The sequence below is a fragment of the Sphingobacterium arenae genome (genome assembly GCF_014692505.1).
Lineage (GTDB): Bacteria > Bacteroidota > Bacteroidia > Sphingobacteriales > Sphingobacteriaceae > Sphingobacterium > Sphingobacterium arenae.
Genome location: NZ_JACNYK010000002.1, coordinates 692,056 through 1,381,917 on the forward strand (window position 1 = coordinate 692,056; position 689,862 = coordinate 1,381,917).

At 41.1% G+C, this 689,862-nt stretch carries 634 protein-coding genes, 4 tRNA genes and 1 pseudogene (1 of these 639 only partly in view); 294 read left to right on the forward strand and 345 right to left on the reverse strand.

Going from position 1 to position 689,862, the window contains the following annotated elements:
* A protein-coding gene (locus H8B17_RS09080) for a TlpA family protein disulfide reductase (protein WP_190308872.1) crosses the window boundary here: on the forward strand, positions 1 to 133 show its final stretch. The gene continues 1,022 nt to the left of window position 1, outside the view; 133 of the gene's 1,155 nt are visible here — the last part of the coding sequence; the start codon falls outside the window, past its left edge; the stop codon is at positions 131 to 133.
* A gap of 200 nt (positions 134 to 333) precedes the next feature.
* Here the strand turns inward: H8B17_RS09080 and H8B17_RS20885 are convergent, their stop codons facing one another.
* From H8B17_RS20885 to H8B17_RS09145, 15 genes are all read right to left on the reverse strand, one after another.
* Positions 334 to 444 carry a hypothetical protein gene (locus H8B17_RS20885; protein ID WP_380933595.1) on the reverse strand — a complete coding sequence of 37 codons (111 nt, stop codon included), beginning with the start codon at positions 442 to 444 and terminating at the stop codon, positions 334 to 336.
* Positions 441 to 692 carry a Fic family protein gene (locus tag H8B17_RS09085; RefSeq protein WP_317171000.1) on the reverse strand — a complete coding sequence of 84 codons (252 nt, stop codon included), beginning with the start codon at positions 690 to 692 and terminating at the stop codon, positions 441 to 443. The genes H8B17_RS20885 and H8B17_RS09085 overlap by 4 nt, the downstream gene beginning before the upstream one ends.
* Before the next feature lie 94 nt (positions 693 to 786).
* Positions 787 to 1,137 carry a DUF389 domain-containing protein gene (locus tag H8B17_RS20605; RefSeq protein ID WP_317171021.1) on the reverse strand — a complete coding sequence of 117 codons (351 nt, stop codon included), beginning with the start codon at positions 1,135 to 1,137 and terminating at the stop codon, positions 787 to 789.
* Positions 1,138 to 1,140: 3 nt separating this feature from the next.
* Entirely contained in the window at positions 1,141 to 1,401 is a 261-nt protein-coding gene (locus tag H8B17_RS20610; RefSeq protein ID WP_223816454.1) for a DUF389 domain-containing protein, read from the reverse strand.
* A 78-nt stretch (positions 1,402 to 1,479) separates the two neighbouring features.
* Complete coding sequence (locus tag H8B17_RS09095; protein WP_190308873.1) at positions 1,480 to 3,495, reverse strand: BCCT family transporter; 2,016 nt, start codon at positions 3,493 to 3,495, stop codon at positions 1,480 to 1,482.
* A 282-nt stretch (positions 3,496 to 3,777) separates the two neighbouring features.
* Positions 3,778 to 3,924 carry a four-helix bundle copper-binding protein gene (locus H8B17_RS09100; RefSeq protein WP_190308874.1) on the reverse strand — a complete coding sequence of 49 codons (147 nt, stop codon included), beginning with the start codon at positions 3,922 to 3,924 and terminating at the stop codon, positions 3,778 to 3,780.
* Between the two features lie 750 nt (positions 3,925 to 4,674).
* Positions 4,675 to 5,943 carry a glycoside hydrolase family 88 protein gene (locus H8B17_RS09105; RefSeq protein ID WP_190308875.1) on the reverse strand — a complete coding sequence of 423 codons (1,269 nt, stop codon included), beginning with the start codon at positions 5,941 to 5,943 and terminating at the stop codon, positions 4,675 to 4,677.
* Positions 5,944 to 5,971: 28 nt separating this feature from the next.
* Positions 5,972 to 8,326, reverse strand: a complete 2,355-nt coding sequence (locus tag H8B17_RS09110) for an alginate lyase family protein (protein ID WP_190308876.1) — start codon at positions 8,324 to 8,326, stop codon at positions 5,972 to 5,974.
* A gap of 77 nt (positions 8,327 to 8,403) precedes the next feature.
* Complete coding sequence (locus H8B17_RS09115; RefSeq protein ID WP_190308877.1) at positions 8,404 to 9,582, reverse strand: alginate lyase family protein; 1,179 nt, start codon at positions 9,580 to 9,582, stop codon at positions 8,404 to 8,406.
* A gap of 27 nt (positions 9,583 to 9,609) precedes the next feature.
* Positions 9,610 to 11,025: a PKD domain-containing protein gene (locus tag H8B17_RS09120; protein ID WP_190308878.1), complete on the reverse strand. Its 1,416-nt coding sequence runs from the start codon at positions 11,023 to 11,025 to the stop codon at positions 9,610 to 9,612.
* A gap of 1 nt (position 11,026) precedes the next feature.
* Entirely contained in the window at positions 11,027 to 11,902 is an 876-nt protein-coding gene (locus H8B17_RS09125) for a DUF5017 domain-containing protein (RefSeq protein ID WP_190308879.1), read from the reverse strand.
* Positions 11,903 to 11,945: 43 nt separating this feature from the next.
* A complete protein-coding gene (locus tag H8B17_RS09130) occupies positions 11,946 to 13,472 on the reverse strand; it encodes a RagB/SusD family nutrient uptake outer membrane protein (RefSeq protein WP_190308880.1) in 1,527 nt (508 codons plus the stop codon).
* A gap of 20 nt (positions 13,473 to 13,492) precedes the next feature.
* Complete coding sequence (locus H8B17_RS09135; RefSeq protein ID WP_190308881.1) at positions 13,493 to 16,675, reverse strand: SusC/RagA family TonB-linked outer membrane protein; 3,183 nt, start codon at positions 16,673 to 16,675, stop codon at positions 13,493 to 13,495.
* Positions 16,676 to 16,696: 21 nt separating this feature from the next.
* A complete protein-coding gene (locus H8B17_RS09140) occupies positions 16,697 to 19,006 on the reverse strand; it encodes an FAD-dependent oxidoreductase (RefSeq protein ID WP_190308882.1) in 2,310 nt (769 codons plus the stop codon).
* A gap of 11 nt (positions 19,007 to 19,017) precedes the next feature.
* On the reverse strand, positions 19,018 to 20,697 hold the full coding sequence (locus H8B17_RS09145) for a sodium:solute symporter family transporter (RefSeq protein WP_190308883.1): 1,680 nt from the start codon (positions 20,695 to 20,697) through the stop codon (positions 19,018 to 19,020).
* A gap of 263 nt (positions 20,698 to 20,960) precedes the next feature.
* Here H8B17_RS09145 and H8B17_RS09150 point away from each other — a divergent pair, with 263 nt between their 5' ends.
* Both H8B17_RS09150 and H8B17_RS09155 read left to right on the forward strand, forming a co-directional pair.
* A complete protein-coding gene (locus H8B17_RS09150) occupies positions 20,961 to 22,130 on the forward strand; it encodes a LacI family DNA-binding transcriptional regulator (protein WP_190308884.1) in 1,170 nt (389 codons plus the stop codon).
* 4 nt (positions 22,131 to 22,134) lie between these two features.
* Complete coding sequence (locus H8B17_RS09155) at positions 22,135 to 23,109, forward strand: aldose epimerase family protein (RefSeq protein ID WP_190308885.1); 975 nt, start codon at positions 22,135 to 22,137, stop codon at positions 23,107 to 23,109.
* A gap of 888 nt (positions 23,110 to 23,997) precedes the next feature.
* On the opposite strand, the gene catB is transcribed toward H8B17_RS09155, so the two are convergent.
* Positions 23,998 to 24,630: a type B chloramphenicol O-acetyltransferase gene (catB, locus tag H8B17_RS09160; RefSeq protein WP_148919464.1), complete on the reverse strand. Its 633-nt coding sequence runs from the start codon at positions 24,628 to 24,630 to the stop codon at positions 23,998 to 24,000.
* 257 nt (positions 24,631 to 24,887) lie between these two features.
* Here catB and H8B17_RS09165 point away from each other — a divergent pair, with 257 nt between their 5' ends.
* Positions 24,888 to 25,364, forward strand: a complete 477-nt coding sequence (locus tag H8B17_RS09165; protein WP_148919463.1) for a GNAT family N-acetyltransferase — start codon at positions 24,888 to 24,890, stop codon at positions 25,362 to 25,364.
* Positions 25,365 to 25,628: 264 nt separating this feature from the next.
* Here the strand turns inward: H8B17_RS09165 and H8B17_RS09170 are convergent, their stop codons facing one another.
* Positions 25,629 to 26,411 (reverse strand): GIY-YIG nuclease family protein, encoded by a 783-nt coding sequence (locus tag H8B17_RS09170; protein ID WP_190308886.1) that lies wholly within the window; start codon positions 26,409 to 26,411, stop codon positions 25,629 to 25,631.
* Between the two features lie 155 nt (positions 26,412 to 26,566).
* Between H8B17_RS09170 and H8B17_RS20890 the strand changes: the two are divergent.
* Positions 26,567 to 26,773, forward strand: a pseudogene (locus H8B17_RS20890) (ORF6N domain-containing protein); the annotation flags it as partial.
* Between the two features lie 77 nt (positions 26,774 to 26,850).
* Here H8B17_RS20890 and H8B17_RS09180 read toward each other — a convergent pair.
* From H8B17_RS09180 to H8B17_RS09250, 15 genes are all read right to left on the reverse strand, one after another.
* Positions 26,851 to 27,318 carry a GNAT family N-acetyltransferase gene (locus H8B17_RS09180; RefSeq protein WP_190308887.1) on the reverse strand — a complete coding sequence of 156 codons (468 nt, stop codon included), beginning with the start codon at positions 27,316 to 27,318 and terminating at the stop codon, positions 26,851 to 26,853.
* A 56-nt stretch (positions 27,319 to 27,374) separates the two neighbouring features.
* Complete coding sequence (locus tag H8B17_RS09185) at positions 27,375 to 27,845, reverse strand: VOC family protein (RefSeq protein WP_223816455.1); 471 nt, start codon at positions 27,843 to 27,845, stop codon at positions 27,375 to 27,377.
* Between the two features lie 72 nt (positions 27,846 to 27,917).
* Entirely contained in the window at positions 27,918 to 28,733 is an 816-nt protein-coding gene (locus H8B17_RS20830; protein WP_190308888.1) for an AraC family transcriptional regulator, read from the reverse strand.
* 167 nt (positions 28,734 to 28,900) lie between these two features.
* Positions 28,901 to 29,257 (reverse strand): nuclear transport factor 2 family protein, encoded by a 357-nt coding sequence (locus H8B17_RS09195; protein ID WP_190308889.1) that lies wholly within the window; start codon positions 29,255 to 29,257, stop codon positions 28,901 to 28,903.
* 2 nt (positions 29,258 to 29,259) lie between these two features.
* Entirely contained in the window at positions 29,260 to 29,844 is a 585-nt protein-coding gene (locus H8B17_RS09200) for an FMN-dependent NADH-azoreductase (protein WP_190308890.1), read from the reverse strand.
* Between the two features lie 36 nt (positions 29,845 to 29,880).
* Positions 29,881 to 30,729 (reverse strand): sigma-70 family RNA polymerase sigma factor, encoded by an 849-nt coding sequence (locus H8B17_RS09205; protein WP_190308891.1) that lies wholly within the window; start codon positions 30,727 to 30,729, stop codon positions 29,881 to 29,883.
* A gap of 18 nt (positions 30,730 to 30,747) precedes the next feature.
* Positions 30,748 to 31,113, reverse strand: coding sequence for a nuclear transport factor 2 family protein (locus tag H8B17_RS09210; protein ID WP_190308892.1), 366 nt, complete (start codon positions 31,111 to 31,113; stop codon positions 30,748 to 30,750).
* Positions 31,114 to 31,132: 19 nt separating this feature from the next.
* Complete coding sequence (locus tag H8B17_RS09215; protein ID WP_190308893.1) at positions 31,133 to 31,729, reverse strand: hypothetical protein; 597 nt, start codon at positions 31,727 to 31,729, stop codon at positions 31,133 to 31,135.
* Positions 31,730 to 31,950: 221 nt separating this feature from the next.
* Positions 31,951 to 32,358 (reverse strand): RidA family protein, encoded by a 408-nt coding sequence (locus H8B17_RS09220; protein WP_190308894.1) that lies wholly within the window; start codon positions 32,356 to 32,358, stop codon positions 31,951 to 31,953.
* Positions 32,359 to 32,501: 143 nt separating this feature from the next.
* Positions 32,502 to 32,978 carry a DoxX family protein gene (locus H8B17_RS09225; protein WP_190308895.1) on the reverse strand — a complete coding sequence of 159 codons (477 nt, stop codon included), beginning with the start codon at positions 32,976 to 32,978 and terminating at the stop codon, positions 32,502 to 32,504.
* A 31-nt stretch (positions 32,979 to 33,009) separates the two neighbouring features.
* Positions 33,010 to 33,645: a hypothetical protein gene (locus tag H8B17_RS09230; RefSeq protein WP_190308896.1), complete on the reverse strand. Its 636-nt coding sequence runs from the start codon at positions 33,643 to 33,645 to the stop codon at positions 33,010 to 33,012.
* Positions 33,646 to 33,940: 295 nt separating this feature from the next.
* Positions 33,941 to 34,816 (reverse strand): helix-turn-helix domain-containing protein, encoded by an 876-nt coding sequence (locus H8B17_RS09235; RefSeq protein WP_190308897.1) that lies wholly within the window; start codon positions 34,814 to 34,816, stop codon positions 33,941 to 33,943.
* Positions 34,817 to 34,854: 38 nt separating this feature from the next.
* On the reverse strand, positions 34,855 to 35,214 hold the full coding sequence (locus H8B17_RS09240) for a VOC family protein (RefSeq protein WP_190308898.1): 360 nt from the start codon (positions 35,212 to 35,214) through the stop codon (positions 34,855 to 34,857).
* Between the two features lie 68 nt (positions 35,215 to 35,282).
* Positions 35,283 to 36,017, reverse strand: a complete 735-nt coding sequence (locus H8B17_RS09245) for a helix-turn-helix domain-containing protein (protein WP_190308899.1) — start codon at positions 36,015 to 36,017, stop codon at positions 35,283 to 35,285.
* A 126-nt stretch (positions 36,018 to 36,143) separates the two neighbouring features.
* A complete protein-coding gene (locus H8B17_RS09250; RefSeq protein WP_190308900.1) occupies positions 36,144 to 36,341 on the reverse strand; it encodes a hypothetical protein in 198 nt (65 codons plus the stop codon).
* 104 nt (positions 36,342 to 36,445) lie between these two features.
* Between H8B17_RS09250 and H8B17_RS09255 the strand changes: the two genes are divergently transcribed.
* A complete protein-coding gene (locus H8B17_RS09255; protein WP_190308901.1) occupies positions 36,446 to 36,607 on the forward strand; it encodes a hypothetical protein in 162 nt (53 codons plus the stop codon).
* A 149-nt stretch (positions 36,608 to 36,756) separates the two neighbouring features.
* On the opposite strand, the gene H8B17_RS09260 is transcribed toward H8B17_RS09255, so the two are convergent.
* Together H8B17_RS09260 and H8B17_RS09265 are read right to left on the reverse strand one after the other, a co-directional pair.
* Positions 36,757 to 37,194, reverse strand: a complete 438-nt coding sequence (locus H8B17_RS09260) for a DoxX family protein (RefSeq protein WP_223816456.1) — start codon at positions 37,192 to 37,194, stop codon at positions 36,757 to 36,759.
* An 80-nt stretch (positions 37,195 to 37,274) separates the two neighbouring features.
* Positions 37,275 to 38,135, reverse strand: a complete 861-nt coding sequence (locus tag H8B17_RS09265) for a sugar phosphate isomerase/epimerase family protein (protein ID WP_190308902.1) — start codon at positions 38,133 to 38,135, stop codon at positions 37,275 to 37,277.
* 188 nt (positions 38,136 to 38,323) lie between these two features.
* Here H8B17_RS09265 and H8B17_RS09270 point away from each other — a divergent pair, with 188 nt between their 5' ends.
* Positions 38,324 to 38,914: a hypothetical protein gene (locus H8B17_RS09270; RefSeq protein WP_190308903.1), complete on the forward strand. Its 591-nt coding sequence runs from the start codon at positions 38,324 to 38,326 to the stop codon at positions 38,912 to 38,914.
* 8 nt (positions 38,915 to 38,922) lie between these two features.
* Here H8B17_RS09270 and H8B17_RS09275 read toward each other — a convergent pair whose 3' ends face one another.
* The 3 genes from H8B17_RS09275 to H8B17_RS09285 form a co-directional block, all read right to left on the reverse strand.
* Positions 38,923 to 40,395, reverse strand: coding sequence for a TlpA family protein disulfide reductase (locus tag H8B17_RS09275; protein ID WP_190308904.1), 1,473 nt, complete (start codon positions 40,393 to 40,395; stop codon positions 38,923 to 38,925).
* 59 nt (positions 40,396 to 40,454) lie between these two features.
* Positions 40,455 to 40,622 (reverse strand): MazG-like family protein, encoded by a 168-nt coding sequence (locus H8B17_RS09280; RefSeq protein ID WP_190309473.1) that lies wholly within the window; start codon positions 40,620 to 40,622, stop codon positions 40,455 to 40,457.
* 223 nt (positions 40,623 to 40,845) lie between these two features.
* Positions 40,846 to 41,847, reverse strand: coding sequence for a PDDEXK nuclease domain-containing protein (locus H8B17_RS09285; protein WP_190308905.1), 1,002 nt, complete (start codon positions 41,845 to 41,847; stop codon positions 40,846 to 40,848).
* Between the two features lie 504 nt (positions 41,848 to 42,351).
* Here H8B17_RS09285 and H8B17_RS09290 point away from each other — a divergent pair.
* The 3 genes from H8B17_RS09290 to H8B17_RS09300 are packed head-to-tail and all read left to right on the forward strand — an operon-like array spanning position 42,352 to position 44,778.
* Entirely contained in the window at positions 42,352 to 43,578 is a 1,227-nt protein-coding gene (locus H8B17_RS09290) for a TPM domain-containing protein (protein WP_223816457.1), read from the forward strand.
* A gap of 31 nt (positions 43,579 to 43,609) precedes the next feature.
* Complete coding sequence (locus H8B17_RS09295; RefSeq protein ID WP_190308907.1) at positions 43,610 to 44,164, forward strand: hypothetical protein; 555 nt, start codon at positions 43,610 to 43,612, stop codon at positions 44,162 to 44,164.
* The gene (locus H8B17_RS09300; protein WP_190308908.1) at positions 44,107 to 44,778 is read left to right on the forward strand and encodes a hypothetical protein; all 672 of its coding nucleotides are present in this window, start codon (positions 44,107 to 44,109) and stop codon (positions 44,776 to 44,778) included. The genes H8B17_RS09295 and H8B17_RS09300 overlap by 58 nt, the downstream gene beginning before the upstream one ends.
* 36 nt (positions 44,779 to 44,814) lie before the next feature.
* On the opposite strand, the gene H8B17_RS09305 is transcribed toward H8B17_RS09300, so the two are convergent.
* Positions 44,815 to 44,961, reverse strand: coding sequence for a hypothetical protein (locus tag H8B17_RS09305; RefSeq protein WP_190309521.1), 147 nt, complete (start codon positions 44,959 to 44,961; stop codon positions 44,815 to 44,817).
* A 222-nt stretch (positions 44,962 to 45,183) separates the two neighbouring features.
* Here H8B17_RS09305 and nhaA point away from each other — a divergent pair, with 222 nt between their 5' ends.
* Positions 45,184 to 46,365 carry a Na+/H+ antiporter NhaA gene (nhaA, locus tag H8B17_RS09310; protein WP_190308909.1) on the forward strand — a complete coding sequence of 394 codons (1,182 nt, stop codon included), beginning with the start codon at positions 45,184 to 45,186 and terminating at the stop codon, positions 46,363 to 46,365.
* Positions 46,362 to 47,621 (forward strand): dicarboxylate/amino acid:cation symporter, encoded by a 1,260-nt coding sequence (locus H8B17_RS09315; RefSeq protein WP_190308910.1) that lies wholly within the window; start codon positions 46,362 to 46,364, stop codon positions 47,619 to 47,621. Before nhaA ends, H8B17_RS09315 begins: the two co-directional genes overlap by 4 nt.
* Before the next feature lie 14 nt (positions 47,622 to 47,635).
* Here the strand turns inward: H8B17_RS09315 and H8B17_RS09320 are convergent, their stop codons facing one another.
* On the reverse strand, positions 47,636 to 48,481 hold the full coding sequence (locus tag H8B17_RS09320) for a universal stress protein (protein ID WP_190308911.1): 846 nt from the start codon (positions 48,479 to 48,481) through the stop codon (positions 47,636 to 47,638).
* A 116-nt stretch (positions 48,482 to 48,597) separates the two neighbouring features.
* Positions 48,598 to 50,031, reverse strand: coding sequence for an alanine/glycine:cation symporter family protein (locus H8B17_RS09325; RefSeq protein ID WP_190308912.1), 1,434 nt, complete (start codon positions 50,029 to 50,031; stop codon positions 48,598 to 48,600).
* Positions 50,032 to 50,290: 259 nt separating this feature from the next.
* Here H8B17_RS09325 and putP point away from each other — a divergent pair, with 259 nt between their 5' ends.
* From putP to H8B17_RS09345, 4 genes are all read left to right on the forward strand, one after another.
* Positions 50,291 to 51,805 carry a sodium/proline symporter PutP gene (gene putP / locus H8B17_RS09330; RefSeq protein WP_223816458.1) on the forward strand — a complete coding sequence of 505 codons (1,515 nt, stop codon included), beginning with the start codon at positions 50,291 to 50,293 and terminating at the stop codon, positions 51,803 to 51,805.
* Between the two features lie 136 nt (positions 51,806 to 51,941).
* A complete protein-coding gene (locus H8B17_RS09335; RefSeq protein ID WP_317171001.1) occupies positions 51,942 to 53,324 on the forward strand; it encodes a TrkH family potassium uptake protein in 1,383 nt (460 codons plus the stop codon).
* Between the two features lie 8 nt (positions 53,325 to 53,332).
* Entirely contained in the window at positions 53,333 to 54,010 is a 678-nt protein-coding gene (locus tag H8B17_RS09340) for a potassium channel family protein (protein ID WP_190308913.1), read from the forward strand.
* A 294-nt stretch (positions 54,011 to 54,304) separates the two neighbouring features.
* Complete coding sequence (locus H8B17_RS09345) at positions 54,305 to 56,749, forward strand: TonB-dependent receptor (protein WP_190308914.1); 2,445 nt, start codon at positions 54,305 to 54,307, stop codon at positions 56,747 to 56,749.
* Between the two features lie 288 nt (positions 56,750 to 57,037).
* Here H8B17_RS09345 and H8B17_RS09350 read toward each other — a convergent pair whose 3' ends face one another.
* Both H8B17_RS09350 and H8B17_RS09355 read right to left on the reverse strand, forming a co-directional pair.
* Positions 57,038 to 57,910 (reverse strand): HD domain-containing protein, encoded by an 873-nt coding sequence (locus H8B17_RS09350; protein WP_190308915.1) that lies wholly within the window; start codon positions 57,908 to 57,910, stop codon positions 57,038 to 57,040.
* Positions 57,911 to 58,142: 232 nt separating this feature from the next.
* A complete protein-coding gene (locus H8B17_RS09355) occupies positions 58,143 to 59,453 on the reverse strand; it encodes a purple acid phosphatase family protein (protein ID WP_190308916.1) in 1,311 nt (436 codons plus the stop codon).
* 344 nt (positions 59,454 to 59,797) lie between these two features.
* Between H8B17_RS09355 and H8B17_RS09360 the strand changes: the two genes are divergently transcribed.
* Positions 59,798 to 60,169, forward strand: coding sequence for a DoxX family membrane protein (locus tag H8B17_RS09360; RefSeq protein WP_190308917.1), 372 nt, complete (start codon positions 59,798 to 59,800; stop codon positions 60,167 to 60,169).
* Between the two features lie 17 nt (positions 60,170 to 60,186).
* Complete coding sequence (locus H8B17_RS09365; RefSeq protein WP_190308918.1) at positions 60,187 to 60,636, forward strand: SRPBCC family protein; 450 nt, start codon at positions 60,187 to 60,189, stop codon at positions 60,634 to 60,636.
* A 46-nt stretch (positions 60,637 to 60,682) separates the two neighbouring features.
* Here the strand turns inward: H8B17_RS09365 and H8B17_RS09370 are convergent, their stop codons facing one another.
* Positions 60,683 to 61,837, reverse strand: a complete 1,155-nt coding sequence (locus H8B17_RS09370) for an aldo/keto reductase (RefSeq protein WP_190308919.1) — start codon at positions 61,835 to 61,837, stop codon at positions 60,683 to 60,685.
* A 176-nt stretch (positions 61,838 to 62,013) separates the two neighbouring features.
* Between H8B17_RS09370 and H8B17_RS09375 the strand changes: the two genes are divergently transcribed.
* Both H8B17_RS09375 and H8B17_RS09380 read left to right on the forward strand, forming a co-directional pair.
* A complete protein-coding gene (locus H8B17_RS09375) occupies positions 62,014 to 62,928 on the forward strand; it encodes a helix-turn-helix domain-containing protein (RefSeq protein WP_317171002.1) in 915 nt (304 codons plus the stop codon).
* Positions 62,929 to 63,159: 231 nt separating this feature from the next.
* Entirely contained in the window at positions 63,160 to 64,245 is a 1,086-nt protein-coding gene (locus tag H8B17_RS09380) for a Gfo/Idh/MocA family protein (protein ID WP_190308920.1), read from the forward strand.
* 167 nt (positions 64,246 to 64,412) lie between these two features.
* Here the strand turns inward: H8B17_RS09380 and H8B17_RS09385 are convergent, their stop codons facing one another.
* Together H8B17_RS09385 and H8B17_RS09390 are read right to left on the reverse strand one after the other, a co-directional pair.
* Positions 64,413 to 66,950: a tetratricopeptide repeat protein gene (locus tag H8B17_RS09385; protein ID WP_190308921.1), complete on the reverse strand. Its 2,538-nt coding sequence runs from the start codon at positions 66,948 to 66,950 to the stop codon at positions 64,413 to 64,415.
* Positions 66,951 to 67,312: 362 nt separating this feature from the next.
* Entirely contained in the window at positions 67,313 to 67,654 is a 342-nt protein-coding gene (locus tag H8B17_RS09390) for a four-helix bundle copper-binding protein (protein WP_190308922.1), read from the reverse strand.
* 202 nt (positions 67,655 to 67,856) lie between these two features.
* On the opposite strand from H8B17_RS09390, the gene H8B17_RS09395 reads away from it, so the two are divergent.
* The 10 genes from H8B17_RS09395 (at position 67,857) to H8B17_RS09440 (ending at position 85,114) form a co-directional block, all read left to right on the forward strand.
* On the forward strand, positions 67,857 to 68,483 hold the full coding sequence (locus tag H8B17_RS09395) for an RNA polymerase sigma factor (protein WP_190308923.1): 627 nt from the start codon (positions 67,857 to 67,859) through the stop codon (positions 68,481 to 68,483).
* A 62-nt stretch (positions 68,484 to 68,545) separates the two neighbouring features.
* A complete protein-coding gene (locus H8B17_RS09400; protein ID WP_190308924.1) occupies positions 68,546 to 69,691 on the forward strand; it encodes a FecR family protein in 1,146 nt (381 codons plus the stop codon).
* Between the two features lie 130 nt (positions 69,692 to 69,821).
* Complete coding sequence (locus tag H8B17_RS09405; RefSeq protein ID WP_223816459.1) at positions 69,822 to 73,298, forward strand: TonB-dependent receptor; 3,477 nt, start codon at positions 69,822 to 69,824, stop codon at positions 73,296 to 73,298.
* Between the two features lies 1 nt (position 73,299).
* Positions 73,300 to 75,036: a DUF4397 domain-containing protein gene (locus tag H8B17_RS09410; RefSeq protein ID WP_190308925.1), complete on the forward strand. Its 1,737-nt coding sequence runs from the start codon at positions 73,300 to 73,302 to the stop codon at positions 75,034 to 75,036.
* On the forward strand, positions 75,036 to 76,226 hold the full coding sequence (locus H8B17_RS09415) for a hypothetical protein (protein WP_190308926.1): 1,191 nt from the start codon (positions 75,036 to 75,038) through the stop codon (positions 76,224 to 76,226). The genes H8B17_RS09410 and H8B17_RS09415 overlap by 1 nt, the downstream gene beginning before the upstream one ends.
* 7 nt (positions 76,227 to 76,233) lie before the next feature.
* A complete protein-coding gene (locus H8B17_RS09420) occupies positions 76,234 to 77,265 on the forward strand; it encodes a fasciclin domain-containing protein (protein ID WP_190308927.1) in 1,032 nt (343 codons plus the stop codon).
* Between the two features lie 5 nt (positions 77,266 to 77,270).
* On the forward strand, positions 77,271 to 78,533 hold the full coding sequence (locus H8B17_RS09425) for a fasciclin domain-containing protein (protein WP_190308928.1): 1,263 nt from the start codon (positions 77,271 to 77,273) through the stop codon (positions 78,531 to 78,533).
* 10 nt (positions 78,534 to 78,543) lie between these two features.
* Positions 78,544 to 79,518 carry a fasciclin domain-containing protein gene (locus tag H8B17_RS09430; RefSeq protein WP_190308929.1) on the forward strand — a complete coding sequence of 325 codons (975 nt, stop codon included), beginning with the start codon at positions 78,544 to 78,546 and terminating at the stop codon, positions 79,516 to 79,518.
* Positions 79,519 to 79,645: 127 nt separating this feature from the next.
* Positions 79,646 to 81,778 carry an IPT/TIG domain-containing protein gene (locus H8B17_RS09435; RefSeq protein WP_190308930.1) on the forward strand — a complete coding sequence of 711 codons (2,133 nt, stop codon included), beginning with the start codon at positions 79,646 to 79,648 and terminating at the stop codon, positions 81,776 to 81,778.
* A 63-nt stretch (positions 81,779 to 81,841) separates the two neighbouring features.
* The gene (locus tag H8B17_RS09440; protein WP_223816460.1) at positions 81,842 to 85,114 is read left to right on the forward strand and encodes a TonB-dependent receptor; all 3,273 of its coding nucleotides are present in this window, start codon (positions 81,842 to 81,844) and stop codon (positions 85,112 to 85,114) included.
* A gap of 212 nt (positions 85,115 to 85,326) precedes the next feature.
* Here the strand turns inward: H8B17_RS09440 and H8B17_RS09445 are convergent, their stop codons facing one another.
* From H8B17_RS09445 to H8B17_RS09495, 11 genes are all read right to left on the reverse strand, one after another.
* On the reverse strand, positions 85,327 to 85,860 hold the full coding sequence (locus H8B17_RS09445) for a dihydrofolate reductase family protein (RefSeq protein WP_190308931.1): 534 nt from the start codon (positions 85,858 to 85,860) through the stop codon (positions 85,327 to 85,329).
* A gap of 71 nt (positions 85,861 to 85,931) precedes the next feature.
* Positions 85,932 to 86,666: a helix-turn-helix domain-containing protein gene (locus tag H8B17_RS09450; protein WP_190308932.1), complete on the reverse strand. Its 735-nt coding sequence runs from the start codon at positions 86,664 to 86,666 to the stop codon at positions 85,932 to 85,934.
* On the reverse strand, positions 86,663 to 87,328 hold the full coding sequence (locus H8B17_RS09455) for a hypothetical protein (RefSeq protein WP_190308933.1): 666 nt from the start codon (positions 87,326 to 87,328) through the stop codon (positions 86,663 to 86,665). Before H8B17_RS09455 ends, H8B17_RS09450 begins: the two co-directional genes overlap by 4 nt.
* A gap of 166 nt (positions 87,329 to 87,494) precedes the next feature.
* Positions 87,495 to 88,040 carry an AAA family ATPase gene (locus H8B17_RS09460; protein WP_190308934.1) on the reverse strand — a complete coding sequence of 182 codons (546 nt, stop codon included), beginning with the start codon at positions 88,038 to 88,040 and terminating at the stop codon, positions 87,495 to 87,497.
* Between the two features lie 133 nt (positions 88,041 to 88,173).
* Positions 88,174 to 89,394, reverse strand: a complete 1,221-nt coding sequence (locus H8B17_RS09465) for a hypothetical protein (RefSeq protein WP_190308935.1) — start codon at positions 89,392 to 89,394, stop codon at positions 88,174 to 88,176.
* A 483-nt stretch (positions 89,395 to 89,877) separates the two neighbouring features.
* On the reverse strand, positions 89,878 to 90,927 hold the full coding sequence (locus H8B17_RS09470) for a type I restriction endonuclease (protein ID WP_190308936.1): 1,050 nt from the start codon (positions 90,925 to 90,927) through the stop codon (positions 89,878 to 89,880).
* An 82-nt stretch (positions 90,928 to 91,009) separates the two neighbouring features.
* Complete coding sequence (locus H8B17_RS20895) at positions 91,010 to 91,201, reverse strand: DUF4236 domain-containing protein (RefSeq protein ID WP_380933620.1); 192 nt, start codon at positions 91,199 to 91,201, stop codon at positions 91,010 to 91,012.
* A 155-nt stretch (positions 91,202 to 91,356) separates the two neighbouring features.
* A complete protein-coding gene (locus H8B17_RS09480; RefSeq protein ID WP_190308938.1) occupies positions 91,357 to 91,938 on the reverse strand; it encodes a thermonuclease family protein in 582 nt (193 codons plus the stop codon).
* Between the two features lie 24 nt (positions 91,939 to 91,962).
* The gene (locus H8B17_RS09485; RefSeq protein WP_190308939.1) at positions 91,963 to 92,628 is read right to left on the reverse strand and encodes a response regulator; all 666 of its coding nucleotides are present in this window, start codon (positions 92,626 to 92,628) and stop codon (positions 91,963 to 91,965) included.
* Positions 92,629 to 92,640: 12 nt separating this feature from the next.
* A complete protein-coding gene (locus H8B17_RS09490; protein WP_317171004.1) occupies positions 92,641 to 94,248 on the reverse strand; it encodes a tetratricopeptide repeat-containing sensor histidine kinase in 1,608 nt (535 codons plus the stop codon).
* Positions 94,249 to 94,409: 161 nt separating this feature from the next.
* A complete protein-coding gene (locus tag H8B17_RS09495; protein WP_190308940.1) occupies positions 94,410 to 94,559 on the reverse strand; it encodes a hypothetical protein in 150 nt (49 codons plus the stop codon).
* A 415-nt stretch (positions 94,560 to 94,974) separates the two neighbouring features.
* Here H8B17_RS09495 and H8B17_RS09500 point away from each other — a divergent pair, with 415 nt between their 5' ends.
* Positions 94,975 to 95,916, forward strand: coding sequence for a hypothetical protein (locus H8B17_RS09500; protein ID WP_223816461.1), 942 nt, complete (start codon positions 94,975 to 94,977; stop codon positions 95,914 to 95,916).
* Positions 95,917 to 96,068: 152 nt separating this feature from the next.
* On the opposite strand, the gene H8B17_RS09505 is transcribed toward H8B17_RS09500, so the two are convergent.
* On the reverse strand, positions 96,069 to 96,281 hold the full coding sequence (locus tag H8B17_RS09505) for a DUF4287 domain-containing protein (RefSeq protein ID WP_190308942.1): 213 nt from the start codon (positions 96,279 to 96,281) through the stop codon (positions 96,069 to 96,071).
* Between the two features lie 173 nt (positions 96,282 to 96,454).
* Between H8B17_RS09505 and H8B17_RS09510 the strand changes: the two genes are divergently transcribed.
* The 8 genes from H8B17_RS09510 (at position 96,455) to H8B17_RS09545 (ending at position 104,329) form a co-directional block, all read left to right on the forward strand.
* The gene (locus tag H8B17_RS09510) at positions 96,455 to 97,948 is read left to right on the forward strand and encodes a gluconokinase (protein ID WP_190308943.1); all 1,494 of its coding nucleotides are present in this window, start codon (positions 96,455 to 96,457) and stop codon (positions 97,946 to 97,948) included.
* 13 nt (positions 97,949 to 97,961) lie between these two features.
* Positions 97,962 to 99,281, forward strand: a complete 1,320-nt coding sequence (locus H8B17_RS09515; RefSeq protein WP_190308944.1) for a gluconate:H+ symporter — start codon at positions 97,962 to 97,964, stop codon at positions 99,279 to 99,281.
* Positions 99,282 to 99,535: 254 nt separating this feature from the next.
* Positions 99,536 to 99,901, forward strand: a complete 366-nt coding sequence (locus H8B17_RS09520; protein WP_190308945.1) for a nuclear transport factor 2 family protein — start codon at positions 99,536 to 99,538, stop codon at positions 99,899 to 99,901.
* Positions 99,902 to 100,143: 242 nt separating this feature from the next.
* Complete coding sequence (locus tag H8B17_RS09525) at positions 100,144 to 100,707, forward strand: TlpA family protein disulfide reductase (protein WP_190308946.1); 564 nt, start codon at positions 100,144 to 100,146, stop codon at positions 100,705 to 100,707.
* A 234-nt stretch (positions 100,708 to 100,941) separates the two neighbouring features.
* The gene (locus tag H8B17_RS09530) at positions 100,942 to 101,739 is read left to right on the forward strand and encodes a sulfite exporter TauE/SafE family protein (RefSeq protein WP_190308947.1); all 798 of its coding nucleotides are present in this window, start codon (positions 100,942 to 100,944) and stop codon (positions 101,737 to 101,739) included.
* A gap of 107 nt (positions 101,740 to 101,846) precedes the next feature.
* Complete coding sequence (locus H8B17_RS09535; protein ID WP_190308948.1) at positions 101,847 to 103,238, forward strand: MBL fold metallo-hydrolase; 1,392 nt, start codon at positions 101,847 to 101,849, stop codon at positions 103,236 to 103,238.
* A gap of 62 nt (positions 103,239 to 103,300) precedes the next feature.
* Entirely contained in the window at positions 103,301 to 103,864 is a 564-nt protein-coding gene (locus H8B17_RS09540) for a YeeE/YedE family protein (protein WP_190308949.1), read from the forward strand.
* Between the two features lie 9 nt (positions 103,865 to 103,873).
* Positions 103,874 to 104,329, forward strand: coding sequence for a DUF6691 family protein (locus H8B17_RS09545; RefSeq protein ID WP_223816462.1), 456 nt, complete (start codon positions 103,874 to 103,876; stop codon positions 104,327 to 104,329).
* Between the two features lie 188 nt (positions 104,330 to 104,517).
* Here the strand turns inward: H8B17_RS09545 and H8B17_RS09550 are convergent, their stop codons facing one another.
* Positions 104,518 to 104,997 carry a DinB family protein gene (locus H8B17_RS09550; RefSeq protein ID WP_190308950.1) on the reverse strand — a complete coding sequence of 160 codons (480 nt, stop codon included), beginning with the start codon at positions 104,995 to 104,997 and terminating at the stop codon, positions 104,518 to 104,520.
* A gap of 295 nt (positions 104,998 to 105,292) precedes the next feature.
* Here H8B17_RS09550 and trxA point away from each other — a divergent pair, with 295 nt between their 5' ends.
* Both trxA and H8B17_RS09560 read left to right on the forward strand, forming a co-directional pair.
* The gene (gene trxA, locus H8B17_RS09555; RefSeq protein ID WP_190308951.1) at positions 105,293 to 105,586 is read left to right on the forward strand and encodes a thioredoxin; all 294 of its coding nucleotides are present in this window, start codon (positions 105,293 to 105,295) and stop codon (positions 105,584 to 105,586) included.
* Between the two features lie 309 nt (positions 105,587 to 105,895).
* Positions 105,896 to 106,288, forward strand: a complete 393-nt coding sequence (locus tag H8B17_RS09560) for a nuclear transport factor 2 family protein (protein ID WP_190308952.1) — start codon at positions 105,896 to 105,898, stop codon at positions 106,286 to 106,288.
* Between the two features lie 192 nt (positions 106,289 to 106,480).
* Here H8B17_RS09560 and H8B17_RS09565 read toward each other — a convergent pair whose 3' ends face one another.
* Entirely contained in the window at positions 106,481 to 106,777 is a 297-nt protein-coding gene (locus tag H8B17_RS09565; RefSeq protein ID WP_190308953.1) for a hypothetical protein, read from the reverse strand.
* Positions 106,778 to 107,474: 697 nt separating this feature from the next.
* On the reverse strand, positions 107,475 to 108,017 hold the full coding sequence (locus H8B17_RS09570; RefSeq protein ID WP_190308954.1) for an SRPBCC family protein: 543 nt from the start codon (positions 108,015 to 108,017) through the stop codon (positions 107,475 to 107,477).
* Between the two features lie 108 nt (positions 108,018 to 108,125).
* On the opposite strand from H8B17_RS09570, the gene H8B17_RS09575 reads away from it, so the two are divergent.
* The gene (locus tag H8B17_RS09575) at positions 108,126 to 109,064 is read left to right on the forward strand and encodes an alpha/beta fold hydrolase (protein WP_190308955.1); all 939 of its coding nucleotides are present in this window, start codon (positions 108,126 to 108,128) and stop codon (positions 109,062 to 109,064) included.
* 70 nt (positions 109,065 to 109,134) lie between these two features.
* Here the strand turns inward: H8B17_RS09575 and H8B17_RS09580 are convergent, their stop codons facing one another.
* The 8 genes from H8B17_RS09580 to H8B17_RS09615 all read right to left on the reverse strand — a co-directional run bounded on the left by H8B17_RS09580 (position 109,135) and on the right by H8B17_RS09615 (position 114,353).
* Entirely contained in the window at positions 109,135 to 109,542 is a 408-nt protein-coding gene (locus H8B17_RS09580) for a VOC family protein (protein WP_190308956.1), read from the reverse strand.
* 434 nt (positions 109,543 to 109,976) lie between these two features.
* Positions 109,977 to 110,264: a GNAT family N-acetyltransferase gene (locus H8B17_RS09585; protein WP_223816463.1), complete on the reverse strand. Its 288-nt coding sequence runs from the start codon at positions 110,262 to 110,264 to the stop codon at positions 109,977 to 109,979.
* Positions 110,261 to 111,295 (reverse strand): Atu2307/SP_0267 family LLM class monooxygenase, encoded by a 1,035-nt coding sequence (locus tag H8B17_RS09590; protein ID WP_190308957.1) that lies wholly within the window; start codon positions 111,293 to 111,295, stop codon positions 110,261 to 110,263. The genes H8B17_RS09585 and H8B17_RS09590 overlap by 4 nt, the downstream gene beginning before the upstream one ends.
* Positions 111,296 to 111,343: 48 nt before the next feature.
* Positions 111,344 to 112,258, reverse strand: a complete 915-nt coding sequence (locus tag H8B17_RS09595; protein ID WP_190308958.1) for a pirin family protein — start codon at positions 112,256 to 112,258, stop codon at positions 111,344 to 111,346.
* A 225-nt stretch (positions 112,259 to 112,483) separates the two neighbouring features.
* A complete protein-coding gene (locus H8B17_RS09600; protein ID WP_190308959.1) occupies positions 112,484 to 112,897 on the reverse strand; it encodes an OsmC family protein in 414 nt (137 codons plus the stop codon).
* A gap of 13 nt (positions 112,898 to 112,910) precedes the next feature.
* The gene (locus tag H8B17_RS09605) at positions 112,911 to 113,213 is read right to left on the reverse strand and encodes a GNAT family N-acetyltransferase (protein ID WP_190308960.1); all 303 of its coding nucleotides are present in this window, start codon (positions 113,211 to 113,213) and stop codon (positions 112,911 to 112,913) included.
* A 6-nt stretch (positions 113,214 to 113,219) separates the two neighbouring features.
* Positions 113,220 to 113,429: a (4Fe-4S)-binding protein gene (locus H8B17_RS09610; RefSeq protein WP_190308961.1), complete on the reverse strand. Its 210-nt coding sequence runs from the start codon at positions 113,427 to 113,429 to the stop codon at positions 113,220 to 113,222.
* Positions 113,430 to 113,771: 342 nt separating this feature from the next.
* On the reverse strand, positions 113,772 to 114,353 hold the full coding sequence (locus H8B17_RS09615; protein WP_190308962.1) for a Crp/Fnr family transcriptional regulator: 582 nt from the start codon (positions 114,351 to 114,353) through the stop codon (positions 113,772 to 113,774).
* Positions 114,354 to 114,580: 227 nt separating this feature from the next.
* Between H8B17_RS09615 and H8B17_RS09620 the strand changes: the two genes are divergently transcribed.
* Entirely contained in the window at positions 114,581 to 115,126 is a 546-nt protein-coding gene (locus H8B17_RS09620; protein ID WP_190308963.1) for an OmpA family protein, read from the forward strand.
* Between the two features lie 73 nt (positions 115,127 to 115,199).
* Here the strand turns inward: H8B17_RS09620 and H8B17_RS09625 are convergent.
* The 5 genes from H8B17_RS09625 to serC form a co-directional block, all read right to left on the reverse strand.
* A tRNA-Lys gene (locus H8B17_RS09625) sits at positions 115,200 to 115,272 on the reverse strand.
* Between the two features lie 114 nt (positions 115,273 to 115,386).
* On the reverse strand, positions 115,387 to 116,562 hold the full coding sequence (lysA, locus tag H8B17_RS09630) for a diaminopimelate decarboxylase (RefSeq protein WP_380933804.1): 1,176 nt from the start codon (positions 116,560 to 116,562) through the stop codon (positions 115,387 to 115,389).
* 106 nt (positions 116,563 to 116,668) lie between these two features.
* Positions 116,669 to 117,982 (reverse strand): aspartate kinase, encoded by a 1,314-nt coding sequence (locus tag H8B17_RS09635; protein ID WP_190308965.1) that lies wholly within the window; start codon positions 117,980 to 117,982, stop codon positions 116,669 to 116,671.
* A gap of 120 nt (positions 117,983 to 118,102) precedes the next feature.
* Positions 118,103 to 119,050, reverse strand: coding sequence for a D-2-hydroxyacid dehydrogenase (locus H8B17_RS09640; RefSeq protein WP_190308966.1), 948 nt, complete (start codon positions 119,048 to 119,050; stop codon positions 118,103 to 118,105).
* A 101-nt stretch (positions 119,051 to 119,151) separates the two neighbouring features.
* Positions 119,152 to 120,222, reverse strand: a complete 1,071-nt coding sequence (serC, locus tag H8B17_RS09645; protein WP_190309482.1) for a 3-phosphoserine/phosphohydroxythreonine transaminase — start codon at positions 120,220 to 120,222, stop codon at positions 119,152 to 119,154.
* Positions 120,223 to 120,525: 303 nt separating this feature from the next.
* Between serC and gyrA the strand changes: the two genes are divergently transcribed.
* From gyrA to H8B17_RS09670, 5 genes are all read left to right on the forward strand, one after another.
* Complete coding sequence (gene gyrA / locus H8B17_RS09650; protein WP_190308967.1) at positions 120,526 to 123,087, forward strand: DNA gyrase subunit A; 2,562 nt, start codon at positions 120,526 to 120,528, stop codon at positions 123,085 to 123,087.
* A complete protein-coding gene (locus H8B17_RS09655) occupies positions 123,029 to 124,195 on the forward strand; it encodes a tetratricopeptide repeat protein (RefSeq protein WP_223816464.1) in 1,167 nt (388 codons plus the stop codon). Before gyrA ends, H8B17_RS09655 begins: the two co-directional genes overlap by 59 nt.
* A gap of 2 nt (positions 124,196 to 124,197) precedes the next feature.
* Positions 124,198 to 125,397 carry a tetratricopeptide repeat protein gene (locus H8B17_RS09660; RefSeq protein WP_190308968.1) on the forward strand — a complete coding sequence of 400 codons (1,200 nt, stop codon included), beginning with the start codon at positions 124,198 to 124,200 and terminating at the stop codon, positions 125,395 to 125,397.
* Positions 125,398 to 125,836: 439 nt separating this feature from the next.
* Positions 125,837 to 128,950, forward strand: coding sequence for a SusC/RagA family TonB-linked outer membrane protein (locus H8B17_RS09665; protein ID WP_190308969.1), 3,114 nt, complete (start codon positions 125,837 to 125,839; stop codon positions 128,948 to 128,950).
* 31 nt (positions 128,951 to 128,981) lie between these two features.
* The gene (locus H8B17_RS09670) at positions 128,982 to 130,475 is read left to right on the forward strand and encodes a RagB/SusD family nutrient uptake outer membrane protein (RefSeq protein ID WP_190308970.1); all 1,494 of its coding nucleotides are present in this window, start codon (positions 128,982 to 128,984) and stop codon (positions 130,473 to 130,475) included.
* A 55-nt stretch (positions 130,476 to 130,530) separates the two neighbouring features.
* Here the strand turns inward: H8B17_RS09670 and H8B17_RS09675 are convergent, their stop codons facing one another.
* Entirely contained in the window at positions 130,531 to 131,202 is a 672-nt protein-coding gene (locus H8B17_RS09675; RefSeq protein ID WP_190308971.1) for a tetratricopeptide repeat protein, read from the reverse strand.
* Between the two features lie 290 nt (positions 131,203 to 131,492).
* Between H8B17_RS09675 and lon the strand changes: the two genes are divergently transcribed.
* Both lon and rnhA read left to right on the forward strand, forming a co-directional pair.
* A complete protein-coding gene (lon, locus tag H8B17_RS09680) occupies positions 131,493 to 133,952 on the forward strand; it encodes an endopeptidase La (protein ID WP_190308972.1) in 2,460 nt (819 codons plus the stop codon).
* 266 nt (positions 133,953 to 134,218) lie between these two features.
* On the forward strand, positions 134,219 to 134,707 hold the full coding sequence (gene rnhA / locus H8B17_RS09685; protein WP_190308973.1) for a ribonuclease HI: 489 nt from the start codon (positions 134,219 to 134,221) through the stop codon (positions 134,705 to 134,707).
* A 34-nt stretch (positions 134,708 to 134,741) separates the two neighbouring features.
* Here rnhA and H8B17_RS09690 read toward each other — a convergent pair whose 3' ends face one another.
* Positions 134,742 to 135,476: an SIMPL domain-containing protein gene (locus H8B17_RS09690; RefSeq protein ID WP_190308974.1), complete on the reverse strand. Its 735-nt coding sequence runs from the start codon at positions 135,474 to 135,476 to the stop codon at positions 134,742 to 134,744.
* A gap of 230 nt (positions 135,477 to 135,706) precedes the next feature.
* Here H8B17_RS09690 and H8B17_RS09695 point away from each other — a divergent pair, with 230 nt between their 5' ends.
* Complete coding sequence (locus H8B17_RS09695) at positions 135,707 to 138,457, forward strand: S9 family peptidase (RefSeq protein ID WP_190308975.1); 2,751 nt, start codon at positions 135,707 to 135,709, stop codon at positions 138,455 to 138,457.
* Positions 138,458 to 138,597: 140 nt separating this feature from the next.
* Complete coding sequence (locus tag H8B17_RS09700) at positions 138,598 to 140,787, forward strand: glutamine synthetase III family protein (RefSeq protein ID WP_190308976.1); 2,190 nt, start codon at positions 138,598 to 138,600, stop codon at positions 140,785 to 140,787.
* A gap of 60 nt (positions 140,788 to 140,847) precedes the next feature.
* Here the strand turns inward: H8B17_RS09700 and H8B17_RS09705 are convergent, their stop codons facing one another.
* Positions 140,848 to 141,861 (reverse strand): DUF6807 domain-containing protein, encoded by a 1,014-nt coding sequence (locus H8B17_RS09705; RefSeq protein ID WP_190308977.1) that lies wholly within the window; start codon positions 141,859 to 141,861, stop codon positions 140,848 to 140,850.
* Between the two features lie 133 nt (positions 141,862 to 141,994).
* On the opposite strand from H8B17_RS09705, the gene H8B17_RS09710 reads away from it, so the two are divergent.
* The 3 genes from H8B17_RS09710 to H8B17_RS09720 are packed head-to-tail and all read left to right on the forward strand — an operon-like array spanning position 141,995 to position 143,554.
* The gene (locus H8B17_RS09710; RefSeq protein WP_190308978.1) at positions 141,995 to 142,558 is read left to right on the forward strand and encodes an NADPH-dependent FMN reductase; all 564 of its coding nucleotides are present in this window, start codon (positions 141,995 to 141,997) and stop codon (positions 142,556 to 142,558) included.
* A gap of 19 nt (positions 142,559 to 142,577) precedes the next feature.
* On the forward strand, positions 142,578 to 143,156 hold the full coding sequence (locus tag H8B17_RS09715) for a DJ-1/PfpI family protein (protein WP_190308979.1): 579 nt from the start codon (positions 142,578 to 142,580) through the stop codon (positions 143,154 to 143,156).
* A 17-nt stretch (positions 143,157 to 143,173) separates the two neighbouring features.
* On the forward strand, positions 143,174 to 143,554 hold the full coding sequence (locus H8B17_RS09720; RefSeq protein ID WP_190308980.1) for a hypothetical protein: 381 nt from the start codon (positions 143,174 to 143,176) through the stop codon (positions 143,552 to 143,554).
* Between the two features lie 62 nt (positions 143,555 to 143,616).
* On the opposite strand, the gene H8B17_RS09725 is transcribed toward H8B17_RS09720, so the two are convergent.
* Positions 143,617 to 144,075: a hypothetical protein gene (locus tag H8B17_RS09725; protein WP_190308981.1), complete on the reverse strand. Its 459-nt coding sequence runs from the start codon at positions 144,073 to 144,075 to the stop codon at positions 143,617 to 143,619.
* 350 nt (positions 144,076 to 144,425) lie between these two features.
* Here H8B17_RS09725 and H8B17_RS09730 point away from each other — a divergent pair, with 350 nt between their 5' ends.
* Both H8B17_RS09730 and H8B17_RS09735 read left to right on the forward strand, forming a co-directional pair.
* Entirely contained in the window at positions 144,426 to 146,405 is a 1,980-nt protein-coding gene (locus tag H8B17_RS09730) for a tetratricopeptide repeat-containing sensor histidine kinase (RefSeq protein ID WP_190308982.1), read from the forward strand.
* Positions 146,398 to 147,027, forward strand: a complete 630-nt coding sequence (locus tag H8B17_RS09735; protein ID WP_190308983.1) for a response regulator — start codon at positions 146,398 to 146,400, stop codon at positions 147,025 to 147,027. The genes H8B17_RS09730 and H8B17_RS09735 overlap by 8 nt, the downstream gene beginning before the upstream one ends.
* Positions 147,028 to 147,032: 5 nt before the next feature.
* Here H8B17_RS09735 and H8B17_RS09740 read toward each other — a convergent pair whose 3' ends face one another.
* The 12 genes from H8B17_RS09740 to pheT all read right to left on the reverse strand — a co-directional run bounded on the left by H8B17_RS09740 (position 147,033) and on the right by pheT (position 162,853).
* Positions 147,033 to 147,920 carry a helix-turn-helix domain-containing protein gene (locus H8B17_RS09740; protein ID WP_190308984.1) on the reverse strand — a complete coding sequence of 296 codons (888 nt, stop codon included), beginning with the start codon at positions 147,918 to 147,920 and terminating at the stop codon, positions 147,033 to 147,035.
* Positions 147,921 to 147,962: 42 nt separating this feature from the next.
* Positions 147,963 to 149,591, reverse strand: a complete 1,629-nt coding sequence (pruA, locus tag H8B17_RS09745; RefSeq protein ID WP_190308985.1) for an L-glutamate gamma-semialdehyde dehydrogenase — start codon at positions 149,589 to 149,591, stop codon at positions 147,963 to 147,965.
* 132 nt (positions 149,592 to 149,723) lie between these two features.
* Entirely contained in the window at positions 149,724 to 150,254 is a 531-nt protein-coding gene (locus H8B17_RS09750; RefSeq protein WP_190308986.1) for a DUF962 domain-containing protein, read from the reverse strand.
* A 24-nt stretch (positions 150,255 to 150,278) separates the two neighbouring features.
* Positions 150,279 to 153,380: an efflux RND transporter permease subunit gene (locus tag H8B17_RS09755; RefSeq protein WP_190308987.1), complete on the reverse strand. Its 3,102-nt coding sequence runs from the start codon at positions 153,378 to 153,380 to the stop codon at positions 150,279 to 150,281.
* Positions 153,381 to 153,383: 3 nt separating this feature from the next.
* Positions 153,384 to 154,481 (reverse strand): efflux RND transporter periplasmic adaptor subunit, encoded by a 1,098-nt coding sequence (locus H8B17_RS09760; RefSeq protein WP_190308988.1) that lies wholly within the window; start codon positions 154,479 to 154,481, stop codon positions 153,384 to 153,386.
* 6 nt (positions 154,482 to 154,487) lie between these two features.
* Positions 154,488 to 155,738, reverse strand: a complete 1,251-nt coding sequence (locus H8B17_RS09765) for a TolC family protein (protein WP_190308989.1) — start codon at positions 155,736 to 155,738, stop codon at positions 154,488 to 154,490.
* Positions 155,739 to 155,807: 69 nt separating this feature from the next.
* Entirely contained in the window at positions 155,808 to 157,142 is a 1,335-nt protein-coding gene (locus H8B17_RS09770; RefSeq protein ID WP_223816465.1) for a sensor histidine kinase, read from the reverse strand.
* 4 nt (positions 157,143 to 157,146) lie between these two features.
* Positions 157,147 to 157,824: a response regulator transcription factor gene (locus tag H8B17_RS09775; protein WP_190308990.1), complete on the reverse strand. Its 678-nt coding sequence runs from the start codon at positions 157,822 to 157,824 to the stop codon at positions 157,147 to 157,149.
* Positions 157,825 to 157,966: 142 nt separating this feature from the next.
* Positions 157,967 to 159,526, reverse strand: a complete 1,560-nt coding sequence (gene rny / locus H8B17_RS09780; RefSeq protein WP_190308991.1) for a ribonuclease Y — start codon at positions 159,524 to 159,526, stop codon at positions 157,967 to 157,969.
* A 248-nt stretch (positions 159,527 to 159,774) separates the two neighbouring features.
* Positions 159,775 to 160,065, reverse strand: a complete 291-nt coding sequence (locus H8B17_RS09785; protein WP_190308992.1) for a cell division protein ZapA — start codon at positions 160,063 to 160,065, stop codon at positions 159,775 to 159,777.
* A gap of 48 nt (positions 160,066 to 160,113) precedes the next feature.
* Positions 160,114 to 160,422: a hypothetical protein gene (locus H8B17_RS09790; RefSeq protein WP_190308993.1), complete on the reverse strand. Its 309-nt coding sequence runs from the start codon at positions 160,420 to 160,422 to the stop codon at positions 160,114 to 160,116.
* A gap of 37 nt (positions 160,423 to 160,459) precedes the next feature.
* Positions 160,460 to 162,853, reverse strand: coding sequence for a phenylalanine--tRNA ligase subunit beta (gene pheT / locus H8B17_RS09795; protein ID WP_190308994.1), 2,394 nt, complete (start codon positions 162,851 to 162,853; stop codon positions 160,460 to 160,462).
* A gap of 370 nt (positions 162,854 to 163,223) precedes the next feature.
* Between pheT and H8B17_RS09800 the strand changes: the two genes are divergently transcribed.
* Positions 163,224 to 163,958, forward strand: a complete 735-nt coding sequence (locus tag H8B17_RS09800; protein ID WP_190308995.1) for a hypothetical protein — start codon at positions 163,224 to 163,226, stop codon at positions 163,956 to 163,958.
* 27 nt (positions 163,959 to 163,985) lie between these two features.
* Positions 163,986 to 164,432, forward strand: a complete 447-nt coding sequence (locus H8B17_RS09805; protein ID WP_190308996.1) for an NUDIX domain-containing protein — start codon at positions 163,986 to 163,988, stop codon at positions 164,430 to 164,432.
* Positions 164,433 to 164,487: 55 nt separating this feature from the next.
* Here H8B17_RS09805 and H8B17_RS20760 read toward each other — a convergent pair whose 3' ends face one another.
* On the reverse strand, positions 164,488 to 164,619 hold the full coding sequence (locus H8B17_RS20760; protein WP_262891641.1) for a hypothetical protein: 132 nt from the start codon (positions 164,617 to 164,619) through the stop codon (positions 164,488 to 164,490).
* Between the two features lie 149 nt (positions 164,620 to 164,768).
* On the reverse strand, positions 164,769 to 165,242 hold the full coding sequence (gene rlmH, locus H8B17_RS09810; RefSeq protein WP_190308997.1) for a 23S rRNA (pseudouridine(1915)-N(3))-methyltransferase RlmH: 474 nt from the start codon (positions 165,240 to 165,242) through the stop codon (positions 164,769 to 164,771).
* A gap of 140 nt (positions 165,243 to 165,382) precedes the next feature.
* Between rlmH and H8B17_RS09815 the strand changes: the two genes are divergently transcribed.
* A complete protein-coding gene (locus H8B17_RS09815) occupies positions 165,383 to 166,282 on the forward strand; it encodes a DUF3078 domain-containing protein (RefSeq protein ID WP_190308998.1) in 900 nt (299 codons plus the stop codon).
* Positions 166,283 to 166,468: 186 nt separating this feature from the next.
* Positions 166,469 to 167,068 carry a riboflavin synthase gene (locus H8B17_RS09820; protein ID WP_190308999.1) on the forward strand — a complete coding sequence of 200 codons (600 nt, stop codon included), beginning with the start codon at positions 166,469 to 166,471 and terminating at the stop codon, positions 167,066 to 167,068.
* On the opposite strand, the gene H8B17_RS09825 is transcribed toward H8B17_RS09820, so the two are convergent.
* The 3 genes from H8B17_RS09825 to H8B17_RS09835 form a co-directional block, all read right to left on the reverse strand.
* The gene (locus H8B17_RS09825; RefSeq protein WP_223816466.1) at positions 167,056 to 168,798 is read right to left on the reverse strand and encodes a chloride channel protein; all 1,743 of its coding nucleotides are present in this window, start codon (positions 168,796 to 168,798) and stop codon (positions 167,056 to 167,058) included. The two genes, H8B17_RS09820 and H8B17_RS09825, sit on opposite strands and share 13 nt — an antisense overlap.
* Before the next feature lie 64 nt (positions 168,799 to 168,862).
* Positions 168,863 to 169,804 carry a hydrogen peroxide-inducible genes activator gene (locus H8B17_RS09830; protein ID WP_190309001.1) on the reverse strand — a complete coding sequence of 314 codons (942 nt, stop codon included), beginning with the start codon at positions 169,802 to 169,804 and terminating at the stop codon, positions 168,863 to 168,865.
* 52 nt (positions 169,805 to 169,856) lie between these two features.
* Entirely contained in the window at positions 169,857 to 171,419 is a 1,563-nt protein-coding gene (locus tag H8B17_RS09835; RefSeq protein WP_223816467.1) for a sulfatase family protein, read from the reverse strand.
* 152 nt (positions 171,420 to 171,571) lie between these two features.
* On the opposite strand from H8B17_RS09835, the gene H8B17_RS09840 reads away from it, so the two are divergent.
* The gene (locus H8B17_RS09840) at positions 171,572 to 173,737 is read left to right on the forward strand and encodes a S46 family peptidase (RefSeq protein WP_190309486.1); all 2,166 of its coding nucleotides are present in this window, start codon (positions 171,572 to 171,574) and stop codon (positions 173,735 to 173,737) included.
* Here the strand turns inward: H8B17_RS09840 and H8B17_RS09845 are convergent.
* The 5 genes from H8B17_RS09845 to H8B17_RS09865 form a co-directional block, all read right to left on the reverse strand.
* Positions 173,734 to 174,888, reverse strand: coding sequence for an ABC transporter permease (locus H8B17_RS09845; protein ID WP_190309002.1), 1,155 nt, complete (start codon positions 174,886 to 174,888; stop codon positions 173,734 to 173,736). The genes H8B17_RS09840 and H8B17_RS09845 overlap by 4 nt on opposite strands.
* Before the next feature lie 13 nt (positions 174,889 to 174,901).
* The gene (locus tag H8B17_RS09850; protein WP_190309003.1) at positions 174,902 to 175,858 is read right to left on the reverse strand and encodes an HlyD family secretion protein; all 957 of its coding nucleotides are present in this window, start codon (positions 175,856 to 175,858) and stop codon (positions 174,902 to 174,904) included.
* Positions 175,859 to 175,860: 2 nt separating this feature from the next.
* Positions 175,861 to 177,249, reverse strand: coding sequence for a TolC family protein (locus H8B17_RS09855; RefSeq protein WP_223816469.1), 1,389 nt, complete (start codon positions 177,247 to 177,249; stop codon positions 175,861 to 175,863).
* Positions 177,250 to 177,342: 93 nt separating this feature from the next.
* Entirely contained in the window at positions 177,343 to 177,903 is a 561-nt protein-coding gene (locus H8B17_RS09860; protein ID WP_190309004.1) for a Crp/Fnr family transcriptional regulator, read from the reverse strand.
* A gap of 32 nt (positions 177,904 to 177,935) precedes the next feature.
* Positions 177,936 to 178,247 (reverse strand): hypothetical protein, encoded by a 312-nt coding sequence (locus H8B17_RS09865; protein ID WP_190309005.1) that lies wholly within the window; start codon positions 178,245 to 178,247, stop codon positions 177,936 to 177,938.
* A 120-nt stretch (positions 178,248 to 178,367) separates the two neighbouring features.
* Between H8B17_RS09865 and mazG the strand changes: the two genes are divergently transcribed.
* A complete protein-coding gene (gene mazG, locus H8B17_RS09870) occupies positions 178,368 to 179,171 on the forward strand; it encodes a nucleoside triphosphate pyrophosphohydrolase (RefSeq protein WP_190309006.1) in 804 nt (267 codons plus the stop codon).
* A gap of 15 nt (positions 179,172 to 179,186) precedes the next feature.
* Here the strand turns inward: mazG and H8B17_RS09875 are convergent, their stop codons facing one another.
* Positions 179,187 to 179,894 (reverse strand): hypothetical protein, encoded by a 708-nt coding sequence (locus tag H8B17_RS09875; RefSeq protein WP_190309007.1) that lies wholly within the window; start codon positions 179,892 to 179,894, stop codon positions 179,187 to 179,189.
* Positions 179,895 to 179,953: 59 nt separating this feature from the next.
* On the opposite strand from H8B17_RS09875, the gene trpS reads away from it, so the two are divergent.
* Both trpS and H8B17_RS09885 read left to right on the forward strand, forming a co-directional pair.
* On the forward strand, positions 179,954 to 180,955 hold the full coding sequence (gene trpS, locus H8B17_RS09880; protein ID WP_190309008.1) for a tryptophan--tRNA ligase: 1,002 nt from the start codon (positions 179,954 to 179,956) through the stop codon (positions 180,953 to 180,955).
* Between the two features lie 97 nt (positions 180,956 to 181,052).
* Entirely contained in the window at positions 181,053 to 181,667 is a 615-nt protein-coding gene (locus H8B17_RS09885) for a deoxynucleoside kinase (protein ID WP_190309009.1), read from the forward strand.
* 6 nt (positions 181,668 to 181,673) lie between these two features.
* On the opposite strand, the gene radC is transcribed toward H8B17_RS09885, so the two are convergent.
* On the reverse strand, positions 181,674 to 182,360 hold the full coding sequence (gene radC / locus H8B17_RS09890; protein ID WP_190309010.1) for a RadC family protein: 687 nt from the start codon (positions 182,358 to 182,360) through the stop codon (positions 181,674 to 181,676).
* Between the two features lie 149 nt (positions 182,361 to 182,509).
* Here radC and H8B17_RS09895 point away from each other — a divergent pair, with 149 nt between their 5' ends.
* Both H8B17_RS09895 and H8B17_RS09900 read left to right on the forward strand, forming a co-directional pair.
* Positions 182,510 to 182,968, forward strand: coding sequence for a peptidylprolyl isomerase (locus tag H8B17_RS09895; protein WP_190309011.1), 459 nt, complete (start codon positions 182,510 to 182,512; stop codon positions 182,966 to 182,968).
* A gap of 13 nt (positions 182,969 to 182,981) precedes the next feature.
* Positions 182,982 to 183,386, forward strand: a complete 405-nt coding sequence (locus tag H8B17_RS09900) for a DUF5606 family protein (RefSeq protein ID WP_190309012.1) — start codon at positions 182,982 to 182,984, stop codon at positions 183,384 to 183,386.
* Positions 183,387 to 183,424: 38 nt separating this feature from the next.
* Here the strand turns inward: H8B17_RS09900 and H8B17_RS09905 are convergent, their stop codons facing one another.
* Positions 183,425 to 184,501, reverse strand: coding sequence for a PA0069 family radical SAM protein (locus H8B17_RS09905; protein ID WP_190309013.1), 1,077 nt, complete (start codon positions 184,499 to 184,501; stop codon positions 183,425 to 183,427).
* A gap of 132 nt (positions 184,502 to 184,633) precedes the next feature.
* Complete coding sequence (locus H8B17_RS09910; RefSeq protein ID WP_190309014.1) at positions 184,634 to 186,475, reverse strand: carbon starvation CstA family protein; 1,842 nt, start codon at positions 186,473 to 186,475, stop codon at positions 184,634 to 184,636.
* Positions 186,476 to 186,649: 174 nt separating this feature from the next.
* Here H8B17_RS09910 and H8B17_RS09915 point away from each other — a divergent pair, with 174 nt between their 5' ends.
* A complete protein-coding gene (locus H8B17_RS09915) occupies positions 186,650 to 188,386 on the forward strand; it encodes a thiamine pyrophosphate-dependent enzyme (protein WP_190309015.1) in 1,737 nt (578 codons plus the stop codon).
* A gap of 20 nt (positions 188,387 to 188,406) precedes the next feature.
* Here H8B17_RS09915 and H8B17_RS09920 read toward each other — a convergent pair whose 3' ends face one another.
* The 4 genes from H8B17_RS09920 to H8B17_RS09935 form a co-directional block, all read right to left on the reverse strand.
* Complete coding sequence (locus H8B17_RS09920; RefSeq protein ID WP_190309016.1) at positions 188,407 to 189,474, reverse strand: acyl-CoA dehydrogenase family protein; 1,068 nt, start codon at positions 189,472 to 189,474, stop codon at positions 188,407 to 188,409.
* Complete coding sequence (gene pnuC / locus H8B17_RS09925) at positions 189,464 to 190,090, reverse strand: nicotinamide riboside transporter PnuC (RefSeq protein ID WP_190309017.1); 627 nt, start codon at positions 190,088 to 190,090, stop codon at positions 189,464 to 189,466. The genes H8B17_RS09920 and pnuC overlap by 11 nt, the downstream gene beginning before the upstream one ends.
* Positions 190,091 to 190,289: 199 nt before the next feature.
* Positions 190,290 to 191,783: a malate:quinone oxidoreductase gene (locus H8B17_RS09930; RefSeq protein ID WP_190309018.1), complete on the reverse strand. Its 1,494-nt coding sequence runs from the start codon at positions 191,781 to 191,783 to the stop codon at positions 190,290 to 190,292.
* 182 nt (positions 191,784 to 191,965) lie between these two features.
* Positions 191,966 to 192,469 (reverse strand): DUF4168 domain-containing protein, encoded by a 504-nt coding sequence (locus H8B17_RS09935; protein WP_190309019.1) that lies wholly within the window; start codon positions 192,467 to 192,469, stop codon positions 191,966 to 191,968.
* Between the two features lie 411 nt (positions 192,470 to 192,880).
* Here H8B17_RS09935 and fabG point away from each other — a divergent pair, with 411 nt between their 5' ends.
* The 4 genes from fabG (at position 192,881) to H8B17_RS09955 (ending at position 196,805) form a co-directional block, all read left to right on the forward strand.
* Positions 192,881 to 193,624 (forward strand): 3-oxoacyl-[acyl-carrier-protein] reductase, encoded by a 744-nt coding sequence (gene fabG, locus H8B17_RS09940; RefSeq protein WP_190309020.1) that lies wholly within the window; start codon positions 192,881 to 192,883, stop codon positions 193,622 to 193,624.
* 140 nt (positions 193,625 to 193,764) lie between these two features.
* Positions 193,765 to 194,892 carry a COG1470 family protein gene (locus tag H8B17_RS09945; protein ID WP_190309021.1) on the forward strand — a complete coding sequence of 376 codons (1,128 nt, stop codon included), beginning with the start codon at positions 193,765 to 193,767 and terminating at the stop codon, positions 194,890 to 194,892.
* Positions 194,879 to 195,850: an ABC transporter ATP-binding protein gene (locus H8B17_RS09950; RefSeq protein ID WP_223816470.1), complete on the forward strand. Its 972-nt coding sequence runs from the start codon at positions 194,879 to 194,881 to the stop codon at positions 195,848 to 195,850. Before H8B17_RS09945 ends, H8B17_RS09950 begins: the two co-directional genes overlap by 14 nt.
* Positions 195,837 to 196,805, forward strand: a complete 969-nt coding sequence (locus H8B17_RS09955) for an ABC transporter permease (RefSeq protein WP_190309022.1) — start codon at positions 195,837 to 195,839, stop codon at positions 196,803 to 196,805. The genes H8B17_RS09950 and H8B17_RS09955 overlap by 14 nt, the downstream gene beginning before the upstream one ends.
* A 436-nt stretch (positions 196,806 to 197,241) precedes the next feature.
* Here the strand turns inward: H8B17_RS09955 and H8B17_RS09960 are convergent, their stop codons facing one another.
* The gene (locus H8B17_RS09960; protein WP_190309023.1) at positions 197,242 to 199,143 is read right to left on the reverse strand and encodes an endonuclease MutS2; all 1,902 of its coding nucleotides are present in this window, start codon (positions 199,141 to 199,143) and stop codon (positions 197,242 to 197,244) included.
* A gap of 448 nt (positions 199,144 to 199,591) precedes the next feature.
* On the reverse strand, positions 199,592 to 200,272 hold the full coding sequence (locus tag H8B17_RS09965) for an aminotransferase-like domain-containing protein (RefSeq protein ID WP_223816471.1): 681 nt from the start codon (positions 200,270 to 200,272) through the stop codon (positions 199,592 to 199,594).
* Positions 200,273 to 200,384: 112 nt separating this feature from the next.
* On the opposite strand from H8B17_RS09965, the gene H8B17_RS09970 reads away from it, so the two are divergent.
* The 5 genes from H8B17_RS09970 (at position 200,385) to H8B17_RS09990 (ending at position 203,565) form a co-directional block, all read left to right on the forward strand.
* Positions 200,385 to 200,543: a hypothetical protein gene (locus tag H8B17_RS09970; protein ID WP_223816472.1), complete on the forward strand. Its 159-nt coding sequence runs from the start codon at positions 200,385 to 200,387 to the stop codon at positions 200,541 to 200,543.
* 64 nt (positions 200,544 to 200,607) lie between these two features.
* Positions 200,608 to 201,507 carry a dihydrodipicolinate synthase family protein gene (locus tag H8B17_RS09975; RefSeq protein ID WP_190309024.1) on the forward strand — a complete coding sequence of 300 codons (900 nt, stop codon included), beginning with the start codon at positions 200,608 to 200,610 and terminating at the stop codon, positions 201,505 to 201,507.
* A gap of 24 nt (positions 201,508 to 201,531) precedes the next feature.
* Entirely contained in the window at positions 201,532 to 201,762 is a 231-nt protein-coding gene (locus tag H8B17_RS09980; protein ID WP_190309025.1) for a thioredoxin family protein, read from the forward strand.
* An 88-nt stretch (positions 201,763 to 201,850) separates the two neighbouring features.
* Positions 201,851 to 202,183, forward strand: a complete 333-nt coding sequence (locus tag H8B17_RS09985; RefSeq protein WP_190309026.1) for a 2Fe-2S iron-sulfur cluster-binding protein — start codon at positions 201,851 to 201,853, stop codon at positions 202,181 to 202,183.
* 362 nt (positions 202,184 to 202,545) lie between these two features.
* Complete coding sequence (locus H8B17_RS09990) at positions 202,546 to 203,565, forward strand: LuxE/PaaK family acyltransferase (protein ID WP_223816473.1); 1,020 nt, start codon at positions 202,546 to 202,548, stop codon at positions 203,563 to 203,565.
* A gap of 6 nt (positions 203,566 to 203,571) precedes the next feature.
* Here the strand turns inward: H8B17_RS09990 and ypfJ are convergent, their stop codons facing one another.
* Entirely contained in the window at positions 203,572 to 204,429 is an 858-nt protein-coding gene (gene ypfJ, locus H8B17_RS09995; RefSeq protein ID WP_190309027.1) for a KPN_02809 family neutral zinc metallopeptidase, read from the reverse strand.
* 91 nt (positions 204,430 to 204,520) lie between these two features.
* Between ypfJ and H8B17_RS10000 the strand changes: the two genes are divergently transcribed.
* On the forward strand, positions 204,521 to 205,099 hold the full coding sequence (locus H8B17_RS10000) for a PhnA domain-containing protein (protein WP_190309028.1): 579 nt from the start codon (positions 204,521 to 204,523) through the stop codon (positions 205,097 to 205,099).
* A 25-nt stretch (positions 205,100 to 205,124) separates the two neighbouring features.
* Here the strand turns inward: H8B17_RS10000 and H8B17_RS10005 are convergent, their stop codons facing one another.
* Genes H8B17_RS10005 through H8B17_RS10020 form a run of 4 tightly spaced genes read right to left on the reverse strand, consistent with a single transcriptional unit; the run spans position 205,125 to position 206,735 of the window.
* On the reverse strand, positions 205,125 to 205,376 hold the full coding sequence (locus H8B17_RS10005) for a hypothetical protein (protein WP_190309029.1): 252 nt from the start codon (positions 205,374 to 205,376) through the stop codon (positions 205,125 to 205,127).
* Between the two features lie 32 nt (positions 205,377 to 205,408).
* Positions 205,409 to 206,299 (reverse strand): SDR family oxidoreductase, encoded by an 891-nt coding sequence (locus H8B17_RS10010; RefSeq protein ID WP_190309030.1) that lies wholly within the window; start codon positions 206,297 to 206,299, stop codon positions 205,409 to 205,411.
* 31 nt (positions 206,300 to 206,330) lie between these two features.
* Positions 206,331 to 206,537 carry a hypothetical protein gene (locus H8B17_RS10015; protein WP_190309031.1) on the reverse strand — a complete coding sequence of 69 codons (207 nt, stop codon included), beginning with the start codon at positions 206,535 to 206,537 and terminating at the stop codon, positions 206,331 to 206,333.
* Positions 206,538 to 206,549: 12 nt separating this feature from the next.
* Complete coding sequence (locus tag H8B17_RS10020) at positions 206,550 to 206,735, reverse strand: hypothetical protein (RefSeq protein ID WP_190309522.1); 186 nt, start codon at positions 206,733 to 206,735, stop codon at positions 206,550 to 206,552.
* 242 nt (positions 206,736 to 206,977) lie between these two features.
* On the opposite strand from H8B17_RS10020, the gene H8B17_RS10025 reads away from it, so the two are divergent.
* Both H8B17_RS10025 and H8B17_RS10030 read left to right on the forward strand, forming a co-directional pair.
* Positions 206,978 to 207,226, forward strand: a complete 249-nt coding sequence (locus H8B17_RS10025) for a DUF7218 family protein (protein ID WP_190309032.1) — start codon at positions 206,978 to 206,980, stop codon at positions 207,224 to 207,226.
* Positions 207,227 to 207,235: 9 nt separating this feature from the next.
* The gene (locus H8B17_RS10030; RefSeq protein ID WP_190309033.1) at positions 207,236 to 208,270 is read left to right on the forward strand and encodes a DNA topoisomerase IB; all 1,035 of its coding nucleotides are present in this window, start codon (positions 207,236 to 207,238) and stop codon (positions 208,268 to 208,270) included.
* Between the two features lie 68 nt (positions 208,271 to 208,338).
* On the opposite strand, the gene H8B17_RS10035 is transcribed toward H8B17_RS10030, so the two are convergent.
* The 7 genes from H8B17_RS10035 to H8B17_RS10065 all read right to left on the reverse strand — a co-directional run bounded on the left by H8B17_RS10035 (position 208,339) and on the right by H8B17_RS10065 (position 216,145).
* A complete protein-coding gene (locus H8B17_RS10035) occupies positions 208,339 to 208,860 on the reverse strand; it encodes a YciE/YciF ferroxidase family protein (protein ID WP_223816474.1) in 522 nt (173 codons plus the stop codon).
* A gap of 203 nt (positions 208,861 to 209,063) precedes the next feature.
* Positions 209,064 to 209,252, reverse strand: coding sequence for a CsbD family protein (locus tag H8B17_RS10040; protein ID WP_190309034.1), 189 nt, complete (start codon positions 209,250 to 209,252; stop codon positions 209,064 to 209,066).
* Positions 209,253 to 209,346: 94 nt separating this feature from the next.
* Complete coding sequence (locus H8B17_RS10045) at positions 209,347 to 209,892, reverse strand: CinA family protein (protein ID WP_190309035.1); 546 nt, start codon at positions 209,890 to 209,892, stop codon at positions 209,347 to 209,349.
* A 17-nt stretch (positions 209,893 to 209,909) separates the two neighbouring features.
* The gene (locus H8B17_RS10050; RefSeq protein ID WP_190309036.1) at positions 209,910 to 210,569 is read right to left on the reverse strand and encodes a response regulator; all 660 of its coding nucleotides are present in this window, start codon (positions 210,567 to 210,569) and stop codon (positions 209,910 to 209,912) included.
* A 125-nt stretch (positions 210,570 to 210,694) separates the two neighbouring features.
* Positions 210,695 to 211,357 (reverse strand): DUF421 domain-containing protein, encoded by a 663-nt coding sequence (locus H8B17_RS10055; protein WP_190309037.1) that lies wholly within the window; start codon positions 211,355 to 211,357, stop codon positions 210,695 to 210,697.
* A 104-nt stretch (positions 211,358 to 211,461) separates the two neighbouring features.
* The gene (locus tag H8B17_RS10060) at positions 211,462 to 214,857 is read right to left on the reverse strand and encodes a DUF1080 domain-containing protein (RefSeq protein ID WP_190309038.1); all 3,396 of its coding nucleotides are present in this window, start codon (positions 214,855 to 214,857) and stop codon (positions 211,462 to 211,464) included.
* A 19-nt stretch (positions 214,858 to 214,876) separates the two neighbouring features.
* On the reverse strand, positions 214,877 to 216,145 hold the full coding sequence (locus tag H8B17_RS10065) for a Gfo/Idh/MocA family oxidoreductase (protein ID WP_190309039.1): 1,269 nt from the start codon (positions 216,143 to 216,145) through the stop codon (positions 214,877 to 214,879).
* Between the two features lie 316 nt (positions 216,146 to 216,461).
* On the opposite strand from H8B17_RS10065, the gene H8B17_RS10070 reads away from it, so the two are divergent.
* Entirely contained in the window at positions 216,462 to 217,721 is a 1,260-nt protein-coding gene (locus tag H8B17_RS10070) for an ROK family protein (protein WP_190309040.1), read from the forward strand.
* Here H8B17_RS10070 and H8B17_RS10075 read toward each other — a convergent pair.
* The gene (locus H8B17_RS10075) at positions 217,718 to 218,509 is read right to left on the reverse strand and encodes a DeoR/GlpR family DNA-binding transcription regulator (protein ID WP_223816475.1); all 792 of its coding nucleotides are present in this window, start codon (positions 218,507 to 218,509) and stop codon (positions 217,718 to 217,720) included. The genes H8B17_RS10070 and H8B17_RS10075 overlap by 4 nt on opposite strands.
* 104 nt (positions 218,510 to 218,613) lie before the next feature.
* On the opposite strand from H8B17_RS10075, the gene H8B17_RS10080 reads away from it, so the two are divergent.
* The 13 genes from H8B17_RS10080 (at position 218,614) to H8B17_RS10140 (ending at position 232,687) form a co-directional block, all read left to right on the forward strand.
* Positions 218,614 to 220,218 carry a glycerol-3-phosphate dehydrogenase/oxidase gene (locus H8B17_RS10080; protein WP_190309041.1) on the forward strand — a complete coding sequence of 535 codons (1,605 nt, stop codon included), beginning with the start codon at positions 218,614 to 218,616 and terminating at the stop codon, positions 220,216 to 220,218.
* A gap of 21 nt (positions 220,219 to 220,239) precedes the next feature.
* Positions 220,240 to 221,736, forward strand: coding sequence for a glycerol kinase GlpK (gene glpK, locus H8B17_RS10085; RefSeq protein ID WP_190309042.1), 1,497 nt, complete (start codon positions 220,240 to 220,242; stop codon positions 221,734 to 221,736).
* A gap of 25 nt (positions 221,737 to 221,761) precedes the next feature.
* Positions 221,762 to 222,496, forward strand: coding sequence for an MIP/aquaporin family protein (locus H8B17_RS10090; protein WP_190309043.1), 735 nt, complete (start codon positions 221,762 to 221,764; stop codon positions 222,494 to 222,496).
* A gap of 38 nt (positions 222,497 to 222,534) precedes the next feature.
* Entirely contained in the window at positions 222,535 to 223,458 is a 924-nt protein-coding gene (locus tag H8B17_RS10095) for a glycerophosphodiester phosphodiesterase family protein (RefSeq protein ID WP_223816476.1), read from the forward strand.
* Positions 223,459 to 223,475: 17 nt separating this feature from the next.
* Positions 223,476 to 224,813 (forward strand): glycerol-3-phosphate transporter, encoded by a 1,338-nt coding sequence (glpT, locus tag H8B17_RS10100; RefSeq protein ID WP_190309044.1) that lies wholly within the window; start codon positions 223,476 to 223,478, stop codon positions 224,811 to 224,813.
* A gap of 93 nt (positions 224,814 to 224,906) precedes the next feature.
* Positions 224,907 to 225,053 carry a hypothetical protein gene (locus tag H8B17_RS10105; RefSeq protein ID WP_190309045.1) on the forward strand — a complete coding sequence of 49 codons (147 nt, stop codon included), beginning with the start codon at positions 224,907 to 224,909 and terminating at the stop codon, positions 225,051 to 225,053.
* Between the two features lie 46 nt (positions 225,054 to 225,099).
* On the forward strand, positions 225,100 to 226,272 hold the full coding sequence (locus H8B17_RS10110) for a cysteine desulfurase family protein (RefSeq protein WP_190309046.1): 1,173 nt from the start codon (positions 225,100 to 225,102) through the stop codon (positions 226,270 to 226,272).
* A 104-nt stretch (positions 226,273 to 226,376) separates the two neighbouring features.
* The gene (locus H8B17_RS10115) at positions 226,377 to 226,703 is read left to right on the forward strand and encodes a HesB/IscA family protein (RefSeq protein ID WP_190309493.1); all 327 of its coding nucleotides are present in this window, start codon (positions 226,377 to 226,379) and stop codon (positions 226,701 to 226,703) included.
* Between the two features lie 174 nt (positions 226,704 to 226,877).
* Positions 226,878 to 227,882, forward strand: coding sequence for an aspartate--ammonia ligase (gene asnA, locus H8B17_RS10120; RefSeq protein ID WP_190309047.1), 1,005 nt, complete (start codon positions 226,878 to 226,880; stop codon positions 227,880 to 227,882).
* A gap of 135 nt (positions 227,883 to 228,017) precedes the next feature.
* Positions 228,018 to 229,217, forward strand: coding sequence for an enoyl-ACP reductase FabV (fabV, locus tag H8B17_RS10125; protein ID WP_190309048.1), 1,200 nt, complete (start codon positions 228,018 to 228,020; stop codon positions 229,215 to 229,217).
* A 265-nt stretch (positions 229,218 to 229,482) separates the two neighbouring features.
* On the forward strand, positions 229,483 to 230,202 hold the full coding sequence (locus H8B17_RS10130) for a TetR/AcrR family transcriptional regulator (RefSeq protein ID WP_190309049.1): 720 nt from the start codon (positions 229,483 to 229,485) through the stop codon (positions 230,200 to 230,202).
* Positions 230,203 to 230,219: 17 nt separating this feature from the next.
* Positions 230,220 to 232,250: a M3 family metallopeptidase gene (locus tag H8B17_RS10135; protein WP_190309050.1), complete on the forward strand. Its 2,031-nt coding sequence runs from the start codon at positions 230,220 to 230,222 to the stop codon at positions 232,248 to 232,250.
* Positions 232,251 to 232,348: 98 nt separating this feature from the next.
* The gene (locus tag H8B17_RS10140) at positions 232,349 to 232,687 is read left to right on the forward strand and encodes a DUF2853 family protein (protein WP_190309051.1); all 339 of its coding nucleotides are present in this window, start codon (positions 232,349 to 232,351) and stop codon (positions 232,685 to 232,687) included.
* Between the two features lie 91 nt (positions 232,688 to 232,778).
* On the opposite strand, the gene H8B17_RS10145 is transcribed toward H8B17_RS10140, so the two are convergent.
* From H8B17_RS10145 to metA, 6 genes are all read right to left on the reverse strand, one after another.
* The gene (locus H8B17_RS10145) at positions 232,779 to 234,704 is read right to left on the reverse strand and encodes a solute symporter family protein (RefSeq protein WP_190309052.1); all 1,926 of its coding nucleotides are present in this window, start codon (positions 234,702 to 234,704) and stop codon (positions 232,779 to 232,781) included.
* Positions 234,701 to 235,003, reverse strand: coding sequence for a DUF485 domain-containing protein (locus H8B17_RS10150; protein WP_190309053.1), 303 nt, complete (start codon positions 235,001 to 235,003; stop codon positions 234,701 to 234,703). Before H8B17_RS10150 ends, H8B17_RS10145 begins: the two co-directional genes overlap by 4 nt.
* Before the next feature lie 117 nt (positions 235,004 to 235,120).
* Positions 235,121 to 235,879, reverse strand: a complete 759-nt coding sequence (locus H8B17_RS10155) for a LytR/AlgR family response regulator transcription factor (RefSeq protein ID WP_190309054.1) — start codon at positions 235,877 to 235,879, stop codon at positions 235,121 to 235,123.
* Complete coding sequence (locus tag H8B17_RS10160; RefSeq protein ID WP_190309055.1) at positions 235,860 to 236,924, reverse strand: histidine kinase; 1,065 nt, start codon at positions 236,922 to 236,924, stop codon at positions 235,860 to 235,862. The genes H8B17_RS10155 and H8B17_RS10160 overlap by 20 nt, the downstream gene beginning before the upstream one ends.
* A gap of 49 nt (positions 236,925 to 236,973) precedes the next feature.
* Positions 236,974 to 237,969, reverse strand: a complete 996-nt coding sequence (locus tag H8B17_RS10165; protein ID WP_190309056.1) for a lysophospholipid acyltransferase family protein — start codon at positions 237,967 to 237,969, stop codon at positions 236,974 to 236,976.
* 804 nt (positions 237,970 to 238,773) lie between these two features.
* The gene (metA, locus tag H8B17_RS10175; protein ID WP_190309058.1) at positions 238,774 to 239,718 is read right to left on the reverse strand and encodes a homoserine O-acetyltransferase MetA; all 945 of its coding nucleotides are present in this window, start codon (positions 239,716 to 239,718) and stop codon (positions 238,774 to 238,776) included.
* A 429-nt stretch (positions 239,719 to 240,147) separates the two neighbouring features.
* On the opposite strand from metA, the gene H8B17_RS10180 reads away from it, so the two are divergent.
* Positions 240,148 to 240,573 carry a hypothetical protein gene (locus H8B17_RS10180; RefSeq protein WP_190309059.1) on the forward strand — a complete coding sequence of 142 codons (426 nt, stop codon included), beginning with the start codon at positions 240,148 to 240,150 and terminating at the stop codon, positions 240,571 to 240,573.
* 64 nt (positions 240,574 to 240,637) lie between these two features.
* Here H8B17_RS10180 and dnaB read toward each other — a convergent pair whose 3' ends face one another.
* Complete coding sequence (gene dnaB / locus H8B17_RS10185; protein WP_190309060.1) at positions 240,638 to 242,221, reverse strand: replicative DNA helicase; 1,584 nt, start codon at positions 242,219 to 242,221, stop codon at positions 240,638 to 240,640.
* A 229-nt stretch (positions 242,222 to 242,450) separates the two neighbouring features.
* Between dnaB and H8B17_RS10190 the strand changes: the two genes are divergently transcribed.
* The 3 genes from H8B17_RS10190 to H8B17_RS10200 all read left to right on the forward strand — a co-directional run bounded on the left by H8B17_RS10190 (position 242,451) and on the right by H8B17_RS10200 (position 244,123).
* On the forward strand, positions 242,451 to 242,711 hold the full coding sequence (locus H8B17_RS10190; protein WP_190309061.1) for a hypothetical protein: 261 nt from the start codon (positions 242,451 to 242,453) through the stop codon (positions 242,709 to 242,711).
* A 169-nt stretch (positions 242,712 to 242,880) separates the two neighbouring features.
* On the forward strand, positions 242,881 to 243,621 hold the full coding sequence (gene ubiE / locus H8B17_RS10195) for a bifunctional demethylmenaquinone methyltransferase/2-methoxy-6-polyprenyl-1,4-benzoquinol methylase UbiE (RefSeq protein WP_190309062.1): 741 nt from the start codon (positions 242,881 to 242,883) through the stop codon (positions 243,619 to 243,621).
* A gap of 52 nt (positions 243,622 to 243,673) precedes the next feature.
* Positions 243,674 to 244,123: a GatB/YqeY domain-containing protein gene (locus H8B17_RS10200; RefSeq protein ID WP_190309063.1), complete on the forward strand. Its 450-nt coding sequence runs from the start codon at positions 243,674 to 243,676 to the stop codon at positions 244,121 to 244,123.
* A gap of 29 nt (positions 244,124 to 244,152) precedes the next feature.
* Here the strand turns inward: H8B17_RS10200 and H8B17_RS10205 are convergent, their stop codons facing one another.
* Entirely contained in the window at positions 244,153 to 245,118 is a 966-nt protein-coding gene (locus H8B17_RS10205) for a GNAT family N-acetyltransferase (RefSeq protein ID WP_190309064.1), read from the reverse strand.
* A 3-nt stretch (positions 245,119 to 245,121) separates the two neighbouring features.
* Positions 245,122 to 245,958 (reverse strand): 1-acyl-sn-glycerol-3-phosphate acyltransferase, encoded by an 837-nt coding sequence (locus H8B17_RS10210; protein ID WP_190309065.1) that lies wholly within the window; start codon positions 245,956 to 245,958, stop codon positions 245,122 to 245,124.
* 194 nt (positions 245,959 to 246,152) lie between these two features.
* Between H8B17_RS10210 and H8B17_RS10215 the strand changes: the two genes are divergently transcribed.
* From H8B17_RS10215 to H8B17_RS10240, 6 genes are all read left to right on the forward strand, one after another.
* Positions 246,153 to 246,815, forward strand: a complete 663-nt coding sequence (locus H8B17_RS10215) for a CBS domain-containing protein (protein ID WP_190309066.1) — start codon at positions 246,153 to 246,155, stop codon at positions 246,813 to 246,815.
* Positions 246,816 to 246,867: 52 nt separating this feature from the next.
* Positions 246,868 to 247,761: an NAD kinase gene (locus H8B17_RS10220; protein ID WP_190309067.1), complete on the forward strand. Its 894-nt coding sequence runs from the start codon at positions 246,868 to 246,870 to the stop codon at positions 247,759 to 247,761.
* 93 nt (positions 247,762 to 247,854) lie between these two features.
* Complete coding sequence (locus H8B17_RS10225; RefSeq protein WP_190309068.1) at positions 247,855 to 248,592, forward strand: isoprenyl transferase; 738 nt, start codon at positions 247,855 to 247,857, stop codon at positions 248,590 to 248,592.
* A gap of 122 nt (positions 248,593 to 248,714) precedes the next feature.
* A complete protein-coding gene (gene bamA / locus H8B17_RS10230) occupies positions 248,715 to 251,303 on the forward strand; it encodes an outer membrane protein assembly factor BamA (protein ID WP_190309069.1) in 2,589 nt (862 codons plus the stop codon).
* Between the two features lie 56 nt (positions 251,304 to 251,359).
* Complete coding sequence (locus H8B17_RS10235) at positions 251,360 to 251,893, forward strand: OmpH family outer membrane protein (protein WP_190309070.1); 534 nt, start codon at positions 251,360 to 251,362, stop codon at positions 251,891 to 251,893.
* A 114-nt stretch (positions 251,894 to 252,007) separates the two neighbouring features.
* The gene (locus H8B17_RS10240; protein ID WP_190309071.1) at positions 252,008 to 252,592 is read left to right on the forward strand and encodes an OmpH family outer membrane protein; all 585 of its coding nucleotides are present in this window, start codon (positions 252,008 to 252,010) and stop codon (positions 252,590 to 252,592) included.
* A gap of 94 nt (positions 252,593 to 252,686) precedes the next feature.
* On the opposite strand, the gene H8B17_RS10245 is transcribed toward H8B17_RS10240, so the two are convergent.
* The 6 genes from H8B17_RS10245 to thrS form a co-directional block, all read right to left on the reverse strand.
* A complete protein-coding gene (locus tag H8B17_RS10245; RefSeq protein ID WP_190309072.1) occupies positions 252,687 to 254,318 on the reverse strand; it encodes a RagB/SusD family nutrient uptake outer membrane protein in 1,632 nt (543 codons plus the stop codon).
* A gap of 12 nt (positions 254,319 to 254,330) precedes the next feature.
* Positions 254,331 to 257,300 carry a SusC/RagA family TonB-linked outer membrane protein gene (locus H8B17_RS10250; protein WP_190309073.1) on the reverse strand — a complete coding sequence of 990 codons (2,970 nt, stop codon included), beginning with the start codon at positions 257,298 to 257,300 and terminating at the stop codon, positions 254,331 to 254,333.
* A gap of 181 nt (positions 257,301 to 257,481) precedes the next feature.
* Entirely contained in the window at positions 257,482 to 257,826 is a 345-nt protein-coding gene (rplT, locus tag H8B17_RS10255) for a 50S ribosomal protein L20 (RefSeq protein ID WP_105724249.1), read from the reverse strand.
* Between the two features lie 98 nt (positions 257,827 to 257,924).
* Positions 257,925 to 258,125 (reverse strand): 50S ribosomal protein L35, encoded by a 201-nt coding sequence (rpmI, locus tag H8B17_RS10260; RefSeq protein WP_105715938.1) that lies wholly within the window; start codon positions 258,123 to 258,125, stop codon positions 257,925 to 257,927.
* A 40-nt stretch (positions 258,126 to 258,165) separates the two neighbouring features.
* Positions 258,166 to 258,693, reverse strand: coding sequence for a translation initiation factor IF-3 (gene infC / locus H8B17_RS10265; RefSeq protein ID WP_380933672.1), 528 nt, complete (start codon positions 258,691 to 258,693; stop codon positions 258,166 to 258,168).
* Positions 258,694 to 258,740: 47 nt separating this feature from the next.
* Positions 258,741 to 260,666: a threonine--tRNA ligase gene (thrS, locus tag H8B17_RS10270; RefSeq protein ID WP_190309075.1), complete on the reverse strand. Its 1,926-nt coding sequence runs from the start codon at positions 260,664 to 260,666 to the stop codon at positions 258,741 to 258,743.
* A 233-nt stretch (positions 260,667 to 260,899) separates the two neighbouring features.
* Between thrS and H8B17_RS10275 the strand changes: the two genes are divergently transcribed.
* On the forward strand, positions 260,900 to 261,523 hold the full coding sequence (locus H8B17_RS10275; protein WP_190309076.1) for a 7-carboxy-7-deazaguanine synthase QueE: 624 nt from the start codon (positions 260,900 to 260,902) through the stop codon (positions 261,521 to 261,523).
* 4 nt (positions 261,524 to 261,527) lie between these two features.
* Here the strand turns inward: H8B17_RS10275 and H8B17_RS10280 are convergent, their stop codons facing one another.
* On the reverse strand, positions 261,528 to 262,598 hold the full coding sequence (locus H8B17_RS10280) for a Gfo/Idh/MocA family protein (RefSeq protein WP_190309077.1): 1,071 nt from the start codon (positions 262,596 to 262,598) through the stop codon (positions 261,528 to 261,530).
* Between the two features lie 2 nt (positions 262,599 to 262,600).
* The gene (locus H8B17_RS10285; protein WP_190309078.1) at positions 262,601 to 263,878 is read right to left on the reverse strand and encodes a Gfo/Idh/MocA family protein; all 1,278 of its coding nucleotides are present in this window, start codon (positions 263,876 to 263,878) and stop codon (positions 262,601 to 262,603) included.
* Between the two features lie 66 nt (positions 263,879 to 263,944).
* On the opposite strand from H8B17_RS10285, the gene H8B17_RS10290 reads away from it, so the two are divergent.
* Both H8B17_RS10290 and H8B17_RS10295 read left to right on the forward strand, forming a co-directional pair.
* Positions 263,945 to 265,210: a DUF819 family protein gene (locus H8B17_RS10290; protein ID WP_190309079.1), complete on the forward strand. Its 1,266-nt coding sequence runs from the start codon at positions 263,945 to 263,947 to the stop codon at positions 265,208 to 265,210.
* Between the two features lie 39 nt (positions 265,211 to 265,249).
* On the forward strand, positions 265,250 to 265,693 hold the full coding sequence (locus H8B17_RS10295; protein WP_190309080.1) for an acyl-CoA thioesterase: 444 nt from the start codon (positions 265,250 to 265,252) through the stop codon (positions 265,691 to 265,693).
* Positions 265,694 to 265,730: 37 nt separating this feature from the next.
* Here H8B17_RS10295 and H8B17_RS10300 read toward each other — a convergent pair whose 3' ends face one another.
* The 3 genes from H8B17_RS10300 to H8B17_RS10310 are packed head-to-tail and all read right to left on the reverse strand — an operon-like array spanning position 265,731 to position 268,735.
* On the reverse strand, positions 265,731 to 267,242 hold the full coding sequence (locus H8B17_RS10300; RefSeq protein WP_190309081.1) for a carbon-nitrogen hydrolase family protein: 1,512 nt from the start codon (positions 267,240 to 267,242) through the stop codon (positions 265,731 to 265,733).
* Between the two features lies 1 nt (position 267,243).
* Positions 267,244 to 267,585 (reverse strand): DUF3467 domain-containing protein, encoded by a 342-nt coding sequence (locus tag H8B17_RS10305; RefSeq protein WP_223816477.1) that lies wholly within the window; start codon positions 267,583 to 267,585, stop codon positions 267,244 to 267,246.
* Between the two features lie 37 nt (positions 267,586 to 267,622).
* Positions 267,623 to 268,735, reverse strand: coding sequence for a M42 family metallopeptidase (locus H8B17_RS10310; protein WP_190309082.1), 1,113 nt, complete (start codon positions 268,733 to 268,735; stop codon positions 267,623 to 267,625).
* A 292-nt stretch (positions 268,736 to 269,027) separates the two neighbouring features.
* Between H8B17_RS10310 and lgt the strand changes: the two genes are divergently transcribed.
* On the forward strand, positions 269,028 to 269,846 hold the full coding sequence (lgt, locus tag H8B17_RS10315) for a prolipoprotein diacylglyceryl transferase (RefSeq protein WP_190309083.1): 819 nt from the start codon (positions 269,028 to 269,030) through the stop codon (positions 269,844 to 269,846).
* A gap of 53 nt (positions 269,847 to 269,899) precedes the next feature.
* Here lgt and aroQ read toward each other — a convergent pair whose 3' ends face one another.
* Together aroQ and H8B17_RS10325 are read right to left on the reverse strand one after the other, a co-directional pair.
* On the reverse strand, positions 269,900 to 270,316 hold the full coding sequence (aroQ, locus tag H8B17_RS10320; RefSeq protein WP_190309084.1) for a type II 3-dehydroquinate dehydratase: 417 nt from the start codon (positions 270,314 to 270,316) through the stop codon (positions 269,900 to 269,902).
* Positions 270,317 to 270,353: 37 nt separating this feature from the next.
* Entirely contained in the window at positions 270,354 to 271,982 is a 1,629-nt protein-coding gene (locus tag H8B17_RS10325) for a gliding motility protein RemB (protein ID WP_190309085.1), read from the reverse strand.
* A 140-nt stretch (positions 271,983 to 272,122) separates the two neighbouring features.
* Between H8B17_RS10325 and murI the strand changes: the two genes are divergently transcribed.
* The gene (gene murI, locus H8B17_RS10330) at positions 272,123 to 272,947 is read left to right on the forward strand and encodes a glutamate racemase (protein WP_190309086.1); all 825 of its coding nucleotides are present in this window, start codon (positions 272,123 to 272,125) and stop codon (positions 272,945 to 272,947) included.
* Positions 272,948 to 272,961: 14 nt separating this feature from the next.
* Here the strand turns inward: murI and H8B17_RS10335 are convergent, their stop codons facing one another.
* Positions 272,962 to 273,381 carry a SufE family protein gene (locus H8B17_RS10335; RefSeq protein WP_190309087.1) on the reverse strand — a complete coding sequence of 140 codons (420 nt, stop codon included), beginning with the start codon at positions 273,379 to 273,381 and terminating at the stop codon, positions 272,962 to 272,964.
* A gap of 26 nt (positions 273,382 to 273,407) precedes the next feature.
* Positions 273,408 to 274,634, reverse strand: coding sequence for a cysteine desulfurase (locus H8B17_RS10340; protein ID WP_190309088.1), 1,227 nt, complete (start codon positions 274,632 to 274,634; stop codon positions 273,408 to 273,410).
* Between the two features lie 129 nt (positions 274,635 to 274,763).
* Between H8B17_RS10340 and H8B17_RS10345 the strand changes: the two genes are divergently transcribed.
* From H8B17_RS10345 to H8B17_RS10370, 6 genes are all read left to right on the forward strand, one after another.
* On the forward strand, positions 274,764 to 275,759 hold the full coding sequence (locus H8B17_RS10345; protein WP_190309089.1) for an acyl-ACP desaturase: 996 nt from the start codon (positions 274,764 to 274,766) through the stop codon (positions 275,757 to 275,759).
* Between the two features lie 84 nt (positions 275,760 to 275,843).
* Positions 275,844 to 276,287, forward strand: coding sequence for a MarR family winged helix-turn-helix transcriptional regulator (locus H8B17_RS10350; RefSeq protein ID WP_190309090.1), 444 nt, complete (start codon positions 275,844 to 275,846; stop codon positions 276,285 to 276,287).
* Between the two features lie 11 nt (positions 276,288 to 276,298).
* Positions 276,299 to 277,303: an NAD(P)/FAD-dependent oxidoreductase gene (locus tag H8B17_RS10355; protein WP_190309091.1), complete on the forward strand. Its 1,005-nt coding sequence runs from the start codon at positions 276,299 to 276,301 to the stop codon at positions 277,301 to 277,303.
* Positions 277,304 to 277,633 carry a 2Fe-2S iron-sulfur cluster-binding protein gene (locus H8B17_RS10360; protein WP_190309092.1) on the forward strand — a complete coding sequence of 110 codons (330 nt, stop codon included), beginning with the start codon at positions 277,304 to 277,306 and terminating at the stop codon, positions 277,631 to 277,633. It begins immediately after the preceding gene.
* A gap of 67 nt (positions 277,634 to 277,700) precedes the next feature.
* The gene (locus H8B17_RS10365) at positions 277,701 to 279,014 is read left to right on the forward strand and encodes an NAD(P)/FAD-dependent oxidoreductase (RefSeq protein ID WP_190309093.1); all 1,314 of its coding nucleotides are present in this window, start codon (positions 277,701 to 277,703) and stop codon (positions 279,012 to 279,014) included.
* Positions 279,015 to 279,022: 8 nt separating this feature from the next.
* A complete protein-coding gene (locus H8B17_RS10370; protein ID WP_190309094.1) occupies positions 279,023 to 280,690 on the forward strand; it encodes a DNA polymerase/3'-5' exonuclease PolX in 1,668 nt (555 codons plus the stop codon).
* Between the two features lie 35 nt (positions 280,691 to 280,725).
* Here the strand turns inward: H8B17_RS10370 and H8B17_RS10375 are convergent, their stop codons facing one another.
* From H8B17_RS10375 to H8B17_RS10390, 4 genes are all read right to left on the reverse strand, one after another.
* Positions 280,726 to 281,532, reverse strand: coding sequence for a M48 family metallopeptidase (locus H8B17_RS10375; protein ID WP_190309095.1), 807 nt, complete (start codon positions 281,530 to 281,532; stop codon positions 280,726 to 280,728).
* Between the two features lie 157 nt (positions 281,533 to 281,689).
* Positions 281,690 to 282,337, reverse strand: coding sequence for a glycerol-3-phosphate 1-O-acyltransferase PlsY (gene plsY / locus H8B17_RS10380; protein WP_190309096.1), 648 nt, complete (start codon positions 282,335 to 282,337; stop codon positions 281,690 to 281,692).
* 27 nt (positions 282,338 to 282,364) lie between these two features.
* Entirely contained in the window at positions 282,365 to 283,219 is an 855-nt protein-coding gene (gene nadC / locus H8B17_RS10385; RefSeq protein WP_190309097.1) for a carboxylating nicotinate-nucleotide diphosphorylase, read from the reverse strand.
* A gap of 82 nt (positions 283,220 to 283,301) precedes the next feature.
* Entirely contained in the window at positions 283,302 to 283,709 is a 408-nt protein-coding gene (locus tag H8B17_RS10390; protein WP_190309098.1) for a DUF4783 domain-containing protein, read from the reverse strand.
* Between the two features lie 156 nt (positions 283,710 to 283,865).
* Between H8B17_RS10390 and gpmI the strand changes: the two genes are divergently transcribed.
* Both gpmI and H8B17_RS10400 read left to right on the forward strand, forming a co-directional pair.
* Positions 283,866 to 285,401, forward strand: a complete 1,536-nt coding sequence (gpmI, locus tag H8B17_RS10395) for a 2,3-bisphosphoglycerate-independent phosphoglycerate mutase (RefSeq protein WP_190309099.1) — start codon at positions 283,866 to 283,868, stop codon at positions 285,399 to 285,401.
* The gene (locus H8B17_RS10400) at positions 285,388 to 285,951 is read left to right on the forward strand and encodes a hypothetical protein (protein WP_190309100.1); all 564 of its coding nucleotides are present in this window, start codon (positions 285,388 to 285,390) and stop codon (positions 285,949 to 285,951) included. Before gpmI ends, H8B17_RS10400 begins: the two co-directional genes overlap by 14 nt.
* Here the strand turns inward: H8B17_RS10400 and H8B17_RS10405 are convergent.
* From H8B17_RS10405 to H8B17_RS10420, 4 genes are read right to left on the reverse strand one after another with little or no spacing between them, the layout of a single operon-like run.
* Complete coding sequence (locus tag H8B17_RS10405; RefSeq protein ID WP_190309101.1) at positions 285,941 to 286,474, reverse strand: adenine phosphoribosyltransferase; 534 nt, start codon at positions 286,472 to 286,474, stop codon at positions 285,941 to 285,943. The two genes, H8B17_RS10400 and H8B17_RS10405, sit on opposite strands and share 11 nt — an antisense overlap.
* Positions 286,475 to 286,479: 5 nt before the next feature.
* Positions 286,480 to 287,376, reverse strand: coding sequence for a helix-hairpin-helix domain-containing protein (locus H8B17_RS10410; RefSeq protein ID WP_190309102.1), 897 nt, complete (start codon positions 287,374 to 287,376; stop codon positions 286,480 to 286,482).
* Between the two features lie 7 nt (positions 287,377 to 287,383).
* The gene (locus tag H8B17_RS10415) at positions 287,384 to 288,697 is read right to left on the reverse strand and encodes an efflux RND transporter periplasmic adaptor subunit (RefSeq protein ID WP_190309103.1); all 1,314 of its coding nucleotides are present in this window, start codon (positions 288,695 to 288,697) and stop codon (positions 287,384 to 287,386) included.
* Positions 288,698 to 288,707: 10 nt separating this feature from the next.
* Positions 288,708 to 290,060 (reverse strand): TolC family protein, encoded by a 1,353-nt coding sequence (locus tag H8B17_RS10420; RefSeq protein WP_190309104.1) that lies wholly within the window; start codon positions 290,058 to 290,060, stop codon positions 288,708 to 288,710.
* Positions 290,061 to 290,092: 32 nt separating this feature from the next.
* Between H8B17_RS10420 and H8B17_RS10425 the strand changes: the two genes are divergently transcribed.
* Positions 290,093 to 290,728 carry a polysaccharide deacetylase family protein gene (locus H8B17_RS10425; protein WP_317171011.1) on the forward strand — a complete coding sequence of 212 codons (636 nt, stop codon included), beginning with the start codon at positions 290,093 to 290,095 and terminating at the stop codon, positions 290,726 to 290,728.
* A 1-nt stretch (position 290,729) separates the two neighbouring features.
* On the opposite strand, the gene H8B17_RS10430 is transcribed toward H8B17_RS10425, so the two are convergent.
* The 5 genes from H8B17_RS10430 to H8B17_RS10450 all read right to left on the reverse strand — a co-directional run bounded on the left by H8B17_RS10430 (position 290,730) and on the right by H8B17_RS10450 (position 298,366).
* Complete coding sequence (locus H8B17_RS10430; protein ID WP_190309105.1) at positions 290,730 to 291,554, reverse strand: DUF4249 domain-containing protein; 825 nt, start codon at positions 291,552 to 291,554, stop codon at positions 290,730 to 290,732.
* A gap of 4 nt (positions 291,555 to 291,558) precedes the next feature.
* Positions 291,559 to 293,877, reverse strand: coding sequence for a TonB-dependent receptor (locus tag H8B17_RS10435; RefSeq protein WP_190309106.1), 2,319 nt, complete (start codon positions 293,875 to 293,877; stop codon positions 291,559 to 291,561).
* A gap of 8 nt (positions 293,878 to 293,885) precedes the next feature.
* Positions 293,886 to 294,698 (reverse strand): alpha/beta hydrolase, encoded by an 813-nt coding sequence (locus H8B17_RS10440; RefSeq protein ID WP_190309107.1) that lies wholly within the window; start codon positions 294,696 to 294,698, stop codon positions 293,886 to 293,888.
* A gap of 5 nt (positions 294,699 to 294,703) precedes the next feature.
* Positions 294,704 to 295,351 carry a hypothetical protein gene (locus H8B17_RS10445; RefSeq protein WP_190309108.1) on the reverse strand — a complete coding sequence of 216 codons (648 nt, stop codon included), beginning with the start codon at positions 295,349 to 295,351 and terminating at the stop codon, positions 294,704 to 294,706.
* Between the two features lie 72 nt (positions 295,352 to 295,423).
* Complete coding sequence (locus H8B17_RS10450) at positions 295,424 to 298,366, reverse strand: FAD-binding and (Fe-S)-binding domain-containing protein (RefSeq protein WP_223816478.1); 2,943 nt, start codon at positions 298,364 to 298,366, stop codon at positions 295,424 to 295,426.
* A gap of 206 nt (positions 298,367 to 298,572) precedes the next feature.
* Here H8B17_RS10450 and H8B17_RS10455 point away from each other — a divergent pair, with 206 nt between their 5' ends.
* From H8B17_RS10455 to H8B17_RS10480, 6 genes are all read left to right on the forward strand, one after another.
* The gene (locus tag H8B17_RS10455) at positions 298,573 to 299,052 is read left to right on the forward strand and encodes an Lrp/AsnC family transcriptional regulator (RefSeq protein WP_190309109.1); all 480 of its coding nucleotides are present in this window, start codon (positions 298,573 to 298,575) and stop codon (positions 299,050 to 299,052) included.
* Positions 299,053 to 299,065: 13 nt separating this feature from the next.
* The gene (locus tag H8B17_RS10460; protein WP_190309110.1) at positions 299,066 to 300,181 is read left to right on the forward strand and encodes a DMT family transporter; all 1,116 of its coding nucleotides are present in this window, start codon (positions 299,066 to 299,068) and stop codon (positions 300,179 to 300,181) included.
* Between the two features lie 156 nt (positions 300,182 to 300,337).
* Positions 300,338 to 301,090, forward strand: a complete 753-nt coding sequence (locus tag H8B17_RS10465) for a DUF4397 domain-containing protein (protein WP_190309111.1) — start codon at positions 300,338 to 300,340, stop codon at positions 301,088 to 301,090.
* Between the two features lie 266 nt (positions 301,091 to 301,356).
* Positions 301,357 to 302,322: a glycoside hydrolase family 43 protein gene (locus tag H8B17_RS10470; protein WP_190309112.1), complete on the forward strand. Its 966-nt coding sequence runs from the start codon at positions 301,357 to 301,359 to the stop codon at positions 302,320 to 302,322.
* 51 nt (positions 302,323 to 302,373) lie between these two features.
* The gene (smc, locus tag H8B17_RS10475) at positions 302,374 to 305,910 is read left to right on the forward strand and encodes a chromosome segregation protein SMC (RefSeq protein ID WP_190309113.1); all 3,537 of its coding nucleotides are present in this window, start codon (positions 302,374 to 302,376) and stop codon (positions 305,908 to 305,910) included.
* 87 nt (positions 305,911 to 305,997) lie between these two features.
* Positions 305,998 to 306,720, forward strand: coding sequence for a DUF4198 domain-containing protein (locus H8B17_RS10480; protein ID WP_190309114.1), 723 nt, complete (start codon positions 305,998 to 306,000; stop codon positions 306,718 to 306,720).
* Between the two features lie 54 nt (positions 306,721 to 306,774).
* Here H8B17_RS10480 and H8B17_RS10485 read toward each other — a convergent pair whose 3' ends face one another.
* The 7 genes from H8B17_RS10485 to H8B17_RS10515 form a co-directional block, all read right to left on the reverse strand.
* The gene (locus H8B17_RS10485; RefSeq protein ID WP_190309115.1) at positions 306,775 to 307,542 is read right to left on the reverse strand and encodes a DUF6620 family protein; all 768 of its coding nucleotides are present in this window, start codon (positions 307,540 to 307,542) and stop codon (positions 306,775 to 306,777) included.
* 29 nt (positions 307,543 to 307,571) lie between these two features.
* Entirely contained in the window at positions 307,572 to 308,351 is a 780-nt protein-coding gene (locus H8B17_RS10490) for a hypothetical protein (RefSeq protein WP_223816479.1), read from the reverse strand.
* Positions 308,352 to 308,407: 56 nt separating this feature from the next.
* Positions 308,408 to 308,647, reverse strand: a complete 240-nt coding sequence (locus tag H8B17_RS10495) for a hypothetical protein (protein ID WP_190309117.1) — start codon at positions 308,645 to 308,647, stop codon at positions 308,408 to 308,410.
* 4 nt (positions 308,648 to 308,651) lie between these two features.
* Positions 308,652 to 309,629: an SPFH domain-containing protein gene (locus H8B17_RS10500; RefSeq protein ID WP_190309118.1), complete on the reverse strand. Its 978-nt coding sequence runs from the start codon at positions 309,627 to 309,629 to the stop codon at positions 308,652 to 308,654.
* Positions 309,630 to 309,758: 129 nt separating this feature from the next.
* On the reverse strand, positions 309,759 to 311,534 hold the full coding sequence (locus H8B17_RS10505; RefSeq protein ID WP_190309119.1) for a transcriptional regulator: 1,776 nt from the start codon (positions 311,532 to 311,534) through the stop codon (positions 309,759 to 309,761).
* 114 nt (positions 311,535 to 311,648) lie between these two features.
* Entirely contained in the window at positions 311,649 to 312,563 is a 915-nt protein-coding gene (locus H8B17_RS10510) for a cysteine hydrolase family protein (protein ID WP_190309120.1), read from the reverse strand.
* Positions 312,564 to 312,624: 61 nt separating this feature from the next.
* A complete protein-coding gene (locus H8B17_RS10515; protein ID WP_190309121.1) occupies positions 312,625 to 313,992 on the reverse strand; it encodes an NAD(P)-binding domain-containing protein in 1,368 nt (455 codons plus the stop codon).
* Positions 313,993 to 314,290: 298 nt separating this feature from the next.
* On the opposite strand from H8B17_RS10515, the gene msrA reads away from it, so the two are divergent.
* The gene (msrA, locus tag H8B17_RS10520; protein WP_190309122.1) at positions 314,291 to 314,959 is read left to right on the forward strand and encodes a peptide-methionine (S)-S-oxide reductase MsrA; all 669 of its coding nucleotides are present in this window, start codon (positions 314,291 to 314,293) and stop codon (positions 314,957 to 314,959) included.
* A 4-nt stretch (positions 314,960 to 314,963) separates the two neighbouring features.
* Here the strand turns inward: msrA and H8B17_RS10525 are convergent, their stop codons facing one another.
* The 3 genes from H8B17_RS10525 to H8B17_RS10535 all read right to left on the reverse strand — a co-directional run bounded on the left by H8B17_RS10525 (position 314,964) and on the right by H8B17_RS10535 (position 316,869).
* Positions 314,964 to 315,680, reverse strand: a complete 717-nt coding sequence (locus H8B17_RS10525; RefSeq protein WP_190309123.1) for a VOC family protein — start codon at positions 315,678 to 315,680, stop codon at positions 314,964 to 314,966.
* Positions 315,681 to 315,804: 124 nt separating this feature from the next.
* Entirely contained in the window at positions 315,805 to 316,152 is a 348-nt protein-coding gene (locus tag H8B17_RS10530; protein WP_190309124.1) for a winged helix-turn-helix transcriptional regulator, read from the reverse strand.
* Positions 316,153 to 316,182: 30 nt separating this feature from the next.
* On the reverse strand, positions 316,183 to 316,869 hold the full coding sequence (locus H8B17_RS10535) for a MarR family winged helix-turn-helix transcriptional regulator (protein ID WP_190309125.1): 687 nt from the start codon (positions 316,867 to 316,869) through the stop codon (positions 316,183 to 316,185).
* Between the two features lie 119 nt (positions 316,870 to 316,988).
* On the opposite strand from H8B17_RS10535, the gene H8B17_RS10540 reads away from it, so the two are divergent.
* Entirely contained in the window at positions 316,989 to 317,549 is a 561-nt protein-coding gene (locus H8B17_RS10540) for an SgcJ/EcaC family oxidoreductase (protein WP_190309126.1), read from the forward strand.
* A 7-nt stretch (positions 317,550 to 317,556) separates the two neighbouring features.
* Here H8B17_RS10540 and H8B17_RS20620 read toward each other — a convergent pair whose 3' ends face one another.
* From H8B17_RS20620 to H8B17_RS10585, 10 genes are all read right to left on the reverse strand, one after another.
* Entirely contained in the window at positions 317,557 to 317,778 is a 222-nt protein-coding gene (locus H8B17_RS20620) for a YdeI/OmpD-associated family protein (RefSeq protein ID WP_223816480.1), read from the reverse strand.
* Positions 317,779 to 317,895: 117 nt separating this feature from the next.
* A complete protein-coding gene (locus H8B17_RS20625) occupies positions 317,896 to 318,198 on the reverse strand; it encodes a DUF1801 domain-containing protein (protein ID WP_223816481.1) in 303 nt (100 codons plus the stop codon).
* On the reverse strand, positions 318,195 to 318,581 hold the full coding sequence (locus tag H8B17_RS10550; RefSeq protein ID WP_223816482.1) for a DoxX family protein: 387 nt from the start codon (positions 318,579 to 318,581) through the stop codon (positions 318,195 to 318,197). Before H8B17_RS10550 ends, H8B17_RS20625 begins: the two co-directional genes overlap by 4 nt.
* Before the next feature lie 4 nt (positions 318,582 to 318,585).
* Positions 318,586 to 319,053 (reverse strand): SRPBCC domain-containing protein, encoded by a 468-nt coding sequence (locus tag H8B17_RS10555; RefSeq protein ID WP_190309127.1) that lies wholly within the window; start codon positions 319,051 to 319,053, stop codon positions 318,586 to 318,588.
* 8 nt (positions 319,054 to 319,061) lie between these two features.
* Positions 319,062 to 319,382, reverse strand: a complete 321-nt coding sequence (locus H8B17_RS10560) for an ArsR/SmtB family transcription factor (RefSeq protein ID WP_190309128.1) — start codon at positions 319,380 to 319,382, stop codon at positions 319,062 to 319,064.
* Between the two features lie 67 nt (positions 319,383 to 319,449).
* Positions 319,450 to 319,851, reverse strand: a complete 402-nt coding sequence (locus tag H8B17_RS10565; protein ID WP_190309129.1) for a VOC family protein — start codon at positions 319,849 to 319,851, stop codon at positions 319,450 to 319,452.
* A gap of 3 nt (positions 319,852 to 319,854) precedes the next feature.
* Positions 319,855 to 320,307, reverse strand: coding sequence for an SRPBCC family protein (locus tag H8B17_RS10570; RefSeq protein ID WP_190309498.1), 453 nt, complete (start codon positions 320,305 to 320,307; stop codon positions 319,855 to 319,857).
* A 12-nt stretch (positions 320,308 to 320,319) separates the two neighbouring features.
* Complete coding sequence (locus H8B17_RS10575; protein WP_190309130.1) at positions 320,320 to 320,703, reverse strand: iron chaperone; 384 nt, start codon at positions 320,701 to 320,703, stop codon at positions 320,320 to 320,322.
* Positions 320,696 to 321,070: a DoxX family protein gene (locus H8B17_RS10580; protein WP_190309131.1), complete on the reverse strand. Its 375-nt coding sequence runs from the start codon at positions 321,068 to 321,070 to the stop codon at positions 320,696 to 320,698. The genes H8B17_RS10575 and H8B17_RS10580 overlap by 8 nt, the downstream gene beginning before the upstream one ends.
* 18 nt (positions 321,071 to 321,088) lie before the next feature.
* The gene (locus tag H8B17_RS10585) at positions 321,089 to 321,514 is read right to left on the reverse strand and encodes an SRPBCC family protein (RefSeq protein ID WP_190309132.1); all 426 of its coding nucleotides are present in this window, start codon (positions 321,512 to 321,514) and stop codon (positions 321,089 to 321,091) included.
* Positions 321,515 to 321,654: 140 nt separating this feature from the next.
* On the opposite strand from H8B17_RS10585, the gene H8B17_RS10590 reads away from it, so the two are divergent.
* On the forward strand, positions 321,655 to 322,632 hold the full coding sequence (locus H8B17_RS10590) for a GlxA family transcriptional regulator (RefSeq protein ID WP_190309499.1): 978 nt from the start codon (positions 321,655 to 321,657) through the stop codon (positions 322,630 to 322,632).
* A 1-nt stretch (position 322,633) separates the two neighbouring features.
* On the opposite strand, the gene H8B17_RS10595 is transcribed toward H8B17_RS10590, so the two are convergent.
* Positions 322,634 to 323,650 carry a helix-turn-helix transcriptional regulator gene (locus tag H8B17_RS10595; protein ID WP_190309133.1) on the reverse strand — a complete coding sequence of 339 codons (1,017 nt, stop codon included), beginning with the start codon at positions 323,648 to 323,650 and terminating at the stop codon, positions 322,634 to 322,636.
* A 419-nt stretch (positions 323,651 to 324,069) separates the two neighbouring features.
* On the opposite strand from H8B17_RS10595, the gene H8B17_RS10600 reads away from it, so the two are divergent.
* From H8B17_RS10600 to H8B17_RS10610, 3 genes are all read left to right on the forward strand, one after another.
* A tRNA-Val gene (locus tag H8B17_RS10600) sits at positions 324,070 to 324,140 on the forward strand.
* A 381-nt stretch (positions 324,141 to 324,521) separates the two neighbouring features.
* The gene (locus tag H8B17_RS10605) at positions 324,522 to 325,616 is read left to right on the forward strand and encodes a slipin family protein (RefSeq protein WP_190309134.1); all 1,095 of its coding nucleotides are present in this window, start codon (positions 324,522 to 324,524) and stop codon (positions 325,614 to 325,616) included.
* Positions 325,617 to 325,720: 104 nt separating this feature from the next.
* Complete coding sequence (locus tag H8B17_RS10610; protein ID WP_190309135.1) at positions 325,721 to 327,142, forward strand: RtcB family protein; 1,422 nt, start codon at positions 325,721 to 325,723, stop codon at positions 327,140 to 327,142.
* Positions 327,143 to 327,169: 27 nt separating this feature from the next.
* Here H8B17_RS10610 and H8B17_RS10615 read toward each other — a convergent pair whose 3' ends face one another.
* From H8B17_RS10615 to H8B17_RS10625, 3 genes are all read right to left on the reverse strand, one after another.
* Positions 327,170 to 327,406, reverse strand: a complete 237-nt coding sequence (locus tag H8B17_RS10615; protein ID WP_190309136.1) for a hypothetical protein — start codon at positions 327,404 to 327,406, stop codon at positions 327,170 to 327,172.
* Between the two features lie 104 nt (positions 327,407 to 327,510).
* The gene (locus H8B17_RS10620; RefSeq protein ID WP_190309137.1) at positions 327,511 to 328,614 is read right to left on the reverse strand and encodes a PepSY-associated TM helix domain-containing protein; all 1,104 of its coding nucleotides are present in this window, start codon (positions 328,612 to 328,614) and stop codon (positions 327,511 to 327,513) included.
* Between the two features lie 8 nt (positions 328,615 to 328,622).
* Complete coding sequence (locus H8B17_RS10625) at positions 328,623 to 330,797, reverse strand: TonB-dependent receptor (RefSeq protein WP_190309138.1); 2,175 nt, start codon at positions 330,795 to 330,797, stop codon at positions 328,623 to 328,625.
* Positions 330,798 to 331,068: 271 nt separating this feature from the next.
* Here H8B17_RS10625 and H8B17_RS10630 point away from each other — a divergent pair, with 271 nt between their 5' ends.
* Positions 331,069 to 331,824 carry an SDR family NAD(P)-dependent oxidoreductase gene (locus H8B17_RS10630; RefSeq protein ID WP_190309139.1) on the forward strand — a complete coding sequence of 252 codons (756 nt, stop codon included), beginning with the start codon at positions 331,069 to 331,071 and terminating at the stop codon, positions 331,822 to 331,824.
* Positions 331,825 to 331,887: 63 nt separating this feature from the next.
* On the forward strand, positions 331,888 to 332,805 hold the full coding sequence (locus H8B17_RS10635) for a helix-turn-helix domain-containing protein (protein ID WP_190309140.1): 918 nt from the start codon (positions 331,888 to 331,890) through the stop codon (positions 332,803 to 332,805).
* Between the two features lie 35 nt (positions 332,806 to 332,840).
* On the opposite strand, the gene H8B17_RS10640 is transcribed toward H8B17_RS10635, so the two are convergent.
* Complete coding sequence (locus H8B17_RS10640) at positions 332,841 to 333,257, reverse strand: barstar family protein (protein ID WP_190309141.1); 417 nt, start codon at positions 333,255 to 333,257, stop codon at positions 332,841 to 332,843.
* 148 nt (positions 333,258 to 333,405) lie between these two features.
* Between H8B17_RS10640 and H8B17_RS10645 the strand changes: the two genes are divergently transcribed.
* Both H8B17_RS10645 and H8B17_RS10650 read left to right on the forward strand, forming a co-directional pair.
* The gene (locus tag H8B17_RS10645) at positions 333,406 to 333,909 is read left to right on the forward strand and encodes a hypothetical protein (RefSeq protein WP_190309142.1); all 504 of its coding nucleotides are present in this window, start codon (positions 333,406 to 333,408) and stop codon (positions 333,907 to 333,909) included.
* 32 nt (positions 333,910 to 333,941) lie between these two features.
* Positions 333,942 to 334,823, forward strand: coding sequence for a PPK2 family polyphosphate kinase (locus H8B17_RS10650; protein ID WP_190309143.1), 882 nt, complete (start codon positions 333,942 to 333,944; stop codon positions 334,821 to 334,823).
* Positions 334,824 to 334,859: 36 nt separating this feature from the next.
* Here H8B17_RS10650 and H8B17_RS10655 read toward each other — a convergent pair whose 3' ends face one another.
* From H8B17_RS10655 to H8B17_RS10680, 6 genes are all read right to left on the reverse strand, one after another.
* Positions 334,860 to 337,211 carry an outer membrane beta-barrel family protein gene (locus tag H8B17_RS10655; protein WP_190309144.1) on the reverse strand — a complete coding sequence of 784 codons (2,352 nt, stop codon included), beginning with the start codon at positions 337,209 to 337,211 and terminating at the stop codon, positions 334,860 to 334,862.
* Between the two features lie 70 nt (positions 337,212 to 337,281).
* Positions 337,282 to 338,550 carry a PepSY-associated TM helix domain-containing protein gene (locus tag H8B17_RS10660; RefSeq protein WP_190309145.1) on the reverse strand — a complete coding sequence of 423 codons (1,269 nt, stop codon included), beginning with the start codon at positions 338,548 to 338,550 and terminating at the stop codon, positions 337,282 to 337,284.
* A 37-nt stretch (positions 338,551 to 338,587) separates the two neighbouring features.
* Entirely contained in the window at positions 338,588 to 339,811 is a 1,224-nt protein-coding gene (locus H8B17_RS10665) for a hypothetical protein (RefSeq protein ID WP_190309146.1), read from the reverse strand.
* 286 nt (positions 339,812 to 340,097) lie between these two features.
* Entirely contained in the window at positions 340,098 to 341,300 is a 1,203-nt protein-coding gene (locus H8B17_RS10670) for a hypothetical protein (RefSeq protein WP_190309147.1), read from the reverse strand.
* A 9-nt stretch (positions 341,301 to 341,309) separates the two neighbouring features.
* Entirely contained in the window at positions 341,310 to 341,912 is a 603-nt protein-coding gene (locus H8B17_RS10675) for a hypothetical protein (RefSeq protein ID WP_190309148.1), read from the reverse strand.
* A gap of 45 nt (positions 341,913 to 341,957) precedes the next feature.
* Positions 341,958 to 342,473, reverse strand: a complete 516-nt coding sequence (locus tag H8B17_RS10680; RefSeq protein ID WP_190309149.1) for an RNA polymerase sigma-70 factor — start codon at positions 342,471 to 342,473, stop codon at positions 341,958 to 341,960.
* Positions 342,474 to 342,725: 252 nt separating this feature from the next.
* Between H8B17_RS10680 and hxlB the strand changes: the two genes are divergently transcribed.
* The 3 genes from hxlB to H8B17_RS10695 all read left to right on the forward strand — a co-directional run bounded on the left by hxlB (position 342,726) and on the right by H8B17_RS10695 (position 344,937).
* On the forward strand, positions 342,726 to 343,292 hold the full coding sequence (gene hxlB, locus H8B17_RS10685; protein WP_190309150.1) for a 6-phospho-3-hexuloisomerase: 567 nt from the start codon (positions 342,726 to 342,728) through the stop codon (positions 343,290 to 343,292).
* A 30-nt stretch (positions 343,293 to 343,322) separates the two neighbouring features.
* Positions 343,323 to 343,952: a 3-hexulose-6-phosphate synthase gene (hxlA, locus tag H8B17_RS10690; RefSeq protein WP_190309151.1), complete on the forward strand. Its 630-nt coding sequence runs from the start codon at positions 343,323 to 343,325 to the stop codon at positions 343,950 to 343,952.
* A gap of 109 nt (positions 343,953 to 344,061) precedes the next feature.
* Positions 344,062 to 344,937 (forward strand): AraC family transcriptional regulator, encoded by an 876-nt coding sequence (locus H8B17_RS10695; RefSeq protein WP_190309152.1) that lies wholly within the window; start codon positions 344,062 to 344,064, stop codon positions 344,935 to 344,937.
* A gap of 186 nt (positions 344,938 to 345,123) precedes the next feature.
* Here H8B17_RS10695 and H8B17_RS10700 read toward each other — a convergent pair whose 3' ends face one another.
* From H8B17_RS10700 to H8B17_RS10725, 6 genes are all read right to left on the reverse strand, one after another.
* Positions 345,124 to 346,044: an AraC family transcriptional regulator gene (locus tag H8B17_RS10700; protein WP_190309153.1), complete on the reverse strand. Its 921-nt coding sequence runs from the start codon at positions 346,042 to 346,044 to the stop codon at positions 345,124 to 345,126.
* A 65-nt stretch (positions 346,045 to 346,109) separates the two neighbouring features.
* Positions 346,110 to 346,883, reverse strand: coding sequence for an SDR family NAD(P)-dependent oxidoreductase (locus H8B17_RS10705; RefSeq protein ID WP_190309154.1), 774 nt, complete (start codon positions 346,881 to 346,883; stop codon positions 346,110 to 346,112).
* A gap of 102 nt (positions 346,884 to 346,985) precedes the next feature.
* Positions 346,986 to 347,900 (reverse strand): helix-turn-helix domain-containing protein, encoded by a 915-nt coding sequence (locus H8B17_RS10710; protein ID WP_190309155.1) that lies wholly within the window; start codon positions 347,898 to 347,900, stop codon positions 346,986 to 346,988.
* Between the two features lie 10 nt (positions 347,901 to 347,910).
* Positions 347,911 to 348,666 (reverse strand): Atu4866 domain-containing protein, encoded by a 756-nt coding sequence (locus tag H8B17_RS20630; protein ID WP_223816484.1) that lies wholly within the window; start codon positions 348,664 to 348,666, stop codon positions 347,911 to 347,913.
* Positions 348,633 to 349,472 carry an SDR family NAD(P)-dependent oxidoreductase gene (locus H8B17_RS10720; protein ID WP_190309156.1) on the reverse strand — a complete coding sequence of 280 codons (840 nt, stop codon included), beginning with the start codon at positions 349,470 to 349,472 and terminating at the stop codon, positions 348,633 to 348,635. Before H8B17_RS10720 ends, H8B17_RS20630 begins: the two co-directional genes overlap by 34 nt.
* A 299-nt stretch (positions 349,473 to 349,771) precedes the next feature.
* A complete protein-coding gene (locus H8B17_RS10725; RefSeq protein WP_190309157.1) occupies positions 349,772 to 350,515 on the reverse strand; it encodes an SDR family NAD(P)-dependent oxidoreductase in 744 nt (247 codons plus the stop codon).
* Between the two features lie 104 nt (positions 350,516 to 350,619).
* On the opposite strand from H8B17_RS10725, the gene H8B17_RS10730 reads away from it, so the two are divergent.
* Positions 350,620 to 350,982 carry a winged helix-turn-helix transcriptional regulator gene (locus H8B17_RS10730; protein ID WP_190309158.1) on the forward strand — a complete coding sequence of 121 codons (363 nt, stop codon included), beginning with the start codon at positions 350,620 to 350,622 and terminating at the stop codon, positions 350,980 to 350,982.
* A 92-nt stretch (positions 350,983 to 351,074) separates the two neighbouring features.
* Here H8B17_RS10730 and H8B17_RS10735 read toward each other — a convergent pair whose 3' ends face one another.
* The 5 genes from H8B17_RS10735 to H8B17_RS20765 form a co-directional block, all read right to left on the reverse strand.
* Positions 351,075 to 352,271, reverse strand: a complete 1,197-nt coding sequence (locus H8B17_RS10735) for a GTP-binding protein (RefSeq protein ID WP_190309159.1) — start codon at positions 352,269 to 352,271, stop codon at positions 351,075 to 351,077.
* A gap of 131 nt (positions 352,272 to 352,402) precedes the next feature.
* Entirely contained in the window at positions 352,403 to 353,428 is a 1,026-nt protein-coding gene (locus tag H8B17_RS10740) for a DUF4625 domain-containing protein (protein WP_190309160.1), read from the reverse strand.
* Positions 353,429 to 353,466: 38 nt separating this feature from the next.
* Complete coding sequence (locus tag H8B17_RS10745) at positions 353,467 to 353,949, reverse strand: DUF4625 domain-containing protein (protein ID WP_190309161.1); 483 nt, start codon at positions 353,947 to 353,949, stop codon at positions 353,467 to 353,469.
* A 67-nt stretch (positions 353,950 to 354,016) separates the two neighbouring features.
* Complete coding sequence (locus tag H8B17_RS10750) at positions 354,017 to 354,961, reverse strand: DUF4625 domain-containing protein (RefSeq protein ID WP_190309162.1); 945 nt, start codon at positions 354,959 to 354,961, stop codon at positions 354,017 to 354,019.
* Positions 354,962 to 354,980: 19 nt separating this feature from the next.
* Complete coding sequence (locus H8B17_RS20765; protein WP_190309163.1) at positions 354,981 to 357,401, reverse strand: TonB-dependent receptor; 2,421 nt, start codon at positions 357,399 to 357,401, stop codon at positions 354,981 to 354,983.
* Between the two features lie 284 nt (positions 357,402 to 357,685).
* On the opposite strand from H8B17_RS20765, the gene H8B17_RS10760 reads away from it, so the two are divergent.
* Positions 357,686 to 358,123, forward strand: coding sequence for a carboxymuconolactone decarboxylase family protein (locus H8B17_RS10760; RefSeq protein WP_190309164.1), 438 nt, complete (start codon positions 357,686 to 357,688; stop codon positions 358,121 to 358,123).
* A 46-nt stretch (positions 358,124 to 358,169) separates the two neighbouring features.
* Here the strand turns inward: H8B17_RS10760 and H8B17_RS10765 are convergent, their stop codons facing one another.
* Positions 358,170 to 358,493: a hypothetical protein gene (locus H8B17_RS10765; RefSeq protein WP_190309165.1), complete on the reverse strand. Its 324-nt coding sequence runs from the start codon at positions 358,491 to 358,493 to the stop codon at positions 358,170 to 358,172.
* Positions 358,494 to 358,519: 26 nt separating this feature from the next.
* Complete coding sequence (locus H8B17_RS10770; RefSeq protein ID WP_190309166.1) at positions 358,520 to 359,563, reverse strand: LytTR family transcriptional regulator DNA-binding domain-containing protein; 1,044 nt, start codon at positions 359,561 to 359,563, stop codon at positions 358,520 to 358,522.
* A 272-nt stretch (positions 359,564 to 359,835) separates the two neighbouring features.
* Here H8B17_RS10770 and H8B17_RS10775 point away from each other — a divergent pair, with 272 nt between their 5' ends.
* The 8 genes from H8B17_RS10775 (at position 359,836) to H8B17_RS10810 (ending at position 369,992) form a co-directional block, all read left to right on the forward strand.
* Positions 359,836 to 360,816, forward strand: coding sequence for a hypothetical protein (locus H8B17_RS10775; protein ID WP_190309167.1), 981 nt, complete (start codon positions 359,836 to 359,838; stop codon positions 360,814 to 360,816).
* Complete coding sequence (locus H8B17_RS10780; protein ID WP_190309168.1) at positions 360,809 to 361,915, forward strand: hypothetical protein; 1,107 nt, start codon at positions 360,809 to 360,811, stop codon at positions 361,913 to 361,915. The genes H8B17_RS10775 and H8B17_RS10780 overlap by 8 nt, the downstream gene beginning before the upstream one ends.
* 94 nt (positions 361,916 to 362,009) lie before the next feature.
* Complete coding sequence (locus tag H8B17_RS10785) at positions 362,010 to 363,683, forward strand: IPT/TIG domain-containing protein (protein ID WP_190309169.1); 1,674 nt, start codon at positions 362,010 to 362,012, stop codon at positions 363,681 to 363,683.
* Positions 363,684 to 363,706: 23 nt separating this feature from the next.
* Positions 363,707 to 365,440 carry a hypothetical protein gene (locus tag H8B17_RS10790; RefSeq protein WP_190309170.1) on the forward strand — a complete coding sequence of 578 codons (1,734 nt, stop codon included), beginning with the start codon at positions 363,707 to 363,709 and terminating at the stop codon, positions 365,438 to 365,440.
* 16 nt (positions 365,441 to 365,456) lie between these two features.
* Complete coding sequence (locus tag H8B17_RS10795; RefSeq protein ID WP_190309171.1) at positions 365,457 to 367,130, forward strand: hypothetical protein; 1,674 nt, start codon at positions 365,457 to 365,459, stop codon at positions 367,128 to 367,130.
* 5 nt (positions 367,131 to 367,135) lie between these two features.
* A complete protein-coding gene (locus tag H8B17_RS10800; RefSeq protein ID WP_190309172.1) occupies positions 367,136 to 368,812 on the forward strand; it encodes an IPT/TIG domain-containing protein in 1,677 nt (558 codons plus the stop codon).
* A 290-nt stretch (positions 368,813 to 369,102) separates the two neighbouring features.
* Positions 369,103 to 369,612: a MauE/DoxX family redox-associated membrane protein gene (locus tag H8B17_RS10805; RefSeq protein ID WP_190309173.1), complete on the forward strand. Its 510-nt coding sequence runs from the start codon at positions 369,103 to 369,105 to the stop codon at positions 369,610 to 369,612.
* Positions 369,609 to 369,992 carry a hypothetical protein gene (locus H8B17_RS10810; protein WP_190309174.1) on the forward strand — a complete coding sequence of 128 codons (384 nt, stop codon included), beginning with the start codon at positions 369,609 to 369,611 and terminating at the stop codon, positions 369,990 to 369,992. The genes H8B17_RS10805 and H8B17_RS10810 overlap by 4 nt, the downstream gene beginning before the upstream one ends.
* A gap of 34 nt (positions 369,993 to 370,026) precedes the next feature.
* Here the strand turns inward: H8B17_RS10810 and H8B17_RS10815 are convergent, their stop codons facing one another.
* The 4 genes from H8B17_RS10815 to H8B17_RS10830 form a co-directional block, all read right to left on the reverse strand.
* Positions 370,027 to 371,388: a RagB/SusD family nutrient uptake outer membrane protein gene (locus tag H8B17_RS10815; RefSeq protein ID WP_190309175.1), complete on the reverse strand. Its 1,362-nt coding sequence runs from the start codon at positions 371,386 to 371,388 to the stop codon at positions 370,027 to 370,029.
* A 15-nt stretch (positions 371,389 to 371,403) separates the two neighbouring features.
* Positions 371,404 to 374,583 carry a SusC/RagA family TonB-linked outer membrane protein gene (locus tag H8B17_RS10820; protein ID WP_190309176.1) on the reverse strand — a complete coding sequence of 1,060 codons (3,180 nt, stop codon included), beginning with the start codon at positions 374,581 to 374,583 and terminating at the stop codon, positions 371,404 to 371,406.
* 8 nt (positions 374,584 to 374,591) lie between these two features.
* Entirely contained in the window at positions 374,592 to 375,968 is a 1,377-nt protein-coding gene (locus H8B17_RS10825; protein WP_190309177.1) for a TlpA family protein disulfide reductase, read from the reverse strand.
* A 317-nt stretch (positions 375,969 to 376,285) separates the two neighbouring features.
* Positions 376,286 to 376,555, reverse strand: coding sequence for a hypothetical protein (locus H8B17_RS10830; protein WP_190309178.1), 270 nt, complete (start codon positions 376,553 to 376,555; stop codon positions 376,286 to 376,288).
* Positions 376,556 to 377,358: 803 nt separating this feature from the next.
* On the opposite strand from H8B17_RS10830, the gene H8B17_RS10835 reads away from it, so the two are divergent.
* The 6 genes from H8B17_RS10835 (at position 377,359) to H8B17_RS10860 (ending at position 385,783) form a co-directional block, all read left to right on the forward strand.
* Positions 377,359 to 377,916: a hypothetical protein gene (locus H8B17_RS10835; protein ID WP_190309179.1), complete on the forward strand. Its 558-nt coding sequence runs from the start codon at positions 377,359 to 377,361 to the stop codon at positions 377,914 to 377,916.
* A gap of 73 nt (positions 377,917 to 377,989) precedes the next feature.
* Complete coding sequence (locus tag H8B17_RS10840) at positions 377,990 to 378,355, forward strand: hypothetical protein (protein ID WP_190309180.1); 366 nt, start codon at positions 377,990 to 377,992, stop codon at positions 378,353 to 378,355.
* 65 nt (positions 378,356 to 378,420) lie between these two features.
* The gene (locus H8B17_RS10845; RefSeq protein WP_190309181.1) at positions 378,421 to 379,281 is read left to right on the forward strand and encodes a hypothetical protein; all 861 of its coding nucleotides are present in this window, start codon (positions 378,421 to 378,423) and stop codon (positions 379,279 to 379,281) included.
* A gap of 103 nt (positions 379,282 to 379,384) precedes the next feature.
* On the forward strand, positions 379,385 to 382,426 hold the full coding sequence (locus H8B17_RS10850; RefSeq protein ID WP_190309182.1) for an RNA-directed DNA polymerase: 3,042 nt from the start codon (positions 379,385 to 379,387) through the stop codon (positions 382,424 to 382,426).
* A 776-nt stretch (positions 382,427 to 383,202) separates the two neighbouring features.
* Positions 383,203 to 384,498, forward strand: coding sequence for a reverse transcriptase domain-containing protein (locus H8B17_RS10855; RefSeq protein ID WP_190309183.1), 1,296 nt, complete (start codon positions 383,203 to 383,205; stop codon positions 384,496 to 384,498).
* 259 nt (positions 384,499 to 384,757) lie between these two features.
* On the forward strand, positions 384,758 to 385,783 hold the full coding sequence (locus H8B17_RS10860) for an AAA family ATPase (protein ID WP_190309184.1): 1,026 nt from the start codon (positions 384,758 to 384,760) through the stop codon (positions 385,781 to 385,783).
* A 12-nt stretch (positions 385,784 to 385,795) separates the two neighbouring features.
* Here H8B17_RS10860 and H8B17_RS10865 read toward each other — a convergent pair whose 3' ends face one another.
* A complete protein-coding gene (locus H8B17_RS10865) occupies positions 385,796 to 388,162 on the reverse strand; it encodes a S8 family peptidase (RefSeq protein ID WP_190309185.1) in 2,367 nt (788 codons plus the stop codon).
* 792 nt (positions 388,163 to 388,954) lie between these two features.
* Positions 388,955 to 389,284, reverse strand: coding sequence for a hypothetical protein (locus tag H8B17_RS10870; RefSeq protein ID WP_190309186.1), 330 nt, complete (start codon positions 389,282 to 389,284; stop codon positions 388,955 to 388,957).
* A gap of 471 nt (positions 389,285 to 389,755) precedes the next feature.
* Between H8B17_RS10870 and H8B17_RS10875 the strand changes: the two genes are divergently transcribed.
* From H8B17_RS10875 to H8B17_RS10885, 3 genes are read left to right on the forward strand one after another with little or no spacing between them, the layout of a single operon-like run.
* The gene (locus H8B17_RS10875) at positions 389,756 to 390,301 is read left to right on the forward strand and encodes a YfiT family bacillithiol transferase (RefSeq protein ID WP_223816485.1); all 546 of its coding nucleotides are present in this window, start codon (positions 389,756 to 389,758) and stop codon (positions 390,299 to 390,301) included.
* A gap of 42 nt (positions 390,302 to 390,343) precedes the next feature.
* Positions 390,344 to 390,598: a hypothetical protein gene (locus H8B17_RS10880; RefSeq protein WP_190309187.1), complete on the forward strand. Its 255-nt coding sequence runs from the start codon at positions 390,344 to 390,346 to the stop codon at positions 390,596 to 390,598.
* Positions 390,599 to 390,657: 59 nt separating this feature from the next.
* Positions 390,658 to 391,104, forward strand: coding sequence for a hypothetical protein (locus H8B17_RS10885; RefSeq protein WP_223816486.1), 447 nt, complete (start codon positions 390,658 to 390,660; stop codon positions 391,102 to 391,104).
* A gap of 742 nt (positions 391,105 to 391,846) precedes the next feature.
* On the opposite strand, the gene H8B17_RS10895 is transcribed toward H8B17_RS10885, so the two are convergent.
* Positions 391,847 to 392,092 (reverse strand): hypothetical protein, encoded by a 246-nt coding sequence (locus H8B17_RS10895; RefSeq protein WP_190309190.1) that lies wholly within the window; start codon positions 392,090 to 392,092, stop codon positions 391,847 to 391,849.
* Between the two features lie 467 nt (positions 392,093 to 392,559).
* On the opposite strand from H8B17_RS10895, the gene H8B17_RS10900 reads away from it, so the two are divergent.
* The 12 genes from H8B17_RS10900 to H8B17_RS10955 all read left to right on the forward strand — a co-directional run bounded on the left by H8B17_RS10900 (position 392,560) and on the right by H8B17_RS10955 (position 399,731).
* Positions 392,560 to 392,841: a helix-turn-helix domain-containing protein gene (locus H8B17_RS10900; protein ID WP_190309191.1), complete on the forward strand. Its 282-nt coding sequence runs from the start codon at positions 392,560 to 392,562 to the stop codon at positions 392,839 to 392,841.
* Position 392,842: 1 nt separating this feature from the next.
* Positions 392,843 to 394,102 (forward strand): type II toxin-antitoxin system HipA family toxin, encoded by a 1,260-nt coding sequence (locus H8B17_RS10905; protein ID WP_190309192.1) that lies wholly within the window; start codon positions 392,843 to 392,845, stop codon positions 394,100 to 394,102.
* Positions 394,103 to 394,167: 65 nt separating this feature from the next.
* A complete protein-coding gene (locus H8B17_RS20650; protein WP_223816487.1) occupies positions 394,168 to 394,428 on the forward strand; it encodes a hypothetical protein in 261 nt (86 codons plus the stop codon).
* Positions 394,425 to 394,679: a hypothetical protein gene (locus H8B17_RS20655; RefSeq protein ID WP_223816488.1), complete on the forward strand. Its 255-nt coding sequence runs from the start codon at positions 394,425 to 394,427 to the stop codon at positions 394,677 to 394,679. The genes H8B17_RS20650 and H8B17_RS20655 overlap by 4 nt, the downstream gene beginning before the upstream one ends.
* Positions 394,680 to 395,084: 405 nt before the next feature.
* Positions 395,085 to 395,234 (forward strand): hypothetical protein, encoded by a 150-nt coding sequence (locus tag H8B17_RS10920; protein WP_190309195.1) that lies wholly within the window; start codon positions 395,085 to 395,087, stop codon positions 395,232 to 395,234.
* A 282-nt stretch (positions 395,235 to 395,516) separates the two neighbouring features.
* Positions 395,517 to 395,756, forward strand: coding sequence for a hypothetical protein (locus H8B17_RS10925; RefSeq protein WP_190309196.1), 240 nt, complete (start codon positions 395,517 to 395,519; stop codon positions 395,754 to 395,756).
* Between the two features lie 8 nt (positions 395,757 to 395,764).
* Entirely contained in the window at positions 395,765 to 396,118 is a 354-nt protein-coding gene (locus tag H8B17_RS10930) for a hypothetical protein (RefSeq protein ID WP_190309197.1), read from the forward strand.
* 84 nt (positions 396,119 to 396,202) lie between these two features.
* Complete coding sequence (locus tag H8B17_RS10935; RefSeq protein WP_190309198.1) at positions 396,203 to 396,451, forward strand: hypothetical protein; 249 nt, start codon at positions 396,203 to 396,205, stop codon at positions 396,449 to 396,451.
* Positions 396,452 to 397,073: 622 nt separating this feature from the next.
* Entirely contained in the window at positions 397,074 to 397,577 is a 504-nt protein-coding gene (locus H8B17_RS10940) for a helix-turn-helix transcriptional regulator (RefSeq protein ID WP_190309199.1), read from the forward strand.
* Positions 397,578 to 397,579: 2 nt separating this feature from the next.
* Positions 397,580 to 398,227, forward strand: coding sequence for a nucleotidyl transferase AbiEii/AbiGii toxin family protein (locus H8B17_RS10945; protein ID WP_190309200.1), 648 nt, complete (start codon positions 397,580 to 397,582; stop codon positions 398,225 to 398,227).
* A gap of 339 nt (positions 398,228 to 398,566) precedes the next feature.
* The gene (locus H8B17_RS10950) at positions 398,567 to 398,992 is read left to right on the forward strand and encodes a DinB family protein (RefSeq protein ID WP_190309201.1); all 426 of its coding nucleotides are present in this window, start codon (positions 398,567 to 398,569) and stop codon (positions 398,990 to 398,992) included.
* Between the two features lie 181 nt (positions 398,993 to 399,173).
* A complete protein-coding gene (locus tag H8B17_RS10955) occupies positions 399,174 to 399,731 on the forward strand; it encodes a dihydrofolate reductase family protein (protein WP_190309202.1) in 558 nt (185 codons plus the stop codon).
* Positions 399,732 to 400,152: 421 nt separating this feature from the next.
* Here H8B17_RS10955 and H8B17_RS10960 read toward each other — a convergent pair whose 3' ends face one another.
* The 9 genes from H8B17_RS10960 to H8B17_RS11000 all read right to left on the reverse strand — a co-directional run bounded on the left by H8B17_RS10960 (position 400,153) and on the right by H8B17_RS11000 (position 405,732).
* Complete coding sequence (locus H8B17_RS10960) at positions 400,153 to 400,923, reverse strand: aminoglycoside 6-adenylyltransferase (RefSeq protein WP_223816489.1); 771 nt, start codon at positions 400,921 to 400,923, stop codon at positions 400,153 to 400,155.
* Between the two features lie 227 nt (positions 400,924 to 401,150).
* A complete protein-coding gene (locus H8B17_RS10965) occupies positions 401,151 to 401,828 on the reverse strand; it encodes a DUF6624 domain-containing protein (protein ID WP_190309203.1) in 678 nt (225 codons plus the stop codon).
* 237 nt (positions 401,829 to 402,065) lie between these two features.
* The gene (locus H8B17_RS10970; RefSeq protein WP_223816490.1) at positions 402,066 to 402,209 is read right to left on the reverse strand and encodes a hypothetical protein; all 144 of its coding nucleotides are present in this window, start codon (positions 402,207 to 402,209) and stop codon (positions 402,066 to 402,068) included.
* Between the two features lie 153 nt (positions 402,210 to 402,362).
* Complete coding sequence (locus H8B17_RS10975) at positions 402,363 to 402,755, reverse strand: hypothetical protein (RefSeq protein ID WP_190309204.1); 393 nt, start codon at positions 402,753 to 402,755, stop codon at positions 402,363 to 402,365.
* 64 nt (positions 402,756 to 402,819) lie between these two features.
* On the reverse strand, positions 402,820 to 403,305 hold the full coding sequence (locus H8B17_RS10980; RefSeq protein ID WP_317171022.1) for a type II toxin-antitoxin system HipA family toxin: 486 nt from the start codon (positions 403,303 to 403,305) through the stop codon (positions 402,820 to 402,822).
* Positions 403,306 to 403,376: 71 nt separating this feature from the next.
* Positions 403,377 to 403,658 (reverse strand): helix-turn-helix domain-containing protein, encoded by a 282-nt coding sequence (locus tag H8B17_RS10985; protein ID WP_190309205.1) that lies wholly within the window; start codon positions 403,656 to 403,658, stop codon positions 403,377 to 403,379.
* 273 nt (positions 403,659 to 403,931) lie between these two features.
* On the reverse strand, positions 403,932 to 404,123 hold the full coding sequence (locus H8B17_RS10990) for a hypothetical protein (protein WP_190309206.1): 192 nt from the start codon (positions 404,121 to 404,123) through the stop codon (positions 403,932 to 403,934).
* The gene (locus H8B17_RS10995; RefSeq protein ID WP_190309207.1) at positions 404,110 to 404,688 is read right to left on the reverse strand and encodes a zeta toxin family protein; all 579 of its coding nucleotides are present in this window, start codon (positions 404,686 to 404,688) and stop codon (positions 404,110 to 404,112) included. Before H8B17_RS10995 ends, H8B17_RS10990 begins: the two co-directional genes overlap by 14 nt.
* 333 nt (positions 404,689 to 405,021) lie before the next feature.
* Complete coding sequence (locus H8B17_RS11000; protein ID WP_190309208.1) at positions 405,022 to 405,732, reverse strand: hypothetical protein; 711 nt, start codon at positions 405,730 to 405,732, stop codon at positions 405,022 to 405,024.
* Positions 405,733 to 405,897: 165 nt separating this feature from the next.
* Here H8B17_RS11000 and H8B17_RS11005 point away from each other — a divergent pair, with 165 nt between their 5' ends.
* Complete coding sequence (locus H8B17_RS11005) at positions 405,898 to 406,071, forward strand: hypothetical protein (protein ID WP_190309209.1); 174 nt, start codon at positions 405,898 to 405,900, stop codon at positions 406,069 to 406,071.
* 44 nt (positions 406,072 to 406,115) lie between these two features.
* Here H8B17_RS11005 and H8B17_RS11010 read toward each other — a convergent pair whose 3' ends face one another.
* Both H8B17_RS11010 and H8B17_RS11015 read right to left on the reverse strand, forming a co-directional pair.
* Entirely contained in the window at positions 406,116 to 406,712 is a 597-nt protein-coding gene (locus tag H8B17_RS11010) for a hypothetical protein (protein WP_190309210.1), read from the reverse strand.
* A gap of 263 nt (positions 406,713 to 406,975) precedes the next feature.
* Positions 406,976 to 407,965 (reverse strand): quinone oxidoreductase family protein, encoded by a 990-nt coding sequence (locus tag H8B17_RS11015; RefSeq protein WP_223816493.1) that lies wholly within the window; start codon positions 407,963 to 407,965, stop codon positions 406,976 to 406,978.
* Positions 407,966 to 408,075: 110 nt separating this feature from the next.
* Between H8B17_RS11015 and H8B17_RS11020 the strand changes: the two genes are divergently transcribed.
* From H8B17_RS11020 to H8B17_RS11075, 12 genes are all read left to right on the forward strand, one after another.
* Entirely contained in the window at positions 408,076 to 408,441 is a 366-nt protein-coding gene (locus tag H8B17_RS11020; RefSeq protein WP_190309211.1) for a winged helix-turn-helix transcriptional regulator, read from the forward strand.
* 176 nt (positions 408,442 to 408,617) lie between these two features.
* Positions 408,618 to 409,409 carry an SDR family oxidoreductase gene (locus H8B17_RS11025; protein WP_190309212.1) on the forward strand — a complete coding sequence of 264 codons (792 nt, stop codon included), beginning with the start codon at positions 408,618 to 408,620 and terminating at the stop codon, positions 409,407 to 409,409.
* A 68-nt stretch (positions 409,410 to 409,477) separates the two neighbouring features.
* Positions 409,478 to 409,879, forward strand: a complete 402-nt coding sequence (locus H8B17_RS11030; RefSeq protein WP_190309213.1) for a GlcG/HbpS family heme-binding protein — start codon at positions 409,478 to 409,480, stop codon at positions 409,877 to 409,879.
* A 19-nt stretch (positions 409,880 to 409,898) separates the two neighbouring features.
* Entirely contained in the window at positions 409,899 to 410,702 is an 804-nt protein-coding gene (locus H8B17_RS11035) for a helix-turn-helix domain-containing protein (RefSeq protein ID WP_190309214.1), read from the forward strand.
* A gap of 7 nt (positions 410,703 to 410,709) precedes the next feature.
* Entirely contained in the window at positions 410,710 to 411,210 is a 501-nt protein-coding gene (locus H8B17_RS11040; protein ID WP_190309215.1) for a hypothetical protein, read from the forward strand.
* Positions 411,211 to 411,476: 266 nt separating this feature from the next.
* Positions 411,477 to 411,755, forward strand: a complete 279-nt coding sequence (locus tag H8B17_RS11045) for an ORF6N domain-containing protein (protein WP_223816494.1) — start codon at positions 411,477 to 411,479, stop codon at positions 411,753 to 411,755.
* A 290-nt stretch (positions 411,756 to 412,045) separates the two neighbouring features.
* On the forward strand, positions 412,046 to 413,143 hold the full coding sequence (locus H8B17_RS11050; protein WP_190309216.1) for a DoxX family protein: 1,098 nt from the start codon (positions 412,046 to 412,048) through the stop codon (positions 413,141 to 413,143).
* Between the two features lie 51 nt (positions 413,144 to 413,194).
* Positions 413,195 to 413,593, forward strand: a complete 399-nt coding sequence (locus H8B17_RS11055; protein ID WP_223816495.1) for a helix-turn-helix domain-containing protein — start codon at positions 413,195 to 413,197, stop codon at positions 413,591 to 413,593.
* Positions 413,594 to 413,679: 86 nt separating this feature from the next.
* On the forward strand, positions 413,680 to 414,435 hold the full coding sequence (locus H8B17_RS11060; RefSeq protein ID WP_190309217.1) for an SDR family oxidoreductase: 756 nt from the start codon (positions 413,680 to 413,682) through the stop codon (positions 414,433 to 414,435).
* Positions 414,436 to 414,451: 16 nt separating this feature from the next.
* On the forward strand, positions 414,452 to 414,802 hold the full coding sequence (locus H8B17_RS11065; protein WP_190309218.1) for a DoxX family protein: 351 nt from the start codon (positions 414,452 to 414,454) through the stop codon (positions 414,800 to 414,802).
* Between the two features lies 1 nt (position 414,803).
* On the forward strand, positions 414,804 to 415,253 hold the full coding sequence (locus H8B17_RS11070; RefSeq protein WP_190309219.1) for a nuclear transport factor 2-like protein: 450 nt from the start codon (positions 414,804 to 414,806) through the stop codon (positions 415,251 to 415,253).
* A gap of 86 nt (positions 415,254 to 415,339) precedes the next feature.
* Positions 415,340 to 416,374: a hypothetical protein gene (locus tag H8B17_RS11075; protein ID WP_190309220.1), complete on the forward strand. Its 1,035-nt coding sequence runs from the start codon at positions 415,340 to 415,342 to the stop codon at positions 416,372 to 416,374.
* A gap of 174 nt (positions 416,375 to 416,548) precedes the next feature.
* On the opposite strand, the gene H8B17_RS11080 is transcribed toward H8B17_RS11075, so the two are convergent.
* On the reverse strand, positions 416,549 to 418,024 hold the full coding sequence (locus H8B17_RS11080) for a TlpA family protein disulfide reductase (RefSeq protein ID WP_190309221.1): 1,476 nt from the start codon (positions 418,022 to 418,024) through the stop codon (positions 416,549 to 416,551).
* Positions 418,025 to 418,156: 132 nt separating this feature from the next.
* Here H8B17_RS11080 and H8B17_RS11085 point away from each other — a divergent pair, with 132 nt between their 5' ends.
* From H8B17_RS11085 to H8B17_RS11105, 5 genes are all read left to right on the forward strand, one after another.
* Positions 418,157 to 418,525, forward strand: coding sequence for an ORF6N domain-containing protein (locus H8B17_RS11085; protein ID WP_190309222.1), 369 nt, complete (start codon positions 418,157 to 418,159; stop codon positions 418,523 to 418,525).
* A 114-nt stretch (positions 418,526 to 418,639) separates the two neighbouring features.
* A complete protein-coding gene (locus H8B17_RS11090; RefSeq protein ID WP_190309223.1) occupies positions 418,640 to 419,368 on the forward strand; it encodes a DUF6088 family protein in 729 nt (242 codons plus the stop codon).
* Positions 419,365 to 420,177, forward strand: a complete 813-nt coding sequence (locus H8B17_RS11095; protein WP_190309224.1) for a nucleotidyl transferase AbiEii/AbiGii toxin family protein — start codon at positions 419,365 to 419,367, stop codon at positions 420,175 to 420,177. Before H8B17_RS11090 ends, H8B17_RS11095 begins: the two co-directional genes overlap by 4 nt.
* 420 nt (positions 420,178 to 420,597) lie before the next feature.
* The gene (locus tag H8B17_RS11100; protein ID WP_190309225.1) at positions 420,598 to 421,707 is read left to right on the forward strand and encodes a DEAD/DEAH box helicase; all 1,110 of its coding nucleotides are present in this window, start codon (positions 420,598 to 420,600) and stop codon (positions 421,705 to 421,707) included.
* Between the two features lie 31 nt (positions 421,708 to 421,738).
* Positions 421,739 to 421,933, forward strand: coding sequence for a cold-shock protein (locus H8B17_RS11105; RefSeq protein WP_165295890.1), 195 nt, complete (start codon positions 421,739 to 421,741; stop codon positions 421,931 to 421,933).
* A gap of 178 nt (positions 421,934 to 422,111) precedes the next feature.
* Here the strand turns inward: H8B17_RS11105 and H8B17_RS11110 are convergent, their stop codons facing one another.
* The 3 genes from H8B17_RS11110 to H8B17_RS11120 all read right to left on the reverse strand — a co-directional run bounded on the left by H8B17_RS11110 (position 422,112) and on the right by H8B17_RS11120 (position 425,765).
* Positions 422,112 to 422,723, reverse strand: a complete 612-nt coding sequence (locus tag H8B17_RS11110) for a response regulator (protein ID WP_190309226.1) — start codon at positions 422,721 to 422,723, stop codon at positions 422,112 to 422,114.
* Position 422,724: 1 nt separating this feature from the next.
* Positions 422,725 to 424,710: a tetratricopeptide repeat-containing sensor histidine kinase gene (locus H8B17_RS11115; protein WP_190309227.1), complete on the reverse strand. Its 1,986-nt coding sequence runs from the start codon at positions 424,708 to 424,710 to the stop codon at positions 422,725 to 422,727.
* A 77-nt stretch (positions 424,711 to 424,787) separates the two neighbouring features.
* Positions 424,788 to 425,765 (reverse strand): TolB-like translocation protein, encoded by a 978-nt coding sequence (locus H8B17_RS11120; RefSeq protein ID WP_190309228.1) that lies wholly within the window; start codon positions 425,763 to 425,765, stop codon positions 424,788 to 424,790.
* Positions 425,766 to 426,098: 333 nt separating this feature from the next.
* Here H8B17_RS11120 and H8B17_RS11125 point away from each other — a divergent pair, with 333 nt between their 5' ends.
* Positions 426,099 to 426,254 carry a hypothetical protein gene (locus tag H8B17_RS11125; RefSeq protein ID WP_190309229.1) on the forward strand — a complete coding sequence of 52 codons (156 nt, stop codon included), beginning with the start codon at positions 426,099 to 426,101 and terminating at the stop codon, positions 426,252 to 426,254.
* A gap of 6 nt (positions 426,255 to 426,260) precedes the next feature.
* On the opposite strand, the gene H8B17_RS11130 is transcribed toward H8B17_RS11125, so the two are convergent.
* A complete protein-coding gene (locus H8B17_RS11130; RefSeq protein WP_190309230.1) occupies positions 426,261 to 427,382 on the reverse strand; it encodes a Fic family protein in 1,122 nt (373 codons plus the stop codon).
* Positions 427,383 to 427,622: 240 nt separating this feature from the next.
* Between H8B17_RS11130 and H8B17_RS11135 the strand changes: the two genes are divergently transcribed.
* The 13 genes from H8B17_RS11135 (at position 427,623) to H8B17_RS11190 (ending at position 437,144) form a co-directional block, all read left to right on the forward strand.
* A complete protein-coding gene (locus H8B17_RS11135) occupies positions 427,623 to 428,180 on the forward strand; it encodes a dihydrofolate reductase family protein (protein ID WP_190309231.1) in 558 nt (185 codons plus the stop codon).
* Between the two features lie 275 nt (positions 428,181 to 428,455).
* The gene (locus H8B17_RS11140) at positions 428,456 to 428,941 is read left to right on the forward strand and encodes an ORF6N domain-containing protein (protein ID WP_190309232.1); all 486 of its coding nucleotides are present in this window, start codon (positions 428,456 to 428,458) and stop codon (positions 428,939 to 428,941) included.
* A gap of 46 nt (positions 428,942 to 428,987) precedes the next feature.
* Positions 428,988 to 429,341: a hypothetical protein gene (locus H8B17_RS11145; RefSeq protein ID WP_190309233.1), complete on the forward strand. Its 354-nt coding sequence runs from the start codon at positions 428,988 to 428,990 to the stop codon at positions 429,339 to 429,341.
* Positions 429,342 to 429,460: 119 nt separating this feature from the next.
* Complete coding sequence (locus H8B17_RS11150; RefSeq protein ID WP_223816496.1) at positions 429,461 to 429,736, forward strand: hypothetical protein; 276 nt, start codon at positions 429,461 to 429,463, stop codon at positions 429,734 to 429,736.
* 53 nt (positions 429,737 to 429,789) lie between these two features.
* A complete protein-coding gene (locus tag H8B17_RS11155; RefSeq protein ID WP_190309234.1) occupies positions 429,790 to 430,086 on the forward strand; it encodes a hypothetical protein in 297 nt (98 codons plus the stop codon).
* 101 nt (positions 430,087 to 430,187) lie between these two features.
* Positions 430,188 to 430,421, forward strand: coding sequence for a KilA-N domain-containing protein (locus H8B17_RS11160; protein WP_223816497.1), 234 nt, complete (start codon positions 430,188 to 430,190; stop codon positions 430,419 to 430,421).
* A 314-nt stretch (positions 430,422 to 430,735) separates the two neighbouring features.
* Complete coding sequence (locus tag H8B17_RS11165; protein WP_190309235.1) at positions 430,736 to 430,987, forward strand: hypothetical protein; 252 nt, start codon at positions 430,736 to 430,738, stop codon at positions 430,985 to 430,987.
* On the forward strand, positions 430,966 to 431,712 hold the full coding sequence (locus tag H8B17_RS11170) for a zeta toxin family protein (protein ID WP_190309236.1): 747 nt from the start codon (positions 430,966 to 430,968) through the stop codon (positions 431,710 to 431,712). Before H8B17_RS11165 ends, H8B17_RS11170 begins: the two co-directional genes overlap by 22 nt.
* A gap of 431 nt (positions 431,713 to 432,143) precedes the next feature.
* Complete coding sequence (locus H8B17_RS20770) at positions 432,144 to 432,275, forward strand: hypothetical protein (protein WP_262713639.1); 132 nt, start codon at positions 432,144 to 432,146, stop codon at positions 432,273 to 432,275.
* A gap of 3 nt (positions 432,276 to 432,278) precedes the next feature.
* Positions 432,279 to 433,556, forward strand: a complete 1,278-nt coding sequence (locus tag H8B17_RS11175; RefSeq protein WP_190309237.1) for a TlpA disulfide reductase family protein — start codon at positions 432,279 to 432,281, stop codon at positions 433,554 to 433,556.
* Positions 433,557 to 433,665: 109 nt separating this feature from the next.
* Positions 433,666 to 434,109: a GNAT family N-acetyltransferase gene (locus H8B17_RS11180; protein ID WP_190309238.1), complete on the forward strand. Its 444-nt coding sequence runs from the start codon at positions 433,666 to 433,668 to the stop codon at positions 434,107 to 434,109.
* Between the two features lie 379 nt (positions 434,110 to 434,488).
* On the forward strand, positions 434,489 to 435,289 hold the full coding sequence (locus H8B17_RS11185; RefSeq protein WP_190309239.1) for an amidohydrolase family protein: 801 nt from the start codon (positions 434,489 to 434,491) through the stop codon (positions 435,287 to 435,289).
* Between the two features lie 574 nt (positions 435,290 to 435,863).
* On the forward strand, positions 435,864 to 437,144 hold the full coding sequence (locus H8B17_RS11190; protein ID WP_190309240.1) for a MutS-related protein: 1,281 nt from the start codon (positions 435,864 to 435,866) through the stop codon (positions 437,142 to 437,144).
* A 359-nt stretch (positions 437,145 to 437,503) separates the two neighbouring features.
* Here H8B17_RS11190 and H8B17_RS11195 read toward each other — a convergent pair whose 3' ends face one another.
* Positions 437,504 to 438,859, reverse strand: coding sequence for a Fic family protein (locus H8B17_RS11195; protein WP_190309241.1), 1,356 nt, complete (start codon positions 438,857 to 438,859; stop codon positions 437,504 to 437,506).
* Positions 438,860 to 438,963: 104 nt separating this feature from the next.
* On the opposite strand from H8B17_RS11195, the gene H8B17_RS20900 reads away from it, so the two are divergent.
* The 3 genes from H8B17_RS20900 to H8B17_RS11210 all read left to right on the forward strand — a co-directional run bounded on the left by H8B17_RS20900 (position 438,964) and on the right by H8B17_RS11210 (position 441,230).
* Complete coding sequence (locus H8B17_RS20900; RefSeq protein WP_190309242.1) at positions 438,964 to 439,206, forward strand: class I SAM-dependent methyltransferase; 243 nt, start codon at positions 438,964 to 438,966, stop codon at positions 439,204 to 439,206.
* Positions 439,207 to 439,375: 169 nt separating this feature from the next.
* The gene (locus H8B17_RS11205; protein WP_190309243.1) at positions 439,376 to 440,650 is read left to right on the forward strand and encodes an adenylosuccinate synthase; all 1,275 of its coding nucleotides are present in this window, start codon (positions 439,376 to 439,378) and stop codon (positions 440,648 to 440,650) included.
* A gap of 10 nt (positions 440,651 to 440,660) precedes the next feature.
* The gene (locus H8B17_RS11210; RefSeq protein WP_190309244.1) at positions 440,661 to 441,230 is read left to right on the forward strand and encodes a Crp/Fnr family transcriptional regulator; all 570 of its coding nucleotides are present in this window, start codon (positions 440,661 to 440,663) and stop codon (positions 441,228 to 441,230) included.
* A 94-nt stretch (positions 441,231 to 441,324) separates the two neighbouring features.
* On the opposite strand, the gene H8B17_RS11215 is transcribed toward H8B17_RS11210, so the two are convergent.
* From H8B17_RS11215 to H8B17_RS11290, 16 genes are all read right to left on the reverse strand, one after another.
* The gene (locus tag H8B17_RS11215; RefSeq protein WP_190309245.1) at positions 441,325 to 442,323 is read right to left on the reverse strand and encodes a purple acid phosphatase family protein; all 999 of its coding nucleotides are present in this window, start codon (positions 442,321 to 442,323) and stop codon (positions 441,325 to 441,327) included.
* 5 nt (positions 442,324 to 442,328) lie between these two features.
* The gene (locus H8B17_RS11220; protein WP_190309246.1) at positions 442,329 to 443,978 is read right to left on the reverse strand and encodes a RagB/SusD family nutrient uptake outer membrane protein; all 1,650 of its coding nucleotides are present in this window, start codon (positions 443,976 to 443,978) and stop codon (positions 442,329 to 442,331) included.
* An 11-nt stretch (positions 443,979 to 443,989) separates the two neighbouring features.
* Entirely contained in the window at positions 443,990 to 446,998 is a 3,009-nt protein-coding gene (locus H8B17_RS11225; RefSeq protein ID WP_190309247.1) for a SusC/RagA family TonB-linked outer membrane protein, read from the reverse strand.
* Between the two features lie 43 nt (positions 446,999 to 447,041).
* Positions 447,042 to 448,121, reverse strand: coding sequence for a FecR family protein (locus tag H8B17_RS11230; RefSeq protein ID WP_190309248.1), 1,080 nt, complete (start codon positions 448,119 to 448,121; stop codon positions 447,042 to 447,044).
* Between the two features lie 86 nt (positions 448,122 to 448,207).
* Positions 448,208 to 448,732: a sigma-70 family RNA polymerase sigma factor gene (locus tag H8B17_RS11235; protein ID WP_190309249.1), complete on the reverse strand. Its 525-nt coding sequence runs from the start codon at positions 448,730 to 448,732 to the stop codon at positions 448,208 to 448,210.
* 141 nt (positions 448,733 to 448,873) lie between these two features.
* Positions 448,874 to 449,749, reverse strand: a complete 876-nt coding sequence (locus tag H8B17_RS11240) for a lysophospholipid acyltransferase family protein (RefSeq protein ID WP_190309250.1) — start codon at positions 449,747 to 449,749, stop codon at positions 448,874 to 448,876.
* A gap of 3 nt (positions 449,750 to 449,752) precedes the next feature.
* Positions 449,753 to 450,673 carry a DUF6268 family outer membrane beta-barrel protein gene (locus H8B17_RS11245; protein ID WP_190309251.1) on the reverse strand — a complete coding sequence of 307 codons (921 nt, stop codon included), beginning with the start codon at positions 450,671 to 450,673 and terminating at the stop codon, positions 449,753 to 449,755.
* 243 nt (positions 450,674 to 450,916) lie between these two features.
* Positions 450,917 to 451,537, reverse strand: a complete 621-nt coding sequence (locus H8B17_RS11250; protein ID WP_190309252.1) for a porin family protein — start codon at positions 451,535 to 451,537, stop codon at positions 450,917 to 450,919.
* A gap of 136 nt (positions 451,538 to 451,673) precedes the next feature.
* Positions 451,674 to 452,429, reverse strand: a complete 756-nt coding sequence (locus H8B17_RS11255; RefSeq protein WP_190309253.1) for a LytR/AlgR family response regulator transcription factor — start codon at positions 452,427 to 452,429, stop codon at positions 451,674 to 451,676.
* A complete protein-coding gene (locus H8B17_RS11260; protein WP_223816498.1) occupies positions 452,426 to 453,352 on the reverse strand; it encodes a sensor histidine kinase in 927 nt (308 codons plus the stop codon). Before H8B17_RS11260 ends, H8B17_RS11255 begins: the two co-directional genes overlap by 4 nt.
* Before the next feature lie 316 nt (positions 453,353 to 453,668).
* Complete coding sequence (locus H8B17_RS11265) at positions 453,669 to 454,199, reverse strand: YceI family protein (protein WP_190309255.1); 531 nt, start codon at positions 454,197 to 454,199, stop codon at positions 453,669 to 453,671.
* Between the two features lie 231 nt (positions 454,200 to 454,430).
* On the reverse strand, positions 454,431 to 455,519 hold the full coding sequence (locus H8B17_RS11270; protein ID WP_190309256.1) for a hypothetical protein: 1,089 nt from the start codon (positions 455,517 to 455,519) through the stop codon (positions 454,431 to 454,433).
* 309 nt (positions 455,520 to 455,828) lie between these two features.
* Positions 455,829 to 456,581, reverse strand: coding sequence for a 5-oxoprolinase subunit PxpA (locus H8B17_RS11275; protein ID WP_190309257.1), 753 nt, complete (start codon positions 456,579 to 456,581; stop codon positions 455,829 to 455,831).
* Positions 456,571 to 457,530 carry a 5-oxoprolinase subunit C family protein gene (locus H8B17_RS11280; RefSeq protein ID WP_190309258.1) on the reverse strand — a complete coding sequence of 320 codons (960 nt, stop codon included), beginning with the start codon at positions 457,528 to 457,530 and terminating at the stop codon, positions 456,571 to 456,573. Before H8B17_RS11280 ends, H8B17_RS11275 begins: the two co-directional genes overlap by 11 nt.
* Positions 457,520 to 458,218: a 5-oxoprolinase subunit PxpB gene (gene pxpB, locus H8B17_RS11285; protein ID WP_223816499.1), complete on the reverse strand. Its 699-nt coding sequence runs from the start codon at positions 458,216 to 458,218 to the stop codon at positions 457,520 to 457,522. The genes H8B17_RS11280 and pxpB overlap by 11 nt, the downstream gene beginning before the upstream one ends.
* 58 nt (positions 458,219 to 458,276) lie before the next feature.
* The gene (locus H8B17_RS11290; protein ID WP_190309259.1) at positions 458,277 to 460,184 is read right to left on the reverse strand and encodes an AAA domain-containing protein; all 1,908 of its coding nucleotides are present in this window, start codon (positions 460,182 to 460,184) and stop codon (positions 458,277 to 458,279) included.
* Positions 460,185 to 460,435: 251 nt separating this feature from the next.
* Between H8B17_RS11290 and H8B17_RS11295 the strand changes: the two genes are divergently transcribed.
* Positions 460,436 to 461,995, forward strand: a complete 1,560-nt coding sequence (locus H8B17_RS11295) for a protein adenylyltransferase SelO (RefSeq protein ID WP_190309260.1) — start codon at positions 460,436 to 460,438, stop codon at positions 461,993 to 461,995.
* A gap of 27 nt (positions 461,996 to 462,022) precedes the next feature.
* On the opposite strand, the gene H8B17_RS11300 is transcribed toward H8B17_RS11295, so the two are convergent.
* The gene (locus H8B17_RS11300) at positions 462,023 to 462,172 is read right to left on the reverse strand and encodes a hypothetical protein (RefSeq protein WP_190309261.1); all 150 of its coding nucleotides are present in this window, start codon (positions 462,170 to 462,172) and stop codon (positions 462,023 to 462,025) included.
* A gap of 149 nt (positions 462,173 to 462,321) precedes the next feature.
* Between H8B17_RS11300 and H8B17_RS11305 the strand changes: the two genes are divergently transcribed.
* Entirely contained in the window at positions 462,322 to 462,678 is a 357-nt protein-coding gene (locus tag H8B17_RS11305) for an NINE protein (RefSeq protein WP_190309262.1), read from the forward strand.
* Between the two features lie 65 nt (positions 462,679 to 462,743).
* Here H8B17_RS11305 and H8B17_RS11310 read toward each other — a convergent pair whose 3' ends face one another.
* Positions 462,744 to 463,733 carry a quinone oxidoreductase family protein gene (locus H8B17_RS11310; RefSeq protein ID WP_223816500.1) on the reverse strand — a complete coding sequence of 330 codons (990 nt, stop codon included), beginning with the start codon at positions 463,731 to 463,733 and terminating at the stop codon, positions 462,744 to 462,746.
* A 110-nt stretch (positions 463,734 to 463,843) separates the two neighbouring features.
* Between H8B17_RS11310 and H8B17_RS11315 the strand changes: the two genes are divergently transcribed.
* Positions 463,844 to 464,221, forward strand: coding sequence for a winged helix-turn-helix transcriptional regulator (locus H8B17_RS11315; protein WP_190309263.1), 378 nt, complete (start codon positions 463,844 to 463,846; stop codon positions 464,219 to 464,221).
* A 79-nt stretch (positions 464,222 to 464,300) separates the two neighbouring features.
* Here the strand turns inward: H8B17_RS11315 and H8B17_RS11320 are convergent, their stop codons facing one another.
* A complete protein-coding gene (locus tag H8B17_RS11320) occupies positions 464,301 to 464,675 on the reverse strand; it encodes a VOC family protein (protein ID WP_190309264.1) in 375 nt (124 codons plus the stop codon).
* 194 nt (positions 464,676 to 464,869) lie between these two features.
* Here H8B17_RS11320 and H8B17_RS11325 point away from each other — a divergent pair, with 194 nt between their 5' ends.
* From H8B17_RS11325 to H8B17_RS11360, 8 genes are all read left to right on the forward strand, one after another.
* Positions 464,870 to 465,598: a formylglycine-generating enzyme family protein gene (locus H8B17_RS11325; RefSeq protein ID WP_223816501.1), complete on the forward strand. Its 729-nt coding sequence runs from the start codon at positions 464,870 to 464,872 to the stop codon at positions 465,596 to 465,598.
* 9 nt (positions 465,599 to 465,607) lie between these two features.
* Positions 465,608 to 466,333, forward strand: coding sequence for an MBL fold metallo-hydrolase (locus tag H8B17_RS11330; protein ID WP_190309265.1), 726 nt, complete (start codon positions 465,608 to 465,610; stop codon positions 466,331 to 466,333).
* Positions 466,334 to 466,612: 279 nt separating this feature from the next.
* On the forward strand, positions 466,613 to 467,215 hold the full coding sequence (locus tag H8B17_RS11335) for an RNA polymerase sigma factor (protein ID WP_190309266.1): 603 nt from the start codon (positions 466,613 to 466,615) through the stop codon (positions 467,213 to 467,215).
* 78 nt (positions 467,216 to 467,293) lie between these two features.
* Positions 467,294 to 468,466 (forward strand): FecR family protein, encoded by a 1,173-nt coding sequence (locus H8B17_RS11340; RefSeq protein ID WP_190309267.1) that lies wholly within the window; start codon positions 467,294 to 467,296, stop codon positions 468,464 to 468,466.
* A 140-nt stretch (positions 468,467 to 468,606) separates the two neighbouring features.
* Positions 468,607 to 472,101, forward strand: coding sequence for a TonB-dependent receptor (locus H8B17_RS11345; protein WP_190309268.1), 3,495 nt, complete (start codon positions 468,607 to 468,609; stop codon positions 472,099 to 472,101).
* A gap of 10 nt (positions 472,102 to 472,111) precedes the next feature.
* Positions 472,112 to 473,815 (forward strand): RagB/SusD family nutrient uptake outer membrane protein, encoded by a 1,704-nt coding sequence (locus H8B17_RS11350; RefSeq protein WP_190309269.1) that lies wholly within the window; start codon positions 472,112 to 472,114, stop codon positions 473,813 to 473,815.
* Complete coding sequence (locus H8B17_RS11355; protein WP_190309270.1) at positions 473,806 to 475,725, forward strand: heparinase II/III domain-containing protein; 1,920 nt, start codon at positions 473,806 to 473,808, stop codon at positions 475,723 to 475,725. Before H8B17_RS11350 ends, H8B17_RS11355 begins: the two co-directional genes overlap by 10 nt.
* A gap of 31 nt (positions 475,726 to 475,756) precedes the next feature.
* On the forward strand, positions 475,757 to 477,031 hold the full coding sequence (locus tag H8B17_RS11360; protein ID WP_190309271.1) for a glycoside hydrolase family 88 protein: 1,275 nt from the start codon (positions 475,757 to 475,759) through the stop codon (positions 477,029 to 477,031).
* Between the two features lie 854 nt (positions 477,032 to 477,885).
* Here the strand turns inward: H8B17_RS11360 and H8B17_RS11365 are convergent.
* The 4 genes from H8B17_RS11365 to H8B17_RS11380 form a co-directional block, all read right to left on the reverse strand.
* Entirely contained in the window at positions 477,886 to 478,440 is a 555-nt protein-coding gene (locus tag H8B17_RS11365) for an outer membrane beta-barrel protein (RefSeq protein ID WP_190309272.1), read from the reverse strand.
* Between the two features lie 239 nt (positions 478,441 to 478,679).
* On the reverse strand, positions 478,680 to 479,564 hold the full coding sequence (gene mph / locus H8B17_RS11370) for an Mph(E)/Mph(G) family macrolide 2'-phosphotransferase (protein WP_190309273.1): 885 nt from the start codon (positions 479,562 to 479,564) through the stop codon (positions 478,680 to 478,682).
* Positions 479,565 to 479,877: 313 nt separating this feature from the next.
* Positions 479,878 to 480,450 carry a YdeI/OmpD-associated family protein gene (locus H8B17_RS11375; RefSeq protein ID WP_190309274.1) on the reverse strand — a complete coding sequence of 191 codons (573 nt, stop codon included), beginning with the start codon at positions 480,448 to 480,450 and terminating at the stop codon, positions 479,878 to 479,880.
* Positions 480,451 to 480,555: 105 nt separating this feature from the next.
* Entirely contained in the window at positions 480,556 to 481,902 is a 1,347-nt protein-coding gene (locus H8B17_RS11380) for an amidohydrolase (RefSeq protein ID WP_190309275.1), read from the reverse strand.
* 205 nt (positions 481,903 to 482,107) lie between these two features.
* Between H8B17_RS11380 and H8B17_RS11385 the strand changes: the two genes are divergently transcribed.
* The 5 genes from H8B17_RS11385 to H8B17_RS11405 all read left to right on the forward strand — a co-directional run bounded on the left by H8B17_RS11385 (position 482,108) and on the right by H8B17_RS11405 (position 488,036).
* Positions 482,108 to 482,782, forward strand: coding sequence for an ankyrin repeat domain-containing protein (locus H8B17_RS11385; protein WP_190309511.1), 675 nt, complete (start codon positions 482,108 to 482,110; stop codon positions 482,780 to 482,782).
* A complete protein-coding gene (locus H8B17_RS11390; RefSeq protein ID WP_190309276.1) occupies positions 482,772 to 483,983 on the forward strand; it encodes an amidohydrolase in 1,212 nt (403 codons plus the stop codon). Before H8B17_RS11385 ends, H8B17_RS11390 begins: the two co-directional genes overlap by 11 nt.
* Positions 483,984 to 484,037: 54 nt before the next feature.
* Positions 484,038 to 484,895, forward strand: coding sequence for an AraC family transcriptional regulator (locus H8B17_RS11395; RefSeq protein WP_190309277.1), 858 nt, complete (start codon positions 484,038 to 484,040; stop codon positions 484,893 to 484,895).
* Between the two features lie 163 nt (positions 484,896 to 485,058).
* A complete protein-coding gene (locus H8B17_RS11400; protein WP_190309278.1) occupies positions 485,059 to 486,048 on the forward strand; it encodes an aldo/keto reductase in 990 nt (329 codons plus the stop codon).
* 377 nt (positions 486,049 to 486,425) lie between these two features.
* A complete protein-coding gene (locus H8B17_RS11405) occupies positions 486,426 to 488,036 on the forward strand; it encodes a family 43 glycosylhydrolase (RefSeq protein ID WP_190309279.1) in 1,611 nt (536 codons plus the stop codon).
* 58 nt (positions 488,037 to 488,094) lie between these two features.
* Here H8B17_RS11405 and H8B17_RS11410 read toward each other — a convergent pair whose 3' ends face one another.
* Positions 488,095 to 488,931 (reverse strand): AraC family transcriptional regulator, encoded by an 837-nt coding sequence (locus H8B17_RS11410; RefSeq protein WP_190309280.1) that lies wholly within the window; start codon positions 488,929 to 488,931, stop codon positions 488,095 to 488,097.
* An 87-nt stretch (positions 488,932 to 489,018) separates the two neighbouring features.
* On the opposite strand from H8B17_RS11410, the gene H8B17_RS11415 reads away from it, so the two are divergent.
* The 3 genes from H8B17_RS11415 to H8B17_RS11425 all read left to right on the forward strand — a co-directional run bounded on the left by H8B17_RS11415 (position 489,019) and on the right by H8B17_RS11425 (position 491,306).
* Positions 489,019 to 489,966: an NADP-dependent oxidoreductase gene (locus tag H8B17_RS11415; RefSeq protein WP_190309281.1), complete on the forward strand. Its 948-nt coding sequence runs from the start codon at positions 489,019 to 489,021 to the stop codon at positions 489,964 to 489,966.
* Between the two features lie 89 nt (positions 489,967 to 490,055).
* A complete protein-coding gene (locus H8B17_RS11420) occupies positions 490,056 to 490,637 on the forward strand; it encodes an NAD(P)H-dependent oxidoreductase (protein ID WP_190309282.1) in 582 nt (193 codons plus the stop codon).
* A gap of 99 nt (positions 490,638 to 490,736) precedes the next feature.
* On the forward strand, positions 490,737 to 491,306 hold the full coding sequence (locus H8B17_RS11425; RefSeq protein ID WP_190309283.1) for a GNAT family N-acetyltransferase: 570 nt from the start codon (positions 490,737 to 490,739) through the stop codon (positions 491,304 to 491,306).
* A gap of 133 nt (positions 491,307 to 491,439) precedes the next feature.
* Here the strand turns inward: H8B17_RS11425 and H8B17_RS11430 are convergent, their stop codons facing one another.
* Positions 491,440 to 491,805 (reverse strand): winged helix-turn-helix transcriptional regulator, encoded by a 366-nt coding sequence (locus H8B17_RS11430; protein WP_190309284.1) that lies wholly within the window; start codon positions 491,803 to 491,805, stop codon positions 491,440 to 491,442.
* 146 nt (positions 491,806 to 491,951) lie between these two features.
* On the opposite strand from H8B17_RS11430, the gene H8B17_RS11435 reads away from it, so the two are divergent.
* Positions 491,952 to 492,632 carry a YceI family protein gene (locus H8B17_RS11435; RefSeq protein ID WP_190309285.1) on the forward strand — a complete coding sequence of 227 codons (681 nt, stop codon included), beginning with the start codon at positions 491,952 to 491,954 and terminating at the stop codon, positions 492,630 to 492,632.
* Positions 492,633 to 492,860: 228 nt separating this feature from the next.
* Here H8B17_RS11435 and H8B17_RS11440 read toward each other — a convergent pair whose 3' ends face one another.
* The 7 genes from H8B17_RS11440 to H8B17_RS11470 form a co-directional block, all read right to left on the reverse strand.
* Positions 492,861 to 493,514, reverse strand: coding sequence for an NAD(P)-dependent oxidoreductase (locus H8B17_RS11440; RefSeq protein WP_317171012.1), 654 nt, complete (start codon positions 493,512 to 493,514; stop codon positions 492,861 to 492,863).
* Between the two features lie 50 nt (positions 493,515 to 493,564).
* Positions 493,565 to 494,341 (reverse strand): helix-turn-helix domain-containing protein, encoded by a 777-nt coding sequence (locus H8B17_RS11445; protein ID WP_190309286.1) that lies wholly within the window; start codon positions 494,339 to 494,341, stop codon positions 493,565 to 493,567.
* 140 nt (positions 494,342 to 494,481) lie between these two features.
* A complete protein-coding gene (locus tag H8B17_RS11450) occupies positions 494,482 to 495,396 on the reverse strand; it encodes a hypothetical protein (protein ID WP_190309287.1) in 915 nt (304 codons plus the stop codon).
* A 46-nt stretch (positions 495,397 to 495,442) separates the two neighbouring features.
* Positions 495,443 to 496,546 (reverse strand): endo-1,4-beta-xylanase, encoded by a 1,104-nt coding sequence (locus tag H8B17_RS11455; RefSeq protein ID WP_190309288.1) that lies wholly within the window; start codon positions 496,544 to 496,546, stop codon positions 495,443 to 495,445.
* A gap of 26 nt (positions 496,547 to 496,572) precedes the next feature.
* Complete coding sequence (locus tag H8B17_RS11460) at positions 496,573 to 498,114, reverse strand: RagB/SusD family nutrient uptake outer membrane protein (protein ID WP_190309289.1); 1,542 nt, start codon at positions 498,112 to 498,114, stop codon at positions 496,573 to 496,575.
* A 53-nt stretch (positions 498,115 to 498,167) separates the two neighbouring features.
* Positions 498,168 to 501,437 (reverse strand): SusC/RagA family TonB-linked outer membrane protein, encoded by a 3,270-nt coding sequence (locus tag H8B17_RS11465; protein WP_190309513.1) that lies wholly within the window; start codon positions 501,435 to 501,437, stop codon positions 498,168 to 498,170.
* A gap of 208 nt (positions 501,438 to 501,645) precedes the next feature.
* Entirely contained in the window at positions 501,646 to 502,827 is a 1,182-nt protein-coding gene (locus H8B17_RS11470; protein WP_190309290.1) for a FecR family protein, read from the reverse strand.
* 133 nt (positions 502,828 to 502,960) lie between these two features.
* On the opposite strand from H8B17_RS11470, the gene H8B17_RS11475 reads away from it, so the two are divergent.
* Positions 502,961 to 503,524 carry an RNA polymerase sigma-70 factor gene (locus H8B17_RS11475; RefSeq protein WP_190309291.1) on the forward strand — a complete coding sequence of 188 codons (564 nt, stop codon included), beginning with the start codon at positions 502,961 to 502,963 and terminating at the stop codon, positions 503,522 to 503,524.
* Between the two features lie 82 nt (positions 503,525 to 503,606).
* Here H8B17_RS11475 and H8B17_RS11480 read toward each other — a convergent pair whose 3' ends face one another.
* Positions 503,607 to 504,248: an NAD(P)H-dependent oxidoreductase gene (locus H8B17_RS11480; RefSeq protein WP_190309292.1), complete on the reverse strand. Its 642-nt coding sequence runs from the start codon at positions 504,246 to 504,248 to the stop codon at positions 503,607 to 503,609.
* A 93-nt stretch (positions 504,249 to 504,341) separates the two neighbouring features.
* Here H8B17_RS11480 and H8B17_RS11485 point away from each other — a divergent pair, with 93 nt between their 5' ends.
* Positions 504,342 to 505,244, forward strand: coding sequence for a LysR family transcriptional regulator (locus H8B17_RS11485; RefSeq protein ID WP_190309293.1), 903 nt, complete (start codon positions 504,342 to 504,344; stop codon positions 505,242 to 505,244).
* 64 nt (positions 505,245 to 505,308) lie between these two features.
* On the opposite strand, the gene H8B17_RS11490 is transcribed toward H8B17_RS11485, so the two are convergent.
* A complete protein-coding gene (locus H8B17_RS11490) occupies positions 505,309 to 506,526 on the reverse strand; it encodes an enolase C-terminal domain-like protein (protein WP_190309294.1) in 1,218 nt (405 codons plus the stop codon).
* A gap of 263 nt (positions 506,527 to 506,789) precedes the next feature.
* Positions 506,790 to 507,344, reverse strand: coding sequence for an AAA family ATPase (locus tag H8B17_RS11495; protein ID WP_190309295.1), 555 nt, complete (start codon positions 507,342 to 507,344; stop codon positions 506,790 to 506,792).
* A gap of 418 nt (positions 507,345 to 507,762) precedes the next feature.
* On the opposite strand from H8B17_RS11495, the gene H8B17_RS11500 reads away from it, so the two are divergent.
* The 5 genes from H8B17_RS11500 to H8B17_RS11520 all read left to right on the forward strand — a co-directional run bounded on the left by H8B17_RS11500 (position 507,763) and on the right by H8B17_RS11520 (position 511,500).
* Entirely contained in the window at positions 507,763 to 508,956 is a 1,194-nt protein-coding gene (locus tag H8B17_RS11500) for a glycoside hydrolase family 88/105 protein (RefSeq protein WP_190309296.1), read from the forward strand.
* A 5-nt stretch (positions 508,957 to 508,961) separates the two neighbouring features.
* Positions 508,962 to 509,417 (forward strand): GNAT family N-acetyltransferase, encoded by a 456-nt coding sequence (locus H8B17_RS11505; protein WP_190309297.1) that lies wholly within the window; start codon positions 508,962 to 508,964, stop codon positions 509,415 to 509,417.
* Between the two features lie 134 nt (positions 509,418 to 509,551).
* On the forward strand, positions 509,552 to 510,166 hold the full coding sequence (locus H8B17_RS11510) for an MCP four helix bundle domain-containing protein (RefSeq protein ID WP_190309298.1): 615 nt from the start codon (positions 509,552 to 509,554) through the stop codon (positions 510,164 to 510,166).
* 155 nt (positions 510,167 to 510,321) lie between these two features.
* On the forward strand, positions 510,322 to 510,966 hold the full coding sequence (locus tag H8B17_RS11515) for an HAD family hydrolase (protein ID WP_190309299.1): 645 nt from the start codon (positions 510,322 to 510,324) through the stop codon (positions 510,964 to 510,966).
* Between the two features lie 93 nt (positions 510,967 to 511,059).
* The gene (locus H8B17_RS11520; RefSeq protein WP_190309300.1) at positions 511,060 to 511,500 is read left to right on the forward strand and encodes an SRPBCC domain-containing protein; all 441 of its coding nucleotides are present in this window, start codon (positions 511,060 to 511,062) and stop codon (positions 511,498 to 511,500) included.
* 77 nt (positions 511,501 to 511,577) lie between these two features.
* Here the strand turns inward: H8B17_RS11520 and H8B17_RS11525 are convergent, their stop codons facing one another.
* Positions 511,578 to 512,141 carry a DUF1697 domain-containing protein gene (locus H8B17_RS11525; protein WP_190309301.1) on the reverse strand — a complete coding sequence of 188 codons (564 nt, stop codon included), beginning with the start codon at positions 512,139 to 512,141 and terminating at the stop codon, positions 511,578 to 511,580.
* Between the two features lie 128 nt (positions 512,142 to 512,269).
* On the opposite strand from H8B17_RS11525, the gene H8B17_RS11530 reads away from it, so the two are divergent.
* Positions 512,270 to 512,824: a DNA-3-methyladenine glycosylase I gene (locus tag H8B17_RS11530; protein WP_190309302.1), complete on the forward strand. Its 555-nt coding sequence runs from the start codon at positions 512,270 to 512,272 to the stop codon at positions 512,822 to 512,824.
* 148 nt (positions 512,825 to 512,972) lie between these two features.
* Here the strand turns inward: H8B17_RS11530 and H8B17_RS11535 are convergent, their stop codons facing one another.
* The 3 genes from H8B17_RS11535 to mgrA form a co-directional block, all read right to left on the reverse strand.
* On the reverse strand, positions 512,973 to 514,439 hold the full coding sequence (locus H8B17_RS11535; RefSeq protein ID WP_190309303.1) for a sigma 54-interacting transcriptional regulator: 1,467 nt from the start codon (positions 514,437 to 514,439) through the stop codon (positions 512,973 to 512,975).
* Between the two features lie 83 nt (positions 514,440 to 514,522).
* Positions 514,523 to 515,644, reverse strand: a complete 1,122-nt coding sequence (locus H8B17_RS11540) for a vWA domain-containing protein (protein WP_190309304.1) — start codon at positions 515,642 to 515,644, stop codon at positions 514,523 to 514,525.
* A gap of 83 nt (positions 515,645 to 515,727) precedes the next feature.
* A complete protein-coding gene (gene mgrA / locus H8B17_RS11545; RefSeq protein WP_190309305.1) occupies positions 515,728 to 516,759 on the reverse strand; it encodes an L-glyceraldehyde 3-phosphate reductase in 1,032 nt (343 codons plus the stop codon).
* A gap of 151 nt (positions 516,760 to 516,910) precedes the next feature.
* On the opposite strand from mgrA, the gene H8B17_RS11550 reads away from it, so the two are divergent.
* Positions 516,911 to 517,900, forward strand: a complete 990-nt coding sequence (locus tag H8B17_RS11550; RefSeq protein WP_190309306.1) for a diaminopimelate dehydrogenase — start codon at positions 516,911 to 516,913, stop codon at positions 517,898 to 517,900.
* A 20-nt stretch (positions 517,901 to 517,920) separates the two neighbouring features.
* On the opposite strand, the gene H8B17_RS11555 is transcribed toward H8B17_RS11550, so the two are convergent.
* On the reverse strand, positions 517,921 to 518,343 hold the full coding sequence (locus tag H8B17_RS11555) for a DUF2721 domain-containing protein (protein ID WP_190309307.1): 423 nt from the start codon (positions 518,341 to 518,343) through the stop codon (positions 517,921 to 517,923).
* A gap of 311 nt (positions 518,344 to 518,654) precedes the next feature.
* Here H8B17_RS11555 and H8B17_RS11560 point away from each other — a divergent pair, with 311 nt between their 5' ends.
* The gene (locus H8B17_RS11560) at positions 518,655 to 519,137 is read left to right on the forward strand and encodes a hypothetical protein (RefSeq protein ID WP_190309308.1); all 483 of its coding nucleotides are present in this window, start codon (positions 518,655 to 518,657) and stop codon (positions 519,135 to 519,137) included.
* Between the two features lie 101 nt (positions 519,138 to 519,238).
* On the opposite strand, the gene H8B17_RS11565 is transcribed toward H8B17_RS11560, so the two are convergent.
* From H8B17_RS11565 to H8B17_RS11595, 7 genes are all read right to left on the reverse strand, one after another.
* Positions 519,239 to 520,465 (reverse strand): MFS transporter, encoded by a 1,227-nt coding sequence (locus H8B17_RS11565; protein ID WP_190309309.1) that lies wholly within the window; start codon positions 520,463 to 520,465, stop codon positions 519,239 to 519,241.
* A 232-nt stretch (positions 520,466 to 520,697) separates the two neighbouring features.
* Positions 520,698 to 523,748: an efflux RND transporter permease subunit gene (locus tag H8B17_RS11570; RefSeq protein WP_190309310.1), complete on the reverse strand. Its 3,051-nt coding sequence runs from the start codon at positions 523,746 to 523,748 to the stop codon at positions 520,698 to 520,700.
* A 12-nt stretch (positions 523,749 to 523,760) separates the two neighbouring features.
* On the reverse strand, positions 523,761 to 524,819 hold the full coding sequence (locus H8B17_RS11575; protein ID WP_190309311.1) for an efflux RND transporter periplasmic adaptor subunit: 1,059 nt from the start codon (positions 524,817 to 524,819) through the stop codon (positions 523,761 to 523,763).
* 2 nt (positions 524,820 to 524,821) lie between these two features.
* Positions 524,822 to 526,198, reverse strand: a complete 1,377-nt coding sequence (locus H8B17_RS11580) for a TolC family protein (RefSeq protein WP_223816503.1) — start codon at positions 526,196 to 526,198, stop codon at positions 524,822 to 524,824.
* Positions 526,199 to 526,208: 10 nt separating this feature from the next.
* Positions 526,209 to 526,847 (reverse strand): TetR/AcrR family transcriptional regulator, encoded by a 639-nt coding sequence (locus tag H8B17_RS11585; protein ID WP_190309312.1) that lies wholly within the window; start codon positions 526,845 to 526,847, stop codon positions 526,209 to 526,211.
* Positions 526,848 to 526,984: 137 nt separating this feature from the next.
* Positions 526,985 to 527,428: an Hsp20/alpha crystallin family protein gene (locus H8B17_RS11590; protein WP_190309313.1), complete on the reverse strand. Its 444-nt coding sequence runs from the start codon at positions 527,426 to 527,428 to the stop codon at positions 526,985 to 526,987.
* A 149-nt stretch (positions 527,429 to 527,577) separates the two neighbouring features.
* Positions 527,578 to 527,943 (reverse strand): dihydroneopterin aldolase, encoded by a 366-nt coding sequence (locus H8B17_RS11595; RefSeq protein ID WP_190309314.1) that lies wholly within the window; start codon positions 527,941 to 527,943, stop codon positions 527,578 to 527,580.
* Between the two features lie 91 nt (positions 527,944 to 528,034).
* Here H8B17_RS11595 and H8B17_RS11600 point away from each other — a divergent pair, with 91 nt between their 5' ends.
* A complete protein-coding gene (locus H8B17_RS11600) occupies positions 528,035 to 528,769 on the forward strand; it encodes a 3-keto-disaccharide hydrolase (RefSeq protein WP_190309315.1) in 735 nt (244 codons plus the stop codon).
* Between the two features lie 34 nt (positions 528,770 to 528,803).
* Here H8B17_RS11600 and asnB read toward each other — a convergent pair whose 3' ends face one another.
* The 3 genes from asnB to H8B17_RS11615 all read right to left on the reverse strand — a co-directional run bounded on the left by asnB (position 528,804) and on the right by H8B17_RS11615 (position 533,417).
* Positions 528,804 to 530,495, reverse strand: coding sequence for an asparagine synthase B (asnB, locus tag H8B17_RS11605; RefSeq protein ID WP_190309316.1), 1,692 nt, complete (start codon positions 530,493 to 530,495; stop codon positions 528,804 to 528,806).
* Between the two features lie 158 nt (positions 530,496 to 530,653).
* On the reverse strand, positions 530,654 to 532,492 hold the full coding sequence (locus H8B17_RS11610; RefSeq protein ID WP_190309317.1) for a UbiD family decarboxylase: 1,839 nt from the start codon (positions 532,490 to 532,492) through the stop codon (positions 530,654 to 530,656).
* 67 nt (positions 532,493 to 532,559) lie between these two features.
* Positions 532,560 to 533,417: a Rossmann-fold NAD(P)-binding domain-containing protein gene (locus H8B17_RS11615; protein WP_190309318.1), complete on the reverse strand. Its 858-nt coding sequence runs from the start codon at positions 533,415 to 533,417 to the stop codon at positions 532,560 to 532,562.
* Between the two features lie 209 nt (positions 533,418 to 533,626).
* Here H8B17_RS11615 and H8B17_RS11620 point away from each other — a divergent pair, with 209 nt between their 5' ends.
* The 4 genes from H8B17_RS11620 (at position 533,627) to H8B17_RS11635 (ending at position 540,180) form a co-directional block, all read left to right on the forward strand.
* Positions 533,627 to 534,865: a deoxyribodipyrimidine photo-lyase gene (locus H8B17_RS11620; RefSeq protein WP_190309319.1), complete on the forward strand. Its 1,239-nt coding sequence runs from the start codon at positions 533,627 to 533,629 to the stop codon at positions 534,863 to 534,865.
* 164 nt (positions 534,866 to 535,029) lie between these two features.
* Positions 535,030 to 537,759: a 2-oxoglutarate dehydrogenase E1 component gene (locus H8B17_RS11625; protein ID WP_190309320.1), complete on the forward strand. Its 2,730-nt coding sequence runs from the start codon at positions 535,030 to 535,032 to the stop codon at positions 537,757 to 537,759.
* Positions 537,760 to 537,807: 48 nt separating this feature from the next.
* Positions 537,808 to 539,046: a 2-oxoglutarate dehydrogenase complex dihydrolipoyllysine-residue succinyltransferase gene (gene odhB / locus H8B17_RS11630; RefSeq protein WP_190309321.1), complete on the forward strand. Its 1,239-nt coding sequence runs from the start codon at positions 537,808 to 537,810 to the stop codon at positions 539,044 to 539,046.
* Positions 539,047 to 539,169: 123 nt separating this feature from the next.
* Positions 539,170 to 540,180: a hypothetical protein gene (locus H8B17_RS11635; RefSeq protein WP_190309322.1), complete on the forward strand. Its 1,011-nt coding sequence runs from the start codon at positions 539,170 to 539,172 to the stop codon at positions 540,178 to 540,180.
* A 45-nt stretch (positions 540,181 to 540,225) separates the two neighbouring features.
* On the opposite strand, the gene H8B17_RS11640 is transcribed toward H8B17_RS11635, so the two are convergent.
* Positions 540,226 to 542,160: an LTA synthase family protein gene (locus H8B17_RS11640; RefSeq protein WP_190309323.1), complete on the reverse strand. Its 1,935-nt coding sequence runs from the start codon at positions 542,158 to 542,160 to the stop codon at positions 540,226 to 540,228.
* Positions 542,161 to 542,299: 139 nt separating this feature from the next.
* Here H8B17_RS11640 and H8B17_RS11645 point away from each other — a divergent pair, with 139 nt between their 5' ends.
* The 3 genes from H8B17_RS11645 (at position 542,300) to H8B17_RS11655 (ending at position 546,225) form a co-directional block, all read left to right on the forward strand.
* A complete protein-coding gene (locus H8B17_RS11645) occupies positions 542,300 to 544,918 on the forward strand; it encodes a valine--tRNA ligase (protein ID WP_190309324.1) in 2,619 nt (872 codons plus the stop codon).
* A 95-nt stretch (positions 544,919 to 545,013) separates the two neighbouring features.
* Positions 545,014 to 545,427, forward strand: a complete 414-nt coding sequence (locus H8B17_RS11650; protein WP_190309325.1) for a DUF6157 family protein — start codon at positions 545,014 to 545,016, stop codon at positions 545,425 to 545,427.
* Between the two features lie 48 nt (positions 545,428 to 545,475).
* Positions 545,476 to 546,225, forward strand: a complete 750-nt coding sequence (locus H8B17_RS11655) for an isocitrate lyase/PEP mutase family protein (RefSeq protein WP_190309326.1) — start codon at positions 545,476 to 545,478, stop codon at positions 546,223 to 546,225.
* An 8-nt stretch (positions 546,226 to 546,233) separates the two neighbouring features.
* On the opposite strand, the gene H8B17_RS11660 is transcribed toward H8B17_RS11655, so the two are convergent.
* Together H8B17_RS11660 and H8B17_RS11665 are read right to left on the reverse strand one after the other, a co-directional pair.
* Positions 546,234 to 546,956, reverse strand: a complete 723-nt coding sequence (locus H8B17_RS11660; protein ID WP_190309327.1) for a hypothetical protein — start codon at positions 546,954 to 546,956, stop codon at positions 546,234 to 546,236.
* Between the two features lie 6 nt (positions 546,957 to 546,962).
* Positions 546,963 to 547,529, reverse strand: a complete 567-nt coding sequence (locus tag H8B17_RS11665; RefSeq protein WP_190309328.1) for an RNA polymerase sigma factor — start codon at positions 547,527 to 547,529, stop codon at positions 546,963 to 546,965.
* 126 nt (positions 547,530 to 547,655) lie between these two features.
* Here H8B17_RS11665 and H8B17_RS11670 point away from each other — a divergent pair, with 126 nt between their 5' ends.
* The 4 genes from H8B17_RS11670 (at position 547,656) to H8B17_RS11685 (ending at position 553,165) form a co-directional block, all read left to right on the forward strand.
* Positions 547,656 to 549,650: a PKD domain-containing protein gene (locus H8B17_RS11670; protein WP_190309329.1), complete on the forward strand. Its 1,995-nt coding sequence runs from the start codon at positions 547,656 to 547,658 to the stop codon at positions 549,648 to 549,650.
* Positions 549,638 to 552,232, forward strand: coding sequence for a CHAT domain-containing protein (locus H8B17_RS20835; protein ID WP_190309330.1), 2,595 nt, complete (start codon positions 549,638 to 549,640; stop codon positions 552,230 to 552,232). The genes H8B17_RS11670 and H8B17_RS20835 overlap by 13 nt, the downstream gene beginning before the upstream one ends.
* Positions 552,233 to 552,642: 410 nt before the next feature.
* Complete coding sequence (locus tag H8B17_RS11680; protein WP_190309331.1) at positions 552,643 to 552,924, forward strand: hypothetical protein; 282 nt, start codon at positions 552,643 to 552,645, stop codon at positions 552,922 to 552,924.
* A 37-nt stretch (positions 552,925 to 552,961) separates the two neighbouring features.
* Entirely contained in the window at positions 552,962 to 553,165 is a 204-nt protein-coding gene (locus tag H8B17_RS11685; protein WP_190309332.1) for a YqaE/Pmp3 family membrane protein, read from the forward strand.
* 6 nt (positions 553,166 to 553,171) lie between these two features.
* On the opposite strand, the gene H8B17_RS11690 is transcribed toward H8B17_RS11685, so the two are convergent.
* The 3 genes from H8B17_RS11690 to H8B17_RS11700 form a co-directional block, all read right to left on the reverse strand.
* Positions 553,172 to 553,615, reverse strand: a complete 444-nt coding sequence (locus tag H8B17_RS11690) for a PepSY-like domain-containing protein (RefSeq protein WP_190309333.1) — start codon at positions 553,613 to 553,615, stop codon at positions 553,172 to 553,174.
* A gap of 141 nt (positions 553,616 to 553,756) precedes the next feature.
* The gene (locus tag H8B17_RS11695; RefSeq protein WP_190309334.1) at positions 553,757 to 555,034 is read right to left on the reverse strand and encodes a sensor histidine kinase; all 1,278 of its coding nucleotides are present in this window, start codon (positions 555,032 to 555,034) and stop codon (positions 553,757 to 553,759) included.
* 4 nt (positions 555,035 to 555,038) lie between these two features.
* Positions 555,039 to 555,710: a response regulator transcription factor gene (locus H8B17_RS11700; RefSeq protein ID WP_190309335.1), complete on the reverse strand. Its 672-nt coding sequence runs from the start codon at positions 555,708 to 555,710 to the stop codon at positions 555,039 to 555,041.
* A 177-nt stretch (positions 555,711 to 555,887) separates the two neighbouring features.
* On the opposite strand from H8B17_RS11700, the gene H8B17_RS11705 reads away from it, so the two are divergent.
* From H8B17_RS11705 to H8B17_RS11725, 5 genes are all read left to right on the forward strand, one after another.
* Positions 555,888 to 561,251, forward strand: coding sequence for a translocation/assembly module TamB domain-containing protein (locus tag H8B17_RS11705; RefSeq protein WP_190309336.1), 5,364 nt, complete (start codon positions 555,888 to 555,890; stop codon positions 561,249 to 561,251).
* Positions 561,220 to 563,550: a translocation and assembly module lipoprotein TamL gene (gene tamL, locus H8B17_RS11710; protein WP_190309337.1), complete on the forward strand. Its 2,331-nt coding sequence runs from the start codon at positions 561,220 to 561,222 to the stop codon at positions 563,548 to 563,550. The genes H8B17_RS11705 and tamL (H8B17_RS11710) overlap by 32 nt, the downstream gene beginning before the upstream one ends.
* A 78-nt stretch (positions 563,551 to 563,628) precedes the next feature.
* On the forward strand, positions 563,629 to 564,573 hold the full coding sequence (locus H8B17_RS11715) for a malate dehydrogenase (RefSeq protein ID WP_190309338.1): 945 nt from the start codon (positions 563,629 to 563,631) through the stop codon (positions 564,571 to 564,573).
* 49 nt (positions 564,574 to 564,622) lie between these two features.
* Positions 564,623 to 565,060, forward strand: a complete 438-nt coding sequence (locus tag H8B17_RS11720) for a retropepsin-like aspartic protease (protein ID WP_190309339.1) — start codon at positions 564,623 to 564,625, stop codon at positions 565,058 to 565,060.
* 8 nt (positions 565,061 to 565,068) lie between these two features.
* A complete protein-coding gene (locus H8B17_RS11725; RefSeq protein WP_190309340.1) occupies positions 565,069 to 566,325 on the forward strand; it encodes an acyloxyacyl hydrolase in 1,257 nt (418 codons plus the stop codon).
* 10 nt (positions 566,326 to 566,335) lie between these two features.
* Here the strand turns inward: H8B17_RS11725 and H8B17_RS11730 are convergent, their stop codons facing one another.
* On the reverse strand, positions 566,336 to 567,559 hold the full coding sequence (locus H8B17_RS11730) for an MFS transporter (RefSeq protein WP_190309341.1): 1,224 nt from the start codon (positions 567,557 to 567,559) through the stop codon (positions 566,336 to 566,338).
* 121 nt (positions 567,560 to 567,680) lie between these two features.
* Between H8B17_RS11730 and fsa the strand changes: the two genes are divergently transcribed.
* Positions 567,681 to 568,340, forward strand: coding sequence for a fructose-6-phosphate aldolase (gene fsa, locus H8B17_RS11735; protein WP_190309342.1), 660 nt, complete (start codon positions 567,681 to 567,683; stop codon positions 568,338 to 568,340).
* A gap of 106 nt (positions 568,341 to 568,446) precedes the next feature.
* Here fsa and H8B17_RS11740 read toward each other — a convergent pair whose 3' ends face one another.
* The gene (locus tag H8B17_RS11740) at positions 568,447 to 568,626 is read right to left on the reverse strand and encodes a hypothetical protein (RefSeq protein ID WP_223816504.1); all 180 of its coding nucleotides are present in this window, start codon (positions 568,624 to 568,626) and stop codon (positions 568,447 to 568,449) included.
* Positions 568,627 to 568,686: 60 nt separating this feature from the next.
* Between H8B17_RS11740 and H8B17_RS11745 the strand changes: the two genes are divergently transcribed.
* Entirely contained in the window at positions 568,687 to 569,133 is a 447-nt protein-coding gene (locus tag H8B17_RS11745; protein ID WP_190309344.1) for a Fur family transcriptional regulator, read from the forward strand.
* Between the two features lie 511 nt (positions 569,134 to 569,644).
* Positions 569,645 to 571,774, forward strand: coding sequence for a ribonuclease R (rnr, locus tag H8B17_RS11750; protein ID WP_190309345.1), 2,130 nt, complete (start codon positions 569,645 to 569,647; stop codon positions 571,772 to 571,774).
* Between the two features lie 415 nt (positions 571,775 to 572,189).
* Here the strand turns inward: rnr and H8B17_RS11755 are convergent, their stop codons facing one another.
* Positions 572,190 to 572,669: a GNAT family N-acetyltransferase gene (locus H8B17_RS11755; protein ID WP_190309346.1), complete on the reverse strand. Its 480-nt coding sequence runs from the start codon at positions 572,667 to 572,669 to the stop codon at positions 572,190 to 572,192.
* Positions 572,670 to 572,775: 106 nt separating this feature from the next.
* Here H8B17_RS11755 and H8B17_RS11760 point away from each other — a divergent pair, with 106 nt between their 5' ends.
* Positions 572,776 to 573,378 carry an NAD(P)H-dependent oxidoreductase gene (locus H8B17_RS11760; RefSeq protein ID WP_190309347.1) on the forward strand — a complete coding sequence of 201 codons (603 nt, stop codon included), beginning with the start codon at positions 572,776 to 572,778 and terminating at the stop codon, positions 573,376 to 573,378.
* A gap of 2 nt (positions 573,379 to 573,380) precedes the next feature.
* Here H8B17_RS11760 and pstB read toward each other — a convergent pair whose 3' ends face one another.
* From pstB to H8B17_RS11805, 9 genes are all read right to left on the reverse strand, one after another.
* Positions 573,381 to 574,127 carry a phosphate ABC transporter ATP-binding protein PstB gene (gene pstB / locus H8B17_RS11765; RefSeq protein WP_190309348.1) on the reverse strand — a complete coding sequence of 249 codons (747 nt, stop codon included), beginning with the start codon at positions 574,125 to 574,127 and terminating at the stop codon, positions 573,381 to 573,383.
* 12 nt (positions 574,128 to 574,139) lie between these two features.
* Positions 574,140 to 575,003: a phosphate ABC transporter permease PstA gene (gene pstA / locus H8B17_RS11770; protein ID WP_190309349.1), complete on the reverse strand. Its 864-nt coding sequence runs from the start codon at positions 575,001 to 575,003 to the stop codon at positions 574,140 to 574,142.
* Positions 574,993 to 575,883: a phosphate ABC transporter permease subunit PstC gene (pstC, locus tag H8B17_RS11775; RefSeq protein ID WP_190309350.1), complete on the reverse strand. Its 891-nt coding sequence runs from the start codon at positions 575,881 to 575,883 to the stop codon at positions 574,993 to 574,995. The genes pstA and pstC overlap by 11 nt, the downstream gene beginning before the upstream one ends.
* Positions 575,873 to 576,748 (reverse strand): substrate-binding domain-containing protein, encoded by an 876-nt coding sequence (locus H8B17_RS11780; protein ID WP_190309351.1) that lies wholly within the window; start codon positions 576,746 to 576,748, stop codon positions 575,873 to 575,875. The genes pstC and H8B17_RS11780 overlap by 11 nt, the downstream gene beginning before the upstream one ends.
* 192 nt (positions 576,749 to 576,940) lie before the next feature.
* Positions 576,941 to 578,986 carry a phosphodiester glycosidase family protein gene (locus H8B17_RS11785; RefSeq protein WP_190309352.1) on the reverse strand — a complete coding sequence of 682 codons (2,046 nt, stop codon included), beginning with the start codon at positions 578,984 to 578,986 and terminating at the stop codon, positions 576,941 to 576,943.
* Between the two features lie 18 nt (positions 578,987 to 579,004).
* Entirely contained in the window at positions 579,005 to 580,738 is a 1,734-nt protein-coding gene (locus H8B17_RS11790; RefSeq protein WP_190309353.1) for a RagB/SusD family nutrient uptake outer membrane protein, read from the reverse strand.
* A 17-nt stretch (positions 580,739 to 580,755) separates the two neighbouring features.
* Complete coding sequence (locus H8B17_RS11795; RefSeq protein WP_190309354.1) at positions 580,756 to 584,292, reverse strand: SusC/RagA family TonB-linked outer membrane protein; 3,537 nt, start codon at positions 584,290 to 584,292, stop codon at positions 580,756 to 580,758.
* 145 nt (positions 584,293 to 584,437) lie between these two features.
* Complete coding sequence (locus H8B17_RS11800) at positions 584,438 to 585,634, reverse strand: FecR family protein (protein ID WP_190309355.1); 1,197 nt, start codon at positions 585,632 to 585,634, stop codon at positions 584,438 to 584,440.
* A 48-nt stretch (positions 585,635 to 585,682) separates the two neighbouring features.
* The gene (locus H8B17_RS11805) at positions 585,683 to 586,270 is read right to left on the reverse strand and encodes an RNA polymerase sigma factor (RefSeq protein ID WP_190309356.1); all 588 of its coding nucleotides are present in this window, start codon (positions 586,268 to 586,270) and stop codon (positions 585,683 to 585,685) included.
* A 354-nt stretch (positions 586,271 to 586,624) separates the two neighbouring features.
* Between H8B17_RS11805 and H8B17_RS11810 the strand changes: the two genes are divergently transcribed.
* The 5 genes from H8B17_RS11810 to rpsJ all read left to right on the forward strand — a co-directional run bounded on the left by H8B17_RS11810 (position 586,625) and on the right by rpsJ (position 590,639).
* Positions 586,625 to 586,969, forward strand: coding sequence for a DUF488 domain-containing protein (locus H8B17_RS11810; RefSeq protein ID WP_190309357.1), 345 nt, complete (start codon positions 586,625 to 586,627; stop codon positions 586,967 to 586,969).
* A gap of 178 nt (positions 586,970 to 587,147) precedes the next feature.
* Positions 587,148 to 587,555, forward strand: coding sequence for a 30S ribosomal protein S12 (rpsL, locus tag H8B17_RS11815; protein WP_130140989.1), 408 nt, complete (start codon positions 587,148 to 587,150; stop codon positions 587,553 to 587,555).
* A 19-nt stretch (positions 587,556 to 587,574) separates the two neighbouring features.
* Entirely contained in the window at positions 587,575 to 588,042 is a 468-nt protein-coding gene (gene rpsG, locus H8B17_RS11820; protein WP_190309358.1) for a 30S ribosomal protein S7, read from the forward strand.
* A gap of 102 nt (positions 588,043 to 588,144) precedes the next feature.
* Positions 588,145 to 590,268 carry an elongation factor G gene (gene fusA, locus H8B17_RS11825; protein ID WP_190309359.1) on the forward strand — a complete coding sequence of 708 codons (2,124 nt, stop codon included), beginning with the start codon at positions 588,145 to 588,147 and terminating at the stop codon, positions 590,266 to 590,268.
* A gap of 65 nt (positions 590,269 to 590,333) precedes the next feature.
* Positions 590,334 to 590,639, forward strand: a complete 306-nt coding sequence (gene rpsJ, locus H8B17_RS11830) for a 30S ribosomal protein S10 (protein WP_002993539.1) — start codon at positions 590,334 to 590,336, stop codon at positions 590,637 to 590,639.
* Positions 590,640 to 590,719: 80 nt separating this feature from the next.
* On the opposite strand, the gene H8B17_RS11835 is transcribed toward rpsJ, so the two are convergent.
* Positions 590,720 to 591,322: an outer membrane beta-barrel protein gene (locus H8B17_RS11835; protein WP_190309360.1), complete on the reverse strand. Its 603-nt coding sequence runs from the start codon at positions 591,320 to 591,322 to the stop codon at positions 590,720 to 590,722.
* 196 nt (positions 591,323 to 591,518) lie between these two features.
* On the opposite strand from H8B17_RS11835, the gene H8B17_RS11840 reads away from it, so the two are divergent.
* Together H8B17_RS11840 and H8B17_RS11845 are read left to right on the forward strand one after the other, a co-directional pair.
* A tRNA-Cys gene (locus H8B17_RS11840) sits at positions 591,519 to 591,589 on the forward strand.
* 27 nt (positions 591,590 to 591,616) lie between these two features.
* Complete coding sequence (locus H8B17_RS11845) at positions 591,617 to 591,796, forward strand: spore protein (RefSeq protein WP_190309361.1); 180 nt, start codon at positions 591,617 to 591,619, stop codon at positions 591,794 to 591,796.
* Positions 591,797 to 591,862: 66 nt separating this feature from the next.
* On the opposite strand, the gene H8B17_RS11850 is transcribed toward H8B17_RS11845, so the two are convergent.
* Together H8B17_RS11850 and surE are read right to left on the reverse strand one after the other, a co-directional pair.
* Entirely contained in the window at positions 591,863 to 592,888 is a 1,026-nt protein-coding gene (locus tag H8B17_RS11850) for an aldo/keto reductase (protein ID WP_190309362.1), read from the reverse strand.
* Positions 592,889 to 592,960: 72 nt separating this feature from the next.
* Positions 592,961 to 593,695, reverse strand: a complete 735-nt coding sequence (gene surE / locus H8B17_RS11855) for a 5'/3'-nucleotidase SurE (protein WP_190309363.1) — start codon at positions 593,693 to 593,695, stop codon at positions 592,961 to 592,963.
* A gap of 72 nt (positions 593,696 to 593,767) precedes the next feature.
* Between surE and H8B17_RS11860 the strand changes: the two genes are divergently transcribed.
* From H8B17_RS11860 to H8B17_RS11895, 8 genes are all read left to right on the forward strand, one after another.
* On the forward strand, positions 593,768 to 594,667 hold the full coding sequence (locus tag H8B17_RS11860; protein WP_190309364.1) for a diacylglycerol/lipid kinase family protein: 900 nt from the start codon (positions 593,768 to 593,770) through the stop codon (positions 594,665 to 594,667).
* A 356-nt stretch (positions 594,668 to 595,023) separates the two neighbouring features.
* Complete coding sequence (locus H8B17_RS11865; protein ID WP_190309365.1) at positions 595,024 to 595,278, forward strand: SemiSWEET transporter; 255 nt, start codon at positions 595,024 to 595,026, stop codon at positions 595,276 to 595,278.
* A 161-nt stretch (positions 595,279 to 595,439) separates the two neighbouring features.
* Positions 595,440 to 595,802, forward strand: coding sequence for a hypothetical protein (locus H8B17_RS11870; protein ID WP_190309366.1), 363 nt, complete (start codon positions 595,440 to 595,442; stop codon positions 595,800 to 595,802).
* Positions 595,803 to 595,833: 31 nt separating this feature from the next.
* On the forward strand, positions 595,834 to 596,439 hold the full coding sequence (locus H8B17_RS11875) for a hypothetical protein (protein WP_190309367.1): 606 nt from the start codon (positions 595,834 to 595,836) through the stop codon (positions 596,437 to 596,439).
* 73 nt (positions 596,440 to 596,512) lie between these two features.
* A complete protein-coding gene (locus tag H8B17_RS11880) occupies positions 596,513 to 597,580 on the forward strand; it encodes an AI-2E family transporter (protein WP_190309368.1) in 1,068 nt (355 codons plus the stop codon).
* A gap of 79 nt (positions 597,581 to 597,659) precedes the next feature.
* The gene (locus tag H8B17_RS11885) at positions 597,660 to 598,220 is read left to right on the forward strand and encodes a type 1 glutamine amidotransferase domain-containing protein (protein ID WP_190309369.1); all 561 of its coding nucleotides are present in this window, start codon (positions 597,660 to 597,662) and stop codon (positions 598,218 to 598,220) included.
* Between the two features lie 188 nt (positions 598,221 to 598,408).
* Positions 598,409 to 599,158, forward strand: coding sequence for a 5'-nucleotidase C-terminal domain-containing protein (locus H8B17_RS11890; RefSeq protein ID WP_223816505.1), 750 nt, complete (start codon positions 598,409 to 598,411; stop codon positions 599,156 to 599,158).
* A complete protein-coding gene (locus H8B17_RS11895) occupies positions 599,133 to 600,092 on the forward strand; it encodes a bifunctional metallophosphatase/5'-nucleotidase (protein WP_190309370.1) in 960 nt (319 codons plus the stop codon). The genes H8B17_RS11890 and H8B17_RS11895 overlap by 26 nt, the downstream gene beginning before the upstream one ends.
* Before the next feature lie 135 nt (positions 600,093 to 600,227).
* On the opposite strand, the gene H8B17_RS11900 is transcribed toward H8B17_RS11895, so the two are convergent.
* The 8 genes from H8B17_RS11900 to H8B17_RS11935 form a co-directional block, all read right to left on the reverse strand.
* Entirely contained in the window at positions 600,228 to 602,879 is a 2,652-nt protein-coding gene (locus tag H8B17_RS11900) for a TonB-dependent receptor (RefSeq protein ID WP_223816506.1), read from the reverse strand.
* Positions 602,880 to 603,135: 256 nt separating this feature from the next.
* The gene (recN, locus tag H8B17_RS11905) at positions 603,136 to 604,797 is read right to left on the reverse strand and encodes a DNA repair protein RecN (RefSeq protein ID WP_190309371.1); all 1,662 of its coding nucleotides are present in this window, start codon (positions 604,795 to 604,797) and stop codon (positions 603,136 to 603,138) included.
* A gap of 186 nt (positions 604,798 to 604,983) precedes the next feature.
* Positions 604,984 to 606,984 (reverse strand): FAD-dependent oxidoreductase, encoded by a 2,001-nt coding sequence (locus H8B17_RS11910; protein WP_190309372.1) that lies wholly within the window; start codon positions 606,982 to 606,984, stop codon positions 604,984 to 604,986.
* A 53-nt stretch (positions 606,985 to 607,037) separates the two neighbouring features.
* Complete coding sequence (locus tag H8B17_RS11915) at positions 607,038 to 608,498, reverse strand: RagB/SusD family nutrient uptake outer membrane protein (RefSeq protein ID WP_190309373.1); 1,461 nt, start codon at positions 608,496 to 608,498, stop codon at positions 607,038 to 607,040.
* A gap of 18 nt (positions 608,499 to 608,516) precedes the next feature.
* Positions 608,517 to 611,783, reverse strand: coding sequence for a TonB-dependent receptor (locus tag H8B17_RS11920; protein WP_190309374.1), 3,267 nt, complete (start codon positions 611,781 to 611,783; stop codon positions 608,517 to 608,519).
* A 378-nt stretch (positions 611,784 to 612,161) separates the two neighbouring features.
* Positions 612,162 to 613,571, reverse strand: coding sequence for a glycoside hydrolase family 16 protein (locus H8B17_RS11925; RefSeq protein WP_190309375.1), 1,410 nt, complete (start codon positions 613,569 to 613,571; stop codon positions 612,162 to 612,164).
* A gap of 172 nt (positions 613,572 to 613,743) precedes the next feature.
* Entirely contained in the window at positions 613,744 to 614,883 is a 1,140-nt protein-coding gene (locus tag H8B17_RS11930; RefSeq protein WP_190309376.1) for a FecR domain-containing protein, read from the reverse strand.
* A 119-nt stretch (positions 614,884 to 615,002) separates the two neighbouring features.
* The gene (locus H8B17_RS11935; RefSeq protein ID WP_190309377.1) at positions 615,003 to 615,593 is read right to left on the reverse strand and encodes an RNA polymerase sigma factor; all 591 of its coding nucleotides are present in this window, start codon (positions 615,591 to 615,593) and stop codon (positions 615,003 to 615,005) included.
* A gap of 257 nt (positions 615,594 to 615,850) precedes the next feature.
* On the opposite strand from H8B17_RS11935, the gene H8B17_RS11940 reads away from it, so the two are divergent.
* The 3 genes from H8B17_RS11940 to H8B17_RS11950 are packed head-to-tail and all read left to right on the forward strand — an operon-like array spanning position 615,851 to position 618,653.
* A complete protein-coding gene (locus H8B17_RS11940) occupies positions 615,851 to 616,483 on the forward strand; it encodes a SprT-like domain-containing protein (RefSeq protein ID WP_190309378.1) in 633 nt (210 codons plus the stop codon).
* Between the two features lie 40 nt (positions 616,484 to 616,523).
* Positions 616,524 to 618,185 (forward strand): M28 family metallopeptidase, encoded by a 1,662-nt coding sequence (locus H8B17_RS11945; RefSeq protein WP_223816507.1) that lies wholly within the window; start codon positions 616,524 to 616,526, stop codon positions 618,183 to 618,185.
* Between the two features lie 51 nt (positions 618,186 to 618,236).
* Complete coding sequence (locus tag H8B17_RS11950) at positions 618,237 to 618,653, forward strand: hypothetical protein (RefSeq protein WP_190309379.1); 417 nt, start codon at positions 618,237 to 618,239, stop codon at positions 618,651 to 618,653.
* A 65-nt stretch (positions 618,654 to 618,718) separates the two neighbouring features.
* Here the strand turns inward: H8B17_RS11950 and H8B17_RS11955 are convergent, their stop codons facing one another.
* Complete coding sequence (locus H8B17_RS11955; protein WP_190309380.1) at positions 618,719 to 618,979, reverse strand: hypothetical protein; 261 nt, start codon at positions 618,977 to 618,979, stop codon at positions 618,719 to 618,721.
* A 211-nt stretch (positions 618,980 to 619,190) separates the two neighbouring features.
* On the opposite strand from H8B17_RS11955, the gene H8B17_RS11960 reads away from it, so the two are divergent.
* Positions 619,191 to 619,706, forward strand: coding sequence for a hypothetical protein (locus tag H8B17_RS11960; protein ID WP_190309381.1), 516 nt, complete (start codon positions 619,191 to 619,193; stop codon positions 619,704 to 619,706).
* On the opposite strand, the gene tamL (H8B17_RS11965) is transcribed toward H8B17_RS11960, so the two are convergent.
* Positions 619,703 to 622,054: a translocation and assembly module lipoprotein TamL gene (tamL, locus tag H8B17_RS11965; RefSeq protein WP_190309382.1), complete on the reverse strand. Its 2,352-nt coding sequence runs from the start codon at positions 622,052 to 622,054 to the stop codon at positions 619,703 to 619,705. The two genes, H8B17_RS11960 and tamL (H8B17_RS11965), sit on opposite strands and share 4 nt — an antisense overlap.
* A gap of 6 nt (positions 622,055 to 622,060) precedes the next feature.
* On the opposite strand from tamL (H8B17_RS11965), the gene H8B17_RS11970 reads away from it, so the two are divergent.
* From H8B17_RS11970 to H8B17_RS11980, 3 genes are all read left to right on the forward strand, one after another.
* Entirely contained in the window at positions 622,061 to 622,816 is a 756-nt protein-coding gene (locus tag H8B17_RS11970) for a TrmH family RNA methyltransferase (protein WP_190309383.1), read from the forward strand.
* Positions 622,817 to 622,893: 77 nt separating this feature from the next.
* The gene (locus tag H8B17_RS11975) at positions 622,894 to 624,078 is read left to right on the forward strand and encodes an MFS transporter (RefSeq protein ID WP_190309384.1); all 1,185 of its coding nucleotides are present in this window, start codon (positions 622,894 to 622,896) and stop codon (positions 624,076 to 624,078) included.
* Between the two features lie 31 nt (positions 624,079 to 624,109).
* Positions 624,110 to 625,372, forward strand: a complete 1,263-nt coding sequence (locus H8B17_RS11980; RefSeq protein ID WP_190309385.1) for an AI-2E family transporter — start codon at positions 624,110 to 624,112, stop codon at positions 625,370 to 625,372.
* On the opposite strand, the gene holA is transcribed toward H8B17_RS11980, so the two are convergent.
* Positions 625,356 to 626,366: a DNA polymerase III subunit delta gene (holA, locus tag H8B17_RS11985; protein ID WP_190309386.1), complete on the reverse strand. Its 1,011-nt coding sequence runs from the start codon at positions 626,364 to 626,366 to the stop codon at positions 625,356 to 625,358. The two genes, H8B17_RS11980 and holA, sit on opposite strands and share 17 nt — an antisense overlap.
* Before the next feature lie 39 nt (positions 626,367 to 626,405).
* Between holA and H8B17_RS11990 the strand changes: the two genes are divergently transcribed.
* From H8B17_RS11990 to H8B17_RS12005, 4 genes are all read left to right on the forward strand, one after another.
* Positions 626,406 to 626,873 carry a type I restriction enzyme HsdR N-terminal domain-containing protein gene (locus H8B17_RS11990; RefSeq protein WP_190309387.1) on the forward strand — a complete coding sequence of 156 codons (468 nt, stop codon included), beginning with the start codon at positions 626,406 to 626,408 and terminating at the stop codon, positions 626,871 to 626,873.
* Positions 626,874 to 626,930: 57 nt separating this feature from the next.
* On the forward strand, positions 626,931 to 627,629 hold the full coding sequence (clpP, locus tag H8B17_RS11995) for an ATP-dependent Clp endopeptidase proteolytic subunit ClpP (RefSeq protein WP_190309388.1): 699 nt from the start codon (positions 626,931 to 626,933) through the stop codon (positions 627,627 to 627,629).
* Between the two features lie 10 nt (positions 627,630 to 627,639).
* Positions 627,640 to 628,890, forward strand: coding sequence for an ATP-dependent Clp protease ATP-binding subunit ClpX (clpX, locus tag H8B17_RS12000; RefSeq protein WP_190309389.1), 1,251 nt, complete (start codon positions 627,640 to 627,642; stop codon positions 628,888 to 628,890).
* A 74-nt stretch (positions 628,891 to 628,964) separates the two neighbouring features.
* Positions 628,965 to 629,783, forward strand: a complete 819-nt coding sequence (locus H8B17_RS12005; RefSeq protein ID WP_190309390.1) for an AMP nucleosidase — start codon at positions 628,965 to 628,967, stop codon at positions 629,781 to 629,783.
* Positions 629,784 to 629,824: 41 nt separating this feature from the next.
* Here the strand turns inward: H8B17_RS12005 and H8B17_RS12010 are convergent, their stop codons facing one another.
* From H8B17_RS12010 to H8B17_RS12050, 9 genes are all read right to left on the reverse strand, one after another.
* Positions 629,825 to 630,124, reverse strand: a complete 300-nt coding sequence (locus H8B17_RS12010; RefSeq protein ID WP_190309391.1) for an FtsB family cell division protein — start codon at positions 630,122 to 630,124, stop codon at positions 629,825 to 629,827.
* 250 nt (positions 630,125 to 630,374) lie between these two features.
* Complete coding sequence (gene eno / locus H8B17_RS12015; RefSeq protein ID WP_190309392.1) at positions 630,375 to 631,670, reverse strand: phosphopyruvate hydratase; 1,296 nt, start codon at positions 631,668 to 631,670, stop codon at positions 630,375 to 630,377.
* Positions 631,671 to 631,812: 142 nt separating this feature from the next.
* Positions 631,813 to 632,913 carry a glutamine-hydrolyzing carbamoyl-phosphate synthase small subunit gene (gene carA, locus H8B17_RS12020; protein WP_190309393.1) on the reverse strand — a complete coding sequence of 367 codons (1,101 nt, stop codon included), beginning with the start codon at positions 632,911 to 632,913 and terminating at the stop codon, positions 631,813 to 631,815.
* Positions 632,914 to 633,159: 246 nt separating this feature from the next.
* On the reverse strand, positions 633,160 to 633,360 hold the full coding sequence (locus H8B17_RS12025) for a YwbE family protein (RefSeq protein WP_190309394.1): 201 nt from the start codon (positions 633,358 to 633,360) through the stop codon (positions 633,160 to 633,162).
* A gap of 16 nt (positions 633,361 to 633,376) precedes the next feature.
* The gene (gene rseP / locus H8B17_RS12030) at positions 633,377 to 634,696 is read right to left on the reverse strand and encodes an RIP metalloprotease RseP (protein ID WP_190309395.1); all 1,320 of its coding nucleotides are present in this window, start codon (positions 634,694 to 634,696) and stop codon (positions 633,377 to 633,379) included.
* 13 nt (positions 634,697 to 634,709) lie between these two features.
* Entirely contained in the window at positions 634,710 to 635,864 is a 1,155-nt protein-coding gene (gene dxr, locus H8B17_RS12035; protein ID WP_223816508.1) for a 1-deoxy-D-xylulose-5-phosphate reductoisomerase, read from the reverse strand.
* A 9-nt stretch (positions 635,865 to 635,873) separates the two neighbouring features.
* Entirely contained in the window at positions 635,874 to 636,665 is a 792-nt protein-coding gene (locus tag H8B17_RS12040) for a beta-carotene 15,15'-monooxygenase (RefSeq protein ID WP_190309396.1), read from the reverse strand.
* A 180-nt stretch (positions 636,666 to 636,845) separates the two neighbouring features.
* Positions 636,846 to 638,972 carry a S9 family peptidase gene (locus tag H8B17_RS12045; RefSeq protein WP_190309397.1) on the reverse strand — a complete coding sequence of 709 codons (2,127 nt, stop codon included), beginning with the start codon at positions 638,970 to 638,972 and terminating at the stop codon, positions 636,846 to 636,848.
* A gap of 89 nt (positions 638,973 to 639,061) precedes the next feature.
* Positions 639,062 to 639,385 carry a DUF3276 family protein gene (locus H8B17_RS12050; RefSeq protein ID WP_190309398.1) on the reverse strand — a complete coding sequence of 108 codons (324 nt, stop codon included), beginning with the start codon at positions 639,383 to 639,385 and terminating at the stop codon, positions 639,062 to 639,064.
* A 242-nt stretch (positions 639,386 to 639,627) separates the two neighbouring features.
* Between H8B17_RS12050 and H8B17_RS12055 the strand changes: the two genes are divergently transcribed.
* From H8B17_RS12055 to purH, 6 genes are all read left to right on the forward strand, one after another.
* Positions 639,628 to 640,521 carry a LiaF transmembrane domain-containing protein gene (locus tag H8B17_RS12055; RefSeq protein ID WP_190309399.1) on the forward strand — a complete coding sequence of 298 codons (894 nt, stop codon included), beginning with the start codon at positions 639,628 to 639,630 and terminating at the stop codon, positions 640,519 to 640,521.
* A gap of 6 nt (positions 640,522 to 640,527) precedes the next feature.
* Positions 640,528 to 641,565, forward strand: a complete 1,038-nt coding sequence (locus tag H8B17_RS12060; protein WP_190309400.1) for a sensor histidine kinase — start codon at positions 640,528 to 640,530, stop codon at positions 641,563 to 641,565.
* Entirely contained in the window at positions 641,558 to 642,295 is a 738-nt protein-coding gene (locus H8B17_RS12065) for a LytR/AlgR family response regulator transcription factor (protein WP_190309401.1), read from the forward strand. The genes H8B17_RS12060 and H8B17_RS12065 overlap by 8 nt, the downstream gene beginning before the upstream one ends.
* A gap of 25 nt (positions 642,296 to 642,320) precedes the next feature.
* Positions 642,321 to 643,763: a serine hydrolase domain-containing protein gene (locus H8B17_RS12070; RefSeq protein ID WP_190309402.1), complete on the forward strand. Its 1,443-nt coding sequence runs from the start codon at positions 642,321 to 642,323 to the stop codon at positions 643,761 to 643,763.
* Positions 643,764 to 643,818: 55 nt separating this feature from the next.
* Complete coding sequence (gene purN, locus H8B17_RS12075; protein ID WP_190309403.1) at positions 643,819 to 644,394, forward strand: phosphoribosylglycinamide formyltransferase; 576 nt, start codon at positions 643,819 to 643,821, stop codon at positions 644,392 to 644,394.
* 124 nt (positions 644,395 to 644,518) lie between these two features.
* Complete coding sequence (gene purH / locus H8B17_RS12080) at positions 644,519 to 646,045, forward strand: bifunctional phosphoribosylaminoimidazolecarboxamide formyltransferase/IMP cyclohydrolase (protein ID WP_190309404.1); 1,527 nt, start codon at positions 644,519 to 644,521, stop codon at positions 646,043 to 646,045.
* 226 nt (positions 646,046 to 646,271) lie between these two features.
* Here purH and H8B17_RS12085 read toward each other — a convergent pair whose 3' ends face one another.
* The 7 genes from H8B17_RS12085 to H8B17_RS12115 form a co-directional block, all read right to left on the reverse strand.
* A complete protein-coding gene (locus H8B17_RS12085; RefSeq protein ID WP_190309405.1) occupies positions 646,272 to 647,225 on the reverse strand; it encodes an MBL fold metallo-hydrolase in 954 nt (317 codons plus the stop codon).
* Positions 647,222 to 647,818 (reverse strand): dephospho-CoA kinase, encoded by a 597-nt coding sequence (coaE, locus tag H8B17_RS12090; protein ID WP_190309406.1) that lies wholly within the window; start codon positions 647,816 to 647,818, stop codon positions 647,222 to 647,224. The genes H8B17_RS12085 and coaE overlap by 4 nt, the downstream gene beginning before the upstream one ends.
* Positions 647,819 to 647,821: 3 nt before the next feature.
* The gene (locus tag H8B17_RS12095; RefSeq protein ID WP_190309407.1) at positions 647,822 to 648,769 is read right to left on the reverse strand and encodes a CdaR family protein; all 948 of its coding nucleotides are present in this window, start codon (positions 648,767 to 648,769) and stop codon (positions 647,822 to 647,824) included.
* A gap of 135 nt (positions 648,770 to 648,904) precedes the next feature.
* The gene (yajC, locus tag H8B17_RS12100; RefSeq protein ID WP_148920823.1) at positions 648,905 to 649,225 is read right to left on the reverse strand and encodes a preprotein translocase subunit YajC; all 321 of its coding nucleotides are present in this window, start codon (positions 649,223 to 649,225) and stop codon (positions 648,905 to 648,907) included.
* A 66-nt stretch (positions 649,226 to 649,291) separates the two neighbouring features.
* Positions 649,292 to 649,723 carry a DUF1573 domain-containing protein gene (locus tag H8B17_RS12105; RefSeq protein WP_190309408.1) on the reverse strand — a complete coding sequence of 144 codons (432 nt, stop codon included), beginning with the start codon at positions 649,721 to 649,723 and terminating at the stop codon, positions 649,292 to 649,294.
* Positions 649,724 to 649,727: 4 nt separating this feature from the next.
* The gene (gene nusB / locus H8B17_RS12110; RefSeq protein WP_223816509.1) at positions 649,728 to 650,642 is read right to left on the reverse strand and encodes a transcription antitermination factor NusB; all 915 of its coding nucleotides are present in this window, start codon (positions 650,640 to 650,642) and stop codon (positions 649,728 to 649,730) included.
* 114 nt (positions 650,643 to 650,756) lie between these two features.
* Positions 650,757 to 651,827, reverse strand: a complete 1,071-nt coding sequence (locus H8B17_RS12115) for a Leu/Phe/Val dehydrogenase (RefSeq protein WP_190309410.1) — start codon at positions 651,825 to 651,827, stop codon at positions 650,757 to 650,759.
* A gap of 182 nt (positions 651,828 to 652,009) precedes the next feature.
* Between H8B17_RS12115 and H8B17_RS12120 the strand changes: the two genes are divergently transcribed.
* The 3 genes from H8B17_RS12120 to H8B17_RS12130 are packed head-to-tail and all read left to right on the forward strand — an operon-like array spanning position 652,010 to position 657,182.
* Positions 652,010 to 653,785 (forward strand): ABC transporter ATP-binding protein, encoded by a 1,776-nt coding sequence (locus tag H8B17_RS12120; protein ID WP_190309411.1) that lies wholly within the window; start codon positions 652,010 to 652,012, stop codon positions 653,783 to 653,785.
* A gap of 5 nt (positions 653,786 to 653,790) precedes the next feature.
* Complete coding sequence (locus tag H8B17_RS12125; RefSeq protein ID WP_190309412.1) at positions 653,791 to 655,089, forward strand: BamA/TamA family outer membrane protein; 1,299 nt, start codon at positions 653,791 to 653,793, stop codon at positions 655,087 to 655,089.
* A gap of 11 nt (positions 655,090 to 655,100) precedes the next feature.
* Positions 655,101 to 657,182: a TonB-dependent receptor gene (locus tag H8B17_RS12130; protein ID WP_190309413.1), complete on the forward strand. Its 2,082-nt coding sequence runs from the start codon at positions 655,101 to 655,103 to the stop codon at positions 657,180 to 657,182.
* A gap of 8 nt (positions 657,183 to 657,190) precedes the next feature.
* Here the strand turns inward: H8B17_RS12130 and H8B17_RS12135 are convergent, their stop codons facing one another.
* The gene (locus H8B17_RS12135; RefSeq protein WP_190309414.1) at positions 657,191 to 658,375 is read right to left on the reverse strand and encodes a class I SAM-dependent methyltransferase; all 1,185 of its coding nucleotides are present in this window, start codon (positions 658,373 to 658,375) and stop codon (positions 657,191 to 657,193) included.
* Between the two features lie 42 nt (positions 658,376 to 658,417).
* On the opposite strand from H8B17_RS12135, the gene H8B17_RS12140 reads away from it, so the two are divergent.
* Positions 658,418 to 659,206, forward strand: a complete 789-nt coding sequence (locus H8B17_RS12140; RefSeq protein ID WP_190309415.1) for a Cof-type HAD-IIB family hydrolase — start codon at positions 658,418 to 658,420, stop codon at positions 659,204 to 659,206.
* 33 nt (positions 659,207 to 659,239) lie between these two features.
* On the opposite strand, the gene trxB is transcribed toward H8B17_RS12140, so the two are convergent.
* The 4 genes from trxB to pyrE all read right to left on the reverse strand — a co-directional run bounded on the left by trxB (position 659,240) and on the right by pyrE (position 662,413).
* Positions 659,240 to 660,208 carry a thioredoxin-disulfide reductase gene (gene trxB / locus H8B17_RS12145; RefSeq protein WP_190309416.1) on the reverse strand — a complete coding sequence of 323 codons (969 nt, stop codon included), beginning with the start codon at positions 660,206 to 660,208 and terminating at the stop codon, positions 659,240 to 659,242.
* A gap of 59 nt (positions 660,209 to 660,267) precedes the next feature.
* Positions 660,268 to 661,197 carry a 3'-5' exonuclease gene (locus tag H8B17_RS12150; RefSeq protein WP_190309417.1) on the reverse strand — a complete coding sequence of 310 codons (930 nt, stop codon included), beginning with the start codon at positions 661,195 to 661,197 and terminating at the stop codon, positions 660,268 to 660,270.
* Positions 661,198 to 661,350: 153 nt separating this feature from the next.
* Entirely contained in the window at positions 661,351 to 661,749 is a 399-nt protein-coding gene (locus H8B17_RS12155) for an SRPBCC family protein (RefSeq protein ID WP_190309418.1), read from the reverse strand.
* A 19-nt stretch (positions 661,750 to 661,768) separates the two neighbouring features.
* Positions 661,769 to 662,413 (reverse strand): orotate phosphoribosyltransferase, encoded by a 645-nt coding sequence (pyrE, locus tag H8B17_RS12160; RefSeq protein ID WP_190309419.1) that lies wholly within the window; start codon positions 662,411 to 662,413, stop codon positions 661,769 to 661,771.
* 22 nt (positions 662,414 to 662,435) lie between these two features.
* Here pyrE and H8B17_RS12165 point away from each other — a divergent pair, with 22 nt between their 5' ends.
* On the forward strand, positions 662,436 to 663,020 hold the full coding sequence (locus H8B17_RS12165; protein WP_223816510.1) for an NUDIX hydrolase: 585 nt from the start codon (positions 662,436 to 662,438) through the stop codon (positions 663,018 to 663,020).
* Positions 663,021 to 663,054: 34 nt separating this feature from the next.
* Here H8B17_RS12165 and H8B17_RS12170 read toward each other — a convergent pair whose 3' ends face one another.
* The 12 genes from H8B17_RS12170 to H8B17_RS12225 all read right to left on the reverse strand — a co-directional run bounded on the left by H8B17_RS12170 (position 663,055) and on the right by H8B17_RS12225 (position 683,056).
* Entirely contained in the window at positions 663,055 to 664,917 is a 1,863-nt protein-coding gene (locus tag H8B17_RS12170) for a RagB/SusD family nutrient uptake outer membrane protein (protein WP_223816511.1), read from the reverse strand.
* A gap of 20 nt (positions 664,918 to 664,937) precedes the next feature.
* Positions 664,938 to 668,387, reverse strand: coding sequence for a SusC/RagA family TonB-linked outer membrane protein (locus H8B17_RS12175; protein WP_223816512.1), 3,450 nt, complete (start codon positions 668,385 to 668,387; stop codon positions 664,938 to 664,940).
* 139 nt (positions 668,388 to 668,526) lie between these two features.
* Complete coding sequence (locus H8B17_RS12180; RefSeq protein ID WP_190309422.1) at positions 668,527 to 669,600, reverse strand: FecR family protein; 1,074 nt, start codon at positions 669,598 to 669,600, stop codon at positions 668,527 to 668,529.
* Positions 669,601 to 669,661: 61 nt separating this feature from the next.
* Complete coding sequence (locus H8B17_RS12185) at positions 669,662 to 670,132, reverse strand: sigma-70 family RNA polymerase sigma factor (protein ID WP_190309423.1); 471 nt, start codon at positions 670,130 to 670,132, stop codon at positions 669,662 to 669,664.
* 198 nt (positions 670,133 to 670,330) lie between these two features.
* Positions 670,331 to 671,218, reverse strand: a complete 888-nt coding sequence (locus tag H8B17_RS12190; RefSeq protein ID WP_190309424.1) for a DUF6528 family protein — start codon at positions 671,216 to 671,218, stop codon at positions 670,331 to 670,333.
* A gap of 70 nt (positions 671,219 to 671,288) precedes the next feature.
* Complete coding sequence (locus tag H8B17_RS12195; RefSeq protein WP_223816514.1) at positions 671,289 to 672,809, reverse strand: arylsulfatase; 1,521 nt, start codon at positions 672,807 to 672,809, stop codon at positions 671,289 to 671,291.
* Positions 672,810 to 672,891: 82 nt separating this feature from the next.
* Entirely contained in the window at positions 672,892 to 674,397 is a 1,506-nt protein-coding gene (locus tag H8B17_RS12200; protein WP_190309425.1) for a RagB/SusD family nutrient uptake outer membrane protein, read from the reverse strand.
* A gap of 12 nt (positions 674,398 to 674,409) precedes the next feature.
* On the reverse strand, positions 674,410 to 677,724 hold the full coding sequence (locus tag H8B17_RS12205; protein ID WP_190309426.1) for a TonB-dependent receptor: 3,315 nt from the start codon (positions 677,722 to 677,724) through the stop codon (positions 674,410 to 674,412).
* Positions 677,725 to 677,917: 193 nt separating this feature from the next.
* Positions 677,918 to 679,105 carry a FecR domain-containing protein gene (locus H8B17_RS12210; protein WP_190309427.1) on the reverse strand — a complete coding sequence of 396 codons (1,188 nt, stop codon included), beginning with the start codon at positions 679,103 to 679,105 and terminating at the stop codon, positions 677,918 to 677,920.
* A gap of 78 nt (positions 679,106 to 679,183) precedes the next feature.
* Complete coding sequence (locus H8B17_RS12215) at positions 679,184 to 679,795, reverse strand: RNA polymerase sigma-70 factor (RefSeq protein WP_190309428.1); 612 nt, start codon at positions 679,793 to 679,795, stop codon at positions 679,184 to 679,186.
* Positions 679,796 to 680,008: 213 nt separating this feature from the next.
* A complete protein-coding gene (locus H8B17_RS12220; RefSeq protein ID WP_190309429.1) occupies positions 680,009 to 682,420 on the reverse strand; it encodes a glycoside hydrolase family 95 protein in 2,412 nt (803 codons plus the stop codon).
* A 159-nt stretch (positions 682,421 to 682,579) separates the two neighbouring features.
* Entirely contained in the window at positions 682,580 to 683,056 is a 477-nt protein-coding gene (locus H8B17_RS12225; protein WP_190309430.1) for a hypothetical protein, read from the reverse strand.
* Positions 683,057 to 683,272: 216 nt separating this feature from the next.
* Here H8B17_RS12225 and H8B17_RS12230 point away from each other — a divergent pair.
* The 3 genes from H8B17_RS12230 (at position 683,273) to H8B17_RS12240 (ending at position 687,601) form a co-directional block, all read left to right on the forward strand.
* Positions 683,273 to 683,354: transfer RNA gene (locus H8B17_RS12230), tRNA-Leu, on the forward strand.
* A 204-nt stretch (positions 683,355 to 683,558) separates the two neighbouring features.
* Positions 683,559 to 685,781 carry a bifunctional alpha,alpha-trehalose-phosphate synthase (UDP-forming)/trehalose-phosphatase gene (locus H8B17_RS12235; RefSeq protein WP_190309431.1) on the forward strand — a complete coding sequence of 741 codons (2,223 nt, stop codon included), beginning with the start codon at positions 683,559 to 683,561 and terminating at the stop codon, positions 685,779 to 685,781.
* 11 nt (positions 685,782 to 685,792) lie between these two features.
* The gene (locus H8B17_RS12240) at positions 685,793 to 687,601 is read left to right on the forward strand and encodes a glycoside hydrolase family 15 protein (protein ID WP_190309432.1); all 1,809 of its coding nucleotides are present in this window, start codon (positions 685,793 to 685,795) and stop codon (positions 687,599 to 687,601) included.
* Positions 687,602 to 687,645: 44 nt separating this feature from the next.
* Here H8B17_RS12240 and H8B17_RS12245 read toward each other — a convergent pair whose 3' ends face one another.
* The 3 genes from H8B17_RS12245 to H8B17_RS12255 all read right to left on the reverse strand — a co-directional run.
* Entirely contained in the window at positions 687,646 to 688,335 is a 690-nt protein-coding gene (locus tag H8B17_RS12245) for a response regulator transcription factor (RefSeq protein ID WP_190309433.1), read from the reverse strand.
* 95 nt (positions 688,336 to 688,430) lie between these two features.
* Complete coding sequence (locus H8B17_RS12250; RefSeq protein WP_190309434.1) at positions 688,431 to 689,525, reverse strand: TlpA disulfide reductase family protein; 1,095 nt, start codon at positions 689,523 to 689,525, stop codon at positions 688,431 to 688,433.
* Positions 689,526 to 689,530: 5 nt separating this feature from the next.
* On the reverse strand, positions 689,531 to 689,862 hold a 332-nt coding region (locus H8B17_RS12255; protein ID WP_223816515.1), incomplete at its 5' end, for a DHHA1 domain-containing protein.

The following is a 689,862-nucleotide window of genomic DNA, read 5'->3' on the forward strand; positions in this document are numbered from 1 at the left end:
CGATGTAGCTATAATGTACGGTATCACTACATATCCTACGAAGATCGTGATTGATAAAAATTTGAAAATAGTTAAAAGATTTGTAGGTGCAACGGAAGATTTTTTCGCAGAAATACAGGATTTAATGAAGTGAGAGCTTAATGAGAAGACTATATGGATACTCATACTAGTCGGCAAGACTTTTCTAGCCCCATCTTTCGACTTTATTGTTAGATATATGGATTGCACGGATAAGCTAATTATAGAACTATGAGCGGCAATGCCTGCTTAGGTTCTAATGGATCGTCAGCAATCGATTCGATATCGTCCGACCGAATATAAGTAAACGATGGTTTACCCCTCCAATATGCGAATCAAATCCTCGTTGATATAAAAAACTTCTCGTCCGTCTTTCGCTGATGTGAGTATTCGTGCGGCGACCAGTTCATTGAAATATTTGGTCAATGTTGTTCTGGAGGTAAGTTTAATATCCGTCCTGTACGACCATTCCCATCGGGAAAAGGATGTATGGCTTCAAATTGATAATGCGCTACGCACATCTTAAGTAATGGATCTGTATCGGATAATTTATCATCATTTAAGTAGTCCAGTAGGTTCTCCATTAATCGTGCAATCAGACCGGTTCCTCTTGGAGGGGTATAGATGATTTCCCCCGATCTAAATTCACTCTGCCCACGTTGGATTACCGTCAATGTATGAGGCGGTCGTATGCTACCTGATGTATTTTTGATTTGCCGGAAAATGGCAATTATACTCTTGACGCCGTGACCATTTTTTTTAGAATGTCTACATCCTCACCAATATTTTCAGGAGGCAGTAATGGAAGATCGTTGAAAGATTTCGTTCTATCATATACCATATATAACTTATGTTCCCTATAGCAAGCCCGTAGCCGGCAGTACATAAAGGGGGCATCAGTGCCGTGGCAATCGCTACTCCCGGTATCGGGTTACCTTTGTTTACGCGTGTAGTAGCTATAACACCCACCAGACCTCCGAAAAAAGCAATCAGTACATCATAGATATTCGGCGAAGTACGGGCTAAAAGCTCAGACTGTGCTTCCTTGAACGGACTCAACGAAAAATAAAGGAACGAAACCAAAAGGCTGATACCTGTTGCTATCATGAGGTTTTTTATCGACTATTGAAGCAAGGCAAAGTCGAACGTCCCCAAAGCAAATCCCGCACCTACGATCGGCCGCATTAATGGTGAAATTAACATAGCGCCGATGATCACTGCAGTGGAGTTGACGTTCAGGCCAATGGATGCGATAACGATGGCACAGGCCAATATCCAGGCATTTGCGCCACGGAAAGAAATGTTGCTGACAACACTTTCCAGGACGGTTTCCTTTTTGTCTTCCCCATTATGAAGGTCAAAGAAACGGAGGATTTTGCTCATATTCTGACGAGTATATTTATAGAAAAAGTAAATATAGGAAAAAAGAAAAATGCGTTTAAGTTTATTGTCCTGCAGTCGTTATCTTAACCTACGGTTGGTATTGCTACTGATAAACATTTCATTGCGTTCTTCAGAAATAATCTCTATAAACCGCTCGTAATGTTTCAGTACGTCAGAAATCAATTCGTTTTTGGTAAAAAATCGTACATCATATCCCTCGCGATCGTCGCCAAAATAGGATTTAGGGAAAAATGTTTGGTTTCCTTCTATATCCGGCAGGTTCTCTTCATTCAGCAGGTAATCGGATACAATTCTTGATTCTCCTTTCACCCCGTACAAAAAATTATTTACAACATCGTATTTAATCTCTATCTCTATTCTATGGGGATTTTCGTAGAAATTAACTTTAGCCTCGACATCATTTCTGGAAAACTCCTCCTGCAATTCCACAAAGGCGTCTCTAACTGTTGTATCAATAAAACCAACGACAGACTTCTTATCACTGAAGGAGACGATCTGTTTCAAACGCTCCTTCCAAAATTCTCCTGACCAGGGTATCGTCGTTGCTGAAAAATCACGTTCGTAATAGCTTCTATCAATGGACAGTGCCTTTATCAGGCTGACGATGAATAGCAGCATGATAAGCGAAAACGGCAATGCTGTAATCAATGTCATACTTTGCAAGGCGGTCAGTCCGCCAGCGTTCAATAGCATCAGTGCCAATACGGCAAGCAGGACACCCCAGCCGATGGTCTGCCATTTCGGAGATATCGGGGCGTTTTTTGTCGCTATACTGTTCATGACAAACATACCGGAATCAGCAGACGTTACAAAGAAGATAATGATGATAGCAATAGTCAAAAAACTGGCGATTTCGGTTAATGGCAGGTATTCCAAGAAACGGAACATCAGGGCATCGGGATTGCCAGCGAGTTGACTCAATGCCCCGTCGGCAACGTTGGCATCAAACCATATCGCACTGTTTCCAAAAACAGTCATCCATATAAAATTAAACAGAGTAGGGATAATTAAGACTGCCGCTACAAACTCCCGTATCGTTCGTCCCTTCGAAATTTTAGCGATAAATAGCCCGACGTAAGGCGACCACGAAATCCACCACGCCCAATAAAGTATAGTCCAGTCATAAAACCATTGTTGCGTGTTCTCTTCGTACACATGTGTGTTGAATGTTAAGCTAAAGAATTCATTGATATATGTCCCGATCCCTTCCGTGAAACTTCCTATCAGATATACCGTAGGTCCGAGGGTCAAAACAAAAAGTAGGAGTATGACAACACTTACAATATTGATATTGCTCAATATCCTTACGCCCTTGTCCACTCCGCTCACGGCAGATATAATAGAAAGTGAAACCAATACACCGACAATTAATACCTGGTATATAAAGCTGGTTCCCGGCAAGATATTTAGTGTTTCCAGACCGGAGTTGATCTGCACTACCCCAAAACCCAATGTGGTGGTAATTCCAAAAAAAGTACTGCAAAGTGCGAATACATCAATCGTATTTCCCCATGTGCCTTTGATCTTATCTTTCAACAAAGGATAGAAACAGCTACGCAAGGAAAGAGGTAAACGGTAGCGGTAGGCAAAATAGGCCAAAGACAGTCCTACAACGCCATAAATAGCCCAAGCATGGATGCCCCAATGGAAAAAGGTGTACAGTTGTGCGTCTTTAGCTCGCTGGACGGCTGTGTTACCCGAAAACACCTCATTGGAATAATGCTGCATCGGTTCTGCAACACTGAAATACATTAACCCGATACCCATACCGGCAGCAAAAAGCATTGAGATCCACGAAAAGAAAGAATAGGTGGGTTTGCTGTCGTTTCTTCCTAACCGAATGTTACCATATTTACTGAACATCAGGTAAACTAAAAACAGGACAAAGATGGTTACCGACCAGACATAAACGTAATTCAGGTTTACAAAGATAAAGTTCTTAACCGTGCTAAGCAGGTTTTCTGTAAGGCTCGGGTAAACAGCAGATAATAGACAGATACCTACGATGAAGATCAGACTGGGAACGACGACGCCTTTGCTGAGTGTTGTTCTTATTCTTACAGGTTTTTTCATATGGAACTTTAAAATACTAGGCCTTTTGGTAATAGCATTCAATAAATAATCAAAGAAGTTCTGCCCGCGACAATTCCTTAAAACTACATTTGGGAATCACAGAACGACCATACAAACCTAATTAAATTCATTTTGATATACAATCTTATCAGCTTTGCTTATAAAAAATTAATAATTTATGAACGCTTTGCCGTGCAATTCAGTTGTTCCTTGTTATTGGAATTTATGCCTCGAATCAATATCCCGTATCGGATCCTAAGCCGCTGACATTTCCTTACAAGCTCAGGCACAGACGCGGCAAGCTTCAGCACACTGGCGGTAATGCTCCATTCCCATATCTGCATGCTTTTCACATTCATCTGCACATCTTTCGCAGATATCCGCACATAGTTTGCAAAGTTCTGTACTTAACAGCCCGTCGATACTCATAACTTTTACAGCAGCATCACAGACTATAGTACATTCAAAATTGAACTGGATACATTTTTTAAGATGATGTCGGCCGCAAACCGAGCTACTCAAAAAGATATTTATGATCTTGACCTTCTTTCTGAAAAATTCCCATTGATATACCTTTTGATCAGCTTGAAAGAAAACGTTCTCTATTTTCAGCAGAGAATCTTCGTACTATATTTGATCTCGACGGAGAGACAAATCCAATAGATCAGCCCTTAACTTTATTGAAGGTTGACGACGGAGATATACAAGGCAGAAAATCAAGGCCTCACCATTCACAAAATAGAGTTGACATTATGAAAGATCAGAAAAGTTGGCCAGTAGCCCGGTCAAGTTGGCGAAAAAAGATTCGCGCTCTTTTTGACCAATTAAATGTAAAATTCCCAGGGCCTTCCTCTTCTGACGTGGAAGAATAGAACCTGTACTACAAGCTGATAGCTGTCATGGTGTGTTTCAAAAACGGCTTGATGGCTAAATTCACGAATTTTGTGGGAGTTTCATTTACTCTTTCTTTATACTTGGTTCGCTATTTATTCGCCACTTATTCGTAAGTTGTTCGGAAGACTACCGGCATTTTACCGGGAAAGTACCGAGGATTTACCGTGTTGCGTACGGTAAATCCTCGGTAAACACTCGGTAAATCCCCGTTGAATGGGCGAACAAGGTGCGAACAGTGTGCGAATACGGTTTAAGTAATGTTCGAAAAAAGGGTGATCTGATAAATTATGTTTGTAAATTTCGTCCTGCAAGCAAGCGCTGGTGTCGTAACAATGCTTCCAGAAAATAATAATCCGCATACACCAATGGCACATCAACCTCATTGTTGCCGGGCAAATTGCCGACACTATGTTTCAATATAAAATTATTGTTTTCTCCTGGTTTAGCAATATAAGGAGCAGTGCTGAGATTATGTAGCATGCGTTCCGCAGCGTTAAAATATTTTTTTTGTTTCTCCTCCTCTTTAACAAAGGTAGAAAGCTCTAAAAGAGCGGAAGCCGTAATAGCTGCTGCCGAAGCGTCTCTAGGAGGTTCTGTAAAACGTGATGAATCATACTCCCAGTCTAAATTAGTAATCTTATCAGATGCATTGAAATCCCAATAGGGCACAAAATCATCTGGTAGATTTTTATTGTTTAAAAAGAAATCTGCCAACCCTGTAGCTGTTGTTAGAAATTTATCGTCTCTTGTGAATCTATACATCATCGTAAAACCATAGATTCCCCAAGCTTGCCCACGAGCCCAAGTAGAGCTATCAGCCAATCCCTGAGCGGTCTGACGATGCAGTACTTCTCCTGTTTGAGGATTATAGTCGATCACATGAAATGTACTAAAATCAGAACGAACGTGATTGGTCATCGTTCGTTCTGCATGACGAATTGCAATATCTCTAAAAACACTGTCCCCGGTATGCTCAAAGGCAAAAAATAAAAGCTCGAGATTAATCATGTTATCGATGATTACGGGAAAATCCCAGCTATTCTTTCCACCTATAGATTTACGCGGATTCCAAGACATGATACTGCCCACTGCTGGCGAGTATCGTTCGCATAATGAACGCGCTGACTGGATCAGAACATCTCGATATGCTTCCTTCTGCGTTAACCGATATGCATTGCCATAACTACAATACATCATAAAACCTATATCATGATGACTGGTATTATATTTGTTTCGTTCTAATGATTCTGTCCACCGAACAGCTTCTTTTTTCCATTTATCATTTTTTGTAAATTCATAGACATACCACAGATTACCTGGCCAGAATCCACCTGTCCAATTATGAATGTCTACCGTACGTAGTGAACCGTCCAATTCAGATGTTCTTGGGTATTGCGTGAGATCGGTAGCCGTCGTCAACATATTCGTATACTGCTGCTCGGCCAACGAGAAATTAGTTGCAATGTAAGTGTCGTTTTTCTTGTTAATACAACTGGAAAAAAACACAAATAACGTTAAAAAAAAGAATACCTGTATGCCGTTATTAGTTTTCATTTGTCGTTTTTTTATAAATGGATAATGTTTAATTGAGCGGTGTATCAATATTTATAATTTCTTGTTTAGTTAGTTGTAGCCATTGCTTTGGTTGTAAAATAACTCTTTTTTTGAAAGGCCTTGTTAAGTCTACCTCAACGGGGTCCTCTCCCGAATTGAGCATCAATAAAACACCTCCTTGATGTGAAAACACGATATCAGTGGCTTTACTTACTTTAAAAGTAATTTTTTTACTTTGATAAAATGACAGCTGCCAACCACCTATATAGGTTGCCTCGTCTACTAAACCGATCTTTTTACGAAAAACCATACCTTCTGCATTGCACATAACTTTACCAATCGAGTGTTTTCTGAAAGAAAATAATTGCGACTTACCCGTTTTTGAAACCAACACCGATAGATCTTCTTTCGATGTGCGTATATTTTTTGCCCAAACGGTTTCTGTTCGGGTTAGGTTAATATCACTAACATTAATATCAGGGTACTCTTTATTTTCTAAAAAAGGATACAATATTGTTGCAAATATTGCGGGAGTGTCTTGTTGTTTCCGATAGCGTGCGGTGGGAATTGGCCGGTGTTCACTTGGCATCCATCCAAGCATGGGGTCTTTCTGTCCCTGAATAAGTTCTGTAGTTAAGTTTTCAGTTTCCAACGCAAACAATGCTATCTGGGCATCATCTTCACTTTTGCTATATACTGCGTTGGCAACGGTATCAATTGTTGCAGAGTTCGCATTTAAATGAAAATGTGCATCGTACGTATGATAACCTGTGCCATCCAACTGATCGAGAATTAGCGCATAAAACGGTTTGAGATATAAAACGTGCCGCGTATGACGAACAGAGGTATCCCGATCATCCATCCACCTTTCAGGACGATATTGTTTGCTCGGGTCATATTCATTCGTTACATACCCACTATCGTAAGTAGCAGAGACATAGTCAAATAATGGCGTCGTCACCCAGGTATTATCAACCGGGAGATAGGTTTTAGGTATCTGTTTCTTTCGGTACTGCCACTTGCCATCTACAATAATTGTGTTATGTGAGGACGTATTGATAGCAAAACGACGCCATTCTGACTGATCATAATTATATTTTCCCGGGTCGAATAGCAATGATTTGCCATAAGCTTTCATGACCACCTGCAACATATCCTGCTCTGCATGCCCTATCCCTTGCGGTCCGCCTCTAAAAAACAGAAATTGGTCTTCCTTTTTCCAGCCGCTTCGCATCGCATAGAATCCCGCATAAGGTAATACAGTGGAAGTCGCTGGTGCTATGCCTTCCTTGCCATCAGAAGCCGCCCAAGCCAATAATGGATCGTAGCCCAATGAGAGACCTTTTTTTGATAGTGCGCGAATATTCCTAGGATTAGAATCATTGGTACGGACAAAATCTCCTGTTTGATCCATTATCAAGACAGGCGCGCGGTACATTAATTGCAGTTTCTCTATAAAGCCCTCAGGCAACGGAAAATTATTCAAAGTAGCGATATCATACAGATTATGATAAGATGCTACGACGCCGTAATGATAGCTAGGAGACAACTCCGCTTGTAAACCATCAGGAGGTACGACTCTATCAATCTCCCGTATGTATCTTTCAACAGCTATTTTCCGCCAGTTTTCGGCATCTTTAAATTCAGGAAATAATGCTCCGACAACATACAATGCATAGCTTTCGGTTGTAACGTGATTACCGGTCCGATCTGGTCTTGATAGAAGCATACCCTTTAGTCTATGGGCATGTTGATACGCTAAAGTAGAAACTATCATTTGATCTGAAGCAGTAAAAAAGGGCGCGTCTCGTAATGCAAAGTAGGTATTCATAATAGAAGTTACGCGAATGGCGACCTCCAATGTTCTCCATAATTTCGTCGAAGAATCTGATTCGCTATAATCGGATTGAAGTGGATGCTGCTCTAGAAAATCTTGCAGGAACCATAAAGCTTTTTTTCCATACTTTTCATTATTTGTATGTTGATATGCTTGCACCAGATGTTCTAAAAATTTCATACGACCAACAACTATCCATGTCCATTCATCCGTAAAAGCGGGATCCGTTGGCTTTCTGGGATTGTGGAGCCAATCAAAATCCTCGCCCATAAATACAGCACCTTTTACGTAGGGATGGGGACTAATATCATCGCGAAGATAATGTGCGCATATGCTGTCTGCTTTTGCATCGGTACTAATTTTATTGCCGGGTTGCAAAGCTATTGGGTCTACATTCCACCGTGCTGGACTTTTCAAACGCCTGTAGTTTAGATACTCCTCTGGTCCTACCTTGGCATGAATATCATACTCACCTACCATTTCATTAAAAATATAGTAATCTTGTGCATGCCCCGCATACGTCGTACACAGCATTATCATCAGCATCAGCAAAATTCGTTTTCCAACTCTTAAAAATATCATCATATATAGATTATTGCCCCAACCTTAACATTATCCGACCTTTATCTTGGCATTTTCATCAGGGTTGGATAAAACCATCCTGAGTGCGTTATTGTTGTTCCGTCGTATCCTCCTTTTATCGGTCTATGTCCTGAAACAAATGTTTCATACTCATCATCATAAAAATCATTCATTGCTTCCAATAGGTCTACCGGCCAATCGTCGTCTTGTGGACCACCCGCGCCCATTGGATAATGTGGCCATTCATCTTTATGCTGCACGTAATAGTGCAAATAGTCAAGTGCCTGTTTCAACGTACCAGCGGTATCCGGAACAAAATTAAATATATCATCTTGATCCCTATTTAAAGCCAATTGAGCAGTCATGGTGATGGGGGTTAATGCAAAATAAGTATACCATAATCCATTAACTCCCCGAAGTACTTCTTTGGGCATATGGCCATCACTCGCAATATTTTTGTCCATGCGTAATTTTACGCGGTTGATTTCGAATGTGAGCTTTGTATCGTCCTCTAGTAAATGATAAGAAGCAGCTACCGCGAAAGTTCCCCAATCTCCTTTATTATCTGTCCATGCTTTGGTGGTTGCTACGGCTGGAACATACACATCCTCCAACCACACTTTAAACTGATTCTTGTCTATCGTAGGCCAAACCGTATGCCCCATTAACAAGTCAGCAGCAGCAAGCAGTCCTGCCATACCATAAGCTGCAATGAGTCGGCTATCATCGGCATGGGAAATCGCAACGTTCGTCTGCGCCCATGCATTGAGAAAATAAATAGCCTTTTCAGCATAGGATGTGTCACCTGTTAGGGAAAATGCCAGTGCAGTTGTATACGCCCCGTGACCATCGCTAAGTATACCGGCCTTTGCGGCTCGATGACCGGGGGTATCTTCATAATATTTTGGCACATAGACAGTATCTGTTGCATGATGACTAATTGTCTTGAATGCGTCTGCTTTATCGATAAAATCATCATAGGCACTGCTCCAGGGCTCCAGTCCTCCATCCACTTTGCCTCGAACAAACGTAAGCTGATCCTGGGTATGAAGTAGACGTGGAAACAAAGTATCTGCCGGGACGGGGATTACCATTACCGGAGATAAATTAGTCAGCTTCTCTTCTTCGTGAGCTAAATATAGCTCCTCTTGAAACGAACAAGAGATAAAAGCTAAGCAAATAAGTAAATTTAAACTGATTAATTTAAACGCTTTTTTCATAATGATTTAATTTTAGTGTATAATTTGTTATTCTTCTACAACAATTTTCATTTTTACCGTCACCTCATGACCATCTGTTCCTCTCCCCGAAAAAGTTGCTGTGTAAGTTCCCGGATTAGCATATTGATACTCGTATTCTTTTTCTATGGTTTTTGCAGACGAACCGTCGCCGGTATCGAGCGATACATCTCCTTTTATCCCCGTGAGTCGATTCCAGAAACGTACTGTCTGTCCCGGTCTCAGCCCTCGTACCGGTGTATGGTATGCCCAACCGTATGCTAATGATTCATTATTCCGATTATCAAAGACGCGCACCTGCAAAAAGTCTCGATCTTCAGATCCATCATCGGTTCGAACAATCAATTCTTCTGTATATAACCCGGGACGAGAATAGCGAAGTTTATGTTTTGCTTGGTTGACGATCTGCCCGTCGTGCAATTTCCAGGTATAATCAATAATACGGTGCCCGGTACGGACAATACTTCTGGTGGCATCTAACGCTACTTCTTCTCCGGGCATGGTATAAGCATAGCTTCCGGATATAGCTATTAAATTTTCCGGATAGTCACGGAAATATGCTTCGATCAAAAATGGAAATGTACTAACTGGTCTACCTTTGTACGTAAAATCAATGTGTAGATGGGGATCTCTATACTGCGCTCCTGGGCGACGATAGGTATTCCCGGTCTTGGCCAGTATTTCACCGTCTTCAATATGAACGTCTTTTTGGATATTTTTTTGAACTGTAGTCGTATTGACATGTGAGACACGATAAGTAAAATCTGCGTCATGCCGCACAACAATGGCATTACTTTTACCATCTCCTTTAGGCAAAGGAGTTTCCATCACAGTCCCTTCAAGAATAGCCTGTACTTCAAGTTGATCTGGAATAGCTCCAAAATCCTCTCCGCGGTGGTAGTATAAGGAATTATAAGGCACTAATGATCCCCAAGTGTTTTGATAAGGGGATGATCCCCACCGATAGGATCGTATCGGAAATAGCATATCACTCGGTCCCCAGCTTTCGTTGTCAAGTGCTACCGCAATACGCGCGTCTTTTAGAAAGTTTTCTATCGCTAAAAAAGAGGCTTCTTTTGCCCATCTTTTCGTATCCTCTACATATAGGCGGAAACCGTCGACTGAAACAGGGCTTTGATAGGGCCGCTTTATTAATTCCACTTTTCTGCCATTCACCTCTAAGGACAAACGTACACTTTTTAAGTGTTTGGCTTGATATTCCTTGGGGATACGATGCCAGTAATTAGGTTCATATTCATGATCAATGCTTACTAGTTTTAATTTGCACGTATGCTTCTCACCATATCTATCTTGTAAAGTGATATGGTGGTCATCTCCAATATTGAAGTCAATATACATAGGCCATGCCGCTGCTTGTTGGCATATGGCTGCATAGAGTAACAATCCCAAAAAACGAATCATCATGCTAGGGTTCAATAGTTATCGAAATGGTTCGAGTGGCTTTCTTTTCTTCAAGTGCGGTAACATTCACGGCTTCAAACCTCGTATTGTACATCCCGGATTGGTTAAACACGTAATGATATTCTTTCTGCTGTCGATCAATAACAGCTTTAATAGGTACCCCTCCGGGTTGTAGCGCATCGGTATCTATCGGATCTGCTATTGCCCATCCTTCTGCGTATGTAGTACTCCCTGCGGGGTCAAATAACAAGCGGCCACCTGGCCCGTCTGCTGACCATCCCCACCCTGCTCCGGTTGCATTTCCGGCAAAATTGACAAACTTCCAATCCACAGATGTGTGCAAGGCGACATTGGATACAGATCCTGGTAATGCTACGTCGACCTTAAAATGATTGACCCACCAGTTACGTTGGGTAGCTGTCGCACTAGCTTCTCCTACATAACGAAAAGCAATATACAAAGGATGCCCTTCGATCACCAGATCGGTTATACTAGCTGTGCCTGACGGTCTTAGGGTTGTATTAATACCGAGTAAGAAACGGTCTGTGATATCGTGCCATGTGGCAGTATTAATACCGGATTCGGTGTAGTCCCCATTAAAATCCGAAGACGCCATCACACGGAGTTGGTTTTCCTGGGATCCAAACCGCACCTGACTTGCGAATGATAACTGCAAGTCACCTACTTCCCCCGAGTAGAATGTGATTACGTCTGCTTTTCCTTCGAGTATGAACCTAATGGTATCACCCACGTTATATGTATCTGACAAGGTATAGACATCAAAATCTGGCTGGGATACCTTGAGGTCTTCATATCGATCACAAGATGCTATCGTCATCATACTAATGAGTACAAAAGCATAATTTAGTATATTTTTCATGGCTAAACTTTAAATAAGTGTATTCAATATAATTATTGCTGACCTACCACCCCGCATTCTGTTCAAGATCTCTATTCAAACTCAACTCTCGCGCAGGAATAGGAAATAGGACGTTCCGATCGGTAACATTTTCAAAGGCCATTCTGTAAAATGCACCGGCGGGTAAGGTGCTTAAAACCTCTTTCATCTCCAATGTCAATATTCCCCATCGAATAAGGTCATACTTTCTAAGTGCTTCGAAACACAATTCCCGAGCTCGCTCTTCTTGAATGATCTGCTGGAACGTAACTCTATCCGTAATTTCATCAGTTCCCTCAAACAGCATAACCTGTGCTCTATCCCGAACTTGATTGAGTGCCGCGTGTGCATCGGCTGTCGGGCCATTAAGTTGATTTTCGGCTTCCGCATACATCAATAATACATCGGCATACCGTAATAACGGAAAGTTGATCGGTGTACCCAAACGGTGTTTAGGAATTACAACTTCATGCTCTCGACGATATTTGCCCGGATTTCTTTCAAGTATAGGCCGATCAACGCGATTTCCCTGCGCATCATAAGTAAAAGGACATATAGCCCAATCTCTTCTTATATCATCATCGTCATAAAGATTATAGAGTTTCGGAGTGGCGCGTATAAATCCATATGCGTGCCCGATTACATCTTCATTGGTAGTAAACACACCGTTTACATTGCCCACTCTTCCTACTGCATGAAACGCGTCGGTAAGATTTCCCCAAAATTCAACCTCAAGAATGCTTTCTTTTATATCGTACAAATCTTGAGAATAGTTTAGAAACACCTGCTCAAAGGATGGATTTAGCATATGGCCTTCGAGGGGATCCATGACTTTTTCAGCCCATTCTTTGGCGTCTTTATACTTTGATTCGTCTTTAATAGGATAACCTGCCCAATGAAGATAAACTCTGGCTAACATTCCTCTCACTGCCGAACGGCTTACTCTCCCACCAAAACCGACACTAACCGCAGAAGGAACCAATGATTCTGCTTCTTTCATATCGGCCACGATTTGTTCATATACGTGTACCGCACTCGCCCGCGGAATATTGTTGCCTTGTGCTGATTCCGTTGGTTCTAAAATTAGTGGTACACCTCCCCAGTTTATGACCAATAGAAAATAAAAATATGAACGCAGGAAAAGTGCTTCACCTTTTATAACAGCTCTTCTCTGTTCATCCATATTAGGTTTATCTATATTTGTTAACAGGATATTGGCACGATTTATTCCCTCATATAAGGTCCTCCACAAATTCGTCACCGTGACATCTGAAGGCCCGAAGACATAAACCTGTGGACCATTCACCTTGCTTGCGGCGCGATAATATCCTTCATCGGCTTCTGTACCCATCTCGGAGATATAATTAGTGGAATACAAGTTGCTGTGCGCCAATATTTCATAGACTCCTGATAATGCATAGTCCAAATGGGCTTCTGTATTAAAATAATTTACAGGCGATAGAAAATCATCTGGGGTGGTTTCGAAGAATTTATCACATGAATAAAAAATCATAAAAATCAGTGATAGCGAAACTATTTTTAATTTTTTCATAATACTTCTTTTTCAATACGTTATAATGTCGCTTTTAATCCAACTACAAACGTTCGGGAGCGAGGATAGGGGGCATAATCGAAGCCTGGTGTCAATACGGAATTGCGAACCGAAACTTCTGGATCCATGCCTGAATAATTTGTCCAGGTCCAAAGGTTCTGTGCGGTAAGGTCTATCGATAACTTCTTTAGGGCAACCTTAGAGGTCAAAGCCGAAGGAAGTGTGTAAGAGAGCGCAACTGTTTTTAGTCGTAAAAACGAGCCGTCTTCGATGACTCTCGAAGAATATGTCCCGACCGGAGCATTACCTCCTGCCCTAGGTATCGTGTTACTAGGATTCTCAGGCGTCCATCGATCGATTACGCTAGCAAATTGATTTAGGTTAGCTCTTGGTCGTTCACCCTCAAAGATAATACGGTTTGCATTGTATACATCATTACCATACGACCATTGGAAAAATACATGCAGCTGAAAGGCATCGTACGAAAAGTTATTCGCAAAACCGCCGATATGTAAAGGGATAGGTTTTCCCAAAATCGTTTGATCGTATGCATTTACAGTTCCGTCACCATTTACGTCTTTATATCGGATATCTCCTGGTTTAATTAAACTACGGGCATTACCGTTATCGGCGACGTCACCTTTTAATACGTATGATCCATTTGCTAATTTATCAAAATCTTCCAACTGATATATACCATCGAATACAAACCCATAAAACATCGCAGCGGGACTTCCTAAACGAGCCATATATAAAGGCACTTGCGCATAAGCGTATTCCCAAGGAAGTGCTGTTAGACGATTGTCTTCATTTTCTGCTAGTTCTAGAATTTTATTACGGTTAAAGGCAATATTAAAACTGCTTTCCCATTTAAATTTTGGGGTATTAATGTTTACGGAGCTGATTGTTAATTCTAATCCTTCATTTCTCACGGAACCAATATTGCTATAAACAGCTGCGTATCCGGTAGTATATGGCACGCTGGCGTTTAACAACAAATCTCGTGTCGTCTTTCGATAGAGATCAGCAGTAAAATCAACGCGCCCATTGAACAACGAAAGATCCATTCCCATATCTATTTGCTGCGTTGTTTCCCACTTTAATTTTGCATTTCCCAGATTATTTGGTGTAATGATCGGTTGAGGAGTACCATTGTTAAACGAGTAGCCATCATAGGTATTCATTGTAAAGCTGGGAAGGTATACAAAATCACCCACGCGGTTATTACCTGTAGTACCGAAACTGGCCCGGATCTTGGCATTGGTAATAAACGAGAGGTTCTGCATAAATTTTTCCCGACTCACAGTCCAGGCCAACGCTGCCGAGGGAAAATATCCCCATCGATTGTAAGAGGGAAATTTAGAGCTCCCATCGGCACGGAAGCTAACCGTTGCATAGTACTTTGATTGATAGTGGTAGTTAACTCTTCCCAAAACAGACCCTAACGTTGATGTGCTTTTTAACGACGTATTACTGTAAGGAATACCTTCGTCCAGTCCGCTAATGCCTAATTCTTCATTGGGTACATTCATAGCGGCAAAACCATACCGCCCGAAGTTATTCCCTTGCATTGTAATTCCCCCAAGGGCTTCTATTCGATGGTCTTTTTTGAATTGCTTACGGTAGGTTAATGTATTTTCATTCAACCAAGTGCTGACTTCCTGATGTTCAACACTGCCGTTGACTCCCCTTGTATTGTTGGGATTTCGATTGCTTCCTCGGGAAGTCAATGAGTTGTAAAATCTGTCTGTACGACGTACCTGCCCTTTGTATGATCCGGTCACTTTTAAGGTCAACTCTGGTAAAATTTTGTAACTAACAAAAGAGTTAAGCAATAAATCGTTGCGTTTAGATGCCATTAAGGTATTATTGGCGTTAATAATAGGATTGATACGGAGATCGGCTCCAGAGAAATCTTCAGGGTCTAAAAACTCGTCTTCTAAATCAATGTTATTTCCGGTAATTGGCCTATATCCCCACACACCATAAAATAGATTGCTGGTGGCTGATCCAGACTCTCCAATAGCAACTGGTTGACCATGCGTACCAACACTGCTATAATTGATATTTAACCCAGCGGTCAATTTCTCATTTACAATCTGTTCAACAGATGCACGGACCTGAGCACGTTCATATCCGGAATTAATAATAACACCTTTTTGATCGTATAAAGACCCCGACAATGAATATCTTGTTTGTGCATCTCTACCTCCACCCCCACGTAGTGCGATATTGTGGATTTGAATAGGAGCCGTACGGGTCACTTTATCCTGCCAATCATATCCCGTTACTAAACGGTAGGACTCCAGATCTCGTCCGTTTACAAAATAGCGTTCTTCTGTTAGTGTAGGATTGAACTCATAATGGTACTTGACAAATTCATAGGGGTTCAACAGATCCATTTTTTTTGTAACCTGCTGTGAGCCGTATGAACCATTGTACGTAATAACAGGATTGCCTATCTGTCCTTTCTTCGTTTCTACAACGACCACACCATTTGCTCCTCGAGCTCCATATATCGCCGTCGCAGATGCATCTTTGAGCACATTAATAGAAGCAATATCATCGGGATTTAAAATGGCGTCTTCTGCTTCGACAGGAAAACCATCTATAACATATAACGGGGAATTATCTTGCGTAAGAGAGTTACCTCCACGCACAACAATGTTCATAGCTTCTCCGGGCTGACCATCGTTTGAAGACACTTGAACCCCAGCTACCCGACCTGCTAGTGCTTCTGTAAACGAGGCAACGGGAGCTTTAACGATATCGTCCATTCGAACCTGCCCCACGGATCCCGTCAGGTCCTTTTTTAAGACTTCTCCATATCCCACCACCACGATCTCTTCCATAAGAGAAGCTTCTTCTACTAAGGCTACTTCAAGCTCCTTCTTTCCCCTTAATGGTATCTCTTTTCTTACATATCCAATCCGAGATAAAATAATTGTCGCATCTTCTTGAACGTCTGTTAGGACAAATCTCCCCTGTTTGTCTGTAGTCGTTACAAACGAAGTACCTTTTACGGTGACGTTTACCCCTTCTAATGGCGTGTTATTGTCGTCCGATACAATTCTTCCTTTAACCGAATATTGTATTGTATTTGAAACCTCATATACGCTAGCCGACAGCGATAAAGGATAAATAAGCGGTATCGATATACATATTAGTATTAACGAAGACCATAATTTTGGTTTTATTTTCATGTTATTGAAGGTATAATTATGTTAGCATTCATTCCCTACGCCATAGCATCTTATCTCATAGATTTGGGCAGACGGATCACCGTTTGTTGCTGTAACGTTAACTCTCAAACGATTTGTACGAATAGCGTTTGCTAATTGGTGGCTTCTGCGACGTTGATAATTATCTACAATCTGAAGGAATAACTGCCATTTTCCGTCAATGAAGGCCTCAATAGCGTAATCCTTTGGACATTGCGGATCACGATAAAACGGACTATACGCGTGAAGTTCACGAATAAGATGACCGGGAAACGTTAGTTCTATGGTCTCGATCTCGACCTCTTGATCCCAGGATAAAGTTATCCATTGCGGTAGCCCCTGTGTGGATTCTGATTTCCAAAGATTCGTAAAGCCTGCAGGACGTGTAACTCCATTTGTGATATTTTGGGCGGGATAACAAGGTTGCCCAGGCGTAATTTTATAGCTTAAGGTATGTCCACTCCCAAATCTTCTCATTTTGTTTTCTCCGATCTGATAGGACGCCATATGACCGGTGATGATTTTCCCTGCAATGGGCCAGCTAACCTGGGGATTAGGCAATACATCTAAACGCATGAACGTTCCAACGTTTAAACCATGAAGATTGGTGGGGATATCTACCCATTGCTGCTCTCCTATCGGAACATCTACTCTTGTCTTCAATATTACAGGCAATTCTTCTATTCGATAATCCCAAATATCTCTTACGCCTAACAATTCGATATCAAGCTGTTGAATAGATGCTGTATGGTTACTCAAACACAGGGTAATTGTATCGATCTGATCTGCACCGACGGCTATAAGCTGCCCTCTACGAGTTTTCAGTTCAATATCTGTATATTGGGGTTGATCTTTCCAAATAGACAGCCCTTGATGAAAGCCTAGATCATTTGGACCTGCTCCGTATTCTAATGCATCACTACTAGAGGTAACACGAGCCTGTAATGCCAAGTCTTCTGGATCTTCATTTTTGCTATTTAACAAAAAGCATCCATCTCGGAGCAGCTGTTGCTGAATCGTGTGGACAACATTTTGCGATAAATTAGAAATGAGGATATTTTGACGCAAGGCGATTGCGGCAGCTGTTCCTACGGCTTGCCCAAGTAAAGCGGTTGTTCCCATTACTCTTACTGTGCCTAATGCGGCGTGAGTGACACTTACATTACGTCCAGCCATCATCAGATTATCGACGTCTTTTGCAATTAAACAGCGTAAGGGAACACCATATGGGCCTGCATAACTCTTAACTGCATATTCTGTAAACGTATTATAGTCTTCTCCGCTAGCCGGTTCGCTATGCTGTGCGAGTAGGCCCCCTGGTGTGTGCAAATCAATAAACCATCCTCCAAATCCGACTTCGTCCTCGAATACAGTACACTGTTGCGGATCGTGTTCAGTCATTAAATATTGTCCCATAATTCGACGACTTTCTCTTTTACCTGGAACTTGACCTATCCAATCTAATGCATAATTTTTAGTCAATTCTTTCATTTTTGGATCTTTATTCTTCATCCAATCCCATACGCCGAGAGCATGACGAGTCAGTTCATGCCTAATCTCTTCGTTTTCATGAATGGTATGAAAAGGCACTCCAATTTCTAACCACCAATATCCGCCGCGCTCTTCTTTGGGAGGCCGTCCGTTCTCGTAGAAAAAACTAGCATCTTCATAATGAATGGCCCATTCGGGGACTTCAAAGGGAACGGGGTAATCTAAACGTTTCGTCTTAAAATGAATAGAGCTCCCCATAACGTCTCCACTGGGAATCTCCGGGGCATGCGGCTCATTAAATTCATCTCTACCCTCGCTACCCATTCGCGACTCACAACCGGCACTGTGCGCTACTATGCCATCCCCGGTACAATCCACAAAAATTTCTCCCGCTATTTGTAATTCGATTTCGGCATTCTGTACAGTCGCTTCAACCGCCTTGATATTTCGTTCATTATGCATGATTACTTTTTGAAAATCCGTATTTAAATAAAGTGTAAGATTTTCAGTTTGCTGAACCAGATCATATTGCACCACATCCCAAATCGAATTCGTCCACCCGTTCTCAAAAATCTCTTCGTGATTCTGCGCTCGCTCTTGAATCAATAATTCAGAAATTATACCTGTTTCACGAGCGTAAGCGTGGAAAGCAGCTGCACCGTGAGGCGTTACCCTTATTTCTGAAGAACTGTTTCCTCCTAATACCGGTCGATTGTGAACGAGACAAGTGCTTTTACCATTTCTTGCTGATGCAACCGCAGCGCACAGGCCAGCGAGGCCTCCACCAACGACTACAACATCATAAGATACATTTTTAACCATATTTCAACATTCTATTTATTAATTTTCTTAAACTTCTTCAGACACCATAATATGATTATACATACTGTCATGAGAACTACCGCAAATGCCGCAATCATAATCTGCTGATCGTCCACTGCAATAGATAAGACAAACATGATAAGTGCGAGGCAACCGATACTGTACGCCAATAATCTTGCAGGGTATTCTGCAATTGCTATTGGAGTGTCTGTAACTGTATAATCGATTGATTTTGATTGCACCTCAATAAATCCCCGAGCAGTATTTTTCGCGAATAGTTCAAAAAACGACAGGGTTAATAATGGGACAGCTATGCCTACGCTGGCCTCTAAAACCAAGGAATTCTCTAGCAACCAATCTATAAACGAATTTCCCGAGTTTTCTTTAATGAAAATTTTCACTAATGCAGCCGCTAAAAAACTTAATCCAGTAGTAATCCATACGGCTTGCTGCGTCGTTTTCTTAAAAAGGAGTCCCCATAAAGTTGGTAAAACCATAGGCACCACGAGCAAAGAGGTAATGGTGAGGATTACATTTTCGGCACCACCGACATAGGGTATGGCTACCGCTCCGCAAATAATTATCGCTCCTATGAGAAATGTACTAATTCGACCCACCATCACCAGTTCTATGTCGCTTGCGCTAGGCCTTACCAAAGCCTTGTACCAATCATTCGTTATCGCACCTGCGTACACGTTTATCTCACCATCGATATAACTAGCTGCAGCTGAAAACATCGATGCCAAAAGTAGCCCCATCATCCCAGCAGGTAATACCGCCGCACAGGCTAAAAAATAGGCTTGCTCTGGATTCGCGGTGGGATCAACAATACGATATATCATCGCTGGCAACATCCATATTACGGGACTCGCCAGATACAGGATTCCTAGAAGATATGCAGACTTTTTTGCGTCCTTGGGTCCTTTTACGGCAAGGAACCGCTGCACAAACACCCATTCACCTCCTAATTTAAATGTATGGACGACTATCCAGCCCAAAAGAAACCAATGGGTAAACTTGCCACTAGCTATTTGTAAAAAGCCATCTGGCACCTGATCAAGAAAACTTCCTATTCCGCCAATAGAAGCAAAGCTAAGGGGAACAACGAATAATACGGTTACGGTAAGTATAACAAACTGAACGGCGTCGATGATTAATACGGCCCAAAGCCCCCCACTCACGGTATAGACTAACATCAATAGCCCTGATATAATACAGGCATAGGTTATGGAAAGATTACCTGTACTCTCGTCTCGAAGAAGATTCCCTTCTCCTAAAGGTACGAGACTGCAAAATAATATTGCAAAAGCATATAAAGCTACACTCATGGACACGAGCTTAAGGCACATCCCTATCCATGTGTAGAATTGCACCACAGATCTACCGAAGCGAATATTTATATATTCTCCTATGGTGGTTACCCCTAATTTCGCCCAACGTCCTGCTAATGTTTTTCCGACGATGAAAGAGCTGATACCTAAGCACATCAAAATACTAATCGCAACCGCTCCATGTTTGAATGCGATACCTCCCCATACAACAAAGGTTCCTGCCGAAAAAGCACTCATAAATGAAGAAATACCAGATAACCACCATGGGGATTGTTTACTTACGGCAAACATGTCGGCAGCGCTTTTATTCCATCGACTTAAGATTAAACCAATGGCTAACATTCCGACGGAATATATCATCAATATAATGTAATCGTACAGTGTCATATTGTATATATAATATTGCTTTTAAAAATAGATTCAATTAATAAACAGGAATATAATCTTCGACTAAGATATCTAATAATTAAGCTATTATACAACATAAAAAACCTTGAAAAATCATTTTTTCTATCGAAATCGTTTGCGGAAACGTTTGCGATATATATCTATAAAAGTATTATTTTACTATTTTTGTGAATGTAAAATCCAAACCGTATATAAACAATAATTAGAAGAGCAATATGCCTAGAGTAAAATGTCCAAAATGCAATAGAGATGAGACCGTATTAAGATCTGGTTTTGTCCGAGGTTTACAACGCTATGTATGCAAGTTTTGTAATTTTCACTTTACACTCGTCAAGAAAAGGCAAAAAAACAACGCCTCTGCCTTTCGAAAACACCAAACGACTATTCTAGATATCGCAAAAGCAGTCGGTATGTCTGCTTCAACGGTGTCTCGGGCATTGACGAATCACGGTGATATCAGTGAGGCCACAAAGAGTTTAATTAAGCAAGTTTCTATCGAAATGGATTATCAACCTAATCCACTCGCACGCAGCCTGTACAGTCGAGAGACGCAAACCATTGGAATTATAATACCGGATCTGGAGAATCCCTTTTTCGCAAAAGTACTCAGTGGTATCCAACATGCTGCGTCGACAGCCGGTTATAAAGTGATGATTTGCCAATCCAATGAATCACACAAAACAGAGGTTGCTAATTTGCAAACAATGATGCAAAATTGGCTCGATGGAATATTGGTGTGCCACACCAAAGAGACAAAATCTTTTGAACACATAAAATTACAACTTAACAAGGGAATCCCTATCATCCATTTTGATCGCATATGTGAGGAAATCGACACGTCGAGAGTACTACTCGACAATGAAAATGGAGCAGAACAAATTACAGACCATCTCATCGATCAAGGATGCCTTAATATTGCGGTGCTTGCAGGACCGAAACACTTATATATCACAAAAAAACGTCTGGAGGGCTATTTTAAATCACTTCAAAAAAATAATATTCCGACTACTCCCTCACTCATTGCTTACACTGACTTCACTAAAGTTTCCATTTTGCAAACGGTAGATCTCTGGCTTTCGTCAGAAAATCCTCCTGACGCTATTTTTTGCATCTCAGACAACAGTGCGATTATTACAATGATGTATCTAAAAAAGAAAAATATTAAGGTTCCGCAAGAGATTTGTGTGGCTGGTTTTGGAAACGATTATACCGGAGAAATAATCGAACCGGCACTCACTTCTTACGACCCGTATGCATTTAAAATAGGTCAAACGGCAGTGGAGTTGTTCTTTGATCAAGTCATTTCGGGCGACAGAGCCGCAACAAAAACGAAAACGGTGATAGGCAAACTTTTAATTCGGGATTCTTCTTTAAGAAAAAAATAGCATCATGACGGACGTGAAAATATCAGCATTTGGCAGTATTCGTGATCAAAAAATAAATCTATATACACTTTTTAATAGGCACGGACATGCGGTTTCTATTACGAATTATGGGGCAACGATTACGAGCTGGCACGTACCGGACCGATACGGAAAATGGTCTTCTATCGTCATCGGATTCGATAACATAACTGACTATTTAAATTGCACATTCTATCCTGGAGCAACAATCGGTCGATATTCCAACTTTATAGCCGATGCGAAATTTTCGTTAGATGGCCAAAATTATAGCTTGAGTAAAAATCATGAGAACCACCATCTACACGGCGGTAACTGTGGATTTGATAAAAAAATATGGAAACTAGAGCAGCTAGATCGCGCTACGGCTTCTATTACCTTTTATCATCTAAGTCCCGATGGGGACGAGGGGTATCCTGGTAATGTGAAAGTTTGGGTAACATATAGTTTGGGCGATGACAACTCATTATCAATTAAATATAGGGCACAAACGGATAAGCCTACCGTATTGAGTTTAACGAACCACACTTATTTTAATTTAGTTGCTAATAAAGACGCAATGCTTGAGCATTCCTTGACGGTTTTAGCAAATACATACACGCCAACAGATAGGAAAATCCCAACTGGCGAGCTATCTGATGTCCACAATACTCCTTACGATTTTAGAGAACACCGACCTATAAAAGCTCTTATCGATAAGGTCGAAGTTTATAATGTTAACTACGTAATACAGAAAAATTTGTCAGAAAAGTTAGCTTTAGCAGCAACTCTCTCTCATCATTCCAGTGGAAGAACATTGAAGGCCTACACAACTATGCCTGGGTTACAGCTTTACGTCAACAATGGCGGAATATGCCTAGAAACACAACACTTTCCTAATGCACCTAACCATACGTGCTTTCCTTCTCCTATCCTACTTCCGGGTCAAGAATATCAACATATTACAAGGTACGTCGTTTCCTAATCCGGAGGCATGACTTAATTACTGCTCGGCACTTTGGAGGTGGATTACCACTTCCCTACTTTGACGATCCATAAGATGACTAAGTTGTCCCTTATTCCGAATCCGCAGTACAATCACGGTTGCGACAGCTGGCTTTTGAAACACCCATCACCTTGAAATCTAGAAGTTCTTCTTCGCGCAGAACTATAGGTTTGTAACACGAATCGGTAGACTTTCGCAGAAACGGGTATAACGAAGATCCCGTGCGACCTATCGCAGATGGATAGTTTGGCACATTTTGATCTATCTAGAAACGATTTGATTACGTTTCCAGAGAAGATCAAAACAATTCCTAGTCTAAAATGGCTTTCGTTGTAGAATAATAAACTAGCAGACATCACCTTCATTGACGAGCGCTTGCAAAAGCTGGAAACATTATATTTATATAGCAATGTTATCAAAAGTTTGACTCGGGAAACAAAGTTTCTGGGAAACGTCAGGGAGTTACTGATCTTTGACAACGAGATTGACAGTATTCCTGATAATATAGCTGATTTAAAAAATCTTGAAAAGTTGGAGATATGGAATAATCCTATTACATATATCTCACCTAAAATAGCGACGTTGACCCACTTAAGGAGTTTGCGATTGGACGACGATTTTTTGACTGAACATGATAAAGAAAATTTGAGAAAATGGTTGCCAAATTGTTCTATTTTCTTTCAAACAAGAGGTGAAAAAATACTGTCGGTTGATACTATTGCGGTAAATTAATGGAGCGCTGTTCCTTAATTGTTAAATGATAAACCCCACTAGAAATAATAAGGGAGATAGCAGCGTTAAAAGAACAATGGTTGAGTCAGTTGTCGCAAAATTTGCGACAACTGAACTAATTGGGTTTAATTCTTCTTATTTCATTTTCTTAAAATACGCATATAGCAAGTCAATATTGTTAGAGCAAAGAATGGGAATCGCATCAAACAGATATCTTTCATCCCATTCCCACCACTTCATTTCCAAGAGCTTTTTGATCTCATCTTCTTCAAACCTCTTTTTTATGGGTTTCGAAGGGTTTCCACCAATGATGGTGTACGGCTCAACATCTTTGGTTACTAAAGACCGACTGCCGATGACAGCTCCATCACCAATTATTACTCCTGGCATAATCATAGCCTCGCTTCCTATCCACACATCGTTGCCTATAATTGTATTTCTGGCTCCTGAATATCCATCGAGGGCTCCTTTAAATGTTTCAACTTCTGTCATCATATAGAAAAAAGGAAAACTTGAAATCCAATCGTGCCGATGCCCTTGATTACCCGCCATGATAAAACTGGTACCACTTCCGATAGAACAGTACGATCCGATAATAAGTTTGTCAACATTATCCCTATCCGGAAATAAATAGCGTGCACAATCGTCAAACGAGTGCCCATGATAATATCCTGAATAGTAAGAATATTTACCGGCGATAATATTGGGATTTGTGATATGGTCTTTGATTATTTTGCCCTTGAAAGGACTTTCGAAAAAATTACTCATTTTAGCGTGTTTAAAAATTAACAAATAAAAATTCAGAACAGGGGTTACTGTTCGTTAAAGAGTATTTGTTATGTGCTAGTCTGAGAGCTTCATGGCACAAATATAATTTAATTTACCATTACTTTACTTTGCTAATTGCAATAACTTAATGGTATTACCCAACTGCCCTAAATGATAAAGGTCATGGTGGATAAACCGCTACAAGGGATATTAAGTAAATTAGCTACATTTGGGGCTATACCTGCAATTTTCAACAAATGACCGAGAGAAAGGATATAAAGACAAGGGAGCTCCTCCGATCTGAGGATATCCCATATGACCTATTGTTACTCGCGGATGAGACGATCGCTGCAATCGATAAATACATCCACGACGGCGATAGTTATGTCGTGGAGACGGAAAATAGCATTATTGGGATATATGTGCTCTATTCCCTCAGTCACGACACGATTGAGTTGAAAAACATCGCTGTGGAAGACACACACCAAAGCCAAGGCATCGGAAAATTTATGCTGGCTGATGCAGAAAATCGGGCAAAAGACATGGGATTCCAGGAAATCATAGTAGGTACACCTGATATCGCAGCAAAGCAGATCAAATTTTATCAAAAAGCGGGCTTTGAGCGCTTCGCAATCAGGAAAGATTTTTTTATCGTTAACTATGCCCAACCAATATACGAGCACGGTGTGCAGCTAAAGGATATGGTGATGCTACGAAAAAGAATCGGGGATTAGCTTTGGCTCGATATGATGATTTAAAATTTGAACGTGAGCTCAAACTTATTAGCGGCATTTAGTTTTCACTTCATAACTGTCTTGTCTTCACAAAAAAATAAGACCATGTTAATCAATTAATTATCAAAAAGAACCAAAGTTGGGACGGAAACGAATGCTATTCCAGTCCACTTCAATATCGAGTTCTGTCTTGGTGTCATACAGAACTAAAGTAATAAAAAAGGACTATAACGAGAATAATCCACAAATAATAAAGTATCAAACTTACCCACTTATCAAATACCGCATCAAAATACGGCGCACATCCTTATTATCGGCTCTATAGGCGATGTGCTTTAGAAGCTGGTCTCCGGGTGTTTCCCGCGCACAGAAGCCAAACCCTCTGTAGATACCGCGCTCGATATAGACCAGCCCCTTTTCTGCGGAACTTCTGCCTTCTACCTCAAATAGTTTGGTAAACCCTTCGAAACGATGGGCGTGCAAGAAGGTATCGACACGCTGGTTATAGCTTTCGGGAGATTCCTGATCAATGCAGGCACCATAGCAGCTCTTGATCTGGTAATGAAAACAGGCAGACCGTGTTTTGTACAGCCCGTTTATTTTCGGACAGAGCTTATATTTTTCCGTGAGCCGATAAAGGGTGTTTTTCGCCTCCGTCATCCCGGCAAAGGTGATGACCTCGTCTCCCCGCTCCTGGTTATTCGCAATGCGCAGTGCCTTATAGCCATTTTCATGCTGTATATATAATCCAAAGGGATCCATAGTACGCCGCTGTGAACAGTTATAAAGCGGCTGGTGGCGTTTGATAAGGTCGGACTCATACAACAGGGCGATGAGTTCGCTTCCCATCGGCTCGTAGGCGATACGCGTCACTGTGCGTTGTATTTTGCGCGATTTATTGTCTTTGCCTTGAAAATGTTGCTGCACACGCTTACGGATGTGTATGCTCTTGCCGATGTAGACGAGATCGTCGTGTTGGGTGTAGAAGAAATAGACACCCGGCAGGCCGGGCAGTCTTTCGATCATAGCTTGCAATGCTGCTGTCATTCGTTAAATCTGCTGCGTATCATGTTCAGACGTTAATAACACTTTGTTCAGAATCTGAACAACAAAAATACTAATTTTTTTAGTTTTTAGAAATGTTAGTTATATTTGGGGCTTATAAATTATAATACCAAATGAAGTTATAGGAGTACGAATCTTTAAGGTCACAAATTGTGACCTTAAAGAAAAGAGGAAATCATAGCAAGTATCTCCCTAATGTATTCACTGAACAAGGTGTTGCGATGTTATCAAGTGTATTAAGAAGTCCCCAAGCCATCCAAGTAAATATCCAAATCATGCGTGTATTTACTCGGATAAGACAAATTGTCGCAGACTCTACCACGCATGGACGTACGATTAGCTGACCGTCATTTTGGTATGTCGAAAATTCCGAACAATCGCTGGGAAACTGAATTTTGGCATTTCGGAACTACAATACAATTTATTTGTCAATTTTTTGTGTGTCTGTTTTATAAACATTGGGGTCGAATAGCTCCATATATAATTCTGGTTTTGGCAGTTTACTAAAGCCATACTTCTCATAGAGCCAATCTGCTGTGGATGTCAATAAAATCCACCGTCTTAATCCTTGTAAATTTGGATGTTTAATTACAGCGTCCATTAGTTTTTTTGAAAGTCCTTGTCCTCGATAAATATCCAAAACATAAATGTCTCCCAAGTAAGCAATAGTTGAATAATCCGATATGATTCTTGCAAACCCAATTTGTTTACCGTTATGAAATAGTCCGAAGTTTAAAGAATTGTCAATTGAAGTCTTTACTCTTTCATAGGGAATATTGTCACTCCAACCTGAATATTTTGATAGAAAGTCGTGGATTGCAACAATATCCATTTTTGATTTGTCTGTTGTAATTGTAAAGTCGTCAAAAGTGATTTCAATTATTTTCATTTCGTATTCATTTTTATTTCAGTTTTATCTATTTGGTTGGTCTTCGCCAATGACCGCTATTCCTGCGGTGGTGAATATTTTACAATGTCAATACCAACTCCGTTTGGGTCTTGTATAGCAAAATGCCTATCGCCCCACGGTTCGTTGCGAATGTCTATTTTGATTTCAATTCCTTTTTGTTTCAGTTCGTTGTAGATACTATCAACGTCGTCTACTTCAATGGTTAGATAAACTCCCTTATTTTGAAAAGGCGATTGAAAAAGCGATTGCTGACTTGGGTGGTTTGGAAGTAAAAAGCTTATTTCCGCTTCGTGATTGGGTGTGTGCAACAAAAGGTAAAATTCATTTTCAAATGTTACACCAAAACCCAATATTTTGGTGTAAAACTCTTTTGTTTCTGCTAATTTCGGTGTTACGATACCTGCGTTTAATTTCATCTTAATTTGTTTTTTAGTTGTTGAACTTGATTGAGAAAATACATTTGCAGTTAAGCAAAATGTGGTAATGATTAAAACTATCCATTTCATTGTTTTTGAATTTGATTAACGATATAAAATTCGAACAAGTGAAGTTGATAGAATAGTAAAAATCGGACAACCTTATCTGCCAAATGCCTTGCTTGGTGTAACACCGTAAAAATTTTTGAACTCTTTTATAAAATGTGATTGGTCGTAGTAGCCTGCGTCAAAGAATAATTTATTCTGCCGCAAACTTTGCTTTGAGGGCTTTGCTCTTAAAATATTTTGAAAACGAATAACTTTGCTAAATGTCTTGGCAGTGTCTCCGACATAAAACTCAAAAATTCTGCGAAGTTGTCTTTGACTGACACCTGTGTTTAAGTCTTTCTCAACATCAAGCACGCCGAAGTTTTGTAAAATAATGTCTATTGCATTGTATAATCGGTTGTCGTTATCAAATTCTATTTTTTTAATCAGTTCGAGAAAATAATTGTCAAGCAAGACTTTGATTTCTTCCGGCTTTTGTTTTTCATTAAAACTATTTGAAATAAAATTGGACAAATACGGAACAACCAATTGCAAATGTTCATATCGGTTGCTTAATTCCATTGCGTTAATTCTGAAAAGTTGCGGAAACATTGTCGGCAAAAAACGAAGACCAACATAGTTGAAAGTATTATCAAGCGGAAATTCTGTAAACTTTTTGCAGAAACCCATTACATAATTTTCCTGCGGGTTGTTGAGTTCAAAATAAATATCAATGCAACCGTCGGCTACAACACGATAATTAAATTGTTCGGATAATTCTTGTGTGGTTTTGAGTTGCCAATAGCAATAAAGGAATGGTTGAAGTTTGATGTCGGGCAGAAATTCAGTGTATATTACATTATCAGCCGATTGGCTGACAGTCGGTTGAACAGGTTTGTATAGGCTTCTTATTTCTGGCGTAAAGTTCACTATTAATCGTTAGCGCGTTATTGGTTTAAAATGCCTTATAATTCATTTATCTGTTGAACAAATGTACAAAATATTTCCTGCCGTTTCGCTTTGCCTGAGCGATAGAAGCGGAAAACCCACACCAGAGTGCAATAGAGCGAGGTGTGGGCCTAGAGGTGTGGATGATGTTATTTTGCAACTATCTTAGGTGTATTATTTATTATCTTCCAATGTCCATTTTCCCGAACGCATATTATCAATGAATGAAAGATAAGATACTCACTTTCCAACGTCGCGTGTGCAATAGCCATATTGTCTGATTGCTTTATGCTGTTGATCACCAAGCTCCTTGGGCTTCCTCCGAATCGCTTGGTACGGATGAGTTCGATATAGTCGGATTTTGAGAATATAAAAATCCCTTTTTCATCGAAAAACCCGTCCTGTATATTCTGAAAACCGGGGTGTAAGATACTTTTCAATACAGCTACATCACGATTGTCGCCAGCTTTTACAAATGCTTCGATTGCTTTTTCTGCTTGTTCCATTTTTATTTGTTTAAGATGTTCATAAATAATTCGTTTTGATGGTTTAGTTGTTGTTTGACGGATTCTTTATCATCCGTTCCGTCCAATGAATAATAATAAATCTCCCTAATGCCAATAAAGTTTAAAATCTGCTGCAGGTGCATTTCCACCAGATTAGGTATATCTGATCTGAGTTCCCCCATAGCGGATAGAATGTATGTTTTTTTATTTTGCAGCAATCCGATTGCTTTATCGTCGTCGTATCTGAAAGTTTTACCTGTGCGCAACACCAGGTCAAAATACGCTTTCAGCGAAGAGGGAATGCCAAAATTATACATGGGCAATGTGATAAGGATTTCATCACACCCGAATAGTTCTGCTATCAACTGGTCAGACAATTTTAGGTGGTCTGAAGTATCCCCGGCGGTATAAAATTTCTCAAGTACGTCTTGCTCAAGATGGGGAATGTGGGAAGTGCCGACTTCCCGTATGCGGATGCTCCCACCCGGATTATGTTCTTTCCATGCCCGTACAAAATTGTCTCCTGCATTGCGCGAATAAGAGTTTTTTAAACGTAAGCTGCTGTCAATTCTCAATAATGTCTTCATCTTTTTTTACTCTTTCTAAGGAAGACAGTTTGCGTATTAAATATGTGACAGCTTGGTAATATTTTTTAACTTATCCGGGTCTACAATGGAATATATTCCCTGTATTAATCCATCTGTGCTTAATTGGAGAATATGACAGTTATGAAGCTTTTCATTCTCCCAAAAACAAACAGCAGGTTGATGATTGAAAAATTGAAAGGTAAATGTTTTTCCCATCAGAAAATGTTGCTGTACATAAACCAATAAAGTGGCTGTAGCTGTTTTTCCTATGTCCGAACCGCTCACTACCTGTACTTTGGTGCCCCCGTCAGCACTTAGTTTTATATCGCTTACCAATAAGTCTTCCAATTCCCCGATGTCAGCATGAGCCAATGCTTTCTGGTACCTGCTTACAGTCTCAAATGAAGTACCCGAGTGGGGATTATAATTTGTGTATTTACTGTCTTTTAATTGCTTGTTGGCCCTGCTTAATAGCTGACGCGAATTTTCTGTGCTTATTTCAAGCAGTTCGGCTATCTCTGCATGTGAATAATTGAAGCCCTCTTTCAATATGAAAGCCGCTCTCTCTTTTGCGTTCAGATGCTCGAACAGAACAAGCATGGTATAGCTTGCAGTTTCGTCTCTAAGAAGTTTTGTATCAGCACTTTCAAACGAAACAGGTTCAGGAAGCCATTCGCCGAAAACTTCTTTTTTACTTTGGCGGGTTTTGAAATTTATGGCATGATTAATCGTGCTTTTAATCAAAAAGTTTGATTCGTGGCGGATACTTGATTTATCTAATGTAATGTATTTTTCAAGTACATCCTGTACCAAATCTCTGGCATCTTCGTATGAACCAACGATGTTATAGGCATAGGTCAGGAGTTTATTATAGTGCTTCTGCATTGGTTTTGAATTCTTTGGTTAAATAGCCATGCCGCTTCCACCAACTACTTTTATACCTTCAGGAAACTCTTTCCAAAAACGGATATATCTATATTTAGCTTCAAAAGGCTCATTATTATAATCTCCTTTTAACTTCATCTGCAATGTAATGATTGCCAAATCCGCTATGATGTTCAGTTCTTCTACTTTGGGAGTAAGTTCTTTTACTTTTAAATTTCCCTCACGATAGGTTTGCAAATCCATTTCCTTAGTTATTGTCTGACCGCTGGGAACTACAAAAAGCAAATCAGCATGCAATAGGTTGTCGAGTACTTCCGTATCACTATTTTTGATGGCTTCGTAAAGCGTGTTTTCGAGATTTAAAATTTCATCCTTTGTTATCATTTCGTAGTCATTCCCGTATTTATTGTTTCCAGTTCAGGTTGCCGTTTTTGTCAAACATTTCGATAGACGGATTGCCCAGACTATCAACCTTTAGAACAATCCTCGGTATTTCGTTGTTATCCTTCATTACCAGAGCCGCATTCCCGTTTTCCGTAAGCAGGTTAATACGATTAATATTATGGCCCGGCTTACCGGACAGGTCTTTGTCGTTTATTAATAGGCCGGCCCTGAAATAATTGTCGTGTTTATTGTCTTGTGCCAAGATGCCGACAGCATCCGCGTTTTGGTAATCGAACGCTAATGCATTTAAGTTAGTTTCCGCATTATCGGTAATGGCAAGTCCCCCTCTTTCATCCCCGTTTTTATCATAGAATATAAGACCTGCTGGTGCGTAAGCCCTTTTATACGTTTTCCCATCAATAATGGGTTGCGGAATATAGTCTGTGTTTGCAATAACGATACGATTTTTCCCCGAACGGTCATTGATATCTATTCTTTCTGCTGTTAAGTTTTGCTTCTCGTTTAACAAAAAGTACACTAAGCACGACATTAAAACAAAATTGGAAAGAATGAGTGTTGTTAAGAATACTTTTAGTGGTCTTGAAATTGTTTGCATAATGAATTATATTTATTGATTATTACCGGATACACTACTAATTTTTTTGGGTAGGTAGTAATAGCTTTCTTGTTCATAACACTATTTTTTGAGTTTATCCAAAGTCCTTTGATAAAAATTCAATGTATTGTATCTGCTCGTGTTTTAGTTTTTGTAAATTCATATCTGTCTATGTTTTAATTATTTCTTAAACTTAAAATTACTGTTTATTTTTTGTTACATTATTTCTCCCAATCTACCGCTTCATCAGCCACGGCAATGGCTTCTATTTCGATGAGTGCATCGGGAGAGAATAGTGCGGATACTTCTAATATAGTATCCGCAGGATAAGGACGTGAAAAATATTTTCCACGCAGTGCTACTATTTTTTCAAAGTTACCCATATCGCGAAGCATAATGGTTACCTTCACCACATTTTTTAAACTTGAACCCCCAGCTTTCAAGACTTTGTCCAAATTTTCAAAAGCTTTTTGGGCCTGGGCATCAAAATCGCCGATACCAAGTAGTTTGCCATCATCGCCAATAGCCGTTTGTCCCGAAATAAATAATAAGTCGCCCACCCGATGGCCTTGTGCCAGGCGAAACGGTTCGTAAGTGTCTGGTGTAATTTTGATCTGTGAAATTTTCATTATTGCATTTATTTTACTATTTTCCTGGTGCTGATTACAATCCTCTTTTCCATATTTATTTCTTTTTCGTTACTTAGCTCTTGAAAGCACCATTTTTATTGCTAAAAAAGTTAATACACTGGCCATGAACCATTTTTGCGCCTTTACGCAAAGTGGATTTTCTGTAAGAAAAGCAGCCATTTTTTGGATATCAAATTGTCCAGTGAAAATTTTCCGCTGCCCTGAATGAATAGTGCCAGGCATAAGCCAATCATCAGCAAGTGATATTCGAATCCCTCGCCCTCCTTATCGCCAAACCAGTTCATAAAAAAGCCATGCTCAAGATGTCCTGCAAATAAAATTATCCCAATAAAAAGACCTCCCATTGCAATTGCCCAAAAACGGGAGGCAAAGCCTGTTATTATAAAAATAGGTGCAAAGAACTCTATTAAAATAACTAATAACCCCACAAGCCATGGGTGTCCCATCTGTTGCAACCCCTCCAAAGTTTGGGCAAACCCAAAGCCGCCAAACCAGCCCAGCATAGCCCGCGCTCCGTGTGGAAACATAACGATACCTATTGTGAGGCGAATAATTAAACCTGTATAATCATTGTGTGTACTAAAAATTTTCTGTTTCATGATTTCGTTCATTATTTGATGATACAATTATTCAAAATACTTTTCTCCCGAAAAGTCCAAAGTTGCTGTAGTTTGTGCCAAAACATCCGTACTGGTCAAAATTTGCGGCCAGTCCAAACTGTATACCCCCGGTATCTATTCCTGCTCTTGCATATTGATAGCTCCGGCTATGTCCGTCTCGGTTCCATGTGGTCATATATTGAAATCGGGCGTATAGGTTTACAGGTTTGTTTTCGGCTCCCTGATATTCAATAAAGCCCATAAGTTCGAAGTTAGGTTCAGACCATATATCCATTCTCGGGTAAATCAGCACAGATGTTGTTTTCCCTTTATGGAAATACTGGAAAAATACAGATGGTCTTACCCGGTTGACGGGAGTGAAGATAGTACCAACTCCTGATGTCCATCTTTGGCTCATCGCGTAGGAAAGGTAAGACTGGCTCATAATTTCATTTCCACGTTTTTTATCATAAGGTATAACAACCGACGAGGTGTGAAAGAAACCGAGGGATTTTTCCGGATGGAACCTTGTGGCAAACGAATGCTGATAATAGTACCCGGCATGTCCTGCACTGATCTCAACAGGTATTTGCGCCCGGCTATACAAGTACCACATGCTGAAAAACAAGCAGGCCAACAAGTGTTTTATTATCGTTGTTTCGTTCATCGTTCCCCTCAGATTTCTTTGTTTGTGCTAAGCTGCGTCGGAAAAATGACTACAGCCAACCACTGTTTAATATATGACACACGACGTACTGAAAACGTGACAACTTATTTAGGATATTTTTCTTTCGTAGGTAATCTGTCCTATTTTTTTACCATCCCGATAGAACCATCGTATCTAAATTTCATTGTACGTTTTATGTAATACCCTACGAAGATATGGAGAAGCCTGCCTGTCAATACTGTAAGTATGACGGTAAAAAATGTAGTTTTTTCTGTTTTTGATTTAGAACCCCCAATTATGTAGGATTATCAACTGTATTTTTGAACTCTGTGGGGAGCTGACCGTCGTAGCTTCTGAATGCACGAGAAAAATGAGACGCATCTGTGTAGCCAAGCTGAAACGACACCTCTTTAACAGACATATTCCAAAAGCTCAACAGGTACTTTGCCTCTTGCATGATATGAAACTCAATCCATTTTTTTGCTGAAAGCCCGGTGTATTCAACTAATATTTCGCTCAGGTATTTTGGTGATATATGCAACTGTTCCGCGTAAAAGGCAACATCTTTATACTTAGAGAAATTCTTTGAAACTAATTCTCTAAACTTTACAACGGTATGTTCTTTACCGTTGAGTTCCTTTTTATTGCCCCGGTGCAGGTTCCAGAAATACTTCTGTGAAATAATCAGGATTGAATATAGTATTCCCGATATTGCTTCGGGCTGATCAGCGATTGCCCGAAGCGTTTTGAAAAGCTGTTGCATTTCCTCAAATTGCCTGTCGGTGAGTTGCATTACACTCTTTTCATCGGGGCAAAAAAATTCGAGAGAATAGAAAAATGACCTACCGAAATTATTTGCAAAAATATCATCATAAAAAAACAGCGTGTCATTTGAGGGGAAGCTGGTATTGAGCCATTGGCAGGTCATTCCGGGGCCAATCGTTATTAAGCTTCCACGTGTTAAATCATAATTGGTAGTGCCTATTCTGATGCGAGCTCCTTCACCATAATACAGACCGATAGTATAAAAGTAGTTTTTAAAAGGATGGGTGATTTTCAGGTCTTCCAGACACGCTTTTGATGCCAAATAGTAAGGCGCCATATGACCATCATTTTTTTGAGACCTTAAATATCTGAGTAAATCAACGTTATCTGGATGTTTTTGTTTCATAAGGAAGTTATAGCGTTCTTGTTCATAACACTATTTTTTTAGTTTGTCCAAACAGCAAGTTCGTAACCGTCTAAATCGGTAAATTGAAAACGTCTTCCTCCGGGGAAACTGAATATATCCTTGGTGATTTTTCCTCCTGCTTTTACTACTTTATTTTTTGTAGCCTCAATATCTTCCGTAAAAAGCACGACTAAAATGCTACCCTTAACAGGTACTCCGTTGGTAAAACCGCCATCCACATAATCGCCGGTAAAAGAGGTGTACGCTACTCCGTAATCGGTAAACTTCCAACCAAAACATGTGGTATAAAAGTTTTTGGCTTGAACAATATCCTTTGAGAGAAATTCAATGTATTGTATTTGCTCGTGTTTTAGTTTTTGCGAATTAATTTTAGTCATAATATCCTATTCTTTATTTGCAAAAATAAATGATTATTATAACTGGACTTTGGAAAAAAACGACAAAATTAAAATTTTGAGGGACTAACGCCTGTATATCTTTTTATTTCATTGCTTAAATGGGCATGGTCATAATAGCCACATTCGTAGGCAATATCCAATAAACTTTGCTGGTTTCGATTGTACTTTAGTTTAGAAAGAGTGGCTTTGAACCTAACAATATTGGCAAATTCTTTTGGGCTAATTCCAATGTACTTTTTGAAGTTTCGTTCTAATTGCCTTGTTGTTGTATTATTCTGTTTTACCAATATGTCCATACTAATTAGACCATTGGTTATTTCAATGTCTCTAACTACGTTGAATAGATTATTTTTCTCTTTTGTCAACCCTTTTAAGAAAAATTCATCAAGATAAGAGAAAGAGTGCTGTTCTATCTTATGAAAGTCGGGTGACAGAGACTGTTCAAATTCAATAGTTTTATCTTTAATTTCATTTAATGGTTCAAAGCTGTAAAACGAGGAAAAGGCTGACGGTTTAAAACGAACTCCTATAAGTTTATTCGATGGATAGATAACGCTTTCTTTAAAAGTAGTCATTGTTCCCACGAGATAGGTTTTCTCGGGGTACATGGTTAAAGCTCCGTTGGATGTTTCGTACTTTTCTCCTAAATTAAATATCAAGTCAACACAATTATCCGGCAATATTATATCTTTGACACATTGTTTCTCCACCCCTTCACTAATCCAATAGGCATCGATGTAATCCGCTAAACTTGGATGTGGTTTAATCTCTTTATAAATCATAATTCTATTTTAAAAGACCAACCTATATTAACATTCGCTTTTGCTTCAAACCGTTAGTTTGTCAATCCTCTTTCCCTTAAAGTTGGGCAACATTTTCTACCAAATTTAGAAAAATTAATTATCATCTTATGGGTATTGCTGTATCAAATGCTGTAAATCGGGGTCATTCTTAATGCGTTCCATTTCGCTTTGTTTTTGGTGCTGCTCGTCACGTCTGTAGAGAACCACATCGATCCACTTGACACTCAATGGAAGTTTATACTCGACCAGATGCCTTGTTCGCTCAGGTTCTGGTGTTGTATAAGAAAGGTCATTCAATTTCAACAGATAAACTTGGAAGAGAACATCTACAACCTTGGATTTGGAGACTTCTGTCCAGAGTATATTTAAAAAATAATAACGAACTTTGTATCAGTAGGTTTAAGGCTATGAGTACCAACAGAGATAAAAAGAACAAGAAAAAAGATGAGTTGACGGCTCAAGAACGTCAAAGTATCTATAACAACTCCTACTTCTTTAAAAAGAAGAACGAAGAGGCAATTGACTTCCTGAAAAAACATCCGATACCTAAGGAATATCTTCAACGCTAAGAGGCTCCCTTCCTATCCTCAGTTTTAAGAAAGAAACGGACTACTCAATTCTGACGCAATTCTTGCGCAGATATACTGTCGAACTAATATTAACCGTCCGGAACTGGATGGATTTATCAATATCGGGGCTTAAGGTTGACTGATTCCGGCTAAGACTTGTTTAACCTTTTTTTCATATAGGCTTTAATTGCGCCTGTTGACCAAAGCGCCAACAGAATTAAAATCGGTTGAAAGAACAACCGCATAAGTCTTTTTTGGTCGGTATCGAGACCAAAAGCATCAATTTGATTGGTGTACTGTGAGATGTTGCCAGGAAAGACAAGCACGTAGAATATGGCTAATATGATGCCTATTCTAACTTTATACCTACTTAGGAATATCATTGCCAATCCAAGAGCAATTTCAACAATTCCAGAGGACACAACCACAAAATCCATAAAAACTGGCGTGCTTGGCAACCACCTAGGTACCTGAGCCAAAAACTCTTCCCGCATAACAGTTAAGTGGCTTATACCCGCAAATAACATGAAGCCGCCCAAGAAGATCCTGCATAGATTTTGTAGTGCAGATGTTTTTATCGTGGCCATAATAGTGCTTTCAATTTAGAACTTCTTTATCGACCGAAAAGTTTTATCAATTTGTCGTCGTCCGCCAAATTGGGATCCAGCTATAGCTTTTTCGCCAATTCCCACTGTTTGGCAATGGTTTCTTTCGCTAAAGGAAGTTCCGTTTCCAAATCCGTAAACCGGCATTCCAATGCGATCATTCCTTTGTAACCAATTTGCTGAAACGCACGGAAATAAGGCACAAAGTTATCTCCTTTGACCCCTGGAGCGGAACGTGTTTCTTTCTCACCTATATCGCAATGGTAAATATATTTTCCTCCATCGATAATATGGTCTGCTGGCTCATTTTCACGCATCATATGGTAGGTATCTACCGTTACACGGAAATTCGGATGATCAACTTTTTTGGCAATCAAAATGGCCTCTTGCAAAGTATTGATGAAATTGCATTCTTCTTTATTCTGGCTTTCCAGCGAGAGTACGATATCATATTGCGCAGCAAGAACGGCCAGTTTTCTGGAAATGTCTACAAATTGCTTGCGAGCGACATTTTTATCAAACCCATCCGGGATCATGCGGGATGCGCCACTACCAAAAACGATTAGCCGAATATTTAATTTTTCTGCTCGCTCAAAAACTCTGGTGGCATACGCTATGATTTTTTGCTCATTAACGTCGGGCCCGGTGGTCTTGATGGAACCGGGGATAAAAACATTACAAACGAACATATCCAGCGGAAAATCAATATTATTGCTATGCCCATCATATAGGCTATCCGGTTTCTGCGGTTGCAATATTTCGGCAACAGTCGGTTGAATAAAAGTATATCCATGTTTATGGACCAAAGGAACTTTATCCATTGTCGCACAAACGCCTAAAAGTGGAACGTCTGTTTTTTGGCCAAAAACTAAATTTGGACTGATGACAATAAGTAACAAAAAAAGATAGATCAGCTTTTTCACTGCTTCGATGTTAAGGTTTATAAGTAAGATGTGTCTTGATAACACTATTTAAAAAGTGAATATAGTATTTTTTATTGAATCTTCATGAGACTTTTGGTAGTCGGTGGTTTACAATGCCGAAAGTGCCGATAGATGGATAAGGTATATGATCAAATTTTTCCTATATTAGTTACTTAACAACTATAACCATGAAAAAACTTATTCTACTTTTAATTGTGTTTACTTCGACACATTCATTTGCCCAAAGAGCGAAAAATGTGTTCTCAAGGAAATCCACGCCTGTTACAATCAATAAAAATAGAGATACTTCTTTACGCGTGATCATAGTTGACAAAGAGAAACAGGTACGGCAGCCCGCCTATTTTGTTAATGATAGATTTGTAAAGAACCATGGCTTTATCAAACCTGAACGAATAGAAAACATACATATAATCAAAAGAGATACCGTAATCGAAACGCAAACATATGCAGGTCAGATCCATATAAAGACGAAAGCAAACTATACTCCTCAATTTATTTCTTTAGCAGAACTAAAAGATAAATATACAAGCTTTAAAGACATGCCTGTAGTATTCATGCTGGACGCTGATGTGATCAATTCTGATGAAGAAAATTTTTTTGTAGATGAAAATAACCTGTTAACGATAATCGTTGACAAACTGAAAACCAATAAAGATAATGCCGAGATAGGATTAATAAAATTATTGACAAAATCCAAAGAGAACATTGATAAAAGAAATAACATTATGATCCGTGGCGACGGAATAGTAGCGAAATAAAATGTTGCTTATTTTAACTGAACGTCAATCATCTCTTTTACTACGTCATTTCCGGGAAACTCTGAAAATTTATTGACGAGCAAACCTTCTTTATTATATAACAGATAGGACGGGATATACTGAAACTCAAAATAATCCATCATGTACCCCCATTGAGCGTCTGTCAGATAGTAGTGTTCGTCTCCTATTCCTTTTATTTTTTCTTCCCATAGCTTTTGCGGCGAAGAACCGTTTGTGAGGTACACAAATACAACATCCTTATCTCGAAAATCGCCTTTTGTACCCCTGAACTGTTTGATTGCTTCCAGACACGGAGCACACCATGTTGCCCAAAGGTCAATAAACACAACCTTGTCCTTATACTTGGAAACAATAGTTTCCATTACTTTGTCTTCCGGAACACTTGAGATATCATTGACGACAAGGGGTGATTTTACTTTATCCAGCTCAATAATCTGTTGGTTTTTGCGAAACAGTATTTTTGCGATTTCTCCATTTTTCCAATATTGTTCAATATGCTCTTTCTGCTTATCGGTAAGCGGCTTTATCTCTTCATTGAGCTGATGGGCATAAGCATTGGCTGCTAAAATATCATAATATGGCCCTTCATCGAATCCGACCAGATCAGCCAAAATAGCTTTTACGGTTGCCAACCAGGAGGAAATGTCGCTCTCTCCGATCGTAGGGAGTCCTAATACTTCATTTTGAAGAATTAAGTTCTGAAATTCAGGAAATGTGAACGTGTGGAGATATTGCGGATCGTTAAGTTTGAAATCTTTCAAAAAACGGAAATACGATCGGTCAATACTTTGGATCTCGGGCATACCAACTCTATCCTGAGTAGCATTACGATAATTACGTTTCATCTCTGCTTCGTAATCGAAGACATGTCCCGTATACAGGAATAAACGATAATCTTTTGCTATAATACCTTTAAACTCCTTCGAGAATATTTTATCATTATCCACGAATAGTGCCAATCTTTCAGATACCGTACTTCTGACTTTATCCAAGAACTCATCTGTAGTTTTATCATAGAGCCGTGGATATACCCAGCCTGGTGGCTTATTTGGTCTGTAATTAATCATTTTGTTTAACACCTCCATGCTTTGCCTCATATCATATTTGTTCATGGCAGGCGTAACATCTACGTTTTTGATATTAAAATCTGAATCATAGGTGATATCAATGTGAGTAGAATCATTTGTCGTTGGTGTGATTATAAGAGTTTTATAGGGGCTTACACTCGTGTACAATCCTAGTGAAGAAGTCTCGGTCTCCACATCAAAGTCCAGTGAGAATTTGCCCGATTGGTCAGCGACAACTTTATGCCTAACATTTTCTCCTGAAATCGGATGTAGAACAGTAATCGTTACATTAATGTTATCCTTATTGTGACCATCAGGGGTGATGATTCTTCCTGTTATTTTGGAAGCACCGGCGACTATAGTTGTTGTGTCTGTATTTATATCTGTTGTCATGTTACATGACAAAAAGAACAAAAGACTACATACGAAAAGAAGTTTTATTTTAATCATTGTTAGCTTAATTTAAACCCCGACAAAATCTCCGTGGTATCGAGTCCACGCTTGTCTGCTAGTAAGAGCGCATACATCAGCACGTCCGCCAGTTCTTCTTTCAGCTTTTCGGGATGGGCTTCTTCGTTTACTTTCCAGAGGTACAGTTCCCGTAACTCACACGCTTCTATACGGAGGTCTTTGGAATTGTGGAACGGCTGTCAGTCACGGGCATCGCGAAAGTATGCTTCTAAAACGGCTTGATGCTAAATTTACGAATTTTGTGGGAGTATGGAGGGTAAAAATTCACAGTATGAAAAAGATAATGATGTCGACAGGTGTATCGTATCCATTAATTTCCTCATCATTTAAAAGTGTATAACAAGCAATTTAATAAATAAAAGATGGATACTGCTATTTCTCCTCAAAGCTTTTTAACTCCTTATTGACCTCTTCCAGCAGCTGTTCTTCAGTTGGCAAATATAGTTTATATTGACTGGCAATAATTTGTCTTTGTCCTTCCGCCAATGTAAATTTCACCATCGCATCGTTTTTATTTGCACATAATAAGATACCTACAGTTGGGTTCTCTCTGGGTAGCTTCTCAATGCGATCGTAATAATTAACGTACATCTGCAATTGCCCAATATCTTGATGTGTCAGCTTATGAGTTTTAATCTCGACGATTACAAAAGATTGTAGCAATCGGTTATACAGAACCAAATCAATAAAAAAATCATCGCCCTCGATATGGATTCTTTTCTGTCGTGCCACAAAGGAAAAACCATTCCCTAACTCCAATAAGAATTCTTGAAGGTGCGTTATTATAGCATTCTCCAAATCCTTTTCATAGTATGCAGTTTCTCTTTTTAATCCTAAAAACTCCAAATACACCGGATCTTTGATAATCTCTTTAGCATCAGACGGAAGCTTCTCATTTTTAGCTACTGATAGAACATCTTCTTTATCATTGCTTACTAACAGGCGCTCGTATAGGTTACTGTAAATCTGCCTTTCCAATTGGCGAACCGTCCAGTTGTTTTTGATAGCTTCTGCACTATAAAAATCTCGTTTACTCTTACTATCAACACTACATAGCAGTTTATATTGACTCCAACTTAATTGTGCATACAGTGTATGCACAATTGGAAAAGTACGATAAAATTGGCGGTAAAGGTTAATTTGGCGAACGGAAAAACCACTTCCAAATTCAGGTTGCAATTGTTCTGAAAGATATTTGATAAGAAATTTCCCGTAATCGGCCCTCTCTTTCCCCTCTTGTTCTTCTTCAAAAATACGCTTCCCAATGTGCCAATACATTAATGTTCGTTGATGATCAACGGCGCGGATGGCCTTATCCTTTGACTGGACTATGATATTCTTGATATCTGTAATAATAGATTGGTTTATAATCATGTTAATCGGCTTTACTGTGTAAATCTATTTTATAATCACTTTAAAGTTATAAAACAGAAACCAATAAAACTAATATTTTTAGCAAAAAAAACGAGTTTTGCGGGAGTATCGGGGTCGGAAGAGTACTGGGGATTTACCTGGCGGCAATCGGTACAACTTATTTTGATGGACATTAATAAATTTGGAGAAAGCAGATTTATGGGTGAAAAATATTGCCCTATCTTTGGATTTTAATCCAAAGTATGACGGAAGAATTAAGACATATACAAGATTTCATGTTCCGTGTCCTCCACTTGTAGATAATTTGTATATACATTTAAAAAAGTTATAGATGATTTGCTAGCTAGAATAGAACGTAAATTATGAAGATTCTTCCGATTTTTGTTTAAGATAAAATTAAAAAATCATGAATCATCTTCGTATTTATCACCCCACCCACGTTTAAACAAATAATAAATGCGTTATCTTTTAATTATACTATTCCATTGTTTAATATCTAATATTTTGGGACAAACTAATCCCGAAAATCAAAAATTTGTAATCAAGAGAGATCGTATTATTGACTACGAACAGATTTTTACGGATAAAGAGACACAAAAATTAGATAGTATTATAAATATTTATTGGGAAAATGAAATAGCAGATATAGCCATTGTCACTATTGATGAGCGTCATACAGACAAAGAACATTTTGACCAATATGTATTCAACAATTTGACAGGATATGCGCAAGGAGAATATGGAAAAAATAATGGAATAGTAATCGCCATATCCAAACAACTCCGCCAAATGCGTATCCAAAATGGTTACGGTATAGAGAAACTCATGAGCGATGAAGCCACAAAAAAGATCATTGAGGAATATTTTATTCCCAAATTTAAGAACGGCAACTATTTTGAAGGCACATGGAACGGTCTAAATGCAATCATCAGTCATGTAGAAAAGGAAATACAACAATATAACTATACGGATGCATCGTCTATCTTCCTGCCTTCGCTGTTTCAAAAGATCAGGGAGTTTGTACTGGAAAACGGAACGCCACAGACTTTCCGCAATCTTGATAGTGATAATCCTTCATACAATTTCACATCACTTGATGTATTCCTGGGGCCAGCAAGGAAAAATTCCTTTGTTTTGAAAGATTTTTTGGAGACCGATTACTATGAAATGACCATCCGAGACAGGGATGACACACAGTATCGGTTTGTCTGTTTTGATGAGCATTTACCTGAGCAGACATTTATAAAAAAGAACATGCAAGTCCATCGGGTGTATTGGCTTGAACCTGGAGATAAGTTGATTTCTCAGGATGTATGGCCTTTGCTGGCTCAGATAGAAGACGAAATGGTTCAGAATTCTGTAGCTGCTGATCCAAAAATGTTTACCCACTACAAATGGGAATTAAAGCAGGAATTCCATCCAATGGAACGTATATTTATGGACCTTGATCAAAATGAAACCATGGCGTTCGTTGAAAACGACTTTTTTGTCAATGGAGAAAGGAAAGGCTCTTTTGAGATTGACAAAAATAAAAGATTGTTATCGCTTAAAATGGACGAAAATAAACGCCCATCATTCGCAATTTTTAAAATGGAAGATAGTTATTATTATCGTTACCATTTCAATAAAACCGAACGGAAACTCTATTTGGTTCCATTGGATGAAAAAGAAGGTCATGATCTTATTTCAGTAGAGGGATGCACCCTTGTATTTGAAAGCTATAGACGATAAGATAGATATATATATGACAGAAAAAAGTAAGATGTCTACAAAAAAAATAATGGGAATCATTGCACTAATCGTAATCGGCGGGATCGGTCTTTTGGTTTTTATGATTTTCGCAACCGTAAAGACTAAATCAACAAGCATCAATAGGTACGAGCCTTTCAAGGAATGGATCGGAAAAACTGTGACCCTTAACAAGGAAGTGGTTCTGTTTAAGGATAAGGTAGAAATGAATCATAACAGCGACTATCCTTATAGGGTACTGGATCACCACCATCCGCAATGGCAGTATATAGACGAGAAAAAGCGTATTGGAGATTTGGAAGAGATCACCACGTTTCCGGCAGGAACGACATGGAAGTTTGAAAAAGCCATTCAATACACCAATGGTGTATCGGGCTTCTCTTATCCTATCATGTTCGGAACTATAGCTATTGATGGAAAAGAATATAAGACGGGTTATCAATGGGGAGAAATGGATGTGGGGAAAAAGTTTGACAAAGTAGAAAAGTGTTGGCAATTTCACCAGGCTCCATGGCAAGAAGAAAAGGATACGGCTTATTATGCCCTGCCAACGGCTTCACTTTGGTAATACCCAAAAAGCAGAAAATAATTTCAGCACATTTTAATCATATTATTCTCATGGATCCCATAAGTATATACTTTTTTGCACTAGCTTCTATTATCGGCTTAGAAAGCACGAGTATAGTGAGCCAAAAAGCAACTATCACGATCAACCCTGTGGAAAGAACCTTTGAAATTCAACAAGAAGACCTTTTTGCAATCATAGTGACCGAAGCTGACAGTATTGTCGTGGTGCACGAAATACAGCAGATAGCAGAATTCAACAAGAATAAAGCGAAGAGAACCGATAATGGTTTGACTGTTGATACAATCGTGTTCAGCAGCCGTAACCAGCAGTTGAATGCTGCTTTAAAAGGTCGGTACACCGACCCCGGCGTATGGGCAAAGGCAGGAATTCATCTTGACAGTACTTCAACGTATAGCTTTAGTCTGATGAATTTCCCGGACTGGAACATGCAGTCATCTGATGCTGTTTTAAACGAGAACTATTGGAGTTGGCCGACAGACAAAACGGTGACGATCATACTGGAACCTTACAAAAATATCCCCGAAGAGTATCGGCAGCATCGGCAGAGTCTATTACCATCCTGGCAACAGGGGCTGGATAGCCGATCGAAATAAGAAACAAATTTGTTTCTCAATTCACTATCCGAAATTTCAGAATGTTGTATCATCGCCCAAACCAAAATGGTGGTGTTCGATTACTACGGTTTTTCTGTAAGCGTTTGGATTATTGGGTTTGGCATATCCCATTCCGTTTGTACCGCCTGTGATAAGAGCGAATTTGTCTTTAAATCTTTGCATTTTTTTTTGTTTAAAAATCTATTGCAAAGATTGGTATGTATATTAAGATAGAAAATCCGAAACTTGCTGTTTTTCTCTGATCCGCCATGGCGAAACTGGGATTCTAAATTGAAACCTTTTGGCTTGCGGAAAATTAGGTCTATAATCAATTTCCGATTTTTCTTTTCTAATGTATTTTGGTTATATTATCTTTGAAGCTTGTCACCTTTTACGGAACTAGTTATGCTAAAAATCCTCAAAAATTTTACTGATTCACCCACAAGCGGAGGGATAATCCTGTTTATATGCGTGCTTATTTCTCTGGCGATCGCCAACTCTCCGCTCGGTGACGCGTTTGAAAATATATTGAATACACCGCTGGGGTTTGAAACAGCTTCGGTACATTTAAGATATACGACCGCACTCTGGATAAATGATGGCCTGATGGCTATCTTCTTTCTTTTGGTCGGACTAGAGATAAAGAGAGAGCTGGTGAGTGGAGAGCTATCTACGCCTCGACAGGCGCTCCTACCAATATTGTGTGCTTTTGGCGGCGCCATCGTACCAGCTGGTATATACTTTGCCGTCAATCAGGGAACGGAAACTGTCAGTGGCTGGGGAATCCCTATGGCAACGGATATCGCATTTGCCTTGGCGGTGATTGCCATGCTAGGCAAACGTGTCCCTGCCTCTCTAAAAATATTTTTGGCAGCGCTGGCTATCGTGGACGATCTTATCGCCATCTTGGTCATCGCCATTTTCTATTCGGCCGAACTACACACAATATACTTAGGTTACGCTGTGGCTATATTGGTACTCCTCTTCATTTTTAACAGATTAGGTGTCCGGTCCTTGGCCTTTTACCTCATCCCCGGTCTCTTTATCTGGTACTTTGTCCATCATTCGGGTATCCATGCTACCATCGCGGGGGTATTGACAGCCATGACCATTCCACTGGCGACCAAAGGCGGGCAAGAACCGCCTTTACTTAAACTCGAACATACCCTTACTACGCCGGTGAACTTCCTGATCGTTCCCCTATTTGCTTTGGCCAATACGGCCATCCGTTTCGAGGAAGGTATGTTGGAAGGACTGATCTCACCTTTGGGAATCGGGATCATCGTTGGGCTTATGCTGGGTAAGCCTGTTGGCGTATATTTGATGACTAAACTGGCAATCCTGTTGCGTATCGGATCTATGCCTCAGGGGGCATCTTGGCCCCAAATTATCGGAGTAGGTCTTTTGGCTGGTATAGGTTTTACGATGTCCATATTTATTGCACTATTGTCTTTTTCGGACAATCTCCTCATCGCCGAGGCAAAATTCTCTATATTGATCGCGTCACTCTTCTCGGGATTGGCGGGATATATCTTGTTAAGCCGGGTTGCAACACCACCGAACGATAACGAAAAAGACGTAGGATGAAAAAAATAGCGTTGCACTGGCAAATATTGATCGGTATTATAGGAGGTATTCTTTTAGGGTTGTTGTGTATCCAGTTTGCCGGTGGAAAAGAGTTTATCATTGACTGGATCAAACCCTTCGGAACGATTTTCATCAACCTGCTAAAACTGATCGCTATTCCACTGATTATCGTATCGCTGATCAAGGGTGTTTCCGACCTGAAAGATACTACCCAACTTTCCGGACTCGGACTGCGGACCTTTGGTATGTATATACTGACAACCGTTATCGCGGTTACCATAGGCCTTGGTCTGGTCAACCTTATCCGGCCGGGCAGTTTTATCTCCGAGGAGACCAGACAGGAAATGTTGCTGTCTTTCGGAGGCGAAGTTCGGGAGAAGGTGGATAAGGCCGCAGAAGTGCAAGACACCAGAGGGCCTTTACAGCCACTTATCGACATTGTGCCAGAAAATATTTTTGATTCGATGTCGGTAAACAGTAATATGCTACAGATTATCTTTTTTAGCTTGTTGGTAGGTATCGCTATGATATCCCTGCCTTTTGGACAGGTAAAGGCATTCAAAAAGGTACTGGATGCGGGAAATGCGATTGTACTGAAGATCGTCGACCTGATGATGCTCTTTGCGCCTTATGGCGTTTTTGCCCTTATTGCAGCTCTCATTGCAGAAGCACCTTCCTTTGATGTATTCAAAGCCTTGGGCATGTACGCTTTTACTGTGCTACTGGGACTATTAATAATCGTGTATGGTGTCTATTCAATTTTCATATATTGCTTTGGCAGAATGAACCCGTTCCGGTTTTTCAAAGCTATCCTCCCTGCGCAACTTCTGGGGTTTTCAACCAGTTCGAGCGCCGCTACTTTGCCTGTCACGATGGAATGTGCGGAAGAAAACCTGCATATAAGGAAGGATGTTCTAAGCTTTGTGCTACCAATAGGTGCCACGATCAATATGGACGGAACCTGTTTGTACCAAGGTGTCGCAGCGGTCTTTATTGCCCAAGTGATGGGACACGACTTGTCCACCGCCGAACAGCTCAGCATAATCGTGACGGCTACTCTTGCTTCGATCGGTGCAGCAGCCGTACCAGGAGCCGGTATCCTGATGCTGGTTATCGTATTGGAATCCATCGGTATCAATCCGGCGGGCATAGCCCTGATATTTGCGGTAGACAGACCATTGGATATGCTCCGCACTGCTACCAATATCTCCGGTGATTCCATGGTGGCTTTATTGATGGACAGACAGATCGAATAAAGGGAGACGAGTCACTATTCTGTATCTTCGGAAGTCAACAGGACGGGTGTCTGAGGGTTGAGGACAATTGCTCTTGCCAAACTTTTGTGCAGCAATTTTTTGAAAAAACCACGGGCATCGATAAGAGTAATCACGGTCATATCGGCTTTCAGCTTGTCTAAAATTTCATTAACTGCCTCCACATTTTCCGGGACATGTGCCATTTTCGTAGACAGGCTCTTCAACGGACTTTGCTTTTCCAACACTTCTTTCCATTGCTCGAGCTTCCGAAGGTCTTCCGCTGTGGGCACGTCTTTTCCTTCGTGGATATGCACTAAGGTGCAGGAAGGATGTATATCGCCGAACAGCGTATTAAAATTTGTGAGGCTCTTGACATCGCCCTGCTGGTAGTCTGTGAAAAAGACAACATTTTTCAGCTTAAAGGAGTTTGTATGTTCCGGAACGATCAACAAGGGACGGGATACGTCCTTGGCCACATCGTAGGTATTATTGCCAAGCAGATCTTTTCGGGTACCCGATGCCCCATACACACCCATAACGACCAAACGGACATCGTCTTCCCTTATATACTGGTTAATCGCATCCAAAAGATTGTTTTTGGCGGTGCCTGAGGTCAACTGTACATCAGCATGTTTTCCCAGCTTTTCGATAAACTCAGCCAGTCCCTTTTCAGCTCCTATCTTCGCTCGCTGCTCGTCTGTCTCATTGGCCAAAGGACTCTGAAACGCAGAGGTAAACGATGTATAAGCATGGAAAAGATGGACTCGTGCCTTCATCTTTCGCGCTAGCTCTATGCCATAACATGCAGCTATCAGGGAATTGTTCGAAAAGTCTGTGGGTACCAAAATGGTTTGATTCATATCTGATTCTTTTTTATTTCTGGCCGGCATACTACTATCGTACGGGCCCCTACTCTACCAAAAATACAAAGCCTTGGCCGCATTGGCAAGTGATTCCGGGAGTATTCGGTGATGTGTTATTTCTTTTGGTTCCAGAAATCCATATTGCGGAAACCATACTTCGAGTTATCGAATACCGGGTCTACGCCTTCCCGTCTCTGCCCGTCATAGTCTTTCAGTAACACCAACACCCTGTTGTGCAGGAAGATAATGGCAATCACGTTTAGCCATGCCATGATACCCACACCGATATCACCCAATGTCCAAGCAGATTCCGCAGTGGACACACAGCCCATATATACTGATGCTAGGATAAGTAAGCGCAACGCCCATATCAGTAGTTTATTCCTGCTTGCCCCTAAGACAAAGCTGACATTGGTCTCGGCAATATAATAATAGGCCATGATCGTTGTAAAGGCGAAAAAGAAAAGGGCAATCGCCACAAAGCTGTCGCCTATCATGGGAAAGTGCCTTGCTACTGCAAGCTGCGTATATTCTGGCCCCGCCTGTATTTTCTCTCCAATATTCTGTACAAGAAAGGCCCCCTCGGGATCAACAATGTTGTACTGACCGGTAAACAGAATCATGAATGCTGTTGCCGTACAGACAAACAGGGTATCCACATATACCGAAAACCCTTGTACAAGTCCTTGTTTGATGGGATGACTTACAGCTGCTGCCGAAGCGGCATGGGGAGCTGTCCCCTGTCCGGCTTCGTTGCTATAGATGCCCCGCTTTACACCCCAGGAAATAGCCATCCCCATAATGCCTCCAAAGGCCGATTCGGTATTAAAGGCCGCATTGAATATCATGGCAATGACCTCTGGTATCTGCCGAAAATTAAGTACCATGATCACAATGGCCATTAGGATATATGCTCCCGCCATAAAGGGTACAACATATTCGGCAACACGGCTTATACGTTTCACACCTCCAATGATGATAAAGGCAAGGAGCAGCACCAGTACAACGGCAATAACGTGATGCGAAATACCGAAAGAGGAATGGACGGCAAGCGCTATGCTGTTGCTCTGCACGCTCGGCAATAGGAAGCCTGTACTGACAATCGTGACAATGGCAAACGCCCAGGCAAAGACCTTGGTGTGTAAGCCTTTCAGGATGTAGAAGGCAGGGCCACCACGGTACTGCCCATCTTTCACTTCTTTGTACATCTGTCCGAGGGATGCCTCAATAATGGCCGATGAGCTACCGAGAAAGGCAATCGCCCACATCCAAAACACCGCTCCGGGGCCACCCATGCCAATTGCCGTGGCTACCCCAGCAATATTTCCCGTACCGACCCGTCCCGATATCGCCAAAGCAAAAGCTTGAAACGAAGATATCCCTCTTTTTGAATTACTGCCAGTGAACAAGAGTTGTACCATATGCCGAAGGTAACGCAGTTGTGGGAACCGAAAACGTAGGGTGAAATAGATACCTGCCAGTAAACAGAGATAAACGAGCGCATCGCTCCAAACAATATTATAAACCTGATTGATGAACTGCTGCATTCAATGGGGATTGTGGTTTCAATCGATCTAAGGTAGAAAAAATAGCCATTAAATTAAAACCATAGAAGATATCTATTTCTTCTTACACCTCTATTTGTTTTTTTTATATATGATGGATGTCATGCTCTCCGGTCATATCAACTATATTTTTTTTTATACCTTTACCGAGACCGCTAGCACATAATGTGATCTTTAGTTCCCCAATCTTACTTATATTCAGGTTCTTGGGGAATAGTTTTTTTGTTAACACACTAAAAATATGCCCATGAATATTTATGAGTTGATTTCTATTGGTCTATATGTACTGATCATGATAATGATAGGTATTTACGGATACCGAAAATCTACGAGTAACTCGGAGGAGTTTCTTATCGGAGGGCGTAAGATGGGGCCGTTTGTAACCGCCCTATCTGCTGGGGCATCGGACATGAGCGGGTGGCTCTTGATGGGACTTCCGGGAGCCATGTATATGATGGGGCTTTCGGGATCATGGCTCGCTATCGGGCTTACCATTGGAGCATTTTTGAACTACCTCATCGTGGCGCCACGCTTGCGGGTGTATACCGAAGTTGCAAAAAATGCCATAACACTGCCGGTATTCTTTGAAAACCGCTTCCGTGATAAGTCGCAGTTATTGAAGCTGGTCTCTTCTGTCTTTATTCTGGTATTTTTTACGCTATATACTTCTGCCGGAATGGTTTCGGGCGGAAGGTTGTTCGAATCGGCTTTTGGGATGGACTACAGTATCGGACTTTGGGTTACTTCACTGGTCGTGGTGTTTTATACATTCATTGGTGGCTTCATGGCTGTAAGTCTAACGGATGCCGTACAGGGAACCATTATGGTTATTGCTCTGCTTCTGATACCTACTGTCGTTGTTTTCCAATTGGGGGACATAAGAGAAACGGTTGACACCATTTATACCAAGGATCCTAAATATATGGATATGTTACGGGGAACTACCGTTGTATCTATTGTCTCTCTATTGGCCTGGGGGCTGGGATACTTCGGACAGCCACATATCCTCGTCCGTTTTATGGCAATCGACAGTGTAAAGGATATTAAAAAGGCCAGACGTGTGGGCATGACCTGGATGATAGGCACGGTGCTAGGGTCCCTGCTTCTTGGATTTTTTGGGATCGCCTATCTACAGCGGTTTGACACGCAGACCATGTTGCAGTTTGACGCTTCGCGGGAGCTGTCCGAAACTATATTCATATACCTATCCAAAACACTTTTTCATCCGCTTATCGGTGGCTTTTTGCTGTCCGCAATTCTAGCAGCAGTAATGAGCACGATCTCTTCTCAGCTTCTAGTGACATCAAGTTCGATGACGGAAGATATCTACAAAACATTTTTTAACAGACATGCGACCGACAAGAATATGCTTATCATGAGCCGGATATCGGTACTTGTAGTAGCGGTGGTAGCCTTCTTGTTGGCATTAGATCCACAGGAAAGTATCTTGGGTCTTGTCGGCAATGCTTGGGCCGGATTTGGAGCGGCCTTTGGCCCGCTTGTTATCCTTTCCTTGCTATGGAAGCGCACTACGGCTCTGGGTGCCCTGTCCGGTATGTTGGTGGGGGGAGCCACGGTATTGCTGTGGGTATACGTACCGCATGCCTATAAAGATGTCTATGAGATTATTCCCGGATTTTTATTGAGTTTCCTGACAACCATAATAGTCTCTTTGATGACCGGGCGTATCCCTGAGGTGGTGGAAGGGGAGTTCGAAGAAGTAAGGAAGATCGTAGGTCGCAGAGGGAGGGAATAACAGAAAATAGCCCTCGATGGCTGACGGGCATAATATCAATTTATATTATGTATAATTCAAATGCATATAAAAATGAATTGATTTAGGTTTGGGAATAAACGAAAAACAGTTAGCTTTACCCCGCATTTTTAAGATAGTGGTGAGAAAACGTTTCTATAATCCGGCCCAGTTGTTCATATCGAGCTTTTTGCTACTGATCTGTCTGGGGACATGCCTGTTGAAGCTGCCGTTTGCCCTCCAGACACCACTGTCTTGGATCGATGCACTTTTTACATCGACAAGTGCTGTATGTGTTACAGGGCTGATCGTGGTCGATACGGCAAGCCATTTTACGTTCTGGGGCCAGCTCATCATTATGCTACTCATTCAGGCCGGAGGGATAGGTATCCTGTCTTTCGCGGCATTGTTCACTTACTTCCTGAAAGGCGGCAGCACGTATGAAAATCAGCTGGCCGTAGGGACCTATTCGAATACCGAACGTATGTCTGAAGTATTTGTCTTACTCCGGCGTATGATATGGGTCACAGTAGGGATTGAGCTGGTGGGGGCATTGGGGATTTTCTGGAGCCTGGGCGAAGGTAACGGGCTCCCTTTGGGGAAGCGGATATTCTTTTCGCTTTTCCACTCCATATCTTCTTTTTGCAATGCGGGTTTTTCTACTATGTCCAACGGCTTGATGGAAAGTACCGTTATACATAACTATAGCCTACAGTTTGTCATCTCCTTGATCTATATCTTTGGCGGTTTGGGATTTCCCATCGTAGTAAACGTACTTCAATATATCAAGCACGTCTACCGAAGGATTGTCGGAAAATGGACATTAAGGGGTAGTTTCCACCGACCATGGGTGCTGAACATCAACAGCAAGATCAACCTTGTTACAACCGGGCTTATAACCCTCTTGGCAACATTGGTAATCTATATAAATGAATATGGTAACGTTCTTTCGCCCCATGACGGTATCGGAAAACTGGTCATCGCCTTTTCCACGGCTACAACACCAAGGACTGCCGGATTCAACAGTATAGATTTCGGCGCATTGCAGTTCTCAACGATCATCTTTGTTATGCTGCTGATGTGGATAGGTGCCTCTCCCAACTCTACGGGAGGAGGTATAAAAACGAGCACAATTGCCCTCGCCGTTATGAATGTACTGAGTCTTGCCAGGGGGAAAGACCGTACCGAGGTTCTCGGCAGAGAGATCGGCGCGGTATCCATAAAAAGAGCTTTTGCAACGATGTTTCTCTCTCTGTTTACTATCGGTGTGGCCATTTTTTCGATTTCGTTCTTCGAGCCTAATCGCCCGTTACTTGAAATCGCATTCGAGTGCTTTTCGGCCTACAGCACCGTAGGCCTATCCCTCGGCGTGACGGGCAGTTTTGCGACAGGAAGTAAGATCATACTGATTATCGTCATGTTTGTGGGACGGGTAACGATGCTGTCCGTACTCATTGCTTTTATTAAAAAAACAAAATATACACATTACAAGTATGCTCAGGAAGAGCTTACTATCTATTGATACATGTTATGAAATTTATAGTTGTAGGATTGGGGAATTTTGGTGCGTCACTTGCGGAAAAGCTGACCATGCAGGGCAATGAGGTTATTGGGGTGGATCAACGTATCGAAAAGATCAGCGCATTAAAGGAAAAGATTACCCATACCATATGCCTAGACGCGACCGACGAGGTAGCTTTTTCTACCCTGCCATTAAAAAATACGGATGTGGTCGTCGTAGCCATTGGTGAAGACGAAGGTGCGAATATCATGGTTTCTGCTCTATGTAGAGAGGTGCAAGTCAAGCGTCTCATCAGTAGGGCTGTAAATCGTCTACACGAGAAGGTACTGGGCGCACTGGGTATTTCGGAAATTGCCCATCCCGAGGAAGAATCTGCTGAACGCTGGTCCAAACGTCTCTGCATGACGGGGCTGGTAGATTCTTTCGAACTGAATAGTAATTATTCCATCGTAGAGGTAGTCGTGCCACAAAAATATGTGGGCAGATCTATACAGGAGATCGGCTTCCGGGAAAAGTATGAACTGTTAGTACTGACTATCCTAAAGAATACAGAACAACGTACATCCTTCGGAAAAAATATAGTGACGACTGTGCTGCACGGCGTACCCCGACCTGATACGATTTTAGAAGAGGGGGATATACTCGCTATATACGGTTATAATGACCATATCAAGGCTTTTCTGTGACCTAACAGTCGGTACAGTCATCGAGAAAATCCACTCTCATTTTCTGTCGATTTCACTTACTTTCAGTTCCCCATGGAAATGAATAACAAGGGCTATTTCTTTATTAGCTCTTCACCCTATTTCGAAAATACCGTTCCGTCGAATCATTTTGCATCTACGCATTTGCATAATGCTTTGCTGATTTACAAGAAAGAATTTCAACCTTTAGAATTTTTAGATAAAGCCTTCACCATAATTTGAAATAATGCGCTGTCTTTTAGCATTCTTTCCTACTTTTGAAAAAAATCAAACTTCATGAACAGATTTCTCATCCTGCTCGGCTTTTTCTTTACGCTTCATATGGCTTATGCACAAAGCTCCAAACTTTCTGGTATTGTTAAAGACTCTATTTCGACTACAGCAATAGCCTATGCCAGTGTTGGTTTATTGGATACCAACAATAAGGTCGTCGATGGGATGATGACAGATTCATTAGGTAATTTTAGTTTTTCCAATCTACAAAAAGGGAGATATAGTTTAATTGTTAAATTCATTGGTTACAATCAAAAGAAAACTACAGTAGAAATAAAAGGTCAGAAAATAATAGATGTCGGTTCCATCCTTATCTCCAGTGCCAGTAATAGTTTGGAACAAGTTAGCGTTACAGCCAATGCATCAGGACAAAAACACGGTAGTGACAGACAGAGCTACCAAGCTAGCCAATATAAGAATGCAGTCGGCGGAACCGCATTGGACATTGTTAAGAACCTGCCCTCGGCCACGGTAGATGCCAATGGAAATATCAGTATGAGAGGTAACACCGGCATAATCGTGCTGATCAACGGAAAACCATCATTTCTAGATCCGGCAACGATACTAAACCAAATAGCGGCTAACGATGTCACAGAGGTGGAATATATAACCAGCCCTACAGCGCAGTTTGACCCGGACGGCAAGGGTGGTATTATCAATTTAAAGACAAAAAAATCTGCAACCAATGGGTTTGCATGGGTACTCAACCTTCAGGGTGGACTACCGAGTATTGACGATTACGATAACCGCGAAGTTCAAAAGCGCTTCGGCGGCGACATTGCTTTCCAGTACAGACAAGACAAATTGGAACTGAATGGTTCTGCGAACTACTTAAGGAATGACAATGCAGGATTTCGAGATGGTGATGTCAATACGATTATCGGAGACCGACAAACCTTCTTCCCTTCCGAGGGGGAACGTAGCTTTGATAAATATAATTTTGGAATCAGATTGAACGGTGCCTATGAAATATCCGATAAGCATTCCGTAAATTTAGGCGTATTGGCCTCCAGAAAGTTTCAGGACCGTGTTGCCGATATTCATTATACCAATAGAACGATTAGACCATCCACAAATCAAGAGATATCCAGGACAAACTACTTTAACCCAAACCTCCAAAATAAGCAAGGAGAATTTTATCTATTGGATTTCTCTTACCAATACAAGATCAATGATGCTCATTCCCTACAATTGGGTGCCATTTACGAATATGCTAACATCTATGGTTCCACTAGAAATGGAAATATTGAAAATGAGACCGACACCGTACAATGGACACATAACACTTATACCAATCCATTGCGAGGGTTAAGGCTTTCTTTACAGCATAGCTGGACATTAGAAAATGCAGAATTATTAACAGGGTATCAATTAAGAAATGATAGACAGCAAGGTAATTTCGAATATTTTGCATCAGAAAATGGGGCAAATAACCTTGAATTAATTCCAGCGTTTACCGGAAAATTGAATGCAACCAATAATGTTCATGCTTTTTTTTCGCAATACGACCGTAGCTTCAAGAATACGCAGCTTTCGTTAGGTCTACGTTATGAATATTATCAACGTGATCTGCTTTTGGTAAATACGAATAAAGAATATCCATACGACATTCATCAACTATATCCTACTTTCAATTTAATGCATGATCTAGGTTCTGGCTGGTCATGGAAATTATCGGCGGCAAGGAGAGTTCAGCGAAACAACAATTTTGAACTTAACCCGATCCCTGAACGCGAACATTCTGAAACTCTCGAGCAGGGGGATCCCGAATTGTTACCTGAATTTACTACCAATGCAGAAACAGGATTGGTGAAGAAATTAAAAGCAGGTAGTATCTTTTTGAACGCTTATTACCAACATACCAAAAACCCTATTCAACGGGTGAATTCTGTTTATGCAGACACTATCCTTAGCCGTGTTTTCACCAATGCAGATCAGGCATCTCGCTATGGAGTGGAGTTTGGAGGGGAAGACAAATTATTGTCTTGGTTGAAAGTTAACGGCGGTCTTAACCTATATAACTATAAAATTTCAGGACAGGTATTGGATTACCAAGAAACGAGAACAAATCAAGATTGGGTGTACTCCATAAATGCCGGTGTTCAAGCAGATCTGCCAAAAAATTGGAGTACTGGCTTACAGGTAAACTACCTTTCAGAAAGACCGACTGTACAAGGTAGGGATTCGAGATTTGTGACTCCTCATTTCAATTTAAATAGGGCTTTCCTAAAAGGAGCAATAACTGCGCAATTGCAGTGGCAGTTTATAGAACTTGGTGATTGGGGGGTGAACGAACAACGGATCACAACATTCTCCAATGATTTCTATACCACTACAAATTACATTTATGAAAAGAATGTGTTTTTAGTTAATCTGAATTTTAATCTTCACAAGTTAAACCAAATATTAAAACTACCAAAGAGTGAGTTTGGAGAAAAAGAGTTTTAGGATTTTTGCTTCCTAAAGTTCCTAAAAGGCAATATCTTTGGCTGGATATTGTTTTCGACCGTCATGTATTCGTTATCAATATTAATGGTGATATTTAATGTTGATTCTTCAGTTGCGGTGTTGTGTTTGAATGCGTTCTCTATAAGCAGTTGAATGATACCAGTATTGTGATTTAAGAGAGATCAAAACTAATCTGCTGGTGCAGGTGACGCTGCTGCTCACCATGACCGCACCAGCCAGTATAACATTCATCAGCAGATCTGTGAGGACGAGTAATCACGCTGGTTTTTAACGCATTTCTGATAATTTTAAGATTTGATCATTTATTATGACTTCAGGATCCACTATACGTTTTTTAGTTTTCAACTTTTTATTTTTCAACCCGTTCTCCCGGATTCTATCAATCCACTGCATTAAATTTAATTTCTGATTTATCTTATCCATAAGATAAAAGTCGTCCTCAAAAAAATCCTGTTCTTCAATGATCCCTGTTCCCAAACAGTTTTTAATTATTTCCTTCATTATTATATTTATCTCTACATTTTCCTCACTTTCAAAATATTCAGCTATAAGGAAGTTGTACTTTGATTGAAACCACTTTGCATAATCTTTTGATTTTAGGACAATTCTATCATCAAACGTCACTAAACCATTTATAAACCAAGAAATCTCTGTAAGGGTAACTTCTCCAATCTGACACATATCCCGAAGTGTATAGTCTATCCTATCAGCTGATAAATAAGGGAGTGGGTATTCTAGGAGATTAAATTTTCCTGTATCCATAAACACCGTTCTATCCATCTGATATTTCTCCAATACGGCGTTTAATTCACGATCCTTTAAAACTTCGTGATATCTTTGTTCATGGTAATCCTCCTCTTCGACTTCGAGTACATAATCAATTAAATGAGAAAATGCGGTATGCGAAATATCATGGATTAATCCGGCAATTTGTTCTTCAATGCTTCCGCCTAGTTTTTTTATGATGAGCATTACCCCAATCGAATGCTCGAATCTTGTATGATTTACTTTCGGGTTAATTAAAAAAATAGAACCTCCCTGATGAATTTTCTTCAATCGCTGAAAGACATTCGTGTTTATGATGTCTTCAATTACTCCTGAAAATTCAAACTCTCCATATATTTTATCTCTATATTTCATTTTAGTGGTTGTCCGTAAAGCAAATGGTAATAATCTGCTTTATTTTAGTTTCATCGTGCAAAGTTTTTGTACATGAACCCATCATCATGTAAAGATGATTTATTTTTTTATACACGACAAATATATTAGATATAGCTAAACAGACTGTAAAAATAGAAATTCTGGGAAAAAATCCTATTTTGATGGACAACAATAAGGTTGGCAGGTTGTTTATGTGTTTATTTTTTAGTGTTTACCGATGGTCTGCCTTCAAGTTCTTCTTTGATTTTGATTTTACCTTTACTTGATCGATCGAGACACCATTACGATCGTAGAGTGTCAGTATTAAATGCTTTTTGCTCGCTTTCATAATTAGGGCTCCGACGGTCTTGCTCCCTTCTGTCCAACGAGTCTTGATAAGATCCTTGTTGTGGAGCAGATCGTCCATAGATCGTCCTCTTGCGTTGTCCGATGACGGTGTTTGTATGTATACGGTTCCTTTTGAACCATCGGTTTCTTCGTTGGCATATACAGCATTGGTTCGAACGTAGATATGGTTGTTGCCACTGATAGCAAGATCCACTCCGTATTCGTCAAATAATTCTCGCCAACGACTGTATTGCGAGCTCCTACCATCATTCCCCATAAACCATTGGTAATGTGATACGACAACCACATATTTTGCGGGATTGTTTTTGATGACTTTCTTTGTCCAATCTTGTGCTTTTGAGAGACCTTCATCACTTTTCATTGCCTCGTTGTTGAGCATAACAAATAGCGTCTCGCCGTAGGTAAAATGATAGCATACTCCGATTTCTCTGCCATAACCATTGGGTGGGTTGTTATTCACGTTGCGGAAAAATTCGTTACTCTGTTTGTGTTGTCGCGTCATATCATCGTGGTTGCCGTTGACACCAGCCCATACGTAGTCGCTGAAGGTAGAATCTGCGTACAATGTAGGCCAGAACGAATAGCTGCCTCCCCAAGCGGATAGGTCGCCGACGTGAAGCATCATATCAAAGGAATTTTTGTTCTGTTTTTCTAGCTGCTGGATCATCTGCATAGCCGCCTTTTGCCGGTTGGGCAGAGGGGCATAAACGTGTATGTCGGAAATGACCCCCATTGTCCACGGATCGGATTTTGGAGCTGTTTTAAAATAACGCACCTCGCTGTCATCATGAGAAGGTGTTTTATCTGATGAGAGCTTATACTTATACGCCGTTCCTGCTTTTAGTCCCTGCAAGGCGATAGCATTGCGAATAAATTGAGCATCTTCATAGAAATCATCATTATTTGGTCTTTTTGAATAAATGCTATCGAAGACTGTACATATAGCCTGATCTGCTTGAGCGGTAACTGCTTTTCTCCAATTCTTGTCTGTTGCCTTCGTATAAGTAATGTATGAGTCGCCGCTACCTAGATCGGTGTGCCAGTTGAGACGAATCTCGCTAGATGCGTTTTCTCCAGGGTTAGCAATGACGGTATATGCAGTAGTTTGAGCTGTAGTTGGATGGAGCCATACCAAAGCGACTATCGCAACGAGAAGATAAGTTAGTCTTTTCATCGTTTTTGGTGTTTTCGCAAATGTAGTTTTATCTATCAAAGATATAAATTTCTATCTTTCGACATGGCAAACAGACCATCGATAAGGCAGCGGCTGCCGAGGCGACCCCAATCGTCAACTTTATGATTTACCTTCGGGCTAATTAAAAAAATAATAGATACAGATATATAAAAAAACAGTACGATCATGAGAAACTTAGTTTATATTTGTTCTATAAATCGTTTACTTCCAAATAGTAAAAGTTATGGGTTAAACATTATTGTTGGTTTGAAATCTATGTCAAGGATATAGAATATGCCAGAAATAAACACTTCGAAATTTTTTCAATACGCTAAAAATTTATTATGAAAATCATCAAATTTATTCTTTGTTTGTTATTTGGGATACTGTTTGTCAATGCAGGACTTGACAAATTCTTACACTATATGCCCGTTCCCGAAATGGATGCTGAAATTATAAAAATCGGCGAGGCTATGATGACAATGAAATGGATTATTCCATTAACGGGAATCATTGAAATTGTCGGTGGAATCCTATTTATTTTCCCAAAAACAAGAGCCTTGGGCGCAATTGTTATTTTACCGGTAATGGTCGGAATCGTCATTCACAATATTACTTTTATGCCCAGTGGACTAATCATGGCAGGTATACTGTTCCTCATCAATTTATGGGCTATATACGACAACCGTGAAAAATATAGATTATTAATTTCATAAAAATTTAATAAAACAAGATGAAAAAGCTAGAGTACAAAATAAACATCGAAGCTCCTAAAGAAGTGGTATATGAAAAAATGCTAGGGAGAGCCACCTATAAACAGTGGACATCGTTGTTCAATCCTACTTCCGATTTTGAAGGTGGCTGGAACAAGGGCGATAAAATCCGGTTTATTGGTATTTCCGAAGAAGGAAAAAAAGAAGGAATGCTTGCCCAAATAGCAGAAAACATCCCAAACGAATACGTTTCCATACGCCACTATGGGCTTGTGGATGGAAACAGCGAAATCACCGAAGGGCCGGCAGTCGAAGCTTGGGCACCGTCGTTTGAAAACTATACATTTTTGGAAGACCAGGGTATCACGACGGTGGTCGTGGAGGTGGATACCAATGAAGAATACTTCGAATATTTTAACGAGGCCTGGCCCAAAGCGCTCAACAAGTTAAAAGAAATTTCAGAGCAATAAGGGGAGAAATATATTCGCCTCGCTCATTCGGCAACTAATTTTGTAATTATTTACTTGATGGGCTTTGAGGGTAGCCCGTTGTATAACGTTCGCCCACAATTTGAATTTTTGATAAATCTTCTGTGAGTTTTACTAACTCCCCTGTGGTAAATTCATAATCTGCCGACCACATATTTTCCGACAGGTGTGCCAATTTGGTCGTACCAACTACTGGAACAATAAATGGTTTCTGTGCCAATAGCCACGCTAAAGCCACCTGTGCTACGGTTAATCCCCTGTGGTCGCCAAATTCTTTTAAAACATCTATTATGCTCCAATTGGCAATGATGTTTTTAGGTTCATACCGTGGTAATGAAATCCTGTTATCATTATTTGGATTGTACTTTGTCCGTTCATTGATATATCCCGTGATAAGGCCACGGCTTAACGGACTATACGGAACAAACCCTATGCCCAGTTCTTCACAAAGACTTAGTATTCTATTTTCGGGATTACGGGTCATCACTGAATATTCACTCTGTATCGCTGTTACAGGTTGTATGGTGTGTGCTTTGCGGATGGCATCCAATCCGTCTTTGCTTGTGTTAAAATCCCGCTCGCTCAGTCCAAAATGTTTTACCTTTCCCTCTGCAATAAGGTCTTTTACCGTTCCGGCAACATCTTCCATCGGTACCTTTGGGTCGATACGGTGTTGATATAACAGGTCTATGTAGTCTGTCCTTAAACTTTTTAGTGAATTTTCAACAACTTGTCTAATCCGTTTGGGGTTACTATCAAGACCGATTTCTGGCTTTCCCTCTTTGAAACCAAATTTTGTACAAATGATAACATCCTTACGAATGGGTTCAATGGCTTCTCCTAATAATTGCTCATTGACAAACGGTCCGTATGCTTCGGCTGTGTCAAGTAGATTAACGTCTAAATCAACGGCTCTATGGATTAAAGCCATCATAGCCTTCTTGTTGGGTATAAAACTTCGATGATAACTCATGCCCATACAGCCCAATCCCAATGCGGACACTTCAATACTGTTATTGCCTGTGCCTAATGTTCTTCTTTTGGTTTTTGAGGGGGAGTCGTTCTTTTCATTTGTTGAATTGCTACAACTTTTTGCCATTGCTCCGAGGGGGGACGTTGTCAATAATACTACTCCTGCCATCGCTCCTGTTTTCAAGAAATCTCTACGATTGTTATTTTTCATTGCTCTATATTTTTATTTCAAATGCGTGTTTTTTTTCATTATTTGAAATCACATTACAAATGTGATAAGATAAAATGGTGGTCGGCTTATACCCATTACTGTATTAGCTACCAAAATCACTGATTGAAGTATAACAAGATACAATGGGGGGATTGATTTTTGTAAATTTGTAGAGTATGTCATTAAATAATAAGGCAATGGAAGATGTATTTTATTTCAACAGCATAAAGGAATACAACGATTTTAACAACCATGAAACTCTGCACCCGCTGGTAAGTGTTGTTCATTTGGACAAAGCCAATCCAAGGAAGCTTAGACGGTTACGCTATGGTTTTTATACGGTCTTTCTAAAGCAAATTTATTGTGGTGATTTGCGTTATGGATTGAGCAACTACGACTATGAGGGTGGAACATTGATTTTTCTTGCCCCCAATCAGGTTATTGGTGAAAATAAGAATGAATATTATCAGCCACAGGGTATTGCATTGATTTTTCACCCTGATTTGATTACCGGCACCTCCCTTGGCAAAAATATAGGCGACTACCATTTTTTTTCTTATGCGGTAAATGAAGCCCTGCATCTGTCAGACCAGGAAAGAAAAATTGTCGAGGATTGTTTTTCTAAAATCGGATATGAACTACAACACACTGTTGATAAGCATAGTAAGCACTTAATTATATCAAACATAGAGTTATTTTTGAATTATTGTATTCGTTTTTATGACCGCCAATTTATCACAAGGGAGAATGTCAATAAAGGAATTTTAGAACGGTTTGAGGGTTTATTGAATAATTATTTTTCTTCCGACAAATCTCAAAATATAGGTTTGCCTTCGGTTTCGGGGTGTGCCGATGAACTACACTTATCTACCAATTATTTTGGGGATTTAATCAAAAAAGAAACAGGTTTATCCGCACAGGAATACATACAATCTAAAGTAATCAATGTTGCCAAAGAGCGCATTTTTGATGCCGATAAATCAATCAGCGAAATAGCCTACGGGTTGGGCTTTAAATATCCTCAACATTTTACCCGACTTTTTAAGCAAAAGACAGGTATTACACCTATTGAATTCAGAAGATTGAATTGAGTATTATTTCCCGATTACACGTCAATAGCAACAAGTCCTACCAAACAGACATACCGCATATATATTTGTGTAATTTTGTTATACAGCATTGAGCATACTTTTTGTCGGCATTATTTTTACCGCCCATGTAGAGTATGGTTTCTTTATGAATTGGTCAAATAGAGAATTTTTCTTATATTGGTTTTGATAAACAATCATATTAAATAGAATAAAAGAAAGTTTTTTATAACCATGAAGCCAATTTTGTTAAGCATTTCTTTGATCTTAATCAGCCATATAGTTTCTGCTAAGGTTCCTTTACGGTTGGCTGTAGCTGGGTTAAGCCATGGGCACGTCGACTGGATTTTCAACAGAAAAGACAAAAAGGATGTGGTTGTAATTGGCATTTATGAAACCAACCTAGAGTTGATTGACCATTACGCCAAACGATACCAACTAGATAAAACTCTTTTCTTTACCGATTTGCCTAAAATGTTGGATGAGATAAAACCGGACGCTGTGTCGGCATTCGGCGCTATTAACGAACACATTGCTGTTGTTCGTGCCTGCGCACCGCGACAGATCCATGTGATGGTGGAAAAACCGTTGGCAACGACCGTGGCGGACGCCAAAGAGATAAAAGAGCTCGCTGAACGGTATAAGATACATGTTTTAACAAATTTTGAAACGTCGTGGTATGAAAGCAATCAGCAGATTAAAGAAATAGTAGAAGAAGGTCGATGGGGAGAAATACGAAAAGTGATCGTGAACGACGGGCATCAGGGACCAAAAGAAATAGGAGTAAGCAAAGAATTCTTGGAGATACTAACCGATCCGGAAAAGAATGGAGCGGGTGCATTGGTGGATTTCGGATGCTATGGAGCCAACCTGATGACCTGGTTGATGAACGGCGAGAGACCTCTTTCAGTAACGGCCGTTATACATCAAAATAAACCAGACATCTACAAAGATGTGGACGATGAAGCGACTATCGTTCTACAATATCCAAAAGCACAATGTCTGATTCAGGCTTCATGGAATTGGCCATTTTCTAGAAAGGATATGGAAGTATATGGCTCTAAAGGTTATGCGATAGCTCCTGATGCTACAACTTTACAACAGCGGTTGCGGGGAAACAATAAAGAAGAAAGAAAGCAACTTCCTGCAAGATCGGCCCCGTTTGACGATCCATTTTCTGTATTAACCGCTGTGGTGAACGGTTCTTTAGTATTGAACAAACTTGATCTTTATGGATTAACCATTAATTGCATCGTTGTCGAAATCCTCGATGCGGCAATGCAATCGGCAAAACAAAAAAGAACTGTATTTTTAAAATAACACAAAATCTTAGATAGTATAAATTACTGTGTTGGAGTATATCCTCATGAAGTTTTGTTGGGTTACCCCTTATTGTCCATATTGTATAAGATTCATCAGCAGATCTGTGAGGATGTGAGCATGATGAATCGTGCGCCATATCCGCAGGCGCACGAGATCGGGCTTTGTTACTTTTTGTTCAATTTCTGTAAACGTTCTTTTGCTGAAGGAATGACATCATCTTCTTCTTCATAATTTTCAATCACACTTTCTAACGTACTCTTTGCCTGGAGTTTATTACCTTTAGCAGAATACGTGTCTGCAAGCAGGAGGAAACTCTTGGCTACCCAGTAATCATGTGCTCCCATATTGTTGACTACATCAAAGGCGGTCTCCTGAGCTTTGTCGTATTGCTTGTTTTCATACTGCAGTTGCCCCATACGGTACCGTGCCTCTGCGCCGACTGCCGCTTGGCTCTTGAGCGCCGCCAGATTCAGTTCTTTCATGGCAGACGTCACATTTCCTTCTCGCAGCATGGACCGCGCACTGTACAAGTGTGCTTTGGCAACGCTTTCTTCAGATGACTGATCGTCGTTCTTTATCAACTTCGCATACTTAGCCACCTGATCCAAGTCACCGATTTCGAAGTAACAGACCATCAGGTTAGTTACCGCGTAATTATAACTTTCTTTATATTCTGAAGTAAGTTCTAATTTTTTGAGATGCACGATGGCCTCGTTGTATTCCTCCAAGTCTAGGTATAGCGCAGCAGCCGTCAGTAACGTGTTTTCAGTATATTTACTCGTCCAGTCGTTCAGGATGATATTCAAGTCGTGCAGCGCCTCCTTCGGGTGCCCAGTACGGTACAAACTCACCCCGCGGATATAACGGGCATGTTTTTCCTGTATGGGTTTCGGAAATTTGTCAAAGTATGCATTGATTGCTTCCACAGCCGGTCCATATTGCCTCTTGGCAAACAAGGAATAGGCTGTCTGGAAAACCAAATTATCTTGTTCGGCAGTACTCAGATTCTTGATATTGGTACTGGTCGCGTAATGAATATAACTCGAAGCATCTCCTTGGTCCAGGTAAATGTTTTCAATGGAACGAAGCGCTTGTCCTGCTTCATCTGTTGTAGCATACTGCTCCACTATCTTCTGAAAAGTTGCCTTCGCCACTTCGGTGTCGCCTTTATTGTACTGGACAAGCCCGATGGTCATCAGCGCCCGAGGAACATAGCTACTTCGGGGGTATTGTTCGATCATCTGCTGCAACCCTTCGATGGCGGTATCGTAATCTCCCGTAGTAAAATATGTGTAAGGGACCTCAAAGGCCACGTCATCTGCATAGTTCGAACCCGGGAATTGCTCCAAAACGGACCGCAGCGTGCTGAGCTTGGCTTCATTATCTCCCTGCAATCCTTGAATAATACCGCGCTGGAACAACGCATAATCCTGATTGGCTGCTTCACTGTTGACCAGCTGGTTATAGTATTGATTGGCTCGGTCGTAATCGCGCACGCTCAAATAGGAATCACCCAAACGTGCGATCACATCATGACGTACATTTTCCTCCAACGAACTACCCTCGGTGGCCAAAAAGCGCTCAAAATAATCGGCAGCCATACCAAAACTGTTGTTGCGGAACGCTGCATACGCCAAGGCATAGTTAGCATAACTGTATACATCGGTGTTCCGTGCAGCGGGCAACCGAAGGAATCGGGAAAAGTTTTCTACCGCCTCCCTGTATTTACGCACTTCATACATCGCCTCCGCTTTCCAATACGTGGCCAATGCCGCCATTTCCGCATCGATCGGGAATTTTTCCGATCGCATGAACATGGATATGCTATTTTCGAAAGCGCGCTCGTTATAAAACTCCAATCCGCGGTAATACGTTGCTTTTTGATAGGTCATATCGGCTTCCTGCTTCCTGTCTTTTAACGATTCCAGCAAACTTACTCCTGCATGGAAATTACTCGTCCCCTGCAAAACATCTACGGATAATGTTTCCGCACTCTCCGGTGTCTTACTATCACGATCCCTATCCGCATGTTTCTTCGCGATATAGCCTTGAAGTACTTCCAGGGCTGCTTGGACGGAGTCTAGTTCATGTAAAACTTTGGCATAGTTATACAACGCAATCATTTTCAATTCCGGGTCGAGATCCATTCTCGTCGCTTTGAGAAAAGCATTTCGCGCACGTTGTTTATCGTGGGTCTCTATCGCAATATTGCCCAAAGTAATTATAGCGCCCTGATAAAAGGCATCCGATGTTTTCAAACTCTCTAAAATAGAGGTCGCTCTTGGGTATTCCCCTGCACGGTAGGCCAGATAACTGATCCGGTAATTGTCGATATTGTCGCGTGAAGCGTTGGGATTCCGTTTAAGCAGTTCGTCGTTATAGGCTTGTTTGAAACCATTTCTTGAAAAATATGTAGCGGCGGCTATCTGGCGCAGCTCGATCTCAATCGCTTCCCGGTTGATGCTCATATCCGGATTCCGGCGGACCTTTACCGCATCGGCCAACATCGGCCGGTAGTCGCGTACGACCTCAATGGAATCCATTACGGGAGCTTGCCCTTCGTTCCGTTGTTCGTTAGGTTGTGGTGTACCTTTCTGTTGTTTATCTTCTTCCTGCGCATACCCTAAAACCAGCAAAGCTGAAAAGGCCCCGGTAAGCAGGCATTTCAGGTAGTTATAGCCGATGCTTTCTTTCAATGTCATTGTTCGTCCGTATTTCTGAATTTTTCCAAACGTTCCTTCACCAAGGAGATAATATTGCAATTTTCTTCCTAAAAGCTATACCAAAACTAAAGAATTCCATTCAATTATGTGAATCGTCGGCAAAAAATGGAAGCTAGAAGGTATTTATACGCCCATATTTGCCGTCCTTTTGCCATTTAAAATCGTTCAGTGTCGGAGTAGACTAAGTTGATTTAACTCCTCTTCCCTAAAAACAACTACGATTATAAATGTAGTTTGTTTAAGGTGTCCATAATACTGAATGAGATGAAACACAGAGCAATCTCCATTCGGTTGTCCTATGTCATTGGAAGCTAAGCAGCGAAAAAAACGCATGGTAGCAGTTAAGCCGCCGACATCTCTCTACATATTCTGGTACAGATGCGGCAAGCTTCTGCACATTCACGACAATGCTCCATGCCCATAGCTGCATGCTTTTCACATTCCTCTGCACATCTTTCGCAGATATCTGCACATATTTCACAGAGTTCTTCACTTAACTGCCCGTCGATACTCATAACTTTCACTGCAACATCACAGATCATAGTGCATTCCAAGTTCAATTGGATACAAGTTTTAAGGTGTTCCAGATCTTTTTCATTTAAGCAGGCAACTGCGCACTGGCTACAGGCGACAGCACATTTTCCACACGCCTCTATACAATTTTGAAATTTTGTCTGTATCATAGTATAAAAGTTTTTTCGTTATATACGAACAGAACAGATGAGGCAATTATTTGTTCAGTTTAATTTCAGCTCGGAGCCGGAGATCCTCGTCGTATGGTAACCAAATTCTTGTCATTACTTATCATATAAGTTAAGGGACATGCTACTATATCCAAATTAATATTAACAATAAATTAACCTTACATACATTACTTTTGTAAGTATGAAATCTCTGTCGGACAATGATATAATAGCCGGGCTTCAAAAATCGGAACATTACGCTTTCCAAGAATTGCATGCTCGCTTTTGGTACCCACTCTATCGTTTGGCGTTTAAAAAATTAGGTGACAAAGATGAAACGGGCGACCTCCTACAGGACATGTTTGTAGAGATATGGGAAAAGCGCGAAACGCTATATATTCCCAACGAGCTGGGAAACTGGCTTCGAAATAGATTGTGGTACAAAATTGCCATGTACTTTCGACAAAGAGGTTTTAAACAACAACACCAAGAAAATTTTCGGATTTTTTTAGAAAAAGAAAAGATAGGAACGTCTGTAGCCATTGATGGACTAGAATTTAAAGAAAGTAACCTTTATTATGAGGAATTGTTAGATATAATCCAGCAATGTATAGAAAATATGCCTGATCGTATGAAAGAGATTTTTCGCCTGTACAGACAGGAGGGCATGCCTATAAAAGAAATTGCGGAATCTCTTGAGCTATCTCCCAAAACCGTAAAGGTACAATTACATAGAGGTCTGTTAAAACTGAAAAAAGCTACTGAAAACCAAAAAGTTAATATGAATGAATTGCTTCTACTGCTATGGTTAATAAATCATGGGATATAATTAACGAAAACTTAATACTATTCTTGTAAGTCTATTTCCTGTTTTGTGCATATAACTTATATATGCAGAGGAAGAACGATCAACTCAAAAAGTTATATGACAAGATAAATTCTGGACAAGCTAATCAGGATGAAAAAGATCTCTTGGCTCGCTGGATCGCTCAATTGGATATCGGCAAAAACGAACCTTCTTTTAAGAAAATAGAAGCACAGCGTCGGCGATTATTGGTAGAAACTATGCCTAGAGATACGGTTCGCAAGGCGTCTAAAAGGCTTCGTATATGGTCTCTCTCCGCCGCGGCTGCGTTGGTCATAGCGATAATGACATTGGCTATTCATCAGTTTGCTATGAAATCTGACAATGAAATCCTGGTAAGACAACAGGACAATATTCTTCCTGGAAGCGACAAAGCAGTACTGACGTTAGCAGATGGATCTACCATTTCGTTGACAGATGTGGCTAATGGAGAAATCCTTGAGGAAGAAGGTATCCAAGTGGAGAAAACGGAAGAAGGGGAAATCGTTTACCGCACTAACAATCTTGCAAATGCTCCCGCAGAGGCCTATAATCGGGTTGTCACACCTAATGGAGGACAATACCGCATTATGTTACCGGATGGTTCTAAAGCTTGGCTGAATGCGGCCTCATCCTTGACTTATCCAGTAAACTTCTCAAGGAAAGAGCGGCGTGTAAAAATGACTGGCGAAATATACTTCGAAGTAGCCAAAGTAACTGATGAAAGAAATGTACGCGTTCCCTTTTTTGTAGAAACCGAGAAACAAGAGGTACAAGTTCTAGGTACGAAATTTAATGTGAATGCCTACTTGGATGAGCCTGTTCTTCAAACAACTTTGGTTGAAGGTAGCGTGCGTGTGAATGCCACGGAGAGCGGTAAATCCGTCGTATTAAAACCTGGACAATTTGCTATTCTATCCGATAATCTCGAGGTACACAACGCCGATATTCAGCAGCAATTGGCCTGGAAGAACGGTGATTTCGTCTTTCAATCGGAAGAATTGCAAAGTATTCTCCGTAAGGTTGCCCGATGGTATGACATCGATGTTTTTTGTCCTGTGCATCTTGGAAAAGTTAGGTTTGATGGCATGGTGTCCCGGAAGCAACCCTTGTCAACAATTATCGATATGCTAAAAATCACCGGGAAAGTAAATGTACAAATCAAAGAAAGGAGGCTTATTGTGACCGATTAATACCTAAAAAATGTGAATGGTAAGCTAGAAAAAAACCAAAGGTGCTGGTAACACCTTTGGCAAACTGCTATGCTTATCGATAATATTGCTCGAACGAGATCATCAATTAACATTAACAACATACAAATATATGAGTTTTTATCAATGCATGCGTGCTATGAAAATCACCATGATATTAATAACCTGTTTGTTGGTTCAAGTAAGTGCATCCACCCATGCTCAACTTATTACACTCAACAAGCAAAACACCAGTATTCGTACCATATTATTGGAAATCAGAAAACAAAGCCAATATGATTTCTTTTATGATACTGAGTTGTTCAAAAATGCCAAACCGGTCAGTATACGAGTTGAAAATGCTCCCTTAAGAGAGGTACTCGCCATTTGCTTTGCCAATCAACCCTATAATTATGTAATCAAAGACAAATTCGTTGTCGTTACAGCGCTTACAGAAGTCTTACAGACAACTGCCGCGGCCAAACAACAGCTCGAAATACATGGTCTTGTACACGACGATAAACGTAGGCCGCTATCTGGCGTATCGATTCGAGTCAAGGGTACACAAACCGTATCGTCGTCGGATTCTAAAGGTAACTTTAAGATCACAATTCCAGCGAATGACGCGACGCTTGTATTTACATTTCTCGGGATGGAGACCCGGGAAGTAAAAGTTACCGTGTCCAATACCACAATTACGGTAAGGATGCAACAGGCAACAGAAATACTGGAGGAAGTTGCTGTGACTGTACAAGCCCGTCGTCGTGCCAACACGGAGGTAGCTGTGCTGGAAGAACGAAAAAAGTCTGCTATTGTCCAAGATGCTATTTCAGCCCAACAGATAGAGCGCACGGCTAGCATCACCACTACACAAGCACTCCAGCGGGTAACGGGGGTAACCGTAACGGACGACAAATATGTGGCCGTTAGGGGTTTGGGAGATCGCTCCGTCATTGGCCAGCTAAATGGCGTGCGTCTAGCTTCCTCTGACCCCGATAAGAGTTCTATTCCTTTAGACCTTGTTCCGGCTTCGCTGCTGGATAACATCACGGTATATAAAACCGTGACACCCGACAAACCGGCGGATGCCGCTTCGGGAATTGTAGAACTGAAGACCAAATCTGTGCCTGATAAAATGACTTTAGAATTCATTGCACAGACTGGATTGAATTCCAACATTGGGATAGGTGGACAATACAACAGTTTCTGGAACAGCGAGATGGGCCTGTTAGGTACCAAGATCAATAACAAAGACTTGACCTCCGATTTTTTAAATCTATCCAGCCAATATCCCAAAGGACTTGGGGATATCCACAACTTAATCGCCAATAGCGGCTACAATCCTCAAGCTAGGAATGAAGTACAACGGATCAATGGCATCATGCAGGGATTTGATCCTGCCATGACCACCAAGCATCGGCGCGCACCGCTCAATCAGCTCTATTCGGCTACATTCGGAAATTCCTATAAGCTTTTCCAAGACAAGCATACGCTCGGCGTGATTCTAGGCGGAAATTACTATCGGCGCACAACAGACATCTACGATGGAGACCTTACCCAATACAGCATCTATCAGGGTGTGGTTACGGGGAATCCGGATATCTACAGCTATCGCCATATTCCCAACTACATCACCCCGAACAGTCTGTATATGGGAAAATACCAAACCTATAAAGAGAACACCGGCGTAGAGACCTTAAACTATGGTACCCTAGCGGGACTAACATACCAATTTAGCCCTCGGCATGAAATCAGTGCACAGTATGTAGGGAGCTGGGGCGGAGAGTCAACGGCCACCAATATGAATGGGGCATATGAATATACGGGTCTTGCCGGGGATGTGTTCAGTACGATCTACTCGCTGAAGCAAAGCTTTCGTGATTTGCAGACTTTTAATTTTCAAGGCGAGCACAAGTTTCTGAAATCTGCCTACTCGCCACGCCTAAGCTACAATCTTTCCATGTCGCAATCCAGCCAAAATGACCCTGATTTCCGCTATGCTTCTCTAATAGACTACGTTCCTGTGGGCGGCACGTATTACATGAAGCCCGTCATAGGCCCCTCAGGCGGTGCAAATACCGAATGGGCATATACCGAGCACCTTTACGCGTTAAGCTCTGGCTATGTGAACGGATTCGGAGCGTATGGAACTATACAAGCTGAACCGAACGGCCGCCGTTGGAGGAATCTCGAAGAAGATAGCTACAACCACAAGGCTGACCTCAGCATACCGTTTCCGTTTCTAGGTGAAAAGCAAGAACTTAAAACGGGTGTCAATTACCTCTATAGGGAACGGGTATTTACTGAAAATATTCTTTTCCTCCCGGGCTCCAACTTCAATGATGGGGGCAGATTTACATTACTTGACGTGGATGGAAACCTGGATAGGATGGTGAGTAATGAAATTATTGGTGTGAAAGTACCTGCCGGTGGCACGGGAGAAGGCGAAATACCCGTCGGGGGATTTTTGTACAACAGTAAAAAATCGCCGAACAACTATAAAGGTTTCTACGAAACCAGAGCAGCCTATGCCATGCTCGACCTACAGTTGCCATCTGACTTCCGTTTGACGGGAGGTGTCCGTTTTGAAAAAACAAATATCCAGACAAGGGTAGACACAAAAGACGTTTATGTGGATCCGAAACTGTCAACCGTCGACGAAGAAGGCAATATCTTGGTGACACCATTCGGGGATGCCAATTCGGTTTACAAAACGGAATATGTCCCTTATTACTCCGCCAACCTGACTTACACGTTCAAGGAGAACATGAACTTCCGTGTGGCGTACAACAGTACCTTGGCTCGTCCCGAATTACGGGAAATTACCAATGTATTTGAGTTTGACCCTTACCAAATGGGGCTTATTGTGGGTAATCGCGATCTGGTCAACCAAAAAACACAAAATCTCGATTTCCGTTGGGAATGGTTTCCAGATGCTGGCGAAGTTTTTGCCGTTTCCGCATTCGGAAAACAGATCAATAACCAGTTGGTGAAAGTATTCAATCTGCGAACCGAAGGACTTGCAGCAACATATCCTGAGTTTCCGATCATCCAGTTTCAGAATGACAAAAATACTGGTCGGGTATGGGGACTGGAATTTGAAGCCGTGAAGGATCTAAGTAAATTCTGGGGACAGCGTGAGGTCTTGTTTTTTGGGTCAAACCTGCTGATTGCCCAAAGTGAAATCAAGAAATCGGAAGAACGGCTCGCAGCAAATAGGTTTATCGATCGGCATGCGCCTCTTAACAGCCCTTTGTTTGAGCAGGCCCCCTACTCTATCAATCTGTGGCTAAACTATAACAATAAAGCATCCGGAACTGATCTCACGACGACCTTTAATATGGTAGGCGAACGGCTGATCCAGATTAACCTCACCGGAGAGCCAGATTTATATACCCAACCCGCTCCGACACTCGACTTTGTCTTTAGTCAGAAAATAGCTCCCCGAATAATCTTTAAGGGCTATGCTAAAAACATCCTTAACCCCGCCATCAAGACGGTGTACGCCAATCCGAGCACGGGTGGTAAGTGGTACGGAAATGAATATATAAACCGCAGTTACAAGCGTGGAAGTGAAATTATGCTTGGTTTTACCTATAATTTATTTTAACATGAAATTCAGTCACCATATATCTGCACTGTTTTTATTAGGATTATTCGGATCCTGTGCTAAGGATAAGCTTGTTGAATATACGGATAATCGGTACAATACCGAGGCCTTTGAAAGTTCCAATGTGCGTATCGTCAACCTTGGCGGTTCAAATCAGGTAGTCGTCAATGGCGATTCCCTGACTAATTTCGTTGTACGAGCTGGAGATTCCGATCCGCTGTCAGGACGGTATCCCGCCACCAAATATTTTCCAGAAGATGGTCGTTTGGGGATGTTGTGGAATGTACCGCAGGATCTGCTCAACGAGGACAACAAAGCTGATATCGCCATTACTTTAGTCGCCTATCAAGGTATTGGCATTGGTTTAGAAAAGGAATTTGAAATTCATGATGACGGCTTACCTGTGGATTATTACACCCTATTAGGCGATTACTATAACGTGGGCTTGCCTGAGATTATAGCCGTTCCGCGTGGTGAGGAATCACCGCGAAACGCGGAGAACTGCAAGGTCCGGCTTATCAATTTTAGCGAAAAGCCGGGCGAGAGCCAGCAGCACCAAGAGGTCATCGAAGACCTGTATGGCCCCGTGAGCCTCGCTTGGTCAGATGGAACCTCCATCGCTGAACAGCTGAACAACGTACCGGTTGGTGAGGTATCGGAGTATGTAGAAATTCCCTATGGCACCTACCAATTAAAGGTTCTCGCGGAAGATCAACGGCAATTGCCTTCTTCGGGGAGCCCAACCATGGATTACATGAGCTCGTCGATCAGTTTTATTGAAAACAGGACAGCGGTTATACCTACTTACCTCACCTATAATCCCATTGCCACGTTTAAACCCGGAGGAGTGTATACGGTAGTGGTTTATTCGCAGCCCTTTGAATATCCAAATATCAATGATCCGGAGTACACACATGATCAGATGCAGAACGGGTTTCGGATTATCGCGGATGTTGATCCCCCAACGAACAATACGTATGCCCGTATTCAATTTGTAAATGCCAAACCTGAGCAAGGTGAAATTTCGCTGAAAGTAGGTAATAAATCCACGGCAACAGCCTCTTTTGGAAACTATACGGAATACCTCACCACGGTACACGGTAAATATAAATTTGAAGCGGTAAGCAACGACGCTTCTTTGGCCAGCTTGGCGTATGATGTAAAACCCGGCGATAACTACACCGTCTGGCTCTACCGTAACCCAAGCGGAAGGGACAGCCTAGTCGTTTCGCACAACAACCTATCGGGCGTAACCTATGCCGGAGGAACGGCCACGCAAGATGCGTCCTATGAACGAAATGTGAGCAACTTTTATACGGACTTACGGTTTTTTAATCTCAACAGCAGCTTTCCGTATGCCACATTTACGTCGGATAACGGCAAGCCTTTCAGTAACAATGGCCGCGCCTTTGACGAGCGATCTACGGAACAGTTGACTCCCGGTTTTATACCATGGGTTCATCCCAACGTCAGGTTACTGCAATTGGTTGGCAGTGCCGATATACAACCGCTAAAGATTATGGCCTATCAGGCAACCCAAAATACGACACCGGGAACATGGGCCGATGAGGTTCCTATCCGAACATCGCAGGAATTCATTACGAGACCGGCGCTGTATGACGTCCGCGGCAATATGCCTATGATGGATATTGGCTCATACAGTGTCGCGCTGATCGGACAGCAGACCGAAGATACGCGTTACAATTCCAGAATGATCATTGTTAAACATACAAAATAATGAAACCACAACATTATCTAACGGCTCTTATTGCCAGTATAGGTTTGCTATTGCATTCTTGTACGAAGATAGAATATCACGAGGTAGAGAATCCGGCTTATTTAAGGGTATTCAATAATCTTAATTATGAAGTTAATCTTGGCGACAAGGATCTTCTGGTTCCTTATCTGACCATGCTTATTGATCCTGAATTTGATCAAAATGGTGTACCCATAAGCGCGGCTATAGTGGGCGACTTCCTGGATAAACGCGTACGGTATGCAGCGCCCTATCCAACACATAGCGCCGGAAGCACCAAGCGCAACAATCCGGAATATCCAGGAAAAGAAAATGTGTTGGTGGGCCCCATTCTGAATGGATTTGATCTTTCTAGCTGGGCACAGATTCCATCAGGGTCTCACCGGATTGTTTTTTACTTCCGTCCGGTCAATGATATTCCCTTTTTCCAACTGACCGACGATTTGAAACAACATGTTGCTGTAGAAGGAACGTATGATCTTAAGGACAGAGAAATTTATACCCTGCACGTGGTTCAGAAAGATTTTGACACCAAAGAGAACGGACTGCTCTTACGGCAGGAAAACTTCCATCACTTACCTTTCTCGGATTCCTTGGTATACATGAATTTCTATAACATGAGCGCCAAGGGCTTTCTGGATTCAGAGGACCGGAAGCCTGATGGAATGACAACCCTTGAGGACGGCATGCAGGACGAAATGAACGTTCATTTATCCCTTTACCCGCAAGAAGCAACGGCTTACAACAGCCAGACCGCCATCCAAGGCTATTACGCAAGGTTCCTCTTCCCGGTATACCGAAACACAGAGGAACCCACCGTGAGCCCGTATTTCCATTTCCCATTACTTGCCGATACCACCAAAACCATTACGACCAATATGGTGCAGCAGATTACTTTTTTGGCTCCGGGACTAAACTTTATCGATATGGGGATGGGGGGCAATGTCATGCCGAAAGGGCTGTGTTCCCACCTTACCTTTTACGGATTGAATGAACTTGTCAGTCTCCCCAGCAGGGTCAACTCGGCGCGTTTTCCAAGCATGTTCATCAATACGCATTCCGGTGTTCACAACCCCAAGTCATTCCCTGCAATAAACACAATCGAGGTCGTCAATGGGGAAGCTTATCTCACCACGATACAACGTAAGTTCGATCCACCTATCTATAAATAACCACGTGATGCAACTAAAGAGAATTACAACATATTTACTTTTTCTAATAAGTTGTGTGCTATTGCAAGCATGCAACCCCGATGAATTTCTGGTGTATGAGGAAAATACGGAGACAAGAAACGTAGGAGATTACATCGGAAACAACTTTGATCTAAGCTTATTTTATGCTGCCTTGGAAAAAACGGGCGTACTGGAAAATATTACCGGAAGCGAGAAAGTAACGGTATATGCACCGACCAATGCTGCATTCAACGCTTTGGGCATATACCGTGCTTCAGATTTTGACAAGCTCGACCAAGATAGCTTAAAGACGATGGTCCAGTATCACATCCTGGGCCGATTGCTGACGAGCGAAGAAATCCCGGTAAGCTCCTTGGACGCCCGATATCCGAATCTCGCCAATAAGGACCTGATCATTTCAAAGTATGCAGGCAGTTCAGAATGGGATAGAACCAAGGTATACGTGAATGGCGCGGAGGCGGTCAGATTTGACATCGCACTCACCAACGGCGTCTTGAATATCGTCAATGCCTGTTTTAAATACAACGAGGGTACAGTACAGGATTTTCTTGCCGAAAGAAGCCAGTACAGCACATTCGTTGCCGCCCTAAAAAAATTCGGCCACTGGGATCAACTCGCCCAGGGAGAATGGTCCATTGTAGCACCGGAAAATATTGCATTTGAGAATGAAGGGATCATGCCCGATAGTATTGACCGTATGGATCCCACGACCTTTTACAACCGTTTTATGGCGGTCTATTTATTCGATACGCGCATCTTCCTGACAGACCTTGATCTCTCCAAACAATCGCTATCACCACCAATCACTGATGATCCGAGGATGAGCAGAGGGATTTACTACAACGTAGATATCCGCTGGTTTGCCGTCAATACGCAAGAGACAGGACAATACGGCCGATTCACCCCCTTATCACAACACAACAAAGTGAACTACCTTACAGACAATGGTACGGTACACAACATTGAGAAATTATTGTTCCGACCGGACGAAGCTGTTTTAACAAACATTGGAAATTAAACGCCATGAAACAAACATTATCCATATTATTACTTCTTGTCGTAGCCCTCTCGTGTACACAAGAAGAGTTTATGCCACCTCCTTATGGCGAAAAAGTGCCCTATGAAGAAGTCCCTAAAGAGAGGCTCGACGCTGTGCTTGCCGCCTCAAAAAGTTCCTTATTTCAATTGGCGCTGGATGGCAGTACAATACCCGCGTTGTTAGACGACGAATGGGAAAATGCTCCCCTTACTTTTTTGGTTCCTTCCGACGCCGCTTTTGAAGAAGCCGGTTTTACGGAAGAAAAGTTAAAGAACATGGACGCAGCAGAGCTGGATACGATCATCCGTTACCACATGCTATCGGATCAAATCGATTCATCGAATGTGAGATCAACTTACGGCAATATCCGGATAAAATCCAAATTGGAAAACAAAAGCTTGAAAATGGGTTCGTATTCCGCTGATTTTTATGTCTATCCGCATTATTTAGCTATTACCGACGGAAAAGTACTGATCAACGGAAAGGTTATGGGAGATTACAAAATAAGTGACGTTAAGGAGGGAAACGTAATCTATATAGATGGGTTTCTCCAAAAACCGAAAAAAACACTTTGGCAAACCATGAAGGAAGATAGCAGGCTCTCGATGTTTATGGAGATCGTGGAGGCAAATGATGCTTCCTACGCTACCTCTTCGTGGGATCCCATATATATATCACAAATGGAAGATGCCGTCATGAAAACGCAGCTGGATATAGACACCAATCAGTGGGATCCAAGCAATATTTACATTGGAGGTCTAACATCGGTTTTTGCACCGACGAATGAAGCCTTTTTAAGCGCGGGGTACAACAGTGCGGAAGACTTCCTGCAGTTAAATGAGCCTTATTGGGTCTACAGAGGCCAATTCCTTACTTTCGCCGGTGGAGCACCTTACAACTATAGGACGTTTCACAAAACGGATTCTGTCTTGACCTATCACCACGGCTGGGCGCAGCGATACTACCCCACAGACGGCGGAAACGTAAATCCCACGGTTTTCTTTTCCAACGACTTGTCAGACAGCTTTCTGGGTAATTATGACATGAAAATGGAAGGGTATAGCCCCGATAGCCATCCCGCCATTTCTTGCCCCTATACGTTCTCCCGCGAAAACGGGGTCATAAAGATGCGGCTGAAAAATGCCAAGGAAGGAACAGAAGCCGCCACCGTTATCGAGCAGGATATCATGACCCTAAACGGGCCGCTCTATATTGTAGACAGGTTATTCATACCTAATCATTTTTAACACCTTTACGATGCAAAATATAATTAAATACCTCTTGATTGCCTCCTGTTTCTCGCTATTGATTGCGTGCGAAAAGGAGGAAACAAATCGCTATTCGTATGATGCCAACCTGATCAGCATGATTATTTCCGATAATGCAAATCTATCGCAGCTGGATGCAGCCAATAAGCGTACCGAATTGCATGATATGCTGTTGCAGGAAGGACCTTACACGCAGTTAGCGCCTTCTGATGATGCGTTTACGACCGACGTAAATACCATAGGTCTAAACCGGTTGACCAATATCATGCAGTATCATGTGCTCAACGGAATTTATGATTTTAACAAGCTTCCTTTCCAGTTTAATCAGGAAATTTATTCGTATACCGGGGGGAAGATGTTCGTTACCAAATGGACAAAGGGCGTTGATACGGTTATCACGATCAACGGCGCTATTATTACCCCGGTAATGAAAGATGCCAAGAACGGGAAGATACAGGTGATCAATCGTGTTCTTGAACCTTATCTCTTCGATTATTTGAGCGACGCGGTGGGCAATGAATACGAAATCACCTTATTCAATCAAGTGCTGGAAAGGGTACCCGCCGTCCGGAGTTTGTTGCAAAACGAGGGAGCCTATACCCTCTATGCGCCCAACAATGCAGCCATGGCGAGCTACGGTTACAGTACCTTGGAAATTATTAACGAAAAGCCTGTAGAAGAGTTGGAAAGGCTCGTGCAGTACCATATCGTACCGGACAGGCGGTTTGTGTATGACTATGTATTGACCACCCCTACCAGTGGGAACACGAATGTTACAACCACCGAAACCATGTTAAATGGGGACAACCTGACGTTGACTCTTGTGTTTAATTCCGGGACGGGAACGTACAATAAAATCACGCTATTAGGTACAAGAAACACGACACAAACCAATTTAACAAGGGAAAACATCTTGGCCGGCAACGGCGTATTGCATATTATCGACCAAGTCCTTTTACATTAAGAAACCGAATACACGTGTATATAAAATTTTATACAAATGAAACTATCATGAGTTCGATAAATTCACAAACCGAAAAGAATAAACCACTCATGATAGCTTCATCACCTTTAAAAAACAAATTATTCTGATGAAAAACAGTAAACATAGCATAGGGTTAATTCTATTGTCTGCGCTCCTTATGCTTTTCTCTTGCGAGAAAGACAATCCTTCCGGAGAAGCCGCTCCAAGTCTATCGGTGGAGCAGTATTTCCCGAACAGCGGGAAAGCCGGAACACTGGTCACGATCAAGGGCGAAGGATTCAGCACAAGCATGGCCGAAAACATCGTTGAATTTTCGGGTGTAATGGCCGAAGTCTTTTCGGCGACCTCAACGGAATTGGTGGTACTCGCTCCCGAATCCGGGAGTACCGGAAAAATAACGGTGAAAAACGGAAGCCAAACGACCGAGGTAGGCGACTACACCTACCAAAGCCTAAGTGTGAGCAGAGTTTCTCCCGCCAATGGACCAGCCGGCTCAAACATACGGATTACCGGTGAAGGTTTTGGTAGCCTGACGCAACCTGCAAAAGTCACTATTAACGATTCGGTTGCTTTAGTGGTCAACATCTCCGATACCCTGATTGTCGCAAAAGTCCCTTCGGGGGCTGGAACCGGAGCCGTAAAGGTCTTGGTAGATGAAATGGAGTCGACAGGCGCAATTTTTACGTATCAAGAAATAAAAGGGATCAAACCACTGACTGGCGGAAAAGGAACCAAAATAACCCTAACCGGAGAAGGGTTTGAAACGGTCAAGGAGAACAATCACGTCTATTTCAATGATAAGCAGGCCACGGTAGTGGAAGCCTCGTCGGAGAAGCTGGTCATACTAGCCCCTGAAGGAATCGAAACAAACAAAGTGTCTGTTGTAATCAACGGCCAGAAAACGGTGAGCGATGCTATTTTCAGCGTGGTTCCATTGCCGACGATATCCTCCGTTTCGCCGTTAAGCGGACCTGTTGGTGCTGAAATTACCATAAAAGGAAGCACATTCAGTACCATAGGCGATGAAAATAAAGTACTGATCAACGGGAAAGAAATTCCCTTAGAAAAAGACCCTACCAGTTCAGAGCTCGTCGTGCGGTATCCTGCCAATATCGGAAGCGGAAAAATTGAAGTGGTGGTAAACGATCAAAAAGTCATTGGACCTGAATTTGTCAACCAAGATCTGGGTATCATAAAAGTAAGCCCCGAAAGCGGGTTGGCAGGCACCGAAGTCACAATAGAAGGTACCGGTTTTTCACAAGACCTGTTAAAAAACAAAGTAAGCTTTAATGGTGTTACTGCACAGATCATTTCCGCAACGGAAAATTCTTTAAAAGTTGTCGCCCCCACAAACCTCAGTACAGGTGTGCTGCAAGTCGAAGTGGGAGGTTTATCTGCGGAGGCTCCGCAAGCTTTCCGTCGTGCAGGGGTGATGACCGTGGTCAGAGATTTGACTTCGCTTGATTTCAATTACTCCAAAATCGTAATCGACTCGCATGGCAACTTGTATGTGAGTGGTTCTTCAACGATCACGAAGGTCACGCCAGAAGGCTCAACATCTGTTTTTGTCAGTGGATTGAGCGGCATAGTGGGCATGGATATTTTGAATGATGTTATCTATATCGCGGATTGGAATAGTGTCAAGAAAGTTGCTGCTGATGGAACAGTCACGACCATTCCGACAGCGCCTATCGGTCCGAGAGGGCTTACGGTGGACAGCAAAGGCGATCTATATTACTCAAGTAGCTGGAGTGGTATCTCTAAAATCACGGTATCCACGGGAACGGTACAGAGCATGAATACCGGAAGCGCATCGGATAAATGTAGAATTGTGGTCGCTCCAGATGGCACCATCTATCATTCATTCGACGATTATCAAGGCATCATCAATAGAACGCTCCCCGGGGCGCGTGGCTTAAACTGGCTTGGCCAGCATGAGGGCTATGGTTATCAAGATGGGCCAATAGCGTCAGCAAAAATAGCCTACGGACCCACTGCATTAAAAATGACAGCCGAAGGCAATCTGATCATCATGGATTCCAACAACCTAGCCCTACGGCAAGTGGATCTGAAAGAGCAGACGGTAAGTACACTGGTTAAGGTAGAGCGTGGGTTTGAAGATGGAGATCTATCCAGCGCCAAATGGGGAAGCATCAACGATATAACCATCGATAAAGAAGGGAACGTCTATTTACTGGATGTAGGACAGGCAGCCATACGGAAAGTAATATTTAAATAATTGACGATAAAAAAATAGAAGGATCAAGTGGAACGAAGATCGAAGCGAAAAAGTAAGAATAATATGAAAACTAAAGATATAAAACAACGGATGGCCGACAGATGGATCGTCATGCTTCTGATGTTTCTGTCCCCTTTCTTGGGTTTAGCACAGGAAACATCAGGGGCACTGACCGGACGTGTGACCACAACCACAGAAGAGGGCATCGCCGGAGCCACGGTCACGGCGGTGCACACCCCTTCCGGTACGCGCTACGCCCTGTCCACCGACGGTGACGGCCGCTATACGATAAACAACATGCGCATCGGCGGACCCTATACCGTGACCACTTCGATGGTCGGCATGCAGGATGATATTCGTAGTGACATCTTTATACGCCTCGGCGGTGCACAGCAGCTCGATTTTGTATTGGGAGCCGATGCACAGGCACTGGACGAGGTCACCATTACCGCCCGTGTGGCCGGGCAGCGTGCCGATACCTACGGCGCGGGACAGAACATCTCCCGCGAGCAGGTACAGGGCATGCCCACCGTCAGCCGATCGGTCACCGACATCACCCGGCTCACCCCACAGGGAAGCCGCGACAACAGTTTCGGGGGTACGAACTTCCGTTACAATAACGTGACCATTGACGGCGCCATCAACAACGACGCCATCGGGTTCTCACCCTCACTCGGCGGACAGACCGGTACCTCCGGTATGGCCGGGAGCTCTACGCGCACCAACCCCGTCTCCCTGGATGCCATACAGGACATGCAGGTGTACCTGGCGCCCTACGACGTGAAGATAGGTAACTTCACTGGAGGATCGGTCAATGCCGTCACGCGTTCGGGCACCAATAAGGTCGAGGGTTCCGTTTACGGTTTCGGCCGTAATGCCAGCCTCACGGGTAACGACAGGGTAGGCGCCCTGGGTAGGATGCACAGCGATTTCTACGACTACCAGGCAGGCTTCCGCGTCGGTTTTCCGATCATAAAGGATAAACTGTTCTTTTTCTCCAACGAGGAAATTACTCGTAGACAGGATCCGACGCAGCTTTTGGTGGGAACGGCCGAGACTGCCCATATCCTTTCGGAAGCGGATGCCAGCAGTATAGCAAGCACGGTACAGAGCCGCTACGGGGATATCTTTGATGCCGGTACAGCAGGCCTGTACACCAACTGGTCAAAATCCGTGAAGTTCTTTAACCGCCTGGACTGGAACATCAACGACCACCACCAACTTGCGGTAAGGAACAATACGATCCGCAGTTCGGCAACCCACATGGACCGCGATCAGCAGGACTTCCGTTTTTCGAGCATGGCCTTTGAGCAGGAGAACAACCAGAGCAGTACCGTGGCTGAACTGAAAAGCCGTTTTTCCAATTCCCTCTCGGGTAATGCGGTCATCGGCTATACCGTCGTGAACGACCGTCGTGACCCGCTTTCCGATCCGACATTGCCGCAGGTGCAGATACAGGGTCGCACGCCCGGTACCACCATCTACCTGGGTACCGACAGGGAGGCGAGCATCTTCGACATGCAGCAGCGGACCTGGGAGCTGACAGCCAACCTCAACTGGAACACCGGACGGCACAAGTTATTGTTCGGTACGCACAACGAGCTCTACAGCATTCGCTACGGCTTTGTGAACGGTTGGAACGGTCGGGTGGACTATCTGAACATCGATGATTTTATCAGCAACAACCCCTACCGCGTGCGGGGAAGTTACAACTATATCAATAATACAAGGGATTATATACTGGACAACCCGGCAGCGGACTTCAAGGTGAACATGTACAGCCTGTACGTGCAGGACGAGATCCGTATCAGTGATCGCTTCCGCGTCACGCCGGGACTGCGTGCCGACATGGCACATCTGCCTACCATGCCGACATTGAGCGACAAGGTAGAGAACATGTGGGCGGACCCCAACTTCGGGACGACCTATACCTATACGCCGATAAGCCGTATCAAAAATGATTTCATGAACCGTATCCAGCTGTCGCCACGGGTGGGCTTTCGCTGGGAGGCTACCGAAGACCGCAGCCTTGTGGTTCGTGGGGGTGCCGGACTCTTTACTGGCCGTATCCCCTTTGCCTGGCTGGCTTACGCCTACTATAATACGGGCGACAGCTACGGGGCATTCGACCAGCGTGCGGATAGTAAGCCTTTCGCTCCGGGATCGGATGCTATTAAGCCCAGCCAGAACGGCTTAGGCGACTTTATCGCACAGAATGGAGCCGTGATAAACGATCCGAATAGTGGAAAGACACAAGTGGATCTGGTGGACAACGGTTTCACCCTGCCACAGGTGTTCCGCACCAGTCTGGGCGTTGATTACGAAACACCGGACGACTGGAAATTTACCATCGAGGGGATGTACACCCGCAATATCAGCGACGTGATGTTCCAACAGCTGAATACCAAGGACAATCCGTTGTATTACGGCTATGACAAGGAGCGGCAGCAGCCGGTCTACGGCGGCACGGTAGACAGCCGTTTCTCGAACGTGTACTTATTGAGCAACACCGACCAGGGCTACCGGTACAACATCACGGGAACAATCGCTAAGACCTACAACGGGCTGCACGCAACGGCAAGTTATACGTTTGGAGAATCGAAGGATATCTCCAACGGGGTGCGTAATTCCATGGAGTCTAATTGGCAGCTTAACCAATCACTGATTCCTAACGATCCGAAACTGGCCTACAGCAACTTCGATATCCGCCACCGTCTCGTGGCCAGCTTGAGCTATACCCACGGATGGAAATCTGCAGGTCGCACGAACATCAACGTGTTCTTTTCGGCACAGTCGGGTTCTCCGTTCACCTACGGTATCGTGAACAACAGCATACAGGGTCTTCCACAGCAGGTAAGCCTGACCTACATCCCAATACAGGAGGAGGCGATCAACTACTTTAAGGACGTCGCCGGCGGACAGACGGCTGCACAACAAGCAGTAGCCTTCAATACCTTTATCGACGGCAACGAATACCTGAGCTCGCGCAGGGGCGACTTTACGGAGCGGAACACCGGTCGCACGCCCTGGAACGTACAGGCCGACCTGCGCATCGCGCACGACCTGCCGGTCACCAGGAGCGGGCAGTTCCTCACCATATCGGCGGACGTGGTCAACCTGACCAACTTGCTGTACAAAGAATGGGGCGTTCAGTATTTCTCACCGAACACATTCAACTCCACCAGTTCGGTAGGCCTGACGCCTACCCTGTTCCCTCCTCAGCAGAATGCGAACAACTGGCCGGTGTTCGAGTTCCGCGACCCGGGTACCCCCTATAGCATCGACTATTTCAACTCGAGGGCACAGGTGCAATTGGGTATACGATATACGTTCTAGAGAAATTATCAAAGATACTCCTTCCGTTCCATCAGCCGGAAGGGCTAATACTCCGGGCCGAAAATCAGCGGTCGGTCCGGGTATTTAAACAGGCCTATCGATCCTTAAGCTATGGGTATCATGGAGCGAATGATGTCGTAATAACAAGCCAAGAGATGGAGAAAGCGTTAAGAAAGAGAAACGGACGAATAGAACGATAATGGTCTCAATTTCTACTTTTTCCGCTTGTAATGCAGTTGTGTCAATCCTGTTTCAAATGTTCTGACTTTGACAAATTCAAGCATATGTTCGGGTCTTCCGTCTTTAAATAATCTTGTACCGTTACCTAATAACACAGGGACAACCGAAATTATAAGGTCATCTATTAAGTCGTGCTTCAATAATTCGTTGATTACTTCCGCCCCACCGTCACAGTAAATATTTTTACCTTCTTCGGATTGCAGCCGTTTTACCAGTTCGGCTATATTTCCTGTATAGAAAATTGTTCTACCTTTTTGCGGTCTTTCAGTTCTTGTTATAATATAAACATCCCGTTCTCCATTATCATAATGAGATGAGCCAATTTCTTTAACCACATAGTCATAGGTCCTTCTGCCAATAATTAACGTGTCAATTGTAGCTACAAATTCTGCATAACCATAATCTTCGCCTTCTTTCTCAACGTCTTTCAAAAAACTAAGGTCGTCATTAGGCTTTGCAATGTAACCGTCTAAACTTGTTGCAATGAAAAGTGATATTTTTCGCATCTGTATTAAATGTTAATGTTTCGGCAAAGTTACTTTCGATTTCGGTTTACACCTTGTAAAAATGCGACAAATTAGAGTAGCGAGGGTGAAAGCCCTGTATTTCGTTTAATTTCATTGCTAAGGTGGGAGTGGTCATAATAGCCACATTCGAATGCAATATCTAACAAGCTCTTCTTATGATCTGAGTTTTTAATTAGACGTAAAGCTTTCTGAAAACGGATAATATTTGAATATTCTTTGGGTGATAATCCGATAAGTTTCTTGAAATTTCGTTCCAATTGTCTAACCGTTGTGAAGTTTCTTTTGGATAGCTCGTAAATGCTCATTTGACCATTTGCAGCATGTATATCGTGGATAACTGTTTGTAAGTGGTTGTGTTTGCTTCTCAGTCTCTCTGAGTAGAACTGGTTAAAATAATCGGTTGGGTTGGTAATTATTTTATCAATATTGAATGAGTTGGATTTTTCAAATTCAACAGTCTCGTTGGTTAACTCATTTTGTGAGGCATAGTTGTAGAAATTTGTAAAAGTTGCAGGCTTTAAACACACGCCTGTTAAATGTGTATCGACATCAATAAAGCTATCTTTAAATGAAGTCATGGCACCCACGATATAAGTTTTTCCATACTCCATTAAAACAGAACCGTTGTCTGTCGTACAATTATCTCCCAAATTCATTACTATGCCGGCACAGCCATCGGGAAAAACTCGCTCCCATTTTCTATCCAGTTCGCTTCCTTTCAATTCCCAATAGAAATGAATAAAAGGGGCTAATTCTTTGGATGGTTGCGTTTCGTTGTACTTCATTTCTTATTTAACATTTCTTCATCGACCGAAAAGCTTTCGTTAAAATAGCGAAGTACACCATGCCATTTTCCGTCCACGTTATATTTTTCGCCGGTTGTGCTATTGCGTATGATCAATTTAAATGAACAGATTATGTCATGCCGATCAATAGATTTTGCTAAGATTAGCTTTGATCGTGCGGGTACACTCAAGTCTAGGGTAAATGTACTGTTATTTTTGTACTGCTCCCTCTGCTCGCTGTTGCTTATTGCAAAGGGTTCGGAATAATAGGAAAATGTCCCATCTTCGTAATATATAGCCGGTACATTGACCTTAAATTCTGTGATGTTTAAATCTAAGGGTAATTCATCTTCTTCCATATTTATCTCAAAAAAAGAAGTTTTGACAAGGTCTTTAAACGTTGTGACGTGCTGTACTTCTAGGAGGGTATTCCCGGGATTAGTAAACTCCTCTATTGTTCCTTTGATTTTTACAGTATCAATTTTGTCGTCGTCCGCCAAGAAATACGTTAACCTTTCTATTTCATATTCCTGAGGAAGAATGGTTTTATCTTCTTCAACTTCCGGATCTAAAGATTTCTTCGAACAGCTACTAAGAAATAAAAAGGCTGTTGCAACGAGAAAAAGTAATTGTCTATAACTTAATGCAAGTGTTAGGGTCATGCTGAATAATGTGATCAATAGACCAAACTTACGCAAAAAATATTGTTCTATCTTTGGATTTTCGTCTAAAGTATCACTATAGAGTTCTTGTGACCTTCGTATTTCCTTTTTTGACTTCCATATTTACTTATTTTGTCAACAATTGGCGGAATAGGTTCATAATGATTCACTCCATCTGAGTACAACGGTTTAGCAATTGGGAATTTAAAATCTCATTTACGGACTGTTCTGGCGTAAGTTCCGACGTGTCGAGCCAAAACCCGAGTCGGGGTGTTTGCGTCATGAATTCAACATGTAATGATTCTATAGAGAAACCAATATAACCCTTTTTCCCTCGAGATGCTTCGCGTTCTTCTATTACTTCAACTGTTGGACATAATACGACGACGCGGACGGGATAATCCCGTAAACGGTTAACAACATACAATAGGTCGGGTCCGTAATAATTGTCTTGTAAAACCACTGAAAATCCATTGTCGTAGTATGTTTTTGCTGCATCGACGGCTAGCCGATAACGTAAATGCAACTGTCGGATAGCTTCTGGAGAAGGCGTTGCAGACATGTCTTCTCGCCCGGACACCACCATCCGCCGAAAAATATCTCCTCGCAAATGTACTCCTCTATCTAACTTTGATGCGAGAAGGTTAGCGACTGTAGACTTACCAGAAGCCATAACACCTGTCACCAAATAAATAATGTTGCTATACCTCATCTACTTTTCAATTAAATAAATTTAATTGTTCTATAAAAGTAAAAAATAATCTACTATGCGCGGCATATTTTACCAACAGATTCAAGTTGCCCTCCATTATACCGATAATATCACTAGATAAAAAAATCTTGCCCTAATCCGGCAATCGCTCTCCTGTTTTACCATCATAATCTAGCGATTTATTTCCCCCATTGAAGACAATGTGTATATCGACATAAGTCCGTGAATAATCTGGTGAAATATTAAGTTTACGAGATCCCCACCGAATATCTTTGCGGAATCCGATATAGATAATGTCTTCGATTTTATGGTCGGTTGCTAGACTTTCTAGCACTTTTTTGAGCACCGCATAGCTTATAGATTTACTTGTGAACATGCGATCCCGGTCATCTATCCTCATGGAGGAAAAATTCTCTTCAACAGAATTTCCTCGGATAGTTAGCCTCCTAAGGTCGCCAATATTATGGGGCTCCTCTATCTGGATGGTGGTAAACTCTTTGTAAAACAGAAGTGATTCAATTGCATTGTCCCCTATTTGGGTAATTGCCTTCTCATAGGCTTTTTTGAACTCTTCTGGGTTAAAATTGCCCTTGTTTTGAAATATTAATTTTTGTGGAAAATGTTTTATCCTCAATACCAGCCATTCGACATTACCTGTGACAATGTAGGGCAAAAGATAGCTAATAGTAAAAACCACTATAATTAATAGATAACTAACTGATCGGGTAAATACTGTTGGTTTTTGTCCAATTAATATCCATAAACCTGTTTTCTGCCGTTCGGGATAAACTTTTTCAGCAATTATAGTCTGATAGTCTTCCCTAATCTCTTCATGTGGTAGTTGGAGTGATATAGTACCATACCCGGGGTCTCGTACTTTTTCATAAAACGAGACCGTGGTCCCCTCTTGCAGCTTATCGATTTCGTCCTGTCTCATGTATTGACGGATAGTAGTACAATAAGGTTCCTGAAACCGAGGGAAAACCGTTGTTTGGATGATCATCAGACTACGTGATTCCAACAGACGAATACCGCCGTGAGCAACCGCATCTATACGAGCTGGTGCAATATGGGTACTTTTGTTTTCTCGCCCATCTACCAAACTCAGCGATGCTTTATGGTCTATATAGCGGATAAAGATGATAACAAACACCCAACCGGTAGCAATCGACCCGACGATGTGAACAATCATAAACCAGAGGGGCAAAAAGCCTTGTAAGCTTGCGAAGAATGAACCGATGACGAGTCCTAAAAAAGCCCAGGCAAGCACTTTGTAGGTAAATATAGCGAGCTGCTCCAACCAATGAAGTGTGTTAGGAGAAAGTTTATTTGATATATCTTTTCGGTTATACATACCTATATGCCCCTCTTTCCAGTTAGAATGATGGCCGATGGCTACCTGTGGCTAAAGTTACAAATTTTCGTTTTATCGCCCTGACGCCAGCAAAGCGTCAAAAGATAGGGTTCAGCTGCAAAGACCATCAAATTTCAGAAATTAAAAATATGATAATATTTAGAAGCTAACAGACAGCATCTTCTAGACCAAGTAAAATTAGCTGGAAACACAGTTTATAGGTATTGTTTTGCGAGAATGTTTTTAGTATTTTTATATGGTTTAACTAATTAAATATGACCTTACCCCTAAAAGAAGTGCGAGATATTATCTCAAATGCAGCATTCGTACATGAAGTAAACAATTTCACCCGTATAATTTCCTACCCGTACTTGAATATGGAGTTTGAAATGACAACAAACTATTTTAAAACTTTATGCAAAGAAGAATATTTAGTCAATACTTAATCTGAGTTGAATTATCTATCTACACAATTTAAGACGTTTAACCATAAACGTTGATCATTTCCAAAATATGTTCTGAATAGTGGTATATATCGTCAAGCTCGTTTAAATCGTATTTTGTTTCTTTTTTCTCCTTATCGAAAAGTCCTATACGTATGCGATTAGGTGTAAAATAGAAACGACAGATTGGTTTGCGGTTATTATCATCCAATAATATTCCGCAATAAGATTGATTGTCTCGCATAAAGATACGACCGACCTCGATATCCTTTCGCAAGATAGATTTCACAATAAGATAACCGTCGATCTCATCTTGCGTAGTCACAACCAATGATTCGGGGTCTGCTGGAGCTGCATTGTTTACCTGATCGTTTTCTGTTTCTTTTTTAAGTGCACTTTTCAATCGCTCACTGATCTGATCGTGGACTATCTGTGTAAATACGCGCTTAACCAATGGAGTGAATTGTTCCAGTACCTTAGCCGTTACGACACTGGGATATACCTGCCTGGCAAAATATCGGACAAATTCCTCACTCGGAGTTTGCATCTCGCCTACAACTAAGATTTGGAGTTCATTGAAAAACTTAAGATCACTGGCAGCCGAAGAAATACTATCGAGGTCGAATACCGTTTTATGAAACTTTCGAAGTTCCGCAATTTCATTATCCTTGATATCTGTAATCTTAAATTCAAAGAATGGTTTCTCATCCATTTTATTGGGCGTAACCAGATCAGTGTAAAAACGATATTCCAGTCCGTTGGTTAAGAGGCTGAACTTAGCTTCCGTTGTATGAAAGTATCGAAACAACTGCGAATTATGCGGATCCAATCCATCTGCATAATGTTTACATTCGATAAGGATAACGGGTTTTTCTTCACGAAGAATAGCATAATCCACCTTCTCCCCTTTCTTGATGCCAATGTCTGCAATGAATTCTGGTTGTACCTCAAAAGGATCAAACACGTCGTATCCTAGAATTTTCAGGAAAGGCATAATCAGCGAAGTCTTAGTGGCTTCCTCGGTTTTAATTTGTGGCAATAATCTGTCCACACGCTTGGCAAATTGCCGGATTTCTTCTTTAAAGTCCATTTTATATTGATTATTTTTAATGAATATCTGAAAGATTTAATTTGATATCTGTACTTGATTATGACGCTCAGGAATTGATTTTTTAACCAGGCCTAACAACAGTATTATAAATTCCTAGTCCGGGTATACTGGTGTTTAGGTAGGCTCCTGAAGATCCTAAAGTCACACTTGCTCCTTTTACTCCAATGGATGTAGAAATCCCGCTTTTACTAAAGTTCAAGTGAACTCCAGGGATAACCTTTACACGTCGTCTAAATTTCCATGCCATGATCATTCATATTTAGTCTTCTAGTCATTGTTAATGATACAAATGTATGGCCTCCAATGGTTTTGATTTTACGGCTTCCCGTAAAGCAACGATTTTGTCGAAAATAAAAGAGACTGCCGATTTCAGCAGTCTCCACAGGTTAGAATTAATAATTGGGAATATTATTCGGGCTCTTTTCCCCACAGCCCTTGCTTCGTCTCGCGTGCTTGTTTTTGCAGATCCATAAACTGCTCCACATATTTTACATTGGGCGAATAGGTATCGACTACGGCGTAGCCTTGTTCGACCAACGAGCCATTGAGAAACGTTCCATCCTCTAGATGAATATAAGCCAGCCTACGCTTATATCTGTCCATAGCTTGCACATCGAACTCCAGACGAACCCATTGATGTTCCGTTTTGGATCGGACGTATTCTTTGGATTCGGATGCATAATAACCTTTCTTCTTCCAGCGGGTGTTCCTTGTTTCTGGAGCATCGATACCAATGAATCGTACTTTGAACGACTCCGCACCGTTATCCACCCAAAAGGTATCTCCGTCGATAACTTTGGTCACGTAGGCGAAACCTTCTTTCCAGCGTTTTTCTTTTTCTGCACGAGACGGTTCTTCTTTGTGGGGTGTACTCGTGACTTCCTCGGTTTCTCCTTTGATACTGAAAACGTAATCTGACTGACTCTGACAGGCGGTAGAGACATAACATAATAGCACCGATAAAACGGTAAAGATGTAACGATTCTTCATCGTGCAAAGATAGACTTCAGTGTGTTAAATAATGCCAACATCTTTACAATAGGCGACGAGTTGTTCATTCTTTGAGAAACCTAAAACAGTCCGCATGAGGCCTAGTCTTTTTTCAACACTACTGAGCCCCGATGGCTTCATATTCTTCTCTTCCAAATAGGAAGGAATGTTCTTCTGGGGCACACCCTCTGCCAATAGAGAAATAATAAAAATATCAAAGGCCGTGAATTCATGGCTATGTTTTTCCCTTAGGGATTCTTTAACTTGGGGTGAATAGTATGTTCTATTGTTATAAACAGTCTGTAAAGCTTCTTTTAGATGTTGTGCATCGCGGCGGGCTTTACGGACATAGCCATCGACAGTATCATGTTTAAATAGTTCGTCTATGATACTGGCACGCGATTCTAATGAAAGTACGATTATTTTTATATCGGGCTGAATTTGTTTAACTGCTCGAACAAGCTCTGCACCGCCTTTAATCTGTTGTGGAGTATGATCATCTTCAAAAATCAGATCGGTAATCAATAGATCATAAGGTTCGCCCTCGTGCGCCGCTTTTTTTATCCAGTTTAAAGCGTCATCACAATAGTAAACATATTTTGCGTCCTGAATACCTAAATCGTGCAATGTTTTCTGAACGGAAATATTGGCTATTTCGTGGTCTTCAGCAATCAATATTTTTTTAAACATACATCTCTTCTTTTAGGAAATGGGAATTGCGATTTCTACTTTCAGCCCGTTTCCCGGTTCACTGACAAAGATAATTGCGCCATCTAGATTTTTAATACGGGAACCCGTATTCTTCAACCCATTTCCTTGAGCATGCATATTTTTCATTCCCACGCCATTATCTTTGTAGAAGATTTTTAGTTTCGCTTCGTTTTTTCCGAAACGGATCACTACTTGGTCTGTATGGCTATGCTTTCGCATATTGACCATGAGTTCCTGCAGCACATGCTTGATTTCGGTTTTTACATTCTCGTTGACATTATCCCAAAGTTGACTCTCATTTCCTACGATGAGCACTTTTTGGTGCACTGTAGCAAATGATGTCAACAGTTCGGTTATCTGTTGCGCATAGGTCTGCGCGGCTGGTAAGGGTTCCTCGGCTTCATAGGATATATCACGGGATTTGTGGTAAACGCCTTCCAACTTATCCAAAATTCCTTCCCGATCGATATCTTCTTTATTTTCTATTTCGCTCATCACACGATAAATACCGTTGGCTACGACATCATGAACTTTGCGGGAGGTTTTAAGTTGGCTGGCTTTGATTTTATGCTGTGCTTCTAGATCCAGACGTTGTTTACGCTTTCTATACCAGAGCCTTCCCCCAACAACGGACAGTACTAGTAGGAATACAAGACTTCCGGTAAAAAATCGTTGACGGGTTAGTCTATTGATTTTTTCTGCATTTTCTTTCTGCAGCCACAGATTATCCGCTTTGTTTTTTTCTACTTCGTACCGAATGAGCGCAAACTGATTTTTAGCTGCCGCTCGAGCTTGGTGCACACTATCGGTCAGCGACTGGTAGGTCTGAAAATATTCTTTTGATTTTCCTTCCGGACTCAGTTCGATGAGCTTACTTAAGGCATAAATTTGATCATCGGGACTTTGTATCTTATTGGCCGTGTAGTACATTTTTTTTGCATACCATAGCGCGGAATCAGGATGTATATCGGTGTAATAATCTGTTAGGTGAACGTAACTGGCATTCAACCCCCATAGATCATTTTCCTGTTCCCGGATAGCCCATGATGTTAGAAATTCATCTATAGCTGAATATGCAGGATCAGCAAGCCATTTTGTTCTGGCTAAATTTGATAAGACGCGTGCATACTGTCTCCTATTATCCTTAACCTGATCATAGATATTTGTATAAATCTGGATAGCTTTATTATAATCTTTAAGATTCTGATAACAAATCGCCATATTATTCTGGTAGATCAGGCTATTCAAAGAGTCTTGGGAAAATTGGAGAGCTGCTTTATAGAACATTAAAGCCTGTTCAAAATCACTGAGTTTTCCCGTAGCAGCCCCTAGATTATTATAGTTCGTACTTAAATATACGTGATGCTTGGGATTGCTCTTGTTTAAATAATCTACTGCCTGCAGCGCAGTTTCCTGTGCGCCAAAATAGTCGCCTTGGTCCTTTTGTGTGATAGCCATATTGATGAGGCAGTTTGCGACTTTCAAACTATCATTCGCTTCCATGTAGATATCCTTAGCGCTATTAAAAGCAAAAAATGCGCTGTCTTCGATTCCTCGTTCTAGATATTCATATGCCTTATCGATATCGGGATTCTGCACAATAACAGTATTATAAGTATTGTCTTTAAAACAGGCAACAAAAACGAAAAAGAAAACAGTAATATATATAGGTAACGACTTCACTGAGGTTTGTTTTCTCTAAATTAAGGAGAATAATTGGGCAAAACAAAAAAGGCAGCTTTCGCTGCCTAATTATAAAACTATTGATCTTTGGGTCGCGGGGGTCGCGGTGTATCTGTTTCTCCTCCGTGATCGCCAGATGTTTGTACCGTCTGCTGTCCACCTTTATTTCCGTTGTGCGCTGAATCATTTCCTTGTCCAAATAATAGAGCTAAAATTAAATACCACATTTTTCAAAAATTTAAAAGTCAAAAACTTGGTAGGTCCACGTGCCCTATGCACGGGATTGCTACGATTGTTTTCAGAAGGCCTTCTGAATTTTTGGGAAGTGGGAGCTTCGATCGCGGGAGTCAATAACTGCTTCCCAAACCGGCTAATGCCTACCGCGACTTCTTCTCTTTTTGGAATCTCTTTCGTATCTTTCCTGGAAAGAACGAATTGATGTTTCAACTGATTCCGAAAGCAAATTTATGACTAACAAAAACCTACAAACCAACGTTTTACGATGTTTCCCACATTTCCGAAATCATTCCAATTATTCCGGCAAATTGCTGGATTTTCCGATGTATTCATGTTGATTTTAGGTTCGCTATGTTTACGGATTTCCGTAATTTCCGATACTCCAATTGATATAATTTTGTAATAATGTTTGAAAAATTCCAAATGGCGGTGAGAAACGCCTACCTAGATTCGAAGAATGAAGGCCGATTAGATTTCGGCAGAGAATGTCCTTCTCCAGGAAAACTTAGATCTTGGTGTTTAGAGCGTTATCTGCAAGGTCTCTCTCCAGAGGACGAAAGTGTATTTATATATTTTTTTAATAGGGAAAGGTCCGTAAAGGATCTTGCTAGCCTTATTGAAAGTTTTGATTTAGACAAACTGCGCCCGCTACGGAATTTTATAAGTGGTGATACGCAAAAAAGACCGGATGAAAGTATCGTGAAGTTGTTGGCAGTTTTGATAGACTTCAAACCTCGCCCTTATAACGCTTCTCATTGGGACGGACGTGTATACACAAGCAATTTGAATAACGACGAAAAAAGTTGGTCGACATCAAATCCGAACTCCGAAGGTTCATTTGTGAAGCCCCCGAGCACAGATGGGGTTGAAAAGGATGCCCCACCACCAAAAGTGATTGAACAGGTAGCGTTTAAAAATACGGGATATAAAGAGGGTACGCTAAAGCCGATAGAAATAAAAAGAAGATCGAAAAACAATAAACTATTGTACGCGGGGGCCGGTTTGGCTATCATGACAATGTTGTTTGTTGTTTTTAAGATATTTACGCCTGCGGATTGTATGTGCTGGAATGGTGCACGCTATGTAGAGATCGATTGCCAGGCGAAAGGACAACCTTATCAGATTATTGGTTTGGACAAAAACAAATTGGTTCATTTTCAGAAAATTATGCATCCAGACACATTAAACCATGAGGATGCCGGAAAGATTTGGTATTCTAAAATCAATAATGAAGTCGAGTTTTTCACGTATCCAGGCCATCACCCGGTAGAATATCAGAGATCTTTAAAAGCGGCTACAGAATACATTATTGACAGATATGCAAGAGAAAATACAAAGAAAGAGTGATGTCGGCCTAATCTGGATTGGATTACTTATATGTGGCACATAAGGCTTTGTTCATAGCTTTCTATTCTTTATCTAAAACGGACTTCAATTGTCAACAAATAAGTTTCATTGATGAAAAGAGTTAGTGGAATTATGCTAATAGAGTAGTTCTTTTATTCTGTTTTACCTTTTAGAGACGCATAGATAGCCATAGCGTGTCCGTGTCCCAACTCAAACTCTTCCTTCAACCAGCTAGTAATTTGAGTCGCTTTAACAGTCAGGTCTCCATTTACTAAAAAGCCTTTGTCTTCGGCCATTTTTTTAAAGTCGTCAGGTGATTTTCCAGTTTTCTTTTGAATATTGTCGATATAAGCGCGAAATGACATAGTTGTATTTTAAATTGTTAAATTATTATTTTTCTAAGTTACTTTTTGAATGTTAACCATCCAACTGATAGTTCGAATATTTTCTTCGCAGACCAAATATTTTAGTGAGGATGGCGTATAAATGACATACATGTTCGTACCTTGTACTCGGCTTTTCTAAGTATAAATTAAATATGATCATTGGTTTAGATATTGGAACATCATCAACAAAAGCGATTGCATTTGACCACGCAGGTTCAATTATTACACAATTTAGTGTGACATATCCTATTTTATCACCGCAAAATGGTTTTTACGAACAAGATCCAATACAGATTTATGAGGCTTGTGTAGGCGCAGTATCAGAAGTGATGAATGCTTTGAAGAATAGTAATCACGAGCATCTACTAGAGGGTATATCTTTGAGTAGCGCCATGCACGGCGTGATCGCCATGGACGATACAGACACTCATCTTACAAATTGTATTATTTGGGCTGATACGCGAAGTCAAGATATCGCGGATAAACTAAGAGGAACATCTGCAGGTCATCAGCTATTCCGAGAAACTGGTACGCCCATACACCCGATGTCTCCTTTGTGCAAATTGATTTGGATGAATAAGCATATGCCAAATATCTTTCAAAAGACACGTAAGTTTATAGGTATAAAAGAATACGTCTTTTTTCGATTGTTCAGGGCATATGTTGTAGACTATTCTATCGCTTCGGCAACGGGTTTATTAGATATCCATAAGCTGCAGTGGAGTGAGCTTGCACTTTCAAAAGCAGGAATAACAGAGAAAAAATTATCTTCGCTGGTTTCCGTTGATTATGTACTGACACTGGATGATGAGGCGACAGCGTGCCGATGGGGCGTCCCTATAGGCACGCCTTTCGTGATTGGTGCTAGCGACGGGTGTCTTGCTAATTTAGGTGTCGGGGCAACGACGCCTGGGATTGCCTCGGTGACAGTCGGCACTAGTGGAGCTATAAGGGTAGTGACTGATCGCTCCAGTACAGACTCCAAAGAGCGGGTTTTCAGTTATATCCTTCGTTCTGGTGAATTTGTGGTAGGTGGTGCGATTAACAATGCCGGTGTCGTGCGAAAGTGGTTTATAGAACAGTTTATGTCTGAACTCCCCCAATTATCGCTAGGGATGGATTCTGCTGCTTTATTTGATAACGAGGTGAGATCGATTGCTCCGGGCTCGGACGGGCTAATATTTCTACCTTATGTCACTGGAGAACGCGCGCCATACTGGGATGCAAATGCAAAAGGTGTTTATTTTGGCATCCAGCTCCAGCATAATAGGGCACATTTCGCGCGCGCGATGATTGAAGGAATGCTATTCGCATTGTTAAGTGTTGGAGTTGCACTGGAAGAAACAACACAGCCTATAGAAATTATTTATGCGAGTGGTGGCCTAGCACGTTCTGTGCTCTGGGTTCAAATGCTGGCTGACGTGTTTAACAAGCCAGTGTTTGTAAAAGAGAACGTCGAAAGTTCGGCATGGGGAGCTGCTATCCTAGGAATGGAAGCACTTGGCATTAATGGGGTATATCCATCTGCCTCTACAGCTGATATTCACGACGCACAATATCTTCCGGATGCGCATAATCATCGTATTTACATGGAGAACTTTCGAAAATTTAAACGTCTCTACTTCAAATTGAAGGAAGAGTTTTAAAATCTTTTTTAGTATGCCATTATTGATTGTTTTCGCTGGAATAGTTTTACTTCTACTATTAATTACAGTAGTTAAACTCAATTCGATTATTTCTTTGCTAATTACCTCGATAGCCGTTGGTTTCGCTATGGGAATGGACGGAACGTCTATTATGAAATCTGTGGAGGTTGGTGTGAGTAGTACCATGGGCCAATTAGCCTTAATACTTGCCTTCGGCGCAATTTTAGGAAGATTATTAGCGGACGGTGGAGCAGCCCAAAGGATAACCGATGTTTTGACAAAGGTGTTTGGTGTGAGGTATATACCCTGGGCTATGGTGTTAACAGGATTTCTGGTAGGGATACCACTTTTTTATAATGTAGGGTTCATCGTGTTGGTTCCGCTTGTTTTTATGATATGCCGATCGAACAAACTTCCTTTGCTATACGTGGGAATCCCTTTACTTGCGGCACTGTCTGTGACGCACGGTTACCTGCCACCGCATCCTGGAGCGACAGCTATTGCGGTCATATTTCAGGCAGATATTGGGTTAACGATGATCTATGGAATGATTGTCGCCGTACCAGCTATCATTATCAGTGGCCCGATTTTTGGACGATTCTTGAAATCTATACCTACCAATCCGCCCGAAGAATTATTTGCCCCCCAATCCGAAGGTAAAAGCATTTATCCTGGATTCGCGCTTAGTATTTTCACTGGATTGTTTCCCGTATTCCTCATCGCACTGGGATCATTCGGACCAATGTTTCTTCCTGACAACTCCCAATTTCTCCGGATTATACAATTTTTAGGTGATCCTGTCTTCGCTCTACTTCTAACAGCATTACTGGCCATGTATACCATGGGAATAAAGCAGGGCAAGAGCCTGAAGCAGCAGGCTGAGAGTATTGAAGAAGCACTCCGTGGTGTAACAATGATACTCTTTATTATTGGAGCATCCGGTGTGTTCAAACAAGTGCTCATAGACAGTGGTCTGGCTCTATATATCACGGAAATCACTGCTGATCTCACGCTCTCACCGTTAGTTCTGGCCTGGGCCATTGCCGCTATTATACGTTTGGCTGTTGGGTCGGCTACTGTGGCTGGGCTTACGACTGCGGGGATTATGTTACCGATCTTGGAGTCTTCACATAGCAGTCCCGAACTTATGGTACTAGCTACTGGAGCAGGAAGCCTCATGTTTTCGCATGTAAATGATACCGGTTTCTGGATGTTTAAAGAATACTTTGGATTGACTATGCGGGATACTTTCTTATCGTGGTCCATTATGGAAACATTGGTTTCTGTTATTGGATTATTTAGCGTTTTACTGCTGAACGAGCTGGTTGGCTAACTAGCTCTGAGAATATAGGCGAATTAATATTTCCCTGACGTAAAGACACAGGCAGGTATTGAAATTAAACGCGCCCTTTTGTTTTGCAACGGTTAAAGTATAAGATAATCGAATGAAAATCAATATGGTTAAGGTTATTTTTTTATTTTAGCTGTCGAGATAACAAACTTTTACAAACATATAAATGCTGTTGTGATAATCCCAGAATGATTGTAACTTGATTAAAAGATATTGTTCCTATAAATAGAGAAAAAATGATGACAAAAAACGATATTCTAAATCTTGAAAACCAACTTTACGAAGCTATGAAAAGTGGTAACATAGAAATACTCGATAAACTGTTGCATAATGATTTGCTTTTCATTATTCCGAGTGGTGAAACGATCACCAAAGAGATGGATTTAGAAACATACCGTAGTGGAAATCTAAAAATAGTTGAGCTGATTCCAAATATTGAACAGTTAAATATTATAGATGATTTAGCGGTTATTACCCTGAAAGTGAACTTAAAAGGAAGTTATAACAGTCAACCCTTTGAAGCCCAGTATAGATATATTCGCTTTTGGAAAAATCTCTCCGATGGAATAAAAGTCGTGGGAGGAAGCGGTATTTCGATTTAATTTCTCGAGAAAAAGTTGCAGACACGTAGATTGGTAGGAGCGCGTCTCTTCTGGACAAAGCGGCATCTTATCTACAAATTTTGATCCGTGTACAGCTACCGCATTAACAGTGATGACCATCAAGTTCAACACCGACAGCTCATCATTCGACATCTTCTTATCCTGTTTACCTGTTGGTATAGGATAGGTAATCCTTCTTTAAACAGTCGTTGTCTCTTGTTCATAAGATATACCATAATAACATGAAAATAAACATCAAGAAAAGCATAGCTTTCGCGCTCCTAGCTGTTGCGGGATTGACATACGCAACAATTAATGCCGATAGCTTTAATAAAAGAATGTCCAATGAATCTGAAATCAATAAAGAGGAACCCTTGGTATCCAGCTCTCAGCAGGTGCCAGATATAAAATTTAAAGACAAAAATGGGGACGAGGTGTCACTGCATGCGCTGAAAGGGAAAGTCGTATTTATCAATCTCTGGACTAGGTGGTGTCCTCCATGTATCCAAGAAATGCCGTCCATCAATGAACTACGGAAAACCTTTAAAGACAACGATGATCTCGTGTTTCTGATGGTTGATTTGGACGGAGAAATCGAAACAGCAAAAAAATTCATGGAAAGGAAGAAATATGATTTGCCGGTGCATGTTCCTAACAGCGAAATACCACGTGAACTGTTTTCTGGCTCTATTCCGACAACGATTATTGTAGACAAGCAAAACAATATAGTGGGCCGACGGGTGGGCGGTGCGGATTATATGTCTCCGAAGATAGTAGAATCAATAGAAGGTCTATTAAATGAATAATTAGGTCAATGCCAATTAAAAAATATGATATAAATTGAATACGAAGTTATCCAGCGCTTTCTAATCTAAAAGGTAATTGAAGGGCGTAAGTCCATTTCTCATGAATGAGCTATTCGCATAAATCTTGTCCGAAGTAAGGCAACATGTTCGTGAAAACAAATCGGAGCTTTTGTAACAAATGTAACCGACCGTGTCGTTCCATTGGAGCACATTTGTATAGTTAATTAATAGCTTATGGAAATTGCAGGTTATATATCATCCATTTTTATCGGTATTGCACTTGGTCTCATCGGCGGCGGAGGGAGCATTTTGACGGTACCGGTTCTCGTATATCTCTTTAATGTAGACACTGTGCTAGCTACCGCCTACTCCTTGTTTGTAGTGGGTACAACAAGTTTTGTTGGCTCGTTTACTTATTTCAAAAGGGGGTTGATTAATATCCCGACGGCCATCGTATTCGGTATTCCTTCCATAGGAGCCGTTTATCTCACGCGGGCTTATGTTGTTCCAGCAATTCCGGTTGAATTATTCCAGATTGGTGATTTCATCTTGACCAAGAATATGATGATCATGGTTCTATTCGCGATTTTGATGATCATAGCTTCTTACAGCATGATAAGGAAGGACGAGCAGAAGGTAGATGAAAAGCCTCAAGAGCAACAATTCAACTATCTACTTATTCTCTTAGAGGGAACGATAGTAGGTATATTGACAGGGCTTGTGGGTGCAGGAGGAGGGTTTCTTATCATTCCGGCACTTGTGATTCTGAGTAAGTTACCGATGAAAGAGGCCGTTGGCACCTCATTGATCATCATTGCTGCGAAATCGCTATTTGGATTTTTCGGTGAGCGTAGCGAAAGTCTAATAAACTGGACATTTCTACTTGTTGTATCCGTTTTTGCTATCGTAGGTGTTTTTATCGGTATGCTTTTGTCAAAAAAAATTGACGGAAACAAATTGAAGCCTACATTTGGGTGGTTTGTGCTGGTATTGGGTATCTATATTTTACTTAAAGAAATTTGGTTAAAATAACTTTGGCTTGTGTAACCAAAGTAACTGTATAGGTAAAATCAAAGTCCGAACTTTACGTAGAATGATCGTAAAAGTTTTAAATTAGAAATACTTAAAATAAAAAGATTATGTTTTTTCAGCATGTATATGATAAAAGTCTGGCTCAGGCCAGCTATGTAATCGGCTGTCAAGCCAAAGGAGTTGCTATCGTAATCGATGCCCAACGTGATGTCGATGTTTATTTGCAGATTGCAAAACAAAATAATCTAAAGATTACGCATATCGCGGAAACACATATTCACGCCGATTTTCTTTGTGGATCACGCGAACTTGCCGCAGTTACCGGCGCCGAATTGTACCTTTCCGACGAGGGTGGTGACGATTGGCAATACCAGTTTGCGCATACTGGATTAAAGCACGGTGATAAGATTGCCTTAGGTAACTTGAGCTTGGAGGTGCTCCACACCCCAGGACATACACCGGAGAGTATTAGTTTTCTCCTCACCGACCACCCTTCAACGGATAAGCCGGTAATGGTCTTTACGGGCGATTTTGTGTTTGTAGGAGACGTCGGGCGTCCCGACCTCCTGGAAAAGGCGGCCGGTATCACCGGGACTCAGGAAAAAGGCGCTCAACAGATGCATCAGTCTATTCAGCGTTTCGCGAAACTGCCCGAATATGTGCAAGTTTGGCCGGGACATGGTGCTGGGTCTGCCTGCGGTAAATCGTTGGGCGCTGTGCCCAGTTCGACGATAGGCTATGAAAAAATCCGCAATTGGGCGTTCCAATATGAAAACAACGAAGAAGGCTTTGTTGAATCTCTTTTGGATGGACAACCTGAGCCACCGAAATATTTCGCCATGATGAAGCACTTAAACAAGATGCCACGCCGTTTATTGGTTGAGATACCAAAATACCCCAGACTAAGCAAAGAAGAGTTCCTTATGGCCTACCATAATGGACTAAAGATCATCGATACCCGAAACAAAGTGGATTTTGCTCGAGGATTTATTCCCCGTAGCATCAACATTCAAGGTAGTAATTCTTTCTCTACCTGGATGGGCTGGTTATTAAGTTATGAGGAGCAGTTCGTGGTGATTGCCGACGATGACAAAATGGAAGACCTAACTCGTAAACTGATGCGCATCGGCATGGACAACGTCTATGGCTATATTTCTGATGTCGATAATCTCGGTCTGGAGCTCCAGGTGGTAGACGTCATAGACATCGAAACATTTAAAGAATATATTGGGAGGCAAGACGCTCAAATCGTAGACGTCCGCGGAGAATCTGAATACAAAACAGGTCATATTGAAGGAGCAGATCATGCGTTCGTTGGTACCTTGCCACAGAATTTCGGCAAGATCAATAAAAACAAACAGGTGGTTATCCACTGCCAGGCAGGAGACCGTGCTACCATTGCTTATTCGCTATTAAAGAAAAACGGTTTTGAAAACGTAAAAAATTATTCCGGCGGGATGAAAGAATGGAAGGAAAAGAAGAATGAAGTTACTAAATAATAAAAGTGGAACAGATGATTTCATGTAGTTTGATTATAATATTCAAATAAAGTAATTAAAAAATGATAGAATTTCTAAGACAACCGTGGCCCTGGTATATTGCTGGCCCCATAATTGGGCTGACGGTGCCCGCCTTACTCTTGTTAGGCAATAAATCTTTTGGGATCAGCTCATCCCTCCGTCACATCTGTGCATCTTGTGTACCGGCAAAAATACCTTTCTTTCATTACGACTGGAAAAAAGAAGCATGGAATCTATTTTTTGTCTTCGGCATTTTCCTGGGAGGTGTATTAGCTGCTGTCTTTTTGGCTAATCCACATCCAATCGAGGTAAATCCGGCCCTAGCAGATGAACTGGCGGGTTATGGCATTACCAATTACAATAACCTTATCCCGGCAGATGTCATGAGCTGGAAAGCGCTGGTTACCCCCCGGGGCTTCATCCTAATTGTTGTCGGAGGTTTTTTGGTTGGCTTCGGCACACGATATGCGGGCGGCTGTACCAGTGGACATTCCATTATGGGGCTATCCAATCTTCAATGGCCGTCTCTTATAGCTACGATATGCTTTATGATTGGAGGTTTTGTCATGGCAAATCTTATTTTGCCCTATATATTATCACTTTAAGAAAATAAAATGATGAATAACATAAATTCAAACGGAGAAAAAAAATCTAAATGGTACCACAACCTCAAATTTCTATTTGTAGGTAGCCTTTTTGGTATCCTGTTTGTAAAATCGGAAGTCGTAAGCTGGTTTCGTATACAGGAGATGTTTCGTCTACAATCTTTTCATATGTATGGGATTATCGGTAGTGCTGTATTGGTCGGTCTTATCTCCGTTTGGATAATCAAAAAGTTCAACGTGAAGACTATCCATGGAGAAAAAATCACCATCGCTCCCAAGAAATTTAATAAAGGCCAGATTTATGGTGGGTTAATTTTCGGTTTTGGCTGGGCGTTAACCGGTGCCTGCCCAGGCCCTTTGTTCGCCCAAATTGGTACAGGAGCGACTGTTATAGTAATTACATTATTGAGTGCTATCGCGGGAACATGGGTATACGGCTATTTTAGGGAAAGACTACCTCACTAGCAAATTAGAAAGAAACAAAATGAAGGAAATATTGTCAAATCGAAAAGGTATTGGCGGTCACGCTAAAAAAAGAAAGTTGAAGAAATGAAAAGCACGAACAGCAAACAAAGACAACCAGAGGACGAATATTCTGCATAATCCTACTTATGGTACGGTTTGTAACAACCCATTGCGATAAAGTGTAAAAGTTACTTCTCTAATCCTAGAAACTTAATTATAATACCCAACTGCCCTAAATGATAAAGGTCATGATGGATAAGTCCCTCAATAAGATATTTAAAGCTGTAATCATTACGATAGCGTTCGCTAAGAAATGTATCGTCCTTGTCTGCTAAAATGTCAATAAGCGTATACAAGCTTTGGAAAAAGTCGTCCTTTAAATTCGTCCATCCTATTGCCATTAACTCATCATTCGTCCTCCAATTTTCGGGGCTATCTACAGTCAACTTGGCATCCATGTTTTTTAACTTCCTTATCGTTTCTATCCGCCATACCAATACATGGGAAATCATTTCGGCAACGCTATGCAGTTCCGGTAAGGGCCTGTTGAACACTTTATCCTCTGTGACGCTTCCAATCTTATTTTTGAAATTTTCATCTAACCAGTTTTCCTGCTCTTGGACGTCCTGAAGTTGAAGAATAATGTTTTGAATTAAGGTATTGCTCATGAGAATAAAGGTAGAATTTCACAACCGAAAATATAAAATTTTTGTAAAAAATCTTTAGCCACGTTATAGCACATGGTCTGCTCTTCAATAGCAAGTAACTAATCTTCTGATAAATCAGTGACTTACGGTTTTCGCTCTTCTTCATATGTCTTGGTGTAAATTTAACCGATTTATAATACTTTCATTTTGAAATAGCTCACCTCAAAACTGTCTAGATAGATCGGATAGGACATAAAATGTAAATTTTAGAGAACAGTTTTGACGCATTCGTGTTTAATCTTTAAATTCGCTGACTATGACATTTCAAGAAATCATTGATCAAGACAAACCCGTACTCGTTGATTTTTTTGCAACTTGGTGCGGTCCTTGCCAAACGCAAGCCCCTATTTTGGACGAAGTGAAACAACGTGTTGGAGAAACAGCTTCTATCATCAAGATAGACGTAGATAAGAACCCATCCGTAGCAAGTCTATACCAAGTGCGTGGTGTCCCCACCCTGATTATATTCAAAAACGGTGAGGTCCGCTGGCGGAAGTCTGGTGTCTTTCCTGCTGAAGAACTTGAAAGATTAATTAAGGAAAACGTATAAAGACTCTTGAATCTGCCGTGTATAACATCAAATATATTCATCACTTTTTCAGTTTAGACTAAATAATATTTTTCCTTTTGAAATAGAGATGGCATCTTTACCCAGCAGGCTTCCTATAGCCTTATTTTAATAATTTGATCGCTCAAGTATAGCACGGGATTATCAACCATCCCAAGATATGGCGATATTTCGTACACGACCGGTTACTACCATAAAAATCGAGGAATACTTTCAAATTGATTAAGTATATTGTAGATTAGTGCGAGAGCGTGTGAAAAATATATAGGGTATTATAAATTTATAAAGGAAATGGAAAAAATAATTCAATCTTTTTTAGAAAACTTAACAACCAGGAATTTAGATAACCTTTGCAATTTGTTTGCCGAAAATATTGATTGGTTGATTCCCGGGGATCAAGAAAGGGCGAGCTGGTTAGGTCAACGAAAAAATAAAGAGCAAATTAAAAGTTTCTTTGAAGAATTATGGCGAAATACTGAGCCTCTGAATGCAAATATTAACAACATCCTAAATAAGGAAAATGTCGCCATCATTTCTGGGGAATTTCAAACTAAAATGCTTAAAACAGGTAAAATTGTGGATTCCTTATTTTTTATCGAATTAACAACCGAAAATAATAAAATAGTTAAGTATCGGCTTCTTGAAGATAGCTTTGCAGTTTCTAAAGCCTTAACGCAAAAATAAAAAATATCAACAAGAGAAACAAACTTCTCTAATTTTATAGATTTTGCAGGAATGGTTTTCAGCTGCGCATTGCAAATGAACCATTATCATCTCGAAAATGACTAGATTGACTGTGTAAAATTGATAAAGATAACTTAGTAGCGGCAAGACGAACCCGATTATTACTAAAGACGACTAAAAAATATTTCTTTTTTACGCGGTCTTATAGTTAGAATGCTCCATGATTCGAGCATACACTTCGTCCATAAACAATACTGTTTCCAAGTTTTTATCAAACTTACGCTCTTCAAATAATAAATTATAGACTCCCTGCATTTTTAGAGAAGTAAAATTGAATTTTTCTAATTGTAACCACCCTGGCTTAGCATGTTCATTGCTAACCTTACATTCAATAATATGTAAATCGCCTTCTATTACGGTGCGATAGTTTACTTTTAGTTCTCTATCAGATTTGTCAGGAAACCTCAATACTACGTGTTTGTCTACCATATCTTTATTTTTCTTAATACGTTAATATTTAGCAAAAAAATTACCTTTTCTTCTAGACCGACGTTCTTCAAAATGAATACTTTCACGATTGAAAATTAACTACTCTACTGCTGATAGTTGAGGCTCAGCCTACTGCACATTGATTTATACCATACCTTTTGGTACGGGTTTAGTGCAAATTGGATATTAAAAAAACAGATTCTCCCGTTAAATTATTTTGTATAAAACCGTACTTAAAGCCTTCATGATAATAGGATCGTAAATAGAATTCATCGTCGGCGTTTGGTCTTTCTAAGTCCTCTGCACTGAACTCGTATGGTCGCGTAAGAAGATCTTTTGAAAGATTAACGTGTTACATTAACACAAACTAATATCCCCTATCGTGTTTCCCCTTATTGCTGTTCAATTTTTTGAACTCGTCTCGTTTCAAGGTTTTATTATTTTCTCAGCTGCTTTTTATTTACGCGTTCTTTTTTGAATGTAAATCGACTCTAAACACATATAGATTACAAAAGCTTATGATTACTAACTTAAACTTTAGGTAGTCGTCGCATTAAGAGGAAATTAAGGAAATGCTTTTGACTTACACAAAAGTAAAAAAATATTTTACTATTCACATAACCTATTCATATAAAATGATTAATATGACATTATATACATAAATAAATTATATAAACAATGTAAAATATTAATGTTTTTACTGTTGTTCTAAAATGGCTTTCAAATCACGCAACCCGGTTTCTAGATCTCCACCAATCATCTCTTCCATATCCATAAATAATAACATGAAGTTCATCGGATAATTTATATGCCCGCTGAATCCCCAAACAACTTTTGTCTGGTTTTCATTTATCGTTTCTGTTGTCATATAGGCAGGCTCAATAGCCTCAAATGGTTTTATAAAGCGAAGTTCAAAATCAATACGTTCGCCTTCTGTGATTTTTTTAATTTCCTGTTCGCCCCAGCCAACATCTTTTTTGCTGCTTTCCCAACGTGCTGTAAAACCAACCGTACCGTCAGTGCCTTTGTACGATTTTTTCATATGGGGGTCGATCTTGTTCCATTTACTGTAATTATCTTGATTTTTCAGGTATTTAATGTAATCAAACACTTCTTGTTTCGGCTTGTCGACTATAACTTCCCGTTGTACAGCATAATCTTTTTTTATGAACAATGCCATAATTAAAGGAATGGCAATTATAATTGCCAATGCTATCAGAATTTTCTTTACGATTTTCATTTTTCATCTTGTTTGGTTTATTACAAATCTAGCTAGATTTCAATCACTTTATTAACGTAAACTTTAAGATTTTGTTTTCTTTTGATTTCGTACATTTATCTTTTAATTATGGAAAGCTCACCACCTAAACATATCCACTATACGGTTTATGAACCGGATGAAATCGTTGTGAGAGGAGCCATTCTCCTATTGCATGGCATGCAGGAACACAGCGGAAGGTACACAGTGTTTGCAAATTATCTAAAAGATCACGGGTATGCAGTGATTGCATATGATCATACTGGTCACGGAAAAACAGCGAAAACAACAGAACAACTAGGTTTTTTCCATAAAAAACAACCTGGTATGCTCCTGGTTTCGGAGGCTAGGCATATGGCGGAATTCTTAGCCTATCGCTTCCCGTTTGTACCGAGGATCCTCTTCGGGCATTCTATGGGTTCATTCGTAGCACGTGTCCTGTTAAAAAAGTCTTCTTCCCTTTTTCACGCGGCCATCCTCATGGGAACTGGTGGACCGAACAGTACGGCCGCACTGTTCCTTCCGGTACTTTACTTCGCCAATTTAGTTTCTCCTAACAAACGTAGCCGATGGCTCAATCATCTATTTTCCTTAATCAACAACCGAGAATTCAAACACGAGCACCCCAATGATGGTACCAACTGGTTAAGTGTAAACCTAGAAAATAGAAAAGCATTCCTAGCTGATGAACTCTCTGGCGTGGATTTTAGCAACAATGCATTTTACGGCTTAATAGCCCTCAATGTGGAAGCTACTAAATCCGATTGGGCACAAAATATCTCGCGAAACTTCCCTATGTTGTTTGTTAGCGGCAGTGCTGATCCAATAGGCAATTATGGCAAAGGTGTCTGCAAGACTGTCAATGCGCTGAAAGAAAAAGGTTTTGCGGAAGTAACCATCAAACTATACACTGGTATGAGACACGAGATTCTTAACGAACATCAAAACAATGTCGTTTTTCTTGACATTATAAAATGGTTAAACCAAATCAATCCTAAAAAAGATATTAGAAAGCCAGATACTGTATAAAGTTCAACAACTTATTACTACAGTTAACAGTTATTGCATTTACATCGTTGATTGATTTAAACTACCTGGATTATCCCGTTGGGATTTTAGACATGTCCATATAAAAAATCTCCCAAGTGTGTCCGTCAAAGTCTTCGATAGTACGCTGTTGCATAAAGCCATAGTCTTTCATTTCGATAGGTTCGGTTCCCCCGGCATTTAATCCATTGGTCAAAATACTATTGATTTCGTCAATGCCGTTAACAGACAATGAAAAAAGTCCCGCAACGGCATTTTTCGTATCTGCAATAGGTTTGGTCGCAAATGTTGCGAACTTTTCGTGGGTTAATAGCATTACAAAAATGTGGTCACTCCATACCATACACTTTCCGCTTTCGTCCGAAAATTGAGGATTATTTGTAAAACCCAATGCAGTATAAAAATTCATTGACTTCTGTAGGTTTCTTACTGCTAGATTGATAAAAACTTGTTTTGCCATTTTATTAATACTTAACTGTCTATGATTATTGTATTCCGAATCGGTTTAAATTCAAGATTAGGTTCTAGATATTCATTTGATGTAACCTAATCTTTTTTGGAACCAAAGTTATAAGATCTTTTTCGAAACTAGTATTTCCATTTGTTGAAACTTAACGTGCAAATTACTATATCCCAAGCCTTGTAAGCTTGTCTTATGGCAAGAAAACTATCTCGTGTAACAACTTTTAGAGACTATAGCAGCTCTTGTAATATTCTTTAATTTTTTGAATATTACAGGTACAGTTTGGTACTGGATCCCTAATGGCATTGCTGTAACAGCATCGCAAACAAAGCTCTCATTCATCAACAATCGAATTGAATATCATTGATACAATCTGGCATCAATTTCAGTTGTTTTTGTGTCATACTATTTATCTACCTTGTGGAACGAACCTACTGTTTTAATACATCCTTTATATCATCTAATTTTTCAAACATCTTTGCGGCAAATGGGCACAGCGGAATAATCTTGATATTTTTTTCTCTGGCCATTTCCACAATTTTGTAAAGCATATGCTTGCCTATACCTCTACCATTATACGCTGGTTCAACATCGGTATGGTCGATGATAATCAAATCGGGGCCCGCAATGGAATAGGACATCATCCCCGCCCGTCTATCATTCTCTTGCGCTACAACAAAGCCTTTAGCGCCGCTAACCTTTAATAATATTTCCATCATTTCTTGCTTTTATTTGCTTTATTGACCCTTGGAATCACCTTGGTGCCAATTATTTCTATGGAATGCAATAACTGCTCATGGGTCAGGCCAGCATTATCCATTTGAAATGTGAAGCGATCAATACCTCCTAATGTTTCGCTGTGTCTTAGTAATTTTGCAGCGACTTGTTCAGGACCTCCAACAACCAACGCACCCCTTGGCCCTACAACCGCATCAAAACTGGATTTGGTTACCGGTGGCCATCCTCGTTCTCGTCCCATCTTCGTCCATAGTTCAGCATAGCCTGGATAGTAATCTTCGATAGCTTCTTCATCTGTAGTAGCAACGTAGCCTGGTGAATGTAGGCCTACGGATAGTTGGTCTGGCGCAAAGCCTGCTCGATACCCTGCTTCTCTGTATAGATCAACCAATGGTCGAAAGCGCGCTGTTTCTCCACCAATTACGGCGATCATCAATGGTAGTCCTAGTGTTCCAGCTCGCACAAAAGACTCGGGCGTACCGCCCACGCCTAACCAAACCGGAAGTTTTTCTTGACTCGATCTCGGATAGATAGGCTGATGATGCAGGGCAGGCCTAAATTTTCCAGACCATGTAATAAATTCCTGTTCGCGAATCTTTAATAAAAGTTCCAACTTTTCTTTGAATAACTCATCGTAGTTATGCAGGTTATATCCAAACAATGGATAGGCTTCTGTTGCGGAACCTCGTCCAACGACCAACTCCGCTCGTCCTTTAGATATCAAATCTAAAGTTGCGAAACTTTGATAAACCCTTACTGGATCTGATGTGCTAAGCACAGTAACTGCACTGGTTAAGCGTATATTTTTCGTTCGTGCCGCAGCTGCAGCGAGGATTACCGCTGGAGCGGAGTCAAGAAACTCTTTTTTATGGTGCTCACCAACCCCAAAGATAGCGAGTCCTGCTTGGTCTGCCTGAACGATCCTGTCGAGCAACTGCTCCATGGCATCAACACTATTGAGGCTCTTACTCCCGTACATCGCTGATGCAAAACTATCAATTCCTATTTCCATTATTTTATGTTGACTCAATAAGTATCATCTGTCAATACTTTGTATCCCTTAAGAAAGAGCGTTAGGAGGAGGACCTCCAGCGGGTTTACTTTTTTCACTTGGCAAGGGTACATATTCTTTATTATCCATCGGGGGCAAATTAATTCGACCTTGCTTCCAATCTTCTTTCGCTTGTTCAATCCTATCTTTCCTACTGGAAACAAAGTTCCACCAAATGTATCGTTCTCCGAGGTGCTCTCCCCCAAGCATCATCAGAGTAGTAGGTTCTTTCGCAATAATCAAAGGATCCACTCCTTTAGTAAACACCAATAATTGTCCTTCGCTATATGTAACCCCACTAACTTCAATCTGACCTCTGACAATATAGGCCCCTCTTTCGCTGTGCCCACCCGGCAAACCAAAACGGGCGTCCTGTGCTAATACGACATGCACATAGAATAAGGGGGAATGTGTTTTGACATTGCTTTTTAGACCATAAGCCTCTCCTGCAATTAATCGCAGCCAAATACCGGTATCCGTAAAAATAGGCAATTCTTCTGGCTTATAGTTTTCGAAGGTAGGATCACTTTCTTCATGTTTCTCAGGGAGTGCTACCCAGGTTTGCAGCATTTCTAGTTCACCTCCCGCAAGCATCGCCGGATCTTCAAATCGTTCACTGTGTGTTATGCCTTTGCCGGCGGTCATCCAATTTACTTCGCCCGGTTTTATCAATTGTTCCACCCCCAGACTGTCTCTATGGGTCACATTCCCACTAAATAAATAGCTTACGGTGGATAAACCGATATGGGGGTGGGGCAATACATCAAGACCACTTATAGATCCGGTCGGCAAATTTAATGGCCCGCCATGATCAATAAAAATAAATGGTCCGACCATTCTGCGAAGCCGGTAAGGAAGGATTCGTTTAACGACAAAACCCGGTGAAATTTCGGCCTGCCTGGCTTCTATAATAATATCAAGCATAATAAATATTTAAATTATCAAATTTGAATATCACATTTTATGAAGTCCGTCTTTTTATATTGATTGCTTTCTTCGATGCGTCAATTGATGTGTCCTTTTAACTGCTCATAATATTCCAAAAATATGGCATCGTTTACAGCGCATGAATCGTACCATATAAGTCTATTGCTTCATTCTTTATTGACAACCTCATTCCTGCGCTCTTCTCAGCTTCTGATATTTTCATTATATTAATTCGGTGGAGATATGGATATTTCCCTTGAGTAACTTCGATATTGGGCAATTTTCTGCTACTCTTATCAGTCGTTCCTGTATTCCCTTATCCAATTGCCCGTGAAATACGATCTTTCGCTCCATGTATGCAACTGGTGCTTTATTTTCTATCTTATAATACATATTCGCATGGACTTCTACTTCTGAAATGCCTAATCCTTTATGATCGATATACATTTTAAGCGTGGCCAAGGTACATCCAACTAACGAAGACAGTAATAATGTGTAAGGATCTGGCCCCAGATCTTTTCCACCTAATTTTTCAGGTTCATCAGTGATGAATATCCCATTTCTCCAATGGATAGTTGTTTCGTATTTTTGGAGTCCAATCGTTCCCTTTACGGGGGTTTCAAATAGATATTTCATTCACAGTTATTGTTTACTTCTGTTTTTGGCTCCTGACATCTGCGTATTCTTCGGGGTGGCGAGTGAATTGTGCAAGAACATAAGGACAAAGTGGTATGATCCTCCGATTATTCTTCCTGGCATAACTAACCAACTGATTAAGTAATAATTTTGCAAAGCCCTTTCCTTCGTGCTTAGAATCTACTTCCGTATGATAAACTCGAAGCTTTTCAGCCGCAACAGAAATATCCATTTTTCCTACTTTTTCACTATCTGAAAATAGTTGAACTTCACCGTATATGCCGTCTTCTTTAAAAATGACTTGTGTATTTTCCATATTCAGTTATCTTCTTTTTATACTTAACGCGCCGGACGGACATTTTGCAATCTGGCGAATGAGTTCTTCTGACGTCGCATTCTCCACGTTTATCCATGGTCGTGCTTTCGGGTTATATACCCGAGATAAGGTCTTTACGCAAACCCCGGCGTGGATGCATTTTTTGGGCATCCATAGAACGGTGATTTCCTCATTTGAATATTCATGTATCTCCATAACAGCTTCTTATTGAAAATTAATTATTTATTTGATATCTAGAGCACTAGACTTTGAAGACCTATTTTACACGATTTTTCCATTGTGTCTTGATTTAAAAGTTAATCATTCAAAATTCGTTCAAATGGATAGAAAAAGAGTAGAGAAATGACGAAAAAAAATATCGACAAATGTCTACGCTGTATTAAATATGGTGGTGTGGGGTAAGAAAAAACGATAATATATAAACGGTTTCTAATATTTGGCTGCAATACAGCAAAATTTGTCAGAGCAGCAAATGACATAGCACAAGTAGAGTCGGAAAAAGTTATAGAAAGTGAACTCGTTCTTAAGAAAGGGATTCTATTTTTTAATCACTTTTTTTCGTACCCGACTCAGTGTATCTTTAGTAACTCCAAGATAAGAAGCAATAATATGTTGAGGAAATCGCTGGACGAAATACGGGTGGCGCTCGACGAAATCCTCGTAACGTTTTTCAGAAGTAAGGCTGATAGCAGAAGTTATTCGTTTTTGAGCAGCTATATTATTATACTCATCAAGTTTCAATACAAGCTCATTAAAAGAGGGGCATTCGCTACGTAATTTTAACATATCCTCCCTGGAAACAAGAAGCAGTTCACTGTCTTCCCACGCATCTATGTTATACGTACTGGGGGTAAACCTGACAAAACTCTCGCGATCTCCCGCCCACCAATTTTCTACATACAAATCGACAACGTGCTCGCCCCCCTTTTCATCTAACAAATATTTACGCATGGCGCCCTTAACTATAAAACCGAAATACTTACATATTTCCCCTTCCTGCAGCAAATATTGCCTCCTTCTTATCTTCTTCGAAATAAAATGGCTTAATACAAAGCCAAAGTCATCTTTGGAAAGTAAAGTTGTAGCGTAGTTATTAATATAATGGAATAGTGGATGCATAATATGCGACTCAATACTCAAATATAACACTTTTGCTTCGTTCGGTCAAATGAATGCTATTTAAAACGCATAAGCAGATTGTATCGGTAAGATTGGCTGTAATGGATGATTTTTTCTTAACGACTTGCCCTAGACTATGGCGTACAGCCAAAATCATACGTTTTGCTAGGGAGAATAAAAGAATATATAGTACCTTTGGGGTATACACGTTAATAAGGGAACATACTATGAAGCGTATAATAAAAAGCCTTTTAGCAACAAGTTGCGTTCTATTGGTCTTAAACCTGTCTGCCTGCAAGTCCAAAAAAATCGTTGTTAATCCAAGTAGCCAAATTGAACAGACACCCATACGGGAAGAACCCGTAGAGGTAGCGGAAGAACCTGTCATTGCACAGGAAGAACCACACAAAGACCCTGAACCGGTGGCCGAAAAACCGAATTTCAATTTCACGAACGTCCTGTTTGAATTTGATTCCAGTGTACTCAAAACCGAGTCCTATGCCGTGTTGGACAATATCGTCCGAGAAATGCAGAAAGATCCGTCAGTCAAATTTATCATCAATGGTCATTCATCCGTCGAGGGTACAGCCGAATATAACCAATCGCTATCTGAAGACAGAGCCAATGCGGTTAAGCTCTATATCGTCAACGCCGGATTGCCATCCGAAAATCTTATCGCCACAGGATTTGGTGCTTCCAAACCGGTTGCATCCAATGATACAGAAAGCGGGAGGGAACAAAATCGGCGGGTAGAAATATCGGTCGTACAATAGCAGGATTTTCGAACCCAAGGGTTCGAATCACAGCTAACAAAAAAAGCCCAATCTTTCGATTGAGCCTTCTTTGTGATCCCGCTGGGATTCGAACCCAGGACCCATACATTAAAAGTGTATTGCTCTACCAGCTGAGCTACGGAATCTTACTTCGTTTCTCTAAAGCATCGCTTCGTCGTTTGAAGTGATGCAAAAGTAGGTATTTCGATTTAAAAAGCAAACATTCTTTACCTCTTTTTTTGAAAAAAACAAAAACGCATTCATAGTGAGGGGGATAAATTTAACACATCGCTATACAGGTAGCGTATTTCATCGCGCAAATTGTATTTCGAGGCCATAACCTCTCCATATGCGCCGGCCGTCCGGATCGCGATTAAATCCCCGCGTTCTGATTTCGGTAATGGTACTTCCTTACCAAAACAATCCGAACTTTCACAAATCGGCCCTACTACATCATACGGAATTGCCGATTCTTCGTCGGTATCTATACGTTCTATTTTGTGGTAGGCTTGGTACAATGCCGGTCTCATCAATTCTGTCATTCCCGCATCTACGACTAAAAAATGCTTCTTCACACCGCTTTTCGTGTACAAAACTTTGGTGATTAGCGATCCAGATTGCGCTACTAAGGCACGTCCCAATTCAAAATGAACTTCTTGGTGCGCATTTCGTTCCAAAAACCGATCAAATATATCAAAATACGTCTCAAAATCAGGAATCGGATTCTCCTCTGGATGCTGATAATCTACCCCTAAACCACCACCAACATTCAATACTTTGATTTGTGTTCCCCGCTCTTCAAACCAGTTTTTCCACTCATTTACTTTAACACATAGACTCTTAAAGACATTCATATCGGTAATCTGAGAGCCAACGTGGAAGTGTAACCCCACGAGTTCTACATATTGCGCCTCCCGGATAACGGAAGCCGCCTGCTCCAATTCAGAAGTCGGAACTCCAAACTTATTTTCATCAAGACCTGTGGTGATATAATGATGTGTGTTCGCATCAACATTTGGATTAATCCGCAATGATACCTTGGCAACAACACCGAGCTTACCCGCCAGTTCGTTGATGACTTCCATCTCTTGAATTGACTCCACGTTAAAAGCAAAAATATCATGTTGCAACGACAAGATAATTTCTTTGTCTGACTTACCTACCCCTGCAAATGTAATCTTATCTGCAGGAAAGCCCATATCGATCGCTTTTTGCACTTCATTTCCACTTACACAATCCGCACCGAACCCCTTCGATTGAATCACAGAGAGTACCCGCTCGTTAAAATTGGCTTTCAACGCATAATGCACATGAAACCCCCGTTTATCAGCAGCGCGTTTTGCCTGTTCCAATGTCTCGTTCAATAGATTGAGATCATAATAGTAAAGTGGTGTTTCTAAATCCTTGATTCTATCTAACAGACTCTTATTAAACAACATATAAATCTTTTTCTTTATGATGATGAATACTTGCCCTTATTTCCAACTCCTTCGTTAGACTTCTAGCTACACGTATTTTCTTTCGTTACAAATACTTTACACACTAAAACAACCTGTTATGCAGAGAGCGGAGCGCTTCTGTTTTGTGACTGGCATCCAACAGGATAGAAACATTATAGTCCGATCCTCCATAAGAAATCATACGTAGCGGCAGGTGCTTAATCGCATCTAATACTTTAGCAGCATAACCATGTGTATTAGCACTGAAATCACCCACCACACAAACAATAGTTTGATCATAGTCTACATGGACGGAACCAAAATCCTCCACTTCTTTAATAATATCCTCCAAATTTCGAGTGTCATCCACTGTCAACGAAACGGCTACCTCTGATGTGGTAATCATATCGATAGGTGTTTTATAGCGTTCAAATATCTCGAATATCTTACGCAAGAATCCGTATGCCAACAACATACGAGAAGAATGGATATGGATTGCAGTAATCCCCTCTTTAGCCGCAATAGCTCTGATTTGACCATTGGTCCCTCCCTCCTTACTTATCAAGGTACCGGCTGCATATGGGTCCATCGTATTTAATAATCGGACCGGTACATTGTATCTCTGCGCAGGGAAAACGCTCTGCGGGTGTAGAATCTTTGCACCAAAGTACGCTAGCTCCGCTGCTTCATCAAAACTCAGGTGTGCTATTGGTTGCGTTCCTTTTACGATGCGCGGGTCATTATTATGCATTCCGTCTATATCTGTCCATATTTGAACTTCATCTGCCTGAATAGCCGCCCCGATAAGGGAAGCTGTATAATCGGATCCGCCACGACGAAGATTATCAATTTCACCAAACGAATTCCGGCAAATATATCCTTGTGTGATAAACAAAGTATTGTCTGGATGTTCTGCTAACAAAGCAGCAAGTTTCTCACCGATATATGGCACCATGGGCTCGTTGTCTTCATCAATTTTCATAAAATCCAACGCCGGTAACAATACCGATGGGACACCGATTTCTTCTAAATGGAAATGGAACAAGGTGGTGGACAACAACTCGCCCTGTGCCAACGTGATTTTTTCCTCAATAGGCGTAAACATCTCATTACCCAAAGAGGCGATGTAATTAAAGTGATAATCAATCAGGTTCTTTCCCTTTTCAAGCCCTTGCTCCGTAGCAAAAAGTTCCTTTATTAATTCTTCATACTTAGTCTTATGTTGCGCGATTAAATCCAACGCCTCTTCTGTCTTTCCCGCTAAAAAGGTATGACCTATTTCTACCAATGCATTTGTTGTACCAGCTACGGCCGATAACACAACAATCTGGCGATCCGTAGGGTTTACAATATCCAATAACCCCTTAATACGCTGGGCACTCCCCACCGATGTGCCACCAAATTTTAGAATTTTCATATTATAATTATAGTATCTACTGCTATCTCTTTAAGAATCTATAAATGTAGTTATTTTACACAAAAAAGCGGCACAAATGCTTTGACTTCGCTTTTGTGCCGCATATTTTATGCGGAAGTTTTACTTCTTCAATGCGTCGATAAGCAGAGTCGCCAATTCGATTCCGATTCGCTCCTGTGCCTCATTGGTCGCCGCCCCAATATGGGGTGTCAAAGAAATCCGAGGATGACTCAAAATCTCCTGTCTAGGTGTTGGTTCATTATCAAACACATCTAATGCTGCAAAAGATACTTTCCCCGAATCGAGCGCATTAACTAATTCTAGCTCGTCTATTACACCGCCACGAGCTGCATTTACCAATCCTACTCCATCTTTTAACAGAGCAAATTCTTCTTTTCCTATAGCAGGCTTATCCAAGAAAGGAACATGAAGGGTGATAAAATCAGCTTGTTTTAAAACTTCTTCGAAAGCTACTTGTTTTACAGGCAGGTCTACCTGAACCCCTCCGGAAAACGTGAGCGATAAGGAAGTCGGCCCATCGAATAGATCAGTATAGATAACATCCATGCCCAATCCGAGTGCTACCTTCGCTGTTTCTCGACCAATCCTTCCAAATCCAACAACACCTAAAGTTTTACCTCTTAACTCCACCCCTTTTGCATACGCTTTCTTAAGCCCTGCAAAGTTTGTATTTCCTTCTAGCGGCATCTTGCGGTTGGCATCGTACAAAAAGCGTACGCCATTTAAAAGGTGTGCAAATACCAATTCGCCCACCGATAAGGATGAAGCTGCTGGTGTATTGATAACAGAAATACCCTTCGATCGTGCATAATCCACATCGATATTATCCATTCCAACTCCACCACGACCTATGGCTTTAATATTTGGACATGCATCAAGCAATGCTTGACGAACCTTTGTCGCGCTGCGTACGGTAATGGCATCATATGCTTGTAATTTCTCTGCAAGTTCTTCTTGCGGAATATGGTTGGTGTCTACCTCAAATCCGGCATCTTCCAACAGTTTCTTACCCGCTGCATCAATACCGTCGTTTGCTAATATTTTCATCTGTATAATTTTCTTTCAATGGCGATGAAGCTATCAGGTTTATTCACCCCCTCTGTGGTTTGAATAAACCATGATGGTTTCATCTAAATAAATTGCTTATTCTATTTATTACTCAATTCTTCAAATTCTTTCATAACATCGACCAAGGCATTAATGGAACCAATCCCCAAGGCATTATAAATCGATGCTCTGAAACCGCCCACCGAACGATGCCCTTTAATCCCCACCATTCCGCGCTCTTGCGATAGCTTCAAGAAAGCAGTCTCCTGTTCTGGTGTATCCATGACAAATGTCACATTCATCCGAGAACGATCTTCTTCATTGGCTGTTCCTCTAAAAAATGGATTACGCTCGATCTCATCGTATAACGTGCGCGCTTTAATGATATTCTCTTGTTCGATTACCGATATACCACCTTTCTCTTTTAACCAACGTAGGTTCAGCATCGACACATAAATAGAGAACACCGGAGGGGTATTATAAAGGGATCCGGCCTTCGCATGCGCTTGATAATCAAATATTGATGGTATGGTGCGCCCTGTTTTCCCTAAAATATCATTCTTTACAATGACCAATGTAGCTCCCGCTGGCCCCATATTTTTTTGTGCACCGGCGTATATTAGATCATAATCAGAAACATTGATTACACGACTCAATATATCGGATGACATATCGACTACCGTTGGTATATTGACATGAGGCTTTTCAAATACCTCCGTACCATATATGGTATTATTTGATGTATAATGAAAATAAGCTGCGTCCGAAGGCACCGAAAACGCTTTAGGTATATACGTATAGTTTCTATCTGAAGAGGAAGCTACAATATCTACCTGTCCTACTTTCGACGCTTCTTTTGCGGCTTTAGTGGCCCAGACGCCAGTATCCAAATATGCCGCTTTCCCCCCTTCGGGCAATAGATTCATCGGAACCATGGCAAATTGTTGACTTGCTCCTCCTTGCAAAAACAAAACGGAATAGTCAGATGGAACAGCCATAAGTTCACGTACTAAAGCCTCCGCTTCTTGAATCACTTGCTCAAATTCTTTGGAACGGTGCGATATTTCAAGAATGGAAAGCCCTGTGTTATTGAAATCAATTACAGCTTGCGAAGCTTCTTGAAATACTTCCTTTGGAAGTATGCATGGTCCTGCCCCAAAATTGTGTTTCATCATGAATTTATTTTATGTGAATAAATGAATCGCAAAAATAGCACATTTTTTAATTTTCTTCATGTTTCTTGAACTTTTGTTGAAAAATAAATAAACATTTCTTTTGTTTTATATAAAAATGACATATAACAAACGAAACTCCACGCATTTGCTGAAAGAAAGCGTTACTACTCCATTCTTTGCTTCAGCATATATTTTAGATAGGTAAACACACGGTAAATTATTAAAAAAAATCGTAACTTCGCATGCGATGTGTGTACCTTTTTAAAGGGGCACATTTAGTTTTATTGAAACCACATTAATATGGCTGAAGAAACAGAAAACGAAAACAATCTAGTGCCTGCAAACGACAGGATCATTCCAATTAATATCGAGGATCAAATGAAGTCTGCCTACATAGATTATTCTATGTCGGTCATCGTTTCTCGTGCCTTACCCGATGCAAGAGACGGTTTGAAGCCTGTGCACAGACGTGTACTATACGGGATGTTAGACCTAGGTGTAACGAGTAGCAAACCATACAAAAAATCTGCTCGTATCGTTGGAGATGTGTTGGGTAAGTATCATCCACACGGCGACTCTTCAGTATATGACGCCATGGTTCGGTTAGCACAAGATTGGAGCATGCGCTACCAATTGGTTGATGGACAAGGTAACTACGGATCAATCGACGGCGACCCTCCTGCAGCCATGCGTTACACAGAGGCCCGTCTGAAGAAATTATCTGAAGAGATACTTTCTGACATCAATAAAGACACGGTAGATTTCCAGCTGAATTTCGACGATTCGCTACAGGAACCTACAGTATTGCCCACCCGTATCCCCAATCTTTTAGTGAATGGGGCTTCGGGGATTGCTGTGGGGATGGCCACTAATATGGCGCCACACAACCTAACTGAAGTCGTAGATGGTATAGCTGCCTATATAGATAACCGTGATATCGAAATCAGTGAACTGATGCAACATATTAAAGGCCCAGATTTTCCGACAGGCGGTATTATATATGGTTATAACGGTGTAAAAGATGCTTGTGAAACTGGAAGAGGTCGTATTGTCATGCGCGCTAAAGCTGAAATCGAAACACTAAAAAACGGGCGCGAATGTATTATTGTGACAGAGATCCCCTATCAGGTTAATAAAGCGAACATGATTGAGCGGACGGCAGAACTCGTCAATGAGAAAAAAATTGAGGGAATTGCCACGATTCGAGATGAGTCTGATAGAGAGGGATTCCGTATCGTGTACGAAATCAAACGCGACGCGAATGCGAATGTTGTATTAAACAATCTTTATAAGTATACAGCCTTACAAACTTCATTTTCAGTAAACAATATTGCCTTAGTAAAAGGGCGTCCGATGTTAATGAATTTGAAGGATATGATCCACGAATTTGTGGAACATCGGCATGAAGTTGTTATCCGCCGTACCAAATTTGAATTGGCGGAAGCAGAAAAACGGGCTCATATACTAGAGGGGTATCTTATAGCGCTGGATCACCTAGATGAAGTCATTAAATTGATTCGTGCTTCGGAAACTCCGGAAGACGCACGGGTGGGATTGATGAGCAGATTTGGCTTGAGCGATATCCAAGCAAGGGCTATCTTGGATATGACACTTCGCCGTTTGACCGGACTAGAGCGGGATAAGATTAAAGAGGAATACGCAGAGCTGATGAAAACAATTGATTATTTAAAATCCGTATTGGCCGATGAAGGTTTGCGTATGGAGATAATCAAAAAAGAGCTTTTCGAGGTAAGAGAAAAATATGGTGACGAACGCCGTTCTACCATTGTACACTCTGCTGAAGATATGCGGATGGAAGACTTTATCGATGATGAAGAAATTGTAATCACTATTTCACATAACTCCTATGTAAAACGCACACCTTTGACGGAATATCGCCGTCAGGGACGTGGTGGTAAAGGTGCCATTGGTTCTACAACGCGAGACGAAGATTTTACGGAGCACATTATCACAGCCTCTGCACATAATTATTTACTATTATTCACGGATCATGGACGTTGTTTCTGGTTACGTGCCTTTGAGATTCCAGAGGGTAGTCGAACCTCTCGTGGACGGGCATTACAGAATATTATAAACGTACCAAAAGAAGAGAAGATTAGGGCGTTTATTAAGGTCATCAACCTCAAAGACCAAGAGTATCTTGAAAATAATTTTATTATCATGTGTACGAAAAAAGGGACGATCAAGAAAACGTCTCTAGAGGCGTATTCGAGACCTCGTGCAAATGGTATAAATGCGATCAACATCAATGAAGGCGACGAGTTGTTAGAAGCGTGTCTTACAACAGGAAATAGTGAAGTAGTTATGGCTCTACGCTCGGGACGTGCAATACGTTTTAACGAATCTACTGTACGCCCGATGGGAAGAACAGCTACTGGGGTACGTGGTATTAGACTGGCGAGTGATCAGGACGAAGTTGTTGGCATGATTGCTGTAGATAACTCGGATACAACGGTACTTGTTGTCTCGGAAAAAGGCTATGGCAAGCGTACAGACATTGAAGATTATCGTGTAACAAACCGCGGTGGTAAGGGAGTAAAAACTATTAATGTTACAGATAAAACGGGAGAACTAGTTGCCATTAAAGGAGTAACCGATGAAGATGACTTGATGATCATCAACAAATCCGGCATCGTGATCCGTATCGGTGTTGATACTCTTCGGGTGATGGGCCGTGCAACACAAGGTGTGCGTCTAATTACGTTGAAAGATACCGATGCCATAGCTTCGATTACAAAAGTAGAAAGAGAGGAAGAAGAGGAAATGGAAAACGGTGAGGAAAATGCAGATGAAAATGGTGTATCAAACGACACAACAGATGCGGAAAAAGACGAAGAATAAATTAGGGTTATACTTGCCTGCGATCGTTTCGGGCGTCTTATTATTAGGCCCGATGCAAACTTTTGCACAGTCCAATTATAAGGAAAGTAGCAACAGCTTTGCTCGTTATACGAAATCTGGAGATTTAAAGAATCTCGAGAGTGCAAAAAAGTTTATCGATGAAACGTATAAAAGCCGTCGCGATTCAAATAGTGCGCGTGTAAACGTCCTCCGTGCAATGATATATAGTTCTATGGCATATGCCGATTCAACGCGTAGTATAAAAACCCCCAGCGATCCCATTGACATCACCTATGAATCGGTGAACAAAATAAAAAAACGTGATTGGGACAACTATGTTGCTGAACACCAATACGTCAACCAAAACCTGGCAGCATCGCATATTTATAAAGCAAAAAAGGCATTAGAGAAAGAAGATTATGCTGGCGCCTATGATAATTACTTGAAGGTAAAAAATCTAGACATCCAAAATTACGATGTGACGTATAACCTTGCTCTTTTGGCAGCGCAAACCCAACAGTACGATACAGCAATTGCTTATTACAACGATCTACTAAAAAAAGGTGATGCGCCGGTTGAATATTACCTGGAGCTTGCGGAGGTATACAAACAAAACAACGATAGTCAGGGTATATTGAACACATTGCACGAGGCACGTACCAAGTTCCCCGAGAACAAACAAGTATTGATGAATTTGGTTCAGCTTTTTGCACAGCGAAATGAGTACAAGGCTATCGCGCCAATTATTGATGAGGCTGTTGCCCATGAGCCAGAAAATATCGATCTGAATTATTTGGCAGGGTACTCGAATGAAACGGTAGGAAATATTGAAATTGCCAAAAGATATTACGGAAAAGTGCTACAGCTTGACCATAATAACTATGAGGCCAACCTTGCTTTAGGACTTATTTATCTCAACAGTTTTTTAAGGGATAGCGATAACGTGGAGGCACAGTACCAAGCACAAAATTTACTATTGAAGGCAAACGAAATTCGTCCTTACGACGTTAATGCTTTAAAGTCACTTTCTCTATATTATGAGAGGTCAGGAGATCTCGCACAGTTAGATCGTGTAAAATTATTATTGAATCAACTATCAAATAATTAGGTATGAATTTTAAAAGAGCAATATTATTTTCTTTATTGGTGATAGCAGGTACTACTGCTTTCGCTCAAAGCGGCAATTTGCGAAAAGCAAAGGCGGGACTACAGAAATTTCAGCAATCACAGGAATTACAGAATTTAAAAGGATTGCAAGGAGCCAGCGCAGTAGAACTTGATAAAGAAAGTCTACAAAGTGCTAAAGAGGCAATAGACCAGGCGATTACACATGACAAAACAAAAGATGATCCCGAAACTTGGACATTTTACGCATTGATAAACGCTAATTTGGCTACGTTAGAAAAATCGAAAGAAGCGCTACAAGCAGCTGAAGAAGGTATTCAAAAAGCAACACAATTGGATAACGAAGGGAAGAATAAAGAAAATATTGCTGTTGCTGGACAACTTTTAGGTCAACTTAGTTTCGGACAAGGTGCCGACGCGTTTAATAGCCAAGATTACAAAACGGCTTATACGGCTTTCGAGCAGGCGTTGAAATATCTTCCCGGAGACACAACACTCCTTTTTTATTCGGGTTTGGCAGCCAGCAATGCACAAGACAACACAAATGCTATTGAAAAATTTAAGCAGTTGGTTCCGGAAAAAGAATTTTCCAACCATAAAGTTGTCATGACAGAATTGTCAAGACTACATCTCTTGGCTGCCGACACGGCTACAGCTTTGGAGTATGCCGCAAAAGCAGTTGCAGAGTATCCAGAAGACAACGATATTGCTATTCAAAATATTGAACTGAATCTGATAACTGGCAATGAGGATAAAATAATAAGCGATATCGAAAGTCAAATTGCAAAGGATTCGGACAACAAAACGTTATATTACTATTTGGGTATCGCATATTCCACCTCAAATAATAACGATAAGGCCATTGATGCATATAAAAAGGCTGTTGAACTCGATCCCGATTATTTAGAAGCCAATAAAAATGCTTCTGCAACAATAATCAACCGTGTAAGAGACCAATTAAACGCTCTTGGTGATGATAAAACTTTATCTAATACTGACTATAGTACAAAGGTAGAAGAGCTTAAAGAGAAGATTAAAGAAGCCTTACCTTACTTGGAGAAGGTGGTTTCATTGGCCCCTAACGATATAGATGCACTAAAAAGTCTGAAAAGCTATTACGACTTCCAACAAGACGAAGCAAAATCAGTCGAAACGCAAGCTAAAATTGACGCACTACAACAGTAGTGTTGCTTCGATCTATAGTCATAAAATAAAAAGAAAGTTTATTTTTCTAAAGGGAATCGAAAAGACTTCGCTTTTTGAAATATTGGCTTCGAAAAACGGTCAGAAAAAACATGTTTTTTTCTGACCGTTTTTATTTCCCAGATTGCATAACATATTGTTCTTCAATTTATAGTCGGCTTATCGTTTATTCAATATTCTTTATGCAACTTATATAGAATGAGATATAGAAGTCATCGTCCTACGGCCGGTTTACTACTGTCATAGAATAATCAAAAAAACACTTGCATAACAAACTTTTCAAAAAAGACTACTAAATCTATATATATTATTTATATTTGCACCTCAAAATGCAAAAGAGTAAGATAAAATTGATCTTCCTCAAGGTCAGTAAATCTCTTACTATAAGATACAACAATTTTTAATTTCAAATGCCGTATTTATGTCTAAAATTACCACACGTTTTTATTCTGGTCTAGCACTTGTATTATTTTTGGGCACCTCGTTATCTCTCCGAGCCCAGACCCGTGCAATAGAGGGAACCGTTAAAGATGCCTTTACTGGGGAACCGTTGCCAGGTGTAAGTATTCAGGTTTCTGATCAATTGACCAGCACAACCACCCAAAGAGATGGGCGTTATAGCTTAGAAGTTGACGATTCTGCTGTCGAACTGATATTTTCATTTTTGGGCTATGACACCCAGCGCCTCCCCCTGAAATCTTCCACAATTGATGTATCGATGGAAGTGTCAAGTAAGGATTTGGATGAAGTGGTGGTCGTAGCTTATGGAACATCGCGAAGGGGCAATATCACCGGGTCGGTGAGTACAATTAACAACAAGCAGCTTGAAAACAGACAGGTTTCCGACATCTCAAAAGCTTTCGAAGGACAGGTTCCAGGGCTACAGTCGGTAGCTTCTTCTGGACAACCGGGTACGGGAGCCACCATCCGTATCCGTGGAATAGGCTCCATTAATGCTTCAGCTGACCCGCTCTATGTCGTCGACGGTAGTCCATATATGGGGGATATTAATGCTATCAATCCAAATGATATTCAATCAATCAGCGTATTAAAGGATGCAGCTTCCAGTGCCCTTTATGGTTCACGAGGTGCAAATGGTGTCATCATCATTACGACGAAAAGTGGACAAGCGGGTGAAAAAGCAGCTATTAACCTCAACTTTACCCAAGGAGCAACAAGTCGGGCAGTAAAAGACTACGAGCAGGTAGGAACGGACGAGTACTTTATGCTGTATTGGGAAGCACTTCGAAATAAGAATCTTTCCAGCAACCTCACTCCCGAACAAGCGGCCAGAAATGCCAGCAGTACTTTGCTCACCGATTTAAATATTAATCCGTACGGACCGGCTTACCCGCAGCCAATTGGACTGGATGGGCAATTAGTAGATGGAGCGAAACCTTTATGGAACGACAACTGGACCGATGTATTACAACGTATAGGCAGTCGTACACAAGCTGACCTCAATCTGAGTGGTGGTGGTGAAAACCACACCTATTTTATTTCAGGTGGTTATCTGAATGAAAACGGAATCGCTATTGAATCGGGGTACCGACGCTATAATATACGTTCGAATATCGATGCGAAACTACGTCCTTGGCTAAATGCTGGTGTTAACTTTGCCGGAAGTAGTTCTCTTCAAAAATATCCTCAATCTGAAGATAGCAACACAGCGAACATTATTAATTTCTCCAGACTTGTACCCTCTTTTTATCCTTATTATAAAAGAAACCCAGACGGCAGTTATGAGACAGATGCGTACGATAACAAAATTTGGGATTTTGGTGACTATCGTCCTAGTGGAGCTACCCCGCGAAACAACTTGGCAGCATCTCTCCCTTTAGATAAAAACGATATTCTCCGAGAAAACGTTTCTACACGGGCCTATTTAGAGGCGATATTGCACCCGACATTAAAATTTAGATCTACCTATAGTGTGGATTACATCAATTCCAATACCCACGATTATACTAATCCGATCTATGGCAATTCGGGCGAGCGCGGAGGAACCGTCTATAAATCCAATGTACGTACTGTAGCACAAACCTGGAACAACATTTTGACTTTCGATAAGCAATTTGAAGATCACCATCTCAATCTATTAGCAGGCCATGAATATTATGATTTCCATTCGGCCAACATTAGTGGAGATCGCGAACGTTTCGTTTTACCCGGGTTTTATGAGCCTGTTGCGGCATCACAACTGAATTCATTTACAGGGTCGTCCTCCGATTATAGGCTATTGAGTTTTTTGGGTCGGGCGGAGTATAACTATCTAAACCGCTATCATCTTTCAGCCTCTTTACGGACCGATGGTTCATCTCGATTTGCACCGGAAAGTCGATGGGGTACATTTTGGTCTGTGGGCGGGTCATGGAAAATAGCAGAGGAAAGTTTCTTCCAAGACCAAATGCTCATCAACCAACTAACGTTACGTGCCAGCTATGGTGGTCAGGGAAATGATAATCTGGGCACTTACTATGCTTACCAAGGTTTATATACGATAGCCAATAATTTAGGCAAGGGAGGTACGGTAACAGACCGTCTTCCTACACCAGATTTAAAATGGGAAACAAACCTCAATTTTAATCTCGGTCTGGATATTGCAATACTCCAAAATCGGATTTCGTTATCTGCAGAGTATTTTAACAGACAAAGTAAGGATCTATTGTTTACGATGCCGTTACCGCCATCATCAGGTTATATTGGCTATGACGCAAATATCGGTTCCATGAAAAATACAGGTTTCGATATAGATTTACGCACGATCCCCGTTAGAACTACGGATTTTCGGTGGAATCTAGACGTGAACTTCTCTCACTATCGCAACCAGATAACGGAGCTCCCTACGGAAAACAACGAACCGCTCGATGCTGGAAATAAACTGTTGCGCATCGGAGGCTCCATTTATGATTTCTATATCCCCGAATGGGCTGGCGTAGATCCAGAAAACGGAAACCCTTTATGGTATCTGGCTGATGACAACGGCAACAGAAGCAACGAAACGACTTCGGTGCATGGGGATGCTGGACGCTTCATCCAAGGCAGTTCGCTACCCAAACTCGTTGGCGGTGTAAACAACAGTTTTTCCTATAAAAACATAGACTTTTCCGCATTACTAAGCTTTAGTATCGGCGGACAAGTTTTAGATAACGATTATCTGATGATTATGCATAATGGAAATACACCTGGTCGGGCTTGGAGCAAGGAAATCTTAAACCGTTGGACACCCGAAAATACGGAAACTGACGTACCGCGTTTGACCACAGATAATCTGAGTTGGACGTCTACTTCCACCCGCTTTCTCTATAGCGGAACATATGCACGCTTGAAAAATGTTAGTATCGGATACACGGTTCCACAGTCGGTATTATCGCGCATAGGGATAGGCAGCTTGCGCGTCTTCGCTCTTGCAGAAAACCTATTCACTTTTCATGGGCATAAGGGTATGGATCCCGAACAAACGGTAAATGGGGCAACCTATTATAGATATCCCGCTATACGTACTATTTCCGGCGGATTACAGTTTGGATTATAAGTGATGATGAATTTATAAAAACACCGAAAAAATGAAATTAAAACATATATATATTGCAGTCTTGGTGCTATTGTCCTCGACATCTTGCAGCGACATACTCGATACCGCTCCCACTGACGCGGTCGTAGATACCGAAATCTACAAATCAACCGAGAACATAGAAACCGTTATAGAGGGCACATGGCGATACCTGAATGACACCTATTTCACCTATGCTAATCCTGGTTATACCGCATTCATGCGAACCAGTGATGCGATGGGAAACGACGTCGCTGTTACCACTAAATATGGTTACCGGGATCCATACACCTTTAATGAAATGATTAATTCGACCGCTTATCGGGTAACTTCGCTCTGGAGGTTATTATATAAGGTCATTGACAATACAAACAATGTAATCCACAAAGTCGATGCCGCAGAAGGTAGTGATGCGGACAAGGAATATTTAAAGGGACAAGCAAAAGCATTAAGAGCATTCTGTTATCTTAATTTAGCTTCCTTCTATCAGTTCAGTTATCAAAAAGACAAAAATGCATTAACAGTACCTATTTATACTGAACCAACGACCCGGGAAACAAAAGGACAGCCAAAAGCAAGTTTGGAAGATATCTATAACCTGATTATAGCTGACCTTACTGACGCATCTGGGTTGTTAACGGATTACACACGCAGCAACAAGTACAGAATCGATCAGCATGTCGTACAAGGATTGTTAGCACGAACCTATTTGAATATTGGGCTGTGGGCAGAAGCTGCAGAAGCAGCAGAGCAAGCAAAGGAAGGGTACAACCTTATGACAGCCGACGCTTACGAACAGGGATTTAACGATGTAGGCAACGTGGAATGGATTTGGGGACACATACAAACGAGTGAACAGAATACCGCAAGCTATACCTTTCATTACCTCGATGTGTCCTCCTCTGGATCCTACTATTTCAGTTTCATGGCCGATCCTTATTTTAAAGATTTGTTTGATACCCAAGATATCCGCTATAAGCTTTTTGAATGGGATGGTGAACCAGGAAGAGAAGGTTTTCTGAGGTATAAAAAATTTAAATTTAAATCTAATCTAATTGGCGACATCGTATACATGAGGTCTGCAGAAATGTGGCTAATTGCCGCCGAAGGATATGCTCGTGCTGGACAAACCGCAGAAGCGGTAGAAGCGCTCAACACCTTGAGGGCCGCAAGAAATGCTCCTCTTTATTCTGCTGCTTCCGGCACACTGCTCGACGAAATACTCATCGAGCGCCGAAAAGAGCTTTGGGGAGAAGGTTTTGCCCTTTCTGACATTATCCGTACGCAGAGATCGGTAGTGCGAAAAGCATTTTTAGACAACGACGGCACGCCAATCCAAGTCGAAATCACCACTCCTGAAGGCGAAGTGAAGAAAGTAAACGGACAGGGACATCGCGTCGTTAACTTCCCGGATGGTACAGCATTCACCGCCAACAGCCGTTATTATATTTTTGCGATTCCTGATGAAGAAGTCCGTCGGAATCCCAACCTTAATAATAACAATTAACCCATAAAAAAAGGCAGTCCAATCTTGGACTGCCTTTTTTTACCAATTGCTACCCTTATTTCAAATTATCCCGGTAAACTTTTGCTTTTTTTACCTCGGTTTGGATATCCTTACGCGAAGCATCATAGCTAAGCACTTTCTCGTAATCAGTTACTGCTTTGTTATAAGCGTCCGTTGCCTTCGTCTTATCGTAGTTCGCGGCTCCTGTCGTACCAGTCAATATGCCAAGATCACGATATGCTATCGCTCTATTCTGGTATAGTTTTGCATCATTCGGGGTGATCGCCACAGCTTTACTATAATCTTCAATAGCCGTTTTGAGCAACTGTTCTTTCGTTGCATTATCTAATTTACTTCCGCTCGCCACCGCCAAATTACTGCTAGCTTTACCTTTATAGTAATATGCGGAAGTATGTTGAGGATCCAGAGAGATGACTTTCTTAAATGTTTCAATAGCCTTTTTATAGTCTCCATTATGGAACTGAGAATACCCTAATAAATACTGTACATCCGGATCGTTCGCCTCCGTCGGAAGTGCTTTTTGCAAATGGGACGCTGCCGCCTTAAAATCACCCTCCAGTAACGCTTTCTGACCTAATCGAACATTTGGATTACTATGTTGAGTTTGTTCCTGCGCCTGAACTGCTAAAGTAAACAAAGCAAGTGTAGTCGAGGCAAGGCCTAATTTCACTGCTTTCCATGGGTTATTAAAAAATCTCCGTTTCATATAATTTGTTTTATTCTTCTAAATTTATCAAACACTATCTCCTTGGAATAAAGCTCCGTTAAATAGTTTAACAACACAATGCGAAGTTATAAACATTTCCACATTTAATTATACCAAAAGTGTCTTTTATTACCTATCCAATTCTGCCGATTTAACAGGTTTTATTGTTTATTAACATAAATGATACCAAATTTTAAAGTTGGCATTTCTCTTGCACATACTGATTCCATAATTACTATTTCAGAAATCAACTAGAATTCTGACATATTGTCGGAAGAACACACGCATATATGAATAAAAACGACACACTTGATATCAAACATGTATTTTCTGTCATAAATGAAGACACGGAGTTTTTTCCGTTGCTGAGCTCCCAAGATGAGGAGGAAATGACGAAAGCTGATATACCCGAAATACTACCGATACTCCCCTTGCGCAACACCGTGCTTTTCCCGGGAGTGGTTATTCCCATTACAGTGGGACGCGACAAATCTATAAAATTAGTAAAAGAAGCCTATAAAGGAGACCGTACAATTGGTGTGGTATCTCAAAAAGATATGGACATTGAAGAGCCTACCGTAGAGCAACTCCATAAAATAGGCACCGCGGCAAACATTATTAAAATTTTGCAGATGCCCGATGGGAATACCACCGTTATTATCCAGGGCAAGCAACGATTTAAGATCACGGAGATGATTGCTGAAGATCCCTACCTGAAAGCAAAGGTAGAGCGGGTTGCAGAAGACAAACCAAAAGTGTCAAGCAGGGAGTTTAAAGCGTTGATTTCTTCCATCAAAGAGATGGCTCTGCAAATTATCCAGCTTTCCCCGCACCTCCCCAGTGAAGCAGGTATGGCTATCAAAAATATAGAAAGCCCGACATTTCTCGTGAACTTTATTTCGTCGAATATGTCGTTGGAAATAAATCAAAAGCAGCAGCTTCTAGAAACGAAAGACTTTGTAAAGCGTGCCAAAATCCTATTGGAACACCTGACAACCGAAATCCAAATGTTGGAGCTAAAGAATCAGATCCAGAACAAAGTGAGGGTGGATTTGGATAAACAACAACGAGATTATTTCTTGAATCAACAGCTAAAAACTATCCAAGAGGAACTTGGAGGCAACACGCCCGACTTGGAAATGGAGGAGCTTGAAAACAGGGCCAAAGTGAAGAAGTGGTCAGCAGAAGTACAAAAACACTTCGATAAAGAGTTGGAAAAGCTCGGACGTATTAACCCCGCCGCCGCCGACTATTCTGTTCAGATCAATTATTTAGAGCTATTACTTGATTTACCTTGGGGGGAATATACAAAAGACAATTTCGATTTAAACAGGGCAATTAAAGTTCTGGATAAAGATCACTACGGGTTAGAGAAAGTCAAGCAGCGCATTATCGAATATCTGGCCGTGTTAAAGTTAAAGAATGACATGAAGGCCCCTATTCTTTGCTTAGTGGGTCCTCCGGGTGTTGGAAAAACATCACTAGGAAAATCCATAGCCAAGGCGCTGGGACGCAAATATACACGTATGGCATTAGGAGGTATCCGCGACGAAGCGGAAATCCGCGGACACCGAAAAACCTATATTGGTGCAATGCCTGGACGTATTATCCAGTCGCTTAATAAAGCAGGAACGTCTAACCCTGTTTTTGTTTTGGATGAGGTAGACAAGCTAGGTGCGGATTTTAAGGGAGACCCGTCATCTGCCTTATTGGAAGTTTTAGACCCAGAGCAAAACACAAATTTTTACGATCACTATGTGGAGATGGAATATGACCTTTCTAAAGTCATGTTTATTGCTACAGCAAATTCGTTGAACGGTATCCAGCCTGCCTTACTGGATCGTATGGAGATTATCGAAGTAAACGGTTACACGATCGAGGAAAAGATAGAAATTGCTAAAAAGCACCTTCTTCCAAAGCAGCTTCAGCAACATGGGTTGACTAAAAAGGATGTTTCCTTAACGAACAAAGTAATTGAAAAAATCATTGAAGAATACACGAGAGAATCTGGTGTACGGGGTTTGGAAAAGAAAATTGGTTCGATAGTTCGAGGTGTCGCAACGCGCATCGTTATGGAGAAAGAATACAATCCGAAAATAAGCACACAAGTGACGGAAGAAATCCTTGGTGCGCCAATGTTTGACAAAGACCTCTATGAGGATAATGAGATCGCGGGTGTTGTTACCGGACTTGCCTGGACGGCAGTTGGAGGAGATATCCTATTTATTGAATCGAGTTTAAGTCCCGGAAAAGGTAAACTACATCTAACCGGTAATCTTGGTGATGTGATGAAAGAATCTGCTGCTATCGCGATGGCCTATCTAAGGTCCCACGCAGAAGAATTTGGTATTGATTACCACGTTTTTGACAACTGGGATGTCAATATCCACGTTCCTGCAGGAGCCACACCTAAAGATGGGCCGTCGGCCGGTATAACCATGCTCACAGCACTGACTTCCCTTTTCACCCAGCGAAAGGTAAAAGAGAAATTGGCTATGACCGGAGAGATCACATTACGCGGACGTGTACTTCCAGTTGGTGGTATACAAGAGAAAATTCTGGCAGCAAAACGTGCGAATATTAAGGATATCCTATTGTGTAAAGCAAATGAAAAAGATATTTTAGAAATCAAGGAAGATTATATCAAAGATTTAAAATTCCATTATGTGACCAAAATGTCCGAAGTTATTGACATTGCCCTTTTAAAACAAACAGTTAAGTATCCGAAGGATTTAAGTCGAACAGATTAGTTCTTTAAGCCCGCGAATTACAAAGCGGGCTTTTTTTAATATATATTCCTTATTTTCTCTCCATAAAATAGTACTTGGAAGGCACAGGAGAGCGAAATAGAATCCATTTTTTAATGCAAAATTAAAGTGCGTATAAAAATGTATTCTTCAAAACAATTTTTATCTTAAGGAATTATGCATTGTTGGTTATTTTTTTAAAAGTCGTACGCGAACTCATTTAACATTCGGTTCGTGAATGCGAAGCAATTTATTTAGGTTTGAGATCAATGATTGAACTTTATACAGATGGCGCATCGAGCGGAAATCCAGGTCCTGGAGGATATGGCACTATTTTAAGAACGGTTTATCAAGGCAGTAACCCCCTATTTAAAGGTAAGCTTATCGAGAAGGAATTTTCTGGCGGTTTTAGAAAAACGACCAACAATCGTATGGAGCTCTTAGCGGTGATAATTGGTCTAGAGGCACTCAAGAGTACCAGTCAACAGGTCACCATTTATTCCGATTCCAAATATGTTATTGACGCCATCGATAAAAAGTGGGTATACGGCTGGATACAAAAGGGATTTCAGGGCAAAAAAAATAAAGATCTTTGGATAAGGCTAATGAACTTATACAAGCAACATCAAATTAAGTTAGTTTGGGTAAAAGGACATGCCGGCCATCCATTGAATGAACGGTGTGATCAACTGGCTGTGAAAGCCTCTAAAGAACAATCTAAGTGGCAAATCGACACGGTTTTTGAAGCCATGGCGTGAGCTCCCGTCCAATTAGACACAGCTCTCGTCGTTCTTATTTTGCTGTATAACTTGTTTTTACGGTGATATTTGCGGTTTTATTTCGAGCGGTCGTATTGAATACTCCACCATACGAGTATTCCTCATTATCATTCTGTCCCGTTATCTGAAAAATCCCTAAGTCCGCCTTAATCAAATCGCCTAACGAAGATCCTGCTTCGATCGCAATATTTGAAGCACGTTGTTTGGCATTTTCGGAAGCCTTCGAAATTAACTCTAATTTTAGATCTTCTAACTTCGAATAATAGTAATTTGGTGGGTTGGAACTCAATTCGATACCCTGCGAAATCAATGCTGATATTTCTCGCGAAGCATTATCTACCTTATCTAAATCTTTCGATTCTACGCTCACATTCTGCGACAGATTATACCCTGTGAATGTGTTATAACTGTTTCCCTGTCCATCTGAGTGATAGGAAAAATCTCGACTAATATTTACCGCGTTAAACAAAATTTCCTGTGGATTAATTCCTTGCTCTTCCAAAAATTTTCGTACCAAGTTCCTGTCCGTTTTCAACTGCTCTGACGCTGCACTTAAATCCATCGATTTACGATTAAAAGACGCCGACCATTTTACAATATCCGATTCAAAGTCTTTCTTCGCATTTCCAGTGACGTTTATTGTATTACTGATTTTGTATTTGTATTTATAAGCGTTAGCCAAAACTACAGCAAAAATCACGATGGCTAAAGCACCAACCAAAGCCACCATTAAACTATTTGATTTCATTTACTTGTCATTTTAAATAAATAGACCAATTTTCATGCCTAATTCATACATGGATAGTGATCCGCTGACGTCTACCTCTATGTTAATCAAGATTACGGAGGAGCATGGATATTTCTATTGACTTTTTAGTTTTTAATCCTTACTTTCAGCAAAATTTTTCTTTTTATCCCCACAAAATTGGCATGAGCTATCTGCACATTTCATTGCCTTTTTTAAAGACATGTAATAATATGAAATTTAGTATAACGCCTACACTAAGTGCCTTTCTGCTTCTATCTACTGGATTATTTGCACAGAAACCCCCACTAGATCATAGCGTTTATGACAGCTGGAAAAACATTAGCGATGCGGAAGTCAGCCAAACAGGACAATTCATCCACTACCAGATCACACCACAAGAGGGTGATGCCGTATTGGAGTTAAAAAGCAAGAATAACGAGCTGCTTTTTTCGTTACCTCGGGTCGCAGACGCTAAACTCACGCAGGATGAATCTTTCTTCATTGGCAAAATAAAACCCACTTTCGAGGAAATAAGACAGGCAAAAATAAAAAAGAAGAAAATTACGGATATGCCGAAAGATTCTTTAATTATCGTTGACATTAAGCATAAAAATCAATGGAAAATTCCGGCTGTAAGCATTTACAAACTCGCGCGGAATAAAAATGAACACGTCGCTTTTTTATCTTCCAGCTCCGATTCCACATCTATCCTACATCTTAGAAATCTGACCACTGGAGATACCTTAAATTTTCACAAAGTAGATCAATTCGAATGGAGTCCAAACGAGGATTTCCTTCTATTTTCGAAGAAAAATGAACCAAAGGATTCTCTTTCCACCGATGCTGGGCTTTATCTCTTTGATATGACGGACAAAAAATTGGAGAAAATAAGTAACGGCCAAGGCAACTATAAAGAACTGCTTTTTGATGATAACGGTAGACAGCTTGCCTTTCTCGCAGACAAAACGCCGGAGAAATCACTCTTCAAAGATTTCAAGCTTTACTATTATACCCCTCATTTAGACACGGCGCGTATTATCGCTAGTCAACAAAGTGTAGGCATGCCTTCCCAATGGTATGTGAGTGGGAACGGGGAACTTAAATTCAGCGCGAATGGCAAAAAGCTATTTTTTAGGCTAGCGCCGATTCCAAAAATAAAAGATACCGCCTTAGTCGATTTTGAACATGCACAAGTGGATATCTGGCATTGGAAAGATGATTATATTCAGCCGCAGCAACTCGCTAACCTAAAACGGGATAAAAGTAAAAATTTCTTGTCCGTAATTTATCCAAATAATGGCAATCGTATCGTGCCACTTGTTGACGATACATTCAATCGAACCCATATTACAGACGAAGGGGATAACGAATGGATATTGGCTGGATCTGATTTTGGCAAACGCATAGCCGCACAATGGGACGGGTTTACCTTATCCAATATGTATGTTGTATCCACGCTATCCGGGCAAAAGCGAATTATAAAGGAAAACCTAAATGGTTATGCCTATTTATCGCCAAAAGGAGATTTTGTACTCTATTTTAATCGAGATACCGGCAATTGGCATAGCTATCACATTTCCTCCGGAAAAATGATTCTGTTAAATGATGGTTTGCCGGTGAATTTCGTTGACGAAGAAAACGATTCACCTACCCTGCCCGGCGCTTATGGTATAGCCGGCTGGTCGACCGATGGCAAAGATGTATACATTTATGACAGATACGATATATGGAAATTTAACTTAGCAGGAAAACAAAAAGAACTCCTCACCAACGGTGAAGGTCGGGCAACCCAAACTATTTTCCGCTACATCGATTTAAACCGAAACAATAATCCACGATACAAGACAACACTTATTCCTGACAAACAACATGTTTTTATCACGGGATTTAACGAAAGCACCAAATATAACGGGGTGTATACGATAAACACCGCTAAAAGTAGAAAGCCAAATGAAATCTTTTCGGCTGGATATACACTTCGAAACTTCAAGAGTACATCAGATGGAGAAACCATTATATATACGAAAGAAAATTATAATTATTCGCCCGATTTATATGTAAGCAAACGGTTCAAAAACGAATCGCGCCTTACCGATATCAATCCACAACAAGCAACTTACAACTGGGGAACAGCAGAATTGGTACACTGGACGACACCCTCTGGCTTTGAGGCTGAGGGCATTTTATATAAACCCGAGAACTTTGATCCGAACAAGAAATACCCCATTATAGCTTATTTCTATGAAAAGTTAAGCAACGGATTATATACGTATCAAGCTCCTGCCCCCACGCCTTCCCGATTGAATATTCCTTATTATGTAAGTAACGAATATTTGGTATTTGCACCCGATATTCGTTATGAAATCGGATATCCAGGAAAATCCGCGGAGGAATATGTAAATTCTGGTATGCGGTATTTGGCAGAGAATTCTTGGGTGGATTCTACCAAAATGGCCATTCAGGGACAAAGTTGGGGTGGTTACCAGGTAGCGCACCTGATCACACGGACGAGTATGTATGCTGCAGCATGGAGTGGTGCACCTGTCGTCAATATGACATCAGCTTATGGTGGTATCCGTTGGCAGAGCGGCATGTCCAGACAATTCCAGTACGAACGGACACAGTCACGTATCGGAAAAACGCTATGGGAGGACCGTGATCTTTATATAGAAAATTCTCCGCTATTCTTTTTGGATCGTGTAACTACACCTGTTGCAATTATGCACAATGACGGTGATGGTGCGGTGCCCTGGTATCAAGGTATCGAGATGTTCACGGCCTTACGGCGTTTACAGAAGCCCGTTTGGTTATTAAATTATAATGGAGACGAGCACAACCTTATGAAAAGACAAAATCGAAAAGATATCCAAATTCGGCAAGCGCAGTTCTTTGACCACTTCCTAAAAGACAAACCTGCTGCCAAATGGATCGAATATGGTGTTCCAGCTACAGAAAAAGGAATAGATTGGGGATTTGATTAAAAAAAATCAATATTTTCAACAACAAAACACCAAAAACATAAAAATAATCTATTTTTTTTCATTTTTTTACGTCATTTACAAAAAATGATGTACTTTTACATCGAAAAAACAACAGAAACTATAAAAATAACATAAAAAAGATGTCAAGTCCAAGATTTAAAGCAGCAGAGTTAGCTATATCTCGCCCATCGGAGGATATGGAGAAAGTAGAATCATTAAAGCCTACCAGTATCTACGGAAAGAACGTATTTACGATTGCGAAGATGAAAGATTACCTCTCGAAAAGTACGTACAAAGAGCTTATTCAGATTATTGGTGAGGGTACTAAGATTTCACGAGAGCTTGCCGATCAGATTGCACAAGCAATGAAAACATGGGCTATTAGTAACGGCACCACCCATTATACACATTGGTTTCAACCTTTGACAGGAACTACAGCAGAAAAGCATGACGCTTTTTTCGAACCGGACGAGAATGGAGACGCTATTGAAAAATTTTCTGGTGATTCGTTAGTACAACAGGAGCCAGATGCTTCTTCATTTCCTAGTGGGGGCATCCGAAATACATTCGAAGCACGCGGCTACACAGCTTGGGACCCTTCTTCTCCGGCTTTTATCTTCGAAACTGCCGCAGGCAAAACATTATGTATTCCTACTGTATTTGTTTCCTATACAGGCGAGTCTTTAGATTATAAAGCACCGCTACTAAAAGCTATCGAAAGCATCGATAAAGCAGCGATCGACGTTGTACAATATTTTGACAAATCCGTAACGAAAGTCACCGCATCTCTCGGTATCGAGCAAGAGTATTTTTTAGTAGACCTTTCGTTATTCCATGCGCGCCCAGATCTACAGTTTACTGGACGCACCCTTTTTGGACATATGTCTGCGAAAGGACAACAATTGGAAGATCATTACTTTGGAGCCATCCCAGAGCGTGTATTGGCGTATATGGTCGATTTGGAAAATGAAGCATTAAAACTCGGCATCCCTTTAAAAACCCGACATAATGAAGTTGCTCCTTCTCAATTCGAATGCGCACCTATGTTCGAGGAAATCAACCTAGCGATTGATCATAACCAATTGTTGATGAATCTCATGGAACAAGTAGCGGTACGTCATCACTTTAAAGTGCTATTACACGAAAAGCCCTATAGTGGAATCAATGGATCTGGTAAGCACAACAATTGGTCGTTGATTACAAATACGGGAGTTAACCTCCTTTCACCGGGTAAAACACCGAAAAACAATCTCATGTTCTTGACTTTTTTCGTCAACACAATTAAAGCTGTATACGAACATGCCGATTTGCTTCGTGCATCCATTGCCAGCCATAGTAATGACCATCGTTTGGGGGCGAATGAGGCACCTCCGGCAATTATTTCTATCTTCCTTGGTTCACAACTGGATGAAATACTAGAAGAAGTTGAATCCGCTCGCGTTGCAAAAAAAGTAAAAAACGATGCCAATTTATGGCACGGTATTCCAAAAATTCCAGATTTGAAGCTCGACAATACCGACCGTAATCGTACATCCCCTTTTGCTTTCACCGGAAATAAATTTGAGTTTCGCGCAGTAGGGTCTTCCGCAAATTCCGCTTTACCAATGATTGTTCTCAATGCCATAGTTGCTAACCAACTTATTGAGTTTAAAACAGAGGTGGACAAACAGATAAAAAAAGGGACCAAAAAAGACCTTGCTTTGCTTAACGTGATCCGAAGATATATCAAAGAATCAAAAGCGATTCGTTTTGAAGGCAATGGATATAGCGAAGAATGGGCACTTGAGGCAGAAACTCGCGGACTTTCTAACATAAAATCAACCCCTAAAGCACTAGATGTTTATGTTAAGGAAGAAAACCTCGTCCTGTTTGAAAAGCTAGGTATCTATTCAAAACGTGAATCAGAAGCTCGACATGAAATTTTGTTAGAAAATTTCTTTAAGAAACTTCAGATCGAGGCCCGCATAATAGGCGAGGTCGTAACTAGCCAAATCGCACCTGCCTGCTTCATTTATCAAAATGAACTTATTCAGAATGTAAAAGGATTGAAGGACTTGGGCTTATCAAAAGAATCATACAGTTCGCAGATCAATTTGGTAGAACGTATTTCTAAACACACCAACTTGATTTTGGAAAAAGCCGAAGAAATGCGCCAAGCACGAAAACGCGCTAATACGATTGAAGATACACGTGAACTTGCTATTGCTTATGACGAAATTGTCAAGCCTTATTTTGATGAGATTCGTTATCATGTGAACAAATTGGAAAAAATCATTGATGACAATAAATGGCCTCTTCCAAAATTAAGAGAGCTTTTATTCTTAAGATAATACGACTAATTAGCCCTCCAATAATAAAGACGGCACTCAGCGAAAAACTGAGTGCCTTTTTTATTTTTTTTCGTCCGCAAAATCTTGCCAACTGTTGTCAATAAGTGCTGCATTTTGTTTACCATCAAACACGACCAATCTATAGATAAGTGTGTAGGTCTGACCGGGTTCCAAAAGCCAATCCCGGTCTTTTGTTGGCGAAAAATTGATGAATACATTACCTTTTCCGCCGTTGGCATTTCCATCCCAGATACGTAGGGGCTCGGGGTGATTAAAATTAGTAGGATGAGATAAAATGGCCATACCGCCATATTCATTTTGTGACAACTTTCCCTGCACCATACACCAACGTGCCCTACTACCATCTGTATCATCCCGCGTCTTGCCTTCGGAGGTCTGCACATTACTATTATCACGACCCCAGGACGCTACTGCCCGCCATCCCAAGCCACCATATCGGTAGGTAAGCAACCGCAACGGACTGGAAGTAGCACAACGCATTTTAATGGTTATATCAATCCAATAATAGTCAGACTGCCCCTCCGGTAAGTGTACCTTAACCGTTTGCCATTCATGAAGTGCTACCTCTTCGCTTCCATTTTCTTTAAAGACCACATGGTCGTGAAGTGCAGTATATTCCGCATCGTGTGCACTGACTTTGTTATCCAGTAACCGCACGAAACGAACCGTTCCTTCCTTCTTATATAAATTCCAAAAATCAACCGTATCCCCTTCGAATATTGTTTGGGTCCAAGGATTCCAAATACCGTAGTGATGATAATGATCTTTCGGTTGTATCCGTGTGAGCTGCTGTCCTTTTAAGGTATAGACCGGATGGATAAAACCGCTGCGTTGATAGCTACTATCTTGTCCTCGCGGCGGGTATACCGTATTAAAATGGTAAGTAAGTAAAGGTTGGTCGTTCTTAAAAATGGTCAGCACACTGTCGATAACCAGTTGAAGGCTATCTGTTCGTTTATCATCTTTGGCATAACTAATATGCACAGGCCGCCCACATACGAGCATCATCAGCATACTAGCTATATATATCCATAAATTTTTTCTATTTATCATTCGTTTTTGTCTCCTAATCAAAATTAAAAAACAGTTTTACAAACATAACTTTTTATGTAAACAATCTACATTCTTCTTACAAAGGGTTCTAAAAAATAATCGTTAAATTTATACCACAAAACACCTCAATTCTATGAACATTTTAGCATTCGCCGCGAGCAATAGCGCACAGTCCATTAACAAGAAATTGGTAACGAGCGTTAGCAAATACTACAAAGAGTCTGATGACGTTATAGAGATATTAGATTTGAACGATTTTGATATGATACTTTTCTCGAAAGAACGAGAAAAAGAATTGGGTATTCCATCGTTAGCTTATACGTTCGCCGAGAAGATTGATCAGGCAGATTTTATTCTGATTTCTTTTGCCGAAAACAACGGCAACTATAATGTAGCCTATAAAAATTTGGTAGATTGGGTCTCTAGGATACCAAACCGAAAAATTTTCAAGAACAAGCCAGTTTTTGTAATGGCTACGTCAAACGGAAAAAGAGGAGGACAGTCGGTATTGGAAATCGCTATCAACAGATTACCTTTTGATGGTGCAGATGTATTGGAAAACTATAGTCTCCCGGAGTTTTCGCAAAACTTCGAAGAAGGCAAAGGCGTTACGAACGTAATATTAAGAAGTCAACTAGAAGCTAAAGTCCGCAAAACGAAAAGGATATTAAAGCAAAAACTTGAACAAAATAAATAGATAATAAAAACACAATATTATGGCAAAGAAAGTATTATTATTAGTAGGCGACTATGTCGAAGATTACGAAGCCATGGTTCCTTTTCAGGCGATGGAATCGGTAGGAATAAAAGTCGATGCTATCGCACCCGACCGTAAAAGCGGTGATACCGTTCCAACCGCAATCCATGATTTTACCGGCGATCAAACGTATAAGGAACTGCGCGGACACAATTTCGCTATCAACAAAGATTTTGACAGTGTTGAGGTAGATAATTACGACGGTTTGTATATTGCAGGCGGGCGCTCAGCAGAATATATCCGTTTAAACGATCGTGTTATCGAAATCACGAAGCATTTCTTTGAAAAAAATAAACCAGTGGCGGCAATTTGTCATGGTATTCAAGTATTGACGACTGCTCGCGTATTGGAAGGTAGAACCTTAACGGCGTATGTCGCCGTGGGGCCCGATATTGAATTGGCAGGCGGAACGTGGAAAAATATTCCCGCTGATCAAGCCGTTGTTGATGGCAACTTGGTTACTTCTCCAGCATGGCCCGGACACCAAGCTATTTTGAAAGAGTTTTATACATTATTGGGTATTACCATAAGTTTATAACGAACGCGACGATGCAGATGAAAGGAAAAAGAAAATTTTGGATAATTGCCATCGGTTTGATTCTTCTTTTGGGATACGGAATTTGGGAAGCTTATAACCAGCCATCCATCAAAGATTTACCAGGAGACTTTGAAGAAGTAGCTTTTGTTCGAAACGAACAGAACAAAGGAGGCATAATGCGCGTTTATGCCGTAACTGTAGGTGATATGACCAATGCAAAATATGACGCCTGCGCTGATATGTTTCCCACAAATGATTACGGCAGTATAACGAAAATTTATTTTTTTGATAAGTCAAAACCGTTCCCCGTAAATTTGACAATCGAACCACCCCATTACGATACAAATCAATATGAGGCGGTGATGATTCTTAAGCGAACAGGATCTGACAAAGAATAAGTTCCGATAAAGCTTTTCTTTCAACTTTTGGAAAAAGATTGAAAGAAAAGCTTTATTTATTATTATTGCTTTGCTCCCTCAAATGTATAATGGATATCAGTTTCACGTTGTTTATTGGTACTGATATCAACTGTTTTCGTATCCGCGTGATACCAAAACGAGCCTTGCAAATCCCCAATGACGTGATAAATATCCCCTAAGTATTCTTCTGCTCGCACCTTAATAGTTTTTTCAGTAATAGCCGAATAAGGTTCACCCGTCTTTACCGTAACTTTTAAGTGCTCATTATCTACTTTAGTAACAGTAATCACGGCATCAAAAAACTCATCCTCGTCCGTGTTCGGCAAATCTCCCCACACCGTCAGCTTGCCTTGATACGTTCCGATTGCGACATCAATACTTTTAGTCTCTGGTTGTTCTGTATCATCATCTTTACTACAACCATTTAACGTCACCGTCCCGACCAGCATTAAAAGGAATAAACGTTGCATTGTCTGTTTTACATTTACTTTTCTCATCATTTTCATCTGTATATAATTATTTAGGAGTGTAAGTATTCATTTGTATAAATGAGCTCGTTACACTCGGTTTGTCTTTTAACGGTGATAAACTTATCAGGTTTTTCACCGGTGTTTGTTTTATATGTATTCAAGAGCTCGCAAGCTCGACGTATTCGTTCCTCTATCCGGTTTGAATAAATCATGATGGTTTCATATTCAAAATATAATGTGAGACAAAATTGAAAAAGAATACTATACAACACAATCGACGAAAACCATGATTTTTATTCTACCAGTTTACCGGGATATTTCATTTGGTCCAATTATCTTTCACAAATATTCACATATTTGTATGTTCAAATAATTAGGTAATGCGTAAATCCAGTTATGTATCCCTTCTTTTCCTCATGCTATCGTTTATAAGAACAACGAATGCCCAACAGCTTCTCCCTTTGGATGAAGACGCTTATTATGAAAAGATACAAAAAGAATTAGTCCATAACCATGATAGCACAAGAATCGACAACTATTTACTGGTATCCGAATATTGGTTACAAAAAGATAGCATAAAATCAAAAGAAGCCCTGTTCCAAGCACAAAGACTTGCAAAAAAAGACTCCGTTTTTTGGGGCAGAACACTCTTTTACGAAGCACAATATTATAATCAGCAAAATCAAAAAGACAAGGCTAAGCAAACCTATGAAGCAGCTATATCCGCATTGGAAAAAAGCCAGCTTCCAGCAGATAAAAAGATCTTAGCTGCTACTTGGTACAATTTGGCGTTAAATCAATTTGGCAAAAAAGGCTACGATTATGTTGTTGATATCCTGACAAACAAAGCAATACCCCTAGCATCTGAACTAAAAGACACGTTAATTACAGCACACTACTATTCGCAGTTGGGTCTTGTATTTATGTCCGTAGGTCAATTCGATAAAGCCGAAGAGCAACATTTCAAGGCTTTGCAACTTTTAAAGAACATCGAAGATGAAGGCGTTATACACCTCCATACCTATTTTAATTTAGTTAGCAATTATTGTTATAAACCCGACAGTAGACGTGCTAAAATATATCTGGACAAAGCAGCCCGCATCCTAAAACCTTATCCCAATTCTCCACATTATCCAAATTATTATTACCAGGAAGGTATGTATTATACGACCACGACTAATGCTACTAAAGCGTTGGAAAGCTTGAATAAAGGGGTAAAACTTGCTAAAAAATACGGACAGATGCAGATTTTGCAAATGCTCGAATTCCGTATATATAATAACTACCTGATGCAACGGGACTATATAAAAGCTAAAGACATATTGGAAAACATCGTGGAAGATGGTCTGTTAATACGGGAAGCCAACAACAAAAAAATTGTCTTTCAACAACTTGCGATTGTAAATGAAGCATTAGACGATTACAAAACAGCTTTGCAATGGCAAAAACAGGCTTTTGTACTCAGTGACAGCTTACAACAAGTTAATTTGTTGGAAAAAATGAATGAGTTAGAAATTGTACACACCACGACGGAAAAGCAAAGAACCATTGACAAATTAAATCTGGAGAAAATCGAAGCTGCATTAGAAAACAGAGAAAAAAATTTCAAAATAACCATTTTGGTTGTTACCTTGGCACTGCTTCTCATCATATCCCTTTTGGTTTACCGAAATTATAGTAAACAGCGAAGGTTAAACCGACAGATCCAAATTAACCATCATCAACAACTCCAACAGATTGAAAATGAACGTCGGTTTGAAGCAAGCCAATCTATTCTGCAAGGAGAAGAACAAGAACGACATCGCATTGCACAGGACTTGCACGACAGCATGGGGGGAATGTTGGCAAGTATCCGAATGCAATTATCAAACGATTTCTTATCCTCAACTGAAAAACAACATACCATTGTCCAGCAATTGGATCAGGCAATCGTTGAAATGCGTAGAATATCACGTAATTTAATGCCGGAAACACTCAAAAATTTAGGTTTGGAAATTACCTTACAGGAATTATGCGAAAGCATGGCAAATAAAAATCTAAAAGTACAGTTTGAAGCATATAACATAAGTCGCCATATTCCATTCGCAACAGAATTGGCTCTGTACCGTATTACCCAGGAATGTATCAGTAATACACTCAAACATGCACATGCCACTATGGTTATTGTTCAAATCAGTCAGGACGAAAACAGGCTTAATCTCACCATAGAAGACGATGGAAGAGGTTTTGAAAAAAACAAGACAACGTATGGCCTCGGTATCAAAAATATCGAGAATCGGGTGAATCTTATTAACGGCACACTGGATATAGCGACATCGCAAGGAGAAGGCACAACCATAAATATAGAATGTTATGTATAGCGGTAAGATAAAATTAGCTATTGTAGACGATCACCCGATGATATTGGAAGGATTAAAATCATTGTTACAGAGCGAAACTAGATTGGAAATTTTCACCTTTACGAAGGGAGAAGCCTTTTTGGATTTTATACGTGGAAATATTGTAGACATGGTATTATTGGATATTGTATTAAACGACGGGAGTGGTTTGAATTTTTGCAAAACGATTAAAAAAAATTGGCCTAAAACGATCGTCATTGGTATAAGTAATCAAGCGGAAAGGAGTATTATCTTTCAGTTTATTCAAAACGGAGCAAATGGCTATATTCTTAAGAATGCCGACGCACAAGAAATCATCGATTGTATCCATGATGCTTTAAACGGAAAAATAGCATTCAGCGAAGAAGTTCAGCAAATTATTCTAAGCCAACCCCATGATGCATTGGAAATACCCAAATTGACCAAAAGGGAAAAGCAAATCTTAACATCAATCTCATCCGGATACACCACTCCACAGATAGCGGAAATGCTTTTTGTAAGTCCGATGACAATCGAAACACATCGACGAAACCTGCTCCAAAAGTTCAAAGCAAAAAATATGATTGAATTAGTTCGAATTGCAACAGAATACAAACTTCTTTAAAGAGGCTATCCTTTTCGTCGAGTATGTACCGCAATAAATTCTTTAGGAGAGACTTTCATAACATGCAGAAACACTCTGTTGAAATGAACAGCCGTATTAAATCCACATTGGTATGCTGTTTCAGCAATACTCTCTACCTTATTATTGACAAGTAATTGGCAGGCACTTTCAATACGTATTTCGTTGAGGAAAGAAACAAATGTTTTTTGGGTGTGCTTTTTAAAAAACTTACAAAAAGCGGTCGGCGTTAGATGAATAAGTTCGGAAACGTCCTCGATGGAAATAGTTTTTTTGTAATTTTCGAGCGCATATTTAATCACGGTGTTAATACGAAGACCGTCAGCATCTTGAAAATTCACTTTGCTCAAACCGGAGTACATTGATATGAAATGATCTTGATTAGCTACCAAAGCCTTAAATAACTGAATAACCTTTATCAATTTCGATGGACCGCCATCCGTACCTAGAGGTAAAAACAATTCCTTCAGGGGTGTTGCAAATTGCTCGGGGAGAAGTTTGCTAGCATCCAAATTGTAGAAAAGTGATTTGATTGCCTGCATTTCCGTCATGTCAAAAAATGGATGTAGTTTCTCCAACGAGAAAAAAAGATGAATAACGTGTATTTGGGATGGTGCTATAATACGATCATCTTTAAAAAACATATGTGGGTCGTTGGGTTTAATTAGAAATATCTGGTTTTCGAGACAGGGCCGTATCAAGTTCCCCAACATAAAAGCCCCATCCCCCTCTACTATATATGTAATTTGACATTCCCGATGCCGATGATAATATTCATAAAAATTAGTACCCGTGTTGTCCATGACGTAAAAAGCTTCGTCACCTCGTACAGGAACCGTAAATTCTATTGGCTTTCTATGCTCGGAAGTCTTCATAATGAAACAACCCGCGATTTAACTCGCGGGCTATAGTAGTAATTAACCTAAGAACGGATAACGGTAATCTGTTTCCGGATGGAATGTTTCCTTGATAGTACGTGGAGAAACCCAACGCAATAAGTTAATCATCGAACCCGCTTTATCGTTTGTGCCGGATCCCCTTGCACCACCAAACGGTTGTTGACCAACTACTGCTCCCGTACATTTATCATTAATATAAAAATTGCCCGCCGCATTCCGCAACGCATAGGTAGCTTCATCGATTGCATAACGGCACTGTGAAATAATAGAGCCCGTCAACGCATAGATAGACGTTTTATCTACCAGTTCTAACGTTTCCCTCCATTTTTCATCTTCATACGCGTAGACCGTCAACACAGGACCAAAAAGCTCTTCACTCATGGTTTCGTAATCTGCCTTTTTAGCCAAAATAACCGTTGGGTGAATAAAATAACCTTTCGATTTATCGTACTCGCCACCGATAACAACTTCGGCATCGGGCGAGTTTTTTGCACGGTCTATATAAGATGTGATCTTATCAAACGCTTTTTCATCAATAACAGCATTGATAAAATTGCTAAAATTCTCTGTTCCACCGATTTTAAATGACTGTATATCTTTCTCCATACGTACACGAAGATCGTTCCACAACGATTGCGGAATATAGGCACGTGAGGCCGCTGAACATTTTTGCCCCTGAAACTCAAATGCACCACGAACCAATGCTGTATTTAGTACCTCCATGTCGGCCGAAGGATGTGCTAAGATAAAATCTTTACCGCCTGTCTCCCCTACGATACGCGGATACGTTTTATAACGGTGAATATTCTCCCCTATCGTTTTCCAGATATTCTGGAAAACATCTGTAGAACCAGTGAAATGAATACCTGCGAAATCGGGATGTTTAAAGATAACATCGCCCGCCTCCGGACCAGAAACATATACCAAGTTGATCACACCCGCTGGAAGGCCAGCTTCTATGAAGACCTCCATAATGACATTTGCAGAATAAATCTGTGTATTCGCCGGTTTCCATACCACTACATTTCCCATCATCGCCACACAAGAAGGTAAATTACCAGCAATGGCGGTAAAGTTGAATGGCGTCAGTGCAAAAACAAATCCTTCTAGCGGACGTTGCTCTACTCTATTCCAAACGCCTTTGGCATTCTCAGGAGGTTGTTGACTATAGATTTCAGTCATATAGGCCACATTGAAACGCAAGAAATCTGCAAGTTCACAGGCAGAATCAATTTCAGCTTGATAAGCATTTTTTGACTGCCCCAACATCGTTGCCGCATTAATTTTGTAGCGATATTTAGTAGAAATCAATTCTGCAGCTTTTAAAAAAATAGCAGTACGCTGTTCCCAAGGCAGGTTTTCCCATTTTTCTTTTGCAGCCAACGCACCCTGAATTGCTTCTTCCACATGGCTTTTCGTACCTTGATGGTAATATCCCAAAACATGTTGATGGTCGTGTGGAGGTGTTAACTTTACTCTATTTCCCGTGCGCACTTCCTTTCCTGTAATATACATTGGAACATCCACCTCTTGTGCCCTCGCTTCCTTTATCGCTGCTTCTAACAAGGCTCTTTCCTTTGTACCAGGAGCGTACGAATTAACAGGCTCATTAACTGGTGTAGGAACATTGAAAAATCCTTTTAACATAACTGTGCTCTTTTAAATTTAAGATAAAGTTACCTATTCTATATGACCTCAAATTTACGGATTATGTTTTTGTATAAACGTATTTTACCTATAAAACATACAAAACAAAGAAAGACAGGGAAAGATACGTTATCAATATTTTATTTTAAGTGCAGCAAAAACTGTAGACCAAAGCCAAATAGGACCTATGGTTAGTAACCGCCAAATCTCCGAGGGAGGAGTTTCGGGCTGTTCCTTTTTTGCAAACCAAGAAGTTCCAATAATACCGATAATCGCCATTAACAGACACACTAGCCATACTGCAGGGCCACCATCGCGTTCTACATATTCCAACTGAACAATACAAAAACTCATCACCCCAATGGTGAAAAGCATGCCGTATGACAATGTGGGAGCCAGCCGCAAATACAAATAGATAATAACAGCGATATAAAAAGAACCCCAGTTCAAGAAGGTATCCATATTCGTCCGAACCAAGAAACCAAGTTTAGGAAACGGAATCATCCAGATCAACCCCATCACGCCAAAGAATGCCAACGCAATAAATACCGCATATACAATTTTATTGCCCGTTGCGAATTTTTGGTCCATTTCGTAGAAAATACGGTCTACAGGTCTCTCAAATGTCGGTTTGTTAGGAGCTTTCCTCTGTTTTTTATTCATACCCCAAAGGTACAAATATTTGATCTAACCTTTATGTTGCTGCTGCTTCCTATTCATCCAATAAAAAACCACTGGCAGCACCGTAAAACTCAAGAGCAGACAGATCAGCAACCCTCCGACGATCATAATAGCAAGTGGCTTTTGGATTTCCGACCCCATGCCCGTCGACATAGCAGCTGGTAACAATCCCATCGACCCCATGAGCGCAATCATAACGACCGGACGTATCCGACTTTTGACGCCAGCATAAATAGCTGGTAAAAGTTCCATCCGCTGACGGAGATTATCCCGTATTACGCCCAATAACACAATACCATCAATTGTGGCCACACCAAATAAGATAATAAAACCGATACCTGCTGAAATACCAAAGATAGTACCCGTGACCCATAACGAAACAAATCCACCAATAAATGCAAATGCCAACGTTAAAGACGACACCAACGTGTCTTTAAAATTTCCAAAATTGAAATAAAGTAACAATAATATTAACGCGAGGCTCACCGGAACAACTAACGACAGTTGTTTGGCCGCCCGCTCTTTACTTTCAAACTCACCTGCCCATTCCATATAATTTTCTTTAGGTAAAGACACTTCCTGTTCTACCACTTTTTTAGCTTCCGCAATTGTGCTGCCTAAATCCCGTCCGTCGATACTAAATCCAATACCGATATAACGACTGTTGCCTTCACGATAAATAAAAGCAGCCCCCGTTTCATAACTGATGGTAGCAATCTCCTGTAAAGGAATACCACGTCCATTACTGCTCGGGATTAAAATATTTTTGATCTTTTCGGGTGTATCACGATAATGTTCATCGAAACGGAGCACAATATCAAATTGCCGATCTCCCTCATAAAATTTTGTAGCAGCCTGCCCCCCAATCGTCATCGCCACTACCGCTTGTACATCGGCCGTAAACAATCCATACTTTGCCATTTCCGAATCGTGAAGCTGAATACGTAATTCCGGTAATCCAATATTTTTATAAACGTTAATGTCCGTAATACCGTGTACTTTCCCTATAGCAGAAGCAACTTGGCCTGCGTAATCTTCTAGATCATACAGATCATCGCCAAAGATTTTAATAACTAGCGAGCTTTTCACGCCCGCGACGAATTCTTCCACGTTATCTTGTATCGGTTGACTAAAGCCAAAATTAATCCCCGGGTAATGTGCAAGTTTTTCTCGCAATTCCTTTATAATATCATCTTTTTTCACATCGCGCTCCCACTGTTTCTCCTCCTTCAATTGTACATTAAACTCAATGTTAAAGAAACCTGTTGGGTCAGTTCCATCATTTGGACGACCGGTTTGTGTCAATATAAAATCGATCTCCTCGCACCCCTCTTCCATAATCGTTTTCATTTCTTTCGTTAGTCTAGTAGACTCACGAAGGTTAACGCTATTCGGCAACGTCGCTCGGATGTAAATGGCCCCCTCGTTTAACTTCGGTAAGAATTCCGAGCCGTAATGCAAAAATTTGAGTAAACAAAGTATCAAAATCCCCACAAAAACACCTATGGTAGTCTTTTTATAGCGAAAGCTCACTTTAAACAACCCGAAAATGGTTTTCTGAAAAAATCGGGTTACTACATTTTCCCGCTCTTCTATATGTTTCGTGAACAACAGTTTACACATCGCAGGAACATAAGTCAAACTCAGAATCAACGATCCCAATAAAGCATATGCCAATGTAAACGCTAGCGGCGTAAACATTTTCCCCTCTACTTTTTGAAAAGAAAAAATCGGAAGCAACGCGACGATCAGAATAACGAGGGCAAAGAATATATAGGATGCGACGCTTCCTGCACTCTTCTTAATTATACCCAGTTTACTCATTTTTGCAAACCGCTCTGGCCCTACACGATGCGATAGACCCGCCAGGGCGACGAATACGGTCTCTACAATCACTAATGTCCCCTCTAACAGCAAACCAAAATCCAGTGACCCCATCGAAATCAAGTTTGCCGGTAAACCTTGAATTTTCAACATAATGATAGCAAACAGGAAAGACAAGGGAATGACGGAAGCCACGATAAAGGTTGATTTCCAGTTGTACAGAAAAATAAAAACAATTAAAGAAACGAGTAGGATACCTTCTATCAGGTTGTGAGAGACGGTACGGACGGTGTTGTCGACCAAAAGCGTACGATCGATTACCGGTTCGATTTGTACTCCTTCCGGCAGTGTCCGCTGATTTAACTCTTCGATTTTGGCTTTCAAGTGTTTAATAACCTCCGAAGGGTTCTCACCACGCAACATCACCACAATGCCCTGTACCAAATCATCTTCGTCCCCCAGCCCTACCTGTCCTAAACGTGGTTTGTGAGAAATAGCCACATCGGCTACATGTTTTATCAAAATCGGTGTCGCACCGTTAAGCTTAATGGTGATATTACCGATATCTTCCAACTTATCCAGTAAGCCCACACCACGCACTACATACGCCTGATCGCCCTGCTCTATCACATCCCCACCCACATTGATATTCGATTTTGACACCGCTTCATACACATCTAAAGGCGATAAATCATAATTTTTTAGTTCTGCAGGATGAATTTTGATTTCATAAATCTTCTCCTCTCCTCCAAAACTAACAATATCGGCTACACCAGGGACACTCAGTAACTCTCTTTCGATAACCCAGTCCTGCAAAGAGGTAAGTTCCTTAATAGGCACGTCTCCTTTTATTACATATCGAAAGATTTCTCCTGTTGCGCCAGAAGGAGGTTCTATTTCCGCATTTGCGCCGTCCGGTAAATCCACACCTGACAGTTTGTTAGATACATATTGCTGCGCGTAGAAATCGTCTACACCATCTTCAAACTGCGCGGTGACAACGGATAGCCCAAAAAGTGAAATAGACCGGATGTTGGACTTATGTGGGATACTATTTAATTCCTTGGTAATCGGCAGGGTAATTAACTTTTCCATTTCCTCCGCACTACGACCGGCCCATTGCGTAATAACACGAGCCCGCGTATTTGTTACATCGGGGAATGCCTCCACCGCTGTGTGACGCAGGGCATAAATACCGCTAAATAGCAAGATCATGACAGCAAATAGGACCAATGTGGTATGCTGCAACGAGAACGTAACGATGCTTTGTACTAATTTCTTCATGCTTTATTTATTCAACTGCTCAAAAATCAATAAGGCATTTGAGACAACGACCTGCTCGCTTGGCTTAAGTTTTTCCTTTATAAAGGTATATTCTTCGTTACGTCCAACGGTCGATATGGGTTTAATTTCCATGTCACAGCTATCCCGATATATTACGATGTACTCTTTGTTATTGCTGAACACTTTCGCGGTGTTTGGAATCGCAAATGCGTTTCCTGCTTTATTTTCTAAATCAATAATAATATCTGCGCTCAAGCCGGGCATCAAATCCAAATGGGGATTAGCCAACACCACCCGAGCTTTGAGCACATGTTCGTTATCATCAAAAGCATTGTATATTTTATCTATTTTTCCAGCATAAAACTTATCCGGATAGGCAATCGTGCGGACTTTCACAGAATTACCCAATGCAATATGACGTAAATTGCTGGCATAGATATTCACCATCACCCATACTTCTTTCAAATTGGAGATAGAAAACAGCGGTGCACTGTCCTCGGCCACATTTTGACCTGGACTGATCGATTTTTGGATAATGTAACCATCTTTCGGCGCCAGAATATGAAAAGCATCTTTCCCAGCTGCCCGATATAGCGACAGGCTTTCCGTTACCCGGTCGAATTCTATCCTAGCACTCTCCAGCTCGTGTTCGGCAGCAAGCACATCAGGCGCCGCCAACAGCCCGTCTGTAGCAAGTTCTTTTTTAGTTTTAACTTGCTTTTCCAACAAACTAATTTGATTTTGTTGATAGCGCTGTTGCTGATAAAGTTCCTGAATCTGCGTGGATTTTATGGTTGCCAATACCTGTCCCTTATGCACTTGATCGCCAAGTTCAAAGTCTACCTTTTCTACCACACCTGATAACAAGCTACGAAACGCCATCCTATCATTTTCATTATATTCTATCTTTCCTGACAAAGTCAACTGTTCGGTAACTGGACGTTCTTCTACAGCAATTATCTCCGTCGATTGGCGTAATCCTTCATGCAGACAAAACGCTGCTGGTTTTGTCGTTTCTGATTGTTTCTCTTCTGCTTTCGGGGAGCAGGAGACAAATGCACAACATATCCCGATGATATGTCCGTAAATTATTTTCCGCATAACTTCTTAAAAATCTTTACCGATTAGATATTGTAGTTCCTCAATCGTGTTATTGTAATTTTGCCACAACTCCAAAAATGACTGTCTTGCCTCTCGATGAGACTGTACATAGTCTATAAATTCCAGCAACGTGACCTGACGATTTTCGAGATGTTTCCGATAGCTTTCCACCATGGTATCCTGCTCGCCTTCCATTTCACTTGACCATTGATTTAACACGTTCTCGTATTTTAAAAGTTGACTTTTATAGCGTTGCACGGTTTGTTCCAACTCCCATTGCAACGCCGCATACGTTAGCTGCTCTTGGTCTATCTGATGTTTGGCGCGCTGTATATTCCCTTTGTTTCTGTTAAAAACCGGCAAATCTATCTGTACGCCCAGACCAATGAAATCCTGCATAATATTTCCACCACGATCATATCCCAATTGCAATGTTAAATCTGGTGTTCTTTGGGCCTTCTCCAGTTCCAATTGCTGGTTCGCCATGGCGATTGCCGTTGACTGTTTCTTCATCCCAATATTTTGGTCGGCTATCAAACTGATTACATCTTTTGGCAGTAGTAGCTTGCGGCTTACAAATGATTCCTCTACCAATAGCTTTTCTATTTCCAAGTCATTTATTCCGGTCAGGATCTGCAAAGTGGATAAACTTGATTCGGCATCTGCCTCTAGGTCTACCAAATCTTTTTGCATGCGCAGTAATTCATTATGTATGCGATTATAGTCTGCTTTGGACACATTTCCCTGCAGGGTCTGTCGGCGGTATTGTTTTTCCAATTGCTCAAATAGTTTCACCATACCGACAAGCTGGGCTTGGCGATTTTTTAGGGACGCCAGATGATGGAAATGCTGGCGAAGTTCCTTTTTTAGTTCACGAACGAGTTCTTCAAATTCGTAGACGGCAAAACGATGTTCCAAGCGTTTGAAAGCGACCCGTTTCTTCCGTTTTCCCGCTGTTTCGATCACCTGTTCCAATTCTACGGACACCTGCTGGGTTTTGCCGTACCGTCCAAAAAGGGGGGATAACACCTCACTTCCCGCATTCGTCCAAAGGTTTACTTCACTGATCGCTAAACTCGGGTTTTCCCATACTTTTTCCTGTACAACCTCCGCTTCTGCTTTGCTGACCTCAAACTTAGCTGCCAATAGGAGATAATTTTCCTTTAAGAAGCGTGCCTCCAATTGCGATAGGCTATACGATTGCGCTCGGCTAAGCGATACAACGAAAAAAAACAAAATGACTACGTAAAATCTCACCTCAAATCTATTTCCAGCAAAGTTATGCCGACAATATTAAGGTAAACTTTAAGATAGATTAGAGTTTGATTAGAAATACAATTGGACGGTTGTACCTTTCTCTATAGATAGAATATGCATTTCTATACGATGCAACGAGAAAATAATATTCGCCATCGACAAGCCTATGCCTTTCCCTTGATATTTTCGCGCATTGTTAGCGCGATAAAAATTCTGTCGGATATACTGCATATCATTTTCGGGGATACCGATTCCCTGATCGATGATGGCCATGACCAATTTCCCGTTCTGTTCTCGAAAAAGAACGCGAACCACTTGGTTGTCCGAATATTTAATAGCATTCTCTAATATATTTCCAAAGGCAAGTTCCAACAATTTATCATTTGCCTCCACGGTAAGTAGATCACTATTTTTCACTTGAATATCAACCTCGATACGCGCTTCATGATAAAGTACCATATTCTCAATCACCTGCCACATCACCTCGTCTACACGGATCGGTTTTAATTCAAAGCTCGTCTTTGCTCCGGAGAGTAGCATCATTTGTTCAAGCGTATCCTGTAAATCGAGCGTGTATTGTTCAAGTTGCGTAATGGTGCTTTTGTATTCTTCGGCAGAGCGGGTCTTGCTTTGCGTTACTTCCAGTGTACCAAGTAAAGCCGTTATCGGTGTACGCAATTCGTGTGAGACATAATCAATAAAGTTCTTCTGCACATGGAATGTCTCCGCGATACGTTTTACAAAGTGATTATAGGTGTTCACGAGATCTTCGATTTCCGCATACGTCTTCGTCAGTGACAGGGGTTTATTGAAGTTTTTGCTATCTCGCTCCCGGATTTGGTCTATAATCTTCATAATGGGTTGGTAGGCTATATGACTTAAATAGCGAGAGAAGAGAAAGATAAATGCAACACTCGATAGAAATACGGCGATGAGGATATGAAAGAGCGAAAGCATCTGTGCGTTAAACGCATCTTTCGGCTCGCGAGTAATCACCACAAAATCTCCCTGATTATCCCGATAGAAAATTCCATAGTAGAAAAAAACGTCCGTTTTGAAAAAACCATTTTCAGCACGACGCACCTCGGTCAAAAAATCAGGAGAAATCTGTTCGAGCGTCGGCATATCCCCGTTAAATACACGATTTGCACTATCAATTATTGCAATATTCCGTCTGGATATCGTACGATGTAACTGATTTTTAATTGTGGTATGTTCTGGAAGCGATAGTTCATCTTGTTCCAAATAATAAATCGCCGCCAAAAGTGATTTGCTTTCCAGTGATTGACGTTCTTTCCGTTCCATCTGGGCATAGTAAGAAAAGTAGATCACGACCGAGAAAATCAGCATAATGACGCCAAATATCACCACAGCATATAAGGATAACCTATGTTTTAGCTTCATAACGCTACCCTTTAAACATATAACCTACACCTTTCACGGTGAAGATATATTTCTCATCCTGTTTCTCGATCTTACTCCGTAAATAAGATATATATACATCAACTACATTTGTATGATTGTCAAACGTAATTCCCCAGACCGCGTTTAATATCTGTACCCTACTCACCGTTTTTCCAATATTCTCTACCAGATAGATAAGTAATTTATACTCTCGGGGAGATAGGTCTACAGACTGTCCTGCTAATGTCACCTTATACTGCTCCCGATTGATGTGCAATTGACCAAATTGTAACTCGGCTTTCGGTGTCTCCAATTGTTCATACTGCCGCCTGCGTGTAAGTGCCCGGATGCGGGAGATGAGTTCATCAAAATGAAAAGGTTTCGTTAAATAATCATCAGCACCATAGTCTAACGCCGATATTTTATCCTGCACACTGTTCAATGCACTTAGCATAAGAATAGGTGTGTATACTTTTTTATAACGCAACGCTTGCAAAAGCTGTATACCGTCCATATCGGCCAACATAATATCCAAAATGATCAAATCCCACTCGATATTGATGTACTGTTTCAGCACATCTTCTGCATTTTTACATAAAGTGACCAGATGACCACACTCTTCCAATCCTTTCACCAGAAAATTACTGATTCGATTATCGTCTTCTACTACAAGAATTTGCATAAGCTGGTATTTGCTCAAAAATAAGGAATTTATTTGTCTCCTTTTTTCTTGATAAAAAAGGAGACAAAAATAAACCTTCATTTTATAACATAAAAAAACTGCCCCGAGAGGGGCAGCCTTATATTGATCTATTTAACAATTACTATTTCGCGTACGAAACCGATCTTGTTTCGCGTATAACCGTCACTTTGATCTGTCCCGGATATGTCATCTCCGTTTGGATACGGTTCGATATATCCGCTGCTAAAATTTCTGCCTGCTCATCAGAAACCTTCTCTGATTCGACCACAACACGTAGTTCACGACCGGCTTGGATGGCAAACGTTTTTTCTACGCCAGGATAAGAAAGCGCAAGCTCCTCCAATTCCTTCAAACGCTTAATATAACTTTCGACTACTTCGCGGCGTGCACCAGGGCGTGCGCCCGAAATCGCATCACATGCTTGAACAACTGGTGAAATCAACGACGTCATTTCTATCTCATCGTGGTGGGCACCAATGGCATTACACACGTCCGGATGCTCCTTATATTTTTCTGCTAACTGCATACCCAAAATAGCATGTGGTAATTCTGGGTTATCATCAGGCACCTTTCCGATATCATGTAAAAGGCCTGCCCGCTTCGCGTGTTTCACATTTAAACCAAGTTCCGAGGCCATCGTTGCCGCAAAGTTGGCCACTTCACGCGAGTGTTGCAACAAATTCTGTCCGTACGACGAACGATAACGCATACGGCCAACCATACGTATCAACTCGGGATGAAGACCATGTATACCTAAATCAATTACCGTACGCTCGCCGATTTCAACAATTTCATCTTCAATCTGTGTACGTGTCTTCGCCACAACCTCTTCGATACGCGCCGGATGAATACGTCCATCAGTAACCAATCTATGTAACGACAAACGCGCGATCTCCCGACGTACCGGATCGAATCCCGACAAGATAATCGCTTCTGGCGTATCGTCTACAATAATTTCAACCCCCGTTGCCGCTTCTAAAGCACGAATATTTCTTCCTTCCCGACCAATGATACGTCCTTTAACCTCATCGTTTTCGATATTAAAAATGGACACTGTATTTTCGATAGCTGACTCCGTCGCCGTGCGTTGAATCGTTTGGATAACCACCTTTTTTGCTTCTTTGGATGCTGTTAGTTTTGCTTCATCCACAATATCCTTGATCTGCATAATCGCTTGCGAACGCGCTTCTTCGCGTAAAGAGTTGACCAATTGCTCTCGCGCTTCTTGAGCAGACAAGCCAGCAATTGTCTCTAACTGTTTAATATGCTGATTTTTCAGTTGTTCCGCTTCCTGCGACTTTCTCTCATTGACTTCCATCAAGTGATCAAGTTTCTTATTTTTATTATCTAAGTCTTGTTTTTCGCGATTTAGGCTTTCCAGTTTTTGATTTAGCGACTGCTCTTTTTGTCGAATCGTATTTTCTTTTTGCGCCACTGCACTATTACGTTGACTAACCTCTTTTTCATGTTCTGCCTTTAGTTGCAGAAATTTCTCCTTCGCCTCTAGATTACGCTGTTTTTTGTGATGTTCGGCCTGTTGTTCGGCTTGCTTAATGATACGCTCGGATTTCTCCTGTGCCGCCTGTTCTTGTTTTTTGAAAATTGATTGTAACAAAAAACGTCCAATAATGACCCCCACAATAAGCGAAACTATAATTGAAATAATAGTAATTAAATCCATTGTTTATATATGTTATTCTGTTTTTTTTCCAAAAAAAAACCGCAATTAAATGTAACAGGTCCCATGTATTATTAAACTTCGATTACACATGATTTGAGCAATTGATCATGACCTAGATGGCTTTCGCAAAATGGCCTACATCTTGTTTTCGCTCGTGATATTGAAGCGTTAAGTTTAAAATAGTGACAACCCGAATTTAATTGCGGCAAATTCGTCGTTATAAAGCTCTGAAATAAAGAACGATATACTTATTTTTTAAAGAAATCCGTCAATATACGATCCAATTCGTGAACTTCTCCTTCCAATCCATCTTCCTGTTGTTGCGCATTTCGTTCGGCTTTTATCATTCCTGTAGCGTATTGCAAAACACACATCGACAATAAGTCTTGTTTATCACGAACTGCATAATTTTCCTGCAATTCCTTTATTTTTTCATTAATTAATTTCGCAGCGTGTCTAATCACCTCTTCTTCTTCCGTAGCCACCCTTAATGGATAAACACGGTCTGCAATATTTATTTTTATGGAAATTTCTCCCATTTTTTTGAGCTTAAATAACGTAATAAGTTTGCGTCCCTTCTATTTCCCCTACTTCAGCAAACCTATACATCTGTCTATTTCTCGCACAAAATCGTTAATTTTTTGCTTTGTGTCAAGTATTTTTTCATTTATGGCTTCCTTATCTACCGCTGACTGATCCAATGACTTCGCAACTGCCAATGCCTTAACCTTTTCTTCCAGCTGCTGTACTTTATCCGTACTCGTCTGAAAAGCCACGTGTAAGGATTGTACTTCAAGCTTTAACAAATCATTTTCTTCCTGCAGGGCCTCGCACAATTGAATAAGATTTTTCGTCTTCTCGACGATAACATTCATTTGTGTAGACAGTCCAGCCATATAATATTCTTTCGCAATTAATCGTTAAACATATCCTTTAGCGCACGACTGCGCCAATCTCTTGTTCAAAGTTAAGCATTAATTTTTTAATTATAACCTCGATTTGTTTGTCATTTAACGTTTTTTCTTCGTCTTGCAGTGTAAAACTTAAAGCGTAGGATTTCTTTCCTTCTGGAAGACCAGAACCTTTGTAAACGTCAAAGATGTTGATCTCTTTTAGTAATTTGCGTTCAGTTTTCGTTGCTATCCGCGTAAGTTCTTCAAATGTCACCGCATCACCTACTAATAACGATAAATCGCGTCGTACAGCAGGGAACTTGGATACCTCTTGATATTTGATTGTATTCTTACGTATTACCTTTATAACAAGGTCCCAATCAAATTGAGCGAAATAAACTTTTCCATCCAGATCAGCTTTTTTTAGGTTATCCGTCGAAACGCTGCCTAGTGTCACCAATGTCTTCTGTCCTTTCATGTAGTTCAAGCCATAATCAAAATACGGCCCATCAGCTTCCTGTACTTGCAAACCCAGAATATTTAACCGCTTGATAAGCGTATCAACAGCCGCTTTCAAATGATAAAAATTCGTCTTTTTGCTCTCCGAGCTCCAATGCTCTTCTATTTGATCGCCGGCTATACACAACGATAGGTTTTGCCGCTCTTGATACCCCACTTCGGTTTTGAAATACGTTTTACCATACTCAAAATACTTAGCGTTCGGGTTTTTACGCTTCTGATTGTAGGCTACGGTCGTCAATGCCGAGAACAACAGGTTTTGACGCATGGTGTCTAGATCCGAGCTCAATGGATTAACCAAACGAACAGCTGTTTGTTCATCTTCGACAAACGATAGTTTCGTGAGCGAATTGTTCAATATCTCCCGATAACCATTTCCGATTAATAAATCTGCAACTTGGTTTAACACAACTTCCTTATCCGGCTTTTCCGTTGTATTCAACGAAGATTTAATCTGCGGCTTTAGTTCAATATTGTTATAACCGTAGATACGTAATACCTCTTCGATAATATCTACCTCTCGCGTAACATCCACTTTATAAGCGGGCACACTAACCGTAATTTCCTCCACATTTTCGTCTGTGATCTCCATGCCGAGAGCCAATATAATATCCTTAATCTCTACATACGGAATCTCCTTACCAATAAGTTGCTGTACCCGTCTGTAATTAACCGAGAAAGTGAACGGAAGAACAGGAGCCGGATAACAATCTGTAACAGACGAAACCACTGTCCCTCCAGCAATATCTCGAATCATCAGTGCCGCTTTTTGCAATGCATATACAGGCATATTGGGGTCTGTCCCGCGTTCAAAACGGAAGGAAGAATCTGTTTTTAAGCCGTGGCGTTTCGAGGTCTTACGCACCGACACAGCATCAAAATAAGCAGACTCCAAGAAAATGCTCGTTGTTGTCCCGCTAACACCAGAATGCTCGCCCCCAAATACACCAGCAATACACATCGGCTTCTCCGCATCTGCAATCACCAAATCTTCTGCTGATAGTTTCCTTTCGATGCCATCCAATGTTACGAAAGGCTCGTTTTCATCGGCATAACGCACGATTACCTTGTTTCCTGCAATCTTAGCCGTATCAAATGCATGCAGCGGCTGCCCCAAATCGTGCAATATATAATTTGTGACGTCCACAATATTATTGATAGGCCGCACGCCAATCACATTCAATTTTTCCTTCAACCAATCGGGCGACTCGCCCACAGTGATGTCAGAAATAGTTACACCAACATAACGAGGGGCTGCCGTTGATGCTTTTACGTCTACCTGTACGCCTGTCTCTTTTCCTTCTTGAAACGCAGCAACATCACTTAACGTATATGGTTTACGGAAATACGCGGCTAAATCACGTGCTACGCCTAAATGAGACGCAGCGTCTGCTCGGTTCGGTGTTAACCCGATTTCATATCGGAAATCGTCTTGTATGTTATAATAATCTTTTACCCGAGAGCCTACGACCGCATCAGCGTTCAGCTCTACAATGCCGGCATGTGAAGTTCCTAAACCAATCTCATCCTCACCACACAACATTCCTTCCGAAACTTCTCCTCTAATTTTAGATTTCGTAATCTTAAAAGGCTCTCCATCCGTGGGATGGCAATATGTCCCCACTGTGGCTACAATCACCTTTAGCCCTTCTCTTACATTAGGTGCACCGCAAACGATGTGCAATAGTTCCGGTCGGCCGACATCTACTGTCGTAACTTTTAATTTATCGGCATTCGGGTGTTGCACGCAGGTTTTCACCTCACCTATAAGTAAGCCCTCCAACCCACCGGGAATGCTTTGCACCGTTTCTAGCAACTCCACCTCCAACCCTACATCCGTCAAAATTAAGGATAGTTCTTCTGGTGTTTTTTCTATGTCTATATAGTTCTTAAGCCAATTATAAGAAATATTCATATGTAAATAGTTTGATCTTTAAAGACCACACGGAATATCCAGATTAACTTCTATGAGCTCGCAAACTCGGTTATTTTCATTTGCGCTTTTACGAAGCCTGGATATTTCATGTTGGAATCATTATTTTAGGCACAAAGATAGTTTTTTTGGAGGGTTCAGTAAAACGTTTTCGATTGATGTTGCATAAAACTGTCTTTTTTCTTTATTATCTTAGATCATTCTGTCAAACGTCCTTAACGTACAGTAACTTTTCCTCCCCTTTTATAAGCATGGATCAAATGCAGTACCACGGTCATCTGAATTCTGTCGAGTTTTGTTTTTGTTTCAAATTTAATCCTTACTTTTAGGCTCTTTTTAGGGTAGAGAAACAATGAAAATAAACAACAATAACAACAATCAGCAGGATAGTTTATTAGGAGACCTTGAAAAAACCATCATCATCAACCAATTGATGGATACTCCTTTTTCTGAACGAGATGAACAGTGGCGGGATCATTTTTTAAGTCATATCGATGGTGCAAACCTCAAACTCGGTGAAACCGAAGTAGCTATTAGCAGAGACGGCTTCCCCTATATCCAACTTCAAACGGTAACCACGGATGAAAGTTTTCAAGCTTTTGTTATCAAAAACCAACTAGATACCGTGCTAGAGCAAGGCTTTGGCATCACCATTAACGCGCATTTAGATCAACCTGACTGGGTTTTTTCTTACGGAGATCTAGTAAACCACAAATTAAACGGTTCTTTTTACACCGACCACAGCATTTTTTCTGATCCGAAAGACTACTTGGGTATAAACAAAGACGAGGAAATTTTGGTCGGGCAACCTTCAGAAGAGATTTTCCCCGATTTTCTCCGAAGACAAATTCGTGAGTTTTTGCAGTATTCCGGAGTCAAAAATCCAAAAATCATGTTAATTGCACGTAATTACACCGACGAAGCCCGTGCGTCGCAGGATTTAGTGTTCAATTTTATACCTGTACAATTTCCTTCGGAGAAAGAATTCAATACGGTCATGAATACCATCCAATGGTTTTTGCCCAAACATTACTCATTTTTCGGTGTGGATGAGCTCGCGATCGAAAATGGGTTTCACCCACTTTAACAAATAACAAAATTAAAATAAACTCAGATGTATTTTAACGTACGCGTTTACGGTCTATTGATTACAGACATCGAGGAAGTTCTTATTAGTGATGAAAAGACACTCAACGTATCCTTCACTAAATTTCCCGGCGGAGGTCTTGAACATGGCGAAGGACTAATCGACGCCCTAAAACGAGAGTTCATGGAAGAATGCCAGCTCGAGATAGATATCGTCCGTCATATATATACAACAGACTTTTATGAAAAATCCAGCTTTAATGATAGCCAAATTATCTCCATCTACTATCAAGTAGAAGCAAAAAGTCCCCTTTTATTCGATATAAAAACAAGTCCTTTTGACTTCTCGCTAGAAAAACAGCAGGAAAAAATGGAGGTATTTCGGTTTATACCTATTGATAGTCTTCAAGAGATGGATCTTACATTCAAAACAGATAAAATGGCCTGGCGTCACTTTAAAAAGTTGATTTTATGAAGTCGCCGTTGATCGGTTTTTTTGCTTACTTATCCATAAGAATCTATCCCCGACCTTAACGTAAAAAATAGGCGAGTGCGATAACGATGACGATACCGACTATAATAATAATCAGATTTCGTTTACCGTCATTATCTGATTCTGTACTCTTAAATTTATAGTCTCTTTTGAATCTATTCATATCCATAACAACTCCTTTTTCTATAGTGATGATATCCTATGTAAACCTAAATAAATTCACTTTTATATGCAAAATACAACGCATATAAAATGAGTTTACTTAGCTCTCCTCTCCCTTTGAGAACATTTAATAGAGGAAATTTACATAAAAAATATTTATTCGTGGTGGTAAGGTTCTCCACGCAAGATCGTAAATGCCCGATAAAGCTGCTCCACAAAAAACAAACGAACCATCTGATGTGAAAATGTCATTTTCGATAAGGATAATTTTTGGTCAGATCGGGCATACACTTCATCCGAAAAACCATATGGCCCACCAATGATAAACACAATATGCTGAACCGAGCTGATCATTTTCTGCTCCAAAAATTTGGCAAACTCAACAGAAGCCAATGATTTCCCACGTTCATCCAACAGCACAACAAAGTCCCCATTGCTCAATTGCTTTAAAAGGAGTTCCCCTTCTTTGGCTTTTTGTTGTGCCTGAGTCAAGTGTTTAGCATTTTTAACATCAGGAATAACAGCGATATCAAAATGTACATAATGCTTCAAACGTTTCACGTAATTTTCCATGCCTATCTTAATAAAACTCTCATCGGTTTTCCCGATACACAGTAAGGTTATTTTCATTTTTGTAAATTTATTTCCATGGCGTTTGACCTATCCAAAAATGTCGTATTTGCAAAATTATATCGTCAGATACAAATAAATTGCTATTTTCGATTGTTATTCACATCAAAATTACATTTATTGATAAAATCAAGAAAAAAATGAAGTTATTAAAAACAATTTCTTGCGCCTGCACGCTCTTATTGGGAATCAGCGTAAACGCACAAGAAGGTACGCTCGCACAAGATACCACTAAAACTTGGACAATTAAAGGCGAAAACACATTTCTGATTAATCAAAGCTCTTTCACCAACTGGGCCGCGGGTGGTGTCAACTCGTTTGCCGGAAACCTCATCTTAAATTATGATTTTAATTATAAAAAAGATAAATGGAGCTGGGATAATAAAGTATTGGCCGCCTATGGACAGACCTTCCAAAAAGAAACCGATTGGCGTAAAAACGACGACCGGTTTGCATTGAATAGTTTGCTAGGTTACGAAGCATCGGCATACTGGATGTACACCTTCTTCATGAACTTTAATACACAATTCGCAAATGGGTATAAATACACCGATACCGGAAGAGACAAAATTTCAGCAGGTTTTGCTCCAGCGTACCTGAGTTTCGGTCCGGGTATGGCCTATAAAAGATCAGACAACTTTAAGGTTAATCTATCCCCAGCCGCCGCTCGGTTTATTTTTGTCACAAATGATTCATTATCGAATGTGGGCGCATTCGGTGTCGATCCCGGTAAAAAATCAAGATTTGAATTAGGTGCATCTTTAGATGCTTATTACAAAGTCAACCTAATGGAAAATATATCTTTGGAAAACATCTTAAAATTGTATTCAAATTACTTGGAAGACCCACAGAATGTGGATGTTGATTATACCGCAAACCTCTTTATGGAAGTGAATCGGTTTATCACCGTTAATGCTGGCGTACAGCTACTTTATGATGATAACACCAATGTTCCTAAAGTAAGAAACGGTATAGAGACTGAAGGACCTGGCCTTCAGGTAAGACAAATACTCGGTGCCGGGATTACTTATAAATTCTAACATAAAAAAGCCTGGGCATAATCTGGCGATTCCCCAGGCTTTTAAATATAATCCCGTTAAACGGGATAATCAACCTAAACCTATTGCAAAGGTATAATATTATTGTTATATCTCCCAATTTTTCTTCTTCTTTTTTACGAAGAAAAACACATATAAAAAGTTATCTTTGTAAAAAGAACAACGCTTATGTTTACCGGCATTATTGAAACTGTGGGAACAGTTACTAATATCGAAACAGAATTAGGAAATATCCATTTCTATATACAATCTACTATCTCCCATGAGTTGAAAATTGATCAAAGTGTCTCGCACAATGGCGTATGCTTAACAGTTGTGGGCATAATGGAAAATACACATAAAGTAACTGCAATTCAAGAAACGTTATTAAAATCTAACTTAGGTCATTTAAAAATTGGCGGATTGGTCAATCTAGAACGCTGTACCCCTACAAATGGTCGATTCGATGGCCATATTGTACAGGGACATGTAGACCAAACGGGCACTTGTATAGCAAAGGAAGAACAACAGGGGAGTTGGGTTTTCACCTTTGAATATGAAACTCTACAGCAAAATATCACGGTAGAAAAAGGTTCCATCACCGTAAATGGAATCAGTTTAACCGTGATCAATTCGAAGAACAATCAATTTTCAGTTGCCATTATTCCCTATACGATTGAACACACCAATCTACAAGAAGTAAAAATCGGCGATACCGTTAATTTGGAGTTCGATATTATCGGGAAATACGTATCCAAAATTATGGAACGTCGTGATTACTCCAAATAATGTCCTTGTCTTACCAACAGCGCTCTGTATTTGTTGAATACACTGGATTTTGAAATAAATCCTAAATAACGATCGTTTTCGTTCACCACAGGCAATATCCACACGTCGTCTTTATTCATCTTCGTCATTACAACCTCCATATTCTCCTGTTCGCGAACTACGTCGTTCGGTTTTTGAGCTAACTGGTCAAACGTTTTACTAGCGCCCTCTTCTTCACCTAATAAGATAGCAAAAAGTCGTTCACTGTAGATCGTTCCTAACAGTTGACCGTCAGCATCGACAATCGGGAATATATTCCGTTTGGAATGAATAATATCTGATTTTCTTTCTAATGGCGTCTCATTTGGGCGCAAAACAACAAAATTTGTTTCTAACACATAGCGGAGTTTCATCATACTCAAAACCGTTCGATCTTTATCTTCGTAGGAAAGTAAATCGCCTGAATCCGCGAGTACTTTCGTATAAATGGAATGTTTAAGTATGGAGCGATTGATAAGGTAAGATATAGACACAACCAACATCAACGGTACCATAAGGGTGTACCCTCCTGTAATTTCTGCTATCAGAAACAAGCCTGTTAACGGTGCATGCATAATGCCTGCCAGCGCACCAGCCATTCCGGCTACTACAAAATTCGGCACATTCAGCATCACGACACCAGTTTGATTGATACCGTAGGCAAAGGCAAAACCAAGTAGCCCTCCCATAACCAAACTCGGACCAAATATTCCTCCGTTTCCACCTCCATTTAACGTAAAAAGGGAAGCTAAAGATTTCGCAAACAGCGTCAATACGGTATAACATACTATTACGCCCGCCATATGTCTATAATCCGCAAAAAGACTGTTCCTTACAATAGCATCAAACTGTCCGTCCAGCATTTGTTGGATCGTTAGATATCCTTCTCCATACAACGCGGGAAAAATAAAAATCATCAATCCAAGTGATATCCCACTAAACCATACTTTGTTATAAGGATTACGTATTTTTGAAAACCAAGATTTAACCGTTGTGCTTATTTTCGCAAAATAAACAGTATAAAGCCCAACCACTACGGCCAATAATATATAGAAAATAAGCGCTCCCATCTCCCATTCTGTACTCGTGGTATGAAAAAGAGGTTCACTATATAGAAACCGAGAAACGACAGACGCTAACGCAGCAGAAATCAATAAAGGGATAAATGCCGGGATAGAAAATTCGGGGAGTAAAATCTCAATAGCGAAAATCATCCCCGCTATAGGACTATTAAAAGCGCCGGCAATTCCAGCCGCAGCGCCACATGCTAACAACATGGTCGTCTCCTTATATTGTAACCCGAAAAAACGCCCCATATTGGAACCAATTGCCGAACCGCTATAGGCAATCGGCGCCTCCAAACCACAAGAACCGCCGAAACCTACCGTGATAGCACTCGTCAAGATCTGTGAATGAATATTATGTGGTTCAATACGGCTCGATTTTCTCGAGATAGTATAAATAATAGGTGTAATACCATGTTCAAATTTTTTCTTTTTTAAAAACTTTCGTACATATATTACGCTCAATAAAATACCAAGAAGCGGGAGAATCAAATAAAAAGAATATTTATAATGCCAATCAATATCATTTTGCAATGTGGCAGCAATAAAATGTGTCAAACCTTTTAATAAGGCTGCCGCCAATCCACCTATAATCCCAACGAGAAAAGCCAGTATAATCAGAAAATTTCGGTTTGATATTTTCCGCATTCGCCACCGGTTTAACTCGTCTAATTTCTTCCTAATATTTACCTTCATATTCATGTGGCCTCCACTAGAGGTCAAAACCCATTACCTCCCTTTTCTTTTTTGTTTTAAAACGTTCGGGTACAACGTTTAAAATTTCATTTTTCAAAGCGTTCACCGCTTGCTTTCTCACAAAGTTCGACGTCGTAACTAAGCTGATTTCTCTAACAGGTTCTGGCATTTTGAAATATCTTACATGATTAAGTTGATCCTCATCATATCCCAAGATGCTCATTTCGGGCAATATAGTAATTCCACCATTGATGTCCACCATCCGTTTCAATGTTTCCACACTTCCCGTATTATACTCAAATGTTCCGTCGGCTGCTTGGTTATGTTTATAGTGACAGATATTTAACACTTGCCCTCGCATACAATGACCTTCATTAAGGAGCCATAATTTTTCATTAGCAATCTCATCAGCCGTGACTAGTTTCCTTTCATATAGCGAACTCTTTTCGGACACATATGCAACAAAAGTCTCATAGAATAATGGAGTCTCCTCTATTCCATTCTCTTGTAATGGCGTAGAAAGCACTCCGCAATCTAAACGTCCCACTTTTAGTTCCTGAATAATTTTTTCCGTCGTGTATTCCCATATCTGCAATTTTAGTTGGGGATATTTATGTAGCATATTGGCCAACACGTCCGGAAGCAAATAGGGTGCTACTGTTGGGATAACGCCTAGCTTTAATTCGCCAGAAACCACACCTCTTTCCTCTTGCAGCAATTCTTCTATTTTCTTGCTTTCATTCAATACTAAACGTGCCTGGCGGATGATCTTCTCCCCTATCTCCGTCGGTACTACCGGCTGCCTGCTTCGATCAAATATCTTCGCTCCTAACGATTCTTCCAGTTTCTGAATCTGCATACTCAAAGTAGGCTGTGTTACAAAGCAGTGCTCTGCTGCCGCAACAAAACTACGGAAAGAATCCACAGCTATAACATATTCCAATTGCACCAGTGTCATTCTATCAATTTTAGCTATGCAAAGGTAGTCATTTCAAGTTCGAAGTCAGCAATTAATGTAGCTCCAGTCGTTCGGTTTGTTGTATTGTTTTTCCCCGCAACCCTTCATAGCGTTTCTTCAACTCTTCCAACTTATCCGGGTTACTTTCCGCTAAGTTGATTTGCTCACCGACGTCCTCTTGTAGATTGTATAATTGATACCTATCCGAGTTTCCCAATTCTATATTCACCTGTTCGTTCACAGCAGCTCCACGGTAAGGAGGAATCATCACCCAATGTCCATCACGCAAAAATGTGCGCGAATTAGCTTCCAAGATTAAGGTAGTGCGACCTTTATGGCTTTTACCTAAAAAAACATCCAGATAGTCTCGGCTGTCCGTTCCATCAACTTGTTGACCGGTCAGCTTTGCGAACGACGCAAGAAAATCTAATTGACACACGACCGCATCGGATACCTGTGGTTCGATTGTGCCTTTCCAGTAAACAATGAAAGGTACACGTGGACCAGCTTCGTAAAGACTGTATTTACCTCCCCGCAGTGGGCCGGCCGGACGATGATTCCCCACACGCTCCACTGCATCATCGTAATAGCCGTCATTCAGCACAGGACCGTTATCACTAGTAAAGATAATCAGCGTATTTTCCAACACACTCTCTTCTTCCAAAGTCTTCAGGAATTCACCGAGACACCAGTCCGCTTCTACGATAACATCACCCCGCGGCCCCATATTCGTACGACCCACAAAACGCGGATGTGGCGTACGCGGGACATGCGGCTGTTGCATCGCATAGTACAAAAAGAACGGTGCCGATTTGTGTTCACGTACAAACGACTGCGCTTTAGCCAAAAAGATATCCGCCATGTCTTCATCAATCCATTCTGCTTTTTCCCCACCTTTCATATAACCAATCCTTGAAATACCGTTTACAATACGCTGATTGTGCCCATGGTGCCATTTCATTTTTAGCAGTTCGGCATTGTCTAAGCCCGTAGGTTCACCCTCAAAGTTTTCTTCATAATTAACCTCCATCGGATCATCATCCTCCAGACCTACAACACGGCCATTTTCAATATATACGGTAGGAACCCGGTCCTGCGTGGCTGCCATGATAAACGTCTCGTCGAAGCCCACTTCATTAGGTCCTGGAGTAATGTATTCGTTCCAGTTCACATCTCCCGAGCCCAATCCTAAGTGCCATTTGCCGACGATACCCGTATGATATCCCACCTCCCGTAACATCTTCGGAAGAGTCTGCTGTGCCGTATCTATCAATAAAGGCGCTGTGCCCGGCAATATCTTTGCATCGCTGTTACGCCAAGGGTAGACACCAGTCAACATACCGAAACGACTCGGTGTGCAAGTAGAAGACGTCGCATAACCATTGGTAAAACGAATGCCTTCCTCAGCCAGTCTATCCATATTTGGTGTAAGAAGACTTTCCGCTCCATAAGCACCCATATCACCATACCCCAAATCGTCCATGTTAATAATTACGATGTTGGGCATACGGGGCACTGTGCTTTCCATGGCGGGGCCGCAACGGGTAAAAAATGTTATGAACAGTCCTGCATATAAATGCATCACACGCTTCCGTTTATAAAGTCTATCTTTCATTATTTATTTGTTTTGTTAGGCTCCCTATGATGATTTAAAGGTAAGTTTATATCTGGAAATAATCAATTTGTTTTGCTTGGCCCCCTTTTATTGAATTATCTCAAATTGGAAATCTTTCTTAACTTTGAACAACACGAAACTAGAATTGCATGATGAATATAAAATCAAAAGGCAGTCTGTTATGCTCCCTTTTATTGGGTATCAGCGTATTTAACTTTTCCGCATCCATTCCTGACGAGGGGATGTTTCCGCTTAGCGAACTCAACCGAGCAGGATTAAAAAAGGCGGGATTAAAAATATCGGAGAAAGACATCTATAATCCGGGGCAAATTGGATTAGTTGACGCGTTGGTCCAGGTAAGCGGCTGTTCGGGTTCTTTTGTATCTCCAAATGGTCTCATCATTACCAACCACCATTGTGCATTTAGTGCCGTGCAGCTAGCGAGTTCGCCCGAATTCAACTATTTAAAAAAGGGCTTTGTCGCACACACCTATGAACAGGAGATCGAAGCCGAAGGGTTAACCATCCGGATTACCGAATCCTACGAAGATGTATCAGAAGAGATTTTAAGCGCGGTAGCTTCTATTAGCGATCCAGCAGAACGCATCAACATGATCAGTAAAAAGCGGTCTGAAATTGCGAAGAGAGCGGAAGAGAAGGATCCCACTATTAAGGCAGAAGTATCCGAGATGTTTATCGGCAAAAGCTATGTGCTCTTCCGTTACAAAACAATCGAAGACGTACGCCTGGTTTATGTCCCCAGACAAGATATCGGCGAATTCGGAGGTGAAACAGACAACTGGGTTTGGCCACGCCATACCGGTGACTTTTCTTTTTTACGGGCTTATGTAGCACCAGACGGATCGTCAGCGAAATATGCGAAAGAGAACGTGCCCTACCAACCTAAAAAACACCTTAAAGTGAACCCAAAGGGTGTCAATGAAAATGATTTTGTTTTCATCTTAGGATATCCCGGCAGAACATTTAGACATCGACCGGCACAATACATTGAATACCAACAAAAGTTTTTATTGCCTTATACGTCCGAACTCTATGATTTTCAAAACCAGCAAATGTTTGCAGTGGGAAAAGAAAATCCGAAAATGGAATTGGCGCTGGCAACACGCATCAAACGAAATGCGAACGTCATGAAAAATTATCGCGGTAAACTGAAAGGGCTTCAGAATCTGGATTTAGTGGGTGACAAACGAAAGGAAGACGAAACATTGACAAAATTCATTGCAAGCAAACCCGATCTCCAAGCGAAATACGGTACGTTGATGACTGATATTGACAAGCATTATCAAGCGGTATTTGAACTAGCACCTAAGGAACTTTGGTTCAATAATATCTATAGCAGTATGTCCCTACTTCGGATAGCATACACTGTACAAGATTTTAAAGAAGCTATTCTGAAGCAAAACGGCCTTAAAGCACAAGAAGAGGTGTTCGCGCTCAACATCAATCAATTAAAAGATTATCTTGATAACATCTACGGAAGCTACCACCTTACGGCCGATAAAAATATAGGTCGTCGCATGTTTGAGGACGCTTATCAGTTGGACGGCCCGAACCAGCTAGACTACTTTGCCAAGAAAAACTTTACTAATAAAGCGGAGGCCGGCGATTATATTGTTACAGCCTTAGACAGATCCAAACTTAACAGTAAAGAGGCGCTCTACGATACGATATTAAAAGACATCCAGTCCTTAAAGAACTATAGCGATGATCTACTGATAACCTCAAAGGAATTGGACAGTGAACGGGAAATATTCAATGCCGAGCAAAAGCGACGTGAGGGCATGTTGAACAGACTTATGGGAGATTACGTAGCCGTTAAAGAACAATACCAAGCAAAAAACTTTATTCCGGACGCAAACTCCACGCTACGCCTTACCTTCGGAAACATTAAAGGATATAGTCCAGCTGACGCAACCTATATGAGTCCGTTTACAACAATAAAAGGGCTTATAGAAAAAGGAAATTCAGGATTGCCCGAATATGAATATCCGGAAAGCATAAAAACGGCTTGGTTAGAAAAAAACTTTGGTGCGTACATAAAGAACGACCTTAATGACGTTCCGGTAAATATCCTCTATAATATGGATACGACTGGTGGAAACTCAGGTTCACCCATTATGAATGCACATGGCGAGTTAATTGGTGTCAATTTTGACCGTGCCTATGATGCGACCATAAACGATTTTGCCTGGAGCGAAGATTATAGCCGTTCCATCGGTGTGGATATTCGTTACGTATTGTGGATAGCCGACAAAATCGACAATGCACAATTTATTTTAAAGGAAATGGGGATTTAGCGACGAGCCACCTTCCGTATCTTCACGGCCAATACCACTGTGGCAATAATAAAACACACCACAGCAATAATAGTCATCGCTATCAAACCGCTATAGGTATGATAGTTTTCTCCGTGCTGGATAAACATAACCCTAAAAATGCGTAAATAGTGGGTGGACGGAATAACATCCGCAATAAGCTGCACCCAAGCCGGCATCAAACTAGACGGCCAGGTGAAACCACTTAAAATAAATGCCGGTGTTGCGATAACCATCAATATTTCCGTTGCTTTCAATTGAGATGGCAAAACGATACTCACCAAAACACCGATAAAACATACGGCCAACATAAACACGAATGTACATAACACAAACCACCAAAAGTCAGCATGCAGCGGCATCTCATACCATTTTCCAAATCCCCAATACAATATCAATATACCAATGGACATGAGGATATAAGGAATAATTTTGACAAAGATAAGTCCCACTGGATTCCGCATTCTCTGCGCTAATTCCTCAAAGGTGCCGTTTTCAAATTCGGAGGAAAAGGATAGTGCCAGTCCCAGAAGGAGCACCTGTTGCAATACGATAATCAGCACACCTGGCAGCATGAAATACAGGTAGTTCCCACTTCGGATATTCTGCCTGACCATGGTGGTTTTGAAAGGTTCGTATTGTTCGGCTGCAATCTTGGCAGGAACTCCTTGCTTCATCTGCGTCTCTATTTGTACGCCCGCTTTTAGCGTCATCGCACAAACATTCACCGCCATGGCAGCTGTATTGGAAGTCAGCGTGTTAGAACCATCCACAAAAACGGTGACTTCCGGAACCCGCTTTTGCTGGACACCTGCGGCAAAGCCTTTAGGGATATGCACAATAACCGTTGCGTCATGTTCAATAGCAATCTCCTTTGAATCAAACAGCGATGGCAGCATACGCACCACCTTGATGCTTTCGTTGTCGTTCATCATGTCCACAAAAGTAGCGCTCATTGGACTATTGTCCTCATCGACAACAATAATCGGCATTTCCGTCACTTTCCCTTGTTGATACACATGCCCTATCAATACACCATAGAGAATCGGTGCACCGATAAAGAGCATCATCAGCACGCTGTTGTTGAAAAAGAGCTTAAACTCGCGTTGAATAAGTTCGATAATTTTTTTCACGTTCTAATCCTTTCTATGGTGCTTGAAGAACAACCAGTGTCTTTGTTAACAAATCACTCACCTCTGCATGATCTTGAGGCATTACTTTAACCTCGAATACAGTGAGTTGGTTATCGTAGTCGGGATAAGCCGTAGAAATATTCGCATACGAGCTCAATGCTTTCATCGCAACTACCCTACCTTTGATTTCTTTATTATCCAAATAAGGTATATGCAGCGTAACCGCAGTTCCTCTATTTAATTTACCAACCCTATTTTCCGGTACTGTAAATCGAAAATAAGTCGTATTATTAATATAACCATTGATAACTGCGTATCCAGCAGTGGCGAGTTCCCCAACGTTTAAATTAACAGTCTCTACGCTCATATCCTGCGGAGCGATAAGGTATTTTTCCCGTGCGGCTATCTTAACCTCCGATACCGCCCCTAAAGCACGCTCTTTCTGACCTAATGCCATAACCTGCTGTTCGTAACGAGCACCATTCCGCGCCTCTTCTATTTCAGCTTGCGCGGCAAGGTATTGATTTTTCGCTCCTTGGTATTTGGCGTACGTTTCATCATATTGTTGCGGCGACACTAAACTGTCGCGCAATAAGTTTTTCAAACGATTGATAGATTTCTCGGCGAATTCATATTGCTCTTTGAGTCCGTCTACCTTAGCCTGCAATTGTACCAATTGCCCACGTGTAGCACCTTTTGTCGCCATATTATATTGTGCTTCGGCAGATTGTAGAGCTCCTTGTGCCTGCTCTGCTTTTGCATCTACTTCGGGTATATCCAATATCACCAACGTATCTCCTGCATGCACAAAATCTCCCTCTTGAACACGTATTTCCGCAACCTTTCCGGGAACTTTTGTCACAACCGTTATTTGTTCACGTTCTACTTTTCCTTCCAAAGGCTTCTCCCGAACTTCATTTTTACAAGCAAAAAATAAGAAAGCCAAAGGTATAAGGTATAACTGTTTCATTTCTATTCGTATATGGTTTGTAATAGTTTTCCTGATGTATGTAATAATTCCAATGCCACGGCGCGCTGTTGCAAGACATGGCTATAAAAATTAAGATGGACTTTATACCATTCATTTTCGGTTGCCAACAGTTCCGTTACATCAATCAAGCCAGCTTCATATTGCTTCGAAGCCATCTCCAAATTATTTTGGGCAACTTTTACCTGCTGGTCACCTACTTTCAATTTTTGATTGCTAGTGGTATAACTCACTTTGTTTTTATCCAGCAACAGATTTAATTTTTCCGTTGCGTCCAGAAGCTTCGTTTCATTGATGGCTTGATCTAATTGTACTTGCTTTACTTTATTTCGATGCTCCCCACCCTTAAAGATATCCCACCGCAACCCTACGCCAACCATCAAGTTAGGCCTGCCTCTTAAATGATTGGTAGAAAGGTCGATATCGCCTACTATCGGTTTATCTTTAATTGTTAAATTCGTATTATGAAGATTCAAATAGCTTGCCGAGCCAAATGCAAACACAGTGGGCAACGAAGCCCCTTTTTCCTTTTTATACAAGTACGCATAAGCTTTGGATGATGCATCCAATGCCTTTAATTCGGATCGTTCTTCCACGCCAGTTGGAACATCCGATAAATAGATGGGTGAAAGGTTATACAGTACCTCCTCCACCACGGATGCAGATAAATCTGTTTCCTGTTGTATTTTTTTGACCAATAACGCTCTATTACCCGCTAACTCGACTTTCTTTTCTTCCAGCTCTAATAGGGCGAGTTTTAGTTTGTCACGGTCGTACGGAATAGCCAAACCATTTTCGATGGCCTTGTTCACTTTCTCCTGCTCTTTTTTCAGTCTCCGCTCCGAATCTACAATCAATTTATCCACCTCGTTCAACAACATGAGTTGATCGAACGTGGCCGTAATTTCCTTCGCCATTCCCTCTTTTCCCGCTTCGGCTAAATAGCCTTGTGCCCTTGCCTTCTCTTGTAGTGCCCGTTCGCCATTGGGAATCTGCAATCCGGAAAAAATAACCTGTCTGATGGACACACCTGCATACGCAGCTTGCGAGCGGAGGTTGAAGTCCGTTGCGCCCTCAAATAGTCCCAGATTTAATACTGGCAGGTTCAATGTAGGAATGTCTAAGCTTCCATTGTTGTACATAAAGCCATACAAACCCGTTGCTGATACATGTGGTAGCTTATTAGCTTTCACTCCCTCCGCCTCCAGGTTGGCTTTATCTATTTCGTAGTTTTTGAGTCTCAAACCCTTATTGGTCTGAAACGACTGTTGAATAATTTCTTTTACTTTTGGATCTATGATGGATTGTGCTCGCCCCACTTGCTGGAAGATCACACCAAACATAATCAAGATACATCCCCATTTATTGCTCATAACATCTATTTATATTGCCAAACAAATATCCGGTTAATACGGATTACTATTTTTAAGATATCTTAAAAAAACAACATGGTATATACGAACAGGTTATCGTTGTGCTCTAATAACGCTCAATGTTTGTTGAGAAATCCCCAAATAAGAAGCGACATCCCCAAGTGGTGCCCGTAAAAGTATATCGGGATGCTGTTCCATTAATTTATGGTAGCGTTCTTGTGCTGTTTCAAATTGCAGACTCTGTAGTCGGGTAGAAAAGCCCATCAACGCCTGTAACAATATAGTTTGTATGAGTCTATTCATAGGTATGGAATGAGATGCAAGCTTCTCTATTGCATCAAAAGGGATAAGCGTAATAATCGAAGGTTCTAATGCCTCCATACCATACATCGACTTCCTGTGATAGAACACACTCTCTGTACCTGCAGCAAAAGTTTGTTCTGAAAAAAAATAATGTGTAATATTCTTGTTCGATTTATGATAAAACATCCGGACAAAGCCCTGCTCTATAAAAAATACACTCCGCGAGTAGTGGCCAGCATCTAAAATAACATCTTTTTTCGCATAGGTTTTTGTTATAGCAACACGTTCAACCTGCTTTAACAAGTCGTCCGTCAAACCGAATGTTGTCTTTAAATAGGGAATCAGCTGCATTCCCTAAAATAAGACTTTTTATGTAAAAAGTACTATACTTGCCGTCCAGCTTTATATTTAATTTCGAGGGCCAGTATAATATCTCTTTTTTTTCCTTCTATCAATGATAAGTTTCCAGCAACAAATACACCTTTTTTACCACTGTTACCGTTTGATATACCATATACCGTCGATTCGTCATCCGGATCGGATGCTCCTTCATAGCGATAAAGATGATCAATTTGGTAATTTTCAGCGTCGGCTAATATTTCGTCAAATTCTAAATTAAAATCGATGGTATATCCCATTTCTTTTAATTTAGCCAATGCTACATCCGTTGTTTCATAATTGTGTTTTGTTTCCATAATATATAAAGTTTGTCCTTATCCAATATTTACTAAGATAACACGTCAAAGGGCTGTTCTGTTTTTGCATTTTTTTGGTAGCTTTGAATATCTTTGTAAAACTAGGTCGCAAAAACAGTTATGGCATACCCTATACCCGAGCCTCAACACACTCCCGGAAAAGCATTTGAAAGGTTAATGACCATTTTGGACACCCTCCGTATTGCCTGCCCGTGGGATCGAAAACAAACTATGGAATCCTTACGACATCTCACCATAGAAGAACTTTATGAGTTGACCGATGCGATTCTCGAAAAAGATTATAACGAGATAAAAAAGGAGCTTGGTGACGTTATGCTACACCTTCTTTTCTATGCCAAGATCGCCGATGAACGACAGCAGTTCAATATCGTAGACGTACTGAATGCCATCTGTGACAAGTTGATTGTCCGACATCCACACATTTATGCGGATACCCAGGTTGAGAATGAGCAAGATGTCAAAAACAATTGGGAAGCTATCAAATTAAAGGAGGGAAACAAGTCTGTTCTGTCCGGTGTTCCCAAAGGGTTGCCTGCTCTTGTAAAGGCCTACCGTATCCAAGATAAAGTACGAGGTGTTGGCTTTGATTGGGATGATAAAACAGAAGTTTGGAAAAAAGTCGAGGAAGAGCTCGCAGAATTTAAAAACGAGTTTAACCTTGCGAGTGACACAGTGGTTAACCAAGAGAAAGCCGAAGCAGAGTTTGGCGATCTGCTTTTTTCTTTAATCAATTACGCCCGTCACCTCGGTATAAACCCCGAAAATGCGTTGGAGCGTACCAATAAAAAATTTATACAGCGATTTAGTCATTTGGAAAAACGAGCTACGGAAAACGGTCAAAATCTTAAAGAAATGACCTTGGAAGAAATGGATGTGTATTGGAACGAGGCGAAAAAATTATAGACAAAAAACCACTCATCACAGCTCATCGCAATCCAAAGTATCTACTTTAACAAACAGTTTTTGAAACTGCTCCATCTGTTTGCCGTCATAGGTTATATGATGGACGAGGTGATTTGCACTATTCCACCAACCATAAACGAGTACATAATCAAACGCAAGGTCCAACCTATCGTCACGTTCCATAGTGGTTTGGTAGTTATACCATAAATACTCCGGCGTACTATTATTTTTCATCTGTCCCTTTACCACTTGTTTGTACGCTTCTAACAAATCATCCCCTCCATTAGACAAGGCTACGGCATATTGTCTTGCATCTGTCCCCTCCTTCACAGCCGTTATTAAAGATTGAACATCTTGTTTTGCATTTTTTTCAGCTTTTTTTAGAGCAGCCGTCTCTTCCAGATAACGAATCACATCCTTTTTTAATTGGAGAAAATAATTCGTTTGGACAATTTCTAAATTTGCCACATGGTGTATCACACTGTCATATCGTACCCGAAGTTCCTCCATAGTTCCTTTATCAGAAACATAATAACTTGTACGGAAAAGACAGTAGGTGTCAGCAAGCTCTTTTGCTGTATATTTCTTACTGTCGTAATGACCCGTATAGGTACATAGCTCATCATCGAATGTCCAGGTTCTTGTCTGCGCAACCGCAAAACTTATCGCAGACAATAAAATGAACGTTGCTATTGAAATTCGTTTAATCTCTATAATCTCCATTTAAGAAACTAATATAACGACCTTGCCTTTAATTACCAATTAATCCGTAAATTCGCGACATGAAAGAAACTGTTGTTAGCGGTATCAGAAGTACCGGCAAGTTACATTTAGGCAACTATTATGGAGCGTTGAGCAATTTCGTCAAAATGCAGCACGAATACAACTGCTTTTTCTTCATTGCAGACTTGCATTCTTTAACTACGCATCCTACTCCCGAGCACCTCAACCGTACGGTAAGGGAAGTTGTAGTGGAATATCTAGCCGCGGGCATCGATCCCGAACAGTCCACTATATATGTACAATCAGATGTCCCCGAAGTGGCGGAACTCTATCTATATATGAACATGAATGCCTATTTAGGCGAGTTGGAACGGGCAACTGCATTCAAAGATAAAGTCCGTGCGAATCCCGACAATGTCAATGCTGGGCTATTAACCTACCCGGTATTGATGGCATGTGATATTTTGATTCATCACGGCACCAAGGTTCCCGTTGGGAAGGACCAGGAACAACATTTAGAAATGACCCGTACGTTTGGTAGCCGTTTTAATAGATTGTATAACGTCGAATACTTTAAAGAAGCTTTTGCTTTTTCTTACAGCGATAAATTGGTTAAAATTCCGGGGCTGGATGGTAACGGAAAAATGGGCAAATCAAATGGTGAAGCTAGCTGCGTGTACCTGAGTGATTCTCCTGAGGTTATCCGTAAAAAAGTAATGCGTGCTGTCTCCGATTCGGGTCCTACAGAAATGAACCAAGCCAAGCCGGAACCGATACAGAACTTATTTGATTTAATGAAAGTGGTTTCGACAGCGGATACCTTACAACACTTCGAAAACCTGTACAACAAATGTGAAATCCGTTATGGTGATTTCAAAAAACAGCTCGCCGAAGATATGGTCTTAGCTACTGAGCCCGTCCGTTCTCGCATTCAGGAAATTTCAAACGACGACGAATACGTCAAAAAAGTAATTCGTATGGGGGCTGAGAAGGCTAGTGAAAGTGCACGTAAAACCATGAAGGAAATTCGAGAAATCATTGGTATCAAAAAGTTGTATTAAAAATTGAGTTCAGCGATTCTTGGTTCATTTTTTGTAACCAAGAACTTGATAATTCATCATTCAAAACGCATCATTTATAATTTGTCATTCGTTCAATATGCACATAGCCATTGTAGGAAATATAGGAGCAGGAAAAACGACCTTAACAGAGCTGATCGCACGTCATCTTAATTTTGAAGCGCAATTTGAAGCCGTAGAAGACAATCCTTATTTGGAGGATTTCTATGCAGATATGAAACGATGGGCATTTAACCTACAAATATTCTTTCTAAACAGCCGTTTTAGGCATATCGTAGATTTGCAGAACCGAGGTATCCATATGGTTCAAGACCGAACGATATACGAAGATGCTTATATTTTTGCGGAGAACCTCTACGACATGGGATTGATGAGTGCGCGCGATTTCGAGAATTATAGCAATATTTTTCAAAGTATCGTTCATTACATCAAACCTCCTGATTTATTGATTTACTTAAGAGCTTCGGTACCAACACTGGTTAGTAACATCCAAAAAAGGGGACGCGATTACGAGTCGGCTATCCGCTTAGATTACCTATCCAAACTCAACGAAAAATACGAAAAATGGATAGGCAATTACACCGATGGCAAATTATTGATTTTAGACAAAGACAATCTCGATTTTGCTAATAAGCCCGAAGATTTAGGCCATATTATCCAAAAAATTGAAGCCGAAATGTTTGGACTATTTTAGCCATCCTTACAACAATCCTTCATCACGAAAGCTGAGATAGGAGGTATCCGTGAAGATGATATGATCGTTCACCCGTATATCCATCAGTTCTGCGGCCGCAACGATTCTTTTCGTAATTATTTTATCCGCATTACTGGCTCGTAACGTACCTGATGGATGATTGTGGATCAAGATAATAGAGTTTGCCTGGGCCTGCAATGCAAATCGCAGAATCACCCGTATATCCACTGGCGTCGCATCATTGCCCCCACGCCCTATTATTTTCCTATCCAACAATTTGCAACCTGTATTTAAGTAAAGCACCCAAAACTCTTCATGAGGCAAATCTTGTATATACGCTCTGAAATAATCGTAAACCTTCTTGCTGCTGTTCAAAACGGGAATTCGTTCAGGTTCTATTTCCTTCCGACGACGTCCTAACTCCAAGGCAGCGATGATGCTAATGGCCTTTGCCTCCCCTATACCACGGTAACGGCAAAGATCATGTACTTCCAATCTCGAAATATTATTTAGATTATTCTGGACATCGGATAGTATCCTGCGACAGAGCTCAACAGCTGTTTCCTTTCTTGAACCAGAGCCAATCAGGATCGCCATCAGTTCCGCATCTGACAACGCTCTTCTCCCTTGTTCCAATAATTTTTCCCGTGGGCGGTCCGCTTCTGACCATTCCCGAATAATTAGTTTTTCCATGCCAACAAGTATATAATGGTACGCTAAATTTACTACTTTTTTTAGTAAAAACAAATCTTCCCAATACGCATTAACAATTCTTAACCGATTCGAGACGCGCATTTCGTGCAGAAATTTTATCTTTGCAATTCCATATAAATATTAACACGATGAGTAAAGCGATTATCAAGACAGAAAAAGGCGATATGACCGTGCAGTTTTACACGGAAGACGCTCCTAATACGGTAGCCAACTTTATTAAATTGGCAAAATCTGGTTACTACGACGGTCTAGCGTTCCATCGGGTCATTCCTGATTTTGTTATTCAGGGAGGTTGTCCGAATACACGAGAGGGAGCTACGGGTATGCCCGGTACCGGAGGTCCTGGTTACAAAATCGACTGTGAATTAACTGGCGAGAATCAATATCACGACCGTGGTGTACTATCGATGGCACACGCAGGTAGGAATACAGGTGGTTCACAATTCTTTGTTTGCCACAGTCGCAACAACACGGCCCATTTAGATCGAAACCACACCTGCTTTGGTAAAGTGATTGAGAACGTAGACGTCGTGGATGACATCCGCCAAGGAGACCGCATTTTAGCAGTGGAAGTTATTGAAGAATAAGACACAAACAGACATGAACTTAAGAGCTTTAGTATCAGTTACCGGAAAACCGGGGCTTTTTAAATTGATCGGACAGAGTAAAACTGGTTTTATCTTAGAAACCCTAGACGATAAGAAAATTAAATCTACTGTCAACCTATCCACAACCAAGATGGCCACTTTGGAAGATATTACCATCTATGGCGAGGAGGACGAAATACGGCTATTGGATGTATTCGAAACCATGAAAGAAAAAGGTGGCGATACGCCCGATAGCAAAGATGGGAAAGCGTTACGCGCATTCTTTCGCGAAGTCGCACCAGGACACGACGAATCAAGAGTATACGCCTCTGATATGAAGAAAATTATATCTTGGTACAATATTATCAAAGAGCTCCCTCTATTTAATGAGGAGGCACCAGAACCGATCGAACAATAGAAATAAGTAGGAGGCGCGACCACGCGTCTCCACTGCTATCAAAATAACCGCATTTGTGCATCGCGATTGGGCCTCTCAAATAAATCCGTACGTAAAACGGGATAAGCCTGTAATCCCATATACTTTTTAACCGCTACCTTGAATAGTTGCCGTATCCCTTCTGCGGTTTCTCCATCCCCCCGAATCCTTCTGCCCCATTGACTATCGTTGAGTTTACCACCATGGCAAGCTTCTATACCATGTATGATCTTTTCCGCCCCATCAGGATAATTTTTGTAAACCCAGTCTGTAAAGATATCTGCTATCGCTCCGTTTAGGCGTACAATGGTATAACTAGCCCATTTGGCCCCTACATCTGCTGCACGTTTTATCAATGCCGGCATCTCGTCGCTATTTATTCCCGGCACGATGGGAGCAATCATCAAGGAGACGGGGATATTTTTCTCCGCCAATTTTTCAATCAGCTTTAGTCTTGCTGCCGCCGTCGCAGTCCGTGGTTCCATCTTTCTTCTTACCTCCTCGCGCAAACTATTGATCGTGACCGACACACTAACTAACCCCAAATCAGCAAGAGCTGCCAATATATCCAAATCGCGTAACATAAGCACGTTCTTACTGATGAGTGAAACGGGATGTTTATAAACTAGGAAAGTGGATAGCAGCTGACGGGTAATTTTCAATTTCCGTTCGATAGGTTGATAGCAATCGGTATTTCCCGACATAAAGATGGGTTCGGGTAGATAACTCTTTCGATCAAATTCTTTTTCCAGTAATTCCACCGCATTATACTTCACCAAGATCTTTCGTTCAAAATCCAATCCTGCACTGTATCCCCAATATTCGTGCGAATTTCGGGCGTAGCAATAAATACACCCATGCTCACAACCCTGATATGGATTTAAGGACCGATGGAACCCCAAGTCCGGACTATTTACCTTGGACAGAATCGTTTTTGGATAGGTCGCGATAATCTTTGTGGAATCTGATGATAAAAAGGCTTCATCCAATCCCTCTATAAATTCTTGTACATAGCGTTGTTCATAAAATTTATTGTTGGGATTTATTTGTGCACCTCTTCCTTTAAAATATTCTTCTTCTGATTGATTCAAATCCATAAACAAAAATACTAAAAATATTAGTTTTTCTATTTATTTTTTTTCAGACTTCGAATCTCTTCGCGCAAAGATAACTGATGTCGCTATCGCAGGCTCCTATCCGTTTATGACAAACGCATATCAATTGTTCACCTACCGCTCGACTAACTCCTTGACGGTATCACCATATCTATCCACCTTATCCGCCTCTATTTTGGTTAGTCGATGCCACCTTTTAAACGTGTTGATAAAAACAACTAACATCAATACCATCGCTAATAAAGCCAATGATGCCAGTAGGTATTGTCCTTGCGGCAAATAGATATAGCGAACCTGTTCATAGCCTGCCCAGAATGTGATGATAGCCATAAACACACCCGGTATCGCAGCGCAAAGCGCATACTTCCCTCGGTTAATACGGATCAGCATCGTCGTACAAACGATAAGCCCACAAGCCGCGAGCAACTGGTTACTTATACCGAATAACGGCCATATACTGCTTACGTTTCCCGTATAAACCAAATATCCCCATGAAAATGTAAAGATCAAACTACAGATAATAATACCGGGCATCCAGTTCTTGTCATTAAACTTAGGCATTACCGTACCCAACATTTCCTGCAAAAAGAATCGCCCTACTCGCGTACCCGCATCTATTGCTGTTAAAATAAAAACAGCTTCAAACATGATAGCAAAATTGTACCAATACGCCATCACATCGTCCATAAATGGTATTTTATTAAAAATATGTGCCATACCCACAGCCAATGAAACCGCTCCACCCGTTCTCCCATGCAAGTCCACTCCTATTTTCTCACTGAAATGTGCTAAGTCTACGGGTTGCAAATGCGGATGAGCAGCAATAAAGGATTCATACATTTCTTTTGGGGTGTTGATAGCAAAGTAATCTCCCGGAACTAATGTACAAGCCGCAATCAATGCCATTAATGCCACAAACCCCTCCACCAGCATGGCACCGTAACCTACGAAAAGAATTTCTTTCTCATTGGTCAACATCTTCGGTGTTGTTCCGGTCGCGATTACCGCATGAAAACCAGAAATTGCACCACAAGCAATCACAATAAAGATAAATGGTAAAACAGGCCCTCCGATTACCGGTCCACCACCGTGGATAAACGATGTAATGGCGGGCATTTCGATGGTAGGTTGCACGAAAATAATCCCTATAGCCAGCATGAGAATCGTACCGATTTTCAAATAAGTCGATAAATAATCTCTCGGAACCAGTAACAACCATACGGGAAGAACCGATGCTAAAAAACCGTATATCGTGATGGCAATGGATATCGTTTCTACCCGCCAATGGAACAGGCTGCTGATAGCAGCAATCTGCATCAATTCATGTCCGCCGATAATACTGGCAATCAATAATATCCCGCCAATAATACTCGCTATCGTAACGCTATTTTTCCGATAGCGCATAATTAACCCCATGAGAATCGCAATCGGCATCGTGGCAATAACAGTGAATAAAGACCAAGAAGCTTCGTGCATCGCACTGATGCAGGCCAACGATAACCCCGCCAAGGTCAGAATTAAAATAAACAGCACCGCAAAACCTGTTATTAAACCGGTACCTTTGCCAATTTCCTTACCCGCTATCGTAGCCAGGCTTTCCCCTTTATGTCTTACGGAAGCAAAAAGGACCACCATATCGTGTACTCCTCCCCCAAGCACACAGCCGATCAAAATCCACAGGGTTCCCGGAAGATAACCGAATTGGGCTGCTAAGACAGGTCCTACTAGTGGACCCGCTGCTGCAATAGCCGCAAAATGGTGTCCAAAAAGAACATTTTTGTTGGTAGCCACATAATCTTTGCCATCGGCAAATTCCACTGCAGGCGTAACATTCTTTGCATTGAGGCGTAACACTTTATTCGCCATAAAAATCCCATAAAAGCGATATGCGATTGCAAATAATAATAGTGCGACAAACACTAGGGTAAGGGCATTAACGCCGTTTAAATATTCCATTTATATTTATTAAAAAAGGATTATAACTGTGAAGGCAATATTAAATATTTTTATTTACAAATCAAATTTGAGTTTGATTATAAAAACAGCTGCATCAGCTACTTTAAAACCATTTACTGTCTATCGTGTTTTATAGTTAATCCTTATACAGTTAACGTCCTTTATAGAAAAAATATGGCAAAACTTATAGCAGATCAACTTGTAGAAACCATAGCACAGGCCGGTATTAAACGTATTTATGCAGTCGCTGGCGATAGTCTAAATGAAGTAAATGACGCCGTGCGTCGATCTAATGACATTGAATGGATCCACGTACGGCACGAAGAGACGGGCGCATTTGCTGCGGCGGCGGAAGCCGAACTTAACGGTATTGCTTGTTGTGCAGGAAGCAGCGGCCCAGGACATGTACACCTGATCAATGGATTGTATGAGGCACAACGCAACAATGTTCCGGTATTGGCCATTGCTTCAACTTGTGCAACCGACGAATTTGGCACAGGTTATTTTCAAGAAACAAACACGATAAAACTTTTTGCAGACTGCAGTGGTTATAACGAAATTGCTACGACTCCTAAACAGCTTCCGCGCATGTTGCAAGCAGCTTTACAGCACGCGCACGCCAAGGGAGAAGTAGCTGTTTTGGGATTTCCGGGGGATCTCAGTAAAGAAAAAGCGGAAGAAAGTAGTGTCACTCCCTACCTTTTAAAACAACGTCCGGTTTTCCGACCTGCCGATAATGAGTTGCACGAACTGGCCCAAAGATTAAATAAAGCGACTAAAATCACGATTTTCTGTGGGTTTGGTGCGATAGAAGCACATCCAGAAATCGTCGCTCTGGCCGGTTTACTAAAATCACCTGTGGCTTACTCCTTTCGCGGCAAAATGGGCATACAGTATGACAATCCCTATGAAGTGGGGATGACTGGCTTACTCGGATTACCCTCAGCCTTTTACGCGATGCACAATGCAACGTTGTTATTACTCCTTGGAACGGACTTTCCCTATAAGGAGTTTATGCCAGATGATCTCGAAATTATACAAGTGGACAAACGCGCGGAGCGTCTGGGACGCAAGGCTAAGGTGTCTTTGGGCTTGGCAGGAAACATAAAAGATACATTGGAAGCATTACTCCCTTTAATAGAAGAAAAAAAGGATGATGCATTCTTGCAAAAACAATTAGAGAAATATCAGGATGTCAAGAAGTCACTTCGCACCTATGTGGAAGATACCGGTAAGCAACACGCCATATCGCCAGAATTTTTAACCGATACCATTAATAGATTAGCCCATGACGACGCCATTTTCACCGTGGATACGGGGATGTGCTGTGTGTGGGGAGCACGATACTTACACGCTACAGGAAAACGAATATTATTGGGTTCATTCACGCACGGATCGATGGCCAATGCATTACCGCATGCCATCGGAGCTGCTTTAGCTAGACCAACGCAACAGGTTATAGCACTGTGTGGAGACGGGGGGTTGTCTATGATGATGGGCGATCTAGCTACCGTGGTGCAATATAAGCTCCCTATAAAAATAGTGGTTTTCGACAACCGATCGCTAGGTATGGTCAGATTAGAGATGCAGGTTGAGGGACTGCCAGACGGTGAAACCGACATGTACAATCCTGATTTTGCCAAAATAGGTGATGCCATGGGTATGAACAGCTTTACAATAGATTCCCCTGATGAAGTGGAAGTCACACTACAAAATGCATTTGCTGTTAACGGACCGGCCTTGATTCATGTATATACCAATCCCGATTCACTTGCCATGCCTCCAAAGATAGAATTTGAGCAGTTAAAGGGAATGGCATCTTCCCTGGGTAAGATGATGCTCCACGGTGATTTTAAAGATGTTGCCAATATCATTAAAAGCAATTATAAGCATCTTAAAGATGTGTTTTAGACAACGTTCTGTTTATTCCATTACGGAATATTCAATAAAGCATGCTGCGAAGCCGTAAAAATATGACGAAATACAATATTCAATTCGTTCTCACGCTGTGCGCCAGCAATGCCTGTATAGGGGAACAAATTCACCGTCCCGATCCGGACATCGTCTGCAAGTTCTCTACTTATTGTCGTTATTTCTTCCAAAAACTCTTTTTCAGGCGCTCTCTTATTCCAAGTTTCTTCCATGAGCTGATAAAGACGGTCACGTTTTTCCTCAAAAGCATGTCTTACCGTATCGACCTTCTTAAACAATATTTTTCCTTTCTCCACAGCCCACTCCGGATCAGATGCTTTAATTAGAAGTTGTTTTTCAAAAAGATCAAGAAACCGCCGAAACATTCCGATATAATTTACAGCTAATGTACATTCGGCAAAAGTCATAAACGGATAATAAAAAACGGGTTCTTCACTTACGCGCTTATCGGGATGTAGATCAAAAGCGCGTTCTTCCGAAACTTTCAATTCGCTAATAGAAAAACTATGGCTTGCCGTACATTCCAATCCAAATGTATCCCAATCGTAGTGGATAAGCACATCCTCCCGATCTATAAAAAAGGAACGATAAACAGGATACCCAGTCGCGTCAATAACAGGCTTTCCATCTTCGTATATCCAAGCATTTAAGGTAAAATGCGTTAAATGAGGAGCTCCCGTAGCATATTTCCACGCTCCACTGATGATAAAACTATTTCCCGTTTTATCGGCTCTTCCGGAAGGTTTACCGCTCCCGCCCCAACAAACTTTATTCTGTTTGAAAATTGTTTCCGCCAACGTCGAATCAATAAATCCAGCAAACATATTTGCACCGGCGCAAAGCGTTACAGTCCAGCCGAAGCCACCGTCGGCGTAAGCCAACTCTTCCAGTAGCCGGCAACCTTCAATCAATTTCGCATTTCGTCCTCCGTAAACTTTGGGCACCCATAGATTAAACCAGTTTTGCTGATATATCAGTTCCAAAAGCTCGGGAGTCAACGCTTTTCGTTGGATGCTTTCACGAATGGAATCTTTAATAAGGTAACGGCTTTCTGTATTAAGCATCATGAGTTTCAAATTGAGTAGACATTATTTTCTTCCATTTCATATAGCCCGAAATCGCCACAATAAATAGGAATATCGTTAGACACGCAAAGAGATAAAGTTCCTTATAGAATAATAAGGGAACAGCGACAAAGTTACTTATATTTAGTAGTATCCAGTTTTCAATTTTACGTTTAGCAAGCAGCCACATCCCGGCCCAGGCCGTGCTGGATACAAAGGCGTCCATGATCGGGACATCCGAATCCGTAAAGTAAGTCAAAAAACCGAACAACAGGAAATAGCCACCGATGACGATAGCTGCGACGAGCGACCAATCGCGTGTATTACATTTGGTTATATATATCTGCTGCTTGTTGTGGCTACTGTATTTCCAATACCATAAGCCGTACACGCTCATGATTAAATAATATGCATTCAGCAGGATCTCGGCATATAATTTCGCCATGTATAACACCGAGATAGTCAGGCAAATGCCAACAATGCCAAAAAAATAATTTGATATTTTGTTCCGACGAGATAAAAGTACTTGTACAACACCAAAAAGCACCGCTAATCGTTCTAACCAAGAAGTTTGAAGGAATCCGTTTTGTAGTTGTTCAATAAATTCTGATATCTGCATGCTGCTATAAGTATATAATGGGGAAATTGTCTCCACTTATGCGTACTTGCCTACTAAACCAGAATAGATATCATCCCTACGCCAGCATTACCCGGATCAGGTTCATCCCGAAAACAGAACGGGATTGGGTATATTCTCAGCCTTGTAAGTCAAGCGATTCGCAAATCGCTTGGAAAAGCACCCCATAAGTATATTTAGCTTACGCTAACTGTAAAGCTTCGCTCGACCGACGTCTAACCTCTTCGCATAAAGTCGGATCGTCATTTAAATTCTTGCCCCATGATGGAATAAGTTCACGAAGCTTTTTACGGTATTCATCCGATTTTGCTCTTTCGGGGAAACAACGTTTCAAGAGGTTAATCATGATGGGAACAGACGTAGATGCGCCTGGAGAGGCCCCCAGTAAGGCCGCTATAGAACCATCGCCGCTGGATACTACCTCCGTACCGAATTCTAAGATTCCTCCATGCTTCGGATCTTTTTTTATAACCTGCACGCGTTGCCCAGCCACCTCCACTTTCCAATCCTTCAGTTTTGCCGTGGGCATGAATTGTTTCAAGGCGTCCAATTTATCCGAAGGGCTTTTCATGACCTCCGTAATCAAATATTTTGTCAAATCCAGGTTGTGTAAACCTGCCGAAATCATCGGTTTGATATTCGATAGCTTAATCGAGGCCGGTAGGTCAAAATACGAACCTTTTTTTAAGAATTTGGTCGAAAATCCAGCATATGGGCCAAACAACAAGGCTTGCTCACCATCAATATAGCGGGTATCCAAGTGAGGGACAGACATGGGCGGTGCGCCTACCGAAGCCTTTCCGTATACCTTAGCATGATGCTTCTCTATAATCTCTTTGTTCGTGCAACGCAACCATTGGCCGCCCACCGGAAATCCGCCGTAGCCCTTCGCTTCAGGAATACCCGATTTTTCCAGAAGGAGCAACGAACGTCCTCCCGCGCCGATGAACACAAATCTTGCTTTTATTTTACGTTTATCACCGGTGTTCATATCTTTGGTTTCGACTTCCCAACGCCCGTCATCTTCACGTTCTATATCACGTACTTCTTGATTTAGGGAAAGCGTGATATTATCTTTTGTTTGTAAGTAACCGACTAAGTCGCGTGTCAGCGTACCAAAGTTGACATCGGTTCCGATATCCATGCGCGTCGCAGCCATCGGCTCGTGATGAGCACGGTCTTCCATCATCAGGGGAATCCACTCCTTCAATACAGATTTATCTTCTGTATATACCATCCCTTTAAATAAATTTTCTTTTTCCATCGCGTTGTAGCGTGTACGCAGAAATTTCACGTCCTTCTCACCAAAGACGGCACTCATGTGGGGTACTTGGCGGATGAATTCAGTCGGATTTTTTAAGATACCCTTTTCAACCAAATAGGCCCAAAATTGTTTAGAAATCTCAAATTGCTCCGCAATATTAATTGCCTTGTCTATTTTAACACTACCATCGGGTTGTTCGGGCGTATAATTTAATTCGCATAAAGCAGAATGCCCTGTGCCGGCGTTATTCCAAGCATCTGAACTTTCGGCTGCTACCACGTCCAGTCGCTCAATGATTTCGATGTTGATGTCAGGACTTAACTCATTGATTAAGGTTCCCAATGTAGCGCTCATAATCCCCGCTCCAATCAACACGACATCGACTTCAGAATTTTTAGCTTTTTTACCCATAGTTTCAAAATTGCGTACAAAATTAACATTCAAATCGGTTATAACCGAATGAAAGTGTCAAAATTCTTTCATTATTCTTGATATTTTTTTAACAGTCGATATCATTTCTAACAAAAAAAATAAAAACCCATGAATAGTTATATTCATGGGTCGCCATATTTGTATACAGATTTTTTGTATCGTTACTGCTGAGGTTGCGCGCTTTGTTCTTCTTGTAGCTCTAGCAAAACGCCATCTAACTCGCCTTTTACTTTTTCGCTGTTTTGATAAGCATACATAATTTGTTCAAATTTCTGTATATCAATTCCCTCTTCTTTTATAGCTTCTTGAATATCTCCGCCAATTTCGTCTTGAATTTTCATTATTTTTTCAAAAGCATTATTGAACATTTTCTGATCTTCGGCACTTTCATTTTGGATACCTTCCTCTGAATTTTCCTTTGCTTGCGCCATCGTATTAAACTTTTCTACTGTTAAACCCTCTTCTTTGACCGCGTTCGCCATACTTTCGCGCACTCCCATTTGTATAGCTTCCACTTTGGAGCTTGCTTTTACAAACGATATTAGTTCTTCTTTTTGGAAATCCTCTTTCAATTCCGGTTCTTGCGTGGGGCTGGGTGCCTGCGCCATCGCTCCAAGGCCAACCGTCACCATCACGGCTAATAAAATTACTTTTAGTTTCTGCATAATAAATTTACTTCTGTTCATACTCATTTCGTTTTTCGAAAACTCCATATATATAAAACGCATACAAATGATATTATTGCCTAAACTCGGATTTATATAGAAAAATATAGTCTAATTAAACCTCGATTTGCTTCCAACAGTTAAAAAAGAACCGGGCGAAAGCAAGAGACACATTTTAGTTCATTTAAAAATTCATTTCGTGAATGCAAAGCATTTTATTTAGGTTTGTCAAATATTAAAAAAGGATACTGGAATCATATAGAATGGATCCAACATGTTGCCATCATCATTAAACACACAGGAAAAGAATATGGCAATCATCGAAGGCTCCATCTAGCATATAAAACCGCCTACAGCAGTATGAATGCCTTTAAAAATGTACACAGTAATGAACAAACAAAAAATAAACAGATGAAATTATTAGCAGGCAAAACAGCTCTAGTAACAGGAGCATCAAAAGGCATCGGTAGAAAAATAACCGAAGTTTTTGCTCAGCACGGAGCAAATGTTGCGTTTACCTATTTATCCTCTGTCGAAAAGGGAGAAGCCTTAGAGAAAGAATTACAAGTTTTTGGTACACGGGTAAAAGGCTTTCGTTCGGATGCATCAAAATTTGACGAAGCAGAAAAATTAATCGAAGATATTGTCGCGGAATTCGGAACAATCGACGTGGTTGTTAACAATGCAGGGATTACAAAAGATGGCTTGCTGATGCGTATGACGGAGGAAAACTGGGATGATGTTATGAACGTTAATCTAAAATCCATTTTCAACGTGACCAAAACCGCCTCGAAAATTATGATGAAAAACCGCAAAGGGTCTTTTATCAACATGAGCTCGGTTGTTGGTGTACAGGGGAATGCCGGACAAGCAAATTACGCTGCTTCCAAAGCGGGAATCATCGGTTTTTCTAAATCTGTAGCGAAAGAACTCGGTTCTCGGAATATCCGTACGAATGTGATCGCTCCAGGGTTTATCCGTACGGAGATGACAGACGTGCTTGATCCGAAAGTCGTTGCGGGATGGGAGGCGAATATCCCGTTAAAACGTGCCGGAGAAGCAGAAGATGTAGCCAACGCCTGTCTATTTTTAGCGTCTGACTTATCCGCGTACATCAATGGGCAAGTTTTGCCGGTTGACGGAGGAATGCTGTAAAGATAAGCTAACATAGTGGGCTTTCGGATGTCCACACGATGCGAATGTAAAAAAATGTTAAAGTCCTTGACATCCATGTCAAGGACTTTTTATTTTAGTACCATATTATCAAAACCAACTCATTTTTAAAATTTTTATTTATGCTAAAGAGTCGAATAATCTGTTTATTGGGCATGATTTTGGCATCGCAGACTGCCTTAACCCAAAGCCTACAATTGTACACCACCTATCCAAAGGTTTCGGTATCTCCAGGGGAGATCATCGACTACAATGTGGAACTAATCAACAACAGCTCGTCTACACGAAACGGAAGAATCAGCCTTCAAAATCTGCCAAAAGGCTGGGATTACGAAATGAAGTCAGGAAACTATACTGCGGAGGAGATCTCCGTTTTACCAAAAGAACGGAAATCGCTTAACTTAAAGGTCATTGTACCTTCCAAAATAGAAAAAGGGCAGTATCGATTCCGACTGGTTGCACAAGGCGAATCGTCCTTACCGCTGACCGTTGATGTCACCACAGATGGCAAAACATCATCGGAATTCAACAGTCCGCAAACCAATATGGAGGGGTCAGCAAAATCAACTTTTACCTTCAATGCTTCTTTGTTAAACCGTTCTTCGGATGCACAGGTATATCGTCTCGGTGCCAATCTGCAGCCGGGATGGGGAGCAACATTCAAAGTAGACGGAAAACAGGTATCATCTGTTAATATAGAAGGCAACCAACGAAAAGATATCTTAATCGAAATCCTTCCTCCAGAAAGTGTCAAAAAAGGAAAATATACGATTCCGCTATTTGCCCAAAGTCCTCTCAATCAGTCGGATCTTTCTTTGGAAGTCGTCATTACGGGCTCCTATGAAATACAACTGACGACGCCGGAGGGGCTATTGAGCACAACAGCAACTGCCAATCGAAACAAATCGATCCAATTTCTGGTTAAAAATAATGGTAGTTCCGATCTGAGTCAAATTAATCTCAATGCCTCCGCCCCTTCACAATGGGAAGCCCATTTTGAGCCTAGCCGGATCAGCAGCCTCAAAGCCGGCGAGAGCCAAACCGTTACAGCGATCATTAAACCCGCTAAAAAAGCCGTTGCAGGGGACTACCAAATGACATTGGATGCAAAAAATAACGAAACAAGCGACAGTGTTAAATTCCGCGTAACCGTTGAAACTTCATTATTATGGGGTTGGGTAGGGATTTTGATTATCGCTATAGCCGTGGCACTGGTTTATTTTTTGATCCGTAAATATGGAAGGAGATAAAATGGATAACCCTATTATTCGTGTACGGCAACTAACGAAAAAGTATGGGGATTTCACGGCGGTAGATCATTTGGATCTTGACATTGCAACCGGTGAGATTTTTGGATTATTGGGTCCAAACGGCGCCGGAAAATCGACCACGATCTTGATGCTTCTCGGTCTAAGTGAACCAACATCAGGCGAAATCGAGGTTTGTGGAACCGACCCCATTCGGTCGCCCATCGCTGTCAAACGCCTAGTGGGATACCTTCCCGACAACATTGGTTTTTACGAGAGCTGGACAGCACTGGAGAATCTGGTATTGACCGCGCAATTGAATGGAATTTCTTATACGGAAGCTCAACGACGTTCCCTTTCCTTATTGGAAAAAGTGGGGCTTCGAGACGTTGCTGAAAAAAAAGTAGGTAAATTTTCCAGAGGGATGCGGCAACGGCTCGGCTTGGCTGACAGTTTGATAAAAAACCCAAAAGTATTGATTCTGGACGAGCCGACCTTAGGATTGGATCCGATGGGCGTTAAAGATTTTACCTCGTTGATATTGCGTCTAAGCCGGGAAGAGAAGCTGACGGTCTTGCTATCCAGTCATCAGCTTTATCAAGTACAGCAAATCTGCGATCGTGTCGGCTTGTTTATACAAGGCAAATTGGTTGCTGACGGTTCTATTCATGACTTAGCATCACGCTTATTTCAAGACAAACCGCGTCATATCCAACTCAAGGTACATCAAATGGATACACAACGAGCTCGCGGTATTTTGGAAGAGATGCAAGATGTGAAGATAATCGGACAACAAGACAATCTATTCCATATCGATGGCGATGAAATCATCGTCCATCATCTAGCCAAGAAGCTGGTGGAACACGACATTCATATAACACAGCTGCAACAGCGCATTTATGGTATAGAAGATATTTACGCACATTATTTCGAAGGAGGGTCTACAAATGACGCTAAATAAAAATAATAATCTGTATGCTTTCTCCATTTTAGTGAAGAAAGAAATTGCTGATCATATTCGAAGCTGGAAATTTATTATCCTGTTGGCGATCATCCTGTTGACGTGTGTAGCCTCTTTATACACTTCTTTGCAGGCATTGAAAAACACAGCGCCTGGTCCGAACGATCCGGATGCAGCATTTTTCTTCCTCAAGATTTTTACCACATCTGATGGTACGATGCCATCGTTCCATCTATTCGTTGGTTTTTTAGGTCCGTTGCTCGGCATCTGTTTGGGATTTGACGCCGTTAATTCCGAATTTAACGGACGCACCTTGGGTCGTATTTTGTCACAACCTATCCACCGGGATTATTTCCTCAACGCTAAATTTATTGGTTCGTTAACGGTGATAGGTGTTTTATTTACTTCCCTTGTTCTTCTAACCATAGGGGCGGCAACGTTACTGGTGGGTTTTCCACCAACCCTTATGGAATGCAACAGGCTTTTCCTCTTCACGCTGTTAACCATCGTATATGTTGCTTTTTGGCTCAATTTATCTATCCTGTTTTCAGTTCGTTTTAAACACACCGCAACATCTGCTTTAGTAGCCATTGCGATTTGGTTGTTCTTCACGGTGTTCTACCCCATCATGATCAATATCGTAGCAAAAGCGGTACAACCGAATCCGTATGCTTCGGAGGCCGAAATCATGCAATATCAACATTTTATGCTGACACTCATGCGCTTTGCGCCCAGCCAGCTCTATAGCGATGGCACCAATATGTTGCTTATGCCGTCCATCAGAAGTCTTGGCCCTTTGCACATGGAGCAATTGCAAGGAGCCATTCCATCACCGCTGCCTATCTGGGAAAGTATCAAAGTAGCCTGGTCGCAGATGGTCGCGTTAATTGCCTGCACAATCATTTGTTTTGCAGCTTCTTATTATTTTTTCATGCGTAAAGAAATACGTTGTTAAAGAAAGGGGGATGGATGCAAATTATGTAGCTAACGTGTGTTACGTGATTTTTTAATGCATAGAAACCACGGTTTATCAAGGGAGTTACCATAGGTAACTCCCATTTCTAACAATTTATAGTTTACAGAAAAAAATCCGCGATATGGTTGTCTTAATATTTTATAAAATAGACTTCATCCTCCACACTACCGAATCCCTTATCTAAAACGAAAGCTTTCATTTTAGATATAGCTAACAATAATACTATTATTTATTTTTTTGATTTAACTATTATCTCCGTAGTGTTTATGCAATGTCCCGCAATTCGTCATCTATTTTGTTAAGCAGGCTTTCACAGAAATTATCCATAAAAAATCTTATATCTATATCGTCGTCGTTGTTAATTATTAAGTACATAGGGCTGTAATAAAAGAATCGATTACAGCCTCAATCCAGACTATGTTGCCGAGTTCAGTTTACTCAACTTAACTTTAGTTTTAAAAGCCCCGAACGCCACTGTGGCTTGGGTAGCCGATAGTTTGAGAATGCTTCCTACTGTGGTTTGACCTTTTAAAGTAACTTTATCTCCTACAATAAAGCCTGGGCTAATAACCACATTCGACACGCTCCTACTTTCTTGTGGTTGGCCTTTCGCTACTTGAGGTTCCTTTTGTCTCACAGACGGTTCATGGATTATTTCTTTTCGTTTATTCTCCCAATACAGTTTGTCTTTTGCAATAGATTGGAGAAAATTATCCATGTTGATAAATTCCTCCCCAATTTTACTGGAAGCACCGGCTATAATACTCTCTTCCAAACCTATCCTTCTGGCTACTTCTATGGCAAATGAACTACCCGGATTTCCTATGGAGAGTTTGTACATCGGGCGGTTGTTTTCCGTGTCATAAAGCATAGCTCCGTTTACTATACCAGGTGTTTTGTATGCAAAATGCTTTAGATTTTGGAAGTGCGTGGTAATCAAGCCGAAACTTCCTTTATTGTTGAAGCGCTCTAAAAGAGTTTCAGCAATAGCACCACCTATCTGTGGTTCGGTTCCTCCACCAAACTCATCGATGAGCAGCAGTGTTTTTTCATCGTTATTTTCCACAAAAAACTTCATGCTAGTTAAGTGTGAAGTATATGTGCTTAAACTATTTTCCATACTTTGACCGTCACCAATATCCATAAAAACACGATGGAAAATGCCCGCTTTTGAACCAGTTTCTACTGGTATGAGTAAACCACATTGTAACATATACTGTAATAAAGCTATCGTTTTTAGACAAAGCGATTTTCCTCCGGCATTGACACCTGATATTATCAGTATCCTATTTTCTTGTGTCAACTGTATATCTAATGGATGTGCATTCTGGTTCTGTAACCGAAGTGCTATGTCCAGCAAGGGATGTATGGCTTTGTTCCACTCTATATTTTGTTTGTTCTCAAACACAGGTTTCAGTGCATTTATGCGTAACGCAAACGAGGCTTTGGCTTGGATAAAGTCAATAGTTCCAAGAAAGTCATATGATTTTAACAGGTCGGAAACTTCAGGCCTTATCAAATTCGTAAATTCTACCAATATTCGAGCAATTTCTTTCCGTTCGTCATTCTGCAATTCCCGTAAGCGAGCGGATGCTTCGACTACCACCTCTGGCTCAATAAAAAATGTTTTCCCGCTGCCTGAACTGTCTCTAACGACGCCTTTTATTTTCCTCTTGTTCGATGCCGCTACGGGAATGAGGTAGTGGCCACCACGCATATCTGCTTGCACATCTCTTCCGATTACACCTTGTGCTTGTGCCGTACGGAGTGCAACTGCCATAGCTTTACTTACCTCTTTTTCCGCTTCGATTTTATTTTTACGGATATTGAACAGTAGTTTGGATGCGTTGTCTTTTATCTGCCCACACTTGTCGAGTATCGAATTTGCACGCGCTATGATGACCGGAAATGTCCTTATTTGATCTGTCAATCGTTTCAGTTCGGGGTACTTTGCCCTACCCGGCTGATTCGTGAATTCGTTGTTCAGAAATTCCACGATACGGGCGGTTGTATCCAATGAATCTGCTAATTGGGGAATTTCTTTTTCTGACAACCAAAATGTATTGTCACTTTCAGCTCGCTCAAGCGTATCACGCAGGTCAATAAAATTCTCTTTAGGAATACTCTCTTTGTTGCTTATAATCTGTAAAAATTCATGAGTCTGGGTCAACCATTGCTCGATTGTCTCGAAATCGGTTGAAAAACGCATAGCGTCTACCTTGTCGATGCCTAAGGGACTCAAGCATTTTTCTTTAATATACTCACGTACAGTGTCAAAATCTATTTTATTTTCGAAATTTACTGGATAAATATTCATCTCAAATGTATTAAATAGCCAACAATCAAACTATTGAAGTCTGAATCGCAACTTGTTGTCAAAATGTAAATGGTTTTATCTGAGATTGCCCATACCGCATCCTGGTACTGTCCTTTTTACGATACCGGGAATAATTATCCCTTGCGTATCTAACAGCGTCCGGGCTTCTGTGTGGAGAGAAGCAAAATGGCGATATGGTGTTTATGCGGAAAGAAAAAACATAATTAAAATGCTATTCTGAATGAAGGCAAAGATACTCTAATATTATTTATGTTCCTAATATGAGCTGCTAAATACCGTTACTTTTAAGGGCTTTGGAGATTAGTAGCCAATCTACTTGCATATTCGGAACGACCCAAAATGCCAAACCACCTTCGGGAATTGTATATGTTGCTTTATTTCCAATATGTTTATTCAACAAGGCTACCATAAAATCTCTTTTTGCTTTCTAATGATTGGTTGCCTTTTTGATATGCCGTTTTATGGTGCCGTCTTTGATAAGCTGTAAAACAGCCTGTTCCATGATGCTGTCGCTCTGTACATCGATAATCTTTCGCAAGCTGCTTACTTGTTCAATCAAAGCGCTGTCATTGCTTGCCAAATAACCGATACGAATGGCGGGTGCAAAAACTTTACTCATGGTACCAATGTAAACATAATTTTTAAGTTCTGTAAAACTGGACAAGGGCAATACAGGCCGATACCTAAAATGAAACTCATTATCGTAGTCATCTTCAATAATTGTGAATCCATATTGATTGGAAAGCGCTATCAATTCCAATCTCCTATTTAAACTCATCGTAACCGTTGTTGGGTATTGATGATGAGGGGTAACATAGATGGCCTTGATCTGTTTGCCCGATTTCAAATAATAGATGACATCGTCAATCAGTAAACCATTTTTATCAACGCTTACTGGTAATAGATTTGCTTTCGCGTGCTCAAATGCCTTCCATGCCGGTTTATATCCCGGGTTTTCAACAAGTACATAATCGTCTTTTTCAAATAAACATTGTGCGGTTAAGTACATGCCCATTTGACTTTCGCGGGTGATACAAATGCTATGCTCATCAACCTGCATGCACCTTTGATGGTTTAGCATTTGGACAATCGCCTTTCTAAATTCCATCCCTTCAACATCTGGACTATCTATTTTTGTAAAAACTACATCATTATGCTAATCCAAAGATACAATACTTTTGTATTGCAATAATGCAACAAAACAATAAAAATTTTCAATTATGTCAAAATTAGAAACAGCGACAGAGGTCAAGAAATCAAGTCATGCAGAACAAAAGCAGTTCAGCTCCAAAGACTTTCATCAAACATTTGCAAGACCGACGTATGTGAAGCCCTCACACGTTATTCACAAAAATGTTGAAAATGCCTCACAACTTTAAAATCTTGTGGTAGCGCTTCGTGAAGAAGAGGGAAGAGATTTTTAATTTTTAAAACAAGCATTATATGAACAAAATACCATTTAAAGGTGTAATTGCATACCCAGTTACTCCCTTTGACGACAGCGAAACAGCTGATATCCTGTTATTCAAAAAACAGGTAGAGCGTTTGGTTACAAACGGTTCGCACGGTATTGCTCCATTGGGAAGTACAGGTGTGATGCCTTATCTCAATGATTCCGAAAAAGAAGCGATAACCGAAGCGACAATGCAACAGCTAGCCGGCAGAGTGCCTACTTTGGTAGGTGTTTCCAATCTGACTACGGACAAAACTATGTACCACGCCAAATTTGCTGAAAAAGCTGGTGCAACAGCGGTAATGATCATCCCTATGAGTTATTGGAAATTAACCGATGAGGAAATTATCAAACATTATGATGCTGTTACTTCCAAGATTTCTATCCCCATAATGGCATACAATAATCCAATAACAGGTGGTGTGGACATGTCACCTTCATTATTAAAACGTTTGTTGGAAATTCCAAATGTTACGATGATAAAGGAAAGCTCGGGTGACATTCAGCGTATGCACTATTTAAGGAAAGGGCTGGGCGAAGAAGTTGCTTTTTTCAACGGCTCTAATCCTTTGGCATTAGCAGCATTTTCAGCTGGTGCTAGAGGCTGGTGCACCGCTGCTCCGAACCTGATTCCAGAACTTAATCTTGCATTGTACAATGCAATACAAGAAAATAATTTGGGTAAAGCACAAAGCTTATTCTATAAACAGTTTGCTTTATTGAAGTTTATTGTAGCAAAAGGTCTTGCAGGCTCTATTAAGGCAGGCTTAGATCTGTTGGGAGTAGGTGGTGGCGGTTTCAAAAGCCCTTTGAAGCCGCTTAGCGAAAATGAAATCGTGGAATTGGACAGTATCCTTTCTTCTATTGAAAGCGAGGTTTATCAATATTAATCATCATTTAAAAACAAAGCAAAAATGACAAAAGAAATTTTTTATCATGCGGTTTGTCCCGTATGCGTAAGGGCAGAAAGGGACATTTTAGATCTTATTCCTGAAAATCAGGTGGAATTAATTCATTTGGATACAGACAAAACAAAAGTTAAAGACGCAGAAAACGCAGACGTAAAGTCTTTTCCTGCATTGGTTCTGTCTAACGGCAATGTGTTACACATCAATTTTGGTGCTAAGATCGAAGATGTAAAATAAACATCATTCCAAAGCCCGGAAATAACATACTTTTTCGGGATTTATAAACTTTCATTTTACACATCATTTATCCAAAGACAATACTTATATGAAGGCAGAAGAAGAAAATATCCCTGCCGAAATCCAAAACGAGCAACCGGAAAACGTGGAAGTAACGTTGACTCTAAACGGCACTACACAGTATATTGTGTGGAATAGGCAAATACCTTTGCTTGATGCATTGCTTAATGCCGGTGTTGATGCTCCGCATTCCTGTTGCAGAGGTACATGTGGCACTTGTGTATGCAAATTGGAGGAGGGCGAAGTGCGTTTAAAAAGGAATTTCATCTTATCTGAAGCCCAAATACAGCAAGGTTTGATTTTAGCTTGTGTGTCTGTTCCTATAAGCGACAGCATTAAGATCAACTATGATAAGTTATAATCTTTAAACAAGAAAACAGTATATTTATCGGTTATACTTCCTTTACCGTAGCCTATTGTGGAGTGGGTATTAACCGTTTGGCAAAAACTACAATATTGGATTATATTTTTCAATACGTTTCAAAAGTATATTTTCATCGGGGCAAACAATATCCGTTCGCGCATAGCCACCGAGCGGATCGATGCAAATAAAATTGCGGAGGAAGTCGTAACCTATCCCAACGGAGTATCAACTGAATTCTGTGTACGAAATCAATAAGAAAATTTACAAACCGACAAAATCTATGGGGTGATGAGGGATAAAGTATACTGCATATAAAATCGAATTACTCATAAAGGTTTTTTTTATTTAGGTATTCGTGAATGCAGCGCATTTTATTTAGGTTTGTGCGTAACGGTATGGAAATGCTAAAAGAACGTATTTTTTCGATTGATAACGAGGAGACATTTAATGAGGTTTGTTTGGAGGTATACGGTTATCAAAAGACCAATTGTTCCGTCTATGGAAAATACATAGACTTATTAGGCAAGGGAAAAACAGGTATTAGCCACTACAGGCAAATCCCCTTTTTACCGATCGATTTTTTTAAAACGCAACAAATACTTGCTGCCGGACATCAAACTGAAATTACGTTTACCAGTTCGGGTACAACCGGCATGATCACAAGCAAGCACCATGTAGCCGAAGTCGCTTGGTACGAAAACAGCTTTCGGTCTTGTTTTCAACAGTTCTATGGCGAGGTGGAAAATATAGCTGTGCTAGCCCTCCTCCCCTCCTATCTGGAACGTTCGGGTTCATCATTAATCTATATGGTCGATGATCTAATCGAACGAAGCCAACATCCATCATCGGGTTATTTCTTATATAACCACGAAGATTTGTTCAGTAGGCTCCGTGAGCTGAAACAAAGCGGCACAAAAACCCTATTAATTGGCGTAACATACGCATTGCTGGATTTCTGTGAACAATACCAGATTGATTTCCCCAATCTTATCGTCATGGAAACAGGTGGCATGAAAGGGAAACGGAAAGAAATGATACGGGAGGAACTCCACCAAATCCTTACCGCCGGTTTTGGTGTGGATAAGATACATTCGGAATACGGGATGACGGAACTACTCTCACAAGGGTATTCATTTGGAGATGGCATTTTCCAGACACCGCCTTGGATGAAAGTTTTGATGCGCGACACCAACGATCCGTTAAGCCTTACCAGCCATGGAAAAACAGGTGCTATCAACGTCATTGATTTAGCCAATTATTATTCGTGCTCTTTTATTGCAACGCAAGATCTGGGAAAACTACACGAAGAAGGTGGTTTCGAAATTTTGGGCCGCTTCGACAATAGTGATATCCGAGGATGCAATTTATTGGTGCAGTGATTAAAATCACTTCAAGCTCGGGTCATTAAAGGTATCGCCGGCGTTAATGTCTCCGGTATCGTATCCCTTCTTAAACCAGTAGACACGCTGTTCGGAGGTACCATGGGTAAATGATTCGGGGTTGCTATGTCCGTGTGCTTGTTCTTGAAGATGATCATCGCCTACTGCCGCAGCCGCACGCATACCGTCCACAATATCATCATACGTCAATTCGATATTCGAATAGTTTTTGACGTGATGTGCCCAAACACCAGCATAAAAATCCGCCTGTAATTCGGTCATGACCGATATTTTATTGTATTCACGCTCGCTCATTTTTGCACGCATAGCGTTGGTTTGTTGCAGTACACCCAGTACATTTTGTATATGATGACCGACTTCATGGGCAATGACGTAAGCTAACGCAAACTCACCTTTCGCCCCATATTTTTTTGACAATTCTTCGTTAAAGCTTAAATCCAGATAAATCTTTTGGTCTCCCGGGCAGTAAAACGGTCCAAAGGCTGATTGTCCAACACCACATCCTGCGGTTTCTACTGCGCCATTGTATACCGTCAAATTGGTCTCCGGATAATCCATTCCACTGGTTGCAAAAATATTTTTCCAAACATCCTCCGTACTTCCTAAGACCACATCAGCAAAATCCAGCAATCGATCTTCTTCTGGTGTCGATTGATACGTTCCCTGCTCTGTAGGAGCAGTCTGTTGCATCTGGTTCAATAACTGCGCCGGATCTCCTCCTAGTAAAAAACCAATAATCAGTACGACGACGCCACCAATTCCACCTAATGTCAGTTTCTGTCCACCGCTCATACCTCTCTTGTCTTCGATATTACCGCTTCTGCGGCCGCCTTGCCACTTCATAATTTTTCCTGTTTATATTCCAATATTACAAAATATTTGTCAAGAATCTATATCCATAATTTTTTGTATTTTCGCATTTTAACCCTTCATAATGTCTTTAGAACAACAACTAATAGAAAGAAGCAACAATACGTGTGAATTGTGCAATAGCACGGACATGTTATCGATATATACGGTTCCGCCCGCTGATTTGCAAACGGCAGAAAATGTTATCTACGTATGCAAGACCTGCTTAGATCAAATCGAGAAAAGAGAACAATTGGATGCGGAGCATTGGAAAGTGCTTTCCGAAACGATGTGGTCAGAATACCCTGCCGTACAGGTAGTGGCGTGGCGCATGCTAAGTAGATTACGACACGAGGGTTGGGCATCCGACAACCTTGATATTTTATATCTCGATGATGAAAATTTAGAATGGGCCAAAAAGATGGGTGACCATGAACAAGAAGGAACGGTACAATTTCATATCGATAGCAACGGCACCCGCCTCTATGAGGGAGATACCGTTGTGCTCGTTAAAACATTGGATGTAAAAGGATCTTCTCTTTCGGCAAAGTTAGGTACTGTCGTCAAAAACATCCGATTAGTACCGGACAATCCGGAACAAATTGAAGGTAAAATAGAGGGACAAACCATCGTTATTTTGACTAAATATTTACGGAAAGGGTAGTAATCACGGCTTTTAAAGCTCGAAATTAATCCAGCGTATCCGTCTTATTCATTTCCGCTGAATCCATTGGCGCTGTACCTATCCCGGCTGAGTCCTGCATTTCATGCAGCATTTCATCCGGTTCATTAAGGTTATAGCGAGATCTATCCATCTCGCTCACCGGTCCAGGAGAAATGGTATCTGTATCTATATCGGAAGTATCGTTATTTCCGCCTGAACAAGAAAAAGTTAGGACAAGAATTAACGATGCTGCTAAGTACTTTATATTGTTGATCATAACTCGTTTTCAAAATAAAAATCTAAAAATCATTAAATAGTCGCTCTTCCGCCGGTTGCAGGGATTGTCGCTCCTGATACATAAGAAGCTGCATCCGACGCTAAGAATATATATACCGGGGCGATTTCTGCCGGTTGTCCCGGCCGCCCCATGGGTGTATCTTCGCCAAAGTTTTCATGATCTGGAATCGTGCTTGGAATCAATGGTGTCCATACTGGCCCCGGAGCCACAGCGTTTACCCGTATTCCTGACCCGTCCTGCAAAAACATTTGGGCCAAGCTCGATGTAAAATTTTGGATGGCACCTTTCGTTGCGGCATAAGGTAACAAACTGGGATTCGGGTTATAGGCGTTAACCGATGTGGTGTTGATGATAGACGAACCGGGACGCATATGTTTCTTTGCGTATTTAACAAAATAGAACATCGCACTCATGTTGACTTGAAAGGTCTTATTCCACTCTTCTTCAGAAATATCCTCGACACGATCATAACTCATTTGATAAGCGGCGTTGTTGACCAAGATGTCTATTTTACCAAATCTTGCTACGGTCTCGTCGACAATCCGTTTGCATAAGACCTCATTTCTTATATTTCCTTTAAAAAGCAACGCAGTCCGTCCAGAACGTGTTACCCAATCGCGTGTATCGAATGCATCCTCGTCTTCGATATCGTCTTTATAGGAGATAACGACATCTGCTCCCTCCCGCGCCATGGCGATGGCAACAGCTTTGCCAATTCCCGAATCCCCTCCTGTTATAATCGCCACCTTACCTATTAAGGTATCACATCCGATATAACTTTCTTCACCGTGATCTGGCCGGGGTTCCATAGCTGACGTTATCCCGGGCGGATCTTGGCTTTGCCTGGGAAACGGAGGCTTAGGATATAAATCCTTGGGATTTCCTTTTTTATATGTGTTCATATGTTCATGTCTTAAAAAATAGGATGTCACATTATTCGTTTAATGGAGGAGTTGGCATCATCTGCTCGACCGTATCCAAACTATCTCTTTCCAACGAGTCAATTGGTACAATACCCTCATTTAACGGCATATCCTGCTCAATTGGTGTATCCTGTATGTTCTCTCTCTGGTTTCCACCGCAAGCATATAGAAAGCCTGCAGCTGCAACGAGTTGTGTATAAAAAAAAAGCTTTTTCATGAGAATATTTTTTTAATAGAAAAATATAAAGTAAATGAGGGCGAGGATAATGACAGCAATCACAATCGTCCACTGGATCGTTCGAGCCGCGGGCTTATCATCGGGTTCCTCTTTAGCAACTTCCGGTACCTCTTTCCGTGGTACACCGTGCATGGACTCCTCCATTTCCATTTCATTTTGCTCTGTGTTATCTTCCATGATATTAATTTTTATAGTATAGTTCCCCTGCTTTGTTCCAATTCCTTCTTTTGTCGTTATAAAAACAATCCGTTTAACCTTTAAGTTTGGAAACCACCCGATAACAAGTATTTATACCTGTAAATTAAGTCGGTGCCACGGAGTTAACCGTATTTTTATCAGGCTAAACCGTATAAAAACCCAAAACATATTATGCTTGCCCGAGGTTCAGTTAACAGGTCTCACAGATAAAAAATGGAATCATGGCAAAAAATCATGGAAAGTCTATCAAAGACGACAAGAAGTACGAAGCATTACGTGACGAAGGGATGAGTAAAGAAAAAGCCGCACGTATAGCCAATACCCCTAATGCGAGCAAGAAGGGCGGGAAAGCGCGTCCATTGGACGACCGCACCAAAGAAGAATTGCTCCAAGAAGCGAAAAAAATTGGTATTGCGGGGCGTCATAAAATGAACAAATCGGAACTTATCGGTGCAATCCGCAACCATTGACCGGCGATAATGGGCGAAAAACAGACGACTTCTTTGAGATTGGGAGAATCAGGTCTTCGCTATTCGTCGTCACAAGAAAAAGGGTATAGTCGAAAAGCGAAGGGAGATACTTTTATATATCTAAATGAACAAGGTCGCGTAATTAAAGATGAACGGACATTGGCTCGTATCCGTTCATTGGTACTCCCCCCTGCTTGGCGAGAGGTTTGGATATGTGCGTCTGCAAAAGGACATTTACAAGCTACAGGGCTTGACCTCAGTAATCGCAAACAATACAAATACCACCCAAAATGGCTGGCTTTACGAAGTGAAAAAAAATTTTCCGATCTATTAGCGTTCGGGAATAAACTCTCCGTTTTAAAAAAAAGGGTATTGCACGATTTGCGAAAAAGAAAGTTATCCCGTGAAAAAGTTTGTGCGTTAGCAATAGCCATTATGGATAAGACCTCTTTTCGAACGGGTAACAGGTATTACGAAAAAAATTATGGTTCCTACGGGCTGACAACTTTGCGCAATAAGCATCTTCGGCAGGTTTCCCAAGATAAGGTGTTCTTTAAATTCGTCGGAAAAAAAGGGATCGTGCAGCAAAGTTATTTACGGGGAAAAGCATTAATTAATGCTTTGGCGAAGGTCAAAGATCTTCCAGGTCAACTACTATTTCAATATTACGATGAAGAAGGCCATGTTAGGCCACTCGACTCGGGCATCGTAAATGCCTATCTAAAAGATGCCATGCTCGTGGAAGTTAGCTGTAAAACTTTTCGAACGTGGAATGGTTGTATATTGGCATTATCTCATATGATCAAATTACCCCTTCCTAGCAATGCGACCCAACGAAAAAAAAATATTATCAATATCATTGACCATGTTGCTTATGAACTGGGCAACACACGAACCGTTACACGTAACTATTACATCCACCCCGAAATTCTCGCTGCCTACGAGAGCACAGCGCTAGATAAATGGATAAGGACAGTTCAAAGTAAACAAAAGCTCAGCACCAAAGTGGTACAAAATCAATTGATGAAATTATTGAAAAAATAAAAATGCCCCCATATTGTCTTTCGCTTTTTGGGGGCAGGACATAACCACATATTGATTTTTTTAAAATTTTAAACGGCTTCCCCCACGTTAGCCTCTGTCATGGCTATTTCGGTCAGTCGCTCATCGGTTTCTTTTTCCTCTGCTAGTGTTTGTCCTAGTAATTCTTTCACTTCTCGGTGTTCCATCAGTTCCGCATAAGTTACTATACAGCCGTAGCTGGCGATCTCGTAGTGTTCTACTTTTTGCGCAGCGGCGATCAACGCAGCGTCTAAAACCGCTGGGCTGTCTTCAAACTCCTCCGTAATTTCTTCTGCTTCCTTTAACAGTCCTTCCATGGCTTTGCATTTTTTCCCTCGCGCATGAAGTCCTAAATTTAAAAAAGCAGACTTTAGACGTTCAATATGATTTTCCGTCTGGTCATAATGTTCTTCAAATGCTTGCTTAAGCGTTGGGCTTTCGGCGGCCCCGGCTAATTTTTTCAAACCTTTTAACAGCTGACGTTCGGCGCCCATAATGTCCCGCATTTCATCCACTAGAAGTTCGTGTAAGTGTGCATTTGGCATGTTGCCATTTCCTTTTATCTGTGCCATATCGTTTTTTGTTTTATTACCAATATAACACCTCATGCTGGTGATGGTTCGATGTTTTTCTATTTTGCGTAGTAATACCACCGGTAAGCGTAAAAAGGTTAGAACAGCACCCGTATAAAAGCGTAAAAGAGGCCGTCTCTTTAAGCGAGACGGCCTCTTTCATCCAACGTATTTGTTAGCCTTAATTACAACAGGAATACTTTTTAATCCAAATTATTCAACCAATCCTCTACTTCCTCTTTCGTTTTTCCTGTTTTCTTTTGCAATTTTCCTAACATTTCGTCTTCCTTGCCTTCTGCATATAACAAGTCATCGTCTGTTACATCAGCATATTGCTGTTTAACTTTGCCTTTTAATTCGTTCCAACGACCTTTCCAAGTTAATTTATTCATTGTTTCCTCCTTTTAATATGATATATATTATATACTTATAAAACCGTCGTATCTCCTTTTTGTTCTAGGATTTCGAAAAAACTTTTCCCCTACTTTATTTTGCCACATGAAATGCTGGATTTTCTAACGTGGTCGCGACAGGAAGCCAAGTAATCAAATCCCTGAATATATTATTACACGTCTGGATGAGTATGGTACTTGCATCTCCGGAAAATTGCTTTTTATAAATTCGCTTTTCCTTTAGATATTGAAAGGCATAGTAAACGGTACCCACTTCTCTTTTTTGCCGGGGGTTGTCTGTTTTAAAAGCCAATCCTGTTATGCTAACAAATACATCCGCATTCGAGATGGAAGTTCTCGTTAGCCCATCTAACATACGTAAGGTCACGACAGCCGATTCTGCACAATACTTTTCGATTTTTCTATTCGGTACAGAAAGTAGTTGTGTTTTACACTGATCATCGTAACACACCAATGAACCCAAGAAATAATCGCCGCTATGAAAATCCAATGACCACAATGCACTTAAATATCCGGCCGTCATACTTTCGGCACACAACAGTTTCAGGCCGTGGGTTTGCAAAAATTCTCCACACGCCGCTAAAGCGCTTTCGTCTATTTCCGTAAGAGGCCTTCTCATAATCCTATAATTTAAATCTATTTTAGCAGCCCGTTTTGAATAGCGAATTTAATTAGCGCAGGCGTATTTTTCGATTTTGTTTTATCAATTAAACTTTGTCTATGTCCTTCAACCGTCCGTTTACTCAAAAATAATTGCTTCGATATCTCTAGGTTAGTCAGTCCTTCGCCCAGCAACTCTAAGACTTCCATTTCCCGCGAAGAAAGTGATAATTCTGCTGGATCCATTTTATAAGATTGTGCTTCTTCCTTATTAACAAGTTTATCCACCAGTTTCATCGTAAGCTCTTCACACAAGTAACGTCCACCCTTAGCCACATGATTTATGCAAAAAAGCATTTCGTCGGCTGTAACATTTTTTACTAGATAAGCTTTTGCACCATATCGGAAACTTTGTGCAACATATTGCTCTTCATCCAACATAGATAATACGATTATGCGTATTGAAATATTTCTTTCCTTCAACTCTTTAATCAACTGCAACCCATCCACGTTGTCCATGGTCAAATCCGTAATTAAAATATCCGCCTCCACTCCCATTGCCAACAAGTCTATTACTTCCTTTCCGCTGCCCACATCGGCGACGACTTCAAAATTATTCTGTGCGTCCAAAAGGAGCTTGATGCCGTTTCGGACTACTAGATGATCTTCCGCCAATAATATTTTCGTCTTCTTCATGTTAACTTCTAATCTTTACTTCGCGTCTCTTTTCATTGATACTGTTTCTTAAACAACCAAACTCCCTCAATAGTTTATCTATTTATATAATCAAGAAAATTAAACTATATTATACATAAGGCGCATTATACGTTTCTTTTCGTGTTCAACGCTTTAGCCCATTTATCGCGCTTGCATCGTGGACATACCCGAGTTTTCATAACGGTATCATGCTGTTGTACACAACCACAGTACATACAGGCGAGCACACCTCTGTATACAGATAAGTCTGCTTTCTGATAAGCATCCGGAAATAGCGGTAGGCCAAACTTCACTTCTGCGTCAGCATAAAACAGCACGCTGAGGGTACCATCTGTTTCGAGCAGCGCGGTTCTGACTTGTCCCAGATGCTCCACGGATTGGTTACGTAGTTCTGCAAAAAATTCTACGGTAGAGAAGTCATTATCCCTTTCATTTTTGATGCTAAATACGCCATTTTCCACTACGGCCATCTCTTTACCTTCTAGGATTCGATGTATGGGAAGTGATTTTGCTGCTAACCAGGTTAATGTTTTGTATATGGTCATAACCACTGCAAAAACCACTAAGGCATGAAAAATGGGTATATCTTCTTGGAACATGGGGTCGCCTGCAGCCGATCCCAACCCCAAAATAATAGCTACCTCAAACAAGGTCAGCTGACGTACCCCTCTTTTTCCTGACAGACGGAGTACCAGTAAAATCATCAAAAACATGATAGCCGTACGTACTATCAGTTCTGCCATAAAATGCCATTCGACTTCAAACATATTTTATTTCCCCATCTTAATAATACAAGATAGCGCAAAATAGTTTGCACAAAAAAAGGAGCTGCAAGAAACAGCTCCTTTAATCGATTTAATAAAACGGCTTGTTACAGTCTTTTTACTCTTATATTTCTGAAAAAGACTTCCGAACCGTGCCCAAGAAAGCCAATATGACCAGATTTCTTACTTAATCCGGGATGATTTTTTCCATCTAATGTACCCTTTCTTGACGCTTCCGCAAGGTCACCATTTAAGATAACTACACCATTAAGCGTTACTTTAATTTTATCTCCCTGAACACGAATTTCTTGTTCGTTCCATTCGCCAATGGGTTTCATACCTTCGCGTTTTGCTGGAATAATGCCATACGCCGAGCCATGGTACTGGTATTCTTTCAGGTTTTTATAAATCTCTGCATCGTTATCCAGGATCTGAATTTCCGTTCCTGCGTAGGCCGCGTCTCCCTCTAACGGCGTACGAATACCAACACCATTATTGGCACCAGGGGTGAGTTTAAACTCGAAACGGTAAACAAAATCACTGTATTCCTCCTTCGTGTAGAGGTTCTTCCCAAATTTCGCATCGGGGTTCGCCCTGACGTAGCCTTCCGGTGTTATTTCGTATGCCGGTGTTTCTGTCCATTGATCAAGATCACGACCATCGAATAGCATCATGAAGCCCTCACCCTTTTCTTCATTGCTTAATCTATACGTTTCTTTACGCGCTAGTTCTCTGACATATATATCCCTATACCATACCCGCGAACCGTGTGCTTGTAGCTCGATCTGTTCTACTGGAAAAATTGATTGGTTGCGATCCCAATAGTTTTCGAGAATGACATTGTCGACAACCAATTGGCCATTTAACCATACGCTAACATTCTCGCCCACCATCCGGATTTTAAATGTGTTCCATTCGCCCAGTGTATTATCAGCCACTTTTAACGGCTTAGACGGATGTTTCTGGTTATTATACAAACCGCCAGATCCTACTTCCGCTCCTACATTCGTACGAGAGATGTCCCATATCTGTACCTGGGGTGTGCCTCTAAGATAAACGCCGGCATCAGGTTCCTTCCCATTCGGATCCAGCTTCCAATCCACCAGCATCTCGAAATCCCCGTATTGTTTTACGGTAGCGATATTGTCACCTTCTCCCGAAAAAATAAGCTCGCCGTTAATTGCATTCCAAGTATTGTTCATCTTTTTATCCGCAACCGTTTGCTTTTGCGCAAGTTCGTTTGGCGACATGGCAGCACGCTTAATTGGATTTTCTACTAGCCCTTTCCATCCGGTAAGATCATTTCCATTAAAGATAGACACAAAACCCTCACCTGATGGCATTTCAGTGAGATGTCGAACAATGGCTTCCCGTAAATAAGAGCTCTCGCTACCGGTCAAATTCTCCATCGCTTTGTTCAGGATGTTGCGGACATCTGTTCCTATAAAGTCGTAACTATCCGTGGCAATATTTATTGCTGTATTTGTAGCCGCACCTTTCAGGTCTTTATCATCCATATATGCTGCCGCAAACATCAGCGCTTGATAGGTGCCGGTTGCTTGCAAGCTACTTAATACAGTACGTTTTTGTGCGGAATTTTCGGCCAGCTCAAATGCGTCCTTTAACAGCAATGTTTTCTGCGCATTCGTATGATCGCTTGCATTAATCTGCTTGATCAAACCGTTAAAAATGGCACCAAAATGTTCATTAACGCGCTCCGATCGCGATAAAGCAATTAACGTTGGCAATGCTTCCGGGTCGGACCAATTTGCAAGTGCCAAGAGCGCGGAATTTTTGAGCGCTGTATTTTTCAAGAAGCCTTGGACCGTCTTCAAAGATTCTGCTCCACCCAAACCAGCAAACACTGGAAAAAGTTTGGCGGAAGTAGGAATCGGATTTCGTGATATCTCGACAGCCAGCTGGTTTATTTTTGCGTCCCGGTCACTACGTGCGTTCAGCGCGATGACTAAAGCCTCTTGTATATAACGAGCCTCACTTTCCGACGCATTCGCTAATATATTAACCAGCGCATCAACATCTTCGGGGGTCACTACATTCGGCAAAGCTTTCAAGGCAGCTATTTTTACATTGCTGTCGCCAGCCGTTAGCAATGGTAATACTGCTTTAGAGGAATTCGCGTTTGTACGCGTGCTCAAAACTTTAAGTAGTGCCAACTGTGTTTTTGTGTCTGCCCCAACAACTGCGCTATTTATTTTTTCAACGACGTCCGTATCTTTTGAAGATAAAAGCAATACTTCGATCGCTTGAGTCGTGGCTTCATCTGCATTCGGCAGCTCTGAAATCAGATAATCCGTACTTCCGTCATTAGATAGTTTGGAAAGCGTATTTAAGCCCGCAATTTTTGCCCTTGTATATTTTAAATTCCCCAGTGATTTTTTGATATCGGGCACCAATGCTTCCGTTCCTTCCGCTGCCAGGTAGTTTAGGATACTCTCCTGTACCTCTGGTGAGGATTTCCTTAACGTACCGATCAATTTTTTGGTGTCTGCGGCGGTTCCATTTTCTGCCAACAGGTCCAATGCGGCTGCACGGTATAGCGGTTCACTGCTCGCTGCAGCCTTCATGAGTTGTTTACGTACTTTTGTAGGATTCGCTTTTGTCAATAACGTTAATGCGCCGACCTGTAACGTGGGTACTTCTGCTTTTGCGGCTTCTTTGGCAATGACATTGGCGATGGAAATAGCTTGTTTTTGCTGTCCTTCGTCCAATAGGTTATTGGCATAATTCAATGTCAGCCCGCCGATATTGGTTTTGTCAAATTGATAATTGACATCTTTTAGCTTTGCCAGAAACACCGGAGCCGACTTGGTACCGGCAATTTTACTCAATGCCGTATACGCATTCCGCTGGTAATTCTCCGACGTATATTTTGCTAATGTGGCAATGATGGCTTCTTCATCATTTTTTGCATGTAGATCGCCCAATGCACCGACGATAGCAGTCGTTGTTTTTTCTGATGCCGAAGATGCTAAGGCATTGGACAACGCCTGCGCTGCTTCCGGTGTGCGGATGCCGTTTAACGCCATCGCCGCTTTATCAACCAGATATTCATCTTTCAGATATGGAACAAGGGCATCGATCGCTTCATTCTTTGAAGCCTGCCTCATTAATTGTAACACAAACCCTTTATTGTCCTTATTCTGCAGTCTATCCAAAGCTAATAGGAGTCCACGGGAAAAAACTTCACGTTGTGCTTCCATACCCGGTTGCATCACGTAAAAGGAATAAGAATTCGCTGCATATTCTGTTGCCGCATTATTTCCTCCCTGCGGTTTCAATCCCGCAAGTAGATTTGCGATATCTTCTGCCGTGAAGTTTTGGAGTTCCTTCATGGCAGCTGTAAATTTATTTATCTCTTCTGCTGGTTGTTGCGCCAACACATCCGCAACTTTCGTTGCAGAAGTTCTATTTGCAGGTTGTTGGGCGTAAGCCGTAACTTGTATGAGCAACAGGGCCGATAACGTATTAAATACTTTTTTCATTTTTCTTAAAAAGGTTAATTTAAATAATCCACGGACCACGCATCGGTTGATTAATTAATCTGTTCGCTGCTTCATCATCCACAAACGCTTGTTTTTCGGAATCAAATTTCAACGTCCGGTTTAAGCGTAAGGCAGCTAAACCTAAATTAACCAACGTAGCCGAATAATAACCGTTCTGTTCATTCAACGCGAATTTCTGTCTCGTTCGGCAGGCTTCCACAAAATCGGTCACCTGTGGGGTAGGATCCGGATACTGTGCTAATTTCCGTTCCATATCGGGAATATCCGACACGAATCCTTTATACAATTTCCCTTTTGGTCCTTCAATATAGGCCAATCCTTCTTCCGTACCCGCTCCGTCAAGTACGATCTGACATCCATCAGCATAGGTATAGGTAATTTTTCTCCAAGTTCCCACAGCATCTGCATGCTGTTGTGGCGCATCGACTTCAATTTTTACCGGACTTTCTTCATCTTTGCCCAGAAAATATTGGACAGGATCTAAGTAATGTTGCCCCATGTCGCCTAATCCGCCTCCGTCATAGTCCCAGTATCCTCGGAAGGTCGTGTGAACACGGTGTGTGCTATACGGTTTATGTGGAGCCGGCCCCAACCACATCTCGTAGTCCAGCTCTTTGGGCACTTGTTCTACCGGTAGATTCTCTCTTCCTACCCAATAAAACTTCCAGTCAAACCCCGTATGTTTGCTGATCGTTACTTTTAACGGCCATCCCAACATACCGGTGTCCACTAATTTTTTAATCTTTTTGACGGGTACGTTCATACCATAAAAGTTCGCGTCAAAGCGGAACCAAGTATTTAACCTAAAAATGTTTCCGTGTTGGGCAACCGCCTCTTTAACTTTCTTACCTTCCCCAATTGTTCTCGTCATGGGTTTTTCGCACCAAATATCTTTACCAGAGCGGGCAGCTTCTACAGCCATAATACCATGCCAATGCGGAGGCGTCGCGATATGTACAATATCTACTTCCGAATTCTGGATTAATTCTCGGAAGTCGTGATGTTCTGTTACACCACCGCCAAGAGCCTTTTGGGCCAATGCTAGATGGCGCGTATCCACGTCACAAATGGCTACTGTTTTTGTACCCGCATATTTGAAATGCCCCCTTCCCATCGATCCTACACCGATTACTCCTTTTGTTAAATGGTCACTAGGCGCAAGAAAACCGTTACCGCCGAGCACGTGTCTGGGCACAATGGTAAAAGCTGCCGCACCAATCAACGTCGTCTTCAGAAAATTACGTCTTGATGTTTTGTTTTCACTCATGCTTGTTTATTGATTAAATTAGGTCTTAAATATTCTTTATGATTTGAGATTCTACTGCTATATGATGAATTCTACGATTTCACGACGCCGACATTAACGATATCTTGTCGTAAACATTGTGTTTCTGACCGAGCTAAAATTAACTTCACGTCTATTCCCCGGTCTATTTCTTAAAAGCCAAATTATGCTATTTTTTTTACTAAAACAAAGACATCAATTATTTTTTTCAGAAAAGTTACTTGATTAATATAAAATTTAAAAATAAAAATTATCTTTATTAAAAATTTCAAAGAACAACAGCTTTTAATTATATCAGATGTCAATAACCGACCCTATACTTGGCGCTATCGATCAGGACATTGTTGACATGGGGAATGTCGACCGGAAAAAATACACTCAAAAAATCAATTTAATAAAACAGTTATACGAAAACGGTCCTTCCTCTATACTAGAACTGTTTACAAAACTTGGTATAAGCCACCCTACGTGCCAAGGTTTAGTGGCGGAACTTACCGATCTTGACCTAATAGAAAAAAAAGGAAAAGGGATATCTGTCGGTGGAAGAAAGCCGGATCTCTATGGCTTGAAGGATGGCTCTTACTATGTCGTGAGCATCGACATGGAGCGGTTCCATGTACGGGCAGCCATTTTTGACAATAACAACAATAACGTTAGCGGCATTAGACAGCTGCCACTTTCCATTTCCAAAGATATATCCGTACTAAATACAATTCGAGATTTTATTGACGCGCTGATCCGGGATTCCGACATTGATACCAGAAAAATACTTGGAATCGGAATGAGTATGCCAGGCCTGATCAGTAGTGAAGAATATATCAATTACACCTATCTTTCAGAAGGGGATTTTAATTTGAAAGAGAATCTCGAACAGATGTTTCCCTATCCAGTATTTATTGAAAACGACGTTAAATCGGCAACCATTGCCGAATCTCGTCAAGGATTGGCCAAAGACCGAAAAGACGCACTGGTCGTCTTGTTGGACTGGGGAATCGGTCTGGGCATTATCATGGATGGAAAAGTTAGAAAGGGAGCCAGGGGGTTTTCCGGTGAGATCGGCCATATGCCTTTTGTGGATGACGGTGCCTTGTGCTACTGCGGCAAACGAGGCTGTCTGGAGACCGTAGCTTCGGGAATCGCCCTTGCCAGAATGGTAAAAGAAGGAATCAATTCAGGACAACATTCACTCTTAAACCGTTTATCTGGGCAGGAAATCAATGAAATAGAGCCGCATATCGTTATAGAAGCCGCTAATCAGGGCGACCAATTTGCAATCAGCATGTTGTCCAAACTAGGAAACAGCTTAGGCAAAGGTATTGCCACCCTTATACAGCTGTTCAATCCGGAAGTCATCATACTCGGCGGGAAAATTGCAGAAGCCAAGCAATACATTACTATTCCAATTATCCAATCGATCAACACGTATAGCATGGCAAAGATCCGAGAAGATACGAAAGTCACGCTCTCGGAATTACGGCGCGATGCAAGTTTAATGGGAAACATCAGCATTGTCATCGACGGCATACTGGAAGCACAGATGAGGAAAGCAAGTCTCTAAGATTGTCCTCCACATATTTTATATTCAATCCCCAGGTTGTCACATAATTGTTGATATTTGACAGGTATACCATCGCTGATAATCATATCGACTTTGGACAAAGAGGAAATTTTACCCAAACTCTTCCTATCAAACTTGGATGCGTCTGCCAAAACGATGACCTTGTGAGCAGACTCCATCATCCTTCGGTTCAATAAGGCTTCTTGCGCATTGGTGGTCGTAATACCAAATTCTGCATCGATGCCGTCTACCCCAATAAATAGCTTGGAGCAAAAGAAGTCACCTAGCAAATCTTCTGCATAGCGCCCGGTAATAGACGAAGATGTTTTCCTTACGGGGCCGCCCAATTGAATGATATCCACACTCTCGTGCTTGATGAGTTCCATTGTTACGTTGATTGCGGAGGTAATCACCGTTAACCGTTCCTGGGGAACAATCTCTCGCGCAAAATACTGCATAGTTGTACCCGAGGCAATAATGATGGAATCGTTTGGCTCCACTAGTTTAGCGGCGGCTACACCTATACATCTCTTCGCGTCCGAGTACAGAAGTGCTTTCTCATTTATCGTACGGTCTTTTTGATAGGGATTTATATTGGTTGCTCCGCCATGGGTACGAAATACCATGCCTTCATCTTCCAAAAATTGCAAGTCTTTACGTATAGTTACAGAAGAAACTTTCAATTCTTCGCATAAATCAACTACAGAAACATGCCCGTTTTTCTTAATCTGTTTGATTATAAACTGGTGGCGTTCTACATTATTCATAGCCCAAGATACGTATTCCATCCGGAATTTAAATCAACACAACATAAAAACTTCAAAAAGTTTCGTTTGTTTACGTTTTTTATTATTTTTACCCCAATAAAAAAATATTAACGAAACGAATCAAAATGATTTTCACACGAATCGAAGCGATACAAACAATAAAAAATGATAGCGCATGGGATATCGCCATTATTGGTGGTGGAGCCACCGGATTAGGTATCGCGGTCGACGCCGCTGCTCGGGGATATAAAACGCTGTTGATAGAAAAATATGACTTTGCTAAGGGCACGTCAAGCAAGAGCACGAAACTAGTACACGGCGGCGTACGTTACCTAGCTAATGGCGATGTCAAACTGGTATATTCTGCATTAAAAGAACGTGGTCTGATTTTCCAAAATGCACCCCACGTCTCTTTCGTACAGAGCTTTGTCATTCCGTCATATAGTGTATTCAGCAAATTAAAATTCCTTATCGGCCTTAAGCTTTATGACTGGATGGCGGGGGGCCTACGTATTGGTAAATCCTCCCTATTAAGCAAAAAGGAAGTAATTGAAAAGCTCCCTAAAATAAAAACGAAGGGATTGCGTGGCGGTATACAATATTTTGACGGGCAATTTGATGACGCCCGCCTAGCCATAAATCTGGCGCAAACAGCCACCGAATACGGTGCGGTAACACTCAACTATGCCGAAGCGACAGCCATCCGGAAAGATGCCAACGGAAAAGTAAACGGTCTTTCTTTCGTAGACACCGAAAACGGAACGACATACGACATACAGACGAAAGTGGTGATCAATGCGACGGGTATTTTTGTGGACGATATTCTAAAACTGGACACCCCTACACATCGCAACCTTGTACGTCCTAGCCAAGGTGCGCATATTGTCATTGATCAGAAATTTTTGGGCAATCAGGACGCTCTCATGATACCAGAAACAAGTGACGGGCGTGTTCTTTTCGGAGTTCCTTGGCATGGAAAAGTTTTATTGGGAACAACAGACACCCCGTTAAACGAACATCAAATTGAACCTCGACCGCTGGAAGAAGAAATTGAATTTATCCTTTCGACAGCCAACGAATACTTAGAAGAAGCGCCTACTCGCGCAGATATTCGCAGTGTTTTTGCAGGGCTAAGACCGCTTGCTGCCCCTACAAATGGCGACAGCGACAGCACAAAAGAAATCTCCCGAGACCATAAGCTCATCAAAAGCGAATCGGGACTTATCACGATCACTGGGGGTAAATGGACAACCTACCGAAAAATGGGAGAAGAGACGGTCAATCTAGCAATAAAAACGGGGAATCTCCCCGAGAATTCCTGCAAAACCGATCATCTTCCACTACACGGATATTCAAAAGATAAACACCCTGGACATTGGCAAGTATATGGTTCCGATAGAATAGCTATCCAAAAATTAATGGATAATAATCCGTCACTAGCAGAAAAAATCCATCAGAATCATGATTTTACAGTTGCTGAGGTTATTTGGGCCTGTAAAAATGAGATGGTTGTTAAAGTAGAGGATTTTCTTGCCAGACGAATTCGACTGTTGTTATTAGACGCACAGGCATCCTTAGAGGCGGCTCCGCTGGTCGCTAAAATCATGGCAGAACAATTGGATAAAGACGACGAATGGGTCAATAAAGAGTTGGTCGATTATGAACTCTTAGTAAAAAATTATACATTGTATTCCGAAATAAATAACCATAATAATCCCATATTGGGGTAAAGCCTTAAACATAGTATTCGAATGAAGAAAGAATTTATTTTAGCGCTAGATCAAGGTACGACAAGTTCCAGAGCTATTCTTTTCAATAAGAAAGGTAAGATTGAAAATATCGCTCAAAAGGAGTTTACTCAGCTATTTCCGCAATCGGGCTGGGTTGAACATGATGCGCAGGAAATATGGTCGTCGCAACTTAGTGTATTAACGGAAGTCATTGCAAAAGCCAACATAAAACTGGAAGCCATTAAAGCCATCGGTATTACAAACCAACGGGAGACCACGGTTGTTTGGAATCGAAAAACGGGCGAGCCTATATATAATGCGATTGTTTGGCAAGACAGACGTACCGCTGCGTATTGCCAGTCCATTGTAGAAAAGGGGTTAGCTAAAACCATTCAAGAGAAAACTGGTCTTTTAATCGATGCTTATTTCTCGGCATCCAAAATCAACTGGCTCCTTACGCATGTTAAAGGAGCACGTAAATTGGCCGAAAAAGGCGAACTGGCTTTCGGCACAATAGATTCCTGGCTTGTTTATAACCTTACCGATGGTACCAAACACATTACAGATGTCACCAATGCATCACGTACACTACTCTTCAATATCCATTCATTAGCGTGGGACGACGAACTTTTAGATATCTTTGATATTCCCGCATCTATGTTGCCCACGGTGTGTGACAGTTCTGAAATATATGGAGAAACGAGTACAACGTTAGGCGCTCGACCGATTCCCATTGCCGGTATCGCCGGCGACCAACAGGCCGCGTTGTTTGGCCAACTATGTACCCAAAAGGGCATGGCAAAGAATACATACGGTACAGGCTGTTTTTTACTCATGAATATCGGTAAAAAACCGGTTATCTCTACACACAAATTGGTCACGACCGTCGCCTGGAAAATTGGTAAAGAAGTCAACTATGCGCTGGAGGGCAGTATTTTTATCGGCGGTGCAGTTGTCCAATGGTTACGCGATGAATTGGGTATTATAAAAAAAGCAAGCGACATCGAACAATTGGCCACGCGTGTAGACAACACGGACGGCGTATACTTGGTCCCGGCGTTTTCCGGTCTAGGGGCACCACACTGGAATCCAAACGCCAGAGGGACACTTCTTGGATTATCGCGCGGCTCAAATGACGCTCATATTGCGCGAGCTGCATTGGAGAGCATTGCCTACCAAACCTATGATATTCTAAAAGCAATGGAATTGGATTCTAAATCTAAAATCCGTGAACTTCGAGTAGATGGCGGCGCTACACAAAACAGTTTCCTCATGCAATTTCAAGCCGACATTTTAAAAACGAATGTTATTCGTCCGGCCATCACAGAAACCACAGCTATGGGTGCCGCATTTCTAGCGGGGCTAGCGGTTGGTTTCTGGAAAGATATTGACGAGCTGCAAACGTTATGGCAAGAGGAAAGAACATTTGTTGCCGATACGAAAAAGAAATACCAACCGCTACTTCAAGAGTGGAAAAGAGCTACAGATACCGTAAAATTCTGGGCAGATTATAAATAAGATAATTGATTCTAATTTCATTATTATGACTTCTTTTTTAGCAGAGCTGATCGGTACGGCCTCCATGATTTTATTGGGTGGAGGTGTTGTAGCAAACGTCGTATTGAAAGGCACAAAAGGCCATAACGGCGGATGGATAGTCATCACGACCGCGTGGGCAATGGCCGTATTTGTAGGCGTAACAATTGCGGGACCTTATAGTGGCGCCCATCTAAATTGGGCGGTTACTATCGCAAATCTTGCCCTCGGAAAACTGGATTTGCCAACCTCCCTATCGTATATGACTGCACAAACCTTGGGTGCCATGACGGGCGCATTTATTGTCTGGGTGGTTTATAAAGACCATTTCTCCCAAACGGAAGATGCCGGAGCAAAACAGGCCGTATTCTGCACTGCACCAGCCATACGAAACCTACCCATCAACCTCGTCAGCGAAATAGTAGGAACCTTTGTTCTTATTTTCACGATTCTGCACTTCACAGATGCTTCTTTCGGCGGGGAAGACGAGAGTACGCCAATCGGCTTAGGCTCCATAGGGGCTATCCCTGTTGCCTTTCTCGTGTGGGTAATTGGCCTCTCGCTGGGTGGTACAACAGGTTATGCGATAAATCCGGCACGCGACTTGGGGCCACGTATCATGCATGCCCTATTACCTATTCGAAATAAAGCATCGTTTGATGTTGCTTACGCGTGGGTTCCTGTCGTTGGTCCTATTATAGGTGCGTTGATAGCCGCGGCAATGTACCTGGCTATTTATTAGTATGTAGCGCACCCTATATCATTTAAAGATTTCCTATTATGAATACAAAAAAAAGGTATTTAAAGATGGTCCTAACTATAGGTACACTAGTTTTGTTTAGTGCTTGCGGGTCGTTGTTAAATAAACAACGTTTACATAACGATACTTTCCCAGTTTATTCCTATGAGGGGCATCGAGGTGCCCGAGGGCTTTATCCGGAAAATTCTATTGGTGCGATGAAGGCTGCGATCGACCTGCCAAAGGTTACCACCCTAGAAATGGATTGTCACATTACAAAGGACAAAAAGGTCGTCGTATATCATGACCACTATTTAAATCCAAAATTCGTTCAATATGTCAATGGTAAACCGCTTTCCGGAAAAGACGATAAAGGGATAATATATCATTACAATTACGCAGATTTAGCGCAATTTGATATTGGAAGTAAATTCTACGAAGACTTTCCTAAACAGAAGAAAGTTCCTACTTCCATTGCTTTGTTATCTGACCTCATCGATGAGGTAGAAAATTACGCGAAAGAAAAAAGAAATACACCCATGTTTTACAATATCGAGACGAAAAGCAATGCAGGAAAAGACGGAGAGTATCATCCCAATCCCCCGGAATTTTCTGACCTGTTATTACAGATTGTCATCGATAAGGGGATAGCTGCTAGGACGGTCATTCAATCTTTCGATAAACGTACTATCCAATATATTAATCGGGTGTATCCGCAGATTAAAACGTCGTACCTGATTGGCGGTAATAATAAAAAATCGGTAGCAGAACTGGTAGACGAACTAGACTACAGTCCTTTCATCCTCAGCCCACATTATTCATTGATTACCGCAAACTTCGTCAAAGATGCTCATAAAGCTGGCATCAAAATCGTTCCATGGACCGTGAATGACGACCAAGAAATAAAAAAACTAGAAGCTCTCCAAGTGGACGGTATTATTAGTGATTACCCTAACTTATTTTAATAAGAACCAAAAAATACATGTTTAATATTTTCAAACCGGCGGCACACAAACCGCAGTTACCAGCCGATAAAATAGATCCTGAATATAAAAGATTACGTTTACAGGTATTTATCGGTATATTTATAGGATACGCTGCGTATTACTTCGTTCGCAAGAATTTTTCATTTGCCGTCAAAGATTTGCAAGATTCGTTGGGCTACAGCAAAGCTGAATTAGGTTTTGCCATGTCTGCTATATCGATTGCATATGGTTTGAGCAAATTTCTAATGGGGAATGTTTCTGATCGAAGCAATGCCCGATATTTTCTGGCAACAGGGTTGGTTCTTTCTGCTTTGACTATGATATTTATGGGTTTCTCACCTTTTGCTACATCGTCTATTGCAATTATATTCACGCTTCTATTTATCAATGGATGGGTGCAAGGTATGGGCTGGCCAGCATGTGGTCGTGTGGTCGTCCATTGGTATTCTATTAAAGAACGAGGTACTGCCATGTCGATCTGGAATCTCGCACATAATGTAGGTGGTTTTTTAGTTGGTCCCTTGGCTATACTCGGTGTTGAATTGTTTGTAGATTGGCAGGCACGTCTTTATTTCCCGGGCCTAGCGGCGATACTCGTGGCTTTACTATCTGTTTTACTCGTACGCGACACTCCCCAATCCTGTGGTCTTCCGCCGATTGAGGAACATAACAACGATTACCCCAAAACATATGACAAATCCCAGGAAAAAGAATTTAGTGCAAAGGAGATATTTTTTAAATATATCTTTAATAATAAAATGTTGTGGTTTATAGCCATTGCCAATGCTTTTGTCTATTTAGTACGCAACGGTATTATCAATTGGGCCCCTACCTATCTACAGGAAGCTAAGCACTTCACGGCGTCTGAAGCGACATGGTCGGCTTCTATCTATGAATTAGCAGCTATACCCGGAACCATTCTATGCGGCTTGATGAGCGATCGATTGTTTAAAGGTCGTCGGGCTCCGGTTACGATCATCTATATGGCATTTACGTTCCTAGCGGTACTCCTTTATTGGTTAACTCCCGGGGAGGTTGCCTGGCTCGTAAATGGTTCATTATGGTGTATTGGTTTTCTGATTTATGGGCCGGTTATGCTCATCGGCGTACAAGCTTTGGACCTGGTACCCAAAAAAGCAGCTGGAACGGCCGCGGGACTGACGGGCTTGTTTGGCTACTTTATTGGGGATATGTTGGCAAATGCAGCTCTTGGCGCTGTCGTAGATCACAGCGGATGGAATCTGAGCTTTGAAATCGTATTGCTTTCTTGTGGATTAGCAATTTTATTCACCGCTTTTACTTGGAACAGAGAAAAAGTACTTCTACAGCGATAACAAAAAGCAAGTGTCTTCGAAAATAAGCAGCTCGATAAAACGTTTTATCGAGCTGTTTGTTTATCCCATATTGTAGTCCAAAAAGAAAATGTCATGGTAAAAAGTATTTTCCGTCTTTTGAATAAATTCAATAAAGCAATATTGCCCAAGCTATCGGGAAAAGATCCTAGCAAATTGAACAAATGGGAACAAGGGCTGCTTGCCTACCGCTATTACATCCTTACGCGTTCCTTGGACTGATATTTTCGATTATATAGAAACAAACCTTTTACTTACCTTTAACGCGATGTCATGGATATATTTAGACAATAATGCCACTACCAAGATGGCGTCGGAGGTTTTGGACGCTATGCTACCTTTCCTACAAGAGTCATATGGGAACGCTTCCAGCGTGCAACACCGTATCGGACGTGAAGCCAATCAAGCAGTAGCATTGGCTCGCGAACAAATCGCTCAAAAGCTCCACGTAAAAGAGAGTGAAATTTTCTTTAATTCAGGCGCAACAGAGGGAATCAACACGGTACTTCGGGGGATAGCCCACGCTTATGCACGTAAAGGAAAGCATATTATTACCTGCCAAACGGAACATAAGGCGGTGTTGAGCACCTGCGCCCAGCTGGAACGAACCGGCGTCGAAATAACTTATCTGCCTGTCAATAAAACAGGAGAGATAGCGTTGCAGATGCTTCGGGATAGTATACGCCCAGATACCATCTTGGTATGTATTATGGCGGCTAACAACGAATCGGGCATTATACACCCCATTTCGGCGATAGCAGAAATTTGTCAAGAGAAGGATGTCTTGTTTTTCTGCGATGCTACGCAACTAGTCGGTAAACAGGAAATAGATTTACAGCGGATTCCCATTGACATCCTAACCTTCAGCGCACATAAGTTCCATGGCCCTACAGGTGTCGGTGTATTATATGTACGTCGCAAACGTAAACCAATACAGATACCCCCGTTGATATCGGGTGGGCAACAAGAAAATGGCTTTCGCGGAGGGACATTGAATGTTGCTCCTATTGTGGGTTGTGGGAAGGCGCTGATTATGACAAATCTCCATCCAGAGATCGAGCAATACCGAGACGAGCTGGAAAAACAAATAAAGCTTCAAATTCCGGAAATCATGATTCATGGCGAACATGCGCAACGATTAAGCAACACCAGTTTCATCGCCTTTCGACATATTAAAGCGGCCGAAATTATGACAGCTCTCCCGCATATCGCCCTTTCCTCGGGCTCTGCTTGTACCTCGGGTCTTTTAGATCCATCACATGTCTTAAAAGCGATGGCTGTTAGTGATGACGACGCTTTCGCGAGCGTCCGGTTTAGCTTAAGTAAATTTACCACGAAAGCGGAAGTGGAAGAAACTATAAATGATCTCGCCAAGGCGGTTTCACGCCTGCGTTCCTCCTCTCCCGCCTGGCAGCTTTTTAAGGACGGGTTGATATCTTGACGTCGCGTGATACATTTTTTGACATTCACTCAACGTCCGATAATTGGAAGTAAAAAAAAGAATGACGATTTTTGTATATTCAAGAAAGAAAAACGATGAACGAATTGGTTACAATCACAGATAGAGCAAAGCTGCGTATTGAGCAGGTTATGCAGAAAGAAAACTACGACCAGAGTTATTTTGTGCGCGTCTCCGTAGAAAGCGGCGGCTGTTCTGGTCTTTCCTACAAATTATCGTTTGATAATGAAGAAAAGAAAGGAGATCAGTTCTGCGAAGATAAAGGGGTAAGAATCTGTCTGGACATAAAATCGTATCTATACTTAGCAGGTACAGAACTAGATTACTCGGATGGACTTAACGGAAAAGGCTTTGAGTTTCACAATCCGAATGCATCACGTACCTGCGCCTGCGGCGAGAGTTTTTCGGTGTAAAAACAACAATAAATGCCTGTGTATAAACAATCGACAAAATCTTAAGCTATTTTTTAGTAATATTTTCAAAACATCCTTTGTTTTATTATTAAAACCTTTATTTTTGCTGATAAAATTTAAAAAAATATCAATCTTCAAAATCTGAATTATGGTATTTTGAGGGCTAGCAGTTTTATGGGACGAAATTTACTAAAGACAGAACAAGCGATTACGTTTGTAAAGCATACTTTTTCACAGAAATTAATTCATGCGCTAAACCTTATTCCGGTTTCTTCGCCGCTTGTTGTGTTGGATGGAACAGGTATTAACGATGATTTAAACGGTATCGAACGCCCTGTTGGGTTTCCGATTAAATCTTTGAATGAACAGCGTGCAGTAGTTGTCCATTCTCTTGCAAAATGGAAAAGATTACGTCTGAAAGAGCTGGAGATTGAAGCAGGGGAAGGTATCCTTACCGATATGCGTGCTTTACGCCCCGACGAAGACTATAGCCCTATACACTCTATATACGTTGACCAGTGGGACTGGGAGAAACATATAAATAGCGAAGACCGTACCCTCTTTTACCTAAAAGATACGGTACTAAAGATTTATCGTGCACTCTATGAGACCGAACGTGAAGTGGAAGAACGCTACCCAGCTAAACAGGCTGTTCTGCCAAAGGATATACATTTTATTGCTTCTGAGGAGTTGTTGGCAAAATATCCTGATCTTACACCAAAAGAACGAGAGAATGCGATAGCCAAAGAATATGGTGCAGTATTCATATATGGTATTGGTGGGGAATTAAGTAACGGCTTTCCGCACGATGGTCGCGCAGCTGATTATGATGATTGGAGTTCTTATAACGAAAATGGATATAAAGGGCTAAATGGGGATATTCTTGTTTGGAACCCTATTCTCCACACCGCTTTTGAGCTCTCTTCGATGGGTGTCCGGGTCGATAAAAAAGCATTGTTACATCAGTTGGAACGGAGACAAAGCACGGAAAGGGCACAGCTCTCCTTTCACAGTATGCTACTCAATGATCAGCTGCCCCCAGCTATCGGCGGGGGTATCGGGCAATCACGTGTTTGTATGTTTATGCTCAAAAAAGCGCATATCGGTGAGGTGCAAGTCAGCATATGGGATTCCGAGCAACGAGAAATATTAGCATCGCAAGACATTAACTTACTGTAATTACCTACGGGATCTTGCCAACTCGACTATCCTCCTACCTCCTATTGGGGTTCCTGATTGTTGTGTAGCTACGTCGTAAGGCAATAGCTATTTAATTATTATATTTGCATCATTATTTGGAAAGAAAAAAAAGATATGATTATACAACCACGTGTAAGAGGTTTTATCTGCCTAACTTCCCATCCGGAAGGGACAGCGCAACATGTTAAGCAACAGATAGATTATGTAAAATCTAAGGGTAAAATCGATAATGGTCCTAAAAAAGTCTTGGTAATTGGTGCTTCTACTGGTTTTGGTCTAGCTTCGCGGATTACCGCAGCTTTTGGTTCGGACGCCGATACGATCGGTGTATTCTTTGAAAAGCCAGCTGCTCCTGGCAAACCAGGCACTGCTGGTTGGTATAATACCGCTGCCTTTGAAAAAGAAGCCCAAGCTGCTGGACTTTATGCCAAAAGTATTAATGGAGATGCTTTCTCTGATGAAATAAAAAAACAGACTATTGCGCTTATCAAAGAAGACCTTGGACAGGTGGATTTAGTTGTATATTCACTGGCTTCCCCACGGCGCACACATCCTAAAACGGGAACAGTCCATACTTCGGTCTTGAAACCTATCGGACAGACTTTTACTGATAAAACGGTAGATTTTCATTCTGGTGTGGTCTCTGATATTTCCATTCAACCTGTCGAAAGCGAAGAAGATATCGATAACACCATCACCGTTATGGGTGGCGAAGATTGGAAGTTTTGGATAGAGCAAATGAAAAAAGCTGGCGTATTGGCCGAAGGTGCGAAGACAGTCGCTTATTCCTATATCGGACCGGAACTTACATATCCGATTTATCGAAACGGTACTATCGGCAAAGCAAAAGACGATTTAGAAGGCACGGTCCCTCTTCTAAACGATTTATTAAGTGATATAGGGGGGCGCAGCTATGTCTCGGTAAATAAAGCGTTGGTTACACAGTCGAGTTCTGCGATCCCTGTTGTCCCCCTTTATATTTCGTTACTTTACAAGGTCATGAAAGAGAAAGGCATACACGAAGGTACGATCGAACAAATGCAGCGATTATTTGCTGAACGTCTATACGCCGATCGTGAAATTCCGCTGGATGAAAAGGGACGTATTCGTGTAGACGACTGGGAAATGAGAGACGATGTGCAAACAGAGGTAGCAAAACTATGGGAACAAATTAGTACAGAAAATTTAGAACAGATCTCCGATATCGTGGGTTACCGCAATGACTTCTTCAACTTATTTGGGTTCAACTTCGACGCCATAGATTATAATAAGGATACCAACGAGCTCGTTAACATTCCGAGTATCAAAGATTAAGAAACATTAAGACGATAGATAGATAAAAGGCAGTAAGGTGATGATCTTACTGCCTTTTTATGTTTTATACCTCCTCGTTATGGTCATCCAAAGGAGGAAATAAATTGAGAATTAATATCTCAAAATTCAAACAAATAATTGCAATAACACCTTAATATACAAGCAAAAAAACCAAGAAAGAAAGAATTATATCTATTTGATATTTACAATATAAATAGCCACCTTTACACCTATACGATAATAATCGATTTAAAAACTCTACATCATGGCAAAAAATAAAAATAAAGCGGTGGAAGAATCGGCAATTGTTCCGGAAAAAAAAGCACGTAAAATTGTAGCTGGTCCTATCAGAGACAAAGAACGTACAAAGCGTCGGTTAATAGCGACTGTTGGCAAAGTATTGCAAAAGTACACCTATGCTGGGCTTACCATTACCAATATAGCAAAAGAGTCTGGTCTAAATCCTAAACTCATATATCTCTATTTTGGAAATTTAGACGGATTGATAGAAGAATACATCCTAGAAAAGGATTTTTGGACAGGAAAACTTAAAACACAATTTACCGAACTTGCCGAAAATCCAAAATCTCTTAGCGCACAAGACGCCAATGATTTATTCCTCTTGCAATTTGATTCGTTCTTAAAGGATAAATCTATGCAACGTATTATCCATTGGGAGATGGGTGTAAAAAACAAATTATTAAGAAAAATCGCCGACGATCGGGAAGAAGTCGGTAAAAGTGCTCTTGATCTTATTTCAAATCAATTCGATGATACAGATGTAGATATCCAAGCTACACTCGCCATTATTCTCGGTGGAATTTATTATTTGACCTTACACGCTAAAAACAACGGAAGTACCGTTGGCGGTATCGACATTAACGAAGACGAAGGTCGGGAACGCATCGAAAATGCTATCAAAAGAATAATCTCCCGAGATTTTGAAGATGCCAAAAAGAAAAAAACACCTAAAGGAAAAAAATAAAGGCGTAATTTTGCCATATGTCTATATTAAATCAACAATTCAACACGGTGCATGATACTGCACCGTTTTCACAAATAAAAAACGAAGATTATAGTCCAGCATTTGACATCGCCATCGAAAAAGCGAAGGCAGAAATCAATGCGATTGCTCACCATCCGGAAACAGCTACTTTTGAGAATACCATTGCCGCAATGGCTTATGCTGGCATGGAGTTAGACCGTATCTCCAATATATTTTTCAACCTACATGCGGCGGAAACCAATGATGAGTTAGACGAGATAGCGCAAGAGGTTGCCCCAAAACTGTCTACGTTTGCGAATGACATTACTTTGAATCCTTTATTGTTTGAGCGGGTCAAAACGGTGTATGACCAAAAAGATATACTTTCGTTGAATACCGAGCAGCAAACTTTATTGCAAAAGTCGTATCGTGATTTTGTTAGAAACGGGGCCCTACTGGATGAAGAAAAAAAGGAAAAATTGCGTAAGGTAGATACTGAACTTGCCATATTAAAGCTAAAATTTGGAGAAAATGTATTAGCAGAGACCAATGCATATCAGCTCCACATCACGAACGAACAAGATTTGGCCGGTCTACCGGAAGGTACTATAGAAGCGGCAAAAGGACTCGCGGAAGCACAGGGCGAGTTAGGTTGGATATTCACGTTGGACTATCCAAGTTACATTCCATTCGTAACGTATGCGGATGACCGGGAACTTCGTCGCGAAATCACTGTTGCAGCCGGACGAAAAGGTTTTCAGAATAACGAATATAACAACGAGGAAAACATCCGTAAAATTGCGCGCTTGCGTTTTCAACGTGCTCAATTGCTTGGTTACGATAGCCATGCCCATTTCGTTTTGGAAGAAAGAATGGCTCAGCACCCATCGAAGGTAGGGTCTTTTTTAAACGACTTACTGAAAAAAGCAAAACCTGCGGCAGAACGAGAGTTTCAAGAATTAAGTGCGTTTGCGAACAAGCTCCATGGAATAAAACAACTCGAAAAATGGGATACAGCGTATTACAGTGAAAAGCTGAAGCAAGAGAGATTTAGTTTAGATGATGAGGTACTGAAACCGTACTTTCAACTTGAAAACGTATTGAAAGGCGTTTTTATCATTTCCGAGCGACTTTTTAACTTGCGTTTTCACGAAGTGCAGCATATCGACAAATACCACGAAGAGGTACGCACATTTGAAGTCACCGATAACGAAAACAGATTGATTGCCATATTTTATGCTGATTTCTTTCCGAGAAAGGGTAAGCGTAATGGAGCTTGGATGACATCTTTTAAACCGCAGTACCGCAAAGATAGGAAGGATGAACGACCTCACATATCCATCGTATGCAACTTCACCCGTTCGACCGCGACCAAACCGTCTTTGCTGACCTTTAATGAGGTGACGACACTCTTCCATGAATTTGGCCATGCCCTACACGGCATATTGGCGGACACCACTTACCCTAGTCTATCGGGGACTTCTGTTTATTGGGATTTTGTGGAGCTACCTAGTCAAATCATGGAAAACTGGTGCTATGAAAAAGAAGCACTTGAACTTTTCGCTAAACATTATCAGACAGGTGAAACTATACCCATGGAACTTATTGATAAGATCAAAGCATCGGCATCGTTTATGGAAGGGATGGCTACCTTGCGTCAACTGGGTTTTGGATTATTGGATATGGGCTGGCATGCGCAAGACCCTACCTATATCAATAATATTAAACCGTTTGAAAATAGTTGTTTCAGTTCTACACAATTGCTCCCCGATGTGGAAGAAAATGCTATGAGTCCATCATTTTCGCACATTTTTAATGGTGGATACTCTTCGGGATATTACAGTTATAAATGGGCAGAGGTGTTGGATGCAGATGCCTTCGCTTATTTTAAGGAAAAAGGAATTTTTGACCCCACAGTTGCCACTAAATTCAAAGAGAACATTCTTTCTAAAGGAGGCATTGAACACCCGATGGTCCTGTATAAACGATTCCGAGGGAAAGAACCAAGCACAGACGCCTTAATGAAACGCGCAGGATTAATCCTATAATCGTTACAAATTTGATTAAAAAAGCCCTTTTCGCTTCCACTTACAGGAAATAGTGTTTAACTTTAATTCAACAATCATCACATCTTAAACATATATTTATGAGCAAATTAGAAGAAAAAATCGCTGTTTATGTAGCGGAATCAAAGAAATTAAACCTTTCTCTTGATGAAAAATTAATTGCTGCTGTTGCTAAAGGATTAGGGCCATCTATTTATAATGCGGATGCCGAGACGATCGCTGCCTCCGATAAAGCAGAACTTGATCGGGTGAAGAATAATTTTTTAATTAAGAAGTTGGGATTGGCGGATGGATCTGCATTAGACACTGCATTGGAAGAAGTTATCGAACAGGTGGGGAAATCAAACCGGAATAAGTATCGCGTTATCATTTACGCATTGCTTGTTAAAAAGTTCAAAAAGGAAAGCATATATGCCTAACAAAGCATATAAAAGTTCAAAAAGCTCGATTCTAAATATGAAATCGAGCTTTTTTCTTTTCTATCACATTAGTATCATTGATTAATCTCTATCATGCTGTCAATCCATTTCCGACAGCGTTTTGTTTCGGGTACCATAGCGAAACGAGATACACCGTCAGAACAGCAAGTGGAAAAGAAATCAATGCCGGATTTTCCAACTGATGTATAGCATTTGCTGGATCTAATCCGTATTTATCCCACATGGTAGGTGATGTGAGAATAATCAATAACGAAGACACGATACCTACAATAATCGAAGCTGCTATACCTGTTTCTGACGTTTTCTTCCAAAAAAGTAAAAATAAAATTGCCGGTAAATTGGCGGAAGCAGCGATCGCAAATGCCCATCCCACTAAAAATGACACATTTATTCCTTTGAAGGCCATTCCCAATAGGATGGCGAAAATTCCTACAGCAAATGCAGCTATCTTTCCAACCTGAACTTTTCGATGATCACTCAAATTCTTCTTTAGATAGATATCAATAAAGTCATGGGCTATCGCTCCAGAAGATGCCACAATCAATCCGGCTACGGTACCTAGGACAGTGGCAAAGGCCACCGCAGAAATAATAGAAAACAGTACCGCGCCAAAGGCACGTGCCAACAAGGGTGCCGACATATTACTTGATTCGACATCCAACACCCCATTTACAGCTGCCCCAAGACCCATAAAAAGGGTAAGAATATAAAATCCTCCAATCGCTGTTATTGCTAAGATGGTCGATTTCCGGGCATCACGAGGTGTTTTCACGGTATAATAACGGATCAGAATATGGGGTAGCGCAGCGGTTCCTAAAAACAACGCCAGCATCAGGGATATGAAGTCCAGTTTGCTCCATAAATTCGCATCACGACCAATTTTGTATTTCAGTCCTGGCAGCATGAAGGTTGCACCAGCCGTAGGTTCTTGATAGTAAACGGACACCTCATCTGCTCCATCCGAAAACTTCACTTGAAGAAATCGAACAATTTCGCTCTCCTGCAGGGTTGACAAGAATTCGAATGGGCCCACTGCTCCTGTCTCCCCTACTTCTTGCCCATTAACTACAATTTTACTCATGTGTCCCACTTGGTAAAAACGACGATTTTCTTTGGGTTCACCGTTGTATAATGTTTGTCCATCAGCCCGCTGCGTAACCGTCAGCGTCTCTTTCAGCATAGATCCGTTGGCATCTTGTGTCCAATCGAACCATCTTTCGATTCCATTTTGCGAAAGCTTAACAAACGTTTTATTTCCAACTGTTTGCTGTCCAACAACATCCCAATCATTGACCGCAATGAGTTTTTCGTTTTCAACTTGTGGAGTAAGCTCCATAAAAGTATAATGACTACTGCTTCCCTTGAAGTTCGGCGTAAGTGTTAATCCATTTTTAAGGATAAAAAATGTCAGCACCACCGACAACACAATCAATAAACCTCCCTTTAAAAACTGCACATAGGTTGTAGAAGCCATTCCCGCACTCGCAACAATCACGATGACGATGGCCCCTACCAATAGCACCCCAACCCAATGCGGCAGACCGAGAAGAGGCATTACTAAATCGCCCGCTCCGACCATCTGGGGAATAAGATAAAAAACGGATACAATCAAGGTACCTATAGAAGCTGCCAACGTTATAGCACGCGAATTGAATTTAGCATTCAATGCATCGGTAAAGGTATACTTTCCCAGACGTTTAAATGGTTCTGCAATAAGAAATAAAGCAACAACCCACCCCCCGAGAAAACCGATTGCATATAGAAAGCCATCAAATCCGGATACAGCAATCATTCCACATATTCCGAGAAAAGAAGCTGCGGATAAATAATCTCCTGCAAACGCAATCCCATTAACTCCCCAATGAATCTGTCCGCCTGCTGCATAGTAAGAAGAGGACGAACTGGTCTTCCTTCCAAAATAAAAAGAAAGTCCTATCACAAGTCCAACAAAAATAAAAAAGAATAAAAGTGCAACGTACGAAATTTCATAAATCATACGGCACCTCCCTCTTCTATCTCATTAGATTGCTCGGCTTCTGCCTCATCTTCATATTTTGTGCAGTAATAATTGTATACGACACCCAGAATAACGGCAAAGATGATTAACCCGATTCCATAGGCCAATGCTAAATTTAACCCACCTGGCACCTGAACGGCCAATAGTTCATATTGGAATACACCAATTACCACGAACCCTGCATAGCAAATTAGGTAAATAAAAAATAAGCGTATACCTAGAACAGATTTTCGCTTGGTCAGACTTTCTTTTTCTGTAGACGTGTTGTTAACGTGCATAATGATATTTTGGAACGGTTTATAAATTGAAACGTCGGCCGCATATTTGAACTATGCAGCCGACCTCTATAGACAAATGTAACCAAAAACAGGAAAAATTTATATATTTTTTAAAATTTAAATTCGGCGCGGTCCAATATCAACCATCTTTTTTTCTGTGGGGTAATAGGCATCAATGAAATCGTCTAGATATTCTGTACCGATTGGAAAAGATGTATCATCACCCAACAAATAAAACTGTCTCATAGCACGGGAAAATTTCATAACCTTGTGGATATTGACAACATAACTTCGGTGTGCTTGAATAAATATATTACCAGGCAATATGGATAATAATTCTCTAAGGGTAGTGCGTGCCCTTATCTTTCGTTTATCTGCCAAATGGAAGCAGACATAATTTTTATCACTCTTCACCAAACCGACGTCCGCGAAGATAATCTTCGTATCAAACCCTTCTTTCACATCTTTCACAAACATAAATTCTGGCCCAGGTGTTTCGGAATGAGATCTTTTTTGAATCACCCGATTTATGGCTTCCGCCAAGCGAGCATAATCAATCGGTTTTGGAATACAATCATCGGCCGCGACCTGAAAGGCATCCATAGCACGTTCACCATAGGCGGTTACCAAAATAACTGCCGGACGAGGATGGATCGTCCTAACTAAAGAAATACCGTCAAACCCTTCCATAACGATATCTGAAATCAACAGGTCGACGGGATTATTTCTCATATAATGGAGAGCGCGCATACTATCCGTTTCTGTCCCGACCACGATCAAACGGCTATCCGTCTGTAAATAAGCATATAGTACGCGTAACATGACGGGATCGTCATCCAAAAGAAACACACGTAATCTAGCGCTCGGCTGATTCATGTTCGCTTTGTTTAATCGTTAGTTCAACGAAGAAATATCCTAAACGCTTGCCGTAACGCAGGCTATACCTATTTTGCGCCAATAGATCTAAACGCTCCTGAACACTCAACAGCCCAACACCACTACTACTTCTTAATCCGCGTTTACTCTCTGATTTGTTAATAGTAACAAAGGTGAACATATCTTCTCGGCAGTCTATTTTTACCTTAATGGAACGTCCACTATCATTCACGGATGCGTATTTTAAGACATTATCCATGAAACTCAGCAGTAAGACAGGCGGGACATGATGTCCTTTCATCGATCCTTTTTTGACATACTCTACCGCATCATTACGTCCGTACTGGAGACGTATCACGTCGATCAAGCTCTCCACCTGGTCAATTTCTTCCCGTAAGCTAATCATGGTTTGCCGAGCATGCGCCTTCTCAAAACTATATCGCTGTACACCACCCAATCTACCTAACGACCGGGCAAACTCCCAATTTCCTCTCAATGCAAGTTGATTGGCAATTGATGAGAGAACATTGTATTGGAAATGTCCATCCAATACGAAATGTAATTGTTGTTCTTTAAGTTCACTGTTCTCATTTTTTTGTTGTTTGAGGATCGCAATAGACCGGATTCCCCACAGGATTAACCTAAACACAAAAACATGTACCAATAATTTACAATATTCTACAATTAAGGTAGAAAAAAGATCGATCCACGTTAGTCTATACTCACTGTTATAGAACACAATATCGTACAATGGGAACACCTTATAGATCATAAGGTACGTGATGCTCACCAATGTGGGATAGAATAAAAGCAATAACAAAAAACAGAATGTCCATGCGCGTCGGACGGCACAGTAGCTTACGATAAACCAAACCGTATAAAAAAGTGGAATGTAAAGCAAAAAGAAACTCGCAGCGGCCAAGTATATATTGCCTTCAAATTCGCTCGTTTGGTTACGTGAAGCGGTTAGCCCATAATGGGCAACCCACCCTAAAAGATGGATTAGGACATTAGTAGGAACTCTAAGTTGAGCAATTTTCTTCATCGCGGTTGAATAAGGTAGTGCTTCTCCCGCTAAAATTACTAAAAAAATTTTAACTCTTCATCTGTCTTGTTAAACGTTTCCACTTACGCATACACAAAAAAGACAATTTACCGATCTCCTGACAGGTGTATCGAGGACTAATCATCATATAATATCGAGTCCCGACACGACAAGGCCAATACGACTGATTTCGTCTTCTCTTGTTGGTCTGCTCTCTCTTTCCCGGCATCGTATGGACATATAGCCATCCCTCCCACATCTCCGGCTTTACAGAAATCACTTCTTGTAAATGATCATATAATGTTCCAAATACGCGCGTTGTATAATCTCCCAATCGCTCCTCTTTATTGGGAAAGATAGTAGGATAGCTTTTATAAAACGTATCACCTGCCTCATCCAAGGAAGAAAGGATAGGATAAATGGGGATATTCCGCTTATGGGATAATACCGCTAAACCTTTACGTACAACAAGATTACAATGGAAAAAAGAAACTTCTTCGTTATCCGACTCACCCTTAGTAGGTGCTGCACCGTGATTACCGTCCATATAAATGACAATATGATAGCCATCGCGCAACGCAACTAACATTTTAAGAAGGCAGTTACCTGCATCGGCATCAATCAACTGTAATCCCCCTACGTTTTCCATTTTCGCATGTTGTGCAAACAAATACTCGCCCTGCTCCGCTAAGATCTCCCGGGACATGACCACCGCCACGTTTAATCCTTGCATATACATCACTCTGCTGAGCAAGCGATATGAACCAGTATGAAAGGTAGCCACAATGCCCGGTCGGTCTTTTATCTGTTGGATGTATGATGTCAGACTTGTTAGAACTTCTTGTTTCACCGGCAACACGTCTGCTAATTGATCGTCCGAAGCACGGTATCTAGAAGTCACTAAACGACGATAGATATCAGGATAACTGACCGTATCTATCTGTGGACAGAATCTATACATATTCGCGGCGAATAAAGCGTAGAGCCAAGATGTGGCGACATCGTTATCGCTTGCAGTACTTCTTTCCAAAAAATCCATGATCATAGATGTTCTTTAAAGATCCAAAAAAATTTAATCGTTAAAAAAAAGTCTGCCCTGCATTGTTCGAGGGCAGACTTTCTATTCAAGTTTAGAATGTTCTGAAAAAACATTTCGGCTCTTTCCTAGATGAAGCTTCAAAATCCCAAAATGCAACCATCGTAGGCAGCGCCACTTGTGCGCGACGTCCAGTAAGCCCTTGTACTTTACGTAACCATACTTTTAAATTCTTCATGTTTTTCAAATTAAGTATTAATTGTTAAATTTTCATGTTGTGATCAGTTCCCATGCCACCTACCTCCGTCCGGATCGGAGTTCCATGAAATCCAGCAAAAAATTAAGTAAATATTTTGAAGTTACAGCAAGAAAGGGATAATGTAGATCGCATTCGTGACGAAAGTATAAAAGAAAGTTACAGACTAACTTATACCTCAAAAAGGGCATTTCGTCACGGACATCGTTCCGATTTATCCTCGAGCTAAAGTCAATTCATCCCCAAAAGCCAAAACTGGTATCTACACAGCAAGATGCAATTCAAGTATTTTGATCCTCAAAAACACTCCGGTTATCCCTGAAAATAGACTTTCTACAGTTTTTTTTGGCAGCAAAAATGCAAATATACAACTTGGCGTCACCATCAAGGGAAAAATCATTCGTATGTTTCTGATGCCGAAATAAATAAGGACTGAATTATGACCAGGAAGGCATCTTAAGAAACATCACAGGAGGAGAAAAACAGTCTAGGTGTTGCTGCGGGCGCGGCACACCTAACTGCTCCTTTTATTCGGATATACTGCTTGACGATATAAATTATCCTTGCAACTTAATTTCTCCCAAATTTGGAACGTCTTTTAAATCATACGGCGTCGCTTGATATACATAATAATTTAGCCAATTATTGAACAATAAGTTCGCATGGCTGGTCCACCGCACCAACGGGGGATTATCCGGATTATTATCTACATAATAATCTAATGGCATATCGATCTGCAACCCTTTTTCCAAATCCCTTTTATACTCCTCATCCAACGTAAGCGGTGCATATTCAGAATGCCCTGTAAAATAGAACTCGCGTCCTCCTCTTGATGAGAGAATAGCAAGCCCCGCATCTCCTGACTCAGACAAAATAGAAATTTCATTCTTATCTGTTACCGATGTTTTCAAGATCGTCGTATGTCGACTGTGCGGAATAAAAAATTCGTCATCAAAACCTCTGAACAATGGATGGCGTTTCTCCGTTGTCGTATGCTTGAACACGCCAAATAATTTTTCCTCCAAAGGTGATTTTTCCACGTTATAGAAATGATAAAGCGCTGCTTGAGAAGCCCAACAGATATATAAAGTAGAAGTAACGTGCGTTCTCGCCCAATCAAATATACTTCTAATCTCCTCCCAATAGGATACGGCTTCAAAATCCATCATCTCAACAGGTGCTCCCGTGATGATCATTCCATCGTAGAAGTCAGCTCGCACTTCATTGAATCCTTTGTAAAACATCTCCAAATGCTCCTCGGGTGTATTTTTTGACGTATGGGTATCCAAACGCACAAATTCTATCTCCACTTGTAACGGACTATTGGACAATAGCCTTATGAAATCAGTTTCCGTTGTTATCTTCAGCGGCATCAGGTTAAGAATAAGAACACGTAAAGGGCGAATGTCCTGTGCAGCCGCTCTTAAATCGCTCATCACAAATATATTCTCTTTCTCCAGAAGTTGAATAGCTGGAAGATTATCTGGTATCTTGACTGGCATACTATTTCCCTCGCTTAAGTTGATCTAAAAACTGATTGCAAAAATATAAAGAATTAACCGGAAGAAAAAACATCCATTCGTAAAACGCCTCGCGAACTAATCGGAAAATTACCCGTCCGCATACGCACACTTGCTGTTCATATCCGAACTACAGGCAAAAGGCTTTAAAAAACACAAATAGTTTATAATGAAACATTTCATTTTTTGGCAATGTAGTTGGAAAGCACAGAACAGAAGCTATGAACAATAAAAAGATAATGACAATCGGTAAAATAATTCACCGAATATTACAACGGTTTTACCGAGAAATATCAAATGCTGGTCTAATTGGGGTTCTGTATTATAAAGCACGAGAATATCTTTGAGTCATCAAAACAGTTAAAAAGACGAAAGATTAAAAAAATATTAACAACATTAAAACTTAATACAATGAAAACGACAATCACAACCATCGCAACGGCCTTTATCATGATGACATCACTCAGTTCGTTTGCGGCTAACAAAATTAACCCGCTGAAAGATCTTAATTCGATGCGTATCATCGCTACCTATCTAGAGGCAGCTACAGCCGGCAGCATCGAATTCAATAAGTTTCTTTTTTCGGAAGACTTCGAATACCGAAATACAGCTAACAATGTGTGCTACAATAAAAAGATATATACTAACTTTTTGAAAGCTAACAAAGGTTTAAAATTCAACTGTGAAACGACCTATGAGATGCTGGATGAAAGTGGCAAAGCATGTGTCGCTAAAGCCACCATGAAATTTGACAACTTCACTCGTGTAGATTATATTACGCTAAACCACAGTCAAGAGGGCTGGAAAGTAAGTAAAGTGGTAACGACTTACCCATAGAATCGGGGTATTTGTTTCCATGTTTCGTTTAGAAAAGCCTACGAAATGTAGGCTTTTTTTCACCCTAAAATGGTGCATCGTCAGGCATATCGTTCATCCGCGAAGGCATCGTAATACCCCCACCGCCGAAACCTCCCGCGCCACCAAACGCGTCAGACGGCCCGATTGCCGAGAAATTATCACCACCTCCTCCAAAAGAATCGGCACCGCCGAAATCCTCTTCCAAATCCACGAACTTCACGTACTTACCGATGAAGCGCAGTGGTACAATACCTGTTTCACCATTCCGGTGTTTCGCAATAATAACCTCACCTACACCGGCCGTAGGACGTCCTTCTTCATCTTCGGTGAGTCCATAATATTCTGGCCGATAAAGAAACAATACCATATCGGCATCCTGCTCAATAGAACCCGACTCCCGCAAATCTGACAACATCGGACGCTTACTGTTTCCAGGCCGGGATTCTACGGCACGGCTTAACTGGGAAAGTGCTAATACCGGAATATTCAATTCCTTGGCAACGGATTTCAACGCACGTGAAATGCTACCAATTTCCTGTTCTCGGTTACCACCACCTTTTCCTTCACTTTTTCCATGCATTAATTGTAGGTAATCCACAATGACCATTTGAATATCATGCTGTGCTTTCAAACGGCGACATTTCGCTCTGAATTCAAAAACATTGAGCGCAGGTGTGTCATCAATGATAAGGGGTGCTTCTGTTAGTCTTCCGATTCGCGAATGCAATTGCTGCCATTCATGGTCAGCTAAATTTCCTTTTTTAAGTTTTTCCTGTTCGATTTCCGTTTCACCGGCTATCAAGCGATTAACTAATTGCACGGATGACATTTCCAATGAGAATACCGCAACCGGCCGTTGATGGTCTACCGCTGCATTTCGTGCGACCGATAATACAAAAGCGGTTTTCCCCATCGCAGGACGTGCAGCAATAATAACCAGGTCAGAAGGCTGCCAACCAGACGTCATGCGGTCTAACGCAGTTAGTCCTGAAGGAATGCCGGTTAATCCGTCCGTACGGTCACGAAGCGCTTCCAAATTGGTGATTGCTTCCCGCATAATATCATCCATCTTTCGCGAATCACGGCGCAAGTTATTTTGTGCGATATCAAATAGTGATTTCTCAGCATGGTCTAATAAGTCAAATATATCCGTCGTTTCGTCGTAAGAATTATTTATAATTTCGGTCGATACTTTAATAAGCTCCCGCTGAATGTATTTTTGGGAAATAATGCGGGCGTGGTATTCAATATTCGCGGCAGAAACAACCCTGTCCGTCAATTGTGTAATATAGTATGCCCCTCCCACCATTTCCAGTGCGCCCATTTTCCTCAACTCGGCTGTCACGGTTAACAGGTCAATGGGTGAAGTCTGCTGAAACAAGTTAAAAATGGCCTCGTATATTTTTTGATGTGCTTCCTTATAGAACGAATCTGGCTTAAGGATATCGATGACCTCACTAAGAGCGTTCTTCTCGAGCATCAGCGCTCCTAACACAGCTTCCTCTAAATCCAATGCCTGCGGAGGCAACTTGCCCAATCCACTGACTAAATTATTAAGGCTAGCCCGTTTCTTAGCAAAGTTCGTTCTGCCCCCCGCATTGTTCGAAAATTCATTCTCTATTGCCATTCCAAAAAAATCCTCTGTTTATTGTTAGTGCTGATTTGTAACGAATAACAAAAATATAAAAAATAAACAGGAAGAATCCAACTATTTGTACACACCTCAATATACTGCAAAAAAAGACCGGTTATAACTCCCTTGCGGATACGGGCTTTCATGCCTACATTTTCCACACCTACTGTTAATAACGTGTAAGCGCTTTAAAAAGTCTCTTTAAAATCAGGGTATTATAGAAATGTTAATAACTAATAGCAATGTTAAAAAACCAACACCTGCGGTGTATCTTAAAGCAAAAATAGGTATATCGACAGCATTCATATTCAGTACCAAACAGTTATACAAAGAAATCATCGCTCTGCGAAAAGCACAGTATTCAACAACACATCTACTCTATACTTCTTTCGGAACGGCTTCAGTTCATATTCGGACGCGCTTCGCCCGTTTACCGAGAATTTACCGAGTAACTACCGGGGATTTACCGGAGATATCACGGTAAATCCCCGGTAAATCCTCGTAAAAAGTACGGTAACCGGGCGAACAAGGTGCGAATAAGGTGCGAATAAGGTGCGAATAAGGTATAAAAAAAGGTACTAACTCCATTCGCAAAAAAAGAGATTTATCCACTATTTTTATGCAAAAGAACAGATAGAACGTATCTTTGCTTTATGGCAAATGACACCCGCACGATAAAACCTTACAAAGCGCAGGAAGGTGGAAAGAAAGAACAAGTAGCGAATATGTTTAACAACATATCCGAAACTTACGATATATTGAATCGGATGATGACCATGGGTATAGATACCATTTGGCGTAAAAAGGCGATTCGATCCTTGCGTAGCATCAATCCACAATTTATCTTGGATGTAGCGACGGGTACGGGTGATTTTGCTCTGGAATCCATTCGAATATTAAATCCTCAAAAAATCATAGGGGTGGATATTTCAGCAGGTATGCTGGATATAGCTCGTAAAAAAATCGAGAAAAAGGGATTGGGAAATCAATTTGAGGTTCAACTTGGCGACTCGGAGAGGCTTCAATTTGACGATAATACATTTGACGCCGTTACCGTTGCTTTCGGTGTTCGAAACTTTGAAAACCTTGAGCAAGGACTTGCTGATATTCGTCGTGTATTAAAACCAGGCGGTAAAGCTGTCATCCTGGAATTATCTAACCCCACTGCCTTTCCTATAAAACAATTGTACCATTTTCATTTTCATAAGTTGACACCCGCATTGGGAAAGCTCATATCTAAAGATTCAAGTGCCTACTCTTATCTTCCCGAATCTGTGGCAAATTTTCCGGATGGGAAACGATTTGCCACCATTACACAGAAGGTAGGTTTTAAGGAAACCAGGGTAAGGCCGCAAACGTTTGGATTTTGCACCATTTACGAATGTACAAAATAATAATTTTCAGTAATACGAAGGCGTCAAACCCTCGATCTATAATTCACACAACATGTCATTAGAACAAAAAATAAACCAGGATATCAAAGTATCCATGATAGCAAAAGATAACGTTAAACTACGTGGTCTACGCGCTATAAAAGCTGCCATACTATTAGCAAAAACCGAAAAGATTCAAGTAGAAGAACTCAGCGAAGACACGGAGATCAAAGTATTGCAAAAACTAGCAAAACAACGCAAGGAATCAGGGGATATCTATAAAAATCAAAATCGGGACGACTTGTACCAAATTGAGATGGAAGAATTACAGGTCATAGAGGAATATCTACCCAAGCAATTAGACCGGTCTGCGGTTGAGCAGGTTATAAAAGATATTATAACAGAGGTAGGTGCGACATCCGTCAAAGAAATGGGGAAAGTAATGGCCGCTGCAAACCAAAAACTTGCCGGACAAGCTGATGGGAAAACCATATCAGAAGTGGTTAAATCACAGTTAAGTTAGTGAAAAAAGAGCAAGGGTACGGATTTACTTTACCCTTGCTCTTTCAACCTTGATCCATCTTTTTTATCACGCTCGTAGGTAATCATGTGTCGTTCTTTTTTAGCCGGATAGACATCCGCTAACGTAATCATGATACCCGTTTCTTCTACCTCTCCAAACTCATCGTTCAATGCTGTGCCAAACGTACGCATCGTCGGTGACAAATTCATATAAGTATTAATAAGTGGTGGAATATTTTCACCTAACTCCCTAACTTTTGTGTTGAGTAATTTATATCCTTCTTTATAAGTTAGGTTATCAAACATGCCTATAAAAGAGGTAATATCTGTTTTATATTTTAAATTAAGGTGTTCAAAGGGAACAACTAATTGATCTTTATCCGGAAAATAATGCTCCATAAAATAGATCAACAAATCACGTGCGGTTTCATTATAGTGTGGATACATAGTGACTTTCCCGAACAGATACTTGACGTCGGGATTAATAACGACCAACGCTCCTAACCCGTCCCAGAGATTATCTAAAGAAAATAATCCTTTTCGATTATCTATCGACGGTTGAAACCGCGGCTGTACCCATGAACGGCCAAGTTCTAATGTATAAGGTAGAAATTCCTTTTTAAATTTATCGGAAAAATGGAAGTAATGTGCCGTAGAGAGATGAAGATCTCCATTTTTATCTACAGCATCTAAACACTTGATAACTCGGTATCCAGCTATAATTTCCTCCTCCTCAGGGTTCCACGCAATAAGCTGGTCGTAGTTAAATTCACTTGTATCATTTTCGTCAATATCCAAGGGCAGCCCTGTTCCGCCTCCAGCTCCTCGAAAGGTAACTTCCCGCAGACGACCAATTTCACGCATAATGTGGGGAGCTGTATGATAGTTGATTAAATAAACCTCATTATTTCCATTATTGGTATAACGGACAAAAGCATCTGGTGTCAATTCCGCTTTGATTAATGCTCTATCTACCGGTGGTATAATCTCCTGCATATATTATTTTTTGTCTCCCATTCTGTATACTATCTCCCTCACATGGTGTGCCCATTCACGTTCGTTTTTGGAGCTATCAAATTCCTGAAAAGGAATCCGTTCTCCGACACGAATAGTTACCGTATGGTTTCGTTGTGAAAACATCTCGTCCGGCAAATATAACATCTCTATGTTTACTTTTAATCCTATTTTTTGTCTTAGTCTAGCTAAATTATAGAAAAAATTAGAATTTTTACCATCAATATAAACGGGCACGATGTCTCTTTTATATTTTTTTGATTTCGATATAAAACTCTTCTTCCATTCTAAATCGGCAATCTTTCCTCCTATCTTGCGTGAAACCAAACCTGCCGGGAAGACCAATAATGCATTATCAGAGGCATAAGCCTGATCGATTGCTAAAATACCACTCTTTGCTTGCCCTCCTATTTTATTCACCGGAACAAAAAGAGGTTCCAAATTTCGGACATTCATCAATATGTCATTTACCAGAAATTTGACGTCACGTCGATACCGCCCTATCGCCTGCATGATGGCGATGCCATCCAATCCGCCAAGGGGATGATTTGAAGCAAATATGACACTATCATCTACCGGAATATTCTCTACACCCTCCACCATCACTTTCACGCCTAAATCCGCTATTAACGCGTCAACGAAATCTAACCCATATAAATCCCGAAATCTGGTCATAATATCGTTAATCTCTTCTTCATGGATCACGCGCTCTAGGTAACTTATTAACGGGCTAGGAATCCATTTGGCCAGTTTTGGGCTTTTTTTTCTAATTACTTCACGAATCTGAATAAACTTTACCTGCTCTTCTTCTTCTCTGGCCATTTATTTTCTAATAAGTTTCGTGTTTTGCATCATTATCGGCGTAAAAATAATAAATTTAAATTTTATTGATGTAAAAAGTTATTTACATAAATGGTATACGGGATAACGGTAATATTGCTAATTTAGCATATAATTAAACAAGGCTAGTAAAAACGCTTTTAAGTTTTCTTTGTTTAAGTTTAAAACAGTTCATCATGTATATAGGTGAAATTCTAACAAAGAACTATTTTGACGTCCAATCCGACGATAGCATCGGGTTTGCATTAGATAAGATGAGCGAACTGCATACTTCACAAGTTTCGGTTGTCGACGAACAGGACTTATTGGGCATTCTCACAGAAGATCATTTGCTTTCTGCGCATGATGAAACGCAGTCCTTGAATAGCTTAATGGTGTCGTTACGTTTTTTGTATCTATACGAATATCAACACGTTTACGATGCCCTCCAGTATATGGACGCACATCAATTAGAAATCCTCCCTATTTTAGATAAAGAGAACGCTTATATTGGAGTCGTGACGTCGACAGACTTATTATCTGCCATCAACGAAACATTGGGTAACAAGGATACGGGAGCAATAATTGTATTAGAACTCGGAAAAAACGATATATCGTTTTCACACATCGCCCATATTTTTGAAGCGGAAAACATACGCATCCTCAATACAGCCGTTCGTGACATTCCAGACACCACGAAGATGGAAATGACAATTAAAGTAGATAAAAAAAATATTTCGACCGTCGTTGCCTCTTTGTGGCGTTTCGATTATGTGGTCAAAGCGACATTCAACGATGGCAGTCAAGATTCAGATATTAAGGAACGCTATGACATCTTAATGAATTACTTAAATCTATAAAACTCGCCGTAATTTTAGCATCTTTGCATAAGTTTTGATAAAACCGCTTTTTATGCAACAAAAATCCATCGCTATATATGGCAGGGCTTTCAATTCATCCGTTGTTCCCTATGTCGAACAATTGTTTTCCTATTTGAAAGAAAAAGACATCACTATTTATATATATTCTGATTTTTACGATTTTTTGAATGGACATTTAACCTGTCCCGATTCCTTCCTTCGATATTATAGCCACAACGATCTTCCCAAAGACATTTTATTTCTATTAAGTCTTGGTGGTGATGGCACGATGCTTTCCGCCGTGTCGCAAGTTCGGGATTCAGGTATTCCGATTGCCGGAATTAATTTCGGACGCCTCGGTTTTTTAGCATCTATTCATAAGACAAAGATAATCCAAGCACTCGACGATATCCTAGCAGGACGCTATACATTACAAGCCCGGGACTTGCTAGAAGTAGGCAGCGATCAGCAAGGAATTTTCGGAGATACTAATTTCGCGTTAAATGATATTACCGTTTTTCGCCACGACACATCGTCTATGATCACGATCAATGTAGCATTGAATGGTGAAATTTTGAATTCGTATTGGGCTGATGGTATTATCATTGCTACGCCAACGGGCTCTACGGCATATTCCCTAAGCTGCGGCGGTCCTATTATCATGCCAGGAAGTGGCAATTTCGTCATCACTCCAGTTGCTCCACATAATTTAAATGTACGACCAATTGTTATCTCGGCGGATAGCGAACTTGAATTAGAGATTGAAAGTAGAACTGACAAATATATCCTCAGTTGTGACTCCCAGAACGAGACATTGAACACCACCACTAAACTGCGTATTAAACGCGCATCTTTCCGTGTGCACCTTATCCGCTTAGCTTCCGATAGCTTTTTTGGTACCCTACGTGAAAAATTGCTTTGGGGATTGGACGTGAGAAACTATTAACAATATATTTTAACACAATTTAATACCTCCATATTGCGCTAAAACGTCTATCTTTACGCCATAAAACCCGTATAAGGAAGCCCGATAAAAGAAATGAATTTCAAACAAAAGATAAATCCGAAAGCATTACCTCAACACGTAGCTATTATTATGGATGGAAACGGCAGGTGGGCAAAAGGCTTTGGAAAGTTACGTATCTTCGGCCACCAGAATGGTGTAACCGCTGTTCGGGAAGCATTGGAGGGCTGTATAGAAATTGGTGTACCCTATTTGACACTCTATGCCTTCTCATCGGAAAACTGGAACAGGCCAAAGATAGAAGTTAACGCATTGATGGAACTGCTGGTAGATACGCTGGCAAAAGAAACCAAAACCTTTTTGGAAAATGATATTCGTTTAAACGCTATAGGCAGTATTAGTGATTTACCACAAAACTGTCAAACGAAATTGGAAGACACGATAACATTAACAAAAAACAACAGCCGGTGTGTACTCACGCTCGCATTAAGCTACGGTGCTCGAGCGGAAATTATTGATGCGACGAAGTCTATCGCTAAACAAGTCGCGGAGGGCAAATTGAACCTGGAAGACATAGACGAAAAGGTATTCCGTAACAATCTGTATACTGCCGAGATACCTGACCCGGATCTAATGATCAGAACAAGTGGTGAACAGCGGATCAGCAATTATCTTCTCTACCAAATGGCGTATACAGAATTTTGCTTCCTACAGAAAATGTGGCCGGAATTTAAACGTGACGACCTCTTCGAAGCGATTTATAATTATCAGCAAAGAGAAAGAAGATATGGTAAAACAAGCGAACAGCTATAATATTAAATTTATTACCTTTGCATCATCAATTTGGAGCCTAATTAAAAGGCTGGTTATTATTATTTCTTTTAACAAAAATTAACAAGAGATTGGTGTACTTTAGCACCGAGAAAATAGAATAAATGAAGCGCTTACTATATTTAATAACATTTACACTAGTTTTCGGGGGGCAACCTTTACTCGCTCAAATCCAAGGAAACAACCCGATTAACCTAAACGACCCTGATGATATCAGCTATTTAGATCCTAAAAATTACATCATCGGCGGCGTACGGGTTTCCGGTACAGAGTACTTGGACAACGATGTATTGATTACTATTTCTAAATTAGTTGTAGGTCAATATATCGAAATTCCTAGTGAAGAAACAGCCAATGTTATCAAAACCTTAATGGCGCAAAATTTATTTGATGATGTACAGTTATATGCGGAAAGATTTGAGGGGGAGAATGTTTATTTGGAGATCCGTGTGCGCGAGCGTCCACGTCTTACACGCATTGAGATTGATGGACTTAAAAAGGGCGAAAAAGAGGAAGTACAAAAGCGTTTAAATACCAGCTCGGGTAGGATAGTTAACGAAAACTTATTAAAAACCACCCGATCGACGATCCAAAAATTTCTTCGTGAAAAGTCTTTTCTTTATCCTGAAATAGAAATATCCACAAAAAAGGACAGCGCAGAAACAAACAACGAAATTGTTTTTGTCAATGTCACAAAGAACAAAAAAATCAAAGTTCATCGTGTATATTTTGATGGAAATGAAGAATTTTCAGATCGGCAGCTACGCAAGTACTTAAAAGGGGTAAAACCACGTCGGTGGTACCGTATTTTCGGACCGGGAAAATTCAAAGACGACAAATATAAAGAAGCAAAAGAAAACCTAATTGCCAAGATGCAAGATAAAGGCTATCGAGATGCCCAAATTCTTGTGGATAGCATTTCGCGTTATGACAATAATGAAGTTGACGTACATATCAATCTTCACGAAGGTCCCCGTTATTATATGGGTGATATTCAATGGTCTGGAAACTCGAAATATACAGACTCCGTACTGAATTTGTTGTTGGGCATTGAAAAAGGAAATGTATATAGTGAGGAAAAATTAACCACCAAACTTCAAGGACCAACTCGAAATAGTGACGACATCAGTGCACTCTATCAGAACGATGGCTATCTTACTTTTGGTGTCCAGCCCATTATTAAACGTATCTATAACGATACCGTCGATGTAGAGATCGTAATAAGTGAGGGGAAACAGTTCACTATTAATAATGTTATTGTCAAAGGAAACGATGTCACCAATGACCGTGTCGTATTACGTTCCATCTATTCCAAACCCGGACAAAAATATTCACGGGAGCTGATTATGCGTAGTATCCGCGAAATCTCGCAATTGGGCATGTTTGACGAACAGAAGATTCAACCTGACATTCCGCAATCCTCCATGAATTATGAGGAGGGAACCACCGACATTGTGTTCAATGTCGCAGAAAAACCCTCTGATCAGGTAGAGCTTTCAGGAGGATATGGTGCTGGGCAAGTAATCGGCACATTGGGATTAACATTCAACAATTTTTCGACAAGTAATTTCTTCAAAAAAGACGCCTGGAAACCCCTTCCCCGAGGCGATGGGCAAAAGTTAAGTATCCGTGGTCAGACGTCAGGGAAAAGATATCAATCGTATAGTTTCTCTTTTTCAGAACCATGGTTAGGCGGTAAGAAACCAATTTATTTTGGTCTGAGTGCTTACACGTCTAACTCATCATATGGTGGATTTGATTACTTTACCGGTCGTCAAATGGTCTCAGATGATCAACTCAGCCGTATTTGGATGACTGGGGTAACTGCAACTTTAGGTAAACGCCTACAATGGCCGGACAATTACTTCCAAGTCAATACGTCATTGTCTTTCCAACGTTACAAATTACAAAACTATGGCGGCTACTTCTTATTTGATAATGGTACTGCCTATAATATGAACATCACGCAGGAAATCAGTCGAAATTCGGTAGATGCGCCCATCTATCCTACTTCCGGTTCACATTTTAAATTTTCTGTGCAGTTAACACCGCCATACTCTGCTTGGAACAGTATCGATTATCAAAACGCACCGAGCGAAGTGAAATATAAGTGGACTGAGTACCATAAATGGAAGTTTGATAGCCAGTGGTACACAAGAATTGTAGGGAAATTAGTTTTGAAAAGCCAAGCTCAGTTCGGTTATTTGGGTAACTATACAAATAGAACAGAGACCTCTACATTCGAACGCTTTAAGCTCGGTGGAGACGGGATGATGGGCTTTGACTTTTTACAGGGTTCGGAAATTATTGCCATGCGAGGTTATGCTAATGGTACCATTATTCCAGAATCCACGGGATCGCAGAATAACGGTATAAACAGAGCTATCAATTCTGGTAGCCCTATCTATGCAAAATATCAATTAGAACTTCGCCACCCTGTTATGCTGAATGAACAGGCAACCGTATTTGTTCTCGCGTTTGCTGAGGCAGGGAATACTTGGAATAAATTTAGTGAGGTTAACCCTCTTAAAATGCGTCGTTCGGCTGGTATAGGTGCACGTATTTTTCTACCTATTTTTGGCATGTTGGGGATCGATTATGGCCATGCCTTCGATCCGATTCCGGGCTTACAGTCTAGTCAATGGAAACAGAACTTCACATTCAGCATATTACAAAACATGGGAGGATTTTAAACTTTTTGGAACTATTATTGTCCTAAAATTTAGAGAAATAAGTAATTTGAAAATATATGAAAAAGGTAATATTTATCGTCAGTTTGATTGTAGCTTCAGTAACCCTAGCTTCCGCTCAGCGTTTGGCGTATGTAGATTCTGAATATATTTTAAAACATATCCCGGAATACACCGCTGCACAAAAACAATTGGATAACCTTTCCAGTACATGGCAAACGGAGGTCGATAAACAATACGAGGAAATTGAAAAACTGTACCAAGCTTATCAAAATGACCAAGTGCTATTAAATGAAGATATGCGCCGTCGTAGAGAAGATGAAATTGTAAATAAAGAAAAACAAGTAAAAGATTTTCAACGTCAAAAATTTGGCTTTGAGGGCGATCTATACAAAGAAAGAATCCGTTTAATACAACCTATCCAAGATCGGGTATCAAATGCGATACAGGAATTGGCTAAAAGTGAAAGTTTGGATTTGATTCTGGATAAAGGTAGCGAAGTCGCCATTCTATTTGCTAATCCCAGCTTAGATAAAAGTAATGACATCGTTACAAAATTAGGTTTGAAACCGAATCCAAGCCTAGCGAATTAATTTTTTTATTATACTTGTAGCAAGAAATTGCAATTAATTATTAACGTATATTTATAAAACAAAAAAGTGTTTTGGTTGATAAAAGAGAACCAAAAAATGATTAAAATGAGAAGAATGAAAAATTTATTTAGAAGTGTAGCTTTAGTAGCGGTGGTATTTTTGGGCTTACAACAGGTAAATGCTCAACAAAAGATTGGTCATATCAATGCCGATGAAATTTTTCAGTTAACTCCTGAATTTAAAACGGCAAATGATCAGTTAAGAACATTGAACGAGACGAAAACACAAGAATTACAGGGGATGTATGCTGAGTTTCAAAAGAAACAAACCGAAGCTAACGAAAAATACAGAAGCCGGAGTGAGGCAAACAAAGAAACCATTGATGCAGAACTACAGGTATTAGGAGAGGAGCTTCAAAACATCGAACAGCGTATACAAGAAGTACAACGTGTCGCACAAGAAGATATGAGTAAAAAGCAACAAGAGCTTTTGACCCCTATCCAGACCAAGGTTATGACCGCTATCAATGCTGTAGCTAAAGAAAAAGGATATGCTTACGTATTGGATACTTCATCCGGAAATGTTATTTACTTCCAAGGTGGAGAAGATATATCGATGGACGTACGTACAAAACTAGGTATTAGCCCAGATGCTAAACCGGTGACACCCGCAGTACCTACTACGGAACAGCCACAGTAAAACCCTGTTTCACAAAATAGCAAAAGGAGACCAATGGTCTCCTTTTGCTATTTTGTGATTTTATGTATCCATTCGGACACTTGTTATTGCGGTTTTATTGATAACCTTCATTTTGTCTAAACTCCTCTTTATTGAAAATCGCATCAAGCTGTTCTTGCGGAATCGGTCGGACGACATGATGGTTCTGCAAAGTCGGTCCAACATCTGGATTATTGTTTTTTACTCTGTCGAATAATTTACCTGTACGTTTTAGATCGAACCAACGGATCTGTTCGCCAGCAAACTCTCTAGCCCGTTCATCCAAGATAAAATCAAGCGTTATTTGCGATGGAACAACCTTCATTTGTTCTTCAAACCCCGGTTTCGCAGCTCTCTCACGAACAATATTTACCCAGTACGCTGCAGAATCCAGATTCCCTAATTTCAATTGGGCTTCTGCTGCATTTAAATACAATTCCGCCAAACGTATCACAAATACATCCCGCGCACTTTGCGCTTCATTAGCAGACGCTCTCGTGTTATCTAAAAATTTACAGAGTGTAGGATATCTCAGCTGATCCTTAACTTTACCATCTGTTTGATACATATAATTCCGATCATATATTTTGTATGCTTTACCTGACGAATTTATCGCTTTTCTGGTTGTATACACCGCAGTATCTCCCAATGCTAAATTGCCAATTGGATTATTAACATAGAAAACTTCCTTAAAACTTCCCTCATATCGCTCGTCGCCCGCGGGAAATAGATCCAATAAAAATCGTGTAGGCATATACCGATTGAAGGGTCTGCCATTTTCGGTATCCCGCATCATGCCTGTCTCGGTATCATATTTCATAATAAACATCAAGTGTCCATTATTGCTTCCACGGCTATGTCCCAACGGATTAAGGATTTCATCTTCTTTATCGTTTAATGCTAAATTTGTCGAATAATTGACGGCGTATATCACCTCATTATTTTTAAGATTCGACATATCCCAGAGATCTGCGTATTTTTCCTCCAATTCGAAACCAAAATTCCCATTGATAACCGATGTGGCGTATTGATTTGCTTTTTGGTCATTGCCTATCGTCAAATACACTCGGGATAGAAACGCTCTTGCAGCTGGATTAGTTACCCGTCCATAGTCTGACGTCGTATTAGGTAAATACTGTATAGAAAGCAACAAATCTTCTTCTATTAGCTTATAAAAATCTTCTATTGCGGATTTATTAGCTGTTGTTACAATACCGCTTGTTTCTTCTATGGATAGATGTACCCCTCCCCATGTTTCCACAATATGCCAATAATAAAATGCTCGTAAAAAGTGTAACTCTGCCAAGCGTATGTTCTTCAGGTCCTCCTCAAAGCCAGCACCATCTATTCTGGAGATACCGGCATTACAAATATTCACGGCAGCATATAACGCTTTCCACTCCGTTTCTATAGCGCCATTATTACCTTGCAGGTTTATATACTTTGTCAGATCAGGGTAGATATCCCCTGCCCCACTCATCCACAGGTCAGTTCCCATTTCAGACAAACTATATCCCTCTTCTTTCCCATACCACCAACGTTGATAAGAATACGCTGCATTTATCAAGGTTTCGAATCCCTGAGGGGTATTATACACCGTTTCCGACGTAATACCACTTGGATTATACTCTTCTATCATATCGCTACAGGACATCGTTACACTCAACAGTAAAGCTCCTGCAATCCATTTAAAAACTATATTTTTCATATTTTTTACTTTTTAAAACCCAATATTTAAACCAAAAACAAATAACTTCGTCATTGGAAAATTCTCCGATCCTCCGCGTTCTGGGTCATATTCTTTTAATTCCTTTGCTTTTGTCCATGTAAACGGATTTCGAGCAGTTCCATAAATACGCAAACTTCTCACTAGACCTGATTTTAAAATCGAGTTGTCGAAAGTATAACCTAACGACAGATTACGTACGCGGATAAACGAACCATTCACATGGCCTAACGTACTCGTGTATAACATACTGCTAAGTGATGATCCAGAATTTGGTCTCGGATAGGCGTTCGTAGGATTTTCTGGTGTCCAATAATCGATAGCAGCCGTACTTTGTCCTAATCCCTGCGGGTCATATCGTCTCAAGAAATCCGGACGGACCATCTGACCCCACCTGGCAAACACATACACATTTAAATCAAAACCCTTGTAAGTAAAGGTATTATCCCATCCTGCCAACCAATTCGGCCGCGGTGTTCCAAGAATGATACGATCAGCTGACGCATCGATCTTCCCATCTTTGTTGATATCTCTCACTCGAATATCTCCAGGTTCTTGTCCCCATTTCGCGGCTTCCTCTTCTTCTCCTAGTTGCCATATACCGACCTTATCATAGTCATAGAATACAACCGTTGGTTGGCCAATGAACCATCCATTACCAATATCATCGTCCTTTGTGACAAGTTCTATAATTTCTTCCTTATTGCTGGTGAAGGATAGTGCTGAGTTCCATTTGAACGCTTTTCCTTGTATTACATTGGCATTCAATGCGATTTCAATACCTCTATTACGCGTTTTTCCGACATTCTGAATGACAGAAGTTACGCCTGTTGTAGGCGGTAAGCCACGTTCGAGCAAAAGATCGGTCGTCCGAGAATCGTACAGATCAATCGAAGCGTTAAACCTATTTTGTAAAAACCCAAAATCCACTCCTACATTGGTTGTCGCCGTAATTTCCCAACCCAAACCATAATTACCTATTCGTGGTGAAAACGTATACCCTGTGGCTTGTTCATCATCCCATGCAAACGCCACACGAGTTAAAGTATTTTGCGTCGAATAAGGGTCTACCGCATAGTTTCCCGCCTTTCCATAACTAGCTCGTAACTTTAATTCACTAAATGTATTTTGATTCGTCATAAAATCTTCATCTACTATACGCCATGCTGCCGCAACAGATGGGAAGAAAGCCCATTTTCTTCCCTGTGCTAATATAGAAGAACCATCCGTACGGCCTGTAGCAGTTAACAAATATTTCCCTTTATAAGCATAGTTAAGACGGCCGGCGAACGAAACCAGGTTATTCATTGAATACATTGTATTTGTTGCCAGATTTCTGCCTGCATTACCCAAAGCATAAAACAATTGACCATCTAATAATAATTCCTCCCCAGAGGCATTGATATTATCTGACCTATTCCATAGAAAACTGTTAACTGCCGTGATGGTAAAACTATGATCCTCTATTTCTTTTTGGTAAGACAGCACATTTTCCATATTAATGAGATAACTATTTTCCGCATCGTAAGTCGCTTTCGAGAACGAACCGTTGCGGTCGATGGTATAGGATCCGGCATAAGATCCATCTCTCGTATTCGTAAACGTAACACCTAATGTGGATCTTCCCGAGAACCCCTTCCAGTTTGTAAGCTCTACATAGGCGTTCGTTAGGGTTCTCGTTATGTTTCCTTCAGCCTTATAAGCATTTGGTTCCATATCGGCTAAAGGGCTAATAGCCGAACCGCTAAGAGGATACATAATCAAATCACCTGCATCGTCATATACCCGGCCTAGGGGATTAATTTTATTGGCCTGATTTAACGGGTCTCTTCGTTTATCAATTTCGTATCGCGTCACTTGCGACTGCATACCGGCTTTGAAAAAGTCTCCCAATTTTTGATCGATATTCAAACGTCCTCCAAAACGGTTCGTCATATCCATATCGAAAATTCCCCGCTCATTTAAATAATCTCCACTAAAATATACCGTGGTCTTATCGTTACCTGCATTAATACTGACTTGATAGTTTTGTTGCATACCGTCTTTCACCAACAAATCAAAATAATCGATATAATCATTATTGCGAATGGCTTCCAATTCTGCATCATTAAACGCATTCTTATCGTCTGCCTCAGAACTCCATCTACCTGTGGCACGATACGCTTCTCGCCTTAATTTGACCCACTGGTCTATATTCATCACGCTGGGATACCGATCAACTTTAGATACCCCCGCATAAGAATTAACATCGATACGCGCCCGACCGGCTTTTCCTCTCTTTGTAGAAACAATAACCACCCCATTAGCTCCTCTTGACCCGTAAATTGCTGTCGAAGAAGCATCTTTCAATATTTCCATCGACTCTATATCATTCGGATTAATATCCTGAATATTACTATACTGAACACCATCTACAATAAATAAAGGACCATTTTGTGCCGTAATAGATCGATTACCTCTTACGGTCATAGAAACTCCTGAGGATGCCGAGCCATTACTTCGTGTAATATCTACGCCCGGCACTTTCCCTTGGATAGATTCAATGATATTGGCAGAAGGTACTTTTGCTATTTCCTCTCCCTTCACGGAAACGACTGACCCCGTCAAATCGCGCTTCTTCACTGTTCCATACCCCACCACAATAATCTCATCCAATGAAGTATTTTCTTTTGTCAAGACAACTGTAGATAAGGCAGTCCCATTGTATTCTACTTGGTTAGTTACGTATCCAACTAAGGTAAATTTAACTTTTCCCGCAGCTTCGCTTACCATTAATCGAAACCGCCCCGATTCATCTGTCGACGTTGAGGCGTCGCTTGCGGCTCCCTCAAATCGGATCGTAACGCCCGCTAAGGGTGAACTTGACTGGGCATCCACCACCGTACCCGTGATTTCCGTTTGCTGGGCATGACCTTTCCATACACTGAGAAATAGTATACACATCAAAAATAGTTTTTCTCTCATATTGACTTTTTTTGGTTTATAAAAAACAATGAAATGCAATCGGTTGCATATACACGCAATTTAAACCAGATAACTCAATTATCAAAAAAAAGTTACGCAAACGTTGCCGAAGTCACCACAAAAAAAGGAGCCTAACGGCTCCTCTCTTAAGTATCTAACAAATTGATAGCGGGTTAAAACTCTATTTTACGGTATCAATTACTGCTTTAAAAGCATCAGGGTTGTTCATCGCTAAATCAGCTAATACCTTACGGTTTAGACCAATGTTTTTAGCATTTAACTTACCGATCAACTGAGAATAAGAAATCCCATGCTGACGTGCACCCGCGTTGATACGCTGAATCCATAAAGCTCTGAACTCGCGTTTTTTAGTTTTACGGTCGCGATAAGCGTACTGTAAACCTTTTTCTACTGTATTTTTAGCAATAGTATAAACTTTGCTTCTCGAACCGAAATAGCCTTTGGCCATTTTCATGATTCTTTTTCTTCTTCTTCTCGAAGCTACTGCGTTAACCGAACGTGGCATATTATTTTAAATTTAATTTGGTATAAGGTGTTACGTTTTTCAGCAATCTTACGACCCAATACCCGGTTACAAAATTATTTATTAAATGGAGATAAAACTTATTTACCGATGCCAAGCATACGTTTTACGTTGCCCATATCCGCATCGGAAACATAACTTGTTTGTGTCAAGTTACGCTTTTGCTTCGTTTCCTTTTTTGTCAAGATGTGGCTCTTATAGGCGCTCTTTCTTGCAATCTTACCTGTTCCAGTCAATTTAAAGCGTTTTTTCGCGCTGGAATTGGTTTTTACTTTTGGCATAATGAAATTAATTTTATATCAATCTGTTAGATTCTCGTATTTATTTTTTCGGAGCTGTCTTTGGGGCAAGTGTCAAGAACATCCTTTTACCTTCTAGTTTAGGCAACAATTCTACTTTCCCATAGTCCTCCAATGCTTGCGCAAAGCGCAATAATAAAATCTCACCTTGTTCTTTGAAAACGATAGCACGTCCTTTGAAATGCACATATGCACGAACTTTCTCGCCATTTTCTAAAAACTTTATAGCATGTTTTAACTTAAATTCGAAATCGTGATCATTCGTATTTGGCCCAAAACGGATCTCTTTAACAACAGTCTGTTTCGCATTCGATTTAATTTCCTTTTGCTTCTTCTTCTGCTCGTATACAAATTTACTATAATCAATGACCCTACAAACAGGAGGATTGGCATTTGGTGAAATCTCCACTAGGTCAAGTTCCAGCTCGTCTGCCATTTCTAATGCTTTACGAGTAGGATAAATGCCTTGCTCAACATTTTCACCCACCAGACGGACCTCTGGTACCCTGATGAATTCGTTAATGCGATGTTCTGGTTCTTTCTTTCTCATTGGCGGTCTAAAACCACCTGATCTTTTTAATGCCAAATGTTTAAATATTAAACGGTTATTTCTTTAATTAATAATTCCTTAAAAGCTTGCGGGCTCATCGAGCCTAAATCTACCGATCCATGTTTACGAACAGAAACTGTGCCATTTTCGGCCTCCTTCTCCCCTACAATCAACATATAAGGGATTTTTTTCAGTTCCGCATCACGGATCTTACGACCGACCTTCTCATCACGAAAGTCAATCAGTCCGCAAATATCGGAATTATTTAGCGAATTTAAAAGGTTTTTGGCAGTTTCCTCATATTTTTCAGATACGGGCAAAATTATAAATTGCTCAGGAGCAAGCCATAATGGGAATTGCCCTCCACAATGTTCGATGAGAACCGCTATAAATCGTTCTAGGGAGCCAAAGGGTGCACGATGAATCATCACAGGACGATGTTTTTGATTATCACTCCCCGTATATTCCAATTCAAAGCGCTCTGGTAAGTTGTAATCCACCTGAATTGTTCCCAGTTGCCACTTCCGGCCTAACGCATCCTTCACCATAAAGTCAAGTTTAGGCCCATAAAATGCAGCTTCACCATATTCAATTACAGTCGGAAGCCCTTTCTCTGCAGCCGCTTCCATAATCGCCGTTTCGGCTAAACTCCAATTTTCGTCTGTCCCGATATATTTCGTCCGGTTATCTGGATCGCGCAACGAAATTTGCGCTGTGTAATCCTCGAAACCTAATGCATCGAATACGTATAATGTTAAATCGATTACCTTCTTAAACTCTTCCTTCACCTGGTCTGGTCTACAGAATAAGTGTGCGTCATCTTGTGTGAATCCCCTTACGCGCGTCAATCCGTGTAACTCCCCGGATTGCTCATAACGATAAACTGTCCCGAACTCCGCAAACCGTACAGGCAAATCTTTATATGAGCGAGGTTTTGTCTTATAAATCTCACAATGATGCGGGCAATTCATCGGTTTCAGAAAAAACTCCTCTCCCTCCACCGGTGTCTGAATCGGTTGGAACGAATCTTCTCCATACTTTTCATAATGCCCCGAGGTTATATACAATTGTTTATGTCCGATGTGTGGTGTCACGACAGGTTCATAACCTGCCTTTACCTGCGCCCGTTGCAAAAATTCCTGTAATTTTTGACGAAGAGTAGCTCCTTTAGGCAACCAAAGTGGTAGCCCCGCTCCTACTTTCTCCGAAAAAGCAAAAAGCTCCAATTCTTTTCCCAGCTTACGGTGGTCACGTTTCTTCGCTTCCTCAATAAATTTTAAATACTCGGTTAGCTCAGATGCTTTCGGAAAACTAACGCCATATATACGGGTCAGTTGCTTACGTGTTTCATCTCCGCGCCAATATGCCCCAGCGACGTTTGTCAATTTGATTGCCTTAATTACTCCTGTGTGCGGAATATGTGGCCCACGACAAAGGTCTGTAAAATTACCTTGTGTATAGAACGTGATTTTACCGTCTTCCAAATCCTTAATCAAATCCAACTTATACTCATCCCCCTTCGATGTGAAATAGGCCAAGGCATCCGCTTTCGAAACCGACTTACGTTCAAATGTTTCTTTTTGCTTCGCCAGTTCCGACATCTTGTCTTCAATCTGCTTGAAGTCGTCGGAAGAAAATTCCCGATCACCGAAATCTACATCGTAGTAGAATCCGGTTTCAATGGCCGGACCGATCCCAAATTTTATCCCCGGGTACAATGCCTCCAACGCCTCTGCCAGTAAATGGGCAGACGAATGCCAAAAGGTAGATTTTCCTTTATCATCGTTCCAGGTCAACAATTTGACAGAAGCATCTTCTTCTATCGATCTGGATGCATCCCATACTTCACCGTTTACTTCCGCACCTAGCACATTTCTAGCTAAACCTTCAGAAATCGACTGTGCTACCTGCATAGCCGTAGTCCCTTTTTCATACTGACGGACAGACCCGTCAGGTAGTGTAATGTTAATCATCTACGAATATGATTTTAATTTATTAAAAAAATGAAACTTAGCAATTACAGAGCGCCAGCATACTACGCTGTAAATACCCCGTAACGTTGCGAAAGCAAAGATATTCAATATATGCTTAAAACGGAAGTCGTTTTTATACGTTCTACCGCGCGTATACAATAAACCCGGAGCATGCTCGGACACATCCCTACGTCGTTTTTTTTCGTATCTTTGTACTCTCAAAAATGCAGAAAATGTCAAATCAAGTTCCGGAAGACGGCACGCTGCTTCCACTGATGGAAGAATTTTACACGATACAAGGCGAAGGATATCATACAGGGAAGGCCGCATACTTTATTCGCCTAGGAGGGTGTGATGTAGGATGTCATTGGTGTGACGTCAAAGAAAGCTGGAATGCGGAACTACATCCACTGACGTCGGCAGAATCAATCATTGAAAATGCAAAGAAATTCCCTGCAAAAACAGTTGTTATTACAGGAGGAGAGCCTCTGCTCTACAATCTAGATTATCTCACAAGAGGATTAAAAGATGCAGGTATACAAACTTTTATAGAAACATCGGGGGCTTATCCGTTATCTGGATATTGGGATTGGATATGTTTATCTCCTAAAAAATTCAAGGGTCCACGCCCCGACGTGTTAAATGCTGCCGGCGAATTGAAAGTAATCGTTTTCAATAAAAGTGATTTTCAATGGGCAGAAGAGCACGCTCGGTTTGTCGGAAAAAACTGTAAATTATATCTACAACCCGAATGGTCTAAGACCACAGAAATGACACCGCTGATCATTGAATATGTAAAAGAGAATCCGCAATGGGAAATTTCCCTCCAAACACATAAGTATCTGAATATACCTTAGCTCCTCACAACGACACCATCCCACCGGTCTTGACGGATTCGTCGCAAGCAAGCGCTATTCTTAAACTATTAACCGCATCTTCCATAGACTTGGATAAATCTAAATCCTCCTGTATAGCCCGTAGAAAATATAACTGTTCCCGATCGCATAGTTCTTGATGACTAGGTTCGTCTGTTAAATTTATCCATTCATCTGGTTTGATAAACTTATTTTTTTCATCTATATCTGCATAATGCACACGTAATGATTCCGTTTGGGTATGCGCCTCGACAGAATCAGATTGTCCTTTCCCACCCGCTTTGTTTGCAACAATAGAAACCGCACCTTTCGGGCCTATAACATCTTTTATAAAAAATGCTGTTTCACTTATCATCGGCCCCCACCCAGCTTCGTACCAACCTATAGAACCATCATCAAAATGTATCTGCAATTGTCCATAATTATAGTTATCCAATGGTATATCATCCGTTAGACGAGCGCCAATAGCAGAGACACGAACAGGACGAGCTTCCGTCATCTGGCACATCACATCAATATAATGCACGCCACAATCAACGATAGGGCTCAGGCTCTTCATTAAATTCCGATGTACATCCCACATAAATCCTTGGCTTTGCTGGTTTAAATTCATGCGGAATACCAAAGGAACGCCCAATGTCTTCCCTATTTCAATAAATTTGGTCCAGGATGGGTGATGGCGAAGGATATAGCCTACGACTAGCTTTTTACCCGCGTGTTTAGCTGCCTGAACCACCCGCTCCGCTCCTACCACAGTATCTGCCAATGGTTTTTCAATAAATACATGTGCCCCCGCCTTAAAAGCCTTCAATGCATACGCTTCATGTGTATCGGGGTACGTCGCAATACAAACCGCATCCGGTTTTGTTTGATACAAGGCGACATCATAATCATCAAATGTCGGATAGGTCGCTTCAAGCCGGGAGTTAACACGATGCTTGCTGTTTCCTCTGGAGACCAAACCTACAAGCTCAAACCCTGCCAATTTATGATAGGCGGCCGCATGTGATGCACCCATATTACCACAACCAACAACTAATATCTTTATTTGTCCCATCGCTACGTAAACTTATAATGTCCCGGCCTCGGAATCGTCAGCTCATCTATTTTCATGTCCCAGTGATAATCCTCCACAGGTGGCCCTAAAACTTCTTTCGAATGGATAACCTCATCATAGGAAAGTGTTCTGCCCGAATATGCTGATAATCTCCCCCAAATCGCCATTAACGTTGAGGTTATCATAAAATCACCATCATTGATGATTTGCTTCTCTTTTATCGCCTTAAACAGCTCGTCATGTTGTGTTTGATACATGTTATTAAGAGGGTCGGTATTACGCCAGGGGTTATCCCCGAAAATTTCATAGCTGGTGTTAATCCCTACATTTATATACCCTTTCGTTCCCATAGCTTCCACGGTGTTACGTGGTGTTGTTCCATTCTGTTGACGACCAAAATGAAAAGCTCGAAACCCATTTTCATACTCATATTCTACAGCAAAGTGGTCATAAACATTACCGTATTTATTCCACGGTCGACTTTGACGTCCGCCCGTAGCAGTTACTTTATGCGGAAGCTTATTATTTAAGATCCATGACATATAATCTACGCTATGTATCGTCTGCTCCACGAGCATATCACCGGAATATCTTTGGTAATAATACCAATTGCGCAGCTGGTATGCTAAATCATTCCATTCAGGTTTTCTTTCTTTATGACTCAATTCACCACCGTGTCGAAACGAAGAAAGCGCTTTAATTTCTCCAATAGCACCGTCGTGTACTTGAGAAACAACCTGTCTGTTTGGAAAAGAATAACGGAAACAAAATCCGCTCACTAAACACAATTCCTTTTCTTTTGCCAACTTGACGGCCGCTTCTACCTGATGTAACCCTGGTATATCCACGGCAACAGGTTTTTCGCAGAAAACATGCTTGCCTTCTTTTATGGCTAATGCAAGATGCGCAGGTCTAAAATTCGGTGGTGTACACAATAACACCACATCTACTTTCGATTTTATCAGCTTTTCATAAGCATCGAATCCGAGAAAGGACGTTTTATCGTTGACGGTTATACGGTCACCGTATTTCTGCTTTAGCGCAGATAGCGTATTGTTCAGGTTATCTTCAAAAATATCCGCCAATGCCGTCACCCGTACGTCAGGGTCTGCTGCCAATGCTTGGAAGACAGCCCCCGTTCCTCGTCCCCCACACCCAACCAACCCCACGCGTATGACCTTTTTCTTGCTTTCTGCAACAGCTCCAAACAAGGGAGCACTCATCGCTGTTGAGGTAATGACCAGTCCACTATTCTTGATAAAATCTCTGCGATTAATCATGTTATATGTTACGGTTTAAAAAAAGATTACATAAATTCACGAGCAATTTAGCAATTAACACAAAATATGCAAAATGCTATCAGAGAAGTTACACCGCTCATAGCGGATAACGCCGTGGTATTTGGTTTACTAATGGTTGTTCTAGGAGTCGTTTTTTACACGTCAAGCTTGAAAAATAAATATATTATCCGATTTTATTCGGTTATCCCACCGCTGCTACTTTGCTATTTTATTCCCGGCTTGCTTAACTCTGCACATATTATAGATGGCGAAAACTCTCCCCTTGCAGGCATCGGAAGTCGTTTTTTTCTTCCAGCATGTTTGATTCTATTTACGTTAAACCTAGATCTGAAAGAACTGTGGAATCTACGTAAACGAGCTGGTTTGATGTTCTTGACTGGAACCGTTGGCATTGTTTTTGGCGGCCCCATCGCCGTTTGGATTACCTCGCTATTTGCTCCCCAGATCGTGGGTGGGGCCGGCCCCGACGAAGTATGGCGTGGATTGGGAGCATTAGCAGGGTCTTGGATTGGTGGAAGTGCTAATCAGGTGGCACTTAAAGAAATTTTGAAGCCTTCTCCTTCGTTATTTTCTTCTATTATTGCTGTAGATGTATTTGTCGCTTATATATGGATGGCTTTTCTGTTATATGGCGCCACTAAGCATCAAAAATTCAATCATTTTTTTAAAGCGGATGCTTCAGATGTAGAAGAACTGACCAAAAGAATGGATGAACAACAGAAAACGAGTAGCCGTATACCCGAAGCAAAAGATTTTATTATCATGTTATCGCTTGCCTTAGGCGGGACGGGCCTCGCATCGTTATTGGCAGAACCAATAGCGTCGTATATGACCAACCATTTCCCCGAATTAGAAAAATTTTCATTGACCAACAGCTTCTTTTGGATAGTCTTAGTCGCCACATTGATTGGCATTGCACTCTCATTTACACCGGCACGCAAATTGGAAAATGCGGGAGCCTCTAAATTAGGAACAACCATGCTCTATATGTTGATCGTAACTATTGGCATGCAGATGGACATTGCCGCGATCTTGGAAAATCCTGGACTATTTATTGTAGGTATCATCTGGCTGGGCATACATGCTGTCCTCTTATTTATAGTGGGAAAATGGATCAAAGCTCCTTTTTTTTACTTTGCGGTAGGCAGCATGTCCAATATTGGAGGCGTAGCATCTGCCACGGTGACCTCGGCTGCCTTTCATCCTTCACTCGTTTCTATAGGGGTTATCCTATCGGTATTCAGTTATGCCATTGGCACATATGCTGGGTGGTTAACTGCTATATTGATGCAATTGGTTTCTCCGAACTAGATACCGCTTATGAAATATTAAAACGAAACAAAAAACGACATGAAACAGCATATTTATTACGAAGGACAAGTACTCTGGGCTCAATTAGACCCGAACATGCATCTTAGACATTCCGCATACGCTGATTTTTGTGCACAGGCACGGAGCAACATGATGACCCGTGTGGGGCTTTCGCTAGAAGAATTTGCCAGATATCACATCGGCCCTATTCTTTTTAGAGAGGAGTTGACCTATCATCGTGAAATCGGTCTTGATGAGCGGATATACGTACAAGTTGAAATGACAAAGCTAAATCTACAAAATTTTCGCTTCTCGTTCCGTCACGAGATATACAAAGAAAATGGTGTAAAAGCAGCAACAGTAGAGATAGATGGTGCTTGGTTAGATCTCCAAAAACGAAAACTGACGATCATTCCCGATGCGTGGCATTCTATTTTTGAAATTATCCCAAAGGCAGACGATTATGTAGAGATTGCAGGATGATAAACGTAGTGAATCTCCCTACTTGTAGTGAATCTCCCTACTTTAGGAGATTCACCTCGTATAAATCCTTTCTTCTATTTTTCAATATTTTTACAGTTCCGTATTCATGTAGATCCCGAAGTGCATATAAATCAACGTCCGCTATCAGCACCATTTCGGTGTTTGGTGTAGCTTCTGCTTTGATACCATTGTTAGGGAACGCAAAGTCCGACGGGGTAAAAACAGCCGATTGCGAATATTGAATATCCATATTATTCACCCGTGGTAAATTTCCTACACAACCAGCAATTGCGACATAGCATTCGTTTTCGATTGCTCGAGCTTGCGCACAGGCCCTTACCCGCAAATAACCATTTTGGGTATCGGTCATGTATGGTACAAAAAGTATTTGCATGCCTTGGTCCGCCATAATACGGCTAACTTCCGGGAATTCCACATCATAACATATCAAAAGCCCAACTTTTCCACAATCCGTATCAAATACCTTGATTTCATTTCCGCCAACCATCCCGTAGTATTTGAACTCGTTAGGCGTAATGTGAATCTTTTTATGTACGTCCAATTTTCCATTACGATGGCACAAATACGATGCGTTATAAAGTTTCTTATACTCCCTGATCGGCATAGATCCGGCGATGATATTGACATTATAAGACACTGCAAATTCTTGAAGCTTTTCGACAATTTCTGCGGTCAACTCCGAAAGCTTCTCCATGGCTGCGTGCTCAGGCAAATCATTGTACGGGCTCATCAATGGCGTGTTGAAAAACTCCGGAAACATGACGAAGTCTGACCCGTAATCACTCACAGCATCAACAAAGAATTCCACTTGATCGTAGAAGTCGTTTATATCTTTAAACAACCGCATTTGCCACTGCACCAGACCCAATCTGGTTGTTTGTTTAGAAGCAGAAGAAGATATTGCATCAGGGTCATAGTATATATTATCCCATTGCAATAGAGTAGCAAATTCATTCGACTCTTTATCTTCTGGAAGATAATTCTTCAAAATCTTAGAGACATGAAAATCATTGGACAATTGAAAAGTGAGTGTCGGATCAAAAATTTCTTTCCGCTTTACTTTTTCAATATATGTCCGTGGCGTTATTTTATCCGCGTAGGCATGGTAATTGGGTATACGCCCGCCCGCAACAATTCCACGGAGGTTCATTTGCTCACACAGTTCTTTTCTAGCATCATACAAACGTCTGCCTAACCGCAGAGATCGGAAGTCGGGATGTACGAATACCTCTATTCCATAAAGGATATCACCTTCATAATCATGTGTCGAAAACTTTCCGTCATCTATAATCTCGTAATATTTCTTATAAATATTGGTTTTCTTCGAATCGATGATCAATGAAAGCGCACAGGCCACTACACGTCTGTCTACCTCCACACAAAGTTGTCCTTCGGGAAAAACCTCTATCAAATCTATGATATTTTCCCGCGTCCACACATCGCCCGTATCGTCGCCATAGGCCTTCTCCATGGAGCGCTTTAAATCCTTGTAGTCTTCAATGGTTAAGTTTCTAACTTGTATATCCATCTTATGCTTCCCCTTTCGGACCACCAAAATTTAGTGGCAACCCCGGCTCGCCCGCTTTGATAGTGCCGTTGGCGGCTTCAAATCGATTAACATTATCCTGTAATGCGCCTAACAACCGTTTAGCGTGCTCTGGTGTTAAGATAATTCTGGACTTAACCTTTGCTTTGGGTATTCCAGGCATGATGCGAATAAAATCCAACACAAATTCAGAGCTAGAATGTGTGATAATAGCTAAATTACTATATGTTCCTTCAGCTATCTCTTCATTCAACTCTATACTCAGTTCATTATTCTCTGCCTCTTCGTTATTATTGTTCTTTAAATCCATAAAATTAATGTCCATTTTGGTTCTTTAAACTTTTTGTTCCTTTTTCAGTTATTTATACAACAAACGACCTAAAATCTTGCCCATCTTCGACCTTGAGCAAAACCTCATAAATAAGCCGTACAACATTGTCTAAATCTTCTTTATGTACCATCTCTACGGTTGTATGCATATATCGTAAAGGCAATGAGATCAAAGCTGATGGCACACCGCCGTTGGAATAAGCAAAAGCATCAGTATCTGTTCCGGTAAAACGAGAAGACGCCTGTCGCTGAAACGGAATATCATTTTCCTTAGCCACAGCTATCAAAAGCTTATTTAAATTGATCTGTACAGCAGGCGCATAAGACAGTACGGGTCCTTGGCCACAGGCTAAATCGCCCTGCGTAATTTTATTAATCATCGGCGTTTGCGTATCATGCGTTACATCCGTAACAATGGCGAGATTAGGCTTGATATAATGGGTAATCATTTCTGCTCCACGTAAACCGATTTCCTCTTGTACAGCATTTACAATATACAGTCCAAAAGGTAATTTCTTTTTGTTCTGCTTTAATAATCTTGCAACTTCAGCAACCATAAAACCTCCGGCACGATTATCTAACGCACGCCCTACGTAATAGCGGTCGTTAAGTACCATAAATTCATCTTCATAGGTTACTACACAACCTACGTGAATCCCCATCTCCTCCACTTCGTCTTTGGAGGTTGCACCACAATCCAAAAAGATATTTTTCAAGGAGGGGGCATCCTCTTTCTCGCCGGAACGCGTATGTATAGCCGGCCATCCAAAAACAGCTTTCACCATGCCGTTATCCGTATGAATGTTCACACGTTTAGAAGGTGCGATCTGATGATCCGACCCTCCATTTCGGATAACGTATATTAGTCCCTCTTTGGTGATGTAATTAACAAACCATGATATTTCATCGGCATGAGCCTCGATAACGACTTTATAGGGTGCATCAGGATTGATAATACCTACTGCTGTACCGTAATTGTCAATATAAGTTTTGTCTACGTAAGGTTTCAGATAATCCAACCATAAACGCTGTCCTTCCCATTCAAAGCCAGTCGGCGACGGATTATTAATGTACTTTTCAAAAAACTTTAGCGATTTATCCGTTACCACGGAGACATGTTTCTTCTTTTCTTTTTTATTTGCCATACATTCAGACTATATCTACAGACCATAGAATTTGGAATATTCCACAGTTATCAAAGTTAGGAATTTCAAGGAAATAGCATAAGAAATTTAATGCAATATTGATTTTATAAAGGATAACCTATATATTTCCTCTATAAAATAACCCTTGATGGCTGAAGAGGGCGAAATAACCACATAGTGCCCATGAGCGCCTTAAAAGACATAGGATCCGAATAATTTATTTTATATGCATCCGCAGTTATATTGCATATAAAAATAAATTTATTTAGGTTTACCACACAATTGAAGACTTATGCACGCAATATTAAATGTTATCCATTGGAATATAGATCCTATCATTTTTGAAATAGGTTCCTTTGGCCTGCGCTACTATGCATTATGCTTTTTAGCCGCCTTTGTCGTATCCTATGTCCTGATGTTAAAAATTTTCAAAAGAGAAGGAAAAACACAAGAACTATTAGATCAATTAAGTATTTATATCTTTCTAGGAACCTTAATTGGTGCAAGGTTGGGACACTGTTTATTCTACGAGTTTGATTACTACAGTAAACATCCATTGGAAATGATCCTTCCCTTCCGTATGATTGACGGTAGTTTTGAACTTACGGGATTTCAAGGACTTGCCAGTCACGGAGGTGCCATCGGCATTTTGATAGCGCTTTGGCTGTTTTCCCGAAAAACGAAAACCGATTTCATGTGGATTGCGGACCGTTTAATTATAGTGGTTTCACTGGCAGGTGCCTTTGTACGACTGGGCAATTTTTTCAACTCAGAAATTATCGGTCTTCCGACCACCTTACCATGGGGCGTTGTCTTTGAGCGGATAGATATGGTAGCCCGTCACCCAGCACAGTTATATGAAGCCCTTGCTTACATTGTCATTTTCCTAATTTTGTGGACAATGTACCAAAAAAATGCAAAGCCAAAGCCAGGATATCTGTTCGGTATATTCTTGGTATTATTATTTGGAGCACGATTTGTCTTGGAATTCTACAAAGAAAACCAAGAGGCATTTGAAGACACCATGAAGTTTAATATGGGGCAATTGTTAAGTATTCCGTTTATGATTGTAGGGTTGTATCTTATTTTTCGAAAGCCGAAAAATAACTAAAATAACGCTGAACGGTGATCTAACCCCAATAAATCGCCGTTCAGCAATGACAACTATAAAAAACTCTCTATCCCTAATGTATAGCTATTTAACCCAAAACCACAAATAACCCCCACACAATTTTGGGCCAGATAGGAATGGTGACGAAATATTTCACGTTGATGCACGTTGGAGATATGGACTTCGACTACTGGGGTCGTAACGCCCGCAATAGCATCTCCAATGGCAATCGAAGTATGCGTATACGCGCCTGCGTTAAGTACCACACCATCATAAGAGAAACCAATCTCATGTATTTTGTCGATGATTTCGCCCTCGTGATTGCTTTGAAAATAAGACAGATGAACTGTTGAGTACTTTTGTTTTAATACTTCAAAAAAAGACTCGAAATCCTGACTTCCGTAAATATTTTTTTCTCGTACCCCCAATAAATTTAGATTAGGGCCATTTATGATCATGATCTTCTTCATACGCTAGCTAAATACTGTGCATAAAGATAAGAATATCCTATATATCTCCATAAAAATTACGGAATGAAGACCGAAGGCCGAAACTAATAACACCAGATTTCTCTGTTGGCGAACCCTCGATCTTATTATACCGTTGCGTGTATCCTAACTCCAAGCGTAAGTTGTATTTCGGATTCAATACATAAGCCGCTTTTATGTCAGCATAGTAAAGGTCATTCTTTACACCTTGTCCGATGTAATTATCATACATATTGGGAATAGACCTATATGACTGAAAAATATCGCCTCCCATATTTGTCAAGGGATCCGGGTCTGTACCGAAACGACTATAGACGCCCTGGACTGAAAAATCAAAACGGTTCCAAGAATAATTGGCCATCCCAATTAATTCTTTAAAATTTGCCCCCCTAGGGTGAGCCAAGGGTTCCCCATTATTGCTATAATTAGAGATGGATACAAAATGTTGATACGTATAAGGTCGTACCACATTATATTCCGCTAAGAAGTTGAGGTTTTGCACCTTAAAGATATTGAAACCTTTTACCCCAAGCTGTGTACCCCACTTGTTATGTGCATAACCATTGCCGGCAAAAAACTCTTTGGCCGTGAACTCGCCTAACAAAAATTGGCCATAGGCAGTAATATTATTCCATATTTTATACTTGGCATTTAATCCCAAGAACATTTTATCCGGTGACGTCGAATTGTTGGATTCCACCGGACGCAGGAAAATGATAGGATTAACATAATTAAAATCGAATCCGCGGTGCCCTGCTTCGTTACGATTTGCCCATACAACTGCTTGAAAGAAACCAATCGACAAACGATTTGTTGCGTTATAATCCAAATATTGGAAAGCTCCCCATTTGCTACCATCACCAAACCGACCTCCAGAATTGAGCGAATCTACGCGCGGATTTCTCGGGTCGTTCATATATGCCCATATCGACGTATATTGTACATTCCCAATCTTACCCGTGAATTTCAAATGCGCATAATTTGAGGAGAAATCTGACAGTAATAACGAGCGGTAACCATCTCCAATATGGTTTTTGTCATATGCCAATGTGGTTTGGAAATAATCGTTAAAGTCATAGGTCAGACTGGCCGTAGCATACATCCAGTCCTTTTTGTTATTTGATAAGTGCTTTGTGTTTCCTTGGCCGGGAATCACCCCAGACCTATCTATATAGTCGGTAAGGTAATTCGGAAAAACACCTTGATTTTCAAATGCATTCGCATAAAATGTAAATTTATCCTTAATATTCAACCCTACTTGAATCCCACGCGTGTTCAACCAGGTTGTTCTTTTATCCGCACCCAACATTTCTTTTCCGATCACAAAATCAGGCAAAAAATCCAAGTAAAAGCTATGATCTTCTTTATGAATTTCTACTAAATGCTCATTGAATATCTTCCGCATAAAAATATTATCTGAGTCCACTTGGTTCAAACTTTGGATAGAATCGTACCTAGCCAATAAATTCCCTTTAAAAAGAAAAGGCTTTGTAGCGGTATGTATCCGTGTATCCGGCGAATAGAGAAGTTCGTCGTATTTTTGATAGTGCTGGTATGAATAAGGTTGGTTTTTAACTTGTCCCTTTACGGGAGACGGGGCAGTAAACACTGCAAAGGACACTAAAACAAAAAAGTAATGAAACTTCATAAATTAAAATATATTATACTTGTTCTACCCAACAATTATTATTCCTAATTTTATTTCGCACCAAAGGTAACGATATTATAGTTGGAAAACTTACAAAGAAAAACCATCTTTGCCTTACAAAAGAAGCTGACAGAGATACAATGATAAATACAGCAAAGCAGGGTCCGATTGGTATATTTGATTCCGGTTACGGAGGATTAACTGTATTTCGTAAAATTAAGGACAGTTTACCTTTATACGATTACGTGTATTTGGGCGATAATGCACGGGTACCTTACGGCACTCGGTCGTTTGAGGAAGTTTATGATTTCACAAAATCCTGTGTATTTAAATTATTCGATTTGGGTTGCAACCTCGTCATTCTAGCGTGTAACACCGCTTCCGCAAAGGCTTTACGAACGATTCAGCAGAATGATCTTCCTACAGGGAAAAAAGTATTGGGCGTTATTCGCCCAACCACGGAATCTATTCATCAGTACACCAAGACAAACGAAGTAGGTGTGCTTGCGACACAGGGTACCGTATTGTCCGAGTCCTATAAAATAGAAATCACGAAATTCCATCCAGAAATAAAAGTATATCAACATGCTTGTCCGCTGTGGGTACCGCTTGTCGAACGAAATGAAATAAAAGGTGAAACAGCAAGTGAAATTATCCATAGCGATATTCAGGAGATACTTGAACAGAGCCCTGATATTGACACCCTCATACTCGCCTGCACACATTACCCCTTATTGCTCCCTCTTATACGTCAGCATACGCCAGCTCATGTACAGGTCTTGCCACAGGGGGAACTCATTGCCAATAGCTTGGTCGATTATCTTCATCGCCACCCCGAAATCGAAGAAATCTGTTCAAAAAATAGTCGTATGCAATTTTTCACTACAGACCACGCCCTCGGTTTCGAAGAAAAAGCGTCAATATTTTTTGGAGAAAAGGTAAATGTTCAACACGTTTCCGTATAGATAGAAAAAACATGTTAATTTCTCATTTGCAAAGCCACGGCATACAATTTCATCTGTTTGACCATAGACAGTAAACCATTGGCACGTGTAGGAGAAAGATGTTCTTTCAATCCGATCTCATCAATAAAATAAAGTTCTGTCTGTGCGATCTCCTTTGGGGTATGCCCAGAAAGCACTTTTACCATTAAACTCACCAAACCTTTCGTAATAATCGCGTCACTGTCAGCTGTAAAATATACTTTCCCGTCTCGTAACTCTGGATATAGCCATACTTTTGATTGGCAGCCCTTTATAATATAATCGTCTCTTTTATATTCTTCTTTGATCAAAGGGACCTCCTTTCCCAATTGGATGATGTATTCATATTTTTCCATCCAGTCCTGGTAAAAAGCAAAATCCTCAATAAGTTCGTCTTGTATTTCGTTTATCGTCATTTTTAATTAATGGTTTACACGGTATATCAATCACGTAACATTTTTAATGCCCTTTTCAATCCTACCATTAAGATATCCACCTCTTCCTTGGTGTTATACATTGCCAAGGAGACCCGCACCGTCCCAGATATTTCGAAAGCATCCATAACCGGCTGTGCACAATGATGTCCTGTCCTCACCGCAATGCCCAATTTGTCTAATATGACACCAATATCATAAGGATGCACGTCATCTACAACAAAAGAAATAACGGAAGATTTTTGGGCTGCGGTACCGATAAAGCGGATTCCATCAATCTCTGACAAACGCGATGTTGCGTAAGCCAATAGCTCATCTTCATAAACCTTGATCGTCTCTAAGCCGATACCTTCTATATAATCTATAGCGTCGCCCAGACAAATCCCTGCCTCAATATTAGGTGTTCCGGCCTCAAATTTAAATGGCAGTTCATTATAAGTGGTCTTTTCAAAGGTCACATCCTTAATCATATCTCCCCCACCCTGATAAGGAGGCATTTTATTCAACAATTCTTCTTTCCCATACAATACACCAACCCCCGTTGGGCCATACATCTTATGTCCTGAAAAAGCAAAGAAATCCGCATCGAGTGCCTGCACGTCTATGGCTACGTGCTGTATCGCCTGTGCTCCATCAATCAATACAGGCACACGATGATCATGTGCAATATCGATCATCTGTTTTACAGGATTTACTGTCCCCAAAGCATTAGACACATAGGTGAACGAAGCCAGTTTTGTCCGTTCCGAAAACAACGACTTATAAGCTTCTATATCCAACTCGCCTTTATCATTCATTGGAATAACACGCAACTTACAACCCTTCTCATCACACAGCATTTGCCAAGGTACGATATTCGAATGGTGTTCCATGGCGGAAATAATAATTTCGTCTCCTGCATTTATAAATGCACGACCATAACAGGACGCAATAATATTTATAGCCTCCGTTGTACCTTTGGTGACAATGATTTCATGCTCATACTTTGCATTGATAAATGTCTGCACTTTACGGCGTGTTACTTCAAAAGCATCGGTGGAAATCTGACTCAGATAATGTACGCCACGATGCACATTACTATTCATATCCGCATAATAACGTGTTATCGCATCAATAACCTGTCTCGGTTTTTGCGTGGTAGCACCGTTGTCAAAATAAACTAAGGGCTTACCGTTTACTTCTCGACCCAGTATTGGAAAATCCGCCCGTATTTTTTCTATATCAAAAGTTCCCAATGTATATACTCCTTAAATATCCTACAAAGTTAGTATATTAAGCATGAAAATTGGTCAATATGATGTATTCTTTTTTTGTCTCTCTTTATCGCTTTATTTTATTCGCAATTGGTTATCTTTGTATAAGATATGCAAGAATTACCATTAAATATACCTGAAGGCTCGAGAAAAGAGGTTATGGCATATTTAGAGCCGTTCATGTTGAAGGAAATGAGCGAGTATCTAAAGCCAGTAGAAGAAATGTGGCAACCAGCTGATTTCTTACCCGATTCCTCACGCCACACTTTTTTTGAAGAAGTTAGAGACCTGCAGGAAAGTGCAAAAGAGCTTCCCTATGATTTAGTTGCTGTTCTTATCGGGGATACCATCACTGAAGAAGCCCTTCCAACTTACGAATCCTGGTTGACAATGGTCGAAGATGTGGAGAAAAATGAACAAGGAGGATGGATGAGATGGGTGAGGGCTTGGACTGCAGAAGAGAATCGTCACGGCGATCTACTGAACAAATATTTATATTTATCAGGACGCATTGATATGCGACAATTTGAAATATCAACTCAATATTTGATAAGGGATGGTTTCGATATTGGCACAGGTGCCGATCCGTACCGTAATTTTATTTATACCTCGTTTCAAGAGCTAGCGACAAATGTATCGCACCGTCGGGTAGCAGGTATTTCTAAAAAATCAGGTGATAAATTGTTAGCCAAAATGTGTGGGGTAATTGCAGCGGACGAAGCTCGGCACGCCAAAGCGTATATGTCATTTATATCACACGCCATGAAAGTAGACCCGAGCGAGGTCATGATTGCCTTCGAGGATATGATGCGAAAGAAGATTGTCATGCCTGCCCATTTTCTACGCGAAGCAGGCGAACCACAAGGAGAAGCATTTGCGCATTTCTCCGATGCGGCACAGCGCATGGAAGTATATACAGCACTAGATTACGTCGAGATTCTCAAGGACCTTAACCGTGAATGGGCCATCGACAAAGTGACTGACTTGAACGAAAAGGGAGAAAAAGCGCGGGATTACCTCATGAAATTACCTGATCGTCTCACACGATTGGCAGACAGAATAAAAATCCCAGAGATTCAATATAAATTTAAATGGATTCATGGGTAGCAAAAAAAGCTTGGGATAAAATCCAAGCTTTTTTTGTAGTGTATTAATCTTTTTGTAAATTTACTTGTCACACTAATAATTGCCATGCAAAAGGAAATATACACTCAATATTCTTTCATTCTGGATCGTACCGCCAGACGTGTAAAACAATACGCCCAGACTTCCTTTTCGGAAAAATCTTTTGATATTACTATCGATCAATGGTCGATCTTAAAGACCCTCTATAAGGAAGACCCCATGACACATAAGGAACTTGCTGAAAAGACAGGGAAAGATCAACCTACCCTAACTCGTATTGTCGATATCATCATAAAAAAAGAACTAGTGGAACGTGTAGAACATCCAGAAGACAGACGATGTTTGCTCATACAATTGACGACACAAGGAGAAAACAAAGTAAAAGAGCTCTCTCCAGAGATCGCTCAAATTCGTATGAAAGCTTGGGAGAATCTTTCAGAAGAGGATTTCAAAAATTTCACCAGAATACTAAATACTATATATAATAATTTGAATGTTCAAGGAAAATAAAAAATAACACGATGATAAAAACAGATATATGCATTATTGGGGCCGGTCCTGTTGGCTTATTCGCTGTATTCGAGGCCGGTTTATTGAAAATGAGATGCCATTTAATCGATGTGTTACCTCAAATCGGTGGTCAGCTTTCGGAAATCTACCCCCACAAGCCTATTTATGACATTCCCGGCTACCCTAACATAAAAGCGCAAGAACTTATCGATAAGCAAATGGAACAAATTGCACCGTTCCAACCTACGTTTACACTAGGAGAACGCGTAGAAAGTTTACAAAGGCAAGACGATGGATCGTATCACATCATAGGCTCTGATGGTACTGTCATTCATTGTCAAGTAGTTGTTATTGCTGGCGGACTGGGCTGCTTCGAACCGCGAAAGCCAGACTTGATCAATTTAGAGCTTTATGAAAAATCACATGTGCATTATATGGTCAAAAATCCCGAACGCTTCCGCGATAAGCGCATCGTTATCGCTGGAGGTGGTGATTCCGCACTCGACTGGACCGTTTATCTTACTACCGTGGCAAAAGAGGTAACACTCGTACATCGAAACGACTCCTTCCGAGGTGCGCCCGATTCTGCTGAAAAGGTCTATCGACTGGCCCAGGAGGGAAAAATAAATCTACTTTTGTCTCATAATCTTGTTTCCCTTGGCGGAAACGGTCATTTAGAACACATCCAACTAGTCAACAAGCAAAAGGAAAACATTGTAGTACCTACGGAAGAATTCATTCCCTTATACGGGTTAAGCCCAAAATTGGGTCCAATCGCCGAATGGGGATTAAATATTGATAAGAATGCGATAGAGGTCGACACATTCGATTACAGGACTAATATCGAACGTATCTATGCCATTGGCGACATCAACACCTACCCTGGAAAACTTAAATTAATCCTATGTGGATACCACGAGGCTGCTTTGATGTGCCAAAGTGCTTTCAAATATATTTATCCGGATCAAAAATTAAGTTTTAAATACACTACTGTAAATGGTGTCAACGCATTTTAAATGGAAAATACAATCCACATCACCGTCGAAGATCGTGATGGCGCAACCCAGACGATAGCAATTCCTACAGACATCAATTTAAGTCTAATGGAAATCCTAAAAGCTTCAGCGTACAACATCCTCGCGACCTGCGGTGGTATGGCACTATGTGCGACTTGTCATATACAGGTAATTGACGGCGGAGACAACTTACCTGAAGCATCGGATCAAGAACTAGATATGTTGGATACACTGCCTGATGCAGACTCCAAAAGCAGGTTAGCCTGCCAATTGCACCTCACGAACGACCATGAGGGATTGAGGTTAAAAATCAAAGGCGCGTTACAATAACAAATACGTAAATTTTTACGCGATGTTTTCGTACTTTTGCCCCAAAATAGAACAAAATTAGTTTATCATGTTATTAGATCGTTCTGAAAGAAGCTTTCCGAGAGTGATTATCATCGGAGGTGGCTTTGGTGGTATCGAAATTGCCCGGCGTTTAAAAGATAAAGAAGTTGAAGTATTACTAATCGACAGGAATAACTTCCATACTTTTCAGCCATTGATGTATCAAGTCGCTACTGGAACATTAGCAGCAGATGCCATTTCCTTTCCAATCCGTAAAATGTTCAAGTCACAGCATAACTTTCGATTTAGAATGGCTGATGTTACTGAAATCGATCACACAGAAAAAATTGTTAAGACATCCGTAGGTGATTATGATTACGATTATCTGGTAATTGCGACAGGTGCTACATCCAATTTTTTCGGTAATAGACAAGTAGAAAAATATGCCCTGCCGATGAAAAGTATTCATGAGGCTCTAAATATTCGAAGTTATGTTTTGCAAAATCTAGAGGAGGCCGTACTTCGAAAAAACTATCACGACCGGGAGCGTTTTCTTAATTTCGTTGTGGTAGGCGGTGGCCCTACAGGTGTAGAACTATCTGGGGCGATAGCCGAAATTCAGCTTCACATGCTCAAAAAAGACTATCCCGAGCTCTCTAAAAATGAAATGAAAGTATATCTTGTCGAGGGTACTGAAAAGATCTTAGCTGCGTTGTCGGAAAAATCTTCCCAAGACGCCGAGCGTTACCTCCGAGATCTTGGGGTAAATATATTGCTCAACACTCAAGTGACTGGCTATGATGGCAACACCATTACATTCTCCAACGGAGAAAGTATCCCAACCAAGACCGTAATATGGGGCGCTGGAGTGATGGGACAATTTCCCGCCGGAATACATCCGGAAATTATTCAGCGTGGTAACCGTATCCAAACAGATGGACAGTGCCGCGTAAGTGGATTGGAAAATGTATATGCAATCGGTGATGTCGCGGCGATGATTACTGACGAGACGCCACGAGGGCTCCCGGGTGTGGCACCAGCGGCTCAACAACAAGGCGCGTATGTGGCCAAACACATCCTAAAACATATGAATAACCAACAGGTTTCTGATTTTAAATATTTCGATAAGGGCTCTATGGCCACCATTGGGCGAAATAAAGCGGTAGTTGATATGGGCCGTTTCCACATGAAAGGATTTTTAGCGTGGCTTACCTGGATGTTTGTCCATTTGGTTTCTATTTTTGGATTTAGAAACAAATTGGTGACCTTTGTGAACTGGTCAATAAAATTTTTCACCAAAAATAGTGGTATCCGCTTGATCATCAACAAATACAAGCGACCAGATATAGAAAAGGAAACAGAAATCGAGTATCATTCATAAAAAGAATCATGGAAAACAAAGCCATAGCTAAAGTTTTTAAATTATACAGCCAACTCATGGAGCTGTTCAACGATAACCCGTTTCGAACAAAAGCTATGGCCTCTGCTTCTTTCAAGATTGATAAGCTTCCTTTTCCAGCGGTGGACGCATCCGTCGATCAACTCAGTACGCAGCCCGGGATCGGTAAAAGTACGGCAGAAAAAATCATAGCCATTTTGGAAACAGGTTCTTTTCCCGAACTAGACAATCTCGTCGGGAAGACACCACCCGGCGTTTTGGCTATGTTGACCATAAAAGGGCTGGGACCAAAAAAAATCCAGGCCATCTGGAAAGATCTAGGGATTGAATCTATTGGAGAGCTTCTTTATGCCTGTAACGAAAATCGACTGAAAGACGCAAAAGGTTTCGGTTTAAAAACGCAGGAAGAAATCCGTAAAGCCATCGAGTTTTCTAATGCCAATCAAGGCTTATTTCTTTACGCTAAAGTAGAAAAAAGGGCCTCCACCTTTCTAGGCGACTTGGTCTCTCGTTTTCCGGATCAACAACATGCTTTAACTGGAGATTTTAGACGTAAATATGAAATCATTGCTTCCATCGATATATTGACAACCATTTCTGTCCAAGAGATCGTAGCCTTTATAAACGATACACCAGGCTATACCATCGACGAACAATCGGAGGCAACCGTCCATTTAACTGACGAGTTGGGAATTCGTTACCATATCCAAGGAACAACCGAAGAACATTTTGCCCGTGATCTCCTATTCAGTACAGGAAATGACACACATATACAAACGCTCCGAGCCATCCAAGAAAATATACCGGCACTTTCATCGGAGGAAGCCATTTATAGTGCTTTGGGGTTACCTTATATCGAACCCGAGCTAAGAGAGGGGGCAGGAGAAATTGATTGGGCAAAAAACGGAGATCTCCCCCAACTTATCACCTATGCCGACCTGAAAGGTAGCTTGCACAATCACTCGACTTATAGCGATGGTGTACATTCTCTGGAACAAATGGCAACATATTGTAAGGAGGAACTTGGGTTGAGCTATTTCGGTATCTGCGACCATTCTAAGACCGCTGTGTATGCTAGCGGTCTTGGTATAGAAAGGGTACAAGAACAATGGCAAGAAATAGAACACTTAAATAGCAAATTAGCACCTTTTCGGATTTTCAAAGGAATCGAATCGGATATTCTGTCCGACGGCAGTTTGGATTATCCCGATGAGATACTCGCAAAATTTGATTTCGTCGTTGCTTCCATTCATAGCAACTTACGGATGGAAGAAGAAAAAGCGACACAGCGCTTAATCACGGCGATAGAAAATCCCCACACAACCATTCTGGGGCATCCTACAGGTCGTTTGCTACTCAGCAGACCCGGCTACCCGATTGACTACAAAAAAGTAATAGATGCTTGTGCCGCCAATCAAGTGGTTATTGAAATCAATGCCAACCCTTTACGCCTCGATCTGGATTGGCGATGGCAACGACATGCATTGGAAAAAGGCGTATTGCTATCTATAAATCCAGATGCACACCGTACCGAAGGGTTAACGGACATGCAATACGGCGTATATGTAGCCCGCAAAGGAGGGCTATCTCCCGAACGTTGTCTAAATGCTTTTTCATTAGAAGAGATTGAACAATATTTCGCTAAGAAAAAAAGATAAAAAGAAAGGGCCCGCGCATTGCGAGCCCTTTCTTTTTATCTTTTGTAATATTGCATTGCTTGCGGAATAAGCTTCTGAATATCTCGAACCCGTCTAGCATCACTAGGGTGTGTACTCAAAAATTCTGGTGTTGAATTAGCTTTAGATTTCGCCGCCGCCATACGTTCCCAAAAAGATACCGCATGCTGTGGATTATACCCCGCCATCGCCATAAACATTAAGCCTAGCTGATCCGCTTCCGATTCATTCCCACGCGAGTAATTTAACATTGCCAATTGTCCTCCGATACCGTAAGCATTGTTTACCAACCCTTGTACGATAGAGCTTTTTCCTGAAGTTGCTACCCCCAAAACTTGCGCCCCCATCTGCAAAGCATATTGGTTAGACATCTGCTCCATCGAATGACGAGCAATCGCATGTGCAATTTCATGTCCCATTACCGTGGCAAGACCATCTTCATTCGCTGTAAACGGCAAAATACCCGTATATACTGCAACTTTTCCTCCAGGCATACACCATGCGTTCACATCGCCACTTTGCACCAAATTAAATTCCCAATTAAAATTGAATTGGTTCGCCAGCCCTTCTGTTTTCAAGTACTGGTTTACCGCAGAAGCAATCCGGTTACCTACTCTTTTTACTAATGTTGCATCCGACGTACCCGTAACTACTTTGGTATTCGGATTTCCCAAAAACTCCTTATACGCCACCGCAGCCTGCTGCTGTATCTGATCGTCACTTACCAACGACAATTGCTTTCTACCGGACAACGGCACGGTAGAACATCCTGCGATAATCGCTACAATCGTTGCTAACGAAATATATTTAAAAACCTTTTTCATAATAATTCAGTTTGTCTACAAACGTAACAGATAAAAACAATACGGTACAAATCCTATGCCTAAAAGCTCAAAATATGACATTTTTCAGCTACAAAATCCGGTGGCGGTTTCTCCGTTCGCTATCCCTTAGCATATGATGTCCCATCCCGATATAACGCTACATCTTCTTTTTCTTAAACAAATAAATCTTAGATTCGTGCCCTTTTAAAAGTCTTTCAATATTTTTTTGATGTGTTACCAGTATCAAGGCACAGATGGCGATCCCATATAGTAGCACTGCTGGTACCGACGTATGGAAAATAAATGCGACACTAAACGGAAACGTGAATCCCGCCAATATAGAGCTAAGCGACACATAATGTGTGATCAACAATGTCAACAGAAACACCGTTACACAACACAACGCCGCTTCCGGATGGATAGCAATAACCATCCCGAACAATGTTGCTACGCCTTTTCCACCTCGAAAGCCTGCAAATATGGGAAAAAGATGTCCTAACACTGCGATAACACCCAATGCCAATTGAAAGTTAACAAATTGTACAGAAGTCGGTATGCCGACAACGGCCGTATCTAGCAGATAAGGTAAATTGGTGGCTGTCCAACCTTTGAATATATCTACAAACATAACAATCGATCCGGCTTTTTTCCCTAGCACCCGAAAGGTATTGGTTGCTCCGGCATTCCCACTTCCATATTCTCGCACATCCACCCCATAGAAAGCCCCGCCGAACCATACCGCAGAAGGAATGGAACCAAACAGATAAGCTAAGATAACTATGCCTATTAGATAAATCGAAATCATATATTAATTTAAGCTTCCTAAAGGTAACTATACAATTTTAGCTTTTAAGCTTAGATCTAAACTTTTTACAGAATGTGTTAATGCACCCACCGAAATATAATCCACTCCGGTCAACGCATAATCGCGAATAGTTTCCAATGTTATTCCACCAGAAGCTTCCGTCACCAAACGGCCGTTCACCAGCCGTACCGCCTTCTCCACATCTTTAGGTGTAAAATTGTCGAACATAACCCGATCCACATATTCATTAGATAATACTTCTTCCAGTTCTTGAAAACTCCGGACTTCTATTTCTATCGGGATAGACAACTCTTTAGTAGTTCGATAAGCTTGGGCGCTCGCTAAAGCGTTGGAAATGCCTCCAGCATAATCTACATGGTTATCCTTGATGAGGATCATGTCATAGAGTCCGAACCGATGATTAGCCCCACCACCAATCCACACCGCTTCTTTCTCCAAAAAGCGTAATAATGGTGTAGTTTTACGGGTGTCCAAGACTTTAGCCTTTGTTCCTATCAATTGATTTGCATATAACTTGGTTCGTGTGGCAATTCCCGACATGCGTTGCATCACATTCAACACCAATCGTTCCGCCTTTAAAATGCTATGCACGCTTCCCCGCACAAAAAACGCTATATCGCCTGGTTTGACTTCCATGCCATCTTGCAATACGAGGTGCACTTCCAACCCAGAATCTATTAATTGAAAAATATCTTTTGCTATAGTGACTCCAGCAAGAACGCCGGTATCTTTAACAAGCAGCTTTGCTTCTCCCCCTACCCCTTCTTCAATGGTGGATAAGGAAGTATGGTCGCCATCTCCTACATCTTCTTGCAACGCTAACGCCACAAAATGTTCCAGTTTACTCAACTCAACTGCCATTTACTCGAATTAAATTAATAAGCGAAGATGACAAAAAAATATTTTATTATAAAATTCTATATCAACTTTTAAAAGCGTATTCCTATTCAATCCGTATTTCAGCAATCTTAAATTCCTTATTATTAGGCTGTATAAATTTTATAAACACCCGATAGTTTGTTGAATTAGTTTTCAATGAAAAAACAACGAATGAGGTCGTTGAATTATTAGCCCGTTGCATCTCCTTCAGCCCATCCACTTTATTTGTCCGAAAAAAATCATTCAACAGCAACTCGGCCTGAAATTTTGTAAACGCGCCCTCGTCTCTTTTTACAGAAAGATTGACGCTGTTATCAAAAATAGCCGCCAATTTCTTCGCGTTGCCTTCTTTTAATGCTGTGGATGCATTTTCCACTACTTCTTCAAACGAGGTATTTACCGCAAACGCCGACATACCCGACATACACCACAACACTAAAACAGCGTATTTAAATACCACGTTATACCCCATAAATTTTTATTTCTATTTCAGTCTAAGAACCTACTAAAACTATGCCAATACAACGACTTCGTGCTATGTCGAAAGCCTTGGGATGGATTTTTATATTTGCATAGATTTTTTGTATCAGCTATTCGCGAATACAAAGCATTTTATCTAAGTTTGTATGTGAGTAATTCAGAAAATAAAAGAGTAGCGCTACTAATCTTAGATGGTTTAGGCTACGGTAAAGACGATAATTCAAACGCTGTAAGCGCAGCGAACACGCCATTTCTAGATCATTTGCTAGCGACTTATCCTAATTCTCGTTTAGAAGCTTCCGGAGAGGCCGTTGGGCTTCCAGAAGGACAAATGGGTAACTCGGAGGTTGGCCATATGAACCTTGGTGGTGGTCGTATCGTGTATCAGGAACTGGGAAGAATAAATAAAGCGGCAAACGAGGGAGAATTCAACTCCAATCCCGTGATTAAAAAAGCTTTTGAATATGCTAAGACAGAAAACAAAAAGGTACACTTTATTGGCCTATTATCTGATGGTGGTGTACACGCACATATTAGTCATTTGAAGGCACTTTGTGATGCAGCACAACAAACCGGACTTCAACAAGATCAAGTATTTATCCATGCATTTATGGACGGCCGGGATACCGATCCCAACGGTGGGCTTGCTTATATGGAAGATTTACAAAACCATCTAGCCCAATCCACTGGAACTATCGCAAGTGCAATAGGACGCTATTATGCTATGGATAGAGATAACCGCTGGGAACGAGTCAAGGAAACCTATGACCTTTTGACAAAGGGAATCGGCAAGTCTACTCGAGATGCACTACAGGCCGTGAAGGAATCCTATAACGATGGAATAACCGATGAGTTCATTAAACCTATTGTGGTGACAGATGCAGATGGGAAACCACTGGCCACTATCCAAGAAGGTGATGTTGTGTTTTGTTATAATTTCCGTACAGATCGTGGTCGCGAAATAACGATTGCTTTAACACAACAAGATTTTCCGAAATATGACATGCATCCGTTGTCATTATATTATGTAACCATGACATCCTACGATGAAACCTTTAAAAATGTCCATGTCGTGTTCCATAAAGAAAACCTAACGAATACATTAGGGGAGGTATTAAGCCGTCAAAACAAAACACAAGTTCGTATTGCGGAAACAGAGAAATACCCACATGTTACGTTTTTCTTTTCCGGAGGTCGCGAAGAAGAATTTCCTGGTGAGCGTCGGTTGCTCATCCCTTCTCCGAAAGTAGCTACCTACGATCTTCAGCCCGAAATGAGTGCAGAAGGTATTACGACGGCAATATGCAATGATATAACGGAAAACAAACCCGATTTTATCTGCTTAAACTTTGCTAACCCCGATATGGTAGGGCATACGGGTGTCTTCAACGCTGTCGTTAAGGCCGTTGAAACCGTAGACGCCTGTACCAAGAAAGTTGTAGAAACAGGCTTGAAAAATGGTTACTCGTTTATTATCTTGGCCGATCATGGAAATTCTGAGTTTATGATTAACGAAGACGGTTCTGTAAATACGGCGCATACAACCAACTTGGTACCGTGCATCTTGATAGATGAAGATTATAAACACATAAAAGATGGGAAACTGGGTGACATTGCCCCCACAGTATTGAAGTTATTGGGTGCAAATATTCCAGCAGATATGAATGGTGATGTATTGGTGTAAAAATAAAAAAGCATCGGGCAAAGCAGTAATGGCGGTAGTTGTTACTGCTTTGTTCTTATGCTGTACCCCCAGCCCGAAAGAAAGAACGATAAAGAGGGAAGCGCATTTCGATATTCCAGGATATTTTAATGCCGAAATAGCGCGATTGGCACAGGAAAACCCTACTATAAACAAGACCGTTATCAAAGACAGTTTATCAGAAACCAGAGAAATACAAATCGCGGACTGGGAAACGGAGCTTTCCAGTTTTGTATCGATCGATTTGAACAAACCAGTTTATACCGGCATATTGGAAAAGGACAGTACAGCTAATAAAATAAAAATAACTTCTTCCGACCCTAAAATTGATATTTCTTCCGTTGAAATCGAATATAATGAAAATGGCGTGCCAATCGAATTTCGTATACAGCGAAATATTGAAAATTCACTTTATAAAACACATGAAACACTCCGTTATACCCAAAAAAAAGGGTATAGTTTAGAAAAACATCAGTCGGTGTTGGTTCTTGGAGAAAAGTATTATCATATCGAAGGCGTCTTTAATCCCTAAATCGCACCAGCGAAATTATCCGATCACTAAAACGTGTCAAGCGTCCCTGAGCCTGTAAGAAGTCCAAGCTAATAATAAATGTATAACCAATAATATCAGCTCCCAGTTTTTCTAACAACTTGGAAGCAGCCACCACCGTTCCCCCTGTCGCTAGCAAATCATCATGGATTAATACTTTGCTTCCTGGAGCAAATGCATCTTCATGTACTTCGATCGTCGCTTGGCCATATTCTAACTTATAGGATTCCGACACTGTCTTAAAGGGCAGCTTCCCCTGTTTTCGGACAGGGATAAAAGGAATATCCAACCTATTGGCCAACAACATACCGAATAAAAACCCACGGCTTTCCACCCCAGCGATAGCATCAATATCTACTCCTTGCAAACATTCAACCAACTGATCTATAATCTCACTACAGAGTTGTTGATCTTTTAAAATAGGTGTAATATCTTTAAATACAATTCCCGGTTGAGGAAAATCGGGAATATCCCGAATCACAGATTTGAGATGTTCTTCTAGCATGCTTTTTAATTAAAATCTAAATAAAATGCAATTTTACGTAAAAAATCGGCGTTTAAAGCATACACCTTTTCTAAATCAGTCAACGATGCAAAGGCACCGTGCTGCTCCCGATAACGCACGATATGCGTAGCCTCCTTACGGGAAATATAAGGGTGTTGCGCCAGTTCTTCTATCGGCAACTGATTTATTGCCCATTTTTTAACAGTAGGAGCATCCAATGCCAATGAAGATTCCATTCTTTCAAACTGCTCTTCGGAAATGCCGTACACCTCTCTTACCTGGTCAATACGATGAAAACCACCCAATGCGTCACGAAACTTTACAATTCGCGAAGCAAGTACCGGCCCTATACCGTGAATTTCTTGCAGGGCCGCCGTATCTGCTATAGCCAAGTCCACTACTATTACTTTTTTTGCAAACGGTTTTTTCGATTCCTTCGATGAAAAAACCACCTTCGAGGGTAGAGGAGAAACCGTTTCCGGCAACGTAATGTACGGTGCTATTCTCTTAAAGTCCTCGTCGGAAACAACATACAACTTAGCCACATCCGCTTTTATACGGAAGCTTCCTCCCTTCAATTCATAATTTTTAATAACCTGTATTTGTTTTTCGGTAAACCCCAGCATTTTCCACTTCTCCACAGGTAAATTATTGGGATCGAAGGGAAACAATGATTCCTTTGCTACCTTATGAACGTCGTAAATTTCTTCTGGTTTTGATTCAAACGTTTTTAGTTCTGCCTCTATCGTGGAAAAAACAAGCAACTTGTCATCGGCAGTGTGTTTCACATAAAAGCCATATACGAGGGGGGCCACTCCTATCAAGCCAATAAGAATCGAAAACATCAAAAATCCCCGGCGTTCGTTCTCACTCATTCCAAAAAGGATGGCCAGCTTTTTCATAATATTTTTAATTTAAAGCGCTCGCATCGACCTCTTTCACTCGCGTACCATCTTGCAAAATCTTAGAAATCGCATTAAAAGGTCTCGACACCACCTTATCTCCCGCTTTTAATCCGGATTTAACAATAATATTATTATCGTCTTGGATACCAGTGGTTACTTCGGTCATGTCCACAACATCTCCTTTAAGTATAAACACATATTCTTTTACATCCGCATTGTCTACCGAATCCGCTTTATTTGTATTCTCTCGTACAGTCACTGCTTGGATAGGAACGACAAGACCTTTATCCGATTTCGTGTGAATCTGTACAGTTGCTGATAAACCAGGTTTGAAGGGAGAAGAATTTTTATTATCGTCATCTATCAAATCTTCATACGAAGATGTCTCGATACGTACCTTGACATTAAAGTTCGTTACTTGCTCCGCCGTTGTTGCCACAGTTTCAGAACCCGCTGAAGTAGAAGAGCTTGAAATTTCGGTCAGCAACCCTTTAAACTTTCGCCCTTGAAAAGCATCTACCTCTATTGTTGCTTCGTTGCCCACTTTTACACGGTTAATATCATTTTCATTCACTTCAACATTCACTTCCATGGTGGCCATATTGGCGATACGCATAATTTCCGTTCCTGCCATCTGTGCTGTACCTACTACGCGCTCACCTAGTTCTATGGACAACAAAGAAACAACACCATCCGAAGGTGCGTATATGGTTGTTCTCGACAAGCTATTTCCTGCCTCCTGCAACTGCGCTTGCGATTGATTCACACCGAACCGAGATACTTCAACTTGTTGACGCTGCGATTCTACCGTGGCACGCGCAACTTCATAATCCGCCTTTGCTTTATCCATTTCTGATGCCGATATCACTTTTTTATTAAAGAGTTCTAGGCTTCGGTTATAGATAGCTTCCGCGTTGATAAGGCTCGCTTCTTGTTGCTTCAACATCTGCTGTGCTGCTGCAAGTTGCGCTTTTTGTTGACTGACCATAGCCACTACCTGATCATAGCTGGATTGTAACAAATCGGGTTTGACGCGACATAATATGTCACCCCTTTTTACAACTTGTCCTTCTCGAACATTCAACTCTATAATCTCGCCGGAAACTTCCGAGCTCAATTTCACCTCGAATTCCGGTTGTACCTTACCACTCGCAGAAACAAGCTCCGAGATGGTTTTCTCCGTCACTTCATCCACCGCGACCTGTTGTACGCCCCCATCACCAAACCAGCCGAACTTACTGCCTATTACAACGAATATTAAGATTACTACTGCAGAGATGACCAATATTTTAGGAAGGTTGCTCTTTTTCTTTGCCATGAAAATATAGTTAAAAATTTATAGGGTTTCCGATATAATAATCAATGACCTTTCCACGAAATACCATTTCGTATTTCCGACGGATCATTTCAAATTCTGCTTTGTTCATATTTGTCTGTGCGGTAAACATTTCCATCGAATTTGCCATACCCACATCATAACGTTCCTTAATGGTTTCATAAGCGACTTTCGATGTATTAAAAGCCACCTGTGAAGCGAAATACTGTTTATTGGCAGATCTTAAATCTAAAATAGCCTGCGAAATGGTCTTTTCCAGATTTCTACGGGCTATCGACTCTTCATTTTCCGCCTGTAAATAGCCTATTTTGGCTTTATTCACAGCTACCTTCGTCCGGTTATTATTAAAAATAGGCATTTGAAGACTGATTCCTCCCTGAAAGGACTTATTTTCATTGATCTGGTTGTAAAACTTCATTTGTTCTCCAGTAATGATATCCGTCGCCCTAGAAGAATAATTTGTGCCGTAGCCTGCATTTAGACTTAACGTTGGGTAATAAGCCCCCTTAGCAATATCAATATTTTTGCGAGCCAAGTCCTTGTAATAACTGGCCTGTTCAATAGCTGGCTGTGTCAGTAATGCTTTTTTAAACACGTCATCGAACGAGCTCACGGCATATTCTGCCATAATATCCGCTATACTTGGTTTTTCCAAACTAAACGTCGTATCCGGAGATAGCTCCATGAGTTGCTTTAAATTAAGCAACGAGAGTTCGTAAGCATTCTCTGACGACATGATATTCAACTCATCCGTTGCTACTTGATTTTCTGCCTGAGCCAAATCAGCCAATGTTTTGTTCCCTACTTGGAACTGTATACTATCCTGACGTAACTGCTCTCGCGAAAGCTTAACTTGCTGTATAGCTGCCTCATACAACTCTCCATTCGTAATCGCTTCCAAATAATTTGTCACCACAGATAAGATCAAGTCGTTTTTCACTTTTTCCACTTCAGTTGCGTCAACCGAAAGCTGGATTTTATTTGCTTTAATCTGATTGATTTTCTGGAAGCCCTGAAATATCGACACACTTGAAGATAATTGTCCTCCTGCACTCGTCGTCCAATCATTCCCACGAATTAGCTGTCCCGAAGTTTGGTCAAACGTCAAACCATAATTATAAGAATTGCTAATACCTACGCTCAAATTCGGATACAACTCTGATTTCGATTGATAAAGATTTTGTTCACTTATTTGACGTCCAAATTCTGCTTGTTTAATTTGCAGATTACGCTCCAAAGTTGTCTCTACAGCCTCCTGTAAGGTAACCTGTGCGTATCCCCTAGGGGATCCTATAATGAACAAAATGGAAAATAATACAATATAATAGGATATTTTTTGTGCCATTTGATTAATTAAGCATAAAATGATTTTTAAATTTGGGACAAATATCTGATATTATCAACATGTATTTTGTTACTGCACCCTTTTTTTTACGATGGTACTATCCAAAAATAACGTTCAATAAGTCTAGAAAAGAACGAAAAATATACCTGACTTTCGATGATGGGCCGATTCCAGAGGTCACGCCTTGCATACTAGATACATTAGCTGAATATGATATCAAGGCGACTTTTTTTTGTGTAGGCGACAATATAGAAAAAAACCGATCGATTTATGAGCGTATTCTCTCCGAAGGGCACCAAGTGGGTAATCACACTTACAATCATCTGCGGGGATGGGATACAGATGACAACATCTATCTGGATAACATAGCAAAATGCCAACAACTAACCGGAACACCATTATTTCGTCCACCTTATGCCCGTGCAAAAAAAACACAACTAAAAGCTTTGTACGGACGGTATGAAGTGGTCTTTTGGGATGTCCTTTCCGGTGATTTCGATGAGCAAATCAGCCCCGAAAAATGTTATCGAAACGTTGTCCGGCATGCCAAAAGTGGGTCTATTATCGTGTTCCATGACAATATTAAGGCATTGCCACGCGTAACTTACGCACTACCAAAGGTCATTTCTTACCTCAAGCGAGCGGGATATGATTTTGGCGTATTGTAATTTACGGCAACAAGCTATCGTCAAGATTATCCAAATCAAAATCCGTATCCATGATTTGCAATCGGAATTCTTGCGCCGAAGCGACAGAAAAATAGCCCAATGCATTATTGGATATATTTGATGTTGGATTTGCGGGAGCGGCGGAACCAGGATTCGTACTCTGATATTCATTCCAATAATCAAACACCTTTTCGTCTATGCAATAGCGCCGCACAGAAATATAATCTCCTGGCTTCAATTCAGCGTCTAAATCAGAAACTTGGTGTGTTACATATAACCCATCATTAAATTTATCTTGAAACACCGTAGAGAAACGATAACTAGCATCGTTGATCGAGATATCATATTTATAATAATTAGCTACGTCAGGTGGGTCATTAAATTTGAAAGTCGCAAAATAATAGCTCTCTCCGAAAATATTTTCTCGGACGATACCTGTCGAATCAACATCTACATAAGATTGCATATAACAAGTGGAATGAAATGGTTCACCATCCACCTCCACGTATAACGAATAGCTTTGTCCTGCGACTGGTGTAAAATCTCTAGCTACATAATTTCCTTCTCGATCATGCTGGAAATCATGATGCCCCCCCTTACTGTCTAGTACAATCACAACCGCATTGGTTACGCCCAACGAGTTAACCGGGTCATTAAAGGCAACCGTTTTAGATACCCTAATGTGCTGGGTAGATTGTAAGTCAGAAAGATTCGCTTCAATCACTACCCGAGGATCTGCATCATTCAAGTCCACCTCTATTATTTCCTCGCAAGCGGAGAAAAATAAAAGTGTACATAGTATATAGATATAACGCTTAACAGTCATATAATCAGAATTTAAAATTCCACGTAACAGACGGGATAATACCAAATAAAGCTATTTTATACGCCTCCGTGATGTTCGAATTACTTTGGTTCTCCCGGAAATCGATAATATACGCATTTCGTCTATTGTAGGCATTATATATCCCAAACGTCCAACTTGATCTAAAACGCTTGTCGGAGAGAACCGGTTCATAAGTAGCAGACAGATCTAATCGATGATAATTGGGCATTCGATAACCGTTTCTTTCTGTGTAATAGAACATTGTTTTCCCATCAACTTCATATTTACCACTCGGAAACGTCACTGCATTTCCGGTGTAATACACAAAGGTCGCGCCTAGCGTCCATTTCCTCGAAAGTTCATACATACCGACCACAGAAACATCGTGTGTCCTATCTTGACGTGCTCTGAACCATCGTCCGGCATCAATCTCATCAAATTTACGTTCACTTCTAGCAAGAGTATAGCTAACCCATCCATGTAGTTTGCCGGTACTTTTCCGAAGATAAGCTTCCACACCATACGCTCTTCCGATTCCATACAACAAATCCCCCTCTAGATACTGATTTGCCTGTAAATCCGCTCCATTCCGAAAATCAATCTGATTCCCCATGTGTTTATAATAGGTCTCTAGCGAAAATTCATATCGATTGTCTTTGAAATTTCGAAAATATCCCACTGCAACTTGATCAGCGATTTGAGGTTTAATATTCAAGCTACTCACCACATACTGATCTGTGGGTAAGCTCGCCGTCGTGTTGGTCAATTGATGTAGATTTTGTGCAATACGGTTATAAGATGCTTTAATACTGTGCTGTTCGCTCAACAGAAAGCTCGCCGAAAAACGCGGTTCTATATTCAAATAGTGTCTTGCTATGGTTCCCTTTCCGTAATATTGTTCTGCGACAGCCTCTCCATCCTCATCATATGTATAAAACGTCCCCGGCCCCATGACCATAAAATCACTGGCGCGCAGCCCATATAATAACGATAGCCAATCGACAGGATTCCAAGTATGCGATATATAGGCCGCCGCCTCTATTCCTTGGCGATTATCTACATCAATGGAATTAACGGACGTATTCTCGTCCGCGGTTATGCTCGCGGGATAAATGGACTGTTGCAAAGCATGGAAACCAAAACGCCAAGTACTTATCGGGTTTTGATAGTAAGAGAAATCCTGTTTTAAATTCCAATTACGGATTTTAGATGCTATCCCAAAATTGTTATCATCGCTGGACACCTGCACATTATAGCTGAAATCACTGTATATCAGCGATGTGTTACTGAATAGTTTATCGTTAAAAATATGATTCCACCGTACCGTTGCTGTGGCATTTCCCCAATCAAAATTAAAAAGATCAGAATAGCCTAGGTCATCCTTACCGAAGTACCCAGATAGGTAGAGCGTATTTTTATCATTAAATCTAAAATTCAGTTTGGCATTCAGGTCGTAGAAATAAAGCTTACTTTTATTGACATCATCGTCATTTGAAAGTTTCAAGAACATATCCGCATAGGTCCGGCGACCACTTATCATAAAAGAGCTTTTATCCTTAATTAACGGTGCCTCTACTTTGAGTCGAGAAGCAATAAGGCCTATACCGCCTTCCGTAGTTAATTTCTTTTGGTTCCCATCCATCATAGCAATGTCCAATACGGACGAAATACGCCCCCCAAATTGCGCCGGAATACCACCTTTGTAAAGCTGTACATCTTTAATTGCATCAGAATTAAAGGTAGAGAAGAAACCTAATAGATGAGAAGCGTTATACACTGTTGCTTCATCCAACAAAATTAGATTCTGGTCACTACCGCCACCACGTACATAAAAATTAGACGACCCTTCTCCTCCACTCTGCACCCCCGGTAATAGCTGTATGGTTTTTAATAAATCACGTTCTCCGAAAACGACCGGCACATTCTTAACTTCTTCCATGGTAAAGTTAAGTACGCCCATTTGTGGATTTGAAACATTATTATCCCTTCGCTCTGCGGAAACAACAACCTCCTCTAACGTATTATCTCCTCGACGTAGCTCAACATTCAGTCTTTGGTTGCTATTTAAATTTACCTCTTCTGAATAAGATTGGTAACCGACATAACTCAAGGTAATCTGATGTTTACCTTGAGGTAATGTCAACGAATAAAAGCCATATGCATTGGTGCTAGCTGCCTGCCCTCCCGGCTCTACCGAAACAACTGCGCCAATCAATGTCTCTCCCGACTCGGCATCACGAACGGTTCCACTCAGCACAATTTGCTGTGCAAAAGTCTCGACAGCACTAAAAAGAACAACAAGAATCAACCACAACTTATTCATCTATCCCCTTATTTCTTCGCATTTTGGTCTTGAAAACATTGCGCAAAAAACGCCATTTGAAAATCTATCGAGCGCGCCCAATATTCACCGTTATGTTTGCCCCGCATAGTCAGGTAATGATGCGGCACATTCAAGTAAGTAAGCTTTTCATGCAGCTTATTATTTACCTCAAAAAAGAAATCTTCCGTTCCACAGTCTATAAACAAGTTAAGCGACTGGGGCTTAATAAGATATGTTAATTCAATAACGGTATGCGCATCCCAAACTTCTGGCTTTTCGTGATACTCACCAAGATGCTTCTTCATGTCCCAATTATTTGGGAACGGACGAATATCTACACCGCCTGAGGTGCTACCCGCAAAAGCAAATAAATCCTGGTGACGAAATGCAAGATATAAAGCCCCATGTCCACCCATACTCAAGCCCGTTATCCCACGGTTAGCACGATCCGTCCCTACTTGATATTGCTGTTCCACAAAAGGTATAAGTTCTTTGGTGATAAATGTTTCATATTGGTAATCGTTATTTTCTGTATCCCAATACCAACTACTGAAACCGCCATCCGGACAAACAACCATATATCCATACGTATCAACAAGTTGTTTAATATGCGGTGCAGTTTTCAGCCAACTAGCATAATTGCCCGAATACCCATGCAGCAAATAAAGTGTAGACGTTGCCTTTTCATTCTCTGGAGCAATAACAACCGCTTTGATGTCTTTACCCATCCGCGTACTCCTCACCGTTACTGTATCGACAGTTGCGGCGTGTAATTGTAGTACACCCGCAATGGTCGCTAGTAAAAGAAAAATGTATTTCATATTCCTTATTCTACACCCCCCCCTGTAAACGCCGATAATATACCTGGATATTGTGCCGCATCTTTGGCCCACATTTTAAAGGAGCGGTTATACAGATTCAATTCTGCAAATACTTCGGCTTCCTCTCCTACACTGTTCGCAAAAAATAGTTTAAACGCATACGTTCCATTTCCTGTTAAATCCACCACCGTTTTATTGGAAGAAAAAACAAGCGGTTCTAGCGTTGCATCGGTCATACCAGCGTCAATAGGTTGCTCATAAAGAGCCGCTATCGCCTTCACAAATCTGTCGGACTCCCCGCCAACGGAACTAAATTTGATGGCACCCTCATGGAAGGCATTTTCTTCATTTACATTTCCATCTTCGAAGATTCCCGCAGAAATATCTTTGATTATTTCAATCTGTAAGCCCAAAGTATCCTTGTCATTCAGTGATTTTCCAACATACACCATGGAGGAATCCGTTTCCGTTGATTTAACTAACGACAAATATACGGCCGGATTATCCGTTGTAGACGTTGCCACAAACTGTGCAAGATTAGCTGTCAAGGCGTCCTCGGTTGTCTTATCATTACCGTTTTGGTTATTTCCGCAGCTAGCGAATGTCGACACGAAGATTGTGACCGCAGCTACTTTTAAAATTGTCCTTTTCATCTGTATATTTATGTTTATTCTGTTATGTACTATATTAAAACAGTTTAACAAGCAAAATACGAATAAATTGCTTTATTGTACCAAAGCATCGTATAAAACTTCTACGGGATGGTAAGATTTTCTTCCGGTGCCATCCTTAATTTGATGGCGACAAGATGTCCCAGCCGCCGCAATTAGTATCTCTTCATCAGTGGCACGTACCACCGGTAAAAGAACAAGCTCTCCCACTTTCATGGATACGTCGTAATGTTCTTCTTCATACCCAAAAGACCCCGCCATACCGCAACAACCCGATGGAATAACCTCTACACTGTAATTTTGAGGAAACGACAATAGTTTCTCCGTATATCCAACCAAATGAAACGCTTTCTGATAACAATGCCCATGTAATTTGACCTTTTTTGTCCCTGTTGTAAATTGCTCTTGCTGAATCCTTCCTGCCTCTACTTCTCTGATAAGGAATTCGTCAATCATCAACGTATTATTCGCCAACTGGCTGGCTGCGTCACGCAAATGCCCATCCACCAAGTCTATATATTCGTCCCGAAACGTGATAATCGCCGACGGTTCTATTCCCAAAAGCGGTGTATCTTCCGTTATCACATTTTTCAAGAGTTCCACATTTCTTTCTGCGATTTTCTTCGCTTCTTTTACAAAACCTTTAGATAGATACGTCCGACCACTTTCTACGTGCTGGGGTATAATAACTTCGTACCCCAATGATGTCAGCAATTTATGTGCCGTTATGCCAATAGCTGTATCGTTATATTCCGTAAACTCATCACTGAACAAATACACTTTTCGGCTATGATTTTGTACCGGCTGTTTCCGCGCCCACTTCGACAACGTCGTGAAATGGACAGTGGGTAATGAACGTTTGGAGGCAAACCCTAAAATAGATTTCACCATATTCGCAAGTAATGGTGTTTTAACCACCCAATTATATAGCGGAGCCACGTACGATCCCAACTGCTGACTTTTGGTAAAATTAGCAATAACCGAAGAACGAAAAGGCACACCATGCGCATCGTAATAATGTTGTAAAAATTCGGCTTTCATCTTGGCGACGTCTACACGCGAGGGACATTCGCTTTTACAAGCCTTGCAACTTAAGCACAAATCCATCACTTCCTTTATCTCCTCGTGATCAAACCGATTCGCTTTCGTCGAATTTGTCAAGAATTGCCGAAGCATATTTGCTCTCGCCCTAGTGGTATCTTTTTCGTCTCGGGTCGCCATAAACGACGGACACATCGTGCCACCGGTAATTTCTGTTTTTCGACAATCACCGGAACCAGAACATTTTTCCGCCAGGCGCAGAATTCCCTCCTCTTTTGTAAAATCAAAATAGGTCTGTATCTGCTTGCCGTCTACCACCTTGTCATAACGCAATGACGTATCCATTGGTGGAGTATTGACAATCTTATTGGCGTTGAATACACCACGCGGGTCAAAAATTGCCTTTGTCTCCAGCAACAATTGATAAACCTGTTCGCCCAACACTTTCCCTATAAACTCACCCCGCAAGCGTCCGTCGCCATGTTCACCGCTCAACGAACCATTGTACTTCAGCACTAAATCCGTGGTCCGTTCTAATATTGATCTAAATTTCCTACGCCCCTCCGTTTTTTTTAGATTAATAAACGGCTCGATATGCAATTCCCCCGCCCCCGCATGTGCATAATAAGAAGCGTGCACACCCTCTTGTCGTAGCAAAATCTGTATATCTTTGACGTATGCTGGTAAATCTTCGGGAGATACAGCACAGTCTTCAATGAGATTTACCGGCTGTTCATCACCCGGCAGATTCCTGATTAAACCCAATCCGGCTTTACGCACATCCCATACCAGATTCGTTTGCTGCTCTCCTACAATAAAAGGATACGCATAACCCAAATGCCGCTCAGCCAAGTCTTTTTGTAATGCTTCCGCTTTTCGATATAATTCAGCTTCCTCCTCGGCACGAAACTCGATAATGAGTAATGCCTGCGGATCACCTTCAATAAAAAAACGATTATGCTGATACGTGGGATGTCCTACAGTAAAATCCAATATATACTTATCAACCAACTCGGAAGCCTCGGGATGATGAGATAGCGCAACGATATTGCCTTCCATACATTCAACCATATCTGCAAAATGCACGCACAATAAACCAATCTCTTTAGGTGGAAGAGGCATTAAGCGCAACTTGGCTTCGGTCACAATGCCAATCGTTCCCTCCGATCCCGCCAGCAAATCACATAAGTTGAACGGTTTCTCATTATCCACAAGAAAATCCAACGCATATCCCGTATTTCGGCGGGTCAGTGTTTTTTTAGGATATCCCGATACAATGGCCTGCTTATTTTCCGATCGTGACAGCAAAGCATTCAGCTGTCTATAAATTTGCCCTTCACGTGTTTGAGACGCCAACTTTTCAAAAAGTGCAGCTTCATCCAACGCTTTAAAAACCACCTCGGAAGTATCATCCAGTAGTACCTTGGCTTCTAACAAGTTTTTTCGGGTATCTCCCCAGACGATAGAATGCAGGCCCGAGGAGTTATTTCCGATCATACCCCCCACCATCGCACGGCTTGCCGTCGAGGTTTCTGGGCCAAACATCAATCCATGGACCCGGAGATAGTTATTTAGATCATCACGAATAACGCCGGGTTGTACACGTACCCAACGTTCTTTCACATTCAGTTCCAATATCTGATTAAAGCATCGAGATACATCGACAATGATACCACTCCCCACCACTTGACCCGCAAGTGAGGTACCCGCCGTCCGCGGAATGAGAGTCAGATGCTGTTCGTTTGCGAATAAAATAAGGTTCTTTAGGTCTCCTTTGCCTTGTGGGATCGCCACCGAAAGAGGAAGTTCCTGATACACAGAAGCATCAGTTGCGTATGCCAATCGCATCGCCTGATGCTTTGAATTTTCGGGTAAATAAAACAACTCTCCCGTTAGTTGGGAAGACAGTCGGTTTAGTTCATCTATAATCTGCACGTCCGTATCGTAGTTTGACAAAACAAATTTATGATAATTTGAGCAGCTTTAACGAATTGTTTAGCTTTTTACAAAAACAGCTGCTAGTCAGAACACATCTTTACACCTTTAAATGAGGTTCTGCAAAACAGCACTATATTCAATAAAAAATATAAAATAAAGAACATAATTCATATTTAATAAGAAAATTTTGAATATTATTCATTAATCTGTATCTTTGCAGCATAATGGAAAAAATAGAGTTTAACTTAGATCAAATTGATTATCAAATCCTGCGTATCATGCAAGAAAATGCGCGCACAAACAATGCGGATATCGCAAGGGAATTAGGGATGGCGCCTTCAGCCATTTTAGAGCGGGTCAAAAAACTCGAACAGAAGCAAGTCATCCTCCAGTACAATGCGAAAATCAATCCAGATGCGCTAGATCAAAAATTGCTATCCTTTATTTTTATTAAAGCACAAGATCCTATTGGAACGCAAAAGGTAGGTTTGCTCTTAGCCAAGATTCCTGAAGTACAAGAGGTACATGATATTGCCGGGGATGATGGATATCTGGTTAAAGTGCGTACTCATGATGCTGCTGGATTGGTAGATCTAATGCGCAACTCATTGGGAAAAATAGAGGAGATTATCTCCACGCGTACAACCATCGTTTTAGAGACAGTAAAAGAAGAACAAAAACTCTTTATTCCAAAAAAAGATTAAGGTTAAGGTTAATATGACAAAAGGAAATCAAAATATGCCAGCCACAAGTAGCATCATCTTTGCATACCTTGTAGTATACATCGTGTGGGGCTCTACCTTTTTCTTTATAGAAAAAGCGCTGCATAGTTTCAGTCCCTTTGTATTGGGATCGGTCCGGTTTATCTTAGCAGGATCCCTCTTAATGGGATATTGTTACCTCAAAGGATATAAGCTTTTCGCAAAGACAGCTGTAAAGGATGCACTCTTTGTGGGGTTTTTACTACTTTTTGTGGACATGGCTGCCGTCATATGGTCAGAACAATATATATCCAGTGGCATTGTCAGCATTATCGCAGCAGCGACAGCTATATGGTTCGTTGTTCTTGACAGACCAAAATGGAAAGAAAACTTTTCCAGTTTACCGACTGTATTAGGATTGATTTTTGGCTTTATAGGAGTTTTCATGTTATTTGCCGAACAGCTTTTTGCTCAGGGGGATTCGGCAGGAGACAAAAGCATAAAAATAATGGCCATGTTCGTCCTTGTCTGCGGAACAATTGCCTGGACAGTAGGCTCTTTGATATCCAAATATAATCGAGAAAAGAGAACCCACCAGATGCAGAAAAATGGAGAAGAAGATATACACGTCATGGTAAAAACAGCTTGGCAAATGGTCTGTGCGGGTATTGCCTTTACCGTAGTTGCTTCTTTAAATGGGGAATACGCTCATTTTCAGGCACAAGATGTAATGCCTGAAGACTGGGGAGCGATCATATACCTCGCTACCATGGGCTCTATTTTAGCATTCGGCAGCTATATATGGTTGTTACAGTATCGTCCTACTACGGAAGTTAGTACACACGCCTATATAAACCCTATCGTCGCCTTAGTATTGGCACACTACTTCACCGACCACCAAGTAACTTCATTGCAGATCATAGGATTAGTCGTTGTATTGGCCAGCGTCTTGCTTATGAATTGGAATTTGTATAAAAATAACAAGAAAGTCAGACTTTTCAAGCGTGCTAAACAGATGAAACGACTGCGTGAACTTGCACCACAAAGCAGTATTCCCCGTATAATGGCGCTTTCCAATTTCAATCAAAGACACGAAAAGAAGAAAGAAGGCGATAGTAATCCGCACGAATAAAAAATATTTTTTACACTGTAGCATTTTCTTCCTCCCTTCCGTATTAATTCCAAAACATATCAAGTAAGTGAAACTTGCATAAGCTACTATCTCATGAAGAGTATCATAAATAAGCTTACAAGAGTTGATTACCATATGAAAAAAAGATTTAATACGATGAAAAAGTTATCACTACAATTTTGGGGATTATTGCTTATCAGCATCTTCACATTCAGCAGTTGTTTGAAAGATAATGACGACGGTCCGTGGAACAACATGCCTTCAGCAGGTTTAATGTATTTTGTTAATAGTTTTGCAGATGCGGAGTCGGGCTTACTTTACCGTTTAGACGGCAACATTATTGGAAACCCTCTCAATGGCAGTCCGATGGTATTGAAATATCGAGAGTTTTCGGGTGCGCAGTTACTACATCCAGGCAATCGTAAATTAACGATAACAAACAACGACGCCGACCAGGACATTTTAATAGACACTACACTAACTATCAAAGTTGATAGCGGCTACACCTCTTTTGTATACGGTACAGATGAGGAACCTAAATTTGCGATGACACAGGATAAAGTTATCGAAAATTTGAGTCAAAATGAGTCTGGCATTCGCTTCTTGAACCTAGCAAATGGAGTTGGCGCTGTGAATTTACTTATTGAAGGTGATGAGGAGCCGTTATATACAGATAGACCCATCGAGACGGGAGCCTCTGTTGTGACAAATCAAGCTTTTCAAGCACAGAAGAGCGGTGTATATACATTCAGAATTACGGATGCCACTGGTAATGAATTGGCAAAACGATCGTATAAAAAAGACGATGGACGAGGACTATTAGATCGTTCATATTACACTATTATGTTGACAGGCAACCCGGACGATGAGAAAACGCCACTATATATCGGCGTAGTCGAGCACCGTTAATTGTCTACTGATATCAGTAGTGATACCATCCTAAAGCATCGCTACTGATATCCTTTTTGTTTCCATAGCCTACCGGAAATACTCTCCACCATAATACACTCATACCAAAAATAGATCAAGAAGCTACCCAGTTAACAGCGATGATATAGGAATACCGTCCACGTTCCTTTTACACTATCAGCGAAGCCACAAGAAAGCAATTAAGATTATAAATACATAAAAACAGATTGTTTTTTTATCTTTAACACGAATATAATCCTAGCAAAATGAATAAAGTAACGTTTTTTACCTGTTTTTATTTCTTATTAATATGGTCAAATGTATCGGCTCAGCAGAACCCCGTTTTCCCAGGATGGTATGCGGATCCCGAAGGCATTATATACGATAATACGTATTGGATTTTTCCGACCTACTCCGCACCTTACGAAGAACAAGTATTTTTCGATGCTTTTTCATCTAAAGATTTAGTCACCTGGCAAAAACATCATCGAATAATCGATACATCGGAAGTAAAATGGGCAAATAAAGCTATGTGGGCACCTGGTATTATAGAAAAAGACGGTAAATACTATTTTTTCTTTGCAGCTAATGATGTCCATGAAGGCGAAATTGGTGGAATTGGCGTATCCGTTGCCGATAAGCCAGAAGGTCCATACAAAGACCTATTAGGCAAGCCTTTAATTAATGATATTGTTAACGGAGCACAGCCTATTGATCAGTTTGTATTTAAAGATAAAGACGGTCAGCATTACATGTACTACGGTGGATGGAAACATTGTAATGTCGTAAAGCTTAGTGACGATTTCAAAAGCTTGGTACCTTTCGATGACGGCACTATTTACAAAGAAGTAACACCAGAAAATTATGTGGAAGGTCCTTTCATGTTTATCCGAAACAACAAATATTATTTCATGTGGTCAGAGGGCGGTTGGACTGGACCAGATTATAAAGTCGCCTATGCGATATCCGACAGCCCGTTTGGTCCATTTAAGCGCATCGCAACTATTTTGGAACAAGATAAGGATATTGCTACTGGCGCGGGACATCACTCTGTTATCAAAATCCCGAACGAGGATACCTATTACATTGTTTACCATCGCAGGCCGCTAGATAAAACAGAAGCACACGAACGAGAAACCTGCATCGAACCCATGACTTTTGACAAGCAAGGTTATATCAATCCAGTAAAAATGACTTTTGAAGGGGTTAAACATACGTTAACTAAATTTTAAAAATAAGTAAAAAACTGTATTTTCGTCTGTTTATTTTTGTAAGAACAGCGCATGCAGTTAGTAAAATTAGAGATTAAAGGATTTAAGAGTTTTGGCGACAAGATTACCATTAACTTTAACGAGGGTGTAACAGCTATAGTAGGACCCAACGGATGCGGAAAATCGAATGTCGTAGATGCTATTCGGTGGGTCCTCGGCGAGCAAAGTACACGTACGTTACGTTCGGAGAAGATGGAAAACATCATCTTTAACGGAACAGCGAACCGGAAACCAGCGAATCTAGCGGAAGTATCCTTAACCTTTGAGAACAACAATAAACTACTTCCTACCGAATTCTCGACCGTTACCATTACACGAAAATTGTATCGTAATGGCGACAGCGAGTACCGTTTAAATGATGTAAAATGTCGGCTAAAAGATATTACCGATCTATTTTTAGATACCGGTTTAGGTGCAGATACCTATTCGATTATCGAACTGAAGATGATTGACGAAATCATCAATAACAAAGATAACTCCCGTCGGAACCTATTTGAGGAAGCATCCGGCATTTCTAAATACAAAGTACGGAAGAAGCAAACGTTATCAAAATTAAAAGATACCGAAGCTGATTTAGACCGCGTCGACGACCTTCTCTATGAAATTAATAAAAATTTAAAGCAGCTAGAAACACAAGCAAAAAAAACCGACAAATATTTTCAGCTTAAAGAAGAATATCGCGAAGCCAGTGTCGGATTAGCCTATTACCGTCTGGAAGGATTCAGTACGGATTTAGAACGCATCGGCGATCAAGAAAAAGCGCAGCAAGCGCATATCAAGGAAACATCTGTTCAAATTGAAAGCCAAGAAAACCAGCTGCGCAAACTACGTGAGGATATTCTTGCCAAAGAGAAAAGCCTATCCGTACAACAAAAGAGTACCAACGAATACGTTCACAAAATTCGGTCTTACGAATCAGATAAAAAGATAAAGAACGAACGTTTTAGTCATTTACAAGAAAAGGAGACCCGGATTACTGCTGAATTAAACAACGACAGAAACCAATTGGAACATGTTCAATACACGCTCAAGAGACTGAATGAAGAACTTTTTGAAGAACAGGGAAAATTGGATGTTTTTCGGTTGGATATTGGACATAAGCAAACTGAGGTAGAAGAACTTCGGGGACAGCAGTCGTCCGCAAAAGAAAAATTAGACCGATTTACGCAGGAGAGCAGCGAACTTCAAAACAGGATTTATAAATTAGAAAAAGATATTGCTGTTTTGAACATCCAAAAGGAAGCACTACAGCAGGAATCCATACGTACAATGACCGATGCATCTGCTAAAGTAGAAGAGCTCCATGAATTTAATAATGCGGTAGAAGATCTGGAAGAACGGGTAGAGCAGCAGCAGAGTCAATACGATGCTGTTATGCAAGCAGAGAATGAATTACAGCAGCAAATCCAAACAGTCGAAGAACAGTTGAACGAAATCCGCTCCAAAGCAAATAGGGAATCACGTTTAGTAGACGCGAAACAAAACGAATACAATCTCACCAAGTCTTTGGTCGATAATCTCGAAGGATTTCCGGAATCCATTAAGTTTTTACGTAAAAACGCAGGCTGGAAGAAGTCCTACCCCCTCTTTTCTGATATTCTCTTTTGTAAGGAAGAGTACCGGGTGGCTATCGAAAACTATCTGGAATCCGTCATGAACCACTATGTTGTCCAAGACCAACAGGAAGCCGTACAGGCCATTCAGTTACTAAGCGACGCCTCCCGTGGGAAAGCAAACTTCTTCGTGCTGGATGCGATTTCATCCATCAAAACCAAAGCTAAGACACCCGAAAATACAATTTCTGCGTTAGAGGTTGTTAAGGTCGATAAAAAATATAGCTTGCTGTGCGAACATCTTTTGCAACACGTATTTTTATTAAAACCCGAGGCTTCGGATAGCTTGGCTGAGACATTACCGCAAGACGATCTCGTTATCTTACACCCTGAGGGAAAATTTTCCAAAAATCGCTTAGGTTTAAACGGAGGTTCCGTCGGTCTGTTTGAAGGTAAACGTATCGGAAGGGCGAAAAACTTAGAGAGTCTTACAAAAGAAATTAAGGAGCTGAATCAGAAGATCGAAAAGTTACAACAGGACGAAGCAGACGGTGTCGATAAATTAACCACCTTGCGCCTAGCCTCCCAAAAGGATGTTATTGATGAACTCCGTATGGTATTAAATCGTCTGCATAACGAATTGATCTCGGTAAAAACCAAACAGGAACAATATCAGACGTTCATTACCAACAGCCAAAACCGTAAACAAGATATTGAAAGCAAGATTACGGTTATCCAATATGAATTGCAAAAAGCAGAGCCGGAGTTACAAATATTGAAAGTAGAAGCAGAATCAGGCCAAAAGCAATTAGCCGAATTGCAAAATGCCTATGCTGAAATTGCCGAGGTGTTGAATGAGAAGTCGGCTTTATTTAACCAAGAGAACATCCGTTTTCACCAACAGCAAAATAAAGTATCCAGCTTACAAAAAGATCTGGAATATCGAGAAAGCCAACAAGAAGCCTTCGAAGCCAGAATAGAAAAGAGTTCATTGGAATATGAGCAAGTGAGAGTGGATATGAAAGACGCCTCTCACATTGTAGATCATAACGATGAAGACCTCGTAGCGATGTATGCGCAAAAAGAGGAACTCGAAAAAGGCCTACAAGAAATCGAAGAAGATTTCTATACTACACGTCGCCTGATCAACGAACTAGAAGAAACAATCACGCAATTACGTCGTAGCAAAGACCAACATGATTTCCTATTATCTGAATTGAAAGATAAAAAGACCGCCTTACAAATCGATCTTAATAGCTTAAAAGAGCGGTTATCAGTCGAGTTTAATATCGACATAAACACCTTGCTTGAAGGTGAGATGCCAGAAATTTCGAGTAACCAAGACGAATTGGTTACCACTTGTGAAAAGCTCAAAAAGCAATTGGATTCGTACGGTTCTATTAACCCCATGGCAAAAGAAGCTTACGACGAAATACAGGAGCGACACGACTTTATCTCGAAGGAGAAAAGTGATCTGCTTGATGCCAAAGCTTCCTTGATGGCCACTATAAATGAAATAGACCAAACGGCCAACGACAAATTTATGCATGCATTCAACACCGTCAGAGAGAATTTTGTCCACGTCTTCCGCTCGCTTTTCAACCAAGAAGATTCTTGCGATATGGTATTAACCGATCCAGCCAATCCCTTGGAATCAGATATTGACATTATAGCACTTCCCAAAGGTAAACGGCCGTTGTCAATCAACCAGCTGTCAGGTGGTGAGAAAACCCTTACCGCAACGGCACTCTTATTCTCGTTGTACCTACTGAAACCCGCTCCATTCTGTATATTCGACGAAGTCGATGCGCCATTAGATGATACCAATATTGACAAGTTCAACAATATCATTAAGGATTTCTCCAAGAACTCACAGTTTATCATCGTTTCGCACAACAAGCGGACAATAGCCAGCACAGATATTATTTACGGCGTCACAATGGTAGAGCAAGGCGTTTCACGTGTCGTACCGGTGGATTTGCGGGATGTAGCATAAACTACTTTCTAAGATTTGTATCTATTTTGTTGGAGATTAATTTCTAGTGCGTATATTTGTCTGGAATCAGTCTAAATAAAATATATAATGAAAAAATCTCCATTATTCGTGCTTTTAATAGCACTTTTATGTTGCAGTTTATCGCACACAGCCTATGCACACGCCCTGTGGATAGAATCATCGTCTACAGCTGCTCCCAAAAACGCCGTACAAACTGTAAAGGTTTTTTATGGCGAATACGAGCACGGAACCAAGGATTTGGTTAAAGATTGGTACGCCGATCTGAAAGCACTTGAACTTTATGTACAGCATCCCAACGGGCAATCCACAAGATTGGAGACGCTAGTGGCGGACGATCACCTTGTAGCCTCTTTTACACCTGAACAAGATGGACTTTATCTTATCCATACGACCCACGCGGCTGGCGAATTAGGCGGGCAAACCAAATACATCTTCTCCGCTTCCCTCCCTATTGCCGTGGGTGAATCGGATCTAATGATTACCAATCCCAAAGAAATAGATCTGTTGGCTTTCGTTTCGCCTCGTGAAAACCATCTGAACCAACCGGTAGATATTTACCTCTTAGACAAGGGTAATATACCCGAACCCGCTAACGTCACCGTCATCAGCGCTGAGGGTTGGGCAAAAACATTTAAAACCGACGCAACTGGAAAAGTAAGTTTTTCTCCCCTCTGGAAAGGAATGTATGTTGTCGAAACCAGTAAATACCAACCGCAAGAGGGAGTTTGGAACGATAAACCCCATACCCACGTTTGGCAATCTGCAACGACTATTTTCTATGTACATTAAAAAATATAGCCCCTTTCCTGATTTAGGAAAGGGGCTATATCACCTTAAGTTAGGCTAAAATTCAATATCTTCCGCAGCACCTGAGGTTCCGTTTTGTTTTGCAAATCGTTCGCTGTATTCCTTTTTCTTCCCTTCCTGATAATCCATCATTTCCGCCATGATGCTGAAATCATTCATATATTTAACACCGGCGCCATTTACTTGGGAAACGGTAAGCCCCAAATTATCAATCAACCACTGTGCGCCGTCCATACCGTTAGCATAAGCCGCCTCTATAGCCGCCTGAATTTCGAAGAAATAATACTTATCCGATTCCAATTTTTTTAAATGACCTGCCGCCTCTCCTTGAGGAACTTCGCTAACAGGTGCATTCTGCGGGCGCAATGCCCCCAATTTCGGATGTTCCTTTACCTTGCCAAAATAAGTAGAATATACGTTAACCACGTTATATGTATTGTCGTCCCGCATTCGATTATTCCACGTCGTCTGTGCTTCATCCCAGATGGGTCTTTCTATTCCTAAAGCCTCACAAACCTGTCCCTCCGTACATCCTTCCCCGATTTTTGAAGCGCCAGCAGCATAGTCAAAAAGCGTGACTCCGTGTACCGGCTGCATAGTTGGATCGTTCGGGTCTTCCTTTGCCGTATTAGGTGTTACTACCCCAGCCGACGCCGCACCTTGATCGAAAATCTTTTGCATATCGCCTTGTGAATAGGCTTTCATCTGTTCTTGGGCTGTCGTAGCGTTTGTTTTACTTTCCATCATTTCTTTGGCCATATCTTCCAAATTTCCGCTCAGATTCTTCAATAGTTTTTTAAACATGATTTTAAAATTTAAAGTTAAAAATATACTTACCAGGGTACGATCAAGTTGTTATAATCGTGCATTAATCTATTATAAAAATGCTGATGTTGTTCTTCCATACCTGGTAGTATGTTGTTCATCTGCGCAATCATCGCCCGCACATATCTGTCATAGTCAGCCGTAGCTTCCCGCTGCCCCACCTCCGATTTGCGAGTTCGATAAGCCTCGTATTCCGATTTACAACGGGATTCGGCCAATGGTCGAGCAATATGTTCAATCATACGAGCCTTCGAGCCCGGATCAAACGTATTCTGCGTTTGGCAAAATTCGCAGGTCAGGTAAGTAGCTGTGAAATAAAACTGTGCTAACTGTAGCTTTGCGCCACATTGCTTACAATGGAAAGCATCTCGCGCAGCTTCGTATTCGTCCATCATCTCTGCATATTCCTTTTCGAGGTCACGTTCCATAACACCATCAAACGCGTGCGTCATTATCCCCACCACCTTACTTTGCCAATTATTAAACAGCTGACTCACCTTCATCATCTCCAAGGTGTTTGCATTGGGCATAATCTGTTTTTGGAAAGTGTCCGATCCTTTTTGAATAATCGACGTAAATTGCGCTATAATGGCGCTTTTAAATTGCAGATAACTCCTCTTGTATGGATCGGTATCCGCATCGGCCAGCAATTGCGCGGATTCCTTTACTTCCACCAATATTTCCTCACATCGCGCCTCCAGTTTACCAAAGTAGGTTTCAGCACGCTGTATCAGCGCCGTTTGATTGGTTCTTGCATGCTCGTCACCTCCACCCTCTTCCCCATTCATTTTTTTAAAATTAAATACGTTCCACATACGTTATCTCCATTTGATTTTCTCTGTATCTATTTTGAATTATCTTCTTTCTTGATGTTTATCCCATCAGAAAGTTTCGTAGCGATAAATTCATATCCGCAATACCCGCATTTCGTTATACCATCTTGTTTAGCACGCCCCGCACCACATTGAGGGCATTGCACGACCGAGGAGCCTGCAGGTGTTGTCTGGATAGATTCCCTTTTTTGTTCCAATGCAATCCGCTTCAGCCGTTCGACCAACGAAATGGGTTTGTCTTTATCTGTCATTTTCTTATAAATTGGACAACAATGCTGTTTTTTTCTCTTTGTATTCCTGTTCGTCGATAAGCCCTTCCTCAAACAACACTTTGATTTGTTGTAACTTCGCGCGCAAATCCCCCTGTCCCTGTGGCTTTTCCGCATTCGTCGCCGTTGTACTATTCATTTCCTTTAACAAGATTCCCATCGCCGCTCCCTGTTGCGCTCCCTGTTGTGCCAAATTACCGTCTTTGCTGATAGCGATAGCTGTATTGAATTGCTGAAATTTATCCATATTGTCACCCATCATATTCATACCCGTGATCTTGTCATAATAGGATGTTACCTCTTCCGGCAACGTGACGGAAGTAACCGTAAATTGTGTAATTGTAATTCCAAAATCCTGAAAGTAAGGTGCTATAAGCGGTTCAATACGTGCATTGAGTTCGGACAAGTTTCCAGCAATCTCAACTAAAGGGATTTGCGAGAGTGCCAATGCTTCTGCAAACTTTGGTGCAATAAAATCTCGCAGCTGTTGTTGAAACTCAAAGATTGTCAATTCTGGATAAGTACCCGCATATTCTTTAAAAAAACGAGGGACATCGACGATCCGTACATTATAACTTCCAAATGCCCGTATTCTTACCTGTCCAAATTTGGTGTCCGTCAACATAATCGGGGCCGGTGTTCCCCATTTTAGATTAACAAATTGCTTTACCGAGAAAAAATACACATCTGCCTTAAACGGGCTTTCAAACCCATATTTCCATCCTTTTAACCTCGAGAGAACCGGAATATTATTTGTGGAGAGCGTATGCGTTCCTGCTGTCAAAACATCGGCAATATTTCCCTCATTCATAAACATCACCTGCTGACTTTCTCGAACAATTACCTTGGCGCCGTTCTTGATTTCCCGATCACCATCTGGGACCTTCCACATCATTACATTTGGGTTGTGTTCAACCCATTCGAGTATCTCTATAAAAGGTAATTTAGACGTTGCTGAACTCATATGCTTTGAAATTTAGTACGTATTATTTGCTTACTAAAAGTACGGCATAAGAGACCTAAATCGTGTCGATACAACGACTACAAAACGACTACAAAAAACACAACAAACTGATATTCAAAAACATAAAAATTAGGATAGGTTATCTGAATTTCCTATCGGTTCACTTAATTCCTGTAAATAACGATCTAAATCGACTTCTTTATCCAGGTTTAATTTTTGTTTTATTCGATATTTAGTGACCCGCACACTCTTCGGTTCGATATGAAATGCAGCAGCCATTTCTTTGGTAGATAATTTCAAGTGGATATATGCACAATGTTTCAACTCGAGCGAACTCAATCTGTCTCCAGATTGCTCTTTGAGCTTCTGAAAGAATTCCGGGTGGATATTCTTAAATTCTCGAGCCGACTGTTCGACACGTTCTTCCAAGCGCATCTCTTCCTTAATCATCCTATCAATATATCCAGTATTATCTTCGGTCTCCAATTTTTTCATTTTTTCCTTTAACTGGAGTAATAACCTATTTTTTCGTTCTATCTGCAGTGCATCCGCCATAGATTCCCTCTGTAGCTGCTCCATCTGCAGACCCAACAGTTTTTGCTCCGAGAGCAACCGGGCCTGTTCCTGCTGTTGTATCTGCAGTTGTAATTTGGATTGCTCCTCCATATCCTGTTTCTGTTGTTGTAGGCGTAAATTCCGTTCAGTTTGTAATTTATGCTTATTTTTGAACGACACCCGAAACAAGAATAAACTGACAATTAATGAAATACAGACCCCTGCCAATAAATATAATTGAATCCTACGGTTGCTGGCGCGTTGCTCAGAATCTCTAATATCCGCTATTAAGCGTTTATTTTCGTATTGTGCCTCCAGTTTATTTGCCTGCGCCATTTGTGCCTGATCAAATATTTTTTGGTTAAATTCTTCTTTCTTTTTCTGGTAATACAGCGCTTTTTCGAAATCTCCCTTTCGGGTGTAGAGGTCGCTCAGCCCTTGCGTAACGTTCGTTAAATTGTAGTATGACGGTTCTTTCACTTCAATCAAGTGGATATAAGAATTCATCAGGTAGCTCTCGGCCACTTGGTTATTTCCCTCGATAGCCGCGACCTCCGCCAAAAGACCATTTACGTTGGCCATCACGTCATAGTTCCGATCAAATCTTTCGTACACCCGTCGGGCCTCCCCCGCATAATGGATAATGCTTGCACGGGTTTCCTCTTTTTTAGGCTCTCTATAACGAAAAAAATGATTCGCCATATTGATATTCGCTATAGCATATGTTCTTACCGCCACCGCTTCGGGACGTTCGTGATATACACCCATCGATTGTTGGAGATATTTCGGAATACTGTCCAAATAATTGGTTTGCTGATCCTGACTATATTTAAATTCCATGACAACCGATTTAGCGCTATAGGCATTCGCTAATAACTCATAATCCTCGGCCTGTTTAGCTCTATCAATGACCAGTTCGGCATATTTCTCACAGCGTTCTAGATTGTTCCACGTCGAATAAACCCCATAGAGAATATAATAGGCTCTCGCTTCCAATGCAGGAAAAGGATGCTCTCGCAAGACCTCGATTGCCTTTTGGGCATTTTCGACCGCCAACTCGCCCACATTCAAATAATTGAAATATGTTGCTTGGGTAAGGTAAGCATACGCACGATTAATGGGTAAACGAACACTATCCGCTAAGCGGCGATTTCGATCGCTATATACCTTCGCTGTGTCGTAGTGCCCCACAACCAGATAATGCTTACTGAGCTCCATCAGTAATTTGGCGTACTCTTGCGGTTTATATTTAGCATCACTCAACGATTCCGCTTTTTTAAGGAATCGTATGTTGCTACCATAATTCGACTTTAATCGGGCTTGATAAGCTTGCTCCAATAACCCATCCATTGTGTGCTTTTGAGCAAACCCCTGCCAGGAGATCACAAATAACAGGATACTGAAGTATATTCTTAATATGTAGCGCCTTCTCGTTTCGATAACGCTAAATATATTAATAATTCGTTAAAGAATTATATCCGTCGATTTTTTTATCTGTATCCCATACCTTTCCTGAAGCAATTTAAACTGTCGATTTGTACTGTCTTCAAACCCGTCTATGGGAGACATACAATCCTCCAATAACGTTATACGCGACGTCATCTCGGGTTGACCTGCATAGTGTTCAAGAATCTGTTCTGCCGATGCTAACACACAATGACTAGACGCCTCACCGGCAATATAGATCGCATCATATGCCGCTACTGCATCTAGCACCGTATAGTTCACATACTGCTCACGATCGTATTCAGCCCTAATGATGCCATACATTTCTGTATAAGGATTCTGTCCTTTGTAAACCAATGTTGGTGTTGTTTGGCGTGCCGCGGCATGAAAGTAGAGCATCTTTGTAAACTCACTTTCTAGTTTCGCACCAAAAGTACCTTCCAAGCAATGATAAGGCCATATCAACAACTCCTTTTTGTTTCCCGATTTCAAGTTACCAAGATATTCCAGCGAACGTTCGGTTTCTCCATTCACAACTTTCCAAGTACCATTGGCGACATCATCAAACCTAATAATTGTAAAAGGTTGTGGATGCCTTCCTTCCTTATCCATCCACCAAGCAGGATGAAAAATTTGCATTCTCGAATGGCAATCCAAACTACAGATTACGTGGGTGAGCGACTCCATGTTGCGATACATCCATTGCGTTAACCGTTTCACATCATCTGTGGATCCCGGAACCGCAAGACTACCAATACCCTCCATAAAATCGTGCTGTACATCGATAGCCAACAATAGAGTCCTTTTCTTATCTTGGTGCGCTGGCTTGCTGTTTTCAGCTTCTGCCAAGGCGATGATGTCCGTCATATGCTCTTTACTTTCAAAGGAAGCGATATGGTCTATATCAATAATCTGATCGTATGCGGTGTTCATATTGGATGATTAAGTAAATAAAAAACTCCCGTAATAAATGTACGGGAGTTCTTTATGAATATCAACTGACAGTTTCTATTATATTGTCTTGTTGGAGATAGCGTTCAAGACTGTCGTCCATTTCCTCTATCCAAGGTGTATGATGAGGTACCGCTTCCGTTCCGTCTACGACCGATGTGTACACTTGGTCCCGATAGCTGAGGATATTCACTTTTTTGTCGTTCAGCCAGCTTTTAAACATCTCCGCCACTTTATCTAAATTAAAGGCAGGATAGTCTGTGAAACTTATTAAATCCTTAATATAATCCGTTTGGAAGTCGACATGATCATCACCAGAAACCGTACACGCTTCATCCTCGATCCATTTCTTGATATCAGCATCACGGATTTCTTTACTGGGTAATTTGATACGTCCCAGCATATAATCGCGGGCAAACCAAGCTTGAACATCAAACATATTAAACGTATAATATTGGTCTTGCATTCCTAAATATATCAAACGTTCGTTGCCATTAAAGACGACACCTTTATACAGGTTATCGGGATATAGACAGTTTTTTGTTTTTAACCGGAGTTCGTCCGGCAGAAACGGAAATTTATGCTGATATCCAGTGCACATAATCACGGCATCAAACTGCTCATGTGTGCCGTCGCTAAAGAAAGCTCTATCTCCTTTAAAGTGGGTAATCAACGGCTTTTCCACAATACCTTCTGGCCACTTCACCCCTATCGGAGCAGTACGATAGGCTATTGTAACCGATTTACTCCCATGCTTATAACATTGCACGCCAATATCTTCAGCAGAATAACTACTACCGATAAGTAATAGCTTTTGGTCGATAAACTGATCAGCACCGCGGAAATCATGCGCGTGCATAACCGTTCCGGGGAATTGATCGATACCTTCAAAGTAAGGCATATTTGGTGTCGAGAAGTGCCCTGTACCCACCACAAGGTAATCAAAATACTCCTCGAATGTTTCGTTTTTCACCAGGTTATCAAAAACGACACGAAACTGCTTTTTATCTTCCAAAAACTCTACCCAACGTGCCACGGTATTGAATTGGATAAACGAACGCGCATTGCTTTTGTTAATACGACCCTGTATATAATCAAAAAGAACCTCCCTTGGCGGGTAGGACGAAATAGGTTGCCCGAAATGCTCCGTAAACGAATAATCTGCAAACTCCAAACACTCCTTAGGTCCATTAGACCAAAGATATTTATACATACTTCCATGTATAGGTTCGCCAAATTTACCGACACCTGTCCGCCAGGTATAGTTCCACATTCCACCCCAATTGTCCTGCTTTTCATAACATTTAATTTCCGGAATCGGATTACCTTTTTTCTGTTCAGATTCAAACGCCCTTAACATCGCCAACCCACTAGGACCGGCACCGATAACACCAATTTTAAAATTAATCATATAAAAAATTTTGGCACGAAAAAGTCATGCGATTAAACAAATAATAAAATTAAATCCGTAATGTTTATTACATTCTCTAACGAATGTTTACAGATGAGAATTTCTTCCCAAAGAAGATGGCCATTGCTTGAATGGCCCCAATAGAATATAGCGTCCGAACGCTATATGACTTTAACAAAAATACACAAAATTTTCCACATAAGCAAAAAAGGAAGTCACCACAACCTTTTTATTCCATAGGTCACCCGTACGACAACACAGAAATTCGTAACTTTAAAGAAATTAACGAGATACTATCATGAGACTTCAGCGTATTATTCCCTATAGCAGCAGGTTGACTTTCTTTCTCTTGTTTGTTCTTTCGATCTCTTGCGCACAAACAAAATCCGACAATAATCTAGATACTGTGGATCCGAAGATCGTTAACCAAGCGACTGATACCGCCACGTTTGCCGCCGGCTGCTTCTGGTGTGTGGAAGAACAATTCAAACAATTAGAAGGTGTTATTTCCGTTATATCTGGCTATACGGGTGGCCATGTCCGCAATCCAACCTATAGACAAGTAACCACCGGCAGAACAGGACATGCTGAAGCCTGCAATATCATTTACAATCCCGCTGAGATCTCTTACGATGAATTGCTTGCGGCGTTCTTTGTTGCCCATGATCCAACACAATTGAACCGTCAGGGAGCCGACGTAGGTACACAATACCGATCCGCAATTTTTTATCACGACGACAACCAAAAAAAACGAGCAAACTTTTACATCAAGCAACTGGATGATGAAGGTGCTTACAGCAAAAAAATCGTTACTGAGGTAAGTCCCTATGATAAATTTTACGAAGCAGAAGATTATCATCAGGATTATTATATCAATAATATGAGCGAACCTTATTGTCAAATGGTCATTCAACCTAAGCTGGAAAAATTCAAAAAGGTTTTCAAAGGAAAACTAAAGCAAGAATAAGTCGTTAGTCTAAGATAACATCGTGCTTGCGCGCGAGCCCCATTTTTTCCTTTTCTGTAACGTTGATTTGACGTAATAGGATTCTACATTCGTCCGAACGCATAGGATCGTTCATCGTGTCTGCTAAATCTATCCGGATTATTAAGGCTTCGGCAATATCTATTTGCGCTTCATTTTTGAATTTCCGCAATGCCGCATCTAAGGTTTTTGCCGCAGCCTTTTCATCCTCTTTATAATCTCTGAATCGGATCGCTCTAGCTATGGATTGCTGTAAGGGATGTTGATTATTGTCGTCTGCCTTTTCCCATATCTCATCATCCTCTTCCTTATCACTGATAAAGATAATACAGTTGCCGGAAACATCTGTCAATGTGAAACGCGTTGCTTCAGGTTTCATTCGGGAAATTCTCGGGATTCCCGAATGCGGAACTCTTCCGAGGTTTTCTTTAAACTTTTGGGTGAACTCCTTGTACACCTCACCCGCATCAGAAATCATAACGAGACAACCGTTATACAAATTACTAGTCGTATCCATTCCCTTTACCCTCCCAAAATGTAATTCATAACCTCCTCGTTCAATCACTCCATATTGATAAGGACGGGTCATTTTGTACGTCACGGTAAACCCCAACATCTCCCAAAAAGAAAGGGTTTCTTCGATTTCTGCACAGGGTAATGAAGGAATGGTCATCCATTCCCGATTATGCTTCAATTGTTTCATTGCTTTACTTTTATTTCAGGCAAATCTAGTTGCTTCGGTCTGGAATACCATCTTTATATACCTTTTAGTATATATCACGAAAAAACAACAACTCTCTGAATAAAAGACTTTTACCGAGGATTATCTATTCCGTAAAAACGCCCATTTCTTTCATCAGAAAGATGCCATAAGTGTTCATCTGGTCGATAACAGGTAGTGCCTTTTTGGCTTTCTCTGTCAGTTGATACTCTACCCGAGGAGGTTTTTCCAAAAATGACTGTCGCGTCAGCATCTCTTTATCTTCCAGTTCGCGTAATTGCGTAAACAACATTTTGTCTGAAATATGTGGTATTGCCTTCTTCAGATCACCATAACGGGTAGAACCTTTACGAAGACAAAGTAAAATCGGAATTTTCCACGTACCGCCAATATGTGCCATGGCAAATTCGATAGGACTGTAATAAATTTTGTTGTCGTATATAAATTCTTTCATGAATATGAAATTTCTGACGTGTTACCATCATCATGATTTCTCTTTACCAAACTGCGCAATCTGTTTCACTAAACCCTCGTGTACGGATTTCAGTTGTTCTTCGCCAAGCAGTTCTACCAATAATTCGTCAATCGATTTGCTTTTCGAACGTGATAAAATATCTTGGTGCTTTTGTTCCGTATCCTTCAGGATATTGATAACAACCTGTTTATCCTTGCTATCTATATCATTATACATCAATAAGGTCGGTTTATACAGTAATTGATAAAGATGAAACAATATTTTTTCCCCTTCGGGTGTAAGCTTTACTAATTTTGCTCTTTTATCATCTGGAGCCGTGCGCTCCGCAATGTATCCATGCTTCTTCAGCTTGTTAAGGGTATCGATTCCCGTGGTCTGCTCTGCAAAGTTATACTGAATGATCTGTGTCTTCTTTACTTCCTTTAAATGATAAATAGAACTCAAAAAATAGAACCATTCAAGCTCAAATCCAGGCATATCGTGAAGAGCCATTTTTGAATAGGCCGCCTGCATACCAGCAAGTCTTCCTATAAGCTTCGCGAAGGTGGTGTCTAAATCTGGCGGAGTAAGTCCATCAAACAGCTGGTTGTTACTTTCTGTAGCTAAATAGTACATACAGAATTCCGTCGCAGAAACATCCGTATTCTTCTGTGCATATTCCTCCCAAGCGGAAATTAATTTTACAAGCTCGCTCATAATTACATCGAATTCGATATAAAAATAGAAATAATATCGAAAATAACTTGTAAAATAAAATCCTATGCGTATATTTACATCGAAATAGATATATTAATAATATAAATAAAACGAAAACGATGAAAAAAATATTAACAATTAAAAGTATACTCATTCTATTACTTTCCTTGAATGCTGTCGTAATCTTATTTCAATTTATCTATGTAACGCCTGAACCTGAAATTTATAACTACGACTTCCCGCAAGGTAAAATGACCGATATCCAGGCCATTCAACAATTAGAAAATACCAACGCCGAAGGTTGGGCAGAAGGAAATGGAGCCAAAATGGCTTCGGTATTTACTTCGGATGCGGATTACGTAACATTCAATGGTGAGTGGCTAAAGGGGAATGACGAAATTGCGACCGTACACCAAGAACTTTTTGATGGGGTTTTAAAAGGTTCCAGTCTCGCCAATAGAAATATACGGAGTATTCAATTTATTGCCGATAATATTGCCATTATTCATATGACCGGCGCTATACGCCAAAAAGGAAAACATGAACCTGCAAAGAGTCGGAATTCTATCCAGACATTGATCGCCAAAAAAGAAAACAACGAATGGAAATTCGTCGCTTTCCATAATGCCAGAATCAAGCGGATATCCCTGTGGGAAGGTATGATGATGTCCTTTAATTAATATCAATCTATTTACAACCGTACTTATCATGTAAACCCACACCATCAAAAATCTGCTGTTTATACTTCTCGATCCGCCCCGTTCTCGTTTGAGCTTGTTTAGGCTGTGAAAAATATATAATGTATCCCCTTTGTCGTCCTGCTGTCAAGGCGTAAAAAGCTTTTTCAAAGGTTAGATCTTTTTCAAATGCCTGCAACAATTCTTCGGGAATAGGTTCTGGATTTTTCATGAACTCTACCTTTTTCCCGCTTTTTTCAATCTCAACAGCTTCCATAATATAGGATTTCAGGGTTTTCTTTACCTTTTCGATCTCTTCTGTACTTGTAAATTTGATTATCCTATCGGATTACAAATTGCCCTGTTGGGAAAGAATTTTTTGCTCGTCAGACAATAAAGCTCCTTTGAAAAAACCAATGTTGGCGGATGCCTTTAATGCGCCTACAGAAAGGATATTTTTACCCTGGTGAGTATAAATGGGTGCACCCCATTTTAATTCTTCTTTTAACCCTGTTTCTAAAACAATCTGCCTCAATGTTTCTAGCTCCTCCCGCCAAGGATGGACTTTGCATTGAGGCGTAGCGCCATATTTACAGCGCATACAGCCATCTATGAAGTATTTATCAACCTGTGGATTTAATTCTATCTTCATTTTTGTTGCATTACAAGTTTTCGCTCATTCGGTCGGAAATACCAAGATACAATGGTTAGCAGCAATAATAGCGACGGTCCAAAATATTCCATAGCTTCGTCGCCAACAGCAATATGGGTAAAAATAGCACCTGTCATCAAAAAGAAAAAACCCGCATAAGCCCATTCTTTAACCAACGGAAATCTAGGTACCAGCACCGCTACAGCCCCCAGTATTTTCCAAACACCAATAATTGTTAAAAAATAGACCGGGTAGCCCAGCTCGATCATTTTTTTGACTTCCTCGTCCATCCGGATAATCTGAACAATTCCTGTTGAGACCATCCCTAAGCTAAGCCAGACGGTTACTATCCAATAAATAATTCTATTTGTCCTCTTCATCATACGTTTATATTAGTTCACCAATTATCTTTTCTAGTTGGTTATGTGCCATATTGATGCCCTCGGCAAATGGCATTTGTAGCATCATATCCCTGTCTTCCACCGACTTGTATATCACATGCATAGTCAGTTTACTCCTATCATTGGCCAATGCCGTAAATTCCAAAAATTCAAGCTGCACCGGGAATGGCGTATTCTCCATTTCGAACGTTCTGGTGATTTTTGCATTCGGCACAAACTCATGGATCACACCGTTGGCCCGAAAAAGAATATTATCCTGGTCATCCCGCGTTTCAAATTGATAGCTGCCATGTACCCTGCTTTCCATTTTTAGCACCTTATTTCCCATCCACTGCTCTACCAGTGTCGGTTCGATATACGCTTTAAACAGCAAATTTATGGGTAGTTCAAACTCTCGGGTAATAATGATCTCTTGCTTGCCATCTACGGCATCTACCTTTGTTTTTCTTTCCATCCTATAGTTTATGTTGATTTGTAATTTTTCATAAGGCTTTCCAACTTGTTAAATCTGTCATCCCAAAGTTTTCGAAAGGGTTCTATAAAGTCCGCAATTTCTTTCATTTTATCTGCATTGAGCTGATAGTAGATTTCTCGCCCTTGTTGCTCTCGTTTCAACAATTCGCAAGCAGTAAGTATCTGCAGATGTTTCGAAACGGTGGGGCGGGCCGTATCAAAGTTGGAAGCAATGACCCCTGCTGTCATAGATTGGGTGGCTAGCAGCAATAAAATGGTTCTCCTCGTGGGATCAGCAATGGCTTGAAATACGTCTCGTCTTAAATTCATTATGAAGCTATTTGACTACAAATATAAATGTAGCCAAGTGACTTCGCAAGTATTTTTTAAAAAAAATTTACATCGCTAATATCCATCTCACCTCAAACATATCGATTATCTCTACCAATTTTTGGCCCTCTTGATCGACAGTGGCAGAATATGCAGTACCAGATCCGAGCTTTTCAATTAATGACTGCCTTTCACCCACAGTCTTGCAATGTAGAAAAACGGCCATATAATTGCCGACTTTCCTTCCTTCATTATATACAAGATCTGACCCGTAGATAGTGATACTATCAGAAAAAAGTGAGCCAATAACGATAGGTTTTTCTGGATGTCCCTGCCATTCTGTTTCAAAAGGTTCTAACAGCAATGAACCGCCAAAGCAAGTTTGGTAAAAGGCGAGTGCTTCCCTACAGTTACCCGAAAAAGTAATGAAGACAGCACTCGCACATTTGTCACGGTTAGAAACAATCATAGTTTATTGCCCATCAGGTATTTCCGGTTCTACCAACTTAATTAATTTCTCTAGTGATTCCTGCCAACCCAAGTAACACATCTCTGCAGGAATTACTTCGGGAATCCCCTCTTGTACCACTTTCAGTTCTGTACCACATGAAACCTTATTCAGCCATACGGTTGTTGTCATTTCTCCCGGTAGAGCGGGATCGTCAAACTTATCAGTATACTTAATAAACTCATTTGGCTTTATTTCCACATACGTTCCGCCAAATGAGTGGCCATTCCCCGTACTGAAATTTATAAATGTCATATGATACTTCCCTCCCACCTCGAAGTCCATCTGTTGAACAGTGCATACGAAGCCGTATGGCGGCAACCAAGTTGCATGAGCTATGGGGTCCGAAAATGCGCGGAATATCTTTTCCGGGCTTGCCTTTATTACTCTATGTAATGAAACTGAATTCTCCATGATAGTGAAATTATTTTAGTGAATTATTTGTTTTTTCTCCTTTTCTTCATTCTCCTTCCTTCTGAAGGTTACTATTTTTCTAATCAGCGCTTCGGGCAGGGGCTTATCCATCGGAAATTGTATAACAGATTTACTTGTTTTATAACCCTGGAGATCAGCCTCAAAGTGTTCCCAAAACGCCTCGCTATAAGGATGCGACAGCGAAATATGTTTGGGAAATGCACAATAGTATAGCAAATATCCCCTGAATTTAAAGCAAGGAATTTGATAGCTGATACCTTCTACTGCGTCCGGCACTATTTCGTGAATAATTTTCCGGATCGTCTGCATCCGTCCCAACGCTTCGCCACTGAACGCCTCGTGGTATTCATCGATGGTCTGATAATTTGTTTTAGCCATTGTTCTGTACTTTTGCATTAAACCGATAAGAAACAGCAAGAATACCCAACACTACCAAAGGCATCAGCATGAAGCCAATATTTTGATCTACACAAGCATGGCTGATGAAGGCGAAGATCAAATTAAAAGTGAGTCCGGCATATGCCCATTCTTTTAATTTTGCAGGTGCTTTAGGGTAGGAAATAGCCAAAACACCGAGTACCTTACATATGATCAATGCATATGCAAAGTAATCTGGATAACCTAGAGGTCTTGTACCTATAGTCGCTTGCTCTGGTGAAAAAAGTAGTGCACTGAGCGGCATAACGCCTTCCCAAAGGATGATGATAGCTGTTGCCACCCAAAAAATTATTTTCTTCCTTTTCATTGTAGTAAAGATTAAGGATTACGATTGTGTTGATTCAACATAACGCACAAAGTTGTCCGATATAGCTTGCCACCCTTGTTTCTGAAATTCCGGATCATTTTCTGTTTCCGCGTCAAACGTGGTCTCTATTTTTGTTTTACCACCTTGTGAAGTAAACAATGTAGTGGACCTTCTACCATCGGACATAGTGTACGAGATCTCTTTATGTAGCTCTACGCTATCATAAATGCCTTCAAAGTCAAAACCAAAGCTACCATCTTTGGCCTCCATCCTGTTTTTAAACTTTCCGCCTACTCTCAAATCATTTTCACTGCTTGGCGTATGCCAGCTTGGGTCAGGTGTGTTCCATTGCATAATATCACTTGGCGTGTTCCATGCCTTCCAAACATCTGCTACGGGAGCATTTGCTACTGCTTCTACCGTAATTCTTGTTACTTGTGTCATCGTTAAACTTCTGATTATTAATTATTACAATCCAAAATTACCAAAGAATACACGACTTCGACTATTGTAAAAACGACAGCCTTAGGGGTAAATTATGACAAAACAATTTGCTAACTTCGTATTAAATCATTTTCATGACTATGCAGATTTCTGTCTTTGTTCCTGAGTATGGCGTTATTGAGGCCATTACACCGCCATTCCGAACCTTTCAAACCGCCAATGAGTTCCTCACCGTATTCGGCAAGAAGCCTGTTTTTACAGTCGAGTACGTCGGTCTGCAAGATTATGTACCGGCAAACAATGGCGAATACGTCATCAAAACCAATAGGCTACTCCAAGACGTAACCAAAACGGACTTATTGATTATTCCTCCAACCTTCGGTGACACGGTCAAAGGAATCCAAGCCAACGCAGAAGCGATCCCCTATTTTAAAAAACTTTACGAAAAAGGTTCATGCCTCGCCAGCTTATGTATCGGAGCCTTTCTTTTAGCCGAAACTGGGTTGCTCAACGGTAAAAAATGTTCCACACACTGGGCGCATGTAAACGAGTTCAGAGAACGATATCCTCATGTGGAAGTCGAAGACGGCGCGATTATCACCGAGCACGACAATATTTACAGCAGTGGTGGGGCAAGTAGCTTATGGAACCTGATCCTATACCTGGTAGAAAAGTTTTCCGACAGAGAAACGGCCGTCATGATCTCTAAATATTTTGCACTGGATATCGGGCGGGATAGCCAATCCCAATTTGCGATATTCAAAGGGCAGCGAAATCATGGAGATGATGCTATCAAAAAAGTGCAGGACTACATTGAAACCCACTATCAGGATAAAATATCCATCGAGATCTTAGCCAATTTAGTCCATATAGGTCGTCGAACCTTTGAAAGACGATTTAAAGAAGCCACCAATAATACCCCCATCGAGTATATCCAACGCGTACGGATAGAAGCCGCTAAAAATTTCTTTGAAGCCTCCCGAAAGAACGTCAGTGAAATCATGTTCGATGTAGGTTATACCGACACAAAAGCATTTCGGGATACCTTTAAGAAGATTACCGGGCTTACCCCTATTGAGTACAGGAATAAATTTGCGAAGGTGGCTACTGAAGTGTGAACTAGGAACTATATTGCTGTAACATCTTATATGCCCTTCGTTTCAACTTGTCCCGCAATATCTTAGGGGCGAGCACTTCGATACACTCTCCAAAGCCAAGTATTTCACGTTCTAGTTCGTAGTTTAAAACCACATCCAATCGAATACAGATGCAGCCATCTTCTTTCGTTTTCAAAAGCTGCTGTGAAGCATGTATAGGTTTCGTCAGTACGTAAGGCGCGTTGCCTGCGTCTACCTGAAGGATTACCCGATGTCCCCTATCCTTTTCCGATTTGGTTACCCCAATGGTATCCTCGTAATAGCGTTCAAAATCAACGCCGTCATACTCCACGTAGCCCGATTTCGCCATTTCAGCTATATCCTCTATGCGATCCAGCGCCAATGTGATCAGTGTTGTTCTTTTTTTCGGTTTACAGATCAAGAACCACCTGTTCCGGTATTCTTTGAGTAGGTAGGGAAAATAAACAGCCTCTTGCGGTGACTGGGATTTAAAAGATTTATACATGATCAATAAGGGAATCTTCTCTCTTATGGCCTTATGTAACGGTGTTATCCAGTTCAGTCCTTTCAGCAGCTTGTTGCTTTCTAGCTGGATGCAAGAAGTTGATCTGTTCTCTTGTTTCGAGAGGTTATTCTCCAACCGGGCGATCATATCACTCATTTCTTCAAAATAAGAGAAGCCGTTCAGATGTTTTAAAATATCAACCGCATCTCTCATTTTGGACATGTCACCGTCCGACAGCGGGGAGTTGCTGATGGAATAATTCACGTCCTCATACGTGTAAAACTTACGCTTGGTCACAATAATAGGCGCATTATATCCAAGTTTGTTGCTACGCATCAGCTGGATATCTCCTTGTATAGTCCGTTTGGAAACACCACTATGGATACCTTCCAATTCATACAGTCCGTTCGACACCTTTTCGATAAGGTCTTCCAACGTCCATTTTCGGTGCGTTTGTCGTAAACAATTATCGATAATTTTATACCTGATTAAGGCGAGTTTATTGATTGACATACCGTTTCTGCGTTAAGCGTAGCGCTTTAAAGTTACTTACTTTATTTATACTGCGCAAAGTATCTGCGCAGTATTGACTTTTTGGATCATTTAAAACATTTAATCTAAAAATATATCACTCATTTTTAGATAATTACAACTTTACAGCCGAATTTATTTTATCGCGCAAAACAACTGCGTATACCCCGTTGCACCTTTGTCATGTCGGGTACGACAAACGTTCTTTGATGAAGAAAAGCAAAACATTGCAATAAAGATATGTGTCGAAAGGCACAAAGAAACCTTTAACTGAAAATGGCGTCCTGGTTTCCTGTTTCTGTATAGCAGGATAGTGTTGGTTCCGTAGAATACAATATACTGGCAAAATGGACAGCTTGGAGGTACCACTGATATGTAGGTTCGAATCCTACTTCCGCTTTATTCGGAATAGCTAATTGGGTAAGCGCAGTAGTCACGTTGTAGGTCGCAGGTTCGATTCCTGCTTTCGATTTATTCGGAATAGTTCAGCTGGTCAGAACAACAACCCTAATCACAGAACTTAGGATTCTGCTTTGATGAAGTTAAGGCTTTCTTTAAAAAAGCCACAATAAAGCTTTTCGTGTTTGGTTCAGTAGCCTTGCGATTGGTGTTATATCCCGATGCGGATACTATGGCGAATTTTGCCAAATCGGTAGCAGGCAACAATTGTAACTTCACTTCGCAGATCAAAACAAATGTTTTCGGAAGTATTAGACCATCTGGACGCACCATGCACCCGAGTCGGTCCTTACAAAGTAAAATGTTCCTTTTGAACTCCGTCAGGAAACAATGAACGAGACACGGGAAGCTTTTTAAAATTGGATAATAAATGGTAAAATAAAGAATAGAAATCATGAAACGAGTAACAGTACATGTAAATCAAATTGGTCTGGTTGTTAAGAACAACGCCGTAACCCGTATGTTGGCTGCCGGTAAATATTGGCTAGGCTTTGGCGAGAAAGTAGATATCTACGATCTGTCCGGTCCCTTTCAAACGGTACATGATATTGATGTGCTGTTGCAGGTAGATGGTTTTCGTGAATTTGTGGAAGTAGTGGAGGTCGCCGATACCGAGCTGTGCATCATGTATGTCAACAACAATTTCCATCAGGCATTATCGGCCGGACGTCATATGTTCTGGAAGGGGCTCAAAGATTATCGCTTTCAGATCGAAGATATTTCTACCATAGAAATCGCTCCTACCGTGAACCGTCAGCTGTTGGATAAGCAGAACTTGGTTAACTACGTACGTCACTTTAAATTGGAGCCATCGGAGAAAGGATTACTGTTCGTGAACGGTGCATACATCAAAACGTTGGATCCAGGCACCTACTATTGGTGGAAAAACGCGGCCACTATCGCTGTAAATAAAGTGGATATGCGTGTGATCGCTATGGAAATCTCCGGTCAGGAAATTTTGACCAAAGATAAAGTACAGATCCGGGTCAACTTCTCTGTCAACTATCAGGTAAACGATATCGTAAAAGCCTTATTGGAAAACAAGGAGTACGAGAAACAGTTATATACATTGATGCAATTGGTACTACGTCGGTATATCGGGCAGATGACATTGGATGAGTTGATGGAAAGCAAGGCCGAAATCGCTAAATACGTCATCGAAGGTACAGCGAAAGAGGTGGAAACCTTGGGATTAGTGCTGCGGAATGGTGGGGTGAAGGATATTATCCTGCCCGGTGATGTCCGCGATATCATGAATCAGGTATTGGTCGCCGAAAAACGGGCGCAAGCCAACATCATTACCCGTCGGGAAGAAACCGCATCCACCAGAAGCTTGCTTAATACGGCTAAGCTCATGGAAGAAAATACGATGTTGTTCAAATTAAAGGAAATGGAATATGTGGAGAAAATCGCAGAGAAAATCAACAACATCTCCGTTTCCGGCAACGGTCAAATTCTCGATCAACTAAAACAATTGTTTGCTAAATAGCATTCGCAATAAAAGAGGTGCAAGGAACAATGTAAAGAGGTTATTGTTCCTTGCTTTAAGTAGGTTATTTGGATGAAAATATGTATATTGATAACGAAGAAAAAATGGAAAATAAAAGAATTAACGGCAACGACTTACTTGTCTTAGGATATAAAGAAAACCATGCGATGGGCGTGGCATTGAAGATCAATAAGAAAAGACTCGGTTTCAGTCGAGAGCAGATGTTGGGAAAATTCAAGGATGTGCTGGATCACCCGGAGTCTTATTTAAACGACAAGACCTTTAAACCCTTGGCAGAAGTCCTGTTAAATATCGACGCTATCGAAAAAGAAACGATTTCTTTGAACGAAACTCCAGATAAGTATACTGTATATGGCGAAGACCATATCGAAGAAGGAGCCAAGAAGCAAATGGACGTCGCTATGACGTTGCCAGTCACCGTTGCAGGCGCCCTTATGCCCGATGCACACCAAGGTTACGGTTTACCGATCGGTGGCGTATTAGCGACCAATAACGCCGTTATTCCCTATGGTGTAGGTGTCGACATCGGTTGCCGAATGGCACTTTCAGTATTTGATTTACCGGCTGATTATCTAGATACCAACCACGATACGTTAAAAGCGGTGTTAATGGGTAATACACGTTTTGGGGCAGGTCACGGTTATTTGAAACACGAACGCGTGGATCACGCTGTTTTGGACAATGACTTATTCGATACCCATGATTTTATCCGATCGTTGAAGGACAAAGCCTGGACACAATTGGGCTCTTCCGGTGGCGGGAATCACTTTGTGGAATTCGGCGTGATAGACTTTGCAGAGGCAGACGAAGCCTTGGGCGTAGCGGGCGGAAAATATTTGGCGCTATTAACGCATTCCGGTTCGCGTGGACTGGGTGCAACCATCGCGGGTCATTATACCAAACTCGCGAAAGATATCTGTAAGCTACCCTATACAGCGCAAAATTTGGCTTACTTGGATCTGGATACCGCCGAAGGACAGGAATACTGGTTAGCGATGAATCTAGCTGGCGATTATGCGTCGGCCTGTCACGAGGTTATCCACAATAAGATTAGAACAGCCTTGGGTGCCGAATTGTTAGTCAAGGTTGAGAATCATCATAATTTTGCATGGAAAGAGCAATTTGAAGGAGAAGAGGTGATCGTTCACCGTAAAGGTGCTACCCCTGCAAGTAAAGACACCATGGGTATCATTCCCGGATCGATGGCTACCCCAGGCTTCTTGGTAAGAGGCAAAGGAGAAGAAGCAGCCATTAACTCGGCTTCACACGGTGCCGGACGTCTGATGAGCCGTACACAGGCGATCAAAACGCTGGCATCCGCGGATTTGAAGACCATGCTGGAGCAACATGGTGTTACGTTACTTGGCGCCGGAATGGACGAAGCGCCTATGGCGTACAAGGATATTCATACCGTGATGTCCGCGCAATCCGATCTAGTCGATGTTGTGGCGACCTTCTCTCCTAGGATTGTCCGCATGGCAGACGACGGGTCGAGGGAGGATTAATCAAATTAGCGAAACGTTGCAGGAAGACTAAAAAAGCAGTAAACTCCTCACGTAGTTTACTGCAAGCCTTTGTGCATGTTTGACTACATCGCTCTCAGCCGGCGTTTTTTCCGGAAACTTCGAAAAGCGTTCTTCATCATGCGTCGGATCGTCCGCGCTGGCTTCGTTTGCACTATCCCGCTGTTCCGACAGATTGATCATCTCTTGACTGTTTTTTGGCAAGTAAGTTTGCTGCTCGTCGAACTCTTTTATTTCGTTTTTCATAACTTTTTATTGTTTATTCAAAAGCAAAAATAAATGAGTTAATGACAGCAGTATGTCAGTATCTAGCTCATCATTGCTCAATTGTAAACATTTTTTAAGGTCACTCAAGCACGGCGCTTTTTCTTCTTTCCCCATTTTCGGTTGTACCATATCAAAAATCCAGTTAAGGGAAGGCTAGCACAAAACATAGAACATATGAAAGCAAAAATTTTGCTAGGCAGCCCCATAAAAGAGCCTACATGTAGATCAAAATTCATGGCGCGAATCTTATCCGCTGTGTTCAGATCATCAGTACCATAGGAATAGAGCAGTTCAGCTGTTTGCCGATCATAATACGACCATTCAAAGTGGTACGTTCTGCTTTTTAACATACGGATCTGAAAATCGTAAGGCATATCTTCCGCTTCCCGGACACGCATCGATACCATATCCGCTTGTGGATAGCGTTTCAAAACATCAGCAAATGCACTGTCCAAACCGCGCCGGTCGGAATCTTCCGTTGATACTGACTTAGGGATTTCCCACTGCGTGCGATGCTGTCCTCCACTAAAACTATAGGTGAAAGCTTGGTCAAACCAAGCGAAAGAATAAACTAGCCCCGTCATGGCTAACACTAAAGCAGGAATCAACATATAGAATCCCCAAACGTTATGCAAATCGTAATTCAGCCTTTTAAAAGAAGCCTTCCATTTGACAGTAAATGATTTTTTCAAGTGCTTTCGATTCCATTTTTTAGGCCACCAGAGTACGAGTCCACTCAAGCAGAGCAATAAAAAAACGAGAATAGAATAGGCCACTATAGGTTGCCCGATTTCCTTGCCGAGGAGCAGATTTCGGTGCAGCTCAAGCACAACACGAAAAAAATTCCTGTTTTGATCCTCCACATAGACGACTTTCGCGGTATATGGATTGACGTATACCCTATATTTAGCACCCGCACGGAATACCCATGTACGGCCAGGAGCCGGCTGTATATCAGCCCGGACGATCTCGTGCGACGCCGATACCGCGGCTTGCGCCTGCGCAATCATTACCGAAAGCGGTTGGTACGGAACATCCTCTATCTGGACATAACATCTATCGCGATAGGCTATCTCTCTTATTTCATCAATAAATACATAGAGACAACCCGTTATACTAACAATAAAAGTAATCAAGCCTGTTATTAAGCCTAACCACAAATGTAACCACGCAATTAACTTTTTCAATAAGCGCATCAATATGTATAGGTCAGGTTTAAACTTGCGCGAGCACCATTACCCATAGTATACCGAAGATTATCTGCACTATATTGACTATAAAATGGGTAAAACGATTTGTTGAAGATATTTTCGACTCCAAAGCCTATACGCATCGCTTTATGCAATTGATAAGAACCGCTCAGGTTAAAAATGCTGACTGGTTTAACTGGTCCAGTTCCCGCCTTATAACGACCATCTTCCAGCGGATCAAAACGATCCCTGCTTCCAGTATACACCCAAAAAAGCTGCAGGTCCAGCTGATCCGTAGCACGATACCTGGCATACGCCGTTGCCTTAGGCGGTGCAATACGTGCAAAGCCTAAATATTCTTTGGTACCGTCCTCTTTTTCTGCCTTCCCCTCCACATAAGCGTAAGTGGCTCCTAGCCCAAACTGTGCCGATAGCTGTGCATCAAGCGTCAGTTCATAGCCATGAACCTTCTCGGGATTACGCTGCGGCAACAGCGTACCGCTTTCATTGGCCACCAAATTTGCCCCTAATTTAGACGTACTGATATAATAAGCCGCTGTTAGGTTAAAAATCGAAAAGCGGCTGCTAAAACCAGCCTCATAATTATTCGTGATGATGGGATCCGTCTGCAGCAGTGCCATATCCTGAACCGTGGCAGCTCTTAATATACGCCCCAACTCATTTAGGCCAAACGCCTGAGAAAAGCTGACAAAAGGGTTAAAATGTTCGTATTTATTATAACGGAGCCCTGCGTTAAACATCGCACTTTTGTAATTGATCCGTCCACCCTTAACCGCTACTACCCCTCCACCATCCGCATCTTTAGGAAGCGTTTGGTAATCTTTTACATCTACCCGTGCATTCTCATAACGGATCCCTCCTTTAAATATCAGATGGTCAAACATATCAATTTTTAGTTGTGCATACGGCGCCATGTTGGTCATATCCATGTTCGGTATGTAAACACGTCCATCCAGCAAAGGCTGGTACGTATCGTCTCCCAGCAGGTCCATTCCATAGGCTACGGTACCCTTTACCCGTCCGTTACCAAAAGGTGTAAGTAAATTCAGGCGTAGCCCTTTCTTTTTAGAACTGATCTGCGTCTGCCCCGGCCCGTACCATCCATTTGCCTGGGCAACGTAACGGTTCGTAGATAGGAATCGATGGAAATAACCCGTTAAATCCATCTCCGTATGGAACGGCAGGTTACGCAGTGTATAGGTGGCAAATACATTATGATTTTGCGGAGTTCCAGCAGGATCGCCCGGGTCTTCGCCCTTTATCCCTATAGCCGGACGCTCACCATATACCCCCGGTTCCACCACATAATCACTGTTTTGTAAGCTCTTAAAAAAGCTATACGCCACGGTAAGGTAACTGTCTTCGCTAAATCGGTACTGACCTTTTGCAAAGGTGTTCAGCGCGTAGGATTGCCCTAGTCCATCTTCCTGTCCAAGGACGCTTCCATCCGCATCTTTCAACAAGCCGGTATAGTTGTAGGTCGCACTAGCCACATAAGAAAATTTGTCGAGCGTTCCGTTGAAAGATTGCGAGAGCCTGTATCCAATCGAATTATTAAGCGATCCCGGATGCCCATTTAATCCTAGAAAGGTTTGTCCTGCGATACGTTTATTCGCATCGGGCTTCTTGGTAATATAGTTTATAATACCACCTCCTGATCCATTACCATAGATGGATGTAGCACCTTTGATAACTTCTACACGTTCAATAATAGCCGGGTCAAGCGAACGTATATCCCGGTTACCGTTCATTAACGGCGTGGATTGCGGTATCCCATCTATCAGTACCAACACGCTACGTCCACGCAAAGTCTGTCCCGAGTTAGTCGCCTTATTCGTGGACGGTCCTAAGCCCGGTACAGTAAATGCCAATATCTCGCTGATAGATGGATTAATGTTGATCTGCTGTTCGATCTGTTCCTTACCCAGTATCGTCACGGACGATGGTACCTCATCGATCCGCTCGGGCATACGGCTGGCTGTCACCAAGACTTCCTGAAGCTTTTCATTTTTGACCGAATCAGCTGTACGGTTCTGTTCAGTAGCCCCCGTAGTGGTCGTTCGAACCACTAGGTCCTGTTGTGCTGGAGACGCTTTAGGCATTGAGACAAGTAACAGATGGCATAAGAAGAGTAATGCCGTTTTCGTAATCTTTCGCATATTATTTTTTAACGGTTGTAGTTCTTTACATGATATTGTAGGATCCAGCTAACGGCTCACTTACAGATAAATCGAGGGCAAATCTATATTTTGTTTAGAACTAATCCAAATAATAATTACAATATATCCGAGTATGATGGTTTTGGCATTAGGAAATCGTGAACGAAGAAAATATACGAAAACGGATTCGGCTACAAGCATCCCGTTTTGAGATACAAAAAGAACACATTTTAGAATGATCTTTGCATTGTCACTATAAAAAAGAAGAACAATGAATAGAATAGCATTTGTAACCGGCGGAAGCCGTGGTTTAGGAAAGGATATGGCCCTGCGCATTGCAGAAAAAGGACTGGACATCGTCCTCACCTATAAAAGTAATAAAGAAGACGCTGTCAAAGTAGTTGAAGCCATTGAAGCCAAAGGGCAACAAGCGTTTGCCATACAACTGGACACTTCAAAAACAGACAGCTTTGATGCCGTGATTGCAGAAATAAAAACCACGTTAAAAGAAAAACGCGGACAAGAAACGATTGATTTTTTAGTTAACAATGCAGGCATTGGGCTCGGAAATTCTATTACAGAAACCACAGAAGAACAGTTCGACACGCTCTCGAATATCCACCTCAAAGGCGTATTTTTCTTAACACAAAAACTTATCCCACTCCTCAACGAAGGTGGAGGCGTTATCAACGTCTCTTCCGGTTTAGCCAGGTTCTGTATGCCCGGATATGCTGCCTATGCCATGATGAAAGGCGGCATCGAGGTTTTCTCCCGTTATTTGGCAAAAGAACTGGGCAGCAAAGGCATCCGGGCGAACACTATCGCTCCTGGCGCTATCGAAACAGATTTCGGCGGCGGCGCCGTTCGTGATAACGAGCAATACAATAAAGCCGTTAGTTCGGTAACAGCTTTAGGTCGCGCAGGTTTAGCCGAAGATATCGGTGGCGTTGTAGCATTTTTATGTACGGAAGATGCCCGCTGGATCAATGCACAGCGCATTGAAGTTTCTGGAGGCATGAATATTTAACAAAAAAGTAAAAAGAAAAGTGGAAGTTTGTATCTTCTGCTTTTCTTTAATGAGTCAGTGCATATGAACGAATTAATCCGAATCGAAACGATTACTGAATTTCACCGATTGAACGGCATACCCCTTCCCGATCATCCGCTTATCAGCGTCGTAAACTATGCTGATCTGCATAAGGTAGAAGGACATTTTCATTATTTGAAATCGTTTTATAGTATCGCTTTGAAAAAAGACGTCATCGGGAAATACCGTTACGGACAGCAATCCTATGATTTTGATGAGGGCTTGATGACTTTTTTTGCGCCACAACAAGTACTCCAAGTCCAGTATACCCAGGACGACGTACACCGCTCGCCCTCGGGATATATCTTACTCCTTCATCCTGATTTTCTATGGAGCACCAGCCTTGCCGAGAAGATGAAGCGGTACGCATTTTTTGGATATGAAGTCAATGAAGCCCTATTTCTATCCGAAAAAGAAGAAAAAATTATTCTCGAAATATTCCGACAGATTCAGCAGGAGTATTCGGGCAATATGGATGATTTTAGCAAAAACATCATTATTTCCCAGATTGAATTGCTGCTTAACTATTCCGAACGTTTCTACAAACGGCAGTTTCTCACTAGAGATCAAAACAACCACGAAGTCCTAACGCGGTTCGAAAGCGTACTGGATCGTTATTTCAAGAGCGATACCTTGATGGAAAAAGGCTTGCCTACCGTGCAATATCTGAGTGATGAACTGCATATCTCAGCGGATTACTTAAGCAGCACGCTAAAACACCTTACCGGACAAAATGCCCGACAACATATCCAACATAAAGTCATCGAACAGGCGAAAGAGAAACTATCGAATACACCGCTTTCCGTCAGTGAGATAGCATACCAGCTAGGCTTTGAACATTCGCAATCGTTCAGCAAACTATTTAAACAAAAAACAAAACAAACACCCTTGGAGTTTCGGAAGCGCTTCGACCTAAATTAGCCCGTCAAGGCCTCCGAACCTACCCATAGACTTCGTTATCTTTTAACTAATATGACTTTGTCACGATGGCTTTCGATAATTTCCATTAAGATGTCAAAATATGTTTGGCCCTTTCCTGCCTCTAATCGTTTAATTTTTTCTCTTGCAAGGTCTTGATTGTAGGGACTATTTTCTCCCAGTTTCGATTCATAATAGGTTTTTGTCGTTTCCCTTCCCAGGCCCCGTTCCGAAACCGCTATATCCGTCCAGATGATTTCCAACTGATCATAATCTTTCCATTTACTATATCCCCCATATAAAAGATCATCAAAAGCATCTAGGTTTTCGCCCAATTGCCAATCTTCATCTTGCATTAACTGCGCGTTGACCTGTCTATAGAAAGATGTTATATCCGTTATGGTCGCTCCCTCCAGATAAATGGTCAGCGTTGTTTTATCATCCTTAAGATTCATATCAGTTTTTTATTATTGATACCTCAGAAAAGTGTGTGTCGTCTTTACGTAGGAAACAGTTCCGGACGGGATTAGTTTGCCAATTCATCCCTGAAATAACGATATTTGGCAGCAATTTTGATTGATCTTTTCGAATAATAAACAAACCATGCTAAAAAACATTTTAAAATCTACCGTTGTATTCGCTGTCCTGGGATTGACGACACAATGCAAGTCTATACAAAATATGGGAAACCACGGCAATAAAACACAAAACGATTCTACATTATATGCTTCCTTAACCGGCGAAGAAAAGTACGTGCTTCACGGTGCTATCCCCATAAAATTCACGGTTACCAATCCCAGCGATGATACGTTGAAATTCACCCAGTACCATACCCCATTTGAAGGGATGATGAGTAAATTTCTTACCGTTAAAGACGGTGCTGGAAACGAAATTGATTATATAGGCGCGATGACACGCCGGGTAATGCCGCCACCGGCAGAAACCTATCATACTGTAGCCCCGCACGAAACAAAATCCGTAAGTTTTGATCTGAAAAAAGGGTATAAAATAGAAAAAGCAGGTTCATACACTTTACAATATGAAGGCGGGAATATCAGCGGCGTAGTCAATGGTAAGCCTATCGTCATTACTATTTCAAGAGATTAGGTCAGCACGAGTCAACATTAAAATACGGTAATATGAACAAACTACTCCAGAAACTAACAGCGGATGATCAATTTATCATGGAAGATTATCCAACCGATTTCCGTCCCGAAATAAACGAGGAAGAAGCAATCCAAGGATTGAAGAAGATCAGAAAGGAAATTGCGAAAATCCAAGAAGTCATCTACGCCCACAACAGATACGCCGTATTAATCTGTTTTCAAGGCATGGATACTGCCGGAAAAGATTCCCTTATTCGAGAGGTATTCCAAAAATTCAATGCCCGCGGGGTTGTGGTCCATAGTTTTAAAACACCTACTTCCAAAGAGCTGCAACACGATTACCTGTGGCGCCACGCGGTCGCTCTGCCTGAAAAAGGTAAGTTTGGCGTATTCAACCGCACCCACTACGAAAATGTGTTGGTTACCCGCGTTCATCCAGAATATATCCTTAACGAGAACATCCCTGGCATCGACGCCGTGGAAGATATCCCTAAGGATTTCTGGAAAACCAGGTACGAACAGATTAATGCCTTTGAAAAGCACGTCGTAAAAAACGGAACGATTGTCTTCAAATTCTTCCTCCACCTCAGCAAAGACGAGCAGAAAGACAGGCTACTAAGACGACTAGAAAAAGAAAAGCACAACTGGAAGTTCTCACCGGGCGACCTCAAAGAGCGCGCGCTGTGGGATCAGTACATGAACCATTACCAAGAAGCGATACAAAACACCTCCAAGAAGCATGCACCGTGGTATATCATCCCATCAGACAGCAAACCGATCGCAAGGTATTTAGTAGCGAAAATCATATTGGATAAACTCAAAAAATACAAGGACATTCAATACCCCGAGATGCCGCCCGAAATCGAACAGCACAAGGCTGCTTATAAAAAAGAATTAGAAAATCAGGACATTTAAGCCAATGCTCATATCAAATATATATGATATGAAAATTTAATTTCCAAAACGATAATTCAATGACAATAAGATTTTTCTATTGTCCGGAAAATCCGAATGGAATATTTTCAAGTCGCCATATTCACTCGTTAACTGCGGGTTAGCATTCCTAAGCAGACCATTAACAGCCAACTTGACCATCCCACGGTCACCAAACACTTTCTTCTCTGCCGCTAAATCCATACCATATCTTTGATCCGTACGTGTTGGCCCAGTCGTCACTCCAGAACGATAGTATAATGAAATTTCGGAGCGAAATCCATATTTAAATTGTAGGGTGTGGCGGCTATTTGCCGTCCAGCTCGATCCTTTGGCATCTAAGTTCACGTTGTCGATCTCCCCAGAATAGTCGTTATAAAAAGCATTGGCGTAGTGGCTCGCCGTCCACCAAGAATTCAATGTTTGATTATACATCACACTCGCACTGTAATTCAGATAACGTCCGATATTTTCAGGTCTGGATAAGTTTTCGCCTACTTGGTCTCCTTGACGAATAATCCAATTGATAATATCTCGGCCATAAGAAACACCCAACGTGGTAAACAATTTATTTTTGAATCCATGCCCTATTTCGCTGATATAGCTCTTCTCCGGTTTTAAGTCTGGATTTCCTTCGTGGTAACTATAGGCATCTTCGTAGATGCGAAATACATTGATATCGTGATCACCCGGTCGCTCTATGCGACTACTAAATGATGTCCTTAACGTATTATTGTCATTTAGGTTATATAACAAAGAGCCACTCGGAAACAAATCAAAATAGCGTTGATCATTTTTCTTGTCCAACGTCACCTGGTTAGCCTTTATAAACGTGTACTCACCCCGCAAACCAGCTTGATATTCTAATTTTTTATACTTTCCCGAATAAATGGCATACAGTGCCTCAATATGTTGCGTATACTGGAAACGATTAGAAGTTGCCACATCCTGTATCCAGTTTCCATTATCCAGTACCGTATTGACCACATCATTATTGATAAAAAAGTATGTCCCTTTCCAACCAAGTTCAATTTTACTTGCATCAGCAAGCGGCCTGCTATAATCAAGCCTTCCGGCGTACGTTGTATTACTCAAATCTTGCACATTGGTACGTCCGGTAGCAGTTTCTGTATTCTGCTGAAGATTAAAAACATCCGTTTCAAAACGATTATTATAATCATTACCATGCGGAGCAAAATCAAAATTGAATTTCAAGAAGTGATCTTCGCCCTCATATTTATTCGAATAATTCACATTAAACGTCCAATTTTTAAAAGACTCATCAAAATGATTATTACTCATTGCGCGTTCGGCATACACATCACCCGGAAAACGCCATGTATCCATATCGATCGTTGCATATGGTTTATAACTACCTTCCATCCAATGCACGCTTCCATCTAGGATCCCTCCGTCAGCGAATTCATACTTTGCACCCGCGCGCATGCTATGAAACGTCGCATCATCTAAAATTTTTCTTTCATTTTGCCGTTGAAAGGACAATAAATCCCCTTGGTCATAAAAACTTCTTTCGGTCAGGTTGTGGCTGTTTGTGCGGTTATAGCTTTTATTCCCTTGCACATACATATCTAAACCATTGACTTTATAATGTAATCCACCGCCAAAGCCACCCTCAAATTCTCTCCCTTGAGCGGCACGTAAAGATACATCCCCGCCGAAACCTACTTTGGCATTACGCTTGGTCACAATATTGATAATGCCGGCCGTACCCGAAGCATCTTCACGAGCAGAAGGATTGCTCATCAGCTCTAATTTTGAAACTTCAGATGCCTGTAATCCACGCAATATACTCGCCAGTTGCTCGCCCGATACGTACATCTCCCGACCATCTATACGCACATTAGCACCAGCACGTCCTTGAATAGAAAAATTCCCTTTACCATCCGAAACCAGTGCCGGTGTTTTTTCCAGTAATTCTAATACATTGTTCCCTTCTGCCAAAACACTCCCCTCTACATCCACCACCATTTTATCCGCATATTGACGAACACTCGCCTGTTTTCCGATCACTTGCACAGCCTCTATTGCCTGATCCGTTGATTGCAGAAAAATTGGGATTGCTGTTTGCGGAACGTCTGTTAACCTATACGACTGACTAAAAGTAGAAATATAACCCACAGAACTATAATGCACCATATATTCACCACGCTTTGCCTGCATTTCGAACGAACCATCCGTTGACACATTGCTTTCCGTAATCCATATCGAATCCGGTAAAAGTAAAAGGCGAACAGTAGCATCTTGCAGTGGTATTCCATCGCCATTAAAAACTTTCCCCGACAATGTCGTCTGGGCAAATAGCCCTATCACAGAACATGCGAACAGTATGGATAATATCGTTGATTTCATTATAATAATCTCCTTTGTCCCTCCTATTACGGAAAAACAGTTTCAGCATATAAAAATTAAATAGTAATCTCTAAATATTTGTAGATTTTGATCGAAAACGCACAGGTGGTTTTCTCCCCCTTTTCTTGCCCCATTTACGATTGTACCAAATGATAAAACCTGTAACGGGCAACGAACCCGCAATAAATGTCAAGAAAAAGGCCAACACTTTTGTCGGAAACCCACAAATAGATCCCACATGAATATCGTAATTGAGCCTTCGAAATTTCTCTCCTGCATTTAACTCGTAGTAATCTTTATTAAACAGCGAAATACTGTTCGGGAGAAACGCACCCGTGTATTGATCAAAAGAATAGTAACGATTATTAAACTGACGGTCCATATCGTTTCGAATGTATACCGAGATCGTCGCATCTTTCCTAACCGTATCTGGATACGAGATCGTCAGGTAATGCGGATCTTTATATTGCGTCAAGATCGTTTGAATTTCCTTGTCAAAAGCTTGCGGAAAGCGTGTTAAATGAGCAATTTTCGTCGTGTCCGAACTCAGCGATGTACGTTCCGGTAAACTGGTACCCCAGTTGGTTGACCAATACAACGCTCTATTTACCCAAGTAATACCATAATACATACCCGTCACCGCTAATAATAGTATCAACAGAAAAGAATAAAACCCAACAACATTATGAAGATCTATATTTACCCGTTTCCAACCCGCTTCCCATTTTATTTTAAAACTTTTCGCTCGTGTCGATTTCGTCCATTTTTTAGGATACCACCAAACCAAGCCCGTGATTAAGGTGATACAGAAAATCAAGGTAGCATAGTTGACAATCGGACGCCCAATGTCTCTAGGAAACCATAGAAACCGATGACCACTAAGGGACCAAGCAAAAAAGCTATCCAGTTTTTTCCGTAATTGCGCTTCATCCGAAGTATCCTCCACTTGCAAACCCAAATACTCGCCCGTATAGGGATGTAATAAATTAACTTCCGGTTTTACGCTTTTCGCACTATCGTTACTTTTTACATTCACGGTAAAAGAAACAGGGTGATCCCTTGTATACGTAATCCCACGTACGAAATCATCCGGATAAAGGGAGTCTGCAATAGAGACAATTTTGGAAGGAGAAATCAATGATTCACTAGAAGCCAAAATATACTGTCTCTCTTTTTTCGGAATCATCAGATCTATAATCTCGTAATTGAATACCCAAAGGCATGCTGTTAAGCAAACTATAAACACAATAACCCCCGAAATCAGCCCCAGCCAAAGATGCAGCCAGTTATTGACCAATCGAAAGATCGATAAATTTCTCTTTTTCCCTCTTGCAGACATCCTTCATTTATTTCACCTCAACGCGCTTGGAACGATTTTATTTTAGTTTATTAACATGGTAAACATGCGTAATACCGCCATCAATTTCGGCTCCACGTCTTACAGCATTCGTTGCCGGATCATATTCATAGATATACCATTTAGAAGCGTCCGTTTTAAAAACATCGTATAGTTTGCCGTTCTCCATCAGATTCATCGTCGTTTTTGGCTCCGCACCACCTGTCAGAATTCTCAAATCAGCAGTTACCTTCTTATTTGCTGGGTCAACAACAAAAGGACTGATATAAGCTTTTCCGTTGCCCAGCTTTTGGATCGTAGAAGACGAGGTATTTTTGAAGACATTATAATCTTTCAAATCAAAGAAATAGTCCTTGTCAATCTCCGTTTCTCCCGCTTTGATACGTAATAGACCATAGGTTGCCGCAGCAATTTTCTTGGTTAAGAAGTACAAATCGTTGTTATCATCCAAAAAAGTAGTGTTATTCACTTCCCAGTGACCAGCAACTATTCCCCCCCTTGGGTCTTTCAATAGTTTGCCGTTAGCCATGGATGGATAATCACAAACGTAAACCAATGCCGAATCCAAGATGTCTTTATTACCTGTTCCATCCGATCCTCTGTATTTATGTCCAACAAACAATTTATCGCCTCGAACTGTAAAACTAGTAGGCACCATATAAGGGGCGATATACGGCGTGTTATCGGGCGTAAGCGGTGTATACTCTAAAAATGGAATGTCTACCGTCAACGTTTTATTAAGCGTCATATCCTTGACATTCATAAAATAAATGGGTTGCTCCAGTACATTTTTGCCCTCATTATAAGTTCCAGCAGTCTTTGTTAAAACCAATTCATCCTTAGAACTAATTTCGTTTAATACTTTCCCCAAGTAAAACGTACCTGAAAAAGCATAGTTATCCGTTTCTTTCATGGTGGCATTATCTTGAATTTCAAGTTGACTGAAACGCGTACCATCATTGGACATATAGAATTTTCCTTCATGATTGTAAGCATACACCCCATGCCAAGCGGCTGGTAGGTAACCTGAAATATCGATTCCTTTATTTCCCGCAGGTGTCAGCAACGTATCCTTCATCAGATCATCCGTGGTCAAAATATATGAACCTGCAGCTGAAGTAACCCATATGGAATACTCGGTACTGATTTTATCCGTCGGATCGGGTTCATTAGGACTATCTTTACAAGAAGCCAACAATGCCGCACCGAGTGCATAGTAAGTTAAAATACGGTTGTGTTTCATTTTTTTATTATTATCTATTTGTGTTAAATTATTAGTAATACTATATCTTCCTATACCGCATAGTGATCTTCCTTAAGCTGAAAGTCGTAGATGGATTTCCAGTTTAATAGACGAATAGTATAAAAGTATATATTGAGTTCAATCCCTTATTTAGATTAAGTATATATAAGAGAGTAGCGTGTACTTCACTTTACCGAAGGTGTGTTGTATATTATTTTCATAAAGAAAAGTTAAACAACTGACTACAAGAAGAATAAATTTTTGATAAAAATAATACCGGAGCGTATTACTTTAGATAATCTAGGCGAACGGTATAATTTGTTGTATTCGGAAGCTCGATTCCTTTAGAAACTTCTTTTGTGTGTAAGTTGTATTTCCACACCCGATGCTCGTCGTTCGCATCGTCGATAGCTGCATAGATATAGTGATCATCACTCCACACATTCTCTTTTTGTGTGCCCTTATCTAACGGAAAATCAATTTTTTCGATCACACCGGTTTTTAAATCGACCAATCTATACTCAAACTGGTACACCGAATGAAAATCAGAAAAATCAGTGTATAATTGCTTTTGTTCGTTACGGATCACCGCTTTGCTATCACCAACGTACCACATTCCATAAGCATGGTTTCCGATGGATGCAGAAATATTAATCATGTACTCCTGATCGACGAGATGTTGACCTTTCTTTTTCCTAAAAATAGCCGTAGGCAATTTCACATTATTTCCCAAGGCTATCCCCGGGTTTGTCATAAAATAATAGTCGCCTTTTTCATCTTTAAAACTATACGATTGTATAAGATTGAATCCACCAGGATACGTGGAACGCGTTTCTTTTTGGATAGTCTTAAGCTGAAAACTATCGTAATTTATCGTCGCATAATACGTCGTATCTGATGTCGTATATCCGTACTTTCCTTTGGATTTGAAAAACGAATACGCTAGCCATAGATCGTCTTTCTCAAAATCCACAAGACCGACATGCAAAGCCCAAAATTCATCCGTAGCATGCGGCAGTATAATCGTATCTTCCCGTACGATCTTCATCTCCTTCACATTGATCTGATAAACCCGGGCTTGGCTTTTTTGCTCCGCTATATCTTCCCGGCAAACGGCCAGTAAATTTTCATCATCTTTCCAGCTTACCGTTTCCACGTTAGGATTACGCAAGTGTAAACTATCAAGAAGTACCAGCGAAGAACCCCGTAATTGGTATTTCGTAAAGACACTGGTGCTATTTGACAGGCGATAAAAAAAGCCATTCTTTTGGATATACTCCCTTTCTCGTATTCGGGCAGTAGATAGCGGAATCTGCACGGAAGCATTTTCATCTTCGTCCAAACGCTCGACCAACAAAAAGCTTGTGGGGCTTTCATCTTTGTTGAACAGACAAAGCACAAAATTGGGATCTATATTTTTTTCAACAGTTGGATTACACGAAAAAAGAAAAGTCGAAATGGAATACAACAATAAAATCAGTCTTCTCATCCTACGCTACTAAATGCTACGAAATTGCTCTTCGATTTTTAGCTGCATATTAAATGGCAAAAAAGCTAAATCACTCTTTTGAAAGACAACAATTCTACCAAAATCAGGCGAATCAGAGATAAAATACTCTCTACCAGCTTTAAAAATCAATGTATTATCTTCTGTATCCAACAACGTAAAATCTCGCTTTGGTTTGATGATAAAATCACCCGAAAAAATCAATTTATTATGAATCAGATCAATACTTGCGTTGCTATTTCCACTCAACAACACATCGTAATGCTCCTCCGTAAAAAACTTCGTTTGATCCATTGATTCATTTGCAAAAGACTGCGCATCTAAAGCATCGTATTCGAAGTAGAAAAAAGAAAATCCGAGCAGAAAAACAATCGAAGCTGCTGCTGCAACCCTTAACCAACTTATTCTTTTGGTTTTGTTCGTATCTGACGACACCTTTTCCCATATGGTCTGACCAATTTCTTCTGCTACTGCTTTGTTTTCGTCAATACTATCCCAAGAATCATTTTCCAACCACTTTTCAACCCATAACTTCTCCTCCGCCGAGCATTGTCCGGCAGTATATTTATGGAGTATGTCCTGGTTGATTTTCATCCTTTATAGTCTGTTTATAATCAAAATTACAAAAACAAATTAATACTAATTTGTTTTCATCAGATTAAGACTCTTACTAAGTTTTAACTTAATGACAGATAGCGCTTTACTGATATGATACTCTACAGCCCTCTCTGTGATCAACAAATTATTGGCTATCTCTTTATTCGTCAGCCCCTCTTCACGGCTCATCTTAAAAACATTTTTGCATTGGTTAGGCAAAGAGTCCACTACCGTATTCAATTGATTATATAACTCCTTGTAGTGAAAATTGTCTTCTTCGTAATAAGGTGTTTTATTTTGCAGGATAACCTGATGGTGTTTTAATCTATTACCCCTGTTTCTGAGGTGCTCCAACGTCCTTAACTTGACAGCGCGTAGGAGATACCGCTCCGCATCCTGCAATTCCAGCTCTTTTCTTCTTTCCCAAAGCGACTTAAAAACATCTTGCACTATCTCTTCGGCATCTTCTTCTTCCATGACAGCTTTCACGGCAAATGAAAACATTCGCTTCCAGTATAAATGGAACAGAACTTCAAACTGTTTTTTATCAATCTGCATGCTACATGCTATGTTTAGACGTTTTCAAAACGCACAAATATAACATTATTTAGATTCGTTACAAATAACTAAAGCTTTTATACAGAAAAACAATCCCTCTAGCCTATAACATCCGTAGGCTAAACACGGATCAAATCTATAACATATAGTCCTGTTTGTATAACGAAGGAGCAAAGGACCTCCATACCTTTGCTGTATCGAATATCGATCATTACCCCGCTAGATAATAGCTGGTGATCAAAAGGACATAGCATGGCAACGAAGAAAGCGTACGAACAGAACTTAAACATTATTACCGACGAAAATCGGCGAGTTGCGAATTTGTTAGCATATGATGCTATAGAGAAACTAACAGCATCTATACAAAACTCAAAAAGGCTTTTTTTCGCTGGAGCAGGACGAACAGGCTTGGCTTTAAAAATGGCAGCCATGCGTTTTATGCACCTTGGCTATGAGGTATACGTGATGGGAGAAACCATTACGCCGGCAATTTTAGAAGGAGATTTATTGATCGTAGGTTCCGGATCTGGAACCACTTCCACACTGGTTAGCGCAGGAAAAAAAGCGAAAAACCAGCATGCAACGCTGGCCGTACTTACGGCAGATAGCCAAAGTACACTAGCACAATTGGCCGATCAATCCGTACTCATTCCGGCAGCCGTTAAGACCGATTTCGGCGTATCCGCATCTCAGCAATACGGGGGCAGTCTGTTCGAGCAATCCATCCTTCTACTTTTCGATGCCATCTTTATGACCTTATGGCAGGAATCAGGATTGAGTAAAGAAGATTTATGGCCGAAACATGCCAATCTCGAATAAGTAAATACATTTTTTAGATTATTTTTTATTATGGCAAAATTACAAGTAGCAATTGATCTGCTAACAACAGAAGCAGCATTGGAGTTAGCAGCAAAAGTAGCTCCGTATGTAGATATTATTGAATTAGGAACCCCACTGATCAAAGCAGAGGGTCTAAAAGTAGTCACTGCAATGAAAAATGCCCATCCAGATAAATTGGTCTTTGCAGATATGAAGACCGCAGACACAGGCGCATTAGAAGCAGAAATTGCCTTTAAAGCAGGTGCAGATCTAATAACGGTTATGGGAGCTGTAGATGATGCAACAATCAAAGGTGCTGTAGAGACAGCAAAAAAATACGGTAAACAAGTCGTCGTAGACACCATCGGCGTTAACGATCGCGTAAAACGGGCAAAAGAAGTAACCGCATTTGGCGTAGCATTCGTCGAGTTACATGCCGGTCTGGACGAGCAGGCACTTCCCGGTTACTCCGTTGAAACCTTAATCAACGAAGGTAGAGAAGCCCAGGTACCGTTTTCGATAGCAGGCGGTGTTAATTTAAATACAATCAAAGATGTTGTTGCTGCAGGCGCAACAGTCGTGGTCGCTGGAGGAGCAATTTATGGAGCGGAAGACCCCGCTGGAGCCGCAAAAGCCTTAAAAGAAGCTATTGAGGCGTAATCTTACACAAGATCTTGGCCCGAAAAAGCTAAATGTGGTGCATTTATTTTTTTAGTAACCAACATTGCAGCACAGTTTTTGCGCTATCGGTATTCATTAAAAAAAGTATATGACCACCCATCATTTAAAAGATATACAAACGAGTTTTGAAAGGGCTATTACGCCCTTTCACATTTTTGATTTAGATCAAGAGAAACTAGAACCATACAAAGAGCCGCATACCAAAGACCATTTTTGCCTGATGTTTATCGAAAAAGGAAAAATGAAAATGCAAGTCGAAGACCGGAACTACGAAATTACGGGAAACAGCATCTCCGTGATATTTCCCGGGCAGCTATCTTCCAAAGAACAGGTCAGCAGCAATATTTGTGGCAAGATGATTTTGTTTGATGAGGTGGTTTTTTGCTCCGATATTCTACGAAACGAATTGCGTATTTATAACTACGATATTTCTACCAAATTAAATTATATCGCCTTACCAGAAACAGAATCGGAAGAGACGCAGATGTTGCTACAGCAAATCGAGTTGCTGTACCATGATCTTACCTCTGTTAAAAAAGAGCAAGCACGTTTTTTCATCAAAATACTCTTGTTAAAATTGGTCGAATTTGTGCATACTCATGTGGATAGAGAATCGTTGAAAAACGAAAACGCAAAAGTGTATGCAAGCTTTTTAGAGCTTCTCGAACGCGGTTTCAAGACAGACCGAAGTGTAGCTTACTATGCAGATCAATTGCATATCTCCACAAAAAAACTGAATCAGATCACAAAAAAGTTAGCAGGACTTACCGCTATAGAGACAATCCATTCCCGCATTATGAATGAGATCAAGCAGCTTCTCCTACTTTCCACCTATTCGCACAAAGAAATTGCGTTTGAACTAGGTTTCAATTCACCGGCAGCGCTCAACAAATTTGTACGCTCCAAGCTAGGCGAAACACCCACGGAACTTCAAAACCAACTTATACAGATGTATAACACCTAATCTGCAACATTCGTATTTCACAAGCATAAGAAGGCTAGTACCAGCAAAGAATATTATCCCCCACACAGTATCTGCTGCTGAATTGCAAGTACAGCAGGGCGAATCGGTCTACAATATCTACGATATGGAATTCGGACAAAAAGTATGGCCGATTATGTTCAGCGGATGGGGATTTTTGGATGAAGATTAGTTAAACGACCTGCGAAACGCTAGCGGGGTCTGCTCCGTTTTTGCTTTAAACAGCTTACTGAACGACTGGGAATGTTCGAAGCCAAGTTCATAGGCGATTTCGTTAATGGTTAATTCCGTGGTAGAAAGCTTTTCCTTGGCCTTATCTATCAGCTTCAGATGAATATATTGCTGCGTATTCAGACCGATAAGCGAACGGAGCAGATCACTCAGATATCCCGAAGATACGTTGAGCTGTTCGGCTAAGAACTGTACTGTCGGAACACCATTTGTTAACGACTGTTGGCTATTGAAATAATCAGCCAAAACTGTTTCAGCCTTCTGTAATATAGTGTTATTTATTACTTTACGGGTTACAAACTGGCGTTTATAAAAACGGTTGGCATAACTCAACAGCAATTCAATCTGGGCGATGATAACGTTCTGACTAAATTCATCCACACGACTATTCAATTCCTGTATCATGATTTCAAAAAGGGAGACCATCATTTCCCTTTCACTTGCAGATAAATGCAACGCTTCATTGACCGAATAGGAAAAAAATCCATATTCATTGATTCCTTTTGCTACCGGATACCCCTGTAGAAAATCCGGATGAATGAGCAACAAATAAGCATATGTTTCTTTATTGTACTCTGTCGATCCGACAAGTTGATTGGGGGCTGTGAACAACATACTACCCTCGTTAAAGTCATAGTAATCCTGCCCGTATTTTAGTTTCCCACTATTTTTGGTAATGAACGTAATTTTATAGAAATCCAACACATCATAAATAGGAGCCATATCCGTATTAAACGTATTGCCTTCATGGAAATGCACCAAGCTAATCAACGGATGCTGGGGTTTTGGCAATCCAAAAGCCTGGTGGCTTTCAGATATAGATCGGAACCGCACCAGGTTTTCCTTCTTCTTTTTCATCCTTTAAATTTAACTAAAAACCCGTGACAAATGTATGGTCATAGGTTTTTAGTTTTTCTAAACAATTACCATGGAAGTACATTATCCGGTCCAGAAAAATCAGCTGGCCCCGTAAAACTTCCCGTAGGCAGATCTTCCGCCAATGCTACTCGAATTGGTTCCAACGAGCCGTATTCCACGGTATCCGTTCCTTGAAAATTATTGAGTGCTGTAGCCGTAAAACCGGGGCTTACCAAATGAACTTTGATATTAGTGCTTTCCAATTCTATCGCCAAAGACAGAAAGATACCATTAAGTGCCGTTTTGGAAGCACCATAAATCGCATCAAATCCTGAGCGGTACGGATTGTCAGGATTTGCATTGATCGTCAGAGATCCCAAAGCGCTGGAAACGGTGACAATCCGGGGAGCGGACGCTTCTTTCAACAAGGGTAAAAACGCCTGCGTCACCGCTAGCGTCCCAAAAACATTGGTATTCCAAACCGTACGCAGCTCTCTTATCGATGCTATACTAGGCTTTTGCGATCCCAGTACTTCTTCCATGGTTTGCCCCTCTTTTCCTGTATGCGAAATGGCAGCATTGTTGACCAGCAAACTTAGATATCCAAAATCGGCTTGAATTTTTGTCATCGCCTTATGGATAGAATCATTATCTGTGATATCCAACTGTATGGCTCTTGCATTTGCGCCAAGTTTAACCGCTGCCACTTCTCCTTTTTCCAGATTTCTTGCTCCCACAAACACTGTGTAATTGTTTTCTGTCAAGGCCTTAGCAATTTGAAAGCCCACACCCGTATTGGCACCCGTTACGAGTGCAATTTTTCTTTGTTCTATTTGCATCTTTTTATTTTTTTAATTGATGCAACAAAGTTCCATCGTGCCGTTTTACGGTTTGTAGCTAAAATGAGGATTCTTGTAGTCGGAATGGGGATAATCGAAAAATCAACTGAATAATCGCCGGAATTCCAAAGGCGTCTGCTCCGTTTTCGATTTGAACAGTTTGCTGAATGATTGTGGGTGCTCGAAACCCAATCCATAAGCAATCTCACTTATAGACAGGTTGGTTGTGCTTAGTTGTTCTTTGGCGTAATCAATGAGCTTATTCTGGATGTGCTGCTGCGTGGTCTGCTGCGTGTGCAATCGCAACAGCGTTCCCAAATAATTAGGAGAAATGTTCAGTTGTTCCGCAATGAGGGTGACTGTTGGCATACCATTTTCCAACACGTTATCTTTTTGAAAAAGATCAGAAAGTACGCTTTCAAAACGCTCCAGCAATTCGTAGCTTGATTTTTTCCGAGTCAAAAACTGACGCTCATAAAAACGTTCCGCATAAATCAGCAAGAGCTCCAGTTGTGCTACAATCAATCCCTGGCTGAACTTGTCTATATTCGATTGGTATTCCTGCTCCATTTTCAACAAGATGTCTACCATAATTTTCTCTTCCTTATCGGAGAGAAAAAGTGCCTCGTTTACCGCATACCGGAAAAAGTCAAAAGATTTTATTTTTTTTGCCAAGGCCGTGTTCCACAAAAAATCAGGGTGAACGAGCAAAAGCCAGCCTGTAGGTTCTACCACAGCATTCGGGTCGATTTCTATTTTCAGAAACTGAAGTGGCGCAACAAATGTCAATACGCCCGAATCAAAATCATATTGCTGCTGTCCGTAATTGAACTTGGCATTGACATTCCGCTTTAACCCTACCGAATAAAAACCCTGAATCCATTTCATCTGGCTATCCTTGATCGGATATTCAACTTTACTGTAATCGATCAAGCTGACCAACGGATGCTCAGGATTCGGCAAACTGCAAAACTTGTGAAATTCTGCTATAGAGGTAAAGCGGAATGTGTTTTCCATCCTAGCTAAATTACTTATTTTCTTTGTATAATATCATCCCAGCATGATACAAAATGCCGTCCTTAAATTCGCCGTCTGCCGTAAAACCCGTGTCGTCTTTGTAATCAATATGATTTCCCGTGACTTTGTAACTACCTTGGTAAGCACTTTTACGATTGCCGCGAGCTTCATCGTAACGATTCCCAGGCATTAATTCGTGACGGATATTTCCGTCAGCGGTTACCCACACGCCGATATAATCTCGCGTTTCTTCCATAGTTTTTGACATCCTATTTATATTATCAGTCATCAAATTTGTTAATTCGTAAGTATCCAAAAATGCAGTACAGTGTATTATTTTTCCATTTTTCAACTGCATCTTCCATAAGTACGTATTTTCATAAATAGCATCATTTCTCGTCGTCGCACTCGCCTTAAAGTGAAGCCATACATTAGCACCATCCGCTGTAAGATTCATCAGCTCAGGATTTAAGGGAGTTTTCAGTTTGGCGGCAATCGGCTGGACAGCACGTTCTAAAAAATCAGCTTTCCCGTTGTACTTTCCCGAAACCGGGGATTTGCCATTAACAATCCATACAGCGTCTTCCGCCAGCAGCTCAAAAAAGCTTGCCTCATTATTTTTCCATCTGTCAAAATGCATATAAACGATTTCGATCGCCTCCTCCATTTCCGCACTTATGGGTTCATGTGCTTTGGACGAACAACATACACTTCCCACCGCCATAAGCAGGATTAAAAACCGGTAGATAGCGTGTAGCTTTTCCATTGTTCGATATCTTTGTTTAGTAAGTCTGCCTTATTTTTCGCCATGTCGTAGGCATCGCTGCCCAATACTAAATGAACCGGTGGGGTATCTTCTTTACTGATAGCGATCAATACATCTGCCGCTTTCTCCGGATCGTTCGGCTGATTGCCGTTGATGCTATTCAAGTGTGCTGTTTCGGACTGACGGGCATCTTCATACTCCTCGATAGCCAAATTTGGTATTTTTACAGAACCGTTCGCCAGAAAATCAGTGCGGAAATACCCCGGATAAACAACCGTCGCGCTCACCCCAAATGCTTTTACCTCTTCCGCCAATGCTTCGGTAAATCCCGCAACCGCAAATTTGGTAGCACAGTAAATACCAAATCCTGAAAATCCCCCAAAAAGACCACCAACCGATGAAATGTTGAAAATAGTGCCCGATTTCTGCTTACGTAAATACGGCATCACATTTCTGATCACGTTCAACGAGCCAAACACATTGACATCAAAATTTGTTCTGGCCTCTTCGTCGCTCAGTTCCTCTAATGTGCCTATCTGCCCGTAGCCCGCATTGTTTACCACCACGTCAATTTTTCCGAAATGCGCCATGCTTTTTTCAACGGCGGCCTTTACCTCGCTATTATCCGTTAGGTTTACTTCGATTGGAAGAAATACCCCCGATGCATTTCCAATCTCTTCGATGAGTGATTTAGCGCTCCGTGTCGTAGCCACGACGCAATAGTTTTCTTGTAGGAGCTTCTTTATCAAGGTAAGCCCCAGACCTTTTGAAGCTCCGGTAACTAACCATACTTTTCTTGTTTCCATTTTCTTCATCTTTTATTATGTTAGAACAATAGGACAAAGTTGGTTGTATTCACATGATTAGAAGTAGCTAGATCAGCGATTGACGTAGTCAAATCGTGGATGTTGCACGTTATAGATTATTAATATCTAGTTTCGTTTCGTAGTATCTTGCTCTGGGAAGAAGCAGATAATCAACCCTAACGGGTATAATATTTGACAATAGCATTATTTTATACCCGAAGAGGTATAGACACAGATTCTTTATAATACCATGAGCCGATTAATCGCATTAATCCGCTCATGTACTTGATGACACCTGGTTATTTCAGCATATAGTTTATCGCACCCCCATCTACCAACAATTCCGTTCCGGTCACAAAACTTGCATGAGGAGAAGCCAAGAACAAAACAGCGTTCGCAATCTCATCCGGGTTGCCCAATCTTTGCAAAGCCGTGCTGGACGCCAAGAAATCTTTGGCCTCTGTCGATGCAACACCGTCAAGACCTTCGGTTTGCGTTGGTCCAGGGCTTACGATGTTGACTCTTATTTTTCTGGGTGCCAGTTCATTTGCGGCAATCTGGGCGACTTTGCTTACCGCACTTTTGGTTGCCGAATACACACTTGTATTTAAACTCGAAGCTGTCGCTACCGTTGATGACGTGAACACCACCGACGAACCATCGGCTAAATGCGAAATTAGTTTTTGTAGCGTGAAGAACGATCCCTTTACGTTTGTATTAAACTGCCTGTCAAAATCAGCTTCTGTCGTCTGTTCAATCGGCGAAAATGAAGCGATCCCTGCATTTAGAAAAAGAACGTCTACCTTACCTCCGCTCTCAATTACCGCCTGTTCCAGAACCGAGATTCCGGTAAGATTGGACGTGTCCGAAACCACCGTTTTTAATCTCGAACTGTTAATTTCTGCTGCTGCTTTTTGCAGATTGTCTGCATTTCTGCCGGTTATGAACACATTAGCACCTGCATTTATAAAAGCTTTTGCCGTTGCAAACCCTATACCTGTGGTACCTCCCGTAATAACTACATTTTTGTCTGTGAAATCCATTTTAAAATTATTTTATGTTTAACGAGACAAAGGTATACTACTTAAGTTATTTTAAGTAACTTTGTATCCAAAAGTAATAGTAACACCCGTGTAACAAGGTAACAATGGAATGTAAAAAAACTAATTTCGGACAAGAACATAAAAAAGAAATGCGCGCTGTTCAAGATTCTATGGACGTGTTGAGCGGAAAATGGAAAATCCCTATTATTTCGTCCATCTGCTACTACAATAAAAGGCGTTTTTCGGATATTTTGAATGATATTGATGGCATATCCAACCGAATGCTGAGCAAGGAATTAAAGGAGCTAGAAATCAACCAATTGATCAAGAGGACTGTTTTAGAAACCCAGCCTATAACCGTTGAATACCAGCTTACAGACCATGGTCTAACGCTTAGAACCATCATCAACAACCTCACCGAATGGGGAATCGACCATCGTAAAGTGATCGTCGGGAAACCGCTATAATCAGAAAGATGATTCCCTAGAACAAGGATATCCAAATAAAGAGGGCGTTGATTAACGCCCTACTTTACCTCAGCTTTTTTATTTCACCTCTCCTAGATATTTTTCGGAAATTCATCCTTCCACCATGTAAAGCGCCAGTCGTCAGCTTCCTCTTCCGTTAATAGACAGGCTTCCAGTGCTGCTATACACCTCTCCTTTTCCAGATTCTGCCCGATGAACACCAGTTCATTTTTTCTATCCTCCCATTGGGGATGCCAGCGTTTCATCAGATCGCTCCGTATCTCTGCGTAGGCGGGATACTGGTACCGCACATCTTCAGGCATACTACTCCACCAAGAACCCGCACTTTCCAACCGTACACTACCACCTGCCTGGCTGAAACTGATGGCTATATCCGGTCGTGATGCCATCCAGAAAAGTCCTTTTGCCCGTATAATGTTATGCGGATAATCGTCATTCAGATACTGATGTAGCCGCTGCGGATGGAAAGGCCGTTGTGAACGGAAGACGAACGACGAGATACCGTATTCCTCTGTTTCAGGCGTATGTTCGGTTTCCAGTTCTTTTATCCAGCCCGCAGACGATGAAGCCTCTTCAAAATCAAATGCACCCGTGCCCATGATATCTTTCGGATCGACCTGACCAAACTGTGTACGGATGGTTTTGGCTCCAGGATTGAGCTTACGGATCGCTGCCTCCAGAACGCCCAGTGTCTCGTCCGATACCAGATCGGCCTTGTTCAGTATGATCACATTGGCGAATTCGATCTGATCGGTCAGCAGGTTAACGATCGTCCGGTTATCCAAGTCATCATCCGTTAGTTCCCTGTCCCACAGCGTCTCCGCACTTCCGAAATCCCGGAAGAAGTTGAAACAATCCACAACGGTTACCATGGTATCGATATAGCTAAAAGAAGAGAGATCAATACCATTGTTCGGATCGACATAACTGAATGTCTGGGCTACAGGAATAGGTTCGGATATTCCTGTACTTTCTATCAGGAGATAGTCAAACCTATTCTCGTTTGCCAGTCTTTCTACCTCCACCATGAGATCTTCCCGCAGTGTACAACATATACATCCGTTACTCATCTCCACCAGTTTCTCCTCCGTACGAGACAGTACGTTCTCACGTTCAACAGCCTGTGCGTCGATATTGACCTCACTCATATCGTTTACGATGACGGCCACTTTCTGTCCCTCTTTGTTATGCAGCACATGGTTCAATAAGGAGGTTTTTCCGGCTCCCAAAAAACCGCTTAAGACTGTAACGGGTAATTTTCTGTTCATTGCTATTCTTTATTAAAATTTTATTTTAATTCCTTCCTCACGGACGATCTGCCGGAACCACTCCCTGAATTGTTGCAGAAGAATCGGACAAAAAAAATGTCCGATTCCTTCCTGCTATTTGATAAGAACCCTTAATGATCGTGTCCTTCTTCCGCATGTATTTCAAACGATAGCTTGACGATGTCTTCGCCGGCAAACCTAGTTGCATAGTCTGCCAAATTCCATTGCTCCCGTGTCACCGTAGCCTTCGTTTCTGCAGAAGCAAATTTTCTTAATACATACATGACATCCTTCTCTCCCTCATTGGCATGACCTACCGTAAAGTAGAATATCGTTCCCGTTGTACCCGTACCGCTTGCGCCGGTAACATCCGTTCCGTCGCCATATTTTGTCTCTCTTGGCTGGAAGATCGCGCCGCTCTCATCCGTTGTAGTAGCATTAAGTATAAACTCTCCGCCGATTAAAAATGCCTTATGGAAGCGAGCTACTGCTTCACTTTCGATATATTTTCCCTGCACCTCATTTCCGGCATCATCAAACTGCTTCAGTTCGACTTTGTAGATTCCATGCGGATCTAAATGCAGGTGTCCTCCTGCGGTAGCCGTTCCCTGCTCATCAAAACTCACCGTAACGGTTTCCGCCCCCTCTTTGTCTGCCAAATCATGGAAATGATTACCATGTGCATAACCCGCTGACTCGGTAAACAATAATTGGTAAGCAACCGATACATCTGCACCCTCGATAGTTAACTCAGAATCTGCAGTTGCCGTGTTTCCCAGTTGATCCGTTACAGTAAGATGTAAATGATATTCGCCCGCAGGAGCATCAGCAGGAATATCCAAATGCTCGTGGAATGTTGCATTTTTTACACCGATATATTTACCTTCGGTCCAAGATTTTTCGATCTTGTATTCACCCCCACCTTCTTGATGGATTTCGAGCTCAATCTTCGCTGTCAAACCCTCCGCAACGATATCTCCCTCCAGGTGTAGATCTGAGCCTGCAACAGCAGTTTTACTGTTTTCAAGCCCCACTTCAGCAAGGTTGATGACGGGTTTCCCAACAGGGATCTCATCATCGTCTTTATTACACGAACTCAACGTGCCGAATAGTCCTAGTACAAAGAATACGAATAGATAAATGTTTGTTTTTTTCATGTTAACTTGATTTTAATTATGATAAATTGTTGATAATATTATTCCACAATCTGTATGCTGAGGCCCTTTATGGTATTCCAGCCCACGTGATCGGATACGGATATCATAAAATGATAATCACCCGGATCGATGTCGGCCGGTACTTCAATCTGTTGCACCGCCTCATAAGTTTTTTGACCAGATGGTATATCATAAGACTTGATAAACAAAAAAGGCTTTACAGGTACTTTTTTAGGTTGCAGATCACATTCTTCAAACTCGGTGCTATGGCTATGATGATCAAAGTTATGGTGGATATCTATGCTGTAAGTCCCCAATTCAACGTTGTCGTTGAATTTCGTTTTAAAGGTAAATGTCTCGCCTCTCTTTAACGTGCTGCACTGAACGGGAAAAGCATCCGCACCGAGATCAATAACAGGTGCATCATTATCAACCGCTTTATCCTCGTCGTCCTTTTCACAGCTCCATAATATACACATGGCTGCCGCAACTGCTCCGATTAATCTTAGTTTCTTTTTCATATACGATTCATGCCAATTAATTTACTTTCTCTAAAAATGATATGCGCTTTGTTGACGGGTTCACCCTTTAAAAGTCTTTTACTTCAAGTTCAAAATAGTGGTGAACGCTAAGGTTATGTGTCGTATTCGTGTATACCACACCCAAATAATATTCGCCATTTTCCCAAACCTTTTCTCCGTTTATTGGGTAAGGGTTTGGAATATTGTTGTCACGGGCAGCTCCCATGATCAATTCTGGCCAGCGTTCGTAATCGTGCAGCTCGTTATTGTATGGTGTATTCCAAAACGTGAATACCTCTTTTTCTCCTTTGTGCTCGTATACGTCAACTACAATAGCCTTCGAAAAGTCAATGTTGTGGATCGTTTCAGGGAAATGATTCAGCTTTTTCTTTATGAGTAAGAGATACATTACCCCATCATCTTTTACGTCCTTAATTTGAACGTATGAACTCATTATGTCATTTTTTGCGAATACGACATCCTTAGGATTTTCAAGTGTTTCATTGACAAAGTAGGAATCACCGTTACTGTTTTGGATACCCCAGATATATAGTTTAGGGTTCACGGCCAGATTGGCAGGATCAATTAATTCGATTTGTTTAATTTCTTCGTGTACCGTTCCATTTTGATCACGTACGATGATAATAAAATCATATTGGCCTTCCGGAGCTTCCTCAGGAATATGGAAATGTTTGTGCACATTGGTGTTTTTGGCTCCCCTATACTGTTCAAATTCGATTTCGAATAACCATTGTTTTGTATACGTCTCGTTGGCTTTTTGCTGTATTTTGATCTGAACGTTATCAATTTTGTCTCCGGCAATAATATCCGCGTCAAAGTGAAAGTCGCGTCCGATAATACCAATGCCGTTATTTCCAGAACCGATCTCTATGTTTTCGAGGCTAGCTTTTGGTAGTTCTGGTTCCGGGCGGTCACTTTTGTTACAAGACACCGCGTACGCAGACAACCATACGGCACACAGCATCAGTAATTTTGTAGTTTTGATTTTCATGATAGTTTTCCTTATTAAATTAAATCATTTGTTTGTTTTTGAAATTTAGGGGCAAAGACAGCGAAAGCACCACGTTCCTTCCCGCTTCAGGCATTTCGATCAACCTATAGAAACTCGTATGGTTCAGATATCTGGTATTAAAGAAATTCTGTACCTGCAGGTTTATCTGTATTGGCCTACCATAGATCATCAAAGAATGGCCGGCCTGCACGTTGACAAGCTTATATCCGGGCGTTTTCTTCTCCGGAGGAACGATTGCGTTCTGGGCAGCAGCCAAGCGCAGATCAACGGAGAAGTAGGAATCCTTTAGGAAGCCTCTATTCGGTTGCCAGCTCATATTTGCGAGGAAAGAAGCCGGCGGCGAGAACGGTAATGGATAGCCTTTTTTGCTCCCGGACAGTTGTTCCGCTTTTACATATTCAGCGAGCAACTCGGCGCTCCACACTTCCGAGAACCGGTAACCTATCTTGATCTCTCCACCATAACGTAATACCCGACTTTGCGTATATTCAAAAATCTGGTTCCCTGCCCCATAAAAATGGTCGTGACGAGGCGTCGGATTTAGGTATATATAGTTCGTAAAGTAGTTATAGAAGGGATTCAGCTCTACACAGAGTTTTTCTTTGCTGTAGCGGAGTCCCGCATCGAATTGATACGATTGTTCAGGCGATAGTGCCGGATCCCCGCGTTCATAACTGAAATAATGATAGTTGACACCGTTTGCAGCCAGTTCTTTGGCTATCGGTACACGGAAACTTTTGCCCACGTTGGCTTTGATTGAAAAATCTCCTTCATCGTATGTCGTACCCAAAGACCAAACCAAGCTGTTAAACGTTCGCTGGAGATCATTGGCCCGTACGAGGTATGCCGTTTCTGTAACACCGTTCTCCTCGGAAACGACAGACGGAAACCAGTCCATATACCTTACCGTTTCGATATGGCTATAATCATATCGTAAGGCCCCGTGCAGCGAAACTTTTTCACTTAACCGGTACCGGTCATATAGAAAAGCGCCGGCCGAACGTTGGTTAAACCCGGGAATGAGGAAACTCCATCCATCAATCTGGTTATGCTGGTACTCACCGTTTATTCCCGCTATAAAAGTATGTTTCCCTACCGAAAACCGGTCACGAAGGTTCAAAGAGTAGATCCTTTTATCGTATTCCCGTTCAAGGTTTGAAGGCATTTTCATACTGTCGGGATATACAGGTGGCATATAACCATGATTTACATATGGGCTGTATTCCTGCCGGAAATTATGCTGAAATCCAGCTTCCATTTCTATACGATGGAAACCTATTTTCAAGGAGCTTCGGTTGATCACTTTGAGATGGTTCACCCGTTGATACGGCATTTGCATATCCCTGCTGGAGGCATCGTGCAGCTCGGTATCGACTCGTCGAGGTTCAAGCCCATGGGCATTGGCAAAGAAACCACTTTGGGCCGAATTGTTGCTGAAATAGAAAACAGACTGGAAATTTTCCGTAGCATACCCCCCATTTACGTGGAAGTTTCGTTCTTTGCCGGCGGTATTTCGTGCCTTTTGCTTATGAAGCAGCACCGGATAGTCGTAAACGTGTACCGTATCCGTCGGAACCCCGTAATCACCATAACGTTGATAGCTCACCCTTCCTCCATAGATCCACCTGCCGGTTCGGCCCTGCAGATTGGCAGACAGGCCGTAAAGGCTGTTGTTCGATTTCCCGATGAGGTTTAGCGATCCCGAAAGCGATTCCTTTTCGGATAGCGGCTCTGGCTTTATGTCAATGACACCGCCGATCGCGTCGGAGCCGTACAGGAAAGACGCCGCACCTTTGATCACTTCGATATTCCCTGTCGCAAATTGGTCGATTTCCAGCCCGTGATCGGCGCCCCATTGCTGTCCCTCATGTTTGATACCCTTTTCTACCACAACAACGCGGTTGAAACCCAGACCCCGGATCAAAGGTTTAGACTGTCCAGACCCGATACCGATATTGCTTATCCCTGGAAGCCGTGAAAGTGTCTGCATTAAACTTCCACCCAGATGCCGATGGATATACTGCTGGTCGACGAGCTCTTTGTTCAGCCCACCGGTAGGCGTAGTGGCGTAAATATCTCCCAGCACATCAACTTGTTTTATCGCGTAATTGGTCTTTCGCAGAACGATAGTTCCCAAGTCAGTCGGGGTATTTTCCATCGTTATTGTTCTCGTTTCAGGGATATAACCTACATGACTGAGCGCGACGACATGTTTACCACGCGGTAAACCAGCTATTGAAAACTTTCCTGTATAGTCCGATTTCGAGGAATGCCCTATGGTAGCGATCACAATCGATACATTAGGCAAGGTCTTGCCGTCAACATCCGTTATCACACCTGAAAGCGTAAATTCTTTCTCCTGTGCGTAACTACATGTTATTAATAATAAGCTAAACAAGCCGATAATGCTATACTTCATCAATTTGCGATTCGTTATCAGTCGCTCAAAAGCAACAAAGATGCAAATATAATAGATAGCAAAACTAAAAGCAACTTAATTGCCTTTAAATTTTAAACCACCTCTATTCATTGAACTTTATCGTGTATATTTATAACTGTAGAGGAATGACGTGTTGATCGGTAGCTCACTTCATATGCTTTCCGTAGAGATTGATAAAGCACGAGGATACTAAAGATGAGGTAACGGAAATTTGATTAATTTAGTGCAGTATCAATAACGTATAAACTAGAATATAACAAAATATGGAAAACAGATTCGATATGCAACAAACGGAGCCGAACGGCTTCCAAGCTATGCTGGGTTTAGAGAATTACCTACAAAACGCACAACTCTCCAAAATACACCTCGGGTTAATTAAAATACGCGCTTCCCAAATCAATGGATGTGCATTCTGCATCAATATGCATACCTCCGATGCCTTAAAGCAGGGCGAAACAGCGCAACGCATTTTCTTGCTCAATGCCTGGAAAGAAACCGAGTTGTTCACCGAAGAAGAAAAAGCAGTTTTGGCCATTACCGAAGAAGTAACCTTAATCAATCAACAGGGGTTAACCGATGCTACCTACGCCCACGCCGAAAAATTCTTTAACGAGCATTATATAGGCCAGATTATCATGGCTGTTGCCACGATAAATGCGTGGAACCGGATTGTTATTAGCACGAAGCGGACGGTGAAGTAGAAGATATTATATCCTCGGCGTATTGGGTGGTCAATAAAAATCATTCTCAATACGCCACATTAAAATATTTCGCTTCCCACTTCTTTTTGTTTTTCTCATGTTCGAAGGGGTGGATCTTCGTTAGGTGGTATCCACCACACAGCTCGCAAGCGTAGACGTAGCGTACCTTTGGTTTATTAAACCGCTTTTTCCGTTTCGCTTTTATTCTTTTGCTGTACCGCCATTTCATCCAATACATAAAAAATTTCGCTTCGGCGTAGCTTCTAAAACTTATCTTGCCACTACCTCGGCATTTGGTTCTTTCGATCGTGTCGATCTCCACCTGTGCCATCAACTTATCTGTCATGGCCCCTCTTTTCTTTCCCCTCATAGTATTCTCCTTTCTACATATCGTATTTATTTCTTTCTTTCAGCCAAAATGTCAACAACCTTTAAAATGCGCTTTTCCAAGTTTTCATCCGGTTCTACCGGCCCAAGAACTTCCGTCTTTTGCTTATCGCAAAGGAACAGCACCAAGCGTTTATCACTCCTCCTCACACAGCGTTCAATCGCATTATTGTTTATTAAATACGATCGTTTTACCAAGAAAAAGTCGTCTCCTACCACTTTGTGTACCTCACTCAAGGTTTTCTCCGTTGCGAGATGTTCCTCCCCATTTTTCAGTCCAAACCAAGGTATTCCATCCCGCATAAAGAAAAGTGCAATCTCGCCATGCATGATCCGTCTCGTCGTAGCCCCCAACTTGTGCAAGTATACCTTATCGTCTTCAGCAGTCGTATCACCCGAAGTTTTGAGTTTGACGGCATCCTTATAGGTTTCGAGTTTTGTTTGCAGCACCACGATCTGTTCTTTCAGGCTTTGAATTATCTTTCTCTCCTCAGCAGATATTTTGGCAAATGCTGCATTTTTGCGATCGGCCTCTTCTTCCCAAGCATTTCTTTCCAAGCGCAACTTCTCAAACAGTGAATCCGCTTGCTTCATATAAAAAGCGATAACATAGCAAGCATTTACAAGCAGCAGCAGTAGTGCCACAATGTATATATCAATATGCAAAAAGGTGGATTCACGTAAAGAAAGCGGTAGGATGAAGGATGACAATAGAAAAACCATGAAAACAACTGCTGTAGGTGCAAACCAACAATAGAAAAGCTGCAGTACAGCACGTCGATAAAAAGATACGTCCCAAGCACATGTTTTATCGAGCGCTACCGTCTTTTTTGAAATAAGCAAAAGCACGATGCAGCATGGCAGAAAATACAACCAACATATAATGATAAATTCGATATGCGTCGCCCCTTCCATGATCCCTCCCCTGTACCCATAGGCAGATAGAATAGCACCCATCACGGCACTAGCAACCAGTATTACCACGCGATCGCGGTAGCGGTTGGGAGACGGCTCCGCCTTCTCCTTATCGGATATTGGTGGTACTTTCTTCATAAACCAACAATGGCAATGTTTATCTTCGGGTTGTTAATTCAAGATTAAGTTACAAATAAAAAAATAAGTGCCAAGCCACGGCTAGGCAAAATTAGTTACACAGCGCGTATAAAAACCTAATTTACAGCGTTTGAACGCCTATCGTACCGGATTCGCCCGCGATATTTCCGGTTTCAGCCTGCCATTTCCCGATTTCAACAAAAAACAGTCAATCATTGCGTCGTTGTCGGTTGGTGTATGCTTATTTTTATAAAACACCAACGTAGATTATTATGAAAAAGACAAAGCAACCCTGGCCATATACGCTCCTCCTATTCGTGATGATGACACTCCTTGGTGTAGCCGTTATCCACCTTGTCCACAATTTTACCACCGAACTTGAAACACTTCTGCACGAAACAGCCGGCTCATTTATACTCTGGAAGAGCATCCTACTTTTAGGGAATACCAGCCTAATTGTTGTCTTACTTGGTATCATCTATCTGCTGTATGCTAAAGTATGCGGGCTACCTATTCCGAACAAAAGGCCGTTGTCGTCTATCCTGGGTGCCCCCAACCTTCGCCAAGCTTTCGATTTCGGCGTATCCATGCGTAATACGTACGTCCTGCTCATTGCCTTACCAACCACTTTCTATGCGCTTTTTCTACAGGTTTCCACTATCGTCACCTTGCTTTGCAGCATCGCCATCCTTTTGTTGATCTATCTGGTTGAAGCCCGCACAAACATAAAAAACGGCATCACTACGCTTTCTATCCTTATCCTGCTTCTTTTCTGTTTCAACGTCAAACTCACCTCTTTGCAAGACTATAGCTTACTGGGTGATGCTACCCCCCTAGTACTATCCTTTTGTGTCAGTTTATTGTTTGCCGCATCGATGGGAATCCGGCATAGGCGATTTTATGAAATCGATAAGAAAAAACACCCGAACGAGTCGTTGATGGTCCCCTTAACGATCATGACCGCCGTACTCTTTTGCTTCTACTTCCAAACGGTCCTTCTCACGATCAACTGCCACTTCGCCCCACGAACCGGTGGCGAAAATTACCGCGCAACTGTACACCTCAAATGCCCGATTCACGACCTACATCTGAAATACCAAAAAAACGGAAAAGAAAAATATGCCGTTATCGAAGTTCACCCGAAACTGTTTCACCTCGTGAAAGAAGGAGATACGATCAAGCTGCATTTACATTCAGGAAGATTAGGCTGGCCATGGTACCACGATCATATCAGTAAGCGCTATTATGATTAATGCCCTTCACATAGTACAAGAAGCCGCCCAACAATACAAGCAACAGTTCGCAGCGGAAAGCACTGAAAACCTACAGGCTGTATTGCAGCATGCTTGCGAACGGACCCTAGCCGAAATCAACAACCTTTATCGCCAATACACCGAGCATCACCTAGCGGAACATGCCGTTCAGCATTGCCATCGTCTGTTGATAAACATACATAACTCTCTTTATGATGAACGACCAGCGGACACTGTGCTTCTGGATGTGTCGGCAGCGATGATCAAGCAATATGAAATCTCTTACGAATTATATCTCCAGCACACCTGCACACTATCGCACTATGCAGAAAATGAACTTCAGGAAGCCGTTCTTTTGCGACTGGGCAACGTACTCCTCGTTTTACGCCAAAAGAATATTCCTGCGGTATACCTTGCCGAACTGTCGTCCGCGATCAATAGCCTGTTCACCAAAGGAAAGCTCCCGGAGCTTAAATTCAGTCATCGGCATTACCTATTTATGTTTTTAACGGCACTCGAAGAGATGGCACGAGATGAGCGAAAGAAGGACTGGACAACACGCTTTCTACATATTCTCATTAATTACAATTTTAATCATATGGGAATTCTGAACAGATGGAGAGAAGGGCAAGAGGAAATTTTCGCCAAAACGGACAGTTACATGAATAAAGTAAAGATGCTCAGCCAGCAGGAAGACAACCTCCACCTTCACATTCCCGAACCGGCTTATACTTATGATCCCTTACGCCCATCGCTCGCCACTTATATGCAAGGTTACATACACAAGAAAAGAGAATTGATTGAGACAGAGATGGAAGAAAACCCATTGACGGACGATGAACTTATTCTCAGTACACTCAACTCCGACGAAATGACCGTCTATTTTCAATATGCATATAAAGCTAACCTATTTCGGTATCGTACTAAGCGCGAGGCGGCAAAAGCTTTTTCCACCTACGTCAAGTCCAAAACAGGGAGAAGGATTTCCTACAAAACATTGGAAAAGTTCGACAAGCCCGCGCTGGAACCAGCGGCTGTCGTTATGCGTCGAAAGCTCAAAGAAATGCTCACACTATTAGAAGCCGAGTTTCCATTATAAACCCATACCGACGACAAACCCCAAAAGGAATAATTTTACTCACGCCGTGTTAGACATTGATAAAAATTTTCTACTTTTGAGGAATTAACTTGATATGAAATTAAAATACCTAATTATTAGCCTAGCGGTATTATTTTTCGGCAGCTGTAAGAAAGAAAGTAATGCCCCCTCTATTGATGCAAAGCCGATAGCATTAGAAACCTTGGCTCCAGAAACTGCTACTGGAGAAAACATTGTGTTGTCGGGTCGGATTCTGTTTCTAAACGGAGAAAAAGTTCTTGACCACGGTTTTGTCTTAAAATTTCGAACGTTCGAAGGCGATACCGTATCGCGAGAATATCAGATGGGCAACCGAGTCGATCCTGGCAAAGTAACCTACCGAGTTCCGGATATCAGTGAAATTCAAAATTCGCACTACCAGTACACCTTTTATTTCTATGTAAAAACAGACAAACAGCTATATAAAGGCGCCGACATGTCATTCGGTATATCCAACGCGAACTTCGGCTACCACCGTGGGCTTTATGCAACTATAGGCGAAGAAGTTGTTTTGGCGGGAAATTATAAGGACCTTACAGAATCTCATGGACTATACGTCGGTTGGGACGGATTAACAGAAATCCCATTTACACTCGCAAACAACAGGCAAACCTTAACGTTTAAGATGCCCGGAGGTTTTTCCCATGGCCAAGAGGTGAGTTTTGTTATACGTAATAAAGACAATCAACACAATCTCGTAGCATCTTTAGCGTCTATCAAGGTACTTGCCACCTTAAGCCCGCCTGCCAATTATGAATATTTCTTTTCGGACATGCTTAAGTTATCCGGTCCTGGCGCACCGCATGGCATCATAGACAATCTCTGGATTATTATAGGCGATAAAAAGGTACGTTACTACAACACCCTTGCGCTAAATGACCTGCTCAGCGATGCCAGTGGAACAAGTTTTCAACTCGGTTATTCGAATGGGCGTGATACCCATATATTTCCACAAAAGCTTAAACTGAAACAACCAGCTGCCGACTCCTTCGGATTTTCGCATCGCCATGTACATCCAAGAGGGGTTACTATAGGCACCGGCCTCGAACTGAATAATTATGGTTCTATTTACAACACATCTTTTAGCCTAGGAGGTAAGCCCGCATCCTTTAGCAATCACTGGACAGGCGTTATTTCCGTAGGTATCGGCGACGTTCAAGACGGAACATATCCACTTGTCATAAAAGGCCCGATAATAAACTATACCAGTAAAAAAACTATCAAAGTAGAAAGCTTAAAAATCAGCTCGGTAAGTCCTCAAAAGGCATACTTCCTTGATCCCGTCATACTTCGTGGAAATTTTGTTGATGGCAACACATACTTTGTCAAAATTGATGGTGAGTATCAAGAAACTAGCCGGGCAAACAATGGGCAAGTTACTTTTGAATTACCAGCCGTAACCGGAAAAGCTCCCATCGAAGTGGGTTACAACCCTTACAGTGATAACGAAGTACTCGTCCAAACAGGCTTAACTATCGATGCGCTACCAAGCACTTTTGAGGACTTTACCCCAAAGTCAGGCCCACCGGGCACTGTCGTCACACTCAAAGGTAGAGGTTTAGGCGCCGGAAGAATATTTTTCGGCGATCAGAATATATACCCGTTCGAATATGGGTCTACACAGGTCAAGGTTGAAATTCCGCGGATCATGACCAAAGGAAAAAAACGGTTAAGCGTATTCTTTAAAACCGGTTGGGTCACAACCTCTTCTTATTTTGAAGTTAAATAATCCATCAGATAGAAATTAGCTTTATGAATTCTCTTTATATCTCCATGCGTTGCTCTATAAAGTTAGTCACTTTGCATATTTTGTTTATTGCGATGCTGCTAGTTGGTGGTTGCAGCAAGGAAGCGTCAGAAACACCTTCCGGATCTACAGAAATCAGATTGGGAACATTTTCGGCTGAAAATGTAAATGCCTTGCGTGTTACCTTTAAAGGCGAAATCAAAGAACTCAACAATGAAAAGATTCTAGACCACGGTTTTGTATTCATTCGCGACTATACTCCGGCAAGCCCGGGAAAAGAAACAGAACTGAGTCTTGGCGCCGAAGTAAGCGCCAATAAGCCCGTCATCTATACATACCAGCCAGACGTACCTTTCGATCTGGAAGACATCCACGCCTTTTACTTTTATGTAAAAACCACAAAAGGATTTTACAAGGGACCACGTAAAACTTTCGAGGTCGATGGGTTGGTCATTGAGCAGCAAAACTCACTACAAGCTACTCTAGGTGAAACGATTGCGTTAAAGGGAGATTTTTCAGGATTACATAGCGCCTATCAACTCACTTTGGTCGACGACTATAAAATACATGCGCTTTCCTATACGGTAAGCGATGATAAAAAATCTCTATCTTTCGTACTCCCCCTATCTTTGGAGTCTGTACACGGTAGCACCGTTCAGATAGGCTACGAAAAATTTAAACCCTCCTATGGCACCATAAGTAAAACGCTGGCCAATGTTCGTATTCTGGGGAGCATTAACCCTCCAACGAAAAAAAATTACGACCTCAACGAACCACTATTGTTGACGGGCAGCGCTTTACCCTATTCTTGGACAGACGACCAAAGCTTGCAGGTACTAATCGGTGATGTGAGTATCCCCTATCGACGTGAAATTAAACTTGGAGACATTCCTGGTTTGAAAGGGAATCGACTTCGGCTAGGATTTAAAAATGGTAGAGATTCCGTTATATTTCCGGACCCGATTGAATTGAACCAGCCAGACCCTTCCCTGCTTCGGTTTAATCGTTATATCATCCACCCCTTTTCAAGTATTAGAACAAATGATTATAGCTTTTACTCCTATTTTCAGGACAATGGAAAATATTCTTTAGGCGAAACTCCATTAGAACGCGGTCCTACCAGCGGTATGTCCCACACTTTCTGGGTAGGTGACATTCCAGAGGGAAAGCATCACTTTTCAGCTGTCAATGATCTGTTTACATTAACTGTTGCTAAACCAATAGAAGTGCGAAATCTTGTATGGAATACGACAGACAAAAACAAAGGACATCTAGGAGAACAAGTCATTTTACAAGGAACTTTCATAGAAGGGTTCGAATACCAAGTAAATTTAGAGGGCGAGATCATAGGCAGTTTTTTCGGAAAAAACAACGAATTATCTATTGAATTATCGCCTTCGTTTATCGGAAAAAAACAAATGAAAATAGGATATTACGTCGGACAAGGTACAACGCTTCATTCATTTGAAAAGAGTGTCTTGATAGAGACGCTGCCTTTCCAAATAGATCTAATGACACCGTTGCAGGGATACCCAGGAGATGTTGTGACACTTGAAGGAAAAGGTATTGGGTATATCAATCATATTCTGGTGGGCGATAAGGTCGTGTATCCCCTATTTGTGAATATCAACAAAGTCCAATTTCCTGCACCAGATATTCCGAGTAAAGGCAAGGTGCGTGTCACGCTGGATATGCTGAATGAGCTTTACCCCGTAGAAGCTTTGTTTGAAATATTATAATTAGCCTGCTATCTTAATGAAAAATATACTTTTAACCGTTCCTTTTCTTTTATTATTGATCTGCTGTAAAAAAGTAGAGGAGGTACACATCGCCCATCAGCCGCTCCTGCTGGAGACTACTCCAATATCCGATGTCACCACAAATGCAGTTACCTTGAATGGTAAGATTAATCAGCGTAACCATGAGAAAATAATAGATGTCGGTTTTCTTCTGTACGAAATATCAGAGCGCCCTACTACACCGAAAGAGATCAGTGTGGGTTCAGAAACCTTTGAAGCAGGCAGCATAGCATATACCTACACATCCGAAATACCATTCCAACCCATGGCATCATACGCATATCTATTCTATGTCCGAACAGAAAGCGGCTTTTATAAAGGTGAATCGGTACATTTTCAAATAGACGACTTCCGTGTTGAGACACTAGAAAAACAGAAAGCGACCTTAGGATCAACCATCCATATCCAGGGAGACTTTACGTCTTTGGAAGATGGTTTCAAAGTCTTCACTGATCAAACCAACTTGGCATTCACACTGAGCGAAGATAAACATACTTTATACCTAAAGCTACCGGAACAAGGTTACATCCATGGCAACGTGGTAGAGATTGCGCTTCAATGGCAATCAAAAAACTGGACTTATCCCTATACACGATCTTTGGGAAGCGTAGAAATCGTAGCTACACTGGATCCGCTCGACAAGATTGCATATGGTCTAAGCGATCCTATACGTCTAACCGGGAAAGGGCTACCAACATATGCCTATCAAAACTTTTACCTGTTGGTCGATGGCGAGGCTGTGCCCTACTCCAACCCATTTTACATCCGAAACGTGGACATATTGCGAGGCTCGTCTTTCCGGCTCGGGTACTATAATGGGGTAGATAGCATTTACTTTGATGATCCAATAACCTTAATACCTCCAACTGCTGATTTGGCTAAGTTCAATGCCCGTCAGGTTCATCCAGGAGATGTGCTAACCGTCAACGGCTTAGATAGATACCGTTATTTCAACAATAAAATTGAAGGGCTGGCACTAGGTCAGTATCCTGTCCAGATTGCTTACCAAAACTACGACGTCCTGTATATATCAGTGGGCGACACACCTGAAGGTGTGTATCCTTTAATTGTGAAAAGTCCCTACTACACTTACACCAGTACCGAAAAAATCGAGGTAAAAAAATTCTACTGGGAAAAAGCTAATATAAACAAAGTTTACTACGATGACGTCGTTACGCTTCGTGGCAGTTTTATCGCGTCGCGCAGCTATCGCGTACAGTTCACCGGTAGTTCTCAACATAGTTTTTACTTCCCAGCCAAAAATGGAGAACTCCAGATGAAGGTACCTTTCCTGCCCTCCGGCCATTATACTTTTAAAGTGGATTACTATGATGATTTCAATTCCCACCATGTTATAGGCACAGAACAGGACATGGAAATTTTGCATCCTATCATGGAGGATTTCTCGCCAAGATACGGATATCCTGGAGATCTTATTACCGTAAAAGGCAAAGGTCTCGCGCAGGCAAATCACCTTTTGGTCGACGGAAAATGGGTGTATACAATGCATTTGGACAACGGTGACATCCAATTTATGGTTCCCGGCTTTTTGCCCGCAGGAAAAGTCGCCATCAGCGCCGAATTCTCTAATTTCAAAATTACTGCAGACCAATTATTAGAAATCAAATAACAAACATGAAGACGCTAAAAGCTGTTAAATTTTTCATTGTGTTGGCTTTATGTACGCTGATCGGTGCATACTCCTGTAAGAAAGAAGAAAAGCTTATACACGATTCTAAACCTATTGAAATCAAAACCTTACCCGTATCCAACCTAAGTTCGGTAAACGCCACTTTAAGTGCCGAAATAGTACATCTGAACGACGAAGATATCAGAGAATATGGTTTCATATTCTATATCAATACCCATGACAGTATTATCTTCCGCATGGATACGAAGGCAAAACCAGGCTTATTCACGTTTGACTATCGGCCCACTACACCCTTCAAGATCAAAGGATATTATGGTTATCGTGCTTATTTAAAGACAGATCATGGCGAATACAGCGGAACTTCGATGGCTTTCGCCCTGAACACGCTCGGTTTAAACAATTACGGAACGTTACAGGCAACACTTGGCGAGGAAATCGTGCTACACGGTGATTTCGCCCAAATCGAAGAAGACCATCAACTCTGGTTAGGCTATCCTATTCAACATACGGTTCCCTTTCAGATTGATGCTGATCAGAAGACATTAACTTTTAAAATGCCCCTTACTATCCAGAACAATTATAATCCCGTCCCGTTACAGCTACAACAACGAGGACAGCTAATCCATCATTTTGCATCCATTATGGTACTGCCCACACTCAACCCACCAGCAGCAGGACCGCATTATTATTCCGATCCAATTAGGCTCACCGCGGTGGGGCTGCCAGAATACATACAAACCAATTTTCGGGTAATCATTGGTGATAAGTTTCTTCCTTACCAATCGACCTACCACCCGTATGAATTAGGTATCAGCGGAGATGCTTACCGTATCGGCTATTATAACGGACGCGATACTGTAATTTTTGACCAGCCGTGGCAATTGATACATCCTGATACAGAGGCTATTGATTTTTTTCCAAAAATTGTGCATCCTAAAACCGTCATCACTGCCGGTGGTATTAATTTTTATAAACACTACGTCTATAATTTTAGCGAAACAACTATAGGTAACATCGCTACGTTCGCTTCCGCGGGCGACAATAGTTTCGAACGTGAAATATACGTCCCCGATTTACCTTCCGGTCAATACGATATAACAATGAAAACCCCTATGTATCAACCGCAAACCCTTAAGCAAAAAATAACAGTCACCGAACTAAAAATAACCGATGTCGATTTGGGTGAAGGGTATTTTAATGACCCAATCGTTATTAAAGGGAACTTTCTTCCCGAGCAAGATTACATTGTGCGGATTGGCGAACGGGAAGCCTTTAAGGGAAAAGCTTTAGACGGCGAGTTACGTTCTGAGCTTCCCTTTATGGAGCTGGGCAATTTCACCGTGTTTATAGGCTATCTCAGTCAGCAAATGGATATGTATATTGCGAACAAGGACCACACTATCCAGATGAAAGGAGGTACTATCGATAGTTTTTACCCTAAAAAAGGTTATCCCGGAGATATCATTACGATTAAGGGCAAAGGCCTACGATCGAGCCATTTCGGTTTCTCGATCGGAACTTCAGGAGCAAATATCGTGTACAGAAAAGACGGAGAAGCAAAGATCATGGTGCCTAACACCGATAGAAAAGGCCCGCACCGTCTAAGCATGGGCGCATTTAACGATTGGATTTTTTCCGATGAATACTTCGAAGTGCTTTAATCCCCCCTTTTTTTAGAAAAGGGAGATCATCCCCTATCATCCCCCTTTTCACCTTCCGATAAAACATCAAAAAAAACCTTCACAAGCGTTTCAACACCGATTTTAGCAAGAATCCCATCTTGCCATTTAAACGCTTATTCCTCACCTTTTCGATTTCATCTTCTCTCCAGGAGCTATAAACCTACACCTTCCTGCCTGATATCATCCCCTGCACCACCTCTATTTTGAGCGACCTTTGAATTGTAGACACTGAACAATGGTCTTGACCAGCGCTCAAAGAAAGTAAAACAATGAAAAAGAAAACAACATATATCACCCTAATCAGCATCGCACTGCTATTGCTCTGGATTCCGGTAAGCTTAGATAAGCTCCTTCATTTCGAGACATTCAAAGCCGGTATACTCCGCCAACCGTTTTCGGACACCTTGGGCCAGGTGTTGATCTACTTGCTGCTTCCTTTAGAGATATTGGTCGTAGGGTTAATCGTTAGCAGTCGTTTTCGGTTGTTGGGTTTTGGGCTGTCATCGCTCTTGATGGCAGCCTTTACCGGCTACATCGGCATTGCTCTACTGGACGCATGGGAGAAACTTCCCTGTGGCTGTGGCTCGGTGATCAGCGGTATGAGCTGGATGCAACACTTCTGGTTCAATCTGTTTTTTCTTGCCCTCAGCATCTGGGGCTATTATTTACAACGAGGTTTACATCGAAACAGCGGCTCCAGGCCAGCCGTTGTGGAGGGCTTGTCGGCCAAAAGACAACATACAAACATCTTTATAAACATTCTAAATCAAATCCGATGAAAAAATTCATCATCAAAAATGCAATGGCTTTAGTGGCTTTAGCCATTGCTGGTACTACATTAATGTCGTTTGGGTTGGAGAAAATAAATACTACACAACCGGCCTCTGTAAGATTTCAGTTCAATGACACGCCAAATGGCGAATCCAGTCCAAGTAATTGGCAACACGCACCCTCCGCTGCTTGTGACGAAGAAAACAACCAAGCGTGTGTCATTGAAGTTTCATCAGACTTAGTCACTGATGTTGGGGGTAACTTATTTATTGACCCAAGCAAATTACAATCTCAGTACGGTAGTCCCAATTTACCAATGACGAGTGATGTAAACGGTACACGTCCAACCCCAGGCCCAATTTATGAGCTTATAGAGAATAAGGAATAATGACCAGAATGGCCTTCAATTGTTGAGGGCCATTCTAATATTGATTCTGTTCAATATTACTATTTTGTGTTACATCTAAAGGGATTGGCATTGCATATCGGGTATCATTTGGCGCAATTATGATCTCTTTCCCATTCACAATCCTCCTGAGCTCTATATTACGGCCTTCGGCATTCAAGCGTTTAATATCGGCAAACCTTATCCCCCGCATCAACAGTTCTTTTCTTCTTTCTTCCAAGACAAAAGAAAGCGCAGCTTCTTGAGGCATCAATGGAGTCGGTTCATAAGAATCGTATTTGAATCGATTCATTAATACTTCATCAATCAAATTTAAACCTTCCTCAACCTGGCCTTGACGAATCTTACATTCCGCTAAGGTCAAAAGAAGTTCCGCGGTTGTCAACCCCGTAAAACATAAATTCACACTTTCTATGTACATACCTTTAAAGCGATATCCATTACCCTGCGGGAGAAAATAAGCTTGCTTTCGCAAATCGTCGTTATGATAAGTATTATATAAGATCGAATCTATTCTGCCGTTGTTCGGATGTGCAACCGATGTCGTATTAACACCAATTGCACTGTAAAAAACAACTTCATTAAAATATTTTTCCGAAAACGGCAAGTTACTTGCTAAGTTTAAGCCCACATCGTTAAAATTCAGCACTTCCCGGTTAATAGCGAGTGCAGAATCGGCAAACAACGCCGCATGATCGTACTCTCTTTTGACCAAATGTATTCTCGCTAATAGTCCGTATGCCGCTGCTTGTGACGGTCTCAGTGGAACTTCGACCTGTCTAGGCAATAAACGGACAGCTTTTCTTAAATCTGCTTCAATATGATCATAACTTTCTCTCAAGCTACTTCTAAAAGATGGCACATTGAAATCAGAAGTTGTGCGTATGACAATCCCCGGTTCTTCATCGGCAGCGTCACGATCATAGGCTTTTGCAAAGGTCGTCACTAGCCAGTAATTGGCATGCGCGCGAAAAAACAATGCCGCTCCGTAAGTTTCTTCCCAACTTCTCGTATCGGTAATATTAGGCCGTAGTACATCCAAGTTCTCCAGACATAAGTTAGCATTAAAAACTTGAAAATATAAGTTCGCCCAATCATTTGGAAACGTATAATCAACAAGCTCCCACATATACAACATTCGGTCCCGTTCTGTCCGTCCATTGAACGCATTCTCGGGCAAAAAGAAATCGTCCGAGGCAGCTTGGGGAAAAGTTGGTGTTCGTCGATTCATATATTCTGCATCGTCCAAGATCGCCTGTATATCACTAAGCGAGGAACCATCGGAATAAGCGAAATTCTGTTTTTGATCTAAAAAATCTTTACAACCTATTACCGTAAAAAAGGTGACAATTAAAATTATAGCATTACGTTTCTTCATTATTTCTATTTTATTTTAGAATCCTGCGCGCAGGCCTACGGTAAAAACACGTTGTGGCTGAATGGCGTCCGGATCGATTGCAAGTTTTGTTTTTTTCCACAGCACGCCTAAGTTGGAACCATTTACCGAAAGTGTAAGTGTTCTCATTCCCAATCGGGCGGCATAATTATCTTTTAGGCGGTAGGCTAAGTTTATAAACTGCAAGCGGATATTATCGGCTCTTTCAACAGTAGTTTCCGACGACAGGTAATACGTGTCCCGCATTTGATTGTTCGGATAAACCATGGATGGTACATCTGTGATTCGCTCATCACCTTCTTTTTGCCAACGATCCGCAAACTCAGCATGTCCATTTCCCTGCGTATACAGGCTGCTATAGTTTATGCCTCCCCTTCTGAAATAATACCCCAATCTGAATGATATGTTGAAATCCAGCGAGAAACCTTTCCAATGCAATCCATTCGACAAATTTCCAAAAACCACTGGTTGCGCAGCTCCTGAGAATACGAGACTGTCAACATGCATCGGTAGCACATTTATCAGCGCGTTGTAGTCTATGCTCTTTTCCTCGCCTAAAAAACCTTGCGGGTTCCCCCTATTGTCCAAACCTGCCCATCGATAGCTTTGAATCCCATATACCGGTTTGCCAACTACAGGGGATACTGCACTTCCACTAGTAGGCCTGTAAACGACCCCTTCGGGATGGTAATATTCAAGCACTTCGTCCCTGTATATATTGAAAAGTAATCCCGGCTGCCATAACCATTCTCCCCACTGTTTTCGAATCTTCATACTTAGGTCTATTCCGTGTCCCTTTATAGATGCAACGTTTCTTTCGATAGTGGAGTTTAGCCCCCAGTTGGTGTAATCGTAAGGAGCAAGACCATAGAGATCATCTCCCCGTTTGTGATAATAATCGGCACTAACATCTACTAAACCGTTTAAGAACGTTAAGTCCAAACCCAAGTTCAACGTGGAGACCTGCTCCCACCGTAAGGACGGATTGTTTATAGTCGTCACCCTACCTGCACGGTAGTAGTTTAGCTGCGGTCTGGGCGAATAAAAATTCACAACGGGGTGCGCACTCTTTGCTGGATTCACATTTCCGCTCTTACCGTATGTCGCCCGGAATTTAGCGCGTTGCACATTCCAATGTTCCATAAAATGCTCTTTATGGAGATTCCATGCGATTCCAATAGACCACAATGGTTTCCATTTGTCATTCGTTGAAAGACCAAAAATGTTTGCAGCATCCCTACGAAAACTCCCTGTAATATAATAACGCTCATTGAGACCGTATGACGCATTGCCAAAAACCGATACAAATCGATTGATATTGCGTCTCAGTCCGTTCTGATAAGGCAAAAGCCCCTGTCCACCCGTTATCTGCGGATAGTTTTTTGTAACATCTACCATCGTCGAAGTTAAGGGATCTATGCGATAGCCGTACCGTGTACCACTTTCCAAACGGTTTTCGACCTCCTGTATATCCCATCCACCATAGATGTTAATCTCATGAGCCGCCCATTGATGGACGAAGTCGGTGGCCATTCGGATGTTATAAGCCGTTACATCCATTTGCTGCCAGTTTTGAACGCCTCCCTCGGGTACTGCGCTGATTATATTCCCGTCGCTTCCGATTTGACTATACAGGTTTATTAAATCACGCGCGTAATAACTGTCTTCCAGATAACGTCGTTCTGTATCCGCTGTCTGTGATTGCCTTTGGTATTTTACTGATACCCCCACTTTATCCGTGACCTGATAACGCAGACCTACATTTGCTATAAATTCTCTTCGTTTCACGGTTTCTGGAGAATTTTCCCAGTCCGACATTGGAAAATACCGCCAGTCCAAAAGCCGTCCGTTTCCAATCGTGTCAATAAATTCCGGCCGGTATTTGTGTGCTACGGCAAGTTCGTTACCCCACATATCAAAAAGTGGGATGTAAGGTACTGTTCGGTTTGCTATCCTAAACGAATTCATATCGGGCTTTCCCGAACGGGAAACGTTATCGGTAAAATAAGCTCCCAAGTCCAAACGTAGCGAATTGGTGATATTGATCGAATTGTCCAATTTGATGTTCAGTCTATCATTTTTCTGTGAAAGATGCCCCATTGTCCTATCCAAATTTATTCCCGCATTGAATGTATTTATCCTCCCACCTCCACGAATTGACGCACCATACCGTTGAGTAACACTGTTCTCGTACACCATATCGCGATAAGTTCTACGCAAATCCACATCTTTCAACGAGTTGATCGCCATTGTAGAATCTTGTTTAGAAATTAATCCCTCTTTTGTCTGGACAAATATTTCCAACGCTGGAGAAAATGCTGCTTGGGTATAAGGATTTAGCATAATGTCAAAATCATAAAAGCCGTTCCTGTACAGCATCTGCTCAACATCGATATAGTCTGCCGAGGAAATTCGGGGTTCAAAGAACGGATCAGGCTTCATCTCGATCAAGACGTTGGTATTTACATCAACCGACAATGGTTGTCCTGCCTTTCCCTTTTTAGAAGTTAGGACAATCACTCCATTTCCCGCGCGTGCACCCCATATCGCCGTAGCGGCAGCATCTTTGAGAATAGTAATCGATTCGATATCGTTTGGATTGATATTATTAATATCTCCTGGATAAGGAAAATCGTCCAAAATAATCAGCACATCCTGCGGGCCATTTAATGTACTATTTCCTCGCACCTTTATGGGATTCAATGTTTCTGCCTTGTTCGGCTCAAATGATACGCCACTGCTCATACCCTCTATCCTATCCAAGATATTCGTGCCCGTCTGTAGATTTAATTGCTCCGAGGATAAGTGTTCGTACGAACCTGTCGCATGTTCCTTATTAATTTTTTGATATCCGGTATTTATAACGACCTCTTCTATTTCTTCCGTCCGCCTTTCCAGTGTCGTCCTTAAATTTTGAACATCTTCACGAAGCGGAATGATCTTATCCCGAAACCCGACATGCGACATGGTTATCGTATCTGGATAGCTGATTACCTCTATTTTGTAAAATCCGCTGCCATCCGTCCGCGTGTATGCCTCAGCTTGAGACAAAAAAATGGATACACCTTCTATCGCCTCTCCGTTTTTGCCGGTCACATTACCAGAGACATAGCCTACTTGGGCCCAAACACTCACACTGGTGAGCGTAAGGATAACAACAAAAATTGTTCTGAACATAACATAACCTACCCTTTGATATCCGCAACCTTAAACACTTCAATATCGCCCACCCGCTCTTCCACAAGTAGACCTGCTTCTTCAAGAATCCTTTTTAGCGTTTGCATATCTAGTTGGTTTTCGGGTAATTCTATAGATATTGGAGGATCATCTCCTTTCGCCCTTTGTTCAAGAACCAACGGAATATCTGCTATATAATTTAATCGCATGACCGCTTCACTCAGCTTCATATCTCGACGAGCATTTCTTTTATCTTTCTGTCCATCTGATCTAATCTCTCTCTTCGTGAGGTCGTCACGGGTAGTAATTACCCAATAGGGTCTTCGTTCCATTGTTTCGATGACAGTTAGCTGCGTATACCGTTCGATATCATCCCGGATAAGCTTATGAACCGCCTCGTTCTGTTTCTGCGGGACGATCAGTTCGTAACAAAACCGCAGCTGGGTGTCTCCATCATTAAGATCTAAAACAATAGAATTTATATCTACCCTATTATCCGGTGTACCAGCCAGAGCCGGCCATGCTATTTTTAAGAGGTTTAGGACGGACTGGTTTAAAGCGTAAAATCTCGTACCTCCGTTATATTTTTTCCATCCCACCGTTCTGCCGATTCCTTTTATCTCATCGATAAAGATAGATCTATACCGAAAACTACCCTCGCTGGCTCCATTTCCATTCACCAATAAAGGCATATTGGGCTCAAAATCAACATCATCTTCTTTTGTAACCAGATCAAGCAGCTCACCATTTAAATAATTCGCTATTTGAATACTGTCCATTTCGGAAGAAGAACTGGTACTCAATACCTTTCCGTCATTGCCAATCCAGACGATATGTGGTACGAAACGATGGGGAAAATATGCATTCAATTCTAGGGAGTTCAAGGACGACGGCACTCGGAAATTTAACACTGACTTGTTCAAAACCGCGTTAACTTTCTCTCGGGAATCTCTGTAGTAGCTGTTACAAAGCAAAATCGCTACATCTTCTTTAAATTCGGCATTGAGATCTCCAACTTTGTCGAAGGAAGCTATACAGCTTCCACAGCCCGTATTCCAAAAATCTAATATTATCAGTTTCTTATTGCGATAATCGTTCAGCGTGATCGTATCCTTACCGTCAGGGTGATTTACCACCTGCAAAGGTAGATTCCACAATTCCTCGGGTATGGTATCCCCTATCTGTAATGGTTTGATTTCGGATTGCCCTTCGGCAGTCCGCGATTCCGCGGACTGCGCCCAGGCTGTTGATAGATTAAACAACATGAAACAAAGGAGTCCATAAAGGAGGACTCCTTTGTTCTTCAAGGCCATCACGGGAAATGATCTCCTTGAAAAACAAAGCCATACCGCCATAAATGGCATGGCTTTGTTCTTTGATGTCATTAAAGATAATAATTTCCTTGAAAAACAGCGTAATCCTCTCAAACAAAGGATTACTTTGTTCTTCATTGCCTCTACCCCTACTACTCTCCTACTTTTACTATACGGCTGATCTACGCCAGAGGTACATGTGTTTAGTGGATCTTTAGTAGGTCTCCAGTACCTTTCTAGTACTTCTCTAGTACCTTTTCGGTACACTCCCCGTACACTAACAGTACACTCGCGGTACATTAACGGTAGCTCAGCTATTTTACGCAAAAGTTGCGTAAATAGTACTATATCCTTACTGCATCTATACTTGATCCTCGCTTTAAGTGTGCCTAAAAAACGGCAAGAAACCCACCTGTTTCTTCGGGTACTGTTCGGGTGTCCTTCGGACGCGCTTCGAGTCCGCTTCGGGACTGGTTCGGGACACCTTCGGTACTCCTTCGGGTGAGCTTCGGGTGTTGTTCGGGTACTACCCGAACAGCACTCGAACACTTCCCAAACAGCACCCGAACAAGTGTCGAACAAATCTCGACTCTGTTTCGACGGATCGTCGGCAACTTGCCGAACGTCCATTTTTCTAGGCATGGCACGCCCATTAGCATAAAATTGCTGCATGTTTTAATCGGTTTTATGATTAGTAATAATTTGAAAATCAGTTAAACCGACCTCTTCTCCTTCCAAAAAAGGAGAAATATGACTAAAATCATTTTGCAGGTTTGGAAAGTAAACGCTATTTTTATTGTGCTACGAACTTAAATGCCATTACTGACCGAAGAAACCATGCAAAAAATAGTGCATATTTTATCAGAGGTCGGTAAAGCAGAAAACATAGGGTGAAATGTGTCCATTGGGACGACTGGGCGAAGTAAGGCCTCATTTGCGTTTGCAGGCGTGCCTTGCCCCTCACCTTTTGCTAACTGCAATGGCTTTTTATTCGGGTGCGGCGATAACGTTCTTTATTTGTTGTTTACGGGAATGGTGAAGCGGCACCTTTTTGAGGTGGCTTTGGGTAGTGATGTTTGGGTTAAAATTCGTTCGTTTCATAATCTTGAAGTTTATGTAGAACGATGACACTGAAGGCCTAAGGAAACTATGGTAAAAACCAAAGGGTGAACCTTAAAGCTTCCGACCTGGCATCGCCAAACGCCAACCTAACCGAAGTTAGGGTTCCCCGAAAGACTGACATAAGGTTCACCCTCTGGTAATGTGTACAAATATACAGATTACGCAGAGATATGGCGAACCTACGGTCATCTCGTGGGAATTTTGGCGATTTCGGTACGAGAGTGACGTCGTTGCTAAGTAGACTTTTCAGTCTACGTTAGATATCGCTATCAACTAATTACTAAGCAAATATAGTAAACACTTTACAAAATATCAAAATTAAATTATAAAATGTGTATTCATGAGTTGGGAAATTGAGTTATCTAAATTAATAGAGAAAGGTGGATACTCACATATTGAGATATATGCTAAGACAAATATCCCTGTCGCTACAATAAGCAATATCAGTAATAAAAAGCACAAGTATCTCACCTGTGAACAGTTTATACTATTCAAACTCCTTTTCGAAGAAACACATCAAGGACTTCTAAACAAGCTCTTCGGAAAAGACGCTTTTAGTAAAGTTAAGACGGTAGAAAAGGATGGAGAATTAACAAAAATGGGATTGTATTTTAGGGATAAGTACCAGTATGAAGTTTTTCCGAAAAAGAAACTAGTAGATTCTACAGACATAAAATCGAGTAGGATTGATTACTTATTTACTAACTCTTTTGAAAATATAAGAATAGATGAAATTACAAAACTTGAATTAGCATCTGGTGAAAAGATCGGCACTTTTTCCAAGTTATTTTTTTCTCACGTCCAATTAAACTCTGAAAAAGAATATGAAAGATTATTAAGGGAACAAAGAAAGAAAAATATTGAGGCTAACGAAAGACGAAAAAAGACTGGGAAATAAAAAGTGAGTATTGAGGTCACGGATTGTGGCCTCCTAAGTAAGATAATTATTACCATATTTAACAAATAAGTTTATGTCACTAACTGATTTTTTTAGAATCAATTTACCTTATGGAATGAAGAAGAATTCTTCGGGAGAATGGTTTGCCTTTAATAGAGAATATGTACCTCTCGGTTGGAATTCAACAAGAAATTCAGAAAATATGTACCAAGAAAAGCCATATTCCGAACATCCTATTCACACAAAGTTCAAAGGATTAACAGATAAAGCTATTTTAAACATTATTACTGATATGGATGCTATTAAAAAAAATGAAGATGGTGAGATTGAATGTATTTTCTTTTATAATGACAGAACCATCCCTCAATCACACACAGAATTCTGGAATGAATACTTTGAAAAAATTAAAGCTTTCTCAAAGCTTGAAATAGATCAATAAACAGCATATTTGTATGGACCAAATATGACCTAAATAGTAAATATATTCAACAGTAAAAAACTACTATGTCTGAGAAAATTAATGCAATAATATATTCTGATGGATTATTTTCTAAATATCAGTATTCGGATTTCGAGCAAGAAGAATTGGACATCTTGTTTGACTGTCACCGTAAAATAAAATACACTTTAGATCTCTTCTGCCCTATTTGCAAAAGAGAAAGTGTGTTTTTTCCAATAATGGACGAAGATAATTATCTCTATCAGCAGACATATGTAAATAGTGGATTAGGTCATGATAACCCCTTCAGAAGAAAAGATTCTCCGAAAGAGAACAACCATTGGCTATCTAACCTCAATATCATTGTTCGCGAATTCGAGTGTAGCAGAGAAAAAACAAAAAATCAACACAACTTCGTGGTAGTCTTTAAGTTTTTTAATGGTCATTTTTTAAAAATAGCACAATCTCCTTCTGTCGCCGATCTAACCAATAGACATTTGGAAAGATATAAAAAGCTAGACAACAACATTTTTTTAGAACTCAGTAAAGGACAGGGGCTATTTTCTCATGGTATCGGAGTCGGATCATTTGTATATCTAAGAAGAATAATTGAAAATTATATTGTAAAACCGGAACTAAACAAACTAATTACCAAAGGAGAAATAACCGAAGATGAATTATCTAGAAAGGACTTCAAAGAAAAGCTAAACTTACTGGAAGGTGACATTTCTGATTTTTTGCTAAAGAACAAGAAAATTTATTCCGTATTGAGCAAGGGAATCCATGAGCTATCTGAAGAAGAGTGTAGAAGCATGTATCCAATTGTTGAGACGTGCATCGAAATAATTCTTGACGAACAAATAGAATTGAAAGAAAAACTAAAGAAAAAAGCAGAAGTTTCTAAACAGCTTAACCAACTTGGCTAAATTTTTCAAAGGTAAATAAACAGACTAAAATCTTTGAAGTCACAGATAATGACTCCAATATTGTCAGTTAGTAAATTTAAGGGCCGATATCATCCAGAATACAATGAAAGAGCAAGCGCAATTTAAAGAAATAACAGATGAAATAATCAAGGATACTTATAGCAGATTAAAATCATTTGTGTATTATGACAATTTCAACTTAGCATTAAGAATCAGGCTTGCAAGATTTGAGAGTGACGGAAATGTAACTCAAAAACTATCACAACTTCGGCAAGAACTTAATGAGTATCTAAAGGGTAGTAATCTGAATAGTAGGATTACTAAAATGATTACCCAAATAGGGTATTTTACTGTCCCGAAGAGCTTCGAAAACGATTCAAATTCTCATAAAGTCAATGGCATATTAATAAGCAATACAGGAGCTAATAATCATGACAAATATATTCTACGTAAATCCACAATCCTTATAGACTGCGAAATAGAATTACATATCATCGCAACTTTATGGATTGTATTAGAAGGTGTTCATTTAGTTAATAAAATAGGAAAAGATAGCTACGGCTATCATATCCAATTAAAGGAAGGCACAACAGAGATTGATGGAAAAAAACGTCTGTTTTCAAAATATTTTGACAAATACCAAGAATGGAGAGATAAAGGAATCCGCGCAGCTAAAAAGCAGATAGAAGATGGAAACGACGTACTATTGGTTTCACTAGATATCAAAAATTTTTTTCATTCTGTCCATGTAGATTTCAGGCAATTAAAAAAGGACTTGAACTGTTCTGAAAAATCATTAACATCAATAATTGAAAAAATATGCTTCAAACACACCCAGATAGTTAATGAAATCACTGGCGACAAGCACCCTTTAAAAAAACCTCTTCTTCCAATTGGGTTGGTTTCTTCGGGAATCATTGCCAACTGGTTGTTAAGTGATTTTGACAAGTCCATCAAAGACAAAATGGCACCAGTATATTACGGAAGGTATGTAGATGACATCTTTATTGTTTTGAGTAATGTTAAACCGGATTTTAACAATCCTAAACAGGACAATTCCAACACTAAAGATATAACGGAATGGATTCGTGATCGTTTTTTCTATGACAACAAGCCGTTAAACCTAAAAAAAACAGAGTCTGATAATGGAAATGATGCACCTTATGTATTTGAATTAAACGAGAATATGTGTAATGGTTTGACGATACAAACAAAAAAATTAAAACTATTTTACTTTTCGCCAGATTGGCCTTTAGCAATGCTAAACAAATTTGAAAAAACACTGGAAGAAAACAGTAGTGCATTTTGGTTTCTTCCAGATGAAGAGAAAATGGAGGACAGTCTTGACGATAAGGCATACGATATGCACTACGAAGACACTATTAATAAATTCAGGAGCGTGTCTGATGTTAAAGCTAGCAAATACGGAGCTTCCGTATTCCTCGCAAAAAGAATTAAATTATCAACGTTACATTTAAATTCTACAGACGAAAAATTAGCAAAAGAGGTTTTTCGATTTTTCAATGGTGTTGCCACATTGTCTCTTTATAATATGTGGGAAAAGGTTTTCACCTATCTAGTTGTGACTAAAGACCTCCGCTCGATTAAAAAACTACACAAGGATATTGTAAAAGCTATAAACAAAATCTCATATACTGGCAATGGTATTGAGCAAATAAAAACAAATCTGAATGATTATCTTGACTATTGTCTGTCCCTCGCTTTTTCGCATTATCCAGAGCTTTATGATAAATTATCAAAACACGATAAATTACTGGGCGAACGTCGCTTAGTAATCAAAGAAAATATCAAATCACTGAGGAAATCATTGCTTACTCGACACCATTACTTACCGTTCCCACCTTTTGTCTTGACCCGTTATTATACCGAACAAGAAACGAACCTAATTGGCGATGTTGATTTATTGGAAATTTTGTTCAAAGACAATGAAAATACATTAGAATTAGATGAGAGTTTAAAAACGGAAAACTGGCGAATTCCTAGATGGATACATTTACAGGAAATTTGCCTGTTAAAAATAGCAACTGCAATAAAAAACCATACGAATAAAATAGACCTGTTGCTATTCCATCATTTTGTTCGTACGGAAAACAACGAAAAGATTGAAGAAATATACACAAAAGAATGTATCTCCTTATTTAATGAACTCAATAACACCAGCCTCTACGATTTAGCTACGACCATAGAACATAAACGGTATTCGGAAACATTTGAATCCAAAAAGACTTCCCGAATAGCCACTGACATTGTTAGTATAAAAGATGACACGAAAAATGAGGACTTAAAGCTGACTATTGGTGTATCAAACGTAAAAGTTCATCTGTCTCATATTACGGAAGCTATAAATAAAAAATCAATTCTTTCAAGGAAAAAAAGGGAAACACACATAAAACTTTTAAACGAAGCTACATCAGAAAGACTCGATTTACTTTTACTCCCAGAAACATTTGTACCGTTCGAGTGGTTATTTGCTTACGCCGATGAAGCAAGGAGGAAACAACGTGCTTTTATCTTTGGCTTGGAGCACTTCACGGTTAACAATAAGTGCTATAATCTCGCAACAACCATACTACCCATCAAATCAGGAAAAATAAAAGAATGTTTCATCGTACCTCGGCTAAAAAACCATTATTCACCAAATGAAATTGATGCAATAGAAAGTATAGGGAAAGAGGTGCCAAAAACTACTCCAAATGCTTACCACCTCTTTAAATGGAGAGGATTTCAATTCACACTATATAATTGTTATGAACTAACCAATGTAGTGCACAGAAGTATCTTTGGATCCGAGCTTGATATGCTTTTCGCAGTCGAATACAATAAGGATGTAAACTATTTCAGCAATATAGCAGAATCGACCTGCAGAGATTTACATTGTTATTATATACAAGCAAATACTTCTGACTATGGCGACTCAAGAATAGTACAACCTACAGAATCAGTCATTATGAACCCTATCCGGATAAAAGGTGGTGAGAACAATGTGATATTGAAATACAAGCTGGATGTGAAAAGCCTCCGTCAATTTCAGAACAAACGTATGCCATACCAACGAAATGACAAATCTTTCAAATCCACTCCCCCTGACTATGATCACAAGAAAGTAAACGGCCGGGGAACATAAAAAGTTTTTTCTATCTTAAATCTGCTATCATGACAAAAAAATCCATCTAGGTTAAGGTCAGTAACCCTATTGTACTCAAGATATAAATATTGCATAGATCACAATATAAAGTCGGCCCTAATTGCCAGCTAATTCGGAATACTGTCCCAATTATTTCAGAAGTCATCGATACAAACAAACGGCTTCATTTCGGAGGTCATTGATCCACTTTCCATAAAACTGCATAACTTTAAATCTAAAAGATAAAAAAAACCCTATATTTGTCCCTAGCCTATGAGGGCAATAGTCCCGCAAAGATGGCGAATGGCTTTGAGAGATTCATGCGCTGGATTGGCAAGATAATTGTCTTTACCATTTGGATGAACTCAATCCCATGCTCGGTGAAACACACGGTTACTTGTAGGTTTGGGTTATCCATAACTGTGGAGTGGCAACCTTTAAGGGGCAGGGAGGCGCCGGCTGAAACTATTTTCAAAAAATTTGGAAAAGTCCTCAAAAAAGGTATCTTTGGAGAGAGACCATACACAATTCGAGAAAATGAGAGCTAAAAAACAAGAAGAGACGACTTTCCAATAGCGGAGGTTGTTTCAGTCAACGACAAGCGTGAGGGCAATAGTCCCGCAAAGATGGCGAATGGCTTTGAGAGATTCATGCGCTGGATTGGCAAGATAATTGTCTTTACCATTTGGATGAACTCAATCACATGATTTATGAATGCAAACCTACAAGGATCGATTGTTGATTCAATTTGATTTGGACCCACACTCATACATTTAATGACTCTTCTAAAAAAAATATCCGAAATCAGCTTTTTGCACAATGCATGGACAAAGCTAAATAGATCGAATAAAAACTCAAAAGGCTTTTCAAACATTACTATTGCAGACTTTGATCGAAAACTGAACGAAAATATAAAGCAGATCAGTGATGAACTTATTTCGGAACAGTTCCAATTCTCTAAAATTAAAGGTGCAACAATAAAGAAACAGGATGGTGGACAGCGACCTCTGAGGATACCAGAAATAAAAGATCGAGTCGTCTTAAAAGCTATTGCCATTGTTTTAGAGGATGAATTAAGCGATAAATTTAACTTGTATAATCCTTATAGTTTTGCCTATCAAAAAGGAAAGAGTATAGCGCAAGCAATCTCCCGAATGAGACACTATTACAATGAAGGTTATCAAACTATATTAGAGGCCGATATTGTAAAATTTTTCGATAATGTCGATAGGAATAAATTACTAGAGACTATTAAAACTAATATTAGTGACCCCTCTTTAAATAACCTTCTGGATGAAGCTTTAAACCAAGAAATCGCAAACATTAAAGAATTACAGAATAGAGGTATATATGAAGATCTTTTTAAAAGTACAGAAAACGGCATACCACAAGGTAACCCATTGTCTCCCTTGCTTGCTAATATTTACTTATCCTCCTTCGATGCACTAGCATCTACTAAAGATTTAAAATTAATCCGGTATGCGGATGATTTTATAATTTTATGTAAATCTTACGAGGAGGCAAAGCGAGCCTATTTGATCTCGAAAAGCGAAATTGAAGGAAATCTAGGGCTAGACCTTTATTCTTTAGTCGAAGATAGAAAGGAACAAGCACGTCGCAAATGTAGTAAAATATTAAATGTCAAAAACCAGAAATTCAGTTTTTTAAGTATTAGATTTGACGGAACGAAGACATGGGTAGAAGAGGCAAAGTTTGAAGAGTTTTTATCCAAAATTGAAAGAATTTGTATTCCAAATACTTCAACTATAGACCTAAGTCTGTTAGATAGTCTTGTGAGGCTAAGAAATCTATTAGAAGGATGGATCGCTGCATATCATTTTGCGGACATCGATTTTCAAGCAAAAGCAGCAGATGCATTTGTAAACGTTTATCTGTATAGACTATTTTCTCGACACAACTTTCAACTGAACAAAAAATACCTGATAAACACTAAGCTCTATAGAAAAGGATATAAACCACTTGGCATAAGCAATAAACAACGACAGCACAGTGGGGTGCCTTTTTGCTCAGACATTTTAAAAAGAATTCGTGGCACGGACATAAAAAGATAAACCCGTTATAAATATCTCCAGATATTATTCCCAGTTATCGCATGACAGAAACAAGAATTTACAAAGATCTTCTTTGCTAGGGATTCAGATCATTAGAAAATTGGTGGATAAAACCGCTTATTTAAAATAATTCCCTATATTTAACCATACAATTAACCCGACGAATCAACACGGCATAAAATTTGAAATTAAAAATTTAAATAGTTGTACCTTTGCACTTATACATTTGTATAAGTTGCTATAAGAACATTCAACAAACATGAGTCAACAAGATTACATAAAAGACATTGCACGATTCGGGTTGGAAAACGACCAGGAGAAGCTATTGTCTACGTTGACCGAATTTATCGAACATAACAAGAATAGTAAAAAGATTAACTTTGCCCTGCAATTGCAGTCTTTGCTAAAAGACAACTTGCGCAAGCAACAAAATAGCCCTTTGCAAAAAGTAGGATCACCCTCGCACTATCAAAATCTGCAAGACCGCGAGACGGACGAACTCATCCTAGAGAAACTGACTTCAGATTATACGTTGGATAATCTCGTATGTACTGATTTTGCCAAAGATAAACTTGTCAATTTTCTAGAAGAGCACCGTAATAGTGCGCTGCTATCTAAATATCAGCTTCCGATATCCAACAAACTACTGTTATATGGCCCATCGGGATGTGGTAAGACCTTGGCGTCTTATGTCATCGCTGGGGAATTACAAAAGATGATGATAGTCGTCAATCTTGGCGCTATTGTATCGTCCAAATTGGGCGAAACCAGTAAAAACTTGGCCAAGATTTTCCGGAAAGCCGCACAGGAAGACTGTATAATTTTTATAGACGAGTTTGACTCGTTAGGTAAAGTCCGCGACTATAGCCAAGATCACGGCGAAATGAAGCGTGTGGTCAATACGATCCTACAACTCTTTGATTACCTACCGCAGAGCAGTATGGTGATCTGTGCGACCAACCAAAAGGATATGCTGGATGATGCGCTATTACGCCGATTTGACTTAGCAATTTCGTTAGAGTTGCCGGATCAACAACAGATACATAAATTGATTCAGCTCGTTTTAAAGGAAGGTCAGTTTTCTTTTGACCGGAAAGTATCGATGAAACAGCTGATAGACGGCGCGCAGGGCCTCTCCTACTATAGTATCCAGAAGACATTGATCAATGCAATAAAGCGTAGTCTCTTTGCACAGAAAAATATGCGGGAACTGAAGCCCAAAATCAATACGCAGATATGGAAAGATTTGCTGATTGAAGAAAAAGAAGCCTTGGCTACTAAATAAGCCCAGGCTTTTTTATGATGCTTCTGCTTCGAGGTCTTGGTCGGCAGTCAAGATATTTTCAACTTCATTTATAGCAATCATCTCGTCATATAGTCTTCCCGTTACTTTTTTCTTGTTGACCGTCTCTTCAACCGCTATCGCTATAGAGAACTTATTATCTTTTTTATATGAAACGTCTTCCCCAGGTCTCAGCTGCGGATGGGTAAGGCAATGTATGCCTATTTTAAACACGCCGCTCTCATCTATCAATTCCTTAGCGTTTACGACAAAACTAATTTTCTGTACATTGGAAAAGGGATTAGGCTTTTCCTTAAATCTACAATTTTGGCTCCACAATGTTAAGCTACCTTTTAATTTAGACTTTACTTCTTCTTCTTTTTTCAGTATATCATTCCCTAGATGATTTCTAAAGAAACCAAAGCCGATCAATACCGGACAATATCCCAATTGACTATCCTTGACAGGAAGAAACTGATAACACAAGGTGGCTGTCACTTTCAGTAGTCCGTGCGTTTTCCCCAGTTTCTCTGTTATTAAATATTCAGGAAAATTGAGTGGAATTATTTTGAGCTCTCCGCTATCTATTATGTCTTCAACAATAAAGTTAATTCTATTGCTATCAGAATATAGTACGTCATTGCCGTTTAGGCATCCATGACCAATCAACATCTTTTTATTTTCCTTCAGTTCTTCGACCAGTTTATCTGAACAATGATTGAGCATCAGCGCTTTTATAGACGAAGCCAGGAGATCTGGATAACGCTTTTGAATTCGGACGGCCGCATTAGCCGCTAAAGGAGTGGCAAAACTAGTCCCTATGCTTTGATAAAAACTTTCTGTAGAATCTGCTGAAAGTAGCAACATACTCCCTTCGCCTATATCTGTTAAGCTATTATTCCGATAACAATAGTCACCTCCCGCCATCACAAGATCGGGCTTAAAAAGGGTTTTATTGATCTTGGCCTTCTTTTTTAAGAGTTCATAACGATAATGTCCCTTTCTACTGTAAATGGTAGGGTATTCTTTTCCATTAGAAATGCCTACATAATCTCCATGCCTAAGAGAATCGGCACATGCCCCTACGGTAACATTATTCAGTGATTCCGCGGGACTACAAAGGTTGGCTTCCTCATTTTCGAAATAACGAAGGTCATAGCCATTTGTTCTAAGTATAGCATTCGCGTTATTACCTGACGAAATAAACACCAAGCAATCATTTTCGAACGAGAATTTATCGAGTGCATAGGCATAGCTTGAATAGTGCTCATTGTATTTTCTGTTTTGGGAGAAATTAATAGTCAGCGTAAATATTTTGATCTGCGGATAACTACGTTTGGCTTCTCTTAGAATTTCTAAAACGCGGGCAATCGATATGAACGAGCTTGCCGCATCTGTAATTTTAATCGGCAGTAATTGACAGTCAGGCGTTAAAACGCCACGATATTCGCGTAACACCGCTTCAGATCCAAGTGCCGCCAATGCGGCTACGGTTGTCCCATGCCCTCTTCCTCGATCTACATTATCCTCAATGACAGAGGTCGTCGTCAAATTAAGACGCTCGTCTACTACAATCAATTTTGCCAGCGGGGTGTTAATGCTAATCCCTGAATCAATGATTCCGACCAGTGGGAGATTCGGCATATCTGCTACTTCAAACCCGTAATCTCGCTGAGGGATATTGAAAACCGAAGGCTTGATAAGAGTCGCTCTACCTGATGTAACCTGAAGCACAATATCGAAATTATTGACTATTTCAGTTAAGTCGAGCGCGTCTGTGCTATATATTTCAACGATGCCTATTTCCCGATTAATAATATGAGTTATGGCTCTCTGTTGAAGATAATCCTCTAATTTTACAAGGATTGCCTCTAGTCCATTATTATGAACCATAAGGTCTGCCAATTTAAAAATGAACACACCTTCTTTATCGGTGGTCAACACTATATCAGAAGTCGTCAACAGCTCAAAATCTTGTATATAATGGATAAGTTTAGAGTATGAGCGCCCAGCATGATCATCAGCATTCTTGATCACGGATTCAATAGATTGTAAAAAATTGCTAAACTTATCTGTTTCTGTTACAGCAAATAAAATAGTGGTTCCGAAATTACTAACTTCAACAACCTCAAGACCAAACTGCTCATACCATTTGGCAAAATAATCATGGACTGCGAACTGTCCCCAAAAATTGATACGAATATAATCGATATGCATAGGCACATCCAGCGAATTGTTTCTATTTGATAGCCTTTGGTTTCTGTCTTTTCCAAACTTTACATATGACGAACGAAGATTTTTCCCAATGGCAACAGAATCATTCCGATCGTTCGTATGACCGTCGTCATCTTCTTTGTCTCCAAAACCGTAGTTGTATTTCATAGAGACACTTTTTTCCTTCTGAATACGTGTATTTAGTAAAACGTGTGGTTTTTTCATATTTAGAAACAGCTGGTTTATATTCCTTGATTTACTGGTTATTACGAATATAGATAAATATCTTGCTTTTTGCAATGTTTTGAACAAAAGACACCATTAGTTTAGTTGATTTTAGTTTCTAATATCTTTTGCAAGAAGAATTATCCTCCATTTATGTAAAATCCATCAGATAATACCTTTCATCCTTTGGCACTCCATGAATTCGATCAGTTGATTTTCGCAGAGTGTCTGTTAATTAAAGCTCTACAGTAAAATGACCTCTGCTCAACAGCGATAGCAAGTTTTCTAGCACCCATTTCGAGAACCATATCTATAAGATTGACAAGCTTACGGAGTTCAGTATTTACACCCTCACTTACACCCGTTACAAGCATACCACTCACACCTTCGTTTAAACCATCACTCACACCCTCACCTATTCCAAGCCCAGGGAATTCAAGCATTAGATAAGCGTCATCTTCTTTTCAAACAGAACCAGACAAACCACAACCCTTACAGTGTTAACCATACAGCGCGTACCGTTACCTAGCATTTCAGTAAGATTATCTAAGTTCATCTAAATTTTTTTTTCTTTCAAATTTTTAGATAAACTTAAAAAACTAAAAAACAACAAATTAACGATAAACCAACTTCAAATGTTTATCTAAACTTATTTCTCTTTCACATTTTTAGATAAACTTAGAATCAGTATGAGCAGGTTTTTTTAGATTGGTTATGAGTAAAGAAAAAGTATTCTCAATTTTTTGAGAGGTGATCCCGTAACGTTTCCGTTAAATAATAACCTCCAGTCTGTGTAGCGTCCCCCCTAAACTCGACAAGGCCACCTTTACGGAGTTGCTGCATGTAGCGTTCGAGTGTTCGTTGACTACCCAGGTTTGTATCAGCGGTATAATCTGCAATATTTTTTCCTTCGTCACTCCAAATAGCCTTGATGAGTACGACTAGTTTTCGTTTTAACGCTTTTGTTGCGCCGTCAATCGCACCGTCATTTTGACCAAACTCCTGCTGTGCTATATACTCCTTATTGATAAACTGCACTTGAAACTTAGTATACACACCTTCCACATGCGTAGATTTTGTTAAGACCTTGTTCGGATGTTATTCGCATGTTGTTCGGAAGATTACCGGCATTCTACCGGTAAGTTACCGAGGGTTTACCGTGTTGCGCACGGTAAATCCTCGGTAAATACACGGTAAATTATCGTTGAACGGGCGAACAGAGTCCGAACAGTGTATAAACAAAGGTTAAATAGCATTCGAAGAGACGTTAGAAACTCTATAGCTTTTCGTTGAGTCCCTCATTAACCAGCAAGGATGCGACGTCGGCATATGAAAAAACAGCGACGGCGTGTATCTTTCTGTTTAGTGCATGCACAAATGAGGGATTCATCGCATACAATAAAAGTTTATTGTTACCTTTATTGGTATAATGAATTATGAACGATCAATTAAGTTATGCCTAAAATCAAAAAAGAACTAAAACCGCAACAAAAGTAAAGAAGGCAATCACGAAACAATTCAATATATTGCAGATAAATGGAAATTAGTATAGATAAACTCAGGTACCCTATTGGGAAATTTTTAAAACCGGAAATCATAACTTCCCAAACGCTTATGCAGTGGATAGATAGTATCGAAAGCTTTCCAGAGAGATTAAATAAAGAAGTAAGCGGTTTAACAGAAAGAGAACTACACAAGCAGTACCGACCTGAGGGATGGACTATAAAACAGCTCGTACATCATTGTGCAGACAGTCATATGAATAGTTTCATCCGGTTCAAATTGGCGTTGACTGAGGAGACACCGATCATAAAGCCTTATTTTGAAAATCTTTGGGCTGCGCTTCCCGATGCAAATCAATTACCAACAACCAGTTCGCTCGATTTATTAAGCGGTCTCCATAGACGATGGACATCATTATTAAAATCACTTTCGGCAGAAGATCTCAAAAGGCAATTCATACACCCGGAAACAAACGAACGGACTTCACTAGAAACAAACATAGGTATTTATGCTTGGCACGGCAATCACCATCTTGCCCATATCGTAAATGCAAAAAAATCTGACGACGCAACCGAATAGACAAGCGGAAATCGAGCGCTTCCTCGCCTAATATTTTCTTGTATGACTAAAAATGCTAAACTCATCATAATCACGATCAGTATCATCACGTTAATAGCTTTGTTTCCTATTTCAATAACAACTTTTGCTTACGGAATGGGCAGTTATGCCGCGACATGGCTTTATATGGGACTTTATCCCACATTAATAGTAGCGATATTCTTAGCCATCAGAAACGTCAATCCTGTATATTATCTCTTGTATTTCATCGCGCTCACCTATCCATCTTATTTCTTAAAGACGTCGAGAAATATTTAATGTTCGATATTCGCTCTGAATCCCTTCTGTATGTATTATTTTTGCCTTTCATAGGCACTGTGGCCTTGCTAGCTTTGATACCACATTATCTTGTAAGAGCTAAGAAATTCTCAAAATACGTTACTTACACGGCTATATTACTTTCGTGTTTCATTTTCTTCCTCCCTATCATCAGGGGATTTGACGGACAATACACACATCACCTTTTTATTGATGCGGAAATTACTGCACAGGGAACGGTGATCTTGGAATGTCGTCCTCACTTCGGCGATTCCAGATCGTTTATCCTCGTGTCCGAATCACCCGAATTAGCAGAAGCGATTAAGACGCATGCTGAATATTTTAAGGGAAGTTATTTCATACATGATGCCGTATTCCAAAGCAACTATCGGTTTGAGAAGCTTCAGTCTGTCGAGCTCTTGAAAATAGGTTCTAAACGATTGGTTAATGATTATAGCTGGACAACAGACAAGCTCCAAGGCACTACAGCGCTTTTGATTCCGTAGATTCTCGCTAGAAGCTTTTCACCGGTTGAGCAGGTTTCGCTAATTATGAAATCGATATGAAGAAAGGTCTTTCAATATTTCTGAAAACGGTTTCATTATCGAACATAAAGATAACAAAACGAATTATTCCAATAAATGAAGAAAAGCTATTCCTCGTTTTGTTATCCTAAACTGCTGTTTGGAACTCTTTGGCACTATTATGAGGATATTAGAGGAAAATGCGCGATTATACTACTTTAAAGAAGCCTCAGAACAAAACTGGGGCGCAAGACAATTGGAACGTAATATCAATACCTTATATTACCAGCGTCTCCTATCCTCGCAAAACCCTTAACCTGTGGAAGATGAAATGCAGGAGAATACACAAAGACCTTCGCTTCGAACGAACTTTTGATAGGATTTGACAAAAATTCACAAGATTTGATAAAAATCAACCGCTAAACCGTCATTTTGTACATGTACATAGCGTCTACCGCAATGTAGTTCACGGCTTTGTCACGGTACATAGACCACTTGTCAGAGAACATAGCCAACAAGTCACCTTACATAATCGATAAATCAGGGAACATAGCGCCGCAGTCCCGGAACATGATCAACAAGTCAAGCGACAAAGCCGATATGTAACTTACAGGCATCACAAACGCAGCGTACATAGCCGACATGTCAAGGGACAATGCATGTATGTACCGTGACATTAAGCATAACGCATCCGACATAACAGGTAAGTTACGGTACATAACGGTTATGTCACGTGTACGCAGGTCGATGTACATGTACATAGCCTCAGACTACCCAGGTTCGTATCAGCTGTATAATCTGCAATATTTTTTCCTTCGTCACTCCAAATAGCCTTAATGAGTACGGCTAGTTTTCGTTTTAATGCTTTCGTTGCACCGTCAATTGCACCGTCATTTTCGACGGACTCTTGCTCTGCCATATACTCCTTATTGATAAACTGCACTTGAAACTTAGTATACACACCTTCCACGTGCGTAGATTTTGTTAAGACCTTATTCGGATGTTATTCGCATGTTGTTCGGAAGATTACCGGCATTCTACCGGTAAGTTACCGAGGATCTACCGTGTTGCGTACGGTAAATCCTCGGTAAATACACGGTAAATAATCATTGAACGGGCGAACAGAGTCCGAACAGTGTATAAACAAAGGTTAAATAGCATTCGAAGAGACGGTAACCTATTGGGAAATTTTTTAAGCCGGAAATCATAACTTCCAAAACGCTTATGCAGTGGATAGATAGTCCAGTATCCCGAATTAGCTGGACCAGTGACGTCCGTTATAGACATCAACAAATTTCACATCTTTAATGCTTATCCATTTATTTATCGGTGACAGTTTTCAAGACGGTATTTTAAGACGCTAGTAAATCTCTATTTAATATTTCGTTCGTTATTTCAGACAAAATCATTATTTTTGTTTGAAATAACAGACTTTTTATGAAAAAGCAACTTGTACTACCCCAGTTTCAAGCTATATTGGAACAAATGGGCGAGAATATCAAACTAGCACGGAAACGCCGTAAATTGACTGCTGTACAGGTAGCGGAGCGAGCAGGTGTTGCACGTTCTACGTTGTATCTTGTCGAAAAAGGAGATACTAGTGTCGCTATGGGTGCATATTTCAATGTATTACGTGTATTAGGTCTGCAAGATGATTTCTTAAAATTAGCAGCAGACGATGTTTTCGGACGTAAACTTCAGGATTTAGATTTGTTGTAAGATGGCGGTAAACAAAACAGATATATACGTTTATGCGGATTGGATAGGTTTATCGCACCCCACATTGGTAGGTGTTTTATCAGCTCATCAAGCAAAGGGACGAAAAGCATTTAGTTTTGAGTATGATAAACAATGGCTAAAGACCAATGCACAACGATTAATCGATCCTGATATTCAATTTTACTCCGGACAACAATTCCCAAATAATAAAGAAAACTTTGGTATTTTTTTGGATAGTATGCCTGATACATGGGGACGTACATTGATGAGGCGTAGAGAAGCTCAACTTGCTCTAGTAAGTGGAACAAAAGCTAAAACCTTATATGATATCGATTTTCTTTTAGGTGTTTATGACGAAACCAGAATGGGGGCTTTTCGTTTCAAACTTGATCCTGATGGTGATTTTTTGGATAATGATACGGAAAAATCAACACCGCCGTGGTCAACAGTTCGTGAATTGCAACAAGCTGTCGTTCATTATGAAAACGATGAAGATAATGAAGCCATTAATAAGTGGTTAAAATTGCTCATTGCCCCAGGTTCATCTTTAGGAGGTGCTAGACCGAAAGCCAATATTCTGGATGAAAACAATGGATTATGGATAGCGAAGTTCCCTTCTAAAAACGATACCATAGATAAAGCTGCATGGGAATTTTTAACCTATAAACTAGCTATCAATGCTGGTGTGGAAATGGCAGAATGTCGCATGGAAAAAGTTAATGGTCAATATCATACTTTCTTCACTAAACGATTTGATAGGATCGGAACAGATCGAATTCATTTTTCATCGGCTATGACCATGACAGGAAATAACGAAGATACAATCAAAGATAATCCAGCAAGCTACTTGGATATCGTTGAATTTATACAAGATAATGGCGACTATGTCGATAAAAACTTGGCTCAATTGTGGCGTAGAATCGTGTTCAATATCGCTGTATCTAATACAGATGACCACTTACGTAATCATGGTTTTATTTTGAATGATGAAGGTTGGATGTTGTCACCAGCTTATGATCTTAATCCCTCTATTGACAAAGATGGTTTAGCTTTGAATATCGATATGCACAATAATGCTTTGGATTTTGATCTAGCAAAAAGTGTAGGTGAATATTTTAGGTTGAATGATCGTCAAATGAACAGCATTATAGCCGAAGTTTTGATTGTTGTGAAGGGATGGGAATCTATATCAAAGCAAATAGGTATTTCAAGAGCTGAGCAAGAGTTGATGAGGTCTGCATTCCGAACAGAAATAGATTAATTTTTTTTGAAATTATCAGCTAAATTGGTCATTTTATAGAGTTTACTGACTACAAAATCCTGTTTGTGGTGTATCCGCCCGATAAACTGTCACTCATTAACCCGAACGGAAGTGCGACGTCGTCGGACGGAAGTAGCACATCGTCGGGCAGAAGTATCACGTCGTCGTACGCCGAAATCGCTTCGGCGCACGACTGTACGCAACTTCCGTTCATCTTTATCGCATCGGTATACGGGAAAGTAATCTCGGCATACGGCGAACTTGTCTCGGCGCATGGGGAAGCGCTGTCCCCTTATGCGGCAAAGTATCGGCGTACGGGGAGATGATGTCGGCGTACGGGGAAATCGTCCCGAAGGACGGAAGTATCACATCGGCGCGCGAAAGAATGGCTTCCCCGTATAGGGAGATTAAACGGTTGACCATCAATATAACTTCCCCATACGGATTGTTCACATCCCCGTACCGCAACACGGTGTCGTTGCCCGGCACACTGTTCAAGTCGTACGACGACATTACGCCGGCGTACGGAAAAATGGCAAATAGTCATTTCTTTACCATTATGTATATGTACATGTGAATGCCCGCACGGCACATCTTTGTTTTGTACCGGAACAACGTGAGCATGTCAGGTGCGTTGTTGATTATGTTATGTAACAAAGTCGTCAACTGCACTGATTTATCGGTTAAGTCATTGTACATAGCCGCAAAGTACGTGGAGGTTAGGGCTATGTATATGCACAAAATGGGAGATTCTATTGCTTTACAATAAAAGTTTATGATTACCTTTACTGGTATAATGAATTATGAACGATACCATTAAGTTATGAGTAAAACCAAAACAGTACTAAAAGCAGCAGCCATAGCGGACGATGTCCTTGCAAACAAAGTATACGAGTTAGGGGACAAAAAGTAATGCTAGACTGGCGGAGTTGTATGGGGTTGAATTCCTGTTCGCTGTTTGCGATTTGCGAACAGAAAACAAATGGAGAGAATCGCGAAAAAACAAAAAGGCCATGACCAAAATATCGAGTTGCTTTTTGAATACATAGACCGTCTGCAAGAGAAGCAGGATAACTCTCCTACTGCGCCAAAAGTAAAAAAGGTAATAGGTTTTAAAGTTGGTGACAAATGAAAATTCCAACCATACACGTATACTGCTCACCGCATCGCTGTTGAATGGGACGAAAATAACGAAACAAAGTCTGGGGTATATATTCCCCGTAGAGACACATCCTTAAAACTGAACACACTTGTTGGAGGCAGAATATTTCCCGGTAAGCATCATTATGCAAAATTCCATGTAGAGGAAAACAACGGTAATTTTCACATTGACTTTAAGAGTTCTGATAACACGCTCATATCCATTGATGCAACCGAAGCCTTACTATTTAAGGAAAGTTCCATTTTTGAAAGTTTGGATAAAGCCTCGGCTTTTTTTGAAGATGGAGATCTCGGATACTCGCCCAACAAAAGAAAATTTGATGGGCTGAGGTTGAAAGCATATACGTGGAAGGTTAAACCACTTGACGTTTCAGCAGTGGAATCTAGCTTCTTTGAAAATGAAGAAATCTTCCCTAAGGGTTCGGTGACGTTTGACAATGCCCTGCTGATGACAAATATTGAACATGAATGGAAAAGTGAGGTTAGTAAATAACAAAGAATATGAAAAAGAGTTATGGTTTTGAGGTATCGTTAAATGGAAAAAAACTAGCGCGAGCCGGAATACCAAAAGATAATTATGTTGTGACCTGCATTATGGACGCCGTACACAGAAAAGACGGCAGCGGATCTTTGCATCTGCATATTGGCGGATTGGATAGCAACGCAGAGCAAAATGTCGGTTGGTTTGGTGAGCAAATTAAAGTTGGTGATAAAATATCGATAGAAGTGATAGACGACCAATTTGATCAACCAACCTCTACAAGCAAAAAATTCTCTGAAGAGGAGATCAGAGAGCAAAAAATGAAACACTATCTTCATCTCAAAGAGGAATTGAAAGATTATTTGGATGAGTAGAATCTAAAGGTTACATCAAAGAAAAAGTACTACTTAACCGCCACGAACCCGAACGGAAATGCAACGTCGTCGGACGGAAGTATCATGTCGTCGTATGTCGACGTCGCTTCGGCGCACGACTGTACGCAACTTCCATTCATCGGTATCGGGTCGGCATACAGGAAAATCATCTCGGCACACGACAAACTCGTCCCGGCACACTGGGAAACTTTGCCCCTGCATGCGGACAAAGTAATGGCATACAGGGTGGTGATGTCGGCGTACGAGGAAATCGTCCCGAAGGACAGAAGTATCACATCGGCGCGCAAAAGAATGGCTTCCCCGAATGGGTAGATTAAACGGTTGACCATCCGTATAACTTCTCCGTACGGATTATTCACATCCCCGTACCACAACAGGGTGTCTATGCCCGGCACACTGTTCAAGTCGTACGACGACGGCACGCCAGCGTGCGGAAAAATGGCAGATAGTTATTTCTTTGCCATTATGTATATCTACATGTGAATGCCTGCACGGCACATCTTTGTTTTGTACCGGAACAACGTGAGCATGTCAGGTGCGTTCTTGATTATGTTATGTGACAAAGTCGTCAACTACATGTTCATTGTGCGCTACCGCAAGGAACATGTTCACACATTGAAGCTAAACGACGTTCAATACATGAATTTACTCGTTATGTCAACGAACAAGTTCACAATGTAACGCGACAAAGCCACCAACTACAGTAACTTGTTGATGATGTCAAGATACATAGCCGATAACTTCATGGAGGTCGGGGCTATGTACATGTACAAAATGGAATGACACTATAAGTCTTTGCTAGCTCTAAAGGTTTATTGAGCTGCTGTTTAAATTCTAAACGTCTACCTTCTAGTTGACTTTTTAGTTTCCATCTCCCATTTAAATTATCTGGTCACCGAATAATCATGTAAGCAAAAATGTTTATATTTGTGCTATGATTAGGCAATTTGAGAAATACAGAGGGATTCATCCGGGGATTGTACTTGATAGAGAATTAAAAAAACGTTCTATCAAACAACGTCCTTTTGCTTTATCTTTAGAGGAACATCCTCAGACGTTTAATGCTATTACCAAGGGTAAAAGAGGTATCAGCACAGCATTAGCATTGAAGATTGAGCGCCAACTTGGGTTGGAAGAAGGTACTTTGGTGATATTGCAAGCCTATTATGATATCCAAAAAATCAAAGAAAAAGAAATCAAAAGGACCCCCGATCTGCATATCCTGAGTAAGGCTTTATTTTGGGATACGGATATTCAACAGATAGATTGGGAACGACAATACAGGGCTGTTATTCAACGTGTTTTTGAGCGAGGAAACGAAAACGATAAAAACGAGATAATTCGCTTTTATGGTGTTGAAAAAGTAAGCCAAGCTTTGCAGGAGTCCAATATCAGAAATCCATATACTATATACAGATCCAATAAAACGACAGACTAATTATGTTATATTATAACACCGTCAATGATCTTTTAAAAAACACATTGATTACGCTAATGGAGTCTTCTGTGTTTGAATCCTTTCGTTTGGTTGGCGGTACAGCATTAAGTCTTCAATTAGGACACCGCTTGTCTGTAGATATAGATTTGTTTAGTGATGCCCCCTATGGCTCTATTGATTTTAAAGCTATTGATGAATTTATAGAAAATACATTTCCCCACCACTATCATTTTTCAAATCTAAATCCGGCAATGGGTAAATCTTATAGTGTGGGTACAGATAAGAACAATGTGGTAAAATTAGATGTGTTTTATTCGGATACTTTTATACAACCTCCTTTGATTGAAGACGGTATTAGAATGGCCACTACCGAAGAAATCATTGCTATGAAAATAGATGTGGTTCAACGTATAGGTCGCAAGAAAGATTTTTGGGATTTGCATGAATTGCTATCCCACGACAATATTTCTACTATGCTTTCTTTGCATCAAGAACGTTATCCTTACACTCATGATGAAGAGCTTATATTGAACAATCTATCCAATTTTGAGCTAGCCGATGATGATTTCGATCCTATCTGTTTAAGAGGGAAGTATTGGGAATTTATAAAGGAGGATATTGTTGATGCAGTAAAAACATATAAGCCTTAATCCGTTATTCCGCAAAAACAGAACTAAAAGCAGTAGCCATAGCGGACGATGTCCTCCTCAATAAGATATACGAGTTTAGGGAACAAAAGGTTAGATAGTGATCTGACGGAGTTATAGACATCCCAGAATAATTTGTACCTTCAAGAACACATATACATAACATGATCAAAGACGCGTCGAACAGCGAACATTATAATTGGGGCAATGCCTGCGACGGATGGCATTTGGTGAACATTTTAAACAAAACTGATCATACGTTGGAATTTTTGGTTATATCAGAGCCGAAATCGCACGGAGATAGGATTGATTTGTAAGGCTACAATAAAAAAGAAAGACAATATGATAACTTCCGCGATTCAAAGATTGGAACAATATATAGCTGAAAAACCGTCTCACTTTCGGCTTTTGGATGAAGCCGAATTGGAATTTAAGCCAACTTTAGAGAAATGGAGTAAAAAGGAAATCTTTGGCCACCTTATCGACAGTGCTACAAACAATCTCACGCGTTTCATAAGCGGTCAATTTGAAGACAACCCTATCATCTTGTATGACCAAGATCAATGGTGCAAACACAATTATTATCAGGTTGCGGACTTTTCTCAAATGATCGCACTTTGGGAAAGCTTAAACAGGCAATTAGTCTTCATCTGGAAACAGTTGTCTTCCGAGGCTTTACAACGGAAGGCTAATGACCATACGCTAGCATTTCTGGCCGAAGATTACGTGAGTCACCTGAAGCATCATTTAAATCAGATAGCGGAATAAGCTATTGCACTTACAGAATACGGCAATGCCTGCTGTTGATGGATCGAGTTCCAGTTGTCGATATATTCAAGATTGCCGCAAAAGGCAGATATCCGGAATATGTAATACTTTCTTGTCTTAGGCGAAGCGCGATTAAAAGCGATTCTCGTACTATTGCACGGATAACAGTTATGCGTATACGATGAGAACAGTAAGATTTTGTATCAACATGAGCCTTGACGGTTACTGTGACCACACCGCTTTCAGTCCTGATGAAGCGGTTTTAGAGTACTTTACTGCCATGATGGACGATGTTGACCTGCTTTTCTTTGGGCGCATCATGTACCAACTTATGTTTCCGTACTGGCGCGAAGTTGCCAGGGATCAGTCTGGCAGCCCCGCAGAAAATCGATTTGCTGAAAAGCTTAGCGCTATGGATAACGTTGTCATTTCCCGATCGTTGGACGTTGTGGGCGAAAACGTTCGTATCGTCCGTAGCGATCCGGCGGGAGAACTTCTGAAATTGAAGCAGCAAGTCGGAAAAACCATTCTGATGGACAGTATCAGCCTGCTTCCCGAAATGATTACCGCAGGTCTTATCGATGAATTTTTTCTTGTTATCCATCCTGTTATTGTGGGTAATGGCAGACATTTGCTAGATACTGGAAGTCTGCATGAGAAAGTTAATCTCAAACTGGTCGATACCATCAAATTTAAATCTGGATCTATAGCGCTCCATTACGTGAAGTCCGGTTTATAAAGTTGATCCCAAAACACTGTCAATTTATGGGAGATATAATGTGCAGTGCAAGTCGTTTACCATTATGTATATGAACAAAATGAGAAACCCATTGCTTTACAATAAAAGTTTATTGTTACCTTTATGGGTATAATGAATTATGAACGAAACCATTAAGTTATGGGTAAAACCAAAACAGAACTAAAAGCAGTAGCCATATAGGAAGAAACTTAGTATATACACCTTCCACATGCGTAGATTTTGTTAAGACCTTATTCGGATGTTATTCGCATGTTGTTCGGAAGATTACCGGCATTCTACCGGTAAGTTACCGGTAAATCATCGTCGAACGGGCGAACAGAGTCCGAATAGTGTATAAACGCAGGCCTAACAGCATTCGAAGAGACGTTGTTTCAGTTTTTGAAATTGTTAAAAACGGATTCTATCCGATTTTATGGAGCAATCGTTGTAAGTCTGTAGCAATACGTAATTCATCAAACAACTTTTTTGATAAACTCAGCGCATGCTGAAAAGCAGCTTTTAAATTGTCTACATCCAGATCGCATGTGGTCAATCTAAATGCGGAATACCAATCTTGATCAATATCTTTCTCTAAACTTTTTGTCGGGCTTTCCCAGTGATTGGTTTGCTGTGTTGCTATTCGGATTAACCAAAGTATATACTTTTGTACGTTGGATAGACTTTGGTAAGCGTGGGCATATTCCTGTCTTTTTATTAAATTGCTTGTTGTCAATAATACATTCAGTAATGAACTACTTAGAAACAGGATATTTTCATTGGTCGTTCGATCTGGCGATGTTGTTTTGATTTGACGAAGTGTTTCTCTCAAAAGTCCATCCTTGTCTATGATATTCATTTCACTAAAATCACTGAAGGATACAAAACCTTCCCACGATTTTATAATGTCAATCTCACTTACAGGCAAGAAATGAAATTCGCCTCGAATCAGGTTTTCAAAAATGGCAACTTCACTTCCGTATTCATTCGTAAAATACAAAGCAGTTGGATAAATCTGATTGACCCACTTTTCGGCGGAAAAATTTTTCTTGCTTTTCAGAAAAATATAAAATTCGATGTCAGAATATTGATCTCCCTCTTTTTTGGTAAATGACCCATACATCAAAATTGCCGAAACATTTTCGTCCTTTTGCGCTATTGACTTGATCGTATCAATCATTTGTAACTGTATCATGGTACTAAATTAAAGAAGATTCGTGATTTTACACTACAAGCTTTTTTCTATCTTTATTGGTATATTAATTATGAATGATAACGACTGTTAAAACATGCCGCAGAATCTGAAATCAAATCCAACTAGACGTCCCGGTAATAGCACTAGGATCTTTTTCAGCTATTGCATAATACGGATTCTATCTAGGAAAATTATACTCCTACTCGGAAAAACATGGCATTAATCATCTATTCAGTTAACTCATATAAATCGGGCTCGGTGTAACCACGTTGTGTATAAGACGCTTTATTCATCTCGAAGTGCATAGTAGTCATATCGTTTAGATATTCGGATAATGGTGACAGGCGATATTCGGTTCGTCGCGTATCTATATCGGCGGAATCAATCAGACCATTTCGAGGTATGGCGCGGCCCGTAGATTCAACTAGGTAGTCCACTTGTGTGCCGAACAGCTGCTTTTTCCCGGCATTCACCTGAACCCGATCAAAAAGATAGGCATAATTTTGTGGGTTGGCATTTTTCTTTTTGACATGAGCGTCCATCTCTTTCAATACTTGTTTTTGAAACTTGGGATCGTGGTCACAATGCTGGACCAACAACCAGAAATGATTCGATCCTTCTTTGCCCACTTCATTGTAGCCAAGATACCCATAGGTCGAGAAATAGCTAGCAATGGTCTTTTGATTGGTCTGAAAGACACTGTCCTTAAAGGCTTGCCACTGCTCGTCTGTGTAATCGCTATATATACCTTTCTTCGGGAAAGCTGCAATTTGGTCTGTCTTGACCATCTCCAGCAAGTTGTTCTGTATTTCAGTTTTTGTCTCTCCAACAATAGGTCGATACGAACGACACCCTAAAATATAGGTAAGGAATAAGATGCCGAAGATTATGCAGTATTTTCTCATCGTCATTATCGCAATTTAGTTTATCTGTTAAATTTAACTAATATTCCAATGCTATCATTATGATTCGTATTTTTTAGCGAGAGTATGTATCATTATCCAAGAAAAAATGTCAATCGACACTTCAGAAAATCGACACTATCCTCATATCTTTAAACTCTGCGTTTGATTATTCCATACTGGAAAATGGCGGTATCCTTTGACAAAAACATTCCTTGATCGAACGGAGGAAGTTAATCATCAGTTACGTTGTTTCTCTGTCAGCTTATATCTCAAATGCGTGGTTAACGCTGAAGGTATGACCTCCACGATCTGGATATCATATTTGTCTTTGTCAATGCCATCAAAGAGTCTAATTCCGCTGTCGAATATAATTTTACTCATAGTTTTTGGATATCTTTTTTCGAAACTAATTTTTTATGGCCAGATTCTACTTATCATATGGCAATAAATTTATAGCATAAAATATTATTACAACGGTAAGGCTGGATTAGAGAAGCAAAAGGAAATTTAGAAAGACGGTATTCCAAAATCTTACTAAAAATCCCCTATTTTGCGCATGCTCAATGCGCCATCGACAATGTAATTAACGGCATTGACATCCATCAATACGCAACAAGCAATGTAGTAAACGGTTTTGACAACCGTCAAAATCAAACGGACACTTGTCAATACGAATTTGTCCATGCACGGAACGTTATATTCTTCCATGTGCCAGCTAAGTACCCTGACAAAACCATTTAAACAATGTAGTATTCGGCTTTGACAGCCGTCAAAATTATCCATGCAGGCAACATATTCATTTTGTTCCCCGGCGAAGTCGATATGTTCCGTGCAGGCACGCGCTTGAACATGCGCAAAGTCACCATGAAATGTCTCTTTGCGGTTTTCCGTATTTCTTCCCAACAGTGTACAAAATGAGAAACTCATTGCTTTACAATAACAAAAACAGATGCCGTAGAGATAGTCAAAATATCCAGTGGTGTATTTTTTGCTAACCTATTTCTGTCTTGAATGCAAACTTCATTAATTCTTGTTCTACTCTTGAAACACCTATTTCTTTCGCAAAAGCTTCCCAACTTTTTACAGAAGCTAACACTTCTTCTATAACGGAGTTCATTTGAGAATCATCCAATCTAAAATATTCACCAACACTTTTAGCCAGTTCAAAATCTAAATCATTATTATGCATATCGATGTTCAAAGCTAAGCCGTCTTTGTCAATAGAGGGATTGAGATCATACGCTGGAGAAAGCTTCCAACCTTCAGTATCCAGTATGAATCCATGATTACGTAGGTGGCCATCTGTATTTGAAACAGCTATGTTGAAGATTATTCTACGCCACAATTGAGCCAAGTTTTCATCGACATTGCACCCATGATCTTGTATGAACTCAACAATATCTAAATAACTTGCAAGTTTATCTTTGATAGTATCTTCATTATTTTCTGTCATGGTCATGGCTGATGAAAAATGAATTCTATCTCCTCATCCTATCCTGTCAAATCGTTTTGTGAAAAAAGTATGATATAATCCATTAAACTGCCATCTTACAACAAATCTAAATCTTGAAGTTTACGTCCGAAAACATCGTCTGCTGCCAATTTCAAAAAATCATCTTGCAGCCCTAAAACACGTAATACATTGAAATATGCTCCAATTGCGACACTAGGATCTCCCTTTTCGACAAGGTATAAAGTAGAACGTGCAATACCAGCTCGCTCCGCAACCTGTACAGCAGTCAACTTACGGCGCTTACGGGCAAGTTTGATATTTTCTCCCATCTGTTCCAATATAACTTGAAACTTCGGTAACACCACTTGTTTTTTCATTAAAATGATTGTTATTTCAGACAAAAAAAATAATTTTGTATGAAATAACGAACAAAAAAATAAAAACTAACTTAATAAAGTCTTCTGTGTGATATCGAAAATGTGGTATAATGAATTATGAACGATACCATTAGGTTATGAGTAAAACCAAAACAGAACTAAAAGCAGTAGCCATAGCAGACGATGTCCTCCTCAATAAGATATACGAGTTTAGGGAACAAAAGGTAATGTTGGATAGTGATCTGGCGGAGATCATTAGAATGGTCCCTTATCTTATCTTGCCTTCGGCATATTTGCAAGCAGGTCTTTGGCCGGAACTTCTTTCACCTCTCCTTCTATCTTCACCACTAAACTTTCACCTTTTAGTGCACTTTCTTCAGCTAGCTTACGCAAAGCTTTTTGCACACCTAGTCGGACACGCTCGGCAAAGGGAAGGGTAGAAATGTTGTCTTTATCCGTTACCATAATAATCTGCATATATTCTTGACCAAATTTCGTCATTTACAACGACTTCTCCAAACTCATCTTTTTGAGCAATAATTTCCGGTGTCAGATCCATGTTGTCGAGTACCAACCATCGCTCACATATAGGAAGATAAATATTCAATAAATTTGATAGACCTCGATGGTACCGACGAACAACAACCTCATCAGGAATATGATGACCTCCCATGGAGACCCTCTTTTTAACTCGCTGAATAGCTAAATCCGGAGACTCCAACCAAAAATATAACAACGTCACGGTGTAACCAAAAGTTTGTGCTTTTTGAACCAATGACTGATAACTTCTGGTGGAGAGAGTGGTTTCAAAAGCAAAATCTGCTCCCTCCTTCATTAGTTCGCTTATCCTTTCGAGCATGATACGACCTGCAGCTAACGCAACCTTATCAGGATTGAATGGCGAAATACCAGCTGCTATGTTGTCTGCATTGACAAATTCTTGACACTCCAATATTTCGGGCAAAACCGTATAGCTAGCGGTTGTTTTACCTGCTCCGTTGCATCCAGAAATAATATAAATATTTGGCATAAGATATTTTCGTTGGACTAAGGTACATAATAGTATTAGAAAACGATAAAATGAAATGGAACTCATCAATACGAGTCAACAAAGCGTTTATCGTTCTTGTCCATTTGCAAAATTGGCTGAATTGACATCCGAAAAATTCTCCCAAGTGAGTATAATTGTCAGTTGGTAATATCTTTTTCCCAAAGTAAACCAAAATCAGAATCCTATAAAAGATCAATATGCTCCGGAATTAGGTAACTGTCGCCCAACGATTGGGGTCAGCTTACTCCGGTGTATTTTACAGTCTCAACTATTCCTAGAGACAAGGAAGGAGTATGAGTACATCTAAATAGTTCAGACGCTCTTTCCCTCCCGTCTCTCTAATTCTATTTCCTTTAACAGGAGTACAACACGGTCCAATAATAACCAACGTCCGTAAGATACGTTCTTTGTCGACATCACAACTGGAAAGATCATAATCCCTATCATCCACAACATTCCAAAATGAAACATTGCTCCTCTCAATTCACGTTCCGTTACAAAAATCGAGCTGGAAATCACCTGTAAATCAGCATTGGTATAACCTAATATCGCAGAAAAAAATATAAACCCGAATAGTATGTTTCGTGCCTGTAATGTTTTCCTTTTCTCCAGTCTCTCTATGAGTAACGTTAGACGTTCGTGCAATATCTCATGTTCTGTTAGATATTCCCTTAATCCTTTCAATTGACATTCTAAAAAGTATTTTCTAAAACTGATATTCTTGGCATCTACTTCTTGCCGTTCTAACCATCGGGTGTCTGCTTTGTTTTCTCTGGTTACCCACCACCATAGATACCCTCCGAATAAACCCACTAAGAGTATAAGCCATAATAACGCCCACTTGCTATTTGAATAATTTGTTGTAACAAAAAACGAACAACAAAACACAATATACGGGATAAAGAGAAACGCAATACCTCGGATCATAAAACGAGTATTAGAGATTCCTTTGACTAAAGCAGCATAGGATAAATTTTTCTTAAAATATTGAAGGATATCGGGCTCTAAAAGAATTAAGTTCATATCGATATTTTTTTGATCGGCGCAAAATACTAAAATGTAAATGTTTTAACCTATCTAAATTATTATCTAAACAAAAAGGAATTCACTGATGGACCTGATCTACGAAACAAATATTTACACGGAACAAATATCGATTCCGATGAAAGTAGTCAAAACGACTATCTAATGTACCTTAGAATCGTGATACTACAGGAATCAAAGAGTAATGGTAATGGCGAAGTGGTCATCGTTACTTTTCATCGGGAGATCTTAAAGAAAATCTATGAAAAAGAACTGCCTTTTTTACTGCAGCAAAGCAAAAAAGCCTCCAATCAGTCGAGCGGAACAATGACTTCCTAATCCAGAAATACATCGAAGGGTTGCGAATATTGCACCATTTTGCTTTATTGTTTCCAAGTTGGTTTGCCTTCTTTATCGAGCATTTCGATAGAAGGATTTCCTAAGCTATCGACTTGTAAAATAATTCTCGGTACTTCGTTATTATCTTTCATCACCAAAGATGCATTTCCATTTTCGGTTATCAGATTTATACGGTTGATGTTGTAACCAGGTTTTCCAGACAAATCTTTGTCGTTAATCATCAAACCAGCTCTAAAGTAGTTGTCTTTTTTGTTGTCCTGTGCCAGTAAACCAATAGCATCTGCATTTTGATAATCAAAAGCTAACGCATTTAGGTTAGTTTCCTCATTGTCGGTTATAGCAAGTCCGCCTCTTTCGTCGCCATTTTTGTCGTAGAATATCAGTCCTGCGGGCGAATAAGCTCTTTTGTAGGTCTTCCCAGCGATAATGGGTTGCGGTATATTGTCTGTGTTGGCAATCACGATACGATTTTCCCCCGATTTATCATTTATATCTATTCTTTCGGCACTGAAATTTTGTCTGTTGTTTAGTAAGAAGTACGCCACGCAAGCCAGCAACAAGATATTGGAAATAAAAAGTGCCGATAGGAGTACTTTTAATGATTTAGAAATTGTTTGCATAATAATAAGTATGGTTTAGTTATGAATAAGGGTTCGTATCAAATGCCTGTGAATACCATTCAGTGGCTTTCTGGATGTCTCCAAATTTGGAAATTGTCGTTCTAGGTCCTAACATTTTTTTATTTTTATTCTTGCCTATTCGTATACTAGGCACCAAAACTCAAATTTAGCAAATAATAGATAAAAGGTTGCAATGTAGCTGCATCAATCCCGTTTCAAATCGCTTAAATAGTGGTGTAATCGTTTTATTACGTATATCAGGTTTATGGTTTCAATATCACACTGCCTGTGGTTTTTCTGGATTCTATATCGGAATGAGCATGGACAGCTTTGTTCAATGGATAAACAAGAGGACTTTCCAAAACAATCTTTCCATTCAGCAACAGATCGAATATTTCGGTTAGTGCTTTACCGCTTTTGTCCTGATACAGCCAATAGTCATTCAGGGCATCAAATGCGAATTTGATATTTCTACTTGCCATCTGCGCTTTATCAATCTCGGGCATCCCCGAAGCCCATCCGTACAAAACGGCACTTCCGCCGTCCTTTAATATAGACGAGGATGTTTCAAAAGTGGATTTACCGATACCATCATACAAAACATCAATACCCTTTCCATGGGTATAAGAATGAACAGCAGTTACCAAATCTTCTGAACTTAAATCAATTACCTGTGTAAAACCTCGTTTTTCCGCAATCTTCTTTTTCGCTTCACTTCCTACCGTTCCGATAACATTTGCTCCCAGAGCTTTTGCCCACTGACTTAGAATACTACCTACACCGCCGGTCATACCATGAATCAGAACTACCTCGGCAGCTTTTAATGCATGACTTTGTTTCAGCAACATATGAACCGTAAGTCCTTTTATCATGACCGAAGCAGCCAAGTCAAATGAAACTTCATGAGGGAGTTTGAATATCTCATTTTGATCGATATTTCTGCATTCGGTATAAGCACCAAATGTTTTATAATAGGCGACCCGATCGCCTACTTTATAATCTACAACCGCGGCACCAACTTCTTTTACTACACCTGCAGCTTCGAATCCAATGATGGCCGGATAACTTTCTACAGGAAAAGAACCATTTCTGTAGAATAGATCGAAAAAGTTTACGCCGATGGATTGTTGCTCAATCTGCACTTCATTCGCTTTGGGACGCGGTAGGTCTACTTGTTGGTATTCCAATACATCCGGTGCTCCGGTTGTCTTTATTTGCACAGAGCCTGTTGTTTTATGATCGTTTTTCATCATGATATATTTTAAATTTCTTTCACAAAATTATCACGTACCGTGCGTATGTGTACTATCACTTTCCTTGAGGGAAGCACTTCCCTCAAGGAAAGTTTTTGTAAATTTGAAGGATGGGAGACAAACTCGTCAACGGCAAAATATCACAAGACTGTATGCAGCACTTCAATTCTGTGAAGGATGCGCTTTATGTTTTGGAGGGTAAATGGAGCGTACTGCTGATTGCGGCGTTGGCCTCCGGTAAAAAACGCTATCTTGAGTTACAGCGCATGATTGAAGGAATCGGCCCAAAGATGTTGTCGAAAGAATTGAGCAAATTAGAATTGAATGGCTTGGTCAGCAGAACGCAACTCGACACCAAACCCATCACCGTTGAATATGAGTTGACAGAATACGGTATGTCATTACAACCAATTATAGATATTATAGGAGAATGGGGAAAAGAACACCGTGAAAAAATCAGGAAAAATTTCCATTAACGGTAATTCTTCTGATTCATATAGTCTCCGTTTTAGATAAATAATGTCTATAACCTATCATATTTTATATTACAATTATAGGCCGAACTTTTCAACAATATAATTTTGAACCTCTCACGAATTAATTACATAGTTAATTAGTCCAATTTTGCTATATAAATTTAAATATAGAAAATATGAGCAAGAGAATTTTAATTACAGGAGCGGCAAGTGGATTTGGAAAAATTGCTGCTTTTGATTTAGCAAAAAAAGGACACAAAGTAATTGCGACAGCACAAGTTTACCCACAAATGAGCGACTTGATAAGAGAAGCCAAAGAGCAAGGGATAGAATTGACTGTGGATAAATTGGATGTAACCAACGCTACAGACATCGCTTACATTACTCGAAAATACGACATTGATATCTTAATCAGCAACGCTGGAATTATGGAAGGTGGTCCAGTTGCAGAACAACCGCTAGATTTAATCCGTTCAATGTTTGATGTAAATGTTTTTGGGGGATTGCAATTGGCACAAGGTTTTATCAAAAAATTCGTTGATGAAAAAAGACCAGGTAAAATTGTTTTCACGACTTCTATGGGCGAATTATGGACCGTTCCTTACGTGGCCGCCTATTGTGCTTCCAAACACGCAATGGGTTCAATTGCTGAAGGCCTGAAAACAGAATTAGCACCATTCAATATCAAGATTGCAACCTGTAACCCGGGTATTTTTGGAACGGGGTTTAACGACCGTGGTGTCGATACAATTTCTCGTTGGTACGATCCGGAAACTAATTTCACACCCTCATCTGCATTCGACGATACTGCCGAAGCTTTGGCAAATCAGCTAGATCCACAATCGATGGCAGAGTGCATAGTCGACGTGGCCTTGGATGAAAATTCAAACTTTAGAAATGTACATCCAAAAGAAACCGAAGATTTTGTAAAACAATTGCAGGCAGACGCTTGGACCGCAAAAAGCTAAATAAAATTCCTGAAGGTGCAGTTCAATAAACTGTGCTTTCTTTTTTTTCATTAATCAAAATTAAAAAAATGAATATGACTTATAGCGAAGCGACGAAAGCGTTGAATGCTTCCGTAGAAAAAGCAAAAACATTAAATATTCCGGTAAGCATCGCAGTGGTAGATGCGGGCGGACATCTGGTGGCATTTGCAAGGTTAGACAGTGTTTTTGGCGTGATAGAATTTGCCGTAAAAAAAGCCAGAACGGCTGTAATGTTTGGTGTAGACAGCGACATAATGGGAACAATCGTTTCCGGAGCAGACATTCACGGATATGGAATGTTGAATTCAAACGAGGGATTATTGACCATTGCGGGTGGTGTCGTCATAAAAAACGGAGAAGGCCATATTATCGGAGCGATTGCTTCTTCAGGTGGTTCGCCAGAACAGGATAAAGAAATTGCGAAAGCAGGGACTGTTGGGCTCAATTAAAATTTAGGATATTTGTAGTATGGAAGCAAAGCGTGACATCATTTTTGATAAATTGGCCTATTCCTGCGTTTTTGAAAAGCACAGAGGAAATGAAGAGTTTATTCCCGAGCACTTTTTAGGGTTTCAATTATCGGGAGAAACACACGCTTTTCACGCGGATGGAAATACTGTCATTCCTGAAAACACCGCCGTATTGGTTCGGAAAAACCAATTAATAAGAACGATTAAATATCCTGCAAAATCAGGGAAATACCAATTTTTATCAATTACGTTGGACAAGGAAACATTGCAACAATATGCCTTGGAAAATAAAATTGTGGTTGATAAAAAATACGTAGGCAAACAGAAATTATTTTTTGAGCCGGATGATTTTCTGCAAAATTATTTCATTTCATTAGCTCCATACATCAATAAGAAAAAAGAAGCAACGCCAAGATTGGCAGATTTAAAAATCAGGGAAGCAATAGAATTATTACTCGAATGTAACCCTGATTTTAAACAAATCCTATTCGATTTTTCTGAGCCTTATAAAATGGATTTGGAAGAATTCATGAACCTAAATTATATGTTCAATGTTTCGGTAGCATCTTTCGCAAAGCTTACTGGCAGAAGTCTTTCTGGCTTTAAACGAGATTTTACCAGAACATTTGATACGACACCAAAAAAATGGTTACTGGCAAGACGTTTGGACGAAGCCCATTATTTAATCAAGCACAAACAACAAAAACCGACCAATTTTTATCTAGATTTAGGCTTTGAAAACCTATCTCATTTTTATTACGCGTTCAAACAGAAGTTTGGAACAACAACAACTGAAATATAACAGAACTATGGAATTTTTACAACAACTGCATAACTGGACAAAGGGGGAAGTAACACAAGGGCGAGGGATGCTCGCATTTGCCATACTTCTGCTACCAGTCATTGTAATAGTCATCAAGAACACTCAAACTTTACAAAAAGGAATGACAATACCCATTATTCTTTTATTCGCTGTACAGGTTGGTTATGGAAGCTATCTGTTAGTTTCAAGAACCAAGCAAAAAGAACAAACTGAAAAGCAATTCCAACAAAACCAACAACAAGTTATTACTGCCGAGCTATCCAAAGCAGAAAATGATAGCAGAACTTATACAGCACTAAAATGTGCCTGGGGAGCATTGACAGCTGTATCTGTAATTGGGTATTTTGCGTTCTCAAATGATTATTACAAAGGTCTTTCCCTAGGGTTTGCAGGAATGTTTCTAGCCTTGTTGTATACTGATACACTTCTCCATCAAAGATTAAGTTTATATATGCAATATCTTCAAAAACTTGCTGAGTCGAAATAGTGAAATATTATTTTCTTTTGGTCAAACTCCTGCTCTGCTATATACTTCCTTATTGATAAACTGCATGTGAAACTTAGTATAAGACACAGTTTTCGTTGAGCTCATCATTAACCCGAACGGAAGTGCGACGACGGCATATGGAAAAACAACGACGGCGCGTATCTTCCTGTTTACGTGCATGCACAAAATGAGGGATTCATTGCGTACAATAAAAGTTTATTGTTAACTTTATTGGTATAATGAATTATGAACGAAACCATTAAGTTATGAGTAAATCCAAAACAGAAGTAAAAGCAGTAACTATAGCGGACGATGTCCTCGCCAACAAAATATATGAGTTTAGGGGACAAAAGGTAATGTTGGATAGCGATCTTGCAGAATTGTATGGCGTCGAGACTAAACAGCTCAAAAGACAAGTCCGAAGAAACATAGATCGTTTTCCAGAAGATTTCATGTTTAAGCTTACGAAGCAAGAGTTACAAATCTTAAGGAGCCAATTTGGCACCTTAAGACATGCCGCAGAATCTGAAATCAAATCCTACTAGACAATGTATCTTATAAAACGAACAGATTCAAACAGCTTAGATTTTTATAGATTAGTCGTCGAACCTGATAAAAATCTCGCCATTAAGAACTACGGACGGTACGCGGGTGTGGACAGCAGTATTTGTTTTGAAAAGGCATTATAAAAATAACTATGGCAAATTGTTACTGGAATCCACTAACCAAAATAGGTTTTCGCTTTTCTTTCATTTTTATCTTATCTTTTATTCTTGTAATGAATAATGGAGCCTTTCCATTATTTAATTATATAAATAGGCCAATCGTGCAATTAATGCATGAATTTACACCCTGGTTCGCAAAAAATGTGCTGTATTATAGCTATGACTATTCCATCTTTACGAACGGTAGTGGCGACACTTCTTACGATTGGATAACTTTACTCATCCTTTTCCTCGGGGCAATCATCGGCACTATAATTTGGTCTATTGCGGATAGGAAACGAAAAAGCTACGTTACATGCTATTATTGGTTAACAACGTTTATTCGCTATTACATTGGTTTCATGTTGATAAATTACGGCATGATAAAGCTGGTTCATGGCCAGATGCCTCCTCCCGGTCTAGATCGATTGATGCAGCCCTTAGGCGAATTTTCTCCCATGGGATTAGCTTGGACTTACTTTGGATACTCAAAAGGATACAACATTTTTGTCGGAATCGTGGAAATTCTAGCAGGGTTTCTCTTATTCCGGAAAACAGTGGTTTTAGGTGCTTTAATAACCATGGCGGTCAGTCTCAATATCATGACAACCAATTATTTTTTTGATGTGCCCGTCAAAATGGTTTCTACTGCGTTGTTTCTATTATCTTTATTTTTACTGTTACCGCACATCAAACCTTTATTTAATTTCATCATACTCGGAAAATCTGTTCGGTTAAAATCTATCGGGAAACCAAAGTTTACCAAGGCCTGGAAAAACAAAATACTTGTTGTAATCAAAATAACGGTAATAGGTTTTTTCGTTGTACAACAAATCTCCGGTCTATTGAATAGACAGAAATTAATCGATCATTACACCAAAAAATCACCCTTATATGGGATATATTTGATCGAGAGCAGTAAGGAGATACGCAAAACTATACCAGATGACTGGAAATCGATCGTTTTCGAATACGAAGGGCATGCCACTATCAGAGATATGTATTACAAAAAGAAGACAATAACTCCTGTTGTCGATTCTACCGAGAACAAGATATCGTTAAATAACTATACGTTTGATTATGCTGTCCTGGAAAATGGTGATGTCCTTCTAACCAAACCATTCAGTGATCGCACGGAGGAAGTCAAATTAATTAAACAGGACCCAGAGGCCTTTGAATTAATGCAACGGAAGTTTAATTGGATACAGGAGTATCCGTACAACCGATAAGAAACCGAAAAGTTCACCATATAAAGTTTTTCAAAAAATTGCATCTTTGTGTTGTTTTTCGATTTAAGGCAGATGGAACAATCCGAACAAGAAACATTAAAAAGAAGCAAAGAAATTACCGAAAACTACTTTCAGTTTTTGGATAAACATATTGCAGATGTGGTTGTGGGAACTGTTGACCAATTTATGGAAATCAACCAAATTGCAAGTGAATTATTTATTTCGCACCAGCATTTGACAGACACTATCCAAAAAGAAACTGGAAATCACCCTTGCCATTTTTACGACCTCAAAATTCTCGATGAAGCAAAAAAAATGCTCTTACAAACAGATAGATCCATTGCAGAAATCGCAAAAACACTCACTTACGACCCTTCCAATTTTTCAAAATTCTTCAAGAAATTTGTAGGACAACCACCTGGGCAATTCAGAAAGGAAAACAAAAAATAAAAGTTCCGAAAAGTTCACCACGAAATAAACACAAAGTCTTGCCACCTTTACAATATCAATTTGTAAAATATTTAAAATCAAATCAAATGGCAAGAAACGATTTAAAAGGAAAAGTAGTTTTAATTGCAGGTGGTGCAAAAAACTTAGGCGGTTTATTGAGCCGTGATTTTGCGAACAAAGGAGCAAAAGTAGCTATTCATTACAATAGTGAAAGTACAAAAGCAGATGCTGAAAAAACTTTGGCAGACATTACAAACGCAGGTGGAGAAGCATTTTTATATCAAGCAGATTTGACAGATGTAAAAAACATTACCAAACTTTTTGATGCTACCATCGAAAAATTCGGAGGTGTTGATATAGCAATAAATACCGTAGGTAAAGTGCTAAAAAAACCATTTGTTGATACAACCGAAGAAGAGTACGACAGTATGAGCGACATTAATGCAAAAGTGGCATATTTCTTCATTCAGGAAGCAGGGAAAAAACTGAACGAAAACGGTAAAATCAACACGATTGTAACTTCATTATTGGCAGCATTTACAGGTTATTATTCAACTTATGCAGGAGCAAAAGCTCCAGTAGAACATTTTACCAGAGCCGCTTCCAAAGAATTTGGTTCACGTGGAATATCAGTAACAGCGGTTGCTCCAGGACCGATGGATACACCATTTTTCTACGGACAAGAAAGTGATGACGCAGTGGCTTACCACAAACAGGCTTCTGATTTAGGTGGATTGACCGACATCAAAGACATTGCTCCATTGGTTGAGTTTTTAGTAACTGACGGCTGGTGGATTACTGGACAAACCATTTTTGCAAACGGTGGTTATACAACGAGATAATAAAGGAAGTAAGACCATGATATTAAAAATAATCAACGCTGTTTTAATACTTTTTGCCGTGTTTATGGGTACAAAGCACGGTTGGAATATGCTGACTGCAAAACCCGAAATGCTAGAAATGTTCGGCAAATGGAATTTTAGTAAAAATGCTGTTGTCATCAATGGAGCAGTAACATTACTGGCCTCGGTTTTGATATTGTTTCCCAAAACATTCGTGTGGGGAAATTTCCTAATGGCAGCAGGAATATTGATGATTATTTGTCTGCAATTACTGAACAGAGATCTGAAAGGTATGGCGATAGAAATACCTTTTTTGTTGCTTAATCTCGTTATTATTTATTTGCAATACCCTTTAAAAAGCAATTAAAATGGCTTATTACAAATTATTTTTCATCTCACTGTTTATTTCTTCTGTACTTACTGCGTGTGGTCAGGTAAACAGTGACAAAAGAAATGAAAACAACACTTTAAATTCTAAACAAATGCAAGACGAAATTTTATTAAAACCTGTAAAATCTTTGATTGGAGCTATGGAAGTGGAAAATGCCGAACTTATCAGAGCACAGTTTTCAGAAAAGGCAACCCAAGCATATGGTTCTGACGGAAAAATGAAAACACCCGAAGAAACCAAAAAGTGGATAGAAAGCGACATCATCAGGCGTCAAGGCAAAGTTGCAAATCCCCAGTACAGTATAATCAGTGAAAATGAAGTTGTTGTAAAAGGTCAATATTCAAGTCAGGGCTACACAAACACAGCTAATTTTTTGTTTACTGTTGAAAACGGATTAATAACAAGTTGGAGAATGCGATATAATTAAGAATTGACCTGGAAAAGGGGTAACAAAATGAATATTCCGATGATCTACTATCAAAGAAAAATTATTATCACTTAATACAGATCATTATGAAAAATCTATTCTTTACACTCGTTTTTGGATCATTAATAGCTTTATTGCTAACAGGATGCAGCAAAGATGAAGCTACTGTACCTGTGGATCAAATTATTCCTCCAACAAGCACAGGGTTTAACATGCTTAGACAACAAGCACTCTCAGACCTCATACAAACGCAAACCTTTGATGCGGAGGATGGGATACATTTCGTTTCAAACAAGGGAACTATCTTAGATATCGGACAACACGAACTCACTGATCATTTAGGCAACACCATCGTTGGAGAAGTAGAACTAACCTTTGTGGAGATCTTTGATAGAGGCAATATGGTTGTTGCAAACAAACCTTTAATGGGACGGGATAATACCGGACACCTTCATCCACTAATAACCGGTGGCCAATTTTTTATACAAGTAACGCAAGCTGACCAGGTTTTAAAACCGTTGAACTACTATTATGTTACAGTCGATGCGGAACATACCGGTGGTTTGGATAACGAAATGATATTATGGCAAGGTGAGATCAATGAAGCAGGTAATTTAGCATGGAACCCTGTAGAGATTGGCATTGGATCGGGCGAAGGCGATGATGGAAACGGTAACATTGTATGGACAGACGGCGATCAAGCAGGCCTCGGATTCAATCCTGTAACCAATACCTACGATTTTTTTATTAATGAGTTTGGATGGACCAATGTCGATCGGTTTACGGCAGTATCAAGCGCGCTTACAAAAATCAAAGTAAAAGTTCCGACTAATTATAATGAAACCAACTCAGCCGTGTATTTAGCTTACGAAGACCAACCCAATCTTCTAGCACAATTAGATTTGTACAACACACCCGATCAATATTTTACAGAACATTTTGGATTCGTACCAGTCGGGATGACCTTACATGTTATTTTCGCTTCAGAAAGTAACGGACAATTTGTATATAACATCAAACAAGTAACTATTGCTGAAGATCATATCATTACCATTGCAACGGATGATTTGGAACTGACCAGCAAAGAAGATTTGATTGACAGGATCGATGCATTGAATTGAGTTCTGCCATCGACCATGTAAGTATCGGCTTTGATATCTTTTGCGAGGTCGGCGTACGGAAGTGTGGCTTCGGCATACGGAAGTATCAAGTCGTCGTGCGCCGACATAGATTCGTCGCACGACGGTACGCAACGTCCGTCCATCTGTATCACGTCGGCATACGAGAAAGTCATCTTATTCATTTAATCCACTCTCAATCCATTGTTCCAGTGCTTCATTCCCCATATACTGACCTAAGCTCTTCTCTATCAACTCTCCCTTTCTATCAAACACCAAATAACTCGGTAGTAGTTTGATTCCATAATCCTTGTGGATATATTCGCTCTGATTTCTATACAAATAGTATTGTTCGCCACCTAAATAATTGGCAAATTCATGCCACTTACCGTAATCAGAACTCTCTTCTGTAATATATACAAACACCACATCGTCTTTTGCATACCGTTCTTTGATCCCGCTCATCTTGCCAAATCCCTCGATACATGGTCCGCACCAGGTTGCCCAAAAATCGACAACAACGACTTTACCCTTGTACCGCAGCAAGATGTCAGGTAAAACAGACTCTTTCTCCTTATCGTAATCGAGATAATATTTAGCTATGCTTTTTTGATTTACTTTTGACATCGCCTCGTTTTGATACATAAGGTAATTGCTGATATGCCGATTCTTGAAAAATCTTAGGATATCTACTTTTTGTTTTTCGGACAATGTCTTTCTCTGTGTAATCTGATCCATATAGGCACCGGCAACCATCACTTCGTAAAATGGATTGTCCTTCTTATCATGTAGCTCAGCATCGAATACATCTTTAAGTTTTTGTTGATAAGTTTCGGGATCAATGTTGAAGATATCCGGCAATCCCAAGACTGAATCCCTGCGTACAGCGCTAAACACCCCGCTTGGTGGTAAGTAGAGGCGATCACTATCGGTATGATTTGATATATACAGTCCGTCGTAAAAGGATATCTCTCTTTCGAGAGGCACTTTAATGGTACCCGAATCACGCTCTAATTTTCTGAAGGCATTAGATTGATACTTCCCACGATCAAATAGATAAAAGAGTTTGCTCGTCATTTCTGCATCATATCGGAACACTTGCTTAGCTAGCTTAGATGGATTGTCCTTGATGACCTCTGCGACCATGTGTTGATTGGCGGCAAGAACACGGTCTCGATAATCAATGGCAGAAGGGTAGCCATCGGTTTTTTGAACAGCAAAATATTTACCAGAAAAATAGGCTTCCCTTATCATTTCTCCATATGCTTTAGCGTGATCAAAAAACTCCTTAAACACGCCTTCATATCGCATAGAATAGTTTGACGAGTCTGTATAATGGATGGTCAAAACATCTGAATGGTTGGGTAACAAGAACGTATGGCAATATTGTTGGTCGTAGATGAAATAACATCGTGCCGATCCGAGTGTGTAAAAAGACAAAAGAAGTGTAGAATCATTGACGGTCTGAAATTCCGCCGGCTTGTCGAACAGCAGTAGATTAGAGAACATCGGCGTGCTGATATTTCTTTCTTTTGGATAGTTTCCGGAGAATTGGACGACCAACGAGGTATATCCGCTCTGTCTATAATAGCCCTCTTGGCAATAACCTAGAAAAGGAGCAAGAAAAATCAAAAACTGAAAAAAAGGTTTCATATATATCGTAATATAATGGTAGCACAATAAGCCCTTTTTAAAAAGGGCTGATAAAATAACGCGTGTGACGAATATACAAAATCATCTGTTAAGTCCTTGCCAACAAAATATACGAGTTTAGATTACATAATCTTGAAGTCGCAAATTGCGACTTCAAGTTGGGGCGGCCGTAGAAAAGCACCTAATGTATTTACAGAGCATGAAGTACTCATGCTATCAAGTGTTCTCAATAGCGAGCAAGCTATTCAGGTGAACATACAGATAATGCGAATATTTTCTAGGAGCCGTCAATATTTTTTAGACAATACCGAGGTAAAGATGGAAATAGCTGAAATAAAGTATACCTTTGAGAATATAGCAAAAAAACAGAAAGGTCACGATCAGAATATAGAACTGCTCTTTGAATACATTGACCGACTGCAGGAAAATACATCTCACGCCTCCTCTAAAGGAGTAACGGTGGTCAAGGGGTTTGATGTTGGGAGCAAGAAGAACAATTAGCGCAATTACCGAAAACATCAATTTCAAATGGAAATAGTTTTAACCGATACAGCAAAATGTCAAGTTTTTTGAACTAAAAACTTGACATTAACAAATAATATGTATTTTTGTAAAATGAGTTTATCGGCACTGATACGCAATATAATCAAACAGTTACCAAATGGAAAAACATTTGGATATGACGATTTGCGCATTCCTAAAGAGCGATATACCTCAGCGGCCAAAGCTTTGGAGCGCCTTCAAAAAGAAGACTTAATAAAAAAAATCTCTAAAGGTGTATTCTACAAACCTGAAAAAACCATCTTCGGCACATTAGAACCTAATTATAATGAACTACTACGCCCCTATCTGTTTGAAAATGGTAAACGGATAGCTTATGAAACCGGCACTACACTATACAATCGTTTGGGATTGACTACACAAATGGCGTTTCGTACCAAAATAGCCAGCCGGGGCAAGCGTATTAATATTGACAGAAAGGTCTTAAAAGCTGATGCTGTAAAAAGCTATGCCGAAGTAGATGACAAAAATTATGATATTCTGGGTATACTGGATGCATTTAAAGATATCAAACGTATTCCTGATAGTTCTGTGGGCCAAGCAATCGTTAGATTGAGCATTATTCTGAATGAGCTAAATCCAAAACAAATAGAATCATTGGTTAAGTATGCTCTTGTCTACCCACCAAGGGTCCGGGCACTCGTAGGGGCTGTGCTACAAAACAACGATTATCAAGGAAAAGGATTGGATAAGCTAAAAGACAGCCTAAACCCGCTTACTATCATACAACTAGGTCTAGAAGACTCCGAGTTACCCACAAAAAACAACTGGTATATCGAATGAAGCTACATAAAAACATAAAACTTTATAGAGACGCTATTCGATTTACCGCGCAAGAGATGAATCTAAGACCCGAATATATAGAGAAAGACTATTGGGTTACGAATGCGTTGTCTATGATTTTTACGAACGGAATCGGTAAGGATGTAATTTTCAAGGGGGGAACTGCGCTATCAAAGTGTTACAATATGATAGATCGATTCTCAGAAGATATTGATTTAGTTATACTGAGACATGAAGGAGAAACAGACAGTAAGCTAAAATCAAAGCTCAAAATCCTGAGTTCGATTGTAGAAGTTGCATTGCCTGAGGTTAATATAGAGGGCATAACGCACAAAAGAGGGATGAATCGGAAAACAGCACACTCCTATAGCAAAGAATTTAAGGGAGAATATGGGCAAGTCAGAGATGTCATTATTCTGGAATCAACTTGGCTGGGATATCACGAACCTTATACAACCCGAACTATATCATCATTTGTTGGCAAAATGATGCTTCAGAATGGGCAGGCCAATCTAACGGAAGAATACGGATTGTTACCATTTAGCTTATTTGTATTACAGCCTATACGCACGATTTGTGAGAAAATAATGAGTTTAGTTCGCTTTTCGTATACGGAGAATCCGATGGACGACCTAAAGAAAAAGATAAGACATACCTACGATCTGCATCAGCTACTTACGCAAAATGAATTCTCAGCCTTCCTCAAATCATCTGCGTTTGATAAAATGCTGCTGAAAGTCGCCAATGACGATATCCTAAGTTTCAAAAACAACAACAAATGGTTGTCTCATTGTTTCACTTCCCATTAAAGGAAAAAGTTATTTTTTGGATCAGTAAAGTGTTGCACTTCTGTCTAGAGGTAGATCAGATTATCCTTCACAAAAGGCAACATTCCCTCAGCGGGCCTTATTAAATTTGCATATATAGGAATATAGTTATATATTTGTAAGCAACACAAGGCTCTGCCTACGATTCTTCTGACCAGTTTGGTTATAACCTCGCTTTCAGTTTAGTTTATTCAGTCGCCATTTTAAAGTTTTCAATAATATATATAGCATTAATCTGCTACGCGACATTTAGGTTCCGATTTTTAAGTCTCCCATATATTTCTGTTAACAAAACGAAAATTGTCTTACAACATGTGTAAGCAACGCCTTGTCTTATGCAGGTATAATTCTTATCTCCTAATGTTCGACGATAGGGATAAGATAAACAGTAAACAGGAAACAATGGATTTCAAAAACATCGGGCTGATAGCTCCCCTTTTAAAAGCTATCGACGGATTAGGGCACACAGCACCTACCGACATACAGAAGCAGTCTATTCCCTATATCCTCGAAGGAAAGAATATAATAGGTTGTGCACAGACAGGAACCGGAAAAACAGGAGCTTTCGCGATACCACTTTTACATTTATTAGCTACGGAACAACATTCCGGCAAAAAGCCGCGGGCATTGATCGTGGTTCCTACGAGGGAATTGGCCGTACAGATTGACCAGAGTTTCGCCGGTTACGGTAAATATCTCCACATCGAACATATGGTTATTTATGGCGGTGTTTCCCAGGCTAAGCAGGTATCCCGTTTACAAAAAGGTGTGGATATACTTGTTGCTACTCCCGGACGGTTGTTGGACTTAATGAATCAGGGGCATGTAGACCTCAGTGCAGTCCGAAGGTTAATTCTTGACGAAGCAGACAATATGCTCGATATGGGATTTGTAAATGATATCAAAAAAATATTGAAACGTATGCCTGCCCAAAAGCAGACGTTGCTTTTTTCAGCAACCATGCCCAAGGCTATACGAAAATTTGCCGGAGAGATCTTGGATCAACCTGTTGAGGTCACTGTTTCTCCGATATCTTCGACTTCTGAAAAGGTGAGCCAGTCTGTGTTTTTTATAAACAAGAACCAAAAGACTAAGCGGTTGACCAAGATGTTGCTTGATAAAAAAAACATACAGACCCTCATATTTATGCGCACCAAGCATGGTGCAGATCGCTTGGCAAAGTCACTCGGAAGAAGCGGGGTACAGACAGCATGTATACATGGTAATAAATCACAGAATGCTCGGGAAAACGCCCTCCTATCGTTTAAGAATGGTAAGATCAATGTATTTATAGCTACAGATATAGCATCTAGAGGAATTGACATTAAAGAGCTTCCACAGGTCATCAACTACGATCTCCCAGCAGATTCCGAAACATACGTACACCGTATAGGACGTACTGGACGGGCAGGAAATGAAGGGAAAGCCGTTTCATTCTGTAGTGAAGATGAGAGACCGATGCTGGCAAAAATCCAAAAACTGATCGGCTTTCAGGTGCCGATAGCACAATAATCGAATAATTTATCAATAAAACAATAATACAATGCAAGAAGGAACAGTAAAATTCTTTAACGAAACAAAAGGTTTCGGTTTTATCACACCCACAGATGGCGGTGCAGATATTTTTGTCCACACAACTGGACTCATGAGTAACATCCGTGAAAATGATTCGGTGACATTTGACGTAGAGAACGGAAAAAAAGGTGTTAATGCGACGAACGTCCGTGTAGCACGATAAATTCACTACCTCAAAAATTGAGATAGAGGATATAGTGGGGCAAAGTTATTTTGCCCCTCTTTTTTTCTATAGAATGATGAAACAAACTCTTTATTAGCATCGCGCAATACAGCAAGGGACATGTTTGGATAGGCATCGCCTAAGGTTGTATATAATACGAGGAAGAAATTATCGCTATCTAGATAAACTTCATTTCTGTGGCCTTATGGATCAGGGAGGCCGAATTGGTCACGCCAAATTTTTGCAGCAGGTTGCGACGATGGCTTTCCACGGTCAGTGGACTGATGAACATCTGTTCGCCGATTTTTGCGGTGGTATGCCCCTGCGCCATCAGGGCGAGTACCTGGCGCTCGCGCTGGCTAACCGTAGGTATGTCGTCTTGTTTGTTGGTCAGGATAAAGCGCATCTCTTTGCTCAGCACCTGCTCGCCCCGCATCACGGCTTCGATTCCTTCGATCAGTTCGTCGGTAGAGACATTTTTTAGCAGGTATCCCAGTGCTCCCGCTTTTAGCATGCGTACGGCAATGCTTCCCTCGTTGAGATTACTGATGGCAATGACCCGTGTATCTGGATATTTTTTTTTGATGATTTCGGTTGCGTCGATACCATTCATCTCGGGCATATTGATATCCATAAGGATCACATCGACGGCTTCGGTTGTCAAAAATTCGAAAGCGTCTTTCGTGCTGCTAAATGAACCGCGTAGTACGATCGTCGACGTGTTTTTCAAGATAAATTCGAAGCCATTTAACACGAGCGGATGATCATCGATTATAATTACTGAAATCATATTATTCGGCTAGTTCAAATTGAATGTGAAACGCTGCGCCTTTTCCTATGGTTGCATCGATCTCCAAATGCCCATTTAAAATCTCTACCCGGTTACGGATATTAGATAGTCCTATCCCTTCCCGTTTGGAATCATCCATAGAAGGATCAAATCCCTTGCCATTATCTTCGACGGTGATGTAAAAATAACCATCTGCCTCCAAACATTGCACCCAGATCTGGGTCGCACCGCTATGTTTTACAGCATTGGTGAGCAGTTCCTGCACAATCCGGTATACAGCAATCAGAAAAGACTGGCTGTAATCCGTCCGCAGATTAGTGGCTTGAAAATCTATCTGCAACTGCGGTTGATCCATGGCATTGCACAGATCTCGCAGGGATGCCTCCAGCCCCATATACAATAATGACTCTGGCATCATATTACGGGCTATTCGTCGAAGTTCATTCACCGAATGGTCCATTTGGGTGATAATTGTATATAAATCCATTGATGAATCTGTTTGTTGTGTTTTAGCTTCCCTATTTGCAACAGCGGATAATTTGAGCTTCACGGCGGCCAGCATACCGCCCAGACCGTCGTGCAGATCGCGTGCAATCCGGCTGCGTTCTTTTTCTTGCCCTTGCAACATGGCATTGAAGAGGTTGAGTTTTTCCCGCTGTGCAGCCAGTCTCTTTTTGCTTCTGGACGACATGTACCAGATGAGGCTAAGCATCGCGAGCACAATTGTTGTGAGCAGAAAGATACCGGCAAATGTACGTGTGCGCTGAATCGCGAACTGTTGCTGGTGGTTGGCTGCTTTTACCCGTAAGAGTTCATTCTCTTTTTCGGCTGTTTGGTATTTCTTCTCCAGTTCGAGCGTCAATGCTGCGCCTTTATCTGTGAGGAGGGTGTCCAGCACAATTTTATACTTCTCAAACCATTTTACAGATTCCTCATGTGCTCCCAATTGTGCCGCGGTAGTGGCGAGATGATAATAAACTGTTTGCTTATTCTTTAGCGAAGGATTTTTTTCGATGTAGGGCAGTACCTCCCGCAGTTTGGCCATCGCTTGTGCTGGCTGGTTTGCGGTTTTAAATGCTGCAGACTGGCTGAAAAGAGTTGACGCAACCATATCGCTGTTATTTTGCGCTTTTGCGCCCATGAGGGCTTTTTCAAAATGGAAGTTTGCCTGATCGAAATTGACCTGTTTCTGCCAATAGCTTCCTTCTACATCGTGATAAACCGGGAGGTAAGAAGAAGCGGGTACTAATGTTGCAGTATGGGCAGCACTGTCCAGCAGGGTCCGGGCGCGTATACGGTCGTGTTGGAGTAACGCATTACGGGCCGCGTTGACATATAGTGTAAAGCGTTGTTCAGCTGCTTCTTGTTTGCCTTCTAGCAACACCAACGCATTGTTGTAATACTCCTCGGCTTTGCTATATTCTTGCAGATTCATCATTGCCATGGCTACATTCTGAAGATTATTGCCCCAAAGTGTAGAATCCTTAATGCTCTTGGCCATTGGAATAACCTTCGTGATGAGTACCTGCACGTATTCGTGTTCTTTGCCTTCGCGTTGCAAGAGTGCTCCGTAACTTCCCCACAAACGTGCCCGATAGCGTGTCCCTGAAATCTTGTTATTTGTGGGTACGTCTCGGCGGAGGTAGGCGTCTGCCTGCATATATAATTCCTTTGCTTTAGCAGGGTCAATGTTAAATTGAATAGCTGCGCGATAGAAACTTAATAGTCCTTGGTAATAGCTCGTATTCGCTTTGTCACCCAGCAATTTTTGACTATCGGATACATAGTGTAAAGCTTTTTCTATGTCGTAGTCGGACCAGAAGAAGCTTAGTTCCAATAATGCCTCTGCTCTTTCCTCGTTGTTTTCGATATGCTGCACCTGCTTGTACAAACTGTCGCCATATTGTGTCAGCTGCGCTTGTGATTGCGCAAATATATTCACGATGGAAGGTAGTGCATACGCAAGAAGGGACAGTACTTTGTGCATTATTTTAACAGACTGTTTTTTTGAAATTACAGATTATTCTGCAGATTAACAATCTGGAACCACGGACCGTTTTCATCTTACCGCCAAATCATCTGCCCTCCTGCCGTTTCAATCCTGTCTTTGCCTTTCACGAAAACAGGGATTACGCCGGGGCTGTTTGGCGTAATGGTATCCACATTATATTCTTTGCCGTCGTTAGGGATAATCTTTAAAGACCACATCCAGCCAAATGGACCGGTCTGTTTATACTCAGTGCCTACCAACAAATATTTTCCATCGGGCGAAAACTCGGGCACAGATTCTTTAAAATTACTGGTGGTTACCTGTATCAGGTTTGACCCATCCATACCCATGGTGTACACATGGTTTGCGATGCGCACGGCAAGTTGGTTGCCAGCTGGATTGACGGCCACGTCGCCCCAGTCTTCGTAATTCATCTCTTTGACCAAACTACCGGATGTATACGGCGGATCTAAACGAATAATATAATTGTTGTGTACAATCAACAGCGAATTGCCGGGGAGCCATAAGCATTGGTCGTTGAAACCGAATTCCTGCCCGTTGATATCGTGGATTCGGCCGACAAACTCGCCATTTCGTTTTAAGATCGTGATACCGTCTTCCTTATCGTTTGAAAGCACCAGGATATGACTGTTATCATACGACAGATACCCCGTACAGTATGCATTCAGTCCGGGACTATGGTACACAAACTCCTCTACAATACTGCCATTGTTAATGTCGCTGAGGGTAAAACGTATGGGATATTGGCCGAATGTCTGTTCATCCACCACAGTGAGTTTGTATTTGCCATCCCGGGAGATGTCAAAATTGTTGAGGTCGGAATCATCGGGAATAAAGGCCGATCCTATTCCGTCTGGCAGACTCACTTTGAGGATTCCCTCAGTCGCCCAGTCGTAATATATCGTTCCTTTTAACGCGGATGGATAACCACCCTCGTCGCCATCTGGTCCGTTGTCATCTTTTGAACAGCTTACACTGAAGATAAACGATAAGCCAATGAATGTTAGTATGAAAGCGCTTCGATTTACCATGCTTTTTAAATTTACGTAGCTATTTAGTTCCATTTTTCGAGTCGGTGCTGTTACCCATATGTCAACGACAGGTAACGTATACATCGTTTTATAACAAAGTTAACCACCATAACGTGGCGAATCAATCCACGAAAACAAGGATTTTGACACGGCATGGAGACGTAATCATAAAGCAGCTCTAAAGCCTTTGTTCACAACCGTTATGCCTGTTTTTGATATTAATTGGTCAGTTAACCTAACTCGCTTAAATAACGGCGAAATCGTCTTGTTTCTTGTTACGAATATCAGATTGCCGCACCCCTCTAATGTAGCAATATGGATGAATTAAAAGATATGGCATCAACAGCCGTTAATTTTTATTTCTTAGACTGCAAAGTGAAAGATGGGATTCCGAAATTTAGTTACCAACTGAAAGAGGGCTGGTCCAGTGTGCAGATTGGTAAGACATTGTTTAAAAATGAGGGACTTTATGACCTCAGTATCTCATAATTACCATTAAAATAATTTTATATAAGGTTCGAACATAAATATTTGTCCTCTTTTACCACCAGTCATTTCTTTTAATATATCATACTGCTCCATTTCATCAATAATTTTGTAGGCAGTTGGCATTGATACGCCTGTAAATTCTACTACCTGTTGGGCGTTGATGATGGGGCGTTGATATAAATGGTCTAATATATTGAGTAAATGGTGGCTTCGTATGCTTTTCCTTTGTATTAATTCTTCCTTTTCCTTTTTCAATTTTAATATGGCATCGAATGTAGCAACCCCACTTTTCGCTGTTTCTATGATGCCTACTAAAAAAAACTTCAGCCACTGTTTCATATCACTATGCGTACGAACACGCATTAAATTATCGTAATATAGTCCTCGATTGCGTTCAAAAAAATCCGATAAATATAAAATAGGTTTTTTAAGAATTCCTTTATCTACCAAGTAAAGCGTAATCAATAAACGCCCTACGCGACCATTTCCATCCAAAAAAGGGTGAATGGTCTCAAACTGGTAATGTATCAATGCAATCTTTAACAAATCAGGAAAAAAGTATTCATCGTTATGAGCAAATTTCTCCAAATCATTCATCAATTCCGGCACAGAAGTATGTACAGGTGGTATAAAAGTAGCATCATTTATACTGGCACCACCTATCCAATTTTGACTGGTACGGAATGCGCCAGGTAATTTATGTTCTCCACGGACACTTTGCAATAATATACGATGTGTATCACGGATCAACCGAGATGAAAAAGGTAAATCGTGGAGTTTCTGAATAGCTTTGTTCATAGCCTCTATATAATTATGAACTTCTACCCAATCGTCTCTTCGCTCAACTCCCAAATCTTCTTTATCCAAAAAAGCATCTTCTATATTGATTTGTGTACCTTCAATCTTACTACTCTTTGTTGCTTCCTTGGCGACGTGCATACTAATGAACAAATCGATATTGGGGATATATTCGGAATACATATCCAAACGCCCCATCTGTCGGTCGGCTTGGGACAGCAATTGTTGTATCTCCATATCGTCCAATAGCCATTGCTTGTTCAATTCGGCAGGCTGAAAGCTTCTGTAATATCCTTGGTTAATATAGGTTCCTGCTTTGAAATCTTTCATTAGAATAGAATTTATGATAGTATTTTAAATACGACACATGCTTATTTAAAATTTAATAAGCTAAATTAAACAAAGATATTCTTATTTAAAAATCATCGCATATTTTTAAACAAGGAACTAGAAAAGTTATTTTTGACACCGCAACAATAACTGAAAGAATGCCTACTTTTCTTGTCTTAGGCGAAGCGCAATTAAAAGCGATTCTCGTACTATTGCACTGATAACAGTTATGCGTATACGATGAGAACAGTAAGATTTTGTATCAACATGAGCCTTGACGGTTACTGTGACCACACCGCTTTCAGTCCCGATGAAGCGGTTTTAGATTACTTTACTGCCATGATGGACGATGTTGACCTGCTTTTCTTTGGTCGCAGCATGTATCAGCTTATGTTTCCCTACTGGCGCGAAGTTGCCAGAGATCAGTCTGGCAGCCCCGCAGAAAATCGATTTGCTGAAAAGCTTAGCGCTATGGATAGCGTTGTCATTTCCCGGTCGTTGGACACTGTCGACGAAAACGTTCGTATCGTCCGTGGCGATCCTACGGGAGTACTTCTGAAATTGAAGCAGCAAGTCGGAAAAACCATTCTGATGGACAGTATCAGCCTGCTTCCCGAAATGATTGCCGTCGGTCTTATCGATGAATTTTTTCTTGTTATCCATCCTGTTATCGTAGGTAATGGCAGACATTTGCTAGATACTGGAAGCCTGCATGAGAAACTTAATCTCAAACTGGTCGATACCATCAAATTTAAATCTGGATCTATAGCACTCCATTACGTGAAATCCGGTTTATAATTGCGCACTACTGCAAGGAACATGTTCACACATTGAAGCTAAACAACTTTCAATACATGAATTTGCTCTTTATGTCAACGAACAAGTCCGCAATGTAACGTTACAAAGGCGCTAACTACAGTGAGTGGTTGGGGCTATGTATATGTACAAAATGGAAGATTCTATTGCTTTACAATAAAAGTTTATTGTTACCTTTATTGGTATAATGAATTATGAACGATACCATTAAGTTATGAGTAAAACCAAAACAGAACTAAAAGCAGTAGCTATAGCTGATGATGTCCTTGCCAACAAAATATACGAGTGTCCTTAACCAGTCGGTGAATAGAAATATTGATCGTTTTCCTGAGGATTTCATGTTTCAACTAAGTAAAGATGAGTGGGAAAACTTGAAATCACAAATTGTGATATCAAGTTGGGGAGGTAGACGGAAAGAACCTCTAGTATTTACCGAACATGGTGTACTAATGTTGTCGAGTGTACTAAACAGCAAACAAGCCATAGCAATTAATATACAGATTATGCGCGTTTTCACGAAGTTGCGTCAGTTCCTGACAGACAACTCTCATATACAACATGAGATTACAGAAATGAGATTAGCTATTGAAAAGCTTTCAAAAAAACAAAAAGGTCACGACCAAAATATAGAACTGCTTTTTGAATACATCGACCGCTTGCAGGAAAATGCACCCCATGCCTCTTCCAAAGGAGTAACGGTGGTCAAGGGGTTTGATGTTGGAAATAGTTTTAATCGAGAATAGACTGTTATTTTAAAGATCGGTACGATCAGTTATATAAAATTAGAATATGAAAAAAAGTTATGGTTTTGAAGTCTCACTGAACGGAGAGAAACTTGCGCGAGCCGGAATACCCAAGGATAATTATGTGGTGAATTGTATCGTGGATGCTGTTCATAGGAAAGATGGCAGCGAAGAATTGTACTTGCGCATTGGTGGGTTAGATAGCGATGCACAGATGCATGTCGGTTGGTTTGGTGAGCAAATTAAAATTGGTGATAAAATATCGATAGAAGTAATAGACGACCAATTTGATGAACCAACCTCTATAAGCAAAAAATTCACTGAAGAGGAGATCAGAGCGCAAAAAATGAAACACTATCTTCATCTGAAAGAGGAGCTGCAGGATTATTTGGAGGATTAGAATTTATGATAACATACATGCGAATGTCGATGCCGACAAACCTGAGTGATCGACTTTTGCTGATCTTTTTAAGAGTGCTAAAGTTTATGAATAAAGGGAGATAGTTAAATTATTAATCCATGACTAATGACAATCTAAAATACGGCATAGAATATTTAGAGCGTGCGCATATGGCGTCTTCTTCGCATCGGACTGAGATGGAAAATAGTTCTCTATGCGAATGCTTTTATTGCCTAGCTACCTTCACTTCTAAAGAAATAATAGAGTGGATTGATGAGCCTAACGGTGGGGAGACAGCGATCTGCCCTAAATGTGGTATTGATTCTGTATTGGGTTCAAAATATCCGATTGCAGATGCTGTATTTTTGGAAGAGATGAACAAATATTGGTTTTGAGGTATAGTTAAGTAAGATAAAAAAGCATACCACGACCTAATCAATGAAAGCTAATGACGATAGATAAGATTTTAGAAATTGGTATTGACAACAAAGAGCGACTCTTTATCAAGCCAGACAAAGAACGCTTTACTTTGATTTATAGAACAGCAACGGAGATTCATTGGGACAATGACGGACTTTTTCTTTATTCGCCAAAACCTAGAGAGTGGACATATTTTGATTGGTTCAGACATATCACAGTTGTGACAGAAACTGAATGTAACTGCAAACTCATTTTGACTGAACAAACCTTATGGACAAATATTTCAGACGAATTAAAACGACAAATAATTGAAATCGATATTTGAAGAATAAGACACCAGGCATTACGGTTCAAAACGTGCCATTTTAGTTTGAATTAATTGGATTTTGCGGTAAAAAGATTAACGTAAAAGGAGTTGATATACTATTGTATCAAAACAACCATGAGGATTTTATTTCTCTTACTGATATCGCGCGACATAAAGATCCTCATCATACGGATGACTTGGTCAAAAACTGGATGAGAAATCGTAATACCATTGAGCTGTTGGGCTTTTGGGAAACAATCTACAACCCAGACTTTAAACCCGTCGAATTCGACGGGTTTAGAATGCAAGCAGGTTTGAACAGACCTGATCCCAAGGTACGACAACGTTTTTGATTCCATAGGATTGAGCTAACGAGCACCTGTTGCTGTCTCAAGACAGGCAGCTGGACGGATAACCGTATTTTTCTATTATATTTACTTTTGGTTATATGCACGATCTGTTTTTAAATATTGTAGTTATACAAAATGAGGAACTCATCCTGCGTGAAACCACGCGGAAGCCCTCCATAAGAGGTAATCTCTATGCGGTCGCCAAATATAGATGGTAGACACTTTCAAAATAAAGTTCGGGCAAAATTATAATTTGCACTATCTTGCTTATCGGCTCAACTTTTACTATATTTATACTTGTTTTCAAAGGAGGATTTATGACTACGACTACAAAAAGATTAAACAACCAAGACGAAAGAAAACTTGTTTCCAAAGCCGCTAAAAAAGCTTCTTCTACAGCATTCAGAATTTCAACTGCCTTAGAATTGCCTATAAAGATTGTACAAGGGACTAAAATAATCTTGAAAGGAGCGGACGGTAGCTCAAAAGAGATCAAAGAAATCAGCAAAGTGAAAAGCAGAGTGTCTCTTAGTAAAGGAACAAAAATATGTCTGCAGCCAAAAGGTTAAGAATCTTTGCGGGTCCGAATGGATCTGGTAAATCAACCCTTTTCACCACTATAGCTGAGCAATTTCGTGTTGGGCATTTTATTAATGCTGATGACATAGAAAAAGAAATTGCTACCAAGGGATTTATAAATATAGACTCGTTCAATCTACATTTATTACAGAAAGATCTAGATAATTTTAAAACTGAAGAAAATACAATTTCCCTGATCGAAAAAGCAGGGTTGGAAGGTCACGTCATCGATGTAGAGATACGAGAAAACGTCATAATAGATAAATCCAAAAATACGCACAGTTACGAAGCTTCTATGATTACAGCTTTTCTAAGGAAGCACCTCTTACTAAAAGGTATAAGTTATTCCTTTGAATCAGTAATGAGCCACCCTTCTAAATTAGAAGAAATCAAAGAAGCCAAAAAACTAGGTTACAAAACTTATCTGTACTTCGTATGTCTGCAAGATCCAGAAATCAACGTATCTCGAGTATATAATAGAGTTGAAAAGGGTGGACATCCTGTAGATCCAGAGCGCATTATAAAAAGATATGACGCCACATTACAAAATCTACTACCCGCACTCTTGTTGGTGGACAAGGCATATATATTTGATAATTCTTCAAGCAGTATGGAGTTAGTAGCCGAAGTAGTCAATGGGCAAATTGAAATTTTAGTCAACGAAAACAAAGTTCCTAACTGGTTTATCCAAAATGTAGTAAATAAGATAGCTTAAATAAAAAAAGATAATCCGAAGAAAATTTAACAGACCCTACTTCTGAAAACGCTTTCATTATCGAACATAGAGATAAGGAGTCGAGTTATTCCGATAAATGGAGAAATTGACCACTAGCCGCTGACGAGGCATGTATGACAGGAAAACACACATCTTCTGGGACCAAAATAACCATCAAGCAGGGCGATGTAGTGAAGCTTGAGCTTATTGATTATAGGGAAGGTTCTGATGGGGAGTAAAAGACTTAGCCGTCAGTTACATGTTCATTGCGCACTACAGCAAGGGACACATGGATTTGCTCGTTATATCAACGAACAAGTTCACAATATAAAGTGACAAAGCCACCAACTACATTGATTTATTGGTTAAGTCGCTGTACATAGCCGCAAAGTACTTTACAATAAAGGTTTATGATTACCTTTATTAGTATAATGAATTATAAACGAGACCAAAATATAGAACTGCTCTTTGAATACATTGACCGACTGCAGGAGAAACAAGGCACCTCTCCTATCGCGGCAAAAGCAAAAAGGGTAATGGGTTTTAGAATAGGAGACAACTAAAGCATGAAGAACCGGTTATATATATTATTTTTTTTATTATCTGTTGGTCAAGCATTTGGACAGACTAGCTTTACTATCTCCGGTTACGGAAAGAAGTTACAAGAAGGGGACACACTATACCTGTCGTACGTAGAAAAGGGCAACCATATTTTAGAAAGTACAACAGCCGTAAACCAGCGTTTTTCTTTTACCGGTGTGGTTAAACACCCGACAAAGGCGAACATCTACAGGAATGAGAACCCAGAAGTGGTAGAATTTACTACCGAGTCGGTAAGTATATATTTAGAACCGGGTGATATAAAAATTATTAGTCCTGACACGTTAACAGGGGCGGAAATAAGCGGGACCCCTTTAAATGATACATTACAGCTATTACACCGTCAGCTGGCTACCGTGTGGAAAAGGATGAAATCCATAAAAGACCCCGATTTATTCGATGAAACAGAAAAAAAAGATACAGCATTACTACAGCACAATAAAAGAGAACTTGATAAAGCTTATTACGAAGGAGCAGATGTCCAATTAGCTTTTGCAAACCAATATCCGAACTCGTATGTAAGCTTAGACATATTGCATCAGCTCTCACGAATTAACACCTATATTTTCAAGGTAGAAAAGGTATACAATAAACTTGCGGAGTCACTAAAAAATACAGAAAAAGGAAAAACTATTAGCGAAAGAATCAAAAAGAAGAGCCAAGTAATGGCAGGCATGAAAGCCATTGATTTCAGCATGGAGAATACAGATGGTAAGATAATAAGGCTATTCGAATTTGAAGGCAAGTATCTCCTTTTAGATTTTTGGGCTTCTTGGTGCGGTCCCTGTCGGGAAGAACATACGAACCTCATCAATGCCTATCAGCACTATCGGGATAGAGGTTTCGCTATTTTGAGTGTATCCATAGATACAGACAAAAACAAATGGAAGGAACACCATAAGGCTTATGTATCAAGAGGAAGTGCTTATTTCGATCTAAAAGATTATCCCAGTGCTATAAATGATTATTCTAAAGCAATACACATAGATCCTAAAAACGCTGAAGTGTATACTTATCGAGGCAGAACATATTACGAATGTGATAGTATCGAGTTAGCACTCGCAGATTATAACAAGGCGATACAGCTGAAAGATAAATTAGCTATCGCTTATTATCAAAGAGGTCTACTGAGGTTTACAAACAAAGACTTGGCAGGTGGCTGTCAAGACTTTAAGAAAGCTGCCGATCTCGGTGACGAAGAATCGGCAGAAACTGTCAAGAAGTATTGTAACGAATTTTTGTAAAAGTTTATTGTTATCTTTAGTACAATGAATTATGAACAATACCATTAAAGTTATGATTAAAATCTATAAAGTTTTTTCATGATGAGACATGTTCTTAAAAAATATAATTATGAAAAATATCGAAATAAAACTTGCGTCCGCAAATGACGCTATTAAAATAGAACCGATTTTTTCGCTATATCGGGAATTCTACGGAATGGAAAAAGATAGTCCGGGAACAATAGATTTTCTACGAAAAAGACTGGGAAACAATGAGTCAATCTTACTCTATGCAGAAAGAAATGGAAGTATTATCGGATTTGCCCAGCTCTACCCTACTTTTTCTTCGGCTTCGTTAAGAAAAGCATACGTATTAAATGATCTTTATGTTATAGAAACTGAAAGGAAACAAGGGATAGCGAAATTATTAATAAACGAGAGTATAGAAATTGCAGAAAGAGACGAATGTGTTAGAATTTCTTTAAGTACCGCAAAAGATAATCCCGCTCAAACCCTCTATGAAAAAATGGGGTTCAAAGAAAGTTTATTTAAATTTTATAATTATAATATATGAGAATTGAATTGAGGTCGCAAAATGCGACCACAGGATATTGCCAACGCGTATTAGTATACACACCTTCCACGATGGCGGATTTATTAATATGCCGCAATACAAATTCGTGCGCTTGCTCGGCCTGCTCTCTGATATGCACGTCAATGGTTTTCTGATCAGGTGTCTGTAGCTTTGAATCAACGGATTGGGTCGCCAGGGGTGAAGAACCGATTATAAGGTATTTGGAAAAGGTTCGTAATGGTACGGACAGGAACTAAATGAATTATACCATTATCAAATAAAAAAAACAGCTGTATATACTGTATTTTAACGAACAAAAAGATAAGTTTTTTGATGTTCATATCTCAAAAAAAACTTCGATTTATTTATAAAAAAAGTAATGAAGGTATTTGATTCTCATTTTCATATTATTAATCCGGATTATCCGCTGACTCCCAACAACGGATATCTTCCATATCCATTCACAGTGGCAGATTACAGAAATAGCACTAAAATGATAGATATTAGAGGGGGTGCAATTGTATCTGGATCGTTTCAGGCATTCGAACAGGAGTATCTTATTCATGCTTTAAAAGACCTAGGCAAGGACTACGTGGGCGTTGCCAATATACCCCTGGATATGCCTCACGATGAGTTAAAGCGCTTGGATGATGCGGGCGTGGTAGCAGTAAGATTTAATGTAAATAGAGGTGGGTCTGAAACGATAGAGAACGTGGGCCGGTTATCAAATGAACTGTTCGATAAATTTGGATGGCATGCAGAGCTATATATCAATAGCAGAGAACTTTCTGATCTTAAACATTTACTACTTTCGATACCCTCTTTTAGTATCGATCATTTGGGGCTTTCGAAAGATGGCCTTGACAACCTTTACTACTGGGCTGAAAAAGGTGTAAAAGTAAAGGCGACAGGGTTTGGCCGCCTTGATTTTGAACCTATCAAAGTAATAAGGGAGTTGTATAAGATTAATCCCGATGGTATCATGTTTGGGAGCGATCTTCCCTCTACAAGATCCAAAACTCCATTTTCTATAAAAGATCTGGAATTGCTGACGGACAACTTTTCGGAGGTTGAATTAGATAAGATTCTATTTTCTAATGCTTACAACTTTTATAAAAAAAATGCTGCACCGGACGGGGTTATAACATCGCACCCGCATCCTGATCAGCCACCACGTTGATGAAACGTGCATGTAGTTGCAGTCCCTCCGCCCACAGCGATATCAATCCATACGGAGCACCTTATCCATCAACTGACCGAAATACGACTAACCATATAGCAAATCGCTAAAAAAACAAAAAGGTCACGACCAAAATATAGAACTGCTCTTTGAATACATCGACCGATTGCAGGAAAATACACCCCACACCTCCTCTAAAGGAGTAACGGTGGTCAAGGGGTTTGATGTTGGGAACAACAAGAAGTGAAATATGGGGACGTATTACGTAGACTTTATTAAGACCTTATTCGCATCTTGTTCGGAAGATTACCGGCATTCTACCGGTAAGTTACCGAGGATTTACCGTGTTACGCACGGTAAATCCTCGGTAAATACACGGTAAATCATCGTTGAACGGGCGAACAGAGTCCGAACAGTGTATAAACAAAGGCTAAATAGCATTCGAAAATAATCATATATTTATCGTAGTTTAGTTTTATCATCCACAGACATATTTTTGGGAGGCGATTCTTGAGGGTTGACTATCCTTGGTTAAAAAGAGGAATAGCGCATGTGTCTGCACAACCAGCGCAACATGGAGAATAATATTACGAATGTTAGTGATCTAAATATCAAAACGGATATTCTGCAAGTATTTGATAATACCCTCCATAGCTATTCTAGGGATAGATTACTCGATATTCTCCTGACCCCGCTTCAAAATATCGATACGATAAATAATCGACAACAAATACTTAAAGGATTTCTTGCCAACAAAAAGTTATTGGAGAGGTATTTTTATAACAGCCGGGATTTCAGCGACGTGCATACGCTGTTAACGAAACCCGACAACAGAAAATTAAACTTTCGATTCAAATTACTGCTATTGTTGAACAAAGCAAAGCGTAATGCGGCTATGGGTATCTATATCCAACTTATTATATTCTTACAACAGCAATACACGCTCATCTCCAATTTTATGGACACCGATACCTTCCCTGATTCCTACAAATACGAGATCAATAGCTTAAAAAAATATTTCCTGAATTTTGAACTGGATTTTTTCAGCACACTTATACGCGAAAACAAGTTTAAAATTGCTCATATAGTCGCTCTCCAAAAGAAGATTAATGAATTGCATAAGACAGAAACGGACGACTTTTTTAAACGTTTATTTACATTTGAATCGTTATTATCCCTAAGTATCTCCATTCATAAGAGAGGTTTTATCTTTCCTAGCATTGGAGATCCGGCATTTACAATCGCGGGCGTTTACCATCCGCTATTACCTAAGCCCATACGTAACGGCGTATCGCTAGACAAGCAAGTCGTGTTGATCACGGGACCAAACATGGCCGGCAAATCTACTTTCTTAAAAGCGATCGCCATATCCGTTTATTTAGGCCATCTAGGCATTGCTATTCCTGCGGAAGAAGCTAAATTTCCATTTTTCCAGAACATCTGCATATATATTAATCATACGGACAACTTACGACAGGGTTACAGCCATTTTTTACGTGAGGTTAAAAACCTCAAAGAGGTTGCGCTTAAAGCGTCGGAAGGCACACCTACCTTCGCCATTTTTGACGAAATATTTAAAGGCACCAATATGAACGATGCATTGCAGATTACGCGGGCCACTACACAGGGTCTTGCGCAATTCCATCAATCGGTGTTCTTTATATCAACACATATGGATGAATTAAAAGATATGGCATCAACAGCCGTTAATTCTTATTTCTTAGACTGCAAAGTGGAAGATGGGATTCCGAAATTTAGTTACCAACTGAAAGAGGGCTGGTCCAGTGTCCAGATTGGTAAGATATTGTTTAAAAATGAGGGACTTTATGACCTCTTCCAATCGTCTGGCGGCTGAGATTGAAATTCGCTTAGGTATTTCTATTTTTAGTTATATTTAGATCATGGACGAAACAAAAGAAAGAAACCTAAAACTGGTTAACGAGTACTTCGATAAGCTACGTGCAGATTTGTTATAACTGGCTTAAAATCAGAACGATGTAGACTTTGGTATGGAGCCACTAGGTGCTAACGAAGCATGTATAAGATGAATTCAAAACTTGATATTCCAAAATGGAACATCAAGCAGGGCGATGTAGTGAAGTTGCTTCGTGACTATGCTGACACTTGTTCCCATTGATTATCATCCTAATCGTATTTAAAAAGTCAACGCTGTCCTTTTTGGTTCAGCGTTGTTCTTCTAACATCTGCCGCTCTTTACTTCTTCACCATATTATTTCTGTAAGCTACACCTTTGGCTGTTAAGCGGTATCGTTGGTTTCTACTATTCGGTTTTTCAGGGATCGTCATTTCCACTAAACCAAGGATCAATGCGGGTTTTAGATAGGTAATCCTAAAGTGCTCTCTATGCAATAAACCTAGTTTATTCTGTATTTCCTGTCGGTCCATATCGCTATCCAACTCTTGTATGAGATTTTTAACTTGCTCGGTAACTTGCTCGGTAACTTGCTCGGTAACTTGCTCGGTATTTCTTTGAACAGCTTCGTCATCCATTGGAAATACTATCCGCAAAAAATTTTCAGTGAACTCAAAAACCGAATGAGAATAGTGTTCCAAGATACGAGGAATACCCGACCCCAATTGCTCTACCATATCTAAGTCCCGGAATATGCGCATAATTTCCTTGTTCCGCGGTACGGAATGGCCTTTAAAGAACTCGTCCTGCGTAAAACCAAGCGGAAGCCCTCCGTAAGAGGTAATCTCGATACGGTCGTCAAATATCTCCAACTTAGGCGCTATCTCACGTGAATAATCATTGTGTACCAAAGCATTGACAATGGCTTCTCGAAGTGCCACCGGGTGCCACAGATTCTTTTCTTGTCGCTCACGTTCGGTAATCTTAGTGAGGGTCTTGTTTTCAACCTTAACCTTATCCAGTACTTGATGGGTAGCTTTGATCAATGATGCTAATCCAAACTCATTGTTCTCGATCAGCTCTACTCTGTTGGTACCTGCGTATTTGGCAAATTTGATCGATATATTGTTATAATCTGCCATTAAATAAGCTACATAATTATATATACCATCATCGTTCAGCAACTCAAGGTTGGAAGCAAATTGCTCATTAAGAGCTTTGCCCTGGCCTTGATAGTATATCTGCAATTGGCTAAAGGTAAGATCTTGGCGTGGTGAGCGAATTTTACCGATAGAATTGCGGATGCGTTTAGCAAAGAGGCTCTCAATCATGCGTGTGGGCATAGGTTCGGAGGAACTCCCTACGCGGATAAATGTACCTCTTTCACTCATGCCATATTTACGCACGTAATAAGGTTTCTCTAACCCGCCCGCTACAACAACCTTCACGATATCCTGATCAACATGTTTTTCTAAAACCACATCAAACAATCCCATACACGAAGGCACAATGTTGTTCTTCAAACGGTCCTTGACTAGCAATTGTACCTGATCTGCATGTTCTACACCAATGGGGTGCCCCGCCTTATCTATTCCGATGTACAATTTGCCTCCTTCATTGGAATTGAGGAAAGCGACCACTTCTTTTTCAAGATCGTCAGTCAATCTGGATTTATATTCGACATGCTGGTTTTCCATGACAAAATTATTTATTGAGATATGAGCATTTTAACAGCTGTAAGTCTACAAGAGGTTCTTACTTAGATTATTAATCATCTGCAAGGTACGAATTTTTGTTAAATATGGTCGGTTACGAGCCAGCATTTGTCAAAAAAATGTTCAACCGGATGTCAAGTTCGTATGAGCGAATGAACTATATAACCTCTTTCGGCTTTTCCATTCGCTGGCGGAGACAATTCTTAGAAAAACTTGGAAAGTCAAACCAGCATTTAAATTTACAATTATGTACCTGTACATGTAAATACCTGTACTGCACATCTTTGTTTTGTACGGGAACAAATGACATATGTTCTTTGCATTATTGATTATGTTATGTGACAAAGCCGTCAGCTACATGTTCATTGTGTACTACGGCAAGGGACATGTTCACACATTGAAGCTAGATTTAAACATTATTTTCTTTTTTGCCAAATGACAATTGCTCCCTTCTCCCTATACCCTAGCTTTGTTCCATAAATTCAACACAATAGCAATATGGACATTTTAATTGGACTCCAGTGGGGAGACGAAGGGAAAGGAAAAATCATTGATCTGATCAGCCGTGATTATGACATAATTGCCCGGTTTAACGGTGGGGCAAACGCGGGACATAGTATTTATCATAAAGGCAAACGGATTACACTTAAATTACTACCTTCAGGTATCTTTTATCCCCATATCAAAAATATTATTGGCACTGGTGTGGTGATCGATCCTATCGCACTCCAAGCCGAAGTGGAACAGCTTCAAGCCTGTTTGCCTGATACCGGTTTGTTCCATCGGATTCTGGTATCAGCAAAGGCCCATCTTGTATTGCCAACTTACAAGTACTGGGATATCTATTTCGAAGAATCACCGGAATACCGCACTATTGGAACAACTAAAAATGGTATTGCACCGGCCTATTCCAATAAAATACTTAGGCAAAGTATACGCGCGGGAGATATATTTTCTAAAAATTTCGAAGCAGAGGTATTCCAAATCTTGACTAAGCAGCACCTTGCGCTACAAGCTTTAGGACAGGATATGCCTATGTTACAGGAATTATATGACAATTTTCTGGAAGCATGCAATTTTTTAAAAAAAATACAAATTACCGATACAGAAATTATCATCAATGAAGCACTCAGGAACAATAAAAAAGTATTGGCAGAAGGTGCTCAAGCCACGTTGTTAGACATCGATCATGGTAGCTACCCCTATGTCACCTCTTCCAATACCATCGCATCCGCAGCATGTGTGGGTTTGGGAGTATCCCCCAAGCTTATTGATAAAATTTATGGTGTTACCAAAGCCTACTGCACACGTGTTGGAAAAGGTATTTTTCCAACGGAAATAACCGGCTCCCTTGCCGATGAACTGCGTGAAAAAGGAGGTGAATTCGGTTCCAATACCAAACGGCCACGAAGAGTGGGCTGGCTGGATCTTCCCGCATTAAAATATGCTATTATGTTAAACGGCGTGACCGATCTTGTACTAACTAAGGCTGATATCCTAAATGGAATGTCCGAAGTGCCTATTTGTATAGCATATGAAAGAGATGGCGAAACAAGGACCTTAGCCGCTCCACCAAGTGTAGACGATGCCGCGCGACCTGTCTGGAAATTTTTAGACGGATGGAATACGCCACTCGGCAAAATCAACCAGCAAATACAAGTTCCAAAAGAGCTGAAACTATTTATTTCCTTTTTGGAAAAGGAATTAAAAATTCCAGTAAAATACCTATCCACTGGACCGCAACGAGAAGAATTGATTATCTTGGGTAATTAACACCAGCAACATGGAGCGACTTTTAGAGTATATCCGAAAATTTGGGCAGCTTGATAAGCGGGAGGAAGGCTTAATCAAGCAGGCCTTTGAGAAGAAGCATATTCCAAAAACGACCTATTTTGTTGCCTGCGGAAAAGTTACTGATAGTATAGCTTTCGTAGAAAGTGGTGTATTTCGTTCCCTTTATTATAATAATAAAGGTGACGATTTTACAAGATATTTTATCTACGAAGGTCGTTTTATTGGAGATTTCCAAAGTTTTATGGATCGTACTCCATCCAACGATTACATCGAATCCGTAACAGACGCACAACTATGGAGCCTTAATATCCATAATTTTTTACTGTTGGAAAAAGAAATCAAAATCTGGCCCCTTTTAATGGCTAAGCTGTACGGATTTGTCATTGAAAGCAAATTAAAAACAGCAAATACCATGATGAATCTCGATGCCAGCGAACGCTATCTGCTGTTTCTAAAACTTTATCCCGGACTGGCAAATCGCGTTCCCTTAGCCATGCTGGCTTCCTATCTGGGTATTACCGCCTCTTCTTTAAGCCGCATCCGAAAAAATATTATATAATTTACTTTCCCAATCTAAAACCAAGTGTTACGCCAACAATAGGAGCAAATTCGCTTTAGCCATTAAGCGGAAATACAGCAAACAAAAAGATTTTTTAATAAACAACCGTTTGATACGTCACTTTTCCCTCGTGATCAATACATTGCACGCGTAACTCATCCTGATTAAGCGCAACATACATAAACCCATAGGTACTGGCTTGATACTGGCTGTAAGCGATATCTTCCTTCACGGGTGTAATTTCCGAGCCGGCACCCGAGATAAGCTGATGCGTAGTTTTATTGTCTAGCTTCAGGTGCTGCAGCGAATGCTCATGGCCAGAAAGATATACCGGAACCGCGTGGCGATCCAAAATTGGTTCCAACACCTTCCGTACCGCCAAGGTATCGTAATTCTCCGTACGTGGCCCGGCACTATAAATCGGGTGATGACCGACAACAATTTTCCACCGCGCCGTAGACGCTCCCAACAGTTCATCTAGCCAAGCCAATTGCTTTTCCGGCTGCTGGTTCGCCACGTGGGGTCCATATTCGCTATTTTTGTAAAATTCCGGGATTAAAGGATTGGTATCGATAAAAGCGATCAAAACCTCAGCCGCTCCCTTCAAACGAAAAGTTTTACTGTAGTAACGGGCGGGCATTTTCCAGCGGCGGCTGATCGCCGAATAACGTACCTGTGCATCCGGATCCGACTTATAATCGTGATTACCTAAAATGGGATACCAATCCCATTGTAAAGCAAAGTCTGTATAGATATTTTCGTAAGAATAGTGCCATAGCGGATCGTGTTCACTAACCACCCCCGAAGGGTAGAAATTATCGCCCGTGGAAATGATAAAATCGTTTGGGTTTTCAGTTGCCCATTCACCCATCTGGGCCGCCACTTGGAGCTGGTGATCTGCCCCATTCCGCCCCCAATCACCCACAGCGATAAAATGCAGGTCATAGGCGTCAGCCAGCGCTGCACGCGCATTGATATCTTCACTTTCGATCCGCGTCGGTATGGCCGCAGCCAAGTTAGCAAAAGGCACCGCGGTAAAAGCAGCACCAAGGGCTCCGCCCAAGGTGCTTTTCATAAATTCTCTTCTTTTCATCCTCGCTAATTATAGCCGTCGTTTTGGTTCCATTTGGTATTCACGTTCATAACCAATGTCGGGATCGGGAAGATACGGCGGTATTTCTCCGTCCTTCCGGCCGGATATAGCGAACGGAAACCCCAATCGTCTTCGAATTTACCGAAGCGGATCAGGTCATTGCGGCGCCAAGATTCATCTGTAAATTCCCGAGCACGCTCATCCAGCAGATCTTCTAAAGTAGGTGCTGTCGTCAAGGTCGCTGCGTTCACATATGCCCGGACTTGGTTGATAAGCGATTGTGGAGAATCACCGTTGGTCGGCGCCGCTCCCCGAAGGATAGCTTCTGCTTTCATCAGCAACACATCCGCATAGCGGAAGATCGGCACATCGTTGCTCTGGTTCCGTGCATTTGCCGCCGTCACGTTAACATCCATGTAAAACTTGATCGAACGATAGCCCATCGAGCGTCCTTTCTGGTCGTTACCCGCATTCAGCGTAGGGCCACCGTCCGGACGTAAGGCAATCTCCCGTGAGGTTTCCATGTGCCAATCAAAAATATCATCGGCATCTGCTCCAGTATAATCCTGATCAACGCCTTTTTTCGAAGTCTTGATCAAGAACGGGCGCGACAAATCCGGCGCATAATCCGACCAGTAGTACTGCTTACCGCCGATATAAACATTGTTCCGCTCATCACCCTCCAAATGAAATTTATCGAGGAATTCGGGCAACACACGGAACGTACCGCCCACACTCTGCGGTAGCGGTGCAAACTGGTTCTGCCCGCTCCGGTGTATCCAAAAGCGCGCATAGGTCATTCCCTGCTGTTTTTCCCGGTCGTAGGGCATGGCAAAGATGAAATCTTTGATCTGCGGGCCATTATTTGGTCGAAACTTCTCTAAGAACTTATGGCTCATCAAATTGAATTGACCAGATGCTATGATCGCATCACACATCGCCACCACGTCGTTCAGCTTTTCATTGGTCATCGTCGGTGCATATTGTGCCACGTTGGGGCTCGTATAGACCGCCCAGTTTAAATAAAGCTTTGCCAATAAAGCCTCCGCCATAAACTTGGTCGCCTTCCCGTAGTTAGCAACAGAAGCTTCCGCAGGCAGACGATCCCGTACAGCTAAAAGTTCCGATTCGATAAAACGGCAGATCTCCGCTCGCGGCGATCGATCAGGCACCGTCTCCATCTTTTCCTTAATCAATGGAACGTCACCGAAATTATCCATCAATAGGAAATAGAAGTAAGCACGCATGGCACGCATAGGAGCCGCTTTCTCACTTTCGTCATCCCCAAAAATAGCTAAGACATTGTTTGCTAAGTTAATCCCGGTCATTGCCGAATCCCACATCCCCGGAAGGATGGCATTATCCGGCGTCCAGTTATGTACATGGAGCTCCCGAAAACGTCCGCCATCGTAGTAGTCAGTGCCCAAAGCAAGACTCACCGCTTCGTCAGAGGATAATGTTTGCACCATCCAGTGATTGTATCCCAGTGCGCCGCGATACGCGGCATAAACATCGGCGGAGATGGCTTCCGCAGCTCTTTCACTATTTGGAAATTCGGTGTATTGCGATTTGATATCAACGTCGAGGTCCGTGCAGGAAGCCATCGTCGTGGCCAATGCTGCTGCGGACACCAAAATATGTAGTTTCATTTTCATGATTTTTCCGGTTATAAATTAAAATTAAGCCCAAACATAAAAGTACGTGTACGCGGATAGGTCTGTCGATTGTCGATCCCTGGGGTTAAGCCTCCAAGATCTACCTCTGGGTCTACCCCTTTGTAGCTGGTCAAAACAAAAGCGTTGTTTACCGTAGCGTACACCCGGATGTTCTTAAACTGGCTGCTCAGCTTGGGGAGATTATAAGACAGCGTCAAATTTGCCAAACGCAGGTAGTCCCCTTTCTCCAAATAACGATCAGACAGGTAATGCGCATTGATGTCACTCACCTTGTCTGTCTCTAGCACGCTGGCTAAAAGATTCTTCTGCCCGGCATTACCGACAATATTGGTGTGCCTTGCTCTGGTTCCATTCATGATCTGATGCCCGAATACGCCTTGGAACATCGCCGTCAAAGCAAAATTTTGATAGGTAAAGTTGTTGTTCCAACCTAAGGTAGCTTTCGGCTGTGCACTGCCGGTAACAGCCCGATCTTTGTTTGCCGGCGTGATCGTCGTCTCGCCGGTTCTTTCGCCGGTTTCTAGATCACGCACATAGAAAGTTGATACACCGTCTTCATTGTAACCGGCCCATTCCCAGGTATAAAACTGGCCGATTGGCGCCCCTTCCATCAAGCGTTGTTGAAAAGCGTTACTTTGTCCGGCTCCACCAAGTTCGGCCAGATCGATATAGTCCGTGGAAAATTCCTGATTAGAAATACGGGTCACAACGTTCTTATTATGCGAGGCGACAACACCGGTGCTCCAGCTGAAATTTCCGGAACGAACAGGTACTGCCTGTAAGCTGAGCTCTACCCCTTTGTTATTGATTTCACCAACGTTGGCTGTTAAGGAGCCATAAAGGTATTTAGTTGTTGAAACCGCATAATCATAGATCAGATCCGTCGTGTTTTTATCATAGTATTCTATACTACCACTCAAGCGATTTCCTAAGAAAGCGAAGTCTACACCGAGGTTCAACATGCCCGTACGTTCCCAACGCAGATCGGGATTGGCATTGCGCAGGGCAGCCAGCGTACGAAGATCATTTCCGAAGGCATCGGTATAAAAACTGGAGGTTGCACCATATACCTGCCGCGCGCTAAATACATCAAAACCCATCGAGTTGCCGCTCACACCATAACCCGCACGGAGTTTCAGGTCATCAAAAATACCGACCTGTTGGATAAAGGGTTCTTCTGATAAGCGCCAGGCAGCAGAAATAGAAGGGAAAGTCGCCCAACGGTTGTTCGCTCCGAAAGCAGACGAGCCATCTCTTCTAACGGTTGCCTGGAAAAGATACTTACTATTGTAGGCATAGTTCACCCGGCCATAGACAGATATCATCCGCAAGGTAGAAAGATAGTAGTTACCGAAACCCAGCAAATCGACCACATTGGCCATGCCGGGGTTGTAATAGCTCAATCCATCATCATAGTAGTCCGAGGTTGTCAATTGGAATCCGTCGTTGTTATTATTCTCTTCCCAAGAGTAACCAGCCAAGGCAGAAACCCGATGGAGCCCATCGAATGTTTTGTCGTAGGCCAGGTTCATCTCCATAATTCTACGCTCGTCTTCCACAGCTGCGCGGATGGATTTACCGTTCTGGTTCCGTGCTGCCATGGAGTTTGCCGTGTAATATTGTGCATTATTGAACTGCCTGTTCTGCAAAGACAAATCGATATTATAAGTAAGACTTGGTAAAATCTCATAACCGACTTTCGCATGCGCCTGGATCACTTTGGTTTTGGAGAAATTGGTGTTTTCTTCAATCAGCGAAACCGGATTGACGTATTGTGAACGATCGGGCTTTTCATACCAAGCACCGGTCTCGGTCCGTACAGGCGATACGGGCAGATAGTAATACATGGCGTCGTATACACTCACGCCGTCGCCCAATGCCAAGACATCATTTTGTTTGGTGATACTCGTATTGACGTTGAAGGACGCCGTCAGGCGGTCGCCCATAGCCTTTGTACGGACAAAACCACGGCCAATCTGCCGGCCCATGTCTGTTCCTTTAATTACCCCGTTGTTTTGCAGTGTATTTAAACTTGCGCTATATTGTGTTTTATCGGTACCACCTAATAGGGAGATATTATGGTTATTCGATACACCGGTGCGTTCCACTTCACGCTGCCAGTCGGTATTCGCTCCGAGATCGTCCGTCGGCTCCATCGAGAAACCATTGTCGTTCACAAAAGCGCGGTACTGATCACCGTTCATCATATCATAGCGATTGGCAACCTCGTCTATCGCAACATAACCGTTATACGTAATATCGGTCTGGCCGCTTCTGCCCCGTTTGGTCGTCACGATGATGACACCGTTCGCGGCTTTCGACCCGTAGATCGCCGTCGCCGAGGCATCTCGAAGCACATCGACACTTTCGATGTCATCGGGCGCCACCAAGCTCAGGGAGGCTCCCGGCACACCGTCGATCACGTAATAAGGCTCCATCGCCTCTCCGCTACGGAGGGTGGAAGCACCACGCAAGCTGATGGACGGGGTAGCATTCGGGTTACTGTTGTTTGTCGAGATGGTTAAGCCCGGAACTTTTCCTTGCAACATCTGTGCAGGCGAAGCGAACACCCCTACGTTCATGTCTTCGGCTTTGATCGTAGTGATCGAACTGGTCACGTCCTTACGGGAGATCGTTCCATAACCGATCACGACTTCTTCCAGCTCGGTGGTCATTGGTTGCAGTTTCACACTGAGCGCAAGGGGGCGGCCGGTCTGAATGCGGTATCCCGATAGCGTATCTGGCTGGAAACCGACGTAGCTAAAAATAAATTGATAGGGGCCGCCCTCGGGCAGGTTACTAAAACTAAACAGCCCCTGATCGGAAGAACTCGTATGGAAGCTTCTGCCCGATTCGCCGTGTACAGCTTTGATGCTCACGCCGGAAAGGAACTTACCAGACTCGTTCTGAGTCGCGCCTTTTACTTGCTCTTGCTGGGCTTGCACCTGAATTGCTCCAGCTACAAGAAGTGCAAAGCACAATAGGCTCTTTTTTTTCATTTGATACGTGCTAAACATGTTGGTTTGACTTATAGGTTTTCATTTATCTTTTTCTAAAATAGATATGGAACGATCCATCTTCGTGCGTGTCGTAATGTAGATCATTGATGAGACAGATCACCGTCAGAACGTCGGCAAGGGTTTCCTTTTCCGGGTCGATTATGCCAGTATATTGAATGGTCCGGATATGCTCATCCTGGATATGAATATCGGTTTGGTAGGCTTCCTCCAACGTTGCAAAAACATCGGGCAAGGGTATATTTTCCATGTACAATTGGCTTCCGGTTGTGGTTGGAGCAGCCGTCTCCGCAAGACGGGCTGGTTTCTCTTTCTGCTCCCGCTCCGGCTGAACGATCTGCATATTCGCATCTAACAACAAGCTTGCCCCCTTCCGATCAAGGAATACATTTTCAAAGGCAGGGATATCAGCCGTCGATGCCACCACAATTTTACCCGTGTGCAGCTCTACCGCTGTATGTTGTTTCTCGCGGCGGGTATCGATGGTAAAGGAAGTCCCCAGTGCCGTCGTTTTCGTCGCGCCGGCATACACACTAAAAGGTCTTTTCGTATCTTTCGCTACGTCAAAAAACCCTTTCCCTTCGAGGTATATATCCCGCGCGGCTACAGCAAAATCGTTACGGTAACGCAGGCTGCTTTGTGCAAATAAATGTACGGTGGATTGATCGGGCAGGTGCACCGTATCGATTTGATCGCTATCATTGTATATAGACACCCAGCGCGGTACGGCTACCCTCGCGCTGTCTTGTTGGGCATAGTGCAGCGCATCCGGCTGTGCTACGCGCTGCGATTGCTGCCATAGCTGAAAGGAAATAAAGAGGAGCAGCGCCGCAGCAATCCCGACCTGCATCGTGCGGTTAGTACGCCGTAGTCGAATTTCACGCCGCAGGGCCCTCCGTTCGTCGCGATCAATCTCGCTTTCGATGTGCTGTGCCATCTTTTTTGAGGGTGCGGAATGATCTTCCGCCTCCTGATATCGCCGCCATCCGGCATCGTTGAACATTTCTTCAATGATCGTTGGGTCTTCCCAGATCTTTTTGCGTGCATTCCGCCTTGCTTCGGATCGATTTGCCGTGTTGCGCCGATGTCTTCTTCTGAACCTCATATATAGATATTACGTGGCTCATCGAACTATCCCTAGCGACTTTACAATTATTTAATATAGAGACGGTAAAAATCTTGAAGCCTGCTTTACAGCATAACCGAATAGAGGTGTTGCTTTAGCTGCAGGAGCGCTTTACTGATATGATATTCCACTGCTTTGGGGGTAATGGAGAACATCGTGGCGATTTCTTTATGGGACAGACCTTGTTTTCGGCTCAGTTCGAACACCAAGCGCCGCATCTTGGGCATGTTTTGGATGTCCTGCTCCATAATCTGCAAAAGGTCTTTACTCTCAATGGCATCGACCAAACTGTCGGTAAAAGGGGTCTCGGCGGATTCGCCTTCGTATTTGAAACGGGTTGCTTCTTTACGGAGCACATCAATCATCACCTGTCGGGCCATGCCAAATAACTGTATATCAATACCGAGCCGCACATTGAGTATCTCCCGTTGCTTCCATAACTTAATAAAAGTAAGCTGGGTTACTTCTTCGGCCACATATTCCGACTTGGTCCGTTGCAGTATGAATCCATAGATCTGCTGGTGATACCGGTCATAGACCTGCTGAAAAGCACGCTGGTCATCTTCCTTTATTGCTCTGATATCTTCCATAAAAAATGGCAAATTTAGTGGCTTATTCTGGAGACAAGGGTTAACACGATGTTATGTTTTTATGAAGTCTGTGACTGCAAGATACAAAATATTACAGTAACTTCCCGTCGGATTATCGAGAAGATAATGTAAACCATCATCTTATCTTTTCCACCGTTTATGTGTCCACAGCCACCCGTACGGTTCTTCCCTGATGTTTTCTGTTAACAGGTCAATGTATTTTTTGGTAATTTCGCCATCGTCTGTGGACTCCGCCTTGGAACATATCGGCACACAGACTATTCTGTAACTTCCTTTTGATAGCTGGGTAATATTCAGGTAGACAACTGCTGTTTGACCTTTACGGGCTAATTTTTCCATACCTGAAAACATATATGTTTCCTGATTCAGCAAAGTGAATCTGTATTTTTCGTCCTTAATGCGCGGACATTGGTCGGCAAGAAAAAGATAGACCGCAGGGTTTAGATTTTTTGTTATGACATGGCGTATTACTGCGTTATCAGGTATCAGCTTCAAGCCAAAACGAGACCGGAGCTTAATCATGAGCCTGTTCATCGTCCCCGACCTAAGGGGTTTGTAAATGGCATATATATCGTGGTGCATTTTATAGGGCATAAAGTTCAGCATTTCCCAATTGCCACAATGCCCCAAGCAGGCAATGACATTCCTTCCATCGTTTATATATCCGTCTATTAGTTCCAAATTCTCAAGTACTATTTTCTTATCAAGCACATCTGCCGGAGCGGAGATGCCTTTTATAATTTCGGCAAAATAGGAGACAAAGCAAGCGTAAAACTTCTTTACGATGGCACGAATTTCCCCATATCGCTTGTCGGGAAAGGAACGTACAACATTTTGAATGACTACCGCTTTTCTGTAACCGACAACGTAATAAGTGAGATAAAAAGTAAGAGAAGCCAACGCATAAAGAAACGACATGGGTAATAAGCTTATGACATATGTTAAACTATAAATGCCTCTATATGCAACAGTCTGTATGGTTTGCTTGATGTTCATAAATTAAAACTTCATTTTTAAACCCACTGAGGCATACGGGGAAACAGAAAAATAATAATCATTATCTCCGGCAAACACCCCTTTCAGCGTTCTATCGCTGTAAGATGCAGGACGATAAAGGTTCAGACCTACCATGCCTGTCAGGGATAATCCTTTTTTGCTAAGCTTTACTTCGGGCCGGAATCCCGTAACAATATATTGGTGGGAGAATATCATATCTTTACCGTCCTTTTTCAACAAGGCGACCTGCCCGTTCATTTCAAGGGCGTAGGCTAATTTGAATGTGTCATTGAAAGTGTAGCCTGCAGATACATCCAGACCCTCTACCAGTTCAATATTTACATCGAACTTCCCATTATGTTTCCATTTGACATATACGGCCGGAAACACCATCGGATAACCTAGAGAACTGTTTATAGCCAAACCACCACCGATGTCAAGATTTGGGTTCAAGTGACGGATAAAAACAATTCCCCCGCTTCCGAGTACATTTTGGAAACTGATTTTGGAAAAATCGGTAGAGGGTGTAAATACACCCATCCCAACACTTGCCCTCATCGACCACCTGTCATTTAATGGCCGTAAATGGTAAACACCTACTTGTAAATTCATGATTTCCGATACCATGTGTTCCGAAAAGTTTTGATTTTTTAACGAAACATACGAACCCCCGAAACCAACGCCCCAAGCGATAGGACGGTTGTTATCATTTAATTTCATAGATAGGGGAATATTTATCGCTGCCTGATAAATCATGGCAGAACCTGTGCCATCACCGATTTTTTCCCTTGGCTTCTCTCCCGGAGGGAGGTAATAATAACCCGAATTCCCGATGTACTCCGTCTTGAAAGAGACTTCCTGAGCCTTTCCCTCCAGCGTTAACAGCGTTGCCAATGTTGCTAAGAATAATGTTGTTGACTTCACGATTTTAAATTTGTATTTATACTTATTCCTTTTTTTTGCAAAAGAATGATGAAAGGGACGAACCATAAAGCGATAGTTTGCGGACTTCAGAATCGACTTGATGAAATGCACAATGGAGAGAATGGAATTAATTCTTAGGTGTGTCTGATAATGTAAAATTTATTGCGTACCGGAGTTCAGACGTCGAGGTTTAGCACGTACATAAACTTCGGTACGCAAGCTGTTTCACTAGCTTCGGCTTTTTTAGAACCTATATGCTATTCCGATAGATGCACCGTGGTTTTTCATGGAACCACCTTTAGCTTTATGCAGATCTGCAAGTCCGAATTTATAACTTGCGTTTATTTGCCAATTTTTATCAAAGTCATAACCGATAATGCCTCCGACACCGTAATCGAAACGGTTCATGGTAGGCTTTCCGGTTCCGCCGTTCTTTTTGAAAAGGTTCACCCCATCAGATTTCGCGCTGATTCCATAGCCAACATATGGGCCTGCTCCTAGAAAGGCTTTTCCACTACCCAACTCCCCCTGAACGATTCCGTAAAGAGGAATCTCCACGCCAAAAGACTTGAATTTATCGGATGCTTGATCTGCCTTTGCTTCCAGCTTCGAGGTATTGTAATATACATCGATGCCGGATTGCAGGGCGAAGTTTGGACTTACGTCATATTTTACAAATCCACCGACCGAACCACCAAAGCTCATTTTACTTTTGAAGCCTTTCATGTCACCGCCTAGCCGGTAGTTGGATAAGTTCGTTCCAGCTTTGAAACCAAATGATAATGGTTTATCCTGTGCCAACAACCCAGTGGAAAAAATCAGTGCGCTTGCTGCGAAAGCAATTGTTAATACGTTCTTTTTCATTGTTCTAAATTCTATTTTGTTTTTAATTTCTGAACAAAAGAACGGCAGACAGGGCACAACCAGAAGCAGTAAACGATAGGGTTAAGAATTTACCGCATGAAATGCAGGATTCAGGGCATGGATTTCCCGTAACGGGCTACTCCACAACTCCGTCCATCCATTTCAGGAAGTCCGGTACGCGCACACGGCTGACCAGAACTTCATGGGGGCACTGGGGTAAAAAGGTAAGTTTCAGACGGCTGTTGAAGTACTTGGCAGCATTTTCAATTGCTTTTACATTCCCGATACAATTACGTGACACACGGAAAAACAAACGCCTATCAAGTTGTTGCTCCAAATGGTCCAATGTATAATTGATGATATACCGCCTATCACTGAATGTATGGAGAAAAACGACCCCGTCTTCGCTGTAAAAATGCGCAATATCTTTGGTTTCGATGTAATGATAGTTTTCCCCCTTGGATATCAGGAAACGGTTTTTGGTTTTGAGCGATAGTATCTGCTCAAAATTTTTCGACTCGTTTTCGGAAGTGTGGCTATGGAAGAAGTTCTCAAATTTAGTCAACGCAGCCGCCAATTCACACTCATCAAATGGTTTTAACAGGTAATCGATACTGTTCAGCTTAAAGGCTTTGATAGCGTGCTCATCGTAAGCGGTAGTAAATATGACGGGTGCAACGACCTCTACATGATTGAATATCTCGAAACAGTTACCATCTGCAAGGCGGATATCCATGAGAATTAGATCCACGGTGGATTTTTTCAAAAATCCGATGGTATCTATGACCGTTTTGGTATGCTTTTCCAACAGATAATCAGGGCGCAATTTGGTCACCATGCGTTTCAGTTCTTCGTATGCGAACCGCTCATCTTCTACTATCAGGTACTTCATGTATGTATATAAGGAATTTTAACGGTAAATAGATGGTCTTTATGTTGAACGATAACCTCTTTACCATAGATTTTATACTGCTTGGCAATGTAGTTCAGTCCGATTCCGCCTTTATCTGCGCTGTTTGATGGTTGGATGTTGTTTTCAACGGTGATATGATCGCTATCAATAGTTATTTTTATGCTCAATACCGAATCCTCGGTTGCGATGTTGTGCTTGAATGCGTTCTCTATAAGTAATTGCAGGGTAAGGGGAATAATCTTGTTGTGCTCACAGTTCGCTATTTTATCCACCGTAAAAGTAAAAGAGTTTTCAAACCTCATCCGCATCAGGAAAATATAGGAATCCAAAGCATCCAGTTCATCCGCAACGGAAACCACGGGCTGTTGGGTAAGGGAAAGCACATAACGATAGGTCTTCGATAGGGCTTTCGTAAACTTGTTTGCATTTTCCTGATTGATGTATATCAAAGAGGATAATACATTTAGGGAGTTGAACAGGAAATGCGGGTTTATTTGTGAGCGTAATGTTTCGTGCTGGAACAACAGAACCTTTCGCTTGGCTTTTTCGGAGGCGGCTATGGCTTTCTGTTCAGACTGGAAATAATGAATCAACTCGAATACCAACAGGATAGGGATATTGGTTGTCATTGCAAATGCAAATTTGACAAGGAAAGGAGGTAGCCCTTCTTGTGGTATTAGAAAGACGTCATATATCAGCAAATTAAATATCCATAATAATATCAGGCATATAACTGTGATGCCCGCAATATCTGCCATAACACGCAAAAAGATATTCTTAGCGTATGGCAAATACTTATTTAGGAGCAACAGTAAACCGTAGTCTGCCATACACATAGCAAGGATTACAACATAATGCGCTGAAAGCTGTATGTGAAAGTTCTTCCATAAGTCCTCTTTCATTACAATAATGCTAAAAAGCATTTGGCACAAGGCATAGACCAGTGACGAAGAAAAAAAGATAAGCAGTATGTTTATTTTTCTTTGAATCATTATTCAAAAGTACAGTATCCGTATAAAATTCATTTGAAATCTCTCGATTTTCCGATGAACTTCATTATTAATTGGATGAATTTAATATTGGTTAGCTTAAAAGATCAATTTCCAAAAGAAATCGTAACGTTGTTGATTATGTAACTGTACATAGCCGCGGAGAACATGGGGGTCGAGGCTACGCACATGTACATAATGGGTAGATGCTTTAGAAAATTAAATGTAGTTATTGTTTTATTAATTGTATCTCCGATATGAGTTTGATATCCTCTCCTACCAAAACACCACCCGTTTCAAGGGAAGTATTCCAGTTTAATCCAAAATCTTTCCGATTGATTTTTCCAGATAAAATAACGCCGGCTTTTGTATTACCCCAGGGATCTTTCATCAAGCGGCTATGCTCTACCTCTAAGATTATGTTTTTGGTGACGTCTCGTATGGTAAGATCACCGGACATCTCAAACTTGCTTTCATCAATTTTCTGAATGCCGGTGGATTTAAAAGTGATTGTAGGGAAACGCTCCACATCAAAAAAGTCGGCACTTCTTAAGTGGTCATCGCGATCGAAACTATTGGTATCGACAGAGTTAACATTTGCGGAAAAGGAAACAACTGAAGTTTCAAACTGATCATCATCATTTTCGACTACTGCTTGAAAGTCGTTGAACCTTCCGGAAACATGGATAAACATCATATATTTTACTTTGAATCCTATCTGGGAATGTGAAGGGTCTATAGCCCACCTTGATTTCGACATTTGTGTAATTTTTTTATAATTGTTAATGGATACCTGAAAGTGCATTCATGAAAGTTCATTTCTATTAAACTCGTTTAAGAATTATGCATGCGATCATTATGCAATTCAAAATTAGTGTAAATGAAAAAAAGGAAAGTAGATAAATGACAATAAATAGCATCGACAAATATCGACAAGGCATAAGATATTATTATCCTCGTCAAGTATTTTTGTCCATACAAATACCTACTCCTAAAATGGTGCAATATCGAAAGCTATTGTGACAATCTCATTTTCCAATCCATGGAGATTAACTGTTTCCCCATTTACCCACAGTATGGATTTCCGCCCTCGGTCGGATTCCATATTTCCCAATACAAGTGCATTACCTCCACTTACCTGAAGATCGAAAGCATACGTATGTCCACTATTGGAATCATCCAAAGGTTGTTTCACACCGTCTTTAAATAACCTCGGTTCGTATTTACTTCCTACCTGCTCATAACCACAAGCATACACTTCTCCATTTTCAAGCACTACTTTCCCCCCTCTAATCACGGATCGGCCACTAATCAGCTTATCTGCTTTCCCATTTTTCCATAATGTAAGGCTTCTACCTACTGTCGATAAGTTATCTACATACCCCAATACATAAATATCCGCTCCATCAATCGCTATACTTTTGGCGTAGGTAGTAACGTCCGCGGTGGACAGTGTAACCGATTTTCCGTTTTTCCAATACTTGGATATAATCCCTCCTTGCGTATTTTCATGACCGGCGGTATACACATCATCTCCCGACACGAAAAGATCCGCAAAAGTAGTCGATTCTTTCCCATCGGTGGCCATAAAGGCATCGCCATTTTTCCAAACAACACCTATCCTCTTCTCGCCGTCTGCAGGGACATACGAACCCGCCACATAAACATCTTCCCCACTGACGAATACAGCGGTTGCCTCTTCGTATTTAGTTTCGGGAGTACGCAGCTCCAACCGTTTGCCGTTCTTCCATAATAGAGCTTTTGTTACCTGATCAGAACCAGATTGACCTCTATTTTCGGTACCGACAACATATACATTTCCTGACGCAACTGTAATATCCGCTGGATTAACCTGCACACCTGTGCCGAGTTCCAGCGGAAAAGGTTTATTATTTCTATAATAGCTAGGTATTCCTGTATTGTTTTCCGAGGAAAAACCGATGAAATAGACATCTCCCCAGTCTACTATCTTGCGTTCTTCTATTTCGTCTTTATCATCCTCGCCACTTTTCTTACAGGACTGAAAGACAATAGCGACACCAAGTATACAATACATTGTAAAAATAAATCTCCTACCCATTTTCTAACATTTTTATAAACCGACAGATTTTTGTTGCAAAAGTCGGTTGTGTATATCAGCAAAGGTATAAAGTAATTGGTGCGACAAAGAAAAACCACCATATACAAAATATCTACGTTTGAACTTTATCGGCTTTTGTATTTTCTTCAACAACAGCTACAAAACCTATCATGGCAACAACGATAATAACATCGATGTCAGTCAGATGACCCAATTCTCGTTCCGTGGAATGAATGGACTGAACGATTTGTCAAACAAAACAGGCGTATAGGCAGAACCGATCACTGAGGTGACTGTTGCCGATTCATACTATGGTGTACCCGATAGCTTTAAGGCCTGATGTACTTTCCGGGCTATCGCAATAGCGGACTCGTTGTCACCATGCATACAAATCGTATCTGCTTTAATGGGGATGTCCATACCGTCCGCAGTGACTACTTTTCCTTCTGTGGCTATTAATAAGGCCTGTGCAAATGCCCGGTCGTGATCCGTTATGACGGCATTGGCCATCGTCCGGGGTGTCAGCATACCATCGGCTTGATAGGTACGATCCGCGAAGACCTCGCTATACACGGTTAGTCCACGCTGTTCGCCTTCCGTAATAAGTGCACTTCCGGATAAGCCGTACAGGACTAAATTCGGATCAAATGCATAGACCGCATCTGCAATCGCCTTGGCAAGGTTGTTATCTTGTGCCGCCATATTGTACAGTGCACCATGTGGCTTGACATGGTGTAGCAATACGCCCTGTGCTTTGGTACAGGCATAAAGCGCACCGATCTGGTAGAGCATCAGGTCATATACTTCCATGGGGGTCAGTGCCATTTGACGACGACCGAAACCTTCCCTATCCTTAAATCCCGGGTGTGCACCAATATGCACATTGTGGCTGGCGGCAAGTGCAACGGTTTTCATCATGGTAGATGGATCACCTGCATGAAAACCGCACGCTATATTGGCCGAGGTTACAAAAGGTAATATCGCTTCATCATTGCCCATCTTCCATGGCCCAAAGCTTTCGCCAAGGTCACAATTGAGATCAATCATTTTTTTACTCGCCATATTTTAATGCTAAAGATAATTTCAATTTATGAAGCTCATTTTCCTGAGCTCTCCATAGGGATTGTGCCTCCTTCATCGTGATCAATGCAAACTGAATTTTTGCGCCGGGGGGCAACTGCGCCATCAGCGGTAGATCGACAGTTGCTACCTGAGCGATAATCGGATAACCGCCGGTCGTGGGATGATCGGCCATCAAGACAATGGGTTGCCCGTCAGGGGGCACCTGTATCGTCCCAAAGGTGGTAGCCGAAGAGAGAAGTTCTTTTTTTTCACGCAGGTACAATTTCGCTGATTCCAAGCGGTAGCCCATTCGATCGGAATTACTGCTGATCGTAAACAGACCGGCAGTGAGTCGTTGCTGACTATCGCTATCGAACAACGCGTGTTGCGGCCCGGCTATAACACGAATAATTTTGTTGTCAAGTCCTCGGTAACAGGAAGATGCCATACGCCATTTGAATGAGGAACTTTCCTGCGGCCAGGCTTTACAAAAGGATAGTTGATCGCCTTTTTGCAACGCACGCCCTTGCCACCCACCTATAGCTCCTCGAAGATAGGTAGAAGCGCTGCCAAGCACTTTTGGCACGTTGAGTCCACCATAAAAACAGAGGTATGCTCGCCAACCTTTTTTGGGCTTACCAAAGGTGAGCAGCGCGCCTGCTGGCACGACGACAGGCTTCCACATAGGAATAGGTTGTTGATCGATTGCTGGGGAGAGATCTGCCCCGGTGACACAGATAAGCTGCTGCTCCAGAAAAAGCAAGCTAGGTCCAATTGATGTGCACTCTAATGCAGGTGTGTCCTCTTCATTGCCCAAAAGGAGATTACCCAGTCGAAGCGCCAGCTTATCCATCGCACCGCTCGTTATCATACCGTATTTCTGGAATCCAAAGCGCCCTAGATCTTGTACGGTCGTCAACATCCCTGGCTTGATGACATTAATCCCCATAATCAGCTCCTTTCATGCGCAGGTATTCTGCTTTGCTAATCGGATCAAATCGCAGGCGATCTCCTGCGGCTAGAAATGACGGAATCTCTTTGGTACTGTCAAATAAACGTACAGGTGTCTTCCCGATAATTTGCCAGCCGCCTGGGGTTTCGATCGGATAGATTCCGGTCTGCGCACCGGCAATCCCGACAGATCCCGGTTCGATTTTGAGGCGTGGGGTTGGTTTGCGGGGGGTGGATAGGCGGCTGTCCATACCGCCAAGGTATGCGAAACCCGGCGCAAATCCAATCATATAGACGATGTATTCGTTATCACTATGGAGCCGGACGACTTCCTCTTTACTTAGTCCCGTATAGTCCATGACTTCGTCGAGATCTGGACCATCGTACCAGATGGGGATGACTTTGTTAGCGGAACTGAAATGTATTTCTTCAGGTAAGGCGGTTACAATGCGCTGAATCTGTTCGACCACTCCCGCAAAATCTATGGACAACGGATTATAATAGACGGTAATGGTGGTAAAGGCAGGTACGTACTCTAAAATAGCGGGATTTTCCAGTTTGTCCAATCCTGCGCCAACTAGTCGGATCCGATGATTGACCTGTTCCGAAATAGCCTCGCTAAAAACGGCAACGACTGCAGCATCCCCTAAAGGGTAATAAGATACACTTTCCGGCTTATTCATCATTAACGACAAGGTAAGAAAAAGTGTCGGAGGATTTAGTATTTCTAGCTTTCTTTTCAGTTCATTCCATCCATTCCCATATACTGTGATATTGATTTAAGCTGTTCGCATAATCCAAAAAACCGCTGTAAAAATCATGCTCCCCTATTGTAGCGCTATCACCAACAACGATAAGTTTTTTCTTGGCTCTGGTCATAGCTACATTCATACGTCGAATGTCTGCTAAAAACCCAATCTGCTGATTCGTATTACTCCGCGTTAAAGATATATATATAATATCTTTCTCCTGACCTTGAAAGCTATCAATTGTATGAACTTGTATAGATGGCCGAATAGAAGCTAATAACTCGTCCGTCAGGATAATTTCTTTCAATAAGATTGACTGCTGACGGTAAGGAGTGATAACACCAATACTCGGAAAATCAAGTGTGGTATATTTTTTAGACAAGTTTATAACAGTATCCATTAGATGCCTGTAGACAAATAGCGCTTCTTCCCTATTTGAAATCGCATTGTCCTCCATCGTTTCTTCGTATCCGGCACCAGCCGTGTCAATAAAAACTACGGGCTTACTATCCTCGATCAAATGCCAATCTGCAACTGCTTCCGAAGCAGTCAATTTGCCAGCATAAAGCATCTTAGAGGGGTAAAACATAATCTGTTGATGCATTCGATATTGTACATCCAATAAAAATACAATCTCCGGAAATCGATTACACAATTTCTCAAACAATGTTATATATAATCCCTGATCCGACTGGAGCGAAGACTTAACTGTAGGAGGCAATTGGCGATGGTCACCAGCCATAATCACGCGATTCGCTTTTAAAATCGGAACCCAACATGCTGGTTCTAGGGCCTGTCCAGCTTCATCAATCACTACTGTATGAAAGTTTCGATCGCGAATACTAGGATGATTAGCACCAACCAAGGTTGTCGTTATAACCTCCGCATTATCCAATATAGTAGTAGAAATATAATCTTGAACAGCATCTATTTCTTTTCTTATTTTCTTCGCTTCCGCAAATAGTGCCTTTCGTTGTTCACGCTCGGACCTTCCAAAATTGCGTTTATATTTGTGTGCTAAATCTAAATAGGTGCTCGCTTGTTTTTCGAGTGTCTTACGTTCTTTATTCGCATGATGCGCATCGATACGTGCATCTAAAGTGAGTTGCTGTAAATGTTCAGATACACGTATCGGGTTTCCTATACGTACGACGTCTGCGCCAGCTGCTGCCAAACGCTCTGACAACAAATCTACAGCCGTATTACTGGGAGCAACGACTAATATTTGCTTTTTGTTGTTTTTTAACAAGGCGCTAATTCCTTCGATTAACGTTGTTGTTTTTCCTGTTCCTGGAGGACCATGTAAGATCGTTAATGGATTATCAAGTAACATGGCCGAAATAGCCAAATTTTGACTAGCATTCAATTTGGGGTTTTGATAATGAATTTCTTTCTCTTGCAATAATGTCCATGATTCTTTACCCAACAACTGCGCTACAATATTTCCTTGTTTAGGATTAGCTAATTGTGTCTTTGCCTCTTCTAAAGCCGTAAACATCTCTCGGTAGGAATACTCATCAAACAACAGATCTACCCCTAGCTTTCCACGTCGAGCCCAATCGGGCAACTCGTCTTCCCGAATAGAAACACGCATAGTATCACGTCCTACATAGCTTATAACGCCTTCTATTCTATCTGTTAGTGGATCGTAATTAGAGAATAATGCTACGGGCATTCCAAACCGGAACCTGTGTCCCTCTTCTAAAAAATTAGTTTTTTGAAGAGTAAGGTTTAAATAATCACCTCTTCCTAATTCGGTATTTGAAATAAACACCGGGAACCAGCTCACCCCCTGCAATCGACGTTCTTGTAATGAGCTATGTAGTAGTAATTTCTCATGTTGAGCAAAATCGTAGTCTTTTTCTTCTTTTAAAAGGGTGATTTGCTGATCAAAATATTTCATATTACAAACTTCCTGTTCAAATTACCGCTATTGCGGGAAACCAGCAAAAGTAGTTATTTCTTGAAATAAGTACCTTAAGCTTTTGGATGAAACTGAATTGGAATTTAAGCCGCCACCTTATCGACAGTGCTACGAGCAATCTCACGCGTTTCATAAGCGGTCAATTTTAAATCAGATAGTGGAATGACTTTGACCAGACACCGATGTCTCAATAAATGACATACCTTTGTGATCAGGTAACGCAGTACGATATGGAAAATTTAAGTTCTAAGCGATTCAAAAGAAATTTTGTGGATACGTTTCCAGGGGATGACAGTGGTGATCTGCACCCTCGCCAAACGCCGGGGGTTTTATATAGCAAGGCCGTACCTACGGCTGTACGGAAACCCGAACTTGTGGCGTGGTCTGCCGAGCTAGCAGATAGCTTGGGCATGGCGAATCCTAATCCAGACGACATACAAATTCTCGGCGGCAATCTCATCACCTCGACGATGTACCCCTATGCTGCCTGCTATGCGGGCCATCAATTTGGCAACTGGGCAGGGCAGCTTGGTGACGGTCGGGCGATCACGCTAGGCGAATGGGAAAACCCAAACGGAAATATTTGGGAGCTGCAGTTGAAAGGTGCTGGCCCCACCGCGTATTCGCGGAGAGCTGACGGTAGGGCAGTTTTACGCTCATCGGTACGCGAATATCTGATGAGTGAAGCGATGCATTACCTGGGTATCCCGACTACGCGGGCATTAGCACTTGTTACCACGAGCGACATGGTGACGCGCGACATGTTTTACGATGGGCGTGCTGCGGATGAGCCTGGCGCCATTGTGATGCGTACAGCAAAAAGCTTTTTACGTTTCGGTAACTTTGAAATGCTTGCCGCCAGGGACGAGATCGATAACCTCACGCAGCTGGTGAACTGGACGATCGAACGCTTTTATCCGCATATAGATGGTGACGAAAAGGTACTCCGCTGGTTTGGAGAAGTAGTGGAACGTACAGCAACTATGATCGTTGAGTGGCTGCGGGTAGGTTTTGTACATGGGGTGATGAACACCGATAATATGTCTGTGCTGGGTCTAACAATTGACTATGGGCCTTTTTCTTTTCTGGACAACTACGACCCGGATTTCACACCGAATACCACCGACTTGCCGGGCAAACGATATGCTTTCGGTAAGCAAGCGAATGTAGCTTACTGGAATCTAAGCCGCCTGGCGAGTGCTTTAGTACCGCTGATTTCTGACACGGCCCAATTAGAAAGCGAACTGAGAAGATATGAAGACTTCTATTGGAGTAAGTACTACGCGATGATGGCAAATAAGCTGGGTTTGGACGGTATAAACAACGATGAGGACGTAAAGCTCGTGGGCGAATTCGAAACAGTACTGGCAACTATCCAGCCGGATATGACAATATTTTATCAGCTACTGATTGATCTGCCAATAGAACTTGCCACAGAGGAAGAAATGCTTAACTTCTTTAGGAGCAGTCTCTATGGCGATCCTGAACCAACGGATGCCACCCAACTTTACACGCTCATCACGAGTTACCAAGCGCGTTTGAGAGCGAACACCTGCACAAGGGAGGATAGCTTACTGCGGATGCGAAAAGCCAATCCGAGGTTTATTTTAAGGAATTACCTGCTTCATATGGCCATAGAAGAATTACAAAGGGGCGAAAACAACCTCTTTTTAAAATTACAGCAGGCTCTTCAAGATCCGTATTCCAAAAGCCACGATGAATTCTTTGCGATACGCCCAGATTGGGCCACACAACAGGCTGGATGCTCGATGTTGTCCTGTAGCTCATAAATATCGCTTCCGACATCGCGGTTTTTGCTAGACACGGGAAGCCTGCACGAGAAAATTAATTTCAAACTGGTCGATACCATCAAATTTAAAGCTGGATCTATAGCGTTCCATTACGTGAAATCCAGTTGATAAAGCTGTTCCCAAAAACACAATTAATAATCCTAATTTTAATTCCATCGAATTCGATGGAATTAAAGAAGCATCTGGATCAAGCAGCTTTTCTCTAAAAAAACAGAAGTCAACACTTTTACGGGGAACCGTAGAACGGTTTGAGGGGAATTGTGTAGATTTGATCGTGGTGTTGACAAAAATTAATTAATCAATATATGAAAGATAAAACAGCTGCCGCATTACTGGCATTTTTCCTTGGAGGAATTGGCGTACACCGATTTTACCTCGGACAAACGGGTTTAGGTTTTCTATGCCTTATTTTCTGCTGGACGTTTATCCCAGCTTTTATCGCATTTATCGACTTCATCATTTTCCTGACCATGAGCAAGGAGAGTTTCGACTTCAAGTACAATCGTGCCTATTTTCAGCAACCGATCGTAAACAATTATGTACCTACCCCTCCTACTCCTCCAAAGGATACGGCCTCCGAAATAGAGCGGTTGCATGAATTGAAGGAAAAGGGTATTATTACGCAGACTGAATTTGAGGAGGCAAAACGGAAGTTGTTGTAAAGAGGTAGTTTGTATGATCAAAACGCTAATTACCATGAAACTGTGCTGAAATAGTGTAGGGTAAGTTATGGTTTCAATATCACACTGCCTGTGGTTTTTCTGGATTCTATATCGGAATGGGCATGGACAGCTTTGTTCAATGGGTAGATAATAGGGCTTTCTAAAATAATCTTTCCATTCATCAACAGATCGAATATTTCGGTTAGTGCTTTACCACGTTTGTCCTGATACAGCGGATAATCATTCAGGGCATCAAATGCAAATTTGATATTTCTAACTGCCATCTGCGCTTTGTCAATCTCGGGCATCCCTGAAGCCCATCCATACAAAACGGCGCTTCCTCCGTCCTTTAGTACAGACAAGGATGTTTCAAAAGTGGCTTTACCGACACCATCATAAAAAACATCAATACTCTTTCCATGGGTATAAGAATGGACAGCACTTACCAAATCTTGTGAACTTAAATCAATTACCTGTGTAAAACCTCGTTTTTTCGCAACCCTCTTTTTTGTTTCACTACCTACTGTTCCGATGACATTTGCTCCTAGAGCCTTTGCCCATTGACTTAGCATGCTGCCTACCCCGCCGGTCATTCCATGAATCAGAACTACCTCAGCGGCTTTTAATGCATGACTATGTTTCAGCAACATATGAGCCGTAAGCCCTTTTATCATGACCGAAGCAGCTAAGTCAAATGAAACTTCATGAGGGAGTTTGAATATCTCATTTTGGTCGATATTTCTGCTTTCCGTATAGGCGCCAAATGTCTTATAATAGGCAACACGATCGCCTACTTTATAGTCTACAACCGCAGCACCAATTTCTTTGATTACACCTGCAGCTTCGAATCCAATGATGGCCGGATAACTTTCTACAGGAAAAGAACCATTTCTGTAGAATAGATCGAAAAAGTTTACGCCGATGGATTGTTGCTCAATCTGCACTTCATTCGCTTTGGGACGCGGTAGGTCTACTTGTTGGTATTCCAATACATCCGGTGCTCCGGTTGTCTTTATTTGCACAGAGTTCGTTGTTTTATGATCGTTTTTCATCATGTTATGTCTTCAATTTCTTTCACAAAATTATCACGTACCGTGCGTATGTGTACTATCACTTTCCTTGAGGGAAGCACTTCCCTCAAGGAAAGTTTTTGTAAATTTGAAGGATGGGAGACAAACTCGTCAACGGCAAAATATCACAAGACTGTATGCAGCACTTCAATTCTGTGAAGGATGCGCTTTATGTTTTGGAGGGTAAATGGAGCGTACTGCTGATTGCAGCGCTGGCCTCCGGTAAAAAACGCTATCTCGAGTTGCAGCGTATGATTGAAGGGATTGGCCCCAAGATGTTGTCGAAAGAATTGAGCAAGTTAGAATTGAATGGCTTGGTCAGCAGAACGCAACGCAATACCAAACCCATAACGGTTGAATATGAGTTAACAGCATACGGTATGTCATTACAACCTATTATAGATATTATAGGAGAATGGGGAAAAGAACACCGTGAAAAAATCAGGAAAGATTTGCAACAAAGTCGGTTTTAAAACCAGCAAGTAGGCTTTCATTGGACGGTACAACTGCATGAAAGTTTGTAGAGAATCTGGAGCTTCGTAATAACGAAAATTATCCTTCTTTACGTTGTTGCAGATTGAAAACTGTACCTGCGGGGTCTTGAATCCAGTGCATATTTTTCGGTAATTCTTCTAATTCATCACATGTTTCGATACCGTTAGACAGTAAATAGTTTGTTGCCTCTGGCACATTTGGCACGGTGAGTTGTAACCAAGTTTCCGAATGCGTATAGTTGTCGACGCAGTCAAGCCAAATAACATTATTCCCGAATTTGACTTCGTGTGTTCTGGTAACAGTTGGATTGTTGATGGGTTTTTCCGAGACTTCAAGTTTTAGTATATCCCTGTAGAAAGAAACTGTTTTTTCGTATTTACCTTTAGGTATTTTAATAGCAATGTTAATTCCTGCTTCAAATTTGTGATTCATATAGCTTCCGTTTTAGATAAATGATGTCCATATCCCATCATTTTTTATATTACAAATATAACGGCTCCATGCCGTAAGGCAACTTATCATAAGACAAGAAGTTTAATAAACCAATACTTTCTACACGGCCTAAAGGCAGTAGATGTTGGTGAGATGAAATAATAATCGGTATTTTTGACATATATTCTATTGCGATGATAACTTCTGCTATACAACTAACGCGGCTCAAGAAAGCTATCGATGAACAAATGATAGCTATTTCTAAAGGTAAGATAGATTTGAGGGATGATAGAACGAAACAGCAGTGGACAGTTCATTTGCGTTCATTTTTAATTTCAAGATTTACGGTTACTCAAGATCTATATTTTAAAGTGATAGGCGAGAATCCCAGCATGCATAAAGGAGCTCTTCGGCCTGTGGAAAATGTAAGTTGGCAAGATGCGGCCATCTTTTGTAACACGTTATCTCAAAATCTGGGTCTCGATCGGTGTTATTCGTTGAGCGAAGATGCTGACCACATTAGTTTTGATTCTACTGCTAATGGTTTCCGCTTACCGTCTGAGGCGGAATGGGAATATGCGTGTAAAGCTGGCACTACCGGCATTAGATATGGCGAATTAGACTCCGTAGCTTGGTACAAGGATAATGCTGAGCATACGACACATGATGTAGGAGGTAAAGAACCCAATGCTTGGGGACTTTATGATATGTTGGGCAATGTATGGGAATGGTGTTCAGATTTATATGATACGGAAGTTTATGGTTCTTATCGTATTTTCAGGGGTGGTGGTTGGTGTGATCACGCGAGAAGTGTCATGTCCACCACCAGACGAAGAAGCCACCCCAAAAGCTTCAAAATTGATGATCTAGGTTTTAGAATAGCAAGGAATGAGATTGCCGGTAATGACGAAATAGAACAATAGTTTAGTACAATGAAAATAATCGTATTAAAAGAGGGTGATTACGCTGTGAATAAAAATAAGGAATTTACCCCGATCGAGGACGTTACGAATGTTTCGGGCGTAAAAATTGCTATTCAGCCTTTTTTGATTATCACAGCCAATGATTTCATTTTATTGGACACGGGATTGGCCATTACACATAACGGGGAACCAATAGTATACCAATGCTTAAAAAAAGAAAATATACTTCCCGAACAGATTTCCAAGGTGTTGATTTCTCATTTGCACAAAGACCATATTGGTGGTATCGGGCATTTTGAGAACAACAGTTTCAAGGGAAATTTCCCGAACGCCCGCGTTTACGTCCAACAACGGGAATTGAATTTTGCATTGACACAGCAAAACAGTCATTCATACGATTTTGATATAGTGGAAAAGCTGACAACACTTCCAAACCTTGTCATGTTGAACGATGATAAAGGAAAAATATCCGATGAAATAGTTTATAAGGTTTCAGGCGGCCATACACCTTTCCACCAAGAGTTTTGGATTACGGAAAAGGGTGAAACGGTATTTTATGGGGCCGATAATTTACCTACGAGTAACTATCTAAAATACGACATTGCCTACAAAACGGACTACGACGGTAAACGGGCAATGGAGGAAAGAATAGTATGGAAAAAACAGGCTAACACAGCACATTGGGGAATACTATTTTACCACGATTTGGAAGAGCCGTTAAAAAAAGTATCTTAATTTAGCTTACCAGTTGTCTAACAAACGGAGGCATATAGTTACTGCATCTCAATGATGAAGTGGCTATGATCCAAACTGGTGCAGTAAAGGTCAAACACGACCTTACGGTCTTTATCCTGCGTACCGTTGTGTTCGGCTAAGATTAGCGATTAAGTTTTCTTAGGAAGATATTGTTCTGATCAGAAACTTGAACAACGTATCACATATTAGCGTCCCATTTCTAGTTGCATATTAACAAAATATTAACTTTATTTATAGTATACTTTTGGTTCGTTACATATGAAAGAAAAAATATATTTTGAGGAGGCAAAGCTTTTGGAGGAAATGAAGCAAGACAGTATAGCGGCATTTAACCAGTTGTATAATAAATATGCGCCCATTCTTTACCAACGCTTGTTGCGATTGCTTAAGAATCCCGAAAGCGTTGAAGAAATTTTACAAGATGTATTTTTAAAAATATGGAACAAACGGGAAGAGATTATACCGGAAAAGGGCTTTAAAACGTTTATCTACCGAATGGCTGATAATATGGCGATTGATCTGTTTCGTAAGATCGGTCGTGATAAAGCACTGCAATTGGAGCTTTGGGCCGCTTCCGTCAGCTTTTATTTACATACCGAGGAGCACGTATTCGATAAAGAAAAGGCACGCATTATACAAGAAGCCATTCAGAGCCTTCCGCCAAAACGGAGAGAAATCCTGATTCAATGCAAGCTCGAAGACAAAAGTTATAAAGAAGTGGCGGAAATGATGGAAATTTCTGTCTCTACTGTCAGCAATCAATTAGTTTCTGCTATGAAAGATATCAGAGAATATATTGTAAAAAACTACCGTGAAGATTATCTCATCAGCCTTATTTTTATAGCCATATTGTCTTTTTGAAAAAAAAATCACTAGCCCAATAGTGTGTTTTGTCCTGCTGTTCGTATAGGATTATATAAGTGATAAACCTGACGATTGATGGCTTTGGACAAAAATGATAAAACCTATACGCTTTTACGCGCTTTTATAAATGACCAACTAGAAAGATCACAGCTGGAAGAACTATTTGCTTTAATCGAGGAAGTAGATGCAGAGCAATTCAATGCAGCAGTCCGTGCTATTTTGGATGAAGAACATACGCCGGAAAACCTTGAATTTATTCAAGAACGTGTGGAACTTCTCCAAGAGGATATTTTGGCGAAAATCGTTCCTGAACAAATACAGACATTGCAAAGAAAGCCGTTCAACATACGCTTGGCGATTGGCATCGCGGCCATGTTAGCCATTGTATTTACCATCACTTACCTATGGCAACGGCGTGAAAACTTATCCCCTGCCGCCGTCCACGGTATCGCTTCGACCATCTTGCCGGGAGGTAATAAGGCTACGATTACGGTTAATGGACAAGATTTCGAGTTGGATGCTAACCAAGGCGAGCTGATATGGGGTGCAGATAGTCTTTTTTATGCTGATGGACAATTGCTAACGACAACCAGTGCTCGGCAATCTGTTCAAGTGAAGACACCGCTGGGCGGACAATACCAATTGACATTGGCAGATGGTTCACAGGTATGGCTAAATGCCGGAAGCAAGTTGACATATGATACTGGGTTCGGAACAGATAACCGTGCTTTACGTCTGGAAGGAGAAGCTTATTTTGATGTGGCGAAAAATCTAGATCTCCCCTTTACCGTCGAAATCAACGGGCAGCACGTAGAGGTGTTGGGAACAGCGTTTAACATCAGCGCGTACACCGAAGAACCTATGGTGAAGACAACACTTCAACGCGGGGCATTGGCAGTAGCCAATAACCATCAAAAACTGATATTAAAACCCAATCAACAAGCTATTCTGGATAAAAATGAAAAAAAAATAGTGACACGCGATGTCAACGCTACCAGTGTTGTCGCTTGGAAAGACGGCATATTCGATTTCCACGGTATGGATGTCGAAGAATGTATGCGCGTTATCGCACGGTGGTATCAACTGGATGTCGTGTATAAAGAACAAGTTCCGTCCGTGCTGCTGGGGGGGAAAATGAGTAGAGGGGTACGGCTTTCTACCTTTTTAGAGTTTCTGGAGGCGAATTTCGATATCCACGGTGAAGTGACTGCTGACCGAAAATTGATTATAACAGCAAATAATAGATAAACCTTAAAATAATATTATGATAAAAATAGCTCGTTACCCACCTTAATTGTCTATACAAGATAAACACAACAGATAAAAAAATAGAATAATATGCTAACAGCACTATTATAAACAAAACTACAAACCTTATCCAGTATACTATGATGTATAAACAGAACAGGAGCGAAACACGTTATGTTGTTCCAAACCGAAGGAGACTTCTTTTGAATGTTCGTCGGAAATTGCTTATGTTTTGCAAAGCTTTTCCGTTGTTCTTGATCAGCAGCTTTCCATTGCACGCTGAAACATTTTCGCAGACACTTTCACTGCGTTCAAAGTCGATTAAATTAGAGAACGTATTTAAACTTATAGAGGAAAAGACCAACTTCGTGGTTCTTTATAACTATAAGGAACTAAAAACATTTCATCCTGTACAAGTTAATGTCCATAACGCACAATTGAAACAATTTCTCGATGTCGTATTAAAAGATCTGCCGCTAAATTATACAATCGATGATAAAACGATTCTCATCAGCAATAGAAAAACCAATAGTTCACAAAAGAATACAGGTTCAAATACGCGTTTGGCGGTGGAAGAATCGCTTCAGCGGGCTATCACAGGGACGGTAGTAGATGAAGATGGATCTCCGTTATCGGGTGTTACCGTTGCAGAAACAGGCACCAGGAATGCCACCTCCACAGGTGGCAAAGGAGAATTCGAATTACGAAGTTCCGCATCACAGGTTACATTGAGTTTTACGTTGGTGGGATATGAACCTCAGCGGGAAACGGTAGGTAGCAGCGGTGCTATCCACGTTACTTTGAGAGCCGCTGTTAGCGATCTCGATGAGGTTGTGGTTGTCGGTTTTGGTACCCAGCGAAAAGAAAATTTAACCGGATCGGTGGCTTCCGTCAACATGTCCGACGTAGTCGACAGCCGTCCGGTAACATCGCTTTCAGCAGGGTTGGCTGGCCAAGCTCCTGGTCTATATGTTAATCAAGGGTCCGGTAGACCCGGAAATGATGGTGGTACGCTGAGGGTGCGCGGACAAGGAACGTTGAATAACTCCAACCCGTTAGTGGTCATCGATGGGGTAGTCGGTGATATGAATCTCATCAATCCCCAAGATGTAGAAAGTATATCCGTATTAAAAGATGCTGCCTCTGCTTCAATCTACGGATCACGTGCGGCGAACGGTGTAATCCTTATAACGACAAAACGTGGTAAGACCGATCAGTTCCGTTTGGTATATAATAACTACTTCTCTACACAGCAACCATCCAATACCATCAATACCGTTTCCAATTACGCAAACTATATGGAATTGATAAACGAAGGCTACAAAAATGGTGATCCGAATGCTAACCCTATTTTTTCGCAGGACATGATTGATTTATGGCGTGCAAACGAAGGGCAAGATCCATTGAAGTATCCAAATACAGATTGGGTAGAAGAGGTATTTCAACGCAAACTCAGCCAGAACCATAACCTGTCTTTTAGTGGTGGAAGTGAAAAAATAAAATTCTTCGGTTCATATGGCTTGTTGGATAACCCAGGCGTCATCGAACAAGCGACATACAAAAGACATAGTGGGCGTGTTAATTTGGAGGCGGATGTTAAACCTTGGTTAACGCTTGGTGCAAATGTGAACGGGGTGGTGTCGAAGACGGACGCCGGCACCGATATCATTGAACAGGTTTTTGATTTCGCAGGTGCAAGTACGCCCGGTATGGTGCTTCGTGCGCCCGACGGACGTTTCGGATCGGTTAATAATCCGGAGGACGATCCCCAGGCAAACAACGTCTTACATCGTTTATACGGTCGAAAAGGCGATATCAATAAAAACAGATTGGTGTCCCGCTTTTTTGCAAAACTTAAACCGATCGAGGGGCTGTCGATCGAGGGGTCGTATACCTATACTTATGATGACGATTATATCTACTACCAACCGGTATTTAACGATCGTTGGAATTTTTTGTCCAATGCGGTGGCTTCTGCAGGAACAGGACGTACCTCCGTTACGAATGAATCTGTCAAAACATACCGGTACTACATGGATGGTATCGCGCGCTATGAGAATAAGGCGGCTGATAATCGGCTGAGCTATGAAGTTATGGTTGGTGCCAGCCAAGAGTACTACAAAGACGGGTGGTTCAGAGCCTCCAAACTGGATCTCATCGACCCCAGTCTATCGGTGTTAAATGCCGCGACCATGGATGCCGCTGCTGCGGGTAACTTAACGGACTGGGCCATGCGTTCGTTCTTCGGCCGGATAAATTTAGCTTGGGACGATAAATACCTGTTGGAAGCGAATTTACGAACAGATGGTTCGTCTCGGTTTATGACAGGTAAGAGCCGCTGGGGAACATTCCCGTCCGTATCTGCGGGATGGAAAATATCTTCGGAAGATTTCTATAACGTGAGCTGGATGCCGAGTTTTAAGATAAGAGCATCGTATGGTGCGCTGGGTAATAACGGAACGATTGACACACGATTTAGATATGATGATAAAATCAACAACTACGAATACCTGACGTTATACAATGCGGCGAACTATGTGCTGAACAACCAGCTCTTCGTTGGATTTGCGCAAACAGGTTTGAGCAATGCACTGTTGACATGGGAAAATACCTATATCCTCAATGGAGGTATTGACTTTGATTTGTTCAATTATAGCTTAACAGGTTCGATCGATGTTTTTAATAAAGTGACCAATAACATTCTGATCGATCTTCCGGCACCGTTGGTGGTTGGGGATGCGACGATTCCACGTACGAATGCTGCAAAAGTCCGAAATGCCGGCGTAGAGCTTAACTTGAACTATCGCGGCACCATTAAAGATGATTTCCGATACAACATTGGCGGAAACTTTACCTTTATCGATAACAAAGTCTTGAAATTCAAAGGCGAGGATAGGGCAATAGATAACGCAAATCTGATTCAAGAAGGATACCCGATCAATGCCCAATATATTCTTTTGGCAGACCGTATTCTTCAAACAGACGCGGATATGCAATTGGTACAGCAGATGATCGACAATGCACCTATCAACCCGGATACGGGAAATCCGGTTAATCCTTTTGCCGCCTATGGCACACCGCAGAAAGGTGATTTACTCTATCAGGATGCCAATGGTGACGGTGTTATCAATGATGAAGACCGCGTTGTGGTGGGCAATGGAACAGCTCCACGTATAACCTATGGTATCAATTTGGGTTTTGATTACAAAGGGGTTGATTTTTCCATGCTGCTACAGGGCAATGCCGGCAACAAAGTGATATGGACAGACAACTATTTTACGCCCAATGTACGGTGGGGATATCAGATCAATCAGGATATCGCCGATGGCAGATGGATGGAAGGCGAAACCGATGCGAAGTATCCGCGCTTGTTGCCTTATACCGATACACGAAATATCCGCAACAGTGATTTTTGGTTGCAGAATAAATCTTTCATACGCGTGAAAAACATCCAACTGGGCTATACGTTGCCGAATAACATATCCGAGCGGTTTGCCGTACAAAATGTTCGAATATTCGGATCGCTTGAAAATTTCTGGACGTTCACCAGTTATATGGGATTTGACCCGGAAGTTAGCGGTACACAATATCCAACAATGAAGCAAGCAGTGTTTGGTTTAAGTCTTACTTTTTAAACAATTAGAGATGAAGAAATATGCAATATTGTTATTAGGAAATTTAGCTTTTAGTTCCTGTTATAAGCTAGATACCGCCCCTTATGACAGGGTGAACTCCACTACATTCTGGCAGACAGAGGAACATGCACTTGCCGGTGTGATGGGGTGTTATAGTGCGCTTAAGAAAAATAATGTATTTGGTTTACAGTTTGCCTACGATAACCTCACGGATGTAGGTATGGGTTACGACCCGGTAGGTTTTGGTGATGTGATCGCGGGAACATTTACCGACCGCTCGGCAGGTATAACTGACCGTTGGAAATCGGGATTCGACCTCGTCCAGCGATGCAACCATGCTCTTGCGCAGATACAGCAAATGGAATTGGAAGAAGAGAAAAAGAATATATTCATTGGCGAAGCTCGATTTTTGAGAGCTTTGGTATATTTTCAATTGACCAATCTATACGGTGCGTTACCGCTATACGACGAAAGTGTAGATATCAACCTCGACTATGCCGAACTAAAGAACCCACGTTCTTCCGTAGCGGATGTCAGGGAATTTATCCTGGGTGACCTGCAGTTTGCTGTTGCAAATCTCCCGGTGTCTTACGATGCTGCACACACCGGTCGGGTGACAAAAGGAGCCGCTTACGCCCTGCGCGGGAAAGTGGAACTTTATAATAAAAATTGGGGCGCGGCGATATCGGATTTTGAAGAAATTGTCCAAAATAAGAGCAACAATTACGGTTACTCTTTATCGGATGATTACGCTTCTTTGTTCACCATGGAGGGAGACAATCAACCCGAAATGATTTTTGCTATCCAGAATATGGGCGGAACAGGTTTTGACTATGGTATGCCGATGGCCTTATATATGGGAACACGCTCTACATTTGGTAGCTGTTGGAACAACAGCATGCCAAGCACGCGTTTTGGCGATAGTTACGAAAATAAAGATGGTTCGCCGTTTAACTGGAACGACCACTTCCCGAACTACAATGAAAACAATGATGTGAAAAAGCAAGCGATGGTTTCCACTCATAATAACGGCGTGCTGACGCATATTCCCGACACAGCGAAGCTGCTGGATATATACCGGAACCGCGACCCGCGCATGATGCAGACGTTGATTGTTCCTTATTCCCATTATCTGGGTTGGAATGCCAATGCCGAGCGCGATATGACGCTGATTTTAGCTACGGGCGTAAACGAAAACTTCGGACAAATCCGGAACAACAGAGGCTGGATGACCTATTTATGGCGTAAATTCGTTCCAGAAGGGAATATGAATGGGGCATTGACCAACAGGGAACACGTCCCTATTAATTTTCCGTTGATCCGCTACGCGGATGTATTGCTGATGCTTGCCGAAGCGTATAATGAAGACAACAAGCTGGCACAGGCAATCACCGCGTTGAATAAAGTACGGGAACGTTCAGATATGCCTGGATTAAATAGTGGGAATCCGTATCTTGCAGTGGATGACAAGGATCAGATGCGGCAGCGCATCAGCCACGAACGTAAGATAGAACTTGCCGGAGAGGGTTGGCGCTATTTTGATCTGAAACGATGGGAACAGCTCGAAGATGTTTCGAATAATTTTATCGAAAAAAGTATTGTGGGGGATAACTTGGTGACCCGTCAATATCAAACCAGACATAAAATATGGCCGGTTCCGGGACAGGAAATTGAAATCAACCCTGCGTTGGAACAAAATAACGAATGGAAATGATAAAAGATCGCATTATACTACTCATTGTAATTAATATCCTCGGGCTGCATTTTATTCAGGCCCGGGATGTTGACCTGCTTACGGCTACGTATTCCGAAGCTACTGTACAAAAATATCTACCAACGGATAACCGATGGGTTAACTATCCGGATTATACCGATAGAGAAGGTTGGACACGACTCACCGATCCTTTTCTGGAAAAGTTGATAAAAGATGCGGATAAATATCTCGACTACAAGTGGCAGGTGGTTCAAGCAACCGACTACCTGGAATACGAGCGTTCTGGATCAAGGGTCATTATGGAGAAACCGCTCAACGATAATTGCCGGGCACTTACACATTTATTTTTCGCCGAATTGGCTGAAGGAAAAGGTAGGTATATCGATCAGATTATCAATGGCTCGTGGTACATGACCGAAATCAGCACCTGGTCGCTGTCGGCACACCTACCAGCTTTTCAATCGTCCAAACGTACTTTACCACAACAAGGGACGCACGTATTTGACCTCATGGCGGGTGATATAGGTTCGCTGATGTCGTGGATATACTATTTCCTGCAACCGGAGTTCGATAAAGTGACGCCCATTATCAGCCAACGTATAAAACTTCATATCCAAGAGCGGCTAATAGAGCCTTATTTGTCGCGGAACGATATGTGGTGGCAGGCATTGGACATAGACGAAGGTCAACTCGTAAACAACTGGAATCCATGGTGTAATTTTAATGTGCTGACAGCATTGCTGTTGGTTGAAGATGATGTGGATAAGAAAGTAGGAGGTGTTTATAAGACCATGACGTCCGTTGATAAATTTATCAATTATGTGAAAGCCGATGGCGCCTGTGAAGAAGGGCCGTCCTATTGGGGACATGCCGCAGGAAAATTGTATGATTACCTCAAATTGCTGGCTTATGCAACCGATAATCATATTTCCATATTTGAACATCCAATCGTGAAGAATATGGGGGAATATATTTCGCAATCGTATATCGGCGGCGATCGCTGGGTCGTTAATTTCGCGGATGCTTCGGCCAAAGGCGGAGGAGATCCCTTGTTGATTTTCCGATACGGTGAAGATGTACATAGTATGGAGATGATGCAGTTTGCCAAATACCTTACCGAACAGCAATCCTCCTTTAACGTGATCGAAGGAAGAGATGCTTTCCGTACCTTGGAAAACATGATCTGCTATCCAACATTTGAAAAACAGACGCCACAGCTGCCCCAGAATACATACAAATGGTATCCCGAGACAGAGTTTCTGTATCTTAAAGATGAGGATACCTTTTTCGCAGCGAAAGGAGGATATAATAATGAAAGCCATAATCACAACGATATCGGGAGCTTTATTTTATATAAAGAAGGAAAGCCGGTTTTTATCGATGCCGGTGTCGGAACCTATACCAAGAAAACGTTCAGTAACGAGCGCTATAATATATGGGCGATGCAGAGTGCTTATCATAATCTTCCACAGATTAATGGTCATGATCAGCGTTTCGGCGCTTCTTATAAATCAAGAGACGTATCGTTTGATCCCAAAAAGGGTGTTTTCAAATTGGATATTACCGGAGCATATCCTACCGAAGCACAGATAGATAAATGGTTGCGCTCCTATGAGCTGAAAAATGGTCAATTATTGATCCGCGACGATTTTAATTTGCGACAGACAAATACCGCCAATGTTGTCCATTTTATGGTGGCAGAAAAACCTACTATTTCAAAAGGAATAGTATCATTGGGAAATGGGACACATGCATTGACATTTGATGGTAACGAGTTTGAAGCTTCCATCGATACCATAGAGCAGGATGATCCACGATTGAGCAATGTCTGGGGGCAACACCTATATCGGATAAATCTAAAAGCAAAAAATATGCAGCGGAAAGGTAGCTATACCTTTACCATAGAATAAGTTAAAACAAAGGTTATAGACATAATAAGGTATGAACAACATAAGGGAAAACTACAAAATTGGAAAACGGTTGGCACTGGTTTTAGGATTAGGAATATCGCTGATCAGTTGTCAGCAAAAAAAACAGGAAACAGCAGATTTTATAGATAAAAGTTTTGCTGCTGCAGAAGAACAATATAAGTTGCTTAGTGCCGCTGGGGAACGTATTCAGGCTTTTCCTCGCACATTAGATAAGGATGGCAATGTGATGGGTACAGATGAGTGGGACTGGACGGGAGGCTTCTTTCCCGGAGCACTATGGTATATTTATGAACATACGCAGAATGAAAAGGTAAAGACAGATGCCATCAAATGGACGGAAGCGCTCGAAGCTGCTAAAGACCTCGATCAACACCATGACATTGGTTTTGTTATGTATTGTCCGTATGGCAATGCCATACGTTTTTTAGATGATGAACAGAAAGTGAAACAATATCAGGATATTTTAATTCACTCGTCTGAAACCGCGTTAAAACGTTATGATCCGCAAGTGGGCGTTATCAAATCATGGAATGAAAAGGCGTCATGGGATGGTAAGACATTATGGAAATATCCCGTTATTATTGACAATATGATGAACCTGGAGATGTTGTGCTATGTATCAGATCTCACCGGAAACCCTAAATACAGAGAAGTAGCTATCAGCCATGCTAACAAAACGATGAAAAACCATTTCCGAGATGATTATAGTACCTATCACGTGGTGGATTATGATAGTTTAGGAAATGCCATTCATCAACAAACGAATCAAGGATATGCAGATAATTCAACTTGGTCAAGAGGGCAAGCATGGGCTATCTATGGTTTTACGTTGATGTATCGTGAAACAAAAAATCCGACATTTTTAGAGACAGCGCAACGCGCAGCAGATTTCTACATCAATCATCCAAATCTTCCGGAAGATAAAATACCCTATTGGGATTTTAATACCAAACAGGAAGGTTTTAAATCGGATGTCGATTTCTCTTCCCGGGAGCTAGATTACATCCCGCGCGATGCTTCTGCAGCAGCCATTACAGCGTCAGCACTTCTTGAACTCGGACAATTTACTGATGGCGAGCAAGGGAAAAAATATATTGATTTCGCTAAACAGACCCTAGAAACTTTATCGGGACCAGCATATTTTGCAGAGAAGGGGACAAACGGTGGTTTTTTATTGCAGCATTGTGTAGGAAGCTTGCCGCATAATTCGGAAATCGATGTGCCGTTGATCTATGCAGACTATTATTACCTAGAGGGATTGTATCGATTGAAAAATATGTTGTAGGTGGCTTTTTAAAGCCACCTACTAATTATATCCTTAAAACCGAACACCCCCCTACTCCTTTTGCATTTACTCAACGGAAATGCTATAGATAGTTTTCAAAAGCTTCTTTATCTGTTTCTGCGCTTATTAGATCTCGGATTTGGCGTGTTTTTTGATCGATTCCTTGTACTATCAACGTTTAACGTCAAAATCGAGTATAAACAAAAACTGACACCCATTTTATCCTATGGATCATTTTCTATCAATTACAGTAACTTTTGATCATGCGAAAACAATTATTGCAATTATATTGAGTTTAAGTATAACGCACTTAATTAGAGGCATGGTCGGTTTTGTTGAATCTACGAACTCGCCTCGAAAACCTTATTGGATACACCTCATGTGGTGCGGGTATATGTTATTGTTGATCATTCATTTTTGGTGGTGGGAAGCCGAACTTAAAAATGTCTCACATTGGGATTTTGCTAAATATCTCTTTCTTTTCTTGTATATCAATACGTTTTATGTGCTCTGTGTGTTGCTGATGCCAACCAATCTTGGCGAACATAAAAATTATGTCGAGTACTTTTTTTCTCGAAAAAAATGGTTTTTTGGTACGCTAGCATTTTGCTTTCTGTTAGACTTTATTGATACATTCATCAAAGGGCGGGATTACTTTTTTCACCATTATAATTGGGAATATCCCGTAAGGAACATTACCCATATTATTTTATGTATTGTCGCCATGTATACGAGTAACCGAAAGTTTCATGCGGTATTGGTTTTGTTATTTATTCTTTACGAATTATCATATATCTTTAGGTTATTCTAATATCATAAAGTTATTCCAAAACTCCGTTATGCTGTGCAGGCCACTAAAGGCCGATTTGAACGCCGACATTCACGAGTCCTTTAAACCCTAAGCCCAAGTTCAGGAAGGGAGACACTTTATTGCCATACGAAAATCCAATTGCATCTACATGAAAAGCAAAACCAACATTTCCTTCACCCGAGGTGCCGATACCTACCCCTGCCATTCCGGCACTGTAAAGCCTCCATTTATTCTTCATAAGATAGTTATATTTTCCCTCCGCCATTATTCCGAGTATCGGGATATGCTCTTTAGACGTTTCGTGAGTTGTTCTATTTTCAGATTCTGATCTATAATTTTCAAAGGTAACTAATCCGCCCACTTCAAATCTTTCAGAAACATGTGTACGATAACCAGCGAAAAACACCCCACTTGAACCCGAATCTGTCGGGTCGTCTGTAAGCTCAGAAAAGAAAGCATCAGCTATATCCCCAAACAGCTGCACTGCGGTACCCGTTCCGTATCCGCCATATATGTGAGATTTCGACTGTGCATTCGCAGCGGTATACAACCCTAAAAAAATAAGACAGATTAACGCGGACTTCATTCGGCTTTTCATGTTGGTTCCTTTTTATGTAAAACGATGGTGTAATTAAAAAATACAAAATTCAATGGCCTGATAACGGTATATCGTTGGCACGGTAATCTCTTAAACAACTGACACGCATTGTTGTTTTCCACACGGCTGAAATTGCCAAATAAATTCTATTTTTAGTCTGTACGGGTTATAACATTTCGGTTTTCTATTCGAAATCAAAATTTTAAATTGGTAAATGTTTTCATCGTGTGTTGGGCTACTTACCCTACTCCCAACGCTGCTTTAGCTCCTTGGATATGAACATCACTTTTGGTTTCCACAGCAAAAAATCCATAGGCTAAGGCAGAGGCTGCCACTCTTTCTACTGATTGTTCAAAAATCTTATCCCAAATCTGTCCGCCCTGTTTCTCATATTCTTCAATCAATTCTTTTAGGCTTTCTGCTCCAAATACATTGAGGTGTCCAGAAAAGTCCATTGCCGGATCACCAATATGCGCAGTGGTCCAATCAATAATTCCTGAAACTTCGTTGTTTTTGTTGGTTAAAATATGACCTGCGTAAAGATCAGCATGGATAAATCTTGTGAACTTAGGCCAAAGAGAATCATTATCTAACCACGTTTTATAGCGAGCTTCTAATTCTTCCGAAATACCAATTTCGGATTTTACCAATCTGAGTTGATTTTCTATGTCCTCTTTCAAATCTGTTGTGGTCTTTATTTTCAGATTTTTTGCGCTGACCTCAGATTTTGGAATTTGATGAAGTTCCACAAGTACTTTCGCCAACGAAGGAATATAGTTAGGACTATCCTTATCCATATTCCAGGTGACTTCATAAGTTATGCCATCGTAGGTTAGCGCTGGTTTATCTGTAAGTAGCGGATAGGCTACTAAATCATGTCCAACAATTTTCCAATCTGGAACTTCAACCGAAAGATGTTTTTTGACCAGATTCAATATTTGTTTTTCTTCTTCGATTTGATCTCCCATATCATTACGTCTGGGAATCCGAAGTACCCATTTCTGACCGTTAATATCTGATACAATACCGACTCTAAAGTCTATACCCATATCATTGAATGTTATATCGTCCGTTATTTTAAGCCCGTGAGCTTCAGTAAGGTTTTGAATGTCTTTGGTAGTCATCTTAATAGATTTAAAATGTTCGTAAATAACCTTTTCAGGAAAATTCAATAGCTGAACCGTTTCCAAAAAAGATGGATAAAAAAATTTGTTAATTTTTGATGAGCAATAAAACCATGCTCTTCTTAAAGGGCGGAAATGCTACGATTGCATTGGATTAAACCATCCAAGGTTTTGCAATTGTATTGTTTTTAGTATATAACATGTGGTAAAAGTAAAAATTCAATCCAATTTCAGCAAATTTTTCATGAATTGTTCAATCATAAGTGTAAAAAAATTGAAGAAGCCCGATTTGGTTGGGTAAAGATTAAAAAAGTCAAAATTGTTTTGGCTTGTTATTTTGTCCTGCTAATTCCGCAATTTCGTCTATACGTTTTTGTCGGGTTTCGGGTCGCTTGGCAAGAACAACCCATTGCAACATCATTTTTCTAACAGTTTTACTCAAAGACAAAAAATAGTCCTTCGAACCGTTGTGTTTTTTAAATGCTTTTTCCAGATCATTGGGAATTATCAATTCTTCAACGTCGTCCAGAATTGTCCATGAACCGTTTTGTTTGGCAATTTCAATGATATCCAAGCCTGCTTGTGTTACGAGTCCGTTTTCAATGAGTTGCTGAACTTTTTCTTTGTTGATTTTTGACCATGTACTGTTGTGTTTTCGTTTGCTGAAAAACTGATGTGACTTCTCGTCGTCAATTTTGATTTTCTTGCTATCTATCCAGCCAAAGCAAAGAGCAACATCAACGGCTTCGCTCCAGCTGATAGACGGTTTCTTCGATGATTTAGAATAAAAAACAAGCCAAACAGATTGTTTGGAAAGATGATTCTTTTCTAACCATTTTCTCCAATCTGCCTGGCTTGTGGGATAAAAAATTTCTATTTCGTCCATCGTTAGTTTACTATATAGCTTCCAACTCTCCAGTTAAAGTTGCAAAAAAACATCGATATAAACGACATAATAGCATCCCCATTATAAATGCATGAGGATAGATCATTAATATACGATATGGCCATCGTGGATAAGGGACTTCACAGGAGAAATACGGGATACTGCTTCTGCTGAGCAGCTTGCATCGATAAGGACTACGTTTGCAGCATCACCTACTTTTGGCCATTGTTGGTTTCCTTTATCATCTAGCGGCAAAATATTTCCGGTTGCCAATTTTAAACTTCTGGATAATAGGAATTCTGTCGCATAGCCATAAAGTTGAGCCATGACATTTGCTTTTTGTAAGACACTCCCACTTCCCCAGGTACCCCAATGGTCAATGATACTGTCGTTACCTGTCATTACCGCTACATGGTGTTTGTACAATGTGGGAATGGGCATGATTAATTTGCCGAAGGGGATAGTGGATACGATACCTATACCTGCATCGCCTAATTTCTCCGCGATTTCTTCTTGTTTTGACGTATCCAACCTTCCCAATACAAAGGCGTGGCTCAAGTAGGTTTTGTTTTTTAAAACCGAATTTTCATTTACTTTTTTAATGAGGTACTCTATTGTTTTTAAGCCCGATTCACCGGATTCATGCAAATGGATGTCGATTCCTTTATTGTTGTCTAAAGCAAGCTGCACGGTAAAGTCCACTGTTTTTTCAATGGCACCGTCTATCGAATAAGGATCAACACCACCAATAAAATCAATATCCATTTTTGCAGCTTCTTTTAGATATGGAACTGAATCGGTGTAGAAAACGCCATGTTGTGGAAATGCGACCAGTTCCGCACCAAAGCCTTGCTTCTTTTTCTCTAATGCTTTTTGAAGATTTGTAAGCGATTGCAATTTTGATGTGGGATCGATATTGACATGACTTCTTGCATAAGAAGTACCTTTCGATTGCAACAATTCAATCAGCTTTTCTGCGCGATCCGTAGAGGTCTTTAGCATTTCTGGCAAAATCTGTTTCTCTAATTCAATCATCCCTTTAACCCCGCCTGTTCTGCTTCGGACAGCTTGCCAACCACTGCCATAGAAAGTTTTATCTAAATGGATGTGCATGTCTTTAAATGCTGGCAACATCAACAATCCTTTTGCATCAATAGCATTTGGGTCGTTTGGCTTATTCGGTGTTACGCTTTTGATTTTTCCTTCATGAATAACAATACAAAACAAATCTGTTTTAGTACGAACGATTTCGTCGCCGTCATATTCGAATCCTGTTTCCAATAAGACGTTCTTTAAAATACAATTACCCATTCTTGATGTTTCTTTTTCTTGAATCCTTCTCTGTGCTAAAATACGCTCTGCTCCTAATAGCTCTGGAATAAAGATCGCCCCCATAAGCCCCAATCCTGATTTTTTAAAAAAATCTTTGCGTGATATCTCTGATTTTTTCATCGTCTAAAATTATATTATACAAAATTATCGAACACTTCGCTTTATAGCGTGTAGGATTCATTCCATCCCTTGAAATATTTATCACTAAGCCTAAGATGCTATTACGGTGATAAATATTTCAAGTATTACAATAGATCTGACAAATTTATGCGCAAAAGTATGTCGAACTTTGTTCCAGTAATCTACAAATAATTAAATCATGGACATGAAAATAATATTGTTTTTATTATCAACAGGCTTCTTTACCTCTTGTGATGCAAAGAAACCTTCTACAAAAACAGAAGTAGTTATGGAACAAAAAGAAATTATCGAACTAGTTAACAACAACGATATCGATGCTGTAAAAAAAGCCATCGAAAACGGCACAAATGTGAATACGCAAGATAAAAATAAACAAACCTTATTATTGCTGGCAACCATTAATCAACAAGAAGCCATGGCAAAACTTTTAGTAGACAAAGGAGCTGATGTGAATATGCAATCCAATAATCAAGATAGCCCGTTTCTTTATGCTGGAGCAAGCGGACAAACGGCGTTAGTTCGATTGTTTTTGGCTAATGGAGCTCGTTTTGACATTTTTAATCGCTATAATGGGAGTGCGTTAATACCTGCCTGTGAACGCGGACACGTTGAAACCGTACAATTATTAGTTAGCACAAAAGGGTACCCAATAGATCATGTAAACCGCTTGGGCTGGACGGGTTTAATGGAGGCAATTGTGTTGGGTAATGGCACCAAAAAATATCAACAAATCGTACAGATTCTTAAAGATGGTGGAGCTAATCTTCAGATCCCTGATCATCACGGAGTTACTCCATTGCAACATGCCAAAAATAGAGGGTTTAATGAAATTGTAAAAATCTTATCTGATGGAGAATAAAACATATATTTTAAAGAATGTATTGCTCGAAACGGGCTTTGAATATCAAGACCATGAAGTCGTAAAGACAAAAACAGGTCTGTTCTGCGTAGAAGTAGAAAACGGGAGAATTAAAAGTATCAACGCTAACGATCCGAATGCTTCTGCTATTGATGCTAAGGGACATTTAATGTTGCCCGCGTTTAAAGATATGCACGCGCATTTGGACAAAATGTTGTTTGGGTTGCCGTGGCAAGCAGTGTCCGAAAAAAGAAAAACAGTGAAGGACATGATCGCGTATGAACAGAAGATGATTCCCGAATGGTTGAAAACTTCTGTGGAGCGTACCGAAAAAATGATTGACTTTTTACAGGGATACGGTACAGACTTTATGCGTACGCATTTTAATGTGGATCCAACTTCTGGTTTAAATTCGTTAAAACATTTAGAAAAGGCGCTACACAACAAAAAAGCAAGTGCAGATGCAGAATTGGTTGCATTTCCCCAACACGGCTTATTTTATACCGATACTCTCCCGCTTTTAAAAGATGTAGCTCAGATGGATGCCGTTAGTTTTATTGGTGGTGTTGATCCTTATACTTTAGACAACAGCATTGAAAAAGCAATGGGTGCAATTGTACAACTCGCTGTTGATCATAATAAGGGCGTAGATGTGCACTTACACGAAATGGGCGAAAGCGGTATTAAAACAATAACGTTTTTAATTGACCGCGCCTTAGAAAATCCTCAATTACGAGGGAATGCGTTCATAAGTCACGCTTTTGCATTGAGTCGTTTAAGTACTATTGAAGCCGAAAGAATGGCTGAACGATTGGCAGAAGCAGGTGTTGGTATTGTTTCTTCTGTACCTTTTGGAGATATCATAATGCCTATCCCGATCCTTAGAAAACATGGCGTAGAAGTTTTGATAGGAAACGACAATATTCAGGATCACTGGAATACTTTTGGTTCTGGAAATATGCTGCAAAAAGCCAATCTTATCGCCCAGCTTTACGGTTATGGAACGGAATGGCAATTATCTAGAACACTGGCTTTTGCTACGCGTTATAAATTGCCTCTGGATGATAACGGAAATCAACAGTGGCCAAAAGTAGGTAATCAAGCGGATCTGGTATTTGTTGATGCAAGCTGCTCGGCTGAAGTGGTTTCTCGCATTTCACCAGTGAAATCGTTAATTCATAAAGGAACTGTTGTGTATTGATTTTTTTCATAAATTTCCCAAAGATTACAAAATGTCTGCATATCTATTAAGGTCATGAACAAAAATAGGGATATAAAGTACGTGCCTGTTCTAGGCATCCAGGAATTCAGAAAGGGACAAACAGCTGGAAGAAAAGGATTGCTTTATAATGAACTTCACGGTGAGAGACACATCGATAAACCGCATAAACATGATTTTTTTATTATTGTATTGTTTGATAATGCCAAGGGAATACATACTATAGATTTTCAGGATTATGCTATTGGTAATCAACAAATTCATGTATTATTTCCTGATCAGGTACATAAATGGCATATAGAACCCGATACAACTGGTTATCAATTGATGATCGACAGGGGCTTTTTCGAGCGCTTTGCCCCTTATTTCCGTTTTTCATTTACGAATTATATAAATCATCCTGTAATTCCGTTAACCGATAATAGCTTCAATTTACTGAAGTATGAATTTGACGCGATTAAGGATGAGTTACAAGCAGCGCATTCTCTTCAGGATATTATCAGTGCACGAGCGGCGGTTATTGCCGCAATCGTGAGCAAAGCGGCCGAAGATATATTTACGGAAGCCAAAGTCTTTCAATCGACCCCAAAACTTGCAAAATTCAACTTATTGATAGACCAGTTTTTTAAAGAGGAAAGGTTCGTAGCCTTCTATGCCGCTAAGCTCAACATATCGGCTAACTACCTCAATATTCTTTGCAAAAAAAATCTGAATGTATCGGCTACGCAGCTCATTCAACAACGTGTATTGTTGGAAGCCAAACGCATGCTGCAATCAACCGACCTTTCGATTAAAGAGATAGCTTTTGAGCTCGGTTTTGTAGATCACGCCTATTTTTCTAAGTTTTTTAAAAGCCAAACCGAGATTACCCCTACAGAATTTAGAGAGCAATAATCTTATCTATAGTTAATCTTCATTTCTTGATAGTCTGTGTTCAGGAGGGGGGCGCTTGCTCGGTATTGGTAAGAACTTTTATTTTAATTTTTAAACAGTTCTATATATTTATTGTTATTCTGATAAACAAAAAACCAAATCAGCAGTAAATTAAAAATAGAAAATGGGCCATACAGTTTTAAAAAAAGAACATGAGCTAGGTCTTGGCGGGGTACCGATCGGCACGGCTTTCGAAAATATTACCGACGATCAATCACAGAAAATTTTACAGGAGGCTTGGGATCTGGGTATTCGCTATTACGATACTTCTCCCTGGTATGGACTCACAAAAGGTGAAAGAAGATTTGGCGAATTTCTGAAAGACAAAAACCGGGAAGATTTTGTTTTTTCTACCAAAGTCGGTCGTTTATTTACGCCAGTTCCCGAATCAGAAGTACCACCAACGATGTGGAAAAATCCACTGGATTTCGATTTCAAACATATGTACACGGCTGATGCAGTGAAAAAATCCATTGATGACAGTTTAGAACGGACAGGGCTCGATTATATTGACATTGTTTATATTCACGACCTATCTGAAGATCAGGTGGGCGATCGTTATGATTATTACATGAAACAAGCTAAAGAAGGCGCTTTTAAAGTGCTATCTAAACTCCGTGAAGAAGGGGTGATTAAAGCTTGGGGTATGGGCGTGAATAAGATTGAACCAATCTTGGATTGTATAGATGCTGCCGATCCCGACATTTGCCTGTCGGCCACACAATACTCTATATTGGAGCATGAAGATGCGGTGGACCGCATGCTCCCAGCCGTTAAAAAAGCAGACGTAAAATTGGTTTCCGGAGCGGGTTATAATTCTGGATTTATTACCGGGAGAGACCGCTTCAATTACAAGGATGTAATCCCCAAGGGAATGACTGAAAAACGGGATAAGATTGCGGAAATTGCTAAGAAATATGATACCGACTTAATTACCGCAGCCATACATTTTGTACTGGCGTCTGCGGAGTTTGTGTCTATTATTCCCGGTGCGAGTTCAACCGATCAGGTTAAAAGTAATGTAAAATCTTGTAAATCTAAAATACCGGTTGATTTTTGGAAAGAGCTGAAATCAGAAGGGCTTATTTACGAAAAAGCGCAAACTCCAACATAAGGATGGAAAGTGCAGTACAGCTTTTTCTGAAACATTTTTTTCACATAACCGTAATAAGAAATATATATGCGATCTGTCTTGCACCGCTGATATTGATGATCCTAGGCAGCGGCGGTGGTTGGGGGGGGTGCTTTAGGGGGGCTAGTATCCGGCCTTAGCGTACAAACTATGCGATCAAAAAGTACTGCGGGCGTAAAGTATCTTAAAGTAATAAGTATAATTTTGGCTTAAAAACTTCTATTTAACGTTGCGTCGGTTCTTACAGACAACGCTCGTATACAGCTGCGCTTAAGGAAACAGCACAGGATGGCGCATGTTGCCCACTTAAAAATAACAGGGTATTTTTGGGTTTAGTAAACCATCAATAAATCTCGATCATGCATACATTGGCCAAAGCTTTAATTACCCAGGTTTTATTATTGCTTATACTCCAAACCGCTAAAAGCCAAACTGGTGTAACTTCTCCAGGATTCCTGTCCATTACAAACAATGTCTTTTGGGATACCAAAGAGGGGCTTCCTCTCTACAGTCAGGGGGGCGGTATATTTAGGTTTAAAGATCCCGAAAGCGGAATCGAAAAATATTACTGGTATGGCGCACAATACAAAGAATCTGCTCAATATCGAAACGACCCATCTGTTACCCCACCCCGTGATAATTTTGTTTCGGTAACATGCTACACTTCCACGGACTTGGTAAACTGGGAATCAAAAGGAGATGTCCTTATACGTGCGGAAATGGACAAGCATCAACACACCCGGTGGGCCGGACGATTAGGTGTAGCTTACGTCAAAGAGATTGACAAATATGCACTGTTTATACAGCACAATGCCGAGGTATTAGTAACGGTTTCCGACAGCCCCAATGGCCCTTTTAAATGGCATCAACGCATCAACATGGAAGAAACGATCGGGACATCAAATACAGGGGATCAGACGGTGTTTACCGATGAAGATACCGGTATCTCTTATCTTGTTTATTCTTATGGAAAGGGACGCCATAAGCTTTATATATCGGAAATAGGTATGAAAGACGGGAAAGTCGGTTTATTGGACTGTACACAAGTTTATAAAGGTGCTGGTCGCGAAGGGAACTGTATGTTCAAGTATAAGGGTAAATATTATCTGTTTGCGTCCAATCTGTATGGCTGGGATTCCTCGTATGCGTATTACCTCGTGGCGGACGATATTAGAGGACCTTATACGCCAACCAATGAGATGTCGATCTTGCGCGGATCGGAAATGGATTATGCCCACGTGACACAGACTGGATTTTTTGTCAAGGTCAAAGGAAGTAAGCAAGAGACTGTGATTTATTGCGGCGACCGATGGGCTAATTTTGCGGGCAATGGCCTCGGATACAATCAGTGGTGTCCCCTATCGTTCGATGGAGAAACGCCTTATTTCAATTCCCTTAGCGCATGGTGCCTGAATCCGACCACCGGCGAATGGCAGGTAGACACGGGAAATAATTACATAAAAAATGGAAGCTTCGAGGCCGACCGCCGTCGGATTCCGAGCCCTATCAAGCCGGTGCAGGAGCAACTGCTGGGATGGGCGACAACGATCATCGAGGGCACAAAGTTGTCTGTTAGCGACTCTACATCCCCCAGTCTAAATTATTTCAACACACAGCAGGATCGAAAAACTGTGATCGGTGAGAAGAGTCTTCAGATAAGCGATGTCGTCAACTTTAAACGCAAAGTTGTGCAAACTGTCGAATCCAGTCCATACGTCGACTTGGAAGATGGTTATTACAACTTAACTGCAAAAATTAGAAACAGCGACGGATTTCGTAGACTCGAAATGTATGCCGAAAGTAGTGGTAATATCGTGAAGAAGTCCATATCTAAGTCGAACGACGGTTGGACTGCCATTGAAATCGAAAAGATACCTGTTAGAAACGGACATGTTGAAATTGGGTTTGTGGCGGAGGGAAATGCCGGAGCATTTTGCTATGTAGATGATGTCTCGCTGGTGAAAAATTAAGTTCGTGCATCATGTTAAACAGGTAACATGGAAGAAAAAGAGATTGTAATACAACAGATTAAGCGGAAAACAGCATATTTCTATATCCCTTTAAACTCATTCCTTTATGTCTTCTGAAAAATTTATTGATATGACTTTCATCTGCAAATCCAAATTCATCGGCTATTTCATGAACTCTTTTGTCACTGAACCGTAGTCGGTGTTCAATCAGTCGAATCCTATAAGAAGAGATATATTGCTGTATCGATTCTTTGCATTGCCTGCGGAAATAACTACCAAGGTAAGTTGGAGATAATCCGAAATTTTGGGCTATTACAGCAATACGTAAAAATTCGGGCTGGCGTATATGTTCCTGTATATATTCCAATATTTGCAATAGACGAATGTCTGCATGGGGAATAATATTTTTTGGCTTAATTAAGGCTAAATTTCTAGCCGCAATAACAATTATGGCATTCACTAAATGGCGAACGAGGTCTTCCGAATACACCGATTCATGTTCAGTAGCCTGTCGTAAATTCTCCATCAGTGAACCCGCTATATGTCTGTCATCATTGTTTACGAGCACGGAACCCGACAAATGGGAAGCATAATATAACAGACATGCTATATGATCTATACTTTTCCATTGGTATTCCCGTATATATTCTTCTCCGAAACGTATTACCATAAACTCACATATATCCTCCACATCAAATTCATGGCAATCTTTAGGCGTTATAAGGAATAAGTCTCCTGCACAATAAGCGAACTTATTTCCATTGACGGCGTGGTGACCGGTGCCGGAGATTACGTAAACCAATTCAAAAAAATTGAATTGTCTATCACGTAAAGGGCAGTCGTTTACTTTTTCGTAGAACACTTCAAGGGATTGATAGATGTTTTCTCTTGCCATAGGGCAAAGATACCTAAACATGCTTTAAATGTACCTGCTTTTAATCTTGTTTCCGGTCTATTTTTGTGAAATCAAATTGACAACAAAATGAAAGCAGTTGTATTGAAAAATTTCGGAGGTGTCGAAAACCTTCTTTACAAAGAAATTGAAAAGCCTCTAATAAAGACAAATGAGGTACTGGTCAAAGTGAAAGCGATCAGTATTAATCCTGTCGATGTCAAAGTTCGCAATCGACAAGCTCCATTGGCAGAAGATTTGGCGAAATACGATCCGCTAGTCTTGGGATGGGATATTTCCGGCGAAGTGACGGAAATCGGGACTGAAGTTACGCAATTCAACATGGGAGACGAGGTGTTTGGAATGGTCAATTTCGTCGGACATGGCAAAGCCTATGCAGAGTATGTGGCGGCTCCCGCGGAACATCTCGCGCGGAAACCCAACAACATCAATCATGTGGAAGCTGCCGCCAGCACATTAGCTGCATTGACCGCATGGCAAGCATTTAATAGCTACGGTAAATTGAGACCCACAGACAACGTACTTATCCACGCCGCTTCTGGCGGTGTGGGGCATTTCGCTGTTCAGATAGCCAAAGATATGGGGGCATACGTTGTCGCTACCTCCTCCGCTCCTAACAGAGATTTCGTATTGGGATTGGGCGCAGACGACTTCATTGATTACAGAAGGGTGCGTTTTGAGGAAGTAGCACCACCCGCTGATTTTGTACTGGAAGCTATCGGAGGAGCCAATTTTCAGAAATCGGTACAGGTACTGAAACCTTTCGGAACGATTGTCGCATTACCTTCGGGACATACGATGGAAGATGAGTTAAAAGCGCAAGAGAAGCAGCTTCACGCTTGCTATTTCATGTCTGTTTATTCCAGCGGACAGGATATGCAACATATTGCATCTTTATTGGAAAAGGAAGTGTTGAAACCTCATGTATCCGATGTGTTCGGTTTTGACAAAATCGCAGATGCACATCTGCAAATCGAAACCGGCCGTACAGTAGGAAAGATAGTGATCAAATTGTAAGCATCGGAAACCAGGACTGAAAGGTCCAACACCAAGCAGCTTTTATAATCAACAAATGGTGTTATTCAAACAGATTTAAATCAAGAGAAATGAAAAAGATAGTCGTTATCAATGGGCATCCCAATAAAGAAAGCTTTAACAGTGCTATTGCACATTCTTATATCAACTCCGCTTTGGCTGCTGGTTCAGAAGTGCGATATATTGCCATCGGGGAATTAGATTTCAACCCAAATTTACGGTTTGGTTATCGACAACGAATGGAGCTTGAACCAGATCTAGTGAAAGCAATGGAAGATATACAATGGAGCAAGCATCAGGTTTGGGTACATCCACTATGGTGGCTTGGTATGCCCGCCATTATGAAAGGTTTTTTTGACAGGGCTTTTCTTCCAGGAATTACTTTCAAAAATAATAAACAAGGAAGTAGTGAGGGATTATTAAAAGGAAAGACAGGCAGAATAATAACAACGGCGGGAGATTTATGTCTTAAGACATATGAAGAAGCCTATCGGTCAAGCGGACTTGTACAATTACAAAAAGGTATTTTGGAATATTGTGGGGTGTCGTCCATTCAAAGTGATTTTATTGGGCCACTTTATGAGTTGAATGAAAAAGATAGAAAAGAATGGATGCAGCGGATAAAGGACTTAGCTGCACTAGACTCCATTTAGGTGGTGAATTGCTTTTCCCCTGTCCATTTGTTACTTTTATAACACGAACGGGATGTGAATGATGAAAAAGAAATTGTAAAACGACTTTATCGAAGACCTATGGAATTCAGTATTCAACCTACATTAGAAAACGAGAAAATCGTCCTTTATCCTTTAAAGGAAAAAGATTTTGAAGCCTTGTACATCGTTGCTTCCGATCCCAAAATATGGGAACAGCATCCCAATAAAAACCGTTGGAAAAAAGATATATTTAAAACATTTTTTGACGGAGCAATCCAAAGTAAAGGAGCTTTTAAAATTGTAGATAAAGCTACGGGAGACATCATCGGAAGCACACGTTTTTATGATTATGACAAACAGCAGGATAGCCTATTTATTGGTTATACTTTCTATGCCACAAACTATTGGGGCAAAGGCATCAACCAATCGGTAAAAGCCATCATGTTGGATTACATTTTTCAGTTCATTTCAAAAGTAAAGTTCCATATAGGGGCAGAAAATTTCCGTTCACAAATTGCAATTAGCCGCTTAGGTGCTGAGAAAATTGCAGAACAGGAAGTAACTTATTTCGGTGAGGCACCCCGGTTAAATTTTGTGTATCGGATTTATAAAGAAGACTGGGAAAAAGAATACTTAAAAAAATCTGGACAATTTATCGGTAAAAACTGAAATATCGTATCACATCTTTGACGCGAGAGATACACCATTAGCCATATGCAAAATAAATAATACGAAACAAGTAAAAACAGTTATCGAGGCATTTGTAAAAGCCGGTAATATCTATGATGATCTAGCCATATAATTATTCGTTCTTACCATGCAATCTATTTCGATAGAAAACACCCCAATTTGCTATTTCATCTATAATCGGTTCCATCGTTTTTCCATATTCCGTGACTTCGTATTCAACGGTTATTGGTTTTGTATCGACGACCGTCCGTGTTACCAGTTGGTTCATTTCTAAATCTTGCAATTCTTTGGAAAGCATTTTGGCGGCGATACCATCGATCTCTCGTAAAAGATCCATAAATCGCATTTTTCCACCTTGCAACAGCGTTCCGAGAATATGAATTTTCCATTTACCAGACAAGACCTGCATCGTATCCGTTATCGCTGTTATTCTAACCTTACATTCTAAGGACTTCGTTATCGTTTTCCTCTTTATCATGCTAGCGTTTCTATCTTGTTCAAAAATAAACAAACAAAGGTTAGTTACCAATTGGAAACTAGTTTCCAATTGGTAACTAATGCATTTTTTAAATCGACCTTATATTACCTTTGCAGCGCTATTTAGAAATAACAGTTAAATAAAAAATGAAAAAATTATCAGCTTTAACAATTGTTGCCGCGCTAGCATTGGCGGCTTGCGGGGGTAATTCCAACACAGACAAAGTACAGACATCAACAGCTCAAGAGGTTGCGACGGAAAAAGGCACAGTATTTCAGCTTGATCCTGCAAATAGTTCTATAAAATGGAAAGCTTACCATAAAGGTGGTTTTGATCCACGGTTTGGAACATTGGAGAGTGAAGGAAGCTTGACGCTGGAAAATGATGCGATTGCGAGTGGCAAATTCACCATCGACATGAATTCGTTGCGTACGGATGAAGATGCAGTAGATGTAGCCAAAACAGGCGGAAAGACGGCTGCAGATTTAGATGGCCATTTAAAGAATGAAGATTTTTTTGAAGTTGAAAAATATCCGACATCGAAATTGGAAATCACATCTGTAAGATCTTTTGATCCCGCAACAGATAAGAGTGTACTTGCGGATGCGACAAATGTTATTAGTGGTAACCTAACGATCAAGGAAAAAACGGTGAATGTATCTTTTCCCGCTAAAGTATCTATCAGTGAAAATGAAGTGAATGTACAATCGAAATTCCGCATTAATAGACAAGACTGGGGTCTTACTTACGGAACAGATGGCGACCCTAAGGATTGGATGATTTCACAAGAGGTGGATTTGGAGTTTGATATCACCGCTAAAAAATAAATATAATTCTTCACTAAATGGGTTTGAATCAAAAATTCATCGACGTGGAAACGGAGAGGCAGGCATATTTCATATACCTGCCTCTTTATGACTTCTACCCTTTCCTCCTAAACCAATACAAGCGAATCTTCGTTAGATTTTTCAGCATACTTCCAAGCCTTGTAAGCTATCCAAGAAGGTTGAAAAAGCGCGCCTATAATATCCAGTAAAATTTTGATAAAAGAAATATTAATTGGAGATACTTACCGCCTTCTTTAAATAGTCGTCGCGATGTAATTGGCGCAACATAAAGTCTGCGACATCTGCTCGAGATATCTTCAGATTAAGCTTTTTGTATTTTTCGTCAAAACCTATCGCATATCCACGGGTAATTGCTCCATCGGTCAATGCACTTGGTCGTACTATAGTATAATCGAGATCACTATTGCGTATATATTCTTCCTGCAATTTGTGGTCATTAAACGCTTTTTTGAGCAACATACCAAACATGATATGTTTCCAGATAAAATTGAGATTTCCATAACTGTCACCTATACCAAGCGTCGATAAACAAATCAATTTCCTGACCGAAACGCTGTTCATAGCATGGACAATATTTAGTGTTCCTAAAGCCCGTATCTTACCAATTCGACCATCGCCTAATGCACAGAAAACGGCGTCGTGATTTTTTACGGCATTTTTAACTTCTTCGGCGTTGGTTACATCTCCGGTATAAACACGAAGGTTTGGATGATTTAAAGATGTCATTTTTTCGGGATTGCGCAAGAAGGCTGTCACGTCATATCCCTTTTCTAATGCTTGCTTTACAATTTCTGTACCTACAGTGCCTGTTGCACCAAAAACGATTATATTCATTTTTTTTATTTTTATTCTACACAACAAATTTGCGGCATATAACGTCTAGAAAATAGAATAAAAACGACAGCATATGTTTATTTTTTAAATCTTTTGGGTGTCTTGCCTGTGAATGCTTTGAAAACTCGTATGAAGTGGGACTGGTCGGCAAAACCATTTTGATAAACAATGTCTGTTAGCTTGGTGTAATCTTTCAAGGTAAGTTGTTCCATGGATGCCTGAAATTGGATAATTTTGGCGAATTGTTTGGGAGACAGGCCGGTTTCATGGAGGAACCGGCGTTCAAAGGTTCGGATATTCAGGTTAGATTTTTCGGCAATGGCGCGAATGCTTTCCTGTCCGTTTGTGTATATGATACGTAAAACTGCTTCTCTTATCTGATAATCAAAGCCTTTCTTTTTCCTTTCTAAAAAAGAAAGCAATAGGTTTGATATTATCTCAATCTTATCTTCAACGACATCGGAAGTACGTAACTTAGTAACGAGCGATATCATGTCCGCGTTTGCCATCAACTCGTCTAAATAGTAACAGTTATCGTTTATATTTTGCGGAACAAGGTTAAACAAAGCTCTTAAAACAAAAGGATATAATTGAAAAACGATGAGCAGGTATGCTCCAGAAATTTCCAATTCAATAGGTTTAATGGTTTGTCCGTAAAGAAAGATTTCGGGCATTGTTTTATCGTGCGGGCGTACCATCAGCCCGTTGTCCGTCTGCTGGAACATTAGGCCGGGATAGCCATCTGCGAAAAAAGGCAAATTTGTCTTCGAGTTTTTGACCTCGTTTTCAAATACCCAAATGTTCTTCACAAACAATGAAATGGATTTGTTCGGCACTATGCTGCGAAAACTCATTGCTTCATTATTGAGCTTGGTATGTCCTTATATTGCATTTCTCCTATAAAAAGCGTTATATCGCAATATACTATTTAAAACTCGATCATTTCCAAATACATCCTTTTGTTATGCTTGTTTTTCTGGTTAATCTGAATCTTTTATTTTTCTTCCATTTTTTCTGAAACAAATACATGGTCGACAAAGAATGTATAATTGTCAAACGTGCGTACGTCACCAGAGCCGCTTCTGAATAAGATAAATTCCGTGATCTGTGCAAGATTAATATTCGGATCTTTCTGTTTAATATGTGCAACTGGAATCGATACAAGATGCCAATTCCCATCTCGCTTGAATCCATATTCTTCTCCTGAAGCCGTGAATTCAAACACGGCATTCCCTCCTCCAGCGCTTCGTATGCGTATCAACATCGGTGCTAGAGAGCTCGATTTTAGACCTATATGATAATACCCGTTCTCAAAGGATGAAATATCGATATACTGGCCTCGACCATCTTCTAAAGCACCCATAGCCCAGTCCGACTCGCCTGTTGCTCCAAATTTATATGCTTCGACACCTTCAAATGCATCGGATACCCGTATTCCGGGAAAATGGTTCATGTCTACCGATCGGACCAGCGCCAACCGCGAAATAATATCAGGATGTTCTGTATAAATTCCGTAGGTTACGCCGTAATCGTAATCTGGAATTTGATTATTGGGGTCTGGCTCAACTTCAATGTCGAACGCATGCTGTCCGCGTTGATTATCGATAAAGACAACATTGAGAATCGCTTTAAAAGAGCCCCCTAGGGGATAATAAACAGTTACAACCGAATCCGTCGATGTACCGGGCGTTCCGCCTGGAAACGCCCAATTGCGACTTTGTACTTTAGTGGATCGGTCGGTATATATAATGTATTCGCCAAATTTTATATCGACACCACTGGCGTCAGCTGCTATTTTGCCGGGCTCGAACAACGTAATGGGGAAAGTTTCTTCTTCTCCACATGCGGCAAAAAACATCATCATCACACAACTGATGATATATCTTATTTTCAATCGAATAAGTTGCATATTTTTAGTTTTTTTGGCGTGCGCACACGCATTATTGTTCATATTTCTATTTTAATCCAGACAAAAATCCTTTGTATGCTTCTTTCGACCGATAACTTTGATCAAAAAGAAGAGGGTATTCTTTTGGATGCCATGAGCCGGTAAGCCAAGTGTGCTTATCTGTTACACCCCATAAGGAAATAGCAAATTTTTGCTGCGCGGGTAAAGCAGAATAGCTCTCTGCGATATGTTTGTACATCTCGGATTGCTTTTCGGCCTCAGCTTCTGTGTAGACATAGTTGTCGGATTTGTTGACATTCATAACGATATCAAGTTCTGAAATATGAACTAACAGCCCGGTACTCGCCATATCGTTCAACCCGTTACGTAAGGTGGTTTTATCGTTATTAATGCGATAATGAAACTGGTCGCCGATTCCATGGATGGGAATGCCTTCACTTTGGAAGCGTTGTACCATATTTTTAATGGCATTCCGTTTTCCCGGTGCGATCACGACACTGTAATCATTATAAAACAACTTAGCATTTGGATCTGCTTCGTGGGCGTAGCGGAAACACCGACCATAAAACGCTATTGGATCTTTAAATGTGGCATATACTGGGCAGTCTGTCATTCTGAGTGAACCGTTATCATTGAAAATCTCGTTAGCCACGTCCCAGCTGTTTACCTTTCCTTTATATCGGTCTACAACGGTTTTAATATAGGTCTTCACGTGATTTTCGAAAGCGGTGGAATCATAGCTTGTGTTTTTAAACCAACTGGGAAAAGATTTATACCATACGAGCGTATGACCATGCACATCTAAATCATTCTTGGTTGCAAAATCGACCAATTTATCCGCTCCTGTCCATTGGTAATTGCTTGACGAAGTCCAGATGGCATCCATCTTCATTTCCCACTCTGCCGTAATTTGGCTGAAATGCGTGGTCACAGTTTGTGTATAGCCATTTTCGTTCATCAACGACGTCTTTATAGCTGCACCAATATTAAAGGATGCTTTTTCTTTTAGCACTTTGGTTTCGGGTTCAGGTTGTTCGACTGGTTCCTCGCGATCAGGAGTTAGCTCTTGCTTGTTACCGCAGGAAATATTGCTCGCTCCAACTAGGAGCAACAACATGAAATATAAGTAGTGTTTTTTTATAAGTACCATCTTAAATCTTCTTTTGTTTTTAATTATTAATAACCGTCGTTTTGTGGAAATGTACCCATCAAGTCAATTTGTGACTGGGGAATCGGTAGCCTCACCATATGTGATGCCATGGGATAGATTGCTTTGTTCCCTGCATTTGACCCCATTTCATAGTATTGGTTAACGCGTTCCACCAAAACACCAATCCGTTTTAGTAAGAACCATCTTTCGTTCTCGAAGGCTAATTCCCGGGCGGATTCCTCCAAGTAGCTCTCTAGGTCAAAAGTAGCGAAGTTAGTGAGTCCAGCCCGGTTCCTAACCTGATTTATATACCCTAGCGCTTTACTTGGATTGTCCATTCGCCACGCCGCTTCAGCACCTAATAGCAAGGTCTCCGCATATCGATAAAAGATATGATCTTTATAGCTGTTGAGTGTCCCTATGCGCTTCTCGTCGTCATGGTACTTTTTTAAACTCCAATGGTATCGCCTATAATCATCATCGTAACGATCTGGCGCCAAGGGTAGTCCGAAGTTTGGTGACTCGGGATTATTTACAATGAGCTGCAAGGGATAATAATAGGTACGAAATCGTAAATCGTTTTCCGCATCGTAGAGCGATCGGAGATAATCGTTTGGAAAAGACCAACCTAACGATTCACCGCCATATTCGATCGATCGGATCATTTCTCCTCCCGACAGTTCGTAAACGCGCGAATTAAACACACTGCTAATCCACGTCGGTCCGCCGCCTGCTAAATTATCATTTCCACCGGTGATCTCGTCCCGAACGTATACCAACAAGGCTTCCTTGTGGTTCAAATTCTGTCCAAATACTTGCGCAATCTGTTCCCGAGGCAATAGGTCGTGGGTCGGATCTAGGATTACAGCATCAAAATGTGTGGACGCTTCCGTCCATTTTTTTTGCCATAATGCACTTTTTCCACGGATATGATGGGCTACACCTTTGCCATATCTTCCGTAATCTACATTCCAGGCTAAATGCTGTATGGCAAAATCGAGGTCCGCATCGATAAGTTTAAAAACCTCGATGGGATCTGCGGGCAGGTATTCTTTCGGATCAAATGCGTTTTCCGGTGTTGTGGCTACGGTGTCCAAGAGAATATTGTCGTACATTCGAATTAGATCCAAGTATAGTTCACCGCGTACCATTCTTGCTTGTGCAATAATCTGATTGCGTCTTGTTTCGAGCATATCTACCTTGGGGGCATTCGTGATAATGGCATTAGCCCGGTCAATGATCTGATATCCTCTTGTCCATTTGCGAGCAGGAAAAGCCACGGGTGTATGATTGGGTCCATAAGGTGTGTGCCATGTGCGGTTGAGTCCTAAATCGGTTCCTACCAAAAAGAAGAGACTGGAGCGTAAAGCATCGCCCTCTCCTTCCGGAATGTTATAGTTCCGCATGAGGTTGTATAATGCATTTACGCCGCTTTCTAACCCTTCCGGAGTGGTATATATAAAATCAATGGAGACTTCGGTGACGGGCTCCTCTGCCAAAAATTTTTCGCATGACAAGAATGATAACAACGTTACGCCAAATAGTAACTGCAGAAATATCCGTTTCATATGTATATAATTATTCATCGTTATTTTTAGTCTATAATTTCATCCACCGATTTTTAGAAACCTACTTGAATCCCGCCAACAATCGAAATTGCTTCCGGGTATTCATTAGGGTTCTTTTCAGGGCTGTACGATTTGTATTTTGTCCAGGTGGCTAGATTATGTGCAGTCGAATAGATTCTGAGGCTGCCGACTTTAAGTCTGTTAGCAAACTGAGAAGATAATGTATATCCGAGTGTCAATGTGTGTAGACGTACATAAGAAGCATCCTGTAGTCCGAGTGTCCATATATAGGGGCGATCGTTGGATTCTAACGGTCTCGGCCAATTACCTTCTGGATTCTCAGGAGTCCAGTAATCTACTTTCACTCCGTTAAAAACGCCTCGTAACGACCCTCCGGAGGCATAGTCGTATAAAAATGCATTATTTCGCACCACTCCCTGTACCGTCAGAAAATCGGCGGCGAGATCCACGCCCTTGTAATTAACCGCTAGATTAAAAGATCCAAACCATTTCGGATCGCGTGGTACAATGACGCGATCGGCGTCGGTGAGTTTGCCATCACCATTCGAATCCAGTAATTTGATATCACCAGGTTGTGCAGTTGGCATATGGCTATTGGCAATATCTTCCCCTTGTTGCCATATACCTGCTGGACGGTATTGATAGTAAACATTTTTCGAATGACCAATGAACCACTGATTAGCGATATCGTCAACCTCGTTTCCATGTTCATCTAGATCGCCATACAGGCTGATGATTTTATTCCGGTTTCTGGATATTGAAAAACCTAGATTTACCTGCCAATCGTTTTTGTCTAAGATCAAACCGTTCATATTTAGTTCGAATCCTTGATTTTCAACTTCGCCAATATTTCGTAGCATTCGAGCGTATCCGATATCGGCCTGTAACGACAATTCGGCTAAAAGATCTGTTGTCCGAGTGTTGTAGAATTCAAATGTACCGGTCAAACGGTTATTCCAAAACCCGAAATCAAGCGCGGTATTTAGCGTGGTAGAAGTCTCCCATCTCAAATTAGGATTAGGCAGAAAGTCTCCCGGAACATAACCTATCCGTTTGACATTGTTAAAAAGATAGTCCCGCTGCACGGCCGTACTGAGACTACGGTATGGATTGATCGCCTCGTTTCCTACGCTACCATAGCTTGCTCGTAGTTTAAGATTGTTTACAAAGGATTCATCCATAAATGCTTCTCGGTGTATATTCCACCCTAAAGCAACGGCCGGAAAATAGGCCCATTTATTATTAGCACCAAATACGGTCGAACCATCTGCCCGTGCCGATGCAGTTAAATAGTACTTCCCGTCATAGTCATACTGAATACGCCCCACAAATGAAACCAATCCCCTTTTATTGGCGCCGACTGTGGGAATATTGCTCTCCGCGCTCGGTAACCCCCAAATTCCCAACAAGTCATTTGGAATATTGCTGGCGTTGTTCCGGAAGTTATTATAACGTCGTTGGCTTATGCTCTGTACCACGGTACTCGCAAGATTATGTTTATTAAAGCTTGTGTTATAGTTCAAAATATTTTCTAATTGCCATTCTTCTTCGTCTTCAAACTGCATTGCTCCATTACCTAATCCGCCTCTACGAAATCCTTGTAAAGATTCGGAGGTGGCGTAATGTGTGGTCTTGCGGTTCCAAGAGCGTCTACTTGCATTCACACGGTAACGGAAACCCTGGAATGGTGTGAAATCGGCAAAAATATTCATGATATCGTTGCGATCATTTCGCGTATTCGAGACTTCGGCTAGATCCAATAATGGATTGACGCTCTCCTGCACACCGGTAGGATAAATCCGATAGGTTCCATCATCGTTATAAATTTTACCTAAAGGTGAAGTGGTTACGGTACGTAACAAGGTTTCACCTGTACCTGGATTATTATTTTTAGAAAGTTGCCACGAGGTATTAGCTCCCACTTTTAACCAGTCGGTGATCGTTTGGTCAACGTTGATACGGATTGTTCCACGTTGGAAATCTGTTCCTGGAATCACGCCCTGTCTCTTTGAGTAATTAAAACCCGAATAGATACGTGTTTTGGCCGTTCCGGTTGAAACGCTCAGGTTATGATTTTGTGTGCTTGCAATGCGCAGCAATTCTTTTTCCCAATCGATAAAGTCTCCTGTGGCAAGTACTTCACGCTCTATATCGGTAAAAATAGCCTCATCAGGAAGGTACTGATTGTTATTGTCTGCGCGGTAAGCCTCCCGTTTTAGCTGTGCAAATTCTTTCGCGCTGTATACGTCGAAATTACGTTTCACCGTCTGCCCGCCATAAAAGGTATTGAAATCGACAATCGTTCGGTCTTCTTTAGCGCGCTTGGTTGTAATAAGTATGACGCCATTTGATGCTCTAGCGCCGTAAATAGCCTGTGCAGCAGCATCCTTTAGAATCTCGATGGACGCAATATCATTGGGGTTGACGTCGTTGATTCCTCCTACTGGTACTCCGTCAGCAATAACAATCGGCGCATTTCCGGCGGTCAACGAACGGCTTCCGCGAATGAGGATATTAGATGAGCTTCCGGGTGCGGCATCGTTTACCGTGACGTATACACCGGCGGCTTTACCTCGCAACATCTCCCCTAGATCATTGGACGGTACACGATTGACATCTTCTGTATTTACTGACACAACGGAGCTGATTACATCACTTTTCTTTTGAGTGCCATATCCTACCACGACAACTTCATCTAGGTCGTCTATATACGCGGTCAGCATGACATCCACTATTGTTTTCTCACCTATAGGCTGCTCACTTGACACATAGCCTACTATAGAAAAGACGACAACGGACTGCCCCTCCGGTGTCGCAATTCGATATTTGCCTCTGGCATCTGTATGCGTTCGAAGCGACGTTCCCTTGATCGATACGGTTACTCCCGCCAGTGGTACTCCCAGTGAATCACGAACGGTTCCATTGATCGTCTGCTGTACGGCCTCTACATTCAGCGTATGGATGGTCTGTCTTCTCACGTCTCGGGATTTCGTTGGCACGAACTTCTCCTTTTGGTTTAAAACGACTACTTGGTCCTGTATGTCGTAGCCATAGGGCAAATTCTTAAAAAGTAGCGCTAACACCCGGTTTAACGGTTCTTCTTGTAAAATAATAGTAACGGGATCCTCCTGAACATCCCGTTTATTATAAAAGAAAGTGACGCCCGATTGTTTCTCTATCTTTTTCAGCACTTCCCATAAAGAGGCATCTCGTTCATTCAGTGAAATCTTTTGGCCAAATACATTAGCCGAAAGCTGAATGCAAAAGACGGTCACTAGAATGATGGTTAACTTCACACGCATAATGATTTTTTTGGTATACGCCGGTAAAGGACACATTAATCGTTTTAATTGCATACTTTTGTATGATTTGGGTTTTTAATACAGTGTTAATTTCAGATTACGTGGTATTCATTGACTCAATAAATAGCCGGGAATGCTCGCTACATTTCCGGTTTTTTATTCGAAGTCTACTTACGACAGCGGTTATGGAACCCCTGAATTTGCCAATCTACTTCTCATCAGATTCTTTATTTTTTATGGTTAATTGTCGTCCATTATTTAATTCAAAGTGTACGCCAGCAGTTTTTAGAATATATAGGGCCTTGTCCAGTGTCACATTCTTTGGGAGTTTACCATAAAACAGGTCATCTGAACGTACTATTTCATAATTCACGTCAATATCGTACCATCGTTCGAAGGCTTGGAGTACCGTGTAAATATTTGCATCATTAAAATAAAAGTATCCTTCTTTCCAAGCTAAAAACGGTTCTGGATCCACCTGGTATTTTGTAACTCCTTTTTCATTAACAATGGTCTGCATACCTACGGCGAGAACCATGCGTGCGTATCTGTAAGATTTATTATTTGACTTGACGGACACAGATCCTTCTGCAACGGTAGTGACGATTCCTAGCTTTTTATCATAAGCGTTAATATTGAATTGTGTACCTAATACTTCCACAAGTTGTTCATCATTTTTAACAAAAAAGGACACTTTCTTTCCATCCTGCGAATATGCCGCCACGTCGAAAAATGCTTCTCCTGCTAATAGCTCTACTTCTCTTTTATTTTTGTTAAACTTCCTAGGAAAACGAATAGATGACGCAGCGTTTAGCCAGACACGTGTACCATCGGAGAGCTCTAGTTGGTATTCTCCGCCTCTTGGGGTTGACAGCGTCACAAAGCTGCTTTCGCTATCCACGTTGTTGAATAATTCTGATTCAAGTATAGTGCCGTCCGTATAATGCAGCTCCTCGCCTATAACAAGGCCTTGTCCGCCTTCCTGTAGATCAATCACGGGACCATCATTTAGAGATAGAAAGGCTTTGTTCTTTCCGGGATTCACATCCTCTAGACTTGTATGCACTTCCGCTGTTTTTTGAATGGCTAGATAATAGGATCCAGCTCCGAGAACAGCTAGTGTAATGATAGCCGCTGCCGCGCGTAGTTTTTTCTTTAACGCACGTATCTTCCCGGTTTTTCCGTTATATGGTGATTGCATAGATGCTTGCACATTAGACAATATCCGTTGCTTTAACGCCCGCTCGTCTTTTGCAAAAGACGGCGGTATGTTTATTTGCTCGTCTACGTGTGCTTTATACCAAGTAAGGAACTCTTCTTTCTCTACTTCGGTTATACTTCCATTTAGCCATTTCGACGCCAACTCGCGGTATCTATTTATATCATTCATAACAGGAGCTTTAATATATGTCCTCGTTCGAGCGCAAATCCCTTACACCGTTTTTAATTTTTTTCTTGACGCATAAAATATTTATATTTGACCCATTGCGGCAAGACCAACCAAAATAAATCGGTAGTTAGTTATGATTATTTATAGGGATTTATCGGATAATGAATTGTATTTACATCTTCATAAAGGTGATGAAAATGCATTTACAGAAATTTATAACCGCTTCTGGAAAAAATTGTTTACGGTAGCGGCTAACCGCGTAGGGTCTTTAGAAGAAGCAGAGGAAATTGTCCAAGACTTATTTACGTCGTTATGGAACAAACGTTTTGATATGGTGCTTCGATCGGATTTGGCCAGCTATCTCGCTGTATCCGTAAAATATCGAGTGATCAAATCAATGGATAGAAAGTATAATGAAAAGCGTTATTTAGATAGTGTATTAGCTAACCGATTGATTGATGACTCTACACAGCAGAAATTAGCGTTTGAAGAGCTGCAAGAGGAATTGGAGAAACATGTTCAAAAGCTACCCGAAAAATGCCAGTTGGTTTTTCGACTAAGTCGTCAGGATGGTTATTCCCAACAGAAGATAGCAACAGAATTGGGTATTTCGGAAAAGACGGTGGAAGCGCATTTAGGAAAAGCTTTTAAAAAACTAAGAGCGCGGTTAGCGGGTTTCTTAACAACGCTACTTTAATAACATCGCAAGCTGTTTCCCCTTCCTACCAAAATGGTGGCTACACCTTTATGATGGCATAGCCTTTTGTTTCACCATTTCCTCAGGCTCGATCAGCCACGGGCTCGCTCTTCTTATTGGATTTCATGAGTGGTTGAAATATCTGCTTTAGATGCGAAATGTAATTCTTATGATATTCGCTAAAACGTTGTGGAGTGAGTCCTTTAACGATATCGTAAAAATGGAAACCGTCTAATTTTGACAAGCCAACAAATTTCATGGCAATGTGGACCCCGAACAAGACGCCGTCGTCTACGGTGGTTTGATCCATCAATTCGTTTTCGATTGTGAACGCACCTTCAGGTGCGTTCCAACTCGATGTAATCATATACTTTTTTCCTGTTAGCAACCCGCCTGTTCCGTAGTCGATTTCAGGATTTGTGCGCGTGCGTCCGTCGCTTTTGTAAATCTTTCCACGCCCGTGCTGGAACACCACGTCAATATATTCTTTCAGTTTGTACGGAAGCTGAAACCACCAAATGGGTGTGTGCACAATAATCGCATCGGCCCACACAAAATTTTCAATTTCCCTTTCTATTTCATATCCTTCTTCCACGTGGGTGGTACGTATTTCAAAACCAAGTTCGGTCAGGGAATGTCCTGACCATTCGGTCAGCAGTTTGTTGAATAATCCTTTAGATTCATTGAATGCTTGACCTCCATTAATGATAAATATTTTTGCCATTATTTTAGAAATTTATAGATGAGCAACAAAATTATTGAGTTATGTTATATAATAAAAATAATGTAAATTTGACCAAACTATAATATTTATTATATGCAGGCAAATCTTGAATGGTTTCGAACATTTAGGGCCATATATGAAACGGGTACAATGAGTGGCGCGGCGAAACAGCTATTTGTTTCGCAGCCGGGGGTAGGTTTGCATCTAAACGCGCTGGAAACCTATACCGGTTTCCCTTTGTTCGAACGCACGTCTCGGCGTATGATTCCTACCGAGAAAGGAAAGTTGCTTTACCAGCAAATGTTAAAGTCTTTGCTTATTATGGAAGATATTGAGATGCGTTTTCGACGGAAATCGGGTCGTGAGAGGTCTACCGTTAGTGTGGGTATGTGCGTGGAAACTTTCCAACAGGCCCTAGAGAAATATATTCCGGATCTAAATTTTAATCTGATCATGAGGTTTGGCAGTAACGAGGAGCTGATGCAATCGTTAGAAAGCGGATCCGTGGATTTAATATTAACTTCTTCTGTTTCTAGCCGAAGTAATTTGATCTATACTCCTTTTACTACGGAGAGGTTTACGCTGGTTGCAGGTCGACATACGGATATTTCGTCCTTTCGAATTCAAGATGGCAAAGAGGCCCTCAAAGGATGGATGAAATCCCAACTTTGGTATAGCACTGCGGCAAATATGAGTTTCCTGAACGAGTTCTGGGAATGTAACTTCGGTGAACGTCCTGATTTTGTTCCTAATTATATCGTGCCCAATAAGTTCTCTATCATCCGATGTCTGTCAACGGGAAGTGGCCTAGCTATTTTGCCTGATTTTTTATGTAAAGATGCAATGGATAATCAAAAAATCTATAAAATCTGGGATGGTGACAAACCTATTGAGAATACTTTATATTTTGGAAAAAGAAAACAGTCTCTTTTTATGGATGAGATAGAATGTATAGAAAAAATTTTGGTGGATGAGTTTCATATCCCGCCCATATGAAACCTCATTGCTTTTGGCACTCCATTTTCCATCAAAAGACAGCCGTAGCCGACCCAATATACCGCTATATTTTCTTCAACAACGGCATACCAAAACCCGGTGCCGATGGAGGGATTAATTTACCGTCTTTAATGATGTAACCAGAAAGATCCACCTCATCCGAAGAGCTGGTGACACCTTCGATGGTCACGGTATTACCTAATCCGCCCGTTAAATGCGCCGTATAATTGGTCTTTAGAAGTGAACCCCAGGCATGTGGTGACGCTTGCGCGCCCAATTTTTTGAGTTCAGGCATCAATCTTCGCCAATTGGTAAACCCTAACCCTTCGATATCGGTTAAGTGCACATCCAATAGGTCCTTCTGAATTAGTTCTTTTAAAAATTGTTGATCAGGATCTGCCTCGCCGTCTGCCAATAATGTTTTGATGTCTTCGCTTTTTATAAAATTACGTAACTTCTGATAGTCGGCAATGGTTTCATGAAAAGGTTCTTCTATCCAAAACAGTTTAATACCCGCAATACCTTTCAAATAATCAATAAATTGGTCAGAAGTAAATCCGTTGTTGCCATCGACGAGAATGTCACAATCAGGAAAAGCTTGTGCCACGGCCTGGGTGACGTCAATGTCACGCTGTAATCCCTCTTTATACGGCATCCACTTATGCCCACGGCCTATTTTCAGCTTGAACTGTCTGTATCCGACATTATAGTCATAACGGCATTCTTCCAATATACGGTCGATGCCTGCAGGTTTCTCGGCCGGTTCCAAATCATCAAAATAGATCATACCGCTATAATAGTTTGTGATAAATGGTTTATCTTTCCCTAATAAAGCATATACCGGCTTTTGTAAAATTACACCTGCAAGATCGTGAAGCGCCATATCGAACGGAATATGTCGATCCTGCAACGTACCCATCTTAACTGAAAACAGCTCTGATACGTTTTTACCGACAAGTTCACCCATAATCTTTTCAGCATCATGCTTTCCCCCTCGTAAAGAAGCCCAGCCGACGGCTCCTTTGTCTGTGATCAAGCAGACTATTTCTACATTTGGTCCGTAACCATGCAGATCGAGGCGAGCATTTTTACCAACCAGACGCGGATAGTTCAGCTTTACGGTTGAAAATTTGATTTCCTGTATCCGATGGTAAGCCAACTCCTTGTCATCGACTGTTCTATCGGCGAGTGATGTTAGGTACATAGCGTGACTTTTGCCACTAAAAAGAGTGGCTGAAGCGATACCTACGTTGAGCGTCTGTAAAAATGTTCTTCTTTTCATATGGTATTTATTTTGTTTATAACTGTATAACAATCTGAATAGAAATAGAGTAGCTCCTCAGAGGCTTTTTGTATTAACTAAGATTCCCTATCTGTTCGGATTGCTAAAAATACAATAAAATCGAACACTTCTTATAACAATACTGTCTCAATATATTTACATTGTGTATCAATTCTTCGGAAACTAGGTATGGATATCGTGATTTTTCACTTCTTCGACGTTAGATACATCGTCGGTACACAAAGCTTGGGATGCGATAAATATTATAGACAGTTTTTCGTTTTCTCTACGACAAACTGTTGTCTCTCTAAAACGGAAGTTTTAGGTACTTCAATTACATTGTAACCGTATGATAGATAGGTTTCTTTCATCTTATCAAAGGTGAATAAAGCCTCTTTCCAGGACTGCTTCCGTTCGCTATCCGTTTGGTAGATCTCTCTCCATGGCGGAAGAATAAAGACATTGCTGTTATATACGCTTTTATGGATGACTTCCCGGGTCTCCTCGGATACCGGTATATTCTCCATATTCATATAACAAATGGTATCTAAAATACCACGGTCAAAATATACGGGGTCAGTGAATTTTTTATTTTTTATTTTCTCAAACGTTCTTACCGAAGCGTCAAACATCAATTGAGCATATAAGGCTTTGTTTCTCCATGGTATACCGTCACCACCTATCGTTAACTGATCTTTAATAACTCTTCTTGCTTCTTCTTCAACGGTTATACAACCTATTCTTCTAAGCTCATTTATCAGTGTTGTTTTTCCAACTCCGGGACCACCGGTAATTATATAAAAATTGTTTGTTCCCATTTTCTGTTCTATTGTTTATTAAAAATTGAGAAAAAGTTCAACCAAGCCATCATGTTAAATTAACAGGTTGTATTTTTTGAAATATGGTCATGATAAGTTGTTCAAATCGTCGTCGTTTGGCGGAAATGCACTCCGTTTTAATACGCGTTTTTATCGTAGAAATATCCAACAGAATTTCTTCGAAAACAAACGACTTGGTAACCGATATGCTGAAAGCGTGATAATAATAATAAATTATTTTGAACAAACCATAAATTTATCGACTAAGGTTAGCAAGCCTCTGGCAGATACGGGTATACTGCACATCAAAACTTGAACTAGTTAATTTTTTTTATATATTTATTCACGGTTCGAGACAAAATAAACTTCTTAGTCTGCCGTATGTGTTTTTAAATTTTCACTACATCAAGCTTTTGATATGAATATAAAATATTTATCTATTTTACTTTTCAGCATAATGCTATCGGTATGGCAAGTTTGTGCAATACCTATTAATGGGGGACAAAAAATAGATTATGCGCAGGAAATTAGTAAAACCATTATGCACAAATGGCCGGACTCCCTGAGCAGATTAGATGGAAAATCGGCGGGTTGGTCGTATGATATCGGACTGTTTCTAGAAGCAATCGCTAATGTTTATGCTAGGACAGGCGATCAAACCTATTTTGATTATATTCAAAAGCAAATGGATAGATTCTTATTACCTGATGGTAATATTAAGTTTTACGATCAGGCTTCTTATAATATAGATTACGTTCGTAATGGAAAAATTATGATCTATCTGTTTGAGAAGACTGATCAGCAGAAGTATGCGGACGCTGCTAAATACATCAGACAGCAATTATATACGCATCCAAGAACGAGTGAAGGCGGTTTTTGGCATAAGAAACGATATCCCCACCAAATGTGGTTAGATGGATTATATATGGGACAACCCTTCTATGCACATTATTCAAAAGTATTTAATGAACCAAATAATTTTGATGACATTGCTAAACAGTTTATCTTGATGGAAAAATATTCGCGGGATAGTGAAACGGGGTTGTTGCACCATGCTTGGGATGAAAGTAAAAAGCAACGTTGGTCGAATAGACAAACGGGGAAATCTCCGAATATATGGGGTAGAGCGATGGGATGGTATGGTACCGCTCTCGTAGATGTTTTAGAGTATTTTCCGGAAGATCATCCTAAACGCGATACTTTGCTCGCTATATTAAATCGATTTGTGGAAGCAGTAGCAAAAGTACAACACCCTAGTAATGGTGTTTGGTATCAGGTGGTCGATAAAGCTTCTCAGGAAGGGAACTATCCCGAAGCTTCCGCTTCATCTATGTTTGTATACACCATGTTAAAGGGAAGCAGATTGGGGTACATCTCTCCAAAATATCGAACGATAGGAAAAAAAGGGTATGAGGGATTAATTAAACAGTTTATCGAAAAGGGAGATGATGGTTATTATCATTTAAACGGAACGGTTATGGTTTCTGGTCTAGGGGGTGATCCGTACAGAGATGGTAGTTTTGAATATTATATGAGCGAGCCTGTTATACAAGATGATCCAAAAGGAATGGGGGCTTTTGTATTGGCTGCTAATGAAGCCATGCTGGAATAAACGACATGGATAAAAACCTCCATATTAAAAAGCTATCTATCAACGATATCGTGCGTTTTGAACAACTTATCAAGTTATTCGCAGACATTTTTGAGATGACAGAGTTTTTCATGCCAAAACGTGCGTACCTTCATAAATTGCTCTCTAAAGACGATTTTCACGTGTTTGTAGTTCTAAAAGAAAGTTCGGTGATAGGCGGTTTGACCGTTTACACGTTGAATCAATATTATTGCGAAAAACCTTTAGCCTATATTTTTGATGTGGCAGTGTGTCCTCAATGGCAGCGACACGGTGTGGGAACAACTTTAATCCAAGAGACAAAACTTTATTTTCAGCAGAACGGGTACGAAGAATTGTTTGTACAAGCAGAAAAAGCCGACACGCATGCGTTGGACTTTTATCGAAAAACACAACCTACTGCCGAGGACGATGTTTTACACTTTACGTGGGAAAAACGATAACCTCCTATCTATTTTAATCGGGATGATTTTTTTACTCTATATTATTACGACGCGTATAGCTTTCTGAAAATAATTTCTTAAATTGTCTTAATTATAAGCCTGACACATGGAATTGTTCGGTTAAATTAAGGATCATGTGGACATTTGCGATTAAACAGAAAATGACGGCAGCCATTCTGTTGTTCACTGTAATTGGTCTGGTAATGCTGACCAATATGCGTGAGCAACGAATTGCCACACGAATAAGTATAGCGGTTACTTCCATTTACGAAGATCGACTGGTAGTAGCACAATATATCCTCCTATTATCAAGACAAATGGAGGGCATCACTACCGCCTTAAACAGTAAACACGACGGTGTTACTGCACTGGTAAACGCCCGTCTAGCGGACGTAGCCGCACTCAATGAGCTATACGAAAAAACGACACTCACGGATATGGAAAGAACTAATTTTGAAATTTTCAAGCAGCACTGTCAAGCCATATCCGTAAACAATGATAGCGACCATGCCTCAGCATTATTGGCGGCACGTGCAGCGGGGGACACGTTGCAGACCTTGTCTTCTATACAGGTAGAGGAGGGAAAAAAGCAATTAGACGAGGTCCTAAATATGACTTATTTCTCAAATATATTATCCTATTTGGAGCTCGTGATTCTCATTATCATCGCTATAATCATCCAAGCACTTGTGTTTACTTCAAAAACGCTAAGGGGAATCAAAAAACAGACGAACGAAAATTTGAATTGAATATAATAGCTATCCCATTACAACAACGGGACCTATATGTCATGATAAGAACGGAAAGGCATTTAGCCGATAAAGTCGGGGACGACCTATATTATTTTAAGTAGATTTGTTATTTACAATTTGTGCTTATTATAAATAAATGTAAAACAATAGGAATGGTGAATGCAAATCAAGTTGATGCAATTATTTTTGACATGGACGGCACCCTCTGGAATGGTGTAGAATGTTATGTTCGAGGATTTAACGATTTTTTCAGGAGCAAAAATATCGAAAAAAAGCTGGTAAAGCAGGATCTCTATGGGCTCATGGGGATGGAGGAAGATAAATATCTAGAAATTATGTTACCTGAATTTCCTTACAAAGAAAGAAAGATGATGTATAAAGACATCATCGACCTTCAATATGAAAATATTAAAACACATGGAGGGGAACTGTATCCCTATGTAAGCGAAGGATTGGAGGAATTGAGCCGACATTATAAACTGTTTATAGTAAGTAATTGTGCTGAATTTACCATTAAGTATTTTACGGAATGGGCTGGCATTGGAAAACATATCACAGATAGCATTGCACATGCTCCCAATTTTAAACCTAAGCACAAGAATATAAGGTACCTAATGGATAAGTATGCCTTTAAAAAACCTGTATATGTCGGAGATACGGCTGCCGATGGCGAACAGTCTAAGATCGCCGATATTCCTTTCGTATTTGTTAACTATGGATTTGGAGAAGCGACGACGTATGACTTAAAATTTAATTCGTTTGAAGAATTAACGCATTATTTCGTTCCTCGTATTTGAGGAAATATTTTCTTGCCACAAGACAACTTGGTTTTAATTCAACCGTTTTATATTTGTGTTCATAAGGAACTCCAAATTGAAATACTATTGTTTATGAAACTTACAGCAAAAGCTACCCTACAAATTCAAAAACCGATACAGGAAGTTTTTGAAGCTATAGTAAATCCTGATAAAATAACGAAATATTTTATTTCTGAAAGTTCGGGTCGTATGGAAACAGGTAAAGAACTTACTTGGGAATTTGGAGATTTTCCAGGTAAATTCCCTGTCAGCGTTACGGAAATACAACCGAATAGATTCATTGCATTTGTATGGGACGAGGAAACCGTTGTACGTATTACGTTGGAAGAACAACCAGACAAAAGCACAGTCGTCAAAGTTACGGAGGGCGACAAAGAATTAAACGAAAAAAATCTCACATGGCTTACGGACAATACATTTGGCTGGGGTAATTTTCTCGATTGTATGAAGGCTTACCTAGAATACGGAATTCAGCTTCGCAAAGGTGCTTTCGATTATATGGAGCCATCATGATTTATTCAAACCATACAAAAGGAGAATAATCCTTTGGTAAGCTTTGAAACAAACAATGTTTACGATTGGTATTGGGTTTATATCTTTTTTAACACTTTCTCAAAAGTATTGAGATTTCGCGAGGTAAACGAAGCTTTTAGATTCTTTCTTCCCAATATTTTTCCAAATTGGGAATCTAGGGTATTTCCTTTTGGAACTTTCCAGTAAAAGTTTTGCCCTTTAACCTGCGCCTCTTCTCCAAATGTCTTTTCAGCTTTTTCAAATTCCGACATTAGGATTTGTGCTATACCATCCACACCTACAAAGCCGTAAATATGATATGCGGGATCCGTCGAGAAAGGGTTCTCCTGAAAAATAGATTCAATCTCCTTTTGGGTCTTCACGAATAGAAAAGCTTCATAAGAAAAATGTTCTGACATCGCTTTTTCCAATAATTCTTTTAATGCATCCACCTTGGCTCCCGCGGAAAATATGATATTTCCCGAAGCTAGGACGGAGGAAACCTCCTTCAGTCCCGCTCGTTCGAATACGGAACAGACTTCTGCCATTTTCATATTCGTACCTTTTACATTCACGCCTCGTAGAAATGCGCAAAATTTATGATCGGATTTGGTGTCTACCGCCATTAATACCTCCCTCATTATATATTTCTGTTTCTAAGTTACAAAAGATACACTTACGATTCGGATAAGAACAAGATTTTTCTAGTAAAGTTCGTATATTGTTGCACAGATCTACCCTATACGCATAGATATTTAAAATATAAGATATGAGCTATTGTTCCGCTATAGAAGCCATGCAATCCGAAGAAAAAAAGGTACTGCACAAAAATTACCATGACAATCACTACGGTTTTCCTATCCATAATGACGATGAGCTGTTTGGCAGATTAATATTAGAAATTAATCAAGCAGGTTTAAGTTGGGAAACGATCTTAAAGAAAGAAAATACTTTCCGGAAAGCTTATAATAATTTTAATATTAAAAAAGTCGCAGGCTATACGGAAACGGACAAAGCACGGCTATTGGCAGACCCCGGGGTTATCCGTAATAAACTAAAAGTAAATGCAGCAATAGAGAACGCAAAAACAATTCTTGTCTTGCAAAGGGAATTTGGCTCGTTTGAAAAATGGCTAGAACACAACCACCCGAAAACGAAAGAAGAATGGGTAAAGCTGTTTAAAAAAACATTTCTCTTCACCGGAGGGGAAATTGTAAACGAATTTTTAATGAGCATTGGTTATTTGCCAGGTGCGCATGCAGCAGATTGTCCGATACATAAAGAAATTATCAAACAAGGCCCTATGTGGACCATGCAGGATTAATGGTTATCTCCGATGATCAAGACTTAAAATTCTTTATCTCCAAATTCGATTTTACTGAATTTCAGCGTCTCGCCCAATTCGTTTATTCGATATGTAAAGCTAAGTGTCACCCTATCAACCTCACTGTCTTCTTCAATTGGACTTGTCTTTAAATATTATTTCTCAGATATCCCTGAATACTGTCTTGAAACTGCACACTGTTACCTATTCTGTACTTGCTTAATTTACTGTGCAAAGTCAACCCCCACAGCACAAATTCAGTGAGAAAGTAAATATCTTCGGGCTTGATGTCGGAATGGTATGCCTGTATCAACGTGCGGACAGGTTCTACTTGCGCTAATTTTTGTTGGTAGTCTAGGTTTGACAAATCGTCTGGCAATTCAATTCCATCCGAATCCAGGAACCAACGCACGATATCATCATACGGATATTGCTTATTCTCTTTCTCCAGTTTTTCAATTTTCGGAAATAAGGTCGGAAACAAGGTTTTGACAGCGTTTTCAATCAATTGGATGGCTACAGAAGCCGCTCCTTCTTGATCGCCTTCGTATAGGAGTTCTACTTTTCCTGTTATAGCAGGGACAATCCCCATGAAATCACTCAATCGAACAGTAGTGGAGGTATCTCCGGTCTGCAACATGCGAAGCTCAGCGGTACTCAGCAAGTTTTGAAAGGCCGTAATACTCATTCGGGCACTGACACCGCTTTTGGCATCAACGTATTCACTCTCCCGTGCCTCAAAACTGATTTGCTCGATGATCTCACGTGCTAGTTCAGGGACATAGATGGATTTCTCTTGATCTGCTTCTAAAGCCGCTTCTTGGGCAGTGATCGTCTTGGCTACTTCGACCGAAGTTGGATAATGAGTTAAGATCTGCGATCCTATACGGTCTTTCAATGGTGTTACGATGCTGCCTCGATTCGTATAATCTTCTGGATTGGCGGTAAACACGAATTGTACATCCAGCGGAAGACGCAATTTGAATCCACGAATCTGAATATCGCCCTCCTGCAATATATTAAAAAGCGCAACCTGAATCCTTGCTTGCAGATCTGGCAATTCATTAATGACAAAAATCGAACGGTTCGCACGAGGAATCATCCCAAAATGGATCACACGGTCGTCGGCATAGCTCAGCCGTAAATTCGCGGCCTTAATCGGATCGACGTCGCCGATCAGATCGGCTACGGTTACATCGGGTGTTGCCAATTTTTCCGAAAAACGTTCACTTCTATGCAACCAGCTGATAGGCGTATTCTCTCCTTTTTCTTGGAGCAGTTCGACAGCATATCGCGATAGAGGGCGATAGGGGTCGTCATTGATTTCCGATCCCTCTACAACGGGTATATATTCATCGAGCAAATTGACCATCAACCGCGCCAATCGTGTTTTTGCCTGACCACGAAGTCCTAACAAATTGATATTGTGTTTGGAGAGAATAGCTCTTTCTAATTCCGGAATCACGGTGTCCTCGTAACCATATACCCCTTCAAATACGTTTTCGCGCTGACGTATTTTGGTTATCAAATTTTGACGTAACTCTTCTTTTATTGTTTTTGGTGTATAACCTGCGTCCGTTAACTGTCCAAAGGTCTTAATTGTTGTGTAATCCATGTGTGTTCTTATAATAAAGTGCAAGCTAAGTTGCTAGTCGCTCGCATAATTTTATCTGCTCTTGTTACTAAAAATTGACAGTTTTACCGAATCCTCTTTTTGCGATTATTTTCGTAATCTTCAAAAATCATTTCGCCTAAATCACCCAAACCGGTATAATAAGCTTTGCCTCTATTCGAGGCCGTGAACTCGTCAACAAACTCTTGCAAATAGGGATCCGCAGTAATCATGAACGTCGTGATCGGTATTCCGAGTTTTCGGGCTTGTGCCGCTATACTATAGCATTTGTTGGTGATAAAGGGATCCAGTCCCATAGGGTTTTTATAATAAGTACCATCTGGCATATTCAAACAGCTCGGCTTGCCGTCTGTAATCATAAATATCTGCTTGTTGGCATGACGCTTTCGCCGGAGTATATCCAAAGCCAATTGTACGCCTGCTACGGTATTAGTATGAAATGGTCCAACCTGCAGGTAAGGTAAGTCCTTAATCGCTATAGGCCACGCATCGTTACCAAATACGATAACATCCAGCGAATCCTTGGGATAACGTGTAAGGATCAATTCTGATAAAGCCATGGCCACTTTCTTCGCGGGCGTAATCCGATCTTCTCCATATAAAATCATACTATGACTGATATCAATCATCAATACCGTACTCATTTGTGCTTTAAACTGCGTATCCTCTACAACCAAATCATTTTCCGACAAACTGAAATCACCAATCCCATGATTGACCTGTGCATTCTTCAGACTCTCGGTCACCGATATTTTCTCTAGGTTGTCTCCATATTGATAGCTTCTAAAATCACCTATGCTTTCATCACTCCGTCCTTGATTACTCGTCTTGTGATTGCCAGATTTTCCTTTACGCATCTTGCCAAAGATCTGATCTAAAGCATTCTGCCGCAGGGCTTTCTCTAACTTAGAAGTAAGGTCTACTCCTCCTTCATTCCCGAGACTCACACGTTCCACAATATATCCCTTCTTCTTCAGGTCTTCCACAAAATCGTCTATACTATATTCTGGCGTGGTCAGTTTAAACTCTTGATCTAGCTGCCGCAACCACTCAATGGTCTCATCGAAATCACCAGAGGTATGGGTAATAAGTTCTTTGAATATCTCAAATAACTTATCAAAAGGCGTCTGAAACGGTTTTTCGTATTGTTTAAAAACAAATCCTTTGGTTCTTTCCGCTTTTTTCATAGGCTAAATTTACGATATAATAGATGTGATCAAGTCTTTGAAAAGTAAGAATATAAAAAAAGCCCGGCGAGGTAAGAAATAGATCATCCAAGTTCAGCAGATCTTGCCCAGATATTCAATCCGCCATCAGTCGCATAACGGTCTATCTCAGTTAGTTCGCCATCTGTAAAATCGAGATTGTTTATAGCTCCTACACAATCCACGACCTGTTCTGCTCTGCTGGCCCCAATAAGAGCCGACGTTACTCGTCTATTTCTGAGAACCCAAGCGATAGCCATTTGCGCGAGCGTTTGGTTACGATTTTCCGCCATTCTATTCAGCTGCTTGATCTTTTCGATATTATCGTCATTTAAGAAATTTGGATTTAAAGATTTAAGCTGACTCGCACGGCTGTCTTCTGGTATATCTTTTAAGTATTTTGTCGTAAGCATGCCTTGGGCAAGTGGTGAGAAAACGATGGAACCGATGCCTAGTTCATTAATAGTATCCAGCAATCCATCATCTTCAATCCATCGATTTAACATGGAATAGCTCGGCTGGTGTATCAAGCAAGGTGTTCCGAGTTCTTTAAGTATAGCTACGGCTGCCTTGGTCCGCTTACTATTATACGACGAAATACCCACATATAAAGCTTTACCTGATCGTACGATATAATCCAATGCCTGCATCGTTTCCTCCAGCGGGGTATTCGGGTCAAAGCGGTGAGAGTAGAAAATATCTACATAATCTAGTCCCATTCGCTTCAAACTCTGATCACAGCTCGCTATCAGATATTTTTTACTGCCCCATTCGCCATATGGGCCTGGCCACATTTCGTAACCGGCCTTTGTCGAAATGACCAGCTCATCACGCAAACCGGCAAAATCTTCTTTTAGTATTCTGCCAAAAGCTAATTCTGCGGTTCCCGGAGGTGGCCCATAGTTATTCGCTAGGTCAAAATGCGTAATACCTAGATCAAATGCTGTTCGGCAGATTTCTTGTTTGATACTATGCGGTTTATCGTCACCGAAATTATGCCACAGTCCCAACGATATCGCCGGTAATTTTAGGCCACTGTTGCCGCATGTGTTATATACCATTTTTTGGTATCTTTCTGGATGAGGAGTGTAATTCATACGCTAGATCTAATTATATTTATCTATTACGTTCTAATATACGACAAAATTATGATATCATTCGTCTGTACGATATGAGGAGAAACGGTTTTCTAATAGTTATTTTTCGTAGATTCGGCCTTTTGAATTCATCATTTTATTAATCTTAGTAATGGGAAATACAGCAAGTGATATTTTAAGGGTAGGAATAGTCGGATACGGTAATCTCGGAAAAGGCGTAGAAAAGGCAATTAAACAAAATCCGGATATGAAGTTAATTGCTATTTTTACGAGAAGGTCTCCTGCTTCTATTGGTAGCAAAGCTAAAGTCGTTTCCATGGATGATTTGGAAAGTTATCAAGATGATATCGATGTGATGGTATTATGTGGCGGCTCGTCTACAGATTTGCCAGAGCAAGTCTTGGCGGTTTCCAAATATTTTAATACGGTGGACAGCTTCGACACGCACGCGAAAATATCGACTTACTTCTCGAAGGTAGATGCACATACTAAGGCACACGACACCTTGAGCCTAATATCTACCGGCTGGGATCCGGGTTTATTTTCAATGGCGAGATTATTGGGGCAGAGCATTTTACCTGAAGGAGAAGATTACACATTTTGGGGAAAAGGTTTAAGCCAAGGGCATTCCGATGCAGTAAGACGTGTGCAAGGCGTAAAAAATGGCGTACAATATACAATCCCTATCGATAGTGCACTGGAACGTGTTCGCTCGGGCGAAAATCCTGTTTTGACAACTGCCGAAAAGCACCAAAGGGTATGTTATGTGGTGCCAGAGGAAGATGCAGATGTTCAGGCAATCGAAAATGTGATCAAAAGAATGCCGAATTACTTCGCCGATTATGAAACAACGGTACATTTTATCAGCGAAGAGGAATTAAAACAGGAGCATGCGACGATGCCCCACGGTGGGATTGTTTTTCGTTCGGGAACAACAGGGAGTGGTGCAAAGCAACGTATTGAATTCAGCTTGGCCTTAGAAAGCAATCCGGAATTTACGGCTAGCGTTTTGGTAGCCTATACACGGGCCGTAGGAAAAATGGCAAAACAGGGACAAACCGGAGCTCGAACTGTCCTGGATATACCTTTAGCTTATCTGTCTCCAAAATCGGATGACGAGTTGCGTCGCACTCTTTTATAAATTTATTTGTATTCTGCATTCTATCCTTCATGGTTATCCTCGGGTTTCCCCCGAGGATCCATGTCGCTCAACTCCAGTTCTAATGCCTTGTTACTCAATTGTATTTCCACGAAAGAAATAATTAACGATATGGTAAAAAACAAAAGACTCATCGCAAATGCTATCTCTGCAATTGGGGTACTTTTTAAATAAATGCCATACATACACACAATGCAGCTTATAAAACTCAGAACTCCCATAGCTTGCATATGTCTTAGTAACTTAAGTCGGTACCGAAGATTTCCAATTTGTCCTTGCAACACTGCGCGTGTATTGTGTTCAAGGAATTTAGCATGTAGACGCCTCACCAAAGCGGCCAACGCCAAAAACCGATTGGTGTAAGCCAGCATAATAAGACTGATCGCTGGAAAGAGCAAAGCCGCGGTACCATATGTTATCATCATAAGCTAGACGTATATTATTTTAGCTGTCAAGTAACATGACAATGACCAAAGATACGTTGAAAATTATAATTATCCGATGCGTCATTTTTTGGACTCGGCACCTGCGATGAACGGCTACCAGACCATCCACTTTCTTGGTGCATTGAACAGTTGATTTCGCAATGTTAGATCTCGGGCTTATTCCTCGCAGAAACACCATATTGTTTTCCATACACAATTAAGAGCCTGAAAAAAAATAAGATAACCGATGCCTGTGTTTAGAATATTTCGGCACTACTATTGCGAAGATTCATTATATAAATATGGAGACAATGACAAGACACCTCATAATGGGCATTTTTTTATTAGCATTAGTTTCTTGCGGAAACGGCGAACAAAAAAAAGGAACTTCAAAAATAACGGAGGACAGTATCGCCAGCACGACAGTGCCTGCTTCGCCTGAGAAAACGGGTCACTATTGTTATTTACGAACGGAAGGGACCAACAATCAAGATACAACTATTGTACAATTCACGGTAGATGGCGATCGTGTTGAAGGCGTAATGAACTGGATGCCGGCGGAAAAAGATAGTCGTAAAGGCGTATTGACAGGCACTATTTCCGGGGAGGAGATTAAAGCCACATGGAATTATATGCAAGAAGGGCTTAGGGATTCGATCGTGGTGGCATTTAAGCTAGCTTCACAACAGTTAACACAAAAACCATTCACAGTAAACTCGGCCACTGGCCGACAAGATACTGACGAGGCGGCCAATTATTCCATCATATATACAATACATGACTGTGTAGACTAGTCTGATCTTTATTTTCAAAACCTCCTAGTTCTCTTGCAATGGGAGAAACAGCCGAAATTACACTCGAAGTTACTGTGGTATTGCTTCGTTTCCTTAATCGTTCAACCTTTCTTTCCTAGATCCATAATAAAACGGTTAAAGAAAGAAACGATGCCAACAAGTGCAATAATACAACCTAATGCAATAAATATATTGTTTACCCCAAAGAAATCTGCTGCCCATCCCGTACCGAGTAACCCAATAACGGTCGGGATAATGGCCATACTAAAATAAAGGGAAAACACGCGTCCCATTACCTCCGGCCTTACTTCTTCTTGCAAAACCGTCATAAAACTTGCGTTATAGATCGTTGCCACTAAGCCACCTATCCCCGTTAGTCCTACTAAAACCCAAAACGTATGCGGTGGAATGACGCCTGATAATGCCAAGCTTATTCCTAATACAATGGTAGTCATATTGATCATCACGACTTTCCGAATCGTCGGTTTAAAGATTCCCAATATACTCCCTCCTACCAACATGCCAATCCCCCATACCATTTCGACGATACTCATCTCCCATTTTCCTCCACCAAAATATTGTAATGTTAACAGAGGAAACAACACGGCAACGGGCATAATACAAAATGTAGCGATCGTTGAATAAGCAAAAAGCCAGGTTAGTCCTTTATTGTCTAAAATCGCCTTAAATCCTAATTTTAGATCGTTCCATGCTTGTCCGAAACTGGCCTTCGTCTTTTCAGGGACTTCGGGATTCGGGATATATACAAACAGTAACGCACTGATAGCTATGACGGCACCGACGATATCCAATAGCAACACGTTACCTATAGACATCAAGGTGATCGCTAAAGTTCCTAATGCAGGACCTGCAATTGCAGAAACTGATTGTATCATTTGGTTAACTCCCGCAATGCGTAATAGCTCACTTTCTGGTGCAATCATCGGAATGGATGCCTGCATGGCAGGCATATGGAAAGCCGACCCTACCGAACGTAGTGCGAGCATAGCATATATTAAAATTAGACTTTCGTATCCGAGGTAAAAACTAATCGACATCACCAGGGTGCATAATGCCACAAAACCATCGGCAAACATCATGGTTTTCTTTCGGTTCCAACGGTCTATATATATCCCAGCAAACGGACCGATAACCGCAGCAGGCAACATCCCTGCAATAGCACCATAAGCAAGCACTTCAGCAGATCCATGTTCGATACTTAACCATATGATAATAGCAAAATTCACGGCTGAGCTTGTAATCAATGATATAAACTGCCCAATCCATATAACGAGGAATTTCTTTTTCCAGTTCTCTTTTTCGTGCATAAACTTTTCTATATAAACGTGATCTTTTGAACGTTTGTAATAAAAATAAAATGTATATAAGAATTATATAAGCGCGACACGGCTTATTTAATGGATATCTAGACACGATGGCTGTCTAGTCTTTACGCTATTCTGTCGCGCACAGTTAATATCCTATATAGAGAAGTAAGTTTCATGATAAGGACAAATGTAGAAAAAAGAAATTATTTTTCGTTAATAATTTCTTTTTTCATCAATCTTTTTCGATTATCGGTGGAATAAGTTTATAGATGACTGGTGTTACAATCCGCGACAATAACGTAGAACTAATCAATCCACCGATCATAACGATAGCCAAGGGGGATATCAACGGATTACTAGACCACGCGATGGGTAACAGCCCTCCAATGGCCGTAAGTGAGGTTAAGATAATAGGCAAGAAGCGGATCTCACCAGCCTGCTCGATAGCATCGTTAAGTGCTACGCCCTCTCTTCGTAATTGATTCGTAAAATCCACCAACAGGATTGTATTTTTAACTTCAATACCCGCCAGAGCCACTAACCCAATTGTTGCGACGAAGGACAATGTATTCCCCGTAACCAAAAGGGCCAACACGGCACCTACGATACCTAATGGAATTACGGATAAAACGATCAACGTACTCTTAAATGTCTTAAACTCCAATATCAGTACGGCGATAAATAAAAATACCGTCACCATAATAATGGTACCAAAGCCGCCAAAAGCGGTCTCCCGACTTTCTACTTCCCCGCCCATTTCGTAGGAATAACCAGTTGGAAAAGAAAAAGCGTCCATCTTCTTAATAACTTCCTGAATCACTGCATCATTGGTAAAGCCTTTAGCAACAGAGGCATTTACAGATACCATTCTGTTTTTGTCTTGATGATAAATATTAGGCGGTGAAGATTCGAACGCTAACGTTGCTAACTGTGCAAGAGGTATCGCCGTTCCTTCCACATTGTTAACGAAGATCCCGTCAAATACGGTCATATCGGGCATATTTAGCCGCGGGACGGTGACAACAATGCTATACTCGTTGTTATCCACCTTGGGATCGGTATATATCCCAACCTCGTACCCGGCTAACGCTATCCGCACCGTTTGATCAATCCGTACCGTAGGAACTCCCAACGCCACTGCCTTCTCTCTATTAACTAAAACTCGTAAGTCCGTTTTCTTATTTTTTAACGGATTATTTATATACACATTGCCTGGTGTATTTTTCAACAGTTCTTCTACATCAGCTGCTAGACGTTGTAAGGTATCGAGATCATCTCCAAATAAACGCACTTCTACGGGAGATATAACGGGTACGCCTTGTTCAAAATTCTTCACCTCAATTTTGGCTCCCAAATAATTTGTCCATTTCTGTCGCAAATCCTCAATCAATAACTCCTTTTCCTTTGCTTTCACATCGTCATGCAACTGAACAAAAATATCGGCGTACCCCACATTTTCGCTGGCTTGACTCATGTTGTAATAAATCGTCGGGTTTCCTTTTCCGACGTTACTCGTAAAAAATTTAATATCCTCTATTTGATGGAGCTCCCCTTCTATTTTCTTGGTTATACTATCCGTTGTTTGTAAACTACCTTGCAATGGTGCGGCAATGTGAATCATAAATTGTGGCTTTTCAGATGCTGGAAAAAGTGAAAATCCAACGACGGGAATCAATGCCAAAGAAGCTAAGAATATACCTAGTGCAATAATGGCTGTACGTGCAGGATGTTTTAGCGCCTTGTCTAGCCAGACAGCGTATGTACTGTGTATAATCTTCTTTAATACCCGTAAAATAGCATTCCCCTCTTGGGAAGCATGAGGTTTCAACAATTTGCTCGACAGAAAAGGAACGACAAGCAGGGCAATAAACATGGATCCAACGACAGATGCGATAACAGCTGTGGGCATACTGCGTATAAAATCTCCGGCCATCTCGGGCATAAACATTAAGGGAAGAAAGGCGATCACCAGTGTAACAGTACAACCAACAACAGCTAATGCGATCTGGTGCGTTCCTTTGATCGCAGCTTCCAAACGTGTATATCCATCCCGCATCCATCGCTCAATATTTTCGACGACCACAATACTATCATCCACCACTAACCCTAAAGCAACCACAAAACCAACTATACTGAGTTGATTTAAGGAATAACCGATGATATTCAATGTAATGAGTCCCAAGCCCAGCGAAAGTGGTATCGCAATCATAACGACCAACGATGCGCGAGAGCCTAAAGGCAATAGCGTAAACAAAACCAACGAAATGGCAATCACGAAATCTATCGCGAGACCGCTTATTCTGCTATTGACTTGATCCGCTTGGTCGAAGTTCACGATAAAGTCTACATTAGCAGGAAGTGTTTGTCGAAATTCTTCAAAGACTTGACTATATGTGGCCTGCGTCTCGCTGATATTCATTCCACCTTTTTGTGCGGCATTCACCAACACGGCATGATACCCGTTCAGTCTAGTTATATGTGTAGGTTGTCCAAATGTGGGGTACACATCGGCTACATCGTTCAGAAGGATATTTCGTCCTTCTGCACTTGAAATGACCGTATTTTTGATTTGTTCAATACTTTTATAGTCGCCACTGGTTGTTACACTAAAAGACTTGCCCCCGGCAACGACTGCACCCCCCGGAATATTTTGGTTCTCACTTTGCATCGCCTGGACGACCTGATCCATCGGTATCTTTAAGTTAGCTAGTCGTGACAAATTTAAATCTACACGAATCAACTGATCTGGCAAACCGCTGATTTCTATATCTTTCAACGCTTTCACTTTCTCCAAGCGCGATTTTAAATCGTCTGCCAGACGTTTCATCGTGGCGGTCGATGCATTTTCAGAAATCAACGCGGTTTGGATTACACTGACCGTCGTGGGATCAACTTTCTTGACCTCTGCACTATAAATATTATCGGGAAGTTCTCCTTTCGCCGCACTCAGTTCCCGGATAAGTTCTTGATATTTTCCCTCATAATTTTCGCCATACACGTACTCCACAAAAATAAAAGCGACGCCGTTGGTAATGGTTGTCTTGATACGCTTTATCCCATCTAAAGCGTAAAAGCGGCTTTCCAACGGCTTCACGACGAGTTGCTCCATATCTTTCGGACTTGTTCCCGGATATACGACAATAACAGGAAAGCTCACCGGCTTCATTTCTGGATCTTCCGCCCTAGGCATCGTCAGCATGGTACTGATGGCAACAACAACGACCATCAATACCATAATGAGTGTAAACTGGTAATTCTTAATAGGATATTTGATGAGGTTCATATAGAAAGTTTTTTATTGCTCGATCACTTTTATAGGGGTACCGTCAACCAAATACGGACTACCGGATACAATTAATGCTGTCGCTTCTTCCAATCCAGCAGAAATTAGCACCTCATCTGCTTGAATGGATGCAATATGCACTTTTGCTTTTCGAGCTGTTTTTCTATCATCTGTTATAAATACATATCCTTCTTTTCCATTTCCTTCTAAGAGCGATTCATACGGAATCGACCATGTAGCTTGTTTTACAGCGCGAGGCTGCATATACGCTTTACCAAACATACCTGCAGCTATCTTTGCAGAAGGATTATCGACAAGCGTTAGGTATACGCTAAAAGTACCTGTTTTAGGATCTAATCCTTTCGATTTTTTTCGTACAATTGCAGGGTACATCCCTTCCCCCAACGCGTCGGATGAGATCTCTGCAGCATCTCCTTCATCGACTGCTGCCCATTGTCTATCCGATACACCGACCTTCAATTGCCAATTCCCATCGCTTGCGCCGTTTACTTGTAAAACCGGCGTACCGGGGCCGACCACCTGCCCTTCCTGAGCCAACCGGGCGAGCACATAACCATTGCTCGTCGAGCGTATATCGGTATATTGTTGATTGATGCGTACGCTCTTGATATCTTGTTGTGCCAGATCAAGCGCTGTCTTCGCATTTTGCATCTGCTCCAACGTAGAAACACTATCGTAATACAGTTTACTTGCCCGTTCATAATCCCGTTTAGCTTTTTCCAACGCTAACGATGCCTGTGAGACCTTTGCCTCGATTTCATCTGTGTGCACACGTGCTAGAAGCTGGCCTGCTTTAATAGGATCACCCTCCCGAACATAAATCCGTTCGATAACACCACCATTTTTAAAACCCAGCAGTGTTTCATCATCTGTGGTGAATGTACCCGTTGCCTCAAAACTGGTCCCAGTCTCGTCCGAATGTAAGCGCATCAATGTTACAGGAATGGTATCCGTATACGAAATGGCGGATTGGCGATCTGCTTGGCCACAAGAAGATAAAAACACGGTCAAATAAACAACAGAAACTAAAAGATTAAAAAATTTGTTCATGATCAAGGAATTTGAAAGGTTGCCGATTCACGTTCTAATTTAGCCAATGCTGCAAGCACTTGTAACTGACTCAGGTTGACCGAAAGTTTAGCGGACGTATATTGACTACGCGCATCAATGGTTTCTATATAACTATTCACACCTTCGCTATAGCCTCGCTGAATGAGCCGTTGATAGGTAGACGCAGCTTCGAGCTGCACTTTCGATTTTTCATAATTTTTAAGAGCTGCAAGCACATCATTCCGGGCAGCTCTTGCCGCCAATGTTAATTGTTGCTCCGCTTGCGCTTTCCTATTCCATGATTCGGCAAGGTCGATTTTCGTCTCCTCAATCTTCAACCGATTTCTATTGCCTTGAAAGAGCGGCATGGATAACGTTAGACCAACCATAAAATAGCGCGAATCTTGGTTAAATTTCAAGCCTTCCGCTTGCGATCCTAAATCAAGAAATCCACTTACTTTCGGTACCAGATATCGTTTGTTCATTTGTAATGCAGATTCTTGCATCGCAATACCAGCTTGTAAGGCGAGCAGCTCCTCACGGTGCGAAACATCGATTTCCCGCCCGTCTTGCAGGCTTTGATTCTGTTCTAGAAAAAGTGTACTATCCCGTTCGATAAATGCGTCAGCATCCCTATTCAGGAGCGCGTTAAAATACAGAGCGCTGTTTTTAATATTGTTTTCTACTTCTGCGAGTTGAGATTCGATTTGTGCTATTTCTGCTTTTGCCCGTATAATGTAGGCTGGCAAGCCCTTACCGGCGTCTAACAGTTTTTGATTAGACCGAAGCCCCTCGTGGGCCAAATCCAAAGAAGATTTATAAATACCTTCCATCTGCAGAGCACTAAGATGTTGGTAATAGGCCTCCTTAATCTCCTTAACTAATTCTCGTTTATAAATGCCTACTTCTGATTCTTGCAGACGTACCGCATCCGTTTTAATTTGCTTATTATACGTTATATTGGTGTTAATAAGCGGAACTATCGTGCGAACTTTAGCATCGTAGTAGTTTTGGGGGAGAAAATTGATGGTTTCATTCTGTATTTGTGGGAAAGCTTGCGATTGCGTAAGTGTATTCAATGTGCTATAAACCGGATTCAGCAAATCTCCCACGGGCAGGTTGATAGACCGACCACCTTTCGCATGTGTGTACGAAACGTCTACGTCCACAGCAGGTAGGTACATGGATTTCGCCACTTGTAATGCATTCATGGCCCGTTGTAAGGAGAGGTGTTTTTGTTGGAGCACCAAATTATTGTTCAGCCCGTCTTCTATATAATGTGGCAAGGGCGATTCCTGCCCCACCGTTTTTCCATATAAAAAGCATATCAAAATCAAACTTATGAATACCGTCCTTATTATTAACAGTGTTAAGTTCATGTTTATTTTTTTATTTAGTCGATTCCAAATAACGCGCCAGCACACGGAAAGCATTCTCGATCATCCCTTCTTGGTCATCGCTTTCAAAAACGACCTGCATCATGCTTTTGAGGTGACCCGAAACGTACAAAGCGCACATGCCATGCACAGAAGCCCAAGCCTCCATTGCCACATGATTCGGATCCAACCCTTTAAAGTACCCTACTTGCTGACAGTCTCGAACAGTCTGCAAAAGAAAGTCGAAAACACGCTCACCCTCCTCCCATTCTGTTTCTACACAATTAACCTCCAGATATTCCATAGGATCCTTCATGACAAACATCAGCTCATATAGATCGGGGTGTGTAAACGCAAAACGGATATAACATCTCCCTAAAGCCTTCAGTCGCTCAAAGGGAGATTCAACTTGCATGAGCGGTTGAAAGTTTTGTCGTAATACTTGAAATCCTTCCCGGTGCAACGCATATATTATATCCCGTTTATCTTTATAATATAAATAGATTGTCGTAGGGCTAAACTCAATCTCCTTTGCTATTTTCCGAATAGAGGTTGCGTCGTAACCTGCCGTGAGAAACAATTTTTTAGCGGCCTCCAAAATACGTTTGCGCAAATCTTCTTTGTGCCTGGTTTTCCGTTCTTGTATACCCATATAAATTCTTTTCGAAAACAAAAGTAATGAACAGTGTTAACTTTTTAAAATTTTAAACCATTTTGTTTATAAAAAATAAGAAAGCCCCTGCAAAATTGCAGGGGCTTCTTCCTCACCTTAAACCACACTACTCACAATTATTTTACTTCGATAAGTCTTTTTGCTACAATTGCATCTTCTTTCTTACCCACGGTTACCTGTAGCACACCGTCTAGATATTCTGCTTCGATGTCATTGTAGTTTACAGATTCTGGCAGAGAGAAAGAACGCGTAAACGAAGTATAATTGAATTCTTTCTTGCTGTACAATTTTTCCTCTACTTCTGTTTCTTCTTTTTTCTCCGCAGAAATAGTAATCAGATTTTTATCTACGTTAATTTTAAAATCTGATTTTTTCAATCCCGGAGCCGCCAGTTCAATTTGGAAAGATTTATCCGTTTCAGCAATATTTACTCCAGGGACGCGCGTCACCAAACGATCCGAAATAAAAGAATCATTGAAAATATTATCAAAAAAGCTGTTCACATAAGGGTTAACTACATCTGAATTAACGGTTCTGTTGGGAAATTTGATTAATGCCATTTTATATCCTCCTAAATTTTAATTTTTCTTTATTTTATTACGTTTTTATATTAATCAAAGTTTATACCGAAATAACAGAACACACAAAAGGAGACATTATGTCATTAATTTTCATTATTACAAGACAAAATGTCTTTAAAATCATTTTTTTATATTTTATAATGTAACGAAACAACGGTCTGCACTTCGTCATGTCCGAACGGTGGCGTTATCTTACGAATAGAAACCCGTGCTTCAACAAGAAAACTATAACGTGACCGTATGCCGGAAAGTAACTCTTCCGCTGCGGACTCAAGCAGTTTGCGTTCTTTTTTCATAACCGCACACGTAAGTTGATAGAGTTCTTCATAATTAATGGTGTTCGTTAAATCTTCCGCATCGGGATTACGGAAAGGAAAATAGACAAATACATCCACGAAAAATTCATTCCCCAAAATACGTTCTTCTTCATAATAGCCAATAGGAGAAAAAAAACGAACATTACGTAATGCTACTTCTTGTATGACAGAACCCATATACAAACATATTAAAAATGAAACCGAGATGTAAATGTAAAAATTAATACATATTATTGTTTTAACTTATAAGCACCAAAATATTTATTCAATGAAGATTCAATTAGGAAGCACATTACTATTTTTGGCATTCTCGCTAGGTAGTATGGCACAGACAAAATTCAAACCCGAAGACACCGAATTTTATTCTCCGAAGCCTCCTGTTGTGAGACTCGAAAACCAAGTGCCCAACGACGCAATTATTCTCTTCGATGGGACAGACCTTGATCAATGGGTAAGCCGCAACAACCCCGAACAACCGGCCAACTGGACGGTAGCAAATAGTACACTCACTGTCAAACCTAAAACAGGCGATATTCAGACCAAACAGGTGTTTGAGGATTTTCAACTTCATGTGGAATGGAAAAGTCCGGAAATGATAAAAGGCAAAGGTCAGGGACGCGGAAATAGCGGAATATTTCTTCAAGGTCTATATGAAATCCAAGTGTTGGATAATAACGATAATCCGACCTACGTGAATGGACAGGCAGGAAGTATTTACAAGCAGCAACCGCCGTTGGTAGAAGTCAGAGCCGCGGAAGAAGAATGGCACCACTACGACATTATTTATAAAGCACCGCGATTTAATAAAGATGGCATGCTGATCAGTAAAGGAAGTGTTATGGTGTTACATAATGGCATATTGATACAGAACAATACCCAAATCGAGGGTACGACCGAATATATAGGTTTACCAAAAATACAGGCACATAGTGCGGGGCCTATTATTTTGCAGGATCATGGCGATTTAGTGAATTTCCGTAATATCTGGATTAGACCCTTATAAGTAAGAGCGCTGCATGCAGCGCTCTTAAATAATGTTAAACGGTTGTGCCTGCTGTTTTTTCATAACTGTCGTTATGCACATGGGCCACTGCCCTACCGGATGGATCGTTCATATTCTGGAAAGAAGCATCCCAAGCCAGTGCTTCTGGCGTACTACAAGCAATCGATTTTACAGACGGCACCGTTTTAGCTGCAGCTTCTGAAGGAAAATGGGATTCAAAAATGGAACGGTACAAAAACTCTTCCTTACTTTTAGGTACGTTGAGCGGAAAACGAGATGCCGCTGTCTCAAATTCAACATCTGACACCTCGCTTTCTGCTAGCTCTTTCAGTGTATCTATCCAACTGTATCCTACGCCATCAGAAAATTGTTCTTTTTGTCGCCAAGCTATGCTTTCAGGCAGATAATCTTCAAAGGCCTTTCGCACCACCCACTTTTCCATCCGACCGTCTCTAATCATCTTATCAGACGGATTGATCGTCATGGCCACATCCATAAATTCCTTATCTAGAAAAGGCACACGCCCTTCAACCCCCCATGCGGCCAACGATTTGTTCGCACGCAAACAGTCATACAGATATAGCTTTTTTAATTTCCGGACAGTCTCGTCGTGAAATTCTTGTGCGTTTGGTGCTTTATGGAAATAGAGGTATCCGCCGAACAGTTCATCAGACCCTTCACCTGATAACACCATTTTAATACCCATCGATTTAATCACCCGCGACAAAAGATACATCGGTGTTGACGCGCGCACAGTAGTTACATCATAGGTTTCTAAATGGTAAATCACATCACGGATAGCATCCAGACCTTCTTGAATCGTAAAATTAACTTCATGATGAATCGTACCAATATGGTCAGCTGCTTTTTCAGCCGCAATTAAATCAGGCGCACCTTTTAACCCTACTGCAAAAGAATGTAATTGGGGATACCAAGCAGCTTCTTTCCCACCAGTTTCGACACGTGTAGAAGCAAATCTCTTGGTGATAGCTGCGATAACAGAAGAATCCAACCCACCAGATAGTAACACACCATAGGGAACGTCTGACATGAGTTGGCGTTGCACCGCATCCTCGAGCGCACGACGCAATTTGCTTAAGTCGGTTTCGCTTCCTTTTACGGCATCGTAAGATTCCCAATCACGCGAATACCACTTCCTAGGCTCACTTCCTTCCTTACTGTACAGGTAATGTCCCGGAGGGAATTGCGCTATCTCCACACAAAAACCTTCCAACGATTTTAATTCCGAAGCAACAAAAAGCTGCCCGCTTTCGTCTTTACCATAATACAAAGGAATGATACCCATATGATCACGCGCAATTAAAAACGAGTCATCTCGCGCATCGTATAATGCAAAGCCAAATATGCCATTCAAGTCTTCTATAAATGAAGTGCCTTTCGCCAGATATAACGCTAAAATAACTTCGGAATCCGAATGTGTGGTAAATTCGTAATTAGGCAATGTATTTCGAAGTTGTTGATGATTATAGATTTCACCATTCACGGCAAGAACAACGTTTCCATCTTGGCTGAACAACGGTTGGCTTCCCGATATAGGATCCACAATAGCTAGGCGCTCATGCGCCAAAATTGCCTTTTCGCTGGTATAGATGCCAGACCAATCTGGTCCGCGGTGACGAATACGCTTTGACATTTCCAACACCTGCGGCCTTAACTTCTCTGAGGAGAATGGCTTTAATTCAAAAGCTCCAACAATTCCACACATAAATTTAAATTTTAATACTGTTTACTAACTTCCATTAGCATAATGACACAAAGAAACATATTAAAAAAGTAAATTCATAATATTTTTTAACTTTTATTGAAAATAAAACAATAAAACAATGATTTGTTTAACAAAATATCATAAAAACAAAGGTTTTATTAAATAACACCATATAAAGACCCGCCTTTTGCACCTAAACGATCCACCCTTCGCTCCACCGCTTCATCCTTGATCAAGCCTGGTGCATGATGAGGTTTACTACGCGCATCAATAATAACAGGCCCCTTGCACCCCCAATGTTTAAAGGACGTAAAACTATCGACGCCGTAGATATCATAAGCGGGATTACTGCGGGTAAACGTTACCCATACAAAATTATTAATGGTATCTGCCGTAAAAACAGCATCATCTGCCAATACAATCAGCTGTATACCCTTCCAATCCTGCGATTGCGCCTCCCTGCACCAAGCCTCGATAGCTTCATCTTCTTCTATATAAGTCGTAAAGGGTCGTCCGTCCAGCACAACAACACCCGGAAATGGCATTTTGCCGTGGCTAAATGGTCTAGGAAGTCTTAGGGAGCAGGGTATCTCTTTCAATAATTCCCGCTTTTTCCTCCCTACGGCTGCAAACGTTACCTTTGAACCGGTATTCAGTCCATCGCCCGAATAATCTAACGTATCCATGGTCGTATTCGTTAGAAAGTGCAAATCGCGAGTAAGGTCAATGCGCTCTAAAATATGCATGAAAAATCCCCCGATATCATGAATATCCAACTGCGGGTTATCTTCATGAGCGCCAATGAAAAGATATTTCGCCAAACTAAGCTGGTTTGTGCCTAATATCTGGTTGGCAATCGTCAAGACCTCTTGTGGACGATCTACTTCTTGATAAGGCGTATATCGCTCGCTCCCAATCGCAAACAGCAGCGGATGTACACCTGCCGGATCAACTGCATGGACAGCGTGCAAACCATTTATTTGTTGTGGAATGGCGTTGCCTGTGATTTCGTGAATCAGCGCACCAAAACTGGTATCTTCCTGCGGCGGCCTGCCAACCACGGTAAATGACCAGATGGGATTTTGGCGGTGGTAAACTTTATGTACCTTCATTAAAGGGAACGGATGTGTCAAACTATAATAACCGATATGATCTCCAAATGGACCTTCGGGTTTGTTTTCATTGGGATATACCGTACCCGTAATAACAAAATCTGCATCTGCCGAAATACAAAACCCCTCCTCATCATAAAAATAACGAAATCGTCTATTACCCAAAGCTCCCGCAAAAATCATTTCAGAAAGTCCTTCGGGCAATGGCATGACTGCCGAGAGTGGGTGTGACGGAGGTCCTCCGACAAAAACACTGACTTTTAAAGGTACCCCCAGCTGGTTTGCTTTTGTTTGATGAACACCAATCCCACGATGCAATTGATAATGCAGACCAACTTCTTTATTTGGAATATATTCGTTTCCTGACAATTGTATACGATACATTCCTAGATTAGCTTGCATAATACCTGGATGGGAAACATCTTCCGTATATACTTGAGGCATCGTGACAAACGCACCACCATCCATCGGCCAGTTGACAACTTGGGGTAAAGCAGAAATTTGCGTCTGTCCGTACAAAATAGGTGCACCGCTTTTCTTCTTCCAGGGAAGTGCACCAAGCGCAACCATCGACGAACCGACGTAAGATAATGGATTTTTCAATACCGACATGGGATTCATCTTCACATCGACCAATTTTTTCACATGGTCTAATGTATCGCGAAACATAAATTTAGAACGATCTAATGTCCCAAAGAGATTGGAAACAGCGGGAAACTCAGAACCTTTGATGTTTTCAAAAAAAAGTGCGGGCCCCTCTGCATCAAATACCCGCATATGGATAGCCGCCATTTCTAAATATGGATCGACCTCCTCTTTGATGCGCACCAAATGCCCGTGTTGCTCCAAATCAGCGACACACGCTGCTAAACTGTTGTACCCCATGCCATGCAATATATAGTGAACAACAAAAATAACAGAATAACCCGAAAAGAGGCAATGGCGGCAAATATTACTCTGCCAAGAGAATTTCTTTTAGGGGTGTAAAGCGGAAAGCTAAATAAGCATCCCAGCTGTTCTCGACTTTCGCATCTATTTGAATTGAATTCAAAAAACTCATAGTCGCGGCGCGTCCGTTAGTCCCCTTCCGATATAGCAGCGCAAGTAACCAATTCGGTAAAGACACCATACGCTGTAAATTCAGTTTCGTCGTTAATTTTCTATAAAGACGGTACAAATCGACCGTTGAGATAACCTCACCCCCTCCTACTTCCAACACATTATAGTGAAAGTTGGGTACGTATAATATAGCCTTCAACCACCGTACGAGATCATGTATTCCAATGGGTTGGAGCAGCTTATCACCGTATTGATTCGAATAAAATATAACTTTACGACTGGATAACTGTTGATAAACATGATAAAGCCAGCAATCTTTACCTACAACAAGATTCTTCAGAACCACCGTATAATCGATTTGAAACTCCCTCAGCAGGTTAAGAATTGGCTGTATGGATCGTCTATCCGTCAACTCTGTCACATACACCAGCCTGTTGCAACGCAAACGTTTTATCAACCTAATAAAATTACGCAGACATAACAGCTCCACTCGGAGGTTAACATCATCATCCAAGGCGGGCACCTGTGTGAAGTAGAAGGACGCATCGATATAAGGTAGTCCAATCCCATCTTGCACGTCGTCTTTTAGCAAATCGATCTCAAATACTTGAGCATGTATCGGTTCGGACATACGGTCTTCAAAGAGCTTTCTATTTCTCGTGATAGCAAACAAGCGGAAGTCTGTATCTGCCATCAAGCTGGTACACCGCCGCCCTACATAATTATTAAGTCCGCTAATCAAGATGTCCATAAAAAATCCAGTTATATAATCATTTCTTTTCATAACACAATAGGACAATGAATGTTCGCGACAAACGCTATTTGTTACAGAAAAAACTTACTTTGGTATTTGCATCATCATTTGTCTCCCCTTTGTAAAAAGACCTCACACAACTAAATAACATCATATTTTCTGTATATTTGTAGCATCATTAACATCTCCGCTTGGCATTTTCTTGTATGACAAAAAAAGTAATTTTAGTATGGTTCAGGAATGATTTGCGTATTCATGATAATGAAATTTTACATGAAGCTGTGCAAAAGGGTGACATTGTCATACCCGTTTATTTTTTCGATCCACGTTATTTTAAAATAAACAAAGCAGGATTTCAGAAGACAGGCATTACCCGTGCCAAGTTTCTCTTAGAGGCGGTTAACAGCTTCAAATCGACCTTACAAGAAATTGGCGCCGATTTGCTGGTTTTTCATGAAAAGCCGGAAGATATAATAGGCACACTTTGCGCAAAGTACGAAGTAACTGAAGTGTATCACCATCGGGAGGTCGCGCAGCGAGAAACGAGCATATCCGAGCGCGTAGAAGAAACGTTATGGAAAGAGAAGATTAACTTGAAGCATTTCATTGGCCATACGTTATACCATAAAGAGGATTTGCCTATTCCAATTCGAGATATTCCTGACTCTTTCAACGCGTTCAAGAAGAAAGTCGAAAAAGAAAGCTTTGTACGGCCTGTTCTCCCCCCAGTTAGCCACATTACGACGCACCCACATCTCGAATTAACCCGAGCCCCTACATTGGAAGAACTAGGCTTTTCAACCGAAATCATCGCGACGTTGGACGACATCACCAACCCCATAAAAGGAGGAGAAGAACAAGCATTGAAAATGATTGAAATGACGCTTTCTGTCGACTACAACGAGGAGAATGACTACAACCTAATATCGCCCTACATAGCAAACGGAGCGATTTCGCCCGCTTTTTATTATCACAAAATCAAAGAACATTACACTCCCTCGAACAGAAAGAAATACGACAGGTTACTGATGCGCCTTCTATGGCGGGATTATTTTCGGTTTATGTTAAAAAAATATGCCAATATCTTTTTCAAACCAAACGATCTGGATAAACGCACGTGGGCCAGCAAAGAAGACTTGTGTACGTTTATGACAAACAGTAAACAACCTGTTATCGAGAAGCTCTTTCGAGAGCTGCAAAACACCGGAAATTTACCTTATGAACACAGAGACATCTTGGGAGCCTACATGCTCCAGGAATGGAATGTTAATCATATAACCGGAGCACGACTTTTTGAAGAATACTTGTTAGACTATGCTCCCGCAACGACGTACGGCTATTGGCTTCATTTTGCCGGATTTGGCACCAGTCCGAAAGATAATTTAAAGGCGTCGTGGGAAGAGCTATTAAAGAAAAACTATCAGGCCAAAACATTGGTAAAATAGTGCTACCTATTACACATTTTCCACACAAACATGGCCTTTCTTCAAATAATCTAAATATATTGGATTATTTGACGTTTAAACTTGCTTTTTTATTGCATTTGTCCATGACATAGTATTTTATATTTGTTAACTTTGGGCAAAATTTTTATACATAAGATTTCCTCATGGATAAATTAACATATTTGAGTAACGCCGATTCAGGATACATTGACGCGTTATATCAAACATACAAGGAAAACCCAAATTCAGTAGATGCCAGTTGGCAGAGATTTTTTGAAGGATTTGATTTCGGACAAACCTCCGGAGGGGAAACGATTCCCGAACAGACACCTGAACACACCATCAAAGAAATTAAAGTATTAAACATGATTCATGGTTATCGTGACCGTGGACACTTGTTTACGGAAACCAATCCTGTTCGTGAGCGCCGTAAGTATTTTCCAGGGAAAGAGCTGGAAACATTTGGCTTGTCAGAAGCCGATATGGATACGGTTTTCAACGCAGGAGTGGAAATCGGTCTCGGTCCGGCAAAACTTCGTGATATCCGTCAATTTATCGAGGACACTTATTGTCGTTCTATCGGAGCAGAGTTTCGTTACATTCGCCATCCAGAAAAAATCAAGTTTTTGCAAGATCGGATGGAAGCAGACCGAAACATACCTAATTTTCCGATAGAGACTAAGAAACGTATTTTAAAAAAACTAAACGAAGCCGTTATTTTCGAAAGTTTTTTAGGCACCAAGTTTCTGGGACAAAAGAGGTTCTCGCTAGAGGGTGGGGAATCTTTGATTCCGGCTCTCGACTCTGTCATCCAAAAAGGTTCATCGCTGGGAATAGAAGAATTTGTTATCGGTATGGCGCATCGTGGGCGTCTAAACGTGCTGTCCAATATCATGGGTAAGCCTTACAAAACTATATTCTCTGAATTTGAAGGAAAAATGTATGAGGCCGATCCTGAAACCCAATTTGGCGGTGATGTAAAATACCACTTAGGATTTTCTTCGGACATTACAAGTCAAGAGAACAAGAACATTCATCTTAGCCTGGCACCAAACCCGTCACACCTAGAGACGGTAGATGGTGTGGCCGAAGGCATGGTGCGCTCCAAAATCGACATGAAATATGGAGGAGATTCGTCCAAGATAGCTCCCATCCTTATTCACGGAGATGCAGCCGTGGCTGCGCAAGGAATTGTGTACGAGACCATACAAATGTCAAAATTGGACGGTTATAAAACAGGTGGCACTATCCATATCGTGATTAACAACCAAGTAGGGTTTACCACCAATTATAAGGATGCTCGGTCGTCAACTTATTGTACGGATATAGCAAAAGTTACGCTATCTCCTGTTTTCCACGTCAACGGAGATGATGTAGAGGCATTGGTATACGCGATTAATCTTGCTGTAGAATATCGTCAAAAATACAAAACAGATGTATTTATTGATTTACTAGGCTATAGACGATATGGGCATAACGAAGCCGATGAGCCGAAATTCACACAGCCGTCGTTATACAAACTCATCGAAAAACATCCAAACACCTTGGCTATTTATGTAGACAAACTGATTAAACAGGGTTCTATCGATGTAGAATATGCCAAAACTTTAGAAAAAGACTTTCGTTCCACCTTACAAGACCGTTTAGAGGCCGCGAAAACGGTAGAAGAAATTAGTGACGAACGACCGATGTTTGCGGGGGCATGGAAAGGTCTCCGACCGGCGAGACAATCAGATATCGGCAAACCCGTTCTAACGAAGATTACAAAGACTTTATTTTTGGAATTGGCAAAGGAAATGAATACGTTGCCAAAAGATAAAAAGTTCTTCCGGAAGATCACCAAAGTCTATGAGGATCGATTAAAGATGATCGAAACAGACAAATACGATTGGGCAATGGGTGAGCTCATGGCTTATGCCACACTGTTGAATGAAGATTATCGTGTTCGTATCTCTGGACAGGATGTGCAACGCGGTACATTTTCTCATCGTCACGCGGTTGTAACTCTAGAAGATTCAGACGAAACATACACGCCGCTGGCTAAACTCAAAGGTGGCGATAAATTCAACATCTATAACTCGCTTCTTTCCGAATACGCCGTCCTCGCTTTTGAATATGGCTACGCGTCGGTTAATCCAAATTCATTGACAATTTGGGAAGCTCAATTTGGTGACTTTGCCAACGGTGGACAGATCGTATTCGATCAATATATCTCCTCAGGAGAGACAAAATGGAAACGTTCAAATGGGCTAGTCATGCTTCTTCCTCATGGGATGGAAGGACAGGGGCCGGAGCACTCTTCCTGCCGTATAGAGCGCTATTTGGAATTAAGTGCAAATGACAATATTATCGTAGCAAATTGTACTACACCGGCAAACTTCTTTCATATACTGCGCCGTCAACTTCATCGTGACTTCCGTAAACCGCTAGTAGTAGCCACACCAAAAAGCCTTTTACGTCATCCTAAAGCGGTTTCTTCTCTTACAGATTTTACGCAAAAAAGCTTTCAAGAAATACTAGATGACACCAATGTAACGGCTCGATCTGTAAAACGGGTCGTGTTATGTTCGGGTAAGATTTATTATGACCTGCTGGAAAAACAAGAAGCTGATAAGCGTAAAGACATTGCATTGGTACGTATAGAACAGTTATTCCCCATTGCATATGATCAACTTGAGGCTCTTCGCAAAAAGTATGCGAAAGCGGAATTTGTATGGGTGCAGGAAGAGAATGAAAACATGGGAGCGTGGCCTTTCTATTGTCGAAAATTAAGCGGCTCGTCGCTCAATCTCCGTGTTATTGCTCGCCCAGAAAGCGGATCACCTGCCACTGGATACATGAAACGGCATTTGGCACAACAAGCAGAGATAGTTAATAAAGCATTTCAAATATAAAACATATCAATAGGTATCCTTGTTGTTGATATAAAAGAAAATAAAAATATGAGCTTAGAAATCAAAATACCTGCCGTAGGAGAATCCATCACCGAGGTGACCTTGGCACAATGGCTAAAACAAGACGGTGATTACGTCGAAATGGACGAAAATATCGCTGAATTGGAATCCGACAAAGCAACATTTGAACTACCTGCGGAAAAAGCGGGAATACTTAAAATTATTGCACAAGAGGGTGATACTTTAGAAATTGGTGCGGTCGTATGTACCATCGAAGAGGGGGATGCTCCAGCGCAAGGTACGGATAGAAAAGAAGAAGCTCCGGCGGAAAAACCCAACGCACCTGCGCCGACAAAAGAAGAAACAGAAAGCTCAGATTCTTATGCTGCCGGAACAGCTTCTCCAGCTGCAGCGAAAATATTGAGAGAAAAAGGAATCGATCCGTCGACAATCAAAGGCACGGGAAAAGACGGTCGTATTACAAAAGAAGATGCGGAGAAAGCACAGGCGAGACCTGCGGCAGCCAAAGCAGAAAACACGCCTACCACGGAATCGACTACATCTACTCCGGTTGCGCTTGCAGGTTCGCGTAATGAACGTCGGGAAAAAATGACTTCATTACGTAAAACAATTGCAAAGCGTTTGGTAACCGTGAAAAATGAAACAGCCATGTTAACGACGTTCAACGAGGTAAACATGCAACCAATCATGGATCTTCGGGCGAAATATAAAGATGCCTTTAAAGAAAAACATGGTGTTGGTTTAGGCTTCATGTCGTTCTTTACGAAAGCCGTAACCATGGCGTTGAAGGAATGGCCAGCGGTTAACGCACGCATAGAAGAAAACGAAATTGTTTACTCAGACTTTGCCGATATTTCTATTGCGGTGTCTGCTCCGAAGGGCTTGGTGGTTCCGGTTATCCGCAATGCAGAGTCCATGAGCTTATACCAGATTGAAAAAGAAGTCATCAACCTAGCTACGAAAGCACGCGATAGTAAATTAACTATTGAAGAAATGACGGGAGGAACGTTTACCATCACCAATGGTGGTGTATTTGGTTCGATGATGTCTACACCAATCATCAATGCGCCTCAATCTGCTATTTTAGGTATGCACAACATTGTGCAACGTCCGGTAGCTGAAAACGGGCAAGTCGTTATACGGCCGATGATGTATATTGCATTATCTTATGATCATCGCACCATTGATGGTCGTGAATCGGTAAGTTTCCTCGTTCGCGTGAAGCAATTACTGGAAGACCCTGCACGGTTATTATTGGAAGTGTAACTATACACGCATACTTTATAAAAGGTCGTCTCTCCATAGGACGACCTTTTTTCTGAAAAGCAAGTTTTCGTAAAATATAACCTAGATATTCCATATGGCCTTTAAAAGACAGATTACTTACATATGAAACAATCTACACGCATTATAATTATCCTTACGCTCTTATATTGTAGCGTCGCCTCTGTATCCAATGCGCAACAAATAGGATTGGAGGTCGATTTCTTTGGCTATGCCGATAATCGAGAATACAAATCCATTTATACCGAAGATAAAACGTTCTTTGGTGCGATCTTATCTCCTAAGCTTTATTTTGCGTTGGATAGCAACCATCGCGTCTACGGGGGGGTTCATTACAATCAAGATTTCGGTATGCATAGCGAAAATAAAGAACGTGTATCCCCCATTGCTTATTATAATTTTAAAAACAAAAATATTGATTTTGCTCTAGGCCTCATGCCTCGTCATGAACGATTGGCTGACGTTCCCAGAATGGTATTGGCAGATACCTTTATGTATGATCGTCCGAATATAGAGGGCATGTATTTTTCGTTTCACAACCAACATATCAAACAGGCGATCTATATCGATTGGCTGAGCAAACAAAGCCCACAACATCGCGAACGTTTTGTTGTTGGTCTTTCTGGTAAATATACTTTTGGAAACTTTTACTTGGCAGATGATGCCCTTCTCTATCACAACGCGTTGACGAGCAATGCGGAAATAGAAGATCACATTCAAGACAACGGGATTGTACTTTTACGCGCGGGTGCCGATTGGAGTCGAAAGACTTTTTTAGACTCCTTGACTATAGATGCAGGGATGGCCATTGGTTTCGACCGTGTACGGACAGAATACGACCTCCGCGTAGCTAGAGGGTTTATTTCAAACATTTACTTGGGCTACAAACAGTTTTTTTTAGGCAATACCTTGTATCTGGGGGATGCGCAGAATCTTCCCAATGGCGATTCCTTCTATCAGCGGGAGACGTATAACCGTCTCGATTTAGGCTGGACGCCTTTCAGAAAAGGAAATCTGGAAGGAAAATTTACGGCCTCATTTCATTTCGCACCTGATCAGGTTAGTAATCAGCAAGCATTTACCTTACGCTATCGGTTTGGAAAAAGTCTTCTTTAAACTCATTATTGACCACGCGTCGGCCAAATCTAGTGCCTGTTCTCCTTATGGCGCGATCAAATCATTGTGTATCATGCGGTTATTATATTGCTGAATAAATGCTTTCAAACTACGTTCTAAGTGTTCCGCAACCTGTGTCTCCTTCATCAACACGTCGTGCCGTTCCAGACGGTCTTCTTTCAAATTGAATAACGAGAGGGCTTTCTTTCCATCGTGCGTCATAAAATAATCATCTTGAAAGAAGCAATATGTACCATTGATGTTATTGACAAGAAAGTTATTCCGATCACTGGAAAACGCATCAAAACCAAAAGAGAAGTACGGTTTATCATAGCCAAGATAATTCATGACAGTTGGCATAATATCGATTTGCTGTACCAGTTTATCGGAAATACCCCGCAGCTTTTTATCATTGGGATGATAGAAGATAATTGGAATCGCCACACTGTTGGCAGATGTTTTATATTCAGGCAAATGGCTTACCGTCGCATGGTCTGCACAGATGACGAACAATGTGTTGTTAAACCACGAAGTTTGCGAGGCGGTTTTAAAGAACTGCCGCAAAGCATAATCTGTATACCCCACGGGCTCTTGTACCGGAAGCGGTCCCTTCGGAAATTTCCCTTCGTATGGAGCAGGTACCTTAAAAGGATGGTGGGATGATAAAGAAAAAAAGCCAGCAAAAAAAGGCTGTTGAAGACGATTCAATTCTTTCGCCATGAATTGCATAAAAGGTTCATCCCAAATCCCCCACATCCCATCAAAATCCTTGTCATTATTATATTCATTCTTTCCAAAATACCGCTGAACACCGGCCAGTTGCATATAAGCTGAAAATCCCATACTACCATTTGGTGCGCCATGAAAAAACGCTGTTTCATATCCTTCATTCCCTAATAACTTCGCCATACTTGTTGTTTTATTTCCCGAATAAATAGAGAGTACAAAAGGCTCACCTATCGACGGGATTCCCGTGATAATCGAGGGCAATGCATCAATGGATTTTCGTCCATTCGCAAACGATCTGGAAAACGTATACGATTCTGCTATAAGCGAATCCAAAAATGGTGTATATCCCTTATAATTGCCGTTTTGTATATCTTTATTCAATGCGCCGATATGCTCTTTTGCAAAACTTTCCAGAATCAAAACCACCACATTCATTTTCTTAAATTCAGCTGTATCTGCGGGTTGATGGATAACAGGGTAAATCTCTTTTAGTCTTTCTTCCGTATAATAATGAACTTCTTCAAACTGAACAGCTTTCAACGTTTTCAATATACTAAAAGGCGTATTCAACACAATATTCATCTCTTCAGGACTACGTACATAATCGCCGGCATTGCTCAATGTAATTGGTCGCGTACTGTGTGCCCACCCCCCACGCACGCCTCCAATAAATAGGAAAGCGACCAACAGAAACAACGCCGCATGCGCTGTATAAAACCGAAAAGAAAGTTTCCGAGGACGGTATACAATGACAATACGAGCTATGATTCTGATTACAAAAATCAAGGCAATAAACAATAGCACCAACCACCAATATCCCCACACGAAATCAAAAGCCAATTTGCCTAGATTATCTTCGTTTGCAAATTGATGAAAGACGGTTCCCGTTGTCCTTTTTAAGGTAAACGGGTAATATGCATAATCAATCAAATTTAACATTACTCCAAAACTATTGGTGATGATAAACACCCACTGCGCTATTTTTTGATAAGAACGGGCATATTTGAATGACAAAGGTATTCCTTGCATTAAAATATATAAAATATTGAGATAGAGTAAAGCTACGACATCAAATTTCACCCCTCCCCATAACATAAGCAGAAATTCACCTGCTTCTACATGGGGAAACAACGAATTATTATAAATGTAAAATCCTATACGCAACAGCGTATATAAAAGTAACAACAGGAGAAATTGAATAGCCAACAACCAAAAAGTGTTGACTAAGTTATGAGACAACCTATATTTCATTCGTTAAACAAAAAAGAAACCTTTTAGAAGTAATATAAAATTAACGGTAAATTTACATAATAATATTACAAATTAACGCATTCGCACAATTGCTGCTAATTCCGTATTTTTGCGTCTCGATTTTTGAACGATTACGATAATGAGCATAGCAAAAACTTATAACCCAAAAGAAGCTGAAGAGAAATGGTATTCCTACTGGATGGAGAACGGTTTTTTCCGTTCTACACCAGATGAGCGCGAACCATACACAATTGTGATGCCGCCCCCGAATGTCACTGGCGTACTTCATATGGGTCACATGCTGAACAACACCATTCAAGACGTATTGATTCGCCGTGCGCGCATGCAAGGCAAAAATGCTTGTTGGGTGCCGGGTACTGACCATGCATCTATTGCTACGGAAGCCAAGGTGGTTGCTATGCTAAAAGAGCAAGGCATCGATAAGAAATCGTTGAACCGTGAAGATTTTCTAAAACATGCTTGGGAATGGAAAGAAAAATACGGTGGTATCATCTTAAAACAATTGGAAAAACTGGGTGCTTCTTGCGATTGGGAACGTACTAGATTTACAATGGATCCGGATTTATCCGAAGCGGTTATCGACACGTTTATTAAGTTCTACAAAGCCGGTTATATCTACCGTGGCGTTCGAATGGTCAATTGGGATCCACAAGGGAAAACTGCACTCTCGGATGAAGAAGTCATCCGTAAAGAAGTCAACCAGAAACTATACTACGTTCGCTATAAAATAAAAGATAGCGATGGCCATATCATTATTGCAACTACGCGTCCGGAAACCATCATGGCGGACACGGCTATTTGTATTAACCCTAACGATGAGCGGTATAAACATCTCCAAGGAAAAACGATACTTGTTCCTTTAGTCAATCGTGAAATTCCAATTATCCAAGACGAATATGTCGAAATGGAGTTCGGTACGGGCTGTCTGAAGGTGACACCGGCACACGATCTGAACGATTATGAACTGGGACAGAAGCATAACCTTCCGGTTATCGATATTTTGAACGACGATGGAACGTTGAATGAAAAAGCGCAAATACTCGTTGGTGAGGATCGTTTCATCGCACGAAAGAAAACGGTTAAAATGTTAGAGGAGGCCGGTCAGATTGAAAAAATCGAAGATTACAAATCACAGGTAGGTTTTTCTGAGCGTACGGATGCTGCTATAGAACCCAAACTCTCCATGCAATGGTTTTGCAAAATGGATGAGTTGGCAAAACCAGCTTTGGAATATGTGGAAAATGGAACAATCAAATTGATTCCGGAAAAATTCTTTGCTTCCTACAAGCATTGGATGGAAAATGTAAAAGATTGGTGTATTTCCCGTCAATTGTGGTGGGGACAGCGTATTCCTGCTTGGTACAACGCAAATAATGAATGGGTAGTCGCCAAAACAGAAGCAGAAGCTGTACAAGCATTCGAAGCACAAGGAAAATCTATAACGGGGCTTCGTCAAGAGGATGACGTGTTGGACACTTGGTTTTCATCAGGTTTATGGCCGATGTCTGTATTCGATGGGGTACGCCATCCGGAAAACGAAGACTTCAAATATTATTATCCAACCAATGATTTGGTCACTGCTCCGGAAATTCTATTTTTCTGGGTAGCACGTATGATTATCATGGGCCATGACTATACACAGAAACCACCGTTTCGAAATGTATATCTTACAGGGATTGTTCGTGATAAATTAGGACGCAAAATGTCCAAATCGCTCGGTAACTCACCCGATCCCATTGAGCTGATGGAACAATATGGTACCGATGGGGTGCGCGTTGGTATGCTTCTCTCCTCCCCGGCCGGTAATGACCTTATGTTTGATGTGGCATATTGCGAACAGGGGCGAAACTTTGCAAATAAAATCTGGAACGCATTCCGCTTGGTCAAGGGTTGGGAAAGCATAGACACGCCGGCTACTCCCGCGCAAAAAACAGCGGCACAATGGTTTGAAAACCGTTTCAACCAAGCGGTGGTCGAAATTGAAGAACATTTCGCAAATTACCGCCTCTCTGATGCCTTAATGGCGACCTATAAATTGATTTGGGATGATTTCTGTGCTTGGTACCTGGAATTGGTCAAGCCGGCTTATCAAGCCCCTATTGAGAAAGAGACGCTTGAAACGGCGAAATACTTTTTCCAAAAAGTTTTAACATTGGCACATCCGTTTATGCCTTTCCTAACAGAGGAATTGTGGCACGATGAGCTGTTTGGCTCACGAGCAGCTAAAGATTGTGTTATCGTGGCCCGCTATCCTGTTATACAAGCGTATGATGAGCAAATCATCAGAGAATTTGCTATGGTACAGCAAATTATTTCAGAGGTTCGTAACGTTCGAAACGCTAAGGGACTGTCACCTAAAACAACGCTTCCTTTGGCGATCAACACGACCGAGATAGATTTTACAAAATATCAGGATAGTATTATTAAATTGGCCAATATCTCGGAGCTAACCTTTGTACAGGAAAAGGTGACCGGCGCGTTAAGTTTCCTTGCAGGAAAGAGTGAATGCTATGTGAAATTGAACGCAGAGAACATCGACATAGAAGCAGAACGGGAACGTATTACAAAAGAGATTACTTATCTCCAAGGCTTTTTGGTATCTGTAGACAAAAAGTTATCCAACGAGCGTTTCATACAGAATGCAAAACCAGAAATTGTGGAGAATGAGCGCAATAAAAAAGCAGATGCCGAAACAAAGATTAAGATTTTGCAAGAAAGCTTAGTGGGATTGGCATAAACCGGCTGATATATAATAAAACGCATATGCATTTTGTTTAGTTTGCATATGCAATTTCAGTAAAAAGACAAGTAACTGTTTTATAAGAGACTAAAATGAAAACATATACAACAGACTATATCGATACCTTTATTACCGCAGCGGATGATACGAAGGTCACTTGTGGAACGGTACCGCCATCCCGAGGCAATAAAAAAACGATTGCGGAAATGCAATATGAACTATTAGCGCAAAACCCCTATAAATTCTCATCCGACGACGTGCTGTTTCAAGTGTTTGCTGATCGGAACGATTTAACGGAAGCCGAATACGAATTGGCACGAAAACAATTCTTTTCCAAAGGACAACCTTGCTTCCGAGCCTCTCCCCTAACGAAGACATATGGTTTTGGTGTCCATTGTGATAATCAGGGAAAAATGGCTATTTATGGTATGGAAACTCCAGACTACGAAAAGTTTGTCGCCGATAAACAGCTAAAGCATGTTAAAGCGATGAAATCTAGCAAATAGAAAACCAAACCTCCTTCCTGCTGTTCTTCTAGTAAAAACACATTAATTATGTCTTATACTATATTTAAACAGCTTCATCAGGAAAATCAGGTATTAGTACTAGGAAACGTATGGGATGCGCAAAGCGCGAAAGTAGCGCAAGACGCGGGATTTAAAGCACTGGGCAGTTCTAGCCACGCTATCGCTAATCTTTTAGGATATGATGATGGCGAACAGATATCGGTAGACGAAATCCTGTTTATGGTGGAACGAATCGTAAAAGCCGTTGATATTCCAGTATCGGTAGACTTCGAGGCCGGCTATTCCGATGATCCAGATACGGTAGCCAAATATGTGCAACAATTGGCTGATTTAGGGGTAGTGGGGATTAATCTTGAAGATGGTAAAGTCGTTGACAGCAAAAGAAAGCTACATGACGCCTTAGTATTGGCAAACAAGATTAAAGCAATCAAAGCCAATACGCCCCACATGTTCGTCAATGCCCGAGCTGATACGTACACAACGAAGCATCCTCAAGCGTTGGAAGAATCTATTAGACGTGCGACTTTGTATGAAGAAGCGGGTGCTGACGGTCTTTTTATCCCGCTGGTAGAAACAAAGGAAGATATTCAAAAAATAGTTTCCTCCACCCACCTTCCGCTCAATATTTTCTTAACCGATAAGCTTCCCGATTTGGAAACTTTACATCAATTGGGGGTCAAGAGGTTAAGCCATGGTGCCAAAATCTATGAATGGTTGATGGAAAAAAATATAGACGTATTTCAATATTTTGTAAATGACCCCAGACTTCCGAAATAGAATGGCTGTTAGGGCTCCATTTTAATCTTATCTAATAACTTTTGTGCTTTATCATAAATTTTAGCGGACTGCTCAATATCGGATAACCGTTTTTTTGCTTCTTCTCTTCGTCCAGATTCCGTTAGTATAACGGCTACGTAGTAATTAGCCTCTTGCCGAAAAACAGATTCGCCATCGGCTAAAGGCGAGAGATATCTGGTTGCTTGATCAAATTTCTTCTCGCCTATTAAGCTAAGGCCAAGATAGAATTGATATTGTAAAATGGTTTGGTCTGTTTGATACAAATCCAACAAAATCGACGTGCTTTTTCGATAATCTTTAGCATTAAAAGCTTCCACAGCACGTTCATAGTCGTTGGCTTCGTTATTTTGATTTCCCCGTACAACCTCCGACTGCATTTCCGGCAATTCATATAACGCCGTATCTGATTGGAAGAAGACAAATTTCACGACGATTAGAATACAGGCGGCTGCAGCTAAAGGTATAAGCCATTGTTTCCATGATATCCGTTTTCCTTTTCGATGTGTTGTTTCCGCCTCCACAAGACTGGCACGTAAAGTTTCTTCTTCCGAAGAAAGTCTACGACCAAGTACTTCGGTCAGTTCTTCTTGCATCCTCAATTCCGCCCGAAATTCAGCATCGTTTTCATATAATATATCGAATCCGCGCTTATCTTCAGCCGACAAAACGTTGTCGATATAATCCTGAATAAGTTCTTCTCTAGATTTCATCTATTGCTAATTATTGCTTTTAAAAAAAGGATGAGCTCTCACCTTCTCGCCCAATTTCGCCATACATTCACTTTTTTTCTTCCGCAGATAGGCATACGTCAACCCAAGAGACGTCGCAATCTTTTCTTGATTTTTCGATACCATGCAACGTTTAATAATTTCCTGACACCTTTCGCCTAGCGAATCTAAAAGTTCCATCAATATGTTTTCTTTTTCCACCAATACCATGTGTTCCATATATGCTGTGTGCGAATCATCTTCAATATCAAATACATGATTCTCCACATTTGTTACCTCTTTACGCTTTCTTTTTTTTAGCTCGTTCAGCCATTTTCTTTTACAGACCAACAACAAAAACGATTCGAAAGAAGTCGTCAATTGGAAATCTTTATATTTTGCCATATGATAAATATCAACCAATGATTCTTGTAGAATATCAAACCCGTCGTCATTGGTTCCACTGTTGCGACAAATCAATGCAACCACCTTATCAGCAAATTGTCTATAGATATGCTGTATCCCCTCTCCATTATTCTGAAGTAGAAATTGAATATATTTTTGATCGTTATGCATGTAACTTGGTCTGTATTTCCACCTAATTCCTATCTGTTAATAATATTTACTTCATGGTTTCTTAAGTTATAACAAATTAAGTTATTTTTGGAAACAGTACAAAAGAATTTTACCAATTGGTAAGTTATGAAAAGAAAACTCTACTATCTATTTATGGCTTTTTATTGCCATATTGCTTTAGGGCAGGATACCTTATTGGTCCGGCAAGACACGTTTCCATCATCTATCCAAACGGAATATCTAGCAAATAGTATTAAGTTTACACCGATTATACGACCTCTGGTTCCCATTCCAGGTGGTCGTCAAGCCTATTACACTTATTTATGGGACTTTGGAGATGGACAATTTAGTACGCAAGAATCACCCGAACACCAATATGGGGAATCCGGTGAATACGATGTTTCTTTATATATCGTTAACAATTACGATAATGGCCCCCGCCCGAAGAAACCTAAGACAAAAGTGAAAGTAGCGTCCAAGCTGGCAAAGACGGATAGACTTCCGAACACATTCGAACAAAATTTTTTCAAATCGAACGACGTCTTTCAATTATTCAAAAATGCCAACGCGGTGCCCGGCGAAGATATGTCGTTGATCGTTGGGGTGAAGCCTAGCACTCAAAAGGGAAAAATCCTGGTATTAACAAATGAGAAGCTTATCAACCCCAATGGTTTCATAGTCGCTAATCAAAGCCGCTACCATAACGAACATATTCTGCCAATAGAGCGCAAAAAAGAACTGGAATCCCTATGGGCAAATGTAACGCACGCTTCCATTACACAAAGTGGCAGTCCTGATTACGGTATCAATGAGGAGTTAGACTTTACAGGAAATCAGGCCTTACGTTTTTTTAATGGCCTGTTGGACGAATACAACACCGTTACACAGTACGATATCGAAGGCGAGGTAGGCGATACCCAACTTTCCATTATCAATTTGGATATCACTCCTGAAATGCTTGCGGATACGAATGCTATTGTCACGGTTACCGGAATATATCTTGCGGAAGGCGGAAATCCCGTCATTCATAAGCTCGATATTCCGATCATCAAATCACATGATCCCAATAAAATGTCCGTAAGACCTGCGTTGATGGATTATCGTTTACAATTTAAAAAGAAGACACTGACCTATAAGGTGCAATTTCAGAACGACGGCGAGGGTGACGCGAAGAATATACGCTTGGAGATGTTTTTCCCCAATCAAGTGGATGTAAATACTTTTAAGTTACTCAACCTCTATCCACAATGCGACACCTGTTTAACCGATCAAGATATGGGCTGTTATACTTATCAGGTTAAGGATGAGGATAAGATCATTTTCCACTTTCGTGGGATCGCACTACCTGGAACAGCTTCCCAAACAATTACAGATCAAGATAGCACTAAGGGATTCATCCGATTCACGTTGAAATCGCATAAGAAATTGCAAAATAGATCGCTTCCAAGCTACACCAATATCTACTTTGACAAAAACGATCCCATTCGTACCAATACATCAACTGCTCGCTTCCGACCGGGTTTATCACCCATAGTCACATTGGGATTAAATGTGCCTGCTAAACACCCCAATGACGAAATCGGAAGATTGACAAAAGGGCTAACTTTTGGTATCGGCCTCGCACCTATTGCTCCGTATAAGAAACCTTATTGGCAAGTCGAGTTATTTGCGAGTACGTTTGGCGTTGACTACGCGGCATCGCTTCCCGAACGAAAAGGAGAAATACAGTTACCTAATAGTAGAGGTGACCTCATGTACTATGGATACAGTGGTATCGACAGCGCGGCCACAAAAAAATATCTTAGTTTGCAAATACCTGTGCAGATTCGTTACAATATCAGTCGGTACATATCGGCGGGCGTAGGTGCACTGGTCAAAACACACGTTAATTTACAAAATGATCAACAAACAACATATCACCTCCTTAACGCAGGAGCAGAAAGAACGGAACACACGGTAAGCATGAGTGCTGAAAAGGAAAAAATATCGCCCCTTCTTTTTTCACCTTTAGTAGATTTAAATATAGGGCGCGCCTATCTGGGTCCCGCAGTCGGTATACGCTACCATTTCGATAAAACGTATAAAAGTAACCTTAATTTCTATTTGATGTGGCGACTGTAAGGGCATTCCTTTTCGGATTTATTTTTAGTTGCTTAGCCTGCAAAAATCAAACCGATATCCAATTACAAGGTAGCCCGTCGTTGGATTCTGTAGCGACCTCTTTCGTTGATTCCGTTGGGGAGCTAGCGTACGATCATTACGCTTCCTTTGAAAAACAGCCAGATCTTTTTCTTCAACAGATAGAAAACAAAGCGTTGAATGAGGAACAGAAAGAAACATATGCCTGGATTTTAATCAATATGGCTTATGGCTTTCAAGAACACAGTCGATTTTTAGCATCTATCAAATATTATGAAAAGGCACTGTTGTACGATAAAGAAAATCGCATACTGAATCTAGAGGATAGACTCACCTATTTGTACAAACCACTCGCCAATAATTACACCGTAATTGCAGATTACGAAAAAGCCGAAACTTTACAGCTAAAAGCCTTAGGGGAAGCGCAAGACGAAAAAACAAAAGCATCGTTTTACAACAATCTTGCGCTCTTATATGTTTATAAAGGCGAGCGTAAAAAGTCAAAAGAGGCAGCAATTTCCGGGTTAAGGCATAGCACACAAAACGACTACTTAAAAGTTCTTTTACATTATTCCTTATCTTCCGCCTATGCTTCCTTAAATGAGGCAGATTCTGCCGAATGGCACAATAGTTTTGCACTTCAAATAGCGAACACATTACCGATAGATGATCATCTAGCCTTGAGCAAAATCCCTATACTGGAACGAAAATCCGTATTCCTTTTACAAAACAATAAGATAAATTTAAGTCGAAAATATCTCTTAGAGGCTTTGTCGATAGAAAAAATGTATTTCCCAGATACCCGTTTTAGAGAAAAAGCAAATCTTTATAACGCTCTCGGTGAGATCTTTTTAATAAAAGAAGAATTTACACAAGCTAAGAGCTGCTTTAAACAGGCTCATAAGTTACTTGATGTTCACATTCCTGCCCGTACATCAAGCTATACGCATATCGCTGTATTAAAAAATTTGGGGTTGGTGTACGCGAAACAACAAGCCGATTCAGCATTCTATTATTTTGAACAGGCAATCGAACAAGATTTTGCTTTCCAACAGAATATTACCAGCAAAACCAGTCATATTACCGGAAATAAATGGAACCAACATCTTTTAAGCCTGGTCTTCCATCATATTGGAAATCCAGAAGATCTTGATCAAGAAAAGCTAGCCAAGCTGTTGTGGTTGGTCGAACTAGCAAAAGGGCGTATGCTTTGGAACGACATCAATAGAGCCACGGTTTGGGAAAGTGATACCGTCGAGTTAAACCAAGGAATGAAGCAACTACAGCAGCTATATTTGACACGTGATAACCTAACGGATAGTAGTGATATCAAAGAAATAAATCAATCGATTCAATTCATGCTCACTGATTTTCAATTAGATGAGCAGCACTTTACAAGAAAAGTGGCATTGCCAAATTTCGATAATTTCCAAAAACAACTGACCGACAGCTTGGCTGTAACGTATTCCTATTTTATTCATCCGGATAGTAGCTTGTCCGTATTCAAAGTAGATAACGGTAAAATTTCCTGCGTACACCAGAAAAATACAGGTTTATTAGATTCCATTGCTCAGTTTAAAAAGGATTATTTTTCGACAACCCCTCATCTCTTCAATAACAATCCAAAACGTTATTTTAACAGAGCCCAACATTTGAAAAATCAGTTATTACCCTCGCTTCCATCGCGATCTATAACACTCCGGCTATCGCTTCATGATGAGTTATATGTTCTCCCCTTTGATGCACTAAGCGAATCTGACAGATTTTTGATTGAAGACTTTGATGTTCAATATGTCAATTCCCTTTTAATAAAAGATCTATATCCGAACACATCATTTCACAATCCTCAAATCAGTATTCTGTACCGGGATAAATATCGTCCTCCACTTGCTGATCTTCGTTTTGTAAAAAAAGAAGTGGAAAACCTCCAATCAGGTTACAAGACGACAACTTTCTCTTATCAAGATTTGTCTATAAGAAAGTTGGAAAACGCCTTCAAAACATCATCTATATTACATATTGCGGCCCATACAGTTGTCACCCCACAGCAAGAAGCGAAACTACTTCTACATCAAGCCATATCTGCCGAACAACTTCGTTACTATCATATCAAATCACCACTTGTTGTTCTTTCTGCCTGCAACACCGCGTCAGGAAATCTTCTCCCTTCGGAAGGATTGGAAAGTATCAACAGGGCATTTCTAAGCAAGGGAATTCCAGGCGTCGTGGCAACACATTGGTTTGCTAGCGACGGCACGATGTTAGATATTATGGCAAAATTCTATGAAGAGTTGACTATTTCTAAAAATCCTATCCATGCGCTCGCGGAAGCGAAAAGAGGCTATCTTTTGGAGCATTCCGAGTTAGGTTCAAACCCATGGTATTGGTCTAATATTGCTTATACCGGAACGGACATAAAAATAGACTTGCAAAAATATGCAAGTCTACGCCAAGTTGCTTGGAAAATCGCTATTGCTTTCCTTGTGCTAGGCAGTTGCCTCTACGGCATGTTAAGGCTTACAAAGTTTAAAAACAAACATTATAAAACCCGCCATAAACGTTAGAAATGATTCATCTGGGATTGCTCCCTGCTGTATACTTTCATGGCTTCCTGGAGGCACGTCTAAATTCTTTCCCATAACTTAAACCATTTGATATTTTACATCCCTTTTTATTTTGCAGCGTTTGATGTCCTTCTCTAGAACAAGCATCCTCGATAAAAGTTTTCTCATAGTTTTAATTTTTTGTGAATAAATATGTTAATATCATCGTTATATCCGCTAAGATCTCGAAATGTTACCCCTCACTATCGAAGAAATTAAATCCAATTACTTTAATTTACCGAACAATCCGCCCCTTTTACCGAGAAATGCCTCTAATCCACCTAAACTATATAAAGTTACCTAGGTAACTAACTTATCTTTGAAGTATACAAAAAGAAATAAACACATTACAGCATTTTAAAAAAAGTATCATGGAAACGAAAAAAGCATTCACATTAAACAGCGACAATATCTCCAACACATTTCAAAAAACCATTGACTGGATTCAAGAAACCAAGGTCAGTATAACGTCAAAAACGGGCAAAGTCTATATCAAACTTCCGTTCATCATCGCTTTTGTTATCCCGCTACTTGTTCCGTTTGCTTTAATTGTAGGTATTATTTTTGCTTTGGCTTTTAGTATAAATATTACTTTTGAGCGACATGACAATAAAGAGAACCGTATTCAACAAGACGAAATAAATTCTTATTAAACAGGTAGTTTACAAAAACATTCAAAACAATAGCAGCATGACATTGATCGCAGTTCTATTCCCTTGGCTATCATTCTTTTTAAGAGGAAAAATATGGATTGGCTTTATCTGTCTTATCTTACAGTGTACACTAATCGGTTGGTTGCCCGCAGCAATATGGGCAGTAGCTTCCCGCATCGATGAGAGAAATAAGAACCGCATCCGTCACTTGGAGAGACAGATGCGGCGTACTATGTCCTAATTTAGGTCAATCATCCACACGGATGAACTCTCCTTCTCTTGAAAACTCTAGATCAAGTCCGTTCGAGATTTCTACTTCATATCCCTTCCTTTCCCTAATTATCTCCTTCACAAAGGTATTAGGGAAACTCTTACGAATGTATTGAGAAATTGTGGATGGGATAATTTGTACAGGTACTGCCATTCCTTTCATCTTTATTTTTTCCCATATTCCGTCCGAATCAAATTCTATTTTCGAACCACTTTTTAACACGACCTCGTACTCTTTCTTGAAAATATACTCCGTGTCCATCGTAATGGTAATAATCTCCGCGCCAGAAAAATATTTTTTCAGGAATGTTTTTGCTTTATCGGGCAAATTGCTAAAAGATATGGCTTTATCTTGTGCGAACGCAATAGTTATCGTACACAACAAAAATACCATTGCAATTAATCTAAATAACATTTTCATTATGATCCGTCGTTTTCATGCGTATATGATTATTTCGTAAGCTCGGGCACATTCACCCATGTTTGTTTTTCAAACATGGACATTTCATATTGCAATGATTCCAATCGATTTAGGAAAGTTTTAGGAATGGAGTAATGTCGTTTATTTTTTTATAGAAAAAATATGCATTTCACCCTCAAAACGATAGTCTATAGATAATTGGGAATAACTATCTACAATCGATTTTACAATAGCAAGGCCCAGGCCATTGGATTGACTATCTTGCGTGCCTTTATGAAAGCGGTTGAAAATTTTCTCTTGATCTAACGATATTGGATGACCGGTATTAGCAACCGAAACTTGATGCTCGTCTATATTTATAAATATCCGCCCGCCCTTTACATTATATCGTATAGCATTACGGAACAGGTTAGAGAGCATGATAAGTGCCAGGTCTTTGTTCATCGATGTTTCAAAGACGGTATGTTCCTCCACTTGTAACGTGATGTCTTGAAAAAGTAGAAAATCGTGAAAATCTTTACTGATCTCTTCTACTAATTGATTTAAGCTAATTTGATTAACGTCCTTATACTGTTTATTCTCAATCCTCGACAGCATCAATAATGCTTTATTCAAATTTACAAGCCGTTTCATCGATGATTTCGAATCAGCTAACTGGGTAAGTTGGTTTTCAGAAAGTGATTCGTCCTCCATCAACATCTCCAATTTATTGATCGTAATAGCCAACGGTGTTTGCAATTCATGCGCTGCATTTTCTATAAAACGTTTTTGGTCGTCAAATACTTCTTCATTTCGTCGCCACATCCGGTGTATTTCTTCATCCAGTTGATTGAATTCCAAGATATTGGTAGTTAAGACTTTCAAATCGTCTTTTTTTCCAAAGCGATAAAGATTAAGGTTCTCCAATATGATATTAAATGGACGCCATGCGCGGCGAAGAACCAATTCATTAATTAAATATACGCCCAAAACCAGGACGAGGTATAACACGATGAGTGCCGTGGTCAGGTTCAGTATCAAATCATCCTCTTCTACCGTAGATGTTCTGATTTCCAAATGATACGGTTTTTGATCAGGCGCATAAAACCCCGTGCGCAATACACGATAAGGCTCCATCTCATCGTCATAAGGCATATAGAAAAATTCATTATCGAGTCGATTCTCCTCTGAAAAATCATTTTCATCTTCCACGGAGGTGATTCGAAATTGGTTAATACCGTATTCATTGGTTTCGAGCAATTTTGGATGTGCATAAACCTCTCTTAAAATTAATATCTTTTGATTTTTAAGCCCATCGTCTACATTGTCGTAGACTTCTTCCAAAATAAAGGCATAAAATAAAGCCGCCCAAATTGTAATAATTATCAGAAAAGCAATGCTCAAATAACGTAAAGTATAGTTCTTAAGAGAAACTTGCATCGCATTAAACCAATTTATAGCCTATTCCATAGACTGCCTGAAAATCAACTTCCGCTCGATGGCTTTTAAGCTTACGTCTTAAATTTTTAATTTGTGAGTAAATAAAATCAAGATTATCCGATTGATCCGCATCATCGCCCCAAACAGCTTCTGCGAGCGATGTTTTTGTAATCAGCTTTTCAGGACGTATCATAAAATAATAGAACAAGTCATATTCCTTTCGATTTAATTGGACTTCATCTGCCCCGATAAGAACCTTACGTTCTTCTGGAAACAATTTGACATCTTTGAACTCAATCGCTTGCTCGCCATGGTGGTTCTTGCGACGCACGACGGTCTTGATACGTGCTAATAGCTCTGCTAGATGAAAAGGTTTCGCCAAATAATCGTCCGCACCCAATTCCAAGCCTTCCACCTTATCCTCCACAGAATCCTTGGCAGAAATAATAATGACCGAGTCGTCTTTTCCCAGGGCTCTCAATTCCGCTAATAATTCCATACCTGTGCCACCCGGCAACATGATATCCAGCAATATACAATCGTAATCATAGTTAGCTACTTTAGCCAGTCCACTCGTGTAGTCGTTAGCGGTTTCTACGATATATTTTTCGCCTTCTAGAAATGATTTCATCACGTCACAAAGGTCCGTTTCATCTTCTACAATCAGTACTTTCATAGTTAAACTAAAATACAATAATACTCTTTTATCACTAATACTTCACAAACGTTATTTTTGTTTGTTAATTTGTGTCGGCAAATAATTGAAAGTAGAAATGAACATTTCTATACTTTTTACGTTTGTTGATTAAAGAGGATTGCAAAATAAAGTCAGATAAATTAATAGAAAACCACGTTGAATCGATTCGGACGAATAGCTTTAAAAACAATACTATGGACTATCGGCAGTATTATTGCCCTTTTATTACTGATCATTTTCCTTATACGACTGCCCGCAGTTCAAAATTATGTTGTAGGTAAGGTAACGAACTATTTAGAGAACAAAATTGGTACGCCGGTAAATATCGGATACATCAACATCACTTTTCCGAAAAAAATAGTATTAGAAAACGTCTATTTTGAGGACCAATCCAAAGACACGTTGATTTCAGGAGAAAAACTATCAGTAGACATCAATATGTTTAAGCTGCTGAAAAATACCGTAGAGGTACAGCAGTTAGAATTAAAGGGTATTACGGCTAAAATAAACAGGACACTGTCCGATAGTAGTTTTAATTTCGATTACATTGTCGACGCGTTTGCTTCGGAAGAGGAAAGTACTGCAGATGCCGATACGACCTCCGCCCTTGTTTTCGATATCAACGACGTACTTTTCGAACGGATTCATTTTGTTTATCATGACGAGGTTATCGGGACAAGTGCGGACGTTCGGTTACAACATTTCGACACGAAAGTAAAGAAGTTTGACCTAACCAACAATATGGCCTTCTCGATGCCCAACATTCAATTGGACGGACTCACCGCTCTGGTTAAACAATGGGCACCTGCTTCTGAACAAGAAACTCCTTCAGCAGAAGATTTTGGTATTAAGGATGCATCCGTCGAAGCGTCTTCTTTGCTCCCAGATCTCGAAATAAAAAATCTGGATTTACGTAATATTCTGGTGGAATACCAAGACTCGTCGGCAGCTATGGACACCCGTTTTGACATCCGCAAGTTAACCGCAGATATCAAAGAAATAGATCTTAATAAGGAAATTGTACGTTTGGGTAAAGTTACCTTAGCTGAATCCGATTCCCAGATATTATTGGATAAAGTTGCATCAACGCCGACTGTACAAGCGGAAGCGGATACCACATCGGACAGCAGTTCCATGAACTGGGTTGTATCTGCTGACAGGTTAGCCATCGATAAAACCAATGTTTGGTTTAAAGACAATAACGAACCACGTATGAAAGGGTTCGACTACTTCAATATTAAAATCAACGACTTTTTGGGCGAACTTGAGGATCTATACTATTCGAGTGATTCTATTTCCGGTTCTTTGAAAAATCTCTCTATGGTAGACCATTCCGGTTTTGCCATCAAAAAGTTACAAGCAGATTTCGTATATCATAATACGGGTGTAGAGATACGAAATTTCATCGCACAGACGCCCCAAACCACTATCCGGGATTATATCAAGCTATCCTATCCATCATTGGACGCTTTAACAGAAAATCCAAGTCAGGTACTTGTCGAAGCCAACATTAACAAGTCGACGATTGACATGCGTGATATCCGTTATCTTGTACCGGATCTGGACACGATGGAGGTCATGAAGCCGCTTTTGGCTCGCTCTTTTTACATCAACGGCAGTGTCAAAGGCCGCATGGACAACCTAACCATACCCAACATAGAATTTAGAACGCTAGACCGCACACACTTGATAGCCAGTGCAGTTATCAAAGGGCTTCCAGACACCGACAAACTTTATATCGACTTGAACTTGAAAAAATTTACGACGGGCAGAGCCGATATAGAACGTTTAGTTGCAAATTCGATGATGCCGGACAGTCTACAACTTCCTAATGCTATCAGTCTGTCAGGTACATTCAAGGGAGGGATGTCTGGTTTCGATGCCAATATGAGCCTCGTAACCGAAAAAGGAAACGCTACGGTTAATGGCAACATGCAAATGGGTGCAGATACCACTTACAATGCGTATGTATCTATTGATGATTTGGATATTGGAAATATTTTAAATCAAGATTCTGTTTTAGGTATTATATCCGCAGAAGCGAAAGTCGCGGGAACTGGATTAGATCCGAAAAATATGAACGCTTCCGTAGACGGGCGTTTGAACCATTTGGATGCGATGGGCTATACTTATCGTGATATACAATTACAAGTAGATGCGAAAGACGGTGATATTGCGGGTAAGCTAAACAGCCCAGACCCCAATATACAATTTAACATGGATTTTGCCGCCGACATGCGCAATACGTATCCAAAGGTGCAGGCGACACTCATGATTGATAGCGTGAACCTTCAAAATCTCCACCTGATGGAGGAGAATTTCAGATATCATGGAAAAATTGTCGCTGATTTTGAAACAGCCGACCCCGATTACCTAAACGGCTCCATTGTTGTTGCTAACTCCTCTATCGCCTATAACGACTCCCGTTATACATTGGATAGTATATCCTTGGTAGCAACAGCAGACACCAGTAGAAACACCTTAATTCTAAGATCAGAATTTCTTCAAGCGCACATGGTTGGAAAATACCAGCTCACGGCATTGGCCCCAGCCATACAGGACATCGTACAGATTTATTACAATCCCAGCAATGCTCCAAAAGATACGACCTCGTACGACCCGCAGAGTTTTGAGTTTAGTGCGACACTCAACCACTCTCGTTTTATACGCAACTTTCTCCCCAATTTAGAAGAAATGCGTGATATCACCTTAGACGGCACGTTTAATAGTGCCTCTCAAAATTTTATGGCCAAACTGATAGCACCAAAAATTGTATACGAAGGTATATCCATAGAAGACGTAGGTGTCGATTTAACAACATTTGATAGCACACTGTATTATTCTGCGCTCATCCACAAAATCAAAATGGGCAATATAGAATTGAATAATACCGTGGCGAGCGGTAACGTGGTAGAGAATAACATCGACTTAGGTCTATGGATAAAAGATAAGCAGGATAAGGAACAATATCACCTGGGTGCAAGAATGCGGGTAGCTGAAAATAACTTTATTTTTAGTCTGCACGAGGATGGATTGAAACTAAACTATGAAGATTGGCAAATCGACACAACGAATACGATTAGTTTTGGCGAGCGCGGTGTTCATGCCTCTAACTTCCGTTTAACTAACAACGGACAAGAACTTCTTGTACAATCGCAGGATTCCTCGCTTAATGCACCTATCGATGTATCGTTTGACAACTTCAGAATCGAAACCTTCACGCAAATGTTGGAATCCGAGATGCTTGATTTGGGAGGAGGCATCAACGGTACAGCTACCATATCTCGTCTAGAGAGTAGTCCAGTATTTGTTTCCGATCTGACCATTGATAGATTTTACTTCGGAAAGGACACCGTCGGTAATGTGTTAGTTAAAGTAGACAACATTAAGGAAAACACGTTCTCTGCTGACGTCAAAATCGAAGGAAACGGGAACGATGTACAGCTTATCGGGGATTTCATCAGTCCGCCAGACGGAACTGCTTCGCTCGATGCAACGTTATCGTTAAAACCAATGAAGATGACCACCATACAAGCGTTTAGCTTGGGTTATCTAGAAGACTGCGCAGGTGATTTGGTGGGTGACTTAAAAATTACCGGCACCGTTGACGCCCCGAAAATCAATGGTGGACTTACGTTCCAAAACGGTAAATTAAACGTCGCGATGTTGAACGCAGACTTTCTCATGGACAACCAAACCATTCATTTCAACAATCAAGGTATACAATTCAAAAAATTTGAAATAAAGGATTTCCGTGGTAATTCTACCTTGCTAAACGGGTCGATTGCTACCACCACGTATACGGATTTTACCTTCAATTTAAATTTGACCATGAGCAACTTTGCTGCGGTCAATTCAACAAGAGAAGATAACGATTTATTTTTTGGGAAATTGTATCTGACTTCAAATCTTCGTATAAGAGGTAATTTGGATCAACCGAGGGTGGATGGAGATATTAAAGTCAATGAGAATACCGACTTCGTACTCATCGTACCCAACGACGACCCGGGTATTGCACAGCGAGACGGCGTTGTCAAATTTGTGAACCGTTCAGATACCGCACGCGCAAATGTATTTGCGCGATTGGATTCTATGACAACAGCAACACAACTATCCGGTATGGACATTGCTCTCAATCTAGCGACCGATCCTGAAGCAAAATTTAAAGTTATATTAGATGAAGGCACACAAGATGCACTCAACATACAAGGTATTGCAGAGTTGAATGCAACTATTGATGCAAGCAACAAAATCACCATGTCTGGTACCTATACGGTAGAAAAAGGAGATTATACTTTCTCTTTAGGTCCAATTTCGAAACCATTTCTTTTTCAGAAAGGAAGCACTATCACTTGGAACGGTGACCCCTTGGACGCCCGTATGGATATTACGGCGATATACCGAAACCGCTTTCCAACATTGGAACTCGTACAATCACAAATTGGCGGCGAAAGTCAAAATCTATATAAGCAGCGGATCCCTTTTGACGTAAAACTAATCCTTACGGGCGAGCTGTTCAAGCCAGAAATTAACTTTGATATTGACTTAGATGAGAACAACGCTATCGTTTCACAGGACGTCGTCAGTAAGGTTAACATCGCGTTAGCCAATATACGGGAGGACCCTGCGGAATTAAACAAGCAAGTCTTTTCTTTAATCGCACTCGGTCGTTTTATGTCCGCTAACCCATTTGAAAGTCTCTCTGGCGGTGGTGGTGCTGAAGCGATGGCACGGAATACCGTGAGTTCGTTCTTAAGTAGCCAGCTGAATAATCTCGCTTCCGACCTTATTAAAGGGGTGGAACTTGATTTCAACCTACAATCAGAAGAGGATTATTTAACTGGAAATGCGCAAACAAGAACGGATCTAAATGTCGGTGTTTCCAAGATGTTATTTGATGATCGCTTAAAAATTACTATTGGCTCCAATTTCGAAGTCGAGGGGAACACACGTCCGGGAGAAAAAGCATCTAATATTGCAGGCGACATTTCACTGGATTATCAACTTTCAAAAGATGGACGTTACTTTGCTCGTGTATACCGAAAAAATCAATATCAAGCCACATTGCAAGGCCAGTTTGTGGAAACTGGTATCGGTTTTATTATTACAATGAGTTATGACAAATTCAAAGAGCTTTTCATGAGTTCTAGAGCCTTAGAACAATACTACAATACAGACAGTAGGCGTTTCCGACGTCGTTTCGATGTTGAGCGGATGGAAATCGATTCTGTTTATCGCGATAGTGTACGCTCCATCATTCGGGACAGTCTTATGAAGAACAATCCCGAATTTCGAAAACGTGTAGAGGAACGTCAGAAAACCGAACAATTAAGACAGCTGCAAAATAGCGCAGACAGCTCGACTACTGTCCCTGCTTTAGATTCTACCCATCGCTTCATCCGAAAAGAGGAAGTAGAACCCAAAGACGAACAACAAAAAGACGCAACAAAAACAACAACAGATACAACAGCGCATGCCATCCGAGACGATGAAGAAGAAAGGAGGTCCCATGAAGACTAATCTGCACCGCCTAACAATGGGTGTGATTGCCATGATTGTGACGGTAAGTTGTAATCCAACAAAATACCTTGCTGAAGATGAAAGACTGTATAACAAAGGAAACGTCATCATCCATCCCGTAGATAGCATCCCAGCCGAACGAAAAGAGGCATTTGAAACCCACTTAGAAGAAATGTTACGTCCCAAACCCAACAAAAAATTCTTGGGTATGCGCTTTAAACTCGGTCTCTACAATATGGGAGGAGGATCGGATTCAACATCGGGAGCCATCAATCGGTGGTTAAGACAACAGGGAGAAGAGCCTGTTTTGTTAAGTGATGTAAACCGTGAATATAATGAAAACCTCTTACGAAATAGGATGGAGAATTTCGGTTTTTTTAATGCTTATGTGACTTCGGACACCACGATAGATGGCAAATTGGCAGAAGTCACTTACAATGCACATCCTGGAAATATCTATCGAATCGCCAAAGTTGATTTTGAGATAGACTCCACCTCACAACTTGGAAAAGATATTATAAGTACGAAATCGCAATCCTTATTACATGTGAAGAGCAATTATAATTTAGATGTCATTCTAAATGAGCGAGACCGTATCGACAATGATTTGAAAAACAAAGGATATTATTATTTTTCGCCGGATCATTTATTGGTAGAAGTAGACAGCAGTGGAGGAAATCACCAAGTAGATATGTACGTCACACTGAAGCCAGAAACACCAAATAAGGCGAAAGAACCTCAAAAAATCGGAAACATTTTTATCTTCCCGAATTATCGGCAAACATCACAGGGCTTCCAAACAACACGACCTCGGAAGCAGCAGCTGTTTAACAACCAGCATTATATTATAGATCCCGAGGACACCTATCGTAAAAAAGTATTGGCTAACCATATCTTTTTTAATAAAGGAGACACATATACCCGATGGGAACATAATCGAACAATTAGTCACCTTGTCAATCTCAACGCTTTTAAGTTTGTCAAAAACACCTTTGTTGACAATCCTGATTCGGCCAATACGATGGATGTTTATTACCACCTCACGCCCATGCAGCGCAAATCGATTCGCTTCGAAGTGATCGGAAAGACCGCGTCGGTGTATAACGGAACAGAAGTCAATGCACATTGGACACTTCGCAACGCATTCAAAGGTTTTGAAACGCTTACCTTGAGTGTCTTTGGTGGTTATGAGACACAAACGGGCGGCAGCGTTAACCTAAATTCTGCGTACATACGTTATGGAGCAGAAGCGGGTATTGTATGGCCGCGTTTGCTTTCCCCTTACAAGTGGGCTCCGTCCAGACGTTATATTCCCAAAACATATGCAAAAGTCGGTTATGAGTTTTTGAACCGACGAAATGCTTATACCCTTAATTCCCTTACCCTGAATTATGGATATAATTGGCGAGAAGACGATCAAAAACAACACGACTTGGCCGTTGCGGAAATTATCTATGTACAGCCGCGTAATATTACAGATGATTACCGTGCACAAATGGATACAGTCCCTACCCTACGCCACATCGTAGATCCACAATTTTCGTTCGGACCCAACTATTCCTACACTTTTACCAACTCAATGGATGCGAATCGGCAGCATACATTTTACGTAAAAACAGGTCTAAATACCTCTGGTAATATATTAGGATTAATTCAAGGGGCGAATTATGATGAAGGCGCTAAAGAGATTTTCGGTACTCCATATGCGCAGTTCATCAAAGCGGAAGCCGATTTCCGTCATTACATGAAATTATCATCTCACTCCCAACTCGCATCCAGAATAATGGTCGGCATGAGCCACTCGTACGGAAATTCTCGATCGCTACCCTATTTAAAGCAATATTTCTCTGGAGGTCCAAACGGACTACGTGCGTATCGTCCCAGAGCGGTAGGTCCAGGATCAGCTTATCCAGAAAATTTAGGTGAAAACAATTTCTTTGCCGACCAGACTGGGGATTTCAAACTGGAGCTTAATACAGAATACCGCGCTCAACTAGCCGGCATGTTACATTGGGCAGCTTTTATTGACGCTGGGAACATATGGTTGCAACGAGAGGACGAAAACAAGCCGGGCGGGAAGTTGTCGAAAAATTTTTATAAAGAACTGGCAGTAGGTACAGGATTGGGATTACGTCTTGATTTGGACTTTTTAATCATCCGGACGGATTTTGCGATACCGGTACGTGTACCCTATCGGAGTCCGGGTGATCGTTGGGTATTCAAATACATTGATTTTCGAGATCGAGCGTGGAGAAGAGAAAACCTTGTGTTTAATTTAGCCATCGGTTATCCGTTTTAAATTTCTTTTATTTTCGTTCTATTTTTCGTACATTTATCTACACATCAAATCTTTACCAACCAAAAAAAGAGAAAAGATATGCAGACTAAAATCACGGTTATTGGAGCAGGCGCTGTTGGTTCGACTACAGCGGACAATCTTGTACGGAGAAACATTGCAGAAGAAATTGTACTATTAGATATTAAAGAGGGTGTTGCAGAAGGTAAGGCCCAGGATATGATGCAGACAGCAGCTCTTTTAGGATTTGATTCCACCATCAAGGGGGTCACTAACGATTATACGCAAACAGCAGGTTCGGCGGTAGCTGTGATCACTTCAGGTATCCCCAGAAAACCAGGCATGACTCGCGAAGAACTTATTGGAACTAATGCTGGCATTGTCAAGTCTGTCGTAGACAATTTAGTAAAACATTCGCCTGACATTATTATCCTTATTGTGGCTAATCCCATGGATACCATGACTTATCTCGCGCTAAAATCGAGCGGTCTGCCCAAAAACAGAATTATAGGCATGGGCGGCGCACTGGATTCAGCACGTTTCAAATACCAGATTTCCCAAAAGCTGCAGGCTTCTGCAAACGATCTAAATGCAATTGTTATCGGTGGACACGGCGACACAACCATGATTCCCTTGATACAGCATGCTACGTGGAACAGTATTCCAGTCACCAGTTTCCTTACGGCAGAAGAGCAAGAGGATATTGTTAAAAAAACGATGGTGGGCGGAGCCACACTAACTGCGTTGATCGGTACTTCGGCCTGGTATGCGCCCGGAGCGGCAACAGCAGCCATGGTAGAAAGTATTATACGTGATCAAAACAGGTTATTTACCGCATCTGTATTCCTAGAAGGCGAGTACGGAGAAGAAGATATCAATATTGGCGTGCCGGTCATTGTCAATAGAAAGGGCTGGGATCGTATCGTTCCATTGGAATTATCCGAAGAGGAAAAAACCTCATTTAAAGATAGTGCAAACGCCGTAAGAAACATGAATCAAGTGTTGAAAGATAGTAATATCATATAACACGCTTTTTTTGCATGGGTTTTATTTTTATATTTCCTAAGTTTAACCCATGCAAAAAATTCCATTAGAGCTATTGGAGCTACAGGGCGATGGCTACCATATATTGATTGATGTTTGTTTATTTGACCAACCGTTTAAAATGGTGCTGGATACCGGGGCATCAAAAACCGTCCTCGATAAAACCACACTCCTTCAATCCGGAATTCCGGAAGAAAAAATAGAGAATACCAATATCATCTCAACCGGGTTAGGCACAAATTCTATGGAAAGTTTTATCCTCGAGTTACCCACTCTCGCAATAGGCAACTGGAAAATAAAAAAATTTATAACTGCAGTACTCGATCTGAGTGCTGTGAATTACGCATACGAGCAGATGAATCTCCCCCCTGTCATCGGTGTATTGGGTGGAGACATTCTATTTTCCTATGCTGCTCGAATCGATTATCGGAAACAGCTTTTGATCTTACGAGACCGTAAAATAAGTTGAACTAATGTATGTTTATCGGTATAAAATCGGTCTTTCTCCGTATCTTAGGCTCATGCTGTCTGCTCCTTGTTTTTCCAGCTGTTACATTCGGTCTGGATACGCTCTCTGTTGACACGCTGTACAAGCTAAATGGAGCAGGCCGATTTGTACACCATTTGGGGTTCGAATCCCGCGCAGGCTATATATTACCAAATGTTCCATTTTACGCAGGATTCAACAATCAACGAAAACCTATTCGAAAAGCATTATCCGGGCACATAAAATACGCCTTTCGATTCCCAAACGGATCATTGGGAGATAAAATTTATGCACATACGTATCAAGGAGTAGGCGTATCATTTTATAACTTTGGTAACCGCCAAGAGTTAGGCAACCCCAAAACAGTATACTTTTTTCAGCGTTCTAATATCGCGCAATTAAGCATCAATACGGCCTTAGATTATGAATGGAATTTTGGCTTATCTACTGGCTGGAAACCACATCATTTTGTAAACAATCCTTATAATATCGCGATTGGCTCCAAAACCAATGCCTATCTGAATGCAGGCATATATGTCCGATGGAGATTAACACCGCATACCGATCTGGCAACTGGTTTAGACTTTACACATTTTTCAAATGGCAACACAAATTTTCCAAATGCAGGACTCAATATGCTCGGTTTAAAAATGAGCATATTGTATGATTTTAGAAAACGATCGTCCGTCACAAAACAGACCGCCATCCCTGACTCTTTACGCGCGTCGTATACCAAACATATCAACTATGATCTCGTTGTGTTCGGTTCATGGCGCCGGAAAGGAGTCGACGTTATGGGACAACCTGTCGCTTCGCCTCATCAATATCCAGTTTTAGGTATGTATTTTGGACCGATGTACAATGTAAGCTATAGGTTTCGAACAGGCGTCTCCGTCGACGCGGTATACGATGGCAGCGCGAACGTTTATACTAAGAATTATTTCTCGGCTACCCTCGAAGAAAAGTTCTTTAAACCATCCCTAAATAAACAATTGGCTTTAGGCCTATCCGCGAGGGCCGAATATATCATGCCGATTTTCACTATTGGTGTCGGTTTGGGGGGCAATATCCTACACAAAGGCGGAGATCTCCGAGGCACTTATCAAACATTTGCACTAAAGATTGCGACCACCAAAAATTCATTTTTACACATTGGTTACAATCTAAAAGATTTTCACGAACCCAATTATTTAATGTTAGGTATAGGTTATCGATTTAAAAACAAAGCACCGTCGTTACTGTATTGATGGCGGTGTATTATATTTTCTTAAACAATCGCCGGTGAATGTGTAATCGCAAATAGGTATAAAAACCTAACGCTATAACAATGCCGGTTGTTCCCATCACATAGAGCGTACGCTGGATTCCAATATATTCAGCCATTGCTCCCACCAAGAGTGTTCCCACCGGCACTATACCTTGGAAAGCCATCACATAATAACCTATTACCCGAGCACGATAGCTCGGAACCGCGTGTGTTTGGATATACGTATTAATAGATGAATTCTGCATCATCATAGCAAACGCAACCACCATCGTAAACACTAAAGCTAATGGTAGAATACGAGCAAACGCTAATAAACAAAGCGCTGCCCCCATTAAAAAAGCAGAAAATAACACGCGATATCGCAGATTTTCACCAGTTTTTAATCGGGCCATATTGATGGCGCCGATCATTGCACCAAAACCAGCGGCACTTTCAAACCAAGAGAACGTCGATTCATCCCCTATAAAAAGATCCTTAGCCACTGCCGGTAATAAAGATGTGTAAGGGATAACAAATAAACTGGAAAACACCAGTACGATAATCAGCGATGAAATGTGGGGAGAACGTACCAAATAGCTAAACCCCTCTTTAAGGGCCCGCCAATTACCCTCTTTAATAAGCGTTGACGGATCTTCTTGCACACGCATCAGCAGCAGACAGATAATAACAGGCACAAAACTGATAAAGTTGATACCAAAACATACAAACTCGCCGTATTTGGTCAACAAAATACCGCCAATAGCGGGTCCGACCATCCTCGCAGCATTAAAGATAGAAGAATTTAAGGCTATAGCATTGGGTAAATCTCGTTTGTTATCGACAAGCGATATCATTAAGGATTGTCGGCTAAGTACATCGAAAGCGTTGATGACACCTTGTATAAACCCCAACATAGACAGGATAAAAACAGTTTGTAAGTGCAGTCCTACCACCAAAGTCAGCACACCAGCCTGTATCATCAATCCGATTTGCGTAAGAAAAACCAATTTGTATTTCCTATGTTTATCGACAAACGAACCGACAAACGGCGAAAGAATCAAAGAAGGTAATAAAGCAATAAATTGTACGAAACCTAACCAAAAAACAGAGTTCGTCATTTCATAAACCATCCAACTGATCGCAATCCGTTGCATCCAAGTACCCAAAAGCGATATAGCCTGACCGATGACGTGTAATCGGAAATTAGGATAAGAAAGCGATCTAAATATATCCATGAACGGCAAAAAATGTTTTGACTAAACTTAACCAGATTGAGAATAATATAATTACTTTTGTAACATACTTAGGTATGTTATGTTTTAAATATTTTAAATCACTATAAACAATCTAATAAACATGAAATTTTTTATCGATACCGCGAACTTAGCACAGATCAAAGAAGCACAGGATCTCGGTGTATTAGACGGCGTAACTACGAATCCCAGCCTTATGGCGAAAGAGGGTATCAGTGGCGAAGAGAATGTAATCAATCACTATAAAGCTATATGCGATATTGTAGATGGCGATGTAAGTGCAGAAGTTATCTCTACCGACTATGACAATATCATCAAAGAAGGTGAAGCACTGGCTGCTCTAAATCCTAAAATTGTGGTGAAAGTTCCCATGATTAAAGATGGCGTTAAAGCTATCAAATATTTCAGCCAAAAAGGTATCAAAACCAATTGTACACTTGTTTTTTCTGCGGGCCAGGCCTTATTAGCTGCAAAAGCAGGAGCAACATATGTATCCCCATTCATTGGACGATTGGACGATATTTCCGTAGATGGTCTTGGGTTGATCGAAGAAATCCGTCTTATCTATGACAATTACGGCTTTAAAACAGAAATCTTAGCAGCTTCCGTACGCCATAGTGCTCATTTATTGGGATGTGCCAAGATTGGAGCGGATGTTATGACAGGGCCTCTATCCGTTATCCTTTCCTTATTAAAGCACCCATTAACCGATAGTGGATTGGCACAATTTCTAGCAGACCACGCGAAAGCAGCAGGAAAATAAAAATAATTTTACTTCACAATAAAGCCTCTCCGGATTATCTCTGGAGAGGCTTTTTTACTATCGTTCTTATAATGTACTTAAATCCACAGCAAAAACGATTGTGAGGCTAGCATTTCTCCTGTTCTCCAGCCACTAGAAAGAAGCCATGGAGCCCCGCTCGAAGGCTATCGATAATAACCCGGTATAGAAGCAGCCTTTGTGCTATCCCCTCCTTATCCCTAAATGTCACATCCGAAATACCATCTCTTCCTTTCAAATGTCCGAAGTGACAATTTTTATAGTCCACACCAGCACTTGACTATTTGCAAAAAACAAATATTAAAAATTCCGTAACTTTACCACTATCATGACGAATGAAAAAACACAAAAAAACAAAGACTTCAAGGAACTTCTTCGGGAAAATGGATTAAAAGTAACCTCCCCGAGACTGCGTGTTTTAAAAGAAATAACGCATAAAGAAGCAGCTATATCCCAACCAGATTTAGAAAAAATAGTTGGGACGGATATTGACCGGGTCACTCTATATCGCATTCTATCGAGCTTCGAAGAAAAGGGAATTGTACATAAAATCTTTGATCTGAATGGTACAGCAACTTATGCAATGTGTTATTCCAACTGTACCGAAAACCATCATCACGACCAACATGTGCACTTCATTTGTTCGATCTGCAATAACGTATATTGTCTAAACGAAGTAAGCCTTCCGAAGATCACTTTACCCCCTCACTTTGCGCTGCACTCTCTCGCTATTAATGCGGTCGGACTGTGTGGAAACTGTCAAAAAGAGACCTAAATAGTCTTCTGAAATACTACTTTGAGGAAAATGCTTTCTGGATTCAGAAAGCATTTTTTTGTATAAAAACACGACAAAAAACTTCAAAAAATAGCAATCTAAATTTTTACCAAAAAGTATATAAAATATTGTTTATTAACTAATTAATAATAGTAAACGAAATTAAAAATTTAATAAAAGAAGTATTCAATACTTTAGAAAACAAGTACCGATCCCCTCAAACCAGCTCTATGGGCTTTAGGACAGCTGTTAAAAAATAATAATTTTATCTAAAATATATTTAACAATCTATTTATTAATGAAATAAACCAAGTAAAATAAACTAAAATAGCACACACAAAAACAAAGCAACAAACACTTCTTTTTTGATCGTGTAAAGAACATTTTTTACGTATCTTAGTTTTAGTAAATGAACATTGGCACTTGCTCTGTGGGAGGGCGAAGTATCCTCCTCCCCCTTTTCAAATTTTAACGATTGGAAGAGTGGGTATCAAGTTATAATTTGGAATATATGAAAGAAAAAAAAGAGAACACATATAAAGAAGTTCTAACTCACCTCATCGTTGACATATTTGAAAAATCAAACAACACACCACTCAATTATAAACAGGTAGCTGCAAAACTCAACCTGAGTGATCCAGAGTCAAAAAATGCTATTGCAGAGATACTTTCTAACGAATCCAAATCCGGCAAATTCCTGCAAATAGAACGTAGCAAGTTTAAGTTACGCCAGCTCCATGTTTACATCCAAGGCAAGGTGGATATGACAGCCGATGGTTCGGCCTATGTCATCCCAGAAGATGAACTTGAAAATGACATCCATATTGCTCCTCGAAAACTGAGACAAGCGCTCCATAATGACATCGTTAGAGTACACGTCTACGAACGTAGAAAAGGCAGGAAACGAGAAGGGGAAGTTGTGGAGGTTATCCAACGTGCAAAAACAGATTTTACGGGAACGATGGACATATCCAAATCGTACGCTTTTTTCCTCCCGGACGATAGAAAAATGATTCATGATATATTCGTTCCACTGGACAATTTAAACGGCGCGCAACACGGAGAAAAAGTAGTTGTTGCTATTGTCGAATGGCCGAAGAATGCCAAAAACCCGATTGGAAAGGTAAAAAGTATCCTTGGTAAAAAAGGGGAAAATGATACCGAAATGAATGCCATCCTTGCGGATTTTGGTTTTCCATTATCATTCCCTCACGAAGTGGAAGCCGAGGCAAATGCTATTCCAGAACAAATTTCCGTTGACGAGATAAAGAAAAGACGTGATTTCCGTGATATACTAACCTTCACGATAGACCCTTTTGACGCGAAGGATTTTGATGATGCTATTTCGTTTCAAACACTAGATAACGGAAATTATGAAGTGGGCGTACATATTGCCGATGTCTCTCATTACATGCAGCCGGATTCGTTATTAGATAAAGAAGCTTTTGAACGCGGCACTTCTGTTTACTTGGTCGACCGTGTAATTCCAATGCTTCCCGAACGCTTATCCAACGGTGTATGTTCATTACGCCCACAGGAAGATAAACTGTGTTTTTCTGCGGTATTCGAAATGGACGATAGAGCAACCGTCTTAAACCAATGGTTCGGCCGTACAGTCATCAATTCCAATCGCCGTTTTAGCTATGAGGAAGCACAAGAGGTTATCGAAAAAAAACAGGGAGACCATGCACCCGAAATCCTTAAACTGAACGAACTTGCCTACATTCTGCGAGAGCGTAAGTTCAAAAACGGTGCGATCAGCTTCGAAAGCGAAGAGGTTAAATTCCACCTCGATGAAAAAGGGAAGCCCATAGGTGTTTATACCAAGGAGCGGAAAGATGCGCATAAGCTTATAGAGGATTTCATGCTGCTTGCTAATCGGAAAGTCGCTGAATATATCGGAAAACAGGGAAAAGGTAAAAATAAACTAACGTTCGTCTATCGTTTTCATGACACCCCAAATCCAGAAACATTGACTACGTTTTCACAATTTGCTTTGCGGTTTGGACACAAACTCACGGTTAAAACAGACAAGGAGGCTGCTAGATCACTTAACGCTCTCCTGACAAAAATCGAGGGCGAGAAAGAACAGAACCTCTTAACGACCCTCGCCATCCGCTCTATGGCCAAAGCTATCTACACCACAAAAAGCACGAGCCACTACGGACTCGCTTTTGATTATTATACACATTTCACCTCTCCTATTCGCCGTTATCCGGATGTCATGGTACACCGTTTATTACAATTTTATTTAGATGGGGGAAAGAAAATAAATGCCGAACATTACGAAAAAATGGCGGAGCATTCCTCTCAAATGGAGAAAAAAGCTGCCGAGGCAGAACGTGCTTCCATTAAATACAAGCAAGCAGAGTTTCTGGAAGACCAAATTGGCGTAGAATATACCGGGATCGTATCAGGCGTCACGGAATGGGGTATGTATGTAGAAATCCAGGAAAATAAATGCGAGGGTATGGTCCGTCTACGGGATATCACAGACGACTTCTACACACTGGACGAAAAAAACTATGCCATCATTGGCCAGCGGAAGAAAAAGAAATATCAATTAGGTGATGAGGTACGCATCAAAGTAAAGAAAGTAGATCTAGAAAAAAGACAAATTGATTTTAGTTTGGTGTCATAGGACAAGCTGTTCTGTAGCATAAAAGATAGTATACGTTTACTAGAGAAACCCGTATAATATGAAAAGATGCTGTATATTTTTAGTGGCCATTTTATGGATTGCCGGATGCACAAAAGATGAAACTCCCGTCGACACCTCGGAATGTGTTGTTCGTATGAAAGACTTATACAAGTCGGAATTGAAATGCACAGAAAAAGGCACAATGGAAATAAACTTGTATTCCGGTTTATATAAAAAAGAGGTGGTATACTTCACCAATATCGTATGCGTAGCATGCAATACCGTTCCGCCTTCCTTCGGCTACACATGCGACAATAAGAAGGTAGTTTTTGACAATTTTATAAACGTAACAGATATTAAACAAGTTTATAACAGCTGTACAAACGAATTTATGAAATAATAAATTTCCTCGGGATTATTTGTGAAGAACAAGTTTTTCTGTAGGAACGCCATCTTCTTCTCCTACAAAATAACGCTCGAATCCGAATTTTTCTAAGAGTCGTTTGGAAGCGATATTATCAGGATCTATAACCCCGACAATATCATCATTAGGTGCTATCTCCGCCGCTTTTTCCAAAAGCTTTTGACATATTTTTGTTCCGAAGCCTTTTTTCCAAAAGGTACGTTTCAAAAGATACCCTATCTCTAACACGGAACGGTCGCGCTTATATCTTACGAGTTTACAATCCCCGATCAATTCGGTATCGTGGTCTATAACTTTAAAATATCCCAGGAGGTCATCGTCTTTATTGATCTGCAAAATCTCCGTAAATTTCCGCAACGCTTGTTCTTTCGACATCCCTTTTCCGGTAATGTACTTCATAACCTGGTCATCTGTCACTAAAGAATAATAGCCGTCAAAATCTTCCTGTTTATATTTTAGAATCTGCAACATAAGTAAAGTTAAATATGAAATTACATTTTTTGAACACTTAATATCCGTATCCAAAAAACGAAATAACTAGCTTTGTCAAAAATAATAATCAATAACATCTTAAGATATGCATTTTTTAGATATTGCCAAGAACAGATACAGCACAAAAAAATATAATCCGAACGAAAAAATAGCAGAAGATATCGTTCAACAATTAACGCAGATCTTGCAGTTAAGCCCTTCCTCGATAAACAGCCAACCGTGGAAGTTTACGATTATCTCTGACACAAAAATTAAAAGTGAATTAGCGAAAGTTTCCTATCATAATCTGGAAAAAATCAATCAAGCGAGCCACTTGGTTGTATTTAGTGCCATTGATAACGTGGAAAAATTCGAGCATGAGATTCTTTCACAATTACCGGAGGGCGCTGTAAATTATTATCACCAGCTCGTCAAACCGTTAGGCGAAGCAGGCATCAAAAATTGGATGCAGCATCAAGTTTACCTTTCGTTAGGCTTTTTCCTAGCCGCCTGTGCAAGTATGGAAATTGACTCAACGCCTATGGAGGGCATCCAATCGGATAAGTACGACGAAATATTGAAATATGATGGATATACCGCGTTATTTGCGGCTGTGATAGGTCAAAGGGACATGGCAGATTTTAACCAGCCTACGCTCAAACCAAAATTCCGACGACCGTTAGAAGAGGTGGTAGATCATGTTTTTTAAACCTACCCAAACTGACCATGAATATAATTGGCAGTCATTTCATTTTCCGGAGAGTCAAAAATTTTATGCGTAGGCCCCTCTTCTTTAATCTCGCCAAGATATAGGAATACGGTTTTGTCTGCTATACGTTGTGCCTGTTGCATATTGTGGGTTACAATCACTATGGTATATTTTTTTTTCAAGTATACGATCAACTCTTCAATTTTCAAGGTGCTGACAGGGTCAAGTGCTGAACAGGGTTCATCCATAAGGATCACCTCCGGTCTTAGCGCTACAGCTCTGGCAATACATAAACGCTGTTGCTGCCCTCCCGAAAGACGCGTGGCAGGCATCTTCAAATCATTTTTAACTTCCTCCCACAGAAAAGCTTCTCGTAAGGCTTTCTCTACAATCGATTTATCACACGGAAGGTTATTGATACGCAATCCATACGCAATATTCTCATAGATACTTTTGGGGAAGGGATTCGCTTTCTGAAAAACCATACCAATCCGCTTACGGATTTGTGTAACCGGAACGGATTTGGCGTATAGGTCGAGATCCTCCAACTGCAGTGTCCCTGTTATTTTCGCATCGGGGGATAGATCATGCATCCTATTAAAAGAACGTAATAAAGTACTCTTCCCACACCCAGATGGACCGATTAAAGCGGTTATTTCGTTTTCTACAAATTGTATATCAATATTTTTCAAAACCTGTTTAGTTCCGAAACTTATATTTAGATTTCTAGCAGATAATTTCGTTTTCATGTTCGTATTATTTTACATCTCAGTTGCACTTTTTCTATATTTAAAACGAATATAGAAGGCCGTTAAATTCATAAAGAACACCACAATGATCAATATCAGCGCCGTTCCATACGCGATAGGCCTTACCTCCTCAATGGATTGATGCTGTGTGGAAAGCATATACAGGTGATAAGGCAGCGCCATAAACTCCTGATTTAGGTAACCATTCGAGTTATTAATGTAGAATGCGGCCCCCGTAAAAAGGATTGGTGCTGTTTCTCCGGCAGCTCGTGACAACGTCAGTACGACGCCCGTCAGTATACCCGGCATAGCGGAAGGTAATACAGCGTCTTTAATCGTTTCAAATTTCGTCGCTCCCACCGCTAATGCGGCTTCCCGAGTACTATTCGGGATACGCATCAAGGCTTCTTCCGTCGTCGTGATAATATAGGGTAGCGAAAGTAATCCCAACGTCAATCCGGCAGCTAGCAAAGATGTTCCCAATTGGAGTGCTTGAACAAATAAAGCCAGTCCAAATAAACCATAAATGATAGATGGAACGCCTGAAAGATTCCGTATAGAGGCTCTGATAGTACGTGTTAACCAATTATCTTCTGCATATTCGTTGAGATATATGGCACAGCACACGCCAAACGGAATCGCAAACAATGCCGTGAGTATCGTTAACATTACGGTACCAATAATAGGCGTCAAAATCCCCCCCTTGGTCATCCCTGCACTAGGAACCTTAGTAATAAAGTCCCATGATAATTGCCCTGCTCCCTTAGAGACAATTTCCCAAATAACAACTACCAAAAAAAAGCATACCAAAACGGTACTGATCAACAACGTGCCCCACTCTACCACAGCAGATATCTTCGACGATTTAAACAGCATGATATTTCCTAAAACGGTTAATAAAATATTCGCCTAACATATTCGCAGCCAATGTCATTAAAAACAACACCGTGGCTATCGCGTAAAGGGCAAAGTAATGTGTAGTTTGATAAGGAACCTCTCCCATCTCTATGGCTATTGTCGCCGTCATGGTTTTCACAGAGTCAAACATACTAGTAGGTAAAATAGAAGCATTTCCTGTAGCCATAAGCACCGTCATGGTTTCTCCAATGGCTCTACCTACACCCAACATGACTGCGGCAATAATCCCTGGCGCAGCTGCTGGAATAATGATTTTACGTAGGGTTTGCCATTTGGTTGCCCCCATTGCGTAGCTAGCTTCTTTATATGTTTTTGGCACGGCGTGTATAGCGTCTTCCGCGATCGTGATGATAGTAGGTAGCGCCATGACGGCTAGCAGAATAGCACCATTGAGTGCATTTAAACCGTTAGAAAGATCAGCTAGATCTGCAATCCCCGGACTTAAAACAACTATCCCTAAGAAGCCGATGACAACCGAAGGAACTGCCGCTAACATTTCGATAGCCGGTTTCAATAAATTTTTTACCCGCGGCGAAGCGTACTCCGCAATATAAGCTGCTGTACCAATCCCTAGAGGGATAGCAATAAACATCGCGCCGAAGGTCACTAGTGTCGTACTCAGCACCAAAGGTAACATGCCATATTTTGGAATCGCAGCTGTCGGACTCCACTCCATGCCGGTAATGAAATCCAATGGTTTCACATCCATGAAAAAAGAGAATGAATTATATACCAGCATAGCCAGAATCCCCCCTAACAGGGCCAAGACAAGAAGCCCTGTTCCTTTAAACACAATCTTGAAAAGAATATCCAAAGATAAACGAGTTCTATATTTCATCCGATTGATTGTTTAATATATAATAGCCATGATCTTCAATGAGCTTTTTACCTACAACGCTCCTTTCGAAAGCGATAAAAGGACGAACCTTATCCCAGGATTCTGCCAAGACAAATTGATACAAGGGGCGTTGAAAAAAATAGTTCCGTTGGTTAATTGCTTCCTGATCCAATGGAGAAATGGCTTTCTCCCCTCTCCTTTCGACAATCTTTAATACTTTTATACCTTGCGACCCTACCGGATCGTCCGCTACGTAGCCCGCTCCTACATAGCCTATTCCCGTTCTATCTGCTTTTACGCCCTCGATAATCTGTGCGTTACCCGTCATTTCTTTGGCCGCATTCGAAAATTCTATTGCCAGTTTCTTCTTGATAAACGAGTGTGTACCCGAGCTACTTTGACGACCGTAAATATTAATTGGAAGGTTGGCTTCAGTCAATTCGGACCAATTGGTAATGTTACCACTTAGAATTTCTGCTAGCATTTCGACTTCTATTTCGTCTATCGGTAAGTCCTTATGAACAACAAAAGCAGTAGCGTCTTCCGCAAAGACGACTGTTTTCAGTGCAATATTTTTTTCTTTAAACTGTTGCTGTTCTTTCTCAGAAAGAGGTCTGGACGAGTTCGCAATATCTGCCTGACCATTCAAGAGAGAAGTTATACCCAATCCCGAACCACCCCCAGAGATAGCAATACTAAAATCAGGATCTTCTTCTGTAAATTTCTCTGCGAGATTAACGGCAAGGTTAACTTCTGTATCGGAGCCTTTCATTTTTATAGAGTTGCTCCCATGACTGCAAGAAATACAAAGCCATGTGGCAGCAACGCCCACAGCGGGAAACAATTTTAATAGTCTCTCTCTCATCGCTACAAAAATGAATAATAGATATTAATAAATTGTTAATTCTATATTACCGTCTTCTCTTACCTGGTATTTAATGTAAAAAAATTGTAAAAATTAAGTTAACTATCCATGATTTTCCAAGATTCTAACATAAAAAACTGCCGTTGCTTTTACACAGCGGCAGTTTATTCCTATACAAAGTTACCGTAACGCCTAATAAAAGATTTCATAATCGCCTCTTAAAAACAACCATTGCAAAATGGGGTATCCTTTACTATTTACAGTGGAGGCCCAAGGGTTTTGCGGCCCCAGCTTCCATCCCAACACATTTTGATAGTTATTTATATCACTCAAAAATGCCTTGCTTTTTGTTTCGCCGTCATACGGTGTATCCCGCACGGTAACGACACCCGTGGTGAAGCTAGATGATGGAACCGGCGTACCGTTTTTTATCACGACAACCTCCTCAGACGCCCAGCAATTTTCGCCCTGCGCAATCACACCACCTACAGATCCCATATTAGTAACCACGCGACCTGCCAAACCATTTCCCACATTTTCTACCGATGGATTAAAAGCAATCAATCCCTTCACATCACCATCTGTCCAGCCTAAAACACCACCCGCACCACGGCCGGAATTCGTGTTGGAAAGAATTTTTCCCGCAGCGAAGCTATCATCTACCTTACCGCCATCCCAGACAATACCTGCCAAACCACCTGCTCGACTATTACTACTGCCCGAATTGGTTGCGATTACATCTGCTGTGGAGAAGCTGTTGACGATGAAACTTGTTTTTCCACCGTTTGCTTTACCGACATTACCGGCAATACCGCCTACAGCGTCTGTTCCCGTAACTTTACCTGTAGCGAAACAATTTTCTATCACACCGACCTTAACTGGCTTATCCGGTCCACGGAGACCTAGATATCCGGCAAAAGCACCACCACCATTTGTCGATTGTATATCCACATTAACAAGACCTAAATTCTTGCACGAACCGAATAGTACCCCAAACAAACTCGCATAGGCCGCATCTGTAGACGTTAAGTTTTTAATGACATGCCCATTTCCATCGAAGTGGAGGTATTTCAAATACGGATCAACGTTATTAACCGGTTTCCAATTACGCCCCACCATGTCAATATCCGCTGTCAACTTAAAATAGTAGGGGTTCTTTTCGGTATCACTCCAGTTTAGCGCATGTATCTGCTGTAGGTGATTAGCCGTAGCGATTAAATAAGGATTATCCGCGGTGCCATCTCCTCCCGCAAACTGCTCGTTGCTGCCACTTTTCTTTTTGACCAAGATGAATGTCCGCAATAGGCGTTGCCCGTAATGATTACGCACACTGTTGTCCGTCGGATAATTGACAACACCTTTGTCCTTGACGAACATGGTCGTAGAGCCTCCACCATCCATATTCAATGCGTATTGGGGGGCGAAATAATTCGTCAAAAACTGGGTTGCTTCCTTCGCGGTCATCCCCGCCGATTCACTAAAGCGACCATCGATCGTTACCAATAAGAGTTTATTGTCTTCGGTTAATGCAACCGCGGTACGCGGATGTCTTACCCCCTGATGTCTCCGGTAATCCTCATAATCCAGGCTATTCAGATTGATCCCGGTTACATCTCCAATAAAATCTTCTCCTACCCGCGTGTAATCATCAATTAACATGGGCGAACCCGAAAAAATATGCAGATACGGTGACTGGGCATAACTTTCTTTCGTACCATAGCCAATGGTCAGGTCTTGACCTGCATTGTACGATATAGCCCCCTCATGCTTCCAAAAGCGTAAATGGCCTTCTGTTAGGGTAACCGGCGAGACCACATTTCCATTGACTTTTATAAAGCTCGCTTCGATCTCGTATGTACCGTTGATTGCAGCGATGGCACCCCGCGCTTCTGCAACTGCAGATAGGGTATCTCGCTCACCTAGCGAAACAAACTCCAATTCGTAGTCTGGATTCGACAGATCAAGTTCCACCACATTGACAAATTGATTGGCGGTTTGCGTTTGGATATATTTCGAAAACTGATAATGTATCAAGCCATTGTCCAGTGTATCGCTGATCCATCCATCTTTATCCTTCAACGTTTCATGGGTAACCGGCGGTTCCGGTTCTTGGAGCTCAGGCAACAAATTACCGAACTCCGAATTATCTAATAGTTTCTTACTACATCCACCAAGTGGGATGACTGTTGTAAGACACCCTATTAAAAATAATACAATAAATAGATTATGCTTTTTCATTCGAATATTTTTTAATCGTTACCATCCCGGATTTTGTTCCAATATCTTGTTCGATAAATTAATTTCCTCTGTCGGAATAGGATACAGATAATCTTTATCCTCATCAAATGTTCTATTGATATTGCCGTGTGCCAAAACATGGCCTTTGTTGCCCTCTGACAGCACGATATCCTTTCCTACTTCCATAAAGAGGCTAGCGGATGATCCCGGTCTTGTACCTTGATACAAACAGAGGTCAATCGACCCATTGCCATCCAGATCAAAGTCGCCCAACCGGCTAAAGTACATACCTAGAAATGGCTTTTCAAACAGCTTGCCTGCTCTCCAGCGCATAATATCGTAATACCGATGTCCCTCCATCACCAATTCGATCCCTCTCTCCCTCCTGATTTCCAAAATGACGCCGGTATGTACCGTATTTTTCTGTGCCACATTCGGGAATCCCGTTTCGGCATCCAATAAATAGGCGTCAGGATTTGCATTTGCTTGTTCCAGATTTAGCGCTGGCATACTCACCCTCGTGCGGAGTAAATTTATCGACTTATTCAAATCTGCCTGATTCAGGGTACCCAATTCCGCTTTTGCCTCGGCAAAATTCAGATAGGTTTCCGCAATTCTGAACAAGGGCATATCGTTGAAACTGCTGTTATAAGCATCATATTGTGGTTCCATAGAATACTTGATAAGATGGTAACCCGTCAGTGCGAAAGACAGGTTAGGCGCTGCGGCCCCTCCACCAATCCTGGTGTATCCCGGTGTACGGATGGTCTGCGCCAAACGTGGGTCCCGGTTTTGCATTTCCTGCACAAATTCGCGTGTATTGTAGTTGGGGAGATCCGTGAACCGAAGTCCGCCGTTCGTCAAGTACGTATTTACAAAGCTCCTTGATAAACCCGGACGTCCTACCGTACTGGAGTTGGACGTATTCTGGACATTATGCGTCAAGTTAAGCCCGGCACTATAATGCCGCGCCAAGATAATCTCCTGACCGCGCGCATCGGAGGTTGCAAAGAGATCCCGGTAGGGCGCACTTCCACTAGTATACAACGTGTATCCACCATTGTCTATCAATTCTTCCGACGCCGTTACACAGGCCTGCAGATATTTTTCCGCATCGCCGATACCATGGTATTTCCGGAAAGTACCCTCAAATAGACCTACCCGTGATTTTAATGCGAGCGCCGTCCATTTATTCACCCGGTACACATCTTTGGTGGTCGGCAAATACGCGATGGCAAAATCCAAATCCTGCATAATGGAATCTGCGATGAGGGTTCTCGAATCGCGCGGTTTAAAAAGCCGTTCATCATCAGAACCTAATACTTCGTTAAACCAGGGCACATCACCAAACCGCTTCATTTTCTCGAAGTAAAAGTAAGCACGGAAAAACTTGGCCAAGGCATCGTATTCATTTCTAACCGCTATGTCATCCGCCTGATGGGAGTTTTCCAAAAGATAATTGATCCGCCGCAAGGCTGACCAGCTCCATCCTCCACCGGTTGCAGGCACTGTCCGTTGCCCCGATATTTCTGTATTTAAAGGCGTCGAAATAATCGCATCCGCCCGATCGCTGAATATGCTCGAAGCACTGGGTACGATATCTTCATAGAATTTGTTGCTGTACAAACGAAGTTCTTCTTCGTTAGAGAAATAAGTTTCTGGTGAAAGCGTTGCTAAAGGCACTTTATCTAGATCACAGGATACCAGACACAACACGGAACTTATCCCCCATATTATTTTAGTTAAATTCATTTTCATCATGTTCTGTTTTAAAGACTAATATCCAAACCAAATGTAAACGTCTTTGCCCACGGATAGATCTTGGCGTGACTCGTCGATTCGTCGTACGTATTCTCTGTTGCCGCCTGTTCAGGATCTATATACTTACTTTCCAGCTTCGTAAACGTCAGTAAATTTTCGCCACTAAAATATATCCGAAGCCTCGATAGTCCCGCTTTAGATGCCACTTTCTGCGGCAATGAATAACCAACCGTCACATTCTTCAAACGCATATAGGCCAAATCCTGCAAATACTTGCTGTTTGTAACGCCCAATGAGCGGTTTGTCGCATTCAATGCGATGTAACCACGTGGGCGAGGGAAGTAAGCGTCCGGATTATCCTCACTCCATACTTGGCTTAAAAAATCCTGGCCTATAAATGTCGAATAAGGCTGTGCATAAGGGCCCCAAAAATACGAAGCGTTCCGATGCGGATACCAGTTTTGGCGCCCTATCCCCTGTACAAAAACCGAAAGATCGATATTGTTCCAGTCGCCACCTAACCTGAAATTAAAATTATAACGTGGTAAAGAGTTTCCAATAACACGACGATCACCTGGGTTATCTGCCGTATTGTCGCCCATCGAAATAACCTTATCGCCATCTAAGTCTTCGAACTTCATATCACCGGCATGGAGTCCCTGATCAACTGCAGACGTGTTGATGATGGTATTTACCGCTGTTTGGTCCACATCATAATTTGCCGCTTCTTCGTCCGATAAGAAGAACCCATTTACTTCGTACCCCCAAATTTGGCCCAGTTGCTGCCCTTCGTAGAAATTGGATAAGTTTTTATTCGGGTTATCGAATCGGGTCACCTTCGAGGTATTATCCCCTACACCTGCACCCACATAATAGTTGAAACGTTTCCCATCCAGATCAAATCCGTCTCTCCAATTCACACTCGCCTCCCAACCTTTCGTCAACAGATCAGAAGCGTTTTCCAACGGAAAATCTGCTCCATAGTAGGCTGGAATTGTTCTCCCGGCTGTCAGCATATTCAACGTTTCGCGCCGATAGATATCCCCTGTAAGGGATAGCCTTGATCGCAGCAATTCCACATCAATCCCCACATTCGTCGTATTTACGGTTTCCCAGGTTAAATCGCTCGCATTCGGTTCACTCTCTTGCGCATAAGGCGCCAAGACTTCGCCGAAAGAATAATCTTTGGACACATTCCCTGCATTGATGGTCTGCAAGTAATCGTAGTATCCCACCTGCTGATTGCCCAAGGAGCCATAAGATGCCCTGATTTTAAAGGCATCCAACACCTGTTGATCCCATGCTTCAAAGAAGCCTTCCTTCTCGACACGCCAAGCGGCGGAGAACGACGGAAAGAAACCAAACCGGTGGCCCTTGGCAAAGCGTGACGTACCATCGTATCGCCCCGCTGCTTCGAATAAATATTTATCCTGATAGCCATAATTGAGCCTATAGAATGTACCAAACAACGCATATTCATTTTGTCCACCGTTGATTTCCAACACATCGCCAGTTGCCAATTCAAAGTCAATAAGCTGATCGCTCAGCAAGCCATTCCGCGCCACTTTAATATCTTTCAAATGCTTCGTCTCATAATTGTATCCTGCCATGATCTTGAAATCGTGGTCGTTGTTGAATACGGTTTGGTAAGTCGCATACGTATTCACGGCCTGGTATTGATGGTTCACCTGGGTTTCATACAAGCGGTCATTGCCAATACCAGATGTGATATTCAATACCTCTCCCGGGTATTTAGAATACGCAATGTTTGCCGACTTATTCATGGTTTGGTAATTGTAGTGGATAAACCGGTAGCTTGAGCGGATATCGAAACCTTTGAAAGGCCTGATCACCGCTTCAATCGTTGGCGAAAATTCACTGATCTTATCCATGTTTCGGTGAAGATCCTGCCCGAGCAAGGCCGCGTAACCATCCATCAGGTTGTAATTGCTGATGCTTGTTTGATATACCTGCGTGCCATCAGGATTTACCGGAACGATACTGGCCAGCCCGTGCACCACTGCCGCGCTAAAACTATTATCTACACCGCTTGGCCCCGGATAGGCATAGGCCGAATTAAAATAAGACAGGTTTGTATTGATATCCAACCACTTGTTTACGGTAAAATCCACACGTGAGCGTAAATTATACCGTTTCAAATCGTCGTGATTCTGACGAAAAACCCCTTCTTGGGTAAAATAGTTCCCCGATAAGCTATATTTTATATTTTCGGAAACACCATTCACACTGAGATTGTGCGTATGCATCGGTCTTCTTAGGTCAAACAGATGCTTATACCAATCGGTATTACCGTAGTAGACATAACTTTCACGGCCATCCCGATCATCTACCACTACCCACGGTCTATCCGGATGTTCCGTTTTATCATTTCGTCGCAGCCATAATTGATAATAGTCGTCATCCGTATACCGGGTATAATTGGATCCCGCGTAGTTGGAGAAAAACAAGTCATTTATAGCCGCTGAATAATAACCGCGGGTTTCAAAATCCGTGCTCGTGGTTTGTGCGCTAAGGGAGGTCTGCCCCGAGTAGGTGATACTCGCTTGGTTTCCGCTTCCGGTTTTGGTCGTCACCAATATCACCCCATACGATGCCCGTGCACCATATACAGCTGCGGCAGACGCATCCTTCAGTACCGTAATCGATTCCACATCATTCGGGTTAATACGGTTGATATCGCCTTCAAATCCATCGATAATGACCAACGGTTTTGCATCACTGGAAATCGAGTTGACACCCCGGATATTAAATCTCCCAGAAGCCCCTGGTCTTCCCGAACCGAAGGTGACTTGCAAGTTTGGAACAGTACCTTGTAGCAGCGATGACACGTTGGCAGCAGGTCGGCTCTGCAATAACTTGGAATCTACCACTGTAGTCGCCCCGGTAAGATTCTCTTTCTTTTGCGTTCCGTATCCCACTACGACTACTTCGTCCACTTCTTGTACATCGAGTTCCAGCCTGATATTCATATTGTCGGAAGCTCCAACGCGCTGCTCCTTAAAAAGATAGCCCACTAGGGAAAAACGCAGCAGCCCATCTGCGCCCTGCAGTTGCAAAACAAATTTCCCGTCGCCGTCGGTGGAGCTACGGTTTTCATGCCCGATCTCCCGCACCGTCACGCCACTTAGCGGCTGTCCACTTTCATCAACAACGGAACCTGTTATCGTTCGTTGCTGTACAGATTCTTCTATTTCGCCAGTTACCGTCGCGGTAGGTGTCGCTATCTTGCGTCTGCTCAGTACGATATTCTTCCCCACGATGCTGTACGCCAATTGGTATTTATCCGAAACATCTTTTAATACCGTCTGTAGGGCAGCACCGTTATAAGAAACGTTTAGCACAGCTGCTGCTGGCACCATCGATTCGTCATAAAAAATATTGTACCCCGTTTGACGTTGTAATTCGTTGAACAATTGTTCCACGCGCAGCTTGTTCTGCTTGAAGGTAAATGTCTGTCCGAATGTTAATGCGCTAACGTGTAGACTGGCGGCTAATAACAATGGAATGGCTAGACCCAATTTCATGAGAATTGAATAATTTTTTTTATACATTTGTATATGATTGATTATTAATTAGTCTGTAGTTATTTTTCAATCTTTAGTCATGAAGACGGAAACCAGGGGCGTTACGACCGCTCCTGCTTTTTTTTGTCTCATGAAGAAGTAAACCTTATTCTTCCACGACGACCCTCCTTCCTTCTATGTTGAATTTAACACTGCCTGTCAATTCTATAAGTGCAAGCAAATTATCGATCTGTTCAAATCTGGAAATTGTTCCCGTAAATTGGCTATTCTCAACCGCGGCATTATACACCACCTCCACATCGTACCAGCGGGCAACACTTTCCATAACCTCGCTGATGGAAGCCTTGCGAAAAGCAAAATTCCCATTTTTCCATGCAATCGCATATATCGGGTCTACCTTTCCGACGTTAAACTGCTGGGTTTGCTTGTTTAGTATAGCCTGCTCGTTGGCTTGCAATAAAACTTCATGACCTGTTGCGCCAAGACTTAAACGCACCTTCCCTTCCACCAAGGTTGTCTTTACATCCTCCCCATAGGCCTGTATATTAAACGTTGTTCCCAAGACCTCCAATTCTTGTGCACCAGTATTCACCATAAACGGAACCCGCTTACCATCCCGCTCTTGTTTTGCAACCTCAAAATACCCTTCTCCTTCCAACGTTACCACCCGTTTGTCCTGCCCGAAATATACCGGATACCGCAGTTTACTTTCCGCGTTCAACCAAACACGGGTTCCATCTGGTAATACCACTTGATATTGGCCGCCTTTGGGTGTCACTACCGTATTGTGGAGGGCCGCTTGCGCCAAAGCTTGTGCATCGTCATAGCGATAATAAATCGTACCGTCTTCGTCTTTAACGATAGAAAATCCCTGTTGAACGATGACCGTATCGCCTAGAATCTGTTCCAGATTAATTTCCGAGCCATCATCCAGGATAATACGGGCACGGTCGCCTCCCGGCACAATGACATCACTTACCAGGCTGTTTGCAGGTGTATGGAGAGATGACAGATTATGATATAAAAATGGCACCATCACCACCAAGGCCACAGCAGCTACGGCTACCCAAGGTTTCCTCCACCACAGCTTATGGACCGATCCGGATTCCTTCACCTTCCGACGGACACGCTCATCCAGTAAAATTTGTTGATAAATATCTGCTTTCTGCTGCAACAGGTTATCGTCCAGCAATCCATCGGGCAAGGAATCATACAGCTCTTCGAGGAATTCGATATTCTCGGGCGCAGCAAGCATCGTGCGGAGTTCCTGAATCTCCTCTCGGCTACATTTACCTTGTTGATAACGTATAATTAACGCCTTTAATTGGTGCTGTTTGCTCATTTTTTGCAGTGCTTCTATATAGATACACGCCCAGCATCAAAAAAAGTACTAGATAAAAAATAAAATTTTTATAAAAAACAGCAGAAAAAGGAGGTTATTGAGTTTAAGCCGTATAATTTTGGTGGCTGTCGCAATGTGGTTGCGCACGGTGTTTTTCGAAAGGCCAACGATATGTGCTATTTCATGATAGGATTTATCTTCCAGCTTATTCATCTGATACACGATCCGCTGTTGTTGAGGAAGTTCATTAATGACATGTTGTATCATGGCACTCAAATCCCTATCTTCTATTCTTTTCTGATTCTCGTCCGTTGATTCTTCCCAACTACTCGCACGATAGGTTTCATATTCTTCCTGATTTACCTTTTTTCGGAAATGCGATATGGCCAATCGTTTCGATACCACATACAGGTAGGGGTATATGCCTGCTGCATCTTTTAGTTGCTCTTTATGTAAAAAGAGCTGCACAAAGGATTCCTGCGTAATCTCTTCGGCGACAGCTACTTCTTTGCACAGGCGATAAACCTTTTTGATGACCATATCAAAATACACCTTATACACATATTCGAAAACATGTTCATCACCTTCCTGGAAAGACAAGAATTCTTCTTCGGTTAATGGCGGCTGTAAAGACATTTCGCTTGTATTGATTCTTTTTATTTTAAGTGCAGCTATAAATTTACCATATTTTCCTATAAATCTACGGCTTAAAAATCGATCGAAGTTAAATCTTTTAGAACGTCGTTACAAATTACCGATATTAAGTTTATGTGATATCTTTTTATCAGAACATTTTAAGATAAATTAATCTGAAATAAAAATATCTATTAACTTTGGCTAAGAAGCTACTAATCTATATTTTAAAAGCGTGCCAATACGGAATTAAAAAATCAGAGGATCGATCCTTATGCCTTAGACAAACAAAGTAAATGGTAAAAATTTTAGGATGATAAATCCGAAGAAATTAGGGACTTCGTGAAAAACAGACATATGAAAATTAAACGGATATATGAAAAACCAACGTCAAGCGATGGTTACCGCATCTTGATAGACCGGGTCTGGCCGCGTGGTGTATCTAAAGAAGAAGCTAAACTTGACGAATGGAACAAGGATATAGCGCCGTCAACGGCACTAAGAAAATGGTTCGGACACAGGCCAGAACTTTTTGACGAGTTTTCCGTTCGCTACCAAGAGGAATTACATAACAAAATCGAAGAATTGAAAAGGATAAAAGAAATTGCTAAAAAGCAAAAATTGACCCTGCTATATGGAGCCAAAAATGAACAAATAAATCACGCTGTTATACTTGAAGAAGTACTAAAGCGAACGAAATAACTGATATTTTCAGTTCATTCATTTAAAAAACCCATCCTTTTACTGATCTCTAGTACGATCGCTTAAAGAGTGCTAATAAAATTTTATATATCAACTATTTAATATTCAAAACAGAATCACTATCTTTGCAGACTTTAAAAAATTAATTTTAAACAAATTAAAAGAAAAAAACAGGTAAATGCCTACTATTCAACAATTAGTTAGAAAAGGTAGAGTAGCTCTGGAAGACAAGAGTAAGTCTCCAGCGTTGGACTCATGTCCACAGCGAAGAGGTGTGTGTACACGTGTATACACTACTACCCCTAAAAAACCAAACTCAGCAATGCGTAAAGTCGCTCGTGTACGTCTTACCAATGGTAAAGAGGTGAATGCCTATATCCCGGGAGAAGGACACAACTTACAAGAGCACTCTATCGTGTTAATTCGTGGCGGTCGTGTAAAAGACTTACCAGGTGTTCGTTACCACATTATTCGTGGTGCGCTAGATACTTCTGGTGTTAATGGTCGTAACCAACGTCGTTCTAAATACGGAACTAAGCGTCCTAAACCAGGGCAAGCTGCAGCTCCAGCAAAAGGTAAAAAATAATTAAACGGAGGGAAAGAAAATGAGAAAATCAAAACCAAAAAAGAGAATCATTTTACCTGATCCGAAGTTTAATGACGTTCAGGTAACACGTTTCGTAAACAACATGATGGTAGACGGTAAAAAATCGATCGCTTATTCCATCTTTTACGATGCAGTAGAAATAGTAGAACAAAAAACACAAGAGAATGGCTTAGAGGCTTGGAAAAAAGCATTAAACAATGTTATGCCAGCTGTTGAGGTTAAGTCTCGTCGTGTTGGGGGTGCCAATTTCCAAGTTCCGATGGAAGTACGCCCAGAGCGTAAAATCGCTTTAGGTATGAAATGGTTAATCTCCTACTCTCGCAAGCGCGGTGAAAAAACGATGCGTGAGAGATTAGCAGGAGAGATCATCTCCGCTTCGAAGGGCGAGGGTGCTGCTGTGAAGAAGAAAGAAGATACGCATAAAATGGCGGAAGCAAACAAGGCGTTCTCACACTTCAGATTCTAATATCATGAAATTGATTACACAGATATAAGGGATTACACAGATGGATATCATTGAAATCTGTGTAGTCCTTTTTTAATTGGTGTAATTTCATATAAAAACAAAATGGCAAAAGATTTAAGTTTAGTAAGAAACATCGGTATCGCTGCGCACATCGATGCCGGTAAAACGACAACAACAGAACGTATTTTATTTTATTCTGGTGTTAACCATAAATTGGGAGAAACCCACGAAGGTTCTGCTACAACCGACTGGATGGCACAAGAGCAAGAGCGTGGTATCACGATTACTTCTGCTGCTGTTACTGTATTCTGGAACTATCGCAACAAAAAATATCAAGTAAACGTTATCGATACGCCTGGCCACGTTGACTTCACCGTAGAAGTAAACCGTTCATTGCGCGTATTGGATGGATTGGTATTCTTGTTCTCTGCAGTAGATGGTGTCGAGCCTCAATCAGAAACCAACTGGCGCTTAGCTGATGGATATAAAGTACCACGCATCGGTTTCGTTAACAAAATGGACCGTTCAGGTGCTGATTTCTTGAAAGTTGTAAAACAAGTAAAAGAAATGTTAGGCTCAGAAGCAGTTGCTCTACAATTGCCAATCGGTGCTGAAGATGACTTCGAAGGTGTGGTTGACTTAATTAACAACCGTGGTATGGTATGGAACAAAGAAGATAAAGGGATGACCTTTACCGAAGTACCTATTCCAGACGATATGGTTGACGAGGTTGCAGAATACCGGGAGAAACTATTGGAAGCGGTAGCTTCTTACGACGAATCATTGATGGAGAAATTTTTTGATGATCCGAATTCATTGACAGAACGCGAAATCCTTGACGCTTTGCGTAAAGCGGTACTAGATAACGCTATTGTTCCTATGGTGTGTGGTTCATCTTTCAAAAACAAAGGTGTACAGACCATGCTTGATTTGGTTATGGAATTATTACCTTCTCCGTTGGATATCGAGGCGGTTAAAGGTACTGACCCGCGTAACGAAAATGAAATTGAGCGTAAACCATCTGAATCCGAGCCTTTCTCAGCTTTAGGATTCAAGATTGCTACTGACCCATTTGTCGGTCGTCTTTGCTTTATCCGGGCATATTCTGGTGTCTTGGAAGCAGGTTCATACGTATTGAACACGCGTTCTGGCAACAGAGAACGTATCTCCCGTATCTTCCAAATGCACGCCAACAAACAAAACCCTATCGAACGTATCAGCGCAGGTGATATCGGTGCCGTAGTTGGTTTTAAAGACATCAAAACAGGTGATACGCTTTGTGATGAAAAGAACCCTATCGTCCTAGAATCTATGGTGTTCCCTGAGCCGGTTATCGGTTTGGCAATCGAGCCTAAAACACAAGCGGATGTGGATAAATTAGGGATCGCTTTAGGTAAACTGGCAGAAGAAGACCCTACATTCGTTGTAAAATCAGACGAAGAGACAGGTCAGACGGTTATCTCGGGTATGGGCGAACTTCACTTAGATATCCTAATCGACCGTTTAAGACGTGAGTTCAAAGTCGAAGTGAACCAAGGTGCGCCACAGGTAGCTTACAAAGAATCTATCAACGGCACTACGGAACATCGTGAAGTTTACAAAAAGCAATCCGGTGGTCGCGGTAAATTTGCCGATATCAAAGTCGTTGTTTCTCCAGCAGATGAGGATTTTGATTCGACGAAATCACCTCTTCAATTCGTGAACGAAATTGTCGGCGGTGCTATTCCAAAAGAATACATTCCTTCGGTACAGAAAGGATTTGACGTATCGATGAGCAATGGCGTACTGGCAGGTTATCCCCTATCAGGCATGAAAGTTCGTTTGATTGACGGTTCCTTCCATGCGGTTGACTCCGACTCCTTGTCATTCGAATTGGCCGCTAAAATGGCTTACCGTAATGCCTTACCTAAATGTTCTCCTGTATTGATGGAACCTATCATGAAGATAGAAGTATTGACTCCGGAAGAGAACATGGGTGATGTCATGGGTGACTTGAACCGTCGTCGTGGTCAAATGCAAGGTTTGGATACACGTGGTGGTGCACAGGTTATCAAAGCACATGTTCCACTATCAGAAATGTTCGGTTATGTAACACAATTACGTACCATCACTTCCGGCCGTGCAACATCGACCATGGAATTTGATCACTATGCTGAGGCTCCACGCAACGTCCAAGAAGAGATTGTTGCGAAGTCTAAAGGTAAGATCAAAGATATCGAAGATTAAGACAATTAACCCGCCTCTGGTTGTTAATAGCTCTAACCAGAGGCATCTTTAAAATTAAATATAACATGAGCCAAAGAATCAGAATTAAATTGAAATCGTACGATTATAACTTGGTTGACAAGTCGGCTGAGAAAATCGTAAAAACAGTAAAACCTACAGGTGCAGTTGTCAGTGGTCCTATTCCATTGCCTACAGAGAAAAAGATCTATACGGTTTTACGTTCACCACACGTTAACAAGAAAGCACGTGAGCAATTCCAATTGTGTGCGTACAAAAGATTGTTGGATATCTATTCTTCCAACTCTAAAACTGTTGACGCCTTGATGAAACTTGAATTGCCTTCGGGCGTTGAAGTGGAAATCAAAGTGTGATAGATTTCAATGGAAGATCAAAGAAAAAGGCTACCCAATTAATTGAGTAGCCTTTTTTGTTTTCTACACTTCGTGCTCTCCTAGAACTCGTAGCCTACCCCAACCGAAAAGACACGGTTGTTAGAGGTTATACCATCGACGTTGCTCAAGTTTCCGAGACCCAATCCATAACCACCATTGATTAGGAAGCCATTGTTCAGCTTATAACCTAACAAGAAATTGAACCCCCAATCAAAACGTTTCATCTCGTCTGCATTGGAACCGAATTCGATATCCATGGATTCGTCCCCCCCTTTTACTTTGCCAGAAAGCCCCAAACCAGCATATGGACCTGCACCAACGAATACCGAACCGGTGTATCCCGTAGGGATATAATACACAGCATTCACAGGCACTTCTAGATACATGAGGTTGGTCGTAACATCTGCTCCGAGAACATCCGCTTTTCCGCCTTTACCCTGCAAAGACACGCCCGGTTGAATCGCGAAATTCGTTGCGGCGGGAATACTTGCATATCCTGTAACATGAAAATTCGTAGACGTCCCACTCGATTCGGATTCTCCATTTCCCGATGAGGTTATCTTCGGAAAGTTTAACCCTGCCTTCACACCCCAAGACGTTTGAGCTTGTGCTCCTGCAGCTAATAAAAATGCTGCTCCTAATGAAAGTAAAATCTTTTTCATACTCTTCAAATTTGTTTTAACGATCTAGGTAATACAATATTCAGACCAAAAACGAAACAACAAAACAACAAACTAATAAAAAACTATGTATCAACCAGTTATCTATTATATTTTCATCTCACCAATTTTAAATTTTCATTTTATTGGATATATCAAAAGTAAGTTTTATTTTTGCATTCCCTCGAACGGGATAAAGGGTCGGATGGCCGAGTGGCTAGGCTGAGGTCTGCAAAACCTCCTACAGCGGTTCGAATCCGCTTCCGACCTCGTTTTTAAAGACAAAAAATTTGAACCATGGGAGTTACACGTTTAAAAAGAAAAGATAGAAGAAACAAAACTACTTCACGTATGGAAGTACAGTTTTTGAGTTTAGGCCGCAATGTTGAGTTAGGCTCAAGAAGCAAAATGTCAGAAAAAAGCCAAATTGCAAAGAACAACGCTGTTTTGGATAAATTAGCAGCAGAAGCGAAATAAACGTTTCAAATGTTCATAAAATATAGGGAGAATCCTTTGGATTCTCCTTTTTATTTTGACTAAGATCTATAATAATATAAGCCCCTCTTCTCGCATTGCTATCCAAAACCCTGTTGGGATATCTTTTATAGCCATTGTCGCATTATTGTGAACTTTTTCAGGTTTCGTCGTATTTAGCGCCACACTGCGAATCCCAGCAATATTAAATCCAAAGTTAAAACAGGCTTCGGCCGGTAATATGTCAAACTGAGCGCACAGTGCCCAAAATTTATCCCGCCAAACGTATAGTGCTTTTCCCTCTTCCGTATCTTTATCAATACGCTGATAGTTAAAATAATCGCTTCCTACCAAAAAACCACCGTTAAATACTGCGGAGTTAATGACCGAGATTCCCTTTCTTCCTAATTCCTCAATAAAGTCGATAAGTTCTTTCGGATGACTGTATACCGTTAAGCTGTTAGCGATCATCACCCAATCTAACGGCACGTCACCTGCTATCCGCTGGATTATCTTCCAGTCTTTCGCACCAACTCCTATTCCCAAGACCTTCCCTTCCATCTTTAATTCGGCCAAAGCACGATAAGCCTCCAAAACATCTCGGTAACGCTCTTCCTCTTCTTCTACACTGCCCGCATTAGCTATATATTCATCGGGGTCGTGAACCGAAACCAATTGTGCCGTATAATCATCCAATAATGTATTTCCTTGATGAAAACAGGCTAAAATACCCTCATAGCTTATCTTCTGCACCGCGTCGTTGTTTAATCCTTTCCATACCTCGGGTTCGAATGTAGGTTCTGGCGTCGTTAGAGGCACCTGATACCAACCCAGTTTATTACTGATCAACACTTCAGAAGGTGCAACCCCCAACTGGCTTAAACTCTTTCCTATTGATTCCAAAGAAAGACCCGCTCCATACTTTCCTGCGGTGTCAAATACCGCTTTTCCAGGCGCATGCTTTATACATTCCCGGACAATCGCTAATTTTTCTTCAAAAGGCAGTTCTATATATAAATTCCCCAGCCCACTTGTTCCGAATACAATGGCAGGTAATTGGTCCTGTAAATTTGCGTGTCTATTGCTGTTTTCCATTATTTTTTTACTTGATCGAATGAATGGATGCAAAATATGCATAATTACGCTAAACCAATAATCTGTATATAATTATGTATGCGTAAAATGAGATTTCTCGTTCAATATTTCTTCGTCCGTTAAATCCAGTCGTAGCGGCGTAATCGAAACCATATCATGTTCCACCGCCCACCGATCAGTTCCTTCTTCCGCCGGCTCCAATGGGGTCACCGTAAACCAATAGTGTTTTCGACCCATTGGATCCGTTCCCGGCACGATCGTACCGTCATATAATCGGACAGACTGCCTTGTCCATACAATATCCGTAGGATCCGGAGGAAAATTAACATTATATAGTGCGAGTTCATCATTTTTCAACAAGAGCGCTAATGTCTTCGATACATAGGCCTCTAGATGTTCAAAATCTGGTTCGTCCTTTCCAACAGGTGTACTCAGGGCTATTCCCTTCACACCAAACAGCACCGCTTGTTTTGCCGCAGCTAACGTTCCCGAATGCCACATTGAATTTCCCAGATTGGGGCCCATATTAATTCCAGATAAAACCACATCCACATTTTTCCATAAGTGCATTCCCATGGCTACACAATCGGCCGGTGTTCCGTTTACGCGATGCGCCTCTATATCCGGAAACTCAATCGGGGATTTTTTATAGCCTAATGGTCTTGAATGTGTTACGGCATGTCCCATAGAAGACTGTTCCACATCCGGTGCAACAACCCTCACTTCCCCAAAATTCTTTGCTACCCTCGCTAAAGCTGCAATCCCCGGGCTATATATGCCGTCATCATTCGTCACTAAAATTCTCATAACATCTTCGTATTTATTTTCTTAGTTTAACAACAATTTCCCCTATCAAAATGTTCTCTTACTAAAGTAAACATGAAGCAGGTAATCTTATTACATAACCCCAACGCGGGCGACGAAGATCACTTTAAGTCAGATCTTATCCAAGCGATCGAAAACGAAGGATACCGGTGCACCTATTTTTCAATCAAAAAAGATGAGCACTGGAAAGAACAACTTGCTCGTGCAGATTTAGCTGTCGTAGCAGGGGGTGACGGGACGGTGCGAAAAGTCGTCAAAGAGCTTGTCCAAAGAGGCCCATTGAATAAAAGAATAACGCTAGCGCTACTACCCATGGGTACAGCAAACAACCTGTCCAAGGCATTACTCCTCGATAAAGAAGCTAATTTTGACAGCCATATCAGGGCTTGGAAATGCAGCAAACGTCAGCGATTTGATGTCGGCATGCTTGAATACGACAGTATCTCTAATTTTTTTATAGAAAGTGTAGGGTATGGCCTATTTCCGACGCTCATCCAAAAAATGGATATGGCAGACATCGGCCCGTTGGAAACGACGGAAGAGCAGCTACAATTAGCCCAGGAAGAACTCTATCAAATTATACTAACCGCAGAAGCACATCGGTACACCATTCACGCCGATAGCAAAAGTTATGAAGAGAACTATCTGCTATTAGAAGTCATGAATATTCCGTCCATCGGTCCCAATCTTATGCTAGCCCCCGCATCCCAAATAGATGATGGTTATCTGGATGTCGTGATGATTACCGAAAAAGAACGAGATGCATTTGCATTACATATCAAAAAAATTATTGATCAGGAAAAAACGTCTTTTGATTTTCAAACGCTACGAGCGAAAAAGATTAACATACAATCCGCGAATAAGAACATCCATATCGACGACAGGAATGTATCTATAGCCAATGACCTGCTCACTATCACCGTACAGGAACATATCTTGAATTTTCTCAAATAAGAAACAACCGTTTAAGCAGGCAAACAAATACCGACAATAGTAAACTTCAAACTGTATTATTGGCACGATAAATATCCATTTTTGGCAGATGAAGATTATAAAAACCAAAAATATGTCAGTAATCTGTCAATTATGACAAGCCTATAAATTAGTTCTCCAAATATTATGTTAAGAGGTGTTAAATTCACACTATGTACATACGAAAGGCATAAGAATTGATGTTATAATAGTACTTCATAATTTAGGTTTATAATTGGTTAGTTAGTTAAAAATCCTAAGGTTCCCCGCCTTAGGATTTTTTATAGGCAGCTTAGCAAAACAATTCCGTTCGATCCCGCGTACTCTAATAAAGATATATGGAAACAATAATTGGAATTTTAGCCGGCGTATTCACCTCTGTTTCAATGTTACCACAACTGATAAAAGTTCTCAAGGAAAAAGACGTGGAAAATCTCTCCCCCTATATGATTGCTATCCTGGTAACGGGTGTATCCTTGTGGGTGATTTACGGTATGATACTTCAAGAATGGCCTATTATCCTATCGAATGCATTCTCCGTCCTCGTCAACATAACCCTACTAACCTGTTATTTTTTCTTTAAAAAAACGTAGAATACGATAACGGCGAACCTGTAATCACATATACGGCATATCGCGGAAACGCACGTATATAATCACGCAATCACGTGTTAATCCTTTTAAACATTAAGGTAAATGGACTGTTCAATAATAAAATGAATGATGAAATTGACTAAAACAACAAAATAAACGGGATGAAAACAGATCATAAAACAACGTTTGGAAAGAAATTCCAATATATAGCAGCTACGGTTCCCCTTATTCCAGGAGACAAAAAAGAAAAATTTGGGGAAGCAGAAAATCAAGAAATTAACAAAGACTCCGTTATAGGTGGAGCAGATGATGTACATCGTGAAAATCCGACGGATGATCTGCGGGATTCCGACCTTGTTGATGCAGAACCTCTTCAAGAGGATATCGATCGTGCTACAGATGGAAACGAACAAACAGACAAGGATGACGAGAGAAAAGAACAGCATCCCCCCTCCGATTCGGAAGAGCAAAATCTGGACATAAGCAATCTTGAGGATAGCGAGGATATTATAGATGAGCATTAATTTTTAAGATGTATATCAAAAATAGAGGCATATGGAAAAGAATATTCCGAAGCAAGTAGAGGGTAAATCCCTAGACTGTTTCAAAACGGTAGATCTACCTTCTCTTGAGGAGGCCACAACATTTTTTAAACATATTAAAAGGAAGTTAATTGACGTCAACCATTGGAATGAAATCACGAAAGCCCCTTCCGCCACCTTTACCATCGTGGATGCTTCCGGTCATACGATAGAGCGACCTGTAAAAAAACACGATTATATCCGTATCGATATTCCCGGCCCAGGGCTTCCTTCAGCCAAAGGATATGACTGGGTACATGTAGAAGATATCACGGAGACAGCAAATGCCGAGGGTGCCGATATTATTTTGACATTAAGGCCTTGTGCCGATCCGACACAGGAGGACACGGATACAGCACATTTCTTTAAGCGCCTAGCTACTTCGTCTATTCTCGTAGAACAAAAAGGCAGGCATATTTCGCTACATTATGCTGGTCGTAATGAAATTATCAATACCGATAATGCATCTATGCTAGACAACTTACGCAATTTTATGGTCGGTTTAGGAGCAAAAATGGGCGCATCGTTTCCACAATGGAAAGCATTGATTGAAGGACTTGGTGATGCTGATAATCATTAGTGCATACTTCATCAACTATTTCCCATGTCGATTGTTGTATTATAAAAAATAAAGAATCCTTCACGAAAACAGCATGGGCAAAACAATCTCTAAAACGTTACAAGTAACCTTCACCCTTGTTTTAATTGTTATTATCTTATATTATGGAAAAGATGTATTAGCGCCGTTGGCCATTGCCGGCATTTTATCTATGCTGTTTGTTTCACCTTCTCTCTGGATGGAAAAGAAGGGGGTACCGCGATGGGCAAGTACACTGATTGCAGTCGGTATTCTTGTCATGTGTATTGCTGGAATCGGTTTCCTATTGAGTTGGCAGTTACAAAACTTTGCCGAACAAATCAGCTCTTTAAAACAAAACCTGTCACAAATGCTTTCCAATTTACAACACTGGATACAAGATCGATTCGACATTGATCAGGCGAAACAACGAGCCATAACGGAAACGCAAATGAAAGATCAGTCGACAGAGCGTTCTTCGGTCACTCAGCTCGCATCCGTATTTTTTGGCCTGCTGGTGGATTTCATCTTAGTAATAGTTTATACCTACCTTCTACTCTTTTACCGCTCTCGACTCAAAAACTTCCTGCTTAAACTAACCGCTCCCAAAGACCAGGAGAAGGCCATGGAAATCGTAGATTCAGTTAGTCAAGTAGCAGCCAACTATATGACTGGACTTGCAAAGATGATTGTTGTACTATGGATTCTCTATGGTGTGGGATTTACAGCCATTGGCGTAGAAAATGCATTATTTTTTGCGGTAATATGTGGATTATTAGAGCTGATTCCTTTCATAGGAAACTTAACGGGCACAGCGATAACCGTGTTAGGCGTGACGGCTCAAGGTGGAGAAACCAATATGATTTTAGGCGTTATATTGATATATGGCGTTGTTCAGTTTGTTCAAACCTACCTGCTCGAGCCCTTAATTGTGGGAAGTGAGGTTCATATCAATCCATTGTTTACCATATTTAGCTTAGTGGCCGCCGAAGCGGTATGGGGAATCCCGGGCATGATTCTCGCTATTCCACTTACAGGGATGATCAAGATTATATGTGACCGTATACCGCGATTGCAGCCTTACGGCTACTTAATCGGTAGCGATAAAAAAACAAAATCACTTTGGAAACGTAAGTTTTTCTGATTTTTTTGAACTGGATAATTCTTTCGTTGTTCTTCCAATAGAAGATTGTTCTAATGTAAAATTTAAAAAGACAAGTGTTATGGGAAAATTGAGCGGAAAAAGAATCGCTATATTGACAGAGGATGGCTTCGAACAAGTCGAGCTGACAAGTCCGAAAGAAGCGTTGAAAACGGAAGGTGCGCAAGTGGATATCGTCTCGCCCCGAGAAAAGGTTGTACGATCGAAAAAAGGCGACGATTGGGATAAAGAATATCCGGTGGACATACCGTTAAATCAAGCAAGAGTAAATGATTATGATGGCTTACTGATTCCGGGAGGCGTAATCAACCCAGATAAATTACGCACAAATGAAAGAGCACTTTCTTTCGTACGTGATTTCTTTGCGGCGGGCAAACCAGTTGCAGCCATCTGTCATGGCCCCCAAGTATTGATTGATGCAGAGGTGGTGGAAGGTCGAAAACTCACTTCAGTCGCAGCAATTAAAAGAGATTTAATGAATGCCAAAGCAAAGTGGGAAGACACGCAAGTGGTAACGGATCAGGGGTTGGTTACGAGTCGGACGCCGGACGATCTCCCCGCTTTTAACAAAAAAATTGTCGAAGAATATGCGGAAGGACGACATGCTGGACAGCACGTCTAACACGATAATAATAACTATTTCTTAACGCAAATACAACAAAAAGGAGAACGTCCAATGTTCTCTTTTTTGTTTTTAATCTTTAGCTTTGCTAAAAAATTGAACGGTATGAAAGCTAACACACCTACCTTCAAAGACAGCATGACTATCTTTTGGAAACAGATACGAAATGAATAAATAATAATTTGCATATGAAACATGCTGCGTTGTGGTGCGCTTTGCTTTCTGTTGTGTTATCGTTGTCCACCTGTAAAACACAACTTCAGCACGAGGTAAAAAAACGTCAATATTATCAGATCGACTCCTCCATCGTCGCTGATAGCCGTATTATCGACCATTACACCCCTTATAAACAGAAATTAGATGCCGAAATGAACCGTGTGATCGGTATTTCGGACCAATATCTTACCCATAGCCGTGCTTCGGAAAGCCTGATGGGTAACTTTTTTGCAGATGCATTATTATGGAAAGGCAAACAACTCGATCCGGATGTGCAGGCTAGTTTCTCCACCAAAGGGGGGATCCGCGCCGAGCTCAAAGCAGGCGATATCACTATTGGCAGCATGTTCCAAATTATGCCGTTTGAAAACGTCGTGTCCATTTTAACACTTCATGGAGCAGATATGTTGCGTTGGGCCGACTATATGGCAAAAACAGGAGGACAACCCGCTGGCGGAATCAAATTAGTGGTAAAAGACGACAAGGTAGTAGAGTTCTTAGTACAGGGTAAACCAGTTGACCCAGATGCCAAGTATAAGCTCGTTACATATGACTATTTGGCAAACGGAGGAGATTACGTAACCTGTTTTGACGACGTTATCGCACGTCAGGACTATAAGCAGCTCATCCGTGAAACATTGATAGAATATGTTTCAGATTTAACAAAACAAGGCAAACACATTCAAGCGCAACTAGATGGAAGAGTCCAAATCACTAAATAAAAGTAGAAGAGATTTTATCAGGCAGTCCCTCCTCTTGGGTACTGCCGCCACGCTCGGCTCCTTACCTTTTAGCGCCATAGCTGCTGCCAAAACGAAACGTTTAACGATCCTGCATACCAACGACGTCCACAGTCACATCGAACCCTTTCCCATGGATGGCTCTCGCAACCAGGGTTTAGGCGGTGTTGCCCGAAGAAGTGCGTTAATCAACAGGATTCGGCAGGAAGAAAAAAGCGTCTTGTTGTTAGATTCCGGCGATATGTTCCAAGGCACACCCTATTTCAATATGTTTGGTGGAAAAGTAGAGTTGGAACTGATGTCTAAACTGGGATATGAAGCTGGTACCTTTGGCAACCATGAATTTGACAATGGTTTAGAAGGGTTAGCAAAGCACCTGAATAAAGCCCATTTCCCCTTTCTGACAGCGAATTACGACTTTACAGGCACCGTTTTGGAAAATCGCACAAAGGCGTATCATGTGATCAAAAAAAATGGTCTACGGATAGGTCTCACTGGAGTCGGCATTGACGTAACGGGATTGGTAGACCCCAACAACCATAAAGGCATGGCTTACCTTGATCCCATTCCTGTGGTGAACCGCATCGCCAAAATGCTGAAAGAAGATAAAAAATGTGATCTGGTCATTTGTCTCTCCCATTTAGGCTACAAATACGAAGATAATCAAGTGGATGACCTGAAACTGGCTGCTGCTTGTCGACATGTCGACATTATATTGGGCGGGCATACGCACACATTTCTCCATGAGCCTACGCGCGTGCGTAATCTGGATGGCAGGGAAGTATGGGTAAACCAAATGGGATTTGCCGGCATACGTCTCGGGCGTCTGGATGTTGTTTTCAATCAAGCTACCGGAGCGAAGAACATAATGGCACAACATTATACGATCGGCATGAACGAAAACCAATTGGTGTAAAAAAGCAAAGCGTATGTAGGCTTTGCCATCATCATTAGATTTTAAAGTTTAACAATATGTACGTGCGGGGAATATAAAAAAGGAGAGCTGCAAAAATTTACAGCTCTCCTTAAAACGTCTTTCGCAACAAGCAGACTAAAAACTGTAAGTCAGTCCTGCATTCCACGTGGTACCTAGACCATAAAAATACCCAAATCCGTCTTTTCTGGAGAAATATTCTTCATCAAGAAGATTTTTGACATTCCCCCTGAACTTAACATGTTGACCATTTTTTAAGTTAAAGGTATAGCTTAACCCGAAATCTACAATACTATAATTATCTAGTTTTTCCGATTGATACACTTCATTCTCCAATGCCGATTCAATAACATCTTCTATGTCCACGTTACCATAAAGTCTAGCATAATGATTGAAGTCTGCATCGATAGAAAAATGAGGCAATATATAATACTTTGCTCCTAAACCAACGGCTGTTTGCGCTGCGTTACCCACACGAACACCGGTCAAGTCTTGTCCGTCTTCATCTTCAAAAATAATATTAAAGGAGTCATTATCACGTACGCGATAAGGTGATTGTCCATCATATTTCCAGTCTCCAATAGACCCATAACCTCTCAGCGTCAGCGTTGGAAGAATTTTGGCATCAACATCCAACTCCAATCCTTTGTGTAATTGACCAACGCCAGTAAACAGATAAGTTACATCATCATATTCTGTTCCGTCTACTTTATAAGAATCAGAAGAATAAGCGGTGAAACGATTATCCCACTTCGTATAGTATGCATTAAGGTTCAAACGGAAAATTGAATTATCAAATTTATATCCAGCCTCGAGCCCGAAAATTTCTTCATTATCTACCGCCGGATCTGCTAGATCTACCGTGTTAGATACAAACATATTATCTAGGAATGGCTGGCGGGAATACTGACCTATGTTTGCAAAAAATGTATGCTCGTCATTGAAGCTGTAAGCCGCTCCCCCTTTGATGTTGTAACCAAATTTCTTTTCAAAATCAGACTTAGCTTCTCCGACATAATTCCAACGGTCTATCTTCTGATAAGATTGATTCGATATCGATCCTTGAATAAAAGCTGTAAAGCTGTCACTACTGTACTCTGCTTGTCCGAATAACCCTTGGTAGTTAATCTTTTCGGAATTATCATATCCTACACGCTCATCAACTTTTGCACTCTTAAACAACGCCGACCACGGATTAGTGGAAAAGGTTTTGGAAACTGCATAGTCAGCTGAACGATTAACATTGTAATCCTCCGAACCGGCTCTCCGCCCTTTTGTCCCCAAAAGATTTATAAGCTGTTGAAAATGATCACCTTCATAAAAACGTAAATCCGTTCCGACATTAAATGACCAATTCTTTTTCGTATCAAAAGTATAGTTTGTCACTAAACCGTACCAAAAATGGTTATTAGCCGAAGCTCTTAAAACTGTTCCGTTATTTCCATTGGATATACCGCCTGGCAATCCAGCATTTAATTCAGCCAACACATCCCAATTCGTTGTTCCGTTTTCCGCGGAGAAACCATTAGGCGTATATCCAGGACCGTTCCCTAGAAGTCCTGTTCCTCCACCCTTTCCGATCGAGGCATAAATTACGGTAGATAAGGAAGATTTTTCGCTTATTGTCCAGTCCCAATTCAAGTTGCTCACCGGTTTGTGATAGTAATTGCGGCGTTGGGAAAGACCATCGCCTTGATACCACCCGTAATTTGAATTCCCTTTCTCTCCGGTAATATCGAACCCAGGCGTACCAAGAACTCCGTTATCTCGGTAAAAAGATTCCAACGGTTTCGAATAGTTTTGATCATGCCATTGCGGCGAGCCCAAAACCATGAAGTTAAAATTATGATTGTCATTTGGTTTAAAACCAACAGAAACAAAATAGTTCTGCCCCGCACCGGCTGTACCGATCGCATATTTGCGATCACCTCTCCAGCCATCAAGCATAAATGATACGCCCCACTTGCCCTGTAACCCGGTGTTATATCCAATCGTTGCTTTGGCATAACCATCGTTACCGGTTGTCATTCTTACATATCCTCCTTTTTGCATCTCTGTAGCTTTTGTTACAATATTCACCGTTCCCCCTACAGAAGAAATGGCCAATTTAGATGAACCTAGCCCCCTTTGAATCTGGATAAAACTGGCTATATCCGTCATTCCTGCCCAGTTTGACCAGTACATATTTCCGTCTTCCATTCCGTTGATAGGTTGTCCGTTCAAAAGGAAGGCAGTATTTGATTGATCAAATCCACGAACATACATTTTAGAATCACCAAAACCACCAGCTTGATCTGCGACATACACCGAGGGTGTATTTTTCATCACCTCGGGAAATTCGACGTTACCCAAACCTTTTTCTTGAATTTCTAAAGGTGTTATTGTCGACGCCGCAATCGGAGTTTTTCTATCGGCAATGTCAATCACCCCTTTCCCCACGACAACTACTTCACCCAAATTTTGTGAATTATCTGTATTCAGGATGATAGTTCCCAAATCAGCACCATTTTCGGAAAAGTTTATTTCATATGGAAGAAAACCGAGAAACCGAATCACGAGGGTACCTGCTTCGACAGGAGAGTTTAACGAGAAAGCACCATTGCCATCGGTAGACGTACCAACTGTTGTCCCTTGAATGGTTAAAGAAGCGCCAACAATTGGTTCCTTACCATCTGTAATGACTCCTCTTAATACCGTTTGTGCAGAAACAGCATTACAAAGGAATACCAGCATGAAAATCACTGATAATCGAGTAGAGATTTTTTTCATAATCAACTTTTAGTTTGTTGCTTGTTTTAAAAATTAACAGTGCAAAGTTATATATATAAAAGGATCACTTTCAGCACTTAACACAAACTTAATGCGGAATATATGAAATACACCTACCAATTATTCGTTTAACAATAAAATAACATAAATTATATTCTGATTCAACATCTCATCAAGCCGGGCAATGTAACATTTGGAGAAAACGTTAACCAGCACCGGCGGGCTGATTTATTGCGGTGCAATCTATTAAAGAAATCTATCGCTCGATAAGCTCTTTTGCATGCTGCAAAGCAGAAACTCCGGGATTGGCCCCGCTGAGCATTTGCGCGACTTCCAGAACGCGGTCTTGTTTAGCCAGCAGCGTAATATCGGTTTTGGTTTTATTTCCCTCGTCTTCCTTAAACACCTTGAAGTGGGCTTGGCCTTTTGACGCTATCTGAGGCAAGTGCGTAATAGCAAGTACTTGCATATTTCCAGCCAAACGTTCCATAATTTCCCCTACTTTTAACGCCACTTCACCAGAAATACCGGTATCTATCTCATCAAATATAATGGTCGGCAATGCAGACGTTTGGGCCACGAGCGATTTGACCGCGAGCATGACTCGGGAGAGTTCCCCTCCGGATGCGACACGGTGTATAGATTGCAGCGGTTGCCCTTTATTCGCCGAAAAAAGAAATCGGACATCATCCGCACCGGTTGTTTTATATTTATCAATCTCTAATAAAGAAAGTTCTATTTTTAGCTGGGCATTCGGCATCCCCACCTCTGCTAATACCGCTTGTACATAGTGCTCTACCTGTTTGATCGCCTGTTGCCGGGCATCATGTAAGCGTTTCCCTGCCTGTTCTAGCGCATGCAAACATTTGGCTACTTCCTGCTCTAAAGCCACCAATTGTTCACCTTGATTAGCCACCACCAAAATCTTTTGCTCCAGCTCATCTCGCAGCATGAGAAGTTCCGAAAGAGAATCTACCCGATGCTTTTTTTGCAGATTATACAATAGACTCAGTCGTTCATTGACCTCTACTAACCGGCCTTCATCCATAAACACGTCCTGTTCCTTAGCACTGACCTCGTCCGCGATATCTTTCACTTCAATCAACGCGCTTTGCAAGCGTTCCGCCAATTCCTCTGCCGATGGCATAAAACGCTGTATAGATTGGAGTTGTTGTAACGATTCTTTTAAAGAAAACGTAGCCGATTGCTCGCTCTCACGCAACAATAGATTTGCACGCATCAGTGCCCTTTTTATCTCCTCAGCATTCTCCAACTGGCTGAGTTCGGCTTCGAGCTTTTCCTGCTCGCCTTCCGCTAAATGCGCTTGATCCAATTCATCAAACTGAAACTGGTTAAAGTCCAGTTCCGCATTCGCCACTGCAATATCTTCACGTAAACGGTTTAACGAATCTTCCTGTAGCTTGTATTGTGCTAGATTTTGCTTATAATCGTGTAGAATTGTCTGATTCTTTGCTACGTTATCCAATATCATCAATTGAAAACGTTCGGTGTTCAATTGCAACGTAGCATGCTGTGAATGGATATCTATCAACTGTTCGCCTAACAACCTCAGGACATGGAGGGTGACGGGAGAGTCGTTCACAAACGCGCGTGACTTCCCGTCAACCGCTATCTCCCGACGAATAATGGTTTCATCGTCGTATTCTAAATCATTTTCTTGAAAAAAGTCTTGCAGGCTATAGGTATTTATCTTAAAAAATCCTTCTATAACACATTTTTGGTCTTCCCGAAAAAAATGCTTCCCCTCTACACGATTCCCTAATATAAGGCCTAACGCCCCCATCATAATGGATTTTCCCGCTCCAGTTTCTCCGGTAATTATATTAAGTCCGGCATTAAATTGAATATCCAAATTTTCAATTAACGCATAATTCTTAATAAAAAGTCTATTCAGCATGGCTTCTCGTTCGTGCTATCAAATGTAAGACCAAATATTCTTTTATCCAAATACGCAGGCCGTCCATCCATCTTGTCAAGGTTCTTCATTAGGTGTAACCAAAGATCAAAGAAATAGCGGAATCCTATGCTTCGTCATTGAATCGCAGATATTCGTTTTATCATAAAAAAGCGTATCACCCAAGAACTACCGTTGGTCATCAGAAGGCACGAAAAGAACGGCGTTTGCAGCGACGATTCCGTTTGCACCTTTCGTACTGATTTCTACAAAAGCAGATTCACCACCCTGAACAACGACAGCACTTCCCAAAGGCACCCACGTACTGGATGTTTGTCCTTTTATTTCCACCTGCGACAAATCCATTTGTTTTTCATTGGAAGTCTTGCCGTCAAAAATGGTATAGGTAAACAGTGGTGAACTTTTAGCGGATTTCGGAAAATAGGTATACACGTTGTAGTTGCCGGCGGGCAACGATGCTGCAGTAAATTTAGCTGTACTTTGTCCATCCTTGCTATTCGCCTCTAGGTAGCTACGTCCGTAACCATCGCCAGTACCCTGATTCCAATCTCCGGTAAACTGTACTGCATCCACATCGGAACTAGTGATCAGTATATCTGACTGCCGCTTGTCGGCTTTGGGATTCGCGGCCAATACTTCTTTTATCTCCGAGACATCCACCGATTGCACATCAATGCGCTGGTCGATTGCGACGCAAGCTGCCACCGCAGCAGACTGCCCTAGCACCATGAATACCGGTTCCATTCGTATCGAACCAAAAGCAATATGGCTAGCCGACAGACAGACGGGCACCAATAGATTCGTAACCTCATTGCGCTTGGGCACGATTGCACGGTAGGAAATCGGAAATGGAGGAAAACCACCAACTTCCACATTACCTTCGTTCTTCACCATGCCATTCACCACCAACCGATCGCAGTTGTGTGAATCCATCGTATAAGCGGCATAACCCACTTCATCGGTTACCACTTCGTTACCTTGGCAATGATGCTGCGTCATCACCAGCTCCCCGACCATCCGTCGAGCTTCGCGGATATAGAGCTGCGGACTCCAGTGGCCATCGTTTACATATTCATCTTTGGGATAACCCCATTTTTGCATTTCTGCGCGGATAAATGCGGGAACTGACGGATCATTGCCCACAAAATAAAGCAACCCTTTGGTATAGTCTTCATGGGCTTTGATAATTTCCTGCCTATGTGTGTAATTCGCTTCGGGGTAGTCCCAATTCATGCCAATCATATCAGTCGAAAAACCATTGCGGTTGTTGATATCGGTTTTTCCGTTTGGCATCGGACTCCAGATGAATACGTCATTCAATCCTTTCCAGGGTTGGATTTCCTTCTGTCTCTTCAACAGCTCATACCGGGAAGGATCGTAGTTATCCGGTTCGGTAATTGGAATACGGTTTTCGGGCTCGTTAGTGAGCGTGATACGGTAGTTGTAGGCCTGTACTTTTTTATCGCCTGTACCATCGGCAAGCAGCTCGCCATTGCGGATTCCCCATAACAGCCCGCTGCTGGAGTCACCGCGCTTTACATACGGGTCTATCCCATTCGGAAACTGGTGCCCATCCATTAATTGTACTCCATTTAGTGTTTCGTCGTACACCCTGTTGTCTTCCCGGCCCACATGGTACGATACACCCGCTGCGGCAAACAGGTCTCCCTCATACGTACAATCCATATAAATTTTCGCTTTTACCGTCAGTGCGGGGTTCTCCGGGTTTTCAGTCGAACGGAAATGGGCTTGTGTGATGTTGGTACCAACCTTCTCCACATCCAGTAGCAATTGCCCGAATTTCACCTCGGCATCACAATCTTCCATGTACTGGTTAAAAATTGCTTCTGCCACTTTCGGTTCAAAAATCCACTGTTCAAACGCGTTATAGTGTTTTCCGATTTTTCGGTAAAAATCCAACGCTAAACCGCTTACTACATACTTGTTTCCGATATCAGTATGGCCTAGTCCGCCCGAGCTCAACCCACCCAACCTGTGGCCGGGATCAATAAGAATAACAGACTTTCCTGCCTTAGCTGCTGTATAAGCAGCAACTACACCAGACGAGGTACCACCGTAGATACAGATATCGTATTCCTTTGTTTGGGATTGGACGCCGTATGCCCAACAAAAAAAAAGCGTAGCGGCAAATAATATTTTGAATTTCATGATCATCTATCAATTATGAATTAAAAAAAAAGAACGAGTTATACGTGCAATATTTAATAGCCGGGATTTTGGTTTTCTTGACCGATCGCCGGATTATTGTTAATTTCATTTTCCGGGATGGGATAGAGCATCCGCTCGTCAATCAACGTTTTGCCAATTGCAGCAAATGCTTCTTTAGCTTCCCCTGTGCGTTTCAAATCCCACCAACGGCGGCGCTCGATCAAGAATTCATACGCCCGCTCCCGCATGATTGCGTCAATGAAAGCTTCCTCACCCATACCGGACGGATAATCCACCGGCGAAACCACGTTGGAATTGTATCCGTAAGCTCTACGTTTAATCATATTCAACCGTTCCAATGCCAATGTGGAAGGGCCGCCATCAGCGCGGCAGCTGGCCTCGGCATAGAACAGCAACGCTTCGGCATAGCGATAAATCGGCACGCTGTAGGTTCGGAGTCCACTGTTATCCGTAATGAATTTTTTAAATAGTACAGGAGTCGTTGCAGGAAGGGGCACCCAATCACCACTTGTATTTTGGATTTCCGTATACAAGTTGAAGGGTTTGCGTAAGTCGTCGTCATCCCACTCCTCGCCGATCATGGAATTCATATTAGGTATCCAAGCAAAATAACCCGTACTACTGTAGTTGTACGGCAAATTATTTCCCATGTGCAAAAAGTTGGTGATTTCTGATTGTGAAATATCCGAATGATGCACGGACATAATGTCCTCCGAACTCGTGTTCGCTGCAAAAATATGGTAGAAATCATCCGGTTTCTGCACAGATACTAACGTATACTGTCCATTCGTAATGACGTCCTCTGCTTTGACTGCCGCAGCCTCCCAGTCACCAATAGTCAGGTATACGTGTGCCAACAACATCTTTGCCGCCGATTGTGAGGCCTGGCCAGTCTCCTGACCGACGTTTGGAAGCAGACCTATTTCTGCAGCCTCCGCGTCGGCAATGATCAGATCGTACACTTCATTTTCCGGCATTCTTGGTGATTCCAAACCCGATAAATCTGTGCTTTCTGATGTTTTGATCGGAACAGCCCCCCACCCCCTTACTAGCTCGAAATAGGCGAGTGCGCGAAGAAAATGGGCTTCTGCTAAAATTCGGGTACGTGCAGTCTCACTGATGTCGGTAATCGATGGCACATTAGCTAAAACCGCGTTAGCACGATTGATGCTTTGGTATAGCCTGAACCAATGGTTTGCTGTACGCCCGATATTCTGCTGGTCCAGCAATTGATCCATATTTGAAATGGGAGCTTGTGATCCACGGCCCAGTACCAGATCGCTATGGAGTTCCGATAAGATGAAATTATCGATACCATAAAACTCTTTCCCTACAGCACTATATGCACCATTCAATGCGCCTTGCGCATCTGCTTCATTGCGGTAATAGTTGTTCCGCGACACGAAATCCATCGGCACCTCATTCAGCATGTCTTGGCAGGCGGTCAACAACACCCCGATCCCTACAATCACTGATAAATTTATCTTTTTCATCTATTTTAATTTTTTCAATTAGAACGTTAACCTAAATCCTAATACATAGTTTTTCGCGTTTGGGTAGCTGCTTTGATCATGCCCCATCCGCAACCGATTTTCAATATTCTGCGAGTCCTCGCCTCGGGTATTGACCTCCGGATCTAAGCCTGTATACTTTGTAAAAGTAAGCAGGTTTGTCCCCGACACGTAGATCCGCAATGCAGTACACCACGCCATGCCCCAGTTCGATACGGGTAAATCATACCCTAAGTTAACGGACTTCAACCGGAGGTAACTACCGTTTTCTATAAACCGATCCGAAATATCAAAATTAGACGCCGAACTGATTCTTGGATACTTGGCATTCGGATCCGGATTCTCCACCGTCCAATAGTTGCCCATCAGATCCTGAAATTGATTACTTCCGCGTTGAAAGGAATTCAAATGCGTCCCGTTTGTCGCGTTGAATATCTGATTACCCTGTACCCCTTCGAGAAAAACAGTAAGGTTCACCCCTTTGTAGGACACGGTGGAGTTCAAACTATAGATCAGATCCGGCGTGGGGTTACCAAGGATTACACGATCCTGCGCATTCACTACACCATCCCCGTTGACATCCTTATACTTGATATACCCGTTCTCGTTCAATCCGTCCTCTAAGTAACCAAAAAGGCTTCCTAGCGGTTCACCTTCACGTGCGATGTTCGTACTGGACCACACAGCAGCTAAACCAGCACTGTAAATGTCGCTGCCCCCAGCCAAGGTAACCACTTCATTCCGATTAGACGACAACATCGCCCCGAGATTCCATTTCCATTCGCCTGTCAACAGATCGGCGTTGACGCCAACTTCTACCCCTTGGTTACTGATTTCGCCAACATTTTGGAAAATGGAACCAAAACCTACGGAAGGCGGCAAGGGTACGGATGCGAGCAGATCGGTCGTGTACTTCCAGTAATAATCCGCGGTTACAGTCAACCGATTATCCCAAATCGTGAAGTCGAATCCGATATCGGTCTGCTTGGTGGTTTCCCATTTCAAATCCTGATTTGAAATCCCTGAAGGGCTGTACCCGATCACTACTTCATTATTCCCATAGACGGTACGCATTATCCCCATCCGGTCGAGCGACTGGTATGGATCCAAAGCGGTGTTGCCCGTTACACCATAGCTTGCGCGGACTTTCAAATCATTGATGAAACTGATATCCCGCATAAAAGGCTCTTCGGATAGTCGCCAGGCAAAGGCACCAGAGGGAAACATCGCCCACTTATTGTTCGCTCCGAAGCGGGAGGAACCATCGGCTCGAATACTTGCCGTAAACAGGTACTTATCTGCCAATGTATAATTGACTCTACCCAAATAGGAAGCCAAGGCCCACTCGGAGACGCCCGAAGTTGGCGGATTAACCGTTTCCATGGCCGAAAGGTCAAAATTTCGGGTGGTATTGCCCGGCAGCCCTGTTCCAGAGACCATAAAATTCCGATGGTAGTCCGTTTGATAGGTAAATCCGCCCAATAACGTTAGCTGATGTATATCATTAAAGGCTTTGGAATACGTCAGGGTATTTTCATTCAGAAACGAATTCCGGTAATAGGTTTGCTGGCGAGCATAGCCCCGGTCTACCTCGAAAATAATGGGGCGGAACTGATCATCTAACGTGTAGGCGTATTCCAAACCAAGAAGCGTTCTGAATGTTAGATTTTCGCTAAGTTTTACATCCAGACTTGCGTTGCCGAGACCGGTATTGCCGAGTGACTTTGTCTGGTCCTGTGCAAAAATCATGGGGTTTTGCATATCCGAAGAGCCAAAGCTATAAACCCGTTCGATCTGGGTAGGAAGCCCGCCCTCGTCATATATAGACAATGTCGGCGGTGCTGATGCAGCCGCAGATAATATCGATCCACCGCCCCGAAAGCCATTGTTTACCGGCACAGCCAACTGTTGCCTTCTGGAAAGGTTTAGATTCACATTCAACCGCAACCAGTCTTTCACATCGTGCCCAAGATTTAACCGCACCGAACCTCGTTTCACCCCGGTATTGATCAAAATACCTTCTTGATCGTAATAGTTTCCGGATAGGGAGTATTGCGTCTTTTCCGATGCGCCTGAAAACGTGAGGGTATGGTCTTGGATGTGCGCCGTGCGCAACACGGCATCCTGCCAATCGGTTCCCGGATCCTGCACTTCATCCAGATCGAAATAGGGTTCCTGCCCCCCATTTCTCAACCACTCGTTGGCGATGATGGAATAGTCGCGGGCGTTCAAGAGGTCATATTTTTTGGTGGCCTCCTGTAAACCGTAGAAACTGTTCAGCTCGACACGGCTAGGCGTTCCTTTTTTTCCTTTTTTTGAAGTGATGATCACTACACCATTGGCCCCGCGAGCCCCATAGATCGCAGTGGCGGAAGCATCTTTCAAAATATCGATGGATTCGAGATCCGCCGGATTGAGGAAATTCAAGTCGCCGGTCAGTGGGAATCCATCCACAACGTACAAGGGTTGATTGTCGCCAATCATCGAATTTCCTCCCCTGACACGAACTTCTATTCGTCCGCCCGGTTGTCCCGAGTTCTGTGTTACCTGCACACCTGCGGCACGTCCTTTTAATGCTTGCTCCATGTTATAAACCGGTACGGCCTGCAAGTCTTCTGATTTGATTTGCGCTACCGATCCCGTGAGGTCGGACTTGCGAATGGTACCATATCCCACGACAACCACTTCGTCCAAATTGCTCACGGTCGCTTGCATCGTCACGTCGAGACGACGGGTTATTTCATTAAAACTGTGATGCTCCTGAAGTTTATACCCCAGCATACTGAACACCAAAGTCCCTTGGACTGGAACAGCAATAGCGTACTCTCCTCGTTCGTCTGTGGTAACAGCGATAGATGTACCCTTCACGGTTACCGATACACCTATCAAGGGCCTACCTTGATCATCCACGACCTTACCCGATATCATTTCCTGCGACTGGGTTTCGTCGGAAACCGGCAACAAGCTAGCTTCCTTCCTCGATACCAGTACCCGTTTCCCGCGGATTTGGTAGGTAAGTGGCTGGTCGGTAAAACAGTACTCCAAGACCTCAACTAACGGAGCTTGATTAAAACTCAGGTTCACCGGACGGGTGTCCTTCAAATCATCTGTCAGGTAAAGAAAATGATGGCCTGTCTGCTTGCGCAATTCAGCAAAAACCGTTTTCAATGGAATTTGCTTAGCCGTAATACTGGCTTTCTGGGCGTACACCTCAGCTCCGGCGCGGACAGCGGTAATCAATACGATAGCGAGTATGATTTTGGTCATAATCAAAAGCTTAACAATGTCGCGATAATATGTCGCGGGTTTATAAGTTCTATGCGTTTTGCAAATTTTGCAAACTCCGCATGTTATTGCAATACAAATTGCATACATTTGTCATACAGGTTAAATGATTATTCTGTTAAATTTCACTATCAATTGACAATATATCATTGACAATTGATCATTGGATTAGCCTGTCTGCGGCATCAGTGACCGCACCGGCCGGAAGTGTTAGCCGCACTTCCGGCTTTTTGGGGCTTTAGGCCCTCACAGGGAATCCAGGATTGGGGATCTATTCAAGTCTCCATATTTCTATACCTCATTTGTATTCCGTTTTCATTATTCCGACTTCCGTCGGATCGCATTAAATTAGACCTCCTATTACTCTACGTACCATCCGGAACCGGGAGCATAATACTGTAGTCCATACCATAGTAGATCCGGAGTTCCTTCGTTATAAGGATTTGCAGCATCTATTTTCACAGCCACGTTTATGATGGGGTAGAAAGCCCAATCCGTGCCGCCATCGACCCTATCAAGCATATTTCTATGCTGCAGGGTTTCTTTACCATCAACGAAATGCGTAATCCAGTCATCCTCAATAATGCAGGCGTAATCGTGGGGCTCAGCATTCAGATCGATGTCCAGTTCGAAACCGGGGACACGGTCCAATTCACTTTTCAGACCATTTACCATATCCCGTACGTTAGAGCCATGCACACCGATATGTTGTGCAGAACTTGTCGAACGCGGTGTGTAGGCTGCGCCGTAAGCTCCATTGAAGCTCTCAAAGAAATCGATCTCCGGCGGCCACTGGCTAGCGCCCGTGCTAAGCTTGCTCCCTACTGCCCAGAAAGCAGACCAAGCTCCTTTACGACTAGGCGTTTGTATTTGAGCGCGATAAACACCCCGTCGATGCTTCCAATCCGTAAGGTTATTCCCCTGTAATACAGATGCCTGAAATGGAAATACCCTTTCACTAAAGACAACAGGCTCCTCAAACTTTACCGTATGCAGCCGTACAAATGGTCTTCCTTCGCTATCCACCTCTCGTGTGTGAGGATTCACCGCATCGTCCGGAAATGCCTCTACGTTTGTGTACAGGCCAGTCTCACCGTTACCAGCCTGCGAATAGCCATGAGATAGCCTAGAGCGCCATACGGGGTTGCCGTCGGCATCAAATCCGCTATCCGACCATTCAATAGCGGCCATATCCAAATCCATAGATGGAGTCACTCCGTCGGCGTGCAACACAAGAGGATCACGGTGGAAGGGCATTTCAGCCGGAAGTTCGTTGACTGCGCCTTCCTGAATCTGGAAAAAACAAGCAACAGGACCGGCAGTTCCTTCACCAGGAAAAGTTATCTTAAATTGATCGCCAGGGGTATGCCTCGGATTTATAATGTCAACCGTAATCCAAAGATCAGCATCGTCACCGGGACGCCAATATTGATATTTGAAAGGAGTAGATATGTCTCGATTGACGTTGAAGCCCTTTGCCCCACCGGTACTCGTATTAACCTGTACATAAGCAGTGCTCATAATCGCACCGGCTAGCGTCAGCCGGACGTGAGCTTTGGTCGCACCAGGAGGGATACCAATTGGTTCTTCCAACGTGGTCATTGGATCAAGATCAATACCATTGATTGACAAGCGTCGATCTGCTATTGCAGGTATATCCTCCAACGGAATCTCCGAATCTGGATTTACAATATACTCGCTACAACTTACGATTGAGCTGATCACCAACGCTATGATGACCAATCCGATATTACGTCTACTTTTTTTCATAGCAATAATATATTACAGTTCTTATAAAATGATTATTCTGTTAAATTTTATCATTGTGCGTTGGCACATACCAACAAACCATTGGATTAGCTTTTTGTGGCACCCTTACCACTCCGACCGAAAGCGTTAGCCGCACTTTCGATTTTTTTGCTAATCTGCGTAAAGATTCAGATTACCAGATCATCCTAACCTCCTTTCCGTTACGTTCAAATTTAACCTTGCCGACTAATTCCAAGTCGGCCAACAGTTCATCGATCCCCGCTGTGATTGGGAAACTTCCTCCGAAGCGCTTTTTGGGAAGATTCGCGTCGATAACGATCCGTACATCATACCACCTCGCCACGCTACGCATGACCGAAATTACATCCATGTCGTCAAACAGAAAGTAACCGTTTTTCCAAGCCATCGCCTGCTCCAAGTTGCTCTGTTTCTTCACTAACTTTCCATCTGTCGAGGAAATAGCCTCAAAACCCGGAGTTAAGGAAAGCGTCTTACCCAAATGGTACACATCTACACCACCTTCCAATAATGCGGTGCGTACCTCATTATCTGAAGCATATGCAGAGACCGTGAAATGTGTACCCGTCACCGTGATTTCCCGTCCTTGCGTCATCACCTTAAACGGTCTCGACCGGTCGGTCATTACTTCAAAATAAGCTTCCCCGTTTAATACGACCTTACGTTCACGCCCCGTAAATGCGACAGGATAGGTGAGCGTTGTTGCTGTATTCATCCATACTTTTGTTCCATCTGGTAAGACCACCTTGAATTGTTTTCCATTGGGCACATGGAGCGTGTTTTGCGCTGGGGTCTCGGACGTACTTCCTGACTCAGCATTCGACGACTTCTTGTAAACCAGTTCACCGCCGTCCAGTTTCCGGATATCGACACGGCCAGTATGACGCACCAGTCCGCGTTCTAAGCTATCTACCCCAACTACCGAACCGTCGGCCAATGTTAACCGGATACCATCGGATGGATAAGAAGCTGTTTCTGAAATTACGAACAATTTTTCCTGAGCGTCTTTCTTTCCTCCGAGAAACCACATCACTCCAAAAACTGCCAGTAGAGAAGCCGCAACACCTCCATACCATAACCTTTTATACCGGGAAGGTTTGCCTACATGACGTCGTTTATCAATCGCTTGCCTAATCCGAATCCCCATCAATACTCTCTCCTCCTCGTTTTCCCACGACCAATTGTCAATAACGGGGTCACGAAGAACCATTTCTTCCAGAAAGCGCTTTTCCGCCTTGGAACAGGTACCATCGGCATACCGATGCAATAATTTTCGAAATTCTTCTCGCTGCATGTCAGTTTATAATAGTCCCAGTTTATAATGGTCCCTTTATTGAAAGAGTATAACAACGTGGCCAAAGGGGTACGTCTCGAATAAATTATTCAGCAAACAACTGATAATCAGAAAGAAAATTAATTGAAATAGTTAATGGTTAGTGTCAAGATGAGATATGAAATGTAATCCTCATCGAGTCTAAGGCGTAGGTGTTTCAACGATTTATTGATTTGTTTTTTTACTGTCTGATCCGAAATCTTCAGCCGTTCGGCGATCTCCTTATAAGACAGATGCTCTTTACGGCTTAGCACAAATACCTCACGCATCCGCTCGGGAAGTTTATCAACCTCGGCATCAATGATGTCCGACAACTCTTGAGTATCTATTTTCGCCAACATACTTTCATCGGCTTCCCCATAATGATCAACGAGTCGACGTTCAATATCACCATGTTTCACTTGCTCGCGAAAGCGCTTAAAAGCCAAATTTCTCGCAATAACAAACAAGTAAGATTTTATGCATTTGATATTTTCCAATTTACCGCGCATCTCCCAAAAAGCTATAAACGTTTCTTGGACGATATCGGCGACGTCATTTTCATCCGGCAAAATACGGATGACATACCGAAATAGGCGTTCCCAATACGCATCGTAAATAGTAGAAAAAGATGATTCCTCTTCTGTACCTAAAATCCGGATATGATGCGTATTTTTATTTTTGGTTACCATAAATCTACCTTATCATAAGTCACAATTGATCTGTGTGAAACAAATGTACATTAAATCACTCAATTACACACAAACGGATAAAAATTAAGCGGCTTTACCGCTCCCAAGTCACCCATTGCTTATCTTTATGTTGAGTTAAAAAAGTTATATGAAAACAGCAGGACTAGATGTGCTATCAAAGATAATGATTTCGGTGAGCTTGTAAAATGAGAAAGAGGAAAATAACATTCAGAAAAAAATCAATATGTTTGTAAAACATGCCAGATTTCTCTAAACAACTTAGTCAATATATGCCGGAGGCTGCTGCTCCGATTATTTCCGCATGGATTAACGACACCGGATGTCAATTCAGAATTTCGCGAAGCCGCAGAACAAAATTAGGCGACTATACCGCACCATTTCGTGGAGCTCCCCATAAGATATCGGTCAATCACGACCTCAACCCCTATGCTTTTCTCATCACTACCATACACGAGTTTGCACATTTACAAACCTGGCAACAACACAAGCACCAAGTGAAACCACATGGTATCGAATGGAAGAACCACTACAAACAACTTATGGCTCCCTTTCTCCAGTTGGATATTTTCCCGGCAGACATCCGGCAAGCAATCGGCCAATATATGGAGAACCCCGCTGCGTCCAGCTGTACAGATGTACATTTGTACCGTACATTGAGAATGCACGACAACCAGCTGACTAAACAGCGTCTCGTGGAATCCCTTCCGACAAACAGTATCTTCGCGCTAGAGAACGGACGCATCTTTCAAAAAGGGGAAAAACTCCGAAAACGATACAAGTGTTTAGAGCTAAGTACGGATCGTACTTACCTCATCCATCCCATTGCCGAGGTCATTTTAATCGAGGAAGCCGCGGGTATTAAAAAATAATCTCGTATTTTTAAACGCGCATAATCTTTCAATATATATAATGATGAAAAATTTACTATTGATTCCGGCTCTGGCGGGCTTATTATTCTCCTGTCAAGAGCGTACGCAAGACAGCCACAACACAGATGGGCTTGATTCCGCAGCCCTATCTGCCATCACAGAAGACACCTACAAAACGCACGTCATAAAACTCTCCTCAGATGAGTTCCTTGGTCGAAAACCATTTACCAAAGGAGATACACTGACTGTACAATATATTGAGCAGCAATTTAAAGATTTAGGATTAAAACCGGGCAATGGTGAATCCTATTTTCAAGAGGTACCTTTGGTAGAAATCACCTCCGAACCAAAGAATAAGGTATTAACATTTAAAGGCAAATCGGGCACTGTATCAGCCAATCATCTTGATGACTATGTTATTGGGAGCCGGCGGCTACAAGATGATATCGATGTAACGGAATCGGAGTTAGTTTTCGTAGGATTTGGCATCGTTGCTCCAGAGTTTGATTGGAACGATTACGAAGGGCTAGATGTCAAAGGCAAAACGGTCGTAGCCATGGTGAGCGACCCAGGCAGATATGACAAAAGCCTATTTAAGGCGGACACGATGACCTATTACGGCCGATGGAAGTATAAGTATGAGGAAGCTGCCCGACAGGGTGCGACGGGTATTCTGTTAATCCATGAAACAGAAGCGGCGAGCTACGGTTGGAACGTCGTACGATCAGGATGGTCTGGACCACAACTCGAATTAATAGCGGAAGACGACGGCGCTTCGTTTGCTGAGTTTGAAGGATGGGTATCCAATGAAACCGCCAAAAAACTTTTCCAACTAGCTGGCGTATCCCAAGACGTGATAGAGGACGCGAAAAAACCGGGGTTTAAAGCTATACCATTACAGGTGACAACGTCTGTCGGCATCCATAATACGTTTAGAAAATCGACTTCCAATAATGTGATTGCAAAACTGGAAGGGTCCAAGAGACCCGACGAAACCGTTATTTATACCGCACATTGGGATCACTTAGGTGTAGGCGAACCTGTAGATGGAGACGCCATTTATAATGGCGCGATCGACAATGCTGCCGGCGTAGCAGCATTATTCGAGATTGCAAAAGCATTCCAGACAGCACAAGTAAAACCAGAACGTTCGATTGTCTTTCTGGCTGTAACAGCGGAAGAAGAGGGCTTACTTGGATCGGCCTATTATACCCAACACCCTATCTATCCATTAAACAAAACGGTTGCGAACCTGAATATGGACGCTTTCAGTGCTTTAGGGGCTACGCGTGATGTTTCGGTAGTAGGCATTGGGCAAACGGACATAGAAGACTATGTAGAGAAATCGGCTGCCAAATTCGGCCGGGTGATGAAAGGTGAAAGCGATCCGACTTCGGGAGGTTTCTATCGTTCCGACCATTTTAATTTTGTGAAAGTAGGTATTCCCGGACTTTTCATGGGTGCCGGAAACGAATTGCTGTCAACCGACACGGCGGATATTGAACATAGAGAAGAAGCGCTTGCAGGCCGATATCATACCGTAACAGATGAAGTCGATGAAAACTGGGATTTTGCAGGAATAATAGAAGATATACGGCTATTTTTTGACATCGGTTACACGATGAGTATGGAAAGCACTTTTCCCAACTTTAAAGCGAAATCAGAATTTAAGGGACTGGGTGATAAACGTCTGGGATTATAGCGTTATATACAAAGAGAGAACAATTAAATACAAACAAACATGTTAACAGGAATGAAACATCTACATTCGACGCTGGCTATTATATTATTGCTGGCATTGGTCGTTGCCATTGTGATTACTTTGGCAAATTATTTGGGGAAAAAACAGTACAACCGCAAAATTGCGTTATTGGGTCTTATTTCAGCTCATTTGCAATTCGTCGTGGGTTTGGTCATTTATTTTGTGTCGCCATTGGGTATCCAAGCATTTTCTGGCGAAAACATGAAAAACAGCTTATCCCGCCTTTACTTTTTGGAGCACCCGTTGATGATGCTTATTGCTATTATCTTGATTACAGCCGGTTATTCGAAAGCAAAACGTCAAGTCGATGCGCAAAAAGCAAATAAAACGGTACTCCTATTCTACATTATTGGTTTAATTCTGATCTTATCTCGTATCCCCTGGAGTACCTGGTCGATCTTAGCGTAAAACAAAAAACCCGGACGAAATGTCCGGGTTTTTGTTTTTTTAAATGAATGACAGAAAAAGATTGTTTAGTTTTTGTTCTTCCCAAATCCTAAAATATCGAATACCACTTTAAATGCGATGATCGATGCTACAATCATTAATATGTTCGCTATCAAGGAAAACATAAAGGTCATCTGATTTAGAGAAGGCAAAACATCAGGAACAAACCGGATGAATACACCTACCAAACCAACGACAATCGCAACCGTTAACTGTACATAATATTCCGTGCGGTTGGCATTATTATCTGTCTTTTTTGCGGGTCTTTGAGACACAGTATTTTCCATAGCAATCTATATCTTTTTTATTTTGACAAACTTAAATAAAATGCTTTGCATTCACGAATGCTAATAGCAAAAAATTATACGTCATTCTTTTTACATCCAATTTAATGGTGTGTAATATAAGATTTATCCTTCCGATGCGTGGTTTGCATAAATCATGATGGTTTCTTATTATTGCAACGGAGATTTATCGAACGTGAAACAAATTACTAGCATGCTGATTTTCGTTTATTTGTTCCTTGCATCAGCACAGGCGCAACCACAACGTATCGATAATTTTATCGTCAAGGAAAACCTCACTCAAAACAACAAGCTGGCTATTATCGCGCTTGACAGTGCGGAGCAACCGTTAGAGCGTATCAACGGCACCTTTGTATTTAACCTCAATGGCTTTCAACAGAACCTGCAGTTTCACGATGGGGTCGCTGTTGTGCAACAGCCGGTGGAATCGTCGACATTTGTTTTCTTCAAACACAAAAACCAACAAAAGACAGTAAGCAAACTATATTATATCCATAAGAAAGACAGCGAGCTGAAGCCTTTTCAAATCAATGGGTTGCTTTTGTTACTCATTCCGTTAGCTATATTGTTAATAGCTTACCTGTTTAGACGGTTTCTCGTGGTCTTCATTATCCTAGCACTTGTTTATGCCTATTTCCATTTTTCCAAAGGACTCGATTTTTCCAATATCGCAGAAAGCATATTGGATGCATTGAAAAATTTAATCTAAAAAGGTAGCCCCACACTAAAATTATATTGGATAAAATTATAGCGGTCCGGGCGGTGGGTTTCATAAAAATGGTCTTTGAATTCGCGACTATTAAAAAATTCTTTTATGACCCACTGCTCGCCTTTCGCAAATTGTGGATCTTTTAATTTTAGCCCTGCATCTAAACGAATAATAAAATAATCCATATCCAACCGCAAACCGAATCCTGTACCTAATGCAATCTGGGAAAGAAATTCATTCGTTTTAAATGTCCCATTGGTTGTAATTTCATTATCCCGAAGTAACCAGATGTTTCCGGCATCCAGAAAGGTCGCCCCGTTCAACTTCGCTCCCAAAAAATTATTCAACATCCTAAATCTGAACTCTGCATTCGCCTCTAGCTTAAGTTCACCCAACTGGTCCAGATTGCGCAAATTTAGGCGTAAACGTTCCGGTAAATCCGCCCGATTGTAGTTACCGGGACCCAACGTACGTGCCTGCCAAGCCCGTATGCCATTCATTCCCCCACCAAAGAAGCTTTTTTCGAATATCAACAACCGGGAATTGTTTCCGTATGGAACAGCAACCCCACCGTTGAATCGCAACACAAATTGTTTATTGCCGCCTAAATGACGATACCACCGGTAGTCAATTTCCGTTTTGGCAAATTGTAAGTAGGGTACACCAAACAACAGGCGCTCACCTTCCGCCGACATGTTTAACTTTAATACTTCGCTTAACACACCCAATAAATTTCCGCTGCTTTCCAATCCGATACGGAAGTAACCGAAATTCTCCTTCGTTAGCAGTTTTGCGGCATTGAATGTATAGTTATATTGTGCATTTAAACCAAAATATTCCCGATTATTACTTCTGATGTATAATAGATAGCCTTCGTCTTCTAATTGCTGCTGAAATGCTTGATCTAATCGTCCAACCCGATATTCGACGGAAACAGGGGTTAAACTATGCTGTGAACGCGGGCTCGTATACCATATATAATTTAAGGAGTTGGTAAAATATCTATTGGAATAGGTTTGATCTTGCTGAAAAAATTGCAGGGTACTAGAAAATGTCGTTCGTGGTAACCCGTAAGTTCCCGTACTGGAATTTTCGAAAGGTGTCATCAGACGTGGGATAATAAGGTTAACCCCCACTTGAAAATCATTGTTAAAGATTTTATTCGCCAAGCTTCCCGCTAACCGAGGGTCAAACAGCACCCCATAGCGCATCTTGACTTCCAGTTGTTCTGCGCCACCAAATACGTTTCGATGCGAAAAAGTATTCCCCACATTGAAACCACTCATACCCGAACTAAACGTAAATTCGCCTTCCACTTGGTTTGCCATAACCGGTCGGGGGGTCAATTCGTAATAGGTATTCAAACGGCCATCCCCTACTTTTTGATGATTGATCTTTACATTCCTAAAACCATTCATTTCGTAAAGACGGTCATACGATTGATTTTCTTTTTTGAGGTCATAGCGCATACCCGGCCGTAAATACATATACCGGGACAAGGGTTTCAGCCGAAAACGGCCGGTTTCGTCGTTATAGCTCATATCGAGGCTGGTATCTACAGCCAAATAAGGGTCTCGCGTGCTGATCTGTCCATAAGGCAATATGACCTTTACAAAAACACTGTCAATTTGATAAATAGTGTGGGTTGTACTATCCGTGGGATTTTCTATTTCCACGCGGAGGTTAGCTTGTTTGGCAACGGCATTGGTATCAATTCCGACCCGCATATATTGTCTAAGGTAATCGTAGTATCCTCTTTCTTTCAGTTTTTCATAAAGTTTCTCCCGCTCACCCAACAAATCTGCACTGTCAAACTGTTTTCCTGTCTTAGCTGGCGATTTCGACCTTACTTCTTGCGCGTAGATGGCCTCGATTGTCGGATCGTCGGCATGGTAGTGGATATTGCCAAACCGAAACGGTTGTCCCAATGCGACCTGGAAATCTATATGAGCTTTCTTTTTTTTCACTTCAACTTGTGGCGTCACAAGTGCATTAAAATACCCCTTCGTCTGCAGGTATCGGTTAATCTGCTGCGCCGATAGCTCCACGAGCGAAGAATCCAATACATGAGGCGGTTCGCCCACGTTCCGTCTATTTTCTACTTTATATCGCCCTTTCCGCGTGTTGAATAAATTATATATCGTTAGATTTAATCTTGAATTCGGTTTAATCTCATTCGATATATAAGCGGTTGCGTTTTCTTTTATTTCCGGCGATATGCCCGTAATATCCACATCCGTCACTAATGCCTGCCCCTCCTCTAAGTATCTTGCCGAACGACAGGATGCAAAAAATAGCAACAAAAGCATTATACTTGCAGAAACAAAAAAACTGTACTTCTTAATCATTAAGCAATGTTATCAAAAGCGCAAATTAGTTTAATTACGTCATTGCAACATAAAAAGTTTCGCAAACAGCATGGACTTTTTATCGTCGAAGGAGTGAAGTCAGTGCTCGAGTTTCTATCTTCTGATTACCAAATTCACAGCTTATACACCACGTCGGAAGCTCGAACAAAAATGGGCAATTTACCGCAAAAAATAAAATGTATAACGGTTAGTGCAGCGGAAATTCAAAAAATATCTGGTTTGACCAATCCTCAGGGGGTATTGGCACTTGTTCATCTTCCAACGGTTGAAAGCTTTGATTGGGCTCTTTTAAGGCAACAACACAATTTGCTTTTGGACGATATACAGGATCCGGGAAATTTAGGAACCATTATTCGAACAGCGGAATGGTTTGGCATAAACCACATTATTTGTTCCATCGGTACCGTGGATGCCTTCAATCCGAAAGTTGTCCAAGCAACAATGGGTTCGTTGGCACGCGTTAAAGTGTATTATACAGCATTGGCCGATTTCATAAAACAAGCTGAAATACCTACTTTTGCCGCACTGCTTGAAGGCAAATCCATATACAAGACAGCATTCGGAAATGCCGGGCTAATCATCTTGGGTAATGAAGGAAACGGCATCCGCCAAGAAATCATTGAGCAAGTAGATCACGCGATTACCATCCCCCGCATAGGAAGTGCAGAATCGCTCAATGTAGCTGTCGCTACTACGATTTTCTGTTCAGAGATTGCAAGACAGAAATTAGAACCATCATAGTTTATTTTAAACCGAATATAGTGAACGCAGCCATACAATTGAGATTTAACACGCATAGATCATTATTCGAATGAAAAATGGATAATCCTGTAGACAAGACCAAGTCGATATACACTTTACCGTTTATTTTACTATGTCTGAGCTCGCTACTGTTTTGCGCGAGTTTCAATATGATAATTCCGGAGTTGCCGAATCATCTTAGTCAGATGGGGGGAGCCGAACACAAGGGGTTGATTATCGCCCTTTTCACATTGACAGCCGGCATATCCCGCCCTTTCAGCGGTAAACTTACAGACCGCTGGGGACGCGTCCCCGTCATGATCATTGGCTCCGTTGTCTGTTTTATTTGTGGTTTTCTTTATCCTATTTTAACTTCTATAGCTGGATTTTTCTTTCTCAGACTTATCCACGGCTTTTCCACAGGTTTCAAACCAACGGCAACCGCGGCTTATATTGCCGACATCATTCCACAAAGTCGCTGGGGTGAAGCCTTGGGTATGCACGGTCTTGCTTTTGCAGTGGGCAGCGCCGTCGGACCGGCTATAGGGAGCTACATTGCCAAAGATTACGGCATTGATTTTATGTTCTATTGTTCATCGGCATTCGCATTGCTATCCATTCTCATCGTCATACGCATGGGAGAAACGCTAGCCGACAAACACACGTTTTCCTGGAGTATGCTTCGGATTAATAGAGGTGAAATCATCGAATGGCGTGCCATTCCAGCGGGCATTGTTACCTTACTGTCCTATTCCGGTTACGGTGTTATCCTCACGTTGATTCCCGATTGGAGCGATCATCTAGGTATTGGTAATAAAGGTTTATTTTTCACCGCGTACACGTTAGCTTCCATCAGCATCCGTTTTATCTCCGGAAAAGTATCAGACCGCTATGGACGGATACGCGTGATGTATGTCGGGATTGTCATCATCTCTATTTCCTTGTTGCTCTTAGGATTAAACGACTCGATAGAAGGCCTAATTGGGGGTGCTATCGTATACGGTGTAGGGAGCGGAATCCTCTCCCCCGCCGTTAACGCTTGGACGATAGACCTTAGTTTGCCACAGCATAGAGGAAAAGCAATGGCAACCATGTATATCGCTTTAGAAATAGGCATCGGCGGAGGCGCACTTTTAGCCGGATATATTTATCGCGATGAGATTAGCAAAATTCCTTTTATATTTATGCTCAATAGCGTCATCATATTTTTAGCTTTTTTTTACGTGCTCCAATGGGATATAAAAAACAAAAGGAGCCACTAAACGTTTTAACTTACAACTAAGAGGCCTTAACATGGATAATAATTCTAAAAAATACCCTTACTCGCTTGATTTAGCATCGAGCCTGATTGCCACGGCATTTTTACTGGCGTTCATGTACTTCACGCAAAGCCTTCTCGTACCGTTGCTGTTTTCTATTCTAATTTCCATTTCGTTATTTCCTTTGGCACGGTTCTTCGAACGCCTTCGTTTTGGACGAGCTTTTGCCGCCGTACTCTCGGTTATTATTGCCATTGCGATTATTTGGGCCATTGGCTGGTTTATTGTGCATCAAAGTATTATTATCGGCAAAGATGCGTCATCTATTACAGCAAAAGTGGTATCGGTATTGGAGCGGGCACAAGCTTGGGTAGAGGAAAGTTTCGGTATTGAGCGCAGCGAGATCATGAATCAACTTCGAGACCAAGGGAATAAAATGGCGTCCAACGCCGGCAGTGTCGTTACCGCTACGTTTGGATCGATCGGTAATATGGTTGCGGGTGTCGTGTTGGTACCGCTGTTTAGCTTTTTCTTACTCTATTACCGTGATTTCTTTCGAGAATTCTTTTTTAGAGCCTTCAAAAGTGTTCCGCACACAAAAGTTGATAAAACATTGAACAAGATATATGATGTCGTACAAAGTTACCTGTTAGGTTTGATCACAGTAATGGGTATTGTTGCCGTGCTGAATACTGTCGGGCTGATGGCTTTGGGCATCGATTACGCTTGGTTTTTTGGTACACTGGCCTCTTTACTCATGCTCCTTCCTTATATTGGGATTGCCATCGGCTCTATTTTACCCGCCTTATTTGCGCTAGCCGTCAAAGATAGCGCCTGGTATGCGATAGGCGTCATTGCTTGGTTTCAAGTGGTACAGTTCATGGAAGGGAATATTATTACACCCAATATCGTCGGCAGCAAAGTTAGCATTAACCCACTCATGGCCATTATCGCCATTCTATTGGGCGGTATGCTGTTCGGACTTTCCGGTTTGATTCTGGCCTTACCGTTAACGGCAACCATCAAAGTGCTGTTTGATGCCATTCCGTCTATGGAGGCCTTCGGCTTCCTTATCGGTGAACCGGAAAAAGAGCATCTCAAACGAAATGCCACACAGGTGTTACTCATGAAGTGGGGTGTTGTCAGAAAGCCCAAGAACTCCAAAAAAGTGGAGGTCGAGGTAGACGTAGACACCGAAGCTGTTCCAGAGACTATCACCATGAAGTACAAGGAGATTCACGAATCGGAAGAATCACCGAAAGACGATGAAGATAGTGCAGCTAATTCAAAATCTTAAATACGAGCTCACGGATAATTTCTCCATTTTCGGTAAATGGTCCAACGTCCAGTCCCTTGGTTTTTAAATCATATGTACTCAAATGATGGATGACTTCAAATGTTTTTTTCCGATTGAAATTTCGTGCAGCCATTTCATACTCTTTTAGGAAAAAAGCATGTACGCCAAGTTGCTTTGACGCGACTTGAGGTGATTTGTCCGGTAGATAATGATATTTTAAAATCTTCGTAAAATAATTCCCTAAATTGCCAATAACAACGGGCAATGGATTCGATTTGGGATTCGATGCGAAATAGTCTACAATTTGCATGGCTTTCACCACGTTTCTTTTGGCCAAAGCAGATTGCAGTTCGAACACATTAAAATCCTTGCTGATACCGATATTTTGTTCGATATGCAGCGGTTGAATCTCTTGCTCTTTGGGAACATTTAAAATCAGTTTATTGATTTCATTGGCGATTTTTGACAAATCTGTCCCCAGATAGTCCGCCATCATGGCCGCAGCTTGTGGATGAATTTGACGCTGAGCAACTCGAAACTGCTCCATAATCCATTCCCCCACCTTATTCTCATAAAGTTTAGGTGACTCGAGGACTACTCCCGATTTTTCAAAAGCCTTGTAAATTTTCTTGCGCTTATCGAATTTGTTATGCTTATATGCAAACACCAAGATCGTTGTCGGCGTTAGATGCTCTAGATATTTCAGTAATAAGTCTTCTTCTGTTTTCCATTTCAGATCCTGTGCTTCCTTGATAAGGATCAATTGATGGTCGCTCATCATCGGATAACGCTTTGCTGCGTTCACGACATTCACTAGGCTGGTATCCTTTCCATACCATATGGATTGGTCAAAACCTTTTTGCGCATCATCCAATACCTGTTCTTCCAATGCGTCACTTATCAAATCAATATAATAGGATTCTTCTCCATGAAGAAGATACACTGGGCTGAATTTTCTTTTTTTGATGTCGGCGAAGACGGTACTTGCATTCATACCTTGCGAAAATACGATTTTAATTTTTTACTTTTGTGTATGTTTGAGCCGATCCCTTTGAATTTGCCTCCCTATTCTTCTAAGATAACGCAAAAACTTAATAAGTTCTTTATTTTTGACGAACTCCGGAAAAAAGATTTAGTACTCACACCGGAGGAATGGGTAAGGCAGCATTGGGTGAACTACCTCCATAAACATAAGGGCTACCCGAAGTCGCTGATGCACATAGAAGGAGGGCTAAAACTGAACACCTTGCAGAAGCGTAGTGACCTATTGGTCTTTAACAACTGCGGAGAAAAAATACTTTTGGCAGAGTTTAAGTCACCTACTGTCAAAATTACCGAAAAGGTATTTCAGCAGATTGCCAACTACAACAGCGTCCACAGAATACCTTTCCTCATCGTTAGCAATGGTCTTGAACACTATTACTGTCGCATATATTTCGAAGAAAATAGGTTTGAGTTTCTACCCGAACTGCCAAATTACAATTCGGTTCTAAATTTGTAACACATATTAAAATTATAATTTTATATTAGTCTTTGGAAAATAGAAAAACAGAACAACATGAATATAGATAAAAACGAATTTAGAAAATATGCGATCAAGCATCATCGTATCGGAAGTCAACATGTAGATGGTTTTATTTCCCGCGTACAACAAAACATGCCGACAAACCTCACCCCTTACATTATCGAGGAGCGTCAGTTAAATGTGGCACAGATGGATGTGTTTTCACGTTTGATGATGGACCGCATTATTTTTCTAGGCGACGCGATTAACGACCAAGTAGCGAATATCGTACAAGCACAATTATTATTTTTACAGTCTACCGATGCGCAACGCGATATCCAGATCTATATTAACTCACCCGGCGGCAGTGTATACGCCGGATTGGGTATTTACGACACCATGCAATATATTGCGCCTGACGTAGCGACCATCTGTACCGGGATGGCAGCTTCCATGGGAGCTGTATTATTGGTCGCAGGTGCAAAAGGTAAGCGTGCTGCGCTAAAACATGCGCGCGTAATGATCCACCAGCCTTCTGGCGGAGCACAGGGTGTTGCGTCTGATATGGAAATCAACTTACGCGAAATGTTAAAATTAAAAGAAGAACTGTATACCATCATTTCCGAACACTCTGGCCAGTCCTATGAATGGGTAGAGAAGTCATCCGATCGCGACTATTGGATGAAAGCTGTCGAAGCGAAAGAGTTTGGTATGATTGATGAGGTATTATTGCCCAAAAAAGAAGTTAAATAACAATTAGTCAATGAGTAAGGTTAATAATAGAGATGTCCGTTGCTCGTTCTGTGGTATCAGTAAAAATGATGCACAGATGCTTATTGCGGGTGACGGGGCTCATATTTGTGATCGCTGTGTAACACAGGCCGGTGAAATTTTAGCCGAAGAGCTGAAACAAAGAAAAAGCAAATCTTTGCAGACAACCTTGAAATTGGTGCGTCCGACAGAGATAAAACAACACCTGGATCAATACGTAATTGGTCAAGATGATGCTAAAAAAGTAATTTCTGTTGCCGTATACAATCATTACAAACGTCTTAATCAAAAGGTAGATAAGGATGAGATCGAAATCGAAAAATCAAACCTCATCATCGTAGGAGAAACCGGAACAGGAAAAACCTTATTGGCAAAAACAGTTGCCAAGATATTGAATGTCCCTTTTTGTATCGTTGATGCGACTGTTTTGACAGAAGCAGGCTATGTTGGAGAAGATGTAGAAAGTATTTTAACCCGTTTATTGCAAGCTGCGGACTACGATGTTGCGGCGGCTGAAAGGGGCATTATCTATATCGATGAAATTGACAAAATTGCCCGTAAGAGCGACAACCCCTCTATTACCCGCGACGTATCTGGTGAGGGCGTTCAGCAGGCTTTATTGAAAATTCTCGAGGGGACGAATGTGAATGTTCCTCCACAAGGTGGTCGTAAACACCCCGATCAGAAAATGATTTCCGTTAACACCAGCAATATTCTTTTTTTGTGTGGCGGAGCGTTTGATGGTATTCAGAAAAAGATAGCTAATCGTTTGCGAACACAAACAGTAGGTTATAAAATGAAAGAGGATGAACAAGACATAGATCTTAACAACCTCTATAAATATATCACGCCGCTAGATTTAAAGAACTTCGGGCTTATTCCAGAGTTAATTGGTCGTTTACCGGTATTGACTTATTTAAATCCGTTAGACAAAGAGACCTTATTAAGTATCTTAACAGAGCCTAAAAACTCCTTAATCAAGCAATACGTTAAGTTATTTCAATACGAGGACATTGAACTGATCTTCGATAAGGATGTCTATGATTTCATCGTAGAGAAAGCGTGGGAATTCAAATTAGGTGCACGGGGATTACGTAGCATTTGCGAGGCAATCATGCTCGACGCCATGTTTGAGTTACCGACAAGTAAGGAAGTTGATAGTGCTAAAGTACTACATATCACGCTCGACTATGCGAAGCAGAAATTTGAAAAATCCGATATAAAAAAATTGCATGTAGCGTAAAAAAACAAATCCCTCAACAATGTTGGGGGATTTTTGTATTTTGAAGTCATTGTTTTACGAATCGCGAAGTATTTATGACAAAGAAGAAGAGAACGGTCGAAACACCTGTTACGCCAGGGTTGAAATCGAAAGACGATATTGTTACGAACTGGTTACCGCGTTATACCGGATGTCCGCTGGAGGAATTTGAGCCGTACGTATTATTGACGAACTTTTCGAAATATGTCAAAATGTTTTCGGACATGCACGGCCAAGCACCTATCTATGGCGAAGATAAAGCTATGCAAGCCTGTACAGCTGGCGGCATAACAATGATCAACTTTGGGATGGGAAGTCCGATGGCGGCTACCGTGATGGATCTTTTGGCGGCGATTGCTCCAAAAGCCGTACTGTTTCTGGGTAAAACCGGCGGGTTAAAAAAGAAAATTCCTGTTGGAGAACTTATATTGCCTATCGCTGCCGTAAGGGGCGAAGGTACCTCAAACGATTATTTTCCGCCGGAAGTTCCCTCGCTCCCTGCATTTGCGCTACAAAAGGCCATTTCTACAACAATTCGTGACTATTCACTGGACTATTGGACAGGTACCGTTTATACAACCAATCGACGGGTGTGGGAACACGACAAGGTATTTAAAAAATACTTAAAGAGTATAAGGGCTATGGCCGTCGATATGGAAACAGCAACCATATTTAGTGTGGGTTTTGCCAATAAAATTCCAACTGGAGCCCTCCTTTTAGTCTCTGATCAACCGATGGTACCAGATGGTGTAAAAACCGCAGAAAGCGATCTCACGGTAACGGAGAAATACGTGGAAACTCATTTAAAAATAGGTATTGATGCATTAAAGCAACTTATCAATAACGGTTTAACCGTTAAACACCTGAAATTTTAGTTAACAGCTTTAGGTTATCGCGTATAGATTTGGAGGTCTCTCTATTTCGTAGGCTCGATCTCTTGGATAACGTAGATGTCTTCGTTATCTTTTTTCATTTTGTAACGCTCCCTAGCGATGCGTTGAATCTCGCTCGGATTATACTGCACATCTTTTATGGCTTTCTCTATTCTGGTAATTTCAGATTCATAAAACACCCGCTCACGTTCTAATTTATTTTTTTCCTGTTGGTAGGCAAACTGCGTACTAAGATCGTATCGGTCAAAAAAACACATCCAAATGAAAAATGCGACGCCCGCAATGAGGTATTTATTCTGAATCAATACTAGAAACCGTTCCATAAAGAGGTAAAGTTAAAATTCTACGATAAAGATAACTTTTTTTGTCCTTTTTTTAAAAAAAGGACAAAAAATCATCGCTGTGGATATTTGACATAAGAGATAGTACGAAGGATGAACTTGTACAATCGTCAAACATCCGGATACGACAATTAGTTGTTAAGGAAGGATCGTACAAATTTTTAACCCGTATCCTTATAAATAAAAAGGAAGCATTATGCCTCCTTTTTTCTTATTAAATTCTCAAAATGCCTTACTTAATTGCGTATTTGAAGTTTTTACTGATAAAACGTGCGTTATCACCTAATTCTTCTTCAATGCGCAACAACTGGTTGTATTTCGCCATACGATCAGAACGGGAGGCTGAACCTGTTTTGATTTGGCCACAGTTCAACGCAACGGCTAAATCAGCAATTGTAGCGTCTTCTGTTTCCCCTGAACGGTGAGACATAACAGAGGTATAATCAGAGTTCTGCGCCAACGAAACGGCATTGATCGTCTCTGTTAATGAACCGATTTGATTTACCTTAACCAAAATAGAGTTTGCAGTGTGGTTGTCGATACCCTGTTGCAAACGTTTGGTATTCGTTACAAATAAATCGTCACCTACCAATTGTACGCGGTCTCCGATTTTTTCGGTTAACAATTTCCAGCCTGCCCAATCGTCTTCCTGCATACCGTCTTCAATAGAGATGATCGGGTATTTTTGCGTTAATTCTGCTAGATACGCTGCTTGTTCGTCTGATGTCCGAACAGCACCGTTTGCACCTTCAAATTTAGTGTAATCGTATTTACCGTCTACATAGAATTCTGAAGCAGCACAGTCTAACGCCAAACAGATATCTGATCCTGGCTTATATCCAGCAGTTTCTATTGCTTTCAAAATCGTTTCAATAGCATCTTCGGTGCCGTCAAATGTTGGAGCGAAACCACCTTCATCGCCCACGGCAGTAGATAGATTACGGTCGTGTAAGATTTTCTTTAAACTGTGAAAAACTTCTGTTCCCCAACGTAGCGCTTCGGAGAACGACGGTGCACCAACAGGCATGACCATAAATTCCTGAAAAGCAATCGGCGCATCGGAGTGTGAGCCACCATTTACGATGTTCATCATCGGAATAGGTAATGTATTCGCATTTACACCTCCAATATAACGATATAATGGCTGGTGAGACTCTTGTGCAGCAGCTTTAGCGACGGCCAACGACACACCGAGTATAGCATTGGCCCCCAAACTCCCTTTGTTCTCCAAACCATCTAAGTCGATCATGATCTTGTCAATCGTATTCTGCTCGAACACATCAACGCCTTTCAGTGCGTCGGCTATTTTCGTATTTACATTTTCTACCGCCTTTAACACCCCTTTACCCAGATATCTTGTTTTGTCACCATCGCGTAGTTCAACCGCCTCGTGTACGCCTGTAGAAGCACCAGAAGGTACCGCTGCACGACCAACAAAACCATTTTGTGTAGTTACATCTACTTCAACTGTCGGGTTTCCGCGCGAATCCAGAATCTGACGCGCATGAACATCAATTATTAAACTCATTTTCTATCGTCTTATATTAGTTTCTTTTCTAATCTTAGTGTGCAATGCACACTAAGATACTATTTATAATTAGCATAATCAACTTTAGCAAAAATGCTTTATATTATGAATGCCTAAAATTACGAAATCATTAGGATATTATCTATGCTTTCACCATAGCAATAAAGTCGTCGAACAAATAGCGCGAATCATGCGGTCCTGGTGACGACTCGGGGTGATACTGTACAGAGAAGGCTTTCTTTCCTTTTAAACGGATTCCCTCAACCGAATTATCATTCAAATTAATATGCGTCACTTCGACTTGATCCGATTTTTCGATATCCTCCGCTACGACACCAAAACCGTGATTTTGTGAAGTAATTTCACATCGATTGGCGATAATATTTTTGACCGGGTGATTTATACCGCGATGTCCATTATGCATTTTTTCCGTACGAATTCCATGTGCCAAGGCGAGCATCTGATGTCCTAAGCATATGCCGAACATCGGTTTATCTGCCGCGACAATTTCTTTAATAGTTTGCAGCGCATAGTCTATGGCTGCCGGATCACCGGGCCCGTTGGATATAAAGTATCCATCGGGATTCCATTCTTCCATCTCTTTAAACGTGGTCTTCGCCGGAAATACCTTCGCATATACCTGACGTGCGTCAAAGTTGCGTAAAATATTCTTCTTGATTCCTAAATCCAGTACGGCTATGCGGGTAGGCGCATTTTCTTCTCCGTAATAATAAGGTTCTTTGGTAGATACGACGGAAGATAACTCTAAGCCCTCCATAGATGGCACTTGTTCTAACTTCGCCTTTAACTCCGCTATATCCAGCGTTTCTGACGATATAATAGCATTCATCGCACCTTTATGACGTATATGACGCACCAATGAACGCGTATCGATATCCGAGATCCCCACTAAATTCTCTTCTTCAAAATACGTCTGAATAGACTTATCCGCCATCTGACGACTGTAATTGATATTATAATTTTTACAGACCAAGCCGGCAATCTGAATTTTTTCAGACTCTGTATCATCCTCGTCAATTCCGTAATTACCAATATGCGCATTGGTTGTTACCATAATCTGTCCATAGTAAGACGGATCTGTAAAGACCTCTTGGTAACCGGTCGTGCCTGTATTAAAACAGATTTCGCCTGTCGTTGTGCCGATTTTTCCGGCTGCCTTACCGTGATAAACCGTTCCGTCTTCAAGCACCAAAATGGCTGGTAGTTTACTGTAGTTGGTCATTCTTTATTGCTCTATTATATATTTGTAATCTTTTTCTGCAGCTATAACTATGGACATAAAAAAAGCCCAAACGGGCTAAAAATAAATCAAATATGTGGTGAATCAATGTAAACATTGAAACTGTGCGATATCGCGACGAGACATGTTACTTCATTTTTCACGGGAGACAAAGGTAAGAAATAAAACGTTCTTTCACAAGTGATGAGTTATAAATTATAAATGACAAATGTATGGATAATCCCTGATTTATAACGCTTCCAAAATTTCCTGTACACGGCCAATCTGGCCATCGTCCAATCGTACCTTAATACCGCGGTGGTGAAAAGGTGCTGAAGTAAGTAAATCCTTCACCACCCCCTCGGTCAATTTGCCCGTACGTTGGTCTTTTTTCAACACAATATTCACCAACATACCGGGTTTTATATCTGCTCTCGTTTTTCCATCCATAATTTACAACGTTTGTTTACCATTTTATAATATCATTGCCAAGCGTAAAAAGCATCAAGGCGATGAGGATAAAGAAGCCGACCATTTGGGCTTTCTCAAGGAAGTTATCACTTAATGGTTTACCTTGAATCATCTCCACGAGCAAAAATAGCACGTGCCCTCCATCTAAAGCAGGTATGGGAAGTAGGTTCATAAAAGCCAAGGCCATGGAAAGCATCCCTACTAAGCTCCAAAATCTTAGCCAATTCACCTCGGTACCAAACATTTTCGCAATTCCTACAGGTCCCGATAAAGCTTTATCTGCACGCACGTCGCCTTTAAAAATCTTACCGAATCCTTTAATGTTAACCGTAATCACTTCGAAAGCGCGCTTTGTTCCGATAGGTAAGGATTCTAAGAAGCCGTATGTATGTGCAATGATAGGCAAATCTTCTGTAATCAGTGAAACACCAACTGTTGCGGTAGAATCTACCCGACCTGCCAAGGTCAATTCCTGTCCGTCTCGCATAACGCTAATGTTTACCGGCTTATTAACATTTTCCTTAATTTCGTCCGAAAATTGATCAAAAAATACGGTTGGTGTACCGTTTACAGACAAAATACTATCTCCCACCTGAAACTGCATGCGCTCAGCCTCCGAACCTTTCTCTATTTTGCCAACGCTTTTCATTTTGCGACGAGGTTCCGCAAATCCCAACGCTTTATGATCGGCCACCTTATTTAAGATATCTGAAGGCACCCTAATTTCTCGCTGCTCACCCTCTCTTTCTATTGTCAGAACTGCTCCACCCATCATGACTTCTGCCCCCAATACATCTGTATTGAATGCAACCGCGGGCGTACCATTGACCGTTAAAATCCTATCTCCTGCCTGAATACCAATTTCTTTACCAATAATACCTGGAGCTACACCGTACGCCAATTTGCTGTTATCGACATCACTATCGCCGTATGCAAACGCTAACATCCAAAAGACAACAATTCCCACAATAACATTCACAATAATCCCCCCCAACATCACAATAAGACGCTGCCATGCTGGTTTGGAACGAAACTCCCAAGGTTGAGGCTCTTGTTTCAGTTGTTCCGTATCCATAGATTCGTCAATCATTCCCGCGATCTTCACATACCCCCCTAATGGTAGCCAGCCTATTCCGTACTCACAGCCCTTATAATTAAACTTAAAAAGTTTGACGCCCCACGCGTCGAAGAAAAGGTAGAACTTCTCCACTTTAATGCCAAATGCTCTTGCGGCCAGAAAATGTCCTAGCTCGTGCAATATTATCAAAATCGACAGGCCTAAAATCACCTGTCCAATCATTACCAATGTTCCCATTTATTTGTTTTTCTTATTTCACTAAACTTCGTGCCACAATACGCGTCTCCGCATCTATGGCCAACAAATCCTCGAAAGAGGGGGTTTCAATCTTCTTTTGCTGACACATTGTCGCTTCGATCAAATCACTCATCCCTAAAAAAGAAATCTCATCTGCCAAGAACGCCGCTACAGCGACTTCGTTAGCCGCATTCAATACACAGGGGCGATCTCCGCCATCCCTCAGCGATTGATAGGCGAGCTCCAAATTACGAAAAGTATCCCTATCCGCCTCTTCAAACGTCAAAGAAGCGTAATTCATAAAGTCAAAACGTTCCAGCGAATTTGGTTGGCGATACGGATATGTCAAGGCATTCTGAATCGGCAGTTTCATATCCGGTAATCCCATCTGTGCTTTCATGGAGCCATCTTGAAATTGCACCACCGAATGTATAATAGATTGCGGATGTACAACCACATCAATCTGCTCAACGTTTAGATCAAACAGCCATCTTGCCTCAATAACTTCTAATCCTTTATTCATTAAGGATGCAGAATCTATCGTTATCTTCGCTCCCATCACCCAGTTTGGATGCTTCAATGCTTGTTGTTTTGTTACAGTGGTCAAAAAATCTCGGTCTTTTCCCCGAAACGGTCCACCGGACGCGGTCAGATATATTTTTTCTAACGGATTGGCCTGTTCCCCTACCAAACACTGAAATATAGCAGAATGTTCAGAATCTACAGGCAACATTGCCACGTCATATCGGCGAACCAGATCCATCATTAGTGCACCGGCTACGACCAATGTTTCTTTGTTTGCCAAAGCAATATCCTTCCCTGCCTCTATTGCCTTCACCGTAGGCAGTAGACCTGCCGATCCCACGATCGCATTGAGAACCACATCAATTTCGTCGTATTCCACAACTTCCTCCAAGCCACTCTCTCCCGATAGTACCGCTATCTCCAAATTTTCCAGCGCACTTTTCACCTGTATATATCTATCCTCGCAGACGATCACCACCGCTTTAGGTTTAAATTCCTGCGCCTGGGCAATCAGCAGATCAGCATTCGCACTCGCGGTCAATACCGAAACCTCCAACAACTCTGGAAATGCCCTTATTACCTCCAAGGCTTGCGTACCTACACTCCCCGTAGAACCTAATATGGCAATACTTTTCTTCTTCAAAATGCGTATTTAAATTATATTTTTTAATAATTGTGGATCGTCTCCACCTTTATAATCTTTCATCATATTATGATACGCGGTTGCCATAACCAAACTAACCGATGGGATAATCACAAACGTATTGATCACACTAAAGATTTTGGCTATAATAAAATAACCTAAATATTCAAACGAAACCTGCAGTATATAGGCTGTTCCAACCACCAACATCAGCAGCAACAAGTTGATGACGTTACCCTTCGTCAACGCTATACTCAATCGACAGGCACGAAAAAGATTGTGCTTTTTATCTACGATAAAAAACGGAAAAAAAGTAATTCGAAGCAACACAAACATCATAATCAATCCTGTAAGAAACGGATTAACCTCCATACTCAGTGTTTCCATATCTGCTCCTAGATACAACAGTGGAAAACTAATCACGGAAGAAAGTAAATAGACTATACCCAATAGAAAAGAATATAGTATAAAGCCCATCAGAAAGTTTACAAATTGCTTTGCTGTAGGAATATAATCTTTAAAATCTGCATGCTCGACACCCCTTGCAAGCAAGAGAGCTCTTTTTATCAGCACGAGTTGCGTACCGAAAAACAACGTTACAAAGATAAAACACATCAACCCTTTTAAAATATCTCCGCTTGCGTCTGCCAATGTAAATGCTAAGTAAGATGATAAGCTGGATGTGATAAATAATAAAAAACAAAGTCCTGCAATTGAAAAGTAATGGCCTTTCAATATACTTATCGCCTTCAAAAAAACTTCGTTCGCCTTAAAGGTGCTTTGCTTTAAATATTGTAACATGTTGACAAATAATTATGCAAACCTAAATAAATTGCCCTGCATTCACGAACGGAATTTTAAATGCGTTCATGTATGCCTTTAAAAATAAACAAAAACGCATCATACTTAACGAATAAACGATTCGGAGCAAGGCATCTTTGCATACGAATACAATGCATTACGCAAGACTATAAAATACCGCTATTTAAAATCTTCAGGCACCGCTTTTTCCAGAAGGTATTGATAATAAAAACGAACCCGTTCTTTAAAATCATACGCGTTTTTTGAACGTGCAAATCCGTGACGGCTCCCCGGATAAATCATCAGCTCAAAGGGAACGGACCTGTCTGTTAGTGCATCAATCAATTGTATGGTATTCTGCATATGCACATTATCGTCCATATCACCATGCATTATTCGCAGCATCCCTTTGTACTGATCTACATACGTCAGCACCGATCCTTCGTGATAACCTTGCGGATTATCCTGGGGCGTATCCATCCATCGCTCGGTATAGTGTGTATCATATAGTTCCCAACCCGTAACCGGTGCGCCCGCAATACCATAATCAAAATAATCGGCACCTTTCGTCAACGCCAGGCAGGTCAGGTAACCGCCGTAGCTATGCCCCGTGATCAATAGCTTATCGTCGGCCACCCACGATTTTGCTTTTAACCACTTAGCCACCGTAATATAATCGACCATCTCCCATTTGCCCAAATTTCTATGCATCCACGCTACGCCTTGTTTGCCGTGATGTCCAGAAGCACGGTGATCACAGGTAATCTGGATAACACCCTCTTTTGCCCAATATTGGTTGGATGTGCCTTTCCAAGTGTTTTTTACGCTGCCAGCATCTGGGCCGCCATAAATACTCATAATCACGGGATAAACCTTGCTTTTGTCAAAATCTACCGGGTAAGTTACGATAACAGGCAAATCAAATTTTTCATCGTCCGAGGGGATCGTAAAATATTCGGTTTTTCCAATATTGTAATTTTCAAAATCTGCTGACCTGCTATCGGCCAATTCGCTTACCAGTTTACCCGCATTATCAATCAACGCGACTTTATTTGGCGTAGAGACATTGGAGTAGTTGGTTATAAAATATTTACCATCTGGAGAAACTTCCACTTGATGTGTGTAGTCTCCAAATGTCAAGCGTTTAAGTCCTTTTCCCGAATAATTAACACGATATAAGTCGACGGTCGCCGAATTTTCCTTCCGTGCTGTAAAATACACAACGTTATTTTTTTCGTCTACAAGTTCCAACGACGTCACCTGCCAGTCGCCTGACGTCAACGGGTTAACCAACTTCCCATCCAGCGTATAGAGGTAATAGTGCGCCCAACCGGTCCGGTCCGATTTCAGAATATAATGTTTATTATCCGCCAGATAGGTGATGCGCTCACTGTGATCAAGATTGATCCAAGTCGATTGCTTTTCATCGTATATTTCGTGCTTACTGCCATCATTAGGATTTACCGAATAAAATTTCAGATTCGTCTGATCCCGATTCATCCACTGTACCATAATGGACTGACTATCAAAACTCCAATAGGGCTCTCCAAAATATTGATCATCTTTCTCGTTAAAATCAGCCCAAATGACCGGGGATCCTTCCACTTGCACAAAACCTACCTTTACTTCGGGATTAGGGTCTCCCGCTTTTGGATAACGTGTTTCTTCCAAATACCCGTGCTGCCCTTTGGAGACATAAATGGGAAACATAGGCACCTGCGTATCATCAAAACGCATAAAAGCCAGTTGCTTACTGTCCGGCGACCACCAAAATGCTTTGTAATTTGTGGCTCGTCCCAAAATTTCTTCATAATATACCCAAGAAGACCAGCCGTTGTAAATAACATTGGTGCCATCTGAGGTGTAACGTACTTCGCTCCCGTCTTCTATTTTCACACTATATAAATCGTTGTCTCGCGTGAACGCGACATATTTTCCGTCCGGAGACAATGTGGGATTCTTTTCTTCTACATCAGGGGATTGCGTTAAGCGTCTCTCTGGATCATTTCCGTAACGGATATAAATATCTTTATTCTTAATCGATACCTCTGTATCGGATTGAACAGGAGGCATATAGTAGGTACGTTCATTGGTCTTCACATGTACTTGATAGCGTCTACCATCGGTCCTATCCCGTTCGATATAATGATCATTATCTGCCCAACCGATATATTGATTAATTGGTTGGGTGACCGACGCTTCCTGTCCCCAGGCCTGCGCAAAACTAAGTTCTTTTTTTTGAGCTTGTAAAGGCGTAAGGAACAAAAGTCCAACGATTACAAACGAATTCAGTATCACTTTATGCATAATCGACATTGATATGCCACGAAATTAATAATAATATAACGAAAAAAAGCCACTTTGTAGTGGCTTTATATGTTTAGTTTCGGATGCAATTAGAAGGAATAATTGTCCTTCTGTGCATATTCAGCTGAGTCATCTTGATTCGGTTCATAGCGTTTTTCAACAACATCTTGGTTAGCCTTGATATAGTCCACCACCTCTGTCAATCCTTCAGCAAACTTCTCAAAATCTTCTTTGTATAAGAAAATCTTGTGCTTAATAAATTGCCCATCTTCAAAACGCTTTTTGCTTTCCGTGATGGTTACATAATAATCGTTAGAACGAGTTGCCTTTACATCAAAAAAATAAGTACGCTTTCCCGCCCTCACCTTTTTTGAAAATACTTCTTCACGCTCTTTGTTTTCAAAATCTCCCATTAGTAATGTAAGTATTTAAGTTTAAATCCTTTTCCGCTATAAATATATAATAATTAATTTCATGTTTCCAAATTTAATTAAAAATATCCGTTTATTTTTGACGCAGCCGGCTGACAAGTGATGGCGTTTTCGCCGAAAAAAGAACGGCGTTTACCGAAAAAGTGCGTTGTATTGCCTATTTTGGCTAACGTATTATTAAGTATTGCACTACTTTTGAATCAAACATAAAAATACAAGTAGTAATGGAAAGAGAAAAAGATCATAAAACACCGCCTCCTATCCCGCCTCGTGGAAACAATAAAAGCGCGAATATTGTTGGGTTTGCGATCGTATTCCTAGGCACCGCGCTCCTCATGCGTAATTTGGACTTGGGGTTTCCGTTTCCGCGGAACATCTTTGGTTGGGAAATGATTTTAATTATCATTGGAATTGTGATTGGCGTGAATTCTCAATTTGAGAAGAAATCTGCTATCATCTTAATTGCCATAGGGGGATTGTTTTTTATCAAGAGAATAATAGATCTCCCTTTCTGGGGCGTCGTATTCCCGATCCTCGCGATTACAATAGGTATTTATTTTATTGTACGGAACCGTAATCAAAACACCCCACCTATTCCGCCACACACACCATCGGGCACCGATAAACCATTGAATGCCGATAAAGATGAATTTGACTGGGATAAGCGCGTGGATATTGCGAACGACCCTACAGATGCCTACAAGTCTTCCTTTGAACAGCCACGTGATGCGTATACTGGTGATGCACAACAAACAAGAAGAACATATACGTATGAGGGTGAGAACTACATCAAAGTAGAATCTATATTTGGGTATGCTAAGAAGATTGTTTTTTCAAAGAATTTTCTCGGCGGCAACATGACCAATCTTTTCGGAAGTATTGAGATCAATTTGTTGCAGGCCGACATCAAGCAGCCGATAGCATTAGATGTCTTTCAGTTATTTGGCAGCACGAAAATTATCGTGCCTCCGCACTGGATAGTAGCCACAACTGCCTCATCGATTTTGAGCGAAAATGACGACCGCCGTGCTATTCTCACCAATGTGAAGGACCAAAACAAGTGTTTATACATCACGGGCACTTCGTTATTTGGGAGTATCACGATAAAAAACAGTTAATGCACGATGACCTTCAAACTAACTACAAAAAACCGTTTAATACATGTTAGTGCATGGACGATATGCATCTTATACTTTGCTGTTTCTTACTTTTTACTATGGTGGGACCTTAGTCCCAAGTCGGTATCCCCTTATGAACCGCTGATTGGTGCACTCTCCATAACGATTTGTTGTTACCTGATATACAGCACACTTCAATTCTATTTACCTCGCAAAAATCAATATGTGAAAATCATATTGATTTGTTTGGCGTTAACCGTCGTGAGTATAGGGCTTTCCATATTCTTTTTAAACCAATTCTTTGACGATATTTCGCTTCCCCATTTCTATGAAATCTTACCCTACCGCTTTATCATCAACTTTCTGTTACTACTCTGCGTAACGATTATCAATGTTTTTTGGAACATTCAGGAAGAATATGAGGAAAACGAAAAGAGAAAGGACGAGTCAGAGCGGATTTTGCGCGATGCAGAACTATATAATCTACGTCAGCAGCTTCAACCCCATTTTTTGTTCAACAGCCTTAATTCTATCATCGCCCTTATCGGCATCAAGCCGGATGAAGCTCGCAATATGACATTTCAACTCTCTGATTTTTTACGTGGAACGATGCGGAAAGATGACAAACAGTTAATCCCGCTCGCCGACGAAATTGCACATTTGAGCCTCTATCTTGATATAGAAAAAGTAAGATTCGGACATCGCTTAACGACAACTTTTCATTTACAAAAAGAAGCAAATCAGGCTAAATTACCCTCGATGATTATCCAGCCCATTCTGGAAAATGCCATTAAATTTGGTTTATATAATGTGATTGGGGAAGTAGAAATTACCATCGATATCCGTATCGAAAACTACACGTTGTATATTGCGATTACCAATCCATTTGATGCCGACCAGTTTGAAAGCCGAAAAGGTACCGGATTCGGACTTTCCAGCATTCAGCGCCGACTCTTTCTTTTGTATAGTCGTACAGACTTACTAGAAACTTCTATTTATAAAAATACATTTACTTCTATCTTAAAAATCCCACAATATGATTAAGACGATCATTATAGACGACGAACCCTTAGCCCGCATGGTTATCGCGGAATACTTACAATCCTATCAAGATATACAGATAGTTGCCGAATGTGGGGATGGTTTTGAAGGTGCAAAAATGATTCAACAAATGCACCCTGATCTCATCTTTTTGGACATTCAAATGCCGAAACTGACTGGATTCGAAATGTTGGAGATCCTGGATGAAATGCCAAACGTCATCTTTACAACCGCTTTTGATGAATTTGCTATTAAAGCTTTTGAGAAAAATGCCGTAGATTACCTGTTAAAACCGATCAGCAAGGTGCGGTTTGAGCAAGCGTTAACCAAATTTAGAAATAACTTTCAGGGCAATATGCCGAAAGAGGCATCGGCAAAAATACAGGCGGTTCAAGACGAGGAAACGTTAGAACGCATTGTCGTTAAAAATGGCTCGCAAATTAAAATTATCCCCATACAGCAGGTTGTATTCTTGGAAGCATACGACGACTACGTCAAAATTCACACAAAGGATGGCATGTTTCTCAAGAACAAAACGATGAGTTCGTTCGAGAAACAACTAGATCCCAAACAATTTGTTCGCGTGCATCGTTCATTTATCGCCAAAGTAGATCAACTTGCCAAAATTGAACCGATGGAAAAAGAAAGCTACATTGCCACCTTGCTGACTGGTGAAAAAATCAACATTAGTAAATCTGGGTACGCTCGTTTAAAACAAATAATTGGCTTGTAAACATTAGTTTGTGTAATTTTGCGACATGATTCGCATATTATTTTTCTTACTGTTTGTGTGTATTGCGCTAACGGGATCTGGGCAAACGAAGGTAGAGGAGGCCAATCGAGCCGTTTTCAATAAAATAGAGTTTTTCATCAATACCCAGATGACAGATTCCGTTTACAATTTAGCTTCCGATAACTTTAAAGATCAGGTTTCGGAGGACCAACTATCCTTTATGTTGCAGAATCTTTATCAGTTGGGCAAAATAACCGATGTAGAAGTAGAGGATTTTAAAGGTCAGACAGCTACTTACCGCGTATATTTTGCGGACGAGCATCAATTGCTCGCCAAGCTGGCTGTTGATAGTAGCTACCACTATACCACGCTAGCTTTTATGGCCGCGGATAAAAACACCAAAAAAGTTAAAAAGCCTGAAAAGGAAGAGGTAATCAGTCAGGTCGAAACAGAAACACCGCTGGACTTTTTTATCGATTCGGTTGCGAACAGCTATATTAAAAAAGGCGAAACACAGTCGTTAGCTATCGCCGTTTTTCATCAAAATAAATATAAAACATTTCTATACGGTGAAACACAGCAAGGGAACAACACGCTTCCGACGGAAAACACGTTATATGAAATAGGGTCGATTACGAAAGTATTCACAGCCACACTGCTAGCCGATCTAGTCGCAAAAGATATCATCCAACTGGATGACACTATAACAACCTTTCTTCCCGATTCCGTAGCGTCCACGCCATCTTTGAACGGCATGACATTTAAAACGTTAGCGAACCATACTTCCGGACTGCCCCGAATGGCCGAAAACTGGAACCGTATCGCAGGATTCAATCCCAAGGACCCATTTGCAGCCTATGATCAAAAAGCACTTTTCAGTGCTCTAAAAAATTACCAATCGTCACGTGAGCCGGGCGAGGAATATGAATACAGCAATCTGGGTTACGGCTTATTAGGTCAATTGATTACTGTTGTAAACCAGAAACCTTATATGCAATCTTTACAGGAGACAGTGTTTGCTCCGCTACAGCTCACGAATACGACGGATAGACCCGATGAAAAGAAACAGGAGGAAATTCTTCCCGGTTTAGACAAAGAAGGAAATGTTACACCGTTATGGCATTGGGAAACGATGGTGGCTTCGGGCGGTCTTAAATCCAATATCAGAGAACTGATGTTGTTTACCGTCGAACAATTTAAAATGCCAGAAAACGATCTACAAAAAGCGATGGCCCTAACAAGGCAATTTACGTTTTTCACGCCGGACAACATGGATATAGGGTTAGCTTGGCATATGAATATGCTGGATGGCATCATATATTTTCATCATACGGGAGGGACCGCTGGTAGCAGTTCTTTCATTGGCTTCTCCCCTGACACCAAATCAGCAGTCGTTATTTTATCGAATGCCGCTGAAAGTGTGAACCCAATCAGTACAGAAATCATGGAGAAATTATTAGCAGAATAAAAAATTAGCTAAGTTTGGGTAAAATTCAACTTTACAACATAAAAGAAACATTATCGTGAAAAAACGCATTGCTATTTTTGCTTCCGGCTCGGGTTCAAATGCACAAAAGATTATGGAGCATTTCAAGTATTCCAATCTGGCCGAAGTAGCTTTGGTACTAAGCAATAATGCGGAAGCCTATGTTCTGCAACGTGCTGACAATTTCGAAATCCCGACGCATATTTTTGATAAGCAAGCCTTCTACGAAACAGAAGAAATCGTGGATATTTTAAAACGTTTAGAAATAGATATCATTGTTTTAGCCGGTTTTCTATGGCTGGTTCCTGAAAATCTGCTAAAGGCTTATCCAAATAAAATCATCAATATCCATCCGGCTTTACTACCGAAGTATGGAGGAAAAGGAATGTATGGAGATCGTGTGCATAACGCTGTTCTCGAAGCGGGAGAGGAAGAACACGGTATCACGATACATTTCGTAAATGAAAATTTCGATGAAGGTGAAATTATACACCAGGCGAAATTTAAGATCGAGCCAGAAGATAGTTTAGAAGTTATCAAGTTTAAAGGACAGCAGTTAGAGCATCAATATTTCCCCAAAATCATCGAGAATCTATTGAAGAAATATAATTAAGCCTAATAAATTCTTATCTTTGTCACTCCAAAAATAAGGCAATGAAATATCCATGTTTGCTGCGCAAATGTTAGCGCGTATAATCTGGACATGCCATATGGCTTAAAAAAACAATGTTATACGTATGAATCATCCTGTTAAGATTAAAAATGCCTTGGTGTCTGTATACTATAAAGACAACTTAGCCCCCCTCATTAAATTACTAAACAAATACGGAGTCACGTTCTATTCGACAGGTGGTACGGAAGCATTTATCCGGGAACAGGGAATCGACGTTGTTGCGGTCGAAGATTTGACCAGCTACCCTTCTATTCTCGGTGGTCGTGTAAAAACGCTACATCCTAAAATATTTGGAGGCATATTAGCGCGTCGGCCATTAACCGGTGACCAAGAACAATTGACACAATTTGAAATTCCAGAAATTGACCTTGTCATTGTAGATCTATATCCATTCGAAGAAACGGTAGCTTCTGGCGCTGCAGAACAAGATATTATTGAAAAGATCGATATTGGAGGTATTTCTTTAATTCGCGCTGCAGCAAAAAACTTTAATGACGTGGTTATTATCTCGTCTAAAAGTGATTACCAAGAGCTTGAGGGGATGTTGGCCGCACAAGAAGGCCAAACGACACTGGAACAGCGTAAAGAATTTGCGAAACGTGCGTTTAACACTTCTTCCCACTACGATACGGCAATTTTCAATTATTTCAATCAGACCGAACCACTTTCTGTTTTCAAGCAATCGGTTCAAAAAGCACAAGCATTGCGCTATGGAGAAAATCCTCATCAGAAAGGGACTTTCTTCGGCGACCTGGACGCTATGTTCGATAAATTGAATGGAAAGGAACTTTCTTACAACAATTTAGTGGATGTGGACGCTGCTGTTGCCATTATTAACGAATTTAACGATCCGACATTTGCGATTTTAAAACATACCAATGCTTGCGGTGTGGCTTCGCGTCCTACAATTAAGCAGGCATGGATAGATGCATTGGCGTGTGACCCTGTATCGGCATTTGGGGGTGTATTAATTACCAACGGAGAGATTGATAAGGAAACAGCCGAAGAAATCAACAACCTTTTCTTTGAAGTACTTATCGCCCCTTCCTATACCGAAGACGCCTTGGCCGTGTTGACGACAAAGAAAAATCGTATCATTTTAAAACGAAAAGAAGTTCAATTACCTCATGAGCAATTCAAAACATTATTGAACGGAGTGATACTACAAGATAAAGACCACACCGTAGAAGGGCCTGAAGCTATGACAACGGTCACGGAGGTTAAACCAACAGCAGAACAATTAAGCGACCTATTCTTCGCGAATAAGATTGTAAAGCATACCAAATCGAATACGATCGTTTTTGCAAAGAATAATACCCTGGTTGCTTCGGGCGTCGGGCAAACATCACGTGTAGATGCGTTGAAACAAGCAATTGAGAAGGCGCAATCGTTTGGTTTTGATATAAAAGGAAGTGTAATGGCTTCCGATGCTTTTTTCCCATTCCCAGACTGTGTCGAAATAGCAGGCGATGCAGGTGTATCGGCTGTGTTACAGCCAGGCGGTTCGATTAAAGACCAGTTATCTATCGATATGGCCAACGAAAAGCGTGTAGCGATGGTCATCACGGGTGTCAGACATTTTAAGCATTAAAATGATAGAAAAGGATAAAAGAAAAGAGAGCAAAGACAGCCTTTGCTCTCTTTTCTTTTATAGGTATCCCAAAAGCCAATAGATAATAATAAAGGCGATGATCGTCCCGAAACATCCAAGACCTAATTTCTTAGCTCCCCAACCTGCGATTATTGTTTTAAAAAACTTGTTCATGTGTATGTCGTTTTTCCGTTTTCATAACACTACAAGAAAAATGCCGTCTTTTTCAAGCGGATAGTATATCCCGGACAGTAAGTATGCCCTCGAAATGTTTTTTTAATGAACGACCATCGCCGTGAATGGTCCATATCTCCCGGGGATGTACCTGTTCTACATACCACAAGATATCTTCCCAATCGACATGATCCGAAATGTAGAGTGTGATATCGTTTTGTTTTTGCAAACGTTCCCAACCAGAAGCAAATGCCTTCAATACATTCTTCGCTTTGAAATAGCTGTTAAATGTCAGCGGTGGCACCAAATAGATCTTATTTGTGTGCCCATCTTTCATCGCTTTGCGATTATATAAGGAATAACGAAGTGGTTTATATCCCCACTCATTATATAGTTTATGAACAGCAGACATATTATGATGCACCAATACTTCCCTTTCGGGAAGCAAATCATTTATCAATGCCGTTAGTCGTTGTGCTTTACCTAATGTATAGCAACCCAGCATAATATTGCTTGGTTTGTCCTTTAACTTCAATATTTCATTCTTAACATCGGGATGGGATACCGTGGGGTTGGCAAAAGTCGATTCTGTAATAAGAACATCTGCCTGGACCAATACCAATCGTTCACAAGTTGCGTCTTCCTGCAATTTATAGTCTCCGGTATACAAATACTTCACTCCTTGATACGTCATCAAAACTTGAGCAGACCCTAATATATGACCTGCGGGAAAAAAAGTGATATCCACATTCCCCAATGTAAATACATCTCCAAAGGCGACAGTGTTAAGCGCCATTTCTGGGATTTTCGGAAACTTATTTTTCATAAATGCAAATGTGGCGGCGGTGGCATACATCTTCTGATGCCCGGTAGTCGCATGGTCGCCATGCGCATGGGATATAATATTTTTTGCAGCAGGATATAGCGCATCGATATAAAAATCGCCGTACCGACAATAATAGCCGATATCATCTTTTATAAGAAAATCTTCCAGAATCTCACTCATGCTTTTAGCCCTTCTAGAAAGTGTTTATGTAGTGGTAATATCTGTGGAAGTAATGCGTGTACGCCATCGTTTAGGATCGTAAAATCCGCAAGCTTTAGCTTTTCTTCGTCGGACATCTGTTTATCTACGCGGTTCAGCACTTCTTCTCTGGTCATGGCATCTCGTTGCATCACACGTGTAATTCGAATTTCCAGCGGTGCCGTCACCAAAATGGTATAATCCAGTTTTTTATAGGATCCACTTTCAAAGAGCAATGCCGCTTCTTTTAAGGTGTACGGAAAAGTCTGTGACAATGCCCAATCTTCCCCATGCTGAATAACAATCGGGTGTACAATAGCATTCAGTTTGTCCAATTTATCTTGATCTAGAAATACCTGTGAGGCCAGATAAGAACGGTTCAGATCTCCCTCTTGATTATAAACCTCCGTTCCAAATTCATGGGTTAATGCTTCTCGTATGGCTGAACTGCTATTCATCAGCTCTTTCGCTTCCCTATCTGCGTCATAAAACGGCACACCCAATGCTTTAAAAACCCTTGCCACGTAGCTCTTTCCCGAACCTATGCCACCTGTAATACCAATTTTCATTCCCATAAATTATCTTCTTACAAAAAAATCAACATTTTGTGGTTCTATACTGATAACATGACAATGTTCCGGAACTTTCGTTAAGATAACAGGTAGATTCTGTACTTTATTCTTCTCCCAATTTTCTATATCGACAATCGCTTCAAAGTCCCGTGATGACCAATTATTATAATCCTGCAACGATACAAGAAACGTAACTTTAATCTTGCTCGGCAAGGTGCGAACAGAAGTATACCTCGAAGCGTTCTCCATTTTTAACGGCAGCTCAATCACTTTTTCTGTAATCTCTCCTACGGGGATAGTTATTTCCGAGAAGGTAGGATAAATCGTAATGTTATTTTTTTGGTGTTTATTTAAATAGGCGATCGTCCGAATGTCGGTGGCAACCTCTGTACCACGAATCGTGTCTGTTTCCAAATAATCTATATTGGCAACGTCTTCTAAAGGCCCCGTCACGGTAACATATTCAGGATTGGCTCGTGTATCGCCAATAATCCCATATTGCTTCTTAAACTGTATATCATATAGTGGACGGATAGGCACTTTTCGTTGGGTCTGTTTCGAAAAGTCGAAATACAACGTATCCGGTGACACGCCAATCACTTGGTTATCGATTGGAAACTGTCGATTAATGTATCCCAATTGATTCGAAAAAACAATATAATTTCTTGTCCTCAACCCATTTAAATCCACTTGAATATGCGGCGTATCGGGGTAGAGTTTCTTCAAGAACATCTTCCAGCCACTCATTCTCATCCGGATATTGACAGTATCTGACTGCAACGGATGAAAGGCCTTATTTTCTGGAACATTAACATAGGAAATTCCAGCGTCAATACGATATATCTGCTCTGTAGAAACGGCGAACAACAACCAAGCAACAAAAGAAAGCCCCAAGCATCGCAAAAATATTGCAATTTTTCGTCGTCTTGCCTTTGTAATTCGGGGTTGTGCCATAACCACAAAAATAGTAATTTTTAATTGTCCTTTTTATCTATGAATCTCCGCTATTTTATAAGAAAGGCTAAACACTTCGTGGAATAAAAAAAGCGACCTGTATTCAGATCGCTTTATTACATAAGTCCTATTGTCTTATTTCTTGACGGTTTCACCGTTAGCTGCTCTCGAAGCATCTAATGCAACGGCAGATTTATCAAACCGTATTTTCACGCCTGAACCGACATCCACAAGAAAAGTCGTCTCGCTAACCTCCACAATACGACCGTGGATTCCTGCCGTAGTTACAATTTTTGAGTTCACGCCTAGTTCCTCAATATATTTCTTATGGTCTTTTTGTTTCTTCATTTGTGGTCTGATCATAAAGAAATAAAATACGACCACAATCAGAATCATAGGTAGAAAGCTCATCAATCCCCCTCCTCCTGGTGCAGCTTGTAATAACGTTGTTATCATATTATATATAAAATTAAAAGTTACAGAGTTAAAATCGTTTAATTATTGACGAAAGCCAAGGCATGTCTACTTTGACAAGACCTCTCCCTTCAACTGTACCGTTGTCACACGGTTTTCCGCATTAGACGATATGGTCACAATTTTTTGCTGTTTACCTACCTGTCCATTGCTATCAAAGCTTACCTTTACCTCACCAGATTTCCCCGGCAGTACGGGCGTTTGTGTGTACGAAGGTGTCGTACATCCGCAAGATGCAGAAACCTGCGACAAAATTATCGGTGCCGTTCCCGTATTGGTGTAGGTATATACATGATCGACAACTTCACCCTCTTTTATCTCGCCAAAGTCATAAACCGATTCCTCAAACTCGATTTTTCCTCCTTGCACAAGGTCACTTGCAGTCGTGTCTGTTGCCTGCTCTTCTTTATTTCCTGCATTTCCACAAGAAACCAACGCAGCGAATGCAAAACATATAAAAAATGATTTCAATATATTCATCCTATTAATCTTTAAGTCCTCTACCTGTTTTTTGAATACGTCCTTTTTCTGTCAGTTCTGCTAATATCTTATCCAGTATACCATTAATAAATGTATTACTTTTCGATGTACTGAACGCTTTCGAAAGCTCTATATACTCATTAATGGTAACTTTCACTGGAATGGTTGGAAAATTAATTAATTCGCAAATTGCCATACGCATCAATAGCGTATCCACCAACGCAATACGATCAGCTTCCCAGTTCTTCGTTTTAACCGAAATAAACTGTTGATATTCATCACCATATCGAATAGTTTGCTTTAACAGTTCCACAATAAACTCGCCATCCTCTTCCCAATTGGGTGTCAATTCTGCTAATTTATTTTGGCTCGGGTTTTCACTACTAAAATTCTTGAATGTCTTGGCTATCATCGCCTGCAATACTTCTTTGTCTACCTGCCAATTGATAAATTTTGCGTCGAAAACTTGGTCAATATCAGGCGATTTCAATATTATCTTCTTAAAAATAAACTTGATAATATCTTTCTCGACCGCAATGGATCTATCTTCTTGCCGCAAATAAGCCATATATTCTGGTGAGCCCTTCAATTGTGCAAAGATGGAACGTACTATTTCAGGATCAAATGTCCAAGAAACGCTATATTTCTTCACCTTTTCCAAATAGCTTCGATTTTGCCGCAGTGATTCAATAAAACTATTGCTATTTAATTTTGTCGTATAGATTTTATCTGCTTCTGTCGGTAAAAACTTATTGGCCCTTCCCTCCGCATCAACCAATACATATTCGGCAACTTCGTCGAGAAGATTCAGTGTCCAAATATACATTTGATTAACTTCATCAACACTCGTCAGTAGTGCTTTTTCAAAATCTCTCACCTGTTTATCCTGTGACAAACTAAACGCGTACAGCGTCTGCATAACTTTCACCCTAAGGTGCCTTCTATTAAGCATAATTTAATTTAAAGAACGATTGTATATAAAATAAGAACGTATTATACTTTTACTATTTATTCGTTAACCGTGCGCACACGATCATTTAATTTTCTTGATGTCAAATATACGCTTTTCTGCTAATTGTTTAGCAGCTTCGTATGTGGTAATGTTGTCTTTGACGGATTTTTGAATAACATGACGGGTCGCCCCGTAGATATTTTTTATCAAGGCTTCCGTACGCTCATTGCCATATCCTTCAAGCTCGGAATAACAACTAATTAACGCCCCTGAATTAATTAAAAAATCTGGTGTATATAAAATATCCCGTTCTTTAAGCAGCCTATTCGTTTCTGCTGCTTCTTTCAATTGATTGTTGGCAGATCCGGCAATAATCCGGCAACGCATACGCGGAACAGTCTCCGGATTCACAGTTCCACCCAACGCACACGGTGCATATACGTCAGCATCCAATTCAAAGCTCGTCGAATAGGTGATCGGTTCCGCTTTATATTTAGCGGCAATTTTCATCTTGCGCTCTTCCGTCATATCCGATACATATACCCGTGCATTTTCCGCACGCAACATACTTACTAGTTGCTCCCCTACGCTTCCTACACCCTGAACAGCAATTTTACGTCCGGCCAATCCGTCATCACCATACAATTCTTTAATAGCCGCCTTAATACCATAAAATACACCTCGTGCCGCAAAAAGTGTTGTATCGCCTCCTCCGTTTAAAGAAGCTGGTAAACCGGCTACATAACTTGTCTCAGACAACATATATTCCAAGTCATGCTGCGTCGTACCAACATCCGTAGAGGCAATAAAATTTCCATTGAGTCCTTCCACAAATTTTCCGAATCGGCGCATGAGCACCTCTGTTTTATCGGTCCGGTGGTTACCTATAATAATGGCACTTCCTCCACCCAAATTAAGACCCGCCAGAGAAGCTTTATGCGTAATCGCTTCCGATAGACGCAACGCGTCATCTACCGCATCGGAAAGCGATTCATACGGCAACATGCGTACCCCTCCAATCGCCGGACCTAATGTCGTATCATGAATAGCCACAATAGCTTGTAATCCGACCGCCTTATCCTGGCAGAAAAATAAATTTTGATGACGAGAAATTGCCATCTTATCGAAAACAGAAGAATTATTCACTTCCATAACATGCTTTAATACCTGTATATTCTTTTTGCTTCTGCAAAAGTAGGGAATATTTTTTCAAATTTTAGCCTTACACTTCCTCTATAAAAAATCGAAGTGGATAAGGCGTGCTACAAAATTCGCTTTATATTACAACGCAATTATATTGCGTATAATGGTGAATTTACGTAGGTTTGTTTCCAATGAAGGAGTTGGCTTATCTTAATAAATACTTTTACAAATACCGTTGGAAACTCATACCAGGTGTCGTATTTGTCATTATATCTAACTACTTTGGCATCCTCCCTGCGGTCGTTATCCGAGAAGCATTCGACCTGGTGAAGGAAAACATCGATCTTTATAGGCTTTATGATGGTTTTGACAGACAAGATTTAGTATACCAAGTATTCGGCAGCAGTTTGCTTTTTTTTGGTTTTGTAGTCTTAGCCCTTTCGCTATTGCGCGGTATCTTTTTATTCTTTATGCGGCAAACGATCATTCTGACATCACGTCATATCGAATACGACCTCAAAAATGAAATTTACAATCATTACCAAGCGTTAGACTTTTCTTTTTTCCGAAGAAATAATACGGGAGACATGATGAACCGTGCTACGGAAGATGTTAATCAGGTGAGAAACTATCTGGGGCCGGCTATTATGTACGCCATCAATACCGTGGTACTTTCTATCATGATTATATACGCGATGTATAATGTAAACCCAAAACTCGCCACCTATTCGTTGCTACCCATCCCCATCCTGTCTGCACTTATTCTGTTTATCAATAGGGTCATTAATCAACGGAGCGAAAGAATACAACGACAACTATCGGTACTCTCTTCCTTTGTGCAGGAAACATTTTCGGGAATACGCGTCATCAAAACCTATACACGTGAAAAGCAAAAAATGGACGTATTTGAGGATGAAAGCAATTTGTACAATAAAGTTTCACTCGACCTGGTCCGCGTACAAGCGATATTCTTTCCATTAATCATCTTCCTCGTTGGTTTTAGTACAATCGTGACGGTCTACGTTGGAGGTATCGAAGTGAAAAACGGGACAATTACTGCTGGAAATATCGCGGAATTTATCCTATACGTCAATCAACTTACTTTTCCTGCTATGTCCTTGGCGTGGGTCACCTCACTTTTCCAACGTGCTGCCGCCTCTCAAAAAAGAATCAATGAATTTTTAAAAACCAGCTCGGATATAAAAGATGGACAGGAAAACAGCGTTCTCCAAGGTAATATAACCGTAAAAAACCTTTCGTTCACTTACCCAGAAACGGGGATCAAAGCCATAGACAACCTATCATTTGAGATAAAACGGGGACAAACCCTGGCCATTATCGGGAAAACCGGATCGGGAAAATCTACATTAGCAAACCTGCTGTTACGGACCTATGATGCTGATCATGGCCATATTTATTATGACGGATTACCGTTAAAAAACATCAAGATGAACACGTTGCGTTCTCAGATCGGTTTTGTTCCACAACAGGTATTCCTCTTTTCAGATACCATAGCTAATAACATTGCTTTTGGTTTGGATACCCTCGAAATGGATAAAGTTGAACAAGCTGCAAAAGACGCGGCTGTTTATGAGAACATCGTACATTTTGAAAATGGCTTCCAAACTTCCATAGGCGAACGTGGTCTTACGTTATCTGGTGGTCAGAAACAACGGGTTTCTATCGCACGTGCACTCGTAAAAGATCCTCAAATACTTATTTTTGACGATTGTCTTTCAGCGGTCGATACCAAGACGGAAGAAGAAATACTCCACAACCTGAGCCGTATTATGCAAAATAAAACGACCATTTTCATTGCTCATCGCATCTCCACGATAAAAAACGCTGATCATATTATCGTACTGGAGGAAGGTCGAATCATGGAACAAGGAACACACGATGAACTATTAGCATTAGAAGGAGCATATTTTGAACTGCATGAAAAACAACTACTTGAAACCGAATAAATCCCATGTATCAAAGAGCTCTCCTATTATTCTACCTGATTACCTTTTGCTCCTCCGGCCTGTTTGCCCAACAAATTGTATGGAAAGATACGGTCGGCACACAAAAAGCTCAAGACACAACGGTACGCAATTTCTCTCATTTATATGACATCAGTGATGGTATAAAAGATATCGGGCGATTTATTCGTCATGATACAACAACCAAGGTTTCTAAAAAACGTTCCGGAATTTCCATTCTTCCTAACGTCAACTATAACCCCAGCATTGGTTTTCAAATCGGAGCCAAAGTGGTTGGTGGTGTGTATGTTGGCGACCCGGAAAATACCACGATGTCCACTTTTGCTACAGCATTAAACTATACGACACGGGGTATTATTGTGGGTTACTTGATGCACGACACATACACACCAAAAAATAAATGGAATTTAAAAGGTGCTGTTTTCGTTGCTAAGGCCGTAGGTTTAGATTACGGAATGGGCATAGGAAATAATATACCTACGGATATTGTGCAGGAGGAGACCTTGAATAATCCCGAACGAAAACGTTATGTCAATCAATATACTGTCTATAGCTTTAACGAACGCATATATAAGAATCTTCTTCCCGGTATGTTCGTAGGAGCAGGCGCATTTATTGAACTGAAGCGCAACATATATACGTTAGGCGACCACGAATATACCCCTTTAGATGTCTATAGTGATTTAACCAACTATAATGCACATAAATATAACAACAATGGGCTGATGTTTAACTGGCAATATATGACCCGTGATAACCCAAATAGTGCATATAAGGGAATTTACACGGATATCGTCTTACGCATGAGCCAAACATGGATGGGAAGTGCACAAAATGCATATCAGCTACAAACAGACTTTCGCAAATACTGGCCGCTTTCTTCCGTTCGTCCCAATCATGTATTGGGGTTCTGGCATTGGGGATCCTATAACATAGGCGGTAATTTAGCTTATCTCGATCTTCCTGGCACCGGAAAAGATGCATTCGCACGTACTGGTCGGGGATATACCAACGGTTATTTCAAAGGAAACTCTTTCTTCTATTCTGAGGTAGAATATCGCTTTCCAATTCTACGCAATCAATTCTTAAGTGGTGTCGTCTTCGGCAATGTTCAAACGGCCAACGATCGTTTAGGAACCAAGCTTTTCCAGCAATGGCAGCCAGGAGGTGGTGCGGGGTTACGGGTGTTGTTCAATAAAGCTACACGCACAAACCTATGCATTGACTATGCTTTTGGTAGATTCGGACAACGCGGTTTATTTCTTGGGTTAAACGAAGCTTTTTAAATCATATAGACATGCTGAAATTTAATTTTTTTCTCTTGACAGTCGTTTTATCTACACCGGGTATCGTCTGGAGTCAAGCAGTCGACAGCATATCGAATCAGCATGAAATTAATCCTATCCATGTAAACGCCTATTTCAACCAACAACCTATTCTAGGATTGACGTCTGCTGCGCAAACAATTAGTCCGCGGCTGATAGAGGCGCAACAAACAAACACCTTACTTTCTGCTATCAATACCGTAGCAGGAGTTCGTATGGAAGAACGCTCGCCAGGGAGCTACCGTCTGGCCATGCGCGGAAGTCTAATCCGGTCTGCTTTCGGGATTAGAAACACCAAAATATATATAGACGATTTCCCGCTGACCGACGCCGGGGGAAACACCTATTTAAACCTCCTCGATCCCGCCGCTATACAGGCAATACATATTATTAAAGGACCTGATGGTTCGCTATACGGGGCCAATTCAGGTGGCGTTATTAACATACAGCCTAACGGTTTCGACATCCGTGAAAATCGTCGTTCTGTTTTATTAAGTGGAGGATCATTTGGCTTATTTCAAGAACAGCTCTCCATACAACAAAAGATCAATAATAACTACAGTTTTTCTTTTGACCAATCGTTTACCCGGTCGGATGGGTACCGTGATAACACGGCATTGAACAAAAAAACATTTCAAACGGCGCACCGTTGGAAATATACCCCTAAAAATGAAATTCGGTTTTTTGCTTTGTATAGTGATTTGGGGTATCGTACACCGGGTGGGCTAACACAAGCACAGATGGACGAAGATCCACGTATGTCGCGCCCGGCTGCCGGTCCAAATCCAAGCGCCAAAGAACAACAAGCCGGCATTTACAACAAGACATTCTATGGAGGTATAGCACATCATGCACAACTGAATGACAAGTTATCACACACCGTCAGTATATTCGGTTCAAATACCGACTTCGAAAATCCCTTTATTACCAATTACGAATATCGGCAAGAAAACAACCTCGGGCTACGCTCCTATTTTTCCTATAGAAATACAGACAATCCTAAACTTGAATGGCAAATGCAGCTTGGTTTCGAAGGACAAAAGGGTTGGAATGAGATTGAAAACTATGGCAACGTGCAGGGTAACGCGACCGACTTAAAGGATCACGATAATCTCAACAATTCACAATATAGCTTCTTTTACCGTGCTATGGCAAAAATATATCAGCACTGGACAATAGAGGGGTCTTTAGGGTTAAACCATTCTAAACTTACCTACCGACAGCACTACCCGGAGATAGAAAATCCCATCGGCCACATGACATTTAGCGGTATCTGGATGCCCCGACTTGCAACTTCTTATTTGATAACAGAACGCTTCGCTGTTCGGGGTTCTATTTCCAAGGGTTATTCTCCCCCCACCAACGAGGAAGTTCGACCTTCCGATAGGATCATCAATAGTTCATTACGTCCAGAAACTGGTACGAACTATGAACTTGGTGCCCGATTAGAAACCTTTAGTAGACGACTTATTGCAGATTTAAGCATCTACGATTATAAAATAAAGCAAGGAATTGTCGAACAACGTAACGATAATGGAGAAGAGTATTACCTCAATGCGGGGGAAATAAAACAAAGAGGCATCGAAGCGGCTATTTGGGCATACCTATTAGCCCCTACACCGGGACGGTTTGTTCAAACGATAAACCTTCATTCGAGCGTTTCTTATAATGATTATCGCTTCGGAAAATATAATGTAGAGGGTAATGATTTTTCTCATAACAAAGTAACGGCGGTTCCGGATTGGGTTTGGACAAATACATTGTTAATTGCCTTTCCAAAACAATTTGGATTGAACTTTTCTCATAATTTCACCTCCGCCATGCCGCTAAATGATGCGAATAGTGTATTTTCCAAAAAGTTCCATCTCCTACAAGCGAAGGGAACATGGATTTGGCAGCTGAAAAGCAACCAACAACTACAATTCTTTGCTGGTGTAGATAACCTGTTGAACGAACAGTATAGCTTAGGTAATGATATTAATGCTTATGGCGATCGGTTTTTCAATCCCGCCCCTACTCGAAATTATTATGGAGGAATGAAGATTATTTTATAAGATACATATTATGCAATATTCATTAATCGTTCCAGGTAATGATAACCGATACCAAAATATGCTTTTGTAGATTTTATTTTTTCCAGAATCTCTCGCTGTTTTTGTGTATCGACCGATTTTTTCTCTCCTACCACCAACACATTTTTAGGTGTATGTGCATCCGATACAAATTGAAAAACTTTCGTTTGGTACCCAAAATATTCCATAATCAACGCCCGCATCCCATCGGTTACCATTTCCGCTTGGCGCTCCATAAAAATTCCGTGTTTTAACAAGAGGTCAAGTTCGTTTTTCGTTTTGCTCTTTTCCATTTCCCGGCGGATTTGTTTGTGGCAACATGGTGCGACTACAATAAGATCCGCACCATGCTTGATACCTTTGGCAATAGCGTCGTCTGTAGCCGTATCACAAGCATGCAAGGCTATCAAAATATCTAAATCACTTTCGGGTTGGTAATCTTCTATTGCGCCTCGAATAAAAAGTAGGTCTTTGAAATTAGATTTGACGGCAATCTGATTACATAATTCTACCAAATCTTTACGATATTCAACACCTACTAAGGAAGTTCGTTTATGGAGTGTGTGAACTAAATAATCATATAAAGCAAAGGTCAAATAACCTTTCCCTGCTCCCATATCGACCACATTCAACGTGTCTTTCTGCGGTAGGCGTTGTAATATGGAACTTAATATTTCGATATAATGATTAATTTGCTTCCATTTATCTTGTGCCTTTTTATAGACTTTCCCCGTTTGATCCGTCAACATTAACTCTTGCAAATACACCTTGCCTGTACTATCTAACCTTCGTTCTTTTTGTTTATCATGCATAAGAACAACTGGTTTTTTAGCCGTTGGACTTTCTTTTCTAAGAGACCACACCCCTTTTTTAGTGAATTGGCATACTAGATTTTCTGTCTCTGTAAATAAGGTTGCCACCCGAAATCCCTCGACTTTCAAAAGCCCCTGTATCTCCATAATCCCCGTATGTATCTCGAAATTCTGCGTAATGTCTTGCGTATGATAACGAAAAACAAATGATAACTTCTTCTCTCGTTTTATGATAACCGGTTTAATATATACGTTTTTCAAGTACAACTCGGTGCCATTATAATCTCCCAGAGAAATCTTTATAAACTCATCTTGTTGAATAGAGTCTCGAATTTTATCAAAAAAAGCGGCGTAATTATCCATAACGCAAAGATAGGGAATATAAAGAAATCGTATCTTTGTATTATGCAATATCCTAAGATCAAAGCTGTCTTTTTCGATATAGACGGTACGCTTTTAAGTTTCAAGACACATCAAGTTCCTGCATCTACCCAGAAAGCAATTGAACAATTGCAACGACAAGGGATTAAAGTTATTTTATCAACCGGCCGATCCATTAACAGTATTGATCATCTCAATTTTTTAGATTTCGATGGGTTCATCACTTTTAACGGTGGCTATTGTGTCACGCAGGAAAACGATGTATTATTTAGACAAGCCATACATCCAAACGATATAAAATCGGTTTTGAATTATACGAAAGCACATCCGTTGAGTTTTTCTCTTATGTCTGAAAAAGAAATCACTATCTATGATGTGACACCGGAAATAGCAGGAATGTATGCGCACTTAAATCTTCCTGTACCGCCTTTAGTCGATATAGACAAGGTTGATACGTCCAGCATCTTACAAACCAATATATTTATAGGACCGAAAGAAGAGCATGCTTTTATGAAAAAGGTCATGCCAAATTCGGTCGCATCCAGATGGACGCCTCTTTTCGCTGATGTGAACCCCAAAGGTCAGAGCAAACAAGTAGGAGTAGATATCTTTTGTAAACATTTCGGACTGGATATTACGGAAACGATGGCGTTTGGAGACGGCGGAAATGATATTACGATGCTAAAACATGTGGCTATTGGAGTAGCTATGGGAAATGCTAATCCAGAAGTGAAGGAAATCGCAGATTATATCACAACAGATGTTGATGACGACGGTATCTGGAACGCCTTAAATTATTTTAAGGTGATATAAATAACGGGGGCGCGAAAACTCGCCCCCCATAAATTATTCTTCTACAAAACTTCCTTTCGCGGCTAAATAACGTTCCGCTTCTAAGGCTGCCATACAGCCTGTACCGGCTGCAGTAATCGCTTGGCGATATACATGATCCTGTACATCTCCACAGGCAAAAACACCCGGTACATTGGTCGCCGTACTATCCGGCTTCGTCATCAGGTAGCCGGTCTCTTCCATATCAAGAACTCCTTGAAACAGCTCGGTGTTCGGTTTATGTCCGATGGCCACGAAAAACCCTGTAATGTCTATATGTTGCGCTTCTCGTGTCTGATTATTGATGACACGAACACCCGTAACACCCGTTTCATTCCCAACTATTTCTTCAGCTTCCGTATTATATAGCACTTCAATATTTGGTGTGTTCATGACCCGGTGTACCATTGCTTTAGAAGCTCTAAATTCGTCACGGCGCACAAGCATATACACTTTTTTACACAACTTGGCTAGATAGGTTGCTTCTTCTGCGGCCGTATCCCCCGCCCCTACTATTGCTACTTCTTGACCTTTAAAAAAGAATCCATCACAAACAGCACAAGCAGACACACCAAATCCGTTGTATTTTTCCTCGGAAGGCAACCCCAACCATTTTGCGGTAGCACCTGTCGCGATAATAACGGTTTCTGCAGAAACCCACGTCGAACCGTCGATCTCCACTTTGTGCACGCCCCCCTCCTTCGAGAACTCAACTTTCGTGGCATACCCAAATCGCACCTCCGTTCCGAAACGTTCGGCTTGGGCTTTCAGATCTTCCATCATTACCGGTCCGGTTATTCCTTGCGGGTAACCCGGAAAATTATCTACGTCTGTCGTTTGCGTCAATTGTCCTCCAGGAACGATACCGGTATATATTACGGGTTTTAAATCAGCTCTGGCTGCATAAATAGCTGCCGTATAACCAGCAGGCCCTGATCCAATAATCAAGCACTGTAAGTGTTCTATTTCTGTTGTATTTGTCATTTTTAATTCATTGTTCGTAACTTGTGATACGTTGATTTGCATAACTTATCACTTAAAACTTATTTGCCAAATTTCCCTTGCAGCTGTTTAAGCATATCTTCCGTAATCGGTTTCGCGGGAATTTGCTCCTTATGTGGACGATTCTTGGTTACATCCACCCTAGTATTTTGCTGCTGCTCTTTCTTTTTATTACGATGCGCATTCCATAACCTCTCTAATACTTTCTTGGTGTAGCGTGGAAAATCTCCCTGTTGCATCCAAGCGTAATAACTGGGTTCCACCTCAAACACATGAACAACTTTTCTACCTTTGTGTTTACCAAAATTGATGCAGGGGTCGCCTTCCTCATCATACACTAAGCGGCCGGCAAAATCGACTGGGTTACTCAAATTGGTAAACCGGTGTAACGCTTCTACATCGTTTATCACCGGAGTCGTCACCTTCCCATGTTTATCTTCGAAAGCTGCTCCTTCGTATTTTGATAGTTGAGCCTTCAACACTTCGTATGTCGCTCGTACGTCGGCTTCTGCTGTATGTGCGTTTTCCAATGATGCATCACAATAAAACTTGTAAGCCGCTTTCAAGGTGCGTTGTTCCATTTGGTGGAAAACATTCTGTACATCCACAAAAGCCCTTCCTTCCAACGAAAAATCTATCCCCGCGCGTAAAAATTCTTCCATCAACATCGGCACATCAAACTTATTGGAGTTGTATCCCGCTAAATCAGATTCTCCAAGAAAATTTTTGATTTCCTCGGCTCGTTCTTTAAATGGAGGAAGATCCTTTACGTCTTCGTCATAGATACCGTGAAACATCGAAGATTCTGCAGGTATGGGCATTTCGGGATTCACCTTCATTGTCAACACCTCTTCTTTGCCTCCTGGGAATATTTTCAATATGGACAACTCCACAATACGGTCTGTTGCAATATTAACTCCCGTAGTTTCCAAATCAAAAAAGGCCAAAGGGCGTTTTAATTGTAATTCCATCTAATAGCGATTGATTATTAACTTTCGTCCAACAAATGTACAAAACTCTTCGGTCTTGTTAAAGACATCACCGATTAATGACATAATTATCACCGTAAATAAAAAAGTCCCCAGCATACGCCAGGGACTCGCTCTTTTATGGGTACAATGATTTTAACCTAATGTATTTTTCAACGTATTTACCTGGTGATCGACCAATTTTTGAAGCGGACCGGAGGCCATCATTTTCATCATCATATTAAGCTCAGCCTCCATGATAAATGTTGCGCCTGTCGTGTTTGTACCTCTATCTTCCAATTTCCATCTTAAGGTAAGTGCAAAGGGTGCGTCTTCAATTGGCATACATATAATTTCTTTATTCACTACGCGTTGACTGATTTTCAACGCTAGCTTTGCCATATTCTTGATCGTAAAATGCGCTTCGTCCGCTGTAGAGGACCAATTGTAGATATTATCGGGCATAAGCTGTTCATGGTTATTCATGTCAGCCAAAAATGCATATACCGCTTCTATCGGCTTCTGAATTTCAACACTATTTTGAATGATGGTCATATGCTCCTGTTTTAAGATTTTATTCCTCCGTCCACGCCGATGGATCTCTACGCCATTTTTCCAACAATGCCACATCAGACTCTAAAATATAGCCGTTGTCGACGGCTACTTTAATCAGTGCATCGTAGTTACACAAGCTAAAGAAAGGACATTTGGCATCTGCGAAATTTTGAACAGCTTGGTCAAATCCATAAGTAAAAATCGACACTAACCCGACTACATTACATCCCGCTTCGCGCAAGGCGTCCACCGCTAATAAACTGCTTTTACCAGTCGATACCAAATCTTCTACGACAACCACGCGCTGTCCACTAACAACTTCTCCTTCGATAAGGTTCTGACGACCATGATCTTTCGCACTACTACGGACATACGTAAAGGGTAAACCGAGGTCCTGCGCAACCAATATGCCTTGAGGTATTCCCGCCGTGGCGACGCCTGATATCATTTCTACCGTTCCAAACTCCTCCTGAATCAGCTGTGAAAGCTGTTGTCGAATATACGTTCGAATTGCGGGGTATGATAATGCAACACGATTATCACAATAAATTGGCGATTTCCAACCCGATGCCCACACAAAAGGGTTTTTAGGTTGTAATTTTATTGCTTTAATTTGCAATAAGGATTCAGCAATTTTTTGTTCAACCTCATTTAAATTATTCATGGCACAAATTTATAAAATTTATATGAACGAATCTCAGCTTATTTTGGCTGATTTTCTTCCGAAGAAACTGTCTAGTGTTCAAACAATTGGTTTACAAGACATTGATCTTGAAAAACTTTTTCAAGCATCTAAGCAGAAATCCGCAAGGGATATCATCTATCTATATATACACCCCGAAATAGAGAAAGTTCTCAAATCGATATTGCAAAAGCTCGAAATTATTAAGGCTGCTGGCGGGTTGGTCAAAAATGGTGAGGGTGAATACTTGTTTATACATCGATTAGGAAAGTGGGATTTACCCAAAGGCAAAGTAGAGAACAATGAAAAGATGAAAGAGGCTGCCGTTCGCGAAGTCGAAGAAGAATGCGGCATCCGCATCAATTACCTGGGTTCCAAACTCCAAACAACTTACCACACCTACACGATGCGTGGAAAACTGGTATTAAAACAAACCAATTGGTACGAAATGGGCGTGAATAAGTCTCCAAAGTTGATTCCGCAAACGGAAGAAGATATCACGGAAGCCCGCTGGATCGCCAAGGCTGATTTCGGTGTCGTACTTGAAAATACCTATCCCTTAATTGCACATATTATCCAAGGAGTTTAAGGGACTATCCCCTTAAACTCCTCACCTCCCTGCTTTAATATCCTGGATTCTGTTCCAATTCGGTATTCCGGTTTATTTCATCCCGATGAAATGACGTGAAATACATTTTATCGTTCCATGTTCTATTTTCGATGCCTGGATCGATGGTGTTGACCGTATAACGATAATCATAGTTTTCAGTATCGTATTTGTAAATCGCTACTTCTCGTCCTGGCTTTAATTTTCCTTCTATTTTTATCGTTGTTACTTTTCTTCCTAACGTTTCAGACGCAATCATCCATCTTCTAGCATCAAAGAAACGATGCTCTTCATAAGCGAGTTCCACGCGTCTTTCGTTACGATAACGAGCCTTTAAGGCTTCTCCCGAATCTTCAACGGCTGGCATGCCCACGCGGTATCGAATTTTGCTAAGCCACAACCTCGCTTCTGCCTCTTCGCCAAGTTCTATACAGGCCTCTACATAATTAAGGATAGTTTCTGTATACCGCAACACGGGCCAGGGGACACTTTGTCGTGTGTTCTGATCCTCCATAGCGGGATCGGCGTCTGTAAATTTACGATAATAATACCCCGTATAGGAGCCATTCCAATCTTCTACCGGACTGTTCCTCGTGTCAAGTCCATGTTGAACTCGCTTCGTTCCTGAACCGCTGCCCACTTCATATTGGCCAGTTTGTATTTGGTTGTAAGGATCTCGGCCCTTTACATCATCGGCACGTGGTTTCCAATCGGCTCCGTCGTATAGGATGGTGGCGTAAAAGCGGGGATCTCTATCTTCGTAGGGAGCCGCTTCGTGCACGGTGTTTTCCCAGCTAAATTTACTTCCATCGATCATTTCATAATCGTCCACCAACAACTGCGTCGGTGTATTCCCGGCCCAGTTGTGATAACCATTAGGTCCATTATCGCGGCCTACCCATCCTCCCCGTTCATCTTTTAAATCAATGAAGAAGCGACCTAAAATAAGATCTTTCTTGCCTTCGCCATCCGCCATCGAACTGCCTCCCCCCATGGCTATCGCCATATAATTCGCCTGACCATCTTCCGGTTCTTCCGGCGCCGCCAGATCCAATTTGTATCGATATTCCGTATGATCCAAGACCGCTTTACTTGCCATCTTGGCGCGACGCCAACGTTCCGTTCTATCGCCATCAGTATAACCAATATACTCAGGTGTTTTATAGCCGTTGAGCAACGATGACTTTGATTTTGCCGTCGCGTTATCATACAGGTCACTCGCCGCATACGTCAGCACCCGTGCCTTTAATGCTAAAGCCGCTACCTCGTTGGCCCGTCCGTCGACCCGTGCGACACCATCCAGAAGAAGTGTTGCCGAATCACAATCATCTACGATGAAATTTACACATTCCTCAAACGTATTTCTTTTCTTCGTATAGCGCTCCGAGCCCAATTCATATACAACGTCAACAAGAGGCACCGCCCCGTATTGACGAAGAAGCTGTTGGTAATAATAAGCCCTCAAAAAATAAGCTTCTCCCAGTAATTGGTTAACCAAATCAGGGTTATCGAACTTTGGCTCCTGCAAATTGGCAATAGCGATATTCGTGGCGCGGATTCTCGTATAGACCAAATCGAACCTATAGGTCTCCAAGATATACCCTTGATTGGCATCATTAGATCGCGCTTCGGTCACGGTATTGATACCCCTACCGGGGTGGGTAAATAACGCTTCGTCTGTTAAAGAGGCCATTTGTTGTTCGTAAAAACCGCCAACACCAAACCCATTATAAATTTCAAATAGGAATGCCTCAGCCAAAGCCGCATCAGCCCAAACGACGTCTTCGGGAACTTCCTCTAATGGTTGCGTACTCACAAAATCGTCGTTACAAGACATGCATATCATGCCTATTAACATCATATATATACTATTTCTCATTCTCTTCATCTTATCGATTTTTAAAATGAAACCATAACCCCGGCGTTAATCAATCTTGCCTGTGGATAATATTGCCCAAGTTCACTGGTTGCTTCTGGATCCAGCACGTTGATCTTGCTCCATGTCATCAGATTTAAACCGCTCACATACACTCGGAGATTGCTTATCTTCACTCGTTCCAACAAGCTTGTCGGGAGGTTATATCCCAATTCTACGTTTTTTAAACGCAGGTAATCCGTGCTTCGTAACCAATACGTGTTGTCATACGAATAGTATTGGTCACTTCGGTCGGTAATCCTAGGGTGCTGGCCGCTCGGATTGTCGATTGTCCACCTATTCTCATAAAAATCCAAGAAATAGTTACCGATGGCCCCCGATTCATCCGTTCCAACGCGCAACTCGCCACCAGTAGCACCTTGAAACAGCACGCTTAAGTCAAAATCGCCATAGGTCAACCCCAAGTTTATACCGCCTTGAAATCTCGGATCTGTATTTCTATCACGACGTAGACGATCATTTGGTGTTATCTTACCGTCTCCGTCGTGATCAACATACTTCATATCTCCTGGACGTAAATTTCCCGTGATATCACTATAATCGATCGTATTGGCATCGATATCAGTCTGATCTCTAAATACACCATCATATATATAATATAACTCCGCATTAATGGCTCTCCCTGTACTTCTTTGCCATTCTGGCGCTCCTGGCGCCTCATCCCAAAAGACAATCTTGTTCCTTGAATACCCACCATTTACCGATATGCGATAGCCTAATTTGCCGATCTGATCCTGCCAGCCCACGTTAAATTCCCATCCTGAGTTATCTACTTTTCCTAAGTTTTCAGCCGGCAAGGTCATACCGGTACTCTGCGGAATCGAAGCATTCCTACGCCATAATATACTGTTACGGCTATTTTTGAACACATCGAATTCTGCATTCATTTTTCCATCGAAAAACTGCATATCCAACCCGAGATTATAATTATTTGCGACCTCCCAGGTGATAAAGGTGTTCGGAACGCGACTTTCATAAAGGGTTTTCACCAAGTCTCCTCCAATGATATAGGTACCAAAGGCATAGGTAGAAAAGTATTGATATTCCTGTAAGGCATCGTCGTAGTAAATATTATCGTTGCCCATCTGTCCGTATGATGCACGTAGCTTCATATAATTGATAAACGGGACATTTTCCTTCCAAAAGTTTTCCTCCGAGACCAGATAGCCCACCATGGCTCCTGGGAAGAATCCATAGCGCCTATTTTCCGGGAACATATACGAGCCATCATAACGCCACAAAAACTCGGCTATATATTTACTTTTATAGTTGTAGCCAATACGACCAAAATAATTTAAACGGGCTCTTTCCCATGCTCCTCCGTCATTGTCCTTTTCGGCCTCTCCACCAGCAAACAGGTAGTCTATGTTCTGCGAAATAAAATAACGTCTAAACGCACTGAAGTTATCATTACGTATGGTTTCCCTATTCACACCAGCCAGTAAATTCAGCGTATGATCGTTGATGGTCTTATCGTAACTCAAAACCGCCCCAAGCAAGACATTTGTCTGGTCTTCATCTGATTGCGTCAGATTGGGATCTGCGGGTCCTCGTTTACCAGCCTCCAGTTTCGGGGTAACACCATCATCTTGGTATGCCCCTTGCCAGGTATATAGATACCACGGGGTGGACCACGTCTTTTGCTTTTTGCCATATTTATCGATAGAAGCGGTTAGGGACAATTTCAGACCTTCCACCCATGGATTCGTGATATCTACCTGCCCGTTCGTCTGCACATAATATCGCTTATCTCGATCATAACCAGTCTGATCGGTCGTAATGACGACGGGGTTTTCTCCATGCTCAATATCCGGTCCCGGTAAACCATTTGGCCAAAATGCAGGCATTGTCGGATTACCACGCATCAGCATACGGAAGATCGTCGCGGCACTTTTTGTTGGATAATTTCTATTTTCCTGACGACCTAACACCCCAAATTTTGTTTTAATATAAGGATTGATATCTGCGTCGAGGTTAATTCTGAAATCATATTGTTTGTATCCCGTTGCCGAATTTTTATAGAATCCATCCTGATCCAAAAAACCAAGAGACATTAAATAACGCATGTTTTCCGACCCACCATCAAGCTGTAAATTATGTCTACTTTGAGGCGACCAGTTCTTTAACGTCGCACCGTACCAATCGGTATTGGGATATCCCCAAGGATCGCTACCATTCCTAAAAAATTCTCGTTCGTCGGGCGAAAACGGTGCTTCGAGACGATTACCATTTGGTCGTTCATAGAAGCCACTTCCGTTAAATCCCTCCAAAGCCTTACCCCATTCGTCTACCGGCAACTTAAATATTTCCAATTCATTTCTCAACTCCGCATATTGCACAGCATCGGTCAGTTCGGGGATAACAGTAGGTTGTGAAAACCCTTGGTTAAAGTTATATGATAATTTAGGTTTGCCCGAAGTTCCCCGTTTGGTGGTTACCAATATCACGCCGTTGGCGGCCCGGGCACCATAAATAGCGGCAGAAGCATCTTTCAAAACCGATATATTGTCAATATCAGCCGGATTTAACCGTTCAAATCCTCCCTGCCGGGCGGGTATGCCATCAATGACAATCAGCGGACCACTATCGCCAAGGGTATTGGTTCCTCTGATTTTTATATTTGATCCATCCTGCCCCGGCTCGGCACTACCATTTGTCGCCACAACACCCGGCACGCGTCCGGCAATAGCGCTAGAAAGATTCAACGCTGGCGATTTCGCTAATTCCTGTCCTTTAACGGCCACAACAGAACCTGTAATCGTTTCCCGCTTCTGTGTACCATAACCGACGACGACAACCTCATCTAGCTGCGCTTGATCTTCTTCCATTACAATATTTATCGGGTTTTGTTGATAAGCTACTTCCTGCGTCAGATAGCCGACATACGTAAATTGAAGAATCGCATCATCACGCTCTACTTCCAAGGAGAATTTCCCTTCTGCATCCGATAATGTAGCACGGTCGGTGCCAAGCTGCGCGACCGAAACGGAGGCTATTGGCTCGTTGTTCCCATCTTTAATTAGGCCGGTTGCTATTAGCTTTTGTTTTTTCTTTCGAAGTACGATACGTCGTTTGTCGACGTATTCTGCCGTAAGATCTTCCATATCCAATAGGGGCAATAATAGGTCTTTCCAATGGATATCCTTGGCATCGATTTCCTTGACAGTGATATGTTGGATGAGATTATCGTTATAAATAAAGGAAATCGCGGTCTGCTCTTCGATGGAGAGCAATAGACTTTTCAGCTTAACATGCTTGTAACGCATGGAAACCGTTTCTTGGGCCAAAGACTCACGCGCAAATAAGCCAGAAGAAAAACAGACGATAAATAATACTACTAACTTTAACAATAACAACCACTTAAGGTAATGATAAATACGCACATGTATTTTAGCATGCGAAGTTATTTTCATACTTTTGTCTTTTAAAATTTAATCAATTGAGCATCTAACTTTCCTACGGCCGGATGCTCACGGTTAACAAATTTAAGGGGTATATCTTTTACGAAGAGGTATACCCTACTTTTTTTGAATGTGTCTATGTCATACGTTTCTACTTTATATAAATGATACCATTACTAACTTTATAGCTAAATTTTACGCCTGTTTTCTGTAGTAAGTCTAGCACCTGCTCACAAGATGTTTCTTGAAACACACCTGTAAACAACTGTTTGTATAAGTTTTTATTTTGCACAACAATTGTCTTGTTGTACCAACGTTCCATTTTTTTGACCGCTTCTGTTAATGAGTCACCGTTAAACACCAGTTTATTTTCCACCCACATGATCTCCAGCGCTTTATTCTTATCGATTACATTTTTTTTATAATCCACAAGTTTCGCGGTATTATTTTCTTTTAATATGTCGACTGCTGCTCCCAGATGCTGTTTGTCAACCGGACGGTTACGGTTCAAAACTTCTACCTTATCACCCGGACTCAACATATAATTACGCTTTCCATCTCCATTCCCCACATGTAACTCCACTTTGCCTTCCATCAGCGAGGTAGCGATTCGCTCTTCTTCTGGATAAGCCCGAACATTAAACACGGTCCCCAACACCTTAATTTCTGTATCTAAAGCGTTTAAGTACAGGGGCAAGGATTCATTTTTTGCTACAGAAAAATAGCCTTCCCCCTCTAATGTCAATATGCGGTGCTCTTTACCATATCCTTTTTTAACTTTTAAGTGACTTTCGCTATTCAACCAAATTTCAGTCCCATCACTCATCCGAAAGAATTTTCGTTCGCCCCTATCCGTCGCCATTTCTAGCCACTCATTTTGTTGTTTCAAAGAAGGGTTTGATTTATAAGCGATTAACCAAAATGCAATCACCAAACAGCTAACGCAGATAGCTGCAATAAGATAACGGTTCTTCACAAAAATCGAATGTCTGTTTTCCACATACGATGCCTGATATAAATCGTTAGGTTTTGTTTTTTCATAGATAATCTCCGCTTCCAAACGTTTCTCGTTGTCGTTCTGAGGGGTATCTAGATACTGCATCAGAAGTTTCTTTTTTGTATCCGTTTCTGCCAATTCCAAAAGAGTCTCCCTCTCTGCGACAGAGAGCGAACCCTCCAACAACTTCTTTAACAGTTCCAAATAATATTGTTCGTTTGTCGACATGGATAGCTTTTAGTCTACATTGATATAGACACAACAAATCCACATAATCCCCAATACAATGTTATTTTTTTTTCTTAAGCGCAACCCATAGCTTCTGAATCGCTATTTGGATATGCCGATCTACCGTTTTGATCGAGATACCCATCATCTCGGCTGCATCTTTATAGGAGTAGTTTTCGTCTTTTACAAGCAAGAAAGCCTTTTGGGTCTTAGCCGGAAGCTTTGCTATGGCTTCCTCAATCTCCATCACATTTTCATTCGAAATAAAAATGTCTTCGGGGTTCAAATGGTCCAAAAATTGATAATCACCCAACTCTTCGTGCCCAACATACTCTGCCTGTCGAATACGGAGGTAATTTAAGCACTTGTTCTTGATCGTTCGCATCAGATAGAATTCTATAGAGGTTATATGTTGTAAATCGGCGCCAAGATGCCACATTTTCCACATCGCTTCAGATGCGATATCCTCCGCAATATATTTATCTTTTACATAAGACCTGGCATAACTCTCTAGAACCTTAAAATTGGCCACAAAAAAAGATTTAAACACCTTTTGTTTACGCTTAATAGCTATTTCTATCTTATTATCCTCACTTAACGGCTTAAAATACATGGTTGCGTAATACTATTGTAATTTGCAAATTAGCAAATATATCACAATAGGACGTACAAAAAACAGAAATAATAAAAAAAGCTCCTTTCATATCTTCATGCTTCCCAGTTCGCTAAATTAAACCGTCCTTACCTTATAGATTTTTAAAAACGGAAGGTTGATAACTCGGTTCGGGTTGAAGAGATAAATGTTAAATGTCCACCAGCTTTCTTCTGCTTTTGTATACACTAAATAATTCTTTTTCGGAAAATAATTAATAGACTTGACGTGGGGTACATTTAATTTATCAAACGGTGTAAATAAATGCGTATGGATATCGTATAGAAATACACCGTTGTGCGTGGTAACTAAAAATTGGCTTCCACCAACTGAAGACAAATCATGTCCCCCATCTTCTGGGAGTATATCTGTATATTCGAGGTGTAGATCAATAGTTCCATTTTTTTGCTTGAATTCGTAACACCGCAACTCATTGAATCCTAACGCAAAAAGTCTCTTTTTTTCGTGGTGCCATACCACCCCATGTCCAGAATAAAGTGTATCCTTAAAAAGCAGATCCTCGGGTTTCGATCGATGATATATCTCCAAACTGTTCCCCTTAGGATGAGTCGAATTAGCCACTGCAATAAATCCCCCTGGAAGTAAATCCGCAGAATGCGCCATCGGTGTATAAGCATAAAACGTTACTTTTCTGCTTTTTACATCCACAATACAAGTTGCACCTCCTGAAGAAGTAAGGAGAATTTTGCTATTATTATCAATCGGTTTGCATTCATCAAAAGGAACCAATAACTTTTGATAACGTTCGGGCATATCTGCCTTTGCTTCCTGTACACTCCATGACCATATTACCGCCGTACTGTCGGTTCCTTTTTCAGGATCTATGATCAAAACTTTATCTTCTCCGCAGGCGAGCAGAGATCCCTTAGGAATAGTAGACATCGTTTGCCCCGTCGTATAATCGACTATGCAAGTTAACAAAAACAAAAGGAGGATTTTTTTCATACTGTTCATCATCAAATTCAATATATCATTTACGTTGTATAAACATGCCAAAATTATCAGATAACAACCGCTATTTTCGAAATTTGGGATTTATGATCTCCCACTCATTGATGTGCGCTGGTTGATGTTCCTTTTTCACAATTTCATTAAATTTTTGAATCAATTCTGGATAATCATTTGCCAAATTATATGTTTCATTTCTATCTCTTTCTAAGTTGAAAAGCATCCAGGGTGCGTTTTTATACGTTTGACGACGTACATCAACTTTTACACCTTTCCATTTCCCCATCCGGATTGCTACCTGCCCTCCTTTTTCAGGATATTCCCAATATATATATGCATGCTCCTTTTGTGCTACAGCATTACCTAGCAACGTAGGTAAAAAAGAGATGCCATCCGTATTTCCTGGGTTCTGATTCGTGAGATCTGCTAAAGTCGCCATCAAATCATATTGTACAGAGGGTAGTTCCGTCGTCGAACCAGCCTTAATTTTCCCGGTCCACCTTACCAAAAATGGCACGCGAATACCGCCTTCAAAGACATCCATTTTCAAACCGCGTAGACCGGAAACACTATTGAAAAAGGCAGGCTGAACCCCTCCATTAAAGGTTGTGCCGTTATCACTTGAAAACATGATGATGGTATTTTCGTCTAACCCCAACGCGCTAACCTTTTCAAGTACTTTGCCTACCTGTGCATCTAAATAAGTAATCATCGCAGCATACGTTGATAAGGGGTGCTTTGTCGGGGCATAACCGCGTTGTCCATAGTAAGGTTTCTCCCCCCCAAAATCCGCTCGATACGGATCGATATATTGTTGAGGGGCCTGAAGCGAAACATGAGGCTGTGGAAACGGTAGATATAAGAAAAACGGTCCCTCTCTGTTTTCTTCAATAAACGCTAACGCATGTTTTGTCATAACGTCACCGACATATTCAAGGCCAATATAGGCATCAAAGTCCTTATCAGTTGCTAGGGTTGAATCCAATTGTCGGTGAACATCAATTACCGGATTATTCAGTTTCAATGGTTCATCGTTTAACCACAGATGCGTAGGATAAAAATTATGTGCTTGCTTTTGATCAAGGATGCCGGCATAAGCGTCAAAGCCTTGTTTAAGAGGAGATCCTGTTGTATTGTGCATGCCTAAACCCCACTTTCCGAACATACCCGTTGTGTATCCCGCATTTTTTAACATTTTTGGAAGCGTATACATACCTTCGGGAAGCGGCATTTGACCAGCTTCCAGACTGTCTGCAAAACCACCCATCTCATAATTTCCGCGAATATAGGAATGACCACCATGTTTACCGGTAAGCAGCATACAACGAGCCGGTGCACACACCGGCATACTGGTGTAATGATCTGTGAACTTCATCCCTTCCTCACGAAGCCTATTTAAATGGGGCGTTCTAATTTGATGTTGTCCATAAGGTTCTATTTCACCGTAGCCCAAATCGTCTGCATAAATGTAGATGATATTGGGCAATTTCTGCTTATGATTTTCTTTCGTCTCCTGCGCAATCAGAGCTATGTTCCACATGATGCTCAGGGTGCCTATTAGGGTGGTTATTTTTTTTACGCTGTCCATGTTCTGGTACTTTCCTTTATTTATCAGATTCCAAAATAATTATCGGTTTCTCTAATAGGTTCTCGGGCCTAGTTCAACAAATTCAGTAGTTAGGATTTGGTTCCAGCGCAGGATTGAGATCAATCTCTGTATAAGGGATCGGCCATATATAATCCCTACTCGCATCAAATTTCCTGTTCTGTATTAGCTTTCCCTGATAGTCATAGATTGGCTCATTCATCTCTTTTTCTATCGTTTTCCATCGCCGTATATCGTAAAAATAAGAACCCTCTCCCGCTAGTTCTATGCGCCGCTCCAAACGTATTGCTTCCCGCATTTCTTCTTTACTGAGCCCTTCTTCTAATGGCGGCATATCTACAGTAGGTCGGGATCGGATACTGTTTATTGCTCCATAAACGTCGCTGGATGGACCCGACAATTCGTTTAGCGCTTCGGCATACATTAATAGCACATCAGCATAACGAATTTCCACATAATTCGTTTCGGAATTCGTTAACGTACCTGGAGTCGTTTCGTTGTATTCGGTAAATTTCCGGAAAGTATAACCAGTTTGGTGCAGATCAGCATTTGTAGCCGTCCGGTTTCGCCAGGGTGCCCCGATAAAAACGATAGATTGTTTAAATCGAGGGTCTCTATTTTCATAGGGTTTCTGTGAATCATACCGCGGACTTTCATCAATGGATAAGCCATCTGTCATTTGATAAGCATCCACTAATCCCTGTACGGGAGCTTGTGTGCTGTATTGAGCCATAATGATATCGTATGTATTGATCAGTTCAGGGGCTTTAAAACGTATATCAAACACGATCTCTTGGTTCCCCTCGTTTACTTTTCGAAAAAGACCATTATAATTCGGGTATAGGCTATATCGATCTAAGTCTATAATTTGTCTTATCGTAGTTACCACATCCTGGTAATCATGATCCTGTAATAAAACACGAGCTTTTAAAGCCCAAGCGGCACCTTTTGTGGCTCTACCATCATCAGCTTTCGAATAAGAGGCAGGCAACGATGTAGCTGCCTCATCTAAATCAAGCAGTATCTGTTCTCGAATTTGCTGATATGTACTCCTGGGTAGGTTTCCGTGTTCATCAGGATTAGGTTCATCTAATAGCAGGGGGACACCGTGGAACAGTACGTTTAAACGCTGGTAGAAGAAAGCTCGAAGAAATCTTGCTTCTCCGATAATTCTCGCTCTTAGATCTTCATCCATTGCTGCTTTATCAATATTAGATAGGAGCATGTTACATCGACCTATCCCCCGATAACAACCTTTCCACATGGCATCATTCATGCCTAAAGTCGTCGCATTGTGTACACCGGCTGCAAAATCGTTAGCATTACGTTGATTGTCGTAATTAAACGCATTTGGACTCATAGCCTCAAACATAAAAGGAGTTTGTGCATTATAGAGTTCTGCGTGTGTAAGTGCCTGATAACATCCCGTTAAGGCATCAAGCACCTGTTGCTCATTTTTCCAATATATATCCTGGCTATAAAAGTCTGTTGGTTGCGTATCGAGCATATCACTACACCCCACAATGGAGGCGCTAAATAGTCCGAAAATTGCATATATAATCTTTTTCATCGTTTATTGCTCTTAGAATGTAAGGTTTAAACCCATGGTCATCATTTTGACACTTGGATATTGATCGATATTGGTGGCTAAAATATCCCGTTCGGGGTCAAAAGATTTAACGCCCGTAAAGGTCAGAAGATTTTGTGCATTGATAAAAACAGTTGCTCGACTCAATCCCAATCGTTTATTGAATGTAGGGCTTAACGAATAGTTTATCTGTATATTTTTTAACCTCAAATAGGAAGCATCTTCTAACCAAAAATCTGAATCCGAGAAGTTTTCGGCAGTATATTGATTACGTGCAGTAACTCTCGGCAACCTAGCATTTCTATTCTCCGGCGTCCAGGAGTCGGTAAGCCATTCCTTTGTTATACCAGCACCATTATTAAACGGAGATGCCATGTTGTTGTTCGGCCTAACAAAGATATCACCAACACCTTGCCACATCGTACTCACAGATAGTGATTTATAGCTAAAACCTATATTGAATCCATAGGTATAACTCGGGAAGGTACCTCCGGCGATATACCTGTCGTTGCCATCAATGACACCGTCGTTATTACGATCTACATATTTTATATCTCCGGGGCCTACTCGATTCGTTATAGTCGGATAATTAGCGACCTCCTCATCTGTCTGGAATAATCCATCCGTTTGTAAAACATACCATGAATCAATAGGTGATCCCGCCGTTGTAATCCTTGCTCCACTAATGATTTCCTCTCCTTTCAAATCAACAACGTTATTCTTCACATGGCTGATATGGCCCCCGATCGTATAATTAAAATGATCTCCGATACGATCGTTATAGTTTAAACCTATTTCAAAACCTTTATTGTCTACCGCCGCGATATTACTGACTGGTCCCGCTAGCGATCCAACCTGAGACGGTAACGTTACATCTCGAAGAATATCGTCGGTTCTTTTATGAAAGTACTCTAATTCTCCTGTGAATTTCCCTCCCAAAAGACGCCAATCCAATCCGATGTTCCACATGGTGGTTGTTTCCCATTTCAGTCTAGGGTCACGATATTGTACTACCGCTGTTCCACCACCGTTGTAAACACCTCCAAACGGGTAACCATATCCAACAGCTACGGCGTTCACATATTGGAATCTCCCTATTTCCTGATTTCCAATCTGTCCCCAAGAACCCCGTATTTTAAGTTCATCCAACCAATTTACTTCCGACATAAACGATTCTTCGGAAACCCGCCAGCCCGCAGAGAAAGAAGGGAAAAGCCCCCATTTATTTCCCTGTGCAAACCTCGACGAACCATCATATCTACTATTTACTTCTAAAAGGTATCGATCTTTATAAGCATATTGTAAACGAGCAAAATAAGATATCAAAGCATCAACAGTCGTTGTTCCCGATACGGAAGGGTCTCTCGTTCCCGCATTGAGTTCATCCAAATCGCCATCTAAATAACCCGTCTTCTGCGCCTCAAAATTTTCGGTATTGAACTTCTCGATGCTATGCCCAAGTAAAACAGAGAAATTATGCAGATCATTTAGATTTTCCTCAAACCGTAGCGTGTGGGTAAAATTAAGTCGTTGGTCACTTTCTTGACGTTGGGTTTTATAACCCGTTGTACTCCATGGATTCCGAGTTGGCTCACCGGTTCTTACGTCATGCAACCACACCACTGGAGCAAAACTCTTGCGCAAAAGATTGCCATAATTAATCGACCCTCTCGCTTGATACTGTATTTTCTCTGTAAAATTAAAATGTGCTGCAAGATTAGCCATAATACGATTAGTCCCTTCTTTCCGATAATTCTCCTCTGTCAATACTAATGGATTTTGAAAAGAGTTTTGGCCGGGTGTTAACACCCAACTATCTGGCCAGTTTCCGTTTTCCATTTTCCCATAAGGTTGAACCGGCACCATACGCATAATTCGGTTCATAGCTGTTCCAATACCTTCTGAAGGTTCTTCTACATCCCACCTGCTCGCAATGATTCCCCCATCTATACCAAAACGGTCGCTCACTTCGGTTTGAACACGTACATTGATGTTGTATTTCTTAGCACCTGTCATATCTTTCAAGACGCCATCCTGATCCATAAATCCGCCGGAAAGATTATACTTCGTTTTGGGTGTTGCCCCAGAAAATCGGAGGTTGTGTTCATGGATCAATGCGGGTTTAAATAATTCCTTCATCCAATTGGTATTCGGATGCAGTATACTCGTTGGGTTAGTTTTAAACTCTTGAATCAAATCATCAGCATAATATGGATTCCCACCTTGATTTACCATAGCCTGATTATATAGCTCCATAAATGTAGCCGAATTATCTACTGGATCCGGAAGATAGGTAACATTTTGTACACCGGCATAGCCATTATAATCGATAATCGTACGATGCTGCTTTCCGAGTTTAGTTGTAATTAGAATCACTCCATTTGCTGCCCTAGATCCATAAATTGCCGTAGAAGCTGCGTCTTTAAGAACGCTAATACTTTCGATGTCATTTGGATTTACATCTCTAAACTGCATTTCTACACCATCCACCAAAACAAGAGGGTTTAGTTTTCCTCCTCCCCCAATTGTACCAATACCTCGGATTCTAATATTTGCACCATCAGCACCGGGACGTCCCCCCGCTTGATTGACATACACTCCCTGCACTCCCTGCAACGCTTGAGAAGCATTGGTAATCGGTCGATTTTCGAGTTGCTTGCTGTCTACCACGGAAATAGACCCCGTTATATTCACTTTTCTTTGCGTACCATAACCAACGACCACTACTTCATCTAAATCTCCCCTCGTTGATGCTAGTGTAGTATGAATGGACGTTTTCCCCTGTATAGGGATTTCCTGCTGCTTAAAACCGACAGCGCTAAAGACCAGCACGCCGGAGAGCGAAGGAACCTCCATCGTATAATGCCCGTCTTCCCCCGTACTCGTACCCGTTGTTGTTCCTTTGAGATGTATACTAATACCCGAAAGCGGAAGTCCGTTTTCGTCTGTTACCTGTCCTTCAATTTTTCGGGACTGCTGGTTCGCCGGTTCTATATTATCTTCTTTTTCTATGTAACGCGATTTATTCTGTTTCTTCACCACAATCGATTTTCCTTCCATATAGTAGCTTAGTTTTTTGGGCGTCAGCAACATGTCCAGCGCTTGTTCAAGCGGCATATTTTTCAGTCGTACATCTGTAACACCGGTATTATTTACAATCTCACTGTTGCATATAACCGTGTACCCTGTTTGCCTTTTAATCTCCCGTAGGATATCAACAAAGGCTACTTTCTTTTTCTCGATGGTCACTGTTTGTGCTAAGCTGGTGGCTTGCAATTGGGCAACCATACAGAGAAGAAACATCATCATTAATTTCATGATTAAGAGATACTTTTTAGGAGCGAGGAAAAGGTATGTCTTCCTCGGTAAAACATAATTTTTCATTACATTTGTCTGGTTTTTAGTTTATTAAATCTGTCTCATTCAGTTTATTTAAAGCTAGGGACTATACTACCGGGTTAGTGCCAGCTTTCCCGGTAATTTTCCCTTTTAAAAGACTCACTTATTTCACAAATCTCACCCTCCTTCCTGTTACTTCGAAACGAATCCGATCATCTGTCATTTTTATGAGCTTCAATACCGTATTAAAATTGTCATATCTTGAAACGGAACCCCATATCTCTACATCTTTAAGGTTACTCGAAAGCTCGATATCCAAATCATACCATCTTGCTACTTTTTTCATCACATTTTCTAGTGTTTCATTATTGAACATAAACTCCCCATTTTTCCATGCTACACATTCATCAACGTTCACGTTTCGAATTTCTATCTTTCCTCTACTCACCACGCTTTGCTGACCAGGTTTCAAAACAGTGTTATGATCTTCGCCCGAAGACACCTTTACTTTTCCCTCCAAAAGAGCCACCGTGGAATTTATATCCGTTTGATAAGAATTGACATTGAAATGTGTTCCCAATACCTCTATTTTCTCTTTTGCAGTTTTTACAATAAAAGGCGCGTCTCTTTGATGAACTACTTCAAAATAAGCCTCTCCTTCCAGTTCCACGTTCCGCACTTCTCTTGAGAATCGGTAGGGATAACGTAATTTACTTTCTGCATTTAGCCATACTTTCGTACCGTCGGAAAGCGTTACTTGGTACTGTCCTCCTCGGGGTGTAGAAAGTGTCAATACTTCATCTTCCGCGATACGACCTTCCTCGAAAACCGAGGTACCGTCTTCATAACCTATTTGACTATCGATGACGATACCAGAATAGGTATCGCTCAAGTTTATCTGCTGTCCGCTAGATAACGTTAATGCCGCTTTATTCCCCCCAGGTGTAAAGGTGTTTATGATCTCTTCTACAGATGGAGATGGGGACACCGTTGTTTTTTTTTGCCTTATTATAGCAACAAATAATACCGCTATCGTTACCGCCGCCACGGACGCGTAAATCGTTAAACGTCTCCATATGAAAGACGGCTTCGATACCCTTGATTCGTCTTTTATCCGAGAAAGAACATCTTTTAATACACGTTCTTCTCTTTCTCGAAAGGTATTAGTATAGAGTTCTGTATAAGCGTGCAGCGCTTCTCGTAGGTTATTTTCATGATCCAGCTCACGCACAATTTTCCGAAGAGAAGGATGCTCCGTAAACAGACGTTCCACTTCATTAGCCTGTTGCACATCTAAATCTCCGGTGAGGTAATCTTTTAAAAGGTTTACAATATGATCTATTTTATGCATCTCATACATATTTAATATGAAAACACATCAAGCAATGATATCTTACAGGAAATTTTAAAAAAATATTGACGTGAAGTATTACATCGTGAAAATTATCACCAAAAGAAACAGGACATCTCTGATCTGTAAATTTCGTCGGAGGGTCGCTAATGCTCTCGACTTATTAGTATATACAGCGTGAGGAGTCATATTCATTTCTTTACCAATATCTTCCACTGTTTTATCTTCTAGAAATGTCATGTTAAAGACCTCTTGCTGCTTTTGAGGTAACTTTTGTACTGCACTATAAACCATATGCAATAATTCTGTACGAATAATTTTTGTAAAAACATCCGTATCGTCATACAGCAAATCCTCATAATTAGCTACATCGTCAAGAGCTTCATGATATTTTTTTCCACGGAGTTGATTTAAACATCTGTTTTTCGTGGCAATATATAAAAATGCCCGAACACTGTCCAGGCTGGTAAACGCTGTCCGACGCTCCCAAAGCTTTACAAAAACATCCGTAACAATTTCTTCAGCGACTTGATAGTTCTTGACATATTTTTGAGCAAAAAACAAAATCTGTTTATAATAAAGCCGATAAATACCCACCAATCCTTTATCCTCATCATGATGCAGGGAGTCCATTAGGACAACGTCGTCAACTTGGGCTGAAACGTCACGTATAATACCGGCATTTTTCATCAGTTTCGCGAGACTCTTTCGTTAACATCAAAGATAACAGGAAACAAAATCAAAAGATAACATTACGTATAATATAACAAATAATTCATGTTGATTTTATACTATAAAAAACACCCTCGACGTTGTCATTAGGTCATTTAACATGATCTATTTAATAAAAAAACCAACACATCCGTAATGAATATTTTTGAAGAAATTGCTTCTATGCGTATTTTAAATGAAAGTTATCTCTAGTTTAGCTTCTTCGCCTTTGTCCATCTCCAGCTCAACGAAGCCGTTTCCAACGTCTAAATCTTTGTCATTTTGTTTAATGTCTCTCACGTATTCAGGTATTTTTAATCTAAAGGTATTTGAAGTGGATGCTTTCAATATGATCCATTTAATTTTTTTATCCGCCCATTTTATAGTTACTTCTGCACCACCACGTGCACACAAGCCTTTGAAACTACCATCTACCCACGAATCCGGAAGTGCTGGAAGTAGCTCTATGTAACCGTTCTGACTTTGAATAAGCATCTCCGCAATACCGGATGTTCCACCAAAATTCCCATCGATTTGAAAAGGTGGGTGTGCACAAAACAGATTATTATATGTTCCACCTCCGCTACGCATCTTCACCTCACTATCTACAGTCGGTTCAAGCAGGCTTTTCAACAGTTTATAAGCCCGATTGCCATCGTGTAAGCGTGACCAAAAATTAATCTTCCATGCTCGAGACCAACCGGTGCCGTCATCACCACGCCGGTTAAGGGTTTCTCGGGCTGCGGCAGCCAATGCTGGAGTGATTTCTGGCGATATTTGATTCGATGGATACAATCCATATAAATGAGAGACGTGACGATGGTGTGGCTCTACTTCTCGATAATCTTGAAGCCATTCCTGAAGATACCCTTCTTTACTGATTTGCATTGGTGGCAGCTTCGTTAAAGCCTTTCTAATCTTAGCGGTGTGCCCATCTTCTATGTCTAGTATTTCCGCCGCCAAAAGAATATTCGAAAATAATTCATTGATAATCTGCACATCCATTGTGGGTCCCATACATACAAATACAGGAAGAGAGTCTCCGGGTAAGTAAAAAGCATTTTCAGGCGAAGACGACGGTGCCGTAACCAGCCAGCCATGTTCCGGTTCCGCAATCATACTATGGAGAAAAAAGTCAGCTGCCCCCGTAAGAACCGGATAAATGGAACGTAAATAGACCTTATCTTGTGTGAAGTTATAGTGTTCCCAAAGATGCGAGCACAACCACGCGCCACCTGTGTTTGTAGCACCCCACGAAGCATGCTCGCCGGGAGCGGTAAACTTCCAAGGATTAGTCATCATGTGTGCTACCCATCCATCCGCATTATAGAATTTCCGAGCCGTAATTTCTCCTGAGGGAACTAATGATTTTGTAAAATCAACAAGCGGTTTATGCAGCTCTGAAAGGTTGCACACCGCTGCGGGCCAATAATTCATTTGCAGATTGATATTTAAATGGTAATCGCCATTCCACGGCGTTTGCACTTGGTTTGCCCATAACCCTTGCAAATTAAGAGGAAGCGAGTTCTCATTCGTACCACTAATCATCAGATAACGTCCGAACTGGAAATACAGTGCTGCGAAAGCAGGGTCATCATGGGATTGGAAGTTAGCAAGCCGTTCATTTGTCGGCGTAATATTATCTTGATCCCCTAAGTCTAGTTCTACTCGATCAAATTTATTTTTATACGTGTTGATATGTTCTACCTTCAATTTGTCAAATAGAATATTTTTTGCTTTTGTTAACAGGTCATCTACCGTCGACTCATAATTCTTATCTAACATATCCGTAGCAGTAGAAATTAGAATCACGGCTTCATCAGCGTCATCAACTCGTAAAGAACTGTCACTCGCTATCAACGTCCCCCCTTTATTTACGATTTGTAATTTTGTCAGGTAACGTACTCCTCTATTCGTATCGTAGCCGTCATTTAGTTGTCCTTCCATAAAAATAACGTCATCGTGTACGCTAATTGCAGCTCGTTCGGCTCTACTCAAACAAACTTCAAATGAAACCGATTTTTTCCTACTGGCCGTGATGCGGGTACCTAAGACATCATGGCTATGAGATGCAAAATATTCTCGAGAATACGTAATATCCCCTCTTGTGAACGTTGTAGAAGCGACTGCGTCGTTTAGAGAGAGCTTACGCTCATAATGAATGGTTTTTTCTACGTCAGGAGGATATGAATACCAAATATGCATATTACCGAGCATCTGAAAACAGCCATATGGAGCGTCCTTTCCTTGACCAAAAGCCGATCCAAGTCCGCCACTACGAAAATGTGCATACATCAAATTTTGCGCATCCAAATTCTTTCCGGAAAGTAACAGCTTCCGAATTTCTGCTAAATGATCAAATGCGGTGGGGTTAAACGCGGCTGGGTCTTCGCTTCCTGACCACATACTAATATCATTCAAAACAATAAGTTCCGAATCAACACCACCATCTGGCATCATACCTATACGGCCGTTACCTAGAGGTAAGGTTTCCTCCCACATAGTAGCAGGTGAATTATAGCGTAACGCCAATTCATTGTACTTCTGGGCGGGGCAGGAAAAAAACCAAAATCCCATAATAATAGATAATAAATTTATTTTCATGTTTAGCTTTAAACACATGGTTACCTATGCAATTGTTCAGGGCAAATTAGTAAATATTCCGTAATTTATCACCTAATAATTAAGTATAAAGAACAAGGGGGACAATTGTCCCCCTTGTTCACTAACACAAAACTAAACTACATAAAAACATCTACACTATTAGCCATCCGTATTTTCTGTACTTGGCATCTGCTTTTCGATCATTCCCCTTTTTCTAAATTCTCCTTTTGTACCACGCCATTTCCCCTTACGACGTTGCGCATAACTTTCCCTCATTAACTGTTGTTGCTCCGGTGTTAAGATTTCACCCATTTTCTTCTGCGAATCTTTCATTCCCTCGCGCAATTTGGTCTGCAGTTTTTTCATCTCTTCCCGATGAGCCATCGCTTTTTTTGCTTGTTCCAGTTGTATCGCATACACCTCTGTACGTTGGGTATCAGTAAACTTCAAACGTTTATTCAACTGTTCCGTTTTTACTTCCGCCATCTCCTCCGGTGTACGATTGGCTATTTTTTTCTCCATACGGGTCTCTTTTCGCTCCCTTTTAAAGGAACGCTCCGTATCTTTCTGCTCTTGCGCGAACGTTGCTATACTAATTCCCGCAAACAATACTGTTAATGATAATATCTTTTTCATCGCATTCTTATTTTGGTTACCTAATGCTATTCATAATAGTAGATTCCAAAATGAAAGAAACGTTTAATACCCACTCGTTAAATAATGTTAACTGTAGACGCGATCAAAATAAAAATAAACAAGTTAAAATCAGTCAGTTTGTAAAAACTGCAAAAAAACTTTTTGGAAAACATAAAACATCTCCTATATTTGCAACGTCAAACAAGGACGCAGCAAGCCCAGCTGGCGGAACTGGTAGACGCGTTGGTCTCAAACACCAATATCTTCGGATGTGCCGGTTCGATTCCGGCGCTGGGTACTTTTAAGAAAGCGAGCTACTAGTTCGCTTTTCTTGTTTTAAACCTTAAACGAAACTGCACAGTTCAAGCCCGGTACGCTTAAGCGCGTAAAACAGATAATTTCCGAAAACAATTCCCTCCTCCTATCCGTTATTCTTACAACTTCTATACGCTTTTTAGAAGTTTTTTCCCTATATTATTATTTTTAATATTAAAAAATATCTATGTATAAAAAACGAACGATAATTATATCAAATAGATTACCAATACGTATTGAAAAACATGAGGATGAACTTAAATTTATTCCGAGCGAAGGAGGTCTGGCGACGGGACTAGGCTCTATATATAAAAAAGAGAACAATATATGGATCGGGTGGCCAGGATACATACCGGATTCCGAAGAAGAAAAGGAGGTTATTAAAGAAAAATTAAGTGAACTAAACCTTATCCCCGTTTTTCTTACAACAGAACAGATAGAAGGGTATTATGAAGGTTTTTCAAACGAAGTATTATGGCCGATCTTTCACCACAGACTGTCCTACGCCGTATATCGCCAAGAAAACTGGGCGTACTACAAAGAGGTAAATCAGACATTTTGTGACACGATATGGGAACAACAGTTAAACGCAAAAGATGAAATCTGGATTCATGACTATCAACTGATGTTGCTGCCAAAATTAATCCGACAAGACGACGAAAAAATTTCCATCGGTTATTTTCAGCACATCCCCTTTCCTCCCGACGAAATCTTCCGATGTATCCCTTGGCGAAATGAATTACTACAAGGCGTGTTAGGTGCTGACCTAATCGCTTTCCACACTTATAATGATACACAACATTTCTTGGGCGCGTGTACCCACATTATCGGACTCACGATAAAAAACAATTCATTACAAGTGGGCGATCGGAGTGTCTATGTAGAAGTTTATCCTATGGGTATTGATTATAACAAGTTCAGCGCTCTCGCAGACAGCCGGGAAGTACAAGCCCTTGCTAGTTCCATAAAAGAGCAATATCAAAACCGTAAGATCATCCTCTCGATTGACCGACTAGACTACAGCAAAGGTATATTGGAACGACTACATGCGTTTGAAAACTTCCTGATCAACTGGCCGGAATACGAGAATCAAGTTGTCTTATACATGCTGGTTGTACCATCCCGAGATACTGTACCTCAATATAAGCGGCTTCGCGACGAAATAGATAGGATGGCCGGACATATTAATGCCGTCTACGGCACGAACGAATGGACACCCATTGCTTATTATTATAATACATACCCTGTTGAAGAATTGTCCGCTCTTTATACCGCTGCCGACATTTGTTTAGTAACCTCTCTCCGAGACGGAATGAATCTGGTATGCAAAGAATACATTGCCAGTAAAGAAAACCGTTTAGGAGTGTTGATATTAAGTGAGTTGGCAGGGGCTTCCAAAGAACTATTAGATGCGATTCAGATTAACCCAAACGCCATCGATGAAATTAGCAATGCAATCGCACAAGCTTTACAGATGCCCGAGGAAGAGCAACGAAAACGAATGGACGATAGTATCGAAATTGTCCGGAAATTTAACATCAACCATTGGGTAAAGTTATTTTTTAATCGATTACGTGAAATTAAAATCATTCAGAAAAATGAAATGTCACGAAAGGTACGTGAAGAGGTTAAGGAAACAATTTTTAATGCATACCAAAATAGTCAAAAGCGGCTATTTTTCCTTGATTACGATGGCACGTTAATCGGCTTTCATAAAGATGCCGACGCTGCCGCCCCCACAACGGGATTATACAGTATTTTGGAAAAGCTACAATCGGATGATTCAAATCAAATCGTCATCATTAGTGGCCGTCCTCGAGATACGTTAGAACGTTGGTTTGGAGGCAAAGATTATTATTTGGTTGCAGAACATGGAGCGTGGACGAATTACCCAGCACACAAATGGATACCACGATCTCAGCTTTCGACGCGGTGGAAAATCCCCGTAAAACATATCATGTCCAAATTTGCTAATATTACAGCCGGTGCTTCTATCGAAGAGAAAACATATTCCTTGGCATGGCACTATCGAAAAGCACAACAAGGTTTAGGTCAACTACGTTCACAAGAACTCGTCGACGCACTGCGCTACCTCATCCCGCATCATGGACTTCAACTACTTCAAGGAGACAAAGTAATTGAAGTAAAAAATGGGGAAGTGAATAAAGGTATGGCTGCTTTAGAAATCGTCAACGCTTATAAGCCTGACTTTATTTTCGCTATTGGTGATGATGTAACTGATGAAGATATGTTCATTGAACTTCCTGCGGATGCCTTTACCGTAAAAGTCGGTAACAAAAAGTCGGAGGCACAATTTTACGTTGAAAATCAAGAAGACGCCGTGAAACTCATTTATCATTTTGTAGAGCAAATGGAATCGCAGCAGGAAAACAGCAACACAGATCATTAAAGAATAAGCGCATGAAAGAATCAACAAGACATAAGTATAATTCGGGCATTATTGGCAACTGCGCGTATATCGCCCATATCGAAAAAGACACCAATATTAACTGGCTATGTTGGCCGTCCTTTCAAGACTCCTTTGTATTTGGCAGTTTATTGGATCAAAATTTAGGCGGGACCTTCCGCGTCTCACCCTATGAAGCACCGCTAAACAACCGACAGTTTTATCTGGAAAACACCAATATTTTGTGTACCGAAATCGAAGCGAAAGATGGGGTGTATCAGGTCACAGATTTTGCGCCTCGCTTTGAACAATACGAACGTTATTACAAACCACTAACGCTTATCCGAAAAATTGAACCGCTACGCGGTAATCCCAAAATCCGCGTCATATGCGATCCCACCTATGAATATGGCAGTAAGGCCTTTCATAAGTATCGGGGCAGTAACCACGTGCAATTTGAAATGGAACATATTAAGATCCGTCTGGCGACCAACATGCCGATCAGTCATTTTTTTGACGACAACACCCATGTCTTAAGCCAACCGATTTATTTGATACTGACCTACGGAAGTCCATTTGAAGCCCCCATCGTTCGTACGGCGGAGGATTTTCTCTTGCGCACAAAGGCCTATTGGCACAAATGGGTAAAAAACGCCTCTATACCCGCGTTCTATCAGAAAGAAGTGATTCGATCTGCGCTAACACTCAAAATGCACCAATATGAAGATACCGGAGCAATTATTGCCGCCAGTACAACAAGTTTACCAGAATATCCCGAATCAGGGCGTAATTGGGACTACAGATTCTGTTGGTTGCGTGATAGCTATTACGTACTGACAGCACTCAGCCATTTAGGCCAATTTGAAGAAATGGAAAAATATGCATCGTATATTGCTAATATTACCCAAAACGATACAGGTAGACTGCAGCCATTGTATGGCATTATGGGAGAATCCGATTTAGCAGAATATACCATTCCGTATTTAGACGGTTATTTAGGTAATAAACCTATCCGAGTCGGCAACCAAGCGTCCGAACACATCCAGAATGATGTATACGGACAGGCACTTATTGCGTTACTTCCGTTATTTTCTGACCACCGTTTCCGACATCAGAACATACATGCGGCAAAATCATGGACGTCTCTTATTCTTCAAAAAATGTCACAGACCATTGATGAGAAAGATGCCGGAATATGGGAGTTTAGAAATTTTCAAAATCGTCATTGCTATTCCAATTTATTCCAATGGGCGGGCGCTACGGCAGCGCTTAAGATTGCTAAACAATATGGTTTCGAAGACATCGAGCAACAAGCCAGTGCCATCCGGCGACAAGCAGAAAAACATATAGAAAGTTGCTACGATTCCACAAGAGAGGTGTACACCAACGCCAGCGAAAGTCAAAGTTTAGATGCGTCGACCTTGCAACTTATTATGATGAATTATTTAGACCCTTCATCAGAAAAAGCAAAAAAGCATCTTCAGGAGCTGGAAAAGGAGTTAAAAGGCAAACATGGTCTATTTTATCGTTATCTGCATAAAGACGACTTCGGAAAGCCAAAATCGACGTTCCTGGTATGTGCATTCTGGTATGTGGAAGCGTTGGCCTGTGTTGGTCGCTTAAAAGAAGCAGAGGAAGTATTTAAACAGCTTCTATCATTTGCGAATCACCTGATGCTTTTTAGTGAGGATGTTCATGAAGATGACGGTTCACAATGGGGTAACTTTCCGCAAGCCTACAGCCATGTGGGGCTCATAAACGCCGCTTATCGTATCGCGGTTAAATTGGACAAGCCTACCTTCTTTGACAGCCTATACGAATAGCATAACAAGTTCCATCCGCCTCTTTGGGGGCGGATGGAACTTTGTTATGCTATCTCAAATTTATACCCTACTCCCTTCACCGTAGCGACATAATGATCTCCTATTTTTTCTCGAAGTTTACGAATGTGCACATCGATCGTTCGATTCGTAACGACCACAGAATCTTCCCAAATGGCTTTAAGTATCTGTTCTCGCGTAAAAACTTTATTTGGTTTTGAAGCCAATAGATAGAGTAGTTCAAATTCTTTCTTCGCCAAGACAATCTTTTCATCATCTCGATATACCAAAAACGAATCCCTATCGATAACCAAATCTAAAATCTCCAATTTATCTGCTTGATCAATTCCAGCTTCCGTATTATTACGTCGTAATATGGCATTGATGCGGCTCATTAAAGCACGTGGTTTGATCGGCTTGGCAATGTAGTCATCAGCCCCTACATTAAAGCCAGCTATTTCAGAATATTCTTCACTGCGCGCGGTAAGAAACACCATGAATGTATGTTTAAACTCGGGCATAGAACGCATTAATCTACATGCTTCTATTCCATCCATTTCTGGCATCATGACGTCTAAAATAATTAAATCTGGATTAACCTGCTTAGCAACCTCTATCCCTTCTTTACCATTATGTGCTTGATAAACTTGATAACCCTCTTTCGTTAGGCTATAGGATATTAAATCAACGATATCTCGTTCATCATCTACCACTAGTATTTTTTGATTGGCATTCATTATTGTTTTTTTGCTAAATTATGTACTAAATGGTAAAACAAAGTTAAGGATATGTTATCAAATTGTTAATCACTTAACAGTGGTTAAATATCTTCTTAATTTAAAATTTGCTGTAAGAATTCCGCTAAGGCCTTACCCCGTAAATTTTTGGCTAATATCTGCCCATCAGGTCCTATTAAATAAGATGCCGGAATCGCTTTGATACGGTAATCTATAATCAAATCCGAACTCCACGCCTGCAGATCAGAAACTTGTGTCCATTCTAAATGATCTGCTTCGATGGCACGCATCCAACTACCCGGATTATTATCCAACGACACGCCCAAGACAGTAAACCCTCTATCTTTAAACGCATGGTACTGCTTTACTATATTGGGATTTTCCTGTCTACACGGTGCACACCAGGAGGCCCAAAAATCAACCAATACATATTGTCCTCTGAAATCAGAAAGTTTCACGGATTTGTTAGTAGGTGTAAATGATTCAATCTCTGGTGCTAGCTGCCCGACAGCCAATCGTTTTAACTTCTTAGTCTCTTCTTTAAATTGAGAAACATACCGATTATCGAGAAATTTATCTTCAATTTCATCTGCGTATGCGATAATCTCTGATTCAGCAATCTCCGGATCGAGGGTGCTCATAGCATAAAACCCTGCGAGATTCTTATTTTGCTCCGCAAATACGACAGCCTGCTGCGTATATGCCGACAACTTCGATTTAAACTCCGTTAGATAGTCAAAACGTAAACTTTCTATCTCTTCCGCCGATTTATTTAAGGTTGCTTTTGCAAATGCCCCTTGTAAAGAATCCTGTACAAAATCTTTCCGACGTTGATAGGGAGCAAATTCTTTTAACGCGGTGGTTAACGCAGATCCCTCCACTCGATAATCCTCCGGCTGGTGCATATCGGCAACAAATTCCAGGGGTTCACTAGGCATTAGAATAACCGGAAACTTATTATTCCCGATCACGACAGAAAGCAAGCGAGGTTGTGTAGCCTGACGCTCAAATTTAAACTTGTTACCATCGGCAAGATAAACAGAATCCAACTTTCTGTCGCCTTCGTAAAATGAAATAACTTTTACGTTCCCTGGGTTATCAATGTATCCTGATATCCGAATTACATCCTTATTGGAACACCCCCAACATACTGCAACCAATGCAAAAAGTAAACCTACTGTGCTCTTCATTTCTATTATTTTTTCACGAAATCCTTCGCCCGGGCAATCGCCTTGGGGAGTCCCTCGACCAATTTCCCTCCGGCCGTAGCAAAGAACGGCTGTCCGCCGCCGCCGCCTTGAATATCTTTTGCCAAATCCTTCACAATCGCCCCGGCATTCCATCCACGTTCTTTCGCCAGCTGATCTGAAATCATGACCGTTAAGCTCGGTTTTCCGTCTATATCCGCGCCCAAAACAACGAACGCGTTCTCCAACCCTCCTTTCAAAGCATAAGCCAATGTTTTCACCGCATCCGTATTAGGAAGGTCAACGATCAGTGATAAAAAATTGACCCCATCCAGCTGCT

Bases quoted from the DNA above. Each gene is read 5' to 3' on its own strand.
- H8B17_RS20610 (WP_223816454.1), bottom strand. From the start codon at position 1,401: ATGAGCAAAATCCTCCGTTTCTTTGACCTTCATAATGGGGAAGACAAA.
- H8B17_RS09095 (WP_190308873.1), bottom strand. From the start codon at position 3,495: ATGAAAAAACCTGTAAGAATAAGAACAACACTCAGCAAAGGCGTCGTC.
- H8B17_RS09100 (WP_190308874.1), bottom strand. From the start codon at position 3,924: ATGAGTATCGACGGGCTGTTAAGTACAGAACTTTGCAAACTATGTGCG.
- H8B17_RS09105 (WP_190308875.1), bottom strand. From the start codon at position 5,943: ATGAAAACTAATAACGGCATACAGGTATTCTTTTTTTTAACGTTATTT.
- H8B17_RS09110 (WP_190308876.1), bottom strand. From the start codon at position 8,326: ATGCTGATGATAATGCTGTGTACGACGTATGCGGGGCATGCACAAGAT.
- H8B17_RS09115 (WP_190308877.1), bottom strand. From the start codon at position 9,582: ATGAAAAAAGCGTTTAAATTAATCAGTTTAAATTTACTTATTTGCTTA.
- H8B17_RS09120 (WP_190308878.1), bottom strand. From the start codon at position 11,025: ATGATGATTCGTTTTTTGGGATTGTTACTCTATGCAGCCATATGCCAA.
- H8B17_RS09125 (WP_190308879.1), bottom strand. From the start codon at position 11,902: ATGAAAAATATACTAAATTATGCTTTTGTACTCATTAGTATGATGACG.
- H8B17_RS09130 (WP_190308880.1), bottom strand. From the start codon at position 13,472: ATGAAAAAATTAAAAATAGTTTCGCTATCACTGATTTTTATGATTTTT.
- H8B17_RS09135 (WP_190308881.1), bottom strand. From the start codon at position 16,675: ATGAAAATAAAACCAAAATTATGGTCTTCGTTAATACTAATATGTATA.
- H8B17_RS09140 (WP_190308882.1), bottom strand. From the start codon at position 19,006: ATGGTTAAAAATGTATCTTATGATGTTGTAGTCGTTGGTGGAGGCCTC.
- H8B17_RS09145 (WP_190308883.1), bottom strand. From the start codon at position 20,697: ATGATATATTCCGTCGGAATGTTAGCCATTGGTTTAATCTTAAGTCGA.
- H8B17_RS09150 (WP_190308884.1), top strand. From the start codon at position 20,961: ATGCCTAGAGTAAAATGTCCAAAATGCAATAGAGATGAGACCGTATTA.
- H8B17_RS09155 (WP_190308885.1), top strand. From the start codon at position 22,135: ATGACGGACGTGAAAATATCAGCATTTGGCAGTATTCGTGATCAAAAA.
- catB (WP_148919464.1), bottom strand. From the start codon at position 24,630: ATGAGTAATTTTTTCGAAAGTCCTTTCAAGGGCAAAATAATCAAAGAC.
- H8B17_RS09165 (WP_148919463.1), top strand. From the start codon at position 24,888: ATGACCGAGAGAAAGGATATAAAGACAAGGGAGCTCCTCCGATCTGAG.
- H8B17_RS09170 (WP_190308886.1), bottom strand. From the start codon at position 26,411: ATGACAGCAGCATTGCAAGCTATGATCGAAAGACTGCCCGGCCTGCCG.
- H8B17_RS09180 (WP_190308887.1), bottom strand. From the start codon at position 27,318: ATGAAAATAATTGAAATCACTTTTGACGACTTTACAATTACAACAGAC.
- H8B17_RS09185 (WP_223816455.1), bottom strand. From the start codon at position 27,845: ATGAAATGGATAGTTTTAATCATTACCACATTTTGCTTAACTGCAAAT.
- H8B17_RS09195 (WP_190308889.1), bottom strand. From the start codon at position 29,257: ATGGAACAAGCAGAAAAAGCAATCGAAGCATTTGTAAAAGCTGGCGAC.
- H8B17_RS09200 (WP_190308890.1), bottom strand. From the start codon at position 29,844: ATGAAGACATTATTGAGAATTGACAGCAGCTTACGTTTAAAAAACTCT.
- H8B17_RS09205 (WP_190308891.1), bottom strand. From the start codon at position 30,729: ATGCAGAAGCACTATAATAAACTCCTGACCTATGCCTATAACATCGTT.
- H8B17_RS09210 (WP_190308892.1), bottom strand. From the start codon at position 31,113: ATGATAACAAAGGATGAAATTTTAAATCTCGAAAACACGCTTTACGAA.
- H8B17_RS09215 (WP_190308893.1), bottom strand. From the start codon at position 31,729: ATGCAAACAATTTCAAGACCACTAAAAGTATTCTTAACAACACTCATT.
- H8B17_RS09220 (WP_190308894.1), bottom strand. From the start codon at position 32,358: ATGAAAATTTCACAGATCAAAATTACACCAGACACTTACGAACCGTTT.
- H8B17_RS09225 (WP_190308895.1), bottom strand. From the start codon at position 32,978: ATGAAACAGAAAATTTTTAGTACACACAATGATTATACAGGTTTAATT.
- H8B17_RS09230 (WP_190308896.1), bottom strand. From the start codon at position 33,645: ATGAACGAAACAACGATAATAAAACACTTGTTGGCCTGCTTGTTTTTC.
- H8B17_RS09235 (WP_190308897.1), bottom strand. From the start codon at position 34,816: ATGAAACAAAAACATCCAGATAACGTTGATTTACTCAGATATTTAAGG.
- H8B17_RS09240 (WP_190308898.1), bottom strand. From the start codon at position 35,214: ATGACTAAAATTAATTCGCAAAAACTAAAACACGAGCAAATACAATAC.
- H8B17_RS09245 (WP_190308899.1), bottom strand. From the start codon at position 36,017: ATGATTTATAAAGAGATTAAACCACATCCAAGTTTAGCGGATTACATC.
- H8B17_RS09255 (WP_190308901.1), top strand. From the start codon at position 36,446: ATGAGTACCAACAGAGATAAAAAGAACAAGAAAAAAGATGAGTTGACG.
- H8B17_RS09260 (WP_223816456.1), bottom strand. From the start codon at position 37,194: ATGGCCACGATAAAAACATCTGCACTACAAAATCTATGCAGGATCTTC.
- H8B17_RS09270 (WP_190308903.1), top strand. From the start codon at position 38,324: ATGAAAAAACTTATTCTACTTTTAATTGTGTTTACTTCGACACATTCA.
- H8B17_RS09275 (WP_190308904.1), bottom strand. From the start codon at position 40,395: ATGACAACAGATATAAATACAGACACAACAACTATAGTCGCCGGTGCT.
- H8B17_RS09285 (WP_190308905.1), bottom strand. From the start codon at position 41,847: ATGATTATAAACCAATCTATTATTACAGATATCAAGAATATCATAGTC.
- H8B17_RS09295 (WP_190308907.1), top strand. From the start codon at position 43,610: ATGTCTACAAAAAAAATAATGGGAATCATTGCACTAATCGTAATCGGC.
- H8B17_RS09300 (WP_190308908.1), top strand. From the start codon at position 44,107: ATGGCAAGAAGAAAAGGATACGGCTTATTATGCCCTGCCAACGGCTTC.
- H8B17_RS09305 (WP_190309521.1), bottom strand. From the start codon at position 44,961: ATGCAAAGATTTAAAGACAAATTCGCTCTTATCACAGGCGGTACAAAC.
- nhaA (WP_190308909.1), top strand. From the start codon at position 45,184: ATGCTAAAAATCCTCAAAAATTTTACTGATTCACCCACAAGCGGAGGG.
- H8B17_RS09315 (WP_190308910.1), top strand. From the start codon at position 46,362: ATGAAAAAAATAGCGTTGCACTGGCAAATATTGATCGGTATTATAGGA.
- H8B17_RS09320 (WP_190308911.1), bottom strand. From the start codon at position 48,481: ATGAATCAAACCATTTTGGTACCCACAGACTTTTCGAACAATTCCCTG.
- H8B17_RS09325 (WP_190308912.1), bottom strand. From the start codon at position 50,031: ATGCAGCAGTTCATCAATCAGGTTTATAATATTGTTTGGAGCGATGCG.
- putP (WP_223816458.1), top strand. From the start codon at position 50,291: ATGCCCATGAATATTTATGAGTTGATTTCTATTGGTCTATATGTACTG.
- H8B17_RS09340 (WP_190308913.1), top strand. From the start codon at position 53,333: ATGAAATTTATAGTTGTAGGATTGGGGAATTTTGGTGCGTCACTTGCG.
- H8B17_RS09345 (WP_190308914.1), top strand. From the start codon at position 54,305: ATGAACAGATTTCTCATCCTGCTCGGCTTTTTCTTTACGCTTCATATG.
- H8B17_RS09350 (WP_190308915.1), bottom strand. From the start codon at position 57,910: ATGAAATATAGAGATAAAATATATGGAGAGTTTGAATTTTCAGGAGTA.
- H8B17_RS09355 (WP_190308916.1), bottom strand. From the start codon at position 59,453: ATGAAAAGACTAACTTATCTTCTCGTTGCGATAGTCGCTTTGGTATGG.
- H8B17_RS09360 (WP_190308917.1), top strand. From the start codon at position 59,798: ATGAAAATCATCAAATTTATTCTTTGTTTGTTATTTGGGATACTGTTT.
- H8B17_RS09365 (WP_190308918.1), top strand. From the start codon at position 60,187: ATGAAAAAGCTAGAGTACAAAATAAACATCGAAGCTCCTAAAGAAGTG.
- H8B17_RS09370 (WP_190308919.1), bottom strand. From the start codon at position 61,837: ATGAAAAATAACAATCGTAGAGATTTCTTGAAAACAGGAGCGATGGCA.
- H8B17_RS09375 (WP_317171002.1), top strand. From the start codon at position 62,014: ATGTCATTAAATAATAAGGCAATGGAAGATGTATTTTATTTCAACAGC.
- H8B17_RS09380 (WP_190308920.1), top strand. From the start codon at position 63,160: ATGAAGCCAATTTTGTTAAGCATTTCTTTGATCTTAATCAGCCATATA.
- H8B17_RS09385 (WP_190308921.1), bottom strand. From the start codon at position 66,950: ATGACATTGAAAGAAAGCATCGGCTATAACTACCTGAAATGCCTGCTT.
- H8B17_RS09390 (WP_190308922.1), bottom strand. From the start codon at position 67,654: ATGATACAGACAAAATTTCAAAATTGTATAGAGGCGTGTGGAAAATGT.
- H8B17_RS09395 (WP_190308923.1), top strand. From the start codon at position 67,857: ATGAAATCTCTGTCGGACAATGATATAATAGCCGGGCTTCAAAAATCG.
- H8B17_RS09400 (WP_190308924.1), top strand. From the start codon at position 68,546: ATGCAGAGGAAGAACGATCAACTCAAAAAGTTATATGACAAGATAAAT.
- H8B17_RS09405 (WP_223816459.1), top strand. From the start codon at position 69,822: ATGAGTTTTTATCAATGCATGCGTGCTATGAAAATCACCATGATATTA.
- H8B17_RS09410 (WP_190308925.1), top strand. From the start codon at position 73,300: ATGAAATTCAGTCACCATATATCTGCACTGTTTTTATTAGGATTATTC.
- H8B17_RS09415 (WP_190308926.1), top strand. From the start codon at position 75,036: ATGAAACCACAACATTATCTAACGGCTCTTATTGCCAGTATAGGTTTG.
- H8B17_RS09420 (WP_190308927.1), top strand. From the start codon at position 76,234: ATGCAACTAAAGAGAATTACAACATATTTACTTTTTCTAATAAGTTGT.
- H8B17_RS09425 (WP_190308928.1), top strand. From the start codon at position 77,271: ATGAAACAAACATTATCCATATTATTACTTCTTGTCGTAGCCCTCTCG.
- H8B17_RS09430 (WP_190308929.1), top strand. From the start codon at position 78,544: ATGCAAAATATAATTAAATACCTCTTGATTGCCTCCTGTTTCTCGCTA.
- H8B17_RS09435 (WP_190308930.1), top strand. From the start codon at position 79,646: ATGAAAAACAGTAAACATAGCATAGGGTTAATTCTATTGTCTGCGCTC.
- H8B17_RS09440 (WP_223816460.1), top strand. From the start codon at position 81,842: ATGAAAACTAAAGATATAAAACAACGGATGGCCGACAGATGGATCGTC.
- H8B17_RS09445 (WP_190308931.1), bottom strand. From the start codon at position 85,860: ATGCGAAAAATATCACTTTTCATTGCAACAAGTTTAGACGGTTACATT.
- H8B17_RS09450 (WP_190308932.1), bottom strand. From the start codon at position 86,666: ATGAAGTACAACGAAACGCAACCATCCAAAGAATTAGCCCCTTTTATT.
- H8B17_RS09455 (WP_190308933.1), bottom strand. From the start codon at position 87,328: ATGACCCTAACACTTGCATTAAGTTATAGACAATTACTTTTTCTCGTT.
- H8B17_RS09460 (WP_190308934.1), bottom strand. From the start codon at position 88,040: ATGAGGTATAGCAACATTATTTATTTGGTGACAGGTGTTATGGCTTCT.
- H8B17_RS09465 (WP_190308935.1), bottom strand. From the start codon at position 89,394: ATGTATAACCGAAAAGATATATCAAATAAACTTTCTCCTAACACACTT.
- H8B17_RS09470 (WP_190308936.1), bottom strand. From the start codon at position 90,927: ATGGACTTTAAAGAAGAAATCCGGCAATTTGCCAAGCGTGTGGACAGA.
- H8B17_RS20895 (WP_380933620.1), bottom strand. From the start codon at position 91,201: ATGATCATGGCATGGAAATTTAGACGACGTGTAAAGGTTATCCCTGGA.
- H8B17_RS09480 (WP_190308938.1), bottom strand. From the start codon at position 91,938: ATGAAGAATCGTTACATCTTTACCGTTTTATCGGTGCTATTATGTTAT.
- H8B17_RS09485 (WP_190308939.1), bottom strand. From the start codon at position 92,628: ATGTTTAAAAAAATATTGATTGCTGAAGACCACGAAATAGCCAATATT.
- H8B17_RS09495 (WP_190308940.1), bottom strand. From the start codon at position 94,559: ATGTGGTATTTAATTTTAGCTCTATTATTTGGACAAGGAAATGATTCA.
- H8B17_RS09500 (WP_223816461.1), top strand. From the start codon at position 94,975: ATGTTTGAAAAATTCCAAATGGCGGTGAGAAACGCCTACCTAGATTCG.
- H8B17_RS09505 (WP_190308942.1), bottom strand. From the start codon at position 96,281: ATGTCATTTCGCGCTTATATCGACAATATTCAAAAGAAAACTGGAAAA.
- H8B17_RS09510 (WP_190308943.1), top strand. From the start codon at position 96,455: ATGATCATTGGTTTAGATATTGGAACATCATCAACAAAAGCGATTGCA.
- H8B17_RS09515 (WP_190308944.1), top strand. From the start codon at position 97,962: ATGCCATTATTGATTGTTTTCGCTGGAATAGTTTTACTTCTACTATTA.
- H8B17_RS09520 (WP_190308945.1), top strand. From the start codon at position 99,536: ATGATGACAAAAAACGATATTCTAAATCTTGAAAACCAACTTTACGAA.
- H8B17_RS09525 (WP_190308946.1), top strand. From the start codon at position 100,144: ATGAAAATAAACATCAAGAAAAGCATAGCTTTCGCGCTCCTAGCTGTT.
- H8B17_RS09530 (WP_190308947.1), top strand. From the start codon at position 100,942: ATGGAAATTGCAGGTTATATATCATCCATTTTTATCGGTATTGCACTT.
- H8B17_RS09535 (WP_190308948.1), top strand. From the start codon at position 101,847: ATGTTTTTTCAGCATGTATATGATAAAAGTCTGGCTCAGGCCAGCTAT.
- H8B17_RS09540 (WP_190308949.1), top strand. From the start codon at position 103,301: ATGATAGAATTTCTAAGACAACCGTGGCCCTGGTATATTGCTGGCCCC.
- H8B17_RS09545 (WP_223816462.1), top strand. From the start codon at position 103,874: ATGATGAATAACATAAATTCAAACGGAGAAAAAAAATCTAAATGGTAC.
- H8B17_RS09550 (WP_190308950.1), bottom strand. From the start codon at position 104,997: ATGAGCAATACCTTAATTCAAAACATTATTCTTCAACTTCAGGACGTC.
- trxA (WP_190308951.1), top strand. From the start codon at position 105,293: ATGACATTTCAAGAAATCATTGATCAAGACAAACCCGTACTCGTTGAT.
- H8B17_RS09560 (WP_190308952.1), top strand. From the start codon at position 105,896: ATGGAAAAAATAATTCAATCTTTTTTAGAAAACTTAACAACCAGGAAT.
- H8B17_RS09565 (WP_190308953.1), bottom strand. From the start codon at position 106,777: ATGGTAGACAAACACGTAGTATTGAGGTTTCCTGACAAATCTGATAGA.
- H8B17_RS09570 (WP_190308954.1), bottom strand. From the start codon at position 108,017: ATGAAAATCGTAAAGAAAATTCTGATAGCATTGGCAATTATAATTGCC.
- H8B17_RS09575 (WP_190308955.1), top strand. From the start codon at position 108,126: ATGGAAAGCTCACCACCTAAACATATCCACTATACGGTTTATGAACCG.
- H8B17_RS09580 (WP_190308956.1), bottom strand. From the start codon at position 109,542: ATGGCAAAACAAGTTTTTATCAATCTAGCAGTAAGAAACCTACAGAAG.
- H8B17_RS09585 (WP_223816463.1), bottom strand. From the start codon at position 110,264: ATGATGGAAATATTATTAAAGGTTAGCGGCGCTAAAGGCTTTGTTGTA.
- H8B17_RS09590 (WP_190308957.1), bottom strand. From the start codon at position 111,295: ATGGAAATAGGAATTGATAGTTTTGCATCAGCGATGTACGGGAGTAAG.
- H8B17_RS09595 (WP_190308958.1), bottom strand. From the start codon at position 112,258: ATGCTTGATATTATTATAGAAGCCAGGCAGGCCGAAATTTCACCGGGT.
- H8B17_RS09600 (WP_190308959.1), bottom strand. From the start codon at position 112,897: ATGAAATATCTATTTGAAACCCCCGTAAAGGGAACGATTGGACTCCAA.
- H8B17_RS09605 (WP_190308960.1), bottom strand. From the start codon at position 113,213: ATGGAAAATACACAAGTCATTTTTAAAGAAGACGGCATATACGGTGAA.
- H8B17_RS09610 (WP_190308961.1), bottom strand. From the start codon at position 113,429: ATGGAGATACATGAATATTCAAATGAGGAAATCACCGTTCTATGGATG.
- H8B17_RS09615 (WP_190308962.1), bottom strand. From the start codon at position 114,353: ATGCATCCACTATTCCATTATATTAATAACTACGCTACAACTTTACTT.
- H8B17_RS09620 (WP_190308963.1), top strand. From the start codon at position 114,581: ATGAAGCGTATAATAAAAAGCCTTTTAGCAACAAGTTGCGTTCTATTG.
- H8B17_RS09635 (WP_190308965.1), bottom strand. From the start codon at position 117,982: ATGAAAATTCTAAAATTTGGTGGCACATCGGTGGGGAGTGCCCAGCGT.
- H8B17_RS09640 (WP_190308966.1), bottom strand. From the start codon at position 119,050: ATGAAAATATTAGCAAACGACGGTATTGATGCAGCGGGTAAGAAACTG.
- serC (WP_190309482.1), bottom strand. From the start codon at position 120,222: ATGAAACACAATTTTGGGGCAGGACCATGCATACTTCCAAAGGAAGTA.
- gyrA (WP_190308967.1), top strand. From the start codon at position 120,526: ATGGCTGAAGAAACAGAAAACGAAAACAATCTAGTGCCTGCAAACGAC.
- H8B17_RS09655 (WP_223816464.1), top strand. From the start codon at position 123,029: ATGCAGATGAAAATGGTGTATCAAACGACACAACAGATGCGGAAAAAG.
- H8B17_RS09660 (WP_190308968.1), top strand. From the start codon at position 124,198: ATGAATTTTAAAAGAGCAATATTATTTTCTTTATTGGTGATAGCAGGT.
- H8B17_RS09665 (WP_190308969.1), top strand. From the start codon at position 125,837: ATGTCTAAAATTACCACACGTTTTTATTCTGGTCTAGCACTTGTATTA.
- H8B17_RS09670 (WP_190308970.1), top strand. From the start codon at position 128,982: ATGAAATTAAAACATATATATATTGCAGTCTTGGTGCTATTGTCCTCG.
- H8B17_RS09675 (WP_190308971.1), bottom strand. From the start codon at position 131,202: ATGAAACGGAGATTTTTTAATAACCCATGGAAAGCAGTGAAATTAGGC.
- lon (WP_190308972.1), top strand. From the start codon at position 131,493: ATGAATAAAAACGACACACTTGATATCAAACATGTATTTTCTGTCATA.
- rnhA (WP_190308973.1), top strand. From the start codon at position 134,219: ATGATTGAACTTTATACAGATGGCGCATCGAGCGGAAATCCAGGTCCT.
- H8B17_RS09690 (WP_190308974.1), bottom strand. From the start codon at position 135,476: ATGAAATCAAATAGTTTAATGGTGGCTTTGGTTGGTGCTTTAGCCATC.
- H8B17_RS09695 (WP_190308975.1), top strand. From the start codon at position 135,707: ATGAAATTTAGTATAACGCCTACACTAAGTGCCTTTCTGCTTCTATCT.
- H8B17_RS09700 (WP_190308976.1), top strand. From the start codon at position 138,598: ATGTCAAGTCCAAGATTTAAAGCAGCAGAGTTAGCTATATCTCGCCCA.
- H8B17_RS09705 (WP_190308977.1), bottom strand. From the start codon at position 141,861: ATGATAAATAGAAAAAATTTATGGATATATATAGCTAGTATGCTGATG.
- H8B17_RS09710 (WP_190308978.1), top strand. From the start codon at position 141,995: ATGAACATTTTAGCATTCGCCGCGAGCAATAGCGCACAGTCCATTAAC.
- H8B17_RS09715 (WP_190308979.1), top strand. From the start codon at position 142,578: ATGGCAAAGAAAGTATTATTATTAGTAGGCGACTATGTCGAAGATTAC.
- H8B17_RS09720 (WP_190308980.1), top strand. From the start codon at position 143,174: ATGAAAGGAAAAAGAAAATTTTGGATAATTGCCATCGGTTTGATTCTT.
- H8B17_RS09725 (WP_190308981.1), bottom strand. From the start codon at position 144,075: ATGATGAGAAAAGTAAATGTAAAACAGACAATGCAACGTTTATTCCTT.
- H8B17_RS09730 (WP_190308982.1), top strand. From the start codon at position 144,426: ATGCGTAAATCCAGTTATGTATCCCTTCTTTTCCTCATGCTATCGTTT.
- H8B17_RS09735 (WP_190308983.1), top strand. From the start codon at position 146,398: ATGTATAGCGGTAAGATAAAATTAGCTATTGTAGACGATCACCCGATG.
- H8B17_RS09740 (WP_190308984.1), bottom strand. From the start codon at position 147,920: ATGAAGACTTCCGAGCATAGAAAGCCAATAGAATTTACGGTTCCTGTA.
- pruA (WP_190308985.1), bottom strand. From the start codon at position 149,591: ATGTTAAAAGGATTTTTCAATGTTCCTACACCAGTTAATGAGCCTGTT.
- H8B17_RS09750 (WP_190308986.1), bottom strand. From the start codon at position 150,254: ATGAATAAAAAACAGAGGAAAGCTCCTAACAAACCGACATTTGAGAGA.
- H8B17_RS09755 (WP_190308987.1), bottom strand. From the start codon at position 153,380: ATGAAGAAATTAGTACAAAGCATCGTTACGTTCTCGTTGCAGCATACC.
- H8B17_RS09760 (WP_190308988.1), bottom strand. From the start codon at position 154,481: ATGCGGAAAATAATTTACGGACATATCATCGGGATATGTTGTGCATTT.
- H8B17_RS09770 (WP_223816465.1), bottom strand. From the start codon at position 157,142: ATGAAGCTAAAACATAGGTTATCCTTATATGCTGTGGTGATATTTGGC.
- H8B17_RS09775 (WP_190308990.1), bottom strand. From the start codon at position 157,824: ATGCAAATTCTTGTAGTAGAAGACGATAATCGAATCAGTAATTTTCTG.
- rny (WP_190308991.1), bottom strand. From the start codon at position 159,526: ATGGATTTAATTACTATTATTTCAATTATAGTTTCGCTTATTGTGGGG.
- H8B17_RS09785 (WP_190308992.1), bottom strand. From the start codon at position 160,065: ATGGGAGAAATTTCCATAAAAATAAATATTGCAGACCGTGTTTATCCA.
- H8B17_RS09790 (WP_190308993.1), bottom strand. From the start codon at position 160,422: ATGGCTGGACTGTCTACACAAATGAATGTTATCGTCGAGAAGACGAAA.
- pheT (WP_190308994.1), bottom strand. From the start codon at position 162,853: ATGAATATTTCTTATAATTGGCTTAAGAACTATATAGACATAGAAAAA.
- H8B17_RS09800 (WP_190308995.1), top strand. From the start codon at position 163,224: ATGAAAATAAACAACAATAACAACAATCAGCAGGATAGTTTATTAGGA.
- H8B17_RS09805 (WP_190308996.1), top strand. From the start codon at position 163,986: ATGTATTTTAACGTACGCGTTTACGGTCTATTGATTACAGACATCGAG.
- H8B17_RS20760 (WP_262891641.1), bottom strand. From the start codon at position 164,619: ATGGATATGAATAGATTCAAAAGAGACTATAAATTTAAGAGTACAGAA.
- rlmH (WP_190308997.1), bottom strand. From the start codon at position 165,242: ATGAAAATAACCTTACTGTGTATCGGGAAAACCGATGAGAGTTTTATT.
- H8B17_RS09815 (WP_190308998.1), top strand. From the start codon at position 165,383: ATGAAGTTATTAAAAACAATTTCTTGCGCCTGCACGCTCTTATTGGGA.
- H8B17_RS09820 (WP_190308999.1), top strand. From the start codon at position 166,469: ATGTTTACCGGCATTATTGAAACTGTGGGAACAGTTACTAATATCGAA.
- H8B17_RS09825 (WP_223816466.1), bottom strand. From the start codon at position 168,798: ATGCGGAAAATATCAAACCGAAATTTTCTGATTATACTGGCTTTTCTC.
- H8B17_RS09830 (WP_190309001.1), bottom strand. From the start codon at position 169,804: ATGACACTGGTGCAATTGGAATATGTTATAGCTGTGGATTCTTTCCGT.
- H8B17_RS09835 (WP_223816467.1), bottom strand. From the start codon at position 171,419: ATGAAAGATAGACTTTATAAACGGAAGCGTGTGATGCATTTATATGCA.
- H8B17_RS09840 (WP_190309486.1), top strand. From the start codon at position 171,572: ATGAATATAAAATCAAAAGGCAGTCTGTTATGCTCCCTTTTATTGGGT.
- H8B17_RS09850 (WP_190309003.1), bottom strand. From the start codon at position 175,858: ATGAAACAGTTATACCTTATACCTTTGGCTTTCTTATTTTTTGCTTGT.
- H8B17_RS09855 (WP_223816469.1), bottom strand. From the start codon at position 177,249: ATGAGCAATAAATGGGGATGTATCTTGATTATGTTTGGTGTGATCTTC.
- H8B17_RS09860 (WP_190309004.1), bottom strand. From the start codon at position 177,903: ATGCAGCTGATTCCCTATTTAAAGACAACATTCGGTTTGACGGACGAC.
- H8B17_RS09865 (WP_190309005.1), bottom strand. From the start codon at position 178,247: ATGGAAACAAAACACAATTATGAAACAACGGATGTAGCATTGGCTAAA.
- mazG (WP_190309006.1), top strand. From the start codon at position 178,368: ATGGCATACCCTATACCCGAGCCTCAACACACTCCCGGAAAAGCATTT.
- H8B17_RS09875 (WP_190309007.1), bottom strand. From the start codon at position 179,894: ATGGAGATTATAGAGATTAAACGAATTTCAATAGCAACGTTCATTTTA.
- trpS (WP_190309008.1), top strand. From the start codon at position 179,954: ATGAAAGAAACTGTTGTTAGCGGTATCAGAAGTACCGGCAAGTTACAT.
- H8B17_RS09885 (WP_190309009.1), top strand. From the start codon at position 181,053: ATGCACATAGCCATTGTAGGAAATATAGGAGCAGGAAAAACGACCTTA.
- radC (WP_190309010.1), bottom strand. From the start codon at position 182,360: ATGGAAAAACTAATTATTCGGGAATGGTCAGAAGCGGACCGCCCACGG.
- H8B17_RS09895 (WP_190309011.1), top strand. From the start codon at position 182,510: ATGAGTAAAGCGATTATCAAGACAGAAAAAGGCGATATGACCGTGCAG.
- H8B17_RS09900 (WP_190309012.1), top strand. From the start codon at position 182,982: ATGAACTTAAGAGCTTTAGTATCAGTTACCGGAAAACCGGGGCTTTTT.
- H8B17_RS09905 (WP_190309013.1), bottom strand. From the start codon at position 184,501: ATGGATTTGAATCAATCAGAAGAAGAATATTTTAAAGGAAGAGGTGCA.
- H8B17_RS09910 (WP_190309014.1), bottom strand. From the start codon at position 186,475: ATGGAATATTTAAACGGCGTTAATGCCCTTACCCTAGTGTTTGTCGCA.
- H8B17_RS09915 (WP_190309015.1), top strand. From the start codon at position 186,650: ATGGCAAAACTTATAGCAGATCAACTTGTAGAAACCATAGCACAGGCC.
- H8B17_RS09920 (WP_190309016.1), bottom strand. From the start codon at position 189,474: ATGATGCTTAATACAGAAAGCCGTTACCTTATTAAAGATTCCATTCGT.
- pnuC (WP_190309017.1), bottom strand. From the start codon at position 190,090: ATGCAGATATCAGAATTTATTGAACAACTACAAAACGGATTCCTTCAA.
- H8B17_RS09930 (WP_190309018.1), bottom strand. From the start codon at position 191,783: ATGGGTAAAAAAGCTAAAAATTCTGAAGTCGATGTCGTGTTGATTGGA.
- H8B17_RS09935 (WP_190309019.1), bottom strand. From the start codon at position 192,469: ATGCAGAAACTAAAAGTAATTTTATTAGCCGTGATGGTGACGGTTGGC.
- fabG (WP_190309020.1), top strand. From the start codon at position 192,881: ATGAAATTATTAGCAGGCAAAACAGCTCTAGTAACAGGAGCATCAAAA.
- H8B17_RS09945 (WP_190309021.1), top strand. From the start codon at position 193,765: ATGCTAAAGAGTCGAATAATCTGTTTATTGGGCATGATTTTGGCATCG.
- H8B17_RS09950 (WP_223816470.1), top strand. From the start codon at position 194,879: ATGGAAGGAGATAAAATGGATAACCCTATTATTCGTGTACGGCAACTA.
- H8B17_RS09955 (WP_190309022.1), top strand. From the start codon at position 195,837: ATGACGCTAAATAAAAATAATAATCTGTATGCTTTCTCCATTTTAGTG.
- H8B17_RS09960 (WP_190309023.1), bottom strand. From the start codon at position 199,143: ATGAATATTTATCCAGTAAATTTCGAAAATAAAATAGATTTTGACACT.
- H8B17_RS09965 (WP_223816471.1), bottom strand. From the start codon at position 200,272: ATGGAATTTAGAAAGGCGATTGTCCAAATGCTAAACCATCAAAGGTGC.
- H8B17_RS09970 (WP_223816472.1), top strand. From the start codon at position 200,385: ATGTCAAAATTAGAAACAGCGACAGAGGTCAAGAAATCAAGTCATGCA.
- H8B17_RS09975 (WP_190309024.1), top strand. From the start codon at position 200,608: ATGAACAAAATACCATTTAAAGGTGTAATTGCATACCCAGTTACTCCC.
- H8B17_RS09980 (WP_190309025.1), top strand. From the start codon at position 201,532: ATGACAAAAGAAATTTTTTATCATGCGGTTTGTCCCGTATGCGTAAGG.
- H8B17_RS09985 (WP_190309026.1), top strand. From the start codon at position 201,851: ATGAAGGCAGAAGAAGAAAATATCCCTGCCGAAATCCAAAACGAGCAA.
- H8B17_RS09990 (WP_223816473.1), top strand. From the start codon at position 202,546: ATGCAGCGCATTTTATTTAGGTTTGTGCGTAACGGTATGGAAATGCTA.
- ypfJ (WP_190309027.1), bottom strand. From the start codon at position 204,429: ATGAAGTGGCAAGGCGGCCGCAGAAGCGGTAATATCGAAGACAAGAGA.
- H8B17_RS10000 (WP_190309028.1), top strand. From the start codon at position 204,521: ATGTCTTTAGAACAACAACTAATAGAAAGAAGCAACAATACGTGTGAA.
- H8B17_RS10005 (WP_190309029.1), bottom strand. From the start codon at position 205,376: ATGATCAACAATATAAAGTACTTAGCAGCATCGTTAATTCTTGTCCTA.
- H8B17_RS10010 (WP_190309030.1), bottom strand. From the start codon at position 206,299: ATGAACACATATAAAAAAGGAAATCCCAAGGATTTATATCCTAAGCCT.
- H8B17_RS10015 (WP_190309031.1), bottom strand. From the start codon at position 206,537: ATGAAAAAGCTTTTTTTTTATACACAACTCGTTGCAGCTGCAGGCTTT.
- H8B17_RS10020 (WP_190309522.1), bottom strand. From the start codon at position 206,735: ATGGAAGATAACACAGAGCAAAATGAAATGGAAATGGAGGAGTCCATG.
- H8B17_RS10025 (WP_190309032.1), top strand. From the start codon at position 206,978: ATGGCAAAAAATCATGGAAAGTCTATCAAAGACGACAAGAAGTACGAA.
- H8B17_RS10030 (WP_190309033.1), top strand. From the start codon at position 207,236: ATGGGCGAAAAACAGACGACTTCTTTGAGATTGGGAGAATCAGGTCTT.
- H8B17_RS10035 (WP_223816474.1), bottom strand. From the start codon at position 208,860: ATGGCACAGATAAAAGGAAATGGCAACATGCCAAATGCACACTTACAC.
- H8B17_RS10040 (WP_190309034.1), bottom strand. From the start codon at position 209,252: ATGAATAAATTAACTTGGAAAGGTCGTTGGAACGAATTAAAAGGCAAA.
- H8B17_RS10045 (WP_190309035.1), bottom strand. From the start codon at position 209,892: ATGAGAAGGCCTCTTACGGAAATAGACGAAAGCGCTTTAGCGGCGTGT.
- H8B17_RS10050 (WP_190309036.1), bottom strand. From the start codon at position 210,569: ATGAAGAAGACGAAAATATTATTGGCGGAAGATCATCTAGTAGTCCGA.
- H8B17_RS10055 (WP_190309037.1), bottom strand. From the start codon at position 211,357: ATGTTTGAAGTCGAATGGCATTTTATGGCAGAACTGATAGTACGTACG.
- H8B17_RS10060 (WP_190309038.1), bottom strand. From the start codon at position 214,857: ATGAAAAAAGTATTTAATACGTTATCGGCCCTGTTGCTCATACAAGTT.
- H8B17_RS10065 (WP_190309039.1), bottom strand. From the start codon at position 216,145: ATGAGTGAAAACAAAACATCAAGACGTAATTTTCTGAAGACGACGTTG.
- H8B17_RS10070 (WP_190309040.1), top strand. From the start codon at position 216,462: ATGTCAATAACCGACCCTATACTTGGCGCTATCGATCAGGACATTGTT.
- H8B17_RS10075 (WP_223816475.1), bottom strand. From the start codon at position 218,509: ATGGAATACGTATCTTGGGCTATGAATAATGTAGAACGCCACCAGTTT.
- H8B17_RS10080 (WP_190309041.1), top strand. From the start codon at position 218,614: ATGATTTTCACACGAATCGAAGCGATACAAACAATAAAAAATGATAGC.
- glpK (WP_190309042.1), top strand. From the start codon at position 220,240: ATGAAGAAAGAATTTATTTTAGCGCTAGATCAAGGTACGACAAGTTCC.
- H8B17_RS10090 (WP_190309043.1), top strand. From the start codon at position 221,762: ATGACTTCTTTTTTAGCAGAGCTGATCGGTACGGCCTCCATGATTTTA.
- H8B17_RS10095 (WP_223816476.1), top strand. From the start codon at position 222,535: ATGAATACAAAAAAAAGGTATTTAAAGATGGTCCTAACTATAGGTACA.
- glpT (WP_190309044.1), top strand. From the start codon at position 223,476: ATGTTTAATATTTTCAAACCGGCGGCACACAAACCGCAGTTACCAGCC.
- H8B17_RS10105 (WP_190309045.1), top strand. From the start codon at position 224,907: ATGGTAAAAAGTATTTTCCGTCTTTTGAATAAATTCAATAAAGCAATA.
- H8B17_RS10110 (WP_190309046.1), top strand. From the start codon at position 225,100: ATGTCATGGATATATTTAGACAATAATGCCACTACCAAGATGGCGTCG.
- asnA (WP_190309047.1), top strand. From the start codon at position 226,878: ATGGGACGAAATTTACTAAAGACAGAACAAGCGATTACGTTTGTAAAG.
- fabV (WP_190309048.1), top strand. From the start codon at position 228,018: ATGATTATACAACCACGTGTAAGAGGTTTTATCTGCCTAACTTCCCAT.
- H8B17_RS10130 (WP_190309049.1), top strand. From the start codon at position 229,483: ATGGCAAAAAATAAAAATAAAGCGGTGGAAGAATCGGCAATTGTTCCG.
- H8B17_RS10135 (WP_190309050.1), top strand. From the start codon at position 230,220: ATGTCTATATTAAATCAACAATTCAACACGGTGCATGATACTGCACCG.
- H8B17_RS10140 (WP_190309051.1), top strand. From the start codon at position 232,349: ATGAGCAAATTAGAAGAAAAAATCGCTGTTTATGTAGCGGAATCAAAG.
- H8B17_RS10145 (WP_190309052.1), bottom strand. From the start codon at position 234,704: ATGATTTATGAAATTTCGTACGTTGCACTTTTATTCTTTTTTATTTTT.
- H8B17_RS10150 (WP_190309053.1), bottom strand. From the start codon at position 235,003: ATGCACGTTAACAACACGTCTACAGAAAAAGAAAGTCTGACCAAGCGA.
- H8B17_RS10155 (WP_190309054.1), bottom strand. From the start codon at position 235,879: ATGAATCAGCCGAGCGCTAGATTACGTGTGTTTCTTTTGGATGACGAT.
- H8B17_RS10160 (WP_190309055.1), bottom strand. From the start codon at position 236,924: ATGAAGAAAATTGCTCAACTTAGAGTTCCTACTAATGTCCTAATCCAT.
- H8B17_RS10165 (WP_190309056.1), bottom strand. From the start codon at position 237,969: ATGATCATGGATTTTTTGGAAAGAAGTACTGCAAGCGATAACGATGTC.
- metA (WP_190309058.1), bottom strand. From the start codon at position 239,718: ATGCCAGTCAAGATACCAGATAATCTTCCAGCTATTCAACTTCTGGAG.
- H8B17_RS10180 (WP_190309059.1), top strand. From the start codon at position 240,148: ATGAAAACGACAATCACAACCATCGCAACGGCCTTTATCATGATGACA.
- dnaB (WP_190309060.1), bottom strand. From the start codon at position 242,221: ATGGCAATAGAGAATGAATTTTCGAACAATGCGGGGGGCAGAACGAAC.
- H8B17_RS10190 (WP_190309061.1), top strand. From the start codon at position 242,451: ATGTTAATAACTAATAGCAATGTTAAAAAACCAACACCTGCGGTGTAT.
- ubiE (WP_190309062.1), top strand. From the start codon at position 242,881: ATGGCAAATGACACCCGCACGATAAAACCTTACAAAGCGCAGGAAGGT.
- H8B17_RS10200 (WP_190309063.1), top strand. From the start codon at position 243,674: ATGTCATTAGAACAAAAAATAAACCAGGATATCAAAGTATCCATGATA.
- H8B17_RS10205 (WP_190309064.1), bottom strand. From the start codon at position 245,118: ATGCAGGAGATTATACCACCGGTAGATAGAGCATTAATCAAAGCGGAA.
- H8B17_RS10210 (WP_190309065.1), bottom strand. From the start codon at position 245,958: ATGGCCAGAGAAGAAGAAGAGCAGGTAAAGTTTATTCAGATTCGTGAA.
- H8B17_RS10215 (WP_190309066.1), top strand. From the start codon at position 246,153: ATGTATATAGGTGAAATTCTAACAAAGAACTATTTTGACGTCCAATCC.
- H8B17_RS10220 (WP_190309067.1), top strand. From the start codon at position 246,868: ATGCAACAAAAATCCATCGCTATATATGGCAGGGCTTTCAATTCATCC.
- H8B17_RS10225 (WP_190309068.1), top strand. From the start codon at position 247,855: ATGAATTTCAAACAAAAGATAAATCCGAAAGCATTACCTCAACACGTA.
- bamA (WP_190309069.1), top strand. From the start codon at position 248,715: ATGAAGCGCTTACTATATTTAATAACATTTACACTAGTTTTCGGGGGG.
- H8B17_RS10235 (WP_190309070.1), top strand. From the start codon at position 251,360: ATGAAAAAGGTAATATTTATCGTCAGTTTGATTGTAGCTTCAGTAACC.
- H8B17_RS10240 (WP_190309071.1), top strand. From the start codon at position 252,008: ATGAAAAATTTATTTAGAAGTGTAGCTTTAGTAGCGGTGGTATTTTTG.
- H8B17_RS10245 (WP_190309072.1), bottom strand. From the start codon at position 254,318: ATGAAAAATATAGTTTTTAAATGGATTGCAGGAGCTTTACTGTTGAGT.
- H8B17_RS10250 (WP_190309073.1), bottom strand. From the start codon at position 257,300: ATGAGAGAAAAACTATTTTTGATGTGTATACTATTTCTCAGTGTATGG.
- rplT (WP_105724249.1), bottom strand. From the start codon at position 257,826: ATGCCACGTTCGGTTAACGCAGTAGCTTCGAGAAGAAGAAGAAAAAGA.
- rpmI (WP_105715938.1), bottom strand. From the start codon at position 258,125: ATGCCAAAAGTAAAAACCAATTCCAGCGCGAAAAAACGCTTTAAATTG.
- infC (WP_380933672.1), bottom strand. From the start codon at position 258,693: ATGAGAAAGAAAGAACCAGAACATCGCATTAACGAATTCATCAGGGTA.
- thrS (WP_190309075.1), bottom strand. From the start codon at position 260,666: ATGATTAACATTACACTACCTGACGGGTCTGTCCGTCAGTATGAAAAA.
- H8B17_RS10275 (WP_190309076.1), top strand. From the start codon at position 260,900: ATGTCAAATCAAGTTCCGGAAGACGGCACGCTGCTTCCACTGATGGAA.
- H8B17_RS10280 (WP_190309077.1), bottom strand. From the start codon at position 262,598: ATGGGACAAATAAAGATATTAGTTGTTGGTTGTGGTAATATGGGTGCA.
- H8B17_RS10285 (WP_190309078.1), bottom strand. From the start codon at position 263,878: ATGATTAATCGCAGAGATTTTATCAAGAATAGTGGACTGGTCATTACC.
- H8B17_RS10290 (WP_190309079.1), top strand. From the start codon at position 263,945: ATGCAAAATGCTATCAGAGAAGTTACACCGCTCATAGCGGATAACGCC.
- H8B17_RS10295 (WP_190309080.1), top strand. From the start codon at position 265,250: ATGAAACAGCATATTTATTACGAAGGACAAGTACTCTGGGCTCAATTA.
- H8B17_RS10300 (WP_190309081.1), bottom strand. From the start codon at position 267,242: ATGGATATACAAGTTAGAAACTTAACCATTGAAGACTACAAGGATTTA.
- H8B17_RS10305 (WP_223816477.1), bottom strand. From the start codon at position 267,585: ATGGACATTAATTTTATGGATTTAAAGAACAATAATAACGAAGAGGCA.
- H8B17_RS10310 (WP_190309082.1), bottom strand. From the start codon at position 268,735: ATGGCAAATAAAAAAGAAAAGAAGAAACATGTCTCCGTGGTAACGGAT.
- lgt (WP_190309083.1), top strand. From the start codon at position 269,028: ATGCACGCAATATTAAATGTTATCCATTGGAATATAGATCCTATCATT.
- aroQ (WP_190309084.1), bottom strand. From the start codon at position 270,316: ATGAAGAAGATCATGATCATAAATGGCCCTAATCTAAATTTATTGGGG.
- H8B17_RS10325 (WP_190309085.1), bottom strand. From the start codon at position 271,982: ATGAAGTTTCATTACTTTTTTGTTTTAGTGTCCTTTGCAGTGTTTACT.
- murI (WP_190309086.1), top strand. From the start codon at position 272,123: ATGATAAATACAGCAAAGCAGGGTCCGATTGGTATATTTGATTCCGGT.
- H8B17_RS10335 (WP_190309087.1), bottom strand. From the start codon at position 273,381: ATGACGATAAACGAAATACAAGACGAACTTATTGAGGATTTTGCTTTT.
- H8B17_RS10345 (WP_190309089.1), top strand. From the start codon at position 274,764: ATGCAAGAATTACCATTAAATATACCTGAAGGCTCGAGAAAAGAGGTT.
- H8B17_RS10350 (WP_190309090.1), top strand. From the start codon at position 275,844: ATGCAAAAGGAAATATACACTCAATATTCTTTCATTCTGGATCGTACC.
- H8B17_RS10355 (WP_190309091.1), top strand. From the start codon at position 276,299: ATGATAAAAACAGATATATGCATTATTGGGGCCGGTCCTGTTGGCTTA.
- H8B17_RS10360 (WP_190309092.1), top strand. From the start codon at position 277,304: ATGGAAAATACAATCCACATCACCGTCGAAGATCGTGATGGCGCAACC.
- H8B17_RS10365 (WP_190309093.1), top strand. From the start codon at position 277,701: ATGTTATTAGATCGTTCTGAAAGAAGCTTTCCGAGAGTGATTATCATC.
- H8B17_RS10370 (WP_190309094.1), top strand. From the start codon at position 279,023: ATGGAAAACAAAGCCATAGCTAAAGTTTTTAAATTATACAGCCAACTC.
- H8B17_RS10375 (WP_190309095.1), bottom strand. From the start codon at position 281,532: ATGAAAAAGGTTTTTAAATATATTTCGTTAGCAACGATTGTAGCGATT.
- plsY (WP_190309096.1), bottom strand. From the start codon at position 282,337: ATGATTTCGATTTATCTAATAGGCATAGTTATCTTAGCTTATCTGTTT.
- nadC (WP_190309097.1), bottom strand. From the start codon at position 283,219: ATGGCAGTTGAGTTGAGTAAACTGGAACATTTTGTGGCGTTAGCGTTG.
- H8B17_RS10390 (WP_190309098.1), bottom strand. From the start codon at position 283,709: ATGGGGTATAACGTGGTATTTAAATACGCTGTTTTAGTGTTGTGGTGT.
- H8B17_RS10400 (WP_190309100.1), top strand. From the start codon at position 285,388: ATGTATTGGTGTAAAAATAAAAAAGCATCGGGCAAAGCAGTAATGGCG.
- H8B17_RS10405 (WP_190309101.1), bottom strand. From the start codon at position 286,474: ATGCTAGAAGAACATCTCAAATCTGTGATTCGGGATATTCCCGATTTT.
- H8B17_RS10410 (WP_190309102.1), bottom strand. From the start codon at position 287,376: ATGAAAAAGCTGGCCATCCTTTTTGGAATGAGTGAGAACGAACGCCGG.
- H8B17_RS10415 (WP_190309103.1), bottom strand. From the start codon at position 288,697: ATGGCAAAGAAAAAGAGCAACCTTCCTAAAATATTGGTCATCTCTGCA.
- H8B17_RS10420 (WP_190309104.1), bottom strand. From the start codon at position 290,060: ATGGCACAAAAAATATCCTATTATATTGTATTATTTTCCATTTTGTTC.
- H8B17_RS10430 (WP_190309105.1), bottom strand. From the start codon at position 291,554: ATGACTGTTAAGCGTTATATCTATATACTATGTACACTTTTATTTTTC.
- H8B17_RS10435 (WP_190309106.1), bottom strand. From the start codon at position 293,877: ATGAATAAGTTGTGGTTGATTCTTGTTGTTCTTTTTAGTGCTGTCGAG.
- H8B17_RS10440 (WP_190309107.1), bottom strand. From the start codon at position 294,698: ATGAAATACATTTTTCTTTTACTAGCGACCATTGCGGGTGTACTACAA.
- H8B17_RS10445 (WP_190309108.1), bottom strand. From the start codon at position 295,351: ATGAAAAGGACAATTTTAAAAGTAGCTGCGGTCACAATCTTCGTGTCG.
- H8B17_RS10455 (WP_190309109.1), top strand. From the start codon at position 298,573: ATGGAAAAAATAGAGTTTAACTTAGATCAAATTGATTATCAAATCCTG.
- H8B17_RS10460 (WP_190309110.1), top strand. From the start codon at position 299,066: ATGACAAAAGGAAATCAAAATATGCCAGCCACAAGTAGCATCATCTTT.
- H8B17_RS10465 (WP_190309111.1), top strand. From the start codon at position 300,338: ATGAAAAAGTTATCACTACAATTTTGGGGATTATTGCTTATCAGCATC.
- H8B17_RS10470 (WP_190309112.1), top strand. From the start codon at position 301,357: ATGAATAAAGTAACGTTTTTTACCTGTTTTTATTTCTTATTAATATGG.
- smc (WP_190309113.1), top strand. From the start codon at position 302,374: ATGCAGTTAGTAAAATTAGAGATTAAAGGATTTAAGAGTTTTGGCGAC.
- H8B17_RS10480 (WP_190309114.1), top strand. From the start codon at position 305,998: ATGAAAAAATCTCCATTATTCGTGCTTTTAATAGCACTTTTATGTTGC.
- H8B17_RS10485 (WP_190309115.1), bottom strand. From the start codon at position 307,542: ATGTTTAAAAAACTATTGAAGAATCTGAGCGGAAATTTGGAAGATATG.
- H8B17_RS10490 (WP_223816479.1), bottom strand. From the start codon at position 308,351: ATGAATGGGGAAGAGGGTGGAGGTGACGAGCATGCAAGAACCAATCAA.
- H8B17_RS10495 (WP_190309117.1), bottom strand. From the start codon at position 308,647: ATGACAGATAAAGACAAACCCATTTCGTTGGTCGAACGGCTGAAGCGG.
- H8B17_RS10500 (WP_190309118.1), bottom strand. From the start codon at position 309,629: ATGAGTTCAGCAACGTCTAAATTACCTTTTATAGAGATACTCGAATGG.
- H8B17_RS10505 (WP_190309119.1), bottom strand. From the start codon at position 311,534: ATGGATGGGTTATTGGAGCAAGCTTATCAAGCCCGATTAAAGTCGAAT.
- H8B17_RS10510 (WP_190309120.1), bottom strand. From the start codon at position 312,563: ATGAACACCGCATACGATCAGATTATTGATATAGACCATATCGCTTCC.
- H8B17_RS10515 (WP_190309121.1), bottom strand. From the start codon at position 313,992: ATGATTAATTTTAAAATTGGTGTTATCGGTGCCGGTCCTAGTGGGTTG.
- msrA (WP_190309122.1), top strand. From the start codon at position 314,291: ATGAGACTTCAGCGTATTATTCCCTATAGCAGCAGGTTGACTTTCTTT.
- H8B17_RS10525 (WP_190309123.1), bottom strand. From the start codon at position 315,680: ATGAAACAATTGAAGCATAATCGGGAATGGATGACCATTCCTTCATTA.
- H8B17_RS10530 (WP_190309124.1), bottom strand. From the start codon at position 316,152: ATGAAAGAATTTATATACGACAACAAAATTTATTACAGTCCTATCGAA.
- H8B17_RS10535 (WP_190309125.1), bottom strand. From the start codon at position 316,869: ATGAGCGAGCTTGTAAAATTAATTTCCGCTTGGGAGGAATATGCACAG.
- H8B17_RS10540 (WP_190309126.1), top strand. From the start codon at position 316,989: ATGAAAAAAATATTAACAATTAAAAGTATACTCATTCTATTACTTTCC.
- H8B17_RS20620 (WP_223816480.1), bottom strand. From the start codon at position 317,778: ATGAAAAATCCAGAACCTATTCCCGAAGAATTGTTGCAGGCATTTGAA.
- H8B17_RS20625 (WP_223816481.1), bottom strand. From the start codon at position 318,198: ATGAAGATAGAATTAAATCCACAGGTTGATAAATACTTCATAGATGGC.
- H8B17_RS10550 (WP_223816482.1), bottom strand. From the start codon at position 318,581: ATGATGAAGAGGACAAATAGAATTATTTATTGGATAGTAACCGTCTGG.
- H8B17_RS10555 (WP_190309127.1), bottom strand. From the start codon at position 319,053: ATGGAAAGAAAAACAAAGGTAGATGCCGTAGATGGCAAGCAAGAGATC.
- H8B17_RS10560 (WP_190309128.1), bottom strand. From the start codon at position 319,382: ATGAATTTAAGACGAGACGTATTTCAAGCCATTGCTGATCCCACGAGG.
- H8B17_RS10565 (WP_190309129.1), bottom strand. From the start codon at position 319,851: ATGATTGTTTCTAACCGTGACAAATGTGCGAGTGCTGTCTTCATTACT.
- H8B17_RS10575 (WP_190309130.1), bottom strand. From the start codon at position 320,703: ATGGCTAAAACAAATTATCAGACCATCGATGAATACCACGAGGCGTTC.
- H8B17_RS10580 (WP_190309131.1), bottom strand. From the start codon at position 321,070: ATGAAAAGGAAGAAAATAATTTTTTGGGTGGCAACAGCTATCATCATC.
- H8B17_RS10585 (WP_190309132.1), bottom strand. From the start codon at position 321,514: ATGACACAAGTAACAAGAATTACGGTAGAAGCAGTAGCAAATGCTCCC.
- H8B17_RS10590 (WP_190309499.1), top strand. From the start codon at position 321,655: ATGCAGATTTCTGTCTTTGTTCCTGAGTATGGCGTTATTGAGGCCATT.
- H8B17_RS10595 (WP_190309133.1), bottom strand. From the start codon at position 323,650: ATGTCAATCAATAAACTCGCCTTAATCAGGTATAAAATTATCGATAAT.
- H8B17_RS10605 (WP_190309134.1), top strand. From the start codon at position 324,522: ATGAAACGAGTAACAGTACATGTAAATCAAATTGGTCTGGTTGTTAAG.
- H8B17_RS10610 (WP_190309135.1), top strand. From the start codon at position 325,721: ATGGAAAATAAAAGAATTAACGGCAACGACTTACTTGTCTTAGGATAT.
- H8B17_RS10615 (WP_190309136.1), bottom strand. From the start codon at position 327,406: ATGAAAAACGAAATAAAAGAGTTCGACGAGCAGCAAACTTACTTGCCA.
- H8B17_RS10625 (WP_190309138.1), bottom strand. From the start codon at position 330,797: ATGCGAAAGATTACGAAAACGGCATTACTCTTCTTATGCCATCTGTTA.
- H8B17_RS10630 (WP_190309139.1), top strand. From the start codon at position 331,069: ATGAATAGAATAGCATTTGTAACCGGCGGAAGCCGTGGTTTAGGAAAG.
- H8B17_RS10635 (WP_190309140.1), top strand. From the start codon at position 331,888: ATGAACGAATTAATCCGAATCGAAACGATTACTGAATTTCACCGATTG.
- H8B17_RS10640 (WP_190309141.1), bottom strand. From the start codon at position 333,257: ATGAATCTTAAGGATGATAAAACAACGCTGACCATTTATCTGGAGGGA.
- H8B17_RS10645 (WP_190309142.1), top strand. From the start codon at position 333,406: ATGCTAAAAAACATTTTAAAATCTACCGTTGTATTCGCTGTCCTGGGA.
- H8B17_RS10650 (WP_190309143.1), top strand. From the start codon at position 333,942: ATGAACAAACTACTCCAGAAACTAACAGCGGATGATCAATTTATCATG.
- H8B17_RS10655 (WP_190309144.1), bottom strand. From the start codon at position 337,211: ATGAAATCAACGATATTATCCATACTGTTCGCATGTTCTGTGATAGGG.
- H8B17_RS10660 (WP_190309145.1), bottom strand. From the start codon at position 338,550: ATGTCTGCAAGAGGGAAAAAGAGAAATTTATCGATCTTTCGATTGGTC.
- H8B17_RS10665 (WP_190309146.1), bottom strand. From the start codon at position 339,811: ATGAAACACAACCGTATTTTAACTTACTATGCACTCGGTGCGGCATTG.
- H8B17_RS10670 (WP_190309147.1), bottom strand. From the start codon at position 341,300: ATGAGAAGACTGATTTTATTGTTGTATTCCATTTCGACTTTTCTTTTT.
- H8B17_RS10675 (WP_190309148.1), bottom strand. From the start codon at position 341,912: ATGAAAATCAACCAGGACATACTCCATAAATATACTGCCGGACAATGC.
- H8B17_RS10680 (WP_190309149.1), bottom strand. From the start codon at position 342,473: ATGCAGATTGATAAAAAACAGTTTGAAGTTCTGTTCCATTTATACTGG.
- hxlB (WP_190309150.1), top strand. From the start codon at position 342,726: ATGGCAACGAAGAAAGCGTACGAACAGAACTTAAACATTATTACCGAC.
- hxlA (WP_190309151.1), top strand. From the start codon at position 343,323: ATGGCAAAATTACAAGTAGCAATTGATCTGCTAACAACAGAAGCAGCA.
- H8B17_RS10695 (WP_190309152.1), top strand. From the start codon at position 344,062: ATGACCACCCATCATTTAAAAGATATACAAACGAGTTTTGAAAGGGCT.
- H8B17_RS10700 (WP_190309153.1), bottom strand. From the start codon at position 346,044: ATGAAAAAGAAGAAGGAAAACCTGGTGCGGTTCCGATCTATATCTGAA.
- H8B17_RS10705 (WP_190309154.1), bottom strand. From the start codon at position 346,883: ATGCAAATAGAACAAAGAAAAATTGCACTCGTAACGGGTGCCAATACG.
- H8B17_RS10710 (WP_190309155.1), bottom strand. From the start codon at position 347,900: ATGGAAAACACATTCCGCTTTACCTCTATAGCAGAATTTCACAAGTTT.
- H8B17_RS20630 (WP_223816484.1), bottom strand. From the start codon at position 348,666: ATGGAAAAGCTACACGCTATCTACCGGTTTTTAATCCTGCTTATGGCG.
- H8B17_RS10720 (WP_190309156.1), bottom strand. From the start codon at position 349,472: ATGGAAACAAGAAAAGTATGGTTAGTTACCGGAGCTTCAAAAGGTCTG.
- H8B17_RS10725 (WP_190309157.1), bottom strand. From the start codon at position 350,515: ATGGATTTCACAGACAAAAATGTAGTTATTACGGGAGGTACCACAGGT.
- H8B17_RS10730 (WP_190309158.1), top strand. From the start codon at position 350,620: ATGGAATGTAAAAAAACTAATTTCGGACAAGAACATAAAAAAGAAATG.
- H8B17_RS10735 (WP_190309159.1), bottom strand. From the start codon at position 352,271: ATGAACAGAAAATTACCCGTTACAGTCTTAAGCGGTTTTTTGGGAGCC.
- H8B17_RS10740 (WP_190309160.1), bottom strand. From the start codon at position 353,428: ATGAAAAAAACAAACATTTATCTATTCGTATTCTTTGTACTAGGACTA.
- H8B17_RS10745 (WP_190309161.1), bottom strand. From the start codon at position 353,949: ATGAAAAAGAAACTAAGATTAATCGGAGCAGTTGCGGCAGCCATGTGT.
- H8B17_RS10750 (WP_190309162.1), bottom strand. From the start codon at position 354,961: ATGAAAATCAAAACTACAAAATTACTGATGCTGTGTGCCGTATGGTTG.
- H8B17_RS20765 (WP_190309163.1), bottom strand. From the start codon at position 357,401: ATGAAGTATAGCATTATCGGCTTGTTTAGCTTATTATTAATAACATGT.
- H8B17_RS10760 (WP_190309164.1), top strand. From the start codon at position 357,686: ATGGAAAACAGATTCGATATGCAACAAACGGAGCCGAACGGCTTCCAA.
- H8B17_RS10765 (WP_190309165.1), bottom strand. From the start codon at position 358,493: ATGAGGGGAAAGAAAAGAGGGGCCATGACAGATAAGTTGATGGCACAG.
- H8B17_RS10770 (WP_190309166.1), bottom strand. From the start codon at position 359,563: ATGAAGAAAGTACCACCAATATCCGATAAGGAGAAGGCGGAGCCGTCT.
- H8B17_RS10775 (WP_190309167.1), top strand. From the start codon at position 359,836: ATGAAAAAGACAAAGCAACCCTGGCCATATACGCTCCTCCTATTCGTG.
- H8B17_RS10780 (WP_190309168.1), top strand. From the start codon at position 360,809: ATGATTAATGCCCTTCACATAGTACAAGAAGCCGCCCAACAATACAAG.
- H8B17_RS10785 (WP_190309169.1), top strand. From the start codon at position 362,010: ATGAAATTAAAATACCTAATTATTAGCCTAGCGGTATTATTTTTCGGC.
- H8B17_RS10790 (WP_190309170.1), top strand. From the start codon at position 363,707: ATGAATTCTCTTTATATCTCCATGCGTTGCTCTATAAAGTTAGTCACT.
- H8B17_RS10795 (WP_190309171.1), top strand. From the start codon at position 365,457: ATGAAAAATATACTTTTAACCGTTCCTTTTCTTTTATTATTGATCTGC.
- H8B17_RS10800 (WP_190309172.1), top strand. From the start codon at position 367,136: ATGAAGACGCTAAAAGCTGTTAAATTTTTCATTGTGTTGGCTTTATGT.
- H8B17_RS10805 (WP_190309173.1), top strand. From the start codon at position 369,103: ATGAAAAAGAAAACAACATATATCACCCTAATCAGCATCGCACTGCTA.
- H8B17_RS10810 (WP_190309174.1), top strand. From the start codon at position 369,609: ATGAAAAAATTCATCATCAAAAATGCAATGGCTTTAGTGGCTTTAGCC.
- H8B17_RS10815 (WP_190309175.1), bottom strand. From the start codon at position 371,388: ATGAAGAAACGTAATGCTATAATTTTAATTGTCACCTTTTTTACGGTA.
- H8B17_RS10820 (WP_190309176.1), bottom strand. From the start codon at position 374,583: ATGTTCAGAACAATTTTTGTTGTTATCCTTACGCTCACCAGTGTGAGT.
- H8B17_RS10825 (WP_190309177.1), bottom strand. From the start codon at position 375,968: ATGACATCAAAGAACAAAGCCATGCCATTTATGGCGGTATGGCTTTGT.
- H8B17_RS10830 (WP_190309178.1), bottom strand. From the start codon at position 376,555: ATGCTAATGGGCGTGCCATGCCTAGAAAAATGGACGTTCGGCAAGTTG.
- H8B17_RS10835 (WP_190309179.1), top strand. From the start codon at position 377,359: ATGAGTTGGGAAATTGAGTTATCTAAATTAATAGAGAAAGGTGGATAC.
- H8B17_RS10840 (WP_190309180.1), top strand. From the start codon at position 377,990: ATGTCACTAACTGATTTTTTTAGAATCAATTTACCTTATGGAATGAAG.
- H8B17_RS10845 (WP_190309181.1), top strand. From the start codon at position 378,421: ATGTCTGAGAAAATTAATGCAATAATATATTCTGATGGATTATTTTCT.
- H8B17_RS10850 (WP_190309182.1), top strand. From the start codon at position 379,385: ATGAAAGAGCAAGCGCAATTTAAAGAAATAACAGATGAAATAATCAAG.
- H8B17_RS10855 (WP_190309183.1), top strand. From the start codon at position 383,203: ATGACTCTTCTAAAAAAAATATCCGAAATCAGCTTTTTGCACAATGCA.
- H8B17_RS10860 (WP_190309184.1), top strand. From the start codon at position 384,758: ATGAGTCAACAAGATTACATAAAAGACATTGCACGATTCGGGTTGGAA.
- H8B17_RS10865 (WP_190309185.1), bottom strand. From the start codon at position 388,162: ATGAAATACAACTACGGTTTTGGAGACAAAGAAGATGACGACGGTCAT.
- H8B17_RS10875 (WP_223816485.1), top strand. From the start codon at position 389,756: ATGGAAATTAGTATAGATAAACTCAGGTACCCTATTGGGAAATTTTTA.
- H8B17_RS10880 (WP_190309187.1), top strand. From the start codon at position 390,344: ATGACTAAAAATGCTAAACTCATCATAATCACGATCAGTATCATCACG.
- H8B17_RS10900 (WP_190309191.1), top strand. From the start codon at position 392,560: ATGAAAAAGCAACTTGTACTACCCCAGTTTCAAGCTATATTGGAACAA.
- H8B17_RS10905 (WP_190309192.1), top strand. From the start codon at position 392,843: ATGGCGGTAAACAAAACAGATATATACGTTTATGCGGATTGGATAGGT.
- H8B17_RS20655 (WP_223816488.1), top strand. From the start codon at position 394,425: ATGATGTCGGCGTACGGGGAAATCGTCCCGAAGGACGGAAGTATCACA.
- H8B17_RS10920 (WP_190309195.1), top strand. From the start codon at position 395,085: ATGGAGAGAATCGCGAAAAAACAAAAAGGCCATGACCAAAATATCGAG.
- H8B17_RS10930 (WP_190309197.1), top strand. From the start codon at position 395,765: ATGAAAAAGAGTTATGGTTTTGAGGTATCGTTAAATGGAAAAAAACTA.
- H8B17_RS10935 (WP_190309198.1), top strand. From the start codon at position 396,203: ATGTCGTCGTATGTCGACGTCGCTTCGGCGCACGACTGTACGCAACTT.
- H8B17_RS10940 (WP_190309199.1), top strand. From the start codon at position 397,074: ATGATTAGGCAATTTGAGAAATACAGAGGGATTCATCCGGGGATTGTA.
- H8B17_RS10945 (WP_190309200.1), top strand. From the start codon at position 397,580: ATGTTATATTATAACACCGTCAATGATCTTTTAAAAAACACATTGATT.
- H8B17_RS10950 (WP_190309201.1), top strand. From the start codon at position 398,567: ATGATAACTTCCGCGATTCAAAGATTGGAACAATATATAGCTGAAAAA.
- H8B17_RS10955 (WP_190309202.1), top strand. From the start codon at position 399,174: ATGAGAACAGTAAGATTTTGTATCAACATGAGCCTTGACGGTTACTGT.
- H8B17_RS10960 (WP_223816489.1), bottom strand. From the start codon at position 400,923: ATGATACAGTTACAAATGATTGATACGATCAAGTCAATAGCGCAAAAG.
- H8B17_RS10965 (WP_190309203.1), bottom strand. From the start codon at position 401,828: ATGAGAAAATACTGCATAATCTTCGGCATCTTATTCCTTACCTATATT.
- H8B17_RS10970 (WP_223816490.1), bottom strand. From the start codon at position 402,209: ATGAGTAAAATTATATTCGACAGCGGAATTAGACTCTTTGATGGCATT.
- H8B17_RS10975 (WP_190309204.1), bottom strand. From the start codon at position 402,755: ATGAGTTTCTCATTTTGTACACTGTTGGGAAGAAATACGGAAAACCGC.
- H8B17_RS10985 (WP_190309205.1), bottom strand. From the start codon at position 403,658: ATGAAAAAACAAGTGGTGTTACCGAAGTTTCAAGTTATATTGGAACAG.
- H8B17_RS10990 (WP_190309206.1), bottom strand. From the start codon at position 404,123: ATGGTAACGGATAAAGACAACATTTCTACCCTTCCCTTTGCCGAGCGT.
- H8B17_RS10995 (WP_190309207.1), bottom strand. From the start codon at position 404,688: ATGCCAAATATTTATATTATTTCTGGATGCAACGGAGCAGGTAAAACA.
- H8B17_RS11000 (WP_190309208.1), bottom strand. From the start codon at position 405,732: ATGAACTTAATTCTTTTAGAGCCCGATATCCTTCAATATTTTAAGAAA.
- H8B17_RS11005 (WP_190309209.1), top strand. From the start codon at position 405,898: ATGTACCTTAGAATCGTGATACTACAGGAATCAAAGAGTAATGGTAAT.
- H8B17_RS11010 (WP_190309210.1), bottom strand. From the start codon at position 406,712: ATGCAAACAATTTCTAAATCATTAAAAGTACTCCTATCGGCACTTTTT.
- H8B17_RS11015 (WP_223816493.1), bottom strand. From the start codon at position 407,965: ATGATGAAAAACGATCATAAAACAACAGGCTCTGTGCAAATAAAGACA.
- H8B17_RS11020 (WP_190309211.1), top strand. From the start codon at position 408,076: ATGGGAGACAAACTCGTCAACGGCAAAATATCACAAGACTGTATGCAG.
- H8B17_RS11025 (WP_190309212.1), top strand. From the start codon at position 408,618: ATGAGCAAGAGAATTTTAATTACAGGAGCGGCAAGTGGATTTGGAAAA.
- H8B17_RS11030 (WP_190309213.1), top strand. From the start codon at position 409,478: ATGAATATGACTTATAGCGAAGCGACGAAAGCGTTGAATGCTTCCGTA.
- H8B17_RS11035 (WP_190309214.1), top strand. From the start codon at position 409,899: ATGGAAGCAAAGCGTGACATCATTTTTGATAAATTGGCCTATTCCTGC.
- H8B17_RS11040 (WP_190309215.1), top strand. From the start codon at position 410,710: ATGGAATTTTTACAACAACTGCATAACTGGACAAAGGGGGAAGTAACA.
- H8B17_RS11045 (WP_223816494.1), top strand. From the start codon at position 411,477: ATGAGTAAATCCAAAACAGAAGTAAAAGCAGTAACTATAGCGGACGAT.
- H8B17_RS11050 (WP_190309216.1), top strand. From the start codon at position 412,046: ATGCATGAATTTACACCCTGGTTCGCAAAAAATGTGCTGTATTATAGC.
- H8B17_RS11060 (WP_190309217.1), top strand. From the start codon at position 413,680: ATGGCAAGAAACGATTTAAAAGGAAAAGTAGTTTTAATTGCAGGTGGT.
- H8B17_RS11065 (WP_190309218.1), top strand. From the start codon at position 414,452: ATGATATTAAAAATAATCAACGCTGTTTTAATACTTTTTGCCGTGTTT.
- H8B17_RS11070 (WP_190309219.1), top strand. From the start codon at position 414,804: ATGGCTTATTACAAATTATTTTTCATCTCACTGTTTATTTCTTCTGTA.
- H8B17_RS11075 (WP_190309220.1), top strand. From the start codon at position 415,340: ATGAAAAATCTATTCTTTACACTCGTTTTTGGATCATTAATAGCTTTA.
- H8B17_RS11080 (WP_190309221.1), bottom strand. From the start codon at position 418,024: ATGAAACCTTTTTTTCAGTTTTTGATTTTTCTTGCTCCTTTTCTAGGT.
- H8B17_RS11090 (WP_190309223.1), top strand. From the start codon at position 418,640: ATGAGTTTATCGGCACTGATACGCAATATAATCAAACAGTTACCAAAT.
- H8B17_RS11095 (WP_190309224.1), top strand. From the start codon at position 419,365: ATGAAGCTACATAAAAACATAAAACTTTATAGAGACGCTATTCGATTT.
- H8B17_RS11100 (WP_190309225.1), top strand. From the start codon at position 420,598: ATGGATTTCAAAAACATCGGGCTGATAGCTCCCCTTTTAAAAGCTATC.
- H8B17_RS11105 (WP_165295890.1), top strand. From the start codon at position 421,739: ATGCAAGAAGGAACAGTAAAATTCTTTAACGAAACAAAAGGTTTCGGT.
- H8B17_RS11110 (WP_190309226.1), bottom strand. From the start codon at position 422,723: ATGATTTCAGTAATTATAATCGATGATCATCCGCTCGTGTTAAATGGC.
- H8B17_RS11115 (WP_190309227.1), bottom strand. From the start codon at position 424,710: ATGCACAAAGTACTGTCCCTTCTTGCGTATGCACTACCTTCCATCGTG.
- H8B17_RS11120 (WP_190309228.1), bottom strand. From the start codon at position 425,765: ATGGTAAATCGAAGCGCTTTCATACTAACATTCATTGGCTTATCGTTT.
- H8B17_RS11125 (WP_190309229.1), top strand. From the start codon at position 426,099: ATGGCATCAACAGCCGTTAATTTTTATTTCTTAGACTGCAAAGTGAAA.
- H8B17_RS11130 (WP_190309230.1), bottom strand. From the start codon at position 427,382: ATGAAAGATTTCAAAGCAGGAACCTATATTAACCAAGGATATTACAGA.
- H8B17_RS11135 (WP_190309231.1), top strand. From the start codon at position 427,623: ATGAGAACAGTAAGATTTTGTATCAACATGAGCCTTGACGGTTACTGT.
- H8B17_RS11140 (WP_190309232.1), top strand. From the start codon at position 428,456: ATGATGTCCTTGCCAACAAAATATACGAGTGTCCTTAACCAGTCGGTG.
- H8B17_RS11145 (WP_190309233.1), top strand. From the start codon at position 428,988: ATGAAAAAAAGTTATGGTTTTGAAGTCTCACTGAACGGAGAGAAACTT.
- H8B17_RS11150 (WP_223816496.1), top strand. From the start codon at position 429,461: ATGACTAATGACAATCTAAAATACGGCATAGAATATTTAGAGCGTGCG.
- H8B17_RS11155 (WP_190309234.1), top strand. From the start codon at position 429,790: ATGACGATAGATAAGATTTTAGAAATTGGTATTGACAACAAAGAGCGA.
- H8B17_RS11165 (WP_190309235.1), top strand. From the start codon at position 430,736: ATGACTACGACTACAAAAAGATTAAACAACCAAGACGAAAGAAAACTT.
- H8B17_RS11170 (WP_190309236.1), top strand. From the start codon at position 430,966: ATGTCTGCAGCCAAAAGGTTAAGAATCTTTGCGGGTCCGAATGGATCT.
- H8B17_RS20770 (WP_262713639.1), top strand. From the start codon at position 432,144: ATGAATTATAAACGAGACCAAAATATAGAACTGCTCTTTGAATACATT.
- H8B17_RS11175 (WP_190309237.1), top strand. From the start codon at position 432,279: ATGAAGAACCGGTTATATATATTATTTTTTTTATTATCTGTTGGTCAA.
- H8B17_RS11180 (WP_190309238.1), top strand. From the start codon at position 433,666: ATGAAAAATATCGAAATAAAACTTGCGTCCGCAAATGACGCTATTAAA.
- H8B17_RS11185 (WP_190309239.1), top strand. From the start codon at position 434,489: ATGAAGGTATTTGATTCTCATTTTCATATTATTAATCCGGATTATCCG.
- H8B17_RS11190 (WP_190309240.1), top strand. From the start codon at position 435,864: ATGGAGAATAATATTACGAATGTTAGTGATCTAAATATCAAAACGGAT.
- H8B17_RS11195 (WP_190309241.1), bottom strand. From the start codon at position 438,859: ATGGAAAACCAGCATGTCGAATATAAATCCAGATTGACTGACGATCTT.
- H8B17_RS20900 (WP_190309242.1), top strand. From the start codon at position 438,964: ATGGTCGGTTACGAGCCAGCATTTGTCAAAAAAATGTTCAACCGGATG.
- H8B17_RS11205 (WP_190309243.1), top strand. From the start codon at position 439,376: ATGGACATTTTAATTGGACTCCAGTGGGGAGACGAAGGGAAAGGAAAA.
- H8B17_RS11210 (WP_190309244.1), top strand. From the start codon at position 440,661: ATGGAGCGACTTTTAGAGTATATCCGAAAATTTGGGCAGCTTGATAAG.
- H8B17_RS11215 (WP_190309245.1), bottom strand. From the start codon at position 442,323: ATGAAAAGAAGAGAATTTATGAAAAGCACCTTGGGCGGAGCCCTTGGT.
- H8B17_RS11220 (WP_190309246.1), bottom strand. From the start codon at position 443,978: ATGAAAATGAAACTACATATTTTGGTGTCCGCAGCAGCATTGGCCACG.
- H8B17_RS11225 (WP_190309247.1), bottom strand. From the start codon at position 446,998: ATGAAAAAAAAGAGCCTATTGTGCTTTGCACTTCTTGTAGCTGGAGCA.
- H8B17_RS11230 (WP_190309248.1), bottom strand. From the start codon at position 448,121: ATGAGGTTCAGAAGAAGACATCGGCGCAACACGGCAAATCGATCCGAA.
- H8B17_RS11235 (WP_190309249.1), bottom strand. From the start codon at position 448,732: ATGGAAGATATCAGAGCAATAAAGGAAGATGACCAGCGTGCTTTTCAG.
- H8B17_RS11240 (WP_190309250.1), bottom strand. From the start codon at position 449,749: ATGAACATCAAGCAAACCATACAGACTGTTGCATATAGAGGCATTTAT.
- H8B17_RS11250 (WP_190309252.1), bottom strand. From the start codon at position 451,537: ATGAAAAAGAACGTATTAACAATTGCTTTCGCAGCAAGCGCACTGATT.
- H8B17_RS11255 (WP_190309253.1), bottom strand. From the start codon at position 452,429: ATGAAGTACCTGATAGTAGAAGATGAGCGGTTCGCATACGAAGAACTG.
- H8B17_RS11260 (WP_223816498.1), bottom strand. From the start codon at position 453,352: ATGAAAGAGGACTTATGGAAGAACTTTCACATACAGCTTTCAGCGCAT.
- H8B17_RS11265 (WP_190309255.1), bottom strand. From the start codon at position 454,199: ATGTCGAAATCAAGGTGGGCTATAGACCCTTCACATTCCCAGATAGGA.
- H8B17_RS11270 (WP_190309256.1), bottom strand. From the start codon at position 455,519: ATGGGTAGGAGATTTATTTTTACAATGTATTGTATACTTGGTGTCGCT.
- H8B17_RS11275 (WP_190309257.1), bottom strand. From the start codon at position 456,581: ATGGCGAGTAAAAAAATGATTGATCTCAATTGTGACCTTGGCGAAAGC.
- H8B17_RS11280 (WP_190309258.1), bottom strand. From the start codon at position 457,530: ATGGGGATTAATGTCATCAAGCCAGGGATGTTGACGACCGTACAAGAT.
- pxpB (WP_223816499.1), bottom strand. From the start codon at position 458,218: ATGATGAATAAGCCGGAAAGTGTATCTTATTACCCTTTAGGGGATGCT.
- H8B17_RS11290 (WP_190309259.1), bottom strand. From the start codon at position 460,184: ATGAAATATTTTGATCAGCAAATCACCCTTTTAAAAGAAGAAAAAGAC.
- H8B17_RS11295 (WP_190309260.1), top strand. From the start codon at position 460,436: ATGGAAAATTTAAGTTCTAAGCGATTCAAAAGAAATTTTGTGGATACG.
- H8B17_RS11300 (WP_190309261.1), bottom strand. From the start codon at position 462,172: ATGGAATTAAAATTAGGATTATTAATTGTGTTTTTGGGAACAGCTTTA.
- H8B17_RS11305 (WP_190309262.1), top strand. From the start codon at position 462,322: ATGAAAGATAAAACAGCTGCCGCATTACTGGCATTTTTCCTTGGAGGA.
- H8B17_RS11310 (WP_223816500.1), bottom strand. From the start codon at position 463,733: ATGATGAAAAACGATCATAAAACAACGAACTCTGTGCAAATAAAGACA.
- H8B17_RS11315 (WP_190309263.1), top strand. From the start codon at position 463,844: ATGGGAGACAAACTCGTCAACGGCAAAATATCACAAGACTGTATGCAG.
- H8B17_RS11320 (WP_190309264.1), bottom strand. From the start codon at position 464,675: ATGAATCACAAATTTGAAGCAGGAATTAACATTGCTATTAAAATACCT.
- H8B17_RS11325 (WP_223816501.1), top strand. From the start codon at position 464,870: ATGATAACTTCTGCTATACAACTAACGCGGCTCAAGAAAGCTATCGAT.
- H8B17_RS11330 (WP_190309265.1), top strand. From the start codon at position 465,608: ATGAAAATAATCGTATTAAAAGAGGGTGATTACGCTGTGAATAAAAAT.
- H8B17_RS11335 (WP_190309266.1), top strand. From the start codon at position 466,613: ATGAAAGAAAAAATATATTTTGAGGAGGCAAAGCTTTTGGAGGAAATG.
- H8B17_RS11340 (WP_190309267.1), top strand. From the start codon at position 467,294: ATGGCTTTGGACAAAAATGATAAAACCTATACGCTTTTACGCGCTTTT.
- H8B17_RS11345 (WP_190309268.1), top strand. From the start codon at position 468,607: ATGATGTATAAACAGAACAGGAGCGAAACACGTTATGTTGTTCCAAAC.
- H8B17_RS11350 (WP_190309269.1), top strand. From the start codon at position 472,112: ATGAAGAAATATGCAATATTGTTATTAGGAAATTTAGCTTTTAGTTCC.
- H8B17_RS11355 (WP_190309270.1), top strand. From the start codon at position 473,806: ATGGAAATGATAAAAGATCGCATTATACTACTCATTGTAATTAATATC.
- H8B17_RS11360 (WP_190309271.1), top strand. From the start codon at position 475,757: ATGAACAACATAAGGGAAAACTACAAAATTGGAAAACGGTTGGCACTG.
- H8B17_RS11365 (WP_190309272.1), bottom strand. From the start codon at position 478,440: ATGAAAAGCCGAATGAAGTCCGCGTTAATCTGTCTTATTTTTTTAGGG.
- mph (WP_190309273.1), bottom strand. From the start codon at position 479,564: ATGACTACCAAAGACATTCAAAACCTTACTGAAGCTCACGGGCTTAAA.
- H8B17_RS11375 (WP_190309274.1), bottom strand. From the start codon at position 480,450: ATGGACGAAATAGAAATTTTTTATCCCACAAGCCAGGCAGATTGGAGA.
- H8B17_RS11380 (WP_190309275.1), bottom strand. From the start codon at position 481,902: ATGAAAAAATCAGAGATATCACGCAAAGATTTTTTTAAAAAATCAGGA.
- H8B17_RS11385 (WP_190309511.1), top strand. From the start codon at position 482,108: ATGAAAATAATATTGTTTTTATTATCAACAGGCTTCTTTACCTCTTGT.
- H8B17_RS11390 (WP_190309276.1), top strand. From the start codon at position 482,772: ATGGAGAATAAAACATATATTTTAAAGAATGTATTGCTCGAAACGGGC.
- H8B17_RS11395 (WP_190309277.1), top strand. From the start codon at position 484,038: ATGAACAAAAATAGGGATATAAAGTACGTGCCTGTTCTAGGCATCCAG.
- H8B17_RS11400 (WP_190309278.1), top strand. From the start codon at position 485,059: ATGGGCCATACAGTTTTAAAAAAAGAACATGAGCTAGGTCTTGGCGGG.
- H8B17_RS11405 (WP_190309279.1), top strand. From the start codon at position 486,426: ATGCATACATTGGCCAAAGCTTTAATTACCCAGGTTTTATTATTGCTT.
- H8B17_RS11410 (WP_190309280.1), bottom strand. From the start codon at position 488,931: ATGGCAAGAGAAAACATCTATCAATCCCTTGAAGTGTTCTACGAAAAA.
- H8B17_RS11415 (WP_190309281.1), top strand. From the start codon at position 489,019: ATGAAAGCAGTTGTATTGAAAAATTTCGGAGGTGTCGAAAACCTTCTT.
- H8B17_RS11420 (WP_190309282.1), top strand. From the start codon at position 490,056: ATGAAAAAGATAGTCGTTATCAATGGGCATCCCAATAAAGAAAGCTTT.
- H8B17_RS11425 (WP_190309283.1), top strand. From the start codon at position 490,737: ATGGAATTCAGTATTCAACCTACATTAGAAAACGAGAAAATCGTCCTT.
- H8B17_RS11430 (WP_190309284.1), bottom strand. From the start codon at position 491,805: ATGATAAAGAGGAAAACGATAACGAAGTCCTTAGAATGTAAGGTTAGA.
- H8B17_RS11435 (WP_190309285.1), top strand. From the start codon at position 491,952: ATGAAAAAATTATCAGCTTTAACAATTGTTGCCGCGCTAGCATTGGCG.
- H8B17_RS11445 (WP_190309286.1), bottom strand. From the start codon at position 494,341: ATGAGTTTTCGCAGCATAGTGCCGAACAAATCCATTTCATTGTTTGTG.
- H8B17_RS11450 (WP_190309287.1), bottom strand. From the start codon at position 495,396: ATGCAACTTATTCGATTGAAAATAAGATATATCATCAGTTGTGTGATG.
- H8B17_RS11455 (WP_190309288.1), bottom strand. From the start codon at position 496,546: ATGGTACTTATAAAAAAACACTACTTATATTTCATGTTGTTGCTCCTA.
- H8B17_RS11460 (WP_190309289.1), bottom strand. From the start codon at position 498,114: ATGAAACGGATATTTCTGCAGTTACTATTTGGCGTAACGTTGTTATCA.
- H8B17_RS11465 (WP_190309513.1), bottom strand. From the start codon at position 501,437: ATGCGTGTGAAGTTAACCATCATTCTAGTGACCGTCTTTTGCATTCAG.
- H8B17_RS11470 (WP_190309290.1), bottom strand. From the start codon at position 502,827: ATGAATGATATAAATAGATACCGCGAGTTGGCGTCGAAATGGCTAAAT.
- H8B17_RS11475 (WP_190309291.1), top strand. From the start codon at position 502,961: ATGATTATTTATAGGGATTTATCGGATAATGAATTGTATTTACATCTT.
- H8B17_RS11480 (WP_190309292.1), bottom strand. From the start codon at position 504,248: ATGGCAAAAATATTTATCATTAATGGAGGTCAAGCATTCAATGAATCT.
- H8B17_RS11485 (WP_190309293.1), top strand. From the start codon at position 504,342: ATGCAGGCAAATCTTGAATGGTTTCGAACATTTAGGGCCATATATGAA.
- H8B17_RS11490 (WP_190309294.1), bottom strand. From the start codon at position 506,526: ATGAAAAGAAGAACATTTTTACAGACGCTCAACGTAGGTATCGCTTCA.
- H8B17_RS11495 (WP_190309295.1), bottom strand. From the start codon at position 507,344: ATGGGAACAAACAATTTTTATATAATTACCGGTGGTCCCGGAGTTGGA.
- H8B17_RS11500 (WP_190309296.1), top strand. From the start codon at position 507,763: ATGAATATAAAATATTTATCTATTTTACTTTTCAGCATAATGCTATCG.
- H8B17_RS11505 (WP_190309297.1), top strand. From the start codon at position 508,962: ATGGATAAAAACCTCCATATTAAAAAGCTATCTATCAACGATATCGTG.
- H8B17_RS11510 (WP_190309298.1), top strand. From the start codon at position 509,552: ATGTGGACATTTGCGATTAAACAGAAAATGACGGCAGCCATTCTGTTG.
- H8B17_RS11515 (WP_190309299.1), top strand. From the start codon at position 510,322: ATGGTGAATGCAAATCAAGTTGATGCAATTATTTTTGACATGGACGGC.
- H8B17_RS11520 (WP_190309300.1), top strand. From the start codon at position 511,060: ATGAAACTTACAGCAAAAGCTACCCTACAAATTCAAAAACCGATACAG.
- H8B17_RS11525 (WP_190309301.1), bottom strand. From the start codon at position 512,141: ATGAGGGAGGTATTAATGGCGGTAGACACCAAATCCGATCATAAATTT.
- H8B17_RS11530 (WP_190309302.1), top strand. From the start codon at position 512,270: ATGAGCTATTGTTCCGCTATAGAAGCCATGCAATCCGAAGAAAAAAAG.
- H8B17_RS11535 (WP_190309303.1), bottom strand. From the start codon at position 514,439: ATGGATTACACAACAATTAAGACCTTTGGACAGTTAACGGACGCAGGT.
- H8B17_RS11540 (WP_190309304.1), bottom strand. From the start codon at position 515,644: ATGAAAAAAGCGGAAAGAACCAAAGGATTTGTTTTTAAACAATACGAA.
- mgrA (WP_190309305.1), bottom strand. From the start codon at position 516,759: ATGAATTACACTCCTCATCCAGAAAGATACCAAAAAATGGTATATAAC.
- H8B17_RS11550 (WP_190309306.1), top strand. From the start codon at position 516,911: ATGGGAAATACAGCAAGTGATATTTTAAGGGTAGGAATAGTCGGATAC.
- H8B17_RS11555 (WP_190309307.1), bottom strand. From the start codon at position 518,343: ATGATGATAACATATGGTACCGCGGCTTTGCTCTTTCCAGCGATCAGT.
- H8B17_RS11560 (WP_190309308.1), top strand. From the start codon at position 518,655: ATGACAAGACACCTCATAATGGGCATTTTTTTATTAGCATTAGTTTCT.
- H8B17_RS11565 (WP_190309309.1), bottom strand. From the start codon at position 520,465: ATGCACGAAAAAGAGAACTGGAAAAAGAAATTCCTCGTTATATGGATT.
- H8B17_RS11570 (WP_190309310.1), bottom strand. From the start codon at position 523,748: ATGAACCTCATCAAATATCCTATTAAGAATTACCAGTTTACACTCATT.
- H8B17_RS11575 (WP_190309311.1), bottom strand. From the start codon at position 524,819: ATGAACAAATTTTTTAATCTTTTAGTTTCTGTTGTTTATTTGACCGTG.
- H8B17_RS11580 (WP_223816503.1), bottom strand. From the start codon at position 526,198: ATGAACTTAACACTGTTAATAATAAGGACGGTATTCATAAGTTTGATT.
- H8B17_RS11585 (WP_190309312.1), bottom strand. From the start codon at position 526,847: ATGGGTATACAAGAACGGAAAACCAGGCACAAAGAAGATTTGCGCAAA.
- H8B17_RS11590 (WP_190309313.1), bottom strand. From the start codon at position 527,428: ATGGCATTAATCAAATTTCCCAACAGAACCGTTAATTCAGATGTAGTT.
- H8B17_RS11595 (WP_190309314.1), bottom strand. From the start codon at position 527,943: ATGGGTTCTGTCATACAAGAAGTAGCATTACGTAATGTTCGTTTTTTT.
- H8B17_RS11600 (WP_190309315.1), top strand. From the start codon at position 528,035: ATGAAGATTCAATTAGGAAGCACATTACTATTTTTGGCATTCTCGCTA.
- asnB (WP_190309316.1), bottom strand. From the start codon at position 530,495: ATGTGTGGAATTGTTGGAGCTTTTGAATTAAAGCCATTCTCCTCAGAG.
- H8B17_RS11610 (WP_190309317.1), bottom strand. From the start codon at position 532,492: ATGGGGTACAACAGTTTAGCAGCGTGTGTCGCTGATTTGGAGCAACAC.
- H8B17_RS11615 (WP_190309318.1), bottom strand. From the start codon at position 533,417: ATGGACATCTTGATTAGCGGACTTAATAATTATGTAGGGCGGCGGTGT.
- H8B17_RS11620 (WP_190309319.1), top strand. From the start codon at position 533,627: ATGACAAAAAAAGTAATTTTAGTATGGTTCAGGAATGATTTGCGTATT.
- H8B17_RS11625 (WP_190309320.1), top strand. From the start codon at position 535,030: ATGGATAAATTAACATATTTGAGTAACGCCGATTCAGGATACATTGAC.
- odhB (WP_190309321.1), top strand. From the start codon at position 537,808: ATGAGCTTAGAAATCAAAATACCTGCCGTAGGAGAATCCATCACCGAG.
- H8B17_RS11635 (WP_190309322.1), top strand. From the start codon at position 539,170: ATGAAACAATCTACACGCATTATAATTATCCTTACGCTCTTATATTGT.
- H8B17_RS11640 (WP_190309323.1), bottom strand. From the start codon at position 542,160: ATGAAATATAGGTTGTCTCATAACTTAGTCAACACTTTTTGGTTGTTG.
- H8B17_RS11645 (WP_190309324.1), top strand. From the start codon at position 542,300: ATGAGCATAGCAAAAACTTATAACCCAAAAGAAGCTGAAGAGAAATGG.
- H8B17_RS11650 (WP_190309325.1), top strand. From the start codon at position 545,014: ATGAAAACATATACAACAGACTATATCGATACCTTTATTACCGCAGCG.
- H8B17_RS11655 (WP_190309326.1), top strand. From the start codon at position 545,476: ATGTCTTATACTATATTTAAACAGCTTCATCAGGAAAATCAGGTATTA.
- H8B17_RS11660 (WP_190309327.1), bottom strand. From the start codon at position 546,956: ATGAAATCTAGAGAAGAACTTATTCAGGATTATATCGACAACGTTTTG.
- H8B17_RS11665 (WP_190309328.1), bottom strand. From the start codon at position 547,529: ATGCATAACGATCAAAAATATATTCAATTTCTACTTCAGAATAATGGA.
- H8B17_RS11670 (WP_190309329.1), top strand. From the start codon at position 547,656: ATGAAAAGAAAACTCTACTATCTATTTATGGCTTTTTATTGCCATATT.
- H8B17_RS11680 (WP_190309331.1), top strand. From the start codon at position 552,643: ATGGAAACGAAAAAAGCATTCACATTAAACAGCGACAATATCTCCAAC.
- H8B17_RS11685 (WP_190309332.1), top strand. From the start codon at position 552,962: ATGACATTGATCGCAGTTCTATTCCCTTGGCTATCATTCTTTTTAAGA.
- H8B17_RS11690 (WP_190309333.1), bottom strand. From the start codon at position 553,615: ATGAAAATGTTATTTAGATTAATTGCAATGGTATTTTTGTTGTGTACG.
- H8B17_RS11695 (WP_190309334.1), bottom strand. From the start codon at position 555,034: ATGCAAGTTTCTCTTAAGAACTATACTTTACGTTATTTGAGCATTGCT.
- H8B17_RS11700 (WP_190309335.1), bottom strand. From the start codon at position 555,710: ATGAAAGTACTGATTGTAGAAGATGAAACGGACCTTTGTGACGTGATG.
- tamL (WP_190309337.1), top strand. From the start codon at position 561,220: ATGAAGAAGAAAGGAGGTCCCATGAAGACTAATCTGCACCGCCTAACA.
- H8B17_RS11715 (WP_190309338.1), top strand. From the start codon at position 563,629: ATGCAGACTAAAATCACGGTTATTGGAGCAGGCGCTGTTGGTTCGACT.
- H8B17_RS11720 (WP_190309339.1), top strand. From the start codon at position 564,623: ATGCAAAAAATTCCATTAGAGCTATTGGAGCTACAGGGCGATGGCTAC.
- H8B17_RS11725 (WP_190309340.1), top strand. From the start codon at position 565,069: ATGTTTATCGGTATAAAATCGGTCTTTCTCCGTATCTTAGGCTCATGC.
- H8B17_RS11730 (WP_190309341.1), bottom strand. From the start codon at position 567,559: ATGGATATATTTAGATCGCTTTCTTATCCTAATTTCCGATTACACGTC.
- fsa (WP_190309342.1), top strand. From the start codon at position 567,681: ATGAAATTTTTTATCGATACCGCGAACTTAGCACAGATCAAAGAAGCA.
- H8B17_RS11745 (WP_190309344.1), top strand. From the start codon at position 568,687: ATGACGAATGAAAAAACACAAAAAAACAAAGACTTCAAGGAACTTCTT.
- rnr (WP_190309345.1), top strand. From the start codon at position 569,645: ATGAAAGAAAAAAAAGAGAACACATATAAAGAAGTTCTAACTCACCTC.
- H8B17_RS11755 (WP_190309346.1), bottom strand. From the start codon at position 572,669: ATGTTGCAGATTCTAAAATATAAACAGGAAGATTTTGACGGCTATTAT.
- H8B17_RS11760 (WP_190309347.1), top strand. From the start codon at position 572,776: ATGCATTTTTTAGATATTGCCAAGAACAGATACAGCACAAAAAAATAT.
- pstB (WP_190309348.1), bottom strand. From the start codon at position 574,127: ATGAAAACGAAATTATCTGCTAGAAATCTAAATATAAGTTTCGGAACT.
- pstA (WP_190309349.1), bottom strand. From the start codon at position 575,003: ATGCTGTTTAAATCGTCGAAGATATCTGCTGTGGTAGAGTGGGGCACG.
- pstC (WP_190309350.1), bottom strand. From the start codon at position 575,883: ATGAAATATAGAACTCGTTTATCTTTGGATATTCTTTTCAAGATTGTG.
- H8B17_RS11780 (WP_190309351.1), bottom strand. From the start codon at position 576,748: ATGAGAGAGAGACTATTAAAATTGTTTCCCGCTGTGGGCGTTGCTGCC.
- H8B17_RS11785 (WP_190309352.1), bottom strand. From the start codon at position 578,986: ATGAAAAAGCATAATCTATTTATTGTATTATTTTTAATAGGGTGTCTT.
- H8B17_RS11790 (WP_190309353.1), bottom strand. From the start codon at position 580,738: ATGAATTTAACTAAAATAATATGGGGGATAAGTTCCGTGTTGTGTCTG.
- H8B17_RS11795 (WP_190309354.1), bottom strand. From the start codon at position 584,292: ATGAAATTGGGTCTAGCCATTCCATTGTTATTAGCCGCCAGTCTACAC.
- H8B17_RS11800 (WP_190309355.1), bottom strand. From the start codon at position 585,634: ATGAGCAAACAGCACCAATTAAAGGCGTTAATTATACGTTATCAACAA.
- H8B17_RS11805 (WP_190309356.1), bottom strand. From the start codon at position 586,270: ATGTCTTTACAGCCGCCATTAACCGAAGAAGAATTCTTGTCTTTCCAG.
- H8B17_RS11810 (WP_190309357.1), top strand. From the start codon at position 586,625: ATGAAAATTAAACGGATATATGAAAAACCAACGTCAAGCGATGGTTAC.
- rpsL (WP_130140989.1), top strand. From the start codon at position 587,148: ATGCCTACTATTCAACAATTAGTTAGAAAAGGTAGAGTAGCTCTGGAA.
- rpsG (WP_190309358.1), top strand. From the start codon at position 587,575: ATGAGAAAATCAAAACCAAAAAAGAGAATCATTTTACCTGATCCGAAG.
- fusA (WP_190309359.1), top strand. From the start codon at position 588,145: ATGGCAAAAGATTTAAGTTTAGTAAGAAACATCGGTATCGCTGCGCAC.
- rpsJ (WP_002993539.1), top strand. From the start codon at position 590,334: ATGAGCCAAAGAATCAGAATTAAATTGAAATCGTACGATTATAACTTG.
- H8B17_RS11835 (WP_190309360.1), bottom strand. From the start codon at position 591,322: ATGAAAAAGATTTTACTTTCATTAGGAGCAGCATTTTTATTAGCTGCA.
- H8B17_RS11845 (WP_190309361.1), top strand. From the start codon at position 591,617: ATGGGAGTTACACGTTTAAAAAGAAAAGATAGAAGAAACAAAACTACT.
- H8B17_RS11850 (WP_190309362.1), bottom strand. From the start codon at position 592,888: ATGGAAAACAGCAATAGACACGCAAATTTACAGGACCAATTACCTGCC.
- surE (WP_190309363.1), bottom strand. From the start codon at position 593,695: ATGAGAATTTTAGTGACGAATGATGACGGCATATATAGCCCGGGGATT.
- H8B17_RS11860 (WP_190309364.1), top strand. From the start codon at position 593,768: ATGAAGCAGGTAATCTTATTACATAACCCCAACGCGGGCGACGAAGAT.
- H8B17_RS11865 (WP_190309365.1), top strand. From the start codon at position 595,024: ATGGAAACAATAATTGGAATTTTAGCCGGCGTATTCACCTCTGTTTCA.
- H8B17_RS11870 (WP_190309366.1), top strand. From the start codon at position 595,440: ATGAAAACAGATCATAAAACAACGTTTGGAAAGAAATTCCAATATATA.
- H8B17_RS11875 (WP_190309367.1), top strand. From the start codon at position 595,834: ATGGAAAAGAATATTCCGAAGCAAGTAGAGGGTAAATCCCTAGACTGT.
- H8B17_RS11880 (WP_190309368.1), top strand. From the start codon at position 596,513: ATGGGCAAAACAATCTCTAAAACGTTACAAGTAACCTTCACCCTTGTT.
- H8B17_RS11885 (WP_190309369.1), top strand. From the start codon at position 597,660: ATGGGAAAATTGAGCGGAAAAAGAATCGCTATATTGACAGAGGATGGC.
- H8B17_RS11890 (WP_223816505.1), top strand. From the start codon at position 598,409: ATGAAACATGCTGCGTTGTGGTGCGCTTTGCTTTCTGTTGTGTTATCG.
- H8B17_RS11895 (WP_190309370.1), top strand. From the start codon at position 599,133: ATGGAAGAGTCCAAATCACTAAATAAAAGTAGAAGAGATTTTATCAGG.
- H8B17_RS11900 (WP_223816506.1), bottom strand. From the start codon at position 602,879: ATGAAAAAAATCTCTACTCGATTATCAGTGATTTTCATGCTGGTATTC.
- recN (WP_190309371.1), bottom strand. From the start codon at position 604,797: ATGCTGAATAGACTTTTTATTAAGAATTATGCGTTAATTGAAAATTTG.
- H8B17_RS11910 (WP_190309372.1), bottom strand. From the start codon at position 606,984: ATGAAATTCAAAATATTATTTGCCGCTACGCTTTTTTTTTGTTGGGCA.
- H8B17_RS11915 (WP_190309373.1), bottom strand. From the start codon at position 608,498: ATGAAAAAGATAAATTTATCAGTGATTGTAGGGATCGGGGTGTTGTTG.
- H8B17_RS11920 (WP_190309374.1), bottom strand. From the start codon at position 611,783: ATGACCAAAATCATACTCGCTATCGTATTGATTACCGCTGTCCGCGCC.
- H8B17_RS11925 (WP_190309375.1), bottom strand. From the start codon at position 613,571: ATGAAAAAAAGTAGACGTAATATCGGATTGGTCATCATAGCGTTGGTG.
- H8B17_RS11930 (WP_190309376.1), bottom strand. From the start codon at position 614,883: ATGCAGCGAGAAGAATTTCGAAAATTATTGCATCGGTATGCCGATGGT.
- H8B17_RS11935 (WP_190309377.1), bottom strand. From the start codon at position 615,593: ATGGTAACCAAAAATAAAAATACGCATCATATCCGGATTTTAGGTACA.
- H8B17_RS11940 (WP_190309378.1), top strand. From the start codon at position 615,851: ATGCCAGATTTCTCTAAACAACTTAGTCAATATATGCCGGAGGCTGCT.
- H8B17_RS11945 (WP_223816507.1), top strand. From the start codon at position 616,524: ATGATGAAAAATTTACTATTGATTCCGGCTCTGGCGGGCTTATTATTC.
- H8B17_RS11950 (WP_190309379.1), top strand. From the start codon at position 618,237: ATGAAACATCTACATTCGACGCTGGCTATTATATTATTGCTGGCATTG.
- H8B17_RS11955 (WP_190309380.1), bottom strand. From the start codon at position 618,979: ATGGAAAATACTGTGTCTCAAAGACCCGCAAAAAAGACAGATAATAAT.
- H8B17_RS11960 (WP_190309381.1), top strand. From the start codon at position 619,191: ATGCTGATTTTCGTTTATTTGTTCCTTGCATCAGCACAGGCGCAACCA.
- tamL (WP_190309382.1), bottom strand. From the start codon at position 622,054: ATGATTAAGAAGTACAGTTTTTTTGTTTCTGCAAGTATAATGCTTTTG.
- H8B17_RS11970 (WP_190309383.1), top strand. From the start codon at position 622,061: ATGTTATCAAAAGCGCAAATTAGTTTAATTACGTCATTGCAACATAAA.
- H8B17_RS11975 (WP_190309384.1), top strand. From the start codon at position 622,894: ATGGATAATCCTGTAGACAAGACCAAGTCGATATACACTTTACCGTTT.
- H8B17_RS11980 (WP_190309385.1), top strand. From the start codon at position 624,110: ATGGATAATAATTCTAAAAAATACCCTTACTCGCTTGATTTAGCATCG.
- holA (WP_190309386.1), bottom strand. From the start codon at position 626,366: ATGAATGCAAGTACCGTCTTCGCCGACATCAAAAAAAGAAAATTCAGC.
- H8B17_RS11990 (WP_190309387.1), top strand. From the start codon at position 626,406: ATGTTTGAGCCGATCCCTTTGAATTTGCCTCCCTATTCTTCTAAGATA.
- clpP (WP_190309388.1), top strand. From the start codon at position 626,931: ATGAATATAGATAAAAACGAATTTAGAAAATATGCGATCAAGCATCAT.
- clpX (WP_190309389.1), top strand. From the start codon at position 627,640: ATGAGTAAGGTTAATAATAGAGATGTCCGTTGCTCGTTCTGTGGTATC.
- H8B17_RS12005 (WP_190309390.1), top strand. From the start codon at position 628,965: ATGACAAAGAAGAAGAGAACGGTCGAAACACCTGTTACGCCAGGGTTG.
- H8B17_RS12010 (WP_190309391.1), bottom strand. From the start codon at position 630,124: ATGGAACGGTTTCTAGTATTGATTCAGAATAAATACCTCATTGCGGGC.
- eno (WP_190309392.1), bottom strand. From the start codon at position 631,670: ATGAGTTTAATAATTGATGTTCATGCGCGTCAGATTCTGGATTCGCGC.
- carA (WP_190309393.1), bottom strand. From the start codon at position 632,913: ATGACCAACTACAGTAAACTACCAGCCATTTTGGTGCTTGAAGACGGA.
- H8B17_RS12025 (WP_190309394.1), bottom strand. From the start codon at position 633,360: ATGGATGGAAAAACGAGAGCAGATATAAAACCCGGTATGTTGGTGAAT.
- rseP (WP_190309395.1), bottom strand. From the start codon at position 634,696: ATGGGAACATTGGTAATGATTGGACAGGTGATTTTAGGCCTGTCGATT.
- H8B17_RS12040 (WP_190309396.1), bottom strand. From the start codon at position 636,665: ATGTTACAATATTTAAAGCAAAGCACCTTTAAGGCGAACGAAGTTTTT.
- H8B17_RS12045 (WP_190309397.1), bottom strand. From the start codon at position 638,972: ATGCATAAAGTGATACTGAATTCGTTTGTAATCGTTGGACTTTTGTTC.
- H8B17_RS12050 (WP_190309398.1), bottom strand. From the start codon at position 639,385: ATGGGAGATTTTGAAAACAAAGAGCGTGAAGAAGTATTTTCAAAAAAG.
- H8B17_RS12055 (WP_190309399.1), top strand. From the start codon at position 639,628: ATGGAAAGAGAAAAAGATCATAAAACACCGCCTCCTATCCCGCCTCGT.
- H8B17_RS12060 (WP_190309400.1), top strand. From the start codon at position 640,528: ATGACCTTCAAACTAACTACAAAAAACCGTTTAATACATGTTAGTGCA.
- H8B17_RS12065 (WP_190309401.1), top strand. From the start codon at position 641,558: ATGATTAAGACGATCATTATAGACGACGAACCCTTAGCCCGCATGGTT.
- H8B17_RS12070 (WP_190309402.1), top strand. From the start codon at position 642,321: ATGATTCGCATATTATTTTTCTTACTGTTTGTGTGTATTGCGCTAACG.
- purH (WP_190309404.1), top strand. From the start codon at position 644,519: ATGAATCATCCTGTTAAGATTAAAAATGCCTTGGTGTCTGTATACTAT.
- H8B17_RS12085 (WP_190309405.1), bottom strand. From the start codon at position 647,225: ATGAGTGAGATTCTGGAAGATTTTCTTATAAAAGATGATATCGGCTAT.
- coaE (WP_190309406.1), bottom strand. From the start codon at position 647,818: ATGGGAATGAAAATTGGTATTACAGGTGGCATAGGTTCGGGAAAGAGC.
- H8B17_RS12095 (WP_190309407.1), bottom strand. From the start codon at position 648,769: ATGGCACAACCCCGAATTACAAAGGCAAGACGACGAAAAATTGCAATA.
- yajC (WP_148920823.1), bottom strand. From the start codon at position 649,225: ATGATAACAACGTTATTACAAGCTGCACCAGGAGGAGGGGGATTGATG.
- H8B17_RS12105 (WP_190309408.1), bottom strand. From the start codon at position 649,723: ATGAATATATTGAAATCATTTTTTATATGTTTTGCATTCGCTGCGTTG.
- nusB (WP_223816509.1), bottom strand. From the start codon at position 650,642: ATGCAGACGCTGTACGCGTTTAGTTTGTCACAGGATAAACAGGTGAGA.
- H8B17_RS12115 (WP_190309410.1), bottom strand. From the start codon at position 651,827: ATGGAAGTGAATAATTCTTCTGTTTTCGATAAGATGGCAATTTCTCGT.
- H8B17_RS12120 (WP_190309411.1), top strand. From the start codon at position 652,010: ATGAAGGAGTTGGCTTATCTTAATAAATACTTTTACAAATACCGTTGG.
- H8B17_RS12125 (WP_190309412.1), top strand. From the start codon at position 653,791: ATGTATCAAAGAGCTCTCCTATTATTCTACCTGATTACCTTTTGCTCC.
- H8B17_RS12130 (WP_190309413.1), top strand. From the start codon at position 655,101: ATGCTGAAATTTAATTTTTTTCTCTTGACAGTCGTTTTATCTACACCG.
- H8B17_RS12135 (WP_190309414.1), bottom strand. From the start codon at position 658,375: ATGGATAATTACGCCGCTTTTTTTGATAAAATTCGAGACTCTATTCAA.
- H8B17_RS12140 (WP_190309415.1), top strand. From the start codon at position 658,418: ATGCAATATCCTAAGATCAAAGCTGTCTTTTTCGATATAGACGGTACG.
- trxB (WP_190309416.1), bottom strand. From the start codon at position 660,208: ATGACAAATACAACAGAAATAGAACACTTACAGTGCTTGATTATTGGA.
- H8B17_RS12150 (WP_190309417.1), bottom strand. From the start codon at position 661,197: ATGGAATTACAATTAAAACGCCCTTTGGCCTTTTTTGATTTGGAAACT.
- H8B17_RS12155 (WP_190309418.1), bottom strand. From the start codon at position 661,749: ATGACCATCATTCAAAATAGTGTTGAAATTCAGAAGCCGATAGAAGCG.
- pyrE (WP_190309419.1), bottom strand. From the start codon at position 662,413: ATGAATAATTTAAATGAGGTTGAACAAAAAATTGCTGAATCCTTATTG.
- H8B17_RS12165 (WP_223816510.1), top strand. From the start codon at position 662,436: ATGAACGAATCTCAGCTTATTTTGGCTGATTTTCTTCCGAAGAAACTG.
- H8B17_RS12170 (WP_223816511.1), bottom strand. From the start codon at position 664,917: ATGAGAAATAGTATATATATGATGTTAATAGGCATGATATGCATGTCT.
- H8B17_RS12175 (WP_223816512.1), bottom strand. From the start codon at position 668,387: ATGAAAATAACTTCGCATGCTAAAATACATGTGCGTATTTATCATTAC.
- H8B17_RS12180 (WP_190309422.1), bottom strand. From the start codon at position 669,600: ATGTCGACAAACGAACAATATTATTTGGAACTGTTAAAGAAGTTGTTG.
- H8B17_RS12190 (WP_190309424.1), bottom strand. From the start codon at position 671,218: ATGAAAAAAATCCTCCTTTTGTTTTTGTTAACTTGCATAGTCGATTAT.
- H8B17_RS12195 (WP_223816514.1), bottom strand. From the start codon at position 672,809: ATGGACAGCGTAAAAAAAATAACCACCCTAATAGGCACCCTGAGCATC.
- H8B17_RS12200 (WP_190309425.1), bottom strand. From the start codon at position 674,397: ATGAAAAAGATTATATATGCAATTTTCGGACTATTTAGCGCCTCCATT.
- H8B17_RS12205 (WP_190309426.1), bottom strand. From the start codon at position 677,724: ATGATGATGTTTCTTCTCTGTATGGTTGCCCAATTGCAAGCCACCAGC.
- H8B17_RS12210 (WP_190309427.1), bottom strand. From the start codon at position 679,105: ATGCATAAAATAGATCATATTGTAAACCTTTTAAAAGATTACCTCACC.
- H8B17_RS12215 (WP_190309428.1), bottom strand. From the start codon at position 679,795: ATGAAAAATGCCGGTATTATACGTGACGTTTCAGCCCAAGTTGACGAC.
- H8B17_RS12220 (WP_190309429.1), bottom strand. From the start codon at position 682,420: ATGAAAATAAATTTATTATCTATTATTATGGGATTTTGGTTTTTTTCC.
- H8B17_RS12225 (WP_190309430.1), bottom strand. From the start codon at position 683,056: ATGAAAAAGATATTATCATTAACAGTATTGTTTGCGGGAATTAGTATA.
- H8B17_RS12235 (WP_190309431.1), top strand. From the start codon at position 683,559: ATGTATAAAAAACGAACGATAATTATATCAAATAGATTACCAATACGT.
- H8B17_RS12240 (WP_190309432.1), top strand. From the start codon at position 685,793: ATGAAAGAATCAACAAGACATAAGTATAATTCGGGCATTATTGGCAAC.
- H8B17_RS12245 (WP_190309433.1), bottom strand. From the start codon at position 688,335: ATGAATGCCAATCAAAAAATACTAGTGGTAGATGATGAACGAGATATC.
- H8B17_RS12250 (WP_190309434.1), bottom strand. From the start codon at position 689,525: ATGAAGAGCACAGTAGGTTTACTTTTTGCATTGGTTGCAGTATGTTGG.